Raw genomic sequence first — 922,746 nt, 5'->3', positions numbered from 1 at the left:
CGCAGTGCGACGCCATGTTTGGGATACATTATTAATGGCGCGAGCGATGGAAAATGTATGTTATGTGGTTGGGGTAAATCGCATTGGTGATGATGCCAATGGTGTTGCTCACAATGGTGGCACAGCGGTATATGACTTTAAAGGTGATGCTTTAGTAAAAGCTGCAGATAATAGCCAAGCGCTAATAACCATTACTTTATACAAAGCACCATTAAATGACTTTAAGGCTAAATTTCCGGCGCATTTAGATGCGGATGCTTTTAACTTAGTATAAAGCAGCTTAAATTAGCCAGCGGCTAATTAAGTGTTAAAATAGCCGCTGATATTTATTGGCGGCAGCACTATGAACAACTCTTTAATCACTCCAGTTATTTTAGCGGGCGGCATTGGCTCTCGTTTATGGCCGTTGTCGCGCCAAGCAATGCCAAAACAGTTTTTACCCTTACTCGATGCTGAACCTACTGGGCAGTCGTTATTACAAAATACCCTAACACGGGTAACCGGTAGGGTATTCAATCGAGCTATTTTAGTGTGTAACGAACAGCACCGATTTATTGCCGCTGAGCAAGCTGCTAGTGCAAATCCGCGCGCATTACTTTTAGAGCCCACAGGTAAAAATACTGCCCCAGCAATTGCTTTAGCTGCGCATTATGCGCTACAAAATGGCATAACAGGGCCACTGTTAGTTATGCCAGCGGATCATCATATAAATAATTTTAACTTACTCACCGAGCAGTTACACGGCGCGACAATATTAGCTGAGCAAGGTAAATTAGTTACCTTTTCTATTACGCCTACCGAGCCACACACAGGTTACGGGTATATAAAACAAGGAAGCGCCATTACCGGTACTGACTGCTTTGAAGTAGCTGAATTTAAAGAAAAACCCAGCTTAACCACCGCAACAAGCTACCTGTTAGATGGAAGTTATAGTTGGAATAGCGGTATGTTTTTGTTTACTGCTGCAGCGTATTTACAAGAGTTGGCTCGCTTTGCACCTAAAATTGCCAATTGTGTGGCTAACGCCGCCAATTTTAGTCAGGACTTAGGCTTTACACGCCCCAGTGCAAAAACGCTCGAAGCTTGCCCGAGTGACTCCATAGATTATGCTATTTTAGAGCGCAGTGATAACGTAGTTGTCATGCCTGTTGCCTTAAACTGGAGTGACGTAGGTGGTTTTTCATCACTTGCTAAGTTGCTAAAAAAAGATCCGCAAGGCAACAATGTAAATGCTAATTATGTAGCGCAAAACAGTAAAAACAATCTAATAATAAGCGAAACCGATCATACTATTGCCACCTTAGGGGTAAGTAATTTAGCTGTTATTCATACCCACGATGCCACACTTATTGCGAATCAAAATGAGCTTGATGCACTGCCGTTATTACTCAAAAAAGTAGCGCTTACGCAAACTGACAAGTTAACCCACCACCAAGTTGTTTATCGGCCGTGGGGAAATTATCGTACCTTGGTAGAAAGCAGTGGATTTAAGGTTAAAAAAATAACCGTAAACAGCGGCGCTAAGCTCTCTACGCAGCGCCATCAATATCGTGCCGAGCATTGGGTAGTTGTATCTGGGGTTGCCGATGTATGCATTGATAAGCAAGCACTAACACTCAGTGCAGATCAGTCTTGTTATATTGCCGCTAAGCAAATTCATAGTTTGGCTAATAATAAAAATACACCGTTAATAGTAATTGAGGTACAAACAGGCACTATTTTAGATGAAAGCGACATTGAACGGTTTGATGATAAATATGGCAGAAACTAACAACGCTTTACTGCAGCCCTTTGCGTACACACCTTAAATACTCTTCTAAACTTTGCTGCCAAAGGTCGAGCGCTTCATTGATGGCGTTTTTTAGCGGCTTTTTATCAAGCATACGACGCTCTATTTTTTTCAGCGCTAAACCATAACGGTTAAAGCCCAGCTGTAGTGCGGTATTGGCTTGGCGATGTAATAATTTAATGCATTGCTCGGGCTGTTGTTCTACGAGCGCTTGGCAGTGATTTAGTTTACTGCGGGTAGAGAGCACAAACTCGTTATAAATAGACGACACTTCATCAATACTAAAAGAGCTGGTAAGCGTTTCGCTAGCGCTTGCGTCATATAAAGTATCAACCAAATCTACAGCTACAGTAGCCGTTTTAGTTGACTGTGAATCGCTTAGTGCTTGGCGCAATTTTTGGTGTTTAATAGGTTTACCTACAATGTCTTTTATACCCAGCGCTAAGTACTCTTTTACCTCACTAGGGCTTAAGCTTGCAGTAAAGGCTAGTACGGGAGTGCGCTGGTTTTTATGCTCAATTTTAGCCAATGTTTTAAGTACTTGTTGGCCGGTCAAATCAGGTAGGTTCATATCGAGCAGCACTACATCAAAATGATGCGCTTGCATTAACTCTATTGCAGTTTTACCGTCTTTTGCTAACTTAATTTTATGTTCGTCGTCGGCCATAAATTCTACGGCTATTTTTTGATTTAAATCTAAATCCTCTACTAACAACACCTTTAAACCGGTTAAATAATCTTTACTTTGATGACGTTGCGCTACTAGGCTGAGTTCGCCCAGCGCACACGTAATATCAAAGCTAAACACGCTGCCACTCCCTAGGCTACTGGCTATTTCTAACTTGCTATGCAGTTTTTCGAGTAAGCGGCTGGTTATTGCTAAACCAAGGCCTGTACCGCCTTTTTCTTTTCCGGCGCTACTTTGCACATAGGGTTCGGTTAGGTAGGCTATTTCGTCATTCTCGATGCCGGGGCCTGAGTCTTTTACGCTTATTTTAATAGTGTGTTCAAGTTGTTTTTCAGTGATTAGATCAATTTGAATTTTAACGCTACCTTGGTCGGTAAATTTAATTGCGTTACCCACAAGGTTAATAATAATTTGTCTGAGTTTTTGCTGATCGCAGTAGTAACAGGCTTGATCGGGTATATTGCAAAGTAGCTCAAACTTAAGTTGCTTTTGCTCTGCCAGAGGGCTTAGTAATAAGCATAAATTTTGTATCCAAGTTTTAAACTCAATATCTTCTTCGTAAAGAGCTTCGTCGCTTTGATCAAGGCTGGCGTAGTCGAGTACTTTATCAACCAGTAAATTAAGGGATTCGGCAGAGTTAATAATTGCCTCGCAATAGGCTTTATTGCGAGCATCACTTGTTTGGTTCATAACTAACTGAGCACTGCCTAAAATGCCGTTTAAAGGGGTGCGAATTTCGTGGCTGATAGTTGATAAAAACAACCCACGTATTTCTAGGTCTTTACGGGCTTTTTTAGTGAGCTTATTAAGATGCTGCTCTCTGCGCTCATTACACAACAGTGCCATGCCAGCGGCATAAAACATAGGTGCTATAACCCCGTTTAAAAAAAGTAACGAGCTAAACCAAGGGCTTAATAGGGTGTCATGTTGCTCAATTTTTTGCATAAATATCGAGCGGGCAATAAAGCTTACGGCAACTAAAGTTAAAATTATAATATAAACAATGCTGCCGTTGGGATAGGGCTTACGTGCATACTTTATAAATATAAACAGTAAAAATGCAGCTTCAGCTATATGCTGTATATCAGATATAAACAGCCTATCTTGAATAGATGGCGACAAAAAGCTGTAATAACCCAGCATTACGCTGCTAAAAGCAGTAAATGCACAAACAAGTTTAAAGCCAATACCGCGATAATCTAAAAACTGGCTAATAGCAAGGCAATGCACAATTGAGGCCGCAAACATCAATATATTGGCAATGCTAATGGCGACAAGTTCAGGGACTCGCCCGATCAGAGTAAAGCCAATAATAACGCCGAGCAATAAAACAGGATAAAAAATATAAAGCAGAGTGCCTGGAGTGTGTTTATTGGTGCGCCAGGTTAAAAAATTTAGCAGGGTCATTACAACCATAACGGCGATACTGGCAAAATATAGGGTAAAAGAGTCGAGCATTGAGGCACCAATAGCGTGTTATTAGATTAAAAGTATAACAATAATTACTTAACCGAAAATAGCTCAATATATTATTTAACACCTTGAGCTGTATTGAAATTAAAACGTATACTTTATTCGCTGGGGAGCGACTTATTATTTAAAATTTGAGCTTGCTGATTAAGCTTGCCCAGATACAAAAACAGACACGTATGTGCCTGTTTTGTGTTTAAACTAAAGTTTAAATTAACGTATTTCGTCTGGAATATGCTGCTGTGCCCACGATAGTAGCTCAATACGGTTACGACATTTTGTTTTTCTAAATGCGCTGTATAAATGAGTTTTAACTGTGTGTGGGCTAATGCTTAGCTCTTCAGCAATTTCTTTATTTTTTGAGCCATTACTCATTAATGAAATTATGGCTTTTTCGCGCTTGGTAAGTTTAACTGGCTCAATATCGCCTTCGGTAAGCTTATGCAGTGCATCTTTATTAAACTGCAACATACGATTTAATGCATTACACATTATATCTCTGCGATACCAAAGTTGATCTTCAAGTAGTAAGCGAATACCTTTCATCAATACATCGGCGTTATCTGTGGTGTAAAATACACCACGAATTCCGCTAAGTAAGGCACGATTAGCAAGCTCTGGGTTTTCATCCAAATTAAATAATACGATATCGCATTTAATCCGTAAATTAACCAGTTGCTCTTTTAATTTTCCCCACGCATCTTTGCTCGATGTTTCGATAAACAAAAGTCGTGTTCCTACAGGCACATCTAAAATATTGGTGCCTGTGGTTACGCTAATACCTTGCGTTTTTAACAAAGGTTCTAAAACGTTAATACCAATAGTGTTAATGGGCTCTTCATCTAATAACAAAAAGGCTGAACTGCTCATATTATTTTTACTCTTTTATAAAGCTTATGATTAAGTTTACCACGACCTCCACACCTTTTGTATTAGAAAGTCGCGTTGTAACGCAAAAAGCAAGTACGATATTATGATTATTTAAACATAAAATGTTGCAAATAAGTAATTATTTATTGATTGCGATTACAAAATAAAACAACCTAAAAAGCTTATAACTAATTGTATAAAATAAATAGCTGTTTATAGCGCCACTTTTTTGGTGTTTTGATAAGGAGGCCAGCCCATCTCTTTACCTGCAAGCATATGTAAATGAATATGATATACGGTTTGGCCACCATGTTCATTGCAATTCATGACCACTCGGTAGCCATCGTCGGCAAAGTTTAGTTGCTTGGCTAATTTAGCCGCTACTACATATAAATTACCTACTAAATGCGAGTTTTCAGGCGTTACATCGTTAATAGTAGCAATTGCCTTTTTGGGGATAATAAGTGCGTGAAATGGCGCCTGAGGGTTTATATCTTTAAAGGCGAGAGTATGCTCATCTTCATAAATAATATCAGCTGGGATCTCACGATTAATTATTTTAGTAAAAATAGTCTCTTGGCTCATTATATGGCCCCTAATTAAGTATGATTAAAGTAAGCTCCACTAATGACAAACTTTACAAGCAGTGTCAAACTGAAATCAAATAAAGGAGAAAATATGCGTAAATCAATATTATTAGGTAGTGCCGCAGCGCTATTGTTTAGTGTGTCGAGCATGGCAGAAAATATTCACTTTCCAGAAGAGTTTGTACCTCTGCAAGTTGGTGAGCGTGTTATTGAAAGCTCGATATTTAGCCGTGTTGATGACATAGAGCTAGCACCGGGTAGTTATAAATTAAAGCTTAAATATACTGACTTGTATGACCTAGGTTACGACGATCACGAAGTGGTAGAGTCTGAACCATTTTGGGTAAATGTAACTATTGAAGCAGGTAAAGATTATACTTTAGAGTTTAATCGTGCCAAAAATGCGGTTGCGGCTAAAGTATTTGCACAGTCGCCACAAGTAAGCTTAAAAGCAAAAGGAAGTGCACTGGCTGCGCCATTAAGTGTAATTTCTAATGCCCAGCTTACAAACACTGTGCCAGTACAGCAAGTTAGTAATACAACGGCAATGGCAACAAGCGCCAGCGAAGTAAGTAAACTCGTTGCACCTATTAATGGTAAGGGCATGCCTAGCGCAGCAGCAATGCTCGACTTTTGGTGGCAACAAGCAACTCCAGCTCAGCAACAAGCCTTTTTAGAAAAAGTAACCAAGTAGCTTTTTTATGCAATTAAAAAGGGCCGAATGTCGGCCCTTTTTGTATTTTAAACACTCGCTTATTAAGCTCGTTTTTATTTAAATAATTTATTCAAATAATGCGTCTATAGTGCCATGTGCTAGTGGGTGATAACCCGGGCGTGCTTTTAAGTACACGCTTTGTGCCCAGTCTTTTTTGCCGTTATCAATAAGTGACTTATAAAGCGGGACAATTAGCTTGCGACGACCAATACTGGTTAAGTGCTTATCAAGCGCCGGATAAATTGGCTGGTAGCCATTACCTACCGCTAGCATAAACCAAGCAAATGCACGCTCAGCGTTAGTTGATTGCGTTAAGTTATACGCAGTATCAAGCTCGCTCATATGTGTTTGGCTTAAATCGCGCGGTAAGTTATTTAAAAAGTGCAACCATTCATGCACCGACCAATTAGCTGTAGGCAATTGCGCTGCTGTGATATCGCCATTTAACCAAGTAGCTGTTGCTGTATCTACTTTATCAAAAGCATCTGATGTTGGATTAGGTGTATCGCTTGGTAAACCTGGCGCAAAAATCCATTCATTTACTTTATCCATGCTCACAATACCAGGGTACTTATCAATTAAGTTAGCTTTTAGGTAAGTAACAAATTGTGCAGTGGTTAAAGATTTAAAGGCAAATTCGTTAAAGTAAGTTTTTACAAAGGCGTCAAACTTATCGCGGCCATATTTTTCTTCTAGGTAAATTAAGAATAACTGCCCTTTGGTATAAGGTACAGAGCTAAACGCATCATCAGGATCGCGGCCATTAAGCTTTAAGTTAAGGCGCGTGTCTGGTGCATCAAGCGTTTTAATTTGGGCGCGAATACCTGCTGCATCAAGGGCTTGTTCCATTACTGCGCGGTCGCGACCAAATACTTCTTCCATAATGCGGTTTTCAACGTACGAGGTAAAACCTTCGTTTAACCATAAATCTTCCCAGGTTGCATTGGTAACTAAGTTACCAGACCAAGAATGAGCAAGCTCATGTGCAATTAGATTTACTAAGCTTTTGTCGCCTGCAACCACGGTTGGGGTAATAAACGAAAGGCGTGGGTTTTCCATGCCACCAAACGGAAAACTTGGCGGTAGCATAAGCAAATCGTAACGACCCCATGCATAATCGCCGTAAAGTGCGTTAGTTTTATCGATCATCGCTTGGGTGTCGTTAAATTCGGCAACTGAAGCATCTAAAATAGTTGGCTCAGCAAAAATACCGGTTTGATGCGACATTGCTTTAAATTCTAAATTACCTGCGCCAATAGCAATTAAGTAAGGCGAAATAGCTTGTGGCATATCAAAAATATAGTCGCCATCTTTATAAAGTGCGTCTTTATTGTCGGCACTCATTACCGCACGTATATCTTTAGGGGTATGAATGCGCGCTGAGTACGTTACTCGCATTGCTGGCGTGTCTTGTACTGGGATCCAGCTACGTGCATGAATTGCTTGCGATTGGCTGTACATAAACGGGTGTGTTTTGCTGGCTGTTTGCTCTGGTGTTAACCATTGTAGGCCAGACGCTTCAGGGCGGCTATTATAGTAAATACGTACTTTTGGCGCTTGGCTTTTAAAAGTAATAGTTAATTTTGAGCCTTTAACATCATCGCGTGTTGCTAAACTAAATTTAGCTTTATGCCATGTGCCGTTTTGCGTTTGATACATTACTTTATCAATATCTAAATCGCGAGTATCGAGCACTAGAGTTTTACTGTTGTTATTTTGCCATTCTAGGGTGTGCTCAACAAAACCTTCTAATTGCTTGTCGGCAAAGTCGACATCTAAATCAAGGTTTAAATGCGTAGTAATAACGTCATTAAGATTAGCATACGAGTTTTGATCAATAGCATTGGCCATTGCTTGTGAGCACATACCAGCCATAGCTAGGCTTAAAAAAAGAGGTGTGATTTTCATAATTACCCTGAACACAAATAAATAAGTGTTGGTTTTATATCATGATTGGCGAGGCGGGTTGAGCAATTTTTACATTCAGATGCGCTATTTGCGACAATGCGTTAAACTAACGCGATTAGTTACCGGTATATTTAGAGAGCTTTGTGGCGCACTCATTACAAACGTTACATACATTTGCATTAACCAGCCAATGCCAACAATTTGTTAAAATTAATAACCTAGAGCAGCTTAAAACGCAAAGCTTTAAGCCTCCATTTTGCCTATTAGGCGAGGGCAGTAATACAGTATTTTTAAATGATTACACCGGTACTGTTATTAAAATGGCAACTCAAGGTGTACAAATAAAAGAGCGCGCAAACGATTACTTAATTAGCGTGGCCGCTGGCGAAAACTGGCATCAACTAGTCAGCGAGCTGTTGGCTAAAAACATTCCCGGGCTTGAAAACCTAGCGCTTATTCCCGGTACTGTGGGTGCTGCGCCGGTGCAAAATATTGGTGCCTACGGAGTTGAATTGGCTAAATTTGTAGAGTCGGTTGAGTATTTTGATATAGCAAACAAAACCTTTAATACCTTAAATAATGCGCAATGTGAATTTGGCTATCGCGATTCTATTTTTAAACACGCGTTAAAAAATAAAGCGGTGATCACTACTGTGCATTTAGCCTTGCCTAAAGGGTGGCAGCCGGTATTGAGTTATGGACCGCTGCAGCAACTTGCAGCCGTTACGCCACAAGCGGTATTTGAGCAAGTAATAGCAACACGTAACAGCAAATTGCCCAATCCTTATACCTTACCTAATGCAGGTAGTTTTTTTAAAAACCCCATTATTACTAATCAATGTTTAGCTGCTTTATTAACTACCTTTGCAGATTTACCGCATTATAAACACGGTGCAAAGCACCATAAAGTGGCTGCGGGTTGGCTAATAGAGCAAGCGGGTTTAAAAGGCTACCGCATTGCAGGTATTGAGGTACATAAACAACAAGCCCTAGTGCTAGTAAATTACGGCCAAAGCCAAGGAAGCGATTTAATTGCGATGATTAAACATATTCAACACAGCGTATTTTCTCGTTACAACATTATGTTAGAGCACGAAGTACGCTTAATTAATAACAGTAGTGAATGCCATATTACAGCGGATCCAACGCCATGAAAGCACCCGATGGGAATAAACTCGCCATTTTAAATGCCCTCAATCAAGGTGGTTTTATTTCAGGGCAGGTATTAGGCGAGCAACTGGGTATTAGCCGCGCAGCTATTAGTAAGCATATTAAAAGCTTACAAGAAATGGGCTTAGATATTTTTAAGGTAACTGGTAAAGGTTACAGCTTAAATAGCCAAGTCGGACTGTTAAACCAAGCGCAAATACAACAACACTATCAAGCGTTAGGTGCAACTACCGCCAAAGTAGAAGTACACCCCATAATAGACTCCACTAATAGTGAGCTAATGCGCCGCATACAAGCAAAAACTGAGCTTGAATCGGGTACTGTTATTGTGGCCGAAATGCAGCAGTTGGGGCGTGGGCGTCGGGGCCGGGTTTGGCAGTCGCCATTTGGAGCCAACTTATATTATAGTTACTTTTGGCGCTTAGATGATGGCATACAAGCCGCTATGGGCGTATCTATAGTGGTTGGCTTAGCTGTATATGATGCTATTAAAGCGCTATACAACATAGAAGTAGAGCTAAAATGGCCTAACGATATTTACCTCAATAAACAAAAGCTCGCTGGCGTATTAGTTGAGCTCGACGCGCAACCGCAAGGTCCTTGTCAGTTAGTTATAGGCATAGGTATTAACTTACAAATGCCAGAGAGCTTTAGTCAGCACATTGATCAAGCATGGACTGATTTAAGTCAACATACGCAGCAGCTTAATAAAAATCAGTTGGTTGCCTCGCTTACTTATCATTTAGAGCAGCGTTTAGAGCAGTATAGTGAAAGCGGTTTACAGAGCATGCATCAGCAATGGAATGCTTTAAATGCATTTGCTGGTGAATGTGTAGAGCTAAATACCGGACATCGTAGTTGGCGCGGAATATGTGAGGGAATAGACTCACAAGGCGGAATTCGTATTCGCCAAGATGGTGAAGTAAAAAGCTATTACGGCGGCGAAATTTCGCTCAGAAAGGCGCAACTATGAAATTACTCATAGATGTAGGCAATACTTCACTTAAAGCTAAGCTGTGGCAAAACGAGCAAGTTCAGGCATGTGATTTAAATAATTTACCTTGGCATGCAATTACACACGTTATTTATGCTTGCGTAGGGCGCAGTGAGCTACTTAATGCTATTTTAGCGCAAGCCGCCTTTAATAGTATTAGCTGCTTTGAAGCTAAAGTAACTAAAACGCTAGGTGGGCTCACCTGTGCTTACGAGCACTTTAATAATTTAGGCATAGATAGATGGCTGGCACTTATTGCAAGTTTTACCTTGTATCCAAATAAGGCCTGCATAGTTGTTGATGCCGGTACGGCTACCACAATTGATGTACTCAATAGTGACGGGCAGCACTTAGGTGGCTGGATTTTACCTGGCCTTGATTTAATGACCCGCTCGTTAACGCAAAATACCCAGCGCGTTTTTGATGATGAAAATACGCCATTTACTAATCAACTGGGAATAAACACCCCAAATGGTTTAAAAAATGGTGCCTTGGTTGCCACCATAGGAGCAATTAACCAAGCTAAACCTTATTTAAATGATAAAAATACGCAAATTATTTTTGCCGGTGGTTATGGTTCGTTATTACAACAGCAATTCAAAGAGAGTATTTTTGATCCTATGCTGGTTATTAAAGGCTTAAATTATTGGTATGAATTAGATGAAAACAGCAATAAATTATAAAAAAGCCGGTTTTTGCCTGAATTGTGAGCATTTAAACAATAAATTCTCATTTATTTTAATTTTATAGTTGCATCCCAATAAAGCTTACTCTAATATCTCGCCCCGTACTAAAGCAGTGCCGACTTAGCTCAGCTGGTAGAGCAACTGACTTGTAATCAGTAGGTCAACCGTTCGACTCGGTTAGTCGGCACCACTTTCCTTTTTACCGAAAGTGCATTAGTAAAGAATTATCGTGGAGGGGTTCCCGAGCGGCCAAAGGGATCAGACTGTAAATCTGACGGCTCAGCCTTCGCTGGTTCGAATCCAGCTCCCTCCACCACTTTATTCTTGACGGTTAGAGGTATTTTAAGAACAGGTTCCTAACGCGGGCATCGTATAATGGCTATTACCTCAGCCTTCCAAGCTGATGATGCGGGTTCGATTCCCGCTGCCCGCTCCAGTTTATGGTGATGCTGATATAGCTCAGTTGGTAGAGCGCACCCTTGGTAAGGGTGAGGTCGGCAGTTCGACTCTGCCTATCAGCACCAGTTTTAAGAACCTCCTTAAGCGCTTCCTTTATCTGTCAGAAAAAACTATTTGAAATTTGAAAAAATCAACTTAATCTACCTATGGTGGATTATTTTCATATGTAATATAGATACACAAAACTGATAGGTTCCGTCATGGCAAAAGCAAAGTTTGAACGCGTAAAACCGCATGTTAACGTAGGTACAATTGGCCACGTTGACCACGGTAAAACTACATTAACTGCAGCAATCACTAACGTACTTGCAAAAGTATACGGCGGTGTTGCTAAAGATTTCGCATCAATCGACAACGCTCCAGAAGAGCGCGAGCGCGGTATCACAATTTCAACGTCTCACGTTGAATACGATACGCCTACTCGTCACTACGCACACGTAGATTGTCCTGGTCACGCCGATTATGTTAAAAACATGATCACTGGTGCTGCTCAAATGGACGGTGCTATTTTAGTAGTAGCTGCGACTGATGGTCCTATGCCACAAACACGTGAGCACATCCTACTTTCTCGCCAAGTTGGCGTTCCTTACATCATCGTGTTCATGAACAAATGTGACATGGTTGATGACGAAGAGCTACTTGAGCTAGTAGAAATGGAAGTTCGTGAACTTCTTTCAGAATACGATTTCCCAGGTGATGACTTACCACTAATTCAAGGTTCAGCACTTAAAGCGCTTGAAGGCGAGAAAGAGTGGGAAGATAAGATTGTTGAGCTTGCAAACGCACTTGACTCTTACATTCCAGAGCCAGAACGTGACATCGATAAAGCATTCATCATGCCTATCGAAGACGTTTTCTCAATCCAAGGCCGTGGTACTGTTGTAACTGGTCGTGTTGAAGCTGGTATTATCCGCATCAACGACGAGATTGAAATTGTTGGTATCCGTGATACAACTAAGTCAATCTGTACTGGTGTTGAAATGTTCCGTAAACTGCTTGACGAAGGTCGTGCTGGTGAGAACATTGGTGCACTTTTACGTGGTACTAAGCGTGAAGACGTTGAACGTGGTCAAGTACTAGCTAAGCCTGGTTCAATCAAGCCACACACTACTTTTGAATCAGAAGTATACGTACTTTCAAAAGATGAAGGTGGTCGTCATACTCCATTCTTCAAAGGTTACCGTCCACAGTTCTACTTCCGTACAACTGACGTAACTGGTGACGTACAGTTACCAGAAGGCGTAGAAATGGTAATGCCTGGTGATAACGTTAAGATGACAGTAACTCTAATCGCGCCAATCGCGATGGACGAAGGTCTTCGTTTCGCTATCCGTGAAGGTGGTCGTACTGTAGGCGCTGGCGTTGTTGCAAACATCGTAGCGTAATAATTAACGTTTAAGTTAATTGTTAGAAAAAGGTCACTTAGGTGGCCTTTTTTAATGCCTGTAATAAAGTGCAGGTTGCAGGTATTAGGTTTTAGATATTAGGTACGAGGCTTCAGGTTTAAGGTAGAGCAGAGCGGTGTTAACTTTATCGTCGTAGCGTGGGTTTGAGGCTTACGAACCTCGAGGATAAAGCATGAGGGTGGCGTTGTTGGCTTAGATTTATGCAAGTTGAGGATAGAAACACGCGGCCATTGGCCGCGTTATATATTGAAGTTAGTGTTAGTTATGTTTTTCTAACCTGATACCTGATACCTGATACCTGATACCTGATACCTGATACCTGATACCTGATACCTGATACCTAGAGCCTAATGCTTTTTCGCATACGCTTCGGCTTGTTTCCAAACGCGTAGTGTATTGCCGCTTAAAATCTTTTTAATGTCGGTATCACTGTAGCCCCTGTCCATTAAACCTTGTACTAGGTTAGGATAGCTAGATACGTCTTTTAAGCCAATTGGCAGCGAATCGCCAACACCATCATAATCAGAACCAATACCTACATAATCAATACCAATTAGCGCAACTACGTGATCAATATGATCAAGCACCTGCTCGAGACTGGCAAATGGGTAGGGGTTTTTAGCGCGATATGCAGCATCAAAATCATTACTTAATTTGGTGCCTTCTTTTTTTGCAGACTCTTTTGTACTTTTTAGCTGCTTGCCCCAACTACCTGCTTTAGCGGTAACAAAGCTTGAGCCAAAGTTAATTTGAATAACCCCGCCATTTTTTTTCAGCGCCAGTAGCATGTCGTCATTCATATTACGCTCAAAACCGGGTGTGTATTTGCGTAGCGATGAATGCGAGGCTATAACGGGTGTTTTAGAGAGTTCTATTACCTGATAAAACGCATCATCAGAAATGTGCGAAACGTCGATTAACATGCCAATGTTGTTCATTTCAGTAACTAGCTTTTTACCAAAAGGGCTTAAGCCTTTCCATTTACGGCGAATGTCGTATGACGAGTCAGAAATATGGTTGCTTTGCGAATGAGCAAGGGTAATATAACGCACACCACGGTCGAAAAAGTGTTGTAGATTTTTCATATCACCTTCAATAGGTGAGCCATTTTCCATGCCCATAGCAATCGAAAGCTTACCTTGCTTAAACTGCTCTTCTATATCGACAGTTGAGCTGGCAATTGCAAATTTGTCGGGTGCACGTTGTGCGATTGCTTCCATACTATCAATAAGTAAATTAGCAAGTTGATAGCTTTTACCTTTGCCTTCAAATTCTAAGTGAGCAGGAATGTAAATCGACATAAATGGGGCATTTAAACCGCCTTGTATAGCGCGAGGGTAGTCAAAGTCACCATCGTCGGTGGCTTTGGTAACGTCGGCCCATTTGTCGTGTAGACGGTAAGGTACATCAATATGGGTATCAATTAAAATTGTGTCTTTTGCCAGCTTAATTGCTTTATCTGATGCGGTTATTGTTGTTGCATTAGCTTGGCTACTTAATGCTAGTGATATGGCTACCACTAGAGTGCTGAGTTTTATCATTTTATGGCTCTTTGGGTAAAAAGCCATTGTGTACTTTCAATACAAAAGTTACAAGTGCTACAAAGTTAACTGTATCTAATCAAACGATTGTGCCTGATGCTCTTCACTTTGCAGCGCTTTAAATTCGCCTTTGGAAATGATAGTTACCGACTCATGTAGTTCTGAAAAAAACACCATAGCTTCACCACTTTTAAGCTGCAGCTTTACTTGGTTTACTTTCGATTCAATACTGGCTTCTACTTCGCCATAATCAGTGCCTTCGCGCAGTACATAGCTTTCTATTAGGTTGTATAAGGTGTCTTTATCAAGTTGCTCGTAAGGAATGATCATACTGACTCTTTGTTGGTTTTATTTAATACATATTGGCCAAAATAACTTGGCACCGCTTGCTCTAACCAAAATACCGGCTTAAATGGATTTTTACCGCTAATAAAGCCCACATGCCCGCCTTTTTCAGAGATGCGCAGCGTAACATGCTCACTCACATCTTGCCTACTTGGTACGGCCTTTATAGAGAGCATAGGATCGTCTTTGGCATGAATAATTAATGTTGGCACCGCTATATGTTTTAAATACGGCATAGCACTGGCTTGGCGGTAATAATCATGTGCATTTTCAAAGCCGTGTAAAGGCGCGGTAAGTTGATTATCAAACTCTAACAAGTCGTCAATTTCCATTAATTGATCGGTAGTTATCGATATTTGCTGCTTAATTTGTGGCAATTTACGCTGCATTGATTTTTTCATGCGATCGAGTAAATACTTTTGATAAATTTTACCTAAACTTTTTCGAATAACATCCGATGATGCCGATAAATCATAAGGTGCAGATACCAGTGCTGCTGCACTTAGCGGGCATTGTTGCTGTTGCTCGCCTAAATACTTAGCTAATACATTACCACCTAGCGAAAAGCCTACCGCAACTAAAGGTCGGTTTGGATATAGCTGCTTTAAGTGGTTTATAAAAAAGCTTAAGTCGGCGGTATCACCACTGTGATAAGCACGTGGTAAGCGATTTACTTCGGTGGAGCAGTTTCTAAAATGCATAAGCACCACTGCAAAACCTTGCTTTTTTAAGGCTTTCATCATGCCTTTGGCATAAAAGCTATTTATATTGCCTTCAAGTCCATGTAGTACCACAGCAAGAGGAGCCGTTTCGTTATGCGGTAGCGACCAAGCAAGCTCGATAAAGTCACCATCGGGAGTATCAAGTTGCTCCAATTGGTAGCGAGTATGATGAAATGGGCGGAAAAAACGCGGCATTATGGTCTGAACGTGACGATTGGTCATCCACCATGCGGGTTTGAACTTATGGATCATGTTTGTACTACACACTTTGCAATAAACGAGGCGCTAGTGTAGCAAATTTTTCGGCTAGGAAAATAAAAAGCGCCTAATCAGTAAACTGATAGGCGCTTTGTGCGTCGTGCTTAATTTTGGTCAGGAATTTCTGCTTCTTGTACTTTCTTAATAAAGTAGTATACAAAGAAAAGGCACAAGCTAATAACGATCCCCAGAAAACCAAACGATAAGAACAGTACTGGGTCGGTAAAAAAATCTCTGAAGAATACGTCCATAACTTGCCTCCTAATGTCTATGGGTTAATCATAAGCTGGGTTTAGGGATACAGTTATGATCAAGATCAAGTTATTTACCTAAGTGAAATAATGAGCGATATGAAGTTGATTTGGATCATGTTTTGAGAAGAAGGTATTAGGTTTAACAGATGGGTAAAGGGAGCAGGTGAAAACAGCTTTGACCACTGAGAATATAAGGATTAAAGAGGTTTTAATTTTTCCCTATAAAAGCGCAGCGCCTTTTAACCTGTTTGTGTATAAGTCACTTAAAGATCTTTTGCACAAAGAGAAAAGAATGAGCAGTAAAAGAGGGTAGGACTCATAAGTATTGAAATATGCGCGAGCTGTTTTTTCTGGCGCTTTGTACCTAAAAGCTGGCCTTTAAATATAATTCAATATTATTTGGCTCGGTACACTCTACCAATTCACATTCATTTACTGCATTTATTAGCATTTGCTGTTGCTGCTTTTCAAGCTTGAGCTCAGCGCTAAGCAGCTCTTTGCGTATGTTTGCATAGTCAGTAATAGCTTGTTGGTGTACTTTTAAATAACTGCGTGCTGCGCGTAGTTGCTGCATCACGTTATTATCGAGCTCATTAACAACTTGTGTTAATACTCCAAGCTGCTGACTATTTACAACTAAGTTTAGTGAATCTAAATACAAGAGTAATAAACACAAATTAACGTTTTTACCTTGCTGGTTTTGTAACTCCAGCAAGGTTTGTTGTTGCACTGGCTTTGCGTACAAAGTGCAGGAAAATTGCCAAAAATGGTCGCTATTGAGCAAGTTCATCGGCGAACGCCTGCTCTTTTTGTTCCATTTCGTCTAGCGCCATAAGGAGCGCTTCTTCAATGTCGTTAAGCTTAGGTGTAAGTGTGGCTTGTTTGGCTAGTAACTCTTTTAGCTTGGCTTTATTGTCATCAGAATATAGCTCGTTATCACCTAATGCTACTTCAACCTCATTGAGCTCTGCAGCGTATTTGTCGAGTTGCTTTTCGAGCTTTTCAATTTGTTTTTTAAGCGGTTGCGTGGCTTTTCTAAATTCGGCCTCAAGGCGTTTTTGCTCTTTACGGTTAATACCTGAATTAGCTTTTACTTCGTCACTTTGCTCTGTTTTAGTCGCTTCTTTATTGGCGTTAAGCAGCCATTGGTAATACGCATCTAAGTCGTAACCAAATTGAGTTACTTTGCCGTCATCTACTAAGTAAAATTCATCGGCGGTGTTTTTAAGCATATGGCGGTCGTGCGATACAGTAACCATAGCGCCCTCAAAGCCTTGCAGTGCCATAACAAGTGCATGGCGCATTTCTAAATCAAGGTGGTTGGTTGGCTCATCGAGTAGTAATAAATTTGGCTTTTGATATACCAGCATGGCAAGTACTAAACGTGCTTTCTCGCCCCCCGAAAAGGGTGCTACTGGCTCAAGCGCTTTATCACCAATAAAGGCAAATCCGCCTAAAAAATCACGCAGTGATTGCTCAGTAGCCTTTGGGTTTAGTCGTTGTATATGTGTTATTGCATTGGCTTTTAAATCAAGAGATTCAAGTTGATGCTGCGCAAAATAACCAATATTTAGCCCATGGTGCTGAATAACTTCGCCAGCTTGAGGCTCTAAATCACCCGAAAGCAGTTTAATTAGCGTTGATTTACCCGCGCCATTTCGGCCAAGTAAAGCAATGCGGCTGCCTGGTACTAAGTTTAATTCTATATTATTTAAAATGGTGACATCACCATATCCCGCTTTGGCTTTATCTATTGTCATTAGTGGGTTTGGTAATGCTTTTGGCTCGGCAAACTCAAAGTTAAATGGTGAGTCGGCATGTGCTGGAGCTAATTTTTCCATACGCTCAAGTGCTTTCACGCGGCTTTGTGCTTGCTTAGCTTTACTGGCTTTTGCTTTAAAGCGAGTTATAAACTGTTCTAGATGAGCAATTTGCTCTTGTTGCTTATCAAACATGGCTTGCTGCTGTAGCATGCGCTCGGCTTTTTGACGCTCAAACTGCGAGTAGTTGCCTTTGTACACGTTGATAAGTTGTTTATCTATATGCCAAATTTGATCAACTACGGCATCTAAAAACTCACGGTCATGCGATATCAGCACTAAAGTTCCAGTATAAGCACGTAAAAAACGTTCAAGCCAATATACTGCGTCTAAATCAAGGTGGTTAGTGGGCTCATCAAGTAATAACAGGTCGGCATCGCGAATAAGCGCTTGGGCTAAATTTAAGCGCATACGCCAGCCACCCGAAAATGAACTTACCGGGTTTTCTATTAAGTTATTAGCAAAGCCTAAACCATGTAATAGCTCACCAGCGGTTGATTCAATGCTGTAGCCTTTAATGTTTTCAAGCTGAATATGTATTTTAGCTTGTGCGTCGCCATCGTTAGCTTGCTCGGCTTCACGCAGTGCAATACGCATGGCGTAATACTGCGGATGACCTTGTAGTACATAGTCTATTGCGCTTATTTCCAGTGCGGGAGTTTCTTGTTTTACTGACGCTATAGACCAGTCTTTAGGTATAGTAAAGTTACCGCCATCGAGCTGTAGCTCTGCTTTGAGGAGGCTAAATAGGGTTGATTTACCACAACCATTAGCGCCTACTAGGCCTACTTTATGCTCTGGAAATAACGTAGCAGATGCATTTTTTAATAAAGCTTTACCGCCACGAAGAAGTTCTATTTCTGAGATTTGGATCATAAATGCGTTACTTTACTGTGCCCTAATTGAATTGCCAATATGATAACACGGATCGTATTGGGCATATCAACCGTATCAACGCATCACGTAATACGATAAAATAACATTAGGTCAAACTGTGGGAAAAATCTCGTGAAACAAAAGAAGCGATTTATAGCTGGGGCAACATGTCCTGAATGTAAAGCCATGGATAGGTTAATGCTTTACAAAGAGCATGATGTAGAAAAAGTAGAATGTGTAGAGTGCGGCCATAAAATGGCACAGCCAGAACAGGCTGTGCAGGCGTCAACACGCCAGTTTGAACAAGTTATAGGCGTGTTTAAACCAGGAGATTAAATCCTTTGCTGCATAGCGGCATATTAATAATGCGGCGGCGGTGGCTCAGGTTCGTTTGACATCATCGATGATGATGACTGCGATTCTTTAATTTTTTCAGCCAGTAGCTCTGTTTGGCGTTTCATTTTTGCCAACAGCTGCTGGTGAACTTTTATTTCGTCATTTAAAATATCAATTGTTTCGTCTTGAAAAGCCACTTTGGCCTCAAGTTCCATTAAGCGATGTTCAATTGTGTTCATTATTCTCTCGTATAATAAATCGCTCTGCGATACCGCTGGAGCTTTCGGTTAATAACGACCTGCCGTTATCTGTAAATGTTACATCGAGCACCACGGCCGATTTAGGCTTACTGCCTTCGCGTGGTGTCACTTGCCAAGTTTGAATTTTTTCACCGCTCGATATTTGCCATAAATCAATGCGTTTATTAGGCGACCCAGTTGCTAGCAAATCACCTTGATCGTTAAAGCGTACCGCCGTAAAAATTTTCTGACGCGCAATATACTTCAGTTTACTTACAAGGTCACCTGTAGTCAGCTTCCATACATTTGCTTGTGCCATACTGTCGGCCGTAAATGCATAGCGACCTTGTGGGTCAAGCGTAACTTGAGTAACACGAGTAGGGTGGTTAAAGCGATGAATCACTTGCCCTGTACGCGTATCCCAAAAGTAAGCAACGTAATCGTTTGAACCACTTAAAGCATAGCGCCCGTTAGGGGCAAGATCGACCGTGTTTACTTTTTCTTGGTGGCCTAAAAACTCAATACGGCGGCCAGTTTCAAGGTTAATAAACACTACTACGCCATCGCTGCGCCCGTATAGTACGCTACGGCCTTGATTGCTTATAGCAATATCGCGAATACTGGATTTTTGTATTTTGTAGTAACCTTTATTTTCGCCGGTGGCAATATCCCATACCGCAAAGGTGGTTTTTTCGGCGGTAACAGCCACACTGTTGTCAAAAGCGATCGCAACGGCATAAACCAGGCTATCTTGGGCTTGTTGCTGAAACCATTGGTATTTAAGTGCTTGCTGTTGATTATCCCACAGCGCGACCCCATGGTTAATGGAGGAGACTAAGCTGTATTTACCATCATGCGATAGCGCCGATGAAAACGCGCCTTGTGCAGCATGTTCATAACTGGCAACAGCTTGTTGTTTTTCATCACTACAGGCGATGGCCGATAAACAGCAAAACACGATAAAAAAAGTACGAAATAACGGCATATTACAAGCATTTCCTCTTAACTCTTAGTGATTGAGAGGTTAGACTAGGTCTCGTTGAAGGCCTAGGTTGTTTGTCTAATCACTGGATATGTTTTTAGTTTAGCTAACAACGTAAATTTTAGTTATTAAACAAGCAGCCTATCATGTAGGTCGTTAATCTTTAACTAGTAATAATACAATAAATGGCAACTGCAAAGTGTGTCGGAGATTTAAAATGAAAAAGACGATTAAATTGTCATTGATTGCAGCGTCAGTTTTAGCGCTTACAGCATGTAATCAAGAAGCAAAAAAAGAGCAAGCTGAAGTTAAACTAGACACTGTAGCGCAGCAACAAGCATACGGTATTGGCGCATCGGTAGGTAACTTTTTAAATAAAGACTTAGCCGATAAAAAAGAAATTGGTATTGAACTAGACCAAGCGCTGTTAATTCGTGGTTTTGAAGATGCACTTGCTGGTAATGCAAAAATTGACGAAGAAAAAATTCGCGAAGTATTAACTGAGTTAGATACATCAGTGCGTACTAAGCAAGAAGCACAAGCAAAAGTAGAGTCTGAAAAAAGCAAAGAAGCGGGTGTAAAATACCTAGCTGATAACGCTAAAAAAGAAGGCGTTACTGTTACTGAGTCTGGCTTACAGTACGAAGTGATTACTCAAGGTGATGGCGAAAAACCAGCTGCAACTGATGTAGTTAAAGTACATTATAAAGGCACACTTTTAGATGGCACTGAATTTGATAGCTCATATTCACGTAACGAGCCAACAACTTTCCCTCTTAACCGTGTAATTACTGGTTGGACTGAAGGTTTACAACTTATGCCTGTTGGTTCTAAATATAAATTTACAATTCCTTCTGAGCTAGCTTATGGCGACCGTGATTTAGGTAAAATTCCTGCTAATTCAACACTTGTATTTGAAGTGGAATTATTAGAAATTCAAAGCGATGCAGATGCTGCAGCAGCAGAGTAAATAAGAGATAAGCTAAAAATAATTTAGCCTACATATACAAAAAGGGACTTTAAGTCCCTTTTTTAATGCGTATAAATAACGGTGCGCTTGTTAATCCGTATGATTAGCAAATAAGTTATCAATAAGCTCATCTTCTAGCGCAAAGCGCGCTTCAAGTGCTTCACCAAGAACAGATAAGTCATTGTCAAAGCCTACTAGTAAATCTTCTTTATCAACTTCAGCGTATTTATCGTTAAAATCTAGCGCAATGTCGGTGGTATCTGTTATTTTTGGGTAAATAGCATTTGCTAGCAATTGGCTTTCTGGGCCTTTACTTTCACAAGCCTTAGCAATGTCATCGTATATTTCAAAGTGACCGGCAGATAAGTAATCCATTAAAATTTGGCAAAACGTTTCAATTTGTTGTGGTTCAGGCAGGGCATGATCTTTTTTATCAGAAGGTGAAAACCCAGCTAGCTTACAATAAAGCACAATGAGGCGTTGTCGCTCGTTTAGCCATTTATCAATTACAGTATGGCTACCCCCCCACTTTTGTTGAGCATTTTCTACACGCGTCAGCATAATCGTTCTCCTAAGCTGGGTTGGTTTTTTTAGTTAAAAGTAAAAATTGTTTATACCTCAAGATATAGTTAATTGATGTGTATATCAACTAGTAAAATAGATGATCTAGAAGCAGTTTATTTTATTTGTAGGGAATTGATAATTTATTGCAGGCAAGAAAAAACCACCTGTTACGGTGGCTTAATTTTTTTCTATGGCTTGTTATAACAAGCTTTCTTATTTTTATTAGAAGATTTTTGTTATTGTTATTTTAAAACTTTTATTTTTATTGTTTTAAGATTTTTATTATTGTTTTTGTTAACGCGGGATAAACAATACCAAGGATTTAAGTATGTTGCAAACATATTAATGAAAAGTTTTAATTGTTGCTACTGTTTGCTTGTTTAATAGTCAAAAACAGTTAAAAACTCAAAACATCTTGATCTACCTCCTGTTGCTGTCAATTTAATCGCTTAGCGATAGAGAGGTAATGAATATGGTGGTACAATCTTGCTCAATTTCTATAAGCATTAGGATTATTTTACGCTATGAGCGAATTAAAAAACGACCGTTATTTACGTGCACTTGCAAAACAACCTGTTGATGTAACTCCAGTATGGATGATGCGCCAAGCAGGACGCTATTTACCAGAATACCGTGCTACACGTGCACAAGCGGGCGATTTTATGAGCCTGTGTAGAAATGCTGAGCTTGCTTGCGAAGTAACACTACAACCATTACGCCGCTACCCGTTAGATGCCGCTATTTTATTTAGTGATATTTTAACCATTCCAGATGCTATGGGCTTAGGTCTGTACTTTGAAACGGGTGAAGGTCCAAAGTTCGAGCGTCCAATTTCATCGCTTGCCGATGTTAAAAAAATTCCTAAGCTAGATCCAAACGACGATCTTGGTTATGTAATGAATGCGGTTAGTACTATTCGTCGTGAACTAAAAGGCGAAGTACCATTAATTGGTTTTTCGGGTTCACCGTGGACGTTAGCGACTTATATGGTTGAAGGCGGCAGCAGCAAAGTATTTGGCAAAATTAAAAAAATGGCATTTGCAGAGCCGCAAACGCTACATTTATTACTCGATAAACTAGCTGATTCGGTTATCGATTACTTAAATGCGCAAATTAAAGCTGGTGCACAATCGTTAATGGTGTTTGACTCATGGGGCGGTGTATTAAGCCCGCGCGACTACAATGAGTTTTCATTGCAGTACATGCACAAAATTGTTGATGGTTTAATTCGTGAATACGATGGCCGTAGAGTACCAGTTACTTTGTTTACTAAAAATGGTGGCCAATGGATTGAAGCAATTGCAGCAACTGGTTGTGATGCTATCGGCCTTGATTGGACCATTAATATTAGCGATGCTAAGCGCCGTGTAGGCGACAAAGTAGCATTACAAGGTAATATGGACCCATCAATGCTGCACGGTACGCCAGAGCGTATTCGTCAAGAAGTAGCGACTATTTTAGAAGACTTTGGCACAGGTAATGGCCATGTATTTAACCTTGGCCATGGTATTACACCAGATGTAGACCCTGAAAATGCGGGTGTGTTTATTAATGCCGTGCATGAGTTCAGTGCTAAATACCATAAGTAATAAATACCAAATAAAGTACTGAGTGTTTAGTGTGTTATTTTTCATAAATAAGTCTTAAATGTGTAAACACATTTAAGGACAAAACAGCTAAACAACAAAAAGCCCGCTTACTATTTTTAGTAAGCGGGCTTTTTAATAGGGCGTGTTTGGCACTTATGTGTCGTTATTGCCTATTTATCAAATAACCGCATTACATAGGTTATTCTTAGCTTAAAAGCTTTATTTAAATAAGCGATTTAATCCATTTAACGCTGCAACTCGGTAGGCTTCAGCCATAGTTGGGTAGTTAAAAGTGGTATTTACAAAGTATTCAATATTATTGCCGCCATTTTTTTGCTCCATTATGGCTTGGCCAATGTGGACAATTTCTGAGGCGCGCTCACCAAAGCAATGTACACCCAGTACTTCTTTGGTTTCTGTATGAAATAATATTTTTAAAGTACCCACTTCAGTACCCGCAATTTGCGCACGCGCAAGGTGTTTAAATTGCGCACGACCTACTTCATACGGAACTTTAGCAGCAGTAAGTTGCTGCTCGGTTTTACCTACTGAGCTCATTTCAGGAATAGTATAAATACCCGCTGGAATATCAATAATCAGCTTTTCATCACAGTTGCCACAGGAAATTGCATCTGCTGCAATACGGCCTTGGTCAAATGCGGCACTCGCTAGGCTTGGGTAACCAATCACATCGCCTACAGCGTATACGTTGTCAATTTCGGTTTGATAGGTTTCGTTTACTTTTAACTGACCACGGCTATCAGGTTTTAAGCCAATTGCTTCAAGGTTAAGCTTGTCGGTATTACCGGTGCGGCCATTAGCAAACAAAATACAGTCAGCTTTTACGCGTTTACCCGATTTTAAATGCATAATTACACAGTCATCACGGGTTTCAATATGATCAAACTCTTCGTTATGACGAATTACAATACCGCTATTCCAAAAGTGATAACTCAGCGCGTCAGATATTTCTGTGTCCATAAAGGCAAGTAGGCGGTCGCGAGTGTTAACTAAATCAACTTTGGCACCTAAGCCTTTAAAAATAGAGGCATACTCACAACCAATTACACCCGCACCATAAATAAGTACGCGATGTGGATCGTGGGTTAACCCTAAAATAGTATCGCTGTCGTAAATACGAGAATGGGTAAAGTCTACTTCTGGCGGACGGTATGGGCGCGAACCTGTAGCAATAACAATAGTCTTGGCCGTTAAACGCTCAGTTGAACCATCTTGGCGAGTTACTTCAACTGTATGTTTATCAATAAAACGCGCGTCGCCTTGAAACATTTGAATACGGTTACGGTCGTAAAAACTGCTACGTAAATTAGACTGCTTAGAAATAACTGAGCTGGCATGGCGTAAAATGTCAGGAAAAGTGAGTCGAGCAAGTCGATCACCGGTATTAAATAAAGGGTTTGTTTTATATTCTATATAACGGCTAACCGAGTGACGTAGGGCTTTAGAGGGAATGGTTCCCCAATGTACACAGCCCCCACCTACGGCTTCGTGGCGTTCAATAACAGCCACTTTTTTGTTATTTTTTGAAAGGTTCATAGCGGTACCTTCACCGCCAGGACCCGTGCCAATAATTACTGCATCATATTGATATGTCACGGGTGTTTTTTTCTTTTCTGGTTGTTTGGCCACAGCCACTCCTATATTAACTAAAAGAGGCTTTTAATAACCTCGCATTAAGTGCTAGCCATGCCTGCTTTTGGTTTTCCCAGGCGGCTTCCAGCTCATGGTATTGTGCCATTAATGCTGAACGTTCACACTGCTTTGCCATGTTATTTTTTTTAACTTCTAACACTTGTTTTTGTAGTGAACAATAATTTTGCAGTTTTTTCAGCAGTAAATCATATTCTTGTTGTAATAATGTAAGCTTATCTTGTGCTAAAGGCAATTTTGCAAGACGAACTTGTGTTTTGCTCATTAAAGTTTCGGCCTTGGCTTTTTCAATGCGTTCAACCGGTGTGCGCTTTAGTTTACTGGCTAAACCAAGGGCAGCTAACGAGCGAATAACCCATTTAGTGGGGTCATAATGAAACCACCTAATGCCGTTACGGTAATCACTGGCAAAAATATGGTGAAAGTTATGATACCCCTCGCCATATGTAAATAGGGCTAAAAAGCCGTTGTCGCGGGCGGTATTTTTTTCGGTGTACGGACGAGAGCCCCAAATATGGGCTACCGAATTAATAAAAAAGGTAAAGTGCTGACTAAGTACTAAGCGCAGTAAACCGGCAAGTAATAACATGCCCCATACATCGCCAACTAGTAATCCTAGCGTAAGAGGTAGGCCTACATTCATTAAAAGAGCTAACTTTAAATAATGTTTGTGTTGCCACATTACAATTTTATTGCGTTGTAAATCGCGACAGTTACTGTAATCGCCGTAGCTATCAGCTTGATAGTCACGTAACATCCAGCCAATATGGCTATACCAAAAACCATTGGTTGCGGCATAAGGGTCTTTTATTGGGTCGTCAACTTGGCCGTGATGCACACGGTGGTCGCTGCTCCAATGTAGTGCACTGTTTTGCAGTGCAAATGCACCGCCTAAGGCAAACACAAACTCAACCGCCGGATGGGCGTTATAGGTTTTATGTGCCCACAATCTGTGGTAACCGGCAGTAATTGATAAGCCTGCATAAAACATACAGCCGACAAAGGCAATCCAGTGGGCACTAGAAAATCCGTAGTTAATACCATACCAAGGCACAAGCGTTATCGCGGCCAAAAAAGTAAGGCTAAAAAATAGGACGTTGGTCCAAATAAGTGGTGGTTTGTTCATAATTCTCTATCTCAGCGTACAACTGTAAGCTAAAATAATATTTCAAACTCTTGTCGTCAAGTATTAGACTGAGTAATTAAACTATTTTAATCAAAATTTGCTATAAATTCATTCAGGGAGCTGTTGATGTCGGGTGTTAGAGCGCAACAGAAACAAAAAACACGACAAGCGTTAATTGAGGCGGCATTTAATCAGTTGAGTGCCGATCATAGCTTTTCAAACTTAAGTTTACGCGAAGTTGCGCGTGAAGCCGGTATTGCACCAACTTCTTTCTATCGACATTTTAAAGATATGAACGAACTGGGTTTAACCATGGTTGATGAAGCGGGTTTAACCCTGCGTCAACTTATGCGCCAAGCGCGCCGACGCATTGCCAGCGGTGGTAGCGTAATAAATACCTCGGTGGTGACCTTTATGGAGTTTATTGACAACTCGAGTAATCAATTTAGGTTATTACTGCGCGAACGATCTGGTACTTCAAAAGCGTTTAGAGCGGCGGTAGCACGCGAAGTTAAGCACTTTATTTTAGAGTTGGCGCACTACCTAGAAAGCGAAACAAAATGCGATGCCACCCATGCGTATATTCAATCTGAAGCCATGGTAACACTGGTATTTAATGCTGGAGCAGAAGCGCTTGATTTAGAGGGCTTACAACGCGATGAGTTAGTAGAGCGTGTTATTTGGCAATTGCGCTACATTACTCGTGGTGCAACGCATTATGTGCGAGAAACAAATAAAGAGATTTAAACAGAGTAAAAAGTTAATCTAAGCACTGTGCTTTACAGTGCTTAGTAATTTAAGCACTTTGCGGTGCTTTATTGTTAAAAAACCTCACCAAGCCTTGCTTTAGTGCATAATTATTTCTGTTTAAAGCGATGTTAAATACAAAAATTAGAATTTTTATGCTTGCACCTTGTGCATGGTAATGTTAAAAATAAGCCTCACTCGACACAAATAAGAAAGCAAGATGCATATTATTCGTTTAATTACACTAAAACTGAACCTCTTACTGCTATGGCAAGTGAGCGGGGATTAGTGTGTTTGCATTGAGCTAAACATAAAAAACCCCGCACTTGCGGGGTTTTTTTTATCTCGCGGTAGGATAAGTTAACAATAAATAGCATTGGAATGAGAGGCTGTTATGCAAGACCAAGATAAAGTATGGATTTTTGATACCACATTACGTGATGGTGAGCAGGCGCTTAAAGCAAGCCTTACCGAAGATGATAAAATTCAGCTAGCGCACACCATTAGTCGCTTAAATGTAGATGTAATGGAAGTGGGTTTTCCGGTATCGAGCCCAGCAGATTTTCGCTCCGTGCAGCGTATTGCTACCGAGGTTAAAGGGCCAATTATTTGTGGCCTAGCGCGCTCAGTTGCTAAAGACATTGAAGCATGTGGCGAAGCACTTCGTAACGCGCAGCAAAGTCGAATTCATACTTTTATTGCTACCAGTCCTTTGCACCTTGAGCACAAGTTACGCATGAGCTTAGACGATGCCACTGCTATGGCAGTTAAATCAATTAAATTAGCACGTAACTATACCGATGATGTGGAGTTTTCGTGTGAGGACGCCGGACGTACACCGCATTGGGATTTATGCCGCATTGTAGAGCAGGCCATTAAAGCCGGTGCTTCTACTATTAATTTACCCGATACAGTTGGCTTTGTAACGCCGGACGAATACGCAGGCATGATCCGCCATTTAATGAACAATGTGCCAAATATTGATAAAGCACGCTTAAGTGTGCATTGCCATAACGATTTAGGCTTAGCTGTTGCCAACTCTATTGCTGCTGTGCAAGCGGGTGCTCGCCAAATTGAGTGTACTATTAACGGCATTGGTGAACGTGCGGGTAACTGCTCACTTGAAGAAGTGGCAATGATCATGAAAATGCGCAAAGACCACTTAAACGTGTATACCGATATTAAAAGTGAAGAAATTTATCGCGCATCTCGCCAAGTGGCTAAAATTTGTAATATGCCAGTACAGCCTAATAAAGCCATTGTGGGCGAGAACGCCTTTGCACACAGCTCAGGTATACATCAAGACGGCGTATTAAAAGCGCAAAACACCTACGAAATCATGTCGCCAGAAAGTGTGGGTGTACCGAGCAACCAATTAAATATGACTTCACGCTCTGGACGCCATGTTATTGAACATCGCTTAGAAGAATTAGGCTATCAAAAGTCTGATTACGATATGGATAGTCTATACGAAAGTTTTATAGCCTTGGCTGATCAAAAAGGTACTGTATACGATTACGACCTTGAAGCGATGATTTACTTTAATCAAATTAACGACAAAGACGAAAAGTACCAATTAGAGTTTGTTAACTCGGTATCTAACTCACAATCGGTAGCCAGCTCTACTATTGGCATGTTGATAGATGGCGAAGCTAAACAAGAAGCAGCAACGGGGAATGGCCCAGTTGAAGCCTCTTTTGCTGCTATTGAGCGCTTAACCGGAATGAGCGTAGAAATGATTGAGTATAACTTAGAAGCCACAGGCCAAGGTGCAAGTTCACTTGGGCAGGTAAACATTATTGCTAAATTTAACGGCCGCCCTTATCACGGTGCCGGCATAGCAGCAGATGTGGTGGAAGCGTCGGTACGCGCTATGGTTCGTGTTTATAATTTAATTTATCGCGCACAAAAAGTGTCTGATTTAAAACAACAAAGGAAAGCAGGATGAGTAAAACAAACTACAGTGTAGCCGTATTAGCGGGTGATGGTATTGGCCCAGAAATAATGGCAGCAGCAGAGCAAGTACTGGATGCAGTGAGCAATAAGTTTGGTTTTACTCTAAACCGCGAACACCATGCAATTGGTGGGGCAGCCATCGATAAGCATGGAAAAGCCTTACCACAAAGTACAGTTACAGCCTGTGAAAATGCCGATGCTATTTTATTTGGTGCTGTTGGTGGTCCAAAGTGGGAACATTTACCGCCCGATGAGCAACCTGAGCGTGGATCACTGTTACCACTGCGCAAACACTTTGGTTTGTTTTGTAATTTACGCCCAGCACAATTATTACCAGCACTAAGCACCGCATCGCCACTACGCGCTGATATTAGCGAGCAAGGCTTTGACATTTTGTGTGTACGTGAGCTAACCGGTGGCATTTATTTTGGTGAAAAAGGGCGCAGCGGCGAAGGCGAAAATGAATCAGCATTCGATACGCAAAGATACTCACGTAAAGAAATAGAACGTATTGCACGTTTTGCCTTTGAAGCCGCAAAACTGCGTAGTAGCCATGTTACTTCGGTTGATAAAGCCAACGTTTTAGCATCAAGCGTACTATGGCGCGAAGTTGTTACCGAAGTAAGTAAAGACTACCCAGAAGTAAAACTTGATTATATTTACGTAGATAACGCAGCAATGCAGCTTGTAAAACAACCAAGCCAGTTTGATGTATTACTGTGCGATAACTTATTTGGCGATATTTTGTCTGATGAGTGCGCGATGATCACCGGCTCTATGGGGTTATTACCATCGGCTAGTTTGAACCAGTCGGGCTTTGGTTTATACGAGCCTGCCGGTGGCTCAGCCCCCGATATTGCAGGTAAAGGCGTGGCAAATCCGATTGCACAAATTTTAAGTGCCGCACTAATGCTGCGTTACTCATTGGGCCAAGACGAAGCTGCACGCACCATTGAAAAAGCAGTAGCTGAAGCCGTTGCAGCGGGCGTAGGTACGCCAGATATATTTCCAAACGCTGGCTATACCACCAATGATGTTGCTGCAGCGATTGTTGCGCGCATTTAACTAAAAACACATTTTAATGCCGCAGCTCCGTTAGGCTGCGGCTCAAAACAGATTAGGGGATTAGCAAGTGGCCCAAACGTTATACGACAAAATTTGGCAAGCACATACAATTGCCAGCATCAACGAGCAAACCGATTTACTTTATATTGACCGTCATTTAGTACACGAAGTTACATCACCACAAGCCTTTGCTGGTTTGCGTGAAAAAAACCGCACTGTACGCTGCCCAGAAAAAACCTTCGCTACTATGGATCATAATGTATCGACCAAAAGTCGCTCATTGGATGCTGCTAGCGAAGTGTCGAAAAATCAATTAATGGCGCTAGATGCAAACTGTAAAGAGTTTGGCATTGTGCTTTACGATTTAAACTCAATTAACCAAGGCATAGTGCATGTTATGGGGCCAGAGCAGGGCATAACTTTGCCTGGCACTACCATAGTATGTGGTGACAGCCATACGTCGACTCATGGTGCCTTTGGTGCGCTTGCTCACGGTATTGGCACCTCAGAGGTTGAACACGTATTAGCAACGCAAACACTGCAACAAAAAAAGGCTAAGTCGTTAAAAATTCAAATAAATGGCCGTTTGCGTCCCACCGTTACTGCAAAAGACTTAATTATGGCGGTTATTGGTAAGTTAGGTACAGCGGGTGGCACGGGCTACGTTGCAGAATTTTGCGGTGAAGGAATTGAAGCGTTGTCGATGGAAGCACGTATGACGTTGTGTAATATGAGTATAGAAATGGGTGCCAAAGCAGGTTTAATTGCTTCTGACCAAATCACTTATGATTACCTAAAAGGTCGCCCATTTGCTCCTAAAGGCGCTGATTTTGACGCAGCTGTTAAGTATTGGGAAACATTAAAAACAGATGATGGTGCGCAGTTTGATCATGTTGTTGAGCTAGAGGCCAGCTGCATTCAGCCACAAATTACTTGGGGCACTAGCCCAGAGCAAGTGATTGGCGTAGACGAGTGTATTCCTGATCCTGATAAAGAACCTGATCTAATTAAAGCTGATGCGATCCGCAGTGCATTAAAGTACATGGGCCTAAAAGCGGGCGAAAAGTTATCAAGTGCAAAAGTAGATACCGTGTTTATTGGCTCGTGCACCAATAGTCGTATTGAAGATTTACGTGCAGCAGCAAAAATAGTCGAAGGTAAAAAAGTAGTTGCCGGTATTGAAGCGTTAATTGTACCGGGTTCTGGTTTAGTTAAAAAACAAGCCGAAGACGAAGGCTTAGCAGATATTTTTAAAGCAGCTGGCTTTGAGTGGCGTGAACCGGGTTGTTCAATGTGTTTAGCAATGAACGACGACCGCTTAGGTGCAGGTAAACGCTGTGCATCCACCTCAAATCGTAACTTTGAAGGACGTCAAGGCCGTGGCGGGCGCACCCATTTGGTTAGCCCTGCAATGGCCGCTGCGGCAGCTATACATGGTCACTTTGTTGATATTAGAGGAGAAGCCTAATGAGCATTTATTTTAGTGGCTTAATGGCCCCATTGGATAAAAACAACGTGGATACGGATCAAATTATTCCAAAGCAGTTTTTAACCTCAACCAGCCGCGAAGGCTTTGATGCCGCATTATTTTATGATTGGCGCTATTTAGAAAATGACGAGCCAAACCCTGATTTTATTTTAAATCGCCCTTGCTACCAAGGCGCGCAAATATTACTAACGCGCGACAACTTTGGTTGTGGGTCATCACGCGAACACGCGCCATGGGCACTAAAGCAATATGGTTTTGAAGTGATTTTGGCTGAAAGCTTTGCCGATATTTTCTTCAATAACTGTGGCAATAATCAAATGTTAGCCATTGCACTGCCTGGCGATACGCTAGAGCAATTATTTGTGTTAAGTGAGCAACATGACGATATTCATATCGATATCGATCTTGAAAATCAAACACTGACTAGCACTAAATTTGCCCCCATTAGTTTTGATATTCGAAAAGATGTAAAAGAGCGCCTATTAAGCGGCCTAGACTTTATTGGCGTAACCGAAACGCTTAACCCACAAATAGACGCGTTTGAGCAGCAACTTGCTGCAGAGCGTCCTTGGCAGTAAGTTGTTAAAATAAATAAAAAGACGTATTTAGCGCAGCATAAGCTGCGCTTTTTTATTTTAGCGGCAACACATTAATTGTTTTATCAATTTGTTCAAAATAAAAATGCAGTAGCTAAACTAGCGGCGGAAATGGCTGCTATTATTAATAAGTTTATCCTTTTAAAGGTTTGAAAACGGGTTACTTTCGAGTCATCTATGGTCGCAAAAAAGCCATTTTTAAATGATTCAGCAAGGTTGGCATGTGCTGTTCCATCTAAAGAGTTTTGGGTAAGCTTTTGCCATTAATTTGGGTGTTGCTGAACAAGGTATTTACATAGGGAAAGGTAATAACGATTTTGTAAAATCAATAATAATATGACTATTATTAAGCCTATATAATTTGTCATTTGGTTCTGCGCTCCATGCTAGTTATTAATTTTACAGTTGACAGTATTTAATTATTATATTTTATTGCAACAATTTATATTTTAAAATTATCAGCGAGTTGCAAGTATCATTTGTTGGTTACTCCTGCACTTTGGTGGTTCATCGTGATTACTTCCTTTAAGTGAGTTAAAGGGCTATGGTACTAAAAACTATTATAAGGAATATGTGATGAAATTATTAACTGCAGCCACTTTATTATTGGCTTCATCAACTGTTGTAGCAAGCCCTGCGCCTTTGGTGTCTATTGCTAGCCACGATGCGTTTTTTAGTAATATTGCTGCACATTGCGGTAAAGCTTATGAAGGCAAGGTAAGTGTTGATAACGCCGCGGGACCAAGCTCGTTTGCGGGCAAAAAATTAGTAATGCATGTACGTAAATGTACCGACAGTGAGCTGCAAGTGCCATTTCATGTGGGTGATGATGCATCGCGCACTTGGATTATTACTAAAACGGGCAGTGGCTTAAGCTTAAAGCACGACCATCGCCATAAAAATGGTTCTAACGACATCTCAACTATGTATGGCGGGCATACAAATGATGCTGGCTTTGCACAAATGCAGTCGTTTCCTGCCGATCAATATTCAAAAGAATTATTTGTTGCACAAGGAATAGCACAGTCGGTAGGTAATACTTGGCAAATGTATATTTATCCTGAGGTATTTACTTATCGTTTAATTCGTCAAGGCCGCGAATTTAAAGTGGATTTTGATTTAACTAAACCCATCACTCCGCCAGCAGCCCCTTGGGGATACACAGACTAAAATTATTCATCTTCGCACTGTAGTAAAACACTTAATGCTGGTTGGTAAGCTCTAGGGTTAGTAGGCATACTTTCGTACTCTTGCACGCCATCCAGCACTTTAAGCATAAATGTTTTATTAAGGCATAAGCGATTAGCATGGCGTAGTAAAAATACACTCTGATTTGCAAAGTGTTTGTAATCGTCTGACTGGATCTCTATTTTATAGTTATCATCGTCGAGTTTTGTTTGGTAATAATGTACTTTATTATCAAAGTCGTAGAGTTTTTCTGTTTTTGCTTGTTCGGCAAAAGCTGTGCCTACGCTTGAACAAGCTAGCAAAGCACTGCCAATAACTAAGCTAATGTTTAATCCTTGCATAAATAATTCCTTTAATTTTCGAACTTTATACCCATTAATACTATCAGTATTAAGCGCTATTTATTTATATTAAGTTTAACACCCAATAAGGGAAAGTGTGATGTTCAAACAAATAAAACAACTTTTTTCTGTATTCGATGAGCAACAGCCAAGTATGCAAGAGCATGATTTAAAAACAGCGGTTGCTGCATTATTAATTGAGGTAATGCGCGCCGATGCTAAGTTAGATGATGATGAACAACATACTTTAACGACTACCTTAAAACGCTATTTTGCATTAAACGATGCAGACGTAAACGAGCTGCTAAATAATGCAAACAGTAGCGTGGATAGCGCGACAGATTATTTTCAGTTTTCAAAACAAATTAACCAACATTGTAGTGCTGTGCAGCGCATTGAAATAATAGAGTTATTATGGCGCTTAGCCTATGCCGATGGTGAGATTGATCCGCAAGAAGAGTACGTAATACGTAAAGTGGCAGGCTTGTTATATGTAACTCATGTAGATTTTATCGCCGCTAAAATTGCGGCGACAAAATAGAGCTTTAGCAGGTTAGCTAAGCTTGCTGGCAACAGTTACTAATTGTTGTGCTAATGCAGACACTTTTTCTGCTGTATTTGGGTTATTAATTTGGCCATTTTCATCGAGTATAGTATGCACAGCCGGTACTGCTAGCTGATCGGCAAGTACTAATGAGCCAACACCACTTAAAATATCACGCACGTGGTTTAAGCCACGTAGACCACCTAATCCACCGGGCGATGCTGCAAATAACGCCACTACTTTATTGCGAAAAGCAGGTACTGCACCTTGCTCTGTGCGAGAAGCCCAGTCGATTGCATTTTTAAGCGCTGCAGTAATAGAGCCATTGTATTCAGGGCTGGCTAATAAAATACCATCTGCAGCACGTAACTTCTCTTTTAACAGCTGCACATCGGCAGGAGTACCTTGCGCTTCAATATCTTGATTAAAAAGTGGGATATTTAAATCGGCAAGTTTAATTATTTCTACTTCTGCACCACTTTCTAATGCAAAGCGTGCTGCTTCATTGATCAGTTGTTGATTAAAGCTGTCTTTACGTAAACTACCTGCTAAAGCAATAATTTTTGGTGCTGTCATGGTTTATCCTGCTAATGTGTTAGTAAATCACTTAATCAAAGTTCGGGCTAATGTAACCTGATCTCCGAATAATAAACTTATCTCAAGCAGCTGTCTTCAGCGCTAACTGCGTTGAATTTACTTGCAATAGGCCAGCTATTGACGCGTAAATTCGCCTTGTTATCACTGAAAACCTCTGGCTAGAGAAAATAAAATTAAATATAACGATGATTCAATATGTTAGTAAATCTCTTAACCAGAGTTCAGGTTAATGTAGATAATATGGGGCTACTTTAACAAAAAATGACTTGAAGAAAACCCGAATAAACGCAACACTTATGTGCGTATATGCACATAAGTTTAAGGTGGCACAGTATGGCGGTTAAGTTTGAAGATTGGCAAGATGTTAAAGTGGCTTTTGAGGTTGCACGTTTAGGTACCTTAACTGCGGCGGCAGAGGCGCTTAATGTGCACCATAGTACAGTGCTTAGGCGAATTAATAATCTTGAAAAAAACTTAAACACACGTTTGTTTCATCGCCATGCTCGTGGCTATAAAGCAACAGAAACAGGCGCTAAGCTGTTTAGTACCGCACAAGTGATCGACAGCTCTCTTGAGCAGTTACATAATGATATTGCTGCGGCTGATAGCACACTGCGCGGCAGTTTACTGTTAACCACGGTTAGTGGCTTTATGGATGTGCTTGGCGATGTGTGCGAGCAATTTCAGGCGCTACATCCACAAGTGCAGCTTGAGATGATTTTAGAGCAAAAGCGTTTACGGCTCGATCACGGTCAGGCGCACATTGCCGTACGGGCAGGGCCAAGGCCCGATGAAGGCGACTATATTGCACAGCATTTGGCTCAGCTTAACTCGGGTTTATATGCTAATCGGCGATATATTAATAAATATGGTATGCCTAAATCGCTGAGTGATTTACAGCAACATAACTTTATTTCTGGCGTGGCGGGCTTTAATGCGCGGGTGCCGTATTTTGAATGGGTAGATCAGCATATTGCAGCGCCGCAAATAAAACTGCGTGTGTCAGAAACCTCAGAAGCTACGCGTGCTGTAATTAAAGGCTTAGGAATTGGTGGGTTACAGCACAATGTTGCGGCTCAATACGCTAATTTAGTACCCATTTTATCTAATGAATTAATCTGGTGTACTGATATATGGCTAGTAACGCATCATTTGGTGCATCGTACCGCAAAGGTACAGGCGTTTAGCCAATTGTTAAAAACCTATTTTCAAACCAATAAAGCAAGCTAATGTGGCATTATAAAAACTTAGGTGATGCTATGTTTGCAGATGCAGAGCTGGCTAAAATAAAACAGCTAGCAAAGGCTACCAACGCACCACTTTACGTTAAATATTACGCAAAAAGTGGACTGCATTGTGAAGTGTTACTGTATTTTTCGCCACACTATCAATCGCTTGCTGCTCTGCTGGGGGCTACTTGCTGTAAAGCCCCTAACTTAGATGAACTGACGGTTTTATAGCTATTTTATAGCGACTTTTTGACTGAAATACCTAAGCGTTTAGCCAAGCGAACTAAGTTTGCACGGTCTACTTTTAAGGTGCGTGCTGCACTTGCCCAGTTATAATTATGTTGCTCAAGCTGCTGACTAATTAAATGATGGGTAAAGGTATCGGTTGCTTGCTTAAGTGATAAATTTTGCTCTGCTATGTTAGTGCTACTGCCAGTGGTGGTGTTTGTGGTACTAGCAGGTAATGATAACTGTGTTGTATTACTCGCACTAAGGTTTAGCTCACAGTGCTCGGGCTTTATGGTAATAATGGCTTGTTGCCATTGGCTTTGTTTGGCCTTTAGTGCTGCGCGGCTAATTACATGTTCTAGCTCCCGTACGTTACCCGGCCACTGATATTGGGTTAACAATAATTGTGCATCGACACTTAACTTAAGTTGTTTTATTGCTAATTTTCGTGCGGTTTGCTCAACAAAAAAACCAGCTAATAAAACCACATCGTTTTCACGCTGGCGTAACGGCGCTACCGTTAGCGGGTAGACACTTAATCTATGGTATAAATCGGCTCTAAAGCGTCCTTCGGCTACTTCTTTTTTTAAATTACGATTAGTAGCAGCAATAACCCGCACATCAACATATTTCACTTCGTCTTCGCCTACTGTTTGTATTTCGCCACTTTGTAATACCCGTAGCAATTTACTTTGTAGTACCAGTGGTAGCTCGCCTATTTCGTCTAAAAATAAAGTACCACCGTGCGCTAGCTGAAACTTACCTTGGCGCGCATGATCCGCCCCAGTAAAAGCGCCTTTAGCATGGCCAAAAAACTCACTTTCGGCGAGATTTTCAGCAAGCGAAGCACAGTTTAAATGAATAAGTGGCTGCTCACTGCGTTTCGAGTGTAAATGAATATTACGTGCAACCAGCTCTTTGCCTACGCCGGTTTCGCCTAAAATTAACACACTAAAATTAGAGGCGGCGACAAGTTTTATATCATTTTTAAGTGCTTGTATTGCTGAGCTTTGACCAATAATTTCGCCGCCATCACGGGTGAGTGCTTCGCGGTTAAGCTCTTGCACTAAGGCGCTAGAATGCTGTGCATGTAATTTGTAATGAGCCAGCTGTAATGCCGTTTTAAAATGTGCGCTGCATAGCGTTTGTAAGGTGCTAAGCGTTTGCGCACTAATAGCGTTAAAGGCATTGGCATTTAGGCTGTCAAACGTAATCACACCTAATAACTGTTGTTGATAAAATAGGGGTAAACCTAAGCAAGCATGTACCGGAATGTCGCCAGTTTTTGCTAGTAGTAAGCCGTCGTACGGATCGGGCAATGGACAGTCATGGGCAAATTGCAGTGGTTGCTGAGTATTACAAATAGCTTCTAAGCGCGGATGCTCACTAAGCTTAAAACGCCGCCCCAGGCTATCTGGCATTAAGCCTTTAATTGCAAGTGGCTTGAGCTGCTCACCTTGTAGCTCAAGCAGTGCGCTGGCATCACTGGCAATCACTGTTTCAAGGACAGTAAGTAATTGCTCAAAACAGTTTTTATCTAATGTGCTTTGAGCCAGCTTTACCGCTACGGCAGTGAAGTTAATTGCGCTGCTCATGTCAAAATGACTCTTATGTGTTTTTTAGTTTGATTTATGGTAGGTCATAAAGACATAAAAAGCAAAGGTGGATAAGTTAGTTCATTGAAATATATATGTTTATTTTATTGGCACGATAAGTGTAATAGGTAGTTAAGTGCATTAGTTGTTGAGGCCGTTATGAACACCTTGGTTATACATAATCCAAGCTACAAAATTGAGACAGCTTGTTTACTGAAAAAACTACTGCTAGTGGCAAACTCATTATTAGCAGCTAGTTGTGCATTACTAATAACCAGTATTTTAATTAGCTACCCTTTTGCCGGTTACTTTTCTATACCGGTGCAAATTTCGGCACATATTAGCACTATTGTTATTGCTGCTATTTTAAAAATTAGCTATGTGCTGCGTTGTATCGCACTGCATGGCATGGGGAAGGAAGTTCGTTAATGCGACCTATTAATTTATCTCAGCCGGTACCGGCTAATATTCGCTTTTACCAAATAACGCAGTGGCCAGTATGGATGCTGCCATTTAGACCCTATTTTTTAGCCGCAGGCTTGTTGGCTTTTAGTTCAATAGGCTACTGGTTATTAATTTTAACGGGTAGTGCAACTTGGCAGTTAACAATCCCCGCTACATTATGGCATGCCCATGAAATGTTATTTGGTTTTGCAGGTGTTGTTGCAGTGGGTTTTTTACTTACCGCCGCGCAAACTTGGACTGGAGTACCTAGCATTAGTGGCAAAAAGTTAATGCTATTAACGCTGCTATGGCTTGGGGCGCGAGGCGCATTTTTTGTGTCTTTGCCTGCTTTTGCACAATTTAATTTATATGCGGTGTTAGTGTTACAGCTTGCATGGTGGCTAGGTGTTATTGCAGCATTAGCTAATATGTTATTAACCGCTAAAAGCAAAAATAACTATCAATTTTTAGTGCTATTAGCGGCGCTGTGTACGTTAAATATTGTTTACTTGGCCATGCTGATTGAACAAAACATGCAGTTTGCGCTCGCCATTGTTGATACAGCAGTATTACTGATGACCTTATTAATTGGCATAGTAGCAGGGCGTGTATTGCCATTTTTTACCAGTAAAGGCCTTGGTTTAACAGCGCAGGTACGTACAGCTAACGTTGACTCAGTATTACTGTATATGAGCGTTTTTAGTATTGCGGTGTTTTTTCTTAGTCAGTTATTTTTTAATCAGCTAAACCCAGGCTGGGCACTTGCTGTTGTTGCTGTGCTGCATTTAATCCGTAGTTTTTATTGGTGGGATAAAAACGTACTTAAAGTTCCTTTGTTATGGTCTTTGCATTTTTCGTACTTGGCACTAGGTGTAGGTTTAATGCTGGTAGCCATGAGTTTTTACAGCAGTGTTATTTTATTTAAAGATGCATTACACCTCATTACCATAAGTACCATAGGGATGATGATTTTAGCCATGATGACACGCGTATCTCATGGGCATACCGGGCGCTCTTTGACTATTCCACATTATATGGCGGTTGCTTTTGCTTTAGTGTTAGTGGCTGGGATTACTCGTTCTTTACTGCCTTTTGTTATTGGGCCACACCTAGCTTGGCAGCTAAGTGCTGGGCTGTGGCTAATTGCCTTTTTATTATTTTTAATTCACTGCACACCTATTTTAACACAGCGTCGTGTTGATGGGCGTCGTGGTTAACCTATACCTATTTTATTAATTGGGTATTATTCACACGTAGGAAAACCTAGATGTTATCGGATAAAACTATTGAAATTGTTAAAAGTACTGTTCCTTTATTAGCAGAGGCAGGTACGGTTGTTACTGATCATTTTTACAAGCGTTTATTTAGTCATAATCCTGAGCTTAAAAATATTTTTAATATGAGCAACCAAGATACCGGCCGTCAACAATTTGCATTATTTAACGCATTGGCTGCTTATGCACAAAACATTGATAATTTAGAGGTGTTAAAAGCGGCACTTGGGCGTATTAACCATAAACATACTAGTTTAAATATTTTGCCGGAGCACTACCCAATTGTTGGTGCACATTTAATTGGCACGCTGAAAGAGCTTATTCCTGAGCAGTTCACGCCAGATGTTGAATATGCTTGGCGTGAAGCGTATGGCGTACTTGCTGATATTTGTATAACTGAGGAAGCTGCTTTATACGAGCACAGCAAAAATAACTTAGGCGGTTGGGCAGGCACACGTCAGTTTGCAATAACTAATAAGCAGGCTGAGTCAGAGCTGGTAACTAGCTTTACGCTTACGCCAGTTGATGGCGAGGCAGTAATTGCCCATAAACCGGGTCAATATTTAGGTATTAAAGTTAAGCCAGAGGCTAGTGAATATGAAGAGATCCGCCAGTATTCTATTTCGCAAAAAAGTAATGGTAAAAACTACCGTATTAGCGTTAAAAAAGAGTTATTACCAAACCCTGGCATGGTGTCTAACCATTTACACTCACTAGAGCAAGGCGCAATAGTAGAGCTATATCCGCCAGCAGGGGATTTCTTTTTACGAAATAACACCAGCCCTGCTGTGCTTATTTCAGCGGGTGTTGGGCAAACGCCAATGGTAGCAATGTTAGAGACGCTATTAAGCGATACTGCTAATCAAAATATTATGTATTTGCATGCTTGCGAAAATGCTCAGCAGCACTCATTTGCTAATTATTTAAATGAACTAAGCACTGTTTACCCGCGCTTACAAACCATGACTTGGTTTAATCAAGGCGATGCAGGAGCTGATTTTACCGGTTTTATGGATTTACACGCAGTACAAGCGCAATTGCCACTGAGCAACGGCGACTTTTACTTGTGTGGACCCGCTAATTTTATGGCCTTTGTGAAAAAACAACTGCTAGAATTAGGCGTTAATAACGGACACATTCATTACGAAATTTTTGGCCCGCATCAAGATCTATAATATTTATAGAATAAAACTCAATTAAAAAAGCGCGCTATTGGGCATTACTTCAATAGCGCGCTTTTTTGTGCCGTTAAATAACCTGAACTCCGGATAATAAACCTATCTCAAGCAGCTATTTTCAGCGCTAACTGCGTTGAATTCACTTGCAATAGGCCAGCTATTGACGCGTAAATTCGCCTTGTTTTCACTGGAAATCTCTGGCTAGAGAAAATAAAGCTAAATATAACTATGATTCAATACGTTAGTAAATCTCTTAACCAGAGTTCAGGTTAAATATTAAACTGGCTCCTAATACCTTTAAATTAAAGCTTTTTGGTATTGGTTTGCGCGGCATACGCTTGTTGTTGCCAAGCATTAAATAACTGCTGTTGTTTATTTGATATTTTTAAGCCGTAAGTTTTTTGCATATAGGCATAGGCGTCGGCTATTTGTTTACGGGCATAAAAAGGAGGCTCTATTACTCGTTGTTTAAAGTTAACTTTAACTTCACAGCGACCGTATTGGGTGGCGCTTTCACTAAGCATTCCAAATCGATAATTAGAACGATCTGCGTTAATTTCACCAATAGCAGGAGCTAAGTTGTTTATATCGGCTTCCATCTTTCTAAACTTAGCACTTACTTTACGGCAGTTTTTACGCCCGCCATCTTGCCAGCATTGTAATTGGTGGCCAAACTCCCAGGCAGGCACAATATGCTCCCATTCTATGCGTAAAGCGCGTGCATTTACGTTACCTGAGCGGGTATGTGTATTGCGTGGCACATAGCCACAGTTAGTGGGGTCGGGAACTAGTTTTTTACCCTGTTTTTTTATATCGCAGCCACAGTAAATACTTTTAGCATTACTAGGGAGGGTTTTAATTAGGTGTCTTTTAGCGGTTGAAAACCGAGTGAATTCTTCAGCCGATAGCGAAAAGCATACAAAAAAAGCCAACAAGGCTAAAATAAATCGAGTCATATCCATCACATACGTGAACTACAGGAGCGGCTAGTTTAATGACTTGAAGCTAAAAGATAAAGTTTACTTAAGCCATATTTACCGTTCTTTAGTATTTAACCTTAGCTCTGGTTAAGAGATTTACTAACGTATTGAATCATAGTTATATTTAGTTTTATTATCCGGAGCTCAGGTTATCTACTTTAAATTGTTGTTTAAATAAACAAAAGTTGTTACTTAAAGAGTATGATGAAAGCTCATAAGTTTGTGATTTGGATTGCGAATGAAATTTATAGATTATTATGCCGTGCTTGGAGTATCGCCCGATGCAGACGATAAAGCGGTTAAAGTAGCTTATAAAAAGCTAGCTAGAAAATATCATCCAGATGTAAGTAAAGAACCTCAAGCCGAGGAAAAGTTTAAAGAGATAGGTGAAGCTTACGAAGTTATTCACAACAAAGAAGAGCGCGCTAAATACGATGTGTTACGTCGTAATCAACAAAACCGTGCTCAGCAGCAAGCAAATTATGGCGGTAGCTATGGCTCGTCACAAAACCATTATCAGCAAGGTGATCCCCAAGCCGATCAGGAGTTTTCTGATTTTGTAAATTCAATGTTTGGCGGCGCAGGTGGGTTTAACCATGGCGGGCAGGGCAGAACTGGTGGCGCTCGTGCGCAAAAAGGACAAGATGTGGAAATTGAATTCCCGGTATTTCTTGAAGAAACGTTAGTCGATACCGTTAAACCAATTGAGTTTATGCTGCCGCAGCGAGACAGTAGTGGCCGTGTATCTGAAGTTAAAAAATCGCTTAAAGTTAAAATTCCTGCCGGCTCGGTTAATGGCGAACGCATTCGCTTAAAAGGCCAAGGTGGATTAGGTTCGGCAAATGGCCCTAATGGCGATTTGTATTTGCAAATTCGCTTAGTGCCTCATCCATTATTTGACGTTGAGGGGCATGACCTAAATATAGTGGTACCTCTTGCACCATGGGAAGCTGCTTTGGGCACTAAAATAAATTTACCTACATTAGCCGGAAAAATCCAACTAACTATTCCAGCTAATAGTCAATCGGGTCAACGTTTACGCATTAAAGGTAAAGGGTTAATTAGTAAAAAAGCCAAAGGTGACTTATTTGCTGTGATTAAAATTGTTAATCCAGCATTGAGTGATGATGTTAGCAAAAAGCTTTGGCAAGAGCTGGCCGAAAAAGCCCATTTTGACCCCCGTAGCAATTGGAGCAAGTCATAATGAAAATTATCGAGGCACCACAAGGCAATTTACTCACTAGCCAAGAATTGTGTGTGAGTAGTGATATTAGCGAAGCCATATTATATGAATTGGTTGAGCACAGCATTGCTATTCCTATTGAGGGCGAGCGCGTTACAGAATGGCAATTTACGGTATCAACAGTGATCTTAGTTAAAAAGGCTGCGCGTATTCAGCATGACTTATCGTTAGATTGGTCTGCTATTGCTTTGGTTTTACAATTATTGGATGAACGGGATGAGTTGATTGCTGAAAACCAAACCTAGATTCAAATTGTAAGTGCATAACTTGTTTTGGCTAGATTAAGTGGTCAGTTGCTCATAAACTAACTGCTTTTTCTCCGGCAAGAGATTTTACAATGAGACATTACAAACAACTGACCTATGCGCAAAGATGCCAGATCGCCGTTCTAAAGAAAAGCGGTTTTACGCAACAAAGTATTGCTGAGCTAACTAATTTATCGCAATCTACGATTTCAAGAGAGCTTTCTAGAAATACAGGTAAGCGAGGTTACAGACACAAACAAGCTCATGAGCGGGCTTTGTTTCGCCGAAGAAGTGTAAGAAAACCGCTTAAGATGACACCTGAAATGATAGCTTTAATTACCCAGAAGCTTAATGAGAAGTGGAGTCCTGAACAAATAACGGGATGGTTACGCAAAGAAAGTGAACTGTCTGTCAGCCATGAATGCATTTATCTGTATATCTGGGAAGATAAAAAAGCAGGTGGTGAGTTATACCTACATCTGCGCCGACACGGTAAGAAATATCACAAGCGCAGTCATGGTAAAACAAACCGAGGGCAAATAAAAAATCGCGTTAGCATTGAAGAGCGCCCACAAATAGTTGATGAGAAAGGTCGTATCGGAGATTGGGAAATAGATACCGTCATAGGTAAAGGTCATCGAGGCGCCCTTGTTACCATTGTAGAGCGGGTTACCCAATTCACTGTATCAACTCAGGTGGCAGGCAAAACAGCACAAGCCGTCACTACGGCGACGATAGAGCTATTAAGGCCATATAGGTCAGCGCTTCATAGCATCACGGCTGACAATGGAAAAGAGTTCGCTTATCACGAGCAAATCACAGAGGCTTTAAGTGTTCCTGTTTATTTTGCTCACCCTTATCACTCATGGGAGCGCGGATTGAATGAAAACACGAATGGATTACTACGTCAGTATTGGCCGAAGAGCACCGATTTTAAGGCGGTAACACCAGCGCAAGTTATACCAGTACTTGAGCAACTTAATAATCGTCCGAGGAAGACACTTGGATTTGAAACGCCTGCAAAATTGATGCAGGATCACTTGGCGGCTAAAGCCGCCTAAACGTTATGCACTTCAGATTTGAATCCGCGAAATGTTAAAGCAGCACTTAAGTCGATTTAAACATTTAGAATAAAAAATAGTGGTTAAATTTTAAATGCGAGTAGCTAGCTATTTTTATGGAGCTAGCTCAGCACTTTTATAATAGTGAGCTTTTGGTGCTTAAATATTTTTTATTCGTGAAATAAGAGTAAGTAAAGCGTCAATAAATGCGTAAAAATAGCCGACTATTCAGATAAAAAAGGTGAATATTGCAGAGTTGATTTGGTATAAGCGTAAAACTGCGTTAAAGTTTACAGCGAACTAATTAGAGGATAAACAGCAGACAATGTCGGAAATTCAATTTTTAAATGTAGACCTAGAGCTTGAGTCAAAGCAAGATATTAGCGTGCTTGTAGCTGACCTAAAAAAAATCGCCACTATTTTACATTATGATAAAGACGAATACCGTCAGTTAGCGCGTATAGAAGTAACAGGCGAAATATCTTCACCGGATAAAGCAATTAACCACTTATGTGAGTTAGTAGAGTCATGCTCGCGGGCTGCACTTAAGCAATGGTTGAGTTGTTCGCGCCGTACCTTTGATATTGGTTTTGAATCGGGCACTTCGCCAAAGTGTTTTAACCAAGCGCTGCACGCCGATACATTATTACGTATATCGGCAATTGGTGCAGGCATGGAAATTACTATTTACCCGCTAGAAAAATAGCGTTAGCCTTTGCGCTCTACAACAGCTGCGGTCATTTTTGATACGCAGCAAAGCTCGCCGCGACTATTCGTTATTTTTATTTCCCATACTGAGCTACGTTTGCCAATATGAAACGCTTTTGCGGTGGCGGTTAAGGTGCCATTACGCGAGGCTTTTAAATGGCTGGCACTGATCTCTTGCCCTACACAATAAAATTTAGTGAAGTCGACCACAAAATTAGCCGCGTAGCTGGCAACACTTTCGGCTAAAACCACGTTTGCTCCGCCATGCACCATGCCTATAGGGTTATGGTGCGCAGGAATTGCTGGCATAGTGGCAACTAAGTAATCATCACCAATTTCAGTTATTTCAATCCCCATGGTTTTCATCAGTGTACCTTGGCCATTTATGCCTTGGTCTAACTGCTTACAAAACGCTAAAGTAATAGGTTGATGCCAAATACTCATTGTTACTCCTTTAAAGGTTGAAAACGATAACCGATAATACGATTTTTCATGGCGATATGATAGCCAAATTAGTGCAGCTACTGCATGGTAATACAGTGCTACTTTTTGCTTTCTACATAGTGCTTAATTTCATCGAGATCTTTTTTTAGCATTTTACGCATCGAACTTTTAAGAAAAAACCCTATCACTGCAGAGATCATTTTTACCCAAATAGACTCAGAGCTATCAGAAAAAGTCATGGTTAAACAGGTGCTAGGTTCGGCGGCGGTAAGTGACAGCTTAGTGGTATAAACTGCCCCGCCATTTTCTGCGCGAGTGCAATAGTATTCATTAGTAACAGCTTCGGTGATCCACATGGTTTCTGAGGCTGCTTTGCCAAAAATTTTTCGTGTTTCTAACCATTTTAGGCCCACTAGCCCTTGTGGTGGCTTCTCGATTATTTTTACATCAATAATGCCAGACAGCATATTGGCACTGTTTTCGATGTCAGTTATTGCCGCCCATACTTTACGTTTAGGACCGTTAATTATTACCGCTACAGTGATATTCATAACACTCTCCGTTAATTCACATTGATGAAGTTAAGGCCCATTACAAAAACGATAGTTAACTAATTTTTAATAACAGCAACAACTTAGTAGTTATGTAATTAATGTAACGTAAAACTAACACTATCGTGATCTGCGTAATTTTATCTGTAATTTACTTGGTAATTTTAAGCTTAGACCAATGCCACCTTTGGCAGCAAAGGCGAGGAGTAATTTAAATTTGCGATTTTCAGATAACTGTATATACTCACAGTTAAATGTACTGTATGGAAAACCAGTTGTATGCGACCATTAACTAACCGCCAAGCGCAAATACTCGAACTTATTAAAGTGTTTATTAAAGACACTGGTATGCCTCCTACACGCGCAGAAATTGCACAAACATTAGGCTTTAAAAGTGCTAATGCAGCAGAAGAGCATTTAAAAGCGCTGGCTAAAAAAGGCGCTATTAAAATGAAACCAGGCGCTAGCCGTGGTATTCAACTTATTGAAGAAGATGAACCAGAACAACTTGGTTTACCGTTAATAGGCCGTGTAGCTGCCGGCGAACCTATTTTGGCGCAACAACATGTTGAGAGCCATTGTAAAATTGACCCGTTAATGTTTAAACCCGCTGCCGATTTTTTATTGCGTGTAAATGGTATGAGCATGCGAGATATTGGTATTATGGATGGTGATTTACTGGCTGTTCATCGCACTCAAGTTGCCGAAAATGGCCAAGTTATTGTTGCCCGCGTTGATGACGATGTAACGGTAAAACGCTTAGAAAAAGCAGGCAAAAAAGTATTATTGCATGCTGAAAATAAAGAATTTTCGTCGATAGAAGTGGATCTTGAAAACGAATCTTTTAATATTGAAGGCTTAGCTGTTGGGGTTATTCGTAATGCTGACTGGATGTGACAATTAAGCTGTTATAGCTATGTAAAATATCGGCATAATTTAATAGCTCAGATAATTAATGCGCACTTTTTAGTGCGCTTTTTTTTGCCTTTTTTTTGTGAAAATTCCGCTGCAATGAAAAAATTATATTAAGTTTATGTTTTTTATCATTTAAGTATTTAATACTCGTTATCGCTGTCTTTTTATTTGTAACCCTTGCTGTTGCTCACTTCCTGCTTAGAACAAAATTAAATAAATCCCATATTTACGCTAATCCCCTAATATTATTTGATTATTTTTCAAACTAAAACTTGCTAGTTGTTCAATTATTAACTAATTGTTAATGGGCTGGACTAACAATAACTCACAGCTTTAGTTTTGAGAAAATATATTTATATATCCGGCAGCAATACAAAAATAACAAATTGGCATTTAAAGCTTATGTCTTTTTGTTTTGCACTCGCAACAGTATTAAAGGAGCTGTCACATGGGTAAATTGAGCTCTACCTTGTGGCTTATATTGTTTGTTTTTCCGCAGTTAGCATTGGCAAATAGCCAATATAATATGCGCAAAGGCGTAACCGATATAAGTAATAATGTTTATCAACTACACATGACCATATTTTTAATATGCTGTGTAATAGGCGTGATTGTATTTGCCGTTATGTTTTGGGCACTTATTCATCATCGTAAATCTAAAGGAGCAGTTGCTGCTCAATTTCACGAAAGTACCAAAGTAGAAATACTCTGGACAGCAATTCCATTTGTTATTTTAATAGCAATGGCAGTCCCCGCAACTAAAACATTAATAGCGATGGAAGATGCCAGTAAAGCGGATATCACTATTAAAGTAACTGGTTCACAATGGAAATGGCATTACGAATATATGGGGGAAGATGTTGAGTTTTACTCAATACTTGCCACACCGCAAAATGAAATTGCTAACCTAGCCGATAAAAACCCCAACTATTTACTTGAGGTAGATAAGCCTCTGGTATTACCGATCAATAAAAAAGTACGCTTTTTAATGACCTCCGACGATGTTATTCATTCTTGGTGGGTGCCCGATTTTGCTATTAAAAAAGATGCAAACCCGGGGTTTATTAACGAAACGTGGACCAACATAAACGAAGTCGGTATTTATCGCGGTCAGTGTGCTGAGCTATGCGGTAAAGATCATGGCTTTATGCCAGTGGTAGTAGAGGCTAAGTCAGAGGCCGATTTTAAAGTTTGGCTAGCAGATGCTAAACAAGCAAAGCAAAAAGCAGCAGCAGCAGATGCTGCATTACTTGACCAAACACTCCCTAAAGAAGAATTAATGACTTTGGGTGAGCAAGTGTATATGGCCAATTGTGCTGCATGTCATCAGCCCACAGGGTTAGGTTTGCCAGGCGTTTTTCCTGCACTTAAAGGCAGCCCGATAGTGCTTGGCGATATAAAAGACCACATTGATATTGTTATTCACGGAAGCCCCGGCACAGCCATGCAAGCCTTTGCTAAACAGCTCTCTATAAAGCAATTAGCAGCGGTAATTACTTATAAGCGTAATGCATGGGGTAATGATACCGGTGATGTAATTCAACCAAGTGAAATACAGGCAGCACTTGATGCCGATGGGGAGGCGAACTAATGAGTAGCATAGTAGAACAACCTGACATTAATGAAGCTCACCACGCTCATCATCCTGCTAAAGGCTTTAAGCGCTGGTTATATACCACAAATCATAAAGATATAGGTAGCTTGTACTTAATTTTTTCGCTAACTATGTTTTTTATTGGTGGTGCTATGGCTATGGTGATCCGCGCTGAGTTATTTCAGCCAGGATTGCAATTAGTCGATCCTCACTTTTTTAATCAAATGACCACGGTTCATGGGTTGATTATGGTATTTGGTGCCGTTATGCCGGCCTTTACTGGCTTAGCTAACTGGATGGTGCCATTAATGATTGGCGCGCCTGATATGGCCTTACCCCGAATGAATAACTGGAGTTTTTGGATTTTACCATTCGCGTTTTTAATTTTATTATCATCGCTATTAATGCCCGGTGGCGGTCCTGCGTTTGGTTGGACTTTTTATGCGCCGCTGTCCACAACCTACAGTAATGACAATACCGCCATGTTTGTATTTGCTGTGCATATTATGGGTATTAGCTCCATTATGGGGGCAATTAATGTAATTGTAACCATAGTTAACTTGCGTGCCCCAGGCATGACTTGGATGAAGGTCCCTATGTTTGTATGGACTTGGCTGATAACGGCATTTTTATTAATTGCGGTTATGCCGGTACTCGCAGGTGCAGTGACCATGGTGCTCACCGATAAATACTTTGCAACCAGCTTTTTTGATGCAGCTGGTGGCGGTGATCCGGTGATGTTTCAGCACATATTTTGGTTTTTTGGCCACCCCGAAGTATACATAATGATTTTGCCGGCTTTTGGCATTATTTCTACTATAGTTCCTACCTTTTCGCGTAAAAAACTTTTTGGTTATTCCTCCATGGTATATGCCACGGCGTCAATTGCGTTGTTGAGTTTTACAGTGTGGGCGCATCATATGTTTACTACCGGTATGCCGGTGGCTGGCGAGCTATTTTTTATGTACGCGACTATGCTGATATCGGTGCCCACTGGAGTAAAAATATTTAATTGGGTAGCCACTATGTGGCGCGGTTCAATTACGTTTGAAGTCCCCATGCTGTTTAGTATTGCTTTTATTGTGTTGTTTACCTTAGGTGGTTTTTCGGGATTGATGCTGGCCATTACACCGGCTGATTTTCAGTACCATGATACCTACTTTGTAGTGGCACATTTTCATTATGTACTGGTAACGGGAGCGGTGTTTTCTATTATGGCAGGCGCGTATTATTGGCTGCCTAAATGGACTGGCAATATGTATAACATAGCGCTGGCTAAATGGCATTTTTGGTTATCGCTGGTAAGCGTAAATGTATTGTTTTTTCCTATGCACTTTGTAGGGCTTGCAGGCATGCCACGCCGTATACCCGACTATGCGCTACAGTTTGCTGACTTTAACGCCATTATTAGTATTGGCGGCTTTGCCTTTGGATTATCGCAGTTGTTGTTTGTAGCTGTAGTGATTAAATGCGCACGCGGCGGCGACAAGGTTCCTGCAAAAGTGTGGGAAGGCGCAGAAGGACTGGAGTGGGAGGTAGATTCACCTGCTCCGTACCATACATTTTCAACACCACCGGAAATTAAATAATGATACACGCACCGCTACTTAAGCGCTTAGTTGTTATTTGCTTAGCCATGTTCGCATTTGCATTTGCGTTAGTGCCTTTGTATGACGTGTTTTGTGATATTACCGGCATTAACGGTAAGCCATCATTAGAGCAAGCAAAGCAAAGCACGCAAGTAATACAAAATCGCGAAATAAGTGTGAGCTTTACCACGCATGCACAAAGCGGTGCACCCTTTGCTGTGAAGTCTAAAGAGTACAGTGTTGCGGTAAAGCCCGGTGCTATGCGTGAGGTAATGTTTAGCGCCAAAAATAATAGTGACCAAGATAAAGTAATGCAGGCAGTGCCTTCGGTATCACCCGGTAGAGCAGCAAAATACTTACATAAAATAGCGTGTTTTTGTTTTGATCAACAGCCATTAAAAGCAGGTGAAGAACTAGAGTTTACGTTGCTTTTTTATGTTGATACCGCACTACCAAGTGACATTGAAGAGTTAACTTTATCTTATACGGTATTTGATATTAGTGAGCGGCTAGCAGCCAATAACAACTAGCCTAACTAGTGACAACCAGGAGCAAATAAAATGAAGCAAGAATATGAGCATTATTATGTACCAGATCAAAGCCCATGGCCGATTGTTGGCGCAGTAGCATTATTTTTTATTGCAGTAGGTGCAGCTCTAACCGTAATGAGTGCCGGTAAAGAAGGTGACAGTGGCATTTATATTTTGTACGCAGGTATAGCAGTACTGCTGTATATGTTGTTTAGCTGGTTTAAAAACGTGATTGATGAGGCCGGGAAAGGCTTATATTCAGCGCAAATGGACCGCTCTTTTCGACAAGGAATGAGTTGGTTTATTTTTTCTGAAGTAATGTTTTTTATGGCATTTTTTGGCGCACTTTTTTACGCCCGTATGCTTTCTGTGCCTTGGCTTGGTGGTGCCGATAACAATGCCATGACTAACGAAGTGCTTTGGCCTACATTTGAAGCTGTGTGGCCATTAATTACCACGCCAGGGGGCGACACTACCCAAGCTATGGGATGGCAAGGTCTACCGCTGATTAACACCTTAATTTTATTGACCTCATCAGTTACTTTGCATTTTGCCCATGTGGCAATAGAAAGTGATAAACGCGGCCAGTTAAAAGTGTTTTTAGGACTGACTATTTTATTGGGTGCAGTTTTTTTAGGCCTACAAGTAGAAGAATATATTCATGCGTATAACGATTTAAACTTAACATTAGATGCCGGTATTTATGGCAGCACGTTCTTTTTACTTACGGGTTTTCATGGCATGCATGTGACCTTAGGAACTATTATTTTATTGGTAGTATTTTTACGAATTTTAAAAGGACACTTTACTAAAGATAAGCACTTTGCTTTTCAAGCGGCGGCTTGGTACTGGCATTTTGTTGATGTAGTTTGGTTATGCTTATTTATATTTGTGTATGTGCTGTAGTTATTAAAGGGGCGTTATTGCCGCTAATAAAGCCAAGTTTTAGTGCGGCAATAACAACTATTAATACCACCACAGAAAATAATACGCGACGACCTAAAAAGTGAGACATAGGTCGTCCTTGGGTTTTTCCAGAGACCATAATAAATAAAGCGCGAAACAAGTTAAAAAGTATAAATAATAACAACAATACAATAAAAATTTTAATCATCACTAGGTTGACCCTTTATGCAGTTAATTAGATGGCGTGAACAAAAGTTTAGCTCAATAATCACCATTTGTATGGTGGTGATTGTAGTTTTGGTGTGTGTGCGTTTAGGTTTTTGGCAGTTAGAACGTGCGACACACAAACAACAGCAGTTAGCTTCTATTGCAACGCTGCAAACGCGCGGTGTAATGAGCTGGCAGCAAATGCTTAAACTACCTAGTAACTGGAATAAAACAGGATTGTTAGTTGAGTTAACAGGGCATTTTATTAACGATGAATATTGGCTTTTAGACAACCAAGTTTATAACGGGCAGGTGGGTTATGACTTACTGGCACTGTTAAAGCCAAATAACGAAACACATGCCATTTTGGTTAATTTAGGCTGGATAAAAGCTCCCCTATCGCGCGATACATTACCTAAAGTAACCCTACCTAAACACGCTTTTACGCTTACTGCTCAAATAAAAGAAAATAACCTCACTGCTTTTAGCCTCGAGAGTAAAACCAATAACATTGATTTACCAAAGCGAGTGCAAACAATTGAATTAAATAAGTTGAGCGAACAAAGCCAGCAATTATTAGTTAATTTTATGGCGTATCGCCAAGGTAGCGGCGATGCAATAGGTATACCTCACTATACCGCGGTTGTTATGAGCCCACAAAAACACCACGCTTATGCGGTGCAATGGTTTTTAATTGCGCTGGCGTGCGTTTTAGTGGCTATTTTTGCAAGTAAAAAAAGGACACATAATGAAAAATAACCCCCTTTTACTGTTTGTCATTTGCTGCGCTATTCCGCTAATTTTAGCGTACAGCGCGCTTAAATTAGATTGGTTACCTACCGCCATTACTAACAATGGTGAGTTTTTACAGCAACAGGTTAAATATGAAAATTGGCCGCAAAACAATCATAAGCAATGGACTATTGCCCTAAATTACTCCAATGGATGTACTACGCCTTGTAGTGAGCAATTAGCCGCACTAAATAATTTATACATAGCGCTAGGCAAAAACCAGAATAAAGTAGATGTCGCCGTGATAGGCGAAGTAAAAGCTGCCAACTCCCCGTGGAAAAGTATAGATGCGCAACCAAACTTACAACCGGCTAGTTTGTATTTAATCGACCATATGGGGCTTGTAGTGCTTGAGTATCCATTTAAAACACAGCCACAGGAAAATAGATTAGTACAAAAAGGACTATTAAAAGATCTAAAAAAATTACTGAGTTATTCTCGTTCGAGCTAAGTAGGAAGATGCCATGTATAAAAATTATAAAAACTGGGTATTAATAACGGGCTTATTGGCTTTGATAGTAGTGGCGTTGGGTGCTTATACTCGCTTAAGTGATGCCGGGTTGGGTTGCCCAGATTGGCCAGGATGTTATGGTTTTTTAACTGTACCCAAACATGAAGCCGATATAGCGCAAGCAGCACAAAGTTATCCCGATATGATGTTTGAAACCGCTAAAGCATGGAAAGAAATGATTCATCGCTACTTTGCCGGTACGCTAGGCTTGCTCATATTAGCCTTATTTGTATATGCTTTTTTAAAACGTCAATCGCCAACAACGCCAGTTAAATTACCATTACTACTGTTATTGTTAGTGATATTTCAGGCTGCATTAGGTATGTGGACGGTTACGATGAATTTACAGCCGTTAATAGTGATGGGCCACTTACTTGGTGGCTTTAGTATTTTAGCGCTGCTCACTTTATTATATTTACGATTAAACGCCAAGCCAATAATGGGGGGAGATGCAGGTGCAAGACGCTACTTTGGTTTAAGCCTAGTGGCGCTTAGCGTACTAATTATACAAATAGCATTAGGAGGTTGGTTGGCTGCAAATTACGCTGCTCCGCATTGTAATGGCTTGCCTTTATGTAGTAATGCCCAGCCATTTTCGCTTAGTAGTGTGTTTCAGCTCCCGCTTGAGCATGGTAACTACGAGTTTGGCGTCCTGTCGCAGCAAGCACGTATGTCGATTCATTTATTACACCGTATTTGGGCATTAGTTACTTGCATAGTATTGGCATTAATTATGTGGCGAATATACAGCCGTGCCTACTCGCAAAAAATAAAAAGCTGCGCCGTTAGCGTGTTAGTTGTCTTATTTTGCCAAATTGCTTTAGGCCTCGCAGTGGTGCATTGGCATATTCCGTTAAGTATGGCACTGGCACATAACTTAATGGCTGCCATACTGTTATTAACTTTAATTAGATTATGCTATTACCTCAAAGCACGAACTTAAAAGCACGAACCTAAAATTACAAATAGAAAGGAGCGTTGTTATGGCACTTACAATAGATAAAAAAGCAATACAACCTATAAATACACTACCGCTAATTACACGTAGTTATAATTTACTACAGGATTATTTAGCCATTAGTAAATTTAAAGTAGTCGCTATGTTGGTACTGACCGCGTGGGTTGGTTTGGCGCTAGCACCCGATGTAGGCAGAGGCATGGGTGTACAGTTTATAAGCTTACTTGGCATAGGATTGCTTTCAGCAGCAGCAGCGGTAATTAACCATGTTGTTGATAGCGAAATAGACAGCAAAATGGCGCGTACTCGTCATCGCCCTGTAGCTAAAGGCCGCTTAAGTAAGGCACATGCACTGAGTTTTGCAGCAATAATAGGTGTGGCAGGTTTTATTATGCTAATGCTATGGGCAAATACCCTTACCGCCATATTAACCTTATTTGCGCTGGTGGGTTATGCCTTTGTATACACCTCTTTTTTAAAGCGCGCTACACCACAAAATATTGTTATTGGTGGCCTTGCTGGCGCTATGCCACCCTTATTGGGTTGGGTGTCTGAAACAGGGCAAATGGCAGCTGCACCTTGGCTACTAGTGATGATTATTTTTACGTGGACCCCTCCACACTTTTGGGCCTTAGCTATAGCTCGTAAGAGCGATTACGCACGGGCTAAAATTCCTATGTTACCGGTTACGCATGGTATCGATTTTTCTAAAACCTGTGTGGTTGCTTACTCTGTGTTACTGGCAATTGTGTGTATATTTCCTTATTTGATAGGAATGTCGGGGTTAATTTATTTAATCGGCGCATCTGGATTAAATGCAGTCTTTATTTATAAAGCGATTAAATTAAAACTAGCCGCTAACGACGACACTGCTATGGATTTATTTCGCTTTTCAATTATTCATTTAATGGTACTCTTTATCATATTATTTATAGATAAATGGCTACTATTATGAAGCAATTATGGCTAGGGTTAGTTATTGTTTTAACACTGTTTTTATCGGCGTGCTCAGATGATAATGCACCGCCAGACGTTAATGCTTTAGTGTACGAGAATGCTAAACCTTTAGCCGACTTTAGTTTAGATGATCAACATGGCGAATTGGTTACTAAGCAGCAATTTTTAGGGCAATGGAATTTAGTGTTTTTAGGCTACACCAGCTGCCCCGATATTTGCCCGTTAACACTGGCTAAACTAAATGCGGTGTATAAAAATTTACGTAGTGATTACCCAGTGCAAATTTGGTTTGTATCGGTAGATCCCAAACGAGATACCCCAGCAAAACGCAAAGACTATATTGATTACTTTAATCCCGATTTTTTAGCGGTTTCGGGGGAGCACAAACACCTTTTTCCTATGGTGAGAGGGTTAGGCTTAATTTACGCTATTAGTGATAGTAGCGAGTCAGAGTATGCAGTTGATCATAGTGCTTCAGTGGCTATGGTCGATGGCAATGGGGCGGTAAGAGCAATATTTAAACCTGAATTTAAACAAGGTAGCGTGCCGTTAATAAACTCCAAAGAGTTAACTCAAGAATTTAAAAAAATAGCTGATTATTATAAAAACTAGTTATTTAAACAGTAAATTAAAAAGGAGCCCTAGGCTCCTTTTTTACTACTGTAATTAAAACTATTCAATAACCCAAGGCTGCGAAAACCAAAAATAGCTACCAGCATTGTTAATTGCAGGGGCGGTACAATTAAAGCGCGAACGACCTTTATTGAGCGCTTTAGGTGAGGTGACTTCTACTGTGTTTTTATTTATCCAGGTTAAATTAGCCTGGCCAACACTCGATACATAACAAGCAAACTGACTTTTATGAAAATCCCCCATAGTAAACTCAATAGTGAGTTTGGGTGGGTTTTGCGCCGTTACACTGTCTTCATAAGTGAGCGCGGTTATATTAAATGCGCGAGAATTCAATTTAGTGATCAGCGTATCTAATTTACTATAAAAGCCCGAAGCCGGAAAACGCGGTAAGCGACTAAAGTTAGAATCTTTATTTACAGCGCCAGAATGCTGACCTATACCAATAAAACCAAGCTCGGTTACTAGGGCTTGTAACTTATTGTTAAACTCGCCATACGGATAAGCTAAATATTTATAATCATGGCCAATTTCTGTTTTTATACGCTGCTGTGAATGTAGGATGTCTTGTTTAATGCGGGCTTGCCATTGTGCATCGCTTTCGTTTGCAAGCATATGGTGTAAGTAATCGTGTTGGCCACTATGATTGGCAATAAGTGCGCCTTTTTTTGCTAGCTCTTGGAGTTTATCCCAGCCCATTACATAGCCTTTACCTTCGTCTATTAGCTTAGGATTGACAAAAATTGTGTACGGATAGCCAAACTTTTCTAAAATTGGCGCTGCTTGCTCGTAATTATTGTTGTAACCATCATCGAAAGTAATAGCGACGGTTTTATCTGGTAAAGTGTGTTTTTGCTGCAACGCAGTTATCAGCTCATCTAAAGGAATAACATTAAAGTTATGCTCTTTTAAATAACTTAAGTGCTCAGTAAAAGTGCTCGCGCTAACACTGGTTACCGCCGGAAGGGTTTCACTAACGTGATGATACTGTAAAATAACGGCTGCTTGAGCGCGCAGTGAAATACTAATAAGGATAAATAATACTAAATGAAACAATTTCTTATACATAATAAAGCACACCATAAAAGCTTGTTGTTGTTAGCGGGTCCGATGATATTATCAAATATTACCGTCCCACTGTTAGGAATTGTTGATACTGCAGTAATTGGCCACTTAGGGAGCGCTCATTATTTAGCCGGTATTGCGCTGGGATCTGCGGTTATATCAATATTATTTTGGCTCGCAGGCTTTTTAAGAATGAGCACCACAGGGTTAGTGGCACAAGCTTATGGGCAAAACGATTTAACCCAATTGGCGGCGTTATTAAAACGCAGCTTAGTGCTTTCTTGCTTTGTTGCCGTATTGCTTATCGCCTTATCGCCTTTAATAAAACACGCCATTGCATTTTTATCGGCGGCCAATAGCGACGTGCTTACGCAAGCGTATCAGTATTTTAGTATTCGTATTTTTAGTGCGCCTGCGGCCTTATGTAATTTAGTACTATTAGGTTGGATGCTAGGTATGCATTATGGCCGTGGGCCGTTTTATTTATTATTAGTGACTAATATTACCAATATAGTGCTCGACATATATTTTGTTGTATACCTAGATTGGGCAGTAGCAGGCGCTGCATGGGCGTCACTTATTGCCGATTACACCGCGTTAGTTTTTGCCGTGGTGTTAGTTATTAAATTAGCTAAAAAACGCGGCATAAAACTAAGCGTACCAGGTTGGTTTAGCATTACAAAAATGACAAACCTACTAAGCTTAAACCGTGATATTTTTATTCGCTCATTTATTTTACAGCTCTGCTTTAGCTTTATGACCTTTTACGGCGCACGAATTGGCGAAACCACGCTAGCAGCAAATGCAGTATTACTTAACTTTTTAATGTTGGTAAGCTTTGCACTCGACGGTATTGCTTATGCCAGTGAGGCAAAAGTAGGGCATGCTAAAGGTCAACAAAGTGTAAAAAATATTGAGCTTTGGGTAAGAATAAGTGTGTTTTGGGGCGCGCTATTTGCCTTAGCATACAGTTTGTTTTTTGCTATATTTGGCCGCTATATTATTACGCTATTAACTAATGTGCCGGAAGTGATCACCACGGCTACGCTGTACTTGCCTTGGATTATAGCCTTGCCATTATTGGCAATGAGTTGCTTTTTATTTGATGGTGTATTTGTTGGACTTACCCGGGCAAAGGCAATGCGAAATAGTATGTTGCTCTCAGCAAGTGTTGGTTTTTTTGGTGTATTTGCAGTGTTTCATCAGTGGGAGAATAATGGTTTATGGTTAGCAATGAGCTGCTTTATGCTAATGCGAGGAGTAACATTAATAGTGAAATACCAAAAGTTAAAGGCAAATAATCAGTTATTAGATTAAGGTAATTTGGTGGCTTATTTCCATAGGTCGGGGTCGTGGTTTTTAGGCTCAATATTTTTAAGTACTTGTGAAAAGCGATTAGCAAAAATACCGCTGTAGCCCCAAGCAGCAAAAAACAAAGCTGGCACTAAAATAACAACGCCAATAATTTGCAAGCTGTAGTGACTGTAATAGCCTAAAAAAATAAATATCACGGCTAGCACAAACAGTGCTACGCCGCGAAAAAAACGCTTTAAGCTAAGCTTAGGGTTGCTCCCTAAGCTATATATAAGCGACTTTAGCATTAAAAATGCTTATTAATAGTAAGAATGATCGCCCGCTTGGTGCTCAGTAATATCGGCAACACCAGTGATCTCTTCAAACTTTTCGATCATCTCTTTTTCAATGCCTTCTTTTAACGTGACATCGATCATAGAACAACCATTACAACCACCGCCAAACTGTAATACAGCAATACCTGCAGCGGTAATTTCCACTAAGCTTACTTGGCCACCGTGGTTAGCAAGTTGTGGATTTACTTCGGTTTCTAGCATGTGTTGTACGCGTTCGTTTAACGATGCATCACCGCTAATTTTACGCGCTTTAGCATTAGGTGCTTTTAGTGTTAACTGAGTACCCATTTTGTCGGTAACAAAATCAATTTCAGCGTCTTCTAAAAAGGGTGCACTTTCTGCATCTACAACGCCGTCAAAACCATTAAAGTTTAGGCGAATATCGCTGTCTTCTACAGCGTCTTCTGGACAATAAGAAACACCACATTCCGCTTGTGATGTACCAGGGTTTACAACAAAAACACGAATGTTGGTTTGTTGTGCTTGATCTGCTAATAGTTTAGCAAAATGCGCTTGTGCTGTTTCGGAAATTGAAATCATAAGACCGTCTATACTTGACTAAATTACTCGGATACTGCATATCATACCCCGCTCATCGTGTTGCGGCTAGTGTTGAGCGTAAAAAGTTGGCATCTATTTTAAGCAATGCTAGCGTGCAAACAACAAACATTTTATGAGTAAATTATATGCGTATAATAATAAAAATAACATTAATGATAATGGTGGCAATACTGAGTTTTTCAACTCAAGCTAAACCATTGTCTTACTACTTTGCAGAGGATGTTGAGTTTGATCCAAGTATACCCACTCCAGAGCAAGTGCTTGGTTATCAAGTAGGTGAGTGGCATGTAAGGCACGATCAGTTGGTGCGTTATATGGAAATACTAGCACAAAAAAGTGATCGAATTAATTTTGAAGTAATAGGGCGCACGCACGAACAGCGACCATTAGTGATGCTGACTATTACCGCCGCCAATAAATTAAAAAATATAGAGCAAATTCGCCAAGCCCATTTAGCGCGTTTAACGCCTAGCAACACGCAATCACCAGAGCAGCCTGGTGTTGTATGGATGGGTTACAGCGTACATGGTAATGAGTCGTCGGGCAGTAATTCTGCATTGCTGGTGGCGTATTACTTAGCCGCAGCGCAAGGTAATGAAATAAATGAGTTATTAAATAATACCGTTATTTTACTCGACCCTTCACTTAATCCCGATGGTTTAGCTCGTTTTGCTAATTGGGCTAATAGTAATCGTGGTATGAACTTATCGTCAGACCCCGTTACCCGAGAACACGTGGAAAGCTGGCCAAGTAGCCGTACTAATCATTACTGGTTTGACTTAAACCGCGACTGGTTATTACTACAACACCCAGAATCGCGTGCGCGTATTGCAAAGTTTCATCAGTGGAAACCAAATATTTTAACCGACTTTCATGAAATGGGGCCAAACAGCAGTTACTTTTTTCAGCCCGGTATTCCATCGCGTAAACACCCGATTACGCCTGATGAAAATGTCAGCTTAACTAAAGCAATTGCAAATTATCATGCTAAAACATTAGACGAAAATAATGCGCTATACTTCACCGAAGAAAGCTTTGATGACTTTTATTACGGTAAAGGCTCAACTTACCCAGACGTAAATGGTGGCGTAGGTATTTTATTTGAACAAGCCAGTTCGCGCGGGCATATTCAAGAAACCGTAAATGGGCCTCTCAGCTTTGCTTTTACTATTAAAAACCAGCTGCTTACTAGTTTATCAACATTTAAAGCCGCGATAGACAACCGCCAAGCCTTACTCGATTACCAAGCTAAGTTTTATAACCAGGCGATAGATTTAGCAGCCGATGAAAGCTTTCAAGGTTATGTAGTTGCAGGTGCAGCCGATAACACCCGAGTTAACGACTTTTTAAGCATACTGCAACAGCACCAAATTAACGCTTACCCTTTAACAAAAGAGCTAAAAGCAGGTGGTGAAACTTATTCTAGCAATAGCTATTTTGTGCCTTTAGCACAGCCACAATACCGTTTAGTTAAAGCTATTTTTAGCGAACAAAAAAACTTTGCCGATAACACTTTTTACGATGTATCTGGCTGGACACTAGCGCATGCATTTAATTTACCCTTTGCTAAAGTAACCAGTAGCTGGGGATTAAAAGTTGCTGATAACGCATGGCAACAAGCCGCTACACCGCGCTTTGCACAACTTAATGAAGGGTATGCATTTGGCTTTTCGTGGGATGATACCTTGGCGCCAAAAATGCTCAATAGTTTACTGCAGCAAGGGGTAAAAGCCCGTGTTGCATTAAATTCATTAACGGCTAAGTCAGTAAACAGCGAAGAAGTAAATTTTGCAGCGGGGAGTATTATTATTCCTGCAGGGTTACAAACAAATAGTGATTGGATAGCACAACTTAATCAGGCGCAAAATGAGTTTGGCATTGCTATTAAGCCAATAACGTCAGGATTAACCAGTAAAGGTGCCGATTTAGGGTCACGCTCAATGGCGGTGCTTAGCGCTCCCAAAGTGCTGCTGTTAGGCGGTAAAGGGGTAAGCCAATATGAAGCTGGAGAAGTGTGGTACTACCTAGACCGTTTTGTGGGTGTTGCTCCAACCATTGTTGAGCTAGAGCGTTTGGGCTCAATTGAGCTAAGTAATTACAGCCATATTGTGCTGGCTCATGGTAACTACAGTGGTTTATCTGACGCTGATAAAGTGGCCATAAAAGGTTGGGTTAGAAAAGGCGGTGTTATTTGGGGTCACAAAGGCGGTGCTAAATTTTTAGCGGATCAGCAACTATTAAAAGCCAGCTACTTGTCTCGCAAAGAAGTAGCCAGTGCGTTTAAAACCGACGGTTTAAACTATGCTGATAAAGAGCATTTAGCTGGGCGTCAGCGTATTGCAGGCGCTATTTTTAATGCCCATGTAGATTTAACTCACCCACTTACCTTTTCATTACCACGTAATACGCTACCTGTATTTAAAAATAGCACTTGGTTGCTGGAGACCTCAGAGGCACCGTTTGTTAATGTGCTTACCTATACTGAGCAGCCATTACTTGCGGGCTTTACCGATGCTGTAAATGTTACTCAAGTTGCCGGCGCAGCAGGCTTAATTGCGCACTCTTACGGGCGTGGAGCAGTAATTGGTATGACCGACGATCCGGTGTTTAGAGGTTATTGGTACGGTACGAGTAGGTTACTTAGTAACGCATTGTTTTTTGGCCACACGTTTCGGGTAAGTGGCGACTAACTATTAAAATTTTAAATAGGCGTTAAGCAAGTGGTAAAAGCCCACACTTGTTTAGCGCCTGCCTGTTTTAAAGCCTGGGTGGCTGCATTAAGTGTAGCGCCTGTGGTCATAATATCATCAACAATTGCCACCGTTTTACCACTCATATCTGCAGTACATATAAATGCGTCTTTTAAATTTTTAACCCGCTTAGCTTTAGTTAGCTTAGATTGTGCGTGCGTTTTTTTATTACGTAACAGCGAATCACTAAGTAAATTAAAAGATGATAAACACGGTTGCCATACTTGTGTTACTTGATTAAAACCGCGCTGAAAAAATCGACTTTTATGCAGTGGTAATATAATAAAGGTATCGGGCAGCGGGTAATCAGGAGTAAAAAAAGTACTCAATTGTTTAGTAATAACTTGTTGTAATGCATTTTTATAATGTATTTGATTATTAAACTTAAGTTGCTTCAGCCATTGCTCAAAAGGGGGCTGGTAAAACGCACAGGAAAATAACTTATCAAATTCGCAGTTAGGAAACATTTCAATAATATCAGGGCGATATAGCAAGTTTTTTTGCTCGCTTAAATCAAATAATGGTAAATCTTCTAAGCAATACTCACACAAGCCCAGCGCGGCTGGGACTGGGCCTTGGCAAAGTACGCAATGCGACTCAAACAGCCAATTTATAAATGCGTGCTTCATCGGATAAATATACTCATTACAATCGCCTAGTTAAACGCTATTATAAACTTCAGTTTGGTTAAGGTTTGGCAAATATGCAAAATGAATTAGTGTTACTACATGGTTGGGGTATGAACAAAGGTGTATGGCAATTAGTGCAGCCAGAGCTAGCATTTATTCATAATAACAACGTACGCAGTATTGATTTACCTGGCTACGGTAGTAGTAAAACATGCCCAAACCCTTATACCTTACACAGCGCTGCAGCACTTTTAAGTGAGCAGTTAAAACCACACTCTATTTTAATGGGTTGGTCTTTAGGTGGGTTATTTGCACTATATATTGCTAAACATTGGCCCGAAAAAGTAGCTAAAGTGATACTTGTTGCTGCTAGCCCCTTTTTTGCAGAGCAAGCGCCGTGGCCGGGTATAAAAGCACAGGTTTTAACGCAATTTAAAGAGCAGCTTGTTAATCATGGTGAAAAAACCATAGAGCGATTTTTAGCTATTCAGGCAATGGGCAGCGAATCGGCTCGTGATGACGTAAAACAACTTAAACAATTGCTAAATCAATATAAAGCCCCTGAAAATGAGGCTTTGACTGCGGGTTTAGATATTTTACAAAATGAAGATTTACGAGCGCTATTTACTCATTGCCCTGTGCCTATAAGCGCTATATTTGGTCGTTTAGATGCACTTGTTCCTTATAGAGCAATTGCCCAAATGGCAGCACTTAATACTGAGTTTGAGTATGAAGTATTAGATAAAGCGTCACATGCTCCTTTTATTTCTCATAAAAATGAATTTATATCTGCCGTTAAATCAATGCTTTAAAATAGAGCGACGAATAGCGCTGGTTAAAGCTTTATTTTGCGCATTAGTTGAGCGATAATTAAACAATATTTATTTTAATGGAGATTTAATATGCCAATAGGATCTGCATTTAATAGTGGCCTAGAAGGGTTTAACCGAGCTAGCCAAGGAATTGAAAGAGCCAGCGCAGAAATTAACCGTGCCAGTATTGAACAACAAGACGATGCGCAACTAGCACAGCAGCGCCAACTTACGGCTGCTCGCTCAGAAGAAGCGGTTACTGCGCCAGTAGCAAAACCTGCCCGTATTGATGAAGCTTTGGTAAACTTAAAAGTTGAAGAGTTTAACGCTAAAGCGAATACGCAATCGATTCAAACTGCCGATGATGTGCTCGGCACATTAATTGATATAAACGTTTAAATATTATGAATATTGTCACGCCATTCCCGTCTATTAATATAAACACCGCAAATGTTTATACCGAAACTGCACGGCGTGATAATCAGTTGCGAGAAGTTATTCCCCCGCCAGCATCAAGTACGGCTAGTAGCACCGAAAATAAAGCCCAAAGTGATGCCGAAAAAGCTAAATTACCGGGTAACAGTGACCCAGCTACTTACGACGCGAAAGGAAAACTGGCCGGTGAAAAGTCTGTTGAGGCACGTGACGAAAGTTCAGGCAATTCAGATAATGCTGAGCAAGAAAACGAGCAAGAAAAAAACCAAACAACAGAACAAGAAGCAGCAAAAGAAGAGCAGCAGTTAGCGCAACAAGAACTACAAATTAAAGAGCTTAAAGCGCGTGATACCGAAGTGCGTGTGCACGAACAAGCGCATGCAGCAGTGGGTGGGCAACATGCGGGCTCGCCTAGTTATGAGTATCAGCGTGGCCCAGATGGCACTAATTACGCTTACGCTGTGGGTGGCGAAGTGCAAATAGATGTGGGGGCTATAAGTGGCGATCCACAAGCAACCATAGAAAAAATGCAAACAGTACGTGCAGCAGCACTTGCCCCAGCTCAACCATCGGGTGCAGATAGAGCAATTGCTGCCGATGCCACGCAAAAAATAGCCACCGCACAGGCTGAACTTGCAAGCCCAAAAAGTAATGAAGACGAAAAAACAACAAGTAAAGCAGCCGCTTCACTTTCAAGTAATGATAGCAGTGAAGAAAAAACAGCAAAAAGTGCAGAGCAAACGCGCGATACACAAGTTGAAGCACGCGCTGGGCGCATTGCTAATTTTTATCAAATGGCGACATCGCCCGCAAGCAACAGCGGTTTTTCAGCGCAAATATAGTTAACCTGAACTCTGGTTAAGAGATTTACTAACGTATTGAATTTATAATTATATTTAACTTTATTTTCTCTAGCCAGAGATTTTCAGTGAAAATAAGGCGAGTTTACGCGTCAATAGCTGGCCTATTGCAAGTAAATTCAACGCAGTTAGCGCTGAAAATAACTGCTTGAGATAGGTTTATTATCCGGAGATCAGGTTAGTTATGTAGCTTAAGCAATACTGAGCTTAAAGCTTTTATCAAAATACCCAAATAAAAAAACCGCTAACGCGGTTTTTTATTTTTAGCTAGATTTATTCGGAGCTATATAAGTATTACTTTTTCAGTTTAGCGTTAGCAAATGCATCAGCAAACGCATTGCCCATTAGCGCATTACCATTATCACGCTTTGGCTTAGCAGCTCTTGGCTGTGAGTTGTTGTTAGTGCGTGGCTTTTGCGCAGCAGGAGCTGCTGGCTTATTACTGGTATCAATGTCGTCATCTAGGCGCATGGTAAAGCTAATGCGTTTACGTGCGGCATCAACTTCAACTACTTTAACTTTTACAATGTCACCGGCTTTAACAACTTCACGCGGATCAGAGATAAACTTATTAGTAATTGATGAAATATGTACTAAACCATCTTGATGTACACCTACATCAACAAAAGCACCAAAATTAGCAACGTTAGATACAACACCTTCTAAAATCATTCCTGGTTTTAGATCGCTTATTTTTTCTACGCCGGCTTTAAATTCAGCAGTTTTAAACTCAGGGCGAGGATCGCGCCCTGGCTTATCAAGCTCGCTAATAATATCGGTAACGGTAGGTAAACCAAATTTATCGTCAATGTAGTCGTTAGCGGCTAACTTATTTAAAAAGTCGCTGTTACCCATTAAGCTATTTACATCAATGCTATTGTGCTCACAAATACGCTTAACAACAGGGTAAGCCTCAGGGTGAACAGATGAGTTATCTAGCGGATCGCTGCCGTTGTTAATACGTAAAAACCCTGCGGCTTGTTCAAACGCTTTTGGCCCTAAACGCTCTACTTTTTTAAGCTCACTGCGTTTTGCAAACGAACCATTAGCATCGCGGTAGTTAACAATATTTTGCGCTAAGGTTTTGTTTAAACCAGAAACGCGGGTTAGTAATGGCACCGAGGCCATATTTAAATCTACGCCTACAGAGTTTACACAGTCTTCTACTACTGAGATCAGGCTTTGCCCTAATTGGCTTTGCGATACATCGTGCTGATATTGACCTACACCTATGGCTTTAGGCTCAATTTTAACCAGCTCAGCTAGAGGGTCTTGTAAACGACGGGCAATAGAAACCGCGCCTCTTAGAGAAACGTCTAAATTAGGAAATTCATTAGCAGCAAGTTCTGAGGCAGAATAGACCGATGCACCCGCTTCGCTAACCATAATTTTATTAAGTTTAAGCTCGGCATTAGCTTTCATTAGTTCAGCAATTAACTTATCAGACTCGCGAGACGCGGTGCCATTACCAATCGCAATAAGCTCAACCTTATGTTGACGACAAAGTAGTTCTAAGGTGCGTACAGATTTTTCCCAGTGATTTTGTGGCGCATGTGGGAAAATAGTTTGTGTGGTTAAAAGTTTGCCAGTGCTATCTACAATCGCAATTTTACAACCGGTACGTAGACCAGGATCGAGCCCTAGAGTAGTACGCGGGCCAGCTGGTGCGGCCATGAGTAGGTCTTTTAAGTTTTTAGCAAATACATCAATTGCACCGGTTTCGGCTTTTTCGCGCATAGCCGCTAAAAATTCATTTTCTAAGTGTAAGCCTAGTTTAATTTTCCACGTCCACTGCACCACAGTTAATAGCCAGCTGCTAGCTGCTTGGTTTTTAATATCTAAGCGATAATGATCAGCTATCATTTGAGCACAAAGTTGCGCTGAATTTTCTGAGCTTGGTTCAGGATTAATATTAAGCTGTAAAATGCCTTCATTACGGGCTCTAAGCATAGCAAGCGCACGGTGCGAAGGTACTTTTTTAAGAGCCTCTTGATGCTCAAAGTAGTCACGATATTTAGCGCCAGCTTGTTCTTGGCCTTTAATTAAGCTGCTTTCAATAACCCCATTTTGACTAATGTAGCTTCTGAACTTCGCGAGTAACTTGGCGTCTTCGGCAAAACGCTCCATTAAAATAAACTTAGCACCTTCAAGGGCTGATTTTGTATCTGCTATGCCTTTATCGGCACTTACAAACTGCTCAGCTTGCTGCTCTGGATCTAGGTTGGCATCATTAAATAGTGCATTGGCAAGCGGCTCTAATCCCGCCTCTATTGCTATTTGCCCTTTGGTACGACGCTTTGCTTTATAAGGCAGGTATAAATCTTCAAGCTCAGTTTTACTTTGTGCAGCATTAATATCGGCGCTTAGCGCTGCAGTTAGTTTTTTTTGTGACTCTATAGTTGATAAAATAAAGCTACGGCGCTCTTCAAGCTCTCGTAAATACGACAACCTTTGCTCTAACAACCGCAGTTGCGTGTCGTCTAGTCCGCCGGTTACTTCTTTTCTGTAACGGGCAATAAAAGGAACCGTTGCGCCTTCATCAAGTAACTTTGTTGCTGCAACAACTTGTTGCTGTTGTGCGTTTAACTCACTGGCTAAACGTGCAGAGATATCGCTCATGCAAAAACCTTATAAAACAAAAATAAGACCAGTTAAATTAACTTAACTGGCGGGTCAATTGCTTGAATAATATCACAGGGGGGGGTAATAAAAAGGTCTTAAAGCAAGCTATTTTGCTTGCTTTAAGATGTAACAATCAAAGCGATAACTTTAATTGTTGTAAAGCGCTTTAATGGGGGTGATCTACGCTCTCTAGTACTTCACTAAATGAGTTAGCAATAGGGGTTATGTGCACAGGTATTTGCAGTGTTTTGGCAATTTCGCGAGCTGAAATTAAGCCACATATTTCATTATTAGCAGTAGTCACTAATAAAAACATAGCGCCACGGTGCTCCATTGTTTGTAGTGCATCGCCAATACATGCGTAGCTTAAGCTTTGCATGCTTACACCGAGTAAATTAGTTAACGGGGTCATTAAGTGGTGTAAGTTAACTTCGCTGCGCGGCAAGCCTATACGCTGGGCTATTATCATTGTTTTTGAGCTTTGTAAGTCTGCACTCGAAACAATGCCTATTAGCTTATGCTGCTCGTCGGTGACTAAAATAAAGTTTGAAGGTTGCACACTAAGTTGTTTTAGCGCTTGCTCAATGGTTGTATCGAATGATGCACGCACTGGTATTTTATTCGTAAAGTTATTAATCATTTTAATAGCAGGAGAGGTTAAATCAATAAGCGGTTGTTCAACAGCAAACGTGTTAGCAATAACGCCATGAGAAATATCTTGAATACGAAGTTCTTTAAAGTTAGACATATTAGTCACCTTATTTAGTTATAAAATTTAATAGTTTGAAAAGTAAGTTATTAAATTAAATAGCTAGGTGGGCCTCGCTGATGCGCGCAGCTAAAAGGTTTGTCTAAAATAGTACTCTGGTAATAAGAGTAGGGTGCTTTAGGGAGTGGTTGCAGTACCCTAAGGCTAATAACATAGGCATGAGAATCAAAGTCTATGTCGGGATTTGTTTGATCAGGAGTGTCACAAGCAATAAAGTGGGGAGTAACTATACTTGAGTCTAGTTGGGTGTTTTTAGGGCTAGCATGCAAAGTCAAACTTACACTCATGAAGAGTGCAAACAATACGGCATTACTTAATATGCGCGATACTATGTTTGACATAAATACGACCTTAATTAACGAGTCTCAAATTAAAATTGTGTAACTTGAGTTAAATCAGTTATAGCTCATTGCATTAAGTTACACAATAAAAAGTTAATATGATCTGAATCAAAGCAGCTTAACTATTTTTTTGATAGCTAATGCTATTTACGTACCACTGTTTTTTGCCTTGAGGGGTGATAACGTCAAACTCGTCATCTACTTGTTTTTTTAACAACGCTCGCGCCATTGGTGAATCAATCGAAATATAGTCTTTACGCTCGTAAATTTCATCGGGACCGACAATTTTAAACTTTTTAGTCTCGCCTTGCTCATTTTCAATTTCAACCCAAGCACCAAAAAACACTTTGCCATCTTGCACAGGCGAATAATCAATAATTTTTAAGTCGGGTATGCGCTTACGTAAGTAGCGCACACGGCGGTCTATTTGCCGTAGAAGCCGTTTATTATATTGATAATCTGCATTTTCAGATCTATCTCCTAGGCTGGCCGCCCAGCTTACTATTTTGGTGATTTCAGGGCGTTTTACATTCCATAAATGGGTATGTTCTTGTTGTAATTGTAAGTAGCCTTCGCGGGTAATTAAGTTTGTTTTCACGCCATGTTCTTTTTTAATACTCATACAGAGCAAGGTATTAAAATAACCCAAACTTGTCGAGTGTATTATTAATAAAACACGCGCACAAATGAGTTTGAAATGTTCAGTAACAATCTAAGCGGCTAATAAATTGTTGCTTACAGGTTTTTTCATTTATATTAATGGGTAATAGATTATAAAAATAAGAAACACAATGGGACACGAAACGACAAAAGTATTGGTTGTAGATGATGACATGCGTTTACGCAGCTTACTGGAGCGCTATTTAGTAGAGCAAGGCTTTATTGTAAGAACAGCGGGTAATTCAGAGCAAATGGATCGGCTTATCGAACGTGAAAACTTTCATTTAATGGTGCTCGATTTAATGCTGCCGGGTGAAGATGGTTTGTCTATTTGTCGTCGTTTACGCCAAAAAGAAAACGACATTCCAATTGTTATGCTTACCGCTAAAGGTGATGAGGTTGACCGTATTATTGGCCTTGAATTGGGAGCAGACGACTACATTCCAAAACCATTTAATCCACGAGAGCTGTTAGCGCGAATAAAAGCTATTTTACGACGCCGTGCCAAAGAAGTGCCGGGCGCACCTGCTGCAGAAGAAAATTTGATTGAATTTGGGCGATTTTCGCTTAATTTAGCCACTCGCGAAATGAGCGAAGGCGAAAAAACAATTTCCTTAACCAGTGGCGAATTTGCAGTGCTTAAAGCGCTGGTCTTGCATCCACGTGAGCCGCTGAGCCGTGATAAATTGATGAACCTAGCGCGCGGGCGAGATTACAGCGCACTGGAGCGCAGTATTGATGTGCAAGTGTCGCGACTTCGCCGCATGATTGAGTTAGATGCCGCCAGCCCACGTTATATTCAAACTGTTTGGGGCTTAGGATATGTATTTGTTCCCGATGGTGAAAAGTAATTTATATGGGACTATTTCCGCGTAGTGCATTTGGGCAAACCGTTTTTTTAGTGGCGGCTTTGCTGTTAATAAATCAAATAGTATCTTACGTAACGGTGAGCTTATACGTAGTAAAACCTACCATTGAGCAAGTTAATTTAATGCTGGCTAAGCAAATTAAAACCGTATTTATTGACTGGGAAGATGGTGTTGAAGTAACTAATGAAGTATCGGATAAGTTTTTTGAAATTACCGGTATTGAAGTCATGACTCAGCATGAAGCAATGCGCAGTGGTTTGGGGCAAAGTCGCGAATATTCGGTATTATCGCGTAGTATGTCTGAGCAGCTAAATGGTTCTGCGCGGGTGCGTATTAGCCAAACCGATCCACTCATATACTGGGTAGAAGCCCCGCAAGCATTAGGTTATTGGGTAAAAGTGCCGCTTAGTGGGTTTAAAGAAAATAACCTCGAGTTTTTAACCTTTTACTTATCAAGTATTGGTTTTTTAAGTGTATTAGGTGGCTGGTTATTTGCTAGGCACTTAAATAGGCCGCTAAAAGCATTGCAACAAGCGGCGGTTAAGGTAGGTAAAGGCGATTTTAGTACTAAGTTAGCCGAACAAGGATCGAGTGAAGTTATTGCTGTAACACGGGCATTTAATCAAATGTCGCGGGGTATTGCTGCGCTTGAAAATGATCGTCGGCTGTTAATGGCAGGGGTGTCTCATGATTTACGCACTCCACTAACCCGCATTCGTTTAGCCACCGAAATGATGGCAGATGAAGATGACTATTTGCGTGAAGGCATTATTTACGATATTGAAGACATGAACGGCATTATCGACCAGTTCATTGAATATTTACGCCATCACAAACGTGAAGAGCTAAGCTGTGAGGACATTAACGCGTTAGTGGCAGAGGTAGTGCACACTGAGCTTAAACACCAGCGAGTAATTACCTTTAAAGGTAATCCTAGTATTGGCAATATACCTATTAGTGCAGTGGCAATTAAGCGTGTAATAACCAATATGATTGAAAATGCGCTGCGTTACTCAGAAGGTGATATTGAAGTGCTCTGCTATTTTAATAGCAATAAAAAGTATGTTGTTATTGCGGTAAACGATAGTGGCCCGGGTATACCAGAGGGCGAACTGGAGTCGGTATTTGAGCCGTTTAAGCAAGGCGATACAGCACGTGGTAGCGAGGGCAGCGGTTTAGGGCTGGCTATTATTAAACGCATTATAGATATACATAACGGTAAAGTTAAATTATCTAACCGGCCTGAGGGCGGGTTAAGTGCACAAATTTACTTACCAATTAAAGTATAATACCAACCCACTTTACTGCAGCGGGTTGCTATTAAGTTGTGCTGGCCAAAATTATAAACACGCAGTAAGCGATTAAAGTGCTTTAAAACGAATAGCCGTACCGCCACTGGTGGCCAGCTTAAGCGTTAATTTATCGCTTGCAGTAACAAGGCGTTTTTCAATAGTTAAATCGTACGGATTATTTTCCCACTCGGCATTCTTACCATCTTTATAAATATGTGCCTCAAACTGTTTGCCGTTATCTAAAAAGTCTAAACTAATCTCAATAGTACGCGCTTGCTCGTCAGTCACTGCGCCTAAATACCAGTCGTTGCCGGTATATTTGTCGCGCTTTCGCTCTTTTCGCGCAAATACAATAAAGTCACCTACTGCACCATCAAGGGCAATGCTTTGTTGCCAGTCGGTCGGTACGTCTTGAATAAATTGAAATGCATCGGGTTTAGCTAAATAATTTTTAGGTAGGTCGGCCGCCATTTGAATCGGACTATACAATACAACATACAATGCTAGTTGTTTAGCCAGCGTAGTTTGCGGGCGATTAGTATTAGCGCCTAAACCGTTAAAACTTAAATCGAAAATACCAGGAGTAAAATCCATAGGCCCAGCAAGCATGCGGGTAAATGCCAGCATAGCAATGTGCTCGGGTGGATTAGGAGGAGTACCCCATGCGTTAAACTCTTGTCCGCGTGCGCCTTCTCGAGTGATCCAGTTTGGATAAGTACGGCGCAGTCCGGTATCTTTAATCGGCTCGTGGGTGTTAATACTTATTTTATGTTTAGCAGCTAGCTTAACGTTATGTAAGTACTCGTTAACCATAAATTGGCCGTCGTGCCACTCATGGCGAGCTATACCGTTTTTGTCAATGCGCTTAATGTTTCCGCCATCGGCTACGTAACCGGTTTTAACTTGGCTAACGTTAGATTTTTCATACAATGCAAAGGCATCTGCCATTTGCTTGCGATAGTTACTGACGTTGCCGGATGTTTCGTGATGGCCAATGAGTTGCACGCCTGTTTGCTTAGAATATTTTGTTAGCGCTGCTATATCAAAATCATCGTAGGGCTGAGTAAAGCTAAACACATCACCATTAAAAAACCAGTCGCCATCCCAGCCTGTGTTCCAGCCTTCAACTAATACGCCATCAAAACCATATTTGGCGGCAAAGTCCATGTAGTATTTGGTATTTTTTGTAGTAGCGCCGTGTTTGTCGCCGCTGCCCCAAGTGTGTGTATTTATATGCATACCCCACCAAATACCTATGTATTTACCAGGTTTTACCCACGACACGTCACCGAGTTTATTTGGCTCATTTAGATTTAAAATGATATCTGAGTTAACTAAATCAACGGCTTTTTCGCCAATTTGAATAGTGCGCCATGGGGTATTAAACGCGCCCTGTTTTTTAACGGCAACACCGCTCGACCATGGCGTTAAATCGGCTTGAAAAACCCCAGGGCGGCGTTGATTAAGTACCATGGCGGCGTAATCAACAAGGGCGGCTTCATGAATACTAATATGCACACCATCTTGGTTTTTAAAGGTAAATGGCGTATGTACCAATGCGGCATCGTTTAATGGGGTGGTATTATATACATATTCGTAGCGATTCCAGCCGCGGGCAGGGATCCACCAAGCTGTAGCTGTGTGGCTGTTATTAACAGCAAACTCGGTAAGCTCTTTGGTTATTTCAATATTGTTAAGGCCTGCTTGTTTTGGTACTTCGTATCTAAAACCCACGCCACTATCAAACGCTTTAAAGCGCACGCTATAAGTACCGCCTTGAGGTTGTGGCTTAGCAAAGGTTACAGTTACCTCGTTATGCTGATCTACAACCGTTTGTCGCTCGCCCCAAGGTTGTTGCCACTGAGTGTTGGTACTTTGTTGTTGAACTTTGGTTATTTTAAAGCTGTTACTAAACGGTGCATGTTGTTTAAATTCAAACCCGAGAGCAGAATTATTAATGACTGTTTTATTTTTAAAACTAATAGAATAACTAGGTGTACTCTGCTCGTCTGAGATGATTATTTTTATATTACCGTCAGGCGATTGTACGGTAGCTGTTTGAGCAACCGTGATACTTGAAAAAGCCATGAGTAGCAGTGCCAATGTGCGCATAATAGTTCCTTGGGTTAGCGACGTGTTTGGCTATCAAGCATAAAGCGAGAGGGTGGTGAATACGACAGGTTGCATACGTATTCAGGGTGATAAAAAGTGAGCAGTGAGGTTGCTTGTACGCTAAGCAATAAAAAAGGGCTCTGTTGAGCCCTTAATTTAGTATTGCTTAGATTGCGAGATTATTTTTTATCAAAAGCGCGTTGCATAAAGTTTGGCGTAGCTAATGCACCGTGATGAATGCCGTTGTTGTAGTATTCGCTGTTCTTTGCAATATCGGCTGCTGCATCTTCTCTAAAGCCATTAAAGGCTGCAGATTTACGCGCTAAAGTTACTGACCATAAACCACTTGGGTATATAGGTTGCGGGAATGGCAGTGTTTGTAAGTCGTTAAAACCTACCGTTAGCATAGCTTCGCGCATTTCAACTAATAACGGCATATGCATAAGCGGTGATTCGCTTTGTTGTACTAAAATGCCACCTGGGCGAAGGGCGTTTAAGCAGCTAGTGTAAAATGCATGATTAAATAAACCTTCACCTGGGCCTACTGGGTCGGTGCCATCAACAATAACAACATCGATTGATTCGCTTGCGGCTTCGCGCATGTATTTAATGCCGTCGTCAAACATAACTGTTGCACGAGGATCGTTGTTAGATTCACACAGCTCTGGGAAGTATTTTAACGACATTTGCGTTACTACTTCGTCTATATCTATTTGCGTAACGCTCTCTACACCAGGGTGCTTTAACACTTCGCGTAAGGTACCGCAGTCGCCGCCGCCAATAATAACTACATTTTTAGGTGCTGGGTGCGCTAAAAGTGCAGGGTGGCTGATCATCTCATGATAAAAAAAGTTTTCGCGGCTACTTACCATAGTGCAACCGTCGATGATCATTAAATTACCAAAGTCGGTGGTTTCGAACATGTCTACTTTTTGAAAAGGAGACTGTTTTTCATCTAACTTTTTGTTAATACGTAATGAAAATGCGCTGCCATCGCGGTCGCTAATTTCAGTAAACCACTTACTTTGATCTAAATTTGCCATAGTTACTATTACACTTTTTTAAGTTGAGGATGAAAAAGGGGGCAATTTTGCCAGTGCTTGACGTTTTGCTCAATGACATTTTAACTGATTTAACCAATAAAGTTAGTTAGGAATGAGGGAAAGTTCAATTTTTGTTAGCCTAGAGGATAGCGACGTATTAAAATGCGTCATTGTATTTAATTGATTAAAGAAGAGTTGCCATGACTTGGGGTTTAGAAACAGCACGTGCCACTTATAATGTTGCACATTGGAGTGAAGGCTATTTTGATATTAACGCACAAGGCGAGTTGGTGGCCTACCCAGATGGCGACCAAGCAAAGGCCGCAATTTCTTTAACGCAATTAACCGAACAATTTAAACAACAGGGTTTAACCTTACCAGTATTGGTGCGCTTTACCGATATATTACAAAACCGGGTAGATACGCTTACCAATGCCTTTACTCAAGCACGAGCAAATCGTGAGTATCAAGGCGAATATACCTGCGTTTATCCAATCAAAGTAAATCAGCAGCGCTCTGTAGTGAGTAAACTTTTAGCTCACCCTAGCGGGCTGGTTGGCCTTGAAGCTGGCTCTAAACCAGAGCTAATGGCTATTTTAGGGGTGGCAAAAGAGCCCATTACTATTGTGTGTAATGGCTATAAAGACAGTGAGTTTTTACGCTTAGCCTGTATTGGTCAGGCTATGGGTCACAAAGTTAAAATAGTGGTAGAGAAGCTCTCGGAGTTAACCACCTTACTGGAAGAAATTGATAATTTAGGCATTGAACCGGCTATTGGTATTCGTATTCGCCTAAACTCAGTGGGCAAAGGTAAATGGCAAAACACCGGTGGCGAAAAAGGTAAATTTGGTTTAACGGCAGGGCAAGTGCTTAGCGCTGTTGAAGTGTTAAAAAAACATAATAAATTGCACTTAATGCAAATGGTGCATTTTCATATTGGCTCTCAAATAGCCAATATTCGCGATATTCACCGCGCTTTGCGTGAATGTGCACGCCATTTTGCTGAACTTACTCAGTTAGGTGTACCACTTAATACCGTTGATGTAGGCGGTGGGTTAGGGGTTGATTACGAAGGTTCGGGTTCACGTAGTGCGTGTTCAATGAACTATACCGTTGCAGAATATGCCCGTAACGTAGTAAATGCGTTTTCTGAGGTGTGTGACCAACATCAATTAACTCATCCGGCCATTATTACTGAATCAGGGCGTGCGTTAACCGCGCACCACGCGGTATTAATTACCGATGTAATTGACGTTGAAAAAGCGCCTAATCACTTAAACCCAGAGGCGCCTGCGCAAAACAGTACACTGGTATTAGATGAAATGTGGCAATGTTTACAGCGTTTAAGCCCGCGTATGGCGCTGGAAATTTATCACGACGCAATGCACTTATTTAGCGAAGCACACGATCAGTACGTACACGGTTTAGTGAGCATGCTAGAGTGGGCGAAAATAGAGCAACTTTACTTTACTATTTTACATCGGGTGCGCTCATCTTTGAGCAATAATGTGCGTGCGCATCGCGAAGTACTCGATGATTTAAACGAAAAATTAGCTGATAAATTATTTGTTAATTTTTCACTATTTCAATCGTTGCCAGATATATGGGGAATTGGCCAATTGTTCCCAGTAATGCCTATTGAAAACCTCACTCAACCGCTTACCCAGCGCGCTATTATTCAAGATATAACGTGTGATTCTGATGGGCAAATTCGCGAATATGTAGAAGGTGCAGGTATAGAAACAAGCTTACCTATACCTGAATATACACAAGGGCAGCAGTATCATATTGCAATGTTTATGGTTGGCGCTTATCAAGAAATTTTAGGTGACTTACACAACCTATTTGGCGACACCGACTCAGTGCATGTGGAGTTAAACGATGATGGTTATGTACTTACTAACGCCATTAAAGGTGACAGCGTTAAGGATGTATTAAAGTGTGTTGACTATGATAGCGCCATTTTAGCAGACAACTTTGCAGAGCAAATTAATAAGCTCGATGTGTCTGAGCCATGTAAAGCAGGCTATTTAGCAGAGCTTAATGCGGGACTAGAAGGCTATACCTATTTTGAGGACTAACCTCAGCCATTATTAATTAAGTATAAAAAGCGCAGTAATTAGCTGCTGCGCGCTATTTAAAGGAATAGAAACAATGTCAGTTATCCGCAGTGTATTTAGTATTTTGTTGTACTTTATAAATACTCTTATTTGGTTTGTGCCAATTTTTATTTGTGGTGTTATTAAGCTTATACCAATTAAGCCGCTACAAAAGTTAATGAGTTGGGCCGCCAAACAATTTGCCACTATTTGGGTTACCTTTAACAGCTTAAATCAAAAATTATTTACGCCAACTAAAATTAACGTTACTGGGCTTGAAGATATAAAGCTAAAAGATTGGTATTTAGTTATAGCTAATCATCAAAGCTGGGTTGATATTTTAGTATTGCAACGCGTATTAAATCGCAAAATACCCTTTTTAAATTTCTTTTTGAAAAAAGAGCTTATTTACGTGCCTATATTAGGTTTGTGCTGGTGGGCGCTTGATTTTCCGTTCATGACTCGTACGAGTAAAAGTCAGCTTAAAAAGAACCCTAAATTACGCGGTAAAGATTTAGAAACCACGCGTAAGGCCTGCGAAAAATTTAAAGAAATGCCAGTAAGTGTGGTTAATTTTGTAGAAGGTACGCGCTATACGAAGCAAAAGCACGCTCGCCAAAACAGCCCTTTTCCACATTTGTTAAAACCCAAAGCAGGAGGCGTTGCCTTTGTAATGCAAGCTATGGGAGAGCAAATTACTAAAGTAGTTAATGTGACTATTCATTATCCTGAGGGCATTCCGACCTTTATGGATTTTGCCAGCGGTAAAGTAAAAAATATAAACGTACATGTTGAAGTAAGACCGGTCAGTGACGAGCTAATTGGTGACTACACTAACGATCCCGACTTTAGAGTGCGCTTTCAAAGTGAGCTTAATCGGTTATGGAAAGAAAAAAACCAAACATTAATAAACCTTGAACAAAAATAAATGCATAAAAATATGAGCCTACAGTTACGCTAAAAACACTTAGCTATTCACGGTCAATACAGATTAACTTAGGTAGTGTTTTTTAATGTCACTTTGCTTGGCTCTGTTAATTTTACAGCGGGTATTACCCGCTGTAGTTACTATAATTGGTTATGCTGCAATGGCGCTTTTTACTCTAGCTAGCACTGTAATTTTAAACCTAACTCCCGCAAGGAAATAAAAATACCATGACCGATACCCACTTACAGAAGTTAATAGCGCCTTGGTTTGAAAAAGTGCCCGACGCTTTTTTTCTAAGCACTATTACTGCCGTCGCCATTGGTATATTTTCATTATTATTTGTGTACTTATTTACTCGTCGCTTAATGTTTCCTGCGATCCAAAAAATTGTTACTAAAATCTCACCTGAACGCATTGGCTTACTTGCACCTATGCTAAACAAGCTCAATAAGCGCATAGCTTGCTTACTTTGCTGTGCATTGTTTCTAGCCACATTTGATAGTGTGTACCCGGTGAATGAGATTGCAGAGGAAATTTTAAAAACCTTAGGCCAAGCGCTGCTCATTATTTATGCGGGCTTTATTTTTAGTAGCATAGTGAGTATTGCGGGCGCTATTTATAATCAATTAGATTTTGCCCGCGAAGTACCCATTCAGGGATTAATTCAGGTTGTTAAATTAATTACCTTTATTGTCAGTGTTATTTTAATTGTTAGTATAGTGCTAGAAAAATCACCTACTTATATTCTCTCGGGTTTTGGTGCTATTGCCGCCGTCACTTTATTAGTATTTAAAGACACCATATTGGGGTTTGTCGCAAGCATTCAAATTGCAGCCAATAGACTCGTTACGTATGGCGACTGGATCCAGGTAGATAATTATGGGGCCGACGGAGAAGTAATTGATTTAGGGTTAAACACAGTAAGAGTGCGTAACTGGGATAATACTGTAACGACTATTCCTACTTACATGTTAGTAGCAGGTTCATTTAAAAACTGGCGTAGTATGCAAGAGTCTGCCGGGAGGCGCATGAAGCGCTCGCTTAATATTGATATGAATAGTATTTTTTTAGTTGAAGATGATTTTCGCCAGCAAATAGAAGCGGCTATACCTTTGGCCGACTACATTCGTACGTCTTCACTGCCTGATCCTGTGTCTAATTTAGGTTTGTTTCGCCGTTATGCCGAAGGTTACCTAAAGCAACATAAAAAAATCAATACTTCACTGACCTTGCTAGTACGTGAGTTACAGCCGACAAACCACGGCTTACCGATTGAGTTTTATTGCTTTAGTAGCGATAAACGTTGGATATCGTATGAGCATTTACAAGCCGAAATAATGGATCATTTATTGGCTGTGTTACCTATTTTTGGCCTGCGTCCGTATCAAAGTGTGAGTGGCCAATTTAGCCCACCCACAGCCGTGCCTACAAGCGAAAAACCTAAAATTAAAGTGCCCAATAATACTGAGCCAACCCCGTAGTAATAAAGAGTATTAACAGCCACCAAATAGGTGGCTTTTTTAATCTTAGCCAAGCGAATGCTGCAATAACTAGCGCAATGTGCCAAAAATTGTGCACCGCCGATGTCCAAATAGGTGAATACAGCGCCGCAGCTAAAAAACCCACTACAGAGGCATTAAGTGCGGCAATAACACTGGCAAAGCGAGGCTTGTTGGCTAAGTTTAACCAACTTTTTTGAAACGCAAGTATGAGTAAAAACCCGGGCATAAATATAAGTACAGTGGCTACGATAGCGCCAAATAAAGGTTGTTCGGTACTTAGTTGTGCACCTAAGTAAGTAGCAATGGTAAACATGGGTCCAGGCACAGCTTGCGCGCTTGCATAGGCGCTCAAAAACTGATCGCTGCTTAGTGTAGGTACGCTTGCTTGCAATACAGGTAATACTACATGGCCACCACCAAACACCATGGCACCTGCTTGATAAAAGGGGGCAAACAAAGCTAATTCAGTAGTCAAAGGAATGAAACTGAGCACTAGCAGCAGTGTAAATAACCCTAAAGCGAGCCAATTTATATTACTTTTTGACTTACTTTGCTGTGCGGGTTCCGGATTTAATTTTAATAATGGCCATATTGCACCCACAGCAGCCGCGGTAATTAAAATAGCTATTTGTGTGCCCAGCAGAGGAAAAAGTATTAAGGCTAACGTGCTTAGTACGGCTAATAGCTTTAGGGCTGCGCTAGTGCAAAAGCTCTTTGCCATACTTAATGTGGCATCGGCGACAATAACCACAGCAAACAGTTTTAACCCAGCAATAATGGCAAAATAAACAGTATCAAACTGATGCGCACTTATAGCCAATAGCAACATAATTAAAAATGATGGTAGGGTAAAACCAATAAAGGCAGCAATGCCACCAAGTACACCCGCGCGCTCTACCCCAATGGCAAAACTAACTTGACTAGAGCCAGGCCCAGGCAAGGCTTGGCTTAAGCTTATAAGCTGTGCATAACGGGTGTTAGTGAGCCAATTTAGGGTATCGACAAAATGGCGCTTAAAATAGCCTAAGTGAGCAGCAGGGCCACCAAAACTCATGCAGCCAAGTAAAAAAAACTGTCTAAAAATAGCAATTAACATTACGCCCCAATCCTCGTTATAAATTATAAAATTATCATCCAGTAGTATGACATATTTATGAACTCAGCTATCGATAGTATTTTTGTTGTTATACAGCATAAAATGCTAATTTTAATTGATTCTTCATGGCTTGTTCATTCATATGTTTGCATAATAGCGCAAAATACTAAATAGATAGGACATAGCATGACTTTAACTAAATCACTTTTAAGCGTAACGGTAGTGGCTGTATTACTTAGCGGTTGTGAAATGAATAACACAGGTAAAGGAGCGGCAATTGGTGCTGCAGCTGGTGGTGTATTAGGTAAGGCTACTGGTAATCATAAAGATAAGCGTATCTTTATTGGTGCTGCAATTGGTGCATTAGCTGGTGCTGCAGTAGGCGATTACATGGACAAACAAGAAACCGCTTTTCGTGACGAGTTAGCGGGTTCTGGTGTTGAAGTGGTACGTGAAGGCGATAACTTACGTTTAGTTATGCCGTCAAATATTACCTTTGCAACCGATCAGTCGTATATTTCGTCGGGCTTTCACAATACGCTAAGTGCGATTGCTAAAGTGATGAACAAATACGAAAAAACTTATTTAAGCGTAGAAGGTCATACCGATAGCACAGGTAAAGATAGCTATAATATGAGCCTTTCACAGCAACGCGCTCAAAGTGTTAAAAACTATTTAGTTAATCAGCAAATTATGGCTGAACGAATTAGCACTACAGGTTATGGTGAAACACGTCCAATTTCATCAAACGATAGCGCAAATGGCCGTGCACAAAATCGTCGTGTAGAAATTCAAATAGTGCCTAACACGCAATAAGCACATAAAAATCTAGTCTTTATTGAACTGTAGTTCACATAAGCGCTGGTACAACGGGGAGCTTTGCAGTAATTGCTGATGGCTCCCTGTTGCTATTATTTCTCCGTGTTCCATTACCACAATCATATCTGCATGTTTTACCGTTGCCAGACGATGCGCAATGATCAAGGTGGTTCTGTTTTGCATTAAGTGTTCCAGCGCGGCTTGCACATGATGCTCACTTTGTGCATCAAGGGCGCTGGTTGCTTCATCAAGCAGTAATATTTCAGGATCCTTTAAGATTGCTCGCGCAAGCACAATACGTTGCTTTTGCCCGCCAGATAAACGCACCCCTTGCTCGCCTAAAAAGCTTTCGTAACCATTAGGTAGTTGCGCAATAAACTCATCGGCATGGGCGTGTTTGGCTGCGGAATATACTTGTTCGTCGGTTGCATCTGGGTTGCCATAACGAATGTTATGCATTACATCAGAGCTAAACAATATCGGGTTTTGTGCCACCATGCCCATGCTGTTTCGTAGCGTATTCAGTGAGAGATCTTTTATATCAATGCCATGGAATTTTATAGCGCCAGTGGCAGGGTCGTAAAAACGTTGTAGTAATTCAAATAACGTGGTTTTACCAGCACCAGAAGGGCCTACAATCGCCACCGTTTGCCCTTGCTCAATACTGAGTGATACATTTTTAAGTGCACTAACATCAGGGCGGGACGGGTAGTTAAAGGTAATATTACTGAGCTCTATGGCGGCTAAATCAGTATTGTTGTGTAACTGGTCATCAAGATGTTGTACTGGGTTAACTATTTCGCTTTTTACCGCGAGTAATTCAAGTAGTCTTGCTGCGGCACCCGCCGCGCGTTGCAGCTCGCCATAGACCTCGGCCACCGTTGCTACCGACATTGCTACCATAATGGCATAAAACACAAATGCACCTAGCTCACCACCACTCATAGTCCCTGCCAGTACATCACTACCACCGACCCACAGCATCACACTAATGGCGCTAAAGGTTAAAAATATCACCGCTGCAATTAAAAATGAACGTTGTTTAATACGGCTTTTCGCAACCTTAAAGGCTTTTTCGGTTTCAGCGGCAAATGCGGCTTGCTCACGTTGTTCATGACTATAACTTTGCACTACTTTAATATTTTGAATGATCTCACCTGCATAGGTGCTGATATCGGCAATGGCATCTTGGCTAGAGCTGGCAAGTTTGCGCACTTTACGGCCAAATACCATCATTGGCACTAACACCAGCGGCACACAGGCAACTACCACTAAAGTGAGCTTTAAATTAGTAAATAGCAACATGGCTAAACCACCTACCAACATCAGTGCGCTGCGCAGTGCCATGGAAAATGACGAGCCAATGATTGACTGCAATAAAGTGGTGTCGGTTGTTAAGCGCGACATTAATTCGCCGCTGCGGTTCTCTTCAAAATAGCTTGGATGCAAAGTAACTATGCGATCAAATACCGCTTTACGAATATCGTTACTCACGCGTTCACCAATCCACGACATTAAATAAAAGCGACTGAATGTTCCCACTGCGAGTAAGCTAATTAAGCCAATCAGCACTATGATGGCTTGTTTTAACTGTTCTTGGGAGCCTGCAATAAAGCCATGATCGATTACAAATTTAACCCCTTGGCCCAGTGATAAATTAACCCCAGCGGTTACAAGTAGCGCTACAAGCGCCGAAAATACCACCCATTTATAAGGCTTAATAAACTGAAAAATCGGAATTAAACTACTAAAAGCTGCTTTGTCTTTTGGCTCGGCTTTATTGGTGCTCATGCTGGATTCTTTTTGTGCAATAGGGTATAGATATGGTTACTTAAATCATAATTTCAATAACTAACTTCATAACAACTAAGGGACTAACATGGCAACTCATAAAGTAACCGGTGAATTTAACGTTAAACTCAACCCCATTGAAGGCTATGCAAAAGGCATTGATGGCGTAAATTTAGGTCGTATGTCGATTGATAAAACCTTTACTGGGGAGCTTGAGGCGACCAGCACCGGCGAAATGCTCAGTGCCATGACCGCAACTCAAGGTAGTGCCGGTTATGTAGCAATTGAACAAGTGGTTGGTACACTTGCAGGCAAACAGGGCAGTTTTGTACTGCAGCATTTTGGCACTATGGACAAAGGCCAAGATCGTCTAATTTTAGAAGTCGTGCCAGATTCTGGTAATAATGAACTTACAGGGCTTAGCGGAAAAATGGCGATTCGCATTGAAGATGGGGTGCACTTTTATGATTTTGAGTATCAACTTTAAAAGGTTATTGCAGTGCAAAAAATAATAGAATTTAAAAAGGCGCGCTTTTTTGGTGGAATTAACCTTGAGGCCCTTAATGAAAAAATTTATCAGTTAAACCAAGATGGTTGGAAACTAGTTAATGTGAGTACTATTACTGGTTTTTTCGGCCAAGTTTATGGTTATGTATTACTGATCGAAAATAATGAATTTGAGATTTAGATGACCCTCTCACTGTGGTTTAGTTTAGTCGCCATTTGTATGATGGGCGCAATGTCACCTGGGCCTAGTTTGGCTGTGGTGTTAAAACACAGTATTCATGGCAGTATGAAGAACGGCATGTTGGCGGCGCTGAGTCATGGTGTGGGGGTCGGTTTTTATGCCGCGGCGTCGTTACTTGGCCTCGGCGCATTAATGATGCAATTTCCCACTGTGTATCAAGTACTGGTGTATTTAGGCGCCGCGTATTTAGCTTATTTAGGGATTAAAATACTACTTGCAAAGCCAAGCGCTGAAGAGCTCCAAGTGGCTCAGCAAAGTGGTAGCGCTCAACAGGCTTTGCAAGATGGCTTTGCTATCGCATTTTTGAACCCTAAACTCGCTGTATTCTTTTTAGCCTTGTTCTCACAGTTTATTGACCCTGTAAACTTAACTTTTCAGGTTGGTATGATCATGTGTTTAACCGTGTTGTTGATTGATACCGGCTGGTATTTGCTTGTTGCAGCCTTGACAGAGCTTTCAAAAAAGCGTTTTGCTTTTACTAAATCATCCCCTTGGCTTGATAAAATATTAGCGGTGGTTTTTATAGGGTTGGCAATAAGAGTGGTGCTTATGGTGTAGTTTATTCAATTTTAGCAATCCTTACCGCTTACCTTAAAAACTGTTTTAGTAATTTTTAATGCTCCTGTGAAATAACGACGTGTGGCTGACTTTTCCTTTTAGTTGGTCGATATATTTTACGTTATCCACATGATCGCAGCACTTCATGACTAAGTTCCTTTCCTTGCTAGCTATTGCCCTTGCTGGTGCATACGTATTCATCACACTTAATTTACTTTTTGGTTACACTTTATTGGTTTTATTTTATCCACAAATTAAAAATAAACAGCACACAATTATAAAATCAATAGGGTAGGAAACTCATGGGGAAATTCAAACTGAGTGCGTTAATGCTCGCGATGTTTGCAACCTGCAATGCATTGGCTGCGGCTGAAAGTGACGCACCAAACACCGTAAAAAAACCACAACTAGAAGAAGACCTTGAAGTCATTGAAGTGCGTGGCTTTAGTCGTAGTTTAATCCAATCACTTAATCAAAAGCGCTTTACCGATACGGTATCAGAGCAGTTGTCGGCGGATGATTTAGGCGCTTTGCCTGATGTATCTATGGCTGATGCGCTGACACGACTGCCGGGGATCTCTGCGGTACGAACCGGCGGCCAAGCGGCAGAAATCAATATTCGCGGTATGTCCGGTGGCTTTGTATTTTCAACTTTGAATGGTCGCGAGCAAGTATCAACTAGCGGCAGTCGCAGTATTGAGTTTGATCAATACCCGTCTGAGTTGATCAGCTCAGCTGCGGTGTATAAATCACCAAAGGCGTCATTAATTGAAGGCGGCGTGGCAGGTACGGTAGAGCTGCAAACAGCCAGCCCGCTTAATAATGATCAGCAACACAAGTTTGTGGTTAACGCCAGAGGTATGTACAACGACCGAGCGTCAGAGGTGAACGATGCCACTGAGTTTGGCGATCGCATCAGCTTTTCCTATCAAGGTAAGTATCTTGACGATACTTTAGGTGTCGCCCTTGGCTATGCACGGTTATTTCAACCAAGCGTAGCAACACAATTTATTGGCCAGGCCTATAACGATCATAAAGATGTCGACGGTGTTGCTAATGATACTAATGGCCCTGAAGTAAAACCAGAAAACGAATATATCAGCGAAGGCTTTGAGCTCCAGCATTTAGGGGGTGAAGAAACCCGTAACGGTTATATGGCGGCGATTGAGTGGGTGCCGGTGGATAATTTTAAATTAAAAGGAGACGTGTTTTTATCACGCTTTGATACTGAGTCATTTGCCCGTGGTTTACGAGTAAAGTTAGGCGGCCCAACGGCCACTTATACAAACGCTCAGCTAGAGGGTAATTCAGTGGTTGGCGCCTCTGTTAATCGTACTTCAAAAGGCTACACTCGCGTTGAAATTCTGAATGATGATAATCAAGATTTTGATGAAGTAGACAGCTACGGTGTTAACGCCGATTGGCAAGTGACAGAGCGCTTAAACGTTAATGTTGATGTGTCGTTGTCACGGGCTAAAAGTAATTTCCGCAATGGCTTATTGTGGGCGCTAGTTGCCGAAGATGCTACAGCGCAAGAGCCGGTGTTAGATAAAAACGTATCTATAAACTACCAACTTAATGGGCTTAATTTACCAGATGTAGGCTTTAATCAAGCCGCTGCATTTAGTGATATCGACCGGGTAATGGTCAGTAAGTACGGTATTTACCCTTATCAAAATGAAGATGAAGTAAAAGCTTATCGCCTTGATTTTAAATACGAGTTGGATAACAGCTGGTTTAGCTCTGTGGAATTTGGTGCGCGTTATTCAGATCGCGAATACAGCAACAATCGTTCGGTGTTTGAATACGGCAATGACGGTGATTTCTCAGCAACTGAGCCGCCACTGCGTTTAACCAATGACATGGTAAATGTTGTTGATTGGGAAGGCAAGTTTAGCTACTTTCCATCCTATTTAGCGATTGATGTAGATAAAGCGCTCAATGCGTGGTTCCCAGAAGGTGCGCCTACACCGGTGACCACCTGGGGTAACGCAGATGGTGTAGTAGATCCACAAGGTTACACCACTAACTACTCGTGGACTATGTTACAAAGTGGTTCGGTATACGAGGAAGTGCTTTCAGCTTACGCCATGCTCAATATTAATACTGAAATTGGCACTATGCCAGTGCTGGGTAATATTGGTATTCGCCGTGTAGATACAGACCAATCGGCCACTATTTTAGAAAACGTTAATGGTGATTTGGCACTGGGTGCGCAAAACATTACCGACAGCATCGGCATCATAAATCAAAATTATTTACCTAATGTACTTGGCACAACGTATACCGATTATCTGCCATCCCTTAATTTAAACTTTCAGCTAACGGATAACACGCAATTACGCTTTGCGGCGGCTAAAGTGATGTCGCGTCCACCGATTAATCGCCTAGCAGGAGATGCCAGTGCACAAGCTGATGAAACTACTGGAAAAATTAACGGATCAAGTACCAATAACCCATTCTTAAAACCATTTTATGCCGACCAATACGATATCTCTTATGAGCATTATTTTGATGAGTCAGATGGTGCGCTAGTGATCGCAGGTTTTTATAAAAACATTGATTCGTTTATCGATACCATCGCCATTGAAGGGTTTGACTTTAAAGGTAACGGTTTTAACGTTCCAGACTATATAGAAAACCCCGTCAGCGGCGAGCAAGTTGCCACAACTAACGGCACTTACACAACGGCGGTAAATAACGCCAATGGTGGTTATATTCGCGGTATTGAACTTGCCTACACGCAAGTACTTTCGTTTTTGCCCGCGCCGTTTGATGGCCTCGGTTTTAACGGGAGCTACTCATACACCGAAAGCGAAGTTGAATCGATCACTAGCTTAGGTGGTGAAACGGTTACACAAGGCTTACCTGGTTTGTCTAAAAACGTGTTAAACGGCACTATATTTTACAGCTTAGATAATTTTGAAACCCGCCTTAATGTGCGTTACCGCTCAGACTTTGTCTCAGAGCAAGTGGCGATCAATGAGCAGGTGGTCAATTTTGATGCTGAGACCGTGGTCGACTTTCAAACCTCTTATCAATTTACTGACTCATTTGGCATGTTGCTGCAGGTTAATAACCTTACCGATGAACCAACCCAAAGTTACTTTGGCAATGAAAATATCACCGGTACTACCCAGTACTTTGGTCGTCAGGTTTATTTAGGTTTTACCTATAGCCACTAATAGCAAATTGGAGCATAAATAATGAATAAAATAACTAAATTGACTCATTTGCTATTAGCGGTGAGCTTAACACTACTGTTTGGCTGTGGTGGCTCAGGCAGTAGCGATGTCAAAGCAGGTCAAGCCTTGTTGACTTGCGATGTACCACAAGTGCCTAACTCAGCAGGCACTCAATGCGTTGACCCAGAGCCTATCTCTTGCGACGTACCGTTATTTCCAGATGCAAATAATGAAAGCTGTACCAGTGGCTATAACCCCGACTTACCAGACCCTGTGGTATTTGCAGGCGAAGGCGAGGCTATTTTATTTTATAAGCGCCCTGAAAATGAAGGGTACGAAGGTTATCGATTACACTCATGGAATACCGACGGCTGTGATGCTTACGCGCCACCGTTTGATGCTACAGAGTGGTCCGATGGTCACGAATACGACGGTATTGATCCTAACTATGGTGCTTACTGGATTGTGACACTAAAAGACGGTTACACCGAGTGTGCTAATTTTATTATTCATATTGGCACAGAAGGCTCAGGCAAAGCACATGGTGATGCGGATTTAACCATGCCACTGATGCAAGACGACGAGCGTTTTGTGCGTATGAATTTCACCTTTGACGGTGAGCCATCTGTATTTGAATACCCAGTTGCAAGCCTTGGTGAGCGCCCAGTTGCAATTGACGGTGCATCAGCTCACTGGATTGATTTAAATACTGTACTGTATAAGCCAAGTAATGAGCTTACGCAGATTATTAAGCTGCATTCATCAGCTGCTGCCGATTTGGTTGTTGATGTTGATACTGGCTTAAATGGTGAAACAGTTGAATTAATGGCAACGAGTTTAACCGATGCACAAGCAGCGAAAGTACCGCACTTAACAGATTGGACTGCCTATCAAGGTAATTGGGATGCCGCTACTGCAAAACAACTTATAAAACAACAGCTCGTTTTAGCGGGCTACGATGCAGAAGGCAAGCTACTTGAAGCAAGTTTTGTGCAAACCGCCAAAGCGTTGGATGCGCTGTACACGCAAGGTGAAAGTGACGCGAACGAAGCCATGTTAGGCGTGCATTATAATAACAATGTAATTGATGTTTCAGTATGGGCACCAACCGCTAGCAATATGATGCTTAATGTATTTGACGCCGATAAAGCACAAGTGCATAGCACCGCCATGATGTTAGACAACAATACCGGTATTTGGTCGGTGAGCTTAGATAGTAAATACGACCGTCATTATTACCGCTTTGCGTTAGATGTTTACCACCCTACTACTCAAGCGATTGAAAGTTTATGGAGCACTGACCCTTACTCACTGAATGTATCTAGTAATGGCCTGTATTCGCAGTTGATCAATTTAAATGATGACGACACTAAACCAGAGGGCTGGGACGAGCGCATTGTGCCAACAATTACTAACCCTGAGGATGCAATAATTTACGAAGGTCATGTGCGTGATTTTAGTATACGTGATGAGTCAGTGAGTGAAGCAAACAGAGGTAAATATTTAGCATTTACTGAGCTTGAAAGCATCCCTATGCAGCACCTTAAGCAACTAGCTGACAAAGGCTTAACGCACTTTCATTTACTCCCTGTAACAGACATTGGCACCATTGAGGAAGATGCGGATAAGCGCGTTGAAATCACTGACACCCTAGGTAAGTTATGTGAGCGAATAGACGATACCGCCGATGCTTGTAAAATCGAAGATAAAAACAGCATCATTGCTGATTTAATGCAAAGCTACTTCCCGGGTTCTGATGATGCTCAAGCACTTGCCAGCGCGATGCGTGATTTAGACGGCTTTAACTGGGGTTACGACCCGCATCACTTTATTGCTCCTGAAGGCTCGTATGCATCAAGCAGCGAGGGCATTGCTCGGGTTAAAGAGACACGCGCCATGGTGCAATCACTGCAAGAAGTCGGTCTTCGTGTGGTTCTTGATGTGGTATACAACCACACAACCTCATCAGGCATTTGGGAAAAGTCAGTGTTTGATAAACTCGTGCCTGGTTATTACCACAGATACAATGAAGTATCAGGCACGATAGAGCGCTCAACATGTTGTGAAAACACCGCGACTGAACATGTGATGATGGACAAGTTTGTTAGCGATTCATTGGTCATTCTTGCCCGTGATTTTGGTTACGACAGCTTTCGCTTTGATGTTATGGGGCACATGCCTAAATCATCAATTTTAGCAGCGCGCGAAGCGGTGCAAGCGGTTGACTCAGATAACTACTTTTATGGCGAAGGCTGGAACTTTGAGGAAGTGGCTAATAACCGCTTGTTTATTCAAGCTAAGCAAGCTGATATGGCAGGCTCCGAAGTGGGGACTTTCAATGACCGCATCCGTGAAGCTGTGCGCGGTGGGGCGTTATTTGCAAATGAACCTACAGATGCTAATTTAGCAGACCAAGATACTCTGCGTTTATCACTGGCGGGTAATTTACAAAACTATATCCTGAAAGACTTTAAAGGTAATTCGGCAAAAGGTAATAGCTTTAGCTGGAATACGCAGCCGACGGCTTATGCTTTAGACCCAGCAGACACCATTAACTACGTATCAAAGCATGATAACGAAACACTGTGGGATCAGTTGCAATATAAGCATGCATCAAGCATGAGTATTGAGCAACGTGTGCGTGCGCACAACATGGCGTTGTCTATTCCACTTATGAGCCAAGGCATTCCGTTTATGCAACTGGGTGCTGATTTACTGCGTTCTAAGTCAATGGATCGTGATAGTTATAATGCCGGTGATTGGTTTAATGCTGTTGATTTAACCAAAGAGAATAATAACTGGAACATTGGTCTACCTAACGCAGAGAAGAACCAAGAAAAATGGTCTGAAATAATGCCTATTTCAGCTAATGCAGATGCACAGGCGATGCCACAAGACATTGCCTATGCAGGTGATGTATTCCAAGAGTTCTTAGCTATCCGTAGCGCAAGCCCGTTATTTAGACTCACCACAGAGCAAGATGTTATTGACCGTGTAGGTTTTCACAATGTTGGTAAAAACCAGCAACATGGTTTGATTGTAATGAGCATTGACGATGGTGAAGGTCTCGTTGATTTAGATACCGCAGTAGATGCTGTTGTTGTTGTTATTAATGCGACGCAGCAAGCACTTTCACACACGGTACTCACGGCTACTGGGTTTGAATTACACCCAACTCTTAAAAACAGTGTAGATAGTAGCATGACGGAAGTGAGTTTTACGGCCAGTGAAACCGACGGCACGTTCACTGTGCCTGCTTACACTATGGCTGTGTTTGTTAAACCACAAGGCGAGAGCCAAGGCGCTGGCTTGAGTGCTGATGCAACTGTTGGTGCGCCAGATATCGTCCCTTATGGCAGCACTGAGGTGTATCTTCGTGGTGATTTAAATGAGTGGGGGCTCTCTGATCAATTTGAATATGTTGGCAGTGGCGAGTATCAAATTATGAAGGCGCTGACAGCTGGGGAAAGCTTTGGTTTCAAAGTTGCTTCAGAGAGTTGGGAACTCGTGAATTTTGGTGCTAATTCAGAGCAAGAGGCTGTTGTTCAATTGGGAGTAGAAAAACAACTTAGTTTTAATGGAGCTAATATTAGCTTTACGGCAGACACCGCAGATAACTATTTGTTCTCGTTTAATGCTTCAGATAAAGAAAACCCAACATTAACAGTGGTAAAAATAGGGCCATTTGGAAATGTGTCGTTGTATTTACGTGGCAGTTTAAATGAGGCAGATAGTTTGTGGGGGACAGGCGATCAATTCACATACACAGGTGATGGTTTATATACTTTTTCTAAACAGCTAAGTGCACAAAGTGATGCATATGAGTTTAAAGTTGCTACCAGTGATTGGAGCACTGTCAATTTAGGAGCTGGTGGAGATAGCTCAGAAGTAATATTAGGGAGTGAAACACCTTTAGCGGCTTCTAATAATAACTTGAGCTTGTTAATTGAAACCGAAGGAGAGTATCGCTTTGTGGTTAATGCAAATGATCTCGAAGCGCCTTTTATTATTGTTAACTTACAATAAGCTTTCACTAAGATAGCCGAAGCCGAGTTTTATACTCGGCTTTTTTATTATAGTTGCATTCAGCCACAATATTCCCTAGGTTAATAGAATAAATATCAAGGAGGTAATGAATGTCTGAGTTAGCCCTTAAAACTGCGAGTTTTAACCCTAAAGTAAAATCTTACTGGATCACGCTAGGAGTTATTACCTGCTTAGTGTGTTTGGTTGGGATCCCATTAATCCCAATTGTAGCGTTAATAATTTGGATCGTGGCTGGGCGTATGCTTGCGGCTATGTCAGCTAACTTATTAGAGCGTAAGCTAGTAGTAAAACGCGGTGTGTTTTTTAAAGAAGAAAAGTCCATCCCACTTGAAAAAATAACTGACGTCGGGTTAAGCCAAGGCCCGTTGATGCGTTTATTTGGTTTATATCGACTAAGCTTTGAAACCGCAGGTCAGTCTGGTCATGGCGCATTAGTATCGTTACTAGGGGTAGTTGATGCCAGTGAGTTTCGCGAGGCCATCTTAACGCAAAAAGACAATCTAGCCGAAACAAAGCCAAGCAAGGCTAAAGCTGATGAGCCACAAAGCCAAGTCGAATTACTCCGAGCTCTCACCTACAGCGTAAAAAACATCGAGCAAATGCTAGTTACACTTCTGGAAGAGAAAAAATGATTAGGTCATATAGGGAGCTAAAGGGAATATGGTTAAGTAAGGATTGCTTTTGGCTTGTTTATTTGTAGGCGCCATCCGATGACGCCTACAACATGCTAACCCTAAGTATCTCCATTATTAGTGCTCGAAATATACGAGGACATTGATGATGACAGATTTCTATCTAAAGCATTTTTTAAGCATTGGGAGACTGATGGCGCTGATATTTTATAGTGATTTAATGCAATACCGTCTAAATAAGTTAAATAAGGGTTTACCGATAAACTGAACGCACCTAACTCTTTTATCCACTTCGCTAAAAAAATAACACGGTATTGCCCGTCGCTTCCATTGTTAAGATTAACTTCTAAATTTAAATTCTTACTCACCTCACTCCACAGACTCTGATACAAGGTCTCACCAACTATGATCGGTTTTGATGTAAAAAAGCTATCAGGATTTTTAATATTATTTTCAACTTTATGATTTACCCAGTTTTGAATTCGAGATGATGTATATTCTTCAAATACAGCCTTTACTGCATTATTTACATGGGAGGGGCAGTTGTTTTGTCTATCTAGATGAGAAGACTGACTTATTTGATAAAGTGGCATTAGGCTTAGTTCAGTTTGAAGTGTGTGTTTAAATGTTGAGAAATGCTCATCAATTGCTTTTTGTTTAGATATAGCAATAAGATCATTTTTATTTAATATCGTAGCTTCTATATATTTATCTGACTCATTTCTACTATGATTTCCCACAAAAAATGCAAAGTGGTTGTTACCAGAGACATCCATCATAATAACTTTATGCGGATTTGAATCACATGTTTGATCAGCAATAGCAGCTTTTTGATCAGAGGGTGTAGTGTGGCATTGAGCTAATGGTACATTGCTTTTTGCTAGTTCAGAGGCTCTGCCATAATTACAATCTTCACATACCATTAAGGTAATGCTGTCATCAGCATTTACAGAGTGAGCAATACCGAGTAAAAATAGTAATAAAGCGGCAGCTTTTTTCATAAAGTCTTCCTTAGACGGGTGTTCCTTTTTCATACATTAGCGTTGAAGTTTATTAATTTCAATCTTTGATTTTAATTGAACATAGTGTTCCTTTAAATTTGGATTATGTTATTTAAGCTCGGCGATCGGTTGATCGCCGAGTGATTTAATTTTTGGCCTTTAAAATGCCTGACAAACAGCTTCTGCTTTACAAGTAATAACTGTCACGTTTTCGTAGCCTACTCGGGTCAGCGCTTCAGCACTTAATGTTGCACGCGCACCACTAGCGCAATGTAAATAAATAGGACGGGCTGCGTCTTTTTCTATTTCCATGAGCTTCATTTCAAGTAGCCCGCGAGGAATGTTTATAGCGCCTATAGCTGCTTTGGTGGCATGTTCAGCGGGTTCTCGTACATCAATCAACAATCCTTTATTTTGCTCAAGCTCTTTCTTTGCTTGTTCGGCATCAATACGGCGCTGATTAGGAGTAATTATTTTTAGTAAATCGGGAATAGGGGTAAGCATGGTGTTTATTCCTTAAAGCCAAGTTTGCGTAATAGAGTGATCATTGGGCACCAGCTAGTAAAAGCTGATTGAATTAAATTTACTGCGATAAAAGCTGTAAAGTAAATCCACTTAGGATCGTGATAAGTTTGCAATAAAAGCGACACAATAATCATTATGCCAGCGATTAGTCTGAGTGCGTTATTTAGCTTCATTATAGTAGGCCAGTTATTTAGTTCAGTACAGTCACTATATTAGGTTTATCTATATTAGTAAAATCTAATATTAGACTTTTCTAATCTAACGTCTTATACTTAGACTCTATTTTAGAATAAGAGCATAGTATGAATATTGACTTTACTGCCATGGCCGGCAATGTAGAACAAGCCGAGCAGCTATTAAAAATTTTAGCCAATAAAAATCGCTTGATGATTTTATGTTCTTTGCAAGATTCAGAAATGAGCGTATCTCAGCTCAATGAAGCCGTGCCATTAGCGCAGTCTGCGTTATCTCAGCACTTAGCAGCGTTGCGTAAAGCAAACATTGTGGCTACGCGCCGCGAGAGCCAAACAATTTATTATCGTGTCATTGATGAAAATGCAGTCGTTCTGCTTGGTACCTTGTATGGGTTATTCTGTAAGGGCTAAGTGCGATGAGCTTAATAGACAATGCGGTAAAAAGTAGTTTAAGTGGTCGCATTCCGATTATTATTTTTGTGATGTCTTTGTTACTTGGGGTATTTGCACTAAATCAAACACCTCGAGAAGAAGAGCCGCAAATTACTGTGCCCATGCTCGATATTTATGTATCAGCACCTAACGTTGAGGCGCCTGAAGTCGCTAGGTTAGTAACACAACCGCTCGAGAAGTTACTGGCTCAGCTGGTGGGGGTTGAGCATATTTACTCAACCACACAAACTAACAGTACAGTGGTTACGCTGCGTTTTGAAGTAGGGCACAACCGCGAACAAGCTATTTTAGATACCTATGCAAAATTAAATAGTTATCAGCATACAATGGCTTCTGTTATCAAAAGTTGGCAAATACGGCCCGTTGAAGTGGATGATGTACCTATTGTTATGCTGGGGCTATACAGTAAAGCCCCGCAACTCTATGGTGATTACGAACTAACCCGTTTTGCTAACGAAATTGCTAATAATTTACAACGCATTGAGCATACCAGTGAAGTTAAAGTAATTTCGGGGCGTACACGCACTCTTACCATTAATTTAAATGCCAGCGCACTGGCTGCCCATCAAACCACGGTAAACGATGTTTTTTACGCATTAAATGTATCAAACCAACTCACTCAAGTAGGGAATGTGGTTGATAATCAGCAGCAAATTGCTATTCAGGCAGGTGATGTACTAAGAACACAATCAGCGGTAGAGCAATTAGTTGTTAATGTGGTTAATGGTAAAAGTGTTTACTTGATGGACATTGCAACAGTCAGCGATGGCCCTAGTGAAACTGAGCATTACCAATGGTTAGCGCAATCAACTGATCAGCAGCAGTTGCCTATGGTTACTTTAAGCGTAGCTAAGCAAACAGGGACTAATGCAGTTGCTGTTGCTAATGATGTTCATACTATGATTAATGAACTTGCAAATACCTTATTGCCACCAGAAGTTAGCTATACAGTACTTAGAGATTATGGCCAAACTGCGAATGAAAAAGTAAATAACCTCACATCAAGTTTAGTGTTTGCAGTGTTTACTGTGGTGATATTTGTTGGCGTGTTTTTAGGTTGGCGCCCTGCTGTGGTAGTTGGGCTGGCGGTTCCTATTTGTTATGGCATTACACTCTCATTAGATTTTGCATTTGGTTACACCATTAATCGGGTGACCTTATTTGCGCTTATTTTATCATTAGGCTTACTGGTAGACGACCCTATCACGGGTATTGATAATATTAGTCGCTTTATAAATAATAAAGGCGATAAAAAACAACATGTTGTTGGCGCAATGAGCGAAATTCGAAATGCCTTGCTTATGTCGACACTCACTATAATGGTGGCGTTTATTCCACTGGCGTTTATTACCGGCATGATGGGGCCATATATGGCACCTATGGCATTTAATGTGCCGGTTAGCGTGATGGTTTCTACCATTGTTGCATTTTTTGTAACCCCTTGGCTTGCGATGAAGTTACTCAAGCCTGATAACGAACAACCCTCCGAGCTTGCTCCTAAAGTTGGTGCATATCAAAGAATATTAAGCCCATTATTGGTTTCTAAGGGGCGAGCAAAACTTGTTTTGTGGCTAACCCTAGCATTATTTATTATCAGCGCCATGTTACCCGTGATGCGTTTGGTGCCTTTAAAGCTACTCCCTTTTGATAATAAAAATGAGCTGCAAGTACTGATAGATATGCCAGAGGGGACTAATCTGGAGCGCACAGCTGCATTTACTAAACAAATCCAAACACTCACATGGCAATTAAACGAAGTAAGTGAAATAGCCACTTATGTAGGCCAGCCTTCAAGTATGGACTTTAATGGTATGGTACGCGGTTATTACCGACGAGAAGCACCGAACTTAGCTGAACTAAGAGTGCTACTACTAGATAAAACAGCGCGCGAGCATCAATCTCATGCGGTGGCAATGCGTTTGCGTAAACAGTTAGCACCATTAGTAAATAACGGCATAGTGATTAAAGTAGTTGAAGTGCCGCCAGGGCCGCCGGTGTTAAGTACTTTAGTGGCAGAGGTTTATCGAGATACATTTATTGATAGGCAAACGCATTATTTAGCCGCAGAGCAAGTTGCAACGCGCTTAAAACAAGAACCTCATGTGGTAGAGGTTGATACTTCAATGGTTGCAGCAGCCCCTTTGCAGCGTTTTATTACTGATAAAACGAAAGCGGCGCATAGTGCTATATCTACCGAAAATATCACGCAAACACTTAGCATAGCGTCACAAGGGCAAACGGTTGGGCAGCTTTATGTCAGCAACGAAACTCAGCCTGTGCCAATAAAACTGCAGCTATCTTATAGCGAACGCAATCAATTTGCACAATTGCTAGCATTACAACTAAGGGGCGACAGAGACATAGCTAAAAATGCGAGTAAATTTGGCTTAAGCAGTGCGCCGCGGCCTTTAGTTGCGCTTTCTGAGCTTGGAGAGTTTACTCAATTAAATGTAGCGCAAACTATTATGCGCAAAGATCAGCGCGAAGTTATTTATGTTATGGCAGAGCTAAATGGTAGAACTCCCGCAGCAATAATTGCCGATGTAACTGCTGATTTAAATATATCAACAGACGATTTTGTAAAAACGCCTTGGTTAGCGCGGCACTTTTTTAATAATGGTGGCACCGCACCTTGGCAATTACCGCCAGGTACGCAAGTAACATTTAGCGGTGAAGGAGAGTGGCGTATTACCATAGATGTATTTAGAGATATGGGGATTGCCTTTGCATTTGCACTTAGCGCCATTTTTATTATTTTACGGCTACAAACACGCTCAGTAAGCTTGTCGCTTATTATTATGTCGGCAATACCACTCACTGTTATTGGTATTATGCCTGGTTTTTGGTTACTTAATCAGTTTGGTGAGCGCAGTATTGCATCAGCTCCCGAGCCGGTTTTATTTACCGCTACTGCGATGATAGGCATGATTGCCTTGGCGGGTATTGTGGTGCGTAATTCACTTATTTTAGTTGAGTTTATTAATCAAGCACGCGCCCAAGGTATGGCAATAAAAGCAGCGTTAATTGCAGCAGGAACAGTGCGCATGCGCCCCGTACTACTAACCGCAGGCACTACATTATTAGGTAACTTAGTGATTACACTAGATCCGGTATTTAGTGGCTTAGCAATTGCGATTATTTTTGGCATTGTGGCATCAACGTTGTTTTCGTTATTTGTAGTGCCGCTTGTTTATTACTTAGTATTTGCAAACACAGAAACCACTGCGGGAGAAACGCATGCAAGGTAAATCAAAACTAGTTGGCTCGTTACTCGCTTTATTAGTGGTAGTAGGCGCCGTATTGTATATGGCGGGCAGCTTTTCAAATAAGCAAGTTGCTGGTTTGAAAACGACCAACGCTAACAATTACCACGGTAAGCGGGAAACGGTTTTACTACAAAAAATATCCCGTAGTGAATGGGTGCCAGGCAGTATTATTGCGAAACAAAATACCCAAATTTCATCGCGAGTTATGGCGCAAGTTGAGCGTTTAAGTGTACGCGCGGGCGATAAAGTAACCAAAGGTGATTTACTCATTACCTTACAACAAGATGACTTTAAAGCGCAATTAGCACAAAGTGAGGCGCAAATTAATGCTATTCAAGCCGCATTAACCCAAGCTACAAAGCAACTTAAGCGAATTGAAAGTGTGTATGCGCAAGGCTTAGTATCGTTAAGTGAGTTAGATAATGCGAAGGCAAATTTTGATAGTTTATCGGCCAATTTAATTGCCGCTAAGCAGCAGCAAACACAAGCCAAAGTTGCGCTGAGTTACACTCGTATTACAGCGCCTATTTCGGGGGTTGTAGTAGAGCGGTTAGTCGAACCTGGTGATACAGCTACGCCTGGGCAGGCTTTATTGGGATTATATAACCCGCAGCAGCTACAAGTTGAGTTTAGTGTGCGAGAAATGCAAGCGGTTAAATTGCAGTTAGGGCAAAGTTTAACCATAAAGCTGCCTGCGCTTAATTTAACCTCGCCAGCCACAGTGGCCGAAATAGTTCCGGTTGCCGATAGCGCCTCACGTAGTTTGTTAATTCGCTTAGACTTTGACTCTTCTGTAGGGGTAATGCCCGGCTTGTATGCGCAATTAGAGTTAGTATTACCCGATGAACAAGGAATATTGCTAGATAGTAGCTGGATACATGAGTTTGGCCAATTAACTATGCTGTATGTGATTAATAGTGACAATGAGCAAATAGAACGCCGGTTTGTGCGCTTAGGTGAAATAATTGGCGCAAAGCAGCATGTAGTTACTGGGCTTAACCCCGGCGATATTCTAGCGATAGATTACGTACCTAACTTAGCGCATACAGCTAGGTAACGCTTAGCTTGTTATTATTGATAGCTTTAGAGAGCCGTATTTACTACGGCTTTTTTGTGTTTCTAAATCGTATTAGCTCATTGGTTAGCCAGCTATTTGCGGTTAACTTAGCACCACTGCTTAAAATTACCGTGTAGGCTTTACCACTCCATGAACTTTTACTGGCTAGATTATTAATAAAGTCGTCGGCTGTTTTTGCATAACGTTTAGCTTTACGGTATTTCATGGCTAAATGCTCGGCGGCTTCTTTGCTAGTATGTTCATCGCCATTGCGGATAAAAGTGGCGTTGCTGTTGCTAATAAAGGTAATTAAATGCTGCACTTCTTGGTCGGGTTCTCGATTGGGTAATTGTTTTGGGGGTGCAGCTAGGCTTATTTGGCTAAAAAAGGTGAATAATATGGCCAGTAGCCAAGCAGAATAAATACGAGTTTTTTTCATGTTATACATCATCAATTTTTAAAGTGGCTAAAATAGGGTTGTGATCAGAACTGGTATATTCGCTTACTAAAGTATCAGAAATAACAACACCACGAGCCCACACTTGATCCAGGGCTAAACCAAATGCTTTTGTACGCTTGTCATCTACGTATATAGCTTCTTTAAGGCCCAGTTTAGTCAGCGCGTCATTAACTAGCTTTTGGCGTGCATCGCTCCATGCGTTTAAATCGCCCGCAAAAAGAATTGGCCCTTTGTGTTGTTGCATTATTTTTATACTGGCTTGTAACTGTTGCGCGTAGGCTTTAGTACCAAACGTAAAGTTAATGCCGTGCAAATTAACGCTCAATAAGCGTTGTTGGTTAGCCATTGCATATTCAACAATGTTAGTTGCTTTTGGGCTTCGTAACCATGGCTCTTTATGAATAAAAGTACAATGTACAGTTGCAGGCCAGCGGCTAAGCGTCATTACACCAGATTGTACATTGCCACTTTTATAACCGGGCGAAAAACGCCAAAAAGGTTTAAGGCTAGTAAGGCGTGTATCTACAATAGCCTCTTGTAATAAAACAATATCAGCAGTTTCATTAAGGTGAGTTAAATCTTTATATAGGCCTTGGTTTTGTGCCTTATAAATATTCCATGAGAGTAACCTAGCTTGTTGAGGAACAATAAACTTACGGCTGTATGTTTTTTGCCTACTTGCCTGTAGTTGCTGATTACAACGCAGAGGAGTATATGCGGTTTCGGTTATACCTTGCGCTTCATCTGATGGGTTTAGTTGTGCTAGCGCCAAGCTAGAGTTTATAGTTAAAAAAGAGCATGCAGCAATAATGCAACGTATTAGCTTTTTGTGCATTTAATACCTTATTTAAAATTAGCCGTGAGCAATATCAATAGTGTGTACTTTGGGTGGTTTAAGCGTTAAAAGTTCATTTTTTAAGTGGTGTTTAAGTAGGGTAATACTTTGTGCTTGAAGTTTAAAGAGAGTTTTAATCACTGTGTTAATTATGTACTAGGCTTACATCCTTGTAAGCAACTACAATGCTATTGTTACTCGTAACGCAGTGCATCTATAGGGTTGAGCCTGGCGGCTTTAATGGCTGGGGCTAAACCAAACACTATGCCAATTAATGAAGTAAAACCAAACGACAACATTACCGCCCATGCCGGAATATACGCATCTGGCATGCTAGGAACCATAAACGAAATAAGCCCCGCTGCACCATAACCAATGGCAAGCCCAATCAACCCGCCAAATAGCGATAACACCACAGCCTCAACTAAAAACTGCAACATTATAAAGCCGGGTGTAGCGCCTAGCGCTTTAAGGGTGCCAATCACGCGGGTGCGCTCAGTTACCGACACTAACATAATATTCATTACACCTATGCCACCAACTAATAAGCTAATACCAACAATACCTGCGGTTATGGCAGTGGCACTACCGGTAAATTTATCTACTTGGGCGCGGGCTTTTTCAGCAGTTTCAAATTCAAAGTCATTGTCGTCGCCGTCTTTAAGTTTATGTAACTGGCGCAGTATACGAGTAATTTTTGCTAGTACCTGCTCTTCGTTAGCGTTGTCTTCAAGCCTAAACATAATTTGTACATTACTTTGCGTATTGCCTCCCTCTAACGCACTCATAGTGCTAATGGGAATATTAATATAATCGTCTTGATCAAAGCCCAAAAAGCTACCTTGTTTTTCGGCTACACCAATAATTCTAAACCATTCGCCACCTAGCTTTATGTATTCACCTACCGGATTGCTGGGTAAGTTTAATTTTTCGATAATTGACGGCCCAATAAAAGCTACGCGGCGGCGTTTTTCGTCGTCTTCAGCGCGAATAAAACGGCCTAGATCGGGGTAGGTACGGTATGCTTTTTGATAGTCTTGCTCAGTACCCATAACCCGCGATGAATGACTTTTATTACCATACTCAGCTCCGCCTGAAAAACGCCAAGTAAACATTAGTGCGGTGAGTGTTTCTGCTTCTTTTACTCGTGCTTTTAAGGTTAAAAAATCGTCGTAGCTAAGTTTTGCATTTTTACCAACCATTTCTAGCTCAATACTGGTATACGCCTTAATAGTAGTTACATCGGGCGACATATCAGCGAACTGATCGTTTATTTGCTTGGTAAAGCCTTGCATTACAGCAACCACAGTTACTACTGCGGCCACGCCAATAATAATACCTAAACAGGTGAGGGCAGAGCGCATAGCATTTGCTTTAATTGCCGAAAATGCGGCTTTAGTGCCTTCCATAGTGGCCAGTGCAAGTTTAAACATGCTGCCTTGCTCCTTGGTTTTTAGTTACGTCACTCACTACTTTACCATCCACTAAGCGAATTACCCGCTGACAGTGGTCGGCAATTTCTTGCTCATGTGTAACCAAAATAATGGTATGCCCTTCGTTATGCAGCTCATCAAATAAGGCCATAATTTCGCGGGTGGTTTTACTGTCTAAGTTACCGGTTGGCTCATCACCTAATAATATATGCGGTTTAGTGACTAAAGCACGAGCAATAGCAACTCGTTGACGTTGCCCGCCCGACAGCTGGCTTGATAAGTGATTTACTTTGTCGGCTAAGCCCACGCGCTTTAGCGCCTCAAGGGCTTGCTGTTTGCGTTGTTTGCTAGGGGTAAAGCGGTAAACTAAAGGCTGCATTACATTTTCTAGCGCCGATGCGCGTGGTAATAAGTTAAAGCTTTGAAATATAAATCCGACGCTTTCGTTGCGTTGGTGCGCAAGCTCGGTTTCGGTCATACTTTTTACTAACTTATCTTTTAAATAATACTCGCCGCTGGTGGGGGTATCTAAGCAGCCTAACAAATTCATTAGGGTAGACTTGCCAGATCCTGAGGGGCCAATAATGGCCACATATTCATTGGGCATAATGCTAATGTTTACATCATCAAGTGCTTTAAATATCTCAGCGCCCATTTTGTATTGTTTATTAATATGCTCAAGCTTGATCACCGCAGTCATTAGTTGTTTTCCTTCGCAGCGGCTTTTACTTTTACTGTGTCGCCTTCTTTTAAAGTACTAATAGGGCGAGCCGGGCCAATAACTATTTTGTCACCTTCATTGAGCCCCTCGGTAATTGCTTGTTCAATATCTGATGATATACCAACAGCTACGGTTACTTTACTAACGCTGTTGTCGTTATTTAGGCGCCAAACAAAGGTGCTGTCGTCTTGTTTTTGAATTGCTTCTATTGGTAACTTTAAACCATTTTCGGCAATGCTGGTGGCAATTTCTGCTCTACAGCTCATTCCGGCATATAGTTGACGATCGGTAGCATCGAGTAATACTTTTACCTTAAATGATAACCCTTGTGAGCCAGGCTGATTTTTAGCCGAGGTACCAATGTTTATTACTGTGCCAGTAAAAGGATTATTAGGATAAGCAGCGGCATAAATATTTGCTTTTTGGTGGAGTTTAATACTGGCTATGTCGGTTTCATCAACCCGCAACTCAGCTAAAATAGCACTGGGGTCAGCAACCAGCATTAAATCAGAGCCTATTATATTGGTCGTTCCGGCAATAACCGTTTCGCCTTCTTTAATATTAACCGAAGCCAATAGGCCACTCATAGGCGCTTTAAAAACACTTTTATTTAACCGATCTTGGGCAATTTGCAACGACGCATGAGCTTGGTTAAACGACTCTTTACGAGATTCAATATCTATTTTAGCTAAGTCGCGGGCACTTGCTAGGTTTTCATAGGCTTCTTCATTGCCCAAACCGACATCGTAAAGCTCTTTTTGTCTTTTTAGTTGGCGCTCAAAGTTAACTAAGCGAATTTGGCTATGTTTAATTTCTATTTCGGTGGCACGTAGTAGCGCTTTATTGCGGGTTACTTCAGATTCAAATGCAGTGGTATCAAGGCGCATTAAAATATCGCCTTGTTTTACACTTTGGCCTTCTTCGACAAATACTTTATCTACTCGGCCGGTAACTTCAGAGCGCAGCTGAACTTGAGTATTAAATACTAAGTTACCAGACGCCATTATTGAGTCGGCAATATTGCCTAGTTCAACATGGGCGATATTTACCTCGGGCTGTTTTTTATCACCAGAAATTTGTTTTGATACAATTAACGCTATAAAAGCGGCAATAGCGAGTGTGATGATAATGGCTTTTTTCATTTTATCGGTCCGTGAGTGAAAATGTGCAGAGGCTAACTTGCCTCTGCATAATAATTAAAGTGCGGCTATAATCGCCCAAACACTAAAAATAATAATACTTGGTAAGGCTGCAAACAGCAGTGCTTTATTAGTTGAGAAATTAGTCCAGCATTTTAGCCCAACCATGCCCAGCGCAATGCTCCAAATAGTGAACAGGTTAATTGATTCTAGTAAGGTATAAAAAGTATGTGTGGCATCAAGCCCAACAATGAGCTGATTGATAGAAGCGTAACTAAACACCGCTTGTTGCGAAATTTGATCTGTGTTGGCCATTAATACTAAGGCGATAGTGCCAAGGCTTGAAATAACCGTAGGCATCATTGTCCATAATGAAAAGCCATACCAAGCACCGTAACTATGTTGTGAGTTAGGATCGAGTTTAGCTATCAGCATATAATAAAGTGCAACTAAAGCATTCATTATTACTATGCCAATAATACCGCCGATCATGCCAAACCACATTTGGTTTGGGGCATTTTGTTCAATCGCTTGACGAATCATTTTTTGCTCGCCAATAGTGGCATCAACACTTGAAACGGCTACTTGCTCATTAATTAAAAACTGTATATCAACACTATTATAAAAAACAAACATACTCGCGGCGGTGGCAACTGCTATACAAATAAGGGCCAACCATGACCAGCCTTTTGCTTGCTCTATACCATTAAACGCTTTACTTGGGCTGATATAAATATCGATTAGTGCGCTTAGCGCGTTAGGTGACTTCATTATTATTCCTTAATAACCTAATTTGGGGGGAATTACTGGCTATAGCATAAGGCAAAATGAGGATAAGGTGATTATTTTATTGTAACGGTTTGTTAACGTAGTTTGTTTAGTGGCCAGGTTATTTATGCTGCTAAAACTAAAAAAGAGCCTTTCGGCTCTTGGGTTGCAGCAATTACAGTGTAATTTTTAAAGTGTAAAGTCTACTGAATAAGCAACATAGGCTTTTACGTCAGAGCCATCTATATCGGTATCAGATAAACCAAAAGTGAAACCATCTTTAGATACTGCTATGCCATAATCAATAATATTGTCATCACCTATAAAATCACCAGAGTAGTGGCCTAAATGAAATGCTATTTCGGTGCCGTTATTGCCAACAGCAAAAGCATAATCTGCCGTTAGGTAAAGTGAGTCAGCAAAGTCTGTACCGTCACCACTTGCTGCAGAGGTTGCTAATACAGCAGCACCAAAGGTGAAGCCTTTTACACTTATACTGCCGTAAATCTCAGAAAAGTCAGCATCAGCCGTGGAAGCTGCATCTGGGTATGCATAATAAATGTAACCAACATCGTAGCTCACGCTTTCATTAATAGCGCCACCAAAGCCTGCATACAAGTCTAATTCATAGGTCATCTCATCGGCCCAAGAGGCATTTGATGCCCAAGCACCGGCATAAAAACCAGACTCGTTGGTGTAGTCAATGCCGCCTGAAATGGCAGCATCACCACTGGTTTGTTCTTGTCCGCGCCATAAATAGTTTGATGTTGCTGCCGCATTAGCGGTTACTTCAGCATAGGCTGCTGTTGATGCGACACTAACTAAAGAGAGTGCTGTTATTGTTATGACTTTTTGTAGTTTTAGCATGTTTTAGTTCCTGTTATATGATTGCATGCCAAAGCTTTAAGGCTTATAGCTTGGCAGCATTTTATTATTTAACAGAAAAGAAGATTGCACGGGGTATGCCAGCTTCACTTTATTGCAGTGAATATGGTTTTAGGTGTTTTAAAACAATAGCTTATAATTAGTAGAGGGAGAGGTGCAGAGATAAGATTTTAAGGGGTTTTACATTTGTGGTGCATAAATTAACCTAGCTGCACCAAATCGGCGCTGCTAGGTTAGTTATTAATAATTAACCAAAAATAGTACGCATTAAGCTAATTGTTTCGTTAACTCCACGACCTTTTTGTACTTCATTAATAATAGAATCACGTTTGCTACGAATATGCTCAGGAATATCGTCAGCTGCAAGTGCGCGGTCTACTAAAATTTCTGCAGATTCTTTACCTCTACGCTTAGTTTTACCTGTACCTGAAGTACTGCGCTTTGGCTTGCTTAGCAGCTTGATGTAATTAGAGCTATCGGCTGTTGTGGTGTCTGCATAGTAAAAAAAGCACGGAATAAGCGCTTTAATGCTTACCAGCTGCTCTTCTAATTCGTTGTCTGCTTTAGCCATTTTAAACCAAGACAGAGTTTGAATTTTTTGTACTATGTCTTGCCAGTAACGCTCAAAGTCAGTGTTTTTTAGCTTGCTAACACCCAGTGCGCCACATAAAGCATCTAATCTATTATTGCTAATAGGAGTAAATACGTCAGGACGACGCATCGCTAATAAGCGAGTTGCTGGAGCGAGCGTTGGCTTTTCGTTACCATCGCTAAAAGCTTTTAAGTAAGCAGCAACAAATTGCTGGTACTCATAATGAGTAATATTACCTTCCAACGGAATATTGCTAAGTGCATCATCAAACGCATCAGGCATATCAGCCAGTAGTTGATGAAACGCTTTAGCGCTTTTAGTTGATGCAAACCATTCAACATCAAAGTTGTAAGTGCTTGGATCAAGCGATGCCATGTGCTTACCACTAAATGCAAGTAAGTCTTCTGGGATCATATCTTTAAGTGATTGCGGGCGAATGCTTGCAATGTAGCTTGTTAAGCGAAGCTGCTCATCAAGTGCAATAAGATCTTTGTGCTGCTCAATAAATGTAGTTACTACAGGCCAAGGCGCTACACGTAACGTTTTAACTTGTAAAAAGCTAATAGCAGAAATAAGTTGGTCGTGCAGTTTTTTTAGTACTGGTAACTGTTGCGGCTCTAGCAAGTCGTAATTCATACGATCTTTGCTTGCGTTAAGCAGTTCATAGCACCAAAGTAAAAAATCATCTGGGTGGTTTTCTACTTTCACGGCCATTAGATTTAGGCTGAGTTCTGAGGATTGCTTCAGAATGTTTTGGTATATTTGGTTTTCTTGCTCGCCTAGCGACATTTGTGACGGTGAAATTAGCAGTTTTTTCATGCCTTGTAGAACCTCGAGTTAGATGCATTTTTTAGCTGGTCTATTTTAGCGCAAATCTTGCAATAACAACAGAGGCATATACAAGCCTTAAGAATACAACAGTTAAAGTGCTCATAATTATTAATTTATTAAAACAATAAAATAGTTAACTTCAGTGACGAAAACTCAATTAGTTTAGATTGTTTGAAAATCATACGACAGTGTGTTTTTCATGTCTTACTTGTTGAAAAGTAATGATTTGTTGTTTTTTATAAAGCGTTCATGTGTTGTTTGTTAATATTTAAATAGTGTTGATATTATTAGCGCGTAGATTCATCATTAAAAAATAAATTAGTTGAAAGTTATTTTTTTTAGTACTGACAATGATTTTAGTGATAACTCTCGCTATGATATGAGTATTATTTGCACATTTGAAAGGACGATCATGAAAACCTTATTTAAAATTATAGGTGTAATACTGCTGTTATGTATTGCACTTATCGTTGCAGCACCCTTTTTAATTCCTACTGATGCTATTTTTAATAAAGTCTCTGAGCAGGTAGAACAAACCACAGGACGTACATTAACTATTAAAGGCGATAAAACGCTGAGTGTATTTCCTGCATTAAAATTAGAACTTAATGATGTACATTTTGCCAACATGAAATCGGGCTCTCGCGCCGATATGGCAAGTATGCAGCAGCTTGCAGTACACATCCCTTGGCTATCGCTATTAGATGGTGAATTTAAACTCGATAAGTTTGTTATTAACGAGCCTGATATTTTATTAGAGACCGATAAAAACGGTAAAGCTAACTGGCAGCTATTTGATGCGGTAGCTGAGCAGCCTAAAGAGCAAACAGGATCTGCGGAAGCTATAAAATTACCTGAGAACTTTGACATTGAGCTAGGGGAAGTTGCCATTTATGGTGGTACCTTTACTTATTTAGATGGTAAAACCGGGGTTAAACAGCAAATAAGTGATTTAGAACTGGCTATTTTACTTCCATCACTGCGTAAAACATTAGAAGTAAAAGGCGCAATAACTTACATGCAAGAGCGCTTTGAGCTTGATGTAAAACTAGATACGCCAGCAAAAGCGATCGAAGGTACTACTTTTAATATTCAGCAGAGTTTAGATTCACGTTTAGTTGATTTAACCTTTGAGGGAACTATTGCTAAACAAGGCCAAGATATAAAAGGTCAGTTAGCGCTAAGTGGAGACTCGGTAAAAAATATAGCCAAATGGCAAGGTGTAGAGTTAAACGCCAAAGATAACGCCTTTAATGCTTTTAGTGTAAATGGCAAAATGCATTTAGCGGGTGAGCAATTTAAGCTTGAAGAGCTTATTGCCACATTAGATGCACTGCAAATAAAAGGTAAAAGTGAGCTTAATTTAGGTAAACGACTTGCTGTAATGGCAAACATTGACTTAGGTATGCTTGACTTAAACCCATACTTACCAGAAGCCGTAGCTAAAAAAGAGCAGCCAACTACAGACGAAACTAAACCAGCAGAGCCTATTGTATGGGACGACACTAAAATAGACTTAAGTGCCTTAAATACGCTTGATGCTAATGTAGTAATACGCTCAAGCGGTTTAAAAGCTAACGATATTAAACTCGGTGCAAACCAATTTACAGTAGCGTTAAAAAATAGTGTCGCTAAATTAAGCTTAGATAACTTTGCAGCCTATGAGGGAACAGGGAAAGGGGCAATTAATATTAATGCCCAGCAAATACCTTATAAAATAACCACTAATTTTGATTTGGCAGGTATTGATGCACAACCGTTATTAACCGATGCCGCAGGATTTGATAAATTAATGGGTAATGGCTCATTAAATTGGAACTTAACCACAAATGGGCAAAGCCAAAAAGAGTTTGTTAACGCACTTAATGGTGAGTTAGGGTTTGAGTTTGCTAATGGCGCAGTACAAGGCGCAAATATAGCTGAAATGATTCGCAAAGGTAAAGAGTTGCTTAAAGGTAATGTAGGGGCTGTATCAGAAGGACTAGATACTGGCTTTGATAAGTCACAGCAAACCGACTTCTCAGCATTAACGGGTAGCTTTAAGTTTACTAATGGGGTGGGCCATAATAACGACCTGTCGTTAATCAGCCCACTGATCCGTATTTCAGGCGAAGGTGATGTGGATTTACCTAATACTATTATTAATTACCGACTAGTAACCGGTATAGTCGGTTCTATTGAGGGGCAGGGTACAACCGATGATAGTACCGGCTTTAAAATACCACTGCGTATTAAAGGGCCATTCCATGATGTAGGCATTAAGCTTGATTTTGGTAATGCGCTTAAAGAAGAAGCAAAAGAAAAGCTCAAAGAAAAAGCAAAAGACAAACTTAAAGATAAATTGAAAGGTTTGTTTGGCTAAAACCCTGATAAATAATCTACAAGGCACTAAGATAGTGCCTTGTTTGTTTTGTAACCATATGTAAAGTAGCTAGATAGCCGTAATTACTCAATATTAATTAGCTTTCCCTCATAATTAATTAAAAAATAACCTACCGCTCCCCCCGTAATGCTGGTACAATTGCCCGCCCTTAAGAGACAACTAGCTTGTTTTTTGAGTGGATTTCAATCGAAATGTCTTGATTTTAAACGAATTTAAGACAAGTTGTAATTACTACACCGGAGGTCATTAACATGATCCAAATGCAAACTCAGCTGGAAGTTGCTGATAACAGCGGCGCTCGCAAAGTGCAGTGTATAAAAGTCCTTGGTGGTTCTCACCGTCGCTATGCAGCGATTGGCGACATCATTAAAGTTTCTGTAAAAGAAGCTATTCCTCGCGGTAAAGTGAAGAAAGGTGATGTTAAAAACGCGGTAGTTGTGCGCACCAAAAAAGGCGTTCGTCGTCCAGACGGTTCTTTGATCCGTTTCGATAGCAATGCAGCTGTTATCTTAAATGATAACTTGCAGCCTATTGGTACTCGTATCTTCGGCCCTGTGACTCGTGAACTTCGTAATGATAAGTTCATGAAAATCGTTTCACTAGCCCCAGAAGTACTGTAAGGAGTCTATCATGGCAGCAAAAATCCGTCGTGATGACGAAGTAATCGTTCTAGCAGGTAAAGACAAAGGTAAGCGCGGAAAAGTGCTTTCAGTTGTTACTGAATCTGGAAGATTATTTGTCGAAGGCATAAACTTGATCAAAAAGCACCAAAAGCCGGTTCCACAATTGAACCAGCCTGGCGGTATTGTTGAGAAAGAAGCGTCTATCGACGTATCAAACGTTGCGATCTACAACTCGGAAACGAGTAAAGCAGATCGTGTAGGTTTCAAGATTGAAGATGGTAAGAAATTACGTATCTTTAAATCTACTGGTAAAACTATTTAATAGTTGGAGTAGAATGATGGCGAAACTGCATGAAGTATATAAAGACAAAGTAGTAGCTGAACTTCAAGAGAAGTTTGGTTTCAGCTCTGTCATGCAAGTCCCTCTGATCGAAAAGATCACATTGAATATGGGCGTGGGCGAAGCCCTAGCTGACAAGAAAATTCTAGATAACGCTGTTGCGGATCTAGCTGCAATCTCTGGTCAGAAACCTCTAATCACTAAAGCACGCAAATCTGTTGCTGGCTTCAAAGTGCGTGAAGGTTACCCGATAGGTTGTAAAGTAACCCTACGTGGCGAACGTATGTGGGACTTTTTTGAGCGTTTGGTATCAATCGCTATCCCACGTATTCGCGACTTCCGTGGCGTAAGTGCTAAGTCTTTTGATGGACGTGGCAACTACAGCATGGGCGTACGTGAACAAATCATCTTCCCAGAAATCGATTACGATAAAGTAGACCGTGTACGCGGTATGGATATTACTATTACTACTTCTGCGAAATCTGATGAGGAAGGCCGTGCGTTGTTAGAAGCGTTTAACTTCCCATTCAAGAAATAAGGGTAGGGTTATGGCAAAGAATTCTATGAAAGCGCGCGAAGCAAAGCGCACAAAACTAGTTGCTCAGTTCGCTGAAAAGCGCACAGCACTAAAAGCTATCATCAGTGATGTTAATACATCTGAAGATGATCGTTGGGACGCGGTACTTAAGCTACAAGCTTTACCACGTGATTCTAGCCCTGTACGTCAGCGTAATCGTTGTAACATTACGGGCCGCCCACATGGTTTCCTTCGCAAATTCGGCATGAGCCGTATTAAAGTTCGCGAAGCAGCTATGCGCGGTGAAATTCCTGGCCTTAAAAAAGCTAGCTGGTAAAAGAATCACGGGAGTAAGACTATGAGCTTGCAAGATCCTATCGCGGATTTGTTTACACGAATCCGTAACGGTCAGTCAGCGAAGAAAGTATCTGTAACGATGCCTAATTCAAAACTGAAAGTAGCAGTAGCTAAAGTATTAAAAAATGAAGGTTACATCGCTGATTTCGCAATCAATGGCGACGTAAAACCTGAGCTTTCTATCGAATTGAAGTACTTCGAAGGCAAAGCTGTTATTGAAAATATCCAGCGTGTTAGCCGCCCTGGTTTACGTATCTATAAGAGACGTGACGAATTACCAAAGGTAATGGGTGGTCTAGGTATCGCTATCGTATCAACTTCTAAAGGCCTAATGACAGACCGCGCAGCACGTAGTGCAGGCGTTGGTGGTGAAATCATTGGTTTTGTAGCTTAATCGGAGGGGAACTATGTCTCGCATAGCAAAGGCACCAATTAGTGTTCCTGCCGGTGTAGAAGTTACATTAAAAGGCCAGGAAATCACAGTTAAAGGCAAAAACGGTGAATTAACTCGTACTATCAACAACGCTGTTGAAGTAAAAGTTGAAGAAAACGTTATTACAACTTTACCTCGTGAAGGCGTAACAGATGCATGGGCTCAAGCAGGTACTGCTCGCGCTCTAATCAACAATATGATTGTTGGTACGCATGAAGGTTACGAGAAGAAACTTCAGTTAGTAGGCGTTGGTTACCGTGCAGCAGCTAAGGGTAAAACATTAGATTTAACTCTTGGTTTCTCGCACCCAGTTCATTTCGCAGTTCCTGAAGGAATTACGATTGAAACTCCAAGCCAAACAGAAGTTCTAGTTAAGGGCGTAGATAAGCAGTTAGTTGGTCAAACAGCTGCTAACATTCGTGCATACCGTAAACCTGAGCCATATAAAGGCAAGGGTGTTCGTTATTCAGATGAGAATGTGCGCCGTAAAGAGGCTAAGAAGAAGTAAGGTAAGACGATGGATAAAAAAACAGCTCGTCTACGTCGTGCTAAACGCACTCGTAGAAATTATATTGAACAAGGCACAACGCGTCTTGTTATCCACCGCACGCCACGTCACATATACGCTCAAGTAGTTACTGCTGAGGGTACTGTACTGGCTGCTGCTTCTACTGTTGAAAAAGCTATTTGCGAAACAGTTAAAGGCACCGGCAACGTTGCAGCTGCGCAAGCAGTTGGTAAAGCGGTTGCTGAACGTGCGGCTGACAAAGGCATCGAAAAGATTGCTTTTGATCGTAGTGGCTTTAAATATCACGGCCGTGTGAAGGCGCTAGCTGATGCTGCGCGTGAAGCCGGTTTGCAATTCTAGGAGTAGACAATGGCTAACGTAGAAGCAAAGCAACAACAGCCTGATCTAGCTGAAAAGCTAATCGCGGTGAACCGTGTGTCTAAAGTAGTTAAAGGTGGTCGTATCTTTAGCTTTACAGCACTAACAGTAGTTGGTGATGGCGCAGGTAAAGTAGGTTTTGGTTATGGTAAAGCACGTGAAGTTCCAGCTGCTATTCAAAAAGCAATGGAAAAAGCACGTCGCAATATGATCAATGTAGACCTAAATGGCAACACATTACAGCATCCTGTTAAAGGACGTCATGCTGGCTCACAAGTGTTTATGAAACCAGCCTCTGAAGGTACTGGTATCATCGCTGGTGGTGCAATGCGTGCGGTACTAGAAGTGACTGGTGTGCAGAACGTACTTTCTAAATGTTACGGTTCTACTAACCCAATCAACGTAGTGCGTGCAACAATCTCTGCTCTTGAGAATATGAATTCTCCTCAGTCGATTGCTGCTAAACGTGGTCTTCGCATAGACGAGATACTGGGGTAACCATGGCAAATCAAACTGTAAAAGTAACACAAGTAAAAAGCTCTATCGGTCGTTTACCGAAACATAAAGCTACATTACGCGGTCTTGGTTTACGTCGTATCAACCACACTGTTGAGTTAGAAGACACAGCATGTGTACGTGGTATGATAAACCAGGTTTCTTACATGGTTAAGGTAGAGGGTTAATTTCATGCATTTGAATACACTTTCACCTGCTGCAGGTTCAAAAACTGCTCCAAAACGTGTTGGTCGTGGTATCGGTTCTGGTCTTGGTAAGACTGGTGGCCGTGGTCACAAAGGTCAAAAATCACGTTCTGGCGGTAAAGTACGCGTTGGTTTCGAAGGCGGTCAAATGCCTATGCAACGTCGTCTACCTAAGTTCGGTTTCACTTCTCGCAAATCATTAGTATCTGCAGAAATAAACCTATACGAAATCGCTAAAGTAGAAGGCGATGTGGTAGACCTAAGCGCGTTACAAGCAGCTGGTCTAGTTAAAAAGAACGTTTTGTTCGTTAAAGTTGTTAAATCTGGCGAAGTTTCACGCGCTGTTACCGTTAAGGGCCTTAGAGCCACTAAAGGTGCACGCGAAGCTATCGAAGCTGCCGGAGGCAAGGTAGAAGACTAAGGAAGTACTAATGGCTAAACCAGGTCAAGATATGCAAAGTGCACAAGGTGGACTTTCGGAATTGAAGCGCCGATTACTCTTCGTATTAGGTGCTATCATTATATACCGTCTAGGTTCATTTGTGCCGATCCCTGGGATTGACGCCGCTGTACTTGCCGATTTCTTCGAGCAACAAAAGGGCACCATTGTTGAGATGTTCAACATGTTTAGCGGTGGTGCGCTTGAGCGAGCTTCAGTGTTAGCACTGGGTATTATGCCGTATATCTCGGCTTCGATTATTACGCAACTATTAACGCATATGTATCCTCCGTTTATAGAGCTTAAGAAAGAAGGTGAGCAAGGGCGTAAAAAAATTAGCCAGTACACACGCTATGGCACGCTTGTGCTTGCTACTATCCAATCAATCGGTATTGCCACAAGCTTACCGGGCATGATGGAAGGGTTAGTTGTTAACCCTGGTATGGGTTTCTATTTCACCGCAGTGGTGAGTTTAGTGACTGGTACTATGTTCCTTATGTGGTTGGGCGAACAAATAACAGAACGTGGTATTGGTAACGGTATCTCTGTTTTAATATTTGTTGGTATTGTAGCTAACCTGCCGTCTGCTATTGGTTCGACAGCTGAAATGGCGCGCCAAGGTGATTTGAATGTTTTTGTACTGTTGATGGTTGCGGTAATCGTATTCGCTGTTACTTATCTTGTAGTGTTTTTTGAACGTGGCCAACGACGTATTGTTGTTAACTACGCTAAACGCCAACAAGGTCGTCAAGTATTTGCTGCCCAAAGCACGCATTTACCACTAAAAGTAAATATGGCGGGTGTTATTCCACCAATTTTCGCTAGCAGTATAATTCTGTTCCCTGGTACAATTGCCAGCTGGTTCGGCCAGGGTGAAGGTCCGGTCGCTGATGTGTTACAAGCTATAGCTACAACGTTGACCCCAGGTCAGCCATTGTATGCAATGGTTTTAGCAGCAGCTATCATCTTCTTCTGCTTTTTCTACACAGCGTTGGTGTTTAACCCACGTGAAACAGCAGATAACCTGAAGAAATCTGGCGCATTTATCCCAGGTATTCGTCCAGGTGAGCAGACATCTAAATACATTGATAAAGTGATGACACGCCTGACATTGGCAGGTGCTTTGTATATAACCTTTATCTGTCTGGTGCCTGAATTCATGACAATGGCATGGCAAACGCCATTCTACTTCGGCGGTACATCAATTTTGATTATCGTAGTTGTTATCATGGACTTTATGGCACAAGTACAGACTCACCTGATGTCTCATCAGTATGATTCTGTGCTGAAAAAAGCGAACCTTAAAGGCTATGGTCGATAAGGTCAGTTTACGGAGTTGAGCAATGAAAGTACGTGCTTCCGTTAAGAAAATATGCCGTAACTGTAAAGTTATTAAACGTGCTGGTGTAGTACGCGTAATTTGCAGTGAGCCTAAGCATAAGCAAAGGCAAGGTTAAGTAAACAGCGTGCAGGCTGAGTTTTCTCGGCCTGTGTTTTTAGTAGTGATTTGGTCTTCGTTTGAGTATCCTTACGGGCTCTTCAAACAGATGATTACCAAATTCGAATATAGGAGATGTGTTAGTGGCCCGTATTGCTGGCATTAACGTCCCTGATCATAAACATGCAGTTATTGGTTTAACAGCTATTTATGGCATAGGTAAGACTCGCTCTAAGGCTATCTTAGCAGCGACTGGTATCGCCGAGACCACAAAAATCGGTGAACTTTCAGACGAAACTCTTGACGTATTGCGTGATGCAGTTGGCAAGTACACCGTTGAAGGTGATCTTCGTCGTGAAGTTACTTTAAATATCAAGCGCCTAATGGACCTTGGTTGTTATCGTGGCCTACGTCACCGTCGCTCTTTACCACTACGTGGTCAAAGAACTAAGACTAACGCGCGTACCCGTAAGGGTCCTCGTAAGCCTATTAAGCGATAAGGGGATAGTATTATGGCTAAGACACCAATTCGTCGTAAAAAGGTTAAAAAACAAGTTGCTGATGGTATGGCTCATGTTCATGCTTCTTTCAACAACACTATTGTAACGATTACCGATCGTCAAGGTAATGCACTATCATGGGCTACTGCCGGTGGTTCAGGTTTCCGTGGTTCACGTAAATCTACTCCATTTGCTGCTCAGGTTGCTGCAGAGCGTGCAGGTACTGCTGCTCAAGAATACGGTTTAAAAAATCTAGAAGTTTTCATCAAAGGTCCAGGTCCAGGTCGTGAATCTGCTGTACGTGCTTTGAATGCTGCTGGCTACCGTATTACCAACATTACTGACGTGACGCCAATACCACATAATGGTTGTCGTCCACCGAAGAAACGTCGCGTTTAACAATAGGTTAGGAGAAATAACATGGCAAGATATTTGGGCCCTAAGCTCAAGCTGAGTCGTCGTGAAGGCACTGACCTGTTCCTTAAGAGCGGCGTAAGAGCTATCGACTCTAAGTGTAAACTTGAGACTGCACCTGGTCAGCATGGCGCTCGTAAAGGTCGCTTATCTGATTACGGTTTACAATTACGTGAAAAGCAAAAAGTACGTCGTATCTACGGTGTATTAGAAAAGCAATTCCGTAACTACTACAAAGAAGCTGCTCGCCTTAAAGGTAATACAGGTGAAAACTTGTTACAGCTATTAGAGCAACGTTTAGACAATGTTGTATATCGCATGGGTTTTGCTAGCACACGTGCAGAAGCACGTCAGTTAGTAAGCCATAAAGCGATTTTAGTTAATGGTCGTGTTGTGAATGTTCCTTCGTACGTAATTGCTCCAGAAGATACTGTTGTAATCCGTGAGAAGTCTAAAACACAAGCACGTATCATCGCTGCTCTAGAGTTGGCTGAGCAACGTGAAAAGCCGACTTGGGTTGAAGTTGACGGTAAGAAATTGGAAGGCAGCTTTAAGCGTCTACCTGAGCGTTCAGATCTGTCTGCGGACATTAATGAACAACTAATCGTCGAACTTTACTCTAAGTAAAGTTAAGAGTTAAGAGAGGATAAAATGCAGGGTTCTGTTACAGAATTTCTAAAACCAAGGTTAGTCGATATCGACGCTATCAACCCAACACGTTCTAAAATAGTTTTAGAACCACTTGAGCGTGGCTTCGGTCACACTTTGGGTAATGCCTTACGCCGTATACTGCTTTCATCTATGCCTGGATGTGCAGTAACTGAAGTTGAAATCGACGGTGTATTGCATGAGTACAGCGCGAAAGAAGGCGTTCAAGAAGACATCATTGAAATACTATTAAACCTAAAAGGTTTAGCAGTAACGTTAGAAGGCAAAGATGAAGTTTTTCTGACCCTGGCTAAATCTGGTGTAGGCCCTGTGACTGCGTCAGATATTCAGCACGATGGCGATGTAACAATTGCTAACCCAGATCATGTTATTTGTAATTTAACAACAAATAACAGCGAGATCAGCATGCGTATTCGTGTTGAACGTGGTCGTGGTTATGTGCCGGCATCTAGTCGTTTATCCTCTGATGACGATGAGCGTCCAATTGGTAGATTGTTGCTTGATGCATCATTTAGCCCAGTTGAACGTATTGCGTACTCGGTTGAATCAGCTCGAGTTGAGCAACGTACAGATTTAGACAAGTTAATCATTGATATGGAAACAAACGGCACTTTAGATCCAGAAGAAGCGATCCGCCGTGCGTCTACTATCTTAGCTGAGCAATTAGATGCATTCGTAGATTTACGTGATGTAACTGAGCCAGAAGAGAAAGAAGAGAAGCCAGAATTCGATCCTATTCTACTTCGTCCAGTTGATGATCTTGAACTAACAGTACGCTCAGCAAATTGTTTGAAAGCCGAGCAAATTCAATATATCGGTGATTTAGTTCAGCGCACTGAAGTTGAGCTTCTTAAAACGCCTAATTTAGGTAAGAAGTCTCTAACTGAAATTAAAGACGTGCTAGCTTCACGTGGACTTTCTCTAGGCATGCGCCTAGAAAATTGGCCACCTGCAAGTTTAGCTGAATAATCTAAATCACTATATTAGTTTAGTTAGAAGGATAGGGTCATGCGCCATCGTAAGAGTGGTCGTCAATTAAACCGTAACAGTAGCCATCGTAAAGCGATGTTTAGCAATATGGCAGGTTCTTTGGTGAAACATGAAATCATCAAAACTACTTTGCCTAAAGCGAAAGAGTTACGTCGTGTAATTGAACCTTTAATCACACTGGCTAAGACTGACAGTGTAGCAAATCGCCGTTTAGCGTTTGCTCGCACGCGTGATAATGAAGTTGTTGGTAAGTTATTCAGTGAAATCGGTCCACGTAACGCGGATCGTCCAGGTGGTTACACTCGTATTCTTAAGTGTGGCTTCCGTACTGGTGATAATGCACCAATGGCTTATATTGAACTAGTTGGTCGCCCAGCGACTAGCGAAGCAGTTCAAGAAGACGCACAGTCTGCAGAGTAAGTCTTAAAGAAACCTAAAAGCCGAGCCTATGCTCGGCTTTTTCTTGCCTAAAATTTGTTAATCTATATGGATCAGTGATTACCTTCTATTATGATCGTTTACGAGTACTGACTCATAGATTCTAAATTGATAAGTTGTTTTAACACCTGCTTTAATATCCCTACCAAGTTACTCTTTACTTATTACTCATTCAAAATAGCCTATCAGATCATGGTTAAGGATTATCTTCATTATATATTGTTCGTTTAGAGCTATTATATAATACAACTCCAAAACTTAGATTATCCAGTAGAGCGGCCCACTACGAAGTTTATATTTATAAATCTGATTATAAGACATAACGTGTACTCATTTACCTATATACCTATATTAAGAATCTCATATCAAGGTTGAGTATTACGGCCTAAGTAAACTTATTTCTTAATATTATTAAATTATGATTAAACATAGCTCGATCAATTCAATTTTCGCCTTTTGATTACTTTAAATGATTTTAAGTAATACGAGTCTTCTCATATTGGTTAGTTATTTAGCATAGATGATCCAAATATGTCTTTATTCATTAGTAGTTGTCATAACTTTCATTTCAAATAGCGCTATAAATTTCTTAACGATAGTAGTTTAGTTGTGTTTTTAAGCGTTTAGCTCAAATACTCAGCGAACAGCAGTTTATTTCAAGTTTTCTTTAAAAAACAGTTGATCTGTTTTCGGATCTCCCTATAATGCGACCCCACTGAGAAGGGAAACGCCGAAGCATAGCAAGGCAGCAACTACTTAGAGAGTTAAATAAAACTTCGGCTTTAAATCTTCCAAAAAGAAAGTTTAAAACTAAGTGTTGACTCGAAAAATAAAGGATGTATTATACGCATCCCTTGAGACGCTAAAGCGACTCAAAACGTTCTTTAACAATATAAAGCAATCATCTGTGTGGGCACTCGTACAGATTGAGTTCTAACAGCCAAGCTTAGTTCGCTAAGTAAGGCAAACAAATTAGAGTCTCAATTGAAAACTGAGTGACCAACAGAAGTAACTTATTTATAAGTTGCTTCGGCACAGTCAATTCAATATCGAAAGATATTAAAAATAAATTCAGAATTCATTGAGCTGTCGAAAGACATAAAACTTTTTAATTGAAGAGTTTGATCATGGCTCAGATTGAACGCTGGCGGCAGGCCTAACACATGCAAGTCGAGCGGTAACAGAGAGAAGCTTGCTTCTTTGCTGACGAGCGGCGGACGGGTGAGTAATGCTTGGGAACATGCCTTGAGGTGGGGGACAACAGTTGGAAACGACTGCTAATACCGCATAATGTCTACGGACCAAAGGGGGCTTCGGCTCTCGCCTTTAGATTGGCCCAAGTGGGATTAGCTAGTTGGTGAGGTAATGGCTCACCAAGGCGACGATCCCTAGCTGGTTTGAGAGGATGATCAGCCACACTGGGACTGAGACACGGCCCAGACTCCTACGGGAGGCAGCAGTGGGGAATATTGCACAATGGGCGCAAGCCTGATGCAGCCATGCCGCGTGTGTGAAGAAGGCCTTCGGGTTGTAAAGCACTTTCAGTCAGGAGGAAAGGTTAGTAGTTAATACCTGCTAGCTGTGACGTTACTGACAGAAGAAGCACCGGCTAACTCCGTGCCAGCAGCCGCGGTAATACGGAGGGTGCGAGCGTTAATCGGAATTACTGGGCGTAAAGCGTACGCAGGCGGTTTGTTAAGCGAGATGTGAAAGCCCCGGGCTCAACCTGGGAACTGCATTTCGAACTGGCAAACTAGAGTGTGATAGAGGGTGGTAGAATTTCAGGTGTAGCGGTGAAATGCGTAGAGATCTGAAGGAATACCGATGGCGAAGGCAGCCACCTGGGTCAACACTGACGCTCATGTACGAAAGCGTGGGGAGCAAACGGGATTAGATACCCCGGTAGTCCACGCCGTAAACGATGTCTACTAGAAGCTCGGAGCCTCGGTTCTGTTTTTCAAAGCTAACGCATTAAGTAGACCGCCTGGGGAGTACGGCCGCAAGGTTAAAACTCAAATGAATTGACGGGGGCCCGCACAAGCGGTGGAGCATGTGGTTTAATTCGATGCAACGCGAAGAACCTTACCTACACTTGACATACAGAGAACTTACCAGAGATGGTTTGGTGCCTTCGGGAACTCTGATACAGGTGCTGCATGGCTGTCGTCAGCTCGTGTTGTGAGATGTTGGGTTAAGTCCCGCAACGAGCGCAACCCCTATCCTTAGTTGCTAGCAGGTAATGCTGAGAACTCTAAGGAGACTGCCGGTGATAAACCGGAGGAAGGTGGGGACGACGTCAAGTCATCATGGCCCTTACGTGTAGGGCTACACACGTGCTACAATGGCGCATACAGAGTGCTGCGAACCTGCGAAGGTAAGCGAATCACTTAAAGTGCGTCGTAGTCCGGATTGGAGTCTGCAACTCGACTCCATGAAGTCGGAATCGCTAGTAATCGCGTATCAGAATGACGCGGTGAATACGTTCCCGGGCCTTGTACACACCGCCCGTCACACCATGGGAGTGGGTTGCTCCAGAAGTAGATAGTCTAACCCTCGGGAGGACGTTTACCACGGAGTGATTCATGACTGGGGTGAAGTCGTAACAAGGTAGCCCTAGGGGAACCTGGGGCTGGATCACCTCCTTATACGATTTAGAACTTATTTGTTCGTAGTGTCCACACAGATGATTGTTAATTAGTGCTTGTTCTTCGGAATAACTAATTAATATGCTCTTTAAAAATTTGGAAAAGCTGATAATAAAATTCTGATGAATAACATTGTTATTTATCAAGAGTTTTCAAAAGTAAAAAAAGAATGGTAGCAGTACCATTCAGTGCCATTTAATTAACTCTTTGAGTTGATTGATTGGTATCTACTTTAGTATTCAATATTGACTTCTGGCGAAGTTAAACTGTCACACAACAAAGACCCGTTTGGGTTGTATGGTTAAGTGACTAAGCGTACACGGTGGATGCCTTGGCAGTTGGAGGCGATGAAGGACGTATTAACTTGCGATAAGCCTAGTCAAGCTAGTAAAAAGCACTTGAGACTAGGATTTCCGAATGGGGAAACCCACCTGCTTGCAGGTATCGTTAACTGAATACATAGGTTAACGAGGCGAACGCGGAGAACTGAAACATCTAAGTACCCGTAGGAAAAGAAATCAACCGAGATTCCGAAAGTAGCGGCGAGCGAAATCGGAACAGCCCTTAAGCTTATTATGTGTTAATGGAAGGCTGCTGGAAAGCGCCACGATACAGGGTGATAGTCCCGTACATGAAAAGACATTTTAAGTGAAATCGAGTAGGTCGGAGCACGTGAAACTTTGACTGAATATAGGTGGACCATCATCTAAGGCTAAATACTCCCAACTGACCGATAGTGAACCAGTACCGTGAGGGAAAGGCGAAAAGAACCCCTGTGAGGGGAGTGAAATAGAACCTGAAACCGTGTACGTACAAGCAGTAGGAGCCCACTTGTTGGGTGACTGCGTACCTTTTGTATAATGGGTCAGCGACTTATATTTTGTAGCGAGGTTAACCGATTAGGGTAGCCGTAGGGAAACCGAGTCTTAACTGGGCGAATAGTTGCAAGGTATAGACCCGAAACCCGGTGATCTAGCCATGAGCAGGTTGAAGGTTGAGTAACATCAACTGGAGGACCGAACCCACTAACGTTGAAAAGTTAGGGGATGACTTGTGGTTAGGAGTGAAAGGCTAATCAAACCGGGAGATAGCTGGTTCTCCCCGAAATCTATTTAGGTAGAGCCTCGGACGAATACTTACGGGGGTAGAGCACTGTTAAGGCTAGGGGGTCATCCCGACTTACCAACCCTTTGCAAACTCCGAATACCGTAAAGTAATATCCGGGAGACACACGGCGGGTGCTAACGTCCGTCGTGAAGAGGGAAACAACCCAGACCGCCAGCTAAGGTCCCAAAGTCATAGTTAAGTGGGAAACGATGTGGAAAGGCCCAGACAGCCAGGAGGTTGGCTTAGAAGCAGCCATCCTTTAAAGAAAGCGTAATAGCTCACTGGTCGAGTCGGTCTGCGCGGAAGATGTAACGGGGCTAAACTATGCACCGAAGCTGCGGATTCATCTTAGGATGAGTGGTAGGGGAGCGTTCTGTAAGCCGTTGAAGGTGATCCGGGAGGGTTGCTGGAGGTATCAGAAGTGCGAATGCTGACATGAGTAACGATAATGGGAGTGAAAAACTCCCACGCCGGAAGACCAAGGGTTCCTATCCCATGTTAATCAGGGTAGGGTAAGTCGACCCCTAAGGCGAGGCCGAAAGGCGTAGTCGATGGGAAACAGATTAATATTTCTGTACTCGATATAATTGCGATGGGGGGACGGAGCAGGCTAAGCAAGCATGGCGTTGGTAGTCCATGTGAAAGTGAGTAGGGCGTTTGTTTAGGTAAATCCGGACGAACACTAAACCTGAGACACGAGACGAGTCACTAAGGTGATGAAGTTGTTGATGCCATACTTCCAGGAAAAGCCTCTAAGCTTCAGATTATATGGAATCGTACCCCAAACCGACACAGGTGGTCAGGTAGAGAATACTAAGGCGCTTGAGAGAACTCGGGTGAAGGAACTAGGCAAAATCGTACCGTAACTTCGGGAGAAGGTACGCTCCTATCTGTGATGAGACTTGCTCTCTAAGCGGACGGGAGCCGCAGTGACCAGGTGGCTGGGACTGTTTATTAAAAACACAGCACTGTGCAAAATCGCAAGATGACGTATACGGTGTGACACCTGCCCGGTGCCGGAAGGTTAATTGATGGGGTTATCCTTAGGGAGAAGCTCTTGATCGAAGCCCCGGTAAACGGCGGCCGTAACTATAACGGTCCTAAGGTAGCGAAATTCCTTGTCGGGTAAGTTCCGACCTGCACGAATGGTGTAACCATGGCCACGCTGTCTCCACCCGAGACTCAGTGAAATTGAAATCGCAGTGAAGATGCTGTGTACCCGCGGCTAGACGGAAAGACCCCGTGAACCTTTACTACAGCTTGGCACTGAACATTGAACCTACATGTGTAGGATAGGTGGGAGACTTTGAAGATGAGACGCTAGTTTTGTTGGAGTCAACCTTGAAATACCACCCTTGTAGTTTTGATGTTCTAACGTTGGCCCCTGAATCGGGGTTACGGACAGTGCCTGGTGGGTAGTTTGACTGGGGCGGTCTCCTCCTAAAGAGTAACGGAGGAGCACGAAGGTTGGCTAAGTACGGTCGGACATCGTACGGTTAGTGTAATGGTAGAAGCCAGCTTAACTGCGAGACAGACACGTCGAGCAGGTACGAAAGTAGGTCATAGTGATCCGGTGGTTCTGAATGGAAGGGCCATCGCTCAACGGATAAAAGGTACTCCGGGGATAACAGGCTGATACCGCCCAAGAGTTCATATCGACGGCGGTGTTTGGCACCTCGATGTCGGCTCATCACATCCTGGGGCTGAAGTCGGTCCCAAGGGTATGGCTGTTCGCCATTTAAAGTGGTACGCGAGCTGGGTTTAGAACGTCGTGAGACAGTTCGGTCCCTATCTGCCGTGGGCGTTTGAGAATTGAGAGGGGTTGCTCCTAGTACGAGAGGACCGGAGTGAACGAACCGCTGGTGTTCGGGTTGTCATGCCAATGGCATTGCCCGGTAGCTACGTTCGGAACTGATAAGCGCTGAAAGCATCTAAGCGCGAAGCAGGCCTCGAGATGATTTCTCACTAGAGCTATAAGCTCTCTGAAGGGCCGTTGGAGACTACAACGTTGATAGGCAAGATGTGGAAGTGCTGTGAGGCATTAAGCTAACTTGTACTAATTACCCGTGAGGCTTAACCATACAACGCCAAACGCGTTTTATGTGACAGTTCAAGCAAGAAGTTAATATGACTAAAGTAGATATTTACGCAAAGACTTAAAAAATATTATCAGATATTTTCCAAATTCAGTTAATTTGTAGTGATACGAATTAACGCCCTAATTTGCTTGGTAACAATAGCGTTTTGGACCCACCTGACCCCATGCCGAACTCAGTAGTGAAACGAAACAGCGCCGATGATAGTGTAGCATTTGCTATGTGAAAGTAGGACATTGCCAGGCTTCAAATTGTAAAAAGCCCGAATTTAACGATTCGGGCTTTTTTACGTCTGCAGAAAAGTGAAATGTGGGTGAATAATGTACACAAGTCTCCCGCGTAGGTCGGGCGAGCGTAGCGACACCCGACACTCAAATCATAAAAACATCATCACTAGCCAATGAGTTTAGTGCATTTGCACTGTGACTCTCCACTGCTGTGGGCACCACGACATTGCCAGGCTTCAAATCGAGAAAGCCCGATTGAAAATATTCGGGCTTTTTTACGTCTGCAGAAAAGTAAAACTTAAGCTGGAAAGTACTAGGGATAATCTCGATATTGTGAAAGAGCGCAGTTTTAAGCTAGTGCGTAGTTGGATTTATTACCAAGCCATCTACTTATAAGTGCATCTACTTGTTTTGGGTGCTGTATTAGCATTTGCTGCGCTATTGGCCTGACTTGATTTAAAGTGTGTTTGTCGCGGGTTAGATCGGCAATTTTAAATTCAGCTAAACCGGTTTGTTTAGTGCCGAGCACTTCACCAGGGCCGCGGATCTCTAAGTCTCGCTCAGCTATAACAAAACCATCGTTACTATCTCTTAACACGCCCAGACGCTTTTGTGCTGTATGTGAGAGAGGTGCATGGTATAAAAGTACACAATGCGAAGCGGTAGCTCCACGCCCTACTCGACCACGTAGTTGGTGTAATTGTGCTAAACCTAAACGCTCAGGGTTTTCTATAATAATCAAACTGGCATTAGGTACATCCACTCCTACTTCAATGACTGTGGTTGCGACTAAAACATGAATATTACCAGCTTTAAACTCACTCATAATGGCTTGTTTTTCTGCAGCTTTCATCCGTCCATGTATAAGGCTTACGTTTAGCTCTGGTAAGGCTTCTTTTAATTGCTGCGCGCTATCTTCGGCGGCTTGGCATTGCAGCACTTCTGATTCATCAATGAGCGTGCATACCCAATAAACTTGCCTGCCTTGCTCATGGCAGGCTAATTTAACGCGATTGATAATATCGCCTCGACGAGTGTCTGGTAATGCCACTGTTGTTATGGGTGTTCGACCCGGTGGTAATTCATCTATTACAGAGGTCTCTAAATCGGCGTAAGCGGTCATTGCAAGTGTGCGAGGTATAGGTGTTGCTGTCATGACTAGTTGATGTGGGTAACAGTCGCCAAAGCGGCCTTTTTCACGCAGTGATAATCGTTGATGAACACCAAAACGATGTTGTTCATCGATAATAATAAGCACGAGATTATGAAATTTCACCTCGTCTTGAAATAACGCATGGGTGCCGACGATCATTTGCGCCTCCCCGGAGGCTATTTTTTCAAGTGTAGCTACACGTTCTCTACCTTTAGTTTTACCTCCAAGCCAGGCAACTGTAATACCTAATTGGTTAAACCAGTTATTAAAGTTAATCCCATGCTGCTCGGAGAGAATTTCGGTAGGAGCCATTAAAGCTACCTGAAAACCTTGTGCTATAGCAGTCAATGCACTTAATGCTGCTACTAATGTTTTACCTGAGCCAACATCGCCTTGTACTAAACGCATCATAGGGTAAGGCTGTTGTAAATCACCTTTAATTTCGGCGACTACACGACTTTGTGCATTGGTTGGATCAAAAGGGAGTTGCGCTAAAAATTGGCTTTCTAATGCGTTGTTAGGATTTAAGCTGACAGCTTTAACTTGTTGCCCTTGTTGGCGTATTTTTAACAAGCTGAGATTTTGCGCTAGTAGCTCTTCAAAAACGAGCCGCTGCTGAGCTGGATGAGTACCTTGTTCAAGTGCAATTACGTCTATGTCGTTAGGTGGGCGATGTAATAATAGTAAGGCATCACTTAGCCCTAAATTAGAAGGTTGCCATTGCGCTGGAAGCAGCTCCTCTACTGAATATTTTTGCAATAGATTAATAGCTTGATCGCTAAGTGCTCTAATTGATAATTGCTTTAAACCTTCAGTGGTTGAGTAAACCGGAGTAAGCGTTGTAGCCGTAGGCTGCTCATTGGGTGTGTCGCTTATGCTATATTCCGGATGACTCATTTCAAAGCCTACACGGCCACGGCGAACTTCACCAAAACAACGTATTATTTTTCCTGCACTGAGGGCATTTTTTTGTGCCGCGGTAAAATTAAAAAATCGTAGTGTAAGTCTGCCGGTGCCATCGTTTATTTGGCAAACTAGCATGCGCCTTTTACCAAAGGTGATCTGGCTTGTTTCAATTGTTGCTTCCACGCTTACATGGCTGTGTAATGAAAGCTCGTTTATAGTATAAAGCCGGGTGCGGTCTTCATAGCGAAGAGGTAAATGAAACAGCATGTCTTGTACTGTAGAAATACCTAGCTTTAGCAATCGCTCGGCCATTTTAGGGCCAACGCCTTTGAGTTCTGTTATTGGGTATTGGCTTAAGCTAGGTTTAGACAAGGTGGGCTCAAATCTTATTATTTGTAAGTGAGTTAAGTGTACTTATAGTGCGACGTGGCATCAAGCATGTTTTAAAGCTTGCCAAAACTGTTCATCAGCCACTATTTCACCGTGCTCATCGAGTACCGGGTAGGGAAGCTTTTTTAGCTTACATTGCCGAGCAATAATAGGGTGACACCCTTCAAAATAAATGGGATGTTTAATTTCATCACTCAACATATTGCGATTATAAAGCCCTGCAAGTTCGCGCTGACGTTGAGCTTCAAAGAGTATTAATGCAGCTGCAACGGATACATTTAGTGATTGAACCATCCCTTGCATGGGTATAATAATGTTTTGATCAGCGTGTTTTAAAGCTTGCTCTGAGATCCCTGTTTTTTCTTGGCCGACAATAATGGCGGTTGGCTTAGTATAGTCTATTTCTCTAAAATCAACGGCATCGGTTGATAAGTGAGTCGCGAGTATTTGTATATCGGGATTACGAGCACGCATAGCTGTTGTCGCATCGTCAATATTTTTATGTAAATGTGTTTCCAGCCAGTTTTTACTACCACCAGAGGTATTATTAGTAAGCCATTTTTGATTTTCTGGCCATACGGCATGCACGTGATGACAACCTACGGCGTCTGCACTTCTTACGATAGCGGAAAGGTTATGGTGTTTATGCACGTCCTCTAAACACACTGTTAGGTCAGTTTGTCGGCGCGAAAGTACGTCTGCGATTCTTTGATAGCGAGTTTGCTGCATGATTATCCTCTTTTTCAGTAATTATACGAGATTTTTAGTGTTAAGGCATTACTGTGCGGCTAATTGGGTTTTGTAGCGATATAAGAGTTTCTGTTGATTGAATAGCTTCAATTGCTTGTATTTTATTTATCAGTACATCTTGCAGATGATCGATTGAGCGAGTCATTACTTTGATAAAAATACTGTAGTTACCAGTGGTGTAATAAGCTTCAACAACTTCCTCTAGTGCTTCGAGTTTAATTAAGGTTTGCGGATAGTCGCGTGCACTATTTAAATTAATCCCAATAAAACAGCACACGTCATAGCCCAACTGCTTGGTGCTGATAGTTAACTGAGTTCCTGTGATGATCCCCGCTTGCTTCATTTTTTCAATACGAACATGAATTGTGCCGGCACTCACATTAAAACGTTTTGCTAATTCTGCGTAGGGTGTGCGTGCATTGGCCATTAATGCATGCAGAATCTGTTTATCGAGATTATCGATTTGATAATTTTCCATTACCTTTACACTCTTTGATTGTTGAATCTTAATGTTTTATAGCATTTAATTGATGCTTTTAATATGTTAAAGCTATTTTTATTGTGGGTTATTGAATTAAATAATTAAATTGTTACGATAACCATATTGAAGCGTTATTTAAGACGCAATGAGTTACGAAAGTACAATAACTGGGAATGAGGCCAATTATTATGAGTTCACTTTATGTGCAGCAGCAGCAGCAAATAAGTCAAGTTAAGCATTTTTTTTCACAGCAACTAGAGCAGCAATTAGGATTAATAGAAGTACAAGCTCCTATACTTGCTCGAGTGGGCGATGGCACTCAAGACAACTTAAGTGGCCATGAAAATGCGGTAGCTGTAAATATAAAAGCTATTCCAGATAGCCGTTACGAAGTAGTGCACTCACTTGCAAAGTGGAAACGTAAAACATTAGGAGATCATAGCTTTTCTCATGGTGAAGGCATTTATACACAAATGAAGGCGTTACGCCCAGATGAAGACTCGTTGAGTCCTATTCACTCAGTATATGTTGATCAATGGGATTGGGAAAAGGTGATCTGCCAAGATAGCGAGCGCACACTAACTACACTTAAACAAACAGTTGAAGCAATCTATACCGGTATTAAAAAAACGGAACAATTTGTTAGCGATAAATTTGGTATTATGCCATTTTTGCCAAGCAGTATTACATTTGTACATAGCGAAGAGCTGCGAGAAATGTACCCAGATTTTAGTGCTAAGCAACGAGAAAAAGCGATTGCACAAGAGTACGGGGCGGTATTTTTAATTGGCATTGGTGGTAAATTGAGTGATGGTAAAATTCATGATGTAAGAGCACCAGACTACGATGACTGGTCAACGCCAACCTGTGACAAATACGCAGGGTTAAATGGTGATATTTTAGTGTGGAACCCATTATTAGAAGACGCATTTGAGCTATCTTCTATGGGGATCCGCGTTAGTCCAGATGTGTTGCAAAAACAATTAAGTATGACGAGTGACGAAGACCGTTTAGAGTTTGATTGGCATAAGGCATTAATACAAAATAAATTTCCGCAAACAATTGGTGGCGGTATTGGTCAATCTCGTCTTGTTATGTTGTTATTACAAAAACCACATATTGGCCAAGTACAAGTGAGTGCATGGCCGCAGCACACTCATGCTGCATTCGATGGCTTGTTATAAATAATAAAGCCAATTAGCATAACTGCTTGGGCAATTTAACAAATTTAAATAGCCCCTTAGTTAAGTAGGTTGATTTAATGAGTGCTTCAAAAGCACTCATTTTTAATGCGTTTTAAATTCTACCTCAATTTTATTATTTTGTAGCTTTACACTACACGGAGGATAAGTTCGCGTTGTTTTGAGTACTTTATCAAAAATATGTATCACTACACCTGAATGTAAAACACTGTTAACTGCTAAATTGGCATTATTCAATAAATCATGTAAATTATTTTCTAGGTTTGATAAGCGCTTTTCTAACTGCTCGGCTTGTTGGCAGTAATGCTGTTGAGTCGCGCCAATTTTCCCAATAAGCATATTCTTTTTTTCTATATCCTTAAGTAAATCGGCTTTTTCTAATGCGGCTTGTAAGGTATCAAGTTGTTTATCGGTATTTGCTAAGTCTTGAAAGCAATTATCGGTATCAGCAGTGATTTCGGCCCCCGATGCAGCTAAGTTAATGACCATTTTTGCACCCGACTCATTGCCTATTTCGCCAGCAATAAGGGTTGTTGCATTGAGTACTTCTCCGCCAAAGAGCCTGCCTTTGGGGAGCTCTGCTTGACCAACTTGCAATAAATTAACAGCCTTTATTGAGCAGTGACTTGCTTGACGTTCAATGAGTATATTAGTTGCTTCAAGGTAGCTATATTGTGCATGTGAAATATAGATGTCACCTTTACAGTTGAGCGCGCAAGAGAGTGATTTATCTTCAGGTTTATAATGGCCAATAATACCTTGTTTTACGGTAATGTTACCATCGGCTGTTAACTGCGCAGACTCAACAGTACCAAAAATAGTAATATCGCCTTTAGCCTTTACTCGCATACCTGGCTCAATGTTGCCACTAACAATAACGCTGCCATTAAAATCAATATGACCACTTTTTACTGTAACTTCCGATATGGTAAAAATATCATCAACACGCATGCCATTATTTATTTCAACCGGTACACCAGCAATAGTAGAGACAAGTTCAAGTGGGTTAGATTTTGATATTTCAGTGCCTTCACCAGAAACTAAAGAAAGTATCTCGCCTGATTTAGCTGGGAGTAAGTCGCCAAGTACATTAAACCCTTCTTTACCTGGCGTGGCTGGTTGCTGGCGAATAAGTGTTTCGCCGGGGCTTACACTGGCTAATTTACCAAAGTCGCGCATATCAACACTGCCATCATCTTTTAGTTTTGGTGTTTTTAGACGATCTTTAAGGGTTTTTACTAAAGTATTAAATTTAGTATCTTGGCCATCAATAGGTAATCTGCCTTTAGCCAAAATGCCTTTAGTTGAGCTTCCGGCAGGCATTTCAAATTGTTTTTGCAGGAGTTTTTCTAAAAAAGCTTGTTTATAACCTCTTGCTACTCGCGCTTTTACCAGCTGCATTTTTGCATCATCTAAACTAAGAACATTACCGCCTTGAGCTAGTGTTAATTCGCCAATAGCGAGCATTTTGTCATCACTAATAGTCACGCTTAATATTGCATCGTGTTTAGTTGCTACTACTAAGATAGGCTCAGGGTTTTTACTTTTAAAAAAGTTATTTATAGAGTCATAATCTATTTTACAATCACAAAAATTCGACTCTTCTAGTGCTTCAATTATAAAAGCGGCTGAAGGGGGCGAGTGCTTACCGATATCAAGTAATACATTTCCATTATGAGCAAGCTTAAACACGAGTTAATCCTTTTTACTATCAAAGTTAAGTTTGTTTATATGACAGAATAATAGAGTGCTAGAAATTTACTTTTGAGTCAAGAATTGAGGGTAATAATGCGCAGGAAGTAGCAGAATAAGAGCTATAGCTTTGGCTATAGCTCTTAGAATAAATTAGTTAGTTGAAGGTAACTCCATAATTCCATCAATTTCAACTTGTACATTTTTAGGTAAAGCTCTTACACCAATAGCTGCACGGGCAGGGTATGGTTTTTTAAAGTATTGGCTCATTACTTCGTTAACTATTGCAAAGTTAGATAAGTCGGTAAGGTAAATATTCACTTTTACTAAGTCTTGAATTTGACCACCTGCTTCTTCACATACCGCAGCAATATTTTTAAATACTTGGTGTGTTTGCTGCGCAAAGTCTTCTGATATGACTTCCATCGTCTCAGGTACTAAGGGTATTTGACCAGATAAATAAACAGCAGTGCCTACTTTAACTGCTTGGCTATAAGTGCCAATTGCAGCAGGTGCTTTGTCGGTAGAGATAAATGCTTTATTCATGTGTTTCCTATTTTACTTTTTACGATAGACCTTTTGCACATCAGGCATCACACGAATGCGACGCATAATATTAGCAACATGGATACGGTTTTTAACGGTAATCCCTAAATCTATCACGTATAAATTACTTTCTTTTTCATCGGTGGCAATTTCTACAATATTAGCTTGTGTTGTCGCAACCACATTAGTTAACTTAGCGAGTGCACCTTGGTGGTTAATAATTTCAACACGTAAAGCCGCAATATATTCTTTTTCAGGGTTGTCATCCCATTTAACCACTAAGTATTTAGAGCGATCATTTTCCCACCCACGAATGTTTTTACATTCTTGGCGATGAACTGTTAGTCCTTTACCTTGGCTGATGTGTGCAGTAATAGCATCACCAGGAACAGGGCGGCAGCATTTAGAATAGTTAACCAGCATGCCTTCAGTACCAATAATGGTTGCCTTAGCTTGCTTGGCAATATTGGCTACATCACCATCCTCGTTTTGCAATAAACGTTTTGCAATTAGCATACTCATTAAATTTCCAGAACCAATCTCAACTAATAACGCTTGTACTGTAGTGAGCTCATGCTCTTTAAGTACTCTGTCGATATTTTCTTGGGCAATACTGTCGAGCTTACTTTCACCCAATGCAGAATCGAGTAAACGTCGGCCTAAAAGGAGTGCTTCTTCGTGATGCTGGCTTTTAAGGTAATTACGAACCCCTAAGCGCGCTTTACCTGTAACAATAAAGTTTAGCCAAGTTGCATTAGGGTGAGCGCCAGAGCTGGTAATTATTTCTATCGTTTGCCCTGTATCAATTGGTTTACTCAACGGGTAAGGTTTGCGATTAACACGTGCGCCAACACAAGTGTGGCCCACGTCAGTATGCACCGCATAAGCAAAATCAACCGCTGTTGCGCCCATAGGTAGCTCAATAATACGACCATCAGGTGTAAATACGTAAATTTCTTCAGGGAATAATTCAGTTTTTACATTTTCAACAAACTCAAACGACGAGCCAGCGCTTTGCTGTAACTCTAACAGGCTTTGCATCCATTGGCGTGCACGTTGCTGTGCAGTACTTCCAGCGCCACCATCATTTGCTTTTTTATACATCCAATGTGCAGCGACCCCTTTATCTGCCATATGATCCATGTCATGGGTACGGATCTGAATTTCAACCGGAATCCCATGCGGACCCACCAAAGAGGTATGTAAAGACTGGTAGCCATTTGTTTTTGGCACGGCAATATAATCTTTAAAGCGTGTTTCAATTGGTTTATATAAATTATGCGCTACGCCTAAAACGCGATAACAGATATCCATAGATTCAACCGCGATTCTAAACGCATAAATATCCATTACTTCATTAAATAGCAGCTCTTTATTAAGCATTTTTTTATAAATGCTATAAATATGCTTTTCGCGGCCAGACACAGTTGCCTTTATTCCTGATTGCTCAAGACGCATTTCTATTTCGTTTTGAATGTTAGAAATAACTTCCTTGCGATTACCTCGTGCTTTAGCTACTTCAGATTTAAGTGCACGATGACGCATCGGATATAAAGCCTGAAAACCTAAGTCTTCTAGCTCATTTTTAATATCATGAATACCTAAACGATTGGCTATTGGCGCATAAATTTCTAATGTTTCGCGGGCAATACGGCGGCGCTTATCAGGGCGTAGTGAGCCTAATGTGCGCATATTGTGCGTACGATCGGCAAGCTTGATTAAAATAACCCGAATATCTTGGGTCATTGCCATAATCATTTTGCGGTAATTCTCAGCTTGGAATTCTTTTTTATCTTTAAAGCTAAGTTTATCGAGCTTACTTACCCCTTCAACTAATTCAGCAACAGTATCACCAAAAATTTCAGCTAAGTCTTGCTGGCTAAAATTAGTATCTTCAATAACATCATGCATCAACGCAGCCATAAGTGTTTCATGGTCAAGATGCATACTTGCAAGAATTTGGCTTACTTCAACAGGATGAGTTATGTAGGGCTCGCCACTTGAACGAGTTTGTCCTTCATGGGCCTCTCGGGCTACCACATAGGCTTTTTGCACCAGCTCAACGTCGGCGGCTGGCAAGTATTCTGAGATTTTCTTTTTAAGACCTTCAAAAAGATACATTCACACTCCAATGTTCTTGTGAAGCAAATAGGAAACGGTAAGTTAAGAATATACGATGAAAAGACAGGATTGCCAACGGCTAGTGAAGAAATACTGCGCCGCTGGCTAAAATCAGACCGGGAGGTTGATTATTGGTTGCCACCAACAATAGCAGCAACAGCAGCTAATTCAGCTGCTTCTTGATGTTGTTGCTCTTCACGATCAATAACGTCCATTGATGAGCTATCTACCAAACCTAATTCAATTTCACGTAAAGCAATTACCGTAGGCTTATCGTTTTCAGGGTCTACTAGTGGTCTTTTACCACCAACAGCAATTTGACGGGCACGACGGGCCGCAACTAAAATTAAGTCAAAACGATTACCAATTGCATCTACTGCATCTTCAACTGTTACGCGGGCCATCTCAGCACTCCAAAATAATTTAAAAGCAAAGGCGTAGTTTACTGCAAGCAGCCTGTTTCGCCAATAGCCAGTGGTTAATTTTTATCTGTTTTACTTGCTTAATAGCAATATAAGCAAAGCTTACATTATTTAAGTAAGCTATTTAGTAAACTTTGATGACGAACGCTTTGCATTTTTAATGTTAAACGCTGCGCCATAACAATTGTTTCTATGTCGGTTAGTGCAGTATCAAAGTCATCATTAACAATTACAAAGTCGTATTCGTTGTAATGTGACGTTTCTGATTGCGCTTGTGCCATACGCCCAGCAATAATTTCTTGCGAGTCTTGGCCACGGTTATTCAAGCGTTGCTCTAGTTCTGCTTTTGAAGGCGGTAAAATAAAAATAGTTTGTACACTAGGCATAATTTTACGCACTTGCTGCGCGCCCTGCCAATCAATATCTAAAAACACGTCAATACCAGCATCTAGTTGCGACTCAATAGCTTGTTTTGATGTGCCATAGTAGTTATCAAACACTTGCGCCCATTCAAAAAAGTCATCTTTAGTTATGAGTGCTTTAAACTCATCGGTTGATACAAAATGGTAATGTACACCATTCTCTTCACCAGGTCGTTTAGCGCGAGTCGTGTGTGATACAGATACCTTCATATCCGTATGCTTTTTCAATAACGCATTTATTAAGCTTGATTTACCCGCTCCCGATGGTGCCGATAAAATAAATAAGTTTCCGCGAGTTTGAGCCATGTTTTTCTCTATCTAAAATAAATAGGCTTGAGTTATAAATAACTCAAGCCTTTAATAACACTATTGCACTTTAATTAACTCTTAGTGCTCAATTTTAAGGCTTGAACATTAAAGCATTACTCAATATTTTGGATCTGCTCACGCATTTGCTCAATCAGCACTTTTAGCTCTACAGCGGCAGTAGTAATGTCACTATTGATAGACTTAGATGCTAATGTGTTTGCTTCGCGGTTAAACTCTTGCATCATAAAGTCTAAACGACGACCACATGCCCCGCCTTTTGTAAGAATTTTTTTGGTTTCTTTAACATGCGACTTTAAGCGATCTAATTCTTCAGCCACATCTTGCTTTTGAGCTAAATAAATAAGCTCTTGTTCAAGGCGTGATTCGTCAATATTAGCCGTTAAATCTTCGAGTTTTTGCGCTAACTTTTCGCGCTGCCATTTGGCAATTTCAGGCATGTGCGTTTCTACAATAGCTACTTGCTCTAAAATAGCTTCAAGGCGAGTAGCTATCATCTCTTGTAGGTTTTCACCTTCATCACCACGTGCAGATTTAAAATCTTCTACTACTTGGTCAAAGCCTGCAATAAGAGCAGTATTTACACTATCCATATCAAGCTCTTGTGCTTCCATAACACCAGGCCAGCGTAGTATATCAACTGGGTTAATGTCACCATCACTGTGTTGTTGTACCCACTTAGCACTATTTATTAGCTGCTCTGCAAGTGCTTCATTTATTGACAGCTCGCCAACATGCGCAGGGTTTGCTACAAACTTTAAGAAAACTTCAACTTTACCGCGTTGTAAATGTTTACGTAAGCGCTCACGAATTACTGGCTCCATGCCACGAAATTGCTCTGGGGCACGAATAAATGTTTCAAGGTAGCGCTGGTTCACTGAACGAACTTCCCAAGTGCCGGTGCCCCAATCGCCTTTTATTTCGCGACGCGCGTAAGCAGTCATACTGTGGATCATGGATAGTTTCCTAAAATTAATAAATACAATATTACAATGATTATACCGTAACACTGCTTAAGCTCTAGGGAAAATTTAATAGACTGAATATTTTACAATCAGCATGGCATCTACACCGACATGCACTTATAATGTCGCAAATTCTGAATTAAGGGGATCGTCAATGCGTCCAAGCGAAAGAACAGCTAACCAAATTAGACCTGTTACATTTACACGTAATTATACTTTGCATGCAGAAGGCTCAGTACTTGTTGAGTTTGGTAATACTAAGGTGCTTTGTACTGCCACAGTTGAATCGGGTGTACCTCGTTTTATGAAAGGCCAAGGTAAAGGTTGGATCAATGCAGAATACGGTATGTTACCGCGTGCAACGCACACACGTAATGCCCGTGAAGCGGCGCGTGGAAAACAAGGCGGTCGTACTATGGAAATTCAACGCTTAATTGCGCGTGCACTTCGTGCTGCTGTTGATTTAAAAGCGCTTGGCGAAAACACTATTACTATTGATTGCGATGTTATTCAAGCTGATGGCGGAACACGTACCGCATCTATTAGTGGTGCCTGTGTTGCATTAGTTGACGCACTTACGCATATGCGTGCTAAAGGGATGATCAATTCAAACCCACTTAAATACATGATTGCAGCAATTTCGGTAGGCATCTATAAAGGCCAAGCCATTAGTGATCTAGAGTACATAGAAGATTCAGCAGCAGAAACCGATATGAACGTCATTCTGACCGAAACCGGCAAAATTATCGAAATTCAAGGAACTGCCGAAGGTGAACCGTTTTCGTTCGACGAACTCGATGAGTTACTTACATTAGCTAAGCACTCTATTCGTGAAATTATCGACGTACAAAAGCAAGCATTAGCATAACGCAAAGGATCACTGTATATGAAAGATTATCAAATAGAGTTTATTGAGTTCGCTTTAGAAAAGCAGGTATTAAAGTTTGGTGAATTTACTTTAAAGTCAGGCCGCACTAGCCCGTACTTTTTTAATGCTGGTTTATTTAATACAGGACGAGATTTAGCGCGTTTAGGCCGTTTTTATGCTGCAGCATTAGAAGATGCCGCCATTGAGTACGATGTATTATTTGGCCCTGCTTATAAAGGTATTCCTATTGCAACGACAACCGCAGTTGCTTTAGCAGATCATTACAATAAAGATGTACCTTATTGTTTTAATCGTAAAGAGAAAAAAGCACACGGTGAGGGTGGCACATTAGTAGGCTCTGAACTTAAAGGTAAAATCATGCTAGTGGATGATGTGATCACCGCCGGCACTGCTATTCGTGAGTCGATGGAAATTATCGCAGAGAATGGCGCAGATCTAAGTGGTGTATTGATCGCCCTTGATCGCCAAGAAAAAGGTAAAGCCGAGTTATCAGCTATTCAAGAAGTTGAACGAGACTTTAATACCAAAGTCATCTCTATTGTAAAACTAGCAGATCTAATTAGTTACCTTGAAACCCAAGGGACTATGGATCAGCATTTAGCCTCAGTTAAAGCTTACCGCGACCAATATGGTGTAGCGTAAATAAAAGCCTCGCAATGCGGGGCTTTATTTTGACCTTCATTTATAGAGTTTATTAATGAAAGATGTATTAAAACCAAATGGCCTCGGTCTCAAGCGTGTTTTTAAAGCAAGCTATTGTTCGTACCTTGGCTTTAAAGCCGCGTTTAAAGAAGAAGTCGCATTTAGACAAGAGCTACTCCTATGCATTATTTTGTTACCACTATCATTTTGGTTAGCTTCGTCATTACTTCATTGGGCACTACTTGTTAGTACGCTACTGATTATGCTTATAGTCGAATTATTAAACTCCGCAATTGAAGCCCTAACCGATCGGGTAAGCACAGAGCGGCATGTATTATCAGGTAGAGCCAAAGATATGGGATCTGCTGCAGTAACACTTGCATTGTCGATCGTCGTGATCATCTGGGGCATTAGCCTTTATATAAAGATCGTTTAACCCTACTTTTAAATATGAGAAGGTATAAAAATATCTTTAGTTGTTAATAGCTTGCTAGTTATGTTGTATTTTTAACGTGTTTAGCTCAAATACTCAGCGAACAGCAGTTTATTTCAAGTTTTCTTTAAAAAACAGTTGATCTGTTTTCGGATCTCCCTATAATGCGACCCCACTGAGAAGGGAAACGCCGATGCATAGCAAGGCACGAACTACTCAGAGAGTTAAATAAAACTTCGGTTTTAAATTGTCGAAAGAAAGTTTAAAACTAAGTGTTGACTCGAAAAATAAAGGATGTATTATACGCATCCCTTGAGACGCTAAAGCGACTCAAAACGTTCTTTAACAATATAAAGCAATCATCTGTGTGGGCACTCGTACAGATTGAGTTCTAACAGCCAATCTACTTACTCTTTATGGGTAATTAGCGAGGCAAACAAATTAGAGTCTCAATTGAAAACTGAGTGACCAACAGAATAGTTATTTCGGTAATTATTCGGCACAGTCAATTCAATATCGAAAGATATTAAAATAAATTCAGAATTCATTGAGCTGTCGAAAGACATAAAACTTTTTAATTGAAGAGTTTGATCATGGCTCAGATTGAACGCTGGCGGCAGGCCTAACACATGCAAGTCGAGCGGTAACAGAAAGTAGCTTGCTACTTTGCTGACGAGCGGCGGACGGGTGAGTAATGCTTGGGAACATGCCTTGAGGTGGGGGACAACAGTTGGAAACGACTGCTAATACCGCATAATGTCTACGGACCAAAGGGGGCTTCGGCTCTCGCCTTTAGATTGGCCCAAGTGGGATTAGCTAGTTGGTGAGGTAATGGCTCACCAAGGCGACGATCCCTAGCTGGTTTGAGAGGATGATCAGCCACACTGGGACTGAGACACGGCCCAGACTCCTACGGGAGGCAGCAGTGGGGAATATTGCACAATGGGCGCAAGCCTGATGCAGCCATGCCGCGTGTGTGAAGAAGGCCTTCGGGTTGTAAAGCACTTTCAGTCAGGAGGAAAGGTTAGTAGTTAATACCTGCTAGCTGTGACGTTACTGACAGAAGAAGCACCGGCTAACTCCGTGCCAGCAGCCGCGGTAATACGGAGGGTGCGAGCGTTAATCGGAATTACTGGGCGTAAAGCGTACGCAGGCGGTTTGTTAAGCGAGATGTGAAAGCCCCGGGCTCAACCTGGGAACTGCATTTCGAACTGGCAAACTAGAGTGTGATAGAGGGTGGTAGAATTTCAGGTGTAGCGGTGAAATGCGTAGAGATCTGAAGGAATACCGATGGCGAAGGCAGCCACCTGGGTCAACACTGACGCTCATGTACGAAAGCGTGGGGAGCAAACGGGATTAGATACCCCGGTAGTCCACGCCGTAAACGATGTCTACTAGAAGCTCGGAGCCTCGGTTCTGTTTTTCAAAGCTAACGCATTAAGTAGACCGCCTGGGGAGTACGGCCGCAAGGTTAAAACTCAAATGAATTGACGGGGGCCCGCACAAGCGGTGGAGCATGTGGTTTAATTCGATGCAACGCGAAGAACCTTACCTACACTTGACATACAGAGAACTTACCAGAGATGGTTTGGTGCCTTCGGGAACTCTGATACAGGTGCTGCATGGCTGTCGTCAGCTCGTGTTGTGAGATGTTGGGTTAAGTCCCGCAACGAGCGCAACCCCTATCCTTAGTTGCTAGCAGGTAATGCTGAGAACTCTAAGGAGACTGCCGGTGATAAACCGGAGGAAGGTGGGGACGACGTCAAGTCATCATGGCCCTTACGTGTAGGGCTACACACGTGCTACAATGGCGCATACAGAGTGCTGCGAACCTGCGAAGGTAAGCGAATCACTTAAAGTGCGTCGTAGTCCGGATTGGAGTCTGCAACTCGACTCCATGAAGTCGGAATCGCTAGTAATCGCGTATCAGAATGACGCGGTGAATACGTTCCCGGGCCTTGTACACACCGCCCGTCACACCATGGGAGTGGGTTGCTCCAGAAGTAGATAGTCTAACCCTCGGGAGGACGTTTACCACGGAGTGATTCATGACTGGGGTGAAGTCGTAACAAGGTAGCCCTAGGGGAACCTGGGGCTGGATCACCTCCTTATACGATTTAGAACTTATTTGTTCGTAGTGTCCACACAGATGATTGTTAATTAGTGCTTGTTCTTCGGAATAACTAATTAATATGCTCTTTAAAAATTTGGAAAAGCTGATAATAAAATTCTGATGAATAACATTGTTATTTATCAAGAGTTTTCAAAAGTAAAAAAAGAATGGTAGCAGTACCATTCAGTGCCATTTAATTAACTCTTTGAGTTGATTGATTGGTATCTACTTTAGTATTCAATATTGACTTCTGGCGAAGTTAAACTGTCACACAACAAAGACCCGTTTGGGTTGTATGGTTAAGTGACTAAGCGTACACGGTGGATGCCTTGGCAGTTGGAGGCGATGAAGGACGTATTAACTTGCGATAAGCCTAGTCAAGCTAGTAAAAAGCACTTGAGACTAGGATTTCCGAATGGGGAAACCCACCTGCTTGCAGGTATCGTTAACTGAATACATAGGTTAACGAGGCGAACGCGGAGAACTGAAACATCTAAGTACCCGTAGGAAAAGAAATCAACCGAGATTCCGAAAGTAGCGGCGAGCGAAATCGGAACAGCCCTTAAGCTTATTATGTGTTAATGGAAGGCTGCTGGAAAGCGCCACGATACAGGGTGATAGTCCCGTACATGAAAAGACATTTTAAGTGAAATCGAGTAGGTCGGAGCACGTGAAACTTTGACTGAATATAGGTGGACCATCATCTAAGGCTAAATACTCCCAACTGACCGATAGTGAACCAGTACCGTGAGGGAAAGGCGAAAAGAACCCCTGTGAGGGGAGTGAAATAGAACCTGAAACCGTGTACGTACAAGCAGTAGGAGCCCACTTGTTGGGTGACTGCGTACCTTTTGTATAATGGGTCAGCGACTTATATTTTGTAGCGAGGTTAACCGATTAGGGTAGCCGTAGGGAAACCGAGTCTTAACTGGGCGAATAGTTGCAAGGTATAGACCCGAAACCCGGTGATCTAGCCATGAGCAGGTTGAAGGTTGAGTAACATCAACTGGAGGACCGAACCCACTAACGTTGAAAAGTTAGGGGATGACTTGTGGTTAGGAGTGAAAGGCTAATCAAACCGGGAGATAGCTGGTTCTCCCCGAAATCTATTTAGGTAGAGCCTCGGACGAATACTTACGGGGGTAGAGCACTGTTAAGGCTAGGGGGTCATCCCGACTTACCAACCCTTTGCAAACTCCGAATACCGTAAAGTAATATCCGGGAGACACACGGCGGGTGCTAACGTCCGTCGTGAAGAGGGAAACAACCCAGACCGCCAGCTAAGGTCCCAAAGTCATAGTTAAGTGGGAAACGATGTGGAAAGGCCCAGACAGCCAGGAGGTTGGCTTAGAAGCAGCCATCCTTTAAAGAAAGCGTAATAGCTCACTGGTCGAGTCGGTCTGCGCGGAAGATGTAACGGGGCTAAACTATGCACCGAAGCTGCGGATTCATCTTAGGATGAGTGGTAGGGGAGCGTTCTGTAAGCCGTTGAAGGTGTGCCGGGAGGGATGCTGGAGGTATCAGAAGTGCGAATGCTGACATGAGTAACGATAATGGGAGTGAAAAACTCCCACGCCGGAAGACCAAGGGTTCCTATCCCATGTTAATCAGGGTAGGGTAAGTCGACCCCTAAGGCGAGGCCGAAAGGCGTAGTCGATGGGAAACAGATTAATATTTCTGTACTCGATATAATTGCGATGGGGGGACGGAGCAGGCTAAGCAAGCATGGCGTTGGTAGTCCATGTGAAAGTGAGTAGGGCGTTTGTTTAGGTAAATCCGGACGAACACTAAACCTGAGACACGAGACGAGTCACTACGGTGATGAAGTTGCTGATGCCATACTTCCAGGAAAAGCCTCTAAGCTTCAGATTATATGGAATCGTACCCCAAACCGACACAGGTGGTCAGGTAGAGAATACTAAGGCGCTTGAGAGAACTCGGGTGAAGGAACTAGGCAAAATCGTACCGTAACTTCGGGAGAAGGTACGCTCCTATCTGTGATGAGACTTGCTCTCTAAGCGGACGGGAGCCGCAGTGACCAGGTGGCTGGGACTGTTTATTAAAAACACAGCACTGTGCAAAATCGCAAGATGACGTATACGGTGTGACACCTGCCCGGTGCCGGAAGGTTAATTGATGGGGTTATCCTTAGGGAGAAGCTCTTGATCGAAGCCCCGGTAAACGGCGGCCGTAACTATAACGGTCCTAAGGTAGCGAAATTCCTTGTCGGGTAAGTTCCGACCTGCACGAATGGTGTAACCATGGCCACGCTGTCTCCACCCGAGACTCAGTGAAATTGAAATCGCAGTGAAGATGCTGTGTACCCGCGGCTAGACGGAAAGACCCCGTGAACCTTTACTACAGCTTGGCACTGAACATTGAACCTACATGTGTAGGATAGGTGGGAGACTTTGAAGATGAGACGCTAGTTTTGTTGGAGTCAACCTTGAAATACCACCCTTGTAGTTTTGATGTTCTAACGTTGGCCCCTGAATCGGGGTTACGGACAGTGCCTGGTGGGTAGTTTGACTGGGGCGGTCTCCTCCTAAAGAGTAACGGAGGAGCACGAAGGTTGGCTAAGTACGGTCGGACATCGTACGGTTAGTGTAATGGTAGAAGCCAGCTTAACTGCGAGACAGACACGTCGAGCAGGTACGAAAGTAGGTCATAGTGATCCGGTGGTTCTGAATGGAAGGGCCATCGCTCAACGGATAAAAGGTACTCCGGGGATAACAGGCTGATACCGCCCAAGAGTTCATATCGACGGCGGTGTTTGGCACCTCGATGTCGGCTCATCACATCCTGGGGCTGAAGTCGGTCCCAAGGGTATGGCTGTTCGCCATTTAAAGTGGTACGCGAGCTGGGTTTAGAACGTCGTGAGACAGTTCGGTCCCTATCTGCCGTGGGCGTTTGAGAATTGAGAGGGGTTGCTCCTAGTACGAGAGGACCGGAGTGAACGAACCGCTGGTGTTCGGGTTGTCATGCCAATGGCATTGCCCGGTAGCTACGTTCGGAACTGATAAGCGCTGAAAGCATCTAAGCGCGAAGCAGGCCTCGAGATGATTTCTCACTAGAGCTATAAGCTCTCTGAAGGGCCGTTGGAGACTACAACGTTGATAGGCAAGATGTGGAAGTGCTGTGAGGCATTAAGCTAACTTGTACTAATTACCCGTGAGGCTTAACCATACAACGCCAAACGCGTTTTATGTGACAGTTCAAGCAAGAAGTTAATATGACTAAAGTAGATATTTACGCAAAGACTTAAAAAATATTATCAGATATTTTCCAAATTCAGTTAATTTGTAGAGATACGAATTAACGCCCTAATTTGCTTGGTAACAATAGCGTTTTGGACCCACCTGACCCCATGCCGAACTCAGTAGTGAAACGAAACAGCGCCGATGATAGTGTAGCATTTGCTATGTGAAAGTAGGACATTGCCAGGCTCCAAATTGTAGAAAGCCCGAATTTAACGATTCGGGTTTTTTTACGTCTGCAGGAAAGTGAAATGTGGATGAATAATGTACACAATTCTCCCGCGTAGGTTGGGCGAGCGTAGCGACACCCGACACTCAAATCATAAAAACATCATCACTAGCCAATGAGTTTAGTGCATTTGCACTGTGACTCTCCACCGCTGTGGGCACTACGACATTACCAGGCTCCAAATTATAGAAAGCTCGACTAGAAATAGTCGGGCTTTTTTACGTCTGCAGGAAAGTGAGGTTCGTATAATTAATATACACTCATCCAACACCTAACACGTAGGTCGGGCGAGCAACGCGATACCCGATGATAAAATCATAAAAAAAATCACCACCGGCGAATAAGGTTAAACTTAACTTGTGAGTATGATTGAATTGATAATGTAGTTATTCGTTTTTTATCACTAAATACAGCACATAGGCGTAGTTACTGTTGATAACTTTCGCTAATTTTTGATCTTATTATTTGCTATAATTGTTTTATAAATAGCCTGTATAGCCGTATTGAGAGAATCAGCACAATGGAATTTGAACAAAATAGCACTTTAACCCTTCCTTTATTTCTTTTTGATGACACTTTAAGTGACAGAGATTTAGAGCAACCTGACTTTGAAATTTCATTGCCACTAGATGACGAATTACTGACTCAACTATGTCAAAACCCTAGTGAAGACAGTAGTATAGCAATTAGTGTCGAGAGCTATCAGTTAACAATAGTTAACCCTGAACTGGCAGATATTGCAGAGCAACAGCATGATGCACAATTAACTTTAACCCGCGGGCCATTATTAAGTGCAGTACTGATTACAGCAGATCAACAAACATTTGTTTCTCCACAAATGGATATGATGCCTACGTTTGATTTAGGCGATGAGGACGAATGATGAGAAAAGTCGTAATAAGTACGCTAATACTGATTATTTTAAGTGGCTGTGCGTATTTAGGTAATGCTCATTACAATGATTTATTTGGCCCTGAGCAAACACAAGATCGTATGGTTTTACATAGTACAATTGAGGGGGCTGATTTTTTACAAAATGTAAAGCCAGTGCTTGATACACGCTGTGTAGTTTGCCACGGTTGCTACGATGCGCCATGTCAGCTTAAGCTCTCATCTCCCGAAGGCATTGATAGAGGTTTAAGTAAAGAGCTGGTCTATGATGGTACGCGTTTATTAGCCACTACACCGAGCCGTTTGCTGTTTGATGCAGATAATACCCAGCAATGGCGTGATAAAGGTTTTTCGCCGGTGCTAAATGAGCGCGAGCAAAGCTTAGAAGCAAACTTAGCAGGCAGTGTGTTATTTAATAGCTTAGTGCTAAAGCAAAGCTCTGATATTGCTAACAATGAAGTACTTGATGATGATGATTTTGATTTTTCGTTAAGTCGCTCTCAAACCTGTGCCACTATGGGAGAGTTTGATAGGTTGGCGGATGATCAACCACATGGTGGTATGCCTTATGGTTTGCCAGGTGTATCGCGTGAGGAATTTAAGCACTTACAAAATTGGCTGAAAAACGGTGGTAAAATGGCCAATATTGCACCGCCAACAGCGTTTGAGCTACAACAAATTAAGCGTTGGGAAGCATTTTTAAATCAAGATAGTTTAAAGTATCAGCTTTCTGCGCGTTATATTTACGAGCATTGGTTTTTAGCAAATATCTATTTCACTCCAGAAAACACGCAAACCTTTTTTAAATTAGTGCGCTCAAGTACACCACCCGGTGAAGATATTAAACTCATTAGCACACGTCGTCCTTATGATGATCCTAATGTTGAACGTGTTTACTATCGAATGATGCATGAACGCTCAACTATTTTGTCAAAAACACATTTGCCACTTAAATTAAATGATGCAAAGCTAACGCGTTTATATCAGCAGTTTATAGAGCCTGAATATACGGTAGCGAGCATGCCAAGCTATGAGCCAAAGGCTGCCTCTAATCCTTTTAAAACCTATGAAGTGATTCCAATCGACTCAAAATATCAGTTTATGCTTGATGAAGCTGAGTTAATAATTATGGGCTTTATTAAAGGGCCGGTTTGTCGTGGGCAAATTGCACTTAACGTCATAAATGATCATTTTTGGGTTGCATTTGCTGATCCTAAAAAAGTGGCTACTCCTGCTGTAGGTGAAATGCTGATTCAGCACGAAGATGCGCTTGAGCTACCTGCCGCTGAAGAAAGTAACGCATTAGCGATTAAAAGCTGGATTAAATATTCGGTGCGCGAAAAACGTTACTTAAAAGCTAAAGTTGAGCTGGCTAATGAGCTGTTTAAAAATGGCGATCACTTAACCACTAATTTATTGTGGAAAGGTGATGGTGTTAATAAAAATGCTGCGTTAACTGTATTTCGTCACTCAGACAGTGCCACGGTTGTGAAAGGCTTAATTGGACAAGAGCCTAAAACTATGTGGGTGCTTGATTATGCTTTATTTGAGCGCATTCACTATTTATTGGTTGCTGGATTTGATGTATATGGCAATGTAGGGCACCAACTCGTTACACGTTTATATATGGATTTTTTACGTTTAGAGGGAGAGGGTAACTTTCTTGGCCTATTACCTGAAGATAAACGAGAGCAAATTAAAAGTAGTTGGTATCGTAAGTCACCGCCTAGCTTATCTAAGTTCTTTAAAAGTAACCAAGAGTTTAGCCAACCTAGCGGAATAGTTTATAAAACCGATGATCCGCAACATGAGCTTTATGGCTTAATTAAAGCGGCATTATCGCCCGTACTTAGTGAACATTACGATTACACTAGCGTTTCTGGGCCGTTAGCAAGTATTAATACTATGCCTGTTAAGGCAATTAACTTATTGCCACCTGTATCTTATGTATTGGTTAAGCAAACAGACAATAGCCATAAAGCGTATACCATTATTCATCATAACGCACATTACAATATCTCTAGCTTACTTAACGAAGAAGGTCAGCGAGCTTTTGAAGAAGATACTGTCACTCTAGTTCCTGGTTTTATTGGGGATTATCCAAGTGCTATTTGGTATTTAAATAATCAACAGCAAGTTGCAGCATTTGCAGAGCAGTTACCACTGATGCAAATTGAAGCTGATTATCGTGCGTTAAAATCTAAGTTTGGCATTCGCCGTACTCATCCACAATTTTGGCAGTATAGCGACATTTTACATCGGGCTGCTAAGCAGTATCGTGGTGTTGAATACGGTATGTTTGACTATAATCGCTTAGAAAACCGCTAGTTTTAATGAACTAAACGCAAGCCCAGCACTAAGTTGCTGGGCTTTTTATTGCTTGCTGTTTATTACTTGAAATAATTTACAGTGCAGGAAATAGCGGTTGCTTCGAAGTTTAACTTTGCGGTAATTTAAATTAAGTAGAATAAATAATAAGAGTAAACAGTGCAGTCAATTCAGCTTCAAGCATTTAGTGGCTATTTACAAGGTCAAGGGCAAAGTCGTTACCATATTAATGACCTAAGTTGGCAGGTTAACCAAGGCGAGCATTGGTTGTTACTTGGCGCTAATGGTGCCGGCAAGTCAGCTATTACTGCTGCGTTAGCTGGCGAAGCTAAGCACAGTAGTGGTAAGCGCCGTTGCAGTATAGATGCTGTGCAATTGGTTTCATCTGATGCGCAAAAACAGCTTATTAATAAAGAACTAAAAAATGACAAACAAAGCTCAGTGAAAGAGCTGTTATTGGGTACAGCCAATTATGATATCGATTTGGCGCAGCGTTTAATTAACATATTAGACTTTGAGAAATTACTAGCTCGTCATTTTAGAGAGCTTTCAACCGGTGAAACTCGAAAGTTATTATTAATTAAAGCGCTGAGTTCGCGGCCTAATTTAGTGGTGCTTGATGAACCCTTTGACGGGCTTGATGTAGAGTCGAGTACTGCGCTTAATGTCATTTTGGCGCAATTAAGTGAATATATTAGTTTTGTGTTTGTAGTGAATCGTGTAGACGAAATCCCTGCTTTTATTACTCATTATGGTTATGTAAATCAAGGGTGTTTACAGTCTATTTTAGCGCATCCAAATGCAGAGCAAGTAGCCGATTTACTCAAGTTACTGCACTTAGAGCACAGCCAACTGAATATTCCAGAGCGAGATAGCGCGCAAGTTCAAGGGGTGTTTACGGGCAATACCTTGGTAAAGCTAAGCCAAGCAAGTGTAAGTTATAGTGGTTTGAGTATTTTTACAGGGCTTGATTGGACTATTAATAAACATCAGCATTGGCAGTTAAGTGGTAAAAATGGCTCAGGTAAAACCTGCTTATTAAATTTAATTACTGGCGATAATCCGCAGTGTTATAACAACAATATTGAAGTGTTTGGCTTTAAGCGTGGCACGGGGGAGAGTATTTGGGATATAAAGCAACATATTGGCTTTATATCGAATGCGCTACACATGGATTATAGGGTGAGTATTTCGGCATTAAATACTATTGTTTCTGGCTTTTACGACAGTATAGGTTTGTATCAAACCCCAAGTGATGCACAAATTAATATTGCCAAACAATGGCTCGCGCTAATAGGTTTGGAGGAGCAATATAATACCTCGTTTACTCAGTTATCGTATGGCGATCAGCGATTGTTACTTATTGCCCGCGCTATGGTTAAGCACCCAACCTTGCTTATTTTAGACGAGCCCTGTTTAGGGTTAGATGAGGCAAACCGACAGCGAGTGCTATTATTGATTGAAAAAATATGCGCCGCAGGCAGCAGCACGGTAATTTATGTAAATCATCATGCGGCAGATAAAATTAACGGTATAGAGAATTACTTAAAAATGGAAGATTTTAATTAAAACTGAGAGAAAGGTTGAATGAAAAATCACTCAACCTATTTTTTATTTTAAAGACGAGTAACGTTAAAACCTTTATCTTTTAATTGTTTAAGTAAGCCGTGTTGTTCAGGTAAGTGCAGTGCGCCGACGGCAATAAATAGTTGCTCGTTTACTAAACGTGGTGTTAGTTGTTTAATCCAGTTGTTGTTGCGGTTAATGAGCATTACTTGCTCACTAATTTCACCGTAATTACTATCATCAAAACTAGTATTGTAATAATTGGTTAGAGTTTGCATATCGCCATTTTTCCAGGCATCAACTAGCTTAATAAAGTAGGTATTAATGTCGGCAAGCTGCTCAAAGGTTTCTGCAATCATTTCATTACTTAATAATTCCATACCATCAAACATTTGTAGTTGTTGTTCAAGAGTCTCCAGCTCCCCTACTTTAATATCTTTATTTTTGGCGTAAGCGAGTACTTGCTTATCAATACCTGTTTTATCTGAATAACCGGCATTTTGAAACTCAATTTGCATCATAGTTACCATTACCGCCCATGGCTTTAAGCCATTAAACATAGCCACATCAATCGACTTTTTGGCAAAATAATCTTTAAGTTTATTGTAATTTTCTGCAGAGAGCTCAGTTTGCAATGTTTTACCGTTTTTTAGTAGCATGAATGGCATAGAGCGCTGCTGCATTTGCAGTGGCGTTAGTTTGTTTATATCTACCTCTACAATAACTTGAGAGCTTGCATCAATTGCATCAGTTACATTTTTAGGCAAGCCTTGCATGCTGGCGTCGCCTACGTGCACAGTGCCAAATAAATAGGAATTAACTCCGTTTTTTTCTATTTTGTATAACGCAGGAGCAGCATAGCTGTTAAGGCTAAATGTTATAAGTAACGCCACAATAAAAAAGTGGCTAATACGAGTAAGAGCATTCATGGTTTGTCCTTAAAATCTCAAAAATTAGTAGTGTAAATACTAACCTAAATTTACCCGGAGGGCAGCGTTAATATAAACGTTAGCGTATTGTTTTCGGTATTACTAGCCGTAATAGTAAAGCCATTTAAGTTACATAAGCTCTGCACAATAGATAACCCTAAACCGTGACGGTGGTTATTAGTTCTAGATGAATCTAGCTGATAAAGCGGGTCGAAAATAGCTTGTAATTGTTGTTCGCTCAATACTGTAGCCACTTTATTACTTAATGAAATGATAGTGGATTTTGGGTTACTTACGGCACTTAATTCGATGTTGTGCTGCGTTAAACCATAAAATAACGCGTTATCTATTAAATTACATAAAATAGTATTAAGGCTAAACTCGTCAGCAATAATGGTTACATTATTTGCAATAGTATTATTTATACGGGTGGCAATATTAGGGTGTTTAAAGGTTAGCTCATTAATTGTTTGTTTGAGCAAATTATTTAAAACGATAGTTTGCGCGTTTAATTCTATGCTGCTAGTTGAGCGCTGCAATAAGAGCAGGTTGTTTACAATGGTTTTCATACGCTCAGAAATACTGAGTACGTCACTGGTATAGGTATCGCTAATACGCTTGTCATCTGGGTATTTAAGTGCGACCTCGGATAAGCTTATTAGCTCTGCAATGGGAGTTTTAAGCTCGTGCGCTATATCGCTGGTAAGGCGTTTTTCATTACTATAAAGCTGCTGATTAGTAGTAATGAATTTATTGAGTTCATTGCGTATAGGCTCTATTTCTTCTACTTTAAAGTCGCTTTCTATAGTTTGTGCCACGGTTGTAATATCGAGAAGTTTTATTTGCTCGTTCAGGTTGTGTAGCGGAAATAGCCCTTTATTTACAATGCGTGTAACCAAGTAGCGCACGCCAAATACACCAATCACACAGGTGAGAATAAACACCACATCAATAATGATCAGTACTTTATTAAGCTCGGCCGTTGGGGCTGCTATTGCCAGGGTCATACTGTTAATAGTAGCTGATGCGTTGGTGTTTCTAATATCTTTTTTAGCAACAAAGTGGCTTATAAGTACTCGGCCGCTTTGTCCGTTAGGTAAGTCGTAATCAATTATTTTAGATTCGTTTATAGGTAGTTCTAAAAAAGGCAGTTGAGTGTTTTTATACAGTTGTAACGATTGAGAGCGCTCAAACACCTCGCTGCCATGCCATAATTGGTAAAACTCACTGGCGTCGGCTTGTTCGTATTCCGACATAAATTTACCCGAAAATTCAAACTCAACTTTACCGTTGTCATCCTCTACTAAGGTTTTTAAGTAGTTAGCTTTATTAGTGAGGGATTGATTAAACTGCTCCTCTACCCAAGAATCGACACTTAAATCAACAGTTAAAAATATAGTGAATAATATAACGGAGATCACCGCGCTAATATTATTAACGAGTTTACGTTTTATTGAGTGACTTTTACTTTGTTGTTGCGACATAACCAAACCCACGTTTATTTTTTATAGGGAGTTCGCCATCAAACTGTCTTACTTTTTTACGTATGGTTGATATATGTGCTTCAAGCGCATTTTTAGAGAGCATATCGAACTGACCGACCACCGCTTCACTTATAAGCTCCAGCCCTAATACTCGCTCGGGGGCATTAAATAAGCACTCTATTATTTTGTATTCATTACGAGTGAGTTCAATGGCATGTTGCTGGTAATGAAGTGTTTTTAGCGAAAGATCTAATACACAGTCACCTACGGTAAGCGTATTTTGTTGGTTTTGCAGTGAACCACGGCGAAGTAGCGCAAGCACGCGAGCGTGAAGTTCTTCAAACGAAAACGGCTTAGTTAAATAATCGTCAGCCCCTTTCATAAGGCCATTTATTTTATCTTGCGGCTCACTACGAGCAGATAAAATAAGTACACGGCTTTGGTTATTACTGCTGCGCAATGCTTGCAAAATACTCATGCCATCTACACTGGGTAGCATTAAATCAAGTAATATTAGGTCGTAGTTTCCACTAAGTGCCATGCTTAATCCTTCTGAGCCGTCACCGGTTTCATCTACGGTAAAACCAAGGTTGCCAAGGCCTACTTGCAGGCTGCGCCTTAGTGCTTCTGAGTCTTCAATAACGAGGATGTTCATCTTTGCTCGATTTGTAAAAATAGCCTTGTTACTTTAACAAGGCTTTATTATCAAGTCACTTTGTTAATGATACCAACCATTTGTATAAGCTAAGTTACCTAGGTTGGCATGGGCTAGGGCTTTTTTAATCAGTTGCTCATCGTTTTTACATGGCACAAGCTGATTATTACTATACGTATAGGTGGTTGCTGGTTTTTGCGGTTGTAGCACCACCACTTTATTGTCGTGCATATAGGCAAAGTTTTTGTCGTATTGCATCATTGCGCGTTGTTTGTTGTCGCTAATAGGTTTTGATAAATCATGGCCTATCATAGGGTGTTTGCCACTTACGCCAATTAAAGATAGTAAAGTAACGGGAATATCGAGTTGGCTGGCTAGTTGATTATCGCGTTTATGGGCAATGTCTTTACCAAAAATAACCGCTGGAATTCTAAAGTGATCAATTGGCACCAAGCTAGCACCTGATACACGCGAGTCGTGATCGGCTATTACAATAAATACCGTATCGTCCCAGTAGCTCGACTTTTTAGCTTTTTCAATAAATGTACCTAGCGCGTAGTCAGCGTATTTTGCCGCATTATTGCGGGTTTGTTTTTGTTTGTCGTACAGGGTTATTTTATCGTCAGGAAATTCATACGGGCTATGGTTGGAGCTGGAAAATATAAGACTTAAAAATGGTTTATTTTGTTTTTTAAGTTTAGTGAGTTCGATATCAGCTTGGTCGTATAAGTCTTCGTCTGATGCGCCCCACGAGCCATTAAAGTCTATTTTATTAAAGTTATTTGTATCTACAATATCTTTAAAGCCATTACCTAAAAAGAAGCTTCGCATGTTATCAAAGTGGCTTTCGCCGCCATAAATAAATTGGGTGTTATAATTTTGCTTCGCTAAAAAGTCAGCGATAGTAAAAAAGTCACGTTGTGATTTATCAAGCTTAACAACTGCACGCGAAGGTGTAGGCGTAAAGCCTGTAATTATCGCTTCAATACCACGCACCGAGCGCGTGCCAGTGGCATATAAATTATCAAACCCCCAACCTTGTTGATAAAGGGCGTCAATATTAGGCGTTAGCGGTAAACCGCCAAGTGTGCCTACATAGCGTGCCCCTAAGCTTTCTTGTAAAATAATGACTAGGTTTTTTGGTTTAGTGTTATTCGTTGCGGTATGAAAGGTGTTTGTTGGCGCACTTTTATCAGTAAATGTGGCTTGGCTATCTTGCATATTATTGCGCACTATACTGAGCAGTTCATCTGCTGGCATTTTTCCGTAATAATCTTGGCTAGATTGCTCATTAGAGAGCTGCTTTACCGCAAATGCTACGCTATAAAGTGAGTTAAGGGTTAAGTCGTTAAGTAAGTGATCGGTCGAAAACGATACCATGGCTGGGTTAAGTGGTCTGTGCCCTAATGAATTACGCGCGCCTAAAATAGTTAAGCACACTAAAACTAACGCCAAAATTGATTGATTTAACCTTGTTAGTGACGACTTACTTTGCCATTGATGGCTAAATACTTTACCTGCAAATTTGCAGCTTAAAATAAGTGCTATAACAGCAATAAGTATTTCTAATTTATAGCCCGAAAGAATCATTTTAGAGACTTCTTTAGGGTAAATTAAATACTCTATAAATAAGCGGTTTGGGCGTAAATCATACTCGTTTATAAATGTAGGGGTAATCACTTCAAAAAAAACGAGTAAAGCAGACATACCCACTAAGTAAATTTTAATTAGGCTGCGTATTTTATTTTGCCAACCTACGCTCTGCATCAGTAAAGTAAGTAGCAATACGGGCATAATAATGTAGCTTAAAGTGGCTATATCAACTCTTAAACCACCTACAAATATAGAAAACCACGCATGCGATCCAAATACACGCTCCCCTTGCCATACACTTAAACCAAAGCGAGCAAGTGTTAAAAAGCCAAGGGCTAAAACAGCAAATACAACAAAAATCCATACCGGGCCAAGTGCATTTTTCACCTGAGGTATTACTTTAACTATTAGCCCCGTTATTTTAGGTATAAAATTTAGCTTTAAGCCCATAATACAGCCCACCAAATAAGTGCGGCAATTAACATGGCTATAAACACACTGGCAGAGGCTATATCTTTAGCGAGACCCGAAAGCTCATGGTGTTCGCTGCCAATCCTATCAACTACAACCTCAACTGCCGTATTTACTAGTTCAGCAAACAATACAAAAAGCAGGCTGGCTATAAGTAGTAATTTATCGCTTAGTGCAATTTCTTGCAGATATACAAACACACCAAGTAACGAAAACAGTGCTAACTCTTGTTGAAACGCCGCTTCAAATCGACTCATCCATTTTAAGCCGTTAAAAGAATGGTTTAAGGTAAAAATAAGGCGCATTAAGCCTTGGCGTTTTATAACGGTTTTATTGCTCATAGTTGTATTTCGCTTGGTGTTGTTTGGCAGCTCGCAAGTAGATCAAGCGATGCCTGATACGTTTTGCTGTTAATGCCAATTAAATTTAAAAGGGTGTGGAAAATATTGTTGTGTGAGCGTGCAGCATTGGTGTCTAAATTAGCTAAGCAGGTATTGGTAATGCGCTGATTATGCTCATCAGCCCACATATAAAGTGGTACGTGGGTTTGTGTGCTAGACGCAAAGCTATACGGAAAGCCATGTAAATAAGCACCGCCCTCGCCAAGAGATTCACCATGATCTGACACATATAAAAATTGCTTATCTATATTGTTTGGCAGCGTTTTTAATTGCTCAATTACTTGGGCGTTAACAAAGTCGCTGTACGCAATGGTGTTGTCGTAGGTATTAACTAATTCATCAAATGAGCAATTTTGAATATCGCTTCTGTCGCAGGTTGGGGTAAATTGTTTAAATTGTTCAGGGTAGCGTTTAAAGTAAGTTGGCCCGTGCGAGCCCATCATATGCAGTACGATAACGGTGTTAGCTTGGGTTAAATTAGCCAGTTTGTGTTTAAGTGGAGCTAATAGCGCTTCATCAAAACAGTACTTACCATCACATAAAGTAGATTTTGTTGTAGGTATGTCGATAGTAACTACTCGCGTACATACGTCTTTACAGCCGCTGTTGTTATCAACCCAGAGTACATCACTGCCTGCGTGCTGGGCCAAATCAATCAAGTTTTGCTGGCTGTCGGCTTCGAGTCGATCAAAGTTTGTTTGTGTTTGCAACGAAAACATACAAGGTACAGATACCGCTGTAGCCGTGCCGCAAGACGCCACATTATTAAAGTAAGTAACGCCGTGTTTTTGGGTATAAAAATTGGTGTTACGTTTATAACCTTGATAAGCAAAGTTTTCTGCTCGTGCAGTTTCACCAACCACTATTACGGTTACGCTACTGGTATTAGGCGCAATTAGGGTAGGTGCAGCATCTATATTTTTAAATTCCATATTGGTATTCAGCAGCTGATCGCGCATATATTTATAGCCGCTAGAGAGATACTGAAATGGAATAATTTCTTTTTTCAAAATGCGGTTATTGCGGCCCGTTGCAGCATAGTCGGCATAAAAGTTTGTAACCACCAATACTATAAGCGCCAAACACGCTACAACTAGCTTTACGCGGCTAAGTACTTCTTGGTGAGGGCGGGTAAAGTGTATTTTTATTTTGCTTAAAACAAAAACAGGCAGGGCAGAAAACAGCAGTAAAAAGCCAATAAGCTGCGGATTTAAATAGCTTAATGCTTCGCTTGAATCAGTTTCGAAGGTGTTTTGGATCATAGAATAATCAAACACCACGCCATAATTTAAGGTGCCGTAAAGTACTGCACTGGAAATAACCAATAAAAAGTAATTAAGTGGCTTTAATAACCACCGAACCGACACTATCGAAAAAAATATAATTAGCAGGCAGAGTAGTAATAGCGGTACTGAAAATAAAAATAGCCAAGAAAAAGAAGCTAAAGAAGTAATGGCGCTAAAAGAGCCATGAATGAATGGAATATTTATAACCAAGCAATAGTAGCAGGCAATCATTACTACAAAAGCGTTGGCGCTACAGTGAATGTAAAACCGTTTACCACGATTAAGTTTTTGCTGTGTAGATATAGGACTAAGTGAATGCATATTTAGGCTCGTTTAAAACAACAACGCCATGTTATGCAACAACACTTAAGAACTGCTTAAGAGAAGCTACGCATTTCCTGAGGGGGTAAAATAAATTTATTCCCAGAGTATTATTAAAAATTAATCAAACCATAAAAAGGGCATATTAGAATAGGGAATTTATAGCGCTTAACTATTCACATAAAAAAACCATAGCAGGTAATTATAGTGAATATTAAAACCACTTAAATTGCTTATTTGTCTTTTATTTGAATTGAATTTGATGTTGACTTAAAGGGCTCAGCACGGTATTAATATAAAAAGAGAGCAAAGGAATAACCTTTGCGATAATTTAACAACATTTGGTATTAATTACATGCTTGCAAACGCACTAAACCTAGTCCTGATTATTATCGTGGTGATTATTCCCGCGAGGGCTTCGTAGTGCTTTAAAAAACTTAAGCATTTAAAAGCCCTCCGCACTTAACCGTTCGGGGGGCTTTTTGGTTTTAGCGGCAAAATATGTGATTGAATTGTCACTGAGGAATGAGGGTTTTATTAATGACAGGCGCAGAATTAACAATAGATTTATTAGCCAAACACGGCGTAAAAGAAGTATTTGGCTACCCAGGCGGAGCTATTATGCCAATTTACGATGCCTTGTATGGCGCGCCAGTCAAGCACTACCTTACTCGGCATGAGCAAGGTGCAGGCTTTGCGGCAGTAGGTTTTGCTCGTAGTACGGGTAAATTAGGAGTGTGTTTTGCAACGTCAGGCCCTGGTGCCACTAACTTAATTACTGCTCTTGCCGATGCGATGATGGACTCAGTGCCATTATTAGCAATTACCGGGCAAGTGCCTACCGCAGCGATTGGTTCAGATGCCTTTCAGGAGATAGATGTGTTAGGTATGTCGCTGTCGTGTACTAAGCACAGTTACATGGTAGAGCGAGCCGAAGATTTAGCCGAAATATTGCAAGAGGCCATGCACTTAGCGCAAAGCGGTCGCCCAGGGCCCGTACTCGTAGATATCCCAAAAGACATTCAAATGGCGCAAGTGCCATTTCAGCCTTGGCTAGCAGCAGACGAGTACTTACCAGAACTTGATTTAAAGCAAGTTGCTATTGCTAATCAACTGCTTAGTGAAGCTAAACAGCCGGTTGCTTATGTAGGTGGTGGAGTGCAATCAGCGGATGCACAAGCCCAGTTGATGCAGTTTTTAAATAAAACCCACATGCCAGCGGTTGCCACACTTAAAGCGCTGGGCAGTGTGTTACCCGATTACGAGTATTACTTAGGTATGCTAGGTATGCACGGCGGCCAAGCTGCTAACTTAGCGGTGCAAGAATGCGATGTACTAGTGTGTATTGGGGCGCGGTTTGATGACCGTGTTACCGGCAACTTAGCAAAGTTTGCTGCAAACGCTAAAGTAATTCATTTAGACATAGACGCCGCAGAAGTCGGTAAGCGTAAACCAGCAAAAGCTTCTTTAATTGCTGACTTAAAAACGTCCTTACCTGCATTAGAGTGTTTTGTAACTCCGCAAGCATGGTGCGATTATAACAAGGCAATGATGGTTAAATATGCATGGCGTTACGACTATCCGGGCGACAAGGTATTTGCACCCTATTTACTTAATCAACTTAGCCAACGTATGCCTAAAACGGGTGTCGTGTGCTGCGATGTAGGTCAGCACCAAATGTGGGTGGCCCAGCATATGAAATTTAATCATCCCAGTAATCACTTAAGTAGTGGTGGTGCAGGCACTATGGGCTTTGGTTTACCTGCGGCAATTGGTGCACAAGTAGCGCGCCCCGATGACTTTGTTATTACGGTATCTGGTGATGGCTCTATCATGATGAACATTCAAGAGTTGGCAACAATTCGTCGTAATAATTTACCAGTAAAAATACTTATTTTAGATAACCAACGCTTAGGTATGGTACGTCAATGGCAGGAGCTGTTTTTTGAAGAGCGCTACTCAGAAACAGACCTTTCAGATAATCCAGACTTTGTGCAGCTAGCAGCGGTATTTGGTATACCAGGGCAAACCATAACCCATGCTAATCAAGTTGACGATGCAATAACTGCACTGGTTAATAGTAAAGGTCCATACATAGTACATGCCTGCATTGATAATAAAGAAAATGTATGGCCGCTAGTACCACCAGGTGCAGCTAACGATGAAATGATGACGGGGAAAGCACAATGAAACATAGTTTAACAATCGCCTTAAAAAATCAAAGTGTTGCTGTAGAGCGTTTTTTACGCGTAGTACGTCATCGTGGTTTTGACTTAACCCATTTTCAACTCAATATAGACGATGGCCAATACCATGTAACCATGACGGTAGACAGCGATAAGCCAATTCACTTATTAACCAGCCAGCTAAATAAGCTGGTGGACGTAAAAGCCGTTACTTTACAAAATTTACAGCAACAAGTGGTTTAAGTGTGCGCGCAGTAAACAATTACAGAGTGGGTTAATAAACTTACTCAATAACTAAGAATGAGGAATGCTTGCTTATAAAGCAGCAAAACAGAGGTAACCATGGCAAAATTAAGAAGTGCAACAACAACCGAAGGTCGAAAACGTGCAGGTGCTCGTGCATTATGGCGTGCAACAGGAATGACAGATAGCGATTTCGGAAAGCCGATTATTGCGGTTGTAAACTCATTTACACAATTTGTACCTGGGCATGTGCACCTTAATCAGCTGAGCGAACTGATGGCTGAAACCATTACCCAAGCGGGTGGCGTGCCAAAAGAATTTAACACCATAGCTATAGATGATGGTATTGCTATGGGTCATGGTGGCATGTTGTATTCACTGCCATCACGCGACCTAATTGCCGACTCGGTTGAGTACATGGTTAATGGCCACTGCGCCGATGCGATGATTTGTATTTCAAACTGCGACAAAATTACCCCAGGAATGATGCTTGCAGCGTTGCGTTTAAATATTCCGGTTATATTTGTATCGGGTGGTCCGATGGAAGCCGGTAAAACTAAACTTGCTAATATCGATATTAAACTCGATTTGGTAGACGCCATGGTTAAAGGTGCAGATGAGTCGGTAAGTGATGCAGATTCAGAGCAAGTGGAGCGCTCAGCATGTCCTACATGTGGTTCGTGTTCAGGCATGTTTACTGCCAATTCTATGAACTGTTTACTTGAAGCCATTGGTTTAGCACTACCGGGTAACGGTACTACGCTAGCAACGCATAAAGACCGTAAACAATTATATGTTGAAGCGGGCGCACGCATTGTTGATTTGTGCCGCGAGTATTACCAAAAAGATAACCAAGAAGTATTGCCACGCGCGATTGCTAACAAAACAGCCTTTATGAACGCCATGGTAGTAGATATAGCCATGGGCGGCTCGTCAAATACGGTATTACATTTACTTGCTGCGGCGCAAGAGGCAGGTGTTGATTTTGATATGTCGCACATTGATGCACTATCTCGTAAAACGCCCTTTTTATGTAAAGTAGCACCCGCTACGCCAGAATATCATATTGAAGATGTACACCGCGCTGGTGGCATGATGGCAATTGTACGTGAGTTGGGTAAAGCAGGCTTAGTTGATATGTCGGTAAATCATGTCGCTGGGTCAACAATGGCTGAGCTAGTTAAAAAGTGGGATGCAACAGACCCAACTAACGAAGCTGCTCGCAAATTTTATCGTGCAGGCCCTGCGGGTATTCGCACTACTAAAGCAATGAGCCAAGAATGCCGTTGGGATGAGGGCGATAACGACCGCGAACATGGTTGTATTCGTAGTGTTGAACACGCTTTTCGTCAAGATGGTGGTTTAGCCGTACTGTCGGGCAATTTAGCGGTTGATGGCTGTGTTGTAAAGAGCGCGGGTGTAGTTGATGACATGCTACATTTTGAAGGTACTGCCGTGGTGTATGAGTCGCAAGATGATTCGGTAGAAGGTATTTTAAACGACGAAGTAAAAGCCGGCGATGTAGTGGTTATTCGTTATGAAGGGCCAAAAGGCGGGCCTGGAATGCAAGAAATGCTTTATCCAACCAGTTACTTAAAGTCAAAAGGCTTAGCAGAAAAATGTGCCTTGATCACTGATGGTCGTTTTTCTGGCGGCACATCAGGCTTATCAATTGGCCATGTATCACCAGAAGCGGCTAGTGGTGGTGCGATTGCCTACGTTGAAAACGGCGATAAAATAATTATTGATATTGCTACTCGCGAAATTACTTTAGCGCTTAGCGATGCAGAGCTCGAAGCTCGTAAACAAAAACAGCTAGCGCGTGGCAAGCAGGCTTATAAACCGCTTGATCGTCAGCGTTATGTATCATCTGCGCTTAAAGCATATGCGCTACTTGCTACCAGTGCCGATAAAGGTGCAGTGCGCGATTTAGCCAAACTAGAGGAGCTTAGTTAATTATGGTTTCTCAAGAACTCGATTATTTTCGTGCAATTATTCAAGCAAACATGGAGCCGCTGGCTAAAGTAACTGAGGTTAGCAAAATGGCCGAACTCAGTACTAAGCTGGGCAACCATGTGTGGCTAAAACGCGAAGACCAGCAGCCGGTGTACTCATTTAAATTACGTGGTGCATTTAATAAACTTAACAAGCTGCCTAAAGGCTCAGTAGTGATTACTGCATCTGCGGGAAATCATGCTCAAGGTGTGGCGCTGAGTGCCTCACATTTAGGGCATCAGGCAACTATAGTTATGCCAGTAACTACCCCAGAAATAAAAGTAAGTGCAGTGCGTGCACTTGGTGGTGAAGTAGTATTACATGGTCATCACTTTGATGCCGCTAAAGCCCATGCGCTAGAACTTACAGAGCAACTCAACGGTATATTTGTACCGCCATTTGACGACCCAGACGTAATTGTAGGGCAAGGCACAGTAGCCCGTGAGCTAATGCAGCAGTTAAACGAGCTTGATGCGGTATTTATTCCCGTTGGCGGCGGCGGTTTGCTTGCTGGTATGGCGGTATATATAAAATCACTGCGCCCTGATATTAAAGTAATAGGGGTAGAAGCCGATGAAAGTGCCTGCTTACAAGCCGCACTAAAAGCGGGTAAGCCAGTAGAGCTTGATAGAGTTGGTAGTTTTGCCGATGGTGTGGCGGTTAAAATTATTGGCACTGAAACGTTTAGATTAGCGCAAAAGTTTTGCGACGACGTAGTTACCGTAAGCAGCGATGAGATATGCGCCGCCATGCAAGATATTTTTGTATCTACGCGTGCCATTGCCGAGCCTTCAGGCGCGCTTGCCACTGCCGGGCTGAAAAAGTGGAGTCAGCAATCGGGGTTAAAAGGGCTGCATTTAGCTGCCGTGCTTTCAGGAGCTAATTTAAATTTTGATCGCTTACGTTATGTAGCAGAGCGCACCGCACTTGGCGAAAAAAACGAAGCGCTATTAGCCGTTACCATTAATGAAGAAAAAGGCAGTTTTAAACAATTTTGTGCCTCGTTAGGTGGGCGCGCTATTACCGAGTTTAATTATCGTTATGCAGGGCCCGGCGATGCGCAAATATTTGTAGGTATTGCGCTACGTCAAGGGTTACAAGAGCTAGAAGAGTTAAAGCGAGATCTAACCAATAACAATTATCAATTTTGCGACCTATCGGATAACGAACTCGCTAAGTTACATGTGCGTTATATGGTTGGAGGTAAAGCACCTGAGCAATTACATGAACGTTTATTACAGTTTGAGTTTCCTGAATACCCGGGCGCATTAGCACGCTTTTTAGATACCTTAGGCAGTAATTGGAATATTACTTTATTTCATTATCGTAATCATGGTGGCTCTACGGGGAATGTATTAGCAGGTTTTGCAATTGAACCAAGCCAATTTGATGTGTTTAATGAGCACTTAAATCGCTTAGGCTATAACGTACAAGATGAAACAAATAACCCGTGTTTTACCCAGTTTTTAACCTCGCAGCCTCAGGGCAAAAACGTCGATAAACTCGCTTCGGCATAACCCTCTTTATTAACAAGCACCTCGTTGAGGTGCTTGCTTTATCATGTTTTTTACATATTATTATCAATAAATAATAATATGCTTTGAGGGGAACTCGTTGCTAATTAAAGGACTAATCATTGTTTTAGGGCTTTTTTGTTGCCAGCTACAGGCGCAAGAACCGGTTACATTGCAATTAAAATGGACTCATCAATTTCAATTTGCCGGCTATTATATGGCCAAGCATAAAGGCTTTTATAAAGAGGTCGGGCTGGATGTAAATATACTCCCTGCCAAGTTAAGTATGCCCGACAGTTTTGATGCAGTAGCACAAGGTGAGGTGCAGTTTGGCATTGGTCATTCTGGTGTTTTACAGCAACGCATTGCCGGTAAACCTTTAGTGGCAATGGCTGCTATATTGCAGTTTTCCCCTTATTGCTGGATGGTTAAAGACAGCTCTGATATTTTTCATGCACGAGACTTTATTACTAAACGAGTCACTACCAGCGGTAAAAGAGAGAATACTGAGTTATTAATTATGCTCCAGCGCAGTGGCATTAATACCGACCGCTTAGCCCATTATGAAGGTGATAATCCGACCCGCGCATGGATTGACAATAAAGTAGATGCAATGCAAGTGTATGTAACCGACCTACCTTATTACATGGCGCAACAAGGAATTGCTCACAGACTTATTTGTCCGCAAAGGTACGGTATGGATCTGTATGCCGATATTTTGTTTACTAGCCAAAGTATGCTTAAAAACCACCCGCAAACAGTAGAAAGCTTTTATCAGGCAAGTCTTAAAGGTTGGCGTTATGCAATGATGAATATGGATGAAGCGATAGCAGTAACTCAGCAATATGCACCGCATAAAAGCCCCCATCAGCTAGCTTATGAAGCCGAGGTATTAAAAGGCTATGTTACAGTACCCAGTACTCACCTAGGTAATATGTCGATGGCAAAGTGGCGCTTAATAGCTGATTTATATGGTGTTGAACAAAGTGATTTTGACAAAGTAAAAGCTAGTTTTATATATAAGTATCAGGAGCCCGAAAGATTACAGCTTTCATGGATGTTACTGGCAGCAATTATTATCAGCATTATTTCTATCCCGCTGTATTTACGTTTAATCTTCAAAAAATAACCACTTAATGACAGTGGGCTGAGCTGCTATAATTAATTGTGTTTATTTATTTTAAGTTGATATGACCTTAGCTGAGCAGTTTTCTGCACTTGATTCTCTCCTTATGCGTAATCGCCAATATTGGCAATGTACGGCATTTGATTTTGATGCACTACCTTGGCCTGAGCTACAAGAGCCTTTAAATAATTTAACGGATGAAGAAGTTGCCCAATTAGATGGCAATGAAGAACAGTTATATCAATTTTTTGAGCCGCATATTGAGCAACTTGAACAGCTGGTAAATTTGTGTGAGTTACCAACAGCGAACTTAACGCGCAGTGACTATCCGTTTTGGCTTAGTAACGGTATAAAAGGGCGGAAGTTTCAGCAGCTGCAAGATTTTGTAGCGGCTTTACCCAGTAGTACCAAGCCTGTTTTAGAATGGTGCGCGGGTAAAGGGCACCTCGGGCGTATGCTAGCGTTTAATGGTGCTAAAAGCGTGCACAGTATAGAGCTGCAACCGCAATTATGTGAGCAAGGGCAGCACAGTGCAAAGCAGCAAGGCTTAGCTATGCACTTTAGCCAAGCTGATGTATTGAAGGATGACATTACTGCTTTTTTTAAAGCCGATATGCACGCAGTCGCTTTACATGCTTGCGGCGGTTTACATCAAGCTTTTATGCAGCAGGCCAGTGTAGCTAAAGTCTCTAACATTAGTTTTTCTCCTTGTTGTTATCATTTATTTACCCCAGATAATTACCTAGCAATGAGTACGCTTGCACAACAAAGTCTCCTTAACTTAACTCATCGCGACTTAAAGCTCGCACTTCAAGAAATGGTCACCGCGCCTTCACGCATAGTTAAAGTGCGTAACACTGAAGTTGCATGGCGACTCGGGTTTGATGCCCTGCGAAAATCGATTACTAATGAGCAACATTACGTCAGTGTGCCGTCGGTTAACAAGGCGGTGTTTTCAGATTCATTTAAATCATTTTGTGCATGGGCTGCAGACAAAAAGTCGTTAAAGTTGCCACAAGAGATTGATTATAATGAGTTTTTACTTATTGGGCAGGACAAGATAAAAGTAACAGATCGTATTGAACTGGTTCGACATGTGTTCAGAAGAGCAATAGAAGTTTGGCTTGTGCTCGATCGTGCTTTATATTTACAGCAGCAAGGCTATCAAGTCAGTATTAAAACGTTTTGCGCAAAACAGTTAACACCGCGCAATATTTTGATCTTGGCAAATTACCCGTCTTCGAACTGAAAAGAGATGCAATGAGAAAGCTAAAAAATTTATTCGACAATAATAAACGTTGGGCAGATCGCACTAGTAAAGCGGATCCTGACTTTTTTAAAATACTATCAATGCAGCAAAATCCAGAGTACTTATGGATTGGTTGTTCCGACTCCCGCGTGCCAGCCAATCAAATTGTAGATTTACTCCCAGGTGAGCTATTTGTACATCGTAACGTAGCAAACGTAGTTGTACATACAGATCATAACTGTTTATCGGTAATGCAATATGCTGTTGAAGTATTAAAAGTTAAACATATTATGGTGGTGGGGCATTATGGTTGTGGTGGTGTACAAGCAGTACTAGATGAAGCCCGCTTTGGCTTTATTGATAATTGGCTGCGCCATGTTGGTGATGTAAAAGAGAAGCACCTAGAGCAATTAAATGCAGTGCCTGAAAAAGAGCGTTTAAGCCGTTTAATAGAGCTTAATGTAATTGAGCAGGTACGTAATGTAGCGCGTACTAATATAGTACAAGACGCATGGGCACGTGGACAAAGTTTATCGATTCATGGTTGGGTTTACGGCCTAGAAAATGGCCACCTACATGACCTAGAGTCAGTAGTAACTTGTGCATCAGAAGAAGCCGACACTTATAAAAAAGCCGTGCAACACGTGTTTTCAAAACTTGACCATGGATAATTAAAGCGATGACAAAAACGGCGGTAATTATAGGTGCAACAGGGTTAGTAGGAAATGAGTTATTAAAAAAGTTACTACAAAGCGCGTATTTTTCTAATGTAATTGCCTTAAGCCGTCGTGCGCTAAGCATACGTCATCCAAAACTCGTTAATCATATAATTGAGTTTGATGAGTTAACTCAATATGCTGCATTATTTAAAGGCGATGTGTTTTTTTCTTGTTTAGGTACTACTAAAAAGCAAGCCGGCTCAATTGCGGCGCAGCGAAGAGTTGATTTTGATTATCAATTTATTGCCGCGCAATTAGCCGCAAGTAATGGTGTGCAACATTACTGCTTGGTGTCATCAAGTGGTGCAAATGCGCACAGCACTAGCCCTTATTTAAAAATGAAGGGGCAACTAGAGGAGCAGGTTAAGCAACTGCCTTTTGCACGTATCAGTATTTTTCAGCCGTCGTTATTATTAGGTAACCGTAAGCAGTTTAGAGTGGCTGAGAAAATTGGCAGTGTTATTTTACCCATTATAACTCGCCTGCCACTTTTAAAACGCTATAAACCAATAACTGGGGAGCAAGTAGCGCAAAAAATGCTGGTTGTGAGTTGCGCGCAGCAGAGCAATTTAGCTTACTATGTACTTGATGAGCTATTTAACCTGAGCTCCGGATAATAAATCTATCTCAAGCAGCTATTTTCAGCGCTAACTGCGTTGAATTTACTTGCAATAGGCCAGCTATTGACGCGTAAATTCGCCTTGTTTTCACTGAAAACTTCTGGCTAGAGAAAATAAATATAATTATAATTCAATATGTTAGTAAGTTCCTTAACTAGAGTTCAGGTTATTTAATTAATTAGCACTATTACAAAACAAAAAAGCAGCCTTGGCTGCTTTTTTACTTTAAGCGTATATATTATTCAGCATTTGGCTGAGTGCTAAGTTGTTGCTCTAACAGTGCAACTTTAGCTTCAAGCTCAGTTAGCTTTTCGCGTGTACGGATCAGTACTTGGCTTTGTACATCAAACTCTTCACGACTTACAAAGTCCATCTCAGCAAGCTTGTTTTGTAAAACTTGTTTGGTTTTACCTTCGAGTGTATCGGCTAAGTTTTTTACGCCTTGTGGCATATTACTAGTGATTTGCTTTGCAATTTCTTCAAGTTTTGCTGGATTAATCATGTTCGTCCCTTGGCTGTTGCCCAGAATTTATAATAACTAATATTACCTTATAGCCAGTGTATTTAACACAGGTTGATCTTTATCGAATTAATTAGTGCAATTGCTATGCTCGCTGTAATGGTTACGTTAAAATTGCCCGTCTTTTTAAATCTCTTTGGTCGTTATGAAACTCAATCCTAAACAAGATGAAGCGGTAAAATATATTAGTGGGCCATGCTTAGTGCTTGCTGGAGCTGGCTCTGGTAAAACGCGTGTTATTACTAATAAAATCGCATATTTAGTGAAACAGTGTGAGTATAAAGCGCGTAATATTGCCGCGGTTACTTTTACCAATAAAGCTGCTAAAGAGATGCGTGAGCGTGTTTTGCAAACACTTGGCAAGCAAGATGCCAAAGGGCTTTGGGTATCTACATTTCATACGCTGGGTTTAGAAATTATCAAAAAAGAACTTAGTACACTGGGCTTTAAGCCGGGTTTTTCGCTATTTGACGATCAAGATACCAACCAGTTATTAAATGATTTAACCGAAGACGAACTTAAAAATGATAAAGACCTACTCAAGCTATTAAAAATGGCAATTGGTAGCTGGAAAAACGAATTAATTTTACCAGAACAAGCAATCCGCGAAGCGCAAGAGCCACAAAAAGCATTATTTGCACAGCTTTATGGTCGCTATCAAAACCAGTTACGTGCTTACAATGCACTAGATTTTGATGACTTAATAATGATCCCTACTTTGCTCCTTACTAATAATGCCACCTCACGGATGCGCTGGCAGCAACGCTTTAAATACTTGCTGGTGGATGAGTACCAAGATACCAATACCAGCCAATACCAACTTGTTAAGCTGTTAGTAGGTGAACGCGCCCGCTTTACTGTGGTAGGCGATGACGATCAATCGATATATTCATGGCGCGGTGCGCGTCCGCAAAACTTAGTGTTATTAAGTAAAGACTTCCCCGGGCTTAGACTTATTAAGCTGGAGCAAAACTACCGTAGTGCAGGGCGAATACTAAAAGCGGCTAATATATTAATTGCCAACAACCCGCACGACATTGAAAAAAAGCTGTTTAGTGAACTCGGTTATGGTGAGCCAATAAAAGTAATTGGTTGTCGTGATGAAGAACATGAGTCTGAGCGCGTAGTGGCTGAAATTATTTCGCATAAGTTTATGAAACGCACTAGCTACAAAGATTACGCTATTTTATATCGTGGTAATCACCAAGCGCGAGGCTTTGAAAAATCGTTAATGAGTAACCGTATTCCATACAAAATTAGCGGTGGTATGTCGTTTTTTTCGCGCTCAGAAATTAAAGATATTATGGCCTACTTACGGCTGCTGGTTAATCAAGACGATGACAATGCATTTTTACGTATAGTAAATACGCCACGGCGCGAAATAGGCACGGTGACACTTGAAAAGCTGGGTACGCTCGCAAATGAAAAGCACATGAGTTTATTTGCTACCTGTTTTGATAATGACCTAGGTTATAGGCTAAAAGGGCGTGGTTTGAACGCACTTACTGGGTTTGCACGTTGGGTTGTGGAGCTATCAGACAACGCGGTGCGCGGTGATACCCTAGAAGCGGTTAAAGATTTAGTGCGTAACATTAACTACGAAGCGTATTTATACGAGTCATCACCTAGTGCCAAAGCGGCTGAAATGCGGATGAAAAACGTATCGGAGTTATATCGGTGGATCACCGACATGCTAACCGGCGACGCCGATAACGAGCCCATGACCTTGGCCGAAGTAGTGAGCAAACTTACATTACGCGATATGTTAGAGCGTAACGAAGAAGAAGATGAAGCCGACGCGGTGCAGTTATCAACCTTGCATGCATCAAAGGGACTAGAGTACCCGTACGTGTTTATGGTGGGTATGGAAGAGGGCTTGCTACCGCATCAGGTAAGTATTGATGAGGACAACGTAGATGAAGAGCGTCGCCTTGCGTATGTTGGGATCACCCGAGCTCAACAAGAGCTCACCTTAACTTATGCTAAAATACGTCGTCAATTTGGCGAAACATCACAAACAGAGCTCAGTCGTTTTGTACAAGAACTACCACAAGACGATTTAGCATTCGAGAATAAAAAAGCACCTAATAGCCAAGCCGAGCGAATGGAAAAAGGTCAGGCGCGTGTGGCTAATCTACGCGCTATGCTTAAAAAACCTGAATAAATTGGTTAACGTTGCAGTGATTCAGAGTGACTAATAGAGGGCTGCAAACTACTGTTAAGTGCAGACTGTTTACCGATAAAAAATCCTAGACCGTGTTTATCTAATAGAGCTCTAAAATTTAATATAGCAGGGCCTTTTGCTATTACTTTAGTGTTTTTAATTTTAGTAATGGCAAGTACGCCCTGCAGTTGTAGGTCGTAGCTAGCTTGCTGCAAAATACGTTTACTAAATGTCGAGCTTAGTAGTAGGTAGTCAAAATCAATTTCGCTAAGTAAGTTAAGCTCGCATTTATCTTTAGCAAAATTATTTAACCCAATAGAGTAGCCGTTTAAAGATAATTGCTTTAAATTTTCAATTTGTGTTGCACTAGCATAACGAATTTCTTGTTCGTCAAAGAGTAAGCAAAGCTGTGTTTTGTTTTCGCATTGGCTCAAAGCATCAGTAAATAAATTAAACTCAGGATGGGCCAATAACAAACTAGAGCAAGGTAGTAAGCCGACGTTTAAGTTAGCGTTACTTGTTTGTGTGTATGCTTGTTGTAGTAGCTGTAGTTCAACATTAAGATGTTGCTCTTTATCGCAGGCAAACTTTTTTAGAATATCAAAACTGGTATAGCCCAATATAGGGTGCTCGCCAAATGCCTCTAGCAATGACTCAGACTGGCAATTTTCATCAAGAGTAATGATCTCAGAACTTCTAAAGTTCATCGGTAGCTGTTCAAGGTAATGCAGTACTGGTGATTGCTGCTCTGGTATTGCTTGCGTTAATAGCGGGTGGAATAGCTCATAGCGGTTTCTACCTGAGTTTTTAGCGTAGTACATAGCGGCATCGGCATCACGAATTATTTCATCCGTATTTTTATAGCTTTGGTTAGAGTAAGTTATACCAATACTTGCACCACTTTGCAGTGACGAGCCTTTAAAACAAAATGGTTCTGCCATTAAGTTAATTATTCTATTTGCAACATCTTCAGCTTGTTGAGGCTCGGTTAAATGAGTCAATAAAATTACAAACTCATCCCCCCCTAAGCGCGCTAATAAGTCGTGCTCGCGAATACACTGCGAAAATAGCTTACTCACGCTAATTAAAAACTGATCCCCGGCATGATGGCCAAGTTGGTCGTTAATACTTTTAAACTTATCTAAATCAATAAATAATACGGCAAAGTGTTGCTCTACAAAGCGATGATATTCTTGCAGGGTTTTTTCAAGTTGAGTTAAAAATAAGCTTCGGTTAGCTAAACCGGTCAGCGAGTCGTGATGCGCGTCGTGATAAAGCTGCTGCTCTATTTTTTTTCGCTCATCAATTTGCATTTGTAAATGTAGGTTAGCTTGGCGTAACTCTTTAGTTTTTTCGTCAACTCGAAACTCAAGCTCCTGATGACTCTTTTTAAGTGCGATATTAGCTAATTTTGTTTGTAATACTGTAGCAATTTGATGGGATACAAAGGTGATGAGTTCGCAATCATCTTGGCTAAAAATATGTTTATTGTTATACGCTTGGCAAACAATTAAACCAATAACACCTTGTGATGTTTTTAATGGTGCGCCAAGCCAACTAGTAGCCATTTGCTTTTCAGGCACAGGTGAAGTGCGTTGTACTGTGCCATCTTGTATAAGCGCTTTTGCTCTATCGGGATGTATAAGCTGAGTTTCTTCGGTGCTAATTACCAGCTCACTATAGCCTTTAGAAAAACGCCTTGATTGAGGGTTCTTTTTAAATTCATCTACGTAATAAGGAAAGCTTAGCCAGCCAGAATCTTTGTTATAAAGTGCAATATAAAGGTTATCAGCATAGGTTATCGACTTTATAATTTCATGCAGTTGTAAATATACATCATCAATATTTTTAGCTTGTGTTGCCAGCTCCGATATTTTAAATAAAATTTGCTGGCGTTGTAGGGCTCGTTTACGTTGTTCGACTTCAAGGTTAAGCGCTGCGTTACTTTGTGTAAGTGCTTGGGTGCGAACTTTAACTTCGGCTTCGAGTTGCTCGCGCTTTTTTACTCGCTCTATTGCGGTAGCTAAGTACAGCGACATAACCTCTAGTAATTGTATTTGTTGAGGGCTGTATCCTTGCTTTGTGTCGTAACTTTGTGCTGCAAGTACGCCTATAATGCTTTTTTCTTGAAATACAGGCACGCCAATCCAGTGCTCAGCAGGCGTACCTAAAGCTTTAAATAAACCATTATTAGCAGCATCTTGCATTTGTTGCTTAGTAAAGTAGGTTGTTTTACCTTGTTTAAATACATAACCAGTTGCACCTTCGTTAAAACTATTATGCTGATTAAGGGCAATAGCAAGACCATCTTTTTCGTCTGAAAAATAAGAAAGTTCTAATAAGTTTGTGTGTCTGTTGGAAAGTACAACATAAAAACTTTTGCTTGGTACGTACTTTTGCAAAATATCGTGTATAGCGGGATAGAGTAAGGTAAGTTCTGCAACCGTGCTGGCTTGCTCTGATAATAGGATCAGGGCATTTTGTAGATGATGTGCATGCTTGTACTTTTTCAGTAGCGCTTTAAGACGTTTATTTTGATGCGCTAAGTTACTAGGTACTGTTAATTTATCTTCCAATGATGTTAACCAGCTGTGTTTTTATTGTATACTAATTGCGCTTATAATTTCATTTTTAACTATTAGCGTCAAGTATATATTCGTTAAAATAGCGGTTAAAAGTAGATAAAAAGCATTAAAAAAGGCTTACCTTAGGTAAACCTTTTTATTTATTGATTTTAATAGGCTTTTACTTAGTTGTCATAAAGTTAATTGCGGCACTAATTTCGTCTTCAGAACAATCCATACAAGTACCTTTTGGCGGCATTGCATTAAAACCATTCAGTGCGTGATCGAGTAATACATCATTACCTTTAGCAAGGCGAGGTGACCAATCATCAGCCGATTTAGGTGCGCCTAACGCACCAGTACCGTGACACGCAAAACATGAAGCTTGATATACTTGCTCGCCAGAACGTGGGCCAGTAGGGGCTGCAGGAGCGGCCACTTTGTCACCCTCAAGGTATACAGCACCAATCGGTGCGAGACGTTTTTTGATTGCATCGGCAGTCATAGAGTTATCATATGGCTGTGCGTATGCGGTGGTTGCTAGCATTAGTAATGCTGCAGCTGATAGTTTTTTCATTTTGCCTTGCCCACTTCAATTTGAACGTGATCAATCACGATTGTAAATGACGGAATTTAAAACAATTATAACTCCCCTAAGCAATTTATAAAATGCTAAGAGTAGATTTTATTGATTAAATCGACTAAAGATTGCGTTAACTCAATAAAAACAGCAGTTTACTAAATGGTTAAACAGAGTAACTGTTATTCTAAGTTACAAAAATCTAAATAGATCATATTGCTCAAAAATCAGCTTAGTGCGAGCACTTCACTCACCAGTTTAGCTATTCCAGCATCGGCATCGAGTATAGATTGTGCCAGCATATAGGCTGGTGTTGTTACTAGCTTATACTGCTGATCTACAACAATATCATCTACTGCGCAGGTGACATGCTGAGCACCTAGGGTGTTAAGTGCATTAGCTGTGTCACTATCATTACCTATAGTTAGGTGTGCTTGCTGATAAATAAAAGGAATTAAATTAGGAGCAATACACATATAGCCCGCCGCTTTATTGGTATTGGCAAACGCTTTACAGGCATGTAACACGTCAGCATTAATACTTGCCTGTGGCCCTTTTATAGCAAAGTCAGATAGATTTTTTGCAGCACCAAAACCACCCGGTACAATTAAAGCGTCAAACTGTGTAACGTCCAGCTCAGTAATCGCTTTTACTTCGCCGCGAGCAATACGCGCTGCTTCTACAAGTACATTACGATTATCGGTGGTTTCTTCACCAGTGAGGTGATTAATGGTGTGATGCTGCGCTATATCGGGTGCAAAGCATTGATAACTTGCACCATTTTTTGCTATGTGTAATAAAGTCAAAACGGCTTCATTAATTTCACTACCATCATAAACGCCACAACCGGCTAAAATTACTGCAACTTTTTTCATTTTTTATCTGCTCCGTTTAAGTCGGCAAACTAAAATTTAGTTCGATAGATTAGGGTCTGTTAACCTTTGCGGATTAAAATTCGTTCAAACTAGGAGCGATTTGATCGCGGCGCGAGGTTTGTAACCTAGTAGGCTCGGTAACTGCTCCTGCGTTATTCTACTGGCTTACATCTATGTGTAAATAAGTAAAAACAGAGCAAAGCTTTTGCATCCTGCTCATGCCCCTAACAAAGAGTTAATCGCCCCTAGACAGAACCCTTCGGGCAGCGCATGTTTGGTATTAATGCTGCGTTATCGCCTATTTATGGGGAATAACCACACCACATAGGCTCTGCCTTGTCTAAATACCAAACACACTGCTGCAAACTCAACCTTGAAAGATCAACAGACCTTCAAGTTTAACATGGCAAAAATAATCTGTTTGAAAAATTATTTGTATAGTTACTGTTCGCTAAGCGAGTGATCATAGGGTATATGCCATTTGGTGATCAACCACAGTGAAAAAAATTATAAAGGATCGCTATGATCTTTGATCCATTATGCTAGAATGCTCGTCCAGTTATTTAAATGGATGCAAATAATGGCAATGACTAACAGCGGATGTAACGCTTAAAACTTTTTTCCACATTGGTAAAAAAATAATAAAAAAAGAACCTCGTATTATCTTTTTTAGTAAAAACAACCAGTTAACTTTATTTCTAAGCGTTTTTTAATGCTTTGGAAGAATGGCCTGTGGCTGTTATCTACAAAGTTATCCACAGTTTGTTCTGAATTAATCAACATCAGTAGTATTAATTCGCAGTCGTTTTATTCACTGCCTTATGGCATGCTTATAATTATCTTACTTTTTGTATTTAGGATCCAAATTCACCATGGCTCAGATCCCCGAAAACCCACTTATTTTAGTTGATGGCTCTTCATATTTATTTCGTGCTTATCATTCACCGCCACATTTAACTAACTCAAAAGGTGAAGCGACCGGAGCGATATATGGTGTGATCAACATGCTAAAAAGTTTGATCAGACAATATGATCCCTCGCATATGGTGGTTATATTTGACGCTAAAGGCAAAACCTTTAGAAATGACATGTATAGCGAATATAAAGCGAACCGTCCGCCAATGCCAGATGACTTACGCACGCAAATAGCGCCAATCCACCGTATTATTAAGGCAATGGGTTTTCCGCTTATTAGCATTGAAGGTGTTGAAGCCGACGATGTAATTGGTACGTTTGCGCGCATAGCTTCAGAGCAAAAGCGCCACGTACTGGTTTCTACCGGTGATAAAGATATGGCGCAGTTGGTAAATGAACATGTAACGCTTATAAACACCATGACCGACAGTATCTCGGATCCTGTTACTGTAGTTGAAAAGTTTGGTGTGGGCCCAGAGCTTATTATCGATTATTTAGCTTTAATGGGCGATAAAGTAGATAACATTCCAGGGGTAGAAGGGTGTGGTCCTAAAACTGCGGTTAAGTGGTTAGAAAAATACGGATCGCTACAGGGCGTTATGGATAATGCCAGCGAGATCAAAGGTAAAATAGGAGAAAAGTTAGCAGCTGCGCTAGATCATCTGCCTTTAAGCTATCAACTTGCTACTATTAAGTGTGATGTTGAGGTTGAGTCGGATCTTGATACCTTTAAGTTACAAGAGCCCAATAAAGATGAGCTAATTGCGCTTTATGGTGAATGTGAATTTCGTCGTTGGTTAGCTGAGTTACTCGATAACCCTAAAGATACCGAAACACACTTAGCTGTTCCCACTGAGGCTAACGAAGTACCAAAAGTAGCAGAGGCACAATACGAAACTATTTTAACCGAGAGCCAGTTTGATGCATTAATAGAGCAGCTAAATGATGCTGAGCTATTTGCCTTTGATACAGAAACAACCAGCCTTGATTACATGCAAGCACAGTTAGTAGGTATGAGCTTTGCGGTAAAAGCCGGTGAAGCTGCTTATTTACCCGTTGCTCACGACTATCCGGGTGCACCTGAGCAACTAAGCCTTGAGTTTGTAATGCAAAAATTAGGACCTATTCTAGCCGATGCCAAAAAAGCTAAAGTAGGGCAAAACCTTAAATACGATAAAAGCGTATTAGCAAATGCGGGTTATGAATTAAACGGTATTAAGTTTGATACCATGCTTGAATCGTATGTGCTTAACAGTGTGGGTACGCGCCATGATATGGATTCACTGGCACTTAAATTTTTAGGCCATAAAAATATCAGCTTTGAAGATATTGCTGGTAAAGGTAAAAAGCAACTTACTTTTAATCAAGTAGAGCTAGATAAAGCCGGCCCCTATGCCGCTGAAGATGCAGATATTACGCTGCGTTTACACCAAGTTTTATGGCCAAAATTAGCCGCTGACGAAAAACTAAAATCAGTATTCGAAGATATAGAAATGCCACTGGTTAATGTTATTTCTGATATTGAACGCACTGGTGTAGCAATAGACAGCAAAATGCTTGCTGCGCACAGCCAACGCTTAGGCGAGCGTTTATTGGAGCTGGAAAAAGAAGCGTATGAAATAGCGGGTGAACCATTTAATTTAAGTTCTCCAAAACAACTACAAGTATTGTTGTTTGAAAGACTGGAACTGCCAATAATTAAAAAAACGCCTAAAGGCGCGCCTTCTACCGCAGAAGAAGTATTACAAGAATTAGCGCACGACTATCCACTGCCTAAAGTAATTATTGAGCACCGTGGTTTATCAAAGCTTAAATCAACCTATACCGACAAATTACCGTTAATGGTTAACGAGAAAACGCAGCGTGTGCATACCTCGTATCATCAAGCCGTAACGGCAACTGGGCGTTTAAGTTCAACCGATCCTAATTTACAAAATATTCCAATTCGCTCAGAAGAAGGGCGTCGTATTCGTGAAGCGTTTATAGCGGCCGATGGCTATAAAATTGTCGCTGCCGATTATAGCCAAATTGAGCTACGTATAATGGCGCATCTTTCACAAGATAAAGGTTTATTAAGTGCGTTCGCTAATGGTTTAGACGTGCACAGTGCCACTGCAGCAGAAGTATTTGGTGTAAGTTTAGAAGAAGTGACCAGCGATATGCGTCGTAAAGCTAAAGCGGTTAACTTTGGCTTAATTTATGGCATGTCGGCATTTGGTTTAGCACGCCAGCTGGATGTGCCACGCCATGAAGCGCAGCATTATATTGATAAATATTTTGAGCGTTTCCCAGGTGTTTTAGAATATATGGAAACAACGCGTGAAAAGGCCGCTGAAAGCGGTTATGTAGAGACTATTTTTGGACGCCGTTTATATTTACCAGAAATAAAAGCCCAAAATGGTGCACGAAGAAAAGGAGCTGAGCGCGCAGCAATCAATGCGCCAATGCAAGGCACTGCTGCCGATATCATTAAAAAGGCAATGTTAAGTGTACACAGTTGGGTATACGAGCAAGCTCCCAATACCGTTAAGCTATTAATGCAAGTACACGATGAGTTGGTATTTGAAATTAAAACAGACTGTGTTGATGCTTACACAAAGCATATTTGCGAACTAATGTCGCAAGCGGCTACTCTTGATGTACCACTTATAGTTGAAGCTGATGAAGGCGACAACTGGGAACAGGCTCACTAAGTTTATATAATAAAATGACAAAAAAGTGCCTAAGGGCACTTTTTTTATGTCAGTATAAAAATATTAATTACTTAAATAAATAGCCGCTTTAGTTACATAAAAGTTAACCAAAGAAAAGACCCATGTTAAATCATAAGGTGTTGGCAAATATACACAAATTATCTAGAATTTTATTGTACTAGTGCGCTGGCTTTTGTTAAAGTCGCGCCGTCCTCATCCTGTAGGACATCCTGTTGATGATGCATCTGCGAAGATGCAATTATTCATAGCTTCTCCCCAGTTTGCTATACCGGCCTATCATATATTTGATGGGCCGTTTTTTATTCCTAACCTTAATTATTCCCCATTTATTATTCTATAATTACACTTAATCCTTTAGGTGATACCATATAAGCTCATAAAAAGTACTTTCTATTCATTTGTGGTTCTAATGAATGGGGTATTGTTCATTTATAGAAGGAATTCGTCATGTTTAAAGCATTAGCTATTGCAGGTTTGTCGTTATCAAGTTTAGTTATTTCTAATATCGCTCAGGCCGATTGGCAGTTAGTAAACGATAAAAGCCAATTAAGCTTTGTTTCTATCAAAAAAAATAGTATTGCTGAAGCAAATCACTTTACTAATATTGAAGGCAAGTTATCAGATAAAGGTGAGTTTAGTGTAAATGTAGACTTAACCTCGGCAGAAACACTGATCCCCATTCGTAATGAGCGTTTAACAAAATTATTATTTGAAGCCGATACATTTGCAAATGCCATATTAACCGCAGATCTAGCATCGCAGCTCAGCAGTATTAAAAAACCTGGCCAGTATGTGCTTAAAGGGATTAATGCGGAACTTGATTTTCATGGTAATAAAAAGCCGCTTACTATAGATGTGCTGGTTAGCAGTGCAGAAAATGGTGATTTAAGTGTGTCTTCTTTCAGTCCTATTATTATTAATAGTAATGATTTTGCAATTACAGAGGGCATTATGGAATTACAAAAATTAGCGGGTTTACCGTCAATTGCGACTGCCGTACCTGTTACTTTTGCACTGACATTTAAAAAGCAGTGATTTCCCTTAGCCAACTAAGCAAGCAATTAAGCGAGCCAAGTAAACCCTTTGATAGTTGGCAACCAACTCACTGTGGATCATTGCCAATGGTTATTAACGACCAAGGGCAATGGTTTTATGCTGGCAGTGAAATAACACGCCCGGCTATGGTAAAGCTGTTTGCCTCGGTATTGTGTAAAGAGGGTGAGCAGTTTTATTTAAAAACGCCGGTCGAAAAAATAGCCATCACGGTTGAAGACGCCCCCTTTATTATTGTTGCCTGGCGATTTGAAAATACCGAGCAAGGACAAGTGCTTTGTTGTATAGATAACCTAGACAGACAATGGCTCATCAGTGCTGAGCAACCTATATATATACAAGACTACAAAGATGCAGCCGTGCCTTATATACAACTCCCTTATGGGTGCTGTGCACGCGTGGCAAGAAGTGTATTTTATCAATGGGCAGAAATAGCCCAGACAGACAAACAGGGTTATTTTATAACATCTGCCGGGGAGCCGTTTTATTTATCCTAAACTCGAGTAATAGCGGATAATAATGGCTTAGGTTTGTAATGCGTGCGTGGCAAGAAGTGTATGCTATTAATGCAATGGGCTAAAATAGCCAATACTGATAAACAGGGTTATTTTATAACATCTGCCGGGGAGCCGTTTTATTTATCCTAAACTCGAGTAATAGCGGATAATAATGGCTTAGGTTTGTAATGCGTGCGTGGCAAAAAGTGTATGCTATTAATGCAATAGGCTGAAATAGCCGAGACAGATAAGCTCGGCTATTTATCGAATGTGTAAGCTTTTAAGCCTTGCAGAATAAATTAGCTTGCTGGGTTAGTGTCATCGTTAAGTATTTTTTCAGCAGGTGGTACCGCTACAACTGGGCCTAAAAACCATTCATCAAGTTTTTTGGCAACGTCTGGCAAGCCAGTACCTTTTAGTGATGAAAATGCATGTACCGTAATATCACCATCAAGGGCGCTTAATTCACGGCGAACTTTAAGTACTTGTGATTGACGCGGACCTTGTTTAAATTTGTCTGCTTTAGTTAATAGCGCTAAAACAGGAATTTCACTGCTAATAGCCCAATTAATTAAATCACGGTCTAAATCTTTTAATGGATGACGAATATCCATTAAAATTACAATACCTTTTAAACTCTGACGCTTTTGTAAATATTCGCCTAGCGACTTCTGCCATTTCTTTTTCATTTCAATTGGTACTTTAGCAAAGCCATAGCCTGGTAAATCGATAAGGCGCATGTCATCAACATCAGCAAGTTCAAAGGTATTTATTAGCTGAGTACGTCCAGGAGTTTTACTGGTACGCGCTAATTTTTGGTCGGTAAGTGCATTAAGAGCACTTGATTTACCTGCATTGGAGCGACCGGCAAACGCAACTTCAATTCCCGTATCAGCAGGTAATTTAGTAATGTCTGGAGCGCTTGTAACGAAAGACGCGGTATTATATTTGATACGAGATTTGAGCACGGGCTCTCCTAAAACTTAAAAATGATCACATTGAGCTAAATTCGCTCATGGGGCGTATTTTATACTATAAAGGAGTTATTAAAAAGCTGTTAAACCACCATATACAGCACATTTAAACCAAGTTAAAGCTTAACCTAAGGCAAAACCCTATAAATTATAAGTTTAATATGAGTAGAAAACGTGCCAGAGAATTTATTATCGTGTAGAATATAAAAATCACAACATCCATATTGTAGATGATACAGGGTCGGAAACAGAGAATTCACCATGAAAAAAATAGCACTATCTTTAACTATATTGCTTGGTGCGTTGTCAGCAAGCAACGCAACAGCATTTGAAGGCGATGTAAACGCAGGTAAAGAAAAATCAGTAACGTGTGCGGCTTGTCACGGCCCAGACGGTAATGCACCGATTAATATCTATCCTAAGCTTGCGGGTCAACATGCCGATTATATTTATAAGCAACTTCAAGACTTAAAACTAGGTATGACCTCAGGTGGCAAAAAAGGTCGTATGGATCCGGTTATGAGCGCAATGGCTATGCCATTAAGCGAACAGGATATGAAAGATTTGTCGGCTTATTTTGCATCACTAAACATGAGCGAAGAAGCTACGCCTAAAGACGTAGTTGAAACCGGTAAAATACTTTACAAAGCAGGTGATGCAGATCGTGGTATTCCAGGATGTGCTGCATGTCATGGCCCTCGTGGTAATGGCTCGTCACTTGCAAAATTTCCAAAAGTTTCTTTTCAGCATCCAGGTTACGTTAAAGCGCAACTTGAAAAATTTCGTGATGGCACACGCCAAAATGATTTAAATGGTGTGATGCAAGATATTGCAAAGAAATTAACAGATAAAGACATTGAAGTACTTTCGCAGTACTTAGGTGGCTTACACTAAAGTTGTATTTATTTATTTAATTATTATTAATGTAATAAACTACAATATGTACAAAAAAGCAGCTTAGGCTGCTTTTTTTGTTTGCCCAGCGAAGCTGGCAAACCCGATAGGCTGAAAGATGCCTTATTACCCTGACTAAGGGGAAGATAATCTGAATGGCAAGGGCGTCACTGGCCAACGGTGGGGTCTGAAGGAAGCCATAAGAAGTTAGAGGTACACAACTAACCGTAACCTGTTTCGGCAGTATTGGTGGGTCAGCGTGCAAAATAGCGCAACGCCCTATACTTAGTCAGACCAATACTGTGCTTGAGGGTGGGATTTCTAACAGGGAGCCAGTGCAGTAACTGGGGAAGCCTGGCATCTAAACTTAGTGTAAATAAGTGGCCTAAACTCAAGGGGAAACCCAAGGTTTAACGTCGGTGTGAGGTGGCAGATGAACCCGTAGTAGTGAGTAAGGCTAGGCCGATGAAAGCCAGTAATGGTGTGGAGGACAAAACCAAGCCGACTATCAACAGAATGTTTGATAGGGTCAATTTTAATCAAAAGTTTTAATTGATTGCGAAGGGGGGAAGTATTCTTTAAGTGTATGAAAATCAGGAGTATCGACGTATAGGCTCACATGTATTTCGACGGAAATAGGCAAGAGATGACGGCTAAGCAGGAATGTGGACGCTGAGAACTGAAGGCCGAGCATGGGAGTAATGAGCGACCACTTAGGCAGATTGCCATTCGGCTAGCACACCTAATGTCCTCATGAAGAACACCACTATACATCAATGTGAAACGACAGACATACCGTAAGCAAAGGCAATTGATGACAGTTTACTACAGCTTGTATGGGCAATTATTAGATATTAATAACCTGTACAAGGGATTCAAAAAAGTGAAAGCAGCGAAAGGAGCGGCCGGAATAGATAGGCAGTCCATAGCCGCGTTCGCCTTGAATTTAGAAGAAAACTTGAAACAACTGCAAGGTGAACTGCAAAGCAAGCAGTATCGCGCACAGCCAGTCAAACGGATAGAAATACCGAAAGATGATGGTGGTGTGAGACTGCTGGGAATTCCAACAGTTCGCGACCGCATAGTACAACAAACACTATTGAACATTCTCCAACCGCTCTTCGACATCGACTTTCACCCATCAAGTTATGGGTACAGGCCGAAACGAAGTTGTCATGACGCCATCAGCAAAGCCACGGTATTTATTCGTAAATATCACCGTGAGTGGGTGGTTGATATGGATCTGTCGAAGTGTTTTGACCTACTCGATCACGACTTGATCATAAGCAGCGTCAAAAGCAAAGTGACAGACGGTAGCATCTTAAAACTGCTCAAACAGTTTTTAAAAAGCGGAGTAATGATAGGCAATAATTGGGAAGCGAGTGAGCTAGGAAGTCCACAAGGTGGTGTTATCAGTCCACTGTTGGCGAATATCTACCTAGATGCATTTGATCAAGAAATGAAAAAGCGAAATCACAGAATAGTGAGGTACGCCGACGACATATTGATCTTATGCTGCACAGAAAAAGCAGCCAAGAATGCACTCACAGTAGCGACTCAGATACTCGAAAAAGGCTTAAAGTTAACAGTCAACGAAAAGAAAACGCACATAGCGCATAGTAGTGAAGGCGTAAAATTTTTGGGAGTGGAGATAGGCAGTAATTGGACGCGTATCCAAGCCACAAAACTCAAAGGCTTTAAACAAAGAGTTAAACGATTAACAAAGCGAAATAGTGGCATGAACTTAATTGAAGTAATAAAAAGACTCAATCCAGTGGTGCGCGGCTTTGTAAATTATTTCAGTATAGCCAATTGTAAACGAGTGCTAAATTTGTTGGCAAGGTGGGTGAGACGACGATTAAGGGCAATTCAGTTAAGGTTGTGGAAAAACCCAGCGAGGTTGCATAAGCGACTAAAACAATTAGGGAAAAAGCCGCCATTTAAGTTCATCAAAATGAACTCATGGCGAAACTCTCTAAGTCCATTATCGAATGTAGCGATGCCAAACCAATGGTTTGAGGAGCAAGGTTTATATTCAATGGAAAAAGTAAGTACAGGATGGCTTGCTCAATCGGCGTTTAGAAAATAAGCCGAAGGGATAGAAGAATACAGGAGCCGTATACGAGGCCCGTACGTACGGTTCTGTGAGAGGGATGAGGCAAAAGCCTCACCCTACTCGATGTGCTTAAAATTACTTTTATAGTCTTTATTCATGTAAGACATTGACCATGCATAGCTGTGAGATAAGTCTTATTTTAAAAACCATTAAATTGTTAACTTGATGTAATGTAATGGTTTTTGTGTTTTTTGTTATAATCCTTTTAATAAAAGATATATAAATTAGTTGTAACAAAATTATTAACAGGTACATTAACCCCTGTCGCAAAAAACAATAACAAAATGGAATAAGCTATAAGGACAGTAGCGCGACACGACTACATAGCACAAATTGGTGCTAGCAAAGGAAATAACAAAAAAGCGTTAGGAAGACCGAAAATAATAAAAACTCATGGAAGTTTAATAATAAAAACAAAATGGAATGCTACACGGAAGGTAAAAATAATAATAATAGGGATAGGTAAAAATAATAACAATAATAAAGACTAAAAAGTCGAAGGGAGAAGTGTCCAGATAATGGCGCTCAGATTAGTAGGCGGTAGAGATGTTTTCTCTACCGCCTTTTTATTTGTCCTGTTACAATAGCCACCGTTTAAAAACGAGCAGTAAGCTGTTTTAAGCGCTAAATAGAGAAACCCAGCCTCTAAAGCGCAAACTGAATTCTTCTGGCTAGGCCAGCATTGCGATGCCCATTGATTTGCGCCTCGCCCAAAACCTCTTAAGTGAGATGATCAAGATATGAGTAGAACTAAAAAGTCACGCAAAAGCCCAGCAAATGGACCAGTACGTTTAAGCCAAGATAAGCTTAAAGAAATGCGTGCATTAAAAGAGCAACGTGTTAAAAAAACCAAAGGTGCTAAGCCTGGATCTCGTAATACCCCTGAGCTATTAAATGATGATAGCCAAAAAAGTAACACGGGAACTAAAGATAAACGCATTGGCAGTAAAAAACCTGTGCCATTAATAGCTGTTGCAGCTGCACCTAAAGTAGAAATAAAACGTAACTTAAAGCCAACTGTTGAGCTTAAAAAGTCAGCAGAGCCAGAGTTTACGCCTGAGCAAGAGCTAGAAGCACTTGAAAATGATGAGCGCTTACTTAAATTAGTAGAGCGTCATGAAAATGGCGAAATGCTAACGGGTAAAGATGCTAAGTACTTTAATAGTCGTATTGCTCGTCATCAAGCATTGTGTAAATTGCTTGGTATCGAGGATGAAGATGAAGAAGAGTTTGAAGATGACTTTAGCGAAGAAAGTAATTCAGACTTCGATCAGTATTTATCGAACGATCTTGCTAACGAATGGTTAGACGAAGAAGACAAGTAATAAGGGTTATTAAATGAGTACAGCGGTGATCTTAGCCTTATTTGTAGGTGCTGCTATTATAGTGGGCTTAGCATTTTATGCGGGTCAGTTGCTTTATAAGTTAAGCGCGCAAAAAAAACTGATTGTTAAAAAGCAGGCTGAGCAACAGCAAAAGCTTAAGCAGTCGCGTTTAAAGCGTAACGCCAAATTAGCCGACAGCATTCATTTAATCGCGCGTGCAATGCATGAACAGCAGTGTGAGTTTTCAGAAGGCTGTTTACGTATTTGGGTACTTATGTCGCAATATGGTTTTGAAGACGAGCAAGATTTAACGACAAAATACTCGGGCATTTATAAAATGTACCAAGTAGTTAAAGAAATGCCGACTCATGATGCGCGTAAAAAATATACCAAAAAAGAAATATTTAAGTTAGATACAGCTCGCTGGCGTGCCGAAGAGACACATAAAGATGAGATTATAGCTGACTGTGCTAAAATTATTATTGAGTTTAAAGCCGCCCCTGGCAGCGAAAACGTGGTATTTAATTAATCAGCGTTTAAATAATTTAAAGCACAAAATACAAAAGCAGACCTCAGGTCTGCTTTTTCGTTTTAAATTTACTACTCGGGCTGAGGGTTAAATAACCCGAGAAAAACGCGTTGCATTTAGCTGTTTTTGTAAGTGAGCGTCAAAGCACATACAAATAATACGAATAAATAAATTACCTCTAGCAGTGACACTAATCATATTATTTTCAATAGTGACCATCCCATCAGCAATTAAAGGCTCAATTGCCGTTAGTGCATCAGCAAAGTAGTGGTTAAAGTTAAGTGCATGTTTGGCACTAAATGCCTCCATATCTAACTCAAACTGGCATATAAGCTGTTTAATTGCATCAGCGCGTATTACATCATCGGCACTTAAGTGCATGCCTTTGGTGATGGCACAGCCGCTTTGCGTTTCTACACTATGATAATAATGCTTTAACTCTTTTTGATTTTGTAAAATGGCAGTGCCAATTTGTGATATAGATGAAACCCCTAAACCTAATAAATCGCAGTTTCCGTGGGTAGTATACCCTTGAAAGTTACGGTGTAATTGCCCCGCATTTTGTGCCACAGCGAGTTCGTTATTAACTTTAGCAAAATGGTCCATACCAATAAATTGATAACCGGCTTGAGTCATTTGCTCTAAGGTGTTTTTAAACATAGTTAGCTTGTTGTGTGCACTGGGTAAGTCGGCATCTTTAATTTTACGTTGTGCTGCAAAACGCTCTGGAAGGTGAGCGTAATTAAATACCGAAACACGATCAGGGCTAAGCTCAAGCAACTGCTCTATGGTTTGTTTAAAGCTTTGTGGCGTTTGCAATGGGAGGCCGTAAATCATGTCGGCATTAATCGATTTAAACCCTAATTCACGGGCTTGGGTGATTAACTGCTTTACTGTATCGGCATTTTGCGGACGGTTTACTGCTAGCTGCACTTCATCATTAAAGTCTTGAATACCAAATGATACGCGGTTAAAACCTAAGTTACTTAAATCAACCAACATGTTATCGGCAAGCGATCGAGGGTCAATTTCAATACCACGCTCAGTGGCGTCGGTAAAATTAAAGTGCAGCTCCAAAAGTTTAACTAAACGGCTCATTTGCTGCGTAGTTAAAAAGGTAGGTGTACCACCGCCTAAATGTAGTTGCTCTAGGGTGTAGTCTTTAAATAGAGGCGCTTGGGCTGCAATTTCTATGGCTAAAAAATCAAGGTAGGTGTCGGCTTTTGACTGATGGCGAGTAATAATTTTATTGCAGCCACAGTAATAACAAAGCTGACTACAAAACGGAATATGTATATATAAAGACAATGCACGGCTGTTTGATGACTCAATCGCACTGAGTAAGTCTTGCTGTTGATAGCCCTCAGTTAGCGACAGTGCCGTGGGGTACGATGTATAACGTGGGCCAGACACATTATATTTATTTATTAGGGTTTGATCCCATTTTGGAAGTTTAATCATCACGCGCACCTTGGTATATTATTTAGGTGCTGATTATAAAAAAATGTTTAGCAGGGCGGGTTGATCTACAACAAAAAAAGGTGCCGTAGCACCTTTTTAAAGTATATTTTTTAATCTGTTAGTAAGTAACTTGATGGGCATCTTTCAAATATTGAAATAGCTCTTTGTAACCTCTACCAGGTTTTTCATCTTTCGCTTCTTTAGCTGCATTACGAACTAGCTGGCGCATTTGTTGACGATCAAGCGATGGGAACTGCTCTATAGTCTCATTGATTAGGTCATCACCTTGTTCAATTAGGTCTGCACGTAATTGCTCAATTTTTTTGACCAACACTTCAGCTTGGTTATTTTTATTAAGCATAACATCGATAATTGATCTTATAGCATCGATGTTCTCTACGGTGCGCAGTGTTTTAGCTATGTAGTTTAAATGACGACGATAAGCATCGCTTTTATTGCTAATTTTATCGGCAACAACCATTGCGGCTTTTAAATCATCATTTAATGGCAAGCGCTCACGCTGCTTTTTACCCATTTTGGCAATTTCAGTCCCTAACTGATGAAATTCTTGTGCTTCACGCTTCAGTTCGGTTTTTGAGACATATTCAATTTCTTCTTCAATATCAGCAGGCTTGCTTTTTTTCTTCGCCATGGGGTGCTCTTAAATAAAAATAACTTCTGCCATTATACATGATTATCATACAGAGGAATATTAGCTGATGTGATGCATTGAGTGTGTTAGCATTTAAATATAAAAAATGTGTGCAACATTGCCTTCAAGGCTCAGGACTTAATTTATGAAAAGCCAACAACACGATCCAATTTATTCTCAAATATCTCAAGTAAAAGATGCGGTAGCAGCAGTGCTCGAGCATGCGAAAAAACTCGGTGCCACAGCGGCAGAAGCGGCTATGTCTAGCACTTCAGGGCTGTCGGTTAGCACTCGCATGGGCGAAGTAGAAACCATTGAGTTTAACCAAGATGGCGGTTTAGGCATTAGTGTGTATGTAGGTAATAATAAAGGCTCTGCGTCTACCGCAGATTTAAGCCCTAAAACGCTACGCACTGTGGTTGAAAAAGCCATTGATATTGCAAAATTCACCTCAGACGACCCTTTTAACGGTGTTGCAGATAAAGAGCTACTTGAGTTTTCACCCAAAGATCTCGATTTATACCATCCATGGGATGTAAGCCCAGAGCAAGGTATTGAGTTTTGTCATGCTGCAGAGCAAGCAGCGTTAAATGCGGATGAGCGCATTGTTAACTCAGACGGCGCAAGTTTTTCATCGCACCAAGGTTTGCGTGTTTATGGCAATAGCCATGGTTTAATTGCTGGTTTTCCGCGTACTCGCCACAGCATAAGTACTATGGTAATTGGTAAAGATGGCGAGCAAATGCAACGCGACTCTGCTTACACCGTAGCACGCGATCAAGCTGGTTTAAATGATGCCGCAGCAGTGGGGCTTGAAGCTGCAGCCGAAACTTTAGCTAAATTAAATAGCCAAAAATTAGGCACCATGAAAGTACCGGTAATATTTAGAGCTGACATTGCTAATTCATTATTTGGCCATTTAGTGTCGGCCATTGGTGGTGGTGCGCTGTATCGTAAATCGAGTTTTTTACTCGATAGCCTAGGTACACAAGTATTTAGCAATTGCGTAAATATTGCCGAGCGTCCGCATATACTCAAAGGGCTCGCATCGTCGCCGTTTGACAGCGAAGGTGTTAAAACCTTTGATAGAGAAATCATTCAAGGTGGCGAGTTACAAACTTACCTACTTGCAAGCTATGCTGCGCGTAAAATGAATATGACACCAACAGGGCACGCTGGCGGTATACATAACTGGTTAGTTGAGCAAACACATAGCGATTTAACCGCGCTACTTAAAACCATGGGTACAGGCTTATTAGTAACAGAGCTAATGGGGCAGGGCGTAAATACAGTAACTGGTGATTACTCGCGTGGTGCGGCTGGTTTTTGGGTAGAAAATGGCGAAATCCAATATCCAGTAAGCGAAATTACCATTGCCGGTAACTTAAAAGATATGTTTAAAGGAATATCAGCTATTGGTGGCGACATAGAGCGCCGTGGTGGCATTCAAACTGGCTCTGTGTTAATTGAACAAATGCAAATAGCGGGCGCTTAGTCACTGCGCTCAGTGTATACTCAAGTCGAGGGTTATTTCGATTTGAGTAACCGCATTATTGAGTTTTTACGAGGTGTTAAATGGCTAAAGACAGGTATGCGCCAAAACCATTAACTGACATTATGGCAGGACTGAATAACCGCTTGTCGGCTTATGCAGGTAAAAGCCAAGCACTCGATACCCAGCAAACCTTACTTAAAGACTTTTTAGGCCCCAAACTGGGTGATAAATGCCGCGTGAGTAACTACCGCGATGGTACTTTAATGATCGAAGCGGTATCTGCGCCTATTGCGCTTAGACTAAATTACTTAAAAATGGATATGCTCTCGCATTTTAGAGCCGCGGGCATGGCTGAGCTTGGGCAAATAAAAATTACCGCTAATCCACAAGCAACACAACGCTTGGGCGCAGTAAGTAAAACCATTAATACCCCAATAACTAATTCTCGTAAAATGAGCGAACAAACAGCCGATTATTTAAATGCCATAGCCGCCTCAGCCCCCCCTTCGCTAAAAGAAAAGTTAGAGCGTTTAGCGCTGCACGCAAAGCGTAAAACCTAGCTGCTAATAACTCGTTTATAAGCTCACATAGTTATTGATAGCACTATGTGGGTCACTCATCGCATTAAAATACTTTGTTACATATTCAATTTTATTGTTACCCCAATGGGGTTTATGATAGCTACTTAATACGCCTATTAACTAGGTTGCAGTTAATGCTTATTTCATTAAGTAAAAGTACATAAAATGTCATTACGCAGCTTTATGCTGCTGGTATTTGAATATTAATGAAATAGGTATTTATTTTAACTAACAAACGGAATCCTTATGATTAAAATAACAATGACCGCCGCAGGTATTGCGCTGGCACTTGGGTTGGTTGGTTGTGGTGAACAACAAGAAATTAAAGTAAACGAAACTCCCGCGGTTAGCGCTCCAGTTCCAGCTCCTTTTACCTTGGGTATTGAGCTGGAAAATATGGATAAATCGGTACGCGCTCAAGATGACTTTTATTACCATGTAAATGGTCAATGGCTAGCTAAAACCGAAATTCCTGGCGATAAATCTAACTATGGTTCGTTTTCGCAATTATATGACGAGTCGCAAAAGGCGATGAAAACAGTACTTGAAAGTGCGGCAGCAAATAGCAATGTTGAAAAAGGCAGTGATGAAGCAAAGTTGGCGGCATTTTATAATAGCTACATGGCAGAAGAAGCGCGCGAAGAACTTGGCATCCAGCCACTTGAGCCATCATTGGCAAGCATTGACGCCGTTAAAGGTAAAAAAGATTTAGTTACTTTAATGGCGCAATTACAGATTAAAGGCGGCGACTTGCCATTTGGTTGGTATGTAAATAATGACGCTAAAAACTCCAGCGAAAATGCATTGTATGCGTATCAAGCTGGGTTAGGTTTACCCGATCGTGATTATTATTTAAAAGATGATGAAAAGTTCACTAAAATTCGTGCTTCTTATCAAGCTTACATTGCTAAAATATTAGCCAAGTCAGGGGTTGAAAATACAGAGGCTGTGGCTAAAAATGTATTAGCGCTGGAAAAAAATCTTGCTGAGGTGCAGTGGAGTCGAGTAGAGAGCCGTGATGCAACCAAGTCTTATAATAAAATGAGCCTTGCACAAGCAAATAAACTGATGGGTGACTTTGATCTTGCTAGTTACTTTAAAGCGATAGGCATAAACACCGAAGAGTTAATTATTAGCCAGCCGAGCTACTTTGAAAAATTTGCGACTATTTATAAAAACACCGATTTAGTAACATGGCAAAATTACCTTAAGTTTCACTTTGTAAGTAACTACGCGCAGTTACTCGATAAAGAGTTAGTGGACCTTAAGTTTAACTTTTACAGTACAACTTTACGTGGTGTAGAAGAACAAGCGCCACTTTGGAAGCAAGCGGTTGATGCTTCAAACAGTGTGCTAGGTGAGATTTTAGGTAAAGTGTACGTTAAAGAGAACTTTCCACCAGAAGCGAAAGCGCGTATGGAAGAGTTGGTTGATAACGTAATTAAAGGCTACGGTGTTGCGATTGAAAATTTAGAGTGGATGAGCCCGGAAACTAAAATTGCCGCTCAACAAAAGCTAGACAAGTTTACACCTAAAATTGGCTACCCAGATAAGTGGAAAGACTACTCAGCACTAGAGATTAACCCTGATGAATTAGTCGGTAACTACATTCGTTATAGCGAATGGGCTTACAGCGATATGATTGCCAAATTGGGTAAACCAGTAGACCGCTCAGAGTGGCACATGACACCACAAACTGTGAATGCATACTACAACCCAGTAAATAACGAAATTGTGTTTCCAGCAGCTATTTTACAGCCGCCATTTTTTAACTTAGAAGCAGATGATGCAGTAAATTACGGTGCTATTGGCGCGGTAATTGGTCATGAGTTAGGCCATGGTTTTGACGACCAAGGTGCTAAATACGACGGCGACGGTAATTTACGTAACTGGTGGAGCGAGTCAGACCTTAAACAGTTTGAACAGCGAACCGCGGCTTTAGTTGCTCAGTATAATGAATACAAACCTTTTACTGATGCTGGCGTAAATGGTGAATTGACGTTAGGCGAAAATATTGGCGATTTAGGCGGCCTTACGGTTGCACATAAAGCGTATATGCTATCTTTAGGTAACTCTAAGGCTCCAGTGATTGATGGCTACACTGGCGATCAGCGCTTCTTTATGGGCTGGTCACAAATTTGGCGTCGTAAGTATCGTGATGAAGCGCTGCGTAACCGCTTAATGACCGACCCGCATTCGCCTAGTCATTACCGCGTAATTGGTATTTTATCGAATATGCCTGAGTTTTATAAAGCATTTGACGTTAAAGAAGGCGACAAAATGTATATTAAACCAGAGGACCGCGTAAAAATTTGGTAATTTAATTACCTAACTAGAAAGTACCTAACTAGAAAGTATCTAACTAAAAAGGCCAGCAAGTGTTAACTTGCTGGCCTTTTTGTTTGCCCAGCGAAGCTGGCAAACCCGATAGGCTGAAAGATGCCTTATTACCCTGACTAAGGGGAAGATAATCTGAATGGCAAGGGCGTCACTGGCCAACGGTGGGGTCTGAAGGAAGCCATAAGAAGTTAGAGGTACACAACTAACCGTAACCTGTTTCGGCAGTATTGGTGGGTCAGCGTGCAAAATAGCGCAACGCCCTATACTTAGTCAGACCAATACTGTGCTTGAGGGTGGGATTTCTAACAGGGAGCCAGTGCAGTAACTGGGGAAGCCTGGCATCTAAACTTAGTGTAAATAAGTGGCCTAAACTCAAGGGGAAACCCAAGGTTTAACGTCGGTGTGAGGTGGCAGATGAACCCGTAGTAGTGAGTAAGGCTAGGCCGATGAAAGCCAGTAATGGTGTGGAGGACAAAACCAAGCCGACTATCAACAGAATGTTTGATAGGGTCAATTTTAATCAAAAGTTTTAATTGATTGCGAAGGGGGGAAGTATTCTTTAAGTGTATGAAAATCAGGAGTATCGACGTATAGGCTCACATGTATTTCGACGGAAATAGGCAAGAGATGACGGCTAAGCAGGAATGTGGACGCTGAGAACTGAAGGCCGAGCATGGGAGTAATGAGCGACCACTTAGGCAGATTGCCATTCGGCTAGCACACCTAATGTCCTCATGAAGAACACCACTATACATCAATGTGAAACGACAGACATACCGTAAGCAAAGGCAATTGATGACAGTTTACTACAGCTTGTATGGGCAATTATTAGATATTAATAACCTGTACAAGGGATTCAAAAAAGTGAAAGCAGCGAAAGGAGCGGCCGGAATAGATAGGCAGTCCATAGCCGCGTTCGCCTTGAATTTAGAAGAAAACTTGAAACAACTGCAAGGTGAACTGCAAAGCAAGCAGTATCGCGCACAGCCAGTCAAACGGATAGAAATACCGAAAGATGATGGTGGTGTGAGACTGCTGGGAATTCCAACAGTTCGCGACCGCATAGTACAACAAACACTATTGAACATTCTCCAACCGCTCTTCGACATCGACTTTCACCCATCAAGTTATGGGTACAGGCCGAAACGAAGTTGTCATGACGCCATCAGCAAAGCCACGGTATTTATTCGTAAATATCACCGTGAGTGGGTGGTTGATATGGATCTGTCGAAGTGTTTTGACCTACTCGATCACGACTTGATCATAAGCAGCGTCAAAAGCAAAGTGACAGACGGTAGCATCTTAAAACTGCTCAAACAGTTTTTAAAAAGCGGAGTAATGATAGGCAATAATTGGGAAGCGAGTGAGCTAGGAAGTCCACAAGGTGGTGTTATCAGTCCACTGTTGGCGAATATCTACCTAGATGCATTTGATCAAGAAATGAAAAAGCGAAATCACAGAATAGTGAGGTACGCCGACGACATATTGATCTTATGCTGCACAGAAAAAGCAGCCAAGAATGCACTCACAGTAGCGACTCAGATACTCGAAAAAGGCTTAAAGTTAACAGTCAACGAAAAGAAAACGCACATAGCGCATAGTAGTGAAGGCGTAAAATTTTTGGGAGTGGAGATAGGCAGTAATTGGACGCGTATCCAAGCCACAAAACTCAAAGGCTTTAAACAAAGAGTTAAACGATTAACAAAGCGAAATAGTGGCATGAACTTAATTGAAGTAATAAAAAGACTCAATCCAGTGGTGCGCGGCTTTGTAAATTATTTCAGTATAGCCAATTGTAAACGAGTGCTAAATTTGTTGGCAAGGTGGGTGAGACGACGATTAAGGGCAATTCAGTTAAGGTTGTGGAAAAACCCAGCGAGGTTGCATAAGCGACTAAAACAATTAGGGAAAAAGCCGCCATTTAAGTTCATCAAAATGAACTCATGGCGAAACTCTCTAAGTCCATTATCGAATGTAGCGATGCCAAACCAATGGTTTGAGGAGCAAGGTTTATATTCAATGGAAAAAGTAAGTACAGGATGGCTTGCTCAATCGGCGTTTAGAAAATAAGCCGAAGGGATAGAAGAATACAGGAGCCGTATACGAGGCCCGTACGTACGGTTCTGTGAGAGGGATGAGGCAAAAGCCTCACCCTACTCGATGTAGCTGCCTAATAATGGCGGTTTATTGTTATTATTATTTTACTAAAAGAGTATAGCCAAATATTAAGCGTTAAATATATTTCGCTTTTATAGCGCTAATAATATCGACGTTAGCTGCTGGAAACTCGTAGTTATCTAGCTCGTCAATACTTACCCAAGCATTATCTTGCCCTTCTGCGCCATGTGCTTCACCACTAAAGTTACTCACCACATGTACGTTCAGCTTTACCGTTTTATCATCGTAATCGTGTTTTATTGTTAGCAACTCACTGGAACTAAAAATAGTGATGCCAATCTCTTCTTGAAGTTCACGCTTAAGTGCTCTAAATACACTTTCACCGGCTTCAATTTTACCACCAGGAAACTCCCACAAACCTCCTTGATGTTGATCATTTGCCCGCTTGCAAATAAACAGAGCGTTATTTTTTTTAATTACGCCAACAGCCACATTTACAATTATACTAGTCATTTTATCTCCCTTAAACACCATAAAAAAAGCGACGCAAGCGCCGCTTTTTACGAAATTTATTACACTATTGGATTATTTTAATTTACCACAACATTGCTTAAATTTTTGACCTGAGCCACAAGGACAAGGATCGTTACGGCCTACTTTTGGCTCGCTACGTGCCATTACAGTTGCGCTTTGTGGTGCTTCTCCGCCTACATGCTCAACTTCTTCATGCTGATATTCGCGAGGAGCGTTTTCACTTTTACGGTGTTGCTCTTCTACTTTTTCAACATCCTCTTCGGCGCGTACTTGTACTTTGCTTAAAATACTTACTACATCTATTTTTAAGTTTTCTAGCATTTCAGCGAATAGCTCAAACGATTCACGCTTGTACTCTTGCTTTGGATTTTTTTGCGCATAACCACGTAAATGAATACCTTGGCGTAAATGATCCATTGCTGCCAGGTGATCTTTCCAATGCTGATCTAGGCTTTGTAACATAATCGCTTTTTCGAATTGACGTAGTACTGAATCGCCTACCATCTCTTCTTTTTGCTTATATGCTTGCCCAACCGACTCTTCAATGCGCTCACGAAGTTTTTCTTCATAGAGTTTATTGTCATCAGCTAGCCACTGAGTAATTGGCAATTCAATTAAGAAGTCTTGTTTTAAGCGCTCTTCAAGGCCAGGTACATCCCACATTTCAGCCAAGCTTTGCGGTGCAATGTACTGATCAATAATATTACTCAGCACATCACCACGAATAACCGTGATAGTTTCTGAAATATCGCCTTCTTCAAGTAGTTCGTTACGCTGTGAGTAAACCACACGGCGTTGATCGTTTGCTACGTCATCGTACTCAAGTAATTGCTTACGCACATCAAAGTTACGTGCTTCTACTTTACGCTGTGCATTTTCAATCGCACGGTTAACCCATGGATGTTCAATAGCTTCACCGCGTTGCATACCTAGTTTACGCATCATGTTAGTCATGCGCTCGCCAGCAAAAATACGCATTAACGCATCGTCCATCGATAAGTAAAAACGGCTTGAACCGGCATCACCTTGACGACCAGAACGACCACGTAATTGGTTATCTATACGACGAGATTCATGGCGTTCAGTACCAATAATGTGTAAACCACCTGCATCAATTACTGCGTCATGGCGTATTTTCCATGCAGCTTTAATTTCAGCAATTTGTTCATCAGTTGGGTTTTCAAGCTTTTCAACTTCGCTGTGCCAGTTACCACCAAGTACAATATCGGTACCACGGCCAGCCATGTTAGTGGCAATCGTTACTGTGCCTGGTAGGCCAGCGTCTGATACGATATCAGCCTCTTGCGCATGAAATTTAGCATTAAGTACGTTGTGCTTAATTTTTTCTTTGCGTAAAAATTGCGATAAATACTCAGAGCTTTCAATTGAAATAGTACCTACAAGTACAGGTTGTCCGCGTTCTTGGCAGTCTTTAATATCAACTAAAATAGCTTCGTATTTTTCTTCTTGCGTTAGGTACACTAAGTCGGCGCGATCATCACGAACCATCGGCTTATTAGTTGGCATAACAACAGTGTCTAGGCCGTAAATAGACTGGAACTCAAATGCTTCCGTATCGGCTGTACCTGTCATGCCCGCAAGTGTTTCGTATAAGCGGAAATAGTTTTGAAAGGTAATAGATGCAAGCGTTTGGTTTTCGTTTTGAATATTTACGCCTTCTTTAGCTTCAACAGCTTGGTGTAAACCTTCTGACCAACGACGACCTTCCATTGAACGACCAGTGTGCTCATCAATAATGATAACTTCGTTTTCTTTTACAACGTAATCAACATCTCTTTGATAAAGCTTATGAGCACGAAGCGCTGCATAAACATGGCTTAGTAGCGTAATGCTGGCTGCAGAATAAAGCGAATCGCCTTCTGCAATTAAGCCGCGCTCAGTAAGTAGCTCTTCAACTTTAATTTGGCCACGTTCAGTTAAATGAACTTGCTTAGACTTTTCATCAATAGTGAAATCGCCATCGCCTTCAATACCTTCTTCGTCTTCTTTTTCTTGTAGTTCAAGTAAAGGCACCATGGTATTAATTTCAGTGTATAGCTCTGAGCTGTCCTCAGCAGGGCCTGAAATAATAAGGGGCGTACGGGCTTCATCAATTAAGATAGAATCCACTTCATCGACAACAGCATAAAATAATGGACGTTGTACACGCTCATCTATGCTAAATGCCATGTTGTCACGCAGGTAGTCAAAACCAAACTCATTATTAGTACCGTACGTAATATCGGCAACATAAGCTTGTTTTTTCTGCTGTGGCATCATACCCGGTACGTTACAGCCTACTGTTAAACCTAAAAACTCAAATAACGGACGGTTAGTTTCCGCATCGCGTTTAGCTAGGTAGTCGTTCACGGTAATTACGTGTACGCCCTTACCAGTTAAACCATTTAAGTAAGCAGGTAATGTAGCTGTGAGAGTTTTACCTTCACCGGTACGCATTTCTGCAATACGGCCTTGGTGCAGTACCATGCCACCGAGTAGCTGTACGTCAAAGTGACGCATGCCATTTACACGTTTAGATGCTTCACGTACCACAGCAAATGCTTCAGGCAGTAAGTCGTCAAGGCTTTGTCCGTTATCGTAACGTTCTCTAAACTCTGCTGTTTTCGCTTTTAAGTCGTCATCAGAAAGCGCTTCTAATTGCGTTTCAAGTGCATTGATCAGTGCGACCGTCTTTCTTAGGTTTTTAATAGTGCGGTCATTGCGACTACCAAAAATCTTGGTAAATAAATTAGATATCATGATAAAACCGTTACAATGTATTTTTTTGCCAGCCGTACATCGGCTAACCCATTTTTAACAATTGATAATTAATGTATTCTTTAAAGTAACACCGAGGACACATTAATTAGCAATTTTGTATTAAACCGTTCAAAAAGCACTGTTTATTACGTGTGCTACTATACCAGACTCTGCTAAACAACAAACCATCTCACTAAAAAGATATGGATTAAAAACAGAAAAACTTAATCTAGTACATAAAATTGCTATATATTTTTATACGAGGTGAAAACTGCTAGCAAAGCTAGTGATATTAAGTAAGTTTCCACTTTGAAATATCAACAGTCACTCAAAGATATGGTGCTGAATAAATTAAAAACAAGGGGGGGAATAAGCGCTTAAAGTTTATCCTCAAGCGCTTAAATATAAGTAGCCGGCGTTTATAGTTTAAACTGGTTTACCGTTTTATTTAATGCCCCTGCAAGGTCACTTAAATCATGTGCTTCATTGGCAAGTGTGTGTGCATGCTCTGCGGTACTATTAACTAAACTATTAATAGCACTAAGGCTGGTATTAATATCTTCTGCTACTACCGTTTGTTGCTCGGTAGAGGTGGCAATTTGATGACTTTGATCTTGTACTTTAGTTACCGACAGGGCAATGCTTTGTAGTGAGCTAAGTACTTCTTTTGTTTGCAACACAGAGTCCTCGGTTTGTTTTTGCCCTTGTAGCATCATACTAGAGGCTTGCTGAGCAATTTGCTGTAAACGGGTAATCATATTGCGAATATCGTCGGTTGACTCTTGTGTACGACTCGCCAACGAGCGAACTTCATCGGCAACAACGGCAAAGCCGCGGCCATGTTCTCCGGCGCGGGCCGCTTCTATGGCTGCATTAAGCGCGAGTAAGTTGGTTTGATCGGCAATTGAGTTAATTACATCAACCAATGCGCCTATGTTATTACTTTCTTGCTCAAGCCCGGCAACCACCTTAGAGGCTTCGCCAATATGTTCAGCCAGCGCACTCATTACACTTTGTGCTTGGCTTGAGCGGCTTGCACCATCGGCAGTAATTGCTTGTACTTCTTCTGCCGCGGTATTTGTTTGCTGTGCGTTACGTGATATTTCTTGCACGGTAGTGGCCATTTCTGTCACTGCGGCACTAACACTATCTACTTGTTGTTTTTCTTGCTGAATTTCTGAATTCGTTTGTTGCGATACCGTTTTAAGCTGATCGGCAGCGGCACTTAATTGCTCAGCTTGTGCTGCGGTGTCTAGCATCATCGCTCGCAACTTATCAATAAAGGTATTCATATGATTAGCCAGTTGGCCTACTTCGTCTTGGCTATCAATATTAATTTTTTGGGTTAAATCACCCTCGCCAGAAGCAATGTCGCGCATAATATGCGTGAGTGTAGTGATTGGTTTTGAAATCATATGGGTGGCCCATAAAATCATTGCTAAAATAATCACTAAAATAATGATAACGGCGGTTGTAGTGGTTGTAACCGCAGCATTTACCGGGGCTTCAATCATACTGGTTGGAATTAATAAACCCACATACCAATCTAAATGAGGCTGCTCTAATTGTAGGCGGTTATAAACCACATAAAATTGCTCGCCTTTAAGCATAACAGTTTGGCTACCCGCGAGGTTATTTTGCATTGCACTGTTAAGTGTTTTAAACCCTGAGGTATTATTAAATTGTTGTTCAAGCGCATCGAGTCCGTCTTTACCGTTAGGGCCTTCGTCGGTGACAGAGAGTTTATGCCCAGATGCTTTTGAAAAGTGCACAACTTTTTGTTGATCATCTAATAAAAAGCCATAGCCTTGGCCGTTAAAGCGAATGTTTTCGACCATGTCGTTAATTTTATTAAGTTGTAAGTCAACGCCGCCCACACCAATTAATTTGCCTTGTGGGTTATAAACAGGTTGTTGTACAACTGCTGAGGCATCGCCGGTGGTTAAGTCTACCGAAATAGGGCCTACGTAAAGCTTATTAATTTGCATTGCTTCTTGCCACCAACCTCGTTTGTACGCGTAGTAAGGTTCGCCATTATAATATGCAGTACGTTCGTTTTCTTTAAAGTACTCGCCGGTAGTGGCTGAGGCAAAAAAAGCAGATAAAATATTTTCATCATTTGCACTTATGCGTACAAAGTCTTGATTTATAGCCAAGTAGCCGTTGGCATTTTCTAGGGCTTGATCGCGCTTATCCCACGCGGTAAAAAAATTCACCAAATGCGGATTATTAATAAAGGTGGCAACTACTTTACCGTATGTAGCAAAGTAACTTTGCATTGATAATTGCTCGCTTTGTAAGTAGCTTTGAGCCTCACGCTCTATATTAACTCTGGATAGTTTGGCAATATGGTTAACAAAAAAAGTAGAGGCGATGAGCAGTAAAATAGTAATTGTTCCGCCAATCAATAATAATATTTTTTTTCTTAATGATAAGTTATTTAGCATAAGTGCACATGTTGTTATTGTTTTTGTAACAGATATCTAAGCATATTTAATTTTAGAACTCTATGAAATGAGTTAAGAATTATACATTTAAATAAACGGGGTCATATAAATTGAATCATCAGAGTAACAACTTAGTGGTACTAGGCGCGGGCTGGCTAGGCAGTGCTTTATGCGTTAATGCGCAGCAAGCAGGTTGGCAAGTGCAGGGTACACACCGCTCAGCAGTGCATGAGCATGATTTTGAACGTCAGTTTTTGCTAGAAAATGGCCAGTTAACGCATCAAATTGATTTACAAAATGCCTACTGGGTGTGCGCTATTCCTCCACGTAGTCGCCATAGTGAAAACAATTATGCGCAAACATTAACGGCATCACTTACACTGGCAAAAAAACTGAATGCTAAGGGTTTTTTACTTTGCTCATCAACGGGAGTGTACGACCAAGAACCAGGAGTATATAGCGAAAGCAGCGATATTTCGTGTACAAACGAGCGACAAATAAAGCTATATGAAGCTGAAGAGCAAGTACTAGAGCAAAACGGTAAAGTGCTGCGCTTAGCCGGTTTAGTTGGACCCAACAGAGAGCCGGGGCGTTTTATTGCAGGTAAAGAGCTAAATACCTCTGCCGAGCAAGTCGTTAATATGGTGCATCAGCAAGATGTGATTAACGCTATTTTTGCGGTGCTTGAGCATTGGCATCAAGGGCAGAGTATTTATAATGTGGTTAATCCGTCGCATCCTTGTAAGCGCGATTACTATGCGCAAAAGTGCCAACAACATGGCGGCGAAATGCCACGCTTTACGGGAACAGATACGGCTGAGCGCAAAGTGCTTGGCTCAGCCATTGAGGCGTTAGGGTTTAGTTACCAATACGCAATTTAATAAGATACTAAGCAGTCACCCTCAATAAAGTTGCATAACTTGCCTGCGTTTAATAACGCATTTGCAGCTTCAATATCGGGGGCAAAGTAACGGTCTTTATCGTAGTAGCTTACATGCTCGCGCAGTAAGCTTTTAGCACGCTCTACTTTAGCAGCAGCTGTAAGCGGCTTTCTAAACTCTAACCCCTGCGCGGCCGCTAACCATTCAACAGCAAGTACGCCTTGGGTGTTATCGGCCATTTCCTTCAAGCGCCTTGCCGCAAAAGTGGCCATAGACACATGATCTTCTTGATTCGCCGAGGTTGGCAAACTATCTACAGAAGCTGGGTGGGCAAGTGATTTGTTTTCAGATGCCAGGGCTGCGGCAGTTACTTGGGCGATCATAAAGCCTGAGTTTACGCCGCCATTTTCAACTAAAAAAGGCGGCAATTTAGATAGGCTAGAGTCAATTAGTAAAGCAATTCGGCGCTCGGCAAGTGCGCCAATTTCAGCAATGGCAATTGCTAAGTTATCGGCGGCCATTGCCACCGGCTCTGCATGAAAATTACCGCCAGAAATAATATCACCCACATCAGCAAATACCAGCGGGTTGTCGGTTACGCCGTTAGACTCACATAATAAAACTTCTGCCGCCTGGCGAATTTGGGTTAAGCAAGCACCAAGCACTTGTGGCTGACAGCGTAAAGAGTAGGGGTCTTGTACTTTTTCGCAATTTACGTGTGATTCACTAATTTGTGATTGTGGACCTAACAAGGCTCTAAATATAGCTGCAGTATCTATTTGCCCTTGTTGGCCTCGAATTTCATGAATACGCGCATCAAATGGTGCTCGGCTGCCCATGGCCGCTTCAATACTCATAGCGCCAATTACGCAGCTTTGTGCGTATAAATCTTCTGCTCTAAATAGCCCTTGTAATGCAAAAGCAGTCGAGGCTTGGGTGCCGTTTAAAAGGGCTAAGCCTTCTTTAGCGGCTAAGGTAAGTGGTTTTAGCCCCGCAATTTTAAGCCCTTGCTCGGCACTGATTATTTGCCCTTGGTGGCGCATGTGGCCTTCGGCTAGTAACGGCAAGCACATATGAGCAAGCGGTGCTAAATCGCCCGATGCACCCACCGAGCCTTTTTTAGGCACGCAAGGGTATACTTGGCTATTAAGCAACTGGATAAAAAATTCAATGACCTGCAAACGAATACCAGAATAACCACGCGACAGTGAATTAATTTTTAAGATGATCATTAAGCGTACGGTACTGTCATCCATATACTCGCCAATACCTGCCGCATGCGAAAGTACAATAGAGCGTTGTAATAGCTCTAGTTCGTTATCGGCAATTTTGGTGTTAGCTAATAAGCCAAAACCGGTATTAATACCATATACAGTGCGGTGCTCGTTAATTACGTTTTGCACTGTTTGTGCGCTGGCAGCTATTTGCGACTCGGCATGCTTTATAAGGCTCAATTTTACCGGTGAATTATTAATTTTTCTTAGTGTGTTTAAATCAAGCGAGCCGGGGGTGAGAGTTAGTTCAAGCATGATCATTCCTCGTTTAACATTGGTAAGTCTAGGTTTTGCTCTTTTGCACAATTTTTTGCTATATCGTAGCCTGCATCCGCGTGGCGCATAACTCCAGTTGCAGGGTCGTTCCACAGTACGCGGGCAATACGCTGTTTTGCTTCGTCGCTGCCATCAGCCACAATAACTACGCCTGCATGTTGGCTAAAGCCCATACCTACGCCACCGCCATGGTGTAGCGATACCCAAGTTGCACCACTGGCTGTGTTAAGAAGTGCATTGAGTAATGGCCAATCAGATACCGCATCAGAGCCATCTAGCATAGCTTCGGTTTCGCGGTTAGGGCTAGCAACCGAGCCAGAGTCGAGGTGGTCGCGACCAATAACAACCGGGGCTTTAAGCTCGCCATTTTTAACCATGTTGTTAAAAGCGAGCGCAAGACGGGCTCTGTCTTTTAATCCTACCCAGCAAATGCGCGCCGGTAAGCCTTGAAACTGAATACGTTCACGCGCCATATCAAGCCAGTTATGTAAGTGTGCGTCATCGGGGATTAACTCTTTAACTTTGGCATCGGTTTTATAAATATCTTCGGGGTCGCCCGACAGTGCCACCCATCTAAATGGGCCAATGCCTTCGCAAAATAAAGGACGAATATACGCAGGGACAAACCCCGGAAAATCAAATGCGTTACTTACTCCTTCATCAAATGCCATTTGCCGAATATTGTTGCCATAATCAGTGGTAGCAGCGCCCGCTTGTTGCAGCGCGAGCATAGCTCTTACTTGCACCGCCATTGATTGCTTAGCTGCTGTTACAACCGCTTTTGGGTCTTGTTCGCGCATTTTAGCTGCATGTTCCATGCTCCAGCCTTGCGGTAAATAGCCATTTAGCGGATCGTGTGCTGAGGTTTGATCGGTGACCACATCGGGAGTAACGCCACTTTTAACTAAAGTGCTAAACACATCGGCAGCATTACCAAGTAACCCGACCGAAAGGGCGTCACCTTTTACGCACGCATTAGTTATAAGTTGTAGCGCGTGTTCAAGGTTGTTGGCTTTAATATCTACGTAACCGGTTTTTATTCTAAAATCGATACGGGTTTCATCGCATTCCACCACTAATGCACAAAAGCCTGCCATAGTTGCAGCAAGAGGTTGTGCGCCGCCCATGCCACCAAGCCCGCCAGTTAATACCCATTTACCTTTAGCACTGCCAGCAAAATGTTGTTTAGCCATGGCCACAAAAGTTTCGTAAGTGCCTTGCACTATGCCTTGTGAGCCAATGTAAATCCAAGATCCCGCGGTCATTTGCCCGTACATCATCAAGCCCTTTTTATCGAGCTCGTTAAAGTGCTCCCAATTAGCCCAGTGCGGTACTAAGTTAGAATTAGCTATGAGTACTCGCGGCGCATTACTGTGGGTTTTAAATACCCCTACAGGTTTACCCGATTGTACGAGTAGCGTTTCGTCATCTTCGAGTCTATCGAGAGTTGCTATAATTTTGTCGTAACTGGGCCAGTCACGTGCAGCGCGACCAATGCCGCCATAAACAACTAATGCATGGGGATGCTCTGCAACGTCAGGGTCTAAGTTATTCATTAACATGCGTTTAGCGGCTTCGGTTTGCCAACTTTTAGCGCTAATTTTATCGCCGTGGGGGGCGCGTATTGTGCGGTTGTTGTCGAGTCGATTGTTCATATTTACTCCTGTTGTAGTTTTTAATTATTATTTTTAAAAGTTAAGTGACCACCTAAACGATACTTACTCCCTGGTGAAACAAGTCGGGCATAACTCACAATGCCGTTGCTTGACCAAGTACGGCGAATGAGTTGCAGGCAAGGTTCTTGACTCGATAAGTTAAGCCACTGGCACATTTGTTTATTGGGCATAATGGCTTCCACCGTATGCGTTGCTTGGGTAAGCGGGGCTACATTCGATAAGTACTCATGTGGAGTAAGTAGCGTAAAATTTTGTTGTAAGTACTGCGTGGCAAAAGTGGGATTTACAAAGCGCTCCTCTATTTGCAGTGGTTTAGTATTTTCGTTATGCAGCAATGCACTGCGATACACAGTGCTGTTAACTTTAATACCCAGTGCAATGGCAATACTAGTGATTGCGGGTAGCGACTCAAGGGCCAATACCGTACAGCTATAATTACCATTGCGTTCTTTTACTTCATCGGCAATATTTTTAATTTCAAGCAATGACGACTGCGATTTAAAGCTAGCAACAAAGGTGCCTAACCCTTGGCTGCGAGTTAAAATTCCCGCCTCGGTTAGCTCGCTTAATGCGCGTCGAGCGGTCATACGGCTTACAGAAAATTGATTGCTTAGCTCGTTTTCAGAAGGCACACGCTGGTTTTCTTGCCATGTAGCACTGCTAATTTTATCAACTATAAACTGTTTTATTTGTGCAAATTTAGGCGTTGTCATGGTGTATTTAATTGTATTAAAAATAAACTATAAGATTAAGATGGCATAATTGCCTTGTATATACAAGACGGGTTGTTAGACTATATTTTAGTCATTATAAAAAACACAAGGGCGCGCAATATGCAAAGTGCAACACCAGGTTATGAATTAGAAGATATTGATTTACTGCTTACCGATGCCAACATTGCCACTATGGATACTGCTGTAGAGGCGCCTTATGGCGCGATAGAAAATGCAGCCTTAGCAATCAAAAATGGAAAAATTATGTGGCTAGGTGAGCAAAAAAACTTACCTAGTTTTGATGTGTTTGCAACGCCGACCTTGAGTATAAAAGGGCAATGGTTAACCCCAGGGTTAATAGATTGCCACACGCATTTAGTGTTTGCAGGCTCTAGAGCAGAGGAGTTTGAGCAGCGCTTACAAGGGGTGAGTTATGAGCAAATTGCTGCCCAAGGTGGCGGTATAACTAGTACAGTTAAAGCCACCCGCGCTGCCGATCATGAGCAGTTATTTGTAGCCGCCAAAGATAGGTTAAATACGTTACTGGCAGAGGGCGTGACAACTGTTGAAATAAAGTCGGGTTATGGACTCGATACTGCCAACGAAGTAAAAATATTAGAAGTGGCGCGCTTACTTGATGAGCATCACCCTATTAATATTAAAACCACCTTTTTAGGGGCGCATGCGCTACCACCAGAGTACAAAGGGCGTAGCGATGACTATATTGATTTAGTATGTAACGATATGCTTGATCAGGTAGTGGCTAATAACCTTGCTGATGCGGTTGATGTTTTTTGTGAGAATGTAGGCTTTAGCTATACCCAAACTAAGCGGGTGTTCGAGGCGGCAAAAAAACATAACTTGCCAGTAAAATGCCATGCCGAGCAGCTCTCTAATCAACACGGTGCTGAGCTGGTGGCGCAATTTAACGGGCTATCGGCTGATCATATTGAATACCTAGATGAAGATGGCGTAAAAGCGATGGCACAGGCCGGCACAGTAGCAGTATTGTTGCCTGGCGCATTTTACTTTTTAAGAGAAACACAACTTCCGCCAATAGCTTTGCTTAATCAATATAAAGTGCCTATAGCGATTGCTAGCGACTTTAATCCGGGCACCTCACCGCTGTGTTCGCTACAATTAATGATGAATATGGCATGCACATTATTTAGATTAACACCCGAGCAGTCACTTGCTGGAGTAACTCGTAATGCTGCTAAAGCTTTAGGATTAACAGACCGCGGAGTTTTAAAAGTAGGTGCGAGGGCCGACATTGCACATTGGCAAATAAGCCATCCAGCACAATTAAGTTACCAGTTTGGGGTAAATAAACTGTTAAACTTATGGATTATGGGTAAACTTATTTAGTCACACCTTTACCCCAGACCGATAAGTAGGCCTTAATATTTATGCTTTTATTTAATTTTTTAGCCAGTACCAGTAGTGCTAATTTGAGCTTGATTAGCGACAGTGGCTTGCCGGTTTTTTTTAGTGGCGCCTTACTTATGGCGATGATCGCTACCTTGCTGAGCGTAAAAAATACAGCATCTAGATTAAGCTACTTATGCACAGGGTTAATAGGGTTGGCTATTTTAAGCAGTGGTGCTGCATGGCTTAGCGCTTTACTCGCATTAGGTTTTGGCTTTAATTTGTGGCATGCAATTGTACATAAAAACAAGCTGTTAATTATATTAAGTGCACTTGCTGCGGTGTTGTTTATAGCATTACTTATAGCCATTGCAGCGTTTGGCATTGCACTGTTTTGGATTGTTAGTGCGGTGTTGTTATTATCATTAACTGGGTTTATTACTAATAATGAGACACTTAATCAAGCGCCCTTGAAGCAGCAGCAAGCAGCACCTGAACATTACATCGAAAGCTCTCCGCTGGCCTCTTTTGCCGATAAACAAAAATTACGTCAAGGTTATAATACGTGGCGTAATAAAGCACCGTCACTAGGGGCGTTGGTAATTCTTCGTTTAGAAGGTTTTGAGCAAGTTAATCAGCATATTGGGCGTGATTTTGGTGATTTACTGCTTGCTCAGTCGGCGAATAGAATAAAAGAATTACTCAATAATGATGGCATTGTATCGTTAGAGGACGATGAAAAACTAGCCCATTTAGGAGGGCTTAATTTTGCCTTTATTTGTAACTTAGCCAGCCATAAACACTTGCATGAAAAAATAATTACCGAAATATTTGGCGCTACACTTAAACCTTTTAATGTGGCTAACTGCACTATAGAAGTGACCGCAAGAGCAAGCTATGTGCATTGTAATGAGCAAGATGAAGACTTTGATAATTTAATTAAGTCGGCTTATTTAGCACTTGATAGCCAGCCAAAACAACAGGTGGTTGCTTATCATCAACAAATGATGATCGAGCAGTTAGAGCAGCAAGCACGATTAAAAGAGCTTGCAGAAATTGATTTCACCAATGAGTTCGAGCTGTATTTTCAGCCGGTTATTGTAAATGATAATGGCCAAATTGAATTTTTAGAACTATTACTGCGTTGGCAGCATCCTAAGCAAGGCATACTTTCAGCGAGTCGTTTTATTGATGATATTAGAATTGCAGGGCTTGCTTACCCACTGGCTATATTTGTTATAGAGCGCGCTGCTGAACTTGCAATGGCATTGCGTATGGAGGGCTTTGCAGTGCCATTGAGCATTAATGTATTTGGCCCTGAAATGCTCAATGAAGAGTTTGTAGAATTTGTAACGAGTGCTATGAAAGAGCATAACTTAAGGCCTGGCGATTTAATTGTTGAGTGCCCGCTACATATTTTTACTAACCTAGATGACAAAGGGCGAGCCATGATTGCGCGGCTTAATAATATAGGCTTAAAAGTGTGTGTTGATGGTTTGGGCGATAACCCCGTTTCGCTCTCTAAGTTACCTAGTTTAGCGGTAGAATACATTAAAGTCGCGCCAGCATTAACTGCTGATTTTAGTAATCAAAACAATATTCGCAGCCTAGTTGTTGGTATGGTACAAATGCATAATCAACAAAGTACTAAGGTTATTTTTGAAGGGGTTGAAACCCTAGATCAGCTTAAATTTGTAAAAAGCCTAAAAGGCTATGCTGCACAAGGCTATTATTTTGGCCACCCATTAAGCAGTGTTGGTTTAATGAGCTGGTTAAAGCAGTGGCAATTAGCGCAGCAGCAAAGTAATTAAGCACACTCTTTGGCTTGCAGGTAACTATTCACTAGTGCGCTAATAACTTGTCCGCAATGCACTTTACCGGCTTTAATCCCGCTGGGATGTTGAATGGGAGCTGCTTCGCATAAGTGTAAGTAGTGAGAGTGGCGGTTGCTTGCAGCTAAATGTACAAAGTGCTCAGCGTCACTTACGCTAAAACCACTACAGGTATAAGCACTTACAGGCATAAATGCAATGCTATCTAAATCAACCTCAACACCTAGAGGCGCTGCATCAAAACTCTTCAGCGCATTGCTCACTGCTTGAGTTAGATTAATTTCACGTTTAACGGCGATTGACTGATAGCTATTAAAAGTAAAATTAGCAGCGGCTAACGCATCTATAATAGCTTGATTGTTTTTTAGCTCGTGCAAGCCAATAACATGGTAACTTTTTAAACACTGCGCGCTGTACGCATAGCTAAAGCCATTACCACTGTGGCGGCCTTCGCATTCTCGAAAGTCGGCGTGGGGATCAAAATTTATAGCGTTAATAGCGGTGTTTTTATACTTAGCTAACGCTTTTATAATACCTAAGCAATTATTATGGCCACCACCAATAACAATGGGTTCAAGCCCCGCTTTAAATATAAAACTTAATATAGCTTCTACGCGTTGATCAAGTTGCTCACATAACTCACGCAACTGTGTTAAATGGGCAGGGTTTTGGTTGTCGAGTAGAGCGCTTTGCGCCATTAAATCAGCTGTGTGCACTTCGCCAAGTAACAGTACTTTTTGCGTGGCAATAAATTGATTATAAGGCTGGTTTAAAAAACGTTGTAAAAAAGCCGGCCATGCTTGCTCTGCACCCCCAGCTCCTAAGTTTGCTTTTGGGCCAATATCTTCACAAATACCCAGTAACACGTAGCGCATGCCAAATTGTGCGGCATCGCTAAGCGCTTGTTGTATATTTACGTCGGTATCGAGTAATGACATTGACTGCCATACTTTGGTTTCGTTAGCGCGACTAGTGCAAAACGACTTAACCGCGCTTTCATCGTAAACGTTTAAATAGTGCGCCACGTTATATTTCTACGATTTCCAGTTCTAGCTCTTCTGCCGATAATACAATGCCGGTGCTGTCGGCATAAATAAAGTCATCATCAAAAAATGATACACCAGCAAAGTTAACCCCAATGCCGTCTTCGCCTGCACCTTGGCTATCTGCTGCAACCGGAATAGAGGCAATAGCTTGAATGCCTAAATCAAGCTCTTCAATTTCGTCTACGTGGCGTACGGCTCCGTAAACAATAATACCTTGCCAGTTATTTTCAAGTGCAAGTTCGGCCAGTTCAATATCGATAAGTGCACGACGAGTAGAGCCGCCACCGTCAATAAGTAGCACTAGGTCTGTACCATCTTGAGAAAGTAATTCACGGATAAGTTCATTATTTTCAAAACATTTAACCGTTTTAATGCGGCCACCAAAGCTGTGTCGGCCACCAAAGTTGATGAACATAGGTTCAAGCACGTCAACCACATCGGCAAAGTGGTCACATAAATCAGAAGTGCTGTAATCCATTATTTTATCCTCAAAAGATACATTAGTTTATGCTTCAGTATACCCTCCTTATATGCAATAACAACGACTTAATCGCAGTAAATTTAGGCAAAATAGGCAGTAAATAAGTATTTACTAATCATTGGTCTAAACAATGTATAGGCCTTAAGTTAATGCTGGCATATAATCCGCGACTAAATAATTGCGCGGTTAAGTAAGCTAAATAAAGGCAATTGCAAGTAATGTTAATTACGTAATTTAAATAACGTAAACAGCGCAGGTATTTTGGTATTTATTCTTTGTTAAAAGCTTAAGTTATTTAAGTGTAAGTAACAAAGTTGCTCATTAAATTTTTAAAGGTGTAACAATGATTGTTTTACAAAACTTGACCATTAAGCGGCGTTTGCAGCTAAATGCTTTAACTGTTGCTTTGGCCATGCTGGCTTTTTTATATGTAATTATCACAGGCTCACAAACCACGTTAAAGTTAACGAACATCACGCAACAGGCCGAGCAGTTAAACATTCATCAGTTGCAGTTAAGTGCACATGAAAAAACCTTTTTGTTTTATAAACAGCCACAAGCACTCTCATTATTTGAACAAGAATACGCACAGTTAAATAAACAAATAATTCAATTACAATCGCAAATGCAAGATTCAGAGATTGATACACAACAGATAACCCTCTATACGCGTTTAATAAAAAGCTTTTATAGTGATTTTAATGAGGTTGTGCGACTGCAAAAAAGTATTGGCTTACATCAAGACGATGGGCTTTATGGGCAGCTGCGAAGTGCTGTGCACGAAGTAGAAAGTTTGCTCAATCAACAAGATGAATACCAGCTATTGACCCTAATGCTACAGTTAAGACGTGCCGAAAAAGACTTTATGTTACGTTTGGATGAAAAATATTTAGCAAACTTTCAAGATCATGTTGATACGTTACAGCAAAAAATAACGAGCTCATCACTAAGTCAAAACATTAAAAGTAATTTAAAAAACCTACTGTCTAATTATCAAAGTGCTTTTCAAACTTTGGTAAAAGCGCAGCTTGAATTAGGTGTTGATCTAGACTCTGGCGCACTTGGGCGCATGCAACAAAGTGTAGAGCAAAGTGATCAGTTGGTAATGCAGCTAGTAGCAGATACTAAATTGCAAGTTGAAGCCAGTATAGCTAAAGCACAGTCGGTCGCTATTATGGTGTTTATTATATCGGGTATTATAGTTTTAACCCTGGTTTACTTAACCAGTCGCTCTATCATTGTACCTGTAGAGCGTATTTACCAATCTATAAACAAGATTCGACGCAATAATGATTTAACAGTAACCATTGAGCAAATTGGCAATGACGAAATTACGATTATGTCGAAAGATTTTAATAGTTTAATTGGTGACTTTAATAACCTTATAAATGAGGTGAATGGGGCTTTAAATGCGTTAAATATCGCGACTGAAAATTTATCAGAAAGTACCGCCGCAACCAGCTCGGGTATGCAAGATCAATTACATGAAGCCGATATGGTGGCCACTGCGGCGACCGAAATGCAGGCGACCATTCAAGATATTTCACATAATACCGAAGCTGCTGCTAAAAAAGCAGAATCAACTAATTTAAGTGCGCAACAAGGTCGTAGTGAGGTTGAGTCAACCGTCGCGCATATTAGAGGGTTGTCTGACTCTTTAGAGCATGCGTCAAGTGTCGTTTCTTTATTAGAAAAAGACGGTGAAACAATAGGCTCTGTGCTTGATGTTATTCGTGCGATTGCCGATCAAACTAACTTGTTAGCGTTAAACGCTGCTATTGAAGCCGCTAGAGCGGGTGAGCAAGGCAGAGGGTTTGCTGTGGTTGCAGATGAAGTGCGCTCATTGGCTCAACGAACACAAGAATCTACAAGTGAAATAGAAGGTATAATAAATACTCTACAACAGCGCACTCAAGAAGTGGTGAGTATTATGCATCAGTGCCGCTCACAAGGTGATGAAAGTGCATTGCAAGCAAATAGAGCTGGTGAGTTACTCGGAGCAATAACCGAAGATGTGCAAACGATTATGGAAATGAGCACACAAATTGCTGTGGCAATTGATCAACAAAGCCAAGTAGCATCTGAAGTAAATAAAAATGTGGTGAGTATTCGTGATATTGCCAGAAACACCTCAGGGCACGCTGCTAACAATGCGCAAACAAGCGAAGAAGTATCAGCGCAAGCACGAGTGCTTTTTGCTGCAATTGACAAATTTAAGGTTTAAAACTTAGCAATAAAGTACCCGTATAGTTTAAGGAATAAACTTTATGGGTACGCTGTCTTTAGAGTTATTGTGCTCACTAACCCGCTTTAAATACTCATCCCATAGAGTCGCTTGCTGCGCCTGTAGTTTTGCAAAATATTGCCAGCTAAATAACCCGCTATTGTGGCCATCGTCAAAATCTAAACGCAGTGCGTAATGACCAACATGAGCAATGTTTTTAATACCAACGGATTGTTTATTGAATACTAATTTCATTGGCCCTGAGCCATGTCCTTGCACTTCTGCAGAAGGAGAGTGCACACGTAAAAATTCACAACTAAATACGGCTTGGCTGTCATCATCAAAGTAAACATCTAAATTTTTGCTAACGCTGTGGTAATGTACTTTTGTTACGTGTTTCATTTTTATCTCATTAAAAAGCCCCCAGTGCGGAGGCTTTTAGTATAACTGTTTATGCAGCTAATTTTAATTAAAGAATGTAGCGGCTTAAATCTTCATCTTCAACCAGCGCACCTAAGTGTTTTTCAACATAAGCGGCGTCAACTACCAGTGATGTTCCGGCTTGCTCTGAAGCGTCATATGAAATTTCTTCCATTAGCTTTTCCATTACCGTATGTAAGCGACGAGCACCGATGTTTTCGGTTTTTTCGTTAACTTGCCAAGCGGCTTTAGCAATGCGCTCAATTGCATCATCACTAAATTCAATAGTAACTTGCTCAGTTTTAAGCAGTTCACGCTGCTGCTCGGTAAGCGATGCATGCGGCTCTGTTAAAATACGTTTAAAGTCATCAGCAGTAAGTGCTTCAAGCTCTACACGAATAGGAAGGCGACCTTGTAGCTCAGGGATCATGTCTGATGGCTTAGCCATTTGAAATGCGCCCGAAGCAATAAATAGCATATGGTCAGTTTTAACCATGCCGTGCTTAGTGCTAACCGTACAACCTTCAATTAATGGTAGTAAGTCGCGCTGTACGCCTTCACGACTAACGTCTGGACCTGATGAGTCACCTCGTTTACAAATTTTGTCTATTTCATCAATAAACACAATACCATTTTGCTCAACTGCAAAAATAGCCTGCTCTTTTAGTTCTTCAGGATTAACTAGCTTAGCGGCTTCTTCTTCACTTAATAATTTAAATGCTTCTTTAATTTTTAACTTCCGCTTAGTGCGCTTATCGCCACCCATGTTTTGAAACATGCTTTGCAACTGGTTGGTCATATCTTCCATACCAGGGGGGGCCATAATTTCTACGTTTGGTTGTGCTTGAGCTAAATCAATTTCGATTTCTTTGTCATCTAATTGGCCTTCACGTAGCTTTTTACGAAACGTTTGACGAGTTGAAGAGCTGTCATCGCGTTGGCTTTCGCCATATTGATCTTTAGCTGGTGGTAAAAGCGCATCTAAAATACGCTCTTCGGCTGCTTCTTCAGCGCGATGCTTAAACTTTTTAGTTTGTTGCTCACGCGTCATTTTAATCGCAACATCGACTAAATCGCGGATGATGGTTTCAACTTCCTTACCAACATAGCCAATTTCGGTGAATTTAGTTGCTTCTACTTTAATAAATGGCGCGTTAGCAAGCTTAGCTAAACGGCGCGCAATTTCGGTTTTACCAACACCCGTTGGGCCAATCATTAAAATATTTTTAGGTGTTACTTCATTACGTAAATCATCACTTAGCTGCATCCGGCGCCAGCGGTTACGCAGTGCAATAGCAACGGCTTTTTTAGCTTTTGCTTGACCAATAATGTGCTGATCTAGCTCGTGAACAATTTCTCTTGGGGTCATAGCAGACATAGAGGTTCCTGTTACAATTCTTCGATAGTTTGAAAGTCGTTAGTGAATACGCAGATATTGCCTGCAATGGTTAGGCTTTTTTCTACTATTTCGCGAGCACTTAAATCGGTGTTTTCCAGTAAGGCAGTTGCTGCCGATTGGGCAAAGTTACCGCCACTGCCAATGGCAATTAAGTCATTTTCTGGCTGTACTACATCACCATTACCGGTAATGATTAAAGAGGCTGTTTCGTCGGCTACAGCAAGCAGTGCTTCGAGCTTGCGCAAAGCGCGATCGCTGCGCCAGTCTTTGGCCATTTCAACCGCGGCTTTAGTGAGGTTACCTTGGTGCATTTCTAGTTTGCTTTCAAAGCGTTCGAAAAGGGTGAAGGCATCAGCAGTACCGCCGGCAAAGCCAGCAATTACTTTGCCATTATAGAGGCGTCGAACTTTACGGGCATTGCCCTTCATTACTGTATTACCAAGCGAAACTTGGCCGTCGCCGCCAATTACAACATTGTTGCCGCGGCGTACACTTACGATAGTAGTCATATTATTCCTCATCATCGAGCTGCAGGGGCAACTCGTAAAAAACGATTATGAAGAGGTTATATGGGTGAATGGTTTATTTTCAAGTCCAGCCCCAAATTCCGCAGCCGACTATTTTTACACGTTTAAGTTTATTTTTATCGCTCTCAGCTTGGCGCTTGGTTTTATAGGGGCCTAAGCGTACTTTATACCAAATGCCACTGCTGCCTGTGGTCTCTTTTATTTCAGAAATAAGCCCTGCAAAGGCTATTTTAGCTTTTAGCGATTCAGCCTGCAGGTAGGTTCTAAACGAACCGCATTGCATAACGTAAGGGCCTTTTTGTTCAAGTTCTTTTACTTCAACCTGAATTTCGTGGTTTCTAATTTCTTTAATAAACGCAGGCGTACGTGGTACAACAACTTCTACAGGAGTTGTAGGTACAGGGTTAGCTTGTTTTTCAACTAGCTCAGGATCGGCGTTATTTTTAATAAACCATAAGCCATAAGCAAAACCTGCCACCAATAAAGTAACAATTAAAACTAACAGTATTGGAAAGGGTTTTTTAGCGGGCGCTGATTTCGCTTTTTTGCGGTTTGCTGGTTTTTTGTTAATGTAATCGTGCTGTGCCATAGCTTTATTTTGGCCTTAACCTAAATCATGTCTATAGGGTCTACGTCTAGGCTCCAGCGTACTTTTTGTGCAAGTTTGCTAGTGCTTAGATAATCAACCATTTGCGCAAGATATTGGTGCAATACGCGGCGATCTTGCGCTTGAATGTGTAATTGAAAACGATACATACCTGCTACTTTTTCAAGAGGAGCAGGTATTGGACCGAGCAATTGTATACCAGTTACCCCGCTTACTGGAACCAAATCTGTCAAAAAATCGACGACTTGTTTTATATTGTGTCCTTGGGCGCGAACAATGGCCATATTTGTGATTGGTGGTAGGTCTGCATCTTCACGTTCACGCAGTGCAAAGCGAGCAAAATCCTGATAACCATTATTAACCAAATCTTGTAATAGTGGGTGCTCAGGAAAATGTGTTTGCAATAACACTTGGCCTGCCTCACCTGAGCGCCCAGCACGCCCGGCCACTTGCGTAACAAGTTGGGCTAAATGCTCAGTTGCTCTAAAATCACAGGAGTATAAGCCGCTGTCTACGTCTAAAATAACCACTAAACTTACATCGGCAAAGTGATGCCCTTTAGCCAACATTTGCGTGCCCACTAAAATGCGCGCGCCGCCTAGGTTTATTTCATCCAGTGCTTTTTCAAGGCTGCCTTTACGACGAGTAGAGTCGCGGTCGATACGTGTAACAGGGGTTTGTGGAAATTCACTCGATAAAAACTCTTCTATTTGCTCAGTGCCTTTACCATTAGGAAAAATTTGCGTGCTACCGCAGTCGGGGCATTGGTGTGGAACATGATATTGCTCGCCACAGTGATGGCAAATCATTTGCCCAATAGCTTTATGAAAAGTGGCACTGGTGCTGCAACGCTTGCATTCGCTTAACCAGCCACATTCATGGCAAATTAACGTGGGCGAAAATCCACGACGATTTAAAAACACCATCACTTGTTTGCCACGTTTTAAATGTTGGCGCATGGTAGCAAGGCTGGCATGGGCAATGCCTGCTTGGTCGGGCTGGCCTTTCATATCGAGTAATTTAAATTGGTTATCGGTAGCGGTTTGCGCGCGCTCAGTAAGGCTCAGTAGTTGGTATTTATTATTAATTGCTTTGTGCAGGGTTTCGAGTGCCGGTGTTGCACTGCCTAATATAAGCGGAATTTTATGCTGATATGCACGATACGCAGCTAAATCACGGGCATGGTAGCGCAGCGTGTCTTGCTGTTTAAAAGACGAGTCATGTTCTTCATCAACCACTATCATGCCGAGCTTTAAAAATGGCAGAAAAATACTCGAACGTGTGCCTATTACTATGGCGCAGCTGGCTTTTTCGCAAAAACGCCAGGTTTGTAAGCGTTCATTATCGGTTAAAGCTGAATGCCAAAGCATAATGGGGGTGTCGGGAAAGCGGCGGCGAAAGCGGTTAACGGTTTGCGGGGTTAAGCCTATTTCGGGCACTAATACTAGTGCTTGTTCGCCGCGCTTTAGTACTTCTTCTAAACATTGTAAGTACACTTCTGTTTTGCCGCTACCGGTTACACCTTCTAATAAAAAGCTGCTAAAACCGCTGCTTTGATTAATTGTGGTGCAGGCAACCGCTTGCTCTTTGTTAAGTGTTGGTTTGCTACCCACTGTTGGGGCTACACTTTGCCAGTGGTTATCATGCTCAATTGACTGCGTTATGAGTGCCTTATCTATTAAGCTATCAATGGTTTTTTTACTAAAGCCCAAAGCTTTTAACTCGGTTAATGACGACTTGCCTGATTGCGATAGCTGCTTTAGTAAATTAAGTTGAGTCTTAGCTTTTAATGACGGCAGCAGCGCGCCTTTTTCCGTTAGGGCTACCATATTAATGCTGGTTTTATCAGGCGATTCGCCTTGGCGTAGTGCGCTTGGCAATGCAATATGAATGGTTTCACCCAGCGGGTAGCAATAATAACGGGCAGTAAAGCGCAGTAACTCTATGTGCTCTGCAGATAAAATTGGCGTATCGTCGATAATTTCAAAAATTGCCTTTATTTTGTTTTCAGGCACTTCGGTTGTTGTTTTAAGCGCTAAAACCACGGCTACTTTACGTTGATTACCAAAGGGTACTAACACCCGCATTCCGGGTTTTAATGGCGCAGAAGCTTCACCAAGCTGGCTATCTACTTTATAATCAAAGGTGCGCGGTAGTGGAACTTTTATAGCAACTTCAACAAAATACATAGTAACTCAACTGTTAAAAAAATAATGGGGGAGGGCGTGCTAATACTTGGCCCTAATGTACTAAAAATACAGCTAAAAACCTACTACCAAATAACCTTGTTTACTCAAAATGGTTATTTTTTTAGCAAAAATACTAATTAATGCTTGTGTGCTTGATGGTTGTTGGATAAAATCCGCCACCAATAAATTTGTTTTAACGACGTATGGTGCCAGACTCCGGGTTTGGAGAGCGATGCGGCCTTAACTAGAGGTTTCTATGAAAGAAGGTATTCACCCTAAGTACGAAGTAATTTCTGCAACTTGTTCATGTGGAAACGAATTCGAAACTAGCTCTACTCTGTGTAAAAATATTCACCTAGACGTTTGTTCTGCGTGTCACCCGTTTTACACTGGTAAGCAAAAGATTTTAGACACTGGCGGACGTGTTGATCGTTTCAACAAGCGTTTCGGTGCACTTGGTAGCAAAAAGTAATTATTGCTATTTAGTTAAAAAAAGCATCTTAGGATGCTTTTTTTATGCCTAAAAATCCTCTAACTTCCCCCTAACCTCGCTAGTTTTAAGTTTATTGCTTTTGCATAACTATTTCCTGTTCTTATTCTCGGTATGCATAAACCTTTGCAGACAAATGACCTAATATTCTCTATATTTTTAATAGCTTAATTTTAAACTCGGTTTCTAAAAGTAGCCAACATGAAGCTATGTGTTGTTAAAGCAGAATAAATAATCGCTTTTAGCTGATTTTATTCACATTTTAAAAACGCTGTTTTGTGAATAATACTTTTAACTAAAATAAGCTTGAAAAGTGCCTTTTAGCACAATTTATATTTATGAAAAGTAGCGATGTTTTTATCGAAGTTGCTGAAAATTCGCTTAAAATTAACAGATCTAGCATATAACAGGATAGACCTGATATTGCTTGGAATTTAAAAATAATAAGGGTATCGTACTTTAAGGCATGTTAAGTGTCGCTTTACTCCCTCTCACTTTAACTTAAATTGCAGGATATAATCGCGTTATGTCGGACTTTCGTGAACAAGCACTACATTATCACTCTCACCCCGTTCCAGGTAAAATCAGCATTGAGCTAACCAAGCCTGCAGAAACGGCTCATGATCTCGCTTTAGCTTATAGCCCCGGTGTAGCTGAGCCGGTGCGTGAAATTGCTGCTGACCCTGTAAATGCCTATAAGTACACAGGTAAAGGTAATTTGGTTGCAGTGATCACCAATGGTACTGCTATTTTAGGTTTAGGAAATTTAGGGCCTTTAGCGTCAAAACCGGTAATGGAAGGCAAGGCGTTGTTGTTTAAACGTTTTGCAGGCATTGACTCAATTGATATTGAAGTAAAACACCGCACCACCGAAGACTTTATAAATACTGTGGCTAATATTGCTGATACTTTTGGCGGTATTAACCTTGAAGATATTAAAGCACCAGAGTGTTTTGAAATTGAAAAGGCGCTTATTGAACGCTGTAGTATTCCTGTTTTTCATGATGATCAGCACGGCACGGCTATTGTAACGGCTGCAGGCATGATAAATGCGCTGGAAGTGCAAGGCAAAGATATTGAAGATGCAGTTATTGTATGTTTAGGTGCCGGCGCTGCAGCGATTGCTTGTATGGAGTTATTAATTAAGTGTGGTGCACTGCGTGAACATATTTATATGCTTGATCGTAAAGGTGTTATTCACACTCGCCGTGATGATTTAAACGAGTACAAACAGTTATTTGCTAACAATACCGATAAGCGTACATTACAAGATGTAATTGAAGATGCTGACGTATTTGTTGGTGTATCGGGCCCTAACTTATTATCGGCCGATGATTTAAAATTAATGGCAGCAAAGCCAGTCGTATTTGCTTGTTCGAACCCAGACCCTGAGATTGATCCGGCACTGGCACACGGCGCACGAAGCGATTTAATTATGGCAACAGGGCGCTCAGATTACCCTAACCAAGTTAATAACGTGTTGTGTTTTCCGTTTATTTTCCGTGGTGCACTTGATGTGCGTGCTAGTGAAATTAACGATGAAATGAAAATTGCAGCAGTTGAAGCTATTCGTAGTATTGCCAAAGAGCCGGTTCCGCCAGAAGTACTAAAAGCTGCCGGTGTAGATAAGCTAGCGTTTGGTGCAGAGTATATTATTCCTAAGCCTATGGACCCGCGTTTATTGCCGCGTATTGCTAAAGCAGTTGCATTAGCAGCCATTGCTTCAGGCGTAGCGCAAATAGAGCTGCCAGCAAACTATATGGAATAAGCAGCATTATGTTGCTCGGTATTAAGTTACTTCAGTGTAATTTATAGCCATAAAAAAACCTCAGCATGGCTGAGGTTTTTTTGTTTAAAAGCCGCTGTTTAGTCTTCGTTTAAAACAGGAACTTCTAAGCCCATTTCTTGCATTATTTTTTTTACTTCTTCAGGCACTTTTTCGGCGTTATCTTTACGTAAATCATCATCGTTAGGTAACGGTTGCCCAGTAAACGCATGCAAAAATGCTTCACATAATAGCTCGCTATTAGTTGCATGGCGTAAGTTATTAATTTGCCTACGGGTGCGTTCATCGGTTAGTACTTTTAATACATTTAGCGGGATCGAAACGGTGATCTTTTTAACTTGCTCTGATTTTTTCCCGTGTTCTGCGTATGGGTGAATATACTCGCCATTCCATTTTGCCATAAGATGTATCGTTGCCTCAGATTATTAATTGCTCACCCTACTAAAAAATAGCGCGAATATGCGTGAAATTCTATCGATTTAAACAAATTAGTCAAATACTTGTTGCACAGATGGCTAGGTGTTTAAATGTTTTGACTTCTTAAGTTGAATGAATTACTGTTTTAGACGTCTAAACATCTAAATAAAGCAGGTAATAAATATGAGTGAAAAAAATAAAGCGACAATTGCAGTTCGCAGTGGTGTCGATGCTGATAAGCACCATGGCGCGGTTGTGCCTCCGCTGTATTTATCAACCACTTATTCGTTTGCCGACTTTGATACAAAACGTCAATATGACTATGGCCGCAGTGGTAATCCAAATCGTGATACTTTAGCCCAAGCACTCAGCGAACTCGAAGGTGGTGCTCGCGGCATTATTACTGCAACAGGAATGGCTGCCGTACATTTAGCCACTCAGCTGCTTAATAGTGACGATACGTTGGTGATCCCCCATGATTGTTATGGCGGCAGCTATCGCTTATTTACCTCATTACAAAAGCGCGGCCTATTAAAACTCGAAGTGTTAGATTTAACTAAACCAGAAAGTTTGCAGCAAATTTTAGTAATCAAACCTAAGTTAATTTGGATAGAAACCCCTAGTAACCCTATTTTACGTTTAACTGATATTAAAGCAGTAACCGATATTGCGAAACAATGCGGTGCTTTGGTAGCCGCAGATAATACTTTTTTATCGCCTGCATTACAAAACCCGATTAAATTTGGCGTTGATATTGTGGTGCACTCAACCACTAAGTACATAAATGGCCACTCAGACGTGGTTGGCGGTGCGGTTATTGCTGCAACTGACGAACTAGGTGAAGAACTGGCTTGGTGGGCAAATAATATTGGTATAACGGGGGCACCGTTTGATAGTTACTTAACTTTGCGTGGCTTGCGTACTTTAAATGTACGCTTACGGCAGCATCAAGAAAATGCCTTAGCTATTGCTAAGTACCTTGAAAGCTCAAAATTTGTTAGCCAAGTATATTACCCGGGGCTAGAGTCGCATCCACAACATGAATTGGCTAAAGCACAGCAACTTGGTTTTGGTGGCATGGTTAGTTTTGACATTAAAGGCGGTGTGAATGACGCAGCTGCATTTTTAACAAACCTTAAAACATTTAGCTTAGCTGAATCTTTAGGTGGCGTAGAGAGCTTAATATGCCACCCAGCAACAATGACGCATGCAGGAATGGAAGCCGAGGCTCGTTTAGCCGCTGGCGTTGGCGATACGCTTATTCGTGTGTCGGTAGGTATTGAAGATGTAGCAGATTTATTAGCAGACTTTGATCGGGTATTTAATTTAGTGCAACCAGGTCAGCACAATAACGCAGGTAAAGCAGGCGCTAGCGCAAGTAGTAATGTTAAATTGAGCGCTGCTCACCCGGCGTTGTGGTAATTAATATGACTAATAATATTCATAAGTTTGGTGGTTCGAGTTTAAGCTCAGCCGAGCGCTATAAAAGCGTTGCAAAAATAATTATAGGGCAAGCTCAGCCCGGTGATTGTGTAGTGGTATCGGCTGCAGGAAAAACCACAGATACATTAGTAAAACTGTGGCAAAGTTATCAGCAGCACGATACTCAAGCGCTCGCTGATATTGTATTGCAATTAAACAATCATCAAAGTGATTTAATAACGCAGCTACTGCAGGGCGATTTAAAGCGCAGCGCTTTAACCACTCTAAATGAAGAGCTAAGTTTAGTTGCTAAATTAGCGAGTACTGAGCAGTTGCAAGAAGCGGCGCTACTCGCCCATGGTGAGTTGTGGTCAGCTCGTTTGCTCGCTGCGTATTTACAGCAACTTAATGTTGCTGCATGCATGCAAGACGCAAGAGGCTTGTTTACGCTAAGTGATGGACAATTATTGCATAGCCAAAATACGCAGCAGTGTAGTGAGCTTATTAGCCAGCACAAAATTAACGTGGTAACAGGGTTTATTGCGGCTAATACCCAAGGCGATACGGTCACTCTTGGTCGCAATGGTAGTGATTACAGTGCAACCTTATTGGCAAGTTATTGCAATGCTAAACAAGTATATATTTGGACCGATACACAAGGGATATTTAGTACCGACCCACGTAAAGTTAACAAGGCCATTAAATACGCTAAGGTATGTAGAGCGCAAGCTAACTTATTGGCAAGATTAGGTAACCCCGTTTTACACGCTAAAACATTATCGCCACTTAAAAATACCGATATAAAGCTTGCGGTGCGCAGTAGTTTTGACGTGCAAGCAAGCTCAACAAATGTAGTGAAAGAGGGCTGTGTAAAACAAAAACGTTTTATTACTACATTAGAAAATATAGATTTACTTAGTGTTGAAGGGCTAGTTGAGGGTGAGGTAACTCAGGTTAGCCAGCTTATTCAACATAGCTTGCATCATTTTAGTAGCGCGGGTGAAACTTACCTAATAGTACCGGCAGTAGCGACCCATCAAGTAGTTAGTTACTTTGCAGGAAGAGCCAATATTAGCGAGTCTAACCTACATGGTTGCGCGCTAGTTGCTCCTGAGCAAGATATAAACTCATTGAGTACTCAGGCACGCGAGTTGCTCAATTTGCATAATATTGAACCTCGCTTTGTGCATCAAGATAGTGGTTATGTATTGCTACTGACGGATCAGCTTATTGATAGTGATGTGCTTAATGTGCTGCACGATAAACTGATCACTAAAGGCCAAGAAATTGCCTTAATAGTGGCAGGGCTTGGTAACGTAGGGGATGTATTTGTTAGCCAACTATCGGCGCAGCTAGCACGCTTATCAACCGACTTTAATATTAAGTTAGTGGGATTAGCACGTTCGCAAAAACTGCTATTTAATCCCAGCGGCATAAATGTACAGCACTGGAAGAACCAATGGCAGTTAGAGGCTGTTGACTATAGCAGCCAAGATTTATTAACCGCTATTGGCCAGCTTGATTACGAGCATAAAGTGGTTATAGACATAACCGCCAGCGAGCAATTTAGTCAGTTATACCCAGATTTTGTTGCGCTTGATTGTCATTTAATTAGTGCTAATAAGTATGCTGGTACCGCGCCAACTCCTTGGTATAAAGCGTTGCAGCACAATATTGCGCAGCGCAATTTATATTGGCGCTATAACGCTAGTGTGGGTGCCGGTTTACCAATTAATTTTGCCCTTGCAGATTTACAAAACAGTGGCGATAAAATAACACGTATAGAAGGTGTTTTTTCGGGTACGTTATCGTGGTTATGTAGTATGTATAATGGCGCAACTGCATTTTCTGAGTTATTACTTGAAGCGCAACAAATGGGTTTTACTGAACCCGATCCGCGCGAAGATTTATCGGGGCGAGATATGCAGCGTAAGCTACTTATTTTAGCGCGAGAGTTAGGGGTTGAATTAGACCTTAACGACATTGCCTTAGCGCCGTTAATGCCCGATGAGCTAGCACTAGGTAGCTGGGATGACTTTTTAGCTAATAAACATAAGCTCGACACTTTTATTGAAGAGCATGCACGCAATGCAAAATTACAAAACGCGGTACTTCGTTATACAGGTTTACTGAGTATTGAGCCCGATAGCGTAACGGCCAAAGTAGGGTTAGCGTATGTTACGCCCAATGACGCATTAGCAAACTTAACCCCGGGTGATAATATTTTTGTTATTAACAGCCAGTGGTACAGCAATAATGCCTTGATTATACAAGGCCCAGGTGCTGGTAAGGAAGTGACTGCAGCAGGCGTTCATTCTGACTTATATTGGCTGATAAAAAACTTAAAGTAATAATTAAATAAAACAAAAAACGGCAACCTAAAGAGGTTGCCGTTTTTTTAGCGTAATTAACCATTTAGCTAATGAGAGATGTGCTTATGGTTAAAATAGCTCTTCTTCTGTTTTGGTGTCTTCTTCAAAAATATCGCTTGGCTGCGAAAGCACATAACTAGTTGGGGTAGTGCCTTTTTCAAAGTATTCAAAGCGGCTAGTATAATCATTTTTGTGGCTTAATAAGCCAGTCGCTAAATCAATACGAATAGAAACTAATCCTTCAGGTGGTTCAATTGGCGCTTCTGGTTGCCCATCAAGAGCTGCCCTCATAAATTCATTCCATGCCGGTTGAGCTGTTTTTGCGCCCGATTCAGCCCCTGTTATTTGACCACTATCAAGGTTGTTGTTATAAGCAGAGCGACCTAGAGTATTGCCAGGGTTGTCAAAGCCAACCCATACTGAGGTGAGTACATTGCGGTTAAAACCACTAAACCAAGTGTCAACAGAGTCGTTTGTGGTACCTGTTTTACCCGATAAATCACGACGCCCTAAACGCTGTGCTCGCCATGCAGTCCCCGTCCAGCCTGTTTTATTGCTCCAGCTTCCGCCGCCCCAAATTGCGCTGTTCATAGCGTCTGCAATTAAAAAAGCATTTTGTTTAGAAATAATACGTGGGGCACATTGCACTGTTTGCTGCGCTTTTTCACCTTGCTCAGTATTTTCTATCGTTAGGCTGCTGTTATTTTCGATAGCGAGGGGCTGCGTGTTCTCATCGCAGGCTAGGGCTGGGTTTGCTTTAAATAACACTGTGCCAAAGGCATCTTGAATTTCAGATATAAAATACGGTTCTATTAAATGCCCGCCATTAGCAAACGCGCTCATACCACGAGCAAGTTCTAATGGAGAAATGGAAGCACTACCAAGCGCTAAAGATTCACTGCGGTTAATGTCTTTATTATCAAAACCAAATTTAAGTAAATGATCGGCAGTACGTTGCAAGCCTACACCACGTAGAAGACGAACCGAAATAACGTTTTTAGATTGCGCCAATGCGCGGCGAATACGAATTGGGCCATTATAAACTGCAGGGCTGTTTTTTGGGCGCCATGCAATACCTTGGCTTTTATCCCATTGATTAATTGGAGCGTCGTTTAAAATGGATGCTAAAGTGTAGCCTTTTTCCAGAGCTGCAGAGTAAATAAAGGGTTTAATGTTTGAGCCAACTTGGCGTTTAGCTTGCACTGCACGGTTGTACTGGCTTTGCTCAAAACTATAACCACCAACAATTGCTTTAATACGGCCATCTTGAGGGTCTAAAGACACAATGGCACTAGAGGCTTCAGGAATTTGACTCAATAAATAATTATTATCGTCGTTTTTACGTAGCCATATTTGTGCACCTGGGACTAATATTTCAGTTGCAGCTTTAGGAGCAAAACTTTGGCGGTAACGCGTAATATATTTACGTGCCCACTTTAAGTTATCCCATGTAAGTGTTGCCAGCTCACCATTTTTTAGTAAAACGTCGGCTGTTTTTTCGTTAACCGCCAATACTACCGCGGCTTGTAAGTCGCCAAGCTGTTTTACGTCTTTTAGCTGGTTAAGAATTTGCGCTTGGCTTAATGCTGGTTGTGTTTGCGCATCCCATAATAAACGCTCTGGACCTCTAAAACCGTGGCGCATATCGTAATTATGTAAGTTATTTACTAAAGCCGTTTGCGCAGCTTGTTGAACGTGGGACTCTACCGAGGTAAATATTTTAAAGCCAGAGTTGTACGCTTTATCAATACCGTATTTAGCAACCATTTCTGCACGCACCATTTCAGATATATAAGGTGCGTATAAATCTATTTCAGCGCCATGAAAAACGGCCGTTATAGGTTGATTAATAGTCTCTTCATATTCGCTTTGGGTTATATAACGTTCAGACAACATTCTACCAAGTACGACATTACGACGCGCTTTAGCACGCACTGGATTGCGAATAGGATTAAGCGCTGAAGGTGCTTTTGGCAGGCCGGCAATCATTGCCATTTGCGCAAGGGTTAAGTCTTTTAGTTCTTTACCGTAATAAACTTGCGCTGCTGCACCAATACCAAACGCCCTATTACCTAATTCAATTTTATTTAAATACAGCTCAAGAATTTCGTTTTTGCTTAATAAGTTTTCAATATGTATCGCGATAAAAATTTCTTTTACTTTACGAATGTAGGCTTTTTCGCGGGTTAAGAAAAAATTACGTGCTAGCTGCATAGTAATAGTACTAGCGCCTTGTTTTTTCTCTCCGGTAGATATAAGTACAAGCGCAGAGCGCACTATACCTATTGGGTCAATACCAAGGTGATCATAAAAGCGGCTGTCTTCGGTGGCTAAAAATGCATTAATGAGGGGTTGTGGTATTTGGTCTATTGTGACCGGAATTCGTCGTTTTTCACCAAATTGATTGATCAACAGACCATCTTTAGTGAATACTTGCATAGGAGTTTGTAATTGCACGTCTTTTAAAACTTGCACACTTGGGATATCAGGTTTAACGTAATAATAAAGGCTGAACAAAGTGATCAGTCCAAATAATGTGCAAATGATAAAAAATTGTAAAGTTCTTTTTAATAAAATCACTGATATTTCCCTAAATGGACTCCCAATTACAAGTTGAGGCTGCTAGTATATATTGATTAAAAAATGAATAGTATTTTTTCAGATAAGAATTATAACTTGTTTATTATTAAAACAAAGGCAAAGTTGCAAACATGCTAAGTCAACTATTTAAAAAGCCATCGCCGATGATGGTAGGCATTGATATAGGATCGCACTCTATCAAAGCTGTACTGTTAAGTGAAACAGACACTGGGCTTCGATTAGAAGCACTTGCAATTGAACCTATGCCAAAAGGCGCCATGAGTGAGCGTACTATTCAAGATATTGAAGCAATTGGTAATGTAATAACTAAATTAAAACGAAAATTACCTAAATCACTAAAAGAAGCTGCGGTGGCTGTTTCAGGCCAGACCGTGATCACCAAGGTGATTTTCATGGATGTCACCTTAAGTGACGCTGAATTAGAATCGCAAATTGAAATTGAAGCAGACAGCTTAATTCCTTATCCATTAGATGAAGTTAATCTTGATTTTGAAAAGCTATCAACCAATGCCGCCGATCCTAGTAAAATGAATGTATTGCTTTCGGCTGCGCGTACTGAAAGCGTTGAAGCACGTGTTGGCGCGTTAGAAGCGGCTAACTTAGTTGCTAAAGTGGTTGACGTAGAAAGCTACGCATTAAGCCGAGCAATGGATGTGTACTATCAACAGTTACCAAGTGATGCATTTAATAAGTGCGTTGCAATTGTCGATATTGGCGCGGTATTAACACTCGTAAGTGTAGTGCAAGCGGGTGATACAATTTATACCCGCGACCAAGTGTTTGGTGGCGATCAATACACTAATAGTATTGTTACTTATTATAATAAAGGCTTTGATGAAGCTGAAATTGGTAAAGCAACCGGCGACTTACCGCCAAATTATACCTTTGAAGTACTTGCACCTTTTCAAACAGCCTTGCTACAACAAGTGCGCCGCGCGGTGCAAATGTTTTTAACCACCACGGGTAAAGATCAGCTAGATTATATTGTATTAACCGGTGGTACAGCTATGATTAGCGGTTTTGAGCGCTTATTAGTCGAAGAGTTAGGTATACACACAATTGTAGCCGAGCCATTTGTAAATATGGAAATATCTCCTAGAGTTGACCGTAATGTATTACAGCGTCATCGCACGCAATTTGCTATTGCAACAGGACTCGCTTTGAGGAGCTTTTCATCATGCCACATATAAATTTACTGCCTTGGCGTGAACAACAGCGTGAAGACTCAAAAAAGAAGTTTATTACTTCATTAATTGCAGTTGTTGTTTTGTGTTTTTTGAGTATGTATTTATTGAGCTCATTTTATGGCGCTTTAAAAGAGGGTCAAAATCTAAAAAACAATTACCTTAGTGCAGAAATAAGTATGCTAGATAAAGAAATAAGAGACATTAGAGAGCTAGATAAGAAAAAAGAAAACCTGCAGCAGCGTATGCGCTTAATTGAAAACCTGCAAAGGAGTCGTAATTTAGGCACGCAAATTATGGATGAAGTCGCAAAAATAGTACCTGCAGGGGTTTATTTAACTAAGCTAGAGCGACGCGGTAATCAAATTCATGTACTTGGAAAAAGCGAATCGAATAATCGCCTTTCAACCTTGTTACGTGAAGTGCAAGGTTCTTATTTATTAGAGCGCCCAGTAATGCAAGGTATTGTTGCTGGCGATAAATCTTCGCGTTTGTTGAGTGATTTTAATATGGAATTTTATGTAAAACCATTCGATAAAATTGGCGAGGTACATGATGAACCTTGATTTTAAAGCATTTAAAGATGTAGATTGGAATGAAATAGAACTTGATAATATAGGTGAATGGCCGGTTATTGTTAAGGTTATTTGCGGTGCTTTTATTGCGGGTTTAGTGTTGTTTTTTAGCTATAGCTTATTAGTTTCAGATGAAATAGACAGTTATCACAACGCGGTAGCCACAGAGGTGGAGCTGCGCACTACTTATCGCACCAAATATGCGGTAGCCAGTAAACTAGATATTTATCGACTGCAAATGATTGAAATGGAAGATAAGTTTTCTCAGCTATTAAAGCGCCTACCAACCTCTAATGAAACCCCCGGCTTGTTAGATGACTTATCTTATGTAGGCACTACCAGTGGCTTAACCTTTTTAAAAGTTGGTTGGCTACCTGAAGTTAAAAAAGAATTTTATACCGAGCTGCCAATAAAAATAGAAGTGGTGGGTACCTATCATGAATTTGGTCAGTTTGTAGGTAAAGTGGCTCAATTACCGCGAATTGTTAGTTTACATGACTTTTCTATTTTATCATCTGGAGAAAAGCAGTTAACATTTAGTGTGGTTGCAAAAACTTATCGCTACGAAGAGGGGACTAAATAATGAATAAACTCCCTTTAGTGGCTATTTTTACAATGTTATTGAGTGGCTGTAATAGTGACACTTCTGAACAAAAAGAATTTATTGATCAGGTAAAAGCAAGTACTACCCCCAGAGTGGAAAAAATACCAGAGCTCATTCAGTTTGAGTATTTTGAATACAATGCAGGTCAATTGCGCAGCCCATTTGTAGCTCCACAACCTGAAATTATACAAAATAAGTTAACGCAAATTAAAAATTGTTTGCACCCAGATCCAGATAGAGTTCGTGAGCCATTAGAAAAATATCCGCTAGATAACCTAGCGATGAAAGGCACGCTAGGTTCTAATAGCCAAACATGGGCACTTATTACTGCTGCTGATGCAACGCTGCATAGAGTAACCGTAGGGAGTTACTTGGGCACTTACGACGGAAAAGTAAAAAAAGTGAGTAGTGACTATATTGAGTTAATAGAATTAATCCCTGATGGATCTGGCTGTTGGAAAGAGCGTCAGACTAAATTAGAAATGTTAGAGGCGACAATTGATGGCGCAAATTAATAACAAAAAAGGTCATACAAATATGTATAAGGATGTAGGTTCGCTTCATCGTGTATTGTCAGCTTTATTAGTGATTTTTGCACTATTAATAGCTAAAACTGCGGTAGCTGAGCCGCTACTTTATGACGTGCGCTATAATCCATTATTAAAAGGCGAAACCGAACTACAGCTGGTATTTGATGAAGAATTAACCCAGCAACCAAGTATTCAAGTGTTCAATAGCCCAGCGCGTATAGAAATGCTGTTTACCAATGCACAGTTAGATCAAGGGTTAGCCGATGTTGCTGTTAATTTGGCTGGAATAAATAATGTAACCAGCGTAATGACAAGTAACGGTTTAAAAGTAACGGTACATCTTGAGCGTTTGAAAATTTATGAAACCCAGGTTAATAATAATCTGGTCTCGCTGCGTATCTCTGATAATCCATTAACCGAGCAAGCGCTAACGACTGATGATGCTGCAGATAGCATTGGCGGTAGTTACATTAATCGTATTCAATCTATTGATTTTCGCCGTGGTGAAAAGGGCGAAGCTAAAGTATTGGTATTTTTGCAAGATACTCAAGCCGCAATAGAAGTACATGAAAGTGGCGGTAAAATTATTGCAGAGTTTCATCACACTGATATTTTAGATGATTTATTATACGAATTAGATGTACTTGATTTTGGTACTATCGTAAGCAATATAGAAACCTTTAAAGAAGATAACCTGAGCCGAATTGTTATTGAGCCAAACGCAGCATTTACGTTTACTTATCAGCAAATAGATAATATTTTTACCTTAAATGTTGAGAAAGACGAAACCCAAAATGCTTACCTTGATGGTGGTAAAGAATATCAAGGTCGACCAATGACCCTGAACTTTCAAGACATTTCGGTACGTGCAGTCTTGCAAATTATAGCCGGATACAACGACTTTAACTTAGTAACCAGTGATTCTGTAACGGGCAATATAACGCTACGTTTAGATGGCGTGCCATGGGATCAAGCGCTTGATGTGGTACTCAGAATAAAAGGTCTTGATAAGCGTATGGATGGCTCTATTTTAATGGTAGCCCCATCAGAAGAGCTTGCAGCACGTGAAGCAAAAGACTTAAAAGCAAAGCAACAAGTAGAAGATTTAGAGCCTTTGTACAGCGAGTACATTCGCTTAAATTATGCAAAGGCCGAAGATTTTGCAGATTTACTAAAAACGGACACTAACAGCATTATAACCCCAAGAGGGAGTGTGTCGGTTGATCAGCGTACCAATACATTATTAATGAAAGATACGGCAAAAAGTATCGAAAGCGTACGCCGCATGGTCGAAACGCTAGATATACCTGTAAAGCAGGTTGTAATTGAAGCGCGCATGGTAACCGTACGCGACAACGTTACAGAAGATTTAGGGGTACGTTGGGGCTTTAGTGATCAGCAGGGAACCGATGGTATTTCAGGCACCCTAGAGGGGGCTGAAAACATCTCTAATGGTAATATTCCAAGCTTGTCTGATAGATTAAATGTAAACCTGCCGGTTGCCAATCCTTCAGCTAGCATAGGTATGCATATTGCTAAACTAGCTAATGGTACGTTAATTGATTTAGAGCTAACTGCGCTTGAAGAAGAAAATAAAGGTGAAATTATTGCTAGTCCGCGAATTACTGCGGCTAACCAGCAAAAGGCGAGGATTGAACAAGGTACCGAAATACCTTATGTTGAATCAGCCTCTAGTGGTGCGACAACAGTAAGCTTTAAAAAAGCAGTACTTAGCTTAGAAGTAACACCGCATATAACACCTGATAACAAAGTTATTTTGAATTTAATTATCACTCAAGATACCCGAGGTGATACAGTACAGACCGGAACAGGTCCTGCGGTTGCAATTGATACGCAACAAATTGAAACGCAGGTACTGGTAGAAAATGGCCAAACAGTTGTTTTGGGTGGTATTTTTCAACAGCAAATTATTAATTCGACCAAAAAAGTTCCTTTATTGGGCGACATTCCATACATTGGAAGACTGTTTAAAAGTACCAGTGAGTTTAACGAAAAGCGTGAACTACTGATTTTCGTCACTCCTAAGATACAAGTTGATTAGGGCGTGATTATATTTGAATATTGATTTTGCAGCACTCTACTTAGTTTACTAAGTAGAGAATATGCAGTGTGGTTACTTCCCAAAATATGCGATAGCAGCATAAAACCAACATGCGCTGCCCTTCGGGTGCACTCTAGTGTTATTTTGCGCTTTACTGTGTGAGTTTTACATAACATTACGTAGTAAAGTTATCAGTAATTTGATAAATATAACTTTGGGTTGCACAAATTTTAACCATGAAAAATAAATACTCCCTAAAATAAGCTAATGTTTTGTTAACTAATGGATGATTATTTAGATTAATTGCTCGTTATATGGCTTTTTATGCTAATTGACTTGAAATACCCAACCGATTACTGAGATAATCCTCTCCTTAATTTTGGGGCCAGGTCGTTAGGCGGGGTTTTATTTCAAATTTTAGAGTTCGTTTGTACTAAAAGATATGGCTGAGAAACGTAATATATTTCTAGTTGGCCCCATGGGGGCTGGCAAAAGTACGATTGGTCGTCACATCGCTGACCAATTACACCTTGAATTTGTTGATTCTGATCAAGAAATCGAACGCCGTACCGGTGCAGATATTGCCTGGGTGTTTGATCTTGAAGGTGAAGAAGGCTTTAGACTTCGTGAAGAATCTGTTATTGGCGATCTAACCGAAATGCAGGGTATTGTACTTGCAACCGGTGGTGGTTCAGTAATGAGTAAAGAAGTTAGAAACAAGCTTTCGGCTCGCGGTATTGTAGTATACCTAGAGACACCGATTGAAAAACAAGTTGCACGCACACAACGCGACAAGCGTCGCCCATTACTGCAAACAGAAGAAGCACCTCGTGATGTATTAGAACGTTTAGCAGAAGAACGCGAACCGTTATATAAAGAAGTGGCTGATTTTGTTGTACGCACTGATGAGCAAAGCGCTAAAGTTGTTGCTAACCAAATCATCGAGAAATTGGATTTTTAATTACTAATATTAAAGGAAATAGCTAAGCATGCTTGAATTATCTGTTAATTTAGACGAGCGAAGTTACCCTATTTATATTGGTCAATCTACACTTCAAGATAATGGCCGCCTAGTTCATCACATTGGTGATTGTCGGCCTATCATCATTACTAACGACACTATTGCGCCTTTGTATTTACAGGGCTTATTAGCGCAGTTAGCAACATTGAATCCACTGCACTTTATTATTCCTGATGGCGAGCAATATAAATCGCTTACCTGGTTTGAAAAAATATCGGCATTCTTACTCGAAAATAACTGTGGTCGTGACACCTGCTTAATTGCATTAGGTGGCGGCGTTGTTGGTGATTTAACTGGTTTTGTTGCTGCATGTTATCAGCGTGGCATTCCCTTTATTCAAATGCCAACGACACTATTATCACAAGTTGATTCGTCGGTAGGTGGAAAAACAGCGGTAAATCATCCACTAGGTAAAAATATGATTGGGGCATTTTATCAGCCACAAGCTGTTTTTATCGACACACAATCATTACATACTTTACCTGCGCGCGAGTTTGCAGCCGGTATGGCTGAAGTGATTAAATACGGTTTGATTTACGATACTGAGCTATTTGCTTACTTAGAGCAAAATGTTGAGCGTTTACAGCAATTAGATGAAGCCTGTTTACAGCATATAATTTATAGGTGCTGTGAAATTAAAGCGCTAATTGTAGCTCAAGACGAAAAAGAGCAAGGCCTAAGAGCACTATTAAACTTAGGTCATACCTTTGCGCACGCAATTGAAGCGCAAATGGGGTACGGTGTTTGGCTACATGGCGAAGCAGTAGCAACAGGTATGGTACTTGCTGCAAAACTAGCATATACACGCCAAGATTTAACCGCTGAGGACGTTACTCGTATCTCTGGTTTAATTGCGCAATATAGCTTACCCACGCAGATCCCGCCGGTAATGACCAGCGAGCATTTTTTGCAGCATATGCGTAAAGACAAAAAGAATAAAAAGGGTACTATCCGCTTTATTCTGCCCACCCAATTTGGACAATGTGCATTAGTGGATGATGTTTCAGATGACCAAGTTCGAGCGTTAATCGAGCAATAATGCAGCCACAAATTTTACCAAGCCGTGCGGCATTGGTGGATAGAATCGCACTGCAATTTGAGTACGGACAAAACCTGATTGTTTTACTAGGCACCTCTGGCCTAGGTAAAAGCTACCTACTCGAAACTTTTATTACTGATAAATATAACGATTTTAATAAAGCATTTGTGCAAGTAACAGCGCAAATGACAGACATTCAATTAATGAGCGAGCTATTAGAGCAAAGCTTTAATGCACCTTTAATTGATCATAGCTTGAGCCTATCCGAAAACTTTTATCAATTATTACAACAGCAAGCTTGTGGCCCTTGTTTATGGGTGCTAGATAACGCCAGGCACTTATCAGAAGAATTACAGGTAGAGTTAGAACTACTGGCTAAAAACTCCCCCAGTACGCTTTATATTATGCTTGCTGCGCAGTCAAAACTGGCCTTTGCAGCGGCAATAAACATTCACTTAGAGCCATTAAACCAAAGTGAAAGTAAGCAGTTAATGCGTTGGTATTTTAGCGACCTGCCTTATGATGAAGACCCAGTTTACCAAGCTTTTATAGCCGCGGCACAGGGTAATCCCAATTTATTACTGAGCTGGCAAGCAACAGAACACATAGCGGATGTTGTTGTAAAAGATAAAGTATCTTGGCGTTTGCATTTATTAATTTTGATGTTAATTATTCTGTTTTTAATAATTGGCTTGTTATATAAATCAGACATGACCCAATGGTGGCAACAATATTATCAGCAAGCTGAGCCTGAAGTGCTCACAACGGCAATTTCGGTTAAGCAAATACAGCAGCCATTAGCGATAGCTAGCGACAATAGCGCTATTGCAGCGTCACCTAACTTACCTGCAAGCACAGTTGAGCTACAAACACCGCATAATGATGTGCCTGCAATTATGCAAAGTCTGACTGCGAAGCAAACAACTCCCAGCTCTAAAAATACACCATCGGTAGAGCCAAAGATATTAGCAACGCAGCCACACAGTAATATTTCAGCTCAGGTTGAGAGCAAAATACTCACAGGTAATGCATGGTACTTACAACAGCCCGACACAAATACAGTTATTCAATTATTAGCGATTACTCAGCAACAAGTCAGTGCTGAATTTATTAGCCAGCATAAACTACAAAAAGTAGCGCATACCTATCAAACTAAAAGAAATAATAAAACTTGGTGGGTGGTAACTGTAGGTAGTTTTACTAATATGGATGCTGCAAAGTTAGCTATGAGCGCTTTGCCTGCAGAGGCTAAAATAAATAAGCCTTTCTATAAAAAAATAAGCAAAATAAAACAAGAAATTGTATTAGTTGATCAGTAAACTAAGCAACTTTAGTGTAAAATCGCGCAACACCAGATTGAAGTAAAGAGCCAATGCAGCAAAAGAGTAGAGCCTTCCTTAAATGGGCTGGCGGAAAATACAGTCTAGTTGAAGATATTAACGCGCGACTAAAGCAAGCTAGCCAGCAGGCTGATACTTTGGTTGAACCTTTTGTTGGTGCCGGCTCAGTGTTTTTAAATAGCGATTTTAAACACTACATTCTTAATGATATTAATGCCGATTTAATTAATTTATACAAAGAACTTAAAAACTCGCCCGATGAGTTTATAAGTGATGCTAAAAAGCTGTTTGTGGATTTAAATAATCATCCCGATGCTTACTACGAATACCGCGTGCAATTTAATCAAAGTAGCGATATATACGAACGCGCAATGCTGTTTTTATATATGAATAGACACGGTTATAACGGGCTTTGTAGGTATAACTTAAAGGGTATTTTTAATGTACCTTTTGGTAAATACAAAAAGCCTTATTTTCCCGAAAAAGAAATGTACTTTTTTGCTAAAAAAGCGCAACAGGCTACGTTTACCTGCCTTGATTACGATGATATTTTTAAACTAGTACCTAAAAATGCAGTTATTTATTGTGATCCACCGTATGTGCCTTTAAGTAAAACAGCCTCGTTTACCTCGTATGCGAAGGGCGGTTTTAATTTAGATGATCAAGCAAATCTAGCAAATTTAGCCGAGCAAGCGGCGTTTGAAAACGATACTCCAGTGCTTATCTCTAACCATGATACGGTATGGACGCGTAAAATTTATAGCCAAGCCACATTAGATCAAATTCAGGTAAAGCGTACTATTAGCCCAAAAGGCGGATCGCGTAATAAAGTGAGCGAGCTAATGGCTATGTACTTAGCACCGAAACAACAATCGCGTAAATCGAAATAATAAAAACAATAAAAAGCAAAATAGCTATTATGATAATGCTAACTGGCGAGTGGTGTTTAAAGTCTGCGTGGCGTTTATGGTTAGATTGCACCCCAAAAAATGCAGCAAGTACACTTTGTAAGGCGCTAAAAAACTGTCGCATATTTAAAATGATGGTTTTAAAGAGGGAAGCTTTTTAGAATCACCAGAGCTTGTAAGCAACTCTAATAAATCTAAATAATGAAACTGTGCACTGCGGCTGTCGCCTGTTATCCATGAAGACCAAGACGACTCATCTGTTACTTTAAGGCAAGCACTTACAGCTGTATCTGTAGTGGTTGTTTGTTTTTGCTGGCAATTGTTAATTGCTGTTAAATCTTGCTCAGAACTTGAGATAAAATTTAACGCTCCAACAAACAAAAGTGCTGACGCCATTAATATCCCCGTTTTAAAAGCACGCATGATTTAAACCTAATAATTTGATCCTTTTTTAAGCATAACAAAAATTGCTTAAATAACAAACTTAAATTTTATCATTAGCTTCTAAAGTCGAATGAAAATAAAGGCTTATCAATAATCTTTATTTTTATTAAGCCATTATATTTGTCGCGATTACTTGGGTAACATCATTAATTAAGTTACATTAACGCAATATATTATTCATTGCCGGATTAACTATGTTGAACCCAGAAAAAAAATACTTAATAGCCCCTTCTATTTTATCTGCTGATTTCGCTAAACTAGGTGAAGATGTTGATAGTGTACTTGCTGCGGGTGCCGATGTGGTTCACTTTGACGTGATGGATAATCACTATGTGCCTAACTTAACTATTGGCCCTATGGTGTGTAAAGCGCTCAGAAATTACGGCATTAAAGCGCCTATTGATGTGCATTTAATGGTTAAACCGGTTGATAGCCTTATTCCTCAGTTTGCCGAGGCCGGTGCTTCAATTATTACCTTTCATCCAGAAGCCAGTGAGCATATTGACCGCACATTACAATTAATAAAAGATCATGGCTGCCAAGCTGGTTTAGTGTTTAATCCAGGTACTAGCTTGAGCTTTCTTGATCATGTGATGGATAAAATTGATGTTATTTTAATTATGTCGGTTAATCCAGGGTTTGGTGGGCAAAGCTTTATTGCGCATACTTTAGAAAAACTACGCCAAGCAAAACAACGTATTGTAGAATCGGGTCGCAATATACGCTTAGAAGTTGATGGCGGAATAAAAGTCGATAACATTGCCGCTGCTGCAGAGGCAGGAGCTGATATGTTTGTAGCGGGATCAGCCATTTTTAACCAGCCAAATTACCAAGAAGTTATCGATCAAATGCGTGAGCAATTAGGAAGTGTTAAATAATGAAGTACGACCTAGCCCTGTTTGATTTAGATGGCACCTTAGTAGATAGTGTATACGATTTATACATAGCACTTAATCTTACTTTGAGCGACTTAGCATTTCCGATTGTTAGCCAGCGCTTAGTAGAAAGCTGGGTTGGTAATGGTATAGAAGTATTAGTAAAACGCGCACTGAGTGGCGAAATGCAAATAAGTGAGCATTTAGATAAAGTACTTAGCGATAAAGCATTTACATTATTTTACCAACATTATGAACAGCAAGTAGGTGAATATAGCGTACTTTACCAACATGTTGAAACTGGGCTTGCTGCCCTACGTGGTATGCCCAAGGCATTGATCACTAATAAAGATCGTTTATTTACCGAAAAATTACTGGATAAGTTAGCCTTAACGAGTCATTTTGAGCTAATAATTTGTGGTGATGACATGGCTAAAAAGCCATCAGCAGAGCCGTTGTTATTTGCCTGTAATAAACTAAATGTTGAGCCCAGTAAAGCGATTATGATTGGCGACTCTAAAAGCGATATACTAGCTGCCAATGCAGCTAAAATTGACGTTATTGCACTGAGCTATGGTTATAATCAAGGTGAAAACCTTAAGGACTATAATCCACAGTACCTATGCGATAACTTCTTAGATATAATACCTGTTCTTACACAGCGCTAAGTGCTGTTAATTAAGCAAAATAAAGGAAAATCATGAGTAAACCAGTAGTTTTAAGTGGCGTGCAGCCAACCGGTGGTATGACAATAGGCAACTATGTTGGCGCTATTAACCAGTGGCTAAAGTTACAGGAAGACTATGATAGCTACTTTATGCTTGCAGATCTTCACGCAGTAACTGTGCGTCAAGACCCTGAATTACTTCGCTCGCGAGTTTTAGATGGTGTAGCGCTTTATACTGCTTGTGGTATTAACCCAGAAAAAGCCGCGTTATTTGTGCAATCGCAAGTACCAGAGCATGCACAACTTGCTTGGGTATTAAACTGTTATGCACAAATGGGCGAACTTAATCGTATGACCCAGTTTAAAGATAAGTCGGCAACGCACGCGCACAATATTAACGTGGGCTTATTTGCTTACCCAGTATTACAAGCGGCCGATATTTTATTATACCAAGCAGAGCAAGTGCCGGTAGGGGAAGATCAAAAGCAACATCTTGAACTAACCCGCGATATCGCAACACGTTTTAACAACCTGTATGGCGAGGTATTTAAAATACCTCAAGCGTATATTCCAGAGTTTGGTGCGCGAGTAATGAGTTTGCAAGATCCGCTGAAAAAAATGTCTAAGTCGGATGAAAATCTAAATGGTTTTATTATGATGTTAGATGAGCCAAAAAAGATTGAGAAAAAACTGAAAAAAGCAGTTACCGATTCAGACGAACAAGCGCGTATTTACTTTGACCGAGCTGAAAAGCCTGGAGTGTCAAACTTACTTACCTTGTTAAGTGTGGCAACTAAACGTTCAATTGAGGATTTAGTGCCAGAGTACGAAGACAAAATGTACGGCCATCTGAAAAAAGACACTGCAGATGCGGTAGTGGCAATGATTGAGCCAATTCAAGCGCGTTTTAAAGAGATCAGAGAAGATCAAACACTCCTTAATAACATTATGAAGCGTGGCGCAGAAAAAGCCAGCAGCCAAGCCGAAGGTACGTTAAAAGCTGTGTACGATGCACTCGGTTTTATTCCTCGCGGCTAAACCTTGCTAGTTAAAATGATCAATAAAAATGCCGCTTTATTTATAAAGCGGCATTTTTGTTTTATTAGTATATTTGGCGGTTAATAAAAGAAGTTAACCACCAAATACACAAAAAAATGAATAGCTACCCAGCTACTCAGCTAAGCTGCACTCGTTATTTAAGCAGTTCTTTTAAATAACGACCAGTATGCGAGCGCTCACACTCGGCTACTTGCTCAGGTGTACCTGCAATGAGTACTTCACCACCGCCAGCTCCGCCTTCAGGGCCTAAATCGATAACCCAATCTGCGGTTTTAATAACATCGAGGTTATGCTCAATAACAACAATAGTATTACCGTGATCGCGCAAGCGATGAAGTACAACAAGCAGCTGTTCAATATCGGCAAAGTGTAAGCCTGTTGTTGGTTCATCAAGTATGTATAGCGTTTTACCGGTATCGCGTTTTGACAGCTCGCGGGCTAATTTAACTCGCTGTGCTTCACCGCCCGAAAGCGTTGTAGCTGCTTGGCCTAAACGAATGTACGATAAACCTACGTCCATCAGGGTTTTAAGTTTGCGTGCAATGGCCGGTATTTTATCAAAGTAGTCGTGGGCATCTTCCACTGTCATGTCGAGTACTTGATGAATATTTTTACCCTTATACAGTACTTCAAGGGTTTCGCGATTATATCGTTTACCCTTACATACGTCGCACGGCACGTACACATCAGGTAAAAAGTGCATTTCTACCTTAATTACGCCATCGCCTTGGCAAGCTTCACAGCGTCCGCCTTTAACGTTAAAGCTAAAGCGACCTACTTTATAACCACGAGAGCGCGACTCTTGCGTACCGGCAAATAATTCACGAATACCAGTAAAAATACCAGTATAAGTAGCCGGGTTAGAGCGTGGTGTGCGGCCAATGGGGCTCTGATCAATGTCGATCACTTTATCAAAATGCTCAAGCCCTGTAATTGATTTATACGCAGCAGCTTCGGCAGTTGTTGCGCCATTTAATTCAGTATGCGCAAGCTTAAATAAGGTGTCGTTTATGAGCGTAGACTTGCCCGAGCCAGACACACCCGTTACACAGGTCATTAAGCCAAATGGAATTTTTAAATCAACATTTTTTAAGTTGTTACCAGTAGCGCCAAATAACTCCAGCCATTTATCGTTAGTGGGGTGGCGTAATTTAGGTATTTCTATTCTACGTACACCGGATAAAAACTGCCCAGTAACCGACTCTTTACAGGCTAAAATATCGTCGCGAGTACCTTGGGCAATTATATGCCCGCCATGCACACCAGCACCTGGGCCAATATCAATAATATGATCGGCTGCGCGAATGGCATCTTCGTCGTGCTCAACCACAATGACCGTGTTACCTAAATCGCGTAAATGCACCAATGTTTTTAATAATCGGTCGTTATCGCGCTGATGCAAACCAATTGATGGCTCATCCAGTACGTACATAACACCCACTAGGCCTGCGCCAATTTGGCTTGCAAGGCGAATACGTTGTGCTTCACCGCCCGAAAGCGTATCGGCACTTCTATCGAGTGAGAGGTAATTTAAACCCACGTTAATTAAAAACGATAAACGGTCGCGAATTTCTTTTAATATTTTTTCAGCTATTTGGCCTCTTTGTCCGGTTAGTTTTAACCCTTCAAAAAAGTCCATTGCTTCACCAATACTCATATGAGTAATAGTGGGTAAGTTAGTTTGGCCAATAAATACATGGCGCGACTCTTGGCGTAAACGCGAGCCATGACAGCTAGGGCAGGCCTGGCTGGTTTGATACTTTGCTAGTTCTTCACGTACCGAGTTTGATTCAGTTTCACGGTAGCGACGGTACATATTATTAAGTACCCCTTCAAACTCGTGATTACGGGTAATTAAATCGCCGCGGTCGTTACGGTAGCTAAAGGCTATTTTGGTAGTGTCTGAGCCTTCTAAAATAATTTTTTGCGAGGCTTTATCTAAATCCTGATATGGCACATCTAAATCAAAACTATAATGCTGCGCAACGGCTTGTAGCATTTGGTAATAATAAAAACTGCGTTTATCCCAGCCTTTAATTGCGCCACCGGCCAAGCTTAGTTCAGGGTTTTGTACTACGCGGTTTGGATCAAAATATTGGCGTACGCCTAGGCCGTCACAGCTTTGGCATGCTCCGGCTGGATTGTTAAACGAAAACAATCTTGGCTCTAACTCGGTCATGGCATAGCCACAAGTAGGGCAGGCAAAATTAGCCGAAAACAGCATTTCTTCTGCGCTGCTGTCATCCATATAAGCTATGTTAGCCACGCCACCCGACATTTCTAATGCAGCTTCAAATGACTCAGCTAAACGCTGTTGTTGGCCATCTTTTACTTTAAAGCGGTCTACAACTACTTCTATAGTATGTTTTTTATGTAGATCAAGTGGCGGTGGATCCGATAGGTCACATACTTCGCCATCAATACGGGCACGAATGTAGCCTTGGCTCGCCAATTGCTCAAGGAGCTTAACATGCTCACCTTTACGCTCTTTTATTACCGGTGCAAGCAACATGAGTTTACTGCCCTCAGGCAGAGCTAAAACAGTATCGACCATTTGGCTAATAGTTTGTGCGGCTAACGGTAGGTCGTGAGTTGGGCAACGCGGTTCGCCCACGCGGGCAAACATTAAACGTAAATAGTCATAAATTTCGGTAATCGTACCCACAGTCGAACGCGGGTTGTGCGATGTTGACTTTTGCTCAATAGAAATAGCCGGAGAAAGACCTTCAATATGATCTACATCGGGTTTTTCCATCAGTGATAAAAACTGCCTTGCATACGCAGAAAGTGATTCAACATAACGACGCTGCCCCTCTGCATACAAAGTATCAAATGCAAGCGAAGACTTACCCGAACCAGATAGGCCAGTAATAACAATTAACTTATCACGTGGGATGGTTAGGCTGATGTCTTTTAAATTGTGCGTGCGGGCGCCTCGGACTTCAATGTTTTCCATGCTATCTCGTCTATTACCAAAATTATTTGTCCAGTATCGCATAATACGTAACATTATTAATCTATGATCAATGAAAAATCCTTACTTATGACGATTAATTATTAGTAAGCTTATGGTAGAATCTCAGCCTAAATTTTCCACACAGTAAGATCACGCAAATAATGACCGCATCTTCACTTAATTCACGAGAAAAACGCGCTGCCATATCGCTAGCTAGTGTGTTTGCATTTAGAATGCTCGGCTTATTTATGCTGATGCCTGTATTAGCTATTTATGGCCAATCATTGGAGGGCTTTTCGCCTATCTGGATAGGCTTTGCTATTGGCGCGTATGGGTTAACCCAAGCGGTGTTGCAAATACCTATGGGCCGACTGTCTGATAAAATTGGCCGTAAAAAGGTTATTGTTGGCGGCTTACTAATGTTTGCGCTGGGTTCGGTAATAGCTGCATTAGCCGATTCAATTCAAATGGTTACAGTTGGGCGTGCGCTACAAGGCATGGGCGCTATAGCCAGTGCATTACTGGCATTTGCTTCCGATTTAAGCCGCGATGAACAACGCCCTAAAGTAATGGCCGTTATTGGTATGAGCATAGGCATGAGCTTTGCGTTTGCTATGTTACTTGGGCCAATCGTTGCTGCCTCGTGGGGTATTTCGGGGGTATTTTGGTTAACCGCAATATTAGCTATAATCGGCATATTTATAGTGACTATGCTAGTGCCTAATGCGGTTAATAAAGCCCCTAAAGGCGATACCCTCGCCAGCTTTAGCGATATTAAAAAATTAATTAAACACCCGCAGTTAGCGCGCTTAAATGCGGGCGTATTACTATTACATTTAACCCTCACTACTATTTTTGTAGTGTTACCGAGTCAGCTTATTAAAGATGGCTTAGTGGCCGATAATCACTGGCATTTATATATCCCAGTATTATTTTTAGCTTTTTTATTAATGGTGCCTATTATGATAATCGCCATTAAAAAAGAGAAAGAAAAGCAGGCATTTATTGGCTCCGTTATACTGTTAATGTTGAGCATGCTGGCTATGTCGGTATGGGTTAACAGTATTGTAGGTATTGCTGTTTGTATGCTGTTGTATTTTGTTGCATTTAACTTTTTAGAAGCCACCATGCCAGCGCTAGTATCACGTATTGCACCAGCAAGCCAAAAAGGTTCTGCCATGGGTGGGTATTCTACTAGCCAGTTTTTAGGTGCCTTTTTAGGCGGTATGCTTGGCGGTTATGTAGCACAAACCACAACAACGCAAGCGGTGTTTGCGGCAGCGGCACTTGTTGGGTTAATATGGCTTATTATTGCGTGGAAAATGCAAGTCCCACCCAAAAGTAAAGTTATTAGCTTAATGACCAAATTAGACTCAGAAGAGCAAGCACAGTCGCTTGCTTCTCTGTTAGTTGCTTTACCTGGCGTAATAGAAGCAACTGTAGTGCGCGACGAAAGCCGCAGCTACTTAAAGATTAATGATAAAGAATTTGACCTAGACCAAGCACGTAAAGTAGCTGGTTTAATCTAACGTTTATAGGAGATAGTTCCATGGCACGCGGTGTGAACAAAGTAATTTTGGTTGGTAATTTAGGACAAGATCCTGAAGTACGTTATATGCCTAATGGCAACGGTGTAGCAAATATCACCTTAGCAACTTCAGATAGCTACAAAGACAAAAACACTGGCCAAATGGTTGATAAAACTGAGTGGCACCGTGTGGTATTTTTTGGCAAGTTAGCAGAAATTGTTGGTGAATATTGCCGTAAAGGTTCACAAATTTATGTTGAAGGTAAACTTCAAACACGTAAATGGACTGACCCACAAGGCCAAGAAAAATACACGACTGAAATTGTAGTTGACGGTTTTACCGGCCAAATGCAAATGTTAGGGAGCCGTGGTGGCGACCAGCAAGGTGGGCAACAAAGTGGTGGTTACCAAGGTAATCAATCACAAGGCGGACAGCAAAGTGGTGGTTATCAAAATAACCAATCACAAGGCGGCCAACAAAGTGGTGGTTACCAAAGCAACCAGGGGCAAAATAACCAACAGCAAGGCGGTTATACTCCACAACAGCAGTCTGCACCAGCAGCACAGCCACAGTCGGCTCCTGCACCACAACAAAATAACCAATATCAGCAGCCACAAGGTGGTTTTGCACCACAGCAAAGCAGTGCACCACAACAGCAAGGTGGCTTTGCTCCTAAACCGCAAAATGCTCCACAAGGCGGCGCGTCTAACCCAATGGAACCAACCATTGATTTTGACGACGACATACCTTTTTGAGGAATACATAAATAGAATATAGAGTGTCAATTTAGGCATTTAATATTATCTAAACCCAGCGTAACTGCTGGGTTTTTTGTTTTTAAAATGAGGTTTTAAATAGAGTTCAGGGTAGATTAATATTATTAAAGCGATTGATATTGATAATAGTTTGCATTAACATGCACCTTCGGTTTTTATCTGAGAAATAGGCATGTCTCTTAAACGTTTAGCTTTAGTAATAATCTTTGCAGCATTAGCACTCACTGGTTGCGGCTCTGGTAGTGGAGCTAACTCAGCGCCTATTTTTTCACAAGCCAGTTACCAAATCCAACTAAACGAAGACAGTGTTGCAAGCTTAATAGTTGCCGCAACCGATGCAGAAAACGACCTTCTGACATTTTATTTAGCAAATGCTGCGGCTAACGGCGCAGTTGCTGTTAATGCTAATAGTGGTCATATTAGCTATACCCCCAAAGCCAATTTTAATGGCGAAGATAGCTTTCAGGTTGCAGTATCTGATGGTGGAAACCTAACTACTAGTCGTGTGCTGGTAGTTGTTACAGCAATTAATGATGCACCAGTTATTCATACCGATAAAGTGATTGTGAGCGGTGGTGAAATTAAGCGCGGCAAAGTTAATGTATCCGATGTAGATAACGACCCCCTCAGCTATAGTATTTCACGCCCAGCAGAGCATGGCACTTTGCTAATTAATGCTAGCAATGGCGAAATTAGTTACCAAGCTACACGCCTAGAAAATCAAGAGGATAGTTTTGAGCTAACGGTTGCAGATGGCAATGGCGCTGTGGTGAGTAAAAACTTAATTATAACCACTAATTTGTCGACTAATGCTGATCGCGCTTATTACTACTATGCCAGTGATGAATCGCATTTAAAGCAGGCGGAGTTACTTGCAAGCGAGTTACAAAATGATATTAATCTAAGCGCAATAAATGCATCGCTTGCAGTAGGTTATGCACAAGCTGGATTAAATAGTGAAGTTACACGTTTAACCTCGGTTGATAAAATAGCGCGTAATAATATACGCGCTATTGCCTTGTTAGAGGTAGCTACCTTATATAGTAAGCAAGGCAATAACGAGCAGGGTAATGAACTGCGTTTAACAGCAAAAAACCTTTATGCAGAGTACGTTGCAGCCAAAGGAATTAGTGCCTTTAATAGTGAGGATCAGCGTTTTTATAATGATTTAGCTTTGTCTTACTTACAAGCGGGTGAGTCTGAGTTGGCAAGTGTTAGTTTTAATATTCTCGATATTTTATTTAGCTCAGCGCTTGGAGAGGAGCAAACAACGCAAGCCTTGTTACTTTTTTTTGGTTATCGCGACCGAGTAGAAGATGTGGTTAATAATTGGCGTCAATCTCGAAACCAAGCCGACTACGATTATGCACTTAGTATGGCCGATAGGTTGTATCGTTATGCCAATATGATTGGCTACAGTTATGTAAAAAATAATAAAAATGGCAATCAAGGAAAACCCTATTTTAGCTCACGCCAAGCAGCGCTGAGTAATGTTATGGCAAACTACCTGGCGTTAAATGCAACACAAAAAGCCAAGTCAGTACTGGCCGATATATTTGCTTTATATGGGGTTGTTAATATAGACGCAGATTATCCGCGTACAGCTAATCAATATGCAAACGTAACCAGCATGGAATACCCGTATGGCTTAATTAACACCGCAGCATACTTTGTGCAGCTTTATCCGGCACTTGATGTTGAAAGCAAGTTTTTAAGCGCCTTTGAAAAAGACAGTAGTCATTACCAGTTAGCTAAAAATAAGGCAGCAGATGCACAACTGCTAGCACACGTACGTAATTCGGCCGATATAGATAGTAGCTTACAATTAATTTTAGCAACACGTGATGCTAATAATTTACGCCCACTGTTTACTCAGCTAGTTGCATTTAATGCGAGTAAACTAGGTGCCTCGGGAATTTATATTGAGTTAGGGAATTATGACGCGGCAGCTAAGTTTATTGCCACAGGCATTGAGTTACTTAGCTCTGAAGCATATTTAGCACAGAATATTAAAAACCACGTATTTGTTACTGGTGCTACAGGGTGTCAGCTTGCGTTAGAGCAACTACTCACCATTATAAATATTACACATGACGAAAAGTACCAAACTCAAGCGGCCAACACACTACAAACATGCCGCGAAATAGCATTAACAAAATACAGCCAAGTAGATGGTATTAACGTATTTAAAGAGGATGTTGTTGATGCCAATATCGATCTTATTCCTTATCACCAAGCTTTAGGTCAAACCGCCGAAGCCGCGCCATTAGTTAATAAAGTGCAGCAGTATATTGCAACTTACACTGAGCAAGCGCTAATACAAAAAATTACGGATATTGGTAAGTTGGGCAGTGCGCTTGGCTTAAATGGTCAGTTTGCTTTAGCAAACCAGTATTATGCGCAATATATACAGCTGGTAATACAGGGTGAAGAAAAGGTCGCTCTCGCTGAGCGTTTTGCTCTTAGTGAGAAATTTTTTGATGGCTCTAGCAAATCAAAAATTAACTTTAAGCAGTACTTAAATCAGCTGTTGTATGTAGCGGGCACAAAAGCAGAATATGCCTCATTAATTACTGCAGCTAAAAGTATGTGGGCAGAGCTTATTGATTGGAATTTGGCGCGCTTAGAAAATGCTTCATTGCAGTTACAAGTGCGTTATTTGCCTGTATTTGCAGATCAATACGCCCAGCTTACTATGTTTAAAAGTGCTTATAAATTAACAGAAAAAGAAGTTTTAGGTGTAGTAGAAAAAGACGCTATAGCAACAAATGTTATAGGCCGTTTGAGCCGTTTTGACGCCTTTATAGGCTCAGAGGTTGCCAGTGTTGACACTGATAACGATGGCAAGGCGAACTTTTTTACCGCCCATGCAAGCGCACAAATGATTGCTAATTCAGGGATAGAATTAGACTTAGATAGCGACAACGACGGTGTCAACGATGACAGTGATGCGTTTCCATTAAATCCGAATCGACATTAAATGCAATATTTAACATTTATAGCGCTAGCTTGTACTTCGCTCACGCATGTTGCAGCTGCAGCGCAAAGCACAGTGCTAGATGAAGCAAGTGCAGCAGAGAAAACACCGGCTAAAGTAATTGCTACAAGTCACTATCAACAATGTAAAAAAAATACTGATACTTGCAGCGAAAATATCGAAATTATAGAGGTAACAGGGCAGCGACCAAACCCTATTTCGGTAAGTAGCCAAGGGGTGTATACCCTTGACAGAAAAATGCTGCGAGACTATCGCTTTGGTAATGGTAACTTAAACGATGTTTTAGGGGTTTTACCTGGTGTGCAGTATGGTGAAACTGCTTATGCTGCGGATCAGGTTAGTAATATTAAGCCATCGGAAGTGTCGCTTGCAGGTGCACAAGGTAATGCTACAGGGTATTTAATTGATGGATTATCTAATAACTCAAACCTTAATAATGACAGCGCCAATTTTGACAAAAACTTAGCGCAAGATGTAAGTGGTCACACTCAAGCTGTTTTTTTAAATTTAGATTTAATTGACCATTTAGAAGTATACGACAGTAACATACCGGCAAAATACGGTAATTTTACTGGTGGACTAGTTAAAGCCGAAACCCGAAAAGCGGGCGATAAACTGCAATTTGGCATTAATTATCGGCAAACGAGTGACGATTGGGTTGAGTATCATAAGCTTTATGCCCCCGACTTTAGTGGCGATAACGAACTTAACAGTGCTATTTTTAATAAGCGTGATTTAAGTACCTACATTGCTACCCCACTAACCGATAAGCTGGGGTTTATTGGCCAATTTCAATATACGCAATCACAAGAGAGCCTACAGCAATTAGGGCAAACACGACTACAGCAGCAAACCAATTATAACGGTTTAGTAAAACTAGATTATGCAGCAACCGCTAACGATGACTTTTCATTTAGCTTTTTATTTGCTCCTTATAAAGGTGATTACTTTGATGTAAATGCTAAAAACAGTGATTACAACATTGAAGGGGGAGGCAATAACGCATCACTTACTTGGCAAGCAGATAGGAGTTGGGCTTATATTAAAACCCAGCTTGGTTATAGCGATAGTCGCAACAGTAAAAACACCAGTTCGATACGTTATGCTTGGCTAAATATACCGGGTACAGATTGGGGTAATATTGATGGCTCTATTACCAGTTTAGAAGGCGGCTTTGGCGATATAGAAAAGCGACAACAAACGGTCAGTTTAAAACAAGATTTCGAGCTTGCCAGTAAGACATGGCTGGGCGCTTATAGTAATTTATCGTTTGGTTATGAGTTAGCTCAGCAAAACTCAGTATTTGACCGCCTAGAAGATGCAATTGTATATAATGGCGCTATTGTGTCGCCGCAAATAGATTGTGCAGGTTATACACTTGACTGTATTGAAACGCGTTTATATCAATCAGTGGCAGATATAGAAGCAAAACTTGGACACGCACTTGATTTATCAAATCCCGATGACTTTTTAATTTATCAAAATAACTTCGCTACAACAGGGCAGTATTTTCAATATCGCCAAATTACACCTAAATCAACAGCTAGTGTAAAGCTTAATCAATTGTCGGCTTATGTAGAAAATGAATTTGAATGGCAAAATTACAGTTTAAATTTAGGAGTGCGTTACGATTATAACGATTTTCTTAAAAACCATAATTTTGCCCCACGACTACGTGGCAGCGTATCGGTATTTAATGATCAAGGTAAAATAGTGCTCGGTGCTAATCGGTATTATGCAGACGACTCAATTAGTTATAAGCTAAACCAAGCCATGCAGCCTAGCTATACCGAAGTGCGGGCTATTTATCAGCAACAGCCACAGCAATGGCAAGCGTAGTTAAGCAACCGCGGCTATCGTTATGTTTACTCTGATTTAAAAACGCCGTTTAGTGATGAGCTGTCGGCTGCTTATCGTCATCAATTACTAGGCGGAACGATGGAGTTAAAATGGCTGTATCGAGAGCAGCAAGATGCGGTTAACCGTGTAAAAGGCACTAACGATGTAGGCGAAGCCACTTTATTTGGTGCTAACTCGGGCAGTAGCCGGTATCAGCGTTATACCTTGTCTTGGATGGCAACTTACAATAATCAACATGTTGAATTTAATGTATCGCATGCAACTAATACCACCAGTCGCGAGCAATTTGATGGTGAACCGCGCTCTTTTAATGGCGATGGGGACGCTTTTTTAGATTTTTCGTATGATGATAATGAGTTGGTTTTTTTACGTTCTGATCATTACGATATTGCCGGAAGTACTAATAAAGCTAATTATTATTTAGTAACTCGACATGATATGGAGTTAGAAAAACAAGACTTTAACCGCCCTGTTATTGCCAATTTAAGTTGGGGTGGGCAGTGGGATAATTGGACGCTATCGGCCTACGCGCGTTACAACGGTGGGCAAGATGCCATTTACGCCACGAGCAAAACGCAATCAATTAAAGAAGCCAGTAATATTTGTGATGGATGTGCGCCAAATCGCCGTGAGTACCCTGTGTACCGTATTGAAAAACGCCCTGCATTTTGGCTGTTAAATACCAGTGTTAAATACACTGTGGCGGTAGCTAATAACTACCAAATAACTTTGAGCTTTGAGGCGGAAAACATCTTAAATAAACGTACCTATCAAATTAGCCCGTATAATACAGGCATTGAGTTAGGACGTCGGTTTTGGCTAGGGGCCAATATTAATTACTAAAACTTACTGAGTTATTCGCATTTATAATCAGGTGCTTACTATATAATAATCACTACGGTATTTAATTTAAAGCCGCGTTTATAACTCAACCTAAATACACTTTTATACTTAATATGATAAAAATTATGCGCCTACTATTTATTTTTACCTTATATTTTGTTTTCTCTGGCTGCAATTTAGTCAGCGCACAAGCTATCGATTTTACTCAGTTACGTGAGCAATATTTAAAGCCGCAAGCTCAGTGGCCTAAACCCAATTTAGATGCAGATATTACCCATGCTGAAATTACACTTTTACCAGAGGTAACATTTCCTAAAAACAATCCATTTAGTGCCGCAAAAATGCGTTTAGGCGAGCAGTTGTTTAACGACCCTAAACTATCTCGCTCTGGGCAAGTGGCTTGTGCGAGTTGTCACGATCGAGATTTAGGCTGGGCAGATGGCCGCAAACTTTCTTTTGGACATGATAGGTTAAATGGTAAGCGTAACGCACCAAGTATAGAAAATGCAGCATTTTGGCAGTCTTTATTTTGGGATGGACGCGCGCAAACTTTAGAGCAGCAGTCGTTAATGCCCGTTGAAGATCCCGTTGAAATGAACTTTACTATTGCAGAGCTAGAAGCGCGGATCAATCAAGATCAAGCTTATCAAAAAAAGTTTAACCAGGTATTTGGGCAAAGCGAAATAACCGCTACACGCATTGCCCAAGCTCTTGCTACCTACCAACGCACTATAGTGTCGCGCAATTCGGCCTTTGATTACTTTGTAAAGGCTGGTGAAACTCAAGATAAAAAATTAAAGCAACAGCTACAACAAAAACTCAGTGATCAAGCGTTGTGGGGGCTGCACTTATTTAGAACTAAAGCACGGTGTATTAATTGCCATTCTGGAGCGCTTTTTTCAGACAATAAATTTCATAATTTGGGGTTAACTTACTATAAACGAAAGCGTGAAGATCTTGGTCGTTATAATGTGACCAAAAACCCTGACGATATAGGCAAATTTAAAACTCCCAGCTTAAGAAATGTGATGAATAGTAAGCCGTGGATGCATAATGGTGTGTTTCCTTCTATTGCGGGTGTTTTAAATATTTATAATGCTGGTGGCTTTGTTTTTAATAAAGATCCTAACGATCCTTTGTCACCACAAACATCTAAAATACTGCTGCCTTTATCGTTAACGAGCAAAGAAAAAAAAGCTCTTGAGGCATTTTTACACTCTATTACTAGCGCTCCGGCTGCGGGTCCGCACAAAACGTTTATAGTACAAGAGCTAAATGAGGTATAACGTTTTAAGTTATTTAGAGAAGTTTATAAACATTATTTCTTAGCTATAAATGCAATACTAAACTTTTACTATTACCTTGTGCTTCTTGGGATCTTAGACAACACTTTAGCTAGTAATTTAACTAGCGAGTGCATTATGCAAAAGGGTAAGCTTAAGTTTATTAACCGCTTTAAGGCTCATCTTGTTGTGTTGCTAAATTTAATTATATTAGCGGCAACTCGCTGGGTTGCTCATTTAGCAACCCGAGTAGCGTCATTGAAATCAAGGTTTAATGTAAAGCATAAAGTAGAGGCAGAAACAGCGCCTACTAATACTTTAGGTAATGACCGCCTTTTAAGTGAGAGTAGTACGGCAGCAGCTTATAATATATTTGCCCTGATCGAGTGTCATTGTCATTTTGATCCCAGTACTGATCTAGAAGCTAGTTTTAAAATTCTACTTGCAAAAAACTTACCTGCGTTAAACTATATTTCAGTTAAATTATTAAGTGCGGGTAACTTAGCGGTAACCATAAAGCATATTCCAATCATTAAGTTAGAGCTGTACATTGAGTGCTTAAATTTTTGTGCACTAACAATATGTAAAAAGCATCAAAAACACTTAACGGCAAAAAATGTAAAAATAGGCCTGTGTAATTACAGAGCAAGTGCTAATCAAACACTGGTTTATCAACAAGCAAAATCTGCGTTAACTTTATCGCAGCAAAGCCCATTACAGCATTGTCATCGCTTGGGAATAAGCCATAGCCGAGTAAATATATTTTCGAATAACCAAATAATAAAAAGCATTAAAAAAAATAAGTTTGTAATTTATTTTCAGCCTTTATTTGAGCTCGATAGTGGGCGTATTTTGCAACATGAAGTGTTGATTAGAGTACGCGGTGGCGCTAATGAGTTACTGCTAGCTAATGCTGGCATTAATCAGCTAGATAATGATCAAGACGCATTTTTATTTGATCAAGCAATTATCATCAAAGTTAAAAAGCTATTACTAGCAGATACTTCAGCCGCAATTATTAGCATTAGCTTACATCCTAAAAATTGGTTTAACAAAGCGTTTTGGCAATGGCTAATAACGCAAGTAAGCGATTTTAAAATAGAGCATAAACTACAATTTGAAATAAATGCAGCAGACTTTTTTAAATATCAAATACGTTTACAAGGCGTATTAAAAATAATAACTAAGCTAAATTATCAGATTATTATTGATGGTATTAAAAGTAGCGACCATATTATTCAACTGGTTAATTATCCACAAGTTTTAGGAGTTAAATTAGCCTACGATTTAGTGCACTCAATAGAGGCAAGCACGCATCAACAAAGTTGTGTAAAAAACATTGTAAATGCGTGCCAGTTATTAAATATAGCGGTATTTGCTAGTGACGTAGAAACCAAACAAGAGCTACAAATGCTTACTATTTTAGGGGTAGATGCCGCGCAGGGGTTTTATTTTACGCAGTTGTTGCCTGATTTTACAAAAACCGTATTTCATTAATTTTAAATAAGTCCTCTGTATTTTAAACCATCTAATCCTTGTAACCCACCCGTATGAACCGCAATAATTTTACTGCCTGGCGCAAAGTAGTCCTGCGCAATTAATTGCCACAAAGCATGCATCATTTTACCAGTATAAATAGGCTCTAATGGCAGTTGGTGCTCAGTTTTCATGTATTGGCAAAACTGCCAAAGTTCGGCAGAAAACTTACCATAACCACCACCATGAAAATCACATAATAATTGCCAATTAGTTTGTGAAGCGGCTTTAGGGCTAAGCGCTTTAATTTCATCGCGTAAATAGTCAGCTTGTTTTAGTACCGCAATTCCCAGTACCGTTGTATTAACTGAACTGCCTTCAATAAGTCCCGCTAAGGTGCCACCGCTTCCTGTGGGGCAAACTAAGTAGTCGTGCTTAGGTAAGCTCAGGGCAAGCTCTTTACAACCCTCAAGCGCCAGTTTATTTGTCCCACCTTCAGGTAAAATATAGGCATTAGGGAAACGCGATTGCAACTGCGTTAAATAATCGCTTTGGCTACGTTGTTTGTACTCTATACGTGTGATTGGGTGTAGCTGCATACCACATTGCTGTGCGAACAAAAGTGTAGGATTGTTAGGGTCTAGTTCTGGGCCGCGAATAATCCCGTGCGTTTTTATATTAAAAAACTTGCCAGCCGCCGCACACGCATGAATATGATTAGAAAAAGCACCACCAAAAGTGAGTAATTCAGTTTTTTTAAGCGCCTGCATCTGGGCTAAATTGTATTTAAGCTTTCGCCATTTATTTCCACTTATGAGGGGGTGGAGTAGATCATCGCGCTTAACGCCTAAAAATATATTTTTGCGCTTTAATAAATCACTATCTATTTGTTGTATTTGATTGTTTTCATTTATTTTAAGTTTATTTAACATTATTTGTAATAATCACTTGGCAAAGTAATGAAAATGTACGGCAGTTAGTACATCGACTAATAATAATAGTAGCTATATGAAAAGAAAACTGTTTTCACTGTTTTCCTTGTTCAAGCGTAGTTTAGATAAAAATACAGTTGTAGGTGTAGCAACATATGCTAATACCGTTAATGCAGTCTGTTTAAAAAAACAGTATGGACACTGGAAAATACACAAATATCACAGTGTAGAGATCACTGAAAAACATGACTATACTGCTGCAATTACGCTATGTACGCAACAGGTTAGTAGTGATGTGTGCGCAGTGAACTTAGTTATTCCTCATTCTCTTTATCAAATTGTACAAATAGAAAAACCCGCACTAAGTGATGAAGAGATCATTCAATCGCTACCGTGGACAACGAAAGATCTAGTCGATATTGATCCTGAAAATATTGTTGCTGATTTTATTGATTATCCAATTACATTGCCGATGCAAAGTAAAAAAATGAACGTGTTTATTACCAGTAAGCTGCAGTTATTGCCGTTTATAGATAGTTTTAAGCAGGTAAAGCCTCTTTTACGCACTATGACATCAGAGGAAATGACTCTTGTAACTCTACTCGGCACGAGTAAAGACGCCCACATGCTCATTGTGCAGCATGCCAGCTTTGAGCCACGTATTTTAATTATTCGCGATGGGCAGCTATTACTTACTCGGCGTTTAAATGGCTTACTGGGTATGTCAGATAAAGATCAAAGCCAAGAGTTGGTAGAGGCATTTGGACTTGAAATTCAGCGTTCTATGGACTTTTTTGAGAGCCAGTTGAAGCAGCCACCTATTCGCAGTATTCAGCTACAGTGTGACGATTTGACGTCACTAACACTTAGAGCAGAGTTGGCTGAGTTTTTACAAGTTAAAGTGATTGATTTTAAACCAACCCTAGACCTAGCACAGCAATTAGAAACGCAATATTACTACGCATTGGGTGCGGCTTATCAATTAACTGAGCCGGAGTCTGTGATATGAAAACCCGGATTAACTTTTATCAAAAGTCCTTACGTGTAAGGCGTGATCCAGTATTACTGCAAAATATGCTAATACTGTGGGGTGGCGCGTTAATTATTATTGCTATTGTGTGGTCACTTTATGCCTACAAAGAACATGCAAACCATATACTTTTACAGCAAAGTAAAGTGCAGCTTAAGCAAGCTAAAACTCAGCTAGAAGTGGTAAAACAGCAACTTGCCGATAAACAAAATAAAACATTATTAATAAGTGAATTAAAAACACTACAGCAAGAAATACAGCATAAACAACAAGTGTTTAGCTACTTAGCGCAAACATCAGCACAATCTAAAACCGATTATGCCGAAGTAATGCGAGATTTAGCGCAATATCATGAATCGAATATTTGGCTTACCGAAATTCAGTTTATAGGCCAAAAAGTTACTTTACATGGGCAAACCTTACAGTCTAAGTATTTACCCATTTGGTTTAGTAATTTAAAGCAATCCACTTTTTTTGCTGATAAAGAGTTCTCAGTGCTGGAGCTAGCTACTGAAGATGGGGTTAGCGAGTTTAACGTTGCCACCGACCTGAGCGGTAAGGGAGTTAAGCCATGAGCCAAAATAAAGAGAGCAAAAAAACAAGTTGGCCTACTTGGGTTAAGTATCAAGCGCAGTTTGCGGCATTGCAAAAGCGTGAGAAGTACTTAACGCAGTTTGTTGGTTTGTTAATCATTATTTACTTAGGTGTGTTATTTTTTATTTTTCCACAGCAAGATGCAGTTAGTCGAATTGAGTCGCAGCAGCATTCAATATTGCAAGAGTTACAGCAAGCAAACGACCAACTTTCTATGTTAGAGCAGGCGCTTAGCCATAACTATACCCAAGTTTTACAACAGCAAATAGCGCAAGTAAAACAACGGCAGCAGCTCATTAATAAACAGCTTAATACCTTTAGCCAAGGGTTTATTGCTGCTAAAAAAGTGCCCGCGGTATTAAAAGACTTATTAATTAACAGCACCGAAGTGCAAGTTGTGAGTTTTAAAGTAAAGCCAGCTAAAGCAATTGATGTAGAAAAACTAGGGGAAAATGATACACAAACGCTATTTTTTGAACATCAAATGGTGCTTACCTTACACGGTAGTTACTTTAATTTAATGCAATATTTAGCTGCGTTAAAAAGTAATCAAAACAAATTATTAATTCAAGAGTTTAGCTATCAGGTACAGACGTATCCGCAAGCTGAGTTAACTTTGCAAATTGCTACGGTGAGCGCGAATGAAAAATTTATTGCGTTATAGTTTTTATATTTTAATGGTGTGCCTTGTCACACCTAGTGCTGCAGCGCAGCTACTGGATCCAACTAAGCCCGCAATGTTTATCAGTAATGGCGTAGTGGTTGCACAAAAAACGGAGTTTAAGCTGCAATCTATTATTAAAAATAGTACGGCATATAAAGCGATTATTTCAGGGCATCTATATAAAGCAGGCGATGCTATAGAGGGGTTTCGAGTGCTAAGTATCAACTCAAAACATGTTGTGTTAGCTAATGATGATAAGCAAATAAAATTAGAATTATATGACTATAAAATTAAAAAATAATTTATCTAGCCCATGGTTGGTGCTTTTATTATTACCGACGTTTTTAACTGCTTGCCATAGCTTTAAGCCGGGTAAAGAGCTTAAATCGCATATTGGACAAGAGTTTGCGGCCGATTCAGCTCAAGCTAAAACTATTGCGCCACTAGAGATGCCCAATGAATTAGCACAAAGCTTATTATCATCAATTAATAACGAGCAAAGTCTGAGTGATGACTTGGCTATAAAGCGTTTTGATGTGGCCGCTAATGACGTTGAGATGGGAGCATTTTTTGCAGGGCTAACCGACGGTACGCCTTTTAGCGTAGCAGTTCATCCTCAAGTAAGTGGCACTATTAGCCTTAATTTAAAAGGGGTTACATTTGATGAGGTGATTGCGGTTATTAAACGCATGTACCCGTTAGATATTGTAAACGAAGGGCGCATTGTGCAAGTGCTGCCCGCGATCATGCGCACCGAAACTATTCCTGTTAACTATTTAATGATGCAGCGCCATGGGCAGTCAACCGTGAGTGTCGTGGCCGGTGGTGTGAGCCAATTAGCACAAAATAGCGGTAGCTCCAGTGGTGGTTCAAGTAACAGTGGACAACAAAATAATGAGTTTGGTGGTGGCAGTCAAAATTTAGATTTAAACGGTTCACGTATTCAAACAATTAATAAAAATGATTTTTGGCAAGAGCTAGAAGTAGCGCTTAAGTCGCTCATTGGTGCTAACGATGGCCGCTATGTTATCACCAGTCCTCAAGCCAGTTTAGTTACCGTAAATGCTTTGCCAAGTGAAATTAGCCAGCTAAAAGAATTTTTACGCCAAAGCCAAGAAAACCTGCAACGCCAAGTAATTCTTGAGGCAAAAATTATAGAAATAACGCTAAAAGATGAGTACCAGCAAGGGGTTAACTGGGAGCGTATATCAAGCGGTTTAGGCAGCAGTATATCCTTTGCTACTACGGCAGGTAATTTTGGTAATAACCTTTCAGCATCGCTTGGCGGGGTATCGTCGTTAACCATTGAACGCGGCGATTTTAACGGCGTGATTAATTTATTGGAAACCCAAGGCGACGTACAAATGTTGTCAAATCCTAGGGTTACAGCCACTAATAATCAAAAAGCAGTGATAAAAGTAGGTCAGGACGAGTATTTTGTTACTAATGTGTCGAGCACCACAGTAACCGGAACCTCAACCACCACTTCGCCTGAAATTGACTTAACGCCATTTTTTTCGGGGATTGCTTTAGATGTTACGCCACAAATAGATAAGTATGGCTCGGTTATTTTGCATGTCCATCCGTCGGTAACCGAAACCCAAGAGCAGCTAAAGGTAATTACCTTAGATGACCAACGTTTTGAGTTGCCGCTTGCGCAAAGCAATATTAGAGAGTCAGACACTGTTATTCGCGCTCAAAGCGGTGAAATAGTGGTTATTGGTGGCTTAATGCAAACCTCAACGCAGGACGAAGAAACCAAAACACCTATTCTTGGCGATATTCCCATATTTGGTAATTTATTTAAAAACATACGTAAACGCCAAGAGAAAAAAGAACTTATTATTTTGATCCGCCCAACAGTGGTTATGCCCGACACTTGGAAAAAGCAGCAAGCCGAAAGCCGTCAGCTTTTAGACACTTGGTATAAGAACTAATTATGTATTTAAGCTTTTTTAACCTAAGTGAAATGCCTTTCACCTTAACCCCTAACACCGAGTTCTTTTGTGCGCTTGCGCCGCATCACGAGGCAATGCAAGTGCTTACAACTGCAATAGCAATGGGTGAGGGGTTTATTAAAGTGACCGGTGAGGTTGGTACAGGTAAAACCTTATTGTGTAGGAAGTTACTTAATCATATTGAGCATGACTACACAGTTGCTTATTTACCTAACTCATATTTAAGCCCAGAAGAGTTACGCTGGGCGCTGGCTATAGAGCTGGGAATGGACGTAGACAAAGCGTTAGATCAGCAAGCGCTAAGCCAGCTTATAAACCATCACTTATTGAGCTTACAAAGCGACAACAAGCGGGTGGTTTTACTAATAGACGAAGCGCAATGTTTGAGCTGGGAGACCTTAGAAGCGTTACGACTATTTACCAATTTAGAAACCGAAAGTGAAAAATTGATTCAGGTGGTGCTTTTTGGACAACCCGAGCTTGATGAAAAACTAGCCAATAATAAGGTAAGGCAATTACGCCAACGAATTAGCTTTTCGTATGCGTTAAGACCAATGACAGCAGCAGAGGTTATTTATTATATAAACCACCGGCTACAAGTGGCGGGTTTTAATCAGCCCCCTTTATTTAATAATCGGATGGGGTTAAAAATTGCACGTGCGAGTAGAGGCATTCCGCGTTTGGTTAATATTTTATGCCACAAAGCGTTATTGCAAGCTTATGGAGAGGGCTTAAATGCAATAACTACGCGCCATATTCAGCTGGCAATAAAAGATACCGAAGATTGTGCTAAATACAGAGTGGGTTATTACTGGAGCTATAGTGCTATTACGATAAGTGTTATCGCTATTGCTGCAATTTGGGTATGGAGGCAGTGGCTATGAGCGTTATTAATAATATGCTAAAAAATATTGAACAGCGCGAGGCCAAGCAAGTTACCCAGCAGCACGCGGTTGGTGTAAATGTTACCCCAGTGTACGACCTACAAAATTTAATATTTAAAGCGCTGGTGATTGCCACTGTAATAAGCATAGTTATTGCTGCTTATTTACTTTTACCGGCAGCGGCGAGCAATAAGCCAGCACAGGATGAATTATCGGTTACGCTAACCTCGGCATTACCACCAGAAGAAGTAAAAGCAGGGGCAACGGCTAAAAAAAGTGTAGCTAACACGATTATTGTGACTGACGAAATAGCGGGAAATAGTAATGTGCAGCCAGAAATTGCGACTGTTTTAAATACCCAACCTGGCGTTAAAGTAGCGAATGTTGTTGGTAAAGCAGCCCCGCAAAATATTGATGAGGCTGAGCAGTTATTAGTAAATAAATTAATAAATGATGCCGCCGCTGTTAATAACTCTCAGCCACAAGCGTTAAGTGAAAGTAAGGACGTAACTGCAGCTAATAAAAATTTACCTGCTGTGGCGGCTGTTGTGAGTAGTTTGCCAAATATTGAGCCAAGCCTTGAGCCAAACCTTAAAGTATCTAAAGCTAAGCCAGCTAACGTAATGATTAAAAGCTCATCTAAAACTAAATCTCAGCAAGTATTAATTGCTGAGCAATTGCTTGCGGCTAAGCAAGCAATACAGTTTGGTTTGTATAGTGAAGCAATAAGCGATCTGAATAATATTTTAGCGCAATCAAAGCAGCATATAGAAGCGAGAAACTTACTCGCGGCAACTTATTTTAAGCAGCAAGATATAAGCTCAGCGCAACAGGTTTTACAAGCGGGTATAAGTCAAAACCCTGATGTATTGCAATGGCGTATTATGCTTAGCAAAATTCTAATCATGCAGCAGCAGTACGACGATGTATTAAAACTACTCAGTGATGATTTTGAAACACAAGCAAACTTTGAATTTTGGGTGCTACAAGGTACGGCTGCACAAAGTGCCAACCAGCATAATAAAGCCCTTAATAGCTTTAAGCAGTTAACTAAATTACAGCCCAGTCAAGCTAAGTGGTGGCTAGCGTTAGCAACCTCTAAAGATGCATTAGGCGAGTACCCCGATGCTAAGCATTTATATAAAGTAGCACTTGATTTAGGGGGGTTAAATACAGCCATGACCCAGCATGCATTACAGCGTTTAGTAGCGCTGAAGGAGGCCGTATGAGACCTAGTTTAAAAATGCGTTTAGGGGATTTACTTGTTCATGAGCATATGATCACCGAAGCACAGTTAAGTGAAGCCTTAAATGTTCAAGCGGCTACGGGTCGTAAACTGGGCTCTACCCTAATCACACTTGAATTTATTAGTGAACCACAATTACTACGCTTTTTAGCGCAGCAGCTTAAAGTTCCTTTTTTAGATATTTCGCAGCGTAGAATATCACCGGATGTATCTAAGCTTTTATCAGAAGTGTACGCACGGCGCTACCGAGCGTTAGTTATTGAAGACAACGGCGACTCAGTTTTAGTTGGGATGAGCGATCCTGCTGACCTAAGAGGGTTAGATCAACTTGCTCCTATACTCGCCCCAAAGCGAATAGAATTAGCGGTTGTGCAAGAAAGCCAAATAATGGCGGCATTTGACAACGTATACCGTCGTACAGAAGAGATCACTAGTTTTGCAGAGCAATTACACGAAGAATACCAAGATGTAGAAGAATTCGATCTTAATTCACTCGGTGACGAAACATCCGATGCTACCGTGGTTAAGTTGCTGCAATCTATTTTTGAAGATGCGGTGCAAGTACGTGCCTCAGATATTCATATTGAGCCCGATGAAGGCTTATTACGTATTCGCCAGCGGGTTGATGGCGTACTGCAAGAGCATACCTTAAATCAGGTGAAAATAGCCTCAGCTTTAGTACTGCGTTTAAAGTTAATGTCGGGGTTAGATATTTCAGAAAAGCGCCTGCCACAAGACGGCCGCTTTAATATTAAAGTGCGTAGCCACAGTATAGATGTACGACTCTCGACCATGCCGATTCAACATGGCGAATCTGTAGTGATGCGCTTGCTCGATCAATCAGCCGGGTTATTATCGTTAGATGAAACCGGTATGCCGGCACATATTTTAAAACGGGTGCGCAGTATTATTAAACGCCCCCATGGTATGGTATTGGTAACAGGGCCAACTGGCTCGGGTAAAACCACCACTTTGTATGGAGCGTTAAGCGAGCTTAATCAACAAGAAAGTAAAATTATTACCGTAGAGGATCCGGTTGAATACCGAATTGGGCGTATAAACCAAGTACAGATAAATAATAAAATTGGCTTAAGTTTTGCGAGTATTTTACGTACCGCATTACGACAAGATCCCGACATTATTATGGTCGGCGAAATGCGTGACCAAGAAACCGTTGATATAGGCTTAAGAGCTGCATTAACCGGTCACTTAGTGTTATCTACCCAATAGCGCCAAGTGCTCCATCTAAATCTAATGAGCCAAAGCGAGTTAATTTAGGTGGTGGTGAAAGGCGCACCACCACGAAGTGGTGGCTTTAATCAAATCCTTCCTGCTGAGCTAAATATTGCTTCACGATTTCAAGTGGTGCACCTCCGCAACTAACCAGACAATAACTTCTGCTGTAAAAAACTGGCTTCCAGTAAAACTCACCCAAGTGTTCGGAAAACTCCTTTCGCACAAGTCTTGATGTAGCAGTTTTTAAACTGTTCACCATTTTACTTGGTTGCATCTTGGGATTAGCAGAAATTAAAAGGTGAAGGTGATCTGGCTCACCATTGCACTCCAAAAGCTCACAATCCCAAGATTTTAACAACCTTTTGTACTGAGATTCTAAGTACGCGGCAACCTCTGGCGTGATACAGCGATGACGATATTTAGTTACAAGAACTAAATGATAGTGAATATTATAAACGCTGTGATACAGCGTATTTAGGGCTTGTTTTTTCATAACCACTAAATATAATTAGTTGTTATGAAAAAAGCAATCCGTAAAGTTACATATAAAATGAAATCATCAGTTTCTCAAGAAGAATCGCTGATGGATTTGTTTGTCCACCATCACCAGTTGTACAACTGGGCTTTACGTGATCGCATCGAAACATATCGTGATTCTAATTACAGTCTTAACTTTCACGAACAGTGCAAAATCAACACTCTGTGGCGTAATAATCGTAAAGCGCATGGCATTTTCAATGCTAATGCTCAGAGTGAGCAAGTCACATTAAAACGTGTTGCACTGGCTTTTGACGGTTTTTTTAGACGGCTCAAAAAAGGTGATAAGAAAGCTGGATTCCCACGTTTTAAACCATTTCAACGCTTTAAAGGTTGGGGCTACAAGGCTCATGGTGATGGTTGGAAGCTCAACCTGAAAGAAAAAAAGCATGGTGCTGTTTATTTGGCTGATGTTGGTATCGTTAAGATCCGAGGTAAAGCTAGAAACACAGGAGGCAAGCCGAAAACTGCCGAAATCATCCGAAAGAATGGTGAGTGGTTCATTTCAGTTTCAATGGAGTATGACACCATTGAGAGAAACTGTGGCACTAAAGCTGTTGGCTTGGATTGGGGTGTTTCTCATTACTTTTCGACTATCGATCAGGATGGTAATTTTGAGCAAGTCGAAAACCCCCGTTACCTCAGAAACAGCAAAGAGCGATTAACCTCTTTACAACGTGACCTCGCGTTAGCGAAAAAAGGCACTCGCACCCAGCGAAAATTAAAGCATCAAATTGCCAAACTCCACCAGAAAATCGCCCGTCAAAGACTCGATTTTACTCATAAAGAAACTGCAAAATTAGTTGAAGTGGCGGCATTGATCGCCACCGAAAAACTCACCGTTAAGAACATGACTCGTAGTGCCAAAGGTACTGTCGAGAAAAACGGAAAAATGGTGAAACAAAAGGCTGGTCTGAATCGGGAAATTCTGAACACCGCGCCAGCCATGACTCTTAATTTACTGCGATACAAAGCGGAAGAAGCTAGTAGCGAATTTGTTGAAGTACCAACAAAGCAAGTTAAGCCAAGTCAAACCTGCCCAGACTGCGGAGCTAAGAAGAAGAAATCCTTAGCAGACCGCTGGCACTCATGCGAATGTGGTTGTGAGAAGCCCCGCGATGTAGCCAGTGCGCAAGTTAACTTAAACTGGGCGTTAGGTATTCAGGCTGGGAACCAGCCTAAAAAGGTAGCTTAGGCTTTCTTTTTGAAACTCCTTCAAAACGCGCAGCGTTTAGTGGGAGTTGTTCATTTTACATACTAACGATGCCATTACTAGTGCAATGCGCCTTATAGATATGGGAGCTCCTGCCTATTTAGTCGCAAGCTCGTTGCGTGCCATTATTGCTCAGCGACTTGTTAGGCGTGTATGCAGCGATTGTAAATCGCCGTATCAACCAGATCATCAAGAAAACAGTTGGTTAAAGTACCTTGGCGAAAATACAACAGATACACAGTTTTATAAAGGACAAGGCTGTACTGCGTGTAATCATAGTGGTTATAGGGGGCGAGTAGGCATTTTTGAACTACTGGAAATGGATGATGCAATGATGGATGCCTTGCGTATTAATGACACGCAAGGCTTTGCTAAAGCGGCTAAAAATAGCGCTAACTTTATTCCGCTCTCTGCTATGGCACTTAATTATGCAAAACAAGGTATCACTTCTTTAGATGAAGTATTTAAGGTTGCAGAATACATCCCCGAAATAGTCGGAGGTGATGATGCAGCTATATAGCTATAAAGCAAAAGATGCCAAAGGAGTGTTAGTTAAAGGTCAGCTTGAAGCGAGTAGCCAGGCAGGCGTTGCTGATAACTTAATGAAGCGTCAATTTATTCCTATTTCAATTGCGCTGGTTGAAACTAAAAATAACATTAAAGTTTTTGACAATTTATTTAATGAAAAAATAGGCCTAGAAGACATGATTATGTTTTCTCGGCAAATGTATTAATTGTTAAAAGCGGGTATTCCTATTATTAGAGCCATGGTTGGTTTGGCGGATACCACCCAAAATAAAGCCTTTAAACAGGTGTTAATGGAAGTAACTAAGCAGCTAGAGCAAGGTCGTGACCTATCAAGCGCAATGTCGATGCACAATAAAGTATTTAGTCGTTTAACTATTTCTATGGTGATGGTTGGCGAAGGTGCAGGGCGTTTAGAAGATGCGTTTTATCAACTTGCTATCTATTTTGAAAAAGAACAAGAAACCCGCAAGCGTATAAAAGCGGCAATGCGTTATCCCACGTTTGTAATTTGTGCGTTGGTGGGAGCCATGATCATTTTAAATATTTTTGTTATTCCGACCTTTGCCAGCATGTTCGCTAAATTTAATGCTGATCTGCCTTTAATGACGCAAATATTAATAGCAACAAGCAACTTTTTTGTGAATTACTGGTGGTTATTAATTTTAATGCTGGTGGGCGCAATAATTGGCTTTAAGCGTTATTTAAATACCGTAACAGGGCGTTATAAGTGGGATAAATATAAGCTAAAAATTCCCTTTGTTGGCGATATTCTACAGCGTACTTTATTAGCACGTTATAGCCAATGTTTGGCAATGGTGCTGCGCTCTGGTGTGCCTATGACCACGGGGTTATCGCTCACTGCGCACGCTGTAGATAATAGTTATATGGAAAAAGCCATTATTACCATGCGCCAAGATATAGAAAAAGGCGACAGTTTACTCAGGGTTTCAAGAGCCAGTGAGTTATTTTCTCAACTTGTACTGCAAATGGTTGCTGTGGGCGAAGAAACAGGTCGAGTTGATGAGTTACTCCAAGAAGCCGCAGATTATTATGAGCGTGAAGTTGATTATGACTTACGCAGCTTAACCGCCAAAATAGAGCCTATATTAACGGTGTTTGTGGCAATTATGGTGCTTATTTTAGCTTTAGGTATTTTTATGCCGATGTGGAATATGATGTCAGCGATTAAAGGTAATTAAAGTGAAGACAATAATTACTCGCTCAAAAGGCTTTAGTTTATTTGAGTTGATAATTGTTGTTGTGTTACTGGCTGTAATTTTAAGTTTTGCTATACCTAGGTATATAGATATTAAAAATCAGGCACATAGTGCAAATGTTGATGCAGTAGCTACAAGCTTTATGTCAGCGGTAGGTTTGGTGCGCGGGCAATGGGAATTGAATGGGCGACCCAAGGGGTTATTAAATAAAACGTTTGTTAATTATGGAGGAGTAATTGTTGGTGTCGATGGATTGATGGGGACACCAACAAGTGATGAAACAGAAAAATGGGATACTCGGGCACATGCTATTAATGCAATTAAATGTCGCCAGGTGTTAAATGTAATTTTACAAAATGCACCCAGCAGCACACTAAATACTGAGGAGTTAAGTTTAAAAGAGGTTAGTTTTTTAGTTAGATATAACGCAGCTAATACGCAATGTATCTATTATTCAACGCACACTCTTAGTTCTCAAAACATACCTATAAATGGTGCAATAGCATCAGCAACAGTGGGTTTTTCGTACTTACCTAAAACAGGCAAAGTACATATATTTAAAAATTAAGTAATTATTAAAAAAGAGGCTTACTTATGAAAACACAATCATTAAAAAATCAACCTTTGAATAAGCAAGCAGGTTTTACGCTTGTTGAGTTAATTATTGTTATTGTTATTTTAGGAATTTTAGCAGTAGTAGCAGCACCGCGCTTTTTAAACCTGCAAGGTGATGCGAACGCATCTACGCTAGAAGGACTACAGGGATCAATTCGCAGTGGCATGAATATAGTTAACGGTAAGTCGATTATTGCCAGTGAGCAAAAAGAAGCGACAGCAACTGTTGCAGTAGATACTGGAGATGTAGCAACTGTATACGGTTACCCTGCAGCGACACAGGCAGCGTTTGAAGCATTTTTAGATGTAAAATTTGCGGCTGATAACACTGCCGATTTTAATCTTGTTGAAATTACAGCTGACAATAAAGTGATTATTTTCCCAAATAGTTATGTGCAAGCTGATGATTGTCGCATTGAATACACTCAAGCAACAGCTGCAGTTACAACAACAGCACCAATTAAAACAGTTGTTACAGCGCCTGTAGTTACTTTAGTGACAGATGGCTGTTAATTACATAAATGATCAGCAGTGGTAAGCAGCAGCGCGGTTTTACCCTCGTTGAATTAATTATTACTTTAATTATTTTGGGAATACTGCCGGTAACGGCAGTTCCCAAATTTTTAGGTAGTTCAACCGAGGATGCGTACTCGTATCGAGACCGCACATTAAATGCACTGCGAACAGTGCAGTTACGTGCCATGCAAAATACAGCGACCACAAGCTGTCATAAGCTTTACGTTACCGCTAGGTTAATTGCAGGACCAACACCCGATACCTGCTCAGGAGGGGCTGATATAAACAACAGTGAGCACCTAGTAATACAAATTAATAGCCAAAGAAGTGATATTACCTTTAACGCATTAGACAGTAACGGTAATGTGTTTACCCAAGTTAACTTTGATCCCCTTGGCAGGGTTGATCAAAACTGCACAACGCAATGTCGAATAGATATAGGGTTAGCCGCGGTATGCATTAGCGGTGAAGGGCTTATTTATGCCTGCCCTTAAACATAAGGGCTTTACCTTAATAGAGTTAATTGTTGGTATTGTGATGTTTGCAATTGCGCTGAGTATTATTACTGCACTTATTGCGCCTCAAGCTCAAAAAAGTGCTGAGCCTATTGTGGCATTACGTGCTTCGGAGTTTGGGCAATCACTCATGAACGAAATTCAAAGTAAATCGTTTGATCAGTACAGTGAGCGAAGCGCTCCTTTTAGGCGTTGCGGCGAAATATCTTTGGGCGCAAAGGCTTGTACCGCAGCGGCAGACTTAGGCCCAGATAATTCAGAAACACGTACCAGTTATAACGATGTTGACGACTATATAGCACTTACGGGGCAACCAATAACCAATAGTTTAGGTGTTTTATTACCGCAATATAGTGGCTTTAGTTTGGTTGTTAAAGTGCAGTACGACAGTGATTTTAATGATGCCACTAGTAATGATGGCAGCACTTTTAAGCGCATTACTATAGAGGTTACTTCACCTCTGGGTGAGGTATACGGCTTTAGTGCTTATAAAGGGAATTATTAATGCATAGCATAACGCGACAATACGCATTTACCTTAATTGAGCTATTACTGGTAATGGTAATTTTAGGTATTTTAGCCGTTAGTGCATTTTCGTTTATTGGCGCAGGTGTAAGTATTTACGCTCAAGGCGTGGAGCGTCAAGAAGCAGTAGCGCAAGCGCGGTTTTTAATAACACGCATTAGTAAAGAGCTACGCCATGCAACACCTAATTCACTTAGGTTAAGCTGTGATAACGACAGTAAAGGGGCGTGTAATACTCATCAGTGCCTTGAATTTACCCCTTTTTATCAGCTACTCATTATACTAATTATTTACCGACTACAGCCCCGTTTAATATTACCGCAGTTGATTTTGAGCTTAATAACTTAACTAAACCGCAAGCGGGTAACTGGGCAGCAGTTTATCCATTAAATAGCGATGATATATATAACGAAAACAATCATAAACGCTTACAAGTTTTAGCATTTAATAACACGGCAGGAAATGCTATTGATCAGTGGCAATTTAGTAAAGCATTTGCAGCAGAATCACCCAGTAAGCGATTATATTTATTAGCTGAACCAGTTAGTTTTTGCGTAGAAGGGCGGTTTTTATATCGCTATACAAATTATGCTTTTAATAGCGCCCAGTCAGATGCGCCTAGCTTACAAGTAACCCCCGGTGTTAAGCGAGATTTATTGGGGATTTATATTGCAAATAACCTAGCAAGCAACTTGTTTTTTACCATAGAGCCGGTGGCCTTACAGCGAAATGCTGTACTTAATGTTAATGCACAAATGCGCTTTAATGAAGCCGAGGTAATGAACTTTAACCATGAGGTGCATGTGCCAAATGTACCTTAATAATTATCAGCAAATTACCCGCTCACCCACAAAGCAACAAGGTAATTTAATTGTTGTGTGTTTAGTGATTATTGTTGCCTTATTAGCACTTGGCTTAGCATTAGTTAAAGTGCTGAGCGGGGCCGCGCAGCAAAATACTATAGAATATTATGGCGCGCGAGCATATATGGCGGCACAAAGTGGTTTAGAAAGCGGTTTAACCGAATTATTTCCGCTTAATAGCGCTGCACAAAATTGTGCCTTAGTTACTACAAGCCGAACCTTTAAAACAAATTACTTATCGTTTTGTGATGTATCTATTAGCTGTACAGAGTACCTGGATTTACCCGATAGCAGTGCGCGCTCGGGAACGGTTAATATTTATTATTTACAAAGTAGTGCTACTTGTGCGCCAATTGATTGCCCATTGGGGGATGCATGTAGAAAAGATTACTGGCAAACGCAACGCACATTAAGTGTAGAGGCTAAAACGTTACCATGATAAAAAATACTCTCGTGCTTATATGCTTAGCAGCATTTTTATTTAGTAATAACAGCAATGCTGCAGCACCTAAAATTGAAGGGCGTTTTATTGAATTACAAAATACCTACACATCACCGGTATGGACAAAGGTTAATTTCCAGCAGCAATATATAACTCCTCCAGCTGTTTTTATGCTTTCAACTAACCAAGGTGGTAACCCAGCAATTATTCGAGTTAAAAATATCACCACTACCGGGTTTGAAGCGCTTCCTTTGGAGCCCTCCGGTGAGGATGGTGCGCATATTAATATGGGCGCACATTATTTAGCGGTGTAATACGGGGTTCATGAGTTCCCCGACGGCACCATTATGGAAGTAGGGAGCACCGATTTACAGCTAGAGGTACAATATGGTGCCAAATCTGGTTTTTCTCCATTTACTCCAAAGGGCTATAAGCCGCTTACTTTTTCCCATTCGTTTACCCAGCGGCCAAATTTATTTCATTCACTACAAACGCTTAATAGTTTAGATAGTAACCCTCCAGCACAAGCTTTGGTGCCCTTTTTAACTATTGCGGTAGAAACAGCCTCGTTATCTACCAGCGGAGTAAATATTGCGCTAGAAGCTTCTGAAACGGCATTCGGTATAATTAAAAGCGAAAAAGTAGCATATTTAGCGGTAGAGCCCGGGGCTAATCGCTTATTCACAGATGATAATGACGTGGAAGTTATTTGGGAGAGCTTTTTTACTGGTTTTGCTGTAGATGGTTGGAACGATGGATGTAATTATTTTAATTTTATTAATCGTTATTCGCAATCGCCTTTAGTTGTTGCAAGTAAAAACTCGCGTGTAGGGGACGATGGTGGCTGGTTGCGAAGTTGTAACTTAAGAGCTAACCGAGTCGGGTTGGTGGTCGATGAAGACCGAGATGGCGATAATGAGCGCTCTCACCCTAAAGAAGAAGTATCTATTTTAGCCATGACTAGTTCGTTTGTTTCTAGCGGCGAAATTTTAAGTTGTGACACCTTATTTCCAGGCGCGCTATCTACTTATAATGATGGTTTGGTGCAGTTAGTCCAAGGCGTTAAAGTAACGGACAATAACGCGCAATTTATTACGACTACTAATTTAACGTCTTTGGCACTAACTGATCCTGCGTTATGTAACGCTCAAGCTTGTTTAGCAAGTGGCAATAACTCTTTAACACCTAGCCAGGCAGCTCAAGTACCTACAGTGGCTAACGATGGAAGCTCTGTGGCACCAGTACCAGCCTCTTTAGCAGGAGATTATTTTTATGATGAGTTGCAGCTTGCTATGCTGGAGGATCAATACAGAGTAACGGCTCCTACGCGTATTTTTTTAAAAAACACGAGTTCGTTACTCTCAACCTCATTTTTAAATATAGGTAAAACCAATATAGTAGTAGATTCGGGAGCGTATCTTGCTATTTATGTTGATGGTGCAATTGCGATTGCCGCCAATGCCAATATAGCTGCTTATATTGTTGCTACCGGCGAGGTAAGAATAGCGCAAAATGTAACATACGAAGGCTCTATTACCTCAGGCACACAAATTATTACCGAGGGTAGCTCTACTTTCGATGCCATATCAGTACCAGATAATATTCCAGGCTTTTGTGGTATTTATAAACCTATATTGCTAGATCATTATCGAATATCAATGAGTGATAACCAAGGACTGACTTGCCAAGCTAAAGATATGGCTTTAACCGCCTGCGCAAATGATACTTGCGATGTTTTGTTTGATCAGCCATCAAGCTTAAATTTATCGCCAGATAATAGTGGTAAGCAGAGCTGGGTAACCGGTGAGAACATCAGCTTTACTGGTACTACTAATATACAGTTTGCAAAACGTACCACTGGCAGTGCCACAATTGGTTATAACACAGCAGATCCATCTGCGCCGTTACGTTGTTATATTGGCGGTAAAAATGTTGGTTTAAGTGGCTGTAAAGTGGTGTTTTCGGACGCGGGTTTTATTTTTAAAAATGAAAGCGATAACAATACAACAATTCCTACCCAACTATCAGGTAAACCTTCAAATACAGGATTTAATGCAAAAGCATTAGCAATTCAAGCTGTAAAAACGAATACCGCCACGGGGGCGTGTGAAGCAGCGTTTCCTGTGGGGGCAGAAGTTGCTTTAGATTTAGCCTATACCTGTAGCGCAGGAGTAAGTTGCTCTGATCCAGTGCAGCTTAGCAATAATAATAAAGTATACGCGATTGAACAAAGTTATAAATCAGTGCCATTACAGTTTGATGATGAGTCTAAAGCGCAAATAGTAATAAATTACCCCGATGCAGCACAGCTTAGCCTTAATGCTAAAACTAATTTAATACTGGATCCGATTACTAACTTGTCGGTTAATTTAACCGGTAGCTCTAACGAGTATGTAGTAAAACCTTTTGGCTTGGCTATGAGCTTACCCAATGATGGGTTTGCAACAGATGCCGCGGGTAGCTTGTTTAAATTAACCGGAGAGACATTTGATTTAAAAATGAATGCGGTGCAATGGCGTGAAGGTCAAGATAACAACAATGATGGCTACCCCGATAACTACAGTGAGATTACTAACAACCCTATTGCTAAACATTTTATTAATGAGCAACCTTTAGTAACAGCGCAATTAAAGCTGCCCATAGCAGGTATTTCTGGAACACTTGCAGTCGTCAATACTGTTGCATTTAAAGATACAGGTAGTTTAAGTGAGTCAATTTCACAATATAGTTATGACCAAGTAGGGATTATTGATTTAATTGCTGGGCTAAACGATGGCGATTACTTTGGTGCGGGTGATGTTAAAGGCGAGCTTTATAATGTAGGCCGTTTTGCGCCATCGCAATTTAAAATAATAGGAGTGCAAGCTGCGGCCCAGTGTACTGATTATGGGAGTAATTTAACCTACCTCGAACAGCCATTTGAACTTGGCTTTACAGTGCAAGCACAAAACCAAAATAATCAGCTAATGAGTAATTACAGGGCTGGGTTTGATAAGTCGGTAGTGCAAGTTGGTGCTGAAAATAATGAAGCGGGTAATTACGTGCCAGCAAGTAGCTTTGCCAGTCGCCTAGTTAATTTAGGTGAAAACAATTGGGGCGATACCAATGACGGGCAATGGCAGATGAATCAAAGCAATGTTACCTTAAAAAGGCTAGGAGTTGATCAACCCGATGGCCCATTTGCTATGGTTAATTTAATGGCCACACTTACAAATATTGAGCGCGCTACATTAATTGATGCAAACGACAGCCCTAATACACAGGTAACCTGTAGCACTAATTGCAACAGCGTACGACTAAACAGTGTGCCTATTGAGTTTAGGTTTGGCCGCTTAGTGTTAGGTAATAATGCAGGCTCAGATTTAGATCGATTACTCATCCCCATGGAGTCTCAATATTGGGATGGCAATGGGTTTGTAGTAAACAGCAATGACAACTGTAGTGTATTTCAACACCCTAAATTAAGCCAAGTATTGCCAGCTAGCCCAGTATTAACATATGAGTATGGTAATGGTGCAGCAGGGAAGTTAGAGGCGGGAGGATATCCAGTAAATAACGGTATTTATGCAAAGCCTAATGGCTCAGGAACATTCACTTTAGAATATAATACCTATGACTGGCTAAAATGGGATTGGCAAGGTGACCAATCTCAGCTGAATCCTTATGCTATTTTACAATTTGGCCACTTTCGAGGGAATGATCGGGTTATTTACTGGCGTGAAACACGTGAATAGTTGTAAACTTAGATAATAATTGAACAAAGCTTGTGTTTTGTGCTTCAAGTACATAGCATAAGGCTTTATTTTAGAAAAATAATAACGACCAAATAATTGCCGCTTTTTGGGACTGAATATATGCGAATTACTCCTTTATCTCTGTTAATTTCAGCTAGTTTGTTGGCTAGTAGTGCATTTGCACAAGACACAGCAACAGTAACTGGAATTGAATCTGAGATTAGTACAAAACAGATCGACTATGACAAATCTACAACAATACTTGATAAACATTTAAAAGAAGAAAGCCAACTGCAAACCCAGTTGCAACTTTTGCGTTCACGTTCAACCGAGTTAGATAAAGAAAAAAACCAAGCACTCGACGCGATGAATGAAATGTACCGTCGTTTAATTGATGATCCTAGCATTGATATAACCGCTGCTCAGGCGCGTTATCAAAAAGCTGTGGCCGATCACAAGCAAAATAAAGATGATATTTCTATGCAGTTGGCGGCAATTGCATCCCACCGTAAAGACATTGAGCAAATTCGTGTGGCTAAACACACGCTTTTAAACACTTTAGAGAGCTTAAAAGAGCAGTTAACTACCGCCAGAGTAGAGCGTTTACGTAACGAATTTACCCGCGAAGGCACGTTAGAGGTTAATCACACAATTAATTGTAAGCGTACCGAAACACTTGCAGCGTGTGAGCAACGCGGACAGCAAATGGGGTTACAAAAAGCGACTAAGCGTTTTGTTGACCAAATATTTGCTAACTTAACTGAAGAGCGTTTAGTTGAACCCAAACGTAATTTGGCCGGTGCTCAGGTACAAATTTTAAGTAGTCATGTGGTAAAAAGTGCATTTAGTGGCCAAGGCAATTATAACGTTAATTTAAGCGTTACTATGCGTGGTGAAGTTAACAGTAGCCGTTTATGTAACTTATTAAGCATTGATAACCGCTACTGCTCTGAGTACGGCACGCCCATGGCGGCAACATATCAGCCTACTTACAGCACAACTTTTTCAGATAGTCAGTTAACATTCAGTAAGCACGCGGATAATGGCAACGTTTCGGCGGCTCGTTTAAACGAGCAACCAGTGCGTGATTATGCAGTAAAGCCTATGGTAACAAACAGCTCGGTTATTGCTAATAACGATAAAAACCAAGCAGTAGAATTAACGCTACGCTCAAACGTATACGACGACGAAGTGTTTATTGATGGGGTTAGCTTTGGCTCAACCCGCTTAGTAACCCGCTTACCGCGAGGTGTGCACAATATTGAAGTGCGCAAGCTTGGTTATAAACCTTATCAGGTACGTGTTGATTTAAATAAAGCACAAACCGTGCATGCCAACTTAGTAAAAAAGCCAGAGTCGATTGCTGCACCGACATACACGCGTGAGCAACCTGAGCAAACAACTCGTAAAGTGAGTGACAACATCAGCGTATTAAACGCTAATGTAAAAACTTCAGTAGTTGTTATTCCGGCAGGTAAATTTAAAATGGGCGATATTAATGGCAATGGTTTAGCCAATGAGCGCCCAGTTGTTGAAAAAGTAATTGCCAACTCTTTTGCTATGCAAAGCAAAGAAGTGACAGTAGGTGAGTATGAGCAGTTTGCTGCTAATACAGGCTACAAAACCCAAGCCGAGCAAGGTAAAGGCTGCGCCTATTATTTAAATGGCGAACCCGTATGGGAAGCTAATTTAAATTGGCGTAATCCTGGGTTTGAGCAAACAAGTGATTTTCCGGCTGTTTGTTTAACTTATAGCGACGCTAAAGCGTATGCTGATTGGTTGTCAGGGCAAACAGGTCAACAGTTTCGTTTACCTAATGAGGTTGAGTGGGAATACGCTGCACGCGCAGGTAGTCAAACAGAATACCCTTGGGGTAACGATATTGGTAAAAATTTAGCGAATTGTGGCTGGTGTGGTAGTCAATGGTCAAACAAGAGTGCTGCACCGGTAGGATCATTTTCTCCTAATGCATTTGGTTTATACGATACCGTAGGCAATGTATGGGAATGGACTAACAAAAACTCGGGTGAGTCGGATGTTGCGGTTAGAGGTGGAGCGTGGAATTTTGCGCCTAGCCTTGCACGTGCCTCAACGCGATTAATATTAGCGCCCGACTTTAGAGCTAACTACATAGGTTTTCGCTTAGTTCGCGAACGATAAATAGGAAGCTTTGCTTCCTTTTTTAACTAAATTACAAAGGCAGCTGTGCTTAATATCGCTCATTATATTAGCGTATTAAAGTGAAAGCAGCTTAAATAAGAACGTATTTCAAAGGTCATCCAGCCTCATGTTTAAAAAACTCCGTGGTATTTTTTCAAACGATCTATCGATCGACTTGGGTACAGACAATACCCTCATTTATGTAAAAGAAGAAGGCATAGTACTTAACGAACCATCAGTGGTTGCTATTCGTCAAGAGCGTGCTGGTGGGCCTAAAAGCGTTGCTTCAGTAGGTACTGAAGCAAAGCAGATGTTAGGCCGTACGCCTGGTAACATTAAAGCTATTCGACCAATGAAAGACGGCGTAATTGCCGATTTTTATGTTACCGAAAAAATGTTACAGCATTTTATTAAGCAAGTGCATAACAATAACTTTATGCGTCCAAGTCCACGTGTACTTATATGTGTGCCTTGTGGTGCAACCCAAGTAGAAAAACGTGCAATACGTGAATCTGCAATGGGAGCGGGTGCTCGCGAAGTGTATTTAATTGAAGAGCCAATGGCTGCGGCAATTGGTGCAGGTTTACCGGTATCAGAAGCCACAGGTTCTATGGTTGTTGATATTGGTGGCGGTACTACCGAAGTGGCTATTATTTCGTTAAACGGCGTAGTTTACTCCTCGTCGGTACGTATTGGTGGCGATAAGTTTGACGAGGCAATTATTAATTATGTGCGTCGTAACTTTGGTAGCCTAATAGGCGAAGCTACTGCTGAAAATATTAAGCATCAAATTGGTTCTGCTTTTAAAACCGATGAACCAATCGAAATTGAAGTGCGTGGCCGTAATTTAGCCGAAGGCGTACCGCGCTCATTTATATTAAACTCGCACGAAATTCTTGAAGCGCTACAAGAGCCATTAATGGGAATTGTTAGTGCTGTAATGGTTGCCCTTGAGCAATCACCGCCAGAGCTAGCGTCAGATATTTCAGCGCACGGTATGGTGTTAACCGGTGGTGGTGCATTACTAAAAGATTTAGATCGTTTATTAATGGAAGAGACTGGTATTCCAGTTGTGGTTGCTGATGATCCGCTTACATGTGTTGCCCGTGGTGGTGGTAAAGCGCTTGAAATGATAGACGTGCACGGCGGTGATGTATTTAGTTACGACTAATGAAATCAATGTTTGCACAAACCGTTTCCTTGCAACTGCGACTCTTTGTCGCAGTGCTTTTGAGTGTCATACTGATTATTGGCGATAAGTACACCGAAGGTGGAACAAACGTTCGTACTAGTTTAAATACACTGGTTAGCCCATTAATTTATGTGGCTAATTTACCCTACGAAGTATTTAGCTTTGGTGCAAAAAGCTTACATACCCGCGATCAATTACTTACCGAAAATGAAGCGCTGAAAAAAAAGCAAATGCTGCAAAGCGAGCAGCTACAGCAGTACCAGTTTTTGAGCAGAGAGAATCAAAAATTGCGCGCCTTATTAGGCTCATCGGCTAAACCGTCAAATCGTAAAATTATTGCGCAAGTACTGTCAGTTCATTCAAACCCGTATAGCCATCAAGTTGTTATAAACCGAGGAACCACCAATGGACTTAGCGAAAGCCAAGCCGTAATTGATGATATGGGTGTAGTAGGGCAGCTTACCAAAGTAGGCTCAACCACCTCACGCGTGTTATTAATGACCGACACTACCCACGCTACGCCGGTACGTATTTTACGTAACGATGTGCGTACAGTGGTTGAAGGCATAGGTAAAATTAATGTTGTTAAACTCTCTCATGTACCGCATAGCCTAGATGTACGTATTGGCGATGTATTAGTGACCTCAGGTCTTGGAGGCATCTTTCCGGAGGGCTACCCAGTTGCCGTAGTTACTGAAATAAATCGCGATGAAGGCCAGCCGTTTGCACAAGTTTATGCAGAACCCATAGCGCAGCTAGATCGTATTAGATTATTAGTAGTGCTGTGGCGAAATCAACAGGAGCAGGTTAGCGATGATTAATCGTTATTCGTTGTTAATTGCACTGAGCATTTTTTTTGCGTTAGTAATGGCTTTGATGCCGTTACCGTTTTCGTTTGAGCCCTTTCGTCCTGACTGGGTGCTATTGGTATTAATGTATTGGTCACTTGCTGTGCCACATCGTTTAAATATAGGCACCGCATGGATTGTAGGCTTATTAATAGATTTAGCTTCTGGTTCGCCGCTAGGGGTTAATTCACTTACTTATTCAATCTGTATTTTTGTTACCGCCAGTAATTTTCAAAAAATCCGTAACTTTTCGCTATGGCAACAAAGCTTATTAATTGGCTTATTTTTAACTCTCTATCACTTAATGCAGTTTTGGCTAAATCACTTTTTATTGGGTGTGTACTTTAGCCCGCAATACTTATGGCCTGTGCTTACAGGTATGTTGAGTTGGGTATGGGTGTTTTTATTACTGCGTAAATACCGTAGACATTTTAGGATCAGATAATGACCAACGCCGTATACTTGGCATCTGCCTCGCCTCGCCGTAAAGAGCTTTTAACGCAACTAGGAATCGAATTTACACAGTTTAGTGTTGATGCCGACGAGAGCCAACTCCCTAATGAACTACCTTATGATTATGTAGAGCGCTTAGCGCGTTTAAAGGCGCAGTCGGGTGTAGCACTTGGTTATACCGATCGTCCAGTGCTAGGCAGCGATACCGTAGTGGTTATTGACAATCAATCGCTAGGTAAGCCTTGTGATGAAAATGACTTTACCCATACATTAAAGCGCTTGTCGGGCAATACTCACCAGGTATTAACCGCGGTTGCTTTTGCAACAACAGATAAGGTGCTTAGCTGCGTAGTAAGTACTAATGTTACTTTTAAAACCCTCAGCGATGATGAAATACATACCTACTGGCAAAGTGGCGAGCCACAAGATAAAGCAGGAGGATATGGTATTCAAGGCTTAGGCGGTCGATTTGTTACTCATATTTCGGGTAGCTATTTTGCTGTAGTAGGCTTACCTTTATACGAGACCGAACAATTATTACAAACATTCTTAAGAGGCTAGCATGAGTATAGAATTACTAATTAATGTCACGCCAAGTGAAAGCCGTGTTGCCCTAATAGAAAACGGTGTTCTACAAGAAATACAATTAGAGCGAATTGGCAATTTAGGGATTGTTGGTAATATTTACTTAGGAAAAATTAGCCGTGTTTTACCCGGCATGCAAGCCGCCTTTGTTGATATAGGCCTTGAAAAAGCTGCATTCTTACACGCCTCAGATATTGTAAATAGCGCCTCTATTGTTGAAGGTGTTGACGATACCCCGATAAAAAAAGTACAAGATATTCGTGAGTTAGTTCGCCAAGGGCAATATATTATGGTGCAAGTGGTAAAGGATCCACTGGGCACTAAAGGCGCGCGTTTAACTACCGACATTACCATACCTTCGCGCTATTTAGTGTTTATGCCCGACGCCACCCACGTTGGCGTAAGCCAGCGTATAGAAACAGAAGAAGAGCGTGGCAGATTAAAGAAAATCGTTGCTGAATACAGCGATGAAAACGGCAGCTTTATTGTGCGAACCGCCGCAGAAGGCGCAAGCGAAGCCGAATTAAGGCACGATGCTGCATTTTTACAAAAATTGTGGCAAAAAGTGGTGTCACGCCGTAAAAAAACCAGTAAAGCCAGTATCTTACATGAAGACTTAACCCTTGCTTTTAGAACGCTACGTGACTATGTGGGCGAAGACATGGAACGCATTAGGGTTGACTCTAAACTAACCTACCAAGAGCTTAAATTATTTACCGAAGAGTTTGTGCCAATTTTGTCGCAAGTGCTTGAATATTATCCGGGTGAGCGCCCCATTTTTGATTTGTTTGATGTTGAAAACGAAATACAAAAAGCGCTGCATCGTAAAGTAACCCTTAAATCGGGTGGCTATTTAATTATCGATCAAACCGAAGCGATGACCACGGTTGATGTTAATACTGGTGCATTTGTTGGTCATCGTAATTTAGAAGAAACCATTTTTAATACCAATGTTGAAGCAACTTCTGCTATTGCGCGCCAGCTTAGGCTGCGTAATTTAGGCGGTATTATTATTATCGATTTTATCGATATGGTAAGTGAAGATCATAAACGCCGCGTAATGCATTCGCTCGAATCGGCGTTAGCAAAAGATCGTGCTAAAGCTAATATTAATGGCTTGTCGGCATTAGGTTTAGTAGAAATGACCCGTAAGCGCACCCGCGAAAGCTTAGAGCATATATTATGTGATGTTTGTCCTGCGTGTTCTGGTCGTGGTTCACAAAAAACAGTAGAAACAGTGTGCTACGAATTACTGCGCGAAATAGTGAGGGTTAATCGTGCTTACGATGCAGATAAGTTTGTGGTTTATGCCGCGCCAGCGGTATGTGAAGCATTACTAAACGATGAATATCATAACTTAGCCGAATTAGAACTATTTATTGGCAAACAGGTCAATATTCAAGTTGAGAGTTTATACAGCCAAGAGCAGTTTGATGTGGTAATGATGTAATGAAAGCAAAAGCGGTCTGTTTTTTTTGTTTTAGAAAGTTATGGCAAACGTGTGCCATAATTTTAGTGTTACTGGCCGTGACTGTTTCTATTTTAAAATATACCCTACCTTATGCAAACGACTATAAAGATAATATAGAAAACTACCTACATACCAAGTTTGATATTAGTTTATCAATCGGCTCTATTTCAGCAAGTTGGCAAGGTAGCGGGCCTGCTTTAGTGCTCGAAAACCTATCATTTAAAGACAACCAAACTGCACCTATTGCACTCACTATAGCTAAAACCAGTTTAGAGCTTAACTTGTGGGAAAGCTTAAAAACGCTGCAATTAAAGTCAAACTACTTTGTAATAAATGGCTTTCATACCAGTATTAAAGTAGCTAATTTATTTGCCAAAAATGAAGGCGAAGTGTCGTTTGAGCAAAAAGAGCTAATAGAAGAGCTATTTTTGGGTGACACAGGCCACTTCGCAATAGAAAACTCCAGCATTAACTTTATTTTAGAAGACGGTACTGAGCGTAAGTTACTGTTAGAGAATATTGCTTGGCAAAATCAAAATAAGCAACATTTAGGTAGCGGTAGCTTAGCATTACCGGGTATTTCGGTGGGAAGTTTTGATGCGCGAATTGCACTCAAAGGCGATACTATTGAAAAAATGGCAGGCGACATGTATGTGCAAGCTAATGAGGTAGATGTATCTAACTGGTTAGCGCAATATATTAATACCGAAAAACAGCAACTGCACAGCAACATAAACTTACAAGCTTGGTTAGAGCTTAATCAAGGTTTAGTGAGTGATGTTAAAGTACAGTGGTTACCTAGTTTTGCACGTTGGGAGTTGGCTGGAGAGAAACAACAGCTGAGCCTAAGCGAAGGGGGATTTCATTTATTTCCTGAACAAAAAAGCTGGCGGTTGAAAAGCACGGGTTTAGCGTTTAATAGTAATGATAAAAGCTGGCCGAGTTTAGAGTTTGAGGCACTGCTGGGTAAGCAAAATAAAATTTGGTTACAGCAAGTTGATATAGCGCTACTTAGCGATTTAGCCGAGCTGACTAACTTTAATAACCTAACGCCATTTTTACAGCGCCAACCTAGTGGGCAAATAAAGCAAGCTTACTTAGACTATACCAATAGTGAGCAATGGCAGCTGTGGTTTGAAGCCGATAATATTGGCTGGCAAGAGCAGCACGCAATACCTGCCGCACAAGAACTGCGAGTTAGTGCTCTGGTTAATCAGCAATACGGGCGAATTACCCTGTTTGGTGAAAATAACAGCCTAATTACCGGTGATAGTTTTAGCCAAAATATAGATTATGAGCAATTAAATATAGAGCTCAATTTAGCCAAGCGCAGTAATGCTTGGCACATTAGTAGTGACAATATTTGGTTTAATAATGATGAAGTTACCTTTGCTGCAGAAATGCAGCTTAGCTTAGGCGACGAACCGCGTTTAGATTTATACGCCGAAGCATTTGCACCCGACGCGAGTATTGCTGGGCATTATTTTCCTTTAAAAGCGATGAGCCCTGAATTAGTTAGCTATTTAAATGGCGCTATAAAAGGCGGTGAAGTGTCAAAAGCACAAGTGCTTTTTGCAGGCCCGCTAACAGGCTTTCCATTTAGTGACGGCTCTGGGCAGTTTGATGTGTTAGCACAAATAGATAACGCCACTTATCAGTTTGATCCCGACTGGCCTGCAGTTACTAACGCCAGCGCCCAGTTACATTTTGCCAACGAGCGCATGGATATTTATAGCCAGCAAGGCAAGTTAGTAAATTTAGCTGTGGGCAGTAGTGTACGCGTTAGCATTAGCGATTTAATGCATGCCGATGAGCTAGTAGTTAAAATAGATAAGCAAGCTGAGCTTGAAAAAATGCACGACTTTTTTGCGGCCACGCCACTTGCCAGCCCGCTTGCTGAAATTTTTAAAATTGTGCAAGGTAAAGGCGAAGCTAGTGCAGATATAGAGCTGTTAATTGGTTCTAAATTTGCTAATGGTGCAAGTGTGAGCGGCAAAGTAAATTTAATAGACTTACCTGTTTATATTGCAACACCAGGCATTGAACTGGATAACTTAAACGGCGAGCTGCATTTTAAAAACAATGAAATAACCCTCACTAATGCCACTGCAACATGGTTGGGCATGCCACTCAATATTAACTATGACAGCAAAAGTATTGAGCAAGATTATCGCGCCAATATAAACATAAAAGCGCAGCTAGATGCCGAGACTCTTATTGCGAGCGGCCAAGGGTTATTAAAAAACTACCTTAGCGGGAAAAGTGCAGCCGATATTGGTTTAGTGCTTAACTTTACCGAACAAGGGTTTGATTATCGTGCGCAAGTAACCTCGTCATTAATTGGTTTAAGCAGTACTTTACCGGGTGACTATGCTAAAAGCAGCGAGCAACCATGGCCACTCAATGCAGTTATTCAAGGCGATAATATATCTAACTTAATTACCGCTAATATAAAGCAGCTATTTTATTTTAACGCCATTTTAGATAACGCCAACACCCACTTTAATAATGCTCATTTTGTTATCGGTAAAAATGATTTAGGGCTTAATAAAAAAGATTTAGCGGTTAGTATTAATTTACCACAAACCGATTTGCTTCCGTGGCTAGAGTTAATTGAGCAAATTATAAATGTATCTAAGCAAGGCTCAGAGCAAGCATCAGCTAGTGTTATGCCACCACTGCATGAAGTACTTGCTAATATAGAAAAACTTAATATTAGTGACGTGCAATTTAATGACTTTGAAATGCGCTTAGCACCTACCCAAAACGATTTATACCTAAAGTTAAATGCTAAAGAGTTGCGTGCAGGGGTGCTAATTCCTATCTCGCAAGCCAGCCAGCCGATTCGAATTAATAGCGATTATTTAAGGGTTAACTTTATTGAACCTGCAAACGTTAAGCCAGTTGCAAGCACAGAAACAGCCGATGACGTAAGCTGGCTTACTCAGCTACCCGCAATAGAATTTGAATGTGGCGACTGTAAGGTGAGTCAGTATCAGTTAGGTAAAGTAAGCGCGTCTTTATTGGGGGATGGTAAGCGGCTTGTTATTTCTGAGTTAGTGGTTGATAAGAACGATCATATTTTACGCACCCATGGGCAGTGGCAAAATGGCCAAACGCAACTCAGCGGTGAGCTTAAAAGTGAGGATATAGGCGCATTATTTAATGAGTTTGACTTAACCACCGCAATTAAAGATTCAAACGCAACCATTAACTATAATCTTGCATGGCAAGCAGCCCCGTATAACCTTGATGTAGCAAGTCTTTCGGGCAATATTGATTGGCGTTTAGGCGAAGGACATTTAACCGAGGTTAGTGATGGTGGCGCGCGGGTGTTCTCGTTACTGAGCCTAGATTCACTAGTGCGTAAATTAAAACTCGATTTTAGAGATGTGTTTTCCAAAGGTTTTTTTTATAACAGCATGCAAGGCACAATGCAGCTTGATAAAGGCATTGCCTACACTCAAGATACTAAAATGGATGGCGTACCAGCCGACTTAACCATTAAAGGTTATGCTAATTTAAATACCCTAGAAATAGACTACGACCTAGCGGTTGCGCCGCAAGTAACCTCCAGCATACCTATAATAGTAGCTTGGATGGTTAACCCCGTTACCGGCCTTGCTGCGCTTGCTATAGATAAAGTGATTCACTCGGCGCGCGTTATTTCCGAAATAAACTTTAAAGTAACCGGTAAAATGAACGACCCGCAAGTACAAGAACTTGACCGTAAAAGTCGTGAAGTAACGCTACCACAAGCGGCGCAAAATCAGCCTCAAGCAGCAACAAAGCTTAAACTAAAAGACGCTGAGGTGAGCGTTACCCAATGAGAAATAGTCAATGAGAAATAGCTAATGAGTGCTACCTTATGAGTGAAGCAATTCCGAGAATTATTGCTCTGCAAATGTGCTCTGGGGTTAATCCTGAGCAAAACATACAAACGCTAGTTAATCAGTTACAACAATTACCCACTACAAGGCCACTATTAGTGTGCTTGCCTGAAGCCTTTTTAGTGTTTTGTAAATCGGGTAACGATACCTTAAAAGTGGCTAAGCATGCAGAGCGTTATAAGCAGCAGTTAAGCGAGCTGTGCCAATTGCATAATATTTGGTTAAGCGCCGGTACTATGCCAGAACCTTATAACGACAATAAATATTACGCCGCGTCGCACTTATTTAATGCCCAAGGTGAGCTCGTTGCCAGCTACAATAAAATGCATTTATTTGATGTAATAGTTGATGATTCAACAGCCAGCTATCGAGAATCAGACTTTACTCAAGCAGGAAATGAAGTTGTTGTTGTCGACTCTCCCTTTGGTAAAATAGGCTTAACAGTATGTTATGATCTGCGTTTTAGTACTTTATATACTCAACTTGTACGCCAAGGTGCAGAAGTTATATTAGTCCCTAGCGCCTTTACGGTAGTGACCGGACAAGCCCATTGGCAACCTTTATTGGCGGCTCGTGCAATAGAAACACAATGTTATGTGATTGCTGCAGCGCAATATGGAGCACATGAAAATGGCCGCCAAACCTATGGCCACAGTATAGTTCTGTCTCCTTGGGGAGATACATTAAGTGAGTTGCCCACGGGTACAGGTTTTATAAGCGCCACGTTAGATTTAAAGCAATTACACAAAATTCGACGAGATATGCCAGTGCAATCTCATCAACGATTTAGAGAGCATTTATTATGAATACGGTTGAACAGCATTTATTACACGACAGCCAGCTAAATCGAGAAGAACTCGAAAAAACGCTCGCCTACATTCATCAACATAAGGTGGATTACGCTGATTTATACTTTCAATCAAGTCACCATGAATCATGGGTACTTGAAGACGGCTTAGTAAAAGAAGGTTCATACAATGTTGAACGAGGCGTAGGTGTACGCGCAGTAAGCGGCGAAAAAACCGGTTTTTCGTACTCAGATGCAATCACCCTTGAAGCACTTAATAAAGCCGCAACTGCAGCGCGTAGTATTGCCGAGGCCGGTGAAAATAAATCAATTCAAGTATTTAGCGATGTAACTGCAAAGCAGCAGTTTGCCCCGCATCAGCCAATTTCAAGTATGAGCGATACCGATAAAGTAAATTTGTTACGAGAGCTTGAAAACTATATTCGTGAACTAGCACCCGACGCAGAGCAAGTAATAAGTTCAATGTCGGCCGTGTACGAAGAAGTACTTATTGCCGCTAGCGACGGTACTTTTGCCACCGATATTCGCCCACTTATTCGTTTAAATTGTTCAGTACTACTTGAAAAAAATGGTCGTCGTGAACGCGGTGGAGCCGGTGGTGGTGCGCGTTTAGATTATGGTTATTTTAAAGAGTTAGTAGAGGGTAAACCACGTTGGATGGAGTTTGCAGAAGAGGCAGTACGCCAAGCAAAGGTAAACCTAGAAGCCATTGATGCGCCAGCAGGAACCATGGAAGTGGTGCTAGGAAATGGCTGGCCAGGTGTATTATTACACGAAGCCGTAGGCCACGGCCTAGAGGGCGATTTTAACCGTAAAGGCGCATCGGCGTTTAGCGGCAAAGTAGGGCAAAAAGTAGCGTCTGAGCTATGTACTGTGGTTGATGATGGCACTATGGCTGATCGTCGTGGCTCACTTAACGTAGACGACGAAGGCACACCTGCGGCCTATAACGTACTTATCGAAAACGGTATTTTAAAAGGCTACATGCAAGATAAAATGAACGCGCGCCTAATGGGCGTTAGCCCAACGGGTAACGCACGTCGTGAATCGTACGCACATTTACCTATGCCACGCATGACCAACACTTACATGTTAGGCGGTGAGCACAGCCAAGCAGATATTATCAGTAGTGTTAAAAAAGGCGTGTTTGCGCCTAATTTTGGTGGCGGACAAGTTGATATAACGTCAGGTAAATTTGTATTTAGCGCATCAGAAGCCTATTTAATCGAAAACGGTAAAATTACCCAACCAATTAAAGGCGCAACCTTAATAGGTAACGGCCCAGAAGTAATGCAGCAAATATCTATGGTAGGTAACGACCTTGCGCTTGATAAAGGCGTTGGCGTGTGCGGTAAAGACGGCCAAAGCGTCCCTGTTGGGGTGGGTCAACCTAGTTTGAAAATAGACAAGTTAACAGTAGGCGGAACAGCTTAATTACTGCTATTTGATTTAATAAAAGATAAAAGCAGCGCAGTGTTTGGACATAAGTAAAGGGTGTTGGCTTGCGATCACTAAGTGTGTGCTTTAAATAAGCTGGTATATAAACCTAAACATGGTTTGTATTTTGAGCTGAACCCTATTCACGGCTGCGCTTATCGTAGCCGTGTTTTTAATTACATGGTAGAATTTGCGCAATTTTTTGCAGCAAACAAAGTAGCACAGCAATGATCTTAGATGATATTCGCGTTGTTTTAGTTAACACATCACACTCAGGTAATATTGGCTCGGCGGCTCGCGCCATGAAAACCATGGGCTTATCAAAGCTTTATTTAGTCGACCCAGCGTGTGAAATCGACAGCCATGCCAGTGCATTAGCCGCTGGAGCAAGTGATGTTTTAGGTAATGCTGTGATTGTTGATACTGTTGCTGATGCAATTGCCGATTGCGCGTTAACTATTGGCACGAGTGCGCGCTCTCGCACACTATCTTGGCCTATGGTTGAACCACGTGAATGTGGTGAAAAGCTAGTAAGCGAAGCAGTTAATGGCCCGGTTGCTTTGGTGTTTGGTCGTGAAAATAGCGGCTTGAGCAACGATGAATTACAGCTTTGCAATTATCATGTATGTATTCCGGCAAATCCAGAGTACAGCTCGCTTAATTTAGCTATGGCAGTGCAAACATTATGCTACGAAACGCGAATGGCGTTTTTAAATCAGCAACCTAAAATAGCCGAAGAAGATGACACCGTTTACCCTAGCTCAAAACAAACTGAGTTATTTTACGGGCATCTTGAAGAGACACTGTTTAATACTGGGTTTATCATTAAGCAGCACCCAGGCATGGTTATGACCAAGTTACGTCGTATGTTTAATCGTGCTCGCCCTGAAGATGCTGAAATGAACATTTTACGTGGTATTTTAACCTCTATAAATAAGTCGATACCTAAATAATAATGGTTATAGCAATTAGTTATAACAAGCTACGATTAAATAACGCGCTAATACTTGACTAAATTACTCAGGTAATTACAATAGGACGTAATACTTGAGTAAAACACTCAGGTATTACGTGTTTAGCTAAGAACTGGTTTTAAGTTTTAATACTTGACTAATTTACTCTGGTAATTAAAATTTGCACTCTTTTGTGCGGAGGGCGTTATGAAGTTAACATCAAAAGGCAGGTATGCCGTTACAGCTATGCTGGATGTTGCACTGCACACAGGTGTAGGTCCTGTTGCCCTTGCTGATATTTCACAGCGACAAGAAATTTCTTTGTCTTACCTTGAACAGTTGTTTGCCCGTTTACGTAAAAACGGTTTGGTAAGCTCTGTTCGCGGCCCTGGCGGTGGTTATTTATTGGGGCGTAAAGCGGACGCTATTTCTGTTGGTGATGTGATAAATGCAGTAGATGAGTCAGTTGATGCAACACGTTGCCAAAAAAGTGATATAGGTTGCCAAAGTGGTATGCGCTGTTTAACTCACAATTTGTGGTCAGAATTAAGCGCACGAATAGAAGAATTTTTAGATAATATTACCCTTGCTGAATTGGTAGAGAAATCTGATGTGAAAGAAATCGCATTACGCCAAGATAACAGTGTTAATGATGCAATTAAGCAGTTGGAAAATATTCAAGTAAGCTGTCAACTTTAAGGTTGACCTGCAGCGGAGAGAGAAATGAAGTTACCGATTTATTTAGATTACGCAGCAACCACGCCTGTTGACGAACGTGTTGCCAAAGAAATGATGCAATGCCTGACAATGGACGGTAATTTTGGAAATCCTGCGTCACGTTCACATAGGTTTGGTTGGCAAGCTGAAGAAGTGGTCGATCAAGCGCGTACCGATGTTGCTGATTTAATTAATGCAGACCCACGTGAAATTGTTTTCACTTCGGGTGCAACTGAATCAAATAACCTAGCAATAAAAGGCGCTGCACAGTTTTACAAAAAGAAAGGTAAGCATATTATTACCGCTAAAACTGAGCACAAAGCTGTAATCGACACGTGTCGTGAGCTTGAGCGTCAAGGTTTTGAAGTAACCTATATGGACGTTGAAGAAAACGGCCTACTTGATTTACAAAAACTTGCCGACACTATGCGCGACGACACCGTACTTGTAAGCATCATGCATGTTAATAACGAGCTAGGTGTAATTCAAGATATCGCTACTATTGGCGAAATGTGTCGCGAACGTAAAATTATGTTCCACGTAGATGCAGCGCAAAGCGCAGGTAAAGTATTAATTGACGTACAACAGCTTAAAGTTGATTTTATGTCGTTCTCAGGCCACAAAGTATATGGTCCTAAAGGTGTTGGTGCACTTTACGTTCGTCGTAAACCGCGCGCTCGCCTAGAAGCACAAATGCATGGTGGCGGTCACGAACGTGGTATGCGCTCTGGCACACTTGCTACGCATCAGTTAGTGGGTATGGGGACAGCGTTTAGAGTTGCTAAGCAAGATTTCGAAAAAGACCATGCACATATAAGCGCCCTACGTAAGCGCTTAATTGACGGTATTATGAGTGATATGGAAGAAGTGTACTTTAACGGTACACAAGACCAATCAGTACCAGGCATTGTAAATATCAGCTTTAACTTTGTTGAAGGTGAGTCGTTACTAATGGCAGTAAAAGACATTGCAGTATCGTCAGGTTCAGCCTGTACGTCAGCAAGCTTAGAGCCTTCTTATGTTTTACGTGCACTTGGCCGTAACGACGAATTAGCACATAGCTCAATTCGTTTTAGTATTGGTCGTTTTACCACCGAAGAAGAGATTGATTACACCGTTGAATTAATGAAAAACTCTATCGGTCGCCTACGTGAAATGTCTCCACTTTGGGAGATGCATCAAGAAGGTATTGATTTAGATTCAGTTGAATGGGCTCACCACTAATAATAGTGCGAGTACATACCTAGCAGGTAGTGAGGATAGAATTATGGCTTACAGTGATAAAGTAATCGACCACGTAGAAAACCCACGTAACGTAGGTGTTTTAGACAAAAATGATCCGTCAGTGGCAACGGGTATGGTAGGCGCACCAGCATGTGGTGACGTAATGAAGTTACAAATTAAAGTATCTGCCGATGGTATTATCGAAGATGCAAAATTTAAAACGTATGGTTGTGGTAGTGCAATTGCTTCATCTTCACTGGTAACAGAGTGGGTTAAAGGCAAAACACTAGAGCAAGCAGCGACTATTAAAAATACTGATATAAGTGCAGAGCTAGAGTTACCACCAGTGAAAATTCACTGTTCAATTTTAGCCGAAGATGCAATTCAAGCAGCAATTGCAAATTATAAAAGTAAACAAGCGAAGTAAGAGAGTTCCATGGCAGTGACATTGACAGATGCGGCAGCAAACCGCGTACAATCATTTTTAGCAAATCGCGGTAAAGGTTTAGGCCTGCGCGTTGGCATTAAAACGACGGGCTGTTCAGGTCTTGCCTATGTACTTGAGTTTGTTGACGAGCTAAACGACGACGACGAAACATTTGTAGCAAAAGGCGTTACCTTAATTGTTGATGCTAAAAGCTTAGTTTACATTGACGGCACGCAGCTCGATTACACTAAAGAAGGCTTGAATGAAGGGTTTAAATTTACTAACCCTAATCAAGCTGACGAGTGTGGTTGTGGCGAAAGCTTTACCGTTTAAATTTAAACGTGTTTTGAATACCTAAGTTACTTGGGTATAAAACAAGCCCTGCCAATAAACGTAGGGCTTTGTTATTTTTGAAATTAATTTCTGAATATTATTGGTTGAAGTTATGCGCTATTTTGAGTTATTTGCAATACCAGTTGACTACAATATTGATTTAGTAATAGTTAACAAGCACTACTTAGAGCTACAGCGTGCAGTGCACCCCGATCGCCATGCCAACGCCAGCAGTCGCGATAAATTAATGGCCGTGCAAAGCGCCGCAGAAATTAACGACGCACTACAAATATTAAAGCACCCAGTAAAGCGTGCCGAATATATGTTAAGTGAGTTGGGTGTCGATATTCGTGCTGAGCAACAAACCTTGCAAGATCCGGCATTTTTAATGCAGCAAATGGAACTTCGCGAAGAGTTAGAAGAGCTAACGTCAGCGAGCGATCCTGACACTGCAATCGCTAATTTTGAAAAGCAAATCAAGCAACTTAACGAACAATACAGTGCACAACTTGCACAGCAATTAGCAAGTAACGACGAGCAGCAATACCAAGCTGCTGCAGATAATGTTCGTAAACTAAAATTTGTTTATAAACTACGTGACGAACTAGAGCGTATTGAAGACAGTTTATTTGATGACTAATCACCTAACTTGCTAATTTATAAAGCAAGGTAAAGCGAGTTTAAAAAATATTATGGCATTATTGCAAATTGCTGAGCCGGGGCAGAGCGCGGCACCACATGAACATAAACTAGCCATAGGTATTGACCTAGGTACAACTAACTCATTGGTAGCCACGGTACAAAGTGGCGAAGCACGCACCTTAACAGATGACTTAGGTGAAGCAATGCTTCCTTCGGTAGTGCGCTATCAGGCGGGTGGGATCACTGTAGGCAGCGAAGCTGTAAAATCAGCAACGCAAGATCCCGTTAATACGCTAATTTCAGTTAAGCGCTTTTTAGGTAAAACCCAAGCAGAAATAGAACAAAGCTATGGGCAACTACCGTATCAATTTTGTCAGCACGATGGTGCACTTGCCATAGAAACAGCTGCTGGAAAAATCAGCCCAGTTAAAGCATCTAGCCATATTTTAGCTGCATTAAAAGCCCGTGCAGAACAAAGCTTTGGTAATCAAGAAATATTAGGTGCAGTTATTACTGTACCGGCATACTTTGATGACGCTCAGCGCCAAAGTACAAAAGATGCCGCTGAACTTGCAGGTATTAACGTACTGCGATTATTAAACGAGCCAACGGCAGCCGCTGTTGCTTATGGTTTAGACTCGGGTCAAGAAGGTATTATTGCTGTTTACGATTTAGGCGGTGGCACCTTCGATATATCAATTTTGCGCTTGCACCAAGGTGTATTTGAAGTATTAGCTACCGGTGGCGATTCAAGCCTAGGCGGCGATGACTTTGACTCACTGATTGTTGATTACTTAAAGCAGCAAACGGGTGTAACCACTTTATCTCCAGCGGTGCTGCGCTTATTTATTAATAAAGCTAAAGCCTGTAAAGAAGCATTAAGCCAATACTCAACTGTTAATGTTGGGCTTGAGTTTGATGATGAGAAACACATGGTTGAAGTGACCCGCGAAAAACTTGACGAGCTTGCGATACCACTCGTTAAAAAAACGCTTCGTTCTTGTCGCCGTGCTGTAAAAGATGCTGGTATTGAGAACGAAGAAGTGCTGCAAGTAATTATGGTGGGTGGCTCTACTCGCATGCCATTAGTTCGCAGCCAAGTTAGTGAGTTTTTTAATAAAGAAGCATTAACGTCAATTGATCCCGATCGCGTTGTAGCGTTAGGCGCTGCGTTGCAAGCAGACGTGTTAATAGGTAATAAACCTGATTCAGATATGTTGTTACTTGATGTATTACCACTATCGCTAGGTCTTGAAACTATGGGTGGCTTGGTGGAAAAAATTATTCCACGTAATACCACTATTCCAGTAGCACGTGCCCAAGAGTTTACTACTTTTAAAGATGGCCAAACAGCCATGTCGTTGCACGTACTACAAGGTGAGCGCGAATTGGTAGACGATTGTCGCTCTCTTGCTAAGTTTAGTTTAAAAGGTATTCCGCCAATGACTGCGGGTGCTGCACATATTCGGGTTACGTTTAAAGTAGACGCCGATGGTTTACTTAGCGTATCGGCAATGGAAAAATCGACAGGCGTACAAGCAGATATTCAAGTTAAACCGTCATTTGGTTTATCAGACGACCAAGTATCTAATATGCTAAAAGAGTCAATGAGCAACGCTAAAGGCGATATGCAAGCGCGTATGCTCAAAGAGCAACAAGTAGAAGCACTACGTGTAATTGAAGCACTAGAGGCATCACTTGCGAGTGACAGTGGTTTACTTGACGAAGCGCAACTAGCATATTTACGAGCTGAAATTGCAGAGTTGGTAAAAGTGCGTGAGAATGCGCAGCAACCAAACGAGATTAAAACCGCGATTGAAAAAATGGATAACGCCAGCAGCGATTTTGCCGCACGCAGAATGGATGCATCAATTAAAAAAGTTCTTACTGGGCAGTCAGTAGACAATATTTAAGAGAGATTAGAATGCCACAAATTATTTTTCTTCCCCATCCAGAATTGTGTCCAGATGGCGCTGCAATTGAAGCACCTAGTGGTCAAACGGTTCTTGATGTTGCCCTTAAAAATGGCATTAGCATTGCTCACGCATGTGAAAAGTCATGTGCGTGTACCACGTGCCATTTAGTGATCCGCGAAGGCTTTGATTCGCTAGAAGAAAGCGACGAGTTAGAAGACGATATGCTTGATAAAGCATGGGGCTTAGAGCCAGAGTCGCGCTTAGGTTGCCAAGCAATTATTAGAGATGAAGACCTAGTGGTTGAAATACCTAAGTATAACGTTAATATAGTTAATGAAGAGCACTAGCTTTTAACGATTAATATAATAAAAGCCGCTGTTTAATACAGCGGCTTTTTTGTTTGCAAACCGTAGGCAAGAGTTTATCTCGCGCACACAAAGCGCGGCATAAAACCCCGACTTGTATCTACATAGTGTTACCCGTAGGCGGGAGTTTACCTCGCGCAGATTTATCTAAAAAGTTAGCCTTGGCTCTATGTCACGCATTAAAAGCTAACACCTTAAACGTAATTTGGAGGTTTATTTTGAGTAATCTTATTTTTTCTGACTCGTTTATTAATGGTGAATTTTATAAAACAGACACACACTTTAGTGTTGATGATCCTGCTACCGAAAAAAGCATTGTTGATGTAAGCGATATTGATGAGCAGGGTGTAAATAATGCAATAGTTGCTGCTCAAAGCGCATTTGTTAAATTAAAAGCAACCAATGCTACGCAGCGAAGCGAAACCTTGATGCGCTGGTATGAGCTAGTTATAAAACACAAGCAAACGCTTGCAGAGTTAATGACCAAAGAGCAAGGTAAACCACTTAAAGAAGCATTGGGCGAAATTGATTACGGCGCAGGCTTTATAAAATGGTTTGCCGAGGAAGCTAAGCGCAGCTATGGCGATGTTATACCTGCTACCGACAATAGCCATAGATTAACCAGCTTTAAGCAGGCTGTAGGAGTTGTTGCAGGGATCACGCCATGGAATTTTCCTGTTGCTATGATTACGCGTAAAGTTGCCCCCGCCTATGCAGCCGGTTGTAGTTTTATATTAAAACCTTCAGAGCACACCCCATTATGCGCTATTGCACTTGCTTATTTAGCCGATCAAGCAGGGTTTGAAAAAGGGGCATTTAACGTCTTAGTATCGCAAAATGCTAAAAAAGTAGGAAAAATACTAACCGACTCTGAGATAGTGCGTAAGTTTACTTTTACCGGATCAACGGGGGTAGGCAAGCAGTTATTAGCGCAATGCGCAGGTACTATTAAGCGCACTTCTATGGAGCTTGGAGGAAACGCACCTTTCATTATTTTTGATAATGCAGACCTCGATGCAGCTATTGAGGGGTTAATGGCTGCTAAGTTTAGAAATAGTGGGCAAGCTTGTGTTGCTGCAAACCGTATCTTTATTCAGCGTAATATTATTGATGCGGTACTAAATAAACTAACCCCTAAGGTGGCTGCTTTAAAAGTCGGTAATGGCTTTACAGCAGATGTTGATATCGGCCCGCTTATTTACCCTAAGGCAAAAGAAAAAGTACAGCAGCTAGTACAAGACGCACTAGATAAAGGGGCAGTATTGATTGGTGATAACAGTGATTTAGGTGGCAGCTTTCAAAACCCGTTGATTGTAAATAACGTCACTACCGACATGGATATTTACCATGAAGAAGTATTTGGCCCAGTATTAACAATTATTCCTTTTGATGATGAAAGCGAAGTACTTACCCTAGCAAACGACGTACCTTACGGCTTAGCCGCTTATTTTTACAGCCAAAATATTAAGCAGGTTTATCGCATTAGCGAAGGTCTTGAGTTTGGCATGATTGGTGTAAACGAAGGCGTTATTTCTAACCCTGTAGCGCCATTTGGTGGTGTTAAGCAATCGGGCCTTGGCCGTGAAGGGGGGCACCAAGGGTTAAATGAGTACCTAGAAGAAAAATACGTGTGTATTAAAATTTAAACCGTTTATATGCTCTTGGCGGCTTGCAGTAAAACAACTTCAAGGCGCTGTACAAATACATTGAGCAATTTATTTTAGGCAAAGAAAAGCGCGCTCTATCTCTAGGCGCGCTTGCGGAATCTTCTAATTTTCTGCATCCTGCAATTGAACTTAATCAACTCCAAATTCTTACAAATCCTTGTTATTACAATATTACTTTTTAGTTCTATGTAATGTAGGCGCTCCTGCCTGTATCCTTTATTTCCTCAACATCCTGTAAAACAACGTAAATCCTTTGTTGCTATCCTTTACGCATCATCCAGATGCTATCCTTTAAGACATTCCATTGTGCTGCTCTCCTAGAGCCTGTCCTAAAATCCGTTTTGTATTAGTAACCTAAATCATTGGTTGGTCGAGTAAGTTGTCCGTTTCCATTTACTCGTTAAGCATCACTGCTTGGTTGTTAAGTTAATTATAGGCGGTACGATATTTTAAAGAAGTATAGGTTGCTAATTAATTGCTATAGTCGTAATAGTTAAAATAATTTACTTTAATTAAAACAATTGGTTACTTTGTTTGTTATGGTTTTCCATGTTGTGTTTTCATCATTGGCTGTCACGTTTGTAGGATATGTCTTACGTTGGTTTTCTATTTTAGCGATTTTAACAGGATCAGATTATATAAAGTGTGCACTTTTGGGTAAGGCACGGTAGAATTATTGATAATAGTTATTATTCAGGTGGGAAATATGAAAAAAGTATTCGCAATTGTAGTTGGTTTGGCTGTGTCGGCACCCGTTTTTGCAACTGAGTCCGTTAATATTTATTCTTTTCGACAGCCTTTTTTAATAAAACCAATTTTAGATGACTTTACCAAACAAACTGGTATTAAAACAAATGTAGTGTTTGCTAATAAAGGCTTAATAGAGCGCGTTAAGCGCGAAGGTAAACACAGCAAAGCCGATTTAGTATTAACGTCTAATTTTAGCGCCTTAATCCAACTTGAAGATTTAGATTTAACGCAAACTATTAGTAGCGAAGCAATTAATAACAATGTGCCTGCGGCATTTCGTGATGGCGACGGCCAGTGGGTGGCACTTACTAAGCGAGTACGTAATGTTTACTCGTCAAAAGAGCGTGTGGGCGCGCTACCTGAGCTGACTTATGAAGATTTGGCAGATCCAAAATATAAAGGGCAAATATGTACTCGCTCTGGTAAACATCCGTATAATTTGGGTTTAGTTGCATCAATGATTGCACACCATGGTGAAGCAGATACCAAAGTATGGCTTGAGGGGGTTAAAGCAAATTTAGCGCGTAAACCACAAGGTAACGATAGAGCGCAAGTAAAAGCAGTAAAAGAAGGTTTGTGCGATCTTGCATTTGGCAATAGTTACTATTTAGGTAAAATGCTGCAAGATGAAACCCAAAAAGAATGGGCACAAGCGGTAAATATTAACTTTCCGAACCAAATCAATCGCGGCTCGCATATAAATGTGTCGGGTGCAGTTATTACAAAATACGCTAAAAACCCTGAAAATGCCTTGAAACTCCTAGAGTATATGACCGACAATAAAGCGCAAAACATGTACGCTTCAATTAATATGGAATATCCGGTTAAGCTAGGCGTAGAATTATCAAGTTTAGTTGCATCTTGGGGAAGCTTTAAAGAAGATAGCTTACCACTTGATGAAATTAGTAAATATCGTCCGTTAGCGTTAAGGCTAATTGATGAGGTGAAATTCGATCTTTAAATGACTTATAAATTTCAGCTGTCTAAATGGCAGCTTTTTGCATGGTCGACAGGATTATTACTGTCGACCCCATTGTTTTTTCTGCTATTTGAATCTCTACAAGGTAACTCAGAGGTGTTTTCGCATCTTTGGGATACAGTGCTGTGGGATTACATTTCTAATACCGTATTACTTATTTTAGGTGTGTGTGTACTAAGCTGTGCTATTGCCTTACCACTTGGCTGGCTAACCGCTTATTGCCAGTTCCCGGGTAAAAAACAGTTTGAATGGGCGTTAATGCTGCCACTGGCTATGCCTACCTATATTATTGCCTATGTTTATACCGACTTGCTTGATTACGCAGGCCCAGTACAAAATACTCTCAGAGACTGGTTTGGGTGGCAATCGCCGGATGATTACTGGTTTTTTGATATACGCACTTTGCCCGGCGCTATTGTAATGCTTGCACTGGTGCTTTATCCCTATTTATATTTAATTTTTAAAACAGCCTTGCGTGAGCAGTCTTTTAAGTTAGTACAGGCTAGCCAGTTAATGGGGCTGTCGTCGTGGCAGAGTTTTTTTAGGGTGAGCTTAGTGTTATCGCGCGGCGCAATTGTAGCTGCGCTAGCGCTAATTAGTATGGAAACCATGGCTGACTTTGCCACAGTAAGCTACTTTGCTGTAAGCACCTTAACCACTGCCGTATACGATACTTGGTTTGGTTATTACTCGTTAACCGCTGCAGCTAAAATATCGGGCGTGATGTTATTACTATTGTTTTTAGCCTTAATGACGGAGCGCTTTAGTCGCCGTAATCAAGCGGTGTTTGAGCGTCAGTCGGGTATAAATAGTGAAGCGCTTTATATATTAAAAGGCAAGTCGGCTTGGCTGGCAACGCTATTTTGCAGTGTGATTTTAATTGTTGCCTTTGTTATACCTATCGCTGTGTTAATAAAGTACGCCATTGTTTATTTTGATCAAGCATGGAGTAGTGAGTTTTTTAGCTATGCGTGGCAAAGTTTAAAGGTAGCTATAGTAGTAAGCGTAGTAACGCTGTTACTTAGTGTATTAGTGGTGTTTTATCAACGTATAGCCAAGCAAAATTATCCACTTATTCCGGGGCGATTAGCTAGCACCGGCTACGCTTTACCAGGAACAGTACTGGCTATTGCGGTGCTATTACCGCTTACGCTGTTAGAAAATACTGTAAACCGTGTGCTTGAGCCATACGACTTAAATATAGGCTTGTTACTCACTGGCAGTGTATTTACCATTATTTTTGCTTATGTAGTGCGTTTTTACGCAGTAGCACATGGCGCGATTGAGTCGAGCTTTTTACGCATTAGCCCCTCTCTCGACATGGCTAGCCAATCTATGGGCAAAAGCCAAGGCCATACGTTACGTTTGGTGCATTTACCCCTACTTAGACGCGGGTTGCTTACTGCGGCTTTGCTGGTGTTTATTGAATGCATGAAAGAGCTACCTACGGCTTTGTTACTTAGGCCGTTTAATTTTGAAAGCTTAGCTACGCATGTGTTTCAGTATGTGAGTGATGAGCAATTAGAGCTGGCTTCTATATCGGCATTATTTATTGTGCTGGTTGGATTTATCCCTCTGTATTTTATTAACCGTTCTATGGAGCAACGTAGTTAAATGAGTAGTTTGATTTTACAAGGCGTGAGCTATCAATATAACGGTACTAAGGTTATTCACGAGCTAAATTTAACCATAGGTAAAAACGAAATAGTGTGTTTGTTAGGTGCCAGTGGTTGTGGTAAAACCACCACCTTAAAAGCAATTGCAGGGCTAATAGAAACGCAACAAGGAAGCGTGTTTATCGATGGTAAGCTGGTGAGTAACGCCAATACATTTATCTCGCCAGAGCATCGTAATATTGGCATGATGTTTCAAGATTATGCGTTATTCCCGCATTTAACCGTGGCACATAATATTGCTTTTGGCTTAAGTAAAATGAGTAAAGAGCAAAAGCAACAGCGCGTTGATGAAATGCTTAAGCTGGTGCATTTAGTTGGCTGCGCCGACAGGTATCCGCATCAGTTATCGGGTGGGCAACAACAGCGCGTGGCGATTGCGCGTGCACTTGCTTACAAACCAAGTTTACTATTACTTGATGAGCCGTTTTCGAATATAGACACTCAAGTACGCTTTGAATTAATTGCCGATATTCGCCGCATAATTAAAACTCAACAAGTGTCGGCAGTATTTGTTACCCACTCAAAGGAAGAGGCTTTTGCATTTGCAGACACGCTGGCTATTATGCACCAGGGTAAAATAGCTCAGCAGGGCACCCCAGAACAGCTTTTTGCTAAACCAAGCTCAAAGGAGGTTGCAGAGTTTCTGGGTCAGGGCATATACTTAAGCGCAGAAGTGTTAACAGCAACTGAATATAAAACCGCTTTTGGCCTAGTTGAGTCGGTTATTGCGCACCAGCACCAGGCTAATATAGGAAAAATATATGTGCGTCCTCATCAAATAGAGCTAATGAGCGACAATAAAAAAGATAGCCATAGTGAACGCGCCACCATATTAAGCAGTCGTTTTATTGGTTCGGCTTATGTTTACACTGTAGTTATTGCACAACAAGAAATAGAAGTTGCAGCGCAATATGGCCAGTCATTTGTTCAAAATGAGCAGGTTATAATAAAAATAAAACCCCACACGGTGAATTTTTTCGAATCATAAATTAATTTGTTATTCGCTGTGTTTATCTATTTATAAGCTAAGGAATAACAATGGCACAAGCGCAATCAGGGATTTGTGCTGAAGCAAACTTACACGGTTTGCATTTATTTTTTAATGTGTTTGATGGCCAAGATGAGTCATTACGTACAAAGCTCAAGCAAGTAAGCGCTATTGAGGAAGAGTTTAGCGATCAGTTTTCTGAATCTATGCTTTCTTGTATGGTGGCTATTGGTGCACAGTATTGGCCGCATATTTTGCCAGAGTATATCCCCAGTGAACTACAAAGCTTTCCTAATATAAATCATAATGAACACGCAATGAGCGTGCAGCCGTGTGATTTGTTTGTGCAAATACGTTCAGACCGCGAAGACGTCAATCATTTATTTGCACTGCAAATTTTAAAGTTATTTGCACCAGACGTAGAGCTGGTGGAACAAATTCGTAATTTTAGATTTTTAGATGGTCGCGATTTCAATGGTTTTATTTATGGTGGCAAAATGCCGCATGGCCGACAAAAGCGGGCAACGGCGTTAATAAATAAACCAGGTAGCTTTGAGGATCAAGGCAGTTATATTCATGTGCAACGTTATAAGCACGATCTAAGTGTATGGCAGCATCTATCGCTAGATGAGCAAGAGCAAATAATAGGTCGCACTCGCTTAGACAACACTCTTATAGCCCCAGCGCTTGAAACCAGCCATGCACAACGCAGTGAATTAAAAGATGAGCAAGGCCAGCCAATATTACTTAATCAAGGCATGCCTTATGGCGATGTTTACGAGCAAGGAATGCTGTCAATTACTTGCTCGGCCAGTGGAACCGCATTTGAACAGGTATTAAAAAGTCGTTTAGGTGAGGGGGAGTGCTATGATCATTGGCTTGATTTTACTCAAGCCGATATGGGGTCTGCGTTTTTTGCACCGTCAGTTGGGTTTTTAAAACAGTTATAACGCATGTTTTAAATACTAAACCGTATCAAATAAAATACGTACCCGCTCTAGGGTTAAGTCTATTTCAGATATTTTAGCTGGGGCAATAAAAATAGTGTCGTCGCCAGCTATAGTACCTAACACGCCATCGGCTTTACCTAATGAGTCAAGTAAACGCGCAATAAGCTGAGCCGCGCCTGGACTGGTACGGATAATAATCATCATTTCGTTATGCATTATATCAATAACAAGCTGGCGCAACGGGCTTTTTGCTGTGGGTACGCCCATTTCTGCTGGCAAGCAATACACCATTTCTTGTTTGGCATTGCGCGTTCGTACCGCGCCAAACTTACTAAGCATGCGCGACACTTTACTTTGGCTTATATTGTCAAAACCTTGCTCTTTTAACGAATCTACTATATCGCCTTGAGAACCAAAGTTTTCTTCTTTTAAAAGCGCTTTAAATGCTTTTACTAACGCTTCCTGTTTGTCTTGTGGTTGCATAGTTTTTATTTGCTTTTTATTATCCATGCCGCAAATTCTACACAAAAACGAATAATTATGCAGCAGTTGTTTATTTAACTTGCCAGTTTACTGTATTCAGGCCAAATGTTTTTACAACTATGGTCTAAAATATTACGAAAATAGGCAGGATAAATTTGTTTTTAGTCGCTAATTTCTTTATCTTAGAGCCATAAATATTTCCTACCTCAAATCACGGAGAATTCCAATGAAAGTTGCTGTATTAGGTGCTGCAGGCGGTATCGGTCAAGCGTTGTCTTTATTATTAAAAACAGGCTTACCAGCTGGTTCTGAATTATCACTATATGATGTTGCACCAGTAGTTCCAGGTGTTGCGGTTGATCTATCTCATATCCCTACAGCGGTTAAAGTAGCTGGCTTTGGCGCTGATGCGTTAAATGAAGCGCTTAAAGATGCTGATATCGTACTTATTCCTGCTGGCATGCCACGTAAGCCAGGTATGGATCGTGCAGATTTATTTAATGTAAATGCTGGCATCATCAAAACGTTAGCAGAAGGCATAGTTGCAAGTTGTCCTAAAGCGTTAGTAGGTATTATTACTAACCCAGTAAACGGCACTGTACCAATTGTTGCTGAAGTATTTAAAAAAGCTGGTACTTACGACGCTAAACGCGTATTCGGTATTACTACGCTTGACGTTATTCGTTCAGAAGCATTTGTTGCTGAACTTAAAGGCGTAGACGTAGCAACTGTTAAAGTTCCTGTAATTGGTGGCCACTCAGGTACTACTATTTTACCTCTACTTTCTCAAGTTGAAGGCGTGAGCTTTACAGATGAAGAAGTTGCAGCACTTACTCCACGTATCCAAAATGCGGGTACTGAAGTTGTAAATGCTAAAGCGGGTGGCGGTTCAGCTACTTTATCAATGGGTGCAGCAGCAGCTCGTTTTTGTATGTCTTTAGTTAAAGGCCTACAAGGTGAAGACGTTGTAGATTACGCGTACGTTGCTGTTGAAAATGGCGATGCGGAGTACTTTGCACACCCAGTACGTTTAGGTAAAAACGGCGTAGAAGAAATTCTTTCTTACGGCGAACTAAGCGCATTTGAAACAAAAGCAAAAAATGACATGCTTGAAACACTGAAAAAAGACATCAAAGAAGGTGTTGATTTCATGGCGTAATAGCCAAAATCAAGTGACAAAAAAGCCTGCGTTTGCAGGCTTTTTTATTGCTCGGAATTTAGCTAACCTGCACCCAGGTTAGCTACACATAAAGGCAGTAAAGTTAGTGATCGCGATCAACTGCAATACGGGCAAGGCTCACAAGTGCTTGTTTATATTCAGACTCAGCTAAAAAGTCTAAGCAAGCAATGGCTTTGTCGGCTTCAAGTTCGGCCTTTTGCATCGTAAATTCAAGCGCATTGGTTTGTTTAAGTGCCGCTAAAATTTCTTCAAGATGATCCATGCCATTACTGTGCTCTATAGCGTCACGGATCAGCTGTGTTTGCTGCTCATTACCATGTTGCATTGCATAAATAAGCGGCAGAGTTGGTTTCCCTTCGGCTAAATCATCACCAATATTTTTACCTAATTGATCTGCATCTGCGTTGTAATCAAGTACGTCATCAACGAGCTGAAACGCAGTACCTAAATGCATGCCGTATAGGTTAAGCGCATCAAGCGTGGCTTGGTTTTGCTCAGTAATAATGGCCGCAAGGCCTGTCGCGGCTTCAAATAGCTTAGCGGTTTTAGAGTAAATAACCTGCATATAACTCGCTTCAGTGGTGTCGGGGTCATTACAGTTCATTAACTGTAATACTTCACCTTCAGCAATAATGTTAGTTGCATCTGCAAGCACTTGCATTACCTGCATTTTACCAAGGCCAACCATAAGCTGAAATGAACGAGTGTAAATAAAGTCGCCCACTAATACGCTGGCAGCATTACCAAACTCAGCATTTGCTGTAGGCGTGCCTCGGCGTAAGTTAGATTCATCAACAACATCATCATGTAATAGTGTTGCGGTATGAATAAACTCAACAATAGTTGCAAGTGTAATATGATCTTTACCCTGATAACCCAATGCTCTGGCCGCTAGTATTGCCAACATTGGGCGCACGCGCTTGCCGCCACTGTTTACAATATACAAGCCAAGTTGGTTAACTAACGCCACATCTGAGCGCATTTGCGCATGTATAAGTTGATTGACGTCATTCATATCGTTTTCGATTAACGCCTGGATAGCTTTTATATCCATTGATCTCCGAGCCAATTTTTATGTGTGAACGGCGCAGATTGTACAACAAAAAAAGCACTAGCTCGATATTTTGTGACGATTCCCTGAAAAAACACGGTTAACATCGCTAATTAGCACTTAAATACGAGAGATAGCTGATTAATTAGCGTACAAAGTGTGCTGTAATTTATGTTTATTTATTATCCGTTGTAGTGTGTGTTTAGCTAAGGCAAATTATTTTCACTAATCGTGAAAAAGCGCTTGGCAAAAGGGCTATTTAATATAAAATAGGGGAAATATTGAATTGCTCTCAATGCAGCTACTTTTTATTCATTTTAATTACAAAATAGGCTTGCTAGTTATTACGCCGTAGCGTAAACTTCGCGCCCTATCGAAGAATATTTTAGTTGCGTCGATTTGAGGGCGCACAGACGGAGTTAATTATGTACGCGGTTTTCCAAAGTGGTGGTAAACAGCATCGTGTGACTGAAGGTCAAACGATTCGTCTTGAAAAATTAGACGTTGAAACTGGTGCAGCAGTAGAATTTGATTCAGTACTTTTAGTTGCTGATGGTGAGAAAATCGAGATTGGTGTACCGTTCGTAAACGGTGGTAAGATAACAGCTGAGGTTGTTTCACATGGTCGCGGTGAGAAGATTAAGGTTGTTAAATTTAGACGCCGTAAGCATTCTCGTAAGCAAATGGGCCATCGTCAATGGTTCACAGAAGTTAAAATCACTGGCATTAGCGCTTAATTAGAGGTACTTAGAAATGGCACATAAAAAAGCAGCTGGTAGTACTCGTAACGGTCGCGATTCAGAAAGCAAACGCCTAGGTGTTAAGCGTTTTGGTGGCGAATCAGTTCTAGCGGGTAGCATCATTGTTCGTCAGCGTGGAACTCGTTTCCACCCTGGTACAAACGTAGGTATCGGTAAAGACCACACTATCTTCGCAAAAGCAGATGGTAAAGTTCAGTTTGAACAAAAAGGTCCTTTAAACCGTAAATACGTAACTATCGTAACTGAGTAATCAGTAAGATAGTTAAAAAACCCCGCCTTTGCGGGGTTTTTTGTTTTCATTATTTTACAATATATACCCAAGCCTGCAATTATACCTATGGGTTTAAGTAGCGGGCTCTTTAACGAAGTTATAGAGCGATCTAATTCGTAAAATGGTTCAAATATTTATGCCAATTGGTATTAAGTTGGCTTGGGTATATAATAGTGTTATTAACAAGCCAATCCCTAAAGTGAGTAATCATGAAGTTTGTAGATGAAGTAGAAATTCGCGTAGAAGCTGGAGACGGTGGCGCCGGTATCGTGTCTTTCCGTCGTGAAAAATATATCCCAGAAGGTGGGCCTGACGGTGGTGACGGTGGTGACGGTGGTAGTGTTTATCTACAAGCGGATGAAAACTTAAATACCTTAATTGATTACCAATTTGAACGCTTCCATAGAGCAGATCGCGGTACTAATGGCCGCAGCCGTAACTGTACTGGTAAAAAGTCTGACGATTTAATTATTATGGTGCCTGTAGGTACACGTATTATGGACGTTGATACGCAAGAGGGATTAGGGGATTTAACCCAACATGGCCAAAAGATTTTGGTGGCAAAAGGCGGTTTCCATGGCTTAGGAAATGCGCGTTTTAAATCAAGTACAAACCGTGCTCCGCGTCAAAAAACCTTAGGGACAGAAGGCGAAGTACGCAACCTTAAACTAGAGTTATTGTTACTAGCAGATGTAGGCTTATTAGGTTTGCCAAATGCAGGTAAGTCTACCTTTATCCGTAGTGTATCGGCAGCAAAACCAAAAGTAGCAGATTACCCATTTACGACGCTTATTCCAAATTTAGGTGTGGTCCGTCCTGAAGCTAATAAATCATTTGTTATCGCTGATATACCAGGCTTAATTGAAGGCGCATCGGATGGTGCTGGTTTAGGTATTCAATTTTTGAAACACCTAGAGCGCTGTAGAATATTACTGCATATTATTGATGTAATGCCAGTTGATGGCTCAAATCCAGTTGATAATGCATTTGCGATTGTTAATGAGTTACATCAGTACAGTCCTAAATTAGCAGAAAAACCGCGCTGGTTGGTATTTAATAAAATAGATTTATTACCAGCTGACGAAGCAAAAGCTTTATGTGAAAAAATTGCACAAGAGCTAGGCGAAACTGAAAATATTTACAGTATTTCTGCTATTAATAAATCAAATACTCAACCACTAATTCATGACGTAATGACATTGCTTGAAAGCATGCCAAAAGAGAAATTCGTTGAAACTACAGACGAAGAGGTTGAGTTTAAGTGGGACACCTATCATCAAAAAGCCGCTAAAAAGAGCGACGATGATGATGATTGGGATGAGTGGAATGAAGATGATTACGACGTAGAAGTTGTGTACGAGCGTTAATTATAATTAATTACATATAAAAGGAGCTTATGCTCCTTTTTCTTTGTTTAATAATAAATACTGGATAATTAGTGTGATAATTTCAATGATTGCTGCAATGGCAAATAACCGTGTAATTGGCCTTAATAATACAATGCCTTGGCATTTACCTGGAGACTTACAGCATTTTAAAAAAGTAACCACAGGTAAACCTGTGATTATGGGGCGCAAAACATTTGAGTCTATTGGACGGCCTTTACCTGGGCGTCGTAATATTATTATTACCCGTAATAGCCAGTATCAAGCAACTGGAATAGAAATTGTTACAACGCCAGAGGCCGCGTTAAATTTAGTTGCTGATGTGGAAGAGGTGATGATCATTGGTGGTGGAAATATTTATCAACAATTTTTAGAAAGTGCACAAAGACTTTATTTAACCTTTATAGACTTAGATGTTGAAGGTGACACTCAGTTTCCTGATTACGAAAAAGTGGCAACCTGGCAGGTTAAAGATGAAATACAAATGGCTGCGGATGAAAAAAATCAATATAGTCATAAGTTTGTAACTTTATATAAAAACCCTTAACATTATTGCGAAATACTGAGCATATTGGTACAATATTAACTAATCCAATAGGAATAAAGTATTATAAAAAGGGTTTTCCATGATTAAGTTATCAAAGCTAGTTGTTATTACTGCGCTTGCAGCCGGTTCGTTTGTATATACTGCCCCTGCACAAGCAGATGATCAGTTAGCGATTTCTATCTGTGAGTATATTGCAGCGGATGATAAAAATCGTTTACGTAGTAAGCTTAAAAGCTCACGAGTGAAAGTTCGTAATATATACGACGCAGTATTTTGTAACGGCAATAATTTATTGCGTCATGCAGTGGCAAGTAATGCATTAGACAGCGGTGAATATATAGTAAAAAACTTATCTAAAAGCTCGCTAGAAGATGGTGCTGATATATCATGGGCTGAATCGAACGGTCATTCAGGATCGCCCTTAATTACTATAATTAAAGAGCGCGCAGGTCTTTAATTTTACAATAAATACGATTAAACCACGTTTTATACGTGGTTTTTTTATGCCTATATTTTTATAAATAATTTTAAATAACACAGCACTATTTTAGTATTGTAATCCCCCCCTTTTAACACAAACGCCAACCTTATTAAAAACATAACCCTTTTTACTTATTAACTTACTTATTGTGTTGAAATGAACTTATAGCCGACTCTATAGGTGCTGAAGTTAAAGGAATCTAGGAATAGCCACAAAAAATAACTCATTGTTTTTATTTGGGTTAACATTCTTGTTGTTGCTTTGACAGCTCATGAATTTAATACGATTAGTCGTATTTGCCATTAAACTGTCATAAATAGTCAATATTCTACGCGCATATGATTTTAGGGATTTATTTATGCGCGCCTCTACATTTACCCGCTTACTGGCTGTTTTGTTAACTCTCGCGAGTGTTTTATTAGCTATGACTCTACTTTGGGCCAGTCAAACTTTACTAAAACTAGAGCAGCAAGACAGTGCATATAGACAGCTTAAAAATACGATTATGGTTGATCTAGCGAGCTATCTAAGTAATTACTTAGCACAAGGCGATAGCCAATACTTAACACAAGCCTCAAGTTTAATCTCGCAAGTAGAGCAAAAACAGTTAACGCTATTACCAGCAGCTCTTAAATCACAACTTACTGAGCAGTTAATTACTCTAAATAATGATATAAACGGTAAATATAGAGCCTTGGGTAAGCTCTCTGGTAACGAAACGGCTTTACTTGATAATGCGCTAAGGCAAATGGCTGGTTCGGCATCCTCGTTAATTAATTATGCGCGCTCAGCTTCGGATAATAGTAACAACACGCTTAGTTATTATAAATTGGCCAATGAGTATTATAGTGAAGTGATTAACTTATCATTATTTAGTTATCAACTGGTGCTAGATTATCAGCAGAGTGTAGAGCAGAGCTTGCAACAAAGCGTGAAAAATTTAAATGTATTAGCAGCAAAAATAGAGCAGCTACCAAACTTAGGTGTGATGGATAAAGTAGATGAGTATAGTTTATTTATTGACGAGCAAAGTGAAGATTTAGCCACTGATATTAAATCAGAATTAAGTAGTTGGCCAAATCGCTATCCTCGGGATTTAACCAGTACATTAACTCAGGCACAACAACGACAGACGGGGGCCGATGAATTGCGCACGCAGCTTAGTAATTTATCTAAAACAGTGATAAATGCAGAGCAAGCACTAAAAACACAACAAGATAATTTAAAGCAGCAAGTATTTTGGGTGTTTTGTGTTGCTATTAGTGGACTCGTTATACTTGCTGGCGGTGTTTATATTGTTCAGCGTAATCTGGTACTTAATCCTCTTCGACGGTTGCGCGACGGGTTTGCATTTTTAATTGAAACGAATGAGTTTAAAAATATTGTCAGTAATAACCCAAAAACTGAAGTTGGGGAAATAGCCCAATACTTTAATCAGCTAATTGAACGCCAGCGCATAGAAGCACAAGAGCGAGCGCAAATGCTAAAAGTAGTGAATGCTTTTATGCAGCAAATGAGTAAACACTTACAGACGATTGAGCAACAAACTACTACGAGTTATGGGCAAGTGGAACAAAATCAGTATTTACTAACCGATATTCAGCAGATTGGAGAGCAAGTTAATGATATTAATACACAAGTAGCTGATAACGCACAAAGTACCTTTAGTGCCATGGAACAAAGCTTAGGATTTGCGCAAAGTATGTTAAGTGCGAGTGCCGATACACAGGCACGGGTTGAACGCAGTATACAAAGCTTACAAGAGCTACTTAATGGTGTTGAAGGCGTAAGTAAAATTATAGAAGTAATACGTAATATTGCAGATCAAACCAACTTACTTGCGCTAAATGCAGCAATAGAATCAGCTAGGGCAGGTGAGCATGGTCGCGGCTTTGCAGTAGTGGCAGATGAAGTTAGGCAATTGGCACTGCAAACGCAAGGCTCGCTGAGCGAGATAAATGGGCAGCTCACCATACTGAGTGAAAACTCACGGCTAGTTGCTACGCAAATAACAGCATTAACCCAAGGTGCTCAATCGCAAACGCAAAATGCCCAAGAACTTAAGTTAAATTCGGAAGCGGTGGCAAGTAATGCAAAAAATGCTAATAAAGTAGCGTTTGAGGCGATGAAGCTTGCTAAGCAGCAAAGCAATTTATTAGATAACTTTAGTCAGTCAATGGCTGAAATGAAGGGGCAAGTAAGTGAGTCGAGCTCGTTGGTGGATGATATACGACATCAGCTACAACAACAAATTCATTCGATTAAAGGGGGCCTGGGGTTGTAATAAATTAGCTTTAGCGCTCATCTTATATCATGCTCTAAATTCTATGTGCTAAGCTGTATGCTGGTTTTATTTTATAAAATGAAGGATTTATAATGATTGTACAAGGTCAAACTATTCCCTCGGTTACGCTAAGCCAGTTAACCGACGATGGTATGCAAACACTGACTAACAGTGAATTATTTGCAGATAAAAAAGTTGTATTGTTTGCAGTCCCCGGTGCGTTTACACCTACCTGTTCAAATGCACACTTACCTGAGTTTATTACTCTGGCAGATAAAATAAAAGCAAAGGGCGTTGATGCAATTTATTGTGTATCGGTAAACGATGCGTTTGTTATGAAAGCATGGGGGGCATCACAAAATGCACAAGAAATAGCCATGCTGGCAGACGGCGATGCGAGCTTTACCAAAGCATTAGGCCTTGATATGAATACGGCAGGGTTTGGCGGTGTGCGTTCAAAGCGTTACGCAATGATCGTGGAAAATAGTGTAGTAACCGGTTTATTTGTAGAGCAAGAAAAAGAATTTGTGGTTAGTCGTGCTGCTGCTGTTTTAGAAAAGCTATAGAATAAATTAGCGATTTGAAAATACAAAAGCCGATGTTGATGCAACATCGGCTTTTTGCAATTATTGCTTATTAAGGCTGATATTGCCCGCTAATTGTTAAGCCCGAGAAGGTTTTATACGCGTTAACACTTAAGTGCCACGTACCCGCTTGTGGGCTTGAGAAAGTACAGGTTTCGGCATTACCATTTTTATATGGACGACAATCGTAACTCGATGTCGTGGGCTGACTGCCAAACTTAACAAACAAATCAGCATCGCCTGTGCCACCGCTTGTTGTTACTGTAAATGTAGCCATACCTGCTGGCACGTCTAGTGTGTAATGCTTCCATTGACCTGCATTAGCACTCACATCGCTTACAGTGCCACCACCAGCTTGAGGTGTGCCTGAGCCCCCGCCCGAAGCTGCTGTAATATTACCAGTTAAGCTGATCCCAGAATAGGCAGAATAACCTCGTAGCATCACATGATACGTACCTGATGTAGGGTTATCGATTGAGCACTCTTCGTTGTTACCACTTTTGTAAGGGCGGCAATCGTATGTAGAGGTTGTTGGCTTACTGCCAGAGCGCACGTATAAATCGGCATCACCAGTGCCTCCACTCATAGTGAAAGTGACATTAGTTGCGCCACTGGGCACTGTCATTGTATAAAATGTTTCTGAGTTAGTTGCGCCGCTTAAACCGGTTTGAGTTTCGCCATCAAGAAGTTCATTACCACTTGGTGGTGGTGCAGTGCCACCACTTGCAGCAGCTACGGCAGCTGCTGCATCAACAATACCGGTACCACAGCTAGTACATGTGGCTGGGAACGAGCGGGTGGTTGTTTTTAAAATATTTTCGATTTCATCGGGAGTAGCATTCGGCTTTGCTTGTTTTATCAGTGCCGCTACGCCAGCAACATGGGGGGCTGCCATTGATGTACCCTGCGAAAAACCGTAGCTATCACTAGAAGGGGTTGACGAACCGGCGTTATAAGTGGATAAAACACCTTCAGAATCGTTAGCAAAACTTTGCGCACCACCCGGTGCGGCAACATCAATATTACTACCGTAATTAGAGTAATAAGCACGACCGCCATTACGGCCAACCGAGGCTACATTTACCACGCCATTACAGTTGCCTGGGTTATAGTTTGCTGAGTTATCGTTATCGTTACCGGCAGCAATTACCACTACTGTGCCGTTATTACGTGCGGTGTTAATAGCACTTTGTGTTGTAGAGCTACATGAGCCACTGCCCCCTAAGCTCATATTTATTACATCTGCAGGATTGGCATTTGCCGGTAGCCCAGATACATTGCCACCAGAAGCCCAAATAATACCATCAGCAATATCAGAGGTTAAACCGCCGCACTTACCTAGTACACGTACAGGCACTACTTTGGCGCCGTAAGCAACCCCAGCAACACCCTCACCATTATTAGTAACTGCAGCAACAGTACCCGCTACATGTGTACCGTGCCAGCTAGAGTTTTGTGCACCGTTAGTACCACATTCATTGGCAGCAACCGCATCGCCCGGATCGCGGGCATCGCTATCGCGACCATTGCCATCATTAGCCACCGATAAATTCGAGATCATATCGTAACCGGGTAAAATATTAGCGTTTAAATCAACATGAGGGCGATAGCCTGTATCGAGTACTGCAACAACAACACCGCTACCAGTGGCTGTATCCCATGCGGTAGGTAAGTTTAAGCCGCCAGCTTGTTCATAATAATGCCATTGGTCGTCAAATCGTGGATCATTAGGCGTTGCAAACGGTTGCAGCATTTGATCGACTTCAATGTACTCAACGTTGCCAGATTCAAGCATTTCTTGCATAAATTGCTGTGCTTCTTGTGCATTTAGCTTTTTACTTGCACGCATTACATGGTGATTATTAAGTGCCATGGCACGAATATACTTCGCTTTTACTTTGCCTTTTTTAGAGGTGTAATTTTTAACAAAGCTCTGCGCTTTATTTTGCATATTTGATTGGCTTACATCTGTGTCTGTAGCTGCAAAGCTAGCTAAATCATTAGTGTTATTTTTATATTTAATAATGAATTGTGTTTCAAAACCAGTTTGATTTTGTAATTTAGCTGTTGTTTCTGCCATTGATGGTGCAATTGCTTGTGCAGGAGTTGCAATACTCGATGTTGCAGCAAATAGTGAGCTGATAGTAAAGGCTATTGCACACTTTTTAAATGATTTACCTGTTGTCATGATTATCCTTAGTTTTTATTTGTTATTTCGTAGCACAAATCCACGAAGTGGGTACAAAGGTAAATGATCTGTTAAATTAATTGAAAGATTAATTACTTATTAGCTTCTTTCATTTGGTTATAACCTTGTTATTAGCGGGTTTGTAGTTACTTTGTACTTTTTATATTTATAAATATAAGCATAAGTAACTAGTTTTAAATTTGAGTATTAATACTTTTATTTTTATTTGTTGTGCAATTGAAAATAATCAATTCGATGTCCAGCCGGTGCATAAATTTTGTTATAATCAAAAAAAATTAATGAGATAAATAAATGACCCAAGTAGATGTGATAGTAATAGGTGCGGGAGCAGCAGGCTTAATGTGTGCAGCGCAAGCAGGATATCGTGGCCGTAGTGTTACAGTACTTGATATGGGCAAAAAGCCAGGTCGAAAAATACTCATTAGTGGCGGTGGGCGCTGTAACTTCACCAACGAAAATGCCAGCCCTAGTAATTATTTGTGTGGCAACCCTCATTTTGTTAAATCATGTTTAAGTCGTTATACCCAACATGACTTTATTGAACTGGTAGATCGTCATGGTTTAGCCTATCACCACAAAACACTAGGTCAGCTTTTTTGTGATAATAACGCTCAAGACATTGTTGATATTTTACTTACTGAGTGTGAGTGGGCGGGTGTATCTATAAAGTTGCGTAACGAAGTAATCAGCGTTTCAAAAACTGAAACTGGTTATAGCGTAGTAACCGAGCATGAAACATTTTATTGTGAGTCGTTAGTGATTGCCTCCGGTGGGTTAACTATGCCTAAGCTTGGCGCAACACCCATTGGCTATAAAATTGCTGAGCAGTTTGGCTTAAAAGTATTACCGACCATGGCGGCACTTGTACCATTTACTTTGCATCAGCACGATAAAGAACGTTTTGAAGCGCTTTCAGGTATAAGTATTTTATGCGATGTTACTAGTGAAGATGGCACTGCATTTAAAGAAAATATTTTATTTACCCATAGAGGGTTATCGGGCCCTGCTATATTACAAATAAGCTCATTTTGGCGCGCCGGACAGGCGGTAACTATTAATTTATTACCCGAAACAGATTTAAGACAACAGCTAGCCGATTGGCGTGAAACGCAATCTCAAAAGTCGTTAAAAAATAGCTTAGCCACTATTTTACCTAAACGTTTTATTGAAGTTCTTCATGAGGGGAAAGCAATTCCTGATTGTAATATTAACCAGCTAACACATAGCCAAATTGACGAGTTAGTTAACTATATACATGCATGGCAAATTAAACCAAATGGCACAGAAGGTTACAGAACAGCGGAAGTAACGCTAGGCGGTGTAGATACCGATGAACTTAGCTCAAAAACCTTCGAAGCAAAAAAAGTACAAGGCTTATATTTTATTGGCGAAGTAACCGATGTAACCGGTTGGCTAGGGGGCTATAATTTTCAGTATGCGTGGAGCTGCGGTTTTGCTGCTGGGCAGTATGCTTAATATTGTGTAGAGACAATAAAGTTTGCCCGTAAGCAATAAAGTTTGCCCGTAAGGGGGTTTTCAGACAATAAAGTTTGCCCGTAGTGAGGTTTGCCACTATGCTTTATCTATGTAAAGGTATTGGTAATACTCATGTCACGTGGAAGAAAGTTAGAATCTGTACAAGATTTTCAGCGAGCCCTTAAGAATAAGTATGGGATAGGAGAAGGTTTTAATTATAAGCCATGGCTGCGAATTCAGGATGTTAAATCTCACGGCATAAGATCATTAATTTTTGGACGAAAGTCTCAGCGTGAACATCATATGATGTCCTCAATTGAGGCTGAGCTCTTCTATTTGGCAGAGTTTTCTGACAGCGTTGTTGATATAAGAGAGCAATTTCCTATCTTACCACTCAATTATACGCAAAAAGTGGCAAATATGCTGGGTGTTGAGCATCCGACCCACCCTAATACCAAAGAACCTATAATTATGACTACGGATCAATTACTCACTATTGATTCTACTCAAGGTATTTCATATCACGCCATTTCAGTTAAGCCAGAAAGTGAATCGAATAAGCAACGAGTACTTGAAAAAATTGATATTGAACGAGTTTGTTGGGAACTGCTTGGAGTTAAGTTTAGCTACTTCACTGGTAACGAATTGACCAAAACTCAAAGTCGTAATCTTGAATGGGTATCAGCTCCTTTTCGTGAAAATCCAACACGTTTTTCTGACGAACAAATAAGTCGTGCTTTAAATATTATAAATGTAGGGCAGGTTTTTTTTGAAGATCTTTGTAATAAACTTATTTCCATGAATATAGTTAAATATGATGATTCACAGTTACTTATTCGTTATTTAATTGCAGATAAATACATTGATGTAGATTTATCATCTAATATTCCTGAAGTTGGAATTTTAGATGTCAAATCTATCGCTTCTATGCAAAAAGGGGTCATGAATGGAACTTCCTAGAAATAGTGTATGGGGGCTGAAAGGCTCCGACTTAGCCGAAGATGGTCTGTACCGAATTTTAGAAATTATGCTTGATGTTACATCGATCATTCTATTTCCTTTGAATACTAAATCGGTCACCACTCGCCCTTTTGCTGTCTCAATTGAAGCATTTACTGAAAATGTAAAAAGTCGAAATGCTAGTAAAGCAGGTTTTAATCTTCCCAGTTTTCTTTTAGTTGCAGAAGAAAATATCGCAAAAGAACATATTACTCGTAGAGATAAAAACTATTCTCTAATTGAAGGAATTATTTCTGACCGAGGTTTTATTTTTGATTATGCAACTAAAAAACGTGTTTCACACCTTGCTAAACACGCGAAAAAAGTAGGAGTAGATCGAAAGGCATTATCTCGACTTTTAATGCAATATTGGCGTTACGGCCAAGATAAAATGGCTCTTTTACCAGCATATAATAATAGTGGTGGTTTTGGGACAGATAAGAAACCAACAGATAAACCATTGGGATCACCTAAACAGCCAAGAACCGTCGCTGTGGAAAGATCAGTTAAATTTATAGTCACTGATATAGATAAAAATAAATTTAGGAAAGCACTTAAAAAATACTATCTAAAGCAAACAGGCTTGACGTTGTCAAAAACTTATAAAAATATGCTAATAGATAGTTATGCTGATGAAGTACGTCTTGCTAATGCATATGGTAAACCGCCAGTAGTTCCTACTCTTAAACAGTTTAGCTACTGGTCAAAGAAAATATTTTCGAAAGATGAGTTTATTAAAAGTAGAACCTCGGAAAATGATCACCTAAGGAATAAAAGAGGCTTATTAGGTAGCGTTATTCAGGATAGTTATTTGCCCGGTGCTCACTTTGAAATCGATGCAACAGTTGCTGATGTTCATATCGTTTCTGAGCTTGGCTCTCAATATGTATTAGGCCGACCAATAATTTACATTGTCGTTGACAGAGCCAGTCGAATGATAGTTGGCATGCATGTTTCACTCTTCCATGCTTCATGGCGTGCAGCTAGGCAAGCATTATCAAACTGTTTTATGCCTAAATCTCGTTACTGCGAAGAGTTTGGTATTGATATAGATGATTCAGAGTGGCCTTGCTCGCATATCCCAAAGGAACTTGTTTGTGATAATGGTGAAATGATTGGCCTACAGCCTAAAAAAGCGTTAAACCCGATGACTAAGCTTTCTTTCACCCCCCCTTATAGACCTGACTGTAAGGGGGTGGTTGAAAAACGCTTTGATATTTTAAATAAAGAAGTTATTCATGAATTTTTAGGTACCACTCGAGGTGCTAACGTTATCAGGGGGAGTAGAGATCCTCGAAAGGATGCTATTTACACTTTAAAAGAAGTGACTGTTCAAATCATTAAAGCTGTTTTAGAGCATAATAAATCCATATTTGCTGACTTAGCTTTTTCTAGTCCGTTACTAGTTGAAAGTGACTTATCTCCAAATCCCATCAATTATTGGAAGATACATCTCGCGAGGCATAAACATGAACTTCAAGCCGCTCTACCTCAAGATGTTATATCTCGCTTACTTCCCCCTGCACAAGTCAGTATGACGCGCAATGGAATACACTTTAATGGTTTGTATTATTCGAACAAAGAAATTGAAGAACGAAATTTAGCATCTATTGCTAGATCATCAGGTCAGTGGAAATTAGAAGCGCGAATTGATGAAAATACAACTAATCACATTTATGTAAAACTAGATAAAAATAAAAGTTTTGAGCTCTGTTATCTATCGCCACGTAGTCGCATGTTTAAAGATAAATCGATGTATGAGTCTGAATTTATACAAGACTGGTTAGACTCAAAAAAAGAATTGACCCCTATAAGTGTTACATCTATAGATGATCACCAAAATCGTCATCATGTGACCAAAAACGCTAAAAAAAGAAGCTACAATGCTGAAAAGATAACGTTCTCCGAAAAAACGAAGAATGTCCGCCAAAGACGTGAGGATGAGTTGCAAGCAACAACGAACATACTCCAGCCAAAAATACAGAGCAATAAAAATATCGATATTACACCATCAGAAAACAGATCTGATAAGATCGTTTCTTTACCGGTTGGTAGAAAAAGAAGAACAAAAGGAGAGTCATCATGACAATAACTCAAGCTATATACCATGATGCAATATTACCTGAACACAAAGGTAATCCCTTAATTGAAGCCCTTCCTCCTAAAATTGCTTGGCAAGTTGTTATGACTGTATTTTGTAATTATCCAGATTATGCTGAAGAAGTTTCTGAACACCCAAACCCATTAGTAAGAGAAGAATACCTAAATAGAATAGAAGAACTCAGACAACCTTTGACTGACTATGAATCTTGCTTCAGAGCAATAGAAAGAGCTATTAAAAAAGGATACTCAGCAAAAAATCCACTTAGCCCTACTACCGCACAATATTTACATTATTTAGTTGATGAAAGGCCTGAAATTGAACCTAGAACTGGATTTTTCCAGCCTAAAGGTGAGGGTTTAACGCTAATTGGTGAAAGGGGTGTAGGTAAATCGTCAATGCTTGAGCAAGTTCTTAATTATTTCCCTAATGTTATAGAGCATGATTCATACAAAGGTTGTTCATTAACAGCATTAAAACAGGTTGTTTGGATAAAAGTTGATTGCCCAAGTAATTCTAGTGTAAGAGATTTATGTGAAGAAATTTTATCAGTATTAGATCTTTCATTAGATAAAGAAAAAACTAAGCCAGCAGGAACAATAGGTGCACTTGTTCGTCAATTAGAGCAGTGTATTAAATCTAGCTTTCTCGGCATGCTAATTATTGAATCGCCCCGAGTTCATCGGAGACCAGTTTGTTTAAGTCAGGCCACTTTACCTGACTCGTTTAAATTATCATAGTAGTCTGTTTCATATTGAGCTGGTGAAATATACCCAATTGAAGATAATAAGCGTTGATTATTAAACCAATTGACCCACTCTAACGTTGCGTATTCAACAGCATCAACATTCTTCCACGGGCCATTTCTGCGAATAATCTCTGTTTTAAATAATCCATTTATTGTTTCAGCCAATGCATTGTCATAAGAGTCACCCACACTGCCTACAGACGCTTGAATTCCAGCTTCAGCAAGTCGCTCAGTGTATCGTATAGACAAATATTGGCTGCCTCTGTCGCTGTGGTGAATTAACCCTTCGGGGTTGCCACGATGCCAAATAGCTTGCTCTAACGCATCAAGAATAAGCTCTGTGTGCATTGTCGTTGATACACGCCAACCTACAATGTATCGTGAAAAAACATCTATCACGAAAGCGACATAAACAAACCCACTCCATGTGGCAACATAGGTGATGTCAGCTACCCAAAGTTGATTTGGCTGCTCAGCAGTAAATTGACGATTAACTAAATCAAGTGGCTTATCTTGTTGCTCGTCAGGTATCGTTGTCTTATGTGCTTTACCCCGACGAACACCTTGAATTCCCATAACTCGCATCAATCGTTCGACTGTACAGCGGGCGACTTGATGGTCGTCAAGCTGTAGCTGCTTCCATATTTTTCTTGCACCATAAACTGACATATTATCCTCCCACACTTCGCGAATGAGTATTATCAGCTCAGCATCACGCTTTTTGCGGTTAGACAGTCGCTCAGGCTCTCTTTGTATCTGTTTATGAGAATAATACGTTGATGGTGCAATCGGCAATTCCTTGCAAATTGACTCGACACCGTAATGCTCTCTGCAAGCATCAATAAAATCCACTATTACTTCTGTTTGCGGTCGAGCTCCGCTTGGGCGAAAAAAGCGGCAGCTTGCCTCAGGATATCATTCGTTCGCTTGAGCTCTTTATTCTCGCGCTCTAAGATGGCAAGGCGTTCTTCAGTTGATGGCGTATTAGAAGAGGGTTTAGACGGTTGAGCTTGAGATTTCTTGACCCATGCTCTAAGTGTTTCTGGGGTACATCCCAGTTTATCTGAAATCGATACTAGCGCAGCCCAAAGAGAAGGGTATTCATGCTGTTGTGTGGTAACAAGCCTAATTGCACGTTCACGAAATTCTGATGTATAGCGATTTGATTTTTTCATAGTTCCAGTTTCTCAAGTTATTGAGTCTCTGGCAAACACGGGGCGATTCATACAGGCAGCTCATTTTAGCTTATAACCAGAGCTGGCTTTATAGCAAGAGTATTAGTTATCAGTATAGATAGGGGAAAAAAGATTGGAAACGAAAATTGAGCAGGTCAATAAACTTTTAATAGCTAGGTTTTAAACAACGGGTCAGAATAAGGTTGAAAAGCCTATGTGTCGCGATGTATCTGGTTCAGTATAATACGGCTGTATTCAAATAAAGCTTCGGGATGTAAACCCCTAGCAGCTTCTTCTATTAAGTCTATTGACTTCATGCATCGCGATCACCTAATACTATCTAAGCCGATCACCTAATACCATCCATCAAGATCACTCAATACCATCGATGCCGATCACTTTTCGGTCAAAATGGTATTGAGTGATCGGCTTGAATGGCAATCGTTCAATTTGTACACGTTTTTGTCTAGCCAGTAGGTGTTTTTAACCGTTATTCTTTTCATTTTTGATGATGAGAATGACCATGCCAACGGCACCTATTGTCGGAGGACATTAAAGTATGAAACTCGACAATAAATACCGAAACCATGGCAATAAAGTTTGAAACTTTTCGATGCTATTTATCGCAGTCTGCCTTTTGTTCTAACAAGCTTTTGCCCCAAAACGTGTTAAAGCAATTATTCTATAGGTCGGCTTTGAGCGATAACCGGACACTGAAAAAGTTAAATTTATTCCTGTGTTTTAAGTAGAAATCTAATTTTGTCCAATAACATTATTAAACGCCGTTTTGGGGCAAAATAACATGCTTAATTCCTAGCTGTTTTAATTACTTGTTTACAAAGGTAATTATTGGTGAAATTATCAGGGTATGTAATATACGCCGTTTCGGTGTGTTATAAACCACCAAAATGGTGTTCAATAAGCTGTTAGCTGTTTTGCTATGTTCTAGGCTTTTTTCAAATAAAAACATCGACTTTCTTTTTGTCGGTTAACAATAAAGCAGCCTTTTCTTGATATAAATCAAAAGTATCGTCTGATATAAATTTATCAAACGTATTAATTATTTCTTTCATGTAAGAGGCTCTTACTTGATAAGTCTGACGTTCAGGATATTCTTTAGCAAGTCCATCTAATTTCTCTGAACTATTAGAAAAATACTCCATAACATTAATTTTTTTATCAGGATCTACATCCCCTCCACCATAAGAAAGGATCCTAAGTTTAGACTCTAAACTATTCATATCTTCTCTTTTTTTGGATATTATGGGGTTTCCTGACTTACCTAATCTAACTGGTTCATCACTATCGTATTTTTGTGTGTATTCTCGTTCCATTTCATTCACATTTTTAACAATACTATGAAGTTCTTTTATACTCATATTAGAAAAGTTGAGCTCTTCTTTTTTAAATACTTTTTCATATGCACTTCCCTCAATTAATGATGAATCAAAAGCATTATTGTCTTTTTTTTCTTTAACTTTAGGATCAAGGTGAGTTGTGTTTATATTAATTTTTAAGCCACTTTCGCTTGTTTTAGTAGAAAAGCTTTTTATTTTTTCATCATCACTGTTTGTAAAAATAGATATTTTACTTTCAAATAGAGTAGGTAGTAGATTGGTGCTGATTTTCATAAAAATCCTTTTTCATATGTCGTTTTCTTTTATCGACATAATTTTATAAAACTTAAGCTTTTATTTTAGATTGTTTTCTATTAACGACTCATAGGGCTGAGTCGTTAATAGAAAGTTTAACTAGCCACCAGATCTTACTTCATAAGTAATTCCACCATAAGTAGATCCAGTTGTTGTTTTATTTTCAACTTCCCAATAATAAGTGCCTGCATTAAAGATAGAAGTGGAAACTGCTACGCTATATCCGCCAGCAACTCTATCTCCATTGCTATCAACCAAAGTCACTTTGAAATCATGTCCGTCATAGTTTCTTAAAATTGCAAAACCGTATCTACGGCAATTACCACCATCATAAGTAAAGCTTGCAATAGTTCGAGTCTGCTCCAATTTAAGACTAGTGTATCTAGTGTAAATTGTAGGGCTACAACGTTCATATTCACTGGTTGTTTGCTCATTTTTAGCTGCTTCTTCAAAATCAAGAATAGAATTCAATGATGCAACTTGATCATGTTGCTCTTGTACTTGAATCGAAGATGACTCTGTAACCGAAGTATCAGCACTGATTGCATTGAAAGAAAAACTTGCAGCAGCAACAACAAACATTGTTGCAGGGAGTAAATGTGAATATTTCATAACTTAAAATCCTTTATTGAGTTAGTTTACAAAAAGCTATACTTTATGATAACTATATTTGACTATTATCAAAAGTACTCTCATAATGTTTTTATCAAAACATCTTAAAGTATACGATAAAAAAATGTCAAAAATTGGATACGCGAGAGTAAGCTCAACAGGTCAAAGTTTAGAAGTGCAACTTGATAAGTTAAATCAAGTTGGCTGCGATAAAATTTATCATGAAAAGCAAAGTGGTAAAACAGCGGCTCGACCAGAGTTTCAAAAGTGCATGAATTATCTTCGGGAAGGGGACACTTTTGTTATCACCAGATTAGACCGTCTTGCGCGTTCCGTTATTCACTTATCACAAGTTGCGGAGCGCTTTCAGGCAGAAAATATTGATCTAGTAGTAATTGACCAAGCAATTGATACATCTACTCCCACTGGAAGGTTAATGTTTAACATGTTAGCAGCCATTGCCGAATTTGAAACTGATTTACGCTCTGAGCGGCAACTAGAGGGTATTGCTAAAGCTAAAGAGCACGGCGTTAAATTTGGTCGACCAACAAAAAGAACCGATGAAATAGATTTAGAAATTTATAATAAAAGGAAAGAAGGTGTACCCATTGGTCAATTGGCAAAAGATTATGACTTGGGTTCGGCTACGATTTATAGAATATTGAATGATGTATTTGAAAAAGTATCAACTGAAGCAACAAAATTATCGCTAGGCTAGATCTCATTCATTCGAGATTTAAATGAATACTTAATTATCCCCTTATTTAATCGGCAATAGTTTGCCGTTATTAAACCATACTATTTCCCATTTGCCGCTTCTGTTGGCTAAAATCACTGACATTTCTACCTCGATGTGTACTTTCGTGCTTATACCACTTTCATTAATTAAGTGATCTATTTTAGGCGGAGGAAAATCATTAAACACAAGGCTTTTTTACATAACTAGCTGTTCTAATAATTAAATAAATAACGCAGTAGTTAGTGGTTTTAACCCATATAAATGATCACTTAGTTTGTGAGATTAGTATTAATACTTCTAAAAAACCTGTTGCAAATAACAGGTTTCGATTTGTTGGCCTGCTACTTGCTCTGATATAAGCATTGTCGTTGCAATATTTAATAAGGGAGCAAATATGCAAATTACTAATACACCGTATGTTAATCATGCTGAGTCAGCCCAACATAGCGCGTTAAGCACAAGAATAAATGATGGACAGGCTACTAACACAACCAAGAAAACCGAAACAGACACCGTTTCAATCAGCTCTGCCGGTCGCAATGCTGAAGCTAAATGGCAAGAAATTGCAAATAAATACGATATGACCAATATTTCTGGAAATGAAGTAATGGGAATGGCTAAAGAGCTTTATGACAATAAGTTAATTTCTAGCGGTCAAATGCTTGATATGTATACACCACCAAGTATTGATTTTAATTTAGATGAAAAAGTTAATTATGTAGCTCACGTGACTAAGGAATTGGAAAGCCTAAAATTACATAGTGACGGGTCAGCTCAAATGAGAAATGCAATTGAAGCTAAGTCTAGAGTGTTTGATATTGTAAAACTTATTGGTTAAATACCCATGTTCGTGTGTCATTGTGAACATGGGTTGTGCTCTAATTCTTGTGTGTTAATTATTGAACGAAAACAGAATCACTCCAAAAACCAAATGGTGATGCTATCGAATTTGCTGAAACATTAACAGTACCACTTATATTTGATGCGCCAAAAAAATCGAATTGATGGAGGAATCCAGTAACTGTTTGGCCTGCACTACAAGTACTTAGGTTTGCTCCACATCTAGGAGTGCTAGATGTGGCAGATACACTAGAACCTGCAAACGTTGCGTTGTTTGTATTACCGTAACCGAACTGAAATACATAAACTCTAACTTGGCCACCGCCATGATTTTGAGTGGTTGAGAACTGATTAGCTGATACAGGGTCTATAGAGGGCGTTCAGAATTCTGTGTCAGCCTAAGTTGCTAAATATCTAGCACACCATCTAACCTACCTTCGAAGTGGATGGCCAATTGCGACAATGTCAGATTCCAATTATGGATTGGCATTGTCCATTTCTTCGAGGCATTCAATATGCCTGCATACAATAATTTCATCAAGCTGTTTTCATTAGGGAATGCTCCCTTAGTCTTGGTGAGTCGCCTAAACTGACGATGTACAGCTTCAATTGCATTTGTGGTATAAATAGCTTTTCGCACGTAATCTGGATACTTGAAGTAAACCGACAGATTGCCCCACTTACGACGCCAAGACTCGATAACGATAGGGTATAACTTGCCCCATTTGGCATCTAATTCGGCGAGAGCGGCTTCTGCTGCATCTTTAGTGGCTGCCTTATAAACGGGTTTCAAGTCAGCCATAAACTCTTTTTGGTGCTTTGAAGCAACATACTTCATCGAATTACGAATTTGATGAATAACGCACTCCTGCACTTCGGCGTCAGGATAGATTGTTGCTATTGCTTCAGGGAAGCCTTTTAGTCCATCAACACAGGCAATTAAAATATCGGATACACCACGATTATGTAAATCTGTTAATACTGATAACCAATAGTTAGCCCCTTCACTTTCAGAGATATATAAACCAAGTAACTCTTTGCGGCCCTCGATATTGACACCTAGTACGGTATAAATAGCCTTACTCACGTAGCGCCCATTTTCTTTAATCTTATAATGAATGGCATCAAGCCAGATAAACGGGTAAAGCGTGTCTAAGCTGCGCGCTTGCCATGCTTTAAGCTCTGGTATCAGTTGGTCTGTTACGGCAGTGATGGTGGCCTCTGATACCTCAACGCCATACATATCCTGTATGTGGCCTCGAATATCTCGATAGCTCATACCTAAAGCAAACATAGATAGGATTTTCTCATCAATTTCAGGCGTTAACTTGGTTTGGTTCTTTTTAACAAGCTGAGGTTCAAACGAACCTGAACGGTCTCTGGGCGTTTCAAGTTCAAATTGACCTATGGATGACTTAACTGTTTTTTTGGTTGAACCATTTTTACGGTTAACTTGGGTCTCAGATTCTAAATGCTGCTCTAATTCAGCTTTAAGAGCCGCTTCGGTGAGTTGTTTAATTAATGGTGTTAGAACACCGTCTTCGCCAGTAAGGCCTTTACCAGCTTGAAGTTCAGCTAATGCTTTGTTGAAGTCGAAAGATTGAGTCATGTGTCACTCCTGTTTTCTTAATAATACTGAAATGACACAGATTTCTAAACACTACCTCAGGATTTAATTTCTAGCGAACCTTCATAATTTAAAAGGGCCTCTAAATGAGGCCCTTTCGCAATAAATTACTCTCGTTCTGCATTTCTTCTAAGTTGAGATGAGATATTATCGTTTAACTCAAGCCAACTAAAGTCCTTATTCCAAGCCTGTTTAAAGCTTTCTCCTCCTTGTGAATTATCCAGAATTTCTTTTAAATCAAATATTTTTGAGAAATTATCTTCGTTTACGTCGTAACTTGACCACCCCCTAACTCCCAAGTCAATGTGCTCTAGAAAGCTCGATTTAAACTCGTTAGCTGCGGCCACAAAATCCCCGTTGTCATTTAATTTTTCAGATATCAGACTTTTCTCTTTATCATTAATAGAACCTGTAACTTCTAGCTCACCTGATTGACTGATTGATATCCCCCAGTCTTTATTCGCTAATGATGGTTGTTCGGCCGCTATTTCAGCCACAATATTGTCATACTGAGTAAACATTTTTTCAACAGAGTTGGAAACTTCACCACCCGGCATATAAAGATTCACAGTAGCGATTCGAATATTATTTAACGCTTTTTCTTCTGCTTCCCTTGTTGATACAACATTATTTGTTGATATATTCATTGGCTTATCATAGGTCGCTTTAGGCTCTTTAGGCTGATCATTATGATATATGTCCTTAGCTAGTCGCTCCATTTCACTATTTATTTGTTCTTTACCATTTACAGGTTTATTAATTTTCACTTCTGAACCGTTCGATATAAACTGCGATGCTAGATTAGTATCATTTGAATTAACTTTCATATCATTTTCCTTGTTCGTTATTTATTACTAGTTATCGGCAGGTTATTATCTTACTTTAGTTGTTTCTAATAAGAAAAATTAACTTAATATACATAGATAATAAGCATTACTTAAATCTTAGACTCGGCATATCTTTGTAGAGGTAATGTGGGCGTAGTTTTGAATCGCCCCGTGTTTGCCAGAGACTCAATAACTTGAGAAACTGGAACTATGAAAAAATCAAATCGCTATACATCAGAATTTCGTGAACGTGCAATTAGGCTTGTTACCACACAACAGCATGAATACCCTTCTCTTTGGGCTGCGCTAGTATCGATTTCAGATAAACTGGGATGTACCCCAGAAACACTTAGAGCATGGGTCAAGAAATCTCAAGCTCAACCGTCTAAACCCTCTTCTAATACGCAATCAACTGAAGAACGCCTTGCCGTCTTAGAGCGCGAGAATAAAGAGCTCAAGCGAACGAATGATATCCTGAGGCAAGCTGCCGCTTTTTTCGCCCAAGCGGAGCTCGACCGCAAACAGAAGTAATAGTGGATTTTATTGATGCTTGCAGAGAGCATTACGGTGTCGAGTCAATTTGCAAGGAATTGCCGATTGCACCATCAACGTATTATTCTCATAAACAGATACAAAGAGAGCCTGAGCGACTGTCTAACCGCAAAAAGCGTGATGCTGAGCTGATAATACTCATTCGCGAAGTGTGGGAGGATAATATGTCAGTTTATGGTGCAAGAAAAATATGGAAGCAGCTACAGCTTGACGACCATCAAGTCGCCCGCTGTACAGTCGAACGATTGATGCGAGTTATGGGAATTCAAGGTGTTCGTCGGGGTAAAGCACATAAGACAACGATACCTGACGAGCAACAAGATAAGCCACTTGATTTAGTTAATCGTCAATTTACTGCTGAGCAGCCAAATCAACTTTGGGTAGCTGACATCACCTATGTTGCCACATGGAGTGGGTTTGTTTATGTCGCTTTCGTGATAGATGTTTTTTCACGATACATTGTAGGTTGGCGTGTATCAACGACAATGCACACAGAGCTTATTCTTGATGCGTTAGAGCAAGCTATTTGGCATCGTGGCAACCCCGAAGGGTTAATTCACCACAGCGACAGAGGCAGCCAATATTTGTCTATACGATACACTGAGCGACTTGCTGAAGCTGGAATTCAAGCGTCTGTAGGCAGTGTGGGTGACTCTTATGACAATGCATTGGCTGAAACAATAAATGGATTATTTAAAACAGAGATTATTCGCAGAAATGGCCCGTGGAAGAATGTTGATGCTGTTGAATACGCAACGTTAGAGTGGGTCAATTGGTTTAATAATCAACGCTTATTATCTTCAATTGGGTATATTTCACCAGCTCAATATGAAACAGACTACTATGATAATTTAAACGAGTCAGGTAAAGTGGCCTGACTTAAACAAACTGGTCTCCGATGAACTCGGGGCGATTCATTTGTATACATTCGACAGCGTGCCTATTATCTCATTTTGTCATACACAGTTTTCATCTAAAATAACCTGTTGCGCCTTTAAAAATAGGCGTATACGCTTTGTTTACACCCGTATACATCAGAGGTATTTTAGAATGGCTATTCTAAGCATCCGAATTGACGATAAATTAAAAGAGTCTTTAAGTAGTGAGGCGCAAAAGGAAGGTATTTCTTTATCTGAATATGTGAAGAAATCACTGGAAATTAAGAGCGTTGATACTCATATACTAGCAACAGAGAAAAACTTAAAAAGCTCTGTTGATAGTATTAAAGATTTAGCGCTCGTCTCTCAGGAGACTGTACACGAAGTTGAACTAAATATTCAGCGGCTAAATGAATCGCTTAAAAATGCAAATCACTTAAAAGAAATCAAAAAATTGAAATGGATATTGATTTCTATATCCCTCATCTTTGTATCAATCTCGATCCCAATATTTCACTTTAATATTGCTTATTTCAAAACCTTCTTTTATTAGGCTTTATCCTGAATAATTTAAGGCCTATGAGCCAAGCCTATTAGTAAATATTCCAGTTACCGGAAAGCCTTTGCCGTCCAACACCTCTGTATTAAGCTTTTCACTTTACGATGAATTACCTTCAACAACTTAATTTAAATAAACTTTTTAAAGGCGTTTTCAAAAGACTATAAGTGTATAATTATGGCGCAGGTTTTGCAGTTAATATCACTCATACGATCATACTAAGGAAAAGAACCTATGCGAGTTGATGCAAACGTACATTATTTTAATGGGAACCAGCGTACCAAGCCTTCAACAGAGGCCTCAACGTCATTTTCGGCTGCATTAACAGCAGCACAAACAGACAATGATAAGACTGACAGCAGCACAAAACAGGCGGATTTCACTAGTATGACCCGGCAAGAAATGCGGGACTGGGCCAACACTCAAATCCGCAATGGAGAAATGTCTCTCGATGACGGCAGGCCTTTCATGGCTATGACTATGAAAATACCCGTAAATGGAGGCGAACTGGCAGGTGCACACAGTGATGAAACACGATATAACTTCATTCAAAAAACGCGTGATGGCATCCAAGGCGCACTGTCACGCAATGACGAGACTACTTTGAAGATGTTAGAATCAGCTATGTCTATCATGCAAGACAAAAGTACTGGTGTTAACATTCGTATTTAGAAATATAAAAAGGCCAGAATGTCTGGCCTACATCATTAATAAATCAAAGAATACTGATCTGGACTGACATAGTATTCCATGGCGAATTAGTCGAAGTATTTTGGTATTTGAATAATCCGTTTTGATGACCATCGACATTGTATTCATTGAGGAAACCCACGACAGTTTGCCCAGCGGTACAAGGCCATGTGTAATTACTACCAGTCACACAAACAGGCGTACTTGAGTACATTGTGGAACTCGGAAGTAACCCACCGTTCATCCAAGCAATATGATTATAACCATAACCAATTTCTAAAACAGCAGTACGCAGCTGCTCTCCCCCATGATCACATGCAGTTGTTGTCATACCAACAGTGGACTCCCACCCACAATCAGTTGAACCAACAGCATATACCCACATTGAAGATAGCGGCGGAGCTGATGCTCGAGCCATTAATTCAGACTCCATGCGGATGTTTTTGATTTCGGCAGGAGCTGGAGCATTCTGACTAGTGAGTACAGGAAGGGAGGTAATTACTTGTTGACTGCGCGGAACTTCCTCAGCATAACTCATATTACTTACACCAGTTGCTATGACTACAGATAGCAGGCAATTAATTAAATTTATTTTCATAGTCCTTGAATTTCCCTTTTAATATCAATTGAAAGGTATTTATAGTTCACGCCTTTAGCATTGTCAAAAAATGAAAACATAATGATAAATAATTAATTTTTATATTTGTTAACTGATAGCAGAAAATCAAACACAAGACCTTCATCCAACAACTGAGTTTCACCGGTGAAACTTTAATTTTAGCGGCTAAAATAATGGGGTATCACACTTTGACCTGCAATACCCCCTACCTAACAATTAACCTATTAAACTTATAACCAATTGGGCTACAGAAATTAGGGAAATTAAATTAATAGAAAACCTTCCTTCTACTTTCACTTTATAATGAATATCTATTTTCATTCGCGTGCTCATTAATATTGATAGTGCCCCAACCGCAGTGTAATCTTAAATTGCCGTAAAAGATTGGCGGTTAGAACGTGGCATCCATGCCATTTTACTATCGTTGATTTTCAACCAGGCCTCGTGCCTGGTTACCTTCATTTTTTATGTTTCTTTGATACTAACAAAATTTTTTAACTATCTGCGGCGCTGAAAAAATTAACCTGTCGCCTTAGTTCCGCTTAATCATAATTTAACGCATAGCACTTTTACGAATAAGCAAAAGGTGAGTATTTATTAAAATAATTGCCGGTGTATCTACCATTTCACATTAAAAACAGGTGCGGCGGCACTCTAGGTTACACTGTCGTATTAACCTAGAGGCCTTGCCATGTAAGCGCTAATAACGAATTGCACACGGGAAAGTTACACGCGTGATGTGAACGGTACTTTTGAACGGACTCGATAAAGTTATTGAATAAACAGGTCTGATAAACACAGCCGTACGTATTGCTATCTGTGCGTTGCTAATTTAGAAAAGTCCCTGACACGTTTCTGTCCAAAAGTGAGTTTCAATCTTTGTTGTCACAATTTATCTTTGGGTATGTAGTGGCATAGTTAATTTGGCCACCCATTAAGAAAGAAATGTTATGCTAATAAGCATACAAATTTGGGTGTAAAAATGACGAAATTAAAACGCGCAACGTATTCTGCGGCAATCAAATTAGAAACAGCTCAGCTTGTAGTTGACCAAGGTTACACACAAGAAGATGCGGCTAAGGCGATGGGGGTTGGTAAATCAACAGTAAGTAAGTGGGTAACTCAATTAAAGCAAGAACGGAATGGCCAGACACCCACAGCGTCACCAATGACACCCGAACAAATTGAAATTCGTGAGCTTAAAAAGCAAATTCAACGCATTGAATTAGAAAAGGATATATTAAAAAAGGCTACCGCTCTCTTGATGTCCGACTCCCTGAACAATTCTCGTTAATTGAGAAGTTAAATCAACGAGAGCGTTACCCAATTAGCGTGTTGTGTAGCGTATTCAATGTGCATCGCAGCAGCTATAAATATTGGGCCATACGGGATACAACGCCTACACCAGAGCAAATAAGGCTAGAAGCGGAAGTTAAAGCCATACATGCAATGAGCAGCGGTTCAGCTGGAGCACGAACAATCGCGGCAATCGCAACGAATAACGGTTTTGAATTAAGCCGTTATCGCGCCGCTAAGCTGATGGTGAAACTAAAACTCGAGAGCTGCCAAGTACCACAACATCAATATAAACGTGGTGGTAATGAGCATCTTGAAATCCCAAATTTGTTAGATAGGCAGTTTGATGTTGTTGAGCCGAATACGGTGTGGTGCGGTGATGTGACGTATATTTGGACAGGCAATCGCTGGGCCTATTTAGCGGTCGTTGTTGATTTATTTGCACGTAAAGTCGTTGGTTGGGCAATGTCGTTGTCGCCAGATACTAACTTAACGCTAAAAGCGCTTGAACTCGCGTATGAGAGCAGAGGCAGGCCAAGCGGATTGATGTTTCATTCAGACCAAGGTAGTCATTATACAAGTTTGAAATATCGCCAACGTTTATGGCGCTATAAAATCAAACAAAGTATGAGTAGGCGCGGAAACTGTTGGGATAATGCGCCAATGGAACGATTTTTTAGAAGCTTTAAGACGGAATGGATGCCAAAAGTTGGATATGAAAACTTTAGAGACGCTAAATATAGTGTGAGTGATTATATCAACGGATATTACAACAACGTTAGGCCACATCATTATAATGCTGGTTTAGCGCCAAATGAATCTGAGGTTAGATACCAAGATTCTAAAACTGTGGCCAAAATTAGTTGACCACTACACTCTAAACAAGGCACTGAACAGCAGCTAAAACCCTTGCTTGAAATTTATGGTCATAAATTAAGAAGAAACTCTTTTCGTGTTTATTGGAATATCGTTCCAGAGAAAAATTCAAAAAATTTCTATAAAGTTGAAGGGAAGGTGATATTAAGCCAAGCATTTTTTGATGCTAGACGAGTTAAATCTCAGTTACTAAAAAAGATTCCTCAGCTTAAGATTGTTATCCATCATCAGGGTAACAACAAGTTCAGAGTTGTGTATCAAAGTAGCCTAATGTTTCAAAATACAAATGCCGAATTAGAATCAACAGTTGAAGACGCTATTTGGGGCTCGGTTGTTTCTGAGCAATTTAGCCTATCAGAGCTGCTAGATGCTATTGATACATTTTCAGAAACTACTCTAGCTAAGTACCCTAGCGATGCGAATACATTGCCATTTATAGTAAGGCAAGCTTTGTTAAATCATGGGTTTGGTATTGACGGAGTTGTTGAATACCCTGCTATTTGGTAAATTAGTGAGACCCCCATAGGAAACTGGCACCTTAACGCCAAAATATGTGGATAAACCACATCAGTTTGAAGCACCTGTATTGGTAAGCCCTGTGACTAGCCAGTTTGCTACCGCAGCGCTATTCAAACATTTTTAGGAGCACATTGTTATTGCTTTTATTAAGCTAGGTCAAAGGTACTGCTGATTAGCCGAAACATACCATGTGATTACGGGATAGGGTGGGTAGGAAAGCCAGCCGTCACTTTTGTGGCCGCTGGCTTTTCGACATTCTGATGTTGAAAAAATTACTCATTCTTACGCCAGCTATTAGCGTTGTTAACTTGTTTTTTGCTTGCAGAAACTAAAGCCTCACCTTCTCTTACGGGCAAACTTTATTGTCATTTTTTCTGTTACGGGCAAACTTTATTGTCGCTGCACAAATATTTTAGGAACAATAAGTTAGCAGTTACAAGGTTAATTTAGTTTATTGGGTTTAACCGCTGATACTTTAGAGCTAACTTTTAAATAGCAGCGGATTTACTTAATGTGTTTTCATAGTGAGTTTTGGTTAAGTTGTCGCTAGCAACACAGACCTGATCTCGCCCTTGTAATTTTGCTTTATAAAGCGCTTTATCGGCGCGCTCTAAAAGATGCAAAGCAGTGTCGTCAACATGCGCTTTAGCTATACCAATACTGATAGTTAACGCTCTATTATCGATTAAATGAGTGGCAATAAACGCTCTGAGCTCTTCAGCTTCGTTAATTGCGTTATCTAGGCTGCTATCTCGAAGAATAATAGTAAACTCTTCTCCGCCCCAGCGTGCAATTAATGCACTATTTGTAAGCTTGTTTTGTAAAATATTGGCAAACTCACTAAGCACGTTATCACCCGCTAAATGGCCATAAGTATCGTTTACTTTTTTAAAGTGATCTATGTCGCAAATCATCACTATATTTGATTTTCGCTCATTATTATTTTCACTCAGTAATTGCGACAATTCAAAATCAAATTTTTGCCTGTTATATAGCCCGGTGAGCTTATCGGTTTCGGCTAGCTGTTTTATTTCGGCATTGCGCTTCGAAAGATGAGAGTAAGCCGAAAAACGCGTTTTTTCATAAAACCTAAATAATAAAACATGCGCAATAGACACTTCAATAAAATTAAATAATGCAGATAAACCTATGGTAATTGATAGTTGTTGCTGTAAGTAAACTAGATAGGCACAAATACCAAAAGCAATGCTACTTAATATACTTCCCCAATTCCGCCCAACTAAAAAAAAGGTAAAAGGCGGAATAAGTGTTGCCCAAAATAATGAATGAGCATGACCCTTTGCCGATACTATAAAGAGCATTATTAAGCCAACTATCATTAATGCAACAACCCAAGCAGCTTTACTAACCTGAGCTGTTTTATTAAACCATATACAAATACTTAATGACGCTATAAGTCCTAAGGCATCAATAAGTGCAATATCGTAACTCGAAAAATAAAAAACATTTAGTAAGGTTAAAATTAAAAAGTAGCAGCAGCAGATTAATAAAGAATGTGCAATTAAGCCTGTTCGCCAGTAATCCTTATGATCTCTAGGGTATTGCGGAAATTCTTTATACCAAAAATGTAGCATCAAATAACGACTTAATAATTATTAATTAATTCAGTATTGTCTATTTATTATAAAGTGGGTAGTAATAAATTATAAAACCCCGATAGACTTAAATCTATCGGGGTTTTTATCATTTATTTTTACTCTTGTATAAATGCTTCGCCTTCTTTCATCCACTTTGCGGCGGGTTTGCCTTTTAAGTAATGATCAAAGTACTGCATCATACGAATTGAAAAATCGACTTGATTAGGAAACTTTTTCAAGTGATGAGGTTCGCCTTCATACTGTAAAAAAGTGGCATCTTTACCCGCACGGCGCAGGGCTAAGTAATACTGTACCCCTTCGTGCCAAGGTACAGCGTCGTCTTTATCGCCAAACATAATTAAAATAGGAGTGTTTACTTTATCGGCAAAAAATACCGGTGAGTTTTCTATGTATAATTCTGGCGCTTCAAAAAGGTTTTTACCAATGCGGCTTTGTCCTGTTTCGTACTGAAACTGACGCGCTAAGCCCGATTTTAAACGAATGCCACTATAGGCGCTGGTCATGTTAGACACGGGAGCACCCGATACAACCGCTTTAAACATATCGGTTTGAGTGATCATAAAGGCACTTTGGTAGCCTGCCCACGAATGACCTTGTAAACCAATTTTATTTTTATCAGCAATGCCTAAATCAATGAGCTTTTGCGTGGCGTTGATCATGGTTTGCGTTGATGATTTACCTGGGTGGCCTATTTCAAAACGAATGTCGGGTAAAAATACCGCGTAACCGTTTGAGGTAAACATAGGAAAATTAGGGCGGTGGTTTAATTCCATTTTAGGAAAGTCGTACATGCGTTGGCTCATATAACGGTAAAAATACACCATTACTGGTACTTTTTCGCCTTTTTTGTAACTCGCAGGTTTAATTAGTACGCCTTGTAAGTCTTCGCCATCAAAGCCTTTGTAGCTTATGAGTTCTGGCTTTTCGCCCCAGGCAAAGTTACTTATTTGTGGGTTAAGTGTAGTCACTTGTTGCGGAGCACTGAAACTAAAGTCAGTTTGATAAAAGTCTGGAAACTGATGGTACGCTTGCTCAGTAAATAGGTATTTATCGGCATTTTTTGCTTTTTTAACTAAATCAAAACGTTTATTACCACTGAGCACTTTAGTTACTGTGTTGGTGGTTAAATCAAGCTTGGCTATTTCACTTTGCTTAGTTTGTAAGTTAATAGCCGATATAAGCAATGTTTCGTCTTTTTTAAAGCCAACTTGGCTTTTATCAAGTTTAATAACGCGATATTGAGTATTGGTTTGTTTACCATTAGTTAAACGTTTTGCCTGCTGGCTATTTACATCAAACGCCCAAATATCGTACTTACTGTAAGCAAGTAGTTGGCTGCTATCTTGATTCCAACCGGCAAAACCATAACCTGGTTGGGCTGAAGGGTAGTCGTGCTTGTCATCAGCAAAAGTAGCTTGAATTGCACGTGTAAGCGTAGTGACTTTATTATTTTTTAAATCTTTTAGCTGTATATGGTTATCGCTAAAGTAGGCGGCAAACTCGCCATTAGGTGCCAAACTTGGTTTAAACGGGTAGTTACTAACAATGGGAGTGTGTTTACCTGTATTAATATTTACAGCAAAGTAGTCAGCAAAAAAGCCGCCATACATTATTTTCTCAAGGTATGGGATATCAGTATAACCAAGCAGTGATGTATCGCGCTGCGGATTAAGCGCAACCTCTGGCATGCTCACAGTACTTAGCTGGATAACTTTTTGCGAATTTATGTGGTACACCGCGCTGTAATGGCGGTTTTTGTTTTTTTCGTTCCACTGCTGCTGTTCACGCGGTTTTATTTGCGCGTCGTTGTTATGCCATACTTTTAAGCCTTTATGCTCTCGTATAGTGTCAAAGTCGTATAGTGAGGCTTCGTCGCTATACTCTTTAGCTTTTACTTTAGCGGCTAGTTTAGGGCGATTTTCAAAATATAAACGCTCGCCATTTTTAGACCATATTAACGCGGCGGTTTTACCTATTCCCCAATCTTTGTTGGGGGAGTTAATCGTTGTTAGCTGCTCATTTTGCCAAAGTTGTAAGCTGTAGTTACGACGGCGCATGTCGTCGTTAACATAGTTACCTAACGTAAATGCTACGCTTGCCTCAGTTGGGTGCCAGGCTATTTTACTGGCCACAACACCAGGCTCATCTATGAGTATGCTGCTTACAAAGTCATTTAAATTAAGCAGTGCTATTTGATTGTTGTTACCATCGCTGTAACTCTGGCTAACTAATAGTTGCTGGTTAGTTGCGCTAATACTGTAGTTAAATACATCTGTAATTGTGTGGCTGCGTTTATTGCTTAAATTTACAATAACCAGTGGATAGGTTTTATCATCTTTGTCTGGTGTGATGGCGCTATCGTTTTTATTAGCATGAGTGCTGGCACTTTCATCCTCGGCTTTTTCATCATCGCCTTTAGCTGCTTTTTGATTTAAGCGATAGGCAAGCCAAGTTCCATCGTTTGATAACTTATAGTCTTTCACATTACTAAAACTTTGTTGCTCGCCTGTTTGGGTATTTACTAGTACCAGGTTGTTTTTTAGAGCATCTTTTTTCTTCGTGGTTTCTTGTTCTAGTAGCGTGGGTACTTGGGTAAATGCAACCCAGTTAGCAGCTTGATTAATAACTGGTTTAGTACCACGCGGTACTTCTGCAATTAAGCTATTACCGCTTAGCGAGTAAACTTGGCCAGTGGCATCACCACGATACGGGGTTGCACTGAGCGATAAAATACGGCCATCTTCAGATAGCTGCGTTGCTTTGGCTGATTTAAAATCAAACACATCGTTAAATTGTAGCGACTCTTTAGCGTAAACTGTGGTGCTAGCTACGCTGACAATAAGCGCAGAGCTTAAAAGGGTGAGCTTTGTTTTCATTATAGGTTCTCGTTTTTTAGCGTTATTTTATTGTAACGAGTTTTGTCTATAATTCGAGTATATACGACAAGTGGTAGCAAAGCAGAGTTGAAAGGCTGAAGGTGAAAATTTAAAAACCTTGCAAGCGTGGCTCACAAGGTTACGTGTGTTGAATTTGGAGTTTATAACCAGATTTTTTGTAGCTCCGGCCATTGTTTTTCAAATTGTGCGCTTGGCTTAGTACTAAAATTACTGCGTACAAACTGATTCATTTTACCTTCAACATAGGCAAGTAAAAAGTTGGCTAGGGTTAGCTCGTCACTTTGAAAGTTTTTACCTTCACGCAGTTTTCTCTCGCGCAGTACTTGTTTAAATTGGGTCTCAAGTTTTTCAAAGAAACTTTGCACTCGTTCACGTAACCGCTCTTGCTCACCTTGCAATGCGTCGCCGGTTAAAATACGGGTAATACCAGGGTTCTTTTCAGCAAACGTTAGTAGTAAATGCAAAATATTATAAACGCGGGCTTGGCTTTCTTTTTCGTTTTCTAAAATAAGATTTATACGAGATAAAAGCGTGTCTTCAATAAATTCTATTAAGCCCTCAAACATACGTGCTTTACTAGGAAAATGACGATACAACGCTGCTTCCGATACACCAACCTCAGCGGCTAGCTTTGCTGTGGTAATACGCTGGCCGGGACTGGTTTCTAACATTTGTGCAAGTGCTTGCAGTATTTGCTCTTTGCGATTACTTCTTTTTGTCGCAGGCATGAACATTCCTTTTTTATTAGTTATCTTTTAGCAGGAGCTAGTCATTTTGATTCAAATGTTTAAGGCGCGTTTATATTTAGAATTAAACAAATTTAAACTCTTAAAAGTAAACGCGTGTTTAGCATGTTAATGTTTTATTCAGTTTGTTTCCAGCTCTTTTATATTCTCTGAGCGAGCTGTTGGATCACTGTTAGCGCAATTGCTGTTTTGCTATTTGTTGGTAATTCAAGCTGTTCATTATGCCAGTACAGGGTTAGCGCATTATTGTCAGCGTTAAACCCAAGATCACTTTGTGATACATCGTTAGCGCAAATCATATCCAGGTTTTTATTTTTTAGTTTGCCTTTTGCGTAGTTTGCTACATTTTGTGTTTCTGCGGCAAAACCAACAGTGTAAGGGCGGTTTTGCTGTAAATTAGCTACGTGTGCAATTACATCCGGGTTTTTAACTAAAGTAAGGGTAAGCTCGTCGCCTTGCTTTTTCATTTTTTGTGCTGCAACGGTTGCTGCGCGGTAGTCGGCAACAGCTGCGCAGCCAATAAACGCATCTGAGCGCGGTGCGTAGTTGAGTGATTCGTTTAATAGCTGCTCGGCGCTTTCTATGTTGATCAAATTTACGCCAGTAGGGGCTTTTATAGTCACCGGGCCTGAAATTAAATTAACTTTAGCGCCAAGTAATAAAGCGGCCTCAGCAAGTGCGTAGCCCATTTTTCCTGAGCTGTGATTAGATATAAAACGTACCGGGTCAATGGCTTCTCGGGTCGGGCCTGCAGTTATGGTAATGGTTTTACCTGCAAGTAACTGAGGTTGCTCTTTTGCAATACATAAAGCAACTAGCTCATGAGGCTCTAGCATGCGCCCAGCGCCTACATCGCCACAAGCTTGCTCACCCTTTCCTGGGCCCCAAATAAGCACGTTACGTGCTTTAAGTGTGGCTAAATTAGCTTGTGTAGCAGGGTGAGCATACATTTGCTGATTCATAGCCGGTGCGATAGCGACTTTAGCCGGAGTTGCAAGTAATAAGGTAGTGAGTAAGTCATCAGCAATGCCCGCCGCCATTTTAGCAATAATGTTGCTGGTGGCTGGGGCAACTAAAATTAAATCGGCCCACTTGGCAAACTCAATATGGCCCATAGCAGCTTCTGCTGAAGGGTCGAGTAAGGAGTCTGCAACCATTTCACCGCTCACAGCTTGCATAGTTAAGGGGGTTATAAAATGTTTTGCTGATTCAGTCATAACTACTTTAACACTACAACCATGCTCTTTTAAGCGTCTAACCAGTTCTGCGCATTTATAGGCCGCTATACCGCCGCTAATTCCCAGCACTATTTTTTTATTAGTTAAATTAATCATGGTTGTCCATCAGCCTTATTTAATATTAGGGCTAAAATAACAAATCTTGACCCGTACAGCTAAGCTTTTAAGATGAAAATAACAGGCTAATTTTCAAATTTGCATTACAGTTAATATATAAGCCGATTTATCAAGGATGAATAATGCAACTAACCTCACTTCCTAATTCGCAGCGTCCCCGCGAAAAGCTAATCGAAAAAGGCGCAAAAGCGCTCAGTGATGCTGAATTGCTTGCCATATTTTTACGCACCGGTTTGCCGGGTATGAATGTGATTGAGCTTGCCCAACATTTACTTAATGAAAACAAAACGCTACACAATTTATTTAATGCCAGTATGGAAGAGTTTTGTGCGCAAAAAGGGTTAGGTACAGCTAAGTATGTGCAGTTGCAAGCGGTGCTTGAGCTCAGCCAGCGTTATATGCAGGAGCGTTGCCAGCGCGATGCTATATTTAACTCGCCAAACGCTGTATATGATTATTTAACCTTGCAAATGCGAGGTTTGCAGCAGGAGGTATTTATGGTGCTGTATCTTGATAGTCAAAATCGCTTAATTAAAGATGAAATACTTTTTTATGGCACCATTAATTCTGCCAGTGTATATCCACGAGAAGTGGTAAAAGCGGCACTTAAAAATAATGCAGCAGCGGTTATTTTTGCGCATAATCACCCAAGCGGGATTGCCGAACCGAGTCAGGCCGACAAACTTATTACTAATAAATTGCAACAAGCACTGCAATTGGTAGATATAAATGTGCTGGATCATATTATTGTTGGAGGAGAAACCTGTGTTTCTTTTGCTGAACGAGGTCTTATTTAGCTTTACTTTTACAGAAGAGTACTAAAAACGAGCAGTTTAGTGTGTTTTGGCAAATTAGTTTAATTTAAATGCAGTTTTTACTTTCCCTATGGGCTTTCGATCTTTATAATTAGCCGCTATCAAATTTGCACATGAGCTGATTGGATGAGATCAGTTATTTGATCTTCGCCTGTAAAAGCTGTATAAAGAGCGCCCTTCGATTTATCTCTAGGGCACAACTACATGGCCTTAGGGAAAATTAAGCTCGAGCTAAGTTATTGGAGATATATAGACATGGCTAAAGTATGTCAAGTTACAGGTAAGCGTCCTGCGGTTGGTAATCACCGTTCACACGCGAGAAACGCGACTAAACGTCGTTTCCTACCTAACCTACAAACACACCGTTTTTGGGTTGAAAGTGAAAAACGTTTTGTAACATTACGCACTACTACTAAAGGTATGCGTATTATCGATAAAAAAGGCATCGACACGGTTCTTACAGAAATCCGTGCTCGCGGCGTAAAAGTTTAAGGATCTGAATCATGCGCGATAAAATCCGTTTAGTTTCAACTGCCGGTACTGGTTTTTTCTACACTACCGACAAGAACAAACGTAACATGCCTGAGAAGATGGAAATCAAAAAGTTTGATCCAAAGATTCGTAAACATGTTCTTTTTAAAGAAGCTAAAATTAAGTAATTTTAGTTTTCTATTAGAATGTAAAAACCCAGCTTATGCTGGGTTTTTTGTTTTTGATTTACGTAAAATAATAGCTTAATTGTTTAATATTGCCCTTGGCTTTCGCTTAGAGCTTGCTTCTAATAGCTGTAATATATCAGCGCTTACCCCTCAATTAAAACCTACTCGTTTGATTATCAGCGTATTAAATCACTTTTTCTAAGTGAGTACTTATTTACTGTGGGGCTATTTTACATAAAGGTTTGCATAGGAGTATAATGCTGCGCTCATTTAGTTTATGGTTGTCTTATCTTCAACTCAGGCTGTAGGAATTGCCATGGAAAGTTGGTATTTAGTTGTATGTAAACCTCGCCAAGAAGAGCGTGCGCAGGTTAATTTAAAAAACCAAGGAATAGCGTCATTTTTTCCAAAGTTAACTACTGAAAAGTTAGTTAAAGGACGCCGCACTGTTAAGCAGTCTGCTTTATTTCCTGGTTATGTATTTGTGTGTTTAGAAGCTGAGAATGGTAACTTTTTTGCGGTAAAAAATACCCGCGGAGTAAGTGGCTTTGTAACTTATGGTGCTGCATATCAGCGTGTGCCCGTTGAGTTAATTAATCAGCTTAAAGCAGAGTGTTCGCACTCACATGAATCGCAAGTTCCTAAAAGCGGTGACTTGGTGAGTGTAAACAATGAGTCATTTAAAAATATTGACGCTATTTATAAAGAGCCTGATGGCGATATGCGCAGTATTTTGTTCATTAATTTGCTTAACAAACAAATAGAAATTAGCGTGAGTAATCAAGCAATAAGCAAAATTTAATAAAAAAGGGGAAGTAATAAATTACTTCCCCTTTTTATAAATGTTTATAGCAGTAATTAAACCTTAAAGTTCTCTACTGATAACCTAAGTTCTTCTGCTAGTTTTGCTACTTCTGAACTTGATATGGTCGTTTGTATTGCGCCCTCAGCGGTTTGCTCGGCTATAGCAACAATGGACTCTAAGCGCTCACTTATTTCTTGTGATACTTGTTGTTGCTCTTGCGCTGCCGTTGATATTTCTTCACTCACGTTATGCGCTTGCGATACGGCTAAAGTAATCGAGTCGAGAGCGCTGCTTGCTAAATCGCTTTGCTTAACACACGACACGGCTTGTTGTTTACCTTTTTCCATAGCCGATACAGCGGCTTCTGCACCGCTTTGTAGTGACTCAATCATAGATTGAATCTCTTGGGTTGATTCTTGTGTTTTACTTGCCAGAGAGCGTACTTCATCTGCTACTACAGCAAAGCCTCGCCCATACTCACCTGCACGCGCTGCTTCAATCGCGGCATTTAATGCCAATAAGTTTGTTTGATCAGCAATACCGCGAATCACATCTAATATACTGCCAATCGATGCGCTGTCTTTGTGGAGCTTATTAATAACATTCGACGCTTCATCAACTTCGTAAGCTAGTTGCTCGATAGTGGCTTTATTTTGATTTGAAATGTCTTTAACGCGCTCGGCTTCTTTATCGGCATTTTTAATCTCATGTAACGCCTGTTGAGCGCTATTACTTACCGTTTGTGATGTACTACTCATTTCTGTTGTTGCTGTAGCTGCCTGTTCAACTTGTGCTTGCTGATTACGAATTGCTTTACTTGATTCGCCAGTAATTGTTGAGGTTTGCTCTGATGCAGCTGCAAGCTGAGTTGAGCGTGAAATAATGCCTTTAATTAAACTGCGAAGGCTATCAATTAAGGTGTTACAGCTTTTAGATAGCTCACCAAACTCATCTTTGGCACTGTCATCTAAGCGCTGTGTCATATCGCCACTTGCTACAATATCTAAAATGCGGTTAACTTCAGCCAGTGGTTTAGTAATACGATTAACTGTAACGACTGCCACGATAATTGCAATTATGGTGGCTATTATCATGCCTATCCAAGTCCACAAGTTTGCAGAATCTACGTCGCTGCGCACCCCTTTTTGCAATGAAAAAGCAACATCGCTGGCTTGTTTTACAAGTACGTCAATTTGATTTAGCGCTGTTTTAGTTGCTTGCTCAGACTCTGCAAGTTCACGTTCAGTAAGGCTAATTGCATCGATTAAGCGTTTTTTATTCGCAGCAAGGCTATTGTTACCTACAATGTTGCTCTCTAGCGTGTCTACGTATTCTTTTAGACTATTGTATAAACCACTATGGCTTTGCTCTATGGCTGGTTTAATTAGCGCTATGGTGCGGGTCACTTCTTCGAAGTAGTATACTTGTTCATTTTTTACAATATCTAAGGTATTAAGCGTTTTAACCGTTAGCATGTCGGTACTGTTGCTTACTACAGACATAAAATTGTTTTCAAGATTATTAGCAGCCTGGTAAGCGCGTGGGTTACTTTGCTCTAAGCCGTTTATATCAATAATATCGAGTACAATTGAGTTTGCATCTTCGGCGGCAAGCTCTATGCTTTCTAGTTGCGCTTTTAACATTTTATTCAGTGCTAGCTGTTTAGCTTTGTCGGCAAGTAAGCCCTCTACCGTGCTTAAAAAACTTAAATAGGTTGTTTCAACTTGTTGGCTACTTTTACTCAATAGTGGATCGTTTTTAACCACTTCTTGTAATTCACTATGCAGCGTATTGAATAACTGCTTTTGTTCGAGCACTTGGTTTTTTATTGGTTCTAGTTGCTCTGCAGAAGAGGTATAAAAACTAGCTTGAGCAGCTTTGCTCATTAAAATAAACTCGGCTTGTAATTCAGCGCTTTTATTTAAAGCGGGCAGCGACAACTGATTTACTTTTTGGGTGGAGCGATCAATATTTGCTATTTTTATTAAAGAGTTACCGCCAATTATTAAAAGCAGTAGAGTGATGAAAATAAATCCACCCCAAATACGCTGGCTCACTGTTAAATTCATACGGATTTCCATTCTAAAGTATATCAGTTAAAACTTATCGGCTTGTATTGCAATAAGTTAAGTAATTAAAGTTAATTTTAATTGTTTAATCTGTGTTGATTATTTTTAATTAAGCAATGGCCATGCGTAGCTCTAATTATAGGAGTGCTATTTTTGCTACTAAATATAATGCCAACTTAATGTGAACAGGTTGTAGTTACAAAGTTTCAACATGCGACATTAAACTTAACAGATGTATTACTTTATTTCAGTTTATTTAGACGAAAGTTGTGATTTTTCTACAGTTTTTTGTTTGCTTTTTAATTCTATTAAGGTCATGGCGCCTCCCCAAACACATCCGGTGTCTAAGGCTAATAAATGATTATGAGGTGTTTTACCATTTAATGCTGCCCAGTGGCCAAAAATAAGCGTTTGTTTAGCCGTTGTTATTGCTGGATGCATAAACCAAGGGGTTAAGTTATTGCCACTTGTTACTTCTCCTTTTGCACTTAAGTCGAGTTGGTTATCGGCAGTTAAAAATCGCATACGGGTAAAGTAGTTAACTATGTATCTAAACTTTTCATAGTTATTAAGTTCATTAGGGTTATTAATGGGGTGAGGTTGGTACATGTTTGCAAAAAAGTCATGCGCTTTAGGCGAGCTGTAACAATGCTGAGCAAACTGAGCATGTTGTAAGGCTTGTGCTATCGACCAGTCAGGGTTGAGCCCAGCATGGGATATAAAGCTATTGTACTGCTTAAGGTAAAGTGCCAAAGGCTGAGTTTGTAAAAATGCAATATAGTGGGGGAGTTTAGTGCTATTGAATACAGCTGCTAATTTATCATTAGGGTTGGGTGGTTTATTAAGTAGATAGCAGGCAATCAGGTGTAAGTCATGATTGCCTAGCGTAACTGTAATGCTATTTTGGTGTTTGTATAAGTACTCTAAACAGGCTAGTGAGTCAGGGCCTCGAGCGACTATATCGCCCACCAAGTAGAGATGATCTTTACTTGGATTAAAGTTAACGCGTTGGAGTAACGCGTTAAACTCGTTAAAGCAGCCTTGCAAATCACCTATTGCGTAGTCAGCCATGTGTATAGTGTACTAGTGCAGTATGTTAGGGCAGGCTAAACGAAACACGTTAATAGGCGCTTTAAACTCAGTGCCAAACTCGTTACGTAACGTATAGTGCCCTTGCATAGTACCTACCGGGGTATCTAGTATTGCCCCACTGGTATATTTATAACTTTCGCCGGGTGCTATAACTGGGTTTTCGCCGACCACACCTTCGCCTTGCACTTCAATTTCTTTGCCATTTGCATCGGTAATTAACCAATAACGGCTCAGTAATTTAGCGCTACACAAACTGTGGTTTTTAATGGTTACAGAATAAGCAAATACAAACTTTTCGAGTTCAGGTTGCGACTGCTCTTCTACATAAAATGTTTCAACAGATACCTTTACAGGCGATCCAATATTACTGCTTGTTGTCATAAATCCAATTTGCTATGTCAATAAATTGTTGTAACGATAAGCGCTCAGCACGCAAAGTAACATCTATGCCAATGCTGGTTAGCTCATCCGCAGTTAGTAAGTTGCTTAAACTATTGCGTAGTGTTTTACGACGCTGGTTAAAAGCTTCTAGGCAAACGTTATTTAAAATTTTCACGCTTTTTGCAGTGCGTTGTTCAGGCTTTTTAGGGATTAAGCGAATAACCGCCGAATCTACTTTAGGCGCAGGTTTAAAGCACTCAGGCGGTACTTCTATAACCGGCATTGCATTACAGTAGTACTGAGTCATTACGCTTAAACGACCAAAGGTTTTGCTCCCCGGGCCTGCAACCATGCGTTTTACTACTTCTTTTTGCAGCATAAAGTGCATGTGCTCAATATTGTCTGCAAATTCAAAAAGATGAAATAATAACGGAGTCGAAATGTTATACGGTAAGTTACCAAACACTTTTAGTTTTTTGTCATCTCTCACCAAGCTTGCAAAATCAAAGGTCATTGCATCGCCTTGGTTTACGGTTAATTTAGGTCCCAAAAATGGGTGTTCAATTAAACGCTGTGCCAAATCTTTATCTAATTCTACAACCGTTAAATGGCCGCTTAATTCGGCTACCGGTTCAGTAATTGCGCCAAGGCCTGGACCAATCTCTACTAGGTTATCTTCTGGTTTAGGATCGATTGCGCTCACTATTTTACCGATGATCATGTCATCAAATAAAAAGTTTTGTCCAAAACGTTTACGGGCGCGGTGTCCTAAATGTACTTTATCGGTCATTGATTTTGTGCTTTCTCTTGGGCGAGCTTAATTGCTTCGCGGATCGCTAATTCAAAACTGCCAACATCAGCAGTACCTTTGCCTGCCAAATCCAGAGCAGTACCATGATCTACTGAGGTGCGAATAAATGGTAAACCTAAGGTAATATTTACCGAGTTACCAAATCCCTTGTATTTTAGCACAGGTAGCCCCTGATCGTGATACATAGCTAATACGGCATCGGCTTCATTTAGGTATTTATCTTGAAATAAAGTGTCGGCAGGGAGTGGACCAATCAGGTTCATACCTTGGTTGTTAAGTATTTCAAGTGTTGGAATAATGGTATCTATTTCTTCACGGCCTAAATGGCCATCTTCACCAGCATGAGGATTTAAACCACAGACTAAAATACGCGGCTTTTCTATACCAAACTTAGTTTGTAAGTCGTGGTTTAAAATACTCGCTACTTTGATTAGCCGATCCTCTGTAATAGCACGCGATACATAGGCAAGTGGAATATGCGTCGTTACCAGCGCTACTCTTAGGCCTTGCGTAGCAAGCATCATTACTACATCTGCGGTATTCGACTGTTGTGCAAAATACTCGGTGTGGCCACTAAACGAAATACCGGCTTTATTAATAATACCTTTATGTACAGGGCCGGTAACAACTGCTGCAAAAGTGCCATCCATGTTTTTTTCACTGGCAATACGCAAAGTGTCTAATACGTATTGGCCATTAGCATCGTTAAGCACACCTAGCTCTACAGGCTCAGCTACATCTACTTGATGTAGGTAAAGGCTTCCTGCTGGTGCAGGCGTTGCTGCAGCGTGCTGATCAAACTCTATTAGCTTTATACTTAAGCCTAAATGTTTAGCACGTTGCTTAAGCATATTCGCGTCGGCAATGGCAACAAGCTGTGCGTCCCAAGTTTGTTGGGCAAGTTTTAACAGTAAATCTGGACCAATGCCCGCAGGCTCACCAGGGGTAATTGCGATACGTAATGTCATAGTTATTCGTCTATTGGGAAAATTTCAACATGGGCTTGTTCGCGCATTTCTTGCTGCCAGTTAAAGCTTTCTTCTTTAAATTTACGATTAAATAGCATGCCATGGGCGCGGTTGCGTTTAGCTTGCTCGGTTTTATCAGCTACACGGGTATCGAGTAACTGCACAATATGCCAACCGAATTGGCTTCTAAATGGTTCGCTAATTTCATTTTGCTTAAGTGATAATAAAGTATCTCTAAAGGCAGGAACATAGCTAGTTGGATCAGCCCAATCGTACTCACCACCTTTAAGGGCTGAGCCTGGATCTTCTGAGTATTCTTTAGCAAGTTTTGCAAAGTCGGCTTTATCAGCGCGTAAGTCTTTTACAAAACCGGCAAGCATACTACGTGCTTTTTCTTCACTTAAAATAATAGATGGTTTTATTAAAATATGACGTGAGCGAGTTTCAGTTGTTTCTACAACTTGACGACCACGAACATCTTGGACTTTTATAATATGAAAACCAGCACCAGAGCGCAGCGGACCAATAATAGCGCCTTGCTTTTTACCTTTTACGGCTTCAGCAAATAACGACGGCATTTCGTTAATGCCCATCCAACCTAGTTGTCCACCTTCAAGTGCTTGAGAGCCGCTTGATGATGAAATAGCAATGCGTTTAAATTCTTGCTCGTCATTAAGTAATTCAATTACTTTGTCTGCGCGCGTTTTAGCTGACGCAATTTCATCGGCGCTAGCATCACTAGGAATATCAATTAAAATATGGCCAATGTCATACTCTTCTGCGTTTTGACCTTGGCTTTCCATAATTTTTAGTAAGTTATCTACTTCTTGCTCGCTTACATAAACACGGCGATCAACATTGGCGCGCATAACTTGTTGCGTAGTGATCTCTTTACGAATTTCTTCACGGTATGCTTGAAAGCTTTCTCCCGAGCCCTCAATAGTACGACGTAAATCTGCAATGCTACCGCCTTGCTCTTTAGCCATACTTGCAAGTGTTTGATCTAGTTGGCTGTCTGAAATCTCTAACCCCATACGCTCAGCCATTTGCATCATGAGTGTTTGGTTAACTAATCGCTCTACGGCCTGGACACGTAATGTTTCGTCTTTAGGAAGCTCCTGACTCTGTTCTTCAGCTTGCTTTTTAACACGGTTAACTATGGTGTCCACTTCACTTTTTAAAATAACTCCTTGGTTGACTATGCCAATAACTTTGTCGATTTCAACCGGAGCTGCAAATGCGCTTTGGCATAAGCTAATACTTAAAACTGCTGATGTTAATAATTTTTTTAAATTCATATTCTTTTTACTACTCTTGCTAATAGTACTGTTGTGATCCTAGGGAATACTCAATTTTTAGCGTTAATTAATACTACTTTAACTTTAAAAATAGTGTCCTAGTCATTAAGAAAATACGGTCTACGATAACCAAAAATACCTTGTTGTAATAATTTTTTAGCATCATAACGGCTTTTACTACCTAACCCTTTTAAAACAAAATTCAAACGAATGCTTGAATCAAAAGTCGCCTGTTGTTGCCCTATAGACTGATTTAAGTCGGTAACAATTTGGCGATGGCCAGTAATTTGAAATGCCCAACAGCACGATTCATACTGTAGTCCGCTTAACACTTCGATACTGCGGTTATTTTCAAGGTCGCGGTGATAGCTTGCAATAAACTGCCATTCGTCGCTCACTGGAATGCTTGTAAATAAGCCTGTTTGTTCAATTGCATTACCTGAGACATCATCTGAATACCGATGGTTCAATTGAACTAGCTCATTATCGTCGCCTTTATAGTCGAGCGTTACGTTAGACTGAATAATTTGTTTACCGTCAGTATCATACTGAATACCCGCAGATAAATACCAGCGACGATGCCAATGTACCATGGTTTGTGCTGCAAACAAGGCATTGTAGTTGGTGTCTGAGTTTAATCCTTGCTCTGTAGGTTTGGCTGAATCGCTTAAATAAAATATTTGTCCGGCGCTAAAATTAAATACTTCTTGGTGTTTTTTGTCAAATAACCGAGTCGTTGCACCTAAGGTAAATTGGTTAGCAGCAGCTATTCTATCAACACCTGAAAAGCGTGTGTCTCTAAATAAACCAAAAAAATCATCTTGTAGTTTGGCAGTATCAAATAAGCCAATATCAGATTGATCTTCATTAGGGGTATATAAATATTGTAGCTGTGGCTCTAAAGTTTGAATACCGTCATCAATAAAGTAGGAGGTTTCGCGCTCAAAATTAAGTTGTGTATACAAACGTACTTTTGGCAGTGTACGCGATACGCTTTCGCTGTATTGAGTACCTTCTAAATCACCATGCTGTTTGTAGTTTGTTTGTAATATGCTTACTTCTGATAAAAACGACCATGCATGTTCTTTATAATCAAAGCGAGCTTTTGGCTCAATATGTATTCGAGTAGCTTGATCAATAATAGCTGAGCTATTAGTAAAGTGGCTCACTTCTCCCGATACACTAAAATCAAAGTTGTCGTATTGCCAAGGTGCGGTTTGGGTAAAACTAATTTGTGGCAAAGCGGTATAAGACTCTAAGTGATCTCCCAGTACTTCAAAGTTTTGTACTGTAATATCGGTACGCCAAGTGTCGCCCATATGAGTAAGCGAGCCTGTTCTGTACAATTGAGTATCGGTTTTACTGGCATAATTAGAGTCTAAATCAGTTAAGTAGTTGTCGTCACTCACGTTTGTTATATCAACATTAGCGCGCCAGTTTTCACCTAAATAGCTTTTTTGTTGCCAATGAAACATATAACGATCGCCAAGATCGGGGTCTGAATCATCTTTATTTAAATATTCAATACCCACTAAGCCTTCATGCTCTTGGGTTAAATATCTAAATTCAGTTTGCAGTTGTAAACCTTTACGCGACATATAACGCGGGGTAATGGTGGCATCTAAATTGGGAGCGATATTCCAGTAGTAAGGCGTAATAGTTTCTAAACCATAGCGATCTGAGCTTGAAAAACTAGGCGTAAGTAACCCAGATTTACGGCGCTCATCAAGCGGAAAGGTAAAATAAGGTAAATATAAAACCGGCGTATCTAGGATGCGTAAAACCGCATTATAGGTTTCGCCCCAGCCTTCTTCGCGAGAAAGGTTAATTTCGTCGGCTTCAATGGCCCACACAGGTACTTCGCCAGGGCAAGCAGTAAAGCTTGCATTCATTAGCATTAAGCCAGACTCATCAACGGTGAGTTTTTCAGCGCCACCTTTGCCTAGCTGTTGTGTTAGGCTATATTGTGCACCAAGTAAGCTGATTGCTGAATTATTTAAATCGGCGTTGAGGCCAGTGCTGTTAACTTCGCTTATTTTGTCGCGATAAGTAATTGGCCCAGTAGCATTGAGTAAACCGCGTTGTTTATCGATTAGTGCAGTTTGTGCGGACAAACTCATATTAACGGTGTTAATATCAACATTACCAGTAAATTCAGCGCTTTGTGTGCCTAAAAGCTCTACGTCGTTAGCGCGAATATCAACCATACCTAGCTTTAAGCCAGGAAGCGGTTGCCAAGCTCTGGTTTGCATTGAAGTGCCACAAAACTTGTGTGTCAGTTCAGTTTCGGCAAGCGATGGTGCGCTCAGTACGCTTAGCATCAATATGCCCCAGGTTTTGCTCATTTATCGACCTTTATACGCTGTGATTAATTTCAAGTAGACATAATAAAGGAAAACAATGGCAAAGTAATTAGTGAAAAATAGATAGCTTATAAAATGACACGTTTTGAACGCTTACAACTCTTTATAAATACTCACTTTAGTGAGCAACAATGCACGTTAGCGGCAATTACTGCCGATGCGAGTTTTCGTCGTTATTATCGCTTAAATTGTGCTAATAACAGCTTTATAGTGATGGATTCCGATCCGCTTAAAGTAAATAATGCGCCGTATATCTCGCTTAATAGCGTATTTACGCAGCAAGGATTTTTATTGCCCGCTATTATTGCCAGTGACGAGCAGCAAGGTTTTTTTATTTTAAGTGACTTAGGCAGCACGCACCTAGCAGACATGCTTGATGATGAGCACCGCACCGAGTATTACCAGCAATTAATTAAGCTGAGCGTACAGTGGGCAAAAACACCTGCAGCCGCTGCTATGCAAGCTTATGATAAAAAGTTTATAGCTGTTGAGCTTGGCATATTCAGCCAGTGGTTAATGCATGACTTCATTGATTGTGAACTAACAGCAGAGCAACAAATGCTGTGGCAAACAAGCTGTGATCTGCTTAGTAATACCATGCTTGCTCAGCCTAGCGTTACCATGCACCGCGATTACCATAGTCGTAATATTATGCGCTGCAACCAGCAATGGGCGATCATAGATTATCAAGATGCTGTACGCGGGCCGTTGTGTTACGACTTGGTATCTTTGTTACGCGATTGCTATTTTAAACTGCCAGAGAGCGAATTAACTCATTTAGTTAAATACGGATACGATGAATTTAATCGCCAAGGTTTAATTGCTAATGTTACCTTTAATGAATTTAAATATTGGTTTGATTTAACCGGTTTACAGCGCCATTTAAAAGCGGCAGGTATTTTTTGTCGTTTGTATTTACGTGATGGTAAAAAAGGTTATTTGGCTAATATACTTCCTACACTTGCATACATTGTAGAGGTAGCTGCTAATTATTCAGAGCTACAGGCCCTTGGCTTATTTATACAAAATACCATTGCTCCTAAAGTGGTTGAGCGCTTGGCTAAGGAGCGCACATGAAGGCGATGATTTTAGCGGCCGGGCGCGGACAACGTATGATGCCACTAACGCAAAATATGCCTAAACCTATGTTGGCAGTAGCGGGTAAGCCATTAATTGAGCATCATATTGTTAATCTTAAAGCGGCGGGTATTACCGAAATAGTAATAAACCTTGCGTGGCAAGGTGATAAAATTAAAGATTATTTTGCCAATGGCAGCAAGTGGGGCGTAAATATACGTTATAGCCAAGAAGTGGCAGGTGGCCTTGAAACGGCCGGTGGCATTATTGCTGCGCTGCCCCTATTAGGCGATACCTTTATTGTTATAAATGGCGACATATATACCGATTACGACGTAAGCGCGTTAACTCAACTGCATTTACAAGCGGGTGAGGCGCACATAGTGCTGATAGAAAACCCACCGCATAATCCTAACGGTGATTTTGCACTCAGTCATTTGTCGAGTGATAGTCAAAAATATACATTTTCTGGAATTGGCCGATATCAAGCCGATTTTTTTAACGATTTTGAGCAAGGTGTTCGTCCGCTTGGGCCTATTTTAGCTAAAAAATTAACTGAACATTTAGTCTCTACCGAACTCTACATAGGCCAATGGGATGATGTAGGTACTCCTGAGCGATTATCAGCACTTAATCAACGACAAATTTAATAGAGGTAATAATTTAGATGTGGGGAAAAATACTCGGGTTTATTTTCGGTTTTATGTTTGGCAAAATATTTGGTGCTATTTTTGGCCTATATCTTGGCCATATGTTTGATAAAAGCTTAAAAAAAGATTTTGATAAAGCCGGTGGCTTTTCAAACTTATTTAAAGGTGACGACGTCAACGAGCGTCAAGCGCTGTTTTTTTCTAGCTGTTTTGCAGTTATGGGGCATATTGCTAAATCAAATGGGCGCATTAGCGAAGTACATATTAAAGCGGCAACGTTATTTATGGACGAAATGGGCCTACAAGGCGAAGAGCGCCGCGAAGCACAACATGCATTTCAGTCGGGTAAAGAAAATGATTTTTCATTAAAAGAAACAGTACAAGACTTTAAAGAACGTTTTGCTAAGCGTTATGATTTATTACAGCTATTTTTAGAAATTCAAATTCAAATGGCATTTTCAGATGGTGTACTCGCTGAGCAAGAAAAACTACTTTTACAAGAAGTGAGTAAACAGTTAGGCGTATCTAGAGCGCACTTTGCTTTTGTATTAAAGCGTTACCAAGCAGAGTTTAGCTTTAGGCAGCAGCAACAGCGCTATAAACAACAGCAACAAGGGCAAAGTAGCAGTTACCGTGAAGGTTCAGGCCATCATGTACCACCTAATAATAATATAAACCGCGCACAAGCGTTGGCATTATTAGGGCTTAATGACTCGGCAACAGCGCGAGAAATAAAGCTCGCGTATCGAAAACTGATGGCGCAGCATCACCCTGATAAATTGGTATCGCAAGGTTTACCAAAACATATGATGGAATTAGCGGTCAAAAAAAGCCAAGATATTCAAGCTGCTTACGAGTATTTAAAAAAGTCGGCGTAAAAAGCCGTCTATTTCTTTACTTAGGCGTGCATGTTGATCGGGCTGATTGCGCAAACCAAATAACTGGCGTTGGCGATAATCAAATTTTGCGTTGCGGTTAACCCAGCGCTGACGATTTTTAAGGTTCATTAAAATCTCGTTGTTATCGTTAGCGTAGTAAATATCCAGTAATGGTGGGGCAATTAAAGACGAAGTTTGGCTTAAGTCTTGATTACGTTTACTGTTAGGTAAATAACTGCTTAAACTTATAAATGCATTAAGTCTTGAGTCGGGAAATTGCGCATAATGTTCAAGTAGCACGCCAGCACTGATCCCCTGGGCAATTACTACAATATTATTCGGCTCTGCCATTGCTGTATTATACAGTGCTTCATAGCGGGCGATTAAATTTACTTTATAGTTATCGAGTACCGCGTCACTCACTTTTTCAATGGCATTAACATGGTGTGGCTCAGCACTTTTGTTTACACCAGTATCCTCAATAGTAGCACTTTCAACAGCAGCACTTTCATTATCAGTGCTTTGATTAGCTGTATTTGCATTGTCAGAGCTTTGGGCAAGAATATTTTCAGCTGAGGTGCTTTCAGTTGCAGTGTTTTCGTTAGTTGCAGCAGTGGCTATTTCACTGGCCTGCCAGTTAATATCAGGTACTGTCATTGCGTAGGTAGTGTAGCCTAAATTATTCAGTTCTTTGCGTAAAAAGCTCATTCCGGCATTATTGGTCGCGCTTGATTGCCAATCAGGTATAAGCAGTACAGTGCCTCTAAAATCAGCACTCATATACTCGCTGTATAAGGTTAAAAATTCAGTATCGCCAGCTAATATAGGCTTTATTTCATCATTGGGAAGTAAGTGTTGAATATCATTATTTTCAATACTTGCATACGAGGGGGGGGCAATATGCTCTGCTGCAGTTACTTGCACAGTCAAAAGTAGCGCACAGCTTAGCAGTACGTTTAGTTTAATTACCTTTAAATACTGCGCCAATACCATAATCAACTCAAATAAAAAACATTATTTAGATATCGGCGCAGCAGCAAAAAAGTTTAGCGTAACAGGCTAAACTTTAATATTAAGTGTTAGCGCTAAAAATCAGGAGCAGCTTCAAATGTAAGTATTTGCTCAGTAGTGGGATGTTTTAAGCTGAGCATTTGTGCGTGTAATTGCAAGCGCGGCGCCGCAGCGAGTGCCTCTTTGTGCGCGTAAAGCCTATCACCTAAAATAGGATGGCCTAGGCTTAGCATATGTACACGCAACTGGTGCGAGCGCCCTGTAATAGGAGTTAGTTCTACACGGGTTGCATGTGGTTCACGTTCAAGTATTTTAAAATGCGTAAGCGACGGCTTACCGTTTTCGTGATCAACCATTTGCTTGGGGCGATTAGGCCAATCGCAAATAAGCGGTAAATCAACCGAGCCGGTTTGCGCCTCAAGTTGCCCATATATCCGGGCAATATAGCGCTTGGCGGTTTCGCGCTCCTGAAACTGCATACTTACATGGCGGTGTGCGGCTTTATTCATTGCCAAGCAAAGTATGCCCGACGTTGCCATATCTAAACGGTGCACTATTTTAGCAGTAGGAAAAACTCGGTTAACACGGCTTATTAAGCAATCGGCATGTTTAGGGTCTTTACCTGGCACGGTTAACAACTCGCTAGGCTTATTAACGATGAGTAAATCCTCATCCTGATACAGAATAGTTAAATACGGATCTGTTGGGGGATTGTAGTTAATTAACACGGCCGACCTCAGTGATTTTCAAGGGCGCCATTTTAGTGGAGCGAGCACTAAGGCTCAAGGAAAAAGATTAAAGTTTAATTGCATGTTTTTCATACTGGTGTAAAATTACACCAGTATGATTTTTTGAGGTATATATTATGGCAAGGCAAAGCATTTCGCTCACTGAGAAAAATGATTTATGGCTGCGTAATCACATTGAAAATGTAGGTGATTACGCGAATAAAAGCGAATTAGTGAATGACTTAATTCGACGTGCAAGAAGGGCTGAAGCTATCAATAGTAAACTGCTTAAATCTGAAAAAAGTGGCTTTACTAATCAATCTGCTGATGAAATCCTGACTGAATTTAAACTAAATGTTAAGTAATGCGAAAGTTTAAACTCTCAAATGATGCTAAAGAAGACTTACGTCGTATTTATCAGTATGGCTGTAAGGAGTATTCACAGCAGCAAGCAGATACTTATTTTTATGCTTTTTTTACTCTGTTTGAAAAGCTAGCTGCAAATCCTTATTCCTACCAATCAGTTGATCATATTCGTAAAGGTTATCGACGCGCCGTTTGTGGCTCAGATAGTATTTATTACAGAGTTTATGAAACTGATGTTGAAATAATGGCTGTTTTGGGTGGGCAAGATATAGAAGAGTGGTTGTGATTTACAAGTGATTTTAGAAAGAGTTGAATAGCACTTAACTAATCGTTTTATAGGGTTTTTATCAAGTTTTAAGGTGAGCTCAGTAATAAATTTTTTATTACAACAACGCATGCATTAAGTTGAAAATAAAAAGCCTGAGTTCGACACACTACCGAAATCAGGCTTTATTAGCTGCTTAGAAATGAATCCAACTTTATGGGGTCACTTCAAAATACCGCGCTTTCTTCATTCGCACATTAGCAATTTTTTACTAACGGCTGTCAGCTTATCGCCAAAGCGTTAGTGCGAAACCACAATCAAGCGTATCGCATCTAGTTTTAACTGGGTTTTTTCAATGTAGGTAGTCAAATCTGTGCGTTGCTTATCGTAGAAGGTAATTTCTTCTTGGCGAATATTAGGGTTAATTTGCTTAAGAGCAACTAATCGTTGCTGCTCTTCACTTAGTGATGTTTGCATTTTAGCCAGTGACGCAGCACGAATAACTTCAAGCTTTTCTTGTGCCATGTCTTTTGCGGTGCTGATCATTGGGTGAATAGCACTTTGCAATGCGCCAGCTAGTTTACTGGCTGTTTGGCGACCAACGGCAGAAAGCTGCTGATTAAAGCCGTCAAACGCGACGTTTTCACCTAAGTTATTACCTGCTTTATCGAGTAAAATACGAATTGGCGTAGGTGGTAAAAAGCGTCCTACTTGTAATACTTTTGGTGCCATAGCTTCGGCTACAAAAATAAGCTCAACAAAAAAGGTGCCTGGTGGTAGTTTTTTGTTTTTAAGTAAAGCAACCGATGCGCTACCAAAATCGTCGTCACAAATCATATCTAGGGTGCCTTGCACCATAGGATGATCCCAACTAATAAAGTGCACGTCTTCTTGCGAAAGCGCGGTATCGCGGTCAAATGTAACTGTCATGCCATCTTCTCTTAATGCCGGAAACGAGGCGTTTAACATATGCTCGGTTGGCTTTAAGATAATGGTATTTTCGCCTTTATCTTCTTGGCTTACGCCAAAGGTGTCAAATACGTTAATCATGTAACTAGGCAGTTCAAACTGATTGTCTAGTTTTTCAATATCAGCTACCAAAGAGTCGGCTGCGCCTTGGCCCGATGAATGCAGCTCAAGTAAACGGTCACGTCCGCTTTCCATTTGCTTGCGCAGTACCGCATTTTTTTGTGCTACTTGCTCAAGTAATGGATCTAACTCGTCTTCGTCGCAGTTATGCGCTGCAATGTAATCAAGTAGGTCATCACGGAATTCTTTATACAACATTTGTCCCGTCGACGAGGTAGATTCGAATGCGTCTAGGCCTTCGTTGTACCAACGTAGTAATACTTCTTGGGCGGTGTTTTCAAAATATGGCACGTGAATGTTCACATCTTGAGTTTGTCCAATGCGGTCTAGTCGGCCAATACGTTGCTCTAGTAAATCTGGGTTTAGTGGTAAATCAAATAACACTAAATGATGTGAAAACTGAAAGTTACGCCCTTCAGAGCCAATTTCAGAACACAGCAGTATTTGCGCGTTGTCGTACTCGTCTGCAAAAAATGCAGCGGCGCGGTCACGCTCAATAATCGACATACCTTCGTGAAAAACTGAGGCTTTAATTGCTTCGCGTTCACGTAGTATTTGCTCAAGGCTGATAGCTGTTTCGGCTTTAGCACATATTAGCAGTACTTTTTCACGCTTAAGGGTTTTAAGAGTGTCGATTAGCCAATCTACGCGAGGATCAAATGCTCCCCAGCTGGCGCTTTCGCCTTCAAACTCTTGAAATATTTTTTCTGGGAATAGTGCGCGCTGTGCACTAAGTTCGGGATTTTGAATGCCGCTCATATTGCCCAGTACTGTCATTGCTGTTTTATATTGCTTTGGCAATGGCATAGGGTAGGCGTGTAATATACGGCTAGGGTAGCCGTCAATGCCGCTGCGGCTATTTCTAAATAAGATGCGGCCGGTGCCGTGGCGATCCAGTAACATGTTAAGTATTTCTTTACGCGCGGGTAAATCACCTTGCTGTGCTTTTGCCAGAATATCGGTAATGTCGGTTTCTTTTAATAGCTCAATTAAAGTCGCTTTAGCGCTCTCGTCTAAGCCTTGCTCTTGGAGTAATTGATTAGCAGCTTCGGCAACGTCTTTGTAATTTGCTTCCTCTTCTTTAAATACGTCGTAGTCGTAAAACCTGTCTGGATCGAGTAGCTGTAGGCGAGCAAAGTGGCTGCTATGACCAAGTTGATCTGGCGTGGCGGTAAGTAAAATAAGGCCCGGAATATCTTGGCTAAGCTCGGCCATACGTTGGTACTCTGAGCTTGGCTTGCCATTATTAATACTTAAATGATGCGCTTCATCTATTACTAGTAAATCCCAGTCAGCTAAAGTTGCTTGTTCGAACCAACGTTTTTTCTTGGTTAAAAACTCTAGGCTGGTAAGTACCAGTTGTTCGGTATCAAATACATTTGGCGAGTCGGCAAACGCTTCATCGCAACGATCTTCATCAAAAATAGAGAAACGTAAATTAAAGCGGCGCAGCATTTCTACTAACCATTGGTGCTGCAGATTTTCGGGTACTACAATAAGCACACGGCTGGCACGGCCACTAATAATTTGCTGATGTAAAATCATTCCCGCTTCAATTGTTTTACCAAGGCCTACTTCATCTGATAAAAGTACGCGTGGTGCAAAACGTTTACCTACTTCTTGGGCTATATAAAGCTGATGCGGAATAAGATTAGCACGCTGACCAATTAAGCCTTTTATAGGCGACTGTTCACGTTCAAATTTATGTAACCATGTTTGGTAGCGCAGCGTGTAACGATCAAAACGATCTACTTGGCCGGCAAATAAACGATCTTGAGGTTTGTTAAACTTAATAAAATGATCTAGAAAGGTTTCTTTTAGTTTGGCTGCTTCACCATTATCAACACGAGTACCGTGATAACAAAGTAGCTCGCCTTGCACTTCAATAGACTCAACTTCTAATTCCCACTCTTCAACGCTTTTGATCACATCGCCAGGATTAAATGACACACGGGTTACGGGTGCTTCTGCCCAAGAATAAACGCGGCTTTCGCCACTAGCAGGAAATAATATGCTGACCTGACGGCCCTCAATGGCAACAACTGTGCCTAATCCTAAATCTGACTCTGTATCACTGATCCAACGCTGACCTAAGGAAAAATTCATATATGTCTCGTCTATGAAGAAAAAGGCGGCTATGTTACCTGTTAGACAACACCACTGCAAGGCGCTATTAGCCTCACTTTTAATTAATTCGGTAAGTGTGAATTATTCCTAACAAAACGGCTAACATCTGGATCTTTTTTGGGTAAATAAGTACACAGTAAGATAATAAATAGCTCTGCAGCTATTACTTTGAGCGTTAGCAGCATTAAAAATATTTCCTTAGCAAAACCTACTTAATTAACTTTTATAATGCACTATTTTAGTCAGTCGATTGCTTTGATTTTAAGGTTTAATTAAAACAAAATCGAGTTTGTAATAAAACGGACTTTTATGACAAATAGACTAAACTAAAATTATACCTAAGTAACTAACGAGCCATCACTACTCAAAAGCACTTAGTTAGTTTGGTATAGCATACTCATCATAAAAAGTAAGGACAGTGCTATGGAAAATGCTTCGAACCTTAAAAGTAAAATGTATGTGCTAGATACCAATGTATTGCTTCACGAACCCCTCGCGTATTTATCGTTTCAAGAGCACCATGTAGTTATTCCGATGACAGTGTTAGAGGAGCTTGATCATATAAAAGATAGAAAACACGATGTAAGCCGTGATGCTCGCGTGGCTATTCGTGGTTTAGATGAAATATTAAAAAATGCCACACCAGAGCAAATGCTCCAAGGCGTAGCCCTTCCTAGCAATAAAAAAGCGAAAACAGCATCAAACGGCACTTTAATTATTGTAAACGATCATTTATTTGCCGACTCTATTTCTGGCCTGCCAGGCAATGAAAACGATCATCGCATTATTAACTGTGCAGTGCATTTACAAAAGCAGCACACAAATAGCAAAGTAATATTAGTCACTAAAGATATAAACATGCGCTTAAAAGCCAAAGGTGCAGGGCTTAATTATGTTGAGGATTACCGCACCGATCAGCTTATAGACGACATTAGCTTACTAACCAGCGGCTACAAAAAAATAGCCGGAGACTTTTGGCAGCATGTTGGCCAATGTAATACTGAGCAATATGGCCGTGAGACCTTGCATCATGTGGCTAAAAACTTAATCCCTGATGTATTTTATAATGAGTATTTAATTGATGAGGGGGATCAGTTTGCAGCGCGAGTTAAATCGTACGATGAGGAGCATATAACCTTAAAAGATATAGGTTATGAGCGATTAATGAACCAAGGTGCATGGGGTATTAAACCAAAAAATATTTACCAAGGTATGGCACTCGATGCTTTATTAGATACCAGCATAGAACTGGTTATTTTAACCGGCCCTGCAGGGTGTGGTAAAACTTTATTGGCGCTTGCTAGTGCACTAGAAATGGTGATCGAAAAAGGCATTTACGACAAAGTAATAGTAACGCGTAATACGCCAGAAATAGCCGAGTCAATTGGCTTTTTACCCGGCACTGAGGAAGAAAAAATGGCGCCATGGCTAGCGGCCATTACCGACACCCTAGAGGTATTACATAAGGGCGACGAAAATCCAATTTCAAGCCGTAATTATATTATGGAAAAAGCCAATATTCAGTTTAAGTCGGTAAATTTTATGCGTGGTCGCAGTATTCAAAATGCAGTAGTTATTTTAGATGAAAGCCAAAACTTAACGGCGGCACAATTAAAAACCATTATTACCCGTTGCGGCGAAGGTACTAAGCTAATTTGTACCGGTAACTTGGCACAAATAGACAGTAACTACTTAACACCGGTTACTTCGGGCTTAACTTATATTGTGGAGCGCTTTAAAAACTTTGAAGGTAGCGCAACAATAAACCTCAATGGTGTGGTACGTAGTCGCCTAGCTTCATTCGCTGAAGAAAACTTATAACTTGCGCTTAACATTATGGCTCGCTAGTCTATTAGCTGATTATTGAGCCATAAAACAGGCAAACAGTTGAAGTTTTTACCCTTAAAAGATTATTACCGCTCTTTAGTTGTGGCTTTGGCCGTGCCTTTGTTTGTGGCTTTATTATTATGTTTGCACCTTTACAATATTAAGGTTGAACGTGCGATAGAAAAGCGCCATGGCGATTTTGCTAATGTATCGGCGCAAATTGAACATACTATGGCTGGGGTAAATAATTTATTTACCGCTATGTTTAATTTGTATCACCAACCTAAGCCGCATTTAGCAGATAGCACAATGCCATTGCACGTTAATCAGTATGATGACTATTACTATCGTTATTTAAGTAATTTAAATGGCGAAATAGTAGGTGCTGGCGAATTTTCTCAATCGCAAAGTGCCTTATTACGCTGGCAAAAAGTCGTTATGTTAGCCCCTTCATTTAACACCACGTTAGCGCTAATACAGTCATTAAGTGCAGTTGCTTATGTTGATGAGCAAGGTTTTGCTTACGTTGCCAGGCGAGATCGTAGCCAAAGTGCCTTTTTAACTGATATTTTAAAAGGCAAATTTAAACCACCACTTTTAACCGAGCAACTCAGCTCTAGCCAAATTATTAAAGTTGCTAATAAAGCCTACTTTGCCATTGGCCGACAACAAGATATTAACTCCCAAGATTACATAGTTCTTATTTATGACTTACAAGCTATTTCTAATTGGCTAAAAAAAGTATCGCCGCAGCAAGGCGAATATATATTTATGAATCAGTATCATGAGGTTATTGCCAGCTCACAAAAGTTGATAAACAAAGCTGTTAAGTTAAATCAATATTGGCCGGCAGTATTAATAGAGCACAATAATACTAAGGAAGTTAAAGGTAATCAGTTTTTAATGCAGCCAATTGGTAACTACCCTATACATGCTGCCTACCATGAGCCAATAGAGCAGTTATCTGCGCCGATTATTTACGAAACAGCGATAGAATTTATATTTTTAACCGTGTTTTTAAGCATTATGTTTAGCGTGTTTTTTTGGTTGAGCCAGCGTATTTTTATCAAGCCGATGACCTTTTTAATGCGTTATCTAGAGCATAACGACACTGTAACTGGCGAGCAGTTAAACTATAAAATTCCTTTAAATTGGCAGCCATGGTTTTTAAAGGTAAAAGCTATATTTGCTAAAAATACTCAGCTGGTCGAATCCCTACAGAACGTTAATAAAGATTTAGATAAAAAATTGCAGCTACAGTCTGAAAAACTAACCAGCAGCTACGAAGCCAAAGAGCGTCATTTAGCTTTACTTAATACTGTACTTAATAACGTTCCTGACTTTATTTATTTTAAAAGTATTGATGGCTTATTTTTAGGTTGTAATAAAGCTTTTGAAACATTTATTGGTAAAAAGCAAGCTGAGCTAGTTGGTAAATTAATAGAAAATGAGAGCAGCGATAGTAAAAAAATTAGTAAGCTAGAGCAACAAGTACTACACAATCGCACGCAAATTCAACAACGTATTGATAGCGCAGAACGCTCTTACTTATTAACCATAGCGCCATTTTATAATGAACAGCAACAACTGTTAGGCGTTATGGGGATTGGCCGCGACATAACCGAGCAACAGCAAACCCTACATGCATTAAAAGAATCAGAAACTAAATTTAGAAGTGCGATAGAGTTTGCGGCTAATGGAGTGGTGTTACTTTCGCTTGATCATACTATTTTACAAGCGAATAAAGCGGCTAGAGAGCTATCTTCTGAACAAAATTTATTGGCGGGAGCGCCTTTAAATCGGGTGTTTAGTAACCCCCAATGGCAAGAAATTAAAGCCACGTTAGCGCAATTACTAAATAATAAAAAACGGGTATACCATTTAACTTTAGCGCACGGCGAACTGGCAGATTGGTTACAGCTGAGCGTGTCGTTAGTGTGGAATGAAAATGCCGAGCCGCTGTATTATGTTATTCATATTCAAGATATAAGTATATTAACCAAAGCAAAACATGATGCAGAGCGCGCCACATTAGCAAAAAGTCGATTTATTGCTAATTTAAGTCATGAGATCCGCACACCGCTAAATGCGGTATTTGGTTTACTTGATATGCTTATTGAGCAAGGACTTACGCCAAAACAATTAGAACAAACCGCGCAAGCTAAGCACGCAGCACACAGCTTGTTGTTAATGCTTAACAGAATGCTGGATTTTGCACGGGTAGAAAGTGTGGCAGCGCAGTTAAAACTCGCGCCATTTAGCATTGTTGAGTTGGTTGATATTTGTGAAAGTTTAACGGCACCTTTATGTGAAAACAAAGGGATTGAATTAATTATTGATATTGATCCCTTAATTGCCCCCAACCTTATATGCGACAGCATTCGCTTACAGCAAGTATTAGGTAACTTATTAACTAATGCTGTTAAATTTACTAAAACCGGTAGTATTACCCTTAAAATGGATTTATTACCAAGCGATACCTCAGAGCAACAACATATTTGCTTTAAGGTAATAGATACCGGAGTTGGCATAGATAAAGCCGATCAAAGGCGCTTATTCGATGCCTTTACCCAAGGGGATGAGTCATCTACGCGAACTCATCATGGCGTGGGCTTAGGGCTGGCTATTGTAAAGTCGGCAGTGCTGTTAATGGGTGGCGAAATAGCGCTAAATAGTGAAAAAGGCGAAGGGTGTGAGTTTTACTTTAGTGTTTTATTAGATGTTGTACCTGCTTGTAAGCAGCTACCTGATAATACATTAGTTATTTTATCAGCGCATAGTCACGAATTAACTCAGGTTATAAATGCATTCCCTACGCTTACTTATACTAATTTAGAGCAAATATTAAAATCTCCTCGGGAGCATTTAAAAGCCAAGCAATTAATTATAGGTGCAGCAGATTTACCTGCTTTATTAGCTGTAGCAGTAATTAAAGATATTTTATTTGCAAAAGCAATTACGCTTATTGTTGTAAGTAATCAACCAAGGTTAAATTTGCCGATCAGCATGGGTTTAACTGTACAGCATATTAAAACGTCAGCGCTTGCACAGCGATTGTTTAATTTAAATTTAGAGTCAGCTTTAAAAATAACGAATACAACGAAATTAAACCCAAGTGTGTCGGGTCTGTTAGTGTTAGCGATTGATGATAATCAATTAAACTTAGAAATAATTAGCAGCGTGTTACGCCAAGCAAAAATTAATGTGGTTACAGCCACCAGTGCCATTGATGGTATGGCATTATTACCGAATTTAATGCCAGACTTAATTTTAATGGATGTGCAAATGCCTCATTTAGATGGTTGCCAAGCAACAACTTTAATTAGGCAGCAGTATAGTGCAGAGCAATTACCTATTTTTGCACTAACCGCTCATTGTGAGCCTGCAGATATTGAACGCTCTTTAGCGTGTGGCATGAATAAGCATTTAACTAAACCTGTGGTTGCAGAAGTGCTTATAGGTGCAATAACCGATTTAACACCTTATAAGCCGAGCTTTTTTGAGTACTCATTTGCTTTAACTCAGTTTAGTTTAAACGAAACACTGCTTAACACTATGATCGGTAAATTTGCTAGTGTGTGCAAAACTCAATTAGCGCAGCTCAAAATAAGTAATAATAAAGATGACTTAATTCGTATAGCGCATAGTATTAAAGGCGTAGCGGGTAATTTAGGCTTTAGTCGACTGTCGCAATGTGCACAGCAAACTGAAAAAGATCTTAAAACAACCGATAAAGCTGTTGAAATAACAACGAAAGAGCTTATTATGCAGTTAGAACAGGTGGTTGTTTTTATAAACGTTTTAGGGGCAATGGATGTCAAAAAAAGCTAAAGTATTAATTGTTGATGATGATGCTCTTAATCGAATTGTACTCGAAAAAACACTTAGCGATGAGCATGAGGTGTTTTTAGTTAAAAGTGGTGACGAAGCGCTTACTTTTATAAAAACAACACAAGTTGATTTAATTATACTCGATATTGTTATGCCAGGAATGAATGGCTACGAAGTACTGGTTAAATTAAAAGAAGATTCAGCAACGCAAATGATCCCGGTTATTTTTATATCGGCAAATAGCAGCCATGATGACGAGTCTAAAGGTTTAGAACTAGGTGCAATGGATTATATAACTAAGCCATTTTGTTCATCAATTGTGCGCGTAAGAGTACGTAATCAACTGCTTATTAAGCAAAAAAATGATTTGCTTGAAATGTTAGCTTCGATTGATGGCCTAACCGAAATACCCAATAGACGCAACCTAGACGAAAACCTATCTCGTGAATGGCGTAAAAGTAAGCGCAACAACACACCACTTTCAGTGCTACTTATGGATATAGATCACTTTAAGCGTTACAACGATACTTATGGGCACCGAGCTGGCGATGACTGCTTAAAAGCGGTGGCTCAAGCACTTGCGGCACAATGTGAGCGTGGCAGTGACTTTATTGCACGCTATGGCGGAGAAGAGTTTGCAGCCGTTTTACCCGGTGTAGATAAAGCTGAAGCGACAGGCTTTGCAAATAAGCTACGTAATGCTGTTAATGCATTAAATATAGCGCATAAAGCATCGCTTAATGCTGAGCATGTAACTATTAGTATTGGTGTAGCTAGTACTGAAAACGCAAGTATTGAAACTGAGCAGGCACTTTTAGAAGAAGCTGATTTAGGTTTATATGCAGCGAAAGAGGGTGGCCGTAATCAAGTTGTTGCCCGCTAATTAAACTTTTATTTGTAAAGTAAACGCCAACGTTATTGGCGTTTAATGGTTAATTCACCGAATGAACACATTTAAAAAAGTGTAGCGCTTTTTAGAGCTACACAGCTGGGCATTACAGCAGGGCACTACAGCAAGGTATTACACTAAGCGATTACGTGATTGCTGCTGCGTAAACGCCATAATATTTAAACTTACCTCATTTACCAAACGTACAATTGACTCTGTGCTTGCCCAAGCAATATGTGGCGTAAGCAGTAAGTTATTGCCTTTATAATTAGCCAGTGGGTTAGTTAGTTCAGCGGGCTCTTTAGTCAGCACATCAACCCCGGCACCTGCAATTAAGTTTTGCTCAAGAGCGGTTGCTAAGTCTGCTTCGTTAATAATGCCGCCACGTGCAGTATTAATGATAATGCTACTTGGCTTCATCATTTTAAGCTCATTGAGTGTAATTAGATCGCGAGTTTCATCGGTTAATGGGCAGTGCACACTAATTATATCGGCGGTTTTAATTGCTTGTTCAAAAGGGATACGACCTTCACGGCACTGTGTCCCTTTGCGCTCGGCAGTAATTACATTTGCGCCAAAAGCGCTAGCAACCGTTGCAACCGCGCTACCAAGTGTTCCACCACCAATAATAGCGAATGTTTTGTCTTGTAAATCGTTAAAGCTATAATCTAGACGGCAAAACATTTCACTTTTTTGCCATGCACCTTGTTGGCAGTCCGCTTGGTAGCGATGTGTATTACCTAATAAATTAGTGATTAAAGAAAAGGTATGTTGTACTACAGAGGGGGTTGAATAGCCGGCAACGTTAGTTACTGCAATACCAAGCTCTTTAGCTGCTACTAAATCTACATTATTAGTACCAGTGGCACTAACACAAATTAGCTTTAGTGATTTTAATTGGCTCATAGTTTCACGGTTTACAACTGCTTTGTTGGTAATTAAAACGTCAGCATTTTTACTATGAGCAACAACTTGCTCCGCACTTGTTAATTCATGAACGGTAAGCTCACCTAATTGAGCAATACAATCAAGTGATGTTTTAGCAAGAGTCGCATTATCGAGAATAGTAATTTTCATATTTTTTCCTAAAATTAAACCCCATTTAAGAGAGTTATTTGCAATGCTTGCATTGCTTGATTTGAGGTTGGAAATATTTGCAGTACTAATGAAAGCAAATACAGCGCAGCATACGTATACAAGATTAATACACTAAAGTACTATAAAGCATACACTTTGTTAATTTTAAAGTCGTAAAAACGTAGGCCAACTTAAATGTGGTCTGCCCACTAGGTTAGTTGTTACATGCTACCCTTTACGGCTATTTTGTTGTACTGCCGTCGCCATGCAGCTTTAGTAAAGCTATTTGCTTTAACTAATATTCACTATAAATAACAACAGGGCAATGTAAGTTGCATCAAGTGTGCGAACTTATAAACTTGCCGACTAAACTATAACTCTATTTGAACTAGGTAAATCGAACTTTAGTATTGCTAGTTTCGTATTTTTGATTGAGTTATAATCAAAATTAGACACGACGGTGCGCTTTGGCGTGCCGTTTTTAACTTTGTAGATGCGCTAAATGATTGAATTAGAAGATAAGTACGCTGACATAAGACCTTACAATGATGATGAAGTTGCCACTTCGCTGAAGCGTTTAATTGACGATAATGCATTTATTGATGTAATTGCAAAGTACAATTTACCACGCATTTTATCGGCAATTCCATTTGTTGCACGACCATTAATTAGACAGCAACTACGTAAAAAATGGGGCCAAATTAATAGCGTTGAAGATGTACAAAATGAAGTTGCAAAGTATTTAAATAAGTTAGTAAAACGCACTACGTCAGAAGTCACTTTTTCAGGGTTGGATAAACTAGACCCTAATCAGGCCTATTTATTTATATCGAATCATCGTGACATTGTGCTCGATCCGGCTTTAGTAAATTGGGGATTGTTTCAACATAAAATGAAAACAGTGCGCATTGCAATAGGAGATAATTTATTGCAAAGACCCTATATCACTGAGCTTATGCGATTAAATAAAAGCTTTATAGTAAAGCGATCTGCAAAAGCGCCTAAAGAAATGCTTAAAGCATTAACGCAGTTATCTTCCTATATTTATGACTCACTAACAGCAGGAAACTCTATTTGGATAGCGCAAAAAGAAGGGCGAGCAAAAGACGGTGTAGATCAAACCGATCCGGCACTACTAAAAATGCTACAACTAAATGGGCGTAAGCAAAAAAAAGAATTTGGCGATTATATTAAAGAGCTAAAAATAGTGCCGGTATCAATATCGTATCAATACGAACCCTGTGCAATTGCTAAAGCAAAAGAGCTTTATCATAAACAACACCATGGTCAATATGTAAAATCTGTAGGTGAAGACATAGCCAGTATTGTTGAAGGTTTTAGCTCATCTAAAGGACATATTCATTTAGCTTTTGGACAGCCGATAGAGTCACATTGCGACAGCGCAGATGAGCTGGCTAAAACAATAGATAAACAAATAATAGATTCATTTTATTTGCACCCAGGTAACTTTATAGCAGGCGGCTGTACAGAAGCAGTCATTAATAAAGCCGACGCTGCAAAGTTTGCAAAACGTATGGATAAAGTGCCCGAAGAGCTTAAACCTTTGGTATTAGCTATGTATGCAAAGCCATATCATCGTAAAGCAGAAGTAAATATTAAAAGTTGTGAGCATTAAAAGCTAAAGCTGCTTTTTGTTACGGCACTTTAGCTAAAGCGAAGTAAATTTGTATTACAGCTTCAGCGCATGTTGGGCTGTGGTTTATGCCCCGGCTGATACCTACATTTTATCTGGTTAAGAGATTTACTAAACGTCCAGAGCTAATTACTCACAAAGCTGCTCTTTGAGTAAATAACGCTATACTTAACCTGTATCTTTATAAGTGTGGGGAGGGGCAATGCAACAAATTGAAATATTTGATATTCCAAGCCCTTGCAAGAGTATTTGTTTGGTTAATAATAGGGGATATTGTAAAGGTTGTTATCGTAGCCGCGATGAGCGTTTTTTATGGAATTCGTTAACCAACGCACAAAAGAAAAAAGTATTAAATTTGTGCCAGCAGCGCTACAAGCGTTTTATACAAAAAAAACTAGACGTTACTGCCGCTAGCGAATTAATTAATCAGCAAGGTTTTGACTTTTAGTTAGGGGGCGTGCCCTTTGTTGATTAAATTCGTAATTATCTGAGCCAATAAGCTATTAAATCCCCAAACATAATATAGCATTTAGCTGACTAAGCTTGTTGGCCTAGATGCTTTATTAAAGCAGCATTCATAACTATTTATAAGTATAATAAAACATCTTTAGTAAGTAATAGGAGTTACTGTGAGTTTTAATTTATGTAATTTACCTCGTGAACAAAAGTATCAAATTCAGTTAGATTATGAGGCTTCTTTTTGGGCGTATCAAATTAAGCGCGGGAAAAAAACACGTGAGCAAATATATAACACCCTCCATAGCCGCCCTATTGCAGAGCAAGCTTCTTTAAAGCAACAATTTGAAAGGTATTTAGCACTAATGTTAGGCTAATGTTGTGCTTACTTGAGCAGCTCGAGTTGATTTAAAACCTCTTTAGTTTATAGGATTTATACATTCATCTCTAAAAGTAGACCTGATTTATACCGCACTATTGGTTTTAACTCGATGTTAACATATAATCATTCCTTAGTAGTGCTTTTGGTGTGTGCCAATATCGTATATCGTCGCTGTCAAATACCTATCAAAAGCAACATAATAAGTGGGATCAAGAATGGGTAAAGCTATTAACAGAACAATAAGTTGCTTGCTCGCACTTATGCTAATAATGAGCAGCCAAATAAACGCACAAGTGAAGCGTTTATCTCCTAGTGAGGGGCTATCTCAAAGCTATGTTAATACTATGCTTATTGATAATAACGGTTACTTATGGCTGGCAACAGAAGGTGGCCTTAACCGTTATGATGGCTACCAAGTAATGCCAATTAACGGGCCTAATGGTGAGCTTGAAGAAGCTATTATTGACCGCATATATCAAGACACCCAAGGGCATATTTGGATTGCCTCACTGCTGGCAGGGCTATTTCGCTATGATCCAGCTACCGATTCTTATAAACAGTTTTTAGAAAAGCCGCTAAGCGAAGAGCAGATAATTAATCAATCTGTTTTTAGCATGTTAGCAATAGATGATAAAACCCTCTGGATTGGCCGAGGCCGTGACTTTGCAAAGCTTGATATTGAAAGTGGTGAAATAACCACTATTTTTGAGCTTCCGAGTAAATACAAAAGCACCCTAGTTAGAAAGCTATTTTATTATAACGGCTATATATTTATTGGTACTAGTCATGGTGCTTATGTGTTTGATATTGCCAGTGAAAAAGTGCGGCCATTAGAGCATTTACGCGCAGAGGCTGAGCATATTTACCAAAATAATGTGAAGTCATTTGCTATTGCTAACAATAATCAGCTATTAGTGGGCGCTGTTAAAGGGTTGTACCAAGTTGATATTAGCAATTTATCGAGCATGTTTGAGCGCCCCGATGTGGCATTTAACAATAGTGTATTGCTTGATAATTTAAACATTTGGCAAATTACAAATGACCATGAAAAAATTGATTTAGCCACTGATAAAGGGTTGTTCAAGTTTAATTTAAAAACGGGGGAAATAATAAAAAACACCCGCATTAACCAAAGTAAATATACCCTAGCCGATACCAGTATTATTGATATGGTTAAAGATAATTCTGGTGGAACATGGGTGGCCACTAAAACAGATGGGGCGTTTTATTTAGCCAATAATAACTATCAGTTTACCAATGTTGAGGGCAGCATGCTTGGCGGTGACGGCTTATCGCATCATTCTATTTGGGGTATTACTGAGTATAAAGACAAGCTATGGCTAGCTACGCATAATGGTTTAACTGAAGTTGATTTAAAAACAAATATAGGCAAAACGTATTTACAAGATTTTAAAGTTGATTTGCTAACCACTGAATTTACTATTTATAAAATAATGCCTTATAAAAATAAATTATGGCTGCACTCCAACAGAGGTTTATTTATTTTTGACCCTGTTAGCCTGCAATTAACTGAGCCGCAAACACAAAATCCGAGCAACCAAAAGCTGATCGCCGGCTGGGTTCATGGTGTTACTTTAATGCCCGATGGTAACTTGTACTATGTGCACTCAGATCATGGTATGCTTATGTATAATATTAATACCCAGCAACTAACCCAGTTAGAGGGCGAGTTTACTCAGTTTGACCCTTTTTTAGCGCATGGGTTTTTACCACCATTATCGACACAACCAGATAAACCTTTATTTTTTAGTGGTGGGATTTTATATCAAGTTAATCCTCACAGTTTAACTCTAAAAATAATATATAAGGTTCCTAAACAACATGAAAATGTTGCCATAAATGTGCTGTCGTATGAAGTTGATCGTAATAATATTTTATGGCTCTCGTTATCCAACTTTGGCCTGATTGGCATTGATGCCTTAACGTATGAACTTGTTCATACTATTGATTTAGACAAAAACAAATTGGGTACCTTATTGTACGATATGGTGCTTGATGACGATGGCATGATTTGGATGAGTAGTCATAAAGGCATTTGGCGTTTAAACCCGACTACATTGCATTTTCAGCAATTTACTACGTCAGAAGGGCTGCTCTCTGCAGAATTTAACAGCGGCGCTATGGCACATTTAAAAGATGGGCGTATTGCTTATGGTAGCCTAAAAGGCTTTACCTATTTTCACCCAATGAACAATCAAAACACCAAAGCGTTAATTGATCACGTTAATATTACTCGGATCAATTTAATGTCGCGAAACTTGTCGCTTAATTTACAGCAACCACTTGAAGAAATAACATTAAATCATGACGATATAGGTTTAGAAATAGCTTTTTCGGCAATGTCGTTTAGTTTTCAAGAGCGGATTATTTATGAGTATCAGCTCGATAACGGGCAAAAAAGTTATACCCGTAACAACAGAGTGTTATTTCCAAAATTAAATCCGGGTAACTACCAATTAAAAGTGTGGGCTAAAGACCCATTAACCGGCGAATATACGTCGCCCGCTAGTTTAAAAATAAAAGTGAAATACCCACTATGGCGTGCCCCTTATTTTGTGGTGCTATATGCATTATTGTTAATTGCTTTAGTGGTTGCTTGGGTAATGCGCCGCAATAAAATACAGCGTATTTTATTGGCAGCTCACAAAGAAAGTAAAGAAAGCGAAGCGCGTTTAAAACTGGCACTAGAGGGCAGTGAATCCGGGGTTTGGGACTGGCAGTCAAGCAGCCTTAGTATTTATCAACCGCGGTTAATGAATGAATTAGGCTACAGCGTTGAATGCGTAAATTTAGATGACTATTTAGTAAAAATACACCCACAAGACAGATCTTTATTTAGATTAGAGTGGTTAGAGTTTTTATCTACAGATAAAGGATCTTTTAATTGTACCTACAGGCTTAGGCATGCAAAAGGGCATTGGCGCTGGTACAAAGATTTTGGCAAAGTAGTAGAGTGGCATAATAAATTACCGCAAAAAGTGGCCGGAACTTACACCAATATGACCCGTGAAATGGTGTTTGAAGAGCATGCTCGCTTATTCGCAGCAGCCTTTGAACAAACTCGCGATTGGGTATTTATACTCGATAAAAACTTTAATATACGCGCCTCTAATAAATCCTTACAAACAGCGTTTAACTTCCCAGCTGAGCCACGCTCTAGTCGAGTACTTAATTTAGGAATTTCGCGCAGTAGCCGCTTTGATTACTTGCGCATTATGCAAAAGCTCAATGTAGGGGAGCACTTTTCTTGCGAAGACACAGTAACATTGGTTAATAACGAGCAACGCCACGTGCTTGTTAAAATAAGTGCAGTTGCCGATAACGAACACAGACTAACCAGTTACGTTGTTATTTTAACCGATATTAATGCACAAAAATTAGCAGAAAATGAGCTGCATATACTCGCCAACTACGATCAGCTAACTAGCCTGCCAAATAGGGCATTATTTAATGACCGTGTAATACATGCCATTGAGCAAGCACAGCGCCATAACAGCAAGGTTGCTTTGCTGCATATTAATATTAAACGCTTTAAACACTTTAATGATTCGTTAGGGCGAGAAGTTGCCGATGAATTGATTAAAACAGTGGCAGAGCGATTAAAAAGTACCTTACGCCCCAGCGATAGCGTAGCTCGATTTGGTGGTGATGAATTTGTTGTGTTGGTGGAAGATATACAACAAATAGAAGAGGTATTGCTCGTTTGCACTAAATTAATGGGCTGTGTTAATAAAAATATTGCCCTTAATGGCCAAGTAATTAATATTAATTTAAGCATTGGTGTTGCCACATATCCAGATGATGCGCAGCAATATAAAGATCTATTAAAAGCTGCCAATATTGCTTTATACCACGCTAAAGATAATTTAGAAGGGAGCTATAAGTTTTATAAGCAAGAGATGAATCAACGGGTGCAAAAAGCACTGCACCTAGAATCGCAGTTAACTAAAGCGTATCAAGAGCATGAATTTTGTAATTATTATCAACCTATTATAAGTGCTAATAGCCAAAAAACCGAAGGCTTTGAAGTATTGCTACGCTGGCCAAAAAATCAATTAGTGAACACTCAAGAGTTTTCGTTAGCGGCAGAGAGTATTGGTTTAATTACAAAAATAATGCTGCAAACATTGGGCCGTGCTTTAGAAGAGTTAGTGGCTTGGCGCAAAATTGCTCCCGAGTTATATTTGTCGATTAACTTATCGGCACTCGATTTTGAATTTGAACACTTGGTGCCTGAAATTAAAAAGGCATTAATTAAAGCAGCTATCCCTTCTAAGGCGATTGTATTTGAAATAACAGAATCAATATTAATGCGCGATTCAAAGCAGGCCTTATCGAGTATGGATATGTTAAAACAACTAGGTTGTAGGCTTTATATGGATGACTTTGGTACAGGTTACGCATCGTTAACTTATTTGAAGCGCTTTCCTATTGATGTATTAAAAATTGACCGTAGTTTTGTACAAGATATAGGGGTTGATTCTAATGATGAGGCAATTATCCAATCTACGCTTACTTTAGCCCACAGCTTAAATAAAGAATGTGTGGCAGAAGGCATTGAAAGTACCCATCAATTAGTATTTTTAAAAGCACTTGGTTGCGACTATTTTCAAGGTTATTTATTTAGTAAACCTGTGCCCACAAATGCTGTTATTCCTTTAATTACTCGCGATTGGAGCGACGTGTTTAAGCAAGATTAAAGGAAAGCCCTTAGTGTGCAGTTGCCAGCTAAAAGCTGACAACTACTTTTAACCTATTTATGGGCGCTTGCCACAGTTTCTACAAAACATGTGTTCGCTGCGCTCGTTAAGCTGAACTTTTATGGCTTTATTGGCCTCTAGTTTACTCAGCCCTAGTTTGTAACGCAGATCTTCAAGGTGACTGAGGTGCTCCTCGCTGAGAGTGCCGTTAGTGATCTGTTCATGTACTGCATTTTCGAATACTTGACGGCGTTTGCGTACTTGCTCTGAAAAGCTCGATGCAAGTAAACCGGTAGGCACTGCAACCATTCCCATACTCACTAGGGTTATTACCCCACCAAATAGTTTACCAATAGGTGTTATGGGCACTACGTCGCCGTAACCTACGGTAGTTAGCGTTGCCATAGCCCACCACATTGCTGCAGGGATAGAGCCAAATTTATCGGGCTGTATATCGTGTTCAAGCAAGTAAATACCACAAGAGGCTAAAATAAGCACCACGGCCATAATAAAAAATGCCGCTAAAAGTGTACTGCCTTCATCAATAAATGCTTGTAACAGCAACTGCATAGCACGCGAATAACGGGTTAACTTAAATACTCGCAGTAACCTTAAAACTCGTAAAAAGCGCAAATCTAGCATAAAGAAAAACATCAATAAGCTAGGTAATATAGCAATTAAATCAATTAATGCTAAAGGCGAAAAAATATAGTGCAAGCGTCGTTTGGTATTTGAACCCTCAATAGCTGCATATTTAACTCTGTCTACACAGGTCCAAAGCCGTATTATGTATTCAATAGAAAATATAGTTATGGAAACAATTTCTAATAAGAAAAATTCTTCATGGTACTGCTTAGCAATACTCGATACAGACTCAAGGACAATGGCAACTACGTTGACCATTATGAGACAAACCAGCATTACATCAAGTATGTGCCCCGCGCGCTGATACTCTCCAGAGGCTTCAAAAGTGTGCGCAATTTTTTGTCTAAGTTTTCGTATATAGTTCATTTATAGTTTAAGTACCATATTTATACTGCCTTCTTCAAAGTCGCGGCTTATTTTAAAGCCCAATTTACGCGCAAGCTCAATCATGCCGGTATTCTCTGGTAAAGTAATCCCTTCAATAGATTTAACTCCTTGGCGCTTACAGTGCTCAATTGCGGCTGTCATTAATATACGACCTAGGCCAAGGCCTTGGCAGTCTGAGCGCACTACAACGGCAAATTCGGCCTGTAAATTATCAGGATCCATAATAACGCGCGATACGCCAAGAGTGCGAGGCTGCCCTTGATATGTTTGAGATACAATAAAGGCCATTTCACGGTCGTAATCTATTTGCGTCATTTTAGCGAGTTGGTCGTGATTAAACTGCCTTAACTCCCCAAAAAATCGTTTATAGCGATCCTCTTTAGTTAAAGACTGATCGAACTGCTGATGTGCTTGCTCATCTTCTGGTTTAATTGGGCGCAGCGTCGCTTGGGTATTATTTTTTAACGTTACGGCCTCTACCAATTCAATCGGGTAGGGGCGAATAGATAAACGTTTACGATGCGTTTGCACTCGATAGCGGTTAATGGTCATGGTGGCGTCCAGCACTAAAAATTGCCCATTACTGGCTAATATAGGGTTGAGCTCTAAGGAACTAATGTCGGGCTGATCAATTACTAACTGCGAGATGCGAGTAAGCAGTGCGCAGAGCCGATATTTATCTACTTTTTCAGGTAGAATACGATCCTTTAGTACGCCTTTATCGTGCGCCGCGGCAATTAAGTATTTTGCTAGGTTCATATTTAGCGGGGGCAAAGCTACTGCTGCTTGTGCGTATTCAAGGCCGGTGCCTGCTTCTCCTAGTAAAATAACGGGACCAAAATTAGGCTCTGTTTTTATTGCTATTCGCAGCTCGTTGGCTCCGGCACGCGGCGCCATTTTTTGTAGCGAAAAACCATCAATAACGGCATCGGGATAAGTGTTCTTTATTCTTAATAACATCGAAAAAGCAGTTTGCTCTACTTCTTGAGCGTCATTTAAGTTAAGCACTACGCCACCCACTTCAGATTTTGAAGGAATGCTTGGGCTAATTAATTTTAGCGCCACCGGAAACCCTAACTCAATGGCTTGCTCTTTTGCTTCTGTTGGCGTGTAAGCCACTTCGGTTTGAATACACTCAATACCGTAATGACTTAAAATTTGGCTCGCTTGATGGGTCGGTAAATAACTTTGTCCTTCTTCTAAAAATTCATTTACTAAGGCTTTAGCTGCCGACTTATTAATTTTTGTATCTACGGTATTCGACTCAGGTGTTTGGGTTAAATGCTTTTGATTGCGTCGATAACTAACTAAGTGCATAAAGGCCCCAACAGCGCCCTCGGGAGTACGATAAGTTGGGATCGCGTTATTAGCGCAAACACGCCTAGCAGCATAGGCGGCATCTTCACCGGTAAAGTTAGTAATAACATACGGGCGCGCCATTTTTGGGAGTGCTTGTAAGGTTTTAACAATAATATTTGCATAGTCTTCGCTAGGTGCTAGCGCAGATGGAGTGTGAATAATCAGTAAGTTTTTTACTTCAGGAGCTTTAAGTAGAATTTCTAACGCCTGCTTATAGCGGCTCGGGGCTGAGTCACCAAAAATATCCACCGGGTTTGAGGCCTTCTCTGAGCGAGGAATTACTTTATTGAGTGCATCACATGTCTCTTCACTCAATTGCGTTAATTTACCTGAACTTTGTATTAGCTCATCTACTGCCATTACGCCAGGGCCGCCACCATTGGTTAAAATAGTGAGCTGCTCTACTTTTAATAATTTTGGGTGCATGGCTAATGTTTGCGTTGCAGCAAATAGCTCGCGTAAATCGTTTACTCTTAACATACCCGCGCGCTGAAATAGAGCATCGTATACCGCATCCGAGCTATGCGCTATTCCCGACTGAGCTTCAGCGGCAATAGCGCCCGCATGGGTCCTGCCCGTTTTAATTACAATTACGGGTTTGCTAAAAGCAGCCGCTCGAGCGGCTGAAATAAAGCTGCGACTGTCCTCAATGTTATCTATGTAGAGCAAAATAGCCGTAGTTTTAGCATCGCGACCTAAAAAGTCGAGCAATTCAGTAAATTTAATATCCAGACAATCGCCCATTGACACAAAGTAAGAAAAGCCAATTTCTTTATTTTTTGCCCAATCTAAAATGGTTGAGCACACTGCCGCCGATTGTGAAACAAAAGCGAGTTTGCCAGGGCTCGCTACGGTATGTGAAAAGCTGGCATTTAGGCCAATATGAGGAATTAATAACCCTAAAGAATTTGGGCCCAACAGCGTAACTTGATGGCTACGTGCGCACTCTTTTAAAGTTTGTTTTTGTGCGTTACTTAAGCCGTCAGCAATTATGATGGCATTATGACAGCCCAGTTTTCCAAGTTGCTCAATAATAAGGTCTAAGGTGTTTTTATTGGTACAAATAACCGCGAGATCAGGTACTTTTGGTAGGGCATCAATACTAGGGTATGCCAGTACACCATGTACCGCAGTGTGGTTTGGTGTTACTGGCATAATTGGCCCTTTAAAACCACTTTGCAATAAGTTACGCATAACTACGTAGCCAGCGCGGGTTGGCGTGTTAGATGCCCCAATAACGGCTACTGAGCTTGGGTTAAAAAACTGACTGATACGCTTGAGACTCATGGCTTTTCCTATGCTGATTAATCTTTGCTATCTGTAATTTCACAATGTACTCTGTTTATATTATATTTTCGAGCGTTTAGGGTTGTTTTAGGCGCTTAACAAGGGAGTTTTAATGAATAAAGTATCTAACTTTAATATTGTTATTGCGGCTATTTGTTTAAGTATAGGCCTAATTAGCTTAGGATTTATTTTAAAAGGTGCTGCGCTTGATATCAAAGGTATGGAACGTACCGTACAAGTAAAAGGATTGGCTGAGCAAGAAGTGCTGGCCGATACCGTGATCTGGCCACTACAATTTAGTGATGCCGACAATAACTTAGAAGCGTTAGTGAGTAGAGTTGAGGGTAAAAACGATGCAGTAATTGCATTTTTAAAGTTACACGGCTTTGATGATGAAGAAATTAGCACTGGCAGCCAATCAATTATAGATAAACAAGCTCGCGAATACGGCAGCGAAAATCAACAATTTAGATATATAGTGCGCTCTAATATTATTGTTTATTCAAATGCGCCCGACAAAGTAAAAAATGCCCTGAGCAAGGTAAGTCAGCTGGCTAAGCAAAATATTGCCATAGTGCAAGATAACTACGAAACCCGTGTGGAGTATATGTTCACTGGTTTAAACGACATTAAACCAGCAATGGTACAAGAGGCCACCGAAAAAGCCCGTGAAGTTGCGACTAAATTTGCCAAAGACTCAAATTCAAAATTAGGTAAAATAAAAACGGCTCGCCAAGGGCAATTTAGCATTAGTGATCGTGACTCTAATACGCCGCAAATCAAAAATATTCGCGTGGTTACGAGTGTGGAATATTATCTTTCTGACTAAGTAAATTAATCACTTGAGTTATTGAGCGCTGTAAATAGGCAGCGCTTAATAAAAGCGTGGTTTCGTTTACCGTATTGCTTTGTAATACATTTAATAATTGCTGTTTTGCTTGTGCATTTTGCTTTTGCTCCATTTCCATTAATGCGAGTAGCGCCGAGAACTCATGCTTTATTGGCGTAGTCGGTTTATTTGCATAAGCAATATAACAGGCAACTGGCGTTAACCCTTGCAGGTTAGGCTGTGCCAGCGCTTTTAGTAAGTCATCGTTAGATTCAAATAACATTAACGAACGCACATAGTTAAACGGTAAATTATCTGCATCAGGGTGTTTAAATACAGTATGCAACACAGTGTTACCGGCCTCATTTTGCGCCAAAAAACCCTTGTTAACTTTAAGCGCAGGTGTAAAAAAGCTTAATGCGTCTAGGGTGCTTAGTTGGCTAATAAACGATGTTGGTAAAGGGTTATTGGTTAAAATACGGATTGCCACATTTTGCATAAAGTTATATTTAACACTCATTCGCTGCGCGCTTTGATACAAGTGCATTAATTGGCTTGCTTGCTGAGCAGGCGTTAACTGCTTAAAGTCGTTATCAAGCTCGTCGAGTTGATACTTAGCAAGGCGTGCGTTAAGTAATTGTATGCATAATTCCATGGCTTATCTCCTTAGTTTATTATTACCTAGCCAGAACACTGGTTAAGAGATTTACTAATGTATTGAATCATAGTTATATTTAATTTTATTATCCGGAGCTCAGGTTACCTACTCTAGCTTAAACAATTGGCTTATAAAACAAAAAAAGGCCGCATAAGCGACCTTCTATATTGTTACTGAGTTATTACAAGTTAAGCTTGTTTACTTGCTATCCACTGATTAACAAAGTTTTCTAGTACGTTAAGTGGTACTGGGCCATTTTTAAGCACTACGTCGTGGAACTGGCGAATATCAAACTTATCACCTAGTTGCTGCTTTGCATTTTCACGTAGTTCTAAAATCTTCAGCATACCCACTTTATAAGCAGTTGCTTGCGATGGCATTACAATGTGACGCTCAACCATTTTAACCCCGTCAGAGGTCGCATTAGGTGTGTTATTTACGTAGTAATCAATACCTTGTTGGCGGTTCCACTGCATAGCGTGAATACCTGTATCAACCACTAAACGTGCTGCGCGCCATAATTCCATCGAAAGGCGACCAAAGTCAGAATATGGGTCTTCGTATAAGCCCATTTCTTTTGGTACTAGCTCAGAGTATAAACCCCAACCTTCAATATAAGCAGTGTAGCCACCAAATTTACGAAACTTAGGCACGCCTTCTAGCTCTTGCGAAATAGCAATTTGCATATGATGTCCCGGAATGCCTTCATGATAGGCTAGTGCTTCCATTTGGTAAGTAGGCATAGCTTCCATGTCGTAAAGGTTGGTGTAGTAAACACCTGGGCGAGAGCCATCTGGTGCCGGTTGTTGATAAAACGCTTTGCCAGCTGCTTTTTCACGAAATGCCTCAACGCGTTTTACTATCATATCGGCTTTTGGTTTTACAATAAATAACTCATCAAGACGCGACTTCATATTATTAATTAGGTCGGTTGCTTGGCTAATATATTGCTCTTTAGCGGCATCAGTATTTGGTAAATAAAACTGCTTGTCGGTTTTCATAAACTGCATGAAAGCGGCTAAATCGCCTTTAAAACCTACTTTATCTTTAATGGCGCGCATTTCGTCATGAATACGAGCTACTTCAGCAAGGCCAATAGCGTGTATTTCTTTTGCTGTTAGATCTGTTGTAGTAGTGCGCTTTAACGCATTGTTATAAAACGCTTCGCCGTCAGGGAATTTCCATGCACCGTCGCGGTTATCTGCGCGTTTTTCAAGTTGGGCTATGTAATTAATCAGTTTAGAGTAAGCAGGTTTAACAGCCGACTTTAAAGCATCTACTGCATCAGCTGTTAGGCTGTCTTTTTCGCTTTGACTGATTTCTAGTTTATTAACTTTGCGTTTAAAGTCGCTAAGCAATGTAGAGTCGTCGCCTTGCTCAAATGGAGCGCCTTTTATAATATTTTTACTTGAGTCGATAACATGCGGGAATACAAACTTAGGTGCAATAATGCCTTTTTCAGCACGTACTTCTAAATCAGTAATTAACTGATCAAATACTGCTGGCACACCGTTTAAGCGAGATATATACGCTTTAGCGTCTTTTACATCACTTACTTGATGCTGGTTAATTAAAAATGCCGCGATCATAGAGTGAGTGCCGTACATTTGGTTTACCGGGTAACTGTGGTAACGCCATTTGAAGTCAGCAATTGAGTTTTCAAGATCTTGCTTTTTTAAGTCGTAACTTACTTTAGTTGCATCATCAAGCTGAGCACGATTAATGCTATTAAGCGTTACTAAATCAGCTTTGGTTTGTGCAAAATCTTTTAATTTTTTAGCTTCGCTACCATCGTCCCACTTGTCGTAATCTTGCTTAATACCCATGTAAGTTTGATACACAGGGCTGCTCATTACGTCACGAGTAAAGGTATCTTCAAAAAATGTATTTGCTTTGTTTATTTCGCTTTGTACTGGTTGTGCCTGTACCGCAGGTGCTGCTGTTACTTGTTGTGTAGCTTGCTGGCAACCAGCAAGTAGTGCAACGCTTACTGCAGCTGCAATAAAAGTAAATTTACGCATTATTTATCCTCTTGATGAACCTAGAACCTAGAACCTAGAACCTAGAACCTAGAACCTAGAACCTAGAACCTAGAACCTAGAATCTAGAATCTAGAACCTAGAACCTAGAGTTAAACAAATAACTCTAGCAGATCATTTAAAAAGCGCTGACCTTTCAGTGTTACTTGCCAATGGCTATCGGTTTGTATTAATAAGCCCGTTTTAATTGCCTGTTGTAGCGCGTGTTGTTGGCTTTGTAATGGCTGCTGTGTAAGCGCATTAAAGTCGTTAATAGGGCAAGGCTCTACTAGACGAAAGCGATTCATAAAAAACTCAAATGCTAAATCGTCTTGTTCAACCTGCCAGCTTTTAAACAAGTAAGGTTTGATCAGATCCATGTAACCACGCGGGTGCTTAACTTTTTCGGTGCGGGTTATTATGCCTGTATTTGCATCAGTTACCTTACCATGCGCGCCACAACCAATACCGATATAATCGCCAAAACGCCAATAATTTAAGTTGTGTTGGCATTGATAGCCGGGCTTTGCATAGCCTGATATTTCGTATTGCAGGTAACCTGCTTGGGCAAGTAACTCTTGGCCTTGCTCTTGAATGTCCCATAGGGTTTCGTCTTGTGGCAGGGTAGGCGGCTTAGAAGCAAATTGTGTATTGGGCTCAATAGTAAGCTGATACCAAGAAATATGCGGCGGGTTAAGGGCAATGATTTGCTTTAAATCACCCAGTGCATCATCGAGAGTTTGCCCAGGTAAGCCATGCATTAAATCAAGATTAAAGCTATTTAACCCCGCTTCTTTAGCTTGCTCTGCGGCGTAGTTTGCCTCGTCGCTGCCATGAATACGGCCAAGCGCTTTAAGCTTGTCGTTTTGCATGCTTTGCACACCAATAGAAATGCGGTTAATACCTGCTTTTACATAATCTTTAAAGCGGCCAGTTTCAACGGTGCCTGGGTTTGCTTCAAGGGTTATTTCGCAGTTATCTTCAAGCCCAATAAGGCTTTTAACCTCACTAAGTAGGCGTGTGTAAGCTGCGCCAGTTAATAAGCTAGGTGTGCCACCACCAATAAAAATACTATGAATTTTACGCCCTTGCACCAAATGCAGGTCGGCTTTTAAATCATCAATTAAATGCTGCACATATTCAGCTTCAGGAATTTCACCTTTTTGTCCGTGGCTATTAAAGTCGCAATATGGGCATTTTTGCACGCACCAAGGTACGTGCACATATAAGCTTAGTGGTGGTAGGTTCACAGGCCGCCTTTTAGCTTAAGTTGCTGTAGTAAATTTTGTAATGCTTGACCGCGATGGCTAATGGCATTTTTTTGCTCTTTTGTAAGCTCGGCACTGGTGCAATTAAGCGTTGGTACAAAAAATACCGGGTCGTAACCAAAGCCGCCTTCGCCATTTTGGGTTAGGGTTATTTCACCTTCCCAACTGGCACTACAAATAAGCGGAGTTGGGTCATTAGCATGGCGCATTAATACCAGTACACACCAAAAGCGTGCGGTTCTAATTGGGTTATTACCCAGCTCAAGTAGTAGCTTATCTATGTTATCTTGATCGGTTGCACCTGCACCGGCAAAGCGCGCCGAGTACACACCTGGCGCACCATTTAAACCATCTACTTCTAATCCCGAGTCATCAGCAATAGCAGGCATACCGGTAATTAGGGCAGCATGGCGGGCTTTAATAATGGCATTTTCTACAAAAGTGGTACCGGTTTCGGCCACCTCACCTACGTTAAAGTCGCTTTGCGGCACAACATTAATATTGAGTGGGCTGAGCATGTTTGCAAGTTCATTTACTTTGCCAGGGTTGCCTGTGGCAAGTACTAAAGTTTTTATCATAAGTTATTTAATCTACGTAAAATTTTTGCTGAAACTGTAATTTTTGAAATTGTGAGTCTTGCTGTATTTCAATCTCAAAACGTAAAACTTCTTCGTTAGTGTAGTTAACTTGAGCAAGGTAATAAATTGCATCGCCTTCAATTACTTCTTTAAAGTTAAGCGTTTGTTTATTGCCGAGTAGATTTTTAGCTGTGCCTTTTAGCACGGCCTTTTGCGCCGTGTTATTGGTATCATTAGCTAATATAGATATATTAACAATCCCTTTGTAGCCGCTACGCTCAAGGCCATAAGCTTGGGCTATTTTAGGTTGCACAAAGGTTGAAGGAAAAGCGATGTAATGTACTTGCCACTGACCTAACTCTTTGTACTGCGCGCCGGAAACTTGCTCACTGTGGGCATTAAAGGTAAAAGCTAAACAGGTAATAAAAAACAATTTAATTAACCGTTGCATAATTAACTCCTAAAACATAAAAAAGAGGTCTTGTGACCTCTTTAGCTAAAATAAGCGCTTAAACTAACAGATCCATAAGCAGCATTTGTAAAAACTGAATACCAATAATAAGCACTAAAACCGATAAATCTAAGCCACCTAGCGATGGTAGAATTTTACGAATAGGTTTTAACATAGGTTCAGTCAGCTGGTGGAATACCGCTTCTATTGGGTTGTAGCCTTGGCTAACCCAGCTTAGAATAGCGCGAATAATAAGTACCCAAAAAACTAAGTTTAAACCTTCTTTTAGTACGGTGATTAATGCTTGAATAAGTACAGGTTGTATAGCCCATGACTTATAAATAAGCCACATAAGCACACTTATTTTGGCTGCGGCAACAAAAAATGCCAGCAATAGCGAGGCTAAATCAAGGCCTCCAAACCCAGGAATAACTTTACGCAGTGGCTTTACTGCGAAAGAGGTGGCTTTAACCACAAATTGGCTCATTGGGTTGTAAAAGTCGGCTTTTGCCCACTGTAGCCAAAAACGCAGTAATACCACCATTAAAAATAGATCAAACAGGGTACTGATTAAAAATTGCATGGCATTCATAATTTAACCTTCTTAAAGTTCTTGTTCCATTTGCTGTGCACGCGTAATACACGCATCCATGGCATCGGCAACGGTTTGGGTTAAGCCTTTATCTTTTAAATGTTCAACGGCTGCATGCGTAGTACCACCTTTAGATGTTACGTTTGAGCGTAACTGCGAAATGGTTATATCGGGTTGGCTTAGTGCCATTTCGGCAGCGCCAAGTGCTGTTTGTTGTACTAAGCGACGTGCATCTGCATCGTTAAAGCCCAGTGCTTTGGCTTTCTCTTCTATGGCTTCCATAAATAAGAAAAAATAAGCAGGCGATGAGCCTGTAACTGCAATAATATCGTTAATTTGCGATTCTTGCTCAACCCACACTACAATGCCAGTGCATTCAAAAACTTGTTGTACAAATTCGTGCTCGCTTGGCGTTTCGCCAGCGCCATATAAACCGGATACACCACGGCCAAGTAGCGAAGGTGTATTAGGCATACAACGTATCATTTTCACGTCTTGGCCAAGCATTTCGCGCAAACGTTTTACGGTTAAACCAGCTGCTACTGAAATAAACAGTTTATCGCTAAAGTCGACACCCGACTCTTGAAACGATTTACATAAATCGCCCATCATTTGTGGTTTAACAGAAAGTACAATTACGTCAGCATCGCGCAGGGCTTCGTTATTGTCACTGGTGGTTTTCACCTTGAAATCGGCTGCCACTTTGGCCAGCTTTTCTTGGTTACGGTTTGTGGCAATAATATTGTTTGCATTAAACCCATTTTTTACCATGCCACCAATAATGGCGTAGCTCATATTACCTGTGCCTATAAATGCGATTGTTTTATCTGACATATATCTGTTATCACCTTTTAAGTTCGTGTGCCAAAAATGTCTGTGCCGATCCTCACCATGGTTGAGCCTGCACTAATTGCAGCTTCAACATCATTGCTCATCCCCATCGACAAAGTATCTACTTGAGGATATTGGGTCTGTAGTTTATCAAAGCAAGTTTGTAATTGCTTAAAATATTGAGTTTGCGTTGTAATATCATCGCTTTTAGCCGGAATAGCCATTAGTCCGCGTAAAGTTAATTGTTCACATTGGTTAATAAAACTGGCCAGTTCGGCTACTTCATTAAGCTGGCAACCCGACTTAGCCTCTTCATTACTAATATTTACTTGAATAAGCACATTAAGCGCGGCTTTATCGGCTGGTCGTTGGCTGTTTAAGCGTTTCGCTATTTTAATCCGATCAACACTTTGTACCCAAGCAAAATTGGCGGCCACTAATGCGCTTTTATTTGATTGAATAGGGCCAATGAAATGCCAAATGATATCGCTATATGCGTGTAGTTGCGCTATTTTATCTACAGCCTCTTGAACATAAGACTCACCAAATTGGCGTTGGCCATGCTTGTAGGCAGCAATAATATCGGCACTTGGTTTGGTTTTTGATACTGCAAGTAAGGTTATTTCGTTACTATTTCGTTGGGCGTTTTTTGCCGCTACTGCAATTCTAGCGTAGGCGGATGTGAGTCGTTCTGCTATTGTAACCATATATTTATCAGTTAGTTGTGGAGTCATAAATGGATATTACCGAATTATTGGCGTTTAGTGTGCAACACAAAGCATCCGATTTACATTTATCATCAGGGGTTTCACCTATGATACGCGTAGACGGCGATGTGCGGCGTATTAATATACCAGCACTAGGAGACAAAGATGTAAACAACCTAGTTTACGATATTATGAACGATAACCAGCGCAAGGACTACGAACAAAATCTCGAAGTGGATTTTTCATTTGAAGTGCCTAATTTAGCACGTTTTCGTGTTAATGCCTTTAATACTCATCGTGGCCCAGCCGCTGTATTTCGTACGATCCCCAGTGAAGTGCTCACACTAGATGATTTAGGTGCTCCCGATATTTTTAAAACCATTGCCGATAATCCTCGCGGCTTAGTATTAGTAACTGGCCCTACAGGGTCAGGTAAGTCGACAACATTAGCGGCTATGGTTGATTATATAAATCAAACAAAACATCACCATATTCTCACTATTGAAGATCCAATAGAGTTTGTCCACGATAACAAATTAAGTCTGATTAACCAGCGAGAAGTACATCGCGACACACATAGCTTTAAAAATGCGCTACGCAGTGCACTTCGTGAAGATCCAGATGTAATATTAGTTGGTGAATTACGTGATCTGGAAACCATTCGCCTGGCAATGACAGCAGCCGAAACTGGTCACTTAGTATTTGGCACTTTGCACACCACCTCTGCACCTAAAACCATTGACCGTATTATAGATGTATTCCCAGGTGAAGAAAAAGCTATGATCCGCTCTATGCTCTCGGAATCATTACGTGCGGTAATTTCGCAAACCCTGCTTAAAAAAATTGGCGGTGGGCGAGTAGCTGCTCACGAAATTATGCTTGCAGTACCTGCTATTCGTAACTTAATTCGTGAAGATAAAGTGGCGCAAATGTACTCGTCTATTCAAACTGGCGCTTCGCATGGAATGCAAACAATGGATCAATGTTTAACAAACTTAGTTAATCATGGCATTGTTACCAATATTGCAGCGCAAGCTAAAGCGCAAGACAAAACTCAGTTCGGTGGTTAAGGAATACTAATGGCTTTATCTTTAAATAACTTTTTACAAATAATGATAGATAAAAAAGGCTCTGATTTATTTGTTTCAAGCCAACTGCCTATCAGCGCTAAAATTAATGGTGAATTAACCCCGCTTGATGATGAGCCGCTCAGCGATGAGCAATCACTTGAGTTGGTTGAATCGGCAATGAGTGAAAAACAAAAAGCCGAGTTTCATACAACGAAAGAATGCAACTTTGCGATTGCCACTGACGAAGGTCGTTTTCGTGTTTCGGCATTTTGGCAGCGCGATAAAGCGGGCATGGTTATTCGTCGTATTGTTACTAAAATACCTGAAATTGGCGAACTTGGGCTGCCGTCTACACTTACCGATGTGATTATGTCGAAACGTGGTTTAGTGCTATTTGTGGGGGGAACCGGTACGGGTAAGTCAACCTCACTTGCTGCACTTATTGGCTATAGAAACCGTAATCAGCGCGGACATATATTAACCATTGAAGACCCGATTGAGTTTGTACACGAACACCGTAAAAGTATTATTACTCAACGCGAAGTAGGGCTAGATACCGAAAGTTTTGAGTCAGCGCTTAAAAGCTCGTTACGCCAAGCACCCGACGTAATATTAATAGGCGAAATACGCTCACAAGAAACCATGGAGTATGCATTAAGCTTTGCAGAAACAGGGCATTTATGTGTGGCTACCTTGCATGCAAACAACGCTAACCAAGCGATAGATCGGATCATGCATTTAGTGCCAAAAGAAAAGCACGATAAGCTTAAGTACGATCTAGCATTAAATTTACGCGCTATTATTGCCCAGCAGCTGATCCCCACATCTGACGGGCAAGGTCGAGTTGCTGCTATTGAAATATTGCTTAATTCACCTATGGTTGCAGAGCTAATTAAAAATGGTGATATAGGCGGTATAAAAGAAACCATGGCTAAATCGAAAGAAATGGGCATGCAGACCTTTGATCAGGCCTTATTTGAGTTGTATAAACAGCAACGAATCAATTATGCAGATGCATTGCACCATGCAGATTCGGCGAACGATTTGCGCTTAATGATAAAGCTGCGCAACAATGAGCAGCAAGGGGCGGGCTTTTTACAAGGGGTCACTATTGATGGCCTTGATGATAAAGGCAATATTAGTTAAGTTAAAGAGAAGGCTTTGGGTATCAGCTTAAAAGCTCTGATATTCAAAGCCTAACACCTAATATTTTTACTCACCGTAACTTGTTTCAAAAAAGCTCTCTAAAATAATCACCGCAGACATGTTATCTACTTTGCCTTTGCCTAAGTTTTTATAACCGCCTTGCTCAAACAAGCGCGCTTTAGCATCGGCGGTGGTTAAGCGCTCATCTTGTGTTTCTACCGGTATGGCATAGTGATTGTGTAATCGATTAGCAAACTTTTTAGCTTTAAAAGTTACCTCTTGGGCGGTGCCATCCATATTTAGCGGTAAACCTACCACCATTAAATCGGGCTGCCATTCGTTTACTTGTACTGCTATGTCATCCCAATTAGGAATGCCATCTTGTGCTTTTACAGCTTTAAGGCTCGATGCGCTGCCAGTGAGCTCTTGACCTATAGCAATACCAATACTTTTGGTGCCAAAGTCAAAGCCCATTACAGTACGCTGGCCTTGCGGCTTGAAGTTTTTTTTTGTCATAAGTTTATCTTGTTAAGCATGACCAGCTTCAGGGCTGAGTTGACTTATATCAAAGCCCAGCATAGAAACTGCTTTTTCCCAGCGTTTTTCAACGGGGGTGTCAAAAATAATTTTCGGATCAGCTTTAATTATCAGCCAGCTATTATCCAATAGCTCTTGTTCTAATTGACCTTGCTCCCAGCCAGAGTAGCCCAAAGTAATAATAAATTGTTCAGGTGCTTGTGCTGTGGTTAACGAAGCGAGTACATCTTTAGAGGTGGTGATCATGATATCACTGCTGAGCGTTTGGCTCGCAGAGTAACCATGCTTTGGAGAGTGCAGTACAAAACCACGGTCGGTTTTAACCGGCCCGCCAGCATATACGCTAACTTGCGCTGCTTGCTGAGTTTTGTCGTTATCAATTTCTATTTTATCGAGTAACTCACCTACGGTAATATTAATAGGTTGGTTGATTACCAAGCCCATAGCCCCGTCTTCATTGTGCTCACAAATATAGGTAACAGCACGTTTAAAAAAAGGGTCTTGCATCGACGGCATTGCGATTAAAAAATGATTTTCTAATGACTGCATAGATTTCACCCTTTTTAGTTAATGAATTTTTAGTATGGCACATACCCATGTTTTTAAAACAAAATAAGCACTTTCATACGATTTAAAAATAATGAATACCTTAAACCTTACAATATGAAAGCGCTTTTAATAACGCTAACTTATTTAGCGAGTCGTTTTTCAATTGCGTCAAATAAAATACCCGTAATTGAAATATCGTACGCCGCTTCAATTTCTTTAACACAGGTTGGTGCGGTTACGTTAATTTCGGTTAATTTGTCGCCAATAATATCTAAGCCGACAAAAATTAGGCCTTTTTCTTTAAGTGTTGGTGCCACAGCTTGTGCAATTTTTAAATCGGATTCACTTAAAGGACGTGCTTCGCCGCGTCCACCTACGGCTAAGTTACCGCGTGTTTCTCCGTTTTGTGGAATACGCGCCAAGCAATATGGAATTACTTCGCCATCAACAACCAATACGCGCTTATCGCCTTGAGTGATCTCTGGAACATAATTTTGTACCATGGCAAAGCGACTGCCGTGCTCGGTTAATGTTTCACAAATTACACCAATGTTAGCATCGTCTGCTTTAACTCTAAAAATCGACGCGCCACCCATGCCATCAAGCGGTTTTAAAATAATGTCTTTATGCTGCGCTAAAAACTCACGAATTTGCTTTTGGCTGCGCGTTACTAAAGTGTCGGGCGTGTGTTCGCTAAACCAAGCTGTAAACAGCTTTTCGTTTGCGTCGCGCAGGCTTTGTGGCTTGTTAACTATGAGTGTACCTGCTTGTTCGGCACGCTCTAAAATATACGTTGCGTATATGTATTCGGTATCAAAAGGGGGATCTTTACGCATTAAAATAACGTCTAAATCGCCAAGTGCAATAGTGGTTTTTTGCTCAAGCTGGTACCAATTGTTTGGATCGTCAAAAACCTGTGCTTTTGCAGCTGTAGCATATGCCTGACCTTGGCGTAGTGAAAGATCATCCATTTCCATATAGTAAATTTCATAGCCACGTGCTTGCGCTTGCATCATCATTGCAAAACCAGTGTCTTTTTTAATATTAAATCCGCTAATAGGATCTGAAATAATGCCTAACTTAATTGCCATGCGCTGTGCCTTAATATGAATATTAATATATATATGTGGGTACTTTTAGTTATTTCAATTAGCTAAGTCGCCAAACTGCAGCTGTAATGCACTTAAAACAGTTAATGCTGCTGTTTCGGTGCGTAATACGCGCGGGCCTAAGCGAATATCTACAAAGTTTTGTTGCTTTGTTTGCGCCATTTCCTCATCAGTAAAGCCGCCTTCAGGGCCAACTAAAAAGCGTACGCCATCTTTTGGGACGGTAATTGTTTTGATACTGTGCTCGGCACGTGGATGCAAAGTGAGCTTAATTGCTGCACTTTGCTGTGCAAGCCATTGCTTTAGATCTACCGGCGGATGAACAACAGGTACAAAATTACGCCCAGATTGCTCTGCGGCGGCTATGGCTATTTTTTGCCATTGTTGGTGTTTTTTATCAAGTCGATCGCCCATCAATTTAACGCCGCAACGCTGACTAAAAATAGGGGTGATTTCGGTAATACCCAGTTCCACCGATTTTTGAATGGTAAAATCCATTTTATCGCCACGCGATACGCATTGGCCTAAGTGAATTTTTAAGGGCGACTCTACATCATGAGTATTTAGCTGTTGTGGCATAACCACGACATTTTTTTTAGTCACCTCAATAATTTCACTAAGGTATTCACCGCCTTCACCATTAAAAATAGACACGTGCTCGCCTACTTTCATTCGCAATACTCGGCCAATATGCCCTGCAGCGTCGTCATCTAATGTAACGGGAGTGTTTAAGGCAATACTCGATGCCTGATAAATATGAGGAACTCGCATGTGGTGTCACTTATTGGTTAGTGCATAAAAGTTATATGCCGCTATGGTAAGTAAGCTGTGAGCTAGGTGCAATTATTTATTTTTATTAAATTGCTCATCAGTCTCTATTAGGTTTAGTGACGCTTGTGCTATATCGGTATGGCACGATAAGTGATTTGAATGCCCTGGGTCTGTTACTGGGCTAAACGAAAAGCCATTTTCGTCTTGGCTAACTAAAAAGCGACTTTTGTGTAGTGAGTTATAAATAAAGCGCTGTTTATCATCGCCAAGTAAGTAATCAACACGGTTAAATAATACGCCTTTAATTTTATGATGATCATGCAAGTAGGTAGCGAGCTCTGATACACTAATTTCATTTTCAAAGTCGCAATAGCAGTAATCTTTTATAAGTTCATCAAACATCATTTTTACTAACTGCCGGGTGTGGCTACCAGCTGCTATTAACCCGCTGGGTGATTGGCTCTGAGCATGATTAAAAGAGTACTCAGCAAATGCTCTGCTAAACTCATTATCTATATCAACTAACAGATAATTGGTTACATCAAATAGCATAAGGCCCCATTACACTTAAGCAAAGTGTTCACAAGCTGATTAAATATTATATTTAATCAGCTTGGTGTTAAATTGAAAACATACTAATAAGCAAATAACCTACAGCACAAAAAACCGCAAATTCGATACAAGCAATACCAATATTATCTTGATGATCAATTTCCAGCGAAGTATCGATATTTGGTAACGAAATCTTTTTTATTACATAAGTTAAACTGTAAAGTAGCACCCACATTACACCGCAATGCATCACGAGTGTAAATAAATTTTCGACCATCTTACCATTTTGAAACGCTGCGCTGGACAAACCAGCATACGCGGCCAGCGATAAACCAATTGATTTACCCGCGTAACGAATACCAATAGAGGTATTTTCAAGGCCAAAGTTACTTTGTAGCGATGCGCCTTGGTTAGCTTTGGCAAAGTGGTATTCACGTATTTTACTATCAAAAGCAAACATACCTTGTAGTACAAAAAAACTTACAAAGGCAATGAGTAAACTGCTAAAACCTTGAGTGTGAGTCCAAGTGTAAAGCCCTAAAGTAATAATACAGTTTGCAATTAACATACCTGAGTCGACCAGTGCGGCGCAGACATTTTGTTTTAAAATAGCGGCTTCTTCATTAAAGCGATGCAAAATCCATTTGCGATGAATTAAGTGACCTACTTTAATAAATAAAAATAATAAAACGATTAAAAAGATCACTTTTAATGGGTTCGATTGCGCTGTGCTTATGCTTATTTCATCAAATAAAAATGCTACTGAGGCAATCACCACCGATATTTCTGAGGCAAAACTAATCCCCATTGCAAAGTTATCATGCTGCGCTAACTCATCTTTAAGCGCTTGTTTTGCTTTTAGTTGAGTGGTTATTCTTAAGCTCATTATGATCACGCAAATAACAATAAAACTAATAGCAATCGCAAGTAAACTAGTGTTAGATAATGACAAATATGACATGGTTTTCCTAAGTAGTATTTACCTTAATAGGTTTTTAATCATTCTAGTACGGTTATTGATGATATAAAAGAGAGTATTGATGAGTAACGTAAAGCAACTTCCCATTCAATTACAAAAACTTGGCGAAACACGCTTCGAACAGCTTTATCCACAACAAAAGCAAGAATTAGCGCTGGTACGGTTATTAGCCTTGAGTGACTTTGCATGGCGCTGTTTAACATCGCAACCTGAGCTAAAAAACTGGTTATTATGTAACACCGAAATTAAAAATAGGGTGATTGCAGCTCCTTTGATTGACTTAGACCTAAATAATATTGATGAGCGCGATTGCCATAAATTACTGCGGCAATACCGAGAAAAGTACTGGCTTAAAGTGGCTTTTTTAGATTTATGTTGCGACAACCCAATTGCCGATAGTATCAAGTATGTAAGCCAATTAGCAGATAACCTAATAGAAAGTGCAAATCAGTGGGCTTATACACAGGTGGCAAAAACCAATGGTGAGCCTTTAAATGAACAAGGTCAGCCATTGCCTTTAATGGTGTTAGGAATGGGTAAGCTTGGCGGACAAGAGCTAAATTACTCATCAGATATAGATCTTATTTTTGCCTATCCTCGCAATATTAAAACCCAAGGCGGGCGTCGCTCGCTCGAAGCCCAAGTGTTTTATACCAAAGTGGCGCAAAAGTTAATAACCGCACTTAATCAAGTGACCGTTGACGGCCAAGTATTTAGAGTAGATATGCGACTGCGACCTTTTGGTGAAAGTGGCCCGTTAGTTATGAGCTTTAATGCAATTGAAGATTATTACCAAGAGCAAGGCCGTGATTGGGAACGTTATGCCATGTTAAAAGGGCGCTTAATTGGCACGCCTAACATTTATTTTAGCGAGTTTAACCAGCTATTAAAGCCGTTTGTATATAGACGCTATATTGACTTTTCGGTGATTGAGTCGCTGCGAAAAATGAAGTTGATGATTGCTCAAGAAGTACGTCGTAAGCGCCTAACCAACAATATAAAACTAGGCGCAGGCGGAATACGAGAAGTTGAATTTATTGTACAAGCACTACAAATGGTACGTGGTGGGCGAGAGGCTAATTTGCAAACTCAATCATTATTACACGCCCTTAAAGAGCTTAGCTTAAGCCAAGTAATTGATGAGCTTGAAGCAAAAGATCTGCAAAAAAACTACTTATACCTGCGTAAAGTAGAGCAGTACCTACAAATATTTGATGACCAACAAACGCAAACCCTCCCGGATGAGGAGCTAAATCAGCAACGTTTAAACTATTTACTCAATCAGCCCGACTTTAGCGCTACGTTAAGCTATTTAGAGCATGTAATGGGGCAAATTCATAATGAGTTTAATCATGTAATAGGGGAGGAAACCGAGCCGCTAGATACTTGCGAAGGCGCATTTATTAGTACTTGGGATCATGGTGATGTGAGTTTTTTAAATGATCCCAGGGAAGATTGGCAAACACCACTACACGACTTTAAACAACGTATATCTAAAGCAAAAGTGGGTAATCGAGGGCGTAATATTCTTGATAAATTAATGCCGGTTTTACTCAAACAAATGAACGACTTTAATGCCACTGCCGAAACATTTAATGTTATTTGCCAAATACTCAATAAAATAATTTCGCGTACCGCCTATTTAGAGCTGTTATACGAAAACCCAGGTGCCTTAAAGCAGTTAGTATTATTGTGTTGTTATAGTAAATGGATAGGTGAGCATATTTCGCTTTACCCTATTTTGCTTGATGAGCTAATAGACCCCGCAGTACTTTATAAGCCAACACCTTTAAGCGCCTATAAAGACGAAATTAGGCAATATTTTTTACGTATTGAGCCCGACGACTTAGAAATGCAAATGGAGGCGTTACGGCAGTTTAAACAAACGCATCAGTTACGAATTGCCGCTGCCGATGCCACCGATGTTATGGATGTAATGAAGGTGAGCGATCATTTAACGGCACTGGCGGAGGCTATTGTCGATCAGGCCGTTAATATTGCATGGCACAATTGTGTAAAACGCTTTGGTATGCCACCTAGTACTAACGACGAAAGCAAAGGTTTTGCGGTTATTGCCTATGGTAAAACCGGTGGCTTTGAAGTGGGTTATGACTCTGATTTAGATTTAGTCTTTGTACATAACCACGATGGCAGCAGCCAAACTAATGGTGTAAAGCCAATAGATTCAAGGCAATTTTATTTAAAATTGGCGCAACGTTTAATGCATTTATTTAATACCCGAACCGCTTCGGGGATTTTATATGAGCTTGATACACGACTACGCCCTGAAGGCGCATCGGGGTTACTGGCAATTAACCTAGAGAGCTTTAATCATTACCAACAAACACAGGCATGGACGTGGGAGCATCAAGCGCTAGTGCGAGCTAGGCTGATTTTAGGGCAAGCTGAATTTGTTGAGCGTTTTGCGCAAATTCGTAAAAATATACTGTGTCAGCCGCGCGATAAAAAAGTGCTCAAAGACGATGTAATAAAAATGCGTGAAAAAATGCGTGAACATTTAGCAACAGGAAATGAGCAGCAATTTGATTTAAAGCAAGATGTTGGCGCAATGACAGATATTGAATTTATTACTCAGTACTTAGTGCTAAATTATGCGCAACAATTTGAAGAGCTATGTGTGTATTCCGATAACGTCAGAATTTTAACTGATGCTGCAAAGCTTGGCTGCATTACCAAGGCGCAAAAGCAGCAATTAATTCAGGCGTATATTAATTACCGTTCGCGCTATCATGTGTTGAGTTTAGATCAGCAAGGGCGCTGCACAGAGCGTGCACAATTTAGTGATGACATTAAAAATGTAACTGCAATCTGGCAAACTGTGTTTGAATTAAGTTAACTTGAACTTTGGTTAAGCGCGCGTCACTTTGATACTCAGATGAGTATCAAAGTGCTAATTATTAAGTTCAAGTTTTAAGTTGTAAGCAGTTAGTGCGAACAAATTCAGAAGGTAGTTCAGTAATTACGGCCGCGCGCTGTTTATGACATAAGTAAGTGTATACTTCGTTTTCAAAGTCGTCGTTAATTGCACGCCCTACTTGATACAAGGTAGAAGTGAAATTGCTATCGACTCTAAAATGATCTTTAACGACGTAATCTTTACTTAAATACCAATATAACTCTATGCCTTCATTACTGGCATATTGCGATAACGCCTTTTTTAGTGTTGACCCGTTTTCAAAGCGTCGAGGCTCAATTTTACCTGTCCAGGTTTTTGGAATCGGTTCAATAATACGCATGCGCTCAGCTAAAACACGCTCAAGAGTTTGTTCTGGCTTTTTAAGCTGCAATACAAACTTACCTTGCTCGCTGCTCACTTTATTACGAATTGAAGAGTAAAACCGACTTAATCCTTGCGCCGCTGCATTGTTTGATTCTTTAAAATCAAATACTGGACCATCACCTAATAAAAAGTAGACTGCGAGAATTATTAGCCCCGCAGCCAGTGATAAATGTTTAATCCAGAACCACATAGTTGGTACTCATTTTTATTTTTATTATCTATTGTTATACCATTACTTTTAATAAAAAGAAGTGCTATTTTCATCGGGGCGTGTTTTAAAGCGGCGGTGTAGCCACATATATTGCTCAGGAGCGGCATTAATTGCTTGCTCTATACGTTGGTTAACACGAGTGACATCGGCTTTCTTGTCGCCACTGGGGAAGTTTTCAAGTTCAGGTAATACTTCTAAGTGGTATTTACCGTGTTCGTCGCGACGGCTAACTAAACTAACTGTTTCACAGTGTTTACTGGCTGCAAACATTAGCGTTCCTGTGGTTGTTGCTGTGTCTGGTACGGCAAAAAATGGCACAAATTCACAATGCTTACGACCATAATCTTGATCAGGTAAGTAGTAACATATTTTTTTGTTTTTAAGTGCTTTTAATAAACCTTTTACGTCTTTTCGGCCAATTAAATATTCGTTAGAGCGCAAGCGGCCATTGGTAGTAAAGTATTCCATAAGCGGATTGTTGTGCGGGCGATAAAAACCTAAGCCTTGGTATTTTAATCCCATTACACGGCTCGCCATTTCAAGATGCAAAATATGCGGAACTAGCATTAACACGCCTTTGCCCGACGCTTGAATGCGCTCAAAGTGCTCAAGCCCTTTAATTGAACCGTAAGCTTTTTGTACTCGCCACTTTGGCCACCACCATGCCATACCGGTTTCGACCATGGCCATTCCGGTATTTTCCATGTTTTTTAATACTAATGCTTGTTGGTCTGCTTCGCTCATATCTGGGAAGCAGTGTCTTATATTTACCTCAGCAATATGGCGGCGTCGCTTCATATATTTATGCACTAATCGGCCAAGCTGCTTGCCCATTGCTAGTTGTAGCTTTTGTGGTAGCCACGAAATTAAATATAAAAAGAAAACACCCACCCAAGTTAACCAGTAACGAGGACCCAAAAAAGATATTTTAAAAGGAGATGAGGTAACCACAAAAAAATTCTCTAATAATAAAAACGCTAGTTTAACGCTAAGCGCTATAAAACACAAAAAGCCAGCAAAATGCTGGCTTTTTAGTTACTAGACTAAGCTGTGTTAAATTGCGTTTAAACCTTTATTAATCGCCATTAAGTCAGCATTTGTCAGTGTTCCTGTTGCTTGCTTTAAACGCAGCGTAGATACCACGTAGCGATAGCGAACATTGGCAAGGTTACGTTTTGCATTGTACAAGTTTTGTGTGCTAACAAGTACATCAACAATAGTACGAGTACCTACTTCAAAACCTGCTTCAGTTGCTTTAAGTGCACTCTCGGCAGATATAACCGCTTGCTCTAGCGCTCTAAAGGTCGCTATATCTGAAACCACTTGATTATAAGAAGTAATAACTGTGCGTGTAACTGCGCGATAGTTAGTTTCGTAATCTTGGCTTGCAGCGACGTAAAATGCACGTGCTTGATTAGTTGCAGCAACCGTGGCACCACCTGAGTAAAGAGGCACACTAAAGTTAATACCTATAGTGGTCGAATCGGCACGAGGTTGGTTATCAAAACTTGCACCGTTTATGTCGCGATTGGTTAAAGAATCACCGTAACGCGCATCAAGTGTTAATTTTGGGTAGTGGCCTGCTTTCGCTAGCTCAATTTGATCTTTAGCTATATCAACTGTGACTTTTGCTACTTGTAAATTTAAGTTTTTTTCTTCAGCCACTTTAACTAAGTCGCTAGAGGGTTTATTTGGCTTTACAGTTGAAAATGTTTCGGTATTTAAAACGTCAAGTTTTGCGTGGTACTTACCTGTTATTTCGCGCAGTAGTTCACGTGCTGTTTCTACGGCATTACCGGCAACAATTTCTTGTGCTACTGAGTTATCAAACTGAGCTTGAGCTTCGTGTACGTCGGTAATAGCAGTTAGGCCTACCGCGTAGCGTTGCTTTGTTTGCTCTAATTGGCGTTCAATAGCGCGCTTTTCAGCTTTAACAAATTCAAGGCTATCGATAGCACTTAATACATTAAAGTAACCATCGGCAACACGTACTATTAAATCTTGCTTAGCAAAATCGTACTGTGCACTGGCTTGTAGAGCTTGTTTATCAGCAATACCTAGGTTATTCCATGCGCCTAAATCAAACAGTGTTTGGCTTAAGCTAACACCACGAGTGAATTGGTCAGTATCGCTTTCTACTTTAACTTGATTTGATAAATCGCCAACACTTTGAAAAGAGGTAGAGTCACTTTTTTCGTAGCCTAAGCTTAAACCTATTTGAGGTAATAATGCGCTCATCGCACGATCACTTTGATAAGATTGTGCATCCGCTTGGGCTTTTGCCTTCAACACGGTAGGATCGTTTGCTGTCGCAATTTCAAAAACTTGTAGTAAATCTTCAGCGTGAGCAGCTGTAGCGCCAATTGCGCATGATAAACTAACCAGCGCCGCAAGGATGTTCTTTTTCATGTGTGGTTCGGTCCTTAGACAAATTTTATACTATTGGGCATGTTAACCTGTTTTGGCTCATAACTAAAAAAAAAATGAGTAAAACAATGTTTGTAAGTGTAACAGAATATATTAATCCACTTTAGTTTATTAAAATAAGTAAGAGGTAGTTATATGACCAATAAAAAGTTGATCGAATTTACTCACCAAGATGTGAGATTAAAACCTATTACTAACCTTTACGATGGTTTTTTTAAAATTAACTTATATCAATTTAAACATGCATTATTTGCGGGTGGCGAGTCGCAACTCATTAGCCGTGAAATTTTAGAACGTGGCGATGCTATTGCCGTGCTGCCTTACGACCCTGTAACCGATACAGTGTTATTAATAGAGCAAATACGCATTGGTGCAATAAAAAGCAAACATTCGCCATGGCTGTTAGAATGTATTGCAGGTATGACCGATGGCAGTGAGGATTATGCAGCGGTAGTAAAAAAAGAAGCCTATGAAGAAGCCGGACTTAATTTAACCGAGCTCGAGTTTATGCTTTCGTATCTTTCAAGCCCCGGCGGCACTACTGAGCGGTTACATTTATATTTAGCCCGCGCCGATTTAAGCCAAGTAAACAGCGGAGTTTACGGTTTAGAAACGGAAGGGGAGGATATTAAAACCCATATATTAACACTAGATGATGCACTGGCACGGCTTAATAGTGGGGAAATAGACAATGCTGCAACGGTTATTTGTTTGCAATGGTTAGCGCTCAATCGTGATGGTATGATCAACAAGTGGGCATAAATTTTATACATAAATAGTAATTTATAAATTGTAATGGCGGTACTTTGACAGCACTTTTAGCAACCCAAAGATATATTCAAAACCTTCCAAAGTATTTAACACTTTGCGAGCATAATTACGTGCGGCTTTTAAAGTTATTACCAAGCGAGCAAACTAAACAAAGTATTCGCGAGGTAAAGTTGGGTAACAGTGAGTTTGCTGTAAAAATAGATGACATGGCTAAATACACTATGGATGTGTCAATTAAACAGCTATCAGGAATGGTAAAAGGCATTACCCCATTATACTTAACCGTTAGGCTTTATAATGATGCGAAAGTGGCCGAAATTATTCATCACGACTATCATCAGCGCATAAAACCTTCTTACGGTTATCCTAATCCTAAAATGCATCAAAAAGATGAAAAATATCAGCTTAACGCCTTTTTATATGATTGGCTGGTGGCGTGTGTTGAGCATGGCCAAGCCACGCTAAATTGGGATGTAAATAATGGCTTGGTTTGATGATACTTATACTTTTAATAAGCCATCTTTACGTATTGCTCATGTTACAGATTGCCATTTACTTGCCGATAGAAATGCTGAGTACTTTGGGGTAAATACAGCCACATATTTTCAACAAGCGCTTGAACATATGGCGTTACAACAACTAGATGCAGTGGTATTTGGCGGTGATTTAACACAAGATCATAGTGTGGAATCTTACTTATTATTTAGTGAGCTTATAAGCAACAGTACACTTACTTGCCCAGTATTTTGGCTACCAGGTAATCATGACGAAATTGCCTTGCTTGAGCAAATCAGTGGTGGACAAATAAAAGCGGCAAAACGCTTAGTGGCTAATAACCTAACTAATAGCCTAACTAATAACGCAAGCACTGATATTGAGCTATTACTTATTAACTCCAAAGGGCTCACTCCAGCCGGTTGGGTGACAAGTGAGCATTTAAATGAAATATCCGATTGTTTAGCGCAGCCAGTTAGTAAGCAACTGGTATTTTGCCATCATAATCCGTTGCCAATAAACGGTTATTTAGATAAACATATGCTCGAAAATGGCCCACAACTATTAAATACGTTGGTTAATAATGGCAATGTTGCTGCGCTTATTCATGGTCATGTGCATAATGATTATACGCAATGTTTTAGAGAGCTTGATATTTACGCTACGCCGGCAAGCTCAGTGCAATTTACTAAGCACAGTAAAGCGTGGCAACAGCAAAATAATGGCCCAGCTTATAGAATGCTTTATATAAACTCATCGCAAGGGCAAGTGCATATAAATACGGACGTGATATGGTTAAGCGCGTAATTTATATTCACGGTTTTAATAGTTCTGAAAAATCATATAAAGCTGTGCGCTTTGGTGAGCTTATGGCACACTATGATGTTGACTATTATGTACCACGTTTAAACCACGAACCTCTGCAAGCTATTATCGAGTTAGAGCAGTTAATCACACCTAATACCGCGTTATTAGGTAGTTCATTAGGCGGTTTTTTTGCCACCTATTTATCGCAGCGTTATCATATTCCTGCGGTGGTTATTAACCCAGCGGTAGCACCGGGCAATTTATTACAGCCTTTACTTGGGGCAAATTATAATCCGTATCAAGATTATAATTATGAACTAAATAACCGTCATATAGATGCTTTAAAAGTATTAACATTGAGCGAGTTAAAGCACCCTGAGTTGTTGTACTTGTTGCAACAAACGGGTGATGAAGTGTTAAATTTTCAACACGCAGTAAATTATTATTCACACTGTAAGCAATTAATAGAATTTGGTGGTGATCACAGCTTTATTGGCTTTGAGCGCACTATTGCAAGCATTGTCGATTTTCTTAAATTAAATAAAACTAGTTAGCGCATATAAAGATAAAAATTATGAGTCAGCAAAATTATAACGCCGAAGCTATTGAAGTACTCAATGGGTTAGATCCGGTAAAACGCCGCCCCGGTATGTATACAGATACCTCGCGGCCAAATCATTTAGGCCAAGAAGTTATCGATAATAGTGTCGATGAAGCAATGGCCGGCCATGCCACTCGAATAGATGTGATCTTACACGAAGATAACTCGCTCGAAGTGAGTGACGATGGCCGTGGTATGCCTATTGATATTCACCCAGAGGAAGGTATTCCCGGGGTTGAGCTAATATTTACCAAACTGCATGCTGGTGGTAAGTTTTCTAACAAAAACTATCAGTTTTCGGGTGGTTTACACGGCGTTGGTATTTCGGTTGTAAATGCGCTATCAACCCGCGTAGAAGTGACCGTTAGACGAGATGCCCAGCAATACAGAATGGCATTTGAAAATGGCGAAAAAGTTGAAGACTTAAGCGTAATTGGCGTGGTGGGTAAGCGCAATACCGGTACCACAGTACGTTTTTGGCCAGACGTTAGTTACTTTGATTCGCCTAACTATTCAATCACTAAACTAAATCACTTATTAAAAGCTAAAGCCGTGTTATGCCCAGGCTTACGCATTAAGTTTGTTAATAAGCAAACTAAAGAAACCCAAGAATGGTTTTACGAAACGGGTTTAAAAGATTACTTAATTGAAGCCATTAAAGGCTACGAAACATTACCAGATGTGCCCTTTGTAGGTGAGTTTTCAAGCTCAATTGAAGGTGCTGACTGGGCATTGATTTGGCTACCTGAAGGGGGCGAGTCAATAGCTGAAAGTTACGTAAATTTAATACCTACCGCACAAGGCGGTACTCATGTAAACGGTTTACGCCAAGGTTTACTTGAGGCAATGCGTGAGTTTTGTGAGTTTAGAAATTTATTACCACGAGGTGTAAAACTCACCCCAGATGATATTTGGGAGCGTTGTAGTTATGTGCTTTCAGTTAAAATGCAAGATCCGCAGTTTGCCGGTCAAACTAAAGAAAAGTTATCGTCGCGCTCATGTGCGGCATTTGTATCGGGCGTAGTAAAAGACTCCTTTAGTTTATGGCTAAACGAGCATACCGATATTGCAGAGCAACTCTCTGAATTGTGTATTTCTAATGCGCAGCGACGTTTACGTGCTGCTAAAAAAGTGATCCGTAAACGCGTAACCGCAGGGCCTGCACTTCCGGGCAAATTAACCGATTGTAGTGCCGCAGATAACGATCGCACCGAGCTATTTTTAGTGGAAGGTGACTCGGCAGGTGGCTCGGCTAAGCAAGCGCGAGATCGTGAGTTTCAAGCAATAATGCCGCTGCGTGGTAAAATATTAAATACCTGGGAAGTTGATTCGGGGCAAATATTAGCATCGCAAGAGGTGCACGATATTTCGGTGGCATTAGGTATAGACCCAGATTCAGACGATTTAACAGCGCTGCGCTATAATAAAATATGTATATTAGCCGATGCTGACTCGGATGGGTTACACATAGCTACCCTATTGTGCGCCTTATTTGTGCGCCACTTTAAGCCACTAGTAAAAGCAGGGCATGTGTATGTTGCTATGCCACCACTTTTTAGAATCGATATTGGTAAAGATGTTTATTACGCACTAGATGAAGACGAAAAAACCGGTATTTTAGCGCGCATTGAAGCTGAGAAAAAACGCGGTAAAGTAAACGTACAGCGATTTAAAGGCTTGGGTGAAATGAACCCGTTGCAACTGCGTGAAACTACTATGGATCCAAATACCCGGCGTTTAGTGCAACTCACCTTGGATGAAGAAGAATTAACCATGGAAATGATGGATATGTTACTGGCTAAAAAGCGCTCTGCAGATAGGCGTCAATGGCTAGAGGATCACGGTAACAAGGCACAAGTTTAATTAGCGTCTGCGTTTAAAAAACAAGGAGAATATATGAATACGGTACTAAAAATAGTGCTATTACTAGGTTTAACTAGCAATACCGTAATGGCTAAAAATATATTAGATAAACTCACGGTAGCCCCGGGGTTTGAGCTTAGCTTATTTGCCAGTGATGTTGAAAATGCACGGCAAGTTGTAGTATCAAAAAAAGGCATAGTATATGTTGGCTCGCGCAAAGCAGGCAATGTATATGCACTTATTGATCATAACAGCGATGGCGTAGCAGATAAAAAAATGCTGGTTGCAGAAGGCTTAAATATGCCTTCAGGTTTAGCAATGAAAGATGGCGATTTATATGTTGGTGAAGTACACCGCATCATTCGTTTTAAAAATATTGATACGCAACTAAAAAACCCACAGTTTGAGGTGCTTTACGATGCGCTGCCATCAGAGCGACATCATGGTTGGAAATTTTTACGCTTTGCCCCAACTGGCGAGCTAATAATTCCGGTTGGTGTACCTTGTAATATTTGCGCTGAAGACGAGCGTTTTGGCCGTATTTTTGCGTTAAACGTAGAAACCAAGCAAATTACTACACTGGCGCAAGGCGTACGTAACTCAGTAGGGTTTGACTTTCACCCTAGCACACAAGCGTTATGGTTTAGCGACAATGGTCGCGACATGATGGGGGATGACATTCCGCCAGATGAGTTAAATAGAGTCACTAAAGAGGGCGAGCATTTTGGTTTTCCGTATGTTCACGCAGGCGCGATTATTGACCCTGAATTTGGAAAAGGTAAAAAAATTGCCGACTATACTTCACCTGCACTAGCCTTACCGGCGCATGTAGCGCCTTTGGGTATTCATTTTTATAACGGTAAGCAATTTCCAGCAAGCTATAAGCAGCAGTTATTTGTTGCTGAACATGGCTCGTGGAACCGTTCTAAAAAGTCAGGTTATAAAGTGGCATTAGCGAGCATTGAGCAAGGCCGTGTAACTAAATATACGCCATTTATTACAGGCTTTATGCAAGACGAAACAACATATGGACGCCCTGTTGCATTTGCAGAATTAGGTGACGGCAGTCTATTGGTAAGCGATGATTACGCCAATGTGATCTACCGTGTAAGCTATAAGAAAAACTAGGTAAGCTTTAATGAGTGATACAGATACCTTGCTAATGCAAGGAATTGAGCAACAAACAATGGGTCGTTTTACCGAAGACGCCTACTTAAACTATTCTATGTACGTAATTATGGATAGGGCATTACCCCATGTGGGCGATGGCTTAAAACCAGTACAGCGACGTATTATTTATGCTATGAGCGAGCTGGGGTTATCGGCTAATGCCAAGTATAAAAAATCAGCCCGTACCGTAGGTGACGTACTAGGTAAATACCATCCCCATGGTGATAGTGCCTGTTATGAAGCCATGGTATTAATGGCGCAGCCGTTTTCTTATCGTTATCCATTGGTTGACGGGCAAGGAAACTGGGGCGCGGCCGACGATCCTAAATCGTTTGCGGCAATGCGTTATACCGAAGCACGTTTATCTAAGTTCTCTGAAATACTCCTCAAAGAGCTAGGCCAAGGGACGGTAGATTGGACGCCAAACTTTGACGGCACCATGGATGAGCCTGTGGTACTGCCATCGCGTTTACCGCATATATTACTCAATGGTATAACGGGTATTGCAGTTGGTATGGCAACCGATATTCCGCCTCATAATGTGCGTGAAGTAGCCAGTGCCTGTTGCTTATTACTTGATAAACCAAAAACTGAGCTTGAAGAATTACTTACTTTAGTACATGCGCCAGATTACCCTACAGACGCAGAAATAATTACCCCAAAAGCCGATATTCACAAAATATATAAAACTGGGCGTGGTTCAATCAAAATGCGTGCTGTTTATACACAAGAACAGGGTGATATAGTTATTACCGCACTGCCACATCAGTGCTCTGGTGGTAAAGTACTGGAGCAAATTGCAGCGCAAATGAACGCTAAAAAGCTGCCAATGGTAGCCGATTTACGCGATGAGTCAGATCACGAAAACCCGACTCGAATCGTCATTATTCCGCGTTCAAATCGCATTAAAGCTGAGCCGTTAATGGCGCACTTATTTGCCACCACAGATCTAGAAAAAAGCTATCGTGTAAACTTAAATATGCTTGGCCTAGATGGGCGTCCGCAAGTTAAAAATTTACTGACTATTTTAACCGAGTGGTTAGTGTTTAGACGCGAAACAGTACGTCGACGTCTACAATATCGTTTAGATAAAGTGTTAGCGCGTTTACATATTTTAGAAGGCTTATTAGCAGCCTTTTTAAATATTGACGAAGTGATTGAAATTATTCGCAGCGAAGATAAACCAAAGCCAGTATTAATGGAGCGCTTTGATTTAACAGACATACAAGCAGAAGCTATTTTAGAGCTAAAACTTCGTCATTTAGCTAAGTTAGAAGAATTTAAAATACGTGGTGAGCAAGATGAACTCGCTAAAGAGCGTGATAAATTGCAGCAAACGCTAGGCTCAGATCGTCGTATGTCAACGTTGCTTAAAAAAGAAATTCAAGAAGCGGCTGAAATATATGGCGACGACCGTCGCTCGCCAGTTGTTGAACGCCTAGAAGCAAAAGCGTTAAATGAAAAAGATTTAATCCCATCAGAGTCGGTCACTGTGGTGCTTTCAGACAAGGGCTGGGCACGCGTTGGCAAAGGACATGATTTAGATGTGCAAGGGTTAAGTTATCGAGCCGGTGATGCTTATAGAGCCTCAGCTCGGGGTAAGAGTAACCAGCCCGCCGTGTTTTTAGATTCAGCAGGACGAGCGTTTGCAACCGATGCGCATAGCCTGCCCTCAGCACGTAGCCAAGGTGAGCCCATGACAGGGCGTTTTAACCTTAGTGCAGGCGCTAACTTTGAGCATGTAGTAATGGGTGAAGATAACCAAGTATTACTTATGGCATCAGACGCAGGTTATGGCTTTATTACTGACTTTAAAGACTTAGTGAGTAAAAACAAAAACGGCAAAGCATTGGTGAGCGTACCTAAAGGCGGTTTATTACTGTCGCCAATTAGGGTTAACGAGGTCGCTAGTGATTATTGTATGGCCATTTCCAACGAAGGGCGGATGTTGTTATTTCCGCTGCGCGACTTACCAAAACTAGGTAAAGGTAAAGGTAATAAAATAATTTCTATTCCGGGGGCTAAAGTACAAGCCCGCGAAGAGTTTGTAAAAGTATTAGCAGTAGTGCCTGAGGGCAGTAGTGTAACGCTGCATGCAGGTAAGCGAAAACTAACGCTTAAACCAAGTGATTTAGAGCATTATTATGGCGAGCGAGGGCGTAGGGGTAATAAACTACCACGAGGCCTACAAAGAGTAGACGAAGCTGTTGTAGAGTTTAGCCCGCAAAACGACGAGCCAATTGAAAATGCTATTGATGAGTAGCGATTAATTCACATTCGCTCATATTAAACGGCTTGCTTATGCAGGCCATTTTTTTGTTATAAATTTAGTTTGTTATAAAATTGAGCGTACACTTGTGCGCTATTTTCTCGTGTAGATCATAAAATAACGTTATAATAGCCGCTGGCTTAACGCGATTATATTTGGAGACGCTCTGTTGCTTGCTGTTATACGTATTTTTATTATGCTGTTGTTTATATTATTAAGTTGTATTTTTGGGTTACTGTTATCAATAGTGAGGCCATTTCATCCTAATAATGTGCATATTATAGCGAGCTGGTTTGGCTCAGTAGCAAAAATGCTGGGCGTTAAAGTTGTACGAAAGTACCATCCGGATAGCGTAAATCTTGGTCCTGCGGTTTATGTGGCAAATCATCAAAATAGTTATGACTTATTTACTATTCCTGCAATGGTGCCTAAAAACTGCGTGAGCGTAGGTAAAAAAAGCTTAAAGTGGGTGCCATTTTTTGGTCAGTTGTATTGGCTTTCGGGGAATATTTTAATTGATCGTACAAACCGCTCAAAAGCTGCGGGAACTATTTCTAAAGCCGCTGAAAAAATAAAGAAAAATGGCTTATCAGTATGGATGTTTGCAGAAGGTACACGCAGTTACGGACGCGGTTTATTACCTTTAAAAACAGGCGCATTTCATACCGCTTTAAGTGCGCAAGTACCCATAGTGCCCGTATGTATGAGCACAACGCATAAAACCATTAAACTAAATCGTTGGGATAATGGTACAATTTATATTGAAATGTTAGCCCCCATATCGCTTGATAAAAACATCAGCGCGCGCGAGCACGCTAAAAGTGTGCACAGTATTATGGCTGCTAAAATAACTGAATTAGATGCTCAAGTGAGAGAAAATTAATGGAAAACTGGCGTGAAATAAGTGAAGACATCGTATCTTCATTACTCGAAGATGGTTCAGACCCTGAAATACTTTACGAAGTAGAACATCACTTTGTATGTGAAGACTTCCCTAAGTTAGAGCAGGCCGCATTAGCCGCTTTTAAATTAGGCTACGATGTAGAAGAGCCAGCAGAGCTTGAGCTTGAAGACGGTGCAAAAATTTGGAGTTTTGACATAGTTGTAGAGTCAGAGCTTGATGTTGACGTAATAATGGAAGACGTTGATAAGCTGGCAGCACTTGCTGTTGAATGCGAAGTAGAATACGACGGTTGGGGCACTTACTTTCAAGAGTAATTAGCTGACTGTTATAAAAAAGGCGAACATTGTAAAATGTTCGCCTTTTTTATATTGGTATAATCTCTACAAACTGTATTAGATCGTTAGTGAGCTATATTTTTACCGTGCTAACTTGGATGGCGGACTTTCCGATTATTCTATTCGTGTTTTTACCTGTTCGTTGATGAATAGCTACAAAGTATTCTATAGGGTACTTTATTTTAGAAAGCTGCTCTTCAGAAGGAGAGTGCGCCTTATCTAATATGGTTGGCCATACTATAGACTTTTTGCCTTTGGCTTTATTCAACTCACAAGGTGATTTTTTACCATTCGACATTGAGATTGTTGTGCCATCTAAAGCTAAAAACTGTACAGAACAATTATATAAATTGTTCGTATCTACGTATTCAGATATTTCATAATCAAAAGATATTTCTAGCTTATGCTGCCTTTCATTTAAATTATGAGTTTCGTTAATTTTAAGCTTTGATATTACAGCTTCACTAACGTCAAAGTCTGAATAATTTGTTGACGCACAGCCTGCTAAAGCTAATAAAGCAATTGAAATTCCGAGTTTTCTCATTATTTTTCCTTAAAATATAAAGCAACCAGATGTTGCAGTTTAGTGTTTTAAATATTCACGTTTAATCAGTATTAAGTTATATCAACAAGTGCCTTTAATTCTGGGTTTATTTTAACCTTAACCGGAATTTTAGTCGGGTTAGTTATGGAAGGCTTATATTGTTGTATTGGCATTTTATCTAATATTTTTTGTGTCATCCAATCATTAGGTATGGAGTCAATTAACTCTCTACTAACCAAAGTTCCGTTAGAATCAATAGTAATAAAAAAAGATGCTTTACCCATTCCTTTAGGTATCCACTTTGGACGCCCAGGTAAGAAAACTACCTTAGATGTTTTAGCAACCCAATATTGGTTCAAATCAGCTACATCAATCACTACAATATCGTTATTAAAGGTTGGCTCTTTAACCGAGCTACAACCTAATAAAGTCATAGACGCAAAAATAAACCACAGTACTAATTTGGTCACACAATAACTCCTAAAGCGGTCACTTGCTTAAAGGCATTATAGAGAAAGACTAGGAGGCAATACTATCAGAGCTTCCTAGTTATTATTTCCTATATTAGTAACAAATAGTTAAGAGTTTTGCTAGTTTATTGTAATTAAATTGTTGCTTTATTTTGGTGTAGTTTGTTTTTAGGAGAATATAGAGGGTTTTATATTTGAATTTTTTTGCGTGTTTAGAGCCGCATCAGATTTTTATTGCATAAAAACCTGATGCGGCTCACCTTAAATTACCTAGCGTATTTATAAGCTATCTTTGCTTATTGCTTTACCCGTAGCGCGTTACTTCCACTAAATAATTAATTTATATTGTTACAGCCATTTTTTATTTTTAAAGTACACGCCAATACTGCCGGTAAGTACAACTAAAAACACGACGAATAAAGTGAACGCATAAGGGCTTTCTGTGCCAGGTATGCCGCCTACGTTTACGCCTAATAAGCCGGTTAAAAAGCCCAGTGGCAAAAATAATGCAGCCACCACCGACATAACATACATACGCTGATTTAGCTGCTCAGATACTTGGTTAGTGACTGTTTGTTGAATAATTTGCGCCCGATCTATTGAGCTGTCTAATTCTTCAAGGTAACGAGTTAGTAAATTAGTGGTTTCATTAAGCTTAGCTTTATCCTCATCGAAGAGCCATGAATAGTGATGATTAACCATGCTAATAAGCGCTTCTTTTTGTGGCTTTAAATAGCGTTTTAAAGCAATAGTTTGCCGACGTAATTGCGACAAACCTTGATTATCAAACTTTTTGCTTGGCTCATCTATTTCTTCTTCAAATTCATCTAGGGTTTCATCTAAAGCATCAATAACACTTTCCATACGGGAAGTGAGTTTTTGGGTGATAGTGCAGACGAGTTCAGAAATACTGCGCGGACCGGTATTGTTACTAAATGAAGCTAAAATATCTTGAATAGATAGTAAGCGACGCTTTCGGGTAGTAATAACAATATCATCGTTAATAAAAAGGCGAATTGAAACCATGTCTTCAGGGCTTTGTGCCGGATTTAAATTAATACCGCGTAAAAATAACATATGGCCGTTTGTAGCAGAGGTGATACGTGGACGAGTTTCGTCTGCAGTTAGCGACTCTAATTCGTAGTCGGTTAAAAATTCACAGCCTTTTAGCCAAGTGACAACGTCAGCTTGGCTATAATCCATGTGCACCCAAAGCTTGCCTTGCTCTGGTTGCCAATTATGTAGTTCGGCGCTGTTTTCTATAGTGCGCGCACCGCCTTGCTCATCAAGTACAAGGGCGTGAAGTAAGCCATTAATCATAATAATTTCTCATAGATGGTGTGTTTTTAATACCGTTTACTATAGTGTATTTACTTTAGTAAATTAAACTTATCTTTCTTTTTTAAGAAGTTAAATTTATTTAGCGCTTCGAACAAGGGGGTTTTTGGCCCTTAAAGTTGACTAGTTTGTTACGCTTATATTGTTAAACTAGTCGGCTATAAAGATCAATCAAATCAATTTGTCGACTTGATAAATTTATTTTGTTGGTGTTTTTTTTCCGGTAGCGTATAAGACACTTTTTTATTAAGGGCACATTTATGACAGCAAAGATTACCGTTGGTTGGCGTGAGTGGTTGAGTTTACCAGAGCTAGGCATCGAGAAAGTAAAAGCAAAAATTGATACCGGTGCCCGCACCTCATGTATTCATGCACTTAATATAGAAGAGTATGAAGTTGATGGCGAAAAGTGGGTTAAATTTATTACCCAGCCATTGCAAGAAGATGAAGAAACACAAGTTGTTTGCAATGCAAAAGTTAAAAAGAAGAAGCACGTAACCAGCTCTGGCGGGCAAAAAGAGTTACGTTACTTTATAGAAACAACATTGCATGCGGGTAAATATAGCTGGCCTATAGAAATTACCTTAACTAGCCGCGCAACAATGAAGTTTAGAATGTTACTCGGGCGTACAGCCATGGAAAATCGTATAGTCGTTGACCCGGCTTTATCTCATTTATTATAAGGATGTATTAACTTTTAGAGGGACTAAGCTTCTAAAATAATACGTACTTATTAAGGTTTAAATTATGAAAATTGGTATTTTATCTCGCAACAAAAAATTGTATTCAACGCGTCGTTTAATTGAGGCGGCTGAAGCTCGTGGTCACGAAGTTAAAGTAGTAGATGCACTGCGTTGTTATATGAATATAAACTCTGAGCTACCAGAAATTCACTATCGTGGTGAAAACTTAAAAGGCTTTGATGCAGTTATTCCGCGTATTGGCGCATCAGTTACGTTTTACGGCTGTTCGGTGCTGCGTCAATTTGAAATGATGGGCGTGTATCCAGTAAACGAGTCGGTTGCTATTTCTCGCTCTCGCGATAAGTTGCGCTCATTACAGCTTTTATCTCGTAAAGGTGTAGGTATGCCAGTGACTGGTTTTGCTAGTAAACCAGATGATGTAAAAGATTTGCTCGAAATGGTAGGCGGTGCGCCGGTAGTAATTAAACTACTAGAAGGCACGCAAGGTATTGGTGTGGTATTGGCTGAAACGCGTAAAGCGGCTGAGAGTGTTATTGAAGCATTTATGGGCTTAAAAGCTAACATTATGGTGCAAGAATACATTAAAGAAGCCGGTGGTGCTGACATCCGTTGTTTTGTTTTAGGTGACAAAGTGATTGCAGCAATGAAACGCCAAGCACAAGAAGGTGAGTTCCGCTCAAACCTTCACCGTGGTGGTAGCGCTACATTAGTGCGTATTACGCCAGAAGAACGTAAAACAGCCGTTGCAGCTGCTAAAGCGATGGGCTTAAATGTAGCCGGTGTTGATTTACTTCGCTCATCACGTGGTCCTTTAGTGATGGAAGTTAACTCATCACCAGGCCTTGAGGGCATTGAAATAGCAACAGGTAAAGATATTGCAGGCATGGTGATTGATTTCATTGAAAAAACAGCATCAAGTAAAGGAACAGCAACTCGTGGCAAAGGTTAAAATTAACCGTTCTTTTACCTTATTAGGTGAAAGTGTTGGCGTAGGCGAGCGTAAAACGCTGGCCTTAGAAGCGGCAAAACTTTATACCCACTCTCCACTTAATATTCCAATTGAAGTGGTTAATGGTGTTATGGAAGGGCCGGTACTTATGGTGTGTGCGGCTATTCATGGCGATGAGCTCAATGGCGTAGAAGTGGTGCGGCAATTACTTGCTAAAATAGATCCTAACCAGTTGCGCGGCACGCTGATTGCGGTGCCGATTGTAAATGTGTTTGGCTTTATACATAAGTCGCGCTACTTACCTGATAGACGCGATATGAACCGCAGTTTTCCGGGTTCAGAGCGTGGCTCGCTGGCTGGTCGTATGGCGTATATGTTTTTTAATCAAGTGGCAGTACATTGTACCCATATTATTGATTTACATACGGGAGCTATTCACCGCACTAACTTACCGCAAATACGCGCTAATTTAGCCGATGAAGCCACCGCACAAATGGCTAAAGCATTTGGTACACCCGCAGTGATAGATGCCTCGTTACGTAATGGCTCACTGCGCAGCGAAGCCGCTAACTTAGGGATCCCGGTTATTACTTATGAAGCCGGTGAAGCACTGCGTTTTGACCCATTTGCGATTGCTGCAGGTGTACAAGGCGTTGACTATGTTATGCGCCATTTAAAAATGATCCGTGGTAAGCGTCCTAGAAAGCTTCCTGAGCCTATTATAGCCAGCTCTACAAGTTGGGTGCGTGCTAATGTAGATGGCATTGTGCGTGCGCAGGTATCGCTTGGAGAGCGTGTTACTAAGGGGCAAGTACTTGCTTATATTAGCAGCCCACTTGGCGACTCTGAACTTGAGCTACCAGCACCACGCAGTGGAATTATTATTGGCCAGCAAACTATGCCATTAGTAAATGAGGGTGATGCGGTGTTTCATATTGCGTATTTTGCTCATGCAAATAGCTTGGTTGAGCAACAGCTTGGCACTTTTATTGATGAAATAAATGATTTAGATGATGAGCTTAAAACAGCTGAGTTAAATAACTAGTTATAATAGTAAGCTACTAAATATAGATAGAATAAATTGTAAAGCCGTTTTAGTTAACCCAGTTGGGATAACAAAACGGCTTTTTTATTACTATTTATTTGGCTTTTTGGGGCCAATAATACGCCTAATTACCGGTGCTTTTGTTGGCTTAGGTTCTTTGTTTAAAACCAGTACCGGACGAGTTACAAATAAGTTATTAGGGTATATAACTCTATGCCCGTCAATGTGCTCAAGCACTACATTCATTAAGCCCATTTCTATAATGCGCCCTTCAATACTATTTGCGCCATCAACAATACGTACCCAATAGCCAACGCGGCAGTCATTTTGAATAAACATCAGTAAAAAAGCGGTGAGATTACTAAGTAATGACCAAGCGGCAAACAGTGCAACACCTAGCATAGCAAATAGCGACGAACCTAGTACTAGGAGTCCACGTAGCTCGATACCCCAAAATACCAGCACTAAACATAACATCACAAATGCGAGGATAATTTTAAGTAATAGCTCAGCACGATATTTTCGGTGTAGGTCTATTTTTCCTTTAATAGCTTTTTCGAGAAGCTTTTTAGTACCTTTTAACAGTATCGGAAAAAGTAATAACGCAATAAGGGTAACGACCAGTTTATATTGGGTGCCAAGCAGAGCTAACAATTCCAAAGTTATAGTCTCACAATAATTATATATGCCCAGTTTAACGCTTTAGGGTGCGACGAAATAGCCATTTAAAAAGAATTTTTAACATTTACCAGCCACTGTACCGAATCTACGCCATCGGCACTATCTAGCGGTGCAGCTATATCTATATGGATCATGGTGCCGGCATTTGCACGGCTTGGTGCTAAGCGCAGGCCTATACCTACATTTTTAAGAACGCGGCTATCTTCAACATTGTTTGGGGTGTTAGACCATGCTCGGCCAACATCAAGAAAAGCCGCGCCGCCTACTTTAAATAATTGCAGCAAATCATATTCCCAATAGTAACGCTTTTCTAAACTCACTAAAAAGCTGCGATCTCCATGCTGATAATCCATAGGATAGCCACGTAGGCCGGTTTCGCCGCCGAGTGTAAGTTGTTTATCGTTAGTGAGGTTTTTAGCGTACTGCACCTGAGCTTTTACATACCAAGACTGATCAATGCTGGTATTTAAATAATATTGTATTTGGCTGGTGGAGATCAGGTTTTCAAATTTGTCCTGCTCTTTATTCCAGTAACCATCAATGCCTGCACTAAAGCGCCATAAGGTATTATCGCCACTAAAGTGAGCTTTTTTAAAATTAAAAGAGTAAACCGCGCGGCTATCATCGTTACTAACAGATTCATCGGAGTAGCCTAGTAAGGCTTTTATGTTCCAACCTAAGTTTAAGTCCTCAGTACGATAAATACTGTCGAAATTGCGTACTTTTATAAAGTTATCTTCAAACCAGTGTCCGCTTACATAAGGATAGCTTAAGCTGCGATCGACGGCTAAGGGTGCAAAGGTAGAGTCTATTGCAGCAAAAGTATGTTGCTCATCAACGTAGCCCAGGCTGAGGCGCTGGGTCCAGTTACGGCTTAATGCTTTGGAGTGACCAACAAAAAAACTGTTGTAGTCGGTCGTTTGATCAAACTCGCTAAACTTTTCACCGCGCTGATATAGCGCTTCTTCGCGTTGCTCTGAATAGCTTAAAATACCGTAGCTAAAAGGGGTGTCTATAGCAAAAAACGGATAGGTAAGTTCTAGCAGATGGCGTTTACCATCGTTATTATCGGCGTACTCTAAACGCCCACGATAGCGGGTTGATAAAATATTAGGATCGTCGTATACAAATAAATAACCATTACGATCGCTATCTGTAGTGCGCGACAACGACAAACGCTTACCCCAGCCAAATAAGTTAGATTCGCGAAAACCAATACTCGACTTGTTTTCTCCGCCACTGCGGCTAAAGCTTATTTCTGGTAGTAGTGTCCATAAGTCACGCGTAACGACGGTAACATTAACGTTCCCTTCGCAGTTTTCGGTGGCAATGACTTGAGCATCGTATAAATAGTTTTGTTTACGCAGTAAGCGTTCTGATTCGGCGAGCTTTTTAGGATCAAAATTATCACCGCTCTCAAACAATAAAATACTTTTAATAACCTCAGGCTCGGTTTGAATATGCGCGCGGTTAGCAAAGCGAAATAGGGCGTTATTTTCGGCTTCGAGTTCAGTATTAAATACGTTAAGTTGCTGCAAAGTAATATTGGCAATTTTTGCATTACTACTTTGCTTTAACAGTGGCGTTGGTTGATCTAGTTGACGGCGTAAATTATTACTACTTGATGGCGTTGGTTGCTCGCTTGCGCAATCATTTTGCGCATGAGGGGTTTCTTGCGCAGCTAAACTGAACATAAAAAAGCTTGGAATACAGAGGCTAAAACAACAAGATGAAATCCATTTTTTAGTAATCATTCAAACCCTTTACTGCTACGTAGCAAATTACTACCGTAATATCAGCTTACATCATTGTTACTAAAATGTAAGTTAAAAGTAGAGAGCTTGAAGTTATTTAATTGCTATTAACTTAGGTAAAAAGTAAGTGCGGCTAATAAATGTTCAGCGTCATGGCCTTCGCCGTTAATCCAAATACTTTGGCTGTAGTGTTCAAAATTTAAATTAAATGTTTGCTGCTGATAAGTGAAGCGCAGTTGATGGCGATCGGCACCAGCAGAGTACTCATTAATGGTTATTTCATCGTGGTGTAAAAACAAGCGACTCCACAGTTCAAAGTCTTCGTCGTGGGGCGGCTCTACCGGCGTAATAATAATGCATTGATGCGTGTGGTGATATTCTATTATGGTCATAATGCTCTTAGTTAGTAGCAAGGTAGTTGCGAATTGCAGTTAAAAACTCACCGCCATACTTATTTAATTTAGTAAAGCCAACACCCGACACCTTTAAAAATTCGCTGTCGTTGGTCGGCATTAGCTGCGCCATTTCTGCAAGCGTTTTGTCGTTAAATACCACGTACGGCGGTACATCGTCGGCATCGGCTAACTCTTTTCGCAGCGCCCTTAAGCGAGCAAATAGCTTTTTGTCGTAATTAAACTGGGCTAATTTATCTTGATAAACATGCTTAGCTTGCAGGCGAGGCTCTGCGAGTTGCAACGCATATTCGCTTTTTAAAATAGCGCGCGCGGCTTCGGTTAAACGCAGTGATGCACCTTGGGTTATATCTTGGCTTAATAAGCCTTGATGAATAAGTTGGCGTAAAATACTTAGCCAAAATTCACTGCTTTTGTCTTTGCCAATGCCGTAGGTGCTGAGTTGATGATGGTTATTATCGCGAATACGACTGGTGTTTGCACCGCGTAGTAACTCAACAATATATCCAAGGCCAAAGCGTTGCTCTGCTCTGTATACACACGATAGTGCCTGCTGCGCTACTAAAGTGCCATCAAAGCTTTTGGGCGGATTTAAGCAAATATCGCAGTTACCGCATGGCTCACGTTGATACTCACTAAAATAGTTAAGCAGGATTTGTCGACGGCAGGTTTGTGCTTCGGCAAAACTGGCCATGGCATTAAAGCGCTGCTCTTCGACGCGGCGACGTTGCTCGTCGTCAATATCTTCAAAAAAGCGTCTTACGCGGCCTATATCTGCCGGATCAAAATACATTATAGCCTCAGCGGCAAGTCCATCTCGCCCAGCGCGGCCAGTTTCTTGATAGTACGACTCTATGCTTTTGGGAATATCGTAATGCAATACAAAGCGCACATTGGGTTTATTTATACCCATACCAAAGGCCACTGTAGCAACCACTATTTGTATATCGTCGCGGGCAAAGCCGGTTTGCACAAATTGGCGCTGCTCGTTACTCATACCTGCATGATAGGCGGCGGCGTTAAGTCCCGCGTCGGCTAACTTTTCGGCTATGTCGTCTACGCGCTTACGGCTGGTGCAATAAATTATGCCGCTTTGGCTTTTTTGTTCTTTTAAATAGCGCAGCAGTTGCACCATAGGTTTAAATTTTTCTTCTATGGTGTAGCGAATATTAGGGCGATCAAAGCTGCCGGTATGAATATAGGGTTGTTGTAACTTTAATTGCTCAACAATATCAAAACGAGTGGCTTTATCGGCAGTTGCAGTAAGGGCCATCATAGGTACATGAGCAAAGCGTTGTTTTAATTCGCTTAAACGAAAGTAATGGGGTCTAAAATCGTGCCCCCAATGCGATACACAATGCGCTTCGTCAATAGCAAATAAGCTGATTTTTAAATGCGATAAGCGCTCTAAAAACTCGCGCTGCAGCACTTTTTCAGGGGCAACATACAGTAGTTTAATTAATCCCTGATGGAGTTGTTGGTATACCTGCTGCTGCTCTTCGCGGGCTAAGCTATTATTTATATATGCGGCTTTAACGCCCAGCGCTTGTAGTTGAGTTACCTGATCTTGCATTAGCGATATTAGCGGAGAAATAACAATAGTTACCCCTTCAAGCACTAAAGCGGGTATTTGATAGCACACAGATTTACCGCCACCGGTTGGCAGCAATACCAACGAATCTTGGCCGTTAATGGCTGCATCAATAACCGTTTTTTGGCCGTCGCGAAATTCACTATAACCAAACACTTGTTTGAGTACAGCTTCAGGGGTGCGCACAAGTGAGCTAGAGGGTGGTGTTAATGTATTCATTGCGGGGTATTTTAGTGTTTTTTGTACAGGATGTCTTTAGCGAGTGTTGAATGTTTTTTGAATAAATTTATAACGTGTGAATTTACTCGCTCAGGGGGGTGATATTAGCTGACTTTAAGCGGCTAATAAATTTAACTGTGTTGCTAGTTTTATCCTAGTTATGCTTTACTCCTCTTACCAGATATAACATAGAGAATAATAATGAATAAAGAAATGTTAATAGAGCATGTAGGCTCGCTGTTTGTAAATAATATGCCGTTTAATCAGTTTTTAAAAATATCGGTAGAATCACTTAGCCCAGAACAAGCAAAAATATCGTTTCCTTGGCAGGATATACTCATAGGTAATCCGGCACAAAAAATACTCCATGGCGGCGTTATTTCGGCAGTGCTCGATAACGTAGGTGGTATGTTAGCCGCAGCAAGTGTAATAGATAAGCTAAACGATGTTGATATTTTATCTGTGCAGCAAAAACTAGCCACCTTGGGCACTATAGATATGCGCACCGATTACCTACGCCCAGGCAAAGGCGAGAAATTTATAGCCAGTGCCACTTTAATTCGCTCGGGCAATAAAGTATGTGTTTGTAGGATGGAATTGCATAATGAGCAAGCAGTACAAATAGCATTTGGTACGGGCACGTATTTAGTTGGCTAATAAAAGTTTGCGGAGTAAACTGGCGACCTTTTGAATAACTAAGTGTTTATTTATGCCGATTGATACCGAGAAGCGCAAGGGCGCCATTTTGGCTTGCATCGCTTTTACTATATGGGGTTTAGCACCTATATACTTTAAGCAACTCCAGCATGTTACTGCATTTGAAATTTTAACGCATCGTGTTGTGTGGTCGGTGATGTTTTTAATTATTATTGTGAGTATTTTAGGCCAGTGGGATAGAATTAAACGCATTATAGTACAGCCTAAACTATTGTTAATGCTGGTTTTAACCTCGTCGATACTGGGGTTTAACTGGGGCTTGTTTATATGGGCAGTTAATAATAATCATATGCTTGATGCCAGTTTAGGTTATTACATTAATCCGTTACTAAATGTATTACTGGGAGTGTTATTTTTAGGCGAACGTTTACGTAAGTTTCAAATGGTTGCTGTTGCTTTAGCATTTACCGGTGTACTGCTGCAATTAATAAGTTTTGGCTCATTTCCTGTGGTTGCTTTTTCGTTAGCTATATCATTTGCAATATATGGTTTACTGCGTAAGAAACTGCCAGTGGAAGCATTGTCCGGTATTTCAATAGAAGCATTTATACTCTTGCCCGTAGCGCTTATTTATTGGTATTTAATGGTGCCTACAGCAACGTCAAGCTTGCCTGCTAATGACTGGCATACCAATGTGTTACTCATTAGTGCCGGGATCATTACCACCTTACCACTACTGTGCTTTACCGGCGCTGCTAAGCGTTTGCAATACACCACTTTAGGCTTTTTTCAGTACATAGGGCCAAGTTTGATGTTTATATTAGCTGTGATGCTTTACGGTGAAGTGTTTGATGCCGAGCGAGTAGTTACATTTGTTTGTATTTGGAGTGCATTGGCTATTTTTAGTTGGGACTCTTTTAGGCAATCTCGTAAACGTAAAAAAGCCGCTATTGTGGCCTCAGGCGTGGTTTAAAAGTTAGTTAACTTAAGTAAGCACGTAGCGCGATGTATTTTGTACTCGCGCTAGGCTTGGTGTATGTTTAACTATTTAAAATGTAAAAATTAAATAGTTAAAGCAATTACATACTGTCTGACTCGGCGTAATAGTCTTGGCTTATTGGTGCTGGGGTCGCTATTTTTGAGCGGCCAAATAATGTATGGAACTTTGCTTTGCTGGTTGTTAACTTTAAGTATTTAACCCAAGCGCGCTCAATTGCATTGGTTGGCTCTAAAGCACCACTAATAACAGCGACAAATTGTTGCTGATGTTCATTTTGTGGCTCTAGGGCTTTATTATGTAAGCCTTTTAAAACAACACCGTGTTGCTCTAATATACTGGCTTCTAATAAGGTAAAGTTTCCGCTGCGACCAAATCCGCGTGGGAAATTTTGATCATCAAAAAACTGACGTTGACTAACAAATGCTTGGCGAAGTAGTGAAATATCATTGCTCATTGTTGTACCCTCATACCTTGGTAATTGCTGGAGTATGCGGCAAGTTTGCAAATATTTTAAACAAGTTATTTTTATCGTGAGGATAAAAGATTGGATATCGATTTATTAAAAACATTTGTTGAGGTAGTACGCACTCGTCACTTTGGCAAAGCGGCTGAAAACCTTTATATCACGCAGTCTGCAGTAAGCTTTAGAATTCGTCAATTAGAGCAAGGGCTTGGTGTTAATTTGTTTATTCGCCAGCGCAATAATATTCAACTAACAGCGCCAGGTGAGCGTTTATTACCCCATGCACAAATGATCATTACCGGCATGCAAAGAGCAAAAGTAGATGTGGCACTTGCCGATAATATGCATAAACAAATTTGCCTAGCGGGTACACCAAACATTTGGGATGCATTTTTACAGTTTGGTATTACTAATATTGTATCGGCAATGCCCGGTGTGTCTTTGGTGGCTGAGGTAAAAGCACAACAAGAAAGTACCCGCCTGTTATTAGAGCGCACCTTAGATTTAGCTATTTTATTTGATCCACCAAAAGTTGATGAGCTGGTGGTTGAGCGAATTTGCGAACTACCCATTATACCGGTAAGCGCGTTTGATACTGCCAGTTACGATAACTTTTTTGATAACCAGTACGTATATGTTGACTGGGGCACGACATTCTCACTGTGGCATGCTCGCCAGTTTACTGGCAAAACCCCACCTTACTTTAGAACAAGTACAGGGCGTATAGCACTTGATTTAATATTGCAATGCGGAGGGAGTGCATTCATTCCTCAAGTACTTGTTGCAGCGCATTTAGAAAAAGGCGAGTTATTTCATGTGAAAGACGTAGAAACCACCTCGCGCGATATATTTGTTGCCTATCACAGAGACAATGAGCAAAAAGAGTTAATAGAAACATTAGTAAATTTATTAACCCAAATGACTCCTAAGTTACCCGTTGAGTAAGGCCAATGGTTTTGCTGTATATGTACGTTTGATTGCAACTATTATGTGTTTTTATGAATTTAAAAGTGTAAAAATATGACGTCTGTAATATTTTTGTCATTTAACAATGCCAAACTCCTGTTGCATTAAAAACGAGTCTGTTGTGATTATCGAGGAAATAACATGAAATTTGTAAAGTCGAGCTTATGTGTAGCTTTATTAGGTGGTTTGTCTTTTAATGCGCTTGCTGAAGTGGATTTTTACGGTAAAGCGAACGTAACACTACAGTCGTCGGATGATGGTGAGGGGTCTTTTACCGAAATTAAAAGTAACAAATCACGTTTGGGCTTAAAAGGGTCTGAAAAAATATCTGATGGCTTAGAAGCTGTTTATAAGTTTGAATTTCAAGTTGATGTTTCTGACGCCGACTCAAAAGGTGATAATGACGACAATATCTCTGCTCGTAATCAGTATATAGGTTTAAAAGGCGCGTTTGGCCAAGTTGTTATTGGCCGTAACGATACCGCGCTTAAGCAGTCACAAGGTAAAGTTGATTTATTTAGCGACCTTGAAGGCGACATTAAAAATGCCTTTAAAGGTGAAAATAGAATGGGCAGTAGTGTTTCTTATGCCTCTAATTCTTACCAAGGTTTTAAGCTTTTGGCTACGTTTGTTGCAGAGGATAGCGATTCAGCAGGTGCTGAAAATGGCTATTCAATGGCAGTAACTTATGGTGACGCAGCCCTTAAAAAGAGCGCAATATATGCCGCTATTGCTGCCGATAGCGAAGTGAACGGCTACGATGTATTGCGCGCATCAGTACAAGGTAAAGTAGCCGATTTTAAATTAGGCGCTATGTATCAAACGCAAGAAAAAGTTGATGGCAGTAGTGAGGCCGACGGTTATTTATTAAGTGCGGCTTACACTATGGCTAGCAATACCTTTAAATTGCAGTACCAGGCAATGGATTTTAAAGGCAGTGATGACAAAACGGCTATTTCGGCAGGTGTTGATCATCAGTTAAATAAAAACACTAAATTATTTGGTTTTTATTCTAATTTCGATATGGACAACAACGTTGACCAAGACTACTTAGGTGTAGGTATAGAATATAAATTTTAAGCAGCGCTTAGCACTGCCTTTTTAAGCCGTACTTTGTTAAGTGCGGTTTTTTTTGCTTTAAATTATTTACTTAGCCGCCCATAATAGAGTATTCATTTGGAATGAGGTGCAACTCCTCAACTGTTCCCGCAACTGTAATTAGCATAACGCTTTAAGTCAGATACAAATAAACTATTTTAACGAGCGGGTTTACTCATCTTCAAATTATGTACTAGCCATAGTTAGTTGCATTGTTAGTGAGCGCATTCCTGCCTAGGGCTAACTATTGCAAACTCAAACGCCATTAAATACACCATTGTTAAGCGTTAATCACGTGTCGTGGAATATTGGCAGTAAAACTATCCTCAACAATGTTAATTTGCAAATAAAGCAAGGTAAGTTCGTTGGCTTAATTGGCCCCAATGGCGCAGGTAAATCTAGTTTACTGCGGTGTTTGTATCGCTTTAATCAGCCCACTGCAGGGCAAATTAAATTTAATAATACCGATATTTGGCAGTTAAAAAGCCATGAATACGCAAAGCAGGTTGCGGTTGTTTTACAAGAAACCCCATCACAATTTAATTTAACTTTATTAGATGTGGTTGCACTTGGGTTAACCCCGCATAAAGCATTATTTAGCACCACCACAACAGCCGACACACAAAAAATAAACCAAGCTATAGCGCGAGTTGGCTTGCAGGATCATGCAAGCCAACGTTTTGAGTCGCTTTCGGGAGGAGAAAAACAACGTGCATTAATTGCTCGGGCTATGGTGCAGCAACCGCAACTATTAATTATGGATGAGCCAACCAGCCACTTAGATGTGAAGTATCAAATTCAGGTAATGGAGTTGGCTAAATCGCTTGGCGTTACTGTGTTTGCATCGTTTCATGATTTAAATTTAGCCGCTGCTATGTGCGATGAGCTGGTGGTTATAAATCACGGCGAAATTGTTAATACAGGCTCTCCCATCGATGTGCTCAGCGAGGACATGCTCAATGATGTATTTGGTGTATGTGCACAAGTAAGCCACCACCCGCAAATGTCTAAACTAGGTGGTGTTATTCCACATATTACTTACTTTTATGGGTATGAATAATATGCGCATGCTTAACAATCATTCAATAGCACTTTTAGTCACAGTACTAGCTGCATTATTTACGTTATTTACGGCGCTGAGTTATGGCGCTGCCGACATATCATTAACTGATGTATTTAAAAGTATTTTCACCTCAACAGAGGGCTCCTTTAACACTCGAATTATTGTTGAATTAAGAATGCCACGCACATTACTGGCATTTTTAGCTGGCAGTGGTTTAGCCATTGCCGGGCTTATTTTGCAAACCGTGACGCGTAATCCGTTAGCAGATCCTTATTTATTTGGGATATCGTCTGGGGCGTCTTTGGGGGTAGTTATACTCATGGCGTTTGTGGGCATTAGTGCGGGCTTTGCATTATCGGCAGCGGCATTGGCTGGCAGTTTAGTGGCTATGAGTTTACTTATATTGATTGCAGGGCGGCAGCAAAGTGGGCAAGTAGAATCTATGCTGCTGGCAGGTGTGGCCTTGTCATTTTTATTTAGCGCATTTACCAGTTTATTACTTTACTGGAGCGATCCTCAGGCAGTTGCGGCTATTTTATTTTGGACGCTCGGCAGTTTTGCACGAGCGCAGTGGGCAACGCTGTGGTTACCTTTTGTGGTTATTGTATTGTGTACATTTACAATGCTTAGTTTTAGGCGCCAACTAAATGCCATGCTGCTCGGCGATGAAAGTGCTATAACACTGGGTGTGCGGGTACATCGCTTTAGAATATTGATGCTAGTTTTAAGTTCGCTGATAACGGCAGTGTTAGTGGCTATGTGTGGCGGAATTGGCTTTGTAGGATTAATGGTGCCGCATATAGTGCGTTTTTTTATCTCCCAAGGTAGCTTATCTGGCTTACTGGTAACGAGTTTGGTGGGCGGTACTTTTATGGTTTGGGTTGATGTGCTAGCGCGCACGTTATTAACTAATCAAGAGTTACCCGTTGGGGTTATTACTGCAGCTATTGGTAGCGTGTTTTTTTTAAGCTTATTGTATTTTCGTAAGCGCCAGGTGTAGGGCTATAAAATGAAAACGTTAATGGTGCAAGGCACCACATCCGATGCGGGTAAAAGTACACTGGTTGCGGCGCTGTGTAGAGCATTTGCTAATAGAGGGCTAAATGTAGCGCCATTTAAGCCACAAAATATGGCATTAAATAGTGCAGTTACAGATGATGGTGGTGAAATAGGTCGTGCTCAAGCACTGCAAGCTATAGCGGCAAAGGTAGCCCCTGAAACTGACTTTAACCCCATATTACTTAAGCCAAATAGCGATACTGGCGCGCAGGTTATTATTCATGGTAAAGCCATAAGTAATATGGAAGCTGGGGCGTATCACGATTATAAAAAAGTAGCTATGGATGCAGTACTCACGTCGCATAACCGTTTAGCAAAACGTTTTGATTTATTGCTGGTGGAAGGGGCGGGCAGCCCAGCCGAAATAAACCTCAGAGCCAACGACATTGCTAATATGGGCTACGCCGAAGCCGTTGACTGCCCCGTAATTATAATTGCCGATATAGATAAAGGCGGTGTGTTTGCTCATTTAGTGGGTACTTTGGCATTATTGAGTGAGTCGGAGCAAGCGCGGGTAAAAGGCTTTGTAATAAATCGTTTTAGAGGCGATATAAGCTTATTACAAAGTGGACTTGATTGGCTGGAACAGTACACAGGTAAACCGGTGTTAGGCGTATTGCCGTATTTACACGACCTTGCATTAGATGCTGAGGATGCAATTGCTATTGATAATACGCTAACTAATGCCAGCGTTAATATTGCCGTGCTGCTTGTGCCGCACATTAGCAACCATACTGACTTTGATGCACTGCGCTTACATCCCAATATAAATATTAATTATGTAGCGCATACACAAGCGATCCCCGATGTTGATTTGATCATTTTACCGGGGAGTAAAAACGTATTAAGTGATTTAGCCTTTTTAAAAAATGAAGGCTGGGATACACAAATAAAACGCCATTTACGTTATGGTGGTAAAGTGCTCGGTATTTGTGGTGGTATGCAAATGCTTGGCAATAGTATTAATGATCCCCTAGGTGTTGAGTCATCATTACAGCATATGCCGGGGCTAGCGTTAAGTGATTTTACCAGCACACTTACAGCACAAAAAATATTGAGTAATGTAACCGCGACTATGCAATTAAATAACCAGCAAACACTTTGTAGTGGCTACGAAATTCATGCAGGCATTAGCCAAGGTGAAGCACTTAATAAACCATTTTTAAGCTTTAATGAACACCCAAATGGCTTTACAGCCGATGGGTTTATTAGTGATGATAACGCCATAGCGGGTACTTATTTACATGGCTTATTTGATCAAGCGAGTGCCACATTGCAAATATTAAAGTGGCTCAAAGCCGATACAGTTACTAATCCGGTTAATATTAACAAGCACCGTGAGCAGCAACTAGAGCGTTTAGCTGCCATGTGTGAAACGCATTTAAATATTGCACACATTATTAAAATTTATGAAGGGCATAATCATGAGCGAACAAAGTAAAGATAAGCATCAGCAACGCCAACAAAAATTAAAAGATCAAGTTGATGCACGAATAGCTGCAGCGCAACAAGAAAAAGGTATTTTTCAGGTTATAACCGGTAATGGCAAAGGTAAATCGACCTCGGGCTTTGGTGTGGTAGCACGTTGTGTTGGTCATGGAAAAAAAGCCGCTGTGTGCCAGTACATAAAAGGCACTTGGGAATGTGGAGAGCGTAACTTGTTACAGAGTGCGGGTGTAGAGTTTGTTGTAATGGGCACAGGCTTTACATGGAATACCCAAGACAAGGAAAGCGATACCGCAGCCGCGCAAGCTGCTTGGCAAGAGTCAAAGCGACTGCTTAGTGACGCAAGCCTAGATGTAGTGCTGCTCGATGAGCTAACCTACATGGTAACCTATGGGTATATTGATGTAGATGAAGTGCTAGAGGCGATTAGCAACAGACCGCCAATGCAGTCGGTTATTATTACCGGCCGTGCAGCCCATCGTAAATTAATAGAACTGGCTGATACAGTAAGCGAAGTGCGTAATGTAAAACATGCATTTGATGCAGGTGTTAAGGCTCTGCAAGGTTTTGATTACTAATGTTTAAACAGCTTGTTATTGGTCTATTGTTACTCTGTGTATCGCAGCATGCGCAGGCTAATAAGATACAAATTGATAAAGTACAGCCGGCTAAAGCGCTGCGTATTGTGGCACTGGCTCCGCACATAGTAGAAAACCTGTATGCAATAGGCGCGGGAGATAATATTGTTGGCACAGTTGATTACGCCGACTACCCAGCAGCGGCAAAAGGTATTACCCGTATTGGCGGTTACTATGGTATTTCAATCGAAAAGCTTTTAGTCCTTAAGCCAGATATAGTAATTGCTTGGAAAAGTGGTAATCAAAGCGATGATTTAGCACAAATAGAGCGCTTAGGTATTAAGCTTTATTTAACTGATCCAACGACAATTACAGGTATTGCCGATGAGTTGCTTATGCTAGGAAAACTTACCGGTAACATTAAACAAAGCGAGCAAGTGGTAAAAGCATTTAATGCTAAACTTGCAGCCATTAAAGCCAAGCAACAGGGTAAAAGTAAACTCACTGGCTTTTATCAACTCTGGTCTGAGCCGATGATGACTGTGTCGAAAAATACCGGAATAAGTGAGTTAATAGCCACTTGCCAAGTAACCAATGTATTTGCAAATAGCCGCACCGACTATCCACAAATAAGCATAGAAAATGTGATTGTGGCTAAACCGCAAATTATAATTATTCCGGATGAAAAATCAGCAACACCGCAACCCACTATTAATTGGCAGCAATGGCCAGAAATACCCGCAGTAAAAAACAAGCAGTTTTTATCTGTAAATGCCGACTTACTACATCGTTTTTCAGCACGTATGCTAGATGGGCTGGCCGATATGTGTGATAAAATAGACGTATCACGTCAACAAATAAAGAGCATACAATGAGCGATTGGACTGCATTTTTAAAGCAAGAATTACAGCAAGCATATATGCAGCAAACACTCGGCTACGTTGCTAAGCGCCGCAGTGAAGGTGTTGCTGTTTATCCTCCAAAAGAGCAAGTGTTTAGCGCATTTGCTGCAACACCGCTTAGTGATATACGCGTTGTTATTTTAGGGCAAGATCCTTACCACGGTGAAGGCCAAGCGCATGGTTTGTGTTTTTCAGTATTACCTGAGGTTAAAAAGCTGCCACCTTCGCTTAAAAATATTTATAAAGAGCTGGCTAGCGATATAAACGATTTTGTTATTCCTACCCATGGTTACTTGCAAAGCTGGGCAGAGCAGGGAGTGTTTTTACTCAATACAGTACTTACGGTAGAGCAAGGCCAAGCCCATTCGCATAAACACTTAGGATGGGAGCAATTTACCGATAAGGTTATTGCGCATATAAACACCCATTGTGAAGGCGTAATATTTATTTTGTGGGGTGCTCATGCACAAAAAAAAGGTAAGGGAATTGATAGCGCACGCCAGCATATTTTAGCAGGGCCGCACCCATCGCCACTGTCTGCTCATCGAGGTTTTTTTGGTTGTAGGCATTTTTCAGCCACGAATGCGTTATTGCAATCTCAAGGTAAAACGCCGATTAATTGGCAAGTATAATTTTAACTTTTAAAACCAAAGGCCCGCACAGTAATGCGGGCCTTTTAGTTAGTCGTTTAAAAGTCGAGCTCATTAACGGCTATACTGTCTGTAAAGTAGTCCAACTCCTGTAGTTCTTTGCGTAAACGATACTTTTCTTGTATTGCTTCGATTTCGCGCCATCTTCTTTTTTTATTTTTTTGAGAAGCTTCCTTTTTTGTTTCAGGACCTTCTATTATATTGCTTAGGCTATCCATGAATATCTCCTTTAGACTGCATTTGATACCAGTCTTATTAAAAACATAAGCTATAACGGCTCACTAATTTAACGCAATAGGTATTAACTTCGCGAATACCTATACCATAGGCCTAGCTAAAATAGAATATAAAAGTGACATTTATGTTACTAAAGTGTGATTTGTTGATGAAGTTTTACTTTATGATGGGTTTATAAGTTTTTTGCATATAAATTACAGGCATAAAAAAACGTCGCAACTGCGACGTTTTTATACAAGCGTTTGAGCCAATTACATGGCTTTAAAGCGTGCTTCTAATTGCTCTTGAGCATCAGCAAAAGAGCGAATACCTTCAGCTAACTTTTCAGTCGCCATAGCATCTTGGTTATGCAACCAACGAAATTGAGCTTCGCTAAGCGGTGCCGGTTTTGGCTGCTGCGCAACATCTTTTGCTAGTAAGTATTCTGGTGCATCTTCAAGGTTACCCAACTCTTCTAAAAGATTGGGGCTAATAGTTAGCTTATCGCAACCAGTAAGGGCAATAATTTCGCCGGTATTACGAAAACTTGCACCCATAACTACCGTTTTGTAGTCGTGGCGTTTATAAAATTCAAAAATGCTGCGTACCGATTGTACCCCAGGATCTTGCAGTGGGTCGGTCGGTTTTTCCATACCGTTAGCAACGTGCCAATCTAAAATACGACCAACAAATGGCGAGATTAAAAATACGTTAGCATCGGCGCAAGCACGTGCTTGGGCATCACTAAACAATAAAGTAAGGTTACATTTAGTACCTTCTTTTTCTAGTTGTTCAGCGGCTTTAATGCCTTCCCAAGTAGAGGCTACTTTAATTAAGATTTTATCTTTGCTTACGCCTTCTTTTTCGTAAAGACTAAGTAGCGTGTGCGCTTTATCAATAGTTGCTTGGGTATCAAACGAAAGACGTGCATCTACCTCAGTAGAAATATAACCAGGTACAATAGCGCTAATTTCTTTACCTAATAATACCGCAAAGTAGTCGCATGCTAGCGCTAGTTGCTTAGCTGGATCTTGCTCGGTTTCTTTGGCGTAGCTCCATGCTTTATTTAAATAAGGCTTATAGGCTTCAATCTCGCTCGCTTTTAATAGCAATGACGGATTGGTCGTTGCGTCTTCTGGTTGATGCTTTTTAATTGCTTCAATATCACCCGTGTCGGCCACGATTGATGAATGTTGTTTTAGCCTTTGTAGCGCGTTAGTCATTTGCTTTCCTCATTCCAAGCAAGTTAAAAGAAAATCTAAACTACTTTAATATTACACCATACTGCAACAGCGAAGTAATGCTTGATAGGTCTTATGTCCTTATCAATATAAAAACGGTTATGTATGAATTATTAAGGTAGGATCAGTCTGTTTAATATTAAACAAAACGTGCTTTTCGTTTCATTTAATGTTGAAATTGACATTAAATAAATTACAAGTCAATAGCTAACTATGATCACTGTTATTTCACCTGCAAAAAATCTTGATTACACCACGCCACCTGCAACCGATAAGTTCACTCAACCGGAATTACTTGAGCACAGCGAAGCACTGATGCAAGTATGCCGTGAACTAACCCCTGCGCAAATTGGCAGCCTGATGAAAATTAGCGATAAGCTCTCAGGGCTTAACGCTGCTCGCTTTAGTGAGTGGGCACAGCCATTTACCACAGAAAACGCTAAACAAGCGGTACTAGCCTTTAATGGCGATGTATATGGTGGTTTAGATGCTAGCACGCTAACGGCTAATCAGCTTGATTACGCACAAAGCCACCTACGCATATTATCGGGCTTATATGGGCTTTTAAAGCCGCTTGATTTAATGCAAGCGTATCGCCTTGAAATGGGCACCAAGCTTGAAAACAGCCGTGGTAAAAACCTGTATGAGTTTTGGGGCTGTGTAATTGCCAATAAACTTAACGAGGTATTAAAAGCCGAGGACGCCCAATACTTAGTTAACCTTGCTTCAAACGAGTACTTTAAAGCGGTTGATAAAAAAGCCCTTAATGCACAAATAATTACTCCACACTTTAAAGACTGTAAAAATGGTCAATATAAAGTAATTAGTTTTTACGCTAAAAAAGCACGAGGCATGATGGCGCGTTACCTCATCGAAAATAAAGTAACTCAGCTAAGCCAGCTTAAAGAGTTTACAGTAGCGGGTTATTATTTTAGCGCTGAAGCAAGTGTGAAAGAGCTTGAGCCAGTATTTTTACGCGATGAACAAAGCTAAAACTTAAACCTTTACCTAATCTATAAAAGCCATGCACAGCATGGCTTTTTTAATACTGGCGCTATACTTGCAATTGATATGCGAATTCAAGATTGATTCTAATCACATTATAAATCAATAGGTGCAAGTTACATGTTTAGTATTCCCTCAATTAGCGACGCCGAAAAACTTATCGAAGAAAAGCTCGGAGGGTGGTTTGATGTCGTTATAAGCCATATTCCTAATTTTATTGTGGCAGTTATTATTGTTATTCTATTTTCTATGCTGGCTCGCTTTGCCGGTAACTTAATGAAAAATTTATTACGCCGCTCCCTCGATTCAAAACAGATAGCTGATTTAATGGCTTCTATATTTAAAGTGCTGATATTAAGTGTAGGAGTGTTTATAGCACTGGATTTTATGGGCTTAAAAGGCACGGTAACGTCATTACTAGCTGGTGCCGGTATTGTTGGTTTAGCGATTGGTTTTGCATTTCAAGATATGACCGAAAACTTAATAGCAGGTATTGCTATGGGTATTCGTAAGCCATTTAAACCAGGTGATGTAATAAAAACTGATGATGTGTTTGGCTCTGTGCATTCAATAAACCTGCGTAATACACTAATAGAGAGCTTTTATGGGCAGCAAATACTAGTGCCTAATAAAATACTATTTAGAAATGTATTGCGAAACTACAGCACGCTAGGCGTTAGACGCATAGAAGTGCCGGTAAGAATTTCATTAACAGAAGACATAGAAAAAGCCGCAAACGTTATTGTGGATAAAATTAATCAATTTGAGTTTGTAATACGCCAAGATGAAACGGCCGTATACGCAGAGAGTTTTGGCGACAGTAGTATTAATTTATTATTGTGGTTTTGGATTAAATACCCTGGTGAGCCAGACTTTATGACAGTACGCCACAAAGGTGTTGTGGCAGTACAGCAAGCACTAAATGAGGCTGATATTCTTATCCCATTCCCAATACGCAGTTTAGATTTTGGGGTTAAAGGCGGCGAAAACCTCGATGCAATAATAAGTAATAAAGTAAATACACCATCGGCTGATCAAGAAGGAGCCGATGGCTCTACAGCCAATAAAGAAGGTTAAATAGCTTGAACGCTGGTTAAATTATATTGCGTAAAAGTTACTTTTAACCAGCGCGTATTTACACAGTAATATGCGCTGGTTTACTTATTAAACCAGCAACCAAGTTGCGGTGCCTAAAAAGGCAAATATACCTACTATATCGGTTACTGTAGTGAGTATTACACTGCCAGCAAGTGCAGGGTCTATTTTCATACGTTTAAGTATTATAGGAATACACGCACCCGCCACACCCGCAACAACTAAGTTCATAAACATTGCAAACGCCAGTACCGCGCCAAGCATTAAGTCCCATTGCCATAGGGCTATAACACTGGCAATTAAAACAGCCCATAAAATACCGTTTAATGCACCAATGGCGAGCTCTTTTATCATTACAAAACGTTGGTTAGTTTGGTTAATATGGCCCACTGCTATACCACGAATAACCAAGGTTAATGACTGGCTACCGGCCACCCCACCCATTGAGGGGACAATGCCGTTAAGCACGGCTAAAATAGGCAGTATTGCTAAAGTGCCTTCAAAAAAGCTGGCAACAAAAGCAGCTGCCAGAGCCGTTAATAAGTTAACACCTAGCCAAACAGAGCGTTTTTTTGAGCTTTTTAAAACCGGTGCAAAGGTATCTTCTTCATCATCAAGACCCGCTAAACCTAATAAGTGATGCTCTGCGTCTTCACGAATTACATCAACAATGTCATCGATAGTAACACGGCCAAGTAGCTGGGCGTTGTCGTCAACTACTGGGGCTGATATCCAGTTATGACGTTCAAATAACTGCGCCACTTCGCTTTCATCCATCGAAATAGGAATAGACTCACAGTCTTCATCCATTAGGTCGTGAACAATTTTTTCGGGCGAATTGGTTAGTAAGGTACTTAACGATAAAGCGCCTAAAAAACAGTTATGCTTATCGACAACGTAAAGGTCGTCGGTACCCTCAGGGAGTTCGCCGCGCAGACGAATGTAACGCAGTACCACATCTAGGGTTACATCAGGGCGAATGGTTACTGTATCTGTGTTCATCAGCGCGCCAGCAGAGCGTTCCTGATAGGAGAGTGCTTGCGTAGCACGTTCTCTATCTTGAATGTCCATGGCGCTAACCACGTCTTTATAAACCGTGTCAGGCAGGCTTCGCAGTACTTCACCTAAGTCATCGTGGCCCATGTCTTCAGTGGCAGCAGCAATGTGCTTAGGTTCCATTTGGGCAATAATGCCTAAACGTACATCTTCAGAGAGTTCTTCAAGAACATCACCTTGTACATCTGGATCAACTAATTGCCAGAGCAGGCGACGAACTTTATGCGGTGATGATTCTAGTAAAAGTGCGGTATCACAAGGAGCTGTTTTTGCCAGCATGCGCCTAACTTGAACAAACTGACCACTATTGAGTGACTTGGTCACTTGTTGTAATTGTTGTAGTGGGTAGTCTTGTTCGAAAGTTTCGGGCATTGGCGTCCTTAATTTATTTTTATAACGTTAGGGAAGAAGTTAGTCATTAACTTCGTTCAGTTTATCTTACTTTTTTTAGCCAAACTAGCTTAAGGTTTCACTAACCCTATATTTTAGCTCGTTTACTTGGTTTAAATAAAGTGCCTACTATTCTTGTTCGTTAAAGCGCTGCGCTATTAATTGGCCAACGGCATGTAAAGCATGCTCTGCATCGGGTCCTTCGCACACTACTTTTACTTCTTTACCTTGGCTGCTTTCTAGTAACATTAAAGCCAGTACGCTATCGCCAGCGGCTTCTTTTTCATCTTGAAATAAGGTAATAGATGCGTCAAATTGTACCGCTAATTGTGCTAATACGGTAGCAGCTCTAGCATGCAGGCCTAGCTTGTTTTTTATTAAAAATGTATTTTCTAAGCGCATAAGATACTCTACTTAAGCTGAACAGATGATTATTTAAATTGAATTATTTTTCTTGCTCGCGATGGCGAATTTTTACATTAGGGTGAGACATAGCAAAGCTTTCACCAATTGTTTGCGCTAAATAAACTGAGCGGTGCTGACCACCAGTACAACCAATAGCAATGGTTAAATAACTGCGATTATTACGCTCTAGGTGTGGTAACCACGTTTGTACAAAGGTTTGAATTTGCCAAGTGAATTTTTGCACAATACTATGACTAGCTAAATAATCTTTTACTGGTTGATCTAATCCAGTTAAAGGCTTGAGCTCCGGTTCCCAGTGTGGGTTTGGTAAAAAACGCGCATCAAAAACATAATCAGCACCTTTGGGAATACCATGCTTAAAGCCAAACGACTCAAAGGTAATGATAAGCTGTTTGTCTTTTTTACCGAGTATGGTTTCACGCATAGATTCAGCAAGTTGATGCACACTTAAATCGGTTGTATCAATGACATGATCAGCCCGCGTTACGAGTACATCGAGTAATTCTTTTTCCTTTTTTATTGCTAAATCTAGCGGTAGCGAATCAATCGAAAGCGGGTGCAAGCGACGTGTTTCTGAATAACGGCGGATTAACGTTTGATCGTCGCTATCTAAATAAAATAACGTTGGTTTAGCAAAGTCGGGCAAGTACTCAAGAATATCGTTAAACTGCTGCTGATCTTTAGGCAGGTTACGCACGTCTATACTAACGGCTATTTTATCGTAGTTATCAGAGACACTGCGCACTAATGAAGGCAGCAAATTTACCGGAATATTATCTACACAATAGTAACCTAAATCTTCTACAACACGTAAAGCAACTGACTTACCAGAACCTGATCGGCCACTTATAATAATTAATTCCATTTACCACCCCTTTATTAGTAACTAGGATTGATCCAAAATAACTTGGTATAACGCTTCATCAGACTTTGCCGCACGCAATTGCTTACAAAACTCTTTATCGTTTAGTTTATCAGCTATTGTGGCTAGTGTTTTCAAGTGCTGCTGGTTATCGCCATCGGGCACTATAAGCGCAACAAAAATATCAACTGGACGATTATCAATTGCATCAAAATTAATAGCGGTTTCGCTTATTAAAATTAAGGCAAGAGGCTCTTGTGCCCCGCTCATACGGCCATGTGGAATTGCTATTCCTCGGCCAATACCGGTACTACCTAGCTTTTCTCTTGCCAATAAAGCAGTGAGAATATCTTGCTGAGGTAAATACGGCATTTTTTTATGCGCGAGTTCACTGATGAATTCTAAAATTCTTTTTTTACTATTAAAAAGGACCACAGCTTTGCTGCAGTCCTGGCATATAAGTGAGCTTAATTTCATAGTGTTAGTGTCGAGCAAACTTCTCTTTGTGTTTAATTACTTGACGATCGAGTTTGTCAATCAACGAGTCAATGGCAGCGTACATATCTTGGTGTTCGGTCGATGCAAATAGCTCAGCGCCACTTACAAAAATTGTTGCTTCAGCTTTTTGACTTAATTTTTCTACATCGAGAATAACATGCACATTAGTTATGTGATCTGAGTGTCTTTGCAGCTTTGCAAATTTATTATTTACATAGTCTCTTAATGAGTCTGTAATGTCTACATGACGACCAGTTAAGTTTAGTTGCATCAGCATTTTCCTCTTTGTTGTACGTCTTAAATCAAGCTTTTACGTTGATTTGACGGGGGAATAGCCAGAGATTCGCGATATTTTGCAATTGTCCGTCTAGCTACTTTAATTCCTTGCTCAGCCAATATATCTGCAATCTTGCTATCACTCAATGGTTTGGCTAAGTTTTCTGCAGCTATCAACTTTTTAATCAGGGCACGTATGGCAGTTGATGAACATTCGCCACCATTTTCGGTGCTTACATGGCTTGAAAAAAAGTACTTAAGCTCAAAAATGCCACGTGGAGTGTGCATATATTTTTGCGTAGTGACCCGTGAAATAGTCGACTCGTGCATTTCAACTATTTCGGCAACATCGTTTAATACCATAGGTTTCATGGCTTCTGGGCCATGTTCAAAAAACGCTTGTTGCTGCTTAACAATACAATTAGTTACTTTCAGGAGTGTTTCGTTTCTACTTTCTAGGCTTTTAATAAACCATTTAGCTTCTTGTAAGTGCGAGCGAATAAATTGGCTGTCACCGCTGGATTTTACTGTACGAGACATAGCCGCATATTGGCTGTTAACACGTATTTTTGGCATGCTATCTGGGTTTAGCTCTACCACCCAACGGCCTTTTATTTTTTTAACAGACACGTCAGGTATAACGTATTCAGACTCTTCTCTGACAATAGTATCCGCAGGCTTAGGATTAAGCGTATGAATAAGTGTCATTATTTCTTTAAGCTCTTCTTCTTTGAGCTTAGTTTTTTTCATTAACGTACGATAGTCGCGAGCAGCGAGTAAATCGATATGATCAGTTAACACCATTTTTGTTTCGTTAATATAAGGGGTGTCTTTATCAAATTGATTTAATTGAATGCATAAGCATTCTTGCAAGCTGCGAGCTGCAATACCAACAGGATCAAATAATTGAATGCGCTTTAGCACTGCTTCTATTTCATCTAGTTCTACTTCGTGTTCGTCGTCAGTTTCTTGGTTAAAGCTTGCTAAAAGGTCTTCGCAACTGAGGGTTAAAATACCAGAGTCATCTACGGCTTCAACGATAGCTATGGCAATAGCTTCGTCGGTAGGGCTAAAAGGGGTGAGCTGTAATTGCCACATTAAGTATTCATGCAGGGTTTCGGTTGATGCACCTTGATAAATAGATTCATCTTCAGGCATTGGCCCTGATGAAGAGGCAGGCGCTGCGCTCATATATTCATCCCATGATACATCCATGGCCATGTCGTCGCTTATGGTGTCTTTATTTAGTGCTTCACCGCTATCTTGCTCATACTCGCTTGGGGTGTCGTCAGCAGAGGCGCTAACAGTAATGTCATCTGCTTTTTGCTCGTTTTTACCTGCTGATTCTTCCGTGTAATCTTGTTCATCAACTTCAAGTAATGGGTTGCTATCAAGTGCTTCTTGTATTTCTTGCTGGAGATCCAAGGTACTAAGCTGCAATAAGCGAATAGCCTGTTGCAGTTGCGGAGTCATTGTAAGTTGCTGGCCCATGCGCAGCTGTAATGATTGCCTCATTTATCTCTAACAATCCTTATAAATTGATATGATTAATCTTAGCAGATGCTTATAGTAATAACATAAATATTACAGTTTGAACTGCTCGCCTAAATAAACATCACGTACTGTTTTATCGTTTAATACAAATTCAGGAGTACCAGATGCAATTAGCTCCCCATGAGAAACAATGTAGGCTTTTTCACAAACATCAAGGGTTTCCCTTACATTGTGGTCGGTAATTAGTACGCCAATACCACGATTTTTAAGGTGTTCTATAATTTTTTTAATATCGAGTACTGAAATAGGATCCACGCCAGCAAAGGGCTCATCAAGCAATATAAATTTAGGATCTGCAGCTAAAGCACGTGCTATTTCTACGCGGCGACGTTCACCACCAGATAGCGCCATACCTAAGCTGTCGCGAATATGTTGCAGGCTAAATTCGTCCAATAAACTATTTAGGGTTTCTTCCCTGGCTTGTTTATTTAGTTGCTTACGCGTTTCTAAAATAGCCATTAAATTTTGATACACAGTGAGCTTTCTAAAAATAGAAGATTCTTGTGGTAAATAACCAATACCTAAACGAGCACGGCTGTGCATAGGAAGTAAGGTAATATCGTTATCATCAATTAATATTTTACCTTTGTCGCTAGGTACTAAGCCTACAATCATGTAAAAGGTAGTGGTTTTACCTGCGCCATTTGGGCCAAGTAAACCAACAATGCTACCAGCTTTTACTTCAAGTCCTACATTTTTAACAACTTCACGGCCTTTATAGCTTTTTGCTAATAGCTCTGCTTTTAATGTACTCATGGCTGACCTTTATTGAGTTTTTGTTCTTTTTTTACGTCTACAGGCACTAAAATAGTGTGTACCCGATCAGTTGAGTTTTCATCTTTTTCAGCACTTATAAGCTGTTGCTCTATATCATAAGTGATGCTTTTAGCCGTAATTTTTTGCCCAGCTTGAGAAATGTTTGCATCTCCTACCAGGGTTAAAAAACGTTTCGCTACATCGTAACGTACTTCGTTAGCGCTGGCGCTCATGACAGTGCCATCTGCTTGCTTTTCTTCAAAATATGCAGGGCTGCCCGTGGCAATTAATAGTTGTTTATTATCGCCAAGTTCGTCGCGCTTATGTACTTCTAAACGATCGGCGGTGATACGACGATTACCGTGAATTATCTCGACGTTTTTCTCAAAAATACCAACGTTTTCTTTTAGTTGGCCTTCTTGGCGGTCAGCACTAATAGAAATTTGATTAGCTAATGGGGAAGTACTTTGCTCTGCCGCATTACTATTAAATACAAGTATAAGCGATGGAATAATAAGTATTTTTGCAAGGTTATTGGTCATAATATAGTGTTCGCGTATGGTTAATTAGTTTTATCACCTCGGTTGTTAAATTGGCTTCAAGGCCTTTACCGGTGATCTTTAAATTCGGTCCAGTTATAATAACGGGCTGTTCGCTGCGCATAGTGAGTAGCATTATATCTACTTGAATATTGTCGGCGGTAATTTTGTCTATCATTGCGCCATCAATTAAGTTTTGGGCAGTTACATTACCCTCTAAAATTAATTGTCTTTCATCGTAAAGTGTTGCTTCATCAGCATTGATACGCCACGTTTTTTGTCTGTCGTCGTACAATATGAAAGTAGGTTTTTCGAATAAGGTAAATCCTAGCTGCTCGTAAAGCTCCGTTTTAACCGCAGTTACTTTATGGCTAATTTCACCGTTTTCGTCAAAAGCTGTTTGTTTTAGCTCAATGGCGGTGTAATCGGGTTTAGCTATTACTTCTGAGTCGGCTTTAGCAACCGTATTTACCTGAGTAAAATAAGGGTACCAAAGCCAAACCATACAGGTGATGAATAAAACGCTTAAGACTATGCGCGCTATATTCATGAACTGGTGCCTTGGCTAGTTAATGGTTTATTGTTTTCAAGCATAAGTAAGTCGGTTAGCTCTCTTACTGCACCAAAACCACCCGGCATTTGCGTAGTGTAATGTGCTAAGCGTTTAATTAGTGGGTGCGCGTCGTTTACTGCGACTGCAAAGCCAACTAACTCCATAACAGGCATATCTGGGCCGTCATCACCAATATAAGCAATTTGCTCATCGCTCAAATTAAGCTTGTTTTTAAGTTCTTGGTAGGCAATAAGCTTGTTTTCTTGACCTTGATAAATATGCTGCACGGTTAAGCTGGTCATACGTTGTTGTACTATTTGCGAGTGCCTGCCGGTAATAACCGCTACTTCAAAGCCGCTGTTAATAAGTGCTTTAATACCAAAGCCATCTTTTGTATTAAATGCTTTTAGCTCTTCACCTTGGTTGCCAAGATAAATTCGGCCATCAGAAAATACGCCATCAATGTCGCATATAAGTAGTTTTACTTTTTTTGCGCGCGCTTTAGCGTCATCACTTAGCGCTTGATAGAGTTCTTCAAATTGCATTTATAATACTCCTGCTTTAAGTAGGTCTTGCATATTGAGTGCCCCAATAGGCTGATTATGCTCATTAATAATAATTAAGCCATTAATGCGTTTATGTTCCATGATATTAAGCGCTTGCGCAGCAAGCATATCTTGGGTTGCCGTGGTACACGATTTAGTCATTACTGCATCTATTGACGTGGTATGAATATCAACGCGTTGCTCTAAAATACGGCGTAAATCACCATCGGTAAATAACCCAGCGAGTTGCTGATTATCGTCAACTATGGCGGTCATACCTAAGCCTTTAGCTGTCATTTCAATCAGCGCATCTTTAATAGTTTGCGAAGTAGTTATAATAGGCGTATTTACACCGCTGTGCATAACATCTTTTAAGGTGAGCAGTAATCGCTTCCCTAAACTGCCACCGGGATGCGATAGTGCAAAGTCATCGGCAGTAAATCCGCGTGCTTCTAACAGTGCTACCGCCATTGCATCGCCCATAGCGAGTGTTGCCGTGGTACTGGCTGTTGGTGCTAAGCCTAATGAGCAGGCTTCTTTTTCTACTTTAATGCATACATGCACGTTAGCAAGTGTGGCCATGGTTGATTGTGTATTTCCTGTCATGGAAATAATTTTTGCACCAAGGCGTTTTAACACTGGAATAATATTAAGTACTTCACTGGTTTCGCCTGAGTTAGAAATAAGCATAACGACATCGTTTTTAGTGATCATGCCCAAATCGCCGTGGCTGGCTTCGCCTGGGTGCACAAAAAAAGCAGGGCTACCAGTGCTTGCTAAAGTTGCCGCAATTTTATGGCCAATATGCCCAGACTTACCCATACCAATAATTATAATACGGCCGCTGCAGTCATACATAAGCTGACATGCCTGATGAAAATTATCATCTACATATTGTTTTATATCAAAAAGTGCTTGGCGCTCGATATCAAGAACACGTAGCCCTTGCTCGATAAAACTTAGCTTGGTCATAGACAACTCTTACCCTATTTGACTAAAGATGTAACCTTGGTAAATCAAAAATGCGCTTAGCAGTAAACCACCTTCTACTCTATTGATACGCTGAGCGCCTCTAAAGTTCAATGACATAACAATAAGTGCCAAGGTTGCTGCAATCATAATCAGTACATCACGATTAGCAATAGAAGGGTCGATTATCGATGGATTGATAATACCGGCAAGTGGTAACACGGCTAAAATATTAAAAATATTTGAGCCCACAATATTACCCAGTGCTAGGTCATCTTCATTTTTAAGCACACCTGCAACAGACGCTGCCAGTTCTGGTAAACTGGTGCCAATAGCAATAATAGTTAAGCCAATTACCAAGTCACTTAAGCCAAAGAATTTTGCAATATCGACAGCTGAGCCAACTAAAAAGTGAGAACTAACAGGAAGTAATATCAAGCCCACAATGAGCCAAAAAACTGCCTTTTTAGTGGGAACGTTATCGGGTACTTCATCGCAGGCTTCGTTTACAAATGGATCGTTATTATTTTTAGCTCTTAGGGAGATAATAATAAGTCCAAAAATAAATACAACAAAACCAATAAGTAGGGCAATTGCTTCTGGGTATGAAAAATAGTTATCTGAAAAAATATACCAAGTAGCTAACGAAATAATTAATACCAAAGGTATTTCACGTTTTAAGGTGCTTGATGAAACAGACAACGGGCGCAATAAAGCGGTAATACCCAGTACTAATAAAATATTGGTTATGTTTGAGCCAACGGCATTGCCTATGGCAGTATCGGTTTTACCGGCTAAAGCGGCAGAAGCCGAAACCATCATTTCAGGCGCTGATGAACCCATTGCAACAACGGTTAACCCTACAATTAAAGTAGGCACACCAAAGTTTTTCGCCAGTGCTGCGGCGCCATAAACGAACTTGTCAGCGCTCCAAACTAGGCCAGCAAGACCAAAAATTAAAATAACAAATGAGGTAACCATTGTATTGAACCAGTTATTGAAAATACATATTGCGCGAATAGTAACAAAAGCCAATCTGAAAGTATAAATAAAACAGTGGCGAAGAGAGCGGTTAATCACTTATTTTATAAATATTTAGGGTATGCTATGCAAAGGTTTAAGCCAAGGTTAAGGTGGTTTGAGCGAGCCTTATAACTGTTTTGGCAATTACATTACAAAATCTTACGAATTGTTTTTTCCATCTTGGTCGAAAAAGCCTTAAAATAGGAATACGAGTGAATATTGTTATGGAGAGCGACTTGTCGCAATCAATAGTAGAAGTCAAGGATGTTTGCTTTTCAAGGGGCGATAGAATCATATATAAAAATATGAGTTTTAGTGTTCCTAAAGGTAAAATCACTGCCATTATGGGGCCAAGCGGCATTGGTAAAACTACCATGCTACGTTTAATTGGCGGTCAGCTAAAGCCTGACTCGGGTGATATTTTATTTGAAGGCAATAGCATTCCAAAAATGTCACGTAAAGTACTATATGAAGCACGTACCAAAATGAGTATGCTGTTTCAAAGTGGTGCATTATTTACTGACATGTCGGTATTCGATAATATTGCTTTTCCGATTAGAGAGCACACTAAGCTAAGTGAAGACCTTATTCGCTTAGTGGTATTAATGAAGTTACAAGCTGTAGGTTTACGAGGCGCTAAGGATTTAATGCCGTCGGAGTTGTCAGGTGGTATGGCTCGCCGTGCAGCTTTAGCCCGCTCTATAGCACTTGACCCTGAATTAATTATGTATGATGAGCCATTTGCAGGCCAAGACCCTATTTCTATGGGAGTACTGGTAAAGCTTATAAAGTCACTCAATGAAGTGCTTGGTTTATCGTCTTTAATCGTGACCCATGATGTTAACGAAGTCATGAGCATTGCCGATCACGTTATAATAATTGCCGATCAAGGTGTTATTGGCAGTGGATCGCCAGAACAAATGCGTCAACATGAATCTCCTTTGGTACAGCAGTTCTTAAAAGGCTTATCGGATGGTCCTGTGCCATTTCATTTTCCGGCACAAACATATGCAGATGAGTTGCTTGGAGAGAATAAATGATGTTGAATTTTCTGCAAAAAATAGGGCATAAAACACTAGGTCGTTTTGCAGCGCTAGGGCGCTCAGCGAACATGTTATTTGGTGCACTTGTGCACATACCTAATTTTAAAAAAGGCACCCCCTTACTCATTCGCCAGCTCTATATGGTGGGCTCACAATCGTTGCTCATTATTGTGGTGTCGGGGTTGTTTATTGGCATGGTATTAGCGCTGCAAGGCTATACAGTGTTGGTTGGTTATGGTGCAGAGGATAGCTTAGGCCCTTTAGTTGCGCTGAGTTTGCTCAGAGAACTAGGCCCTGTGGTTACTGCATTGCTATTTGCTGGGCGGGCGGGCAGTGCGCTCACCGCTGAAATTGGTTTAATGAAAGCAACCGAGCAATTGTCATCACTCGAAATGATGGCCATTGATCCATTGAAACGTATAATTGCACCGCGTTTTTGGGCTGGTTTAATAAGTATGCCGTTGTTAGCATTAATATTTTCGGCAGTGGCTATTATTGGTGCTCATTTAGTCGGCGTTGATTGGCTAGGCGTTGATACCGGAAGCTTTTGGTCAATTATGCAATCACAAGTTTCGTTTCAGCAAGACATACTCAATGGCATAATTAAAAGCGTTGTATTTGCTATTGTAGTGACCTGGATCGCCCTTTATAAAGGATATGATTGTGTACCAACTTCTGAGGGGATCAGTAAAGCAACCACAGAAACCGTGGTGCACTCATCTTTAGCAGTGTTAGGGTTTGACTTTCTTTTGACAGCGGTAATGTTTACCAACTAGTAGGGTATAGATAATGAATTCACGGAAATTAGAGATTTTAGTTGGTTTTTTTGTCGCACTAGGCATTTTAGCATTTGCTATGCTTGCGCTTAAAGTGGCCAACACTGGTATTAGTGGCTCAGGTGACACATACACACTTAATGCTAAATTTGAAAACATAGGCTCATTAAAGCCCCGTGCACCCATTAAAGTGGGCGGTGTGGTTATTGGCCGGGTAGAATCTATTTATGTTCATCCGCAAGAATTTTTACCAGTTGTTAATATGACCATTGATGCACAGTATTTATGTCGTTTTTCAGATACTAGCTCAATCTCTATTTTAACGTCAGGCATTTTAGGTGAGCAGTACTTAGGGATTAACCCTGTTATTGCACCAGAATCTGCAGAGCAGCGTTGTTTAGGTTTAACTGTGGTACATAACGAACAAGATCAAGCAATTGATGATTTATTTGGCGTAGAAAGTAAAGCGCTAGGTGACGGTGGATCTATTACCGATACTAAGTCTGCCTTAGTGCTAGAAGAGTTAATTGGGCAGTTTTTATTCAACCAAGGTAGTGAGTAATTATTATGTTGAAAAAGTTTTTAGTTATTGCAGCGCTTAGTACCCTAACGTTTGCACAGGTAGTTAAAGCTGCCGATGTTAAGCTAACAGATCCTAACAAAATGGTACGTCAAGTGGCAGATAATACCTTTGAGCGGATCACAAAAGATCAGCCATTAATTATTAAAAATAATGAGCATTTTCGTGTCATTGTTGAAGAAGAATTAATGCCCTACATTGACTACAAATATGCGGCACTGCGAGTGTTAGGCAGCGAAGTATCAAAAGTGCGTGCAATAACCGATGAGGCTGAAAAGGCGCGCGCAATTAAAGATATTCAGCGCTTTATTGTAGTATTTAGAGAGTACCTAGTAGCAACGTATGCAGGTGTTTTTACCCAATACACCAACCAACAAGTCGAGTTTGGCGCACCACAACCTTTTAAAGGTAAAGATGTGGTGGTAGTAAAAACCAAGATCATTGAAGCGGGTAAACCCGATATTAAAATTGACTTTAAAGTACGTGAAGACAGAAGTGGTGAATGGCGTGCTTACGATATGATTGCAGAAGGTATTAGCTTACTAGATGCAAAGCAAAGTGAGCTACAAGGCATGTTACGCCAACAAGGTATTGACCACGTAAGTAACCTTTTAGAGCAAAAGAGCCAACTGCCAGTACAGTTTAGAGGCAGCGACACCAATGACTAAGTTGGTGATAAGCCAAGTTGATGAGCAACATTTTCGAGTCAGTGGTGAGCTTACTCGAAGTTCAATTGGCGATGAAAAAGGCCTGGGCAGTCAGGCAATAACCAAGCATAAAATCTGCTACTTTGACCTTAGTGACGTATCTAGGGTTGACACAGCAGGCTTAGCTTGGTTAATTCACACTTTTGCGCAGTACAAGCAACAAGGCATTCGCCTTGAGTTGCAAAATCCACCTGAACAATTGCAAAATTTAATGCAATTGGGTCAAGTTACAACCCTATTTGAGTGAGAGTTATGGAAACTAGCCAAGTCGAAATATTATTACGCGATGAACTTCAATTAGCAGAAGTACATGTTAAAGCCAATGGTAGCCATTATGAAGTAATAGCTGTTGGCGAATGCTTTGACGGTTTAAGCCGAGTGAAAAAGCAACAGCTAGTTTATGGACCATTAATGAATACTATTTCAGATGGCACCATTCACGCAGTATCAATTCGCGCTTTTACTCCTGTAGAGTGGAAACGCGAACAAAAATTTATTTTACCGCAATAAAAAAGGCCCCTACATGGATCAATTTGTAATTCAAGGTGGCACTTCGCTTGCGGGTGAAGTTACTATCTCTGGCGCTAAAAATGCGGCACTTCCTATTTTATTTGCCGCATTATTAGCCGATGGTAAAAGTACGTTTACTAATGTACCGCGCTTGCGTGACATAGTTACCACCGAAGCGTTATTAAAAACCTTAGGTGCGAGTGTTAATTGGCAAGGCGACACGCTTGTGATTGACGGCGCAACAGTGGATAAAACACTTGCTCCGTATGACCTAGTTAAGCAAATGCGTGCATCGGTACTGACACTCGGGCCTTTAGTGGCGCGTTTTGGTGAAGCACAAGTGTCACTCCCTGGTGGCTGCGCTATTGGGGCTCGACCTGTGGATATTCATATTCAAGGTTTAGAGCGCATGGGCGCACAAATCAACGTAGAAAACGGCTATATTAATGCCAAAGTAAATGGTCGCTTAAAAGGCGCTGAAATCTTTATGGAGATGGTTAGCGTTGGCGCTACTGAAAACCTATTGATGGCCGCGACCTTAGCCGATGGCAAAACTGTGCTTGAAAATGCAGCTTGTGAGCCAGAAATAACAGACTTGGCTAATTGCTTAATTGCTATGGGCGCTAAAATTACGGGTGCGGGTACAAACCGTATTGAAATTGAAGGCGTTGAGCGCTTAGCGGGTTGTGAGCACCGTATTTTACCAGATCGTATTGAAACAGGTACTTTTTTAGTTGCTGCTGCTATGGCCGGTGGCGAAGTGCTGTGTAAGATGACCGATTTTCATTCACTTGAGCCGGTAATTGAAAAGCTACGTGCAACCAATGCATTGTTAGAAGTACATGACAACAGCATTTATTTAGATATGCGCGGCAGAGAATTAAAAGCCGTTAATATTAAAACAGCTCCGCATCCTGGTTTTCCTACCGATATGCAGGCGCAGTTTACCGCATTAAATGTAGTGGCTAATGGTAGTGCCACCATTACCGAAACTATTTTTGAAAACCGCTTTATGCATGTACCTGAGCTACAACGTATGGGCGCAAATATTCGCTTAGAAGGCAACACAGCTATTTGTGGTGATACAAAAACTCTTAGCGGCGCCCAAGTTATGGCAACCGACCTACGTGCATCAGCCAGTTTAATTTTAACCGGTATAGTGGCGCAAGGTGAAACGATAGTTGATCGTATTTATCATGTTGATAGAGGTTATGAGCGCATTGAAGATAAGCTCAGCGCGTTAGGTGCTAATATTAAACGTAGAAGTAGTTAAGTAACTATTTAGTTAGTTAAGGTATTTTTAAAGGCCGGATAAGCTAATTTGCTATCCGGCCTTTTTATTAAAGCTTAGTTTCAAGCTCTGCAACCGTCACCATTATTTTTTCTATTTTACCATTGCGGTACAGCTCAAATTCTATTTCTTTACCGGGTTCGGTATTGCCTATTTTTTCTAACACTTTTTGTGGGTTTGCTACCGAAAGTCCTGCTATTTCAATTACAATATCTTGCTCTTCAATACCGGCCTGCCAAGCTGGGCCTAGTGGGTCTAAGTTAGTAATACGCATACCTGCCACGGGCGTTAGGCTGTCGTTTACTTCTTTGCCTGTGCTATCTACAGCTGTCCCCTCAAAGCCTAAGTAGCCACGAACCACTCGGCCATGACGAATTAGTTTTGCCATAACCTCTTTTACTAAAGAGTAAGGAACCGCAAAAAATATTCCCTGTATGTTTAAGTTTTCGCGAGTTTTAAATTGTGCAGAAGTAATACCGACTAAATCACCATTGGAATTAACTAATGCACCGCCCGAATTGCCTACATTAATGGCTGCGTCCATTTGCAATAAATTATTATAAGGACTGTCGGTGATTTTTTGTTTGCCGGTGGCGCTAATAATGCCTTGGGTAATGGTTTGCCCTAAATTTAAAGGGTTACCAATGGCCAGTACAATGTCGCCAACACTTGATGAGTAGTCATCGTTAACAGGAATAACAGGTAAGTGATCGGCATTAATTTTTAAGAGCGCAAGGTCAGTAATAGTATCAAAACCAATAAGCTGTACATCAAAAAAGCGTCGGCCATCGGTTAATATAACCAGTATTTGGTCGGCATTATTAATCACATGATAATTGGTAAGAATATAGCCATCTTGCGACATGATCACGCCCGAACCTAGTTCTTGTACGGTGTTTTGTCGTTTATAGCGTGGTTCTTTAGAAATACTTTCTGAAAAAACGGTGACTACCGAAGGAGCCGCACGCTTAACCGCATCTGAAAAGCTTAAATGGTTGCTACTCATAGCACTGGGCAGTGGCACATTAGGCAGCAATGCAGTGCGCATATTAGGACTAAAAAAAACCACTAAAAAAGCAATACCTAGGCCTGCAAATAGAGGAGGGAGTATAAATTTTAAGATTTTTAGCACAAGATTCTTATTGTTAGTGAGCAATCTCTTTATGATGGCCAAAAAAAATAACAGCGGCAAGTGCCGCTGTTACTTTTATTGCATTTTAACGGTTATAAATTATTGAATGAGTACAAATATAGACTCACGACCGCGTTTTACCCCTAATACAATGTTGCCTTTGATGTTTTCAATGATCTGGTTCATATCATTTATGCTTTCTACGCGCTGGCGATTTACTTGCACAATAATATCACCTTCTTCAAGACCAACACGCGCTGCAGGAGAGCGCGGATCTACCGTACTAACTTCAATACCCTTAGCGTTATTTTTCTTAACGTTTTCTAATGTGGCACCTTGAAATGCAGGGTGTAATTCTTCGCCTGTTGCGGTAATACCAGATGCGCCATCTAGGGTTACTTTAACGGTTTTTATCTTACCATCGCGGTAAATACCTAATTTAACGTCTCGGCCTTCGCCTAAGGTTGCTATTTTACTGCGTAATTCATGAAAGCCGCTAATATCACTACCATTAATGCTAATAATAACATCGCCTGCTTGTATGCCCGCTTTGCTGGCTGCAGTGTTATCCATTACTTGCATAACATACGCGCCCTGTTTTACGTCAAGCTGCTGTGCTTTGGCAAGCCCAGCATCGAGAGGGCGACCTGATATTCCTAGCGAGCCACGGCGAACTTCACCGTGTTCAATAATTTGATCAACTAAGTTTTTCATCATATTAGAAGGAATAGCAAAGCCAATACCTACGTTACCGCCAGATGCGCCTAAAATTGCGGTGTTAATTCCAATTAGCTCGCCATTTAAATTAACTAATGCACCACCAGAGTTACCTTGGTTAATAGCGGCATCGGTTTGAATGAAATCTTCGTAACCTTCAATATTTAAGCCACTGCGACCAAGTGCGCTTACTATGCCAGATGTAACCGTATGGCTTAAACCAAATGGGTTACCAATGGCAACAGCAAAGTCGCCCACCCGTAAATTATCAGAGTTAGCTAGCTTTACTGCGGTTAAATCATCTGCATCTATTTGTAATAAGGCGATATCAGACTCTTTATCAGTGCCAATTTTGGTTGCCTCAAACTCTCGGCCGTCTTCAAGGGTGACTATCATTTTTTCGGCGTCTTGGATCACATGGTTGTTAGTGACCACATAACCTTTCTTAGCATCAATAATAACCCCTGAGCCTAACCCGCTAAATTGACGTTTTTGACTGCGAGGTTGTGGGTTACCAAAAAAGAACTCCAGCGGATCGGCGCGGCGACGTATTTCTTTTGAGCCCGAAACCTGGATACTGACAACACCAGGAGTTATTTGCTCTAACATAGGCGCAAGTGTTGGTAATTGTTGGCCATTTACTGCAATCGGCATTTTTGCGTAAGACGTAACCGGGCTCAATAATAGGCTAGTAGACAAAATAGCTGCGCTGATAAGTGATAATTTCATTTTCATAGTCAGGGTTTACTCCACTTAGGATAAGCGAAAACAAAAAGGGCTACTTTAAAAGCAGCCCTTTTCGGTTTATTTAGGGCCTGTTGACCTTTCAGGATTGTAATTTGTTCTATCTAGAGGGGGGTTTAATCGCGGCGCGAGATTTGTAACCTAGTGGGCTAAGTAAAAACCGAGCAACAATGAGTAAATTCCCCCTAGGACGAACCCAAGGGCAGCGCATGTTTGTTATTTATGCTGCGTTATCGCCTGTTTATGTGAAATAACCACATGGCACAGGCTCTGCCTTGCCTAAAAATCAAACATACTGCTGCAAATTCAACCTCGAAAGAAAAACAGGCCCTTTAAAACAACAAAGCTGTTATATCTAAAGACTATGGGGTTGAAAAAAAGTTCATCAAGATGCTGTTGAAGATTTTGCTTCGCCAGCAAACAAACCAGACTCACCCGATACGTAATCAGCCGGCTGTGCATCGGCGTTAGAGCGATCTGAGCGGCGCTCTTTAAGTGAAGCTTGTAACTGCTCAGTCATCTCTTTAGAGAAAAAAGGTTCAGCAGGTGCTTTATTTCTGTCCTCTAGTAACAACTGATTAGTTTCTTCAACATGGCTAAGTAACTGATCGTAATTGTCTTTCATTTTAGTTACTAACTTACCAGTATTTGCTAAGTGATCAGCTACATCTTGTCGATATTGCTCTAGCGTATTTTTTGCTTGTTCAACCTGCTCTTCTAATTCATCATGCTTGAACTGTTTTTTAGTGACAAATGCACCGATGAAAAATGCGGCTATAGCAACAATAATAACTAAACCGACCCATGTAAATGTACCCATAAATATCACCTCTTTGGGAAAATAACTAACGAATATCTTAAATCAAACTAAGTCTAATATACCCTGACTAATGATGCGTGTTAATATGCTTTGTAAATTAAACTGCGTTTTAACTGTAAATAGATATGACTCCTTGGCAAACATACCAGCAAGACCTCAAGCGTGATGACTTTGTATACGACGCAGCACAAGAAAATGCTGTACGTCATTTACAGCGCTTATATGATGATTTAACTCAAGCAAAACCGCAACCTACCGGTTTTTTTGCAAAGCTATTTAATAAAACAGAGCCTGCACCTATAAAAGGTTTGTATTTTTGGGGCGGAGTAGGGCGTGGTAAAACGTATTTAGTTGATACCTTTTATGAAGCACTACCGGGGCAGCGTAAAATGCGCGTGCATTTTCACCGCTTTATGCACCGAGTACATGACGAGCTTAAAAAATTAAATAAAAAAGAAAATCCACTAGAAATAGTAGCTGATATTTTTAAAGCCGAAACCGATATAATTTGTTTTGATGAATTTTACGTTCAAGACATTACCGATGCTATGTTACTCGGTGGCTTAATGGAAGCACTGTTTGCTCGTGGCATAGTGTTAGTTGCTACGTCGAATATTATTCCCGATGAGTTGTATCGAAATGGCTTACAGCGCGCGCGCTTTTTGCCCGCGATTGCGCTTGTTAATGCAAATACAGAAATAGTAAATGTCGATTCGGGCATAGATTACAGGCTAAGAACTTTAGAGCAGGCAGAGATATTTCACAGCCCACTCGATGAGCAAGCCGATAAAAACCTATTTGAATACTTTGATAAGTTATCACACGAACAGGGTAAATCTAATACCGCCATTGAAATTGAAGGGCGCATGATTAAAACCCGTAAAGTATCTGATTGTGTTGTAATGTTTGAGTTTAGCGAATTATGTGAAACCGCGCGTAGCCAAGTAGATTACATGGAAATTAGCCGTTTATATAACACAGTTATTTTGTCTAACGTAAAACAATTTGGGCAAGTGAATGACGACGCAGCAAGACGCTTTATTGCATTAGTAGATGAATTTTACGAACGCCACGTGACTTTAATAATTTCGGCAGAAAAACCCATTACAGAGCTCTATACTCAAGGTAATTTAAGCTTTGAGTTTAAACGCTGCATAAGTCGCTTACAAGAAATGCAGTCGCTAGAGTATTTAGCGAAAGAGCATTTAGCATAAAAGTTAGCGTCTTAGGGCTAATTTACTCTTTTGAGGAAAGGGCTCAATGCTAGAGCCCAATACACAGCGAAGGTCTCTTTAATATAAAGTGCCTAGCAGTTAAAAAATTTGTGGAAAAAACAACCCGCCGGTAGTAATGCAATAAAAGTGCTGATATACTCCCGCTCCTGCCACGTTGCGTTCTATGCCTTCATATAGTCTAGCCACTTGTGAGCGGCGCAAAAGTCTAAAACTCGAAGGGGTTATAGCAAACTTAGAGCAGTAGTTAATATTAACTACTTGTGGTTTTAATTGAAAAACATTGGATTTTTATAAATGAAAACGTTTGTTGCTAAACCAGAAACAGTAAAACGTGACTGGTACGTAGTTGACGCTGAAGGTAAAACTTTAGGTCGCATCGCTACTGAAATCGCTCTCCGCCTACGCGGTAAGCATAAAGTTGAATATACACCGCACGTAGATACTGGTGATTATATCATCGTTATCAACGCTGAAAAAGTTACTGTAACTGGTAACAAATTCAAAAACAAAGTGTACTATTCACACTCTGGTTTTCCAGGTGGTCTTAAGTCTACTACTTTTGATAAACTTCAAGCTGCAAAGCCTGAAATGATCATCGAAAAAGCTGTTAAAGGCATGTTGCCACGTGGTCCTTTAGGCCGCGCTATGTACCGTAAACTTAAAGTTTACACAGGTACTGAGCATAACCATGCTGCACAACAGCCTCAGGTTCTAGACATTTAAGGAGCACCATCATGGCAAATCAATACTACGGTACAGGTCGTCGTAAAAGTTCTAGTGCTCGCGTGTTCTTACGCCCAGGTACTGGTAACATCGTAATCAACAAGCGCTCTTTAGAAGAGTACTTTGGTCGCGAAACAGCACGTATGGTTGTTCATCAAGCTCTAGAGCTTGTTGATATGACTGAAAAGTTTGATCTTCACATCACCGTTTCTGGTGGTGGTACAACTGGTCAAGCTGGTGCAATCCGTCACGGTATTACTCGTGCACTTATGGAGTTTGACGAGTCACTACGTCCACAACTTCGTAAAGCAGGTTTCGTAACTCGTGATGCACGTAAAGTTGAACGTAAGAAAGTGGGTCTTAAGAAAGCGCGTAAGCGTCCACAGTTCTCAAAACGTTAATATTTACGTTATCAAGAATTCAAAAACCCAGCTTATGCTGGGTTTTTTGTTTTTCGCGACATAATAAATGGTAACTTTGACGATAGGTAATTGATAAACTCAGCGTGTTTAATGAGCAAAAGTAAAAAAACACTCAGTGAATACTAAAAAAGTTAAATAATTATCGTAATTAGTTTAAATCCATCAGTTAATTGGTGAATTTTTTTGCTACAATTGGCTGGCAAATAATGTGAGCAGGTTTAGCCCTAGCAAATGCAGTTGTTACTGCTTGTTTTGGTGAGGTTGACCTGAGTCAGTATATTATTTTTACAGAAGCGATATGATAGTCATTCGGCTTCATACTCGAGCTAACTTAATCTATTTTTTGAGCAAGTCAGGATTATTCGAGCATGGGGCTGTGAGTAACCTTGTTTTAAACAAGGATTTAAATATGATCGTTTCTATTTTATAATTCAAAAAAATTAACCTGCTGTAACTGATGTTCTCAATATAGCAAGTGTTGAGAATCATAGTGGAGATAAGTGGATGAGCAATGCGCCTGTAGACAATGGCCGACGTCGCTTTTTAACCATAGCTACCTCTGTTGTTGGTGGTGTTGGTGCGGCTGGGGCTGCTGTTCCTTTTATTGCGTCTTGGAATCCAAGTGAGCGAGCTAAATCTGCGGGTGCGCCTGTAGAAGTAGACATAAGCAAACTTGAGCCAGGACAATTAATACGTGTCGAGTGGCGTGGTAAACCTGTATGGGTTGTATCACGGACCCCAAAAATGCTTGAGCAAATGAAAGGACATGAAGATCAACTTCGTGACCCGCATTCGCAAGAGCCACAACAATTAGAATCATCAACAAATGATTACCGTTCATTGCGTCCAGAAATATTTTTGGCTGTAGGTATTTGTACTCATTTAGGATGTTCACCTAGCTTTTTACAAGGTGGCTTTGGTGAAAAAGTGGAAGGGACTGACGACGGTTTTTACTGTCCATGTCATGGTTCTAAGTTTGATATGGCTGGCCGTGTATTCCAATCGGTACCTGCACCATTAAACCTAGAAATACCACCATACACTTTTCTTGATGAAACCACTATATTAGTGGGCGAAGAACAAGGAGTGGCCTAATGTTTGGTAAGATTATTGGTTGGCTAGACGACCGTATACCATTGACACGTGTCTGGAACATGCATATTGCACAGTACCCAGCACCTAAAAACTTTAACTTTTGGTACTTCTTTGGCTCACTAGCTATGTTAGTACTAGTTAACCAAATTCTTACAGGAATTTGGTTAACTATGAACTATGTACCTTCTGCTGAGGGGGCGTTTGCATCAGTTGAATACATCATGCGTGATGTTGATTATGGCTGGTTATTACGTTATTTACACTCAACCGGTGCATCAGCGTTTTTCATCGTTGTATATTTACATATGTTCCGTGGCATGATCTACGGCTCTTACCAAAAACCACGGGAATTGCTGTGGGTATTTGGTATGTTTATTTTCTTAGCGCTAATGGCCGAAGCATTCATGGGGTATTTATTACCATGGGGGCAAATGTCATTCTGGGGTGCACAGGTAATCATTTCACTATTTGGAGCAATTCCGGTTATAGGTGATGATTTAACACTTTGGATCCGTGGTGATTACGTAATATCGGGTGCAACGCTTAACCGCTTCTTTGCATTGCATGTTATTGCTTTACCATTAGTTATCGTGATTTTAGTATTTTTACACATAGTTGCACTACATGAAGTAGGGTCAAATAACCCTGAAGGCGTAGATAACAAGCGTAAAAAAGGTACGGTAGCTGAAGAAGATAAACCTAAGTTTAAGTTCCATGAATATTATACTGATAAAAAAGATATTCTTGATGCGATCCCGTTCCACCCTTATTACACAGTAAAAGATATTGTGGGTGTGGTTGGTTTCTTAATATTGTTCTGTTGGGTGGTGTTCTTTATGCCAGCCATGGGTGGTTTCTTTTTAGAAGCGCCAAACTTTGAAGCGGCTAACCCGCTGAAAACACCAGAGCATATTTTTCCAGTTTGGTACTTTACGCCATTTTATGCAATCTTACGTGCGATCCCTGATAAGTTAATGGGTGTTGCAGCAATGGGTGCATCTATTGTAGTGCTTGCGTTATTACCTTGGATAGATCGTGGTTCAGTTCGCTCAGTTCGTTACCGTTGTGGTTTCCACAAATGGAACATTGCAGGCTTTGTTGTTACTTTTGTTCTTTTAGGTTGGGTTGGTGCAACACCACAAACTGACATGAAAACAATTGTTTCGCAGATATGTACTGTGACTTACTTTATGTTCTTCGTACTGTTATTTGTATACAGTAAGAATGAAAAAACTAAGCCATTGCCTGAGAGGTTACTGAAATGATGAAAAAGCTACTTATTGGTTTATTTGCTTTATCAATTAATGTGTTGCCGGCAATGGCTGCAGGTCCTTCAGTGGCATTATTAGATGCTGGTAATGACCTAACAGATCAGCCTTCGTTGCAACGCGGTGCTAAATTGTTCATGAACTATTGTGTTGCTTGTCATCAAATGCAATACCAGCGTTATGAACGTACTTTTCGTGATATCGGTATTCCAACGGAAATTGGCGCAGAACAGTTAATTTTTGACGGTTCAAAAGTAGGTAGCCATATTACCAATGCGATGGCCAAAGAAGATGCTGAAAAGTGGTTTGGTGCTGCGCCACCAGATTTAACTAACGTTGCACGTGTTCGTGGTTCTGATTGGATATATACGTATTTAAAATCGTTCTACAAAGATGAGTCACGTCCATTTGGCGTAAACAATACATTGTTTCCATCTGTAGGTATGCCGCATGTTCTGCAAGAACTACAAGGCTTACCAACAGCTATTACAGAAGAAGTAGAAGTGAATGGTCATACTGTGACCAGAATTATTGCTACTGAAACTGATGGCTCAGGTGAATTAAGTGTAGATGAATACGACCAAGCTGCTCGCGATTTAACCAACTTCCTTGAGTACGTGGGTGAACCTTCACGTCTTGAGTCAGAAGCAATAGGTATTAAGGTAATTGGGTTTTTATTCATCCTATTTATCTTGGCATTTATGCTTAAGAAAGAATACTGGAGAGATGTTCATTAAGTTTGAACATGTTTAAAGGTAATTTTGCAATAGGGGCTTAAGCCCCTATTGCTGTTTTAGTTATTTAATGGAGGTAGGCATGGCCGTAGCTGCCAATAAGCGCCCTGTAATGACCCTTTTTTCTGGTGCTAACTGTATGTATAGCCACCAAGTACGCATTGTACTTGCTGAAAAAGGTGTAAGTGTAGATATTCATTTGGCTGAAAAAGATAACCTGCCAGAGGCACTTCACGAAATTAACCCTTACGGTACAGTGCCAACACTGATTGACCGTGAGCTTGGTTTATATCAGGCAAATATCATCATGGAATACCTTGATGAACGTTTCCCTCATCCTCCACTAATGCCTGTTTACCCGGTAATGCGTGGCCGTAGCCGTTTAATGATGCACCGTATTGATACTGATTGGTACAGCCTAGCTGACAAAATCACTAACAACGCACCAGATGCTGCTCAAGCTCGTAAAGAGTTAACAGAAGCATTGCTTGCGGTTGCAGCAATCTTTAGCGAAGCACCTTACTTTATGAGTGAAGAGTTTAGCTTAGTAGATTGTTACCTTGCTCCACTATTATGGCGTTTACCTGAATTTGGTATTGAGCTTAACGGTGCAGGTTCTAAAGAGCTTAAAGAGTATATGATCCGCTTATTTGAGCGTGAATCATTCCAAGCTTCTTTAACTGAAACTGAGCGTGAGATCCGTTTATAATGACGCCTAATCGTCCTTATTTATTACGCGCTTTTTTTGATTGGATTGTTGATAACGAATGCACGCCACATTTAGTGGTTGACGCTGATTACCCTGCAGTACAAGTGCCAACACAGTTTGTGCAAGACGGACAAATTGTATTAAACATAAGTCCTTCAGCGGTAACCCAGTTTTCGTTAGATAATGAGCAACTTAGCTTTAGCGCGCGGTTTGGTGGTCAGCCAATGCAAGTGTATGTGCCTTTAAGGGCTGTACTTGCAATATACGCGCGTGAAAATGGCGAGGGTACGGTCTTTACAGCAGATGAGTTTTTAGAGGACGAAGACGACTTTGCTCCAGATTTTGAAAGTGTTGATTCATCAGCAAATTATGTTGACGAAACACCACCAGAAAAGCCTGAAAAGAAAAAAGGTTCGCATTTACGTGTTATAAAATAATACATTTTATAATCTGTTAATGATAAAAGAAAAACCGCTAATAAGCGGTTTTTTTATGTCTGTATAAAAGTAAAAGGTTTTAGGTATTAGGTATTAGGTAGAGATTAAGCCAAGCACAAAGTTTCGCTTAAGGCTTTATGCCTTAAAGTTTGCGGGAGTGGGCTGCGAGACGTGGGTTAAGGTTGATTGTTGTAACGGCGGGTTTTCCCACCGGTATAAAAAACCTTGCAGTGTTAACTACAAGGCTTTTATATTCCTCGAACCAGCTATCTTTACAAATATTCAAATACTTTAATTACGCGCTCAACACCCGATACATTACGCGCAATATTTACTGCTTGCTCTGCTTCTGCGTCAGAAACTAAACCCATCAAAAATACTTCGGCATTTTCAGTCACTACTTTAATATTATTACTACTAATATTTTTAGCGGTTAATAGCTGTGCTTTTACTTTTGAGGTTAACCAAGAGTCATGAGTTTGGGTAGTCACCCCAATATTTGAACCAATACGAATTTGGTTATGTATTTTTCGAATGCCAGCAACACTCTCAATGGCTCTATTAGCTTCGTTTTTCATTTCTTCATTGGCAACTTGCCCAACTAATAAAACAATGCCATTAACGCTTACAGCGCTAATATGAGCAAATTTATGCAAGCGATCTACTTCACTAATTGCAATGCTAGCTTTTATTTCAATATTGCTGTCATCGATCTGAGAGCCAATTGTGCGACGATCGTTTGCAGCTGTTATTGCACTAGCAGTACCAGCAACCACTGCGGCTGCACACCCTTGCAGTAATACAACCGTGCCTAAAATAATAAGGGAGCGTTTAAACATAATTTTCATCCTGCGGGAAAAGCGTTAAATCAACCAGTTCACTTAAACAATGTAAGTTAACTAAATGCGACTCAATAATACGGCTTGGGCGTTTAGAAGGCGTTCTAATCTCAACATCATTAGGGCCAAGTAAACCAACTAGCTCACCGCCGTCATCACCAACCATAACTATGACCTTCATATCCTTAGTTAGTGCCGCCTCTACCGCTGAAATAATTTGTTTTTCATTACCATTAATAGCCAGTGCCAGCAGTAAGTCACCTTGTTGAGCAAAGGCACGTACTTGACGAGCAAACGTGTCGTAATCGTCAACCTGAGTACTTTGCCCTAAGTTAATACTATCTTGCGATAACGCAATAGCTGGCAGGCAAGGGCGCTCGGTTTCATAATGATTAACTAAAACACCTGCCATGTGTTGAGCAAGCATATGGCAGTTAGCTGTACCGCAACAAATAAGCTTATTGCCGTTGATCAGGCTTTGAGCAATGGTAAAAGCGGCTGACTCTAATGCACTGGGTAATACCTCACCCGCTGCTATTTGTACCTGAATGCTTTCTGTAAAAATTTCTTTAATTGTGTCTTGCATAGAATACCAACAATTTATACCTAGTTCTTTGTTTTTAAAATACGTTTTTGAGCCAGTTAATATGCATAGACGGCTCTCCAGTGATTGCTACATAATCGATTCTTAACGGCTGATTTGTTAGGTTTTTAGCGGCTAAGTAATGATAAATACTGCGTTTTAAGCGTGCTTGTTTTTGTATACTTAATGCGTAATTAGCGCCGCCGCGAGCGTGGTTTTTACGAAACTTAACTTCCACAAAAACCAAAGTGTTACCGTCTTTCATAATTACATCAAGTTCGCCAAAGGGGCAGTAATAGTTACGCTCAATTGCTGTTAACCCTTGAGAAACTAAATACTTTTGTGCCTGGAGCTCATAATACTGGCCTTTTTCACGACTGTTTTGCCACAGCTGTTTAAACCAAGACATGTCGCCCCCTTAGTTATTCGGTAATGTATAAGTCACTGGCTGATTGCATAAATAATGGTACAGGGCGTTGTGTTTTTAGTTGCACTGCCTTAATCCGACGATTGGTATATTGTGCCCAGTCTAATGTGCGTTCAATATGCCCGCTGGTATTAACCGAGAGCTTACCACTTAAACCGTTAAACTGATTCCCAGGGGAAAGACTTAGTTGTTTAATGTCATGTAATATAGTTACTGCATCGTAGGCCATAGCAAATAAACGCTGACTTATATCGGCGTGCTCTGGCCACAATGTTTCGTATTGCTGGCGAAGATTATGCTGTTTAATTTGCGACTTTAACATCCAAGGAAGTTCGGTAAAGTATAAGCCATCTAAGTCGCCTTTATCGGTACGATCAATTTGGCTACTATGGCTTTTAGAACTAGCATAAAGCGGGATCCTATCAGCAAATGTACTTACATTAACGTCTAAATACGGCTTTATTAAACGGGTTTCTATTGCATCGCCTAAGATATAAATAGCGTCTATATCGCTGCGCGAGCGTGTTTCGTTTTCGACTTCTTGCTTAAATAAAGTTTTAACAGTTTTGATCCGCTCTTTACTTTTATCAACCTCAAGTAAGCTGGTAATCGTATCAGGCATGTCTTGATTACTGTTATAAAAGCCAATTTGTGGTTTGGTTTCGCTATAGCGTTGCCACTGCAGGTTAAAGTAATCAACCAAACGCTGCCCGTTGGCATTATTAGGCGCAAGTAACATAGGCTTTTGGTAGCCCTGAGCTAAAAAGTGCTCTAATGCTTGTTGTACTTCATGCTCGGGGTTAAGGGCAAAAAAGTAGTGCTGTAACGAAAGCCGATCACCATCAAAGGTATTTAAATGCATAGTAGGTATGTCTATAAGCACTTGCGCATTAGCAAGTTTATCTATATTCGCTTTTAACAGTGGACCAACAACAAAGTCGGGTTTTATTTGCGCTATTTTAGCCGTAATTTCATTAACATCACTGTTTTCATCAATAAAAATGGTTTCATTAATGCTTTGCTGATCAAGTGCTGCGAGCACGCCGGCTTTAAGTGCATCACCTAAGCGTTCATTAGCACCAGATTGCGGCAGTAGTACAACTAAACGCTCTATTATTACAGGCGTTAAGTCATTCACTAACTCATCTTGTTTAGATAAAACTACTTTAGCAGGGTGCCCGGGGTAGCGTCTCAACCAATTATTAATAGCTTGGTCAAGTTCAACGGCACTGCCAGCATAAACTTGATGGTACAAAGCAAGGTTAACCCAACCTTGTTGAATAACCGACCCTCTGTTAAAGCGTTCAAGTGTATAAGAGGAAAGCTTTTTTAAGTTATCCCATAAGTTTTGGTTTAGCTGTGCAATATCAATATTGTTTTTAGTAGCAGACTCAGACGCTGCAAAAAAGTAAGGGGCTGCGCGTTTCGCAAAGTCTTGCGATGCATACACACTGGCGGTTAAAAATTGATGCCATGCAAAATGTTCAGGCTGTTTAAGTTGACCATCTAACGACTGCAAAATAACTAACGCTTGAGCGTTTTTATTTTGCTGCTTTTGCGCAAACGCAATATAAAGACGATTTTGAATCTGATCAACACTTGGGGTTAATTCTAACTCACCGCATACCTTTTCTAATAACGACCAACTTTGCTCATTCACTGCAGCATCGCGGGCACTATAAAGTAGCTGTATTTTATCGGCACCTTGGCGGTTTTGCGCCAATTGGTAGATAGATAACGCACTATTAGCTTGGTTTTTTAGTGCATTGGCACTGTTACTGAAGTTATCACTGTTTTTAGTTGGTTTTTCGGTTGTGCTACACGCCGATAACCCTGACAATATAATTAATAGACTAACTAGTTTAAGTCGCACAATGATTTCCCAATACGTTAACGCGATTTGCTTATATTACTGACTGACGCAGGAGACCTCAATGTTAAATGAGGAGAATTCACAGAAAATTGGCACTCTTTACATTGTAGCCACCCCAATTGGCAATTATGACGACTTAAGTCAGCGTGCAATCGCGACATTATCGCAAGTTGACTTAATCGCTGCTGAAGACACACGCCATACTGGCAAGCTACTTAGCCACTTTGGTATCAAGGCTAAAACTTTTGCTTTACACGATCATAACGAAAAGCAAAAAGCACAACAAATTATCGACCAACTCAATCAAGGCTTAAATATAGCCTTAGTATCAGACGCAGGCACACCTTTGATCAGCGATCCTGGCTATGCGGTGGTTAATTTATGCCGCGAGCAAGGCGCACATGTTACACCTATTCCTGGAGCATGCGCTGCAATAACCGCTGTATGCTGTTCTGGCTTACCAACTGATCGCTTTCAATTTGTTGGTTTTACACCAGCAAAAAGTAAAGCACGCCAAGAATTTTTTATTGATGCAGTAAATTCTGGCATTACTAGCATAATGTATGAAAGTACCCATCGTATTATGGCAAGCCTTGATGACTTAGCCGAGGCACTTGGCGATGATCAGCAAGTGGTGTTTGCTAAAGAGCTGACTAAAACCTTTGAAACATTTTTTAATGGCAGTGTGAGTGAGTTAAAAGCATTTTTAACTAACGATCCTACCAAGCAGCGCGGCGAAATAGTACTCATGTTGCCGGGTAAACCTAAGCTAATAGACGACGTACCGCCTGAAGCACGTAAAATGCTAGCGCTGCTTGAAAGCGAAATGCCAATGAAAAAAGCCTGCGGTATTGTAGCCGATTACTTTGGTATGAAAAAAAATGCGCTGTATAAAACAATAATTGACGAAAAAGGGTAAATCTTTACTGCGCTTGGCATTATCCTCAGGTATAATCCGCGCCGAGTTAGCCAAGATAATCGCTGCCTGTGACGAAAATGATCAGGGGGAGGAAAGTCCGGGCTCCATAGGGCAGAGTGCCAGTTAACGGCTGGGGGGCGCGAGCCCACGACAAGTGCAGCAGAGAGAAGACCGCCAATCTTCGGATTGGTAAGGGTGAAAGGGTGCGGTAAGAGCGCACCGGGCCGCTAGTAATAGTCGGTTGCAAGGTAAACTCCACTCGGAGCAAGACCAAATAGGGTTCCTTATGGCGTGGCCCACGTTGGAACCGGGTAGGTTGCTTGAGCCATAGAGCGATTTATGGCCTAGACGAATGATTATCACTTTCTTCGGAAAGGACAGAACCCGGCTTATACGGCTAACTCACTCATTCAATAAAAAGCCCGCAGTGCAAACTGCGGGCTTTTTTGTGTCTAAAATAAAAGTAAGTTCGATATAACCTGATACGACCTTATAAAACTAGCTCCCTGATTTTTAACTAGATAATATTTTTACCTTGCTCGGGATCGCGGGATTGATCTGCTTGCTCGCGTATTTCATCGGTGTCGCTACTTACGTCATCTAAGTTTTTGGCTTGAGCTTGTGTTTCTGATACTTTTTTAGTTGGCGCTATAGGCTCACTTTTTTCTGGGGTTACAGCTTCAAGGTTAGGATCGCTAAGTATAATGCGTTCTCTGGCATCGTCTGGCATGCTGATGTTATGACTAGTAAATTCGTTTACTAATTCTCGCATTAGCTGTGAGGCCACTTTAGCGGTACTGAACTGCTCGCTATTAACCCAAAAAAATAACGTAAAGTTAATTGTTGATGAGCCTAGGTTTTTAATTAATACCTGCGCAGGTGGATCGGTTAATACTGCGTTTTGTTGGTTTGCAATTGTGAGGGCTAGGGTTTGTGCGCTGCGTATATCGTTATCATACCCTATGCCTATTTCTACTTTGCCGCGCATTTTAGGGTTGGCAGTGAGGTTTTTAATAATATTTTTGTACACAGTGGCATTAGGTATTTGAATATGGTTACCGTCGTAGTCAACTAAAGTGGTTGCGCGAGCGGTTACTTTTTTAACTATGCCGAGGCGGCCTTCTACCTCAATTACATCATCTATTTTAAAAGGGCGTTGTATGCTTAATAATAAACTAGCTATAAAATTTTCGGCAATATCTCTAAATGCAAAACCGAGAATAAGCCCTATCAAACCTGTGCCACTCATTATAGCTACGGCAAACTGTGTCAGCCCAGCTAAACGTAAAAATAAGTAAATACCCAATAGTAGGATTAAAATACTTATACTTCGTCTTATAACCAGATGAATAAGTGCACTATCGGTTAAATATTCAATAGGTTTAATTAATAGGCGTGATAACGGCCTGGCAAGGATGTAACTTATTACAACTATAATAATCCCTAAAAATAGGGTGGGTAAGGTTTGCACTACTACATGTAGGAATTGCATGCTTTGCTCTTGCAAAAACGCCCACGACAATACATCGGCTTTAATGCTTGGAGTAGCAGGGGCTGCATTAACTGCAGTTATAATGTTATTTAAAGCACTGAGCATGGGGGTTATCCGTGTTAAATCATCTTTATAAACAATAATAGCAAGTTTAATACCAAGCGCATTGGTGTTGGCAAACATTTTGCTCTCTTACTGCTATATAACAAAGGAGTTAAAATGAGCGATGTAAAACGTGGTCAAGATGCACAGCAACCAGTAAATATTCCGTTGCTTGGTTGGTGGGATATTACTAAGCGTATTTTTACTCAAATGAGTCGTGATAATTTATCGTTAGTGGCCGCTGGCGTGGCATTTTATGCGTTACTGGCTATTTTTCCGGCGCTTGCTGCACTTGTATCTATTTATGCCTATTTTGCATCACCTACAGATATAGGGGCGCATTTAAGTCAGGTAATTGAGCTGCTACCAGAGAGTACCGGAGAGTTAATTTTGTCGCAAATAGCCAGTATCGCCCAAAGCTCAAGTACTAGCTTGAGTTTGAGCGCAATTGGCACATTAATATTAACTATTTGGAGTAGTTCAAAGGGCAGCCAAGCATTAATTACAGCCTGTAATATAAGTTATCAGGAATATGAAAAACGCTCATTTTTTAAAGCACAACTTGTACGCTTTCTGTTTTCGATTGGCGCTATTGTAGTGGCTATTTTTGCGCTGTTAATTATTGGTATTTTACCGGTAGTACTTAATTTAGTGGGATTAAAAGAAAATATAGATTTACTCATCACGTTTATTTCATGGCCATTATTAGCATTTACTTTTAACTTTGCCTTAGTGCTTTTATACCGTTACGCGCCGCATCGTAAACCTGCTAAATGGCGTTGGATCACCTTAGGATCTGTTATTGCGACAATTTTATGGATAGTCGCTTCAATTGGTTTTTCATTTTATGTATCGAAATTTGCCAGTTATAACGAAACTTATGGCTCGTTAGGTGGGGTGGTTATTATGCTGATGTGGCTATACATTAGTGCTTATATTGTAATTTTAGGGGCGACAATTAATGCTGCCTCAGAGCAACAAACTGCAATAGATAGTACAATAGGCCCAGATAAGAAAAGAGGTGAGCGCGGAGCCTATGTTGCCGATCATCTTGATGTGAAAGAGCTTAATAGGTAAGTAACTTTACAAGTACTCATAATAGAGTACTTGGGTAATGTTTGGTGCCTAACGCTGTGGTTATTTTAGTGCAATGATTTGGCTTGTGGTTAGTAAGCTCATAAACTGCTCTTTAGGTAAGGGTTTTGAAAATAAATAGCCTTGCCCATAGTCGCAACCAGCTTCAAGTAACAGTTGCATTTGCTGCTTGGTTTCTATTCCTTCAGCAATTACTTTTAACCCTAACTGATGCGCCATAACGATAATGGTTTCGCACAATACCAGCTCCTGGCTACCTTTATTAATGTTATCAACAAAGCGTTTATCTATTTTAAGGTAGTCGGTATCCATTTCTTGTAAGTAAGCGAGAGAAGAGTAACCGGTGCCAAAATCATCAAGGGCTAATTGCATTCCCGACTGAACCAGTGCCTTTAAACGGCTTTGTGTTAAAGCCTCAGGGTTGACCATTAAGCCTTCTGTTATTTCAGCAACAATTGATGATGCAGGCAGGTTTGCTGCATTAAGCATAGCTCCCCACTCATCTATCCCGCTATCTGGGGTAGATAGCTGTATTGGCGATACATTAACGCTCAGCTGAAAATCATTGGTTATGTGTGCTTTTATATCATTGAGTGTTTGTAATGCTTGGGAGAAAACAAATTGCCCAAGTATATTTATTTGTCGGGTTTCCTCAGCTAACGGAATAAAGTCAGCAGGGCTTATTAAGCCTTTTTCAGGGTGACGCCAACGAATTAATCCTTCAGCTTTGTGTACGTGCAAGTCTTTTAGGCAGACGATAGGTTGATAAAACAATTCAAACTGCTCAAGCTCTATTGCTGTTCGTAATTCTTTAAGTAGCAGCATGCGCATTTGCGCTTTTTCGCGCATGTCATGGGAGAAAAATTCAAAGCCATTACGGCCATTAACTTTTGCTTTATACATTGCTTGATCGGCTGCTTTGAGTAACTGCTCAGTATTTTCGCCATCATTAGGGGCTGAGGCAATACCTATACTGGCACTAATAAACAACTCTTCGTTTTCAATATAAATAGCCGATGACAAGCTAAGTAAAATATTTTCAGCTATTTGCTTTATATGCTGTTCTTTAATTTTACTAAATACGATTACAAATTCGTCGCCGCCAATGCGGGAAACAAACTCGGCATTTTTTGCTGACTCTAAAATACGCTGCGACACAAATTTAAGTAAAGCATCACCATAATGGTGCCCTAAAGTGTCGTTAACGTCTTTAAAGTGATCTATGTCGAGCAACATAATAACCAGTTGCTCGGCATTATTTTCTACACGCGTAAAACATTCATTTAAACGTTTTTTTAACTCTAATCGATTCGGTAAGTCAGTAAGGTGATCAAAGTGAGCTTGTTTCCAAATAAGCGCATCGGCTTGTTTTTTTTCTGTTAAGTCTGTAAATATGGCTATACGACGAACCGGCATGTTATTGTCATCATACACAGTATCTATAGTTAACCATTCCACGTAAAGCTCACCATTTTTACGGCGATTAATAATTTCTCCCTGCCAACGCCCCGTGCTTGTTAGTTCTGCCCACAGAGCCTGATAAAATGTCTTATCGTGCTTGCCAGAGGACAAAACACTGATCGTTTTATTAATTACTTCTTCTTTAGAAAAAAGCGTGGTTTTACTAAAAGCAGGGTTAACATCGAATATAATGCCATTTTCATCGGTTATAGCCATTCCTTCACTACTGTTACCGTACACAAGCGACGCTAAGTGTAGGGCTTCTTCATTTTGTTTGCGCTGGGTTATATCGCGTAGCACTACTACAAACTCATGGTTAGTTTGCATTGGGTTTATTCTGGCTTCAAAGCTTTTAATATCAGTTTGGCTTTGCAAGGTAAACTCTAAGTTACTTGAGCTTTTTGAAGTTGAAGTAGGGAGGTTATTGAGAATTAACTGTGCATTACGCTCAGTAACAAAACTAGCTAAAGTTAAGTTGTTTACCGATTGCGTAACATCAGGAATATTAAATGATCCCCCAATATTAGAAACATCACCTTTGTTGTTAATCTTTAAGTAACTATCTGGCAGCGCACTTAATAAACTGGTTAACTCATCGTGTTTATTTTTAAGGTTAGCCTCAGTAGCTAAGCGAGTTTCAGCCATTATTTTAAAGCGTTGATATAAAACCTTGAGTTCGGGGCTGTTAGGAGTGTCATTTTGCTCAGATGGCATAACGCCATTTGCTAAGCTGTCGGTTGCTTTAGTTAGGTTATTAATAGGTGTAAAAATACTTACTTTAAGTAGTTTGTAGGCAATAAATGTTAGCAGTAATAAAAAGATTATAAATACAGTTAAAGAGATTATAAAGTTATGATTTATTTGTGCTAAAACATCGGTGACGGGTAAACCAATATAAATATCTAAGTTGTTATTATGTGGATCGTTATAAATAGTTGAGCGAGAAAAAATACGGATAACACCTTGCTCATCTGTAATAAAATGAGAATCAGCCTGCATCGACTCCACATAACTTTGGGCAATGCTATTACCTATTAAAGTAGTGTTTTTGGGGTAGTGAGCTAAAATTTTAGTGTTAGAATCAACAATGGCAACTAACGATCCATCAGGTAAGTTAATTTCATTTATTGCTGCATTCCACCAATCTAAGGCAATCACAATTATAACAGCGCCTTTGGTAACCCCAGCGGTATTTTTTAACGACAGCGCAAAATTCACCGTTGTTGTTTGTAAACTTCGATCTAGCTGAAAATAGCCTACAGATAGCATGTCGCTATTTAATGCATTTTTAAAATAATCTCTATCTGCAATATTTATACCTAGATTCAAATTGTAAGTGCATAACTTGTTTTGGCTAGATTAAGTGGTCAGTTGCTCATAAACTAACTGCTTTTTCTCCGGCAAGAGATTTTACAATGAGACATTACAAACAACTGACCTATGCGCAAAGATGCCAGATCGCCGTTCTAAAGAAAAGCGGTTTTACGCAACAAAGTATTGCTGAGCTAACTAATTTATCGCAATCTACGATTTCAAGAGAGCTTTCTAGAAATACAGGTAAGCGAGGTTACAGACACAAACAAGCTCATGAGCGGGCTTTGTTTCGCCGAAGAAGTGTAAGAAAACCGCTTAAGATGACACCTGAAATGATAGCTTTAATTACCCAGAAGCTTAATGAGAAGTGGAGTCCTGAACAAATAACGGGATGGTTACGCAAAGAAAGTGAACTGTCTGTCAGCCATGAATGCATTTATCTGTATATCTGGGAAGATAAAAAAGCAGGTGGTGAGTTATACCTACATCTGCGCCGACACGGTAAGAAATATCACAAGCGCAGTCATGGTAAAACAAACCGAGGGCAAATAAAAAATCGCGTTAGCATTGAAGAGCGCCCACAAATAGTTGATGAGAAAGGTCGTATCGGAGATTGGGAAATAGATACCGTCATAGGTAAAGGTCATCGAGGCGCCCTTGTTACCATTGTAGAGCGGGTCACCCAATTCACTGTATCAACTCAGGTGGCAGGCAAAACAGCACAAGCCGTCACTACGGCGACGATAGAGCTATTAAGGCCATATAGGTCAGCGCTTCATAGCATCACGGCTGACAATGGAAAAGAGTTCGCTTATCACGAGCAAATCACAGAGGCTTTAAGTGTTCCTGTTTATTTTGCTCACCCTTATCACTCATGGGAGCGCGGATTGAATGAAAACACGAATGGATTACTACGTCAGTATTGGCCGAAGAGCACCGATTTTAAGGCGGTAACACCAGCGCAAGTTATACCAGTACTTGAGCAACTTAATAATCGTCCGAGGAAGACACTTGGATTTGAAACGCCTGCAAAATTGATGCAGGATCACTTGGCGGCTAAAGCCGCCTAAACGTTATGCACTTCAGATTTGAATCCGCGATATTTTTTACTTGCCCCGATGTGGCGCAACTAACATTCCCCTGCAAGTCAATCATGCCAATATTAGCAACATTATTGTAGAGTGACTTAAATAGCTCAAAATAGTTAGGACAGGTGGTTAGCAACTCATCATGCTTGCTTTCTTGTTGTGCGATATAGCGCGCTAAACGCTCAATATCGTCAAGCATATTTTTTTGTTGTAATGAAAAACGGTTGGCAATATTGGTTGCTTGTAGCTCACTTTGCTTAATTGAATAGTTACGTTCTAGTAATAACGTAAAAATGATCACAGCGACCCCAGGAATGCTAAATAAAATAAGCAAACGGTAAAGCTGATTTTTAAGTGAAGTGGTAAAAATAATAATGCCTTAATAGAGATTTACGCCAAAAATAATTGTAGCTAACTTTTTGTTTAATAACCATATAAATAATATGGATTAAAGTGTTACTTATTAAACAAAAATCAGCTGTAATAACTACTATAACAGCAAGTCATTTTATAACAGTAATGTTTTAGGATAAAAGCTAAAATTCGTTTAAAAAGAATAAATGGTACGAATTAAACATATATACGTAAATTTTCAGTGTGATTAAATAGTGTTATCTACTTTATTGGAGCAATAAAATGAAAGTAATTAAACAACTAAGTGCGCACGCAACCCAAGATGGTGATGGCGTTAATATTAGTAGAATTCCCGGTTTTGATGGCAAGCACCTAGATCCCTTTTTAATGATTGACGAACTAAAGTCAGATAATAAAAACGATTACATTGGCGGTTTTCCTGCGCATCCTCATCGTGGTATGGAAACCTTTACCTATATTATTAAAGGTGGCTTTGAACACCGTGACCAAATGGGTAATAAAAAGGCCATAAAAGCAGGCGATGTACAATGGATGAGTACAGGTAAAGGGGTAATGCATAGTGAAATGCCATTGGCAGATGCCAATGAAGGGTTACATGGTTTTCAGATATGGATCAATATGCCCAGTGCAGAAAAAATGCGCGCACCAATTTACCAAGATACAACAGCGCATCCTGCGCCAGTTGCCACCAATGATAATGGAGTAACACTTAAAGCATTGGCAGGCACATGGCAGTTTGCCGATCAGGCTTTAACATCAAGCCTACAAACGCTCGCTGCAAATGCCGCTTTAGCTGATGTAACTTTACCTGCAGGACAGCGTTTTGAGTTGCCACCACTGAGCCAGCAAAAAGTGATGCTATATATTCATACCGGTTCGTTAACTACGCAAGCAGGTAACGTTATTGCAGCAAAACAGCTGTTAATACTAGAACCAGGGAGTGACATTGACTTATATACAGAGCAAGGAGCAGGTGTGCTTATTTTAGCTGGTGATGAGCTTCAACAACCAATTGCTCACATGGGGCCATTTGTAATGACCACTGAAGCTGAAATTCAGCAAGCTATTCGTGATTATCAAAACGGTGAGTTTGGTAATATTTAGAATCGCCGATTTATGATCAATGATCAATTAAGCCGCTTAACAAAGGCTAAAGCTATCAATTAGTGCTGCGCTATTATTTATTGCGCGGCACTGGTTTTATCCATTAAGCTAATAATCTTGCTAGCCAAGCATATTTTTTGATTAAACCAGATTTAGTACTACTAGCCTGCACAACAGCACCGGCTAAAAATGCGCTTGAAATACCAACTTTGGTAACCGCAAAGCGTTTTAATCTGTACTTAAACGCCATGTGATGTTGGCGTTTTAATTCACTTTGTAAATCCATTTGTTTACTAAGATTATTCACCGCTTTGTTTGGCGACTGAATTAAATAGTTAACCAGCATTGTTATCTCCTTGAAGGTTAAATAACCTGAACTTTGGATAATAAATCTATCTCAAACAGCTACTTTAAGCGCTAACTGCGTTGAATTTACTTGCAATAGGCCAGCTATTGACGCGTCAATTCGTCTTGTTTTCACTGAAAGTTTCTGGCTAGAAAAAATAAATTTAAACATAGCTATGATTCAATACGTTAGTAAATCTTTTAACCAGAATTCAGGTTAAATAACTGTTTTAAGCTACGTAATGTTTTACTAAAGCCAATTTTGTTACTTAAATAAATAGCACTTTTCCAAAGCCAAATTAAGCCTATAACTTGTAGTAAAGTTGCGGTTGCTATACTTAGCCATACAGAGGCAAATAACTCATAAACTCCAAAGCCAATTGCGCCCAATAAAACAATCCACAACAAAATCAAACCGCTGGCAAAACAACCCAAAAGTATAGTAATGAGTGCAAGTGATCTGAGCGACAAATGCCACTCAGCTTTTGCTAATTGTTTGGTAAGTTTGCCTTGCGTTTTGTAGTCATCCTTAATTTGCTCAGAATAGGCTAAAAGCTTAGCAATATGATCTTGCCAATCTTCCTTTTGGCTCGCGTCTTGGCCCGTTTGATTTTGAGCGTCACCATCCTTGGTCGCTGTTGTTTGTGGATTATTCATCATTGTTTACTTACGACGAAACAATGCAGTTACTAGCATACCTGCGGCAAATGCAATTCCAGCTGTTGCTAATGGGTTCTCTGCTGCAAGGGTGCGTGTTTTAGATGTATATTCACCTAGTTTTTCACGGGCAATGAGTTGCTTTTCACTCAGTGTTTCAGCAGAGCTAGTTGCCCCTTTTCTTACGCTGCTCTCTGCTACGGCTGCTTTACTAGAAAGTGCATCTACTGCGTCGTGTGCAGCCGATGTTGCTTTTTCTGTAAAGGGTGCTTCGTTAACTTCAGGTTTAGTCGCTGTAGTTGTTGATGTTTTAGTATTTGTTGCAGTAGCCATAATCAATCCTTAATAAAAATAAAGTTAAAAAATTTATTGGTAAGTATATAGCTGCAATGATCAAACCAACTTTAAAATAACTTTAACTATATGATTTATATTAATATATGTGTTTTACGGTTGGCCAGCTTTAACTTGAGTCGTAACAATTGCCATATAATTGAGTAAATTTTACAAATGGCTAAATCACGCCTTAAAATTTGTAATTGTTCACTGGTTATTCAGTAAGCAAAAAGTGTAAACGAAAGGTTACTTAAAATGATAAGAAAAAATCTCACCACGAATTCCATTTTTTCCCACTTAATTCAATCGCTTTACGCTAAGCCTTATTTTTTCTAGCTTTGAGACGCGTTAAAGGAAGCCTGATTACTTGACAAAAAGCCTTGTCAAGCCCTAAACTGGAGCACTGTGGTAAAAAGTGGTTTATAGTGGATCAAAATGGATCGGGTTAATCAAAAGTGTTGATTAAAACAATTTTAAAGTAGGCTTTTTATGTTTCGTGGCGCAAGTTCGCTGAGTTTGGATGATAAAGGACGTTTTGCGGTACCCACTAAGTACCGAGACGATCTATTGTCTGAAGATCAGGGAACGGTTATTTGTACCGTCGCATTAAATGAGCCGTGTTTATGGTTATATCCATTGGCACAATGGCAAGAAATAGAAAGCCGCCTAGCAAAAATATCTAATATGAACCCACGAGCCCGTCGTATGCAGCGCATGTTGCTGGGTAATGCTACTGAATATCAACTTGATAAAAATGGCCGGATTTTGCTAGCGCCTTCTTTGCGCGCCCATGCAGATCTTGGCAAAAAAATCATGCTAGTTGGTTTAATGAATAAATTTGAAATATGGGATGAAGCGCGTTGGCATCAGCAAATGCGCCAAGATACAGAGCTTGAAAGGCTTGGTGATTTTGAACCACACCCAGATTTAGATAATTTCACACTCTAACGGCACAATAAAAGGCAAATAATAGCTAATGACAGCACAATTTGAACACGTATCCGTGCTTATGGACGAAACCATAGATGCACTTGCAATTAAGCCAGACGGTATATACATGGATGGCACTTTTGGACGTGGCGGTCATTCAGGTCAAATATTAGCGCGCCTTGGTAGTGAAGGTCGCCTACAGGCCATAGATCAAGATCCACAAGCAATTAAATCGGCTGAAAAATTTGCAGATGATCCACGCTTTGCAATTGCTCATACACGCTTTTCAAACCTATACGATGTGGCTGAGCAAAACGATCTGATTGGCAAAGTTGATGGCATTTTACTTGATATTGGCGTGTCGTCGCCACAGCTTGACGATGCACTGCGTGGCTTTAGCTTTATGAAAGATGGCCCGCTAGATATGCGCATGGATCCAACCACAGGGCGCAGTGCTGCACAGTGGCTGGCCGAAGCTGAACTTGACGATATTACCCATGTTATTAAAAAACTAGGTGAAGAAAAGTTTGGTAAGCGCATTGCGCACAAAGTGCTGGAAGTTCGCGAACATACGCCAATTACCACCACTAAGCAGCTTGCCGACTTGGTAGATGAAGCGGTACCGGTTAAAGATAAATTTAAACACCCAGCTACACGAACTTTTCAGGCTATTCGCATTTATATAAATAGTGAATTAGAAGAAATTCAAACAGCATTACAATCTGCGATTAAAGTTCTTAAGCCAGGTGGTCGCTTAGTTGTTATTTCGTTCCACTCTTTAGAGGATCGTATTGTAAAACAATTTATTAGAAAGCAAAGCCGTGGCGAGACGCTACCTCGAGGTTTACCTTTAACTGACGCACAAATAAATCAAAATTTGACATTAAAAGCTGTGGGTAAAGCCATTAAGCCAAGCGCTGCAGAAGTAGAGCGTAACCCACGTTCACGTAGCTCTGTACTTAGGATTGCGCAGAGGCTGGGATGAGTAAAAAAGCGAGCTATCGTCAACCTAATTTATTTTTTGAAATAATTAAAGGCCTAGGTGCTAATAAGCTTACCTCGGCCTTATTGGTTGTGATACTCGCTTCTAGTTTAACTTTGGTGCAAATAACGCACCTTGCGCGAGGGCAACTTATCGAGCAAGACTCGTTACTGCAACAACGCGACGAATTAGATTTAGAGTGGCGTTACTTATTAGTAGAAGAAGAGTTTTACTCTCAGCATGCACGCATTGAAGAAGTTGCTATATCGCAGTTAAAAATGAAACGGCCAACCAGCCAAGATGAGCAGGTGATAATACTACAATGAGAACTCGCGGCAAAAAACCGGTTAATAATTTAATCACATGGCGCTTTACTTTAGTTTGCGCAGTGGTGTTTTTAGTGTTTGTAACACTGGTAGCCCGTGCTGCTTATTTGCAAATATTAGAACCAGATAAAGCCCGCTCAGAAAGCGATAAGCGTACCGTGCGAGTTGAAAAGCTGCATGTACAACGAGGCATGATATTTGACCGCAATGGTAAAGAATTAGCGGTAAGTGTACCTGTAGTGAGTGTGTATGCAGACCCCAAAGCACTGCACAAATCATTGGTATCTAAAGTACTAAGGCAAGCACGTAAAAATGGTGAAGATCACCAAGCATTAGCAGAAAATACTGCTGAGCTAGATAAGCGTACTGCACTTTATTATAAAAACGATTTGCGCTGGCGTGAGCTTGCCGATGTTTTACGTTTAGAACCTAAAAAAATAAACTCACGCTTGCTAAACGATCCTACGCGCCGCTTTGTATATTTAAAGCGTCAAGTAACCCCCGCAGTGGCAAATTACATTGGTGATTTACGCCTACCAGGCATTCATTTACTCGACGAGTCAAAACGCTATTATCCCGCAGGCGAAGTAACTGCGCATATTATTGGCTTCACAAATATTGATGGTAAGGGTATTGAAGGCATAGAAAAGCTTTACGAAAATGCCCTTACAGGTGAAGAAGGCCGTCGTACAATTCGTAAAGACGCCCAAGGCCGTGAAGTTGCAGTACTTGACGAGCGAGAGCGTATAGAGCCCGAAAGCATTCACTTAAGTATTGATCAGCGCATTCAAGGTATTGCTTACAAAGCGCTAAAATCGGCAGTGCTTACTTATAAAGCCACATCTGGCTCTGCCATGGTGGTAGATGTTAAAACCGGCGAAGTATTGGCTATGGTAAATAGCCCATCGTTTAATCCTAATAATTTAAATGACGCTGCCCCGCATAAGCGCCGTAACCGTGCTATTACAGATTTGTTTGAACCAGGTTCAACCGTTAAGCCTCTAGCCATTTTAGCTGGGCTAGACTACGGCGCAATTAAGGCCGATGACACCATTGACACCTACCCAGGTTGGATGCGATTAGGCGGCAGCTTAGTACAAGATACCCGTAACCACGGTGAGATGACGCTGCGCGAAATTTTAAAATATTCCTCAAATATGGGCGTTGCTAAAGTAACTCAGTTGGTACCCAAAGATTATTTAGTGGGATTATTTCAAAAGGTAGGATTTGGATCGGATTCTGGCACCGGTATGGTGGGTGAAAGCAGTGGGTTGTTTTATCCAAATCGCCGTTGGTCTGACTTCGAAATTGCTACATTATCATTTGGTTATGCTATTGCGGTAAGTACCGCGCAAATGGCACGTTTTTACACCATGTTAGGCGCAGGCGGAATTAATCGGCCATTAACCATTTTAAAGCAAGATGACATCCCTGAGGGGGAGCGTGTTTTTAAACAAAAAGACGTAGAAGCGGTTGTACACATGATGGAAAGTGTATTTGAAAAAGACGGTACAGCGCGCAGAATTAACGTAGATGGTTATCGCGCTGCTGGTAAAACAGGTACTTCTAAAAAAGCAGCTGTTGGTGGCTACGGTGACGAATATGTAGGCTACTTTGCCGGTATTGCACCTGCAAGTAATCCTAGATTAGCAGTGGTAGTGATGATTAACGAACCCGGCGGCGATGTGTACTATGGAGGTGCCACTGCTGGCCCTGCATTTGCAGAAATCGTCTCTAACGCATTAAGAATATTAAACGTAGCGCCCGATAAGGAAGAGGTAGCGTACGTAAAAGGTAAAGAGAACGATGCGTGATTTAAAAGCAATTTTAAAATATATAGAGATAGATGCCCCCTCGCAGCAGGTAGGGCACCTACGCCTTGATAGCCGGGAAGTAACGCCCGGTGATGTATTTGTGGCAATTAAAGGTCATCAATTAGATGGCGGACAATTTATTGCGAAGGCAATTGAAAATGGCGCGGTTGCAATTATTGCCGACAGATTATGCGAATTTGAAACTAGTTTTGAGCCACTTTACTTAGTGTCAGAGCTGACTAAAAAGCTCCCTGAGCTGGCGAGTCGCTTTTACCAGCAACCAAGCCACATGCTTGATTTAATTGGTGTGACAGGTACAAACGGTAAATCGACCACCACGGCTATGATCGCTCATTTAGCGCAGTTTTGTAACAGCCAGTCGGCCATTATTGGCACCTTAGGCTATGGTCATCCAGATAATCTAACACCACTAATAAATACCACGCCATCGACGGTTGATTTACAACGAATTTTAAATGATTTAAAGCAGCAAAATACCAAGCTGGTGGCGATGGAAGTGTCATCCCACGGATTAGTACAGCAGCGGGTTGCACAGTGTCAATTTAAAGCGGCGGTATTTACTAATTTATCGCGCGATCACCTCGACTACCATGGTGACATGGCGCGTTATGGTGATGCTAAGCTAATGTTGTTTAAAGACTTTGAGCCTGAACTTGTGGTTCTTAATCAAGATGATGGACAAACAGAACAGTGGCTCGAAAAATACAGCTTTAACAGTTTAGTGTGTTACGGGCGAAAAAACTTACCACCTAAAAATGCACAGTTTGTGTACTTTTCAGACGTTACTTATTCAGCGCAAGGCATAGCAGCACAATTAACTACAAGCTGGGGCGATATTGCTATAAAGTCGCCGTTATTTGGCGAATTTAATTTATATAATTTAACTGCGGCACTTGCAACTTTATTGGGGCTAGGTTATCCGCTAGCACAATTAATTGCAGGCTGTGCGCAATTGCAACCGGTAGCCGGACGCATGCAAGCATTTAGCGCCAAAGGCAAGCCAACCTGTATTGTTGATTACGCTCACACACCCGAGGCGCTTGCGCTTGCGCTGCAAGCATTACAGCAGCATGTACCTGGTGGAGTAAGTTGTGTATTTGGTTGTGGTGGCGACCGCGATAAAGGCAAGCGGGCATTAATGGCACAAGCGGCAGAGCAAAATGCGGATAAGGTTATTATTACCAGTGATAATCCACGTTCAGAAAATCCTGACGCCATTATTGCCGATGTAGCACAAGGTTTAGCGCAGCCAACAAAAGCTTATTTAGAGGCCGATAGAGCAACAGCTATTAGTTACGCTATAAGCAATGCCAAAGCAGACGAGGTTATTCTTATTGCTGGTAAAGGCCATGAAGACTATCAAATAATAGGTGATCAGCGCATCGATTTTTGCGATCGCCGTTACGTACAACAACAACTAAAAAAAGCAGTAAGAGGGACTCAAGCATGATCCCGATGGATTTTGATTGGCTAGCTAACGTGCTGGCAACCGATTATCAAGGTGATAATCAACCAGTGCTAAATATAAATACAGATACTCGCAGCATTTGCAGTGGTGAAGTGTTTTTAGCACTAAAAGGGCCAAATTTTGATGGTCATAAATTTATTGCCCAAGCAAAACAAAATGGTGCGATTGGCGTTGTTGTGCAGCACAAAGTTGATGTTGATATTCCACAGTTTATAGTTGCCGATACCCGTTTAGCATTGGGAATTATAGGCGGCGCAGTAATGGCGCAAGTAGCCCCTAAAACTATTGCCATTACTGGCAGCGTTGGCAAAACCACAGTAAAAGAAATGTGCGCTGCAATTTTATCTGTGCATGGCGATGTACTAGCTACTAAAGGTAATTTTAATAACGATATTGGCGTACCGCTAACCTTGTTACGCTTAGAGCCGCAACACCGTTTTGCCGTTATAGAGTTGGGTGCAAATCATTTAGGTGAAATTGCTTATACCACCGCTATGACCAAACCCGATGTTGCCGTGGTATGTAATGTAGCCGCCGCTCACTTAGAAGGTTTTGGCAGCTTAATGGGTGTGGCTAAAGCCAAAGGCGAAATTTTTGATGGGCTTAAAGATGATGGCGTTGCCATTGTTAATTGCGACAGTGAGTTTAGCCAATATTGGCTAGATAAACTCGATGGCCGTAAAGTAACGCGTTTTTCGAGCAGTGAAAAACTCGATATTTGGGCTGAAAATATTAGCCTAGATGAAAATGCTCGCGCTAGCTTTACCCTATGCACTAAAAACGCACAAATACCGGTTAAGCTTGCGCTACCAGGTAAGCATAATATTAGTAATGCACTTATTGCAGCAGCACTAACCAGTGAGTTTGATGTCACTCTTGAGGATATTGCCAATGCGCTGGCAACCATGGGGGATGTAAAAGGCCGCGTTAATTTAATTAATGTTTCTGACTTATTAACTGTGGTTGATGATACCTATAACGCCAATGTTAAATCGGTTAAAGCCGCCATTGATTTACTAAGTGACATGCAAGGGCATCGTATTTTAGCACTGGGCGACATGGGTGAACTTGGCGAAGAAGCACGTCAATATCATCAAGAAGTAGGCGAATATGCATTAGAGCAAGGCATCAATGAGCTGTTTACTTTAGGTGTATTAAGTCGCTATGCCAGTGATGTGTATGGCCTGCCAAATAGGCACTTTTCAAACCGTGAGCAAATGCTGCAACAAATTCAAACAAGTATTAAAAAAGTAGATAAAAAAACCACCATAGTCGTGAAAGGATCACGCAGTTCTCGCATGGAGCTTTTAGTAACCGATTTAGTTAATGGCCAGCAACAAGCCATCAATGGAGTATTTTAATGTTAGTTTGGCTGGCAGAGTATTTAACCCAATATTACACGGGCTTTAATGTTTTTTCGTACTTAACCCTACGTGCGATTTTAGGGATTTTAACCGCATTAATGATGTCGCTTTATTTAGGGCCTAAGTTAATTCGCGCTTTGCAACGTATGCAAATAGGGCAAACAGTGCGCGATGACGGTCCACAATCGCATTTATCAAAATCGGGAACACCTACTATGGGTGGCTTACTGATTTTAGCGGCTATTTTTACCAGTACCTTATTATGGGCCGATTTATCAAATAAATATGTTTGGGCAACGTTATTTGTTATTGGCTCGTTAGGAGTGGTTGGCTTTGTGGATGACTACCGAAAAGTTATTCGTAAAGACCCTAAAGGTTTAATTGCTAAGTGGAAGTATTTTTGGCAATCAGTTATAGCCTTAGTTGTTGCTTGTGCATTATTTTTTACCAGCACTCAAGCCAATGAAACTTCGTTAGTTGTACCATTTTTTAAAGATGTATTACCGCAACTAGGCTTGTTTTACATTGTTATTACCTACTTTGCGTTAGTAGGAACATCAAACGCGGTAAACCTTACCGATGGACTTGATGGCCTTGCCATAGTACCCACTATTTTAGTGGCAGCAGCACTGGCAATTATTGCTTACTTAACTGGTAATGTGAATTTTTCGAATTACTTACATATTCCATATTTACCGCTGGCCAGTGAGCTTGTTGTGGTATGTACCGCAATAGTAGGCGCAGGGCTGGGCTTTTTATGGTTTAACACTTACCCAGCGCAAGTATTTATGGGCGATGTAGGCTCATTAGCATTAGGCGGTGCATTGGGTATTATTGCCGTATTAGTTCGCCAAGAGTTACTGCTTATTATTATGGGGGGAGTATTTGTAATGGAAGCCTTGTCGGTTATTTTACAAGTAGGCTCGTATAAATTACGCGGGCAACGAATTTTTAGAATGGCGCCTATCCATCATCATTACGAATTAAAAGGTTGGCCAGAGCCGCGGGTTATTGTGCGCTTTTGGATTATTTCAATCGTGCTAGTGTTAGCTGGCCTTGCGACGTTAAAGATTCGATAAATGCGATACTTAAGTGAGATAAAAAACAAACAAATAACAGTGCTCGGACTCGGTGTAACCGGTCTGAGCATTGTGCGTTTTTTAGTGTCTCAGGGTTTAACACCAACCGTGGTTGATAGCCGAATAAACCCACCGGGAATTGATTGGCTAAAACAAAATACGCCAACCTTAACTACCCGTTTTGGTGATTTGGACAGTGCCGATCTTTGCGCCAGCGATATGATCATTATTAGCCCAGGCCTTAGCTTAACAATTCCAGCAATTGCTAAAGCTATAAACGCAGGCGTTGAAGTGATTGGTGATGTTGAGTTGTTTGCCCGTATTAATACTAAACCTGTGGTTGCTGTTACGGGATCTAATGGTAAATCCACAGTAGTCACACTGGCGCAGCAGGTATTACTTGCTGCTGGTTATAAAGCAGCATTAGGTGGCAACATTGGCACCGCAGTGCTTGATTTACTACAAAGTGATTTAAGTAACAACGACGTTGATGTGTACGTATTGGAGTTGTCTAGTTTTCAGCTAGATACCACAACAAGTTTACAGCCAATTAGCGCCACCGTGCTGAATGTTTCAGAGGATCACCTCGATCGTTACGCCAGTTATCAAGCTTATATAGATTCCAAGCTGAGTATTTATAATAACGCAGCTTTAGTGATAACCAATGCAGACGACGAAGCCACGCATAGTAAAGCAAAATCCCAATTAAGTTTTGGTGCTAACCAGGGCGGTTACAGCCTTGGCGAATATCAGCAACAAACATATTTTATGCAGGCTAATAAAGCCTTTTTACCAGTAACTAGCTTGGCGGTAGTCGGCAAGCACAATTATTTAAATGCTCTTGCGGTAATGGCGCTACTTAGCCCGTTTAATATTAGTAAAGCACAATACAGTACAGCATTTAGCCAATTCAATGGCCTTGCACACCGCTGTCAGTTTGTTGCTGAACGTGCTGGTGTTAAATACTTTAATGACTCTAAAGCCACTAATGTGGGGGCTACTATTGCTGCAATAGATAGCCTTGCAACTAATGGCCAACAATTAATAGTTATTGCTGGTGGGGATGCAAAAGGAGCCGATTTAAACGCCCTTACACCTTACTTACAGCAGCATGTTAAAGCGCTAATTTGCTTTGGAAAAGATGCCAAAGATTTAATGGCATTAACCAATAAAAGCCATTTAACCAATAATATGAGCGAAGCGGTAACACTGGCTAAGCAATTAAGCGAGCCCGGTAATATTGTGTTACTTGCCCCAGCTTGTGCCAGTATTGATATGTACAATAACTACATGCAACGCGGCGATGACTTTATACAATGTGTTATGGCGGAACAGCCATGATGGCCTTTGCCGATATTAAAGAAGCACTAACGCCCAAGCCTTCGGCGCAGCTCTACGATGTACCATTATTGTATTGCATGCTGATGTTAATGGGGGTGGGTTTTGTCATGGTTACCAGTGCATCTATGCCTACAGCAGACAGATTATTTGGTAATATTTATCATTTTACTATTCGGCACGGTATATTTTTAGCTTTGTCGTTTTGTTTATTTTGGATCACCACTTCAGTGCCTATGAGCTGGTGGAAAAAAGCGAATCCGTACTTGTTGTTAGTGGGTTTAGGCTTATTACTTATAGTGCTTATTGTTGGCCGAGAAGTAAACGGTTCAACTCGTTGGATACCCATAGGGCCGTTTAACATTCAGGCATCTGAGCTGGCTAAGCTATTCTTTTTTAGTTATATATCAGGTTATTTGGTGCGTAAACGTAGCGAAGTCCAAGAAAACATAAAAGGTTTTATTAAGCCAATACTAGTATTTGCGGCTTATGCAGGATTAATTTTAATGCAGCCTGACTTAGGTACTGTGGTCGTTATGTTTGTAACTACCGTGGGTTTATTGTTTTTAGCTGGTGCCAAACTTTGGCAGTTTTTTGTATTAATTCTAACCGGTGTTGCCTTGGTTATCGGGCTAATAGTGCTAGAACCATACCGTATGGCGCGGGTTATTGGCTTTTTAGAACCGTGGGACGATCCATTTGGCAAAGGGTATCAGTTAGTGCAATCGTTAATGGCTTACAGTCAAGGTGATTGGTTTGGCCAAGGCCTAGGTAACAGCGTACAAAAGCTACAATACTTACCCGAGGCGCATACCGATTTTATTTTTGCGGTAATAGCCGAAGAGCTTGGTTTTGTTGGTGTATCGAGCATATTAATAGTATTAGGCACCTTAGTGTTTAGAGCCTTACTAATTGGCCAAAATGCGCTTAAAAATGGTAAAGAATACGAAGGCTATTTAGCGTTGGCAATAGGTATTTGGTTTGCTTTTCAAACCATGGTGAACGTAGGCGCAAGTGCGGGTATTTTACCTACTAAAGGGTTAACACTGCCGTTTATTTCTTACGGTGGGTCGAGTTTACTCATGATGACAATTGCTGCTGGTATTTTATTACGTGTTGATTTTGAAACTAAAATGGCGACCAAACAAGCCACGTCAGGTGGAGCTAAGCGATGAGTAAAAAGTGTGTTGTAGTTGCCGGTGGTACTGGCGGACATATATTTCCGGGTATTGCTGTGGCCGACTACTTAAAGCAGCAAGGCTGGCAAGTAAGTTGGATAGGCACTCCCGATAGAATGGAAGCAACGGTTGTTCCTAAGCATAATATTGATATCAATTTTATTAATGTAAAAGGCGTACGTGGTAACGGAATAAAGCGTCTTATTAAAGCCCCATTCATGGTGCTTAATGCAATATTACAAGCGCGTAAGGTATTGAAAAGCGAAAAGCCCGATGTGGTACTCGCTATGGGCGGTTATGTAACTGGCCCAACAGGTATTGCAGCTAAAAGTTTAGGTATTCCGCTGGTGATCCATGAGCAAAACGCCATTGCCGGTATGAGCAATAAGTGGCTTGCTAAGTTTGCTAATCGGGTATTGGCGGCTTTTCCAAGTGCATTTGCTACAGGGCAAGCCGAGTTAGTTGGTAATCCAGTGCGAGAAAGCGTGGCAAATATTGCAGTGCGAGAAGTATCAAGCCCAATTAATATTTTAGTGGTAGGCGGCTCATTAGGGGCGCAAGTACTTAATACAACTTTGCCTGCTGCGTTTGCAGAGCTGGGTAATACCAATGCTATAAGTGTTTGGCACCAAACGGGTAAAGGGCACTTAGGCAGTGTTGAAGCTGCTTATAAGTCGCATAAATTTAGCACTGAAAATACAAAAGTAGCTGAATTTATAGATGATATAGACACAGCTTACGGCTGGGCTGATATTGTTATTTGCCGCTCGGGCGCGCTCACTGTGAGTGAAATTGCCGCTGCTGGTAAAATGGCAGTGTTTGTACCTTTTCCGCATGCGGTGGACGACCATCAAACAGCTAACGCACAGTATTTAGTTGTGGCAAATGGTGCATTACTAATGCCACAAGGGCAGTTTAATCAACAATCAATTGTTGCGCTTTTAAGCCCATATTTAGCTAAACCTTCATTAATTAAAGAAATGGCGGCAAATGCAAAACAGCAAGCCATTTTAGATGCCACAGCAAGCGTAGCTATGCACTGTGAGCAAGTAACCAATAAGAGAGCATAAGTGAAACAAACGTCAATAAGAGAGCAATATACACGACCAGCAATGCGTCGCATTGAAACCATCCACTTTGTTGGTATTGGCGGCGCAGGCATGGGCGGCATTGCCGAAGTACTCGCGTTTGAAGGTTATAGGATTACCGGTTCAGACATTGCGCACAGCGCTATGACAGACAGGTTAATTAAAGCCGGTGCAGAGGTGTTTATTGGGCATCACGAAAATAACGTAAAAGATGCCAATGTAGTGGTTGTTTCCAGTGCTATTGATGAAACAAATCCAGAAATTATAGCCGCAAAGGCCGCAAGAGTACCTGTGGTACGCCGCGCCGAAATGCTCGCTGAGCTAATGCGCTTTCGCCACGGTATAGCTATTGCGGGTACACACGGTAAAACTACAACAACCAGTTTAATTGCCAGTATTTATGCACAAGCTGGCCTTGATCCAACATTTATAATTGGTGGCTTGTTAAATAGTGCCGGCAGCAATGCAAAAGTAGGTAAAAGCGACTTTTTAATCGCCGAAGCGGATGAAAGCGATGCCTCATTTTTACACTTACAGCCAATGGTATCGGTGATCACTAATATTGAAGAAGATCACATGGAAACCTATGGCGGCAGCCTAGAAAAAATGAAAGACACTTATGTGGACTTTATTCATAACCTGCCGTTTTATGGCTTAGCTGTAGTGTGTATTGACTCTGAAGTCGCGAGCGAGCTTATACCGCGTTTTGGTCGCCCAGTGATTACTTATGGTGAGTCGAGCGATGCGGATTATCGCATGAGCGACTTTAGCCAGTCGGCAAACACGTGCAAGTTTACGGTAACCAATAAACAAGGCGAGAGCTTAACCGCAACGCTAAATATGCCAGGCAAGCATAATGCACTTAATGCCACTGCAGCTATAGCGGTAGCAAAAGATCAAAATATTGCTAATTTCGCTATTTTAGAAGCATTGCAAAAATTTGAAGGTATTGGCCGACGTTTTCAGCACTACGGTGAATTTGAAAACGAACGTGGTAGCGTAATGTTAGTTGACGATTATGGGCATCATCCGTCAGAAGTGGCCGCCACTATTACCGCTGCTCGTGAAGGCTGGCCAGATAAGCGTTTAGTTATGGTGTATCAACCTCATCGCTTTACTCGTACTCGCGACTTGTACGAAGATTTTGTAAAGGTATTAGCCGAGGTTGATCAGTTGTTATTACTCGATGTATACAGTGCTGGCGAAGAGCCAATTGTAGGCGCAGATAGTAAAAGCTTATGCCGTAGTTTACGCCAGCGCGGTAAAGAGCCCCGCCACGTAGCTAATAGCGCAGAGCTGGCAAGCGTATTAGCCGATTGCTTACAAAATAACGATTTAGTATTAACCCAAGGGGCTGGCAACATAGGGCAATTAGTAAAAACCTTAGCCGCTACGGGTATGTCGATAGAAAAACTTAAACAAGGTGAAGTATGACACAGTTAAATACGCAGTTTGGTAAAGTAGCGGTGCTGTTAGGGGGTAACTCAGCAGAGCGTGAAGTGTCATTAAGATCAGGACAAGCGGTATTAAATGCATTGCAAAATCATGGCATAAACGCCATTGCCTTTGACCCAAAAGAGCGCCCGTTATGGGAGCTAAATGAGTTAGCAATTGATAGAGTGTTCATTGCACTGCATGGTCGTGGTGGCGAAGACGGTACAGTGCAAGGTGCGCTTGAATTTATGAACCTGCCGTATACTGGCAGTAACGTACTAGGCTCAGCGCTGGCTATGGATAAAGTGCGTTGTAAGCATTTATTTAAATCGGCAGGGTTAAGTACCGCTCCTTATACCGTGGTTGATGCCAAAAAAGGCTTTGATGCAGCGGCAATAATGCAGCAATTTAAAAAAGTGATGGTAAAGCCGTCACACGAAGGCTCAAGTATTGGTATGGCACAAGCAAGCACGCCACAAGAGCTTGAAGATGCACTGAGTAATGCGTTTAAGTTTGATAGCCAAGTGCTAGTTGAACAGTGGATCAGTGGCCGCGAATTTACCATAACGGTATTAGGCGATGAAGTGTTGCCAGTAATCGAAATGACAACCCCCAATGGTTTTTATGATTACCAAGCTAAATATCAAGCAACCACCACGCAGTATCATTGCCCGGCAGATTTATCGCCTGCAGATACCGAGCACTTACAAGCAATGGCACTCGATGCATTTGATTTAGTAGGTGCTAGCGGCTGGGGACGCGTAGATGCAATGCAAGATCAGCAAGGTGATTTTTACTTATTAGAAGTAAATACAGTACCCGGTATGACCGAAAAGTCGCTTGTACCTATGGCGGCAAAAGCACATGGTGCAAGTTTTGAGCAATTAGTTGTTCGCATTTTGGAGCAAACACTTTAATATGCATCCCCTTTTAGAAAAAACGCTACAAATCAAACAGCAACTTAACTGGTCGCTAATTTTTGGGGTGAGTTTTTTTCTAGCTGTCGTAATCGGCTTAGTGCAAATTACTACAGGTGTATCGGATTGGTTGGTAGAAAATAAAGATGCCCAAATTAAACACTTAATGGTGCAGGGTAATCCTAAATATACCGACGAAATCGCTATTATTAGGGCGATTAAAAAAGCAGATTTAACTAGCTTTTTTGACCTTAATGTAAAGCATGTACAGCAATTGGTACAAGATTTACCTTGGGTGGCAAGTGTATCGGTGCGTAAACAATGGCCCGACACACTGCAAGTTTATGTAGTTGAGCACCGCGCTGTTGCGCATTGGAATAGTGACTTGTTACTTAATCAAAACGGCGATGCATTTGAAGCTAAAAGTAATAAGTTAAGTAAAAACTTACCTCAACTATATGGCCCAGAGGGCAGTGAGCAAGAAGCATGGATTGCGTTTCAGCAATTTGACGAAATGCTAAAAGTAAACGCATTAACGTTAAAAAGTTTAGCGTTATCGGAGCGTTTCTCATGGCAGTTGTGGCTAGATAATGGAGTGCGCTTAAATTTAGGGCGCAAAGATAAAGCTAAGCGTGTACAGCGTTTTATAGACGTTTATCCACGCATGGAAAAGCGTGCAGATGCTCAAATAGATGCAATCGATTTACGCTACGATACTGGCCTTGCAGTCAGCTTTAAGCCATTGCAAGAAGAACAATTACAAAATAAGAGTAAGGCATGACTAAGTCAGCAGAAAGAAACCTAGTGATTGGATTAGACGTTGGCACCTCAAAAGTGATTGCAACGGTAGGTGAAATCACCGCAGACAACAAACTCAGTATTGTTGGTGTAGGCACGCAGATATCCCGAGGTATGGATAAAGGCGGCGTAAACGATTTAAACTTAGTATCTGAGTCTATTCGCCGAGCCATAGACGAAGCCGAATTGATGGCTGATTGTCGTATTAGCTCAGTGTACCTTGGTATCTCTGGCAAGCATATACAATGCCAAAACGAAAGCGGTGTAGTAGCAATTAACAACACCGAAGTAACCGATGAAGACATTGAAAATGTGATTCATATTGCCCGCTCAGTGCCTATTTCAGCAGAGCGTAAAATGCTACATGCGTTACCACAAGAATACAGTATCGACATGCAAGAGGGGATTAAAAATCCACTCGGTATGAGCGGCGTACGTATGGAAGCACGTGCTCACATTATTACGTGCTCAAACGATATGGCAAAAAATATCGAAAAATGTGTACAGCGTTGTGGGCTTGAAGTTGACCAGCTTATTTTTACTGCACTTGCCTCATGTTACTCGGTACTGACCGATGATGAAAAAGAGCTGGGAGTAGCAGTACTTGATATTGGTGGTGGCACTATGGATATCACTATATACATTAATGGTGCACTGCGTCACTCAGCGGTTATTCCGGTGGCGGGTAACCAAGTAACTGGCGATATAGCAAAAATATTTCGCACACCTATATCACATGCAGAGGCACTCAAAGTACAATACGCCTGTGCTAGTAGCCAAATGGCCAGTAATGAAGACACCATAGAAGTACCGAGTGTAGGCGGACGCCCAGCTAGATTAATGTCACGTCATACATTATCGGAAGTGGTAGAGCCAAGATTTAGAGAATTATTTGAATTAGCGATGGAAGAAATTCGTCGCTCAGGGTTAGAAGACCAAATTGCAGCAGGTCTCGTTATCACAGGCGGAACTGCTAAAATGGCCGGCGCAATGGAAGTAGCAGAAGATATTTTCCAAATGCCGGTAAGAATAGGCAAACCAATTGGGATAGTTGGTTTGACAGACTATGTGGACGATCCTTCGTACGCAACCGCTGTTGGTTTGTTACAATACGGGCGTACCATGCAATCAATGAATGCACAAAAGTTGAAAGCAGAAGGGAATAATAATTTATGGAGCCGCATTACTAAGTGGTTCCAAGGCGAGTTTTAGTACTCAAGTCGGAGAGTAAACATGTTTGATATGATGGAACAACATAGCGAAGAAGCTGTAATAAAAGTAATTGGCGTGGGCGGCGGCGGCGGTAACGCTGTTGAGCACATGGTAAAACAGCAAATTGAAGGCGTATGCTTTATTGCTGCTAATACAGACGCACAAGCATTACGTAACTCAGCAGCGCACGTTACTGTACAATTAGGCACGCAAATAACCTCTGGGTTAGGAGCCGGTGCAAACCCAGAAATAGGTCGTCAATCAGCTGAAGAAGATGCTGATACAATTCGTGCCAGCCTTGAAGGTGCCGACATGGTATTTATTGCAGCAGGTATGGGCGGCGGTACTGGTACTGGTGCAGCGCCTGTAGTGGCAAAAATTGCAAAAGAGCTTGGTATTTTAACCGTAGCAGTAGTTACACGTCCTTTTGACTTTGAAGGTAAAAAGCGAGCTGCAGCTGCTGAACAAGGCATTAATGAATTGTCAGAAATTGTAGATTCACTTATTACAATTCCAAACAATAAACTGCTTAAAGTTTTAGGAAAAGGGACTACACTTTTAGATGCCTTCGCTAAAGCTAACGACGTATTATTTGGTGCGGTTCAGGGTATTGCAGAGTTAATTACTCGCTCTGGTCTGATCAACGTGGATTTCGCCGACGTACGTACAGTAATGTCAGCAATGGGTCCTGCAATGATGGGTACAGCGTCTGCATCAGGTCCTGATCGTGCGCAAGAAGCAGCAGAAGCGGCTATCTCAAGCCCATTACTTGAAGACGTAGATTTAACAGGTGCTAAAGGTATCTTGGTTAATATTACTGCGGGTATGGACATTGCGATTGAAGAATTTGAGATCGTTGGTAACCACGTAAAAGCATTGGCATCAGAAAACGCTACTGTGGTTGTAGGTGCAGTAATTGACCCTGAAATGACCGATGAATTACGTGTAACTGTAGTTGCAACTGGCTTAGGTGGCGATCGTCGTCCGCAGTTTGGCATTGTTGATAATGGCTTTAAAAAAGCATCAGGTTCTGATGTAGCCAGCACTTCAAACCAAAGTAGCAGCATGTACGTACCAAGCTTTGCAAGCCAAGGCACAAGCGCTGAAGAAAACACAGCAAAGACGCAAGTTGAAAGTAACGAAAAAACAACTTCATCTAGTGCTAACAAAAGCACAACGAGTGCTGCAGCGCCAAGTAACAAAAAATCAGATAAGTCAGAAGGCGGAGATTATTTTGATATTCCTGCTTTTTTACGTAAACAAGCTGATTAATATAAACAGTATTTCGTTTGAAATGTGAACGAATATTGCAATTGCGGCGTATTTATGTTAGTATCCGCCGTCTAACTGTAACTGAATTTAAGTGAGCGAACCTATGATTAAACAGCGAACGATTGCACAAGTAGTCAAAGCCATAGGAATTGGACTTCATAAAGGTGAGAAGGTCACAATAACTCTCCGACCTGCGAGCGCAAATACTGGGATTGTATTTCGTCGTGTCGACCTTGATCCGGTTGTTGATTTTGAAACAACACCTGAAGCCGTTGGTGATACGCAATTATGTACCTGTTTAATTAACAAAGATGGTGTTCGCTTATCAACTACTGAGCATCTTATTGCCGCTGTTGCTGCAATGGGTATTGATAATCTAATTGTAGAATTAGATAGCTCAGAAGTGCCAATAATGGATGGTAGTGCATTACCATTCATTTATTTGTTACAAAAAGGCGGTATTGAAGAGCAAAATGCAGCAAAACGCTTTATTCGTATTAAAGAAAAAGTACGTATTGAAGAAGGCGATAAATGGGCCGAGTTAGAACCGTATGACGGTTTTCATATCGACTTTGAAATTGCCTTTGATCACCCAGCTATCAATGAAAGTCGCCAACGTATTGGTTTAGATATTACGACGAAAAGCTTTATTGAAGAAATTAGCCGTGCACGTACTTTTGGTTTTATGAAAGACATTGAATATATGCATGCTAACAACCTAGCATTAGGTGGCAGCATGGATAGCGCAGTAGTACTTGATGAGTTTAAAGTGTTAAATCCAAACGGTTTACGCTACAGCGATGAGTTTGTTAAGCATAAGATATTAGACTGTGTTGGTGACATGTTTATGACAGGTCATAACATTTTAGGTAAAGTAACTGCATTTAAATCGGGTCACGATTTAAATAATAAATTACTACGTAAATTAATGGCTACTGAGTCAGCATGGGAGTGGGCAACCTTTGAAACGCCTGTAACGATGCCTGCACCCGGCCTTGAATTAGCGCCAGCCTAATTTATTGCTCACACAGTTATAAAAAATGACGCTAATTAGCGTCATTTTTTTTGCCTATTGAAAATACTTTAAGTGCGTAGCTACCTACAGCTCTAAAATACTTTTTAACTGCTTCAAATGAGTAACGGTATAGGTAGGCTTTATACCCTCGGGCAACTGCTCGTTTGGGTGTTGTAACCAGCAGGTATCAATCCCCGCATTATTACCGCCTAAAATATCGCTTGTGGCAGTATCGCCAACCATTAATATTTGGCTTTTATCTGGGTTACCCATTAATTCAAAGGTATGGTCAAAAATAGCTTTATTAGGCTTAGCTATGCCCACTAATTCAGAAATGACTAACCATTCAAACATATCTTTTAAACCAGTATGCTCAAGGCGCACGGTTTGTAAACGTGCAAAACCATTAGTAATAATACCTAACTTAGCGTGGGGCTTAAGTTTATTTAACAGCTCTATGGCACCGGGTAGCGGCTCGCATATTTCTGCCATAGCATCTAAAAATGCATCATTAAGCTCTTTTGCTGGCACATTTAGTTTAGTAGCCCATTCGCTAAAGCGAGTAACCTGCAAGTAGTCGGCACTAATGTCGCCATTTTGGTAATCAACCCATAGTTGCTTATTGGTTTTTTGATAATGAAGATAGTCGGCTTGGCTAAAATCTACGTTATATGTTTTAAACATGCGAGTCATGCCCGCTAAAATATCAAATCTAAACAAGGTTTCGTCTGCATCAAACAGCACGTAACTGTATTTCATTAAACTTCCTAAAATTAATTTGTTTGGCAATAAAGCGCTGAATGTAAAAAAGGTGCCATGGCCAAAGTAAGTGCCTGAGTATAGGTACTTTCGCGGGTGGCGTGGTTATTAGTGAGTAAACCAATAGCGCCGCCTTGCTGCTTTATATTGGTGGTATTAAAAGTCTTATCCATAACATCGCCAAGCTCTGCACCATTAAGTAATGCGTTATACAGTATTTGCGGCAAAGGTAGGTTGCTACTGCGTCCTACAACTTGATTTACCGCGTTATCGATAACTACATAGGCAAAGGTTGCGGCACCGTAACTAAATTGCTCTGCACCGCCTTCCATGGCCACATAATAGTGGGCTTGGTAGTGCTCTTTGCAGTAATTCACTCGGTTTTGTGCGCCAATGCGAGTTTGCTCTTCACCAATAGGTTGATCAGGCACACCCGAGGGAGCATTTACACCTTGGCAGTCAATGTCACGCTCTGGAAAATATATGCTAAAAATGCACTTAGCAGCATTTATTTTTACTGGGTTTTTAGAGCCCACAATAACTTTTAATGGTTGCGACATGCTGATCTCACTTTAAGCAAAATCAGCAGTGTACGTGAGTTGGCTTTAACAAAAAAGGGCAGTGGGTTATCCAATATCAAATAGGTAAATCCAGTGGTGCTAGGTTTTCTAATGCTCGTTTTTTTAAAATAATATCTTTAATGAGTGGGGTAAGTACCAACTCCATTGCCAAGCCCATTTTACCGCCAGGCACTACCAAGGTATTAATACGCGACATAAAGCTACCTTGGATCATCTGTAAATAGTACGGAAAATCGACATCTTCAATGCCCCTAAAGCGGATCACCACAAAGCTTTCATCGAGTGATGGAATGTCTTTTGCGCTGAACGGGTTAGAGGTATCTACGGTAGGGACTCGTTGAAAGTTAATATGGGTGCGTGAAAATTGTGGAGTAATATGGTTAATATAATCGTCCATACTGCGCACTATAGATCCCATTACCGCTTCGCGTGAGTGACCACGATCAGAGGTGTCGCGGATCAGCTTTTGGATCCACTCAAGGTTGATAATGGGCACCATACCAATAAGTAAATCTACATGTTTTGCTACATCCACATTGTGCTCTTGATCTACAACAGCGCCATGCAATCCTTCGTAAAATAATAAATCGGTATTTTGCTCTAGGTTTTGCCACGGAGTAAATGTGCCGGGCAATTGGTTGTAAGGGACCGCTTCGTCAAAGGTATGTAAATAACGACGCAGTTTACCTTGGCCGGTTTCACCGTAGCTATCAAATAGGGTTTCTAGTAAACCAAAGTCGTTGGCTTCGCGGCCAAAGTAGCTAATATGTTTGCCTTCTTGTTGCGCGTCACGTACTTTTTTTTCCATTTCAGGGCGAGTGTAACGATGAAAGCTATCCCCTTCGATAAAAGCCGCACTAATGTTAAGGCTACGAAAAATATGTTTAATTGCATTCGTGGTGGTAGTTGTCCCCGCACCTGAAGAGCCGGTTATTGCAATAATAGGATGTTTAGCTGACATATTAATTCTCTTTTATAAGACCCGGTTAGTTATAAAGATGTTGCTGGTCTAGGTCAAGTGACGTAATCAGCAAATAACGTTATCATGGGGTGCTTAAAAATAAAACGAGATAGAGCATGAAATTTTTAAAACCACTACTAGGGTTGTTTTCAATAAGCGCTTTAACGCTCTCAGTAGCACAGGCAAGTATGCCCAAAAGCCAAGTATTATTAGCCGATTTAAATACTCCTTATGGCCTGCAAGTTACTATTGTGAGCGACAGTGATAGTTATAATAATCAGCCTCATATACACAATAATGGTGTTTACTTTACCCATGAAGTATTAAGTATTGAGCAAAGCCAAACCGATATTGCTTACTACGACTTTGCAACAAAACAAATTATTAATATAACCAATACGCCAGTAAGCGAATACTCACCAACCGTAATGCCAAATAAACAAAGCTTATCGGCAATTGTGGTAGAGGCCAATGGCAAGCAAAAGCTATGGCAATATCCGCTTGATAGCGAAGTTGCAGCAAGTCGTATTTTTGACTGGATAGAGCCAGTGGGATATCACGCATGGGGTATAAATAACGATTTAGTAATGTTTATTTTAGGTGAGCCACATACATTACAATATAGCTTGGTTGCAGCGGCAAAAGGGCAAGTTGTGGCAAAAAACATTGGTCGTACGCTTATTTACAATCATACAATGGCGCAGTTTATATTTAGTTACACCCAAAATGAGCAACATATTGTAGCGCGTTTTAATCCACAAACTAAGCAGGTAGAAAACTTACTTAGATTGCCGCTACAAGTACAAGACTTTATCTTAAAAGACGACAGTACGCTGGCTTATGCGCTTAACAACCGTGTTTACCAACGTAACCTTAGTGGCAATAACACTGTATCGCAATGGCTGGATTTAACACCCTATTGCCATACCAATATTACCCGTATGAGTTATAACAACGACAAACTTGCTTTTGTTTGTGATGTAGCTGAGGACTAATTTAAATAAATTTCAGACTTTATAATGCGTATGCGTTAAGGTTATGCGCAAATTTAACTAATAGGGATTACAACGTGGCTTATAGTGCAGACGAGCTTACTGAGCAGCTAATTAAATTAGAGTGTAGAAGTAATTTTAAAATAAAGAATATTGCCGAATACATGTTAGTTAATTCAAAAGAAGCGTTTTACACGCACAGTGAAGGCGGCAAAGGTAAAATTATAATTCGCCCAGCATTTGAAGTGTTTAGTGATGATTTTACCGATATTGATGGGGTAGTGCGTACTCAGGGTTATTTTCATAGTAGCGAAATGACGCGTTTTCCTACGCGCATTTATAAAAGTGCACAGCCGATTCATTATGGTGTCGCGTTTAAAATAAACTCTGAGCAAGCAGCAAAAGATTTTATTGCTAAACTAACGATGATTTTAGGTGGGTAATAGTAAAGGTTTATAAATCAGCTTTCAGGCTTCAGATTTAACAAAATATCGGCCAAGCTGGGTTTAGGTTATAAGTAGGCAAGGCAGTATACCGCGCTTTTTTAAAGCCTGGTAAATTTAACACCACAGCGCAAAATGCTAGGTATTAGTAAAAAACAAACCAAGCTCGCAGTAAATTATTAGCTACGAAGCTTGGTTTTGTTATCAGCTCTAGGCTCTAAAATAAAACCTAGAACCCTAATATAGCTACTTACCTTTTAAGAAGTTATTAACCGATTCAAGCTCACGATTTTTCAGTGCAATACAATCATTAGTGCTTTCTTCTAGTTTACTTAAAGTACGAGCGTAACCTGGTATTTCAGCTAACTTAGTATTAAAGAAGCTTTGTGTTGTGGCAAAGCTATTTGCATCACAATTTGCAGTTGTAAAATACGGTAGGTTAGGGATAAAAAACGGCGGTAAGCTTGCTGTTACTTTATCGTAATTACTGTAAACCCAGTCAATAAACAGCGCTTGGCGCTCATCAGTATAGCTTTGTCCTGCTAAAATAGTGCGCATGTCGGATGCGGTTACTTCATCTGTTAAGCTGTAAGCCAATACTGCTTTTTGCAGTGCAGGTTTTGCAAAGTAGCCCATAGCCGAGAGCATATTAGTACGTACTTGTGGATCTTTGGTGGTTTTAAAGGTTGCCATAAATTGATCAAGCAACGCTTTATCGCCGTTAAAAGCAGCTAAAGTTAAATAAGTACCTGCTAAGTACGGGTCTACTTTTTGTGGATCGTTTAAATAAACCTGAGTTTGCTGTTTTGCTTTATTGATCACATTTTGATCTTCGCCATCAAAACCTAAACGCGATACAACCGCAGCTCGAAGTTGTGAAATAGCGCCATCTTCACCTACTTTTGCCTCTAAGCCATATTTTTTAGCCGCAGGGGTTACTGCACCACGAATAAATTTAGGCCATAAGTCTTTATTGCTATCGTCTTTAAAGGTGCGTTGTTGCGATACTAAATAGCCCAGCGCGGTATTAGCAACGCGAGGGTGGCTGTCGCTTATAAATACTTCAAGCGTTTGCATTAACTTAGCGGCCGATATAACACCAGCATCAAGTAGTGCATCGGTAGCAGATAATAACGCTAAACGTTCGCGGTCATCTAGCTTGTCAGCAGCATTGTCGATAAGCGCACTAAACTGTGCATCGTCCATCACCCAGCGGTAATAACCCAATGCGCCTTGATCGGGATAAATCCACTCGGGTGCAAAATCTAAATCTAGCGTTTGGCTTTGTTTATTAAGTAATACGTTCGCTGTTTTTACTTTATCGCCCGCGCCATATTTAATTGCAACAGGCACATTCCATAATTGCTCAGGCGCATCAACACCGGCATTTACAAAGCGACTTTGCGATATAGTTATTTTACTACCTTGCTGAGCTACTTTAATCAGTGGGTAGGAAGATTGCTCAATAAACGATTTTAAAACACTCGCTACATCTTTATTAGAAGCTTTGCCAAGTGCTTGCCATAAATCGGCAGCTTCGGCATTTTTATAGGAAAATTCTTTTAAGTAATTTTGAATACCTTTTTGAAAGGCCTCTTCACCTATCCAGTTTTCAACCATAGCAAGTACCGAGCTACCCTTGCTATAAGCAAGGCCTAAACCATCCATAATATCGGCTTCGGTTTTAATTGGTTTACGAATTGGTTTAGTACTCAAACGCGCATCAAGTGGCATAACGTTATTTTGTGGTAAATCTAGGTGCGATTCAAATTCAGGGTTTAGTTGCTTGGTAATTTTTGCCGCCATCCAACTAGCAAACGCTTCGTTTAACCATAAATCGTTCCACCACTTCATAGTGACTAAGTTACCGTACCATTGGTGTGCAAGTTCGTGAGCAATAATAGACACATTGCGTTGTTTTTTACTGCGCGTAGCGGCAGCTAAATCAACCAATAAAATATCTTCTCGGTAGGTTACAAGTCCTGAGTTTTCCATGGCACCAAACGGAAATTCAGGTACAGCCACCGAATCTAGTTTTTGATACACATAAGGAATACCAAAATACGCCTCAAGTGCGCCTAGTACTTTTGGCATGTTTTCTTTTGCGTACTGGGCTAAATGAATTTTACCTTGTGGGGTAATTACGCGCCCTGGCACCGACATACCTTCAACATTAAGCTCTTCAAAAGGGCCCACAGCCATTGCTACTAAATAAGAAGGAATAGGCGGTGTTTTATCAAAAAAGTGGGTGGTCATGTCGCCATTTACTGTAGTTTTAAGCTCAGGTGTATTGGCATATACTTTTTGTGAGGTAGGCGCGGTAATAGTGAGCTGAAATGGAATTTTGTAGCTTGGCTCGTCAAACACCGGAAATGCACGGCGCGCATCACTCATTTCAAACTGAGTAAATAAGTAAGGTGTACCTTGATCTAAGGTTTTATATAGCCCAACACTTTGGCGATTATATGGCGCTGAAAAATCAATTTTTAAGGTGTATTTACCCGGCTGAATTTGCTCATCACAGCTAAATTTTACTTTACCGGTTTTGAGCATTTCGCTGTTTAAGTCACAATTTTGCTCGCCAAGTAATTGTGCCATTTTAGTTGCGTAAGCCACGCCGTTTAGTTCTATGTAGTTAGTTGGCTTGAGTACTTCTAAAATAATTTCAGTCATTCCAGTAAAGGTATCTTGGCTTGGATCGAGTGTTAACGACACTGATTGACTGCTTGGTTTTGCGAGTTTTTCAATTACGAATTCGTTAGCATTTGCTGCGTTCATCGCGAATGCAACACTTACGGTTAAGAGGCTTTTAAGAAACATAGTATCCCTAGTTTATTATTGTTATAAATGACTAAAGCAGACAGCGTTACCACGCTACCTCAATAGAAACGGTATTATATGCGGATATCCTAGCAGCTTTCTTTTATGGAGTAATCGAATAACCCCGGATTTGGACGAGTAAAGAGTAACAAAGTTTGTCAGTGACTATCGCGATTGATAAAGCGCTGCCAATGCAGTTGTGAGTTAATAACGCGAATTTGCCCAATTATGCTATTTAACACTGCTACATTGCTATAATTTGGGTGTGGGTATTCGTTAAAGCCCATTAAATAATTAAACGCGTCTTTAGAGTTGGCTTGCAGTGCATAAATACGTACTTGCTGCTCAAAGTTAAGCCGCAGGCTACTTATAGCGGTTTTCATTCCGAGTTGGTCAATGTTTGGAATTGCACATTTTTGTAAGTAACCAGCGCGCTCGCCTTCGCCGCTAAACCAAATGCGAACTTTTTCGCTGTAGCGACCGGTTTTAGCTGGCAAGTCGAACATTAATCGCTGTTGGTTTTGGCTTTTTATAAATGCTAAATAGTCGTTAAAGCCAGCATTAATTAGCGCTTGATGTACAGGAATAAGTCGCGGTTTTATTTTTCCGTGGGTATGAAAACTAAAACATAAAATATTTTGCTCAACAGTTAAGTCATCAAGTGTTAAACAGCCTATTTCGTCACTATAAGCGCCCGTATAGTAAGCAATTAATGGCAACCAAAAATGCCAATGTTTTGCTTGTTCACGCACCACGCGCATATCGCCATAAATATAGCCAGTGTAAAGTGTGTGCAGCTCCATAGCTGAAAAAGGACGGCGACCAAGATGGGTTTTCAACGGTGTACCTTGAAAATAATGACAAAATACATTTTATACCCAAAACATAGCAAGATGCGAGTATGTTTTGGGTATAAATACTTATACCTAATTAATTAAAACAAAAAAGCCAACTAGCACGAATGCAGTTGGCTTTTTTTATGCTTTATTAATTAAGCTATAGTGAATTATTCACTTAATGCGCGTGCTAAACCTACTGGTTCAATTTCTACGCATACTTGGTCGTCATTCCAGTTAAGGCCAACTAAAGCATTGTCTTCGTTTAGGTCTTCAACCCATTCATCTAAAAATTCATCAAGGCCAATTTCTACTGGGCTGTACTCTTTCCACTCGTCTTTACACTGAGCTTTAGCAGCCGCTTCGCTTTCCCAAAGTAGTAATACGTCAGTCTCGTCAAATTGATTTGAATCACACACTACAAAGCCATTATCTTCTGCACCTAGTGCCCAAATTACTTCGCTCATACGTACTTTTTCAACAAAGTTGACTAGTTCTGATTCAATCTCGATATCGCTCATGTGTTTACCTTTTTAAATTAATGACTAGGACTGGTATTTATTGCTGCTTGGCGTTGGCCATATTGCTCATAAAAAGCAACAAGCGCTGAATGCTGACTAATGTCGGTTAGTTCACGAAAGCAAATCCAATCAAGCAGGCAGTATAAACTGATGTTGAGGTATTCACAGCCTTTAAATTCATCATCAGTTAAATGATCATTTAAAAAGTGTAATGTTTCAACAATACGTTCGTTTTGCAAATTAAAAAATAACGCATCACTTTGCGTATCAAAACCAGAGCGCTGGCATAAAAGCATTTCCACTAAAGAGTCATTACAGGCATTAATAGTGGTAAGTAAGTGCTCTTGCGGCCAAGTTAATTTTGGCTGTGCTGTTTTTTCAAGTAAATAACGCAGTATTGAGTTTGAATCACTAAGGGTTAAATTGCCATCTACGAGAATAGGGATTTTGCGTGCTGGGTTTTTGCTCACCATAGTTGGGCGATCTTGCGCTGAAAAAATATCCAGATTAATAAACTCTAAATCACAGTTATTTTCCAGCGCCCATATTCTAATACGGCGTACATAAGGCGAGGTAACAGAACCAAATAGTTGCATAATTACTCCATAAAAAAGCCGCATAAGCGGCTTTTTTCAAAATTTACAGTACAGAATAAGTTACTCTGAACGGCTGGTTACTTCAAGTAAATGGTAACCAAACTGTGTTTGTACTGGGCCTTGTACTTGATTAATTGGCGCAGAGAACACCACTTTATCAAACTCTGGCACCATCATACCTGGGCCAAACTCACCAAGAGCACCGCCATCTTGACCTGAAGGACAGTTAGAGTGTGCTTTTGCTAACACAGCAAAGTCTTCACCTTGTTCAATTTTTTCTTTTAAATCTAAACACTGTGCTTCACTATCTACTAATATATGTCTTGCGCTTGCCACTGTCATAAAATCTCCTAAAAATTAATCTGGTTGTTTTTTGATCATACTAACGTGTGTTTTAGTTAGTTTAAACTAATTGTAACGGTTTTAACCTAGTTAATAGCTAATGTCGCTTCAATTGCTGCAGTTAGTTTTTCTGATTCGGGGGCTACTTTACTGTTAAAGCGCGTAATTGTTTTACGATCAGCAGACACTAAATACTTATAAAAATTCCAATTAGGTGAGCTGGTTTGGCTATTTAAGTGTTTAAAAATAGGGTTTGCATCGCTGCCGCGCACTGCGCTGGTGGCAAACATAGTGAAAGTAACCCCGTAATTAACAAAGCAGACTTTGGCGGTGTCTTGCTCGTTGTTTTCTTCTTGAAAAAAATCATCAGAAGGAAATCCCAATACCACTAAGCCTTGATCTTTATATTTATTATAAACCGCTTCAAGCCCTGCAAATTGCGGCGTAAAGCCACAGTTACTCGCTGTATTAACAATTAGCAGCGGTTGGTTTTCAAATTGGCATAAGTTAACAAACTCTTTTGAGCGTAGTTTACGCAAAGTAACGTTAGTAAAGTCTTGGCAGTTATTTTGTTTTTTAATGGGGTGCTCAGCCGTGCTTTGCGCTTGAGCTAATGTGGGTAAAAGTAACGCCATTAATGCTAATAATATTATTTTTATCATTTTTAATGCCTAAAGTTAAAAGGTTACATATTGTTTATAGCCTCAATGATACGCTAATATAAACGCAACTGATCAACCTTATCTAGACCTTATGACAATCCGTTTAGCACGCCCAGAAGATTTAAAAACTATAGTCGCAATTTATAACGAAACCATTGCCAGCAGAATGGTTACCGCCGATACCGAAGAGGTAAGCGTTACCGACAAGCAAGCTTGGTTTGATAGTCACACTTCTCTACGGCCAATTTATGTATATTCTGAAAATGACCAAGTGTTAGCATGGCTTAGTTATAAACCGTTTTATGGGCGCGTAGCTTACGAAGGCACGGTAGAAATAAGTATTTATATTACCGCTAAAGCACAAGGCAAAGGTTTAGGTAAAACACTAATGGAGTTTGCCCAAACGCAAGCTAAGCAACTTAACATTAAAGTGCTGCTAGGGTTCATTTTTAGTCATAATTTACCCAGTATTAAACTATTTAAATACTTTAATTTTAGTGTGTGGGGCGAGTTACCACAGGTGGCCATTATGGATAATAACCCTTACAGCTTAACTATTTTTGGTAAGCACCTATAACCGTAGCGATTAATTAAAAGTGCTTACTCCACACCTAAACATTTAAGCGTCGCGGGGTAGGCCTTTTTCAACAATTCTGATAAGCCTTGCGGTTTTACGCAGTATAGTACCTTGCTTATTGCGTTGCTGTTGCAGCGCCCAATTTATATGCTCTAAAACCAGTTCACTGCAAGCTAAGCTTTTATCTTCTAGGGCATGAATAATGCTAGGGCTAAATTCAGCATTACCTAAGCCTACAGCCAAATTACGCAACCAACGCTCGTGGCCAATACGACGAATAGGGCTGCCTTCGGTGTTTTTTAAAAAAGTGGCTTCATCCCAAGCAAACAGCTCAAGCAGGTCTTTATCTTTTAATTGGGTGCGCGGATGAAAATCATTTTCGTCGGTAAGTTGGCCATAACGATTCCACGGGCAAACTAATTGGCAGTCGTCACAACCATAAATGCGGTTACCTAATAATGTTCGGTATTGCTCTGGAATAGGGCCTTGTAGCTCAATGGTTAAGTACGATATACACTTACGTGCATCTACCACGTAGGGCTCAACAATAGCGCCAGTTGGGCATAGCGTTATACAAGCTACGCATTTACCACAGCCTTCAAAGGTGTTTTCTGCATCTATGGGCAGCGGTAAATCAACAAATAACTCACCTAAAAAAAACCAAGAACCGGCTTCTTTATTAATAAGTAATGAGTGTTTACCGCGCCAGCCCAAGCCTGCTTTTTCAGCAAGTTGGCGCTCAAGTACCGGGGCTGAGTCGACAAAAGGCCTAAAACCGTATTCGCCAATTTCGAGCTCTATTTTTTGGCCTAATTTTTTTAAGCGATTACGCATTAATTTATGGTAGTCGCGGCCAAGAGCATAGCGACTTATATACGCTTTTTCTGAGTTTTTAAGGGTTTTGGCAAAACCTGCATCGGGGGGCAGGTAATTCATTTTTACCGAAATAACACGCTGCGTTCCTGGCACTAACTCAGCAGGGCGAGCGCGTTTCATACCATGAGCGGCCATGTAATCCATATTGCCATGGTAGCCGGCGTCGAGCCAACGTTGCAGCTGCGTTTCATGCTTGCTTAAGTCTATATCAGTAATACCTACTTCGCTAAAGCCAAGCTCTTGTCCCCACGCTTTAATTTGTTGGGCAAGGTTTTTATAATCAGGAACTGCGTCGCTCACATGCATCACACGGTTAAATAAATAGCTGGGTAATTTAACATATTTAGCTTATGGGTAAAACGCTTGTTATACCCATAAGCTTGTTAGCAAATACCTATTTTTAATAAAATAGGTATTACTGCACAAAGCGTTTTAGTTGTTGTTGTGTTTGTTGGCTGAGGGTTTGTGATTGTTGGCAATCATTAAGTGCTGTATCTATGGTTTGTTTGGCTTGCTCGCCAAGCGCTACAATATGCTCTACCGATTGGTGGGTTTGATTTTGTGTTTGCTCAAGTAAGTGCACAGCCTCGGCAATTTGTTGTAACTGTTGCTGGTTATGCTCAAATTCAGTAAGCATATTAGTAAAACCATTAGAAGTACTATTAATTGATTTTTGCGCATTGTGTGAGTGAGTAATTAATTGCTCTGACTCTTTATTTGTTTCGTTTACTAGCTCGTTCATTTGGTTTATAAAATCACTAATTTGCCGCGTTGCACCACTTACCTTAATTGAAAGAGTACGCACTTCATCGGCAACTACCGCAAAACCACGTCCCGCATCACCGGCTCTTGCTGCTTCAATGGCGGCATTTAGGGCTAGTAGATTGGTTTGATCAGAAAACTCTTCCACCATTTTTAAAATGCTACGAATGTTTTCACTGTTTTCTTTTAAGCCTGAAATAGTTGCCGAAAAGCCGGTTAGCATATCGGTTATTAATTTTACTTGTTGCACTAAGGCCGACAACTCTGTTGCCGAAAGCTTAACAAAATTTAAATGCTCACTATTTATTTTATGCACGCTGTCGGTATTGCTTACTATATTTTGTAAGCTCTGCGCTATTTGGTTGCTGGCATTTATAATGGTATGGCTTAAATGTATTTGTTGTCCGCTTAATTGTTCAGTACGTTGCATAGACTGAGTTGCTTGCTCGATACTTTGCACGCCTGCTTGGGCGCTATTGTAGGTTGTGTTTAGTAGCTGATTTAAATGAGTAGTAAAAAGATTGTATTGCTCGCTTAGTTCACGAAACTCATCATAAGTAAAATGGGGTAACTTTGCCGATAAGTCTGCATCTTGCTGGTTTATATTTATTAGCGTGTCGCGCATTGCCTTGACTGGGCGCACCATTAAAAATCGCATATAAAATAGGGTGAAAATAAAGCCAGCCACAATCACTAAAGCTAATGCCCAAAATAACCCAGTACTTTGTTGGTTTAGGGTTAAGCTTTCATACAGCCAAAATAAAGTAATAGCCTGAAATAAAAATACAAAACTTAAATTACCCACAATTTTGCGCGTTAAGGTAAAAAAAAGTGTTTTTTCTAAAAAATTATAAATTCGCATATAGCTACTCATTATGTACAGACCATTTGGTTATTATTAATCACCTAAGTAAGCTTTAGTTTGTGCCGGATAATTTGTAAAAATACCATCCACACCTAAATCTAGCATCAGCTTTATATCTTGTTGTTTGTCTACAGTGTACGCATAAATTATTAAACCACGTTGTTTTGCATCATCTACAAAGGCTTTATTTATAAAGTTTTTATCTACATGAACACTGTACGCGCCTAAGTCTTCAGCAAACTTTGCATAATTAATTGGTATAGATGACGTTAGTGCACCCATTTTTAGCCAAGGTAAGCGTTTTTTTAACCAGGCTAGTTGATGATGATCGAACGACGACACTAAAATGTTATCTGCTGATATGCGTTTTTCTGTAATGTTTTTTTCAACTTGAGTAGCAAACTGTTCAAGATTAAAAGTATGTTTTAGCTCTAAATTTAAGAGTGTTTGATTATTATTCCAATCAAAAAGTTGCTGTAAAGTTGGTACTTTTTCGCCATTACCAGCATTGAGTTGCATAATGTGAGCAGCAGTAAAGTTACACACTTTACCTACGCCGTTAGTGGTTCTATCAAGCCAAGTGTCGTGAATGATCATGTAATCATCAAGTGCGCTTTGTACATCTACTTCAATGCCGTCAACGCCTATTTGTAAGGCCGCCATAATGGCGCTTTGGGTGTTCTCTGGAAAGTGCCCACTGGCACCGCGATGGGCAAATACTTTCATTGGCGTGATTTCCGTGCAATAGACCAAGTTTCAAAACAAGCAGCGCTAACAATTAATGCACCACCAATAAAAGTGGCGATAGAGGGGCGCTCATGCAAAATAATAATAGCTAATAATGTGCCGTAAAGTGGCTGAAGGCAAGCAATTAGCCCCGCGGTTGCCGCCGATAAATGCTTTAAACTGGCAGCAAATAATGAGTGTGGAGCTGCGGTAAATATAACTCCCGCAACTAAAATAAGCACCAAATCGTGATTAGTGGTCGCATAAATAGGCACTTCAATAAACGCGCAAAGCATTAGGCTGGCAACCAAGGTTTGATAAAACATGGTTTGCGGGCCACCGTATTGATTAAAATAGCGCTTATGAATGATATTACGAATGGCAAAAAAGAACGCCGAAATAACCCCAGTGATCACCCCAAGTGTTACATCATTCCCTAAATTTGCATTAGGTATTAATAAATAAATGCCGATTAACACTACCGCCGCACTAATAATGTCTTTTGCTTTGGGCTTACTTTTATGAAAAAACGGTTCTAAAAACACGGTTATTACCGGGTAGCTAAAAAAAGCCAACATACCAATGGTGATCCCAGCAAGTTGCATTCCCGCAAAATAAGTTACCCAATGTATGCCTACTGCCACACCGAGTAACAGGGCAATTAAGTAATCTTTACCTTGGTTTAGCTTAATCGGCTTTTTTTGCATGCCGAGCAAAATAAAAATAGCGATGCCGGCTATGGCTGCACGATACACGGTAATGTCGAGTGCATTTAAACCAATTAACTTTGCAAATAGCGCAGTGCCGCCAAAGAGTAATACGGCAATGTGTAGGTAAATTAAACTTTGCTGTTGCGACTGCATGTTATTTCCTTATGTTGGCTCATCTAAATATTGCAGACAATGGTTAAGATGAGTTTTTGAGTTTTCGTGACAAATGTAAGCAAAGTTAGTTGTATTTAAGGTAATGTAACTAAAATCGAATTTACTTTTAATATTCGTTTAGCTTACACTCGTTAGTAGGTTACTGCGTTTAAAATTGATAAATACAGGAATTAAACGTTTATTTGTAAAGTTGTGCGTAAAAACACTAAACCAAGCTTGAGTGTATTAATAACAAAAACGCGCTGCTGAAACAGCATTAATAATTAAAATAATGAAAAATGAGGGAATAAATGACACGTTTTATAGCAATAAAAACCGAAGAAAGCACGGCCGTTTTAACCATGAATACCCCCGAAAACCGCCATAATCCAGAGTTTTTGGCTGAGTTTAATCAGCATCTTGATCAAATAGAAGCCGATAAAAATATTAAGTCGGTGGTGCTTACATCTAACAGTGAAAAAAATTGGTCATTGGGAATCGATTTAGAGTGGATGGCTAATACGAGTAATACCCCAGAAACAATTGCCGGCTTTATGAGCGATGTAACCGCGTTATTAAAACGCATTGTTACGTTTCCTATGCCGATTATTGCCGCGTTAAACGGCCATACTTTTGGTAATGGTGCAGTATTGGCCTGCGCTTGTGATTTTAGGCTAATGAAATCTGATAAAGGATTTTTTTGTTTTCCTGAAGTCGATGTGATGGTGCCATTTTTACCCTCAATGTTTCCTATTATTAATAAAGCTATTCCACAAGCCTTTTTTAACCGTTTAGCTATGTCGGGTATGCGAGTAGGGGCACAAGAGTTATTAGATAACAAAGTAGTAGAAGCTATTTTTGCCGATGAAGCTCAATTACAAGCAGGTGCGCTGGGCTTTGCACAACAGTTTAATAAAAACCGTTGGATTTACGCTCAAAATAAAACCCAAATGAATAAACAAATAGTGTTAACCATGGAAACAGAAGATCCGATCTTTATCGATAATATCAGTAAATTGTTATGGAAAAATTTACAGCAAAAATAATTCTAACTTAACGTCAAACAGGCCTTAATGAGTTTGTTTGAGCTACTAATTTTAGTTACTAATTTTAACTTATAGCAGAATAAACCCGCCACAAAATTAAGGGCGGGTTAAGCCCGGTTAGGCTAAGTTTTTAAATACAAAAAGTAAGGTAAAAGTGCTTTATTAAAAGTTTAATAGCTTTTACCTGTCTCATTTTAGCTATATGGGTTAAAATACCTACATAACCAAACTAACAAGATAGTGAATGTCAAACCAAGATCCAAATCTCAGTCGAGAACAAGAAAAGTACGAAAACCCAGTCCCTAGCCGTGAGTTTATACTTACTCACCTTCAAGAGCGTTCAAAACCTGCTAACTATGCACAGTTATGTGAAGAACTAGCGGTAAACGATGAAGAACGGCAAATCGCATTTAAACGCCGCCTTCGTGCTATGGAACGTGACGGTCAGCTGTATTTTAATAAGCATAAATGTTACGCCCTAATTGACGAAGCCGGTTTAACTAAAGGCAAAGTAGTAGGCCACAGAGACGGTTTTGGCTTTTTAGAAGTTGAAGGCGAGAATAAAGATTGGTTTATTGCTAAGCACCAAATGAACATGGTGTTACATGGCGACATTGTACTTGCTAAAGGCACTAAACGTGGCTCTGGCTCAAAATGCGATGCACGTATTATAAAAGTACTTACCAACGAGCGAGCGCCTATTGTTGGCCGCTATTTTGTTGAGCATGGTATTGCCGTTGTGGTTGCCGAAGATCCGCGTATTACCCAAGACATAATGATTTTACCGGGAAGCGAAAACGGCGCGCGCCATAACCAAATGGTGCAAGTTAAAATAACGCAAAACCCCACCCGAAATATGAACGCGGTAGGTAAAGTAATTGACGTACTTGGCGAGCATTTAGCCCCAGGTATGGAAATAGAAGTTGCCCTGCGTAACCACGATATTCCGCACGTTTGGCCTGAAGAAGTTGAAGCGCAAGTAGCCCACCTTGGCGAATTTGTTGACGAGGCTGACAAGCAAAACCGCGTAGATTTACGCGACCTACCTTTAGTAACCATAGATGGCGAAGACGCACGCGACTTTGATGATGCCGTTTATTGTGAGCCTAAAAAGTCAGGTGGTTGGCGTTTATGGGTTGCTATTGCCGATGTGTCGCATTACGTAGGTATGAACACCCCGCTAAACAAAGAAGCCATAGAGCGCGGTAACTCAGTGTATTTTCCTGAGCAAGTAATTCCTATGCTGCCTAAAGTATTGTCTAACGGCTTATGTTCGCTTAACCCTGAAGTTGACCGCTTATGTATGGTTGCCGAAATGACAGTGTCAGATTCGGGCAAGCTTTCGGGTTATAAGTTTTACGAAGCGATAATGAATTCGCATGCACGTTTAACTTACACCAAAGTAAATGCCATTTTACAAAACGATGAAAAACTACGTAAAGAATATGCGCATGTAGTGCCACATTTAACCGATTTACAGCAAATGTATTTAGCGCTTAAATCGGCTCGCCAAGAGCGTGGTGCAATTGAGTTTGAAACTCTCGAAACTCGTTTTGTATTTAACGCACAGCGTAAAATAGAATCGATAGTGCCGGTTATTCGTAACGATGCGCACAAACTTATTGAAGAATGTATGATTTTAGCCAACGTATCGGCGGCTAAATTACTTGAAAAACACGAAGCCAGCACGCTATTTCGTGTGCATGACGAGCCAGATAGCGAAAAACTAGGTAACTTTACTAAGTTTTTAGGCGAACTTGGTATTGAGAGCACGTTAAGCGACGAGCCAACACCTAAAGAAATTACTCAAGTGCTAGCTCGTTTAGGCGATCGCCCAGAAGCAGAGCTTATTCAAACCATGCTGCTGCGCTCAATGAAGCAAGCTGTGTATCAACCAGATAACATAGGCCACTTTGGTTTAGCCTTATCTGCTTATGCGCACTTTACTTCACCAATTCGTCGTTACCCCGACTTAGTAGTGCATCGTGCTATAAAAGCGGTACTAAAAGCACAAGGCCAACATACTTCAGGCGAATACGCATACACAGATGACGAAGTAGATAAGTTAGGTGAGCAGTGTTCTACCACAGAGCGCCGCGCCGACGATGCTACTCGCGAAGTAGCCGATTGGTTAAAATGTGAGTTTATGCAAGATCACGTTGGCACTGAGTTTGATGGTGTTATTTCATCGGTAACCAATTTTGGTTTATTCATTCGTTTAGATGATTTGCAAATTGATGGCCTTATTCATGTTGCCAACTTAGGCAACGAATTTTTTGCCCATGATGCCGCAAAACATTGTTTAATAGGCGAGCAAACGCACAAAGTATATCGCCTTGGCGATAAAGTAACGGTAAGTGTTGCATCGGTTAGCTTAGAAGACAGACGCATAAACTTAACCCTTAAAGGCGATAAAGCGCAAGACCGATACACGCGCCGCCGTGGGCCAAAAGGCACTGATAAATCTGAGCATGCACCTGCGAGTGTACGTTCACAGTTAAAAGCAGGCAAAGTACCGGGTAAAAAATCGCATGGCGATGAAAAACCTAAAGGTAAAAAAAGGCCAGCAAGCAAAGATAAAGGTAAACCTGCAAATAAGTCGGCAACTAAACCAGCTGACAAAAAAGCAGTAGATGCCACAGCAAATAAAAAACCGAAAAAAAAGGCCGTTAAAAAGCCTAAAAGAGTAGGCAAAAATGCCCGCAAACGTAATACCCCAGGAGCAGAAAATACGTGAGTAATGAATTAATTTTTGGTTTTCATTCTGTTGAAGCGATTTTAGCAAGCGAACCAGAGCGTTTTGTAGAAATTTACGCGCTTAAAGGGCGTGACGATAAACGCTCAACCCCGATTATTGATGAAGCACTTAAATTTGGTATTTCAGTACAGTACATGCAACGCAAAGCCCTTGATAGCAAATCAAAAGGCGAGCAGCATCAAGGTATTATTGCCAACGTAAAAGCAGCACCAACGTTTAACGAAAAAGATCTTGATGCGATTATTGCACGTGAAGATACTCCATTTTTGTTAGTGCTTGATGGCATTACTGATCCGCATAACTTAGGTGCATGTTTACGTAGTGCCGACGCCGCTGGCGTACATGCTGTAATTGTACCTAAAGATCGCTCAGCTAAGCTTAACGGCACAGCGCGTAAAGTTGCCTGTGGCGCAGCCGAAACAGTACCGCTTATTCAGGTTACTAACCTTGCACGTACATTGCGCGAAATTAAAGACGCTGGTGTTTGGGTTGTAGGCACTGCAGGCGAAACAGATAACCACGTATTTGATGCCAGCTTAACAGGGCCAATGGCTATTGTTATGGGTGCCGAAGGCGAAGGGATGCGTCGTTTAACCCGCGAGCATTGCGACTTGTTAGTTAAAATACCTATGGCGGGAACGGTTTCAAGCTTAAACGTATCGGTAGCCACAGGTATTTGTTTATTTGAAGTATTACGCCAACGTAGCGTTAATAACTAAGTTATTAACTGGCTCGTTGAAGCAATAAAAAAACCGAGGTTGAAAATTCAACCTCGGTTTTTTTATGTTCGTAATTTAATGCGGTTGTTATAAACGGTTCAATAACAAGGCAATAATTTAGATGTGTAGTGTTTCCTGCATAAAAAATTATTACCGCTGTTAGTGAGCCGTTTAACCAGCTTAAAGCTTAAAAGCTGTAAGTGTAGCCCAACTGTAGGGTACGAGGCTTACCTGGTTGGATACCGCCATTAGCACGATTAGCAATGTAGGTTTTATCAAACAAGTTATCAACGCTTAAGTATACTTTTTGATTGTCGTCGATGCGGTATTTAGCGGCTAAATCCCATACCACACGGCTATTAATAGCATTTAAGCCAGAGTCGGTTAAATCTGCATGTGAGTCAGATACATAGCGCAGTTGGCTGTGTACAACAAATGCTGATAATTCAGCACCCATAGAGAGTGCTACTTGGTTTTTTGGCACGTAAGGCATAGCGTCGCCTTTTTCTACTGTGCCCCAAATTTCTGAATCAAAAGTGTTTTTAAATTCAGAATCTGTGTAGGTGTAAGTTAACTTAACCGGGAACATAACAGTATCGGTGTTAAAAGTATGGCCTGCACTAAATTCAACGCCAGAAACAGCTACTTCACCATAGTTATATTGATCGCCAATGTTCTCATCGCTACACCCTACAGCGGCAGTACAATTACCGTGCATGTTGTCGTAATCAGAATAAAACGCAATAATTTCACCATTAATACCGCTTACGTTATAGCGTGAACCAAATTCAATATTTACACTTTTTTCTTCTTCTTGGTCGGCATTACCTGGCGCGGCTGGTGCATAACCTTGTTGAATACCAGCAAGTAGAGTGATGTTGTCGTTTACTGTGTAAGTTGCACCGAGTGACGGCACTAAAATATCAGTGTCGTTCGACACATTTTTAGTTAAACCATTGCTGCGTGTAGGATCCGACTTTGCCCACTCTTCACGGGTAATCGTAATGTCTTCGAAGCGCAGGCCAGCACTGATCACTAATGCATCTAGCGTCCATTCGTCTTGAATAAATAAAGTACGTGCAGTGGCACTATCTACGCGGTTACTGTCAGAACCCGGAACTCCGCGCTCTGTCAGTGTCATGCTTAAGTCTTGATTAAGCGTGTACTCGTCTTGCCACTGAAAGCGATCCATTTCGTCTTCATGGTAACGCATGCCCACAGTTATATAGTGATTGCCAGCAGGGATATGCAGCTCAGACTGAATACCTTTAGCTTGGTAGTCGCGGTTATTTGCTTTTATAGCAATGCCTTCAATACCTTGTGCGGTAGGGTTGGCTTCAAATTCGCTGTATTGCTCAAGGTAGCTTTCGCTTACTTTACTGGCTTTATACCAGTTACGATGAAAGTCGTTTAAATATGCCGTAGCAAGTAGTTCGTAACCTGCACCAAAGCGATATGCATAGTTAAGTTGATAAGCATTGTGACGGGTATTCATTTCATCATTTTGCGATGCCGCATAACGACGGTATGGCGTTGCTTGGTAATCGGCATCGGTTAAGCCCATGTAAGTTTCGTCTGATGTTTCGTCTGAATACTTAATTTTTAGCTCAAGGTTATGCGCGTCATTTTTACCAAATGTATGGCCTAACTTTAATAGTAAGTCAGTTTTTTCAAAGCCGGTGTTGTCATCGCCAACTGGCAGGTCTTTAAAACCATCTGCGCCGTAGGTAAATACTTCAATTAAACCCGCGGTATTGTTTTTTTCTTTGGCAAAATAAGCATGGCCTTTATAGTAGCCATCGCTACCTAAGGCAGCATCAAGCATACCTGTTGAGCTATTAGGCTCGGTTGGTAGGCTGCGCGATAATAAGTTTAAAACGCCGCCTGTAGTACGTGGACCATATTTAACCGATGCAGCACCTTTTAATACTTCAATAGACTCCATACGACCCATAGTAGGGAAGTAATAAGCCGAAGGAGCCGAGTAAGGCGCAGGTGCTACAAGTACACCATCTTCCATTACTGATATTTTGTCGTTACGACCAGTGCCAGTTCCGCGCATACCTATATTAGGGCGCAGGCCGTAGCCGTCTTCTTCTTGTACGTAAACACCAGGTACAGAGGCTAAAACACGAGAAATGTCGGTAAATTCAAATTTTTGCAGCTCAGCATCCGAAATAAACGTTGCAGAGCCCGGAATATCGTTAATAGCTTGTTGTGAGCCTATAACTGTAATTTGTTCAAAGTTACGCTCTACCTTACCCATATCTTTTGCCATTGCAGTTGCACTAATAGACAAGGCAACCGCAGTTGCAAGGGTAGATACTAAAAACTTATGTGCCATTGAGACTATCCTAAATTGGGTCAATTAACTAAATTGGCGCAATTTAAACACGTTAACGAATGAGAATCAATGTTATTCAGCGTTTACGTGTGTAAGTTTTTATAACTAAAAATCTTCATATATATAACTTTTAATATATGAAGATTTGTTGGCTAGTATGTGTATAAAGCAGGTTAGCCTAAGCGAAGTTTTATAAATTCGGCCAGTTTAAAAACGGCATTTTCTGGCTCACTGGCCGTTTTTACTAAGCTAATACCAATATCACCCAAGGATGGTAAAAATTTGGTTTTAAGTTGATAGTTTAGCTCGTTTGGTACAGTACTTTTAGCCAGCACTGTAATGCCTAAGCCTTCTTTTAGCGCAGCAATAAGCCCAGTTAAATCGGCGTTGCTATACACAATACGATACTTTATTCCCGACCTTTCTAGCGCCTCTATAGCTCGGCGTCTGTAAATACACCCCTCGGGAGCGGTAACCAAAGTAACAGTGTCGTTTTGTGCCAGCGACAAGTCGCCCACCCATACCAGCTGATCTTGCTTAAAAATAGGAAATTGCTCCGAGTCGAGCTGCTCGTTGAGTGCCAGTACTAAATCAAACTGATCTTGGCGTTCTTGCGATAATAAATGCTTACTTAAACGCGATTTAACTTCCAGCGATACTTCAGGGTATAAAGCTACAAAGTCGCCAATAATAGAGGGTAAAATACGCGCTGCAAATTCGCTTGGAATACCCAAACGTACTCGGCCGGTAATACTTTCTGAGGTAAATAGCTGCAAAATGGCATCGTTGTGTTGCATCATTTGTTTAGCCATTGGCAATAATAGCTCGCCATATTGATTAAGCACTTGGCGTTGGCCTTGTTTTTTAAATAATTTATAACCGAGCAAATCTTCTAAGCGCTTTATTTGCAGGCTAACCGCAGGTTGCGATAAGCCAAGTAAATCGCCGGCTTTAGCAAAGCCGCTGGCCTCCACTACCATTACAAAAGTGCGTAAACTATCTGTTGAAATGTTTTTCATATTTAAAATCACAATTAATATCGCCATATATATAAGCATTATTTATCAATTGATTAATAATTACAATTTGTTGTTGTACAGCGGGAGCAATATACTTTTGATATTATAAGTTTGATAGGTGTTTGTTATGACTTTTAGCCCCATTATGTTTGCCCGCCATAGCAAAGCTAACAGCGCGGTTATTAATTCTTTGCAGGCCAGCAACAACCACGTTGTAATAGACTTTAGCGGCACAGAAGCCTCGGTATTTTTAAGTAATATACTAGGCCACGATTTAACTAAGTTAACTGCCAGTGGTTTGGGTTTAATTGGCACCCTTGATGGCGATTTTAATTCTGATTATAGCTATGCCGTTTACTGTTTTAGCGAAACCGCTTTTAGATTTATATTACCGCACTGCGCAAGTCTGCAATTACAAGCACTTATAAACGAGCAACAACTGCGTTATGACATTGATTATGTGATGCGAACTGACCTAGCAAGCTTTATTTTAAGCGGCAGTAATGCCTTTGACTCAATTGTAGAAGCCTTTAAATTAACGCCGGGTTTACGTCTTTCAGATGCACAATTATGTTACGGTACGCAAAGCGGTGACGTATTTATCACAGCCATAAATAAAAACGACCAGCAACAATTTGTACTGGTGGCTAAAACTCCTGAGCTGCAAAAGTGGCAAGAGTATATGCAAGCCCAAGGCTTTGCCCTTATTCAAGGCGCTGCAGCGTAAAATATTCACCCTAACTTGGGTGCTCACAGCTTAGTATTAATATTTGGCTGTGTTTAATTACAATTTGGCAGGCGTTAAACGCAGGCCATATTATTCCCCCTCATTAAATTGAGGCCACGCCCAAATAACTGGGTTAATTTAAAAGTGAAGGAATATCATGACTTCTAAAACAGTACTTTATGCTAAGCACCTTGAAGCGGGCGCTAAAATGGTTGATTTTCATGGCTGGGAAATGCCAATTAACTACGGCTCGCAAATAGAAGAGCATAATGCAGTACGCAACGATGCCGGTATGTTTGACGTATCGCACATGACCATTGTTGATATACAAGGCGAGCAAGCACAAGCATTTTTACAAAAACTAGTAGCAAACGATGTTGCTAAACTTACCGTACCTGGTAAAGCGTTATATACCCCAATGCTAAATGAGCAAGGCGGCGTAATTGACGACTTAATAATTTATTTTTTCAGTAACACCTCTTATCGCCTAGTTGTTAACTCAGCAACTCGCGAAAAAGACTTAGCTCACCTTGCTAAAATATCAGCCGATTTTGCCGTTACCGTTACAGAGCGTAACGAATTTGGCATGATTGCAGTGCAAGGCCCTAACGCTAAAGCTAAAACTGCCACATTATTAACAGCTGAGCAAAATGCAGCAATAGAGGGTATGAAACCATTTTTTGGCGTGCAAACAGGTGATTTATTTATTGCCACAACGGGTTATACTGGCGAAGACGGTTACGAAATTGTAGTGCCAAAAGAGCAAGCTGCCGATTTATGGCAACAACTGTTAGACGCAGGAGTTGCACCAGCAGGTTTAGGCGCACGCGACACGCTACGTTTAGAAGCGGGCATGAACCTTTATGGCCTAGATATGGACGAAAGCGTATCGCCACTAGCGGCTAACATGGCTTGGACTATTGCATGGGAACCACAAAGTCGTGACTTTATTGGCCGTGATGTACTAGTACAACAACGCGCCGACCAAAGCACTGATAAACAAGTAGGCCTAGTGCTAGAAGAAAAAGGTATCTTGCGCAGTGGCTCTAAAGTAATTGTTGATGGTGGCGAAGGTGTTATTACTTCTGGCACTTTTTCACCAACACTGGGTTACAGTGTAGCGCTTGCACGTGTACCACGTTCAACGGGCGACACCGCTCAGGTAGAAATGCGTAAAAAATTAGTTACCGTAAAAGTAGTAAAGCCTGGCTTTGTACGTAACGGTAAATCAATACTTTAAAGTATAAATAAATTTAATTTTGGTGCTATCACCCAATATAAACCAAAGGACAAAACAAAATGAGCAATATCCCTAGCGAGTTAAAGTATGCCTCTTCACACGAGTGGGTTCGCAACGAAGGTGACGGTACGTTTACTGTTGGTATTACTGAACATGCGCAAGAGTTACTTGGCGACATGGTATTCGTAGAACTTCCAGAAGTAGGCGACGAAGTAGATGCAGGCGAAGAGTGTGCAGTAGCAGAATCGGTAAAAGCAGCATCAGACATTTACGCACCAATTGGTGGCGAAATTGTTGCAATTAACGAAGAGCTAGAAGACGCACCAGAAACAGTTAACACCGACGCGTTTGGTGACGGCTGGTTATTTCGCATTAAAGCATCAGATGAGTCTGAGCTTGAAAACCTATTAAATGCAGAAGACTACGCAAACACTATTGACGAAGATTAATCTTTAGTGAGTAAAAAGCCCCATTATTTAAAACATTGGGGCTTTTATGATTTTGCTGCTTACCTTTCCATACACTGTAAGTTATTAAATCATATTAATTTTAAGTTATTGCTGGTTACCCATTAGTAATAATCACATTTTTTGGATCATAGGAATCTGGACACATGTCAAACGCCAAATCTCTTGAGCAGTTAGAGCAAACGCAAGATTTTATTCGCCGCCATATTGGGCCAAGCCCAGCGCAAGTAAGCGATATGCTTAGCGCGCTTGAAGTATCGAGTGTTGAAGAGCTGATCGGTCAAACTGTACCTGCAGGTATTCGCCTTGAGCAGCCTTTAACCGTGGGCGAAAGCCGCACCGAAGTTGAAACACTAAGCTACTTAAAGTCAGTAGCAAGCAAAAATAAAGTTTTCAAATCGTATATTGGCCAAGGCTACCACCCAACACATGTACCGCACGTAATTTTACGTAACGTACTAGAAAACCCAGGTTGGTATACTGCGTACACTCCATATCAGCCAGAGATAGCGCAAGGGCGTTTAGAGTCGCTACTTAACTTTCAAACTATGACCCTAGATTTAACCGGCCTAGATTTAGCAAGTGCATCGTTACTTGACGAATCAACCGCTGCAGCAGAGGCTATGGGCCTTGCAAAACGTGTATCTAAAGCGAAAAAAGCCAATGCATTTTTTATTGCCGACGACGTACACACACAAACAATTGACGTAGTAAGCACCCGCGCCGAGCAGTTTGGTTTTGAAATAATTGTTGGCAAAGCAGCCGACGCTGTTAACCATGAGATTTTTGGCGCGTTATTTCAATACCCATCAACAACTGGTGAAGTGGTAGACATTACCGACCTAATTGCTGGCGTACAAAGCAAAAAGGCAATTGCCTGTGTTGCTGCCGACATTATGAGTTTATTACTATTAAAAGCACCGGGTAAATTAGGCGCAGACGTAGTATTAGGTTCAGCACAGCGTTTTGGTGTACCTATGGGTTACGGCGGTCCTCACGCTGCATTTTTCGCAACGCGTGATGCATACAAACGTTCATTACCAGGTCGTATTATTGGCGTATCTAAAGACCGTTTAGGTAACGATGCACTGCGTATGGCAATGCAAACGCGTGAGCAACACATTCGCCGCGACAAAGCCAACTCAAACATTTGTACCGCGCAAGTATTACTGGCCAACATGGCAGCGTTTTACGCTGTGTACCATGGCCCACAAGGCTTAAAAACTATTGCTCAGCGTATTCATCGCTTTGCCGATATTTTAGCTGCAGGCTTACAAGCTAAAGGCGTGAGCCTTAAACACAACACCTGGTTTGATACCCTAACGGTAGTAAGCGATAGCAAAGCCGACGTTATTGCGCGTGCACTAGCAAGCGGTGTTAACTTTGCTACTAACCGCGATGGCGAATACTCAATTGCCGTATCAGAAACCACCACACGTGCAGACGTAGCGCAGTTATTTGATATTGTATTAGGCGAAGGCCATGGCCTAAGTGTTGATGCAATTGCAGCCGATATTGAAAACAATGGCAGCACGTCAATTCCAGCAAGCTTAGAGCGTGATGACGAAGTATTAACGCACCCTAACTTTAATTCGTACCACAGCGAAACTGAAATGCTGCGTTATATTAAGCGCCTAGAAAACAAAGATTTAGCGCTTAACCACTCAATGATCTCGTTAGGTTCATGTACCATGAAACTAAACGCGACTGCTGAGATGATCCCAATTACCTGGCCTGAATTTTCAAACTTGCACCCATTTTGCCCGCTAGATCAAGCACAAGGCTATCAAATTATGATGGGCGAACTGCATGATTGGTTGGTAAACATTACCGGTTACGATGCGGTTTCATTGCAACCTAACTCAGGTGCTCAAGGTGAATACGCAGGCTTAATTGCCATTCGTAAATACCACGAGTCACGCGGCGACGCTCACCGTAACGTATGTTTAATTCCAAGCTCGGCGCATGGTACTAACCCAGCGTCGGCACAAATGGCCAGCATGAAAATTGTGGTGGTTGATTGTGATAAAAACGGTAACGTAGACATGGCCGATCTTAAAGCGAAAGCAGAAGCGGTAGCCGAAAACTTATCGTGTATTATGATCACTTACCCATCTACACACGGCGTATACGAAGAAACAATTCGTGAAATTTGCGATATTATTCATCAGCACGGCGGCCAAGTTTACATGGACGGCGCAAACATGAACGCGCAAGTTGGCGTAACTAGCCCAGGCTTTATTGGCTCAGACGTATCGCACTTAAACTTGCATAAAACCTTTTGTATTCCACACGGTGGCGGTGGTCCAGGTGTTGGCCCAATTGGTGTTAAATCGCACCTTGCGCCATTTATGCCTAACCACAGCATTATTAACGTACCAGGTACTAACGAAGGTAACGGAGCGGTATCGGCAGCGCCATATGGTTCAGCGTCTATTTTACCTATTTCGTGGGCTTACATTACCATGATGGGCTCAGAGGGCTTAAAACAAGCCACTGAAATGGCAATTGTAAATGCTAACTACTTAACGCATGAGCTAAGCAAGCACTTTCCAATTTTATACCGTGGCCGTAACAACCGTGTTGCGCACGAATGTATTGTTGACTTGCGTCCGCTTAAAGAGTTGTCGGGTATTACTGAAATGGACGTAGCTAAACGCCTACAAGACTACGGTTTCCATTCACCTACTATGTCGTTCCCAGTAGCGGGCACGTTAATGATAGAGCCTACCGAGTCTGAGTCTAAGGTTGAGATCGACCGCTTCATCGAAGCAATGGTGTCAATTAAGAGCGAAATCGACAAAGTAATCTCTGGCGAATGGTCAATCGAAAACAACCCGTTAGTGTTTGCACCGCACACCCAAGGCGACGTGTTAGGTAACGAATGGGACCGTGCATACGACCGTTTTTACGCAGCATTCCCAGTGCCAAGCGTGGCTAAAAACAAGTTCTGGCCAACCGTAACACGTATTGACGACGTATACGGCGACCGTAACTTAGTGTGTGCTTGCCCACCGGTTGAGACATACCGCGATTAATTTTTTGAAAAAATTTCTACTGTAGAGTGGAAATTTATCAAAATTATAAAAGCCGTTGCAGTAATGCAACGGCTTTTTTGTTTGCCCAGCGAAGCTGGCAAACCCGATAGGCTGAAAGATGCCTTATTACCCTGACTAAGGGGAAGATAATCTGAATGGCAAGGGCGTCACTGGCCAACGGTGGGGTCTGAAGGAAGCCATAAGAAGTTAGAGGTACACAACTAACCGTAACCTGTTTCGGCAGTATTGGTGGGTCAGCGTGCAAAATAGCGCAACGCCCTATACTTAGTCAGACCAATACTGTGCTTGAGGGTGGGATTTCTAACAGGGAGCCAGTGCAGTAACTGGGGAAGCCTGGCATCTAAACTTAGTGTAAATAAGTGGCCTAAACTCAAGGGGAAACCCAAGGTTTAACGTCGGTGTGAGGTGGCAGATGAACCCGTAGTAGTGAGTAAGGCTAGGCCGATGAAAGCCAGTAATGGTGTGGAGGACAAAACCAAGCCGACTATCAACAGAATGTTTGATAGGGTCAATTTTAATCAAAAGTTTTAATTGATTGCGAAGGGGGGAAGTATTCTTTAAGTGTATGAAAATCAGGAGTATCGACGTATAGGCTCACATGTATTTCGACGGAAATAGGCAAGAGATGACGGCTAAGCAGGAATGTGGACGCTGAGAACTGAAGGCCGAGCATGGGAGTAATGAGCGACCACTTAGGCAGATTGCCATTCGGCTAGCACACCTAATGTCCTCATGAAGAACACCACTATACATCAATGTGAAACGACAGACATACCGTAAGCAAAGGCAATTGATGACAGTTTACTACAGCTTGTATGGGCAATTATTAGATATTAATAACCTGTACAAGGGATTCAAAAAAGTGAAAGCAGCGAAAGGAGCGGCCGGAATAGATAGGCAGTCCATAGCCGCGTTCGCCTTGAATTTAGAAGAAAACTTGAAACAACTGCAAGGTGAACTGCAAAGCAAGCAGTATCGCGCACAGCCAGTCAAACGGATAGAAATACCGAAAGATGATGGTGGTGTGAGACTGCTGGGAATTCCAACAGTTCGCGACCGCATAGTACAACAAACACTATTGAACATTCTCCAACCGCTCTTCGACATCGACTTTCACCCATCAAGTTATGGGTACAGGCCGAAACGAAGTTGTCATGACGCCATCAGCAAAGCCACGGTATTTATTCGTAAATATCACCGTGAGTGGGTGGTTGATATGGATCTGTCGAAGTGTTTTGACCTACTCGATCACGACTTGATCATAAGCAGCGTCAAAAGCAAAGTGACAGACGGTAGCATCTTAAAACTGCTCAAACAGTTTTTAAAAAGCGGAGTAATGATAGGCAATAATTGGGAAGCGAGTGAGCTAGGAAGTCCACAAGGTGGTGTTATCAGTCCACTGTTGGCGAATATCTACCTAGATGCATTTGATCAAGAAATGAAAAAGCGAAATCACAGAATAGTGAGGTACGCCGACGACATATTGATCTTATGCTGCACAGAAAAAGCAGCCAAGAATGCACTCACAGTAGCGACTCAGATACTCGAAAAAGGCTTAAAGTTAACAGTCAACGAAAAGAAAACGCACATAGCGCATAGTAGTGAAGGCGTAAAATTTTTGGGAGTGGAGATAGGCAGTAATTGGACGCGTATCCAAGCCACAAAACTCAAAGGCTTTAAACAAAGAGTTAAACGATTAACAAAGCGAAATAGTGGCATGAACTTAATTGAAGTAATAAAAAGACTCAATCCAGTGGTGCGCGGCTTTGTAAATTATTTCAGTATAGCCAATTGTAAACGAGTGCTAAATTTGTTGGCAAGGTGGGTGAGACGACGATTAAGGGCAATTCAGTTAAGGTTGTGGAAAAACCCAGCGAGGTTGCATAAGCGACTAAAACAATTAGGGAAAAAGCCGCCATTTAAGTTCATCAAAATGAACTCATGGCGAAACTCTCTAAGTCCATTATCGAATGTAGCGATGCCAAACCAATGGTTTGAGGAGCAAGGTTTATATTCAATGGAAAAAGTAAGTACAGGATGGCTTGCTCAATCGGCGTTTAGAAAATAAGCCGAAGGGATAGAAGAATACAGGAGCCGTATACGAGGCCCGTACGTACGGTTCTGTGAGAGGGATGAGGCAAAAGCCTCACCCTACTCGATGTGCGTGGTGATTCGCCATAAATTATATGGGCGTAGGTTGGGAAGAGTGCAACGAAACCCAACGAATCACAAATATACTTACTCGCTCAAAAGCCAAGAGTATGTGCTATTTAATGTAGGCGTTAAGCTTGCTGGCGCGCGGGCGCCAGCCCAAAAGTTATAAATAACATTGTGCATTCGTAGCCTTCAGGCTACATTTGTTCAGCAAGTTGAATAAATTGGAGTAATTATTATGGCGCTACAAACATCAGATTTTAACCCGTTTGACTATATGGAAACACAGCAAGAAATTAATACATTTTTAGAAGAGTGTTTAGCTGATGATGATCCAAATACCTTTATCGAAGCACTTGGCTTATTAGTTAAAAAACATGGCGTGAGTGATATTGCTAAAGCAGCGGGGTTAAATCGTGAAAGCTTATATAAAGCAGTTAACGGTAAAACCAAACCACGTTGGGAAACTATTTTTAAAGTGATGAAAGTACTGAATCTTCGCCTTACAACGCAAATAAGGTAGGCCGGATAAGCGGCGCAGCCGTGCCATCCGACAGTTCACATAATTGCTTAAATAAACTTAAGAGCTTACGCTTCAGCCCCCAGTAAACTATCAATATAAGTGAGTTCTTCGCTAAAAATACCACTAATGAATGCACTTTGTTCGCTAATTACAGCGTCATGAGGTTGGGCTTTATAGTCTTGTTGGCACCTGACAAGTTCGGTGGCTAACCATTGGCATGTGTTGTTTGCTGTATTTATGGCTGTTTTTAAAAAAGATGACCATTTTATTTTTTGTAGATTAAAGCGGTATAGCGCGACAGCAATTAAGCTATAGGCTTGTTGCTTGGGCGATGGTGCGTTATTGCTCTTTAATGTGTAGCTGTTTAAAAGCTTGGTGCTGATAAGGGCTTGTTGCAGTGCGACTTGCTGTAATTGGCTTAAAAAAGTAGTTGTCATAACGTGTTGTGCCTCTGTGAGCTTAATAACCTGAGCTTCGGATAATAAACTTATCTCAAGCAGCTATTTTCAGCGCTAACTGCGTTGAATTTACTTGCAATAGGCCAGCTATTGACGCGTAAATTCGCCTTGTTTTCACTGAAAGCCTTTGGCTAGAGAAAATAAAATTAAATATAAATATGATTCAATACGTTAGTAAATCTCTTAACCAGAGTTCAGGTTTAATAGTTAAGGTTAAGCAAGGCGTTTTATGACTCATGCAGTACCGAAAAATACAGCAACATTGATAGCAAAATAGGGCTGACTCTTTACTGAATTAATCAAACATAATTGTAATTGGGTGGGGAGCAGGTTTGTGTTGTCTTTTTTATGGGGAGCGCAGGAGCCTGTGTTTTATTGGTGAAAAAATCACGAACTAAAATATCATTCCCTTGAAGCTTAAAGCCTTTCACTTTTCCTTTATATGAATTTCATCTACAACTGCGTTATTATCTAAAAGGTATTAACCAAACCCGAGAACACGTTGAATTATTTAGCTCATCTTTATTTAGCACAGCCTACGGCCGATTCGCACTTTGGTAATTTACTGGGCGACTTTGGTGGTCAACGGCATTTAAACCAGATACCTATAACGGTAAAGAATGCGCTCGATAATCACTATTTAGTGGATAAATTTACTGACTCTCATCCTATAGTTAAAGAGGCTAAACAGTATTTTTCATCTAAGCGTAAGCGTTTTGCAGGGGTGGCTATTGATGTGGTGTTTGATCACTTTTTAATTATGCATTGGCAAAAATATAATCTACAGCCATTAAACGACTTTAAACAAACTAGCTTTGCGCTTTTGCATAAGCGTATGCCTGTAATGCCGCCGCGAATGCAGCACGTTGTAAAACACATGACCGACAACGATTGGTTTAAAGAGTACGAAACCCTTGATGGGGTAGGGCTAGCACTTGATAATATAGCCAAGCGCATTCGCTTTACTAATACCTTTGCTGGTGCTGTTGATGATATAGCAAAGCATTATGATGAATTGAATGTTGTATTTTTAGCATTTTTCCCTGAGCTGATTACGCATGTAAATCAGTTTAATCTTGAAAACGCTAAAAACATCCGTGGGTTTTATACTTTATAGCCGGGGGATTTAATCCCCGAATCTACTTTTTATCCTCGGTAATAAACCTGATTTAGCTATCGGGTGCTTCTAATGTAAATACTAAATGTTTACGCATATCTTTTAAAACAACGCCTTTTTTTAGCATGGCTGCGCTTAAGCGCTTTTGCCATTTTAATAACTCTGGTTTTGCTGCAGCTAAAGCTTGCTCGTTGTCAAATTGAAAGCACAGTAGTAAGGAGCCAGGGAATAAGTGATATTGAACGTCAAACCAGCATTGCAGCATACCAGGGAGCTCTGCTAGGCCTTGTTTTTCGAGTGTATCGGCAATATTAAGGACAAGCGCTTGCTGTTTTATTTGCACTGCAGAGAGTTTTTTCATTGTTTTATCCAAGTTGTAGGCTAACAAATACAGCCATAAGTGCTCATTATACCCAAGCTTTTAGGTGAGCAACAACTTTGAGGATAGTTAACCTAAACTCTGGATAATAAATTTATCTCAAGCAGCTATTTTCAGCGCTAACTGCGTTGAATTTATTTGCAATAGGCCAGCCATTAACGCGTAAATTCGCCTTATTTTCACTGAAAATCTCTGGCTAGAGAAAATAAGTTTAAACATCATTATTATTATTCAATGTGTTAGTAAATATCTTAACCAAAGCTCGGTGGTTAAAATAAAAGGCGCTGTTCAAAGTGGTTTTTAAAGGCTAATCTGGGCTTATTGTAAAAAGACGGTAGTAATAAGTTAATGAGTAAAACCACGAGTGGTATGCAGGCTTATCAGCAGCAAGAAGAAGGTTATCGAATTAAAGCGTTAAGATTGTACCCTTGGGTATGTGGGCGCTGTGCACGTGAGTTTGAGTATTCTAATTTACGAGAGTTAACGGTGCATCATATTGATCATGACCATAATAATAACCCTGATGATGGTAGTAACTGGGAGTTATTGTGTATTTATTGCCATGATAATGAGCATAATAAATATCACGAATATGTGTTGTACGGCGGCACTACAGAGCAAAAAGTGGTGGCGGCTACACATAACCCGTTTGCCGACTTAAAGGCGCTGCTAAACAAAGATAAATAATGGGTAAACCCATTTTGGCCAAGTGGTTAGTTTGGCTTACTTATTTCAAAGCTTTAGGGTCTGTTTATCTTTCAAGGTTAAATTTGCAACAGTGTGTTTGGTATTTAGGCAAGGCAGAGCCTATGTGGTGTGATTATTCCCCATAAATAGGCGATAACGTAGCATCAATGCCAAACATGCGCTGCCCGAAGGGGTCTTAGGGGCAATTAACTCTTTGTTAGGGGCATGAGCAGGATGCAAAAGCTTTGCTCGGTTTTTACTTATTCTTACATGGATGTAAGCCAGTAGAATAACGCAGGAGCAGTTATCGAGCCCACTAGGTTACAAACCTCGCGCCGTGATTAACTCGCCCCTAGTTTGAACGAATTTTAATCCGCAAAGGTCAGCAGAACCTAATCTTTACTAAATACGGCGCAGTCGCGGCCTTGTTTTTTTGCTTGATACATAGCATCGTCGGCGCGTTTAAACCAGCTAGCAACTGTGGTGCCCGGTACCCAAGCTGCAACACCAAAAGATACAGTAATTGAGTTACCTGTAGGTGTTTTCAACTCGTTTTTTATTGTTTCGCGTAGCTTGTTTATAAAGCTAACTTGCTCTTTGGACGGGATTTCGGGAATTATTAGCACAAACTCTTCGCCACCAAAGCGGTATAGCTTATCTGATTCTCTTATATGTGAATTGGTAATTGACACTAACTGCTTTAGTACTCTGTCTCCTTCGGCGTGGCCGAATTCGTCGTTTACCTTTTTGAAAAAGTCTAAGTCTAAAAACGCTAATAAATAAGTGCTGTTATAACGCTCTGCTCGCGAAATGGCGGCTAGTGTATCGTCGTTAAGCGCACGGCGATTTAATGCGCCGGTTAAAGGATCGGTACTGTTTAGTTCTGCAAGTAAAGCAAGCTGCTTGTTGCCAAAACAGGCATATACAAAAGCGCAGGCAGCTAACATTAAGTTGGTTGTAAAGTAAGAGTTTAGCGGTATAGCATCGAATAAATTAGGTATACTCGCAATAATTGCGACATTGCTAAGGGTGAGTATGAGCGCTTCTATTGGTTTAACTAAAAAAAACGTAACGGCTACTACCGGATAAATCCATAGCATGCTGTTAATGCCGTTGGTAATTATAATGGCGATAACGCTAATATTAACAAGCAATGCAATAACGGCGCTAATAACACGCGGCTTTTTAGTGTAATGAGCATAACCGACTAAGGTTAAAATACTGCTTACAATGGCTAAGTCAATTAGCGCTGCGACTATGTTATTTTCTATAAAACGAATAATAATAAATGGCGTAATACCAAAAACTGACACAATACTGAAAATTAAGAGTATTGAAAGTTGATGTTTGTCTTGTAGTTGCTTGAACATAAATGCCTCAAGGTAATAAGTATAATAATGCCAAACCTAAACTAGTGATAGCTTAAGCAAGCGGTGCGCTTTTAAGTTTTTATTTACTACTTTGTAGGTTGGCACAGCGCAACGTGTTACAAGTTATAGCGTTGCGCTATAAAATAGTCAACTAAGTTAGAAGTTTAGCCTAAAGTTAACTAAGGCAAAACAGCAGGAAAAACTAGCTTGAACTGCAGAGCACTTTAGCTAGTTTTTAATAAGAGGTATTTACGCGGGGCCAACTAATTGCATTGTCACAATAGATAAAATAAGTACTGCTAAACCAAAACAAACAACCCAGTTTAATTTATGACCAAACAACAACCAAGTTGCCAGCGCAGTACCGCTAATTGAAAGAGCTCCCCACGTGGCGTAGGCAATAAACAGTGGGATGCCTTGCACAGCGAGGGTGAGTAAGGCAAACGCGGCCATAATAAAAACAATGGCAAGTATGCCAAAGCGTTTATGTTTAAATCCGTGCGACATTTCTAAAAATACGTTGGCGGCAATGTCAAAAATTACTGAGCCAAGAATATAAAGCCAATATACTGTCATTGTTTTTGCTCTTGCATAGCGTGGCCGCTGTTAATTATAACAATGCCGATAATAGCTAATAAAAGTGCAAACATTTGGCCAATAGAAATAGCTTCGCCTAAAAATACAAATGACACAGATGCAATTAATATCATCCCCAAACCTTCCCAGAAGGCGTTAGCAAGTGCGATAGGAATTTTGCTGGTGGCTTGGCTAAGAGCAAGATAAGCTAAGCCAACCATTAAAGTTACAAATAAGCTACCTAATAGTAACTGGTCTTCGTTTACCAGCCACTTCATTACTGTTGTACCTATAACCTCAAGAGTTACAGCTATTATTAAATATATCCAATGCATTTTTCCTGCTCTTAATACTAAAACATTGTGCGTATAATACTGCTTATTATTTTTATACTATAATTGCTCAGAGTCAAAATAATTGACACTAAGGGGGCTTGATGAAATTAGAGTCGTTACAGTACTTTGTGATGATTGCACAAACCGGCTCTATTGCTAAGGCGGCAGCGCGTTTGTCGGTTAATCGTAGCACTATGAGTATGGCGCTATCGACGCTAGAGGATCAGTTGGGTACTGCGCTATTTATTCGCACTGGTAATAGTATGCAATTAGCCCCCGCGGGTGAAAAAATAATTGACGATAGCATTCGCTTAATTAACCTTGCTGAGAGTATTAAGCACCGCTGCCTGCACGATGACGAGCAACTGCCACACCGCTTAGTTATTGGCCGTGATGATGCTTTACCCGAAGCCTTTTGGCGCGAAATTATTCGCAGTATTCGCAAGCGCTACCCAGGTATATCGTTAGAAATGCACTATGCGAGTGCAAATGCGTTGCAGCAAATGGTTGAAGAGGGCTTTATGGACTTAGCTTGTTGCTTAGATCAGAGCTTGTATGCAAATACTCAGCTACCTTTACAAGTTTTGGGCTGGGTGGCATTGCATATGGTTATTGCCAAAGATCATCCGTTAACGCAAATGCGCTATGTAAGTAATGAAGACTTAGCCAGTGTGCCGCAAATTGCTTATTTAGATTTAAGCCAAAGTGACATTCAAACTAATGTATCTGAGCGTTACGATATTGCGTTAAGTAGCTTTGAGTTAATTAGGGATGCAATACGCGACAAGCTAGGTTGGGGTTATGTGCCAGAGCCATTATTAAAAGGGTTTCAACCACAAGAGGTGGCGCGCATTGCTCATGGCTATAATGTTTCGTGGCATGGGTATGTGGCTATATCGCAGCAAGTAGTTGAAAACGAGCAGCCAATAATTCGTGAGATTCGCCGCCTTATTAGCGATCAGATGGTGGCTTTACCTGGCATCGATATGAGTTTGCCTGCGTAATAGAGGGCTGTTTGTGCACTTATACACAAAAAATAATTGCTCCCTTTCGGCTTTTTAATCAATACAAAAACGACAAGCTAGAATGGCGAAGGTATTGCGAGTATTATAGCCTTTGGCAGTAGCGAAGAGGTGCTCTTTTCGTCTTAGCAATAATATATTAATGGAAGTAACGAATGACAACCAGTGGTCAAAATAACAGTAAAGGTAAAAAAAACAATCCATTATTTGAGGTCGTTTTTAATATTATAGTGCCTTCAATTATTTTAATGAAGTTTTCGGGGCCTGAATATTTAGGAACCGTTGTAGGGTTAATTGTCGCGCTTATATTTCCTGTGGGTTACGGTATTTATGATTTTATTAAAGCACGCTCGTTAAATTTTATTTCATTATTAGGTTTTTTAAGTACTTTATTAACGGGTGGCATTGCGCTGTTTGAGCTTAATGTAGAATGGTTGGCAATAAAAGAAGCGGCTATACCGGGTATTATTGGCCTGACTGTTTTAATGTCGGGTTTTTTTGGTAAGCCATTATTGGCAAAGGTGCTGTTAAACTCGATTTTATTTAAGTTAGATGTAATTTACGATACGTTAGATGCGCGCGGTAATACCCAGCGTTTTAAGCAGCAAATTACCAAGGCTAATTATATTTTAGCGCTTACTTTTGCTTTTTCATCAACTATGAATTACGTGCTTGCTAAGTGGATAGTGACCAGCCCTGCGGGTACGGTAGAGTTTAACGAGCAGCTTGGTGAAATGACCTTGCTCAGTTACCCTATTATTGCTATTCCGTCTATGTTGGCAATGATTGGTATTTTCTTTTATGTGATTAAAGTAATTACTAAATTAACCGGCATGAAGTTTGAACAAATGGTTCATTCACAGTAATTTAAGTTACTAAGTTTTTAGTATAAAAAGGCTTACAACTATGTGTTGTAAGCCTTTTTGCGTTTATAGCGGCTCGGGTTTTGCCTCATTGGTATGAGCTTCAAATAAGGCGACTTCGTCGGTAGGCTGGCTTACGCTATTTTTTTGTAGCGCAACATATAGATCGGAGTGAACATAAATGCCATTTTTACCCGATACCATTCCGGCAATTTCAAACCACGATAGAAGCTGGCGTTTTCTACCTGCTAGCTCAAGGCTAATGCCACGCTTTTTAAATATAACGTCTAAATCGGCAAGCATGGCCATAACGCTTAAATCTAAATGGGTAAAGCAAGGTACGGCATCAATAATAACGCATTGGGTATCGTCTTTTTGTTTTGCGTATTGCTCAAGTAATCTGCGTTTAAAGTAACTGGCATTAAAGTAAGTTAATGGCGAATTAAAGCGGTAAATAAATACCCCTTGCACGGCTTTTGCTTTATCGGTGGCATCTAAGCTTCTTACCACGCCTTTTATGTCTACGCCTAATATGTTGTCGGTAGGGCGCATTACGGTGCGAATAAATTGAAATAAACCCAGTAATACAGCAAGCGTAATACCCGGAATAACACCAATAAACAGCACTGCAAACAAGGTGGCTAAGGCAAGGTAAAACGCCTGCTTATCTTTAAACTTTAGTTGCCATACCGCTTTTAAATCTAACAAATGCACAGAGGCAATAATAAGTACCACGCCGAGTGCTGCACTAGGTATAAACTCGAGCGGGGCTGTTAAAAAAATAGCAATAATAGCAATAATAGTGGCGGCTATAATCGACACTAATTGCGTTTTACCGCCATTAGCGTCGTTAACTGCGGTGCGAGAGTCGGCGCCACTTACGGCAAAGCCTTGCGACAATGCAGAGGCGAAGTTGGCAATACCTAGGGCTCTAAACTCTTTATCTGCATCTATGTCGTAGCCATTTTTTGCGGCAAAACTACGCGCTGTTAGCATCATACTTACAAAGCTCACTATGGCTAAGTTAAGTGCCGGCACAACTAGTTCACGAATAATACCAATATCAAATACAGGGGTGTTAAATACCGGCAGTCCGCCGGTTACTGTGCCTATGGTTTTAATATTAAATTGCTCTAAATTAAAAAACCACACTAATATTGCGCCCAAGGTAATGGCAAACATTGATGCGGGCCATGTAGGCTTTAGTCGTTTCATAACAAAGTAAATAACCACAGTAAATAAGGCCATTAATAAAGTGGGAATATGGGTTTGTGATAAATAAGTGGGCACACCCCCTAAGCGTTCAAGTAGGTATCTTTCATCAAAGGTAAAACCAAATACTTTAGAAAACTGACCCACAATGATAGTTATGGCTACACCGTTTAATAAGCCCATTAAAATAGGCTTAGATAAAAAGTCTGCTAATACACCTAATTTAAATTTACTGGCTATAAAACACCAAAAACCAGTCATGGCGGTCATGGTTACAACTAGCTGCCAGTGCTTAAAACTGTCGCCTGCGGCAAGCGGGGTTACTACTGCAGCTATAACTGCACAGGTTGCGGCATCGGGGCCAACTATTAATTGTTTTGAGGTGCCAAAAAGTGCATATAGCATCATGGGTAGTATGCAGGAATACAGCCCAACTGCAGCATTAACACCAGTTAACTGTGCATAAGCAATAGCAACGGGTAGCGCCACGGCGGCAACCGATAATGCCGCTCTTAAATCATCAGCAAACCATTGTCGTTCATAATGAAGTAAAGTATTTAAACCCGGCATAAAATTATATAAACGCGACAGCACTACCTTTCCTTATTAATAGTAATTGCTCTTTGATATTAAGTTTTATATTAAGATAAGTATAGCTAGGGAGTGGGTTTTTTATGCAATATAAAGCTACTATTATTTAGGCATAAAAAAGCCTGCATAAAAGCAGGCTTTAGCCTTCAGGGAAAATTAAAATTTAGCGCGAATGCCTAAGCTATAACGGCGATCCGCCTCAGTGTACTTCCAAGCACCGCCTAGTTCAGATAGGTAGATTGAAGGTTCACCGGTTAAGTTTGTTGCGTTACCTACTAGGGTAAAGTTTTCGTTTATGTCCCAACTTGCAGAAAAGTCTAATTGGCCTCTGTCATCGCGGTAGTTATTACCATAAACAGTACCGTCTTGTGAAATGCTGCCGTTAGAGTTAATGTTTTCTACGCGTTTTTCGTTTTCAGTACTTAAGAAACCGTCACGGTAGTTATAAGCAAGGCGAGTAGAGAAACCTTCGTGTTCCCAAAATACTTGTAAGTTATAAGTGTTTTTAGAAATGTCTAATAATGGGTTGCCGTTTGGCTGTTCGCTGTCTGCGTAAGTGTAGTTTGCATTAATACCCAAACCAGAAAACGCACCCGGAAGGCTTGTAAAAAACTGCTGGTAACCTACTTCAAAACCTTGAACAGAGCCGTTTTCACCGTTAATATTTTTAACGGTATCGATGCCGGTAAGCCCTGCATCTCTAAGGCCCGCAACGTGATTAAAACCATCAGCATCTACAGGATAGTTAGTTGCATCAGAGTAAACCATATTATCTTGAGATACGCCGGCAGTATCAAGCTGACATACTTGGTTCCACTGTGTTACGTTTTGCAGTGCAGCGGTAGTTGATGAGGCAACACACGTGCTTTCGTTGCTTAAAAATGACTTAACATCTTTATAAAATAGTGCAAAAGACAATACGTTACCTTCATTAAAGTAATGCTCTACAGATAAGTCGTATTGGGTTGCGCGGTATGGTTCTAAATCAATAGCTCCTTGAGTTGCACCCGTTCGGTCGTTATTTACGTCAAATGCTGGGCTTAGCTCGCTAAAGTCGGCTCTGCGCATAACTTTTGCTGCAGCAAAGCGAAATAGTGTTTCGTCTGAATAGTTATATGTCACGTTTAAGCTAGGTAAAAAGTCTGTGTAATCATTTTCACCTGTCACTTTTACACCGTTTTGGTAAACACTTGACTCAAGATCTGTTGTTACATAACGAGCGCCCACAATGGCTGTAACGCTATCAAAATCTAAATAAGCCGATATATAAATTGCAGCGGTGTCTTCAACTACATTTTTGTATGCGCTTTCTTGAAACTCTTGATTGTCGTGTAAGCTCCCAGTAGACGCTAAATTAGTGCCTGCTAATAGTTGTTGTAATTGAGCATACGTATTACTTGGGTTAGATAAGCCATTATAAGTAAGGAATGTTAATAGATCGTTTTGACCAGAGTGACCCAGTTGATTAAAAGAGTTATCGTGGCTCATAGTTGTAAAGCTGCCAGGGAACAGCGCGTTATAATCATCGGCCCATAAAGTTGCTAATGACCCATCTGAGTCGTTAATAGCGTTTTTATAAATATCTTTAATTTCTACTTTGTATTGTTCATATTCGTAATCGCGTTTAGTAGCGCGAACACCTGCTTTTACTTTAGAGATCCAGTTTGCACTGCTTAACGGCTCAAACATTTCAATATCAAAACGAACCGCTGTTTCATCATTATTGGTTTTTCTATCTTCACTTTTGAATGTTCTTAATGCTAAGTTTTGTGGATTAGTAAATGCAGTTGGATCTGAGTGTATAATGCTTGGTAAGCGATTACCGTCTTGTGAAAATGCGCCATCATATAAATGGTTTACTAAATCAACACCGCCACTGGCTTCAAACGTCGATTTTTCGATTGGACGCAATGTAAATTCTGAGTCTGGTCTTATGCTTTCAGAGGATGCAACAGCAACTTCACCAGAAATTTTGATGCTATCGGTAAGACTCCATTCTGCACCAAGTGCATTTGAAAACGAGTCAGTATCACGAAAATCACTGTATGTTTTAGGAATACCAAATTCGTTAGTTAACGTATAGTTATTTACGCCGTTAGCGTCTTGTGTGGTGTTTGCATCTGTTGATAGTGAACCTGCTACACCTAAAATAGAGTTACCAGCTTGCTCACCAGAGCGCTTAGTACCACTTAAATCAAGGTATACCATGCCATTACCCGAGTGTGGTGCCCACTGAAGTGATAAATTTACAGCAGTACGTTCACGTTTCTCTACATATTGCTCAATACTGTGCTCATCTCTGACGATGGCGTTACCGCTTGGTGTGTTTCCTTCTTGAGCGTTAATTACTATGTCTTGAGGTTTTACGCGGCTAGACGTTTCGTCTTGGCGAATTTCGCGATCTTGATATGAAAACATAGCAATGGCACCAAACGTGCCCATTTCATCAAAATCCCAATTATTACCAACAGATCCACTGAAAATAGGCGCTACGTTTTCGGTTTTATCTGCATATTCTGCATCTAATGACATGGCCGCTGTTAGTTTATCTAATTCTAATGGGCGAACCGTTCTTAAACTAACCGTACCACCCAGTGCGCCTTCAATCATATCGGCAGTTGGCGACTTAACAACTTCTACTGTTTTTAAGAAACTTGATGGAAAATCTTGAAGGCTAATGCCATCACGAGAATCGCCAATAGTAGAGCGACCATTTAATTCAACCCGGTTTTGCGGTAAACCACGAATCGAAACACTATCACCCACACCAAAGTCAGAATTAATAGATACACCAGTAATACGTTGCAGGGCTTCGGCAATATTATTGTCTGGTAATTTACCAATGTCTTCAGCAACAACAGCATCAACAATACGACCGTCAGTACGTTTAAGCATTGCAGCTGCTTTCATACTGTTAAGAATTCCTTTTACTTCAATAACCTCTATGTTTTTATCTGCAGTGGCTGAGGTGTTTTCAGACTCTTGTGCAGCTAAAGTAGATGATGTCATTAAAATAAGTGCGGCCGCGCTAATAAGTGCAGGATTACTTTTATGTTGTTTATTGATTAGTGAGGAAGTAATTCGATTAAGCTTCATGTATCTCTCCCGTTTGGGTAATTGTGTGTTGATGATGCGCTTTGGTTTACCAATTTCTCAGGGTTTTACTTTTTTTGGTAACGCGTAAAGTGTGGTTAAAATTAGTCCAATTAAGTTTTAATTTCAAGCTTTGTTTACCAATAATGTGAATTTGGTATTACAACTTTGATTTCTTTTTGTTTAATATTTAACAAATTTAACAAGTTATGTTTTTAATTTATTTTGTAATCGCAGTTAAAAAGTTTAATTTAATGTTGGTATATAGGTTTGTTATTGCTATTTATTAATTATAATTTTTAAAAGCAAGGTGAGTTTAACCTTACTTATTTGGGAAGATTGGGGTTTTAACCTATAAAAAAATTCATTGTTTTAGATAAGAAAGTGCTGATAAGTACCAAGGCGATAAAAAGAAATTAACTTACTGAGGGTGTATGAGGCGTTTATTTAAAATAAGAAATGTAAATTACTTACTGGTAATGGCTTTGTAGTTTTTATTTTAAGTTTAAAATATGGTTGGTTAACCAATTTGGTTGCTAATATAAATAAAATATCGACTGGTAATAATAGTATAAAATTTAAATGCAGATGTACGAGGGGTTAATCGGGGGAAGTTCTTTTTTATGCATTTGCTGAGCGTGACAATATTTAATGGCTACTTGGGGGTAAACTTTTTAAGAGCAAAATGCAGATACTTTGCTATGTATGATGTGCAATTATTTTAGTCGGTTATTATTTTAGTAAGTTATTAGCACTTAAAAAGCCCGCATTATTAATAATGCGGGCTTTTCTTAATTTTAAATTATTAACTAACAATAAATATTTAGCTATGTATGCCAGTTATAATAGTGCACCTACTTTTGTAGTTCACCTGTTGATGATTCAAGGTGAGCACGAATAAACCATTGAAATTGCTCTAGCTCGGCTAGTTGGCTGGTGATCATATCCTCAGAAACCGGATCAAGATCAGCAAGCGTATCTATGGCTTTACGATGATCGCTATTAATACCGCTATATACATTATCGAGTGCACTTAAATGCTCGGTAACGAGGGCTTTACCAATTGAGTACTCGTCCCATGTACGGCGATCAACAATTGATTTTGGCGTACCAACAGGTACTCCACCTAGCGTTGCGATGCGCTCAGCAATGGTGTCTGTCATTTCGCGTACAACCGCAACTTGTGGGTCTAGCATTTCATGCACGCCAATAAAATTAGGGCCAACTACGTTCCAGTGAATATGTTTAAGGGTAAGTTGTAAGTCAATTAGCGCAACCATACGATTGTCGAGTGTAGAGATAGTTTTTTCTGCTGAATCGTTACTCATACCTGGAGCGGTAAATTTAGCTGTTTTGTTACTATTACTCATAATTTCTCCTACTTAATTATTTTGCCCATTAATTACTATATGAACATACTTTACTTTATTTAAAGCAATCACCATGCCGAGAAGGGATTTTAAATAAAGTTGTTTATATACAATCAGATAGGGTTTTCAATATGAGGGGAAGAATGATGTTAAATATTACATATTTGAAAACTATGCACTTTTTTGTAAATTATGCACAGTGTAATAAATATAATAGCTAAAGGGCTTAGCTATTATATTTAATGCTAAGCCCTAAAACTAAGCCCGCAAAGTATTGTTTATTAATTTGGCGAGTTATTCAATCCGCAGTGCCATACAGTCGCTATGGCCGTTAATAATCATGCTTTTATCGACTCGCACACCCGCACCAGAATATTTTCCTGCTGTGGTAAAACTGCATATTTGTACAAAGTAATCGTCTACTTTTGGTAGCGCAAATAATTGCTGATATATTTGCTCTTGGGATGCAAAATGTCCGGCAGTTTCCTCAATGGTTTGTTGTTGCTGATCTACTAGTTGAATATTTGCTCCACAGCGGCCAACAATAGGTTTTACTACATAACCGGTTTGTAATAATTCATTGCTGAGCTCAAACGCGGTATTAAGCAAATATTTATGATTAGGAAATAAACTCCACAGCACAGGTAAGATTGCTTTATTGCTGGGGATTAGTGTCCATAATGGTTCAAAAACCATGACATTTTTACGCAATAATACATCAGCCAAACGCGGGGTTGCGCCTGCTTGCCATTGCGACTCAAAATTATTATTTTGAGCTTGATCAGCCTCGCATTCGTCACGAATTTGCTCAAGTGCTGTTTCCCACGACCAGGTTTTCCATACATAATTAAGTTTATTGCCATCGGCATCAATTATATTGCCAAAGACGTCCCAAGACAGAGTATTTAAACCAATAATAATTTTGCACTCAAAGCCTGCTGCCGTAATTGTTTCTTTCATAAATAAAGCATGGTAATGCTCTTCTGGGTCGTCATCTTGAAGAATATGCACTAAACCTTTTACTTCACTTTTTCGCCACGCTTTTACTAAGTCTTTAAATAAATCTTGCCCTGCATCAATACCTGCTTTAACCCCAAAGTGCTTTGCCCACTTACCCTGAACTTTACCGCTTTCCATATAACACGAAGCGGAGTCGCAATTGTATTCATACACTTTTAAGCCTGCAGGGGTTAGTGCAAAGTCAAAGCGACTGGTGATCAATTGATTTAAGCGGTTATCCCACGATTGACGAATTTTATTGAGTACTACTTCAGGTAAATTAAACTTTTTTAATAGCTCAGGGTGCTGTAACACATAGTCGGTGGCATGCATAAATAAGCTATGCAGCTCATTGGTGGCGTGCTCAATGGCTTGTTGGGCTGTGTGTGAAATAGTAAAGTAGCTATGTTGATCCTCTGCATTGGAGGTAAGCTTGTGGCCTTGCATCATATCTACATAGGCAGCTTCGTCATCATTAGCAATATTTAACCATGACTTTGCGGCTTGGCCTGTATCGGCAATGTTGTTAGATTTTATTGTAAATAAATCTGTGTTTATTTCAGCTGTAGGTTCTGCGTGTTCAATTTGATTAGTTTGGGTCATCCAGCCTAAAATAGTTGCATCGTTATAAGAGCATTCAATCCAATAGTCGCCATCTTTGGTTATTTTAGCTTTAAGCTCGCGGCACCAATTTTGACCTTGTGGCCATGTTTGATGGCCAACATTCTGCTCAGCAAGACGAATTTTATCAGGGTGAACTTCTACTACAATGGCAACATGACCGGTTTCTTCAAACTCGCCACCTTCTTCCCAAATAAGTAAACTACCAACTTGAGGATGATGCTTTGCACCATTTTTAAATGCCTGTAAGGGGAGTCTATTTTGGCTATTAACTTCACGTACTGAGCGTAGCTCAAAAATATCGTAAGCCATGGCTATGTCATCAAAAATATAACCATGATTGAGATACATCCAACGCCTAGCAAACTCAACGCATTGCCATTTATAACCCATATAAATGCCATCTAAATAACTGCGATAGGCACTGCGGTTGGGATAAATACTTTCGTCGGCAGAGTCATAGTCAGACGAGTAAACAGCAACATTACCAGGTGCGTAACCTAATAGTTCACCAAAATCACGAGCTGGAGTGCTAGTTTTCATAACAAGTTTGTTCAAAATAAAGGCCTATAATCTGCTGACTATAGGAGCGAAGTAGCTTGATAGCAAGATAAAATATTATGCCCTTATTTATGTTTTTATTTGCGACAGATAAAGGCTGTATTAATTGAGTTTAACAGCGAGATATTTAATTACATCACCACTAATTTGCGGTAAAAAATAAATGTCATCATATTTAAAGTACTGCACCGAGCTAATAGTTACGGGCTCTGCTGCCGTTGGTAGCGAGTCGTAAAACTGGCCAAGCTTATAGCTGTTGATGTTGTTTACTTTGATTGCTCGATTAACCTGTATTTTAGGCGTATCGACTACCGTGTAGCCGTTATTTTCGGCAATATAATATACATTTTGATAGGTATAATAAGTGTTATTGCGATGCCTTAAGCGTGAGTGATACCTAGGCAGTGATCTAATATGTAAGCCTCTTGGTGGCATTACCTCTCGATAGCCTCTGCTGTGTTTACGATAGTAAGTGCCATTATGGGTATTAAATACTGCACCATTAAAACGTACCGATACACTATTACTAGGAATATGACGTATCACTTTACCTGGTTTATAGTGTTTGTTGTGTACATTTTGCGGATTTGCAAAGGCGTTACTTGAGAGTATAGTAAGTGCTAAAAATACCGCTAACAAAACAGTTAAGTTAATAGTGTTTAGCTTTATGGCTGTTAGTTTCATAGCTATTTGTTTCATAGTAATGTCTCGCTTATGTTTTTTATACATAACCGATATTAGAGCCTAAAACTGAATAGCAACTGATAGCGGCTGTAATTACACAAAGCTTTACATATGTTTACATAACTAAAATGCTTGTTGGTAGGGTTTGAGCATGCTAAATGAACAGGAAAGTGGTTGATTATGGGCTGTTTTGCGGGTTTTATATATAACTGTAGCGCAGTATAAAAAGCCCAGCAAAGCTGGGCTTAATTATTAATTAGTCTTGCTGTGGCGTTTTCATTATTTTACTGGTGATCACACCTGAAGTAATAGAGCCTGACACATTAAGCGCAGTACGTGCCATATCAATTAATGGTTCTATTGATATAAGTAACGCAACAATTTCTATGGGTAATCCCATTGTTGGTAATACCACTAGCGCAGCAAAAGTTGCGCCGCCGCCTACACCGGCAATGCCAAAAGAGCTAATCACTACAATACCTATTAAGGGTAGAATAAACTCAAAAGTCATCGGGTCTATTCCCACACTAGGTGCAACCATCATTGCTAGCATTGCAGGGTAAATACCTGCACAGCCATTTTGTCCAATCGTAGCACCAAAAGAGGCTGATAAATTAGCAATAGCTGGGGGAACTTTAAGTTGGTTTACTTGTGTATCTATGTTCATTGGAATTGATGCCGCTGAACTGCGCGAACTAAAAGCAAAGGTCATTACTGGCCAAATCTTAGTAAAATAATGTTTTGGACTAACCCCAACTAGGCTTAACAGTATGCCGTGCACAACAAACATTAATAAAATAGCGACATAAGAGGCGATAATAAACGCCAATAAATTAAGAATGTCGTTACCACTTGAGTTTGCGACTACATTCGCCATTAATCCTGCAACACCGTAAGGCGTTAAAGCTATAACCATTTTAACTAAGCTCATTACAGTGGCTTGTAAAGCGTTTACACCAGTACGAATAGGCGCTGTAAGTTCGCTGCGCTCTAGCATTACTTTACGTGCTGCAATGCCTATTAACACGCCAAAAATAACGACGGCAATAATAGAGGTTGAACGTGTATTACTTAAATCGGCAAATGGGTTTTCTGGAATAAAGCTAAGCAACATTTGTGGCACATTTAAGTTAGCAACATTAGCCGCTTTACTCTCTAAAGTAGTCATTTGTGCCGCTTCACGAGTGCCGGCCACTAATCCTTCTACGCTTAAGTTAAAGCCATAAGTAACCGCAATACCAACCAATGCAGCAAGGGCTGTGGTAACCAGTAAAATAGAAATACTTACAAATGAAATCTTACCTAAAGAGCCTTGGTTTTCAAGTTTGACTACCGCGGCAATCATAAACACTAATACCAAAGGCATAATGACCATTTTTAATAGCCCAACATAGCCTTTACCAACGACGGCAACCCAACTTAAAACATGGTTAATAACTTGGGGTTGTTCGGCAAATAAAAACTGTAAAGCCAAACCAAAAGCACTGCCCAGTACTAGGCCAAATAAAACGGTGCGTGATAACGTTTTACTTTTTTGCGAAAAAAGATAAATCGCGAATAACAGACCAACAAACAATGCCAGCATTAATAGTACAGCAAGCGACATAATATCCTCTTCATTAGCTGTGATTTAGCGGCGCACTTTAACGCTTTAAACTTATTTAAGAAAATACACTTTCGCTATGACTTAGAAGAAATTGTTATGCATTGCTAATATTTGGTTATAAGGGATAGCAAGCGTTTGTAAATATCTTCAAAGATGTATGGCTAAATGTTATATTACCAAAAGAGTAATCGCTGTAATTGCAGCAAACTAAACAAGTTTGTCAGGATATATGATGCCTAATATTTATATTATTTACCGTGCTATGTTTGATCATAACGGCACTATGCATACCATTGGTGGCATTGAAAACTATATCTTAAGTTTGTGCGATGTTTTTACTCGCCAAGGTTGGCCATGTCATATAGTACAACCGGCTAAAAAAGCGTTTACCTTAACTACTCCCCAGTACACTATTCATAGCGTTACTACCGGTTTATATCGCGGTAACTTAAAAAAAATCGCCCTTGCAAACTGGGTCAGTGAAAATGCAGACAAAAATAACGATATTATTATTTTTGCTACCGACTCTTATTCAGTAAAAATGCCTGATTATAAAACGCTAGCGATTCAGCATGGTATATCTTGGGATAAACCTCGCGCAGCAAAATCAGCCATATCACAATATTGCTCCTCGCTATTAAGTCAGTACAAATATTTATCCTATATAAAATCAGATTGCAGTTTGGTGTGTGTAGATCATAACTTTGTTAACTGGTATCGCACTTGGTTTAATATTGAGCAGCAACATATGAAGGTTATTTATAACTTTTATAGTGAAAAAATTAGCGAAAGTGAATTTGCCAAAAAATGGTCAGATGATAACGCAACACTAAATATTATTATTGCTCGTCGTTTTGTTGATTACCGTGGTATTAAATTAATAGCACCTATTATTAAGCAGCTTTTACCGCAATATAATATTCAAGTAAGCTTTGCCGGAGATGGGCCATTAAAACCATATTTAACAGAACTATTTGCTAATGAAGTAAAAGTGAAATTAATGCAGTACGGACCAAATGAAAGCTTTAGCGTACATAAACGCCAACACATTGCCATTATTCCAACACTAGGTTCAGAAGGTACTTCGTTATCTATGATAGAGGCAATGGCCGCAGGTTGTATGGTTATAAGTAGTAACGTTGGAGGCTTATCTAATCTTATAATTAATGGTTTTAATGGTCGATTAGTGATGCCTAATACTGCCGAGTTTACCCAAGCGCTAACAACTAGCTTGAATGACTATCAGCAAAGTAAAACGTTGGCATATAACGGGTTAACATCAATAGCGAAAGTGTGCTCTAAAGAAAATTGGGCGCAAGATTGGATTGATATGATCAAACATAAACAAGGCTAATATGCAGTGCATTTGGCATTAATTGCACCGTTATTTATGAAAGCACTTAACTAAATGTTAGGTGCTTTTTTGTTTGTACGTAAATTAGTTATTTTAAGTGGTATTAATCTAAAATAGGTTTGCTATGAATACGTGAACTTTTAAACAGGGCTTTATTACCTGTATCGGCTTCGGCCCAAAAGTTGATATTAAATTGCGCGTCGTCGCTTAGCTCTACTTTATGCCAGTATTGTGGCGGGCTGGTAGCAAATTGCCCCGCGTTAATTACAATAGTTTGCTCAGGCTCTGTGGCGGCTTCATTTGCAAATCCGTAAAAGGTAACAGTGCCTTGCATAACGCAAATTTGGCCAAACACACCCTCGGCTGTGTTGTGGTGAGTAAGTAACGCTTTTGGAATGTTATCTTTAGTAAAAAAGTGAGTGGAGCGTTTTATTTTCCAGTGACTTGGTATAGTTAAGTGACTCATAACAATTCCTTTTTTGTATTAGTGAAACAAATATAAAAGTTTAAATCATTTCAGCATCAATATGGCGCATTAAATTAGTTACCCAATTAATATACTGACGATGTATTTTACTACCGTTGTAATTAAGGTTAGTCGAATCTTGGTAATTGATAGAATAGGCTGTTTTGTCATAATTAATATTAACGATTAATTGATGAGTACGAATATTAAGAATTCCCTTTATTTTACCTTCACTAACAGGAGCACACTGCCAACCTAGTTGAATGCAGGCTTTTAAAATACCTGTTTCAACATCTGCTGTGTTATTAATTATTTTAGATGTTTGTGGAATAAGGTTTTGTTCAAAGTTTTTAATTGGCACTGAAGTTGAACAACCCGCGAGTGCGAATAACGCAGTGGCTATAAAAAGTGTTGTTTGTTTTTTCATGTTAGTCCTTTTGTTTAAATATGCAGCGTATCAGTAAATATTATTAAGTGGTAGATACTAGCAAAATTTACTAATAATTTTGCAAATAAGTGCCACTAATATTGATAAATAAATACGTGTTTATTTTATATTGTTTGCCACTTTAGACTAACCTTTGTAAGGAGAGCATATAACGAGGAGCACAACATGGCGGTATCAGCTATTCCAAAAGGGTATCATTCAATAACCCCTTATTTAATTATAAACGGTGCGCAACAAGCAATTGATTTTTATTGTGCCGCTTTTGATGCGCAGCTAGTTATGCAAATGCCTATGCCTGAAGGCGGCATTGCTCATGCAGAAATTAAAATTGGTAATTCACATATTATGATCTCAGATATGTGCCCAGATGTTCATTTTAAAAGCCCTACAGAGCTAGGCGGTACACCCGTAAGCATAATGTTGTATGTTGATGATGTAGATACGGTATTTGCAAAAACCATTGCGTTAGGAGCGAAAGAAATACGCCCCGTTCATGATCAGTTTTATGGTGATAGAGCAGGTACGCTGCAAGATCCTTTTGGCCACGTATGGACCATTGGCACTCATAAAGAAGACATTAATGAGCAAGAGCTCAGAAAAAGAATGGTAGATTTTATGAGTAAAGATCAAGATGCTTAGCTTTATAAAATAAAGGTAAGTAAACAAGGCTTTTACAAGCAGCTAATCCTGAATTCGTCATCTAGGTTTATTGGCAAAACCAGTGTATTAAATTGCCTATTAATAGCATCATCACACATATTGTTAAGCTCAGCGCTACCATTACTATACTTACTATTATATTCAACATGAAAAACAGCTTTATTGTTATTTATAAAAGGGGTGAGTAATTCGCACTCTTGATACTCGTAGCATTGCTCGTTTACTGCAAAATCAAAATAACTATGCAGCTCATTTACCTGATGAAGATTGTTTTTTAAGCCAACCGCCAAGCCACGAGTATGCGCCTGATTTGCTATAAAGCGAGTAAATACAAGCTGATCGTTTGCAGTTAAATTAAAGCCCGAATTATTCATATAGCCGTCAACGTTATCGGGCTCTACGCCATCACATCCTTTTTGTACTGCTAAATCTAGACGACTAGCCATTATTGCTTGCACATTAGGTGAGCGAATATCTAACCAACGCTCTCCTTGCCAATTAGCTAAAGAGTTACCTAATTCGTTGATTAAAAATTGGCTTTTATCACTTCGCCACGATTCATAAGAACCCGCTGAAAAATAGCAAATAACCCGCTTACCTTGAGCTTGTAATGTTTGTATTAACTGTACTGGGGAATCGAATAGGTCTATGTCGTAAATATTAACATTGTAGTTAGTATTTATTGTGCCAGTTAGCTGCCATTGCCAGGTGCTCCCCAATGCGGGTTTATACCAGTTACCGGTAGTAATAGGGGCAATTGTAGGCTCGACTTGGCTAGAGGGAGTTGCTGGTGTATTGTCATTTTCACCGCAGCTACTAATACTGATTAGCAGTAAAAATATAACACAGTGGCCTGCGGTTTGTTTATTAAATAAAGACAAAAACATAACATACTCAAACGGTATTAGTAGTTATTAATTTAGCTGAAAACTATTGATATTGCATTAAGGATGTCGATTTTTATATTGAGTATTAGGCCTTCCGTGGCCTGCTTAAATTAAATGTTTTTATAGTATGGATAATCACTATAACCAACCTCTGTGCCGCCATACATAGTGGCTGCATCAGCTTCATTTAAAGGCCATTGTTGTTTAATACGCTCAGGTAAATCGGGGTTCGCAATAAAAGGCCGACCAAAAGCAAACAAGTCACCGTAGCCATTATTTAAAATACGCAGTGCTTTATCTACCGTGTATTTTCCTGCATATATAATTCGACCAGAGAACTGCGCTCTAGCTGCTTTGTAAAACTGCTCAGGTAAATCAGGTGCGTTATCCCAATCGGCTTCAGCAATCGATAAGTAAGCAATACCTGCTTGTTCAAGTACCTTAATCGCTTCTATGTAGGTGTTTTGTGGATCAGACTCGACCAAACCCAAATAAACGCGGGTTTCATCTGTGCTGCTAAATAGTGGTGCAAAGCGAACGCCTAAACGATCAGCGCCTACAACCGCGCTCACAGCAGTAACAATTTCTTTTAAAAAACGCAGACGATTAGTAAGTGAGCCGCCATATTGATCGTCACGCATATTAGTGTGCTCTGAAATAAACTGATTAACTAAATAACCATTAGCACAATGTAGTTCAACGCCGTCAAAGCCGGCTTCTAATGCATTTTTTGCTGCTTGCGCATACATATTAACTAACTCGCTCACTTCATCAGTACTTAAAGCGCGCGGTGTACTTGGTTCACTTAAAGCACCTTGGCCTGGGCCGGTTTCAATAAACACCTTAACGTTGTCAGCTGTAATTGCCGAAGGAGCTATTGGCTTGGCTTCATTAGGTTGCAAACTGGTGTGCGATACACGGCCAACATGCCACAGTTGAGCAAATATAATGCCCCCTTTAGCATGCACTGCTTGAGTTACTTTTTTCCAACCTTCAATTTGCGCCGCAGAATGTATACCTGGAGTCCATGCATAGCCTTGACCTCTTGGCTCTATTTGCGTGCCTTCGGTAACCATAAAACCAGCGCTGGCACGCTGCGCATAATAGGTTGCCATTAAGTCGTTAGGAATATTACCTGGTTGGGTGCTACGAGAACGTGTAAGTGGTGGCATTACTATACGGTTTTTAAGTGTATAAGGGCCAAGTTCTACAGATGAAAATAACGAGCTGGTATCAGAAATAGATTGATTCATTAAAACTCTCTCTTAAAGCAAACTTAGTGGCTTATTACCTCGTAATTAACAAGGTAAAGTATGTTGATGCTTAGCTGTTTAAGCAATGTTGGTAAGCGTAGAGCTTTAAGGGTACAATTTGAAACAACACTTTATTGTTTTAGATACAATTATGAATGGTATTAACCGGCTCGATATTAAACAGCTCAGGGTACTAAATGCCTTGCTTGATTTAAAAAGCTTGTCGCAGGTTGCACGTAAAATGGGCTTAACCCAGCAAGCAATTAGCGAGCAACTGCGTAAACTACGTGACTTATTTGACGATCGTTTGTTTATTCGTCAAGGAAATAGCATGGTGCCAACGCCTAAAGCGTTATCTATGCAGCAACCTATTAGCCATATTTTAAAGCAACTTGAAATGCTGTTAGAGCCCGATGTATTTACACCGCAAACATATAAAGGTGTATTTACTATTAGCGCGACAGACTACGCAACTCAAGCCTTGTTACCGCAGCTTTTTAATATAACTAGGCGAGAAGCCCCCGGATTAAAACTAATAGTGCGCGACTTTGCCTCAGATAATGTTAACCAGCTAATTACGGCGGGCGAGCTTGATTTACTGATTAGTTTTCCTGAATTTATTCCAGATAACTTAGCTTATGTTACTTTGCTTGAAGAGCAGCATTTATGCGTTACAGGTTGTGGCAACAAGCTAACAAATGAGCCGTTAACACTGGCACAAATTGCAGCTTATCCGCAGCTAGTGGTATCACCTTCGCGTGCCAATTTACGTGGTTCTCACGATCAGTGGTTTGCAGCAAAGGGCCTTAAACGCAATATTGTTATGTCGGTACCTAGCTTTTCGGCAGTACCAAACATTCTTCATACAACCGATATGATCGCGTTTTACCCGGCGCGATTACTACCAAACAATAAAGTACAAGAGCTAACCGTGGAAGCATTGCCGCCGCCTTTTAAAGTAATAGCTGCATGGCATCCACGTACCAGTGAAAGCCCAATTCATCGCTGGATACTGGAGCAATTAAAAGTAATTTGAAGTATAAATAAGTTTTAGCGAGCAACACTCGTTTATAGTGTTACTCGCTAATATAGGAGCTAACGATAAAGTAAGCCGTAATTTTAGAGCTTACCTATCGACAAAGATCGCACATCGTTACCTGTTGGCGACTCATGTGCTTTAAGGTAAAACACCGGTAAAATAGCCAGTATATGGTCAAAAATATCAGCTTGAATACCTTCGTACTCTGCCCACACTGTGGTGTTGGTAAAGGTGTAAATCTCGATAGGTAAGCCTTTATTAGTTGGCTCTAATTGCCTTACCATTAGGGTCATATTTTGATGGATTTTAGGGTGTTGTTTTAACAGTTCTATTAAATAATGCCTAAAGGTACCGACGTTAGTTAAGCGGCGGCCATTAAGTAGGCAACTCATATCTTTGCTAGCGTTTTCGGCGCTAATAGATGATATTGTGGTATCTATATATTTGGTTAGTAAATTTGCTTTTCTAAGCTCAGTGAGCTCTTGTTCATTTAAAAAGCGCACACTGTTCATCTCTAAATGAATACTACGTTTTATTCTACGACCGCCCGATTCCGACATGCCGCGCCAGTTTTTGAATGAATCAGAAATAAGCGCATACGTAGGTATTGTAGTGATGGTTTTATCCCAGTTTCTTACCTTTACCGTGGTAAGTGCAATGTCAATTACATCGCCATCAGCGCCATACTTGGGCATTTCTAGCCAATCACCTACCGCTAACATATTATTAGCAGAGAGCTGAATACCTGCCACTAAACCTAAAATAGCATCCTTAAACACCAACAGCATAACGGCTGATAACGCACCTAAACCACTTAATAAAATTAATGGTGATTTATTCATTAATAACGACACAGCTAAAATACCGGTTAATACACTGGCAATTAACTTAATGGTTTGTAATAACCCTCGTATCGGGAAGTGGGCTCTGACTGCGCGCCTATCAGAAATAACCTGAAAAATATCGAGCAACGAAAACAGTGATAGTAAAGAGAAGAGAATGATCCATTGGTCGGTAACCATTTCAATAATATGTAATAAGCCACTCCCTTCGGGTAGCCAAAGCCTAGCTTGGACAACGACAACCGCACCTTGAATTACAAAAGAGATATGTTTTGCAAGTTTAAATGCTAAATCGGCGGGAGTTTTTGCATCAGGCTGAACAATTCTTTCGCTAAAGCGACCTTTAAGAAAGTGCTTAGCTGAGTTTCTGATAATTAAATGTAAAATTATGGCAAAAATGGCGAGCCAGCAAAGTACTAAAATGTCGTACCATAAAAGAGGGTTGGCGGGTAAATATTGGCCAAACCACCCCAGTAAATACTCACGTAGTTCAGCTCTTATATCTGTCATTTAATCTCCGTTTACATCATAAAGTTATTTATTCCAAGGTTATTTAAGCAGAAGGCGTAGTTAAAGTCTATCTTCACTCGGTGCCGATAGACTTTAACTATAAACAGTTCGTTTTATTTTTCAGCAAGTTGTTCACTTAACTCGGCAAAAATACTGGGGTCGTCAATAGTCGATGGAATTTGCAGTTCTTCGCCATCAATAAGCTGGCGTAAGTTTTTGCGTAAAATTTTCCCTGAGCGTGTTTTAGGTAAGCGCTCAACACACATAATATTTTTTAAACACGCGATAGCACCAATTTGGTTACGTACAGATTGCACAAGCTGTTGTTGTACTTCTTGGTGAGAGCCGGTAAAACCGTCTTTCAGTACTATCATCGCCATTGGGTTTTGCCCTTTAAGCGCATCGTTTACACCAAATACAGCACATTCTGCAACCGCAGGGTGGGCGGCAACAATTTCTTCCATTTCGCCGGTAGATAGCCTGTGGCCAGCAACGTTAATTACATCATCGGTACGACCCATAATAAATAAGTAGCCGTCTTCGTCTATGTAGCCACCGTCTCCCGACAGGTAATAGCCTTCATATTCGCTCAGGTAACCTTGTTTATAGCGCTCGGTATTTTGCCAAATTGTTGACAAGCAACCCGGCGGTAAGGGCAGTTTTATTACTACTGCGCCACTTTCGTTAGGGGCACATTCTTCGCCTTCCATATTTAAAATACGTACGTCAAAGCCCGGTGTAGGAACGGTTGAACTACCTGCTTTGGTTTCTAAGTGTTCAATGCCAATAGGGTTGCAAGCAATAGCCCAGCCGGTTTCTGTTTGCCACCAATGATCGAGCACAGGTAGGCCGGTTTTTTCTTTTAACCAACCGTAAGTAGCGGCATCAAGGCGCTCACCGGCTAAAAATAACCGTTTTAAGCTAGATGTATCATATTTTTTAAAACCCTCAGCTTCAGGGTCTTCTTTTTTAATTGCTCTAAATGCAGTAGGCGCGCTAAATAAGGCTGTTACCTTATGCTCCTCTACTACTCGCCAAAATGCACTGGCATCTGGGGTGCGCACTGGTTTGCCTTCGTAAAGTACAGTTGCACAACGATACATTAACGGCGCATATACTATGTATGAGTGACCCACCACCCAGCCAATATCAGACGCAGCCCAAAAAACTTCGCCAGGCTCCATACCATATACGTTTTTCATGCTGTAATTAAGGGCAACAGCATGGCCGCCATTTTCACGTACTACGCCTTTAGGTAATCCTGTGGTGCCTGAGGTATATAAAATATATAGCGGGTCGCTACCACTTACAGGTACAGGGTCAACAGCTTGTGCTGTTTGCATAGCCTTTGCCCAATCAATATCTTGGCCGCTATTGAGTGTTGCGGTTGCTTGTTCGCGTTGATAAATTACGCAGTGATCAACTTTATGCGTGGCGCGCTTAATGGCGTCATCTAATAAGGGTTTGTATTGAATAATATTACTTACTTCTACACCACAAGAAGCACTTAATACTAATTTAGGTTTAGCATCATCAATACGCACCGCTAATTCATGAGCTGCAAAGCCACCAAAAACCACAGAGTGCACTGCACCTAAACGAGCACAAGCTAGCATGCCAATCACTGCTTGTGGGATCATGGGCATGTAAATAACCACACGGTCGCCTTTTTGCACACCTAGCGATTGCATTACACCGGCAAACTTAGCCACTTCTTGTTGTAGCTGTGAATAATTATAAGTTTGTTTAGTATTGGTAACAGGAGAGTCGTAAATAAGCGCAGTTTGCTCGCCAAAGCCGGCTTCAACATGTTGGTCAAGTGCTAAGTAGCTAGTATTAAGCTGGCCATCATCAAACCAATGGTATAAGTCATCGCTGTCTTGTGTATAGGCATTTTGGGGTGTTTTATACCAAGGAATACACTTACTTTGTGCTAACCAAAATTCAGCTGGGTTTTGTTTGAAGGCGTTATAATGCTGTTTATATTGACCTGACATAAATGATCCTAAAACTAAAAAAGAGTGTGAGAGACATTAAAAACTAAGCGTTTTTGCTTAATTATTATATTAGACCTTGGTCGGCTAAAAGCTGAGCAAGGTGGTTGTTTTTTAGTTTGTTTTGCAGGGCCTAATTACGACTTAATACATAGCAAGCTAATTGAAATTGTTATGTTTTTATAAAAAACGTCAATTAAACTCTATTTGTACGGCTTTTTCTTTATTTTCGATAGAAAACTGGCTTGCTTAATTATCAAACTAAGCGTAAAATGCGCGCTCATTTCGGCTTTTAAACTATTAATTCCTTGCCTTAAACCGACCGGCCGAAACGGTAGAAGGCTCTATTAACCGTAAGGAATATCCATGCGTCATTACGAAATCGTATTCATGGTTCACCCTGATCAGAGTGAGCAAGTAACTGGTATGATCGAACGCTATACTGGTTCTATCACTGAAGCTGGTGGTGTTATCCACCGTCTTGAAGACTGGGGCCGTCGTCAACTGGCTTACCCAATCAACAAGCTTCATAAAGCTCATTATGTTCTTATGAACGTTGAAGCACCAACTGAAGTAATCAGCGAGCTAGAAACTACTTTCCGCTACAACGATGCAGTGCTTCGTAACTTAGTTATGCGTACTAAAAACGCGGTAACTGAAGCGTCTCCTCTTGTAAGAGAAGAGAAGAAAGAAGCACCAGCTGCTTAATTGTTTTGAGTCCTAGCATGGCGTTTAACTGGTGATGAATATAAATGGTTAGCCCTTTTATGAATCAACTGGTTTTATCTGGGGTAGTTTGTAAAACTCCCAAGTTAAGCCAAAGTCCTGCTGGTATACCGCATTGTATTTTTGTTATTGAACATAAATCAATGCAAACAGAAGCAGATCTTAACCGTAATAGTTACGTTCGGCTTCAAGTGGTTGCCAGTGGAAAGCAAATGCAACAACAGACTCAACATTTGCACGTTGGGCAGGCATTGCAAGTGAGTGGTTTTTTAAATCGCCACGAAGGTCGTAACGGCCTTAGCCAATTGGTTTTGCATGCTCAGCATATCGAAAGAATTATTTGAGGAATTAATCTCATGGCACGTTATTTCAGACGTCGTAAGTTTTGCCGCTTTAAAGCGGAAGGCGTACAACAAATCGATTACAAAGATCTAGCTACTCTTAGAAACTATGTTACAGAAAGTGGCAAAATCGTACCTAGCCGTATCACAGGTACTAGCGCTAAATACCAGCGCCAGCTAGCAACTGCTATTAAGCGTGCTCGCTACTTAGCCCTTCTTCCATACACTGACTTACATAAGTAAGCAGCGGATTAACACGTTTTTAAAAGGTGTAGAAACATGCAAGTTATTCTACTAGATAAGATCGCTAACCTAGGTGGCCTAGGTGACCAGGTTGTTGTTAAATCTGGCTTCGCACGTAACTTCCTTTTCCCGCAAGGTAAGGCAGTTCCTGCAACTAAAGCAAACATTGAAACATTTGATGCTCGTCGCGCAGAACTTGAAGCGAAAATCGCTGATCAGTTAGTTGCTGCACAAGCACGCGCTGACAAACTTGAAGCATTAGCAGAAGTTACATTAGTATCTAAAGCTGGTGACGAAGGTAAATTATTTGGTTCAATCGGTACTCGTGACATCGCTGACGCTATCTCAGCTGTTGGTGTTGAAGTTGCTAAGTCTGAAGTTCGTCTACCTCTAGGTACTATCCGTGAGACTGGCGAATTTGACGTATCAATCGCAGTACATTCAGAAGTAACGGCTACTATTAAAGTAATCGTTATTGCTGAAGCTTAATTTTTAATTAAGCAAAAAAAAGCCGTGCTATTTAGCGCGGCTTTTTTGTGCCTAAAATTTAGCTAGCTGTAGATCTAAAGACACGCTTAATAAAACCTCTTCTAAATCATCTTTCCTTTTTGCAATTATTTTTTCATTTCATTTAAACCTTTTCAAACTGTCATTACGTCTAACTTATCAATACACTTAAATGCTAACCCAGTAATTATAATTTAAAGGCGACATTACGGATGTTACACGTTAAACCCGAACAGTCGCAATTGTGCGAAGCAGCACTCATTAAGCGTGTTAAGTCGGGGGATCAAGCTGCATACACACTACTTTATGAACTACACATAAAACGAGTATACGGGATATGTTTACGTCTATTAGCTGATCAGTCGCATGCAGAGGATGCGGCCCAAGAAGTGTTTGTACAGGTGTGGCACAAAGTAGCGCAGTTTGATGGGCGCTCGCAGTTCTCTACTTGGCTTTACAGCGTAGCGAGTAATGTTGCGATTAATTACTTACGCAAACAAAAAAATTGGCTGCAAAAAGTGGTGAGTATTGAGCACAGCGGTATGGATGAGCAATCAGTTAACGACTGGAAAGGTTTAAATGGCCTAGATAAATTAATAGTAAGGCTTCCAGAGCGAGCACGTATGGTATTTGTGCTGTTTGCCATTGAAGGCTACAGACACGAGGAAATAGCCGAGCAACTAGGTATGGCTGTTGGCTCAAGTAAGTCGCAATATCATCGTGCTAGGCTGTTATTACAAGAGTGGTATGAAAATGAGTAAAGAAAATTTTGATGACTACTTAAACGAGTCACTCAATACACTTGATAAAGACATAACGCCACGCAAAAATTTATGGCCAGGGATTGAGCGAGCGATTATTAATGCTGAACGCTCTACACAAAAACACACTACTATTTGGCCAAAGTTAACGGCAGTAGCTGCATGCAGTGTTGCGGTTTTAATTGCAGTAAACATCGTTTTTATAACGCCTGAGCCAAAGCCTGCCGTGGCGATAAGTGATTACTTTTTAGCGCAAAAAAACAGTTTGTTAGTTGCGTATAAAAATCAAGACGCACTTACCAGCAATTGGCAAGTGCAATTGCAAGAACTCGAAGAAGCAGAGTTAGCCATAAAGCAGGTTCTTGAAAACGAACCACAAAACCAAGCGCTATTAACTATGTTAGCGCAAATATATCAACAACAACTTGATTTGATTAATAAGGTGCACGCACCTCGTTGGCAGCATATTTAGGAGCATAACATGAAAGCGATTTTACTAGGGTTGAGCTTATTTCCACTGGCGGTATTAGCGGGTGAAAAAATAGATAAGCAAATAGAGGTAGCCAATGGCGGCACTATTTATATTGAAAACCAACGTGGTGATATAAACATAACGGGCTGGGATAAAAACGAATTTAAAGTGTCGGGCGAACTTGATGACAAAGCCGATGGCTATGAGCTTAAAACCAGTGGTGATAAAACCCAGTTTATTGTAAACATGCCACGTAATACGGATTGGGGTAACAGTGGTGATGGTTCAAAGTTAACTATATTTATGCCCAGAAGTAGTGCGCTTGAGTTTGCTGGTGTGAATGTATCTGTCATTGCAAAAGAGCTACAAAACAGTGCAGAAATAGATGTGGTTAATGGTGAGATAAGCGCAAGTAATTTAGCGGGTAATATTAAACTTACCAGTGTTAATGGCGATGTAAAGGCGCAGAACTTAAGTGGTAATATTGCATTTGAAACCGTAAATGGCGAAATTAACGATAAAAACTCAAGCGGGAAGCTGCGCTTTAGCGCCGTAAATGGTGATATTAAATCAAACTCAACGGCAAGCGATGTTCGCCTTGAAAACGTAAATGGTGATATAGATTTTACTTTGTCGAGCATTAAAAACTTACGAATTAATACCGTTAATGGTGAGGCCGAAGTGCATATTAAAGAGCTGTTAAAGGGCGCAGATGTTCGTTTTGAATCGGTAAGTGGCGATGGTGAATTTTACTTTGCGGCAGATGTATCGGCTAAGTTTGAAATTGAAGCGCATGCGAATGGCAAAATAATTAATAAAGTGACTAGCGATAAAGTCAGTAAAGCTAAATATGGCCCAGCCAGTAGTTTAAAATTTAGTATTAATGGCGGTAATGCTAACGTTGAAATGAATACAATTAGCGGGCGACTCGAACTTCATACTAAATAACATTCGCTACTGGCTATGATTACAAAAAGCAGGAAAAGATTTCCTGCTTTTCTATTTGCACAGCCCCTGCAAGTAGATAGAATAGGCACCATTGTATTTTAGTACTGTGAAGTCATGGCCAAACGAGATAAGCAAGTCGATACCCTTAAAGTTCCTCCCCATTCAATAGAAGCAGAACAATCTGTTTTAGGTGGCTTAATGCTTGATAACCAAGCATTTGACCGCGTAGCAGAGCTTGTTGTATCACAGGATTTTTATACCCGCACGCATAAGCTTATTTTTGAAGCGATGACAACGCTTGCTGAAATTGGCGATCCGATCGATTTAATTACTATTTCAGAGAGCCTAGAAAAAAATAATAAATTAGCAGGAATTGGTGGTTTTGCTTATTTAGCTGAAATAGCCAAAAACACCCCAAGTGCTGCTAATATTGACGCTTACGCAAGTATTGTGCGCGAACGTGCTGTGGTACGTGAAATGATTGGTGTAGCAAATGAAATTGCCGAAGCAGGTTTTAATACCGAAGGGCGCACCAGCCACGATTTGCTCGACTTTGCTGAGAGCAAAGTATTTAAAATTGCTGAGCAACGCACAAAAAATAATGAAGGCCCGCAAAGCATTCATAGCATACTTGAAAAAACAGTTGATAAAATAGAAGAGCTTTATCAATCACCGCAAGACGGTGTAACAGGTGTGAGTACCGGCTATGCCGACCTTGATAAAATGACCACAGGTTTGCAACCATCTGACTTAATTATAGTTGCGGCACGTCCATCTATGGGGAAAACCACTTTTGCGATGAACCTTGCAGAACATGCTGCAATGACCCAAGACAAGCCGGTATTAATTTACTCATTAGAAATGCCTTCAGAACAAATTATGATGAGGATGTTGGCGTCTCTTGGGCGTATTAACCAAACTAAAGTGCGTACTGGTCAGTTAGATGATGACGATTGGGCACGACTTTCATCAACCATGGGTTTGTTGATGGAAAAAGGCAAAATGTACGTTGATGATGCCTCGGGCTTAACACCTACTGATGTACGCTCTCGTGCACGACGTATTGCCCGCGATCATGGTGGTATTAGTATGATCATGGTCGATTACTTGCAATTAATGCGAGTACCTAGCCTTGCTGATAACCGAACGCTTGAAATTGCCGAAATTTCACGTTCACTTAAAGCATTAGCAAAAGAGCTAAAATGTCCGGTTGTTGCGCTTTCGCAGCTTAACCGTACGCTTGAGCAACGTGCCGATAAACGTCCAATTAACTCAGATTTACGTGAGTCGGGCTCTATTGAGCAAGATGCCGATTTAATCATGTTTATTTATCGTGATGAAGTGTACAACGAAGACAGTACCGATAAAGGTATTGCCGAAATAATCATAGGTAAGCAACGTAACGGTCCTATTGGTAAAGTACGTTTAACCTTCCAAGGTCAATTTTCTCGCTTTGATAATTATGCGGGGCCAGCAGTAGATGACGATTATTAATGCGCCTAGCGATAGCCGAAATTAACTTAACAGCACTTGCGCATAATCTTGCGCAAGTTAAGAGCTTTGCGCCTAATAGCAAAGTAATGGCAGTGCTAAAAGCCAATGCCTACGGGCATGGCTTAGTAACCATAGCGCAGCACTTAAACGATGCCGATGCATTTGCTGTGGCACGTATAGATGAAGCGCTGGCACTGCGTGCTGGCGGTTTAACTAAGCCAATTGTATTGTTAGAAGGCTTTTTTGATGAAGGCGATTTACCCATTTTATTAGCTAATAATTTTCAAACCATTATTCATGACGAAAACCAATTAGCAGCACTGGAAAATGCGCAGCTTGAGGCTCCTATAAACTGCTGGTTAAAAATAAATACCGGCATGCATCGATTAGGTATTGCACCTGAGCAATTTGATGAGTTTTATAATCGCTTACAAAAAACAGCCAATGCGAATAATACGGTTAATTTAATGACCCATTTTTCGTGCGCGGATGATGTTGATAGCAGTAAAACAATGCAACAAATAGCATTGTTTAATCGCTTGGCAGAAAACGTTGAGCAGGCACATTGTTTATCAAATTCTGCCGGTATTTTAGCTTGGCCAAGTGGCCACGGTGATTGGGTACGCCCAGGGTTAATGCTTTATGGTGTATCGCCTATGGCAAATACCACAGGTAAAACGTATCAATTAGAGCCGGTTATGCGCTTAACCACAAAAGTAATTGCAGTGCGTAATGTAGCTGCCCATGAAGCGGTGGGTTACAGCGGGCGTTGGCAAAGTGATAAGCCGACCCAGTTAGCGGTTGTTGCTATGGGGTATGGTGATGGTTATCCGCGCCATGCGAGGGCGGGCACTCCGGTAATAATAAATAAGCAGCGTTATGGTATTGTAGGTAGCGTAGCTATGGATATGATCACCTTAGATATAGGCAATAATACACATAATATTAAAGTAGGTGACGAGGTAACTATGTGGGGGCCTGAGCTACCAGTAGAAGAAATAGCCCAGTGCGCCGATACTATACCTTACGAGTTATTGTGTAATATTACACCAAGGGTAAGCTATCAGTATCAGCGTTAAACTGCTGGTACTATTACTCTTTTATAAAGTAAATATCGCTAAAGCCCATACGGGCAAACTCTTGGTCGCGAAAATTACGCACCGACGCTGAGCCTTTCGAAGTCATTTCGATTTGCTGTACCATAGATAAATAATTAGTAAGATCGATACCCTCAGCGGCGGCAATTGCCTGATACATGTCGTGGTATTTATCTTTAGCGAAATTAATTTCGCGCGGTTGGTTTTTAAATGTATAGGTTATTCTGCGTGCCATATTAAGCTCATTTCGATTGCGAATTAGGGTGATTTTACACTGTATTGAATCACCATTGAATGATTTTTTTAAAATGAAATAATAAAGAGATAAAAATGAAATTGACAGTAGAGATCAGCAAGTACCCACTTCATCAAGACTATATCCCGTTTATAAAAGGCTTTATAGATCGCTTAAACGAGTACGATAATTTAAAAGTAATTACTAATACCTTATCAACGCAAATTTTTGGTGATTACGATTTAGTAATGCAAGTGTTAAGTACCGAAATTAAACGCTCGTATGAAGAGTTTGGTAAAGCTATTTTTGTATGTAAATTTCTATCTGGCGATTTGTCTCCACAATAACGGCTAATATGCATATTAGTAGTAACACGGAACCACACAATATGGATTTTTTAACACAAACCTTAAGCGGTTTTACAGCAATGTCGCATTGGGAGTATATTGCAGTGGGGCTGTCTATGGCTTATTTATTATTAGCAATAAAAGAGAGTTTATGGTGTTGGCCAGCCGCATTTTTTAGCACCCTTATTTATACTATTATGTATTGGAATGGCGCGTTATTAATGGAGTCGTTACTGCATTTTTATTATATGTATATGGCGGTGTTTGGTTGGCTAGTATGGCGTAAAGGCAAAACTAACAACGATAGTTTAAGTATTACCTCATGGTCAATGAATCGTCATATAATATTGATAATAGTGACCAGCATAGTTGCTCTTGCCATTGGTTACTTTATGAAAAATTACACCCATGCAGACTTTGCTTACCTTGATAGCTTTACAACCTGTTTTGCGGTAGTTACTACTTATTTAGTGGCAAAAAAAGTACTCGAAAATTGGCTGTATTGGATTGTAATAGATGCCGCGTCTATGTATTTATATTACGAAAAAGGCTACTACCCAACGCTCGCGCTCTTTATTTTTTACACCATAGTGGCTGCATGGGGGTTTAAAACTTGGTACGAAGAGTACGAGCAAAAACAAGCTAAACCTATAGCGCAGTTATAAGACATTCATGCAGTCAATTAGCGATATTATCAACGGGTTTAATGCACAATTAACACTACTTAGTAGTGAGCGATTACATAGTGGTTTAAGCAATGACAACTTTTTAGTGCGCGCTGCGCTAAATAATCAACAGTATGCTTATTTATTAAAAAGTTACCGCGATCACTGGCCTACATTAGGCTTAGCTGCACAAGCTCGATTTGCACAGATGCAATTGTGCCCTAAACCACTTTGGTTAGACAAAGCTAACAGGCTCGCTATTTTTGAATACATAGAAGGCGACACAGCCCAAAGCAATTATACCCCTGAGCTAATTAAAAAGTTGGTTTGCTTACATTGTCATAATGTGGTTAGCGAGGCGATGAATATAAAGCAAGAGCTGGATTTTTATCAACATACAGCGTTATATCAACAATATAGCCAAACTGTAGGTGTGGCGGTAGCAGAAATAGAAAAGCTACCACGTGATGAAGGCTTTTGTCATAATGACTTAGTAAAAGAAAACATCATAGAGAACCCGCAAGGCATGTTTTTAATCGATTTTGAGTACGCCAAAACCAACGACGTTTACTTTGATTTAGCCGCAATAGCTGTAAGTTTTGAACTAGACAGGGAAGGTAAGCAACAGTTACTTAAAACCTATCAACAGCAGTTACCGCTTTCGCAACGCTTTTACTGCTCTATTAATAAGCTAGAGTATTATCAAGTAGTGTTTTTAGTACTGTGTGTTTGCTGGTATAGCGATCGCTCAATAAATGAAAAAGTGATGCCTCTGTGCGCGCAATTAGACGCATTGATAGCGCTGCAACATTAACTTATCTCTTAAGTGGCTAATTTAAGCTAGTAGCCCACTTGGTTTTTAGCAACAAATAGCTGATTTATCAGCTACCACTAAGTCTTTTATTTAAAAGCGTTTAAATAATAAGCATATGAACGAATGGCGCTAGCATTTACCTTTAGATGTCTTTATCATTACGCATGCCAAAGCATTGATATCGCGAGTTGATGTGGCGGCAACAAATGTGCTCTCGTGGTGAAATGGATATCACGTGGCCCTCCGGAGGCTGAGTTGTAGGTTCGATCCCTACCGAGAGCGCCATTTGCATTCCTCTAATACACTTGCTAACTTTTAGTATTATCCTTTAAAAAATATTCAACATGACTTATCTACCAATTAAATGTGGCGACTACGATCAGCTTGAGCTTTATTGCATGCGTGCAAATAAAGTGGCTATCACATTAGATACCCAAACCTTAGTGGGTGTTGCTAAAACCTTAGAAAATATTAAAGGCGAAGGCGAGTTTTTGGTGCTGCAAGAGCCAACAAACAAAATAATAAAAATACGGCTAGATAAAATTAAAACGATTTCACTCGCTTAGTTTGTAGCTATTTATTACTAGTAAAAACTTTAAAAGTAGACATTTAAGGTTAAAAAGTGCTATTTAAGAGACACGCCTTATAATTGTAGAACCTCCCGCACTTATGCTTATCACTTTACCTATATCTGAGCTTGTCCCTGGCATGTTTGTTGACAATGTTACCAAGCAGCATGAAAACATTAGTAGTATAAAAATCAAAACCAGTGGACTAGTGCGAGATAAGTCAATAATTAAGCGTTTAGTAACAGAAGGGGTGCTAGAGCTACTCATTGATTTTACTAAAAGTGATGTTGAGATACCCGCCAAATACAAACCGAAAAATAAAGCTAAAGTAGCTAGCAGCCAAGAAAAGCCAGCTAAAGCTGCTGTCGCTATAACGGTAGAGCAAGAGTTTGCAAAAGCGAGCGTAAGCTATGAGCAGCATAATCGCAAAATACAGGCTTTATACGGTGACTTAACAGCAGGGCTTGCGCTTAATATAAATGTGTTGGATGAAATTGCCGGTGAAATAGTGGCATCGGTATTTAGAAACCCCAATGCAATGACCATTCTTACCCGCCTTAAAGACAAACACAGCTATAATTGGCGTCATATGATCAACTGCGCCATTTTTGCAGCAGTATTTGCTAAATACTTAGGCTATGAAGAGCCTACTGTGCAGCAGCTTGCAATGGGGGCATTGCTGCATGATTTAGGACAGGCAAAGGTGCCGCAGGGTATATTATCAAAGCAGACTAAAGTCACTAATAATGAGTTTGCAGCAATAAAAAAACATGTTGTACAAAGTTTAGGTTTAGTTAAAGGCGAAAAAGGGATCACACCGTTAATGCTTGATATGATAGTGAATCATCATGAGCGATTAGATGGTTCGGGTTATCCGCGAGGCCTTAATGCAGAGAAATTAAGTCGCCCTGCACGTATAATGGCTATTGTAGATGTGTATGACGCGATAACAGCAGATAGGCCTCACCAAGTCGGTGACGAGCCAATAAACGCACTGCGTTATTTGCTCGCTAACAAACAACTGTTTGACGCTGAATTAGTACAACACTTTATTAAATGTTTGGGTGTGCATCCGGTAGGTACTATTGTAAAGCTGACCAATGAACGTTTAGCACTGGTACTTGAGGGCAATAACCTTAATCCCATTAAACCTAAAGTTAAACTATTTTATAATGCGAAGTATGGCCACCATGTTACGCCAAAAGATATTGATTTGAGCGACCTGAGCCAAGAGCTTAAAATTATTGCCAGTGTTAAGCCCCTTGATTATCAGATTAACTTGTCTCGTTTATTAAAAGAGCACTTACTTTTATAGCGTTAGTACATTTGCGTTTTTGGCTTTGTTTAGCCGAAATAAACGCACCTAAAAAGCAACTTGCCATTAATATTAACCACAATAAAGTACCAAGCTCTACATGCAGCGCTAAACAGCAAAATGTTAGCGAGATTAATGCACAAGTAATAGCCGCCAACCAAAAGTGATTAACTGGATTGTCACATTGCCCAGCACGAGTACACGCACAATAGTTTGCTTTATAAAAACAAAATACACTTGCGCCACAAAAAATAAGCCCAGTCAAAATAAGTAAAATGCTCACCGTTTTCTCTCATCATCGTTTTATAGAGAGTGTAGATTGCAGCGCATTTCAAGTCAATTCAAATGAGAATCAATTACAATTAGAGCTTGTGCTCTAATAGCACACTTCTAGTCCGATGAGTTTTAATAAGTTGTTAAATGGTCGTTAAAAAACGTGTTTTTTACTGTTTTTTGACGTGTTTGTAGAGTTTTTTATAAAAAATTAATGTAGTGTGATCAGGTTTGAAATCCTAATAACAACACACATAGCTACCCAAACAATAAGTTTGGTTAAGGAAACAACAATGAAATTTACTAAAACTTTAATCGCAGCGTCGCTGGTACTTGTTTCAGCAGATAGTTTTGCTGCAGCATTTCAGTTATCTGAGCAAAATGCCTCAGGACTCGGTCGCGCCTATGCAGGTGAAGCTTCAATCGCAGACGATGCGTCTGTAGTAGCTCGTAACCCAGCATTAATGTCACTATTTAAAGAAAAACAAATATCAGTGGCGGGTATTGCTGTACTTCCTGATGTAAGCTTAAAAGGCACTGATACAAATAACGGTTTAGATCCAAGCGTGCTAAATAATGACAGCATCGCTCCTAATGCAATTGTACCTGCGGGTTACTTTACCATGCCAGTTAACGATAAAGTGTCAGTTGGCTTTGGTGCATTTTCTAACTTTGGCTTAGCCACAGAATTTAATGGTGACTATGCTGCAGGCCAAATAGCTGGTGAAACAGAAATTGTAACAGTTAACTTCAATGCCAGCGTTGCTTATAAAGTAACAGAGCAATTTAGTTTTGGTATTGGCTTAAACTATATTTATGCAGATGCAACGATAATTCGAAAAGTGGGTGCGAACCCTAATATTCCAGCTTCAACTGATGCGGTTCACTTAGAAGGTGACGATACTGGTTTAGGTTTAAATTTAGGCTTAATGTATCAACTTGATGAAAACAGCCGCTTTGGTTTTAACTACCGCAGCGAAACCGATATTACTTTTGAGGGGACTTTCTCAAGCGCAGCTAAATTATTACCTGAAATGCCAGGTTCTGTTGAAATTACACTACCAGCTATTGCTGAATTTTCTGGTTCTCATCAGTTAGATGAAAAGCTTGGTTTACACTACAGTGTAATGTGGACAGGTTGGAGCAGCTTTGACAAGTTAGAAGCAAAAGTAAACGGACCAGCAGGTGAGTTTACAGGATTTGAGAAAGAAGAAAATTTCTCAGATTCTATGCGCTACGCAATAGGTTCTGATTACCAGTACAGTGAAAACCTATTATTACGTGCCGGTGTTGCGTTTGATGAGTCACCAGCGGATAAAAACCATATGTCGATTTCTATCCCAGATACAGACCGCTTTTGGTTCTCGTTTGGTGGTAACTACGCAATTGATCAACATTCAGACTTTGATTTAGGTGTGAGTGTACTACGTGGTAAAACACAAAACTTCACTGAAAAAGATAATTCACAGCAAGAATGGTCTTTTGAATCAAAAGGTCATGCATTGCTAGTTGGTGCTCAGTACAACTATAAGTTTTAATGCTTGCCTAGAGCCTAGAGCCTAGAGCCTAGAGCCACAAAAAAGCCGCGCTATGAAATTACATAGCGCGGCTTTTTAATGCCTATATAAATGTTCCGGGCTAATGCCCGAAAACTAAATTATAAGCTTTCTATTTTTGCTTTTTGCTCAAGTAGCTTAGTTTTAGCATCGCTAAACTCAGCTAGTTTGGCATTTTCTTTAGCAAGTACAGCTTCTGGTGCGTTGTTAACAAACTTTTCGTTAGCGAGTTTATTTTGCACTTGTGCTAGGCCTTTTTCGGCTTTTTCGAGTTGTTTATTAATACGTGAAAGCTCGGCTTCTACGTCAATTAAACCCGCCATTGGGATCATAATTTCAAGATTACCAACATAAGACGCTGCACACGCAGGCGCATCATCTTTATTTTCGAGCATGGTGAACTCTTCAATTTTTGCAAGTGATGCTAAAAATGAGTTGTTCTCCTCAATGCGGCGCACGTCGTCGCTCGAAGCATTTGCAAGTAATACGCTAAGCGGCTTGCTTGGGCTAATGTCCATTTCACCACGAATGTTACGAATTGCTAAAATGAATTGTTTAACCCACTCTAAATCGTCCATTGCTTTGGCATCAACGCTAGCTGCATTATAAACAGGGAATGCTTGTACCATAATACTGGTGTTCTCTGTTTCAAGGCCTGCAAGTGGTGCTACACGTTGCCAAATAGTTTCGGTGATGTATGGCATCATTGGGTGCATTAAACGCAACAAGCTTTCAAGTACGGTAATTAGTGTATTACGTGTACCGCGTTGCTGTGCTTCACTGCCTTTAAATAATACCGGTTTAGTTAGTTCTAAGTACCAATCGCAAAATTGGTGCCAAGTAAACTCGTACAGGGTGTTAGCAGCTAAGTCAAAGCGGTAATTATCTAAATGCTCAGTATAACTTTTAACAGTTGACTCAAATTGACCTAAAATCCAGCGATCGGCTAACGACAACTCTTTTTGTGCATCGGTTGCAAAACCACAGTCTTGCTCTTCTGTGTTCATTAATACGTAACGACTCGCGTTCCATAGTTTGTTACAGAAGTTACGGTAGCCTTCAAGGCGGTTCATATCCCAGTTAATATCGCGACCGGTAGAAGCCATTGCTGCAAGCGTAAAGCGAAGGGCATCGGTGCCGTGTGCTTCAATGCCGCCAGCGAATACTTTGCGGGTATCTTTTTCGATTTTAGCCGCTAATTTTGGCTGCATCATGTTACCAGTACGCTTTTGTACTAACTCTTCAAGTTCAATGCCGTCAATCATGTCCAGTGGGTCAAGTACGTTACCTTTTGACTTAGACATTTTATCGCCGTTGTCGTCACGTATTAAACCAGTTACATACACGGTTTTAAACGGCACTTGTGGTTTACCATTTTCGTCTTTTATAAAGTGCAGCGTCATCATGATCATACGCGCAACCCAGAAGAAAATAATATCAAAACCAGTTACCAGCACGTCAGACGGGTGGAAGGTTTTTAAATCATCAGTGTTTGCAGGCCAACCTTGAGTTGAGAACGTCCAAAGCGCTGATGAGAACCAGGTATCAAGTACGTCTTCGTCTTGGCTTAGTGTTACGCTGTCTGCAATGTTATTTTCGCGGCGTACTTCAGCTTCATCGCGACCAACAAATACGTTGCCTTCGCTGTCGTACCAAGCTGGAATGCGGTGGCCCCACCAAAGCTGGCGTGAAATACACCAATCTTGTACGTCGTTCATCCACGAAAAGTACATGTTTTCGTATTGTTTAGGTACAAATTGAATGTCGCCGTTTTTAACCGCTTCTTTAGCCGGCTCTGCAAGAGGTGCAACACGTACATACCATTGGTCGGTAAGCAGTGGCTCAATTACCACACCCGAGCGGTCGCCGTAAGGAACGGTTAAACCATGATCTTCAATTTTTTCAAGTAAGCCTAGTTCTTCAAATTCAGCTACAATCGCTTTACGCGCAGCAAAACGGTCAAGCCCGTGTAGGCGCTCAGGAATTGGTGCATCAAACTCAAGTTCTTTGCCATCAAAGCTGTAGGTTTCGCCTTGAGTAAGAATAGCGGCGTCTTTATCGAAAATGTTGATCATCGGCATTTTGTGACGCTTGCCTACTTCGTTATCGTTAAAGTCGTGCGCTGGGGTTATTTTTACACAGCCCGTACCTTTATCTTTATCGGCATGTTCATCGGCTACAATTTTAATACGGCGATTAACAATGGGTAATAAAATCTCTTTACCAATTAAATCTAAGTAGCGTTCGTCATCAGGGTTTACTGCAACGCCCGAGTCGCCCAACATAGTTTCTGGGCGAGTTGTTGCTACCACTATGTAGTCTTTACCATCTTGAGTTTTAACACCGTCGGCTAGTGGGTAACGTAAGTTCCACATGTAGCCTTGCTTGTCTTTGTTTTCAACTTCAAGATCAGAAATAGCAGTGTGTAATTTAGGATCCCAGTTTACTAGGCGTTTGCCACGGTAAATTAGGTTTTCTTTATGCAGGCGTACAAACACTTCTTTAACGGCTTCAGATAGGCCATCGTCCATGGTAAAACGTTCACGATCCCAATCAACCGATGCGCCAAGGCGACGAAGTTGTTTAGTGATTGTGCCGCCCGATTCTTTTTTCCATTCCCAGATTTTATTTATAAAATCTTCGCGGCCTAAATCGTGGCGTGTTTTGCCTTCTTCAGCATGCAGTTTACGCTCAACCAACATTTGCGTTGCAATACCTGCGTGGTCTGTACCTACTTGCCATAATGTATTGTTACCTTGCATACGTTTAAAGCGCGTTAAGGTATCCATTATGGTGTCTTGGAAAGCGTGGCCCATGTGTAAGCTACCAGTGACATTTGGCGGCGGGATCATAATTGAATACGGGACGCCTTGGCCAGATGGTTTAAAGTAGCCTTTTTCTTCCCAGCCTTGGTATAGAGACTGTTCAATATCTTGCGGATTGTAGGTTTTATCCATTACACAGAACCTTAAATAAGTACTTAAATTAGTTGGTTAGCTATTTTACTAAAAGTGTTTTTAGTTATTAATATCTTGCGTGGTGATGTTGGCACCGAGTTGGCGTAGCTTTTTAAAACGCTCGCGAGCTGCTTGTTTAGCAACGGCTTCTACGGGTACAAAATCAAAAACTTGGTTAAAGCGGCGAATAAAATCCGGTAAGTTATTAGCCAAGTTAATTAAAACTTTACGATTGCCAACAGGGGGCGTAGTACCAATTTCTACCGGTGCGCCGCCTTTTGGGCCTTCACCTTGTAGGTTGTGAGGTACAAAACTGTCGGGATCAAATGCCCAAAGTGTTTCATCAATGGCAAAGGCGGTATTTTCGTTATCTACACAAATAAATACACGTTGGCCAAGCCGATACTGATCAGCGGCAATTTGAGCCGCCAAAGCAAAATGATCATCAGGCTTAGCCAGCGACTCATCTTGTTGCTTTAGAACGAAAAATTGGGCGTTCATGTTCATTGTATCGGGGTTTCCCATGACATTGAATGTGTAGCTAGTTAATACACATAAATTAAGAGGCTGATTTTGCCATATAACGGGTTTTGCTTCAATTAATACCCAAATAAATAAGGCGCCAAACGGCGCCTTATTAAGTAGCTAAGCGGTATGCTTAATCTTGAGCGGCTTCGCTTACGCCGGCTCTGTTTAATAAATATTGAGTAAGCATAGGAACAGGGCGGCCTGTTGCGCCTTTTTTAGCGCCACTGCGCCATGCCGTGCCTGCAATATCTAAATGTGCCCAGTTGTACTTTTTAGTAAACTTAGATAAAAAACACGCTGCGGTAATAGTACCAGCTGCACGGCCCCCTAAGTTAGTAAAGTCGGCAAATGGGCTCTCTAGTTGATCTTGATAGTCGTCCCATAGCGGTAGTTGCCATGCACGGTCGCCACTTTGCTCCGATGCTTTTAACAACTCATGCGCGAGCGGATTATGGTTAGAGAGTAAACCGGTTGCATGTGCGCCTAGTGCTACAATACAAGCACCTGTTAATGTGGCTACATCAATAACGGTTTCTGGCTCAAAACGCTCTACATAGGTTAGTGCATCACATAATACTAAGCGCCCTTCGGCATCAGTATTTAATACTTCAACGGTTTGCCCCGACATAGTGGTTAAAATGTCACCTGGGCGATATGCATTTGGCCCCGGCATATTTTCGCAGCCGGCTAAAATACCAATCACGTTAATAGGTAACTGCATTTGTGCCAGTGCACGCATTGCACCAATAACACCTGCAGCACCGCCCATGTCGTATTTCATTTCGTCCATGCCTTCGCCAGGTTTTAATGAAATACCGCCCGAATCGAAGGTTAAGCCTTTACCAACTAATACGATAGGAGCTTGATCATCTGCGCCGCCTTTGTAGTTAATTACCGACATAACCGATTCGTTCACACTGCCGCGACCAACAGCTAAGTAAGAGTTCATACCTAGCTCAGCCATTTGCTCTTCGCCGATTAGATCAACAGTAATGTTGTCAAAATTAGTTGCTAGCTGTTGTGCTTGCTCGCCTAAATACGCAGGGTTACAAATATTAGGTGGCATATTTGCTACGTCTTTACATAGCTTACTACCGGCAGCAATAGCTAAACCATGCTCAATAGCGCTTTCGCCTATAGTTAGCTCGCGACGCGTTGGAACATTAAACACCATTTTACGCAGTGGACGACGTGGGTCTACTGTTTTACTTTTTAGTTGATTAAAGGTGTATAAACAATCTTGGGTGGTTTCTACTGCTTGGCGCACTTTCCAGTAGGTATCGCGACCTTTAACGTGTTGCTCTGTTAAAAAGCATACCGCTTCCATAGAGCCGGTGTCGTTTAAGGTATTAATTGTTTTAGAAATAATTTGTTTATATTGCTTATCGTCAAGCTCGCGCTCTTTACCACACCCTACAAGCAATATGCGCTCGCTTAAGATGTTTGGTACATGATGCAATAATAAAACTTGGCCCGGCTTTCCTTCTAGGTCACCTCGGCGAAGTAAATTTGAGATATAACCATCACTGATTTTATCGAGTTGTTCACCAATGGGGGATAACCGACGAGGCTCGTATACACCAACTACAATACATGCGCTACGTTGTTTTTCTGGGCTACCACTTTTTACGTTAAATTCCATTGTCACTCCTGATTTTGAGTCATCTTTAGAAGCTAAGCAGAAACTAAAAATATTTTTAGTCTTATATACCTAAATTATTTAGGTGTAGCTCTAATCTTAGCTGATTTTGCCCGACTCTTACTGTGTAATTGAACTTTATCTGCTTAAGGGTCACTAATGCAACATTATATCGTGTTGTTAGGTAGGATAATTAATTTTCATGGCTTATAATATTAGATCTATACTCGGCAACGCTGAGTAAAATCATGACTAACTATAAACTTTCACTATTGCAGTGACACACCATGTTTAACAGGGGCGACTATTGCTTATTTTTCGTTATTTGACTGCTGAGGTTTTAAAATCGCAGGTCGCCGTATTTTTAACTTTGATGACCATTTTTTTGTCGCAAAAGTTAGTTAGTATTTTAGGCGATGCCTCTGAGGGCAGTATTCCTGCTAAATTAGTGCTATCGATGATCGCACTTAAATTGCCGCAGTTAGCCTCGTTAATTTTACCATTGAGTATATTTTTAGGCATAATTTTGGCCTACAGCCGTATCTACGCCGATAGCGAAATGACCGTGCTTAAAGCCTGTGGTGTAAGTGAATGGTATGTGGTTAGAGTGACGCTTATATCAAGTGTGGGGTTGGCTATTTTAGCCGCCGCGCTCACTATGCATGTTGCCCCTTGGGCAAGCGAGCAAGAGTATCAATTAAAAGAGCAAGCTAAAGCCGATGCGGGATTATCTGCATTAAGGGCAGGTCGCTTTCAGCAAACCGGTAACGAAAAAGCCGTGGTGTTTATTCATAACATTGAAAACGGTGGAAAAGAGCTTAATAAAGTATTTGTAGCGCAACTCCCCGATAGCGAAAAAGACAACCTTGCACGCCTAGTTTATGCAGAGCAAGGTGTTGTAATTGAAGCGCAAAATGGCGAACAACAACTCGTTCTTAGCGACGGCAAACGCTATGAAACTGATGGCTTAACGCCGGCGCTCAATTTAACCGAGTTTGACGGTTATAGTGTACAAATACGTGAGCAAGAAATAGAGCACCAACGCCGTAAATTAGAAGCAATTCCTACTAATCAATTGTTGGCACTTAATACTCCAGAGGCAACCGCGCAGTGGCAATGGCGTATTGCTATACCGCTTTCTATTCCACTACTGACACTATTAGCAGTACCGTTAAGTGTGGTTAATCCACGCCAAGGTAAATTTGCTAAGTTAGTGCCGGCAATTAGCTTGTACTTAGGTTATTTTATTTTACTTAACGCTGCTAAATTTGCTGTTGAAGATGGCAAAATACCTCCCTCTATTGGCCTTTGGTGGATTCACTTAAGTGCCTTATTTATTGGCGGACTATTAATAATTAAAGGACGACCACTTGGCGCTTGGCTTAAAGCGGTAATTACTAAGCGGGAGTTGGGCGCATGATGAAAACCCTTGATTGGTATTTAGGTCGCAGCATTTTACAAACCACCGGCTTTGCATTATTGGTACTGGTAGGCATTAGCACCTTAATTAAATTTATCGACCAGTTAAAGTCAGTTGGCCGTGGTAGTTACGATTTAATGACCGCGATGCTCTACACGCTTTACACAATACCGGGCGATTTAGTGGTGTTTTTTCCGATGGCCGCGCTTATTGGTGGCTTAACGGGGTTAGGAGCGCTTGCCTCAAACAGCGAGCTGGTGGTAATGCACGCTGCAGGTATGTCGCGCTTACAAATTATAAGCTCGGTAATGAAAACCGCCGTATTTATGGCGCTATGTATGATGGCATTAGGCGAGTGGGGAGTACCCGAGGCGCAATTACAAGCTAAAGAAATGCGTAACCAGGCAATTCATGGTGGCGATGTTTTTAATGCGCAAAAAGGCGTATGGGCAAAAGACGGCAATAACTTTATAAATATAGAAGATGTAGATCAAAATGGTAAATTAAATGGTGTGCATATGTACCACTTTGATCAGTCGCTATCGCTTACACAAATAACGAAGGCAAAAGATGCGCTAAGTCGCGAAAACGGCTGGTTACTGCGCGGCGTCAATAAAGTAAAAATAAGTGATGAGCTTATTACTACAGAGCAAGTGCCTGAGGAGTTTTACCCATCACAACTTACTGCTGAAAAGCTGGGTGTGGTGTCGGTTAAACCTGAGTCGCTATCGTTTACTGGGTTATGGTCTTACTTAGACTATTTAGAGCAAAACGATCAAGATACCAGCACCTATGAACTCGCGCTTTGGCGCAAACTTATGCAGCCAATATCTATCGCTGTAATGTTGCTAGTTGCACTGTCGTTTATATTTGGCCCGTTGCGTACCGTCACTATGGGTGCACGTATTATAATGGGCGTAGTTACGGGTATAGTGTTTCATCTAACCAACGAAATATTCGGTCCTGTGGTTATGGTGTATCAAATACCTGCGTTTATTGGCGCTGTAGTGCCTAGCATTATATTCACCGGCTTTGCTGCTTACTTAATGAATAAACGCGCATAAAACTAGTTATAAAAAGGTAGTTACAAAAATACCTTGAAACAAAAAAGCGTGGCTACTTTATAAAAGTGCCACGCTTTTTTGTGCTTATAAATTACAGTGTATTACTTTTAATTAATCAAGCTCACGGTAAATACGCTTGTTTTCTTCTTTGGTGAGTGCAATAACTTCGGTTTTAGAAAGATAATCTTGCAAAGCTTTTTTATTTTTAAAATCAACCAATACCACTAAATTACCTAAACCAAGTAATGCACTAACGCTGCGAATTATTGCTTGCGGCCAGCTAATAAGTTGCCCATCTAGAGTTTGTACTTTTAAGCGCCATGCGCGCATGCCAATGGTTTGCCCGCTTTTAGTCCAAAAATAAGCAAAAAAGAATACGTTTACTCCAATAAACAACGCACTTCTAATACCAGAGAGTAACGTGGAGTCTTGTATTAAAGCAGCAGGATCGTCAGTTTTAACTATCATTTCTAAAGACGTTAGTAGCTGAATGACTGCAAAGTAGAGTATGGCAGTAAGCATAGATAAAGAAATTACGACCAAGGCATCATAAATTAACGACGCCAAACGACGCCAAAAGCCAGCTCGTGGAAATTCATTCAACATAAAGATACTCTCACTATTAATATGCGCGCTAGTTTAGCAAATAGGCTGGTAAATACTACCTCTTCAGTAAGGCATTAAAGCGCTGCGCAGAGTTAAATGTTAATGGTTGCTTAATTGTTAAGCGGTTGATTGTACTTATGTCATAAAACGCTTGCCGCTACCTTTATTGATTGTATAATGCTTAGCATAGAGACGAAGGCAGTTTTATAAACCTAAGCTCTAAAGTGGTTTTTCTTTATCTTCTGGTATTTAGAAGGTTAAAGAAAAATTATGCCAGCGTGATGAAATTGGTATACATGGGGGATTCAAAATCCCCTGCCGAAAGGCGTGCCGGTTCGAGTCCGGCCGCTGGTACCACTTTTTATAGCCCCGATCAAATTGGTCGGGGTTTTTTTATGCCTACAGAAAAGTGCAAACGGACACAACCCGCCGGACTCGAGCGGCACGCGGGAGTGCCGCTGTTATAAGTTAAGGTCCGGCCGCAGATGCCACTTTTTATAGCCCCGATCAAATTGGTCGGGGTTTTTTTATGCCTACAGAAAATAATAAAGGCAAGCAGCACAGAAGTTGTCTTGTAATGACTACTTTATTTAAAGCATGATTACTCTAATAATCTGATGTGATCAGTATTTTACTTAATACCGCTTTATTTGGGCCGTTTATTAAATCGGCCAAGGTGTACTGATCTAAGCAATTAAAAAAGCTTTCTATTGCGTGTGAAAGTACTTTTTTGAGTTGGCATGCTGGTGTAATAATACAAAAGTTATTTTCACCAAAGCACTCTACTAATGCAGACTTCCCCTCAAAAGATCTAACTAATTGGCCTATGTTTATTTGTTCTGCAGCGTGATTTAGTTTGATCCCACCATTTTTTCCTCGGGTACTATTTATATAGCCTTGTGCACTTAATTGTTGCACCACCTTCATTAAGTGGTTTTTAGATACGCCATAGCATTCAGCTATCTCTTTTATTGTTTTAATTTCGTTAGTATTTTTATTTATAGCGAGGTAAATAAGTACGCGTAATGAGTAGTCGGTAAAACGAGAAATATTCATCTGTTGGCCTTTTGCTAATAAATTAAATTATATATTTAATTTATTAGCTCTACAGTACTTTTTTATTAATTACAGGCTGGTTATTAATTAACGTTACTTTTATTGATCTAAACATGCATTTTGTTTGCATGTTTAGGTGTATGTTAACTATGAGCCAATAATAACTGGTAATAATGCTAATTTTAGTCGTGGTTTGGTTACTTACGAAATAAAAAAGCAATTTTGTAAAAATAAACATTTATTTCAACATAATAAAGTACCTATGGAGAGTAGCGATATGCGTAATCGTCAGGGGGATAGCAATGAGAGAATATAAAAGGTTATGGTGGGCCCTTTTAGGGGTCGTCGCAGTCACCTTTTCATTATTAGGTTACTACGGCACAGAAATTTACCGTGAAGCACCGCCAATACCAGCCGCGTTTGTATCAGAAAGTGGCAAAGTGTTAACCACAGAAGAGCAAATACTTGACGGGCAAACTGCGTGGCAATCTGTTGGTGGCATGCAATTAGGTTCGGTTTGGGGGCATGGAGCTTATCAAGCGCCAGATTGGACAGCTGACTGGTTGCATCGCGAGTTAGTGAGTTGGTTAAATTTAGCTGCAGAAGATCAATTTGGCACAGCATACGATGAACTCAATGAGCAGCAACAGCATATGCTGCGCTATGATCTTAAAAAAGATTATAGAACAAATACTTATAATACAAAAACCAACACTGTGAGCTTATCGCCGCGACGTATGCAGGCAATAGCGCAAACCAGTGATTATTATAATGCGTTGTTTGGTGGTGCAGCTGAGCTGCAGCAAACCCGTGCTAACTATGCAATGAAAGAAGTTACTTTGCCCAGTGCTGAGCGCAGGGCACGTTTAAACGAGTTCTTCTTTTGGACGGCTTGGGCGGCATCTACTGAGCGTTTAGATGGGAATGCAACCTATACCAATAACTGGCCGCATGAGCCGTTAATTGATAATAAACCCACTACCGAAAACATAGTATGGTCGCTGGTCAGTATTGTGTTACTGGTTGCAGGAATTGGAGCATTAGTGTGGGCGTGGGCATTTTTACGCAGGCAGGATGACGAAGAGCCAATCGTGCCAAAAACAGATCCTATTTTATCTTTTAACTTAACGCCTTCGCAAAAATCTTTAGGTAAATACTTATTTTTAATTGTAGCTTTGTTTACCTTTCAAATATTTGTAGGGGCATTTACCGCTCATTATACCGTTGAAGGGCAGGGCTTTTATGGCGTGCAAACCTCTGAATGGTTCCCCTATAGTTTAGTGCGAACTTGGCATATTCAGTCGGCGTTATTTTGGATTGCAACAGGCTTTTTAGCGGCTGGTTTATTTTTAGCCCCAATTATTAATGGTGGCGAAGATCCTAAGTTTCAAAAGCTGGGTGTTGATGTATTGTTTTGGGCGTTAGTATTGGTAGTAGTTGGCTCGTTTATTGGTCAGTACTTAGCAATTGCGCAAATAATGCCGCCAGAACTAAATTTTTGGTTAGGCCATCAGGGCTATGAATACATTGATTTAGGACGACTATGGCAAATTGGTAAATTTGTTGGAATATTGCTGTGGTTAGTATTAATGATGCGTTGTATTACACCCACTTTAAATAAAGAGGGTGATAAAAACTTACTGGTTTTATTTATGCTGTCGGTAATTGCGATTGGCTTATTTTATGGTGCGGGTTTTTTCTACGGCGAGCGTACGCATATTTCAGTAATGGAATATTGGCGCTGGTGGATTGTGCATTTATGGGTAGAAGGTTTCTTTGAAGTATTTGCCACAACAGCACTGGCCTTTATATTTTTTAATATGGGTTTAGTGTCTAAACGTATGGCTACAGTGGCTTCGTTAGCGTCGGCTTCGTTGTTTATGTTAGGCGGTGTTCCGGGGACTTTCCATCACTTGTACTTTTCGGGTACAACTACACCCGTTATGGCTGTAGGTGCAACTTTTAGTGCGCTTGAAGTAGTGCCACTTATAGTGCTTGGTCATGAAGCATGGGAGCATTATAAATTAAAAACGCGTGCGCCTTGGATGGAAAATGTTAAATGGCCAATAATGTATTTTGTAGCCGTTGCATTTTGGAATATGTTAGGTGCAGGTGTGCTGGGCTTTATGATCAACCCACCAATTGCTTTGTATTATATTCAAGGACTTAATACCACAGCAACACATGCTCATGCAGCTTTGTTTGGCGTTTATGGCTTTTTAGCGCTGGGCTTTACACTACTCATATTAAGATACATTCGCCCGCATTTAAAATTTGATGAAGGCTTAATGAAAACCTCTTTTTGGTGGATGAATATAGGGCTAGCGTTAATGCTATTCACTAGTTTATTACCGGTTGGTATTATTCAATTTGTTGCCAGCGCATCAGAGGGGCTTTGGTATGCACGTAGCGAAGCATTAATGCAAAGCGATACTTTGGTAACGCTACGCTGGGTGCGCACCATTGGTGATGTAGTATTTATGGTGGGCGCATTAGCGGTTACTTGGCAAGTTGTTAAAGGTGTATTTAGCTCGCCAGAAAAAGCAGTTAAAACGCCCTAGTTATATTGTAAATATATAAAGTTAAACAAAAATGACGCTAAACAGCGTCATTTTTTATTGGTGTTTTTACTCTAGTGAGTTTTAGTTACTATGTAGTTTATTAAATGTTTTGCATAATAACTCAAAATAGCCGGGTAATTATTTGCATTGCTCAGTGCATTGCGCATTATCTACTTACTCACGTCAAAATTTTCTATAACAGCACTGCACAGTGTTGCTAAAGGCAGATAATAAAAAGGAACACAGATGAAACGCTCATTAATCTCATTAGCTATTGGCTTAGCAAGCCTAGGGGCATTTAATGCCAGTGCCAATATTAATATCGATAAACAGATAAATCAGGTTGAAGATAAGGTGATTGAATGGCGTCGCGATTTTCATCAGCACCCTGAGTTAAGTAACCGCGAAATACGTACCGCTGCGATTGTAGCACGCCATTTAAAAGCCTTAGGGATGCAGGTTGAAACTGACATTGCTTACACAGGTGTAGTGGGGATTTTAAAAGGCGGTAAGTCGGGGCCAACAGTAATGCTGCGTGCCGATATGGATGCACTGCCAGTAACCGAAAAAGCCGATGTGCCTTTTAAATCACTGGTAACTACCAAGTATAATGGGGTTGATGTTGGGGTTATGCATGCCTGTGGGCACGACACGCATGTGGCTATGCTAATGGGTGCAGCTGAAGTATTAGCCGCTGTAAAAAATGAATTACACGGCGATATTATGTTTGTGTTTCAGCCAGCAGAAGAAGGCGCGCCACAAGGCGAAGAGGGCGGAGCTGAGTTAATGTTAAAAGAGGGGATATTTAAAAAGTATCAACCCGATGTGGCGTTTGGCATTCATGTTATGGCGGGATTAAACAGCGGCCAAATTGGTTATCGTAGTGGCCCAATTATGGCCAGTGCCGATCGCTTCGAAATAACGGTAAAAGGTAAGCAAACGCATGGTTCATCGCCTTGGGGTGGGGTCGATCCTATTTCAGTTGCTGCACAAATTGTCTCAGGGGTTAATCATATTGTTAGTCGTCAAATAGATATAACTAAAGAGCCTGCCATTATCTCGTTTGGTAAAATAGCTGGTGGCGTACGTAATAATATTATTCCCGATAGTGTAGAAATGGTAGGCACTATTCGTAATTTTGATATGGATAACCGCCAACAAATTTTTGAAAAATTAACCACTACAGCTACGCATATTGCTAAAGCGTCGGGAGCCGAAGCACAGGTAAATATTTTTAAAGGTTACCCAGTAACGGTGAATAACCCAGAGCTTACCGCGCAAATGTTGCCAACACTTAAAAATATAGTAGGTAAAGATAACCTGTTTGATGTGCCAAAAGTAACCGGCGCAGAAGACTTTGCTTTTTATGCGCAGCAAGTACCGGGTTTATTTTTGTTTTTAGGCGGCACGCCAACAGGGCAAGATGTAAAAACAGCACCAACCAACCATTCGCCGTATTTTTATGTTGACGAGTCAACGCTTAAAGTGGGCACTAAAGCAATGAGCCAGCTGGCGATTGACTATTTAGCTGCACAGCAAAAAAACTAACATAAACTTAGCTCACGCTAGGATTAAATAAATTACGGGCGCTAATAGAAGAGGCGTCCGTGTTGTTTTTTGCAGTAATTAGCGTGTAAAAGCATTAGCAACTAGTATCAAAGAGCATAAGAAAGTACTCTCAAAGGTGTTTTTTTTACCAGTTCGGGTATTATCCGCCCCAACATAATTGATCGGTTGTAATTTATGACTCATTTAAGTGCAAAAGAAAATATTCAAGCCATTGTTAAAGCTATTAAGGCTGAAGAGGCGAAGCTACGCGCTAAGCATCCATTATTAACGCATCAAAATACCTTGGGATTGGTTATTTTACTGTTATCTCTTGGGGCATTAGTTGGGGTTGGCTTTTTATATTATTTAGCCATTATTCCTGCGTGGTTATGTATTATTTTAGCTGCTATGGCTGCATCTATTTCGCATGAGTTAGAGCATGATTTAATTCATAAACAGTATTTTAGTAATCAGCCATTTATGCATAATTTTATGATGCTAACCGTGTGGTTAATGCGCCCTAATACTATCAGCCCTTGGTATCGTCGTAAGTTACATTTACACCATCATAAAACTTCAGGCACACAACAAGACCTAGAAGAGCGCTTAGTGGGTAACGGTATTAAAAATCCTTTGTTACGCGCGTTGGTTATTGTGGATGGCTTATTAGGCTTATTAATTAACGCCAAACGTTTTTCTAAAGAAATTAAAGGCTTTCACTTTTTTAAGATATTTAATGCCGGTTTTCCTATTACCACCGCTTACTTTATTGTTTTATACAGCGTAATTATATTTCATGGCGTTAATTTATTTACTGGGCTTGCACAAAGCTCGCCGGCTTGGTTATTAAGCACTATGTCGCTATTTGAGTTTTTAATGGTGGTGTTAATTGTACCTAATATTGTGCGCTCGAGCTCGCTAAATTTTGTTACCTCGTGCATGCATTACTATGGCGGTGTAACCAATATGCTGGAGCAAACCCATGTGTTAACCAGTCGGGTATTTATGCCGTTTCACTTGTTTTGTTTTAACTTTGGTAAAACCCATAGTATTCATCACTTTGTGCCAAATCAGCCATTTTATTTACGCCAAATGCTAAGTAAAAAAGTGCTAAATGTAATGCGCGAACATGGCGTGCGTTTTAATGATTTTGCCAGTATTAAACAGGCAAATTTTTATAATGCTAACGCCAATTAAACTTTTAATTTAACTAAAACACCGTGGTAGTAATGATTGCAAAACCCACTGAAAATGAGCTAATTGCGCAATGTGTTGAAGCAATCAATTCAACTGGTTTTGCACAAAAAATAGTTAATTACATTGCTCATTTAGTGCAATTTGACTGCGCGGTGATTTTAGGCTGTAGAGCCCATAAACACCCCATTTATTTATACGACTCGATAGATACTCGACGCGAGTTATTGTTTCAGCGCTATTTAACCAATTCGTTTATTAACGATCCCTTTTATATTGAACTGTCAAAAAGTGGCCATGAAGGTGTGTATCGGTTAGTCGATATCAGCGCAAATAAAGACTTAGCAGCTTATACCCAATACCAGCAACAGTTTTATAACGAAACCGGTTGGGTAGATGAACTAAGTATAAGTGTGCGCACAGATGAGAGCCGCTGGATTGTTATTTATTTAGGCTTTTTAGAAAGCAAACAACGCTTTAGCGCCGCACAAAAAAGCACCTTAATAGCTCATTTTAGCCTTATAAAAGCATTATGCCGCCAACATTGGGGCAATAACTTATTATTGCTTGGGCCTTTAACTACCACAGCTACAGGGCAATTAATTGAGCGTGGCTTAGCTACCTTTGCCAACGAGCAACTTACCACCCGCGAGCGACAAATAGCTATGCTATTAGTGCAAGGCTGCGACTCTAACGATATTGCTAAGCAATTAAATATCACCTTAGGTACAGTTAAAAACCACCGTAAACGTATTTACGCACAATTAAAAGTGTCTTCGTTGAGTGAGTTTTTTCAGCTGTTTTTAAACCACTTAATCACTAGTGAGTAAGATTAGTTAACATAAATATTTGCCTTGCCTTAATACTACTTTCGCACCGTTAAACAGCGCTTCTACTTAAATTGATTAATATAAAGTACTTTCTATCCCTTTAGGGATATATGGTTGTGTAGCAGCTTTAATTAGTATTTTTACCCTAACTAATTAACACATGTGTGTGGGATAAATACAATGACAACACAATTACTGGAAGATATTACACATCGCGGCCTGGTTTCTCAGGTTAGCGATTTAGCGCAGCTTGAGCAGTTATTAGCAACTTCACAAATTGTGTATTGTGGTTTTGATCCTACCGCGGGCAGTTTACATATTGGCCACTTAGTACCTTTGCTAATGCTAAAGCGTTTTAATGATGCCGGCCATAAAGCGGTGGCATTAATTGGTGGCGCAACCGGGTTAATTGGCGACCCAAGCTTTAAAGCCACCGAGCGCAGCTTAAACAGTAAAGAAACCGTACAAGGTTGGGTAGCAGATTTAAGCTCACAAGTAGAGAGCGTAATGAACCCGCATTTAAGCGAGCCAATTCAATTAAAAAATAATGCCGACTGGTTTAGCGGTATTGAAGTGTTGGATTTTTTTCGCGATGTAGGTAAGCACTTTTCAATTAATAATATGATCAACCGCGAGTCGGTAAAGCAACGTTTGCAACGCCCTGATCAAGGTTTATCGTTTACTGAATTTAGTTACACTTTATTGCAGTCGTACGACTTTGCTAAATTAAATAGCGAACTGGGTTGTAGTGTGCAAATTGGCGGCAACGATCAGTGGGGGAATATAGTAAGTGGGATTGATTTAACCCGCCGCTTAAATAAGCAAACTGTGTATGGATTAACTTTGCCACTTATTACTAAATCAGACGGTACTAAGTTTGGTAAAACGGAAGGCGGCGCAATTTGGCTTGATCCGAAAAAAACCTCACCGTATCGCTTTTACCAATTTTGGTTAAATTGTGACGATGCCGATGTATACAACTTTTTGCGTTTTTACACCTTTTTATCGGTAAAAGAAATTGAAGCCATTGAAGCGAATGACATTACCAGCCAACAAAAGCCTCAAGCGCAAGGTATTTTAGCCGAGCAATTAACCCGCTTTGTACATGGCGAACAAGGCTTAGCAAGCGCGCAGCGCATTACGCAATTATTGTTTAACGGCCAAGTACAAACACTCACCTTGGCAGAGCTTGAGCAATTAGAGCAAGATGGGCTCGCCGTACACGCTATTAGCGACGCGAAAATTAATATTGCTGAGTTACTGGTTAAAAGTGAACTGGCCAGCTCAAAGCGTACTGCACGTGAGTTAATAAACGCGAATGCGATTAAAATTAATGGCGAGGCCATTACAGATGAGCACGCACAGTTAGATTTTCCGCTGTTTGATCGTTTTTGGGTAATGCAGCGTGGTAAAAAGCAATTTAGGCTTATTAAGTTAGCTTAAAGTGTTACAGGCGTGTTGAATTGAACATCCTATGAAATAAAAAACGCACATAGCCTGTCTACTAATTAGGTTAATAGCCTTTTTGAGGTAGTACTATGTGTAGTTCAATGAAACGTAGCCGTGAGGTAAAAAAGTTACAGCTTAACTTTGAAGACGATCTTAGTAATGAGCAACGCTTGCGCTTTGCTGCTAAAGCAAATATAGCGCAAGCGCGCCGTGATGCGCTTAATAAAAACAGTGCTGATAAGCATATTGCTAAATCACGCTTTTTTAATTTATTTCGTTGGTTTAAACAGTATTTACCATAAATTTAGAGGCACTAAATAGTTGCTTTAGGCTGTGGTGTTTTATTGCTATGCAGGTACACTTTTAGTATAAAACTCGTGTAATACCGAAGCACCCTTAAGGGTGGAGCTCGTTAAAAATAATGGATATATAAAATGAACATAACTGGAAGCTGTTACTGCGGCGACATAAAATACCAAGCGAAAACACAAAGTAACACGCTATTAGTGTGCCACTGTAGTGATTGCCAACGCATGTCGAGTGGGCCATTTAGAGCGGTAATAATGAGTGAGCCTAACGGCGTTACTTTTACGCAAGGTAAGCCTAAAGAATATATAAAAACGGCGCAAAGTGGTAATAAACGTGCGCAAGGGTTTTGTGGTAATTGTGGCACCTCACTTTATGCTACCAACGAAGCGACAGAAAACCGTGTATATGGCCTTAGAATAGGGGCGGTTGATCAACGCGATGAGTTTACGCCAGTAGCGCAAATTTGGTGTCAGTCTAGCGTTAGTTGGTTGAACGATTTAGTGCAAGTGCCTGCATTTGCCACCACCCCAAAAAATTAGGTTTATGATGAAAAAAATAACATTAATTACCTTATTCGCCAGTGTATTGAGCAATGGTTTTGCTAATGCAAAAAACAGTGATATTGAGCACTTAAATGCGGCCTCAGCAAGTTTACCTTTTTCGCAAATTGTAAGGGTCGATAATACCTTGTATATGTCGGGTCAAATTGGGCTTACAAGCAGTGGTAAACTAGCACAAGGTGGTTTTGCAGCAGAGACTAAGCAAACGCTCGAAAATATAAAAAGCACCCTAGAGCAGCATAATTACAGTATGAAAAACATAGTAAAGTGTACGGTTATGCTAACCGACATAAATGACTTTAAAATGTTTAATAAAATATATGCTGAATACTTTACCCCGCCATATCCTGCGCGCAGTGCGTTTGCAGTAAAAGCGTTAGCACTAAATTCAGTTGTAGAGGTTGAATGTATTGGCGCTGTTTAAGCTAAATATATAAAAAGTACTAAACTATAATTAGTTATAAAAGTGGGCAAATGATTACACCGCCCACTTTTAATTAACGCTTACGCTTTGTTGCGCATAGTAATATTACGCCCGCCTAAATAACCAAACACCGCACATAGCGCGCTCGCACCTGCGCAAAACCATAAAGTAGATGCCCAGTTACCAAAATAACTGTGCAGCGCACCTGCAATAATAGGCCCAGTAGCGGCAAGTAAATAACCAATACACTGCGCCATACCAGAAAGTGCCGCAGCTTGATGTGAGTCGTGAGTACGTAAACTAATAAACGACAAGCCCAATATAAAGCATGCACCCGAGCAAAACCCCATAGTGATTGACCACACAGACGCATAGTCTGGCATATACAACAGTCCAATCGACGACAGGCTTGCCAACACTCCTAAAACAAAGGTGAGTACGCGCTGATCTTTTAGTTTTGCTAATAAGGGAATTAAGATAATACCGGGTAAAGCCGAAGCTACCTGAAATGAGCCTTGCAGTGCACCCGCTTGTTGTGCGCTGTGGCCACTGTCTATTAAAATGCTTGGTAACCAGCCAATAATTATATAAGTAAATAACGAGTTACAGCCAAGTAGCAAAGTAATTTGCCACGCAAGGGCTTGGCGCCACACTTTAACGTCACCGGTGTTTTCAACCAGATCTTTAGTCGGTTTGGTGCGTAGCTTTAATTGCGGTAACCAAATAAATAAACTTATTAAAGTAATTAACGCGTAACTGGCTAAAGCAATTTGCCAGCCCATTTGTTTATATTCGGCAAGGGGAATAATTAACGCTGAGTAACTACCGCCAAAAATACCCATAGCAAGCACATACGCCGAGGTCATTACAGCCACTTTGTGTGCAAAGTCGCGCTTAATTAAACTCGGTAACAGCACATTACCTATCGCAATGCCGACCCCAATGACGGCGGTGCCTAAATAAAGTACCGGCACAGAATCTATCATGCGCGATGCTAAGCCTAAGCCAATTAAAATAAGGGCAATAAAAAGCGACACTTCTAAGCCTTGCCTTTTAGCTAAACTAGTGGCTAATGGGCTTGCTAAAGCAAATGCAATTAACGGTAAGGTGGTAAGCATACCGGCTTGTGATGCGCTTAAATTAAAACTAAGAATTATTTGGTCCAGCACGGGGGCTAAACCAGTCACTGGCGCACGTAAGTTACTGGCAATAAGTAAAATTCCCAGTACTAATAATGCGTAAGATAAGCGAGATTGAGATTGTTGAGTTAACAAGGTAAACGTCCTAGCAGGTTGGTTATTTAGCAAGAAGCAATAGAGACTAGTATAAAGGCTAAGTCATCACTATAATTTAGTAAAAGAGACATTAAATAACTAAAAACAGACAAAATGCAGCTTCCCCAAGATTGGAATGAAATAAAAAACTTTGAAATCATGCCGCAGCCGGTTATTGCTAAAATAGAATATGCCCAGCTTAGCCGTGAAATTCCGCTGCATACTCATCCAAAAGGGCAGTTAATTTTAGCCCTGCACGGTTATGTTACCTGTGAAGTGGCAACAAAAATGTGGATGGTGCCTACTCATAGCGCCATTTGGATCCCGGCAAATGTAGAGCACAGTAATAGAGCATCTGATAATGCGCATTTATGCCACTTATTTATTGATGCAAACTTACAAGGTATGCCAAGTACAGCCTGTACATTAACCATTAGCCCATTAATAAAAGAGTTAATGCTTAGTTTGGCAAGTAATCAGCAAAACTATAGCTTAACGGGTAAAACCGCACGGCTTGCACAGGTATTATTTGATCAGCTGGTGGATATGCCAATTCAACCTTTAGACTTTGTACTATCAAAAAACAGTGTTATTAAAAACATGAGCAATCAACTTATTAGCCAGCCTTATAGCCGTAAAACATTGCCACAATGGGCACAGCAATTTGCTTTAACTGAACGTACTTTAGCGCGGTTAATAAAAAAAGAAACCGGTATGACCTTTGGTAAATGGCGCACTCAATTGCATATTATAATTGCACTGCAGGCGTTATCTAATCAGCAAAGTGTGCAGCAGGTATCGGAGCTATTAGGTTATGAGTCGGTGAGTGCGTTTATTACTATGTTTAAAAAAGTAATGAAAAAATCGCCCATGCGTTACATGAGCGATCTGGATGTTTACCAGCTATAAGTTGCTGAGATCATGGCGTTACGTGGCCGCCCTGGAAAGTAGCGGTCGCCGGTAAAGCTAGTGTAATCGGCGCGCTCGGCATAAGCGGTATCGGTTAAGTTAATAATACGCGCTGCAAGCGCTAAGTTATTTGTTATTTGCCACTGTGCTCGTAAACTTAAAATGTCATGCCCGTCATAACTGTGTAAGTTTTCAGGATCGGTATAGTAACGACCAACATGATGCCATTGCAGTGCCACATTGGCGTTATTAAACGCCTGCCAGGTTAAATCTAAATTGGCAATTTTACGCGGGGCGGTATCAACATCATTATCTTTAATATTGATATTATTGAGTATTTGCTCATTAGTATAACTATGCTTGGCATAACTGGCGGCAAAGTTAACTGACCAAGTTGAGGTGAGAGCATGCTCAAGTTCAAGCTCAATCCCGCGGTGGCGCGAGCTGCCATTATTCACGGTAAAAAAGTCGCTGTCGCGGTAAATAGTATGGTGCTTACTCATAGCATAAACCGATAAATTATAACGACTATTTTGATAAACGCCTTTTAAGCCAAACTCAGCATTATTAGCTATTTCGGCACTTAAATTAGTGGTGTTTTGCTGGCGTTGTAACTGATATAACTCGGCGGCTTGTGGCGCTCGGTAGCCACGCGAAAAGTTAGCATAAAGCAGGTTATTAACAGTGTACTGATAGCTAACCCCAAGTTTTGGCGATAAGTTACTAAAATTATTTTTTGTACTTGCAGGGCGGCTATATCGGCAACCACCAAATCCGCACTCTGTACCGTCTTCTTTCGTGCGCCCCGCTAACATGTTGTTAGTGTAGTCGTATTGCATGTGCTCATAACGAGCGCCAAGAGTCACTAACCAATCGTTTAGTTGCAGATCAACACTGGCAAAAGGTGCATATAAAGTGGCATTTACGTCGTAATCGTAATGCTTACCTTGGGGGACCGTAGCAACTAAAAATGCCGAGCCTTGAGTTGGCTTGTTTTGACTTTGTAAAAAGTCGGCGCGGGTGTATTCGCCATCTAGGCCAAAGTTAAGCTTAATATTATCCTCTAGCTGATGTTGATAAAGCGACTGCAGCCCCACACCGGTTTGACTGTTGTACTCTAGTGGCGTACCAGGTAAAAAATGCTTAAAAAAGTCCATACTTTGGTTACGTAAATACACCGTTGTTGAGAGCGTATCGTCATTTAGTTGCCAAGTGGCGTTACTCCATACTCGTAACGAACGTGCTTTTCTAAACGCATCCGGATCAAAGTTTTGTTGTGCTATGCTCTCGTCTTTATAGCTTTTAAGGCCAGTAATAAAGCCTGCGGTTTGTTGATCTAAATGGGTATAAGTAAGCCCAGAAGTAAGCGCTAAATCGCTATTATTATACCGGTGACGTAAGTTTACCTTTTGTTGTTTTACGCTTTCATCATCGCGATAGCCGCTGTCGTCAGTAATGCTGGCGTTAATACCTAACCCACTGCTGCCCATATCGTGGCCAGCACGTAATTTATAGCGGTTATAGCCAAACGAGCCATAATCTAGTCCGATTAAGCCGCCATCTTGCGTTGTATCTGGGGTGATCACGTTAATAACCCCATGCACCGCATTTGAGCCATACAGGGCAGAACCAGGGCCTTTAAGTACCTCTATACGCTGCGCCATTTCGCTATGTGCTTCAAACAACTCGTTTATATTACAAAACCCAGCTGCTCTTAGTGCAATACCATCCTCAAGTGTGAGTAAACCACCACAGGCACCTGCGCCGGATAAAACAGGTGAGCGCAGCGCGGGTAAATATTCTTGGCCATTACCACGTTGTATATTTGCGCCAGCGACTCTTTGCATGGCTTCTTCAATATGCGTAGGAGCAATGGCATTTAATTGTGCTTCATTGAGCACGCTAATAATTACGGGTAACTGTGTACTAAGCGCCTCAACACGCGACGCAGTGGTTGTTATGCGCTCAATTGGCTGAGCATCATTTTGCTTGGCAATGGCAATGGCTATAAGTGGTAGCTGAGAGAGTAACAGCAAAGGGGGTAAGTAATGGCGTTTCATATATTCCTACACATTGATTATATGGCAATAGTGCTATGGTAAGCGTTAGGCAAACGTATTGAAATAACTTGCGTTAAACGGTATTGCGTAAACGATAAAGCCGATAAGTAATTGATAAAATAAAGCACATAACAGCCGGTACTACTAAAGTTGCTACAGAAAACAATTCAAATAGCATAAACCCAATTACACCACCGCATAAAAAACCTAGGGTGATCAGTAAAAACACCATGAATTTTCGGCCATCTACAGCATCGCCTTTTAATGCGCGGCCCATCATTAAACCAAGGTCGGTAAAAATACCGGTTAAATGTGTAGTACGTACTACTGCGCCACTGTAATTGGTTGCCAGCGCATTTTGTAAACCACAAGCGGCAGATGCCAGCACTATGCCATAAACAAAGGAGCTATAAAGTAAGTAGGCACTGGCTAGTAGTAATAACCCTTCAATAAACAATAAAGTATCGTAATGTCGGCCTAACTTTAACGAACCACCGTTGAGTAAAAACCCCGACAACGCAGAGCCAAGCATAAAGCTAATTATGATACTAAACAGTAATAATGCCGCACTGCCATCACTCATTAATTTAATGCCAAATAAAGTAACAGAGCCCGACAAATGAGAAATAGCCTGATGTTCAAATCCTAATAAACCCACGGCGTTCACAATGCCGGCAATAAATGCCAGTGTAAATGCGCCATATTCAACCCAGCGTGGCAGCTTTGTAAACATAGTTAACTTCTCTATACTTGGTTATAGATATATTTAATATCATACACTTAAACTTTCTTCTTCTAAAATAATGATAAAAAATAACCGTAATTAAATATATCTCTATTTTATATGGCTTAAGTTAAATTGATCGTGCAATTTTAGTGCTTCGTATTAGTTATTTTTTAAAGAGAAAATAACTATGTTTAACGCCCAGCAGCAATCGCGCATTATAGAAATGGCATGGGAGGATAGAACCCCGTTTGAAGCAATAGAGCAACTTTATGGCTTAAACTATTCGCAGTTGGTGGTTTTTATGCGCCAAAATATTGCCAGCGGTAGCTTTAAAGTATGGCGAAAACGCCACGCTGGGCGCAAAACCAAACATTTAAAGCTGCGTGATCCCGCCATTATGCGCAGCCATTGTAAAACGCAATATAAGCAGCGTTAAGATTAATTTATACAGAGTTTCATATAATGTTCAGGCTAACTTGTTAATCTTGCGTTATTAACTAAAGCAGAGATTAACTATGTATAAAACCATTTATAGCGCATTAATTATTTTAATATTGAGCTCATTTAACGCACAAGCAAAGCACGACAAAGATGATTATTATGATAAGCACCATAATAAACATAGTAAATACGAGCATGGCTCAAACAAGCAGTACAATAAAAAACACCATAATAAAAAACACTATTCAAATAAGCATGAGTGGAAAAAACACCATAAAAAATATGATCGCCACGATAACCACTTATCTAAAAAAGAAGCTAAAAAACTTATTCGTCAAGGGTGGACACCACCGGGTTGGCATAAAAGTTACCACAGAGGTGATATTTTAGAGCGTGATATTTATAAGCGTGCCAAAGTAATAGACAGATACCGAGATAAAGGTACTGTACGCATAGAGGTAGATCGTACTATTATTCATATGGTACACGACACACGCGAAATACTGTCTATTTTGAGTCGATAAACAACCAACAGGAATTTAAATGTTTATTACGCTGGCAATAATAACAAGCTTTTTATTATTTATAACGCTATTACCTATGGCGTATAGCCAGCATTATCTGGTGCGTGGTTGCGACTTTATTCGCTTACAAGTGTTTTATATTGCAAGCTTTATAGCATGTGTTGCTGGGTACTTTGCATTTAATAACGCCACAGACTTTTTGTATATTGTTGCAGGCGCTGTATTAATTATGTTTTTACAGGGAAAGTGGATATACCCATATACTTGGCTGGCAAAAAAAAGAAGTGCAAAGTGCCTCAAAACACATTGCGCACAGTGTAAGGATTATGTCGGCAAATGTACTTATGTCGAACCATAACAGTGAGCAATTAATTAGCTTGGTTAATCAGCATCAACCCGACCTACTTATTACCCTTGAAAGTGACAGCTGGTGGCAAAATAAGTTATCAGTACTTAAAAAAGACTATCCATATTACATAGAGTGCCCTAAAGACAACCGTTACGGCATGCATCTATACAGTAAATTTAAAATATTTGACGCGCAAATATGCCAGCTAATAGAAGACGACATACCGTCAATTCATATTTTATTTGCAAGTGCACAAGGGGTTAAAATGCAAGCGCACTTTATTCACCCAGCGCCACCAAGCCCCACCGAAGAAGACTCATCGCGGCCGCGCGACTCAGAACTAATTATGGTAGCAAAAGCACTTAAAAACCCAACACGGCCAACCATAGTTGCCGGCGACTTAAACGACGTAGCTTGGTCGCGCAGTACCCGTTTGTTTATGCAAATTAGTGGCTTATTAGACCCCCGTAAAGGCCGTGGCTTTTACAACACTTTTCATGCTAGTTACTTTTTTATGCGCTGGCCGCTGGATCATTTATTTCACAGCGAAGGGTTTAAAGTAAAGCGTATTAAACGATTAGCTAAATATGGTTCAGATCACTTCGCGCTATTAACCGAGCTAACCTTTGAAAATGCCGACCAACAATCGCTAGAAACTAAATCGGCGCAGCACAAGCAAGAAGAGATTCAACAACTCGCTATGAGCAAAGCAGATAAAAGAAAAGTGCCAAGGTTTGAAAAGAGTTAAGCTTTCAGTAATTAATTTAAGAGCTTAGGCGCTGCGTTTTAGCACGTGATAAAAATGATGAGTAAAAGTGCGATATAAAATCGTAATAACAAAAATTGATGTTAGATCAATTGAATACAAAAACACCGCGCTGAATTAGCGCGGTGTTTTATTTTACTTTCTAGTAACGAGTGTTTAGTACTCGTACTTTATAGTAAGTTTATGAGCTGTGGATCATGATGCTTTTAACGTTCACAAATTCGCGCATGCCAAAGCCGCCGTGCTCTCGACCGTAGCCACTTTCTTTAACTCCACCAAATGGTAAGTTTGGTTGCGCTAAACCGTAGCCGTTTATGTTGATCATGCCGGTGTCGAAGTGCTTTTTAGCCAGCTCAATGGCTTTTTTCTCGTCTTTTGAGAAAATGCCGCCACCTAAACCATAGCGAGACGAGTTAGCAATTTTCATTGCATCGTTGTTGTCTTTCGCTTTTATAAGCGAGGCAACAGGGCCAAATAATTCGTCGTCGTATGCTGGCATGCCTGGCGCTAAATTATCAAGTAGCGTAGGAGGGTAGTAAAAGCCGGTTTGCTCTGGTATTTCACCACCGGTGACTATGTTTGCTCCCGCTTTAACCGATTGCATTACTTGCTCGTGAATACCGTCGCGTAAATCTTTACGTGCCATTGGGCCTAAATCAGTGCCGTCGGCCATTGGGTCGCCCATTTTCATGGCTTCAAACTGCTGTTTTACTTTCGCTTTAAAGTCATCATACAGAGATTCAACCACTACAAAACGTTTTGCCGAAACACACGTTTCGCCGTTGTTGACCATACGTCCTGCTACACAAGTTTTTACGGCAAGTTCTAAATCGGCGTCATCAAGTACTAAAAATGCGTCGTTACTACCAAGCTCTAGTACGGTTTTTTTAACGTATTTACCCGCTTGCTCGGCCACTTTTTTACCTGTGCTATCGCTACCGGTAAAGGTAACGCCGCTAATCGCTTTATGCGCTATGAGTGCGCTGGCTGTTTTGCCATCAATAAGTAGGTTACTAAAGCAGTGCTCAGGAAATCCGGCTTGTTTAAACAAGGTTTCAATTTTTTCGGCCATACCAAATACATTACTGGCATGCTTTAACACTGTGGTGTTACCGGCCATAATATTAGCGGCGCTGTAACGAATTACCTGGTAAAGCGGAAAGTTCCAAGGCTGAATGCCAAGTAGTACACCCGTAGGCTGATAGCTAACAATTGCGCGACCGCCGTCCATGTCACGTTCTTCATCAGCAAGAATTTTAGGGCCGTGCTCGGCACTGTAACGACAAATGCCTGCGCACAGTTCAACTTCTTGCAAACCTTGGGCGTATACTTTACCCATTTCTTCGGTCATAAGCTTGGCTATGGCATCTTTTTGCTCTTCGAATAATGAAGCTAATTTGTTTAAGTGTTTTGCACGTTCGGTCACTGACACTAAGCGCCACTGTAAATAGGTTTGATGAGATTTTTCGATTACCTGCTCAGCTTGCTGTTGCGACAGCAGCGTATAGGTATTAATGATTTGCTCAGTTGTTGGATTGATCGTATTAACTGTGTTGCTCATTGTAATCTCCTCTATGTTTGTCTGTACTGAGAAGTGCAAAGGTAATGCCAGTTAAGGTTCTATTCGAGTTTATTTATAAGTTTATGTTATTAATAAATTTAATGTTTTTTATAATATGAATTTAATATTTTTATAGTTTATTTATCTGTTATATTTTGTAAACAATGCAAGTAGCTGCAAAATTTACAAGAAAATTAAAGTAATTTACGTGTTTTTAGGCTTAGCTTTTTATTATTAGCTTGCAAGTTAGAGCCAGTAAACCCTCATCAAAAAATGGTTAATATAAATGAATGAAATTTCAATCTTGCCGCTAGGCGATAGCTATCAAGAACTTGCTGCAAATTTAAAACTGCAACTTGCAGCGCAATACCCAATTAAGCATATAGCGCGCGATACCGTATTGTTACAACAAGGGCAAAAGCAGCGTTATGGCTATTTAATTCTTGATGGGGTGTTAGGTGCAATACATGATGATGCACAGGGCGGGCAAAGGTGTAAGGAGTTTTACTTTAAAGATGAGTTTGCGCTACTTTATGGAAACTGGCTAACGAATACCGAAGCGTTTTATCAACTAAAAGTAATTAATAGGGTAAGCGTTATTAGCGTCCCATTGAATGTATTTAATCAACCCGAATGGCAAATAATTAAGCAACAACTTATTGCGCAGCAGCTTATATTTAAAGAGGCCAAAGAAGCATTTTTATTGCTTAATACACCCGAGCAACGCTACCGTTATTTATTAGCCGAAAAGCCCCATTGGTTGGCGCAGCTAAGTTTAACTCAAGTGGCTATGTATATTGGTATTTCGGCAATTTCTTTATCAAGAATTCGTAAACGACTTAACTTAAGTTAAGAGTAATAACGCTAAAGCTAGTTAGACTTGCTGTTTTAAGGAGTCACTATGTTTTTAATTGCTCAGTCGTTAGTTGCTATAGCAACATTACTTGACCTTGCTTCGTTTCAGTTTAAGTCGCGTTCGTTAATTTTAACCTGCTTATTTATGTCGGTATTGCTGACTGCAGTGCACTTTTTTATGTTGGGGCACAATAGCGCAGGTTGCTTAATGTTAATTGCCGCCTTTAGGTATTTTTACTGCATTTATGCACGTAAAACGTGGGCAATGTATGCTTTTATGCTGCTGTGTTGCGTGGCTGTTTATTTTACTTGGCAAGATTGGTTTAGCGCACTGGCACTTATTGCGACGTTAATTCAAACGTTTGCATCGTTTCAAAAGCACGACTTACATATGCGTTTATGTATGGTTGTAGGTACTTTATTTTGGATAAGCCATAACGTTTTTGCAGGCTCACCGGTCGCTATTGTTATGGAAAGCTTATTTTTAAGCAGTAATTTAGTTGGCTTGTATCGTTTTTATAGCACAAAAAAAATACCTTGTTGAGCTTTACTCAGGTGTAAGTAAAGCTAATTACAGGCTATAACTGTTTAGCTATTTCTTTGAGTAAATAGGTTTCGCGAATAATCGACAGCCCCTGCTTATCGCTGGTGGCAAGTGTTCGCTCGTTATGCTCAATTGCTTCATTTATATCTACCCACTTGGCAACCATACCATTTTGTTGCTCGTAGTGTTCAAGCTGTGCTTGGCCTAACTTTTGGTCAATATTACATACATAGCAATAAGATTTTATATGAATAATGTCAAAGTCGTCTTTGTACCAAGGGCGGTATTCTTCATACAGGCCGAACTCTTTCTTTATTATTATATTTTGTGCGCCGGTTTCCTCTTGCAACTCTCGTATTAACCCTTGCTCTATACTTTCGTGCTCATCAACACCACCACCAGGTAAACTAAAGTCATCATATCTTTTTGTATACATTAATAAAATATGCTGTTTATGCATGGCAATAGCGCGGGCGGTAATACGTGTGAATTGACTGCCTTGCTCAATATTAATACTTGGATGAATGAGGGTTTTTAATTGGCGCATTGGCTCTCCTGTAATAAAGTTAAATTATATCAGTTATTTATTTTAGGTTTTTGTTAAATAGTATATAAAGTGAGTGTTTTTTAAGTTTAAGTACATCAAGTATGCTTAAAATACTCTTTTATGAAAATTTAACTAAATAGTTAAAGCTTTGTAATTTAAGCGACAAATAGCGCGTCTTTCTTTTAGTGCTAAGGCCAAGTAGAATAATAAAAAAGCATAGGGATTAATCATGTTAAATATACTATTAGTGGACGATGACGTTGAGTTTAGTGACGTAGTTTGTCATATAGTCGAATTCCTCGGCCATAACATAAGTACAGCAACCAGTTTAAAAGAAGCCCATCAGTGGCTAGAAAACAATAGTTTTGATCACATACTGCTCGACTTTATGCTCCCCGACGGTAGCGGCTTACACCTACTTGATCATTTAAAAATGATAGGCCATTCACCTAAAATAACTCTAATATCTGGGCACCCTTCGGTAAAGGGGATTTTAGCCGACATGTGCGAACCTAATGTTGCGCATTTATTAAAGCCATTGCAGCGTGAAGATCTTGAAAGGGTGTTAAATGGCCCGAAAAAAACCATTAAAAAAACGAAATCATCAGCTATAACCCGCCACTTTGGTACGCTAATAGGCGAGTCTACAGCAATGCATAAGCTGTACACCATGATAGAGCGAGTGGCTAAAACCCACGCCAACGTAATGCTTATGGGCGAAAGTGGTGCGGGTAAAGAAGTGGTTGCTCAGGCCATTCATAATGCCAGCGAATGTGAAGGACCGCTGGTGGCAAGTAACTGTGGTGGTTTTTCAAAAGAGTTAATTAGTAGTGAGCTGTTTGGCCATGAAAAAGGCGCATTTACCGGTGCTATTGCACGTAAAGAAGGCGTGTTTGAACAAGCAAATGACGGCACGTTATTTTTAGACGAAGTAACCGAAATGCCAATTGGTATGCAACCTAACTTACTGCGCGTGCTAGAAACAAAAAAAGTAACACGTGTTGGCGGAAACCGCGAAATACCTACAAATTGCCGAGTTATTTCCGCCACTAACCGTTCACTTACCGATTTAGCGCAAAATAATATTATTCGTGAAGATATTTATTTTAGATTGGCAGTGTTTCCTATAGATATACCCGCACTGCGCGATCGTAAAGAAGATATTCCACTATTAGCAAACGCCTTTTTAGAGCAATTAAATGATGAAAATGGCACCGCATTTAACTGGAATAACGACCAGTTAAAAGAGCTACAAAGCTATGACTGGCCTGGTAACGTGCGCGAACTGCGCCATGCCATACATCGTGCGTTTATTATGAGCGATCCACAAACCAGTGATATTACCTTACCCGATAATTTAGAGTCGCCATTTTCAAAAGTGAATAGCCAAGTTAACGACAAGCAAGTGTCGGCAGGACAAACCATTGAAGAAGTAGAAAAAGAACTTATTCATGCCACGCTCGATAAGGTACAAGGTAATAAAACACTGGCTGCACAAATGCTGGGTATTAGTACTAAAACACTTTATAACCGCCTTAATGCTTATGGTGGCATTGGCGAATATAAATAAAATTTGAGGAAAACAATGAGCAATCACAGTAAAAAACCTCTGAATGAGTTAGTACACGATGCGAGAGCGCCACTTAATCGAATTTCGATGAATGCGGAGCTGATAAAGCTGGTGCTAGAAAACGATATGCCCAAAGAGAAAGCACTCGATGCGCTAAATAAAATTATTGCTAACTGCCAGCAGTGCAGCGAAAGCTTACAAACAATTACAGACTCGCAATAATTTATCTCTTTGAATTAGGATGCTAAATGAGTACGCAAAAAGAACCAAGTAAAGCTAATGTCATTTGGGCAACATTTATTGTTGTGGTGTTATCTATTATTATTGGTAATGCATTTTTGGCAGTAAATACCATACAAGGATTAAGCCAAACGCAAAATAGTTTAGACAATACCAGTATGCTCACTAGCGCTATCGAAAAGTTACATTTGTCAGTTGTGCAGGCCGAGTCGGGTCAGCGAGGTTATTTACTTACAGAAAAAAGTGATTATTTAGTTCCTTATTATGATGCACTTGAGCAGCTTGAGTCACAAACTGAGCATGTAAAATCATTAAGTTCAGAAATTAATGGCCAGGCAGAGCGTATTGCACTGTTATTGTCGTTAGTGGATCAAAAGGAAATTGAATTAAAAAAGACCGTTAACTTAGCGCAAAATAATAAAGAGCGCAGTGCGCTGTATTTAGTAAACACAGATAAAGGACGAGAGCTGTATAAAAAAATTCGCTTAGCGGTAAATGAAATTCAAGATCGAGAAATGCTGTTTAAAGTTAGCCATTTTTCTAAGTTAGCAAAAATAAAAAATGAAGCTAAAATTACCTTTGTTATTACCGCAGTCACTAGCGGTTTGCTAATTATAGGCATGTTTGTACTTACACGGTTAAATTTAAGAAATGCTGCGCAGTATCGTGCAGAGCTTGAAAAACAAAACGAAACGCTAGCTAACAAAGTGACAGAGCGAACTCAAGAGCTAACGCTTTATTCAGATGAGTTGAGTCGCAGTAACCGCGAGCTAGAAGAGTTTGCCTTTGTAGCAAGCCATGACTTGCAAGAGCCACTGCGTAAAATTCAAGCATTTAGTGATCGTCTCGAAACTATGTTTAAAGATGAGCTAGGTGAAAAAGGCATGGACTATATAGCGCGCATGAAAAATGCAGCGCAACGCATGTCTAATTTAATTAATGATTTATTAGAGTTTTCGCGTATTACCACCCGTGGAAAAAACTTTGTTGATACCGATTTAAATAATGTATTAAATGATATTTTAAGTGATTTAGAAATTGCTATTAAAGAGTCTAATGCACAGGTTAATGTGGGCGATATGCCAATAATTCAGGCCGACCCAAGCCAGATGCAACAGTTATTTTTAAACTTAATTTCAAACGCGGTTAAATTTAGACATCCAAAACAAGAACCGGTTATTAATATTGAACACATAAAAACGAGTGAGTTTAGTGAAGGGCATAATACCGAAGTTTGTTGGCAAATAATTACCGTTAAAGACAACGGTATTGGTTTTTCGCCAGATTATGCAGATAAAATATTTGTTCCATTTCAGCGTTTACATGGTCGCTCGCAATATAAAGGCACCGGCATAGGTTTATCTGTTTGTCGGCGTATAGTAGAGCGTCATGGCGGTACTATAACAGCACAAAGTAACATGGGTGAGGGTGCAAGCTTCATAATAAAACTACCTGTGGAAAGCGAGCTTTTCACATTGCAAGGAGAGGCTTAAATGCCACTTACGAAAGTAAAACCAATCACTATTTTAATGGCTGATGATGATGAAGATGATCGTTTATTAACTCAAGATGCCCTCACCGAAAGCCGTGTACTTAACGAGTTGCATTTTGTTGAAGATGGTGTGGAGCTATTAGAGTACTTGGAGCGAAAAGGTAAATTTGAGCAAAAAGATACATCACCCAGACCAGGTTTAATTTTATTAGACTTAAATATGCCACGTATGGATGGCCGCGAGGCATTGCAAGCTATTAAAGCAAACCCATGCTTAAAGGGTATACCTGTTGTTATTTTAACTACCTCAAAGCAAGAAGAAGATATGGTTAAAGGCTACGACTTAGGTGCTGCGTCGTATATAACTAAGCCAGTTACCTTTGATGGTTTAGTTGAACTAATGAAAGCACTCGGTAAGTACTGGGTTGAGTTTGTAGAGTTACCAAATACTTATAATGATTAAAAACAGCCACTAAAACGGGAGATTGCATGTCTATTAAGGCAACCAAGCTGCTACTTGTTGAAGATGATGAAGATGATTATATTCTTACTAGCGATTATCTTGAGCAGCTCAGTTCCCATACATTTGAGATTGAGTGGGTTAGCGACCCTAAACAAGCAGTTAAAGTACTTAGTGAGAATAAGCATGACATTTGTCTGCTAGATTATCGCTTAGGTGCCTCAGATGGCTTAAGTGTATTAAAACAAGCAATAAAAAACGGCTTTAGTGGCCCAATAATTATGTTAACAGGGCAATCTAATGAAGCGTTAGATTCGGCTGCACTTGATGCCGGCGCTGTAGACTATTTAGTTAAAAGTGAAATGACCACTAGCCGCTTTGCGCGCGCAATACGTTATGCTTTAGCCCGTCGCGATGTTGAAGGTGAGCGACTCGAACGATTAAAAGCCGAAGCCGAAAACCGCTCGAAAGATCGCTTTTTAGCGCACTTAAGCCACGAACTACGTACCCCGCTGTCGTCGGTTTTAGGTTACACCGAATTATTAATGCAAAGCGACTTTAGTAAACAAGCCGAAAACGAGCTAGGTGTAATTTATCGCAATGGTAAACACTTATTAAGCTTACTTAATGACGTCCTCGATTTATCAAAAATAGCGGCCGATAAGCTTGAACTTAATTGCAGTGATGTAAATCTTGATAGCTTAATGGCTGACGTATTTACTTTAATGCGAGTGTCGGCGCTTGATAAGGGCTTGTCATTACGCTTTGAATCGCTGCAACCCTTGCCTTTAATCGTTAATATTGACGCAACTCGCCTTCGACAAATACTTATAAACATTATCAACAATGCAATTAAATTTACCGAGCAAGGCGAAATAACTCTTTGTGCTTGGACTGAGTTTGTTAGCGCCCGTGAAATGCTATTTTTTAGTATTGAAGACTCGGGCATGGGCATTGCCCCCGAAAAACAAGCGCTTATATTTAAACCGTTTGAACAAATAGCCGATGTTGAGTCGCGTGCAGTGGGCGGTGCAGGTTTAGGACTTGCTATTTGTACTGAGCTACTTAACAGAATGCAGGGCTCAATAGCCTTAGATTCAGCAATAGGCAAAGGCTCTAAATTTATTATTTCGCTCTATCCGGGCAATATTAAAAATGTAGAGCGTAGCATATTAAGGCTCGACTTAACCCCTAATATGCAGCAAAAATATGCACCATGTAAAGTTAATGGTAGGGTATTAGTGGTTGATGATTTACGTGATTTACGCGTTTTAGTTGGCCACATGATCACTTCTGCAGGAGCAAAAGTAGATTACGCTGAGCACGGTAAGCAAGCGCTTGAAAAAGTACGTAATGCCCAGCAACAAGGAATAGACTACGACGCTATTTTTATGGATATACATATGCCAATTATGGGCGGAAAAGAAGCCACCATAGAGCTTAGAAAAATTGGCTTTGAAGGCGCAATTATTGCCTTAACGGCAGCAACTATGAAAGGCATTCATAATGAGTTATCGGCATTAGGGTTTAATAATGTGATAGCAAAACCAGTCGATTCCAACTTACTGTATCAGTGCTTACAAGATACGCTTAGTAAAAATAATAAAACAGCAGATGTATTAATTCCCCCCGAAGTTACCCATAGTAATACCCGCTTTTTATTAGTAGAAGACGACGCCGATGCGGCGCAAATAACGCAACTTTTACTAGAAAGCTTAGGGGTTGAAACACAAATAGCAAGCAGTTATGAGCATTGTTTAGCCATACTTAAAGCAGACGCTAACTACGATAAAGTACTGCTAGATATGAACCTGCCCGACGGCAGTGGTTTAGATTTAGCAAACCATATAAAACAACATTATCCAAAATTAAAGCGCGTTATTGTTAGTGGTATGGAACCTGATCCAGTAAAAATTAAACAGCTTGAAATTGAGCAAGTGCTGCTTAAACCAATTAATTTAGCTTTGCTCGAAACACTTATTTAACCAACAATATAGAGTTGATTTATGCAGTTAGTAACATTGGGTTGTGACAACGTATTGCCCTCAAAAGTGGTGTGTGTAGGGCGTAATTACACCGCACACATTGCAGAGTTAAATAATGAACTGCCAGAGCAAATGGTGTTATTTAATAAGCCTAATAGTGCAATTGGTACTAAGTTGCTAGCAAAGCATAATAAGGATGTTTTACATTACGAAACCGAGCTTTGCTTTGTGGTAAAAAATAGTCGTTTAGTTGGCGTTGGCTTGGGGCTTGATTTAACCAAACGCGAAGTGCAGGCTAAGTTAAAAAACAAAGGCTTGCCGTGGGAGCGAGCAAAAGCGTTTGACGGCTCTGTGCTATTAACGCCGTTTGTTGAGCTTAGCGAGGACATGCAACATTTTAGCTTTGAGCTCAAAATAAACGATCAACTAATACAACAAGGTAATAGCGATTTTATGTTACATAAACCAGCGCAAATTTTAGCTGAAATTAGTGACTTTATGTACTTAGAAGATGGCGACGTGATAATGACCGGCACACCTGCAGGGGTTGGTGAAGTAACGGCGGGCAGTATATTTAGTGTCACGCTGTACGCCAATGAGCAACGTATATTAGCGCATAAATGGCAGGCCGAGTAATAATGCAAAGTTAAAAGTGCACCTATGGAGTAGGTGCACTTAGCTTGCGGTTTTTACTTTTAACTTGGTCTTTTTAATTAATGCGCATTAGCTTAATAAGGCATAGGGTATTGTCTAAAAATACGATTAATAGCGCCGAGAATTTCATCGCTTAAAGTAAGGTTAAACGCGCCTATATCTTCTTTTAATTGCGCCATAGACGTGGCACCAATAATAGTAGAAGTTACGCCATCCACTTTATTACACCAAGCTAGGGCAAGTTCTGCAGGGGTTAAATTATGGGCGTGAGCAAGTTCTACGTATTGCTTTATTGCTTGTTGTGCGTTTGGCGTATCGCGGAAAATACCGTTACGTTGCATAAAGGTCCAACGCGTTCCTTCAGGGCGTGCGCCGTTTAAATATTTACCGGTTAATGAACCCGCAGCCAATGGTGACCAAGGTAAATAAGCAATATCTTCGTGTACACATTGTTCTATTAAGTAAGGCCAATCTTTGGCGTGTACTAGGCTAAATTCGTTTTGAATCGACACCATGCGCGGTAAATTATGCTCTTTAGCTAAGTTTAAAAACTGGTTAACACCCCAAGGTGTATCGTCTGAAAGGCCACAGTGTTTTATTTTTCCGGCTTTTACGCAGTCGTTTAAACCTTCTAATATATCGAGCATATCGGCAGTTTGTTGCTGCGTATCTACCTCGGTAAATTTAAGCATTCCTGGCCATTGTTTGGCAAAATGTGGCGTGGCGCGGTTGGGCCAGTGTAGTTGGTATAAATCAATGTAATCGGTTTGCAAGCGTTTAAGCGAATCATCAACCGCGGCAATGACTGTTTGGCGGGTAATATTGCTACCTTCACGTATCCACTCTAAACCGTTTCCGGCAATTTTAGTGGCAAGTACTATGTCGCTACGTTTATCTTGATTGCGCGCTAACCAGTTGCCAATAATTTGCTCTGTTTTGCCGTAGGTGTCGGGAGATGGCGGCACAGCGTACATTTCGGCGGTATCAATAAAGTTAACACCTTGCTCAAGCGCATAAGCTATTTGCTGATCTGCATCGCTTTGCGTGTTTTGTAACCCCCACGTCATACTACCTAAGCAGACCCTTGAGACGTTTACACCACTGCTACCTAGTGGGTTGTATTGCATATAAGCTCCTTATTTACTGGCTTAGTTTTGGGTATATTGCTGTATAGCAGATAAAAGCGGCTCAGTGATTGGCGACTTTTTACCAGTTTGAAAGTCAAACATTACGACTTGCGAAGTGCCCGTAGTGGTAATGGCATTTTGCGCGTGGCTAAACACGTTGTAGTTCATCATAAAGCGATCTGTTTTAATATCGCTAATGGTGACACCTACAGTGAGAGTATCGGGAAAAGTAACCGGGCGTTTATAGCGAATGGTGTTTTCGCTGATCACAGGGCCAATACCTTTGCTGCTAATGGTTTCAAAAAGATTTATTTTATTTAAAAAATCGATGCGAGCTATTTCAAAATAGCGTAAATAAACGACATTATTTACGTGTTGCAGGGCATCCATATCTCCCCATGCCACAGTAATATCAGTATGAATAGGATGTTGATCTTTAAACGTTTGCATACATTTACGCCCTTTAATTTTAAAGTGTTTAGATTATCAATATGGGGTTATTACCTCAAGGTAATTAACCTAGGGTATTTTATGTTTGGTTTAATTAAATAAAAGGTTTATTGTTATATAACACAGCTAGGGAGATATGTATGAAAAGTGTCGTTAATTGGCTTTTAGTCTGTTTAGTTTTTATAGCTGCATTTATTTGCTACGCGATGGGTAATGCATCGGGTGTAATTGCTTTAACAGTTGTGGGCTTTGCGTTGGAAACAGGGTTTTGGCTGTACTCTTTTAAAAAGCGTAAAAATAATAAACGCTGTTTTTAATAGGGTGCAAGCTTGCTAATTATAGGTGATTCTATAATAATGGCTGTATAAATAAACAGTTGTTATAGTGGTAATGAAAAAGTTTATTCATATAGATATGGACTGCTTTTATGCGGCGGTCGAAATGCGCGACAACCCTAAACTTGCCAATGTACCACTAGCAATTGGTGGTAATAGTCGCCGTGGCGTACTCTCTACTGCAAATTACATTGCTCGGGAATATGGCGTGCGCTCGGCTATGTCTAACTATCATGCTAAGCAGTTATGCCCCGACTTAGTTATAGTGCCTGGGCGTATGGCTGTTTATAAAGACGTGTCGACGCAAATACGTGCCGTGTTTAGTCGCTATACAGATTTAATTGAACCCCTCTCTCTTGACGAAGCCTATTTAGATGTAACCCATAGTGAGCAGTGTAAAGGCAGCGCTACACTTATTGCGCAGCAAATTCGTGCTGATATTTATAATGCCACAGGGCTTACTGCCTCGGCTGGTATTGCGCCAATTAAATTTATTGCCAAAATAGCCAGTGACGAAAACAAACCCAATGGTCAGTTTGTAGTATTGCCCGATCAGGTTGATGCCTTTTTAGCACAGCTACCGCTGGGTAAAATTCCGGGGGTAGGTAAGGTCACGCTCGAAAAGCTTAACTTAAAAGGTTTGTATACAGGCCAAGATGTACGCAAAAAAGGCGTAAATTGGATGCAGCAACATGTAGGTAATTTTGGCGTGTCGTTATATCAAAAGTGCGCTGGTGAACACATAGGCCGGGTGTCTACTGAGCGCGTACGTAAATCGCTAAGCGTTGAGCATACTTATGAGTACAATAAAAATAGTTTACAAGAATGCCTAGAACAACTTCCTTCACTGCTTGAGGAGTTAACCACTCGACTAAACAAGCAGCAGCTGCAAAATCAGGTAAATAAACTTAGTGTTAAAGTGAAATTTGCTAATTTTGTAGTGACCTCAGCCGATCAGGCGCATCAGCAATTAAATAGCGATATTTTTAGCGAACTATTAGCTAAAGCGTATCAACGCGGCTTACAGCAACCAGTGCGTTTGTTAGGTATTGGGGTAGGAATAAAGAATCAGCCGCAACACAATTTGCAGCTGAGCATACTTGATATGTAAACCCTGTAGTGACAAGTTGCCAGCGCATGTTAACTTAAGCGGGGAGCTTATCGCAGCTTGCTGGTCTTCAATATTCAAATCAACGATAATAGAGGCTTATGTTTTTAACAGGACCTTTATTTATGGCATACCCTAAAGCAGTAGTGGCTCAGCCAATGAGCGCTAGCCTTGAATGCAACGCGCATGACGCACTCATTATAATTAGTGATGACTTTTCTCAATTAGCTAACAATCCATTACGCGACGCTATTGCAGCGCAAGCAAAAGTAGATTCACGTATCGGTAAGCAAGTAACTTTATTAGTTATTAATAATAAACGTGTAGTACTGGCGCCTACTGGGCCATTAAATAGAGACTACGACGATGTACGCCGTTATTTTGATGCTGCAAAATTAGCAATAAATGAAGCTAAAGCATCGGGCAGTGTTAACCCTGCTATTTACTTGCCTAATATAAATGCCGACAGCCGTTATCAGCATGCGCTAGAAGTTGCTTACTTAGGAACTTGCCAAGCATTGTGGCAGCCATTAGAAGCGCGCGAATATCATGGCGAGGCTATTGAGCCAATTACGCAAATTGGTTTGGTTGATGCCACAGAGCAAACAATTAAAGCAGTGAATGCACTTGCAGCTGGACAATACGCAGCGCGTGATTTATGTGGCACTGAGCCTGAGCGCATGGCGCCGCCGCGTTTTGCAGATTACTGTGTTGATCTATTTAAAGGCAGTAATGTTGTAGTTGATGTTATTGATGACCTTGCAGTTATAGATAAAAACTACCCTATGCTTAGCACAGTAGCTCGTGCATCGTATGCTGTTGAGCATCATCACCCGCGTGTAGTTAAATTAGAATATGTACCAGAGGGCGAGGTAACTCGTACACTCATGTTTGTAGGTAAAGGCTTAGTATACGATACCGGCGGCGCTGATTTAAAAGTGGGGGGCCATATGGCGGGCATGAGCCGCGATAAGGGCGGTGCAGCTTCTGTGGCCGGCTTTATGAAAGCAGTGGCCGACTACCAACCTAAGGGCGTTAAAGTAATTGCTTACTTAGCGGTAGTACGTAACTCAATTGGCTCTGATTGTTTTGTACCAGATGAAATTATTACTAGCCGTGAAGGTGTGCGAGTACGCATAGGTAATACAGATGCAGAAGGACGCTTAGCTATGGGCGACCTGTTAAGTGAAATGAAAGATTTAGCTAAAAACCAAATTAACCCAACGCTATTTACAGTGGCCACTTTAACCGGCCATGCAGCCCGCGCTATGGGTCCTTATGGTGCTTACGTTGAAAATGGACCAGCACGTAGTGCTAATATTTCACGAAAGCTCGCTGATAACGGCGACTTATGGGCCGATGGCGCAGAAGTATCGCGTTCTCGTCGTGAAGATTATGACTTTATCAAGCCGCGTACTTTAGCAGACGATGTACTTTCTAGTAATAACGCGGCATCGGCTGTAACAGCACGAGGACATCAGTTCCCTATGGCGTTTTTAGCAATTGTTGGCGGCTTAGACAAGCATGGTAACGACTCAGCTCAGCCACTACCTTATGTACATATGGACATAGCAGGTAGCGCAGTAGAGGGCGGCGATTGGCAGCATGGCAAGCCAACCGCAGCCTCGGTAAGTAGTTTATTTGCTAGTTACTGTTTGTAATTACCATAAAGTAGTAATTAACAACGCCCTGTAAATACAGGGCTTTTAATTTTTAATCTAATTTAAAACGAGTTACTACACTTGAGAGTTGTGAGCTACTTTGTTTTAACTGCTCGCTGGCACCGGTTAATTGCTTGGTATTATCGAGTGACTCTTTAGTTGAATTAGCTAGGTCGTTAATACGCAAGTTCACTTCATCTGCAGCTAAAGTTTGCTGCTCAGTAGCACGCGCTATTTGACTGTTCATTTCGGTGATCACACTAACTAAGCGTTCAATTTCATTTAGTGATGTGTTTGCTGATGATGCCTGCTCAACCGTTGATGCTGAAAGAGCTTGGCTCGACTTCACCGCCTCTACCGCTGCTTTTGCACCGTTTTGCAGCTTAGTGATCATAGCTTGAATTTCGTCGGTGCTTTTACCAGTACGGCTTGCTAAAGTACGCACCTCGTCTGCCACAACGGCAAACCCACGGCCGTGTTCACCTGCACGGGCAGCCTCAATCGCAGCATTAAGGGCAAGTAAATTAGTTTGCTCTGAAATACTTCTAATTACTTCAAGTACCGATCCTATATTATTACTTTCGCTGGCTAAATCGGCGGTAACTCGGCTCACGGTTTCTATATTACTGGAGAGTGTTTCAATCGCCGTTATTGTATTGGCAACGACATTTTTACCTGATGATGCATTACTAGCTGCATCGTTTGCAGCTTGCTCGGCGGCTTCAGCATTGCGACTCACATCATGAATTTGATGGGTCATTTGCTCCATTGCTGCAGCTACCTGAGTGCTACTGTCGTTTTGTAATTCAATAAATGATTGGCTTGTTTTACTTGCTTCGTCAACGGTATGCGCATGTTGATTAACATCGTGCGCGCTTTGCGATACATGCGTTAACGATTCGTGCATTTTCAATATAAACGCGTTGAATGAATGAGAAAGCTCAGATATTTCGTCATTTCCGGTTTCATCTAAGCTGCGGGTTAAATCGCCTTCGCCTTGGGAAATATCTTTCATCATGTCGGCAGCTAAGCGTGTTGGAGTAATAATACTTTTACCAATAAAGTAGCTTAATATAATCAGTGCAATAATCATTACCACGGCATTTATAATTATTAAATTACGTTGCTCAGCAAATGCACCATCAATACTGTCGAGGTACACGCCCGAACCTATAACCCATTGCCATTGGTTAAAGCCCTTCACAAACGCTATTTTATCAACTGGTTTGTCTTTACCTGGTTTAGGCCATTTATAAGGTACAAACCCTGAACCTGCTTGTTGAGTCACCTTTACCATTTCTACAAATAATGCTGTGCCATCGGGGTCTTTGTTATTAGTTAAATCTGTACCATTTAAGTCTGGCTTAAATGGATGCATTATCATTTTTGGGTGGTAGTCATTTATCCAAAAATAGTTGGTATTATCGTACCTAAGGGCACTAATTGTAGCTAAAGCTTGCGACTGCGCTTGTTGTTGGGTGAGGGTATTGCTTTGCTCAAGATTATAAAAGTGATCAATAACGCTATAGGCGGTTTCTACTAGGTTTTGAGTTTTAAGATATTGCTCATTTTTAAGCGCTTGATACTGATTACTTAAGCTCGAAATACTTAATATAACCAGTCCCAATACAACGATACCAACTAACAGTGCAAAACGCTGAAAAATAGTAAAACGACGAAGGTTGAGCATATGTTTATTCCTTAATGGGTACAGCACTGCTGTGCTTTTATTAAGTTTATTTATATAACTAAACTTAGCACTTATTAAGGCAAAAAAAAGGCTGATTTATAATCAGCCTTTAGTCTATTTATTCAACATTTAGTTGTTATTTAACATCAAAATGACGATTAAAGAAGTTAGTAATGGTTTGGTGTAGGTGCGTTTGCACTGTTTTACCGCGTAGGCTGTGTTTAGAACCTGGATAGGTCATCATTTCAAACGGTTTATTGGTATCTTGTAATTGTTTAAATAGTTTAGTGGCGTGAGTAAACAACACATTGTCGTCGGCCATGCCGTGGTAAATCATTAATGGACCTTTTAAGCCGTCAATATACGGAAATACCGCACTGTTTTCATAGCCTTTAGCATTAGTGGCCGGGTGGCCTAAATAACGCTCAGTATAATGAGTGTCGTAAAGTGCCCAGTCGGTTACTGGCGCGCCAGAAACACCGGCGTTAAAGTAATCGCCAGCTTTAAACATGGTCATTAGTGCCATGTAACCGCCATAACTGTGGCCGTAAATACCAATACGTTGTGGGTCAACATAATCAAGCGTACGTAAAAATTCCACGCCTTTAATTTGATCAGCAACTTCTACTTCACCTAAATTTTTATAAATAGCATCTTCAAACTTTTTGCCACGGTTGTATGAGCCGCGGTTATCAAGTTGAAAAATCACATAGCCTTGTTGCGCCATATATTGAAAATATAGGTTTTTACTACGCCAGCTATTAGTTACTCGCTGTGCATGTGGGCCACCGTATACGTTTACAATAACAGGGTGTTTTTTAGCGTCACTTATATTGCTTGGTTTAAATAACCTATAATGCATTACTTGGCCGTCTTCGGCTTTAAGTGTGCCGTATTCAGGCGTCGCTAAATCACTTAAGTAAGGCGTAAGCGGGTGCGTGTTATCTAGCTTGTTTTCTTCAAGCCAAGTAATAAACTCGCCATTTATTTTACGCAGAGCTGCAGCGTTTGGCTGATTAACCGCCGAGCTATTATCAATAAAGGTTTTGTTGTCTTTGGCAAGTACTACATCGTGATATTGGCCTTGCTCGGTAATGCGTTTAATATCGCCTTTTTTAAATAACGAGGCACTGTATAAGTGGCTTTCGAGTGGGGTGTCTTTTCTGCCTGAAAAGTAAACGAGGCCTTTTTTCTCATCTATGCCTTTTAAGCTATCGACCGCCCATTCGCCGTTAGTAATTTGACGTACTAATTGGCCATTGGTGCGATAAAGGTATAAATGTTTAAAACCATCACGCTCAGACGCCCATACAAAATGCTTTTTGTCTTTTAAAAACTCAAGGTCAAAGTGTAAGTTTATCCAGGTATCGCTACTTTCGGTGAGCGCTACTTTTTGGCTTTTAGTTTTGCTGTTATAAAAGCGCAGCTCTAACGTTTGCTGTGAGCGGTTTTGCCATTGATACGAGAGCGTATTACTATCTTTTAACCATTTTGCTCGGGCAAGGTAAATATCTTCATCTTTGCCTAAATCAACCCAATCCACTTGCTGATTGTTTAAGGTAACTACGCCAAGCTGTATTTTAACGTTATTAGTGCCAGTAAATGGGTAACGTTGATTGAATAGTTTTACTTCGTCGGCGTAAATTTCGTTGCGTAGCGCTTCTTTTACTGGGCTTTCGTCAACGCGAGTAAAGGCAATTTTAGACTCGTCGTCGGCCCACCAATAGCCGGTCATACGGCTCATTTCTTCTTGTGCAACAAATTCGGCCATGCCATTTTTAATGATGCCGCCGCCATCGTTACTTAGTTGAATTTCTTTACCAGAATCGAGCGCTAAAGCGTACAGGTTTTGCTCGCGAATAAAAGATACAAAATTACCTTTTGGCGAAAAGCGAGCATCGGTTTCAAATGCCTCGGTATTGGTGAGTTTTTTACTTTTATTTGCTGCTAGTTCGTAGTAATACAAATCGCCGTTAAGTGGGAACAATAACGCTTTACCATCTTTAGACCACTTATATTCAAGAATACCTTGGCCAAAAATACGCTGGCGCTCGCGGCGTGCTTTCTCTTCGTCAGAGAGGTTCTCTGGGCCCGAGAATAACTTAGCCGAATCGACCAGCATACGGTTGGTGTTATCTTTTAAGTTATATTCCCATAAGTCGTAGCGGTTATAGTCGTCACTTTTGCCTTGTAAATAAGTAACGCGATTGCCATCGGGCGAAAACTTTAATTGCACAGGAGATTTACCCGATAAACTCGGGTCGTCAAAAATACGCTCTAGCGAGAGTGGTTTTGCTTGTACGCTAACAGCACTTGCTAGCAGAGGGATGGCCAGTGAAAGATGTTTTATTTTTTTTAGCACAGGGTTGCCTTCGCTTTAATAAATATTGCTTAGAATGGTAAAGCCAAGCGTGTGCAACTGCAACTAAATGCTATAAAGTGGTAATTATTAAAGACAAAGTAGGACACTATGATGACCCACCCCACATTTGAACTAGCCCCAGAGCTTAAGCGCGATTGTATAGAGCTTGCCGATTGGCCGCTGTGTAAAGTATTACTATTGAACGATAGCCAGTACCCCTGGTTTATTTTGGTGCCAAAAAAAGCCGGTTTAAAAGAGATAATTGACTTGAGCGAGGATGAGCAAGTTACTTATTTGCGCGAGTCGGCAAAATTGAGTCATTTATTAATGCGGGTATTTAATCCCGATAAATTAAACGTGGCGGCGCTTGGTAATATGGTGCCGCAATTACATATTCATCATATTGCGCGTTTTACTAGCGATGCCGCTTGGCCTGCGCCAGTATGGGGTAAACACCCGGCAGTGCCATATGAAGACGAGAAAATAGCAAAAATAAAAGCCCACTTTTAATTCTAAAACTTTATAGAGAGAGCCAAGATGAGACATATTAAGTTGTTTGCCAATGCATTATTTATCACTGCGCTATTAACTACAGGCGCAGCGTTTGCAAAAGAGCAGTCTATTAATATTACAGCAGTTAAAACTAGCGATGTGCGTAATTTAGTTATTCACGAAAATCAAACGTTGTCTGCGGCACAACCTACGAGCGAGCAGCTTAAACAACTCGCTAATGCTGGAGTAAAGCACGTAATTAATTTACGTGGCGAAAACGAGCAAGACTGGGATGAAGCCCAGTTGGTGGCTTCGTTAGGGATGCAGTATCACGCATTGCCAATTGCTGGCGCGCAAGATGTTAGCGTTGAAAACGCACAAAAGCTGGCTAAAATAATGGCAGAGCTAAACGGCGAACCTGTGCTGTTACATTGTGCTAGTAGCAATAGAGTAGGGGCTTTAATGGCTATTTCTGCTCATGCAGAAGGGCTTGATATTGAATCGGCTCTAGCAAAGGGAAAGCATTGGGGAATGAGTAGTTTAGAGCCTGTAGTGCGCAGCGTTATTACTGCTAAGTAATTATTACTAAATAATTAGCGTTTAGCTTAAATAACGACACCGAGCACTTTTAACTCAATAAAAAAGCGTTACAGTTTTGAGCTGTAACGCTTTTTTAGTTTTTATTTACTAGGCTATTTTAGGTAGTAAACAGGCTATAAACTATTTAAGGCCCAACACTGCTTTGCCTTGTTTAAAAGTAACATCAACCGGAATATTAGCTTGGCTTAGCTTTTCTAAATCCTCTGCTAGCTCTGCTTTAATATTACCGTGCGTAGCAATAAGCTGATCTACTTTTTGATAGTCGCCATCACCTTGAATGGTTAAAATTAAGCGCGATAATTTAGCCATAGCATGGCTCATTTTTTCCATATTTACACGGTATAAACCGGCTTCATTTTTAGAAAAAGCACCTTCTTGAGCAAAAAAGTTAAAGCGGATCATATTCGCTTTACCATGAGCACTAGATGCACCAAAACGTACTGAGCGGAATATACCAGCCATAAAGGTGGTGTAGTAATCCTCTAGTGTACCTTCAGTAATTTCGCCTTTTTTAAGTAGTTGCTCAATCATGTATAAACCTAAAATATCGGCTTTACCTTCCTCTAGCGCACTGGCGTGTTCTTGTAATGATTGGCGCACAGTACCCTTACCAGTAAGGGTATTTTTAATGCCTAAGCCATGAGCTACTTCATGGAACATGGTATTAGCAAAAAATGCATCAAAGGTAATATGCTTACGTTGCTCAGGCACAATAAGTTGCTCTGCAATTGGTACTAAAATTTTGTCAAACTTAGCGCGCATAGCATTTTTAAGTTGTAAACGGCGCGTGCCTTTTTCAAGCTGTACTTGCTCGTCGTTTGGTAAGTTTATTGCAATGGTTTTACTGCCCGCATTTGAGTGCCCTGCATAGTAAACAACGTCGTAGGCATTTAGGTCGGCGTCTGATCCCGGAACTTCTTGTTTGTATTTATCATCAACCGGTAAGCCTTTTTGTAGCTCAGGTAAAAAGGCAGCAAATTTAGCCAGGCGTTCGCTCCATGCTAAATCTTTAATTAATACATAAGACTCATAAGCAGCACGGTAACCAAACAATTGGTCTTCATAAGTTTCAATTGGACCAATAACCACATCTACTGGGTTATTTTTCATATCCATCCACGCAAAATCAGACGCTTGAAAGTCATCGTTTAGTAGCGCGTCTGCACGAAGGTTTAAATAGTTAGCAAACTCTTTATCGTCTGCTAGTTTACTTGCTTCACGTAGCAAGTTAGCAGCCTCTAAAAGCTCGGTTGCGTACTCTTTAGAGTATGGCACGCTGTAAAGGTTACCTTGCTCATCACGTTTAATAATAGAGTAAAGCCCATTTTTATCTGCAAGATCAGCTTTATTTAACTCTTCTTTAGTTATATCTGCAGGGTAAAACTGTGCACCAGTTGCTTTTTCTTTATAGCTTGATAAAAACACTTTATCGCCGTTTAAACGATCCCATGGACCGTAGTTTATGTCGGCAAATTTACGCACTTTGTCATCAGCTAGTTTAGCTAAAAATGACTCTTTATTTTCACCAAACGCTTGCTGCCAAAATAAATCATCCATAATTATTGAAGCATCTATAAGCTTTGCCACCATAGCTTTTTGGTTATCACTTAAATGTGATAAATCAGTTTGTAAGCTAAAGTCAGTGTAAATGTCTAAACGTTGTTTATCGGTATTTATAAGTGTTGGACCTACTGGCTTTACTTGCTCTGTTTTAACAGCCGTTTTATTACTAGAAGAAGGGGCTTGCTCTGAACAAGCACTAAGAAAAACGATGCCGGAGAGCATAATTGCTTGGCTAATTTTATTTAAATTCATTATTTTGCCTATTTAAAAGTAAGATTTATTATTTGTATGCAGTTCGCTAAGGCGCTTACTATCTTAAAAATACTGCCTTATAGTGACTGCATTAAAGCAAAACACCGTGGTAAATAGCAAGTTTTAGGCGTTAGAGGTGTAATTAACTGATGTTAAATAGTAAATAAAAAATAAATTTATGTAGTTTTGTTAGCTTTAACTATAAGTTAAGTAATACTAAAGCATATAATAACAACAATATAAGGCTTGTTTTAGCTTATAAATAACTAATCATAGGGATGTTATGTCTACTGAAAATGCATTGTTAACAATTTTGATTGATAGAATAAATAACGACACTTTGGTGCTGCCTACTTTACCTGAAGTAGCAATTAAAGTGCGCCAAGCTGCTGATAATAATGACGTAAACTTGATGCAAATGGCCGATGTGATTGCACATGATCCAGCACTAACAGCCCGTATGATTAAAGTAGCTAACAGTGCAATTATGGGGCGCTCAGTTAAGGTATCTAACTTACATCAAGCAGTTACTCGCATAGGCTTACGACAAATTAAAAATATTGCAACGGCTATGGCAATGGAGCAATTGTTTGTATCTAACAACGAGCTAATTAAAGGTTACATGGGCAAAGCGTGGCAAAAAACGTTAATAGTAGCGAGTCACTCAATTGCATTAATGGAATTTTACTTAAAGAATAATAAGCAAAACTCTTTAAATAGAGATTCGATTACCTTGGCATCATTAATTTATAATATTGGTGTATTACCCATTTTAACCGAAGCCGAACGCCATCCTGAGGTATTTGCTAATCCTAGCTTTTTAGCCCATGCAATTCAAAAGCTCAATGGTAAAATTGGTGGCTCTATAATGAAAGCGTGGGAGTTTCCTGATGAATTTGTTGATGTGGCGCAAAACTGGGCTGATGCCAGTCATCGCCCTGAGCAGGTAAGCTATATTGATTTTATTAGGATTGGTGCAATTTTAGAGGGCACGCTACAAGTGTCAGATAAGTCGGCCGCGCTACAGGTTTATATTAACAAAGGAATTATTCCTTCTATGCAGCTTTTCACCAGCGATGAGTATCACGCTATGGTTGACGATATAAAAGAGATGTTTTGCTAATAGTAATTAAGTAGTGAGTGTAAAAAAGCACGATTAAATCGTGCTTTTTTTGGCTTAACTTAGCAAGGGTTAGCGCTTAAGCTAAGTCGTCTATATCGCCTAAGCCTTGAGTTAGCTCTTCAAGTAGCTGTTTAATTTCTTCTGAAGCTAAAATAAAGTCAGCATCGAGTTTTACTGCCATGTCTTCTTTTGGAATATCAGCATTTTCTTCTTTTAAGGTATCGCTGTAGCTTAAACGCTTAATAGAACCGTCGTTTTGCAGCATAAACTTAACGCGTTCTTGCCAATCAAGTGCAAGCTTAGTAACACGTTTACCGGTTTCAAGGTGCGATTTAACTTCGTCGCACGATAGGTCGTGGCCTTTAAGCTTAACTTGCGCGCCACTATCATCTGCTTCTTCTAGCTCTGCATCTGAGCCAATTGCAAAGCCTTCAGGCGTGCTGAAGTTAGTTAACCAGTCGGTTAAAAATACATCTAGGTCGTAATTGGCAAATGCAGGTACTAAAGGCAGTGTGCCTAATGATTTACGCAAAAGTGCGAGTAACTCTTCGGCTTTGTTAAAACTGCCGCTATTAACCACAACCCAGCCGTTTTCTTGGTCAATAAATGCAAACTGTAAGCTCGACTTTTTAAATGCTTGTGGTAGCAGTGTATGTAAAATGTTTTCTTTTAATTCGTCTTTTTCTTTCTTTTTAACTGGGCGATTTTCTTCAGCTTCAATTAAATCGACTTTTTCTGCAACTAGCTCATTTATAACCGATGCAGGTAATACTTTTTCTTCGCGCTTAGCGCAAACTAAAATACTTTTTTGTGAAAAATGCGATAAAGTTTCGCCGTGTTTCCCAAACGCTTTTGTCCAGCCAAATGTAGCCAGCTCTTGGCCCGTACATGGACGAAATAAGTCTTGCTCTAATGCTTTGTCAAAATCTTCTTGTGTATACGAAACATCTTGTTTAAAGCGATAACATATAAGGTTACTAAACCACATAGGAATACAGATCCATTTGAAAAATTTGCACAATCATAGCAATAAAATCAGTATCTCGAAATGGCTGATTTTATTGTGGCATATTTAAAAAATAGCAAGTTGTTTTAAGGAGCGCAGTCATAATTGAGTATGTGTAATCTTGCTTGCTGTCGCTGCGCACTTGTTGCGCAATAAGTTGCTACACTTTTATACAGGCCGTTTAAAACTAAGTGCATATGTATTTAGCGTTTAGCTTTTTGCATTACACTATAGTTTAATGCTGGGTTTGATAATGCGCAGGCTAGGCCAAATATAAATAACTCTTGGTTGAATAAATTTCAATTTTGAAAAATTAACACGCCCTAGTGTATTTTACATTAATTCAGTTATAGTGAAGCTCGATATTTTTGAAGTTTTTCGGCTTTAAGTTTGGCTGAACGAGAGGTTGTTTTTATGCTGGCTTTAATGCATCGCCTTAGTAACTGGTTTTCATGATGAACTTTTCTATTTTAGTTTGTGACGATTCAGCAGTAGCCCGCAAACAAGTGATACGTTGCTTAAATGACTGTATAACCGCCGATATACGCCAAGCGATAAATGGAGTAGATGCGTTAGCGTTATTGAAAGAACAACATTTTGATTTAGTTTGCCTCGATTTAACTATGCCGATACTCGATGGTGTGCAGGTGTTGGAGCATATTAAAGCAGAAAAAATGGAGTGTTTTGTATTAGTCATTTCGGCAGATATTCAACAGCAAATGCAGCAGCGCGTAGCACAATTAGGTGTTATAGGGTTTATCGAAAAGCCAGTTGGCAAAATAATACTTAATAATATTTTGCATAAATTTGGCATTTACTAGAAGTTAAGATGAAAAAAAAGACTGTTTTATCTTCTTAATGAGGGTTGACAGTATAGCCTGTGTTAAGGCAGTCTTAAGCTATGAAAACATTTAGTCTTGCAGCGACCATTATTATTACAACCATCATCCTAACTGGATAGTGGCATAGGTCGGTGCAACAAATTTAAAGGCCTGTGTTCACTTAGAACCCAGGCCTTTTTTCGTTTTATGGAATGAGGAAACATAAAAAATGCGCGTTTTAAAATTTGGCGGATCATCGCTTGCCGACTTTGCTTGCTTAGAGATGGTTGCCGTGCTGGCAAAAGCACAATTAAAAGATGAAATGTTATTAGTGCTTTCAGCCCCCGGTGGCATGACAGATTCATTAGTTGCATTAGCCTCAGCGGCTGAGCAGGGTGAAGACTTTAGTCACTTGTGGCAAGCACTGGTAAATCGATGTGACGAGTTAAAAAAAGCAGTAGAGCAAGGCTATGGTGAAATTGAAAACTGGCCAAATTTTACCGAGCTTAAAAATAAACTTGATGGTGTATCACTGATTAAATGCTGCCCTGAGCAAGTACGTGCTTTTATTATTAGCTTTGGTGAGCGCGTTAGTGTGTCGTTAATGCAATGCTTACTCGGTGATTTAAACGCGCAGTACCTTGAAGCGACCAATTGCATAGTATCAACCGGTGGTTACATAGATGCAGAGGCAGACTTAGTTGCCAGTAAAGTGCGCTTTCAAGCCGTATTAAAAGAACAACCAGCAACTATTTATATTATGCCCGGTTTTACTGCCAGTAATGAGCAAGGCGAACTAACCACTTTGGGCCGAAATGGCTCAGATTATTCTGCGGCAATTGCGGCAGCTTGTTTAGAAGCCGATGTTTGCCAAATTTGGACTGATGTAGATGGTGTTTACAGTGCTGATCCGCGTTATATAAAAACCGCCACTAAAGTTGATTTTTTATCTTATAAAGAAGCGATGGAGCTTTCTTACTTTGGTGCAAAAGTATTACACCCTAAAACAATTTTACCCTGCGCTAAAGCGGGTGTACCGTGCGAAATTAAAAACACGCGTAACCCCAATGCACAAGGCTCACTTATTAGTAACGAGAGCGTTTCATCTGAGCCAGTAAAAGCACTATCAAGTTTACAAGATTTAGCAATGCTTACCGTGTCGGGCCCGGGCATGAAAGGTAAAGTAGGGATGGCATCTAAAGTATTTAATGCCCTTGCCCTTGATAATGTGTCGATTGTTTTAATTACCCAGTCATCGTGTGAGTTCAGTATTAGTTTTTGTGTTCATGAGGTCGATTTAGCGCTGGCACTTGAAGCGCTGCAAACCGCATTTAAATTAGAGTCTCAAGCAGGTTTAATTGAACCAATACAAGTAAAGCGTAACTTAGCTATTGTTACTTTGGTGGGCGATAATATGCGTGCGCACAAAGGTTTAGCGGCTAAGTTTTTTGCATCACTTGCTCAAGCACAAGTAAATATTGTAGCTATAGCCCAAGACTCTACCGAAAGTTCTATTTCGGCCGTGATCGATGGTGAACGTTGTAATGGCGCTGTAAAGGTTTGTCATGAGAATTTCTTTACCCATATTCCATCAATTGACGTGTTTTTATTAGGGTGTGGTTTAGTAGGTCAAGAGCTTATTGAGCAATTAGAGCGTCAACAAGCTTGGCTTGAAAAACGCAATATTAAACTTAAGCTTTATGGGGTTGCCAACTCTCGCCAGCTACACTTAGACAGTGAAGGTATTGCCTTTGATGACTGGCAGCAAAAGCTTGGCGCATCAGAGCAAGCTTTTGATTTAAAACTAGTTGAACAATTTGTACAGCAAAATCATTTAATAAACCCAGTATTAGTTGATTGTACTTCGTCAGATGCGTTATCGGCGCAATACGTAGACTTTTTAAATGCCGGTTTCCATGTCGTAGCCGCAAATAAAAAGGCCAATACAAGCTCGTATGCTTACTATCAAGACTTAATTGCAGCAACGCAAAAAAATGGCCGTAAGTTTTTATACGAAACCAATGTAGGAGCCGGTTTACCGGTACTTGATAACTTAAAATCGTTATTTGGTGCAGGAGACGAGTTACTAGAATTTAGCGGTATTTTATCAGGCTCGCTATCGTACATGTTTGGTGCGCTGCAAGATGGCTTGTCACTGTCTGAGGCAACAATTAAAGCTAAAGAAAGTGGCTTTACTGAACCTGATCCGCGTGATGACTTATCGGGGACAGACGTAGCACGAAAACTATTAATTATTGCCCGCGAATCTGGGATGCCACTAGAGCTAAGCGACATTGAAGTAGAGTCGGTATTACCGCACGGTTTTGCACAAGGCGATGATGTAAATACGTTTATGGAAAAGCTCCCTAGCCTAAACGCAGGTTTTAACGACCGAATAGCAAGTGCTGCCGCAGAGGGTAAAGTACTGCGTTACGTAGGCACAATTAAGCAAGGTCACTGTAAGGTAGGTATAGAAGCCGTTGATGCAAAGCATGCACTTTACGATATTCGTGATGGCGAAAACGCATTAGCAATTTTAAGTCAGTATTATCAGCCACGCCCATTTGTTATACGAGGCTATGGCGCAGGCTCGGCAGTAACAGCCGCTGGTGTATTTGCTGATATTTTAAAAACGTTATCGCGCTAGGAGCAAACAATGATTGAAGTATATGCTCCCGCATCTATTGGTAATTTTGCCGTTGGTTTTGACGCATTAGGCGCAGCTCTTGCACCTATTGACGGCAGTTTATTAGGCGATGTAGCCGTTGTTAGTGCCGCATCGAGTGATGAGTTTATTTGCTCTGGCGAATACGCGCATAAGCTACCAAGTGATGCCAGTGAAAACTTAGCGTATCAATGTTTAGTGCATTTTAGAGCGCATGTAGCGCCTAATATGCCAAGTGTAAAGTTGGAGCTGAAAAAGAACTTGCCCATAGGTTCAGGGTTAGGATCAAGTGCGTGTTCGGTGGTAGCAACCTTTGCTGCCCTAGATAAATTTGCCGGAACCAAGCTTAGCCAAGTTGAACTTATTGAGTTAATGGCCGACTTTGAGGCAGTTGTTAGTGGTGGTCGTCATTACGATAACATCACGCCATGTTATTTAGGTGGCCTGCAGCTAACTGGCGATTTAATTCCTAATAAATCAATTGCTTTACCAGTTGATGAAAACTGGTATTACGTTGCTGCGTTTCCTGGTTTTTCACTTAATACAGCAAAAGCACGCTCAGTTTTACCAAAAGAGTTGAGCATGCACGCAGGTGTAGAATTTGCGCAGCGTTTATCTGCCTTTAGTAGTTTATTGTTAATGCATCGCTTTGATGATGCATTAAGTATTATGCAAGACCATATAGCCGAGCCATACCGTGCGCCACTTATAACAGGCTTTAGTGAAGCAAAAGCGAGTTTGCCAGCGCTAGGCGCCGAAATTGTTAGTATTTCTGGTGCAGGGCCAACATTATTTACTGTGTGTAAAACATTAAAAGCTGCACAGCAGTGCGCGCAGTGGCTTGAAAGTAACTACATAAACGAGCAAGGTTTTTGCCATATTTGTAAATTAGATAACGACGGCACACGTCAATTAACAGTTTTATAGGATAGTAGTTATGCAATTACATAATTTAAAAGATAGTTCGCAACAAGTGTCGTTTGTTGAGGCAGTAAAAACGGGTTTAGGGCGTAATCAAGGGGTATTTTTTCCCGAGTCGTTAACACCACTAACGGATGTTGATGCACTAATTGATATGGATTTTGTAACCCGTAGTAGTAAAATACTCTCGCATTTAATTGGCGATGAATTACCAGCAGATACCGTTGCACATATGGTTAAAAATGCATTTAACTTTCCGGTTAAGCTGGTGGAAGTAGCAGAGAACACTTATTGCTTAGAATTGTTTCATGGGCCTACCTTAGCGTTTAAAGATTTTGGTGCGCGCTTTATGGCAGAGTGTTTAGCGCAGTTTAATCAAGGCGATAAAGTGACTATTTTAACTGCAACGTCGGGCGATACTGGCGCGGCGGTTGCACATGCGTTTTATAATAAGCCTAATATCGATGTGGTAATTTTATACCCTAAAGGTAAAATTTCACTGGCGCAGCAAAAGCTCTTTACTACATTGGGTGGCAACATTCATTGTTATGCGGTTGAAGGCAGCTTTGATGATTGCCAAGAGTTAGTTAAAAATGCCTTTTTAGATGAAGAAGTTAAATCTACACTGGGGCTTAACTCTGCTAACTCTATTAATATTAGTCGCTTAGTGGCACAAGTTTGTTATTACTTTGAGGCAATTGCACAATTACCAAAAGCAAAACGGGCTACTGCGCATATTTCGGTTCCAAGTGGTAACTTTGGTAATGTGTGCGCGGCAATGATAGGTGCTGTTATTGGTTTGCCTGTTGGCAAACTTAGTGCAACTACTAATCAAAACGATACAGTACCGCGCTTTATGCTGGATAAAAACTGGACGCCAAACGCGACACTTGAATCACTTTCAAATGCAATGGATGTAAGCAAGCCAAATAACTGGCCACGAGTGCAATCTATGCTCGACAACAATTGGTTTAGCTATGATAATTTTTATTCAACTAGCGTAAACGAGCAAGATACGCAAACAGTGATGAAAAATATTCAACAAACAGGTTATGTTGCTGAGCCGCATACCGCTATTGCATACCAAGGACTTGTTGAAAATCGCGCTCCTGGCGCTGCCGGAATCTTTTTAGCAACGGCTCATCCAGCTAAATTTAAAGACAGTGTTGAAGGTATTTTAAACATTGAACTAGCTATGCCAAAACCACTTGCAGATGCATTAGCCAAGCCATGTTTAGCTAATGATATAAATGCTGATTATGATGCCTTACGTACTGAAATACTTAAAAAATTAAGTTAAAAGTAAGATCTAATTAAAGCGGCCTTGGTCGCTTTTTTATAGGTATATTTTAGTGTGGATGTTAATACTTTCATTAGCTATATAAATATAATAATTAATATATATTTTAATTTGTTATGTAATGATTAAAAAATATCATCTTAAAAAGCCTGTGAAATAAATTCAATCCCTGTTTAAATATCCTCAACTTAAGAGCGTAGGCAAATAGTCGTTTTAAGCGTACAATAAAGCCTCTAAAAAATACCATACACCTTGCCCCAGGAGACCCCAATGTTAGAACGTAGCATGAATATTTCAGATTTTGACCCAGAGTTATTTGACGCAATTGCAAAAGAAACTGCGCGCCAAGAAGATCACATTGAATTAATCGCTTCTGAAAACTACTGTAGCCCACGCGTACTAGAAGCACAGGGTTCACAGTTAACTAATAAATACGCAGAAGGTTATCCGGGCAAACGTTACTATGGCGGTTGTGAGCATGTAGACGTTGTTGAGCAATTAGCGATTGACCGTGCTAATGAACTATTTGGTTCTGACTATGCAAACGTACAACCACATGCTGGTTCGCAAGCAAATGCGGCCGTTTTTTTAGCATTGTTAAACGCCGGTGATACCGTACTAGGTATGAGCTTAGCTCATGGCGGCCATTTAACGCATGGTTCACACGTAAACTTTTCAGGTAAGCTTTATAATGCAATTCAGTATGGCCTAGATGAAACTACAGGCGAAATTGATTACGCACAGGTTGAAGCGCTAGCGCTTGAGCACAAACCAAAAATGATTATTGGTGGCTTCTCAGCATACTCAGGTATTGTTGATTGGGCTAAATTACGTGAAATTGCTGATAAAATTGGCGCTTACTTTTTTGTAGATATGGCGCACGTTGCTGGTTTAATTGCGGCGGGTATTTACCCAAGCCCAGTTCCTCACGCACATGTTGTTACTACAACTACACATAAAACCTTAGCAGGCCCTCGTGGTGGTTTAATTATTTCGGCATGTGGCGACGAAGCTATTTACAAAAAGCTTAACAGTGCTGTTTTCCCTGGTGGCCAAGGCGGTCCTTTATGTCATGTTATTGCTGCTAAAGCTGTGGCATTTAAAGAAGCTCTACAACCAGAATTTAAAGTATATCAAACACAAGTTGTTAAAAATGCACAAGCTATGGTTGCTGTTATGCAGGAACGTGGCTACAAAATTGTATCTGACAAAACTGAAAACCACTTATTCTTACTTGATTTAATCAATAAAGATATTACCGGTAAAGATGCTGATGCTGCTTTGGGTAACGCTCATATTACAGTTAACAAAAACTCAGTGCCTAACGATCCACGTTCACCGTTTGTAACATCTGGCCTACGTATTGGTTCACCTGCAATCACTCGTCGTGGTTTTAAAGAAGCAGAATCTAAAGAGCTTGCTGGCTGGATCTGTGACGTACTAGATAACATCAATGATGAATCAGTACAGGCGCAAGTAAGAGAAAAAGTAAAAGCAATTTGTGCAAAACTACCTGTTTACGCTTAATAAAAGTAAAACAGTAATTTAGATCACAATCGCTTAGTTTTTTGCTAAGATAAAGGCCGCTTAAAAGCGGCCTTTTTTGTTTTTTAAAACGGAAGTACCTAGCTATGCATTGCCCATTTTGTACCGCAAAAGATACCAAAGTTATTGACTCTCGCCTGGTTGGCGGTGGTCACCAAGTGCGTCGTCGTCGTGAATGCAATGACTGCCATGAGCGTTTTACTACGTTTGAGGGCGCAGAACTGGTTATGCCACGGGTAATAAAACAAGATGGCAGCCGCGAACCCTTTAACGAAGATAAATTGTTAAATGGTTTAAACCGCGCACTGGAAAAACGCCCCGTAAGTACCGAACAAGTAGAAGAAGTAGTTAATATAATAAAGTCGCAATTACGCGCAACCGGTGAGCGAGAGGTTTCGAGCCATTTAGTGGGAGAGTGCATTATGGAAGCGCTTAAAAAGCTCGATAAAGTAGCTTATGTGCGCTTTGCCTCGGTGTATCGTTCGTTTGAAGATATTCGCGAATTTGGCGAAGAAATTGCCCGCTTAGGGGAGTAAGTATGCAAAGCGACTGTGTTTTTAACCAATATGACGAAATGTATATGGCACGTGCTATAGAATTGGCTAAAAAAGGCCGGTTTACTACCACGCCTAATCCAAACGTAGGTTGTGTATTAGTTAAAAACAATAAAATAGTAGGCGAGGGATTTCATCAGCTTGCCGGACAAGGGCATGCAGAAGTAAATGCACTTGCTATGGCTGGCAGTAAAGCAAAAGGCGCAACTGCTTATGTTACGCTTGAGCCATGTAGCCATTATGGTCGTACACCACCGTGCGCAGAAGGTTTAAAAGCCGCCGGTGTAGTAAAAGTAATTGCCGCCATGGTCGATAGTAATCCACAAGTGGCTGGTAAGGGGCTGAAAATACTTAGCGACGCTGGTATTGAGGTTGCGTATGGGTTACTTGAAGCACAGGCTAGGGCGCTTAATTTAGGCTTTTTTAAACGCATGGAGCATGGCCTGCCCTATGTAACGTGTAAAATGGCCGCCAGTATTGATGGTAAAACGGCACTTAATAATGGCCAAAGTAAGTGGATAACAGGCGCAGCAGCACGCCAAGACGTACAGTTATATCGTGCACAAAGTTGCGCTATTTTAACCGGTGCCGACACAGTATTAGTAGATGACGCTAAATTAAATGTGCGTAAAAATGAATTACCGCAGGCATTACCTACACAGTTACCGCTTCGCCAACCTGTGCGTGTTATTATTGACTCGCAAAATCGTTTAACCCCAAATCTTGCTTTATTTGCTATTGAAAGTGAAATAATAATTTTTACTACCAAGGTTGATAAATCGCAACATTGGCCGCATTTTGTAAAGCATATAGTAGTAACTGCTAGTAATTCAAAAGTTGATTTAACCGCGGTTTTAAAAAAACTCGCAAAGCTGCAATTTAATACTGTGTGGCTAGAGGCTGGAGCAACCCTTGCGGGTAAAATGGTTGAACTGGATTTAATAGATGAATTTATTTTTTATCTAGCGCCTAAATTAATTGGGTGTGATGGCAAGAGTTTAGTTAATTTTCCTGAGTTGATCAGTATGCAAAATACGATTAATTTAACTTTTAATGAGTGTACGCGTATAGGTGATGATTTACGTATTAGCGCAGTTAAAAGCTCATTAAAACCACTTGATAAAAAAGAGTAATGCTATGTTTACTGGGATAATAGAAGCCACAGGCAAAATTGCTTTATTACAAAAAAAACAAGGCGATTTAGCTATTCGTGTACAAAGCCCTGACCTTGATATGAGTGATGTTAAGTTAGGTGATAGTATTGCCACTAATGGTGTGTGTTTAACTGTTGTTGATAAACATGCAGATGGTTTTAGTGCCGACTTATCAAATGAAACCATAGATTTAACTGGTTTTGCTCATTACACATTAGGGCAAACAGTTAATCTTGAAAAAGCCATGCAACCGGTTTCGCGTTTAGGTGGGCATTTAGTGTCTGGCCATGTTGATGGCATTGCTACAATTACCGCCATTACGCCAAATGCACGTGCTACAGAATATTGGCTAACCACAGATGAAAACCTAATGAAATACATACCATACAAAGGTTCGGTATGTATTGATGGTATTAGCCTAACAGTGAACGCAGTAGAAGGTAATAAATTTAAATTAACGATTGTGCCCCATACTAGCGAGCAAACTACGATAGCTAATTTTAAAGTGGGCACCCAAGTTAATTTGGAAGTCGACCAAATTGCGCGTTATTTAGAGCGGCTTATAAAAGGCGCAGAGCAGCCTACGGGCGCTGATATTTCAATGAGCTTACTCGCAAAAGCGGGCTTTATTAAGTAACGCAACTAACAACTAATAAGAGTGAATTATGAACTTACACAGCGCAGAAGAAATTATCGCAGACATTAAAGCCGGTAAAATGGTTATTTTAATGGACGATGAAGACAGGGAAAATGAAGGCGATTTAATTATTGCCGCCGAGCATATTAGTGCAGAAGCTATTAACTTTATGGCCACGCATGGCCGTGGTTTAATTTGTTTAACTATGACGCAACAGCGATGCGAGCAACTTGATTTACCGCTTATGGTAAAAAATAACGGTGCTGCGTTTTCAACTAATTTTACAATGTCGATAGAAGCTTCAAAAGGCGTTACTACAGGTATTTCGGCAGCAGATAGAGCACGTACAGTACAGGCTGCTATAGCTAAAGGCGCAGTGCCTAGCGATATAGTACAGCCTGGGCATATTTTTCCTATAATGGCACAACCTGGCGGTGTTTTAACACGTGCTGGGCACACTGAAGCAGGCTGCGACTTAGCCCGTTTAGCAGGGCTTGAGCCTTCATCGGTTATTGTTGAAATACTCAATGCAGATGGCACTATGGCGCGCCGTCCTGACTTAGAAGTGTTTTCTAAACAGCACGATATTAAAATTGGCACCATAGCTGATTTAATTGAATACCGTAACTTAAACGAAACCACGATAGAGCAAGTGGCAAAGTGTAAGTTACCTACCGAGCACGGTGAGTTTGATTTAGTAACCTACAAAGACACCATTGACGGACAGCTACATTACGCATTAGTAAAAGGCGAAATAAAACAACAAGCGCCAACCGTAGTGCGAGTGCATTTACAAAGCACCTTTAACGATATTTTACTCTCAGATAGAAACTCTGAGCGTAGCTGGGGCGTGTCTGACGCAATGGCTTATATAGCTAAGCACAATGGTGTATTAGTTATTTTAGGCAAACAAGAAAGTACCGCAGAGCTTGAGGCAACCGTAAAGGCGTTTGCAGCCGAAGATTCGGGTGAAGATGTAACACCGAATAAATTTACAGGTACGTCTCGTACTGTAGGCGTGGGTTCACAAATTTTAGCCGATTTAGGCATTAAACAAATGCGCTTAATGAGTCGCCCTAAAAAGTATCATGCACTTTCAGGGTTTCATTTAGAAGTTGTTGACTACATAGAGCCGCAGTAATTAGACGCTAGGCTATTATTTTATTTTTATGGTATGATGCGCTGCAATTTTTGCGCAATCGAAATCGCTCAAACTTATTTTTAAGGTTATCAAATGAAAATTATTGAAGGTAGTAAGTACGCTCCGGGCAAAAAATTTGCCATTGTCATTTCTCGCTTTAATGACTTTATTGGTAGTAGCTTATTAGCAGGCGCTATTGATGAATTAAAACGCACAGGTGGTGTATCGGATGACGATATTACCGTGGTTTATGTACCTGGCGCGGTTGAATTACCTTTAGCAGCGAAACGTATTGCGGCAAAAAAACAGTATGATGCAATCATCGCTTTAGGCGTAGTGATCAGAGGTGGTACTCCACACTTTGACCTAGTTGCTGGCGAATCAAACAAAGGTCTTGCGCAAGTATCACTTGAGTATGATATACCGGTTGCATTTGGCGTATTAACCACAGAAAGCATTGAACAAGCAATTGAGCGTGCTGGCACCAAAATGGGCAATAAAGGCGGCGAAGCTGCTTTAGGCGCGCTTGAAATGGTTAATGTGTTAGATAAAATTTAAGTTTAAGGAATTTTTGTGAAACCAGCAGCAAGACGTAAAGCACGTATATTAGCACTTCAGGCCATTTATTCTTGGCAATTAAGTGGCAATGCAATTGCCGATATCGAACAACAAATGTTGATCGAAAACGACGTGACTAAAATTGATGTTGAATATTTTAAAGATTTAGCCAGTGGCGTTGCGGTAAATTATAAGCAACTAGACGAGGCTGTATCACCGCATTTAACCCGTCCATTCGATGAGTTAGATATGGTTGAACGCGCAATATTACGTTTAAGCAGCTATGAGCTAAAATTTCGTGAAGATGTTCCATACAAAGTGGCTATCAACGAAAGCATTGAATTAGCTAAAATGTTTGGCGCTGAAGATAGCCATAAATTTGTAAACGGTGTACTTGATAAAGCAGTTAAGCATTTACGTAAGTAATATTTAGTCAAATTTTGATAATTATTTTATCAGAACTGGCTGGTATAAATTACCGTTAAAAAGGAGAGCCGGCATAGGTCGGCTTTTTTGTGTATGAAGGAATTTGAATTAATTAATCGTTATTTTAAAGGTCGTGGTATTACTCGCCGTGATGTTAACTTAGGGATTGGAGATGACTGTGCATTAGTTACTGTGCCGCAAAATTGTCAGCTTGCTATAACAACCGATACGCTCGTTGCTGGTGTACATTTTTTTGATGACATTGAACCTCGCGCACTCGGGCACAGAGCATTGGCTGTAAATTTAAGTGATTTAGCGGCAATGGGGGCAGAGCCTACATGGGTTTCTATCGCTTTAACACTTCCGAGTATTGATCAGCAATGGATTGAAGAATTGACTGACGGCATGCATGAAATTGCCGAATATTTTAATGTACAAATAATAGGTGGCGATACGACTCAAGGACCTTTGAGTATTACTATTTGTGCAAAAGGTACAGTACCTGAAGGCACTGCACTATGCCGAAATGGCGCAAAAGTAGGTGACTGGATTTTTGTAACTGGGCCGTTAGGAGATGCGGGGCTTGCAATAGAGTCTCGCAAGCAAGGCTTAACGATTGAACCTGAGCATCTAAAACATATTAAAAAGCGCCTTAACTTCCCTACACCTAGAGTGGCTGCAGGGCAGGTATTACGTGGGCTTGCGTCTTCTGCCATTGATATTTCAGATGGTTTACTAGCCGATTTAGGCCATATACTAAATATGTCGCAGGTTAGCGCAACGGTTAATATTGAAAGCATACCCACCTCGGATGCAATGAAAGCTAGCCTTGATTTTGAACAACAATTACCGTTTATACTAAATTACGGCGACGACTATGAACTGCTTTATACCGTGCCTGATAGCAATAAAAGTATGCTTGATGTAAAACTGCGTCAATATGGCGTAGAGGCAATTTGTATTGGCCAAATAAAAAGTGGCGAAGGGCAAATTGACCTGTTACATAAAGGCGAAAAGTTTACTTTTAAGCACCAAGGTTTTGAGCACTTTTCTAAGGATTTAAGTTGAACAACAAGCGTTTATTTAACCTAAAGCGTCCACATCAGTTTTTTGGTTTAGGTTTTGGTACTGGGCTTGCACCTATAGCCCCAGGCACATTTGGTACTTTGGCCGCTTTACCTTTTATTTTTATAACCATGCACTACCCGTTGTGGTTACAAATAGTATTTGCTGTAGTGATCAGTGTTTTTGGTATTTGGGCTTGTGGCAAGACCGCAGATGATTTAGGGGTACACGATCACCCTGCGATTGTATGGGATGAAGTGGCAGGTTACTACATCACTATGATTGGTACGGCACTGAGCTGGCAAACATTATTGGTTGGTTTTTTACTGTTTCGTTTTTTTGATATAGTCAAACCAGGCCCTATCCGTGTGCTCGACAAGCGTGCCCATGGTGGATTTGGCATTATGATTGATGACGTACTTGCCGGTATATTTTCACTTATTTGTTTGCAAGCGCTGATAAAAGTAGGTTTACTACCCTTTTAGTTTATTATTTGATTGTTTAGCTAGGTGGCAGCAATATGATGCGATTTTTACTAGTTTTTGTACTACTAACCTGTGCTATGCCAAGTTGGGCCTCAATTACTGATTACGTAGTTAAACAATGGAATATTAAAGATGGACTCCCCTCGCAATCACTCAAAAGTGTTGTGCAAGACCAGCAAGGTTATATGTGGCTGGGAACTCAATTTGGTTTAAGTCGTTTTGACGGCAATACTTTTACCAACTACAACACGCAAAATAGTCTTTTTTTACCAAGTAATGGTATTAATAAATTACTAATAGATGGCCAAGGCTTTTTGTGGATCGGCACCAAAAATGGGTTAGTGGTTATTGACCCTGCAACACTTAGTGCACAAGAGTTTAATATTAAAGGCCCCGTTAGAGATATTTTAGAGGACTCTAAAGGCGGTATTTGGATAGCCGCTAATGGCCTGTATTATGTTGATCGTAGTTTGGTTGATTTACGCGATCAAACTAATGAGCCATCACCCATAGTTAATCCCACTGTTATTACTCAAATAGTTGGCTCTGTGAGCAAAATGGCGCTCGCACCTGAAGGTATTTGGTTAGTAAACGACAGACATTTACTGCGCCTGACAAAAAGCGCTGCCGACTTTTCTAAATTACGCTTAGAGCTTACTGCCAAAGTGTCATTACCCGACAGCTTAGCGCAAACCATAGTGCACGATCTCTCTTTTTTAAATGGTAATTTATATTTAGCCTCTGAGTTGGGTGCTTATTTTTTAGATTTAGATGACGAACTACGTTCTTTCCCACTGCCTAATGTGAATAACTCTGCAGTTTATAAATTTATGAGCGATACCAATGGTGGCTTATGGGTATCTACTTATGGGCGTTTATTATTTCGTGGCAAGTCAGGTGATTGGCAATGGGTTGAGCCAAGTCAGTTAGATCAAAGTATTTGGTTTGCTGACATGTTTCGCGATGATCAAAATAATGTTTGGCTAGCCAGTTTTAGTGAAGGTTTATGGCTGGCACACGAAGGTCGCATTGAGCGTCACTCGGCAATTTCTAAAATGACTGAAACGGTAATGGCGATTAGTAAATCACCCGATGACAAACTGTGGATAGCTAACAGAAGCGGTGTTGGTTACTTTGATACCAATAAAAACTTTATTAATATAATAAACAGTAGCAAGTATGGGCATGCCTCGGTGCATGATTTACAGTTTGATGGCGATCGGCTTTATATTGCTACTGGGCGTGGGTTATTCTTTTATGAAGACGACACACTTTACAGCTTTCCTGGGCGCGCATTAAACGACAACCCGGTATTTGCGATTAGCTCAGCTACCCGAGGCGGATTTTGGATTGGTACTGGCCGAGGTTTGTATCGACTCAATTATAGTGGTTTAAGGCCCTTTGCTTATAATGCATTTTTAGGCAGTAAGTTTATTACTTTTGTATTAGATGCACCAAACTTTGGCATTATCGGTACTAGTAAAGGCGCGTATTACTTTACTGACCGAGGAATAGAAAAAATAGGCGACCAAACTACCTTAGAAAGTGCTTATGTAACCAGTATTTTGCATATAGATGGAGTTGGAATATTAGTTGGCTCGTTAAACGATGGTTTGTTTTATCGTAGTGGACAAGGACAATGGCAGCAATTAGATGCGGCAAATGGCTTACCCTATGGTTCTATTTTTAGCTTAAAGTACGATGAAAAATTAAAAAGAATATGGGTAAGCACCATGAAAGGTGTTTATCGGATGCCGGTAGATCAATTTAAAACGCAGATCCAAAGCTTAAAAGTTGAAGAGGTTATTTCCTCGTTCGATCGCCAACTCGATGGTAAAGCCAGCCAATGTTGTAATGGCTTAGGGCATGACGCGGTTGTTGATATGGATAACTCCATTTGGTATCCCAGTTTACAAGGTGTAGTTGAAATACCTAAAAGCGTTGAGCTGTTTGGTTTACGTGGTTTAAAACCTAAAATAGAAACATTAACTACACCATTACGTAGTTTAACCACAGCTGCATTAGGTAATAAACCACGATTAAAAATAGACGAGCGCGATGTTACTTTAAAATACACAGCTATAGATTATTACGCGCCAAATAGTATTGAGTTTAGATATAAATTAAATGGTTTAGATACTGACTGGCGATACGCTAATACTCGCCGCGAAGCTATTTATACAAACCTTCCAGCCGGTGCATTTTTGTTTCAGTTAGAAACAAAACGCCAAGGCGAGGATTGGAACATAGCCCAATCTGTTGATTACGCTTTTGTAGTACCTGAGCGTTTTGATGAAACAATTTACTTTAGATTACTGATCACAAGTGGTTTCGTTTTATTGTTTTATTTAGTGTTTTGGGTATTTAGAGCGCAAGAGCGCCGTAAACAAGAAGTGTTAGAAGGGTTGATCACTGATCGTACCTTAGAGCTTCGCCAAGCAAACGATAAGCTTAATAAGGTTAACTCACAGCTTAAGCTGGTGAGCCATTCAGATGAGCTTACAGGGTTACGTAGCCGCCGCTTTTTGTTCGACCAACTACCTAAAGATATTGAACATTTTCAGCGTAACTCACAGTCACTGCAAGCGCAGGGCAAGTCGCTAGTATTATTAATTATAAACTTAGATAATTTTAGCCGTATTAACGATGCGTATGGGCCAATTGCCGGAGATAGTTGTTTGCAGCAAATGGCGGTATTACTGAATTCGCGTACTCAGGGCTCAGATTATGTGGCACGTTGGAGCGGCGATGAATTTTTACTTTTATTACGTGACTTTAAATGTAACTTAATTGACAGCTATGTGTCGGATCTTTGCCAAGGAATTGCCGAACATGGATTTCAATTGCCAAATGGTAAAAGCACTCATATTTCGGCCTCAATTGGTTGGTCGTTTTATCCGCTACCATTATTAGGTGGCCAAGTTATTAGCTGGGAAACCTCGATTAATTTAGCTGATATTGCACTGCATCAAGTTAAAAAACGCGGTGGCGATGGGGTCGCTAATATTACCTTTGATGAGCAGTTAGATGCGTTTGAGTTTGAGCAAAACCCTAATGTTGAACAGCAAATAGGCTTGCTACAAGCCAATGGTTTAGCTGATATTAAAGTATGGATGCGATAAGTAACTAATATTTAGATATTAAAAAAGGAGCCTAGGCTCCTTTTTTAATATGCTTTAAATGAGTAGGAGGTTAATTAATAAACGCTTTGATAGCAGTTAATATTCCTTGCTCGCCTAAGCCCATTTCGTCGTGCATTTCGTCTTGTGTACCGTGCTTAATAAATTCATCAGGGATACCCAAGTTAAGAATGCTAACCTGTGCTTTTTGCGTTGCTAAATACTCATTAACCGCAGAGCCAGCACCGCCAGAAATTGCATTGTCTTCAAGCGTTACTATTACATCGTGGCTGTTTATTAACTCATTGAGTAACGCAGTATCAAGCGGTTTAATAAAGCGCATATTAACTAAAGTCGCATTGAGTTCATCAGCTGCTAGTTGCGCGTTTTCAAGTAATGTACCAAATGACAATATAGCCACTTTAGCACCTTGCTTAACAACATCGGCTTTACCAATTTCAAGTAATTGCATATTAGTTGCAATTTCTGCCGTACCAGCACTACCACGCGGATAACGCACAGCAACAGGGCAATTTGCTTGATAACCAGTATATAACATGTGGCGACACTCATTTGTATCGCTTGGCGCCATAATGACCATATTTGGAATGCAGCGCATAAAGCTTAAATCGTACGCACCTTGATGTGTTTCGCCGTCTGCGCCAACAATACCAGCACGGTCAATAGCGAATAACACAGGTAAGTTTTGCAGCGCTACATCGTGAATTAGCTGATCGTACGCACGTTGTAAAAAGCTTGAGTAAATTGCGACAACGGGTTTTAAGCCTTCACAAGCAAAACCAGCGGCTAGGGTTACAGCGTGCTGCTCGGCAATCGCAACATCAAAATACTGATCAGGATGCTCTTTTGAAAAACGCACCATGCCAGAGCCTTCGCGCATAGCCGGTGTTATCGCCATAAGCTTGCTGTCTTGCTTTGCTATGTCGCATAACCAGTCGCCAAATACATTAGAAAATGTAGCCGCACCGGGTTTTGATTTAGGTAAACTTGATGTATTAGGATCAAACTTAGGTACGCCGTGATAGCCAATAGGGTCGGCTTCAGCGGGTTTATACCCTTTGCCTTTTTGGGTTTTTATATGCAGTAATTGCGGGCCTTTTAAGTTACGCATATTACGCAGCGTATCTACTAACATGTTTACATCATGGCCATCAATTGGGCCAATATAATTTAGGCCTAATTCTTCAAAGAAGGTACCAGGGATCATCATCCCTTTAATATGCTCTTCCATTTTACTGGCAAGTTGCTTAACTGGTGGCACACCCGAGAGTAGTTTTTTACTACCTTCGCGAATGTTAGTATAAAAGCTACCCGATAAAATACGGGCAAAGTGATTTGTTAACGCGCCAACGTTTTCAGAAATCGACATTTCGTTGTCATTTAAAATGATCAACATATCTGATTTTACATCACCTAAGTGGTTCATGGCTTCAAAAGCCATGCCTGCTGTAATAGCACCATCGCCTATAACGGCAACCGTTTTGCGTCCTTTACCTTCTTTTTGCGCAGCAATAGACATGCCCAACGCAGCTGAAATAGAGGTACTAGAATGGCCCACACTAAACGTATCGTATTGGCTTTCTTCGCGAAATGGGAAAGGGTGCAAGCCATCTTTTTTACGAATGGTGTGCATTAAATCGCGACGCCCGGTGAGTATTTTGTGTGGGTAAGCTTGATGGCCTACATCCCATACAAGGCGATCATCTGGGGTGTTATACACATAATGTAGTGCCACAGTGAGCTCTACGGTACCTAAACCAGACGCTAAATGCCCGCTACTTTGCGATACCGAGTTGAGTAAGTAGTCACGCAACTCATGGCTAAATGCAGGAAGCTTATCTTGTGCTAAGTCTCGCAAGTGGGCTGGTTCGTTAACCAAATTAAGTAATGGATACTTGCTGCTATCAAGTGTCATGGTTTTATATATGTCCTTCGCTAACATCAACTAACTGTGCAAACGCGTTGTTTGAGTTATTTGATGTTCAGTAATAATTTTAGTGCTAAGTTGCAATACATTTAAGCCGTGTTTAGTGGTCACGTTCAATTAAATAGTTAGCTAGTGACGCTAAAGCACTGGTATCGGCGTCTATATTTGCTAACGCTGCATGGGCTTGTTGTATTAAGTTTTGCGCTTTTTCTTTAGCGCCTAGCATACCTAATAAAGCGGGATATGTCGCTTTATTCGCAGCGATATCTGACCCTTGAGGCTTACCTAAAGTAACGGTATCGCCTTCTACGTCTAAAATATCGTCATGTACTTGAAATGCAAGCCCTATGGCATAGCCAAAAGTGACTAAATTTTCTAACGTGTTTTGACTAACATTGTTCGAGCACAAAGCCCCCAGTGTAATTGCACAGCTTATTAGCGCACCGGTTTTTAACTTATGAATACGCTCAAGTTCAGCCACGGTTATTACTTTATCAGTAGCTGCAATATCAAGCCCTTGGCCTGCCACCATACCTTGTAACCCAGAGGCATGTGCCAGTTCAGCAATCATTTTAACTTGAGCTTGAGCACTACAGTTAAAATTATGCTTGGCTATTAACTCAAATGCTAAAGCTTGCAGTGCATCACCGGCTAAAATTGCGTGTGCTTCACCGTACACTATATGACAGGTTGGGCGTCCGCGACGCAATTCATCATCATCCATAGCTGGTAAGTCATCGTGAACTAACGAGTAGCTATGAATACATTCTATAGCTGCAGCAAGTACGTCTAAATCTTGCTTATCTGCGCCGAGCATTTTACCCGTTGCGTAAACCAAAAAAGGACGCAATCTTTTGCCGCCATTCATTAAACTATAATGGGTGGCGGCTTTTATGGTCTCGTCAGTATTAAGCGATTGGTCAAAATAAAGGTTAAGAGTATTGGCTACATCAGTTTGAGCATGTGTAATAAGTTCTTTAATAGTCACGGCTATTCCATATCATTATCAAAGTCGGTTAATACAGACTTCTCATCTTTGCCCATTAAAATAGCCACCTTTTGCTCAGCTTGTTGCAACTTACTAGACGATGCGCCTGCTAAAGCAATGCCACGCTCAAACTGTTTTAATGACTGCTCAAGCGATAAATCACCTTGTTCCATTTCACTAACGATTGTTGTTAATTCTTCTAGTGCTTGCTCGAAACTTAAGTTTTCAGGTTTTTTAGTCGCCATCTTTATTTCAACTTACATAATAAATTTAGAAGTCAATTTTAGGGGGAATGCTAAACTAGGTCAAAGGATGAAATGGTTTTTTCGTTAATAAACGTTTTATGTTTTAAAAAATTGATAATTAGATAGATTACACAAGTTGATCTAGAATAGTGCTTAATCCAGCTTTTTATGTTTATCTATAAAAAATGGCTTAAGCAATTCAGTATCTTGCCGATAAACAATTAATAACAAACGTTTGCATATAAAAGCAAAAACCTTTGGAGGGAATGTGGATTTAGCAACCATTATTGGGATCCTTGGCGCAATTGGCTTAATTGTCATGTCCATGTTTATGAGTAGTAGCGGTGAAATGGCTATGTTTTACAACACGCCCTCTGTTGTAATCGTATTTGGCGGTTCATTATTTATCGTTTTATCAAACTTTACTATGTCACAGTTTTTTGGCATAGGTAAGGTGGTTACCAAAGCGTTTATGTTTAAGCTTGAGTCGCCAGAAGAGTTAATCGAAAAAGCAGTTGAACTTGCAGATTCAGCACGTAAAGGCGGGTTTTTAGCACTTGAAGAGGCAGAAATACCGAATCCATTTATGCGCAAAGGCGTTGACATGCTAGTAGATGGCCACGACGCAGACGTAGTGCGGGCCACACTGCAAAAAGATATTTCATTAACTACAGCACGGCATGAGTCGGGTGCTACTTTATTTAAATCTTTGGGTGATATAGCCCCAGCAATGGGAATGATAGGCACCTTAATAGGCTTAGTTGCGATGTTATCTAATATGGATGATCCTAAAGCAATTGGTCCGGCTATGGCGGTGGCATTGTTAACCACATTATACGGCGCATTTTTAGCTAACGTAGTCGCTATTCCTATTCAAACAAAATTGGAGCTGCGTAAAGACGAAGAGGCAATGAATCAACGTTTAATTTTAGATGCGGTTTTAGGTATTCAAGATGGTCAAAATCCAAAAGTAATAGAAGGTATTTTGAAAAACTATCTAGCTGAATCAAAACGTAAAGTAAACACTGAGGATTAACTATGTCTGATCAAGAGTGCAAGTGCCCACCCCCAGGTTTACCTGCGTGGATGGGGACATTCGCAGATTTAATGTCGCTATTAATGTGCTTTTTTGTGCTCTTGCTTGCGTTTTCTGAAATGGATGTACTTAAATTTAAACAAATTGCCGGTTCGATGAAATTTGCATTTGGTGTACAAAATAAAATAGAAGTTAAAGATATTCCCAAAGGCACATCAGTTATTGCTATGGAGTTTACTCCGGGCAAGCCAGAGCCTACCCCAATTGAAACAATTCAACAGCAAACGGTAGAAATGACCCAGCAAATGTTAGAGTTTCAGGCAGGTGATGAAAGCTCAGCAGGCGGAAGGCAAGAGCAGCGGGGCGATAAACGTGGTGGCGAGTCTCGTAGTACTTCCAAAGAGCAAGCATCGGATCAAGCAATTTCAGCGGCCGATCAACAGCAAACAAACGACTTAGTTAAAAAAATCGCCCAGCAATTAGAAAAACAAATAATTGATGGTGCCATAGAGCTTGAATCATTAGGGCAGCAAATAATTATTCGTATTCGTGAAAATGGCTCTTTCCCTTCGGGTAGTGCATTTTTACAACCTAAGTTTAAACCCATTATTCAAGAAATTGGCGTGCTATTAAAAGATGTGCCTGGAGAAATTACTGTGTCGGGGCATACCGACGATTTTCAGGTTTCAAACGAGTTATATATTAATAACTGGGATCTTTCATCTAAGCGTGCAGTTGCAGTAGCTAGTGAGCTGCAAAAAGTAGTTGGATTTGATAAAAATAGAATGATGGTAGTAGGGCGTGCTGAAACCCGGCCGTTAGTGCCAAATGACAGCAATGAAGATCGCCGTCGTAATCGTCGCGTTGAAATATCTATTTTACAAGGAAAAGCCAAAGAGTCTGATCCTATCGATGTAAGGTAGCAGTCATTTTATTAAAAATACACTTGGCTTAAGCAAACTAAGTGTAATTGATTTCAGGTGACTTTTAGTCAAAATTAACTAAAAGTCACCACCTCAGCCAAATACCTCAGAGTTGTTAAATAGTACGGTTTAATAAAAACATCCCACGCTGTGAATTGATATGCTAAACTACTGTGTATATAAACAGTAAAAGAGCTTGCTTATGAAACTCTATATTGCCGAAAAGCCGTCATTAGGGCGTGCTATTGCCGACGCGTTACCAAAACCGCACAAAAAGCACGATGGCTACATTGAAGTTGCAAATGGTGATTGCGTATCTTGGTGTATTGGTCATTTGCTCGAGCAAGCCGAGCCCGATGACTATGATGAGCGCTTTAAAAAGTGGCAGTTTGAGCACCTACCTATCATTCCTGAGCAGTGGCAATTAAAAGCAAAAACTAAAACTCGCAAGCAACTTACTGTGTTAAAAAAGCTAATCAAACAGGCTACAGCACTAGTGCATGCAGGTGATCCCGATAGAGAAGGGCAATTACTTGTCGATCAAGTTATTGAAGAAGCCAAAATAAGTAAAACTAAAAAGCAGCATATTCAACGCTTATTAATTAGTGATTTAAACTTAGCTGCAGTAAAAAAAGCATTAACGACTATGCGATCTAACCGTGAGTTTATTCCGTTGAGCGTTTCAGCCTTAGCGCGCTCTCGTGCTGATTGGTTGTTTGGTATGAATTTAACCCGCGCTTATACTTTAGCAGGGCAAAAAGCTGGGTTTGGTAACGTACTTTCTGTGGGACGAGTACAAACACCCATACTTGGCTTGGTGGTTAATAGAGATAATGACATAGCAAATTTCGTATCGAAGCCATTTTATGAAGTATTAGCCCACTTAGTCACCCCCGAAAAACAATCATTTAGTGCAAAATGGATACCCAGTAAGGCATGTGAGCCTTATCAAGACGAAGAAGGGCGAGTATTAAATAAAGCATTGGCTGAAAACGTAGCCTCGCGTATCACACAGCAAAATGCTGAGCTAACGGCGCTTGAACAAAAACAAAAAAAACAAACTGCGCCACTGCCTTATAACTTATCTGCTTTGCAGATAGACGCGGCAAAAGCATTTGCTATGCCAGCGCAAAAGGTGCTGGATATATGCCAAACTCTTTATGAGCGTCATAAGTTAATTACCTACCCGCGTTCAGACAACCGCTACTTACCTAATGATCATCACCAAGATGCGTCTGTTATTTTAAAAGCTATAAGCACTAATGGCGGGCAAGGTGTTGAGTTAGTAAAAGCAGCTGATAGTAAAAAACGTAGTAAATGTTTTAACGATTCAAAAGTGGCTGCGCATCACGCCATTGTCCCTACGGCAAAACAGTTAAAGTCGGCAAGTTTAGGTAGCGATGAGACAAAGGTTTATCAATTAATATGTCGTCATTATTTAATACAGTTTTATCCCGACTATATTTACAACGAAACTAAAGCAGAGATAACTATTGCTGGCGGGTTATTTAAAGCAAATGCAAAGCAAGATGTAAGCTTGGGTTTTAAGGTGCTAATGGGTAAGTCTGAATTAAAAGATGAAGCCACGCTACCGCCTTTAACAAAAGGCATGTTACTTTTTTGCTCGCAAGGGGAGGTTGTTGAAAAATATACCTCACCGCCAGCGCACTTTAGTGATGCGACTTTACTTGCAGCCATGACAGGCATAAGCCGCTATGTACAAGATCCACAGATAAAAAAAGTACTTAAAGACACCGATGGCTTAGGCACAGAGGCAACGCGAGCGGGGATCATTGAATTATTATTTAAACGCCGTTTTTTAAAACGTGAAGGTAAATTAATTAAAGCAACCGAAACCGGGAGTGCACTTATTAGTGTGCTGCCGCAAGGTTTAGTTCGCCCCGATTTAACCGCTAAATGGGAGTCGAGCTTAGGTGATATTGCACAGCAAGTAATGAGCTATCAGCAATTTTTACAGCCTTTACTTGCCGACTTAAATAGTTTTGTACAACAAGCTGCAAATTGCGATAGCAATGTATTTGCAAAGCTGCCTAAAACTTCAGCTAAAAAGCGTTTTGTTAAACGTGGCCAAAAAACGCCTTATAAAAAGTCAAGTTATAAAAAAAGCTCTGTTACAGGTTAACTACAGAGCTATTATTTAAATAAAACTATTGATTAAACAAAGTTACCGCTGCATTACTCATGGCTTTAATGCCAGTTGGTAGTGCGACTTTATAGTCTGGGGCAAACTTACTTGAATGCAGTGAAGGTAATGTTTTGCCCGCTTTTATTGCACTTGCATATTTTGCTTGGTTAACGCCACCGAGCCAAAATAGTGTGATAGGAATATTTTCGTCAGTGCGGCCATATAAGCCAAAGTCTTCACCTGCCATTACAGGGAGGGTTTCAAGCACATTTTCATCACCAATAGCGCTGGCAATACTTTGACGCACAAGGTTGGTTTGTGCTGGATTGTTATATGTAGATGGAATTGACTCATCTTCATGTACTTGCACCTTAGGGTAGAGCGCTTCCTCTAGGCCTGCGCTTTGTGCAATACCGGCGGTAATGCGTTTAATTGCTGCAATTTGTGCATTTCTAATATCAGGGTTATAGCTGCGTAATGTAAGTTGTAACTTTACTTCATCAGAAATTACATTATGTTTTGAGCCACCATGAATAGATCCAACAGTAATAACTGATGGCTCTAATGGTGAAAGCTCACGACTCGTAATAGTTTGCAGTGCAAGCACAGTGCGCGCAGCAATAATAACCGGATCAATAGTGGTATGCGGATAAGCTCCATGTCCGCCTTTACCCTTTATAGTTATATCAACAGAATCGACGCTGGCCATAGTATATTCGTTTTTCATCGCAACTTTACCGGCAGGCACACTTGCACTTACATGTAGCGCAATTATGTGATCAGGTTTTGCATATTTACTAAATAAGCCTTCTTTTAGCATGGCTTTAGCGCCACCGCCTACTTCTTCTGCGGGTTGTGCCACCATCATTAGCGTGCCTTGCCATGCATTTTTGTGAGCTATTAGTTGTTCAGCAGTACCAATGAATGAGCTCATATGTATATCGTGACCGCAGCCGTGCATAACACCTACTTTTGCACCGTGCTCGTCTATTACTGTTACTTTAGAAGCATAGGACTTTCCTGTCTGCTCTATAATAGGTAAGCCATCGGTGTCAGTACGGATCATCACGGTTGGACCGTTTCCGTTTTTGTAAATGCCGACAACACCAAAGCCACCTACATTACTTGTTACTTTAAAACCCAGCTGAGTTAATTTATCCGCTATTTTATTACCCGTTTTTTGTTCGTGATAAGAAAGCTCTGGCGATTGGTGTAAATCGAGGTAAAACTTTTCTATAGCTGGCATGGTTTTGCTTAAATTCAAATCGAGTCCATTTGCTTGTACTAATGGGCTTGCTAATAAAAGTATTGCACTTAGATAAGTTAACTTCATGATTTTCCCTTATTGAGATAAATGTATATCCAAGTGATTTAGATATATGACTTGTAATAATTATGTTCAGCACCATATAAAAACCTAAATAAATGAATATGGCAATCAATTCAATGAGCAACATAGTTAGTATCAACGCGCAAAATTTTCAGCAAGTACTCGGCGAAACATCACAACAAAAGTTGGTACTGCTAAACTTCTACTCAGCGCAAAGTCCTGAATGTATTAACCAGGCAGCAATATTAGATAAATTAGCCGCTGAATATAACGACTATATAGTAGTAGCAAATTTAGATTGCGATGCCGAGCAAGCTCTGGCTTCGCAATTAGCACAGCAAGTTGGTTTACAAACACTACCAACACTGGTGTTGTTAAAAGACTCAGCGCCCGTTGATGTATTATCGGGTGCCCAAGCTGAAGCGAAAATTCGTGAAGCATTAGCTAAACATTTACCCGCTCAACAAGACTTACTATTAGAGCAAGCAAAGCAAGCATTATTAAAGTCAGATTTAAATGCCGCGTTTAATTATGCAAAGCAAGCTTATGAAATTGACAACAGCAACGCGCGTATTAAATTAGTACTTGCAGATATATGTATTCAAATTCATAAAGTAGATGAAGCGCAAGCACTAATTAATACAATAGATGTACAAGAGCAAGATGCTTACTTTAATAATATAAAAGCAAAATGCGAAGCTGCGCTTGAAGCAAAAGATTCACCAGAGATTAAAGAAAAGCAACAACAAGTAGAAAAGTACCCAAATAACTTAGAATTAAAAGAAGAGCTAAGTATTTTACTCAATGAAGCCGGCAGAAAAGAAGAAGCATTAGATGTACTATTTACAGTGCTGCAAAAAGATCTGAATTTTAACGAAGCAAAACCAAGTTTTTTAGCTATTATTGCCTCTTTACCCGACGGTGATGCACTTGCAGCAAAGTATCGTCGCAAGTTATATAGTATTTTGTACTAAAACTTAATAACTATTACTTTTAAAAGCACCTTACCTAGGTGCTTTTTACATTTTTAAGTTTATAGCAATATAACAGTAAGCTTGTTTAAGGAATAAAAAGCGCAGTTATCCACAGGGTTTTGTGGGTAACCTGTGAGCCTGGCTTGTGTATCTTTGGGGTAAAAATTAAATGCAAAAAAGGCGATAAAAACGCTTGCGTAAAATCTGCGGCTCCCTATAATGCGACCCCACTGAGACGGGAAACGTCAACGCCTAGCGAGACGCGAACTACTCAGAGAGTTAAATAAAACTTCGGTTTTAAATCTTCCAAAAAGAAAGTTTAAAACTAAGTGTTGACTCGAAAAATAAAGGATGTATCATACGCATCCCTTGAGACGCTAAAGCGACTCAAAACGTTCTTTAACAATATAAAGCAATCATCTGTGTGGGCACTCGTACAGATTGAGTTCTAACAGCCAACCTACTTACTCTTTATGGGTAATTAGCGAGGCAAACAAATTAGAGTCTCAATTGAAAACTGAGTGACCAACAGAATAGTTATTTCGGTAATTATTCGGCACAGTCAATTCAATATCGAAAGATATTAAAATAAATTCAGAATTCATTGAGCTGTCGAAAGACATAAAACTTTTTAATTGAAGAGTTTGATCATGGCTCAGATTGAACGCTGGCGGCAGGCCTAACACATGCAAGTCGAGCGGTAACAGAAAGTAGCTTGCTACTTTGCTGACGAGCGGCGGACGGGTGAGTAATGCTTGGGAACATGCCTTGAGGTGGGGGACAACAGTTGGAAACGACTGCTAATACCGCATAATGTCTACGGACCAAAGGGGGCTTCGGCTCTCGCCTTTAGATTGGCCCAAGTGGGATTAGCTAGTTGGTGAGGTAATGGCTCACCAAGGCGACGATCCCTAGCTGGTTTGAGAGGATGATCAGCCACACTGGGACTGAGACACGGCCCAGACTCCTACGGGAGGCAGCAGTGGGGAATATTGCACAATGGGCGCAAGCCTGATGCAGCCATGCCGCGTGTGTGAAGAAGGCCTTCGGGTTGTAAAGCACTTTCAGTCAGGAGGAAAGGTTAGTAGTTAATACCTGCTAGCTGTGACGTTACTGACAGAAGAAGCACCGGCTAACTCCGTGCCAGCAGCCGCGGTAATACGGAGGGTGCGAGCGTTAATCGGAATTACTGGGCGTAAAGCGTACGCAGGCGGTTTGTTAAGCGAGATGTGAAAGCCCCGGGCTCAACCTGGGAACTGCATTTCGAACTGGCAAACTAGAGTGTGATAGAGGGTGGTAGAATTTCAGGTGTAGCGGTGAAATGCGTAGAGATCTGAAGGAATACCGATGGCGAAGGCAGCCACCTGGGTCAACACTGACGCTCATGTACGAAAGCGTGGGGAGCAAACGGGATTAGATACCCCGGTAGTCCACGCCGTAAACGATGTCTACTAGAAGCTCGGAGCCTCGGTTCTGTTTTTCAAAGCTAACGCATTAAGTAGACCGCCTGGGGAGTACGGCCGCAAGGTTAAAACTCAAATGAATTGACGGGGGCCCGCACAAGCGGTGGAGCATGTGGTTTAATTCGATGCAACGCGAAGAACCTTACCTACACTTGACATACAGAGAACTTACCAGAGATGGTTTGGTGCCTTCGGGAACTCTGATACAGGTGCTGCATGGCTGTCGTCAGCTCGTGTTGTGAGATGTTGGGTTAAGTCCCGCAACGAGCGCAACCCCTATCCTTAGTTGCTAGCAGGTAATGCTGAGAACTCTAAGGAGACTGCCGGTGATAAACCGGAGGAAGGTGGGGACGACGTCAAGTCATCATGGCCCTTACGTGTAGGGCTACACACGTGCTACAATGGCGCATACAGAGTGCTGCGAACTCGCGAGAGTAAGCGAATCACTTAAAGTGCGTCGTAGTCCGGATTGGAGTCTGCAACTCGACTCCATGAAGTCGGAATCGCTAGTAATCGCGTATCAGAATGACGCGGTGAATACGTTCCCGGGCCTTGTACACACCGCCCGTCACACCATGGGAGTGGGTTGCTCCAGAAGTAGATAGTCTAACCCTCGGGAGGACGTTTACCACGGAGTGATTCATGACTGGGGTGAAGTCGTAACAAGGTAGCCCTAGGGGAACCTGGGGCTGGATCACCTCCTTATACGATTTAGAACTTATTTGTTCGTAGTGTCCACACAGATGATTGTTAATTAGTGCTTGTTCTTCGGAATAACTAATTAATATGCTCTTTAAAAATTTGGAAAAGCTGATAATAAAATTCTGATGAATAACATTGTTATTTATCAAGAGTTTTCAAAAGTAAAAAAAGAATGGTAGCAGTACCATTCAGTGCCATTTAATTAACTCTTTGAGTTGATTGATTGGTATCTACTTTAGTATTCAATATTGACTTCTGGCGAAGTTAAACTGTCACACAACAAAGACCCGTTTGGGTTGTATGGTTAAGTGACTAAGCGTACACGGTGGATGCCTTGGCAGTTGGAGGCGATGAAGGACGTATTAACTTGCGATAAGCCTAGTCAAGCTAGTAAAAAGCACTTGAGACTAGGATTTCCGAATGGGGAAACCCACCTGCTTGCAGGTATCGTTAACTGAATACATAGGTTAACGAGGCGAACGCGGAGAACTGAAACATCTAAGTACCCGTAGGAAAAGAAATCAACCGAGATTCCGAAAGTAGCGGCGAGCGAAATCGGAACAGCCCTTAAGCTTATTATGTGTTAATGGAAGGCTGCTGGAAAGCGCCACGATACAGGGTGATAGTCCCGTACATGAAAAGACATTTTAAGTGAAATCGAGTAGGTCGGAGCACGTGAAACTTTGACTGAATATAGGTGGACCATCATCTAAGGCTAAATACTCCCAACTGACCGATAGTGAACCAGTACCGTGAGGGAAAGGCGAAAAGAACCCCTGTGAGGGGAGTGAAATAGAACCTGAAACCGTGTACGTACAAGCAGTAGGAGCCCACTTGTTGGGTGACTGCGTACCTTTTGTATAATGGGTCAGCGACTTATATTTTGTAGCGAGGTTAACCGATTAGGGTAGCCGTAGGGAAACCGAGTCTTAACTGGGCGAATAGTTGCAAGGTATAGACCCGAAACCCGGTGATCTAGCCATGAGCAGGTTGAAGGTTGAGTAACATCAACTGGAGGACCGAACCCACTAACGTTGAAAAGTTAGGGGATGACTTGTGGTTAGGAGTGAAAGGCTAATCAAACCGGGAGATAGCTGGTTCTCCCCGAAATCTATTTAGGTAGAGCCTCGGACGAATACTTACGGGGGTAGAGCACTGTTAAGGCTAGGGGGTCATCCCGACTTACCAACCCTTTGCAAACTCCGAATACCGTAAAGTAATATCCGGGAGACACACGGCGGGTGCTAACGTCCGTCGTGAAGAGGGAAACAACCCAGACCGCCAGCTAAGGTCCCAAAGTCATAGTTAAGTGGGAAACGATGTGGAAAGGCCCAGACAGCCAGGAGGTTGGCTTAGAAGCAGCCATCCTTTAAAGAAAGCGTAATAGCTCACTGGTCGAGTCGGTCTGCGCGGAAGATGTAACGGGGCTAAACTATGCACCGAAGCTGCGGATTCATCTTAGGATGAGTGGTAGGGGAGCGTTCTGTAAGCCGTTGAAGGTGACCCGGGAGGGTTGCTGGAGGTATCAGAAGTGCGAATGCTGACATGAGTAACGATAATGGGAGTGAAAAACTCCCACGCCGGAAGACCAAGGGTTCCTATCCCATGTTAATCAGGGTAGGGTAAGTCGACCCCTAAGGCGAGGCCGAAAGGCGTAGTCGATGGGAAACAGATTAATATTTCTGTACTCGATATAATTGCGATGGGGGGACGGAGCAGGCTAAGCAAGCATGGCGTTGGTAGTCCATGTGAAAGTGAGTAGGGCGTTTGTTTAGGTAAATCCGGACGAACATTAAACCTGAGACACGAGACGAGTCACCACGGTGATGAAGTTGCTGATGCCATACTTCCAGGAAAAGCCTCTAAGCTTCAGATTATATGGAATCGTACCCCAAACCGACACAGGTGGTCAGGTAGAGAATACTAAGGCGCTTGAGAGAACTCGGGTGAAGGAACTAGGCAAAATCGTACCGTAACTTCGGGAGAAGGTACGCTCCTATCTGTGATGAGACTTGCTCTCTAAGCGGACGGGAGCCGCAGTGACCAGGTGGCTGGGACTGTTTATTAAAAACACAGCACTGTGCAAAATCGCAAGATGACGTATACGGTGTGACACCTGCCCGGTGCCGGAAGGTTAATTGATGGGGTTATCCTTAGGGAGAAGCTCTTGATCGAAGCCCCGGTAAACGGCGGCCGTAACTATAACGGTCCTAAGGTAGCGAAATTCCTTGTCGGGTAAGTTCCGACCTGCACGAATGGTGTAACCATGGCCACGCTGTCTCCACCCGAGACTCAGTGAAATTGAAATCGCAGTGAAGATGCTGTGTACCCGCGGCTAGACGGAAAGACCCCGTGAACCTTTACTACAGCTTGGCACTGAACATTGAACCTACATGTGTAGGATAGGTGGGAGACTTTGAAGATGAGACGCTAGTTTTGTTGGAGTCAACCTTGAAATACCACCCTTGTAGTTTTGATGTTCTAACGTTGGCCCCTGAATCGGGGTTACGGACAGTGCCTGGTGGGTAGTTTGACTGGGGCGGTCTCCTCCTAAAGAGTAACGGAGGAGCACGAAGGTTGGCTAAGTACGGTCGGACATCGTACGGTTAGTGTAATGGTAGAAGCCAGCTTAACTGCGAGACAGACACGTCGAGCAGGTACGAAAGTAGGTCATAGTGATCCGGTGGTTCTGAATGGAAGGGCCATCGCTCAACGGATAAAAGGTACTCCGGGGATAACAGGCTGATACCGCCCAAGAGTTCATATCGACGGCGGTGTTTGGCACCTCGATGTCGGCTCATCACATCCTGGGGCTGAAGTCGGTCCCAAGGGTATGGCTGTTCGCCATTTAAAGTGGTACGCGAGCTGGGTTTAGAACGTCGTGAGACAGTTCGGTCCCTATCTGCCGTGGGCGTTTGAGAATTGAGAGGGGTTGCTCCTAGTACGAGAGGACCGGAGTGAACGAACCGCTGGTGTTCGGGTTGTCATGCCAATGGCATTGCCCGGTAGCTACGTTCGGAACTGATAAGCGCTGAAAGCATCTAAGCGCGAAGCAGGCCTCGAGATGATTTCTCACTAGAGCTATAAGCTCTCTGAAGGGCCGTTGGAGACTACAACGTTGATAGGCAAGATGTGGAAGTGCTGTGAGGCATTAAGCTAACTTGTACTAATTACCCGTGAGGCTTAACCATACAACGCCAAACGCGTTTTATGTGACAGTTCAAGCAAGAAGTTAATATTGCTAAAGTAGATATTTACGCAAAGACTTAAAAAATATTATCAGATATTTTCCAAATTCAGTTAATTTGTAGTGATACGAATTAACGCCCTAATTTGCTTGGTAACAATAGCGTTTTGGACCCACCTGACCCCATGCCGAACTCAGTAGTGAAACGAAACAGCGCCGATGATAGTGTAGCATTTGCTATGTGAAAGTAGGACATTGCCAGGCTCCAAATTTAGTCGAGAGACTTTAAATTGAATAAATTATAAAAATAAGAAAATTGAAACGAATTTTCTTGGTAACAATAGCGTTTTGGACCCACCTGACCCCATGCCGAACTCAGTAGTGAAACGAAACAGCGCCGATGATAGTGTAGCATTTGCTATGTGAAAGTAGGACATTGCCAGGATTTAAATTAAAGAAACCCGTTACAGTAATGTAACGGGTTTTTTGCTTTTTAGAATTTATAAAGTAAGCACAAGCTATTTAAAAAGTGAAAGCGTACTTACTGCTTGCATGCTAAAATTCTGCTTTATATAACCGTGTAATTGAGGTTTCTATTGCCTACTACTGATTATCAACAAGTATTGAATGACATAACCCAAGAGGTAGCTCCCTTATTATCACAAGGTAAAGTGGCCGATTATATTCCGGCGTTGGCAGAGGTTGATCCCGAACAATTTTCTATTGCTATTTACACTACCTCAGGCGAAACATTTTGTGCGGGTGATTGTACGCAACAATTTACTATTCAATCTGTATCAAAAGTAATGACATTAACGTTAGCATTACAACGTTATGGTGATGAACTGTGGCATCGCGTGGGGAAAGAGCCATCAGGAACTGCATTTAATTCGCTTACTCAGTTGGAATTTGAAAAAGGCATACCTCGTAACCCATTTATTAATGCAGGTGCGATTGTAACCTGCGATGCTTTATACAGTCGCTTATCGGCTCCTATGCATACTATGCTTGAAACATTTCGGGCTTTATCGGGGAATAGGTGTATAGCAATAGATAAAAAGGTAGCAAACTCAGAATATGAGTTTAGGCATAGAAATGCGGCTATGGGGCATTTAATGAAGTCATTTGGTAACTTTGAAAATGAAGTGGATGATGTGCTTTGGGCTTACTTTAACTTTTGTGCTATTGAACTAAATTGTATTGAACTGGCAAAAGCGTATAATTTTTTAGCTAATAATGGGATTGATAACACTTCAGGTAAACGGGTGTTACCGAGCCGTCAAACTAAGCAGCTTAACTCTTTACTCTTTACCAGTGGTTTATATGATGCAGCAGGTGACTTTGGTTATAGGGTAGGTATGCCGGGGAAATCTGGGGTGTCTGGTACGGTTTTAGCGGTATTACCTAATAAATTTACTGTTGCGGTATGGTCACCAGGGTTAAACTCTTTTGGCAACTCGGTGGCGGGAATAGCAGCATTAGAGCTGCTATCAAAAAAACTCGACATTTCAATATTTTAAGGAGCTATTGCTCCTTAAAATCTTATTTATCCCAGTAGACTAGTTCGAGGCAATCTTCGCGCTCTGGTAAACCACGAGATAAGCGAGGAGAGTGCTGCACTAATACTTCAAAGCTTGCTCTGTTAGCGTATTTACTTATTTGTGATAATGACGAGTAGGTAATTGCTTTTTGCTGGTGTTTTGCTGAGTTACTGACGTTTATTTTATGATAAACATTGGCAGATAAATCATGTAAAACCGCCGCAAGCGCACAATCACCAGCACCATTGGTGTTTTTGATTGAATCAGGGCCACCCATAAATGGGGCTGTGTGGCTATAGGCTCTAATTGGATCATCACAGTCAGCTTTGCGCATAGCACGTGAGAACTCATAACGATTAAAATCTGGAATTGCACCAGGTAATAATGTGTACTCGGTTTCGCGTTTTAATTGCTCGTCAACGTAACCTGCCATGAATAAGCCTTTTTCACCGGCAGTACAAATTACTAAGTCGACCCAATCAAGCGCTTTATCAGCTGCTAAAAGGGGATCTTCAAAACCAGTAATTGCCAAGCCTTCCTCTTCGTTCATTGCAAGAATATCGACATGCTTTTCAACAAAGTTAGCCCACCAGGTTGGATCTTGTTCAATTAAGAATTTAGTTCCAAGTGTAAGTACCACAGGTACACCAGCATCATTAGCGTATTTAACCGCTTGTATGGTGGCTTCTGTCATGGTTTCTGCGCCTTGAGTGCGCATTAAATAAGCACTGATCACCAACGCGGAAGAATTTTCAATAAGGCTTTTATCGATAGATTCAGGGCGTAAGTGGTTCATTAACCCTGCACTTATAGCAAAGGTTCGCTCACCAGTTTCATCAATTAGTGTAAAGCAGCGACCAATTGGCCCATCTACTGGTTGTAAATAATCTAAATCTACGCGGCTTGAGGTATTACATAAAAAACGATAAGCATAACTGCCTATATTTATGTTTTCACTCATTACGCCCAATAGCACAGATCTGTCATCGGCAAGTACTGAATAGTTGTGCATAGTATTACCAACGGTTCCGCCAGCATACTCGTAGTCAACCATTTCATGTAGCTTTAAACGCTCATATAAGGCGTTAGTGACGTCACTATCTATAACTTGTGACATGCCTCGTTGCAGCTTAAATTCATCGAGGAAAGCTTGATCGACCTTGGCTTCGATATCGACAACAATCTGATCGATTCCGGTAATATAGCTACTGTGTAATCTTTCTGTGGCGTTAAGTTGATTAGTTAGTGGATCTTTGGCTTCCACTGGAAAATAATGTTTATGCCTGCGACGTCCAGGAAATTTCATTTGCTACCCGTATTGTGAGCTAAATAAAAAAAGCGTGAGATTATAGCGCGAATCCCCCCTTAGGAGCCACGATAAACCGTTTTAATTTGTTTTATTTTTGCAATAAATGCCGTAATTACGCACTTTAATTAGCTAACTTGATATAATTCATGCATAAAAAATAATTAAAGTAGCTTCAATGAACGAACGATTTGATGACAACTATTGGATGCAACAAGCGTTAACGTACGCAAAGCAAGCAGAACAACTAGATGAGATCCCTGTTGGTGCCATTCTTGTTAAAGACAATCAGCTTGTTGCTGCAGGGTATAACCGTTCTATTACTGATAATGACCCATCAGCTCATGCTGAAATGATGGCTGTACGTAAAGGCGGTAAAGCACTTAATAATTATCGTTTAATTGATTGCACGCTTTATGTGACCTTAGAGCCATGCTCTATGTGCGCGGGGTTATTAGTGCACAGTAGAATTAAGCGTTTAGTGTTTGGTGCTGCCGATGCTAAAACAGGATCTGCTGGCTCGATTATGAATTTGTTGCAAGAGCCTAAGCTAAATCATCAGGTGGAGGTATTAGGTGGTGTACTAGAGGGGCAGTGCGCTACTATTATATCTGACTTTTTTAAGCGCAGAAGAGCGCAAATTAAGGCAGCCAAAAAGGCTGCTCGTAATAGCAATGAACTTTAACTTGCTGCCATTAAAGCATCTAGCTCTGCCATTTTTTGCATTGCAAACATGCGGCGGCGCCAAATTATTTTTTTATGTAAATTACGCAGCATAACGCGGCGTCGAGTTGCTGTTGAGTTAATTGTTTTTCGTTTGAATCTTTGCGTGCGTTTACGTTTTAGCATGTTTTCTCCTAATGCAATAATGAGAAATGCACAAATTATATCCAAATTACTCAGATGTTTATCATTAATTAATGTGAATATATAATTAACACACATTATTGAACATTTGATGACAAGTAAACAGTTTTTTAATTACCTAGGGCGTATTTATTAGAGTAATGAATTAGTTGTTATTATTATCGTTTGTCAGTTTACTATTTTGCTTCAACCTCATCCCCAATTTTAGGGGCAACTACAGGTGCTTCTGGTTTTTCTTCTATTGCGTTATTTTCATCAAGCCAAACTAGGGCATCGTAATAACGGCGAATATTATCAACATAGCTCACCGCAACATCACCACGAGAATAGCCATAACGCGTTTTTCGGTAGTAACGTTTTTTAATTAGTAATGGTAAGCGCTTTTTAACATCGGCCCACTTATCAGGGCTTGCGCCTTGTTGTTTAGTAATAATTCGTGCGTCGTTTACATGTCCCCAGCCTACATTATACGCAGCAAGTGCGAGCCAGGTTCTGTCTGGTTGTGGAATACGATCGGGGATACGTTTAATTAGTTTACTTAAGTATTTTGCGCCACCGCGAATATTTTGCTCTGGCTCTAACCTATTAGTAACCCCAACTTGCTTAGCAGTATTACGGGTTAGCATCATAATTCCTCGCACCCCAGTTGGTGATTTTGCTCGCGGGTTCCACATAGATTCCTGATAGCTTAATGCTGCGAGTAAACGCCAATCAAGTGTTCCTGCATATTGTTCAAACCATGGTTGGTATTTAGGCAGTGTTTCTTTTATTGCTTCAATATAGGCAAGTGTATTTACGTAGTTAAATTGACGAACGTGACCAAAGTATTTTTCTTCAAGTACATAAAGTTGATTATTTTGTTTTGCTTCACCAAAAAAAGGGACTAATAAAGCATAAAGCGAATCGTCATTTGATTTACGCAGCATCCACGCGATCGGGTCGTTATGCGTAATTGAAAAACCAATACTTAAATTAGGGTGATAACGACGAAATAACGATAACGTATGGGTGTCGGCTAAAGTGTAATCTATTTCGCCATCAATAACGGCTTGTAGTAACTCTTCTTCGTCAAATTCTTCGGTTTCGCTCCAGTTAAGTTCTGGATTGCTTTTTTTTACTTTTTGTAAAGTAAGTGAGTGACTACTTTTAGCTATAACCATGAGATTACCAGTTAAATCATCATAGTCGCGTGGTCGCTCTATACCTTGTTTATACACTAGTTTTTGACTAATGGTTCGGTAGGTAGGGCCAAAACGATATTGTTGTGCACGTGTTTTATTATAGGTAAGGCCTGAGGCAATTAAATCAAGATCACCGCTTTGCAGGCGTGCAAACATGTCTGATAAATTAAAAAATGGGACTATTTCAAGCTCTACACCTAAATAGTCTGCAAAGGCCTGAGAAAGCTCGTATTCAAAGCCTTGCTCACCTTGTACTGCCTGATAATAGTTACTGGCACTGGCTAATGTACCCACTCTAATTTTGTTTTGCGCTTTTATTTGGGCAAGTTGAGTCGACTGCTCTTGTATATCGCATGCACACAACAGCATAACTAAAGTAATAATTATGATTAGTTTTTCTTTCAACATTGTTTGCCTCTTTAACGCCCTAATCCCCGTTATAACAAAACTTAGCCATTACGTCACTTAGCGTTTAGTTTTATTCGTTTCGAGTGGCTGTAAATAAAGAAAAAAAGTTAATTTTATGAAAAGCGAAATTATGAGTTAAATCTAAGTGCTACTTAGACTATAATGTTGCCCTAAAATATCGTTCAATCCCTAACCCCGGATGAAATTATCTATGTTGATCCTTCGTGGTGCACCAGCACTTTCAGAGTTCAGAGTTAATAAAATTTTAGCGCGTTGCCAACAATCGCAACTTCCTGTCACCAACGTATATGCTGAATATGCGCACTTTGCCGACTTAACATCGCCATTGAGTAGCGCTGAGCAAACCAAGCTTGAAAAACTATTAACCTACGGTCCAACTATTGCTGAGCATACCCCAGCAGGTAAACTTGTATTAGTAACACCTCGCCCTGGCACTATTTCGCCTTGGGCTTCTAAAGCAACCGACATAGCCCATAACTGTGGCTTAAAGCAGGTTCATCGTGTTGAACGCGGTATTGCTTATTATGTTGAAGGTGAGCTAAACGCAGAGCAACTTTTACAAGTAACGGCGTTATTACATGACCGTATGACCGAAGCAACCCATAGCCAGTTTGAGGATGCTGCGCAACTATTTCGCAGTGATGCACCGCGTCAAATGTCATCTGTAGACATTTTAAGTGGTGGGCGAGAAGCGCTTGCAATTGCTAACGTTGAACAAGGTTTTGCCCTTGCAGATGACGAAATAGATTACCTAGTAGAAAACTTTATAAAGTTAGGCCGTAATCCTAACGATATCGAATTGTTTATGTTTGCCCAAGCAAACTCAGAGCATTGTCGTCATAAAATATTTAATGCAGACTGGACAATCGATGGTGAAGAGCAGCCAAAGTCGCTGTTCAAGATGATTAAAAATACTTTTGAGAAAAACCCTGAAAATGTATTGTCGGCATATAAAGACAATGCCGCGGTAATGAAAGGCTCAAAAGCGGGGCGCTTCTTCCCCAATGCGCAAGGTGAATATGCGTATCATCAAGAAGACATCGAAATACTAATGAAAGTTGAAACTCATAATCACCCAACCGCCATAGCGCCATTTTCAGGTGCTGCTACAGGCTCAGGTGGTGAAATACGTGATGAAGGTGCTACTGGCCGTGGTTCTAAGCCTAAAGCTGGTTTAGTTGGCTTTACTGTTTCTAACTTACGTATTCCTGGTTACGAGCAACCGTGGGAAAGTGATTTTGGTAAACCTGGGCGTATTGTTACCGCTTTGGATATTATGACTGAAGGGCCGCTTGGCGGCGCTGCATTTAATAATGAGTTTGGCCGTCCTAACTTGTTAGGTTACTTTCGTACCTATGAAGAGCAAGTGACAAGCCATAATGGCCTTGAGGTACGTGGTTACCACAAACCAATTATGCTTGCCGGTGGTTTAGGTAATATTCGCACAGACCATGTACAAAAAGGTGAAATTCCTGTTGGTGCTAAGCTCATTGCTTTAGGTGGCCCAGCAATGAACATAGGTTTAGGCGGCGGTGCAGCATCAAGCATGGCGTCTGGGCAATCAAATGAAGATTTAGATTTTGCTTCAGTACAACGCGAAAACCCAGAAATGGAACGTCGTTGCCAAGAAGTTATCGACAAATGTTGGCAGCTAGGTGATGAAAACCCAATTGCGTTTATTCACGATGTGGGCGCCGGTGGTTTATCAAACGCATTTCCTGAACTAGTAAATGACGGTGGCCGTGGTGGTAAGTTTCAACTACGCGATATTCCAAATGATGAGCCAGGTATGGCACCACACGAAATTTGGTGTAACGAATCGCAAGAGCGTTATGTACTTGCCGTAGGTGTTGAAGATTTTGACCGTTTTGAAGCTATTTGTAAGCGCGAACGAGCACAGTACGCGGTAATAGGCGAAGCGACTGCTGAGCCACACCTAACGGTTGCCGATAGCCACTTTGATAATAACCCTGTTGATTTACCACTAGACGTATTATTAGGTAAAGCACCTAAAATGCATCGCGATGTAACCTCAAAGCAGGTTGTAGGTAAAGCACTTGATGTTACAAATATTAATGTAGCAGATGCGGCGCAGCGTTTATTGCGCTTACCAACCATTGCAGAAAAAACCTTCCTTATTACAATTGGCGATCGCTCGGTAACAGGCTTAGTAGCGCGCGACCAAATGGTTGGCCCTTGGCAAGTACCTGTGGCTAACTGTGCTGTAACTGCTGCTACATACGATACTTACCATGGTGAAGCTATGTCGTTGGGCGAGCGCACTCCTGCAGCGCTATTAAATTACGCTGCATCGGCGCGTTTAGCTGTGGCAGAGTCGTTAACAAATATTGCCTGTGCAAATATTGGTAGCCTTGAAAATATTAAGCTTTCGGCTAACTGGATGGCAGCAGCGGGTCACCCTGGTGAAGATGCTGGTTTATATGAAGCAGTAAAAGCCATAGGTGAAGAACTTTGCCCAGCGCTTGGTTTAACAATTCCAGTAGGTAAAGATTCTATGTCGATGAAAACGACATGGAAAGATGAAGGTGATTCACAAGAGAAATCAGTAACATCACCGCTATCGTTAATTATCACTGCCTTTGGCCGTGTTGACGATGTACGTAAAACAGTGACACCGCAGCTACGTACCGACAAAGGCGAAACATCACTTATTTTAGTTGACTTAGGTGCGGGTAAAAACCGCATGGGCGCATCAAGCTTAGCGCAGGTTTATAAGCAATTAGGTGATATAACGCCTGATGTTGATAGCCCAGAGTTATTAAAAGGCTTTTATAACGCCATGCAAGTATTGGTAGCTGATAGTAAGTTACTTGCTTATCATGACCGTTCAGACGGTGGTTTATTTACCACAGTTGCCGAAATGGCATTTGCTGGTCACACAGGTGTAACTGTTGATATTAATGGCTTAACAGGCAACGACATTGAAGCGCTTTACAACGAAGAGCTTGGCGCTGTTATTCAAGTGGCTAATAGTGATTTAGATGCAGTTAATGCGGTACTTAAAGATCATGGCTTAGCGACAATCAGCCATATTATAGGCACGCTTAATAGCGACGATGCGATTGTATTTAACCGTGGTAAAAATACCGTGCTGAGTAACACGCGTACAGAGCTGCGTACTATGTGGGCAGAAACAACGTATCAAATGCAGGCGCGTCGCGATAACCCTGAGTGCGCTAAGCAAGAGTTTGATGCCAAATTTGATGTTAAAGATCCTGGCTTAAACGTTAAGTTAAACTTTGACTTAAACGAAGATATAGCAGCACCGTATATTGCAACGGGCGCTAAACCACCAATGGCTATTTTACGTGAGCAAGGAGTAAACTCTCATCTAGAAATGGCTGCCGCATTTAATCGTGCTGGTTTTGCTGCCATTGATGTACACATGAGTGATATTCTAGAAGGGCGTTTATCGCTTGAGCAGTTTAAAGGCTTAGTGGCATGTGGTGGTTTCTCTTACGGTGACGTATTAGGTGCAGGCGAAGGTTGGGCTAAGTCGATATTGTTTAACGACATGGCGCGTGAACAGTTCCAAAGCTTTTTCCACCGTGAAGATACCTTTAGTTTAGGTGTGTGTAACGGTTGCCAAATGTTATCTACTTTAAAAGAGTTGATCCCAGGTACTGAGCATTGGCCACGTTTTGTAACGAATAAATCAGAGCGTTTTGAAGCACGTTTTAGCTTAGTAGAAATACAAGAAAATCCATCGGTATTCTTTAATGGTATGGCTGGTTCGCGTATGCCAATTGCAGTATCGCACGGTGAAGGTCATGCTGAATTTGCAAACGATAACGCAGTTAAAGCAGCATTAGACTCGGGTACTGTAGCGGTTAAGTTTGTAGATAACTACGGTAATCCTACAACGCAATACCCAGCAAACCCAAATGGCTCGCCAGAAGGGATTACAGGTATTACCTCTACCGATGGACGTGCAACAGTAATGATGCCGCATCCTGAGCGTGTATTCCGTGCTGTTGCTAACTCTTGGCACCCAGATGAGTGGCGAGAAGATAGCCCGTGGATGCGTATGTTCCGCAACGCGCGTAAAAATGTAGGTTAATAACCTAACTGCTCAATTTAGGTTCATTTAAGTTGAGTATAATAAAAAGGCTGCCTTGTGCAGCCTTTTTTGTTTATGATTACCTAGAACCTAGAACCTAGAACCTAGAACCTAGAACCTAGAACCTAGCACTAATATTAAGGATAATATGTTTAAGCGTGTGAGTTTAATTATTAGCAGTTTATTACTAAGCATAATTTTGCTTGGTTATATATTTCGTTTGCCATTAGTCCAGTGGGCTATAACACCGCAATTAGAAAAAGCGGGTATTACACTCAGTTGCTTAGATTTTTCGGTTACAGCTCAATTAAATGTTCATGCCGACAAAGTATGCTTAACTTATCAAAATCAACAATTAGAGCTAATCGATATTACTGTAAATACAAAGCAAGTGATTGTTGAGCATGCAGTATTAAGTATAAATCCACTTCCCAAAAGTAATCAAAGTAGCTCCGCGGCAAAAAAACTTGCTCTCGCGCTGCCAGAAAAACGTCCATTAATTGCTATAAAACAGCTGGTAATAAAGAGTAATGACTTTAACAAGCCACTAAAAATAAATTTAGCAGAGCCGATTTTAAATCAATTTAATATAACAGGCGATATAAACGCTAAAGCAATTTTAGCTAATAATAAACTAACAGGGCAGTTTTCTGTTGATGACTCTCTGTTAAAGCAGCTTATAAATACCGAAAATACAGCCGTTGCAGGTATTAGCTTTAGTACTCAGCAAGTATTTAGCTTTGATGGTATTGAACTGCAGTTAAATGGCGATGTAAACGCACAGTTTGAATATGCTATGGAGCAGTGCCGGCTTGAAGCATTGGCTAATGGTAGGTTAATTATTGGTTTTAATTTAAATAGTAAATTAGTTGAGCTAGATTCGAGTTTGTTAAACAATAAATTAAATTTAACGCCTACGTGTAGCTCACTCGTTCCGCCGAGTGATTATGCTGATTTTATAGCTGAGCAAACCCCTTTAAATTGGCAGATTAAACTTCCTAAAGTGATTAGTATTACTAATAACCACCTTACTTTGCCAATGCTAAATATAATTAGCGAAGGAGATAATCAATTTGAAATAACTCTAATGGAGTCAGAGCTTAATTTTACCAACCTTTGGGCGGATTTTAAAAGCATGTTAGCGGTTAGTATAAGTACGCCAGATATTAAAAACATTGAGCTTAATGCAGAATTTAAAAATAACACACTTAAAGGTAATTATACTGTTGCGCTTAATTCACTTCCCGATTTTATTGCCAGTACTAGTAGTAATAAAATTAGCGCTAATAAAGTTAACGCCTCAGGGCAATTTAATTTAATAAATATAGTCGATGGAAAACCAAGTGGTAATGCTACAAGTAGATTAACAGCCGCAAAGGTTGATTTTGCACAACTGAGTGTAGATCAATACGAAGGTCGCTTAACGGCACAGCTAGATGATGCTTTAAACGCACAAATAACACTAAAAACCCTATTTAAAACGTTAAAATATAACGAATTTAAATTAACAGATATAAGCAATACCATAACTGCTAAAGCAAATTTAACTCATGGTGAATTATTTGCAGACCTTAGTGCTAATACAGTAATAAATAAATTTAATAGCCCTGTTATAAAACTCAATAATATAAAAGTTGCTTCTACAGGATTGCAAAGTCGCGCTCTAAAAGCATCACATCACGTATTTGTAAACGATATTGAATTAGCGGTAAACCATCATATATCGGCAGTGGAACATCCATTTGAAATAGTAGTACCTACACAAAGTATAGTGTTATTAAATACCTTTATTCATCAGTTTGAGCCATTAGCGCAGCTTACACAGGGAACGTTTAATGGCCGAATCAGCGGGGATGTAAATTTACAACATGCCTCGTTTGCAATGGAGTTAAACAACGTAAGTGCGCTTTATAACGATTACCTTGCTAGCGATTTAAGTAGCCAATTTGTTGGCGAATATAATTCAGGGCAGCTTAATGTAAAACCCACTACCTTTAACTTAAATGAACTAAGGGCTGGTGTTGTTATTAAAAACATTAAAGGGAACTGGCAGGTTAAAAACAATAATGCGCGTATATTTGACATTGCAGGAGCGTTATTTGATGGTGAGTTTAGCCTTGATAAATACTCGCTTAATGACCTGCAGCAAGTTGCTAATGTTAAATTTAAAAACATTGATGGCAGTAAACTTATTACACTTGATGAACAGTCGGGGATTACGCTTTCAGGGCGTTTTGCCGGCACTTTGCCAGTGCACTTTAATAACACGGGTATTGAGGTAGTAAATGGCAGTTTAAGTAATCAAGGAACGGGTAAGTTAATGATTACTAATAACGCAGCATTTGATTCAGTTATGCAGCAGCAACAAGAGTTACAGCCTGTATTGGGATTACTTAAAAATCTTGATATACAAAAGCTTAATAGCAGTGTGGCACTTAAAAGTGATGGTTGGCTAAAGCTTGGCGTAAATTTGCAAGGTTATAATAAGCAAGCAGAGCAGCAAGTTAACTTTAATTATAATCATGAAGAAAATATATTTACTTTATTACGTGCATTGCGCTTAAGTGATGAAATTACACAAAAAGTTGAGCAACAATACTCACAAAAAGGAAACTAATGATGAAACAGTCGTTAAGCATAAAAGTACTTATTGTATTTGCAGCAATAAGTGCCCTTGGTGCGTGTACGCACCGAGTAGAGGTAGCTGCTAAAGAGCCTATTACAATTAATTTAAATGTGAAGGTTGATCACGAAATTCGTGTAAAAGTAGATAAAGAACTCGATAATTTATTTAGTGACGACAGTGAGTTATTTTAAGGAGCTAGGATATGAAAGTTAACAACAAATTAAGCATAATTACATTAGTTAGTGCTGTATGTATGTCTTTTTCGGCATGGGCTATTAGTTTAGATGATGCTAAAAGCCAAGGTTTAGTAGGCGAAGATAGCTCAGGCTATTTGGGCTTAGTGGTACAAAATGCAGAGGCTAAAGTGGTCGTTGATACCATTAATGCTAAGCGTAAAGCACAGTATTTAAAATTAGCGCAAAAAAATAACTTGTCACTGTCGCAAGTAGAAGCGTTAGCGGCGGCAAAAACAATCGAAAAAACCCAAAGAGGTCATTTTGTTGAAGTAAATGGTAATTGGGTTAAAAAATAACGAGTTATTTACTGTTATATGCTATTTACTGTTATATATAACCGAGCGCTTTAAGCGCTCGTTTTTTTACACCCTTCGAGTAACTGTTGCCAAAAATCAATACCCTTGCGCCTTGCTAAATTTATATTGTGCTCAGGTATAGATTCGGGTTCGTTATAACTCTCAAGTGCTGCACTCATACTTGCTTCGCGAATTAAATGCAAAGTAGGAAAAGGGGAGCGATTAGTATAGTTTGCCGCATCGCTTGCGTCGCTATCGGCAAATACATAATCGGGATGAAAATTAGCAATTTGATACTTACCTTCAAAACCTTGGGCTACTAACAGCGCGTTGGCTAAGTCAACCAAGTCTAAAAAGTCTTCAAAGTCGCAAAAGCCGTTATCAAACATAATAAGTGTGGTTTCGCGTGCAGCCTCTCGGTCAAGCTCAATACATTGCTCAAGCATGTCCATTACGGCATCGTCTATGCTGCTAGCAGGGCTTACAAAATAATGAATACAGTTATTTTCTACTTCTTTGCGGGCAAAGGGACAAAAGTTATATTTTACAATAACATTTGAAACCCATTCGCGGGTTTGGCTTATGGCTATGTTGGTCACGGTTTGGGCTCTAAATATTGATTAATAATGTTAAGTGTTTTTTGTATAGCACCTTGGTTATTGGCCACGCATTGCGCTGCTTTTTTACCTAAAGTTTGGCATGCTTTGCTGTTTTGATTTAATGCTATAAGTTGTTGTGTTAGCTCATCAGCATTATCAACCACAATAGCGCCTTTGAGCTTTATAAGCTCAGGGTAAATATGATCAAAGTTATAGGTATGCACCCCGCTGATAACGCCCACTGAAAATGCAGCTGATTCAAGTGGATTATGGCCACCACGGCGAATTAAACTGCCGCCAATAAAGCTCACATTAGCAGCGCCATATAAGTATTGCAGCTCGCCAAGCGTATCTGCTAACAAGACGTTTTCGTTATTATAATTATTATTGCTGCGACGACTAAAACTCAGTGTACTTTGCGTTAGTAAATCTGCAACCTTATCGAACTGTTCAGGATGGCGCGGCGCTATTATGAGTAACGCATTGGGTTGTTTTTCTAATAGATTTTTATGAGCGCTAATTACCTGCTCATGCTCGATAGGGTGAGTGGAGCCTGCAACCCATATAAAGCGCTGCTCTAAATTATAAAGCTGTTTGAGTGCAGTTACCTTAGTTAGTTGCTCTTGGGTAGGTGTAATATCAAATTTTATTGAACCTGTAACTTTACTTTTATGTGGCTCAAGGCCAAGCTCTATAAAGCGTTTGGCGTCAGTTTTATTATGACTGGCCAATACAGTGATAGAGCGCATAATAATATGCGTTAGCTTAGCTACTTTTTGATAACCCTGTTGCGATTTTTCAGACAAGCGAGCGTTTAAAACAAGTACCGGAATATTTCTATTGCGACTACTTGCCATAAGGTTGGGCCACAGTTCAGTTTCTAAAATACACAGGGCTTGTGGCTTTACTCGTTTTAAAAATCGGGCGGTTGCAAATGGAAAGTCCATAGGTAAGTAGCAGCAGGCTACCGTGTTTTTAAACTGCGTAATGATTTGCTCACGACCAGTAGGGGTGTTGCACGTTATAAGTATATTTAATTTAGGGTGCGCTTTTTGTACTGCTTTGATCAGGGGGGTAGCGGCGAGTACCTCACCTACAGATGCACAATGCACTAGCAGCGGCTTATTGTTATTGGCAAATAAAGACTTGTCCACAAAACCAAAGCGCTGTTTAAAGTGCGCTCTATAACCTGGGTTTTTTTTACCGCGTAATACATATAAATAAAATACGATTAGTGGGCTAATAATCATTAATGCGAGTGAATAAAAAATGCGTGCCATACTAAGCTTTTATAAGGGTAAGTCGTCTTAGTTTAACGTGAAAATGATCAATTCTAAACACAGAAAAGATAAAATATGGTTTGTGTTCAGCTGCTACCCGATAAAATAATAATAACGCTATTCAAGTTAGCTCAAAATACCTGTTTCAGTAATATGTATATTGAGGTGATTTGGGTATAGATTTATGGAATAATGAAATTAATTTTTCCTGCCATTTCAATTCCTAGAGGAATTTACCATGTCAATTATCGATTCAGTAGCAACGAGTTACCTTGAGAGTTTAAATCGTCATTTAGCATTATTTGAAACGATGGAGGCTTATCATCAAGAGTCTATGCAATTGTTAGAAGTGTGCCATAGTGCATTACAAGCAGGCGGTAAGGTTGTTTGGCTTGGTAACGGTGGTAGTGCGGCCGATGCACAGCATTTAGCGGCAGAATTTGTAGTGCGTTATAAATTAGAGCGTGGTCCACTTGCATCTATGGCACTTACAACCGATACGTCAATTTTAACTGCGCACAGTAACGACTATCATTTTGACACTGTGTTTGAACGCCAAGTACAAGCCTTATGTAAACCAGAAGATTTAGTTATAGGGTTAACCACATCAGGTACAAGCGCCAATATTAATCTAGCGTTAGCAGCAGCGAATAAAATAGGGGCCTTTACCGTAGCATTAACGGGGCGTGATGGAGGTGAAGTTAAAAATATTGCCAAATTACCTATTATTATTAAAAACGATGAAACAGCGCGAATTCAAGAAGCACACATGTTTATTGGCCATTGGTTATGTGAAGCTATTGATATGGTAGTTGCGGAGCAGCAGTAATGGATTTATCGCTATTAAAAAACTTATCAGCCGCACGTATTTTGGTGGTTGGCGATGTAATGCTTGACCGTTATTGGTATGGTGATTCAGGGCGTATTTCCCCAGAAGCTCCGGTGCCGGTAGTTAAAGTAAGCAAATTAGAAGACAAAGCCGGTGGCGCAGCAAACGTGGCTAAAAATATAGCCCGATTAGATGGTAAAGTAGGCCTACTTGGCTTAATAGGCGAAGATGAAGGTGGACAGATACTAGAAGGCATTTTAGAAGGTGAAAAAATAAATTCACAGTTAGTAAGTGTATGCGACTTACCGACAATTTCTAAAATGCGAGTGATTAGCCGTCATCAACAAGTTGTACGGCTAGATCTAGAAGAGACGTTTACAGAGCAACACAGCCAGCTGTTATTAAACCGTTTAGAGCTAGTACTTGATGAGTACGATTTTATAGTGTTTTCTGATTACAATAAAGGTTCATTGAGCCTGATTGAAAACATGATAAGCCTAGCTAAAAAAGCAGGGAAAACGGTACTCGTTGATCCTAAGTCGTCCGATTTACATTTATATAGAGGTGCAGACTACATTACACCAAATTTAAATGAGTTTAAATTAGCGGGTGGGCAAACAGACTCAGAAGAGGGCTTGGCAACAAGTGCGCGTAAGCTCATAAGTGACGCAGGCATAAAAGCAATGTTGCTAACGCGTTCAGAGCAAGGAATGTCGTTAATTAGTGCGACTGAAAAATATGATTTTGCCGCGCAAGAGCTTGAAGTCAGTGATGTAACCGGCGCAGGCGATACAGTTATAGCAACTCTAGCCGTGATGCTAGGGGCGGGAATGACACCTAAAAATGCGGTGGAAATTGCTAACTTAGCAGCGGGCATTGCGGTGAGTAAATTAGGTGCGGCCACAGTGTCGCCAGAAGAACTTAGTCGTAAGCTGGGTCAATATTTACATGCCACTGGTGAGCATTATCAAACTCCGTTTGACGATGTGCTGCAGCATATAGAGTTTGCAAAACAAAATGGCGAAACAATTGTATTTACCAATGGCTGCTTTGATATTTTGCATGCTGGGCACGTACGCTATTTAGCACAAGCAAAAGCGCGTGGCGATAGATTAGTGGTGGGGCTAAATAACGATGCGTCTATATCACGATTAAAAGGCGCCGATAGGCCAATTAATCCGCTAGATGAAAGAGCTATGGTATTAAGTGCACTTTCCTCTGTTGATTGGGTTATTCCATTTGGTAGTGCGGATGAAAATGACACACCGGCTAAATTAATTGAGCAAATTAGCCCAGATATTTTAGTTAAAGGTGGCGACTACACGGTTGAACAAATAGCCGGTGCTGAGCATGTACTGCTTCACGGCGGAAAAGTTGAGGTGCTTGAGTTTTTAGATGGTTGCTCAACTTCAAAAGTGATTAGTAAGATTAAGCAGTAATTACGACGGTTATTAATGAATTAAAAAAGGGATGAAAACAGTGTTTTCATCCCTTTTTATTTGCACTTATTATCCTAGTTTAGGATAGCCAAAAATCCCGAATTTAAAAGTTATATTCATATTTAGCAAATGCAGATGTGTCGTTTTCTGCTGCATCGTTATTTGATGCAAAAGCGCCTAGCGTTAAGCGCCCACCCATAGCAAGTTGCCTGTAACGTATTTCAAGCTGTTTACTGTTATAAGCTGTTTTAGTAATGGTATTGCCTAAATCAGGGTTATTAGGGTAGCGATCGCGGTTATCATTGTTGTAATCAACATCGCGTAATTTAACTTGCCAATCATCTCCATTTGAAAGCTGGCCTAGCACAGTTAGTACTAGTGATTGCGCGTCATTATCAAATGTTGAACCTATGGTACGGCCATGGTAGCGGTAACCAGATTTGTAATCTGAATGCTCGTAATAGCAGTTTTCACTGCTTGATTCAGCAGAGCATGTTACGCCCGTATCTATGTACTCTACATTTACTAATACGTTTTGATCATAAATACGATGAGTAGTTTGTACACCAAATAAATAGGCTCTGTCGACAGGTTTAAACTTTGAGCTGGCATCTTCACCAATGGTACTTGCATAAATTGCGTACGGTTGGCTAAATAAAGTGTCAGACCAGCGAATATCTATACCCGCAAGTTGATTACCAATCTTAGATTTTAATTCATCATCACAAGTAGTAGTGCCATCTATACAAGCTGCTTCACCTGTCACTATATCAATAAAGTCACTCGCTGAACTAGGTTGGCCATCGCCAGCCCATTGCGCTGACCAGCTCAGTGCAATTTCTAATTGCTGTAATGGCCTGAAATTAACGCGAGTACTCCACAGTAAAGCATCAGGAATTACACGAGTAGATTCTAACTGAGCCATTTGCGCGGTAAATCCCCATTGGCCTAACCAGCTTAGCCAAGGGGTTTCAAAGGCAGTGCTTTGCTCTCGAGTCACGCTCATTGCAGGCAATGGTTTAGCGTTGCCCGACATTATTAAACTATTATCAACCCCCGGGCCCCAAAACTGCTCTATGGCACCGGCTCTAAAAATCCAGTTACCTAAACGGTAAGCTATATAACTGCCATCAAAGGAGGTGTCATTACAGTCAGTAAGTGCTTGCTCATCTAGCACTATATCGTCTGCAGTTTTCCCAGTAACAAAACACTTTTTGCCATCATTGCGATAATTAACCGCTACTTTAGCGGCAAAACTGTCGCCTAAATAGGCGTAGGCAGCAGATGCTTCTGACTCTTGGGTATTAGTTGCGCCAAAACTGGTGGCAACAATAGTATCTGAACTTGCAAAAGCAGACAGTTGTACACTATGAGAGCCCGTATTTTCAGACTTGTAACGATGTTTTACCCGTAATAAAGCATCTTGCAAGTTTGGCGATAACTGGCCTAGGGGAGTGTTATCTACTTCACTTATAAAGCTCTTCCACATTAGAGGGTAAGTGGTTACCGGGGCTAAAATAACGCCAGCATCGGCTAAAAGTTGAATATCAGCTCTTAACCCATAATCATCTGGTTTTACCCATGGCTCTGCGTTAACCGGCGCGCTCATTGCGCAAAAAAGTGAAGACAATATAAAAATTTTGTTTCGCAAAGTTCAGATCCTTGTGATTTAAATTACCTTAAGTTTAGCAATCAAAGCACTTTATTGCAGTAACTAAATGGGCGCAGTAAGGCTAAAAATAAGATAAAAAGGGTCGCTATCTATCGCTAAAACTATGTGATTGATATACTGAGTGCCAAATCGGAAATTGAGATTGTAATGAGCAAAAAACGACTTTTATTTATTCCTGTATCATCACCAGAGGGTATTGGTGAATATATGCGTTCACTTTTGCTAGCGCAAACGCTAGAAAATGAATGCTCAGGGGATATAAATATCCACTTTATTTTAAATAAACATACGGCTTATGCTAAAAGTTGCCCTTTTGAAACCACACTTTTAGAGAGGTCGGCAACCAAAGAAACTAAAGCAGTTTGTCAATTTATTGAGCAATATAAGCCTGATGTGGTGGTGTTTGATTGTGCTGGTCGTGCTGAGCATATGAAAGCGGCAAAAAAAGTGGGCGCAAAAGTTGTTTTCATCTCGCAACATGAGAAAAAACGAGCCAAAGGATTAAAGCTTAATCGTATTGGTTTAATTGACGTGCACTGGGTAATACAGCCAGATTACTGCATCGAGCCACTTACATGGCTAGAAAAGCTTAAATTAAATACCTTTGCTTTAGCATCTCCGCATAATGTAGGTCCCTATACTGCGTTTGCCTCTGAGCAACAAAAGCAGCAAGCATTAAACGACTATGATTTAACAAAAAATGAATATTTTATAGTGAATGCAGGCTCAGGCGGACACACTTTAAACGGTCAAAATTGTGCTGATATTTATTTTCAAGCTGCACTGGCCATCACTCAACGTACCTCGCTAAAGGGAGTTGTTGTTTTTGGGCCCAATTACACCAAGCCGTTACCGCAAACTGATGAATTAATTTGCATACCAAGTCAGCAGGGTAGTGAGTTTTTGGCATTGTTAAGTCAAGCTAAAGTAGCACTATTGAGTGCGGGCGATACATTATTACAAGCTATTGCGGTACAAACTCCCACAGTTGCTTGCGCTATATCAAAAGATCAAAGTAACCGTATTGCACGCTGCGTTACTACTGGTGTGGTAACAAAAGCCGAACTCGATATTTTAGACATAACCAATAAAGTAAATGAGATTATCACTGAACCTAATTATCAAAATATACTCAGTAACTACGCGTTATTTGCAAACGTGCATAGTTTTGATGTAATTAACCAAGGTGTAAAAGCATTATTATTTGGAAGTAAATAATGAATATAGTGATAGTAATTGATTCACTGGTTGGCGGTGGTGCTGAAAAAGTAATGCTTACTTTGGCTGAGCAAATAGCGACACTTAAACACAATGTGACTATTTTATCACTCGCTAATAGCGTTGAATACGATATCCCAAGTAACTTACAAGTTGAGAGCTTATTTACGGATAGAGCGTCGAAGGTTGACCGTTTTTGGCTACGCAAAGCAAGTGTCGCTAAACTAGAGTCGTGGTTTGAAAAAAAGAGAAGTGAAGTCGGGTACATTGACTTAGTACTGTCAAATTTAGATCGTAGTAATAACCTGCTTGCGCGTAGTAATGTAGAAAATGTCCATTTTGTTATGCATAACTCAGTAAATGCTGAGCTAACAAGGCAAAAAAAATTAGGGCCTCTTTCTTATTTATACCTTAAAAAAAGTAAACAAAACTTAAATGGTAAATCACTCATTTGTGTATCCAAAGGGGTTGAAAATGAAATTACCCAAGGTAACTTAATTACTCCAAGTGCGATCACTACAATTTATAACCCATTCGATTTAAAAAAAATCAATCAACAAGCCAGTGAGCTAAACACTAACATTCCTAATGTGCCTTACCTTATTCATGTTGGGCGATTAGCCAAGCAAAAACGTCACGATATTTTATTCGCAGCGTTTGCTAAGTTAGATAAAAAGTACAAACTAGTACTGTTATGTAACAAACCGACAAAGGCATTAAAACTTGCACAGCAATATGGAATTGCAGAGCAACTGATTGTGCCAGGGTTTGAGCAAAATCCGTATAATTGGATAAAACATGCCAAAGCGCTAGTATTAAGCTCAGATTTTGAAGGCTTGCCAACGGTATTAATAGAAGCACTTGCAGTAGGTACACCAGTGGTGAGCACTAATTGTACTTTTGGTCCCAGCGAAATACTAACAGGTGCGCTAAGTAAATATTTAGTGCCAATACAGCAAAGTGAGCAGTTAGCACGTGTAATTGAACAAGTGCTGGCAGATAAGCCAAACGTTACAAATGCAGCTATTTTACAACAAGTAAACGCAGAGCAAGTGGCTGCCAAGTACTTAGCTTTAGCTAACTAGCAGCTAAAGTAAATTAGCGCTTAAGCTTTGTGTAACAAACATACAAGGCTTGCCAGTCGCTGGCTTGCCAGTTAAATACAGGGTTGCGGCCTTGTTCTTTTAAAAACGAGCGCTTTAGGCGTTCCATATTACTTTGTTGCCATTGTAAGGCAGGCGGTTTAATTTCGCCGCGATCAAAGTCAATAATATATACTTGGCCAGTGTCATTAAATAAAATATTATTAATGTTTAAATCTGCGTGGTATACGCCCTTACTGTGAAAGAGCGCAATGGTTGTGGCGATACTTGCTAATTCAGATTCAGTTAAAGCACGCTCAACGAGTATATCCAGTACACTTTTGGCACCTGTTACCGCCTCGGTAATAATATCACCGCGGTAAATTAACCCGCTTCGAGTCACTTTTGCAGCAACGGGAGTTGGTACATTTAAGCCAAGCTCAATTAACTGCGCCATTAAAGCAAACTCTTTATATACTCGCGTTTGCTCAAAGCCTAAATACAAGTATTGGTCACTGAGTAATTTACCGACCAAGCCACCGCGCCAATAATGTCTTAGCACAGCGGTTAGTTCATTATTTTTAAAAAACCACGCCATTGCGCGGCCTTTTTTAGCACCCACTATTTTATTTTGTTGCTGCCAGTAGTCGGCATTAAACCAGTTTAAATTAACCTGATTTTCATAACTAGGGTGGCTCAGCAGAGTATGCTTACCTTGGACGTGTTGTTTGAACATAGCTCACGGGTATTACTTAAATATGCGCCTATGTTAGCGCGTTTTAAAGCCGAGGATAAGTACTTGCAATAGCGCGATTATAATTTAAGATCGGGTTTTACTATTTAATGCCCAAGGAAACGCGTGACTTCAGTGCCTAACTACTCCTCTATTTGTATTTTACGACTCTCTGCTATTGGCGATGTATGCCATGCTGTGAGTGCAGTACAAGCGATTCAAAAAGCGCATCCTAATGCAAAAATCACTTGGGTTATTGGCAAAGTAGAAGCTATGTTATTGGCTAACTTACCCGGTGTTGAGCTGGTGGTGTTTGATAAAAAACAAGGCCGCGTAGCACTGAAAAATTTAAAGCAAACTTTTAAAGGGCAAAACTTTGATGTACTGCTTAATATGCAGGTGGCATTAAGGGCCGGATTTGTTGCACGTTGTATTCCTGCAAAAGTTAAAATAGGCTTTGATTGGGCGCGCTCAAAAGAGCTGCATAGCCTATTTATAAATAAACGCATTGCAGCGCAGCCACATGCGCACGTGTTAGAAGGGTTTAAAGGCTTTGCTAAAGCCATTGGCGTGAATGATTATCAGCCAAGTTGGGAAATGCCTTATACACAGCAAGATCAAAACACTGCCGATGAATTACTCACTGCAGAATACTTATCTAATAAGCTGTTTGTTATCTCTCCAGCAGCAAGTAAAGCACAGCGTAATTGGCTTCCCGAACGTTATGCCGCGCTTGCTGATTATGCCCATCAGCAGGGATTTAAAGTGGCCTTGACCGGCGGCCCTACCGAGCTGGAAATAAACCTTGCCAATAATATTATTAAACACAGCCAACACAGCATTTTAAACCTAGTTGGTAAAACTAAGCTTAAAGAATTGTTGTGCGTGTTAAAACGCGCCAGTGTAGTACTAGCCCCAGATACTGGCCCTGCCCATATGGCAGTAACGGTAGGCACTCCTGTTATTGGGCTATATGCCCATTCAAACCCAGCGCGTACAGGGCCGTATTTATACCAAAACTATGTGGTTGAGGTATATCATCAAAACTTGCTTAAACAAACGGGTAAAACAGCGCAGCAGCTGCCTTGGGGCACACGTATTAAAGGTGACGATTTAATGAGCCAAATTACCATTGATGCGGTAAAAGCTATGTTTGATCATGTTGTGCAAAAAGAGTCGTTATAATGAATCAATCACAAAAAAATAAAGCGCTATTTTTAGATAGAGATGGCGTAGTAAACGTTGATCATGGCTATGTGTATCAAAGTGAGCGGTTTGAATTTATCGAAGGAGTATTTAGCACGTGCAAGGCATTTTATGATGCCGGTTATAAAATTATTATTGTAACTAATCAGTCAGGTATTGGCCGTGGTTATTACACCGAGGCTGACTTTATAGCACTGACCAGCTGGATGAAAGCACAGTTTAGCGCACATCAGATATTGATAAGCGACGTTTATTTTTGCCCTCATCATCCTAAAAATGCATTGCCTGAGTATTTAAAACAGTGCGCTTGCAGAAAACCAGCCCCTGGTATGCTACTACAAGGTATTAGTGAGCATAATATCGATCCGCAGCAAAGTATTATGGTAGGCGATAAAAAAAGTGATATGCAAGCTGCAGAACAAGCTGGCATTGCCACGCGCGTATTGGTGCACTCTGGCCAGCAGTTTGATGACAGCGCCAAACAAACTGCAGATTTTATTTTCAATTCAATTAATGATTTACCAGCACTTTTATAAATTTAAATACGCCCCCCAATTCAGGCACTGTAAACTGGCAGGAATTGCTGCCAAATTTATAATTTGCGATGAACTGCAAACAGTGCATTTTATTCGTTAAACTTTTACAATACCCCACATAATAAACAGTAGCTTTGTTTTGCTGTTTAACCTGTTAAATCAAATGGAGACTAAAGATGAGAGCATCTGCTTTTTTTAGCCAGCTACAACAGCAAATTGAAGACGTAAAAACTGAAGGTTTGTATAAAAGCGAGCGTATTATTTTATCGCAGCAGCAAGCTCAAATTGAAGTTGCATCAGGCAAAGTAATTAACTTTTGTGCTAATAATTACCTAGGCTTAGCAAATAGCCCTGAGCTAATAAAAGCAGCGCAAGATGGCTTAGACGCACATGGTTTTGGTGTGGCCTCAGTACGCTTTATTTGTGGTACGCAAGATATTCACAAAACGTTAGAGAAAAAAATCAGTGAGTTTTTAGAAACTGAAGATACTATTTTATACTCATCGTGCTTTGATGCTAATACAGGTCTGTTTGAGACTATTTTAGGCGCAGAAGACGCGATTATTTCGGATTCACTTAATCATGCTTCAATTATCGATGGCGTACGTTTATGTAAAGCTAAGCGTTTTCGTTATGCTAATAACGATATGGCTGACCTTGAAAAGCAGCTTATTGCCGCGACCGAAGCAGGTGCTAAAACTAAGCTAATTGCTACAGATGGCGTGTTCTCTATGGATGGCGTTATTTGTGATTTAGCCACTGTGTGTGATTTAGCTGATAAATACGATGCATTAGTAATGGTTGACGACTCGCATGCTGTGGGCTTTGTTGGCGAAAATGGTAAAGGCACACCAGAGTATTGTAACGTGCTTGATCGCGTAGATATTATTACCGGTACCTTAGGTAAAGCATTGGGCGGTGCATCAGGTGGTTATACATCAGGTAAAAAAGAAATTGTTGAGTGGTTGCGTCAACGTTCGCGTCCTTACTTATTTTCAAATTCATTAGCTCCGGCAATTGTGACTGCATCGATTAAAGTGCTTGAAATGCTAGAAAGTGGTGGCGAGCTTCGCGCTAAGCTTTGGTCAAACGCTAAATACTTCCGCGAGCAAATGGAAGCAGCTGGCTTTACCTGTGGTGGTAAAGATCATGCCATTATTCCAGTTATGCTAGGCGATGCTAAAGTTGCATCATTAATGGCTGATAAGTTATTAGTTGAAGGTATTTATGTAACCGGTTTTTCATTCCCTGTTGTACCTAAAGGTCAGGCACGTATTCGTACCCAAATCTCAGCTGCACATAGCATTGAACAACTTGATACCGCCATTGCTGCCTTTACCCGTATTGGTAAAGAAATGGGCGTTATTTAATTTTATTGTAAACCGCGCTATAGCCGCGGTTTTTTAGTTGAGTGTGAATTATGAAAGCATTATCTAAATTAAAAGCAGAACCGGGTATTTGGATGACAGATGCGCCAAAACCAGAAGTTGGCCATAACGACCTGCTAATTAAAATTCGTAAAACTGCAATTTGTGGCACCGACGTTCATATTTATAAGTGGGACGAGTGGGCGCAAAAAACTATTCCTACACCTATGGTTGTTGGCCATGAGTATGTTGGCGAAGTGGTCGATATGGGCCAAGAAGTACGTGGTTTTAAGGTTGGCGACCGAGTATCTGGCGAAGGCCATATTACGTGTGGCCATTGTCGTAACTGTCGTGCAGGGCGCGTACATTTATGTCGTAACACCACAGGTGTAGGCGTAAATCGCGAAGGTGCATTTGCTGAATACTTAGTTATACCAGCGTTTAATGCGTTTAAAATTCCTGATAATATTTCAGACGAATTAGCATCAATTTTTGACCCTTTTGGTAATGCCGTACATACCGCGCTGTCGTTTGATTTAGTCGGCGAAGATGTATTAATTACTGGTGCAGGCCCCATTGGTATTATGGCAGCAGCAGTGGCAAAGCACGTAGGCGCACGTCACGTAGTTATTAGCGATGTAAACGAATACCGCTTAGAGCTAGCACGCAAAATGGGTGCAACACGCGCTGTTAACGTAGCCAACGAAAAGCTTGAAGATGTAATAAAAGAGCTAGGTATGACTGAAGGCTTCGATATTGGTCTTGAAATGTCGGGTGTACCAAGTGCTTTTAATTCTATGCTAAATAATATGAACCATGGCGGTAAAGTTGCCATGCTAGGTATTCCACCATCAGATATGGCGGTAGACTGGAACCAAGTGATTTTTAAAGGCTTAGTGATCAAAGGTATTTATGGCCGTGAAATGTTCGAAACCTGGTATAAAATGGCAAGTCTTATTCAATCAGGTTTAGACTTAAACCCAATTATCACTCATCAATATTCAATAGACGACTTTCAAGCTGGTTTTGATATGATGATTTCAGGACAATCAGGCAAAGTGATACTAAACTGGGATTAATTTAGTTTAATACGGTTTTATAAATGGTATTAAAAGGGCGGCTTGAGTCGCCTTTTTTATTGATTTAATTATTTTTAAAAGAGATTTCAATGGCATTTAAACATATATCAATAGCACAAACTCTTGAATTATTAGATAAAGAAGACGTAGTAATTGCAGACATCCGCGATCCAAATTCATATCAAGCGGGGCATATTCCAGGTTCTGAAGCGCTTTCGAACGCTAACATTGCACACTTTATGATGGAAAAAGAGTTTGATCAGCCAATAATTATTGTTTGTTATCACGGTATGAGCTCGCAAGGCGCAGCAAGCTACTTAGTGGAGCAAGGTTTTGAAGATGTGTACAGTATGGATGGTGGTTTTACAGCATGGGAAGCGGCCTACAGCGAGAAAGTTGAACGATGATAGAGCTTGGCAGTTTAAATAATCCGCGTGCTGCACAAGGCTTTATAGACTATTTAAAAAGCCAAGACTTGCAAGGCGAGTTACGCTCAACAGATGGTAGCACAGTAATTATTAGCGTTTTACCTGAGCACTTTCATCAAGTGCAACCGCTTTGGGCTGAGTTTACGCAAAATCCTAATCATGCCCGCTACCAGCAAGCATCTTGGGAAGTTGGAAGCACGCAATCACCGCTTAAGTATCAAGGGCAATCGCTGAATTTAGTGGCGCGATTTAAAGCGCTTAGCTGGCTTAATCAAACGGTTAGCATTTTAAGTATTGTTATTTATATTGCATTTTTATTGGGTGGATTTGAAACAATATATACCACGTTGCAGTTTAATCCTGCCGAGCCATTAACGTGGATTACCCCTGCTATAGTGCACTTTAGCGCCATGCATATTGTATTTAACTTAGTTTGGTGGGTGTCGCTTGGCGATAATATCGAAAAACAATGTGGCAAGCTCAGCTTAATCGGGCTGTTTGTGGTAAGCGCCTTAATCAGCAATTGGGCACAATATTTAATGGTTGGCCCTAACTTTGGTGGCCTAAGTGGCGTGGTATACGCGCTACTTGGCTTTTGCTGGATCCACAGCGCCTTAAACCCTAAACAACCTGCATTAGTAAGCACTGCAATTATTGGTTTTATGCTAATTTGGTTGGTACTCGGTTTTGCGGATGTGTTGTTTATAGGGATGGCTAATTGGGCGCATTTAGGCGGGTTAATTAGCGGTATGGCTTACGCCGTTACCACGTCTATATTAAAAACTAAAAGCCACAATTAATGATATAAATACTTGGTGAACAAGACTTCACGGATGATCTCTTGTCCCGTTTCTTCTTTTAATAAGCTTTTAAGTTTTGCTGCACTTTTTACTCTTATTTCTTCACGCCCACTGAGCGATTTTATTTTATCTTCAGGTTCTTTAGATAAAATTTCAACTAAGGCGTCGCGCAGCAATGGCGTATGGTGCTCTACGGTTGCAATATCTGATGCGTTATTAAGCATTAAATCGATAGTAATGCGCACATAGCCCATTTTTTTACTCGATGCGCCAATATAGTTGGTAATAATGTCTGGCTCAAAACCAAAGTAACCCACAGTCGAATCTGCTCGTGCGGTTAAGCTTACTAAACTTGCGATAAGTACAAAAAGGCCGGCGAATACTGTTTTTTTCATGTTAAATGCTGTTTTTTATAAACGTGTTGTAAATAGTCTATACCTTATAGTGCCTAATATACAGCGCAGAGCAACTATTAGTGGCAGTAAATCGTACTTTTTCAAATGCTTTGGCAATGTTATTATTCAACTGATTTTTATTAAGTAGAGCAATTGTGATTACTTTCCCTGTTTCATTATCTGCCGATTGGCAATGTGCCTCACTGTTTAGTGATTTATCGAGTGCAGAGCAAGAGTGGTTATTTGAACCGCATTCATTAACAGCCAAATTAAAAAGTCGCTCACAGTGTTTTAGTGTAAAAGTACTTAGTGAGCAAGAGTTTGAGCTTAGTGCAGAGCAACAACAATTATTAGGCTGTACGCAAACTACTGCGCTTAACCGTGAGGTACTTTTACTTTGCGACAATAAACCGGTTGTATATGCGCAAAGCTGGTTGCCAGCAAGTGTTAACGCCGCAAATAATAAATTACATAATATGGGGGAGCGACCATTAGGCGATGTGATTTTTCAAGATCCACAATTAACCCGCACAGATATAGAAATTGCGCGCTTTAATACCCAGCATTCATTACAACAGCTTGTTGCACAATTAAAGTTACCATCGCAAAGTTTACTTGGCCGTCGCAGTCTATTTTCGCTTAAAGACTATAAATTTTTAGTGTGTGAAGTGTTTTTACCAGGAGCGTATTTGTACTCATGAAATTAGCGCGTTTAACCCCAAGCCATATTCCTTATTATATTGCGCTCATGCGTATAGATAAACCAATAGGTACTTTACTATTACTTTGGCCAACATATTGGGCGCTGTGGTTAGCAAATGCAGGAATGCCAAGTTTAACTAACTTTATAGTATTTACGCTGGGTGTTGTGATAATGCGCAGCGCCGGATGCGTTATTAATGATTTTGCCGATAGAAAAATAGATGGTTCGGTTAAACGTACAATGCAGCGGCCATTAGTTTCAGGACAGGTTAGTAGTGGTGAAGCGATTAGTTTGTTTATATTATTAATAACAGTCGCATTTTTACTGGTGTTAATGCTTAGTGTAAATACAATATTACTCTCTTTTGGTGCACTTGCTTTAGCGTTTTGTTACCCGTTTATGAAGCGTTATACACAATTACCGCAAGTGGTGTTAGGCGCAGCATTTGGTTGGGCTATTCCTATGGCTTTTATGGCGTCAATTAATGCACTTCCTATACAGGCTTGGCTGTTATTTATTGCTAATATTTGCTGGACGGTAGCCTACGACACTATGTATGCCATGGTCGACAGAGATGATGACTTAAAAATAGGGGTTAAATCTACCGCTATTTTATTTGGTAAATACGATCGTCACATTATAGGGTTACTTAATTTAGCCTTTATAGCGTTAATGCTCGCTATAGGAGCACTTAATAATATTGGGCTGAGTTATTGGCTTGGTCTTAGTGTTGCTATTGTATTGTTAGTTTACCAACAAGTGCTTATTCAACAACGCGCACGCACCGATTGTTTTAAAGCGTTTTTAAACAATCATTATGTAGGATTAGCCTTTTTTATCGGCTTATTGTTTTCCTACCCTGTCGCATTTTAATAACAGGGTAGAGTATTGTTAGCGGGGTGGATCAATAATGCCACTGATTGACGTGTTTTTTCTGAACCAACCAGCAATCGAGTAGCGTTCATCAACCGCAGGTAGCACTTCATGAACAAAGCGTTCGCTTTCAAATAATACTAAGGTGCCAGCTGTTGGCCTAATAGTAATTTCAATGTCTTTACTTTTAGGTTTATAAATAACTAACTCGCCGCCTTGCTGTGGCGTGTTTAAGTATAAAACGGTGGTAAAAACACGGTTAGAACGACCTTTAAAAGCATCAACATGCTTTTTATAAAAATCACCTAAAGTATATTTTGCGTAGTGGCATTCATAATCAAATAACCCCATAAAAAAACACCGGTTAAGTGTTGTTCTAATGCCTTCCATCGCAGTTTGATAATTTTTTTGGGCTTGCGAACTGCCATCAAACCAGTATGTTTTGTCTTTGCGAATAGTGCTATCAATTTGCTGATTATTTAAGCGGCCAATTCCAGCTAAGCTAAAGTGCGGGTTTATCCGGTAACAATCGGCCATTAAATCAGACATTAAGCCTTCATCAATGGCGTTTTCAACAATAGCGTAACCATAAGCTTCAATATGATCTAAATATATTTCTGAGGTAATAAAGTTGCCCATTGATACTAATTATTAAAATAAAGAGCAGCTAGTCTAGTGCAAAGCAACTTAATAGCCATCATTTATATGTTTAAAGGCACTTATTTTATTTATTAATTTACCGTCATAGCCATTTTTTTTATCAGTGATAACAGGTGCTCTATATGCTCACCCACTTCAATTTTTTGACTCGTTTGTACTATAAGTTGCTCACGGCTTAGGTCTTTATTGGTTTTTAACTGAATAAGATTACTATTTTCAGCAATAGCATTGGTGTGCTCAATGCCTGCTATTGCAAAATGATCTGACTTTTCAAGACCTGCCATTACTTGCTCTATGCTGCCAACTTTAATGCTAGATGATTTGTTTAATCCATCAATGGCTTCATTAAGCATAAGTTGTACGGGTTTAGATTGTGAAAAACAACCAAACATAGGGTAGTGATCTAGCTCTTGTTTGCTAATGTCGGCTTTATGCGCAAGAGGGTGGTTTTTAGAAACAAATAAAATTAGCTGATCAGGTAAGTGAATATCACTACCAATGCTATTAATGGCTTGCGAATAAACACTAATATCTATTTCGCCCTGTTGCAGTTTACGCGAAAGTTCTTGTTTATCTTGGAGTTGCATTTCAATTTTAATATGCGGATATTGATTTAAAAATTGCCCACACGAAATAGGTACAACACTACTTGCTTTGTTGGTGTAGCCAATAATTAGCTTTTTTTCAATAGTGCCATTAATAGATTGAAAAATACGCTGCTTAGTTAATGCCAACTCACTAAGCGTATTTTTAGCATAATCAAGAAAAAGTTCACCAGCATCGGTAAGGTGTACCGAGCGAGTAGAGCGTTTAACTAACTCGTAGCCTATTTCTTCTTCAAGAGTTTGAATGCTACGTGTAAGCGCCGACGTGCTTATTTTAGTTTGTTCTGCGGCTTGTCTGAAGTGGCGTAACATGCCAAGTGCTATGAATTGTTCCAGTTGTTCAAATCTCACTTTATAGTCCCTTTTTATAAGTAAGTCGCATATACGCGAACATAGTAATATTACTTATTAATCTATTAAAATTAATAAGTAATATTTAAATGCGATTGTAAATTTATAATAAATTTCAATCAGCATATCCCTCTTTTAGTATTAATTAAAGAGTGAAATTGTTAAATAGTATTATCCTTTAGGTTAATAACTAATAGTTTGTTATGTGTTTTAAGCTTTTATTATGCAAGTAACATATAAAGTAGCTTTGCCTTAAGGGTTAATAAACCACTGTGCAAAAATTATTATTTGAAACTATAAGCTTTTATTCAACAAAGTTACGACTAACCCGGTTGCTCAATGGTTTATTTTCAATGCTTTGCAGTTCTATTTCAATTGCATCGCAAGAAATATGAATTTCAAATAACGAAGTTAATAACGATAAACTTAAGCAAGTAAGACTAACGCCAAATAAAATAATTCCAGTAGTATTGAGCTCTATAAATAACGCAAACATGGAAAGTGTGCATAGTAAAAAAGATACAACTCCATATACCTGCATGGTTCTTATAAGTTTTATACGCTTTCTTAAATTGGTTATTTGCGCAACAACAACCGGGCGAATTGATTCACCTTCACGGGCGTTTAATCCTCTAATTAATTGCGCTATTACTAAAAATCGGTTTGTATAGGCAAGTAGTAACAATGAAATAGCCGGAAAAAGTAATCCTGGAGTTGTAAGTGTCATATTTATTCCTGCAAGCTGGCTAGTTTATGAATTAACACATTAATGAAAGGCATTGTAAACACAAATAAATGAGGTGAAAATTGCAAAATACTAATAGTGATAACTTAACCGCTGACCCTTTCACATGGATAACAATATATCGCGCTGAAAATAGTTTAGAAGCGAATATAATTAAAGGCTTAATCTTAAATGATGGCATAGAGTGTCAAATTAAAGGTGAAATGCTGCAAGGAGCTTTAGGAGAAATACCGTTTGATCAGGCTCAAGCCAGTGTGCAGGTTTATGCGATAAAAGAGCGCCATGCGCGACAAATATTGGTAAACTACCAGCAAGTAAAACAATCAGCTCCAGATTGGGTGTGTCCTAATTGTAATGAGCATAATGGATCAACATTTGAATTTTGTTGGTCATGCGAGACGTTAAAAAATGACAAAAGCAAATAACTTTCAGCGTATTAGAGAGCTAAACTACTTACAAAAAGCAGTGTTAGCCAGTGCCTTAATTGAACGTATGCTACCTAACTATGGCCTATTTAGTGAAGCAACAGGGTTTGGTGACGAAACCGTTTTACGCAGTGCTTTAAATGTTTGCTGGGAGAAAATACTGCTACCAAAAAGTAAGATTGATCTTGAAAAGCAAATCGAGAAAATAGAACCCAATGTGCCTGAGCTAGCTGACTTTGATATGTTTGGTACGTATCCGGCAATTGATGCCGCGACCGCATTATTAAGTCTTATGCATGGTTTAATGGCGCAAGATGAGCAAGAGCTCATAAATATAAGTAAAATATCGCAAGCAACGGTTGCCCGCTTTATTGAGTATCAAATGACTGTTGAAGGTGAAGTTGCCGATAACAAAGCAATACGCGAACACCCACTAATGCAATACGAAATGGATGTATTAGGTGAGCTAATTGATTTTGTAGAAGCCATGGGCCGTGTGACCTCTGATAATGTTAAAGAACTTAAAAAACATGTGCTTGCTGATGGGCAAACCAATATTGGTTTAACATTATAAAACGTAAATAATTTAGTTTAAAAAGCACCTAAATAGGTGGCAGGAGAAAAACAGTGCGAATTTTGGGCATTGAATCGTCATGCGATGAAACCGGTATTGCTATATACGATGACGAAAAAGGTTTATTGGCGCATCAATTATATAGCCAAGTAAAAGTACACGCAGACTATGGCGGTGTAGTGCCAGAGCTGGCATCACGGGATCATGTACGTAAAACGCTGCCCCTTATCGACGCTGCATTTGCACAAGCGGGTTGCGGACCTGAAGATTTAGATGGCGTTGCGTATACAGCAGGCCCAGGTTTAGTTGGCGCACTTTTAGTCGGTACCTCAATTGGTCGCTCTCTTGCTTATGGTTGGGATATTCCTGCTGTAGCAGTGCATCATATGGAAGGGCATTTATTGGCGCCCATGCTTGAGGAAAATGTTCCTGAGTTTCCGTTTATTGCTTTGCTAGTATCGGGCGGACACACCATGATGGTTAAAGTAGCCGGTATTGGCCAGTATGAAGTGCTGGGTGAGTCGGTTGATGATGCAGCAGGCGAAGCATTTGATAAAACAGCAAAATTACTAGGACTTGATTACCCCGGTGGCCCACGTTTAGCTAAAATGGCAGAGCAGGGGGTGGCTAAGCGATTTATATTTCCACGTCCGATGACAGACAAGCCTGGTCTAGATTTTAGTTTTAGCGGTTTAAAAACAGCAGCGTCTATCACTATTCGTGAAAACAATGATGACGAGCAAACTAAAGCCGATATAGCACATGCATTTCAAACCGCGGTTATCGATACCTTGGTAATAAAATGCAAACGTGCACTTAAGCAAACCGGTATTAAACGACTAGTAATTGCTGGCGGCGTAAGTGCTAATACGCAGTTACGTTTGCAGTTGGAGCGTGTAATGCAAGGCATGAAAGGGCAAGTGTATTATCCGCGTACCGAATTTTGTACCGACAATGGCGCTATGATTGCGTACGCAGGGATGCAAAGGTTAAAAGCAGGGCAATTTGCTACCCTTGATATGAAAACTAAACCGCGCTGGCCAATCGACAGCCTAGAAGCTATTTAATAGCAGTTAAATATCGCTTTTTTCATCAGTGGGTGCTTTTTTAGCGCCCACTTTTGGCTCGTTACCACTAAATAATCGTGCGATATTAGAGCGATGCCTAAAAATAATTAGTACCGTAATAAAGGTAACGGGTAGCGTATAAAGTGGCTTTATTAACCAAGTGTATAAAGGTGCAAGCGAAACCGCAACTAAGGCAGCAAGAGAAGAATAGCGTGTTATTGCTACCATAATAAACCAAGTACAAATTAATAAACCCGCCAAAGATAACCCTATAGGTAATAAAGAACCAAAAGCAGTTGCTACCGCTTTGCCCCCTTTAAAACCAAAAAATAATGGGAACATGTGCCCCAAACAGGCGGCCACAGCGACTAAACCAAGCGCAAGCGGCTCAAGATCTAAAAAGTAGGCCCCCCAAACGGGAATAGTGCCTTTTAAAACATCAAATATTAGTACTAAACAAGCGGGTAGTGCGCCCCCCAGCCGGTAAACATTAGTTGCCCCTGGATTATTAGAGCCATTACTACGCGGATCGGGGAGTTTAAATAACCGCGAGACGAGTATGGCCGACGAAATCGACCCAAGTAAATAGACTAAAATAAACATTAAAGTGGCTAACACGTGCTTCCTTATTTTTTAATTGTACTTTTTCGGCTATTATTGACGTCAAAATTTATAAACTGCTTTAATTACTAACTAGTATAGCTACCTTGTTATTGTAGAAGTAATTTATATGTATTTAAACACTGATTAAAGTATATACAGTATTAATTTAATTGATACATTATGCAGTTAACTCAGTGGCTTGTTACTGTCATTAGGAGCATTAATGGACAAGGTATTTATATCGCAATTACACGTCGACACTATTATTGGAGTGTACGACTTTGAAAAAGAAAGTAAACAAAGCCTTTACTTTGACGTTGAAATGCTAAGTGATATTAAACCTGCAGCTGTAAACGATGATATTAATTTAGCACTCGATTATGCAAAAGTAAGTGAGCGGATCATTGAGCACAGTACGGCAAAACCGGTAGAGCTGCTCGAAACCTTAGTTGAGCAATTAGCACATATAATTTTGACTGAGTTTAATACCCCACAAGTTACTATTCGAGTAAGTAAACCTGCAGCCGTTGCTCAGGCGCAAACTGTGGGTGTTGAAATTACGCGTACTAAGGCAAGCATTTAAATGGCGCAAATTTATATCAGTTTAGGGTCAAATATTAATAAGGCGCATTATATGCGCTGTGCGCTTATAGCGCTCAAGCCGCACTTTAACGACTTAGTGCATTCCTCAGTATTTGAAAGCGAAGCGGTTGGATTTGCTGGTAATAACTTTTATAACTCGGTGGTTGGTGCTACAACCGATATGCCATTAGCAGATGTATGTAGCTTACTAAAGCAAATTGAGCGCAATAATGGCCGTACTGCAAACGATAAAAAGTTTAGCCCGCGGACTCTCGATTTAGATTTACTATTTTATGATGATGTAATTTGCGACTCTCCCGCACAATTACCACGTGACGAAATTACAAAAAACGCCTTTGTATTACAGCCCCTAGCTGAAGTGGCCCCGCATTTTTATCACCCTGTTGCACAGCAAACCATTGCCGATCTTTGGCGCGAGTACAACAACCCTCAACAAAAACTATGGAAGGTGGAGTTTTCTAACCCATGAGTATTATTGAAATTATTGTTTTAGCTCTTATTCAGGGGTTTACTGAATTTTTGCCTATTTCTAGCTCTGCGCACTTAATTTTACCATCGCAAATATTAGGCTGGGAAGATCAAGGGTTAGCATTTGATGTTGCAGTACACGTAGGTACTTTAATTGCAGTAGTGATTTATTTTCGTAAAGAAGTAAGCAGCATACTTAGTGCGTGGTTTAAGTCGTTTGGTGCGCAAGGTAGCACAGATGACAGTAAATTAGGCTGGTGGATAATTTTAGGCACAATTCCGGCCGCTATTTTAGGTTTGCTTTTAAAAGACATGATTGAGCTTTATTTGCGTAGCGCATGGGTGATCGCGGTTACCACCATTATATTTGGTTTATTGCTTTGGTATGCGGATGCAAAAGGTAAGCAAATTAAAACGATTTATCAGCTAAATTGGAAAACCGCGCTTATTATAGGCCTAGCACAAGCCGTTGCGATGATCCCAGGTACATCACGTTCAGGTATTACTATGACCGCGGGTTTAATGCTTGGCATGAATAAACAAAGCGCTGCACGCTTTTCGTTTTTACTGGCAATACCTATCATTTCAATGATGGGACTTTACTATACCGTTGAGCTTGCACTAGGGGATCATCTAGTTGACTGGAGCACCTTATTATTAGGTGTTGTGTTGTCATTTTTATCGGCTTATGTCTGTATTTATATGTTTTTAAAAGTAATAGAACGCATGGGAATGTTGCCATTTGTTATCTACCGATTATTGCTAGGGGTCGGGTTAATTGTATTTTTAACGCTGTAATTAATATTTTTTACTCGTTTAGTTTAAGCGTTTAAAAGCCTTCCTAGTGTGGAAGGCTTTTTTGTCAGTGATACTTTTAACGTTAGTGGCTTAATTATTAAGTTACTTAGGCGTTTTTGGCAACAGTGAAATGCGCATGCGCAATGGTAACGAAGCACGAATTTTGGCATTATAGCGCCATTAAACTTTGCTGTTGTGCAAAGTAAGCACACGATTAAAGGAAAGTAGATGCATATTCATATTTTAGGTATTTGTGGCACCTTTATGGGTGGAATAGCTGCGATTGCTAAATCGCTTGGCCATAAAGTAACTGGGTCTGATCAAAACGTTTATCCACCTATGAGCACGCAGCTTGAAGATCTCGGAATTGAGTTAACCCAAGGCTACGAGGTAACCCAATTAGAGCCAGCGCCAGACATGGTGGTTATTGGCAATGCTATGAGCCGAGGCAATCCATGTGTTGAATATGTACTTGATAAAGGTCTGCCTTATACATCTGGGCCTGAATGGCTAAAACATAACTTATTACAAAATTCATGGGTACTTGCTGTTGCTGGTACACATGGTAAAACCACCACAGCGAGTATGCTTGCATGGATTTTAGAGTATGCGGGTTTAAAACCGGGCTTTTTAATTGGCGGCATAGTACAAAATTTTGGTGTGTCGGCCAAAGTAGGCGAAACCCCCTTTTTTGTTATTGAAGCAGACGAATACGACACTGCATTTTTTGATAAGCGCAGTAAGTTTGTGCATTATTTACCGCGAACACTTATTTTAAATAATCTTGAGTTTGATCATGCCGATATTTTTGAAGATTTAAACGCGATTAAAAAACAATTTCATCATTTAATACGTACAGTACCACAAAGTGGCAAAGTTATTTGGCCAAAGGATGATCAAGCACTTAGTGATGTAATAACTCAAGGACTATGGAGCGAAAGTGAAACCTTGGGTATTGATTGGAATTATGAACTAATAAAAGCCGATGGCAGTGAGTTTAAAGTGTTTTTAAATAATGAAAAACAAGGCACCGTTAATTGGCAGGCAATGGGTGAGCACAACGTTAAAAATGCTATTATGGCAATCGCAGCTGCGCGCCATGTGGGCATTGCCGTTGAGCATAGTATAGCGGCACTTGGCGAGTTTATTAGCCCTAAACGACGCATGGAGCTCAAAGCCGATATTAATAATATAAAAGTGTATGACGATTTTGCACATCATCCTACGGCTATTCAAACCACATTAGCAGGGCTGCGCGCTAAAGTAGGCAGTGATAAAATAATTGCTATTTTAGAGCCGCGATCAAACACCATGAAAATGGGCGTGCATCAACATACATTGCTTGCCTCGTTGAGTGATGCTGATGAGGTACTGCTTTTTGAGCCAGAAAACCTAAGCTGGTCGCTGAGCGAACAAGCGGCTACAGCCGGTATGCAGTGTTTTACCAGTACCCAGGTAATTATTGATACCGTACTTGATAATATAGCAGCTAATCAACATATTTTAATAATGAGCAATGGTAGTTTTAATGGCCTGCATCAGCAACTAGTCGATGCACTGGCTAATAAATACAGCGGAGAATAATTTGCAATTTAAAGACACAATTACCTTAGCATTTAGTGGCGCGTCGGGTGCGCCTTATGGCTTGAGATTATTAGAGGTATTAATAGAGCAGCAATTTCAGGTGTATGTGCTTATTTCAAGTGCAGCGCGAGTGGTATTTGATATTGAATCTGGTATTAAGCTCTCAGGTAATGAAACCAAAGCCAGTGAGCAATTAAGTGCGCTATATAACGCCAAGCCAGAACAGCTAAAAGTATATGGTAAAGACAACTGGTTTAGCCCAGTAGCCTCAGGATCAGCTGCCCCTAAAAAAATGATAGTGTGCCCTTGTAGCGCGGGCACGGTTTCGGCTATTGCTGTAGGTGCATCTGACAACTTACTAGAGCGCGCCGCTGATGTGGTAATTAAAGAGCGTGGCCATCTTATTTTAGTGCCACGCGAAACACCATTTAATCAAATTCATCTGGAAAACATGCTTAAGCTTTCACGCTTAGGGGTCACCATTATGCCCGCGTCGCCGGGTTTTTATCATCAGCCACAAAGTATTGCCGATTTAGTTGATTTTATGGTGGCGCGAATTTTAGATCATTTAAACATTGAACATAACCTAACAAAGCGTTGGGGTTATGGTGAGGGCAAGTCATGAGTAAGCAACAAATTGCTTTAAATATAGCAGGCCTTACTAAGGTTTATACTAATGGGGTTGAAGCTGTAAAGGGTATTGATTTACAAGTGCGTGAGGGCGATTTTTTTGCCTTACTTGGCCCTAATGGAGCGGGTAAGTCGACCACAATTGGTGTTATTTCATCACTGGTAAATAAAACTAAAGGTAAGGTAGAGGTGTTTGGTTGCGACATAGACACCGACCTAGAGGCTGCTAAAGCGCATTTAGGCTTAGTGCCGCAAGAGTTTAATTTTAGCCAATTTGAAACCCTAACCCAAATATTAGTAACTCAAGCGGGTTATTATGGTGTACCACGCGGCGAAGCACATAAACGCGCCGAAAAATATTTAACCCAATTGGGGTTACTAGATAAAAAAGATAAACAAGCGCGTACGCTTTCAGGTGGCATGAAACGCCGTTTAATGATTGCTCGCGCACTTATGCATGAGCCTAAATTACTGATTTTAGATGAGCCAACGGCTGGTGTTGATATAGAGCTGCGTCGTTCAATGTGGGATTTTTTACGCCAAATTAATGAGCAGGGCGTCACCATTATTTTAACCACTCATTACTTAGAAGAAGCAGAGTTATTGTGTAAAAACATAGCCATAATAGACAATGGCTTGATTGTTGAAAACACCACAATTAAAGCACTGTTATCTAAGCTTGATAAAGAAACCTTTATTTTAGATTTAAAAACACCGGCTAAGCCAGTTACGCTTGAGGGTTATAAATTTACTATGGACGATGAGCATACTATTGAAGTTGAAGTGGCTAAATCGCAAGGCTTAAACGCTGTATTTAGTGCGCTAACTGAGCAAGGTAATACCGTATTGAGTATGCGTAACAAAGCAAATAGATTAGAAGAGTTATTTGTTGGATTATTAGAACAAGGTCGAGGCAAGTAAATGTTTAAATATGGCGTAGCCTTAAAAAGTATTTGGATTAAAGAGTGTATTCGTTTTTTACGTATTTGGGTGCAAACCTTAGTACCTCCAGCAATTACCATGAGTTTATATTTTGTTATTTTTGGTAACTTAATAGGCTCACGTATTGGTGATATGGGCGGCTTTAGTTATATGGAGTTTATAGTACCTGGACTGATAATGATGTCGGTTATTACTAACTCTTATTCTAATGTAGCCTCAAGTTTTTACTCGACTAAATTTCAAAAAAGTATTGAAGAGCTACTTGTAGCCCCAGTGCCAAACTATATTATTGTGCTTGGCTATATGGGCGGTGGTATGACGCGCGGAATAATGGTGGGCTTTATTGTTACCTGCGTATCGTTATTGTTTGTTGATATTCAAATTCATAATATTTTTATCATTATGGCTACCGTTATTTTAACCTCTGCAGTATTTGCACTCGGTGGCTTAATAAATGCTATATATGCAAATAGCTTTGACGATATTAGTATTATTCCTACCTTTATTTTAACGCCGCTAACTTATTTAGGTGGGGTGTTTTATTCAATTACCTTACTGCCAGAGTTTTGGCAAAATGTATCACAAGTAAATCCTATTATTTATATGGTTAACGCGTTTAGGTATGGGTTTTTAGGTGTGTCGGATGTTGATTTAAGCTTGGCACTTGGTGTTATTTTAGTATTTATTATCGCGTTATTTACCTTAGCGCTGACATTAATTAAAAAAGGTGTGGGGCTAAGACACTAATGACTGATGCAAATTCGCGTAGTATTGTATCTAATCAAGCGGGTATTCACGAAAAGCTGGATGACATAGTTAGCAAGCATTTAAACGCAGAGTTTAAAAAGCCAATAGCAGCGCATACACAAACAGCGTTTGATGAGGTGAATGCTAAAGTACAGGCGTTTAAAGGCCCACTTATTTTAGATTCGTGTTGTGGTGTAGGAGAAAGTACCGCTAATTTAGCTAAGCGCCATCCCGATGCGCTGGTAATTGGTATTGATAAGTCGTCGCACCGGTTAGATAAGCACGATGTAGAGTATAAACAAACCGACAGTGGGCAATATATTTTGGTGCAAGCAGATTTAAACGACTTTTGGCGTTTAGCCGTGGCTGCAAACTGGCAACCTAGTCACCATTATTTGCTTTACCCCAATCCGTGGCCTAAATCTAAACATATTCGTAGGCGTTGGCACGGCGCGGCTATTTTTCCGTTTATTGTAAAGTTAGGCGGTAAATTAGAGGTTCGCAGTAACTGGGATATTTACGTTAAAGAGTTTGCCAGAGCACTTGAACTAACCGGTAATGCTTGTCAGGTTTCTGCTTATGGGGCAGATGAAGCAATCACCCCATTTGAGCGGAAATACTGGGCCAGTGGCCAACAAAGCCACCGCTTAGTTATTAATTTAACTCAGGGTTGATTAACTTTACTACTCAAATAATGGATTAACATGTGGCGCTGGGTGGGCAATGTAACTACCCTGCATTAGCGTCACATTTACTTTTTTGAGTGCCGTAGCAATAGCTTTGTTTTCTACCATAGAAGCAATTAGTTGAATATTTTGCTGCTTTGCAAAATTGGCTGTGTAATCAACAAATAGCGCCGTGTTCTCATCATTAACTATTTGCTTTATTAGCATGCCATCTAACTTTATTACGTCAATTTCCAATTTTAAAATATTGAGTGTATTTGCAAAGTCATTGCCAAAACTGTTAATCATCACCTTGATCCCCTTACTTTTAACCATAGTTATAAATGCCCTTACGCTTGAATAATTGGCGATAACTTGTGGTTCAAATAAAACTAAAGTGATATTTGCAGGGTACGGATAGCGCTGTAACTCGTAAGCAATGTATTCATTTATGCTAGGGTCTAATATATCTTCAATAGTAATATTTAAACTCCAGCTAATTTGTGTTTTACGAAAGCGGCTAAGACACTGTGAAAATAATGTACGGGTTAATAAGCCATCCATACGCAAGCGTATTACGGTATTTGAAAATGCATCGGGTTTTAAAATTTCGCCCTGTGAAGTCACTATTCGTGGCGTGCACTCGTAGTGTAGTGTTTGTTTAGACTCTATATCAATAACAGCCTGAAAATAGGGCACAACGCGCTTTTGCTCAAACGCTTCACGTACTTCTTTTGCTATTTCTAAATTATATAAATACAGCGACTTTGAGTCATTTATAGCCTCAGAGTAATTAACAACACTAAGGTTACCTTGTTTTGCCTGTAAAGCCGCAATATGGGCATTTTTTAGCAGTAACGACTTGTTTCCTCGGGCAATACCTGCACATAACGTAATGTAAATAAAGGGATTGGTTAAAAATGGCGTATTAAAATTATATGATTGGATTAAATTACTTAGCTCTTCGTATGGGGTTTCTTTGGGGGTTAGTAACACCAGTTTATTGGTTGCTACACGATAAATACGATAATTTACATTGCTGTGCTTTTTAAAGTGTATTAGTAATTTTTTCATTACTTTGTCACCCACTTTAGTACCGTAAAAGCGGTTTATATTTTCAATTTCGTTCACCCAAATTATGGCCATTTGCATATGGTGAACAGGGGTATTTAAAAAATATTTTTCAAGCGCAATATGATTAGCAAAACCACTACCAGAGTCTCTCATGGCAGCGCGTTTAGTCGCGTAGTTATACATAATCAGCAACAATATAATAATAACTAAAAAAAAGCCGCCTAAAACAGCCGATGTTGAGGCGCTTTGCGCTAACTTATTATTAATAGTTTTAAGGCTTATATCGGCAGCAGTTAAATATGTAATGCCATTTTTATCAATATGCGGGATAAAAATAGTTTTAAAGTCGCCCCATTGATCACTCGATATTTCAAAAACAGGCTCAGTAGATAAAAAGGCACCAATATTAGCTTTAGTTGCCTCTGGGTATAAATCTAAAAACTGGGTTACCTTGCCACTATTTTGATCCTCTTGGGTGTAGCTAGAGGCGCTAAAATGAACCTTGCCATTAATTAACACCATAGAATACACGTAAGCAATATCGAGTGCTTGTGCAAGCTCAGAAAGCTGCTTACTTTTACTTTCGTAAGTTGCAAAGCTAATAGTTTGGGTTTTATTTATTTTACTGTGATAGTCATCGCCCAAAATATATTTAACGCTGGTGGCTGCATTAATAAGACGATTATCGAGAGTGTTAATTACATCACTGCGAATGGTGCTATAAGTATAATAAACACAGATAATTAAACTGATTAAAAACAGCATAAAAGCGCTTATTAATCCATTTATTCTTAGTTTTCCTTGTAGCATATAATTCCCTTTTTATTGTTAAATTAATTATACGCAAAAAAAACAAATGCCCAATGACTTAATTGATTTTGAATTAAAAAGATAAAAAACAGCCAAAATTAGTATTATTTGTCATGTCATTTAGCGTTTTTATGGCTTTAAGCGAGACATTTTCTTAATATTGCAGTAAAGTTAGCGCAATTATTAAAAACCCTGTTACTAAAATAGCACCTTAATTTAGTGTGTTTAATAGAGTAACAGGCGTTTTAGCCACACACTAGGTATTAAGATGGATCAAAAGCGTTTTGCCGTCGCCTCTAAAGAAAGCCTTAAGCGTATATTTACTGTACCTGAAGCGCCAGACTCAACTTTAAGCAAAATAGAGCTTGAAATATCGAGTAATTTAGCAGGTTTTTTAAACGAAAACATTGCGGCAATTGAAAAACCATTACACGAAATTGAAAAAGACTTTCAGTCGGCGATGATCCCAGAGGATCCAACGTTTGTATCTGCTTATGCGCAAGATATAATGGAGCAGCTGGTTGCACACTCTGTGCATACCGCAGCGCCTAGCTTTATTGGCCATATGACTTCAGCTTTACCTCATTTTTTACTACCACTGTCAAAGCTAATGGTAGGGCTAAATCAAAACCTAGTAAAAATAGAAACCTCTAAAGCTTTTACCCCACTTGAGCGCCAAGTGCTTGGAATGATGCACCATTTAGCGTACGGGCAGCAAGACGAGTTTTATGCTAAATGGATGCACAGTGCAAAAACATCATTAGGTGCATTTTGCTCAGGCGGTACTGTAGCCAATATTACGGCGTTATGGATTGCGCGAAATCGCTTATTAAAACCTGATGGCGATTTTAGGGGAATAGGCGCACAAGGCTTAATTGCCGGTATGCTGCATTACGGCTATAAAGGCTTAGCTATTTTAATTTCTGAGCGAGGCCATTATTCGTTAGGTAAAGCGGCTGATTTATTAGGAATTGGTCGTGAAAACTTAGTGGGTATTAAAACATGCGAAAACAATAAAGTTGATGTTAATGCCATGCGCGAAAAAGCCTTAGAGCTTGAAGCGCAAGGTATTAAAGTAATGGCCATTATTGGAGTAGCGGGTACCACAGAAACCGGTAATATCGATCCCCTTGAAGCGATGGCTGATTTAGCACAAGACATTAATTGCCACTTTCATGTTGACGCTGCATGGGGCGGGGCAACTTTGTTATCTAATACCCATCGCCATTTACTCAAAGGTGTTGAGCGCGCAGACTCAATTACCATTGATGCACACAAACAAATGTATGTTCCTATGGGAGCTGGGTTGGTGTTGTTTAAAGATCCAACCGCTACCGATGCAATTGAACATCATGCAGAGTATATTTTACGTAAAGGCTCAAAAGATTTAGGTAGCCATACACTTGAGGGCAGCCGCCCAGGTATGGCAATGTTAGTACATGCTTGCTTACGTGTAATTGGCCGTAAAGGCTACGAAATGCTAATCGATCGTAGTATTAAAAAAGCCCATTACTTTGCTAATTTAATTAAAGCAGATGAAGATTTTGAGCTGATCTCAGAGCCAGAGCTGTGCTTATTAACGTATCGTTATGTGCCTAAGCAAATAAAGCAGGCAATTGCAGATGCTGATCCACAAACACGGATTGATATTTTTGCCTCACTTAATCGCTTTACTGCAAGTATGCAAAAACGGCAACGTGAATCAGGGCGATCATTTGTATCACGTACGCGTTTAACGCCTACTCAATACGATAATCAGCCCACCGTGGTATTTAGGGTAGTACTTGCTAACCCACTTACATCAGGCGTTATTTTAAAAGAAATTTTAGCAGAACAAAAAGAGTTGGCTAAAACAGATCCGGTATTTAAAAAGTATTTAAGCAAGTATATGTAATTAAAATATTAGCTTAAATAAAAAAGACGCTATTTAGCGTCTTTTTTATTTTTATAATCGCAATTAAGAAAAGCTAAAACAACTCGCTTTAATTATATTAGTGATAATTTGCTGTGAAGGCTTAATTTTTTCCATTGCTAAAAATTCATCAGGTTGGTGCGCTTGGTTTATAGAGCCGGGGCCCATTACTATGGTTTCACAACCAAGCTGTTGAATAAATGGCGCTTCTGTACAGTAGTTTACTGCCACCGCTTTTTGCCCCGCTATTTTTTCGGCTAGTTTAACCAAAGCGCTATCGGTGCTACCAGTAAATGCAGGAATTGGTTCGTGTAAATCAATTACGCTTACGGCATTAGGGTATTGCTGGTTTATTTCGTGAGTTGCATCAAGTACTAACATTTGCAGTTCTTGCACGCTTAAGCCCGGTAATGGGCGCATATCTATATGCATTTCGCAGCAACCACAAATTCTGTTCGCGTTGTCGCCGCCATGAATATTACCAAAATTTAAGGTTGGATAGGGTATTTCAAAGTGTTCTATTGAATATTTATGCTTTAACTGTTCTTTTAAGATCAGTAGTTTTGTAATCACTTTGTGCATTACTTCGATGGCGTTAACACCACGTTCGGGATCTGAGCTATGGCCTGAGCGTCCGACTACTCTAATTGCGGTACTCATATGCCCTTTATGTGTAAATACTGGAGTCATATCAGTGGGTTCGCCAATTATACAGCGATCCGGTTTTAAATTTGGATGTTTACAAATTTGTTGAGCACCGGCCATTGTTGTTTCTTCATCGGCGGTGGCTAAGATCAAAATGGGCTGAGTTTGCTGCTTTTCATCAAGTTCACTAATAGCTTGCAGTACAAAAGCAAAAAAGCCTTTCATATCAATACTGCCTAAGCCATATAGTTTATTGTTGTGCTCGGTCAATTTAAATGGATTATGATTCCAGCGGCTATCGTCAAATGGCACTGTATCGGTATGGCCAGCGAGCATTAATCCACCATCGCCTTTACCGCGTTTAGCTAATAAATTATAGCGACCTTTGCCGCCTTCTAATTCAATTATTTCACAGCTAAAGCCTAAGCTTTCACACCATTGTGCCAGTAATTCAATAACATTTTTATTACTCATACACAGGCTATCTTCAATGGCACTAATAGAAGGCGCTGCAATTAATTGTTGGTACATAGAAATAAATGAAGGCAAAGACATAAAAAATCCAAAATAAGTAATCAATTTAATTGCATAACAATATAAAAGTATTTATGATGAATATCAATTCACTTTTTAAGCATAAATATTTTAAAAGTAGCGCCATGAAAATAATACGACGATAATCAACATTCATTAATTAATTAAAGTCTTAATTAGCCCAGAGCTAGTTTAAGCGAACAACATGGATAAGTAGTAACTAATTTTAAATAACGAGTAAACAATGAATGTAGTGATTATTGGCGCAAGCGGTTATAGCGGCGCAGAACTAGCAAGTTTAGTTGCTAAGCACCCTAAACTAATTTTAACTGGCTGTTATGTATCGCAAGGTAGCTTAGATAAAAATAAATTGCTGAGTGATTTATACCCCGAACACTTAGGGCTACTCGATCAGCCTTTACTGCCTCTTAGTGAATCTGCTTTTAGCGATATTGAAAACAGCGCCGATTACGTGTGTTTATGTACCGATCATAAAGTAAGCGTAGATTTAGCGCCGCGTTTTTTAGCCATGGGTAAAAAGGTATTTGATTTATCTGGTGGGTATCGCCTTGCGAGCAATGACGACTACGTTACTTATTATGGCTTTGAGCACCAACATCCAGAGTTATTAAATCAAGCTGCTTATGGTTTAGCTGAGTGGAATAGCGATGCTATTGCCGCGGCGCAATTAGTAGCCGTAGCGGGTTGTTATCCTACGGCTGCGCTTAATGCACTTAAGCCTTTGCAGCAGGCCGATTTATTAACAGAGCAAACAATTATAATTAATGCGGTATCGGGTGTAACCGGCGCAGGGCGTAAAGCTAGTATTGGTACCCATTTTTGCGAAGTGTCGCTTGCCCCTTATGGTTTATTTAATCATCGTCATGGCCCTGAAATAGAGCAACACCTTGGTCACAATGTTTTATTTACCCCCCATTTAGGTAATTTCCCGCGTGGTATTTTAGAAACTATTTATGTGCAATTAAAGCCTAATGTCACCATTGAGCAAGTAACACAAGCGTACCAAGTACTTGCCGATGAGCCGTTAATTCGTTTACTGGGCGATAAAATCCCCTCAATTAAAGGCGTAGCTAAACAGCCATATGTAGATATTGGCTGGCAGCAACAAGGCACACAGTTAATTGTTATAGCTGCCATTGATAATTTATTAAAAGGCGCTGCAGGACAAGCATTGCAGTGTATTAATTTATCAATGGGATTGGCGCATACCACAGGCTTAAAAGGATCGTTTTAAATGAGTAAAAAAACCTGGGTAATTAAACTTGGCGGCGCTGTACTTAATACAGAAAACGCGGCTAAAGCATTATTTTCAGTACTTAATGAGCAGCACAACGCGCAGTTTGTCATTGTGCATGGCGGAGGCGCGCTTGTAGACACTTGGCTTAAAGACGCCGGTTTTGCCAGTGCAAAGCATCAAGGTTTACGTATTAGCCCTAAAGAGCAAATGCCGTACATAGTGGGTGCGCTTGCAGGTTGTGCTAATAAACAATTAATGAGTGCGGCAATTAATGCTGGCCATAAACCAGTTGGTTTAAGTTTGTATGAAGCTGGTGTTACTGCCACGCAAAAACTAAAAGCATTATGTTTAGTGGGTAAATGTACCAGTAACGATGATTCGATTATTAACGATTTACTAAAAATTGGCCGTATGCCAATTGTCAGCTCAATTGGTTTTGACTTGCAAGGGCTTTGGTACAACGTTAATGCTGACGAAGCCGCCGCTGCAATTACCAACAACTTAAACGCAGAACTAATATTTATGACCGATGTTGAAGCAGTGCTTGATGCAAATAAGCAGCCTTTACATCAACTAGATACAAAACACATTGATACTTTAATAAATGAAGGAGTAATTGTGGGCGGGATGGAGGTCAAAGTTAAGACCAGTCTTCACGCTGCCCAACACTTACGACGCGGTGTGTATATTTCCAGCTGGCAAAAGCCAGAAAACTTAACAGCTTTGCTGCAAGGCAAGCATGTCGGAACTAAAATTACACCATAGGTTTATTATGTTTGAGAATTTTTTAACGGGTTTAGAATTAGACCAACAAGGCGCACTTAACTTATTAAAGCTAGCGCAAGATATTAAAGCAAACCCTAAAAAATACAGCCAAGTATTGGCTGGTAAGTCAGTGGTTACTTTATTTGAAAAACAAAGCTTACGTACACGTTTATCGTTTGATATTGGTATAAATCGCTTAGGCGGCCATGCCGTGTATTTAGATCAACAAAATGGCGCGATGGGTGCACGTGAGTCAGTAAAAGATTTTGCTCTTAATATTTCTACCTGGGCAGATGGTATTGTAGCGCGCGTAAATCAGCACAGTACATTAACCACATTAGCGCAGTATTCATCGGTGCCAGTAGTTAATAGCTTGTGTGATTTATATCATCCTTGCCAAGCACTTGCTGATTTTTTAACACTACAAGAAGTGCATGGCGATGTGAGTCAATTAAAGTTAGCTTATTTAGGTGAGGGCAACAACGTAACGCATTCATTAATGTTGCTTGCTGCAACATTAGGTACAGACTTTGTTGCCGTTACGCCTAAAGGATGTTCTCCAGATTCACAAGTTCTGAAAAAAGCGGAACAAATAGCAGCAATGAATGGTGCATCAGTAATGGTGAGCGACAGAGTAGAAGCTGCTGTTGGTGCAAACGCAGTATACGCCGACACTTGGGTATCAATGGGCGACACCACTCCACTTGAGTTAGTAAAAGAAAAATACATGCCTTATCAATTAAATAAAGCATTATTAGAGCAAACCGGTGCAACAACAGTGTTACATTGCCAACCGGCACACCGTGAGTTCGAAATTACCTCTGAGGTAATGGACGGTCCAGCGTCAAAAATTATACAACAAGCCGAGAATCGTATGCATGCGCAAAACGCTCTGCTAGTTACATTATTAAATCCAAATTTTGTTAAGGAACACCTATGAGTTCATTTAAAAAAGTCGTTTTAGCCTATTCAGGTGGTCTTGATACGTCGGCCATTGTGCCATGGTTAAAAGAAAATTACGGCTGTGAAGTTATTGCCTTTGTGGCCGATGTTGGCCAAGGTGCAGAGGAGCTTGAAGGCGTAGAAGCTAAAGCTATCGCATCGGGTGCTTCTGAGTGTTATGTAGTTGACTTAAAAGACGAAATGGTAAGTGATTACATTTATCCTACGCTTAAAACAGGCTCAATTTACGAAGGTACTTATTTATTAGGTACGTCTATGGCGCGCCCAATTATTGCTAAAGCACAGGTAGAAATTGCGCGTAAAGTAGGTGCAGATGCACTTTCTCATGGTTGTACAGGTAAAGGTAACGACCAAGTACGTTTTGAATCGTGTTTTGCAGCGCTTGCCCCTGATTTACAAGTAATTGCGCCATGGCGTGAATGGGATTTATCAAGCCGTGAGTCATTACTAGATTACTTAGCTGAGCGCGATATTCCATGCTCGGCATCGGCTACAAAAATTTATAGCCGTGATGCAAACGCATGGCATATTTCGCACGAAGGCGGCGAACTTGAAGATCCATGGTGCCAACCAAGTGAAAAAGTGTGGACCTGGACAAACTCTCCAGAGCAAGCGCCAGATAAAGCTGAACTAGTAACACTAAATGTAGTTGAAGGTGAAGTTGTTGCAGTAAATGGTGAGCAGCTTAAACCTTATGATTGTTTAGTTAAATTAAACGATATTGCATCGCCTCATGGTGTTGGTCGTGTTGATATTGTAGAAAACCGATTAGTGGGTATGAAATCGCGCGGTTGTTACGAAACCCCAGGTGGTACTGTAATGATGGCGGCACTGCAAGCCATTGACGAACTAGTGCTTGATAAAGCAAGCCGTAAGTGGAAAGAAGTACTGGGTGGCGAGTTTGCACATTTAGTATATGACGGTCGTTGGTTTACACCACTTAAAGACTCTATTTTAGCTGGTGCTGAAGCGCTTTCTAAAGATGCAACAGGTGAAGTTGTACTTAAGCTATACAAAGGCCAAGTTACCGCAGTGCAAAAACAGTCGCCACACAGCTTATACAGCGAAGCGTTTGCTACCTTTGGTGAAGATGATGTGTACGACCAATCACACGCAGAGGGCTTTATTCGTTTATTCTCGCTATCAAGCAGAATAAAAGCATTAGCTAAAAAGTAATTTTTACGCCCCTTGTAAAAAGGGGCAATATCGGGTTTGGAGAGATTTCATGGCATTATGGGGCGGGCGTTTTTCTACGGGTCCAGACGAGGCGTTTAAGCAATTTAACGACTCTCTTCCTTTCGATTATCAATTAGCAGAGCAAGATATAATAGGCTCTGTTGCATGGGCTGGTGCACTTGAGCAAGTTAATGTGTTATCAAGTGACGAGCACCAAGAGTTAGTTGCAGCATTGTACCAATTGCTTGAAGAAGTAAAAGCAGATCCACAAGCGGTAGCAACTTCAGGCGCAGAAGATATTCATTCTCATGTTGAAGCTGCGTTAATCGAAAAAGTAGGTGATTTAGCTAAAAAATTACATACAGGGCGCAGCCGTAATGACCAAGTAGCCACCGATTTTAGATTGTGGTGTCGCGACACTGCCGATCATATTTTAAAAGCTATTGCTCAGTTAAAGGCTGAGTTTGTTGCATTAGCAGAGCGTGAACTGGGGACTATTTTACCTGGTTATACGCATTTACAACGTGCACAGCCGGTGTTGTTTAGTCACTGGTGTATGGCTTACGTAGAAATGCTAGAGCGTGATGAAAGCCGCTTGCAAGATGCTAAAGCGCGGATGAACTTTTGCCCACTGGGCAGTGGTGCATTAGCCGGTACGGCTTATCCAATTGATCGTCAAGCATTGGCACAAGGTTTAGGCTTTACAGGAGCCACTAAAAATAGCCTTGATGGCGTATCTGATCGTGATTTTGTAGTAGAGCTATTAAGTTGTGCGTCTATTTCGATGATTCACTTATCGCGTATGTCAGAAGATCTTATTTTTTATAACTCAGGCGAAGCCGGATTTATAGAGCTTGCAGATAATGTGACATCGGGCTCGTCGTTAATGCCACAAAAAAAGAATCCAGATGCACTGGAACTAATTCGTGGTAAAACCGGACGTGTTTTTGGTGCTTTTAGCGCCATGATGATGACGCTAAAAGCATTGCCACTTGCTTATAATAAAGATATGCAAGAAGACAAAGAAGGCATATTTGATGCTATGCCAACGTGGCTTGCCTGTATTCATATGGCACAAGCGTGTATTAAAGGCATTAAAGTCAAAGGCGAACGTACACTTGCAGCGGCAAAAGGTGGCCACGCAAATGCAACTGAGCTTGCCGACTACTTGGTAGCTAAGGGCGTACCTTTTAGAGAAGGACACCATATTGTAGGTGTGCTAGTACAATTGGCCATTAGTGAAGGTAAAACGCTGGAAGACTTATCGCTTGAGCAATACAAATCGGTAAGTGATGTATTTGCAGATGATGTTTATCCGGTACTAGAGATTGACGCCTGTATTAAAGCGCGTCAAGCACTTGGCGGAACATCAATTGAACAAGTAACCAGCGCTATTAAAGCAGCGAAAAAAAAACAGCAAATAACGGTTCGTGATGCTAATTTAGACGATGTCGAATCGATTGCTAAGCTAGTTCAACATTGGGCTACGGTAGGCGAAAACCTACCACGCGCTAAAAGTGATATGGTGCACTCGATTAACGAATTTGCTGTAACCGAAATTAACGGCAAAGTATCGGGGTGTGCCTCACTGTACATTTACGACACAGGTTTGGCGGAAATACGTTCTTTGGGTATAGACCCACAAAGCGCAGTGTCAGGACAAGGGCGGCAGTTAGTTGAACATTTATTAGCGAAAGCCAAAAAATTGGCGTTAAATAGAGTAATAGTGCTAACCCGAGTCCCAGATTTTTTTGAAAAACAGCGTTTTAGCTTTTGTACCAAAGAAAGCTTGCCAGAAAAAGTAATGAAAGATTGTGAGCTTTGTTTACGTAAAGAAAACTGCGATGAAGTCGCAATGGAATATATTTTAAAGCTAAGTAATAAAGCGGAGATCCCGTGTAAATTCGTGGCTTAAACTCCCTAGATGTAAAAAACGTACGGGTTACCCTCGTGCGTTTTTTTATGGGTGAAAAACACTAATTTAAGTTATAAATATAAAGTTTTATGATTATTTCAAGGTATTAATTAAAAGTTGGCACAGTGGTTGCTTTTGTTATAAGTGTAAAATGCAGTAACAGCTTCGATAAAAACGTTGCTACTAAATATAAGGTCAATTTAATTACCCTCTTTAAAAGGTGTAATACAAGATTTCGCCAACAATACAAAAACACTTACAAGGAATAATCACATGCAAGTTTCAGCTAACAGTCAACTACAAATGCAAGCATACAATAAAACGCAACAATTAAAGCCAGCAATGGAACAAACTGCTAGCCCTAAAACCCTGCAATCTGATACAGTAAGCTTCTCTCAAGAAGCTATGGCGGCTAGCGGTACAGAACTTCAGCGTGGTGGAGTTATAGTTGTTCGCCCTAAATAAGAGATAATAAATGGGTACTAAATGTTTCTAACTGAGTTTTTTGGTTTGTTTTCGTTGTCAGCTTTTGCCTCATGGGGGTTTTTGATGGCGTTTTTTTTTAACACCTTTGTTTTTTCACTAGGTGTAAAAAGAAATACAACCTTATTGCTCAGTTCATTTATCATGATGGCTTCGTATACAATCTCAGATTATTTTTTCACTTGGTTGTCAGTTCGAAATTCAGTATATTTAGATTGGGCTTTATATGACTATGCGACTATTTTTATACTAGCTTTAGCTTATTTAGTGACAAAAAAAACAACCTCCTCTTTTTTATATATCATTCTAGGGTTAGTGCTAAACTCTATATTTAGCTTATGTATGTATTTTGATATATATATAAATGGAAACCGAGAGCCCTGGTTTTTTTGGGATATTTATACTTTCTCGGTAAATATAATAGATCTACTTATGATAGTTGCTCTAATTGTTGATCGAGACTTCCTTGGCTTACACAAGCTAAAAAACAAAATTTTGTCTTTATTCAAAAAACCTAAAATAAACTATACCCCTTAACTATATGTACGTAGACTTTATTCTAGCCGATTATATAAGTGCATTTATTCAATGGGGCTTTTTAATGGCTTTTTTGTATTGCTTAGCTTCGAGTATAAATAACACAAATAAATCACTTTTATATATTGCAAGCATTATGCTTTTCTCGTATTCGATGAGTGAAGTACTTTATATGTTAAGTAATGTATACCTCAATTTTACCCTTTATGATTTACTAACAATTACAGTATTATTAGTTGTTTACTTTAAAACCTCTTCAATAAAAAATTGCCCCGCTATTAATTATATTGTAATCGGTTTAGCGTTCAATTCTTTGTTAATGTTAGTGATGTACTATGACTTATATATACTTGAAAACATTGACGAGTGGTGGCTTTGGAGTGTTTATTCAATTGGCGTTAACGTTATCGATTTACTTATGATTGCAGTGCTTTTTATAAATAAAGACTTTTTGGGTTTGATTGAGCTCAAACGCTTTATTTTTAATCGTAGTGTATTACAGCAGAATCAAATTGACCATTAGTGAAGCAATAGGCCAATCAATAGGCGCTTTTATTTTATGGGGCTTTTTAATGGCGTTTTTGTACACGTTAGTATCAAAAATTAATAAAAAAGACAAAGGTACTATCCAGCTCGCTTTTATTATGATGACTTCATATTTTTTAAGTGCATTCCTCGATTATGAAACAGTGACACTTATAGATTGGGCAACATACGATGTGCTGACAATTGGTGTAATTATTGTGTGGGGTGTATTGATTAAAAAGCCTAAACCAATTGCATTTATGTATTTAATCGTAGGACTAAGTATTAATGCTTGTTTGTTTTTTGCTATGTATTACGATATTTATGTTTTAGAACAAACCGAAGTTTGGTGGTTGTGGACTTTGTACGCAATAGGGATAAACGTTGTTGACTTATTGATGGTGCTAGTATTAATTATAAATAAAGATTTTTTAGGCCTAGTATGGGTATGTAACCAAGTTAAAGCGCGCTATATGCATAGAGCTAGCGCACTTAAGTAATGCGCTCGTTAGCTTATTTACTGTAGCTGCAACCTAGCTTTTTATTAAGTGCAGCCATTACAATAGGGTCTACAAATTCGCTTACATCACCATTATGGCGTGCCACTTCTTTTACTAAGGTTGACGAAATAAACGAATTTCGCTCTGACGGGGTTAAAAATACACTTTCTAAATCTGGGTTTAGGCGTCGATTCATATTCGCTAGCTGAAATTCATAATCAAAATCAGAAACCGCTCTTATGCCTCTAATTAATACATTAGCATTGTGATCGCGTGCCAAATCAGCAAGTAAACCTGAAAATCCTATCACTTTTACATTATCTATATGAGTTAAAAGAGTATTAGCTAGAGCTACACGCTCATCAAGGCTAAAGCAAGGCTGTTTACTGGGGTTATGAGCAATAGCAACGATAACAGTATCAAACATCTTTGAGGCACGTTGAATTAGATCTGTGTGTCCGTTAGTTAGCGGATCAAAAGTACCTGGATAAATTGCAGTGATTTTCATAAAGTATCGCTATGTATTATTTTTAGCATTAGTGTAACAGTGTTTTTTATACAAATCAGCCTAGTAAGTGGCTTTAATTGTCACGACTAAGCTATTACACAGAGTGTTTAATTATGCTGTTTTTGTTTATACTAGACAACTTATTGTACGAATTGTAACTTGTTGAATAAAATAGAGTGTTAGTATATGAATACCAAGGATAAAATAATACACACCAGTATTTCATTGTTTAATGAGCATGGTGAGCGAGCGATATCAACTAATCATATAGCCTCGCATTTAAACATGAGCCCGGGTAATCTTTACTACCATTTTAAAAATAAAGAAGACATTATTCGCCATATTTTTGCGCTGTATAGTGAGCACTTGAGCACTCACTTTAAACCTATAAACAAAAATGATGATGCATTTAGTCAGTTAACGGTATATTTAGATTCGCTATTTGAACTGATGTGGCGCTACCACTTTTTTTACGACAATTTAGGCGATATTTTGGCGCGAGATACGCAGCTTAAGCAGGCTTATATTAATTTTCAACTAGAGCTGTTAGAGCAGGTGCGTAAAATAATACTTGGTTTACGTGATAGTGAAATGATTGCGATTAATGAGCAAGATGCGCTCGAACTTGCACATACGCTTAAATTAACAGTTAGTTTTTGGACCCCTTATATTAAAGCCCGCAGGCTCAGTGGCGCACTTGCCGAGCAAGATATTTATCATGGTATTTTAAAAGTATTAACTTTATTTAGAGCCTACAGCACAGATAAAAGTAGCGATAAAATGAACCAGTTACGCGAAAAATACACGCAACTTGCTCACTCAGCCCCAAGTATTCCGGCTGCTCTTAGTTCCTAGGCGTTAATTTTTTTGCTATAATCGCGCGCCCAATGCCTGGGAGCGCGAATTCCCGCAGTCTAAGAGTGAACTATGCTTAAATTTATCGTCAAACTACATCCTGAAATTGCCATCAAAAGCCGCTCGGTTCGTAAACGCTTTACCAAAGTGTTAGAAAATAACATTAAGATTGTACTGCGCCGTATTGACGAAAAAGTACAAGTTAGAAACAACTGGGACAATATCTCAGTAGTTACCCTACTTGAAGGTGAGCAAACACGTGCCACTTTTATTGATAGCCTAGCGCGAATTCCGGGTATTGTGCAGTTTATAGAAGTAACCGAAACGAGCTTTGAAACGCTTGACGATATTTATAAAAAAACCATTGAATTAGTTGGTCACACCATTGAAGGTAAAACGTTTTGTGTACGCGCTAAACGTATTGGTAAGCATGACTTTACTTCAACGGAGTTAGAGCGTTATGTGGGCGGTGGACTAAATCAGCATGTTGCCGGTGCAAGCGTAAAGCTAAGCCACCCAGAAGTAACGATACGCCTTGAAATAAAAGACGAGAAAGCTTACATAGTATCGCATACTCACCTTGGCATGGCAGGCTTCCCGCTGCCAACACAAGAAGATGTACTATCGCTTATGTCTGGCGGTTTTGATTCGGGTGTAGCCAGTTATCAAATGATCCGCAAAGGCGCTCGTACGCACTTTTTGTTTTTCAATTTAGGGGGTGCGGCGCACGAAATTGGTGTTAAACAAGCGAGCTACTACTTATGGAATAAATACAGCTCAACTCATAAAGTTAAATTTATTACCGTTGATTTTGAACCAGTAGTAGCAGAAATATTAGAGAATATTGAAAACAGCCAAATGGGTGTGGTGCTTAAACGCATGATGATGCGTGCAGGCAGTAAAGTGGCCGAAAAATTAAATATTCAAGCCTTGGTAACCGGTGAAAGTATTGGTCAGGTTTCTAGCCAAACATTAGCAAATTTAAGTGTCATTGACCGCGTAACCGAAACCCTTATTTTACGCCCGTTAATTCAACACGATAAACAAGAAATTATTAATATTGCACGTCAAATTGGTACGGCCGAAATGGCCGAAACGATGCCGGAATACTGTGGTGTTATTTCTAAAAAGCCAACTGTTAAAGCTAAAATAGAAGTAATAAAAGCAGAAGAAGAGAAGTTCGACTTTGATATTCTTAATACCGTAATAGAAAACGCACGAGTAATGGATGTGCGCGATATTGATGTAGAAGCTAAGCAGGAACTAAAAGAAGCTGAGTCGGTTGCCGATTTACCAGCTGGTGCAGTGGTGGTTGATATTCGCTCTCCAGAGGAAGAAGAAGCAGCACCACTGGAAATTGATTCTATAGAAGTGGTGCATTTGCCGTTTTTTCGCTTAGCAACTAAGTTTGGTGATTTACCAAAAGATCAAGACTATTACTTGTATTGCGATAGAGGTGTAATGAGCCAGTTACAAGCGCTTATTCTACACGAACAAGGCTTTACTACGGTAAAGGTATATCGCCCGTAAAAGTTAACTATTTAAAAAGCGTGGTTTATACCGCGCTTTTTTTTGCTGCAATTTTAGCTAAAAGTTCATCGTTAAAAGGGGTTTTAATATTATGAAGCTTACCTTGCTCGCTAATGTACCCACAAATCGCCATTATTTCGGTTGCTCTATTGTGAGCAACATCTTGTTGCATAGATGAGAAGTTTTCTGCGGTACGTGCCATCACATCATACGCACTGCTCAGTGCATTGATTAACGTTACATCAAGGTTTTTTGCCTTAGCAATATTACATGCTTCGGTTAGTAGGTTAATTATAATTGAGCAATATTGAGGCTCGCGCAACTGACCATTTTTAATGTTATGTAGCGCACTTAGCGGATTTATTGCTATGTTAACTAATAACTTATTAAAACGTAGCTGCTCAATATTCATAGACGCATTTAAAAGGGGGATCGCGGTTAATTGATCCGCCATAATTTTGCTATTTTTAACACCTAAGTTGTTACATCCGCCAATTATACTTTGCCCATTACCAGTGTGCTGTACTATATATTGGTTTGATTTAAACCCAGCCATACTCGTTGTTAAAAAATAAAGCGCTTGGTGTTCATTGAGCTCACATTTTAACTGCTCTACATTACCCATCCCGTTATGCGAAAGCACAACAGAGCAATGCTGAGGCAAAAACTGTTTTATTTGTGCAAATGCGCTTTGCACTTGAAAGGCTTTTACCGTAAATAAAAACACATCAAATTTAGGTAAACTATTAAGCTCATTTAATGAAATAAAAGAGGCATTTATTTTTTGTGAAGCACTGTTGTCACTACTGTAAAAGCGAGTGTTACTCGTACTTTTTCGGGTTAACACGCTTACACTATGCTGCGCACTTAAAAAGTGGGCTAATAATAAGCCTATTGCGCCGTCGCCAATAATAAGAATTTTAGCCATGAGAGTTCTTTTTACGTGGGGTTAAAATTGCTTTGATTATAAAGTAGCTTGCTGCGCCGGCAAAATCTGCAATAAAATCTGCGATTGATGCTTGCCTATATGGAAGTGCGTCTTGCATTATTTCTATTGCAGCACCGTAACCGGCTAATAAAAGTATTTGTGCGTATAAAGGGAGTTTAAACGCTTTATCCATTATTATGGCAAGGATGAAAAATATCCCAAAGTGGGCTACTTTATCAACATGAGGAAACAGGTTGCCAACCCCTTTTATTTCTTTCGCAAATAAAAAGGTAAACACCACAATACTAATTAAAAAAATTGCTTGATAAACACGCCTTGTCACAACAAATCCTAAAATCGCTTAAAAAAGAAACCGTAGTATATCAAACTAATTTAGTATCGCACCTGAACAAGATGCATAAAAGTGTAAAGATTTATAGTTTTAGCGTTATAATCGCTTTAATAAATTAAGTATAAAATTAAGATAAAATAGTTAGGAGAAATCAATGCCTTCATTTGATATTGTATCTGAAGTAGAAATGAACGAAGCTAAAAACGCAGTTGATAATGCAAACCGTGAACTAGAAACTCGCTTTGACTTTAGAGGAGTTGATGCATCGATTGAGCTAAATGATAAAGTAATTAAGCTTAAAGCCGAAGCTGACTCTCAGGTTATACAATTATTTGATATTTTAGCGAGTAAAATTTCTAAGCGTGGTATGGATGTATCAAGCCTTGAATTGCAAGATATTAGCCGAGCGGGTAAAAATGTTTTTCGTAACGTTGGTTTAAAGCAAGGTATTGAAAAAGAGATGGCTAAAAAAATAGTTAAAGCCATTAAAGATTCAAAAGTTAAAGTACAAGCCGCCATTCAAGGCGAAGAAGTACGCGTAACGGGTAAAAAGCGAGATGATCTTCAAGAAGCTATGCAAGTAGTACGCAGCGCCGATTTAGGCCAGCCATTTCAGTTTAAAAACTTCCGCGATTAATAAAACAGATTACAGATATTATAGAGATTAGGAGACTAATTTTTAAAAATTTGCGTTAAAAAAGCCAAGCTACAGCAATGAAGTTTGGCTTTTTTGCTATTAGTAGCTTGGTATGTAATCTAACTCTTTTACAGTGATTGTTGAGGGTTTATATCGTTAAAAATTAAACTTTGGCTATATAGACGTCTATTGACATTTATAAACAAAATACTCACAATAGCGACCTATTTTCAAGGTGCTTGCTTAATACCTTTGTATACGTTTCAAAGTATTGAAATTAACAGCAAGATAATCGGGAAGTTGGTGCGTTTTCAAGACGATAACAACCCCAACACTGCCCCCGCAACGGTAAAGTATTAGCAGCTATTATAGTGTTGACTGAGTCCGGAGACCGGCCTTGAAGTAATCTTACTTATTAACATCTTTGCGGTGGGCAAAGGTAGGGGACATCATGTTAAATAAAACCGCTCTAGGTGTGGCAATTTCGGCTGCACTTTCATTTTCAGTATCTGCTACAGTGCAACCAATCGAAAAAATTACCGTTACAGCTAATAAATTCGAACAACCTATTAGTAATGTGCTGGCCAGTGTTAGCGTAATTGACCGTGCTGATATTGAAAAAAGTAATGTGCGAGACTTACCTAGTTTGTTGGCTTCTCAAGCTGGTTTTCAAATTAACTCAAATGGTGGCTTTGGCCAAAATTCAGGTGTTTCGCTACGCGGTTCAGGTTCACGCCATACCCTTATTTTAATTGATGGTGTTAGAGTCGGCTCGGCTACTCTTGGCTATAAAGGTATTAGTAATATTGCCCTTAATACTATTGAGCGTATTGAAGTTGTTAAAGGTTCTCGCGCTGCTGTTTATGGCTCAGATGCCTTAGCTGGGGTGATTAATATTATTACTCGTAAAGCTGATAATATTCGCTTAGATGCTACTTTTGGCAGCAATGCTTATCAAAGCTACCAAATGGCGGGTGGAACAAATATAAATGATTTAAGTGCATCATTTAACGCTGGAATTGAAAAAACCGATGGTTTTGATGTACTGCAAAACCATGCACCAGATGAAGACGCTTATGAGAACAAAAATATTGGCTTCAATATCGCTTATAACGATGACTATTTAGGCAAGCTAACCGTACAAACTCAGTATAATGAAGGTTATGCTCGTTATGATAATCAGTACAGTGCAGCAGACAGCAGTGATGAAAGTAATGATTTTGAAAACTACCAAGTATCATTAGGGTGGAATAAAAGCTACGAAAATCAAATACACCATATAGCATTCGCATTTTCTAGCGATAGCCAAGATAACACCAGTGAAGGTGTGGTTAGTATGTACGAAACTAAGCGAAATCAAATTGATTATACTGGGCAGTATATTGTCTCAGATGAGCTTAATATTAATGGTGGCTTGAACTGGTACAAAGATAAAATCGAAACCAACGCAGGTAATTATGATAAAGATAGCCGTGAGGTTTTTGCTGGCTTTTTAGGTGCGTATTACGATGATAATACGGTTTTAGCTAATATCGCAGTTCGCCAAGATCATGACCAACAATTTGGTGATAAAACCACGTATACAGCAGCGGTAGGTTATCATTTAAATAAGTTTGCTACGTTTAGAGCAAGTCAAAGCACGGGCTTTAAATCGCCTACCTTTAATGATATTTATTTTCCAGGTTCAGGTAACCCAGACCTAAAACCAGAAACGTCTGAGAATAAAGAATTAGGTTTGTTGTTAAGTTATCAAGATATTGCTTTAGAAGTGTCTATTTTCCGTAATGATTTTGACAATAAAATAGCGTGGGCACCAACACCTGCAGGCCCTTGGCAGCCAACAAATATAAACGAAGCGCGCCATGAAGGCATTGAGTTTAGCTTTTCGCAACAACTAATGGGTTTTGAGCATGCATTTAACTTCACTTACTTATCTGCAGAAGATTTAGAAACGGGCCAAGAGTTAGCTTATGTATCAAAAAATACCTTTAACTGGTCTTTAAATAAAGGGTGGGGAGATTTTGATGCGGGTATCGATTTGCAGTATCGTGGCGATAGGAAAGGTAAATTAACAGATTTATCTTCATATACATTATGGAACCTAGTCGGTAACTATCAAGCAACTGAGCAGTTAAGCTTTTCTTTACGGGTCGAAAACCTGTTTGATAAGCAGTACGATGAAGTTGATGCCTATGGTATTGATTTAGATGGCGATTATATAAATGATGAATTTTATTACTATAACACCGCTGACCGACGCTTATTTATTGGTGCTGCATACCAGTTTTAATATGTGCTACGTAGCTTAAACTTAAAAGCTCGCTAAATTAGCGAGCTTTTTTGTGCGTTACAAAATGGGTTTAATCAGCTAAAAACTCTTTAAATTCGGTTTCGAATTTATGCAATTTAGGGGCAATTAAAATACTGCAATAGCCTTGGTTTGGATTTTCGTTGTAATAATCTTGATGGTAATGCTCTGCTGGATAATACGTGGTGGCAGGGCTAACCTCAGTCACTATTGGCTCGCTTACCTGGTTTTGTAATTGAGCGATCACCGCGTTAGTAAGTGTTAGCTGTGTTTGGTTGTGATAATACACAACACTGCGGTATTGTGTGCCTATATCGTTACCTTGGCGGTTGAGCTGGGTGGCATCGTGCAAAGTGAAAAACATTGCTAGTAATACTTCAAAACTAATAATAGTGTCGTCAAATTCAATTTGCACTACTTCTGCATGGCCGCTAGTGCCTGAGCATACTGACTTATAGGTAGGAGTGTCTGTGTTGCCACCAGTGTAACCCGAGCTTACATTTAATACGCCGTTCACTCGTCTAAATGCGGCGTCTATACACCAAAAACAGCCGCCACCAAAGGTAGCGACTTGCGTTGTTGAACTCATAAATACTCCAAAATAGCTGTAAGTTTAGATTATGCAGAGCATAAGTCTAAAGCGTCGTAACAACAAGGTTACGACGCTATTAGGAGGTTAGATCTCTTCGAATGGCTTTTTAGCGGCTTGTTTATCAAGTTTTTGCTGCAAAAACTCAGGTGACTGTGTATTGCGCGCAAGTGCATAGTAAGCAGCAGGTACTACAAACAGAGTCAGTAGGGTTGATACAACAACACCGGTAAACACTACAACACCAATTACCATACGGCTTTCTGCACCCGGGCCCGAGGCTAAAACCAGAGGTACCGCACTCATTACAGTGGTTAATGAGGTCATAATAATAGGGCGTAGGCGCTGCGTAGCGGCTTGTAAAATAGCTTCGCTAAACTCTACGCCTTTGTCGCGTAGTTGGTTAGTAAACTCAACAATTAATATGCCGTTTTTAGCACTTAACCCTATGAGCATCACAATACCTATTTGGCTGTAAATATTGAGCGTAAGTCCTGTGGCCCACAAGCCAAACATAGCACCCATTAAGCCAAGGGGTACGGTAAGCATTATTACAAAAGGGTGCATAAAGCTTTCAAACTGTGCCGCTAGTACTAAAAAGGTAACCGTAAGTGCTAAAATAAACACGTAGGTCATGGCCGAAGCACCTTCATAAAACAACTGCGATTCGCCTTTGTAGTCAATCGCACCATCTATGTCGTTTTCTTCCATGGCCACTTTGTTTAAAAAGTTAAGTGCTTGCTCAAGTGTATAACCATCGGCTAAGTTGGCGCTTAAGGTAATTGCACGCATACGGTTGTAGCGGTTTAAGCGCGATGCGGTAGCTTCTTCTTTTAAGCTAATTAAACTATCAAGCGGGACTAGCTCGCCACTGCGTGATTTAAGATAAATGTTTGATATATCAGTAGGGTTGGCAAAGTCTTCTTTAGTGCCTTTTAAAATAACGTCGTACTCTTCGCCGCGATCTATAAAAGTAGTAACACGACGCTGACCTAGCATAGTTTCGAGTGTACGCCCTACATCAGATACAGAAATACCTAAATCGGCCGCTTTGTTTTTATCTATGCTGACTAAAAACTGTGGGAATGTTTCTTTGTAATCATGATCGATTCTAACCAGTCCTGGATTTTTCTCAGCGCGCTCTATAATACGGTCGCGCCAATCGGCTAGTTGTGCGTAATCGTTACCTTGTAGTACAAACTCGATTGGGCGTGATGAACCACCGCCGCCAATGCCTCGGCGCATAATAGCAAAGGCTCGCACGTCGGTAACTTCCTGCAGTTTAGTGCTTATTTCGTCCATTATTTCCCAGGTAGAACGTTGGCGTTTGTCCCAATCGGCCATACCTACAATTGCTACACCGCCACTGCCGCCCCAGCCTGGTACGCGCACGAGTACGCGGCTTAGCTCGCCAGATTCAGAGTAAGGCATTAAGCGATCTTCAATTTTACTCATGTTAGCGGCATTGTTCTCATAACTGGCGCCTTCAGGGCCACTCATCATAACAAAAAAGGTACCACGGTCTTCTTTAGGTGTTAGCTCAGAGGGTATTTGAGTAAATAATGAATAACTTACAAAGCCAGCTAATAATAAGCTGATCATTAAGCCCCATTTTCGGGTCATGTTAGAGGCAAGTGAGTTACGATAACTAAGCTCTACCTTAGCAAAAAAGCGGTTCATCGACTGACTAAATTTACTTTCTTTTTCAGAGGCTTTTAATACTTTAGAACATAACGCAGGTGAAAGAGTAAGTGCTGTAATACTTGAGAAAAACACTGCGGCACTTACCGCCATAGCAAATTCAGTAAATAAAGCACCAATACGGCCATCCATAAATACTAAGGGTACAAATACCGAAATAAGCACTAAAGTGGTGGCAATAATTGCAAAGCCCACTTCGCGCGCGCCTCTATAAGCGGCCAATAAAGGAGGCTCGCCAAGCTCTATGCGGCGATGAATGTTTTCTAACATAACAATGGCATCATCAACCACTAAGCCGATTGCTAGTACCAGTGCAAGTAAAGTAAGTAAGTTAATGGAATAACCCATAGCGAGTAAAAACATAAAACTACCCACTAACGCCACCGGCACAGTAACTGCAGGGATTAAGGTGGCACGAATATTACCTAAAAATATAAAAATAATTAATACAACTAAGCCCATAGAAATAGCAAGGGTGCTGTATACCTCATTAATCGATTCTTTTATAAAAATAGATGAGTCGTAACTATCCTCTATAGTGGTTCCTTCGGGTAGGTTACGTTTTATTTTTTCAAGTTCGGCGCGGGCGTTATCAACCACAGTTAAGGTGTTGGCTTTAGCTTGCTTTACAATGCCTAAACCAATCATATTGCGGCCATTACCCCGAAATAAACTCTCGTCATCGGCGGCTTCTAGGTGTACATCAGCCACTTCACTTAAGCGTACTAGGTAACCATCATCACCGCGTTTTATTACTAGGTTTTGAAAGTCGCGCTGATCTTTATAACTGCGGGCAGTACGTACGGTAAAGTCACGGTCAACCGATTCAATTTCGCCAGCGGGTAACTCTACGTTTTCGGTGCGTAGTGTTTGTTCTATATCGCTCGCAGTAATACCGCGAGCAGCCATCGCTTGGCGGTTTAGCCAAATTTTCATGGCGTATTTTCGTTCACCACCAATGCGTACGTTAGACACACCATCAACTACGGCTAGGCGATCAACAATAAAACGCTGTGCGTAATCAGATAATTGCATTGAGTTCATGGTTTCGCTGTTTAGCACAAACCATACAATAGGGCTTTCATCGCTGTTAGACTTAGACACCTCAGGCGGGCGAACTTGTTCAGGTAGGCTATCTGCGGCGCGGGCAACACGTTCACGCACATCGTTAGATGCAGCATCTATATCGCGCTTAATATCAAACTCAATCGTAATATTGGAGCGGCCATTACGGCTCGATGAGTTAATACTTTTAATGCCTTCAATACCCGAGATACGGTTTTCGATGACTTGGGTTATTTTGGTTTCTATAATCTCTGCAGAAGCACCTGTATATTCGGTACTAATATTAACAATAGGTGTTTCAATGTCAGGGTACTCACGCAGTGGCAGCATGCTAAAAGCAACGAGCCCAAAGGTGAGTAAAAGTAGGTTTATTACAATCGCAAAAACAGGGCGTTTAACGCTAATATCGGTAATTTTCACGGGTTATCCCTTCACGCTAACTTTACTGCCAGAGCGAATTTTTATTAGCCCCTCAGTTATAATTTGCTCACCATCGGTTAAGCCTTCATCAACAGCAACCCAGCCGTTATTTCTGCCCGCAATATGCACTTCAACACGATTAGCAACACCGTCCAAAATTTGAAATACGTAATGTTTGTCTTGTAGCGGAATAATTGCTTTTTCTGGAACCATTAATGCTTGGTTACTACTTAGCTCTAACGCTGTTTTAAGTAGCATACCAGGGCGAAGCAAACCTGAATTATTTGCAAAGCTGGCGGTTACTTCTACGCTACGCGTTACCGAGTCAATACGCGAACTAATATGCGTTACTTTACCGATAAAGGTTTGATCTGGATAAGCATCATTTTGAGTGAGCACTTTCATGCCGGTAGCTAATTGCGCTAAATATTTTTCAGGTACTTTAAAGTCTACCTTAATGATACTTATGTCATCGAGCGTGGTAATAATTGAACTGTTATTTACATAGGCACCAATCGATATTTCACGCTTGCCCAACATGCCAGAAAATGGCGCGGTAATGGTCATTTCAGCTAGCTTGGTTTTAGCACTTTCTAATTGTGCTTGGGTGGCATCAACTCGTGATAATTGCTCTTCAAGTAACGATTTTGCTGTTGACTGAGAACGTGAAAGTTCGGTAAGTCTATCGAGTTGGCGTTTTTCTTCGCGTAAATTAATATTTAGCTCTTTTACAGCAATTTGTTCTTGTTGGCTTTGCAGTTGTACTAGCTTTTGGCCTTTGCTAACTAGGTCGCCATCTTCAAAGAAAATATTAGTCACGTAATCACTTTGTGCGCTGGTAATATATACAGCTTGGTTAGCGCGAGCGCTACCAATAGCTTCAATCATTACTGCATTTTCTTGCGAGGTAACAGTGTGAGCAGACACTTGCGTGGCCATTTGTGAAAAATCTGCTTGTTCACCTTGGCTAGCGGGTAAATATAAATAAACGCTAAATATTACGAGTAGCGTAATAATAAATGGAAAAAGAGCTCTACCTGATTGTCTTGAGTACATTGCTTTAATACCAAAAAATAAATTATAACTATTGTACGAAATAACACCGAGAAAAGGCGGTATTATGTCCCATTAATTTGTGAATTAAGCGTAAAAGTTATAATAATTAATTAAATAAACTCATGCTTGAGCTTTAAAAGGTATTTTATGAAGTTAAATACGTCGTGCAAAAAATGTTTAATGCTCAGAAAAATAGCATTGTGGGGCATTATTATGTTCATTTTTTACAGTGTTTATTATCAATATGGATGAGTTTAACGCTATGCAAATTAAGTATCGTGCGCAGGGAGCTAAGCATGGCATAGAAGTATTAATTGTTGGTGCGATTGGTTTGTTATTCATTATGCTGTTTAATTTATTACGCCCTGGTGAAATTAGCATTCTAGAAATTTTTTTAGTTAGTTTGTGTATTGCAGCAATAACAATTGGTTTTTTTAAAACCCAAGAGCCATTTTATAGCTTAGTGTTAACCACTGAGCAGTTAACTTATCAGCACAAATATGGTGTTTGGCATTTAGCTCATAGTAATTTTAAATCAAGCGGAATACCCAAAATAGCAGTAGGGCTTGAGCACTTAGAGCTTAACGTGGTGGGAATTAAGGTAAACGATATGGATGAGTTTTTAACGGGTTTGGCCCCAAGAATCGCAGGGAAATTATTGATAGAGCAGCGTCATTTATTTATGCAACTAATTCAAAAGAATTGCAAAAATGGCGGTTGCCCATCAGAATGGCTGGTAGAGGATACACAATATAGATCTAAAAATGGAATTAGCTATAATGGGTTAATAGCAATGTTTGCCAACAGGGCTAAGCATTTGCAGTTACTAACAGGCTATGAGCTATTATTACCAGCGAGTGTATTAGATAGAAATATTTGGGAATTTAGTGCTAACTTAAATGCATGGCAGCGCGAACCCCTTAAATTTATAGCGTCGCAAGTAAGTAATTAAAACGCGGCAGTAGGAATAATAATGAGCCAAGAAAGAGCTTTTTTAAAAAGTGGTCGTAATACCATAATACATAAAGACAAAAAACTTGATTTAGTCATTGTTAATTCTGAGATCCACCCTCGAATTAAAGTGACCCAAAATGGCTTAGAACCATTTAAAGAAGAGCTGCCAAAAAACCGCCGTGACGCAAAAGAGCGTTACTTAGAAGTTGTTTATGTTGGTAGCGCCGATGTGTTTGGCGAAGAAAAACGATTGTTATTTATTCAAGCCCTTGATGGGCGGGAATACAAGGTTGATTACAGTAAAATAGGTACTAAGTTATTTGTACGTATTCATCAAGATAGTTATTTATAGTACTTAGTGGCACTTTTATTGCTTTAAATAATTATTAATTATTTTTTGATATAAAAAGGTGCTTAGTATGAGAGCAATTGCGTTAATCCCGTTATTGTCGTGTGGGCTATTGGTTGCATGCGGAGGTGGGGGGAGCTCTGATGATGGTGATAACACTCAAGCTTCAGTATTTGCAGGTAACGATTTGCAAATTATTGAAAAAACCGATTTTACTATTACTGCAAAAGGCTCACCTACCGAGGGTACGTTTACTTGGCAGCGCGTAAGCGGCCCCATTGTTGATGGATTTCCGCTTGATGGTGCAGTGCAAACTATTACCGCGCCAGATGTAAAGGCAGACAGTGAACTGGTGCTCAGAGTAAGCTATCAAACAACCGGTGGTGGTTTAGTACATGACGATATTAGTATTTTTATTACATCAAACAATCAATTACCCCAAGCTGTAATTACTCAAACAGCACCGCAAGTATTGCCATCGGTTTATAACGATACCGTAACGCTAAGCGCAGCAGACTCAACAGATCCAGATACAAATGGTCAAATTAATAGCTACTTGTGGCAATTAATATCAGGACCAGCCCTCAATATTAATAGTTTTACTAATTCTACCTTAAGCTTTAGCCATCCACTGCTTGAAAACCATACAAATTTAAAGTGGTCATTAACGGTTACCGATGATGAAGGGGGAGAGTCAACCTCTGAATATGACATGACTTTAAATAAAACAGCGCAAGTTGTTATTGCCAATGCCGGGGCTGATCAGCAAGTTAACGAGTTTGATAAAGTAACCTTAGATGCAAGTAACAGCGCTGCCGCAACCAGTACTTATAAATGTGACTGGCAACAACTAACCGGCAAAGCGGAAACATTAGCTAATAGTAATCAATGTATTACTACTTTTTATGCCTCAGACATAGACACTAACGCCACTTTAAGCTTTGAAGTAATGGTTACTGATTCAAAAGGGCGCACCGCAAACGATAGTGTATTTGTAGATGTTGCACCTAAAGCGCTTGGGTTAATAAACGATACAGGTGTAGGGGAGTGTTACAACAATACTCAACGTATAAACTGTGTTAGTAAAGATTTTCCAAATCAAGATGCTGAACTTGGTCGAGACAGCTTTGCGAATCGTTTAGCCAAAGTAGGGCAAGGTAATTTAGCGTTTGATTACACCAAACTAAATGAGTTTGCCGATGAAGTGGCTGATGACGCACAAAATTTTAGTTGTATTCGCGACAACGTAACCGGTTTAGTGTGGGAGGTTAAAAGCCCTGTGTCAGGTGTGGTACCTAACACTACATTACGCGATGGGCAAAATCATTACACATGGTACCTTACTGAATCTGCTATTCCTCAGGTAGGCGGAGCAAGAGGCGCAGCTAACTCTAGTTGCCCAAGTAATACCGATTGCGGATTGCAAAGCTATATACAAGAAGTAAATGCGTTAGATTTTTGTGGTGGCACAAATTGGCGAGTACCTACTTACACCGAGTTACTAAGCTTAGTAGATTACGGCAAGCAAGGGCAAAATGTATTAATAGATGAGAGTATTTTCCCTAATACGCCAGCGGTTAGTTTACTGGGTCACTTGCGTTATTGGACCTCTCAAACAGCGGTTGATGGTACCAGTTTATCGCAAGCTTATATTATAGATATGAGCGATGGTAATGACCTTGCTTATCCAAAAAGTAAGACTGCTTATGTTCGTTTAGTTAGAAGCCGTTAGGGGAAGTATATGAAATTTAAATTAATAACTACATTTGCGGCAATGAGTTTAAGCTTTAACGTAATTGCTGGGGTTTGTTATGACTCTGTTACGCAAACAACACCAACAGAGCGATTTACAATAAATCCCGATGGCACAGTGTCAGATAGCAAAACAGGTTTAATGTGGCAGCGTTGTAGTTACGGACAAGTGTATAACAATGCTACAGCAACATGCGAAGGCTCTACACCATCATTAACCTGGCAAACTGCATTGCGAGGCGCAGTTAACGATACAACGGCAAGTTATAATGACTGGCAAGTACCAAATATTAAAGAGTTAGCAAGTATTATTGAACACAGATGTACAGAGCCAAGTATTAACGAATCGGTGTTTTTGGGCACAAAGCTACAAAACTATTGGACCAATACCTCAGGTGTAAATACGATTAATTCTGCTTGGGTATATCAGTTTGACAGTGGACTAAATAGTTTGCACGCTAAAACCAGCAGTGTTTATTTGCGCTTAATGCGTTACGAAAAATAATCCAATATAAGTAAATGCACAGCTAAATTTAAAGCAGCGTTTTTTACATTAATTTACGTTATTTCAATAATAAAAGAGCCTGAGTGTTGTCACTAAGGCTCTTTTTTTGCCATTATGGGGGGGATTTATTTACCAAGGAATACTCAGGTGTATTTAAGCTATTTTGGTTTGCATGAAAAACCCTTTTCAATCTCGCCTAACCCCCATTATTTGTTTTTAAGTGAGCGACATAAAGAAGCGTTAGCGCACCTTACCTATGGATTAGGTGAAGACGGCGGCTTTGTATTATTAACCGGCGAAGTGGGTACAGGTAAAACAACCATTACTCGCAGTATGCTAGAAAAACTGCCAGAGAATACTCAAGTTGCGATGATCCATAATCCGGCCTTATCAGAGCTTGAGCTTTTAGCCAGTATTTGTGATGAGCTTAAAATTAATTATGATGCACAAAATGCGAGTTTAAAAAGCCTTACCGATGTTATAAAAAAGCACTTAGAAGCAAATAATAAAGCGGGTGGGCATACCATACTTATTATTGACGAAGCGCAGTTACTTGCTCCCGATGTACTAGAACAACTGCGCCTACTAACCAACATAGAAACCGATCATAAAAAGCTATTACAAATAGTGCTGGTGGGGCAACCTGAGCTGCAAGTATTATTAAAACGAAATGAGTTAAGGCAGCTTGCACAGCGTATAACAGCTCGCTATCACTTACTGCCTTTAACACAAGGACAAACGGTGGCATACATTAAGCATCGTTTACATATTGCAGGCTGTGATAAAGGTATTTTTTCGTTGGAAGCAATGCAAAGCGTTCATCAACTTACCGGTGGCGTGCCACGATTAATGAACTTAGTGTGTGAGCGGGCGTTAGTAGGGGCATTTGCAAAACAGCAATTAACAATAGATAGCGAGATTATAAAAAAATCTGCTCAGGAATCATTACCACCCGATTTTATTGCGGCTAATAATACGCCACCTAAAACCGTGCCATATTGGCTATATTGCTCTGCTTTTGTTGCTTTATTTGCAGCAGGCTTAGGGCTTTCATTTATTTTATAGTTAGGTGATTAATGTCTTATTTATTAGATGCGTTAAAGCAATCGCAACAAGCCGATATAAGCGCCGAGCAGTATGACTTACAGGCACAGCAGGCTAAACAACAACAGTCTCTAATGAGATACCGCCGCTTGGCGTTTGTGATTGGTGGCAGCTTAGCGGTTAGCTTTAGTGTTGCTGGTGGTTTTGTTAGTGGAAAATGGCTACAAAACAGCTCATTTAATAGTAATAATGAGCAAGTTAGCACTACAGCAATATTAAAAAATACTAATGCCGATAAAGAACCAACAATAACAACCAAATCGGATATAGATAATACAGCAAGATTACAAACTGCAGAGCAAAATATAGCTGTATTAGCGGCGCAACCATCAGCGCCAAAAACGGCCCCGCCAGACGCAGTAAATACAGCAACTTCAATTCAAGGGCAGTTAGTATATGTACAAACCCCAAGTGGTATTGTACAAATGTTACTTACGCCGCAAGGGCAATATATTCCAATAATGGAAAATCAAGCCACACTCCAGCAAAACCTAAACCCGCAAAATAGTTTTGCTCAGGGTACGTATGCGCAAGGCGCAATTAATCAGCAGGGATATTCACAACCACATTATAATCAACCTAGCTTCAATCAAACGAATAACCAGGCAACACAAGCAGCTGGGCAGCAACCTCAAACAAATATGCCTTCATCGGCATCGCTTGATTTAAGTAAGTATAAAGTGCTTGGTAAACCACTCGATTCGCAAGGCTCTACAGCACAACAAACTAAAAGACCTGCGCTTGCAAAGAGCCCAACATTATTAGAAACAGCTTTTGATCAAGCTATTCAAGATACAGAAAAAACACAAAACTACGAAGTCACGCAAGCAACGCGCAGCTCATCACGCGTGCAACCAATAGAGCTGTTGCCAGATGGATTACAAGCCATGTTACCGCCACTTAAATATCAGGCGCATATATATTCGTCTGCACTCGATAAGCGTTGGATCAAGCTCAATGGTCGCGAGCTTTTTGAGGGCGATAGTATAGGTGCATTAACAGTGCGAGAAATAACACCAGAGCAAAGCGTACTTGATTTTGACGGCTACGAATTTAGCTTAAAGGCGCTACAAGATTGGCCGCAATAGCGGCTAATTAGGGTAAAATTGAATTTTTATAAAAGCGTTGTAAGTCAATATTGTATTCGTTAGTTTTAACTGCCGACTCAAGCGTATCTTGGCTTTTTTTATGTGCTAAATCTATGTCTTGCACTTGGGTGTAGCGCCCATGCTTTGCACTATAGAAAGTTTTAACAACGGGCTTTAGTGGGCTGGCAGGGTTGCTCTGTGTCACCAGTCCCACTTTTTGACTCGAGAGCTTAACCAGTGTGCCTACCGGGTGAATACCGATACACTGAATAAATTTAGTTAATAACTCACTATCAAAACTATCAGGGCAACCTTCTTTTAATATTTTAAAGGCTTTTATCGGCTCCATACCCGCTTTATAAACGCGCTCAGCTGTGAGTGCATCATACACGTCAACAATTGACGCCATACGCACATACTGGCTTATTTCATCGCCTTTTTTACCAAACGGATAGCCTTTACCATCTAAGCGTTCATGGTGCATACCGGCAATATCAACAGCTATACCTTTGAGCCCTGCAGCTTGTAAAATTTCTTTACTAAAGCGCGCATGATTTTTCATTATTGTAAATTCTTCATCAGTAAAACGTCCCGGCTTATTGAGTACTGCATCGGGAATTTTTATTTTGCCAATATCATGCAGTAGCGCGCCAGTAGTTAGCTGTTCAATTATATTTTTATCTATATTTAAATGCTTGGCAAAAATACTAATTAAAATAGAAACATTAATAGAGTGCTCTAACAGGTAGGCATCTTTTTGGCGCATTTGAGTAAGACATGTAAGTGCATCTTGATTTCTAAATACCGAATCCATAAAACCACTAGCAAGCTCTCTAAAAGGCGCTATGTCTATATTTTTACCTGCTTTTATATCTTTAAATGCTTTAATCTGTAGTGATTTAGCTTCATCGTAAAGCTTTTTAGCTTTGCCCATTTCTTGCTCGGCACTGTGCGTTTTTTGCCAAGGATCGCGCTTTGCTATAGGGGAAGGTGTCTTAGCTGGATCTTTTTCAGGCACTGATTCGATGAGGGTTTTATCTGGATCTATTTCAACTTCTAAAATACCGACATTTTTTAATTTATCGATACCGGCTTGAGTTTTAACCCAGCCTTGGCTTTTTATTTTTATACGTCCGGTTTGCTTTGTTACGCTTTGTACAAACATGCCAGGTAATAACTGCGAAATTGGAATGACTTTCAATTTAATTCACTTCATATAAGTATTCTACTGGTTAAAGTAACAAAAATATTACAATTAACATAGTAAAAAAGGCACCCTAAGGTGCCTTTTTATACGAATAAGTAATTAGTGCTAAACTAGTTACTCATCATCTTCAACAAGCGTCATCAGCGATGTATTACCACCCGATGCCGTTGTATCTATACTGATGGTTTTTTCAGTTACTAAACGTTTAATAAGCGTATCGTAATATTCAGAGCTGATCACTGGCAAAATAGCACCTTTACGCTGCGCTAGTTGCTGGCTGAAATAACCAAAGCGAGAAGAGCGTGCTGCAACCACAGCGCCGGCTAAGTGCGGATGTGCCAATATAGCTTGTAACTGATTTGGTTTAGCTACTTGGAACACGCCTTCGGCAACACCGGTGGCAATAAATTTATCTCTAAAGGCAACCGCTTCTTCATAAAATATTTCAGAAGCCACGGTAATTACCGTATTACCCGCAGCAATTGCAGTAATGATCGATAATGCCCAAAAGTTAAATGATGTGCTCTTATCAGCGTAACATACAACACAACCACGTGCTTCAAGGTGCAAAGTATTAGACTCACCTGTTGGCCCTGGTAATGTAGTAAATTTACGCATGTGCTTTTCTAAGCGATTAAGTTGTGCACGTGCATCGGCAAGTGTTAGTGCTAAATCGTCTGCTAAGTCGTCAATAATTTCAACTGTGGCTATTTTAGCAAGCAATTGACGCACCGCAGAGACACGGTCGTTTAGTGGTGTTGAGCGCCAAATTTTTTCATCGCGCATAGAGTTAATCATTAGCTTTTCTACTTGCTCGTTTGCACCGCTGTAGTGGTGTAAATCCAGCTCGTCTGGCGTTAGATTGGTCATTTGCACGTTTTCTGGTGATGCTTTTTCTTTTACTAAACGTTGTAAGTAGTTAGGGCCGCCGGCTTTAGGGCCAGTACCAGATAAACCACGGCCACCAAATGGTTGCACACCAACAATAGCGCCAATCATATTACGGTTAACGTATACGTTACCTGCACGCGACATTTTAGCTAGGTATTCACAGCGCTCTTCAATGCGCGAATGCACGCCCATAGTTAAGCCGTAACCTGTGTTGTTTATTTGATCCATAACACTGTCTAGTTCGCTCGATTTAAAGCGTATAACGTGTACACATGGGCCAAATACTTCGCGCTTAAGTACCGATAAGTCTTTTATTTCGTATAAGCGAGGAGCAAAGAAGTACGCACCATTTACTGTGTTATCTGGAATTTTACACTCGTAATGTAATGTCGCATTACCTTTTAAGTACTCAACGTGATCGTTTAAGCTTTTCAGCGCTTTTTCATCAATTACCGGGCCTACGTCAGTAGATAGTAACGATGGGTCGCCTATATGTAATTCAGCCAGTGCACCTTTAAGCATTTCGATTATGCCATCGGCAACGTCTTCTTGAATAAATAATACACGTAACGCTGAACAGCGTTGCCCAGCACTTTGAAAACCAGAACTAATTACATCGTCAACCACTTGCTCAGGGAGTGCTGTTGAGTCAACGATCATACAGTTTTGGCCGCCTGTTTCAGCAATTAACGGTACTTGAATATCGCTACGAGCCGCGAGCGTTTGTGAAATAAGCGTGCCTGTTTCAGTCGAGCCAGTAAACATAATTGCTTGAACGCGTTCATCCGGAACAATTGTTTTACCTACGTCACTACCACGGGCTATTACCGTTTGCACAACATGCTCTGGTAAACCTACCGATAGCATAAGCTCAATGGCACGCAGCGCAATTAGACTCGTTTGCTCAGCTGGTTTTGCAATAACGGTATTACCGGTCACAATAGCAGCGGCTACTTGGCCTAAGAAAATAGCTAGCGGGAAGTTCCATGGGCTAATACATAAAATAACACCACGGGCTTCAAAGCGCTCATCTTGCGATAGCTCTTCAGCGCGGGCTGCGTAGTAACGACAAAAATCAACCGCTTCGCGTACTTCATCAATACCATCTTTAGCTATTTTACCGGCTTCTTTAATACAAATAGCCACTAGCTCGTCATGATGACGCTCTAAAATATCGGCAACGCGGCGTAATAAGTTAGCGCGTTCTTTTACCGATGTTTGTGACCATGATTCAAAAGCGTTTTCTGCGTTGGCTAGCAAAACTTGCATTTCATCGCTAGATTGCAGTTTTATATGGCCAATTATTTCTTTGTGGTTTGCCGGGTTTTTAACTGCCACAGAGCCTTCAGGTACTTGGCTTTGCTCAATTAAGTGTTCGTTAAACCACAGATCAAGGTTTTCTTTAAACGGGGTGATCACGTTTATATCGGTTAAATCCATGCCTTTTGAATTGGCACGTTCGGCGCCATATAAGTCAATTGGCATTTTAATTTGCGTATTGTATTTATTACGTAAACCTTGCAGTGTTTCTACCGGATCAGGTAATAGTGTCTCAACCGGCTTAGTGGTATCTACAATGGCATTAACAAACGATGAGTTAGCACCATTTTCTAATAAACGGCGTACTAAGTAAGCCAGCAGGTCTTCGTGTTGGCCCACTGGTGCGTATACGCGGCACTGAATTTTTTCCTCGGTAACAATTTGGTCAAATAAAGATTCGCCCATACCGTGTAAACGTTGGAATTCAAAACCGGTGTTATCACCTTTAGCCACTTCTAATATAGTTGCTGCTGAGTAGGCATTATGGGTAGCAAACTGTGGGTAAAGTACATCACGTGCTTCGAGCATTTTCATGGCACACGCTTTATAAGACACGTCGGTGGTTGCTTTGCGAGTAAATACCGGAAAATGCTCTAAACCATCTTGTTGTGTGGTTTTTATTTCAGTGTCCCAATAAGCGCCTTTAACTAAACGCACCATCATTTTGCGACCCACACGGGTTGCAAGTTCAGTTAGCCATTCAATTACAAATATAGCGCGTTTTTGATACGCTTGAACCGCTAAACCAAAGCCGTTCCAACCTGCTAGGTCGTCATCACTAAATACCGCTTCAATTACATCTAAAGAAATATCTAGACGGTCTGCTTCCTCAGCGTCAACAGTAAAGCCAATATCATATTGTTTAGCTGCTAGCGCAAGCTCTTTAAGCTTAGGCACAATCTCGGCCATTACGCGTTCTTTATGCGTAAACTCATAACGAGGATGAATAGCAGAAAGCTTAACTGAAATGCCTGGGCTTTTTATTGGGCCACGGCCATTTGCCGCTTTACCAATAGCATGAATCGCGTTCATGTAACTGTCAAAGTAACGCTGCGCATCTTTCATGGTGCGCGCGCCTTCGCCTAGCATGTCGTATGAATATACATAGCCTTTTTGTTCTTTATCGGCAGCACGTACTATTGCTTCGTCAATGGTACGACCCATAACGAATTGCTTACCCATAATTTTCATCGCAAAGTTTACTGATTTACGAATAACAGGCTCGCCTAAACGACCTATGGTTTTTTTAAGCATACCAAATTGCTGTTCTTTGGTTTTATCTGTGTAGTTAACCATTTTACCGGTTACTAATAGGCCCCAAGACGATGCGTTAACAAATAACGAATCGCTGCTGCCTAAATGAGAGCTCCAGTCGCCTTTTGCTAATTTGTCACGAATTAATGTGTCTTGAGTTGCTTTGTCTGGTACGCGAAGCAGGGCTTCGGCTAAGCACATTAATACTACGCCTTCTTCACTAGAGAGTGAAAACTCATTTAATAGTGCATCAACACCGCTTTGACCATCTTGGTCTTTACGAATATTTAAAACAATTTGGCGAGCTCTTTCCCAGGCACGACTTCGTGCTTTAACACCTACTTCAGCAAGTGGTAAAATATGATCGATAACCGCATTTTCGTCGATGCGGTAGAAGTCACGGATTTTTTGTCGAATTGGACAAGTCGTTGTCAAATCGCTATTGAATAACATAAGCAACCCTCAGGAGTGTTAAAACTTAAGGTAAAATTAATTACCACTAAATATTCGTTGGTGTAAGGCGTGCATTCTAATTAAAATTCAGCAGAATATGCTGGTTAAATTTGGCGTTTTACGCTAATTTACAGGGCATATTTTCTACTTATCCGTATAAAGTTCTGTTATGACGAGTCCAAATAGATTACGCCTGCTTGATCGTATCGATTTAGCTATTTTAGACGTTCTGCAACAGAACGGCAGAATTTCAAATGTTAACCTCGCAAAGCAGGTTAATTTAAGCCCCAGCCCTTGTCTTGATCGTGTAAAGCGTTTAGAGCAAGAAGGCTATATTGAAGGCTATGTTGCAAAGCTTAGCGAAGCCAAGCTTAATCAAAGCTTAGTTGCACATGTACAAGTGTCGTTGGTGACTTCAAATACCGCGGTATTTAAAGTGTTTAGAGAACACATTTTAAAAATTAGGCAAGTAGTGGAGTGCGACATGGTTGCTGGTGGCTACGACTACTTGCTGAAAATCAGGGTATCAAACATGGACGAGTACAGGCAAGTGCTTGGCGACTTAGTTGATATACCTGGAGTGGGAACGCATCACACCTACATGGTAATTGAAAAAATAAAACAAGATCCGGGTCTGCGCCTAGATTTGTAATACAAATTGCAGGCATAAAAAAAGCATCAAATGATGCTTTTTTTATGCGACTAATTAAGTTGTCGTATTATGCCCAGCCTTGGTAGCGCTTACGGCGAGACAACACAATCGTTAATATAATACCTAAAAATAATCCTAAAAATGCAATAGCACCGCCATAAGTAAGTAATTGGCGTTTTTCTTTAGAGCTAGTGGCTTGCTTTAAAGTGCGCTCTTGCTCAAGTGTAGTTTTTAATTGAGTTATTTGTGTAAACAATTGTTTGTTTTGGTTTGTTAACTGCACGTTTTGCTCTTGCAACTGCGGTAATTCAACTTGTGCTTGGCGCAGTTCATTTTGTATTGAGCTCATTTCATCACTTAACGTTTGGTACTGCTTATGTAAGCCAGCTGTTTGTGTAATGTATTTAGCTTCAACCCAACCTTCACGATCTTTATCATCCTTAACTTTTAAAAAGCCGTTTTCTTCACCCGATAATAAGGTCAGTTGTGTGCCTGCATCAATAGAGCCGAGTAAACGATAGTTTTTGCTCGCACCAGAGCGCATAAACGTATAAAGATTGTCAATTATATAAGCTGTTTTTGCATTGGTGGGGGCTGCTGTTTGAGCTTCTTCTGCTTGGCTCGCAAATGTTGAGGCTGTTAAAAACAGCCATAATAAACAGTGTTTTAGCATTTATTTACCTTGTTAATCTAACCGTGTCCGTTTAGAACGTGATTTTATATTTCACATAAGTATAGCGATAATATGGATTAAATAGCGCAATAGCAAGGTTGATATTGTAACCGGTGTTATTTTATTAGCGGCCCATTTTGACTAAAATATTTGCAATATGGGGCGGCTTTGTTTATTTTGACCACTTATTAATTTTAAGGGTAATCCGCATAACTAATGGATACTGAGATAGAACTAAAATTTTTGGTATCAGATGCCGTCATTCCACTGATCCCCTCATTAATTACACAATTTGCAAAAACAGTTACTAATAAGCCATCTCGAAGTTTACAAAATGCTTATTATGATACGCCAAGCCGTGAGCTTAGAGCCCTTGATATTGGCTATAGAACGCGTTGTGCTGATAATAAATGTGAGCAAACAATTAAACTCTCCGGTGAGGTTGTTGGGGGCTTACATCAACGCCCTGAATTTAACTTACCAATAGAGTCTAATCGTCCAGATTTAATGGCATTTGACCCCTCTATTTGGCCTCATGGCATGCAAGCCAATGTTATTGCAGAAAATATACATCCGATTTTTAGTACCAACTTTATTCGCCGTACTTGGTTAATTGAGACTCAAAACGGTGCAAAAATTGAAGTAGTGCTTGATAAAGGTGAAATTGCCGCAGCGGGTAAAGTTGAGGTGATCAGCGAGCTTGAAATTGAACTTGTTGAGGGCAGCCGTAATGAATTATTTGCGCTAGCCGATAAATTAGTAAGCCAAAACTGTATTCGCTTAGGTTTGTATTCAAAGGCCGCAAGAGGGTATCGCCTTGCTGACGACACGCCACTGCAACCAAGTAAATCTATTGGGTTTGTTAAACTCAAAGGGCAAGTAACCCAAGAGCAAGCATTAATAGAGGCTATGGGTTTTGGTATTCGTTTTGTGCAAAAGCACGAACAATGTTATTTCGATAAGCCAAGTTTAAAAACATTAAAGCGAGTAACCGACGGTATAAGCTTAATTCGTCATAACTTTTGGTTGTTTGACGACATTGTTAGCAAAGAAAGTACTGAGCATTTACGCAACGAACTAAAGTGGTTACTCAGCGAGTTAGCGTGGGTTGAAAATGCAATTCAATTAAAAACCTATACTTCTAAACGCCACGCTTTTTATAAAAAAATAAACAACGCACCGGCATTAACACAAGTTATTAATGACCTAAAAGAGCTACAGCCTAGCATTGACGACATTTATGCGCTGTTTCATAGTGCACGCTATAATCGTTTAATACTGTCGTTAACAACCTGGTTAATAGACAAACAATGGCGCAAGTTTTGGGATCAAAAGCAATTACAAAACGCTGACCAATCGGTAGCCAGCATTGCTAACCGTTTGTTTGATAAAGATTGGCGAAATTTGCATAAGCTGTTACCTAAAGAACAAACTTTAACCGCGAATGATTACCTTAATATACGCACACAATTAGAGAACAGTTTACTAAGTGGTAATTGTTTAGGTGCGTTATTTGATAAAGAAGAGCGCTTAGAGTTTAGACTCCCTTGGCTTGATATTTCTCATGGTATGTACGAGCTTAGTACCCTTGACTATTTAAAGCAGCTTTGCGGTGGTCAAGAAGATGAAAAGCTAGCTAAAATTCAAACATGGCTAGCACAAAAGACAGAATATTTGGTAAGTGCAATGGAGCAAAGTAGATTGGCTTCGTTCGATATAAAGCCTTATTGGCTTTAGATTTACAGAATATGATTAAATAAAAAAGGCTCATTATGAGCCTTTTTTATATTTGCTGATTAGTATTTAGCAGCTTGGCCTTCTTTAGGTAATGCCGCCTTTATAAACTCACGTAAGTCGGTATTAGAGCTCTCTAAATCCGCATGGCGTAAGTACATCATATGTCCGCTTCTGTAGCCTTTAAAGCTTAAGCGGTCTTGCATTTTGCCACTTGGGTCTAACTGCCATAACGTATATTTAGCATCAAAGTAGTTAGTTGCACCGTCATAATAACCCGATTGAATCATTACCTTTAAATACGGGTTTTGCGCCATAGCTAAACGCAAGTTTTCGCCGGTGTTATTACCGCTTCTATCCCATGGGTGCACATTACCAAACAGGTTATATTTAATATCTGTTTTATAATTTAGCTCTTCACGTAAGTAATGATTAATAGCGGGTGTGAAAGAGTGTAACCACGACGTGAGTTCTGCCCAGTAATCAGGCGACTCGCCCGCATCGCGTTTATCAATACCTAAATAACGCGAGTCTAAGCGTCCTACCATTTGGCCGCGATCACGTAATAGCTCTTTCCAAAAAAACTGCGTTGGAATATCTAAGTTATTTTGCTCTACAAAGGTTTCAGAAAGCCCAGCATATTGCGCCATTTTTTTAATTATGCGGCGCTTTTCATCATCTGCAATAAAGCCGCCTTTAGCCAGTGCGGGGATCAGTTCGTTAATTGTAAACTGCTCAACTTCAGGCAGTAACTCGTCTAGGTCTTTAGCTTGTAAGTTGGCATTTAATGCTTTGTGATACCAAGCTGTAGCGGCAAAGTAAGGCAGGCGGTTAGCTGCTTTAATTGGGCCGTCGCGCTTAATGCCAATATCGGTTGGTGAAACCAATACTACGCCGTTAATGTACATCCATTGGCTATTTTGCAGTTCATGAGCAAGGCCCGATACACGTGTTGTACCGTAGCTTTCGCCAATTAAAAACTTAGGAGAGCGCCAGCGCTCGTTTCTGTTTACAAAGGTATTAAGCCACTCAGCGAGGTACTTAATATCGGCTTTTACGCCAAAAAACTGCTCTTTTTGTTCAGCTTTAGAGAGTAATTTACCGTCTTTATCTTCAACTACCCGAGAGTAGCCGGTGTTTACCGGATTTACATATACAATATCGGCAATGTCGAGCACTGAGTAAGGGTTGTCTTTAACCCCATATGGTTGAATAGGGTAGCCTTCATCATCAATTTTTAATACGCGAGGGCCAGTATAAGCAAGGTGCATCCAAACCGATGCCGAGCCAGGGCCGCCATTAAACGAAATAAGCAAAGGGCGCTTTGCTCTGTCATCTACCTTATCGCGGGTGTAGTAAGTATATTGCAAGGTTGCTATAGCATCGCCTTTGTCATCCCAAACAGGTTGCGTACCGGTTGCAACCGTATATGAAAAGCGCTGATTATTAATTTTTGCTTTGTGCTCAGTAACCACTTTGCTGTCGATATCAATACGACGCTGGTTATTATCGGCAAAGGAGGCACTACTAAGTGTTAAGGCAATGGCGGCAATAGGTAAAAAAATACTTTGGCTAAACTTCATGAATGACCCTTTTTTATTGTTAATGTTCTATTAAAAGAAATATTCAGTAAAAAAACAAAAGTATTGAGACTAGTTGCCGATAATAGTGGTTGAGTAAATAGAATGTGTAAAAACTTAGCTTTTAACGCTTTGTATCGCTCTTTATTTCGATCGTAATGAAAGTAATGTATATTCGCATCTATTTATAAATAGCAGCTTAAATAAGTGAGATTTACTTTAAAAAAATAGTGGCAAACCGACAGGGTGTGTAATTTGCTTTTTAATAAATTTAAAATCTCATTAAAGGCTTTAAATTTATGATGAACATATGGTTATAAAACAAGTAATTTAATTAGAAGTAAAGAGAAGCCCTATGCAAAGACTGTTGATAGTTGAAGATAGTAAAGTAGTACAACAAGTCCTTCGCCATATATCTGCACAGTATCTTGATGTTGCCATTGATTTTGCTTGGTCTTTATCTGAGTGTAAGGAGTTTGTAAGTAAGCACAGCTATACACTAGCCTTAGTTGATTTAACGCTCCCCGACGCACCAAATGGTGAGGTGGCCAAATATACCTTATTAAAAGGTATTCCTACTGTGGTGCTTACTTCTAAGATGGATGAGTACAAGCGCCTGCAAATGTTAGAATTAGGCGTAATTGATTATGTGATAAAAGATAACCGTGACTCATATAATTACGCTATAAAATTAGTTGCACAGCTGTTGCGTAACCAAGGCTGTAAAGCATTAATAGCCGACGACTCGGTTTTAAGTCGTACTTTAATGAAGCAAATGCTAGAAAAACAATTATTTGCAGTCAGTGAGGCGCACGATGGACGCCAAGCATTAGATATGCTCAAAAACGATGCTGAAATTAAATTACTCATGACAGACTATGCAATGCCAACAATGGATGGTTTTGAATTAGTTAAAGCGGTGAGAAACTTTAGAGGCCGTGATGACTTAGCAATTATTGGGTTATCAGGCGCGAGTAAGCATGGTTTATCGGCGCGATTTATTAAATATGGTGCTAATGATTTTTTAACTAAACCTTTTATGAATGAAGAGTTTCATTGTCGTGTATTGCAAACCATGGAGCAGTTATCGTTAATTGCAGACATTAAAGAAAGTGCTTTTCGAGATCACCTTACCGGGCTTTATAATCGTCGTTACTTTTATCAGTATGCTGAAAAACTACTCAAAAATAAAAATCAGAAAAATAGCTTAGTGTTACTCGATATAGATTTTTTTAAAGCAATAAACGATGAATTTGGGCATGACGGCGGCGATCAGGCACTTAAACAAGTGAGTAATTTAATCCGTACTTCATTTTCTAACAGTACAGTGGCACGTATTGGCGGTGAAGAGTTTGCAATTATATTAACGCAAGTAGAAGTTGAACAAGCCGAGAAGTGTTTAAATTTATTTATACAAAAGTTCGCAAGTTACGACTTTACTATCAGTGATAAAACCTTATCAATAACAGCAAGTATAGGCCTAGCCGAATTTCAAAATACCAATTTAACCGCTGCTATGCGTGTTGCCGATAGAGCTTTGTATCAAGCTAAGGAGCAAGGGCGCAATTGTGTGGTTTTAAATAGTACTTTGCAGCTAGCAGAGGTTACAGCTATACGTTGAGTTAAATACACACGCACCAATCAAGTATTATATATAAAAAAACGCACCTAATTGGTGCGTTTTTTTGTTTTAAATATAAAAAATTTTTATAAGTTATTGTTTTTTATTGCCATATAAAAAATGGCATAAAGCTTGGATTGTATTAACTAAGAAAAACAATAACGTGTCCTAAGGGGACTAAAATGAAAATGATTAGTGCAATCATCAAGCCATTTAAATTAGATGAAGTGCGTACAGCACTCGCTGATTTAGGCATAGAAGGGATGACAGTTGTTGATGTAAAAGGCTTTGGTCGACAACGTGGTCATACCGAATTGTATCGTGGGGCTGAATACCAAGTTGATTTTATTCCTAAAATTAAACTCGAAATTGCCACTCGTACTGAAAACTGCCAACGCGTAGTTGACTCAATTACGCAAGTTGCAGGCACCGGAAAAATAGGTGACGGTAAGATTTTTGTGTACGACCTAGATCAAATTGTTCGTATTCGTACGGGCGAACTTGATGAAGATGCACTTTAAGGGGGATTTATGGAAAGTACACTGATAGAACTAAAGTTTTCGCTCGACACCTTTTATTTTTTAATTTGTGGCATATTAGTAATGTGGATGGCCGCAGGGTTTGCCATGCTAGAAGCGGGTTTAGTACGCTCAAAAAACACCACAGAAATATTAACTAAAAATATCGCCTTGTATTCAATTGCATGCACCATGTTTTTACTCGTTGGTTACAATATTATGTATGTAGGGAATACCGAGGGAGGCATCATTCCTTCATTTGGTGGCTTAATTGGTACACAAGCCGCTGATGCTGATCACTCTCTAGAATCTGATTTTTTCTTTCAAGTTGTTTTTGTTGCCACGGCTATGTCTATTGTCTCGGGTGCGGTGGCTGAGCGCATGAAGTTGTGGGCATTTTTGGTGTTTACCTTGGTGTTAACTGGGCTTATATATCCTATTGAGGGTTACTGGACTTGGGGCTCTGGATTTTTATCGTCAATGGGTTTTGTTGACTTTGCTGGCTCAGCAATAGTGCATGCAACCGGCGCATCAGCGGCATTAGCTGGCGTATTATTACTGGGTGCACGTAAAGGAAAATATGGTAAAAATGGCGAAATATACCCAATTCCAGGGTCAAACTTGCCTTTGGCAACGTTAGGTACGTTTATTTTATGGATGGGCTGGTTTGGTTTTAACGGCGGCTCGCAGCTACTAATATCAGATGCAGAAAACGCGACTGCTGTAGGAAAGATTTTATTAAACACCAATGCTGCTGCTGCAATGGGGGCTGTTTCAGCACTGTTTGTTTGTAAAGCATTATGGGGTAAAGCCGATTTAACTATGGTATTAAATGGCGCGTTAGCTGGGCTGGTTGTGATTACCGCCGATCCGCTTTCACCTTCACCATTGATGGCGTGTTTATTAGGGTTATTAGGCGGCTCATTAGTGGTATTTAGTATTGTTATACTTGATAAGGCAAAAATAGACGACCCAGTTGGCGCTATTTCTGTGCATGGCGTATGTGGAGTACTTGGTATTATGCTAGTACCAGTGACAAACGCCGAGGCAAACTTGGTAACTCAGTTAATAGGCTTGTTGTGTATTATTGGTTTTGTGTTTATTTCTTCGCTGCTGGTGTGGGCAATTTTAAAGCATACTATGGGCATTAGGGTTACCGAAGAAGAAGAGCTAAACGGTATGGATCAACACGATTGTGGCATTGACGCCTACCCAGAGTTTGTATCGGTTCGTAGTAATTAAATTTAAGTTATTGTGTGTTGTCCAAAGCGCTACTTAGGTAGCGCTTTTTTATTTCAGGGGAGGTTAACTTTAGTGCTGCTAAGATGGGTTGTTAATTTACCTTATAATGGTGAACTAGTAGGTGACTATGCTAAGCTCATGTCCGTAAAATAAACCTTGGAATAAATTACATTTAAATGGCTGATAACAAAAAAACACCGACAGGTAAAACCCCCACAAAGCGCAGCGCTAAACCCTCTAAAAGTACACCGCGTAACGGCGCTAAAAAAAGTACAAAAAACAAATCATCAGTTGCTCAGCGATCTTTACTCAATAAACTATGGTCTATTTTTTGGAAACTTAGTTTAGCGACATTTATTGCTATGGCGTTTTATTTTATTTACCTCGATGCAAAAATAACTCGTCAATTTGAAGGTAATAAATGGCAGCTTCCTGCGCAAGTTTATGCACGCTCGATGGCGTTTTACCCCGGGCAGTTCTTATCAAGCCAAGAGGTTATTTGGGAGTTAGAGCGGCTAAACTACTCAGCCGTTAATAGGTTAAGTCGTACAGGGCAATATGTTAAAACCGCCAACAGCATTAAAATATATCGTCGCGATTTTGAATTTTATGACGCGCTAGAACAAGCGCATATAATTGAACTGCGTTTTGCTGGGCAAAAAGTGGCTAGTATTAAAGACAAGTTTGGTCGGCGTTTAAACAACGCTAGGTTGGAGCCGGTGCAAATAGCGCGTATAGGTAACGATTCTAAACAAGATCGTGAATTTGTACCGCTGGATAAATTTCCGGCAATGCTAAAAGACACGCTTTTAGTGGTTGAAGATCGTAATTTTTATCAGCACCACGGCGTATCGGTATTTTCTATTTTACGTGCGTTGTACAGTAATATTCGTGCTGGACGAACAGTTCAGGGCGGCAGTACGCTAACGCAACAACTGGCTAAAAATATTTACTTAACCCGAGAGCGCTCACTTACACGAAAAATAAACGAAGCGTTTATTGCGCTTATTTTAGATTACCGTTATTCAAAAGATCAAATACTTGAAGCGTATTTAAATGAAGTATATTTAGGGCAGTCTTATAACCAAGGTGTACATGGTATGGGCTTGGCTGCTGAATTTTACTTTTCTAAACCAGTAGATGAGCTAGAGTACGATCAAATAGCGCTGCTGGTGGCTATGGTAAAAGGGCCGTCTTATTACAATCCACGTCGTTACGAAGAGCGCACAATGGAACGTCGTGACTTAGTGCTGCGCTTAATGGTTGAAGACAAACTTTTGAGTACTAATGAATACCGCGCTGCATTAAAACGTCCTTTGAATATAGCGCCAATGAAAGCCAGTTTACAAAAATCGTACCCAGGTTATTTAGAACTAGTAAATCGTGAACTCAAGCAGTTATTGCCCGATCAAAATGTGTTAGATGCCGGTGTTCGTGTGTTTACCTATTTTGACTTACAAAAACAAACGGCAATGGAAGAGTCGATTCAGGCAAGTTTGCCTTATTTAGAAAAACGCCCTAATACTCGCGCGCTTGAAGCGGCGATGATCTCAGTTAACGTAGAAAAAGGTGGCGTATCGGCATTAGTTTCTGGGCGCGATGTGCGTTATTCAGGCTTTAACCGAGTACTTGATACCAAACGTAATATTGGCTCATTAGTTAAGCCTGCGGTGTATTTAAGCGCGCTGCAGTTACCACATTATAACCTAGCCACTTTACTTGACGACTCACCGGTGCAAGTTACCAATGAGCAAGGTAAAGTATGGCAACCTGAAAACTACGATCGTCAATTTCGCGGATCGATCCCGTTATACAAAGCTTTTAGTCGCAGTATAAATATACCTGCGGTAAATCTTGGCCTTGATGTAGGGGTAGATAAAGTTGCAAATACACTAAGAGGGTTAGGCGCGCAGGGAAGAATTAACGAATACCCATCGTTGTTATTGGGGGCACTTGAAATGTCTAGTTTTGAGGTAGCACAATTGTACACAACCATTGCTGCCGATGGCGAATATAGAAAGTTAACCGCTATTTCTGCGTTAACCGACTCAATAGGCAAAGTATTGTATAAGCATGAAGTGAAATCTGAGCCGCGTTTTGCTAAAGATGCCATGTACATGACAAAATACGCAATGAAACGAGTGACTAAAGATGGCACCGCAAAACGGTTAAACTTACACTTTCCGTCGATTCAACTTGCGGGTAAAACGGGCACTAGTAACGATTTACGCGATAGCTGGTTTGCCGGGTTTGATCAAAACACAGTGACTGTTGCTTGGCTAGGCCGAGATGATAACAAAAGTACCGGCTTAACCGGTAGTGTAGGGGCTTTAGAGACCTATATTCGTTATTTAAAACCGCTAAATCCCGAAGCGATAGCCGATACTCGTCCTCCTTCAATTCGCTGGGCGTTTATTAACGAGCTAACGGGTAAACAAGCGCCACCAGGGTGCGGCAAAGTTATTCAGCTACCACTAAGAGCCAGTGAATTTGAACCAAGGCCGCAGTGTATTCGTTAAGCAGTTTTGAATAACTACAAGACATAAAAAAAGCCCGTTAGGGCTTTTTTTATTGGCTGAATAAAACTGATGTTTTACAGCTTAGCAAACGCGCGCTCTGCGGCTGCAATGGTATCTTTTATTTCTTGCTCGTTGTGCGCTGCACATACAAAGCCTGCTTCAAAAGCAGAGGGGGCTAAGTAAACACCTTCTTCAAGCATCAGGTGGAAAAAACGTTTAAAACGCTCTAAATCACACTCAGTAGCTTGTTTGTAAGTTGTTACTTTTTCAGCATCAGTAAAGAAAAAACCATACATGCCACCGGCGTAATTAGTGGTTAATGCAATGCCTGCTTTTTTAGCACCGGCTTCAAAGCCTTCACAAATTGCTTTACTGGTTGCTTCTAGTTTTGCATGTAAGCCTGGCTCGCTTAATAACTCTAGCGATTTTAAACCTGCAGCCATGGCAATTGGGTTACCCGACAATGTACCCGCCTGATAAACTGGGCCAACCGGTGCAATATAATCCATAATTTCGGTTTTGCCGCCAAAAGCGCCCACTGGCATGCCGCCGCCAATTACTTTACCTAAACAGGTTAAGTCTGGTTTTATATTGTAGTAGGCTTGTGCGCCGCCAAGTGCAACTCGAAACCCGGTCATTACTTCGTCAAAAATAAGTACCGATTTGTATTCGTCACAAACGTCGCGCAAACCTTCTAAAAATCCCGGAACCGGTGGAATACAGTTCATGTTACCAGCAACAGGCTCAACAATAATGCATGCAATTTCGTCGGCATATTTAGCAAAAATAGCTTTCACTTCATCTAAATTATTAAACGATACAGTAAGCGTATGTTTTGCAAAATCTTCAGGAATGCCCGGCGAATTAGGCACGCCCATAGTCAATGCGCCAGAGCCCGCTTTAACTAATAATGAGTCGGCATGGCCGTGGTAACAGCCTTCAAATTTAAGTATTTTATCGCGGCCAGTAAAACCACGCGCTAAGCGAATAGCGCTCATGGTGGCTTCTGTGCCTGAGCTAACCATACGTACTTTTTCGATTGATGGTACTAGCTCTTTTACTTTTTCAGCCATTAAAATTTCGGCTTCGGTAGGCGCGCCATAACTTAGGCCGTTTTCTACCGCGTCGTGTACTGCTTGTTTAATTGCAGGGTGGTTATGGCCCATGATCATAGGGCCCCAAGAGCCAACATAATCGATATAGCGATTACCATCGGCGTCAAATGTAAACGCACCCTCAGCTTTAGTGATAAATAGCGGTGTGCCGCCTACACCATTAAAAGCACGTACTGGTGAATTTACGCCACCAGGAATAGAAGCTTGAGCGCGTGCAAATAAGTCTTGGCTAATTGTCATGAAAAATCCTATTGTTTTGTCACAAAAAAAGTGGGTTTAGCTATCGCGTTTGCGGCTAAACCAAGGTACGTCTACTTCATACTGCTCGACTTTGTTTTCTACGCCGAGGGTTAAAGCAAACAGTGCCATACGAATTAATACGCCATTTTGTACTTGGCGAAATATAGCTAAATTGTCATTTGCGTTTAAGTCGTTATCTAGCTCGTTGGCTTCTAGGCGACTATCGCGTGGTAGCGGGTGCATTAACACTGAATTAGGTTTGCAATGTGCAGTGTAAATTGATTGACTAATTCTAAACCCACCACGGTATTTGTTGGCTTCTTCTTGCGAAGGAAAGCGCTCTTCTTGAATACGCGTTTGATAAACTATGTCGGCAGCTAAGTTACCTTCCATTTTGTTTACCAATTCAATTTTATGACCTGCATTATCTACTGCATCTAATATATAGCTAGGCATTTGTAGACCATCGGGTGCAACCATCGAGAATTTCACGTTTTTATAGTGGCATAATAGTTTTGATAAAGAGTGCACAGTGCGACCATATTTTAAATCGCCTACTAGTGCAATGTGCATACCATCTATGTTTTGCTCAAAACGGTTAAGCTCACGCTCAATGGTTAATAAATCGAGCAGTGCTTGAGTGGGGTGCTCGTTAGGGCCATCGCCACCATTAATCACAGGGATTGAGCAGCCTGTTGCAAATTCACTTACCGAACCTGCATCGGGGTGGCGCATAGCGACAGCATCGGCATACGCCGAAATAACACGGGCGGTGTCGTAAAGCGACTCGCCTTTAGCGAGCGCTGAGCTTTGCATGCCGGTTGTTTCGCGAACGAGTCCGCCGAGTAAGTTAAAAGCGGTGCCAAAGCTTACGCGTGTGCGTGTGCTAGGTTCAAAAAATAAGTTGGCTAAAATGGCACCTTCTAGCACGTTAGTACGCTTTTGTTTTTTAGCGTAGGGTTCCATTTTTTTAGCTACTGCAAATATACGTTCAATACAGTCTCTGTCGAGTTGATTAACTGAGAGTATATTTTCACCTTGGAAACTTAACATGGGGTTATTCCTACTTATTCAAAAAGGCGCGATAATCCTTAAAGGAGCACGCAATCGCGCATATTATAGCAAAGTTACTTAGCTAGTTGGCAGAGTAAATTACCTAGAAACATTTTATTATAAACTGGGTTTTATTACCGCCAGTGCCACTATTATTAATAGTGCTATAACGGGTAACTCATTAAAAATACGATAAAAACGGTCACTTTTAGTGTTACGGTCATGTTTAAAATCAGCTAAAAGCTTAAAACAGTAACCATGGTATAGGTATAAAATAATTACTAGCACTAGTTTATAATGCAACCACATGCTGTACTTAAACCAATCGCGGCCATATTCAACTATAGTGAGTACACCAAATACCGCGGTTAACACGGCAAACGGAGTGACAAAAAAAAGCAGCCTACGTTCCATTACTTTAAGCATAGAGTTGCATGCCCTTTCTTCGCTCATAGCGTGGTACACAAATAACCGTGGTAAGTAAAAAATACCGGCAAACCAGGCAATCATAAAAAATATATGCAAGGTTTTGTAAATTAATAATGCGCTCATATTACCCTCATTTAAATTAAAGTAAGCTGTTACGAATGGTTAAAATATGATGGATTTGATCCCAACGTAGTAATCCCATAATTTGTTGATTATCTAATAAGTTATATACATACAATGCGCCACTGCGCTTATCATTTAATAGCTCAAAGGCATCAGCTAAAGTGGCTTGGCTGCTAATACCGGCCAAACTAATATAGCTAAGGTTAGTTGCTTGATCCGACATTAAGCTCAAGTCATATTCAGCCAATCGGTAACCATTTTCTTCATCAAATACAATTAATGGGGTTTGGCTGTCCATCGCATCAAGGGTGTTTTTTATTTGCTGTTTATCGTCGGAGTAAAGCAACTTAAAGTCTTCATCCATTTCATCCATTACCCCTACTTTTTGTAGTGCCTCAGTAGCGGGAGATACCTGGTAAGGTAACTCTTGAAAATCCAGCTGTTGTAAAAATATCGAGCGATTACCAAACACTTGCAGCGCGGTAACATAAGCGGTGGTAATAACTATCATTGCAGGCACTATTATTTCTGGAGACGAAGTGAGCTCCATCACTGTGGTTAAAGCCGCAAGCGGTGCATGCAGCGTTGCTGCTAATAATCCTGCCATGCCAAGTACACCATAAGTTCCTGCTATATCTGTACCTGGGCTAATAAACTGGGCAAAAAAGGCCATTAAAGTGCCAATTAAAACCCCCAGCCCTATAACCGGTCCAATTAAACCACCGGGAATACCCAAACCTATCGCAAATAATGTGGCGAGTAACTTAGCAATTAAAATAGTAGTTAATAATTGCATGTCTTCAGGGGATTCAACCGCAATAGTTATCGCACTCATACCCGACCCCATAGCTTGGGGGACGGTATACGCAATTAAGCTGGCAATACAGCCAGCAATAAGTAAGCGAGGAAACATGCTAAGTGGTTTAAACGTTTTAATAATTAACATTAAGTTTTGATTAAAACTATAGGCTATTGCGCCCAGCGCCATGCCACACAGTATTAAGTACGGGTAATGCCAGCCACTTAACGGAGCAATGCTTATAAGTGCTAACTCTGAGCCTTCGCCAAATACAAATTGGGTTGCTAAAGCGCCAGTAACAGCTGCAAGCATAATTGGCACAAATATATGTACTTTATATTCTCGAAGTACTACTTCCATTACAAAAATAACCGCTGCTAACGGCGTGTTAAACGAGGCGGCAATACCAGCTGCAATGCCACAGCCACTAAGGGTACGCATGGCGTTATGAGGTAAGTGCAATTTAGTTGCTAAGATACTTGCCCCCGTAGCACCTAAATGCACCGAAGGCCCTTCGCGCCCCACCGAAAAGCCGCTGATCAGAGCCAGTGCACCACCAACAAATTGGTTTAGGGTGTTATATATTGGCATTTGCCCGTAATGACGTTTAATACGGTGAATTACAAACGGAATACCCAAGCGATAATGTTTAAAGCCAGTAAAGGCCGCAAAAAGCGCAATTAAGAGTGCCGCAATAAGGGGCATTAATACGCGTTCTAAAGTGGGGAGGGTGGTAAAGTCGTCGGGAGTTTCTAAAAATATACTTTGAAAAAAAAGAATCGTTAAGCGAAATAAAATAATAAAAAATGCAGCTATTAATCCGGCACTTACGCCTAATAAGCATAATTGTACGGATGTTTTAGGTTTGGCTAATCGACGCCTGAGTTGCTCAAGCCACATGCTTTATTTCCCCGCAGCATTTTTCAGCGGCCATTTTAGCAAAAGCCAAACGCTAAGTCGTTGTGATTTTGTAAAATAATTACATTTATAGAAAAGTTAACGTTAAAATACGCAAATAAGCGACGCTGGACTCAATATTTAGGTTTAGTTTGCTACTAACAGCAGCGAGTGCCTGCAACCTTTATTTTACTATACTTGATTAAAACACTCGGGTATTAGATAATCACAGCATTACGATATTGAGGGTTTTAAAATGTCTGAAGAATTACCAATTAAGTTCACTGACGCGGCAGCCGATCGTGTTAAACAGTTAATCGATGAAGAAGAAAATCCAGAACTTAAATTACGCGTATATGTAACGGGTGGTGGTTGTTCTGGTTTTCAGTACGGTTTTACCTTTGATGAAAAGGCCAATCCAGGTGATTTAGAAATCGTCAAAAATGGCGTGATGCTGGTGGTTGATCCGATGAGTTTACAATATTTAGTAGACGGCGAAGTTGATTACACTGAAGGATTAGAAGGCGCACGCTTTTTTGTAACTAATCCTCATGCAACTACAACCTGTGGTTGTGGTTCAAGCTTTACTATTTAACAAGGGTCTGTTGATCTTTCAAGGTTAAATTTGCAGCAGTCTGTTTGGTGTTTAGGCAAGGCAGAGCCTATGTGGTGTGGTTATTCCCCATAAATAGGCGATAACGTAGCATCAATGCCAAACAGGCGCTGCCCGAAGGGTTCTGCCTAGGGGCAATTAACTCTTTGTTGCTCGGTTTTTACTTAGCCCACTAGGTTACAAACCTAGCGCCGCGATTAAATTGCCCCTAGTTGGAACAAATATTAACCCGCAAAGGTCAACAAACCCTGGGTAAACAATAAAATATTAAAGCCGCTTTTGCGGCTTTTTTAATGCCTAAAATTCGCTAGGAGTGAATTCGGTTATTTGCATCATTAATATAAAAAAGCCAAGTACAAAAGTAGAAAACGCGAGTATATATACAAAGCCTCTTTTGCCTTTTTTAATAGGCACACCATGGTGGCGAAGAAAAAAACACCAGCCTAAGCACAGTATAATAGGAAGTAAAAAAAGTAGCCTGAACATTATTTAGCCTTTTAGGGTGCTCGTTATTGATTAAGCATAAACATGTAACACTAAAATGGAACAAAATTGTTACAAATATTTATTAATGGTTTAAGCTATCTATTCAGGCTTGGTAAATATATATTCATTATTTAACCTGTGCCGAATGTAATTAGCCATTTTACCAATGAGTTAATAGTATACAATATATAAGAATGAGACGGGCAAAATTTCATTCACCACCACAATAAGTAAGTATTATTTATAGCGTTTTTTAGCTCACAATGAGTAATTAGTAATTAGTAATTAGTAAAGCTGAGTTGCAATCAATGCCCAATTAGGCTGTTGTGCAGTGTACTCACTGAGCGCTATTAATAAATTGCATCAATTAGTATTTACACCGCATTAAGTAGGAGATGTACATGATGGGTAAAACAGTTTCATCAGAAGAAAATGCAAAACTGACCAAATGGCTTAAAAGTAAACGTCATGACAAAGGGCATACAATGCGTAGTTTAGCGCAGTTATTAGGCACACCACATTCGTTTATTGGCAAAATTGAAAACCAAGAGCGCCGCTTAGATGTAATTGAATTTGTGCGCTACTGTAATGCACTCGAAGTTGATCCGCATGAGGCATTAAACTTACTTAAAGTTGATTAATAGCCGCAAGTTACTTGGCATATTTTAATGCACCTTTAAATATGCCAAGTAAATAATTTATTTTAAGTATTGAGTTTAAGTATTTTGGTGATAATTACGCTCTAGCTGATACAGTTTATGACGAATTAAGTATAAAAATATCAACGATGGCAACACCATTAATGCAGTAAGAATAAAAAATAGCGACCAGTTACCCGCCAGCCAATCATCTATTACTACCCCACTGTAACTCGACAGTAAAGTACGCCCTAAATTACCCAGCGACGCAAGTAACGCATAATGTGTTGCACTAAATGCTCTATCGCATAGCATGGATATAAATGCCACCATAGCTACTAGCGACCATGCCTGAGTAAAACCATCAACCACAATAGCCATGGCGTATAAATGCTCTTGTGGGCCGGCAAGTGCAATCCAAGAAAACATTAAATTAGATGCCGCCATTGCCACACCACTAATAAATAAGCCTTTAACAATGCCGTATTTATGATTAAAAATACTGCCTAAAAAGGCAAATACGATGGTAATTAATCCGGTGCCTAGCTTAGAGTAATTGGCTATTTGGGTATTACTAAAGCCAACCTCTTTATAAAATACAATCGACATGCGAGCTAAAAACGCTTCGCCAATTTTAAATAAGAAAATAAATGCAAGCAGTGCCAACGCGGTTTTAACGCCATTTTTAGCAAAAAAGGTTTTAAACGGATCAACCACAGTAACTGCAAGCCAAGCGAGTGTTTTAGTTAATGGTGTTTGCTTGCTGGCGGCAAGTTTTTCAAGGTATACCCGCTCAAGCTCAGCGTGCACTGCTTCGCGGTTTGATTCGGGTTCTTTTGCCCAAAATACACAGCTCATTAGTAGCAGCATTATGGCGGATAAAAAGTAGTATACTTGCGGCCAATCTATCGAAGGTATATCGGCCATATAAAACGGAATGGCCCCAAGTAGCGCATAACCCGACCACCAACCCGAGGTTGCCATGGCAGCGGCGGCGGTCGCTTTGTGAGATTCATTTTCGCCCAGGGCGTCTATTCTAAAAGCGTCAATAGCAATATCTTGAGTGGCAGAGGCTATGGCTATTAATAAACAAAGTGCGGCGACGAGCGCTAAATTGGCTTTTAAATCAAGCCCTGCTAATAGCAGTGTGCCAAGTAAAATAAAGCTTTGGCAAAACAGTATCCAGCTTCGGCGTTGGCCTAACCATTTGTATAAAAAGGGTAGTTTGGTACGATCAATTAACGGCGACCATAAAAAGTTAATGCTGTAAGCGCCAAACACAATGCCAAATAAGCCAATCATACTGCGGCTTAAGCCTTCGTCTTTTAGCCATGCCGACATTACAGAGCCAATCAGCACCCATGGAAAACCACTACTCATACCAAATATAAAAATATTGATAAGGCGTTTGTCTTTAAAATAAGAAAAATATTCGCGAATAGAGAGTGTTTTGCTCATAGGGCCTTCATTGGCTTTAACACAGAGCAGCTAGGCTGCTCTTTTAATTGTTACAGGGGAACTTGTTCAAGTAATTTAATATTTAAAATAACTACAGGCTCTTTGGGTACAAAGTCGTAGCCAATTTTTTCGTTAAATCCGGTTTTTACCGCCATAATTTTATCTAGCGTGTCGTAGCCGTCCATTACATTGCCAAATACCGCAAACCCCCATTCTCTGCCAGGGTTTAAATGGTCGTTATCGTCCATATTAAAAAAGAATTGGCGCGTTCCTGAATGAGGTTGGCGGTCTTGATACGCCATAGCTATGCTATACATATCGTTTTTTAAGCCATTACCGCTTTCGTTAAAAATAGGATCGTTTTCGTGTAGTCCATCGTAGTCTTTATCGTAGCCGCCACCTTGAATAACAAAGTCGCGGTCGTTTTCTACATCACGCTCAATACGATGAAACACACTGCCTTGATAGCTTTTATCCATTACGTAGGTTAAAAAGTTATTTGCAGTAATGGGGGCTTTAGAGCGGTCAAGCTCAATCACTATGCTACCCAGTGAAGTGACTATTTCAACACGCGGAAAAATATTATCTTTTTGTACAAAACGGCCTTCTTTAGCAGCAAGCGTAGTGGTACTAAAGAATAGGCTTAAGCAGATTAAAAAAAGTCGTTTCATTGTTAACCTTCTAAAAATTCTATTAATTCAGGGTCAGATACAATGCGGGTAATAATTTGCTCAGTCAACTTATTAAGCTGACCTTCTATTTTTGCTCTGTCGTGCCCCAGTGGCCCTGCTAAATTAGCATTGCCTCGGTATACTTTGCTAAAGTTACTGGTAGCGCGAATAACACGCACGCCAAACTCTATAGAAGCCGCGCTGGTGTGGCTCATTAGTTTTTCGGTAACAACTGCTTGCAAAGCATGAATATCTACTTCAAAGCGCACCGTGGCTAAGTTAGAAATGCTGGCACCGTTACGACTTAGGGCGCTGTCGAGCGCACTTTTTACTGAGGCTGTAATACCATGGCTGGCAAAAGTTTTGGTTTTGTCAGACTCTATAAGTTTTAAGGTGGCAGTATCGCCTCTTAAATCAATTACACTGGTACTTAAGCTGCTGTTGATTGAACTTATTTGCCCATTTTTATAAACAGGATTAAGTATTATCTGATTTGGCTGATTACTACATGCAGGCAGTGCCAAAAACACCAACCAAGGTAAAAGGTATTTTATAATTTGCATTTATAACATTCCGGTATTTTTTGTGGCACTAAGTACAACAAACTTTTTGTTAGAACCTAGTAGCTTGCAGTTACCAAACATACGGTTTAGTTTGTCGTGGTAATCTAAATGACGGTTACCAATAATACGCAATTCGCCACCTTCTTTTAAAGTATCTTTTGCTTCTTTAAACATTTGCCATGCAATGTGGTCGGTAACCGCTTGAGCTTGATGAAATGGCGGGTTACATAGCACCATATCAACACTGTCGCGCTCAAATCCCGATAAACAGTCATTTTCAACAAATGAACATTGCTCATATTTAGCTTCCATATTGAGCTCTACATTCAAGCGTGCCGATTCAACGGCCATATACGACTCATCAACAAAAGTAATATTTGCATTTGGGCAACGCGATAATGCCATTAAACCCACCACGCCATTACCACAGCCTAAATCAATAATGCTTTTAGCTTTATTGGTTTCTGGTAAGTAGTTAAAAAAGAACCGTGCGCCAATATCTAATGAATCACGCGAAAACACATTTGCATGGTTACTAATAGTAAAGTCAGTGCCTTCAAGTGGCCAATTTACCGGAAAATCAGCGGCTTTATACCCACCTTGTGCGTGGCTTATAATTAAGCGTGACTTTTTAACCGCTAAACTTGTTTTTGTTTCGCCAATAAACTGCTCAAACGCTTTAATTGTTGAATTATGCACATCTTTTGTTTTTGCCGCGGCAATAACAGGCGTTCCGGGTGCAAGCACTTCGCTAAGCTCAGACAGTTGATACTGTAAAAAGCCTAATGTGCGTGGCACTTTTATAAGTACCAAATCAACTTGTTCAGGTAAAGCCGATAAACTATCGAGCTGGCTAAAGGTAATAGCAGGTATTTTATTCTCTGCTAAGTTATAAGCTGCTGCTTGGTGGCTAATATAAGAGTCGTTTACTGAACAAACAGTTAATTGCTTGTGGCTAAAATAACAAGAAAGCGCGCCAAAACTATCATTTAAAATCAGCAAAGAGCGACAATCAGGATGATGTTCGCTAACATAGTCGATTAAATATTCGTCGGCTGAATCCCAAGCTTGTAAGCTGCGGTTTTTTTGATCCAAAGGAAAGCGTTCAAGAGTAAAGGTTTTATCGCCGAGCTGTGCTTGCATGGTCATAATAGTTTAGTGATCAGTAATCAAATGATAGGTAAATTCTAACATGCAACGGCCAAACGCCAACCCCCAACTGTTACCAAATGGCTTTTCTTATCAAAGTAGGGCGCTTAGTGCACAAAAAAGCCTCGATTTGTTCTACTATTTACAGCAAAACCTGTGTTGGCAGCAGCCTAATGTTACGGTTTACAATAAAACGGGGCCAATTCCTCGGCTGCAGTGTTTTATCAGTGAAAACAATATTGAGTATGGTTATTCTCACAGTAAGTTAATAGTAGAGCCTTGGCCTGATGTTTTACTGGCGATGCGCAAACGTTTAGAGCGGCATTTAAACCAGCCATTAAATTCACTATTAGTAAATTATTACCGCGATGGTAACGATACTATGGGGTGGCATAGCGACGATGAAGCAGAGCTTGGCCATCAACCTACTATCGTTTGTATATCGCTTGGGGCTGAGCGAGTATTAAAACTAAAACACAAAGCTAGCAATAAAGTTACTAATTTAAAGCTACATAGCGGCAGCTGTTTAATTATGAGTGGCAATAGTCAGCGCGACTATCAACACGCTATTGCTAAGCAAACTACCTTGGCTCATCCGCGAATAAGTTTAACCTTTCGCTTGATAAAGCGTTAGCCATTAGGCTTAGCAAGTTGCTATAGTGGGCTTATAAATAAGTAACAATAATGGTTTATGTCATGCAGCAACAAATTCAACAAAAAATCAGCGATGCAATTGCCTGTAAGCATTTAAATGTAATTAACGAAAGCCATATGCACAGTGCTGGCAGCGACTCGCATTTTAAAGTGATAGTGGTTAGCGAAGAGTTTGCTGGTAAGCGCTTATTACAGCGCCATCGCGAAATTAATGAAATTTTAAAAGATGAATTAGCCAATCATATTCATGCACTGGCTATTCATACTTATACGCCAGATGAGTTTGCTGAACATAATGGTGAAGCGCCTGATTCACCCAATTGTATGGGTGGCTCTAAGTCAGCTTAAACAATTAATAGCGATTTGATTGATGTTTACACTCAAGATTAACTGATCAGATCAGTGTTTTTAGTATTAGCCTTTAAACTAGCGCTAATTTTTATTGTAAAGATATAGGATGATCAATGGTCATTAAGCCTAAAATTCGTGGATTTATCTGCACCAATGCCCACCCAGTGGGCTGTAGCGAACATGTTCAAGAACAAATTAATTATGTAAAGCAACAAGGTGCATTAAAAAATGCGCCTAAAAATGTATTAGTTATTGGTGCCTCTACAGGCTATGGCCTTGCATCGCGTATTACTGCGGCGTTTGGTGGCGGTGCTAAAACATTAGGTATTTTCTTTGAAAAAGAAGGCACTGAGCGCAAAACGGGTTCTGCAGGTTGGTACAATACAGCTGCATTTCAAAATGCTGCAGACGAAGCAGGCCTTTGGTCAAAAAATATTAATGGCGATGCGTTCTCAAACGAAATTAAGCAAAAAGCAATTGATACTATTAAAGCCGATTTAGGCAAAGTAGATTTAATTATTTACAGCTTAGCGTCTCCGCGTCGTACCGATCCTAATACCGGTGAAGTGTTCTCATCTACGCTTAAGCCAATTGGTAATGCAGTTACAACTAAAAATCTGAATACCTCAAAGCGTGAAATTGATGAAATAACCGTTGAAGCGGCAAACCAAGATGATATCGACAATACTATTAAAGTAATGGGCGGTGAAGATTGGGAAATGTGGATTGATGCACTAAAACAAGCCGATGTGCTAGCCGATAACTTCAAAACCACTGCTTATACCTACATAGGTAAAGAGCTAACATGGCCAATATACGGGCATGCAACGATTGGTAAAGCAAAAGAAGATTTGGATCGTGCAACGGCTGCTATTAAAGCTTCGACTAGTGATTTAAATGGCGAAGCGTATGTATCGTCACTTAATGCGGTAGTAACACAAGCTAGCTCGGCTATTCCTATTATGCCTTTGTATATTTCTGCTTTATTTAAAGTAATGAAAGCCGATGGCACCTACGAAGGTACTATTGAGCAAATACAGGCGTTATTTAGCGAAAACTTATACGGCGACACGCCACGTTTTGACGAAGGCGGTCATTTATTCCAAAACTATAAAGAGCTAGAAGATGACGTACAAGCACGTATTCAAGCTATTTGGGATAAAGTAGATACTAGTAGCATTGATGAACTAACCGATTATGTTGGTTATCATAATGAGTTTTTACGCTTGTTTGGTTTTGGTATACAAGGCGTTGATTATGAGCAAGAGGTTGACCCTGTTCAGCCTATTGCGAATATGATTGACTAATCAATTGTACAAAACAGTTTGAAAAGTCGCCTAGTGCGACTTTTTTATTACTGATTTTTTTATAAAAATAATGTTTCTTAGTAAACGTACAACTTTGGTCTAGCTTGAATTTTATTAAATAGCTACATCAAGCGTAAATAAGTCTTTCTCTGGTATAATTTTTATAAATACACTCGCATAGTGTTGCACAATGATGTTAAAATCATAGCAATATGTGAGGAGTTTTACTGCGTTGCTTGTTTAGTATTTATAGCAAGTTAGTTTTACACAACTTGTTATAGTTAATATGGCGACGTGGTTGATACGATTTTTCAGTTTCTTTCCGTTAATGTAGTGCAAGTGCGTATGATCAATATAAAAAAAGGTCTGGACTTACCCATAGAGGGCGCTCCTCAGCAAGTTATTCATGATGGTTCTACCGTCAAACGTGTAGCTGTGCTAGGTGAAGAATTTATTGGTATGCGTCCAACCATGCATGTTCGTGTGGATGACCAAGTGAAAAAAGGCCAGGTACTTTTTGAAGATAAAAAGAACCCAGGTGTATTATTTACTGCTCCAGCTTCTGGCACAGTAAAAGAAATTAATCGTGGTGCTAAACGTGTACTGCAATCTGTTGTTATTGAAGTTAACGGCAGTGAGCAAATCACCTTTGGTACTTTTTCTGATGCCGAGCTTTCGAGCTTAGATCGTGAAAAAGCCAAAGAAGTACTTATACAGTCTGGTCAATGGACAGCACTTCGTGCTCGCCCATTCAGTAAAGTAGCGGCAGTGGATGCAAATCCTAGCTCTATTTTTGTGACCGCAATCGACACTAATCCACTTGCTGCAGATCCTGCGGTAATTATTGCTGAAAATGTGCAAGCATTCGAAGCAGGTTTAGCTGTTGTGTCGCGTTTAACCGACGGTAAAGTATTTGTTTGTAAACAAGCAGGTAGCCAAGTTCCTAGCTCATCTATAGCTCAAGTAGAAGTACATGAGTTTGGTGGTGTGCATCCGGCTGGCCTTGTTGGCACACATATCCATCATCTTGATGCAGTATCTATTAGCAAGCAGGTTTGGCATATTGGTTACCAAGACGTTATCGCCTTTGGTCACTTATTCCTTACCGGTGAAATTTACACTGATCGTGTAATTTCTCTTGCAGGTCCTCGCGTTAAAAACCCTCGTTTAGTGAAAACACAATTAGGTGCTTCATTGGATGATTTAGTTGCTGGCGAATTAGAAGACGGTGATAACCGTGTTATTTCTGGTTCAGTATTGTCAGGTTCTATTTCAAACGGTGTTCATGCATTCTTAGGTCGTTACCACGTTCAAGTATCTGTTTTACTTGAAGGTCGCGAAAAAGAATTGTTTGGTTGGATTGCACCAGGTAGTGATAAATTTTCCGTAACGCGTACCTTTATTTCTCACCTTGCACCGAGTCGTTTATTTAAAATGACAACGTCAACAGGTGGTTCAAAACGTGCCATGGTACCAATTGGTAGCTATGAGCGTGTAATGCCGTTAGATATTTTGCCAACTCTATTATTACGCGACCTATTGTCACGCGATGTAGACAGTGCAATGTCATTAGGCGCGCTTGAACTAGATGAAGAAGATTTAGCGTTATGTACCTTCGTTTGTCCGGGCAAATACGAGTATGGCGCAGCCCTACGCGATTGCTTAACTACGATCGAGAAGGAAGGCTAGAGAGATGGGTTTAAAAAAATATCTTGAAGATATCGAGCCGAATTTTGAAGCCGGTGGTAAATATGAAAAGTTTTATGCTCTGTATGAAGCAGCAGCAACTATTTTTTATACACCAGGCTACGTAAATAAAGGCGCGACACACGTTCGTGACAACATCGACCTAAAACGCATGATGATTTTAGTGTGGATGGCAACGTTCCCTGCTATGTTTTTTGGTATGTTCAATATTGGTCATCAGGCCGCTGGTGCTTTAGCACAAGGTTTTGAACTAGCTAATATATGGCAAGTTGATTTGTTTCAACTGTTAGGCGGTCAATTAACCGCTGATGCAGGCTGGGGCGCTAAAATGTTCTATGGAGCGTGTTTCTTCCTACCAATTTATGCAGTTACTTTTGCTGTAGGTGGTTTTTGGGAAGTTATATTTGCTTCAGTGCGTAAACACGAAATTAACGAAGGTTTCTTCGTAACATCAGTGTTATTTGCACTTATTTTGCCAGCAACTATTCCTTTATGGCAAGTTGCGCTTGGTATTACATTTGGTGTTGTAATTGCTAAAGAAATCTTTGGTGGTACAGGTCGTAACTTCTTAAACCCTGCGTTAGCTGGTCGTGCGTTTTTATTCTTCGCATACCCGGCACAAATTTCAGGTGACACAGTATGGACAGCAGTAGATTCGTTCTCTGGTGCGACTATGCTTGGTCAAGCGTTTGTTGGCACACTTGATTTTTCAAACATGGAGTTATGGTGGAATGCGTTTTACGGTTTCATTCAAGGTTCTGTAGGCGAAACATCAACACTTGCATTATTAGTGGGTGGCTTGTTCCTTATTTACGTGCGTATCGCTTCTTGGCGTATAGTGCTAGGTGTATTTTTCGGTATGGTAATCACTGCATTACTGCTAAATACAGTTGGCTCTGAGACTAACCCAGTATTTGCTATGCCTTGGCATTGGCACTTTGTACTAGGTGGTTTTGCGTTTGGTATGTTCTTTATGGCTACCGACCCTGTGTCTGCTGCATTTACCGATAAAGGTAAGTTAGCTTATGGCGCTCTTATTGGTTTTATGGTTGTTATGATCCGTGTTGTGAACCCTGCTTTCCCAGAAGGTATGATGCTAGCAATCTTATTTGCTAACTTATTTGCTCCACTGTTCGATCACTTTGTAGTGCAAGCTAATATCAAACGGAGGTTGGCACGTAATGTCTAGTAATAACGAATCAATCGGTAAAACGTTAGCAGTAGTTGTTGCGCTATGTTTAGTGTGTGCAATTATCGTATCGTTTGCTGCTGTACAGCTTCGTCCTTTACAGCAAGCTAATAAAGCGAAAGATATTCAAAGTAATATCTTAGTTGCAGCGGGAATCGGAAAAGTTGAAAATGTTTCTGAAACATTCAACAACAAAATCGAAGTACGCTTAGTTAATATGAAAACGGGTGAGTCTTTTGCAAGCGACTCAAGTGAAGAAGTTCAGGCTAAGGTTAATGCATTTGACTTTGAAAAAAGCAAATTTGACCCTAAGCTAAGCTTTGCGCTTGCTGAAAAAGGCATTACTGATATTGCGGGCATTCAGCGCGTAACGACAGAGGCACCTGTATACATCTCTAGAGCAGATAATGGGTCAGTTGACACTATTATTGTTCCTATTCAAGGTTACGGTTTATGGGGCTTAATGTATGGTTTCCTTTCGCTTGAAAATGATGGCGAAACAATCAAAAACATTATCTTTTATAAGCATGGTGAAACACCTGGTTTAGGTGGCGAAATCCAAAATCCACAGTGGACTGCAAAATGGGAAGGTAAAGAATTACCTATCGATGTTGTAAAAAGTGGCGCTAGCAATGAGCATCAAATTGATGGTCTATCGGGTGCAACTTTAACGTCTAACGGTGTTGATAATACAGTTGACTTTTGGACTGGTGACAATGGCTTTGGTCCATTCCTTGCGGAAGTACGTAAAGGAGCATTGAAATAATGGCTGATACTAAAGAAATGAAAGCGGTCCTATTTGGCCCGGTTTTAGCTAACAACCCAATCGCACTACAAGTACTTGGTATTTGTTCTGCGCTAGCGGTAACATCTAGCTTAAAAAACGCATTAATCATGTCAATTGCTTTGACCTTGGTAACCGCGTTTTCTAGCTTCTTTATCTCGACTATTCGTAACCAGATCCCATCGTCAGTACGTATTATTGTACAAATGACGATTATTGCATCTTTGGTAATTGTTGTTGACCAAGTACTACAAGCATTTTCTTACGCTACGGCAAAAGAGCTTTCGGTATTTATCGGTCTAATTATTACTAACTGTATTGTAATGGGTCGTGCTGAAGCATACGCAATGAAGTCACCGCCACTTATGTCGTTTCTTGACGGTATTGGTAACGGTTTAGGTTATTCAGTAGTACTACTTACCGTTGGTTTCATTCGTGAACTATTTGGTAAGGGTTCACTATTCGGTGTTGATATTATCCCATTAGTACAAAATGGTGGTTGGTATCAACCTATGGGTCTATTGATATTACCACCGAGTGCATTCTTCATCATTGGTTTATTCATATGGGTACTACGTACTTATAAGAAAGACCAAGTAGAAGCTAAAGCGTAAGGGGCACACAGTGGAACATTATATTAGTTTATTTGTAAAAGCCGTTTTTATTGAAAACTTAGCGTTATCATTCTTCTTAGGCATGTGTACTTTTTTAGCTGTATCTAAAAAAGTAACCACATCAATTGGCCTAGGTGTAGCGGTTATTGTTGTATTAGGTATTTCGGTACCAGTTAACAACTTAGTTTACCATGCAGTGTTAGCACCGGGTTCACTTACGTGGCTTGGTTACCCAGATGCAGATCTTAGCTTTTTACGTTTCTTAACTTTCATTGGTGTTATTGCAGCACTTGTGCAAATTTTGGAAATGGCATTAGATAAGTTCTTCCCAGCACTTTACAACGCGTTAGGTATCTTCTTACCACTAATCACAGTTAACTGTGCAATTTTTGGTGCGGTATCTTTCATGGTTGAGCGTAACTATAACTTCGGCGAGTCTGTGGTTTATGGTATTGGCGCTGGTGTTGGTTGGGCACTTGCAATTACATTACTTGCAGGTATCCGTGAGAAAATGAAATATTCAGACGTTCCAGATGGCTTACGTGGTTTAGGTATTACCTTTATTACTGTTGGCTTAATGGCTCTTGGCTTTATGTCATTCTCTGGTATTTCACTGTAAAGGTAGCGAGGATAAATCATGGGTTATACTGATATTTTCTTAGGAGTTGGTGTTTTCATCGCTATCGTTGTACTACTAGTTTTAGTGATCATTGGTGCTAAATCTCAGTTAGTTGCAAGTGGCGATATCATCATTGGGATTAATGGCGACCCAGACAAAGCCATTAAAACATCAGCAGGTAGCAAGTTATTAGGCGCGCTATCTGAGTCAGGTATTTTCGTATCTTCTGCATGTGGTGGCGGTGGCTCTTGTGGTCAGTGTCGTGTACACATTAAAGAAGGTGGCGGCGATATTCTGCCAACTGAACTTGATCACATTTCTAAAGGTGAAGCCCGTGAAGGCTGTCGTTTAGCGTGTCAGGTAAATGTTAAAAATGACATGGAAATTGAGCTTGAAGAGTCAATTTTCGGTGTTAAAAAATGGGATTGTGAAGTTATCTCTAACGATAACAAAGCAACGTTCATTAAAGAACTTGTACTACAAATTCCAGATGGCGAGTCAGTGCCGTTCCGTGCGGGTGGTTACATCCAAATCGAAGCGCCAGCTCATCATGTTAAATATGCTGATTTCGATGTTCCAGAAGAATATCGTGGTGATTGGAACCATTTTGGTTTCTTCGACCTGGAGTCAAAAGTAGACGAAGAAACAATTCGTGCTTACTCAATGGCTAACTACCCAGAAGAAGAAGGCATCATTATGCTTAATGTGCGTATTGCTGCTCCACCGCCAAGAAACCTAAGCCTGCCATGTGGTAAAATGTCTTCGTACATTTGGTCACTAACTAAAGGCGATAAAGTAACTATTTCTGGTCCATTTGGTGAGTTCTTCGCTAAAAATACTGACGCAGAAATGATCTTCGTTGGTGGTGGTGCTGGTATGGCGCCAATGCGTTCTCATATCTTTGATCAACTTAAACGTTTGAACTCTAAGCGTAAGATGAGCTTTTGGTATGGTGCACGTTCTAGACGCGAAATGTTCTATGTTGAAGATTTTGACGGCCTAGCTGCTGAAAACGATAACTTCGTTTGGCACACCGCGCTTTCAGATCCGCAAGCAGAAGATAACTGGGAAGGCTACACAGGCTTTATCCATAACGTGTTATTTGAGAACTATCTTAAAGATCACGAAGCCCCTGAAGATTGTGAGTACTACATGTGTGGTCCTCCAATGATGAACGCGGCAGTTATTACTATGCTTAAAGATTTAGGTGTTGAAGACGAGAATATCTTACTAGATGATTTCGGTGGCTAATAGCTAAATGGGTTGAACCTATTTCAATCCTTAAAGATCAACAAGATCTATATCAAAACAACTTAGTTTTGGTTAAAATATCAGCCTCGTAGCATATTATGCTACGAGGCTTTTTTATTCATAAAGTTTTATTCTTAAATTAATGGAAGTAGGGTTGTGATGAATCGTGTAAGTATTCCCCAAGGCATAATGGCCTTGTTTTTAATATCGCTGATTTTTTTACTTAGTGGATGTAATGAAAAACCGCAGCCAGAGAGCTTTTACCTAGAAGGTAAAACAATGGGTACTACTTACCATATTAAATTTTACGATGAGCAGCCTCAGCGCGACGTAGTAGTGCTTAAAGAGGAAGTTGATGCTGTTTTACACGATATAAATCAGTCTATGTCAACGTACATACCTGACTCTGAAATAAACACTTTTAACCGTTTACCAGCCAATGAAGTAATGCCAATAAGTGCAGACTTTAGAGCGGTTGTTACTGAGTCAATTCGATTAGGCGAATCAACTAAAACTCTCGATGTTACTATGGGGCCGCTCATTGATTTATGGGGTTTTGGCCCTAATAAAAAACCAACTAAGCGCCCAAGCGATGCAGCCCTAGCAAAAATGTTGGCAAATATTGGCGTTGATAAACTTACCTTAACCGAGCAAGGTTTGGCTAAAACCGTTGATGGCTTAGAGCTGACGTTTTCGGCAACCGCTAAAGGTTATGGCATAGATAAAGTAGCGCAACTTTTAGAAAGCCATAATATTAGTAACTATATGGTAGAAATTGGTGGCGAGCTGCGTATAAGCGGTGTTAAACCCAATAATCAAGACTGGAAAATAGCCATTGAACAACCTGACGCACAGCCAGGTGAGCGTGAAGTGCATCGAGTTTTAGCACCCGGTACCAATGGTATTGCTACATCGGGCGATTACCGTATTTTTTATGAAATGGAAGGTGAAACATACAGCCACTTAATTGATCCAGTAACAGGTATGCCTAGCCGTCACGATTTAGTATCGGTAACAGTATTGCACCCAAGTGCTATGACAGCAGACGGGCTTGCAACGGCATTAACCGTAATGGGTATGAAAAAAGCCCAAGCTTATGCACAAAAACATGATTTACCAGTGTATTTAATAGGGAAGTCAGATGAGGGTTTAATAACATATTCAAGCCCTGCATTTAAGCCTTATTTATAACGCTTAGGTTTATATTTTAATCACTAAGGTATATAATAACAGTTGCTCAAATATGTTTGAGCCTAATTTATTGCTGAACAATAGGGGCTAAGCAATGTCACTTTTTCTTCTTACTTTTACTTTACTTATTTTGATTGTGGCAGCGATGGCTGTGGGCATGATTGTACAAAAAAAATCTATGGCTGGTAGTTGTGGTGGCCTAGGTGCCGTAGGTATTGATAAAGTCTGCGATTGCGATGATCCATGTGATAAACGTAAACAGCGCATGGCAAAAGAGCAAGTTTGGAAAGAAAATCAAATTATGTAACGTATTTTTTATTTAAAACATACGTGTAAAAAAAGCCCCCAATATTTAATTATTGGGGGCTTTTTTATATGCGTTATTAATAGCAGAGTAATAACGCATATAAAACGAAAACTAACTTAAGGCTAATTAAATTGTTATTGAACTGGACGTTGTTTTATCAATATAAATAAGCAAAATTTGATTAGGTATAAAAATTAATGAAGTAAAAATGCTAAATATTTATTATTTTTTCTTGTGCAGCCCACTCGCTTTGTTATACTCACGTTCGAACTTTCAGTAAGTTTTGAAAGTTTGATTGATGCAAATCAATTTCCACTTAGCAAGTTTGTGCTAGTCGGATCTAATTGTATTTAGCAGCTGATTTTAGGCTTACAGCAGGTGTGATTTGTTATTTTTCATTATTTGCGTATTGAGTTATTTTTGTTATTAGTCATTTAAGTAGGTTAATGTCTTTGAACGCACTATCTTGTAATCATACTAATGTTCAGCTTGCCTTTGGCGAGAGTGCATTGTGTGGGCGCTTGAATAAGGCTGGAAAAGGCGTGTGCGTGGCTATAACATTAGTCGTATTTAATCCCCTAATGCTGCTAAGCGGAGCTGCAGAGGATGCATTTAGCCTTGAAGCTTTGTTAAGCGATAACACTTTTGTAAAGCCGTTATTACTAACAATTGCTGAATTTTTAGCTTATCCGATTATTTCTAGCCAGTTACTTATTGGCCTTTGTTGGTTATTGTTTCATACATTTTCAGCACGTCGTGCTGGAATAATCCTCCGTAAAGCAGCCTTTGCTTTTAGCGAGGCTAAAGTTAGCCAACCAGTGCAAGCCGCACATGGTTGTCGTGCTCCACCTAGCTTTACAGGTTGTCTGTAAGGTTACCCCTTGTTATTGGTTTAATTATTTTGTCTTGCTGTAAATAATTAGCCTGTTGTAAACAAAGTAGCTCAGTGTTTTTTAAACACATTTCAGCCAACCACCACTCACCCAAGTTAACTTTTATTACGTTATATAAATGCGTTTAGAAAGCTGGGTTTGTTGCTAGGTCTTTATTGGCATGAGCTTTAGATTTTGAATAGCCCCCTTATTTTTTATAATTTGATATTAGTTAACTTGGGTTTACCGATAAACCGTTGCTTAGCGCTATTTTAAAGCAGCACCTTAGAACTTTTAGGTTTGTAGGATAGTCCCTTGATAATTCGTAACCTCTGTAATATTGCTTTAGCTAGTACAGTACTGGCGTTGTCAGGCTGTAAAGGCGGGATACTCGATCCAAAAGGGCAGATAGGCATTGATGAGAAAAACTTAATCATCATAGCTACTGTGCTTATGTTACTGGTAGTGATCCCCGTTATTGTGATGACTTTATATTTCGCTTGGAAATATAGAGACACACAAACTCATGAAATTTACGCTCCCAAATGGGCTCATTCTAATAAGATTGAAGCTGTTGTGTGGGCTGTTCCTATTGTTATTGTTGTTATTTTAGGTGTTATTACTTGGCAGTCTACGCAAGCGCTAGACCCTTATAAACCAATTGAAGGCAAAGGCAAGCACCTCACTGTTGAAGTGGTATCGCTAAACTGGAAGTGGTTATTTATTTACCCTGAGCAAGGCATTGCTACGGTTAACGAGTTGGTGTTTCCGGCAAACGTGCCTGTTGAATATAAAATCACTTCAGAGAGCACCATGAATTCATTTTTTATTCCGCAATTGGGGAGTCAAATATACTCAATGGCTGGCATGGAAACCAAACTGCATTTAATCGCCAATGAACCGGGGACTTTTAAAGGTTTTTCGGCCAATTACAGTGGTGCAGGTTTTACCGGTATGAAGTTTAATGCCATTGCTACTCCTACCCAAGCCGGTTTTGACAAATGGGTAAGCGATATTAAAGCACAAGGTAATAACCTTACTCACGCCAATTATGTTGAGCTGGCTAAAGCGAGCGAAAACAACCCAGTGGCCTACTACGGCGACGTTGAATCAGGCTTATTTCATACCATAGTGATGAAATATATGGGCGCACACGGCGATATGAATAAAAAGCACCCTGCAATGGGCGAGCATTCAACGCACTCATCTCACAGCCAAGGCGAGGAATAACCATGTTGTTTTTAGGTAAACTTTCAATGGATGCAATTCCGTTTCATGAACCCATTATTATGGTAACCATGGCCGTTATTGCATTAGCTGGGCTTATTATTGCCGGGCTTATTACAAAATATAAAAAATGGGGCGTGCTGTGGCGCGACTGGATCACCTCGGTTGATCATAAACGCTTAGGCGTAATGTACATTTTATTAGCGTTAATTATGTTATTTCGTGGGTTTTCTGATGCCATTATGATGCGTGCTCAGTTAGCACTTGCTACCAGTGGAGCTCCTGGGTATTTGCCACCAGAACATTACGACCAAATATTTACCGCACACGGCGTTATTATGATCATCTTTATGGCCATGCCATTTATGATAGGTTTAATGAATATTATAGTGCCATTGCAAATTGGCGCACGTGATGTCGCTTTTCCATTTTTAAATAACTTAAGCTTTTGGCTTACTGCCAGTGGCGCTATTTTAATTAATTTGTCACTTATTTTTGGTGAGTTTGCAAAAACAGGTTGGGTGGCTTATCCACCGCTCTCGGAGCTAACTTTTAGTGCCGGGGTGGGGGTCGACTATTATATATGGGCGTTGCAAATATCAGGGCTTGGCACATTATTAACCGCAGTGAACTTTTTAGTTACCGTGTTTAAAATGCGTGCACCAGGTATGAGCTTAATGAAAATGCCGGTTTTTACTTGGACCTGTACATGGGCTAATATTTTAATTGCCGCATCATTCCCTATTTTAACAGCCGTATTGGCCATGCTAACGCTTGACCGTTATCTCGATTTTCACTTCTTTACCAATGATCTGGGCGGAAACGCCATGATGTACATCAACCTATTTTGGGCGTGGGGTCATCCAGAGGTTTATATTTTAGTGCTGCCAGCATTTGGTGTGTTCTCTGAAATAATTTCTACCTTTACCAGCAAACGTCTATTTGGTTATAAGTCGATGATTTACGCCAGTGGTGCTATCTCTATTTTAGGCTTTATTGTGTGGTTACATCACTTTTTTACCATGGGTTCGAGCGCCAACGTTAATGCGTTTTTTGGGGTAATGACCATGGTTATTGCCGTACCAACCGGGGTTAAGTTGTTTAACTGGTTATTTACTATTTACCGTGGTCGTTTACGTATAACCGTACCCGTATTGTGGACGCTTGGCTTTATGGTTACCTTTACCGTAGGTGGCATGACCGGAGTGCTATTAGCAATACCTGGTGCTGACTACGTACTGCATAACAGTTTGTTTTTAATCGCGCATTTTCATAATACTATTATTGGTGGCGCGGTATTTGGCTACCTTGCGGGCTTTGCATTTTGGTTCCCTAAAGCAATGGGATTTAAGCTAAATGAAGGCTGGGGTAAAGGCGCATTTTGGTGTTGGATTATTGGCTTTTTTGTCGCGTTTATGCCGCTGTACGTATTAGGCTTTTTAGGTATGACCCGTCGTTTAAATCACACCAATAACCCAGATTGGAATATTTGGTTATACATAGCTGCAGTAGGCGCAGTCATTATTATGTTTGGTATTATTTGCCAAGTAATTCAATTGTATGTGAGCTTTAGAGACCGTGAAGCACTTGACGATGCTACCGGCGATCCATGGAACGGTCACACGCTTGAATGGTCAACATCGTCACCACCACAGGCTTATAACTTTGCCCAAATACCGCATGTTGACGATATTGATGCCTGGACCGACATGAAAGAAAAAGGCGAAGCTTATCAAGGTAAAATAAGCTATAGCCCAATTCATATGCCTAAAAACACTTCGGCAGGGGTACTTATGGCTGCTAGTTTAACCGCATTTTGTTTCGCCATGATCTGGCATATTTGGTGGTTAGCTGCGGCAGGTTTAGTAGGAGGCATAGCTATATTTATCAAACGTTGTTATGCAAGCGATGTTGACTACTATGTGCAGCCCGACGAAGTAGCACGTATTGAACAAGCACATAACTTAAGTGCCACTATTTTAGCCACTGATAAGGAGCTAAACGCATGAGTACCTTGTCTGTTAGTCAAGAGTCAGTAACTTTAAACTCTGCAATTGTAAATACCAAACAGGATCATGATGCTCACGCGCATCATGATACCTCTAGTAATACTACTTTTGGTTTTTGGCTTTACTTAATGACCGATTGCCTATTGTTTGCCTCGTTTTTTGCTACCTACGCGGTGTTGTTTATGAACACCGCTGGCGGCGTATCGGGTAAAGATATTTTTGAACTCGACTTTGTAGCAGTAGAAACTGCCGCACTGCTTATTAGTAGTATTACCTTTGGTTTTGCAATGATAGCCGCGCAAGGGCAAAAAAAGGCGCTGACCTTAATATGGTTAGCGGTTACTTTTTGTTTAGGTGTGGTGTTTATTAGTATGGAGGTTTACGAATTTAATCACCTAATTGTGCATGGCAATGGTCCACAAAAAAGTGCTTTTTTAACCTCGTTTTTTGCATTAGTTGGCTTGCATGGTTTACACGTAACCGCAGGTTTAATTTGGATGAGTGTAATGATGATTGAAGTTGCTAAACGTGGCTTAGGTAAAGCAACCGTAACGCGTTTGAGCTGCTTAAGCTTGTTTTGGCACTTTTTAGATATTGTGTGGATTTGTGTATTCACCCTAGTTTATTTAATGGGAGCAATGTAATGAGCCACAGCGAAACACATGCTTTAAAGCAAATGCAAAATGAGCATCACCACGATGAATCTCACGGCAGTGTTAAAAGTTATTTAATTGGTTTTGTATTGTCGGTAATTTTAACCGCTATACCATTTTATATGGTAATGAGTGGCGACTTTTCAAAAGCAACCACGCTTTACAGCATTATTACTCTAGCCGTAGTACAAATTTGGGTACATTTAAAATACTTTTTACACCTTAATTTTATTACCGAAGATGGCCGTGCAAGTACCTTCTCATTTTTATTCAGTGCCCTAATTATTGTTATGGTGGTTGGGCTATCTGTTTGGATTATTTACGAATCTAACGCAATGATGATGTATTAGGAGCTAAAGATGTTTCGTCGTTATTTATCAGTAACTAAGCCAGGTATTATTATGGGTAACTTAATCAGCGTAGCGGGCGGGTTTTTACTAGCCTCCCGCGGTGATATAAACCCATGGCTAATGGTTGCTACCTTAATTGGCTTATCGCTAGTGGTTGCATCAGGTTGTGCTATTAATAATGTGATTGACCGAGATATAGATATTGCCATGGCGCGTACTCGCACCCGGGTAACAGTAACGGGCGAAATGTCTGCAATGGCTGCTTTATGTCATGGGGTGGTATTGGGGATTATAGGCTTTGGTTTATTAATAGCTTATACCACTCCTGCAGCAGTATTTTTTGCCGCCTTTGGTTACTTTATTTATGTAGGGGTTTATAGCCTTTACATGAAGCGTAACTCAGTTTATGGCACTTTTATTGGCAGTTTATCGGGGGCTGTGCCACCGGTTGTTGGTTACTGCGCAGTATCTGGGGAGTTTGATATGGGGGCATTAATTTTACTGGTAATGTTTAGCCTGTGGCAAATGCCGCACTCATACGCCATTGCTATTTTTCGCTTTAAAGATTACCAAGCAGCGGGTATTCCTGTATTACCTGTAGCGCAAGGTATTGATAAAGCAAAACGCCATATTGTGCTTTATATTGCCATATATGCCTTGGTTGTAATGCTGCTACCTATTAGTGGTTATACCGGTGCTGCTTTTATGGCGGTTGCCTGTATTACTAGTTTTTGGTGGCTGTTAATGGCGCTGCGGGGCTATCGTCGTAATATAGATATAAGCGGCTGGGCACGCCAAGTATTCGCGTTTTCAATTATTAATATTACCGCACTTAGTATTGCTATGGCGGTAGATTATCAAAGCATAGCGCCGCAGTTACTCGTACTTAGTTAAGTTTAAGTTGCGGTTAATTTAATCATACCTAGTTAATACACCTAGTTAATAGTACCGAGTTAATAGTACCGAGTTAATTCCAAAGTTAACAAAGGCTCTGAGATATTCGAGGAGCCTTTTTTCGTTTTAACGCCCGCTGCAATATGTATTTATACCAAAACTCTAAAACTATTAAAAACGTGCTGCTTGCTCAACTACAATGCCATGACGCTGAGCTAAACGCTGGTGATCTCTGTCGTAACCGCCGCCAATAACCGTAGCTACCGGAGTGTTGTGCTCAAGGCAGCGTTTAAGTACGAGATGATCGCGCTGCTCTATACCTTGCCAGCTAATATCGAGTTTGCCTAAACCGTCTTGTTGCCACACATCAACTCCCGCATCGTACAGCACTAAATCGGGGTTTAGCTCTTTGAGCAAAAATTGCAGGGTGTCGTCAACTATGCCTAAATACTCAGCGTCTTGCATATTGTTAGTTAAACCAATATCTAAATCGCTAGGGGATTTACGAAACGGAAAGTTTTTTTCGCAATGAATCGAGCAGGTATACGCATAAGGCTGATGTTGCAGCATGGCCGCGGTGCCATCGCCTTGATGTACGTCTAAATCAAAAATAAGTACATTAGTAACCTCACCCGACTCAATGAGTGTTTGTGTAGTAAAAGCCAAGTCGTTAACCATGCAATAGCCTGAGCCAAAATCAGTATGCGCGTGGTGTGTACCGCCTGCTAAATGGCATGCCATACCGTGTTTAAGGGCTAAGCGAGCGGTTTGTAGTGTACCTTGTGGGGCTGTAAAGGTACGCGCCATTAGCTCTTTTGACCAAGGTAGACCAATACGGCGCATGGCTTTTTCGTCTAATTGATTATGATATAGGTCGTGAATATAGTTTTCGCAGTGTACTAATTCTAGTGCCTCTGGCGTACCTAATAACGGCTGTACTAAGTTATCGCCAACTAATCCTAACTGCTTAACGTGCTGGTATAAATGTGCAAATTTACTCATTACAAAGCGATGTTTAGGATCAAAGCTAAACGAGTAATTAGGATGATAAACTAACGGCAAGTGAGGATTTAGGGTCATAAAATTCTATTTGTAGTTATAGTTATAAAACAAAAGCCCTACATAAATGCAGGGCTTAATTATTGCCTAGAGCTTAAAATTAGCTGTTAGCCAATCTTTTTGTACTTAATACGCTTAGGTTGAGTTGCCTCAGCACCTAACGTCTTTTTAAGCCACTCTTCGTATTCAGTGTAGTTACCATCAAAGAAGTTAATTTGGCCTTCGTCGCGGTAATCTAAAATATGTGTAGCAATACGGTCAAGGAACCAACGGTCATGCGATATACACATTACACAACCAGGAAACTCTAAAATAGCGTTTTCTAGTGCACGTAGTGTTTCAACGTCCAAGTCGTTAGTTGGCTCATCGAGTAGTAACACGTTACCGCCAGCTTTTAATAACTTAGCAAGGTGTAAACGGTTACGCTCACCACCCGATAGGTCTTTAACAAACTTTTGCTGATCGTTACCTTTAAAGTTAAAACGGCTAACGTAAGCACGGCTTGGGAACTCAAAATTACCAATTTTAAGTACGTCTTGCCCGTCTGATATTTCTTGGAAAACAGTTTTGCTTTCGTCCATACCGTCACGGAACTGATCAACCGTTGCAATGTGTACGCTTTCACCTATGGTGATGTTGCCGCTGTCTTGCTGTTGCTCGCCGCTGATCATTTTAAACAGTGTTGATTTACCCGCGCCGTTAGCACCAATAATGCCCACAATGGCACCTTTTGGCATGCTAAAGCTTAAATCGTCGATTAATACACGGTCGCCAAAGCTTTTACGTAAGTTAGTTATTTCAAGCACTTGATCCCCTAAACGTGGGCCAGGCGGAATAAACATTTCGTTGGTTTCGTTACGTTTTTGATAATCAGACTGCTGCATTTCGGTAAACTGCGCCATACGTGCTTTTGACTTAGCTTGGCGGCCTTTAGGGTTTGAACGAACCCATTCAAGCTCTTGCGCAATTGACTTTTGACGTGCTTTTTCAGATTTTTGCTCTTGTTGTAGGCGCGCATCTTTTTGCTCTAACCACGAAGAGTAGTTACCTTCCCATGGAATACCTTCACCACGGTCAAGCTCTAAAATCCAACCTGCTACATTATCTAGGAAGTAACGGTCATGCGTTACCGCCACAACTGTGCCTTCGTAATCGTGTAAGAAGCGCTCTAACCAGGCAACCGACTCAGCGTCTAAGTGGTTAGTTGGCTCATCGAGAATAAGCATGTCTGGTTTTTCAAGTAACAGTCGGCATATAGCAACACGGCGGCGTTCACCACCCGAAAGGTGCTCAATTTTAGCATCCCACTCAGGTAAACGTAGTGCATCGGCAGCGCGCTCTAAAACGTTGTCTATGTTGTGACCATCGTGCGCTTGAATAACCGCTTCAAGCTCGCCTTGCTCTTTTGCAAGTGCGTCAAAGTCAGCGTCTTCCATGGCGTATTCGTTATACACTTCGTCAAGGCGTTTAAGCGCGTATTTAACTTCGCCAACAGCTTGCTCAACGATTTCGCGTACGGTTTTGCTTTCGTCTAAAACAGGTTCTTGCGGTAAGTAACCAATTTTAGTGCCTGGTTGTGGAAAGGCATCACCTTCAAAGTCTTGGTCAACACCGGCCATAATACGTAGCAATGTTGATTTACCAGAGCCGTTTAAACCAAGCACACCAATTTTAGCGCCCGGGAAAAAGTGTAACGAGATGTCTTTTAAGATAGTGCGCTTAGGTGGCACAACCTTAGAAACTCGACTCATCGAGAATATAAATTTATCAGGTAAAACCATGGAAAAAACCTTCAAATAATAATAAAAATTACAATGCTCTATTGTAGTGGTTGACGGGTGAGGCAGTCAACGAATGGCCAATTTTAAACCGACAAACAAACTATAAAGTGCGCAAAAACGATTATAAAATAGGATGAAAAAATTTCATTTGGATATTTAGACATCTATACATCTATTGGTTGATATTTTTTCTTATCTGTTCATAATAAGTTTTCGGTTTTGATGAATAGGAGTAAAAGGATGCCAATTACAGTAAAAGACGAGCTACCAGCTATTGCTCGCCTGCGCCAAGAAAACGTATTTGTAATGCCACAAACTCGTGCAAAAACGCAAGAAATTCGCCCCATGCGTTTGGCTATTCTTAACTTAATGCCTAATAAAGTTGAAACCGAAGTACAGTTTATTCGTTTGCTTGCCAATTCGCCCTTGCAAGTAAATGTAGAACTACTGCGTCTTGACACTCATCGCAGTAGCAGTAATTCAGAGCAGCACCTAGACACCTTTTATCGTTATTTTTCAGAAGTAAAAAACAATAACTACGATGCATTAATAGTTACCGGCGCGCCGCTAGCGCATTTAGAGTACCAGGATGTAGCTTATTGGGATGAGTTTACCGCAATTTTAGATTGGGCTGAGCAGCATGTTACGTCTACACTTTTTTCGTGTTGGGCAGCGCATGCAGCGCTTTATCATCATTATAAAATAAAGCGCGATTTAAAAACCGATAAACTGTGCGGCGTATTTACGCACCAATGTTACTTTGAACATGGGGCGTTAACGCGCGGCTTTGACGACACCTTTTTAGTGCCGCATTCGCGTTATGGCCATGTAGATGTAAATAAAATAAATGCTTGCAATGAACTAGTCGTGCTAGCGGGTTCTGAGAAAGTAGGTGCTTACTTAGTTAAAAATAAGTCGGGCAGCCAAGTGTTTATTACCGGCCACCCAGAGTATGATGCCGACTCGTTAAAAGCTGAATACCAACGCGATTGCGAAAAAAGCGACAATGCGCCCAAACCCGAAAATTACTTTCCAGATGATGATGCAACTAAACAACCTTCAAAAACGTGGCAAAGCCATGCTTTTTTACTTTTTTCGAACTGGTTAAATTATTACGTGTACCAAACTACACCCTATGATATTAATTTAGTTAGCCAAGACGTAAGGACTAACAACTATGCCGAATAACCCTCTTAATAATGACCAAAATAAGCACGACGAACTAAGTGCAGCGTTAAAAGAGCGAATTTTAATTTTAGACGGCGCTATGGGCACTATGATCCAAGCACACCAATTAGAAGAGCAAGACTATCGCGGTGAGCGCTTTAAAGATTGGCATGTACTTATTCGCGGTAATAACGATTTACTAAGCCTTACGCAGCCTAAAATAATTACCGATATTCATCGTAGCTTTTTAGCTGCCGGTGCCGATATTATCGAAACCAATACCTTTAACTCCACCACCATTTCGATGGAAGATTACGACATGGCTAATTTAAGCCGTGAAATAAACCTAGAGTCGGCAAAATTGGCACGGCTACTTTGCGATGAGTTTAGTGCTAAAACACCCGAAAAACCACGTTATGTAGCGGGCGTACTTGGGCCAACATCAAAAACTTGTTCATTGTCGCCCGATGTAAACGATCCGGGTTATCGTAATGTTACCTTTGATCGTTTAGTTACTGCCTATGTAGAATCGACCTTGGCACTGATGGAAGGTGGCGCCGATATTATTTTAATCGAAACCATATTCGATACCCTCAATGCTAAAGCTGCATCGTTTGCAGTAGAGGAAGCGTTTGAGCAAGCAGGGCGCACATTACCAGTTATGATCTCCGGCACTATTACCGATGCCTCTGGGCGTACGCTTTCGGGGCAAACTACCGAAGCCTTTTATAACTCTATTCGCCATATTAAACCGCTTTCTATAGGCCTTAACTGCGCCTTAGGCCCAGATTTACTGCGCCAATATGTGCAAGAGTTGTCGCGTGTATGCGAAACCTTTACCTCTGTGCATCCAAATGCAGGCTTGCCTAACGAATTTGGTGGCTACGACCTAGAAGCAAAAGAAATGGCAACCGAAATTATTGATTGGGGTAAGTCGGGCTTTATTAATATTGTAGGTGGTTGCTGCGGCACCACACCTGCGCATATTCGCGCCTTTGCAAAAGGGCTTGAAGGCGTTAAACCACGCCAGTTGCCAGAAATTGAAGTACGCATGCGTTTATCGGGCCTCGAAGCCTGTAACTTAAATTAAGGAGCCGCCAACATGACTCAAAAAATAGCAGTATTTACTAATGTCGGCGAACGTACCAATGTAACCGGCTCCGCCATGTTTAAACGTTTGATCATGGAAGAAGACTATGAAACCGCGTTAACAGTTGCTCGCGAACAAGTAGAAAACGGCGCGCAGGTAATTGATATAAACATGGACGAAGCCATGTTGGACTCAAAAGCCGCCATGGTTAAGTTTTTAAATTTAATTGCCTCAGAACCCGATATTTCTCGCGTACCTATAATGGTCGACTCCTCTAAATGGGAAGTAATAGAAGCCGGTTTAAAGTGCATTCAAGGCAAAGCCATTGTTAACTCAATTTCGTTAAAAGAAGGCGAAGAGCCGTTTATTCGTCAAGCCAAAACCATTAAACGTTTTGGTGCAGCGGCTGTAGTTATGGCCTTTGACACCGACGGCCAAGCCGCTACCGCCGATAGAAAGTTTGAAATATGTGAGCGTAGCTACAAAATATTAGTAGAAGAAGTTGGCTTTGCGCCCGAAGACATTATTTTTGACCCAAATATATTTGCTGTAGCCACAGGGATAGAAGAGCACGACAACTACGCGGTCGAATTTATTGAAGGCACACGGCGTATAAAGCAAAACTTGCCGCACTGTAAAGTGTCGGGTGGGGTGTCGAATGTGTCGTTTTCGTTTCGCGGTAATAACCCAGTACGTGAAGCTATTCACTCAGTATTTTTATATCACGCTATTCAAGCGGGTATGGATATGGGGATTGTTAACGCGGGGCAACTGGCGGTTTACGACGACATACCAGAAGAACTACGCAAAGCCGTTACAGACGTAATACTCAACACCGATCCAGGTGCAGGCGAGCGTTTAGTAGAGCTTGCGCCTAAGTACTCAGGCATGGCACAAGCTGAGCGCGTTGAAGATTTAGAATGGCGCAGTTGGAGCGTTGAAAAACGCCTTGAGCATGCCCTTGTTAAAGGCATTACCGAATACATAGAAGTAGATACCGAAGAGTGCCGCGCTGCTGCCGCTAAACCTATTCACGTAATTGAAGGCCCGTTAATGGACGGCATGAACGTAGTAGGTGACTTATTTGGTGCAGGTAAAATGTTTTTACCACAAGTAGTTAAATCGGCCCGTGTAATGAAGCGCGCCGTAGCTTACCTAGATCCCTACATTGAGCTTGAGAAAGAAGAAGGTTCAACCAACGGCAAAATTGTAATGGCCACGGTAAAAGGCGACGTACACGACATAGGTAAAAACATTGTTGGCGTAGTACTGCAATGTAATAACTACGAAGTAATCGACTTAGGCGTAATGGTGCCTGCTGATAAAATACTGCAAACCGCAATCGATGAAAAAGCCGATATTATTGGTTTATCGGGGCTAATTACCCCATCGCTTGACGAAATGGTACACGTAGCCAAAGAAATGAAACGCCGTGGTTTTGAACTGCCGCTGTTAATTGGTGGTGCTACTACATCAAAAGCGCACACCGCCGTTAAAATTGAGCCACAGTACGATAAAGGCGTAGTGTATGTAAGTAACGCCAGCCGTGCAGTGGGTGTGGTTTCAAACTTATTATCGAAAGAGCACAAAAGTGACTTTTTAGAAAAAACACAAGCCGAGTACGTGAAAGTACGCGAGCAACAAGCGCGTAAAAAACCACGCTCAAAACCAGTGACAATTCAGCGTGCTCGCGATAACGCCGCAAAACTCGATTGGGATAACTACACACCACCAGTGCCTAAACAGCTTGGCGTGCAAGAGTTTAAAAATGTATCTATAACTACGCTGCGTAAATACATAGATTGGACGCCATACTTTATGACCTGGTCAATCGCCGGTAAATACCCGCGCATAATGACCGATGAAGTAGTTGGCGAGCAAGCGCAAAGCTTATTTAAAGACGCCAACGACATGTTAGACGACCTTGAAAAAGCAGGCAGCTTGCAACCACTGGGTGTAATTGGTTTATTCCCTGCAAACCGCGTTGGCGACGACATAGAAATATACACAGACGAAACACGCAAAGAGGTGTTAACTACCTCGTGCCATTTACGCCAGCAAACCGAAAAAACCGATTTTGCTAACTACTGCCTAGCTGATTATATAGCCCCAAAAGGTACGCCAGATTACTTTGGCGCATTTGCAGTAACGGGGGGGTTGGAAGAAGACGACCTAGCTAATGCGTTTGACGCCCAGCAAGACGACTACAACAAAATAATGATTAAAGCCGTTGCCGACAGGCTCGCCGAAGCGTTTGCCGAGTACCTACACGAGCAAGTACGTAAAGAATACTGGGGTTTTGCACCAGATGAAAACCTAGAAAACGATGAGCTAATACGCGAAAACTACCAAGGTATTCGCCCTGCGCCAGGTTACCCAGCGTGCCCAGAGCACACCGAGAAAAAGAAAATTTGGCAGTTGCTCGACACCGAAAAACGTATTGGCATGCAGCTAACAAGCTCGTACGCCATGTGGCCAGGTGCGGCCGTTTCGGGCTGGTACTTTTCGCACCCGGAAGCTAAATATTACGCCGTAGCCGCAGTACAAAAGGATCAGGTGGAAGATTACGCTAAACGAACTAATATGACGTTAGAGGAAGCTGAAAGGTGGCTATCGCCTAACTTAGGGTATGATCCGGAATAGAGCGGAGCGGTCAGTTATCAGTAAAACAAAAACGAGCCAAATTTGGCTCGTTTTTAACAACTATTGTGACCAATTAATTCAGTGTCTAGAATTAATTGGCCACAACACATTAATTTTATTATTCAATTTTTTAGATTAGTTTTTAGGTTGGCCACCAAGACAAATCAGTTCATTGGCTTCTTCTTTGCTCAAGTCACTTAGGAGTAAATCTAAGGTGATCTCAGTGCGTCGTTGGGCTGAACCAAACTTGTCAAAACCACCACACTTCACGGTGTCAATTTTTACCAGTGCGATAGTTTGGCTGTTGTCTTTTATCTCAATGTTCAAATAGCGCATATAACTAGCCATGTCCCACCACCAGTTTGCAGAGTAAGTCAGCTTAGGGTTATTTGTTACGTTAGAGTTAGACTGTGAAATATCGACAATTTGATATTTAAAGCCGTATTTATCTAACTTGCCAGCAATGATATGTTTAATTGAATCTTTAGTTTTACCATCATCGATTATTTGTATATTTTTGTTTGTTAAACTTTTTGAATCTAGTTTTTGAAGCTCAACAATTGCATTGTTAGCACAACCAGAGAGTAACAATATTGTAGATATAGCGGTGAAGCATCTTAACATTAAATTAATTTCCAATAATTATATAGATCTTATAAATAATACCATGGTAAAAATTAAACAGACACCCACCTTAATATTTGTAATATCAGTGTAATTAACTATGCTCTTTTTAGTGCAATAATTAAGCAGGGTGTCACATGGCTATCGCAAGAAAACGTCAGGTTAGTTTGGTCGATACAAAATACTATCACTGTATTTCGCGCTGTGTACGCCGTGCATTTTTATGCGGCGTAGACAACTTTACTAATCAATCGTATGAACATCGCAGAGGGTGGGTTGAAAGCAAATTACTTGCCCTCGCTAACGTGTTTTGTATTGATGTGTGCGCGTATGCAGTAATGAGTAATCACACGCACTTAGTACTCTATGTTGATGATAAAAAAGCCAAGCGACTAACCGATAAAGCCATTATTCAGCGGTGGCACAGGCTTTGTAAAGGCACTGTACTCACTAACAAATACCTGCAAGGCGAAGAGCTAAGCAAAATTGAATGGCTCTTTCTAAATGAAACAATCAATGAATACCGAGAACGCTTAGCTAATATCAGTTGGTTTATGCGGCTATTAAATGAAGACATTGCGCGCAGAGCTAATAAAGAAGATAACTGTACCGGCCGCTTTTGGGAGGGACGCTTTAAATCACAAGCCCTCTTAGATGAAGCCGCATTAATCGCCTGTATGGCATATGTTGACTTAAACCCAATAAGAGCAAAGGCAGCAACAACACCAGAAACATCAGAGCATACCAGCGTAAAAATACGCATTGAAAGTGCCACTGCAGGTAAGCAACCGAAGCAACTCCTGCGCTTTTCAGGTAAACCCAAAAAGCACATGGCGAAAGGATTACCCTTTGCGCTTAAATCTTACCTTGAACTAGTAGAATTAACCGGGCGTTGTATACGTGAAGACAAGAAAGGCTATATTGAGAGTACCACTTTACCCCTGTTACAAAGAGTAAACATTACCCCCGAAAACTGGCTAAAACTCACCACACAATTTAGTCGCGTATTTCATGGCGCAGTAGGTCGCCCAGCGTCACACGAAGGATACTGCGAACACCTAAACAGAAAGCGGCGCACCAACGTTAGTAACTGCGAAAAGCTACTGGCTTAAAATTTCACTTCAAAAATTACCCGTTATTCCCCTTCACTGTGAAAGCACAGTATTTCGCATGCCTAAAAGTGAATAAAAAGCAGTTAAATACAGCGTTATTTGAATATTATTTTAATAAGCAGAGAGATTGTCAAAGCTAAGGGGATTTTAAGCTCAGCAATGTTTATTTAGATAAACACCAAAGGGATTAATTATTAGGGTGGGTGTCATTCTATGTTTTCTATGTTTCTATATCCCATACCTGACATTAAAAATGAACCTGAGTTTATTAACCGCTTTGATGAAGTATTTAATGATGAACTCACTGCAGTTATTGCCAGTTCAAACATTGATACCGATTGGGATAGTGTAGGTTGGCGTGGCATTATGCTCAATAACGGCGTTATGTGGGTAGATACCGACGGTAAAATTATTGCTGTAAATACCCAAAACGCTAAAGAGCAGGCACTTGCTAAAAGCTTAATAGAACAAGGTAAGCAATCTTTGCATGCAAGTATCAATACTTTTGAAAAGCCAGTACTTGATTGGAAAACAGCTAACTACCATATTCGTGTGGATGATTTAGGCGATCATAATTTTCGTTATGCAGTGTGGGGTATTGATAAAAAGCCAAGCGACAAGCCTGATATGGTTTTACTAAATGGCGATATTACATTTGAAGGCAGTGGTGGCAATCATAATTATACGTTTAAAAATGGTCGTTATAGTTATGTGTTACAGGTAACTATTATTGGTTGCGATACATCCCCGCCAGGCTGGCTCGAAGTATATAAAGGTGATGAGCTACTATTAGCTGAAGATGTGATAAGTGCTCATTAATGTTTAGCCAAAAACAAAACCGCCAACAAAGGCGGTTATTTTTAAGTAGCTAATAGCTAAAATTAATGGTCTTTTTCAAATTCATCAACTTCGCGTTCGGCTTCTTCTTTCGACTTACCGTATTGCTGTTGAATTTTGCCAACTAACTCTTTGCGGCTACCTTCAATTTTATCTAAATCATCGTCGGTTATGTCGCCCCATTTACGTTGCGCTTTACCTTTAAGTTCTTTCCAATTACCTTTGATACGATCGCTGTTCATAAGTAGCTCCTTACTTTAGATTAGTGAAATTAACAGTCAACTATAAAGTAGCAAGTCGTATACCAAAAAAAAGCATAAATATTTTTTGTAATTAATATCAGTAGCTTAATATCAATCATAAATAGAGTAAGGCTAAAAGGTGGGTGTAATTATGTGGTCCTTCTTTAAATGCATACAAAATATACATAGCAGTTTGTAATAATTGCTTATCCAATATAGGTTTTAAGTTATTATGTTGCGATAAAACAGACGGTATGAGTGAGTTATGGATACTAAAGTGTGTGAATATGGCGTAGGAGATTGCTCTTACAAAATGGCGGGGGAGTTAGTAGGTATTACCCAGCTGGTTGATGCATTTTATGATTATATGCAACAGTTAAAAGAGGCTAAGCACATAAGAGATATGCACAGTAAAGACTTGTCGCAGTCGCGTAAAAAGTTAGCTTACTTTTTGTCAGGTTGGATGGGCGGACCTAAGCTGTACGCGGAGCATTTTGGCAGCATTAACATTCCCCAGGCGCATAAACACTTGGCGGTAGGCGTTGCCGAAAGTGAAGCTTGGCTATTATGCATGCAAAAAGCCGTAGATGATCAGCCTTATGCAGAGTCGTTTAAAGTGTATTTAATGCAGCAATTGCGCGTACCCGCAGAGCGAATTAGAATGGTATCGGGTAGCTAGTAGAGAGTTAATAGGTAGAAAGTGGGTAGCTAATGGGCAACCTATTGAGCTTAGTTGCTTGTAAAAGAGTATTAATTATTAAACATCAACCGCAGTCACGCTGCGGTTTTTTGTTACAATGCCGGTAAAGCAATTTAGGGTAAATAGCTGTGCTGCCGGTTCAAAACATATATCAACAACTCGTAATAACATTACAAAGCAACCCAATTACGCTACTGCAAGCGCCGCCGGGTGCAGGTAAGTCTACTTGGTTGCCGCTGCAACTTATGCGTGATGGGCACTTTAAACGTATTGTAATGCTAGAGCCGCGTCGTTTAGCTGCGCGTAATATTGCTAGTTACTTGGCAAAGTGTCAAAACGAGAGTGTTGGCCAAAGTGTTGGCCTGCGTATAAGAGGTGAGAGTAAAGTAAGTGTTAATACGCGCCTTGAAATAGTTACCGAAGGCATGCTTACTCGTATGCTGCAAAACGATCCTGAGCTTAGCGATGTTGATTTACTGATATTTGATGAGTTTCATGAGCGCTCTATTGCAGCCGATACTTCATTGGCATTTGCGTTAGAGACCCAAAGTGCGCTGCGCGAAGATTTAACCATAATGTTGATGTCGGCAACCCTTGATACCCAGCGCTACACTGAGTTTTTTGCTTGCCCTGTAATTCAATCAAATGGGCGCAGCTATCCAATAGATGAAGTATATATACCCATAAAAGATGAAAGCCGCTGGCTTGATGCAATCCCCACTATAATAAAACAAGCACTGAGTGAGCAAACAGGCAGCGCGTTGGTGTTTTTACCAGGGCAGCACGAAATACTCAGGGTACAACAAGCACTCACTGACTTACCAAATAATTGTATAGTGGCAACGCTATTTGGCGAGCAAGATAAAGCCAACCAGCAAGCAGCTATTGCTCCTGCGCCTGAAGGGATGCGCAAGGTGGTACTTACTACCAATGTGGCCGAAACTAGCTTAACCATTGAAGGCATAAGGATTGTGATTGATAGCGGTAAACGCCGCGCCGCGACCTTTAATTTAAAAACCGGTGTTACTGAACTCACAACACAAAGCATATCGCGCTCATCGGCAGTGCAGCGTGCAGGGCGTGCAGGGCGAATAGAGCCAGGTGTGGTTTATAGGCTTGGCTCTAAGCAAACTTTTGAGCGCCGTAATAGTCACGACAATCCCGAAATACTCACATCAGACATAAGCCAACTAATGCTAGAAGCTAAGCAGTGGGGGGCAAGCATTGAGGAGCTAACCTTGCTTGATAAGCCTACTGAGCAGCAAGGCATACAGGCAAGTAACTTACTTAGCATGCTTGAAGCCATAGACAGCAAAGGCAAGCTCACACCGCTTGGCAGTAAAATGTTAGGCTTTGGCGCTGATATTCGTTTGGCGCATATGCTATTAAAAGCGCAGGCATTAGAGCAAGCACTCCCCGGTATTTATCGACTCGCTATTTATTTGGTGGCATTACTTGAAAGCCGCGTAAATACTGCTAATGAGCTAAGCTTAGCGCTGCATAGCCAACAACAACGGCCACATCCGGTATTCAAGCAGCAATTAAAATATTGGCAAAGTCGCTTAAAAGTAAAAGAGTCAAATGGCGATTTAAATACCGAGCACTTAAGCTTGCTGGTGGCGCTTGCTTACCCCGATCGAATCGCGAAAAAGCGTGGCAGTGGATACTTACTTGCCAATGGTGCAGGCGCTGAGCTAAACCGCGATTACTGGCATAACGACGACTACCTTGCAATTGCCACTATGGGCGGGCACAAAGGCGGGCGTATTTTTAGTGCCACATCACTTAGCCCATTTGAGCTGCAAGCCTATTTGCCGCATTTATTTAGCATGCAAACTCGCTGTGAGTTTGATGAAAAAACCGCACGCTTTATCCATCAAGACGAAGTGAAACTGGGCGCTATTACCCTTACTAGCCAGCCAAGTGCGCAAAAACTCGATAAAAGTGAGCGCGCCAAAGCATGGTTAAATTTATTTACTAAACATGGCTTTGCACTGTTTAATGAACAAAAAGACGCTGAGCAACTATTAATTAGAATGAGCTTAGCAAGTAAGCTAATGAGCGAAAAGTTTCCGAAAATTAACGAGCAACAACTTATTCAAACGGCACCGCAGTGGCTAGGTGTATTTTTACAAGATATTAAAACCCTGGAGCAGCTTAAAAAGTTTAACTACTTTGAGGCATTACAAAATTGTTTTGACTGGCAACAACAAAGTGCCTTAAAAAGCTTACTGCCACTGCGTTTAACGGTAGCGAGCGGCTCTAATATTAGGATTGAATATCAGCTTGAAGGCCCTGCAAAGCTCAGTGTACGTATGCAAGAAGTATACGGTATGACCAGCACGCCGTTGTTGGCGCAGGGGAAATTGCCACTGCTGATGGAGTTATTGTCGCCGGGGAAACGCTCGTTGCAACTTACTCAAGATTTAGCACACTTTTGGAATACCAGTTATCGCGATGTACAAAAAGAAATGAAAGGGCGTTACCCCAAGCATTTTTGGCCCGATAGCCCTGCAACCAGTATTGCAACTAACAAAGTGAAAAGTAAAATGTGAGCGTGTACTTAGTTGAAGTAATAATATTAACCTCACAGTTAAATTCGAGATTAATATTATTCAAGTACGTAAATACTAACTAAGATGCTTTGCTAAATAGTCGACCAATAACCTTATTTTTGGCGATAAGTGACGATTATGAGGGTATATGGCCCAAATGCCTTCATCAGGCACCCGATAGCTATCTAATAAGGTAATTAGTTCACCACTTTGCAGGTGATTTTGCACGTAGTAATCGGGCAGTTGTACTATTCCTAATCCTTTTAATGCTGCATCCGCTAGGCTATAGCCACTGTTGTATCTTAGCTTACCGGCAACGCGAATGTTTTTTTCTTTTCCCGATTCCATAAAGTGCCAATAATCAAGCGTGCCTAGTAGGCAACTATGTTTACTCAGTTCAGAAATTGCATGTGGTATGCCGTGTTTTTCCAGATATTCTGGCGATGCGCACACATAACTGGTTCTGGTTCCGAGTTTTTTTGCCATCATTGACGAGTCGGCCAGCTTACCAATACGTATAGCTAAATCGTATCCGCCTTCAACTAAGTCAATTTGTTGATTACTCAAGTAAGCAGAAACCGCGACCTCACTATATTGCAGCATAAAGTCAGAAACCAAAGGCAGTACTTGCTGCTCTCCATAAGTTACCGAAGCCGTAAGCTTTATTTTACCTTGGGGCGTTGTTTGTAAATTAGTTATAGCCCGCTCTGCAGCATCTAAGCCATCAAGCACACTGCGGCAATGCTGATAAAACACTCGGCCTTCTTCAGTTAACGACACTTTGCGCGTAGTACGATAAAACAGCTTCACATTCAGCCGGTTTTCGAGCGCACTAATTTGCCTGCTTACTTGCGCTGTAGATATTGCCATTTTTTTTGAGGCTTGCGTAAAGCTGGCATTTTCAGCAACGTGTACAAATTCACTAATACCTTCCCACTGCATGATTGTTACCTATATGTACAAGTTAATTTCAAAAATAGCATATTATCATTTTTACAGAAACAAATATAATAGCAGCCATCAACACAAACATGCTGTGAATAAGTTAAATCGTCGATATAACGTTATCGACATTAATACAACAGCTCGCAAAATAAATAGGAAAAAATATGAGTTGGGTATTTTTATTTTTAGGTGTTATTGCAGAAGCAATGTCGCATGTGGCATTAAAACAAACAGATGGCTTTACTAGGTTACTGCCCAGCATAGTGGTGTTATTGGGCCATTTGGCTGCGTTTGTTTTTTTAGGCCAAGCAATGAAAGGCATGCCTGTAGGTATTGTGCATGCGATGTGGGCAGGGTTAGCTATTGTTACCGTTACGCTACTATCTACCCTTGTATATAAACAGCATTTAGATCTATCCACTTGGTTAGGAATGGCATTGGTGGCCATAGGCATTGCAATGATTAACCTATCGCAAGGGCATAGCCATTAATTGCTTTAAAATGAATAGCATAATTCTAAGCCAAAAATAATATGCAGCAGCGCATTATTAAGGTAACTGAACTAAACTAAAATACGTGTTTACGTTCATTTATATTAAATAATTTATTAATTAAGAGAGAACGAGATGTCAGATAAGTTTATAAAATCGAAAGCCGCCATAGCATGGGGTCCAAAACAGCCTTTATCTATCGAAGAAATTGACGTAATGCTGCCGCGCAAGGGCGAAGTATTAGTTAAAGTTATTGCCTCTGGAGTTTGTCATACCGATGCTTTTACTTTATCTGGCGATGATCCTGAAGGGATTTTTCCGGTTATTTTAGGCCACGAAGGCGGTGGTATCGTTGAGCAAGTTGGCGAGGGCGTAACGAGTGTAAAAGTTGGGGATCACGTTATTCCTTTATATACACCAGAGTGTGGCGAGTGTAAGTTTTGTTTATCGGGTAAAACTAACTTGTGTCAAAAAATTCGTGAAACTCAAGGTAAAGGCTTAATGCCTGATGGCACCACTCGTTTTTACAAAGACGGACAGCCAATTTTTCATTATATGGGTTGTTCAACTTTCTCTGAATACACGGTATTACCAGAAATTTCGTTAGCAAAAGTTAATAAATCTGCACCATTAGAAGAGGTGTGTTTATTAGGCTGTGGTGTTACAACCGGCATGGGCGCGGTAATGAATACTGCAAAAGTTGAAGAAGGCGCAACAGTAGCTATATTTGGCCTTGGTGGCATAGGCTTGTCGGCAGTTATTGGCGCAACTATGGCTAAAGCGAGCCGAATTATTGCTATAGATATTAACGAAAGTAAGTTTGAATTAGCAAAAAAACTAGGCGCTACCGACTTTATTAACCCTAAAGACTACGACAAACCAATTCAAGATGTAATTGTAGAGTTGACCGATGGCGGTGTTGATTACTCGTTTGAGTGTATTGGTAATGTTAACCTAATGCGCTCTGCGCTAGAGTGCTGCCATAAAGGCTGGGGTGAGTCTGTGGTTATTGGTGTTGCTGGTGCGGGGCAAGAAATTTCAACCCGTCCGTTCCAATTGGTAACGGGTAGAGTATGGAGAGGCTCAGCATTTGGTGGGGTTAAAGGTCGCAGCGAATTACCTGATTATGTAGAACGTTATTTAGCGGGTGAATTTAAGTTAAGTGACTTTATTACCCATACAATGGGACTTGAAGATATTAACGAATCGTTCGATTTAATGCGCAGAGGCGAAAGTATTCGCACTGTTATTCATTTCGATAAATAACGATAAACAGCAGCACTATGGTTTAATTAAACCATAGTGCTTTTTTTGTTTAATTTATAGTTACTAATCAACAATCCATCAGTTTTAAAAAAAGTAGATCCAGCCAAAAACACTTCAAAATATATAAGCATTGTTTTTAAATTTCTTTACCGCCGTGTGTTTCGGCTAAATCGTCAAGCTCTGCAACTGTGTAGTCAAAACCACTCTCGTCATAGTCATAATTAACCTTTACGCAATTGCCGCCATTAAATAATTTTGTTTTTACATCATTAATGGGCCAATTTTTAAGTAGATGTATAAATCGGTTGGCAACTTGAGAAGATTCAAAACGATAGCTAATTTCTGTTTTCATAAATAATAAGGCTCTGGCTAGTTTAACCCCCGTAGTTTGTGCATTTTTGCTAATTAGTCAAGTTTCGGTTACAAAAAATAAAGAGTAAACATGTAATTTTTATGTTTCAATTGATGTGTTAATTGCAGTAAGCACTGTTGTGCTTTAATTAAAGGTGAGAACAAATTTACATGTACTATAGAACTTTTTTACTAGCAAGCTCTGCTTTGTTTATCAGTGCTTGCGGTGGCTCTGGCTCAGATGAGACAGCAGTTATAAGCACAAATAAAATCCCCTCCCTATCAATAACCAATATCAAAAACGATATAGTTAAAGGTCAAACTATTGATTTAAATGCAACAGTTGACGATGCCGATGGCGTTATCAGTAGTGTTGTGTGGGAACAAACTGCGGGGCTTAAAGTACTTAATGCACCTGTAAATGCCAGTAGTATCACTATTACTTTACCAGATGCGCAAAGCCATGCAGCAATGGAGTACGCTTTTAGCGTAACGGCAACCGATAATGAAGGGCTACCAACGTTAAAACTGTGAGTTTTTTTTGCGCGTAATAGTATGGATGAAACTGCTGCCGCACGTATATTACAGCAAGGCAGTATGGGCCCCACATTAAGTGAAATACGCCAAGCTCAAGGGTTAAGCGAACAGCAGTGGCTTGAGCAACAAATGGCGTTACCAATTAACTACCATCGTGGTTATTTAGTGAAAAGCCCTGATGAAAACAAATTTCAGTATATTAATAGGATTGATGCGTGGTGGAAGGGGGGGTTGCATAGCAACGATCAACTACGCCAACGTGTTGCCTTTGCATTGAGTCAAATATTGGTTGTATCGGATGCAAGTAGTAATGTAGGTAATCAGCCCGAGGGCATGATCACTTACTACGATATTTTGCTTAAACATGCTTTTGGTAACTATAGAGAGCGACTAGAAGACGTAACGCTGTCGCCAATTATGGGTACTTTTTTAAGCCATTTAGGGAATGAAAAGGCAAATGATGAGCTTAATATTCGCCCAGATGAAAACTACGCCCGCGAAGTAATGCAGTTACTTACAATAGGCCTTGAAGAGTTAAATTTAGACGCTACTCCAAAGCTTGATGCGCAAGGTAATACAATTGCCACCTACGGTCAGGCTCAAATAGAAGGATTTGCGCGCGTTTTTACTGGGTGGACATTTGCAGCTAGTGAAACTTTTAAGAAAAAAAACGTGATTATGTAAATCCAATGAAAGCGTTTAGCGAGTATCACTCTAGTAAACAAAAAACATTGTTAAATGGCGAAATTATCCCCGAGGGCTACGGACCAGAAGAAACACTGCAAATAGCGCTCGATAACCTATTTAATCACAATAATGTAGCGCCATTTATTAGTAAACAACTCATACAGCGTTTAATTACCTCAAACCCAACACCGCAATATGTTACCCGTGTTGCTCGTGTTTTTAATGATAACGGCGCTGGAGTACGAGGAGATTTAGCCGCGGTAATAAAGGCTATTTATTTAGATGATGCACGCCATTTTGGCAGTGTTTTAAATTATCAAGGGAAACTAAAAGAGCCACTGATAACCACAATACAGTTTTGGCGAAATCTAGATGCTAAAACCGGTAACGGTTATTACAACACGTGGGGTTTATACAATACCTATGGACAGGGGCCAATGAAGTCGCCCTCAGTATTTAACTTTTACAGGCCCGATTACCAACCTGTTTATTTACGTAGTGATGGCTTAGTTGCTCCAGAGTTACAAATAGCAAATGACTCTACAATAATTGGCATAATGAATAAGCACTTTGCAGATTTAGTGTGGAATGCGGCTGAAGGAAAAACATCTTTAAGTCCAAAATTACTATACGTCTATATTAAAAACGATATGAACCATCTAAAAAATTATGGCATAGAGTCGTTACTTGATCAGTACAATGTGTTGTATTTTGCCGGTTCAATGAGCCACGAAACACGCCAGGCGTTACTCGATTTAAGTGCCTATTTTATTGATAATCAAGATCGTCAGCGGGTATCGTATTTACTTTATATGATTGCTATTTCACCTGAATTTAATTTGCAGTATTAGGAGAGGCATAATGAGCATAAATAGAAGGCAATTTTTGTCATTATGTTTAAAAGGCGGGGTGTCGGCAGCGGCGCTAACCAGCTTACAACTTCAAGCATTAACGGGTTCAACAAATGCTATTGAATTGGGTGATTATAAAGCCCTAGTATGTATATTTTTATATGGCGGTAACGATTCACTAAATATGCTAATGCCGTTAGAGGGCGAGCAACGAAATTTGTATGAAAAAAGCAGGCAAAATTTGGCGGTTGCTTCGCCTATTGCGCTTAATACTAATTCGTCGTTTGCTGGTGGTGTAGGGCTGCACCCAGCGCTTGCACCCATGCAAAGTGTGTTTGATTCGGCTAACTTGGCATTTGTTGGCGGAGTAGGTACTTTGCTTGCACCAACCACGCTTGACGATTATAAAAATAAAGCAGTACCGCTGCCTCAACACTTGTTTTCACATAACAATCAACAAGCAGCGTGGATGTATGGTCGTGAAAAGGAATCGCTAAATAATGGTTGGGGAGCGCGTTTGCTAGAGCGCTTAAATCAGCAAGATCAGTTTGCTGCAAACATATCGCTCGATGGCACCAATCTTTGGCAAACAGGCGCGCAAACTAAGGCGTTTTCGCTTAATAAAAGCGGTATAAGTAAAGTAAACGCTTTTGGCGGTTATCAGCCAAGAACTGAGCATGTAACCAATATTATGAACCGTATAATGGGTAATACGAATCATCCATTAACGGGTGCTTACGCTAATAGTTTTAATTCGGCGATTAGAAATACCCAAACAATGAATAGTGCGCTTGAAGCCGCCCCTGAACTTATTACCTCATTTAGTGATACAGGGTTGTCGAAGCAACTAGCTGCGGTAGCTAAGGCGATTAGTGTGCAAGCAAAGTTAAGTACGCAGCGCCAAGTGTTTTTTGTTTCTATGGGAGGGTTTGATACACACGATAATCAATTGAATACTCACCCTGCATTGCTTAGCACACTAGCACAAGGACTTAACGAGTTTAATAGTGCGATGAATGAGCTGAATATGGCTGACAAAGTAACGTCGTTTACTATGTCGGACTTTGGCCGTACGCTAACATCTAATGGCGATGGCACGGATCATGGTTGGGCAGGAAACCAAATCGTTATGGGAGGCGCAGTTAAAGGCGCCAATATATATGGGGAGTTATTAACTCAACATTTAGGCGGACCACAAGATACCGGCCGAGGGCGATTAATACCAAGTGTTGCAAATGAGCAATATTTTGCCACACTAGCTAAGTGGTTTGGTGTTCCTGCATCAGAATTAGGTGATATATTTCCAAACTTAAGATACTTTAATCAGTCGACATTAGATTTTATGGTTTAATTCGTTATTAATGTAACCCAAATTCCATCGCAAACAGTATAAAACTGTTTACGAATAAAAAATTCATGTAATGGAGTAAATTAATGAAAGTTTTAGTAAGTTTGGTGAGTTTAATCGCCTTTTTAATGGTTGTATTACCCGGGCCATTATATAAATTTGGTGTTGTTGAGTTAGGCACTGCATTTGCTGGATTTAGGTTTGGTGTTTACGTGGGGGGAGCTGCGCTTGTATTACTTTTGGTGCAGGTTATATTTATGCGTAAAACAGCCACTGTAAGTAGCACTGTAGTGGCTGTTATATTTGCGGGTATTGCTATTTTTATGCCGCTTAATATGATGGATAAAGCGAAAAGTGTGCCGCCAATTCATGATATTTCGACAGACGTAGTTAATCCACCAAAGTTTGTAGCTATTGCACCACTGCGTGCCGATGCGCCAAACCCAGTGACCTATGCCGGAGCAGAAACGGCTGCGCAACAGCTTAAAGCTTACCCAGAACTGACTACCCTTAATTATGCTTACCCAAAAAGTGAGCTAGTAGTGGCTACAGTGCAAGCGATTAAAAATTTGGGTTGGGAGTTAGTTAATAGCGATGCCAGTCAAGGGATTGTTGAAGCAACCGAGACAACCACCTGGTTTGGTTTTAAAGACGATATAGTGGTGCGTATTAAAGATGAAGGCTCTCAGCGTTTTGTTGATATTCGTAGTAAGTCGCGTATTGGTCGCAGTGATTTAGGTAAAAATGCAGAGCGTATTCATACATTTGTAGATGAATTAAACGCGGTACTGGCAAAATAATTAGGGCAAACCTAAATGTTAAGTTACTAACAATTAAGTTATCAGCAATCAAATGGAACCCAAGCGTACGGCTTGGGTTTTTTATCATCAGTTAGTGTTCACAGCTAAGCAAGTATACTTATTTGGTATTTATATTTTTAACATACTATGGAGTTATTATGAAAACAGTAGGATATGCAGCAAAAAGCCAAGGTTCAGAACTCACCGAGTTTTCTTTTGAGCGCCGCGATTTACGAGATAACGATGTAGAAATTGAAATATTATACTGTGGAGTTTGTCATTCAGACTTACACGCGGTACGTAATGATTGGGGTGGTAGTCGCTACCCGTTAGTACCCGGACACGAAATTGTTGGTAAGGTTATGTCGGTAGGTAGCGACGTTACAAAATATAAGCAAGGCGATACGGTTGCTGTTGGCTGTATGGTCGACTCATGTAAAAGTTGCGATCAGTGCGATAATAACGAAGAGCAGTTTTGCCGTGAAGGCATGGTAGGCACATACGCAGGAACAGATCGTGTTAACGGCGATATGACCCAAGGTGGGTATGCTAAACATGTTGTAGTGCGTGAAGAGTTCGTACTCTCAGTACCTAAAAACTTAGAGCTGTCGCGTGTTGCACCGCTGTTGTGTGCAGGCATTACTACCTACTCGCCATTACATAAGTGGGGCGTTAAAAAAGGCAGTCGTGTTGCTGTGGTTGGTTTAGGTGGGCTTGGTCATATGGCGGTTAAAAACGCTGTCGCTATGGGCGCAAGCGTTACGGTAGTTGGCCGTAGTGAGTCTAAAAAAGACGATGCGGTTAAACTAGGTGCCCAGCATTATTTAGTGTCGTCAAACGATGATGCAATGGAAAGTGCGCAGTCAGCCTTCGACGTTATTATTGATACCGTACCGGTAAAGCACGATCTATCTATTTACACACCACTGCTAGATATTGATGGTACACTGGTTATTGTTGGTCAGGTTGGCCCGGTTGATGAGCTAAGCACAGTGCCATTATTAATGGGGCGTCGCCGTATTGCAGGCTCACTTATTGGTGGTATTGCACAAACGCAGCAAATGCTTGATTTTTGTGGCGAGCATAATGTCTTACCCGAATGTGAAATGATCAATATTGATGAAATAAATACAGCTTATGAGCGAATGGAAAAGTCTGACGTTCGTTATCGTTTTGTTATTGATATGGCATCGTTAAGTGTTTAATTACACTTAGTAATTAAAAATAAAAAGAGCCGCAAATTAGCGGCTCTTTTTAGTTAACTATTAAGCCTCTTTTGCTACAAACGATTTATTGCTCATTTGTAAGTAGCTAAGTAACCACATAATAAACCCACCAACAAAAAGAGCAGCGGCAACATAGCCTGTTTGATTTGGCGCGGCACCTTGCGCAATTGCAATGCCTCCAACCCAAGGGCCAATTGCATTAGCAACATTAAAAGCACACTGTACTAACGCGCCTATCATGGCATGCCCATTAGGAGACACATCCATTAGTAAGGTTTGTACTAGCGTTGCTAAACCTAAACTGCAGCCAATAAAAAATATAACCCCATAAAGCAGCCAAATGTTATAGCTTGCGGTTACATAAGCAAAGGCAAATACAATAGTGCAAACCAGTACTAAGCCAGTTGTTTTAATTGCAGATTTATCTGCCGCTTTACCTAATACATAATTACCTAATGTTGAGCCAATACCAAACATCACCATAGCAATCGAAATGGTGTAGGGCGCTGTTTCGGTTACTTCTAAAATAGTATCGGCAACATAGGTATAAATACAAAATACCCCACCAAAACCAATAATTACAATACCCAAAATAGACCAAACCAGCTTGTTTTTTAATACTCCAAACTCATTAAGTAAATTAGATGGTTTAGTGTTTTCAATATTTGGCACAACTTTATATACAAAAATAAAAGCAATAAAAGCTAAAACACCTGCACCGGCTAAGCAGTAACGCCAGCTTAAGTTTTGTCCTACTAAAGTTACCACAGGTACGCCAACAATGGTGGCAATGGTCAAACCCATAAAAACTTTCGACATAAAGCTTGCACGCTTACCTGCAGGGGCAATTTCAGAGGCTAATAAAATAGCTGCACCAAAATAGGCACCATGAGGCAAGCCACTTAAAAAGCGAAACAATACCAATTGCTCAAGTGACGTTGCAAAAGCGCTTAAGCTATTAGAAATACACATTAAGCTTAAAAATATAAGCAACGCTTTGCGTTTTCTCATGTTTGCAGTAGTTAACATTAAAATGGGCGCACCAACAACAACACCTAAAGCATAAGCGCTTATAGCGTAGCCACTTTGCGAAGGCGTTGAGCCAAAAGTTTCACTGATCAGTGGCAGCATAGGCATCATCGAAAATTCAGATAATCCTAAAATAAAAGTACCGAGCGCAAGCACGATTAATATAGCTGTTCGGTTAAGTTGATTAGATGGCGGCGCTACATTAGCGGTCATAAAAATCCTTTGAGATTAATGTTTAATTCATAAAAACTAGGGCAACAAGCAAACTGTAAAGTGTTGTTGCTGCGAAAAAAGCAAAAGAAGTGTTGTTGTAAATGCTGGGAATAAATAGGCGGCCATTTTAAGCCAAATAACATAGGGCGTCATCTATTAGCTGGCCGTTAAAGGTAAATTAATTACTTTAATAAAAATCTTAATGTCGTGTGGTTAATTTAGAGAGGCAAATAACCTAATATAAAAAGATAAGCTTGGCTAAAAATACTGATTATAGTTAATAAAGTGCGACATTATGTCGCGCATGCAAGTAAGGTGAATCCAGTATAATTACGTCATTAATAATAGCAGTCCAAAGAATAAAATAATGGCGCATAAAATAATATACCGTACACCTTACTTACTCTCACCTTTAGTGTTTTTAACAAGTGGGCTTTTATCACCTTTAGTATTTGCCGACGATACATCTATAGAAGTGATTGAAGTACATGGGCATGCTCAAAATAAACATTTAGCACTTGGCTCTACAGAGTCGCTATTAAGTGATTTAGGTGTCGATTTTTCAGCTGCTGGTGGCGTATCTAATTTACCTATTTTAAATGGTTTAATGGGCGACAGAGTAAAAGTATTAGTTGATGGCGCAGAAATAACGGCGGCATGCGCTAATCAAATGAATCCGCCGTTGTCTTACATTTCGGCGAACCAAGTTACGTCTTATCATGTGGTTGCCGGTGTATCACCGGTAAGTGCAGGTGGCGATAATATAGCAGGTGTAATAAGTGTTAACTCTATTGCACCGCAATACACTCAAAATAGCGATTTAGCATGGCATTCTGGTTATGTATCGGCAAAGTACAGCACTGCTGACAATGGTCGTAATTTTGGAGTAGGTGCACGTTTAGCAAGTAATACACTTAGCGTTAATTATCAGGGCTCGTTTAGTGATGCAAACAGCTATGAAGACGGTAACGGCGATGTAGTGCTTGATACGTTGTATCGCGCCCAAAATCACAGTTTAACCGCAGCTATACGCGACGATAAACAGCAGGTTGTAGTTAAGCTTAGTCATCAAAAAATTCCGTATCAAGGCTTTGCTAATCAGTATATGGATATGACAGATAACACCAGTTACGGGGTTACAGCGCAATACAAACGAGCATTTGCGAGCAGCGAGTTTACAGGACAAGTAAATTGGCATAGCGTAAAACACGATATGGGATTTTTTAGCGCAGAAAAAATCGGCATGATGCCAATGAAAACCGACGCAGAAGATATAAGCAGCCAGTTAAAATGGCGTATAAATTTAGATAACGATAGCAGCATATTGCTAGCTCAAGAATATTACCATTATAGTATTGATGATTGGTGGCCAAGTATTACAGGCTCGGCCATGATGGGGCCAAACGACTATAAAAATATTAATAATGGAAAGCGTGAACGCATTGCACTTGTTGCAGAATATGAAAGCCAAAATAGTAAAAAACTATGGTTAAACACGGGTGTGCGTATTGAAAATATAAATACCCAAGTAAGTGAAGTACAGGCATATAACACAGGTATGCACATGGGCGGTATGCATATAGGGCCAAGTGACGCTATAGCAGCAAATACGTTTAATGCAGGGAGTAGAAATAAAACCGATACTGTAGTTGATGCAAACGTATTAATTAATTACCAAATAACTAACGTTGATGAACTGCAACTTGGTATTGCTCGTAAAAATCGCGCGCCAAACTTATACGAGCGATACAGTTGGGGGGTTAGCAATATGGCAACCACCATGATTGGCTGGTACGGCGATGGTAATGGTTATATTGGCACCCCAGATCTTGGCGTTGAAACCGCACATACAATGAGTGCTACTTATACTAAATTGGCAAAAGACGACAGCTGGCGTGTAAGCACTAATATTTGGTATACCGATGTGAGTGATTATATTGATGCTGACATAGTAAGGAACTTTAATAGTTCAGGCATTGACGGTAATAGTCGCAATATTTTGCAGTTTACTAATGTAGACGCCATTTTATATGGCGCTAAAGTAGATTTAAGTGCCAGTATTTATCAATCTGAACAGTTAGGTCAGTGGCAGTTAAAAGCAAATATAACTAACACCCGTGGCAAACGCGACGATAACTCTAGCACTCAGTCGCTTTATCAAATAAAACCATTGCAAACTCAACTTGGTATTAGCCAGCAAATTGGCAATGTTGAAAACTCGCTTTTATGGCAATGGGTCGATACTAAAACAAGAGTAGATAACAACCGCTTTGAAAACCAAACCGATAGCTATCATTTAGTTAATTTAAGTTCTAAAGCTGTGTGGGATGCATTTACGCTAAGTGTTGAGGTAACAAATTTATTTGATCAGTATTACCAACTACCATTAGGTGGGGTTAGCATTGCGGGGTTTAAACAAGATAACGCAACCGGCTTTACACAATTAGCAGGACAAGGAAGATCATTAAATTTAGCATTAAGCTACGCGTTTTAAGGTTGAAACGGTAAATAGAAAGGCTATATAAATTTACTATGGCTTTTAAATTAATAGTTACCACTGTGGTAGTAGGTTATTGAGCGATACGCTACTTTTACCACAATAGATCCGTAAAAACTTAAAGCAATAAGCGCCTAAAAGCGCTTATTGTTGCTCAGCTTCAGCTTCAGCGGTTTGCTCAGTTGTTTGTTCTACTTTTTCGTCAGTAAGTTTTTCAAGTTTTTCGCGCTCAGCTTTTGATACATAACCTGGCTTTTTGCTTTTATGTAATTTGGCATTGGTGCGCTTATCTTTCTTTTGAAATTTAGTAACGATTTTTTTGCGACGGTTCATGTTTAATACTCATAATTTTAAGGCGCGCATTATATAGCACCAAGTATAAAAGCAACTATATAAATATTTAACTAATTGCACTGGTTGTTATGTGACTTTACCGCAAAGCGCTGTTTGTGTGAGATGCACAAGGTTATAATTATGTTTCTTAGTGATTAATTAAATGGGAATTGTTTTGAAAAAGTTAGCGTTAGCCAGTGTTGCATTATTTGCGTTTAGTGCCCAAGCACAGTTAAATAAAAATATTGATAGTGTTGCCAATTATGCCGTAAATACCTACCAAAGCGCCCAGGTACATACATTAACCAATTTAGTATCATTTCCTACTGTGAATAAAAGCGATATTAGCGCACCACAAAACCCCGATTTTATTGGTTTTAAAGCCTTACTCAAAATGAAAGCGGCCGAGCTGGGTTTAGATTATCAGGATTTAGGCTACACAGTATTAATTGGACTTGGGGAACAAAGCGATAAAGTAACAGTAGTAACACACGGCGACGTGCAACCAGCTAATGCGAGTAAGTGGCAGCAAAGCCCATTTATTATTGATACAACATCAGAGCCTGGGCGCTTAATTGGCCGCGGTACCGAAGACGATAAAGGCGCAATAGCGACAGCGCTTTACGCCATGAAAACCATTAAAGATAAAGGCATAACGCTTAATAACCGCATTGAGTTAATGATTTACCTTGCTGAGGAGTCTGATTGGGGCTCGCTTACTGAGTTTATGAAAACCTATGAGCAGCCAAAGTACGCAGTAACAATTGATGCGTCATACCCGGTAGTGGTGGCTGAAAAAGGGTGGAGTTTAATTGCGCCAACGTTCAATGCTACCTCGGCAAAAACAGGCGTTTATGTTAGTGATGTTGCAGGTGGTGCATTTGTAAGCCAAATACCAGAAGACGCCAGCCTAGTACTGCATAATGCCGATGCTAAGTTACTTACTCAATTAAAAGCCAAAGCCAGTACGCTTAAGCAAGTAGAGTTTAACTTTGCTCAGCAAAGCGATACTGCTGTCGCAATTAGTGTAAAAGGCGTATCGGCGCATTCATCAGAGCCAGAGTCGGGTGTTAACGCAATTGCTTATTTAGCCGAAATATTTAAAGGTCTAGTGCTTGAAAATAATAGCGATGGGCAGTTAATTAACTTTGTAAATCAGCTAATTGGTTTAGATATTCATGGCAAACAGTTTGGCGATATTGCCTATAAACATGATTTTATGGGGCCAATGACAGTGGCACCTACTGTGATTGAGCGAGAGGGAAATGCCCTAACGCTTAGTGTAAATGCGCGCCGTCCTATGGGCAAAGAAGAGTTGGTGTTAAAGCAGCAAGTAGACAGTGCCCTAGCAAAATGGCAAGCCACTAACAATGTAACACTAAATGATGTTAAAACTATTATTGGTACGCCTATGCTACTTGATGGCGCGCCGCATGCGCAAAAATTACTTGATATTTTTAAGCACTTTACGGGTGATCAACAAGCCGGCTTTGTCTCTATTGGCGGCGGTACTAACGCTAAGTTATTTGATAATGCGGTATCGTTTGGCCCATCAATGCCAGGTAAGCGTTACACCGGACACTCTGAGCATGAGTTTATTACCCTTGAGCAGCTAAAGCTTAACTTGCGCATGTACACCGCGATGATGATAGAGCTAGGTAATATGTAACTAAACGCATGTAATATAGCGCCGCAAATAAATGCGGCGTTTTAATAATGTATTTACAATAGTTAGTTCAGCTCAGCCTTGAGTGATATTTCAGCATTCATTAGTTTAGAAATAGGGCAGCCTTTTTTGGTTTGATCGCATAAAGCTTGAAACTGCTCGTTTGCAATATCAGCAATTTTAGCATTAACTTCAAGCGCAATGTGGGTAACAGCAAAACCATCGTCTACTTCATCTAAGCTAACTACCGCTTTGGTATCAATGTTGTCGGCGGTAAACCCTGCTTCACCTAATGCTAGCGATAATGCCATACTAAAGCATGCACTGTGCGCCGCAGCTACTAATTCTTCAGGGTTTGAGCCGGGTTTATCTTCAAAGCGGGTATTAAATCCGTAGGGTTGATTATTAAGCGCGCCACTTTGCGTAGAAATACTCCCTTTACCTGTTTTAATATCACCAGACCATTTTGAGTTTGCAGATTTTTTAATTGTCATCATCTTCTCCTTATTGCATTGGCGGTAAGCTTTTCATACTAGGTGAGTGTTATTTGCAAAAATAATCACAAAATAGCTAAAAAGCGTTGTATTTATAAGGTTAGTGCAAGATGAGCGCCAGCTATTATTGCTTATTGCACTTACAGCGCTTTGAGCAGTAAATAACATTGTCCCAGTCGCGTTGCCATTTTTTACGCCACGTAAAATGTTTATTGCAAATGGGGCATATTTTCTGAGGTAAGCTTTGCTTTTTATGAGCCATCGTTAGTGGTTTTATTTTTTACTTTAGTTGTAGTGCGGGTAACGCCAACGTGCTTTTTAAGAATACTCCCTATGGCGCGTTTAACATCTGCTCGCTCGCGGTACTGCCATAAACGTTCGCGCGCTGCTTTTGAGGCTGCGGTTAAATCAAGCATGGGCTCGGGGTAATCTTCCCCTAGCTTAAAATCGTTAAATAGCGCTTCCATAGGAGTTTGCTCCCAAGGCTGGTGTAAATATTCAATAGGGAGTTTTTCAAGTTCGGGGCACCACTTTTTAATAAACGCGCCTGTTGGATCTTGATCTTCCGACTGCTTTATTGGGTTGTAATGCCTAATGGTATTAATGCCAGTAACCGAGGCCTGCATTTGAATTTGCGGGTAGTGAATTCCGGGCTCAAAATCTAAAAAGTAATTAGCGAGTGGAAAGCTTGCTTGCTGCCAACTTATATTTAAATGATGGGTTACAAAGCTTACAAGCATGGCGCGCATTCTAAAGTTTATATAACCGGTGGCTTTTAAGCAGCGCATGCAAGCGTCAATAATGGGAATACCTGTTTGACCTTGCGCCCAGCGTCCAATATCGTTTTTAACATGTTCATCATCGCGATACGGAAATACGTGATAACCCGGATTAAGTGCTAAAAACTCCATAGAGCATTCGCTTTCAAACTTTTGCATAAAGTGGCAGTGCCAATGCAAGCGCGATACAAACGCAGCAAGTGGGCGCTTCCAGCCTCTTTTATCAGGGTGCTTTGAGTGATATTCATCAATTGCCATTTGATACACTTGCCTAAGGCTAATGTTCCCCCACGCTAAATAAGGCGAAAGCCGAGAGCAATGGGTTTGGCTTAAACTTGGGCTCGATATTCCTTTTTGATAACCTTTACCGCGCTCGGCAAAAAAGCTCTGCATTACTTGGCGTGCATGCAACGGGCCGCCTTGTTGAAAGCTGTCGTGATCTTGAGTGTAAGCGCTTGGCAGCTCAGGCGCTTGGTAGTTATTGAGGGTAATTGTTTTTATACTCTTCCAATTAGGAACAGCAATAGGTGCTTGCATTGTTTGCTGCCAGCGTTCATTCCAATTATTACGATTTTTTTTGCCGCGAATAACCGCGCCTGTTTGCGACTCTAGCCAGTTAATGTGATTATGCTGGCACCAGGCTTTTATTGCCTTATCGCGCCCAAAGGTGTTGTTTAAGCCTATTTCTTGATGACTAAAAATATTTATTATTTCAAACTGCGCCTTTAACGATTCAAGTAAATCGTTCATATTTAAATTAAATATATAAACACAGGCATTAAAACGAGCAAGCTGATTGTTTAACTCAACTATAGATTGATATACAAAACGCCAATGTCGCTCATTGTAATGCGCATCTTCAAGCAGTAATGGCTCAAAGTTATAAAGTAATAGGGTAGGTAAGCCATTACTAAATGCATTTTTTAATGGTTGATGATCGCTAAGACGTAAATCACGTTTAAACCACACGATGTTTATTTTTTCTTTCATACTGGCAATATTAAAACCGTGGCATTATAAATAATAGGACAAAACCAATACGTATTAAATGTAAAAGAAGACTAGTGTAAAAACGATTTTGATATAGGCAACTCATGTTAAGGTGATACTAAAATGAGTCGCCAATAAAAGAAGTATTATAAATAGGGAGAATTACCGTGATACTTAAGCAATTTTGGCACTTGCAGTCATGTGAGAGTACACCTATTAAAGCTTCACCAATTGCAACTACTTCCATTATCTTTTCCTAAAACTTGCGAGGGTATCGCTTTGTATGACGATACCCTCAGTTAGGGTAAAATTAAAAACGCTTACCAATAGTAAAGCTAAAGACACGAGATATGACAACGCGCGCATTAAATATAATTGATTGATCTGCTACCGTTTAACCTGAGTGAAACTTCCCTCTGATAAGTTTCCTGAGTTATTTAGGTTTTTAACATCGACACGAAGATTTAAGGGTACTCGCCGAGATATCATGGTATGTAGGTAGGGCATCAAAGGCTCCAAACGTTGCTACTGTTTTGGCTCCGCATTTAGTAGCAAAGTCGATAGCCTTTGAAACGTTAGTAAAGTTATTTGCCCAGTCAGTAAATTCTGTTTTATTACTCACTAGCGAAGATATTTGATATAAAAAACCACCTACAAACGCATCGCCTGCAGCTGTGGTATCCACAACATATGCCTTAGGGCAAGGATAAGTACCACTAAATGAGCTAGATGAAAAAGTAATAGGCTCGCCACCATCGGTCATTAAAACTAAAGCTACGCCACTATCTACCCAACTTCTAATAGTGGTATCAATATGCTCTATTCCATAAAGCGAGATCAGCTCATCTTTACTCGCTTTAATAACATCAACTGTTTTAGCAACATCCTCAATAACAGATTTAGCTGTGAGTGGTTCATCCCAGAAGGCTGAACGAAAGTTAATGTCAAAGCATGTAACCGAGCCTGATTCTTTAAAGTGTTTTAGCGCATGTAAGGTTGTATTTAATACTAAAGGTTTTGCAAAAGAGCCTGAACAAAAACTCACAATTTTAGGTGTTGAAAATAAAGAGGGCTCTAAATCGGTTATTTGTAAATCGTAATGTGCAGCATCTTTATCGTAAAATTCAAATGTACGTTCACCGTTTTCATCCAACGATACGAACGCGAGTGCCGTCTTCCCTTTTTTTGAAAAGCCAACATAAGATGTGTTTACATTATACATTTTGAGTGCATTTATTAAAAAGCGACCAAATTTATCATTGCCTACTTTACCAAGCAAATAACTTGAACCACCAAGCTTTGCTACGGCTACAGCAACATTAGCGGGTGCGCCTCCGGCAAACTGTGTGAAGTCTAGTTCGCTATTTGATGCCTTATTGTGCATGCAGTCATGTGAGAGTATATCTATTAAAGCTTCACCAATTGCAACTACTTCCATTATATTTTCCTAAAAATTGCGAGGGTATCGCTTTGCATGACGATACCCTAGATTAGAGTAAAATTAAAAACGCTTACCAATAGTAAGGCTAAAGGTACGAGGTAAGACAACGCGCGCATTAAATGTAGTTGCTTGACCTGCTACCGTTTCACCTGCGCGAGGATCCCCCTCTGATAAGCCTTCTGAGTTATTTAGGTTTTTAACATCGGCACGAAGGTAATAACCGTCTTCGTTTTCAAGGGATAAACCAAGGTTTAACATGCCATACATAGGCAGTTCTGCTGTGTTGGCGTCGTCGGCATAACGTTTACCGCTCCAAGAGTAGCTACCATGAATAGCTGCCATACCCCACGAAAAATCTTCAAACTGATAGCTACTAGTTAATTGGCCAAAGTGCTTAGGCACACGTACAGGTAAGTTGCCGTTTATATCAATAGAGGCAGAGCTTCCATTAGCATCCAAGTATTGCGCCGCTGGTGTGTTTACAAATTCGGGTGATTGGTACGTTGCAGATACACCAATGCGCCAGTCTTGGGTGATTTGCAGGTTAAATTCGGCTTCTACACCTAAGGTTTCTGTGTTTCTAAAGGCTTGACGTTGCACTACTTGACCATTTTCAACAGTAGGTACATTAAAGAATAAATCATCCGCAGCGGCGAAGTAACCGGTTACAAATGCTGCGACATCACCTTCGTTATATTTAATGCCCACCTCGGCCATTACCGTTGAAGCTGGTTGTGTTTCGCGTCTCTCAGAGTTATTAAATTGATTAATTTCCTCTTGACTAGTTAGGTTGGTAATCGCCATGTATTTATCTACATCAGGCATACGAAAACCATCTGCATATCGAGTGAATACCGCTAAGTCGTCGTTAAATTTGTAGTTAGCCGCAACTGTCCATGCCATTTCGCTGTATTCAACATCAAAGTTTCGGTAAGTCCCATCACCAAAGGGCAGGGCAATATTCCCATTGACGGTATCAGTATCGCTAGCAAAACTGTCAATTGTGTAATTAGCTTGGTTTTGCGCTTCACCATCTGCTTTGAGGTTTTCGTATCTTAAGCCCAGATTAAACGACACATCTTCAAGCTCGTATTCAAAGTCAGCAAATGGCGCAAGGGTATTTTCACTATAAACAATATCGGCAAAACCATGTGATCCAGCCTGAATACCTTTGTAAGTACCGCTGGCAATGTCATCACCTTGTGCATCTGTAAATACAACATCTAAGCGCTGTGGCTGGGGCTCTACTGATTGCAGTGTATTAATTCGATAGTCGGTAACATGGCCATTAATATTAGAGAAGAATAAGCCAAAATTAGCGTAAAGAGTCCCTTCGCCTACATCATCAAAGGTGTAGTTGAATCTGGTTTCGTTTTGAAAGTTATCGCCTTCAAAACGTCTATGCCAAAAGCCAGCGTTTATTCCGTATCCATTGGTGTTGTAGGTATTTACGTTGCTTGAATCAGCCAATACAAAACCGTTTCCTGCATCGCGTATATCGTAATTTAGGTTACCATCAACCATGGCATCTGCAAGTGCATCAGTATTTGCAGCATATATAGCTTGTGCTTTGCTAGCTAACGATTCGGCGTTGCTTACGTTAATGATGCCGGTAAAGGTTGTTAGCATATCGGTATAACGCATTTGGTTTGAAAAGACTAAGTTTTCGTTGATTTCAATTTCGGTTGTATTGCCAAAGTAGGTCACATTAGCGTAGTTACCATCTGCAATATCTAAATCAATGTCGACGCTTGGGGCGTTATTAAGAGTTAATAAACGCGCACCTGCTGAATTACCGGTAGTGCCATCTCTGATATCCATCCCGCCTGGGATTGTTTTAGCATTGGTGGTTGAGCCTATTAATGGCTGAGGAATAAAAAAGAATGATCTATCATTTTGTTTATTAAACTCAAAGCGAGTAAAGCCGCTGCCATCTTTAAAAAAGTGCTTAATATTGCCATTAAGCTCACCACCTTGGTTAGCTGTATACCCCGGATCGCGTGCAGAGTCATCCTTGCGATACCAAGCGCCAACAGCATAGATTGTTTGATCATCTATTGATCCGCTAACCCAACCTTGTCCACCTAGGCGGTTGTTGCTGTTGGTTTCAAAAAACACATCACCTTGGGTATCATCGGAGCCTTCACGAGAAATAAAATTAATAAACCCAGCTGGCGCGCTACCAACAAAAATTGACGAGGCACCACCACGAATAGCTTCAACGCTGCCAACAAAATTAGACAAACGGGTAAAGCGATCATTTTGAGTAAATAAAATATCTTGATTATAAAACACGGTCATACCATCACGAAGTAGTGCTGTAAACTCTGTTTGCGTTGATAACGGAAAGCCTCGTGGGGCTACGTTGTTACCGGTTTCTCCACCGGTGTCTTCGGCATGAAAACCAGGAATACTTCGCACTAATTCAGCAACACTGTGCGGAGCCAATTGCTCTAACTTTGCTTAGTTAAAGGTAGTTATTGCATTAGTTGATTCGATTTTCTCTTTTGGCCGAGATGTTCCCGTTACAATGATGCGCTCAAACCCTAAATCACTTTTTGCTACTTGTTGCTCTTGTGACAAGACGCTAGGGGATATGGATAGACCTACAGCGACTGCAATTAGAGTCATTTTTGCTGATACTTTCATTTTTCTGTTCTCTCTTTGTTGTGTGTATACAAATTTGCGGTTTTATTAATCAAACATGTCAGTGTTATCAAATTTGTAAATAGAATGTAGAGAACTTAAAATAATAAATCAACTATTATTACTTATTATTTTTTTGTACAGCTTTTTGATTGTTTAAGTGAATTTTTTACCTCTGATAAAAAATAAATAAGCAGCCAACGTTACCGATGGCTGCTTTTTAACTTTAAAGTATATTAGTGGTGTGAAAGGCTTGCGTGATCTTGAGAAAAGTTGATAAGTAAGGGAAGGTTAGCGCAGCCTACTGATTGAGCCTTGGCGCCAATAGAGCCACTTTGTACTTCACAGCGATTAATACCGCGATGATCAGCCTGGCTCAATTTTAACTTTGTTGCCAAAACTATTTTTTCTCTGACATTGATAGGAATGGCGCCATCAATGACAATTGCCTCAAAATCAAAAATAGCTAAAGAACACAATGCCGCGTAGGCGAGGCCATCTGCAACTTGGTCTATCCACTTATCGAGTACGGGGCCTAAGTCTCCCCAATACTCTTTTGAACTCCATAGTATGTCAGTATTGTAGCCATCACCTTTGAGCATTTTTTCGAGAATATACAGTGATGATTGCATAATAAGTTGTTGGGAAGTTAGTTGGCCTTCACTATTAAGCATAGGCCTAGGTAATGAACCTATAGCGCCGGCATTACCTTTTTTACCAGTAAATAAGGTTTCGTTTATAACAACTCCACCACCAATAAAAGTACCAATAAAAATATATAAAAAATCGCTAAAACGAGCAGGATTACCAAAGCTTAATTCAGCTGAACAAGCAGCGGTATCATCATTACATACATACACGGGAAGATGTACAATTTTATTTATTTTTTCTTTAAAATCAAAAGACTTCCATTCATTCAATACTGTTTTTGGAGCGCCGGCTTCTTCTGTCCAGTTCCAAATTTCGTAAGGGGTTGCAACACCCACACCTAAGATACGTTTGGCTAGTTCGTCACTTAAGCTCATTTTGAGTACGCCGAGCCCTTTCTCTAAAAAGGTTAGCAAGCTCTGTACTGTGGGGTAAGCGCAGTTTTCGTGCAAAGTTGCGCGTATATTTCCTAATAAGTCAATCAAGGTTAAATCAAAACTGCGACGACCTACTTTTAAGCCAATTCCAAATGCACCATCTGGATTTAACGCAAATGGGATGGTTGGTTGGCCAACCTTACCACGCTGAGGGTCTTTCCGTATTAATAACGATTCGGCTTCTAAACTATTGATAATTACTGTGACGGCCTGTGCTGAAAGCCCTGTTTTTTGTGCAATTTCAGCTTTTGGAGCACTACCGTGTTGGCGAATTAATGACATAATTCGGCGTTCATTATGAGCACGCAGGCCAGATTGGCTTCGGCCTTCTTGTAAAGAGAGTCGAGGGTTTTTAGATTTGATAATTATTCCTACCTAGTTGTTATTATCTTGAATAACCTGATTAATTGTACACCGAGTGTGTGTAATTGGCGACTATATTAGCTTTATTGCCGGGTTCATTTCTTATTATTAAATTTACGACAGAGTATAAATAAGTCACAGGAGGTCAATAAGTAACTATAGTTGATTTATTGACGGAATGATATTTAACTGGTTAAATGCTTTACTTAACATTAACAACTGAGACACGGCAATGACCACACACACACACACACAAACACCTCTTGTCTCCAAGGAGATGGTGGTTCCCTTTATTTTACTTGTTCTGTGCTTTGCTGCATGGGGAGCTGCGGCAAACATGACTGATCCGCTAGTAAAAGTGTTTAGTAAAATTTTTACTATGTCGTCAGTGCAGTCTGCATTGGTACAATTTAGCTACTATGGAGCTTACTTTTGCCTAGCTATTCCGGCGGCATATATCAATAAACGCTTTTCGTATAAAACAGGTGTGTTAACCGGTTTAGGGATGGCTGCAATCGGAGCATTTTTGTTTTATCCCGCCAGCCAAGCAATGACTTATGGTTTTTTTTTAGTGGCTTTGTTTGTATTAGCTGGAGGCTTATCTATTTTAGAGACATCAGCAAACCCTTATGTAATGGGAATGGGCACCAAACAAGGTGCAACTCGCAGGTTGAATTTGGCGCAATCATTTAACCCTGTCGGTACTAACATTGGTGTTTTTTTAGCCGCCACCCTTATTTTACCAAAGCTCAATACCGCAACCTCTGGTGAGCGCACAAATATGAATAGTGAGCAATTAACTAGCATTATAAGCGCAGAACTTGATGCAGTTATGGTGCCTTATGTTGGTATGGCTTGTGTGTTGGTTTTTATTTGGTTGGCAATTGCGTTTACTAAAACACCTAATTTTTGTAAGCAAAAAAAAGTCTCTAAGCATGTAGAATTTAGTGCAACGTTTAAGCGCTTGTTTAAAAATACCCATTACCGCTTTGGTGTTATCGCCCAGTTTTTTAATGTTGCGGCGCAAACTTGTGTATGGACATTTACCATCCAGTACGTAATGGAGGCACTCGATACAAATGAAGTTACTGGGGGAAGTATTTTACAATACAGTATGATCACCTTTTTAGTTTCTCGATTTGTAATGACCTGGCTTATGGGATTTATTCGTCCTGCCAAACTGTTAATGGCAACCTCTATTATTGCAATGCTGCTGTGTTTTTATATGGTGAAAATGCCAAATATAAGTGGCGTATGGGCGCTGGTAAGTATATCGGCTTGCTTGTCGTTAATGTTTCCAACTATTTACGCGATTTCACTACATGGGTTAGGCGATGATGCAAAACTAGGTGCTGCTGGTTTAGTAATGGCTATTTTAGGTGGAGCGATAGTTCCTGTATTCCAAGCTGTGTTTATTGATACATACAGTGTCGCGTTTTCTTATGTTGTGCCTGCGGGGTGTTTTATTATTGTTGCAGCTTATGCTGCATTTGATTTAAAAACAAAAGTCAGAGTATTCAATAATGTAGCGCCTTGCTAAATGGATTGAAAACCGAGCCTGAAGGCTCGGTTTTACTTTTTAACTTTTCTCATTTGTAAATCTTCTTTAACCCCAACCTTCATCGGATTAAGATATTAGGCATGTTGATATTCTTATTTAGTTGAAAAAATATGTTTTTAGATCTCACCGAAAATACCAACCAAAATGTTTACTCTTACTTAGTAGGCGGTATCAGCCCAAGGCCTATCGCATGGATAAGTACATTAAATAGCGAAGGTAGTGCAAATATTGCGCCTTATTCATTTTTTACTGTGGCTAGTTGCAAGCCAGCTGTTTTAAGTGTTACGCAAGTAAACCCTAGTGATAAAACGAATAAAGATACGCTTAGTAATCTAATGGCAACTAAAGAATGTGTGGTTAATATAGTTAGCCAAGAGCTAGTTGAAAAAATGAACCAAAGTTGTGCAAATTATCCTAGTGATATAAGCGAGTTTGATGCAGCTAACATTGCCCAAGCTCCAAGTAAGTTAGTTAACGCGCCAAGCGTTGCCGATTCAAAAGTACGGTTTGAATGTAAGTTACGCGAGGTTATTAGCATTTCCAATGAGCCTGGCGGCGGAAAAATGATGTTATTGGATGTAGTGGGTATTTGTATAAACGATAGCGTGATGAGTAATGGCTATATTGACCCTGAATTATTAAATGCAGTGGGCAAAATGGGCGGCGATTACTTTAGTACAACCAAAGATAAATTTGTGCTCAAAAGGCCACAATTGTAATTTTAATGTAGATTCTTCCTTAGTTTGTGCACATTGTTTGCACTTTTACTTGTTAACTTTGTTTTATTAAACGTTAATGTAAAGGTTCAAACATTGAAAACGCACTCTAAAACAAAAACCTCGAATGTAGCTAAGTTATTCGCATTAAGTGCACTTTGCATCGCTTTAAGCGCATGTAATAGCGATTCAACAAGTGCAACTATTGAAGGCGAAATAGTCAGTAATGCAGCTCCAACAGTTAATGCGGGTATTGATCAAATAGTTAATGCGGGTGATACCGTTTATTTAAACGCTACGGTTGAAGATGATGGTGAAGTATCGGTTAGCTGGTCGCAAACATCGGGCACAACCGTTAGTTTATCTTTAAGTACTGCAACGTCAACAGAGTTTGTAGCACCTGAGGTATTAACCGACGAAGCACTGATATTTGAACTCAGTGCAGATGATGGCACTAATGATGTTGTTATAGATAGTGTAACAATTACTGTGCGTGCATCATCAGATTATACTAGCAATACCAGTGCAAAGCTTGCTAGTTGGCTAATTAACAAGGATACAACTTCTACTTATATACAAAATAATGGTGCAGTGGTTGAAGATGTGCAATCAGTTGAAGTTGTTAGCGTTGCACAAGATGATGCTGACGTTGAATACATGTACGTGCAAACCACAGATATTCCAAAATATGACGTAACGCTTACACAAGAGCAAGTAGACGCGCTAAATAACCGCCCACGTGCAGCCACCGATTTTTATAACGGTGTAACCTCAGCAGCAGTAGGGCAAACAATCTCTTTTGGTGAAGACATAGGTTATAACAGCAGCACTGAAAATTGTAATGATACAGGCGGTGCAGGCTATTGGCCTCCAGGACCTGGTTGTCCGACTGTACAAGCTGTAGAAGCGTACTTTCCAATAACACCCACCGATTTACCTGACACCGAAACCTGTGAAACTGGCCTAGGTACAGTTGGTTTAATGGTTAATGGCACCAGCATATTTAATTGGGGCGATGGTATGAGCTACGGTAATAATGTTTGGTATACGTTAGCGCCAATTGCCGAACAATACGATGTGGATGTATGTGGCGGACACGCTGCTAACGGAGAATATCATCATCATTTTTACACGAGCTGCTTAGCTGATTTACTTGAAGATGATGGCGATGCGCATTCACCAATTTATGGTTTTGCAGCTGATGGCTACCCACTTTATGGCCCTTATGAAAGTAACGGGCAACTTGCATTAAGCGGTTGGGAAATGCGCGATTATGGTGCATCAACAAGCGAGGGCGGTTGTGGTACGCAAGGTGAGCGAAGCTGTACTTTAGTCAATCAATACGATATTAGCCAAGGTACACAAATAAGCGATACAGGCCCAGCTATTGGCGCAGAAGTAACAACACTTTCAGGTAATACATTAAATGCCGACGACGGTTATTATTTTGAAGATTATTACTACGCCCAAAAAACAGTAGCAGGTGCACAACTTGATGAGCATAACGGCCACGATACCAACGATGGTAAAGGTTATCACTACCACATAACACTTTCGTTAGACAGCGATGGTAAATTACAGCCTTCGTTCCCTTATCAAATTGGGCCACGTTTTAAAGGTCAATTAGCTGATAATTCAATTGGTCGCTGTGATACGGGCGAAACAATGGGTCCACCACCAAGAAGGTAAGGAGTAACTATGCGTTATTTTAAATACGCATTGATCCTAACTACTGCTGTGCTATTGAGCTTTAAGCTCTTTGCGCAGCAGGAAATGATGGATCATAGCCATATGCCTATTGCAGTACCAAACGCTGCACCCACACCGGCACTGAGCCTTAAGTTATTAAAAGATAGTATGTCGGGTTATAACTTAATTCTAGATACACAGCGTTATGATTTATCAGTGCCTCCTGAGGGCGCCATGAACATGCAACAAATGATGAGCGCGACAACAAACGAAAATACCGGTTTTTTACAAGGCCACGCTCATTTATATATTAATGGCGTTAAAATACAGCGAATTTACGGACATGCATTGCATTTACCTGCTAACTTATTTAAAAGTGGTATAAATACCGTATCGGTTACTTTAAATAATCATGGTCACATGTATTGGACCGCTCAGGGCAAAAAAATAGTTGCTACGTTGTATGTTAATGATCAAACCAAAGAGTTTATAACATACCGATTTGAAAGCTTTCCTAGCAAGGTTAAAAATACGCATTAATGAAAATTCATAATAAACTTTTTTTAATACTATTTAGTTTTACCTTTAGTGTTATTGCAGGGATGGTAATACTTATACAGTGGAGTATAGGGCAAGGCGTTATTGATTTTGTTAATGCAAAAGAGATAAAAGCATTAGAACCACTTACGCTACAACTTGCAAAGCAGTATCAAAAAACGCCCTCGTGGGAGTTAGTTATTGGCGGCGACAAAAACTTTAGAATGCTTATAGAATCGCAACTAGAAAACAGCCAGTTTTTATCTAAGTTACCAAAAAGCCCTGATCCAAGAGGGCGAATGATGCGCCGGCCACCACCATCCGAGCATATTGTTTTAGGCGCGCGCCGACCACCTCCTGAAAATATTGCTCATTATGCTTTGCTTGACGAAAATAAACAGCGAATAGTGGGCAGGTATTTAAGTAATTTAAACTATATGACTACAGCCATTACAGTGAATAATAAAGCGGTTGGTTATTTAGCTGTATCCAAAAGAGATAGCTTAGTTGATGGCTACGAACTTGATTTTTTACAGCAGCAAACAAACTACTTATGGTTTATTGCTTTAGCGGCGGTACTGCTTACATTACTGGTTACCTTTTTATTATCTCGGCATTTAGTTAGCCCAGTAAAACAAATAGCTAACGGTATGCACCGCTTAACGCAAGGCAATTACGAGACTAAGCTGACCCTAGATCGAAAAGACGAACTAGGGCAGTTAAGCGAGGATTTTAATACGCTTGCATTTACGCTCGCCAAAGACGAGCAAGTACGTAAACGCTGGCTTGCCAATATTTCTCATGAGCTTAGAACGCCAATGAGCATTTTGCTTGGTGAGCTTGAAGCTATGCTACTTGGCATACGCGAGCCAAATGCAAAAAATATAAACTCGGCCAACGACGAAGCCCTGCATTTAAAGCGCTTAATAGACGATTTGCATATGCTCAATAGCGCAGAGTTAGGGGGCATGCATTACACTATGCAAGCTACTGATATGGCATTGTTATTAAATACTATTGAGCAAAAATATCAGGTTATACTTGAGCAACATAATATAAAGCTTTACCTATTAAATGCTGCAAAAAATATAACCGTTCAAGCAGATAAAACACGCCTTTTACAGTTATTCGATAATATTTTAATGAACGCAGTGCATTACGCACAATGCTCTACTATTTCATTAACGGCGAGTAATATAAGTATTAAAGGGCAAATGTATTTACAGCTTATTATTGAAGATAATGGCGTGGGGGTTGAGCCGTCGCATTTATCGCACTTATTTGAGTATTTATACCGAGTAGATAGTTCGCGAAATCGCCAAGAGGGCGGTTCGGGTTTGGGGTTATCTATTTGTCAGCACATAGTTAAAGGTCATAAAGGCGAGATTAAAGCTGAAAAATCTAGTTTAGGCGGTCTTGCTATCATTATTAAATTACCCTTATTTAAAGCTTAGAGGACACTATGCAAGAGCAAATACTGATTGTAGAAGATGAGGTTAAGCTGGCTAACTTAATAAGCGATTTTTTAACAAGCCATCATTACATAACGCATCAAATACATCATGGTAATGAAGTACTACCTTGGCTTGAAATTAACAAGCCTAGTGTGATTTTGCTCGACATAATGCTACCTGGTCAAAGCGGAATTGAATTGTGTAAAGCAATTAGGCAGTTCTCTAATGTGCCTATCATTATGGTGTCGGCAAAGGTAGAGGAGATTGACCGATTACTTGGGCTTGAATTAGGAGCCGATGACTATATTTGTAAGCCTTTTAGTTATGCAGAGCTGGTGGCGCGTGTTAAAGCTATTTTAAGGCGCTTGAATAACGTTGAGCCAAAAACCAATGTTATGCAACTTGATGAAAGCACCTACAGTGTAAAATACAAAGCAGCAAGTATTGAGCTTACCAATGTTGAGTTTCAGTTATTTAAGCCTTTGTTTAACAACCCTAACCGTATTTATTCGCGCGATAGCTTAATGGATACTATGTACGCCGATCAACGTATTGTGAGCCAGCGTACTATTGATAGTCATATAAAAAAATTGCGTAAAAAGCTGGATGAATTAACCAAAACCGACAGCGTTATTCAATCGGTTTATGGTGTTGGTTATCGCTTTGTAAATCCACAGCAGTGTAATTAACAACAAAATGTTTGATTAATTAGCATAATACGATGCGTTAACGTAAGTAATTAATAACCACTTTAGCTTTTTACTCGCATTAGCATTTTGCTATCATTTTAAATTTATGCATTAGCGATATACATTATTTTGACTTCCTCATTATTTGCACATTATTTGCATTTTTACAGCGTAATCTTTTGTTATTAATTAAACAAAAGGTTACGAGCATGAAACACTTATCATCACTTACAATTATTACACTATTGTCGGTTGCTTTTTCAGTAAATGTTGCAGCAAGAGGCAGCGATAGCAAACCACCTAAACCTGATTTTTCAAGCATGGATACCAATGGCGATGGCGTAATTAGCTATGCAGAGTTTAGCGCTAAAAAACCACCACACGGCGAAGACGCACAAACAATTTTTGACGAAATAGATTCAGATGGTAATGGCGAAATTAGTGAGCAAGAAGTAAATGATCATAAACCACCTCGTCGTAAGCGTTGAAAGGATACTGTAATGATTAATAATATTAGCAGTAATTCTGCAAGCCTGGTGCTGCAACAAAGTAGCCAAACCGCAAAGTTAACAACAGCACAAAGTGACTTTGTAAAACAAACACTCGCTGAATTCGATGCCGAAAATTTAACGGCAGAAAACGCGCTAAGTATTCAAGCTGCACTTAAAGAGCAAGGTATAGCGCCAACAAAAGAGTTGGCTGAGCTAATGGGCGAGTTGGAGTTTGACGCTAAAAGCATAGGTGATGATGCTCGACCTGAAGGTCAGCGCCCGCCACCACCGCCTAAAAATTCAATTGAGCAAGTAAATACTAAAGATGTAGTTAGTTATTTAGATGAGTTGTTAGCGCAGTATTCAAGCCAGTTAAATGACGAAGATAAAAGTTCTATTTTATCGGCGGTTCAAGAAAAGTTTGCTTTATCACAAGGTGATTCGATACTGAGTGTTAAAGCGTAATTATAAATAAGGCAACACCTAAACTAAAAAATCAGCTATTACAGCTGATTTTTTAGTTTATCAATAACAGCAAGGTTAAAAGTCACTACTACTGTGGCGCTCTGCTAGTTGCTCTTCTTCAGGTCCCCATGTGCGGTTAACGCGACGACCACGTTTTACGCCAGGGCGCTTTGAAACCTGTTTAGCCCAACGTACAACGTGAGTGTATGAGGCAACATCTAAAAATTCAGCTGCATCATAAATGTCGCCAAGCACTAAAGAGCCATACCAAGGCCAAATTGCGATATCGGCAATTGAGTACTCATCTCCTGCCATGTATTCGTTTGCACTTAAATGGCGGTTTAGCACGTCAAGCTGGCGCTTGGTTTCCATGGTGAAACGATCAATAGGATATTGCATTTTAGTGGGTGCATAACTATAAAAGTGGCCAAAGCCACCACCTAAGTACGGCGCTGAGCCCATTTGCCAAAATAGCCAGTTACGACATTCAGTTTTAGCTTTTAAATCTTTAGGTATAAGCACATCAAACTTTTCTGCTAGGTATTGCAGTATAGAGCCCGATTCAAAAATACGCGTTGGCGGCGTGGTTGAATGATCCATTAACGCTGGAATTTTTGAATTTGGATTAATATCAACAAAGTCAGAACCAAACTGATCACCATCACCTATGCTGATTAAATATGCGTCGTATTCTGCATCGGTTAAGCCCAGCTCTAACAGCTCTTCAAACATAATAGCGGCTTTTTGACCATTTGGTGTAGCAAGCGAATAAAGCTGAAATGCGTGCTCGCCAATAGGTAAGGTTTTGTCATGAGTTGCGCCGGCAATGGGGCGATTAATACTGGCAAATTTACCGCCACTCTCACTGTCCTATGTCCAAACTTTGGGTGGGGTGTATTGATTTTGATCACTCATAAAAATAACCTCTGTTTAAATGAAATACATATAAAAAATATATGTATTAATAAATGTGGCCATTAAAATAAATTAAAGGCGAGTTTTTCGACTTTTAAGTTTGTCGGATTTTGCTAATTTATAGCCTAAAAACAATCCGCTCAATGCTCCAAATAAGTGGCTTTCAAACGAAATATGCAAGCGCTGTGGTAGTACACCCCAAACAAATCCGCTGTAAAGTAGGGCAACGACAACAGCAATAACAATGGATTTAAATGAACGTCTAATTACGCCATAGCAAAGTATAAAACCCCACAACCCATATATAACGCCACTTAAACCAACATGAATATTACTACGACCAAGTGCCCATACTAAAAAACCACCTACTAATGCGGTAAAAATAAATACGTTATAAAAACGCTTAACGCTGTATTGGCAAATCAACCAACTTAAAACCATAAAAGGCAGCATGTTACTGGCAAAGTGCCACCAACTGCCATGTAAAAATGGCGCGCTCAGTATGCCAATTAAGCCATTAATGCTGCGCGGATAAATGCCAAAACCATTAAGATTAATGCCAGGTAAGCTATTAATTAGCTGTAAAACAAAGCAAATTGTAACAATACTAAAAATAGCGAAGCGTTTGCTTGTTAGTAATGACCGTGTGGTTGCCATATAATAGTCCTAGTTGAGCTTAATAGTTGCCAGTATAGGAATTGTATTTGCTAATGCAAAGCAATTAAAAAAGCACAGCATTAAATGCTGTGCTTTTTACTTATAAATCGTTATTAACCTAGTTTGGTTAGTAGCTTTTTAGCAGCAAGTTCTGAGCTTGCTGGGTTTTGACCGGTAATTACTAGGCCATCTTCGAGTACAAGTACACCCCAGTCATCCGTTTTTTGATAGTCGCCGCCTTTTTTAATCAGTTCGTCTTCTACTAAAAACGGCACTATGTCGGTAAGTTGTACTGCCGCTTCTTCACTGTTAGTAAAACCAGTTACTTTTTTACCAGCAACAAGTGCATTACCATCGGCATCTTTAGTATTCAAAAATACGGCACTGGCATGACAAACAGCCGCTACTGGCTTTTGCTCTTTAATAAAGCTTTCAATAAGTGCAATAGAGTCGGTGTTTTCTACTAAGTCCCATAGTGGGCCGTGGCCGCCTGGGTAAAATACCGCGTCAAAATCTGTCGAATTTACTTCACTAAGCACTTTGGTATTGGCCATTAATGCTTGTGCGGCGCTGTCTGCGTCGTAGCGTTTAGTTGCATCAGTTTGAAAATCAGCAAGAGTACTTGTAGGGTCTATCGGGGGCTGGCCGCCATTTGGCGATGCAAGAGTGACTTCAACGCCTGCATCTCTAAATGCGTAATAAGGGGCTGCGAATTCTTCTACCCAAAAACCTGTTTTTTCACCTGTGTTGCCCAATTCTGCATGTGAGGTTAAAACCATAAGTATTTTTTTAGCCATTAGAATATTCCTTTTGATGATTTAAATTAGTTAATTTTGCTACCAACTACTATATGCACTAATAATGCTTTAAACAACGATGATAAATTTAATTTTATTGATTCAATAATTGATACAATAATGCAGTGGATTTAGGAGATGTTATGAAAGTGTCGTTTGAGCAGTTAAAAAGTATGGTGGTGTTTGCACAAATTGTAGAGCAGGGTAGTTTAACCGCTGCGGCTAAGCATTTAGGTTTAACGCGTGCGGTGGCAAGTTACCATTTAAAAAAATTAGAAACCCAACTTGAAATTACCCTACTAAATCGCTCAACACGCACTATGGCATTAACAGAGGCGGGAGTGGCGTATTACGAGCGCTGCAGAATAATTACTGAGCAAGCCAATGCAGCAAATCAACAAATAGAAAATATAAAAAGTGAGCCTCAGGGGCTGCTCAAAATTAGTTGTCCGGTAAATGTAGGGATGCAATTAATAGTGCCTGCTATTAATAGCTTTAAACGCCAATACCCCAAAATTAACATAGACCTACAACTTAGCGATGATGTAGTTGATATTATAAAGCATGGGTTTGATTTTGCCATTCGTGGGGTGGCGCTAAGTGACTCTAACTTACAAGCAACTAAACTCACAACAATGAGTACCTGTATTTGTGGCTCGCCAGATTACTTTGCTCATTTTGGCAAACCTAAAAACCCTGTTGAGTTAGCTCAGCATCAATGGGTGGTGTATCAATTGGGCAGTAAAACGTTAACTCTTTCAAAAGAAGGTAAAAAACACGACATTACAATGCAAGGCGGTTTAAGTACCAATAACGCTGCTGCCCGTACTGCTTTTGTTGAAGCCGGGCATGGCATAGGCCGTATACCGCTGTACGATGCGTGGCCTAAAGTGCAAGCAGGGTTGCTAGAAATTATATTAGACGATTACAAAAGCAAAGATATTGAGCTTTATGGGGTGTTTCCGCCAGGCGCAGCAGGCTCTAAAAAATTGCGGCTATTTATAGATTATTTAAAAGCCTACTTTGTAAAACAACATACTGCTTTAGGCATGCTAAAAAATATTTAACATGAACGCTGGTTAAAAGATTTATTATCCAGCGTTTGGATTAATTTAAACATCTAATTTATAAAGTGCGGTTAAATAATGCCACAGCTTGTTGATACATACTTATTGCAAGCGCTGCGTCGTATCGCTCACCTTCGTCGCGCATAAAGGCATGTTGTGCGTTTACTTCTTGCCATTGGTAATTTATACCCGCATTAACGCATTGCTGATAAATTTTAGTGCGGCCTTCTTGCGGCACATGTGGATCTTGTTTACCCCATACAAAGTGAATTTCGCCTTGTATATCTGCCATACGTTCAAATGAGTTATTACCTGCTTTTGCCGGTAATGTATTACTGTGAATATCGGTTGCGTATAAACAAAATGCAGCTTTAATTTCAGGGTTTAATGCGGCTCTATATGCTAAATGCCCACCAATACATACACCCATTACACCAAGCGTACCTGTGCAATAGTTTTGTTGTTTTACAAAGTCGATCATGGCTTGGGTGTCGCTATCGTGATGCTCTAAAGGTTTAGCCCATTTGTCGGCATTACCTTTGTCTTTACCTGCGTCGTCGTAAGCGAGCACAGTGCCAATAGGATTTAACTCATGAAATACTTCAGGTACTAATACTACAAAGCCATGGCTTGCTAAAATAGCGGCGCTGCGGGCAATAGGGGCGGTTTGCTGAAAAATTTCAGAGTAAAAAATAAGTGCAGGAAACAACCCTTGCGCCTGAGGGCGGTATATAGTGGTTCGCATCAACCCTGTAGGGGTAGGCAAGTCGGCGTTATGTTGTTCGATGATCATAATTGCGCTCAGTTATATAAATTTATATGGTAACTGAGCGCGATAAAATATACGACTAGTTAAAGACTAGCAGGCATTTTATTGCAACTTGCGTAGTAGCTTACGGTTGCTGGCCAGTCGGAAAATATAGCCATTACGCCAACATCTTGCGCAAGTACATCAACTACTTTCATCATGTCGCCATCGTTATTTATTACATCAGCAATTGATTGATAATAATAGCCACCACCTTGGTTAAGTGGACCTGATCGCTCAAGGCTCCATGCAATAAGCTCTAAGCCTGCAGCTTTAGCGGCAATTGCGTATTGTGATGGCACAATATTGCTTTCTTTATCTATTTTTAACATCATCCAAATAGGTGGGGCTAAAATTTTCACCCCATTAGTAACCAGTTCATCCATGCTAGGTTGCCATGTTTGTGGATTACTTGGATCGAACCCAGCATCGCTATCGCGCCCGTCAAGATAGACACTTTGATCAGCAAAATCAGGATTGTTGTTTATCCAATATTTTACGTCATCAAGATTAAATGATTGCGGGTATACTCGCGATGCCGGTATACCCATTTGCATGTATTCATCTAACATTTTTTGCGCGTATTGCTCTTGTGTCATGCTTTTAAAAGGCATGCTAACTTCTGGTGATTTAAGCTCAGGAGTCATTTTTACCCCGAGTGCTTTAAATAATGCAATACTTTGTTTATGCGTCATTAATGTGCCATTAGTTGCGTATAAGTCGGTGCGCCAATTGGGAGTGCCCTGCATATACTGCTTAGCAGTAGTAGCTTGCATGTTTGCACCATCCATTTTGCCTTTAAGCGTTAAAAACTCGCTCAAGCTAATGTCGCTAGTACAGCACTTTGCAGAGGCGGTTACTGCGTTTTTAGCGTCGGCGGGGATAAATGGTTCGCTGCATTTAGCCGCTAATTTAGGAATGGCTAAAATATTGGTTGTGGTGTGTAAATCGCATTGTGAATGGCGACATACAAGCTCATTATCGTTTGTAAATGTAACATCGCACTCTACAACACCTGCGCCCATTCTTGCAGCCGCAGTGTAGGCTTCTTTGGTATGCTCAGGGTACTGCATAGACGCACCGCGATGCCCAATTGAAAAGTCGGTGCGATAAAAAGGGCCTTCACTACACGATTCTAATTGTGCCTTTAAATCACCAGCGTCCATATCGTTAATTAAATAATAAGGACGCGTACCCAGTTGAGTATTTTGTTTCTTAATTAGTGTATTGCTACAGCCAGTAATTATAAAAATAAAACAGGCGACTAAAATTATTTTATCGAGCATTTAAAACAACTTTAAATTATTAAGATAATGTAAGTGTAGCGCTATTTTATGGCACTTTTATTAAAGTATTGATTCACCAATAGTGCAGCTAAAATAATTCCAGCACCAATAGCTAGCCTGAATAAATCGGCATCTCTGTTCCAAATAAGCACATTAACAATAATACCAGCAGGGATCAGTAAGTTATTCATTACCGCCAGCGCCCCCACATTTACTAAGGTAGCCCCTTTGTTCCAAACAAAATAACCAAACCCAGACGCTACGATTCCTAAATAAATAAGCACGCTCCATTGAGTTGTGGTTGTCGGTAGTTTATCGGTATTGCCAAACAGCAGGTAGCACACTAAAGCAACGCACAAAGCGCCGATAAAAAACCAACCGAACACCGATTTGTGCTCAAGGGTACTGTTACTCATTAAGCGTTTATAGGCCACTTGGCCAATGGCAAAGCACAGGTTAGCCGCTTGGACTAATAATAAGCCAAGCACAAAGTCGCTACTTATGCCTTCATACCTAATGGCTACCGCGCCGCCAATAGCAATAATAGCAACAATAAAAAAGCGAGGGTTAAAGTGTTTTTCTAAAGCATCGTTTAGTAGGGTGATATAAAGCGGGGTCATCACTGTAAAGAGTAGTACTTCAGGCACGCTTAAATATAAAAATGAGTGATAGTAAAAGCTGTACATAGCACCAAGTTGCACTGCACCAATAAGCATTAATTTTAACGCCAGTGGCTTAGGGGTATGTTTAACCTTTAAAAATGGTAAAAAAACTAATGCAGCCAGTGCAATGCGGATTAACACACTAAACCATGCATCAACTTGGCCTGCTAAATACACACCAATTAAGCTAAACGAGAACGCCCATAATAGGGTGACAGCAAACAAGTAAGCCATGGTTTTTATAACTCCAAATAAAACAACGAGTTTAACCTAGATAATAAAAAAGGGTAATAGTCCACTTGATAAAACAAGTGGACTAAAAAGTAACTATTGTGAACTTACAAATTGCTTTGCTTGTAGTTTTAAATGCTCTAGCGCTTTTTTATTGTAGTAGCGGTTATGGCTAATAACGCCTTGTAATGATTGCGTGTTACTAATATCAACTAACGGATTGCGCGCTAAAATAATAATATCTGCCACTTTACCTACCTCTAAACTGGTAAATTGCTGCGTTTTACCTAAAAATTTAGGCCCAGCTATTGTGGCACTTTGTAGTGTTTGTAACGGGGTAAGCCCGTAATCACTAAAAATAGCGAGTTCTTGATGCAACGACAATCCCGGATAAATATAAGAATTTAAAAAACCGGCGTCGGTACCTGCAATAATTGATACGCCAGCTTGCTGCACCCAAGGGAGTAATTTTGCCGTTTTTATAAAGCGCTCTTTGCGTTGTGTTATTTGCTCAGGGGTATCTTTATTTGCGCGATCAACTCGCCATTGGTAGGTGGCTTTTAATCCTTTGCCTAAATAATTTAGGTACTCGTCTTGCTGATGGTCGTTTTCATCAATGTAGGCCGTAATTTGGCCGCCAATTAAGGTAGGCACAACAGCGGTATTATTTTTTGCGAGTACGCGATATTTTTTCATTGCTGTGGCTTTGTCAACATGCTCAGTAATAATTGGCAGCGCACTGGAGTAGCTCAGTATACCTGATTTTACCTTAGCAGAAATTTCTTGTTCGTTATCGGCGGCGGCTTTTAACATGTAGGTCATATGCTCAATCGCATCAAGCCCTGCGTTTGACACATCGGTTACCGAAAGCGAAAAAGGAATATGCCCCGAAATTTGATAACCGCGCTTTTTAACTTCTTTTACTGCTTGTAAGTATAACTGTGGCGTTAAAGCGCTGTCGGTAATTTTAATAAAATCGACATTCATGGCCTCAAGTTTATCAATGGCGGCGTGCATTTCTGCGCTGGTTTCTACTTCTAAGTCGCCAGGCCAAATTGAGTCCTTACCTTCGAGCTTTGGTCCTGAGGTATAAATAGTAGGGCCTATTAATGTGCCTTGATTAATTTGCTGGCGCCATTGTAATACCGATTCACTTAAATCAGCGGCTGCATCGCGCACTGTGGTTATGCCATAGGCTAAATATAACGGCAGTAACTGTTTGTTTTCTGTTATTAGTTGCTCACCGCCACCAAAGTGTACATGCATATCCCAAAGCCCAGGCATTACATATTGACCACTGGCATCAATTTGACTCGTAGCGCTGTAACGTAAATTTAGCTCATTGCCGCCGCGGGCTACAATAGTAGAGTTTTTGATAACAATGGATTGATTAGCCGTAATTTGCCCTGTCATCATATTAATTACATTGGCGTGGTTAATAATAATGTCGGCTTGTTGTTTTTGAGTCACTTGGTTACAAGCAGCTAAAATAAGCGTGATGGGGAGTATTAATATGAGTTTCATAGCAGCACCTGAATTTTTTATTCAGATTAACATAGTTGTTTAAAGTGGTATTTTCTTTGAGTTAAAAGGTTATAAAAGTGGGTTAAGTTAATGGCAATAAAAAAGCCCGCAAGCGGGCTTTTTAAAAGGTGTAAATTAGTTAACTAATTAGTCTACTAAACCACGGCGCTTAAGAAGTGCGTCGGTAGTTGGTTTTTGACCTCTAAATTCAATGTAGCTTTGCATTAAGTCGCGGCTATTGCCTTTAGATAGGATTTCTTTACGGAACTTATCGCCATTTTTGCGTGTTAAGCCACCGTTGTTTTCCATATGGGCAAAGGCGTCGGCTGCAAATACTTCAGTCCAAAGGTACGCGTAGTAACCTGCAGAGTAACCACCGGCAAAAGTGTGGCTAAAGTAGTTTGATTTATAACGCGGTGGTACAGGGTAGTAAGCAATACCATGTTTTTCTAGCGCGCTTTGCTCAAACTCTTCTACATCAGCTATTTTTTTATCAGAACCAAATGAATGCCATTCCATATCAAGCAATGCCGCAGCTAAGTACTCAGTAGTACCAAAGCCTTGGTTGAATTTTTGTGATTCTAACATTTTGTTAAGCAAGTCTTGTGGAATTGGCTCACCAGTTTTGTAGTGCTTAGCGTAGTTAGCTAATACAGTCGGTTCAATCATCCAGTCTTCATTTGCTTGAGAAGGAAACTCAACAAAGTCACGCGCTGTTGCTGTGCCCGCTAGGCTTGGGTACTTAACATCTGAGAATAAACCATGCGCCGCATGACCAAACTCATGGAACAAAGTAGATACTTCGTCAAAGGTTAATAATGTAGGCTGACCTGCTGCTGGTTTTGGAATGTTTTGCGCGTTGTAGATAACAGGTTTAGTGTTTTTTAAACCACTTTGTCCTACGTATGCACTCATCCAAGCACCGCCACGCTTACCTTCACGTGCGTATGGGTCCATGTAAAATAAACCAATTGCACTGCCATCAGCATTAAATACTTCAAAGGTAGTTACATCTTCGTGGTAAACCGGCAGATCTTTACGTTCTTTAAAGGTAATACCGTATAGTTTTTCCATAGCGAAGAATAAACCATTATGAATTACCGATTGTAATTCAAAGTAAGGTTTAACTAGGGCTGGGTCTAGGTTGTACTTTTCAGCACGTACTTTTTCAGCGTAAAAAGCCCAATCCCACGGTTTAAGTTCAAAACTTTCGCCAGAATCGTTAATTACTTTTTGAATTGCTGCAGCTTCAATTTTTGCTTTTTCAACTGCTTTAGGTGCAAGGTCATCTAAAATGCCGTAAACATTTTCAGTGGTTTGCGCCATACGCGAAGTCATTACATAAGAAGCCCAATCTTTATAGCCTAAAAGCTCTGCTTTTTGAGCGCGTAGGTTGGTTTCTTTAATAATAATAGGGCCGTTAGTTTTAGCCGCACGCTTAGTTGAAGCTGTAAACACTTGCTCGCGTAAGTCGCGGTTTTCTAGGCTACTTAAAATTGGCTGCTGCGTGGTGTTTACTAAAGTGATCATGTAACCGGTTTTGCCTGCTTTTTTAGCTGCATCGGCTAGACTTGCAATTTCGCCTTCAGAAAGACCGGCTAATTTACTTTTATCGGTAACAACAATTACGTCTTCTTTAAACGATTTTAAAACGTTTTGTGAAAATGCCGTTGAAAGCTTAGCAAGCTCAGAGTTAATTTCACGCATTTTTGCTTTTTCAGCGTCGTTTAATTTGGCACCCGCTTTAACAAACTGTTTGTAGTAAAAATCAACAAGACGCTGATCTTCTGCATTTAGTTTGCTTTTATTGTCGTAAATAGTTTGTACGCGTTTAAATAATGCGCCATTTAAGTAAATGTCGTCTGAGTGCGCTGAAAGTACAGGCGCCATTTTCTCATCGATACGTTGATATTCACTGTCAGAAATTAATCCTGATAAGTTATAAAACGCAGTAGATACGCGATTTAATAACTCACCCGAAAGCTCCATTTCAACTAACGTATTTTTAAATGTAGCTGGGGCAGGGTTGTTAGCAATTGCTAATACTTGTGCTTTATGCTGAGCAATACCGGCATCGAAAGCAGCTTCGTAATCTTTAGTAGAGAACTTATTAAATTCTGGTGCCATATATTGTAATGGGCTTGATTTGAACAATACATTGTTTGCGTTAATGTTTTGCACTTGTGTAACGCTCTCTTTTGCCATGTTGTTTGAATCGTTTGATGTACAGGCAGATAATACTAAAACACTAGCAATAGTAGTGGCGATCAATGTTTTACGCATAGTAACTCCATAAAAATATTAGCCGAAATAGGCTGTGCGAGTCGAAAAACACAGTTAACTTATCAAATTTAGAGTTATATACAATCATGTTTATCGGTATTAAGCGGGATTTAAACGCAAATTAGCGAATAATAGAGGAAAAGGTGGGTAAAAGTAGCTCTAAATATAAACGTTTGAGCTACTTAGTTAAGTAAATAAGCAAAAAAAGTATCCAAATTTTAATTGTAACCCAGTACAAACTTTTTATCAGAGCTAAAGTTTACCGGTTGCTGCTGGCCAAATTCTTGATTAATAGTTGCCAGTGCTTGTTCTTGTTGAGCGAGTAAAGATAAAATTTTATTACGGTATTCGAGGCTAGTTTCAAATAAATTAAGGTCAACCTGCGGCTGCAAGGTTGCTAGTTTTTGAGCTAAAGTTAGTTGCGTCATAATGTTATCTCCAGTGCAAGTACACTATTTATATAGCACTAAGTACCATAAAAGGTTAGTTGATTGTATAAATTGATTTTATTCCCCTAATATTATGACGTGCTAAACTTAGCGAACCCTGAACCAGTTTTACTTTTATTTTAGACACACGTTTATAGAGCGGTATCTTCTTACTTATTTGGATAATAAATGACACTAGAACAATTAAATCAAATGCTTGCTTTTGTACTTTTTAGTTACAACGATGTGCAAATTACAGTGGTAAAAGTAATTCAGATCCCATTGATATTATTTACTATGTGGTTTGTGGTTACTCGTATTGGTAAGTTAATAAAAAAATCATTACTTAAACGTAAAATGAACCCTGATGCGGTGCTATTGTTTACGCGAATTTATTTTATTTTAAGTATCGCAATTTTAATTTTCACTTCTTTAGAGGTGTTAAATATACCGCTTACCGCTTTTGCTTTTGTATCGGGTGCTATTGCGATAGGTGTTGGTTTTGGTGCGCAAAATATCATTAATAACTTTATTAGTGGCTGGATATTAATGTGGGAGCGACCAATTCGTATTGGTGATTTTTTAGAGGTGGGTAATGCCAAGGGCGTAGTTGAAACGATAAACACTCGCTCAACCCGTATTCGCCGTAACGATGGCGTACATATGCTAGTACCAAACAGCCAATTATTAGAAAATACAGTAACTAACTGGACGCTAATTGATCGTAATGCACGTACCTCGGTTAATGTGGGTGTAATGTATGGCTCAGATGTTGAATTGGTTGAAAAACTGATGCAACAAGTGCTTGCAGATCATCCGGCAATATTACCCACCTTACCAAAAGCGGTGTTGTTAGATGACTTTGCTGAAAGCGCGATGATGTTTAGTGCTTATTTTTGGGTGTATGCAGAGTCTGAAACGATGTTGCGCCAAGTTCGCAGCGATATTCGTTTTAGTCTTTATAAGCAGTTTAAGTTAAATAATATTAAAATTGCCTTGCCACAACGTATTATTCATATTGATGATAAAAAATTCAATACGCCACTGTAATTAGCACCCATTAAATATAAAGAAAAGTGGCTTAGCATTTTGGTGCTAAGCCAACTGAATTAGCGGCTTTGATTTAATTTTTTTAATTTAAGCGCTAAACCAACTATAAGCGCGCCAAATACTATAGCGTATGCAGCAACTAACCAAAGCAAGGTTAAAATGCCTGCACCTGGGTTAAATACTAAGTACAGTCCAAATATTATAGAAATAAAACCACTAATAATTAAAATCCATTCGTTACTAATTTCATTACGTAACTTTTGGGCTAAAAATATTTCTACTACACCAATTGCAATCGCCCACGCAGCAACATAATAAAGTAACAATAAGGCGGTAAGGTTTGGTGCAAGTAAAGTGACAAAAGCGGCAATAATACTCAGTAAGCCACCAATTAATAATAGCATCCAAAAGGGATTTGATTTTTTTGATGTTATGGCAACCCAAACTCTTAATAAGCCATCAAATAAAAAGTAGCCAGCAAAAACTAATAACATAACTTGCAACGACGCCTCAGGTGCAAACCAGGTTATTAAACCAAACAGTATGGCTATAACACCACGAAGTAAAAGTAACGACCAGTTTTTGGTGAGTGTATTCGTAAGATTCATTTTAATCCTTAAGTAAATAGTATGAGCGCCCAGATAAGGTAGCTATTGTTATTAGCAGGGTCAAACAAGTTTAATATTAAGTCTATATAGCATAATTTTAATTTGAAACAGGTCAAATGTCCGCTATTTTTATTTTTTAAAGGGTTTATTTTTAATTATTTTAAGAGATGTATTTTTTTGCACAAATTGTTTTTTTTATGTTTCTTTTATGCAGTAAAAGAGCGTCAGGGTGTTATAATATTAACCACTCATTCAGCCTCTTTAATTCGTTTTGCACTCTCGAGAAAGAGGTCCGCGTAGCGTATCGCGAAAAATTGCCTGAGTCCGCTATTGTAAGTGGCGCAACACATCAACCGTTGAACAAGAGTGCACTAAAAAGGTTAATCCCCGACATGAAAGCAATGAAAAGATCTACGTTAGCAACCCTAGTAAATGCAGCGTTACTCTCTGCCGTAGCAGGCACTTCATTTTCTACTATTGCTGCTGAGCAAGCGCCAGCGGTAAAGAAAAATCAATTAGAAGTTATTCAAGTTACTGCTCGTAAACGTGTAGAAAATGCACAAGAAGTACCAGTAGCTGTTTCTGCACTGCAAGGCGATAGCTTGGATGCTTACAGCTCTGCTGGTATGGATATTCGTTTTATGAATGCGAAAATCCCAAGTTTATCAATTGAGTCTTCATTTGGTCGTTCATTCCCACGCTTTTATGTACGTGGTTTAGGTAATACAGATTTCGATTTAAACGCATCACAACCGGTATCATTGGTTGTAGATGAAGTAGTACAAGAAAACGCTATTTTAAAAGGCTTTCCAGTATTTGACGTTTCACGTGTAGAAGTACTACGTGGACCACAAGGTACTTTGTTTGGTCGTAACACGCCTGCGGGCCTTGTTAAATTTGACTCAGTAAAACCAAGCCAAGAATTTGAAGGTTACGGCTCGGTATCTTACGGTAGCCGTGGCGCTGTAGATTTTGAAGGTGCGGTAGGCGGTGGTTTAACTGACCGTTTATCTACGCGTGTATCAGTGCTTTGGCAAGATAAAGACGATTACATTGATAATCGTGCTCCAGGGTTTGAACAAAAAGATGCGCTAGGCGGTTACACAGATAAAGCAGCCCGTATTCAGTTTTTATACGAAGGCGATGACTTCACTGGTTTATTTAACTACCACGTGCGTGATATGGACGGTAAACCAATTGCCTTTTTCGCAAACTCAATTAAGCCTGGTACTAACGATTTAGTTGATGACTTTGAAAATGACGTGGTATATCACGATGCGGCATCACGTGCGACGCAGCAAGTTGAGTCAGAAGGTGCGAGCTTAAAGCTTGAGTGGGATTTTAATAACCACACACTAACGTCTATTTCGGCGTGGGAAAGTGCAGAAATATATTCTCGTGCAGATATCGATGGTGGTTACGGTGCATCATATATTCCTGGTTATATGGGACCAGGTTTTATCCCATTTTCATCAGAAAGTGCTGATGGTATTCCAGATCATGATCAGTATACCCAAGAGTTACGTTTATCGAGTAACTTTGCTGGCGACGTAAACTACCAAGTTGGTGTGTTCTACTTTGATGAAGCGCTAACAATTGAAAATTACAGCTATGATACGTTTTCATCACCTGCGGGCGAGTTAAACGGTTACGTAATACAGCAGCAAGATACTAAGGCATGGGCAGTATTTGGCTCAATTGATTACACTATTTCTGATGATTTAAAAGTAACTGCTGGTCTGCGTTACTCTGATGATGATAAAGAGTTTTCAGCAAATCGTACTCTAGATCCAAGGTTTCCTCCTGTAGGTCCATTAGCGATTAAACGTGATGTTAGCGATGATCATATTAGCTGGGATATTTCAACAAGCTATAAAGTAAATGACGACGTAAACTGGTACACGCGTATTGCTAATAGCTTCCGTGCACCTAGCTTGCAAGGGCGTATTTTATTTGGTGATGAAGTAACCACAGCTAAATCAGAAACAGTAACTTCATACGAAACAGGTATTAAGTCAGACGTACTAGACGGTCAAGGCCGTGTTAACGCCACTGTTTTTTACTACACAATGAGTGACCAACAGTTAACAGCTGTAGGTGGTGGCGCTAACTTTAACCGTTTGTTAAATGTTGATAAAACCACAGGTTATGGTTTTGAGCTAGATTCTGAGTGGGTGTTAAGTGATGAGCTAAATGCTACATTCAACTTAAGTTATAACAAAACTGAGCTTAAAGATGACACGCTTAGCATAGCAGCTCCAAGCCGCCCAACGTTGACAATTACTAACCCAGTAGTAAATGGTAAAGTATTACTCGATGGTAACAGCTTACCGCATGCTCCAGAGTGGATTTCTAACTTCACATTACGTTATACCAAAGAGCTAGCTGATGGTGAATTCTTTGCTTATGGCGATGTTTCTTATCGTAGTAAAATTAACTTTTTCTTATATGAATCAGTTGAGTTTGAAGGTAAGCCGCTTGTTGAAACTGGCTTACGTGCCGGTTACGCATGGGCAGATGGCGACTATGAATACCAAGTGTCAGCATTTGTGCGTAACTTATTTGACGAGCAACAATCTATTGGTGGCGTAGACTTCAACAATAATACTGTAATGGTTAATGAAGAGCGTTACGTTGGTGTAGAGTTTAAAGTTAACTTCTTTTAAGCTTAAACACTAATAGTAAAAATACTACAGAGCCCGCTTTTATAGCGGGCTTTTTCGTTTATATTCATTAATATTACTGCTAAAGTAGCGTTAATTGATTTGCAAAATAAAGAGATGAAAAATGGCTGGATTTTGGAACTACCGAGTGATTTTTTGTGAAGCCACAAAAGATGAAGCAGCGCAGTATCAAATACATGAAGTAGAATATAACCTTAATGGTAAAGTAACTAATTGGTCTGAAACCGGAGCAGCTCCTTTTGGTACATCGCTTGATGAATTAAAAGCTGATTCTGAGCGATTAAAAACAGCGTTTGAAAAACCTGTTTTAAAAGTGGCGCGTAAAGCGCGTGGTTATGAGTTGGTTGATGTTGAAACAGGTGAAGAAGCCACTGGTGAGCCACCGGCGGGTTTAACGGAGTAATTTATAAACATATTAAAGGCGCTTAGGCGTCTTTTTTAGCGCTGTGATAAGGAATAAAAATGACTTTAAAAGCAGTATTATTTGATATGGATGGCACGTTAGTCGACTCTGAAAGCATACACTTTGCATGTTGGAGCCAGGTACTTGCGCCATTTAATGTAAACTACGAAGAGGGTGAGTTTTGTCAGCGTTTTTCGGGGCGGCCAACGCTCGAAGCTGCAAGTGAAATAAAGCAACAGCATAACTTATCGGTTAGCAGTGACTATTTAGCCGATGAAAAATACCGTTTATTTGCACAATATGTAAAAACCAATTTACCAGCACTAATGCCTTTTGCAGAACAAGCATTAATAGCGGTTAAAAGCAGCGGCTTAAAAATGGCGTTAGTAACAGGCAGCGCTCGCCACGAAGCAGAACCAATATTAAAAGGGCTTGGCTTTTATGATCTATTTGACGCAGTAGTCACTAAAGATGATGTTATTAATCCAAAGCCAGCCGGAGATCCTTACTTATTAGCACTCAAGCAGATAAATGTAGCTGCTAAAGATGCCATTGCAGTAGAAGATACCTTTACCGGAGTAACTGCAGCAAACAACGCCGCTGTAAGTGTTGTGGCGATTGCTAATAGCCATACGCAAAACCATGACTTTAGCCAAGCCAGTTACCGTATGGATGATCTGCAAGAGTTTTGGCAATGGCTGCAATTTCAACTATAGTTTAAGCCACATTACCTTGCTTGGACGCGCTGATGTTTTATATAAAATTAATTACTTTAATCACAGCAGTACTTTTTAGCTCTATTGTGAATGCAACATTGCCCAAGGTGCTGCTTGCTAAAGTGTATGATGAAACTAAGCACAGCGATGTAAGTAACTATTTAGTTAGTGAAAAGTTTGATGGTGTAAGGGCTATTTGGACAGGCAAACAGTTTGTTACCCGACAAGGTAATGTAATAAACGCGCCTGAATGGTTTACAGCGCCCTTACCTAAAGTATGGCTTGATGGTGAACTGTGGACTAAACATCAGCACTTTGCGGTGCTCAGTGGCATTGTGCGCACTAAAACTCCCAATAATCATGATTGGCAAAGTATTACGTATCAAGTATTTGATATGCCTGATGCAAACGTGCCTTTTAGCCAGCGCTACAGCAATTACAGCCACCTTGTTGCTGGTTTAAATTCACCTCATATAAAAGCTATAAAGCAGCATCAGTTTACTAATAACCAATTATTAACTAACTATTTTAAAAATATAACAGCGCAAGGTGGCGAAGGCGTTATGCTGCATTTAGCAAGCGCAAAACATGCCGATGGGCGCAGCGATGCGCTATTAAAATTAAAGCCCTACTTAGATGCTGAAGCAATAGTGATTGCATACCTACCGGGTAAAGGTAAATACCAAGGCATGTTAGGAGCGTTAAGAGTAAAAACACCGCAAGGGCAACTGTTTTCAATTGGCACCGGATTTAGCGACGCCGAGCGCGAAAGCCCGCCAGCATTGGGTAGCACCATTACTTATCGATTCCATGGTTTAACAAAAAATGGCTTACCTCGTTTTGCTAGTTTTTTACGCGTGAGAGAGTCACCCTAACAATTATTCAGCCCTATATGAGTATATATTTATTGCTAGGTATGCTAAATTGCGCGGCCTTTTTAGTGATGTATGGTGATATATGTTTGTTGGTTTTGATTATGGTAGTTCTAATTGTGCTATGGGTGTAATGAACGAGGGTAACGTTCAATTAGTGCCGTTAGAGCAAGGAAAACATTACCTACCTTCAACACTTTATACCCACCATAGTGCGTTGGTAGTTGACTATGTTGCCAAGCATTTACAAGGTAGCAGCGATGAGCTTGCATTTAAAACCCAGCGCCAAGCATTGCTAAATTCATTACCACGGATTAAATCTGACTTAGATTTAATCCCCACAGACGAAACCTTATTTGTTGGCCGCGAAGCAATTAGCGAGTATGTGCAATTTCCTGAAGAGGGTTATTTTGTTAAATCACCAAAATCATTTTTTGGCGCTACGGGTTTAAAACAAGGACAAATTAACTTTTTTGAAGACATTGCCACCGCAATGATTTTAAAAATAAAACAACGTGCTGAGCAATCACTAAGCAAAACGTTAACCCAAACCGTTATTGGTCGTCCGGTTAACTTTCAGGCGGTAGGCGGTGAGGAGTCAAATCAGCAAGCAATTGGTATTTTAGAGCGCGCTGCAAAACGTGCCGGCTTTAAAGAAGTCGCATTTTTATACGAGCCACTGGCGGCCGGTATTGATTACGAGAGCAACTTAACACAAAACCAAAAAGTACTGGTTATTGATATTGGTGGCGGTACCAGCGATTGCTCGTTTGTGCAAATGGGGCCAAGCTTTCGGGATAAAAACGACCGTGACGCTGACTTTTTAGCTCACAGCGGTAAGCGTATTGGTGGAAACGATTTAGACATAGCTTTAAGTTACTATGGCTTGATGCCGCTTTTAGGCTTAGGCAGTACGTTTAAATCAGGGCTACCTTTGCCTAATCAAGCTTTTTGGCAAGCCTGTAAAATTAACGATGTAAACTTACAAAGCCAATTTTATAGTGCTAACCATTATAGAGAACTTAGCGCACAATTGCGTGATGTAAGCGCGCCAGAGCTATTTAAACGATTAATACATTTGCAGCAAAATAGGCAAGGGCATCAATTAGTACAACAAGCTGAGGCTGCTAAAATAGCATTAACTTCAGCCACTAATTATAACTGCGATCTTAGCTTTTTAGATGCGTCATTAAGTAAAGATGTTTCAGTCAGTGATTTAGCATTAGCGGTAGATGATAGCATTAGCCAAATAGTCACTTTAGCGAAGCAAGCTATAAATGATGCAGATACTACGCCCGATGTTATTTATTTAACCGGTGGTAGTGCACAGTCGCCTCTTATTAAAGCGGCGCTTAGCCAACATTTAGGTGATATTAAAATGGTTAATGGCGATCACTTTGGTAGTGTAACCGCCGGCTTAACTAAATGGGCTAGCATGCTTTACAGCTAAGCCATTAAATATTAAATATCTATTTGTCGGGTTGCTAAATACTTTTCGTAATCTGGCAAGGTGCGTTCAAGCTCAACATTCATTAATGGCGAGCTTAGGAGCATGTCAGCACTTACTTCATTACAGGCTACTGGTATGTTCCACACTGCCGCTAAGCGTAGTAGTGCTTTTACATCTGGGTCGTGGGGTTGCGATGCCAGCGGGTCCCAAAAAAACACCAGCATATGTATTTCATGCTCAGCAATTTTAGCCCCTAATTGCTGATCGCCACCCATTGGGCCGCTAAGCAATTGAATTACATCTAGCCCTGTGGTTTTATTGATTAAATGCCCTGTGGTGCCTGTGGCATATAATGTATGCTCGCTCAGTGCGTTTAGGTGTTTTATACACCATAATTTTAAAGCCGCTTTTTTACCATCGTGCGCTACTAGTGCAATATTTTTTTTAGCCGGTAGCGATTGTATTTTTTGGTCCATAAAAAATTCTTTTTATTGTTAAAGTAATAAGTTAATAGCAAGGGCAATGAAAACAATGCCGGTGATCCTATCTATCCAAGTTTGGCTATTTGGGTTATCTCTAAAAAAGCGCGCAATTTTATCGCCAAAATAAATATAAGCGCAATCAATCGGAAAAGCAAAAAGCGGATACAGCAAACCAAAAAAGGCGAGCTGAAAAGTAGCCGAAGAAAGTGCTGGATCAACAAATTGTGGAATAAACGCGATAAAAAATAATGCTACTTTAGGGTTAAGTACTTCGGTCATCATGGCTTGAAACATTACATTTTTACTTTTCTTCGTAGTTATATGTGGTTTGTCTGATTGCTCAATAGGCTCTTTTATAAAAGTGCTTTTAAGCATCATTATCCCTAAGTAGCACAAATAAGCAGCGCCTGCATATTGCACTGCACTATAAGCTACCTCAGAGGCTTTAAGTATGGCGGTTAAGCCAACAACAGCAAAAAATGTATGTACTACTCCACCGAGGGCAAAACCAAACGCACTTTGCATTCCTGCCGTACGGCCATTAGCAAAGGTTTGTGCCATTAAAAAGGCATTAGAAGGCCCTGGGGCCACCGCAATTAAAAAGCTAGCCAGTAAAAAAGAAACTAAAAAATCAGGGTTTATCATGATCAGCCTTGAGTTGGGTGTAAAGCATGTCCTTTTTTACTTATTAAAATAAGCCAAAGAGGAAGTAACAATAGTAAATGAAAGGCTATTAGCCATGGTGTAGTTAACCCTAAAAACTGTGTTGCAAACACTAATATACTCGCACCACTCATTTGCATTGCGCCAAGTAGCGCTGAAGCGGTTCCGGCTTGTTTTGCAAAGCGAGAAAGTGCCATACCAGCTGCAGAGCCTAAACTTAAAGCAAAACCAAGTGCAGCAATAAGCATAGGTAACATAAGTGCCAGCGCGGTTTGTATGGTGCTAAGCGCAAGCATTAATAACCCCGAAAAAATCAATAAACCAACCCCAAGACGCAAAGCACGCTGGCTATTATTTTTAATATACATAGGCGCTATAAAACTCGCCACAATGCTACATACCGCATTGAGTGTAAACCAAAAAGTAAAGTCAGCAACTGTACCGCCTAAGTGAGTAATTAACCAACCCGGCGCAAGTGTTACGTACACCAGTATTGCCGACATTGCGACCATACAAAGTAAGCTATTAAATAAAAATATAGGAGTGCTAATAATGGGCATAAAACGGCGTAAATCTAAAATATGGCCTTGATAGTAGCTGTCTGCTGGGCGTGTTTCTTTAAAAAATAATAAGGTTATAACTAAGCCAAAAATAGCAAAAAAAGTTAAAAATAAAAAATTCATCCGCCAGCCAAACTGCACGGTTAACCATGCCCCTAAAATGGGCGCTAATGCTGGAATAAAACAAATAATACCATTTAAATAAGTGATCATTTGCCCACTTCGCTGTGCACCGTATTTATCACGTACTATGGCAAAAGCAACCACAAAAGTGGCACATGCTCCTAATCCTTGTAAAGCACGCGCGAGCAGCAATATATTAAATGAAGGAGCATAATAGGCTAACAAGGCAGAGCCCGCATACAGGCTAATACCAATGACAGCGACCGGTTTACGACCAAACTTATCAGCAAGGGGGCCTGCAATTAATTGCCCTAAGCCTACAGTGAGCATAAAAATAGCAACACTTTGTTGTACTTGCTGCTCTGAAACAGCAAATTGCTCAGCAATAGTTGGAAATGCAGGTAGGTAAATATCAATAGCCATAGGGCAAAAAATAACGAGTAACGCTAATATAAGTAATAAAGTTAAGTTTGGTTTAGCGGGCTGTGTTTGCATTAGTTCTCCTTTTGTCGCGTATTTTAGGGGGGGACTAATAAAAAAGAAAGGGCTTATGACCCTTAGTATCGTCGACATTGATATTTTTTAATTTAAATAACATGAACTCTGGGTAATAAATTTATCTCAAGCAGATATTTTCAGCGCTAACTGCGCTGAATTTACTTGTAATAGATCAGCAGTTGACGCGTAAATTCGCCTTATTGTCACTGAAAATCACTGGTTAGAAAAAATAAATTTAAATATAACTATGATTCAATACGTTAGTAAATCTCTTCACCAAAGTTAAGGTTAAATAGCTAAAAGGGACTTTTAAAGACACTACCTCAAACTGGTCTGATGTGTTACTTTTACAAAAGAATGAACGATGGAAAATAATAATGAGCAATAAATCTTCAGTTTTAACAGCATGGCGCATTGTTAAAAAGCTACCCTTTGGGCACTGGCTATTTACTAAAATAGTCTGTTTTAAAGCGCCATACTTTGGCTCGATGAAGCCTTACATACTTAATTTAAAAGCAGGACATTGTAGTGCGCGGGTTAAAAACCGGCGTAGGGTTCATAATCACATAGGTACAATACATGCAATAGCGCAGTGTAATTTGGCCGAGTTATGTGCTGGAGTGATGGTGGATGCCACGGTACCGGTTAAAACTCACCGTTGGATCCCAAAAGGTATGACGGTACAGTATTTAGCTAAAGTAGATACCGATGTAACCGCTATTGCAGAGATTGATTTACCGCACCAGTGGCTAGATAAAGAAGACTTAGTGGTGCCAGTAAAATTATATAATACCCGCAATGAACTAGTATTCACTGCAGATATTACTATGTACATTACAGCTAAAAAGTAACTAGCTTTTATTAGAGGCTTGTTTATTTACGAATGACAAGCCGATATCGTCCTCGTTAATTAATGGTTTTACATCGCTCACCGGCTTTGACTCATCATTAATGAGTGTTAAGCTTTCTTTTTCAAAGCGCTGTTTTAAATTACCTTCAATAATTGCACCAGCTTCTATACTAAGCGTATCGTGAAAAATATCACCATGCACATGAGCGTTATTTTTAATGTTAACTTCACTGGCATTTAATGAACCAATTATTTTGCCCTTAACAATCACGCTTGTCGCTTCAACAATACCCTCAACTACGCCTGTAGTGCCAATTACTAAATGAGTAGCTTTAATGTCGCCATCAATGCGGCCATCAAGTTGCACTTCACCTTGGCTTATTATTGACCCGGTAAGGCGCATATCTTCTGAAATAATAGAAGGAGCGTGATTAACGCGTTTTAATGAAGCGTTATTTGTTACTTGCTTTTTTTTACCAAACACGAGAGAGCGCCTTTGTTATTTTAAGAGGATTGACATGCTTGCCATCAATAAGCACTTCATAATGTAAGTGAGTGCTGGTACTTCTGCCGGTGCTGCCCATTAAGCCTATTACATCGTACTTAGTGACTGCTTGGCCTTTTTTTACTTTAACTTTATTTAAATGACCAAAGCGAGTGACTAAGCCATTTTTATGTTCAAGTTCTATAAAGTTACCATAACCGCCATTGCGCCCAGCGCGCAGTACAGTACCGTCGGCAGGAGCAAATATTTCAGTTTTATGCCAGCCGGCTAAATCAACGCCCTTATGAAAGGCGCGGCGACTGTTCATTGGATCTTTTCGCAATCCAAAGTTGCTAGAAATATAATACTTTGCAGCTGGCAGCGGTAAGGTATTAGGCAGTTCATTTAAAAAGTTTTCTAAATTATTTAGTAGTAATAATTTATCGGCAATAGCTAAAAATGTGCCAGGAATTTTTGCTTCATCGAATACATCTAACGGACCACCTTGAGCGGTTGTTTGCTCGCTTAATGCTAAATGTTGCGCTAATGCAGACTCTAGCCCTGCACCTTTAAGCATGGCTAAAATGGCGTTATGACGTTGGGTAATTTGACTTTCAAGCGATAAAAAATTTTGCTCGTAGTATTGATTTAGCTGTGCATAGCGAGCAGCGAATGTACTAGGGGGCGTATTTTGCACCTGTTTACTTTGAGCGCTGTCATCGACTAAAGGTTCATGAAACTCGCTTTGCTCTTCTTCAATAGGAGATTCAAGTTCGTCACCCAGCTTTATAACATCTTTACTAAGAGAAGCAGGAAGAGATTCGATCATGCTTTGGAGTAAAGCTTGTTTTTGTTCAAGCTCAGCTAATTGTGCTATTTGTTCGTCATGGCGTGTTTTTTGCTCGCTGACTTGCTGTTGCCATTGTTTTTGCTCATCGAGTTGAGTTTGCTCAATATCTGATATTTTTGTAGTTTGTGAGTAAACCCGAAAGCTCGAAATACTTACCCAACTAAGAGTAACTAATACAAGTAATACGATAAAAACTTGCAGCCAAGGCGCCAAAACCACATGCTTAACTTCACCATTTTGGCGAATAAGTAGTTGACGAGAGGGGAAAAACTGTTCAAAAAAAGACTTTATAAATATAGGCATGACACATAAATACTGGCTATTAACCAAGCTAAGATAGCAATTTGAGTTTAAAAAGCTAGAAAAAATTGTAACTATGACTGAATTAATAAAAAAGGACGGCAATAAATGCCATCCTTTTTAGCAAAACAATTTATTCTTTAAATTATTTTGCAGCGAGTACAGTACTCTCTACACAGCCAAAACCAATGCGTGCGTAACCTTCTTTTTCACACCAGCCACGCATAATAACGTTATCGCCGTCTTCTAAAAAGCTACGTTGTTGGCCATTGCTCAGCGTGATTTTTTCTTTACCACCACGAGAAAGCTCAAGTAACGAACCCGCTTCTTCATGGGTTGGGCCAGATTGCGTACCCGAGCCCAGCATATCACCTGGCATAAAGTTACAACCATTCACAGTATGGTGCGTTACCATTTGCGCAACTGTCCAGTATGAGTGCTTAAAGCTTGAGGTTGATACACGCGTTGGTGTATGACCTTCATCACGCATTTGCTGAGTTTGAATTTTTACATCCATTTGAATATCAAACGCGCCTTGTTCACGGTTCGCTTTAGATTCTAAATAATCCAATGGTTGTGGATCGTTTTCATCTCGTGTCCAGCTTGTTCTAAATGGTGCTAGCGCTTCAGTTGTCACTATCCAAGGAGATACCGTTGATGCAAAGTTTTTAGCTAAAAACGGCCCTAACGGCTGATATTCCCACGCTTGTAAATCACGTGCTGACCAATCGTTAAAGACACAAAAGCCAAATACATGGTTTTCAGCATTTTCAATCGCTATAGCATCACCTAACGCGTTACCTTTACCTAAGTAAATACCTACTTCTAGTTCATAATCAAGGCGTTTACACGGGCCAAACGATGGTACTTCAGCATCTGGCGCTTTGGTTTGGCCTTTAGGGCGATGAAATTGTTGGCCCGATACACCAATAGATGATGAGCGACCATGATAACCAATAGGTACCCATTTATAGTTAGGTAGTAGTGGGTTGTCTGGGCGAAACAAGCTACCCACAGCAGTTGCATGGTAAATAGAGGTGTAAAAGTCGGTGTAATCACCAATGCGACACGGCAATGCAAACTCAATATCAGCCTGTGCAATAAGCGCTTCGCTTAATTTAGTCTGATGCTCAGAGCCTTCACGCAGCGCTTTAGATAATGCTAAACGCAGTGCTGACCAATATTGCTGCCCAAGGCTCATAAATTCATTTAATGTTGTGTTACTTGCAGCAGCAATGGCTGTTTGCGCATCACCACTAAAAATAGCGAGTTCATTTAGTTTTGCTAAATCGATAACCTGATCGCCAATAGCGACAGCGCCACGAAAAGCTTCGTTGCTATTTTTACGACGAACTTCAGCAAAAGGTAGATTTTGAATAGGGAAGTCGCAATCTGCAACGTTTGCAGAGGCTACCCAGCTTGTTAAATTTATATCATGGGTTTCGTTAATTAAACTCATTACATTTCCTTTGGTTTAGTTGGTCGTGCTAATCAGTATAAATATCAATTTATTAAATAAGCATATAAAGATTAAAAACATCTATTATTAACAGCTTATATGGTGATGAATAGCACGATTTAAACAGACAGAGTAGAATTGTTACTCAATATCAGCGTAAAACGACAAAAAGCAGCGAGTTACGCTGCTTTTAAAATATAAATGCTAACTACTTATAAAACGCCACGGCGCTCTTGGTCGCGTTCAATTGATTCAAATAGTGCTTGGAAGTTACCTTCACCAAAGCCACCATCGTCAACTCGCTGAATCATTTCAATAAAAATAGGACCAAATAGGTTTTTAGAGAAAATTTGTAGTAAGTAACAGTTTTCACTTTGGCTATCTACTAGAATTTGATGCTCACGAATTTTTTCTTTGTCTTCAGCAACCCAAGGTACACGGTCAAAAATAGTATCGTAGTACTCAGGAATAATATCTAAAGTTGCAATAGTCGATTTATCAAGCTTATCAAGTGAGCTTACTAAGTCGTCAGTTAAAAATGCTAAATGCTGTACGCCAGGGCCATTGTATTCACCAAGGTATTCATCGATTTGGTTATTATCGTTGCCTTTACCTTCGTTAATAGGAATAGAGAAAGTGCCACAAGGCGATTTAAGCGCATACGAAATTAACGCTGTTTTTTGGCCTTTAATGTCGAAGTAGCGAACTTCTGTAAAACCAAATACATCTTTATAAAAGTTAGCCCATTTTTCCATGGTGCCTTTATAAACATTATTAGTTAAATGGTCGATGCGAATAAAGCCTTTATCGTCAACCACGTTTTGCTCGGCTAGATCTTCAAAGTCTTGTGCGTAAATAGAGCCTTTTTCGCCAAATTGCTCAATAAAGTAAATTAAGCTGTCGCCAATGCCATAAATTGCAGGGTAAGGTAAATCTTTATTTGCCGAGTCGGTTGCTGGTTTTGCACCGCGCTCTACCGCTGCTTCAAATGCTTTTTGTGCATTCTCTACTCGCCAACCCATAGAGCAAATAGCCGGGCCATGATCTTTAGCAAACTGTGCCGAAAAACCATCACGCTCGTTATTTAATAAAAAATGAATATCGTTTTGATTGTAATAAACAATGTCTTTACCTTTGAATTTTTTTAGCTTTGAAAAGCCAAAGTCGGTAAATACTTTATCCATGTAATCTGCATCAGGTGTTGCATATTCGGTAAATTCGATACCAACTAAACCTAAAGGGTTATTTACTTCACTCATTATCATTACTCCCGCAATTAAGCACTGCGATTATTTGTTGTCGTATTGCTGTAGATGATTAACTAAATTTGTACTTTGGGGAAGAGGGCGTTGTTATTTAGTAAACAGCGCGTGTGTAAATTTTATAGGACGGTTAGCAGTAAGTTACTTTTTTGCTGAGTGCTTTAAATACGCGTATGTATTAAAACGTTTGAATAAGTGCGGCATTTTAAGTTTTAGCTATTGATTTTGTTGTGGTTTATTTTTTATAAAGAGATTTAAGCTAACTTAAATCTCTTTTTTTACTGTAGTAAAAACAAGGTTTTTTGTATTTAATTGTTTACGGTTTGCTATTGTTAAAGAACTTGCTACGTTGCTCTAACCATAAATTAGGTTTTATTGCGGGTGCAAGTTGGTAATGGCGTTCAACACTTTGATTGAGCTCTCGGGTTGTTTGCTTAAAAGTCAGCTTTTGTTGCGCGTTACCCATACTTTTTATTTCACTGCGAGTCATTGCGCGACCAGCATAAAGCAGTGCGTTTAAATAACCCGGTTCGGTTTCGTAGTTATTATCAGTTAATAATAATACGGCTTGATCGAGTGCCCAGCGTTTACCTATTTCACCGTCTCTTTTAACACCCGCAAATTCACCATCAATATACACTTCAAATACGCCATTGCTTGGTGCGGTATAAAATACAAAAGCTATACGGTGCCAGGTATCAGGCTCAGATGTGCCAAAATAACCACTATCGCTGGTTGATGCACCTAACCCACCAATAGGATTAATAAATATGTCGGCGTCGTTATTCAAATCATTTGTTGCATCGGTTTGAACTAGTGCTCTGTATATTTCTTTTGCTGCAAAAGGCCAATAAATGTCCATCACTAAAGTGTAGTCAGACACCATTCCTTGGTTTGCAAAATCCCCATTTGGCGCGGTATTTAACTCAATCTTTAGCCCTTCGTTAGGAGAGTGATCGGTAAATGCCATTACAGTTGATGCGCCATCAGCTAAATCACTAATATTAAATGCGCTAGTACTAGCAAAGGTGGTCTTTTTAGGACCCCAGCCTTTATTGTCAGGATCGAAGTAACTAAGAATTGATGGGCCTAAGTCGGCTTTAAGCGGATCGCTAACATCATCAAAGTTCCAAATAGTGATATTAGCAATGTCTTGGCAGGCATTGAGTGGCGTATTTGTATCAATATGCAAGCATTGAGTGGTTCTATGACGTGCGTATTGATCCAGAAGCCACCAAGCTTCGGCTATCGGTGCTACATCATTAAAAGTAACCCCATTAAAAAATAAATCAGGATTAAGAGCTGCCCCTTTAAAAAGTGCGACACTGTAGTTATTTGATGCTTGAATATTTTCAGGCGCTAGTAAAAACCAATCAGCTTGATTGGCTAACATAGCATTTAAATCATTGCCGCTAACCGTGACTTTATATAAAGAGTTAAAGCCTGGGGTGTTAGATGGCTGCCTTTCTACGTAGTAAGCTTTATGAAAGTCCTCTTGTGTTAGGGCGCCAGGGGTCCAACGTTTTTGCACTAACTCAGGGTTGAGTAAAGCTGCTGAAATAGTGCTGCTTGAGTGCTGAGCGGCTGCAGCGGTGACTGCTGCTAATTGCATTGCATTTAAGTAGTTTTCTGATATTGCAATTTCAGTTTGTGCATCGGGAGCATAACGGCCCATAATTGTGTCGATGGCTTGTTGTGTGGTTGTGTCTCGCTCAGTAATGGTGTCGGTTTTTACTGTTTTGTAGTCAACATTTTTGAGCGTTTTATTACTAGTGTCGAACGTTAAGTTTAAGTCGGTTATGCCCTTAGCGTAAAAGTTAGGCTGAATAACAATAGCGCCATTATCAAGGGTATTAAAGCTCTCACCGCCATGGGTATGACCGCCTAAAACCAAATCAATACCACTCACACTTTGTGCGATTCTAGTATCAAGGCCTTCACCTAAATGACTTAACATCACCATATAATCTACTTTATCGCTGTACTGACTAACAATACTTTGTGCTATTTGTTGCCATTGCCAGCTCATTTTAAATTGTTTGATAAAATCAGGAATAGGGTCATCTTGTAGTGGTCTATCTAGCTCGTTCCACGGGACCGATGTCATACCAAATACGCCGAGTGTAATGCAGCCTACTTGTACTTTAGCAAAACCTACTGCTGCAAAATCTTGTGTTTGTTCGCCTTCGTAGCGTGTATTACTGGCAAGTACAATGGCATTATCATCCTTTGAGAAGCCTAATAATTTTTCAGGCCCCCAAGCATAGTCATGGTTACCTATTACACGAAGATCGAACTTCATTGCTTTTACGGCTTCATCGGTCGCTAAACCTTGTGATATTTGCTCAGCTACAGTGCCTTTTTCGTAATCATCTCCACCATCGGTAAATAAAGTATAAGGTGATTCGCTTAAAGCCTTTTTATGATATGCCTTAATTCGGCTAAAAAATTGCTCTTGATAACCAAATCGAGCATGTAAGTCGGCAATATGTACAAAGCGAATAGATTGCTCAGTGCTGTTTACATCACAGGTAGGGCCTATACTGGCAGTGCGTTCTTTACGCTGCATTTTTATGGCATATGTGCCTAACTGATTAACTTGAGCTGTAACAAAACCATTTAAAACACGAGAGTTCTCTATAGTTTCCCAAGTTGTAGCGTTTAAACGGGCAATATAAAGTTGGCCGCCTAATGCGTAATCGTCAGGGATTTTTAAGGAAATTGTAAAAGGATTACTTAGTGAAAGCCCTGCGGGAGTTAAGCTATGTAGATTAGAAATAATATTTTGATTCTGCGACGTTTCGTCTTGCTCAATACTAATATAAGTAAGCTCTGTATCAGAGTTAACACTATTGGCAGGAATTTCAATTTTAAAGTTATCGTTAATAGTGGCAGATAAACCTGCACCAGTAATAAGTAATACGTTAGCTTGGGGAGTGGAAGGGTTATTAGGATTAGGAGTAACTTGATCGCCAGCGCCACCACAAGCAGATAAAAAACCAATGAAAAAAACAACTAAAATTACTTTATATAAAGTGAACAATTGCATCTACCCGCTATCCCTAAAAATCTAATCAGTAATCAATTGGCTATATAATACCAGTTAACAACTAAGCAATAAAAGATTACCAAGAGGAAACTTCCCCATACTGCTATGGGGAAGTAATTAAAAGTTGGGTAATAGGTATTTAATTAACAAATATTTTAATTAAATACCTTAACTACTAGGCTTCCTCACTTAGTCCCTGTCTTTCCCACACTTTAGATTTAAAGGTCATTAGTACTAAAATAACACCAACACCAATACTAAATAATGCTATTTGTAGGTATAAGTTAGGTATTTCATCAACATTATTTGGATCGAAGTTACCAGCAAGTAATCCTGCAATGATATTACCGATAGAATAAGTTAATACAAATACGCCCATCATTTGGCCTGTGTAGCGACGAGGCGATAACTTACTTACAGCACTTAATGCCACAGGGCTCAAACAAAGCTCACCCACAGTGTGTAAAAAGTAGGTAGTAACAAGCCAGTAAGGTGCTACTTTTAGGCCTTCAGCCGCATAATGCGCTGCCATAAACATAACTAAGAAACCTGTTGCCATTATAATTAAACCAACAGCACATTTTGCACTATAAGATGGTGAAACAAGACGCTTTGACATATTAATCCAAAGCGCTGCAAAAAATGGTGATAGCGCAATAATAAACAGCGAGTTTAATGACTGAAACCAAGTTGTAGGGATTTCAAAAGTACCAATAAGACGGTCAGTATAATCACGTGCAAATAAGTTTAATGATGAACCTGCTTGCTCAAAGCCAGACCAAAAACAGGCAGAAGCTATACATACTAAAAACAGTGCCCACATTCTTTGTTTCTCAGCATCGGTTAACTTACCTTTAAAGTAGATAAGACCAAAATAAACAAAGAAAATAATAGTGAATGCAATCGCAGTATAACCTGCAACTACCGTTGGATTAATAATTATAGCGCCAGTCATAGCGGCGGTAGTGATAGCAGCCGCTATAATGATAAATATAGCAATACTGCCCCATGCGCGAGCAGTACCTTTAGGACCTAAAGGATTAGCTGGTAGAGCACTATGCTCAGGTAAGTTTTTAAGTGAGCGCTTGTATTGCACTAAGCCAATAGCCATACCAACAGCTGCAGCACCAAACGCCCAGTGCCAACCTAGATTTTCCATAAAGTAACCACAAACGTAATAACCAATTAATGAACCTAAGTTAATACCCATGTAGTAAATAGCATACCCGCCATCACGACGTTCATCAGCATCACTGTATAGTTGTCCAACCATAGCGCTGATATTTGGTTTTAGTAAGCCGGTACCCGTTGCTACAAAAATTAAACCAATAAAAAATGAGTAATCATGTGGAATAGCCAAAATAATGTGGCCACACATAATAATAATACCGCCATACCAAACCGCTTTTTGACCGCCGAATAATCTATCAGCTAGCCAACCACCAGGTAAGCCTAAAAAGTATACTGCGCCTGTGTACAAACCGTAAATAGCAGCAGCTGAAGCAACGGTGAAGGCTAAGCCTTCTTGTTGTAAACTTGCTGTCATGAATAATACGAGCATAGCTCGCATACCGTAATAACTCATTCGTTCCCACATTTCGGTGAAAAACAAGGTTGAAAGTCCTTTAGGGTGGCCAAACCAACCACTATCTGGAGCTGAACTCATATTTACTTCCTAACTTTAAGTATTGTTGTAATGGCCTTATATATTTTTGCTTTAGCTATTTAGCGCCATGTATTACACGCTAAATGCTCGACCATCAGTATTGTTTAATGCAGCTAAGGTAATGGTTTGCCGTTAAGGTAGTAAAGCTGTAGGTAAGAGTCACACCCTTATCCTAGCTACAATTGCGCATTAGTATACATAGACCTTAGTGCGAGGGGAAGTGTTAAGCTTTATGGTTTAAACACAATAAACCTTGTTAAAAGTCAGCATAAGGTATTATAGGTTTGCCTGGGAATGCTAATGTGCCGTAAACAGGATTGAAATAGTAACGTACATAAAGTTGTCCAAAGTTAGGCTCATAAAAGTCAGAGCGGTCAATTGCTAAGTAGCCTCCAAAAAACCAATGCGGGGTTACTCGGTACTCAAAACTGCCTTCTAAGTTATACGAAACACCGGCGCTAGTATCACCGTTAAAAGCAGGAACGACGCCTGTTTCAAGCTGGCTTACGAATGCTTGGGCTTGTAAGTCGGGATCGTTTGGGAAAAAGTCAATCGCGTTCGATTTAGTTTGTGAGTAAGAAATACCTGTTTTAATTCGATAAACAAAATCATCTCCCCAACGTGCGTCATAACTTAATGGTAATGAAATACCTATATAGTTTTGCGGGCTGTAATATCCGCCATGACCATAGGTTTCTTCGCTTAAATTAAACTTATAAGACCAATGCAATAAACTGACACCTGCGGTAAATTCACGCTCTTGGTTACTAATAACGCGATAGTAACTGCCACCCATTAGCCGATAACGTTGATTGTCTTTTACGTTTTGACCTTTATATAATTGAAAGTCGGCACTTGACCAAAACCCCCAATTACCACCCAAGTCGTGCGATAAATTGGCGGTTAGGCCAGTTGAGCGCACGCCACCCCAAACTTTACCTGAGTTTATATCGGTTAAACCAGCATAGGAGAGTACCGAGCTGGTAACAGGGCGTTTTTCAAGTTCTAGGCTGTATCCAAAGTCGCCAAAATCGTCTGCGTAGTTTATGCCCCACACTATGTCTTCAATTAAAAAACCAAGTGGGGTAGTACCAATATCAACACGCCAGTTTTCATTTTGCCAACCTATACCAATATCAACGCCACTTTCCTCAGGGCTTACTTCATCTAATGAACAGGTAAAAATACACAATGCACCTTGTCCATAGCGGCTACCTGCAAATTGCTCATCAAATCGTGTTGTTTGTGCGCTTATAGTTGTAGGGTCGACTTTAATAAATCCATGGCCTTGCCAAAGCGAAAAATAAGCTTCCATAGGCATTAAGCCAGCTCCCAGCGTTGCTTCGCTTTGGGTACTTGTTTGGCCACTAAAATTAACCCCAATGGCAATATAAGCTTGGTTTTTATTTTGTTGATTTATTAACTCACGTTTTGCGCCATTAATATACCAAGGGTCAGTGTCGTTAATACGCGCTAGGCTACTGTATAGCTGTTCATCATTGAGAGCTTGGTTAGGCGACAGTGTTTGCTGATACCAGGTATTTGCTTGCTCGACATTGTTAAACTTATCGGCAACTTGAGCTCCTAGGTACCGAAGTTCTTGATCGTTTGGCGATTTATCAACTAATTGCTTCGCAAGATACAGCGCATCACCCGCGTAATTAAACTCATTAAGGGATGCCATTATTTGTCGTTGTAAGTACCCCTTTTGAGATGAACTTTGATTTATAGCCTGTTGCGTAACCTGCTTTGCCTGATAGTCATCGCCAAGCTCTCTATAAGCGGTGGCAATAGCCATTAAAGCTTGGGGCTCAAGAGTTTGTTTATTTTGTATTTTTTGCTGATATAAAATAATTGCCGCTTCACGTTGCTCAAGTGCTAAGTTAGCATTTATAAGAGCGGTAGTTATCGCCGACGTATTTTTATATTTTTGGTCAAGCTGGTTTAGCTTAGCGATTAAATCGCTACCGCTGTAATATTGATTTATATAATTATTATGTAATTGCACATATTGAGTGATTTCGTTTTCAGTTGCGCTCTCTGGCAATGTGTAACTTGTAAACCAGTTATGCGTTTTCTCTTCAATGCCTTGCTCTAAAAGCCATTCACCATAAAGCATATGCCAATATGGGGCGAGAGTTGGCGCGCTTGTTAAAGCTTTATTAAGTGAGTTAAGTGCGTATTGTTGCTCTGCAATTTTATACCAACTACTTGCTAGTTTTGCTTGCATTAAAGGTGTTAAATCTTGCGCTTCTAAACTACTTAAATGGTAAACCGCGACTGCTTTATTGTTAGTATTTAAGAGTTGCTCGCTTTGATTAAGCGACTCATTAATATGTAACTGTTGTTCGAGCACTAAAATATCGGCATCTCTATCTTTAACCGGAATATACTTTAACGTCGCTTGTGCACCTTTATAGTCATCTATAGAGCGCAGAAAAAGTGCATGGCTATAACGCAGTGAAGAGTTAAGTGGAAATTGCCATAACACATTGTTAAATAAAGATCGGGCTTGCTGAGTTAAACCTTGTTGCTGATAAATTAAAGCAAGATCATAGTATAACCAGGGTTGTTGAGGAGTTAACTCAATGGCATATTCTAAGGTTTTTCTAGCGGTGTTTAATTCGCCAGCATCATAAAATCGAGTCGCTTTTTCTCTTAGTTGCTTGCTAACAGCGGCCGCGTAAGCTGACTTTACTTGCTGTTTTTGCAAAGAACTAAGGTTATTATAAAAAGCATTTAACGCTTTTTCACTTTGCTCAAGTTCGGCTATTTTAAGTAAGCTTAATAATGCACTTGAGTTAAGCGGTTCATTTTTTAAAACACTTTGATAAAAAGTAGCAGCTTGAGAGTACTGCCCTTGAGCAAATAAAAGCTCGCCCTTATAAAATAAAATGGTGTTAGGGTTTTCTTGTAATGCAGCTGCTAAATTTAGTTTGAGTGCTGCCGTTCTAAACTCTGCGTTATTTATGGCTTCTTTAGTCTGGCGAATATACAGCCAAAAATTGGCAGTTTTGGCTAAGCCTTTGAGTATTTCACGCTCATTAAACTCTGAGGTGTATTTTAATGCGCGAGTAAAGTAGTTATCTGCTTTTTGATGCTCACCTGAGCGTAAGTAGAGCACACCTAAACTATGCATAACTTGAGAATCAGCTGGGCGGCCTTTTAACGCTCGTAATAAAAGAGGTTCAGCGGCATTTAACTTATTGTTTTCAAGTAGTTCATTACCTTTTTGCCAAAGTTGATAAGCAGGATCACCTAGCAAGGCTTGACGAGCGCTAAACTTCTTTTTGAAATCTTGATATTGTAATTCCCCTTTACTGCTAAAGGGATACACAAGAAAGTAACGCTGATACTGTTGCTCAGTACTACTCTCAATAGGCATAAATGCCAATGTTCTTAGCCAAGCATCCTCAATTTGGTTGCTAAAACGTCCAGTTACGCCATATTTACTAAAAACATCAGTCGCATGTTTATCGAGCGCAGAGCGTTTAAACAGGTGCGTCGCATAAGCTATTTCGATTAGGGCTACATCAGGGTATTGCTCTATTAAGCGCAAATAGCCTTTATTAACCTGCTGCCATTGGGCACTGTCTTGCGCATACCAGTTTAAATGTTCAAGCTCATAACTAAGCTCGGGGTAGGCTGTATCAAAAAGGGTGTTATAAATTTGCCGAGCTTGAACATATTGTCCAGCTCTTGCTAGTAATTTTGCTTGTTGTACTAATGGTTTGTCGGTTGTTTCAATACGGGCAATAACTCGAAGTTGCTCAATACATGGGTGTTGTTTTGCTGCGCCATTATCAAGCTGGTTTAGTAATAAGGTTGCTTCATTAGTTGCGCCGGTAGCAAAGTAATTACGTGCTAAAGCACATTGGGTTTCAATGCGCAGTGGGGCTATAGCAACGAGCTTACGTAAGCTATCTTCAACGAGCTTTTTATTTTCTTGCCCTTTGCCAATATTTATCTGCTTTAATAGCCATGCGACAGACTGAGTGTCTATATCGTCGACTGTTTTAGCACTTAACGTTGAGCACGCTACTAAGGCATAAACTAAGCTAAACCTTAACGACATTCATCGCTCCAGTTAGGTTGCAGCGTCCCGTCTGCTAAAATTGCAAAGCGTTTATCTAAGGTACTGCTACCAAATAAATTTAATACACTATCGTAATAACGCGATTTGCTAAATGATTTATCAACCATTAACTTTTGTTGAATCGACATTGTTACAGCGTCATTGTCATTATTTGCTGTTGCTAGTAAAGGCAGTAATGCGGCATTAAAGCCAACAGGTCCTCTTTTATCTGAGTTCCCCGTTTGTGCATAGGTATTTAAAGGCACATAACCACGCTTATTTATCGTTTTAATGAAAGGAGCAAACTGTGCGACTAATTGCTTTTTGTAAGGTGCATCCTCTGCCATCATACTTGCCCACAAATAGACTCTAATTGCATTATAGCTTCCCAAGTCGGTTACTTTTTTATCAAAGTAAAAGCCCTTGTTAGTATCAAACATAATCCAATCAGGGCTAACACCTTGCTTACTTGTTTCAAGAATTAGGTTGGCAGAACTGTCATGCAGCTCTTGCCATGGTGAATGAGGATAAAGTTTGCTAAATTGCTGATAAATAAACAGCGGCGAATAGCTTGGATTTAATTTATAGCGCTTGTTATCAAACTCAAAGCCGCTAGGTGCGGGTAATAAAGATAAACCAAGTCCTTTAATATACGCTGTTTCTTCGCGCATTATACGCTGTGCGAGCACGGCTGCTAAAATACGGTAACGGCGGTCATCCCAAAGTATAGCTGCTTGCGATAAGCTATAAGCAATCCATAAATCAGAGTCAGATGCTGGGTTTGAGTCAAGAATATTACCTACGTTGTTTTTATTAACTCCCCATAGCCATGCAGGTAGGCGAGTACTTAAATCGCCTTCGGCTAAATGCTCTTCAGTCCAGTTTAATACTTTATCAAAAGCGGTTTTATCATTGGCAATTAGCGCAAAAAATAGCGCATAGGATTGCCCTTCAGAAGTGGTAATATTTTGCTCGCTGCCTAAGTCGATTATTCGGCCATCATCACTCATAAAGTGTGTTTTAAACGTTTGCCATTGCTGCCAAGGCGCACATTGTTGTGCGTGGCTCAAAGGAGTAAATAAAATCAGCATTATAAATGCTTTAGTTATAAACAATTTCATTATTTATCTCCTTCAGCTAAACGTTTGTAGGTAAGGGCCTGTAGTAAGCGCCAAATTATAAATGAAATAAGTAACAGGGTTAAAATAGATAAAAAAGCTAGCCAAAATGGATGATCAGATAAATGAAACCAAATTAAAGTATACACAGGTACATACCCCACAAAATACGTATCATCTGCCTTAACAGAGCTTACGCCTTGGCTAGTAATAACGGCAGCGCTGCCTTTAATTTGCGATAACCATTGCGACTCGTTAAATGCAGTATCTAGTAGTGTGTACGCTTTATTAGTACTGGCGGTTAACGACACGATTGAGCGCTCAGAGTCAAATGGCGATTGAAACCCTGCAATAACGGCTAAGTCTCCGCTACTAACTAAGCTTACCTGTACATCTTCTGTTGTATCAGCATCATAGGCGCCATTATAAAAAGCTTGCTTTATAATTCTGTGGTTATTTTTTAAAAGCTTACTGGTGGGCGCGTTCTCATCAATGTCACTCACCGCTGTATTTGCGGCGGTAATAATCATAATATCTTTGTCATCATAATTACTATTATCGTCACTGACTGATTGTATTTCTAAACGGTGTCCAGGGTAGCCTGTGATAGCACCAAAGCGACCGGTTAAATTGAGTAGTAAAGTGATTGCTTCAGGTGTTGGATTATCATCTAAAATAACCAAGGTTTGATGTAAGTCGGCATATTTAGTAAATGGGAAACCGCTATTAGCAAATACATTTAAATCGGGTAGGGCAATGTAATGATGAAACCCACTAACATCAATATTTGAATTACCATCTATTACGCCATACTCCCCTCCTGCAGGTACAACAGAGCATTCTCCCTTTTTAAGTACACCAAAGCGAAAGTCAAAGTTAAGCTCATTTCTAATTGCTAAGTTAATCCCATTTAAGGAAAAATCTTCTGCGTTTTTTGTGGTATCTGTATTACCAATTAAAGGCATAATTGTTTTGGTTTTACTTAGTAATGAATCATTTTTACTGAGTAAAAAACCACTAATAAACTCTTGATTAATTAGCATGTTTAGGCGTGAGTCAAGCATGCTGCTCTCAGGCGTATTTCTATATTGCAGCGTAATTGGGATGCCTTTTTCGCGCCAAGTAAATAAATCGGGTGCAAGGCGTACGTTTAATTTTACCGGGCCATTATTTAAGCCCTGAGCTTGTAATTGTTTTGGGTAGTCAATTAACTCATCAAAATGTACGGGGCGATCGCCTCTTAACCAGCGAGGAGCATCATATGCTTCTCTTAGCGGGAGCTGATTAATAGCCTCTATACTAGCGGTGCGACCAGTCATCAGTTTATGACCAAATGCTAAACCCGTTACTGCAGTTTTTAAATCAGCAGTGTCTTTGCCCACTATAAGTAACATTTTTTTATAGCGATGGAGTGGGTTAGAAATAATTTCAATTGTTGGTTTATCAACATCAGGGTAGTCACGTAAAAAATCAGGCTTAGAGTCGTTAGTGATAAACACCACGCTATGTTCATTAGGTGCTTTATTTTTTAATAACGGAAATTGTGCTCCGCGCCAATCGGCTTGTGCACCAAACCAGCTAGATAAAGTGGCGGCAGCTTCAATGGCTTCTTTGTTTGGCGTTGTAGCAAATATAAATGGCAGGTTTAATTTACTAAAATCTTTACTATCAAAAAAGGGTTCAGGTAAATACTCTAAACGACTATCAATAGCCAGCTCAGTCTGATCAAGAGTAATATTGCTTGATTTACTTATTTCAACCCAAATAGAGCGATTATGGTAATCATGACAGGTCAAGTCGTAATAGCCCACTAACTCAAAACGAATTTGATTAAAGTCTTGTATGTATTTTGAATTGAGTTGAATGTTATGCGTAATTAAGTTTTCAACGGTACTAAGCTGTTTATTAACAGGTAATACTGTGACTAAGTTTTCATTAAAATATACTTTTAAGTGTGAAACATTAGCAAGCAATGATGGCGAATTAGTATAAGAAAAGTTAAGCATTAAGTTTTTGCTTAGTTTATCTATACTGTTGGTAAAATCGACGCGAGAATTATTGTTTACTCCATCTAGTTTATAGTTAGTAAAACCTAAAGCATTAAAATCAAGTTTTAAGCCCGATACGGCTGCACTTTCGGGGTAACCATTTGCAAAAAGTGATTTATTTGGCATAGGTTCGATAGCAATAACGTGCCACGCCGTACTAGTAAACAGAAGTAGGGTGAGTGTATTAAGCAACTTTTTAATCATAATTATTCTGCACTATCGGTTTTTTGGGAATGAATGAATTTACGTAAATAACTAAATTAGTCATAAACTTAATAATAGGTTGAAGTTGTCTTGGTGCGTGAAACAATATATTAGTAAACCCTCGTAAACTTGTTTTTTTAACTTCTTTAAAGCTATAAGATGGGCGATCATGTTTAAAATTGTTTTGCCAATCTAACCAAGCATCAGCTCTTGAAAAAGTACACTGAATAAACGCCAGTTGCTTTTCTATACTGAGATCTTTGAGTGTAAGACCAAATTGCTTCTCCCGAGTATTAGTTACATAGGTAGTAAACGAAAACTGCTTATTACCTCTGCTCATTAATAGCTCTATTTTATCGTTAACCCTGCATAAATGCGCATGCTCGGTTTCAATACCTACTCCGTTATCAGAGTAGTCGGTAATTTTAACTTTTAAAGTATGTCCATTCGCTAAACGAATACCCGCCGGAAAGTTTGCTTTTACGCGGTGTGAGTTTCTTACTTGACGAGCTTCAGCTGCTACCGCGACGGCAGCACCTAAAATAATAATATTATAGGTGGCCCATGCCATACTAATAATTAGCACTCCAATTTGATTTGGCTCACCAAAAAAGGCTCTTAAAGTACCCACAATAATGCCTAATAAGTTAATCGCGAGTAATACCATATAGGGTTTAGAAATCCCCCAATCATAATGCTCTTTATTATTAAGTCCCCCTTTTTCAGTTACATTAAACTTACCTTTATTTGGGTTAAATAAAGCAACTGTGGTGGGTTTTAATATATACCAAGCCAGTACTGTTTCGTAAACTTCACCCCAAAATGAGTACCTGTATTTACCTTGAATACGTGAGTTAGTCGCTTTTACTTGAATGAGTGTGGGTACAACATAAATAAATATGGCTAAAAATGGTGCATAGATAATATAAGCGTTGAAATAGATGAGTGCTAAAGGAGCGGTTAAAAATACAATGCGAGGAACCCCAGATAAAAAGTGTAGCATGGCATTTATATAGCACAGTCGTTGTGGCAGGTTTAACCCTTTGCCTAATAGCGGGTTATCAAGACGAAATATTTGCGCCATACCACGCGCCCAACGAATTCGTTGGCCAATATGAGCCGATAAACTGTCGGTGGCTAATCCCGCGGCTTGTGGAATATTAATATAAGCTGTTTTATAACCTGCGCGCTGCATTCTTAGTGCGGTGTGCGCGTCTTCAGTTACGGTTTCAAACGCAAAGCCGCCTATATCATCAAGTGCTTGGCGTTTTAATACCGCACACGAGCCACAAAAGAAGGTCGCGTCCCACATATCATTTCCATCTTGAATTAGGCCATAAAACAGCATGTTTTCGTTAGGGACTTGACTGTGGTTATTTAAATTTCTTTCAAAGGGATCGGCTGAAAAAAAGTGATGCGGGGTTTGCACTAAGCATACCTTACTATCTTTTAAAAACTGCCCCATGGTCATTTGTAAAAATGATCGAGCAGGAACGTGGTCGCAATCAAAAATAGCAATGTATTCGCCATCTGTATAGCGCATCGCACTATTCATATTACCCGCTTTGGCATGATTATTATCAGGGCGAGTTAAATAGCCTACGCCAACTTGTTCAGCAAATTGAGCAAACTCAGGGCGTTTGCCATCATCTAATATGTATACATTAAGCTTATCTGCGGGCCAATCAATGCTCATCGCCGCGAGTGTAGTGGGTTTCACTACGCTCAGAGGTTCATTATAGGTTGGAATATAAACGTCTACGGTTGGCCACAGGTCGGTATTTTTAGGCATGGCAATAGGTTTACGCTCAAGCGGGTTAATAGTTTGGAAAAAACCAAGAATTAGTACTAGCCAAGCATAGGTTTCAGCAAGCAATAAGCCCAAACCTAGGAATAAAGCGAGAGGATCATCCCAATTTAGTGTTTCAGTGTACCGCCACCATAAATAGCGCGAGGAGGTAGTGACCGATAGGGTGATCATGATAATAGTCGCCATTTGCCCTTTTACTCGTCTTAGTGAATAGGCTACCAATAAAATAAAACTAATAAATACAGCTTGAGCCTCTAAGCTAAACGGAATAGTGATAAAAATAGCCATTAAAAATAATATAAATGTAATAGCAATATATTTTATAAGCTTATTTTGCCAGATACTCGCATATGCCATTGTTTTAAATGCGCTTTTTTTTGTTTTTTTAGTGCTTTTAGATAATAAACTTTTTAGTAACTTTCCTAGCTTTAAGTCAATCCAGCGTAGTTGTCTAAATGTATAGTTTACTGATGAGTAAAAATAATGAGTAATAGGCTCTTTTACAGCGCTATTTTTAGGCTCATATTTAAAAAACAATAAAAATAAACTTTGTAATACAAAGCGCAGGCTATTTGAGTAAATAAAGCTGCGATAAGGTAATTTTAAGTGTGGGTAATATGTACGCAAAAAGTTATGAGTAGTTAATTTATGAGGGTTAAACTTTATAAATAACGAGCTAATAAGCGTTATAAAAGGAAATGAAAACGCTTCTACTACATTCATTTTGTGTTGATTAAAATAACAATGAAATTTAAACATCACGAAGCGAGCTAGCTTTTCTGTAAATAAAAGGCGCAAAAGTAAATATAAAGTACGATCTAATGGGCGTCTATTTAAGGTACTCATAACTATAACGCTGCCTTGCTGACCAACCAGCCAGCAAGTGTTTCAAAGTCGTCATTCGCCACACTATAGGGGGCGCAATTAAATGCAACATTGCGATAAGCTGTCGCCTCTTTAACAACTTCATCATGATTAATAAAAAATGGCGCTATTCGCGGCAGTGTTGTTTGCCACAGTGCAAATAAATCAAACTCAAGTAATGAAGCTGAATTGTATTTATTGACTAAAAAATAATGTTTCCAGTCAATGTTAGACTCCTTAAGTGTTACTAAGCGTTTGTGAATTAAGCTGTGGCAAGTTGCATCACAGTTTACTAACTCAACAAAAATATCGTCGTGATTTAAACTGTAATGCGTAATATCTATATGTGAAGGGCAGTCGTATAGCATCCATGTATCAGGAGCAAGGTCTAATTGCTGGCAGCTATTTACTGTATCTATAACATCATTTGTTGTGGCTGAATTATCGCCAAAGGGCAGAAATATAATGCTATTACTATCTTGTTGAAACATTGACAGCGCATCATTAAATGTTTCAGCGTTACTCCAACCAAGAGTTTGTGTCCAAGGTAAACCAAAATGTAAGCTTAAATCACTTTTTGCGTCTAAGTCGATAGCAATAACATCAACATCTGATTTTTTAAGTGCGCATGCGAGGTTGGCTACAATAGATGTGCCTCCTGTACCGCCTTTTATCCCTTTTATAAAAACTCTTTGCACTTTATTAAGCTACCTATTTATTTTGTGGCATTAACTGCACTGTCTATTTCCTTTAATAAAGGATACTTATTTATTGTTTTTATATTTTGTTGTTGATTAACTATTTCGACATAATCGTCACTTTGGCCGCCAAAGCGATGCGATAAGTTTTTAATGTCATTAGATGTTAACGTTTTTGACTCTTTAAAAGCTAAACTTCTCATTGATAGTTATACTGCTTTGTTAATAGACTTTATTTTTTAAAGTGGACTTTATTTAGCTATTATATATAGAATAGCGCTTAAAACTAGTGAAAAAGTATTTTAAAATAAGGGTTTTTAATTGCATCAGCTTAATATATCGGGATTAGAGCCTTTTGCCAAAGAGCTACAAACGGCCTCAAACTATGCTGTTTTAGCGCCTCAAGACAATATAGTTATCGAGTTTTCGTTACAAATAGTTAACGAAAGTTGCGCAGGCAATATATTTATTGCATCTGCGCAGATTGAATCTTTTTTTGAGCTTCCTTCCTCAACTAATTTAATTACAGCTTATGAAAATAAGCAGGTGCATTCATTTTCATTTAGCGCACAAAATAAAGATTTTGGTATTAAAGAGTTAGTAAAAAAAATGCTCAGTGAACTAAGTATTTACTCAGAAATAACCGAATCCTTAGTGTTTATTCATTTAAGTACGATGCAATTAGAGTCTATAAAAGAGCCAGAAGTTGAACAGCTGATGGAGTACTTTACGAAGTTTACTAAGCGCACTAATGCAACTTTGTTACTATTAGTTTCTGGGCCTGAAGTTGTTAAGTATCGCTTTTTAATCAGGCGTTTAAATAAATTATTCGATGGCAGTGTTTTTATTGATAATGATGCTGCAATACGTACCATCGACTATGATTACTGGCGCCATAGCACAGGTATATTAGCTAACGAGCAATATCAGTTGGTTTTTAAACACAATAAATTAATAGCAAAGCAAGCTATAGGTAACGAAGTAGAAAAGCCCGGTAGTAAGAACTTTTTTGATGAAGATGATGTGTGGCTTGTACAAAATGCAGTTCCTGAGGGGACTAAGTTGCCAGCACATTATCGCATTGTGGATGATAATAAAGACCTATATAAAAAAGGCCCTAGAATAGAAGCTGCTACGCTTGTTTTTTCGGTAACCCGATATACTGATCTAAAACAACTAGCAACACATTGTTTTGAATTAAGAAAACACTGTGGTCGTTGGCTAAAGTTAGTAATTCAAAATGTTGATGGTATTATTCGTCATCAAGATGAGTGTTTATTTTTAACTCTTGGAGTAAACCTTATTTTATATAGTTTTTCTGAGCCGTCACGATTATTATCGCAAATTCAGTCAATTCAAGGTTTTCAATTCTCCAGACCCTTACCGCCTTCTGTTGAGCATGTACTGCAGTACACAGAAAATACTTTTTCGAAGGGGTATTTACCTTTTATAGAATTTACTCGCCAGGTTGAAATACACAGCAACTCCGCGGTTAATTTAGGAGTGAGTGGTGTGTTAGTCAAATTAGAGCTATTACCAAGAATAGACCCTATACATCCGCTGCATTTATTTCACATAAAGCGCGAAGGGGATGTGTTAAGTGTGGCTGAAAATACAATTTATTTATATTTACACGCGTGTAGAGAAAACGATGTAGATAATGCGATTAAACATTTATTTAAGTTAGAAATCAGTGACTTTTTTGTACAGCAAAATTTGATGTCGGAGCATTTTTATATTCAACAAGAATGTAAGCAACTTAGGCGTTTTTATAAAGATAAAAGCGTTATCGATTATTCTGAGCAGCTAACAGAAAACAACAGTTATGAGTTTGCCCCGAGTTTTATTAATAATTCAGCTATTGATATAGACAGCCCCGAACTTGTTATTACAGAGCGCGCAGATGCAACGCCTATTGTAATGAAGCTAAGGATGTAAATTATGAGCATGAATCAATTTATTATTACGACCTTATTGGCAATGTTGCTCGGTGGTATATTGTGCCTAGCGGGTTCGTTTATATTATCTAAATTAAAAACATACTATCTACAGCTCACTTTTAAACACCAAGTTTTAGAGCCGTACATGTTTAAAAAAAATGAAAAGGACAAACCGTGAAGTTATCGGGTTTAGGTATTTGGAATCTCTATTTTTTAGTAAAGTTTGTACTTTTTTATTATGGTGCCATAAAATTTGATTTTTTAAGTAATGCTGCTTTAGCTGCCTTATTTGCACTTACCTTTAGTAATTCACAAGTAGATAAGCTAAAGCACTTTATTGGCGCGGTGTTTGCGATTGTATTGCTTTATAAAGATTCATGGTTACCTCCAATTGATAGATTAACCAAACAAGCGGGAAATATTCAAGATTTTAGTTTAGGTTATTTTGTTGAGTTGTTTGGCCGCATAGTTAATTACGATATGCTGTTGGGCTTATTTATTATTGTTATTTGTTTTTGGTATACCTCGCAGTGGATCCGCTTTACTACAGTAACAATAGCTGGATTAATTTTTATAGGTTACCAGGGGGCGTTAAAGCCAAATGATATGGCAGTGTCGGTGCAAAATGCGCCTAATCAAGAGCAAGAGTTTAGTAATACTGCTGTAGTTACCCAAAAGCTAGATTCAGCAGATCAGCAATTAAATGATTTTTATAAGCAGCAGAGCCAATTAGTTAGCTACTTTCCAGATGAGTATAACGGCACGCAATTTGACGTTGTTGTTTTAAATATATGCTCCCTAGCTATTGCAGACTTAAACGCTATAGGCGTTAGTTTAGATGATGTTTATAGTGATTTTGATATTGTGTTTTCTGATTTTAATTCAGCTACATCCTACAGTGGTCCTGCCGCTATTAGGTTACTGCGAGCAAGTTGTGGGCAAACAAGCCAACCAGCACTGTTTGATGATGCGCCAGAGCAATGTCACTTATTTAATAACCTAGAAAAGCTAGGATACGACAGTCATTTAGTTATGAATCATGATGGCCATTTTGACGGCTTTAAAGATTTAGTGAAAAAACAAGGTAAGCTAAATAGCCCACTATTTGACACCACATCATTACCTGTTGTGCAGTATAGCTTTGACAGTAAACCTATTTATTCAGACGAGGCGGTGCTAAATAGTTGGCTTGAAGAGCAAGGCGATAGCTGCGCACCATGCGCTATGTATTACAATACGATTAGCTTGCACGATGGCAATCAATTGGCTAATAGCAGGCGCATGAATAGTGATGAAAGTTATCCTGTTAGACAACAAAATTTATTTTCAGATATTAATCAGTTTATTAAAAACTTAGAAAAACGCGGCCGCAACGTGATGCTAATGTTAGTGCCAGAGCATGGCGCTGCACTGCAAGGCGACAAAGTACAATTTGCAGGGCTGCGCGAAATACCAAGCCCTTCAATAGTAACAGTGCCAGCGGCAATTAAGTTTATAGGTCCTGACTTGCCTCGTATGTCGCAAATAACAGTGACAAATACAAGCAGCTACTTTGCTCTATCTGAGCTGATAACTAAGGTGATGAAGAGTAATTACTTTGCAGGGAAAAGTAATAATATGGCAGAATTAGTGAGCCAGTTACCCACTTCGCAAAAAGTAGCAGAAAACGCCGGAACAATAATGATGTATGTTAATAAACGTCCATATATTCAATTAGATGGCGGTGAGTGGACTTTATATCCCCGAGGGTGAGTTATTTTTTATATTTAGCTCAAGCAAAAAAAATGCATATATGTCCAAATTTGTTTACATTAAACTATCCAGCTGATCAGAGTTAGCGTATTATTCAGCGCAAATAGTTTCCCCTTATTTGAGGCTGTATGCGTTTAGATATTCATTGTGCGGATCGAGTTGGTATTGCTCAAGAAATCCTTAATATTTTAGTTAACTATAATGTTGATTTAAAAGGGATTGAAGTCGACTCAGTTAATTGTCGTATGTATGTTAGCTTTCCTGAAATAGAATTTGAGCAGTTTCAAAAAATCATGCCATCAATTCGCTTAATTGATGGTGTGCATGATGTACGCACCACGGCATTTTTACCCTCAGAGCGTGAACATAACGAATTAAATACACTACTAAGAGCACTACCCGATGGCGTTATTTCAATAGATGCCAAAGGTTGGGTGCGTTTATGTAATGACGCAGCGTGCAAAGATTTACAACTAACAGAAAAAGAAGTTATTGGTGCCAATATTAATAACTTACTTAAAGGTTTTAATTTTACTCGCTGGCTTGAGGGTAAAGAAGTACTTGGCCAAACTACGCGCGTAGAAGTGGCAGGTGAAGATTTTATTGCGGATATTTTACCCATTGCTGTTCCGCAAAGTAACGAAGGCGATGTGTTAGCCGGGGCGGTAATAAATATTAAATCGCAAAGTCGCTTAGGCCAACAAGTAAGTGCTTTTAGACGCTATGGACAAGAGAGCTTTGCTACTATTCATAACTTTAGCACTGCAATGCGCCGAGTAGTGCGTGAAGCACGTAAAATGGCGCAGTTAGAAGCGCCTATTTTAATTACTGGCGAAACCGGTACTGGTAAAGAGTTGCTCGCACGTGCATGTCATTACGCTTCTAATCGCTCTGTTAAGCCTTTTATTGCTTTGTCGTGTGCTTCGCTACCCGATGATGTGGCCGAATCTGAATTATTTGGTTATGCCGGTTACGAAGAAAACGCCGCGCCAAAACGTGGCGTACTTGAACAAGCCGATGGCGGTACTGTATTTTTGGATGAAGTGGGCGAAATGTCTACTCAATTACAAACCAAGTTACTGCGCTTTTTACAAGATGGCACATTTAGAAAAGTAGGCGATGAAAACGAAGTAAAAGTTAATGTACGTATTGTTGCTGCCACTCAAAAAGACTTACCTGCTATGGTACAAGAGGGGGTTTTTAGGGAAGACTTATATTACCGTATTAACGTTTTAACGCTAGAAATAGCACCACTGAGAGATCGCAAAGCCGATGTGGGGCCGCTTGCTGAGCACTTTATTCAAAAGTACGCACAGCAAAATGGTCATGACGTGCCGTTGTTATCACAAGAGTGTTTAAGCTTTTTACAAGATTATCCGTGGCCGGGTAATGTGCGCCAATTAGAAAACGCAATTTACCGTGCTGTGTCTTTGTTAGATGACAGTGAATTACGCGTTGAGCATTTACAGCTCCCTACATTTACCCATGATTTAGGGTATTTAGAATCAGATTTTGAAGGCTCACTTGATCAAGCAGTTAAACGCTTTGAAGCTACGTTATTACGTAAGCTATATCCTGCTTATCCTAGCTCACGCCAACTAGCAAAGCGCCTTGGTTTAAGCCACACCGCGGTGGCAAACAAGTTACGTGATTATGGTATTAATCGTAAAACAGTAAAAGTTTAGTAACGCAAAGTAATAACTATAAGCTTAAACGTGCGCGGGTAGCTTATAGTTATTTACTTTAATAAAGTAAACTTTGGCTAAACGCGTGTGATACACTTAATTTAACTTTAACTGGTAAGACCTCTGCCGTGAACTTATACATTCGACTTATTTTATTGTTTTTTAAAATTAAACGTAACCATGACTATCAACATTTACTTGATACGGTAGATATTGATTACAAAGCCCTACCTACAGATTGCGATATAAACTTACATTTAACTAATTCACGTTACTTGGCTATGATGGATTTATCGCGCACTTGGATGACAGAGCGGGTGGGTTTATTAAAGCACATATTAAAACGTCGTTGGTTTCCAATTGTAAACGCGACTGCTATTACTTATATTCGCGATATAAAACCTATGCAGCGTTATACAATTAGCACCCGTTTAGTGGGCTGGGATCATAAGTACTTTTATATAGAGCAAAAATTTCACTCTCAGCGTGGCTTACACGCAATTGCTTATGTGCGCGGCGTATTTAAAAGTAAAAAGGGCATAATTAGCATTGAAGAAATGCTGGAAGTAGCTGACTTTAAAGGTGTAGCCCCTATTTTACCAAGTGAAGTAATGCACTGGAAAGAAATGTTAGAGCAGAAAAAAGTAACTAATTTACCACGATAATAATAGTTAACCTGAGCTCTGGTTAGTTATGAGTAATAATCAATAGTTGAAAAAAAAAGGCCTTACGGCCTTTTTAACACACATGCTTATTACTATTAAAAGCTGTATTTAACCCCAAACATCGCCACAATTGGGTCAATTTTAACAGTTGACGTTAATGCTTGAGCGCCATCGGCATAGACAGTTGCATCAGTTTCAATATCCATAATTGAAACCATAGCGTGTAGGCCCCATTTTTCATCTATTTTATAGTTAGCACCCACTTGCGCTACAAAGCCAAACGAATCATCAAGTTTAACTTCTACATCATCTGTTCCAAGTACTGTTTTTAGTGCTTGAGAAGGTTGCTCATCAAAGAAAGTTGTATAGTTAACACCTACACCAACAAAAGGGCGAAACGCGTAGCTTGAATCTAAAAAGTGATATTGCGCTACTAACGAAGGAGGTAAATGCTTAATGTTAGCTATTTTATTGCCCGCTAAACCACCCGCGCCATTTATATCATGTGAAAACGGTGTAGCTGCAATTAACTCTAACACCCATTGCTCATTAAAAGCATAATCAACAGTAATACCTAACTGAGTATCTGAACCCGGATTAAGTCCTAGAGCAGAATTTTCGTTAATTGGTGAGCTAGTACTATCAGGGTTTACGTTTATAGCACCCACGTTTACGCTAAAGTTAGCGTGTGCAGCAGGAGAGAGTGCTAATAAAGAGGTGAGTAATGCAATGCTTAATTTAGTTTTCATGTTGTTCTCCAAGAACTACTTTGTGATTGCCGCTATTATTATTCATTAACACAAGCAATAACTTGTTTTAGATCAAGGTTTCAGAAATGTTTGAAGTTAGCAAAATCATTTATTGATTTAGATTAAGTTTCTCCACAGTACATAACAAAAGCTATTGACTTATTTAGGTAATATTCAGAATAAAATCAGCCAAGTTTGTTAAACTTATCTTTATGTCTCCTTTTCAATATTAAGCAGGTTAAATGAACGCTACCCAGCAGCTGTTTCTTCATGGTTCAATTTCTAAAGCGCTGCTTAAGTTAGGTATTCCTATAATTTTAATCAATGTTTTACAGTCGGCGTATCAACTCACTGACGCTTTTTGGGTGGGGCGTTTAGGGGCTGCGCAAGTTGCTGCTGTGTCTATTAGTATGCCTGTTACTTTTTTAGTCATTGCCATAGGTGCAGGTTTGGCGATGGCGGGGGCTATTTTATCGGCGCAATATATGGGAGCAGGGCAGCAAGACAAAGTAAATCATGTTGCCGCGCAAACTATGTTAATGGTGACGCTAACAGCCATAGTGCTGGGGGGCATAGGTTATATGCTATCGCCTTATTTTTTAACCCTTTTAGGCGTAGAAGACGCTGTTTATGGCGATGCACTTAAGTTTATGCATGTATCGTTTATTGGGGTTATTTTTGTATTTATTTATGCCATGTTCCAATCGTTAATGCGTGGTATTGGCCAAACAAAAGTACCGCTAATTATTGTGAGCGTGACCGTGTTGCTTAATTTTGTACTCGATCCGTTATTTATTTTTGGCTATGGCAGTTTTCAAGGCTTAGGGGTAATGGGAGCTGCACTGGCAACTTTAGTAACGCAGAGCTTAGCTGCACTTGCTGGGGTAATTATATTTTTACGCGGCCGTCATGGTATTCAATTACAGCTAAAAAGTTTTTACCCCGATTGGCAATATATAAAACAAGCCTTCTTTTTAGGCGCTCCGGGTTCAATTGAATTGTCGGCTCGTGCTTTTGGTTTAATTATCATGTCTTTTTTAGTGGCAAGTTTTGGCACGCAAACGATTGCATCTTACGGTGTTGGCTCCAATGTTTTACAAATGGTGATGATCCCAGCAATGGGTTTGTCGATGGCTGTGTCTACATTAGTGGGGCAAAATATGGGCGCAGGAAACCCCAAACGCGCTGCGCAAATAACTCAGCTTGCTAGTTTATGGGGCTTACTAGGCCTGTCGTTTGTGGGAGGGGTAGCCTATTATTTTGCCGAGCATTTAGTTGCATTTTTTATTCCCGATGATGGGGCTGTAATCGCTAAAGGCGCAAAATTTATTCGCATAATGTGTTTAACTTGGGGGGGAATTGGTGTACAACTTTGTGTCGTGGCTGCTTTTAGGGCATCAGGCAATATGCTTAATGCTATGTTAGTTGCCCTGTTATCACAGGGGGTTGTACAGTTTCCTGCGGCGTATATTTTATCTAAACATACGCAATTAGGAGATCACGGTATTTGGTATTCATTTGCCATTACCAACGTAGTTATTGCGCTTATTACCTATGCGTGGTTTGCTCAAGGTTCGTGGCAAAAAACTATTTTAACCAAAGAAGACAAAGACATAGCTAAAATTAGCCAAGAAGCTTTCATCGAAGAAGGCAGTCACTAAACATTGCGGTGGGGTTTGCTGCCGTATAATTAATTTTATAAGGAATAACTATGTCTGTTTTGGTTGCTATAGGGGATCGTGATAATTCTAAGCTGGTGTCGCAGTTACAAGCACGCTTACCTAATATACACATTGAGCAATATTCACAGTGTGAAGATTTCAGTAAAGTTGAGTTTGTATTAGCCTGGTATGCACCAAAAGAACTATGGGCACAATTACCTAATTTAAAAGTGGTGTCGTCGTTTGGTGCTGGGGTTGATAGCATTGATTTAGACTTGCTGCCAGAGCATGTTGAAGTAGTGCGTATTGTTGACTCCCAATTAGAAGTAGATATGGCCGAGTATGTACTTACTCACGTATTGGCGCAAAAACTACAATTAAAAGAATATTATCAAAAACAAGCCGCAACGCAATGGAAACCAAATAGGGTATTAAGTCACAACAAAGTGGCTATTTTAGGCTTTGGTCAATTAGGCAGAGCTTGTGCGCAAAGACTCGTTGATAATGGCTTTAGCGTGAGCGCGTGGGCACAAAGCCATAAAGACGTGAATAACGTGACCATGTATTATGGAGAACATGGGCTAAACGAAATGCTGCCTAATACAGATTATTTAGTGTGCTTATTACCGCTGACCGAAAACACGGCCGGAATTATTAACAAAGATTTATTGGCTAAATTACCCGCCCATGCAGTATTAGTAAATGCGGCACGCGGCCAGCACGTAATAGAAGCTGATTTATTACAGGCACTTAATAGTGACAGTTTACGCGCCGCCACGCTTGATGCATTCGATCAAGAGCCATTGCCAAGTGAGCATCCATATTGGCTGCATCCTAAAATAACCATAACACCACATTGCGCTGCATTATCAGATGTTAACTGCGTTATTGAACAAATTGAAGTGAGTATTCAATGCTTAACTAATGGCACACCACTTAAAAACCGGGTTGATAGAACCAAAGGCTATTAGCCACAAAGAAAATGATTTGATAAACATCTTGTTAACAGGTGTAATTTTTATTATTGTATGAAACTTATTCTTACTAATAAAAATAATATCGAGAATACTATGAAGTCTAATCAGGGCGGCGTTAAATTAAGTTTAGTGGTTATATCTATTATAATTTTAGGAGTATCGGCATGGTTTAACCAAGCCCATGCTAGCGAGCTTGCGCTAATACTCTATTAAAACAAAACCTATGCTGAGTTTTTATCAAACCTAGCATAGGTTTTTGCTATAAGCACTAAAATTATCTCCTTAATTAGTTATCTAATTTAAGTCCTCAGTATGCTGCTTGTTGTATCACACCACAATTTCATTCTTATATTGCTAATAGTTATCGGGTTAGTCCAGATTGACGATGATAGTTGCTCAGCGTCAGCCTTATGCTGGGTGCTAAATTAATAAGCACGACATCGGAGATAAGAATGACGACAGCACCTAAGTACGTAGAAGGGCATAACCTGTTACGCGGGAAATCGGTTTTAGTAACGGCCGCCGCAGGCGCGGGCATTGGCTTTTCAGCCGCATTACGTGCAGCCGAAGAAGGGTGCCGGGCATTAATGATATCTGACATTCATCCACGTCGTTTAGATGAAGCTGTAGCTAATATAAAAGCGCAAACAGGTTTGCAACAGGTGTTTGGCCAATTGTGCGACGTAAGCCAAGAAGAACAGGTTCAGGTATTGATCAATGCAGCAGAGGATAAACTCGCCGGTGTTGATGTGCTTATTAATAATGCTGGCCTAGGTGGTCAAACCGCAGTGGTAGATATGAGCGACGAGCAGTGGAGTAAGGTGATGGACATTACTCTTACCGGTACATTTCGTATGACCCGTGCAATGCTGCCATTTATGCAACAACGCAAGGCAGGTGTAATCATTAATAATGCCTCAGTATTGGGTTGGCGAGCACAAAAAGAGCAAGCACATTACGCCGCTGCTAAAGCCGGTGTTATGGCATTTACTCGCTGCTCGGCATTAGAAGCTGCTGAGCATGGAGTGCGCATTAACGCGGTATCGCCTTCAATCGCTTTACATGAATTTCTTAAAAAAGCCTCAAGTGCCGATGTACTTGAGCAATTAGCCTCAAAAGAAGCTTTTGGTCGTGCTGCCGAAGTATGGGAAATTGCCAACGTGATGATGTTTTTAGCCAGCGATTACTCGTCTTACATGACAGGCGAAGTTGTGTCTGTTAGTTCGCAGCGCGCTTAGGGGGCAAAATGGCAAATCAAATAATTACTAGCAAAGCGCAATTACTCGCTTCAACCGGACTTGATTTAGGCGTAAGCGACTGGATTGCAGTCGAGCAAAGCCGTATTGATATGTTTGCCGAGGCAACGGGAGATCATCAATGGATCCATGTCGATCCCATTAAAGCTGCAGAAGGCCCATTTGGTGCATGTATTGCGCATGGTTATTTAACCTTATCTTTGGTTAATTATTTTTTACCACAGTTGGTAGATGTGCAAAATATAACCATGGGAGTTAATTACGGCTGCGATAAAGTACGTTTTCCTAATGTGGTTACAGCGGGCAGTAAAGTACGCGGCACAGGGCAAATAATTAGTGTGGAAGAAGTTAAAGGCAGTGTGCAAGTGATCACACGAGTAACCATTGAAGTGGCAGAGCAACAAAGGCCAGCCTGCGTGGTAGATACCATTAGCCGTTACTCGTTTGTCTAAATGTTTTGGTTAAGCACGACTAAAGCATAACACTTAAACAGCTAGCGGTTATGTTACAAATAATAGTATTAAATTGCTTAATATAAGAGTGCAATTTAAGAATAACGGTTATTGATAAAAGGTTGGATTTAATTACACAAACGAGGGGTAACATGGTCAATACTGATACGCGTTATATTATTTGGTTGCTGGATTTTTTATCTAGCTTGGGAATGGATACCAACACCATTGCTGCCAACAATGGTATCAGTCGCAGTGAGCTCCACAAACCTAATGTACTCATTAATGCTAAACAGCATCGAGGTTTACTAACTGATGCACAGCAGTGTTATGAGGGCAGCGATCTTGGACTCATATTAGGTTTAAAACGCTCTATTGCTACCCACGACCAACTTGCATATTTAATGATGAGCAGCGCGACGCTGCGCGATGCCAGCCATATTGGGCTTAAATATCAAAATTACTCAGGCCGCTTTTCTGGTAATTTAGTAGTGACCTCCTTTAGTGAAATTCAAGCCGAAGGCTGTTATCAAATTGACGCTAAAACTGAGCTGGGTGAATTGCGTGTATTAGCAATAGAAGATTTACTTGCCAATATAGTCACGACTTGTCGTTGGGTGCTTGGTCAAGCATTGCCTATTACTAAACTACGTTGTAATTATCCGGCGCCAGTACATGCTGAGCGTTACCAAGCCATTTTTAATTGCCCCGTCGAATTTGATGCCCCAGTAACCCAGCTATTTTTTGATGCTGCGATTTTGGATCAACCACTCCCGCAGTCGAGCCCTGAGAGTGTCAACTTTTATAAAAAACTGTGCGAAGAAAAAAGCATTACTCGAAATCATGGCGACATAGCATGGCGTTTGTCGCAAATTATTGTTGAAGATCCTGCCAGTCCTCCATCGCTGCACGATGCAGCACTAAAGCTGCATTGTAGTTGCCGTACCTTGAGCCGTAAGTTATTGGCGCAAGGTTGGCGCTATCAACAATTAATCGATCAAGTACGAGAGATACATGCGCGGCGACATTTGAGCGATCCTACGTTATCAATCACCCGCATTGGTCAGCAACTTGGGTATGCCGATAGTTCAGGGTTTCATCGCGCTTTTAAAAAATGGACTGGGTTGTCGCCAAGTGCTTTTCGCCATGCGTTATTTGCGGTGCGCTATTAGCTAGTTAATGGCTAGATCGGATAACAACTTGGCGCAATGAGACAAGCTTTATTAACCACTCAGACCTATTATTTTAACCATGATTTAACATGTTTATTTTGCACAGCAACAGGAAGGTATAATAATAATGAAAAAATATGATGGCCTTAATCAATCAATGCTAGAGCGCTTTGCAACTCGTCCGGGTCGCAAAGAATTATTACCAGAGTTAAGCGAAAAAGCGCAAGTTGCGCTTATGTGTCGCATGCTTATTCGTGAAGGATGGGATGAGCATATTGCAGGGCATATTACTTACCGATTAGAAAACGGTAATATTTTAACTAATCCATGGGAGCTCGCTTGGGGGGAGTTAACCGCCAGCGATATCGTTACGCTAGACCCAAAGGGGAATGTGCTTGATAGTGATTGGAATGTGACCCCAGCGATAGGTTTGCACTTACAGTTGCACGCAATGCGACCTGATGTACATGTTGTTATTCACAATCACCCGCATTGGAGTGGTATTTGGGCTTGTATGCAAAAAGTGCCGCCAGTATATGACCAAGCAAGTGCTTATTGTGGTGTTGAATTACCACTTTATGATGAATATGAAGGCACCTTTGAAAACGAAGCAACTAGCTTATCAGCAGTTGAAGCGCTCGGTGATGCTAAGTGGGCATTACTGGCAAACCACGGCTCGTTAGTGGTGGGTAAAAATCTGCGCCAAGCACACCTAAGAGCAATTACTTTAGAGTGGCGCAGTAAACGCGCGTATGAAGTGGAATTAGCAGGTGGCGGGCGACCATTAAGTGATGAAGAAGTTAAAAAAGTGTCTATTGCTGACGACAACGGTTTCCCTTTTGTTTGGGAAGCAATGGCGCGTAAAGAATTACGCCTAGATCCAGGTTTAGTCGACTAAATTTGTCGGATTCACTTAGCTAAGTAGAAGGAATAAAAAATGAAGCTTACAGTAACTCCGCTTGATAATGTTGGCGTAGAAGTGTCGGGTTTCGATATTAACGAGCCACTTACCGATGAAATAAAAGCTGAACTAAAAGCACTATGGTACGAACACGCTATTTTAGTGTTTCGTGATCAGGATATTAGCCCTGAAAAGCAAATTGAGTTTAGTCGCATTTTTGGCCCGTTAGAATTACATCCGTTAAAAGTTACCACCAGTGATAAATATCCAGAGTTATTTGTGCTACAAAATGGTGGCCCTATGGATAAGTTTCAAACTGCTTTTTATAAAGGCGAAGAAATTGTGGGTCGGTTAGATTGGCACATGGATTTGCATTATACAGCGCGTCCAAATCATGGTGCACTGTTGCGCGCTGTGGTGGTGGCAGCAGAAGATGGCATGACCGGTTTTGGCGATTTAGCAAAAGCGTACGATGCACTCGACGACGACACTAAAGCTTTAATTGAACAGCTAGAAGTGGTTTACAGCTTTAGTATGCAGCGCCGTCATATGCGTTACGTTAACTTAGACGGTTATGAGCCTGGCCCTAACAGCCCAACAAAACCAACCGATATTGGCTTTCCTGACTTTTCAGACGCTGCTTACCCTATGGTAGTTACGCACCCGATCAGTGGCCGTAAAGTACTTGAGGTGGTAGAGCAGTTTTTAGATAGAGTTGTTACTCCACAGCAATTTGGTTTATCGAATGATGAATCTATAGAGCTACTTGAGCGACTTGTTGCGCATGTACAAAAGCCGGAATTTACTTACTTTCATAAATGGCGCGAAGGCGACATGGTACTGTGGGATAACTGGCGTGCAATGCACTGCACTACCGGCACTAAGCCTGGGATCAATCGCGTTATTAACCGCACCACCATTGAGGGCGATATAACGCTTGGCCGTGTGTTAAAAACAGAATAACTTTACATCTATTGCAGCAGCTTAAATTAACCAGCTGCTGCTTTTTTATATCTTTCATTAATACTTACCAGCCTCTACACGACATTTCAATCTGCTAATTTTTAATCTATAGCATGCACTTAATATACTTGCTTTTAATACGCAGATTTATTACCTAAGCAGAATAAGTAAGTTAAACCGTTACGCAGTTTGCTATAACGGTTGTTAAATTAAGTGCTAGGGCGTGTTTATTATTCGAGGTTAAATTGCCAGGTGTTTAGCGGCGCTGCGCCCAGCGAGTCTGCCAAAAAAAGTGGCATCTCCAACCGACATACCACTGGCATATCCCTTGGCTGTACGTGGTAATCCCGCGGTGGCTCGACCAGCAGCATAAAGCCCACTTATTATTTCATTGTCTAAATTAACCACTTCACCCGTAGTGAGTGTTTTTAGCCCACCAAGCGTAAATATGAGCGGGCCTTTGGTGCCGGGCATAATTACAGCAGTCATTTCACTTGCAGAGTATTCTAATAAGGCAAAAGGGGGCTTGTTTAACGGTTTTAGCCACTCGGCGGTTTTATGAAATAGTGGGTCTTGTTTATTACTGGCGTGCTGATTAAAGTAGCTAACAGTTTGCTCAAGTGTACCGGCCGGGAAGGGCGCTTCACTGGCAACTTCTGCTATGCTATCGCCAGTGGCAACAATGGCTGCACGTTGTAAATAATGCGACGCCTCAAAATCCTCTTCTTGTACTAACAAATAAAACTTTTGCTCAGCTTGTTGGCAAGAATAATGTGCCAATCTGGCTAAATACGCATCTTCATTTATATAACGCTGACCGTGTTTATTTAGTAAAATACCGTAGGTTAGCTTTGCTGGTGGATAGAGCGGAAACGACATAAAAGCCTGTTCCATATTAATTGTTTGCCCGCCGACTGCTTGGCCTAATTGAATACCATCCCCCATATCGAAGGTGTTGCCATAAGGTATGCAATACTCAAGTAGATCAGGCATGTATTGACGTGTCATGGTGTCGTTCATTACAAAGCCACCGGTGGCTAATACCACACCACGAGTTGCACGAATCGCAATTTCTCGGTTGTCGCGCTTAGCAATTACGCCGCAAACACGATTGTTTTTATCTACTAATAAAGCAATAGCGCGACAATCATTAATTACCTCAGCGCCCGCGCCTGCGATGCGCTGCATTATGGCATCCATAAATATTTTACCGCCTTCGTCGCCCACTTTAGAGGGCACGTGACCGCGTGGAACGGGCTTAGCAATGGTATTAAAAGGGTGAGCTTTTTCATTACCGGTAAATAATAACGACTCATCACTGAGTGGCACTACTGTACGCTCTAAAAAGGCTGCGCGTTTATAAGGTACACCAAGGGATTCAACCCAATCAAAATGTCCTGCAGCGCCTTGTGCATAACAACGCATCTTATCTTCATCGCCATACGGGCCAAGTGCTTCGCGTAAATAAGCCAGCATGTTTTCGGTGCTATCTTCTAAACCTAACTCTTTTTGTAATGCAGTGCCGCCACTGCCGCCTAAATACATTTCACAGCTTGATAATGCAGTCGAGCCACCCCCAGCACTGGCACGTTCTAAAATAGTAACCTTAGCACCTAAGGTTACAGCTTCTAGTGCGGCGGCGGCTCCTGCGCCGCCATAACCGCACACGAGTACGTCGGTGCTAATATCAAAGTGACTAATCGATTCAAAAGCGCGAACTTTGTGTGTGCTTAGTATTGGGTTCAAGTTATATCCTTATAAGTATTTAATATTTAGTGTTTAAAACTTGCCACTGCGCATCATGGCGTCCATACCACCATCTACATAAATAATGCTGCCATGCACAAAAGAGGCTTGGGCTGATTGTAAAAAACTGACCGCATCGGCAATTTCACTTGGCTGACCATTGCGACCAATAGGTGCAACAAAGTTACGTACGGCTTCGCCAAAACGCGGATCTTGCTTAGAGGCTTCGTGCAGTGGAGTTTCAATTGCACCAGGCGCAACTAAGTTAATACGTACGCCGGTACTCCCCGTTTTAACGGCTAAACGACGACAATGTACAGTGAGTGCGTATTTAGATGCCGAATAGGCTATTTGTGGTTGGCCAAGTTCATCTGCCAGTGCGCGAGCGGCTGGCTCATCATTGTTGAGCATTAACTCAATAATAGGATGTGGATCTGCCACTTGTTGACTGGCGGCCACTGAGCCAATAACGGTAATAGCTGGCTGCTCACCTTTAGCGAGTGCAGGTTGAAGTAATTCAATTAACTCGGTTGAGCCAAAATAATTAACCGAAACCACTAAACTGCTACTTGGTGCGGTAACGCCAAGGCCCGCACAACAAACTAGGCCATCTAGTTTACCATTGGCTAATTTGATAACTTGCTCTGCGGCATTAGCGCGACCTTCGGGGGATGATAAATCGGCATTAACCTCGGCTTGATGGCGGTCTATGCCGATCACAGTATGACCTGCTGCGCGTAGTTTTTCACAAACGGCGGCGCCAATCCCTGATGCTGAACCTGTAACTGCGGTAACTGACATAATAAACTCCTAGCATTATTGGTTAATAGTAATTAAAACAAAGTTTAATTTACTGAATGGGTTTTATGAGTTGTTTTGCTTGATAAGATTTTAATTTAAACAGTAAAAATACCGATATTAATGTTGTACTCGTACTAATAAGTAAAGCATAACGTAAGGATTCAACACCGGCCACCTCGCTAAATACTTCACTAAGCACGCCCACCAACATAGGCCCAACACCTATGCCTAAAAAAGTAATCAGCACGGTTTGCATTGAAATAGCCAATGCCCGCTGAGTGCCCGGTACAATTGAAGTGAGTAATGTGAGACAAGGGCTAACCCACCATACAGAAAAGAAACTCGCTAAGGTGCAAAACAGCATAGCAAATGGAATACCGGCAAAAAATAGGTCATCGCCTAAGCCTTTAGGCCATAAAAAATATATAACAATAAATACCCACCCCAGTATATGGCCTAGTATAGGTAGCCATAAAACACCTTTTCGTCTGGCGATTCTATCAGCCAAATAGCCACTAGAAAGAATTCCAATCGCTGCCGCACCGCCGCCAAAAAAGCCTGCCATCATGCCGGCTTGGCTCAGTGTTAAGTCGTGGCTGCGTACTAAAAAAGTGGCATTCCACATGCCAAACGCATTTGCGCCTAACGTTGCAATGGCGCTTGAGCAAACTAATAGTCGATAATCTTTGCGCTTTAACAATGCTTTTGTTGATGCTCTAAAACCTGTGGTTAGTGCAGGCTGCAGCGGTGAAGTTGGAGAGCTAATGGCATCATCGTATTGACCGCGTTTAGGTTCGGGCATCACAAAAAATAGCAAAAAAGAAATAAACAAAGCGGGAGTAGAGATAATAAAAAAGGTTTCTCGCCATCCATACAGCTCTACCCAATATGCACCTAAGGTAAGCGCAATAATGGCGGCAAAGGTAGCGCCAGAGGTAAAACAGCTAATCGCAAATGAGCGTCGCTCAACCGGGTAACTGTCCGAAAGTAACGATAAAGAGGCCGAAGTAACCGGTGCTTCAGCTACTGCCACCAACATACGCATTATTAGTAAACTAATAAAGCCTGCAGTTATGCCGCTAAGTGCTGTAATAATGCCCCACACTAATGCGCTGGCGGCTAACAAACGTGTGCGGCTCACTTTGTCAGCAAGTCTGCCGGCCGATAAACCGGTTAAAGTAAATACAATGGCAAAACCTAGGCCGGTTAATAAGCCCATTTGCGCATCTGAGGCGCCAAATTCAGCTTTGATGGGTTCAATCATCACCGCCATAATTTGTCGCCCAACAAAACTTTCTATATAAAATAAAGTAAGCACCAACAATAAAGCATGTTGGCGCCAATTAGATTTTTTTATGTTCAAGCTTTCGCCGCCTTTAAGGCCTTAGCCATAGTCATTGCGGTGTCGTCTATCATATCTTCTTGTCCGCCTACGGTTTTTAAGCGCCCGAGTTCAAGTAAAATATCACGTGCAGGTACACCGTATTTTTTCTCGGCGCGTTCTGCAAATAATAAAAATGACGAATAAACACCTGCATAACCCAAAGTTAATGAGTTTCGGTCAATACGAATAGGTTGATCCATCATTGGCATGACTAAGTCTTCAGCAACATCCATAATTTTGTATAAATCAATACCGTGATTAACTGCCATACGATCAAGTACCGCGGTAAATACTTCCAACGGCGTATTACCTGCACCGGCACCTAAACCGGCCACCGAACCATCGATGCGGTTAGCGCCCATTTCGATTGCCGCCAGCGAATTTGGAATACTCATGCCTAAATTATGATGACCATGAAAGCCAATTTCGGTCTCGCTGTTAAGTTCGCTGCGCAGTAACGCAATACGGGTACTTACGTCGTCGGGCAACATGTAACCAGCAGAATCCGTACAGTAAATACAGTTAGCACCGTAAGACTCCATTAGTTTAGCCTGTGCAAGTAGCTCCTCTGGGCTGATCATATGTGCCATCATTAAAAAGCCAACGGTATCTAAACCCATTTTACGCGCTGCGCTAATATGCTGCTCTGAAACGTCAGCTTCAGTACAGTGAGTAGCCACTCGAATTGTACTTACGCCATGATCATAAGCCATTTTTAAGTGATCAACCGTTCCTATGCCCGGAATTAATAACGCTGAGACTTTAGCTTGGGTCATTTTTGGCACTACAGCACTTAGGTATTCTTCATCGGTATGAGCAGGAAAACCATAATTAAGTGAAGAGCCGCCTAAACCGTCGCCATGGGTAACCTCAATTAAAGGAATGCCCGCCTGATCTAAGCCAGTGGCAATAGACACCATTTCATCTAAGCTAATTTGATGTTGCTTAGCATGCATACCATCACGTAATGACATATCGTGCAGGGTAACTTTTTTACCTTTTAAATCCATGATATTACTCCTTAAGATTGACTATCTGATGGCGATTGACCTAGCATTTGTAGTGCAAACATTTCTGCAGTACGCGCGGCCGACGCGGTCATTATGTCAAGGTTACCGGCATATTTAGGCAAGTAATCGCCCAAACCTTCAACCTCTAAAAATATAGACACTTTACGACCATCAAACACCGGGCCATTTTTTAGTTTATAGCCTGGAACATACTTTTGTACTTCAGCAATCATTTCATGCACAGATGCAGTGATAGCGGCTTGATCTGGCTCTGTTTCGGTTAAGCAATGGATGGTGTCGCGCATTAATAATGGTGGCTCAGCAGGGTTAATTATAATAATGGCTTTGCCTTTTTTAGCGCCACCAATTTGCTCCACTGCGCCTGAGGTAGTGCGAGTAAATTCATCAATATTTTGGCGTGTACCTGGGCCAACTGATTTTGATGAAACAGTGGCAACAATTTCACCATATTCAACCGGCTGTACGCGCGATACCGCAGCAACCATAGGAATAGTTGCTTGGCCGCCACAGGTCACCATGTTAACGTTTTTAATATCAGCATTAAGTTGATTTAGGTTAACCGGAGGCACACAAAAAGGGCCAATAGCCGCCGGGGTTAAATCTATCATCAACACGCCTTTTGCATTCACTTTAGCTGAGTTTTCACCATGCACGTAGGCTGAGGTTGCATCAAAAGCAATTTTGATTTCATCGGCTTCAATATGCGGTATTAAGCCATCAATACCCTCAGCGGTGGTTTTAATACCTAATTCGCGTGCGCGCGCTAAGCCTTCAGAGTCTGGGTCTATGCCTACCATCCAAACGGGTTCTAATATCTCACTGCGTTTGAGCTTATAAAGTAAGTCAGTACCAATGTTTCCTGAACCGATCAGGGCGCATTTAATCTTTTTCATGTTACTTCCCTCGTGGGTTAACTGTTAATCGCAAAAGCTGACAGAGCATGAACCGAGACCTTCGATCTCCATACTAAAATGATCGCCGCTGTTAGCATCTATTAGAGGAGCCAGAGCTCCCGACAGAATAATTTCGCCTTTTTTAAACTCTATACCATACTCGCCTAGCGTATTTGCCAGCCATGCAACTGCTTGCGCAGGATGCCCTTGTACTGCTGAGCCCACACCGGTTACTGCTTGTTTACCATTGTGTTTAACTACCATAGTGGCTGCAGCTAAATCGAGTGTGCTAGGGTCGGTATGTTTATCACCAATTACAAATACCCCGCATGAGGCGTTATCGGCCACGGTATCAACTATGGTGATTTGCCAGTTTTCGATACGCGAATCAACAATTTCAAAACACGGTGCCACCCAATCAGTCGCAGCAAGTACTTGCTCTGCGGTAACGTTTGGGCCTTGTAAGTCGTGTTTAAGGCAAAACGCAATTTCGCCTTCGGCGCGTGGTTGAATTAAATGTGATTTTTTAAGGCTAATATTACTGCCATCAGGGTGGTGCATAGTGTTGGTTAAAAAGCCAAAGTCGGGCTGATGCACATTAAGCATTTTTTGCACTGCTTCACTGGTAACACCAATTTTTTTACCAATGATTTTTTCGCCAGCCTGAGTGCGTATTGCCAGTGTTTTTAACGACACTTGATAGGCATCGTCGATTGTAAGCTCAGGGTTATTTTTAATTAATGGCGCAATAGGTGTGCGCTGTTGCTGCGCATCATAAAGAATTTGTGCTAAATGCTGTTGTAGTTCGCTCATGCGCTTTTATCCTCTGTAGACCAAAGATCAGGTAAGCCAGGATCGGTTTGATGAATAAGGCGTTTAAGTAATAGCTTTAATGCCATTACGTCGCCTGCACCAAGCTCTGTAATGAGCTCTTCTTCAATTACTTTTGCTTGCGCAATATGGTGTAGTGAGGTTTCTCGCCCAGCGGTGGTAAGTTGGTAATTGTCTTCGCTTTTTTGGCAAATAAGATCCTGCTTTTCTAAAAAGGCCATATCTTCAAGATTGACACTGTGGCCGGTATAATCAAGGTGGGTATTTAGCTGCTCTAAACTCAGATTTTGCTGAATATTTAATACCGATAATGCAAAAAAGTGTGAATCTTCCAGCGCTTGCTCATCGAGTACTTTACGCATGCGGTACAGCATTTGAAAATGTGAACGCCCAAGCAAGTAACCTAGTAAATCTTCGTTGTATCTGCACTGTGGCGCTGTAGGTTCACTAGATAAGTTAACCGCTGCCCACGGTTTACGTGCAGTCATTGCGTACTGACCTTGCTGAAACACCAGTGGCGGTAGTGCTTGATGATCAAACCCCAGTACTTCACCTATAAAAATAAGATGATCCCCCCCATCGTGCGTTACCATATTACGACACTGAAAACGCGCGCTACAATCGGCAATAAGTGGTGCAGAGCTAATCCCCGCTTCGAGATTAGTGTCATTAAATTTGTCTTCGCCTTTTGCGGCAAATTTATTTGACAGCTCTTGTTGGTGCTGCGAGAGAACATGAACGTTCCAGTGCTCGGCCTCGCTAAAGGCAGCCACACTAAGAGAGGTTTTTGCCAAGCTCCATAGCACCATAGGTGGGTCTAACGAAACAGAATTAAAGCTGTTTGCGGTAAGACCAACAGGGGTGCCATCTGGAGCGGTGGCAGTAATAATTGTTACGCCAGTAGTAAAACTACCGAGCGCCTGTCTAAATGCCTGACTATCAAATTCTGCTTGTGCCATGTTAACTCGCCTTATTACTGTTATATAACTTCAGTATCATGATCTGGCTATTTTTCATCATCGTCTTAATGGACTAAACAACACAGGCATTTGCTATTTATATGATTACTCAGCAATTTATTTAGGTTATTTTATATTAAACAATGGCTAAGTTTTATTACGAAGGTTAGCTTTAAGTGGCCTATTTAAATAGGGCAAAATAGTGACTGCAGCAACCGTACATTAAATAATTTAAATACGAGAGCTCGTCCAAGTGGACGAGGTTTATTTGAGTAAAAACAGCTAGAAAGGAAGCACAGCTCAATTAGTTTACTTGCAATGCAAAAGCTGCAATATGGTGTGTAAGCAAATATTGTTCGCCAGGCAAGTGTAAAACCTAGTAAGGATATAGTGCATGAACAGCAAAGATTCAGGTTCAATGGCAGCTTTGCTGCAGCATCAGCAACAAGCGCATAAATTGCAAATGTTGGTAACTGTAGCGCAAAGGCGAGAGCGTATTCAACAAGTTATAAATTTACTTGTAGAGCATCACCAAGCATTTGCCGAGGCAATAGAAGCTGACTTTAATGGTCGCAGCCAAGGCTTTTCTATTATGAATGATGTGCTCGGCTCGCTAGCCAGCCTTAAATATACCCGCGACAACTTAGAGCCATGGCTTAAAAGTGAAAGCCGCGAAGTGTTTGCCCCTTATGATCAACTCGGTAGTACCGCACGGGTTGAATACCAACCCAAAGGCAGTGTGGGTATTATAGGTACTTGGAATGCGCCACTTTATACCTTATTTGCCCCGTTGGCGTGTGTATTAGGGGCGGGTAACCGCGCCATACTTAAACCATCTGAGGTCACGCCTAAAACAGCGGCCTTAGTAGCGCAATTATTTGCCAAACACATAGACCCATTACTAGTGAGTGTAGTTACAGGTGGCGCCGACACTGGTGCTAAATTTAGCGAACTGCCGTTCGATCATTTAGTATTTACTGGTAGTACCCAAGTAGGTAAAAAAATTATGGCGGCAGCGGCTAAAAATTTAGTGCCAGTTACCTTAGAGCTTGGCGGTAAATCGCCGGCAGTGCTTAGCCAAGATTGCGATTTAAGCGAAAGTTGCAAACGCTTAGCCTTAGCAAAAAGTAATAATGGCGGCCAAGTGTGTGTTAGCCCTGACATTGTTTATGTACCGCGTAATAAGCTTGATCAAGTGGCTGCATTATTACTCGAAAATTTTCGTCACTTTTATCCAGAAATCACTCATAATCCAGATTTTGTACCTAGCGTTAACCGCCAACATTGCCAGCGAGTTGTCGATTTAGTTGAGCAAGCTCGCGATGCTGGATGCCAAGTTCTTAGTAGTCATGAGGTTGCTAATTTAGCAGAGTTGGTCACAAGCGATAAACGTTTACCACTGCAATTAGTTATATCCCCAGATAAAGAACTGGATATTATGCAGCAAGAAATATTTGGCGCTGCATTAGTGCTACTTCCTTATGATGATATAGATGGCGTTATTAACGATATTAACAGCCGTGCTAAACCACTAGCGCTGTATTATTTTGGCGAAAATGACGCAGAGCTGAGTAAGCTTTTAGCAAACACTTCATCGGGTGGAGTAGCGGTAAATGATTGCTTAATGCATGCGGCAATGCACGATGCGCCATTTGGTGGCGTAGGTGCATCGGGTATGGGGCATTATCATGGTCGTGAAGGCTTTTTAGCCTTTAGCCATCAGCGTACTGTATTTGTTGCCCCAAAACACGACCCTCGTGGTGAGTGGGGCTTATTACCGCCGCATCATGAGCAATTTAAAGCCATGATGGTCGCGCAAGTAACGGCCGACTGACGTTAACCGGCACTGTTACTTTAATAATAACAGTGCCTAATATTACTTATTAATTCCTGCCTTTTAGTCTTTGTTATTTCTCATTATTTTTAGTTATCGTTCATGCGGACTATTTAGTTTTTGTAATAGTGTGCGAGGATAAAAACCTTACATTTATTGTTGATAAACACGCGATTATAACGTGATACAGCAATTTGCTTTTTGTAATTATGAAAACGCAATACGTTAAGTTTTTAGGCCGTGCAAAGCGGTCTCAAAATTAACTTATGTAGTGTTAGGTACAGCGCGCGTAACTGGCGATATTCCTGTTAGTTAATTTTACTCGCGTTCAATTTTAAACAAGGACTAAATAGTGAATATTAATAAAAAACCACTAAATGCAGCGATAGCGTTAGCCTTAATTAGCATGGCAAATTCGACACTAGCGGCTCAAGAGCAAAGTACTAAAAAAGAAGGTTTGGAAGTGATCCAAGTAACCGCGCAAAAGCGGGTACAAAACTTACAAGAGCTACCTACGGCAGTTACCGTGTTTAATGCCCAAGCATTGGCCGATAAAGGCATTACAGATGTTGAAGATCTCAGTGTATATACGCCAAACATGCAAATATCAGAAACTCCAGGCGGCAGTACTGGTGCTACAATTGCTATTCGTGGCTCGGTTACAATTAACCCTGCGGTTACCTGGGAGCCCACCACTGGTGTGTATATAGACGGGGTATTTGTATCTAAAAATGTCGGTGGTTTATTTGATGTAGCCGCTATAGAGCGCGTTGAAGTACTGCGCGGGCCGCAGGGGACGCTTTATGGTAAAAATACAATAGGTGGGGCGCTTAATATTGTAACGCGTAAACCCAGTGGTGAGTTTACCGGCGAAGTACGCGTAGGGGCAGGTAACTACGGTATGACAGATGTTTATGTTACTGCCGACTCGGCGCAAATTAACGACAAACTCAGTTTTAATTTTACCGCTAATAAAAAACAGCGCGACGGCTTTTACGATAACCTTTCGACAAGTTCTGATATTGATAAGTTTAAAGAGCTTGATTCTACCTCACTGCGTTTTGGTGCCTTGTATGAGCACAGCGATAATCTAGAGTTTTACTACACTTACGATAGCAGTAATAAAAAAAACACTCCTCCGTTGGGCCAAGTTTATATTGCCGGTGCAATGCCAGAAGATACGAAAGATCGCCAAGAAAGTGCTGCATTAGATGGCGCTATATTCGATCGCTCTAAAAGCTCGGGCCATGCACTTACAGTTACATGGCAGCAAAGTAATAACTTAACTATTAAGTCAATTACGGCACTACGTGAAATAGATTACGATGATGGCAATGACTACGATGGCGCTGATTTTCTTGGCTTTCATACCTACCGCCATGTAGAGCATGAGCAAGTATCACAAGAGCTACAATTTATTATTGGCGATATAGATAATTTAACCTACGTTGCAGGCTTGTTTTACTTTAAAGAAGAATCTGATGTAAACAACCCGTATGTACTGGGTTTTGGCACAGTGAATAACTATTATGGTGTTGAGTCTACCTCGGTTGCCGCTTATGGTAATGTAGAATATCGACTAAGCGACAAGCTAATGTTGGCAGGGGGTCTGCGTTGGACCACAGAAGAAAAATCATTTTATATAGAACATCCAGATGACTTTAGCTTTGCTTATTTTTTCCCACTGCCATACACCACAGCGGGCGATACTTGGAATAACACCTCGGCTATGGCATCACTTAACTATGAGTTAGCCGACAATATTCACAGCTATGTAAAAGTATCACAAGGCTGGAAAGCGGGTGGTTTTAACGGTGAAGCAGCAACTCAAGCATTAGCAGTAAAACCCTATGCACCAGAGGAAGTAATTGCCTACGAATGGGGCCTTAAATCGCGCTGGTTAGATCAACGCATTCAAGCCAATATAGCGGTGTTTTATAACGATATTACCAATATGCAAATGTCGGAATACTTAGGTGCGTACTCAGATATTCAAAACGTAGGCTCGGCAAAAGTGGCGGGGTTAGAGTTTGAATTAGTAGCGGCATTAACCGATGATTTAACGCTAAACTTTAATTACGGTTTGTTAGACCCTAAATACGACAAGTTTATTACTTACGATGTGTACACTGGGGTAGCAAACGATGTTACCGACAGTGCCGAGTTTCCCTATAGTCCAAAAAATAAATGGTCGCTTGGATTAAATTACATTAGTGAAACAGCCCTTGGTGAGTTTAGCGCCGGCGCCGACTACAGCTTTGTGGACGATCACTTTGCGTTTCATAATCAACCTTCAGCCCAATATACTCGGATTGAAAAATACAACTTACTTAACGCCCGAGTTTCACTTAAAAGAATTGCCGGCAGTGACTTTAGTGCCTCTATTTGGGGTAAAAACATGACCGACGAAGAGTACCGAATTAACGGTGTGCCGTTGGGTGATTCGTCAGGGGTATTCATTGGTGGCTTAAATTACTATGGCGACCCAGTAACTTATGGAGCAGAAATAACTTACTCATTTTAATAAAGAGTTACAGCTAAAAAGAGCCCCTACTTAATAAGTAGGGGCTCTTTTTTGTATCTATAATCTATTTAAAAAATAGATTATTCTTGGGTATAAGCTACAGTGCCTTTAGGCACATATACGCCATTTACTTTACTTTGGAACTCTTCTTTACGCGCTCTTGGATTAAAGAACTGCTTATACCAAATACGCGCTTTCATAAACGGGCCATCGCTTGGTAAAAACAACCCATTAAAACAAGGTGCTTTATTTGTCCACACTTGGAAGTCTTGCATAAATGCAAACTTACTTGCGTCTTGGAACTGGCGTGCTGCTACTTCATCCTCTACTGTGGCTACTTCATTGCCACCCGGTGATTTAACTAATAATGCGTGCCAAACTCTAATTGAACCATCCTCTACAGGGGTATGCGTTATCATTAAGTAAGACTCGTAATAGCCAGTCAAATGTGAAATTAATACGCCCGGACCATGGTATTTAGTTATTGTATGCAGCACTGGGCTTGCGCCATCTTCGCCTACTAAAGTACGGTGCGGACCACATTGACGTTGAATTGCTTCGTGGCCATCAAATTCATTTTCGTAGCGCTGTACGGTAGAGCCGTGAATTGGTGCTAAATGGCTATAATCACAAATGTTATCAATAACTTCTTGCGGATGCTGCTCAAGTATTCCCAAGTCGTCAAAGCGCCAATGTACCCAAGCTTTATCGTCCCATTGTGGCAAACTTGGGTGATCCCACTCAGGATCGCCATTTTCAGGATCGTGCCATATCCAAATTGCACCCATGCTCTCGGCCACAGGCCACGCTTTAATACAGGCTGTTTTTGGGATTGGTCCGTCGTGGTAAGGAATGTCGTCACATTGGCCATCAGGGCCAAAACGCCATGCATGATAAGGACAACGAATGCTATCGCCTTCGATATTGGTACCACCGCCATCAATAATAACGTAAGAGGTATCATTTTCGGCGGCTAAATGCGTTTTCATATGCGGGCAATATGCGTCGAGTAGTACCACTCGACCTGTTGCTCTACCGCGATATAGTGCGAAATCGCGACCAAAAAACCGTACGGCTAGGGGCTTATGCGTGTTGATCTCTTCAGCCGTAGCTATCATGAACCAACCTCTTGGGAATGTATAATCGCCGAGGCGATAATCTTGTGTAGTGGCCATAAGTATTCCTTTTTATATTTAGGTAGTAGATGTACTTGAATTATTGTCTGAGGTGCAATCTGCTTTATTATTATAAGATTGCGCTGTTTTATCGTTATCACTTACTTTACTTGCTATTCGTTGTTGATAAGGGCCAATGGCTTTGTAGTAAAACCAAACCGAAAACAACGATAAAGCAATCATCACTGCAATGGCGTATTTAAGGCCTTCACCCGCATCACCAGCAGAAAATAAGTCACTGAGTGTGCCGGTTAGTAGTGGGCCAATACCGGCACCAAAAAAGGTTAAAAATAAACTTAGTATTGCAATGCTGGTAGCTCTTTGAAAGCTGTTAACTAAATGGCTTACTGCAGCGAATGCAAGTGTTGGCCACCAGCTATTAAAAAAGCTAAAGCCAGCAGCAAATATAATTGCGTGCGGTATTTTAAGGCTTCCTAATTGCCAAAAGGCGTCGGCAGGCCAAAGTAAAAAAGCCAAGCCAAAAGGCATACTAATTAATACGCCAATTGCAGGCATACGTAATTGCCAGCGACAGTCTTTTTGGCTTAATTTGTCGCAGTAATAACCGCTGAACATTGACCCAGCAGCAGCAAAAACACCACTGGCTATACCAAAGGTAAGGCCAGCGTGTGAAAGTGTCATATCATAATTGCGTACCATAAAAGTGGGGGCCCAAATGGCGTAACCATAGCCGACCATGCCAGCAATGGCAGTGCCCATACAAATTAAGAAAAACCCTCTTAGTTTCATAATACCGGCAACAGCATGAAAAAAGTTTTCTTGCGGTTGGGCACGAATATTACGCTCTGCATCAGTGTCATAAACACCTAAGCCAGGGTCTTTTGCAAAAACATAAAGTAGCAGTGCTAGTAATAGCCCTGGAATACCAAAAAAGATGAATACTGCGCGCCAGCCGTGTTCTTGGGCTATCCAACCACCTAATGCCATGGCGGCTAATAAGCCAATATGCGGGCCTAACATATATAAACTAATCGCAAATGAGCGACGATGTGGAGGGTATAAATCAGAAACCATAGAAATAGAAGGTGATGTACCGCCTGCTTCACCAATGGCAACCGTCATACGGGCAACCACAAATTGCCAAAATTGGGTAACAACACCACTGGCCATAGTGGCAAGGCTCCAGAGCCCACAACATACCGCAATAATATTTTTACGGTCGGTGCCTCTATCGGCCATACGGCTTAACGGAAAGCTAACCGCAGAGTATAAAACGGCAAATGCAAGGCCGCTCACCGCGCCCATAATAGTATCTGATACGCCAAACTCTAATTTAATTGGCTCAAGAACAATCGCAATTAAGTTGCGATCGATATACGAAAAAACGTAAATAATAGAAAGCAATAATAGCGTCAGACGAGTCCGACCTGCGCTTAATGAACTTTGACCTACTTGCATTTATGGCTCTCTCTTTTTGATATTGTTTTAAGCTACCTTAACTTTGCTAATAATTTCAGCATCGTCCTTTTGGACGTATTACAGAATCGTTAAATGACTTCTTATTAAGTTAATAAAATATAAACGCGCTGATCACTTATTTTTGGAGAAATAATGAAATCGATGATTTTACCCAAAGAATCACAAGGCCATCAGCTGCATAGCCTTTTAGAATATCCAATTACTCCACCCAATGCGGATGGTACGGTAGTGGAGATAGCTGAAGGTTTATTGTGGTTACGCATGCCTATGCCGATGTCGTTGGATCATATAAATCTTTATTTACTCGAAGATAACGACGGTTGGTATATTCTCGATACCGGGCTTAATAATGACACAACACGGCAATTGTGGTTAACGGTAATAGAACAACATTGCAACAAAAAAGTAGTTAAAGGGGTTATTTGTACGCATTTTCATTATGACCATAGCAGCCTAGCTAGTTGGTTAATGGCCACGTTTAATGTGCCGCTATATATGACTTTTGGTGAGTTTTACATGCTAAAAACGCTGAGCAATAACACCGCAGCGCTTGGCAGTGACAACCAACTAGATTTTTATCATAGTGCAGGTTTACCACGTGATGAGTTAGACGTGATTATTGCTAGTTGCCGTAAAGATCCTTTTATAAAATTTAGCCCGCCGTCATTTAATCGTCTGCGTGAAGGGGATGTACTCACCATAGGCAAGCGCCGCTGGCAAATAGTCATAGGGGAGGGGCATTCGCCAGAGCATGCGTGTCTTTATTGTGAAGCCGACAAACTACTACTAGCTGGCGATCAGTTATTGCCCAATATTAGTTCAAATATTTTAGTGTCTGAGTTAGAGCCGCAAGGTCAGCCATTAAAAAACTGGCTACGTTCGCTTGAAAAACTACACACGCTCGATTCACAAACTTTAGTATTACCTGCCCATGGTCCGGTATTTCGCCACATGCATTTACGTGTACAACAGTTGATTGACCATCACCTTGAGCAGTTAGATATATTAAGAGCGTTTGCACTGCAAGCCCCTGAATTTAATGCCTATCAGGCAATGAAGCATTTATTTAAACGCGCTCTTTCACCCATAGAAAGTATGATGGCATTGGGTGAAACCTTAGCGCACTTAAATTGGTTAGAAAGTAATGATGAGTTATTTTGTCAGCGTAAAACAGATTCTGGCATTAATAGTTACTTACTCACGGACAAAAAATTAGCAGCTGGGAATACATTATGAATTTATTTAATTTAGTCACTGCCACTAAATCACAGTTAATGGCGCCTGGCGCACCATTTGAAGTCACTAATAAGCAAATCAATGGTCAAAATTATCAGGTGTATTGCAATGCGCCGCTTAATTTAGCGCAAGTGATTAATGATGCAAGGCGCACTGATGAGCAATCATTTTTGGTTTATCAGGGAGAGCACTGCAGCTATAAACAGTTTTTTCAACACGTTGATAATGTTGCCAGTTACTTACAGCAACATGGCATAAAGCAAGGAGATCGTGTTGCTATTGCAATGCGTAACCGACCTGAATGGGTTATTGCTTTTTGCGCGATAGCATTGATAGGTGCAGTACCTGCACCACTAAATAGTTTTGGTATGCAGCAAGAGCTAATAACAGCACTTAATGGTATTGCGCCTAAATTATTAATTTGTGATGGCCCAAGATGGCAGCGAATTAGCCAAAGTAATGAGTGGTTAACCGATACCTTAGTATTAAACGATACAGCATTAGATTTATCGCAATCTGCTGCAGCAATAGACTTTACAAAGGCACTTAATCATTCAGCGCACAGCATTGAACCACCCACAATAACAGCAACCGATGCGGCTTTAGTCCTGTTTACCTCAGGTGCGACTAGCGTTGCTAAAGCGGTTGAGTCGAGCCATATTGCAGTGTGCCAAGCACTTTATAATATTGACTTTATTGGTGCAATATCGGCAATGACCTCACCTAAAGCATTAGCGCTAATTATGGAAAAAGGACTGGTGCCTACTATTTTAACCGCGGTGCCGTTATTTCATGTAAGTGGTTTACATGCCCAGTTATTGTCGGCATTACGTGGCGGGCGGCGCTTAGTGTTTACCCATAAGTGGGATCCGCTAGAGGCAATTGAACTGATCAAAAAAGAGCAAGTAACACAATTTAATGGTGCGCCATCTATGGTGATGCAGTTATTACGAGAGCCGAGTTTTCATAGTGCAGAAGTTATGGCCTCGTTTAGTGGTTTAGGTTTTGGCGGCGCAGGACTACCAGCCAGCTTAATTGATAAAACGCTGTCTAGCTTACCTGAGCAAATGATAGGAATTGGCTTTGGTATGACCGAAACCAATGGTGTGGGCGCAGCAGCGTCTGGCGATTTATTTCGCCATGCACCCAAAAGCTCTGGGCTTATTTCGCCCATTATGGAAGTACGTATTTGCGCAGCAGATGGACAGTCGTTACCTAGCAATAGCGTGGGCGAAGTATGTATGCGCGGTATTACTTTAATGGATCAGTATGTTGGCGACTTAACAGCAACTCAAGATGCAATACGCTCTGGGTGGTTACATACCGGCGACTTGGGCTATATAGACGACGCAGGCTTTTTGTTTATTGTTGACCGTATTAAAGATGTGATTAACCGCGCGGGGGAAAATATTCCCGCAGCCGAAGTAGAGTCGTGTTTGCTTGAACACCCTGCGGTAGCCGAAGTAGCAGTGTTTGGTATTCCAGATGAAGAAACCGGTGAGGCCGTTATTGCTGTTGTTTGCCCATTAGAAGGCGAGTTTATTGAAGAGCAGCAATTGCTCGCACATGTAGCACAACGACTGGCTAAATATAAAGTACCGCAAAAAATTCATCTTATGGAAGATAAATTACCGCGTAATCCGGCCGGTAAAATTTTAAGAAACAAATTAAAAACAAAGCTTTATCAATAAATGTTAATCGCCGTTAAAAAAGCCAATAAAGCGCAGATTAGTCATTAGTGAATAAAAATAATTGAACAGGAGAAGGTAGATGACCACAGCCAATGATGTTGAAAAAAATTACGATGTAATTGTTGTCGGTTCGGGAGCCGGTGCAATGACTGCAGCACTGTTTGCCGCCGATCAGGGTAACTCAGTACTTATTGTTGAAAAAACCGATAAATACGGAGGCACCTCTGCAATATCTGGAGGTGGTATTTGGATCCCAAATAACGATGAATTTCGTGCACTTGGCGGCAAAGACAGCTACGAAGCAGCGCTCACTTATATTAAAGCGGCCAGCCAAGGCAGTGTTGATGAGACGCGTATTCGTGCCTATTTAGATAATGCACCAAAAATGCTGCGCGAGCTGCAAGCTAATAGCCGCGTTAAATTTGCGGTTGCCGATAAATACCCCGATTACTATCAACACCTTGAAGGCTCATTACCGGGTGGGCGTAGTATGGATCCAGAGCTATACGATACCACAGGGCTGGGCGATGAAATGGATAACCAACAGCCTGCTGCCGGTAATGCATTACTGATGGGGAAAATGTCGTGGACTGCGCGCCAAGCACATAAAGCAGTGTCGAAGGAGCGCGGCTGGATGCTGATGATAATTGGTTTAATGCTACGTTATAAATTGGACTTTAAGCAGCGTAAAAAAGGACGCCGCGATCGCAGAGCAGGGTTAGGCGCGAGTTTAGTGGCATCACTGCGCCACTCGTTATGCGATCGTAATATTCCATTATGGCGCGGTACAGAGTTTACCGACTTTGTTATTAATAACGACAAAGTGACCGGTATTAAAGTGCTACGTGATGGCCAAGAACTTACATTAAATGCGCGTTATGGCGTAATAATGGGCAGTGGTGGCTTTGAGCAAAATCAAGCATTACGTGAAAAATATTTACCGGCACCGTCACAACAAAGCTGGAGTGCAACACCTAAAGGCGGTAACACAGGCGCGGCATTAGAAGCGGGGCAAAAACTAGGCGCAGCCACCGATTTACTTGATTGGTGCTGGTGGACACCTACCTTAAATGTACCTAAAGAGCGCAACGCTCGTGGTTTATTTGCCGAGCGAGCCTTTCCTGGTGCTATTGTTGTTGATGGTGCAGGGCAACGGTTTTTTAACGAAGCAGCGCCTTATTTAGAATTTGGTGATGCTATGTATCGTAATCATCAAAAAATGGGTAATTCTATTCCTGCTTGGGTGGTTTTTGATGGCCATTTTCGCCATGAGTACGCTATGGGACCACTGATGCCTGGCAAAATTATGCCAGATAGCAGAGCGCCCAAAGCCTGGTTAGGCTCGGTTTATTTTAAAGCCGATAGCTTAGCAGAGCTGGCAAAACTAGTTAATATTGATGCTGATGGATTAGCACAAACAGTACAAAAGATGAACCACTACGCAGCAACGGGTGTAGATGAAGACTTTGACCGTGGCGGTAATGTGTTTGACCGTTATTACGGCGACACTAAAGTAAAACCTAATCCTTGTTTAGCACCGCTAACAAAAGGCCCTTATTACGCATTAAAAATTCATCCGGGCGATATTGGCACTAAAGGTGGCTTGCTTACTAATGAGTATGCCCAAGTGGTACGCCCATCGGGTGAGCCCATTGCAGGACTCTATGCCATAGGTAATAGTTCCTCCTCAGTTATGGGCACAAGTTACCCAGGCGCGGGTGCAACAATTGGCCCAGCTATGACCTTTGGTTACGTTGCGGCTAATCACATTACAGCTAACCGCGGCGCAGAAGCCAATGACTAGAGAATTGCATATGACGATCAATAATTCATTAGACCCTGGCATTAGCAGCGAAGTGGATAGTATTCCTAAATTAGTGTTTGCTGCTGCAAAGCGCCATGGACAACTTATTGCCATTGAAGATGGCGAAGCAAAAATAACCTATCAAGACTTACCTACTGAGAGTTTAAATGTTAGCCGTGCACTTATTGCTTTTGGAATAAAACCGGGCGATCGCGTGGCTATTTGGGGAGCAAACTCTGGGCGCTGGGTGCTTGCCGCGATTGGTTTGCAAATGGCCGGAGCAGTGTTAGTACCTATCAATACCCGTATGAAAGCAGTTGAAGCGGCTGAAATTATTAATCGCAGTGGCGCAAAGTTAGTGTTTAGTGTTGGTGACTTTTTAAAAAGTGACTACCCCGGCGAATTGGCAAAATTATTCACTCCACAGCAACTGTCGATTGTAACCTTAACCCCACGTAAAGGGGAGCCACTTGATATTTGTTGTGATTGGCAAAGCTTTTTAGCCAGAAAAGACAGCATAGATGAGCGCAGTGCCCGTGAAATTGCCTTAGGGGTTGGTGCAGATAATCTGTCTGATCTTATGTTTACCTCTGGCACTACAGGCAAACCCAAAGGTGTTATGAGCCGCCATGGGGCAATAATTAAAGCGTTTAGCGTATTTGTAAAAACCTTAGGCATAGTACCTGGCGATCGCTATTTAGTGGTTAATCCGTTTTTTCATGCCTTTGGTTATAAAGCCGGATGGGTAAGTTGTTTATTAGCAGGCGCGACTATTTTACCACAAGCAGTGTTTGACGCCGATGATGTACTTGCCCGAATTAGCCAAGATAAAATAACCGTATTACCTGGGCCACCAACACTTTATTTATCATTGCTTGCTCATCCACAGTTGGCAAGCGCTAACTTAAGTAGCCTGCGCATAGCCGTTACTGGCGCTGCAACTATTCCGCCTATTTTAATAGAGCGAATGCGTGAGTTATTAGGTTTTAAAGTGGTAACCACAGCCTATGGATTAACTGAGTGCGGTGGTTTAGCAAGTATTTGTGGCATTGATACCGACGTTGCCACCATAGCCAGTACCAGTGGCCGCGCAATTGAAGGCACCGAAATAGCAATAATGTCTGAGCAGGGTGAAATACTCGGTGCTAATGAAACTGGCGAAATTTGTATTCGTGGTTTTCATGTAATGAAAGGGTATTTTGAGCAACCACAAGCCACCGCCGAAACCATAGATAAAGACAATTGGCTGCACACCGGCGATGTTGGGCATTTAGATAAAAATGGCTATTTAAGCATTACCGACAGACTAAAAGATATGTACATTTCGGGCGGATTTAATTGTTATCCGGCAGAAATAGAGGCAGTACTTATTGAGCACAGCGCTATTGCACAAGTTGCAGTGGTAGGAATTAAAGATGAGCGCATGGGAGAAGTTGGCTGTGCATTTATTACTTTAAAATCATCAGCAGAACTTGATGAGGCAACGTTAATGACTTGGTGTCGTGAGCGCATGGCAAATTATCGAGTACCCAGAAAAATCAAAATAATTGACGCAATGCCAGTAAATGCTTCTAACAAAGTAGTTAAAGCAGAACTGATAAAGCATTTTTTGCAACAGTAAAATTTTAGAAGGAGCAAACATTTGGAATTTTCATTTACCGAAGAGCAGAAAATGATCCGCGATACTGCGCAAGCCTTCTTAGCTGAAGTATCGTCATCGAATGCAATACGCAGCGCAATGGACACTGAGCAAGGCTTTGATCCACAAATATGGCAACGTATTTGCGAAGAAATGTACTGGCAGGCAATTCATATACCGGAAGAATATGGCGGCATGGGACTAGGCTATGTAGATTTGGTGGTTATGCTGGAGCAAATGGGACGTTATTTATTATGTTCGCCGTTTTTTTCAACCGTGTGTTTAGCCAGTAATGCCTTAATAGTTGCCGGCACTGATGAGCAAAAGCAACAATATTTAACGCAAATATGTGAAGGTAGTTTAACCGCTACGCTTGCCTATACCAGTAAAAATGGCCAGTGGGACGCAACAGCAGTGCAAGGCATTGTAACTGCACAGGGCGATGATTATGTACTTAATGGCACATATCGTTATGTACTAGATGGCCACACGGCGCAATTATTAATAGTTGCCGCACGTAGTGAAGGCAGTGAGGGCGAGCAAGGAATAAGTTTATTTGCAATAGACTCAGACACCCCTGGAGTAAAGCGCACTTGGTTGCCAACTATGGATCAAACACGTAAACAGGCAGAAATAGTGTTTGATAATGTGCGAGTGAGCAGCAGCCAATTAATGGGCGAGGAAAATAATGCTTGGCCACAGCTAAATAAAGTGTTGCAACTAGCTGCTATAGCCATTGCAGCAGAGCAAGTAGGTGGCTCGCAACAAGTATTAGATTTAACTGTAGAGTACACCAAAGAGCGAGTGCAGTTTGGTAGGCCTATAGCGGGTTTTCAAGCAGTTAAACACCAAGCGGCAGATATGATGCTGCGTACCGAGGTGGCGCGCTCAGCCGTTTATTACGCTGCGTGCGTAGCAGAGGAGGCGCTCAGTGGTGGTTTGTTGGCCGATGAGTTAGGCGAAGCAGCCAGCGTAGCTAAGTCGTATTGCTCAGAAGGCTACTTTAAAAATGCCGGAGATGCGCTGCAGCTTCATGGTGGAGTAGGGTTTACCTGGGAATATGACGTGCACTTATATTTTAAACGAGCTAAATCGTCTGAGTTATTTTTAGGTGATGCAGCTTATCATCGTGAACACGTCGCAACATTGTTATTAGATTAAACGGCTGCTAAAAAGGTAAAACAGATGAAATTAAGTTTTAGTGATGAAGACGAAAAATTTCGCGCCGAAGTGGCACTTTGGCTCTTTGAGAATTTAGTGGGTGAATTTGAGCAGCTTAAATTTCGCGGTGGCCCAGGGGATGAACACATGTTTCCTCTGGAGCGTAAAAAGTGGGAACAAAAGCTCGCGCAAGGAGGTTGGACCTGCATTGGTTGGCCTAAAGAATATGGTGGCCGAGGGTGCTCTATTGAGCAGCAAGTTATTTTTAATGAAGAATATGCTCGCGCCGGTGCGCCGGGTCGTGTTGGGCATATAGGTGAAGGGCTTGCTGGGCCAACGTTAATTGCCTTTGGTAGTGAAGCGCAAAAACAAAAATACTTGCCAGGCATTGCAGCCGGAACCGCACTTTGGTGCCAAGGTTATTCTGAGCCTGGTGCAGGCTCAGACTTAGCTAATGTTAATACCAAGGCACATTTTGACGAAGCCAAAGGTAAGTGGATTATTAGCGGGCAAAAAGTGTGGACATCGCTTGCGCATGAATCTGACTATATTTTTGTTATAGCGCGTACTAACCCAAATTCTAGCGCTCACAAAGGGCTAGGCTTTTTCTTAATGAAAATGGATCAGCCAGGTATTGAAGTGCGTGGCATAAGGCAGCTTACCGGCACCTCTGAGTTTAATGAGGTATTTTTTGATCAAGCCGAATGTGATGCCGACGATATTGTAGGGCAACCAGGTGAAGGCTGGGCTATTGCTATGGGTTTACTTAATTTTGAGCGTGGCGTGTCGACCTTAGGTCAGCAAATGCAGTTTCAAAATGAGCTTAATCAAATTATTGATATAGCCAAAGCCAATGGTAAAAGCCAAAATCCAACTATTCGCCAACGCATTGCTGACGCTCATATAGGGCTTAAAATAATGCGCTACAACAGTATGCGTATGCTCTCAGATACAGGTGATGGCGGCTTACAAAAAGAAGCGCTGATCTATAAGTTATTTTGGGCAACATGGCACCGTGATTTAGGCGAACTGGCAATGGATGTACTTGGTCCCGAAGCCGAAATACTAGAGTCAGGCCCTTATACATTAACCCGTTTACAGGCTATGTATTTGTTTGTTCGCTCAGATACCATTTATGGTGGCACTAACGAAATACAACGTAACATTATTGCTGAACGTGGCTTAGGTATGCCCAAAGAGCCTAAAATAACCGCATAAAATAATTGTATTACTTAACCTGATGTAACGGATAAAAAATCGCTTAACCAGCACATCAGGTTACTTATTTTATTGCTCATTACGACTGGGCTGGTGGGGTTATTTTTAGCGAAGGCTGTGAGTTCAAAAATTAACTAAAGAGTAAGAAGGGCTGTAAAGCTAAGCCCGCTTAATCAGCGGGCTTTATTTGAATACAGTAAGGACGTTAAAAACTGCTGCGAGGCATAGGCATTGGCGCGTCGGTTAGCCCCCCATTAACACCAAAAATTTCACCAGTGATATAGCCCGCCGCGGGCGAGGCTAAAAATAGCGCACAAGCCGCTACATCTTCAGGCTGACCTAAGCGATTCATAGGTGTACGTTTAACAATAGCCTGCTCCATTTCATCATTCATTACGCCTTTAAGTGCTTCGGTAAGGGTTGAGCCTACGCTAATTGCATTAACGCGCACTTTAGGTGCAAAATCTTGCGCTAAATTAAGCGTCATAAAATTTAATGCCGCTTTGGCGATGCCGTAACTGATAAAGCCGGGCTGAGCTAACTGCCCAGCTACCGATGAAATATTAATAATACTGCCTTGGCCACTGGTATTTACCATGTGCGGGGCACTAATACGTGACAAATCAAACGCGGTAGCGGTATTGAGCTTAAAGCAATTTTCTAACTCTGCTGCGCTGCTGCTAAGTGTAGGCTTAATTGCGCCTGAGCCACCGACGTTATTGACTAAAATATCGAGTCGACCAAAATGCTCAATTGTTTTATCAACTAATGACTGTCGTTGTTGCTCATCAAGTACATCGCACGCAACGACTAAAGCGCGGCTGCCGCGTTGGCGTATTTGCGCTGCTGTTTGTTCAATATCTTCGATGGTTCTGGCAGTGACTACAATATCGGCACCCGCATCGGCTAATGCCAGTGCTATGGCAGCACCTATGCCACGCCCTGAGCCGGTAACAATAGCGACTTGGCCATCGAGGCGAAATCTATCGAGTATAGACATTAATATCTCCTTACTTAAATTAGACTAACATGTTGCTGTGCAAATTAAGGTTGCCTTACAGGCATACCTCAAATAAACCCGCAGCACCCATGCCACCGCCAATACACATGCTCACCACAACATATTTAACACCGCGACGCTTGCCTTCAATAAGGGCATGGCCCACCATACGCGCACCACTCATACCAAAGGGATGGCCAATGGCGATAGCGCCGCCATTAACGTTAAGTTTATTGTTATCAATACCTAGGTAGTCGCGCGAATAAATAAGCTGACACGCAAACGCTTCGTTAATTTCCCACAAACCAATATCATCAATTGATAAACCATGTTGTTTTAATAGCTTAGGAATAGCATACACAGGGCCAATACCCATTTCATCGGGATCGCAACCTGCAACCGCCATACCACGAAACACACCCATTGGCGCTAAGCCTTTTTGCGCCGCTAATTGTGAGTCCATTACCACGCAGGCTGATGCGCCGTCAGATAACTGACTTGCATTACCTGCTGTAATAAATTCACCTTGTGAAATAACGCGACCATCTTTCCACACCGGTTCTAAGCTTTGTAGGCTCTCAAGAGTTGTAGAAGGGCGGTTGCCTTCATCTTTAGCTAGTAATACGTCCTCAAAGGTCACTTCTTTGGTTTCGCGGTTAAATACTGATTTAGTAGATGCCATTGGCACAATTTCGTCATCAAACAGGTTGTTTTTTTGCGCCGCAGCAATACGCAGTTGCGACTGTAAGCTGTACTCATCTTGCGCTAAACGTGAAATGTTGTAGCGCTTAGCAACCACTTCAGCCGTTTCGATCATCTGCATATAGGCATGCTCTGAATGCGACAGTACTTTTTTTGAAATATTACGATAAGTATTTTTGTGTTTGTTTTGCACCATAGAAATAGATTCAACGCCACCGGCAACCACAATATCCATTGAACCAAGCATAATATTTTGCGCCGCAAAACCTATACTCATTAATCCAGATGAACACTGACGGTCAAGAGTCATACCCGGCACGCTATTAGGTAGGCCTGCAGCGGTCGCTGTTAAACGGCCCAAGTTATAGCCTTGAGTACCTTGCTGGGCTGCACAACCAATGATCACATCATCAACCTCAGCACCATCAATACCCGCGCGTTTAACGGCTTGCTCAACTGTATGACCTGATAATGCAGGCGCTTCGGTATCGTTAAAGGCACCACGAAAGGCTTTGCCCATAGGCGTTCTGGCGGTAGAAACTATAACTGCTTCGCGCATGATTATTCCTTTTTTATTTTGAAGTGCAAAGGCACTCTTACGGTTAAATTTTAGCTAGGTAATAATGCTGAGTTGCTGCAATAACACGTGTGTATTGGTTAAATTAGTCAGATTAATTGCAATTATTACCACGGGTAAAAATAGAGTTTTCCATATCTACATTAACCCTTATCGCGTCACTGTGAACATCGACCATTTGAGGTAGGCAATAACTAATTAGTAAAATAAAGAGAATTAGTAATTGGTTTGTACTGCTTATTAATTCGCTTATTGGGCGAGTTTAGCTTTAATAGTGATGAGTAAAGCAAGACAATATTTGCCGCGGATTTTAGAAAGGGAAACAGTTACAAACGGAATTAATTTTAATGAATTTACGTTGTGGTTCCTGCAATTTATTGAAAGTAGTTAGGGTATATTGACCGTTCATGGTTGAACCTTTTTCACTCTAGGGGGCTTTAATCGCGGTGCGAAATTTGTAACCTAGTATGCTCGGTAACTGTTTTTCCCTTATTCTACTAGCTTAAAACCAAGTAAAAATAAGTAAAAACGAGCAAAGCTTCCGCCGCTCACCTATACCCATGTAGATAAAAATAGTTCATCACCCTTGGCAAAACTACTCGATCAGCGTGTGTTTGGCATTTATACGTCGATATCACCTAGTTTGTGGGGAATAACGACATTACATAGGCTCTGTCTAACCTAAAAGCCAAGCAAATTGCTAAAAATTAAACCTTAGATGGTAAACAGGCTCTAATTAAAAAGAATTTTTTAAGTGGGAAAGTTGTTTTTTATTAATTAAACAGGCTAAAAAAACACATGAAATGAATGAAAAGTGAACGAGGTATTTAATTATGTTTAGCTAATAGAGTTTATAAAAGTTATTAGGATCAAATAAAGACAGTTTATTTTTTGTTTACCTAGTTTTACGTTGTTTATAAATTATAAACACATATTTTACACACCATTAAAACGGTTTTTAATTTATGGGTCGTTGAGGCTTGTGAATTGTTTAGTACGCATATTTATAAAAATTAAGTACTAATACTATTACATTTAATTGCAGGATTGTTTGATAAGTAAGCAAATGAAAACTCACTAAACCGTTATTTTATCTTAAGATTAAATCGTCTTACCGAAGTTGCTCAAAGGAAATGGCAATAATGAAAAAATATCTAGGTTATTTATTATGTTGCTTTGCATGTAATGCATATAGCAACGATGAAGTAGCACTTACTTTAGTTGGGTACATTTCACCTAAATGTGAGTTCACGGCAGAAAATAAAAACTTAATTATTTCTTCAGATGGCTTCGCTAATACAGAGTTAGCAATTAATTGTAACTCACCTATGCGGGTATCTATGCTGTCAGAAAACGGTGGTTTGCGCCACCAGCAGGGTACTCACTTAAATGCTTATAACGTTAACTTGTCAATTGCAGATGCTAATCAAAGTATGTCTGTTTCGTCACAGACCCTAACAGTATCACAAACATTTAATGTTGATAAAATTTTATTTAACAGTGTAGCAAAACTACAGTTAGAGCTAGTAGACCCTTTAATTTATGCAGGAAATTACCAGGATGTTATTCGCATAGAAATGACGCCATCTGCAGTCTCTGGTGGTGTGCGGTAAACCATTAATTATTAAACATAAACATATGTCACATGGAAAAGGAATATAACAATGAAAAAGTTAATCGTATTATCAGCAATCGCAGCACTTACATCAGGTGCAGCACTAGCAGACAGCATAAACTTAGGCGCGGCTGTACAGTCTGTGTGTGGAGTTAGTAACACAGAGACTGTTAAATATTTTCCAGCTCTAGCTCTGGGTAATAGTGCTACAGTTAATTTTAATCTTCAGTGTAATGATGTAGACGGCGCAACAATATCGCTAACAACTTCTGAAGGGCATTTACAAAATTCAGATAATGAAGATATGGGCGTTGGTTATACTGCAGCATTAAGTGCAGGCCCATTTGCGTTTACTTTAACTGCAGATGATGGTGCTAATGATCAGTCAGCATCTCAAAGCCAAGCAGGCACAGCTGCACTTGCTGCAGGTGGTCTAGCGGGGACAATTTTAGTTACAGTTACACAAACACCTACATGGTCAGGGACGTATGCAGATACGCTTACATTAGGTATAACAGCTAATTAATTCGTCACTTTAAAAGGCAGTTTTTAACTGCCTTTTTATTATTTAGAGGGAATTTTATGCGTTTATTTATAATTTTTATTTTATTTACAGCTTCTTACTCGGCATTGTCTTTTCAAGTACAACCTATGGTTGCAGAGGTACAACCTATGGGGAGCCAATCGCAACAAACAATACGCATAGCAAATACATCAGTAAATCCTTTAACTATTGAAATTACAGCATATGATTTATTAATAACGGATCAAGGAGATGAGTCGTTACGTGAAAATGAAGATGACTTTTTAATTATACCTATGACAACTATTATTCCTGCAGGAAAAAGCCAGTCAGTTATTGTTAGGTATATTGGTGAGCCTGTACTTTCCGCTTCAAAAGCTTATCGTTTAATGATTGATCAAGTAAAAGTTAATTTACAAGATGATAATACATCAGGTGTTGGTATGAGCTTGAGCTTTAGAACGTTACTTAATGTGGTTCCGCAAGGAGCAGAAGCCAAGTTAATGATTAAAAGTAAAGCACAAGCAGCAACTGGTGAGTGGAAAGTATTATTAGAAAATACCGGCAATAAATATATTCGCTTATCGCAAGCACAGTGGGTAATTAAGGGTAATAATGAAGAATTTGTGCTTGAAGGAGAAAGCTTAAGTAAAGCGTTAAGTGGAAAGCTGCTTTTACCTAACTCAAGTCGAGAAGTAACAATAAAAATACCAGCGCAATTTAATGCAGAGCAAAGTGAGTTAGAGGTGCTGTTTTAATGTGTAGGCTGCTGAATTATTACTTATTATTATTTGTAATGTTAGCTTTGCCCGCCTACGCTTTAGAAGTAACGCCCATGGTAGTTACTTTTTCACCAAATGGCGTGTCAAATGGTGCATCTAGTTTAATACATAACCAGTTACCACGTGATATTGCCTTTGATATACAGGTATACGAAATTCAATTTACACAAGATGAACCACAACTAGTGCCGTTAGAAGATTCGCCATTGTGGGTGTTTCCGCCGTCATTATTTTTACAAGCGGGGCAAAGTCAGCGTATTCAATTTAGATGGCTAGATAAAGTACTGCCAACCACAGATAAAAGTTACCAAGTTAGCTTGATTGAGCAACCATTAAACGCTCACTTAGCAGACAAAGCATCGCAATTAACCATGCTGCTTAATGTGAACTTAATTGTGCATGTAGATCAACCACAGTTAACAGCAGATTTAGCCGTTGGAGAGTCTCATATTGAGGGAACAGACATTATGGTAAATATAATAAATAAAGGCCCAGGTGCGAGTCGATTAAGTGATTATGAGATCAAGTTAACTGATGAAAGTTCTGGAGTATTAATAGAGCGCATTTTAAAGCAGCAATTAAAGGCACAAGGGTATGACGTGTTTTTTGCACCTAATAGTAGCCACTATATAAAAATACCTAAACCAAAATCGATAAAAGAGGATAGTTTTAAAAGCTTACGCTTAGAATTGATGAGGTAATAAATATGCGTATATTTATTTGTTTATTATTAATTGTATTCACTCAAGTAAGCCTAGCAAAAATAAATCCATCTAACCGAACCATTGAGCTAAGTGTTGAGGCTGAGCTTAATAAAACAGATATTGGCAGAGTAACACTTGCTGTGGAGCCAGGTGATAATTTATTACTTAAGTGGAACGAAGTTGAAACAGTATTAAAGGAAGTGTTATACCCTGAAGGCCTTGCCATATTAAAAGCTAAGGTTGTTGATGGTTTGCTTAGCAAGCAAGCATTAGAAAAGTTTGGCTTTGTGGTTAACTTTGACCTAAGCGATTTTAGTTTAAAAATAAATGCCCCTCTTAATTTAACCCGCCCGCAAACATTAAGTTTAAAATCAGACTCTAGGCGACTAAAAGCTTCAGAAGTGGCTAATTTAAGTGGCTTTGTTAACCTGTATTCTAGCTACTTATATCAACAAAATAACAATACAGATACGACAGACAAACAGCTAGCCTTTCGTGCTGAAATGGTGATGAATTGGGGGGGCTGGGTAGTAGAAAATGAACTTGAGTACTTATCAGATGTTGAGGCAACATCATCAAATGTTAAACGTTTAGGCACACGCTTAGTGCATGACTTACCGTTAAAAGGCATGCGTGTATCAATAGGCGATAACTACAGCTCAGGAAGTTACTTTCAATCTACATCACGTATTTTGGGGATTTCACTTGCTCATGACTTCTCGCTAGTATCCGATAGGCCAATAAGACCCAGTGCCTCTAGAAGCTTTACTTTAGAAAGCCCATCTTCTGTAGAAGTATTGGTTGACGATAGGATTGTAAAGCGATTAAATTTAACTGCAGGCATATATTCATTAGATGATATACCGTTGAATGAGGGAAGTAATAATATAAGTTTGCGGATCACTGATATTGCAGGGGTAGTACGATACGTTAATTTTGATGTAACCACGGGCTTAGATTTATTTGCAGAGGGACAGCTAGAATATGAGATTCATATTGGAGTGCCATCGACATTAACCGATCAGCTAAATTACGATAATGACAGCCCATTGATAAGTACCTATCTTGATTATGGGGTATCGCCTAGTTGGACTATTGGCTTTACAGCGCAGGCAGATGAATTTATACAACAAGCAGGCTTTAAAAGTATTTATGCTGCCAATATTGGCCAATTTGCATTTGAAAATGCAGTGAGTTTTGGCGACGAAACAGGACACGCTTACCGATTGGTATATAGTAGCTTTACAGACAGAAGTGAATTACCACAAGATATTAGTTTTGGTTATGAGTACTCTACTGAAAACTTCCGTGCTGTAGGCTATCGACCTGATCTACAAGGTAGTGCTCGACTACGAGAACACTTTATTCAGGCAAACTATAGCTTTTTTAATAGCCCTACTTTACGTACTTCTTTTTTTGCCAACCTATCAAGAGCACATAATGAAGCTCAGTTTGATAAATCAGTAGGGTTAAGTTTATCTGGTGATTTAAGTAACAACCGTTGGCGTTATAGCCTAGGCGCTCAATGGGATGAAATAGCAGATAATGCAGAGTGGGGAATTAGGCTCTCTTTAACCTATAAGTTTAGTAATGATCGACGTTTAAAGTTATCTCACCAATCACGTAGAAACAAAACACGTTTAGAGTATACCCAAGATGCTAATCAACGTTATGTAGGTGCCTTTAGTTTAAGAACGGGAATTGAACATAATGACCAAAATGAAGCATTATTTGACTTAAACACACAATATAATGGCAACCGGTTCTTAGCTAGTTTAGACCATGCTAGCTTTTATGAGCAATTAAATGCAAGTTCAGCTTATCATCAAAGTCGGGTTAGTTTTGCATCCAGCGTAGCATTTGCAGAAGATGATTGGGCAATAGGTAAGCCTATATACGACAGCTTTGCTTTAATTAAACCCCACTCGAGCCTAAAAGATAAAAAAATAACCTTGGGCCAATACAAAGATCAATACAGAGCAAACAATGCAGATTTTGATACTATTTTATTACATGATATTAGCTCATACGATAATTCGGCTATTTCAGTAGATGTAGAAGATTTGGAGCCTGGGTATGATATTGGGGCGGGTTTAGTGGTGTTTTTCCCCTCTTATCGCAGTGGGTATAGTGTAATGATTGGTACTGCTGCAAATATATCGGTTATCGCCACTTTACTAGATCAACAACAACAGCCGTTAGCATTACAAGTGGGTGTTGCTGTATGTTCAGATAATACTGAAAAAGAACATAAGTTTTTTACAAATAAATCGGGTCGTTTTGCATTAACTGGGCTTACCCCTTGTAGCTATGAAGTGACATTAAATAATAGCGAAAAATCGCAATTTATTTTAGATGTAAAAGAAGGTGAGCAACTACAAAGAAAAGGAAAGATTTATGTACACTAAACAAACGGTTACCTTTATTAGCGGCTTAGCTTTATTACTTTTACCTTATATTAGCTACGCACAGTGTGATGCAAGGTTAAATAATATTGACCACTTATTTGATGACTTTGATCAGTACCATGCATTACAAAAAGTAGATGCAAAAAAGCAGCTGCGCATTAATGTAATAAATGACGAACAGTGCCAGCTACATATTATACTAACCAGTGAAAACCAAGCGCAGCTAAAAGGCGCTTTTCAAAGTATTGCTTATCAATTTCGCAGCGATACTCAGCAATTAGTCAGCTCATCAATTAGTCGTTTACAACTAGTAGAGTCAGCGGCTGAAGTTGAACTTTTGATCCCATCGGGTACACCGGTAAAGGCAGGGTTATACACAGATAGATTGCAAATAAAACTTTATGATCAAAATAATCAGCTGCTCGATGAGCGTCAACTTGACATTGAAACAGATATTGCCCCAAGAACCAGCCTGTCGGTGCTTGGTTATAATACTTTTGCAAATACCATTAACTTAGGAGAGTTAATACCTCTGCAAGAATACGCTATGTTACCTAGCCTGCAAGTAGTGACTAATTCAGATGTTCGGCTGCGTGTTAGCTCTGATAATAAAGGTAAGTTAGTGCACAGTATGTATCAGCAACAATATGCGATAGATTATAATTTAGATTTGGCGGGTAATTGGTTAGGATTGAGTCAAGATACAAATAAAACGTTTTCATACGCTGGGCAAACTGTGTTTTTATTGCCACTTAAAATACAGTTAGCTGACTTTAAAGAGCAAGCCGCTGGTGAGTATACAGATACTATAAGGTTTCAAATTAGCCCACTTAACTATTAACTTTGTTTAAGTTTTTTTGACACCATGCAAGCGCTTGCTGCTTATTTTTAACGGCAATTTTTTGATACACTTTATGTAAATGAACTCGCACAGTTGCTTCGCTGATAAACAGGCTATCGGCAATAGCACTGGAGTGCATTCCTGAAAACAGTAAGTTTAAAACTTTAATTTCTTTACAGGTAAGGTTATTCGACTGCAGTGTTGTTTGTTGCTCGCTAGCCAGCATTTGCCTCATCCAACAATCAGTAACTGCGCGAGGAAACCAAAGTTCTCCCTTATTAATCGCTTCTAACCCTTGGTGAAAAAGAGCTTCGTCTGTATTAGCATAAAATAAGCCCTTTAAGTTAGGCCATTCTTTTAATGGAATAACATCACTGTCTTTAGGCACGTCAAAAATAACAAGCCCTTGGTGCTCATTTTTTAACATAAACTGATTAATTAGTTCATAGTTAGTGATAACGTTAAGTGCTTGATAATTTACCAGCAGTATATTGTATTGTGTCGCCACACAAAATAAAGAAGTATACCCGGAAGTATTTAAACACTTTATCTGTTTATTCGTTATATTTTCAATTGCCATAAATTTATTCCATATACTTAAGTATTAATACTATATTCCTAAGTTCAGTTAATATCAATGGTGAAATAATGTACAAATCGTTTGTTATTTAACTTAAATCGCTTGTTTAATTGTAGTATACGCAATAGGCTCTGTGGGTTTATTTACCTCTTCATTTTAATAATTTAAGGTGAATGGCGTTTTACTGAATAACTTTTAGCGAGGAGTTGTGGCGCGGCAGGGTTTTTATTAATAAAATATTAGAAAATGATACATATCATATAATTTACATCCAGAGGAAAGATGCTACAACGCATCTTTTTTTATGCCTACAATTTATATTTTATAAAAATATAACGCATAACAAAACCTATACCCTTTGGAGATTATTTTTGAAATTACGCAACCTCTCACCGTTAAGCTTAGCAATTATTGCTGCACTCACTACCTCAGTAAATGCAGAAGAAACCAAAACAACAGCAAAGCAAGACGCGTTTGAAAAAATAGAAGTAACCGCTCGTAAACGTACAGAAAGCTTATTTGAGTCTCCAACCGCAATTACATCAATAGGTGCAAACCTCATTGATAAAGCCAATATGAGTAATTTAGAAGATATTGGTAAGTATGTACCTAATTTAAATATTACTCGTTATGGCGTGGGTAACTCTGCACATGCATCTGTGTTTATTCGCGGTATAGGCCTTCAAGATCATGTTATTACTACCGATCCTGGTGTTGGGGTTTACTTAGATGGTGTGTATTTAGGCCGTCAAATGGGGTCAAATTTATCGCTACCGAATGTTGAGCGTGTAGAAGTATTACGTGGCCCTCAAGGTACTTTATATGGCCGTAATACTTTAGGTGGCGCGGTTAATGTAATAACCAAGCAACCAGGTGATGAAGGCATTTTAACAACGACTGCAAAAGTGGGTAGTCGAGGTCGTGTAGCAGGCGATATTTACTTTAATAACGCATTAACTGATGATTTGAGTATGTCGGCAAGTGCGTCTTACAAGCAGCGTGATGGGGTGGGTACTGCAGTTAATTTAGCTAACCCAGAAAAGGAAATTGGTGAAGAGCAAGAGTTTAGTGGCCGTGTTGCATTTAAATACCAAGCAACTAGCGACCTTGCATTTACTTTTTCTTTAGATGGCGTTGATAACGAATCGGGCCAATCGCCTTATACAATTGAGCTTACCGCACCACTTGATCCAAATGATCAGAACAATGGCGACTTCCCATTATTAACACCAGAGTTAATTCCGGCAAATCCAGATGATTTAGGCACAACCGTTGCGGGTATTGAATCAACTTCTTACTCAGGTTGGGGTACTTCATTTGCTGCTGACTGGGCAATTAACGACACTTATACAAGTAAGTTTATCTCAAGCTACCGCACCTCTGAGTATGAAGGTGGTTTAGATGATGATGCATCAGCGCTTAATTTATCTGAGTTTCCAGAGCAAGGTGGTGCTGATCAATACTCATTTGAAGTTCAGTTAAACGCAACGTTTGACAACATGGACTTTGTATCTGGCTTGTACTTCTTTAATGAAGATGGCTTTACCCGTTCAGAAGACTTTGTATTTAGCCCATACAATACGCCAGACAGTTTTGGTTTCTTCGAAATAAATCAAGAAACCAACTCTTATGCTGCTTACTTTAATGCCGGCTACGATTTAACCGACGATTTAAGCATTGGTGGTGGCCTGCGCTACTCAAAAGATAAAAAAGAAGCGAATGCGATTTTTCCATCTTTTGCCGAACGTAAATATGTATCTGCAGACTTTGATGCTGTGACATGGGATATAAATGCTTCGTACCAGCTTAGTAATAATATGAATGTGTATGGTCAAGTTCAAAAAGGTTACCAAACAGGTGGCTTTCCACCGCGTCCATTTGGCGGGCCTGATCAGTTCTCATCATTTGATGAAACAAAAGCAATTAACTACGAAATTGGCTTAAAAGGCCAAGTACACGAAAATGTATCTATGATGTTGGCTGTATTTGTAACTGACTACACAGATTTAGCGCTGCCATTTTCAGACCCTACTTCGGGCGGTGGTTTTGTAACTATCGTTGAAAATGCTGGTCAATCAAAAGCGCAAGGTATTGAGCTTGAAACAACAGTAGCCATTACTGACGACTTTACTATTCGCAGTGCAGTGGGTTACTTAGATTCAGAAATTAGTGAAGTAGCAGCAGGCGTACAAGGAATTGGTAAAGGCGATTCGCCTGCATTAACACCACGCTGGACTGTGATGATTGCGCCTTCATATTTTATGGATTTAAATAACGGTGGCACTCTGGCTTTTAATGCAAACTACTCGTACCGCAGTGAAATGCAAGGTCAGTCAGTATTTAACTATAGCGAAACAATTGATTCTCGTGAGTTAGTTGGCTTTAATATTTCTTACACTAACCCGTACGGCGATATGGAAGTAACGCTATATGGTGAAAACGTATTAAACGAAGTGTACGATGTAGGACGCCTACAACAAACTGGTTTTGTTGGCGTTATGCGCAGTAATGACCGCAGTGAATTTGGTTTAAAGTTCAAAAAAGACTTCGAGCTGTAAACTAATTTAGCTAACGCATTTAAACAAAAAAGGTAAGCCGCGGCTTACCTTTTTTAATATTAGTAGGGCAAAATTAATCTTTGTTAAGATCTTTACGTGCTTGCTCAATTTCTTCGGCAATTTCACGTGCTTTTTGTTTGGTTTTTTCGGTTAGGTCGCCTGCCGTTTCTTTACTTTTTATCCACGCATCAACAGCAACTTCTTTGCCGTCATCGTACATATCTAAACCCATTGCTTTACTTTGCTGTAATAACTGATTTAGCGACTCGTCATGTTTAATTTCGTGAGTGGTTTCTTTTACTTTAGTCCACGCTTTATCTAGCTCTTGCTGTACTTGAGCACCGGTGTCTTTGGCGTCTTCTTTGATCTCTTTGGCATCTTCACACGCGGTTAATGTAAGTAAAGTACCTAATAATGCTAAACCTGCTAATTTATTCATGTGTAATTTTTCCATCGATATAAAATAATATTTAACACCATTATAAGTAACGAAAATGAACATACCCGTAACAAAACGATTAAATTTTAAATTAATGGATAAAAGTGATTGCCCTAAGCTGTTTAAATTGGCTCAATACTTGGGTGTAACTACGGTTTATTGAGCCCCGAGCATTGAGCTCGGGAGTTATTAGAATTAGCCTATTGCGGGTATTAATCCGGCCATTTGTAGGCCTTGGGCACTAATAATAGTTAAACCGCATAATGCCGCAATGGCTAAGCCAATATTACCGCTGCGTACTTTATAACCTGTGTTCTGTGTACTTTTACGTTGCTTATAAACCATAGCTACAGGTAAAAAAACGGCCAAAATAACCAAGGCAATCGCTGCGTAGCCAAGCGCCATAATAAACCCTTGCGGATAAAATATGGCAAAACCAAGAGGAGGTATAAAGGTAATTAATGCCGTTTTAATTCGATCCGCTTTTGTATCTGCTTTTTTGAAAGTGTCGGCAAAAAAGTCAAACAAGCCTAAACTTACACCCAAAAATGAAGTGGCCAATGCAAGATCAGCAAATAACTTGACGGCAGTGGCAACGTTTGGGTTGTGCGCAATGCTCGCCATGCTTTGTACAAAGCCACTTAAACCTTGGCTATTGAGCAAATCATTTTGATTCATAATACCCTGGCTTAATATTTGCCAAAAAATATAAATACTTAACGGTAGCGTTGCACCCGCTATCATTACTTTACGCAGTGTTTTTATGTCTAATCCTACGTATTTAACAATTGAAGGAATAGAGCCATGAAAGCCAAATGAGGTAAATACCACCGGAATAGCCGAGAGTATTAAGCCTTGCTCTACTGGCATTTCAAGTAAATGTTGGCCATGTACATAAGGCGTTAACATATAAAACAGGCTGGCAAGTACCACAATTTTTATTGAAAACAGCACTCTATTAAATTTATCGACCTTACTGGTACCCAGAGTTACGACACCAGCAATTAAAACCGCCAGTAAAACAGAGGCCAGTTGCGGTGCAATACTCACGTTAAACCCCGTGTTTATGCGATCTTGAAGTTGTGCGCCACCACCAGCAATATAAGCTGCACACAAAGCGTAAAATAAAAATATCACCGAAAAGTTAGCTACATATTGTCCACGTTTGCCAAGCCAAAGTTTAGCTAAGGTATTTAGCGTCGCATCGCGAGGAGCATATTGATGGAGCTCAAGCATTAGCAGTGCAGTGTAGGTCATTAATAACCAACAACCGACAATTAATGTCAGCGCAGTACTAAACCCTAGTCCGGCTGATGCAATTGGTAAGGCCAGCATACCTGCACCTATGGTAGTACCTGCAACAATTAACATGCTACCTATTGTTTTATTTTTAAGCACTTAATGATCCTGATCAATCTTGAGAGGTACGCAAGATATAACTAGTTAACCAAAACTTAAATAGTTTTGTTATAAAAGAAATAAAATAAAGTGTAATTATCTATTTACAACTGTAATTTAAATGCATCTTTTATTAATATTAACTATTAAAAATGTGCTTTAAGCGTATAGTTTATTTGAAGTTTTTTGAGTTTTATTGTTAATGGCTAAGGAGCGGCATGTGCCAATTAAAGTATCGTACTTTATAATGGTTCTTATATGGTCAACCACACCATTAGGTATAGTGTGGAGCAGCGATGCAGTATCGCCAACATTAGCGGTTTTATTACGTATGTTGGTAGGGCTTACTTTAGGTGCTGTAATTATAGCTATTACGCGTATTAGGGTGCCGTGGAATAAAAATGCCTGCTTACTTTATTTTTACTCTAGCATAGGTATTTTTGGTGGCATGTTACTTAGTTATATGGCGGCTAAAACAGTGCCCTCAGGCATTATTTCATTAATGTTTGGCTTAGCGCCTATTTTATCGGGCTTACTTGCCCAGCAACTCCTTAACGAGCCTAAGTTTAGTGCAATTAAGCTAATCGCACTGACATGTGCCCTAATCGGATTATATTTTGTCAGCTATAACCAAATTAAGCACTCGCAAACTCAGGGGCTTGGTTTGTTATATGTGTTTATAGCGGTGTGTTTTTTTAGTTTAAGTGGAGTGATGATCAAGCGGGTTAAAATTGCTATTCATCCTATGGCAACTACATTTGGTGCTCTGGTGTTTGTAACACCTTTATTTTTTATTGCTTGGTTGCTGCTAGACGGTGAATTAAATATACAAAATTGGAGTGCTAAATCAATATGGGCTATTGGTTATTTAGGAGTATTTGGCTCATTGTTAGGAGCGCTGGCGTATTTTCATGTATTACAAAACTTAAATGCCAGTACTGTTGCACTTACCACGCTTATTACCCCAAGTTTTGCATTAGGGCTTGGCGCATGGCTTAATAATGAACCGCTTAGCAAGGAGCTTATTAGTGGTGCGGTTATTATTTTACTAAGCTTAGGTGTGTTTCAGTTTGGCGAGCAAATAGTTAATCGAAATAAGCAAAAAATATGATGTTAAAGCATCATATTTTCGCTATTTGAATTACTAATCTACGGTTTTTGTTACGCCCTAAAATAGTATCGTTAGTGTCTACAAAACGTTTTTCACCTAACCCATCGGTATGCACTTTAGTTTCATCAACACCTAAACTAATCATATAATCTTTAATTGCTTTAGCGCGTGTTTTAGAAAGGTCTAGGTTATTCCATCGACCGCCATAGCTATCGGTATAAGACGCTATATTAATTGACTCAATACTTGGATCATTTTTTAAGTATTCAGCAATTTTATCTAAACGTTGCTGCGAAGATTTAGTTAATTTACTGCTGTTAGACTGATAGTTCATTACCGTAAACGAAATATCTTCAAAGCTATATGGCAGTAATTCATCGCGGCATTGTAAAAAGGCCCAATAGGCTTGTTTAAAATTAACCCCCGACATGCCTACGGCAATTTTATCGGCACTATTTTGCCAGTCTTGATAATAAAAAGTAGGCTGATTACCTTTTTCAAGTTCGGTGAGCATTTCCCATGCGGTTTTATTACCCAGTTCGCCGTCAAACTTTTTAAGTAACTTCATGTCAGCTATATCGCGAACTGGCGTACCGGCTCGCCATGCTGGTGGCACTGCTTTTAAGCCCGCAATAGCGTAATTATCAGGGCGCACAACCATATCTAAATTAAAAGTAAGGTCTTTGTTTTTACTTGCATTAACATTAAATATGGCTTCGCCATAATATGGAACTTCATGATTTAACTGGCATTGTAAACGAGAGGTTTTAACTACTTGCCAATTAGAGTTGTCTTGATCGGCAATGTATTGGCGCATAGCACCATAGCTGCTATAACTGCAAAGTGCGCTGGTAATACCAAGGCTAATAAATAACAACTTAAACTTCATCGGGAATTCTCCAGTAAATCAGTATTGCCAATAATTTGGCAAAATACCGTGTAATAGCACTTAATAGTAAACAATACTGAGTAAGCTCTAACTGTAAAGCAAATTACATGCCTATAGTTTTAGCTATAATTAATCAATAAATCCCCTAGCCGAAAGGCCCCCAATTTTGACATAATAGATGGCTTACACCTACAAACCAAGAAGACTATGGCAAATACTGAGCAAACACTTTTCGCAAAACGCTTTCGCGGCTTTTTTCCAGTGGTAATTGATGTTGAAACTGGCGGGTTTAATAAAGATACCGACGCTTTATTAGAAATTGCAGTATCTGTTTTAAAAATGGATGATGAAGGATTGCTTAGCATAGATCACACGGTGCACTTTCATGTAGAACCGTTTGCAGACGCTAACATTGAACAAGCGGCCATTGAGTTCAATGGTATTGATCCATTTTCAGCACTGCGCGGTGCCGTGCCTGAAGAGCATGCAATTAAAGAAATTTGCAAAGTTGTGCGCAAAGCGCAAAAAGCAGCCGGCTGCCAACGTTCAGTTGTGGTTGCGCATAATGCAGCATTCGATCATGGTTTTTTAAATGCAGCAATAGAGCGCAATAATATAAAGCGCACGCCGTTCCATCCATTTGTAAGTTTTGATACTACATCGTTAGCAGGGCTTGCTTTAGGGCAAACTGTACTTGCCAAAGCATGTAGAGCAGCGGGTATTGAATTTGATAATAGCCAAGCACACTCAGCACTTTACGATACAGAGCGTACCGCTGAGCTTTATTGTTTAATAGTGAATCGCTGGCAACAACTAGGCGGTTGGCCACTAGCGCCATTAGAAAACACCGATACTGAGTTACAAGTAGATGATATTGACAGCGATGATGCTAAAACGTCTGAGTAATTTTACCTTCGCTTAGCTTGACTAAATGGGGCGGATAAATACGCGAAAACTGCTTAGTGTCTTTTGCTATTTTAAGCTCCACACCCGGATGCATTAAATCGTTAACTTTTAAGTGGCTGGTGGCCAATAGTTGCATTATTTTATGCTTAATAAGCTGTTTTTGACGTTGTAACTGGGCAGTACGTGTTTGTATATGCTGCTCGTTAAGTTTTATTTTATCTAAATATAGTTGACGTTGTGCCGGCGCTGGGATTTTGTTGGCCTTAATTCGCGCATTTTTTAGCACAGCAGATTTATCAGCAAGCAGCTTTTCAAAGTCAAAAATTTCAGTTTGCTTTTCTCTCAGTTCAAACCAATGTTGTGCTAAAAACACCTTGGTTTTAGTTCCTGCGGGCGCACCCAGCTCACCAGTTTCAAGACGCAGTGCATCTAATATATTACCGCCAATTATTTTACCGCGCGGATTGTTCGCTTTTCCTACTCTAATTAATCGCTTAGCGCGTAAATCACAATGTAAAGCCTGGCGTTCAATAAAGAGATCTTGCGCTGTTTCTATGTGGCAATACTGCGCATATCCAACGCAAATAGTCCGCTGAGCAATTATGTGGCAACTAAATGCTTCATCAACTTCGCGCTTTCGGCCAATGGCACCTAGCATAATGGTTACTGCACCTTTACTGTGTATTGTTCCTGATTCTACAAAGCCTAAAACAGTAATGTCGCCATTCGCTTTAACATGCATACCATCTTTAATATCACCACTAATAATTACGCTACCGGTAAAGTTAATATGGCCGGTGCTTACATCTACGTTATCAAAACATAACACGTCATCCACACGCATTCCACGGGGGAGGGCAACTGGTACGCCTTTGCAATCAGCTATTAATATATTTGGGTTATTAGGATCTATTTTGGTTCCCTCAAAGGGCTGCAATTGATGCTCTTTTCCGGGCTTTGCTAAAATAATATCGCCAAATACAGTATAACCATCTTCACCTAAAGTAGCCGCAACTCGCTGCATAAGTGGCGTGCCTGGTTTTACCGTAATAATTGCCCCTAAATTTTTCATATCAACTTTACCGCCTTCCTTAGCTTGCGGGCTAAGTACGCGATCTTGTGCGGTTGAACACAAACGTACAAATTTGGCGTCAAGGCCTTTTTTAGGGTTACGGCCATGCGCAATAATTGCAGAATATTCGCTTCCTGCTGGGTGCTCAAATTGCTGTCCTAAAAAGTTATCTAAGGCTTGTGGGCTTATGCCCTTACTAATACCAGCATCAAAAAGTGCTTTTTGTGCGTCTTGCATTGATAGCAATACACCACCTTTTGCCGTTTTAATCGTTGCTTCGGCTACCATATTTTTGTCATCAATATTAATAGTAATAGCGGCATTAATTGCGTGTGCAACAATTAACGATTCGCTTTGATAATTTTTACTTTGCGCAAATAGCTTACTAATATTGACAGCTATAATCTCAAAGTCACAATACTGAGATTGCTCTATCAATGTTATTAACTGTGTTGTTGTTGCTATAAAACCACTGTCTATAGGATGCTTTAATAAAGACAAGTACCCTGTTTGTTGATTAAATGAGAAAACCGACATTTATAAATTCCCTACGTAATATGCCTGTTATTATTTTATTTTTTATATAAAGATCAAAATTTGTTATTAAATAAATTTTAATCTCGTATTTGAGCACAAAGCAGAGAGAGTGTTAAGTAAATGTTATTGCTTACTCGGGTTGTTTGCATAGCTTTGCCTGTTTAATGCACAATAGTGCTTAGTAAATAAAATAAAGCGTCGAAGGCCCTTGAGTATCAGCATGTTACTCGGTTATACTAGCCGTACGCTCTGAATGAGTTACTAATTCAGGGGCTGATTAGGATTCGACGGAATTCAAGAAGCCCAAGGTGCATGTCGAGGTGCGGTTTGCCTCGTTAAACAGCCGCAACCTAAAGTAATCGCAAACGACGATAACTACTCTCTAGCGGCTTAGGCCAGCTAGCGCTCCTTCTATGTATTCTTGTGGACTAGATTTTGGAGTGTCACCCTAACACCTGATCGCGATGGAAACCCTGGCCGGGGTTGAAGCGTTAAAACTAAGCGGCCTCGCCTTTATTTACCGTGTTTGTCCGGGACTTAAAGGTTAATTAAATGACAATACTAAGCATGTAGTACCGACGGTCGAGGCTTTTCGGACGGGGGTTCAAATCCCCCCAGCTCCACCAATATCGGTTTTTAGATTCGTTTGTCTAAAAACCCTAAAAAACCCGCAACGCTTGAGAAATCAAGCTTGCGGGTTTTTTTATGGATAAAGGTTAATTAAGATCACAGACCCATTAAGCTATTCGCCAAAGTACCCACGAAGCAGGTAGCGCTTTTCATTGAGTGATGATTTTTGATGCAGTAACCGAAGCTAAGCTTTTAAAAAATGAAGGGGGAACTGAGAGTTTAAAACTGTCTGATGTAGATAAATTAATAATCAACCTTATTAGCAACGATCCTCATATTACAAACGCACAGTTAGTTGTCGCTAGCGAAACGTCGTTGAGCACTATCTAAAGGTGGGTTAAGGTTTAAAAGAAGCTGGGCTGATGAAGCGAATTGGTGCTAAAAAACCGGCAATTGTCAGATTAAATAAGTTATTTATACACAATTAATACGCTAATAATTTAGTAGTGCTTTTATTCACGTAAAATAAATAAGTTCTTAAATTGAAAGAGTTTTAAATACTTGTCCGCTATTAATTTTCAAAGGGTCAGTGCAGCCATGTTTTAAGGCATACTTTTGCGAGTCATTTTATGATGAACGGAGGTAATATCTTGGTGCTACAGCAAATACTTGGCCATGCAAAGATTGAGCAAACCATGGTTTACGCGCACTTTGCACCAAGTCATTTAGAAGATGCTATTAGGTTTGGACCTAAGATTAACTGCTAAAAGTATTTACAGCGTTAAAAGCTATTGGATAAATCTCATTTTATTTGTCTCTATTTCCAAACATCTTTATCCAAAGAGCAAAACCACGCTGCTGAAGACGGTATTCCCCAAGTTTTGATGGGTTTTTTAGAATAATCTTTCGGTTAGTAAGAGCTTTTAAGGCGTCAGTTAAAGTTTGATCACTACCGGTAAACTTTTGTCTTATTTCACTTTTTTTGACCCAAGCACTTAAACTTTCAGCCATAATTGCGAGAACATCTCTATATTCGTCTGATTTTATTTGCTCATGATATTGAGATGCATAGTAACGTCGCCCAATTGAATCTAAAGCTCCGCCTTCATTAAATGCTCCAGCTAGTACATCATGTTCAGATATTTCACCATCATCGTTAATATCAAATGCTGAATACGCAAATTGTTGAATAAAGTGGGGATAACCTTCAGATAAAGTGGATATTCTAGATTTAGCTTCATCAGATATGGTAGTTAAATCCTGATTCACTCTATTACCTTCACTCATTCCTTGTTCGATAACATAATATCTGTCTTCTTTAAGTAGTTCTTTTACTTTTAAATGATGAAAAATACGTAGCGAAGACTCATGAGAATCTGATAACTTCCCAATTACCTCAGGCAAACCCGCTATCACAAACATGACGTTAGTACAGTTATGTTGTTGTAGCATCTCAGTAACTATTTTAATGAAGTAACCAAGATGTAATTCTGGTGAAGCTGCGTCAGCTTCGTCAATGAAAAATACAATACCGTCTTTGGCTTGTTCACCCTTTTCTGGGTTTGTAATTCTATTACAAGTTTCAGCTAAAGAGTATGCCAAATCATCAATTATTAGGTCAGGTTCTTCAGCTACAGAATTTTTCTCAATTCCTGAATCCATAATTTTAATGCGTTGAACAAAGCTCCATGTTTCATTTAAGAAAGAGCGCACAGATTCTATTTTGCCCAATTCACGCTTCAAACCTTTATCAATAATTTTTATGAAAGTATTTAAGTTTGTTCGAGGGGATATTGAAGTATTGATGGTTACAAAATTCATATTGCCATACTCAGTAGCAATACTTCCATCAGCAAGAGGTTTATAGAGCATCAAAAGAGATGACTTTCCAATGCCTCGCTCACCTGTAATTAAAAAGTGAGTTGGACTACCATTTCTAGTTTGGTGTAAGCCATGCTCAAAAGTGTTAATTTCATTTATACGCCCTGCAAACATTGCGGTCGGAGCAGGACTGTTAGGTTTAAATGGGTTGATTTTTTCAATTCAAGCCTCATAGAGTAGTTTGAGAGCAAAACATTACTGCCAGTAGTTATGCTTTTTTATTATGTCCACATAATGCCCAAATACAAAAGATTACACAAGACTTTAGAAGATACTACAAGAAACTAAGGTTTTGATTTTAAAGTAACTCATTGTTTTTATTGGTTGCAAGTAACAATCGAGGCTTTTCGGACGTGAGCCTTCCAGTTCAACCAATAATGGCTTTTTTATGGCTGTAATTTAAGGTGGCTTTTACAAGATTAATATTGTGATGGTGAACGAGTTGTCCATATTAGGTTTGCTAAAAACGATTGGAGGTTACGACAGGGTTAGTTATTAAATGTGAGCCAGCGTTTGGGCTGGCTCACGTGAATACAATAGCTTAAGTGCGGCTATTAACCGCTAACAAAAGGAAAGCTTAAATACAGCTGTATAATGAGTGCGTTGGTAATATCAATGAAGAATGCGCCGACTAAAGGTACTACTAAAAATGCCTGTGGTGAGGGGCCGTAACGAGATACTAAAGATTCCATATTTGCAACTGCGGTAGGCGTTGCGCCTAAACCAAAACCACAATGACCGCCCGCTATTATTGCGGCGTTGTAGTTTTTACCCATTACTCTAAAGGTAATAAAGTAAGCAAACAGCATTAGCATAACGGCTTGTACTAAAATCATAAATATCATTGGGCCGGCTAAGCTCAGCAGCTCCCATATTTTTAACGACATTAAAGCCATGGCTAAAAACATTGATAGCGCCATGGTGCCCCATAAGTCTATACAGGCGCGGCTTACCTTATAAATTTTAGAAAATTCAGTAAGGTTAGTAATAAAAACACCAAATAATAATGGGATTAAAAATGCTGGTAAAATAACGTCAATTGCTTTTAATGCGTCGTAGCCCATGCGGCCTAAGTACATACATAATAATATAACAAACAAGGTTTCCATCATTTTACGCGGTGTTACTAGGTCGTGATCATCTGGGTCGAAGGTAACTGTGTCATCGCGCTCTTCATGGTATGAAGTGTCTGCTTTTAAGTTGTATTTATTAATGAGGCGCCTGCTGACTGGGCCGCCAACTAAGCCACCAAGAATAAGCCCAAGCGTAGCGGCTGCCATTGCCAGTTCAAATACGCTGCTTTGCATACCATATTCATTAATAAACAAATCAGCGTACGTAGCACCACTACCATGGCCACCAGAGAGTGTTACAGAGCCGCCAATTAACCCCATTAAAGGCTCCATACCGGTTGCTACCGCAATAGATATACCTAAGGCATTTTGCACCAATAAATAAATTGTTGCGACGCCCAAAAACAGCGCGACTTTAGGGCCACCTTTAATTAATAAGCTAAAACTCGCACCCAAACCAACAGTGGTAAAAAACATGGTCATTAATGGGGTTTTAAAAGTCATATCGAATTGAAAGTTAATATCAAAGTAAACGTGCAGAATGGCCGCAATAATAGAAAAGGCAATACCACCCACAACGGGTTCAGGAATGTTGTTGTCTTTAAGAAAAGCAATTTTGCTATTGAGATAATAGCCTGCAAAAAGTATTAACAAAGAAACTAACAAGGTTTCTATAATAGAAATTTCAATATTCATAAGCGCATTTAACCTTTTTAATACGGTATATTTTTGTTTGCACATGAACCAAAGTTTGACCGTGAAGAGGTAATCAACAGATTAGCAGTTCAAAACTTTAGAGCGCCATAAGCAAAAGCAGTACCTTGCAACTTAGCAAATCATTAATTAAAAACAGGCAAAGTTTAATTTTGAGGGCAGGAGCTTAGCATATACCGGTTACCGATCAAGATGCATATTTTAAGTTTGTATACTATTTTGCAGCAAACACAGCCATAAAGTAATCCTTATTTATTAGTTTTAATGTGGTTGTATTTTTTTACAACAAACAAAGTTGGGTGTAATTGTTAAAAGTTGAATAGATAAAGGGACAGTTCACTTTTATTCGTTACGCGTTTTGGCTCATTTATAGCGGGTTATTAACTTTAAAATAGAATCTATAATTAATTGTTGGAGGCATATTTTTAACTTAATGCTGAGCTTTAATGTGCTGTGGCTTTACACAATGCTTATATTTTTTGAACGCAATTTAAACTATGCGTGTTATACCTAATGGTTATACAAAATCACTAAAATAAGCCTCAATATAAGGTGTTATTCACCCTAGAGCATAAATATGGATTTATTGGCTACAGAGTTTGTTACTCCCTGTATAGCGCTGTTACTTATTGTACTTGCAGGCTTTACATCGTTTGTATCTGCCGCGTTTGGTGCCGGTGGCGGGCTGATGTTATTAGTTGTTATGGCATCAATTATGCCAATGACGGTCGTGGTGCCAGTGCATGGCTTAGTACAATTAGGATCGAATGCAAATAGACTAGTGTTGAGCATTAAACATATAGATAAAAGTATGTTTATTTACTTTACGCTTGGTGGGTTGGTTGGCGCTGGCATCTCTAGCACTGTAGTTAATGATATTCAGTTAGATGGTATGAAGTTGGCGGTTGCGGTATTTGTGGTTTATTTATTGTGGGGTAAAACGCCTAAATTTAAAAACGACTCAAAGCTGGGGCGTTTAGTTGCGGGTTTAATAACGGCATTTATTTCTATGTTTGTTGGCGCAAGTGGACCGCTAGTAGCGAGTTATTTGCATATTAATAATTATGACAAATTAAAGTTCACTGCAACGTTTTCTAGCATTATGACCCTACAGCATGTGTTAAAGGCGTTTGTTTATACTGTTATTGGGTTTAGCTTTTGGCAATGGTTGCCATTGGTGATAGGTATGATTGCCAGTGGTGCGCTAGGCACCTGGTTAGGTATTTATTTACTTAAACGTATGCCTACAGCACGTTTTAAAGCTATTTTTAAGGTTATATTAACACTTATGGCTTGCCAATTGGCTTGGCAAGGCATAAGTGAAATATTGCTATAAGCAGATTATTTTACCGCAGCTTTAATAGGGCTGTCGCCATCAAAAAGCTCAAAAATACAACTGCTATTACATTGGTTTTGCGCAATGTTAAATAAAACATGAGCAACGTTTTCTCTGCTTATTTTTGCATTTGAACGATCGCTTGGTCGTGTTGTGCTGATAAGCATTGATGCAGCTTCGTTGGTTAATGCACCCGGTCGTACAATGGTATAACTAAGGCCGCTATTTATTAGGTATCTGTCTGCCATGTGTTTAGCTACTAGGTAAGGTTTTAGATCACTTTGAATTGCATCAGGATCGTCAGCACCTAACGAGCTCACCATAATAAAGTGTTTAACCCCGTGCTCTTTTGAAAAGTTAATTGCCTTAGTAGCAGCCCACAGATCAATTAATAAGGTTTTATCAGCACCTGTACCGCCGCCTGAGCCAGCAACAAATATAACTTGCTCACAGTCTTTTACTACGTCACTAAAATCGCTTTCTAAATCTTGTTCGATAATAGTTAAATGTACGCTATTTAAATCACTTAGTTTATTTTTATTGCGCACTAAAGCGATTACATTATGCTCATGCTGGAGTAATAACTCGGTAGTCATTTTACCAATTTGCCCGCTTGCGCCAATAATTAAGGTTTTACTCATCATTAACTCCTAAATTTGTTTGCTATTTCAGCTTACAGTAGATCGTGACTCGTTGGTATACCTTTCAAGTATAGCTAACTGATTAAATTTTATTACGAATTAAATCACGCACTATAAAACGAGCAGGGTGAATAGCTTGGCTTACACGCTCGCTGAGCGGGCGCGGCTCGTTGTTTAAACTGCTAATTAAGTGTTCACTGCAAAGTGGCGCACTGCATAAAGCACGTGCACCAAAGCCGGTGAAAATATGTAGCCCTTGTTGTTTTTTACTTAGGGCTTGGTACTGATAGCGTTTACCTAAACGTAAATTAGCAAAGGCAGTTAGGTAATCGCTTTGCTCTACCCACTCTCCTGCCATAGGTAAGTGATCAATAAAACTACAACGCACTGCGGCTTTTGCTGCGGTTATATTGCCTAAGCTAGTTGCAAAATTACAGTGGCCGTAAAAGTTGAGTAATTGCTCGCGATTACTAAGGTTGTCTTGCTCAGTTACTTGTCGGCTTTTGGTGTTTTTTTCAAACGTTGCGCCCATGCAATGATGATCTAAATAAGCGGGTGTAAAATAGCCTTTATGGCACAGCACCGTTTTTAGTTTAGTTGATTGCTCACTTGATTGCACATGCGATACTTGTCCGCGTACACCAACGATTGGTAATACTTTGGTTTGTGCAAATGCATCGCTGTGCTCACCTGCACATATAATTACATCGCTAAAGGGGCCAAACTGTTTGCCGTTACTAAAAAGTAGCCAGCCGTTGCTGGTTTTTTCTAATTGTTCTATATGGCAGTTAAAAGTACTTTCATAAGGCGATAAACAATGGGCGGCGCTCAGCATAGCATTAACTAGTTGTGGTGGATTTACCCAGCCACCTTGTTCAAAATATACGCCAGAATAACCAGTAGTAACGCCGGCTATAGTATCTCCTTGCTCTGCGGTTACGTTACGCATTAATGTTTGTGGCCATAATTGCTGCTGGGCTAAATTTTCATGGCGATCAGTGAGTGGCTGTTTTACTGCATGCTGCAATACGCCGCACCAGCTATGATCAAAACTAAAACCATCATTGAGTAATTGTTTATAAAGCCGTTTGGCATATAAAAAGCTATGCGCAAATAACTCGCTGTGTGGAGAGTTTTTTGCTTGTAAATGAGGGTATACCGCTCCTTGCACGTTGTGCGATGCCCCCATAGCGGGTGCAGCATCTTGGCAAAATAATTGGCTGCTAATACCTCGCTTAGCTAGGCTGTATAAAATACAGCTACTGGCAATACCACCACCAATTACCGCCACATTAGTAAGCGGGCTAACATCGTGATTAAAATAACTTGGCGCTGATTGTGTATCGTTAGTGTGTTTTAATGTGCCAATTAGCATGCTACGTTTGTGCGCGAACCCTTTAACTTTTTGCATGGTAAAGCCTGCATCGGTTAACCCACGGCGAACAAAGCCAGCAGCGGTAAAGGTAGCAAGGGTAGCTCCTATTTTTGAAATGTTAACCATGGTATCAAACAGGCTTTGCTGCCACATGTCAGGGTTTTTACTCGGTGCAAAACCATCTAAAAACCAAGCGTCTACTATGCCGGAGCGCGGATAGCTCATTGTTTTAATCGATTCCAGTGCATCACCAAAATATAGGTCGAGCACTATTGTCCCATTATTAAATTCAAGCCGATGGCAGCCTGCTAAATTAATGGGATACTGGCTGATAAGTTGCTCACTTAATAAATTAAGTTCAGGCCATACTTTTAATATTTTGCTTAAGTCGCTTATACTCAATGGGTGTTTTTCAAAGGCAATAAAGTGTAGCCGTTTTACACCATAGTCTAGTTGCTTTTGAACTTGTTGGCGTGCAAGGTGGTCAGTAAAGTGCTGGCATGTATTTAAAAAGTTAAGGCCGGTGCCAAAACCGGTTTCGGCTATAACAAAATGTGCTTGGTCATGGCTTTGTAACCGTGTATCTATATTGTTTTGCTGATAAAACACATAATAAGATTCAGCTAAGCCATTATCGTCAGAATAATAAATATCATCGAAGTCATTGGCAACAGGTGTGCCTTGGTGGTTAAAGTGAATGTTGGCGTTTTTTATCATGACCCATTTAATTTTAGAGATGAAATTTTTTAATTATTTTACGTGTTTTCTTTGAAATAGTCTGGCGTTATTTATAAGCTAGCAGTTCAGAGTACAAGTGTACGCTAGAAAGCTGACCACTTAGATGATTAAATTCGCGTAAAATAGAACGCAATTAAGTATTAAGCTAAGGGAATTACCCATGAGAAGAGCCGTAATTACAGGTATCGGTGTTGTATCAAGTATTGGTAACAACAAAGAAGAAGTATTAGAATCGTTAAAAACAGGCCGTAGTGGCATTGCGTTTAACCAAGAATTTGCCGATTACAAGCTACGTAGCAACGTGTCGGGTAAAATTGATATTGACGTTAAAGAACATGTTGACCGCAAAGCAATGCGTTTTATGGGTGATGCTGCTGCCTATTCTTATATTTCAATGACGCAAGCGATTGCAGACTCAGGTTTATCTGACGAGCAAGTGTCAAACGAGCGCACGGGTATTATAGTTGGTTCTGGTGGTGGCTCATCTAAATGGCAAGTAGAAGCGGCTGATATTTTACGCGAAAAAGGCGTAAAGCGTGTAGGTCCTTATATGGTGCCACGTACTATGGCAAGCACCACGTCGGCATGTTTAGCAACTCCGTTTAAAATTAAAGGTGTTAATTACTCTATTAGCTCGGCATGTGCTACATCAGCGCATTGTATTGGTAATGCAGTAGAACAAATTCAACTTGGCAAGCAAGATGTTGTTTTTGCTGGTGGTGGTGAAGAGCTGCACTGGACTTTAGCAATGGAATTTGACGCTATGGGCGCACTTTCTACTAAGTATAACGAAACACCAGAAAAAGCATCACGTACGTATGATGCAAACCGCGATGGTTTTGTTATATCTGGTGGTGGCGGTATTGTTGTGGTTGAAGAGCTTGAACATGCTCTTGCACGTGGTGCGCATATTTACGCAGAGATTGTTGGCTATGGTGCAACGTCTGATGGTTACGACATGGTTGCTCCTTCTGGCGAAGGTGCTGCACGCTGTATGCGCCAAGCTATGCAAGACGTAAAAAGTATTGATTATTTAAATACGCATGGCACATCTACTCCAGTAGGCGATGTTAAAGAGCTTGGCGCGATTCAAGACGTATTTGGTGGTAATTCACCAATGATCAGCGCAACTAAAGCAATGACAGGTCACGCCCTCGGTGCGGCGGGTGTTCACGAGGCTATTTTTTCACTATTAATGCTAGAGCATGGCTTTGTTGCACCATCAATTAATATTGATGAACTAGACGAGCAAGCTGCAGGTCTTGATATTGTGACTGAACGTCGTGATGTTGAGTTAAATACTGTAATGTCGAATAGCTTTGGCTTTGGTGGTACAAATGCCACTTTAGTTATGAGTAAATATAAAGGTTAATTAGTTTCTTACTAAATACCCTAAAGCCGAGCATTGCTCGGCTTTTTAGTTTGTGCAAAGCCTAGGTTGTTCGTTACAATAGCGACTCTTAATTGCCAAACGGACTCTGTATGAAAATTCTTGCCGATCAGAATATGCCTTTAGTTGAGCAGTACTTTGCAGACATTGGTGAAGTTGAGCGTTTTGATGGGCGACAATTAACAGCCGATCAACTAATAGACGTAGATGTGCTGCTTACTCGCTCAGTCACTCTGGTTAATAATGAACTTTTAGCACATGCAAACAAATTAAGCTTTGTTGGCACCGCAACAATTGGTGTTGATCATATTGATACGCAATTATTAAATGATAAAAACATTGCCTTTAGTAGCGCGCCGGGCTGCAACGCAATTGCGGTAGCCGAGTATGTAATAAGCAGTTTATATGCCTTAAGCCAAGAAAACGCCCGCCCACTTAATAATCAAACAATAGGTATAGTTGGCGTTGGCAGTATTGGCAGTTGTTTGGCGCAAAAATTACAAGCGCTGAATTTAACTGTACTTTTATGTGATCCAATAAAACATGCGCAAGGCTTATTAAACGAGCACGTAGCGCTTGATCAATTACTTGCGCAGTCAGATATTGTGACTTTTCATGTTCCTCTTATAAAAAGTGGCGAGCATAAAACGCTACATATGATGGATAAAGCCAGATTAAAAGCGCTCAAACCCGGGCTTACGCTAATTAATGCAAGCCGTGGTGATGTGATTGACAATCAAGCATTACTAGAAGTGATGCAAGCGGGTGCCGATTTAGATTTAGTACTTGATGTATGGGAAGACGAACCCACTATTTTAACTGAGCTACTAGAGCATGTGCGCTATGCAAGCGTTCATATTGCAGGGCATACCCTTGAAGGGAAAGCCCGTGGTACACAAATATTGTATCAAAAGTTTTGTGAACTCAAAGGGATAGAAGCAACAAGGTCGCTCGACGAATTTTTACCAGTGCCTGCAATTACTCAAGCTACATTAGGACAAAATTTTAATGAAGCTGATATTGCGCGTTTGGTGCATTTAATTTACGACGTACGCCGTGATGACGGTATTTTACTGCGTGATTTAGCAAATAACGGTTTTGATAGTTTACGTAAAAACTACCCTGAAAGACGAGAATTTAGCACTTTGACAATACAAGGTGTTAGCTCGCAACTAGCCACTTTAGCCCAGCTTGGGTTTACTGTTGCAAACTAATTTAACTAGCGATGTTGTTTTAATATCGCTTAAAGAGGAATAAATATGTCGCAAAAATATAACGTTGTGGTACTTGGTGCTACAGGTTTAGTTGGTCGTCAAATCATTGAAACATTAGCAGATCGCAAATTTCCAGTGGATCAACTTTTTTTACTTGCTAGCAGCCGCAGTGCAGGCGAAGACATTAAGTATTGTGGTGAGACCATAGAAGTACTTGATGTTGAAGGCTTTGACTTTAGCCAAGCGCACATAGGTTTCTTCTCTGCTGGTGGCAGTGTATCAGAGCAGTACGCGCCAATTGCTGCAGATGCTGGTTGTGTAGTAATCGACAATACATCATTTTTTAGAAATGATTTTGAAGTCCCTCTAATCGTACCTGAAGTTAACGCAGCAAGCTTAGCTGACTTTAGAAATCGTAACATAATTGCCAATCCTAACTGTTCAACTATTCAGATGATGTTGGCACTAAAACCAATATACGATGCTTACGGAATTGACCGTATTAATGTATCAACATATCAAGCAGTGTCGGGCGCAGGTAAAAAAGCGGTTGATGAGTTAGCAAAGCAAACCGCTAACTTAATGAATGCCCGCCCAGTTGACAGCGATGTATTTCCGAAGCAAATTGCGTTTAACGTGATCCCACAAATAGATGTATTTGAAGATAACGGCTACACCCGTGAAGAAATGAAAATGGTTAACGAAACGCATAAAATATTAGGCGATACTACCATTGCAGTAAACCCAACGTGTGTAAGAGTACCTGTATTTTTTGGTCATTCAGAGTCAATCAATATAGAAACACGTATGCCATATGACCTTGAACACGTAAAACAGTTATTAAACGACGCGCCAGGTGTTGAGCTTATTGATGATGCGGGCGATTACCCAACAGCGGTATCTGATGCCAGCGGTAATGACACAGTTTATATTGGTCGTTTACGCGCCGATATTTCACATCCACATGGTTTAAATATGTGGGTTGTAAGCGATAATACCCGCAAAGGTGCAGCAACAAATAGCATACAAATTGCAGAAGAGCTTATTGCTAACTACATGTAATTACTTATAGCTTTAAAGCAAAAAAAGCGGTAAACATTATTTGTTTGCCGCTTTTTGTTTATATGGCTGTCAATTAATTGCCGCATATAATTTAAAAGCGTATAAAGATGTTGATATAACAGATTTAAATACTTTTAATTATAAATTTAAGGTATTTATTTTCAAAGTGTTGCGATGGATATTAGTGGCTAACTGGTTTATAGTTTGTAACTGGAATAGAGCTTGCAATAAAAATAGATTGTAATAAAAAATGTGAGTCAGCCATTTGGTTGATAACGGCAAGAATAATCAATGTTTATGCGCCTATTTTGTGGCGCTACGTTAACATTTAAACATTAAAGGATCAGCATGCGCGGTTTAGCTTCACTTATTATATTGGCGTCTGCATTGATAGTCACTTCTGTTTACTCTCAAGACAGTACCCAACTAAAGGGGCCTAAAGGCGTTGACTATGGTGCGCAAGGACGAACAATAGGGCCAATAAAACCGACCGATACACTCTGGCGTATTGCTGTTAAAGTTCGTCCTGATAACTCTGTAAGCATTTATCAAGTTATGCAGGCCTTGTATAACAAAAATCCAAATTCATTTTTAGAACAAAACCTTAACCACATGCAAAGTGGTGCCTACTTAAACATACCCACCTTAGCTGAAATAAAAAGTGTTAGCTCTGAGCTAGCAAGACAGCGCTCTGAACAAGACGACAAGTTATGGGAAAAAAAGAAAAACGGCACGCTAACGCAAAGCGAAATTAATACAGCTCAAACCAAAGTAACGCAAGCGCGTAAAGTTGACGTAGACGAAGCTAAAAAAGAATTACAAAAAGAACTCAATGACATAAAAACGGATCAAAGTAATAGATTGGTTGAGCTGCAACAGCAATTTAAAAGTTCGGTAAACAATGTCGAAGAAATATTAGTAGAGAATAACAAGCTTAAAAAACAACTCACAGGTATTTCACAAGAGCTAAAAAACTTACGCGAGCAACTAGGCCAAGACAGCGAAATACAGCTGCAACTTAAAGACTTAATAGTTAAACAAAATGAAATAATAGCGCAACAAAAAATCGAAGACGTCAAACAAGATGCTGAATTTGACTTAGGGGCCTTGCTATCTAATCCGCTGGTTTTAATTTTGTTAATGACTATACCTGCATTATTAATTATTTTTGCCGTTGTAATGTTGTTACGTAAACGCGCAAATAACACCGAACAAAATAACCAAGATGATGATGAGTTTTTACCGCAAACTCCCGTTTACAGCAGTGATGACAGCGATGATGTTGTAAGTGCTGCTAGCCACGAGGATCCTATTATTCCTGATCCATTGGATGATTTAAGTGTTCAATTAGATGACGGAATTTCGGATGACGCGCTGTTAGATGACGATGTAGCGTTTGACGACTCATTAGATGATAGCAATTTATTAGATCAAGATGAGTTAGAAGGCTTACTGAGTGATGACATTATTTTTGATGATGAAAATGGCCAAGACGATGATGAGCTCGATATTTTTATGCAGCAAGGCTTTGATGAGCCTGTAGATGAAAGCTTAGAGGACACTATTGATTTAGACTTAAACACATCACAAAGCAGTGATGATATTTTAAGTGCCGATGATTTAGATAGCTTATTTGATGAAGACGATAGTTTACCAGAAATTGAATCGAGTGATAGCGACAAAGTAGCACCAGGAAGTGGGGATTCCCACGATGAAATATCTGCCTTTAGCGAAGAGTTAGCAAGTGAAGATGACGATTTTGATATTGATGATTTATTAGAGTCAGAGCAATCATCAACACCAAACAATGCAGAAGAGTTGGTAGAGGAAAACGACGACTTTGATTTAGACGATATCGACAGCTTAATCGACGAAGCAAACGTTCAGGGCGATGATTTGCTTGAAGAACAAAGCAGCGCTACAGAGCTAGTTGAAGAAAACGATGATGTTGATATTGACGACATCGATAGCTTAATCGATGAAGTAAGCGAGCAGAGCGATGATCTGCCTGAAGAGCAAAGCAGCGCTACAGAGCTAGTTGAAGAAAACGATGATTTTGACTTAGATGATATCGACAGCTTAATCGATGAAGTAAGTGAACAGGGCGATGATCTGCTTGAAGAGCAAAGCAGCGTTACAGAGCTAGTTGAAGAAAACGACGACTTTGATATTGACGATATCGACAGCTTAATCGATGAAGCAAACGTTCAGGGCGATGATCTGCCTGAAGAACAAAGCAGTGCTACAGAACGCGTAGAAAAAAATGATGATGTTGATATTGACGATATCGATAGCTTAATCGATGAAGTAAGTGAGCAGGGCGATGATCTGCCTGAAGAGCAAAGCAGCGTTACAGAACTCGTAGAAAAAAATGATGATGTTGATATTGGCGACATCGATAACTCAATCGACGAGGTTAGTGAACAAACCGATGAAGAGCAGCCTGAAACAGCGCTTGAAGAGCAAAATAATACAGCTGAGTTAGTAGAAGAAACCGATGACGTTGACTTAGATAACATTGACGACATCGACAACTTAATTGATGAAGCAAGCGAGCATGGCGATGAAGAGCAGCCTGAAACACCGCTTGAAGAGCAAAATAATATAGCTGAGTTAGTAGAAGAAACCGATGACGTTGACTTAGATAACATTGATGACATCGACAGCTTAATTGATGAAGCAAACGAACAAAGCGATGAAGAGCAGCCTGAAACAGCGCTTGAAGAGCAAAATAATACAGCTGAGTTAGTAGAAGAAACCGATGACGTTGACTTAGATAACATTGACGACATCGACAGCTTAATAGATGAAGCAAGCGTTCAGGGCGATGAAGAGCAGCCTGAAACACCGCTTGAAGAGCAAAACAATACAGCTGAGTTAGTAGAAGAAACCGACGACTTTGACTTAGATGATATTGATAGCTTAATTGATAACTTAGACGACGACCTTGATGAGCATGATACACAAATAGATACAGCACTTGCTGAATCAGTAGAGGATTTAGAAAAAGCTCAGCAAGAGTTAAATAGTGAAGACGCTGAATCTGTTGCCTCTTCATTAAGTGAAAATACCGGGTCAGCACTTGAGTCAGAACCAGAGCTTACAGTAGAAGATCAAGACGATTTTGGCGACTCAATGATAGAGGATTATTCAGATACGTCGCAGACGTTACTCGATCCTGAAGATGCGCTTGAAGAATATAATGACGAGAATTTAAAAAGTGTTGATGAGCTTTTAAATGAGCTACAACAAGCATCCGATGATGAAGAGTATGTAGAAACCCCTCAGTGGTCGGTTGATGATTTAAATGATGTAACAGAAGCTGAATTAGGTGACGACCCTCTGGGTATTGAAAACGATGAATCTGAATTATTAGCAGATGAGTCAGTGCCTGATGTAGCAGCGGCTGATGTAACAGCGCCAAATGAAGATCTTGATGTAGACGAATACCCTGAGCTAGATCTGAATGACGATGCAATACTAGCGGCAGATGAACAACAAGCGTTTACCCCGCAAGAGCTGCAAGGCGATAACTTGGATGGTGATGCTAAAGACATAGCCTCGAGTCAAGCTGAACAAGATCTTGCAAACTCGCTACTAGCAGGTGGTAATTTAGATAGTTTAGATGATGACTTTGACGATGAACTATTAATTGAAAACGATTTTTCAGAGCTCGATAGTGAACAACAAAATGAAGATGAATTATTACCAATAACCTCACCACCAGAGGTTGATGCAAGTAATTCGTCTGAGCAGCAATTAAATGATGACGTTAGTGATGATTTGCTTAACGAAGTAGACGATATTCAAATTGAGCAATTAAATGAAGAGTTAGATGAGAAGTTAATTGATGAGCAAACAAATGTAGACCGTGAAGCGGCATTAATGCCAACAGAGTTACCGCATAACGGTGAAGTTGCATCGGATGATGAGCTTGATGACGAGTTTATGGCCGATTTAACTCAGACCGACTTTGATGCATTACTAAATGAATTAGCCGATGCCGATGAGCTGGATATTGCAGACAGTAGTGAGTTTGACGTTGATTTTAATAACTTACTCAGTGATGAAATAGATACTGATGAATCAGCTTTAGTGCCACAGCCAACTGTTAACAGCAATACTATTGAGCAAACTAGCAAAGATGAGTTTGTAGATATTGATGCGTTATTAGAGCAAAGTGACGACGCAGATACAGAGCACGAACCTTACGATGATGTGAATATGGACGTAGGGCTAGGTGATTTTGACTCATTACTGGCCGGCGATAACCCAACAGATGTTGATGCTGAAAGTGGCGGTTATTCTGCTAAATTAGACTTAGCCCGCGCTTATATTGAAATAGATGATTTTGACTCAGCGCTTAAGGTTATCGAAGACGTTATTAATAAAGGCCCTGAAGAAGTTCAACAAGAAGCGCTTAGCTTAAAAGCTAAACTTAAATAAAATAAAGAGCATAAATTTAAAGCCCGTAATTTTACTAATTACGGGCTTTTTTAATCGGGATAGGTTTGATTATAGCGCAGCTGCTTTTATTGCATCGCTAGATAGCATAAAATGCCCCGTTCATTAGCACAGTAGGTAAAGCAGTAATTATGCGAGTAGCACTTGGAGTTGAATACAACGGCGCACGCTATAGTGGTTGGCAACGACAATCACACGTAAACAGCGTACAACAAGAAGTAGAAACAGCGTTATCGCGTATTTGTAATCATCCGGTTGCAATTGTATGCGCAGGGCGTACCGATGCCGGTGTGCATGGTACCGGGCAAGTTGTGCACTTTGATACAGATGCACCACGCGATATGGTGGCATTTACTTTAGGCATGAATACATTGTTGCCAAAAGATATTGCTATTCGTTTTGCTCAGCCAGTGGCTGATGATTTTCATGCTCGTTTTAGTGCTACAGCACGCCGTTATCGTTATGTTATTTATAATAACCCACTTCGTGGTGCGGTATTAAACGAAGGTGTTACGCACTTTCATCACACGCTTGATGAAACTAAAATGCAAGAAGCGTGTCAGTATTTAATAGGTAAATACGACTTTACGTCGTTCCGCGCTATTCACTGCCAAGCAAATACTGCTATTAGAACAATTCAGCATTTATCGGTACAGCGCCAAGGCAGTTACGTTATTATAGATATTAAAGCCAATGCTTTTTTACATCATATGGTACGTAATATAACGGGTTGTTTAATGGATATAGGCTTACATAAACAACAACCTGTTTGGCTAAAAGAATTGCTAGATTTAAAAGAGCGAGCAAAGGCAAGTGCAACCGCTAAAGCTGCCGGTTTATACCTGGTAGATGTTGATTATCCTGAACAATTTAACATACCTAAAACGCCATTAGGACCTTTGTTTTTACCAGATATTAGTATTTAATTAGGTGGTTTTTAACTGTTTAATCTAAGCGCTGGCAACTACTAAGACCAGTTTTTGATACCGTGTTAGTGTAATTCATGTTTTAATTGAGAAAATTTGTTTGCATGATAAGCATGCAAGCTCGCGACACAGAACAGCATTAAGAGAGTTGCAAATGAGTTGGCTAGAAAAAATCTTACCTAAAACGACAAAAGCATCAGGTCGTAAAGAAATTCCAGAAGGTGTTTGGGCTAAGTGTACATCGTGTGATTCTATTTTGTATAAAGCCGAATTAGAAAAAGCATTGAATGTATGTCCTAAGTGCGATCATCATATGCGTATTAGTGGGCGTAAGCGCCTTGAGTATTTTTTAGATGAAGGTGACCGTGTAGAACTTGGTACACAGCACGAACCTAAAGATGTGCTTAAATTTAGAGACTCAAAAAAATACTCTGACCGTATTACAGCGGCGCAAAAATCAAGTGGTGAAAAAGACGCGCTTGTGGCAATGAAGGGACATTTAAAAGGTATTCCTGTAGCTGCTGTAGCATTTGAATTCTCATTTATGGGCGGTTCAATGGCATCGGTAGTAGGTGCACGTTTTGTTGACGCTGTTGATCAATGCTTAGAGCATAATATGCCACTTATTTGTTTTTCGGCTTCTGGCGGCGCACGTATGCAAGAAGCACTTATTTCATTAATGCAAATGGCTAAAACCAGTGCCGCGCTTGCTAAAATGACAGAAAAAGGCTTACCATTTATTTCAGTTATGACTGATCCAACAATGGGCGGTGTTTCTGCATCGCTTGCTATGTTGGGCGACATTAACGTAGGCGAGCCAAAAGCATTAATTGGTTTTGCAGGGCCGCGTGTTATTGAGCAGACAGTGCGTGAAACACTCCCTGAAGGTTTTCAGCGTAGTGAATTCTTGCTTGAACACGGTGCAATAGACATGATTATTGACCGTCGTGAAATGCGCGATACATTGGCACGCATTTTGGCTAAGTTTATGAACTTGCCTTCTACTGAGCAAGAGCATAGAGTAGCGTAAATTTAAGCTTTATTGATCTAACGCTATGACAAAAACAATTCCTAGCCAATCATCAAGCCTTGATGATTGGCTTTTTTATTTAGAAAGTGTTCACCCTGCAAATATTGCAATGGGGCTAGAACGCGTTGCCAGTGTTGCTAATAACATTGGGCTATTAAACACCTCAAGTAAAATTATTTTGATTGCCGGTACCAATGGTAAAGGCACCACAGCACGCTGCCTAGAGTCGTTACTTTTAGCGCAAGGCCTTAGCGTAGGTACGTATGCTTCACCACATTTAACGCACTATAACGAACGTGTACGGGTAAATGGGCAAGAGCTTAGCGATCAGTATCATGTTGATGCCTTTCATTTACTAGAACAAGGGCGCAAAGATACCGCACTCACTTATTTTGAATATGGCACCTTGGCTGCGCTGGCAATTTTTAAGCGCTGTGAGGTTGACTACGTACTCTTAGAGGTAGGTTTAGGCGGGCGTTATGACGCCACTAATATTGTTACGCCTTTTGCGAGTGTTATTACCACTATCGATTTAGATCACAAAGAATACTTAGGTGATACGCGCGAACTCGTTGCTTATGACAAAGCGGGTATTTTTCGTGAAAATACGCCGGCTATTATTGGCGATTTAAATATTCCCCATACCATGACTGATTATGGCGATGAAATAAATGCCAAGATGGTTTTATCAGGGAGTGACTTTATATTTAAAGAACACGCAGATACCTTTAGCTGGCAATACCAACAGTACAACCTTGAATTAGCTAAACCAGCAATTCCTAGTCAAAATGCAGCAACAGCGTTAACCACGCTAAGTGTGTTAAATTTACTCCCGAGTGAGTCGGTGATCAAAGCCTGTTTAGCAAACCTGGTTGTGGAAGGGCGTTTTGAGCAGTTAAGCGACCAACCCTTGGTATATACCGATGTAGCGCATAATCCTGAATCGGCTCGATATTTAGCAAGTAAATTACTAAGCTACAAAGATAAAGGCTTTAAAATTCATGCATTAGTCGCTATGCTTGCTGATAAAGATAAAGCAGGTGTGCTTAAAGAAGTAAGCCATTTAGTTGATCAATGGTCGTTAGCGAGTTTAAATGGCCCTCGTGGTGATAGCGCTAGCAACTTACAAAATGCGCTACAAAGCATACCGCATAATGATATTAAGCATAGTTATAATAGCGTAGCAGCAGCACTCGATGTAATTTTGCCAACACAACAAAACGACACAGTTTTGATTGTTTTTGGTTCATTTTTTACCGTTGCTGGCGCTATTGATTACTTTAAAAAATAGAGAGAATATCGGTGAACTCAAGTTTTATAAATCGCTTAGTCGGAACAAGTATCGTGGTAATAGCAGCAATTGTGTTTATACCTAACATACTTGATGGTGAAAAAGTGCACTATAAAGAAGGCTTTAAAGCGATTCCAGAACGCTCTGAGTTCAAAACAATCGATCTGCAGCAAGAAATTGATGAAAACGTAGCCGGGGCAGACTCGTTGCAACAAGATGAGATAGAAGACATTCAAGCAGATGATATCGCTTTTGAACAACAAGCTAATATTGCTCAAAGTGACTATACATCAGAAGCTAAAGTGGTAGAGGCGCTAATAGCGCCTAAAGCTCAACCACAAGCAGCTGCGCCGGTACAATCAATCAAGCCACGCCAAAACAATGAGAACCTAACCAGCATGGCTTATGTCATTCAATTAGGTAGTTTTTCTCATGCCGCAAACGTAAAAGCGCTGCAAGCAAAGCTGCAAGCTAAAGGGTTCAAAACCTTTACTAAGCCAGTAAAAACGCCAAACGGTACATTAACTAAAGTATTTGTTGGCCCATCGCTTAATAAAAATGAGTTACAAAAGCAATTACCAGCACTTAAAGAGCTAACTAAGCTCAATGGTAAAATAACGCAATTTGAAGTAACCAAGTAACGTATTGCACCTAGCCTTGTGTGCAAGGTTAGGTGTTTTTATTAGTCGTATTACACTTCTCATATGTTGGTCAAAACTATTTTAATTAAGGTTAAAATTTACTGTTTTGGGCAACCAGTTATCTCCCGCTTAAACTTGCATATTAACGATGTTTAGGTATAGAATGCGCCCCAAATTAGCGACTAATTGGTTCTTATGATCTGGGTTGATTACGCCATTCTTGGCATTATTGCACTATCTACCGTCATCGGTTTAATACGCGGCTTTGTTAAAGAAGCTATGTCATTAGCTGTATGGGCTGGCGCTTTTATCATCTCTAGCTTGTTCTATCAATATTTAGCTTCCTTCCTAACTACCATTTCTGAACCCCTTTTAAGAAATGCAGCGGCCATAGCCATATTATTCTTTGTGACGCTATTGTTGGGCGGTTTACTAAACTACATTTTAGGTGAATTAGTACAGCGTACTGGTTTATCAGGCACCGACCGTGTTTTTGGCATAGTGTTTGGTGCTCTTCGAGGCGTGTTGGTCGTGAGCGCGTTACTCTTCTTTCTTGATGCTTTTACAGGTGCGCCTAATACGCATTGGTGGGGCAACTCTATTTTGATTCCGGAATTTGGCTTTGTTGTTGAATGGTTTTTTTCATACATTGAAAACAACTCAAGCTTTTTAAATTCAGTAAACCGTTAATCGGCGAGGATAAATTACATGTGTGGTATCGTTGGAATAGTCGGAACATCGCCAGTTAATCAGGCGATTTATGATGGCTTAACTGTTTTGCAGCATCGCGGCCAAGACGCCGCGGGTATTATTACCATTGACAACAATACGTTTAGCTTACGCAAAGCAAATGGTTTAGTGAGAGATGTATTTCACACTCGCCATATGAAACGATTGCAGGGAACAATTGGCATAGGCCATGTTCGTTACCCAACAGCAGGCTCGTCAAGCTCATCAGAAGCGCAGCCATTTTATGTAAACTCTCCTTTTGGTATTGCATTAGCACATAATGGCAACCTAACGAATGCAGAAGAGTTAAAAGAGCAATTGTTTTCAGAAGCACGACGCCATGTAAACACCACCTCTGACTCAGAAATATTGCTTAATATTCTTGCGCATGAGTTAAGTAAATCAAACAAGCTACAGCTTGGCGCAGAAGATATTTTTACCGCTATTACCGAAGTAAATAACAAAGTGAATGGCGGCTATGCTGCTATCGCGATGATTATTGGCCACGGTGTGGTGGCGTTTCGTGACCCTAATGGTATTCGTCCATTGGTATTTGGTAAACGCGAAAGCGCAAAAGGCACCGAATACATGTTTGCTTCAGAAAGTGTTGCACTAAAACAAGATGGTTTTGAATTTATTCGTGATGTAGCACCAGGTGAAGCCATTTATGTAACCGAAAACGGTGAATTTCACTCGTTAAGCTGTGCAGATAAAGTATCTTATTCACCATGTATTTTTGAGTTTGTTTATTTTGCTCGCCCCGATTCAACCATTGACCGTATGTCTGTTTATGCAGCACGGGTAAATATGGGAACTAAATTGGGTGAAAAAATAGCACGTGAGTGGGCTGATAAAGACATTGATGTGGTTATTCCTATTCCTGAAACATCGTGTGATATTGCGCTCGAAATAGCCCGTGTTCTTGATTTACCTTACCGCCAAGGTTTTGTTAAAAACCGTTACATTGGTCGCACATTTATTATGCCCGGCCAAGAGTTACGTAAAAAATCAGTGCGTCAAAAGTTAAATGCCATAGATCGTGAGTTTAAAGGTAAAAACGTATTACTGGTTGATGACTCAATTGTGCGTGGTACTACCTCAGCGCAAATAGTTGAAATGGCTAGAGAGTCGGGTGCTAAAAACGTTTATTTTGCATCAGCTGCTCCTGAAATACGTTTTCCTAATGTGTACGGTATTGATATGCCATCTGCAGCCGAGCTGATTGCTCATGGCCGTGAAGTGGAAGATATTAATGCAAGTATTGGTTCTGACGGTTTGATTTTTCAGTCATTAAAAGATTTGATTGCAGCGGTTGGCAAAGAAAACCCTGAAATCACTAAATTTGAAACATCAGTATTCGATGGCCAATATATAACTGGCGACATTGATCAAGATTACTTAAATCGTATTGATAAAATGCGTAATGACTCTGCAAAAAGTACTCGCGAAAATGCGATGTCTGCAGGGTTAGAGATTCATAATCAAGATGAAAACGAATCAGACTAATCGTTAAAAATATTTAAATAAAAAAGGAGCTAATTAGCTCCTTTTTTTTGTTTGCCCAGCGAAGCTGGCAAACCCGATAGGCTGAAAGATGCCTTATTACCCTGACTAAGGGGAAGATAATCTGAATGGCAAGGGCGTCACTGGCCAACGGTGGGGTCTGAAGGAAGCCATAAGAAGTTAGAGGTACACAACTAACCGTAACCTGTTTCGGCAGTATTGGTGGGTCAGCGTGCAAAATAGCGCAACGCCCTATACTTAGTCAGACCAATACTGTGCTTGAGGGTGGGATTTCTAACAGGGAGCCAGTGCAGTAACTGGGGAAGCCTGGCATCTAAACTTAGTGTAAATAAGTGGCCTAAACTCAAGGGGAAACCCAAGGTTTAACGTCGGTGTGAGGTGGCAGATGAACCCGTAGTAGTGAGTAAGGCTAGGCCGATGAAAGCCAGTAATGGTGTGGAGGACAAAACCAAGCCGACTATCAACAGAATGTTTGATAGGGTCAATTTTAATCAAAAGTTTTAATTGATTGCGAAGGGGGGAAGTATTCTTTAAGTGTATGAAAATCAGGAGTATCGACGTATAGGCTCACATGTATTTCGACGGAAATAGGCAAGAGATGACGGCTAAGCAGGAATGTGGACGCTGAGAACTGAAGGCCGAGCATGGGAGTAATGAGCGACCACTTAGGCAGATTGCCATTCGGCTAGCACACCTAATGTCCTCATGAAGAACACCACTATACATCAATGTGAAACGACAGACATACCGTAAGCAAAGGCAATTGATGACAGTTTACTACAGCTTGTATGGGCAATTATTAGATATTAATAACCTGTACAAGGGATTCAAAAAAGTGAAAGCAGCGAAAGGAGCGGCCGGAATAGATAGGCAGTCCATAGCCGCGTTCGCCTTGAATTTAGAAGAAAACTTGAAACAACTGCAAGGTGAACTGCAAAGCAAGCAGTATCGCGCACAGCCAGTCAAACGGATAGAAATACCGAAAGATGATGGTGGTGTGAGACTGCTGGGAATTCCAACAGTTCGCGACCGCATAGTACAACAAACACTATTGAACATTCTCCAACCGCTCTTCGACATCGACTTTCACCCATCAAGTTATGGGTACAGGCCGAAACGAAGTTGTCATGACGCCATCAGCAAAGCCACGGTATTTATTCGTAAATATCACCGTGAGTGGGTGGTTGATATGGATCTGTCGAAGTGTTTTGACCTACTCGATCACGACTTGATCATAAGCAGCGTCAAAAGCAAAGTGACAGACGGTAGCATCTTAAAACTGCTCAAACAGTTTTTAAAAAGCGGAGTAATGATAGGCAATAATTGGGAAGCGAGTGAGCTAGGAAGTCCACAAGGTGGTGTTATCAGTCCACTGTTGGCGAATATCTACCTAGATGCATTTGATCAAGAAATGAAAAAGCGAAATCACAGAATAGTGAGGTACGCCGACGACATATTGATCTTATGCTGCACAGAAAAAGCAGCCAAGAATGCACTCACAGTAGCGACTCAGATACTCGAAAAAGGCTTAAAGTTAACAGTCAACGAAAAGAAAACGCACATAGCGCATAGTAGTGAAGGCGTAAAATTTTTGGGAGTGGAGATAGGCAGTAATTGGACGCGTATCCAAGCCACAAAACTCAAAGGCTTTAAACAAAGAGTTAAACGATTAACAAAGCGAAATAGTGGCATGAACTTAATTGAAGTAATAAAAAGACTCAATCCAGTGGTGCGCGGCTTTGTAAATTATTTCAGTATAGCCAATTGTAAACGAGTGCTAAATTTGTTGGCAAGGTGGGTGAGACGACGATTAAGGGCAATTCAGTTAAGGTTGTGGAAAAACCCAGCGAGGTTGCATAAGCGACTAAAACAATTAGGGAAAAAGCCGCCATTTAAGTTCATCAAAATGAACTCATGGCGAAACTCTCTAAGTCCATTATCGAATGTAGCGATGCCAAACCAATGGTTTGAGGAGCAAGGTTTATATTCAATGGAAAAAGTAAGTACAGGATGGCTTGCTCAATCGGCGTTTAGAAAATAAGCCGAAGGGATAGAAGAATACAGGAGCCGTATACGAGGCCCGTACGTACGGTTCTGTGAGAGGGATGAGGCAAAAGCCTCACCCTACTCGATGTGCAAAAAAGCACAAATACTTTTACTCCAACGCGGTGCAGTGCTTATGTAAACATGGGGCTCACTATTCCATTAGTCCATAGCATAGCGGTAACCGCTAAAATAATAACCAGTAAAATTAAGCCACAAGTTACTACAGAGCTTGCGTAAATAAAGCCTCGTTCTTCTGGTATATGCATTAATATTGGCACACCGGTATAAAGTAAATAAACCGAGTAAGCCAAAGCAACCATGCCTACGCACACCACAAACCATAAGTGCGGTAAAAAAGCAGCTAGTGCCGACATAAACACCGGGGTTGCAGTATAAGCTGCTAGTTCGAGAGCTTGAGTGAAAGTGGGCTGAGCACCAAAGGTTACTCCCATCCAGTGGGCTAAATAAGCCAAAGCAAATATACCCGCAATTAGCGCCACATACATTGCAATTGCAATAAGTAGTGCACTGTCATGGGTTAAAAATACGGGGTTTCCTGTACCTATGCTCCATCCTAAATATACCGATGAATAGTACCCCATAACCGAGGGAAACAGCGCTATCAACACAATATGCGAGAGGCTATAAGTTAGGCTTTCATGGCGGTTATCAATTGTTTGCCATTCTTCAAGTGGGTGAGCGTAAAGCCCCCATAGGTGGTTTAGTATCATAGTGTTTACTCCATAAAAGTAACTTATTAGTTTTTTACTGTTTTATTTTTATACAGTCACTATACAGTTATGGTTCACTTGCAATACAAAGTCAAGGCAACATTGTATTAACATTTTGAAGTTGTAAATGATACCCATGTAAAAGTAGGCCGTGGTGATCTTTTAAAAAGGTTTCATGGTAAAATCGTTATTAAGTTTAAAGTTATACTGAGATATGCAAAAAGTGTCTACGCAACAATTATTAGCGCCAATTTTAAGTTTTTTAAAATGCGAAACCCCACAGCAGTGGGTTGATGAAGCGATAAAAAAAGAAAATTTATCGATTATATTAATCGACCATTTGATATGTGAATTAAAAGCAGCGCAATCAGCGATGTTTTTAATTCGTAAGTATGCGGTGGATAAAGAAAGTAGCGACGCTCTGCTTGAGTGGCTAAAACCGTTTGAAACATTAATTTATAAACGTGAAGGCAATTGGCGTGACTTAGCGGCTAAAAATAAGCTTACCAAGGCTATTATTCCTAAATCTAACTCGCCGTATGGGCAAGAGTTAATCGATAAAATGGTGATGCTAATAAAAGAAGAGTTGCATCATTTTTATCAAGTATTAGAAATTATGGACGAGTACGGTGTTGAATATAGAAGTATTACCCCATGTCGTTATGCTAAAGGTATGCTGCGCAATGTAAAAACCTTTGAGCCAGATGCTCTGGTCGATAAGCTTATAGTGGGTGCTTACATTGAGGCGCGATCGTGTGAGCGTTTTGCTAAGCTTGCTCCGCATGTAGATAAACGTTTAGGTGACTTTTATATATCGCTATTGCGCTCAGAAGCGCGACATTATCAAGATTATTTAACGCTGGCGCAAGAAATTGCCGACTTTGATATTACCGAGCGAGTGCAGTTTTTTGCAGAAAAAGAACGTGAGCTCATTGCAACGCCCGATACCGACTTTAAATTTCATAGCGGTATTCCTGCATTAAAAAACTAACCTTTTGTAGCACTCATTTTACGCCTTAAAAGGAGTGCTAATTAACTTTTGAGCCTGTGGTGTAACCACTAAATATGAGCCTTGGGTGTACCAGTCACCTAAAACCGTACGCGTTAAAGTTTCTTGGTTTACTGTGTAAGTATGCACATTAGGGCGATGAGTATGACCGTGGATCATATTAGTGACCTGGTGCTTAGCAAAAGTAGCGAGTACGGCGTCATCAATCACATCGAGTATTTCAAGGGGTTTATTGGCTTGGCTAAGTTTACTTTTTTCACGTGCATTACGGGCTATTTTTTTACGATACCATAGTGGCATAGCCAACATTAGTTTTGGCCACCACCACCCGCGGCTTTTACGACGAAACTTTTGGTACTCTATATCTTGAGTACACATTTCATCGCCATGTAAAATAACCGTTGGTGTACCGTATAAATCTATTACGGTTTGCTCATCAAGTAAGGTCATGCCTGCCATTGCGGCATACTTGTCGCGCATAATAAAGTCGCGATTACCATGAATAAAATAAACCGGTGTACCGCCATCACTGACTGCTTTTAAATGCTTTGCTACATTAGCGCTCAGCGTTGTAATGTAATCGTCGCCAACCCATACTTCAAAAAAATCACCTAAAATGTACAGTGCATCTACATCTTGATTAAGTATGTGCGTATTTAAAAAGCTAAAAAATGCCGCGCTAATATCAGGGCGGTTTTCACTTAGATGTAAATCGGCAATAAAATAAGTTTTGCGAGTCATAGATGAGTCTTTTTAGATAAAATAAAAGCGGGCTTATATAAATTAAGTAAATATTTAAACTTAATTTATATTAATACCCGCTTATATACTCACATAATGTGAGTAAACGCTATTAGTTAACAGTAACGCTTTCGATAATTACATCTTCAAGTGGTACGTCTTGATGAAAGCCGTTGCTACCAGTTGCTACGCCTTTAATTTTATTAACTATGTCCATGCCTTCAACAACTTCAGCAAATACACAGTAACCCCAGCCTTGCGACGTTTCGCTGCTGTGGTTTAAAAAATCGTTGTCGTTAACGTTAATGAAAAATTGCGCTGTAGCTGAATGAGGATCAGGCGTACGTGCCATTGCTAAAGTACCTACTTTATTTGATAGGCCATTGTTAGCTTCATTTTTAATTGGATCATTTACTTCTTTTTGATCCATACCAGGGATAAAACCACCGCCTTGAACCATAAAACCATCGATTACACGATGAAAGATAGTGCCGTTGAAAAAGCCAGCATTTGCATACTCTAAAAAGTTTTTAACTGTGTTTGGAGCTTCTTGATCAAACATTTTAATGGTGATGTCACCAAAATTAGTGTGTAGAACAACCATGAGGTTTCCTGTATCTGGTTTAAATAGTCGCGCTATTTTATCTCAGTTAGCTAAGATTAACAAAGTAGATGTTTGCTTTGTTATAAAGCGCTAGAGCAGGGGCTTTTCAAGTGGTAACATAGCTGTTCAAGTTAATAGTCAAGGACTCAAAGTAAATGGTTAATATATACAACACACTAACGCGACAAAAAGAGCAATTTAAACCAATGGTCGAAGGCAAAATCGACATGTATGTGTGTGGTATCACCATTTATGATTACTGTCATATTGGGCATGCGCGTACCTTTGTTGGCTTCGATGTGATTGTTCGCTACCTTCGCCATATTGGTTATGATTTAAAATATGTGCGTAATATTACCGATGTTGATGACAAAATAATTAAACGCGCTAACGAAAATGGCGAGTCAATAAACGACTTAACTGTGCGCATGACGAAAGCCATGCATGAAGATTTTGATAGTTTAAACATGTTACGCCCCGATGTTGAACCAACAGTAACTGCGCACATGGATGAAATTATTGAAATGGTTGAGCGCTTAATTACCAAAGGCCATGCTTATGTTGCTGCCGATGGCGATGTATTGTTTGATGTTTCTACCTTTGAGCAGTACGGCGCATTATCGCAGCAAGATTTAACCATGCTGCAATCAGGATCGCGTGTTGAGGTTGCTCAGGATAAAGACGATCCGCTTGATTTTGTATTGTGGAAAAAAGCCAAAGCGGGTGAGCCATCATGGTCATCGCCATGGGGCGAAGGGCGTCCAGGTTGGCATATTGAATGTTCTGCTATGAGCTCAAAGCATTTGGGTGAGCATTTTGATATTCATGGTGGGGGTTCTGACTTACAGTTTCCGCATCACGAAAACGAAATTGCACAATCGTGCTGTGCAAATAATGGCAAGTATGTAAATACTTGGATCCACACGGGTATGGTGCAAGTAAATAAAGAAAAAATGTCTAAATCGTTAGATAACTTTTTTACTGTGCGTGAAGTGTTAAAACAGTACGATGCAGAATCGGTACGTTACTTTTTAATCTCGGGCCATTACCGCAGCCAGCTAAATTATTCGCAAGAAAATTTAGATCAAGCTCGCTCATCACTTGAACGTATTTATACAGCACTTCGTGGGGTTGAACCGGTAGCGTGTGAGCTTGATGACAACGAGTATGTTATTAAGTTTAGAAAGGCGATGGATGATGACTTTAATACACCAGAAGCATTACCTGTGTTGTTTGAGCTAGCTAAAGAGCTAAACCGCGTAAAAGATATTGATAGCCAGCAAGCAGGGCAGTTAGCATTTATACTAGGTAGCATAAGCGAAGTGCTAGGTGTTGCTCAGCAGGACCCAGAAGCCTTTTTACAAGGTGGGCAAGACGATGATGAAGTAGCACAAATTGAAGCGCTAATAGTTAAGCGTAACGATGCGCGTGCTAGTAAAAACTGGGCTGCTGCTGATGAAGCGCGCGATGCACTTAGTGCGTTAGGCGTAATACTAGAAGATTCAGCCGGTAAAACCACTTGGCGTAAAGCGTAATTGGTTTATTTCAAAAATAATAACTAACTTTATTAGTTGCATTAAAAAGGGTTGCCACTTGGCAACCCTTTTTTGATTCTGTTAGCGCTTAGCTATGATATTTTTCACACGCTTCGAGGGTGTTTTCAATCAAGCTTGCCACTGTCATAGGGCCTACACCACCAGGTACAGGGGTAATAAAGTCAGCTTTTTGCTCAGCAACACTATATTCAACATCACCCACTAACTTACCGCTATCTAAGCGGTTAATACCTACATCAATAACAATCGCACCTTCTTTAACCCAGTCACCAGGAATAAATTCAGGTTTACCAACTGCAACCACTAATAAATCGGCCCGACGAACATGGGTTTCTAAGTCTTGTGTAAATTTATGACAAACAGTGGTAGTGCAACCAGCTAACAATAGCTCTAGTGCCATAGGACGCCCTACAATATTAGATGCACCTACAACCACAGCATGCAATCCTTTATAACGCACACCCGTTGAGTCAAGTAAGGTAATAATACCTTTTGGTGTACAAGGACGAAGGGCTGGCATACGTTGGGCTAGTCGGCCTATATTGTAAGGATGAAAACCATCTACATCTTTATGCGGAGTAATACGTTCAAGAATCTTTTCTACATCAAGACCTTCAGGTAAAGGGAGTTGTACTAAAATACCGTCAATTTCTTGATCGTTGTTTAATTCATCAATTAACTCTAATAGTGTTTGCTCAGTGGTATTTGCTGGTAAATCAAAAGATTTAGAGATAAAACCAACTTCTTCACAGGCTTTACGTTTTGAGCCAACATAAACCTGACTCGCAGGGTCGAGTCCTACAAGCACTACTGCAAGACCGGGCGCACGAAGGTTTTGTGCTACTCGCTCTGAAACGCGTTGTGCAACTGCGCTACGTACTTGTTTTGCTATTGCTTTACCATCAATGATGTTTGCCGTCATGGGTGACCTTTAATTAGGGTTAATTAACTTGATACAGATACTTAAAATGGATATACAAAAAATAGGGGTAATGTAATAAAGAAATACTTACTTTATTAAATCCATTTTTAATATGTTTACTATTTTCGCAGAAAAGCACTAAAGCGCCAAGTTGCTTTTAGCTAATAGCGTATTTGATTATACAAAATAGTCTAAATTTCAGCCGGCTATTAGGTTATTCTGGCTATTATGAACTAAAAGTGAGCAATTGAATTATTTTCTTAAAAAAACGTTTGACCTAACCCAGCCAAATCACTATTATGCACCCCGTTGTCAACGAGGTCACTCGCTAACAATTATAAGCATCGGCGATTAGCGCAGTTTGGTAGCGCACTTGGTTTGGGTCCAAGGGGTCGCAGGTTCAAATCCTGCATCGCCGACCACTTTCTTAAGTAATTAAGCTAAGTGGATATTATTTGGGTATTAATGCAATAGTACATTTGCACAAAGCCATTGTACTTACGTAATTAGCTTATTGGTAAACTATGAAGTTTTCGATGCGCCCATAGCTCAGCTGGATAGAGCAACGCCCTTCTAAGGCGTGGGTCGAAGGTTCGAATCCTTCTGGGTGCACCATTTGAAAACAAGTAAATACCGTGGTGATTGTAGCTCAGTTGGTAGAGCCCCGGATTGTGATTCCGGTTGTCGTGGGTTCGAGCCCCATCAGTCACCCCAATTTACAAAGAGTATCGGCGATTAGCGCAGTTTGGTAGCGCACTTGGTTTGGGTCCAAGGGGTCGCAGGTTCAAATCCTGCATCGCCGACCATTTTCTTATAAATGGTCTTAAATACAAAGTTTAAGTATTCAAAAGTTAAGTATAAAAAATATATCGGCGATTAGCGCAGTTTGGTAGCGCACTTGGTTTGGGTCCAAGGGGTCGCAGGTTCAAATCCTGCATCGCCGACCATTTTCTTTATTAACAATAAATGAAAATGGTTTTGATATTACACGCACTACTCACTTCAAAATCAGTATTATCGAGCACTTTGTTAAAGCAGAGATTGTTAATATTCGAAAATAAATAATAAAAACTCACTAATAAACTATTTTAGAACTTATAAACTATAACTTTATACTTTTGATTAGCTGCTAAATTAGCCTGTTTTTTATTCGCTTGATTACTAATAACACAATTGTGCTTCAAAAAATTGTTTCCTACACTCGACTATCATCAATATTACGTTATAATGCCGCGTCTATTATTTTAATATAGTGCCCGCAGGGCAGAGCAGCAATGGTATCTGGTGGTAGCGACGAATGTTTTTAAGCCACAAAGGTTTAAATTTTATCAAGACTCCTAAAGATGACTTTGTGTGTAAAGAAGGCGAACAGTCGCCAAAATTGAAGATTGAGGTAAATCATGCAAGTTTCTGTTGAGACGACCCAAGGCCTTGAGCGCCGTCTGACCATCACCGTTCCTGCAGAGAACGTTGAGAATGAAGTAAAAAAACGCTTACAACAACTGTCAAAAACGCAGCGTATTGATGGCTTCCGTGCTGGTAAAGTTCCAGCATCAGTAATTAACAAGCGTTTTGGACCAGCAGTTCGTCAAGAAGTTGCTGGCGAAGTAATGCAACGTAATTTCTATGAAGCAATTGTTTCAGAAAAAATTAACCCAGCTGGCGCACCAACATTTGCTCCAAAAGCACTTGAAGCTGGTAAAGATTTAGAGTTTTCGGCTACGTTTGAAGTTTACCCTGAAGTTGAAGTTCAAGGTTTAGACAAAATTACAGTTGAAAAACCAGCCGTAACAGTAACTGACGAAGATTTAGCTAACATGCTAGAAACACTTCGTAAGCAACACGCAGATTGGGCTGAAGTTGATACAGCTGCTGGCGAAAACGACCGTGTAACGGTTGATTTTGTAGGTACTATCGACGGTGAAGTATTTGAAGGCGGCAAAGCTGAAGACTTCCCATTAGAACTTGGCCAAGGTCGTATGATCCCAGGTTTTGAAGATAATATCGTAGGTAAAAAAGCAGGCGAAGAAGCAATTGCTGATGTAACTTTCCCTGATGATTACCATGCTGAAAACTTAAAAGGTAAAGCGGCTCAATTCACTATCACAGTGAAAAAAGTTGAAGCGCAAGAGTTACCTGAATTAAGCGAAGAATTTGCAACTAAATTCGGTGTTACCGAAGGTGGTGTTGACGCGCTTAAAGTTGAAGTTAAAAAGAACATGACACGTGAGCTAGACCAAGCGGTTAAAGCTAACGTTAAAGATCAAGCTATTAAAGGTCTTTTAGCGAACAACGAAATTGAAGTGCCTAAAGCACTAGTTGATCAAGAAGTTGACGCATTACGTCAGCAAGCTGCTCAACGTTTTGGTGGCGATGCGCAAAACATGCCTGAGCTTCCTGCTGAATTGTTCCATGAGCAAGCAGTAACACGTGTTAAAACTGGCCTTTTATTAGGTGAAGTGATTAAAGCTAACGAGATTAAAGTTGACGACGCTAAAGTTGAAGCATTAATCGCAACGGTAGCTTCTGCATACGAAGATCCAACTGAAGTAGTAGAATACTACAAAGCGAATGATCAACTTATGCAGCAAATGCGTAATGTAGCAATGGAAGAGCAAGCTGTTGAGGCTATCTTAGCTAAAGCAACTGTGACTGACGTTGAAACAGCATTTGACGACATCATGAATCCACAGCAAGGTGCTTAATAAGTCATTGACTTAAGTGCTCGCTAACGATTAAATGGCTCGTGTTACTCTGTTTATGCAGTGTGCTCGGGCCATTTTAGTTTGTGGTTCTTAATTTGCGAAAAATGATAACTATGCTTTTCTTTAATAAGGACAAGTATAAGCGCATAAGGAATTAAATAAGTATGAATATTGGTATTACAGATCCCCTAAACGCATTGGTCCCTATGGTTGTTGAACAAACACCTAAAGGCGAGCGCTCGTATGACATTTATTCGAGATTATTAAAAGAGCGTATTATCTTTTTAACGGGTCCTGTTGAAGACAACATGGCAAACCTGATTTTAGCGCAAATGTTGTTCTTAGAATCAGAAAACCCAGATAAAGATATCTTTTTATATATAAACTCACCAGGTGGTTCGGTTACTGCGGGTATGGCAATTTACGACACAATGAACTTCATTAAACCAGATGTAAGTACAATTTGTGTAGGTCAAGCTGCTAGCATGGGTGCTTTTTTACTTACCGCTGGGGCAAAGGGCAAACGTTTTTGTCTACCGAACTCGCGCGTAATGATCCACCAACCATTAGGTGGTTTCCAAGGTCAAGCATCTGACTTTGAAATACATGCCAAAGAAATCCTGTCTATTAAAGACAAGCTAAACCGCTTAATGGCTGAGCATACAGGCCAACCATTAGACGTGATTTCTAAAGACACTGATCGTGATAACTTTATGAGTGCTGATCAAGCTGTAGATTACGGCATTGTAGACTCAGTATTTAAAAATCGCGCTAGCAAGTAAGCGTTTGGCAAACAGCTAGGCTGTTTGCCACTTTGAGTTACTATGCGAAAAAATTAAATTTTGGTATAGTTAAAACGTATTGAAATAGCCATCGACCAATTTGGTGGCCAACGTATAAAATGAGGTAGCTGAATGTCTGACACTCCTACAGACGGCGACAAAAGTAGTAAATTGTTATACTGTTCTTTTTGCGGCAAAAGCCAACATGAAGTACGCAAATTAATTGCAGGCCCTTCAGTATATGTTTGTGATGAATGTGTAGAGTTGTGTAACGATATTATCAGAGAAGAAATAAAAGACATTGCGCCTAAGCACGATGCCTCTGACAAACTACCTGTACCAAAAGAAATTCGTAAACACTTAGACGACTATGTTATTGGCCAAGACCATGCTAAAAAAGTATTGTCTGTAGCGGTATACAACCATTACAAACGCCTACGTAATCAGTCGACTAAGCAAGATATTGAACTAAGTAAAAGTAATATCTTATTAATTGGTCCTACAGGTAGTGGTAAAACATTACTAGCAGAAACGTTAGCACGCTTATTAGATGTGCCGTTTACTATGGCCGATGCAACCACATTAACCGAAGCGGGTTATGTGGGTGAAGATGTTGAAAACATCATTCAAAAGCTGTTACAAAAATGCGATTACGATGTAGAAAAAGCACAACGTGGTATTGTTTACATAGATGAAATTGATAAAATTTCTCGTAAATCAGACAACCCGTCAATTACGCGTGATGTATCAGGCGAAGGCGTGCAACAAGCACTACTTAAACTGATAGAAGGCACCATAGCTTCGGTTCCACCACAAGGTGGCCGTAAGCACCCACAGCAAGAGTTTTTACAAGTAGATACGTCTAAAATCTTGTTTATTTGTGGTGGCGCATTCTCAGGTCTTGATAAAGTGATTGAGCAACGTAGCCATAAAAATACCGGTATTGGTTTTGGTGTTGATGTTAAAGAGTCTGCAGCGAGCCGTTCTTTAAGTGATACATTTAAAGACGTAGAGCCAGAGGATTTAGTTAAGTACGGCTTGATCCCTGAGTTTATCGGCCGTTTACCGGTAGTTGCTACATTAACTGAACTTGATGAAGCTGCACTAATACAAATTTTAAGTGAGCCTAAAAACGCCATTACTAAACAGTTTTCAGTATTGTTTGGTATGGAAGATGTTGAGCTTGAGTTTCGCGATGATGCCTTAGCTGCAATTGCCCACAAAGCAATGGAGCGTAAAACAGGTGCTCGTGGTTTGCGTTCAATCGTTGAAGGTGTATTACTTGATACTATGTATGAGCTACCTTCTATGGATAATGTAAGCAAAGTGGTTATAGATGAAACCGTAATTAAAGGTGAATCAGACCCAATTTTGATTTATGAAAATAATAATCAAGATAAAGCAGCATCTGAGTAGTTTTTAAGCTATTTGATTTAAAAAGGAGCCTAAGGCTCCTTTTTTTGTTTGCCCAGCGAAGCTGGCAAACCCGATAGGCTGAAAGATGCCTTATTACCCTGACTAAGGGGAAGATAATCTGAATGGCAAGGGCGTCACTGGCCAACGGTGGGGTCTGAAGGAAGCCATAAGAAGTTAGAGGTACACAACTAACCGTAACCTGTTTCGGCAGTATTGGTGGGTCAGCGTGCAAAATAGCGCAACGCCCTATACTTAGTCAGACCAATACTGTGCTTGAGGGTGGGATTTCTAACAGGGAGCCAGTGCAGTAACTGGGGAAGCCTGGCATCTAAACTTAGTGTAAATAAGTGGCCTAAACTCAAGGGGAAACCCAAGGTTTAACGTCGGTGTGAGGTGGCAGATGAACCCGTAGTAGTGAGTAAGGCTAGGCCGATGAAAGCCAGTAATGGTGTGGAGGACAAAACCAAGCCGACTATCAACAGAATGTTTGATAGGGTCAATTTTAATCAAAAGTTTTAATTGATTGCGAAGGGGGGAAGTATTCTTTAAGTGTATGAAAATCAGGAGTATCGACGTATAGGCTCACATGTATTTCGACGGAAATAGGCAAGAGATGACGGCTAAGCAGGAATGTGGACGCTGAGAACTGAAGGCCGAGCATGGGAGTAATGAGCGACCACTTAGGCAGATTGCCATTCGGCTAGCACACCTAATGTCCTCATGAAGAACACCACTATACATCAATGTGAAACGACAGACATACCGTAAGCAAAGGCAATTGATGACAGTTTACTACAGCTTGTATGGGCAATTATTAGATATTAATAACCTGTACAAGGGATTCAAAAAAGTGAAAGCAGCGAAAGGAGCGGCCGGAATAGATAGGCAGTCCATAGCCGCGTTCGCCTTGAATTTAGAAGAAAACTTGAAACAACTGCAAGGTGAACTGCAAAGCAAGCAGTATCGCGCACAGCCAGTCAAACGGATAGAAATACCGAAAGATGATGGTGGTGTGAGACTGCTGGGAATTCCAACAGTTCGCGACCGCATAGTACAACAAACACTATTGAACATTCTCCAACCGCTCTTCGACATCGACTTTCACCCATCAAGTTATGGGTACAGGCCGAAACGAAGTTGTCATGACGCCATCAGCAAAGCCACGGTATTTATTCGTAAATATCACCGTGAGTGGGTGGTTGATATGGATCTGTCGAAGTGTTTTGACCTACTCGATCACGACTTGATCATAAGCAGCGTCAAAAGCAAAGTGACAGACGGTAGCATCTTAAAACTGCTCAAACAGTTTTTAAAAAGCGGAGTAATGATAGGCAATAATTGGGAAGCGAGTGAGCTAGGAAGTCCACAAGGTGGTGTTATCAGTCCACTGTTGGCGAATATCTACCTAGATGCATTTGATCAAGAAATGAAAAAGCGAAATCACAGAATAGTGAGGTACGCCGACGACATATTGATCTTATGCTGCACAGAAAAAGCAGCCAAGAATGCACTCACAGTAGCGACTCAGATACTCGAAAAAGGCTTAAAGTTAACAGTCAACGAAAAGAAAACGCACATAGCGCATAGTAGTGAAGGCGTAAAATTTTTGGGAGTGGAGATAGGCAGTAATTGGACGCGTATCCAAGCCACAAAACTCAAAGGCTTTAAACAAAGAGTTAAACGATTAACAAAGCGAAATAGTGGCATGAACTTAATTGAAGTAATAAAAAGACTCAATCCAGTGGTGCGCGGCTTTGTAAATTATTTCAGTATAGCCAATTGTAAACGAGTGCTAAATTTGTTGGCAAGGTGGGTGAGACGACGATTAAGGGCAATTCAGTTAAGGTTGTGGAAAAACCCAGCGAGGTTGCATAAGCGACTAAAACAATTAGGGAAAAAGCCGCCATTTAAGTTCATCAAAATGAACTCATGGCGAAACTCTCTAAGTCCATTATCGAATGTAGCGATGCCAAACCAATGGTTTGAGGAGCAAGGTTTATATTCAATGGAAAAAGTAAGTACAGGATGGCTTGCTCAATCGGCGTTTAGAAAATAAGCCGAAGGGATAGAAGAATACAGGAGCCGTATACGAGGCCCGTACGTACGGTTCTGTGAGAGGGATGAGGCAAAAGCCTCACCCTACTCGATATAATTAATTTAATTGAGTACGGGAAAATCGTTGAACTTTAATTAGGTTATCCCCATATACTTGAGTAATCTTTAAAATAAATGAAGTGCAAAGAGAAATATAATGACGCTTGAGAGAACCGATCGAGTCGAAATCCCAGTATTAGCACTGCGCGATGTAGTGGTATATCCGCACATGGTGATCCCGCTTTTTGTAGGCCGTGAAAAATCAATAAAATGCCTTGAAGCGGCAATGGATAAAGACAAACAAATTTTCTTGGTTGCCCAAAAAGATGCAACCGTAGATGAGCCTGAGCAAGATGATATTTATCGTGTTGGTACTATTGCCACTGTACTTCAGTTATTAAAGTTACCAGACGGTACAGTAAAAGTTTTAGTAGAAGGTACGCAGCGCGCAAAAATTGAAGAATTTATTGATAGCGAAGAATTTTTTGTAGCTAATGCGCAGTTTATTGAATCAGAATCAATAGATGAGCATGAGCAAGATGTGTTTATTCGCAGCGCAATTAGCCAATTTGAAGGCTATGTAAAACTCAATAAAAAAATCCCACCAGAAGTACTTACTTCGGTTTCGGGGATTGACGATCCGGCGCGCCTTGCTGATACCATGGCAGCTCATATGCCATTAAAAGTGCCTGAAAAACAAAAAGTATTAGAAACCTCAAGTGTTACCGAACGCTTAGAATACTTAATGGCGCTAATGGAAGGCGAAATAGATTTACTGCAAGTTGAGAAAAAAATACGTAGCCGCGTTAAAAAGCAAATGGAAAAATCACAGCGCGAGTATTACCTCAATGAGCAAATGAAAGCGATTCAAAAAGAGCTCGGTGAACTTGATGATGTGCCAGATGAGTTTGAAGCGCTGAAAAAGCGTATTGAAGAGTCGGGCATGCCAACCGAAGCAAAAGAAAAAGCGACGGCTGAGTTAAGTAAGCTAAAAATGATGTCGCCAATGTCGGCAGAAGCCAGTGTAGTGCGCTCATACATAGATACACTAATTAGTGTACCGTGGAAAAAACGCTCAAAAGTTAAAAAAGATTTAGCTGGCGCGCAAAAAATACTTGATAGCGACCATTACGGCTTAGAAAAAGTTAAAGAACGTATTTTAGAGTACCTAGCGGTGCAACAACGTACTAACAAGCTTAAAGGGCCTATTTTGTGTCTAGTAGGGCCGCCTGGTGTGGGTAAAACCTCTTTAGGTCAATCTATTGCACGCTCTACCGGCCGTAAGTATATTCGTATGGCGCTTGGCGGTGTACGTGATGAAGCTGAAATTCGTGGCCATCGTCGTACTTACATTGGCTCAATGCCAGGTAAAATGATTCAGAATATGACAAAAGTGGGCGTTAAAAACCCATTGTTTTTACTTGATGAAATCGACAAAATGTCATCAGACATGCGTGGTGATCCCGCATCTGCATTACTTGAGGTGTTAGATCCTGAGCAAAATAGTCATTTTGCCGATCACTACCTAGAAGTTGACTACGATTTGTCGGATGTGATGTTTGTTGCTACATCAAACAGCTTTAACATTCCAGGGCCGTTACTAGATCGAATGGAAGTTATTCGTTTGTCGGGTTACACCGAAGATGAAAAACTAAATATTGCTAAACAGCACTTAATTACCAAGCAAGTTAAGCGTAATGGCTTAAAAGAGCATGAAATTGAGATAGCCGATAGTGCCATTACCGGTATTATTCGTTATTACACGCGTGAAGCGGGTGTACGTAATTTAGAGCGCGAAATATCTAAACTATGTCGTAAAGCGGTTAAAAATATTTTAATCGAAAAAGACACCACAACAGTCACTATCGATGAGCACAACCTAGAGGACTTTTTAGGGGTGCAACGCTTTGATTACGGTAAAGCAGAAGACGGCGACCGTATTGGCCAAGTTACAGGCCTTGCATGGACTGAAGTGGGCGGCGACTTGCTAACTATTGAATGCGCCGCAGTACCAGGTAAAGGTAAGCTTAGCTATACCGGCTCATTAGGTGATGTAATGCAAGAGTCGATACAAGCAGCCATGACAGTAGTACGAAACCGAGCGGAAGAGTTTCGTATTAACAGTGATTTTTATGAAAAGCGCGATATTCATGTACACGTACCAGAAGGCGCAACGCCTAAAGATGGTCCAAGTGCAGGTGCTGCTATGGTAACTGGTTTAGTGTCGAGCTTAACTGGTAATCCGGTACGTGCCGATGTTGCCATGACAGGCGAAATTACATTGCGTGGTGAAGTACTACCAATTGGTGGCTTAAAAGAGAAATTATTAGCAGCGCATCGCGGCGGTATTAAAACGGTTATTATTCCAAAAATTAACGAACGTGACCTAAAAGAGATCCCAGACAACGTATTGGCTGGCCTCGATATTCACCCAGTTACATGGATTGATGAAGTATTAAAACTTGCTTTAGTGCACCCAGTTGATAGTTTTTCAGTCGAAACGCCGAAAAACCGATAAAAAACGCTAAAAAAGTGCTTTTAGGGGCTTTTCAAATCTAAACGGTATGATAAGTTAAGCACTGGTTTTCAAGCCTAGCCCTTATGGTTACTAGGCTTAAGAAAAATATAATCGTATGAGCATAATAGTTTGCTCTAAATTTTCAAAACAGTGATGTTAGTAAAAAACAATCGCTCTTGATAACAACAATTAAAGAGGATGATATTGTGAATAAATCTCAATTAATCGATCAAATCGCAGCTGATGCTGACATTTCTAAAGCGGCTGCAGGTCGTGCACTAGATTCATTTATCGAATCAGTTACTGGCGCACTTAAAGAAGGCGACTCAGTTGCACTTGTTGGTTTTGGTACTTTTTCAGTTCGTGACCGTGCTGCACGTTCAGGCCGTAATCCACAAACTGGCGAAACAATTCAAATTGCTGCTGCAACTATCCCTGCATTTAAAGCAGGTAAAGCACTAAAAGACGCAGTAAACTAATCACTGTTTTAAACACATTAGTTGTGGCGAGTGTAAAAATACTTAATGACCACAGAAGATGAATTAAGTAACTTTACCGCCAGTTACTTCAAGTGAAAAAGCGTATCTGGTAAGATACGCTTTTTTTACATATGACAAGGTAAAAACCTTGCTCAGAAAAGAGATAAACAAATGCTTGAGAAAATCAGAGAAGGTTCGCAAGGACCTATAGCCAAAGTAATTTTAGGCGCCGTGATTTTATCTTTTGCTTTAGCAGGAATTGGTAGTTACCTAGGTCAAACCACAGAACAACCTGTTGCTGAAGTAAATGGTATTAAAATTAGTCAAACCGAATTTAATCGTGCGTTTCAAAATGAACGAGGCCGATTAGAGCAACAGTTTGGTGAATACTTTACCCAAATTGCAGCCGATCCAAATTACATGGCGCAAATACGCCAAGGTGTAATTGACCGTTTAGTACAACAAGAACTGCAAACTCAACTAGCGGCAGAGTTAGGCCTTCGTGTAAGCGATGAAAGTGTAAGACAAACCATTTTAGAATTACCTTATTTTAAAATTGGTGAAAGCTTTAACAACGACCGTTACTTGCAAGTTATTCGTCAAATGAACTTTCAACCAGACTCATTTCGCGAGTATTTACGTAAAGACATGACACGCAGCCAGCTTGTATCTGCTGTTGCGGGAAGTGATTTTGCGCTAAAAAATGAACTTGAGAGTGCCATTGCTCTACAACAACAAACGCGCAGCATTGACTACCTAGTAGTTAATAAAGAAGCAATGCAAGACAGTGTTGTAGTGAGTGAGCAAGAAATAGCTGATTACTATGAATTAAATAGCGGCCAGTTTTTATCTCCTGAGCGTTTATCGGTTAATTACATAGAGCTAAAAGCGCAAGACATTACAGTTGCTTCAGTAACTGAAGATGACGTAAAAGCCTATTACGAACAAAGTAAAGCGCAATACGTTGAGCCTGAAAAGCGTCGTGTTTCGCATATTTTAATTGATAACAGTGAAGACGATGATGCAGCTAAAGCAAAAGCAGAGTCTTTATTAGCGCAATTAAATCAAGGTGCTGATTTTGCCGAGCTAGCAGAATCATCGTCTGATGATATTGTAAGTGGCGAAATGGGTGGCGATTTAGAGTGGATAGAACGTGATGTAATGGATCCTGTTTTTGAAGACGCAGCATTTGCGCTCGAAAATAAAGGTGACTACTCAGACGTTATAGCATCAGAATTTGGTTACCACATTATTAAACTAACCGACCTACAGGCGCAGCAAGTAAAAGCCTACGATGATGTAAAAGCAGATTTACGTGCAGAACTAGAAAAAGCTGAAAAAGTAGATGCATTTTACGAAAAGCAAACAGAAATGGCCGCGCTTGCGTTTGAAATTTCAGACCGCTTAGTTGATGCAGCAGAAGCCGCGGGTGTAGAGATTAAGTCTACTCCACTTGTAGCGCTAAATGAGCTACCAGAGCCGTTAAACAGCCCTGCAGTTATTACAGCATTAACATCAGTTGATTTACTTGAAGATAAAGTAAACTCAGAGCTGATTGAGTTAGGTAATGAGCAT

Annotated in this window: 816 protein-coding genes, 11 tRNA genes, 10 rRNA genes, 2 other RNA genes, 7 pseudogenes, 2 riboswitches and 3 other annotated features (2 of these 851 cut by a window edge); of the genes and pseudogenes, 529 read left to right on the top strand and 317 right to left on the bottom strand. The window is 40.5% G+C overall.

What is annotated here, in order from left to right; genetic code table 11:
- Positions 1-274: the 3' portion of an amidohydrolase gene (locus tag PNIG_RS16055; protein WP_011329548.1), read on the top strand. It extends 500 nt beyond the left edge of the window; only the last 274 of its 774 coding nucleotides appear in the window; its start codon lies off the left edge, out of view; the stop codon is at positions 272-274.
- Between the two features lie 69 nt (positions 275-343).
- On the top strand, positions 344-1,771 hold the full coding sequence (locus PNIG_RS16050; RefSeq protein ID WP_089368878.1) for a mannose-1-phosphate guanylyltransferase/mannose-6-phosphate isomerase: 1,428 nt from the start codon (positions 344-346) through the stop codon (positions 1,769-1,771).
- A 7-nt stretch (positions 1,772-1,778) separates the two neighbouring features.
- On the opposite strand, the gene PNIG_RS16045 is transcribed toward PNIG_RS16050, so the two are convergent.
- The 3 genes from PNIG_RS16045 to PNIG_RS16035 form a co-directional block, all read right to left on the bottom strand.
- Complete coding sequence (locus tag PNIG_RS16045) at positions 1,779-3,935, bottom strand: ATP-binding protein (RefSeq protein ID WP_011329546.1); 2,157 nt, start codon at positions 3,933-3,935, stop codon at positions 1,779-1,781.
- Between the two features lie 225 nt (positions 3,936-4,160).
- Positions 4,161-4,817, bottom strand: a complete 657-nt coding sequence (locus PNIG_RS16040; protein ID WP_086994433.1) for a helix-turn-helix transcriptional regulator — start codon at positions 4,815-4,817, stop codon at positions 4,161-4,163.
- Positions 4,818-5,030: 213 nt separating this feature from the next.
- On the bottom strand, positions 5,031-5,402 hold the full coding sequence (locus PNIG_RS16035; protein ID WP_011329544.1) for a histidine triad nucleotide-binding protein: 372 nt from the start codon (positions 5,400-5,402) through the stop codon (positions 5,031-5,033).
- A gap of 93 nt (positions 5,403-5,495) precedes the next feature.
- Between PNIG_RS16035 and PNIG_RS16030 the strand changes: the two genes are divergently transcribed.
- Positions 5,496-6,098, top strand: a complete 603-nt coding sequence (locus PNIG_RS16030; RefSeq protein WP_011329543.1) for a DUF2057 domain-containing protein — start codon at positions 5,496-5,498, stop codon at positions 6,096-6,098.
- An 87-nt stretch (positions 6,099-6,185) separates the two neighbouring features.
- Here the strand turns inward: PNIG_RS16030 and PNIG_RS16025 are convergent, their stop codons facing one another.
- Entirely contained in the window at positions 6,186-8,027 is a 1,842-nt protein-coding gene (locus PNIG_RS16025) for a M1 family metallopeptidase (RefSeq protein ID WP_011329542.1), read from the bottom strand.
- A 143-nt stretch (positions 8,028-8,170) separates the two neighbouring features.
- On the opposite strand from PNIG_RS16025, the gene murB reads away from it, so the two are divergent.
- The 8 genes from murB to tuf all read left to right on the top strand — a co-directional run bounded on the left by murB (position 8,171) and on the right by tuf (position 12,721).
- Entirely contained in the window at positions 8,171-9,181 is a 1,011-nt protein-coding gene (murB, locus tag PNIG_RS16020) for a UDP-N-acetylmuramate dehydrogenase (protein ID WP_089368877.1), read from the top strand.
- Entirely contained in the window at positions 9,178-10,170 is a 993-nt protein-coding gene (gene birA, locus PNIG_RS16015) for a bifunctional biotin--[acetyl-CoA-carboxylase] ligase/biotin operon repressor BirA (RefSeq protein WP_089368876.1), read from the top strand. The genes murB and birA overlap by 4 nt, the downstream gene beginning before the upstream one ends.
- Positions 10,167-10,874, top strand: a complete 708-nt coding sequence (locus PNIG_RS16010; protein WP_089368875.1) for a pantothenate kinase — start codon at positions 10,167-10,169, stop codon at positions 10,872-10,874. Before birA ends, PNIG_RS16010 begins: the two co-directional genes overlap by 4 nt.
- A 117-nt stretch (positions 10,875-10,991) precedes the next feature.
- Positions 10,992-11,067 (top strand) — tRNA-Thr (locus PNIG_RS16005).
- Positions 11,068-11,108: 41 nt separating this feature from the next.
- A tRNA-Tyr gene (locus tag PNIG_RS16000) sits at positions 11,109-11,193 on the top strand.
- A gap of 45 nt (positions 11,194-11,238) precedes the next feature.
- Positions 11,239-11,313 (top strand) — tRNA-Gly (locus PNIG_RS15995).
- A 12-nt stretch (positions 11,314-11,325) separates the two neighbouring features.
- Positions 11,326-11,401: transfer RNA gene (locus tag PNIG_RS15990), tRNA-Thr, on the top strand.
- Between the two features lie 135 nt (positions 11,402-11,536).
- Entirely contained in the window at positions 11,537-12,721 is a 1,185-nt protein-coding gene (tuf, locus tag PNIG_RS15985; RefSeq protein WP_011329538.1) for an elongation factor Tu, read from the top strand.
- 368 nt (positions 12,722-13,089) lie between these two features.
- Here the strand turns inward: tuf and PNIG_RS15980 are convergent, their stop codons facing one another.
- The 5 genes from PNIG_RS15980 to PNIG_RS15960 all read right to left on the bottom strand — a co-directional run bounded on the left by PNIG_RS15980 (position 13,090) and on the right by PNIG_RS15960 (position 18,558).
- Complete coding sequence (locus PNIG_RS15980) at positions 13,090-14,283, bottom strand: dipeptidase (protein ID WP_089368874.1); 1,194 nt, start codon at positions 14,281-14,283, stop codon at positions 13,090-13,092.
- Positions 14,284-14,358: 75 nt separating this feature from the next.
- Positions 14,359-14,613, bottom strand: a complete 255-nt coding sequence (locus PNIG_RS15975) for a YheU family protein (RefSeq protein WP_011329536.1) — start codon at positions 14,611-14,613, stop codon at positions 14,359-14,361.
- On the bottom strand, positions 14,610-15,602 hold the full coding sequence (locus tag PNIG_RS15970) for a hydrolase (RefSeq protein ID WP_011329535.1): 993 nt from the start codon (positions 15,600-15,602) through the stop codon (positions 14,610-14,612). Before PNIG_RS15970 ends, PNIG_RS15975 begins: the two co-directional genes overlap by 4 nt.
- 624 nt (positions 15,603-16,226) lie before the next feature.
- Positions 16,227-16,652: a TIGR02444 family protein gene (locus PNIG_RS15965; RefSeq protein ID WP_089368873.1), complete on the bottom strand. Its 426-nt coding sequence runs from the start codon at positions 16,650-16,652 to the stop codon at positions 16,227-16,229.
- Positions 16,636-18,558, bottom strand: a complete 1,923-nt coding sequence (locus PNIG_RS15960; protein WP_089368872.1) for an ATP-binding cassette domain-containing protein — start codon at positions 18,556-18,558, stop codon at positions 16,636-16,638. Before PNIG_RS15960 ends, PNIG_RS15965 begins: the two co-directional genes overlap by 17 nt.
- A 132-nt stretch (positions 18,559-18,690) precedes the next feature.
- Between PNIG_RS15960 and PNIG_RS15955 the strand changes: the two genes are divergently transcribed.
- Positions 18,691-18,894: a YheV family putative zinc ribbon protein gene (locus tag PNIG_RS15955; RefSeq protein WP_041454614.1), complete on the top strand. Its 204-nt coding sequence runs from the start codon at positions 18,691-18,693 to the stop codon at positions 18,892-18,894.
- Positions 18,895-18,917: 23 nt separating this feature from the next.
- On the opposite strand, the gene PNIG_RS15950 is transcribed toward PNIG_RS15955, so the two are convergent.
- Positions 18,918-19,133: a SlyX family protein gene (locus tag PNIG_RS15950; RefSeq protein WP_011329530.1), complete on the bottom strand. Its 216-nt coding sequence runs from the start codon at positions 19,131-19,133 to the stop codon at positions 18,918-18,920.
- On the bottom strand, positions 19,120-20,118 hold the full coding sequence (locus tag PNIG_RS15945) for a WD40 repeat domain-containing protein (protein WP_011329529.1): 999 nt from the start codon (positions 20,116-20,118) through the stop codon (positions 19,120-19,122). Before PNIG_RS15945 ends, PNIG_RS15950 begins: the two co-directional genes overlap by 14 nt.
- 214 nt (positions 20,119-20,332) lie before the next feature.
- Here PNIG_RS15945 and fkpA point away from each other — a divergent pair, with 214 nt between their 5' ends.
- Positions 20,333-21,085 (top strand): FKBP-type peptidyl-prolyl cis-trans isomerase, encoded by a 753-nt coding sequence (fkpA, locus tag PNIG_RS15940; protein ID WP_011329528.1) that lies wholly within the window; start codon positions 20,333-20,335, stop codon positions 21,083-21,085.
- A gap of 90 nt (positions 21,086-21,175) precedes the next feature.
- Here the strand turns inward: fkpA and PNIG_RS15935 are convergent, their stop codons facing one another.
- Entirely contained in the window at positions 21,176-21,646 is a 471-nt protein-coding gene (locus PNIG_RS15935; RefSeq protein WP_011329527.1) for an Rsd/AlgQ family anti-sigma factor, read from the bottom strand.
- A 527-nt stretch (positions 21,647-22,173) separates the two neighbouring features.
- On the opposite strand from PNIG_RS15935, the gene hemE reads away from it, so the two are divergent.
- Entirely contained in the window at positions 22,174-23,238 is a 1,065-nt protein-coding gene (hemE, locus tag PNIG_RS15930; RefSeq protein WP_058374381.1) for a uroporphyrinogen decarboxylase, read from the top strand.
- A gap of 219 nt (positions 23,239-23,457) precedes the next feature.
- On the opposite strand, the gene sthA is transcribed toward hemE, so the two are convergent.
- Positions 23,458-24,888 (bottom strand): Si-specific NAD(P)(+) transhydrogenase, encoded by a 1,431-nt coding sequence (gene sthA / locus PNIG_RS15925; RefSeq protein ID WP_172459241.1) that lies wholly within the window; start codon positions 24,886-24,888, stop codon positions 23,458-23,460.
- A 13-nt stretch (positions 24,889-24,901) separates the two neighbouring features.
- The gene (locus PNIG_RS15920; protein WP_011329524.1) at positions 24,902-26,035 is read right to left on the bottom strand and encodes an acyl-CoA desaturase; all 1,134 of its coding nucleotides are present in this window, start codon (positions 26,033-26,035) and stop codon (positions 24,902-24,904) included.
- A 126-nt stretch (positions 26,036-26,161) separates the two neighbouring features.
- Here PNIG_RS15920 and fabR point away from each other — a divergent pair, with 126 nt between their 5' ends.
- The 6 genes from fabR (at position 26,162) to PNIG_RS15885 (ending at position 33,058) form a co-directional block, all read left to right on the top strand.
- Entirely contained in the window at positions 26,162-26,782 is a 621-nt protein-coding gene (fabR, locus tag PNIG_RS15915) for an HTH-type transcriptional repressor FabR (RefSeq protein WP_011329523.1), read from the top strand.
- Between the two features lie 394 nt (positions 26,783-27,176).
- Complete coding sequence (leuA, locus tag PNIG_RS15910; RefSeq protein ID WP_011329522.1) at positions 27,177-28,730, top strand: 2-isopropylmalate synthase; 1,554 nt, start codon at positions 27,177-27,179, stop codon at positions 28,728-28,730.
- A complete protein-coding gene (gene leuB, locus PNIG_RS15905) occupies positions 28,727-29,803 on the top strand; it encodes a 3-isopropylmalate dehydrogenase (RefSeq protein WP_011329521.1) in 1,077 nt (358 codons plus the stop codon). Before leuA ends, leuB begins: the two co-directional genes overlap by 4 nt.
- Positions 29,804-29,870: 67 nt before the next feature.
- A complete protein-coding gene (leuC, locus tag PNIG_RS15900) occupies positions 29,871-31,271 on the top strand; it encodes a 3-isopropylmalate dehydratase large subunit (protein ID WP_089368871.1) in 1,401 nt (466 codons plus the stop codon).
- The gene (leuD, locus tag PNIG_RS15895; protein WP_011329519.1) at positions 31,271-31,870 is read left to right on the top strand and encodes a 3-isopropylmalate dehydratase small subunit; all 600 of its coding nucleotides are present in this window, start codon (positions 31,271-31,273) and stop codon (positions 31,868-31,870) included. The genes leuC and leuD overlap by 1 nt, the downstream gene beginning before the upstream one ends.
- A 594-nt stretch (positions 31,871-32,464) precedes the next feature.
- Entirely contained in the window at positions 32,465-33,058 is a 594-nt protein-coding gene (locus PNIG_RS15885) for a hypothetical protein (protein WP_011329517.1), read from the top strand.
- Between the two features lie 2 nt (positions 33,059-33,060).
- Here the strand turns inward: PNIG_RS15885 and PNIG_RS15880 are convergent, their stop codons facing one another.
- Complete coding sequence (locus PNIG_RS15880; RefSeq protein ID WP_011329516.1) at positions 33,061-33,417, bottom strand: hypothetical protein; 357 nt, start codon at positions 33,415-33,417, stop codon at positions 33,061-33,063.
- Positions 33,418-33,517: 100 nt separating this feature from the next.
- On the opposite strand from PNIG_RS15880, the gene PNIG_RS15875 reads away from it, so the two are divergent.
- Positions 33,518-33,958 (top strand): tellurite resistance TerB family protein, encoded by a 441-nt coding sequence (locus PNIG_RS15875; protein ID WP_089368870.1) that lies wholly within the window; start codon positions 33,518-33,520, stop codon positions 33,956-33,958.
- Between the two features lie 12 nt (positions 33,959-33,970).
- Here PNIG_RS15875 and PNIG_RS15870 read toward each other — a convergent pair whose 3' ends face one another.
- Positions 33,971-34,537, bottom strand: coding sequence for an NADPH-dependent FMN reductase (locus PNIG_RS15870; protein WP_089368869.1), 567 nt, complete (start codon positions 34,535-34,537; stop codon positions 33,971-33,973).
- Between the two features lie 354 nt (positions 34,538-34,891).
- On the opposite strand from PNIG_RS15870, the gene PNIG_RS15865 reads away from it, so the two are divergent.
- Both PNIG_RS15865 and PNIG_RS15860 read left to right on the top strand, forming a co-directional pair.
- A complete protein-coding gene (locus tag PNIG_RS15865; protein WP_089368868.1) occupies positions 34,892-35,788 on the top strand; it encodes a LysR family transcriptional regulator in 897 nt (298 codons plus the stop codon).
- Complete coding sequence (locus PNIG_RS15860; protein WP_089368867.1) at positions 35,788-36,018, top strand: hypothetical protein; 231 nt, start codon at positions 35,788-35,790, stop codon at positions 36,016-36,018. Before PNIG_RS15865 ends, PNIG_RS15860 begins: the two co-directional genes overlap by 1 nt.
- A gap of 5 nt (positions 36,019-36,023) precedes the next feature.
- Here the strand turns inward: PNIG_RS15860 and norR are convergent, their stop codons facing one another.
- Positions 36,024-37,610, bottom strand: coding sequence for a nitric oxide reductase transcriptional regulator NorR (gene norR, locus PNIG_RS15855; protein WP_089368866.1), 1,587 nt, complete (start codon positions 37,608-37,610; stop codon positions 36,024-36,026).
- 159 nt (positions 37,611-37,769) lie between these two features.
- On the opposite strand from norR, the gene PNIG_RS15850 reads away from it, so the two are divergent.
- Genes PNIG_RS15850 through hmpA form a run of 3 tightly spaced genes read left to right on the top strand, consistent with a single transcriptional unit; the run spans position 37,770 to position 40,503 of the window.
- Positions 37,770-38,039, top strand: a complete 270-nt coding sequence (locus PNIG_RS15850) for a hypothetical protein (RefSeq protein ID WP_089368865.1) — start codon at positions 37,770-37,772, stop codon at positions 38,037-38,039.
- On the top strand, positions 38,039-39,271 hold the full coding sequence (locus tag PNIG_RS15845; protein ID WP_089368864.1) for an NnrS family protein: 1,233 nt from the start codon (positions 38,039-38,041) through the stop codon (positions 39,269-39,271). Before PNIG_RS15850 ends, PNIG_RS15845 begins: the two co-directional genes overlap by 1 nt.
- A 50-nt stretch (positions 39,272-39,321) precedes the next feature.
- The gene (gene hmpA, locus PNIG_RS15840; RefSeq protein ID WP_089368863.1) at positions 39,322-40,503 is read left to right on the top strand and encodes an NO-inducible flavohemoprotein; all 1,182 of its coding nucleotides are present in this window, start codon (positions 39,322-39,324) and stop codon (positions 40,501-40,503) included.
- 305 nt (positions 40,504-40,808) lie between these two features.
- On the opposite strand, the gene PNIG_RS15835 is transcribed toward hmpA, so the two are convergent.
- Positions 40,809-41,462 (bottom strand): endonuclease, encoded by a 654-nt coding sequence (locus tag PNIG_RS15835; RefSeq protein ID WP_011329507.1) that lies wholly within the window; start codon positions 41,460-41,462, stop codon positions 40,809-40,811.
- Positions 41,463-41,724: 262 nt separating this feature from the next.
- Between PNIG_RS15835 and PNIG_RS15830 the strand changes: the two genes are divergently transcribed.
- The 4 genes from PNIG_RS15830 to PNIG_RS15815 all read left to right on the top strand — a co-directional run bounded on the left by PNIG_RS15830 (position 41,725) and on the right by PNIG_RS15815 (position 44,741).
- Positions 41,725-42,690 carry a DnaJ C-terminal domain-containing protein gene (locus PNIG_RS15830; RefSeq protein WP_089368862.1) on the top strand — a complete coding sequence of 322 codons (966 nt, stop codon included), beginning with the start codon at positions 41,725-41,727 and terminating at the stop codon, positions 42,688-42,690.
- The gene (locus PNIG_RS15825; RefSeq protein ID WP_089368861.1) at positions 42,690-42,974 is read left to right on the top strand and encodes a chaperone modulator CbpM; all 285 of its coding nucleotides are present in this window, start codon (positions 42,690-42,692) and stop codon (positions 42,972-42,974) included. The genes PNIG_RS15830 and PNIG_RS15825 overlap by 1 nt, the downstream gene beginning before the upstream one ends.
- 92 nt (positions 42,975-43,066) lie before the next feature.
- Positions 43,067-44,035 carry an IS30 family transposase gene (locus PNIG_RS15820; RefSeq protein WP_089368737.1) on the top strand — a complete coding sequence of 323 codons (969 nt, stop codon included), beginning with the start codon at positions 43,067-43,069 and terminating at the stop codon, positions 44,033-44,035.
- A 325-nt stretch (positions 44,036-44,360) separates the two neighbouring features.
- Positions 44,361-44,741 carry a hypothetical protein gene (locus PNIG_RS15815; RefSeq protein WP_011329504.1) on the top strand — a complete coding sequence of 127 codons (381 nt, stop codon included), beginning with the start codon at positions 44,361-44,363 and terminating at the stop codon, positions 44,739-44,741.
- Between the two features lie 2 nt (positions 44,742-44,743).
- On the opposite strand, the gene PNIG_RS15810 is transcribed toward PNIG_RS15815, so the two are convergent.
- Both PNIG_RS15810 and PNIG_RS15805 read right to left on the bottom strand, forming a co-directional pair.
- The gene (locus PNIG_RS15810) at positions 44,744-45,187 is read right to left on the bottom strand and encodes a PaaI family thioesterase (RefSeq protein ID WP_011329503.1); all 444 of its coding nucleotides are present in this window, start codon (positions 45,185-45,187) and stop codon (positions 44,744-44,746) included.
- 98 nt (positions 45,188-45,285) lie between these two features.
- On the bottom strand, positions 45,286-45,738 hold the full coding sequence (locus PNIG_RS15805; protein ID WP_011329502.1) for an SRPBCC family protein: 453 nt from the start codon (positions 45,736-45,738) through the stop codon (positions 45,286-45,288).
- 279 nt (positions 45,739-46,017) lie between these two features.
- On the opposite strand from PNIG_RS15805, the gene lexA reads away from it, so the two are divergent.
- The 5 genes from lexA (at position 46,018) to PNIG_RS15780 (ending at position 51,272) form a co-directional block, all read left to right on the top strand.
- The gene (lexA, locus tag PNIG_RS15800; RefSeq protein WP_041454613.1) at positions 46,018-46,635 is read left to right on the top strand and encodes a transcriptional repressor LexA; all 618 of its coding nucleotides are present in this window, start codon (positions 46,018-46,020) and stop codon (positions 46,633-46,635) included.
- 466 nt (positions 46,636-47,101) lie between these two features.
- Positions 47,102-48,244 (top strand): cytochrome c oxidase subunit II, encoded by a 1,143-nt coding sequence (gene coxB / locus PNIG_RS15795; protein ID WP_011329500.1) that lies wholly within the window; start codon positions 47,102-47,104, stop codon positions 48,242-48,244.
- A complete protein-coding gene (gene ctaD, locus PNIG_RS15790) occupies positions 48,244-49,836 on the top strand; it encodes a cytochrome c oxidase subunit I (RefSeq protein WP_011329499.1) in 1,593 nt (530 codons plus the stop codon). Before coxB ends, ctaD begins: the two co-directional genes overlap by 1 nt.
- Positions 49,836-50,366: a cytochrome c oxidase assembly protein gene (locus tag PNIG_RS15785; protein WP_086997121.1), complete on the top strand. Its 531-nt coding sequence runs from the start codon at positions 49,836-49,838 to the stop codon at positions 50,364-50,366. Before ctaD ends, PNIG_RS15785 begins: the two co-directional genes overlap by 1 nt.
- A 30-nt stretch (positions 50,367-50,396) precedes the next feature.
- On the top strand, positions 50,397-51,272 hold the full coding sequence (locus tag PNIG_RS15780; protein WP_011329497.1) for a cytochrome c oxidase subunit 3: 876 nt from the start codon (positions 50,397-50,399) through the stop codon (positions 51,270-51,272).
- Here the strand turns inward: PNIG_RS15780 and PNIG_RS15775 are convergent.
- Complete coding sequence (locus tag PNIG_RS15775) at positions 51,250-51,480, bottom strand: DUF2909 family protein (RefSeq protein ID WP_050754475.1); 231 nt, start codon at positions 51,478-51,480, stop codon at positions 51,250-51,252. The two genes, PNIG_RS15780 and PNIG_RS15775, sit on opposite strands and share 23 nt — an antisense overlap.
- Positions 51,481-51,497: 17 nt before the next feature.
- Here PNIG_RS15775 and PNIG_RS15770 point away from each other — a divergent pair, with 17 nt between their 5' ends.
- Genes PNIG_RS15770 through PNIG_RS15750 form a run of 5 tightly spaced genes read left to right on the top strand, consistent with a single transcriptional unit; the run spans position 51,498 to position 55,309 of the window.
- On the top strand, positions 51,498-52,238 hold the full coding sequence (locus PNIG_RS15770) for an SURF1 family protein (RefSeq protein ID WP_089368860.1): 741 nt from the start codon (positions 51,498-51,500) through the stop codon (positions 52,236-52,238).
- A complete protein-coding gene (locus tag PNIG_RS15765) occupies positions 52,228-52,722 on the top strand; it encodes a transmembrane cytochrome oxidase associated protein (protein WP_086997112.1) in 495 nt (164 codons plus the stop codon). Before PNIG_RS15770 ends, PNIG_RS15765 begins: the two co-directional genes overlap by 11 nt.
- Positions 52,723-52,735: 13 nt before the next feature.
- Positions 52,736-53,725: a COX15/CtaA family protein gene (locus PNIG_RS15760; RefSeq protein WP_089368859.1), complete on the top strand. Its 990-nt coding sequence runs from the start codon at positions 52,736-52,738 to the stop codon at positions 53,723-53,725.
- Between the two features lie 40 nt (positions 53,726-53,765).
- Positions 53,766-54,695, top strand: coding sequence for a heme o synthase (cyoE, locus tag PNIG_RS15755; RefSeq protein WP_011329493.1), 930 nt, complete (start codon positions 53,766-53,768; stop codon positions 54,693-54,695).
- Positions 54,692-55,309 (top strand): SCO family protein, encoded by a 618-nt coding sequence (locus PNIG_RS15750; RefSeq protein ID WP_089368858.1) that lies wholly within the window; start codon positions 54,692-54,694, stop codon positions 55,307-55,309. Before cyoE (PNIG_RS15755) ends, PNIG_RS15750 begins: the two co-directional genes overlap by 4 nt.
- Before the next feature lie 60 nt (positions 55,310-55,369).
- Here PNIG_RS15750 and PNIG_RS15745 read toward each other — a convergent pair whose 3' ends face one another.
- Positions 55,370-56,395 carry a polysaccharide deacetylase family protein gene (locus PNIG_RS15745; protein ID WP_011329491.1) on the bottom strand — a complete coding sequence of 342 codons (1,026 nt, stop codon included), beginning with the start codon at positions 56,393-56,395 and terminating at the stop codon, positions 55,370-55,372.
- A 42-nt stretch (positions 56,396-56,437) separates the two neighbouring features.
- Here PNIG_RS15745 and PNIG_RS15740 point away from each other — a divergent pair, with 42 nt between their 5' ends.
- The gene (locus PNIG_RS15740; RefSeq protein WP_089368991.1) at positions 56,438-57,709 is read left to right on the top strand and encodes an MATE family efflux transporter; all 1,272 of its coding nucleotides are present in this window, start codon (positions 56,438-56,440) and stop codon (positions 57,707-57,709) included.
- Between the two features lie 14 nt (positions 57,710-57,723).
- On the opposite strand, the gene PNIG_RS15735 is transcribed toward PNIG_RS15740, so the two are convergent.
- Both PNIG_RS15735 and nfuA read right to left on the bottom strand, forming a co-directional pair.
- Entirely contained in the window at positions 57,724-57,993 is a 270-nt protein-coding gene (locus tag PNIG_RS15735; RefSeq protein ID WP_011329489.1) for a hypothetical protein, read from the bottom strand.
- 12 nt (positions 57,994-58,005) lie between these two features.
- On the bottom strand, positions 58,006-58,581 hold the full coding sequence (gene nfuA, locus PNIG_RS15730; protein WP_011329488.1) for a Fe-S biogenesis protein NfuA: 576 nt from the start codon (positions 58,579-58,581) through the stop codon (positions 58,006-58,008).
- A gap of 179 nt (positions 58,582-58,760) precedes the next feature.
- Here nfuA and PNIG_RS15725 point away from each other — a divergent pair, with 179 nt between their 5' ends.
- Positions 58,761-61,292: a M14 metallopeptidase family protein gene (locus tag PNIG_RS15725; RefSeq protein WP_089368990.1), complete on the top strand. Its 2,532-nt coding sequence runs from the start codon at positions 58,761-58,763 to the stop codon at positions 61,290-61,292.
- Between the two features lie 11 nt (positions 61,293-61,303).
- Here the strand turns inward: PNIG_RS15725 and PNIG_RS15720 are convergent, their stop codons facing one another.
- Positions 61,304-61,981, bottom strand: coding sequence for a ComF family protein (locus PNIG_RS15720; RefSeq protein ID WP_011329486.1), 678 nt, complete (start codon positions 61,979-61,981; stop codon positions 61,304-61,306).
- Positions 61,982-62,055: 74 nt separating this feature from the next.
- On the opposite strand from PNIG_RS15720, the gene bioH reads away from it, so the two are divergent.
- The 3 genes from bioH to PNIG_RS15705 all read left to right on the top strand — a co-directional run bounded on the left by bioH (position 62,056) and on the right by PNIG_RS15705 (position 64,070).
- Entirely contained in the window at positions 62,056-62,793 is a 738-nt protein-coding gene (bioH, locus tag PNIG_RS15715; protein WP_011329485.1) for a pimeloyl-ACP methyl ester esterase BioH, read from the top strand.
- A gap of 90 nt (positions 62,794-62,883) precedes the next feature.
- Positions 62,884-63,192 carry a hypothetical protein gene (locus tag PNIG_RS15710; protein ID WP_011329484.1) on the top strand — a complete coding sequence of 103 codons (309 nt, stop codon included), beginning with the start codon at positions 62,884-62,886 and terminating at the stop codon, positions 63,190-63,192.
- 5 nt (positions 63,193-63,197) lie between these two features.
- Positions 63,198-64,070 (top strand): putative metalloprotease CJM1_0395 family protein, encoded by an 873-nt coding sequence (locus tag PNIG_RS15705; RefSeq protein WP_089368857.1) that lies wholly within the window; start codon positions 63,198-63,200, stop codon positions 64,068-64,070.
- Positions 64,071-64,382: 312 nt separating this feature from the next.
- Here the strand turns inward: PNIG_RS15705 and PNIG_RS15700 are convergent, their stop codons facing one another.
- The 4 genes from PNIG_RS15700 to greB all read right to left on the bottom strand — a co-directional run bounded on the left by PNIG_RS15700 (position 64,383) and on the right by greB (position 68,418).
- Positions 64,383-66,707, bottom strand: coding sequence for a Tex family protein (locus tag PNIG_RS15700; RefSeq protein WP_089368856.1), 2,325 nt, complete (start codon positions 66,705-66,707; stop codon positions 64,383-64,385).
- A gap of 169 nt (positions 66,708-66,876) precedes the next feature.
- Positions 66,877-67,458, bottom strand: coding sequence for a CBS domain-containing protein (locus PNIG_RS15695; protein ID WP_086998923.1), 582 nt, complete (start codon positions 67,456-67,458; stop codon positions 66,877-66,879).
- A gap of 50 nt (positions 67,459-67,508) precedes the next feature.
- A complete protein-coding gene (locus PNIG_RS15690) occupies positions 67,509-67,820 on the bottom strand; it encodes a hypothetical protein (RefSeq protein WP_011329480.1) in 312 nt (103 codons plus the stop codon).
- Positions 67,821-67,938: 118 nt separating this feature from the next.
- On the bottom strand, positions 67,939-68,418 hold the full coding sequence (greB, locus tag PNIG_RS15685) for a transcription elongation factor GreB (RefSeq protein ID WP_011329479.1): 480 nt from the start codon (positions 68,416-68,418) through the stop codon (positions 67,939-67,941).
- 193 nt (positions 68,419-68,611) lie between these two features.
- On the opposite strand from greB, the gene ompR reads away from it, so the two are divergent.
- Together ompR and envZ are read left to right on the top strand one after the other, a co-directional pair.
- Positions 68,612-69,331 (top strand): osmolarity response regulator transcription factor OmpR, encoded by a 720-nt coding sequence (gene ompR / locus PNIG_RS15680; RefSeq protein ID WP_089368855.1) that lies wholly within the window; start codon positions 68,612-68,614, stop codon positions 69,329-69,331.
- A 5-nt stretch (positions 69,332-69,336) separates the two neighbouring features.
- Positions 69,337-70,638 (top strand): two-component system sensor histidine kinase EnvZ, encoded by a 1,302-nt coding sequence (gene envZ / locus PNIG_RS15675; protein WP_089368854.1) that lies wholly within the window; start codon positions 69,337-69,339, stop codon positions 70,636-70,638.
- Positions 70,639-70,710: 72 nt separating this feature from the next.
- On the opposite strand, the gene PNIG_RS15670 is transcribed toward envZ, so the two are convergent.
- Together PNIG_RS15670 and speE are read right to left on the bottom strand one after the other, a co-directional pair.
- Positions 70,711-72,753 (bottom strand): glycoside hydrolase family 97 protein, encoded by a 2,043-nt coding sequence (locus tag PNIG_RS15670; protein WP_089368853.1) that lies wholly within the window; start codon positions 72,751-72,753, stop codon positions 70,711-70,713.
- Between the two features lie 179 nt (positions 72,754-72,932).
- A complete protein-coding gene (gene speE, locus PNIG_RS15665) occupies positions 72,933-73,796 on the bottom strand; it encodes a polyamine aminopropyltransferase (RefSeq protein ID WP_089368852.1) in 864 nt (287 codons plus the stop codon).
- Positions 73,797-73,996: 200 nt separating this feature from the next.
- Between speE and speA the strand changes: the two genes are divergently transcribed.
- The 3 genes from speA to PNIG_RS15650 all read left to right on the top strand — a co-directional run bounded on the left by speA (position 73,997) and on the right by PNIG_RS15650 (position 78,304).
- Positions 73,997-75,877 (top strand): biosynthetic arginine decarboxylase, encoded by a 1,881-nt coding sequence (gene speA, locus PNIG_RS15660; protein WP_011329474.1) that lies wholly within the window; start codon positions 73,997-73,999, stop codon positions 75,875-75,877.
- A 73-nt stretch (positions 75,878-75,950) separates the two neighbouring features.
- Positions 75,951-76,823 (top strand): acyltransferase, encoded by an 873-nt coding sequence (locus PNIG_RS15655; RefSeq protein ID WP_011329473.1) that lies wholly within the window; start codon positions 75,951-75,953, stop codon positions 76,821-76,823.
- Positions 76,824-77,050: 227 nt separating this feature from the next.
- Positions 77,051-78,304 (top strand): mechanosensitive ion channel family protein, encoded by a 1,254-nt coding sequence (locus PNIG_RS15650; RefSeq protein WP_011329472.1) that lies wholly within the window; start codon positions 77,051-77,053, stop codon positions 78,302-78,304.
- On the opposite strand, the gene chrA is transcribed toward PNIG_RS15650, so the two are convergent.
- Complete coding sequence (gene chrA / locus PNIG_RS15645) at positions 78,270-79,421, bottom strand: chromate efflux transporter (RefSeq protein WP_089368851.1); 1,152 nt, start codon at positions 79,419-79,421, stop codon at positions 78,270-78,272. The genes PNIG_RS15650 and chrA overlap by 35 nt on opposite strands.
- Before the next feature lie 186 nt (positions 79,422-79,607).
- Here chrA and PNIG_RS15640 point away from each other — a divergent pair, with 186 nt between their 5' ends.
- Positions 79,608-80,237, top strand: coding sequence for a YiaD family glycine zipper/OmpA-like lipoprotein (locus PNIG_RS15640; RefSeq protein WP_011329470.1), 630 nt, complete (start codon positions 79,608-79,610; stop codon positions 80,235-80,237).
- Positions 80,238-80,249: 12 nt separating this feature from the next.
- On the opposite strand, the gene PNIG_RS15635 is transcribed toward PNIG_RS15640, so the two are convergent.
- Positions 80,250-82,031 carry an ABC transporter transmembrane domain-containing protein gene (locus PNIG_RS15635; protein ID WP_089368850.1) on the bottom strand — a complete coding sequence of 594 codons (1,782 nt, stop codon included), beginning with the start codon at positions 82,029-82,031 and terminating at the stop codon, positions 80,250-80,252.
- Positions 82,032-82,119: 88 nt separating this feature from the next.
- Here PNIG_RS15635 and PNIG_RS15630 point away from each other — a divergent pair, with 88 nt between their 5' ends.
- From PNIG_RS15630 to PNIG_RS15605, 6 genes are all read left to right on the top strand, one after another.
- On the top strand, positions 82,120-82,518 hold the full coding sequence (locus PNIG_RS15630) for a DUF3224 domain-containing protein (RefSeq protein WP_089368849.1): 399 nt from the start codon (positions 82,120-82,122) through the stop codon (positions 82,516-82,518).
- A gap of 12 nt (positions 82,519-82,530) precedes the next feature.
- Positions 82,531-82,719, top strand: a complete 189-nt coding sequence (locus PNIG_RS15625; RefSeq protein WP_076922740.1) for a hypothetical protein — start codon at positions 82,531-82,533, stop codon at positions 82,717-82,719.
- Complete coding sequence (locus PNIG_RS15620; RefSeq protein WP_089368848.1) at positions 82,720-83,337, top strand: LysE family translocator; 618 nt, start codon at positions 82,720-82,722, stop codon at positions 83,335-83,337.
- Positions 83,338-83,639: 302 nt separating this feature from the next.
- On the top strand, positions 83,640-86,522 hold the full coding sequence (locus PNIG_RS15615) for a TonB-dependent receptor (protein WP_089368847.1): 2,883 nt from the start codon (positions 83,640-83,642) through the stop codon (positions 86,520-86,522).
- Between the two features lie 21 nt (positions 86,523-86,543).
- Positions 86,544-90,548 carry an alpha-1,6-glucosidase domain-containing protein gene (locus PNIG_RS15610; protein WP_089368846.1) on the top strand — a complete coding sequence of 1,335 codons (4,005 nt, stop codon included), beginning with the start codon at positions 86,544-86,546 and terminating at the stop codon, positions 90,546-90,548.
- A gap of 110 nt (positions 90,549-90,658) precedes the next feature.
- The gene (locus tag PNIG_RS15605) at positions 90,659-91,201 is read left to right on the top strand and encodes a PH domain-containing protein (RefSeq protein ID WP_089368845.1); all 543 of its coding nucleotides are present in this window, start codon (positions 90,659-90,661) and stop codon (positions 91,199-91,201) included.
- A gap of 101 nt (positions 91,202-91,302) precedes the next feature.
- Here PNIG_RS15605 and PNIG_RS15600 read toward each other — a convergent pair whose 3' ends face one another.
- The 3 genes from PNIG_RS15600 to PNIG_RS15590 all read right to left on the bottom strand — a co-directional run bounded on the left by PNIG_RS15600 (position 91,303) and on the right by PNIG_RS15590 (position 92,900).
- Positions 91,303-92,202, bottom strand: a complete 900-nt coding sequence (locus tag PNIG_RS15600) for a hypothetical protein (RefSeq protein ID WP_089368844.1) — start codon at positions 92,200-92,202, stop codon at positions 91,303-91,305.
- 159 nt (positions 92,203-92,361) lie between these two features.
- A complete protein-coding gene (locus tag PNIG_RS15595; RefSeq protein WP_076922736.1) occupies positions 92,362-92,706 on the bottom strand; it encodes a rhodanese-like domain-containing protein in 345 nt (114 codons plus the stop codon).
- Between the two features lie 5 nt (positions 92,707-92,711).
- Positions 92,712-92,900, bottom strand: a complete 189-nt coding sequence (locus PNIG_RS15590) for a YgaP family membrane protein (protein ID WP_010392474.1) — start codon at positions 92,898-92,900, stop codon at positions 92,712-92,714.
- 129 nt (positions 92,901-93,029) lie between these two features.
- Here PNIG_RS15590 and PNIG_RS15585 point away from each other — a divergent pair, with 129 nt between their 5' ends.
- The 3 genes from PNIG_RS15585 to PNIG_RS15575 are packed head-to-tail and all read left to right on the top strand — an operon-like array spanning position 93,030 to position 97,697.
- Entirely contained in the window at positions 93,030-93,332 is a 303-nt protein-coding gene (locus tag PNIG_RS15585) for an ArsR/SmtB family transcription factor (protein WP_010392476.1), read from the top strand.
- A gap of 5 nt (positions 93,333-93,337) precedes the next feature.
- On the top strand, positions 93,338-96,622 hold the full coding sequence (locus PNIG_RS15580) for an efflux RND transporter permease subunit (protein ID WP_089368843.1): 3,285 nt from the start codon (positions 93,338-93,340) through the stop codon (positions 96,620-96,622).
- On the top strand, positions 96,612-97,697 hold the full coding sequence (locus tag PNIG_RS15575; RefSeq protein WP_089368842.1) for an efflux RND transporter periplasmic adaptor subunit: 1,086 nt from the start codon (positions 96,612-96,614) through the stop codon (positions 97,695-97,697). The genes PNIG_RS15580 and PNIG_RS15575 overlap by 11 nt, the downstream gene beginning before the upstream one ends.
- Before the next feature lie 43 nt (positions 97,698-97,740).
- On the opposite strand, the gene PNIG_RS15570 is transcribed toward PNIG_RS15575, so the two are convergent.
- From PNIG_RS15570 to PNIG_RS15535, 8 genes are all read right to left on the bottom strand, one after another.
- Positions 97,741-98,136 (bottom strand): YfeK family protein, encoded by a 396-nt coding sequence (locus PNIG_RS15570; protein ID WP_226898065.1) that lies wholly within the window; start codon positions 98,134-98,136, stop codon positions 97,741-97,743.
- Position 98,137: 1 nt separating this feature from the next.
- Complete coding sequence (locus tag PNIG_RS15565) at positions 98,138-98,992, bottom strand: endonuclease/exonuclease/phosphatase family protein (RefSeq protein WP_086998950.1); 855 nt, start codon at positions 98,990-98,992, stop codon at positions 98,138-98,140.
- A gap of 194 nt (positions 98,993-99,186) precedes the next feature.
- Complete coding sequence (locus PNIG_RS15560) at positions 99,187-100,425, bottom strand: ABC transporter permease (RefSeq protein ID WP_011329457.1); 1,239 nt, start codon at positions 100,423-100,425, stop codon at positions 99,187-99,189.
- Complete coding sequence (locus PNIG_RS15555; RefSeq protein ID WP_011329456.1) at positions 100,418-101,125, bottom strand: ABC transporter ATP-binding protein; 708 nt, start codon at positions 101,123-101,125, stop codon at positions 100,418-100,420. Before PNIG_RS15555 ends, PNIG_RS15560 begins: the two co-directional genes overlap by 8 nt.
- Positions 101,125-102,288 (bottom strand): efflux RND transporter periplasmic adaptor subunit, encoded by a 1,164-nt coding sequence (locus PNIG_RS15550; protein ID WP_089368841.1) that lies wholly within the window; start codon positions 102,286-102,288, stop codon positions 101,125-101,127. Before PNIG_RS15550 ends, PNIG_RS15555 begins: the two co-directional genes overlap by 1 nt.
- Positions 102,289-102,342: 54 nt before the next feature.
- On the bottom strand, positions 102,343-103,056 hold the full coding sequence (locus tag PNIG_RS15545; protein ID WP_011329454.1) for a YIP1 family protein: 714 nt from the start codon (positions 103,054-103,056) through the stop codon (positions 102,343-102,345).
- A gap of 186 nt (positions 103,057-103,242) precedes the next feature.
- Positions 103,243-103,920, bottom strand: coding sequence for a TorF family putative porin (locus PNIG_RS15540; RefSeq protein ID WP_011329453.1), 678 nt, complete (start codon positions 103,918-103,920; stop codon positions 103,243-103,245).
- A 265-nt stretch (positions 103,921-104,185) separates the two neighbouring features.
- A complete protein-coding gene (locus tag PNIG_RS15535; protein ID WP_086998963.1) occupies positions 104,186-105,349 on the bottom strand; it encodes a hypothetical protein in 1,164 nt (387 codons plus the stop codon).
- 424 nt (positions 105,350-105,773) lie between these two features.
- On the opposite strand from PNIG_RS15535, the gene PNIG_RS15530 reads away from it, so the two are divergent.
- From PNIG_RS15530 to rrf (PNIG_RS15430), 21 genes are all read left to right on the top strand, one after another.
- Entirely contained in the window at positions 105,774-107,723 is a 1,950-nt protein-coding gene (locus PNIG_RS15530; protein WP_089368840.1) for an AsmA family protein, read from the top strand.
- A gap of 272 nt (positions 107,724-107,995) precedes the next feature.
- Positions 107,996-108,364: a 50S ribosomal protein L14 gene (gene rplN, locus PNIG_RS15525; RefSeq protein ID WP_011329449.1), complete on the top strand. Its 369-nt coding sequence runs from the start codon at positions 107,996-107,998 to the stop codon at positions 108,362-108,364.
- Positions 108,365-108,374: 10 nt separating this feature from the next.
- The gene (rplX, locus tag PNIG_RS15520; RefSeq protein WP_011329448.1) at positions 108,375-108,689 is read left to right on the top strand and encodes a 50S ribosomal protein L24; all 315 of its coding nucleotides are present in this window, start codon (positions 108,375-108,377) and stop codon (positions 108,687-108,689) included.
- 16 nt (positions 108,690-108,705) lie between these two features.
- Positions 108,706-109,245 (top strand): 50S ribosomal protein L5, encoded by a 540-nt coding sequence (gene rplE, locus PNIG_RS15515; protein WP_011329447.1) that lies wholly within the window; start codon positions 108,706-108,708, stop codon positions 109,243-109,245.
- A gap of 10 nt (positions 109,246-109,255) precedes the next feature.
- Positions 109,256-109,561: a 30S ribosomal protein S14 gene (rpsN, locus tag PNIG_RS15510; RefSeq protein ID WP_011329446.1), complete on the top strand. Its 306-nt coding sequence runs from the start codon at positions 109,256-109,258 to the stop codon at positions 109,559-109,561.
- Positions 109,562-109,582: 21 nt separating this feature from the next.
- Positions 109,583-109,975, top strand: a complete 393-nt coding sequence (gene rpsH / locus PNIG_RS15505; protein ID WP_011329445.1) for a 30S ribosomal protein S8 — start codon at positions 109,583-109,585, stop codon at positions 109,973-109,975.
- Positions 109,976-109,988: 13 nt separating this feature from the next.
- Positions 109,989-110,522, top strand: a complete 534-nt coding sequence (gene rplF, locus PNIG_RS15500; protein ID WP_011329444.1) for a 50S ribosomal protein L6 — start codon at positions 109,989-109,991, stop codon at positions 110,520-110,522.
- Positions 110,523-110,531: 9 nt separating this feature from the next.
- Positions 110,532-110,882, top strand: coding sequence for a 50S ribosomal protein L18 (gene rplR / locus PNIG_RS15495; RefSeq protein WP_011329443.1), 351 nt, complete (start codon positions 110,532-110,534; stop codon positions 110,880-110,882).
- A gap of 9 nt (positions 110,883-110,891) precedes the next feature.
- Complete coding sequence (rpsE, locus tag PNIG_RS15490; RefSeq protein WP_011329442.1) at positions 110,892-111,398, top strand: 30S ribosomal protein S5; 507 nt, start codon at positions 110,892-110,894, stop codon at positions 111,396-111,398.
- A gap of 2 nt (positions 111,399-111,400) precedes the next feature.
- Positions 111,401-111,583: a 50S ribosomal protein L30 gene (rpmD, locus tag PNIG_RS15485; RefSeq protein ID WP_011329441.1), complete on the top strand. Its 183-nt coding sequence runs from the start codon at positions 111,401-111,403 to the stop codon at positions 111,581-111,583.
- A gap of 4 nt (positions 111,584-111,587) precedes the next feature.
- The gene (gene rplO, locus PNIG_RS15480; RefSeq protein WP_011329440.1) at positions 111,588-112,022 is read left to right on the top strand and encodes a 50S ribosomal protein L15; all 435 of its coding nucleotides are present in this window, start codon (positions 111,588-111,590) and stop codon (positions 112,020-112,022) included.
- Positions 112,023-112,032: 10 nt separating this feature from the next.
- Positions 112,033-113,361 carry a preprotein translocase subunit SecY gene (secY, locus tag PNIG_RS15475; RefSeq protein WP_011329439.1) on the top strand — a complete coding sequence of 443 codons (1,329 nt, stop codon included), beginning with the start codon at positions 112,033-112,035 and terminating at the stop codon, positions 113,359-113,361.
- Positions 113,362-113,383: 22 nt separating this feature from the next.
- Positions 113,384-113,497 (top strand): 50S ribosomal protein L36, encoded by a 114-nt coding sequence (rpmJ, locus tag PNIG_RS15470; protein WP_002959476.1) that lies wholly within the window; start codon positions 113,384-113,386, stop codon positions 113,495-113,497.
- A 124-nt stretch (positions 113,498-113,621) separates the two neighbouring features.
- Positions 113,622-113,978, top strand: coding sequence for a 30S ribosomal protein S13 (gene rpsM, locus PNIG_RS15465; protein ID WP_006794252.1), 357 nt, complete (start codon positions 113,622-113,624; stop codon positions 113,976-113,978).
- A 12-nt stretch (positions 113,979-113,990) separates the two neighbouring features.
- Positions 113,991-114,377, top strand: coding sequence for a 30S ribosomal protein S11 (gene rpsK / locus PNIG_RS15460; RefSeq protein WP_002959471.1), 387 nt, complete (start codon positions 113,991-113,993; stop codon positions 114,375-114,377).
- A 21-nt stretch (positions 114,378-114,398) separates the two neighbouring features.
- Complete coding sequence (gene rpsD / locus PNIG_RS15455) at positions 114,399-115,019, top strand: 30S ribosomal protein S4 (RefSeq protein ID WP_011329438.1); 621 nt, start codon at positions 114,399-114,401, stop codon at positions 115,017-115,019.
- Positions 115,020-115,043: 24 nt separating this feature from the next.
- Positions 115,044-116,030 carry a DNA-directed RNA polymerase subunit alpha gene (locus tag PNIG_RS15450; RefSeq protein ID WP_011329437.1) on the top strand — a complete coding sequence of 329 codons (987 nt, stop codon included), beginning with the start codon at positions 115,044-115,046 and terminating at the stop codon, positions 116,028-116,030.
- A 39-nt stretch (positions 116,031-116,069) separates the two neighbouring features.
- Entirely contained in the window at positions 116,070-116,471 is a 402-nt protein-coding gene (rplQ, locus tag PNIG_RS15445; RefSeq protein WP_002959450.1) for a 50S ribosomal protein L17, read from the top strand.
- Positions 116,472-117,598: 1,127 nt separating this feature from the next.
- Positions 117,599-119,134: ribosomal RNA gene (locus PNIG_RS15440) — 16S ribosomal RNA — on the top strand.
- Positions 119,135-119,433: 299 nt separating this feature from the next.
- A 23S ribosomal RNA gene (locus PNIG_RS15435) occupies positions 119,434-122,322 on the top strand.
- Between the two features lie 145 nt (positions 122,323-122,467).
- Positions 122,468-122,582, top strand: a 5S ribosomal RNA gene (gene rrf, locus PNIG_RS15430).
- Together the 16S, 23S and 5S rRNA genes form the textbook arrangement of a ribosomal RNA operon.
- Before the next feature lie 331 nt (positions 122,583-122,913).
- Here rrf (PNIG_RS15430) and recG read toward each other — a convergent pair.
- The 3 genes from recG to asnC are packed head-to-tail and all read right to left on the bottom strand — an operon-like array spanning position 122,914 to position 126,241.
- Complete coding sequence (gene recG, locus PNIG_RS15425) at positions 122,914-124,995, bottom strand: ATP-dependent DNA helicase RecG (protein ID WP_089368839.1); 2,082 nt, start codon at positions 124,993-124,995, stop codon at positions 122,914-122,916.
- A 60-nt stretch (positions 124,996-125,055) separates the two neighbouring features.
- Entirely contained in the window at positions 125,056-125,742 is a 687-nt protein-coding gene (gene trmH, locus PNIG_RS15420; RefSeq protein WP_089368838.1) for a tRNA (guanosine(18)-2'-O)-methyltransferase TrmH, read from the bottom strand.
- Between the two features lie 40 nt (positions 125,743-125,782).
- Positions 125,783-126,241 carry a transcriptional regulator AsnC gene (gene asnC / locus PNIG_RS15415; RefSeq protein WP_011329434.1) on the bottom strand — a complete coding sequence of 153 codons (459 nt, stop codon included), beginning with the start codon at positions 126,239-126,241 and terminating at the stop codon, positions 125,783-125,785.
- A gap of 191 nt (positions 126,242-126,432) precedes the next feature.
- On the opposite strand from asnC, the gene asnA reads away from it, so the two are divergent.
- On the top strand, positions 126,433-127,428 hold the full coding sequence (gene asnA, locus PNIG_RS15410) for an aspartate--ammonia ligase (protein ID WP_089368837.1): 996 nt from the start codon (positions 126,433-126,435) through the stop codon (positions 127,426-127,428).
- A 102-nt stretch (positions 127,429-127,530) separates the two neighbouring features.
- Here the strand turns inward: asnA and PNIG_RS15405 are convergent, their stop codons facing one another.
- The 6 genes from PNIG_RS15405 to PNIG_RS15380 form a co-directional block, all read right to left on the bottom strand.
- Positions 127,531-129,138, bottom strand: coding sequence for a DUF342 domain-containing protein (locus tag PNIG_RS15405; RefSeq protein WP_089368836.1), 1,608 nt, complete (start codon positions 129,136-129,138; stop codon positions 127,531-127,533).
- Positions 129,139-129,291: 153 nt separating this feature from the next.
- Positions 129,292-129,684, bottom strand: a complete 393-nt coding sequence (locus PNIG_RS15400) for a RidA family protein (protein WP_011329431.1) — start codon at positions 129,682-129,684, stop codon at positions 129,292-129,294.
- Positions 129,685-129,696: 12 nt separating this feature from the next.
- The gene (gene spoT / locus PNIG_RS15395; RefSeq protein WP_011329430.1) at positions 129,697-131,805 is read right to left on the bottom strand and encodes a bifunctional GTP diphosphokinase/guanosine-3',5'-bis pyrophosphate 3'-pyrophosphohydrolase; all 2,109 of its coding nucleotides are present in this window, start codon (positions 131,803-131,805) and stop codon (positions 129,697-129,699) included.
- Between the two features lie 128 nt (positions 131,806-131,933).
- On the bottom strand, positions 131,934-132,209 hold the full coding sequence (rpoZ, locus tag PNIG_RS15390) for a DNA-directed RNA polymerase subunit omega (RefSeq protein ID WP_011329429.1): 276 nt from the start codon (positions 132,207-132,209) through the stop codon (positions 131,934-131,936).
- A gap of 125 nt (positions 132,210-132,334) precedes the next feature.
- Entirely contained in the window at positions 132,335-132,955 is a 621-nt protein-coding gene (gmk, locus tag PNIG_RS15385) for a guanylate kinase (protein WP_011329428.1), read from the bottom strand.
- 116 nt (positions 132,956-133,071) lie between these two features.
- Positions 133,072-133,932, bottom strand: coding sequence for a YicC/YloC family endoribonuclease (locus PNIG_RS15380; RefSeq protein ID WP_011329427.1), 861 nt, complete (start codon positions 133,930-133,932; stop codon positions 133,072-133,074).
- A 163-nt stretch (positions 133,933-134,095) separates the two neighbouring features.
- On the opposite strand from PNIG_RS15380, the gene rph reads away from it, so the two are divergent.
- From rph to PNIG_RS15335, 9 genes are all read left to right on the top strand, one after another.
- Positions 134,096-134,809 carry a ribonuclease PH gene (gene rph / locus PNIG_RS15375; protein ID WP_011329426.1) on the top strand — a complete coding sequence of 238 codons (714 nt, stop codon included), beginning with the start codon at positions 134,096-134,098 and terminating at the stop codon, positions 134,807-134,809.
- Positions 134,810-134,827: 18 nt separating this feature from the next.
- Positions 134,828-135,472, top strand: a complete 645-nt coding sequence (gene pyrE, locus PNIG_RS15370) for an orotate phosphoribosyltransferase (protein WP_089368835.1) — start codon at positions 134,828-134,830, stop codon at positions 135,470-135,472.
- A gap of 55 nt (positions 135,473-135,527) precedes the next feature.
- Complete coding sequence (locus PNIG_RS15365) at positions 135,528-135,908, top strand: diacylglycerol kinase (protein ID WP_011329424.1); 381 nt, start codon at positions 135,528-135,530, stop codon at positions 135,906-135,908.
- A 572-nt stretch (positions 135,909-136,480) separates the two neighbouring features.
- Positions 136,481-138,016 (top strand): 16S ribosomal RNA (locus PNIG_RS15360).
- 299 nt (positions 138,017-138,315) lie between these two features.
- Positions 138,316-141,204, top strand: a 23S ribosomal RNA gene (locus tag PNIG_RS15355).
- Positions 141,205-141,349: 145 nt separating this feature from the next.
- A 5S ribosomal RNA gene (gene rrf, locus PNIG_RS15350) occupies positions 141,350-141,464 on the top strand.
- Between the two features lie 560 nt (positions 141,465-142,024).
- Positions 142,025-142,387, top strand: coding sequence for a hypothetical protein (locus tag PNIG_RS15345; protein ID WP_089368834.1), 363 nt, complete (start codon positions 142,025-142,027; stop codon positions 142,385-142,387).
- Positions 142,387-144,723, top strand: coding sequence for a fatty acid cis/trans isomerase (locus PNIG_RS15340; protein WP_089368833.1), 2,337 nt, complete (start codon positions 142,387-142,389; stop codon positions 144,721-144,723). The genes PNIG_RS15345 and PNIG_RS15340 overlap by 1 nt, the downstream gene beginning before the upstream one ends.
- 159 nt (positions 144,724-144,882) lie before the next feature.
- Positions 144,883-146,292 carry an ATP-binding cassette domain-containing protein gene (locus PNIG_RS15335; protein WP_089368832.1) on the top strand — a complete coding sequence of 470 codons (1,410 nt, stop codon included), beginning with the start codon at positions 144,883-144,885 and terminating at the stop codon, positions 146,290-146,292.
- Positions 146,293-146,339: 47 nt separating this feature from the next.
- Here PNIG_RS15335 and PNIG_RS15330 read toward each other — a convergent pair whose 3' ends face one another.
- The 6 genes from PNIG_RS15330 to PNIG_RS15305 all read right to left on the bottom strand — a co-directional run bounded on the left by PNIG_RS15330 (position 146,340) and on the right by PNIG_RS15305 (position 153,429).
- A complete protein-coding gene (locus PNIG_RS15330) occupies positions 146,340-147,218 on the bottom strand; it encodes a TraB/GumN family protein (protein WP_011329420.1) in 879 nt (292 codons plus the stop codon).
- 50 nt (positions 147,219-147,268) lie between these two features.
- Positions 147,269-148,702 carry a sensor histidine kinase gene (locus tag PNIG_RS15325; RefSeq protein WP_011329419.1) on the bottom strand — a complete coding sequence of 478 codons (1,434 nt, stop codon included), beginning with the start codon at positions 148,700-148,702 and terminating at the stop codon, positions 147,269-147,271.
- Positions 148,683-149,357: a response regulator transcription factor gene (locus tag PNIG_RS15320; protein ID WP_011329418.1), complete on the bottom strand. Its 675-nt coding sequence runs from the start codon at positions 149,355-149,357 to the stop codon at positions 148,683-148,685. The genes PNIG_RS15325 and PNIG_RS15320 overlap by 20 nt, the downstream gene beginning before the upstream one ends.
- Before the next feature lie 63 nt (positions 149,358-149,420).
- Complete coding sequence (locus PNIG_RS15315) at positions 149,421-151,400, bottom strand: LTA synthase family protein (RefSeq protein ID WP_089368831.1); 1,980 nt, start codon at positions 151,398-151,400, stop codon at positions 149,421-149,423.
- Positions 151,391-151,762 carry a diacylglycerol kinase gene (locus tag PNIG_RS15310; RefSeq protein WP_086994754.1) on the bottom strand — a complete coding sequence of 124 codons (372 nt, stop codon included), beginning with the start codon at positions 151,760-151,762 and terminating at the stop codon, positions 151,391-151,393. Before PNIG_RS15310 ends, PNIG_RS15315 begins: the two co-directional genes overlap by 10 nt.
- Positions 151,759-153,429, bottom strand: a complete 1,671-nt coding sequence (locus PNIG_RS15305) for a phosphoethanolamine transferase (protein ID WP_089368830.1) — start codon at positions 153,427-153,429, stop codon at positions 151,759-151,761. Before PNIG_RS15305 ends, PNIG_RS15310 begins: the two co-directional genes overlap by 4 nt.
- Positions 153,430-153,969: 540 nt before the next feature.
- On the opposite strand from PNIG_RS15305, the gene ilvG reads away from it, so the two are divergent.
- The 8 genes from ilvG to PNIG_RS15265 all read left to right on the top strand — a co-directional run bounded on the left by ilvG (position 153,970) and on the right by PNIG_RS15265 (position 163,078).
- Complete coding sequence (ilvG, locus tag PNIG_RS15300) at positions 153,970-155,619, top strand: acetolactate synthase 2 catalytic subunit (RefSeq protein WP_086994748.1); 1,650 nt, start codon at positions 153,970-153,972, stop codon at positions 155,617-155,619.
- The gene (ilvM, locus tag PNIG_RS15295) at positions 155,616-155,858 is read left to right on the top strand and encodes an acetolactate synthase 2 small subunit (RefSeq protein WP_089368829.1); all 243 of its coding nucleotides are present in this window, start codon (positions 155,616-155,618) and stop codon (positions 155,856-155,858) included. The genes ilvG and ilvM overlap by 4 nt, the downstream gene beginning before the upstream one ends.
- Before the next feature lie 99 nt (positions 155,859-155,957).
- A complete protein-coding gene (gene ilvD / locus PNIG_RS15290; RefSeq protein WP_086994745.1) occupies positions 155,958-157,814 on the top strand; it encodes a dihydroxy-acid dehydratase in 1,857 nt (618 codons plus the stop codon).
- A 2-nt stretch (positions 157,815-157,816) separates the two neighbouring features.
- Positions 157,817-159,370, top strand: a complete 1,554-nt coding sequence (gene ilvA / locus PNIG_RS15285; RefSeq protein ID WP_089368828.1) for a threonine ammonia-lyase, biosynthetic — start codon at positions 157,817-157,819, stop codon at positions 159,368-159,370.
- Between the two features lie 97 nt (positions 159,371-159,467).
- Entirely contained in the window at positions 159,468-160,496 is a 1,029-nt protein-coding gene (locus tag PNIG_RS15280) for an ABC transporter substrate-binding protein (RefSeq protein WP_089368827.1), read from the top strand.
- Between the two features lie 61 nt (positions 160,497-160,557).
- On the top strand, positions 160,558-161,742 hold the full coding sequence (locus PNIG_RS15275) for a methyltransferase (RefSeq protein WP_089368826.1): 1,185 nt from the start codon (positions 160,558-160,560) through the stop codon (positions 161,740-161,742).
- Between the two features lie 11 nt (positions 161,743-161,753).
- Positions 161,754-162,413, top strand: a complete 660-nt coding sequence (can, locus tag PNIG_RS15270) for a carbonate dehydratase (RefSeq protein WP_086994736.1) — start codon at positions 161,754-161,756, stop codon at positions 162,411-162,413.
- Between the two features lie 8 nt (positions 162,414-162,421).
- Positions 162,422-163,078 (top strand): NAD(P)H-binding protein, encoded by a 657-nt coding sequence (locus PNIG_RS15265; protein ID WP_089368825.1) that lies wholly within the window; start codon positions 162,422-162,424, stop codon positions 163,076-163,078.
- A 241-nt stretch (positions 163,079-163,319) separates the two neighbouring features.
- On the opposite strand, the gene ubiK is transcribed toward PNIG_RS15265, so the two are convergent.
- Positions 163,320-163,583, bottom strand: a complete 264-nt coding sequence (gene ubiK, locus PNIG_RS15260) for a ubiquinone biosynthesis accessory factor UbiK (RefSeq protein ID WP_086994730.1) — start codon at positions 163,581-163,583, stop codon at positions 163,320-163,322.
- Between the two features lie 163 nt (positions 163,584-163,746).
- Here ubiK and rep point away from each other — a divergent pair, with 163 nt between their 5' ends.
- On the top strand, positions 163,747-165,765 hold the full coding sequence (gene rep, locus PNIG_RS15255) for a DNA helicase Rep (RefSeq protein WP_086994727.1): 2,019 nt from the start codon (positions 163,747-163,749) through the stop codon (positions 165,763-165,765).
- A 5-nt stretch (positions 165,766-165,770) separates the two neighbouring features.
- Here the strand turns inward: rep and PNIG_RS15250 are convergent, their stop codons facing one another.
- From PNIG_RS15250 to elbB, 3 genes are all read right to left on the bottom strand, one after another.
- Positions 165,771-168,341: a bifunctional diguanylate cyclase/phosphodiesterase gene (locus tag PNIG_RS15250; RefSeq protein ID WP_089368824.1), complete on the bottom strand. Its 2,571-nt coding sequence runs from the start codon at positions 168,339-168,341 to the stop codon at positions 165,771-165,773.
- A gap of 169 nt (positions 168,342-168,510) precedes the next feature.
- On the bottom strand, positions 168,511-168,906 hold the full coding sequence (locus tag PNIG_RS15245; protein ID WP_041454600.1) for a c-type cytochrome: 396 nt from the start codon (positions 168,904-168,906) through the stop codon (positions 168,511-168,513).
- A gap of 230 nt (positions 168,907-169,136) precedes the next feature.
- The gene (gene elbB, locus PNIG_RS15240) at positions 169,137-169,784 is read right to left on the bottom strand and encodes an isoprenoid biosynthesis glyoxalase ElbB (RefSeq protein WP_089368823.1); all 648 of its coding nucleotides are present in this window, start codon (positions 169,782-169,784) and stop codon (positions 169,137-169,139) included.
- Between the two features lie 872 nt (positions 169,785-170,656).
- On the opposite strand from elbB, the gene polA reads away from it, so the two are divergent.
- From polA to PNIG_RS15225, 3 genes are all read left to right on the top strand, one after another.
- Positions 170,657-173,392 carry a DNA polymerase I gene (polA, locus tag PNIG_RS15235; protein ID WP_089368822.1) on the top strand — a complete coding sequence of 912 codons (2,736 nt, stop codon included), beginning with the start codon at positions 170,657-170,659 and terminating at the stop codon, positions 173,390-173,392.
- A 468-nt stretch (positions 173,393-173,860) separates the two neighbouring features.
- Positions 173,861-174,448: a YceI family protein gene (locus PNIG_RS15230; RefSeq protein WP_011329398.1), complete on the top strand. Its 588-nt coding sequence runs from the start codon at positions 173,861-173,863 to the stop codon at positions 174,446-174,448.
- Entirely contained in the window at positions 174,445-174,963 is a 519-nt protein-coding gene (locus PNIG_RS15225) for a DUF1285 domain-containing protein (RefSeq protein ID WP_041454598.1), read from the top strand. The genes PNIG_RS15230 and PNIG_RS15225 overlap by 4 nt, the downstream gene beginning before the upstream one ends.
- 299 nt (positions 174,964-175,262) lie before the next feature.
- Here the strand turns inward: PNIG_RS15225 and yihA are convergent, their stop codons facing one another.
- On the bottom strand, positions 175,263-175,931 hold the full coding sequence (gene yihA, locus PNIG_RS15220; RefSeq protein WP_058374289.1) for a ribosome biogenesis GTP-binding protein YihA/YsxC: 669 nt from the start codon (positions 175,929-175,931) through the stop codon (positions 175,263-175,265).
- A 267-nt stretch (positions 175,932-176,198) separates the two neighbouring features.
- On the opposite strand from yihA, the gene PNIG_RS15215 reads away from it, so the two are divergent.
- The 4 genes from PNIG_RS15215 (at position 176,199) to PNIG_RS15195 (ending at position 180,801) form a co-directional block, all read left to right on the top strand.
- Positions 176,199-176,831, top strand: coding sequence for a c-type cytochrome (locus tag PNIG_RS15215; protein ID WP_011329395.1), 633 nt, complete (start codon positions 176,199-176,201; stop codon positions 176,829-176,831).
- A gap of 814 nt (positions 176,832-177,645) precedes the next feature.
- On the top strand, positions 177,646-178,920 hold the full coding sequence (gene ltrA / locus PNIG_RS15205; RefSeq protein WP_089368512.1) for a group II intron reverse transcriptase/maturase: 1,275 nt from the start codon (positions 177,646-177,648) through the stop codon (positions 178,918-178,920).
- A 767-nt stretch (positions 178,921-179,687) separates the two neighbouring features.
- A complete protein-coding gene (yihI, locus tag PNIG_RS15200) occupies positions 179,688-180,272 on the top strand; it encodes a Der GTPase-activating protein YihI (RefSeq protein ID WP_011329394.1) in 585 nt (194 codons plus the stop codon).
- Between the two features lie 13 nt (positions 180,273-180,285).
- Positions 180,286-180,801, top strand: a complete 516-nt coding sequence (locus PNIG_RS15195) for a DUF2489 domain-containing protein (RefSeq protein WP_011329393.1) — start codon at positions 180,286-180,288, stop codon at positions 180,799-180,801.
- An 87-nt stretch (positions 180,802-180,888) separates the two neighbouring features.
- On the opposite strand, the gene hemN is transcribed toward PNIG_RS15195, so the two are convergent.
- Entirely contained in the window at positions 180,889-182,262 is a 1,374-nt protein-coding gene (hemN, locus tag PNIG_RS15190; RefSeq protein WP_011329392.1) for an oxygen-independent coproporphyrinogen III oxidase, read from the bottom strand.
- A gap of 118 nt (positions 182,263-182,380) precedes the next feature.
- A complete protein-coding gene (gene yjgA / locus PNIG_RS15185; protein WP_011329391.1) occupies positions 182,381-182,914 on the bottom strand; it encodes a ribosome biogenesis factor YjgA in 534 nt (177 codons plus the stop codon).
- 145 nt (positions 182,915-183,059) lie between these two features.
- On the opposite strand from yjgA, the gene pmbA reads away from it, so the two are divergent.
- The 4 genes from pmbA (at position 183,060) to ltrA (PNIG_RS15160) (ending at position 189,400) form a co-directional block, all read left to right on the top strand.
- Positions 183,060-184,409 carry a metalloprotease PmbA gene (gene pmbA, locus PNIG_RS15180; protein WP_089368821.1) on the top strand — a complete coding sequence of 450 codons (1,350 nt, stop codon included), beginning with the start codon at positions 183,060-183,062 and terminating at the stop codon, positions 184,407-184,409.
- Between the two features lie 80 nt (positions 184,410-184,489).
- Entirely contained in the window at positions 184,490-184,969 is a 480-nt protein-coding gene (locus tag PNIG_RS15175) for a DUF721 domain-containing protein (protein ID WP_011329389.1), read from the top strand.
- A gap of 267 nt (positions 184,970-185,236) precedes the next feature.
- Positions 185,237-187,309: a M13 family metallopeptidase gene (locus tag PNIG_RS15170; protein ID WP_089368820.1), complete on the top strand. Its 2,073-nt coding sequence runs from the start codon at positions 185,237-185,239 to the stop codon at positions 187,307-187,309.
- A gap of 816 nt (positions 187,310-188,125) precedes the next feature.
- Positions 188,126-189,400, top strand: a complete 1,275-nt coding sequence (ltrA, locus tag PNIG_RS15160; protein WP_089368512.1) for a group II intron reverse transcriptase/maturase — start codon at positions 188,126-188,128, stop codon at positions 189,398-189,400.
- Positions 189,401-189,562: 162 nt separating this feature from the next.
- On the opposite strand, the gene mutT is transcribed toward ltrA (PNIG_RS15160), so the two are convergent.
- The 3 genes from mutT to PNIG_RS15145 form a co-directional block, all read right to left on the bottom strand.
- Positions 189,563-189,961, bottom strand: a complete 399-nt coding sequence (gene mutT / locus PNIG_RS15155; protein WP_011329387.1) for an 8-oxo-dGTP diphosphatase MutT — start codon at positions 189,959-189,961, stop codon at positions 189,563-189,565.
- A gap of 72 nt (positions 189,962-190,033) precedes the next feature.
- Positions 190,034-192,742: a preprotein translocase subunit SecA gene (secA, locus tag PNIG_RS15150; protein ID WP_089368818.1), complete on the bottom strand. Its 2,709-nt coding sequence runs from the start codon at positions 192,740-192,742 to the stop codon at positions 190,034-190,036.
- A 419-nt stretch (positions 192,743-193,161) separates the two neighbouring features.
- Positions 193,162-195,189: a methyl-accepting chemotaxis protein gene (locus PNIG_RS15145; RefSeq protein ID WP_089368817.1), complete on the bottom strand. Its 2,028-nt coding sequence runs from the start codon at positions 195,187-195,189 to the stop codon at positions 193,162-193,164.
- A 110-nt stretch (positions 195,190-195,299) separates the two neighbouring features.
- Here PNIG_RS15145 and PNIG_RS15140 point away from each other — a divergent pair, with 110 nt between their 5' ends.
- Positions 195,300-196,070 carry an NAD-dependent epimerase/dehydratase family protein gene (locus tag PNIG_RS15140; protein ID WP_089368816.1) on the top strand — a complete coding sequence of 257 codons (771 nt, stop codon included), beginning with the start codon at positions 195,300-195,302 and terminating at the stop codon, positions 196,068-196,070.
- On the opposite strand, the gene hutH is transcribed toward PNIG_RS15140, so the two are convergent.
- Genes hutH through hutC form a run of 3 tightly spaced genes read right to left on the bottom strand, consistent with a single transcriptional unit; the run spans position 196,067 to position 200,009 of the window.
- Positions 196,067-197,599, bottom strand: a complete 1,533-nt coding sequence (hutH, locus tag PNIG_RS15135; RefSeq protein WP_086997263.1) for a histidine ammonia-lyase — start codon at positions 197,597-197,599, stop codon at positions 196,067-196,069. The genes PNIG_RS15140 and hutH overlap by 4 nt on opposite strands.
- A 2-nt stretch (positions 197,600-197,601) precedes the next feature.
- The gene (gene hutU, locus PNIG_RS15130; RefSeq protein WP_089368815.1) at positions 197,602-199,275 is read right to left on the bottom strand and encodes a urocanate hydratase; all 1,674 of its coding nucleotides are present in this window, start codon (positions 199,273-199,275) and stop codon (positions 197,602-197,604) included.
- Positions 199,276-199,295: 20 nt separating this feature from the next.
- A complete protein-coding gene (hutC, locus tag PNIG_RS15125) occupies positions 199,296-200,009 on the bottom strand; it encodes a histidine utilization repressor (RefSeq protein ID WP_089368814.1) in 714 nt (237 codons plus the stop codon).
- Positions 200,010-200,129: 120 nt separating this feature from the next.
- Here hutC and hutI point away from each other — a divergent pair, with 120 nt between their 5' ends.
- Positions 200,130-201,377: an imidazolonepropionase gene (gene hutI / locus PNIG_RS15120; RefSeq protein ID WP_089368813.1), complete on the top strand. Its 1,248-nt coding sequence runs from the start codon at positions 200,130-200,132 to the stop codon at positions 201,375-201,377.
- A gap of 41 nt (positions 201,378-201,418) precedes the next feature.
- A complete protein-coding gene (locus tag PNIG_RS15115) occupies positions 201,419-203,188 on the top strand; it encodes a GGDEF domain-containing phosphodiesterase (RefSeq protein ID WP_080516820.1) in 1,770 nt (589 codons plus the stop codon).
- On the opposite strand, the gene PNIG_RS15110 is transcribed toward PNIG_RS15115, so the two are convergent.
- Together PNIG_RS15110 and rraA are read right to left on the bottom strand one after the other, a co-directional pair.
- Entirely contained in the window at positions 203,185-204,234 is a 1,050-nt protein-coding gene (locus PNIG_RS15110) for a formimidoylglutamase (protein ID WP_089368812.1), read from the bottom strand. The two genes, PNIG_RS15115 and PNIG_RS15110, sit on opposite strands and share 4 nt — an antisense overlap.
- A gap of 1 nt (position 204,235) precedes the next feature.
- Positions 204,236-204,733: a ribonuclease E activity regulator RraA gene (gene rraA, locus PNIG_RS15105; RefSeq protein WP_011329377.1), complete on the bottom strand. Its 498-nt coding sequence runs from the start codon at positions 204,731-204,733 to the stop codon at positions 204,236-204,238.
- Between the two features lie 346 nt (positions 204,734-205,079).
- Between rraA and PNIG_RS15100 the strand changes: the two genes are divergently transcribed.
- On the top strand, positions 205,080-206,960 hold the full coding sequence (locus tag PNIG_RS15100) for a methyl-accepting chemotaxis protein (protein WP_089368811.1): 1,881 nt from the start codon (positions 205,080-205,082) through the stop codon (positions 206,958-206,960).
- Positions 206,961-206,987: 27 nt separating this feature from the next.
- On the opposite strand, the gene PNIG_RS15095 is transcribed toward PNIG_RS15100, so the two are convergent.
- The 5 genes from PNIG_RS15095 to priA all read right to left on the bottom strand — a co-directional run bounded on the left by PNIG_RS15095 (position 206,988) and on the right by priA (position 212,102).
- Complete coding sequence (locus PNIG_RS15095) at positions 206,988-207,362, bottom strand: gamma-butyrobetaine hydroxylase family protein (RefSeq protein ID WP_011329375.1); 375 nt, start codon at positions 207,360-207,362, stop codon at positions 206,988-206,990.
- 67 nt (positions 207,363-207,429) lie between these two features.
- Positions 207,430-208,758, bottom strand: a complete 1,329-nt coding sequence (hslU, locus tag PNIG_RS15090) for an HslU--HslV peptidase ATPase subunit (protein WP_011329374.1) — start codon at positions 208,756-208,758, stop codon at positions 207,430-207,432.
- 11 nt (positions 208,759-208,769) lie between these two features.
- Positions 208,770-209,288 carry an ATP-dependent protease subunit HslV gene (gene hslV / locus PNIG_RS15085; protein ID WP_011329373.1) on the bottom strand — a complete coding sequence of 173 codons (519 nt, stop codon included), beginning with the start codon at positions 209,286-209,288 and terminating at the stop codon, positions 208,770-208,772.
- Between the two features lie 79 nt (positions 209,289-209,367).
- Positions 209,368-209,895, bottom strand: coding sequence for an SPOR domain-containing protein (locus PNIG_RS15080; protein WP_089368810.1), 528 nt, complete (start codon positions 209,893-209,895; stop codon positions 209,368-209,370).
- Positions 209,896-209,915: 20 nt separating this feature from the next.
- Entirely contained in the window at positions 209,916-212,102 is a 2,187-nt protein-coding gene (priA, locus tag PNIG_RS15075; protein ID WP_089368809.1) for a primosomal protein N', read from the bottom strand.
- A gap of 256 nt (positions 212,103-212,358) precedes the next feature.
- Here priA and rpmE point away from each other — a divergent pair, with 256 nt between their 5' ends.
- Together rpmE and PNIG_RS15065 are read left to right on the top strand one after the other, a co-directional pair.
- Positions 212,359-212,574 (top strand): 50S ribosomal protein L31, encoded by a 216-nt coding sequence (gene rpmE / locus PNIG_RS15070; RefSeq protein WP_011329369.1) that lies wholly within the window; start codon positions 212,359-212,361, stop codon positions 212,572-212,574.
- Positions 212,575-213,118: 544 nt separating this feature from the next.
- On the top strand, positions 213,119-214,360 hold the full coding sequence (locus tag PNIG_RS15065) for a malic enzyme-like NAD(P)-binding protein (protein WP_011329368.1): 1,242 nt from the start codon (positions 213,119-213,121) through the stop codon (positions 214,358-214,360).
- Positions 214,361-214,458: 98 nt separating this feature from the next.
- Here PNIG_RS15065 and metJ read toward each other — a convergent pair whose 3' ends face one another.
- Positions 214,459-214,779: a met regulon transcriptional regulator MetJ gene (gene metJ, locus PNIG_RS15060; RefSeq protein ID WP_006793094.1), complete on the bottom strand. Its 321-nt coding sequence runs from the start codon at positions 214,777-214,779 to the stop codon at positions 214,459-214,461.
- Positions 214,780-214,978: 199 nt separating this feature from the next.
- Between metJ and metB the strand changes: the two genes are divergently transcribed.
- Both metB and PNIG_RS15050 read left to right on the top strand, forming a co-directional pair.
- Positions 214,979-216,217: a cystathionine gamma-synthase gene (gene metB, locus PNIG_RS15055; RefSeq protein WP_089368808.1), complete on the top strand. Its 1,239-nt coding sequence runs from the start codon at positions 214,979-214,981 to the stop codon at positions 216,215-216,217.
- Positions 216,218-216,222: 5 nt separating this feature from the next.
- Positions 216,223-218,568: a bifunctional aspartate kinase/homoserine dehydrogenase II gene (locus PNIG_RS15050; RefSeq protein WP_089368807.1), complete on the top strand. Its 2,346-nt coding sequence runs from the start codon at positions 216,223-216,225 to the stop codon at positions 218,566-218,568.
- A 90-nt stretch (positions 218,569-218,658) separates the two neighbouring features.
- On the opposite strand, the gene PNIG_RS15045 is transcribed toward PNIG_RS15050, so the two are convergent.
- A complete protein-coding gene (locus tag PNIG_RS15045; protein ID WP_089368806.1) occupies positions 218,659-221,169 on the bottom strand; it encodes a penicillin-binding protein 1A in 2,511 nt (836 codons plus the stop codon).
- Positions 221,170-221,300: 131 nt separating this feature from the next.
- Here PNIG_RS15045 and PNIG_RS15040 point away from each other — a divergent pair, with 131 nt between their 5' ends.
- From PNIG_RS15040 to PNIG_RS15000, 9 genes are all read left to right on the top strand, one after another.
- Complete coding sequence (locus tag PNIG_RS15040; protein ID WP_011329364.1) at positions 221,301-222,380, top strand: pilus assembly protein PilM; 1,080 nt, start codon at positions 221,301-221,303, stop codon at positions 222,378-222,380.
- Positions 222,368-222,940: a PilN domain-containing protein gene (locus PNIG_RS15035; protein WP_089368805.1), complete on the top strand. Its 573-nt coding sequence runs from the start codon at positions 222,368-222,370 to the stop codon at positions 222,938-222,940. The genes PNIG_RS15040 and PNIG_RS15035 overlap by 13 nt, the downstream gene beginning before the upstream one ends.
- Entirely contained in the window at positions 222,930-223,532 is a 603-nt protein-coding gene (locus PNIG_RS15030; protein WP_089368804.1) for a type IV pilus inner membrane component PilO, read from the top strand. Before PNIG_RS15035 ends, PNIG_RS15030 begins: the two co-directional genes overlap by 11 nt.
- Positions 223,532-224,068, top strand: a complete 537-nt coding sequence (locus PNIG_RS15025; RefSeq protein ID WP_011329361.1) for a pilus assembly protein PilP — start codon at positions 223,532-223,534, stop codon at positions 224,066-224,068. Before PNIG_RS15030 ends, PNIG_RS15025 begins: the two co-directional genes overlap by 1 nt.
- Complete coding sequence (locus tag PNIG_RS15020; RefSeq protein ID WP_089368803.1) at positions 224,055-226,145, top strand: type IV pilus secretin PilQ; 2,091 nt, start codon at positions 224,055-224,057, stop codon at positions 226,143-226,145. The genes PNIG_RS15025 and PNIG_RS15020 overlap by 14 nt, the downstream gene beginning before the upstream one ends.
- A gap of 442 nt (positions 226,146-226,587) precedes the next feature.
- A complete protein-coding gene (gene aroK / locus PNIG_RS15015) occupies positions 226,588-227,106 on the top strand; it encodes a shikimate kinase AroK (protein WP_008466255.1) in 519 nt (172 codons plus the stop codon).
- A gap of 28 nt (positions 227,107-227,134) precedes the next feature.
- Positions 227,135-228,205 (top strand): 3-dehydroquinate synthase, encoded by a 1,071-nt coding sequence (gene aroB / locus PNIG_RS15010; RefSeq protein ID WP_089368802.1) that lies wholly within the window; start codon positions 227,135-227,137, stop codon positions 228,203-228,205.
- Complete coding sequence (locus tag PNIG_RS15005; protein ID WP_089368801.1) at positions 228,205-229,524, top strand: AAA family ATPase; 1,320 nt, start codon at positions 228,205-228,207, stop codon at positions 229,522-229,524. The genes aroB and PNIG_RS15005 overlap by 1 nt, the downstream gene beginning before the upstream one ends.
- 53 nt (positions 229,525-229,577) lie before the next feature.
- The gene (locus PNIG_RS15000; protein WP_011329357.1) at positions 229,578-230,435 is read left to right on the top strand and encodes a Dam family site-specific DNA-(adenine-N6)-methyltransferase; all 858 of its coding nucleotides are present in this window, start codon (positions 229,578-229,580) and stop codon (positions 230,433-230,435) included.
- Here the strand turns inward: PNIG_RS15000 and PNIG_RS14995 are convergent.
- Both PNIG_RS14995 and PNIG_RS14990 read right to left on the bottom strand, forming a co-directional pair.
- Positions 230,392-230,577, bottom strand: coding sequence for a DUF2970 domain-containing protein (locus PNIG_RS14995; protein ID WP_058374262.1), 186 nt, complete (start codon positions 230,575-230,577; stop codon positions 230,392-230,394). The genes PNIG_RS15000 and PNIG_RS14995 overlap by 44 nt on opposite strands.
- A gap of 2 nt (positions 230,578-230,579) precedes the next feature.
- Positions 230,580-230,876, bottom strand: a complete 297-nt coding sequence (locus tag PNIG_RS14990; RefSeq protein WP_089368800.1) for a hypothetical protein — start codon at positions 230,874-230,876, stop codon at positions 230,580-230,582.
- 215 nt (positions 230,877-231,091) lie between these two features.
- Here PNIG_RS14990 and rpe point away from each other — a divergent pair, with 215 nt between their 5' ends.
- Genes rpe through trpS form a run of 3 tightly spaced genes read left to right on the top strand, consistent with a single transcriptional unit; the run spans position 231,092 to position 233,477 of the window.
- On the top strand, positions 231,092-231,775 hold the full coding sequence (gene rpe / locus PNIG_RS14985) for a ribulose-phosphate 3-epimerase (RefSeq protein WP_089368799.1): 684 nt from the start codon (positions 231,092-231,094) through the stop codon (positions 231,773-231,775).
- Positions 231,775-232,440 (top strand): phosphoglycolate phosphatase, encoded by a 666-nt coding sequence (locus PNIG_RS14980; RefSeq protein WP_089368798.1) that lies wholly within the window; start codon positions 231,775-231,777, stop codon positions 232,438-232,440. Before rpe ends, PNIG_RS14980 begins: the two co-directional genes overlap by 1 nt.
- A gap of 32 nt (positions 232,441-232,472) precedes the next feature.
- Positions 232,473-233,477 carry a tryptophan--tRNA ligase gene (gene trpS, locus PNIG_RS14975; protein ID WP_011329353.1) on the top strand — a complete coding sequence of 335 codons (1,005 nt, stop codon included), beginning with the start codon at positions 232,473-232,475 and terminating at the stop codon, positions 233,475-233,477.
- 154 nt (positions 233,478-233,631) lie between these two features.
- Here the strand turns inward: trpS and uvrA are convergent, their stop codons facing one another.
- Complete coding sequence (gene uvrA / locus PNIG_RS14970) at positions 233,632-236,454, bottom strand: excinuclease ABC subunit UvrA (RefSeq protein WP_089368988.1); 2,823 nt, start codon at positions 236,452-236,454, stop codon at positions 233,632-233,634.
- Between the two features lie 161 nt (positions 236,455-236,615).
- On the opposite strand from uvrA, the gene PNIG_RS14965 reads away from it, so the two are divergent.
- The 7 genes from PNIG_RS14965 (at position 236,616) to PNIG_RS14935 (ending at position 247,240) form a co-directional block, all read left to right on the top strand.
- Positions 236,616-237,983 carry an MFS transporter gene (locus PNIG_RS14965; RefSeq protein WP_089368797.1) on the top strand — a complete coding sequence of 456 codons (1,368 nt, stop codon included), beginning with the start codon at positions 236,616-236,618 and terminating at the stop codon, positions 237,981-237,983.
- 20 nt (positions 237,984-238,003) lie between these two features.
- Positions 238,004-238,738, top strand: a complete 735-nt coding sequence (gene ssb / locus PNIG_RS14960) for a single-stranded DNA-binding protein (protein WP_011329350.1) — start codon at positions 238,004-238,006, stop codon at positions 238,736-238,738.
- 193 nt (positions 238,739-238,931) lie between these two features.
- Entirely contained in the window at positions 238,932-241,739 is a 2,808-nt protein-coding gene (locus PNIG_RS14955; protein WP_089368796.1) for an Ig-like domain-containing protein, read from the top strand.
- Entirely contained in the window at positions 241,740-243,596 is a 1,857-nt protein-coding gene (locus tag PNIG_RS14950; RefSeq protein ID WP_089368795.1) for a TonB-dependent receptor plug domain-containing protein, read from the top strand. It begins immediately after the preceding gene.
- A gap of 99 nt (positions 243,597-243,695) precedes the next feature.
- The gene (locus tag PNIG_RS14945) at positions 243,696-244,460 is read left to right on the top strand and encodes a hypothetical protein (protein ID WP_089368794.1); all 765 of its coding nucleotides are present in this window, start codon (positions 243,696-243,698) and stop codon (positions 244,458-244,460) included.
- 125 nt (positions 244,461-244,585) lie between these two features.
- Positions 244,586-245,746, top strand: coding sequence for a cytochrome-c peroxidase (locus tag PNIG_RS14940; protein ID WP_089368987.1), 1,161 nt, complete (start codon positions 244,586-244,588; stop codon positions 245,744-245,746).
- 135 nt (positions 245,747-245,881) lie between these two features.
- Positions 245,882-247,240, top strand: a complete 1,359-nt coding sequence (locus PNIG_RS14935) for an EAL domain-containing protein (RefSeq protein ID WP_089368793.1) — start codon at positions 245,882-245,884, stop codon at positions 247,238-247,240.
- 2 nt (positions 247,241-247,242) lie between these two features.
- On the opposite strand, the gene PNIG_RS14930 is transcribed toward PNIG_RS14935, so the two are convergent.
- The gene (locus tag PNIG_RS14930; RefSeq protein WP_011329345.1) at positions 247,243-248,151 is read right to left on the bottom strand and encodes a 1-aminocyclopropane-1-carboxylate deaminase/D-cysteine desulfhydrase; all 909 of its coding nucleotides are present in this window, start codon (positions 248,149-248,151) and stop codon (positions 247,243-247,245) included.
- 76 nt (positions 248,152-248,227) lie between these two features.
- On the opposite strand from PNIG_RS14930, the gene PNIG_RS14925 reads away from it, so the two are divergent.
- The 8 genes and pseudogenes from PNIG_RS14925 to PNIG_RS14890 all read left to right on the top strand — a co-directional run.
- Entirely contained in the window at positions 248,228-249,160 is a 933-nt protein-coding gene (locus PNIG_RS14925) for a hypothetical protein (protein WP_011329344.1), read from the top strand.
- Entirely contained in the window at positions 249,157-249,756 is a 600-nt protein-coding gene (locus tag PNIG_RS14920) for a PilN domain-containing protein (protein WP_011329343.1), read from the top strand. The genes PNIG_RS14925 and PNIG_RS14920 overlap by 4 nt, the downstream gene beginning before the upstream one ends.
- Positions 249,753-250,439 (top strand): magnesium transporter CorA family protein, encoded by a 687-nt coding sequence (locus PNIG_RS14915; RefSeq protein WP_089368792.1) that lies wholly within the window; start codon positions 249,753-249,755, stop codon positions 250,437-250,439. The genes PNIG_RS14920 and PNIG_RS14915 overlap by 4 nt, the downstream gene beginning before the upstream one ends.
- The gene (locus PNIG_RS14910; RefSeq protein WP_041454587.1) at positions 250,417-250,740 is read left to right on the top strand and encodes an agglutinin biogenesis protein MshK; all 324 of its coding nucleotides are present in this window, start codon (positions 250,417-250,419) and stop codon (positions 250,738-250,740) included. Before PNIG_RS14915 ends, PNIG_RS14910 begins: the two co-directional genes overlap by 23 nt.
- A complete protein-coding gene (mshL, locus tag PNIG_RS14905; RefSeq protein WP_011329340.1) occupies positions 250,718-252,376 on the top strand; it encodes a pilus (MSHA type) biogenesis protein MshL in 1,659 nt (552 codons plus the stop codon). Before PNIG_RS14910 ends, mshL begins: the two co-directional genes overlap by 23 nt.
- Positions 252,377-252,378: 2 nt before the next feature.
- Entirely contained in the window at positions 252,379-253,281 is a 903-nt protein-coding gene (locus tag PNIG_RS14900) for an ExeA family protein (RefSeq protein WP_011329339.1), read from the top strand.
- Positions 253,278-254,510, top strand: coding sequence for a tetratricopeptide repeat protein (locus PNIG_RS14895; RefSeq protein WP_089368791.1), 1,233 nt, complete (start codon positions 253,278-253,280; stop codon positions 254,508-254,510). The genes PNIG_RS14900 and PNIG_RS14895 overlap by 4 nt, the downstream gene beginning before the upstream one ends.
- Positions 254,507-255,751, top strand: a pseudogene (locus PNIG_RS14890) (GspE/PulE family protein); the annotation flags it as partial. The gene PNIG_RS14895 and the pseudogene PNIG_RS14890, both read left to right, overlap by 4 nt.
- A 91-nt stretch (positions 255,752-255,842) precedes the next feature.
- On the opposite strand, the gene tnpA reads toward PNIG_RS14890, so the two are convergent.
- On the bottom strand, positions 255,843-256,256 hold the full coding sequence (tnpA, locus tag PNIG_RS14885) for an IS200/IS605 family transposase (protein WP_036932744.1): 414 nt from the start codon (positions 256,254-256,256) through the stop codon (positions 255,843-255,845).
- Positions 256,257-256,280: 24 nt separating this feature from the next.
- Between tnpA and PNIG_RS14880 the strand changes: the two genes are divergently transcribed.
- From PNIG_RS14880 to PNIG_RS14725, 34 genes and pseudogenes are all read left to right on the top strand, one after another.
- Complete coding sequence (locus tag PNIG_RS14880; protein ID WP_024605726.1) at positions 256,281-257,495, top strand: RNA-guided endonuclease InsQ/TnpB family protein; 1,215 nt, start codon at positions 256,281-256,283, stop codon at positions 257,493-257,495.
- A 46-nt stretch (positions 257,496-257,541) separates the two neighbouring features.
- A pseudogene (locus tag PNIG_RS14875) lies at positions 257,542-258,033 on the top strand (GspE/PulE family protein); the annotation flags it as partial.
- Positions 258,020-259,240: pseudogene (locus tag PNIG_RS14870) on the top strand (type II secretion system F family protein). The pseudogenes PNIG_RS14875 and PNIG_RS14870, both read left to right, overlap by 14 nt.
- A 1-nt stretch (position 259,241) precedes the next feature.
- Positions 259,242-259,826, top strand: a complete 585-nt coding sequence (locus tag PNIG_RS14865) for a pilus assembly FimT family protein (protein ID WP_011329335.1) — start codon at positions 259,242-259,244, stop codon at positions 259,824-259,826.
- Positions 259,827-259,852: 26 nt separating this feature from the next.
- Complete coding sequence (locus PNIG_RS14860; protein ID WP_089368790.1) at positions 259,853-260,386, top strand: prepilin-type N-terminal cleavage/methylation domain-containing protein; 534 nt, start codon at positions 259,853-259,855, stop codon at positions 260,384-260,386.
- Between the two features lie 8 nt (positions 260,387-260,394).
- Positions 260,395-260,883: a prepilin-type N-terminal cleavage/methylation domain-containing protein gene (locus PNIG_RS14855; RefSeq protein WP_089368789.1), complete on the top strand. Its 489-nt coding sequence runs from the start codon at positions 260,395-260,397 to the stop codon at positions 260,881-260,883.
- A complete protein-coding gene (locus tag PNIG_RS14850; RefSeq protein WP_089368788.1) occupies positions 260,870-261,409 on the top strand; it encodes a prepilin-type N-terminal cleavage/methylation domain-containing protein in 540 nt (179 codons plus the stop codon). The genes PNIG_RS14855 and PNIG_RS14850 overlap by 14 nt, the downstream gene beginning before the upstream one ends.
- Entirely contained in the window at positions 261,409-261,777 is a 369-nt protein-coding gene (locus PNIG_RS20220) for a PulJ/GspJ family protein (RefSeq protein ID WP_244181046.1), read from the top strand. Before PNIG_RS14850 ends, PNIG_RS20220 begins: the two co-directional genes overlap by 1 nt.
- A 308-nt stretch (positions 261,778-262,085) precedes the next feature.
- On the top strand, positions 262,086-262,250 hold the full coding sequence (locus PNIG_RS20215) for a hypothetical protein (RefSeq protein WP_231617918.1): 165 nt from the start codon (positions 262,086-262,088) through the stop codon (positions 262,248-262,250).
- The gene (locus tag PNIG_RS14840; protein WP_231617917.1) at positions 262,240-262,731 is read left to right on the top strand and encodes an agglutinin biogenesis protein MshP; all 492 of its coding nucleotides are present in this window, start codon (positions 262,240-262,242) and stop codon (positions 262,729-262,731) included. Before PNIG_RS20215 ends, PNIG_RS14840 begins: the two co-directional genes overlap by 11 nt.
- Entirely contained in the window at positions 262,728-263,048 is a 321-nt protein-coding gene (locus PNIG_RS20210) for an H-type lectin domain-containing protein (protein ID WP_244181045.1), read from the top strand. Before PNIG_RS14840 ends, PNIG_RS20210 begins: the two co-directional genes overlap by 4 nt.
- Positions 263,049-263,081: 33 nt before the next feature.
- Positions 263,082-266,468: a DUF6701 domain-containing protein gene (locus PNIG_RS14835; protein WP_244181044.1), complete on the top strand. Its 3,387-nt coding sequence runs from the start codon at positions 263,082-263,084 to the stop codon at positions 266,466-266,468.
- 120 nt (positions 266,469-266,588) lie between these two features.
- On the top strand, positions 266,589-268,628 hold the full coding sequence (locus PNIG_RS14830) for an SUMF1/EgtB/PvdO family nonheme iron enzyme (RefSeq protein WP_089368786.1): 2,040 nt from the start codon (positions 266,589-266,591) through the stop codon (positions 268,626-268,628).
- A gap of 127 nt (positions 268,629-268,755) precedes the next feature.
- Positions 268,756-269,799: a rod shape-determining protein gene (locus PNIG_RS14825; protein WP_089368785.1), complete on the top strand. Its 1,044-nt coding sequence runs from the start codon at positions 268,756-268,758 to the stop codon at positions 269,797-269,799.
- On the top strand, positions 269,799-270,641 hold the full coding sequence (gene mreC / locus PNIG_RS14820) for a rod shape-determining protein MreC (protein WP_172459221.1): 843 nt from the start codon (positions 269,799-269,801) through the stop codon (positions 270,639-270,641). Before PNIG_RS14825 ends, mreC begins: the two co-directional genes overlap by 1 nt.
- Positions 270,634-271,113 carry a rod shape-determining protein MreD gene (mreD, locus tag PNIG_RS14815; protein ID WP_089368784.1) on the top strand — a complete coding sequence of 160 codons (480 nt, stop codon included), beginning with the start codon at positions 270,634-270,636 and terminating at the stop codon, positions 271,111-271,113. Before mreC ends, mreD begins: the two co-directional genes overlap by 8 nt.
- Positions 271,113-271,682 carry a Maf family protein gene (locus PNIG_RS14810; protein WP_011329324.1) on the top strand — a complete coding sequence of 190 codons (570 nt, stop codon included), beginning with the start codon at positions 271,113-271,115 and terminating at the stop codon, positions 271,680-271,682. The genes mreD and PNIG_RS14810 overlap by 1 nt, the downstream gene beginning before the upstream one ends.
- Position 271,683: 1 nt before the next feature.
- Positions 271,684-273,156 carry a ribonuclease G gene (gene rng / locus PNIG_RS14805; protein WP_011329323.1) on the top strand — a complete coding sequence of 491 codons (1,473 nt, stop codon included), beginning with the start codon at positions 271,684-271,686 and terminating at the stop codon, positions 273,154-273,156.
- Complete coding sequence (locus PNIG_RS14800) at positions 273,156-277,007, top strand: YhdP family protein (protein ID WP_089368783.1); 3,852 nt, start codon at positions 273,156-273,158, stop codon at positions 277,005-277,007. The genes rng and PNIG_RS14800 overlap by 1 nt, the downstream gene beginning before the upstream one ends.
- Positions 277,008-277,045: 38 nt before the next feature.
- On the top strand, positions 277,046-277,873 hold the full coding sequence (locus PNIG_RS14795) for a carbon-nitrogen hydrolase family protein (RefSeq protein ID WP_089368782.1): 828 nt from the start codon (positions 277,046-277,048) through the stop codon (positions 277,871-277,873).
- Positions 277,870-279,309, top strand: coding sequence for a metalloprotease TldD (gene tldD, locus PNIG_RS14790; RefSeq protein WP_011329320.1), 1,440 nt, complete (start codon positions 277,870-277,872; stop codon positions 279,307-279,309). The genes PNIG_RS14795 and tldD overlap by 4 nt, the downstream gene beginning before the upstream one ends.
- Before the next feature lie 230 nt (positions 279,310-279,539).
- Entirely contained in the window at positions 279,540-280,265 is a 726-nt protein-coding gene (trmJ, locus tag PNIG_RS14785) for a tRNA (cytosine(32)/uridine(32)-2'-O)-methyltransferase TrmJ (RefSeq protein WP_011329318.1), read from the top strand.
- A 207-nt stretch (positions 280,266-280,472) separates the two neighbouring features.
- A complete protein-coding gene (gene iscR, locus PNIG_RS14780) occupies positions 280,473-280,964 on the top strand; it encodes a Fe-S cluster assembly transcriptional regulator IscR (RefSeq protein WP_011329317.1) in 492 nt (163 codons plus the stop codon).
- Between the two features lie 24 nt (positions 280,965-280,988).
- Positions 280,989-282,206: an IscS subfamily cysteine desulfurase gene (locus PNIG_RS14775; protein WP_011329316.1), complete on the top strand. Its 1,218-nt coding sequence runs from the start codon at positions 280,989-280,991 to the stop codon at positions 282,204-282,206.
- Between the two features lie 43 nt (positions 282,207-282,249).
- Positions 282,250-282,633 carry a Fe-S cluster assembly scaffold IscU gene (gene iscU, locus PNIG_RS14770; RefSeq protein ID WP_011329315.1) on the top strand — a complete coding sequence of 128 codons (384 nt, stop codon included), beginning with the start codon at positions 282,250-282,252 and terminating at the stop codon, positions 282,631-282,633.
- Between the two features lie 9 nt (positions 282,634-282,642).
- Positions 282,643-282,966, top strand: a complete 324-nt coding sequence (gene iscA, locus PNIG_RS14765; protein ID WP_011329314.1) for an iron-sulfur cluster assembly protein IscA — start codon at positions 282,643-282,645, stop codon at positions 282,964-282,966.
- A gap of 112 nt (positions 282,967-283,078) precedes the next feature.
- The gene (hscB, locus tag PNIG_RS14760; protein WP_041454584.1) at positions 283,079-283,606 is read left to right on the top strand and encodes a co-chaperone HscB; all 528 of its coding nucleotides are present in this window, start codon (positions 283,079-283,081) and stop codon (positions 283,604-283,606) included.
- Positions 283,607-283,658: 52 nt separating this feature from the next.
- A complete protein-coding gene (gene hscA, locus PNIG_RS14755; RefSeq protein ID WP_011329312.1) occupies positions 283,659-285,521 on the top strand; it encodes a Fe-S protein assembly chaperone HscA in 1,863 nt (620 codons plus the stop codon).
- Between the two features lie 11 nt (positions 285,522-285,532).
- Entirely contained in the window at positions 285,533-285,871 is a 339-nt protein-coding gene (fdx, locus tag PNIG_RS14750) for an ISC system 2Fe-2S type ferredoxin (protein ID WP_011329311.1), read from the top strand.
- Between the two features lie 236 nt (positions 285,872-286,107).
- Positions 286,108-287,535 (top strand): NAD-dependent succinate-semialdehyde dehydrogenase, encoded by a 1,428-nt coding sequence (locus PNIG_RS14745; RefSeq protein ID WP_011329310.1) that lies wholly within the window; start codon positions 286,108-286,110, stop codon positions 287,533-287,535.
- A 727-nt stretch (positions 287,536-288,262) separates the two neighbouring features.
- Entirely contained in the window at positions 288,263-289,267 is a 1,005-nt protein-coding gene (locus PNIG_RS14740; RefSeq protein ID WP_089368781.1) for a Fe(3+) ABC transporter substrate-binding protein, read from the top strand.
- Positions 289,268-290,899 (top strand): ABC transporter permease, encoded by a 1,632-nt coding sequence (locus tag PNIG_RS14735; RefSeq protein WP_089368780.1) that lies wholly within the window; start codon positions 289,268-289,270, stop codon positions 290,897-290,899.
- Positions 290,900-291,949: an ABC transporter ATP-binding protein gene (locus PNIG_RS14730; protein ID WP_086997672.1), complete on the top strand. Its 1,050-nt coding sequence runs from the start codon at positions 290,900-290,902 to the stop codon at positions 291,947-291,949.
- A gap of 50 nt (positions 291,950-291,999) precedes the next feature.
- Positions 292,000-292,899 carry a Dyp-type peroxidase gene (locus tag PNIG_RS14725; protein WP_011329305.1) on the top strand — a complete coding sequence of 300 codons (900 nt, stop codon included), beginning with the start codon at positions 292,000-292,002 and terminating at the stop codon, positions 292,897-292,899.
- 15 nt (positions 292,900-292,914) lie between these two features.
- Here PNIG_RS14725 and argR read toward each other — a convergent pair whose 3' ends face one another.
- Complete coding sequence (gene argR, locus PNIG_RS14720) at positions 292,915-293,382, bottom strand: transcriptional regulator ArgR (RefSeq protein ID WP_041454781.1); 468 nt, start codon at positions 293,380-293,382, stop codon at positions 292,915-292,917.
- A gap of 226 nt (positions 293,383-293,608) precedes the next feature.
- Here argR and mdh point away from each other — a divergent pair, with 226 nt between their 5' ends.
- Positions 293,609-294,541 carry a malate dehydrogenase gene (gene mdh, locus PNIG_RS14715; RefSeq protein WP_011329303.1) on the top strand — a complete coding sequence of 311 codons (933 nt, stop codon included), beginning with the start codon at positions 293,609-293,611 and terminating at the stop codon, positions 294,539-294,541.
- Between the two features lie 103 nt (positions 294,542-294,644).
- On the opposite strand, the gene ispB is transcribed toward mdh, so the two are convergent.
- Positions 294,645-295,616: an octaprenyl diphosphate synthase gene (gene ispB / locus PNIG_RS14710; protein WP_011329302.1), complete on the bottom strand. Its 972-nt coding sequence runs from the start codon at positions 295,614-295,616 to the stop codon at positions 294,645-294,647.
- 422 nt (positions 295,617-296,038) lie between these two features.
- Between ispB and rplU the strand changes: the two genes are divergently transcribed.
- The 7 genes from rplU (at position 296,039) to PNIG_RS14675 (ending at position 301,908) form a co-directional block, all read left to right on the top strand.
- Positions 296,039-296,350 carry a 50S ribosomal protein L21 gene (gene rplU, locus PNIG_RS14705; protein ID WP_006794538.1) on the top strand — a complete coding sequence of 104 codons (312 nt, stop codon included), beginning with the start codon at positions 296,039-296,041 and terminating at the stop codon, positions 296,348-296,350.
- A gap of 16 nt (positions 296,351-296,366) precedes the next feature.
- Entirely contained in the window at positions 296,367-296,624 is a 258-nt protein-coding gene (gene rpmA, locus PNIG_RS14700; protein ID WP_002957747.1) for a 50S ribosomal protein L27, read from the top strand.
- A gap of 230 nt (positions 296,625-296,854) precedes the next feature.
- Positions 296,855-298,012 carry an Obg family GTPase CgtA gene (cgtA, locus tag PNIG_RS14695; RefSeq protein WP_011329301.1) on the top strand — a complete coding sequence of 386 codons (1,158 nt, stop codon included), beginning with the start codon at positions 296,855-296,857 and terminating at the stop codon, positions 298,010-298,012.
- A gap of 73 nt (positions 298,013-298,085) precedes the next feature.
- The gene (folA, locus tag PNIG_RS14690) at positions 298,086-298,577 is read left to right on the top strand and encodes a type 3 dihydrofolate reductase (protein ID WP_172459222.1); all 492 of its coding nucleotides are present in this window, start codon (positions 298,086-298,088) and stop codon (positions 298,575-298,577) included.
- A gap of 79 nt (positions 298,578-298,656) precedes the next feature.
- Positions 298,657-299,034: a DUF3718 domain-containing protein gene (locus PNIG_RS14685; protein WP_011329299.1), complete on the top strand. Its 378-nt coding sequence runs from the start codon at positions 298,657-298,659 to the stop codon at positions 299,032-299,034.
- A gap of 382 nt (positions 299,035-299,416) precedes the next feature.
- A complete protein-coding gene (locus tag PNIG_RS14680; protein WP_089368779.1) occupies positions 299,417-301,342 on the top strand; it encodes a methyl-accepting chemotaxis protein in 1,926 nt (641 codons plus the stop codon).
- A 92-nt stretch (positions 301,343-301,434) separates the two neighbouring features.
- Positions 301,435-301,908 carry a peroxiredoxin gene (locus PNIG_RS14675; protein ID WP_086997685.1) on the top strand — a complete coding sequence of 158 codons (474 nt, stop codon included), beginning with the start codon at positions 301,435-301,437 and terminating at the stop codon, positions 301,906-301,908.
- Positions 301,909-301,978: 70 nt separating this feature from the next.
- Here the strand turns inward: PNIG_RS14675 and PNIG_RS14670 are convergent, their stop codons facing one another.
- Positions 301,979-304,114: a S8 family peptidase gene (locus PNIG_RS14670; protein ID WP_011329296.1), complete on the bottom strand. Its 2,136-nt coding sequence runs from the start codon at positions 304,112-304,114 to the stop codon at positions 301,979-301,981.
- A 312-nt stretch (positions 304,115-304,426) separates the two neighbouring features.
- Between PNIG_RS14670 and PNIG_RS14665 the strand changes: the two genes are divergently transcribed.
- The 4 genes from PNIG_RS14665 to PNIG_RS14650 all read left to right on the top strand — a co-directional run bounded on the left by PNIG_RS14665 (position 304,427) and on the right by PNIG_RS14650 (position 309,451).
- Complete coding sequence (locus PNIG_RS14665) at positions 304,427-305,611, top strand: BaiN/RdsA family NAD(P)/FAD-dependent oxidoreductase (protein WP_011329295.1); 1,185 nt, start codon at positions 304,427-304,429, stop codon at positions 305,609-305,611.
- 132 nt (positions 305,612-305,743) lie between these two features.
- The gene (locus tag PNIG_RS14660; protein WP_089368778.1) at positions 305,744-306,571 is read left to right on the top strand and encodes a TnsA endonuclease N-terminal domain-containing protein; all 828 of its coding nucleotides are present in this window, start codon (positions 305,744-305,746) and stop codon (positions 306,569-306,571) included.
- A complete protein-coding gene (locus PNIG_RS14655) occupies positions 306,558-308,696 on the top strand; it encodes a DDE-type integrase/transposase/recombinase (RefSeq protein WP_089368777.1) in 2,139 nt (712 codons plus the stop codon). Before PNIG_RS14660 ends, PNIG_RS14655 begins: the two co-directional genes overlap by 14 nt.
- Positions 308,693-309,451 carry an ATP-binding protein gene (locus PNIG_RS14650; RefSeq protein WP_208619487.1) on the top strand — a complete coding sequence of 253 codons (759 nt, stop codon included), beginning with the start codon at positions 308,693-308,695 and terminating at the stop codon, positions 309,449-309,451. Before PNIG_RS14655 ends, PNIG_RS14650 begins: the two co-directional genes overlap by 4 nt.
- Here PNIG_RS14650 and PNIG_RS14645 read toward each other — a convergent pair.
- The 3 genes from PNIG_RS14645 to PNIG_RS14635 all read right to left on the bottom strand — a co-directional run bounded on the left by PNIG_RS14645 (position 309,415) and on the right by PNIG_RS14635 (position 312,898).
- A protein-coding gene (locus PNIG_RS14645; RefSeq protein ID WP_244181043.1) for an IS3 family transposase occupies positions 309,415-310,634 on the bottom strand; the annotation gives its coding sequence in 2 pieces (ribosomal slippage) (positions 309,415-310,346 and positions 310,346-310,634; 1,221 coding nt in all). The genes PNIG_RS14650 and PNIG_RS14645 overlap by 37 nt on opposite strands.
- Positions 310,240-310,356: a sequence feature (AL1L pseudoknot), on the bottom strand. (Overlaps the previous gene by 117 nt.)
- 956 nt (positions 310,635-311,590) lie before the next feature.
- Entirely contained in the window at positions 311,591-312,265 is a 675-nt protein-coding gene (locus PNIG_RS14640) for a hypothetical protein (protein WP_013463096.1), read from the bottom strand.
- A gap of 120 nt (positions 312,266-312,385) precedes the next feature.
- Complete coding sequence (locus PNIG_RS14635) at positions 312,386-312,898, bottom strand: hypothetical protein (protein WP_024604506.1); 513 nt, start codon at positions 312,896-312,898, stop codon at positions 312,386-312,388.
- A gap of 85 nt (positions 312,899-312,983) precedes the next feature.
- Between PNIG_RS14635 and PNIG_RS14630 the strand changes: the two genes are divergently transcribed.
- A complete protein-coding gene (locus tag PNIG_RS14630; RefSeq protein ID WP_263972598.1) occupies positions 312,984-313,616 on the top strand; it encodes a recombinase family protein in 633 nt (210 codons plus the stop codon).
- Between the two features lie 415 nt (positions 313,617-314,031).
- Positions 314,032-314,475 carry a hypothetical protein gene (locus PNIG_RS14625; protein WP_024604508.1) on the top strand — a complete coding sequence of 148 codons (444 nt, stop codon included), beginning with the start codon at positions 314,032-314,034 and terminating at the stop codon, positions 314,473-314,475.
- A 58-nt stretch (positions 314,476-314,533) separates the two neighbouring features.
- On the opposite strand, the gene PNIG_RS20420 is transcribed toward PNIG_RS14625, so the two are convergent.
- From PNIG_RS20420 to PNIG_RS14610, 3 genes are all read right to left on the bottom strand, one after another.
- A complete protein-coding gene (locus tag PNIG_RS20420) occupies positions 314,534-314,848 on the bottom strand; it encodes a DUF4879 domain-containing protein (protein WP_089368985.1) in 315 nt (104 codons plus the stop codon).
- 35 nt (positions 314,849-314,883) lie between these two features.
- The gene (locus PNIG_RS14615) at positions 314,884-316,086 is read right to left on the bottom strand and encodes an IS256 family transposase (protein WP_008465246.1); all 1,203 of its coding nucleotides are present in this window, start codon (positions 316,084-316,086) and stop codon (positions 314,884-314,886) included.
- Between the two features lie 125 nt (positions 316,087-316,211).
- Complete coding sequence (locus tag PNIG_RS14610; protein WP_024606314.1) at positions 316,212-316,931, bottom strand: hypothetical protein; 720 nt, start codon at positions 316,929-316,931, stop codon at positions 316,212-316,214.
- A gap of 210 nt (positions 316,932-317,141) precedes the next feature.
- On the opposite strand from PNIG_RS14610, the gene PNIG_RS14605 reads away from it, so the two are divergent.
- The 3 genes from PNIG_RS14605 to PNIG_RS14595 all read left to right on the top strand — a co-directional run bounded on the left by PNIG_RS14605 (position 317,142) and on the right by PNIG_RS14595 (position 319,592).
- A protein-coding gene (locus PNIG_RS14605) for an IS3 family transposase (protein WP_223230517.1) occupies positions 317,142-318,361 on the top strand; the annotation gives its coding sequence in 2 pieces (ribosomal slippage) (positions 317,142-317,430 and positions 317,430-318,361; 1,221 coding nt in all).
- Positions 317,420-317,536: a sequence feature (AL1L pseudoknot), on the top strand. (Overlaps the previous gene by 117 nt.)
- Positions 318,362-318,533: 172 nt before the next feature.
- On the top strand, positions 318,534-318,914 hold the full coding sequence (locus tag PNIG_RS14600) for a hypothetical protein (RefSeq protein ID WP_024606317.1): 381 nt from the start codon (positions 318,534-318,536) through the stop codon (positions 318,912-318,914).
- Between the two features lie 240 nt (positions 318,915-319,154).
- Positions 319,155-319,592, top strand: coding sequence for a hypothetical protein (locus PNIG_RS14595; RefSeq protein ID WP_013463093.1), 438 nt, complete (start codon positions 319,155-319,157; stop codon positions 319,590-319,592).
- Positions 319,593-319,635: 43 nt separating this feature from the next.
- On the opposite strand, the gene PNIG_RS14590 is transcribed toward PNIG_RS14595, so the two are convergent.
- Positions 319,636-320,208 carry a YolA family protein gene (locus tag PNIG_RS14590; RefSeq protein ID WP_013463092.1) on the bottom strand — a complete coding sequence of 191 codons (573 nt, stop codon included), beginning with the start codon at positions 320,206-320,208 and terminating at the stop codon, positions 319,636-319,638.
- A gap of 1,003 nt (positions 320,209-321,211) precedes the next feature.
- Between PNIG_RS14590 and PNIG_RS14585 the strand changes: the two genes are divergently transcribed.
- A protein-coding gene (locus PNIG_RS14585) for an IS3 family transposase (protein ID WP_089368984.1) occupies positions 321,212-322,392 on the top strand; the annotation gives its coding sequence in 2 pieces (ribosomal slippage) (positions 321,212-321,470 and positions 321,470-322,392; 1,182 coding nt in all).
- Between the two features lie 279 nt (positions 322,393-322,671).
- Entirely contained in the window at positions 322,672-322,908 is a 237-nt protein-coding gene (locus PNIG_RS19960; protein WP_147207653.1) for a hypothetical protein, read from the top strand.
- Between the two features lie 500 nt (positions 322,909-323,408).
- Here PNIG_RS19960 and PNIG_RS14575 read toward each other — a convergent pair whose 3' ends face one another.
- The 4 genes from PNIG_RS14575 to coaBC all read right to left on the bottom strand — a co-directional run bounded on the left by PNIG_RS14575 (position 323,409) and on the right by coaBC (position 329,516).
- Positions 323,409-324,515: a GGDEF domain-containing protein gene (locus tag PNIG_RS14575; RefSeq protein WP_089368773.1), complete on the bottom strand. Its 1,107-nt coding sequence runs from the start codon at positions 324,513-324,515 to the stop codon at positions 323,409-323,411.
- Positions 324,516-324,634: 119 nt separating this feature from the next.
- Entirely contained in the window at positions 324,635-327,415 is a 2,781-nt protein-coding gene (locus PNIG_RS14570) for an alpha/beta hydrolase family protein (protein WP_089368772.1), read from the bottom strand.
- Positions 327,416-327,576: 161 nt separating this feature from the next.
- Entirely contained in the window at positions 327,577-328,164 is a 588-nt protein-coding gene (slmA, locus tag PNIG_RS14565; protein WP_011329292.1) for a nucleoid occlusion factor SlmA, read from the bottom strand.
- 158 nt (positions 328,165-328,322) lie between these two features.
- Entirely contained in the window at positions 328,323-329,516 is a 1,194-nt protein-coding gene (coaBC, locus tag PNIG_RS14560; protein ID WP_011329291.1) for a bifunctional phosphopantothenoylcysteine decarboxylase/phosphopantothenate--cysteine ligase CoaBC, read from the bottom strand.
- Positions 329,517-329,659: 143 nt separating this feature from the next.
- Here coaBC and radC point away from each other — a divergent pair, with 143 nt between their 5' ends.
- From radC to rfaH, 4 genes are all read left to right on the top strand, one after another.
- The gene (gene radC, locus PNIG_RS14555; RefSeq protein WP_011329290.1) at positions 329,660-330,334 is read left to right on the top strand and encodes a RadC family protein; all 675 of its coding nucleotides are present in this window, start codon (positions 329,660-329,662) and stop codon (positions 330,332-330,334) included.
- A gap of 273 nt (positions 330,335-330,607) precedes the next feature.
- Entirely contained in the window at positions 330,608-330,844 is a 237-nt protein-coding gene (gene rpmB / locus PNIG_RS14550; RefSeq protein WP_041454777.1) for a 50S ribosomal protein L28, read from the top strand.
- Between the two features lie 11 nt (positions 330,845-330,855).
- Positions 330,856-331,011, top strand: a complete 156-nt coding sequence (gene rpmG, locus PNIG_RS14545; RefSeq protein WP_004335545.1) for a 50S ribosomal protein L33 — start codon at positions 330,856-330,858, stop codon at positions 331,009-331,011.
- Between the two features lie 316 nt (positions 331,012-331,327).
- Positions 331,328-331,813 carry a transcription/translation regulatory transformer protein RfaH gene (gene rfaH / locus PNIG_RS14540; protein ID WP_089368771.1) on the top strand — a complete coding sequence of 162 codons (486 nt, stop codon included), beginning with the start codon at positions 331,328-331,330 and terminating at the stop codon, positions 331,811-331,813.
- Between the two features lie 56 nt (positions 331,814-331,869).
- On the opposite strand, the gene PNIG_RS14535 is transcribed toward rfaH, so the two are convergent.
- The 7 genes from PNIG_RS14535 to lptD all read right to left on the bottom strand — a co-directional run bounded on the left by PNIG_RS14535 (position 331,870) and on the right by lptD (position 340,780).
- Positions 331,870-333,885 (bottom strand): methyl-accepting chemotaxis protein, encoded by a 2,016-nt coding sequence (locus PNIG_RS14535; RefSeq protein WP_089368770.1) that lies wholly within the window; start codon positions 333,883-333,885, stop codon positions 331,870-331,872.
- A 252-nt stretch (positions 333,886-334,137) separates the two neighbouring features.
- Positions 334,138-334,956: a symmetrical bis(5'-nucleosyl)-tetraphosphatase gene (locus PNIG_RS14530; protein ID WP_089368769.1), complete on the bottom strand. Its 819-nt coding sequence runs from the start codon at positions 334,954-334,956 to the stop codon at positions 334,138-334,140.
- Positions 334,957-334,968: 12 nt separating this feature from the next.
- On the bottom strand, positions 334,969-335,358 hold the full coding sequence (gene apaG / locus PNIG_RS14525) for a Co2+/Mg2+ efflux protein ApaG (protein WP_011329284.1): 390 nt from the start codon (positions 335,356-335,358) through the stop codon (positions 334,969-334,971).
- Positions 335,342-336,148 carry a 16S rRNA (adenine(1518)-N(6)/adenine(1519)-N(6))-dimethyltransferase RsmA gene (gene rsmA, locus PNIG_RS14520; protein WP_011329283.1) on the bottom strand — a complete coding sequence of 269 codons (807 nt, stop codon included), beginning with the start codon at positions 336,146-336,148 and terminating at the stop codon, positions 335,342-335,344. The genes apaG and rsmA overlap by 17 nt, the downstream gene beginning before the upstream one ends.
- Complete coding sequence (gene pdxA / locus PNIG_RS14515) at positions 336,145-337,137, bottom strand: 4-hydroxythreonine-4-phosphate dehydrogenase PdxA (protein ID WP_011329282.1); 993 nt, start codon at positions 337,135-337,137, stop codon at positions 336,145-336,147. Before pdxA ends, rsmA begins: the two co-directional genes overlap by 4 nt.
- 2 nt (positions 337,138-337,139) lie before the next feature.
- Positions 337,140-338,435 (bottom strand): peptidylprolyl isomerase SurA, encoded by a 1,296-nt coding sequence (surA, locus tag PNIG_RS14510; RefSeq protein ID WP_011329281.1) that lies wholly within the window; start codon positions 338,433-338,435, stop codon positions 337,140-337,142.
- 98 nt (positions 338,436-338,533) lie between these two features.
- Positions 338,534-340,780 carry an LPS assembly protein LptD gene (gene lptD / locus PNIG_RS14505; RefSeq protein ID WP_041454580.1) on the bottom strand — a complete coding sequence of 749 codons (2,247 nt, stop codon included), beginning with the start codon at positions 340,778-340,780 and terminating at the stop codon, positions 338,534-338,536.
- Between the two features lie 93 nt (positions 340,781-340,873).
- On the opposite strand from lptD, the gene PNIG_RS14500 reads away from it, so the two are divergent.
- From PNIG_RS14500 to djlA, 3 genes are read left to right on the top strand one after another with little or no spacing between them, the layout of a single operon-like run.
- Positions 340,874-341,875, top strand: coding sequence for an aminoglycoside phosphotransferase family protein (locus PNIG_RS14500; protein WP_089368768.1), 1,002 nt, complete (start codon positions 340,874-340,876; stop codon positions 341,873-341,875).
- Complete coding sequence (murU, locus tag PNIG_RS14495) at positions 341,872-342,525, top strand: N-acetylmuramate alpha-1-phosphate uridylyltransferase MurU (protein ID WP_058374205.1); 654 nt, start codon at positions 341,872-341,874, stop codon at positions 342,523-342,525. The genes PNIG_RS14500 and murU overlap by 4 nt, the downstream gene beginning before the upstream one ends.
- Positions 342,526-342,542: 17 nt before the next feature.
- The gene (djlA, locus tag PNIG_RS14490; protein WP_089368767.1) at positions 342,543-343,403 is read left to right on the top strand and encodes a co-chaperone DjlA; all 861 of its coding nucleotides are present in this window, start codon (positions 342,543-342,545) and stop codon (positions 343,401-343,403) included.
- On the opposite strand, the gene PNIG_RS14485 is transcribed toward djlA, so the two are convergent.
- On the bottom strand, positions 343,386-344,396 hold the full coding sequence (locus PNIG_RS14485) for a DUF3530 family protein (protein WP_089368766.1): 1,011 nt from the start codon (positions 344,394-344,396) through the stop codon (positions 343,386-343,388). The genes djlA and PNIG_RS14485 overlap by 18 nt on opposite strands.
- A 92-nt stretch (positions 344,397-344,488) precedes the next feature.
- Positions 344,489-345,142 carry a bifunctional tRNA pseudouridine(32) synthase/23S rRNA pseudouridine(746) synthase RluA gene (gene rluA, locus PNIG_RS14480; RefSeq protein ID WP_089368765.1) on the bottom strand — a complete coding sequence of 218 codons (654 nt, stop codon included), beginning with the start codon at positions 345,140-345,142 and terminating at the stop codon, positions 344,489-344,491.
- 137 nt (positions 345,143-345,279) lie between these two features.
- On the opposite strand from rluA, the gene PNIG_RS14475 reads away from it, so the two are divergent.
- Positions 345,280-345,507, top strand: coding sequence for a ribbon-helix-helix domain-containing protein (locus PNIG_RS14475; RefSeq protein ID WP_011329274.1), 228 nt, complete (start codon positions 345,280-345,282; stop codon positions 345,505-345,507).
- Positions 345,507-345,794 (top strand): type II toxin-antitoxin system RelE/ParE family toxin, encoded by a 288-nt coding sequence (locus tag PNIG_RS14470; RefSeq protein WP_089368764.1) that lies wholly within the window; start codon positions 345,507-345,509, stop codon positions 345,792-345,794. Before PNIG_RS14475 ends, PNIG_RS14470 begins: the two co-directional genes overlap by 1 nt.
- Positions 345,795-346,073: 279 nt before the next feature.
- On the opposite strand, the gene rapA is transcribed toward PNIG_RS14470, so the two are convergent.
- On the bottom strand, positions 346,074-348,968 hold the full coding sequence (gene rapA, locus PNIG_RS14465) for an RNA polymerase-associated protein RapA (protein ID WP_011329272.1): 2,895 nt from the start codon (positions 348,966-348,968) through the stop codon (positions 346,074-346,076).
- 444 nt (positions 348,969-349,412) lie between these two features.
- Between rapA and PNIG_RS14460 the strand changes: the two genes are divergently transcribed.
- The 3 genes from PNIG_RS14460 (at position 349,413) to PNIG_RS14450 (ending at position 355,530) form a co-directional block, all read left to right on the top strand.
- On the top strand, positions 349,413-350,810 hold the full coding sequence (locus tag PNIG_RS14460; RefSeq protein WP_086997728.1) for a PhoH family protein: 1,398 nt from the start codon (positions 349,413-349,415) through the stop codon (positions 350,808-350,810).
- Between the two features lie 66 nt (positions 350,811-350,876).
- On the top strand, positions 350,877-354,647 hold the full coding sequence (locus PNIG_RS14455) for a PAS domain-containing hybrid sensor histidine kinase/response regulator (RefSeq protein WP_089368983.1): 3,771 nt from the start codon (positions 350,877-350,879) through the stop codon (positions 354,645-354,647).
- Positions 354,631-355,530 carry a GGDEF domain-containing response regulator gene (locus PNIG_RS14450; protein ID WP_011329268.1) on the top strand — a complete coding sequence of 300 codons (900 nt, stop codon included), beginning with the start codon at positions 354,631-354,633 and terminating at the stop codon, positions 355,528-355,530. Before PNIG_RS14455 ends, PNIG_RS14450 begins: the two co-directional genes overlap by 17 nt.
- A 138-nt stretch (positions 355,531-355,668) precedes the next feature.
- On the opposite strand, the gene PNIG_RS14445 is transcribed toward PNIG_RS14450, so the two are convergent.
- Positions 355,669-356,613 carry a D-2-hydroxyacid dehydrogenase gene (locus PNIG_RS14445; RefSeq protein ID WP_011329267.1) on the bottom strand — a complete coding sequence of 315 codons (945 nt, stop codon included), beginning with the start codon at positions 356,611-356,613 and terminating at the stop codon, positions 355,669-355,671.
- A gap of 502 nt (positions 356,614-357,115) precedes the next feature.
- Between PNIG_RS14445 and PNIG_RS14440 the strand changes: the two genes are divergently transcribed.
- The 4 genes from PNIG_RS14440 (at position 357,116) to PNIG_RS14425 (ending at position 363,826) form a co-directional block, all read left to right on the top strand.
- Positions 357,116-358,249 (top strand): 1-acyl-sn-glycerol-3-phosphate acyltransferase, encoded by a 1,134-nt coding sequence (locus PNIG_RS14440; protein WP_011329266.1) that lies wholly within the window; start codon positions 357,116-357,118, stop codon positions 358,247-358,249.
- Between the two features lie 220 nt (positions 358,250-358,469).
- Positions 358,470-358,715 carry a DUF1289 domain-containing protein gene (locus PNIG_RS14435; protein WP_011329265.1) on the top strand — a complete coding sequence of 82 codons (246 nt, stop codon included), beginning with the start codon at positions 358,470-358,472 and terminating at the stop codon, positions 358,713-358,715.
- A gap of 181 nt (positions 358,716-358,896) precedes the next feature.
- Positions 358,897-359,100, top strand: coding sequence for a DUF3283 family protein (locus tag PNIG_RS14430; protein WP_011329264.1), 204 nt, complete (start codon positions 358,897-358,899; stop codon positions 359,098-359,100).
- A 220-nt stretch (positions 359,101-359,320) separates the two neighbouring features.
- A complete protein-coding gene (locus tag PNIG_RS14425) occupies positions 359,321-363,826 on the top strand; it encodes an EAL domain-containing protein (RefSeq protein WP_089368763.1) in 4,506 nt (1,501 codons plus the stop codon).
- A 57-nt stretch (positions 363,827-363,883) separates the two neighbouring features.
- Here PNIG_RS14425 and PNIG_RS14420 read toward each other — a convergent pair whose 3' ends face one another.
- Both PNIG_RS14420 and PNIG_RS14415 read right to left on the bottom strand, forming a co-directional pair.
- On the bottom strand, positions 363,884-364,837 hold the full coding sequence (locus PNIG_RS14420) for an ion transporter (RefSeq protein WP_011329262.1): 954 nt from the start codon (positions 364,835-364,837) through the stop codon (positions 363,884-363,886).
- Positions 364,838-367,504 carry a bifunctional acetate--CoA ligase family protein/GNAT family N-acetyltransferase gene (locus PNIG_RS14415; protein WP_089368762.1) on the bottom strand — a complete coding sequence of 889 codons (2,667 nt, stop codon included), beginning with the start codon at positions 367,502-367,504 and terminating at the stop codon, positions 364,838-364,840.
- 112 nt (positions 367,505-367,616) lie between these two features.
- Between PNIG_RS14415 and PNIG_RS14410 the strand changes: the two genes are divergently transcribed.
- A complete protein-coding gene (locus PNIG_RS14410) occupies positions 367,617-368,333 on the top strand; it encodes an SIMPL domain-containing protein (RefSeq protein WP_011329260.1) in 717 nt (238 codons plus the stop codon).
- Here the strand turns inward: PNIG_RS14410 and PNIG_RS14405 are convergent.
- The 8 genes from PNIG_RS14405 to PNIG_RS14370 all read right to left on the bottom strand — a co-directional run bounded on the left by PNIG_RS14405 (position 368,302) and on the right by PNIG_RS14370 (position 375,463).
- On the bottom strand, positions 368,302-368,988 hold the full coding sequence (locus PNIG_RS14405) for a hypothetical protein (RefSeq protein WP_089368761.1): 687 nt from the start codon (positions 368,986-368,988) through the stop codon (positions 368,302-368,304). The two genes, PNIG_RS14410 and PNIG_RS14405, sit on opposite strands and share 32 nt — an antisense overlap.
- Before the next feature lie 191 nt (positions 368,989-369,179).
- Entirely contained in the window at positions 369,180-371,012 is a 1,833-nt protein-coding gene (locus PNIG_RS14400) for a DUF885 domain-containing protein (RefSeq protein ID WP_089368760.1), read from the bottom strand.
- 110 nt (positions 371,013-371,122) lie between these two features.
- Positions 371,123-372,259: a radical SAM family heme chaperone HemW gene (gene hemW / locus PNIG_RS14395; RefSeq protein ID WP_011329257.1), complete on the bottom strand. Its 1,137-nt coding sequence runs from the start codon at positions 372,257-372,259 to the stop codon at positions 371,123-371,125.
- Entirely contained in the window at positions 372,256-372,855 is a 600-nt protein-coding gene (rdgB, locus tag PNIG_RS14390; protein ID WP_041454577.1) for an RdgB/HAM1 family non-canonical purine NTP pyrophosphatase, read from the bottom strand. Before rdgB ends, hemW begins: the two co-directional genes overlap by 4 nt.
- Positions 372,856-372,862: 7 nt before the next feature.
- Entirely contained in the window at positions 372,863-373,306 is a 444-nt protein-coding gene (locus tag PNIG_RS14385) for a DUF4426 domain-containing protein (protein ID WP_011329255.1), read from the bottom strand.
- 58 nt (positions 373,307-373,364) lie between these two features.
- A complete protein-coding gene (locus PNIG_RS14380; protein ID WP_089368759.1) occupies positions 373,365-373,898 on the bottom strand; it encodes a YggT family protein in 534 nt (177 codons plus the stop codon).
- Between the two features lie 12 nt (positions 373,899-373,910).
- Entirely contained in the window at positions 373,911-374,732 is an 822-nt protein-coding gene (proC, locus tag PNIG_RS14375) for a pyrroline-5-carboxylate reductase (RefSeq protein ID WP_011329253.1), read from the bottom strand.
- 17 nt (positions 374,733-374,749) lie between these two features.
- Entirely contained in the window at positions 374,750-375,463 is a 714-nt protein-coding gene (locus PNIG_RS14370) for a YggS family pyridoxal phosphate-dependent enzyme (protein ID WP_011329252.1), read from the bottom strand.
- A 2-nt stretch (positions 375,464-375,465) separates the two neighbouring features.
- On the opposite strand from PNIG_RS14370, the gene PNIG_RS14365 reads away from it, so the two are divergent.
- A complete protein-coding gene (locus PNIG_RS14365; RefSeq protein WP_041454575.1) occupies positions 375,466-376,506 on the top strand; it encodes a type IV pilus twitching motility protein PilT in 1,041 nt (346 codons plus the stop codon).
- Between the two features lie 9 nt (positions 376,507-376,515).
- Entirely contained in the window at positions 376,516-377,652 is a 1,137-nt protein-coding gene (locus PNIG_RS14360) for a PilT/PilU family type 4a pilus ATPase (protein WP_011329250.1), read from the top strand.
- A 66-nt stretch (positions 377,653-377,718) separates the two neighbouring features.
- On the opposite strand, the gene ruvX is transcribed toward PNIG_RS14360, so the two are convergent.
- The 6 genes from ruvX to PNIG_RS14330 form a co-directional block, all read right to left on the bottom strand.
- Positions 377,719-378,168, bottom strand: a complete 450-nt coding sequence (gene ruvX, locus PNIG_RS14355) for a Holliday junction resolvase RuvX (protein ID WP_011329249.1) — start codon at positions 378,166-378,168, stop codon at positions 377,719-377,721.
- A gap of 12 nt (positions 378,169-378,180) precedes the next feature.
- On the bottom strand, positions 378,181-378,738 hold the full coding sequence (locus tag PNIG_RS14350) for a YqgE/AlgH family protein (RefSeq protein WP_058374183.1): 558 nt from the start codon (positions 378,736-378,738) through the stop codon (positions 378,181-378,183).
- Between the two features lie 140 nt (positions 378,739-378,878).
- Positions 378,879-379,829: a glutathione synthase gene (gshB, locus tag PNIG_RS14345; RefSeq protein ID WP_089368758.1), complete on the bottom strand. Its 951-nt coding sequence runs from the start codon at positions 379,827-379,829 to the stop codon at positions 378,879-378,881.
- A gap of 54 nt (positions 379,830-379,883) precedes the next feature.
- Positions 379,884-380,618 carry a 16S rRNA (uracil(1498)-N(3))-methyltransferase gene (gene rsmE / locus PNIG_RS14340; protein ID WP_011329246.1) on the bottom strand — a complete coding sequence of 245 codons (735 nt, stop codon included), beginning with the start codon at positions 380,616-380,618 and terminating at the stop codon, positions 379,884-379,886.
- A 72-nt stretch (positions 380,619-380,690) separates the two neighbouring features.
- Entirely contained in the window at positions 380,691-381,170 is a 480-nt protein-coding gene (locus PNIG_RS14335) for a hypothetical protein (protein ID WP_089368757.1), read from the bottom strand.
- A gap of 67 nt (positions 381,171-381,237) precedes the next feature.
- Entirely contained in the window at positions 381,238-382,131 is an 894-nt protein-coding gene (locus tag PNIG_RS14330) for a DUF350 domain-containing protein (RefSeq protein WP_011329244.1), read from the bottom strand.
- Positions 382,132-382,210: 79 nt separating this feature from the next.
- Between PNIG_RS14330 and glnE the strand changes: the two genes are divergently transcribed.
- Positions 382,211-385,006, top strand: coding sequence for a bifunctional [glutamate--ammonia ligase]-adenylyl-L-tyrosine phosphorylase/[glutamate--ammonia-ligase] adenylyltransferase (gene glnE, locus PNIG_RS14325; RefSeq protein ID WP_089368756.1), 2,796 nt, complete (start codon positions 382,211-382,213; stop codon positions 385,004-385,006).
- Between the two features lie 67 nt (positions 385,007-385,073).
- Here the strand turns inward: glnE and PNIG_RS14320 are convergent, their stop codons facing one another.
- From PNIG_RS14320 to tolC, 3 genes are all read right to left on the bottom strand, one after another.
- Positions 385,074-385,640, bottom strand: a complete 567-nt coding sequence (locus tag PNIG_RS14320; protein ID WP_089368755.1) for a toxin co-regulated pilus biosynthesis Q family protein — start codon at positions 385,638-385,640, stop codon at positions 385,074-385,076.
- A 48-nt stretch (positions 385,641-385,688) separates the two neighbouring features.
- Positions 385,689-386,612, bottom strand: a complete 924-nt coding sequence (gene lpxL / locus PNIG_RS14315; RefSeq protein ID WP_011329241.1) for an LpxL/LpxP family Kdo(2)-lipid IV(A) lauroyl/palmitoleoyl acyltransferase — start codon at positions 386,610-386,612, stop codon at positions 385,689-385,691.
- 102 nt (positions 386,613-386,714) lie between these two features.
- Positions 386,715-388,070 carry an outer membrane channel protein TolC gene (gene tolC, locus PNIG_RS14310; protein WP_011329240.1) on the bottom strand — a complete coding sequence of 452 codons (1,356 nt, stop codon included), beginning with the start codon at positions 388,068-388,070 and terminating at the stop codon, positions 386,715-386,717.
- Positions 388,071-388,223: 153 nt separating this feature from the next.
- Here tolC and PNIG_RS14305 point away from each other — a divergent pair, with 153 nt between their 5' ends.
- From PNIG_RS14305 to rraB, 9 genes are all read left to right on the top strand, one after another.
- Positions 388,224-388,850, top strand: a complete 627-nt coding sequence (locus tag PNIG_RS14305; protein ID WP_089368754.1) for an NUDIX domain-containing protein — start codon at positions 388,224-388,226, stop codon at positions 388,848-388,850.
- 44 nt (positions 388,851-388,894) lie between these two features.
- On the top strand, positions 388,895-389,353 hold the full coding sequence (locus tag PNIG_RS14300) for a DUF1249 domain-containing protein (RefSeq protein WP_058374175.1): 459 nt from the start codon (positions 388,895-388,897) through the stop codon (positions 389,351-389,353).
- Entirely contained in the window at positions 389,340-390,161 is an 822-nt protein-coding gene (locus PNIG_RS14295) for a metallophosphoesterase (RefSeq protein WP_089368753.1), read from the top strand. The genes PNIG_RS14300 and PNIG_RS14295 overlap by 14 nt, the downstream gene beginning before the upstream one ends.
- Complete coding sequence (locus PNIG_RS14290; protein ID WP_011329236.1) at positions 390,146-390,715, top strand: YqiA/YcfP family alpha/beta fold hydrolase; 570 nt, start codon at positions 390,146-390,148, stop codon at positions 390,713-390,715. The genes PNIG_RS14295 and PNIG_RS14290 overlap by 16 nt, the downstream gene beginning before the upstream one ends.
- A gap of 20 nt (positions 390,716-390,735) precedes the next feature.
- Positions 390,736-392,625 (top strand): DNA topoisomerase IV subunit B, encoded by a 1,890-nt coding sequence (gene parE, locus PNIG_RS14285; protein WP_011329235.1) that lies wholly within the window; start codon positions 390,736-390,738, stop codon positions 392,623-392,625.
- 33 nt (positions 392,626-392,658) lie between these two features.
- Positions 392,659-393,753 (top strand): PQQ-dependent sugar dehydrogenase, encoded by a 1,095-nt coding sequence (locus tag PNIG_RS14280; RefSeq protein WP_011329234.1) that lies wholly within the window; start codon positions 392,659-392,661, stop codon positions 393,751-393,753.
- A gap of 10 nt (positions 393,754-393,763) precedes the next feature.
- Complete coding sequence (gene parC / locus PNIG_RS14275) at positions 393,764-396,058, top strand: DNA topoisomerase IV subunit A (protein ID WP_011329233.1); 2,295 nt, start codon at positions 393,764-393,766, stop codon at positions 396,056-396,058.
- Between the two features lie 175 nt (positions 396,059-396,233).
- On the top strand, positions 396,234-396,947 hold the full coding sequence (locus tag PNIG_RS14270) for a 1-acylglycerol-3-phosphate O-acyltransferase (protein WP_011329232.1): 714 nt from the start codon (positions 396,234-396,236) through the stop codon (positions 396,945-396,947).
- Positions 396,947-397,282, top strand: a complete 336-nt coding sequence (gene rraB / locus PNIG_RS14265) for a ribonuclease E inhibitor RraB (protein WP_011329231.1) — start codon at positions 396,947-396,949, stop codon at positions 397,280-397,282. Before PNIG_RS14270 ends, rraB begins: the two co-directional genes overlap by 1 nt.
- Before the next feature lie 94 nt (positions 397,283-397,376).
- On the opposite strand, the gene PNIG_RS14260 is transcribed toward rraB, so the two are convergent.
- The 3 genes from PNIG_RS14260 to PNIG_RS14250 all read right to left on the bottom strand — a co-directional run bounded on the left by PNIG_RS14260 (position 397,377) and on the right by PNIG_RS14250 (position 399,637).
- Positions 397,377-397,847, bottom strand: a complete 471-nt coding sequence (locus PNIG_RS14260) for a hypothetical protein (protein ID WP_089368752.1) — start codon at positions 397,845-397,847, stop codon at positions 397,377-397,379.
- A 71-nt stretch (positions 397,848-397,918) separates the two neighbouring features.
- Positions 397,919-398,317: a hypothetical protein gene (locus PNIG_RS14255; RefSeq protein ID WP_089368751.1), complete on the bottom strand. Its 399-nt coding sequence runs from the start codon at positions 398,315-398,317 to the stop codon at positions 397,919-397,921.
- A gap of 348 nt (positions 398,318-398,665) precedes the next feature.
- Positions 398,666-399,637: a zinc transporter ZntB gene (locus tag PNIG_RS14250; protein WP_089368750.1), complete on the bottom strand. Its 972-nt coding sequence runs from the start codon at positions 399,635-399,637 to the stop codon at positions 398,666-398,668.
- Positions 399,638-399,915: 278 nt separating this feature from the next.
- Between PNIG_RS14250 and PNIG_RS14245 the strand changes: the two genes are divergently transcribed.
- From PNIG_RS14245 to PNIG_RS14235, 3 genes are all read left to right on the top strand, one after another.
- The gene (locus PNIG_RS14245; protein ID WP_086995212.1) at positions 399,916-400,338 is read left to right on the top strand and encodes an ATP-dependent zinc protease family protein; all 423 of its coding nucleotides are present in this window, start codon (positions 399,916-399,918) and stop codon (positions 400,336-400,338) included.
- Positions 400,339-400,402: 64 nt separating this feature from the next.
- Complete coding sequence (gene rimK, locus PNIG_RS14240) at positions 400,403-401,308, top strand: 30S ribosomal protein S6--L-glutamate ligase (protein WP_011329225.1); 906 nt, start codon at positions 400,403-400,405, stop codon at positions 401,306-401,308.
- Positions 401,295-402,353, top strand: a complete 1,059-nt coding sequence (locus tag PNIG_RS14235; RefSeq protein WP_011329224.1) for a succinylglutamate desuccinylase/aspartoacylase family protein — start codon at positions 401,295-401,297, stop codon at positions 402,351-402,353. Before rimK ends, PNIG_RS14235 begins: the two co-directional genes overlap by 14 nt.
- 90 nt (positions 402,354-402,443) lie before the next feature.
- Here PNIG_RS14235 and PNIG_RS14230 read toward each other — a convergent pair whose 3' ends face one another.
- The 4 genes from PNIG_RS14230 to recQ form a co-directional block, all read right to left on the bottom strand.
- Positions 402,444-403,013 (bottom strand): mechanosensitive ion channel domain-containing protein, encoded by a 570-nt coding sequence (locus PNIG_RS14230; protein WP_011329223.1) that lies wholly within the window; start codon positions 403,011-403,013, stop codon positions 402,444-402,446.
- A 65-nt stretch (positions 403,014-403,078) separates the two neighbouring features.
- A complete protein-coding gene (locus PNIG_RS14225) occupies positions 403,079-404,788 on the bottom strand; it encodes a ShlB/FhaC/HecB family hemolysin secretion/activation protein (protein WP_089368749.1) in 1,710 nt (569 codons plus the stop codon).
- 107 nt (positions 404,789-404,895) lie between these two features.
- Complete coding sequence (locus tag PNIG_RS14220) at positions 404,896-405,180, bottom strand: DUF3630 family protein (RefSeq protein WP_011329221.1); 285 nt, start codon at positions 405,178-405,180, stop codon at positions 404,896-404,898.
- A gap of 7 nt (positions 405,181-405,187) precedes the next feature.
- Positions 405,188-407,011, bottom strand: coding sequence for a DNA helicase RecQ (gene recQ, locus PNIG_RS14215; RefSeq protein ID WP_011329220.1), 1,824 nt, complete (start codon positions 407,009-407,011; stop codon positions 405,188-405,190).
- Between the two features lie 201 nt (positions 407,012-407,212).
- Between recQ and PNIG_RS14210 the strand changes: the two genes are divergently transcribed.
- Entirely contained in the window at positions 407,213-407,668 is a 456-nt protein-coding gene (locus PNIG_RS14210; protein WP_172459223.1) for a thioesterase family protein, read from the top strand.
- A 52-nt stretch (positions 407,669-407,720) separates the two neighbouring features.
- The gene (rarD, locus tag PNIG_RS14205; RefSeq protein ID WP_011329218.1) at positions 407,721-408,641 is read left to right on the top strand and encodes an EamA family transporter RarD; all 921 of its coding nucleotides are present in this window, start codon (positions 407,721-407,723) and stop codon (positions 408,639-408,641) included.
- Positions 408,642-408,747: 106 nt separating this feature from the next.
- Here the strand turns inward: rarD and PNIG_RS14200 are convergent, their stop codons facing one another.
- Positions 408,748-409,122: a MaoP family protein gene (locus PNIG_RS14200; protein ID WP_011329217.1), complete on the bottom strand. Its 375-nt coding sequence runs from the start codon at positions 409,120-409,122 to the stop codon at positions 408,748-408,750.
- Positions 409,123-409,212: 90 nt separating this feature from the next.
- On the opposite strand from PNIG_RS14200, the gene PNIG_RS14195 reads away from it, so the two are divergent.
- The 8 genes from PNIG_RS14195 (at position 409,213) to ung (ending at position 416,875) form a co-directional block, all read left to right on the top strand.
- The gene (locus PNIG_RS14195; protein ID WP_011329216.1) at positions 409,213-410,076 is read left to right on the top strand and encodes a LysR family transcriptional regulator; all 864 of its coding nucleotides are present in this window, start codon (positions 409,213-409,215) and stop codon (positions 410,074-410,076) included.
- A 162-nt stretch (positions 410,077-410,238) separates the two neighbouring features.
- Positions 410,239-411,177, top strand: a complete 939-nt coding sequence (locus tag PNIG_RS14190; protein ID WP_089368748.1) for a porin — start codon at positions 410,239-410,241, stop codon at positions 411,175-411,177.
- 45 nt (positions 411,178-411,222) lie between these two features.
- A riboswitch (cobalamin riboswitch) is annotated at positions 411,223-411,363 on the top strand.
- Positions 411,364-411,442: 79 nt separating this feature from the next.
- Positions 411,443-412,255, top strand: coding sequence for an ABC transporter ATP-binding protein (locus PNIG_RS14185; RefSeq protein ID WP_089368747.1), 813 nt, complete (start codon positions 411,443-411,445; stop codon positions 412,253-412,255).
- 1 nt (position 412,256) lies between these two features.
- Positions 412,257-413,258, top strand: coding sequence for a FecCD family ABC transporter permease (locus PNIG_RS14180; protein ID WP_089368981.1), 1,002 nt, complete (start codon positions 412,257-412,259; stop codon positions 413,256-413,258).
- 9 nt (positions 413,259-413,267) lie between these two features.
- Positions 413,268-414,758 carry a cobyric acid synthase gene (locus PNIG_RS14175; RefSeq protein WP_089368746.1) on the top strand — a complete coding sequence of 497 codons (1,491 nt, stop codon included), beginning with the start codon at positions 413,268-413,270 and terminating at the stop codon, positions 414,756-414,758.
- Positions 414,742-415,341 carry a cob(I)yrinic acid a,c-diamide adenosyltransferase gene (gene cobO, locus PNIG_RS14170; protein ID WP_086995231.1) on the top strand — a complete coding sequence of 200 codons (600 nt, stop codon included), beginning with the start codon at positions 414,742-414,744 and terminating at the stop codon, positions 415,339-415,341. The genes PNIG_RS14175 and cobO overlap by 17 nt, the downstream gene beginning before the upstream one ends.
- On the top strand, positions 415,341-416,216 hold the full coding sequence (locus PNIG_RS14165; protein ID WP_089368745.1) for a cobalamin-binding protein: 876 nt from the start codon (positions 415,341-415,343) through the stop codon (positions 416,214-416,216). Before cobO ends, PNIG_RS14165 begins: the two co-directional genes overlap by 1 nt.
- Positions 416,213-416,875, top strand: coding sequence for a uracil-DNA glycosylase (gene ung / locus PNIG_RS14160; protein WP_089368744.1), 663 nt, complete (start codon positions 416,213-416,215; stop codon positions 416,873-416,875). The genes PNIG_RS14165 and ung overlap by 4 nt, the downstream gene beginning before the upstream one ends.
- 56 nt (positions 416,876-416,931) lie before the next feature.
- Here ung and PNIG_RS14155 read toward each other — a convergent pair whose 3' ends face one another.
- Both PNIG_RS14155 and tal read right to left on the bottom strand, forming a co-directional pair.
- A complete protein-coding gene (locus PNIG_RS14155) occupies positions 416,932-417,111 on the bottom strand; it encodes a DUF3545 family protein (protein ID WP_011329208.1) in 180 nt (59 codons plus the stop codon).
- A gap of 270 nt (positions 417,112-417,381) precedes the next feature.
- On the bottom strand, positions 417,382-418,332 hold the full coding sequence (gene tal / locus PNIG_RS14150; protein ID WP_089368743.1) for a transaldolase: 951 nt from the start codon (positions 418,330-418,332) through the stop codon (positions 417,382-417,384).
- Between the two features lie 231 nt (positions 418,333-418,563).
- Here tal and yaaA point away from each other — a divergent pair, with 231 nt between their 5' ends.
- Both yaaA and PNIG_RS14140 read left to right on the top strand, forming a co-directional pair.
- A complete protein-coding gene (gene yaaA / locus PNIG_RS14145; RefSeq protein ID WP_089368742.1) occupies positions 418,564-419,343 on the top strand; it encodes a peroxide stress protein YaaA in 780 nt (259 codons plus the stop codon).
- Between the two features lie 132 nt (positions 419,344-419,475).
- Complete coding sequence (locus PNIG_RS14140; RefSeq protein ID WP_089368741.1) at positions 419,476-420,432, top strand: mechanosensitive ion channel family protein; 957 nt, start codon at positions 419,476-419,478, stop codon at positions 420,430-420,432.
- Positions 420,433-420,519: 87 nt separating this feature from the next.
- Here the strand turns inward: PNIG_RS14140 and mgtE are convergent, their stop codons facing one another.
- From mgtE to PNIG_RS14080, 12 genes are all read right to left on the bottom strand, one after another.
- The gene (gene mgtE / locus PNIG_RS14135; protein ID WP_011329204.1) at positions 420,520-421,878 is read right to left on the bottom strand and encodes a magnesium transporter; all 1,359 of its coding nucleotides are present in this window, start codon (positions 421,876-421,878) and stop codon (positions 420,520-420,522) included.
- Positions 421,879-422,025: 147 nt separating this feature from the next.
- Entirely contained in the window at positions 422,026-422,298 is a 273-nt protein-coding gene (locus PNIG_RS14130) for an HPr family phosphocarrier protein (RefSeq protein WP_011329203.1), read from the bottom strand.
- A 43-nt stretch (positions 422,299-422,341) separates the two neighbouring features.
- Positions 422,342-423,187, bottom strand: a complete 846-nt coding sequence (gene rapZ, locus PNIG_RS14125) for an RNase adapter RapZ (protein WP_011329202.1) — start codon at positions 423,185-423,187, stop codon at positions 422,342-422,344.
- 21 nt (positions 423,188-423,208) lie between these two features.
- Positions 423,209-423,661: a PTS IIA-like nitrogen regulatory protein PtsN gene (gene ptsN, locus PNIG_RS14120; RefSeq protein WP_041454569.1), complete on the bottom strand. Its 453-nt coding sequence runs from the start codon at positions 423,659-423,661 to the stop codon at positions 423,209-423,211.
- A 4-nt stretch (positions 423,662-423,665) separates the two neighbouring features.
- The gene (gene hpf, locus PNIG_RS14115; protein WP_011329200.1) at positions 423,666-423,953 is read right to left on the bottom strand and encodes a ribosome hibernation promoting factor; all 288 of its coding nucleotides are present in this window, start codon (positions 423,951-423,953) and stop codon (positions 423,666-423,668) included.
- 26 nt (positions 423,954-423,979) lie between these two features.
- Positions 423,980-425,473: an RNA polymerase factor sigma-54 gene (locus tag PNIG_RS14110; RefSeq protein ID WP_041454568.1), complete on the bottom strand. Its 1,494-nt coding sequence runs from the start codon at positions 425,471-425,473 to the stop codon at positions 423,980-423,982.
- Between the two features lie 69 nt (positions 425,474-425,542).
- A complete protein-coding gene (lptB, locus tag PNIG_RS14105) occupies positions 425,543-426,268 on the bottom strand; it encodes an LPS export ABC transporter ATP-binding protein (protein ID WP_011329198.1) in 726 nt (241 codons plus the stop codon).
- On the bottom strand, positions 426,265-426,810 hold the full coding sequence (gene lptA / locus PNIG_RS14100; protein ID WP_011329197.1) for a lipopolysaccharide transport periplasmic protein LptA: 546 nt from the start codon (positions 426,808-426,810) through the stop codon (positions 426,265-426,267). The genes lptB and lptA overlap by 4 nt, the downstream gene beginning before the upstream one ends.
- Positions 426,800-427,357: an LPS export ABC transporter periplasmic protein LptC gene (lptC, locus tag PNIG_RS14095; protein WP_089368740.1), complete on the bottom strand. Its 558-nt coding sequence runs from the start codon at positions 427,355-427,357 to the stop codon at positions 426,800-426,802. Before lptC ends, lptA begins: the two co-directional genes overlap by 11 nt.
- Positions 427,354-427,905 (bottom strand): 3-deoxy-manno-octulosonate-8-phosphatase KdsC, encoded by a 552-nt coding sequence (gene kdsC, locus PNIG_RS14090; protein ID WP_011329195.1) that lies wholly within the window; start codon positions 427,903-427,905, stop codon positions 427,354-427,356. The genes lptC and kdsC overlap by 4 nt, the downstream gene beginning before the upstream one ends.
- Positions 427,906-428,877 (bottom strand): KpsF/GutQ family sugar-phosphate isomerase, encoded by a 972-nt coding sequence (locus PNIG_RS14085; protein ID WP_011329194.1) that lies wholly within the window; start codon positions 428,875-428,877, stop codon positions 427,906-427,908.
- Between the two features lie 9 nt (positions 428,878-428,886).
- The gene (locus tag PNIG_RS14080) at positions 428,887-429,855 is read right to left on the bottom strand and encodes a calcium/sodium antiporter (protein WP_041454567.1); all 969 of its coding nucleotides are present in this window, start codon (positions 429,853-429,855) and stop codon (positions 428,887-428,889) included.
- 266 nt (positions 429,856-430,121) lie between these two features.
- Between PNIG_RS14080 and PNIG_RS14075 the strand changes: the two genes are divergently transcribed.
- Genes PNIG_RS14075 through murA form a run of 7 tightly spaced genes read left to right on the top strand, consistent with a single transcriptional unit; the run spans position 430,122 to position 434,786 of the window.
- Positions 430,122-430,937, top strand: a complete 816-nt coding sequence (locus PNIG_RS14075) for an ATP-binding cassette domain-containing protein (protein WP_086995431.1) — start codon at positions 430,122-430,124, stop codon at positions 430,935-430,937.
- Positions 430,937-431,716: a lipid asymmetry maintenance ABC transporter permease subunit MlaE gene (gene mlaE / locus PNIG_RS14070; protein WP_041454775.1), complete on the top strand. Its 780-nt coding sequence runs from the start codon at positions 430,937-430,939 to the stop codon at positions 431,714-431,716. Before PNIG_RS14075 ends, mlaE begins: the two co-directional genes overlap by 1 nt.
- A 13-nt stretch (positions 431,717-431,729) precedes the next feature.
- Entirely contained in the window at positions 431,730-432,278 is a 549-nt protein-coding gene (gene mlaD / locus PNIG_RS14065; protein ID WP_011329190.1) for an outer membrane lipid asymmetry maintenance protein MlaD, read from the top strand.
- A 5-nt stretch (positions 432,279-432,283) separates the two neighbouring features.
- Positions 432,284-432,964, top strand: coding sequence for an MlaC/ttg2D family ABC transporter substrate-binding protein (locus PNIG_RS14060; RefSeq protein ID WP_086995400.1), 681 nt, complete (start codon positions 432,284-432,286; stop codon positions 432,962-432,964).
- Positions 432,957-433,250, top strand: coding sequence for an STAS domain-containing protein (locus PNIG_RS14055; RefSeq protein ID WP_011329188.1), 294 nt, complete (start codon positions 432,957-432,959; stop codon positions 433,248-433,250). Before PNIG_RS14060 ends, PNIG_RS14055 begins: the two co-directional genes overlap by 8 nt.
- A 5-nt stretch (positions 433,251-433,255) precedes the next feature.
- Positions 433,256-433,513, top strand: coding sequence for a BolA family protein (locus PNIG_RS14050; protein ID WP_011329187.1), 258 nt, complete (start codon positions 433,256-433,258; stop codon positions 433,511-433,513).
- 13 nt (positions 433,514-433,526) lie between these two features.
- Entirely contained in the window at positions 433,527-434,786 is a 1,260-nt protein-coding gene (murA, locus tag PNIG_RS14045; protein ID WP_011329186.1) for a UDP-N-acetylglucosamine 1-carboxyvinyltransferase, read from the top strand.
- Between the two features lie 67 nt (positions 434,787-434,853).
- Here murA and PNIG_RS14040 read toward each other — a convergent pair whose 3' ends face one another.
- The 3 genes from PNIG_RS14040 to PNIG_RS14030 all read right to left on the bottom strand — a co-directional run bounded on the left by PNIG_RS14040 (position 434,854) and on the right by PNIG_RS14030 (position 438,217).
- Positions 434,854-435,936: a trypsin-like peptidase domain-containing protein gene (locus PNIG_RS14040; RefSeq protein WP_011329185.1), complete on the bottom strand. Its 1,083-nt coding sequence runs from the start codon at positions 435,934-435,936 to the stop codon at positions 434,854-434,856.
- A 99-nt stretch (positions 435,937-436,035) separates the two neighbouring features.
- Positions 436,036-437,388, bottom strand: coding sequence for a Do family serine endopeptidase (locus PNIG_RS14035; protein WP_086995406.1), 1,353 nt, complete (start codon positions 437,386-437,388; stop codon positions 436,036-436,038).
- A 394-nt stretch (positions 437,389-437,782) separates the two neighbouring features.
- Positions 437,783-438,217 (bottom strand): Z-ring associated ZapG family protein, encoded by a 435-nt coding sequence (locus tag PNIG_RS14030; RefSeq protein WP_011329183.1) that lies wholly within the window; start codon positions 438,215-438,217, stop codon positions 437,783-437,785.
- Between the two features lie 125 nt (positions 438,218-438,342).
- Between PNIG_RS14030 and zapE the strand changes: the two genes are divergently transcribed.
- From zapE to PNIG_RS13990, 8 genes are all read left to right on the top strand, one after another.
- Positions 438,343-439,431, top strand: coding sequence for a cell division protein ZapE (gene zapE, locus PNIG_RS14025; RefSeq protein ID WP_011329182.1), 1,089 nt, complete (start codon positions 438,343-438,345; stop codon positions 439,429-439,431).
- Positions 439,432-439,746: 315 nt separating this feature from the next.
- Entirely contained in the window at positions 439,747-440,175 is a 429-nt protein-coding gene (rplM, locus tag PNIG_RS14020; protein ID WP_011329180.1) for a 50S ribosomal protein L13, read from the top strand.
- 8 nt (positions 440,176-440,183) lie between these two features.
- Complete coding sequence (gene rpsI, locus PNIG_RS14015) at positions 440,184-440,576, top strand: 30S ribosomal protein S9 (protein ID WP_086995409.1); 393 nt, start codon at positions 440,184-440,186, stop codon at positions 440,574-440,576.
- A gap of 525 nt (positions 440,577-441,101) precedes the next feature.
- A complete protein-coding gene (petA, locus tag PNIG_RS14010) occupies positions 441,102-441,692 on the top strand; it encodes a ubiquinol-cytochrome c reductase iron-sulfur subunit (protein ID WP_011329178.1) in 591 nt (196 codons plus the stop codon).
- Positions 441,692-442,957 (top strand): cytochrome b, encoded by a 1,266-nt coding sequence (locus PNIG_RS14005; protein ID WP_011329177.1) that lies wholly within the window; start codon positions 441,692-441,694, stop codon positions 442,955-442,957. Before petA ends, PNIG_RS14005 begins: the two co-directional genes overlap by 1 nt.
- A complete protein-coding gene (locus PNIG_RS14000; RefSeq protein ID WP_011329176.1) occupies positions 442,954-443,697 on the top strand; it encodes a cytochrome c1 in 744 nt (247 codons plus the stop codon). Before PNIG_RS14005 ends, PNIG_RS14000 begins: the two co-directional genes overlap by 4 nt.
- Positions 443,698-443,776: 79 nt before the next feature.
- Positions 443,777-444,403 carry a stringent starvation protein SspA gene (gene sspA, locus PNIG_RS13995; protein WP_011329175.1) on the top strand — a complete coding sequence of 209 codons (627 nt, stop codon included), beginning with the start codon at positions 443,777-443,779 and terminating at the stop codon, positions 444,401-444,403.
- Entirely contained in the window at positions 444,403-444,840 is a 438-nt protein-coding gene (locus PNIG_RS13990) for a ClpXP protease specificity-enhancing factor (protein WP_011329174.1), read from the top strand. The genes sspA and PNIG_RS13990 overlap by 1 nt, the downstream gene beginning before the upstream one ends.
- A 272-nt stretch (positions 444,841-445,112) precedes the next feature.
- Here PNIG_RS13990 and dolP read toward each other — a convergent pair whose 3' ends face one another.
- From dolP to PNIG_RS13970, 4 genes are read right to left on the bottom strand one after another with little or no spacing between them, the layout of a single operon-like run.
- Positions 445,113-445,679, bottom strand: a complete 567-nt coding sequence (dolP, locus tag PNIG_RS13985; protein ID WP_011329173.1) for a division/outer membrane stress-associated lipid-binding lipoprotein — start codon at positions 445,677-445,679, stop codon at positions 445,113-445,115.
- Complete coding sequence (locus PNIG_RS13980) at positions 445,672-446,265, bottom strand: SIS domain-containing protein (protein WP_089368739.1); 594 nt, start codon at positions 446,263-446,265, stop codon at positions 445,672-445,674. The genes dolP and PNIG_RS13980 overlap by 8 nt, the downstream gene beginning before the upstream one ends.
- A 34-nt stretch (positions 446,266-446,299) precedes the next feature.
- Entirely contained in the window at positions 446,300-446,671 is a 372-nt protein-coding gene (locus PNIG_RS13975; RefSeq protein ID WP_011329171.1) for a YraN family protein, read from the bottom strand.
- 13 nt (positions 446,672-446,684) lie between these two features.
- Complete coding sequence (locus PNIG_RS13970) at positions 446,685-448,562, bottom strand: penicillin-binding protein activator (protein ID WP_089368738.1); 1,878 nt, start codon at positions 448,560-448,562, stop codon at positions 446,685-446,687.
- A 61-nt stretch (positions 448,563-448,623) separates the two neighbouring features.
- Between PNIG_RS13970 and rsmI the strand changes: the two genes are divergently transcribed.
- Positions 448,624-449,481 carry a 16S rRNA (cytidine(1402)-2'-O)-methyltransferase gene (rsmI, locus tag PNIG_RS13965; RefSeq protein WP_086995415.1) on the top strand — a complete coding sequence of 286 codons (858 nt, stop codon included), beginning with the start codon at positions 448,624-448,626 and terminating at the stop codon, positions 449,479-449,481.
- Positions 449,482-449,524: 43 nt separating this feature from the next.
- An RNA gene (gene rnpB / locus PNIG_RS13960) (RNase P RNA component class A) lies at positions 449,525-449,889 on the top strand.
- A gap of 109 nt (positions 449,890-449,998) precedes the next feature.
- Here the strand turns inward: rnpB and PNIG_RS13955 are convergent.
- Positions 449,999-451,078, bottom strand: coding sequence for a mechanosensitive ion channel family protein (locus PNIG_RS13955; RefSeq protein ID WP_011329168.1), 1,080 nt, complete (start codon positions 451,076-451,078; stop codon positions 449,999-450,001).
- A 114-nt stretch (positions 451,079-451,192) separates the two neighbouring features.
- Between PNIG_RS13955 and PNIG_RS13950 the strand changes: the two genes are divergently transcribed.
- Positions 451,193-452,152 (top strand): YihY/virulence factor BrkB family protein, encoded by a 960-nt coding sequence (locus PNIG_RS13950; protein ID WP_011329167.1) that lies wholly within the window; start codon positions 451,193-451,195, stop codon positions 452,150-452,152.
- Positions 452,153-452,212: 60 nt separating this feature from the next.
- On the opposite strand, the gene PNIG_RS13945 is transcribed toward PNIG_RS13950, so the two are convergent.
- Positions 452,213-454,960 (bottom strand): bifunctional diguanylate cyclase/phosphodiesterase, encoded by a 2,748-nt coding sequence (locus PNIG_RS13945; RefSeq protein ID WP_244181042.1) that lies wholly within the window; start codon positions 454,958-454,960, stop codon positions 452,213-452,215.
- A gap of 86 nt (positions 454,961-455,046) precedes the next feature.
- Between PNIG_RS13945 and PNIG_RS13940 the strand changes: the two genes are divergently transcribed.
- Complete coding sequence (locus PNIG_RS13940; protein WP_089368737.1) at positions 455,047-456,015, top strand: IS30 family transposase; 969 nt, start codon at positions 455,047-455,049, stop codon at positions 456,013-456,015.
- On the opposite strand, the gene PNIG_RS13935 is transcribed toward PNIG_RS13940, so the two are convergent.
- Positions 456,002-456,334: a hypothetical protein gene (locus PNIG_RS13935; protein WP_089368736.1), complete on the bottom strand. Its 333-nt coding sequence runs from the start codon at positions 456,332-456,334 to the stop codon at positions 456,002-456,004. The genes PNIG_RS13940 and PNIG_RS13935 overlap by 14 nt on opposite strands.
- 335 nt (positions 456,335-456,669) lie before the next feature.
- On the opposite strand from PNIG_RS13935, the gene PNIG_RS13930 reads away from it, so the two are divergent.
- Complete coding sequence (locus tag PNIG_RS13930; RefSeq protein WP_086993251.1) at positions 456,670-457,512, top strand: pirin family protein; 843 nt, start codon at positions 456,670-456,672, stop codon at positions 457,510-457,512.
- 103 nt (positions 457,513-457,615) lie between these two features.
- On the opposite strand, the gene PNIG_RS13925 is transcribed toward PNIG_RS13930, so the two are convergent.
- The 3 genes from PNIG_RS13925 to PNIG_RS13915 form a co-directional block, all read right to left on the bottom strand.
- Complete coding sequence (locus PNIG_RS13925) at positions 457,616-457,858, bottom strand: hypothetical protein (RefSeq protein WP_011329164.1); 243 nt, start codon at positions 457,856-457,858, stop codon at positions 457,616-457,618.
- Positions 457,859-458,058: 200 nt separating this feature from the next.
- Positions 458,059-458,514: a hypothetical protein gene (locus PNIG_RS13920; protein ID WP_089368735.1), complete on the bottom strand. Its 456-nt coding sequence runs from the start codon at positions 458,512-458,514 to the stop codon at positions 458,059-458,061.
- A gap of 6 nt (positions 458,515-458,520) precedes the next feature.
- Complete coding sequence (locus tag PNIG_RS13915) at positions 458,521-458,847, bottom strand: hypothetical protein (protein WP_011329162.1); 327 nt, start codon at positions 458,845-458,847, stop codon at positions 458,521-458,523.
- 492 nt (positions 458,848-459,339) lie between these two features.
- Between PNIG_RS13915 and mraZ the strand changes: the two genes are divergently transcribed.
- The 16 genes from mraZ (at position 459,340) to lpxC (ending at position 477,086) form a co-directional block, all read left to right on the top strand.
- Positions 459,340-459,798 carry a division/cell wall cluster transcriptional repressor MraZ gene (gene mraZ, locus PNIG_RS13910; RefSeq protein ID WP_011329161.1) on the top strand — a complete coding sequence of 153 codons (459 nt, stop codon included), beginning with the start codon at positions 459,340-459,342 and terminating at the stop codon, positions 459,796-459,798.
- 28 nt (positions 459,799-459,826) lie between these two features.
- Positions 459,827-460,765: a 16S rRNA (cytosine(1402)-N(4))-methyltransferase RsmH gene (gene rsmH, locus PNIG_RS13905; RefSeq protein ID WP_089368734.1), complete on the top strand. Its 939-nt coding sequence runs from the start codon at positions 459,827-459,829 to the stop codon at positions 460,763-460,765.
- Entirely contained in the window at positions 460,762-461,088 is a 327-nt protein-coding gene (ftsL, locus tag PNIG_RS13900) for a cell division protein FtsL (protein WP_011329159.1), read from the top strand. Before rsmH ends, ftsL begins: the two co-directional genes overlap by 4 nt.
- A complete protein-coding gene (locus PNIG_RS13895; RefSeq protein WP_089368733.1) occupies positions 461,085-462,902 on the top strand; it encodes a penicillin-binding transpeptidase domain-containing protein in 1,818 nt (605 codons plus the stop codon). The genes ftsL and PNIG_RS13895 overlap by 4 nt, the downstream gene beginning before the upstream one ends.
- Entirely contained in the window at positions 462,895-464,373 is a 1,479-nt protein-coding gene (gene murE, locus PNIG_RS13890; RefSeq protein WP_089368732.1) for a UDP-N-acetylmuramoyl-L-alanyl-D-glutamate--2,6-diaminopimelate ligase, read from the top strand. The genes PNIG_RS13895 and murE overlap by 8 nt, the downstream gene beginning before the upstream one ends.
- The gene (locus PNIG_RS13885) at positions 464,370-465,752 is read left to right on the top strand and encodes a UDP-N-acetylmuramoyl-tripeptide--D-alanyl-D-alanine ligase (protein ID WP_089368731.1); all 1,383 of its coding nucleotides are present in this window, start codon (positions 464,370-464,372) and stop codon (positions 465,750-465,752) included. The genes murE and PNIG_RS13885 overlap by 4 nt, the downstream gene beginning before the upstream one ends.
- Positions 465,752-466,834 (top strand): phospho-N-acetylmuramoyl-pentapeptide-transferase, encoded by a 1,083-nt coding sequence (gene mraY / locus PNIG_RS13880; protein WP_011329155.1) that lies wholly within the window; start codon positions 465,752-465,754, stop codon positions 466,832-466,834. Before PNIG_RS13885 ends, mraY begins: the two co-directional genes overlap by 1 nt.
- On the top strand, positions 466,835-468,175 hold the full coding sequence (gene murD / locus PNIG_RS13875; protein ID WP_089368730.1) for a UDP-N-acetylmuramoyl-L-alanine--D-glutamate ligase: 1,341 nt from the start codon (positions 466,835-466,837) through the stop codon (positions 468,173-468,175).
- The gene (ftsW, locus tag PNIG_RS13870; protein WP_041454565.1) at positions 468,172-469,347 is read left to right on the top strand and encodes a cell division protein FtsW; all 1,176 of its coding nucleotides are present in this window, start codon (positions 468,172-468,174) and stop codon (positions 469,345-469,347) included. Before murD ends, ftsW begins: the two co-directional genes overlap by 4 nt.
- Positions 469,344-470,420, top strand: coding sequence for an undecaprenyldiphospho-muramoylpentapeptide beta-N-acetylglucosaminyltransferase (gene murG, locus PNIG_RS13865; protein WP_086993258.1), 1,077 nt, complete (start codon positions 469,344-469,346; stop codon positions 470,418-470,420). The genes ftsW and murG overlap by 4 nt, the downstream gene beginning before the upstream one ends.
- A 42-nt stretch (positions 470,421-470,462) precedes the next feature.
- The gene (gene murC / locus PNIG_RS13860) at positions 470,463-471,872 is read left to right on the top strand and encodes a UDP-N-acetylmuramate--L-alanine ligase (RefSeq protein WP_225740939.1); all 1,410 of its coding nucleotides are present in this window, start codon (positions 470,463-470,465) and stop codon (positions 471,870-471,872) included.
- The gene (locus PNIG_RS13855) at positions 471,869-472,789 is read left to right on the top strand and encodes a D-alanine--D-alanine ligase (protein ID WP_089368729.1); all 921 of its coding nucleotides are present in this window, start codon (positions 471,869-471,871) and stop codon (positions 472,787-472,789) included. Before murC ends, PNIG_RS13855 begins: the two co-directional genes overlap by 4 nt.
- 1 nt (position 472,790) lies before the next feature.
- Complete coding sequence (locus PNIG_RS13850) at positions 472,791-473,570, top strand: cell division protein FtsQ/DivIB (protein ID WP_089368728.1); 780 nt, start codon at positions 472,791-472,793, stop codon at positions 473,568-473,570.
- Complete coding sequence (ftsA, locus tag PNIG_RS13845; protein WP_011329148.1) at positions 473,567-474,799, top strand: cell division protein FtsA; 1,233 nt, start codon at positions 473,567-473,569, stop codon at positions 474,797-474,799. The genes PNIG_RS13850 and ftsA overlap by 4 nt, the downstream gene beginning before the upstream one ends.
- Before the next feature lie 21 nt (positions 474,800-474,820).
- A complete protein-coding gene (gene ftsZ / locus PNIG_RS13840; protein ID WP_089368727.1) occupies positions 474,821-476,071 on the top strand; it encodes a cell division protein FtsZ in 1,251 nt (416 codons plus the stop codon).
- Positions 476,072-476,174: 103 nt separating this feature from the next.
- Positions 476,175-477,086, top strand: a complete 912-nt coding sequence (lpxC, locus tag PNIG_RS13835; protein ID WP_011329146.1) for a UDP-3-O-acyl-N-acetylglucosamine deacetylase — start codon at positions 476,175-476,177, stop codon at positions 477,084-477,086.
- A gap of 84 nt (positions 477,087-477,170) precedes the next feature.
- On the opposite strand, the gene yjjG is transcribed toward lpxC, so the two are convergent.
- The 3 genes from yjjG to PNIG_RS13820 all read right to left on the bottom strand — a co-directional run bounded on the left by yjjG (position 477,171) and on the right by PNIG_RS13820 (position 479,387).
- Positions 477,171-477,845 (bottom strand): pyrimidine 5'-nucleotidase, encoded by a 675-nt coding sequence (gene yjjG, locus PNIG_RS13830; protein ID WP_089368726.1) that lies wholly within the window; start codon positions 477,843-477,845, stop codon positions 477,171-477,173.
- A gap of 14 nt (positions 477,846-477,859) precedes the next feature.
- The gene (gene yjjX, locus PNIG_RS13825; RefSeq protein ID WP_089368725.1) at positions 477,860-478,405 is read right to left on the bottom strand and encodes an inosine/xanthosine triphosphatase; all 546 of its coding nucleotides are present in this window, start codon (positions 478,403-478,405) and stop codon (positions 477,860-477,862) included.
- A 76-nt stretch (positions 478,406-478,481) separates the two neighbouring features.
- Entirely contained in the window at positions 478,482-479,387 is a 906-nt protein-coding gene (locus PNIG_RS13820) for a phosphoribulokinase (RefSeq protein WP_011329143.1), read from the bottom strand.
- Positions 479,388-479,503: 116 nt separating this feature from the next.
- Here PNIG_RS13820 and PNIG_RS13815 point away from each other — a divergent pair, with 116 nt between their 5' ends.
- Complete coding sequence (locus tag PNIG_RS13815; protein WP_086993260.1) at positions 479,504-480,382, top strand: TolB family protein; 879 nt, start codon at positions 479,504-479,506, stop codon at positions 480,380-480,382.
- Between the two features lie 74 nt (positions 480,383-480,456).
- The gene (locus PNIG_RS13810) at positions 480,457-480,822 is read left to right on the top strand and encodes a hypothetical protein (protein ID WP_011329141.1); all 366 of its coding nucleotides are present in this window, start codon (positions 480,457-480,459) and stop codon (positions 480,820-480,822) included.
- Between the two features lie 246 nt (positions 480,823-481,068).
- Here PNIG_RS13810 and PNIG_RS13805 read toward each other — a convergent pair whose 3' ends face one another.
- The 6 genes from PNIG_RS13805 to PNIG_RS13780 all read right to left on the bottom strand — a co-directional run bounded on the left by PNIG_RS13805 (position 481,069) and on the right by PNIG_RS13780 (position 486,599).
- The gene (locus PNIG_RS13805; protein ID WP_089368724.1) at positions 481,069-483,642 is read right to left on the bottom strand and encodes a M1 family metallopeptidase; all 2,574 of its coding nucleotides are present in this window, start codon (positions 483,640-483,642) and stop codon (positions 481,069-481,071) included.
- Positions 483,643-483,800: 158 nt separating this feature from the next.
- Complete coding sequence (locus PNIG_RS13800; protein WP_011329139.1) at positions 483,801-484,481, bottom strand: site-specific integrase; 681 nt, start codon at positions 484,479-484,481, stop codon at positions 483,801-483,803.
- 167 nt (positions 484,482-484,648) lie between these two features.
- Positions 484,649-484,999: a DUF2750 domain-containing protein gene (locus PNIG_RS13795; RefSeq protein ID WP_011329138.1), complete on the bottom strand. Its 351-nt coding sequence runs from the start codon at positions 484,997-484,999 to the stop codon at positions 484,649-484,651.
- Between the two features lie 17 nt (positions 485,000-485,016).
- Positions 485,017-485,595 (bottom strand): glutathione S-transferase family protein, encoded by a 579-nt coding sequence (locus PNIG_RS13790; protein ID WP_011329137.1) that lies wholly within the window; start codon positions 485,593-485,595, stop codon positions 485,017-485,019.
- A 60-nt stretch (positions 485,596-485,655) separates the two neighbouring features.
- Complete coding sequence (locus PNIG_RS13785) at positions 485,656-485,937, bottom strand: peptidylprolyl isomerase (protein ID WP_011329136.1); 282 nt, start codon at positions 485,935-485,937, stop codon at positions 485,656-485,658.
- A gap of 86 nt (positions 485,938-486,023) precedes the next feature.
- Complete coding sequence (locus PNIG_RS13780) at positions 486,024-486,599, bottom strand: glutathione peroxidase (protein WP_011329135.1); 576 nt, start codon at positions 486,597-486,599, stop codon at positions 486,024-486,026.
- A 91-nt stretch (positions 486,600-486,690) separates the two neighbouring features.
- Here PNIG_RS13780 and PNIG_RS13775 point away from each other — a divergent pair, with 91 nt between their 5' ends.
- On the top strand, positions 486,691-487,176 hold the full coding sequence (locus PNIG_RS13775) for a GNAT family N-acetyltransferase (RefSeq protein WP_089368723.1): 486 nt from the start codon (positions 486,691-486,693) through the stop codon (positions 487,174-487,176).
- A gap of 42 nt (positions 487,177-487,218) precedes the next feature.
- Here the strand turns inward: PNIG_RS13775 and queG are convergent, their stop codons facing one another.
- From queG to PNIG_RS13755, 4 genes are all read right to left on the bottom strand, one after another.
- Complete coding sequence (gene queG / locus PNIG_RS13770; RefSeq protein WP_220488969.1) at positions 487,219-488,358, bottom strand: tRNA epoxyqueuosine(34) reductase QueG; 1,140 nt, start codon at positions 488,356-488,358, stop codon at positions 487,219-487,221.
- Positions 488,359-488,467: 109 nt separating this feature from the next.
- Positions 488,468-489,688 carry a methyl-accepting chemotaxis protein gene (locus tag PNIG_RS13765; protein ID WP_089368722.1) on the bottom strand — a complete coding sequence of 407 codons (1,221 nt, stop codon included), beginning with the start codon at positions 489,686-489,688 and terminating at the stop codon, positions 488,468-488,470.
- Between the two features lie 24 nt (positions 489,689-489,712).
- On the bottom strand, positions 489,713-490,405 hold the full coding sequence (locus PNIG_RS13760) for a glycerophosphodiester phosphodiesterase (protein ID WP_089368721.1): 693 nt from the start codon (positions 490,403-490,405) through the stop codon (positions 489,713-489,715).
- Positions 490,402-491,268 (bottom strand): DMT family transporter, encoded by an 867-nt coding sequence (locus PNIG_RS13755; RefSeq protein WP_011329130.1) that lies wholly within the window; start codon positions 491,266-491,268, stop codon positions 490,402-490,404. The genes PNIG_RS13760 and PNIG_RS13755 overlap by 4 nt, the downstream gene beginning before the upstream one ends.
- A 311-nt stretch (positions 491,269-491,579) precedes the next feature.
- Here PNIG_RS13755 and PNIG_RS13750 point away from each other — a divergent pair, with 311 nt between their 5' ends.
- From PNIG_RS13750 to rlmB, 3 genes are all read left to right on the top strand, one after another.
- On the top strand, positions 491,580-492,314 hold the full coding sequence (locus PNIG_RS13750) for an enoyl-CoA hydratase/isomerase family protein (RefSeq protein ID WP_086993265.1): 735 nt from the start codon (positions 491,580-491,582) through the stop codon (positions 492,312-492,314).
- A 244-nt stretch (positions 492,315-492,558) separates the two neighbouring features.
- Complete coding sequence (gene rnr, locus PNIG_RS13745) at positions 492,559-495,051, top strand: ribonuclease R (protein ID WP_086993266.1); 2,493 nt, start codon at positions 492,559-492,561, stop codon at positions 495,049-495,051.
- Positions 495,048-495,791 carry a 23S rRNA (guanosine(2251)-2'-O)-methyltransferase RlmB gene (gene rlmB, locus PNIG_RS13740; RefSeq protein WP_011329127.1) on the top strand — a complete coding sequence of 248 codons (744 nt, stop codon included), beginning with the start codon at positions 495,048-495,050 and terminating at the stop codon, positions 495,789-495,791. Before rnr ends, rlmB begins: the two co-directional genes overlap by 4 nt.
- Positions 495,792-495,978: 187 nt before the next feature.
- Here the strand turns inward: rlmB and PNIG_RS13735 are convergent, their stop codons facing one another.
- On the bottom strand, positions 495,979-498,135 hold the full coding sequence (locus PNIG_RS13735) for a TonB-dependent receptor family protein (RefSeq protein WP_086993267.1): 2,157 nt from the start codon (positions 498,133-498,135) through the stop codon (positions 495,979-495,981).
- A 173-nt stretch (positions 498,136-498,308) separates the two neighbouring features.
- The gene (locus PNIG_RS13730) at positions 498,309-499,154 is read right to left on the bottom strand and encodes a LysR family transcriptional regulator (protein WP_011329125.1); all 846 of its coding nucleotides are present in this window, start codon (positions 499,152-499,154) and stop codon (positions 498,309-498,311) included.
- A 127-nt stretch (positions 499,155-499,281) separates the two neighbouring features.
- Here PNIG_RS13730 and PNIG_RS13725 point away from each other — a divergent pair, with 127 nt between their 5' ends.
- The 6 genes from PNIG_RS13725 to PNIG_RS13700 all read left to right on the top strand — a co-directional run bounded on the left by PNIG_RS13725 (position 499,282) and on the right by PNIG_RS13700 (position 507,324).
- Positions 499,282-499,881 carry a hypothetical protein gene (locus PNIG_RS13725; RefSeq protein ID WP_011329124.1) on the top strand — a complete coding sequence of 200 codons (600 nt, stop codon included), beginning with the start codon at positions 499,282-499,284 and terminating at the stop codon, positions 499,879-499,881.
- Positions 499,882-500,038: 157 nt separating this feature from the next.
- Complete coding sequence (gene gcvT / locus PNIG_RS13720; protein WP_011329123.1) at positions 500,039-501,121, top strand: glycine cleavage system aminomethyltransferase GcvT; 1,083 nt, start codon at positions 500,039-500,041, stop codon at positions 501,119-501,121.
- Positions 501,122-501,180: 59 nt separating this feature from the next.
- Positions 501,181-501,570: a glycine cleavage system protein GcvH gene (gene gcvH, locus PNIG_RS13715; RefSeq protein ID WP_011329122.1), complete on the top strand. Its 390-nt coding sequence runs from the start codon at positions 501,181-501,183 to the stop codon at positions 501,568-501,570.
- Positions 501,571-501,734: 164 nt separating this feature from the next.
- Positions 501,735-504,626 carry an aminomethyl-transferring glycine dehydrogenase gene (gene gcvP, locus PNIG_RS13710; RefSeq protein WP_089368720.1) on the top strand — a complete coding sequence of 964 codons (2,892 nt, stop codon included), beginning with the start codon at positions 501,735-501,737 and terminating at the stop codon, positions 504,624-504,626.
- Between the two features lie 814 nt (positions 504,627-505,440).
- Positions 505,441-506,715, top strand: coding sequence for a group II intron reverse transcriptase/maturase (gene ltrA, locus PNIG_RS13705; protein WP_089368512.1), 1,275 nt, complete (start codon positions 505,441-505,443; stop codon positions 506,713-506,715).
- A 324-nt stretch (positions 506,716-507,039) separates the two neighbouring features.
- Positions 507,040-507,324, top strand: coding sequence for an addiction module antidote protein (locus PNIG_RS13700; RefSeq protein ID WP_089368719.1), 285 nt, complete (start codon positions 507,040-507,042; stop codon positions 507,322-507,324).
- A 65-nt stretch (positions 507,325-507,389) separates the two neighbouring features.
- Here PNIG_RS13700 and PNIG_RS13695 read toward each other — a convergent pair whose 3' ends face one another.
- Positions 507,390-507,761, bottom strand: coding sequence for a hypothetical protein (locus PNIG_RS13695; RefSeq protein WP_086994464.1), 372 nt, complete (start codon positions 507,759-507,761; stop codon positions 507,390-507,392).
- Positions 507,762-508,284: 523 nt separating this feature from the next.
- Between PNIG_RS13695 and PNIG_RS13690 the strand changes: the two genes are divergently transcribed.
- Positions 508,285-508,899 (top strand): acyl carrier protein phosphodiesterase, encoded by a 615-nt coding sequence (locus PNIG_RS13690; RefSeq protein WP_086997747.1) that lies wholly within the window; start codon positions 508,285-508,287, stop codon positions 508,897-508,899.
- Between the two features lie 52 nt (positions 508,900-508,951).
- Here the strand turns inward: PNIG_RS13690 and PNIG_RS13685 are convergent, their stop codons facing one another.
- Positions 508,952-509,260 carry a hypothetical protein gene (locus PNIG_RS13685; protein WP_011329115.1) on the bottom strand — a complete coding sequence of 103 codons (309 nt, stop codon included), beginning with the start codon at positions 509,258-509,260 and terminating at the stop codon, positions 508,952-508,954.
- A 366-nt stretch (positions 509,261-509,626) separates the two neighbouring features.
- Here PNIG_RS13685 and PNIG_RS13680 point away from each other — a divergent pair, with 366 nt between their 5' ends.
- On the top strand, positions 509,627-509,965 hold the full coding sequence (locus PNIG_RS13680; protein WP_086997751.1) for a YajD family HNH nuclease: 339 nt from the start codon (positions 509,627-509,629) through the stop codon (positions 509,963-509,965).
- A 392-nt stretch (positions 509,966-510,357) separates the two neighbouring features.
- On the opposite strand, the gene PNIG_RS13675 is transcribed toward PNIG_RS13680, so the two are convergent.
- From PNIG_RS13675 to PNIG_RS13665, 3 genes are all read right to left on the bottom strand, one after another.
- Positions 510,358-511,335 carry a GGDEF domain-containing protein gene (locus tag PNIG_RS13675; protein WP_089368718.1) on the bottom strand — a complete coding sequence of 326 codons (978 nt, stop codon included), beginning with the start codon at positions 511,333-511,335 and terminating at the stop codon, positions 510,358-510,360.
- Positions 511,336-511,584: 249 nt separating this feature from the next.
- Positions 511,585-511,911, bottom strand: coding sequence for an SMR family transporter (locus tag PNIG_RS13670; RefSeq protein ID WP_011329111.1), 327 nt, complete (start codon positions 511,909-511,911; stop codon positions 511,585-511,587).
- Positions 511,908-512,246: a DMT family transporter gene (locus tag PNIG_RS13665; RefSeq protein WP_011329110.1), complete on the bottom strand. Its 339-nt coding sequence runs from the start codon at positions 512,244-512,246 to the stop codon at positions 511,908-511,910. Before PNIG_RS13665 ends, PNIG_RS13670 begins: the two co-directional genes overlap by 4 nt.
- Positions 512,247-512,347: 101 nt before the next feature.
- Here PNIG_RS13665 and PNIG_RS13660 point away from each other — a divergent pair, with 101 nt between their 5' ends.
- Positions 512,348-513,250 (top strand): LysR family transcriptional regulator, encoded by a 903-nt coding sequence (locus PNIG_RS13660; RefSeq protein ID WP_089368717.1) that lies wholly within the window; start codon positions 512,348-512,350, stop codon positions 513,248-513,250.
- 173 nt (positions 513,251-513,423) lie between these two features.
- Positions 513,424-514,134, top strand: coding sequence for a VC0807 family protein (locus PNIG_RS13655; protein WP_011329108.1), 711 nt, complete (start codon positions 513,424-513,426; stop codon positions 514,132-514,134).
- A gap of 63 nt (positions 514,135-514,197) precedes the next feature.
- Here PNIG_RS13655 and PNIG_RS13650 read toward each other — a convergent pair whose 3' ends face one another.
- The 6 genes from PNIG_RS13650 to PNIG_RS13625 all read right to left on the bottom strand — a co-directional run bounded on the left by PNIG_RS13650 (position 514,198) and on the right by PNIG_RS13625 (position 524,868).
- Positions 514,198-515,937: a SulP family inorganic anion transporter gene (locus PNIG_RS13650; protein WP_011329107.1), complete on the bottom strand. Its 1,740-nt coding sequence runs from the start codon at positions 515,935-515,937 to the stop codon at positions 514,198-514,200.
- A 153-nt stretch (positions 515,938-516,090) separates the two neighbouring features.
- Positions 516,091-519,030 carry a TonB-dependent receptor gene (locus PNIG_RS13645; RefSeq protein ID WP_089368716.1) on the bottom strand — a complete coding sequence of 980 codons (2,940 nt, stop codon included), beginning with the start codon at positions 519,028-519,030 and terminating at the stop codon, positions 516,091-516,093.
- 851 nt (positions 519,031-519,881) lie between these two features.
- Positions 519,882-520,397 (bottom strand): DNA starvation/stationary phase protection protein Dps, encoded by a 516-nt coding sequence (gene dps, locus PNIG_RS13640; RefSeq protein WP_011329105.1) that lies wholly within the window; start codon positions 520,395-520,397, stop codon positions 519,882-519,884.
- Positions 520,398-520,691: 294 nt separating this feature from the next.
- Positions 520,692-522,560, bottom strand: coding sequence for a bifunctional glutathionylspermidine amidase/synthase (gene gss, locus PNIG_RS13635; protein ID WP_089368715.1), 1,869 nt, complete (start codon positions 522,558-522,560; stop codon positions 520,692-520,694).
- Positions 522,561-522,680: 120 nt separating this feature from the next.
- A complete protein-coding gene (locus PNIG_RS13630) occupies positions 522,681-523,277 on the bottom strand; it encodes a DUF6515 family protein (RefSeq protein ID WP_089368714.1) in 597 nt (198 codons plus the stop codon).
- Between the two features lie 241 nt (positions 523,278-523,518).
- Complete coding sequence (locus PNIG_RS13625) at positions 523,519-524,868, bottom strand: L-cystine transporter (protein ID WP_089368713.1); 1,350 nt, start codon at positions 524,866-524,868, stop codon at positions 523,519-523,521.
- 229 nt (positions 524,869-525,097) lie between these two features.
- Between PNIG_RS13625 and PNIG_RS13620 the strand changes: the two genes are divergently transcribed.
- Positions 525,098-526,222 carry a glycosyltransferase family 4 protein gene (locus PNIG_RS13620; protein ID WP_226898012.1) on the top strand — a complete coding sequence of 375 codons (1,125 nt, stop codon included), beginning with the start codon at positions 525,098-525,100 and terminating at the stop codon, positions 526,220-526,222.
- Positions 526,223-526,325: 103 nt separating this feature from the next.
- Here PNIG_RS13620 and PNIG_RS13615 read toward each other — a convergent pair whose 3' ends face one another.
- Both PNIG_RS13615 and PNIG_RS13610 read right to left on the bottom strand, forming a co-directional pair.
- Positions 526,326-526,688, bottom strand: a complete 363-nt coding sequence (locus PNIG_RS13615; protein WP_089368711.1) for a TehB family protein — start codon at positions 526,686-526,688, stop codon at positions 526,326-526,328.
- 40 nt (positions 526,689-526,728) lie between these two features.
- Positions 526,729-527,115, bottom strand: coding sequence for a lipoprotein (locus tag PNIG_RS13610; RefSeq protein ID WP_011329099.1), 387 nt, complete (start codon positions 527,113-527,115; stop codon positions 526,729-526,731).
- A 186-nt stretch (positions 527,116-527,301) separates the two neighbouring features.
- Between PNIG_RS13610 and PNIG_RS13605 the strand changes: the two genes are divergently transcribed.
- Entirely contained in the window at positions 527,302-527,775 is a 474-nt protein-coding gene (locus tag PNIG_RS13605; protein WP_089368710.1) for a VOC family protein, read from the top strand.
- Positions 527,776-527,807: 32 nt separating this feature from the next.
- On the opposite strand, the gene PNIG_RS13600 is transcribed toward PNIG_RS13605, so the two are convergent.
- Positions 527,808-528,683 (bottom strand): endo alpha-1,4 polygalactosaminidase, encoded by an 876-nt coding sequence (locus PNIG_RS13600; RefSeq protein ID WP_086997774.1) that lies wholly within the window; start codon positions 528,681-528,683, stop codon positions 527,808-527,810.
- A 110-nt stretch (positions 528,684-528,793) separates the two neighbouring features.
- Positions 528,794-529,936, bottom strand: coding sequence for an alkene reductase (locus PNIG_RS13595; RefSeq protein WP_089368709.1), 1,143 nt, complete (start codon positions 529,934-529,936; stop codon positions 528,794-528,796).
- A 118-nt stretch (positions 529,937-530,054) separates the two neighbouring features.
- On the opposite strand from PNIG_RS13595, the gene PNIG_RS13590 reads away from it, so the two are divergent.
- Positions 530,055-530,972, top strand: a complete 918-nt coding sequence (locus PNIG_RS13590; RefSeq protein ID WP_011329095.1) for a LysR family transcriptional regulator — start codon at positions 530,055-530,057, stop codon at positions 530,970-530,972.
- Between the two features lie 83 nt (positions 530,973-531,055).
- Here PNIG_RS13590 and PNIG_RS13585 read toward each other — a convergent pair whose 3' ends face one another.
- Positions 531,056-532,327, bottom strand: a complete 1,272-nt coding sequence (locus PNIG_RS13585) for a mechanosensitive ion channel family protein (protein WP_089368708.1) — start codon at positions 532,325-532,327, stop codon at positions 531,056-531,058.
- Between the two features lie 113 nt (positions 532,328-532,440).
- On the bottom strand, positions 532,441-534,324 hold the full coding sequence (locus PNIG_RS13580; RefSeq protein ID WP_089368707.1) for a propionyl-CoA synthetase: 1,884 nt from the start codon (positions 534,322-534,324) through the stop codon (positions 532,441-532,443).
- Between the two features lie 363 nt (positions 534,325-534,687).
- On the opposite strand from PNIG_RS13580, the gene rpsF reads away from it, so the two are divergent.
- From rpsF to alr, 9 genes are all read left to right on the top strand, one after another.
- Positions 534,688-535,029 (top strand): 30S ribosomal protein S6, encoded by a 342-nt coding sequence (gene rpsF / locus PNIG_RS13575; RefSeq protein ID WP_011329092.1) that lies wholly within the window; start codon positions 534,688-534,690, stop codon positions 535,027-535,029.
- Between the two features lie 44 nt (positions 535,030-535,073).
- On the top strand, positions 535,074-535,391 hold the full coding sequence (gene priB, locus PNIG_RS13570; protein WP_041454555.1) for a primosomal replication protein N: 318 nt from the start codon (positions 535,074-535,076) through the stop codon (positions 535,389-535,391).
- 12 nt (positions 535,392-535,403) lie between these two features.
- The gene (gene rpsR, locus PNIG_RS13565; RefSeq protein ID WP_002962753.1) at positions 535,404-535,631 is read left to right on the top strand and encodes a 30S ribosomal protein S18; all 228 of its coding nucleotides are present in this window, start codon (positions 535,404-535,406) and stop codon (positions 535,629-535,631) included.
- Between the two features lie 36 nt (positions 535,632-535,667).
- Complete coding sequence (gene rplI, locus PNIG_RS13560) at positions 535,668-536,120, top strand: 50S ribosomal protein L9 (protein WP_011329089.1); 453 nt, start codon at positions 535,668-535,670, stop codon at positions 536,118-536,120.
- Between the two features lie 230 nt (positions 536,121-536,350).
- Positions 536,351-536,899 carry an RNA polymerase sigma factor gene (locus PNIG_RS13555; RefSeq protein WP_089368706.1) on the top strand — a complete coding sequence of 183 codons (549 nt, stop codon included), beginning with the start codon at positions 536,351-536,353 and terminating at the stop codon, positions 536,897-536,899.
- On the top strand, positions 536,886-537,371 hold the full coding sequence (locus PNIG_RS13550) for a hypothetical protein (protein WP_089368705.1): 486 nt from the start codon (positions 536,886-536,888) through the stop codon (positions 537,369-537,371). The genes PNIG_RS13555 and PNIG_RS13550 overlap by 14 nt, the downstream gene beginning before the upstream one ends.
- Before the next feature lie 9 nt (positions 537,372-537,380).
- Entirely contained in the window at positions 537,381-538,319 is a 939-nt protein-coding gene (locus PNIG_RS13545; RefSeq protein WP_089368704.1) for a DUF4097 family beta strand repeat-containing protein, read from the top strand.
- Between the two features lie 114 nt (positions 538,320-538,433).
- The gene (gene dnaB, locus PNIG_RS13540) at positions 538,434-539,813 is read left to right on the top strand and encodes a replicative DNA helicase (protein WP_041454554.1); all 1,380 of its coding nucleotides are present in this window, start codon (positions 538,434-538,436) and stop codon (positions 539,811-539,813) included.
- Positions 539,813-540,892, top strand: a complete 1,080-nt coding sequence (alr, locus tag PNIG_RS13535; protein ID WP_089368703.1) for an alanine racemase — start codon at positions 539,813-539,815, stop codon at positions 540,890-540,892. Before dnaB ends, alr begins: the two co-directional genes overlap by 1 nt.
- 13 nt (positions 540,893-540,905) lie before the next feature.
- Here alr and PNIG_RS13530 read toward each other — a convergent pair whose 3' ends face one another.
- Complete coding sequence (locus tag PNIG_RS13530; RefSeq protein WP_011329083.1) at positions 540,906-541,145, bottom strand: DUF2960 domain-containing protein; 240 nt, start codon at positions 541,143-541,145, stop codon at positions 540,906-540,908.
- 95 nt (positions 541,146-541,240) lie between these two features.
- Between PNIG_RS13530 and PNIG_RS13525 the strand changes: the two genes are divergently transcribed.
- The 6 genes from PNIG_RS13525 (at position 541,241) to PNIG_RS13500 (ending at position 544,855) form a co-directional block, all read left to right on the top strand.
- Positions 541,241-541,492: a hypothetical protein gene (locus PNIG_RS13525; RefSeq protein ID WP_011329082.1), complete on the top strand. Its 252-nt coding sequence runs from the start codon at positions 541,241-541,243 to the stop codon at positions 541,490-541,492.
- Positions 541,493-541,533: 41 nt separating this feature from the next.
- The gene (gene pnuC / locus PNIG_RS13520; protein WP_041454551.1) at positions 541,534-542,157 is read left to right on the top strand and encodes a nicotinamide riboside transporter PnuC; all 624 of its coding nucleotides are present in this window, start codon (positions 541,534-541,536) and stop codon (positions 542,155-542,157) included.
- Between the two features lie 7 nt (positions 542,158-542,164).
- Positions 542,165-542,971 carry a phosphotransferase gene (locus PNIG_RS13515; RefSeq protein WP_089368702.1) on the top strand — a complete coding sequence of 269 codons (807 nt, stop codon included), beginning with the start codon at positions 542,165-542,167 and terminating at the stop codon, positions 542,969-542,971.
- 210 nt (positions 542,972-543,181) lie between these two features.
- Positions 543,182-543,256, top strand: a tRNA-Arg gene (locus PNIG_RS13510).
- A 59-nt stretch (positions 543,257-543,315) separates the two neighbouring features.
- Positions 543,316-543,537 carry a Rho-binding antiterminator gene (locus PNIG_RS13505; protein ID WP_041454550.1) on the top strand — a complete coding sequence of 74 codons (222 nt, stop codon included), beginning with the start codon at positions 543,316-543,318 and terminating at the stop codon, positions 543,535-543,537.
- A 103-nt stretch (positions 543,538-543,640) separates the two neighbouring features.
- A complete protein-coding gene (locus PNIG_RS13500; RefSeq protein WP_089368701.1) occupies positions 543,641-544,855 on the top strand; it encodes an HD-GYP domain-containing protein in 1,215 nt (404 codons plus the stop codon).
- Here the strand turns inward: PNIG_RS13500 and PNIG_RS13495 are convergent.
- Positions 544,815-545,138, bottom strand: coding sequence for a hypothetical protein (locus PNIG_RS13495; RefSeq protein ID WP_041454548.1), 324 nt, complete (start codon positions 545,136-545,138; stop codon positions 544,815-544,817). The two genes, PNIG_RS13500 and PNIG_RS13495, sit on opposite strands and share 41 nt — an antisense overlap.
- A 283-nt stretch (positions 545,139-545,421) precedes the next feature.
- On the opposite strand from PNIG_RS13495, the gene PNIG_RS13490 reads away from it, so the two are divergent.
- Positions 545,422-546,666, top strand: coding sequence for an outer membrane protein transport protein (locus tag PNIG_RS13490; RefSeq protein WP_011329076.1), 1,245 nt, complete (start codon positions 545,422-545,424; stop codon positions 546,664-546,666).
- A gap of 119 nt (positions 546,667-546,785) precedes the next feature.
- On the opposite strand, the gene PNIG_RS13485 is transcribed toward PNIG_RS13490, so the two are convergent.
- From PNIG_RS13485 to pepA, 3 genes are all read right to left on the bottom strand, one after another.
- Complete coding sequence (locus tag PNIG_RS13485; protein WP_089368700.1) at positions 546,786-549,641, bottom strand: valine--tRNA ligase; 2,856 nt, start codon at positions 549,639-549,641, stop codon at positions 546,786-546,788.
- 60 nt (positions 549,642-549,701) lie between these two features.
- Positions 549,702-550,148 carry a DNA polymerase III subunit chi gene (locus tag PNIG_RS13480; protein WP_058374054.1) on the bottom strand — a complete coding sequence of 149 codons (447 nt, stop codon included), beginning with the start codon at positions 550,146-550,148 and terminating at the stop codon, positions 549,702-549,704.
- Between the two features lie 151 nt (positions 550,149-550,299).
- Positions 550,300-551,811 (bottom strand): leucyl aminopeptidase, encoded by a 1,512-nt coding sequence (gene pepA, locus PNIG_RS13475; RefSeq protein WP_058374053.1) that lies wholly within the window; start codon positions 551,809-551,811, stop codon positions 550,300-550,302.
- 304 nt (positions 551,812-552,115) lie between these two features.
- Here pepA and lptF point away from each other — a divergent pair, with 304 nt between their 5' ends.
- Both lptF and lptG read left to right on the top strand, forming a co-directional pair.
- Positions 552,116-553,228 (top strand): LPS export ABC transporter permease LptF, encoded by a 1,113-nt coding sequence (lptF, locus tag PNIG_RS13470; RefSeq protein WP_011329072.1) that lies wholly within the window; start codon positions 552,116-552,118, stop codon positions 553,226-553,228.
- Positions 553,225-554,292 (top strand): LPS export ABC transporter permease LptG, encoded by a 1,068-nt coding sequence (gene lptG / locus PNIG_RS13465; RefSeq protein WP_089368699.1) that lies wholly within the window; start codon positions 553,225-553,227, stop codon positions 554,290-554,292. Before lptF ends, lptG begins: the two co-directional genes overlap by 4 nt.
- Before the next feature lie 111 nt (positions 554,293-554,403).
- Here lptG and PNIG_RS13460 read toward each other — a convergent pair whose 3' ends face one another.
- Complete coding sequence (locus PNIG_RS13460; RefSeq protein ID WP_089368698.1) at positions 554,404-554,898, bottom strand: RDD family protein; 495 nt, start codon at positions 554,896-554,898, stop codon at positions 554,404-554,406.
- 272 nt (positions 554,899-555,170) lie between these two features.
- On the opposite strand from PNIG_RS13460, the gene PNIG_RS13455 reads away from it, so the two are divergent.
- Positions 555,171-555,255, top strand: a tRNA-Leu gene (locus PNIG_RS13455).
- Between the two features lie 249 nt (positions 555,256-555,504).
- On the opposite strand, the gene PNIG_RS13450 is transcribed toward PNIG_RS13455, so the two are convergent.
- Positions 555,505-555,954, bottom strand: a complete 450-nt coding sequence (locus PNIG_RS13450; protein WP_011329069.1) for an RrF2 family transcriptional regulator — start codon at positions 555,952-555,954, stop codon at positions 555,505-555,507.
- A gap of 302 nt (positions 555,955-556,256) precedes the next feature.
- Here PNIG_RS13450 and PNIG_RS13440 point away from each other — a divergent pair, with 302 nt between their 5' ends.
- The 8 genes from PNIG_RS13440 to PNIG_RS13405 all read left to right on the top strand — a co-directional run bounded on the left by PNIG_RS13440 (position 556,257) and on the right by PNIG_RS13405 (position 564,829).
- Positions 556,257-558,515 carry a nitric-oxide reductase large subunit gene (locus PNIG_RS13440; protein WP_089368696.1) on the top strand — a complete coding sequence of 753 codons (2,259 nt, stop codon included), beginning with the start codon at positions 556,257-556,259 and terminating at the stop codon, positions 558,513-558,515.
- Positions 558,516-558,761: 246 nt separating this feature from the next.
- Positions 558,762-560,063 carry a M20 family metallopeptidase gene (locus PNIG_RS13435; RefSeq protein WP_089368695.1) on the top strand — a complete coding sequence of 434 codons (1,302 nt, stop codon included), beginning with the start codon at positions 558,762-558,764 and terminating at the stop codon, positions 560,061-560,063.
- 195 nt (positions 560,064-560,258) lie between these two features.
- The gene (locus tag PNIG_RS13430) at positions 560,259-561,260 is read left to right on the top strand and encodes a fatty acid desaturase (RefSeq protein ID WP_011329065.1); all 1,002 of its coding nucleotides are present in this window, start codon (positions 560,259-560,261) and stop codon (positions 561,258-561,260) included.
- A 32-nt stretch (positions 561,261-561,292) separates the two neighbouring features.
- The gene (locus PNIG_RS13425; RefSeq protein ID WP_011329064.1) at positions 561,293-562,087 is read left to right on the top strand and encodes a LuxR C-terminal-related transcriptional regulator; all 795 of its coding nucleotides are present in this window, start codon (positions 561,293-561,295) and stop codon (positions 562,085-562,087) included.
- Between the two features lie 180 nt (positions 562,088-562,267).
- The gene (gene tyrS / locus PNIG_RS13420) at positions 562,268-563,530 is read left to right on the top strand and encodes a tyrosine--tRNA ligase (protein ID WP_089368694.1); all 1,263 of its coding nucleotides are present in this window, start codon (positions 562,268-562,270) and stop codon (positions 563,528-563,530) included.
- A gap of 95 nt (positions 563,531-563,625) precedes the next feature.
- Positions 563,626-563,838: a hypothetical protein gene (locus tag PNIG_RS13415; RefSeq protein WP_011329062.1), complete on the top strand. Its 213-nt coding sequence runs from the start codon at positions 563,626-563,628 to the stop codon at positions 563,836-563,838.
- A 132-nt stretch (positions 563,839-563,970) separates the two neighbouring features.
- Positions 563,971-564,384, top strand: coding sequence for a GFA family protein (locus tag PNIG_RS13410; protein WP_011329061.1), 414 nt, complete (start codon positions 563,971-563,973; stop codon positions 564,382-564,384).
- Between the two features lie 4 nt (positions 564,385-564,388).
- Complete coding sequence (locus PNIG_RS13405) at positions 564,389-564,829, top strand: Rid family detoxifying hydrolase (RefSeq protein WP_041454544.1); 441 nt, start codon at positions 564,389-564,391, stop codon at positions 564,827-564,829.
- Positions 564,830-564,909: 80 nt separating this feature from the next.
- Here the strand turns inward: PNIG_RS13405 and PNIG_RS13400 are convergent, their stop codons facing one another.
- Positions 564,910-566,103 (bottom strand): MFS transporter, encoded by a 1,194-nt coding sequence (locus PNIG_RS13400; RefSeq protein WP_011329059.1) that lies wholly within the window; start codon positions 566,101-566,103, stop codon positions 564,910-564,912.
- 114 nt (positions 566,104-566,217) lie between these two features.
- On the opposite strand from PNIG_RS13400, the gene PNIG_RS13395 reads away from it, so the two are divergent.
- Positions 566,218-567,012, top strand: a complete 795-nt coding sequence (locus tag PNIG_RS13395; protein WP_011329058.1) for an AraC family transcriptional regulator — start codon at positions 566,218-566,220, stop codon at positions 567,010-567,012.
- Here the strand turns inward: PNIG_RS13395 and PNIG_RS13390 are convergent.
- A complete protein-coding gene (locus tag PNIG_RS13390; RefSeq protein ID WP_089368693.1) occupies positions 567,000-569,072 on the bottom strand; it encodes a TonB-dependent receptor in 2,073 nt (690 codons plus the stop codon). The genes PNIG_RS13395 and PNIG_RS13390 overlap by 13 nt on opposite strands.
- Before the next feature lie 73 nt (positions 569,073-569,145).
- The gene (locus PNIG_RS13385) at positions 569,146-569,805 is read right to left on the bottom strand and encodes a YoaK family protein (protein WP_011329056.1); all 660 of its coding nucleotides are present in this window, start codon (positions 569,803-569,805) and stop codon (positions 569,146-569,148) included.
- 181 nt (positions 569,806-569,986) lie between these two features.
- Between PNIG_RS13385 and PNIG_RS13380 the strand changes: the two genes are divergently transcribed.
- The 3 genes and pseudogenes from PNIG_RS13380 to PNIG_RS13370 all read left to right on the top strand — a co-directional run bounded on the left by PNIG_RS13380 (position 569,987) and on the right by PNIG_RS13370 (position 571,861).
- Positions 569,987-570,235, top strand: coding sequence for a TIGR03643 family protein (locus PNIG_RS13380; protein WP_011329055.1), 249 nt, complete (start codon positions 569,987-569,989; stop codon positions 570,233-570,235).
- A gap of 79 nt (positions 570,236-570,314) precedes the next feature.
- Complete coding sequence (locus PNIG_RS13375; protein ID WP_089368692.1) at positions 570,315-570,764, top strand: hypothetical protein; 450 nt, start codon at positions 570,315-570,317, stop codon at positions 570,762-570,764.
- Positions 570,765-570,783: 19 nt separating this feature from the next.
- Positions 570,784-571,861, top strand: a pseudogene (locus PNIG_RS13370) (endonuclease/exonuclease/phosphatase family protein).
- Positions 571,862-572,060: 199 nt separating this feature from the next.
- Here PNIG_RS13370 and PNIG_RS13365 read toward each other — a convergent pair.
- Complete coding sequence (locus PNIG_RS13365; protein WP_089368691.1) at positions 572,061-573,440, bottom strand: NAD-dependent succinate-semialdehyde dehydrogenase; 1,380 nt, start codon at positions 573,438-573,440, stop codon at positions 572,061-572,063.
- Between the two features lie 286 nt (positions 573,441-573,726).
- Here PNIG_RS13365 and PNIG_RS13360 point away from each other — a divergent pair, with 286 nt between their 5' ends.
- Both PNIG_RS13360 and PNIG_RS13355 read left to right on the top strand, forming a co-directional pair.
- The gene (locus tag PNIG_RS13360; RefSeq protein WP_089368690.1) at positions 573,727-574,293 is read left to right on the top strand and encodes a Crp/Fnr family transcriptional regulator; all 567 of its coding nucleotides are present in this window, start codon (positions 573,727-573,729) and stop codon (positions 574,291-574,293) included.
- Between the two features lie 48 nt (positions 574,294-574,341).
- Positions 574,342-574,839 (top strand): YgjV family protein, encoded by a 498-nt coding sequence (locus tag PNIG_RS13355; RefSeq protein WP_011329050.1) that lies wholly within the window; start codon positions 574,342-574,344, stop codon positions 574,837-574,839.
- Between the two features lie 34 nt (positions 574,840-574,873).
- Here the strand turns inward: PNIG_RS13355 and PNIG_RS13350 are convergent, their stop codons facing one another.
- Positions 574,874-575,386 (bottom strand): NUDIX hydrolase, encoded by a 513-nt coding sequence (locus PNIG_RS13350; protein ID WP_089368689.1) that lies wholly within the window; start codon positions 575,384-575,386, stop codon positions 574,874-574,876.
- Between the two features lie 229 nt (positions 575,387-575,615).
- Between PNIG_RS13350 and PNIG_RS13345 the strand changes: the two genes are divergently transcribed.
- Genes PNIG_RS13345 through PNIG_RS13320 form a run of 6 tightly spaced genes read left to right on the top strand, consistent with a single transcriptional unit; the run spans position 575,616 to position 581,769 of the window.
- Complete coding sequence (locus tag PNIG_RS13345) at positions 575,616-576,956, top strand: sigma-54-dependent transcriptional regulator (protein ID WP_011329048.1); 1,341 nt, start codon at positions 575,616-575,618, stop codon at positions 576,954-576,956.
- 15 nt (positions 576,957-576,971) lie between these two features.
- Entirely contained in the window at positions 576,972-577,178 is a 207-nt protein-coding gene (locus tag PNIG_RS13340) for a hypothetical protein (RefSeq protein WP_011329047.1), read from the top strand.
- 26 nt (positions 577,179-577,204) lie between these two features.
- A complete protein-coding gene (locus PNIG_RS13335) occupies positions 577,205-578,689 on the top strand; it encodes a sensor histidine kinase (RefSeq protein ID WP_089368688.1) in 1,485 nt (494 codons plus the stop codon).
- Positions 578,690-579,151, top strand: coding sequence for a response regulator (locus PNIG_RS13330; protein ID WP_011329045.1), 462 nt, complete (start codon positions 578,690-578,692; stop codon positions 579,149-579,151). It abuts the gene before it with no gap.
- Positions 579,152-579,177: 26 nt separating this feature from the next.
- Positions 579,178-581,133 carry a hybrid sensor histidine kinase/response regulator gene (locus PNIG_RS13325; RefSeq protein ID WP_089368687.1) on the top strand — a complete coding sequence of 652 codons (1,956 nt, stop codon included), beginning with the start codon at positions 579,178-579,180 and terminating at the stop codon, positions 581,131-581,133.
- 21 nt (positions 581,134-581,154) lie between these two features.
- Positions 581,155-581,769, top strand: a complete 615-nt coding sequence (locus tag PNIG_RS13320; protein WP_089368686.1) for a fumarylacetoacetate hydrolase family protein — start codon at positions 581,155-581,157, stop codon at positions 581,767-581,769.
- A 92-nt stretch (positions 581,770-581,861) separates the two neighbouring features.
- Here the strand turns inward: PNIG_RS13320 and PNIG_RS13315 are convergent, their stop codons facing one another.
- Both PNIG_RS13315 and PNIG_RS13310 read right to left on the bottom strand, forming a co-directional pair.
- Positions 581,862-582,914, bottom strand: coding sequence for an aldo/keto reductase (locus tag PNIG_RS13315; RefSeq protein ID WP_086993206.1), 1,053 nt, complete (start codon positions 582,912-582,914; stop codon positions 581,862-581,864).
- 21 nt (positions 582,915-582,935) lie between these two features.
- Positions 582,936-583,364, bottom strand: coding sequence for an acyl-CoA thioesterase (locus tag PNIG_RS13310; RefSeq protein WP_086993205.1), 429 nt, complete (start codon positions 583,362-583,364; stop codon positions 582,936-582,938).
- Positions 583,365-583,504: 140 nt separating this feature from the next.
- Between PNIG_RS13310 and PNIG_RS20055 the strand changes: the two genes are divergently transcribed.
- The 3 genes from PNIG_RS20055 (at position 583,505) to PNIG_RS13300 (ending at position 586,468) form a co-directional block, all read left to right on the top strand.
- On the top strand, positions 583,505-583,681 hold the full coding sequence (locus PNIG_RS20055) for a hypothetical protein (protein WP_011329040.1): 177 nt from the start codon (positions 583,505-583,507) through the stop codon (positions 583,679-583,681).
- A 73-nt stretch (positions 583,682-583,754) separates the two neighbouring features.
- A complete protein-coding gene (dinB, locus tag PNIG_RS13305) occupies positions 583,755-584,810 on the top strand; it encodes a DNA polymerase IV (RefSeq protein ID WP_011329039.1) in 1,056 nt (351 codons plus the stop codon).
- A 122-nt stretch (positions 584,811-584,932) separates the two neighbouring features.
- Positions 584,933-586,468 (top strand): M17 family metallopeptidase, encoded by a 1,536-nt coding sequence (locus tag PNIG_RS13300; RefSeq protein ID WP_011329038.1) that lies wholly within the window; start codon positions 584,933-584,935, stop codon positions 586,466-586,468.
- Positions 586,469-586,520: 52 nt separating this feature from the next.
- On the opposite strand, the gene PNIG_RS13295 is transcribed toward PNIG_RS13300, so the two are convergent.
- Together PNIG_RS13295 and PNIG_RS13290 are read right to left on the bottom strand one after the other, a co-directional pair.
- Positions 586,521-588,158, bottom strand: coding sequence for a methyl-accepting chemotaxis protein (locus PNIG_RS13295; RefSeq protein WP_089368685.1), 1,638 nt, complete (start codon positions 588,156-588,158; stop codon positions 586,521-586,523).
- A gap of 136 nt (positions 588,159-588,294) precedes the next feature.
- The gene (locus PNIG_RS13290) at positions 588,295-590,520 is read right to left on the bottom strand and encodes a S9 family peptidase (protein WP_089368684.1); all 2,226 of its coding nucleotides are present in this window, start codon (positions 590,518-590,520) and stop codon (positions 588,295-588,297) included.
- Positions 590,521-590,631: 111 nt separating this feature from the next.
- On the opposite strand from PNIG_RS13290, the gene PNIG_RS13285 reads away from it, so the two are divergent.
- Positions 590,632-591,030, top strand: coding sequence for an HIT domain-containing protein (locus PNIG_RS13285; protein ID WP_041454540.1), 399 nt, complete (start codon positions 590,632-590,634; stop codon positions 591,028-591,030).
- A gap of 27 nt (positions 591,031-591,057) precedes the next feature.
- On the top strand, positions 591,058-591,591 hold the full coding sequence (locus PNIG_RS13280; RefSeq protein ID WP_089368683.1) for a protein tyrosine phosphatase family protein: 534 nt from the start codon (positions 591,058-591,060) through the stop codon (positions 591,589-591,591).
- Between the two features lie 141 nt (positions 591,592-591,732).
- On the opposite strand, the gene PNIG_RS13275 is transcribed toward PNIG_RS13280, so the two are convergent.
- Positions 591,733-593,427, bottom strand: a complete 1,695-nt coding sequence (locus PNIG_RS13275; RefSeq protein WP_011329033.1) for a dipeptidyl-peptidase 3 family protein — start codon at positions 593,425-593,427, stop codon at positions 591,733-591,735.
- Between the two features lie 283 nt (positions 593,428-593,710).
- On the opposite strand from PNIG_RS13275, the gene PNIG_RS13270 reads away from it, so the two are divergent.
- Positions 593,711-594,550, top strand: coding sequence for an HDOD domain-containing protein (locus PNIG_RS13270; RefSeq protein WP_089368682.1), 840 nt, complete (start codon positions 593,711-593,713; stop codon positions 594,548-594,550).
- Positions 594,551-594,626: 76 nt separating this feature from the next.
- Here PNIG_RS13270 and rdgC read toward each other — a convergent pair whose 3' ends face one another.
- Positions 594,627-595,538, bottom strand: coding sequence for a recombination-associated protein RdgC (gene rdgC / locus PNIG_RS13265; RefSeq protein WP_089368681.1), 912 nt, complete (start codon positions 595,536-595,538; stop codon positions 594,627-594,629).
- A 470-nt stretch (positions 595,539-596,008) separates the two neighbouring features.
- Between rdgC and PNIG_RS13260 the strand changes: the two genes are divergently transcribed.
- The 14 genes from PNIG_RS13260 to PNIG_RS13195 all read left to right on the top strand — a co-directional run bounded on the left by PNIG_RS13260 (position 596,009) and on the right by PNIG_RS13195 (position 611,950).
- On the top strand, positions 596,009-596,377 hold the full coding sequence (locus tag PNIG_RS13260) for a response regulator (RefSeq protein WP_086993178.1): 369 nt from the start codon (positions 596,009-596,011) through the stop codon (positions 596,375-596,377).
- 229 nt (positions 596,378-596,606) lie between these two features.
- Positions 596,607-599,024 (top strand): bifunctional aspartate kinase/homoserine dehydrogenase I, encoded by a 2,418-nt coding sequence (gene thrA, locus PNIG_RS13255; RefSeq protein ID WP_011329029.1) that lies wholly within the window; start codon positions 596,607-596,609, stop codon positions 599,022-599,024.
- 9 nt (positions 599,025-599,033) lie between these two features.
- Positions 599,034-599,969 carry a homoserine kinase gene (thrB, locus tag PNIG_RS13250; protein ID WP_011329028.1) on the top strand — a complete coding sequence of 312 codons (936 nt, stop codon included), beginning with the start codon at positions 599,034-599,036 and terminating at the stop codon, positions 599,967-599,969.
- Between the two features lie 10 nt (positions 599,970-599,979).
- Positions 599,980-601,263, top strand: coding sequence for a threonine synthase (thrC, locus tag PNIG_RS13245; protein WP_089368680.1), 1,284 nt, complete (start codon positions 599,980-599,982; stop codon positions 601,261-601,263).
- 270 nt (positions 601,264-601,533) lie between these two features.
- A complete protein-coding gene (glyA, locus tag PNIG_RS13240) occupies positions 601,534-602,790 on the top strand; it encodes a serine hydroxymethyltransferase (RefSeq protein ID WP_011329026.1) in 1,257 nt (418 codons plus the stop codon).
- Positions 602,791-602,894: 104 nt separating this feature from the next.
- On the top strand, positions 602,895-603,344 hold the full coding sequence (gene nrdR / locus PNIG_RS13235) for a transcriptional regulator NrdR (RefSeq protein ID WP_011329025.1): 450 nt from the start codon (positions 602,895-602,897) through the stop codon (positions 603,342-603,344).
- A gap of 2 nt (positions 603,345-603,346) precedes the next feature.
- A complete protein-coding gene (gene ribD / locus PNIG_RS13230) occupies positions 603,347-604,495 on the top strand; it encodes a bifunctional diaminohydroxyphosphoribosylaminopyrimidine deaminase/5-amino-6-(5-phosphoribosylamino)uracil reductase RibD (protein WP_089368679.1) in 1,149 nt (382 codons plus the stop codon).
- Between the two features lie 4 nt (positions 604,496-604,499).
- Positions 604,500-605,153: a riboflavin synthase gene (locus PNIG_RS13225; protein ID WP_086993175.1), complete on the top strand. Its 654-nt coding sequence runs from the start codon at positions 604,500-604,502 to the stop codon at positions 605,151-605,153.
- A gap of 28 nt (positions 605,154-605,181) precedes the next feature.
- On the top strand, positions 605,182-606,294 hold the full coding sequence (gene ribBA, locus PNIG_RS13220; RefSeq protein WP_011329022.1) for a bifunctional 3,4-dihydroxy-2-butanone-4-phosphate synthase/GTP cyclohydrolase II: 1,113 nt from the start codon (positions 605,182-605,184) through the stop codon (positions 606,292-606,294).
- Positions 606,295-606,387: 93 nt separating this feature from the next.
- Positions 606,388-606,852 (top strand): 6,7-dimethyl-8-ribityllumazine synthase, encoded by a 465-nt coding sequence (gene ribH, locus PNIG_RS13215; protein WP_011329021.1) that lies wholly within the window; start codon positions 606,388-606,390, stop codon positions 606,850-606,852.
- 15 nt (positions 606,853-606,867) lie between these two features.
- Positions 606,868-607,278, top strand: coding sequence for a transcription antitermination factor NusB (gene nusB / locus PNIG_RS13210; RefSeq protein ID WP_011329020.1), 411 nt, complete (start codon positions 606,868-606,870; stop codon positions 607,276-607,278).
- Between the two features lie 93 nt (positions 607,279-607,371).
- Positions 607,372-608,346 (top strand): thiamine-phosphate kinase, encoded by a 975-nt coding sequence (thiL, locus tag PNIG_RS13205; protein ID WP_041454538.1) that lies wholly within the window; start codon positions 607,372-607,374, stop codon positions 608,344-608,346.
- Positions 608,343-608,828, top strand: coding sequence for a phosphatidylglycerophosphatase A family protein (locus PNIG_RS13200; RefSeq protein WP_089368678.1), 486 nt, complete (start codon positions 608,343-608,345; stop codon positions 608,826-608,828). The genes thiL and PNIG_RS13200 overlap by 4 nt, the downstream gene beginning before the upstream one ends.
- Before the next feature lie 35 nt (positions 608,829-608,863).
- Positions 608,864-611,950: a ligand-binding sensor domain-containing diguanylate cyclase gene (locus PNIG_RS13195; RefSeq protein ID WP_011329017.1), complete on the top strand. Its 3,087-nt coding sequence runs from the start codon at positions 608,864-608,866 to the stop codon at positions 611,948-611,950.
- A 70-nt stretch (positions 611,951-612,020) separates the two neighbouring features.
- Here PNIG_RS13195 and dxs read toward each other — a convergent pair whose 3' ends face one another.
- The 3 genes from dxs to PNIG_RS13180 all read right to left on the bottom strand — a co-directional run bounded on the left by dxs (position 612,021) and on the right by PNIG_RS13180 (position 615,128).
- A complete protein-coding gene (gene dxs, locus PNIG_RS13190; protein WP_086993171.1) occupies positions 612,021-613,883 on the bottom strand; it encodes a 1-deoxy-D-xylulose-5-phosphate synthase in 1,863 nt (620 codons plus the stop codon).
- Between the two features lie 112 nt (positions 613,884-613,995).
- Positions 613,996-614,883, bottom strand: coding sequence for a (2E,6E)-farnesyl diphosphate synthase (gene ispA / locus PNIG_RS13185; protein WP_089368677.1), 888 nt, complete (start codon positions 614,881-614,883; stop codon positions 613,996-613,998).
- A gap of 2 nt (positions 614,884-614,885) precedes the next feature.
- Entirely contained in the window at positions 614,886-615,128 is a 243-nt protein-coding gene (locus PNIG_RS13180) for an exodeoxyribonuclease VII small subunit (RefSeq protein ID WP_011329014.1), read from the bottom strand.
- A gap of 268 nt (positions 615,129-615,396) precedes the next feature.
- Between PNIG_RS13180 and pomA the strand changes: the two genes are divergently transcribed.
- The 3 genes from pomA (at position 615,397) to PNIG_RS13165 (ending at position 619,230) form a co-directional block, all read left to right on the top strand.
- A complete protein-coding gene (gene pomA, locus PNIG_RS13175) occupies positions 615,397-616,164 on the top strand; it encodes a flagellar motor protein PomA (protein ID WP_041454537.1) in 768 nt (255 codons plus the stop codon).
- 2 nt (positions 616,165-616,166) lie between these two features.
- Positions 616,167-617,087, top strand: coding sequence for a flagellar motor protein MotB (locus PNIG_RS13170; RefSeq protein ID WP_089368676.1), 921 nt, complete (start codon positions 616,167-616,169; stop codon positions 617,085-617,087).
- 202 nt (positions 617,088-617,289) lie between these two features.
- Positions 617,290-619,230, top strand: coding sequence for a DNA topoisomerase III (locus PNIG_RS13165; RefSeq protein WP_089368675.1), 1,941 nt, complete (start codon positions 617,290-617,292; stop codon positions 619,228-619,230).
- Between the two features lie 25 nt (positions 619,231-619,255).
- Here the strand turns inward: PNIG_RS13165 and PNIG_RS13160 are convergent, their stop codons facing one another.
- A complete protein-coding gene (locus PNIG_RS13160) occupies positions 619,256-620,566 on the bottom strand; it encodes a M20 metallopeptidase family protein (protein WP_089368674.1) in 1,311 nt (436 codons plus the stop codon).
- A 113-nt stretch (positions 620,567-620,679) separates the two neighbouring features.
- On the opposite strand from PNIG_RS13160, the gene PNIG_RS13155 reads away from it, so the two are divergent.
- The 6 genes from PNIG_RS13155 (at position 620,680) to glsB (ending at position 628,409) form a co-directional block, all read left to right on the top strand.
- Positions 620,680-621,537, top strand: coding sequence for a tetratricopeptide repeat protein (locus PNIG_RS13155; RefSeq protein WP_089368673.1), 858 nt, complete (start codon positions 620,680-620,682; stop codon positions 621,535-621,537).
- 632 nt (positions 621,538-622,169) lie between these two features.
- A 16S ribosomal RNA gene (locus PNIG_RS13150) occupies positions 622,170-623,705 on the top strand.
- A gap of 299 nt (positions 623,706-624,004) precedes the next feature.
- A 23S ribosomal RNA gene (locus tag PNIG_RS13145) occupies positions 624,005-626,893 on the top strand.
- A gap of 145 nt (positions 626,894-627,038) precedes the next feature.
- A 5S ribosomal RNA gene (gene rrf, locus PNIG_RS13140) occupies positions 627,039-627,153 on the top strand.
- Between the two features lie 66 nt (positions 627,154-627,219).
- Positions 627,220-627,334, top strand: a 5S ribosomal RNA gene (gene rrf / locus PNIG_RS13135).
- Between the two features lie 151 nt (positions 627,335-627,485).
- Entirely contained in the window at positions 627,486-628,409 is a 924-nt protein-coding gene (gene glsB / locus PNIG_RS13130; protein ID WP_011328992.1) for a glutaminase B, read from the top strand.
- 22 nt (positions 628,410-628,431) lie between these two features.
- On the opposite strand, the gene PNIG_RS13125 is transcribed toward glsB, so the two are convergent.
- On the bottom strand, positions 628,432-629,736 hold the full coding sequence (locus PNIG_RS13125; RefSeq protein WP_011328991.1) for an inosine/guanosine kinase: 1,305 nt from the start codon (positions 629,734-629,736) through the stop codon (positions 628,432-628,434).
- Between the two features lie 178 nt (positions 629,737-629,914).
- On the opposite strand from PNIG_RS13125, the gene tadA reads away from it, so the two are divergent.
- Positions 629,915-630,421: a tRNA adenosine(34) deaminase TadA gene (gene tadA, locus PNIG_RS13120; RefSeq protein WP_089368672.1), complete on the top strand. Its 507-nt coding sequence runs from the start codon at positions 629,915-629,917 to the stop codon at positions 630,419-630,421.
- Here the strand turns inward: tadA and PNIG_RS20050 are convergent.
- A complete protein-coding gene (locus PNIG_RS20050) occupies positions 630,418-630,585 on the bottom strand; it encodes a hypothetical protein (RefSeq protein WP_167376939.1) in 168 nt (55 codons plus the stop codon). The genes tadA and PNIG_RS20050 overlap by 4 nt on opposite strands.
- A 194-nt stretch (positions 630,586-630,779) precedes the next feature.
- Positions 630,780-632,192 carry a membrane-bound lytic murein transglycosylase MltF gene (mltF, locus tag PNIG_RS13115; RefSeq protein ID WP_011328988.1) on the bottom strand — a complete coding sequence of 471 codons (1,413 nt, stop codon included), beginning with the start codon at positions 632,190-632,192 and terminating at the stop codon, positions 630,780-630,782.
- Positions 632,193-632,403: 211 nt separating this feature from the next.
- Between mltF and purL the strand changes: the two genes are divergently transcribed.
- The 4 genes from purL to PNIG_RS13095 all read left to right on the top strand — a co-directional run bounded on the left by purL (position 632,404) and on the right by PNIG_RS13095 (position 639,452).
- On the top strand, positions 632,404-636,294 hold the full coding sequence (gene purL / locus PNIG_RS13110) for a phosphoribosylformylglycinamidine synthase (RefSeq protein WP_089368671.1): 3,891 nt from the start codon (positions 632,404-632,406) through the stop codon (positions 636,292-636,294).
- A gap of 148 nt (positions 636,295-636,442) precedes the next feature.
- On the top strand, positions 636,443-638,911 hold the full coding sequence (locus tag PNIG_RS13105; protein WP_089368670.1) for an intermembrane phospholipid transport YdbH family protein: 2,469 nt from the start codon (positions 636,443-636,445) through the stop codon (positions 638,909-638,911).
- Positions 638,912-638,913: 2 nt separating this feature from the next.
- Positions 638,914-639,111: a YnbE family lipoprotein gene (locus tag PNIG_RS13100; protein ID WP_011328985.1), complete on the top strand. Its 198-nt coding sequence runs from the start codon at positions 638,914-638,916 to the stop codon at positions 639,109-639,111.
- 11 nt (positions 639,112-639,122) lie between these two features.
- Positions 639,123-639,452 (top strand): YdbL family probable chaperone protein, encoded by a 330-nt coding sequence (locus PNIG_RS13095; protein WP_011328984.1) that lies wholly within the window; start codon positions 639,123-639,125, stop codon positions 639,450-639,452.
- A gap of 50 nt (positions 639,453-639,502) precedes the next feature.
- Here PNIG_RS13095 and PNIG_RS13090 read toward each other — a convergent pair whose 3' ends face one another.
- Together PNIG_RS13090 and waaA are read right to left on the bottom strand one after the other, a co-directional pair.
- Positions 639,503-640,051 carry a DUF1415 domain-containing protein gene (locus tag PNIG_RS13090; protein ID WP_089368669.1) on the bottom strand — a complete coding sequence of 183 codons (549 nt, stop codon included), beginning with the start codon at positions 640,049-640,051 and terminating at the stop codon, positions 639,503-639,505.
- Positions 640,048-641,331: a lipid IV(A) 3-deoxy-D-manno-octulosonic acid transferase gene (gene waaA, locus PNIG_RS13085; RefSeq protein ID WP_089368668.1), complete on the bottom strand. Its 1,284-nt coding sequence runs from the start codon at positions 641,329-641,331 to the stop codon at positions 640,048-640,050. The genes PNIG_RS13090 and waaA overlap by 4 nt, the downstream gene beginning before the upstream one ends.
- 238 nt (positions 641,332-641,569) lie before the next feature.
- Between waaA and PNIG_RS13080 the strand changes: the two genes are divergently transcribed.
- Positions 641,570-642,160, top strand: a complete 591-nt coding sequence (locus tag PNIG_RS13080; protein ID WP_011328981.1) for an SIS domain-containing protein — start codon at positions 641,570-641,572, stop codon at positions 642,158-642,160.
- Positions 642,160-643,599 (top strand): bifunctional D-glycero-beta-D-manno-heptose-7-phosphate kinase/D-glycero-beta-D-manno-heptose 1-phosphate adenylyltransferase HldE, encoded by a 1,440-nt coding sequence (hldE, locus tag PNIG_RS13075; protein ID WP_011328980.1) that lies wholly within the window; start codon positions 642,160-642,162, stop codon positions 643,597-643,599. Before PNIG_RS13080 ends, hldE begins: the two co-directional genes overlap by 1 nt.
- Before the next feature lie 103 nt (positions 643,600-643,702).
- On the opposite strand, the gene PNIG_RS13070 is transcribed toward hldE, so the two are convergent.
- Positions 643,703-645,208, bottom strand: coding sequence for a capsule assembly Wzi family protein (locus PNIG_RS13070; protein ID WP_089368980.1), 1,506 nt, complete (start codon positions 645,206-645,208; stop codon positions 643,703-643,705).
- A gap of 210 nt (positions 645,209-645,418) precedes the next feature.
- Between PNIG_RS13070 and PNIG_RS13065 the strand changes: the two genes are divergently transcribed.
- Positions 645,419-646,489: a hypothetical protein gene (locus tag PNIG_RS13065; RefSeq protein ID WP_011328978.1), complete on the top strand. Its 1,071-nt coding sequence runs from the start codon at positions 645,419-645,421 to the stop codon at positions 646,487-646,489.
- Entirely contained in the window at positions 646,489-647,574 is a 1,086-nt protein-coding gene (locus tag PNIG_RS13060; protein WP_089368667.1) for a glycosyltransferase, read from the top strand. The genes PNIG_RS13065 and PNIG_RS13060 overlap by 1 nt, the downstream gene beginning before the upstream one ends.
- A 13-nt stretch (positions 647,575-647,587) precedes the next feature.
- On the opposite strand, the gene PNIG_RS13055 is transcribed toward PNIG_RS13060, so the two are convergent.
- Complete coding sequence (locus tag PNIG_RS13055) at positions 647,588-648,307, bottom strand: 3-deoxy-D-manno-octulosonic acid kinase (protein ID WP_089368666.1); 720 nt, start codon at positions 648,305-648,307, stop codon at positions 647,588-647,590.
- 123 nt (positions 648,308-648,430) lie between these two features.
- On the opposite strand from PNIG_RS13055, the gene PNIG_RS13050 reads away from it, so the two are divergent.
- From PNIG_RS13050 to glpG, 6 genes are all read left to right on the top strand, one after another.
- Positions 648,431-649,489, top strand: a complete 1,059-nt coding sequence (locus PNIG_RS13050; protein ID WP_011328975.1) for a glycosyltransferase family 9 protein — start codon at positions 648,431-648,433, stop codon at positions 649,487-649,489.
- Positions 649,489-650,046 carry a D-glycero-beta-D-manno-heptose 1,7-bisphosphate 7-phosphatase gene (gmhB, locus tag PNIG_RS13045; protein ID WP_011328974.1) on the top strand — a complete coding sequence of 186 codons (558 nt, stop codon included), beginning with the start codon at positions 649,489-649,491 and terminating at the stop codon, positions 650,044-650,046. Before PNIG_RS13050 ends, gmhB begins: the two co-directional genes overlap by 1 nt.
- 176 nt (positions 650,047-650,222) lie before the next feature.
- On the top strand, positions 650,223-651,416 hold the full coding sequence (locus PNIG_RS13040) for a glycine C-acetyltransferase (protein ID WP_011328973.1): 1,194 nt from the start codon (positions 650,223-650,225) through the stop codon (positions 651,414-651,416).
- A 50-nt stretch (positions 651,417-651,466) separates the two neighbouring features.
- A complete protein-coding gene (gene tdh, locus PNIG_RS13035) occupies positions 651,467-652,492 on the top strand; it encodes an L-threonine 3-dehydrogenase (RefSeq protein WP_011328972.1) in 1,026 nt (341 codons plus the stop codon).
- A gap of 89 nt (positions 652,493-652,581) precedes the next feature.
- Positions 652,582-652,899, top strand: a complete 318-nt coding sequence (gene glpE, locus PNIG_RS13030; protein ID WP_011328971.1) for a thiosulfate sulfurtransferase GlpE — start codon at positions 652,582-652,584, stop codon at positions 652,897-652,899.
- Positions 652,896-653,720, top strand: coding sequence for a rhomboid family intramembrane serine protease GlpG (gene glpG, locus PNIG_RS13025; RefSeq protein ID WP_089368665.1), 825 nt, complete (start codon positions 652,896-652,898; stop codon positions 653,718-653,720). The genes glpE and glpG overlap by 4 nt, the downstream gene beginning before the upstream one ends.
- Here the strand turns inward: glpG and PNIG_RS13020 are convergent.
- Positions 653,717-654,115, bottom strand: coding sequence for a flagellar basal body-associated protein FliL (locus tag PNIG_RS13020; RefSeq protein WP_011328969.1), 399 nt, complete (start codon positions 654,113-654,115; stop codon positions 653,717-653,719). The two genes, glpG and PNIG_RS13020, sit on opposite strands and share 4 nt — an antisense overlap.
- A 155-nt stretch (positions 654,116-654,270) precedes the next feature.
- On the opposite strand from PNIG_RS13020, the gene PNIG_RS13015 reads away from it, so the two are divergent.
- Entirely contained in the window at positions 654,271-654,816 is a 546-nt protein-coding gene (locus PNIG_RS13015; protein WP_011328968.1) for a chorismate--pyruvate lyase family protein, read from the top strand.
- Complete coding sequence (gene ubiA, locus PNIG_RS13010) at positions 654,813-655,691, top strand: 4-hydroxybenzoate octaprenyltransferase (RefSeq protein ID WP_086994012.1); 879 nt, start codon at positions 654,813-654,815, stop codon at positions 655,689-655,691. The genes PNIG_RS13015 and ubiA overlap by 4 nt, the downstream gene beginning before the upstream one ends.
- An 18-nt stretch (positions 655,692-655,709) precedes the next feature.
- Here the strand turns inward: ubiA and PNIG_RS13005 are convergent, their stop codons facing one another.
- From PNIG_RS13005 to PNIG_RS12995, 3 genes are all read right to left on the bottom strand, one after another.
- Entirely contained in the window at positions 655,710-656,330 is a 621-nt protein-coding gene (locus PNIG_RS13005; protein WP_041454529.1) for a 2OG-Fe(II) oxygenase, read from the bottom strand.
- 92 nt (positions 656,331-656,422) lie between these two features.
- On the bottom strand, positions 656,423-657,307 hold the full coding sequence (locus PNIG_RS13000) for a LysR family transcriptional regulator (protein WP_041454528.1): 885 nt from the start codon (positions 657,305-657,307) through the stop codon (positions 656,423-656,425).
- 304 nt (positions 657,308-657,611) lie between these two features.
- Positions 657,612-658,034: a DUF2721 domain-containing protein gene (locus PNIG_RS12995; protein ID WP_011328964.1), complete on the bottom strand. Its 423-nt coding sequence runs from the start codon at positions 658,032-658,034 to the stop codon at positions 657,612-657,614.
- An 80-nt stretch (positions 658,035-658,114) separates the two neighbouring features.
- Here PNIG_RS12995 and PNIG_RS12990 point away from each other — a divergent pair, with 80 nt between their 5' ends.
- From PNIG_RS12990 to tsaD, 3 genes are read left to right on the top strand one after another with little or no spacing between them, the layout of a single operon-like run.
- Positions 658,115-658,477 (top strand): putative signal transducing protein, encoded by a 363-nt coding sequence (locus tag PNIG_RS12990; protein ID WP_011328963.1) that lies wholly within the window; start codon positions 658,115-658,117, stop codon positions 658,475-658,477.
- Positions 658,461-659,051: a YjaG family protein gene (locus PNIG_RS12985; protein WP_011328962.1), complete on the top strand. Its 591-nt coding sequence runs from the start codon at positions 658,461-658,463 to the stop codon at positions 659,049-659,051. The genes PNIG_RS12990 and PNIG_RS12985 overlap by 17 nt, the downstream gene beginning before the upstream one ends.
- 53 nt (positions 659,052-659,104) lie before the next feature.
- On the top strand, positions 659,105-660,118 hold the full coding sequence (gene tsaD / locus PNIG_RS12980) for a tRNA (adenosine(37)-N6)-threonylcarbamoyltransferase complex transferase subunit TsaD (RefSeq protein WP_011328961.1): 1,014 nt from the start codon (positions 659,105-659,107) through the stop codon (positions 660,116-660,118).
- Between the two features lie 6 nt (positions 660,119-660,124).
- On the opposite strand, the gene plsY is transcribed toward tsaD, so the two are convergent.
- Positions 660,125-660,736 carry a glycerol-3-phosphate 1-O-acyltransferase PlsY gene (gene plsY / locus PNIG_RS12975; protein ID WP_089368664.1) on the bottom strand — a complete coding sequence of 204 codons (612 nt, stop codon included), beginning with the start codon at positions 660,734-660,736 and terminating at the stop codon, positions 660,125-660,127.
- Positions 660,737-660,944: 208 nt separating this feature from the next.
- Here plsY and folB point away from each other — a divergent pair, with 208 nt between their 5' ends.
- The 8 genes from folB to trmB all read left to right on the top strand — a co-directional run bounded on the left by folB (position 660,945) and on the right by trmB (position 667,167).
- The gene (folB, locus tag PNIG_RS12970; protein WP_089368663.1) at positions 660,945-661,304 is read left to right on the top strand and encodes a dihydroneopterin aldolase; all 360 of its coding nucleotides are present in this window, start codon (positions 660,945-660,947) and stop codon (positions 661,302-661,304) included.
- Positions 661,305-661,793 (top strand): 2-amino-4-hydroxy-6-hydroxymethyldihydropteridine diphosphokinase, encoded by a 489-nt coding sequence (folK, locus tag PNIG_RS12965; RefSeq protein WP_041454526.1) that lies wholly within the window; start codon positions 661,305-661,307, stop codon positions 661,791-661,793.
- Positions 661,790-662,590, top strand: a complete 801-nt coding sequence (locus tag PNIG_RS12960; protein ID WP_011328957.1) for an undecaprenyl-diphosphate phosphatase — start codon at positions 661,790-661,792, stop codon at positions 662,588-662,590. Before folK ends, PNIG_RS12960 begins: the two co-directional genes overlap by 4 nt.
- 228 nt (positions 662,591-662,818) lie before the next feature.
- On the top strand, positions 662,819-664,174 hold the full coding sequence (mpl, locus tag PNIG_RS12955) for a UDP-N-acetylmuramate:L-alanyl-gamma-D-glutamyl-meso-diaminopimelate ligase (RefSeq protein WP_086993990.1): 1,356 nt from the start codon (positions 662,819-662,821) through the stop codon (positions 664,172-664,174).
- A gap of 1 nt (position 664,175) precedes the next feature.
- The gene (locus tag PNIG_RS12950; RefSeq protein ID WP_041454762.1) at positions 664,176-664,799 is read left to right on the top strand and encodes a flavin prenyltransferase UbiX; all 624 of its coding nucleotides are present in this window, start codon (positions 664,176-664,178) and stop codon (positions 664,797-664,799) included.
- Positions 664,796-665,725, top strand: coding sequence for an ABC transporter ATP-binding protein (locus PNIG_RS12945; RefSeq protein WP_011328954.1), 930 nt, complete (start codon positions 664,796-664,798; stop codon positions 665,723-665,725). The genes PNIG_RS12950 and PNIG_RS12945 overlap by 4 nt, the downstream gene beginning before the upstream one ends.
- A complete protein-coding gene (locus PNIG_RS12940) occupies positions 665,726-666,493 on the top strand; it encodes an ABC transporter permease (protein WP_011328953.1) in 768 nt (255 codons plus the stop codon). It abuts the gene before it with no gap.
- Positions 666,493-667,167: a tRNA (guanine(46)-N(7))-methyltransferase TrmB gene (gene trmB / locus PNIG_RS12935; protein WP_086993984.1), complete on the top strand. Its 675-nt coding sequence runs from the start codon at positions 666,493-666,495 to the stop codon at positions 667,165-667,167. The genes PNIG_RS12940 and trmB overlap by 1 nt, the downstream gene beginning before the upstream one ends.
- A gap of 9 nt (positions 667,168-667,176) precedes the next feature.
- Here the strand turns inward: trmB and PNIG_RS12930 are convergent, their stop codons facing one another.
- Positions 667,177-669,042, bottom strand: coding sequence for a GGDEF domain-containing protein (locus tag PNIG_RS12930; protein ID WP_089368662.1), 1,866 nt, complete (start codon positions 669,040-669,042; stop codon positions 667,177-667,179).
- A 268-nt stretch (positions 669,043-669,310) separates the two neighbouring features.
- Between PNIG_RS12930 and panP the strand changes: the two genes are divergently transcribed.
- Entirely contained in the window at positions 669,311-670,936 is a 1,626-nt protein-coding gene (gene panP, locus PNIG_RS12925) for a pyridoxal-dependent aspartate 1-decarboxylase PanP (protein ID WP_089368661.1), read from the top strand.
- 63 nt (positions 670,937-670,999) lie between these two features.
- Here panP and argE read toward each other — a convergent pair whose 3' ends face one another.
- The gene (gene argE / locus PNIG_RS12920; protein ID WP_086993975.1) at positions 671,000-672,154 is read right to left on the bottom strand and encodes an acetylornithine deacetylase; all 1,155 of its coding nucleotides are present in this window, start codon (positions 672,152-672,154) and stop codon (positions 671,000-671,002) included.
- Between the two features lie 223 nt (positions 672,155-672,377).
- Here argE and argC point away from each other — a divergent pair, with 223 nt between their 5' ends.
- From argC to PNIG_RS12875, 9 genes are all read left to right on the top strand, one after another.
- The gene (gene argC, locus PNIG_RS12915; protein WP_011328948.1) at positions 672,378-673,388 is read left to right on the top strand and encodes an N-acetyl-gamma-glutamyl-phosphate reductase; all 1,011 of its coding nucleotides are present in this window, start codon (positions 672,378-672,380) and stop codon (positions 673,386-673,388) included.
- A complete protein-coding gene (gene argB, locus PNIG_RS12910) occupies positions 673,389-674,156 on the top strand; it encodes an acetylglutamate kinase (protein WP_089368660.1) in 768 nt (255 codons plus the stop codon). It abuts the gene before it with no gap.
- Between the two features lie 7 nt (positions 674,157-674,163).
- Positions 674,164-675,096 (top strand): ornithine carbamoyltransferase, encoded by a 933-nt coding sequence (locus PNIG_RS12905; RefSeq protein ID WP_011328946.1) that lies wholly within the window; start codon positions 674,164-674,166, stop codon positions 675,094-675,096.
- The gene (locus PNIG_RS12900; RefSeq protein ID WP_011328945.1) at positions 675,093-676,295 is read left to right on the top strand and encodes an argininosuccinate synthase; all 1,203 of its coding nucleotides are present in this window, start codon (positions 675,093-675,095) and stop codon (positions 676,293-676,295) included. The genes PNIG_RS12905 and PNIG_RS12900 overlap by 4 nt, the downstream gene beginning before the upstream one ends.
- Before the next feature lie 49 nt (positions 676,296-676,344).
- Positions 676,345-678,210 (top strand): argininosuccinate lyase, encoded by a 1,866-nt coding sequence (argH, locus tag PNIG_RS12895; RefSeq protein ID WP_089368659.1) that lies wholly within the window; start codon positions 676,345-676,347, stop codon positions 678,208-678,210.
- Between the two features lie 273 nt (positions 678,211-678,483).
- Positions 678,484-678,675, top strand: coding sequence for a hypothetical protein (locus tag PNIG_RS12890; RefSeq protein ID WP_058374597.1), 192 nt, complete (start codon positions 678,484-678,486; stop codon positions 678,673-678,675).
- A gap of 21 nt (positions 678,676-678,696) precedes the next feature.
- A complete protein-coding gene (locus PNIG_RS12885) occupies positions 678,697-679,230 on the top strand; it encodes a hypothetical protein (protein WP_089368658.1) in 534 nt (177 codons plus the stop codon).
- A gap of 64 nt (positions 679,231-679,294) precedes the next feature.
- The gene (locus PNIG_RS20045) at positions 679,295-679,753 is read left to right on the top strand and encodes a hypothetical protein (protein ID WP_089368979.1); all 459 of its coding nucleotides are present in this window, start codon (positions 679,295-679,297) and stop codon (positions 679,751-679,753) included.
- Entirely contained in the window at positions 679,743-680,255 is a 513-nt protein-coding gene (locus PNIG_RS12875; protein ID WP_231613567.1) for a hypothetical protein, read from the top strand. The genes PNIG_RS20045 and PNIG_RS12875 overlap by 11 nt, the downstream gene beginning before the upstream one ends.
- Positions 680,256-680,268: 13 nt before the next feature.
- Here the strand turns inward: PNIG_RS12875 and coaD are convergent, their stop codons facing one another.
- Positions 680,269-680,763, bottom strand: coding sequence for a pantetheine-phosphate adenylyltransferase (coaD, locus tag PNIG_RS12870; protein ID WP_011328939.1), 495 nt, complete (start codon positions 680,761-680,763; stop codon positions 680,269-680,271).
- A 186-nt stretch (positions 680,764-680,949) separates the two neighbouring features.
- Between coaD and PNIG_RS12865 the strand changes: the two genes are divergently transcribed.
- A complete protein-coding gene (locus tag PNIG_RS12865; protein WP_011328938.1) occupies positions 680,950-681,618 on the top strand; it encodes a TetR/AcrR family transcriptional regulator in 669 nt (222 codons plus the stop codon).
- A 72-nt stretch (positions 681,619-681,690) separates the two neighbouring features.
- Positions 681,691-683,148: a tRNA uracil 4-sulfurtransferase ThiI gene (gene thiI / locus PNIG_RS12860; protein WP_089368656.1), complete on the top strand. Its 1,458-nt coding sequence runs from the start codon at positions 681,691-681,693 to the stop codon at positions 683,146-683,148.
- A 25-nt stretch (positions 683,149-683,173) separates the two neighbouring features.
- Here thiI and PNIG_RS12855 read toward each other — a convergent pair whose 3' ends face one another.
- Positions 683,174-684,076 carry a ketopantoate reductase family protein gene (locus PNIG_RS12855; protein WP_089368655.1) on the bottom strand — a complete coding sequence of 301 codons (903 nt, stop codon included), beginning with the start codon at positions 684,074-684,076 and terminating at the stop codon, positions 683,174-683,176.
- Positions 684,069-684,419 (bottom strand): VanZ family protein, encoded by a 351-nt coding sequence (locus PNIG_RS12850; RefSeq protein ID WP_011328935.1) that lies wholly within the window; start codon positions 684,417-684,419, stop codon positions 684,069-684,071. The genes PNIG_RS12855 and PNIG_RS12850 overlap by 8 nt, the downstream gene beginning before the upstream one ends.
- Before the next feature lie 163 nt (positions 684,420-684,582).
- Between PNIG_RS12850 and PNIG_RS12845 the strand changes: the two genes are divergently transcribed.
- Positions 684,583-685,065, top strand: a complete 483-nt coding sequence (locus tag PNIG_RS12845; RefSeq protein WP_011328934.1) for a YajQ family cyclic di-GMP-binding protein — start codon at positions 684,583-684,585, stop codon at positions 685,063-685,065.
- Between the two features lie 249 nt (positions 685,066-685,314).
- Positions 685,315-685,479: riboswitch (cobalamin riboswitch) on the top strand.
- Positions 685,480-685,516: 37 nt separating this feature from the next.
- A complete protein-coding gene (locus PNIG_RS12840) occupies positions 685,517-687,355 on the top strand; it encodes a TonB-dependent receptor domain-containing protein (protein WP_089368654.1) in 1,839 nt (612 codons plus the stop codon).
- A 70-nt stretch (positions 687,356-687,425) separates the two neighbouring features.
- On the opposite strand, the gene msrA is transcribed toward PNIG_RS12840, so the two are convergent.
- The 3 genes from msrA to PNIG_RS12825 all read right to left on the bottom strand — a co-directional run bounded on the left by msrA (position 687,426) and on the right by PNIG_RS12825 (position 692,204).
- Positions 687,426-687,962 (bottom strand): peptide-methionine (S)-S-oxide reductase MsrA, encoded by a 537-nt coding sequence (gene msrA, locus PNIG_RS12835; RefSeq protein ID WP_089368653.1) that lies wholly within the window; start codon positions 687,960-687,962, stop codon positions 687,426-687,428.
- Between the two features lie 87 nt (positions 687,963-688,049).
- Entirely contained in the window at positions 688,050-691,148 is a 3,099-nt protein-coding gene (locus tag PNIG_RS12830; protein ID WP_089368652.1) for an efflux RND transporter permease subunit, read from the bottom strand.
- A 3-nt stretch (positions 691,149-691,151) separates the two neighbouring features.
- Positions 691,152-692,204 (bottom strand): efflux RND transporter periplasmic adaptor subunit, encoded by a 1,053-nt coding sequence (locus tag PNIG_RS12825; protein WP_089368651.1) that lies wholly within the window; start codon positions 692,202-692,204, stop codon positions 691,152-691,154.
- A gap of 244 nt (positions 692,205-692,448) precedes the next feature.
- Here PNIG_RS12825 and PNIG_RS12820 point away from each other — a divergent pair, with 244 nt between their 5' ends.
- The 6 genes from PNIG_RS12820 (at position 692,449) to PNIG_RS12795 (ending at position 697,956) form a co-directional block, all read left to right on the top strand.
- Complete coding sequence (locus PNIG_RS12820; RefSeq protein ID WP_089368650.1) at positions 692,449-693,156, top strand: DUF2982 domain-containing protein; 708 nt, start codon at positions 692,449-692,451, stop codon at positions 693,154-693,156.
- 21 nt (positions 693,157-693,177) lie between these two features.
- The gene (locus PNIG_RS12815; protein WP_011328927.1) at positions 693,178-693,510 is read left to right on the top strand and encodes a hypothetical protein; all 333 of its coding nucleotides are present in this window, start codon (positions 693,178-693,180) and stop codon (positions 693,508-693,510) included.
- 67 nt (positions 693,511-693,577) lie between these two features.
- Positions 693,578-695,239 carry an Lcl C-terminal domain-containing protein gene (locus PNIG_RS12810; protein WP_089368649.1) on the top strand — a complete coding sequence of 554 codons (1,662 nt, stop codon included), beginning with the start codon at positions 693,578-693,580 and terminating at the stop codon, positions 695,237-695,239.
- A gap of 9 nt (positions 695,240-695,248) precedes the next feature.
- A complete protein-coding gene (locus PNIG_RS12805; protein ID WP_089368648.1) occupies positions 695,249-695,764 on the top strand; it encodes an Lcl C-terminal domain-containing protein in 516 nt (171 codons plus the stop codon).
- Positions 695,765-695,911: 147 nt separating this feature from the next.
- The gene (locus PNIG_RS12800) at positions 695,912-696,829 is read left to right on the top strand and encodes an ExeA family protein (protein WP_089368647.1); all 918 of its coding nucleotides are present in this window, start codon (positions 695,912-695,914) and stop codon (positions 696,827-696,829) included.
- Positions 696,830-696,840: 11 nt separating this feature from the next.
- The gene (locus tag PNIG_RS12795; RefSeq protein WP_089368646.1) at positions 696,841-697,956 is read left to right on the top strand and encodes a general secretion pathway protein GspB; all 1,116 of its coding nucleotides are present in this window, start codon (positions 696,841-696,843) and stop codon (positions 697,954-697,956) included.
- A gap of 7 nt (positions 697,957-697,963) precedes the next feature.
- Here PNIG_RS12795 and PNIG_RS12790 read toward each other — a convergent pair whose 3' ends face one another.
- Together PNIG_RS12790 and putA are read right to left on the bottom strand one after the other, a co-directional pair.
- Positions 697,964-699,157: a cyclic di-GMP phosphodiesterase gene (locus PNIG_RS12790; protein ID WP_089368645.1), complete on the bottom strand. Its 1,194-nt coding sequence runs from the start codon at positions 699,155-699,157 to the stop codon at positions 697,964-697,966.
- A gap of 120 nt (positions 699,158-699,277) precedes the next feature.
- Positions 699,278-703,081 carry a bifunctional proline dehydrogenase/L-glutamate gamma-semialdehyde dehydrogenase PutA gene (gene putA, locus PNIG_RS12785; RefSeq protein WP_089368644.1) on the bottom strand — a complete coding sequence of 1,268 codons (3,804 nt, stop codon included), beginning with the start codon at positions 703,079-703,081 and terminating at the stop codon, positions 699,278-699,280.
- Between the two features lie 169 nt (positions 703,082-703,250).
- Between putA and PNIG_RS12780 the strand changes: the two genes are divergently transcribed.
- On the top strand, positions 703,251-703,733 hold the full coding sequence (locus PNIG_RS12780; protein WP_011328920.1) for a winged helix-turn-helix transcriptional regulator: 483 nt from the start codon (positions 703,251-703,253) through the stop codon (positions 703,731-703,733).
- Positions 703,734-703,800: 67 nt separating this feature from the next.
- On the opposite strand, the gene PNIG_RS12775 is transcribed toward PNIG_RS12780, so the two are convergent.
- Positions 703,801-704,406, bottom strand: coding sequence for a TIGR04211 family SH3 domain-containing protein (locus tag PNIG_RS12775; RefSeq protein WP_089368643.1), 606 nt, complete (start codon positions 704,404-704,406; stop codon positions 703,801-703,803).
- A gap of 216 nt (positions 704,407-704,622) precedes the next feature.
- Here PNIG_RS12775 and PNIG_RS12770 point away from each other — a divergent pair, with 216 nt between their 5' ends.
- Positions 704,623-706,143 carry a CYTH and CHAD domain-containing protein gene (locus tag PNIG_RS12770; RefSeq protein WP_089368642.1) on the top strand — a complete coding sequence of 507 codons (1,521 nt, stop codon included), beginning with the start codon at positions 704,623-704,625 and terminating at the stop codon, positions 706,141-706,143.
- 59 nt (positions 706,144-706,202) lie between these two features.
- On the opposite strand, the gene PNIG_RS12765 is transcribed toward PNIG_RS12770, so the two are convergent.
- Complete coding sequence (locus PNIG_RS12765; RefSeq protein ID WP_011328917.1) at positions 706,203-707,723, bottom strand: S10 family peptidase; 1,521 nt, start codon at positions 707,721-707,723, stop codon at positions 706,203-706,205.
- A gap of 352 nt (positions 707,724-708,075) precedes the next feature.
- Here PNIG_RS12765 and PNIG_RS12760 point away from each other — a divergent pair, with 352 nt between their 5' ends.
- The 4 genes from PNIG_RS12760 to mrcB all read left to right on the top strand — a co-directional run bounded on the left by PNIG_RS12760 (position 708,076) and on the right by mrcB (position 713,620).
- Positions 708,076-709,341 carry a GGDEF domain-containing response regulator gene (locus tag PNIG_RS12760; RefSeq protein ID WP_086994059.1) on the top strand — a complete coding sequence of 422 codons (1,266 nt, stop codon included), beginning with the start codon at positions 708,076-708,078 and terminating at the stop codon, positions 709,339-709,341.
- A 182-nt stretch (positions 709,342-709,523) separates the two neighbouring features.
- A complete protein-coding gene (locus PNIG_RS12755) occupies positions 709,524-709,862 on the top strand; it encodes a P-II family nitrogen regulator (protein WP_011328915.1) in 339 nt (112 codons plus the stop codon).
- 9 nt (positions 709,863-709,871) lie between these two features.
- Positions 709,872-711,101: an ammonium transporter gene (locus tag PNIG_RS12750; protein WP_089368641.1), complete on the top strand. Its 1,230-nt coding sequence runs from the start codon at positions 709,872-709,874 to the stop codon at positions 711,099-711,101.
- A 176-nt stretch (positions 711,102-711,277) separates the two neighbouring features.
- Positions 711,278-713,620 (top strand): penicillin-binding protein 1B, encoded by a 2,343-nt coding sequence (gene mrcB, locus PNIG_RS12745; RefSeq protein ID WP_089368640.1) that lies wholly within the window; start codon positions 711,278-711,280, stop codon positions 713,618-713,620.
- Between the two features lie 74 nt (positions 713,621-713,694).
- Here the strand turns inward: mrcB and hemL are convergent, their stop codons facing one another.
- The 4 genes from hemL to PNIG_RS12725 form a co-directional block, all read right to left on the bottom strand.
- On the bottom strand, positions 713,695-714,975 hold the full coding sequence (gene hemL / locus PNIG_RS12740) for a glutamate-1-semialdehyde 2,1-aminomutase (RefSeq protein ID WP_011328912.1): 1,281 nt from the start codon (positions 714,973-714,975) through the stop codon (positions 713,695-713,697).
- A gap of 36 nt (positions 714,976-715,011) precedes the next feature.
- The gene (locus tag PNIG_RS12735) at positions 715,012-716,028 is read right to left on the bottom strand and encodes an aspartate carbamoyltransferase (RefSeq protein ID WP_011328911.1); all 1,017 of its coding nucleotides are present in this window, start codon (positions 716,026-716,028) and stop codon (positions 715,012-715,014) included.
- Positions 716,029-716,145: 117 nt separating this feature from the next.
- Positions 716,146-716,580, bottom strand: coding sequence for a CopD family protein (locus tag PNIG_RS12730; protein ID WP_011328910.1), 435 nt, complete (start codon positions 716,578-716,580; stop codon positions 716,146-716,148).
- 16 nt (positions 716,581-716,596) lie between these two features.
- The gene (locus PNIG_RS12725; protein WP_089368639.1) at positions 716,597-718,279 is read right to left on the bottom strand and encodes a chloride channel protein; all 1,683 of its coding nucleotides are present in this window, start codon (positions 718,277-718,279) and stop codon (positions 716,597-716,599) included.
- A gap of 253 nt (positions 718,280-718,532) precedes the next feature.
- Between PNIG_RS12725 and erpA the strand changes: the two genes are divergently transcribed.
- Positions 718,533-718,871, top strand: a complete 339-nt coding sequence (erpA, locus tag PNIG_RS12720) for an iron-sulfur cluster insertion protein ErpA (protein ID WP_011328908.1) — start codon at positions 718,533-718,535, stop codon at positions 718,869-718,871.
- Positions 718,872-719,186: 315 nt separating this feature from the next.
- Here the strand turns inward: erpA and PNIG_RS20205 are convergent, their stop codons facing one another.
- Entirely contained in the window at positions 719,187-719,375 is a 189-nt protein-coding gene (locus PNIG_RS20205; protein WP_011328907.1) for a hypothetical protein, read from the bottom strand.
- Positions 719,376-719,776: 401 nt separating this feature from the next.
- Here PNIG_RS20205 and PNIG_RS12710 point away from each other — a divergent pair, with 401 nt between their 5' ends.
- Positions 719,777-720,016: a helix-turn-helix domain-containing protein gene (locus PNIG_RS12710; protein ID WP_011328906.1), complete on the top strand. Its 240-nt coding sequence runs from the start codon at positions 719,777-719,779 to the stop codon at positions 720,014-720,016.
- Between the two features lie 75 nt (positions 720,017-720,091).
- Here PNIG_RS12710 and PNIG_RS12705 read toward each other — a convergent pair whose 3' ends face one another.
- The 4 genes from PNIG_RS12705 to PNIG_RS12690 are packed head-to-tail and all read right to left on the bottom strand — an operon-like array spanning position 720,092 to position 723,854.
- Positions 720,092-721,471: an AmpG family muropeptide MFS transporter gene (locus PNIG_RS12705; RefSeq protein ID WP_011328905.1), complete on the bottom strand. Its 1,380-nt coding sequence runs from the start codon at positions 721,469-721,471 to the stop codon at positions 720,092-720,094.
- Between the two features lie 50 nt (positions 721,472-721,521).
- Positions 721,522-722,142: a peptidylprolyl isomerase gene (locus tag PNIG_RS12700; protein WP_086993910.1), complete on the bottom strand. Its 621-nt coding sequence runs from the start codon at positions 722,140-722,142 to the stop codon at positions 721,522-721,524.
- A 2-nt stretch (positions 722,143-722,144) separates the two neighbouring features.
- Positions 722,145-722,705 (bottom strand): YajG family lipoprotein, encoded by a 561-nt coding sequence (locus PNIG_RS12695; RefSeq protein ID WP_011328903.1) that lies wholly within the window; start codon positions 722,703-722,705, stop codon positions 722,145-722,147.
- Positions 722,706-723,854: a methyltransferase gene (locus PNIG_RS12690; RefSeq protein ID WP_011328902.1), complete on the bottom strand. Its 1,149-nt coding sequence runs from the start codon at positions 723,852-723,854 to the stop codon at positions 722,706-722,708.
- A gap of 43 nt (positions 723,855-723,897) precedes the next feature.
- Between PNIG_RS12690 and PNIG_RS12685 the strand changes: the two genes are divergently transcribed.
- The 17 genes from PNIG_RS12685 to cyoE (PNIG_RS12605) all read left to right on the top strand — a co-directional run bounded on the left by PNIG_RS12685 (position 723,898) and on the right by cyoE (PNIG_RS12605) (position 739,833).
- Positions 723,898-724,488: an alpha-ketoglutarate-dependent dioxygenase AlkB family protein gene (locus PNIG_RS12685; protein WP_011328901.1), complete on the top strand. Its 591-nt coding sequence runs from the start codon at positions 723,898-723,900 to the stop codon at positions 724,486-724,488.
- 62 nt (positions 724,489-724,550) lie between these two features.
- On the top strand, positions 724,551-724,856 hold the full coding sequence (locus tag PNIG_RS12680) for a BolA family protein (RefSeq protein WP_011328900.1): 306 nt from the start codon (positions 724,551-724,553) through the stop codon (positions 724,854-724,856).
- Between the two features lie 116 nt (positions 724,857-724,972).
- The gene (gene fabV / locus PNIG_RS12675; RefSeq protein WP_086993907.1) at positions 724,973-726,166 is read left to right on the top strand and encodes an enoyl-ACP reductase FabV; all 1,194 of its coding nucleotides are present in this window, start codon (positions 724,973-724,975) and stop codon (positions 726,164-726,166) included.
- A gap of 345 nt (positions 726,167-726,511) precedes the next feature.
- Positions 726,512-727,855, top strand: coding sequence for a Na(+)-translocating NADH-quinone reductase subunit A (locus PNIG_RS12670; RefSeq protein ID WP_011328898.1), 1,344 nt, complete (start codon positions 726,512-726,514; stop codon positions 727,853-727,855).
- A 4-nt stretch (positions 727,856-727,859) separates the two neighbouring features.
- Positions 727,860-729,062 carry an NADH:ubiquinone reductase (Na(+)-transporting) subunit B gene (locus tag PNIG_RS12665; RefSeq protein WP_011328897.1) on the top strand — a complete coding sequence of 401 codons (1,203 nt, stop codon included), beginning with the start codon at positions 727,860-727,862 and terminating at the stop codon, positions 729,060-729,062.
- Entirely contained in the window at positions 729,055-729,828 is a 774-nt protein-coding gene (locus PNIG_RS12660; RefSeq protein WP_011328896.1) for a Na(+)-translocating NADH-quinone reductase subunit C, read from the top strand. The genes PNIG_RS12665 and PNIG_RS12660 overlap by 8 nt, the downstream gene beginning before the upstream one ends.
- The gene (locus tag PNIG_RS12655; RefSeq protein ID WP_011328895.1) at positions 729,828-730,460 is read left to right on the top strand and encodes an NADH:ubiquinone reductase (Na(+)-transporting) subunit D; all 633 of its coding nucleotides are present in this window, start codon (positions 729,828-729,830) and stop codon (positions 730,458-730,460) included. Before PNIG_RS12660 ends, PNIG_RS12655 begins: the two co-directional genes overlap by 1 nt.
- A gap of 10 nt (positions 730,461-730,470) precedes the next feature.
- Positions 730,471-731,079, top strand: coding sequence for an NADH:ubiquinone reductase (Na(+)-transporting) subunit E (gene nqrE, locus PNIG_RS12650; protein ID WP_011328894.1), 609 nt, complete (start codon positions 730,471-730,473; stop codon positions 731,077-731,079).
- 18 nt (positions 731,080-731,097) lie between these two features.
- Positions 731,098-732,330, top strand: coding sequence for an NADH:ubiquinone reductase (Na(+)-transporting) subunit F (gene nqrF / locus PNIG_RS12645; RefSeq protein WP_011328893.1), 1,233 nt, complete (start codon positions 731,098-731,100; stop codon positions 732,328-732,330).
- A 159-nt stretch (positions 732,331-732,489) separates the two neighbouring features.
- Positions 732,490-733,521: an FAD:protein FMN transferase gene (locus PNIG_RS12640; protein ID WP_011328892.1), complete on the top strand. Its 1,032-nt coding sequence runs from the start codon at positions 732,490-732,492 to the stop codon at positions 733,519-733,521.
- Between the two features lie 94 nt (positions 733,522-733,615).
- Positions 733,616-733,828, top strand: coding sequence for a (Na+)-NQR maturation NqrM (gene nqrM, locus PNIG_RS12635; protein WP_089368638.1), 213 nt, complete (start codon positions 733,616-733,618; stop codon positions 733,826-733,828).
- A 452-nt stretch (positions 733,829-734,280) separates the two neighbouring features.
- Positions 734,281-734,700 carry a hypothetical protein gene (locus PNIG_RS12630; RefSeq protein WP_089368978.1) on the top strand — a complete coding sequence of 140 codons (420 nt, stop codon included), beginning with the start codon at positions 734,281-734,283 and terminating at the stop codon, positions 734,698-734,700.
- Positions 734,701-735,015: 315 nt separating this feature from the next.
- Entirely contained in the window at positions 735,016-735,930 is a 915-nt protein-coding gene (gene cyoA, locus PNIG_RS12625) for a ubiquinol oxidase subunit II (protein WP_089368637.1), read from the top strand.
- Positions 735,931-735,932: 2 nt separating this feature from the next.
- Positions 735,933-737,936 (top strand): cytochrome o ubiquinol oxidase subunit I, encoded by a 2,004-nt coding sequence (cyoB, locus tag PNIG_RS12620; RefSeq protein WP_089368636.1) that lies wholly within the window; start codon positions 735,933-735,935, stop codon positions 737,934-737,936.
- Positions 737,933-738,580, top strand: a complete 648-nt coding sequence (cyoC, locus tag PNIG_RS12615; RefSeq protein WP_011328886.1) for a cytochrome o ubiquinol oxidase subunit III — start codon at positions 737,933-737,935, stop codon at positions 738,578-738,580. Before cyoB ends, cyoC begins: the two co-directional genes overlap by 4 nt.
- The gene (gene cyoD / locus PNIG_RS12610) at positions 738,580-738,939 is read left to right on the top strand and encodes a cytochrome o ubiquinol oxidase subunit IV (RefSeq protein WP_011328885.1); all 360 of its coding nucleotides are present in this window, start codon (positions 738,580-738,582) and stop codon (positions 738,937-738,939) included. The genes cyoC and cyoD overlap by 1 nt, the downstream gene beginning before the upstream one ends.
- Positions 738,940-738,948: 9 nt before the next feature.
- A complete protein-coding gene (gene cyoE, locus PNIG_RS12605; protein ID WP_089368635.1) occupies positions 738,949-739,833 on the top strand; it encodes a heme o synthase in 885 nt (294 codons plus the stop codon).
- A gap of 171 nt (positions 739,834-740,004) precedes the next feature.
- Here cyoE (PNIG_RS12605) and PNIG_RS12600 read toward each other — a convergent pair whose 3' ends face one another.
- Both PNIG_RS12600 and ettA read right to left on the bottom strand, forming a co-directional pair.
- Complete coding sequence (locus PNIG_RS12600) at positions 740,005-740,913, bottom strand: histone deacetylase family protein (protein WP_011328883.1); 909 nt, start codon at positions 740,911-740,913, stop codon at positions 740,005-740,007.
- Positions 740,914-740,999: 86 nt separating this feature from the next.
- Positions 741,000-742,673 (bottom strand): energy-dependent translational throttle protein EttA, encoded by a 1,674-nt coding sequence (gene ettA / locus PNIG_RS12595; protein WP_011328882.1) that lies wholly within the window; start codon positions 742,671-742,673, stop codon positions 741,000-741,002.
- Positions 742,674-742,913: 240 nt separating this feature from the next.
- On the opposite strand from ettA, the gene metA reads away from it, so the two are divergent.
- The 3 genes from metA to metH are packed head-to-tail and all read left to right on the top strand — an operon-like array spanning position 742,914 to position 747,573.
- Entirely contained in the window at positions 742,914-743,861 is a 948-nt protein-coding gene (metA, locus tag PNIG_RS12590; RefSeq protein WP_011328881.1) for a homoserine O-acetyltransferase MetA, read from the top strand.
- On the top strand, positions 743,851-744,930 hold the full coding sequence (locus tag PNIG_RS12585; RefSeq protein WP_011328880.1) for a homocysteine S-methyltransferase family protein: 1,080 nt from the start codon (positions 743,851-743,853) through the stop codon (positions 744,928-744,930). Before metA ends, PNIG_RS12585 begins: the two co-directional genes overlap by 11 nt.
- A gap of 12 nt (positions 744,931-744,942) precedes the next feature.
- A complete protein-coding gene (gene metH / locus PNIG_RS12580; protein WP_089368634.1) occupies positions 744,943-747,573 on the top strand; it encodes a methionine synthase in 2,631 nt (876 codons plus the stop codon).
- 135 nt (positions 747,574-747,708) lie between these two features.
- On the opposite strand, the gene PNIG_RS12575 is transcribed toward metH, so the two are convergent.
- Positions 747,709-748,197, bottom strand: a complete 489-nt coding sequence (locus tag PNIG_RS12575; protein WP_011328878.1) for an Sbal_3080 family lipoprotein — start codon at positions 748,195-748,197, stop codon at positions 747,709-747,711.
- Between the two features lie 137 nt (positions 748,198-748,334).
- Between PNIG_RS12575 and PNIG_RS12570 the strand changes: the two genes are divergently transcribed.
- Entirely contained in the window at positions 748,335-749,309 is a 975-nt protein-coding gene (locus PNIG_RS12570; RefSeq protein WP_089368633.1) for a transposase, read from the top strand.
- A gap of 213 nt (positions 749,310-749,522) precedes the next feature.
- On the top strand, positions 749,523-750,128 hold the full coding sequence (locus PNIG_RS12565) for a hypothetical protein (RefSeq protein ID WP_244181041.1): 606 nt from the start codon (positions 749,523-749,525) through the stop codon (positions 750,126-750,128).
- 62 nt (positions 750,129-750,190) lie between these two features.
- On the opposite strand, the gene PNIG_RS12560 is transcribed toward PNIG_RS12565, so the two are convergent.
- On the bottom strand, positions 750,191-750,388 hold the full coding sequence (locus PNIG_RS12560) for a CsbD family protein (protein WP_011328875.1): 198 nt from the start codon (positions 750,386-750,388) through the stop codon (positions 750,191-750,193).
- A 265-nt stretch (positions 750,389-750,653) separates the two neighbouring features.
- Here PNIG_RS12560 and PNIG_RS12555 point away from each other — a divergent pair, with 265 nt between their 5' ends.
- Together PNIG_RS12555 and hrpB are read left to right on the top strand one after the other, a co-directional pair.
- Positions 750,654-751,067, top strand: a complete 414-nt coding sequence (locus PNIG_RS12555) for a group II truncated hemoglobin (RefSeq protein WP_011328874.1) — start codon at positions 750,654-750,656, stop codon at positions 751,065-751,067.
- A 149-nt stretch (positions 751,068-751,216) separates the two neighbouring features.
- A complete protein-coding gene (gene hrpB / locus PNIG_RS12550) occupies positions 751,217-753,643 on the top strand; it encodes an ATP-dependent helicase HrpB (protein WP_089368632.1) in 2,427 nt (808 codons plus the stop codon).
- Between the two features lie 75 nt (positions 753,644-753,718).
- Here hrpB and PNIG_RS12545 read toward each other — a convergent pair whose 3' ends face one another.
- Positions 753,719-754,585 carry a LysR family transcriptional regulator gene (locus PNIG_RS12545; RefSeq protein WP_011328872.1) on the bottom strand — a complete coding sequence of 289 codons (867 nt, stop codon included), beginning with the start codon at positions 754,583-754,585 and terminating at the stop codon, positions 753,719-753,721.
- 167 nt (positions 754,586-754,752) lie between these two features.
- Here PNIG_RS12545 and PNIG_RS12540 point away from each other — a divergent pair, with 167 nt between their 5' ends.
- Both PNIG_RS12540 and PNIG_RS12535 read left to right on the top strand, forming a co-directional pair.
- Positions 754,753-755,079, top strand: coding sequence for a DMT family transporter (locus PNIG_RS12540; protein ID WP_011328871.1), 327 nt, complete (start codon positions 754,753-754,755; stop codon positions 755,077-755,079).
- A gap of 135 nt (positions 755,080-755,214) precedes the next feature.
- The gene (locus PNIG_RS12535; RefSeq protein WP_011328870.1) at positions 755,215-756,345 is read left to right on the top strand and encodes an S-(hydroxymethyl)glutathione dehydrogenase/class III alcohol dehydrogenase; all 1,131 of its coding nucleotides are present in this window, start codon (positions 755,215-755,217) and stop codon (positions 756,343-756,345) included.
- 136 nt (positions 756,346-756,481) lie between these two features.
- Here the strand turns inward: PNIG_RS12535 and PNIG_RS12530 are convergent, their stop codons facing one another.
- A complete protein-coding gene (locus PNIG_RS12530) occupies positions 756,482-756,697 on the bottom strand; it encodes a hypothetical protein (RefSeq protein ID WP_011328869.1) in 216 nt (71 codons plus the stop codon).
- A gap of 170 nt (positions 756,698-756,867) precedes the next feature.
- Here PNIG_RS12530 and PNIG_RS20410 point away from each other — a divergent pair, with 170 nt between their 5' ends.
- The 6 genes from PNIG_RS20410 to PNIG_RS12510 all read left to right on the top strand — a co-directional run bounded on the left by PNIG_RS20410 (position 756,868) and on the right by PNIG_RS12510 (position 762,124).
- Positions 756,868-757,230, top strand: coding sequence for a PKD domain-containing protein (locus PNIG_RS20410; protein WP_370446715.1), 363 nt, complete (start codon positions 756,868-756,870; stop codon positions 757,228-757,230).
- Between the two features lie 21 nt (positions 757,231-757,251).
- The gene (locus PNIG_RS20405) at positions 757,252-757,917 is read left to right on the top strand and encodes a DUF1800 family protein (protein WP_370446716.1); all 666 of its coding nucleotides are present in this window, start codon (positions 757,252-757,254) and stop codon (positions 757,915-757,917) included.
- 5 nt (positions 757,918-757,922) lie between these two features.
- Complete coding sequence (locus PNIG_RS20400) at positions 757,923-758,771, top strand: DUF1800 family protein (protein WP_370446717.1); 849 nt, start codon at positions 757,923-757,925, stop codon at positions 758,769-758,771.
- A 10-nt stretch (positions 758,772-758,781) separates the two neighbouring features.
- Positions 758,782-760,122, top strand: coding sequence for a DUF1501 domain-containing protein (locus PNIG_RS12520; protein ID WP_089368631.1), 1,341 nt, complete (start codon positions 758,782-758,784; stop codon positions 760,120-760,122).
- An 83-nt stretch (positions 760,123-760,205) separates the two neighbouring features.
- Positions 760,206-760,919, top strand: coding sequence for a DUF1499 domain-containing protein (locus PNIG_RS12515; protein WP_086998780.1), 714 nt, complete (start codon positions 760,206-760,208; stop codon positions 760,917-760,919).
- A 158-nt stretch (positions 760,920-761,077) separates the two neighbouring features.
- Positions 761,078-762,124 (top strand): NAD(P)-dependent alcohol dehydrogenase, encoded by a 1,047-nt coding sequence (locus PNIG_RS12510; RefSeq protein WP_089368630.1) that lies wholly within the window; start codon positions 761,078-761,080, stop codon positions 762,122-762,124.
- 60 nt (positions 762,125-762,184) lie between these two features.
- On the opposite strand, the gene PNIG_RS12505 is transcribed toward PNIG_RS12510, so the two are convergent.
- On the bottom strand, positions 762,185-763,387 hold the full coding sequence (locus PNIG_RS12505) for an MFS transporter (protein ID WP_011328864.1): 1,203 nt from the start codon (positions 763,385-763,387) through the stop codon (positions 762,185-762,187).
- 367 nt (positions 763,388-763,754) lie between these two features.
- Between PNIG_RS12505 and PNIG_RS12500 the strand changes: the two genes are divergently transcribed.
- Positions 763,755-765,881 (top strand): TonB-dependent receptor plug domain-containing protein, encoded by a 2,127-nt coding sequence (locus PNIG_RS12500; RefSeq protein WP_089368629.1) that lies wholly within the window; start codon positions 763,755-763,757, stop codon positions 765,879-765,881.
- Between the two features lie 147 nt (positions 765,882-766,028).
- Here the strand turns inward: PNIG_RS12500 and PNIG_RS12495 are convergent, their stop codons facing one another.
- On the bottom strand, positions 766,029-766,217 hold the full coding sequence (locus tag PNIG_RS12495) for a DUF2986 domain-containing protein (protein ID WP_089368628.1): 189 nt from the start codon (positions 766,215-766,217) through the stop codon (positions 766,029-766,031).
- Positions 766,218-766,392: 175 nt separating this feature from the next.
- On the opposite strand from PNIG_RS12495, the gene PNIG_RS12490 reads away from it, so the two are divergent.
- On the top strand, positions 766,393-767,886 hold the full coding sequence (locus tag PNIG_RS12490; protein ID WP_089368976.1) for a dipeptidase: 1,494 nt from the start codon (positions 766,393-766,395) through the stop codon (positions 767,884-767,886).
- Positions 767,887-767,948: 62 nt separating this feature from the next.
- Here PNIG_RS12490 and PNIG_RS12485 read toward each other — a convergent pair whose 3' ends face one another.
- The 7 genes from PNIG_RS12485 to PNIG_RS12460 all read right to left on the bottom strand — a co-directional run bounded on the left by PNIG_RS12485 (position 767,949) and on the right by PNIG_RS12460 (position 775,627).
- The gene (locus PNIG_RS12485) at positions 767,949-768,377 is read right to left on the bottom strand and encodes an OsmC family protein (protein WP_089368627.1); all 429 of its coding nucleotides are present in this window, start codon (positions 768,375-768,377) and stop codon (positions 767,949-767,951) included.
- Positions 768,378-768,501: 124 nt separating this feature from the next.
- The gene (locus PNIG_RS12480) at positions 768,502-768,639 is read right to left on the bottom strand and encodes a DUF2256 domain-containing protein (protein ID WP_089368626.1); all 138 of its coding nucleotides are present in this window, start codon (positions 768,637-768,639) and stop codon (positions 768,502-768,504) included.
- Positions 768,629-770,146, bottom strand: a complete 1,518-nt coding sequence (locus tag PNIG_RS12475; protein ID WP_089368625.1) for a cryptochrome/deoxyribodipyrimidine photo-lyase family protein — start codon at positions 770,144-770,146, stop codon at positions 768,629-768,631. The genes PNIG_RS12480 and PNIG_RS12475 overlap by 11 nt, the downstream gene beginning before the upstream one ends.
- A 445-nt stretch (positions 770,147-770,591) precedes the next feature.
- Positions 770,592-771,584 (bottom strand): carbohydrate kinase family protein, encoded by a 993-nt coding sequence (locus PNIG_RS12470; protein WP_024598256.1) that lies wholly within the window; start codon positions 771,582-771,584, stop codon positions 770,592-770,594.
- Positions 771,585-771,647: 63 nt separating this feature from the next.
- Positions 771,648-774,035, bottom strand: a complete 2,388-nt coding sequence (locus PNIG_RS12465; RefSeq protein ID WP_244181040.1) for a TonB-dependent receptor — start codon at positions 774,033-774,035, stop codon at positions 771,648-771,650.
- A gap of 15 nt (positions 774,036-774,050) precedes the next feature.
- Entirely contained in the window at positions 774,051-774,236 is a 186-nt protein-coding gene (locus tag PNIG_RS20200; RefSeq protein ID WP_241766320.1) for a hypothetical protein, read from the bottom strand.
- Positions 774,237-774,469: 233 nt separating this feature from the next.
- The gene (locus PNIG_RS12460) at positions 774,470-775,627 is read right to left on the bottom strand and encodes an ROK family transcriptional regulator (RefSeq protein ID WP_279628565.1); all 1,158 of its coding nucleotides are present in this window, start codon (positions 775,625-775,627) and stop codon (positions 774,470-774,472) included.
- A gap of 286 nt (positions 775,628-775,913) precedes the next feature.
- Between PNIG_RS12460 and fucP the strand changes: the two genes are divergently transcribed.
- From fucP to PNIG_RS12420, 8 genes are all read left to right on the top strand, one after another.
- On the top strand, positions 775,914-777,221 hold the full coding sequence (gene fucP / locus PNIG_RS12455) for an L-fucose:H+ symporter permease (RefSeq protein WP_089368623.1): 1,308 nt from the start codon (positions 775,914-775,916) through the stop codon (positions 777,219-777,221).
- A 131-nt stretch (positions 777,222-777,352) separates the two neighbouring features.
- Positions 777,353-777,961 (top strand): flavin reductase family protein, encoded by a 609-nt coding sequence (locus PNIG_RS12450; RefSeq protein WP_089368622.1) that lies wholly within the window; start codon positions 777,353-777,355, stop codon positions 777,959-777,961.
- Between the two features lie 33 nt (positions 777,962-777,994).
- Positions 777,995-779,647 (top strand): YHYH protein, encoded by a 1,653-nt coding sequence (locus PNIG_RS12445; protein ID WP_089368621.1) that lies wholly within the window; start codon positions 777,995-777,997, stop codon positions 779,645-779,647.
- 9 nt (positions 779,648-779,656) lie between these two features.
- Entirely contained in the window at positions 779,657-780,187 is a 531-nt protein-coding gene (locus tag PNIG_RS12440; protein ID WP_011328854.1) for a hypothetical protein, read from the top strand.
- Entirely contained in the window at positions 780,187-781,638 is a 1,452-nt protein-coding gene (locus tag PNIG_RS12435; RefSeq protein WP_011328853.1) for an ATP-binding protein, read from the top strand. Before PNIG_RS12440 ends, PNIG_RS12435 begins: the two co-directional genes overlap by 1 nt.
- Positions 781,639-781,646: 8 nt before the next feature.
- Entirely contained in the window at positions 781,647-782,327 is a 681-nt protein-coding gene (locus tag PNIG_RS12430; protein ID WP_089368620.1) for a response regulator, read from the top strand.
- A gap of 209 nt (positions 782,328-782,536) precedes the next feature.
- Complete coding sequence (locus tag PNIG_RS12425) at positions 782,537-782,815, top strand: EF-hand domain-containing protein (RefSeq protein WP_011328851.1); 279 nt, start codon at positions 782,537-782,539, stop codon at positions 782,813-782,815.
- Between the two features lie 12 nt (positions 782,816-782,827).
- Positions 782,828-783,283, top strand: a complete 456-nt coding sequence (locus tag PNIG_RS12420) for a hypothetical protein (RefSeq protein ID WP_011328850.1) — start codon at positions 782,828-782,830, stop codon at positions 783,281-783,283.
- Between the two features lie 75 nt (positions 783,284-783,358).
- Here the strand turns inward: PNIG_RS12420 and yghU are convergent.
- The 3 genes and pseudogenes from yghU to PNIG_RS12405 all read right to left on the bottom strand — a co-directional run bounded on the left by yghU (position 783,359) and on the right by PNIG_RS12405 (position 785,652).
- Positions 783,359-784,198, bottom strand: a pseudogene (gene yghU / locus PNIG_RS12415) (glutathione-dependent disulfide-bond oxidoreductase).
- A gap of 72 nt (positions 784,199-784,270) precedes the next feature.
- The gene (locus tag PNIG_RS12410) at positions 784,271-784,855 is read right to left on the bottom strand and encodes a rhomboid family intramembrane serine protease (protein ID WP_089368619.1); all 585 of its coding nucleotides are present in this window, start codon (positions 784,853-784,855) and stop codon (positions 784,271-784,273) included.
- A gap of 113 nt (positions 784,856-784,968) precedes the next feature.
- Positions 784,969-785,652 (bottom strand): type 1 glutamine amidotransferase domain-containing protein, encoded by a 684-nt coding sequence (locus tag PNIG_RS12405; RefSeq protein WP_086998826.1) that lies wholly within the window; start codon positions 785,650-785,652, stop codon positions 784,969-784,971.
- 143 nt (positions 785,653-785,795) lie between these two features.
- Between PNIG_RS12405 and PNIG_RS12400 the strand changes: the two genes are divergently transcribed.
- Positions 785,796-786,719 carry a LysR family transcriptional regulator gene (locus PNIG_RS12400; protein WP_011328846.1) on the top strand — a complete coding sequence of 308 codons (924 nt, stop codon included), beginning with the start codon at positions 785,796-785,798 and terminating at the stop codon, positions 786,717-786,719.
- A 58-nt stretch (positions 786,720-786,777) separates the two neighbouring features.
- On the opposite strand, the gene PNIG_RS12395 is transcribed toward PNIG_RS12400, so the two are convergent.
- The 6 genes from PNIG_RS12395 to PNIG_RS12370 form a co-directional block, all read right to left on the bottom strand.
- A complete protein-coding gene (locus tag PNIG_RS12395; RefSeq protein ID WP_089368618.1) occupies positions 786,778-787,512 on the bottom strand; it encodes a dienelactone hydrolase family protein in 735 nt (244 codons plus the stop codon).
- A gap of 59 nt (positions 787,513-787,571) precedes the next feature.
- Positions 787,572-788,813, bottom strand: a complete 1,242-nt coding sequence (locus PNIG_RS12390) for a glycerophosphodiester phosphodiesterase family protein (RefSeq protein WP_089368617.1) — start codon at positions 788,811-788,813, stop codon at positions 787,572-787,574.
- Between the two features lie 41 nt (positions 788,814-788,854).
- Positions 788,855-789,709: a carboxylate/amino acid/amine transporter gene (locus PNIG_RS12385; RefSeq protein WP_089368616.1), complete on the bottom strand. Its 855-nt coding sequence runs from the start codon at positions 789,707-789,709 to the stop codon at positions 788,855-788,857.
- 93 nt (positions 789,710-789,802) lie between these two features.
- Positions 789,803-791,230, bottom strand: a complete 1,428-nt coding sequence (locus tag PNIG_RS12380) for an amidohydrolase family protein (RefSeq protein WP_089368615.1) — start codon at positions 791,228-791,230, stop codon at positions 789,803-789,805.
- A gap of 147 nt (positions 791,231-791,377) precedes the next feature.
- On the bottom strand, positions 791,378-793,513 hold the full coding sequence (locus PNIG_RS12375; protein ID WP_089368614.1) for a M3 family metallopeptidase: 2,136 nt from the start codon (positions 793,511-793,513) through the stop codon (positions 791,378-791,380).
- Positions 793,514-793,731: 218 nt separating this feature from the next.
- Positions 793,732-793,941 carry a hypothetical protein gene (locus PNIG_RS12370; RefSeq protein ID WP_011328840.1) on the bottom strand — a complete coding sequence of 70 codons (210 nt, stop codon included), beginning with the start codon at positions 793,939-793,941 and terminating at the stop codon, positions 793,732-793,734.
- Between the two features lie 189 nt (positions 793,942-794,130).
- Here PNIG_RS12370 and PNIG_RS12365 point away from each other — a divergent pair, with 189 nt between their 5' ends.
- Positions 794,131-794,991, top strand: a complete 861-nt coding sequence (locus tag PNIG_RS12365) for a mechanosensitive ion channel family protein (protein WP_011328839.1) — start codon at positions 794,131-794,133, stop codon at positions 794,989-794,991.
- 59 nt (positions 794,992-795,050) lie between these two features.
- On the opposite strand, the gene PNIG_RS12360 is transcribed toward PNIG_RS12365, so the two are convergent.
- Positions 795,051-795,599 (bottom strand): HdeD family acid-resistance protein, encoded by a 549-nt coding sequence (locus PNIG_RS12360; protein ID WP_089368613.1) that lies wholly within the window; start codon positions 795,597-795,599, stop codon positions 795,051-795,053.
- Between the two features lie 392 nt (positions 795,600-795,991).
- On the opposite strand from PNIG_RS12360, the gene PNIG_RS12355 reads away from it, so the two are divergent.
- From PNIG_RS12355 to yegD, 5 genes are all read left to right on the top strand, one after another.
- Positions 795,992-798,265, top strand: coding sequence for a TonB-dependent receptor (locus tag PNIG_RS12355; protein ID WP_089368612.1), 2,274 nt, complete (start codon positions 795,992-795,994; stop codon positions 798,263-798,265).
- Positions 798,229-798,323: a sequence feature (Trp leader region), on the top strand. Its footprint overlaps the gene before it by 37 nt.
- A 63-nt stretch (positions 798,324-798,386) precedes the next feature.
- On the top strand, positions 798,387-798,686 hold the full coding sequence (locus PNIG_RS12350) for a hypothetical protein (protein WP_011328836.1): 300 nt from the start codon (positions 798,387-798,389) through the stop codon (positions 798,684-798,686).
- Positions 798,687-798,745: 59 nt separating this feature from the next.
- Positions 798,746-799,402 carry an HAD family hydrolase gene (locus tag PNIG_RS12345; protein WP_089368611.1) on the top strand — a complete coding sequence of 219 codons (657 nt, stop codon included), beginning with the start codon at positions 798,746-798,748 and terminating at the stop codon, positions 799,400-799,402.
- Between the two features lie 32 nt (positions 799,403-799,434).
- Entirely contained in the window at positions 799,435-800,277 is an 843-nt protein-coding gene (locus PNIG_RS12340; protein WP_089368610.1) for a DNA ligase, read from the top strand.
- Between the two features lie 82 nt (positions 800,278-800,359).
- Positions 800,360-801,724: a molecular chaperone gene (yegD, locus tag PNIG_RS12335; protein ID WP_089368609.1), complete on the top strand. Its 1,365-nt coding sequence runs from the start codon at positions 800,360-800,362 to the stop codon at positions 801,722-801,724.
- Positions 801,725-801,735: 11 nt separating this feature from the next.
- Here the strand turns inward: yegD and PNIG_RS12330 are convergent, their stop codons facing one another.
- The 3 genes from PNIG_RS12330 to PNIG_RS12320 are packed head-to-tail and all read right to left on the bottom strand — an operon-like array spanning position 801,736 to position 804,047.
- Entirely contained in the window at positions 801,736-802,200 is a 465-nt protein-coding gene (locus tag PNIG_RS12330; RefSeq protein ID WP_011328832.1) for a methylglyoxal synthase, read from the bottom strand.
- Between the two features lie 18 nt (positions 802,201-802,218).
- Complete coding sequence (locus tag PNIG_RS12325; RefSeq protein WP_011328831.1) at positions 802,219-802,851, bottom strand: LysE family translocator; 633 nt, start codon at positions 802,849-802,851, stop codon at positions 802,219-802,221.
- 2 nt (positions 802,852-802,853) lie between these two features.
- Entirely contained in the window at positions 802,854-804,047 is a 1,194-nt protein-coding gene (locus PNIG_RS12320) for a multidrug effflux MFS transporter (protein WP_011328830.1), read from the bottom strand.
- A 380-nt stretch (positions 804,048-804,427) separates the two neighbouring features.
- Here PNIG_RS12320 and PNIG_RS12315 point away from each other — a divergent pair, with 380 nt between their 5' ends.
- Positions 804,428-804,901, top strand: coding sequence for a hotdog fold domain-containing protein (locus tag PNIG_RS12315; RefSeq protein ID WP_089368608.1), 474 nt, complete (start codon positions 804,428-804,430; stop codon positions 804,899-804,901).
- Here PNIG_RS12315 and PNIG_RS12310 read toward each other — a convergent pair whose 3' ends face one another.
- From PNIG_RS12310 to bcsR, 12 genes are all read right to left on the bottom strand, one after another.
- Entirely contained in the window at positions 804,902-805,384 is a 483-nt protein-coding gene (locus PNIG_RS12310) for a bactofilin family protein (protein WP_089368607.1), read from the bottom strand.
- Positions 805,374-806,537 carry a M23 family metallopeptidase gene (locus PNIG_RS12305; RefSeq protein ID WP_089368606.1) on the bottom strand — a complete coding sequence of 388 codons (1,164 nt, stop codon included), beginning with the start codon at positions 806,535-806,537 and terminating at the stop codon, positions 805,374-805,376. Before PNIG_RS12305 ends, PNIG_RS12310 begins: the two co-directional genes overlap by 11 nt.
- Before the next feature lie 142 nt (positions 806,538-806,679).
- Positions 806,680-807,993, bottom strand: a complete 1,314-nt coding sequence (gene fahA, locus PNIG_RS12300; RefSeq protein ID WP_089368605.1) for a fumarylacetoacetase — start codon at positions 807,991-807,993, stop codon at positions 806,680-806,682.
- A 212-nt stretch (positions 807,994-808,205) separates the two neighbouring features.
- Positions 808,206-809,252: a 4-hydroxyphenylpyruvate dioxygenase gene (hppD, locus tag PNIG_RS12295; protein ID WP_011328825.1), complete on the bottom strand. Its 1,047-nt coding sequence runs from the start codon at positions 809,250-809,252 to the stop codon at positions 808,206-808,208.
- A 319-nt stretch (positions 809,253-809,571) separates the two neighbouring features.
- Positions 809,572-812,304, bottom strand: coding sequence for a metallophosphoesterase (locus PNIG_RS12290; RefSeq protein ID WP_089368604.1), 2,733 nt, complete (start codon positions 812,302-812,304; stop codon positions 809,572-809,574).
- A 175-nt stretch (positions 812,305-812,479) separates the two neighbouring features.
- Entirely contained in the window at positions 812,480-813,970 is a 1,491-nt protein-coding gene (locus PNIG_RS12285; protein ID WP_011328823.1) for a peptide MFS transporter, read from the bottom strand.
- 256 nt (positions 813,971-814,226) lie between these two features.
- A complete protein-coding gene (locus PNIG_RS12280) occupies positions 814,227-818,045 on the bottom strand; it encodes a cellulose biosynthesis protein BcsC (protein WP_089368603.1) in 3,819 nt (1,272 codons plus the stop codon).
- Positions 818,036-819,166 (bottom strand): cellulose synthase complex periplasmic endoglucanase BcsZ, encoded by a 1,131-nt coding sequence (gene bcsZ / locus PNIG_RS12275; RefSeq protein WP_089368602.1) that lies wholly within the window; start codon positions 819,164-819,166, stop codon positions 818,036-818,038. The genes PNIG_RS12280 and bcsZ overlap by 10 nt, the downstream gene beginning before the upstream one ends.
- A complete protein-coding gene (bcsB, locus tag PNIG_RS12270; RefSeq protein ID WP_089368601.1) occupies positions 819,166-821,415 on the bottom strand; it encodes a cellulose biosynthesis cyclic di-GMP-binding regulatory protein BcsB in 2,250 nt (749 codons plus the stop codon). Before bcsB ends, bcsZ begins: the two co-directional genes overlap by 1 nt.
- Positions 821,408-824,071, bottom strand: a complete 2,664-nt coding sequence (gene bcsA, locus PNIG_RS12265; protein ID WP_089368600.1) for a UDP-forming cellulose synthase catalytic subunit — start codon at positions 824,069-824,071, stop codon at positions 821,408-821,410. The genes bcsB and bcsA overlap by 8 nt, the downstream gene beginning before the upstream one ends.
- A 2-nt stretch (positions 824,072-824,073) precedes the next feature.
- The gene (gene bcsQ, locus PNIG_RS12260) at positions 824,074-824,787 is read right to left on the bottom strand and encodes a cellulose biosynthesis protein BcsQ (RefSeq protein WP_089368599.1); all 714 of its coding nucleotides are present in this window, start codon (positions 824,785-824,787) and stop codon (positions 824,074-824,076) included.
- A gap of 17 nt (positions 824,788-824,804) precedes the next feature.
- A complete protein-coding gene (gene bcsR / locus PNIG_RS12255; RefSeq protein WP_011328817.1) occupies positions 824,805-824,990 on the bottom strand; it encodes a BcsR/BcsP family cellulose biosynthesis protein in 186 nt (61 codons plus the stop codon).
- 118 nt (positions 824,991-825,108) lie between these two features.
- On the opposite strand from bcsR, the gene bcsE reads away from it, so the two are divergent.
- The 4 genes from bcsE (at position 825,109) to PNIG_RS12235 (ending at position 830,829) form a co-directional block, all read left to right on the top strand.
- The gene (gene bcsE / locus PNIG_RS12250; protein WP_089368598.1) at positions 825,109-826,725 is read left to right on the top strand and encodes a cellulose biosynthesis protein BcsE; all 1,617 of its coding nucleotides are present in this window, start codon (positions 825,109-825,111) and stop codon (positions 826,723-826,725) included.
- A 176-nt stretch (positions 826,726-826,901) separates the two neighbouring features.
- Complete coding sequence (bcsG, locus tag PNIG_RS12245; protein WP_089368597.1) at positions 826,902-828,479, top strand: cellulose biosynthesis protein BcsG; 1,578 nt, start codon at positions 826,902-826,904, stop codon at positions 828,477-828,479.
- Between the two features lie 128 nt (positions 828,480-828,607).
- Positions 828,608-830,164 (top strand): transcriptional regulator TyrR, encoded by a 1,557-nt coding sequence (tyrR, locus tag PNIG_RS12240; RefSeq protein WP_011328814.1) that lies wholly within the window; start codon positions 828,608-828,610, stop codon positions 830,162-830,164.
- Between the two features lie 128 nt (positions 830,165-830,292).
- Entirely contained in the window at positions 830,293-830,829 is a 537-nt protein-coding gene (locus PNIG_RS12235) for a thioesterase family protein (RefSeq protein ID WP_011328813.1), read from the top strand.
- A 95-nt stretch (positions 830,830-830,924) separates the two neighbouring features.
- Here PNIG_RS12235 and PNIG_RS12230 read toward each other — a convergent pair whose 3' ends face one another.
- Positions 830,925-831,578: an OmpW/AlkL family protein gene (locus tag PNIG_RS12230; RefSeq protein WP_011328812.1), complete on the bottom strand. Its 654-nt coding sequence runs from the start codon at positions 831,576-831,578 to the stop codon at positions 830,925-830,927.
- A gap of 242 nt (positions 831,579-831,820) precedes the next feature.
- Between PNIG_RS12230 and PNIG_RS12225 the strand changes: the two genes are divergently transcribed.
- The 7 genes from PNIG_RS12225 to PNIG_RS12195 all read left to right on the top strand — a co-directional run bounded on the left by PNIG_RS12225 (position 831,821) and on the right by PNIG_RS12195 (position 838,960).
- On the top strand, positions 831,821-833,239 hold the full coding sequence (locus tag PNIG_RS12225; RefSeq protein ID WP_011328811.1) for an MATE family efflux transporter: 1,419 nt from the start codon (positions 831,821-831,823) through the stop codon (positions 833,237-833,239).
- Positions 833,240-833,289: 50 nt separating this feature from the next.
- Positions 833,290-834,210, top strand: a complete 921-nt coding sequence (locus PNIG_RS12220; protein ID WP_011328810.1) for a 2-hydroxyacid dehydrogenase — start codon at positions 833,290-833,292, stop codon at positions 834,208-834,210.
- Between the two features lie 458 nt (positions 834,211-834,668).
- A complete protein-coding gene (locus PNIG_RS12215; protein WP_058373853.1) occupies positions 834,669-835,454 on the top strand; it encodes an SDR family oxidoreductase in 786 nt (261 codons plus the stop codon).
- Between the two features lie 8 nt (positions 835,455-835,462).
- Complete coding sequence (locus PNIG_RS12210; protein ID WP_089368596.1) at positions 835,463-835,924, top strand: MaoC family dehydratase; 462 nt, start codon at positions 835,463-835,465, stop codon at positions 835,922-835,924.
- A 152-nt stretch (positions 835,925-836,076) separates the two neighbouring features.
- Positions 836,077-837,096: an AraC family transcriptional regulator gene (locus PNIG_RS12205; protein ID WP_089368595.1), complete on the top strand. Its 1,020-nt coding sequence runs from the start codon at positions 836,077-836,079 to the stop codon at positions 837,094-837,096.
- 127 nt (positions 837,097-837,223) lie between these two features.
- Positions 837,224-837,994 carry a class II aldolase/adducin family protein gene (locus PNIG_RS12200; protein WP_011328805.1) on the top strand — a complete coding sequence of 257 codons (771 nt, stop codon included), beginning with the start codon at positions 837,224-837,226 and terminating at the stop codon, positions 837,992-837,994.
- Between the two features lie 39 nt (positions 837,995-838,033).
- Entirely contained in the window at positions 838,034-838,960 is a 927-nt protein-coding gene (locus PNIG_RS12195) for a TauD/TfdA dioxygenase family protein (protein WP_011328804.1), read from the top strand.
- A 240-nt stretch (positions 838,961-839,200) separates the two neighbouring features.
- Here the strand turns inward: PNIG_RS12195 and PNIG_RS12190 are convergent, their stop codons facing one another.
- From PNIG_RS12190 to PNIG_RS12160, 7 genes are read right to left on the bottom strand one after another with little or no spacing between them, the layout of a single operon-like run.
- Positions 839,201-840,706, bottom strand: a complete 1,506-nt coding sequence (locus tag PNIG_RS12190) for an FAD-dependent oxidoreductase (RefSeq protein ID WP_089368594.1) — start codon at positions 840,704-840,706, stop codon at positions 839,201-839,203.
- Positions 840,707-840,739: 33 nt separating this feature from the next.
- Positions 840,740-841,507 (bottom strand): SDR family oxidoreductase, encoded by a 768-nt coding sequence (locus PNIG_RS12185; RefSeq protein ID WP_011328802.1) that lies wholly within the window; start codon positions 841,505-841,507, stop codon positions 840,740-840,742.
- A gap of 49 nt (positions 841,508-841,556) precedes the next feature.
- Positions 841,557-842,870 carry an MFS transporter gene (locus PNIG_RS12180; RefSeq protein WP_041454514.1) on the bottom strand — a complete coding sequence of 438 codons (1,314 nt, stop codon included), beginning with the start codon at positions 842,868-842,870 and terminating at the stop codon, positions 841,557-841,559.
- Positions 842,867-843,901, bottom strand: a complete 1,035-nt coding sequence (dmpG, locus tag PNIG_RS12175) for a 4-hydroxy-2-oxovalerate aldolase (protein WP_011328800.1) — start codon at positions 843,899-843,901, stop codon at positions 842,867-842,869. Before dmpG ends, PNIG_RS12180 begins: the two co-directional genes overlap by 4 nt.
- A gap of 11 nt (positions 843,902-843,912) precedes the next feature.
- Positions 843,913-844,815, bottom strand: coding sequence for an acetaldehyde dehydrogenase (acetylating) (locus PNIG_RS12170; RefSeq protein ID WP_058373846.1), 903 nt, complete (start codon positions 844,813-844,815; stop codon positions 843,913-843,915).
- A gap of 24 nt (positions 844,816-844,839) precedes the next feature.
- Positions 844,840-845,628, bottom strand: a complete 789-nt coding sequence (locus tag PNIG_RS12165; RefSeq protein ID WP_011328798.1) for a fumarylacetoacetate hydrolase family protein — start codon at positions 845,626-845,628, stop codon at positions 844,840-844,842.
- Entirely contained in the window at positions 845,625-846,605 is a 981-nt protein-coding gene (locus PNIG_RS12160; protein ID WP_089368593.1) for a flavin reductase, read from the bottom strand. Before PNIG_RS12160 ends, PNIG_RS12165 begins: the two co-directional genes overlap by 4 nt.
- Before the next feature lie 394 nt (positions 846,606-846,999).
- Between PNIG_RS12160 and PNIG_RS12155 the strand changes: the two genes are divergently transcribed.
- Both PNIG_RS12155 and PNIG_RS12150 read left to right on the top strand, forming a co-directional pair.
- A complete protein-coding gene (locus PNIG_RS12155) occupies positions 847,000-848,439 on the top strand; it encodes a coniferyl aldehyde dehydrogenase (RefSeq protein ID WP_089368592.1) in 1,440 nt (479 codons plus the stop codon).
- Between the two features lie 352 nt (positions 848,440-848,791).
- Positions 848,792-850,963 carry a TonB-dependent receptor gene (locus tag PNIG_RS12150; RefSeq protein ID WP_089368591.1) on the top strand — a complete coding sequence of 724 codons (2,172 nt, stop codon included), beginning with the start codon at positions 848,792-848,794 and terminating at the stop codon, positions 850,961-850,963.
- 80 nt (positions 850,964-851,043) lie between these two features.
- Here PNIG_RS12150 and PNIG_RS12145 read toward each other — a convergent pair whose 3' ends face one another.
- On the bottom strand, positions 851,044-852,138 hold the full coding sequence (locus tag PNIG_RS12145; RefSeq protein ID WP_089368590.1) for an aromatic ring-hydroxylating dioxygenase subunit alpha: 1,095 nt from the start codon (positions 852,136-852,138) through the stop codon (positions 851,044-851,046).
- Positions 852,139-852,156: 18 nt separating this feature from the next.
- Positions 852,157-853,557: a spinster family MFS transporter gene (locus PNIG_RS12140; protein ID WP_089368589.1), complete on the bottom strand. Its 1,401-nt coding sequence runs from the start codon at positions 853,555-853,557 to the stop codon at positions 852,157-852,159.
- A 153-nt stretch (positions 853,558-853,710) separates the two neighbouring features.
- Here PNIG_RS12140 and PNIG_RS12135 point away from each other — a divergent pair, with 153 nt between their 5' ends.
- The 6 genes from PNIG_RS12135 to PNIG_RS12110 all read left to right on the top strand — a co-directional run bounded on the left by PNIG_RS12135 (position 853,711) and on the right by PNIG_RS12110 (position 862,327).
- A complete protein-coding gene (locus PNIG_RS12135; RefSeq protein WP_089368588.1) occupies positions 853,711-854,814 on the top strand; it encodes an MBL fold metallo-hydrolase in 1,104 nt (367 codons plus the stop codon).
- Positions 854,811-856,505 carry a class I adenylate-forming enzyme family protein gene (locus PNIG_RS12130; protein WP_089368587.1) on the top strand — a complete coding sequence of 565 codons (1,695 nt, stop codon included), beginning with the start codon at positions 854,811-854,813 and terminating at the stop codon, positions 856,503-856,505. Before PNIG_RS12135 ends, PNIG_RS12130 begins: the two co-directional genes overlap by 4 nt.
- Before the next feature lie 79 nt (positions 856,506-856,584).
- Positions 856,585-858,309: an FAD-binding protein gene (locus PNIG_RS12125; protein WP_089368586.1), complete on the top strand. Its 1,725-nt coding sequence runs from the start codon at positions 856,585-856,587 to the stop codon at positions 858,307-858,309.
- 10 nt (positions 858,310-858,319) lie between these two features.
- Positions 858,320-859,930 (top strand): FadD3 family acyl-CoA ligase, encoded by a 1,611-nt coding sequence (locus tag PNIG_RS12120; RefSeq protein ID WP_089368975.1) that lies wholly within the window; start codon positions 858,320-858,322, stop codon positions 859,928-859,930.
- Positions 859,931-859,951: 21 nt separating this feature from the next.
- Complete coding sequence (locus PNIG_RS12115) at positions 859,952-861,109, top strand: acyl-CoA dehydrogenase family protein (RefSeq protein WP_089368585.1); 1,158 nt, start codon at positions 859,952-859,954, stop codon at positions 861,107-861,109.
- A gap of 24 nt (positions 861,110-861,133) precedes the next feature.
- The gene (locus tag PNIG_RS12110; RefSeq protein WP_011328787.1) at positions 861,134-862,327 is read left to right on the top strand and encodes an acyl-CoA dehydrogenase family protein; all 1,194 of its coding nucleotides are present in this window, start codon (positions 861,134-861,136) and stop codon (positions 862,325-862,327) included.
- Between the two features lie 205 nt (positions 862,328-862,532).
- Here PNIG_RS12110 and PNIG_RS12105 read toward each other — a convergent pair whose 3' ends face one another.
- Together PNIG_RS12105 and PNIG_RS12100 are read right to left on the bottom strand one after the other, a co-directional pair.
- Positions 862,533-863,327 carry an SDR family oxidoreductase gene (locus PNIG_RS12105; RefSeq protein WP_011328786.1) on the bottom strand — a complete coding sequence of 265 codons (795 nt, stop codon included), beginning with the start codon at positions 863,325-863,327 and terminating at the stop codon, positions 862,533-862,535.
- A 55-nt stretch (positions 863,328-863,382) separates the two neighbouring features.
- Positions 863,383-864,588 (bottom strand): acetyl-CoA C-acyltransferase, encoded by a 1,206-nt coding sequence (locus PNIG_RS12100; RefSeq protein WP_089368584.1) that lies wholly within the window; start codon positions 864,586-864,588, stop codon positions 863,383-863,385.
- A 1,160-nt stretch (positions 864,589-865,748) separates the two neighbouring features.
- On the opposite strand from PNIG_RS12100, the gene PNIG_RS12095 reads away from it, so the two are divergent.
- Genes PNIG_RS12095 through PNIG_RS12070 form a run of 6 tightly spaced genes read left to right on the top strand, consistent with a single transcriptional unit; the run spans position 865,749 to position 871,479 of the window.
- Complete coding sequence (locus PNIG_RS12095) at positions 865,749-866,219, top strand: hypothetical protein (RefSeq protein WP_011328783.1); 471 nt, start codon at positions 865,749-865,751, stop codon at positions 866,217-866,219.
- Positions 866,220-866,270: 51 nt separating this feature from the next.
- Positions 866,271-866,747 (top strand): hypothetical protein, encoded by a 477-nt coding sequence (locus tag PNIG_RS12090; protein ID WP_089368583.1) that lies wholly within the window; start codon positions 866,271-866,273, stop codon positions 866,745-866,747.
- 56 nt (positions 866,748-866,803) lie between these two features.
- Positions 866,804-867,502 carry a fimbrial biogenesis chaperone gene (locus tag PNIG_RS12085; RefSeq protein ID WP_089368582.1) on the top strand — a complete coding sequence of 233 codons (699 nt, stop codon included), beginning with the start codon at positions 866,804-866,806 and terminating at the stop codon, positions 867,500-867,502.
- Entirely contained in the window at positions 867,502-868,227 is a 726-nt protein-coding gene (locus tag PNIG_RS12080) for a fimbrial biogenesis chaperone (RefSeq protein WP_244181038.1), read from the top strand. Before PNIG_RS12085 ends, PNIG_RS12080 begins: the two co-directional genes overlap by 1 nt.
- Positions 868,228-868,232: 5 nt before the next feature.
- On the top strand, positions 868,233-870,638 hold the full coding sequence (locus PNIG_RS12075) for a fimbria/pilus outer membrane usher protein (protein WP_089368581.1): 2,406 nt from the start codon (positions 868,233-868,235) through the stop codon (positions 870,636-870,638).
- Positions 870,628-871,479, top strand: a complete 852-nt coding sequence (locus PNIG_RS12070) for a hypothetical protein (RefSeq protein ID WP_089368580.1) — start codon at positions 870,628-870,630, stop codon at positions 871,477-871,479. The genes PNIG_RS12075 and PNIG_RS12070 overlap by 11 nt, the downstream gene beginning before the upstream one ends.
- Here PNIG_RS12070 and PNIG_RS12065 read toward each other — a convergent pair.
- Positions 871,469-872,059 (bottom strand): LuxR C-terminal-related transcriptional regulator, encoded by a 591-nt coding sequence (locus PNIG_RS12065; RefSeq protein WP_011328777.1) that lies wholly within the window; start codon positions 872,057-872,059, stop codon positions 871,469-871,471. The genes PNIG_RS12070 and PNIG_RS12065 overlap by 11 nt on opposite strands.
- Positions 872,060-872,430: 371 nt before the next feature.
- On the opposite strand from PNIG_RS12065, the gene PNIG_RS12060 reads away from it, so the two are divergent.
- Positions 872,431-874,617, top strand: coding sequence for a TonB-dependent receptor (locus PNIG_RS12060; protein ID WP_089368579.1), 2,187 nt, complete (start codon positions 872,431-872,433; stop codon positions 874,615-874,617).
- 73 nt (positions 874,618-874,690) lie between these two features.
- Here the strand turns inward: PNIG_RS12060 and PNIG_RS12055 are convergent, their stop codons facing one another.
- Together PNIG_RS12055 and PNIG_RS12050 are read right to left on the bottom strand one after the other, a co-directional pair.
- A complete protein-coding gene (locus PNIG_RS12055; RefSeq protein WP_089368578.1) occupies positions 874,691-875,056 on the bottom strand; it encodes a hypothetical protein in 366 nt (121 codons plus the stop codon).
- 195 nt (positions 875,057-875,251) lie between these two features.
- Positions 875,252-876,454, bottom strand: coding sequence for an aromatic amino acid transport family protein (locus PNIG_RS12050; protein WP_089368577.1), 1,203 nt, complete (start codon positions 876,452-876,454; stop codon positions 875,252-875,254).
- 220 nt (positions 876,455-876,674) lie between these two features.
- Here PNIG_RS12050 and PNIG_RS12045 point away from each other — a divergent pair, with 220 nt between their 5' ends.
- Positions 876,675-877,565, top strand: a complete 891-nt coding sequence (locus PNIG_RS12045) for a DMT family transporter (protein ID WP_089368576.1) — start codon at positions 876,675-876,677, stop codon at positions 877,563-877,565.
- Positions 877,566-877,575: 10 nt separating this feature from the next.
- On the opposite strand, the gene PNIG_RS12040 is transcribed toward PNIG_RS12045, so the two are convergent.
- Complete coding sequence (locus tag PNIG_RS12040) at positions 877,576-878,454, bottom strand: flagellar protein MotY (protein ID WP_011328772.1); 879 nt, start codon at positions 878,452-878,454, stop codon at positions 877,576-877,578.
- 207 nt (positions 878,455-878,661) lie between these two features.
- Here PNIG_RS12040 and rnt point away from each other — a divergent pair, with 207 nt between their 5' ends.
- Positions 878,662-879,360: a ribonuclease T gene (gene rnt, locus PNIG_RS12035; protein ID WP_011328771.1), complete on the top strand. Its 699-nt coding sequence runs from the start codon at positions 878,662-878,664 to the stop codon at positions 879,358-879,360.
- Here rnt and PNIG_RS12030 read toward each other — a convergent pair.
- Positions 879,344-880,969, bottom strand: coding sequence for a DUF342 domain-containing protein (locus PNIG_RS12030; protein WP_011328770.1), 1,626 nt, complete (start codon positions 880,967-880,969; stop codon positions 879,344-879,346). The genes rnt and PNIG_RS12030 overlap by 17 nt on opposite strands.
- 269 nt (positions 880,970-881,238) lie before the next feature.
- On the opposite strand from PNIG_RS12030, the gene ssrA reads away from it, so the two are divergent.
- The 3 genes and pseudogenes from ssrA to PNIG_RS12020 form a co-directional block, all read left to right on the top strand.
- Positions 881,239-881,595: a transfer-messenger RNA gene (ssrA, locus tag PNIG_RS12025) on the top strand.
- 160 nt (positions 881,596-881,755) lie between these two features.
- Positions 881,756-881,929, top strand: coding sequence for a hypothetical protein (locus tag PNIG_RS19955; RefSeq protein ID WP_157696010.1), 174 nt, complete (start codon positions 881,756-881,758; stop codon positions 881,927-881,929).
- A 191-nt stretch (positions 881,930-882,120) separates the two neighbouring features.
- Positions 882,121-882,306 (top strand): annotated as a pseudogene (locus PNIG_RS12020) (tyrosine-type recombinase/integrase); the annotation flags it as partial.
- Positions 882,307-882,346: 40 nt separating this feature from the next.
- Here PNIG_RS12020 and PNIG_RS12015 read toward each other — a convergent pair.
- Positions 882,347-883,534 carry an ATP-binding protein gene (locus PNIG_RS12015; RefSeq protein WP_244181037.1) on the bottom strand — a complete coding sequence of 396 codons (1,188 nt, stop codon included), beginning with the start codon at positions 883,532-883,534 and terminating at the stop codon, positions 882,347-882,349.
- Positions 883,535-883,974: 440 nt separating this feature from the next.
- Complete coding sequence (gene gltS, locus PNIG_RS12010; protein WP_011328742.1) at positions 883,975-885,189, bottom strand: sodium/glutamate symporter; 1,215 nt, start codon at positions 885,187-885,189, stop codon at positions 883,975-883,977.
- 595 nt (positions 885,190-885,784) lie between these two features.
- Here gltS and PNIG_RS12005 point away from each other — a divergent pair.
- Positions 885,785-886,543, top strand: coding sequence for a sulfite exporter TauE/SafE family protein (locus tag PNIG_RS12005; RefSeq protein ID WP_089368574.1), 759 nt, complete (start codon positions 885,785-885,787; stop codon positions 886,541-886,543).
- A 5-nt stretch (positions 886,544-886,548) separates the two neighbouring features.
- Here the strand turns inward: PNIG_RS12005 and PNIG_RS12000 are convergent, their stop codons facing one another.
- Positions 886,549-887,184, bottom strand: a complete 636-nt coding sequence (locus PNIG_RS12000; protein WP_011328740.1) for an SDR family oxidoreductase — start codon at positions 887,182-887,184, stop codon at positions 886,549-886,551.
- Positions 887,185-887,266: 82 nt separating this feature from the next.
- Positions 887,267-889,276 (bottom strand): bifunctional tRNA (5-methylaminomethyl-2-thiouridine)(34)-methyltransferase MnmC2/FAD-dependent 5-carboxymethylaminomethyl-2-thiouridine(34) oxidoreductase MnmC1, encoded by a 2,010-nt coding sequence (gene mnmC / locus PNIG_RS11995; RefSeq protein ID WP_089368573.1) that lies wholly within the window; start codon positions 889,274-889,276, stop codon positions 887,267-887,269.
- A gap of 181 nt (positions 889,277-889,457) precedes the next feature.
- Here mnmC and fabB point away from each other — a divergent pair, with 181 nt between their 5' ends.
- From fabB to ltrA (PNIG_RS11935), 11 genes are all read left to right on the top strand, one after another.
- Complete coding sequence (fabB, locus tag PNIG_RS11990) at positions 889,458-890,669, top strand: beta-ketoacyl-ACP synthase I (protein WP_089368572.1); 1,212 nt, start codon at positions 889,458-889,460, stop codon at positions 890,667-890,669.
- A 110-nt stretch (positions 890,670-890,779) separates the two neighbouring features.
- The gene (locus PNIG_RS11985; protein WP_089368571.1) at positions 890,780-891,901 is read left to right on the top strand and encodes a 4-phosphoerythronate dehydrogenase; all 1,122 of its coding nucleotides are present in this window, start codon (positions 890,780-890,782) and stop codon (positions 891,899-891,901) included.
- A 45-nt stretch (positions 891,902-891,946) separates the two neighbouring features.
- Positions 891,947-892,963 carry an aspartate-semialdehyde dehydrogenase gene (locus PNIG_RS11980; protein WP_089368570.1) on the top strand — a complete coding sequence of 339 codons (1,017 nt, stop codon included), beginning with the start codon at positions 891,947-891,949 and terminating at the stop codon, positions 892,961-892,963.
- Positions 892,964-893,311: 348 nt separating this feature from the next.
- The gene (locus tag PNIG_RS11975) at positions 893,312-897,409 is read left to right on the top strand and encodes a FimV/HubP family polar landmark protein (RefSeq protein WP_089368569.1); all 4,098 of its coding nucleotides are present in this window, start codon (positions 893,312-893,314) and stop codon (positions 897,407-897,409) included.
- Positions 897,410-897,558: 149 nt separating this feature from the next.
- Complete coding sequence (truA, locus tag PNIG_RS11970; RefSeq protein ID WP_011328733.1) at positions 897,559-898,353, top strand: tRNA pseudouridine(38-40) synthase TruA; 795 nt, start codon at positions 897,559-897,561, stop codon at positions 898,351-898,353.
- A 154-nt stretch (positions 898,354-898,507) separates the two neighbouring features.
- A complete protein-coding gene (accD, locus tag PNIG_RS11965; protein WP_011328732.1) occupies positions 898,508-899,383 on the top strand; it encodes an acetyl-CoA carboxylase, carboxyltransferase subunit beta in 876 nt (291 codons plus the stop codon).
- Between the two features lie 25 nt (positions 899,384-899,408).
- Positions 899,409-900,674 (top strand): bifunctional tetrahydrofolate synthase/dihydrofolate synthase, encoded by a 1,266-nt coding sequence (gene folC, locus PNIG_RS11960; RefSeq protein WP_086998467.1) that lies wholly within the window; start codon positions 899,409-899,411, stop codon positions 900,672-900,674.
- An 11-nt stretch (positions 900,675-900,685) separates the two neighbouring features.
- Positions 900,686-901,315, top strand: coding sequence for an SPOR domain-containing protein (locus PNIG_RS11955; RefSeq protein WP_089368568.1), 630 nt, complete (start codon positions 900,686-900,688; stop codon positions 901,313-901,315).
- Positions 901,316-901,510: 195 nt separating this feature from the next.
- Entirely contained in the window at positions 901,511-902,005 is a 495-nt protein-coding gene (locus tag PNIG_RS11950) for a CvpA family protein (protein ID WP_089368567.1), read from the top strand.
- An 18-nt stretch (positions 902,006-902,023) separates the two neighbouring features.
- A complete protein-coding gene (purF, locus tag PNIG_RS11945; protein ID WP_089368566.1) occupies positions 902,024-903,550 on the top strand; it encodes an amidophosphoribosyltransferase in 1,527 nt (508 codons plus the stop codon).
- 784 nt (positions 903,551-904,334) lie between these two features.
- Positions 904,335-905,609 carry a group II intron reverse transcriptase/maturase gene (ltrA, locus tag PNIG_RS11935; RefSeq protein WP_089368512.1) on the top strand — a complete coding sequence of 425 codons (1,275 nt, stop codon included), beginning with the start codon at positions 904,335-904,337 and terminating at the stop codon, positions 905,607-905,609.
- A gap of 136 nt (positions 905,610-905,745) precedes the next feature.
- Here ltrA (PNIG_RS11935) and PNIG_RS11930 read toward each other — a convergent pair whose 3' ends face one another.
- A complete protein-coding gene (locus PNIG_RS11930; protein ID WP_011328727.1) occupies positions 905,746-906,345 on the bottom strand; it encodes a Yip1 family protein in 600 nt (199 codons plus the stop codon).
- 223 nt (positions 906,346-906,568) lie between these two features.
- Between PNIG_RS11930 and miaE the strand changes: the two genes are divergently transcribed.
- Positions 906,569-907,336 (top strand): tRNA isopentenyl-2-thiomethyl-A-37 hydroxylase MiaE, encoded by a 768-nt coding sequence (gene miaE, locus PNIG_RS11925; protein ID WP_011328726.1) that lies wholly within the window; start codon positions 906,569-906,571, stop codon positions 907,334-907,336.
- An 18-nt stretch (positions 907,337-907,354) separates the two neighbouring features.
- On the opposite strand, the gene PNIG_RS11920 is transcribed toward miaE, so the two are convergent.
- On the bottom strand, positions 907,355-908,095 hold the full coding sequence (locus PNIG_RS11920; protein WP_011328725.1) for a UDP-2,3-diacylglucosamine diphosphatase: 741 nt from the start codon (positions 908,093-908,095) through the stop codon (positions 907,355-907,357).
- 112 nt (positions 908,096-908,207) lie between these two features.
- Positions 908,208-908,699: a peptidylprolyl isomerase gene (locus PNIG_RS11915; RefSeq protein WP_011328724.1), complete on the bottom strand. Its 492-nt coding sequence runs from the start codon at positions 908,697-908,699 to the stop codon at positions 908,208-908,210.
- Positions 908,700-908,854: 155 nt separating this feature from the next.
- Between PNIG_RS11915 and cysS the strand changes: the two genes are divergently transcribed.
- Entirely contained in the window at positions 908,855-910,234 is a 1,380-nt protein-coding gene (cysS, locus tag PNIG_RS11910) for a cysteine--tRNA ligase (protein WP_086993300.1), read from the top strand.
- A gap of 88 nt (positions 910,235-910,322) precedes the next feature.
- Here the strand turns inward: cysS and folD are convergent, their stop codons facing one another.
- Positions 910,323-911,177, bottom strand: coding sequence for a bifunctional methylenetetrahydrofolate dehydrogenase/methenyltetrahydrofolate cyclohydrolase FolD (gene folD, locus PNIG_RS11905; RefSeq protein WP_011328722.1), 855 nt, complete (start codon positions 911,175-911,177; stop codon positions 910,323-910,325).
- A gap of 345 nt (positions 911,178-911,522) precedes the next feature.
- Here folD and PNIG_RS11900 point away from each other — a divergent pair.
- The 12 genes and pseudogenes from PNIG_RS11900 to PNIG_RS11840 all read left to right on the top strand — a co-directional run.
- Positions 911,523-911,599: transfer RNA gene (locus tag PNIG_RS11900), tRNA-Pro, on the top strand.
- 116 nt (positions 911,600-911,715) lie between these two features.
- Positions 911,716-911,792, top strand: a tRNA-Arg gene (locus PNIG_RS11895).
- A 23-nt stretch (positions 911,793-911,815) separates the two neighbouring features.
- Positions 911,816-911,891: transfer RNA gene (locus tag PNIG_RS11890), tRNA-His, on the top strand.
- Positions 911,892-911,906: 15 nt separating this feature from the next.
- Positions 911,907-911,983, top strand: a tRNA-Pro gene (locus PNIG_RS11885).
- A gap of 64 nt (positions 911,984-912,047) precedes the next feature.
- Positions 912,048-912,124: transfer RNA gene (locus PNIG_RS11880), tRNA-Pro, on the top strand.
- Positions 912,125-912,577: 453 nt separating this feature from the next.
- Positions 912,578-913,882 (top strand): trigger factor, encoded by a 1,305-nt coding sequence (gene tig / locus PNIG_RS11875; protein WP_011328721.1) that lies wholly within the window; start codon positions 912,578-912,580, stop codon positions 913,880-913,882.
- 164 nt (positions 913,883-914,046) lie between these two features.
- Positions 914,047-914,664, top strand: a complete 618-nt coding sequence (gene clpP, locus PNIG_RS11870) for an ATP-dependent Clp endopeptidase proteolytic subunit ClpP (protein ID WP_011328720.1) — start codon at positions 914,047-914,049, stop codon at positions 914,662-914,664.
- 132 nt (positions 914,665-914,796) lie between these two features.
- Positions 914,797-916,080 carry an ATP-dependent protease ATP-binding subunit ClpX gene (gene clpX / locus PNIG_RS11865; protein ID WP_011328719.1) on the top strand — a complete coding sequence of 428 codons (1,284 nt, stop codon included), beginning with the start codon at positions 914,797-914,799 and terminating at the stop codon, positions 916,078-916,080.
- 781 nt (positions 916,081-916,861) lie between these two features.
- Positions 916,862-918,136: a group II intron reverse transcriptase/maturase gene (gene ltrA, locus PNIG_RS11855; protein WP_089368512.1), complete on the top strand. Its 1,275-nt coding sequence runs from the start codon at positions 916,862-916,864 to the stop codon at positions 918,134-918,136.
- A 195-nt stretch (positions 918,137-918,331) separates the two neighbouring features.
- Complete coding sequence (gene lon, locus PNIG_RS11850; RefSeq protein WP_011328718.1) at positions 918,332-920,692, top strand: endopeptidase La; 2,361 nt, start codon at positions 918,332-918,334, stop codon at positions 920,690-920,692.
- Between the two features lie 170 nt (positions 920,693-920,862).
- Positions 920,863-921,171, top strand: a pseudogene (locus PNIG_RS11845) (HU family DNA-binding protein); the annotation flags it as partial.
- A gap of 171 nt (positions 921,172-921,342) precedes the next feature.
- On the top strand, positions 921,343-922,746 hold the 5' portion of the coding sequence (locus PNIG_RS11840; protein WP_089368565.1) for a SurA N-terminal domain-containing protein. 498 nt of this gene lie beyond the right edge of the window; 1,404 of the gene's 1,902 nt are visible here — the first part of the coding sequence; its start codon is at positions 921,343-921,345; its stop codon lies beyond the right edge, outside the window.

Source organism: Pseudoalteromonas nigrifaciens (genome assembly GCF_002221505.1).
In the GTDB taxonomy this organism is placed as follows: domain Bacteria; phylum Pseudomonadota; class Gammaproteobacteria; order Enterobacterales; family Alteromonadaceae; genus Pseudoalteromonas; species Pseudoalteromonas nigrifaciens.
Note: the sequence above shows the minus strand (reverse complement) of the source record. Positions and strands in the feature narration are given on the sequence as shown.

What these genes read in the sequence shown, in the direction of transcription:
- rpsE (WP_011329442.1), top strand. Translation starts at nt 110,892, where the DNA reads ATGGCTAACGTAGAAGCAAAGCAACAACAGCCTGATCTAGCTGAAAAG.
- PNIG_RS13685 (WP_011329115.1), bottom strand. Translation starts at nt 509,260, where the DNA reads ATGAAAAAACTCTCTGCAGTGCAAATAAAACAGCAAGCGCTTGTCCTT.
- PNIG_RS12380 (WP_089368615.1), bottom strand. Translation starts at nt 791,230, where the DNA reads ATGAAACTCATATTAATACTCCCCATCACGCTTATTTTAGCTGCTTGT.
- PNIG_RS13765 (WP_089368722.1), bottom strand. Translation starts at nt 489,688, where the DNA reads ATGAGTAGCTATATGCGAATTTATAATTTTTTAGAAAAAACACTTTTT.
- PNIG_RS12225 (WP_011328811.1), top strand. Translation starts at nt 831,821, where the DNA reads ATGAACGCTACCCAGCAGCTGTTTCTTCATGGTTCAATTTCTAAAGCG.
- gmk (WP_011329428.1), bottom strand. Translation starts at nt 132,955, where the DNA reads ATGGCTCAAACTCGCGGAAACTTATTTATTTTATCGGCACCATCGGGA.
- folB (WP_089368663.1), top strand. Translation starts at nt 660,945, where the DNA reads ATGGACAAGGTATTTATATCGCAATTACACGTCGACACTATTATTGGA.
- slmA (WP_011329292.1), bottom strand. Translation starts at nt 328,164, where the DNA reads ATGCCTGCGACAAAAAGAAGTAATCGCAAAGAGCAAATACTGCAAGCA.
- rplX (WP_011329448.1), top strand. Translation starts at nt 108,375, where the DNA reads ATGGCAGCAAAAATCCGTCGTGATGACGAAGTAATCGTTCTAGCAGGT.
- PNIG_RS12205 (WP_089368595.1), top strand. Translation starts at nt 836,077, where the DNA reads ATGGTCAATACTGATACGCGTTATATTATTTGGTTGCTGGATTTTTTA.
- PNIG_RS14670 (WP_011329296.1), bottom strand. Translation starts at nt 304,114, where the DNA reads ATGACAACAGGTAAATCATTTAAAAAGTGTGCAATAGCCTTTACTATC.
- PNIG_RS12200 (WP_011328805.1), top strand. Translation starts at nt 837,224, where the DNA reads ATGAAAAAATATGATGGCCTTAATCAATCAATGCTAGAGCGCTTTGCA.
- rep (WP_086994727.1), top strand. Translation starts at nt 163,747, where the DNA reads ATGAAACTCAATCCTAAACAAGATGAAGCGGTAAAATATATTAGTGGG.
- PNIG_RS12290 (WP_089368604.1), bottom strand. Translation starts at nt 812,304, where the DNA reads ATGCAATTGTTCACTTTATATAAAGTAATTTTAGTTGTTTTTTTCATT.
- PNIG_RS13325 (WP_089368687.1), top strand. Translation starts at nt 579,178, where the DNA reads ATGTCTATTAAGGCAACCAAGCTGCTACTTGTTGAAGATGATGAAGAT.
- PNIG_RS20200 (WP_241766320.1), bottom strand. Translation starts at nt 774,236, where the DNA reads ATGAAAGTATCAGCAAAAATGACTCTAATTGCAGTCGCTGTAGGTCTA.
- rpsD (WP_011329438.1), top strand. Translation starts at nt 114,399, where the DNA reads ATGGCAAGATATTTGGGCCCTAAGCTCAAGCTGAGTCGTCGTGAAGGC.
- envZ (WP_089368854.1), top strand. Translation starts at nt 69,337, where the DNA reads ATGGGACTATTTCCGCGTAGTGCATTTGGGCAAACCGTTTTTTTAGTG.
- thiL (WP_041454538.1), top strand. Translation starts at nt 607,372, where the DNA reads ATGAAGGAATTTGAATTAATTAATCGTTATTTTAAAGGTCGTGGTATT.
- ftsZ (WP_089368727.1), top strand. Translation starts at nt 474,821, where the DNA reads ATGTTTGATATGATGGAACAACATAGCGAAGAAGCTGTAATAAAAGTA.
- yegD (WP_089368609.1), top strand. Translation starts at nt 800,360, where the DNA reads ATGTTTGTTGGTTTTGATTATGGTAGTTCTAATTGTGCTATGGGTGTA.
- apaG (WP_011329284.1), bottom strand. Translation starts at nt 335,358, where the DNA reads ATGACAACAAGCAGTAATATTGGATCGCCTGTAAAGGTATCTGTTGAA.
- nqrF (WP_011328893.1), top strand. Translation starts at nt 731,098, where the DNA reads ATGGGTTATACTGATATTTTCTTAGGAGTTGGTGTTTTCATCGCTATC.
- PNIG_RS13660 (WP_089368717.1), top strand. Translation starts at nt 512,348, where the DNA reads ATGAAATTAGAGTCGTTACAGTACTTTGTGATGATTGCACAAACCGGC.
- PNIG_RS14155 (WP_011329208.1), bottom strand. Translation starts at nt 417,111, where the DNA reads ATGGATAGCCTAAGCAATATAATAGAAGGTCCTGAAACAAAAAAGGAA.
- PNIG_RS12165 (WP_011328798.1), bottom strand. Translation starts at nt 845,628, where the DNA reads ATGAGCGAACTACAACAGCATTTAGCACAAATTCTTTATGATGCGCAG.
- PNIG_RS15845 (WP_089368864.1), top strand. Translation starts at nt 38,039, where the DNA reads ATGCGACCTATTAATTTATCTCAGCCGGTACCGGCTAATATTCGCTTT.
- PNIG_RS12700 (WP_086993910.1), bottom strand. Translation starts at nt 722,142, where the DNA reads ATGAAACGACTTTTTTTAATCTGCTTAAGCCTATTCTTTAGTACCACT.
- PNIG_RS12395 (WP_089368618.1), bottom strand. Translation starts at nt 787,512, where the DNA reads ATGATCATCGAACAACATAACGCCGACTTGCCTACCCCTACAGGGTTG.
- PNIG_RS13505 (WP_041454550.1), top strand. Translation starts at nt 543,316, where the DNA reads ATGACTTATCTACCAATTAAATGTGGCGACTACGATCAGCTTGAGCTT.
- PNIG_RS15880 (WP_011329516.1), bottom strand. Translation starts at nt 33,417, where the DNA reads ATGCAAGGATTAAACATTAGCTTAGTTATTGGCAGTGCTTTGCTAGCT.
- PNIG_RS13410 (WP_011329061.1), top strand. Translation starts at nt 563,971, where the DNA reads ATGAACATAACTGGAAGCTGTTACTGCGGCGACATAAAATACCAAGCG.
- ilvD (WP_086994745.1), top strand. Translation starts at nt 155,958, where the DNA reads ATGGCAAAATTAAGAAGTGCAACAACAACCGAAGGTCGAAAACGTGCA.
- dxs (WP_086993171.1), bottom strand. Translation starts at nt 613,883, where the DNA reads ATGACACTTGATAGCAGCAAGTATCCATTACTTAATTTGGTTAACGAA.
- iscA (WP_011329314.1), top strand. Translation starts at nt 282,643, where the DNA reads ATGGCAGTGACATTGACAGATGCGGCAGCAAACCGCGTACAATCATTT.
- bcsA (WP_089368600.1), bottom strand. Translation starts at nt 824,071, where the DNA reads ATGAGTACCTTAAATAGACGCCCATTAGATCGTACTTTATATTTACTT.
- PNIG_RS15365 (WP_011329424.1), top strand. Translation starts at nt 135,528, where the DNA reads ATGAAAGATGTATTAAAACCAAATGGCCTCGGTCTCAAGCGTGTTTTT.
- PNIG_RS15540 (WP_011329453.1), bottom strand. Translation starts at nt 103,920, where the DNA reads ATGCTAAAACTACAAAAAGTCATAACAATAACAGCACTCTCTTTAGTT.
- PNIG_RS13350 (WP_089368689.1), bottom strand. Translation starts at nt 575,386, where the DNA reads ATGCGCCAATTAAAAACCCTCATTCATCCAAGTATTAATATTGAGCAA.
- PNIG_RS14740 (WP_089368781.1), top strand. Translation starts at nt 288,263, where the DNA reads ATGAAAAAAGTATTCGCAATTGTAGTTGGTTTGGCTGTGTCGGCACCC.
- PNIG_RS13655 (WP_011329108.1), top strand. Translation starts at nt 513,424, where the DNA reads ATGACAACCAGTGGTCAAAATAACAGTAAAGGTAAAAAAAACAATCCA.
- tyrR (WP_011328814.1), top strand. Translation starts at nt 828,608, where the DNA reads ATGCGTTTAGATATTCATTGTGCGGATCGAGTTGGTATTGCTCAAGAA.
- bcsB (WP_089368601.1), bottom strand. Translation starts at nt 821,415, where the DNA reads ATGATTAAAAAGTTGCTTAATACACTCACCCTACTTCTGTTTACTAGT.
- PNIG_RS14945 (WP_089368794.1), top strand. Translation starts at nt 243,696, where the DNA reads ATGGAGTTAAAATGGCTGTATCGAGAGCAGCAAGATGCGGTTAACCGT.
- PNIG_RS12345 (WP_089368611.1), top strand. Translation starts at nt 798,746, where the DNA reads ATGACTTTAAAAGCAGTATTATTTGATATGGATGGCACGTTAGTCGAC.
- ribH (WP_011329021.1), top strand. Translation starts at nt 606,388, where the DNA reads ATGAAAATTATTGAAGGTAGTAAGTACGCTCCGGGCAAAAAATTTGCC.
- spoT (WP_011329430.1), bottom strand. Translation starts at nt 131,805, where the DNA reads ATGTATCTTTTTGAAGGTCTTAAAAAGAAAATCTCAGAATACTTGCCA.
- PNIG_RS15825 (WP_089368861.1), top strand. Translation starts at nt 42,690, where the DNA reads ATGAAAATTATCGAGGCACCACAAGGCAATTTACTCACTAGCCAAGAA.
- PNIG_RS13515 (WP_089368702.1), top strand. Translation starts at nt 542,165, where the DNA reads ATGCAGTCAATTAGCGATATTATCAACGGGTTTAATGCACAATTAACA.
- mpl (WP_086993990.1), top strand. Translation starts at nt 662,819, where the DNA reads ATGCATATTCATATTTTAGGTATTTGTGGCACCTTTATGGGTGGAATA.
- PNIG_RS12375 (WP_089368614.1), bottom strand. Translation starts at nt 793,513, where the DNA reads ATGCGTAAAACATTGATCGCCACTACTATTGCTAGTGTTTTAGTATTA.
- pmbA (WP_089368821.1), top strand. Translation starts at nt 183,060, where the DNA reads ATGAAAAGCCAACAACACGATCCAATTTATTCTCAAATATCTCAAGTA.
- PNIG_RS15020 (WP_089368803.1), top strand. Translation starts at nt 224,055, where the DNA reads ATGGCGCAAATTAATAACAAAAAAGGTCATACAAATATGTATAAGGAT.
- PNIG_RS14835 (WP_244181044.1), top strand. Translation starts at nt 263,082, where the DNA reads ATGGAAGTAGGGAGCACCGATTTACAGCTAGAGGTACAATATGGTGCC.
- PNIG_RS15100 (WP_089368811.1), top strand. Translation starts at nt 205,080, where the DNA reads ATGATTGTTTTACAAAACTTGACCATTAAGCGGCGTTTGCAGCTAAAT.
- PNIG_RS14440 (WP_011329266.1), top strand. Translation starts at nt 357,116, where the DNA reads ATGATTGAATTAGAAGATAAGTACGCTGACATAAGACCTTACAATGAT.
- mreC (WP_172459221.1), top strand. Translation starts at nt 269,799, where the DNA reads ATGAAATCAATGTTTGCACAAACCGTTTCCTTGCAACTGCGACTCTTT.
- ftsW (WP_041454565.1), top strand. Translation starts at nt 468,172, where the DNA reads ATGATGGCCTTTGCCGATATTAAAGAAGCACTAACGCCCAAGCCTTCG.
- purL (WP_089368671.1), top strand. Translation starts at nt 632,404, where the DNA reads ATGTTGATCCTTCGTGGTGCACCAGCACTTTCAGAGTTCAGAGTTAAT.
- mlaE (WP_041454775.1), top strand. Translation starts at nt 430,937, where the DNA reads ATGTTGAATTTTCTGCAAAAAATAGGGCATAAAACACTAGGTCGTTTT.
- PNIG_RS13435 (WP_089368695.1), top strand. Translation starts at nt 558,762, where the DNA reads ATGAAACGCTCATTAATCTCATTAGCTATTGGCTTAGCAAGCCTAGGG.
- PNIG_RS13790 (WP_011329137.1), bottom strand. Translation starts at nt 485,595, where the DNA reads ATGCAACTATTTGGTTCTGTTACCTCGCCTTATGTACGCCGTATTAGA.
- PNIG_RS13225 (WP_086993175.1), top strand. Translation starts at nt 604,500, where the DNA reads ATGTTTACTGGGATAATAGAAGCCACAGGCAAAATTGCTTTATTACAA.
- sspA (WP_011329175.1), top strand. Translation starts at nt 443,777, where the DNA reads ATGGCCGTAGCTGCCAATAAGCGCCCTGTAATGACCCTTTTTTCTGGT.
- PNIG_RS13160 (WP_089368674.1), bottom strand. Translation starts at nt 620,566, where the DNA reads ATGAAGTTAACTTATCTAAGTGCAATACTTTTATTAGCAAGCCCATTA.
- ung (WP_089368744.1), top strand. Translation starts at nt 416,213, where the DNA reads ATGAGCGATTGGACTGCATTTTTAAAGCAAGAATTACAGCAAGCATAT.
- PNIG_RS13630 (WP_089368714.1), bottom strand. Translation starts at nt 523,277, where the DNA reads ATGAAACAAATAGCTATGAAACTAACAGCCATAAAGCTAAACACTATT.
- PNIG_RS20220 (WP_244181046.1), top strand. Translation starts at nt 261,409, where the DNA reads ATGCATAGCATAACGCGACAATACGCATTTACCTTAATTGAGCTATTA.
- PNIG_RS15830 (WP_089368862.1), top strand. Translation starts at nt 41,725, where the DNA reads ATGAAATTTATAGATTATTATGCCGTGCTTGGAGTATCGCCCGATGCA.
- rnr (WP_086993266.1), top strand. Translation starts at nt 492,559, where the DNA reads ATGTCAAACCAAGATCCAAATCTCAGTCGAGAACAAGAAAAGTACGAA.
- PNIG_RS12735 (WP_011328911.1), bottom strand. Translation starts at nt 716,028, where the DNA reads ATGTTAAGTTTCCAAGGTGAAAATATACTCTCAGTTAATCAACTCGAC.
- PNIG_RS13275 (WP_011329033.1), bottom strand. Translation starts at nt 593,427, where the DNA reads ATGAATTTAAATAAAATTAGCCAAGCAATTATGCTCTCCGGCATCGTT.
- PNIG_RS14180 (WP_089368981.1), top strand. Translation starts at nt 412,257, where the DNA reads ATGCGCATGCTTAACAATCATTCAATAGCACTTTTAGTCACAGTACTA.
- PNIG_RS13975 (WP_011329171.1), bottom strand. Translation starts at nt 446,671, where the DNA reads ATGTCTTGGTTTAAACAGCTGTGGCAAAACAGTCGTGAAAAAGGCCAG.
- PNIG_RS12750 (WP_089368641.1), top strand. Translation starts at nt 709,872, where the DNA reads ATGGAAAGTACACTGATAGAACTAAAGTTTTCGCTCGACACCTTTTAT.
- PNIG_RS13555 (WP_089368706.1), top strand. Translation starts at nt 536,351, where the DNA reads ATGTTACACGTTAAACCCGAACAGTCGCAATTGTGCGAAGCAGCACTC.
- PNIG_RS12795 (WP_089368646.1), top strand. Translation starts at nt 696,841, where the DNA reads ATGTCTTATTTATTAGATGCGTTAAAGCAATCGCAACAAGCCGATATA.
- PNIG_RS14600 (WP_024606317.1), top strand. Translation starts at nt 318,534, where the DNA reads ATGGCTATTCTAAGCATCCGAATTGACGATAAATTAAAAGAGTCTTTA.
- PNIG_RS13920 (WP_089368735.1), bottom strand. Translation starts at nt 458,514, where the DNA reads ATGAATAATCCACAAACAACAGCGACCAAGGATGGTGACGCTCAAAAT.
- cgtA (WP_011329301.1), top strand. Translation starts at nt 296,855, where the DNA reads ATGAAGTTTGTAGATGAAGTAGAAATTCGCGTAGAAGCTGGAGACGGT.
- fahA (WP_089368605.1), bottom strand. Translation starts at nt 807,993, where the DNA reads ATGAGTTTAATTAACGAAACCCATGATATAAATTTAACAAGCTGGGTA.
- PNIG_RS15740 (WP_089368991.1), top strand. Translation starts at nt 56,438, where the DNA reads ATGATATTATCAAATATTACCGTCCCACTGTTAGGAATTGTTGATACT.
- elbB (WP_089368823.1), bottom strand. Translation starts at nt 169,784, where the DNA reads ATGAAAAAAGTTGCAGTAATTTTAGCCGGTTGTGGCGTTTATGATGGT.
- priA (WP_089368809.1), bottom strand. Translation starts at nt 212,102, where the DNA reads ATGTATTTTGTTGAAGTTGCTATAAAAGTTCCACTACCGCGCACCTTT.
- PNIG_RS15195 (WP_011329393.1), top strand. Translation starts at nt 180,286, where the DNA reads ATGAGTACAGCGGTGATCTTAGCCTTATTTGTAGGTGCTGCTATTATA.
- PNIG_RS12505 (WP_011328864.1), bottom strand. Translation starts at nt 763,387, where the DNA reads ATGACCGCTAATGTAGCGCCGCCATCTAATCAACTTAACCGAACAGCT.
- PNIG_RS14380 (WP_089368759.1), bottom strand. Translation starts at nt 373,898, where the DNA reads ATGAATGCCATGCAATTTTTAATCAGTACCCTGTTTGATCTATTTTTA.
- PNIG_RS13300 (WP_011329038.1), top strand. Translation starts at nt 584,933, where the DNA reads ATGGCATACCCTAAAGCAGTAGTGGCTCAGCCAATGAGCGCTAGCCTT.
- PNIG_RS12015 (WP_244181037.1), bottom strand. Translation starts at nt 883,534, where the DNA reads ATGTTTGCAGGGCGTATAAATGAAATTAACACTTTTGAGCATGGCTTA.
- PNIG_RS13850 (WP_089368728.1), top strand. Translation starts at nt 472,791, where the DNA reads ATGCATCCCCTTTTAGAAAAAACGCTACAAATCAAACAGCAACTTAAC.
- rpmG (WP_004335545.1), top strand. Translation starts at nt 330,856, where the DNA reads ATGCGCGATAAAATCCGTTTAGTTTCAACTGCCGGTACTGGTTTTTTC.
- lpxC (WP_011329146.1), top strand. Translation starts at nt 476,175, where the DNA reads ATGATTAAACAGCGAACGATTGCACAAGTAGTCAAAGCCATAGGAATT.
- rpsR (WP_002962753.1), top strand. Translation starts at nt 535,404, where the DNA reads ATGGCACGTTATTTCAGACGTCGTAAGTTTTGCCGCTTTAAAGCGGAA.
- PNIG_RS20410 (WP_370446715.1), top strand. Translation starts at nt 756,868, where the DNA reads ATGTACTATAGAACTTTTTTACTAGCAAGCTCTGCTTTGTTTATCAGT.
- PNIG_RS12545 (WP_011328872.1), bottom strand. Translation starts at nt 754,585, where the DNA reads ATGCAGTGGGAAGGTATTAGTGAATTTGTACACGTTGCTGAAAATGCC.
- PNIG_RS12390 (WP_089368617.1), bottom strand. Translation starts at nt 788,813, where the DNA reads ATGCTCGATAAAATAATTTTAGTCGCCTGTTTTATTTTTATAATTACT.
- hemE (WP_058374381.1), top strand. Translation starts at nt 22,174, where the DNA reads ATGAGCGAATTAAAAAACGACCGTTATTTACGTGCACTTGCAAAACAA.
- PNIG_RS13260 (WP_086993178.1), top strand. Translation starts at nt 596,009, where the DNA reads ATGATGAACTTTTCTATTTTAGTTTGTGACGATTCAGCAGTAGCCCGC.
- PNIG_RS11915 (WP_011328724.1), bottom strand. Translation starts at nt 908,699, where the DNA reads ATGGTTGTTCTACACACTAATTTTGGTGACATCACCATTAAAATGTTT.
- PNIG_RS13315 (WP_086993206.1), bottom strand. Translation starts at nt 582,914, where the DNA reads ATGCAATACAACCCACTAGGTAGCAGTGGTGTAAACGTCTCAAGGGTC.
- PNIG_RS15650 (WP_011329472.1), top strand. Translation starts at nt 77,051, where the DNA reads ATGACCGATACCCACTTACAGAAGTTAATAGCGCCTTGGTTTGAAAAA.
- PNIG_RS13405 (WP_041454544.1), top strand. Translation starts at nt 564,389, where the DNA reads ATGATGAAAAAAATAACATTAATTACCTTATTCGCCAGTGTATTGAGC.
- truA (WP_011328733.1), top strand. Translation starts at nt 897,559, where the DNA reads ATGCGAGTAGCACTTGGAGTTGAATACAACGGCGCACGCTATAGTGGT.
- pyrE (WP_089368835.1), top strand. Translation starts at nt 134,828, where the DNA reads ATGAAAGATTATCAAATAGAGTTTATTGAGTTCGCTTTAGAAAAGCAG.
- tldD (WP_011329320.1), top strand. Translation starts at nt 277,870, where the DNA reads ATGAATACGGTTGAACAGCATTTATTACACGACAGCCAGCTAAATCGA.
- zapE (WP_011329182.1), top strand. Translation starts at nt 438,343, where the DNA reads ATGACTCCTTGGCAAACATACCAGCAAGACCTCAAGCGTGATGACTTT.
- nrdR (WP_011329025.1), top strand. Translation starts at nt 602,895, where the DNA reads ATGCATTGCCCATTTTGTACCGCAAAAGATACCAAAGTTATTGACTCT.
- tyrS (WP_089368694.1), top strand. Translation starts at nt 562,268, where the DNA reads ATGACAACACAATTACTGGAAGATATTACACATCGCGGCCTGGTTTCT.
- PNIG_RS15005 (WP_089368801.1), top strand. Translation starts at nt 228,205, where the DNA reads ATGCAGCCACAAATTTTACCAAGCCGTGCGGCATTGGTGGATAGAATC.
- PNIG_RS13490 (WP_011329076.1), top strand. Translation starts at nt 545,422, where the DNA reads ATGAAATTTACTAAAACTTTAATCGCAGCGTCGCTGGTACTTGTTTCA.
- PNIG_RS15760 (WP_089368859.1), top strand. Translation starts at nt 52,736, where the DNA reads ATGTATAAAAATTATAAAAACTGGGTATTAATAACGGGCTTATTGGCT.
- PNIG_RS14415 (WP_089368762.1), bottom strand. Translation starts at nt 367,504, where the DNA reads ATGAGTCTCAAGCGTATCAGTCAGTTTTTTAACCCAAGCTCAGTAGCC.
- PNIG_RS15570 (WP_226898065.1), bottom strand. Translation starts at nt 98,136, where the DNA reads ATGAAAAAAACTCGTATTTATTCTGCTTGGCTACTGGCCATATTATTC.
- PNIG_RS14825 (WP_089368785.1), top strand. Translation starts at nt 268,756, where the DNA reads ATGTTTAAAAAACTCCGTGGTATTTTTTCAAACGATCTATCGATCGAC.
- PNIG_RS14280 (WP_011329234.1), top strand. Translation starts at nt 392,659, where the DNA reads ATGAATACGGTACTAAAAATAGTGCTATTACTAGGTTTAACTAGCAAT.
- PNIG_RS12100 (WP_089368584.1), bottom strand. Translation starts at nt 864,588, where the DNA reads ATGCGCGAAGCAGTTATAGTTTCTACCGCCAGAACGCCTATGGGCAAA.
- PNIG_RS12680 (WP_011328900.1), top strand. Translation starts at nt 724,551, where the DNA reads ATGCAGCAACAAATTCAACAAAAAATCAGCGATGCAATTGCCTGTAAG.
- PNIG_RS15575 (WP_089368842.1), top strand. Translation starts at nt 96,612, where the DNA reads ATGCAAGGTAAATCAAAACTAGTTGGCTCGTTACTCGCTTTATTAGTG.
- PNIG_RS15450 (WP_011329437.1), top strand. Translation starts at nt 115,044, where the DNA reads ATGCAGGGTTCTGTTACAGAATTTCTAAAACCAAGGTTAGTCGATATC.
- PNIG_RS12755 (WP_011328915.1), top strand. Translation starts at nt 709,524, where the DNA reads ATGAAAATGATTAGTGCAATCATCAAGCCATTTAAATTAGATGAAGTG.
- PNIG_RS19960 (WP_147207653.1), top strand. Translation starts at nt 322,672, where the DNA reads ATGTTTCAAAATACAAATGCCGAATTAGAATCAACAGTTGAAGACGCT.
- PNIG_RS14590 (WP_013463092.1), bottom strand. Translation starts at nt 320,208, where the DNA reads ATGAAAATAAATTTAATTAATTGCCTGCTATCTGTAGTCATAGCAACT.
- PNIG_RS13675 (WP_089368718.1), bottom strand. Translation starts at nt 511,335, where the DNA reads ATGTTCAAGCAACTACAAGACAAACATCAACTTTCAATACTCTTAATT.
- PNIG_RS12075 (WP_089368581.1), top strand. Translation starts at nt 868,233, where the DNA reads ATGCGTATATTTATTTGTTTATTATTAATTGTATTCACTCAAGTAAGC.
- glnE (WP_089368756.1), top strand. Translation starts at nt 382,211, where the DNA reads ATGAGTAACGTAAAGCAACTTCCCATTCAATTACAAAAACTTGGCGAA.
- PNIG_RS12760 (WP_086994059.1), top strand. Translation starts at nt 708,076, where the DNA reads ATGCAAAGACTGTTGATAGTTGAAGATAGTAAAGTAGTACAACAAGTC.
- gshB (WP_089368758.1), bottom strand. Translation starts at nt 379,829, where the DNA reads ATGGCAATTAAGTTAGGCATTATTTCAGATCCTATTAGCGGATTTAAT.
- PNIG_RS15735 (WP_011329489.1), bottom strand. Translation starts at nt 57,993, where the DNA reads ATGCTAAAGTCGCTTATATATAGCTTAGGGAGCAACCCTAAGCTTAGC.
- rapZ (WP_011329202.1), bottom strand. Translation starts at nt 423,187, where the DNA reads ATGGAATTAATTATTATAAGTGGCCGATCAGGTTCTGGTAAGTCAGTT.
- iscU (WP_011329315.1), top strand. Translation starts at nt 282,250, where the DNA reads ATGGCTTACAGTGATAAAGTAATCGACCACGTAGAAAACCCACGTAAC.
- PNIG_RS13080 (WP_011328981.1), top strand. Translation starts at nt 641,570, where the DNA reads ATGTCAATTATCGATTCAGTAGCAACGAGTTACCTTGAGAGTTTAAAT.
- pnuC (WP_041454551.1), top strand. Translation starts at nt 541,534, where the DNA reads ATGGATTTTTTAACACAAACCTTAAGCGGTTTTACAGCAATGTCGCAT.
- PNIG_RS14840 (WP_231617917.1), top strand. Translation starts at nt 262,240, where the DNA reads ATGTACCTTAATAATTATCAGCAAATTACCCGCTCACCCACAAAGCAA.
- hscB (WP_041454584.1), top strand. Translation starts at nt 283,079, where the DNA reads ATGCGCTATTTTGAGTTATTTGCAATACCAGTTGACTACAATATTGAT.
- PNIG_RS15170 (WP_089368820.1), top strand. Translation starts at nt 185,237, where the DNA reads ATGATTAAAATAACAATGACCGCCGCAGGTATTGCGCTGGCACTTGGG.
- polA (WP_089368822.1), top strand. Translation starts at nt 170,657, where the DNA reads ATGGCTCAGATCCCCGAAAACCCACTTATTTTAGTTGATGGCTCTTCA.
- fkpA (WP_011329528.1), top strand. Translation starts at nt 20,333, where the DNA reads ATGAAAAAGACGATTAAATTGTCATTGATTGCAGCGTCAGTTTTAGCG.
- PNIG_RS13930 (WP_086993251.1), top strand. Translation starts at nt 456,670, where the DNA reads ATGAAAGTAATTAAACAACTAAGTGCGCACGCAACCCAAGATGGTGAT.
- PNIG_RS14855 (WP_089368789.1), top strand. Translation starts at nt 260,395, where the DNA reads ATGATCAGCAGTGGTAAGCAGCAGCGCGGTTTTACCCTCGTTGAATTA.
- speE (WP_089368852.1), bottom strand. Translation starts at nt 73,796, where the DNA reads ATGGCAAATTTAGATCAAAGTAAGTGGTTTACTGAAATTAGCGACCGC.
- rpmE (WP_011329369.1), top strand. Translation starts at nt 212,359, where the DNA reads ATGAAAGAAGGTATTCACCCTAAGTACGAAGTAATTTCTGCAACTTGT.
- PNIG_RS20045 (WP_089368979.1), top strand. Translation starts at nt 679,295, where the DNA reads ATGGCTTTTTTGTATTGCTTAGCTTCGAGTATAAATAACACAAATAAA.
- PNIG_RS14450 (WP_011329268.1), top strand. Translation starts at nt 354,631, where the DNA reads ATGTCAAAAAAAGCTAAAGTATTAATTGTTGATGATGATGCTCTTAAT.
- PNIG_RS13440 (WP_089368696.1), top strand. Translation starts at nt 556,257, where the DNA reads ATGAGAGAATATAAAAGGTTATGGTGGGCCCTTTTAGGGGTCGTCGCA.
- PNIG_RS12320 (WP_011328830.1), bottom strand. Translation starts at nt 804,047, where the DNA reads ATGCAAACACAGCCCGCTAAACCAAACTTAACTTTATTACTTATATTA.
- PNIG_RS13550 (WP_089368705.1), top strand. Translation starts at nt 536,886, where the DNA reads ATGAAAATGAGTAAAGAAAATTTTGATGACTACTTAAACGAGTCACTC.
- PNIG_RS13820 (WP_011329143.1), bottom strand. Translation starts at nt 479,387, where the DNA reads ATGTCAGCTAAACATCCTATTATTGCAATAACCGGCTCTTCAGGTGCG.
- PNIG_RS15605 (WP_089368845.1), top strand. Translation starts at nt 90,659, where the DNA reads ATGTCTGAGTTAGCCCTTAAAACTGCGAGTTTTAACCCTAAAGTAAAA.
- hppD (WP_011328825.1), bottom strand. Translation starts at nt 809,252, where the DNA reads ATGAGTGAAGTAAATAACCCTTTAGGTTTAGTTGGTATCGAATTTACC.
- PNIG_RS13055 (WP_089368666.1), bottom strand. Translation starts at nt 648,307, where the DNA reads ATGTTCAAACAACACGTCCAAGGTAAGCATACTCTGCTGAGCCACCCT.
- PNIG_RS15965 (WP_089368873.1), bottom strand. Translation starts at nt 16,652, where the DNA reads ATGAACTTGCTCAATAGCGACCATTTTTGGCAATTTTCCTGCACTTTG.
- alr (WP_089368703.1), top strand. Translation starts at nt 539,813, where the DNA reads ATGCGCCTAGCGATAGCCGAAATTAACTTAACAGCACTTGCGCATAAT.
- cyoC (WP_011328886.1), top strand. Translation starts at nt 737,933, where the DNA reads ATGAGTACCTTGTCTGTTAGTCAAGAGTCAGTAACTTTAAACTCTGCA.
- PNIG_RS14995 (WP_058374262.1), bottom strand. Translation starts at nt 230,577, where the DNA reads ATGCGACAGTTTTTTAGCGCCTTACAAAGTGTACTTGCTGCATTTTTT.
- lexA (WP_041454613.1), top strand. Translation starts at nt 46,018, where the DNA reads ATGCGACCATTAACTAACCGCCAAGCGCAAATACTCGAACTTATTAAA.
- PNIG_RS15330 (WP_011329420.1), bottom strand. Translation starts at nt 147,218, where the DNA reads ATGAATGCTCTTACTCGTATTAGCCACTTTTTTATTGTGGCGTTACTT.
- ribBA (WP_011329022.1), top strand. Translation starts at nt 605,182, where the DNA reads ATGAACTTACACAGCGCAGAAGAAATTATCGCAGACATTAAAGCCGGT.
- birA (WP_089368876.1), top strand. Translation starts at nt 9,178, where the DNA reads ATGAAAGCACCCGATGGGAATAAACTCGCCATTTTAAATGCCCTCAAT.
- PNIG_RS15750 (WP_089368858.1), top strand. Translation starts at nt 54,692, where the DNA reads ATGAAGCAATTATGGCTAGGGTTAGTTATTGTTTTAACACTGTTTTTA.
- PNIG_RS11975 (WP_089368569.1), top strand. Translation starts at nt 893,312, where the DNA reads ATGCGCGGTTTAGCTTCACTTATTATATTGGCGTCTGCATTGATAGTC.
- msrA (WP_089368653.1), bottom strand. Translation starts at nt 687,962, where the DNA reads ATGAGTTCAACAACGCAAGTCGCTACCTTTGGTGGCGGCTGTTTTTGG.
- PNIG_RS13500 (WP_089368701.1), top strand. Translation starts at nt 543,641, where the DNA reads ATGCTTATCACTTTACCTATATCTGAGCTTGTCCCTGGCATGTTTGTT.
- PNIG_RS15655 (WP_011329473.1), top strand. Translation starts at nt 75,951, where the DNA reads ATGTCAGTTATCCGCAGTGTATTTAGTATTTTGTTGTACTTTATAAAT.
- secA (WP_089368818.1), bottom strand. Translation starts at nt 192,742, where the DNA reads ATGATATCTAATTTATTTACCAAGATTTTTGGTAGTCGCAATGACCGC.
- PNIG_RS14685 (WP_011329299.1), top strand. Translation starts at nt 298,657, where the DNA reads ATGATTAAGTTATCAAAGCTAGTTGTTATTACTGCGCTTGCAGCCGGT.
- PNIG_RS12900 (WP_011328945.1), top strand. Translation starts at nt 675,093, where the DNA reads ATGAGTTCATTTAAAAAAGTCGTTTTAGCCTATTCAGGTGGTCTTGAT.
- ftsL (WP_011329159.1), top strand. Translation starts at nt 460,762, where the DNA reads ATGAGTAAAAAAGCGAGCTATCGTCAACCTAATTTATTTTTTGAAATA.
- PNIG_RS14420 (WP_011329262.1), bottom strand. Translation starts at nt 364,837, where the DNA reads ATGAACTATATACGAAAACTTAGACAAAAAATTGCGCACACTTTTGAA.
- PNIG_RS12985 (WP_011328962.1), top strand. Translation starts at nt 658,461, where the DNA reads ATGACAAAAGCAAATAACTTTCAGCGTATTAGAGAGCTAAACTACTTA.
- PNIG_RS14365 (WP_041454575.1), top strand. Translation starts at nt 375,466, where the DNA reads ATGGATATTACCGAATTATTGGCGTTTAGTGTGCAACACAAAGCATCC.
- chrA (WP_089368851.1), bottom strand. Translation starts at nt 79,421, where the DNA reads ATGTTAATTGCTATTTTTAGACAGTTTTTTTTACTTGGCTGCATGAGT.
- folC (WP_086998467.1), top strand. Translation starts at nt 899,409, where the DNA reads ATGACAAAAACAATTCCTAGCCAATCATCAAGCCTTGATGATTGGCTT.
- gcvP (WP_089368720.1), top strand. Translation starts at nt 501,735, where the DNA reads ATGTCAAACGCCAAATCTCTTGAGCAGTTAGAGCAAACGCAAGATTTT.
- PNIG_RS14660 (WP_089368778.1), top strand. Translation starts at nt 305,744, where the DNA reads ATGTCACGTGGAAGAAAGTTAGAATCTGTACAAGATTTTCAGCGAGCC.
- PNIG_RS15565 (WP_086998950.1), bottom strand. Translation starts at nt 98,992, where the DNA reads ATGCACAAAAAGCTAATACGTTGCATTATTGCTGCATGCTCTTTTTTA.
- PNIG_RS15040 (WP_011329364.1), top strand. Translation starts at nt 221,301, where the DNA reads ATGCTAAGTCAACTATTTAAAAAGCCATCGCCGATGATGGTAGGCATT.
- murG (WP_086993258.1), top strand. Translation starts at nt 469,344, where the DNA reads ATGAGTAAAAAGTGTGTTGTAGTTGCCGGTGGTACTGGCGGACATATA.
- PNIG_RS12770 (WP_089368642.1), top strand. Translation starts at nt 704,623, where the DNA reads ATGGATACTGAGATAGAACTAAAATTTTTGGTATCAGATGCCGTCATT.
- PNIG_RS15960 (WP_089368872.1), bottom strand. Translation starts at nt 18,558, where the DNA reads ATGATCCAAATCTCAGAAATAGAACTTCTTCGTGGCGGTAAAGCTTTA.
- PNIG_RS12535 (WP_011328870.1), top strand. Translation starts at nt 755,215, where the DNA reads ATGTCAGATAAGTTTATAAAATCGAAAGCCGCCATAGCATGGGGTCCA.
- PNIG_RS12120 (WP_089368975.1), top strand. Translation starts at nt 858,320, where the DNA reads ATGACGATCAATAATTCATTAGACCCTGGCATTAGCAGCGAAGTGGAT.
- gcvT (WP_011329123.1), top strand. Translation starts at nt 500,039, where the DNA reads ATGACTTCTAAAACAGTACTTTATGCTAAGCACCTTGAAGCGGGCGCT.
- PNIG_RS15970 (WP_011329535.1), bottom strand. Translation starts at nt 15,602, where the DNA reads ATGATCCATAAGTTCAAACCCGCATGGTGGATGACCAATCGTCACGTT.
- PNIG_RS12960 (WP_011328957.1), top strand. Translation starts at nt 661,790, where the DNA reads ATGAGTATTATTGAAATTATTGTTTTAGCTCTTATTCAGGGGTTTACT.
- PNIG_RS12890 (WP_058374597.1), top strand. Translation starts at nt 678,484, where the DNA reads ATGCAAGTTTCAGCTAACAGTCAACTACAAATGCAAGCATACAATAAA.
- PNIG_RS14955 (WP_089368796.1), top strand. Translation starts at nt 238,932, where the DNA reads ATGTCTCTTAAACGTTTAGCTTTAGTAATAATCTTTGCAGCATTAGCA.
- cyoD (WP_011328885.1), top strand. Translation starts at nt 738,580, where the DNA reads ATGAGCCACAGCGAAACACATGCTTTAAAGCAAATGCAAAATGAGCAT.
- PNIG_RS13755 (WP_011329130.1), bottom strand. Translation starts at nt 491,268, where the DNA reads ATGCAGTCGCAACAGCAAAGTTTAATTTACCTACACATTGCCGTATTA.
- ompR (WP_089368855.1), top strand. Translation starts at nt 68,612, where the DNA reads ATGGGACACGAAACGACAAAAGTATTGGTTGTAGATGATGACATGCGT.
- rpsH (WP_011329445.1), top strand. Translation starts at nt 109,583, where the DNA reads ATGAGCTTGCAAGATCCTATCGCGGATTTGTTTACACGAATCCGTAAC.
- PNIG_RS14460 (WP_086997728.1), top strand. Translation starts at nt 349,413, where the DNA reads ATGGAAAATGCTTCGAACCTTAAAAGTAAAATGTATGTGCTAGATACC.
- PNIG_RS15640 (WP_011329470.1), top strand. Translation starts at nt 79,608, where the DNA reads ATGACTTTAACTAAATCACTTTTAAGCGTAACGGTAGTGGCTGTATTA.
- PNIG_RS14200 (WP_011329217.1), bottom strand. Translation starts at nt 409,122, where the DNA reads ATGAGCAATGATATTTCACTACTTCGCCAAGCATTTGTTAGTCAACGT.
- rplF (WP_011329444.1), top strand. Translation starts at nt 109,989, where the DNA reads ATGTCTCGCATAGCAAAGGCACCAATTAGTGTTCCTGCCGGTGTAGAA.
- PNIG_RS12640 (WP_011328892.1), top strand. Translation starts at nt 732,490, where the DNA reads ATGAATCGTGTAAGTATTCCCCAAGGCATAATGGCCTTGTTTTTAATA.
- PNIG_RS15805 (WP_011329502.1), bottom strand. Translation starts at nt 45,738, where the DNA reads ATGAATATCACTGTAGCGGTAATAATTAACGGTCCTAAACGTAAAGTA.
- PNIG_RS13380 (WP_011329055.1), top strand. Translation starts at nt 569,987, where the DNA reads ATGTTTAACGCCCAGCAGCAATCGCGCATTATAGAAATGGCATGGGAG.
- PNIG_RS20205 (WP_011328907.1), bottom strand. Translation starts at nt 719,375, where the DNA reads ATGTTCAGGCTACTTTTTTTACTTCCTATTATACTGTGCTTAGGCTGG.
- PNIG_RS14630 (WP_263972598.1), top strand. Translation starts at nt 312,984, where the DNA reads ATGTTTTTATCAAAACATCTTAAAGTATACGATAAAAAAATGTCAAAA.
- PNIG_RS14400 (WP_089368760.1), bottom strand. Translation starts at nt 371,012, where the DNA reads ATGCGTAAATTTACTTTTATTGCAGCTGCAGTAAGCGTTGCACTACTT.
- PNIG_RS12485 (WP_089368627.1), bottom strand. Translation starts at nt 768,377, where the DNA reads ATGACAATTAAAAAATCTGCAAACTCAAAATGGTCTGGTGATATTAAA.
- leuD (WP_011329519.1), top strand. Translation starts at nt 31,271, where the DNA reads ATGAGCATTTATTTTAGTGGCTTAATGGCCCCATTGGATAAAAACAAC.
- PNIG_RS13070 (WP_089368980.1), bottom strand. Translation starts at nt 645,208, where the DNA reads ATGAGCGCGCCGGTTAACGCAGAGCCATGGGTAAAACCAGATGATTAT.
- PNIG_RS15265 (WP_089368825.1), top strand. Translation starts at nt 162,422, where the DNA reads ATGACAAAAACGGCGGTAATTATAGGTGCAACAGGGTTAGTAGGAAAT.
- PNIG_RS14000 (WP_011329176.1), top strand. Translation starts at nt 442,954, where the DNA reads ATGATGAAAAAGCTACTTATTGGTTTATTTGCTTTATCAATTAATGTG.
- PNIG_RS12425 (WP_011328851.1), top strand. Translation starts at nt 782,537, where the DNA reads ATGAAACACTTATCATCACTTACAATTATTACACTATTGTCGGTTGCT.
- lptB (WP_011329198.1), bottom strand. Translation starts at nt 426,268, where the DNA reads ATGAGTACATTAAAAGCAGAGCTATTAGCAAAAAGCTATAAAGGCCGT.
- PNIG_RS15635 (WP_089368850.1), bottom strand. Translation starts at nt 82,031, where the DNA reads ATGAGCACCAATAAAGCCGAGCCAAAAGACAAAGCAGCTTTTAGTAGT.
- PNIG_RS15610 (WP_089368846.1), top strand. Translation starts at nt 86,544, where the DNA reads ATGAATAAAATAACTAAATTGACTCATTTGCTATTAGCGGTGAGCTTA.
- norR (WP_089368866.1), bottom strand. Translation starts at nt 37,610, where the DNA reads ATGAGCAGCGCAATTAACTTCACTGCCGTAGCGGTAAAGCTGGCTCAA.
- PNIG_RS13980 (WP_089368739.1), bottom strand. Translation starts at nt 446,265, where the DNA reads ATGCAAGACACAATTAAAGAAATTTTTACAGAAAGCATTCAGGTACAA.
- PNIG_RS13750 (WP_086993265.1), top strand. Translation starts at nt 491,580, where the DNA reads ATGACACGTTTTATAGCAATAAAAACCGAAGAAAGCACGGCCGTTTTA.
- PNIG_RS13545 (WP_089368704.1), top strand. Translation starts at nt 537,381, where the DNA reads ATGAAAGCGATTTTACTAGGGTTGAGCTTATTTCCACTGGCGGTATTA.
- PNIG_RS12570 (WP_089368633.1), top strand. Translation starts at nt 748,335, where the DNA reads ATGGCTATCGCAAGAAAACGTCAGGTTAGTTTGGTCGATACAAAATAC.
- tig (WP_011328721.1), top strand. Translation starts at nt 912,578, where the DNA reads ATGCAAGTTTCTGTTGAGACGACCCAAGGCCTTGAGCGCCGTCTGACC.
- PNIG_RS14175 (WP_089368746.1), top strand. Translation starts at nt 413,268, where the DNA reads ATGAAAACGTTAATGGTGCAAGGCACCACATCCGATGCGGGTAAAAGT.
- ilvM (WP_089368829.1), top strand. Translation starts at nt 155,616, where the DNA reads ATGAAACATAGTTTAACAATCGCCTTAAAAAATCAAAGTGTTGCTGTA.
- PNIG_RS12695 (WP_011328903.1), bottom strand. Translation starts at nt 722,705, where the DNA reads ATGCAAATTATAAAATACCTTTTACCTTGGTTGGTGTTTTTGGCACTG.
- PNIG_RS14980 (WP_089368798.1), top strand. Translation starts at nt 231,775, where the DNA reads ATGAAGTACGACCTAGCCCTGTTTGATTTAGATGGCACCTTAGTAGAT.
- PNIG_RS12865 (WP_011328938.1), top strand. Translation starts at nt 680,950, where the DNA reads ATGAATACCAAGGATAAAATAATACACACCAGTATTTCATTGTTTAAT.
- PNIG_RS12495 (WP_089368628.1), bottom strand. Translation starts at nt 766,217, where the DNA reads ATGAACCGTCGCAAAAAAATCGTTACTAAATTTCAAAAGAAAGATAAG.
- argH (WP_089368659.1), top strand. Translation starts at nt 676,345, where the DNA reads ATGGCATTATGGGGCGGGCGTTTTTCTACGGGTCCAGACGAGGCGTTT.
- PNIG_RS15885 (WP_011329517.1), top strand. Translation starts at nt 32,465, where the DNA reads ATGAAATTATTAACTGCAGCCACTTTATTATTGGCTTCATCAACTGTT.
- PNIG_RS13360 (WP_089368690.1), top strand. Translation starts at nt 573,727, where the DNA reads ATGAATGAAATTTCAATCTTGCCGCTAGGCGATAGCTATCAAGAACTT.
- PNIG_RS12845 (WP_011328934.1), top strand. Translation starts at nt 684,583, where the DNA reads ATGCCTTCATTTGATATTGTATCTGAAGTAGAAATGAACGAAGCTAAA.
- PNIG_RS13065 (WP_011328978.1), top strand. Translation starts at nt 645,419, where the DNA reads ATGAGCAAAAAACGACTTTTATTTATTCCTGTATCATCACCAGAGGGT.
- ltrA (WP_089368512.1), top strand. Translation starts at nt 505,441, where the DNA reads ATGACAGTTTACTACAGCTTGTATGGGCAATTATTAGATATTAATAAC.
- metB (WP_089368808.1), top strand. Translation starts at nt 214,979, where the DNA reads ATGAGTGAAAAAAATAAAGCGACAATTGCAGTTCGCAGTGGTGTCGAT.
- PNIG_RS13895 (WP_089368733.1), top strand. Translation starts at nt 461,085, where the DNA reads ATGAGAACTCGCGGCAAAAAACCGGTTAATAATTTAATCACATGGCGC.
- ubiA (WP_086994012.1), top strand. Translation starts at nt 654,813, where the DNA reads ATGAAATTAGCGCGTTTAACCCCAAGCCATATTCCTTATTATATTGCG.
- PNIG_RS15950 (WP_011329530.1), bottom strand. Translation starts at nt 19,133, where the DNA reads ATGAACACAATTGAACATCGCTTAATGGAACTTGAGGCCAAAGTGGCT.
- PNIG_RS14965 (WP_089368797.1), top strand. Translation starts at nt 236,616, where the DNA reads ATGACCGCATCTTCACTTAATTCACGAGAAAAACGCGCTGCCATATCG.
- PNIG_RS12930 (WP_089368662.1), bottom strand. Translation starts at nt 669,042, where the DNA reads ATGCTACAAGGAAAACTAAGAATAAATGGATTAATAAGCGCTTTTATG.
- mrcB (WP_089368640.1), top strand. Translation starts at nt 711,278, where the DNA reads ATGGCTGATAACAAAAAAACACCGACAGGTAAAACCCCCACAAAGCGC.
- PNIG_RS15115 (WP_080516820.1), top strand. Translation starts at nt 201,419, where the DNA reads ATGCTTTTATTTAATTTTTTAGCCAGTACCAGTAGTGCTAATTTGAGC.
- PNIG_RS16030 (WP_011329543.1), top strand. Translation starts at nt 5,496, where the DNA reads ATGCGTAAATCAATATTATTAGGTAGTGCCGCAGCGCTATTGTTTAGT.
- PNIG_RS12905 (WP_011328946.1), top strand. Translation starts at nt 674,164, where the DNA reads ATGTTTGAGAATTTTTTAACGGGTTTAGAATTAGACCAACAAGGCGCA.
- PNIG_RS14665 (WP_011329295.1), top strand. Translation starts at nt 304,427, where the DNA reads ATGACCCAAGTAGATGTGATAGTAATAGGTGCGGGAGCAGCAGGCTTA.
- PNIG_RS14360 (WP_011329250.1), top strand. Translation starts at nt 376,516, where the DNA reads ATGGCTTTATCTTTAAATAACTTTTTACAAATAATGATAGATAAAAAA.
- PNIG_RS14680 (WP_089368779.1), top strand. Translation starts at nt 299,417, where the DNA reads ATGCGCGCCTCTACATTTACCCGCTTACTGGCTGTTTTGTTAACTCTC.
- PNIG_RS14210 (WP_172459223.1), top strand. Translation starts at nt 407,213, where the DNA reads ATGAATAAAGAAATGTTAATAGAGCATGTAGGCTCGCTGTTTGTAAAT.
- PNIG_RS14640 (WP_013463096.1), bottom strand. Translation starts at nt 312,265, where the DNA reads ATGAAAATCAGCACCAATCTACTACCTACTCTATTTGAAAGTAAAATA.
- mshL (WP_011329340.1), top strand. Translation starts at nt 250,718, where the DNA reads ATGACTATAAAATTAAAAAATAATTTATCTAGCCCATGGTTGGTGCTT.
- rng (WP_011329323.1), top strand. Translation starts at nt 271,684, where the DNA reads ATGAGTATAGAATTACTAATTAATGTCACGCCAAGTGAAAGCCGTGTT.
- PNIG_RS13485 (WP_089368700.1), bottom strand. Translation starts at nt 549,641, where the DNA reads ATGGATAAAACCTACAATCCGCAAGATATTGAACAGTCTCTATACCAA.
- ubiK (WP_086994730.1), bottom strand. Translation starts at nt 163,583, where the DNA reads ATGATTAATCCAGCAAAACTTGAAGAAATTGCAAAGCAAATCACTAGT.
- lptC (WP_089368740.1), bottom strand. Translation starts at nt 427,357, where the DNA reads ATGAATATAGCGCGCATAGTCTTAAGCGTTTTATTCATCACCTGTATG.
- cysS (WP_086993300.1), top strand. Translation starts at nt 908,855, where the DNA reads ATGGTTAATATATACAACACACTAACGCGACAAAAAGAGCAATTTAAA.
- coaBC (WP_011329291.1), bottom strand. Translation starts at nt 329,516, where the DNA reads ATGATTAATTTAACTAATAAAAAAATAGTGCTGGGAATTAGCGGCGGT.
- PNIG_RS13020 (WP_011328969.1), bottom strand. Translation starts at nt 654,115, where the DNA reads ATGAAAAAAACAGTATTCGCCGGCCTTTTTGTACTTATCGCAAGTTTA.
- trmH (WP_089368838.1), bottom strand. Translation starts at nt 125,742, where the DNA reads ATGCAGCAAACTCGCTATCAAAGAATCGCAGACGTACTTTCGCGCCGA.
- yihI (WP_011329394.1), top strand. Translation starts at nt 179,688, where the DNA reads ATGAGTAGAACTAAAAAGTCACGCAAAAGCCCAGCAAATGGACCAGTA.
- PNIG_RS15095 (WP_011329375.1), bottom strand. Translation starts at nt 207,362, where the DNA reads ATGAAACACGTAACAAAAGTACATTACCACAGCGTTAGCAAAAATTTA.
- PNIG_RS14800 (WP_089368783.1), top strand. Translation starts at nt 273,156, where the DNA reads ATGAAAGCAAAAGCGGTCTGTTTTTTTTGTTTTAGAAAGTTATGGCAA.
- PNIG_RS15535 (WP_086998963.1), bottom strand. Translation starts at nt 105,349, where the DNA reads ATGAAAAAACTGCTAATTTCACCGTCACAAATGTCGCTAGGCGAGCAA.
- PNIG_RS12350 (WP_011328836.1), top strand. Translation starts at nt 798,387, where the DNA reads ATGGCTGGATTTTGGAACTACCGAGTGATTTTTTGTGAAGCCACAAAA.
- PNIG_RS12705 (WP_011328905.1), bottom strand. Translation starts at nt 721,471, where the DNA reads ATGAGCAAAACACTCTCTATTCGCGAATATTTTTCTTATTTTAAAGAC.
- PNIG_RS12500 (WP_089368629.1), top strand. Translation starts at nt 763,755, where the DNA reads ATGGCGCATAAAATAATATACCGTACACCTTACTTACTCTCACCTTTA.
- hldE (WP_011328980.1), top strand. Translation starts at nt 642,160, where the DNA reads ATGGATTTATCGCTATTAAAAAACTTATCAGCCGCACGTATTTTGGTG.
- gcvH (WP_011329122.1), top strand. Translation starts at nt 501,181, where the DNA reads ATGAGCAATATCCCTAGCGAGTTAAAGTATGCCTCTTCACACGAGTGG.
- PNIG_RS12040 (WP_011328772.1), bottom strand. Translation starts at nt 878,454, where the DNA reads ATGAAGTTTAAGTTGTTATTTATTAGCCTTGGTATTACCAGCGCACTT.
- PNIG_RS12065 (WP_011328777.1), bottom strand. Translation starts at nt 872,059, where the DNA reads ATGGCAATTGAAAATATAACGAATAAACAGATAAAGTGTTTAAATACT.
- PNIG_RS12805 (WP_089368648.1), top strand. Translation starts at nt 695,249, where the DNA reads ATGAAATTTAAATTAATAACTACATTTGCGGCAATGAGTTTAAGCTTT.
- rraB (WP_011329231.1), top strand. Translation starts at nt 396,947, where the DNA reads ATGGAAAACTGGCGTGAAATAAGTGAAGACATCGTATCTTCATTACTC.
- PNIG_RS15215 (WP_011329395.1), top strand. Translation starts at nt 176,199, where the DNA reads ATGAAAAAAATAGCACTATCTTTAACTATATTGCTTGGTGCGTTGTCA.
- PNIG_RS12030 (WP_011328770.1), bottom strand. Translation starts at nt 880,969, where the DNA reads ATGTCGGTTTTCTCATTTAATCAACAAACAGGGTACTTGTCTTTATTA.
- PNIG_RS15945 (WP_011329529.1), bottom strand. Translation starts at nt 20,118, where the DNA reads ATGCCGTTATTTCGTACTTTTTTTATCGTGTTTTGCTGTTTATCGGCC.
- PNIG_RS12855 (WP_089368655.1), bottom strand. Translation starts at nt 684,076, where the DNA reads ATGGCTAAAATTCTTATTATTGGCGACGGCGCAATAGGCTTATTATTA.
- PNIG_RS14615 (WP_008465246.1), bottom strand. Translation starts at nt 316,086, where the DNA reads ATGACTCAATCTTTCGACTTCAACAAAGCATTAGCTGAACTTCAAGCT.
- parE (WP_011329235.1), top strand. Translation starts at nt 390,736, where the DNA reads ATGAGTCAGCAAAATTATAACGCCGAAGCTATTGAAGTACTCAATGGG.
- hemL (WP_011328912.1), bottom strand. Translation starts at nt 714,975, where the DNA reads ATGACAATTAGCCAAGACTTATTTGCACGCGCTCAAGCTTCTATTCCT.
- PNIG_RS16025 (WP_011329542.1), bottom strand. Translation starts at nt 8,027, where the DNA reads ATGAAAATCACACCTCTTTTTTTAAGCCTAGCTATGGCTGGTATGTGC.
- metH (WP_089368634.1), top strand. Translation starts at nt 744,943, where the DNA reads ATGACTCAAAAAATAGCAGTATTTACTAATGTCGGCGAACGTACCAAT.
- ltrA (WP_089368512.1), top strand. Translation starts at nt 177,646, where the DNA reads ATGACAGTTTACTACAGCTTGTATGGGCAATTATTAGATATTAATAAC.
- PNIG_RS15865 (WP_089368868.1), top strand. Translation starts at nt 34,892, where the DNA reads ATGGCGGTTAAGTTTGAAGATTGGCAAGATGTTAAAGTGGCTTTTGAG.
- PNIG_RS15775 (WP_050754475.1), bottom strand. Translation starts at nt 51,480, where the DNA reads ATGATTAAAATTTTTATTGTATTGTTGTTATTATTTATACTTTTTAAC.
- PNIG_RS14655 (WP_089368777.1), top strand. Translation starts at nt 306,558, where the DNA reads ATGGAACTTCCTAGAAATAGTGTATGGGGGCTGAAAGGCTCCGACTTA.
- rplI (WP_011329089.1), top strand. Translation starts at nt 535,668, where the DNA reads ATGCAAGTTATTCTACTAGATAAGATCGCTAACCTAGGTGGCCTAGGT.
- PNIG_RS14140 (WP_089368741.1), top strand. Translation starts at nt 419,476, where the DNA reads ATGTTTAGTATTCCCTCAATTAGCGACGCCGAAAAACTTATCGAAGAA.
- PNIG_RS15065 (WP_011329368.1), top strand. Translation starts at nt 213,119, where the DNA reads ATGTCGGACTTTCGTGAACAAGCACTACATTATCACTCTCACCCCGTT.
- ssb (WP_011329350.1), top strand. Translation starts at nt 238,004, where the DNA reads ATGGCACGCGGTGTGAACAAAGTAATTTTGGTTGGTAATTTAGGACAA.
- lptA (WP_011329197.1), bottom strand. Translation starts at nt 426,810, where the DNA reads ATGACCAATAACCTTGCAAAAATACTTATTATTCCATCGCTTATACTT.
- PNIG_RS15325 (WP_011329419.1), bottom strand. Translation starts at nt 148,702, where the DNA reads ATGTCGCAACAACAAAGTAAAAGTCACTCAATAAAACGTAAACTCGTT.
- ctaD (WP_011329499.1), top strand. Translation starts at nt 48,244, where the DNA reads ATGAGTAGCATAGTAGAACAACCTGACATTAATGAAGCTCACCACGCT.
- PNIG_RS12885 (WP_089368658.1), top strand. Translation starts at nt 678,697, where the DNA reads ATGTTTCTAACTGAGTTTTTTGGTTTGTTTTCGTTGTCAGCTTTTGCC.
- PNIG_RS15275 (WP_089368826.1), top strand. Translation starts at nt 160,558, where the DNA reads ATGACCTTAGCTGAGCAGTTTTCTGCACTTGATTCTCTCCTTATGCGT.
- PNIG_RS16045 (WP_011329546.1), bottom strand. Translation starts at nt 3,935, where the DNA reads ATGCTCGACTCTTTTACCCTATATTTTGCCAGTATCGCCGTTATGGTT.
- hutH (WP_086997263.1), bottom strand. Translation starts at nt 197,599, where the DNA reads ATGCTTGAACTAACTCTCACCCCCGGCTCGCTTGATTTAAACACACTA.
- asnA (WP_089368837.1), top strand. Translation starts at nt 126,433, where the DNA reads ATGAGTTCACTTTATGTGCAGCAGCAGCAGCAAATAAGTCAAGTTAAG.
- PNIG_RS15145 (WP_089368817.1), bottom strand. Translation starts at nt 195,189, where the DNA reads ATGCTAAATAACTTATCATTAAGAAAAAAAATATTATTATTGATTGGC.
- PNIG_RS12105 (WP_011328786.1), bottom strand. Translation starts at nt 863,327, where the DNA reads ATGTCTATACTCGATAGATTTCGCCTCGATGGCCAAGTCGCTATTGTT.
- PNIG_RS15810 (WP_011329503.1), bottom strand. Translation starts at nt 45,187, where the DNA reads ATGAGTATTTGGCATCAACCTATTACTTTAGCGTTTTGTAAGCAGTTA.
- PNIG_RS14030 (WP_011329183.1), bottom strand. Translation starts at nt 438,217, where the DNA reads ATGGGTACATTTACATGGGTCGGTTTAGTTATTATTGTTGCTATAGCC.
- aroK (WP_008466255.1), top strand. Translation starts at nt 226,588, where the DNA reads ATGGCTGAGAAACGTAATATATTTCTAGTTGGCCCCATGGGGGCTGGC.
- mdh (WP_011329303.1), top strand. Translation starts at nt 293,609, where the DNA reads ATGAAAGTTGCTGTATTAGGTGCTGCAGGCGGTATCGGTCAAGCGTTG.
- tdh (WP_011328972.1), top strand. Translation starts at nt 651,467, where the DNA reads ATGAAAGCATTATCTAAATTAAAAGCAGAACCGGGTATTTGGATGACA.
- PNIG_RS14940 (WP_089368987.1), top strand. Translation starts at nt 244,586, where the DNA reads ATGCGCCTACTATTTATTTTTACCTTATATTTTGTTTTCTCTGGCTGC.
- accD (WP_011328732.1), top strand. Translation starts at nt 898,508, where the DNA reads ATGAGTTGGCTAGAAAAAATCTTACCTAAAACGACAAAAGCATCAGGT.
- ltrA (WP_089368512.1), top strand. Translation starts at nt 904,335, where the DNA reads ATGACAGTTTACTACAGCTTGTATGGGCAATTATTAGATATTAATAAC.
- petA (WP_011329178.1), top strand. Translation starts at nt 441,102, where the DNA reads ATGAGCAATGCGCCTGTAGACAATGGCCGACGTCGCTTTTTAACCATA.
- PNIG_RS14335 (WP_089368757.1), bottom strand. Translation starts at nt 381,170, where the DNA reads ATGCTATTTGATGTAACCAATTATCTGTTAGTTGATATAGATAATGAG.
- clpX (WP_011328719.1), top strand. Translation starts at nt 914,797, where the DNA reads ATGTCTGACACTCCTACAGACGGCGACAAAAGTAGTAAATTGTTATAC.
- rdgB (WP_041454577.1), bottom strand. Translation starts at nt 372,855, where the DNA reads ATGATAAAAACTTTAGTACTTGCCACAGGCAACCCTGGCAAAGTAAAT.
- PNIG_RS15245 (WP_041454600.1), bottom strand. Translation starts at nt 168,906, where the DNA reads ATGAAAAAACTATCAGCTGCAGCATTACTAATGCTAGCAACCACCGCA.
- fabV (WP_086993907.1), top strand. Translation starts at nt 724,973, where the DNA reads ATGGTCATTAAGCCTAAAATTCGTGGATTTATCTGCACCAATGCCCAC.
- hmpA (WP_089368863.1), top strand. Translation starts at nt 39,322, where the DNA reads ATGTTATCGGATAAAACTATTGAAATTGTTAAAAGTACTGTTCCTTTA.
- PNIG_RS13340 (WP_011329047.1), top strand. Translation starts at nt 576,972, where the DNA reads ATGAGCAATCACAGTAAAAAACCTCTGAATGAGTTAGTACACGATGCG.
- PNIG_RS13620 (WP_226898012.1), top strand. Translation starts at nt 525,098, where the DNA reads ATGATGCCTAATATTTATATTATTTACCGTGCTATGTTTGATCATAAC.
- PNIG_RS12000 (WP_011328740.1), bottom strand. Translation starts at nt 887,184, where the DNA reads ATGAGTAAAACCTTAATTATTGGCGCAAGCGGGCAAATTGGTAAAATG.
- PNIG_RS14570 (WP_089368772.1), bottom strand. Translation starts at nt 327,415, where the DNA reads ATGAAAACAAAGCTCACCCTTTTAAGCTCTGCGCTTATTGTCAGCGTA.
- PNIG_RS16040 (WP_086994433.1), bottom strand. Translation starts at nt 4,817, where the DNA reads ATGAGCAGTTCAGCCTTTTTGTTATTAGATGAAGAGCCCATTAACACT.
- PNIG_RS14900 (WP_011329339.1), top strand. Translation starts at nt 252,379, where the DNA reads ATGTATTTAAGCTTTTTTAACCTAAGTGAAATGCCTTTCACCTTAACC.
- PNIG_RS12160 (WP_089368593.1), bottom strand. Translation starts at nt 846,605, where the DNA reads ATGGCACAAGCAGAATTTGATAGTCAGGCATTTAGACAGGCGCTCGGT.
- PNIG_RS12450 (WP_089368622.1), top strand. Translation starts at nt 777,353, where the DNA reads ATGTTTTTAGATCTCACCGAAAATACCAACCAAAATGTTTACTCTTAC.
- PNIG_RS14075 (WP_086995431.1), top strand. Translation starts at nt 430,122, where the DNA reads ATGGAGAGCGACTTGTCGCAATCAATAGTAGAAGTCAAGGATGTTTGC.
- PNIG_RS14050 (WP_011329187.1), top strand. Translation starts at nt 433,256, where the DNA reads ATGGAAACTAGCCAAGTCGAAATATTATTACGCGATGAACTTCAATTA.
- ilvA (WP_089368828.1), top strand. Translation starts at nt 157,817, where the DNA reads ATGGTTTCTCAAGAACTCGATTATTTTCGTGCAATTATTCAAGCAAAC.
- dps (WP_011329105.1), bottom strand. Translation starts at nt 520,397, where the DNA reads ATGAGTAATAGTAACAAAACAGCTAAATTTACCGCTCCAGGTATGAGT.
- rplO (WP_011329440.1), top strand. Translation starts at nt 111,588, where the DNA reads ATGCATTTGAATACACTTTCACCTGCTGCAGGTTCAAAAACTGCTCCA.
- coxB (WP_011329500.1), top strand. Translation starts at nt 47,102, where the DNA reads ATGGGTAAATTGAGCTCTACCTTGTGGCTTATATTGTTTGTTTTTCCG.
- radC (WP_011329290.1), top strand. Translation starts at nt 329,660, where the DNA reads ATGCAACTAACCTCACTTCCTAATTCGCAGCGTCCCCGCGAAAAGCTA.
- PNIG_RS14635 (WP_024604506.1), bottom strand. Translation starts at nt 312,898, where the DNA reads ATGAAATATTCACATTTACTCCCTGCAACAATGTTTGTTGTTGCTGCT.
- PNIG_RS15720 (WP_011329486.1), bottom strand. Translation starts at nt 61,981, where the DNA reads ATGAAGCACGCATTTATAAATTGGCTGTTTGAGTCGCATTGCGTACTT.
- PNIG_RS14445 (WP_011329267.1), bottom strand. Translation starts at nt 356,613, where the DNA reads ATGAAAATTACTATTCTCGATAATGCGACTCTTGCTAAAACATCACTT.
- PNIG_RS14305 (WP_089368754.1), top strand. Translation starts at nt 388,224, where the DNA reads ATGACCAATAAAAAGTTGATCGAATTTACTCACCAAGATGTGAGATTA.
- PNIG_RS15025 (WP_011329361.1), top strand. Translation starts at nt 223,532, where the DNA reads ATGAATAAACTCCCTTTAGTGGCTATTTTTACAATGTTATTGAGTGGC.
- murC (WP_225740939.1), top strand. Translation starts at nt 470,463, where the DNA reads ATGCGTCGCATTGAAACCATCCACTTTGTTGGTATTGGCGGCGCAGGC.
- argR (WP_041454781.1), bottom strand. Translation starts at nt 293,382, where the DNA reads ATGCAACCACAAGACAAACAGGAAGCGTTAGTAAAAGCATTTAAAGCG.
- PNIG_RS15770 (WP_089368860.1), top strand. Translation starts at nt 51,498, where the DNA reads ATGCAGTTAATTAGATGGCGTGAACAAAAGTTTAGCTCAATAATCACC.
- PNIG_RS15630 (WP_089368849.1), top strand. Translation starts at nt 82,120, where the DNA reads ATGGCAACTCATAAAGTAACCGGTGAATTTAACGTTAAACTCAACCCC.
- PNIG_RS13180 (WP_011329014.1), bottom strand. Translation starts at nt 615,128, where the DNA reads ATGGCGACTAAAAAACCTGAAAACTTAAGTTTCGAGCAAGCACTAGAA.
- rpmB (WP_041454777.1), top strand. Translation starts at nt 330,608, where the DNA reads ATGGCTAAAGTATGTCAAGTTACAGGTAAGCGTCCTGCGGTTGGTAAT.
- PNIG_RS15590 (WP_010392474.1), bottom strand. Translation starts at nt 92,900, where the DNA reads ATGAAGCTAAATAACGCACTCAGACTAATCGCTGGCATAATGATTATT.
- PNIG_RS14080 (WP_041454567.1), bottom strand. Translation starts at nt 429,855, where the DNA reads ATGGTTACCTCATTTGTTATTTTAATTTTTGGTCTTGCTGGCCTAGTT.
- PNIG_RS13310 (WP_086993205.1), bottom strand. Translation starts at nt 583,364, where the DNA reads ATGCAAACGTTTAAAGATCAACATCCTATTCATACTGATATTACTGTG.
- bcsR (WP_011328817.1), bottom strand. Translation starts at nt 824,990, where the DNA reads ATGAGAAGTTTAGCTTTTAAAGAGTCAAAAACGTTAACATCTAATGAC.
- PNIG_RS12475 (WP_089368625.1), bottom strand. Translation starts at nt 770,146, where the DNA reads ATGAAAGAAAAAATAAACATCGTGTGGTTTAAACGTGATTTACGTCTT.
- PNIG_RS15400 (WP_011329431.1), bottom strand. Translation starts at nt 129,684, where the DNA reads ATGAATAAAGCATTTATCTCTACCGACAAAGCACCTGCTGCAATTGGC.
- PNIG_RS15695 (WP_086998923.1), bottom strand. Translation starts at nt 67,458, where the DNA reads ATGTCTAACTTTAAAGAACTTCGTATTCAAGATATTTCTCATGGCGTT.
- PNIG_RS15600 (WP_089368844.1), bottom strand. Translation starts at nt 92,202, where the DNA reads ATGAAAAAAGCTGCCGCTTTATTACTATTTTTACTCGGTATTGCTCAC.
- PNIG_RS12070 (WP_089368580.1), top strand. Translation starts at nt 870,628, where the DNA reads ATGTACACTAAACAAACGGTTACCTTTATTAGCGGCTTAGCTTTATTA.
- PNIG_RS13855 (WP_089368729.1), top strand. Translation starts at nt 471,869, where the DNA reads ATGACACAGTTAAATACGCAGTTTGGTAAAGTAGCGGTGCTGTTAGGG.
- PNIG_RS14370 (WP_011329252.1), bottom strand. Translation starts at nt 375,463, where the DNA reads ATGACTCCACAACTAACTGATAAATATATGGTTACAATAGCAGAACGA.
- PNIG_RS11930 (WP_011328727.1), bottom strand. Translation starts at nt 906,345, where the DNA reads ATGATACTAAACCACCTATGGGGGCTTTACGCTCACCCACTTGAAGAA.
- PNIG_RS13295 (WP_089368685.1), bottom strand. Translation starts at nt 588,158, where the DNA reads ATGCTCAACCTTCGTCGTTTTACTATTTTTCAGCGTTTTGCACTGTTA.
- leuA (WP_011329522.1), top strand. Translation starts at nt 27,177, where the DNA reads ATGCAAGACCAAGATAAAGTATGGATTTTTGATACCACATTACGTGAT.
- surA (WP_011329281.1), bottom strand. Translation starts at nt 338,435, where the DNA reads ATGAATTTAAAAAAATTATTAACATCAGCAGTTTTAAGTATTAGCTTA.
- PNIG_RS12575 (WP_011328878.1), bottom strand. Translation starts at nt 748,197, where the DNA reads ATGTTAAGATGCTTCACCGCTATATCTACAATATTGTTACTCTCTGGT.
- parC (WP_011329233.1), top strand. Translation starts at nt 393,764, where the DNA reads ATGAGTGATACAGATACCTTGCTAATGCAAGGAATTGAGCAACAAACA.
- rplE (WP_011329447.1), top strand. Translation starts at nt 108,706, where the DNA reads ATGGCGAAACTGCATGAAGTATATAAAGACAAAGTAGTAGCTGAACTT.
- PNIG_RS14260 (WP_089368752.1), bottom strand. Translation starts at nt 397,847, where the DNA reads ATGAGAAAACTCGGAATTTCAATTGCTTTATTAGCTTTAGCAGGCTGT.
- PNIG_RS12170 (WP_058373846.1), bottom strand. Translation starts at nt 844,815, where the DNA reads ATGAAAAAGATTAAATGCGCCCTGATCGGTTCAGGAAACATTGGTACT.
- PNIG_RS12670 (WP_011328898.1), top strand. Translation starts at nt 726,512, where the DNA reads ATGATCAATATAAAAAAAGGTCTGGACTTACCCATAGAGGGCGCTCCT.
- PNIG_RS14385 (WP_011329255.1), bottom strand. Translation starts at nt 373,306, where the DNA reads ATGCAACGGTTAATTAAATTGTTTTTTATTACCTGTTTAGCTTTTACC.
- glyA (WP_011329026.1), top strand. Translation starts at nt 601,534, where the DNA reads ATGTTAGAACGTAGCATGAATATTTCAGATTTTGACCCAGAGTTATTT.
- rimK (WP_011329225.1), top strand. Translation starts at nt 400,403, where the DNA reads ATGAAAATTGGTATTTTATCTCGCAACAAAAAATTGTATTCAACGCGT.
- PNIG_RS15870 (WP_089368869.1), bottom strand. Translation starts at nt 34,537, where the DNA reads ATGACAGCACCAAAAATTATTGCTTTAGCAGGTAGTTTACGTAAAGAC.
- PNIG_RS13990 (WP_011329174.1), top strand. Translation starts at nt 444,403, where the DNA reads ATGACGCCTAATCGTCCTTATTTATTACGCGCTTTTTTTGATTGGATT.
- PNIG_RS14925 (WP_011329344.1), top strand. Translation starts at nt 248,228, where the DNA reads ATGAAAAGAAAACTGTTTTCACTGTTTTCCTTGTTCAAGCGTAGTTTA.
- tal (WP_089368743.1), bottom strand. Translation starts at nt 418,332, where the DNA reads ATGACTAACGCGCTACAAAGGCTAAAACAACATTCATCAATCGTGGCC.
- PNIG_RS15620 (WP_089368848.1), top strand. Translation starts at nt 82,720, where the DNA reads ATGACCCTCTCACTGTGGTTTAGTTTAGTCGCCATTTGTATGATGGGC.
- PNIG_RS15550 (WP_089368841.1), bottom strand. Translation starts at nt 102,288, where the DNA reads ATGAAAAAAGCCATTATCATCACACTCGCTATTGCCGCTTTTATAGCG.
- asnC (WP_011329434.1), bottom strand. Translation starts at nt 126,241, where the DNA reads ATGGAAAATTATCAAATCGATAATCTCGATAAACAGATTCTGCATGCA.
- PNIG_RS14245 (WP_086995212.1), top strand. Translation starts at nt 399,916, where the DNA reads ATGACAGCAAAGATTACCGTTGGTTGGCGTGAGTGGTTGAGTTTACCA.
- PNIG_RS13105 (WP_089368670.1), top strand. Translation starts at nt 636,443, where the DNA reads ATGTTTAAGCGTGTGAGTTTAATTATTAGCAGTTTATTACTAAGCATA.
- PNIG_RS14650 (WP_208619487.1), top strand. Translation starts at nt 308,693, where the DNA reads ATGACAATAACTCAAGCTATATACCATGATGCAATATTACCTGAACAC.
- ribD (WP_089368679.1), top strand. Translation starts at nt 603,347, where the DNA reads ATGCAAAGCGACTGTGTTTTTAACCAATATGACGAAATGTATATGGCA.
- PNIG_RS13725 (WP_011329124.1), top strand. Translation starts at nt 499,282, where the DNA reads ATGACTTTTAGCCCCATTATGTTTGCCCGCCATAGCAAAGCTAACAGC.
- fucP (WP_089368623.1), top strand. Translation starts at nt 775,914, where the DNA reads ATGACCACACACACACACACACAAACACCTCTTGTCTCCAAGGAGATG.
- PNIG_RS14775 (WP_011329316.1), top strand. Translation starts at nt 280,989, where the DNA reads ATGAAGTTACCGATTTATTTAGATTACGCAGCAACCACGCCTGTTGAC.
- rfaH (WP_089368771.1), top strand. Translation starts at nt 331,328, where the DNA reads ATGGAAAGTTGGTATTTAGTTGTATGTAAACCTCGCCAAGAAGAGCGT.
- yjjG (WP_089368726.1), bottom strand. Translation starts at nt 477,845, where the DNA reads ATGAAATACAGTTACGTGCTGTTTGATGCAGACGAAACCTTGTTTAGA.
- PNIG_RS14990 (WP_089368800.1), bottom strand. Translation starts at nt 230,876, where the DNA reads ATGCGTGCTTTTAAAACGGGGATATTAATGGCGTCAGCACTTTTGTTT.
- rplN (WP_011329449.1), top strand. Translation starts at nt 107,996, where the DNA reads ATGATCCAAATGCAAACTCAGCTGGAAGTTGCTGATAACAGCGGCGCT.
- gmhB (WP_011328974.1), top strand. Translation starts at nt 649,489, where the DNA reads ATGAATCAATCACAAAAAAATAAAGCGCTATTTTTAGATAGAGATGGC.
- PNIG_RS13680 (WP_086997751.1), top strand. Translation starts at nt 509,627, where the DNA reads ATGAGTAAAACCACGAGTGGTATGCAGGCTTATCAGCAGCAAGAAGAA.
- PNIG_RS13450 (WP_011329069.1), bottom strand. Translation starts at nt 555,954, where the DNA reads ATGAATATTTCTCGTTTTACCGACTACTCATTACGCGTACTTATTTAC.
- PNIG_RS12690 (WP_011328902.1), bottom strand. Translation starts at nt 723,854, where the DNA reads ATGACCATGCAAGCACAGCTCGGCGATAAAACCTTTACTCTTGAACGC.
- PNIG_RS13775 (WP_089368723.1), top strand. Translation starts at nt 486,691, where the DNA reads ATGACAATCCGTTTAGCACGCCCAGAAGATTTAAAAACTATAGTCGCA.
- mgtE (WP_011329204.1), bottom strand. Translation starts at nt 421,878, where the DNA reads ATGCCCGAAACTTTCGAACAAGACTACCCACTACAACAATTACAACAA.
- PNIG_RS15850 (WP_089368865.1), top strand. Translation starts at nt 37,770, where the DNA reads ATGAACACCTTGGTTATACATAATCCAAGCTACAAAATTGAGACAGCT.
- mlaD (WP_011329190.1), top strand. Translation starts at nt 431,730, where the DNA reads ATGAATTCACGGAAATTAGAGATTTTAGTTGGTTTTTTTGTCGCACTA.
- thiI (WP_089368656.1), top strand. Translation starts at nt 681,691, where the DNA reads ATGCTTAAATTTATCGTCAAACTACATCCTGAAATTGCCATCAAAAGC.
- nfuA (WP_011329488.1), bottom strand. Translation starts at nt 58,581, where the DNA reads ATGATTTCAATTTCCGAAACAGCACAAGCGCATTTTGCTAAACTATTA.
- PNIG_RS12145 (WP_089368590.1), bottom strand. Translation starts at nt 852,138, where the DNA reads ATGGCCACTACACAAGATTATCGCCTCGGCGATTATACATTCCCAAGA.
- rsmA (WP_011329283.1), bottom strand. Translation starts at nt 336,148, where the DNA reads ATGACCGATAAAGTACATTTAGGACACCGCGCCCGTAAACGTTTTGGA.
- PNIG_RS12220 (WP_011328810.1), top strand. Translation starts at nt 833,290, where the DNA reads ATGTCTGTTTTGGTTGCTATAGGGGATCGTGATAATTCTAAGCTGGTG.
- erpA (WP_011328908.1), top strand. Translation starts at nt 718,533, where the DNA reads ATGTCTGAAGAATTACCAATTAAGTTCACTGACGCGGCAGCCGATCGT.
- rph (WP_011329426.1), top strand. Translation starts at nt 134,096, where the DNA reads ATGCGTCCAAGCGAAAGAACAGCTAACCAAATTAGACCTGTTACATTT.
- PNIG_RS13170 (WP_089368676.1), top strand. Translation starts at nt 616,167, where the DNA reads ATGTCTGATCAAGAGTGCAAGTGCCCACCCCCAGGTTTACCTGCGTGG.
- PNIG_RS12400 (WP_011328846.1), top strand. Translation starts at nt 785,796, where the DNA reads ATGAAAGTGTCGTTTGAGCAGTTAAAAAGTATGGTGGTGTTTGCACAA.
- ruvX (WP_011329249.1), bottom strand. Translation starts at nt 378,168, where the DNA reads ATGACAAAAAAAAACTTCAAGCCGCAAGGCCAGCGTACTGTAATGGGC.
- clpP (WP_011328720.1), top strand. Translation starts at nt 914,047, where the DNA reads ATGAATATTGGTATTACAGATCCCCTAAACGCATTGGTCCCTATGGTT.
- nqrM (WP_089368638.1), top strand. Translation starts at nt 733,616, where the DNA reads ATGTCACTTTTTCTTCTTACTTTTACTTTACTTATTTTGATTGTGGCA.
- tadA (WP_089368672.1), top strand. Translation starts at nt 629,915, where the DNA reads ATGAACGAACGATTTGATGACAACTATTGGATGCAACAAGCGTTAACG.
- PNIG_RS12405 (WP_086998826.1), bottom strand. Translation starts at nt 785,652, where the DNA reads ATGGCTAAAAAAATACTTATGGTTTTAACCTCACATGCAGAATTGGGC.
- PNIG_RS12530 (WP_011328869.1), bottom strand. Translation starts at nt 756,697, where the DNA reads ATGAAAACAGAAATTAGCTATCGTTTTGAATCTTCTCAAGTTGCCAAC.
- PNIG_RS12765 (WP_011328917.1), bottom strand. Translation starts at nt 707,723, where the DNA reads ATGAAGTTTAGCCAAAGTATTTTTTTACCTATTGCCGCCATTGCCTTA.
- PNIG_RS15560 (WP_011329457.1), bottom strand. Translation starts at nt 100,425, where the DNA reads ATGTTTAAACTTGCACTGGCCACTATGGAAGGCACTAAAGCCGCATTT.
- rplQ (WP_002959450.1), top strand. Translation starts at nt 116,070, where the DNA reads ATGCGCCATCGTAAGAGTGGTCGTCAATTAAACCGTAACAGTAGCCAT.
- PNIG_RS13580 (WP_089368707.1), bottom strand. Translation starts at nt 534,324, where the DNA reads ATGTCAGGTCAATATAAACAGCATTATAACGCCTTCAAACAAAACCCA.
- PNIG_RS12555 (WP_011328874.1), top strand. Translation starts at nt 750,654, where the DNA reads ATGGATACTAAAGTGTGTGAATATGGCGTAGGAGATTGCTCTTACAAA.
- PNIG_RS12945 (WP_011328954.1), top strand. Translation starts at nt 664,796, where the DNA reads ATGAGTAAGCAACAAATTGCTTTAAATATAGCAGGCCTTACTAAGGTT.
- PNIG_RS15690 (WP_011329480.1), bottom strand. Translation starts at nt 67,820, where the DNA reads ATGTCAAACATAGTATCGCGCATATTAAGTAATGCCGTATTGTTTGCA.
- tuf (WP_011329538.1), top strand. Translation starts at nt 11,537, where the DNA reads ATGGCAAAAGCAAAGTTTGAACGCGTAAAACCGCATGTTAACGTAGGT.
- PNIG_RS15340 (WP_089368833.1), top strand. Translation starts at nt 142,387, where the DNA reads ATGAGAAAAGTCGTAATAAGTACGCTAATACTGATTATTTTAAGTGGC.
- PNIG_RS13125 (WP_011328991.1), bottom strand. Translation starts at nt 629,736, where the DNA reads ATGAAATTTCCTGGACGTCGCAGGCATAAACATTATTTTCCAGTGGAA.
- PNIG_RS14220 (WP_011329221.1), bottom strand. Translation starts at nt 405,180, where the DNA reads ATGACCATAATAGAATATCACCACACGCATCAATGCATTATTATTACG.
- PNIG_RS14005 (WP_011329177.1), top strand. Translation starts at nt 441,692, where the DNA reads ATGTTTGGTAAGATTATTGGTTGGCTAGACGACCGTATACCATTGACA.
- ptsN (WP_041454569.1), bottom strand. Translation starts at nt 423,661, where the DNA reads ATGAAATTAAGCTCACTTATATGCCAGGACTGCAGCAAAGCTGTGGTC.
- secY (WP_011329439.1), top strand. Translation starts at nt 112,033, where the DNA reads ATGGCTAAACCAGGTCAAGATATGCAAAGTGCACAAGGTGGACTTTCG.
- rsmH (WP_089368734.1), top strand. Translation starts at nt 459,827, where the DNA reads ATGACAGCACAATTTGAACACGTATCCGTGCTTATGGACGAAACCATA.
- PNIG_RS14735 (WP_089368780.1), top strand. Translation starts at nt 289,268, where the DNA reads ATGACTTATAAATTTCAGCTGTCTAAATGGCAGCTTTTTGCATGGTCG.
- PNIG_RS12410 (WP_089368619.1), bottom strand. Translation starts at nt 784,855, where the DNA reads ATGGCAACCACACGGTCATTACTAACAAGCAAACGCTTCGCTATTTTT.
- fabR (WP_011329523.1), top strand. Translation starts at nt 26,162, where the DNA reads ATGTCGGGTGTTAGAGCGCAACAGAAACAAAAAACACGACAAGCGTTA.
- PNIG_RS13795 (WP_011329138.1), bottom strand. Translation starts at nt 484,999, where the DNA reads ATGAGCGATATCGAGATTGAATCAGAACTAGTCAACTTTGTTGAAAAA.
- bcsZ (WP_089368602.1), bottom strand. Translation starts at nt 819,166, where the DNA reads ATGAAATTGTTTATAACTAAAGCATTTATAATGCTGATTTTATTTACT.
- lptD (WP_041454580.1), bottom strand. Translation starts at nt 340,780, where the DNA reads ATGAGCAAAACCTGGGGCATATTGATGCTAAGCGTACTGAGCGCACCA.
- PNIG_RS12280 (WP_089368603.1), bottom strand. Translation starts at nt 818,045, where the DNA reads ATGTCGTTAAGGTTTAGCTTAGTTTATGCCTTAGTAGCGTGCTCAACG.
- PNIG_RS16050 (WP_089368878.1), top strand. Translation starts at nt 344, where the DNA reads ATGAACAACTCTTTAATCACTCCAGTTATTTTAGCGGGCGGCATTGGC.
- pdxA (WP_011329282.1), bottom strand. Translation starts at nt 337,137, where the DNA reads ATGACATTACGTATCGCAATTACCCCTGGTGAGCCTGCGGGCATTGGT.
- PNIG_RS15765 (WP_086997112.1), top strand. Translation starts at nt 52,228, where the DNA reads ATGAAAAATAACCCCCTTTTACTGTTTGTCATTTGCTGCGCTATTCCG.
- PNIG_RS15875 (WP_089368870.1), top strand. Translation starts at nt 33,518, where the DNA reads ATGTTCAAACAAATAAAACAACTTTTTTCTGTATTCGATGAGCAACAG.
- queG (WP_220488969.1), bottom strand. Translation starts at nt 488,358, where the DNA reads ATGCATGTGAGCGACGCAGTTCCTGATTATAAAAACCTTGCCCAACAA.
- PNIG_RS13390 (WP_089368693.1), bottom strand. Translation starts at nt 569,072, where the DNA reads ATGAAACGCCATTACTTACCCCCTTTGCTGTTACTCTCTCAGCTACCA.
- pepA (WP_058374053.1), bottom strand. Translation starts at nt 551,811, where the DNA reads ATGGAATTTAACGTAAAAAGTGGTAGCCCAGAAAAACAACGTAGCGCA.
- PNIG_RS13665 (WP_011329110.1), bottom strand. Translation starts at nt 512,246, where the DNA reads ATGCATTGGATATATTTAATAATAGCTGTAACTCTTGAGGTTATAGGT.
- PNIG_RS14190 (WP_089368748.1), top strand. Translation starts at nt 410,239, where the DNA reads ATGAAATTTGTAAAGTCGAGCTTATGTGTAGCTTTATTAGGTGGTTTG.
- PNIG_RS12470 (WP_024598256.1), bottom strand. Translation starts at nt 771,584, where the DNA reads ATGGAAGTAGTTGCAATTGGTGAAGCTTTAATAGATATACTCTCACAT.
- ftsA (WP_011329148.1), top strand. Translation starts at nt 473,567, where the DNA reads ATGACTAAGTCAGCAGAAAGAAACCTAGTGATTGGATTAGACGTTGGC.
- rplU (WP_006794538.1), top strand. Translation starts at nt 296,039, where the DNA reads ATGTACGCGGTTTTCCAAAGTGGTGGTAAACAGCATCGTGTGACTGAA.
- PNIG_RS15580 (WP_089368843.1), top strand. Translation starts at nt 93,338, where the DNA reads ATGAGCTTAATAGACAATGCGGTAAAAAGTAGTTTAAGTGGTCGCATT.
- PNIG_RS12480 (WP_089368626.1), bottom strand. Translation starts at nt 768,639, where the DNA reads ATGGCTCATAAAAAGCAAAGCTTACCTCAGAAAATATGCCCCATTTGC.
- PNIG_RS13780 (WP_011329135.1), bottom strand. Translation starts at nt 486,599, where the DNA reads ATGATAAAAATAATATTATTAGCATTAATGGCGTTACTTTTACCCACA.
- PNIG_RS12210 (WP_089368596.1), top strand. Translation starts at nt 835,463, where the DNA reads ATGGCAAATCAAATAATTACTAGCAAAGCGCAATTACTCGCTTCAACC.
- PNIG_RS14935 (WP_089368793.1), top strand. Translation starts at nt 245,882, where the DNA reads ATGCAAAAGGGTAAGCTTAAGTTTATTAACCGCTTTAAGGCTCATCTT.
- PNIG_RS12820 (WP_089368650.1), top strand. Translation starts at nt 692,449, where the DNA reads ATGGATGAGTTTAACGCTATGCAAATTAAGTATCGTGCGCAGGGAGCT.
- PNIG_RS15530 (WP_089368840.1), top strand. Translation starts at nt 105,774, where the DNA reads ATGAAAACCTTATTTAAAATTATAGGTGTAATACTGCTGTTATGTATT.
- PNIG_RS13760 (WP_089368721.1), bottom strand. Translation starts at nt 490,405, where the DNA reads ATGAAAGTATTTGCCCATCGCGGTGCCAGTGGGCACTTTCCAGAGAAC.
- PNIG_RS12710 (WP_011328906.1), top strand. Translation starts at nt 719,777, where the DNA reads ATGATGGGTAAAACAGTTTCATCAGAAGAAAATGCAAAACTGACCAAA.
- PNIG_RS14950 (WP_089368795.1), top strand. Translation starts at nt 241,740, where the DNA reads ATGCAATATTTAACATTTATAGCGCTAGCTTGTACTTCGCTCACGCAT.
- PNIG_RS15745 (WP_011329491.1), bottom strand. Translation starts at nt 56,395, where the DNA reads ATGTATAAGAAATTGTTTCATTTAGTATTATTTATCCTTATTAGTATT.
- PNIG_RS11985 (WP_089368571.1), top strand. Translation starts at nt 890,780, where the DNA reads ATGAAAATTCTTGCCGATCAGAATATGCCTTTAGTTGAGCAGTACTTT.
- PNIG_RS12355 (WP_089368612.1), top strand. Translation starts at nt 795,992, where the DNA reads ATGAAAGCAATGAAAAGATCTACGTTAGCAACCCTAGTAAATGCAGCG.
- yjgA (WP_011329391.1), bottom strand. Translation starts at nt 182,914, where the DNA reads ATGGCGAAGAAAAAAAGCAAGCCTGCTGATATTGAAGAAGAAATTGAA.
- PNIG_RS13480 (WP_058374054.1), bottom strand. Translation starts at nt 550,148, where the DNA reads ATGAACATGAACGCCCAATTTTTCGTTCTAAAGCAACAAGATGAGTCG.
- trmJ (WP_011329318.1), top strand. Translation starts at nt 279,540, where the DNA reads ATGATCTTAGATGATATTCGCGTTGTTTTAGTTAACACATCACACTCA.
- tnpA (WP_036932744.1), bottom strand. Translation starts at nt 256,256, where the DNA reads ATGAAAAAACAAGCCCTAAATACGCTGTATCACAGCGTTTATAATATT.
- PNIG_RS12685 (WP_011328901.1), top strand. Translation starts at nt 723,898, where the DNA reads ATGCAACGGCCAAACGCCAACCCCCAACTGTTACCAAATGGCTTTTCT.
- PNIG_RS15035 (WP_089368805.1), top strand. Translation starts at nt 222,368, where the DNA reads ATGCCACATATAAATTTACTGCCTTGGCGTGAACAACAGCGTGAAGAC.
- PNIG_RS14915 (WP_089368792.1), top strand. Translation starts at nt 249,753, where the DNA reads ATGAGCCAAAATAAAGAGAGCAAAAAAACAAGTTGGCCTACTTGGGTT.
- PNIG_RS12185 (WP_011328802.1), bottom strand. Translation starts at nt 841,507, where the DNA reads ATGTCAGTTACCGCAGTTACAGGTTCAGCATCAGGGATTGGCGCCGCC.
- PNIG_RS14725 (WP_011329305.1), top strand. Translation starts at nt 292,000, where the DNA reads ATGGCACAAGCGCAATCAGGGATTTGTGCTGAAGCAAACTTACACGGT.
- PNIG_RS15670 (WP_089368853.1), bottom strand. Translation starts at nt 72,753, where the DNA reads ATGCGCACATTGGCACTGCTACTCATGGCTTTTTCAAGTATCACGGTT.
- PNIG_RS13425 (WP_011329064.1), top strand. Translation starts at nt 561,293, where the DNA reads ATGATTGCAAAACCCACTGAAAATGAGCTAATTGCGCAATGTGTTGAA.
- ispB (WP_011329302.1), bottom strand. Translation starts at nt 295,616, where the DNA reads ATGGATATAAAAGCTATCCAGGCGTTAATCGAAAACGATATGAATGAC.
- PNIG_RS15545 (WP_011329454.1), bottom strand. Translation starts at nt 103,056, where the DNA reads ATGAAGTCACCTAACGCGCTAAGCGCACTAATCGATATTTATATCAGC.
- PNIG_RS13395 (WP_011329058.1), top strand. Translation starts at nt 566,218, where the DNA reads ATGCAGCTTCCCCAAGATTGGAATGAAATAAAAAACTTTGAAATCATG.
- PNIG_RS15345 (WP_089368834.1), top strand. Translation starts at nt 142,025, where the DNA reads ATGGAATTTGAACAAAATAGCACTTTAACCCTTCCTTTATTTCTTTTT.
- PNIG_RS12815 (WP_011328927.1), top strand. Translation starts at nt 693,178, where the DNA reads ATGAGCCAAGAAAGAGCTTTTTTAAAAAGTGGTCGTAATACCATAATA.
- PNIG_RS13375 (WP_089368692.1), top strand. Translation starts at nt 570,315, where the DNA reads ATGTATAAAACCATTTATAGCGCATTAATTATTTTAATATTGAGCTCA.
- PNIG_RS13365 (WP_089368691.1), bottom strand. Translation starts at nt 573,440, where the DNA reads ATGAGCAACACAGTTAATACGATCAATCCAACAACTGAGCAAATCATT.
- PNIG_RS12110 (WP_011328787.1), top strand. Translation starts at nt 861,134, where the DNA reads ATGAAATTAAGTTTTAGTGATGAAGACGAAAAATTTCGCGCCGAAGTG.
- rpmA (WP_002957747.1), top strand. Translation starts at nt 296,367, where the DNA reads ATGGCACATAAAAAAGCAGCTGGTAGTACTCGTAACGGTCGCGATTCA.
- PNIG_RS13940 (WP_089368737.1), top strand. Translation starts at nt 455,047, where the DNA reads ATGAGACATTACAAACAACTGACCTATGCGCAAAGATGCCAGATCGCC.
- murE (WP_089368732.1), top strand. Translation starts at nt 462,895, where the DNA reads ATGCGTGATTTAAAAGCAATTTTAAAATATATAGAGATAGATGCCCCC.
- PNIG_RS11920 (WP_011328725.1), bottom strand. Translation starts at nt 908,095, where the DNA reads ATGACTCGCAAAACTTATTTTATTGCCGATTTACATCTAAGTGAAAAC.
- yaaA (WP_089368742.1), top strand. Translation starts at nt 418,564, where the DNA reads ATGATCACTGTTATTTCACCTGCAAAAAATCTTGATTACACCACGCCA.
- tolC (WP_011329240.1), bottom strand. Translation starts at nt 388,070, where the DNA reads ATGAAAAAGAACATCCTTGCGGCGCTGGTTAGTTTATCATGCGCAATT.
- rpsK (WP_002959471.1), top strand. Translation starts at nt 113,991, where the DNA reads ATGGCTAAGACACCAATTCGTCGTAAAAAGGTTAAAAAACAAGTTGCT.
- rsmE (WP_011329246.1), bottom strand. Translation starts at nt 380,618, where the DNA reads ATGCGAGTTCCTCATATTTATCAGGCATCGAGTATTGCCTTAAACACT.
- PNIG_RS13155 (WP_089368673.1), top strand. Translation starts at nt 620,680, where the DNA reads ATGAGCAACATAGTTAGTATCAACGCGCAAAATTTTCAGCAAGTACTC.
- hslV (WP_011329373.1), bottom strand. Translation starts at nt 209,288, where the DNA reads ATGACTACTATCGTAAGTGTACGCCGCGGCAACAATGTTGTAATTGGC.
- kdsC (WP_011329195.1), bottom strand. Translation starts at nt 427,905, where the DNA reads ATGCAATTTGAAGAACTCTATCAAGCGCTAAGTGATGACGCTAAAGCG.
- dnaB (WP_041454554.1), top strand. Translation starts at nt 538,434, where the DNA reads ATGGCCAAACGAGATAAGCAAGTCGATACCCTTAAAGTTCCTCCCCAT.
- PNIG_RS12825 (WP_089368651.1), bottom strand. Translation starts at nt 692,204, where the DNA reads ATGTACTCAAGACAATCAGGTAGAGCTCTTTTTCCATTTATTATTACG.
- PNIG_RS14435 (WP_011329265.1), top strand. Translation starts at nt 358,470, where the DNA reads ATGCAACAAATTGAAATATTTGATATTCCAAGCCCTTGCAAGAGTATT.
- PNIG_RS15175 (WP_011329389.1), top strand. Translation starts at nt 184,490, where the DNA reads ATGGCTAAAGACAGGTATGCGCCAAAACCATTAACTGACATTATGGCA.
- PNIG_RS12510 (WP_089368630.1), top strand. Translation starts at nt 761,078, where the DNA reads ATGAAAACAGTAGGATATGCAGCAAAAAGCCAAGGTTCAGAACTCACC.
- PNIG_RS14895 (WP_089368791.1), top strand. Translation starts at nt 253,278, where the DNA reads ATGAGCGTTATTAATAATATGCTAAAAAATATTGAACAGCGCGAGGCC.
- rapA (WP_011329272.1), bottom strand. Translation starts at nt 348,968, where the DNA reads ATGAATTTTTCCTTAGGTCAGCGTTGGATCAGTGATACAGAGTCAGAT.
- PNIG_RS13415 (WP_011329062.1), top strand. Translation starts at nt 563,626, where the DNA reads ATGTGTAGTTCAATGAAACGTAGCCGTGAGGTAAAAAAGTTACAGCTT.
- PNIG_RS12230 (WP_011328812.1), bottom strand. Translation starts at nt 831,578, where the DNA reads ATGAAAACTAAATTAAGCATTGCATTACTCACCTCTTTATTAGCACTC.
- PNIG_RS13330 (WP_011329045.1), top strand. Translation starts at nt 578,690, where the DNA reads ATGCCACTTACGAAAGTAAAACCAATCACTATTTTAATGGCTGATGAT.
- PNIG_RS14625 (WP_024604508.1), top strand. Translation starts at nt 314,032, where the DNA reads ATGCAAATTACTAATACACCGTATGTTAATCATGCTGAGTCAGCCCAA.
- PNIG_RS14110 (WP_041454568.1), bottom strand. Translation starts at nt 425,473, where the DNA reads ATGAGGCAATCATTACAGCTGCGCATGGGCCAGCAACTTACAATGACT.
- PNIG_RS13700 (WP_089368719.1), top strand. Translation starts at nt 507,040, where the DNA reads ATGGCGCTACAAACATCAGATTTTAACCCGTTTGACTATATGGAAACA.
- PNIG_RS13280 (WP_089368683.1), top strand. Translation starts at nt 591,058, where the DNA reads ATGAGACATATTAAGTTGTTTGCCAATGCATTATTTATCACTGCGCTA.
- cobO (WP_086995231.1), top strand. Translation starts at nt 414,742, where the DNA reads ATGAGCGAACAAAGTAAAGATAAGCATCAGCAACGCCAACAAAAATTA.
- PNIG_RS20210 (WP_244181045.1), top strand. Translation starts at nt 262,728, where the DNA reads ATGATAAAAAATACTCTCGTGCTTATATGCTTAGCAGCATTTTTATTT.
- PNIG_RS14035 (WP_086995406.1), bottom strand. Translation starts at nt 437,388, where the DNA reads ATGAAAATGAAATTATCACTTATCAGCGCAGCTATTTTGTCTACTAGC.
- PNIG_RS13915 (WP_011329162.1), bottom strand. Translation starts at nt 458,847, where the DNA reads ATGGCTACTGCAACAAATACTAAAACATCAACAACTACAGCGACTAAA.
- metJ (WP_006793094.1), bottom strand. Translation starts at nt 214,779, where the DNA reads ATGGCAAAATGGAATGGCGAGTATATTCACCCATACGCAGAACACGGG.
- PNIG_RS12055 (WP_089368578.1), bottom strand. Translation starts at nt 875,056, where the DNA reads ATGAATAAATTAGCAGGTTTAGCATTATTAGGTACTTTACTTACATTA.
- PNIG_RS15920 (WP_011329524.1), bottom strand. Translation starts at nt 26,035, where the DNA reads ATGAACAAACCACCACTTATTTGGACCAACGTCCTATTTTTTAGCCTT.
- thrA (WP_011329029.1), top strand. Translation starts at nt 596,607, where the DNA reads ATGCGCGTTTTAAAATTTGGCGGATCATCGCTTGCCGACTTTGCTTGC.
- PNIG_RS12600 (WP_011328883.1), bottom strand. Translation starts at nt 740,913, where the DNA reads ATGACCCTAAATCCTCACTTGCCGTTAGTTTATCATCCTAATTACTCG.
- rsmI (WP_086995415.1), top strand. Translation starts at nt 448,624, where the DNA reads ATGTTAAATGAGGAGAATTCACAGAAAATTGGCACTCTTTACATTGTA.
- PNIG_RS13610 (WP_011329099.1), bottom strand. Translation starts at nt 527,115, where the DNA reads ATGAAAAAACAAACAACACTTTTTATAGCCACTGCGTTATTCGCACTC.
- PNIG_RS12340 (WP_089368610.1), top strand. Translation starts at nt 799,435, where the DNA reads ATGTTTTATATAAAATTAATTACTTTAATCACAGCAGTACTTTTTAGC.
- folD (WP_011328722.1), bottom strand. Translation starts at nt 911,177, where the DNA reads ATGACGGCAAACATCATTGATGGTAAAGCAATAGCAAAACAAGTACGT.
- PNIG_RS13100 (WP_011328985.1), top strand. Translation starts at nt 638,914, where the DNA reads ATGAAACAGTCGTTAAGCATAAAAGTACTTATTGTATTTGCAGCAATA.
- PNIG_RS12660 (WP_011328896.1), top strand. Translation starts at nt 729,055, where the DNA reads ATGTCTAGTAATAACGAATCAATCGGTAAAACGTTAGCAGTAGTTGTT.
- folK (WP_041454526.1), top strand. Translation starts at nt 661,305, where the DNA reads ATGGCGCAAATTTATATCAGTTTAGGGTCAAATATTAATAAGGCGCAT.
- PNIG_RS20400 (WP_370446717.1), top strand. Translation starts at nt 757,923, where the DNA reads ATGAAAGCGTTTAGCGAGTATCACTCTAGTAAACAAAAAACATTGTTA.
- PNIG_RS14410 (WP_011329260.1), top strand. Translation starts at nt 367,617, where the DNA reads ATGAATAAAGTATCTAACTTTAATATTGTTATTGCGGCTATTTGTTTA.
- mreD (WP_089368784.1), top strand. Translation starts at nt 270,634, where the DNA reads ATGATTAATCGTTATTCGTTGTTAATTGCACTGAGCATTTTTTTTGCG.
- PNIG_RS13195 (WP_011329017.1), top strand. Translation starts at nt 608,864, where the DNA reads ATGATGCGATTTTTACTAGTTTTTGTACTACTAACCTGTGCTATGCCA.
- PNIG_RS15305 (WP_089368830.1), bottom strand. Translation starts at nt 153,429, where the DNA reads ATGCATTCACTTAGTCCTATATCTACACAGCAAAAACTTAATCGTGGT.
- mltF (WP_011328988.1), bottom strand. Translation starts at nt 632,192, where the DNA reads ATGTTGAAAGAAAAACTAATCATAATTATTACTTTAGTTATGCTGTTG.
- PNIG_RS14320 (WP_089368755.1), bottom strand. Translation starts at nt 385,640, where the DNA reads ATGTGGTTCTGGATTAAACATTTATCACTGGCTGCGGGGCTAATAATT.
- iscR (WP_011329317.1), top strand. Translation starts at nt 280,473, where the DNA reads ATGAAGTTAACATCAAAAGGCAGGTATGCCGTTACAGCTATGCTGGAT.
- waaA (WP_089368668.1), bottom strand. Translation starts at nt 641,331, where the DNA reads ATGGCACGCATTTTTTATTCACTCGCATTAATGATTATTAGCCCACTA.
- PNIG_RS14930 (WP_011329345.1), bottom strand. Translation starts at nt 248,151, where the DNA reads ATGTTAAATAAACTTAAAATAAATGAAAACAATCAAATACAACAAATA.
- PNIG_RS15585 (WP_010392476.1), top strand. Translation starts at nt 93,030, where the DNA reads ATGAATATTGACTTTACTGCCATGGCCGGCAATGTAGAACAAGCCGAG.
- PNIG_RS13530 (WP_011329083.1), bottom strand. Translation starts at nt 541,145, where the DNA reads ATGGCACGCAGAATAACCTATACATTTAAAAACCAACCGCGCGAAATT.
- PNIG_RS15555 (WP_011329456.1), bottom strand. Translation starts at nt 101,125, where the DNA reads ATGACTGCGGTGATCAAGCTTGAGCATATTAATAAACAATACAAAATG.
- mnmC (WP_089368573.1), bottom strand. Translation starts at nt 889,276, where the DNA reads ATGATAAAAAACGCCAACATTCACTTTAACCACCAAGGCACACCTGTT.
- PNIG_RS14830 (WP_089368786.1), top strand. Translation starts at nt 266,589, where the DNA reads ATGCGAATTACTCCTTTATCTCTGTTAATTTCAGCTAGTTTGTTGGCT.
- PNIG_RS12195 (WP_011328804.1), top strand. Translation starts at nt 838,034, where the DNA reads ATGAAGCTTACAGTAACTCCGCTTGATAATGTTGGCGTAGAAGTGTCG.
- PNIG_RS14130 (WP_011329203.1), bottom strand. Translation starts at nt 422,298, where the DNA reads ATGCGCTTAGAAAATACATTTTTAATAAAAAACAAGCTAGGCCTGCAT.
- PNIG_RS13335 (WP_089368688.1), top strand. Translation starts at nt 577,205, where the DNA reads ATGAGTACGCAAAAAGAACCAAGTAAAGCTAATGTCATTTGGGCAACA.
- PNIG_RS12130 (WP_089368587.1), top strand. Translation starts at nt 854,811, where the DNA reads ATGAATTTATTTAATTTAGTCACTGCCACTAAATCACAGTTAATGGCG.
- PNIG_RS15230 (WP_011329398.1), top strand. Translation starts at nt 173,861, where the DNA reads ATGTTTAAAGCATTAGCTATTGCAGGTTTGTCGTTATCAAGTTTAGTT.
- hscA (WP_011329312.1), top strand. Translation starts at nt 283,659, where the DNA reads ATGGCATTATTGCAAATTGCTGAGCCGGGGCAGAGCGCGGCACCACAT.
- PNIG_RS13285 (WP_041454540.1), top strand. Translation starts at nt 590,632, where the DNA reads ATGACCCACCCCACATTTGAACTAGCCCCAGAGCTTAAGCGCGATTGT.
- PNIG_RS12560 (WP_011328875.1), bottom strand. Translation starts at nt 750,388, where the DNA reads ATGAACAGCGATCGTATCAAAGGTAATTGGAAAGAACTTAAAGGTAAA.
- aroB (WP_089368802.1), top strand. Translation starts at nt 227,135, where the DNA reads ATGCTTGAATTATCTGTTAATTTAGACGAGCGAAGTTACCCTATTTAT.
- PNIG_RS12135 (WP_089368588.1), top strand. Translation starts at nt 853,711, where the DNA reads ATGAAATCGATGATTTTACCCAAAGAATCACAAGGCCATCAGCTGCAT.
- PNIG_RS14350 (WP_058374183.1), bottom strand. Translation starts at nt 378,738, where the DNA reads ATGCAGTCATTAGAAAATCATTTTTTAATCGCAATGCCGTCGATGCAA.
- gss (WP_089368715.1), bottom strand. Translation starts at nt 522,560, where the DNA reads ATGAAAACTAGCACTCCAGCTCGTGATTTTGGTGAACTATTAGGTTAC.
- PNIG_RS13925 (WP_011329164.1), bottom strand. Translation starts at nt 457,858, where the DNA reads ATGCTGGTTAACTATTTAATTCAGTCGCCAAACAAAGCGGTGAATAAT.
- PNIG_RS13805 (WP_089368724.1), bottom strand. Translation starts at nt 483,642, where the DNA reads ATGTTTCTTAAAAGCCTCTTAACCGTAAGTGTTGCATTCGCGATGAAC.
- PNIG_RS12665 (WP_011328897.1), top strand. Translation starts at nt 727,860, where the DNA reads ATGGGTTTAAAAAAATATCTTGAAGATATCGAGCCGAATTTTGAAGCC.
- PNIG_RS14330 (WP_011329244.1), bottom strand. Translation starts at nt 382,131, where the DNA reads ATGTCATATTTGTCATTATCTAACACTAGTTTACTTGCGATTGCTATT.
- PNIG_RS12775 (WP_089368643.1), bottom strand. Translation starts at nt 704,406, where the DNA reads ATGCTAAAACACTGTTTATTATGGCTGTTTTTAACAGCCTCAACATTT.
- glpE (WP_011328971.1), top strand. Translation starts at nt 652,582, where the DNA reads ATGGCATTTAAACATATATCAATAGCACAAACTCTTGAATTATTAGAT.
- PNIG_RS13885 (WP_089368731.1), top strand. Translation starts at nt 464,370, where the DNA reads ATGATCCCGATGGATTTTGATTGGCTAGCTAACGTGCTGGCAACCGAT.
- PNIG_RS14085 (WP_011329194.1), bottom strand. Translation starts at nt 428,877, where the DNA reads ATGACCAAGCTAAGTTTTATCGAGCAAGGGCTACGTGTTCTTGATATC.
- PNIG_RS15595 (WP_076922736.1), bottom strand. Translation starts at nt 92,706, where the DNA reads ATGCTTACCCCTATTCCCGATTTACTAAAAATAATTACTCCTAATCAG.
- proC (WP_011329253.1), bottom strand. Translation starts at nt 374,732, where the DNA reads ATGTCAGATAAAACAATCGCATTTATAGGCACAGGTAATATGAGCTAC.
- PNIG_RS15935 (WP_011329527.1), bottom strand. Translation starts at nt 21,646, where the DNA reads ATGCTGACGCGTGTAGAAAATGCTCAACAAAAGTGGGGGGGTAGCCAT.
- PNIG_RS11980 (WP_089368570.1), top strand. Translation starts at nt 891,947, where the DNA reads ATGTCGCAAAAATATAACGTTGTGGTACTTGGTGCTACAGGTTTAGTT.
- PNIG_RS13040 (WP_011328973.1), top strand. Translation starts at nt 650,223, where the DNA reads ATGAGAGCATCTGCTTTTTTTAGCCAGCTACAACAGCAAATTGAAGAC.
- PNIG_RS12325 (WP_011328831.1), bottom strand. Translation starts at nt 802,851, where the DNA reads ATGATAAACCCTGATTTTTTAGTTTCTTTTTTACTGGCTAGCTTTTTA.
- PNIG_RS14795 (WP_089368782.1), top strand. Translation starts at nt 277,046, where the DNA reads ATGAGTGAAGCAATTCCGAGAATTATTGCTCTGCAAATGTGCTCTGGG.
- PNIG_RS13605 (WP_089368710.1), top strand. Translation starts at nt 527,302, where the DNA reads ATGGCGGTATCAGCTATTCCAAAAGGGTATCATTCAATAACCCCTTAT.
- PNIG_RS14810 (WP_011329324.1), top strand. Translation starts at nt 271,113, where the DNA reads ATGACCAACGCCGTATACTTGGCATCTGCCTCGCCTCGCCGTAAAGAG.
- can (WP_086994736.1), top strand. Translation starts at nt 161,754, where the DNA reads ATGAGAAAGCTAAAAAATTTATTCGACAATAATAAACGTTGGGCAGAT.
- djlA (WP_089368767.1), top strand. Translation starts at nt 342,543, where the DNA reads ATGTGGGGAAAAATACTCGGGTTTATTTTCGGTTTTATGTTTGGCAAA.
- thrB (WP_011329028.1), top strand. Translation starts at nt 599,034, where the DNA reads ATGATTGAAGTATATGCTCCCGCATCTATTGGTAATTTTGCCGTTGGT.
- PNIG_RS14405 (WP_089368761.1), bottom strand. Translation starts at nt 368,988, where the DNA reads ATGGAATTATGCATACAATTACTTAACGCACGCCTTGCTAAGTATCAA.
- argC (WP_011328948.1), top strand. Translation starts at nt 672,378, where the DNA reads ATGAATGTAGTGATTATTGGCGCAAGCGGTTATAGCGGCGCAGAACTA.
- PNIG_RS14470 (WP_089368764.1), top strand. Translation starts at nt 345,507, where the DNA reads ATGCGAAAGTTTAAACTCTCAAATGATGCTAAAGAAGACTTACGTCGT.
- PNIG_RS13950 (WP_011329167.1), top strand. Translation starts at nt 451,193, where the DNA reads ATGAGCGATGTAAAACGTGGTCAAGATGCACAGCAACCAGTAAATATT.
- PNIG_RS13345 (WP_011329048.1), top strand. Translation starts at nt 575,616, where the DNA reads ATGTTAAATATACTATTAGTGGACGATGACGTTGAGTTTAGTGACGTA.
- PNIG_RS14730 (WP_086997672.1), top strand. Translation starts at nt 290,900, where the DNA reads ATGAGTAGTTTGATTTTACAAGGCGTGAGCTATCAATATAACGGTACT.
- PNIG_RS12285 (WP_011328823.1), bottom strand. Translation starts at nt 813,970, where the DNA reads ATGAGTTCAGCTCCAGATAGTGGTTGGTTTGGCCACCCTAAAGGACTT.
- priB (WP_041454555.1), top strand. Translation starts at nt 535,074, where the DNA reads ATGGTTAGCCCTTTTATGAATCAACTGGTTTTATCTGGGGTAGTTTGT.
- PNIG_RS20055 (WP_011329040.1), top strand. Translation starts at nt 583,505, where the DNA reads ATGAAAAGTGTCGTTAATTGGCTTTTAGTCTGTTTAGTTTTTATAGCT.
- PNIG_RS15030 (WP_089368804.1), top strand. Translation starts at nt 222,930, where the DNA reads ATGAACCTTGATTTTAAAGCATTTAAAGATGTAGATTGGAATGAAATA.
- cyoE (WP_011329493.1), top strand. Translation starts at nt 53,766, where the DNA reads ATGGCACTTACAATAGATAAAAAAGCAATACAACCTATAAATACACTA.
- mraY (WP_011329155.1), top strand. Translation starts at nt 465,752, where the DNA reads ATGTTAGTTTGGCTGGCAGAGTATTTAACCCAATATTACACGGGCTTT.
- PNIG_RS13060 (WP_089368667.1), top strand. Translation starts at nt 646,489, where the DNA reads ATGAATATAGTGATAGTAATTGATTCACTGGTTGGCGGTGGTGCTGAA.
- lptG (WP_089368699.1), top strand. Translation starts at nt 553,225, where the DNA reads ATGATGAAAACCCTTGATTGGTATTTAGGTCGCAGCATTTTACAAACC.
- PNIG_RS14880 (WP_024605726.1), top strand. Translation starts at nt 256,281, where the DNA reads ATGAAAAAAGCAATCCGTAAAGTTACATATAAAATGAAATCATCAGTT.
- hutU (WP_089368815.1), bottom strand. Translation starts at nt 199,275, where the DNA reads ATGAACAATCGACTCGACAACAACCGCACAATACGCGCCCCCCACGGC.
- PNIG_RS15780 (WP_011329497.1), top strand. Translation starts at nt 50,397, where the DNA reads ATGAAGCAAGAATATGAGCATTATTATGTACCAGATCAAAGCCCATGG.
- PNIG_RS13320 (WP_089368686.1), top strand. Translation starts at nt 581,155, where the DNA reads ATGCAGTTAGTAACATTGGGTTGTGACAACGTATTGCCCTCAAAAGTG.
- PNIG_RS13645 (WP_089368716.1), bottom strand. Translation starts at nt 519,030, where the DNA reads ATGAAGCTTAATCGAATTACTTCCTCACTAATCAATAAACAACATAAA.
- yjjX (WP_089368725.1), bottom strand. Translation starts at nt 478,405, where the DNA reads ATGTCGCAACCATTAAAAGTTATTGTGGGCTCTAAAAACCCAGTAAAA.
- PNIG_RS14295 (WP_089368753.1), top strand. Translation starts at nt 389,340, where the DNA reads ATGGCTTGGTTTGATGATACTTATACTTTTAATAAGCCATCTTTACGT.
- rnt (WP_011328771.1), top strand. Translation starts at nt 878,662, where the DNA reads ATGGCAAATACTGAGCAAACACTTTTCGCAAAACGCTTTCGCGGCTTT.
- rpsF (WP_011329092.1), top strand. Translation starts at nt 534,688, where the DNA reads ATGCGTCATTACGAAATCGTATTCATGGTTCACCCTGATCAGAGTGAG.
- PNIG_RS13525 (WP_011329082.1), top strand. Translation starts at nt 541,241, where the DNA reads ATGAAATTGACAGTAGAGATCAGCAAGTACCCACTTCATCAAGACTAT.
- PNIG_RS13785 (WP_011329136.1), bottom strand. Translation starts at nt 485,937, where the DNA reads ATGACAGTGGCAAGCGCAAGACATATATTAGTAGATAGTGAAGCACAG.
- PNIG_RS14910 (WP_041454587.1), top strand. Translation starts at nt 250,417, where the DNA reads ATGAAAAATTTATTGCGTTATAGTTTTTATATTTTAATGGTGTGCCTT.
- PNIG_RS14060 (WP_086995400.1), top strand. Translation starts at nt 432,284, where the DNA reads ATGTTGAAAAAGTTTTTAGTTATTGCAGCGCTTAGTACCCTAACGTTT.
- uvrA (WP_089368988.1), bottom strand. Translation starts at nt 236,454, where the DNA reads ATGGAAAACATTGAAGTCCGAGGCGCCCGCACGCACAATTTAAAAGAC.
- argE (WP_086993975.1), bottom strand. Translation starts at nt 672,154, where the DNA reads ATGTCTTTGCCTTCATTTATTTCTATGTACCAACAATTAATTGCAGCG.
- PNIG_RS12095 (WP_011328783.1), top strand. Translation starts at nt 865,749, where the DNA reads ATGAAAAAATATCTAGGTTATTTATTATGTTGCTTTGCATGTAATGCA.
- PNIG_RS12440 (WP_011328854.1), top strand. Translation starts at nt 779,657, where the DNA reads ATGCGTTATTTTAAATACGCATTGATCCTAACTACTGCTGTGCTATTG.
- PNIG_RS14425 (WP_089368763.1), top strand. Translation starts at nt 359,321, where the DNA reads ATGGGTAAAGCTATTAACAGAACAATAAGTTGCTTGCTCGCACTTATG.
- PNIG_RS12155 (WP_089368592.1), top strand. Translation starts at nt 847,000, where the DNA reads ATGAACAGCAAAGATTCAGGTTCAATGGCAGCTTTGCTGCAGCATCAG.
- PNIG_RS12515 (WP_086998780.1), top strand. Translation starts at nt 760,206, where the DNA reads ATGAAAGTTTTAGTAAGTTTGGTGAGTTTAATCGCCTTTTTAATGGTT.
- PNIG_RS15310 (WP_086994754.1), bottom strand. Translation starts at nt 151,762, where the DNA reads ATGAGCAATAAAACCGTTATAAAACGCCAAGGCTTAATGCGCCTTATT.
- ettA (WP_011328882.1), bottom strand. Translation starts at nt 742,673, where the DNA reads ATGGTTTTACCTGATAAATTTATATTCTCGATGAGTCGAGTTTCTAAG.
- cyoB (WP_089368636.1), top strand. Translation starts at nt 735,933, where the DNA reads ATGTTGTTTTTAGGTAAACTTTCAATGGATGCAATTCCGTTTCATGAA.
- PNIG_RS12520 (WP_089368631.1), top strand. Translation starts at nt 758,782, where the DNA reads ATGAGCATAAATAGAAGGCAATTTTTGTCATTATGTTTAAAAGGCGGG.
- PNIG_RS12780 (WP_011328920.1), top strand. Translation starts at nt 703,251, where the DNA reads ATGACGAGTCCAAATAGATTACGCCTGCTTGATCGTATCGATTTAGCT.
- rplM (WP_011329180.1), top strand. Translation starts at nt 439,747, where the DNA reads ATGAAAACGTTTGTTGCTAAACCAGAAACAGTAAAACGTGACTGGTAC.
- PNIG_RS12140 (WP_089368589.1), bottom strand. Translation starts at nt 853,557, where the DNA reads ATGCAAGTAGGTCAAAGTTCATTAAGCGCAGGTCGGACTCGTCTGACG.
- fabB (WP_089368572.1), top strand. Translation starts at nt 889,458, where the DNA reads ATGAGAAGAGCCGTAATTACAGGTATCGGTGTTGTATCAAGTATTGGT.
- PNIG_RS13695 (WP_086994464.1), bottom strand. Translation starts at nt 507,761, where the DNA reads ATGACAACTACTTTTTTAAGCCAATTACAGCAAGTCGCACTGCAACAA.
- PNIG_RS13355 (WP_011329050.1), top strand. Translation starts at nt 574,342, where the DNA reads ATGTTTTTAATTGCTCAGTCGTTAGTTGCTATAGCAACATTACTTGAC.
- PNIG_RS12370 (WP_011328840.1), bottom strand. Translation starts at nt 793,941, where the DNA reads ATGACGCAACTAACTTTAGCTCAAAAACTAGCAACCTTGCAGCCGCAG.
- PNIG_RS13670 (WP_011329111.1), bottom strand. Translation starts at nt 511,911, where the DNA reads ATGACAGTATATTGGCTTTATATTCTTGGCTCAGTAATTTTTGACATT.
- PNIG_RS15785 (WP_086997121.1), top strand. Translation starts at nt 49,836, where the DNA reads ATGATACACGCACCGCTACTTAAGCGCTTAGTTGTTATTTGCTTAGCC.
- PNIG_RS15820 (WP_089368737.1), top strand. Translation starts at nt 43,067, where the DNA reads ATGAGACATTACAAACAACTGACCTATGCGCAAAGATGCCAGATCGCC.
- PNIG_RS14500 (WP_089368768.1), top strand. Translation starts at nt 340,874, where the DNA reads ATGACACGTTTTGAACGCTTACAACTCTTTATAAATACTCACTTTAGT.
- glpG (WP_089368665.1), top strand. Translation starts at nt 652,896, where the DNA reads ATGATAGAGCTTGGCAGTTTAAATAATCCGCGTGCTGCACAAGGCTTT.
- PNIG_RS13095 (WP_011328984.1), top strand. Translation starts at nt 639,123, where the DNA reads ATGAAAGTTAACAACAAATTAAGCATAATTACATTAGTTAGTGCTGTA.
- purF (WP_089368566.1), top strand. Translation starts at nt 902,024, where the DNA reads ATGTGTGGTATCGTTGGAATAGTCGGAACATCGCCAGTTAATCAGGCG.
- PNIG_RS16010 (WP_089368875.1), top strand. Translation starts at nt 10,167, where the DNA reads ATGAAATTACTCATAGATGTAGGCAATACTTCACTTAAAGCTAAGCTG.
- PNIG_RS14475 (WP_011329274.1), top strand. Translation starts at nt 345,280, where the DNA reads ATGGCAAGGCAAAGCATTTCGCTCACTGAGAAAAATGATTTATGGCTG.
- cyoE (WP_089368635.1), top strand. Translation starts at nt 738,949, where the DNA reads ATGTTTCGTCGTTATTTATCAGTAACTAAGCCAGGTATTATTATGGGT.
- PNIG_RS15815 (WP_011329504.1), top strand. Translation starts at nt 44,361, where the DNA reads ATGTCGGAAATTCAATTTTTAAATGTAGACCTAGAGCTTGAGTCAAAG.
- PNIG_RS13595 (WP_089368709.1), bottom strand. Translation starts at nt 529,936, where the DNA reads ATGAATCAATCTATTTCTGATACCAGCTCGTTATTTTCATCTGTAGAA.
- PNIG_RS13955 (WP_011329168.1), bottom strand. Translation starts at nt 451,078, where the DNA reads ATGCTCAGTGCTTTAAATAACATTATAACTGCAGTTAATGCAGCCCCT.
- argB (WP_089368660.1), top strand. Translation starts at nt 673,389, where the DNA reads ATGAGTAAAAAAACCTGGGTAATTAAACTTGGCGGCGCTGTACTTAAT.
- PNIG_RS14165 (WP_089368745.1), top strand. Translation starts at nt 415,341, where the DNA reads ATGTTTAAACAGCTTGTTATTGGTCTATTGTTACTCTGTGTATCGCAG.
- PNIG_RS14225 (WP_089368749.1), bottom strand. Translation starts at nt 404,788, where the DNA reads ATGATTACTAAAAAATGGATTTCATCTTGTTGTTTTAGCCTCTGTATT.
- PNIG_RS12365 (WP_011328839.1), top strand. Translation starts at nt 794,131, where the DNA reads ATGACACTAGAACAATTAAATCAAATGCTTGCTTTTGTACTTTTTAGT.
- PNIG_RS15700 (WP_089368856.1), bottom strand. Translation starts at nt 66,707, where the DNA reads ATGAGCGATATCTCTGCACGTTTAGCCAGTGAGTTAAACGCACAACAG.
- PNIG_RS12940 (WP_011328953.1), top strand. Translation starts at nt 665,726, where the DNA reads ATGTTTAAATATGGCGTAGCCTTAAAAAGTATTTGGATTAAAGAGTGT.
- PNIG_RS15835 (WP_011329507.1), bottom strand. Translation starts at nt 41,462, where the DNA reads ATGACTCGATTTATTTTAGCCTTGTTGGCTTTTTTTGTATGCTTTTCG.
- PNIG_RS12995 (WP_011328964.1), bottom strand. Translation starts at nt 658,034, where the DNA reads ATGACACTTACAACTCCAGGATTACTTTTTCCGGCTATTTCATTGTTA.
- thrC (WP_089368680.1), top strand. Translation starts at nt 599,980, where the DNA reads ATGCAATTACATAATTTAAAAGATAGTTCGCAACAAGTGTCGTTTGTT.
- PNIG_RS15615 (WP_089368847.1), top strand. Translation starts at nt 83,640, where the DNA reads ATGGGGAAATTCAAACTGAGTGCGTTAATGCTCGCGATGTTTGCAACC.
- PNIG_RS15050 (WP_089368807.1), top strand. Translation starts at nt 216,223, where the DNA reads ATGACTAATAATATTCATAAGTTTGGTGGTTCGAGTTTAAGCTCAGCC.
- PNIG_RS12585 (WP_011328880.1), top strand. Translation starts at nt 743,851, where the DNA reads ATGCCGAATAACCCTCTTAATAATGACCAAAATAAGCACGACGAACTA.
- PNIG_RS13385 (WP_011329056.1), bottom strand. Translation starts at nt 569,805, where the DNA reads ATGTTTACAAAGCTGCCACGCTGGGTTGAATATGGCGCATTTACACTG.
- metA (WP_011328881.1), top strand. Translation starts at nt 742,914, where the DNA reads ATGCCAATTACAGTAAAAGACGAGCTACCAGCTATTGCTCGCCTGCGC.
- PNIG_RS12565 (WP_244181041.1), top strand. Translation starts at nt 749,523, where the DNA reads ATGTTTTCTATGTTTCTATATCCCATACCTGACATTAAAAATGAACCT.
- PNIG_RS14055 (WP_011329188.1), top strand. Translation starts at nt 432,957, where the DNA reads ATGACTAAGTTGGTGATAAGCCAAGTTGATGAGCAACATTTTCGAGTC.
- PNIG_RS12840 (WP_089368654.1), top strand. Translation starts at nt 685,517, where the DNA reads ATGTTAAATAAAACCGCTCTAGGTGTGGCAATTTCGGCTGCACTTTCA.
- PNIG_RS12360 (WP_089368613.1), bottom strand. Translation starts at nt 795,599, where the DNA reads ATGAATCTTACGAATACACTCACCAAAAACTGGTCGTTACTTTTACTT.
- PNIG_RS12435 (WP_011328853.1), top strand. Translation starts at nt 780,187, where the DNA reads ATGAAAATTCATAATAAACTTTTTTTAATACTATTTAGTTTTACCTTT.
- PNIG_RS12655 (WP_011328895.1), top strand. Translation starts at nt 729,828, where the DNA reads ATGGCTGATACTAAAGAAATGAAAGCGGTCCTATTTGGCCCGGTTTTA.
- PNIG_RS13625 (WP_089368713.1), bottom strand. Translation starts at nt 524,868, where the DNA reads ATGTCGCTTGCTGTACTATTAATGCTGGCATTGTTTGTTGGTCTGTTA.
- dinB (WP_011329039.1), top strand. Translation starts at nt 583,755, where the DNA reads ATGAAAAAGTTTATTCATATAGATATGGACTGCTTTTATGCGGCGGTC.
- PNIG_RS15315 (WP_089368831.1), bottom strand. Translation starts at nt 151,400, where the DNA reads ATGGGCTTAAAGCTAAATTTTATACCTAAAATAACGGGGCTAATAGTT.
- bioH (WP_011329485.1), top strand. Translation starts at nt 62,056, where the DNA reads ATGCAAAATGAATTAGTGTTACTACATGGTTGGGGTATGAACAAAGGT.
- PNIG_RS14595 (WP_013463093.1), top strand. Translation starts at nt 319,155, where the DNA reads ATGCGAGTTGATGCAAACGTACATTATTTTAATGGGAACCAGCGTACC.
- PNIG_RS12540 (WP_011328871.1), top strand. Translation starts at nt 754,753, where the DNA reads ATGAGTTGGGTATTTTTATTTTTAGGTGTTATTGCAGAAGCAATGTCG.
- PNIG_RS20050 (WP_167376939.1), bottom strand. Translation starts at nt 630,585, where the DNA reads ATGCTAAAACGTAAACGCACGCAAAGATTCAAACGAAAAACAATTAAC.
- hutI (WP_089368813.1), top strand. Translation starts at nt 200,130, where the DNA reads ATGCAAAGTGCAACACCAGGTTATGAATTAGAAGATATTGATTTACTG.
- PNIG_RS12430 (WP_089368620.1), top strand. Translation starts at nt 781,647, where the DNA reads ATGCAAGAGCAAATACTGATTGTAGAAGATGAGGTTAAGCTGGCTAAC.
- dolP (WP_011329173.1), bottom strand. Translation starts at nt 445,679, where the DNA reads ATGTTTAAACGCTCCCTTATTATTTTAGGCACGGTTGTATTACTGCAA.
- PNIG_RS15725 (WP_089368990.1), top strand. Translation starts at nt 58,761, where the DNA reads ATGGTGGCAATACTGAGTTTTTCAACTCAAGCTAAACCATTGTCTTAC.
- leuB (WP_011329521.1), top strand. Translation starts at nt 28,727, where the DNA reads ATGAGTAAAACAAACTACAGTGTAGCCGTATTAGCGGGTGATGGTATT.
- PNIG_RS12090 (WP_089368583.1), top strand. Translation starts at nt 866,271, where the DNA reads ATGAAAAAGTTAATCGTATTATCAGCAATCGCAGCACTTACATCAGGT.
- PNIG_RS15000 (WP_011329357.1), top strand. Translation starts at nt 229,578, where the DNA reads ATGCAGCAAAAGAGTAGAGCCTTCCTTAAATGGGCTGGCGGAAAATAC.
- speA (WP_011329474.1), top strand. Translation starts at nt 73,997, where the DNA reads ATGACTTGGGGTTTAGAAACAGCACGTGCCACTTATAATGTTGCACAT.
- PNIG_RS15705 (WP_089368857.1), top strand. Translation starts at nt 63,198, where the DNA reads ATGAATATTGTCACGCCATTCCCGTCTATTAATATAAACACCGCAAAT.
- rdgC (WP_089368681.1), bottom strand. Translation starts at nt 595,538, where the DNA reads ATGTGGTTTAGTAACCTTATATGTTATCGCTTTAAACAAGATGTTTCG.
- PNIG_RS13460 (WP_089368698.1), bottom strand. Translation starts at nt 554,898, where the DNA reads ATGTTGAATGAATTTCCACGAGCTGGCTTTTGGCGTCGTTTGGCGTCG.
- hemN (WP_011329392.1), bottom strand. Translation starts at nt 182,262, where the DNA reads ATGATTAAACTTCCAAAATGGGATCAAACCCTAATAAATAAATATAAT.
- PNIG_RS14535 (WP_089368770.1), bottom strand. Translation starts at nt 333,885, where the DNA reads ATGAATTTAACAGTGAGCCAGCGTATTTGGGGTGGATTTATTTTCATC.
- PNIG_RS13730 (WP_011329125.1), bottom strand. Translation starts at nt 499,154, where the DNA reads ATGAAAAACATTTCAACAGATAGTTTACGCACTTTTGTAATGGTAGTG.
- PNIG_RS13005 (WP_041454529.1), bottom strand. Translation starts at nt 656,330, where the DNA reads ATGGGCAACTTTATTACCTCAGAAATATATTTAGATCATATTGAAGCT.
- PNIG_RS14675 (WP_086997685.1), top strand. Translation starts at nt 301,435, where the DNA reads ATGATTGTACAAGGTCAAACTATTCCCTCGGTTACGCTAAGCCAGTTA.
- ltrA (WP_089368512.1), top strand. Translation starts at nt 188,126, where the DNA reads ATGACAGTTTACTACAGCTTGTATGGGCAATTATTAGATATTAATAAC.
- putA (WP_089368644.1), bottom strand. Translation starts at nt 703,081, where the DNA reads ATGTTATTCAATAGCGATTTGACAACGACTTGTCCAATTCGACAAAAA.
- PNIG_RS12005 (WP_089368574.1), top strand. Translation starts at nt 885,785, where the DNA reads ATGGATTTATTGGCTACAGAGTTTGTTACTCCCTGTATAGCGCTGTTA.
- murD (WP_089368730.1), top strand. Translation starts at nt 466,835, where the DNA reads ATGCGATACTTAAGTGAGATAAAAAACAAACAAATAACAGTGCTCGGA.
- PNIG_RS11950 (WP_089368567.1), top strand. Translation starts at nt 901,511, where the DNA reads ATGATCTGGGTTGATTACGCCATTCTTGGCATTATTGCACTATCTACC.
- gltS (WP_011328742.1), bottom strand. Translation starts at nt 885,189, where the DNA reads ATGAATATTGAAATTTCTATTATAGAAACCTTGTTAGTTTCTTTGTTA.
- PNIG_RS13585 (WP_089368708.1), bottom strand. Translation starts at nt 532,327, where the DNA reads ATGACAGATATAAGAGCTGAACTACGTGAGTATTTACTGGGGTGGTTT.
- rraA (WP_011329377.1), bottom strand. Translation starts at nt 204,733, where the DNA reads ATGGATTACAGCACTTCTGATTTATGTGACCACTTTGCCGATGTGGTT.
- trpS (WP_011329353.1), top strand. Translation starts at nt 232,473, where the DNA reads ATGAGTAAACCAGTAGTTTTAAGTGGCGTGCAGCCAACCGGTGGTATG.
- PNIG_RS14860 (WP_089368790.1), top strand. Translation starts at nt 259,853, where the DNA reads ATGAAAACACAATCATTAAAAAATCAACCTTTGAATAAGCAAGCAGGT.
- PNIG_RS12330 (WP_011328832.1), bottom strand. Translation starts at nt 802,200, where the DNA reads ATGGACCAAAAAATACAATCGCTACCGGCTAAAAAAAATATTGCACTA.
- hutC (WP_089368814.1), bottom strand. Translation starts at nt 200,009, where the DNA reads ATGACAACGCCTAAATTTGCACAAATAAAACAGTTTATAGTTGATAAA.
- PNIG_RS13615 (WP_089368711.1), bottom strand. Translation starts at nt 526,688, where the DNA reads ATGAGTCACTTAACTATACCAAGTCACTGGAAAATAAAACGCTCCACT.
- PNIG_RS15710 (WP_011329484.1), top strand. Translation starts at nt 62,884, where the DNA reads ATGCCAATAGGATCTGCATTTAATAGTGGCCTAGAAGGGTTTAACCGA.
- PNIG_RS14610 (WP_024606314.1), bottom strand. Translation starts at nt 316,931, where the DNA reads ATGAAAGTTAATTCAAATGATACTAATCTAGCATCGCAGTTTATATCG.
- PNIG_RS15975 (WP_011329536.1), bottom strand. Translation starts at nt 14,613, where the DNA reads ATGATCATTCCTTACGAGCAACTTGATAAAGACACCTTATACAACCTA.
- hslU (WP_011329374.1), bottom strand. Translation starts at nt 208,758, where the DNA reads ATGTCTGCTATGACCCCAAGAGAAATTGTTCACGAGCTAGATCAGCAC.
- PNIG_RS16035 (WP_011329544.1), bottom strand. Translation starts at nt 5,402, where the DNA reads ATGAGCCAAGAGACTATTTTTACTAAAATAATTAATCGTGAGATCCCA.
- PNIG_RS12730 (WP_011328910.1), bottom strand. Translation starts at nt 716,580, where the DNA reads ATGAGCGCATTATTAATTTACAAAACCTTGCATATATTTTTTATGATT.
- rpsN (WP_011329446.1), top strand. Translation starts at nt 109,256, where the DNA reads ATGGCAAAGAATTCTATGAAAGCGCGCGAAGCAAAGCGCACAAAACTA.
- coaD (WP_011328939.1), bottom strand. Translation starts at nt 680,763, where the DNA reads ATGAAAATCACTGCAATTTATCCAGGTACTTTTGATCCGCTAACTAAC.
- PNIG_RS15320 (WP_011329418.1), bottom strand. Translation starts at nt 149,357, where the DNA reads ATGAACATCCTCGTTATTGAAGACTCAGAAGCACTAAGGCGCAGCCTG.
- PNIG_RS13430 (WP_011329065.1), top strand. Translation starts at nt 560,259, where the DNA reads ATGACTCATTTAAGTGCAAAAGAAAATATTCAAGCCATTGTTAAAGCT.
- mraZ (WP_011329161.1), top strand. Translation starts at nt 459,340, where the DNA reads ATGTTTCGTGGCGCAAGTTCGCTGAGTTTGGATGATAAAGGACGTTTT.
- PNIG_RS12810 (WP_089368649.1), top strand. Translation starts at nt 693,578, where the DNA reads ATGAGAGCAATTGCGTTAATCCCGTTATTGTCGTGTGGGCTATTGGTT.
- PNIG_RS12125 (WP_089368586.1), top strand. Translation starts at nt 856,585, where the DNA reads ATGACCACAGCCAATGATGTTGAAAAAAATTACGATGTAATTGTTGTC.
- PNIG_RS12385 (WP_089368616.1), bottom strand. Translation starts at nt 789,709, where the DNA reads ATGGCTTACTTGTTTGCTGTCACCCTATTATGGGCGTTCTCGTTTAGC.
- PNIG_RS13600 (WP_086997774.1), bottom strand. Translation starts at nt 528,683, where the DNA reads ATGTTTTTGTCTTTATTTAATAAACAAACCGCAGGCCACTGTGTTATA.
- PNIG_RS12080 (WP_244181038.1), top strand. Translation starts at nt 867,502, where the DNA reads ATGTGTAGGCTGCTGAATTATTACTTATTATTATTTGTAATGTTAGCT.
- rpmD (WP_011329441.1), top strand. Translation starts at nt 111,401, where the DNA reads ATGGCAAATCAAACTGTAAAAGTAACACAAGTAAAAAGCTCTATCGGT.
- PNIG_RS14290 (WP_011329236.1), top strand. Translation starts at nt 390,146, where the DNA reads ATGGTTAAGCGCGTAATTTATATTCACGGTTTTAATAGTTCTGAAAAA.
- PNIG_RS13735 (WP_086993267.1), bottom strand. Translation starts at nt 498,135, where the DNA reads ATGGCACATAAGTTTTTAGTATCTACCCTTGCAACTGCGGTTGCCTTG.
- PNIG_RS14575 (WP_089368773.1), bottom strand. Translation starts at nt 324,515, where the DNA reads ATGCTACATTTTTGGTATAAAGAATTTCCGCAATACCCTAGAGATCAT.
- ilvG (WP_086994748.1), top strand. Translation starts at nt 153,970, where the DNA reads ATGACAGGCGCAGAATTAACAATAGATTTATTAGCCAAACACGGCGTA.
- recQ (WP_011329220.1), bottom strand. Translation starts at nt 407,011, where the DNA reads ATGAATACATTAACACCACCCTCTAGCTCACTTGTGCGCACCCCTGAA.
- murA (WP_011329186.1), top strand. Translation starts at nt 433,527, where the DNA reads ATGGATCAATTTGTAATTCAAGGTGGCACTTCGCTTGCGGGTGAAGTT.
- PNIG_RS14530 (WP_089368769.1), bottom strand. Translation starts at nt 334,956, where the DNA reads ATGGCTGACTACGCAATAGGTGATTTGCAAGGCTGCTTTAACGAGTTT.
- rpe (WP_089368799.1), top strand. Translation starts at nt 231,092, where the DNA reads ATGTTGAACCCAGAAAAAAAATACTTAATAGCCCCTTCTATTTTATCT.
- PNIG_RS12725 (WP_089368639.1), bottom strand. Translation starts at nt 718,279, where the DNA reads ATGTGGCTTGAGCAACTCAGGCGTCGATTAGCCAAACCTAAAACATCC.
- PNIG_RS14920 (WP_011329343.1), top strand. Translation starts at nt 249,157, where the DNA reads ATGAAAACCCGGATTAACTTTTATCAAAAGTCCTTACGTGTAAGGCGT.
- mutT (WP_011329387.1), bottom strand. Translation starts at nt 189,961, where the DNA reads ATGACTAGTATAATTGTAAATGTGGCTGTTGGCGTAATTAAAAAAAAT.
- rpoZ (WP_011329429.1), bottom strand. Translation starts at nt 132,209, where the DNA reads ATGGCCCGCGTAACAGTTGAAGATGCAGTAGATGCAATTGGTAATCGT.
- rplR (WP_011329443.1), top strand. Translation starts at nt 110,532, where the DNA reads ATGGATAAAAAAACAGCTCGTCTACGTCGTGCTAAACGCACTCGTAGA.
- panP (WP_089368661.1), top strand. Translation starts at nt 669,311, where the DNA reads ATGGATCAAAAGCGTTTTGCCGTCGCCTCTAAAGAAAGCCTTAAGCGT.
- PNIG_RS12305 (WP_089368606.1), bottom strand. Translation starts at nt 806,537, where the DNA reads ATGCCTATATTTATAAAGTCTTTTTTTGAACAGTTTTTCCCCTCTCGT.
- PNIG_RS15080 (WP_089368810.1), bottom strand. Translation starts at nt 209,895, where the DNA reads ATGGCACAGCACGATTACATTAACAAAAAACCAGCAAACCGCAAAAAA.
- dmpG (WP_011328800.1), bottom strand. Translation starts at nt 843,901, where the DNA reads ATGGATTTAAAAGGTAAAAAAGTTACCCTGCACGATATGTCATTACGT.
- fdx (WP_011329311.1), top strand. Translation starts at nt 285,533, where the DNA reads ATGCCACAAATTATTTTTCTTCCCCATCCAGAATTGTGTCCAGATGGC.
- ltrA (WP_089368512.1), top strand. Translation starts at nt 916,862, where the DNA reads ATGACAGTTTACTACAGCTTGTATGGGCAATTATTAGATATTAATAAC.
- hpf (WP_011329200.1), bottom strand. Translation starts at nt 423,953, where the DNA reads ATGCAACTAAACTTAACTGGTCGTCATGTAGACATTACAGACTCATTA.
- PNIG_RS14250 (WP_089368750.1), bottom strand. Translation starts at nt 399,637, where the DNA reads ATGATTAATGGCTTACTTCACGCCCTTGTACTTGATGAGCAAGGCGGT.
- PNIG_RS15380 (WP_011329427.1), bottom strand. Translation starts at nt 133,932, where the DNA reads ATGATCCACAGTATGACTGCTTACGCGCGTCGCGAAATAAAAGGCGAT.
- rarD (WP_011329218.1), top strand. Translation starts at nt 407,721, where the DNA reads ATGCCGATTGATACCGAGAAGCGCAAGGGCGCCATTTTGGCTTGCATC.
- PNIG_RS12420 (WP_011328850.1), top strand. Translation starts at nt 782,828, where the DNA reads ATGATTAATAATATTAGCAGTAATTCTGCAAGCCTGGTGCTGCAACAA.
- lon (WP_011328718.1), top strand. Translation starts at nt 918,332, where the DNA reads ATGACGCTTGAGAGAACCGATCGAGTCGAAATCCCAGTATTAGCACTG.
- PNIG_RS13270 (WP_089368682.1), top strand. Translation starts at nt 593,711, where the DNA reads ATGTCTACTGAAAATGCATTGTTAACAATTTTGATTGATAGAATAAAT.
- murU (WP_058374205.1), top strand. Translation starts at nt 341,872, where the DNA reads ATGAAGGCGATGATTTTAGCGGCCGGGCGCGGACAACGTATGATGCCA.
- rpmJ (WP_002959476.1), top strand. Translation starts at nt 113,384, where the DNA reads ATGAAAGTACGTGCTTCCGTTAAGAAAATATGCCGTAACTGTAAAGTT.
- PNIG_RS14485 (WP_089368766.1), bottom strand. Translation starts at nt 344,396, where the DNA reads ATGGTATTGGCGCAGTATTTAAAGGTAATTAAACTAAACGTACTGCTA.
- PNIG_RS12085 (WP_089368582.1), top strand. Translation starts at nt 866,804, where the DNA reads ATGCGTTTATTTATAATTTTTATTTTATTTACAGCTTCTTACTCGGCA.
- PNIG_RS15980 (WP_089368874.1), bottom strand. Translation starts at nt 14,283, where the DNA reads ATGATAAAACTCAGCACTCTAGTGGTAGCCATATCACTAGCATTAAGT.
- PNIG_RS13815 (WP_086993260.1), top strand. Translation starts at nt 479,504, where the DNA reads ATGAAATTTTTAAAACCACTACTAGGGTTGTTTTCAATAAGCGCTTTA.
- PNIG_RS15860 (WP_089368867.1), top strand. Translation starts at nt 35,788, where the DNA reads ATGTGGCATTATAAAAACTTAGGTGATGCTATGTTTGCAGATGCAGAG.
- PNIG_RS12315 (WP_089368608.1), top strand. Translation starts at nt 804,428, where the DNA reads ATGAGCAATAAATCTTCAGTTTTAACAGCATGGCGCATTGTTAAAAAG.
- PNIG_RS12215 (WP_058373853.1), top strand. Translation starts at nt 834,669, where the DNA reads ATGACGACAGCACCTAAGTACGTAGAAGGGCATAACCTGTTACGCGGG.
- PNIG_RS13165 (WP_089368675.1), top strand. Translation starts at nt 617,290, where the DNA reads ATGAAACTCTATATTGCCGAAAAGCCGTCATTAGGGCGTGCTATTGCC.
- PNIG_RS14850 (WP_089368788.1), top strand. Translation starts at nt 260,870, where the DNA reads ATGCCTGCCCTTAAACATAAGGGCTTTACCTTAATAGAGTTAATTGTT.
- PNIG_RS20405 (WP_370446716.1), top strand. Translation starts at nt 757,252, where the DNA reads ATGGATGAAACTGCTGCCGCACGTATATTACAGCAAGGCAGTATGGGC.
- trmB (WP_086993984.1), top strand. Translation starts at nt 666,493, where the DNA reads ATGACTGATGCAAATTCGCGTAGTATTGTATCTAATCAAGCGGGTATT.